The 922,746-nt window shown below is 71.0% G+C and carries 756 protein-coding genes, 1 tRNA gene and 27 pseudogenes (1 of these 784 cut by a window edge); 385 read left to right on the top strand and 399 right to left on the bottom strand.

The annotated features are described in order from the left end of the window. Window positions 1-192: 192 nt before the first annotated feature. From ACQEWB_RS41790 to ACQEWB_RS41780, 3 genes and pseudogenes are all read left to right on the top strand, one after another. A pseudogene (locus tag ACQEWB_RS41790) lies at window positions 193-348 on the top strand (type I restriction-modification system subunit M N-terminal domain-containing protein); the annotation flags it as partial. 119 nt (window positions 349-467) lie between these two features. Next, window positions 468-2,177: an HsdM family class I SAM-dependent methyltransferase gene (locus tag ACQEWB_RS41785; protein WP_432840736.1), complete on the top strand. Its 1,710-nt coding sequence runs from the start codon at window positions 468-470 to the stop codon at window positions 2,175-2,177. A 55-nt stretch (window positions 2,178-2,232) separates the two neighbouring features. Further along, entirely contained in the window at window positions 2,233-3,309 is a 1,077-nt protein-coding gene (locus ACQEWB_RS41780; protein WP_432840734.1) for a hypothetical protein, read from the top strand. Window positions 3,310-3,349: 40 nt separating this feature from the next. Here ACQEWB_RS41780 and ACQEWB_RS41775 read toward each other — a convergent pair whose 3' ends face one another. The 3 genes from ACQEWB_RS41775 to ACQEWB_RS41765 all read right to left on the bottom strand — a co-directional run bounded on the left by ACQEWB_RS41775 (window position 3,350) and on the right by ACQEWB_RS41765 (window position 7,494). Beyond that, a complete protein-coding gene (locus tag ACQEWB_RS41775; RefSeq protein WP_432840732.1) occupies window positions 3,350-5,269 on the bottom strand; it encodes a PASTA domain-containing protein in 1,920 nt (639 codons plus the stop codon). Between the two features lie 106 nt (window positions 5,270-5,375). Continuing rightward, window positions 5,376-6,002 carry a TetR family transcriptional regulator gene (locus tag ACQEWB_RS41770; RefSeq protein WP_432840730.1) on the bottom strand — a complete coding sequence of 209 codons (627 nt, stop codon included), beginning with the start codon at window positions 6,000-6,002 and terminating at the stop codon, window positions 5,376-5,378. A 100-nt stretch (window positions 6,003-6,102) separates the two neighbouring features. Then, window positions 6,103-7,494 carry a catalase family protein gene (locus tag ACQEWB_RS41765; RefSeq protein ID WP_432840728.1) on the bottom strand — a complete coding sequence of 464 codons (1,392 nt, stop codon included), beginning with the start codon at window positions 7,492-7,494 and terminating at the stop codon, window positions 6,103-6,105. A gap of 226 nt (window positions 7,495-7,720) precedes the next feature. Here ACQEWB_RS41765 and ACQEWB_RS41760 point away from each other — a divergent pair, with 226 nt between their 5' ends. From ACQEWB_RS41760 to ACQEWB_RS41750, 3 genes are read left to right on the top strand one after another with little or no spacing between them, the layout of a single operon-like run. After that, a complete protein-coding gene (locus tag ACQEWB_RS41760) occupies window positions 7,721-8,794 on the top strand; it encodes a Rieske 2Fe-2S domain-containing protein (RefSeq protein WP_432840726.1) in 1,074 nt (357 codons plus the stop codon). After that, window positions 8,791-8,979 (top strand): hypothetical protein, encoded by a 189-nt coding sequence (locus ACQEWB_RS41755; RefSeq protein ID WP_432840724.1) that lies wholly within the window; start codon window positions 8,791-8,793, stop codon window positions 8,977-8,979. Before ACQEWB_RS41760 ends, ACQEWB_RS41755 begins: the two co-directional genes overlap by 4 nt. Further along, window positions 8,976-9,914, top strand: coding sequence for a PDR/VanB family oxidoreductase (locus ACQEWB_RS41750; protein WP_432840722.1), 939 nt, complete (start codon window positions 8,976-8,978; stop codon window positions 9,912-9,914). Before ACQEWB_RS41755 ends, ACQEWB_RS41750 begins: the two co-directional genes overlap by 4 nt. On the opposite strand, the gene ACQEWB_RS41745 is transcribed toward ACQEWB_RS41750, so the two are convergent. Then, a complete protein-coding gene (locus ACQEWB_RS41745) occupies window positions 9,829-10,680 on the bottom strand; it encodes an IclR family transcriptional regulator domain-containing protein (protein ID WP_432840720.1) in 852 nt (283 codons plus the stop codon). The genes ACQEWB_RS41750 and ACQEWB_RS41745 overlap by 86 nt on opposite strands. A gap of 156 nt (window positions 10,681-10,836) precedes the next feature. On the opposite strand from ACQEWB_RS41745, the gene ACQEWB_RS41740 reads away from it, so the two are divergent. The 4 genes from ACQEWB_RS41740 to ACQEWB_RS41725 are packed head-to-tail and all read left to right on the top strand — an operon-like array spanning window position 10,837 to window position 14,184. Next, entirely contained in the window at window positions 10,837-11,805 is a 969-nt protein-coding gene (locus ACQEWB_RS41740) for an ABC transporter substrate-binding protein (RefSeq protein WP_432840718.1), read from the top strand. After that, window positions 11,802-12,575, top strand: a complete 774-nt coding sequence (locus ACQEWB_RS41735; RefSeq protein WP_432840716.1) for an ABC transporter permease — start codon at window positions 11,802-11,804, stop codon at window positions 12,573-12,575. Before ACQEWB_RS41740 ends, ACQEWB_RS41735 begins: the two co-directional genes overlap by 4 nt. Continuing rightward, window positions 12,572-13,351, top strand: a complete 780-nt coding sequence (locus ACQEWB_RS41730) for an ABC transporter permease (protein ID WP_432840714.1) — start codon at window positions 12,572-12,574, stop codon at window positions 13,349-13,351. The genes ACQEWB_RS41735 and ACQEWB_RS41730 overlap by 4 nt, the downstream gene beginning before the upstream one ends. Before the next feature lie 20 nt (window positions 13,352-13,371). After that, window positions 13,372-14,184: an ABC transporter ATP-binding protein gene (locus ACQEWB_RS41725; protein ID WP_432840712.1), complete on the top strand. Its 813-nt coding sequence runs from the start codon at window positions 13,372-13,374 to the stop codon at window positions 14,182-14,184. On the opposite strand, the gene ACQEWB_RS41720 is transcribed toward ACQEWB_RS41725, so the two are convergent. The 16 genes from ACQEWB_RS41720 to ACQEWB_RS41645 form a co-directional block, all read right to left on the bottom strand. Then, window positions 14,153-16,297 (bottom strand): discoidin domain-containing protein, encoded by a 2,145-nt coding sequence (locus tag ACQEWB_RS41720; protein WP_432840710.1) that lies wholly within the window; start codon window positions 16,295-16,297, stop codon window positions 14,153-14,155. The genes ACQEWB_RS41725 and ACQEWB_RS41720 overlap by 32 nt on opposite strands. An 82-nt stretch (window positions 16,298-16,379) precedes the next feature. Continuing rightward, window positions 16,380-17,984 (bottom strand): glycoside hydrolase family 13 protein, encoded by a 1,605-nt coding sequence (locus tag ACQEWB_RS41715; protein WP_432840708.1) that lies wholly within the window; start codon window positions 17,982-17,984, stop codon window positions 16,380-16,382. 30 nt (window positions 17,985-18,014) lie between these two features. Next, window positions 18,015-18,875, bottom strand: coding sequence for a carbohydrate ABC transporter permease (locus tag ACQEWB_RS41710; RefSeq protein ID WP_432840706.1), 861 nt, complete (start codon window positions 18,873-18,875; stop codon window positions 18,015-18,017). After that, the gene (locus ACQEWB_RS41705) at window positions 18,872-19,828 is read right to left on the bottom strand and encodes a carbohydrate ABC transporter permease (protein ID WP_432840704.1); all 957 of its coding nucleotides are present in this window, start codon (window positions 19,826-19,828) and stop codon (window positions 18,872-18,874) included. Before ACQEWB_RS41705 ends, ACQEWB_RS41710 begins: the two co-directional genes overlap by 4 nt. 5 nt (window positions 19,829-19,833) lie before the next feature. Beyond that, a complete protein-coding gene (locus ACQEWB_RS41700) occupies window positions 19,834-21,183 on the bottom strand; it encodes an ABC transporter substrate-binding protein (RefSeq protein ID WP_432840702.1) in 1,350 nt (449 codons plus the stop codon). 110 nt (window positions 21,184-21,293) lie between these two features. Then, complete coding sequence (locus tag ACQEWB_RS41695; RefSeq protein WP_432840700.1) at window positions 21,294-22,289, bottom strand: LacI family DNA-binding transcriptional regulator; 996 nt, start codon at window positions 22,287-22,289, stop codon at window positions 21,294-21,296. 61 nt (window positions 22,290-22,350) lie between these two features. Then, window positions 22,351-23,034, bottom strand: coding sequence for a GntR family transcriptional regulator (locus tag ACQEWB_RS41690; RefSeq protein ID WP_432840698.1), 684 nt, complete (start codon window positions 23,032-23,034; stop codon window positions 22,351-22,353). Between the two features lie 41 nt (window positions 23,035-23,075). After that, entirely contained in the window at window positions 23,076-24,077 is a 1,002-nt protein-coding gene (locus ACQEWB_RS41685) for a proline racemase family protein (protein WP_432840696.1), read from the bottom strand. 5 nt (window positions 24,078-24,082) lie between these two features. Continuing rightward, complete coding sequence (locus ACQEWB_RS41680) at window positions 24,083-24,973, bottom strand: dihydrodipicolinate synthase family protein (RefSeq protein ID WP_432840694.1); 891 nt, start codon at window positions 24,971-24,973, stop codon at window positions 24,083-24,085. Further along, complete coding sequence (locus ACQEWB_RS41675) at window positions 24,970-26,379, bottom strand: FAD-dependent oxidoreductase (RefSeq protein WP_432840692.1); 1,410 nt, start codon at window positions 26,377-26,379, stop codon at window positions 24,970-24,972. Before ACQEWB_RS41675 ends, ACQEWB_RS41680 begins: the two co-directional genes overlap by 4 nt. After that, the gene (locus tag ACQEWB_RS41670; protein ID WP_432844285.1) at window positions 26,372-26,671 is read right to left on the bottom strand and encodes a (2Fe-2S)-binding protein; all 300 of its coding nucleotides are present in this window, start codon (window positions 26,669-26,671) and stop codon (window positions 26,372-26,374) included. The genes ACQEWB_RS41675 and ACQEWB_RS41670 overlap by 8 nt, the downstream gene beginning before the upstream one ends. Next, window positions 26,671-27,822, bottom strand: a complete 1,152-nt coding sequence (locus ACQEWB_RS41665; protein WP_432840690.1) for an NAD(P)/FAD-dependent oxidoreductase — start codon at window positions 27,820-27,822, stop codon at window positions 26,671-26,673. Before ACQEWB_RS41665 ends, ACQEWB_RS41670 begins: the two co-directional genes overlap by 1 nt. Before the next feature lie 67 nt (window positions 27,823-27,889). After that, window positions 27,890-28,705 (bottom strand): ABC transporter permease, encoded by an 816-nt coding sequence (locus ACQEWB_RS41660; RefSeq protein ID WP_432840688.1) that lies wholly within the window; start codon window positions 28,703-28,705, stop codon window positions 27,890-27,892. Window positions 28,706-28,716: 11 nt separating this feature from the next. Continuing rightward, window positions 28,717-29,580, bottom strand: a complete 864-nt coding sequence (locus ACQEWB_RS41655; protein WP_432840686.1) for an ABC transporter permease — start codon at window positions 29,578-29,580, stop codon at window positions 28,717-28,719. A gap of 4 nt (window positions 29,581-29,584) precedes the next feature. Then, a complete protein-coding gene (locus tag ACQEWB_RS41650) occupies window positions 29,585-30,793 on the bottom strand; it encodes an ABC transporter substrate-binding protein (RefSeq protein ID WP_432840684.1) in 1,209 nt (402 codons plus the stop codon). Window positions 30,794-30,808: 15 nt separating this feature from the next. Then, on the bottom strand, window positions 30,809-31,846 hold the full coding sequence (locus ACQEWB_RS41645; protein ID WP_432840682.1) for an ABC transporter ATP-binding protein: 1,038 nt from the start codon (window positions 31,844-31,846) through the stop codon (window positions 30,809-30,811). Between the two features lie 128 nt (window positions 31,847-31,974). On the opposite strand from ACQEWB_RS41645, the gene ACQEWB_RS41640 reads away from it, so the two are divergent. Continuing rightward, complete coding sequence (locus ACQEWB_RS41640; RefSeq protein ID WP_432844283.1) at window positions 31,975-32,700, top strand: FadR/GntR family transcriptional regulator; 726 nt, start codon at window positions 31,975-31,977, stop codon at window positions 32,698-32,700. 38 nt (window positions 32,701-32,738) lie between these two features. Then, on the top strand, window positions 32,739-33,521 hold the full coding sequence (locus tag ACQEWB_RS41635; RefSeq protein ID WP_432840680.1) for a cache domain-containing protein: 783 nt from the start codon (window positions 32,739-32,741) through the stop codon (window positions 33,519-33,521). A gap of 54 nt (window positions 33,522-33,575) precedes the next feature. Here ACQEWB_RS41635 and ACQEWB_RS41630 read toward each other — a convergent pair whose 3' ends face one another. After that, window positions 33,576-34,238 carry a hypothetical protein gene (locus ACQEWB_RS41630; protein ID WP_432840678.1) on the bottom strand — a complete coding sequence of 221 codons (663 nt, stop codon included), beginning with the start codon at window positions 34,236-34,238 and terminating at the stop codon, window positions 33,576-33,578. 224 nt (window positions 34,239-34,462) lie between these two features. Between ACQEWB_RS41630 and ACQEWB_RS41625 the strand changes: the two genes are divergently transcribed. After that, window positions 34,463-35,116 (top strand): helix-turn-helix domain-containing protein, encoded by a 654-nt coding sequence (locus ACQEWB_RS41625; RefSeq protein WP_432840676.1) that lies wholly within the window; start codon window positions 34,463-34,465, stop codon window positions 35,114-35,116. 32 nt (window positions 35,117-35,148) lie between these two features. Continuing rightward, window positions 35,149-35,679 (top strand): toxin-antitoxin system, toxin component, encoded by a 531-nt coding sequence (locus ACQEWB_RS41620; RefSeq protein ID WP_432844281.1) that lies wholly within the window; start codon window positions 35,149-35,151, stop codon window positions 35,677-35,679. Window positions 35,680-35,688: 9 nt separating this feature from the next. On the opposite strand, the gene ACQEWB_RS41615 is transcribed toward ACQEWB_RS41620, so the two are convergent. Continuing rightward, window positions 35,689-36,708, bottom strand: a complete 1,020-nt coding sequence (locus ACQEWB_RS41615; RefSeq protein ID WP_432840674.1) for an alpha/beta fold hydrolase — start codon at window positions 36,706-36,708, stop codon at window positions 35,689-35,691. Window positions 36,709-36,927: 219 nt separating this feature from the next. On the opposite strand from ACQEWB_RS41615, the gene ACQEWB_RS41610 reads away from it, so the two are divergent. Next, complete coding sequence (locus tag ACQEWB_RS41610) at window positions 36,928-37,155, top strand: hypothetical protein (protein ID WP_432840672.1); 228 nt, start codon at window positions 36,928-36,930, stop codon at window positions 37,153-37,155. 21 nt (window positions 37,156-37,176) lie between these two features. Here the strand turns inward: ACQEWB_RS41610 and ACQEWB_RS41605 are convergent, their stop codons facing one another. Both ACQEWB_RS41605 and ACQEWB_RS41600 read right to left on the bottom strand, forming a co-directional pair. Then, window positions 37,177-37,860 carry a 4'-phosphopantetheinyl transferase family protein gene (locus ACQEWB_RS41605; RefSeq protein WP_432840670.1) on the bottom strand — a complete coding sequence of 228 codons (684 nt, stop codon included), beginning with the start codon at window positions 37,858-37,860 and terminating at the stop codon, window positions 37,177-37,179. Beyond that, window positions 37,857-38,717, bottom strand: coding sequence for a metallophosphoesterase family protein (locus tag ACQEWB_RS41600; protein WP_432840668.1), 861 nt, complete (start codon window positions 38,715-38,717; stop codon window positions 37,857-37,859). Before ACQEWB_RS41600 ends, ACQEWB_RS41605 begins: the two co-directional genes overlap by 4 nt. 283 nt (window positions 38,718-39,000) lie before the next feature. On the opposite strand from ACQEWB_RS41600, the gene ACQEWB_RS41595 reads away from it, so the two are divergent. Together ACQEWB_RS41595 and ACQEWB_RS41590 are read left to right on the top strand one after the other, a co-directional pair. Next, the gene (locus tag ACQEWB_RS41595; RefSeq protein WP_432840666.1) at window positions 39,001-40,131 is read left to right on the top strand and encodes an ATP-grasp domain-containing protein; all 1,131 of its coding nucleotides are present in this window, start codon (window positions 39,001-39,003) and stop codon (window positions 40,129-40,131) included. Between the two features lie 139 nt (window positions 40,132-40,270). After that, complete coding sequence (locus ACQEWB_RS41590; protein ID WP_432840664.1) at window positions 40,271-41,959, top strand: carbohydrate binding domain-containing protein; 1,689 nt, start codon at window positions 40,271-40,273, stop codon at window positions 41,957-41,959. 31 nt (window positions 41,960-41,990) lie between these two features. Here the strand turns inward: ACQEWB_RS41590 and ACQEWB_RS41585 are convergent, their stop codons facing one another. From ACQEWB_RS41585 to ACQEWB_RS41565, 5 genes are all read right to left on the bottom strand, one after another. Beyond that, the gene (locus tag ACQEWB_RS41585; protein WP_432840662.1) at window positions 41,991-42,881 is read right to left on the bottom strand and encodes a sulfotransferase family protein; all 891 of its coding nucleotides are present in this window, start codon (window positions 42,879-42,881) and stop codon (window positions 41,991-41,993) included. A 166-nt stretch (window positions 42,882-43,047) separates the two neighbouring features. Next, entirely contained in the window at window positions 43,048-44,298 is a 1,251-nt protein-coding gene (locus ACQEWB_RS41580) for an alpha-L-fucosidase (RefSeq protein ID WP_432840660.1), read from the bottom strand. A gap of 4 nt (window positions 44,299-44,302) precedes the next feature. Then, a complete protein-coding gene (locus tag ACQEWB_RS41575; protein ID WP_432840658.1) occupies window positions 44,303-47,347 on the bottom strand; it encodes an alpha-mannosidase in 3,045 nt (1,014 codons plus the stop codon). A gap of 86 nt (window positions 47,348-47,433) precedes the next feature. Continuing rightward, the gene (locus ACQEWB_RS41570; RefSeq protein ID WP_432840656.1) at window positions 47,434-48,771 is read right to left on the bottom strand and encodes a 6-phospho-beta-glucosidase; all 1,338 of its coding nucleotides are present in this window, start codon (window positions 48,769-48,771) and stop codon (window positions 47,434-47,436) included. Window positions 48,772-48,997: 226 nt separating this feature from the next. After that, window positions 48,998-49,762, bottom strand: coding sequence for a DeoR/GlpR family DNA-binding transcription regulator (locus tag ACQEWB_RS41565; protein ID WP_432844279.1), 765 nt, complete (start codon window positions 49,760-49,762; stop codon window positions 48,998-49,000). Between the two features lie 128 nt (window positions 49,763-49,890). Here ACQEWB_RS41565 and ACQEWB_RS41560 point away from each other — a divergent pair, with 128 nt between their 5' ends. From ACQEWB_RS41560 to ACQEWB_RS41525, 8 genes are all read left to right on the top strand, one after another. Further along, on the top strand, window positions 49,891-50,910 hold the full coding sequence (locus ACQEWB_RS41560) for a carbohydrate kinase family protein (RefSeq protein ID WP_432840654.1): 1,020 nt from the start codon (window positions 49,891-49,893) through the stop codon (window positions 50,908-50,910). 73 nt (window positions 50,911-50,983) lie between these two features. Beyond that, window positions 50,984-52,270 carry an extracellular solute-binding protein gene (locus ACQEWB_RS41555; RefSeq protein WP_432840652.1) on the top strand — a complete coding sequence of 429 codons (1,287 nt, stop codon included), beginning with the start codon at window positions 50,984-50,986 and terminating at the stop codon, window positions 52,268-52,270. Continuing rightward, a complete protein-coding gene (locus tag ACQEWB_RS41550) occupies window positions 52,270-53,220 on the top strand; it encodes a carbohydrate ABC transporter permease (protein WP_432840650.1) in 951 nt (316 codons plus the stop codon). The genes ACQEWB_RS41555 and ACQEWB_RS41550 overlap by 1 nt, the downstream gene beginning before the upstream one ends. Before the next feature lie 12 nt (window positions 53,221-53,232). After that, a complete protein-coding gene (locus ACQEWB_RS41545) occupies window positions 53,233-54,072 on the top strand; it encodes a carbohydrate ABC transporter permease (RefSeq protein WP_432840648.1) in 840 nt (279 codons plus the stop codon). Then, window positions 54,069-56,990 (top strand): glycoside hydrolase family 2 TIM barrel-domain containing protein, encoded by a 2,922-nt coding sequence (locus ACQEWB_RS41540; protein ID WP_432840646.1) that lies wholly within the window; start codon window positions 54,069-54,071, stop codon window positions 56,988-56,990. The genes ACQEWB_RS41545 and ACQEWB_RS41540 overlap by 4 nt, the downstream gene beginning before the upstream one ends. Before the next feature lie 56 nt (window positions 56,991-57,046). Further along, a complete protein-coding gene (locus tag ACQEWB_RS41535) occupies window positions 57,047-58,876 on the top strand; it encodes a LamG-like jellyroll fold domain-containing protein (protein ID WP_432840644.1) in 1,830 nt (609 codons plus the stop codon). A 28-nt stretch (window positions 58,877-58,904) separates the two neighbouring features. Continuing rightward, a complete protein-coding gene (locus ACQEWB_RS41530; RefSeq protein WP_432840642.1) occupies window positions 58,905-60,584 on the top strand; it encodes a PHP domain-containing protein in 1,680 nt (559 codons plus the stop codon). Further along, window positions 60,584-61,429, top strand: coding sequence for a hypothetical protein (locus ACQEWB_RS41525; protein ID WP_432844277.1), 846 nt, complete (start codon window positions 60,584-60,586; stop codon window positions 61,427-61,429). The genes ACQEWB_RS41530 and ACQEWB_RS41525 overlap by 1 nt, the downstream gene beginning before the upstream one ends. Here the strand turns inward: ACQEWB_RS41525 and ACQEWB_RS41520 are convergent, their stop codons facing one another. From ACQEWB_RS41520 to ACQEWB_RS41505, 4 genes are read right to left on the bottom strand one after another with little or no spacing between them, the layout of a single operon-like run. Beyond that, complete coding sequence (locus ACQEWB_RS41520) at window positions 61,430-61,885, bottom strand: MaoC family dehydratase (protein WP_432840640.1); 456 nt, start codon at window positions 61,883-61,885, stop codon at window positions 61,430-61,432. Window positions 61,886-61,893: 8 nt separating this feature from the next. After that, window positions 61,894-63,396: an o-succinylbenzoate--CoA ligase gene (gene menE / locus ACQEWB_RS41515; protein WP_432840638.1), complete on the bottom strand. Its 1,503-nt coding sequence runs from the start codon at window positions 63,394-63,396 to the stop codon at window positions 61,894-61,896. Window positions 63,397-63,406: 10 nt separating this feature from the next. Then, window positions 63,407-64,282, bottom strand: a complete 876-nt coding sequence (locus tag ACQEWB_RS41510) for an amidohydrolase family protein (protein WP_432840636.1) — start codon at window positions 64,280-64,282, stop codon at window positions 63,407-63,409. Further along, window positions 64,282-65,199: an SDR family NAD(P)-dependent oxidoreductase gene (locus tag ACQEWB_RS41505; RefSeq protein ID WP_432840634.1), complete on the bottom strand. Its 918-nt coding sequence runs from the start codon at window positions 65,197-65,199 to the stop codon at window positions 64,282-64,284. Before ACQEWB_RS41505 ends, ACQEWB_RS41510 begins: the two co-directional genes overlap by 1 nt. Window positions 65,200-65,419: 220 nt before the next feature. Between ACQEWB_RS41505 and ACQEWB_RS41500 the strand changes: the two genes are divergently transcribed. Both ACQEWB_RS41500 and ACQEWB_RS41495 read left to right on the top strand, forming a co-directional pair. Continuing rightward, window positions 65,420-65,845, top strand: coding sequence for a MarR family winged helix-turn-helix transcriptional regulator (locus ACQEWB_RS41500; RefSeq protein ID WP_432844275.1), 426 nt, complete (start codon window positions 65,420-65,422; stop codon window positions 65,843-65,845). 7 nt (window positions 65,846-65,852) lie between these two features. After that, window positions 65,853-66,599, top strand: a complete 747-nt coding sequence (locus ACQEWB_RS41495; RefSeq protein WP_432840632.1) for an IclR family transcriptional regulator — start codon at window positions 65,853-65,855, stop codon at window positions 66,597-66,599. 120 nt (window positions 66,600-66,719) lie between these two features. Here ACQEWB_RS41495 and ACQEWB_RS41490 read toward each other — a convergent pair whose 3' ends face one another. Continuing rightward, on the bottom strand, window positions 66,720-68,495 hold the full coding sequence (locus ACQEWB_RS41490; protein ID WP_432840630.1) for a sulfatase-like hydrolase/transferase: 1,776 nt from the start codon (window positions 68,493-68,495) through the stop codon (window positions 66,720-66,722). Between the two features lie 249 nt (window positions 68,496-68,744). On the opposite strand from ACQEWB_RS41490, the gene ACQEWB_RS41485 reads away from it, so the two are divergent. Together ACQEWB_RS41485 and ACQEWB_RS41480 are read left to right on the top strand one after the other, a co-directional pair. Then, complete coding sequence (locus ACQEWB_RS41485; protein ID WP_432840628.1) at window positions 68,745-69,929, top strand: sensor histidine kinase; 1,185 nt, start codon at window positions 68,745-68,747, stop codon at window positions 69,927-69,929. Then, entirely contained in the window at window positions 69,926-70,594 is a 669-nt protein-coding gene (locus ACQEWB_RS41480) for a response regulator (RefSeq protein ID WP_432840626.1), read from the top strand. Before ACQEWB_RS41485 ends, ACQEWB_RS41480 begins: the two co-directional genes overlap by 4 nt. 25 nt (window positions 70,595-70,619) lie before the next feature. On the opposite strand, the gene ACQEWB_RS41475 is transcribed toward ACQEWB_RS41480, so the two are convergent. Next, window positions 70,620-71,027, bottom strand: coding sequence for a VOC family protein (locus ACQEWB_RS41475; RefSeq protein WP_432840624.1), 408 nt, complete (start codon window positions 71,025-71,027; stop codon window positions 70,620-70,622). A gap of 211 nt (window positions 71,028-71,238) precedes the next feature. Between ACQEWB_RS41475 and ACQEWB_RS41470 the strand changes: the two genes are divergently transcribed. The 11 genes from ACQEWB_RS41470 (at window position 71,239) to ACQEWB_RS41420 (ending at window position 87,346) form a co-directional block, all read left to right on the top strand. Beyond that, window positions 71,239-73,341: an MMPL family transporter gene (locus ACQEWB_RS41470; protein ID WP_432844273.1), complete on the top strand. Its 2,103-nt coding sequence runs from the start codon at window positions 71,239-71,241 to the stop codon at window positions 73,339-73,341. A gap of 76 nt (window positions 73,342-73,417) precedes the next feature. Continuing rightward, window positions 73,418-76,738, top strand: coding sequence for a CHAT domain-containing protein (locus ACQEWB_RS41465; protein WP_432840622.1), 3,321 nt, complete (start codon window positions 73,418-73,420; stop codon window positions 76,736-76,738). 12 nt (window positions 76,739-76,750) lie between these two features. Beyond that, a complete protein-coding gene (locus ACQEWB_RS41460) occupies window positions 76,751-77,407 on the top strand; it encodes a DUF6338 family protein (RefSeq protein ID WP_432840620.1) in 657 nt (218 codons plus the stop codon). Between the two features lie 21 nt (window positions 77,408-77,428). Continuing rightward, a complete protein-coding gene (locus ACQEWB_RS41455; protein ID WP_432840618.1) occupies window positions 77,429-77,677 on the top strand; it encodes a hypothetical protein in 249 nt (82 codons plus the stop codon). Beyond that, entirely contained in the window at window positions 77,674-79,563 is a 1,890-nt protein-coding gene (locus ACQEWB_RS41450) for an AAA family ATPase (RefSeq protein WP_432840616.1), read from the top strand. The genes ACQEWB_RS41455 and ACQEWB_RS41450 overlap by 4 nt, the downstream gene beginning before the upstream one ends. Continuing rightward, window positions 79,560-81,866, top strand: coding sequence for a serine/threonine-protein kinase (locus ACQEWB_RS41445; protein WP_432840614.1), 2,307 nt, complete (start codon window positions 79,560-79,562; stop codon window positions 81,864-81,866). The genes ACQEWB_RS41450 and ACQEWB_RS41445 overlap by 4 nt, the downstream gene beginning before the upstream one ends. After that, the gene (locus tag ACQEWB_RS41440; protein WP_432840612.1) at window positions 81,863-83,152 is read left to right on the top strand and encodes a hypothetical protein; all 1,290 of its coding nucleotides are present in this window, start codon (window positions 81,863-81,865) and stop codon (window positions 83,150-83,152) included. The genes ACQEWB_RS41445 and ACQEWB_RS41440 overlap by 4 nt, the downstream gene beginning before the upstream one ends. 1 nt (window position 83,153) lies before the next feature. Next, the gene (locus ACQEWB_RS41435; protein WP_432840610.1) at window positions 83,154-83,810 is read left to right on the top strand and encodes a 4Fe-4S single cluster domain-containing protein; all 657 of its coding nucleotides are present in this window, start codon (window positions 83,154-83,156) and stop codon (window positions 83,808-83,810) included. Beyond that, a complete protein-coding gene (locus tag ACQEWB_RS41430) occupies window positions 83,798-84,430 on the top strand; it encodes an FHA domain-containing protein (RefSeq protein ID WP_432840608.1) in 633 nt (210 codons plus the stop codon). Before ACQEWB_RS41435 ends, ACQEWB_RS41430 begins: the two co-directional genes overlap by 13 nt. 113 nt (window positions 84,431-84,543) lie before the next feature. Next, window positions 84,544-85,785, top strand: coding sequence for a L,D-transpeptidase (locus ACQEWB_RS41425; RefSeq protein ID WP_432840606.1), 1,242 nt, complete (start codon window positions 84,544-84,546; stop codon window positions 85,783-85,785). Between the two features lie 175 nt (window positions 85,786-85,960). Then, window positions 85,961-87,346: a glycoside hydrolase family 16 protein gene (locus tag ACQEWB_RS41420; protein WP_432840604.1), complete on the top strand. Its 1,386-nt coding sequence runs from the start codon at window positions 85,961-85,963 to the stop codon at window positions 87,344-87,346. A 22-nt stretch (window positions 87,347-87,368) separates the two neighbouring features. On the opposite strand, the gene ACQEWB_RS41415 is transcribed toward ACQEWB_RS41420, so the two are convergent. Together ACQEWB_RS41415 and ACQEWB_RS41410 are read right to left on the bottom strand one after the other, a co-directional pair. Next, on the bottom strand, window positions 87,369-88,052 hold the full coding sequence (locus tag ACQEWB_RS41415) for a response regulator (RefSeq protein ID WP_432840602.1): 684 nt from the start codon (window positions 88,050-88,052) through the stop codon (window positions 87,369-87,371). Further along, window positions 88,049-89,356, bottom strand: a complete 1,308-nt coding sequence (locus ACQEWB_RS41410) for a sensor histidine kinase (protein ID WP_432840600.1) — start codon at window positions 89,354-89,356, stop codon at window positions 88,049-88,051. Before ACQEWB_RS41410 ends, ACQEWB_RS41415 begins: the two co-directional genes overlap by 4 nt. 225 nt (window positions 89,357-89,581) lie before the next feature. On the opposite strand from ACQEWB_RS41410, the gene ACQEWB_RS41405 reads away from it, so the two are divergent. Further along, window positions 89,582-90,274, top strand: coding sequence for an ABC transporter ATP-binding protein (locus tag ACQEWB_RS41405; RefSeq protein ID WP_432840598.1), 693 nt, complete (start codon window positions 89,582-89,584; stop codon window positions 90,272-90,274). After that, window positions 90,271-92,604 (top strand): ABC transporter permease, encoded by a 2,334-nt coding sequence (locus ACQEWB_RS41400; RefSeq protein WP_432840596.1) that lies wholly within the window; start codon window positions 90,271-90,273, stop codon window positions 92,602-92,604. The genes ACQEWB_RS41405 and ACQEWB_RS41400 overlap by 4 nt, the downstream gene beginning before the upstream one ends. Window positions 92,605-92,609: 5 nt before the next feature. On the opposite strand, the gene ACQEWB_RS41395 is transcribed toward ACQEWB_RS41400, so the two are convergent. Further along, a complete protein-coding gene (locus tag ACQEWB_RS41395; protein ID WP_432840594.1) occupies window positions 92,610-93,515 on the bottom strand; it encodes a helix-turn-helix domain-containing protein in 906 nt (301 codons plus the stop codon). A 146-nt stretch (window positions 93,516-93,661) separates the two neighbouring features. Here ACQEWB_RS41395 and tkt point away from each other — a divergent pair. The 7 genes and pseudogenes from tkt to ACQEWB_RS41360 all read left to right on the top strand — a co-directional run bounded on the left by tkt (window position 93,662) and on the right by ACQEWB_RS41360 (window position 102,696). Next, a pseudogene (gene tkt, locus ACQEWB_RS41390) lies at window positions 93,662-95,736 on the top strand (transketolase). Window positions 95,737-95,755: 19 nt separating this feature from the next. Further along, the gene (gene tal, locus ACQEWB_RS41385; protein WP_432840592.1) at window positions 95,756-96,901 is read left to right on the top strand and encodes a transaldolase; all 1,146 of its coding nucleotides are present in this window, start codon (window positions 95,756-95,758) and stop codon (window positions 96,899-96,901) included. Continuing rightward, window positions 96,898-98,433, top strand: coding sequence for a glucose-6-phosphate dehydrogenase (gene zwf / locus ACQEWB_RS41380; RefSeq protein ID WP_432840590.1), 1,536 nt, complete (start codon window positions 96,898-96,900; stop codon window positions 98,431-98,433). The genes tal and zwf overlap by 4 nt, the downstream gene beginning before the upstream one ends. Continuing rightward, on the top strand, window positions 98,430-99,365 hold the full coding sequence (gene opcA / locus ACQEWB_RS41375) for a glucose-6-phosphate dehydrogenase assembly protein OpcA (protein ID WP_432840588.1): 936 nt from the start codon (window positions 98,430-98,432) through the stop codon (window positions 99,363-99,365). Before zwf ends, opcA begins: the two co-directional genes overlap by 4 nt. Window positions 99,366-99,544: 179 nt before the next feature. Next, window positions 99,545-101,203, top strand: a complete 1,659-nt coding sequence (gene pgi / locus ACQEWB_RS41370) for a glucose-6-phosphate isomerase (RefSeq protein WP_432840586.1) — start codon at window positions 99,545-99,547, stop codon at window positions 101,201-101,203. Window positions 101,204-101,213: 10 nt separating this feature from the next. Continuing rightward, a complete protein-coding gene (gene gnd / locus ACQEWB_RS41365) occupies window positions 101,214-102,089 on the top strand; it encodes a phosphogluconate dehydrogenase (NAD(+)-dependent, decarboxylating) (protein WP_432844271.1) in 876 nt (291 codons plus the stop codon). Between the two features lie 7 nt (window positions 102,090-102,096). Continuing rightward, a complete protein-coding gene (locus tag ACQEWB_RS41360; RefSeq protein WP_432840585.1) occupies window positions 102,097-102,696 on the top strand; it encodes a histidine phosphatase family protein in 600 nt (199 codons plus the stop codon). A gap of 13 nt (window positions 102,697-102,709) precedes the next feature. On the opposite strand, the gene ACQEWB_RS41355 is transcribed toward ACQEWB_RS41360, so the two are convergent. Continuing rightward, entirely contained in the window at window positions 102,710-103,984 is a 1,275-nt protein-coding gene (locus tag ACQEWB_RS41355; protein WP_432840584.1) for a lipase family protein, read from the bottom strand. A gap of 333 nt (window positions 103,985-104,317) precedes the next feature. Here ACQEWB_RS41355 and ACQEWB_RS41350 point away from each other — a divergent pair, with 333 nt between their 5' ends. From ACQEWB_RS41350 to ACQEWB_RS41340, 3 genes are read left to right on the top strand one after another with little or no spacing between them, the layout of a single operon-like run. Then, window positions 104,318-107,206 (top strand): peroxidase family protein, encoded by a 2,889-nt coding sequence (locus ACQEWB_RS41350; RefSeq protein ID WP_432840583.1) that lies wholly within the window; start codon window positions 104,318-104,320, stop codon window positions 107,204-107,206. Next, window positions 107,199-108,560: a hypothetical protein gene (locus ACQEWB_RS41345; protein ID WP_432840582.1), complete on the top strand. Its 1,362-nt coding sequence runs from the start codon at window positions 107,199-107,201 to the stop codon at window positions 108,558-108,560. The genes ACQEWB_RS41350 and ACQEWB_RS41345 overlap by 8 nt, the downstream gene beginning before the upstream one ends. Before the next feature lie 11 nt (window positions 108,561-108,571). Then, window positions 108,572-110,029: a membrane-associated oxidoreductase gene (locus tag ACQEWB_RS41340; protein ID WP_432840581.1), complete on the top strand. Its 1,458-nt coding sequence runs from the start codon at window positions 108,572-108,574 to the stop codon at window positions 110,027-110,029. On the opposite strand, the gene ACQEWB_RS41335 is transcribed toward ACQEWB_RS41340, so the two are convergent. Beyond that, on the bottom strand, window positions 110,016-111,812 hold the full coding sequence (locus tag ACQEWB_RS41335; RefSeq protein WP_432840579.1) for a bifunctional sugar phosphate isomerase/epimerase/4-hydroxyphenylpyruvate dioxygenase family protein: 1,797 nt from the start codon (window positions 111,810-111,812) through the stop codon (window positions 110,016-110,018). The genes ACQEWB_RS41340 and ACQEWB_RS41335 overlap by 14 nt on opposite strands. 32 nt (window positions 111,813-111,844) lie before the next feature. Continuing rightward, a complete protein-coding gene (locus ACQEWB_RS41330) occupies window positions 111,845-112,720 on the bottom strand; it encodes a shikimate dehydrogenase (RefSeq protein ID WP_432840577.1) in 876 nt (291 codons plus the stop codon). Window positions 112,721-112,863: 143 nt separating this feature from the next. Here ACQEWB_RS41330 and ACQEWB_RS41325 point away from each other — a divergent pair, with 143 nt between their 5' ends. After that, window positions 112,864-113,529 carry a TetR family transcriptional regulator gene (locus ACQEWB_RS41325; RefSeq protein ID WP_432840575.1) on the top strand — a complete coding sequence of 222 codons (666 nt, stop codon included), beginning with the start codon at window positions 112,864-112,866 and terminating at the stop codon, window positions 113,527-113,529. 190 nt (window positions 113,530-113,719) lie between these two features. Further along, on the top strand, window positions 113,720-115,060 hold the full coding sequence (locus ACQEWB_RS41320; RefSeq protein ID WP_432840573.1) for an MFS transporter: 1,341 nt from the start codon (window positions 113,720-113,722) through the stop codon (window positions 115,058-115,060). 91 nt (window positions 115,061-115,151) lie between these two features. On the opposite strand, the gene ACQEWB_RS41315 is transcribed toward ACQEWB_RS41320, so the two are convergent. Then, window positions 115,152-115,562 carry a VOC family protein gene (locus ACQEWB_RS41315; protein WP_432844269.1) on the bottom strand — a complete coding sequence of 137 codons (411 nt, stop codon included), beginning with the start codon at window positions 115,560-115,562 and terminating at the stop codon, window positions 115,152-115,154. A gap of 161 nt (window positions 115,563-115,723) precedes the next feature. After that, window positions 115,724-116,041, bottom strand: a complete 318-nt coding sequence (locus ACQEWB_RS41310; protein WP_432840571.1) for a hypothetical protein — start codon at window positions 116,039-116,041, stop codon at window positions 115,724-115,726. 251 nt (window positions 116,042-116,292) lie between these two features. Between ACQEWB_RS41310 and ACQEWB_RS41305 the strand changes: the two genes are divergently transcribed. Further along, entirely contained in the window at window positions 116,293-117,594 is a 1,302-nt protein-coding gene (locus ACQEWB_RS41305) for a hypothetical protein (protein WP_432840570.1), read from the top strand. Between the two features lie 4 nt (window positions 117,595-117,598). On the opposite strand, the gene ACQEWB_RS41300 is transcribed toward ACQEWB_RS41305, so the two are convergent. Both ACQEWB_RS41300 and ACQEWB_RS41295 read right to left on the bottom strand, forming a co-directional pair. Beyond that, the gene (locus tag ACQEWB_RS41300; protein ID WP_432840568.1) at window positions 117,599-119,737 is read right to left on the bottom strand and encodes a tetratricopeptide repeat protein; all 2,139 of its coding nucleotides are present in this window, start codon (window positions 119,735-119,737) and stop codon (window positions 117,599-117,601) included. A gap of 80 nt (window positions 119,738-119,817) precedes the next feature. After that, complete coding sequence (locus ACQEWB_RS41295; RefSeq protein WP_432840566.1) at window positions 119,818-120,240, bottom strand: PPOX class F420-dependent oxidoreductase; 423 nt, start codon at window positions 120,238-120,240, stop codon at window positions 119,818-119,820. Window positions 120,241-120,321: 81 nt separating this feature from the next. Here ACQEWB_RS41295 and ACQEWB_RS41290 point away from each other — a divergent pair, with 81 nt between their 5' ends. The 3 genes from ACQEWB_RS41290 (at window position 120,322) to ACQEWB_RS41280 (ending at window position 123,731) form a co-directional block, all read left to right on the top strand. Beyond that, window positions 120,322-120,897 (top strand): TetR/AcrR family transcriptional regulator, encoded by a 576-nt coding sequence (locus tag ACQEWB_RS41290; protein WP_432840564.1) that lies wholly within the window; start codon window positions 120,322-120,324, stop codon window positions 120,895-120,897. Further along, window positions 120,894-122,429: an MFS transporter gene (locus tag ACQEWB_RS41285; RefSeq protein WP_432840562.1), complete on the top strand. Its 1,536-nt coding sequence runs from the start codon at window positions 120,894-120,896 to the stop codon at window positions 122,427-122,429. Before ACQEWB_RS41290 ends, ACQEWB_RS41285 begins: the two co-directional genes overlap by 4 nt. A 72-nt stretch (window positions 122,430-122,501) precedes the next feature. Then, window positions 122,502-123,731 (top strand): serine hydrolase domain-containing protein, encoded by a 1,230-nt coding sequence (locus tag ACQEWB_RS41280; RefSeq protein ID WP_432840560.1) that lies wholly within the window; start codon window positions 122,502-122,504, stop codon window positions 123,729-123,731. 9 nt (window positions 123,732-123,740) lie between these two features. On the opposite strand, the gene ACQEWB_RS41275 is transcribed toward ACQEWB_RS41280, so the two are convergent. Genes ACQEWB_RS41275 through ribA form a run of 4 tightly spaced genes read right to left on the bottom strand, consistent with a single transcriptional unit; the run spans window position 123,741 to window position 127,758 of the window. Continuing rightward, window positions 123,741-124,895 carry a saccharopine dehydrogenase family protein gene (locus tag ACQEWB_RS41275; protein WP_432840558.1) on the bottom strand — a complete coding sequence of 385 codons (1,155 nt, stop codon included), beginning with the start codon at window positions 124,893-124,895 and terminating at the stop codon, window positions 123,741-123,743. Next, on the bottom strand, window positions 124,888-125,949 hold the full coding sequence (locus ACQEWB_RS41270; RefSeq protein WP_432840556.1) for a saccharopine dehydrogenase: 1,062 nt from the start codon (window positions 125,947-125,949) through the stop codon (window positions 124,888-124,890). Before ACQEWB_RS41270 ends, ACQEWB_RS41275 begins: the two co-directional genes overlap by 8 nt. Next, window positions 125,946-127,139 (bottom strand): NAD(P)/FAD-dependent oxidoreductase, encoded by a 1,194-nt coding sequence (locus ACQEWB_RS41265; RefSeq protein ID WP_432840554.1) that lies wholly within the window; start codon window positions 127,137-127,139, stop codon window positions 125,946-125,948. The genes ACQEWB_RS41270 and ACQEWB_RS41265 overlap by 4 nt, the downstream gene beginning before the upstream one ends. Next, window positions 127,096-127,758, bottom strand: a complete 663-nt coding sequence (gene ribA, locus ACQEWB_RS41260) for a GTP cyclohydrolase II (protein ID WP_432840552.1) — start codon at window positions 127,756-127,758, stop codon at window positions 127,096-127,098. The genes ACQEWB_RS41265 and ribA overlap by 44 nt, the downstream gene beginning before the upstream one ends. A gap of 38 nt (window positions 127,759-127,796) precedes the next feature. Here ribA and ACQEWB_RS41255 point away from each other — a divergent pair, with 38 nt between their 5' ends. After that, on the top strand, window positions 127,797-128,561 hold the full coding sequence (locus tag ACQEWB_RS41255) for a creatininase family protein (protein ID WP_432840550.1): 765 nt from the start codon (window positions 127,797-127,799) through the stop codon (window positions 128,559-128,561). Window positions 128,562-128,695: 134 nt separating this feature from the next. Here ACQEWB_RS41255 and ACQEWB_RS41250 read toward each other — a convergent pair. The 5 genes and pseudogenes from ACQEWB_RS41250 to ACQEWB_RS41230 all read right to left on the bottom strand — a co-directional run. Continuing rightward, window positions 128,696-130,039, bottom strand: a pseudogene (locus ACQEWB_RS41250) (lysylphosphatidylglycerol synthase transmembrane domain-containing protein); the annotation flags it as partial. Beyond that, on the bottom strand, window positions 130,036-131,070 hold the full coding sequence (locus tag ACQEWB_RS41245; protein ID WP_432840548.1) for a trans-aconitate methyltransferase: 1,035 nt from the start codon (window positions 131,068-131,070) through the stop codon (window positions 130,036-130,038). The pseudogene ACQEWB_RS41250 and the gene ACQEWB_RS41245, both read right to left, overlap by 4 nt. Beyond that, window positions 131,067-132,257 (bottom strand): glycosyltransferase family 4 protein, encoded by a 1,191-nt coding sequence (locus ACQEWB_RS41240; RefSeq protein ID WP_432840546.1) that lies wholly within the window; start codon window positions 132,255-132,257, stop codon window positions 131,067-131,069. The genes ACQEWB_RS41245 and ACQEWB_RS41240 overlap by 4 nt, the downstream gene beginning before the upstream one ends. Beyond that, entirely contained in the window at window positions 132,254-132,652 is a 399-nt protein-coding gene (locus ACQEWB_RS41235) for a 6-pyruvoyl trahydropterin synthase family protein (RefSeq protein WP_432840544.1), read from the bottom strand. Before ACQEWB_RS41235 ends, ACQEWB_RS41240 begins: the two co-directional genes overlap by 4 nt. 162 nt (window positions 132,653-132,814) lie before the next feature. After that, a complete protein-coding gene (locus ACQEWB_RS41230) occupies window positions 132,815-133,798 on the bottom strand; it encodes a dehydrogenase (protein WP_432840542.1) in 984 nt (327 codons plus the stop codon). 107 nt (window positions 133,799-133,905) lie between these two features. On the opposite strand from ACQEWB_RS41230, the gene ACQEWB_RS41225 reads away from it, so the two are divergent. Continuing rightward, complete coding sequence (locus ACQEWB_RS41225; protein WP_432840540.1) at window positions 133,906-134,682, top strand: CDP-alcohol phosphatidyltransferase family protein; 777 nt, start codon at window positions 133,906-133,908, stop codon at window positions 134,680-134,682. A gap of 15 nt (window positions 134,683-134,697) precedes the next feature. Here the strand turns inward: ACQEWB_RS41225 and ACQEWB_RS41220 are convergent, their stop codons facing one another. Genes ACQEWB_RS41220 through ACQEWB_RS41205 form a run of 4 tightly spaced genes read right to left on the bottom strand, consistent with a single transcriptional unit; the run spans window position 134,698 to window position 139,732 of the window. Further along, window positions 134,698-135,927 carry an MDR family MFS transporter gene (locus ACQEWB_RS41220; protein WP_432840538.1) on the bottom strand — a complete coding sequence of 410 codons (1,230 nt, stop codon included), beginning with the start codon at window positions 135,925-135,927 and terminating at the stop codon, window positions 134,698-134,700. Next, window positions 135,924-137,696: an ABC transporter permease subunit gene (locus ACQEWB_RS41215; protein ID WP_432840536.1), complete on the bottom strand. Its 1,773-nt coding sequence runs from the start codon at window positions 137,694-137,696 to the stop codon at window positions 135,924-135,926. The genes ACQEWB_RS41220 and ACQEWB_RS41215 overlap by 4 nt, the downstream gene beginning before the upstream one ends. A gap of 3 nt (window positions 137,697-137,699) precedes the next feature. Further along, window positions 137,700-139,190 carry an ABC transporter substrate-binding protein gene (locus ACQEWB_RS41210; RefSeq protein WP_432840534.1) on the bottom strand — a complete coding sequence of 497 codons (1,491 nt, stop codon included), beginning with the start codon at window positions 139,188-139,190 and terminating at the stop codon, window positions 137,700-137,702. A gap of 5 nt (window positions 139,191-139,195) precedes the next feature. After that, on the bottom strand, window positions 139,196-139,732 hold the full coding sequence (locus ACQEWB_RS41205; RefSeq protein ID WP_432840532.1) for a GNAT family N-acetyltransferase: 537 nt from the start codon (window positions 139,730-139,732) through the stop codon (window positions 139,196-139,198). 148 nt (window positions 139,733-139,880) lie between these two features. Between ACQEWB_RS41205 and ACQEWB_RS41200 the strand changes: the two genes are divergently transcribed. Further along, a complete protein-coding gene (locus ACQEWB_RS41200; RefSeq protein WP_432840530.1) occupies window positions 139,881-140,828 on the top strand; it encodes an ATP-binding protein in 948 nt (315 codons plus the stop codon). A gap of 46 nt (window positions 140,829-140,874) precedes the next feature. Continuing rightward, window positions 140,875-141,267 carry an SCO5389 family protein gene (locus tag ACQEWB_RS41195; protein ID WP_432840528.1) on the top strand — a complete coding sequence of 131 codons (393 nt, stop codon included), beginning with the start codon at window positions 140,875-140,877 and terminating at the stop codon, window positions 141,265-141,267. Window positions 141,268-141,419: 152 nt separating this feature from the next. Here the strand turns inward: ACQEWB_RS41195 and ACQEWB_RS41190 are convergent, their stop codons facing one another. The 5 genes from ACQEWB_RS41190 to fusA form a co-directional block, all read right to left on the bottom strand. Then, window positions 141,420-142,784, bottom strand: a complete 1,365-nt coding sequence (locus tag ACQEWB_RS41190; protein ID WP_432840526.1) for a GH1 family beta-glucosidase — start codon at window positions 142,782-142,784, stop codon at window positions 141,420-141,422. 29 nt (window positions 142,785-142,813) lie between these two features. Continuing rightward, on the bottom strand, window positions 142,814-143,653 hold the full coding sequence (locus ACQEWB_RS41185) for a carbohydrate ABC transporter permease (RefSeq protein WP_432844267.1): 840 nt from the start codon (window positions 143,651-143,653) through the stop codon (window positions 142,814-142,816). A gap of 7 nt (window positions 143,654-143,660) precedes the next feature. Continuing rightward, window positions 143,661-144,653 (bottom strand): carbohydrate ABC transporter permease, encoded by a 993-nt coding sequence (locus ACQEWB_RS41180; protein ID WP_432840524.1) that lies wholly within the window; start codon window positions 144,651-144,653, stop codon window positions 143,661-143,663. A 5-nt stretch (window positions 144,654-144,658) separates the two neighbouring features. Beyond that, a complete protein-coding gene (locus ACQEWB_RS41175; protein WP_432840522.1) occupies window positions 144,659-145,975 on the bottom strand; it encodes an ABC transporter substrate-binding protein in 1,317 nt (438 codons plus the stop codon). 197 nt (window positions 145,976-146,172) lie between these two features. Then, complete coding sequence (gene fusA / locus ACQEWB_RS41170) at window positions 146,173-148,218, bottom strand: elongation factor G (RefSeq protein WP_432840520.1); 2,046 nt, start codon at window positions 148,216-148,218, stop codon at window positions 146,173-146,175. 441 nt (window positions 148,219-148,659) lie between these two features. On the opposite strand from fusA, the gene ACQEWB_RS41165 reads away from it, so the two are divergent. From ACQEWB_RS41165 to ACQEWB_RS41150, 4 genes are all read left to right on the top strand, one after another. Next, window positions 148,660-149,115 carry a tellurite resistance TerB family protein gene (locus tag ACQEWB_RS41165; protein ID WP_432840518.1) on the top strand — a complete coding sequence of 152 codons (456 nt, stop codon included), beginning with the start codon at window positions 148,660-148,662 and terminating at the stop codon, window positions 149,113-149,115. 104 nt (window positions 149,116-149,219) lie between these two features. Further along, entirely contained in the window at window positions 149,220-150,359 is a 1,140-nt protein-coding gene (locus tag ACQEWB_RS41160) for an acyltransferase family protein (protein ID WP_432840516.1), read from the top strand. A 121-nt stretch (window positions 150,360-150,480) separates the two neighbouring features. Next, entirely contained in the window at window positions 150,481-151,860 is a 1,380-nt protein-coding gene (locus ACQEWB_RS41155) for a hemolysin family protein (protein ID WP_432840514.1), read from the top strand. Continuing rightward, window positions 151,857-152,876: a hemolysin family protein gene (locus ACQEWB_RS41150; RefSeq protein WP_432840512.1), complete on the top strand. Its 1,020-nt coding sequence runs from the start codon at window positions 151,857-151,859 to the stop codon at window positions 152,874-152,876. Before ACQEWB_RS41155 ends, ACQEWB_RS41150 begins: the two co-directional genes overlap by 4 nt. Before the next feature lie 49 nt (window positions 152,877-152,925). On the opposite strand, the gene ACQEWB_RS41145 is transcribed toward ACQEWB_RS41150, so the two are convergent. Together ACQEWB_RS41145 and ACQEWB_RS41140 are read right to left on the bottom strand one after the other, a co-directional pair. After that, window positions 152,926-153,013: transfer RNA gene (locus tag ACQEWB_RS41145), tRNA-Leu, on the bottom strand. Window positions 153,014-153,123: 110 nt separating this feature from the next. After that, window positions 153,124-153,567: a MarR family winged helix-turn-helix transcriptional regulator gene (locus ACQEWB_RS41140; RefSeq protein ID WP_432840510.1), complete on the bottom strand. Its 444-nt coding sequence runs from the start codon at window positions 153,565-153,567 to the stop codon at window positions 153,124-153,126. A 60-nt stretch (window positions 153,568-153,627) separates the two neighbouring features. Here ACQEWB_RS41140 and ACQEWB_RS41135 point away from each other — a divergent pair, with 60 nt between their 5' ends. Next, window positions 153,628-154,629: an LLM class flavin-dependent oxidoreductase gene (locus ACQEWB_RS41135; protein WP_432840508.1), complete on the top strand. Its 1,002-nt coding sequence runs from the start codon at window positions 153,628-153,630 to the stop codon at window positions 154,627-154,629. Here ACQEWB_RS41135 and ACQEWB_RS41130 read toward each other — a convergent pair. Genes ACQEWB_RS41130 through sucC form a run of 3 tightly spaced genes read right to left on the bottom strand, consistent with a single transcriptional unit; the run spans window position 154,611 to window position 158,304 of the window. Then, the gene (locus ACQEWB_RS41130; protein ID WP_432840506.1) at window positions 154,611-156,176 is read right to left on the bottom strand and encodes an aldehyde dehydrogenase family protein; all 1,566 of its coding nucleotides are present in this window, start codon (window positions 156,174-156,176) and stop codon (window positions 154,611-154,613) included. The two genes, ACQEWB_RS41135 and ACQEWB_RS41130, sit on opposite strands and share 19 nt — an antisense overlap. A gap of 53 nt (window positions 156,177-156,229) precedes the next feature. Beyond that, window positions 156,230-157,162, bottom strand: a complete 933-nt coding sequence (gene sucD, locus ACQEWB_RS41125; protein ID WP_432840504.1) for a succinate--CoA ligase subunit alpha — start codon at window positions 157,160-157,162, stop codon at window positions 156,230-156,232. A gap of 11 nt (window positions 157,163-157,173) precedes the next feature. Next, complete coding sequence (gene sucC, locus ACQEWB_RS41120; RefSeq protein WP_432840502.1) at window positions 157,174-158,304, bottom strand: ADP-forming succinate--CoA ligase subunit beta; 1,131 nt, start codon at window positions 158,302-158,304, stop codon at window positions 157,174-157,176. A gap of 144 nt (window positions 158,305-158,448) precedes the next feature. On the opposite strand from sucC, the gene ACQEWB_RS41115 reads away from it, so the two are divergent. The 5 genes from ACQEWB_RS41115 to ACQEWB_RS41095 all read left to right on the top strand — a co-directional run bounded on the left by ACQEWB_RS41115 (window position 158,449) and on the right by ACQEWB_RS41095 (window position 166,436). Continuing rightward, on the top strand, window positions 158,449-160,131 hold the full coding sequence (locus ACQEWB_RS41115; RefSeq protein WP_432840500.1) for a thiamine pyrophosphate-binding protein: 1,683 nt from the start codon (window positions 158,449-158,451) through the stop codon (window positions 160,129-160,131). Window positions 160,132-160,141: 10 nt separating this feature from the next. Further along, window positions 160,142-161,383 (top strand): formyl-CoA transferase, encoded by a 1,242-nt coding sequence (gene frc, locus ACQEWB_RS41110; RefSeq protein ID WP_432840498.1) that lies wholly within the window; start codon window positions 160,142-160,144, stop codon window positions 161,381-161,383. Between the two features lie 4 nt (window positions 161,384-161,387). Continuing rightward, window positions 161,388-163,532 carry an acetate--CoA ligase family protein gene (locus ACQEWB_RS41105; protein ID WP_432844265.1) on the top strand — a complete coding sequence of 715 codons (2,145 nt, stop codon included), beginning with the start codon at window positions 161,388-161,390 and terminating at the stop codon, window positions 163,530-163,532. 121 nt (window positions 163,533-163,653) lie between these two features. Beyond that, window positions 163,654-165,042: an OFA family MFS transporter gene (locus tag ACQEWB_RS41100; RefSeq protein ID WP_432840496.1), complete on the top strand. Its 1,389-nt coding sequence runs from the start codon at window positions 163,654-163,656 to the stop codon at window positions 165,040-165,042. Between the two features lie 2 nt (window positions 165,043-165,044). Next, entirely contained in the window at window positions 165,045-166,436 is a 1,392-nt protein-coding gene (locus ACQEWB_RS41095) for an OFA family MFS transporter (RefSeq protein WP_432840494.1), read from the top strand. Window positions 166,437-166,510: 74 nt separating this feature from the next. Here ACQEWB_RS41095 and ACQEWB_RS41090 read toward each other — a convergent pair whose 3' ends face one another. The 15 genes from ACQEWB_RS41090 to ACQEWB_RS41020 all read right to left on the bottom strand — a co-directional run bounded on the left by ACQEWB_RS41090 (window position 166,511) and on the right by ACQEWB_RS41020 (window position 185,909). After that, on the bottom strand, window positions 166,511-167,542 hold the full coding sequence (locus tag ACQEWB_RS41090) for a sugar phosphate isomerase/epimerase family protein (RefSeq protein WP_432840492.1): 1,032 nt from the start codon (window positions 167,540-167,542) through the stop codon (window positions 166,511-166,513). Between the two features lie 46 nt (window positions 167,543-167,588). Further along, the gene (locus ACQEWB_RS41085; RefSeq protein ID WP_432840490.1) at window positions 167,589-169,154 is read right to left on the bottom strand and encodes an alkaline phosphatase family protein; all 1,566 of its coding nucleotides are present in this window, start codon (window positions 169,152-169,154) and stop codon (window positions 167,589-167,591) included. Further along, on the bottom strand, window positions 169,151-170,320 hold the full coding sequence (gene eboE, locus ACQEWB_RS41080; protein WP_432840488.1) for a metabolite traffic protein EboE: 1,170 nt from the start codon (window positions 170,318-170,320) through the stop codon (window positions 169,151-169,153). The genes ACQEWB_RS41085 and eboE (ACQEWB_RS41080) overlap by 4 nt, the downstream gene beginning before the upstream one ends. Before the next feature lie 3 nt (window positions 170,321-170,323). Further along, on the bottom strand, window positions 170,324-171,172 hold the full coding sequence (locus ACQEWB_RS41075; protein ID WP_432840486.1) for a TatD family hydrolase: 849 nt from the start codon (window positions 171,170-171,172) through the stop codon (window positions 170,324-170,326). Next, on the bottom strand, window positions 171,172-171,858 hold the full coding sequence (locus ACQEWB_RS41070) for an EboA domain-containing protein (RefSeq protein WP_432844263.1): 687 nt from the start codon (window positions 171,856-171,858) through the stop codon (window positions 171,172-171,174). The genes ACQEWB_RS41075 and ACQEWB_RS41070 overlap by 1 nt, the downstream gene beginning before the upstream one ends. Before the next feature lie 416 nt (window positions 171,859-172,274). Further along, on the bottom strand, window positions 172,275-173,438 hold the full coding sequence (locus ACQEWB_RS41065; protein ID WP_432840484.1) for a sugar phosphate isomerase/epimerase family protein: 1,164 nt from the start codon (window positions 173,436-173,438) through the stop codon (window positions 172,275-172,277). Next, window positions 173,435-174,568: an inositol-3-phosphate synthase gene (locus ACQEWB_RS41060; protein ID WP_432840482.1), complete on the bottom strand. Its 1,134-nt coding sequence runs from the start codon at window positions 174,566-174,568 to the stop codon at window positions 173,435-173,437. Before ACQEWB_RS41060 ends, ACQEWB_RS41065 begins: the two co-directional genes overlap by 4 nt. 94 nt (window positions 174,569-174,662) lie before the next feature. Beyond that, window positions 174,663-176,003, bottom strand: coding sequence for a ThuA domain-containing protein (locus tag ACQEWB_RS41055; RefSeq protein ID WP_432840480.1), 1,341 nt, complete (start codon window positions 176,001-176,003; stop codon window positions 174,663-174,665). Window positions 176,004-176,017: 14 nt separating this feature from the next. Next, window positions 176,018-178,522 (bottom strand): PQQ-dependent sugar dehydrogenase, encoded by a 2,505-nt coding sequence (locus ACQEWB_RS41050; RefSeq protein WP_432840478.1) that lies wholly within the window; start codon window positions 178,520-178,522, stop codon window positions 176,018-176,020. A 102-nt stretch (window positions 178,523-178,624) separates the two neighbouring features. After that, window positions 178,625-179,623, bottom strand: coding sequence for a sugar phosphate isomerase/epimerase family protein (locus ACQEWB_RS41045; protein ID WP_432840476.1), 999 nt, complete (start codon window positions 179,621-179,623; stop codon window positions 178,625-178,627). Window positions 179,624-179,649: 26 nt separating this feature from the next. Further along, complete coding sequence (locus ACQEWB_RS41040; protein WP_432840474.1) at window positions 179,650-180,858, bottom strand: Gfo/Idh/MocA family protein; 1,209 nt, start codon at window positions 180,856-180,858, stop codon at window positions 179,650-179,652. 80 nt (window positions 180,859-180,938) lie between these two features. Further along, the gene (locus ACQEWB_RS41035; protein WP_432840472.1) at window positions 180,939-181,982 is read right to left on the bottom strand and encodes a substrate-binding domain-containing protein; all 1,044 of its coding nucleotides are present in this window, start codon (window positions 181,980-181,982) and stop codon (window positions 180,939-180,941) included. A gap of 80 nt (window positions 181,983-182,062) precedes the next feature. Then, on the bottom strand, window positions 182,063-183,082 hold the full coding sequence (locus ACQEWB_RS41030; protein ID WP_432840470.1) for an ABC transporter permease: 1,020 nt from the start codon (window positions 183,080-183,082) through the stop codon (window positions 182,063-182,065). Beyond that, window positions 183,079-184,614, bottom strand: coding sequence for a sugar ABC transporter ATP-binding protein (locus ACQEWB_RS41025; RefSeq protein WP_432840468.1), 1,536 nt, complete (start codon window positions 184,612-184,614; stop codon window positions 183,079-183,081). The genes ACQEWB_RS41030 and ACQEWB_RS41025 overlap by 4 nt, the downstream gene beginning before the upstream one ends. A gap of 113 nt (window positions 184,615-184,727) precedes the next feature. Further along, window positions 184,728-185,909, bottom strand: a complete 1,182-nt coding sequence (locus tag ACQEWB_RS41020; protein ID WP_432840466.1) for an ROK family transcriptional regulator — start codon at window positions 185,907-185,909, stop codon at window positions 184,728-184,730. Window positions 185,910-186,126: 217 nt separating this feature from the next. Between ACQEWB_RS41020 and ACQEWB_RS41015 the strand changes: the two genes are divergently transcribed. After that, a complete protein-coding gene (locus tag ACQEWB_RS41015; RefSeq protein WP_432840464.1) occupies window positions 186,127-187,302 on the top strand; it encodes a low temperature requirement protein A in 1,176 nt (391 codons plus the stop codon). On the opposite strand, the gene ACQEWB_RS41010 is transcribed toward ACQEWB_RS41015, so the two are convergent. From ACQEWB_RS41010 to ACQEWB_RS40995, 4 genes are all read right to left on the bottom strand, one after another. Beyond that, window positions 187,281-187,958, bottom strand: coding sequence for a GntR family transcriptional regulator (locus ACQEWB_RS41010; RefSeq protein WP_432840462.1), 678 nt, complete (start codon window positions 187,956-187,958; stop codon window positions 187,281-187,283). The genes ACQEWB_RS41015 and ACQEWB_RS41010 overlap by 22 nt on opposite strands. Before the next feature lie 140 nt (window positions 187,959-188,098). Continuing rightward, window positions 188,099-189,037, bottom strand: a complete 939-nt coding sequence (locus ACQEWB_RS41005) for a beta-ketoacyl-ACP synthase III (RefSeq protein ID WP_432840460.1) — start codon at window positions 189,035-189,037, stop codon at window positions 188,099-188,101. Window positions 189,038-189,203: 166 nt separating this feature from the next. After that, window positions 189,204-189,338 carry an MFS transporter small subunit gene (locus ACQEWB_RS41000; protein ID WP_432840458.1) on the bottom strand — a complete coding sequence of 45 codons (135 nt, stop codon included), beginning with the start codon at window positions 189,336-189,338 and terminating at the stop codon, window positions 189,204-189,206. Continuing rightward, window positions 189,331-190,641 (bottom strand): OFA family MFS transporter, encoded by a 1,311-nt coding sequence (locus ACQEWB_RS40995; protein ID WP_432840456.1) that lies wholly within the window; start codon window positions 190,639-190,641, stop codon window positions 189,331-189,333. Before ACQEWB_RS40995 ends, ACQEWB_RS41000 begins: the two co-directional genes overlap by 8 nt. Before the next feature lie 240 nt (window positions 190,642-190,881). On the opposite strand from ACQEWB_RS40995, the gene ACQEWB_RS40990 reads away from it, so the two are divergent. The 5 genes from ACQEWB_RS40990 to fdhD are packed head-to-tail and all read left to right on the top strand — an operon-like array spanning window position 190,882 to window position 197,324. Beyond that, window positions 190,882-191,853, top strand: a complete 972-nt coding sequence (locus tag ACQEWB_RS40990) for a 2-dehydropantoate 2-reductase (RefSeq protein WP_432840454.1) — start codon at window positions 190,882-190,884, stop codon at window positions 191,851-191,853. 10 nt (window positions 191,854-191,863) lie between these two features. Further along, on the top strand, window positions 191,864-193,789 hold the full coding sequence (locus ACQEWB_RS40985) for a molybdopterin oxidoreductase family protein (protein ID WP_432840452.1): 1,926 nt from the start codon (window positions 191,864-191,866) through the stop codon (window positions 193,787-193,789). Window positions 193,790-193,793: 4 nt separating this feature from the next. Next, window positions 193,794-195,611: an NADH-ubiquinone oxidoreductase-F iron-sulfur binding region domain-containing protein gene (locus ACQEWB_RS40980; RefSeq protein WP_432840450.1), complete on the top strand. Its 1,818-nt coding sequence runs from the start codon at window positions 193,794-193,796 to the stop codon at window positions 195,609-195,611. After that, the gene (locus ACQEWB_RS40975; protein WP_432840447.1) at window positions 195,608-196,468 is read left to right on the top strand and encodes a 2Fe-2S iron-sulfur cluster-binding protein; all 861 of its coding nucleotides are present in this window, start codon (window positions 195,608-195,610) and stop codon (window positions 196,466-196,468) included. The genes ACQEWB_RS40980 and ACQEWB_RS40975 overlap by 4 nt, the downstream gene beginning before the upstream one ends. A 7-nt stretch (window positions 196,469-196,475) precedes the next feature. Further along, entirely contained in the window at window positions 196,476-197,324 is an 849-nt protein-coding gene (gene fdhD / locus ACQEWB_RS40970) for a formate dehydrogenase accessory sulfurtransferase FdhD (RefSeq protein WP_432840445.1), read from the top strand. Window positions 197,325-197,413: 89 nt separating this feature from the next. Here fdhD and ACQEWB_RS40965 read toward each other — a convergent pair whose 3' ends face one another. Continuing rightward, the gene (locus ACQEWB_RS40965) at window positions 197,414-197,938 is read right to left on the bottom strand and encodes an isochorismatase family protein (RefSeq protein WP_432840443.1); all 525 of its coding nucleotides are present in this window, start codon (window positions 197,936-197,938) and stop codon (window positions 197,414-197,416) included. A gap of 32 nt (window positions 197,939-197,970) precedes the next feature. Then, the gene (locus ACQEWB_RS40960; protein ID WP_432840441.1) at window positions 197,971-198,408 is read right to left on the bottom strand and encodes a MarR family winged helix-turn-helix transcriptional regulator; all 438 of its coding nucleotides are present in this window, start codon (window positions 198,406-198,408) and stop codon (window positions 197,971-197,973) included. Between the two features lie 82 nt (window positions 198,409-198,490). Here ACQEWB_RS40960 and ACQEWB_RS40955 point away from each other — a divergent pair, with 82 nt between their 5' ends. From ACQEWB_RS40955 to ACQEWB_RS40940, 4 genes are all read left to right on the top strand, one after another. Beyond that, window positions 198,491-199,408: a quinone oxidoreductase family protein gene (locus ACQEWB_RS40955; RefSeq protein WP_432840439.1), complete on the top strand. Its 918-nt coding sequence runs from the start codon at window positions 198,491-198,493 to the stop codon at window positions 199,406-199,408. A gap of 155 nt (window positions 199,409-199,563) precedes the next feature. Continuing rightward, the gene (locus ACQEWB_RS40950) at window positions 199,564-199,836 is read left to right on the top strand and encodes a hypothetical protein (RefSeq protein WP_432840437.1); all 273 of its coding nucleotides are present in this window, start codon (window positions 199,564-199,566) and stop codon (window positions 199,834-199,836) included. A 34-nt stretch (window positions 199,837-199,870) separates the two neighbouring features. After that, a complete protein-coding gene (locus ACQEWB_RS40945; RefSeq protein ID WP_432840435.1) occupies window positions 199,871-200,629 on the top strand; it encodes a collagen-like protein in 759 nt (252 codons plus the stop codon). 295 nt (window positions 200,630-200,924) lie between these two features. Next, complete coding sequence (locus tag ACQEWB_RS40940; RefSeq protein WP_432840433.1) at window positions 200,925-202,133, top strand: DUF4185 domain-containing protein; 1,209 nt, start codon at window positions 200,925-200,927, stop codon at window positions 202,131-202,133. Here the strand turns inward: ACQEWB_RS40940 and ACQEWB_RS40935 are convergent. Further along, window positions 202,072-203,085 (bottom strand): bile acid:sodium symporter family protein, encoded by a 1,014-nt coding sequence (locus ACQEWB_RS40935; protein WP_432844261.1) that lies wholly within the window; start codon window positions 203,083-203,085, stop codon window positions 202,072-202,074. The two genes, ACQEWB_RS40940 and ACQEWB_RS40935, sit on opposite strands and share 62 nt — an antisense overlap. Before the next feature lie 180 nt (window positions 203,086-203,265). Here ACQEWB_RS40935 and ACQEWB_RS40930 point away from each other — a divergent pair, with 180 nt between their 5' ends. After that, window positions 203,266-204,138: a LysR substrate-binding domain-containing protein gene (locus ACQEWB_RS40930; RefSeq protein WP_432840431.1), complete on the top strand. Its 873-nt coding sequence runs from the start codon at window positions 203,266-203,268 to the stop codon at window positions 204,136-204,138. Here ACQEWB_RS40930 and ACQEWB_RS40925 read toward each other — a convergent pair. Further along, window positions 204,135-205,139 (bottom strand): Lrp/AsnC family transcriptional regulator, encoded by a 1,005-nt coding sequence (locus ACQEWB_RS40925; protein WP_432840429.1) that lies wholly within the window; start codon window positions 205,137-205,139, stop codon window positions 204,135-204,137. The genes ACQEWB_RS40930 and ACQEWB_RS40925 overlap by 4 nt on opposite strands. A 118-nt stretch (window positions 205,140-205,257) precedes the next feature. On the opposite strand from ACQEWB_RS40925, the gene ACQEWB_RS40920 reads away from it, so the two are divergent. Together ACQEWB_RS40920 and ACQEWB_RS40915 are read left to right on the top strand one after the other, a co-directional pair. Continuing rightward, window positions 205,258-206,757, top strand: coding sequence for an MFS transporter (locus tag ACQEWB_RS40920; RefSeq protein WP_432840427.1), 1,500 nt, complete (start codon window positions 205,258-205,260; stop codon window positions 206,755-206,757). Between the two features lie 250 nt (window positions 206,758-207,007). Beyond that, the gene (locus tag ACQEWB_RS40915; protein ID WP_432840425.1) at window positions 207,008-208,834 is read left to right on the top strand and encodes an AMP-dependent synthetase/ligase; all 1,827 of its coding nucleotides are present in this window, start codon (window positions 207,008-207,010) and stop codon (window positions 208,832-208,834) included. A gap of 62 nt (window positions 208,835-208,896) precedes the next feature. On the opposite strand, the gene ACQEWB_RS40910 is transcribed toward ACQEWB_RS40915, so the two are convergent. The 8 genes and pseudogenes from ACQEWB_RS40910 to ACQEWB_RS40875 form a co-directional block, all read right to left on the bottom strand. Continuing rightward, window positions 208,897-210,930, bottom strand: coding sequence for a PQQ-dependent sugar dehydrogenase (locus ACQEWB_RS40910; RefSeq protein ID WP_432840423.1), 2,034 nt, complete (start codon window positions 210,928-210,930; stop codon window positions 208,897-208,899). After that, window positions 210,930-215,429, bottom strand: a complete 4,500-nt coding sequence (locus tag ACQEWB_RS40905) for a glycosyl hydrolase family 28 protein (RefSeq protein WP_432840421.1) — start codon at window positions 215,427-215,429, stop codon at window positions 210,930-210,932. The genes ACQEWB_RS40910 and ACQEWB_RS40905 overlap by 1 nt, the downstream gene beginning before the upstream one ends. A gap of 12 nt (window positions 215,430-215,441) precedes the next feature. Further along, window positions 215,442-216,221, bottom strand: coding sequence for a Tat pathway signal sequence domain protein (locus ACQEWB_RS40900; protein ID WP_432840419.1), 780 nt, complete (start codon window positions 216,219-216,221; stop codon window positions 215,442-215,444). A gap of 4 nt (window positions 216,222-216,225) precedes the next feature. Further along, window positions 216,226-217,416 (bottom strand): glycoside hydrolase family 88/105 protein, encoded by a 1,191-nt coding sequence (locus tag ACQEWB_RS40895; RefSeq protein ID WP_432840417.1) that lies wholly within the window; start codon window positions 217,414-217,416, stop codon window positions 216,226-216,228. Then, a complete protein-coding gene (pqqE, locus tag ACQEWB_RS40890; protein ID WP_432840415.1) occupies window positions 217,413-218,489 on the bottom strand; it encodes a pyrroloquinoline quinone biosynthesis protein PqqE in 1,077 nt (358 codons plus the stop codon). Before pqqE ends, ACQEWB_RS40895 begins: the two co-directional genes overlap by 4 nt. Next, the gene (gene pqqD, locus ACQEWB_RS40885; RefSeq protein WP_432840413.1) at window positions 218,486-218,740 is read right to left on the bottom strand and encodes a pyrroloquinoline quinone biosynthesis peptide chaperone PqqD; all 255 of its coding nucleotides are present in this window, start codon (window positions 218,738-218,740) and stop codon (window positions 218,486-218,488) included. The genes pqqE and pqqD overlap by 4 nt, the downstream gene beginning before the upstream one ends. A gap of 197 nt (window positions 218,741-218,937) precedes the next feature. Further along, a pseudogene (gene pqqC, locus ACQEWB_RS40880) lies at window positions 218,938-219,657 on the bottom strand (pyrroloquinoline-quinone synthase PqqC); the annotation flags it as partial. Between the two features lie 22 nt (window positions 219,658-219,679). After that, window positions 219,680-219,829: a pyrroloquinoline quinone precursor peptide PqqA gene (locus ACQEWB_RS40875; RefSeq protein WP_432840411.1), complete on the bottom strand. Its 150-nt coding sequence runs from the start codon at window positions 219,827-219,829 to the stop codon at window positions 219,680-219,682. A 347-nt stretch (window positions 219,830-220,176) separates the two neighbouring features. Between ACQEWB_RS40875 and ACQEWB_RS40870 the strand changes: the two genes are divergently transcribed. After that, window positions 220,177-220,968: an aldo/keto reductase gene (locus tag ACQEWB_RS40870; protein ID WP_432840409.1), complete on the top strand. Its 792-nt coding sequence runs from the start codon at window positions 220,177-220,179 to the stop codon at window positions 220,966-220,968. Here the strand turns inward: ACQEWB_RS40870 and ACQEWB_RS40865 are convergent. Further along, window positions 220,955-223,519, bottom strand: a complete 2,565-nt coding sequence (locus ACQEWB_RS40865) for a hypothetical protein (RefSeq protein WP_432840407.1) — start codon at window positions 223,517-223,519, stop codon at window positions 220,955-220,957. The genes ACQEWB_RS40870 and ACQEWB_RS40865 overlap by 14 nt on opposite strands. A gap of 100 nt (window positions 223,520-223,619) precedes the next feature. After that, window positions 223,620-224,231: a hypothetical protein gene (locus ACQEWB_RS40860; RefSeq protein ID WP_432840405.1), complete on the bottom strand. Its 612-nt coding sequence runs from the start codon at window positions 224,229-224,231 to the stop codon at window positions 223,620-223,622. Window positions 224,232-224,425: 194 nt separating this feature from the next. Here ACQEWB_RS40860 and ACQEWB_RS40855 point away from each other — a divergent pair, with 194 nt between their 5' ends. Next, window positions 224,426-225,127, top strand: a complete 702-nt coding sequence (locus tag ACQEWB_RS40855; RefSeq protein ID WP_432840403.1) for a glycoside hydrolase family 75 protein — start codon at window positions 224,426-224,428, stop codon at window positions 225,125-225,127. Window positions 225,128-225,252: 125 nt separating this feature from the next. On the opposite strand, the pseudogene ACQEWB_RS40850 reads toward ACQEWB_RS40855, so the two are convergent. After that, window positions 225,253-225,336 (bottom strand): annotated as a pseudogene (locus ACQEWB_RS40850) (short-chain dehydrogenase); the annotation flags it as partial. A 119-nt stretch (window positions 225,337-225,455) separates the two neighbouring features. Further along, window positions 225,456-225,923: a hypothetical protein gene (locus tag ACQEWB_RS40845; protein ID WP_432840401.1), complete on the bottom strand. Its 468-nt coding sequence runs from the start codon at window positions 225,921-225,923 to the stop codon at window positions 225,456-225,458. Between ACQEWB_RS40845 and ACQEWB_RS40840 the strand changes: the two genes are divergently transcribed. Then, the gene (locus tag ACQEWB_RS40840) at window positions 225,924-226,313 is read left to right on the top strand and encodes an AAA family ATPase (RefSeq protein ID WP_432840399.1); all 390 of its coding nucleotides are present in this window, start codon (window positions 225,924-225,926) and stop codon (window positions 226,311-226,313) included. It begins immediately after the preceding gene. 56 nt (window positions 226,314-226,369) lie between these two features. Here the strand turns inward: ACQEWB_RS40840 and ACQEWB_RS40835 are convergent, their stop codons facing one another. Continuing rightward, window positions 226,370-227,281, bottom strand: a complete 912-nt coding sequence (locus ACQEWB_RS40835) for a class I SAM-dependent methyltransferase (RefSeq protein WP_432840397.1) — start codon at window positions 227,279-227,281, stop codon at window positions 226,370-226,372. Between the two features lie 173 nt (window positions 227,282-227,454). On the opposite strand from ACQEWB_RS40835, the gene ACQEWB_RS40830 reads away from it, so the two are divergent. Next, window positions 227,455-228,228 carry a phytanoyl-CoA dioxygenase family protein gene (locus tag ACQEWB_RS40830; protein ID WP_432840395.1) on the top strand — a complete coding sequence of 258 codons (774 nt, stop codon included), beginning with the start codon at window positions 227,455-227,457 and terminating at the stop codon, window positions 228,226-228,228. 87 nt (window positions 228,229-228,315) lie between these two features. Here the strand turns inward: ACQEWB_RS40830 and ACQEWB_RS40825 are convergent, their stop codons facing one another. Together ACQEWB_RS40825 and ACQEWB_RS40820 are read right to left on the bottom strand one after the other, a co-directional pair. Then, entirely contained in the window at window positions 228,316-230,028 is a 1,713-nt protein-coding gene (locus ACQEWB_RS40825; protein WP_432840393.1) for a glycoside hydrolase family 6 protein, read from the bottom strand. A 29-nt stretch (window positions 230,029-230,057) separates the two neighbouring features. Further along, entirely contained in the window at window positions 230,058-231,464 is a 1,407-nt protein-coding gene (locus ACQEWB_RS40820; RefSeq protein ID WP_432840391.1) for a cellulase family glycosylhydrolase, read from the bottom strand. Between the two features lie 348 nt (window positions 231,465-231,812). Between ACQEWB_RS40820 and ACQEWB_RS40815 the strand changes: the two genes are divergently transcribed. Both ACQEWB_RS40815 and ACQEWB_RS40810 read left to right on the top strand, forming a co-directional pair. Next, window positions 231,813-234,731, top strand: coding sequence for a glycoside hydrolase family 48 protein (locus ACQEWB_RS40815; RefSeq protein ID WP_432840389.1), 2,919 nt, complete (start codon window positions 231,813-231,815; stop codon window positions 234,729-234,731). Between the two features lie 99 nt (window positions 234,732-234,830). Next, window positions 234,831-237,500, top strand: a complete 2,670-nt coding sequence (locus ACQEWB_RS40810; RefSeq protein ID WP_432840387.1) for a cellulose binding domain-containing protein — start codon at window positions 234,831-234,833, stop codon at window positions 237,498-237,500. A gap of 43 nt (window positions 237,501-237,543) precedes the next feature. Here the strand turns inward: ACQEWB_RS40810 and ACQEWB_RS40805 are convergent, their stop codons facing one another. Together ACQEWB_RS40805 and ACQEWB_RS40800 are read right to left on the bottom strand one after the other, a co-directional pair. Next, window positions 237,544-239,421 carry a rhamnogalacturonan lyase gene (locus ACQEWB_RS40805; RefSeq protein ID WP_432840385.1) on the bottom strand — a complete coding sequence of 626 codons (1,878 nt, stop codon included), beginning with the start codon at window positions 239,419-239,421 and terminating at the stop codon, window positions 237,544-237,546. Window positions 239,422-239,475: 54 nt separating this feature from the next. After that, entirely contained in the window at window positions 239,476-240,411 is a 936-nt protein-coding gene (locus ACQEWB_RS40800) for a helix-turn-helix transcriptional regulator (RefSeq protein WP_432840383.1), read from the bottom strand. Window positions 240,412-240,488: 77 nt separating this feature from the next. Here ACQEWB_RS40800 and ACQEWB_RS40795 point away from each other — a divergent pair, with 77 nt between their 5' ends. Together ACQEWB_RS40795 and ACQEWB_RS40790 are read left to right on the top strand one after the other, a co-directional pair. Beyond that, window positions 240,489-240,968: a hypothetical protein gene (locus ACQEWB_RS40795; protein WP_432840381.1), complete on the top strand. Its 480-nt coding sequence runs from the start codon at window positions 240,489-240,491 to the stop codon at window positions 240,966-240,968. Next, window positions 240,965-241,432, top strand: coding sequence for a hypothetical protein (locus ACQEWB_RS40790; RefSeq protein ID WP_432840379.1), 468 nt, complete (start codon window positions 240,965-240,967; stop codon window positions 241,430-241,432). The genes ACQEWB_RS40795 and ACQEWB_RS40790 overlap by 4 nt, the downstream gene beginning before the upstream one ends. Here the strand turns inward: ACQEWB_RS40790 and ACQEWB_RS40785 are convergent. Both ACQEWB_RS40785 and ACQEWB_RS40780 read right to left on the bottom strand, forming a co-directional pair. Continuing rightward, a complete protein-coding gene (locus ACQEWB_RS40785) occupies window positions 241,410-242,159 on the bottom strand; it encodes a class I SAM-dependent methyltransferase (RefSeq protein WP_432840377.1) in 750 nt (249 codons plus the stop codon). The genes ACQEWB_RS40790 and ACQEWB_RS40785 overlap by 23 nt on opposite strands. 5 nt (window positions 242,160-242,164) lie before the next feature. Beyond that, entirely contained in the window at window positions 242,165-242,470 is a 306-nt protein-coding gene (locus tag ACQEWB_RS40780) for a 4a-hydroxytetrahydrobiopterin dehydratase (protein ID WP_432840375.1), read from the bottom strand. A 130-nt stretch (window positions 242,471-242,600) separates the two neighbouring features. On the opposite strand from ACQEWB_RS40780, the gene ACQEWB_RS40775 reads away from it, so the two are divergent. The 7 genes from ACQEWB_RS40775 (at window position 242,601) to narI (ending at window position 251,829) form a co-directional block, all read left to right on the top strand. Next, entirely contained in the window at window positions 242,601-243,419 is an 819-nt protein-coding gene (locus tag ACQEWB_RS40775; RefSeq protein WP_432840373.1) for a helix-turn-helix domain-containing protein, read from the top strand. A 110-nt stretch (window positions 243,420-243,529) separates the two neighbouring features. Beyond that, complete coding sequence (locus ACQEWB_RS40770) at window positions 243,530-244,393, top strand: helix-turn-helix domain-containing protein (protein ID WP_432840371.1); 864 nt, start codon at window positions 243,530-243,532, stop codon at window positions 244,391-244,393. Window positions 244,394-244,434: 41 nt separating this feature from the next. Then, window positions 244,435-245,241 (top strand): SAM-dependent methyltransferase, encoded by an 807-nt coding sequence (locus ACQEWB_RS40765; protein WP_432840369.1) that lies wholly within the window; start codon window positions 244,435-244,437, stop codon window positions 245,239-245,241. A gap of 85 nt (window positions 245,242-245,326) precedes the next feature. Then, complete coding sequence (locus tag ACQEWB_RS40760) at window positions 245,327-249,010, top strand: nitrate reductase subunit alpha (RefSeq protein ID WP_432840367.1); 3,684 nt, start codon at window positions 245,327-245,329, stop codon at window positions 249,008-249,010. 1 nt (window position 249,011) lies between these two features. Further along, on the top strand, window positions 249,012-250,616 hold the full coding sequence (narH, locus tag ACQEWB_RS40755) for a nitrate reductase subunit beta (RefSeq protein ID WP_432840365.1): 1,605 nt from the start codon (window positions 249,012-249,014) through the stop codon (window positions 250,614-250,616). Next, on the top strand, window positions 250,616-251,110 hold the full coding sequence (gene narJ, locus ACQEWB_RS40750; protein ID WP_432840363.1) for a nitrate reductase molybdenum cofactor assembly chaperone: 495 nt from the start codon (window positions 250,616-250,618) through the stop codon (window positions 251,108-251,110). The genes narH and narJ overlap by 1 nt, the downstream gene beginning before the upstream one ends. Then, the gene (gene narI / locus ACQEWB_RS40745) at window positions 251,107-251,829 is read left to right on the top strand and encodes a respiratory nitrate reductase subunit gamma (RefSeq protein ID WP_432840361.1); all 723 of its coding nucleotides are present in this window, start codon (window positions 251,107-251,109) and stop codon (window positions 251,827-251,829) included. Before narJ ends, narI begins: the two co-directional genes overlap by 4 nt. On the opposite strand, the pseudogene dnaK reads toward narI, so the two are convergent. The 6 genes and pseudogenes from dnaK to ACQEWB_RS40715 form a co-directional block, all read right to left on the bottom strand. Continuing rightward, a pseudogene (gene dnaK, locus ACQEWB_RS40740) lies at window positions 251,826-253,687 on the bottom strand (molecular chaperone DnaK). The gene narI and the pseudogene dnaK sit on opposite strands and share 4 nt — an antisense overlap. A gap of 140 nt (window positions 253,688-253,827) precedes the next feature. Further along, window positions 253,828-254,256, bottom strand: coding sequence for an OsmC family protein (locus ACQEWB_RS40735; RefSeq protein ID WP_432840359.1), 429 nt, complete (start codon window positions 254,254-254,256; stop codon window positions 253,828-253,830). Between the two features lie 57 nt (window positions 254,257-254,313). Beyond that, window positions 254,314-256,047, bottom strand: a complete 1,734-nt coding sequence (locus ACQEWB_RS40730; protein ID WP_432844259.1) for a vWA domain-containing protein — start codon at window positions 256,045-256,047, stop codon at window positions 254,314-254,316. A 62-nt stretch (window positions 256,048-256,109) separates the two neighbouring features. Then, window positions 256,110-257,171 carry an ATP-binding protein gene (locus ACQEWB_RS40725; protein ID WP_432840357.1) on the bottom strand — a complete coding sequence of 354 codons (1,062 nt, stop codon included), beginning with the start codon at window positions 257,169-257,171 and terminating at the stop codon, window positions 256,110-256,112. A gap of 79 nt (window positions 257,172-257,250) precedes the next feature. Then, a complete protein-coding gene (locus ACQEWB_RS40720; protein WP_432844257.1) occupies window positions 257,251-259,257 on the bottom strand; it encodes an alkaline phosphatase family protein in 2,007 nt (668 codons plus the stop codon). Window positions 259,258-259,392: 135 nt separating this feature from the next. Continuing rightward, the gene (locus ACQEWB_RS40715; RefSeq protein WP_432840355.1) at window positions 259,393-259,794 is read right to left on the bottom strand and encodes a hypothetical protein; all 402 of its coding nucleotides are present in this window, start codon (window positions 259,792-259,794) and stop codon (window positions 259,393-259,395) included. A gap of 84 nt (window positions 259,795-259,878) precedes the next feature. On the opposite strand from ACQEWB_RS40715, the gene ACQEWB_RS40710 reads away from it, so the two are divergent. After that, on the top strand, window positions 259,879-260,652 hold the full coding sequence (locus tag ACQEWB_RS40710; protein ID WP_432840353.1) for an MBL fold metallo-hydrolase: 774 nt from the start codon (window positions 259,879-259,881) through the stop codon (window positions 260,650-260,652). Beyond that, window positions 260,649-261,275 carry a DedA family protein gene (locus tag ACQEWB_RS40705; protein ID WP_432840351.1) on the top strand — a complete coding sequence of 209 codons (627 nt, stop codon included), beginning with the start codon at window positions 260,649-260,651 and terminating at the stop codon, window positions 261,273-261,275. The genes ACQEWB_RS40710 and ACQEWB_RS40705 overlap by 4 nt, the downstream gene beginning before the upstream one ends. Here the strand turns inward: ACQEWB_RS40705 and ACQEWB_RS40700 are convergent. The 7 genes from ACQEWB_RS40700 to ACQEWB_RS40670 all read right to left on the bottom strand — a co-directional run bounded on the left by ACQEWB_RS40700 (window position 261,272) and on the right by ACQEWB_RS40670 (window position 268,350). Continuing rightward, entirely contained in the window at window positions 261,272-262,348 is a 1,077-nt protein-coding gene (locus tag ACQEWB_RS40700) for an MBL fold metallo-hydrolase (RefSeq protein ID WP_432840349.1), read from the bottom strand. The two genes, ACQEWB_RS40705 and ACQEWB_RS40700, sit on opposite strands and share 4 nt — an antisense overlap. Continuing rightward, the gene (locus tag ACQEWB_RS40695; protein WP_432840347.1) at window positions 262,345-263,592 is read right to left on the bottom strand and encodes an aminotransferase class I/II-fold pyridoxal phosphate-dependent enzyme; all 1,248 of its coding nucleotides are present in this window, start codon (window positions 263,590-263,592) and stop codon (window positions 262,345-262,347) included. Before ACQEWB_RS40695 ends, ACQEWB_RS40700 begins: the two co-directional genes overlap by 4 nt. A gap of 207 nt (window positions 263,593-263,799) precedes the next feature. Continuing rightward, a complete protein-coding gene (locus tag ACQEWB_RS40690) occupies window positions 263,800-264,435 on the bottom strand; it encodes a hypothetical protein (protein WP_432840345.1) in 636 nt (211 codons plus the stop codon). Between the two features lie 156 nt (window positions 264,436-264,591). After that, window positions 264,592-265,386 (bottom strand): RNA polymerase sigma factor SigF, encoded by a 795-nt coding sequence (locus ACQEWB_RS40685; protein WP_432840343.1) that lies wholly within the window; start codon window positions 265,384-265,386, stop codon window positions 264,592-264,594. A 312-nt stretch (window positions 265,387-265,698) separates the two neighbouring features. Next, window positions 265,699-265,947, bottom strand: coding sequence for a DUF6158 family protein (locus tag ACQEWB_RS40680; RefSeq protein ID WP_432840341.1), 249 nt, complete (start codon window positions 265,945-265,947; stop codon window positions 265,699-265,701). Window positions 265,948-266,011: 64 nt separating this feature from the next. Beyond that, on the bottom strand, window positions 266,012-267,631 hold the full coding sequence (locus tag ACQEWB_RS40675) for an ATP-binding cassette domain-containing protein (RefSeq protein WP_432840339.1): 1,620 nt from the start codon (window positions 267,629-267,631) through the stop codon (window positions 266,012-266,014). Between the two features lie 62 nt (window positions 267,632-267,693). Next, window positions 267,694-268,350 (bottom strand): histidine phosphatase family protein, encoded by a 657-nt coding sequence (locus tag ACQEWB_RS40670; protein WP_432840337.1) that lies wholly within the window; start codon window positions 268,348-268,350, stop codon window positions 267,694-267,696. 185 nt (window positions 268,351-268,535) lie between these two features. Between ACQEWB_RS40670 and ACQEWB_RS40665 the strand changes: the two genes are divergently transcribed. Beyond that, window positions 268,536-269,357: a class I SAM-dependent methyltransferase gene (locus ACQEWB_RS40665; protein WP_432840335.1), complete on the top strand. Its 822-nt coding sequence runs from the start codon at window positions 268,536-268,538 to the stop codon at window positions 269,355-269,357. A 41-nt stretch (window positions 269,358-269,398) separates the two neighbouring features. Next, on the top strand, window positions 269,399-269,569 hold the full coding sequence (locus tag ACQEWB_RS40660; protein WP_360843215.1) for a hydrophobic protein: 171 nt from the start codon (window positions 269,399-269,401) through the stop codon (window positions 269,567-269,569). Between the two features lie 127 nt (window positions 269,570-269,696). Here ACQEWB_RS40660 and ACQEWB_RS40655 read toward each other — a convergent pair whose 3' ends face one another. The 3 genes and pseudogenes from ACQEWB_RS40655 to ACQEWB_RS40645 form a co-directional block, all read right to left on the bottom strand. Beyond that, complete coding sequence (locus tag ACQEWB_RS40655; RefSeq protein ID WP_432840333.1) at window positions 269,697-270,476, bottom strand: GvpL/GvpF family gas vesicle protein; 780 nt, start codon at window positions 270,474-270,476, stop codon at window positions 269,697-269,699. Then, window positions 270,473-270,685, bottom strand: a pseudogene (locus ACQEWB_RS40650) (gas vesicle protein); the annotation flags it as partial. The pseudogene ACQEWB_RS40650 and the gene ACQEWB_RS40655, both read right to left, overlap by 4 nt. A 233-nt stretch (window positions 270,686-270,918) precedes the next feature. Beyond that, window positions 270,919-271,239 (bottom strand): hypothetical protein, encoded by a 321-nt coding sequence (locus tag ACQEWB_RS40645; protein ID WP_432840331.1) that lies wholly within the window; start codon window positions 271,237-271,239, stop codon window positions 270,919-270,921. A 5-nt stretch (window positions 271,240-271,244) separates the two neighbouring features. Between ACQEWB_RS40645 and ACQEWB_RS40640 the strand changes: the two are divergent. Continuing rightward, window positions 271,245-271,630: pseudogene (locus ACQEWB_RS40640) on the top strand (enolase C-terminal domain-like protein); the annotation flags it as partial. A 4-nt stretch (window positions 271,631-271,634) separates the two neighbouring features. On the opposite strand, the gene ACQEWB_RS40635 reads toward ACQEWB_RS40640, so the two are convergent. Beyond that, on the bottom strand, window positions 271,635-272,075 hold the full coding sequence (locus tag ACQEWB_RS40635; RefSeq protein ID WP_432840329.1) for an SRPBCC family protein: 441 nt from the start codon (window positions 272,073-272,075) through the stop codon (window positions 271,635-271,637). A gap of 100 nt (window positions 272,076-272,175) precedes the next feature. On the opposite strand from ACQEWB_RS40635, the gene ACQEWB_RS40630 reads away from it, so the two are divergent. Both ACQEWB_RS40630 and ACQEWB_RS40625 read left to right on the top strand, forming a co-directional pair. Next, complete coding sequence (locus ACQEWB_RS40630; protein ID WP_432840327.1) at window positions 272,176-272,937, top strand: TetR/AcrR family transcriptional regulator; 762 nt, start codon at window positions 272,176-272,178, stop codon at window positions 272,935-272,937. A 52-nt stretch (window positions 272,938-272,989) separates the two neighbouring features. Then, entirely contained in the window at window positions 272,990-273,337 is a 348-nt protein-coding gene (locus tag ACQEWB_RS40625) for a VOC family protein (RefSeq protein ID WP_432840325.1), read from the top strand. A 33-nt stretch (window positions 273,338-273,370) separates the two neighbouring features. Here the strand turns inward: ACQEWB_RS40625 and ACQEWB_RS40620 are convergent, their stop codons facing one another. The 11 genes and pseudogenes from ACQEWB_RS40620 to ACQEWB_RS40570 form a co-directional block, all read right to left on the bottom strand. Then, window positions 273,371-274,615 (bottom strand): M48 family metallopeptidase, encoded by a 1,245-nt coding sequence (locus tag ACQEWB_RS40620; protein WP_432840323.1) that lies wholly within the window; start codon window positions 274,613-274,615, stop codon window positions 273,371-273,373. Between the two features lie 95 nt (window positions 274,616-274,710). Further along, entirely contained in the window at window positions 274,711-276,672 is a 1,962-nt protein-coding gene (locus ACQEWB_RS40615) for a DUF5107 domain-containing protein (protein WP_432840321.1), read from the bottom strand. Window positions 276,673-276,773: 101 nt separating this feature from the next. Next, complete coding sequence (locus ACQEWB_RS40610) at window positions 276,774-277,349, bottom strand: GNAT family N-acetyltransferase (RefSeq protein ID WP_432840319.1); 576 nt, start codon at window positions 277,347-277,349, stop codon at window positions 276,774-276,776. Window positions 277,350-277,369: 20 nt separating this feature from the next. Further along, window positions 277,370-277,615 carry a DUF1049 domain-containing protein gene (locus tag ACQEWB_RS40605; protein WP_432840317.1) on the bottom strand — a complete coding sequence of 82 codons (246 nt, stop codon included), beginning with the start codon at window positions 277,613-277,615 and terminating at the stop codon, window positions 277,370-277,372. 67 nt (window positions 277,616-277,682) lie between these two features. Next, window positions 277,683-278,219: pseudogene (locus ACQEWB_RS40600) on the bottom strand (CocE/NonD family hydrolase C-terminal non-catalytic domain-containing protein); the annotation flags it as partial. 217 nt (window positions 278,220-278,436) lie between these two features. Further along, window positions 278,437-279,372: a S66 peptidase family protein gene (locus ACQEWB_RS40595; protein ID WP_432840315.1), complete on the bottom strand. Its 936-nt coding sequence runs from the start codon at window positions 279,370-279,372 to the stop codon at window positions 278,437-278,439. Then, window positions 279,369-281,357 carry a prolyl oligopeptidase family serine peptidase gene (locus ACQEWB_RS40590; RefSeq protein WP_432844255.1) on the bottom strand — a complete coding sequence of 663 codons (1,989 nt, stop codon included), beginning with the start codon at window positions 281,355-281,357 and terminating at the stop codon, window positions 279,369-279,371. The genes ACQEWB_RS40595 and ACQEWB_RS40590 overlap by 4 nt, the downstream gene beginning before the upstream one ends. A gap of 8 nt (window positions 281,358-281,365) precedes the next feature. Continuing rightward, complete coding sequence (locus tag ACQEWB_RS40585; protein ID WP_432840313.1) at window positions 281,366-282,679, bottom strand: M20/M25/M40 family metallo-hydrolase; 1,314 nt, start codon at window positions 282,677-282,679, stop codon at window positions 281,366-281,368. After that, on the bottom strand, window positions 282,672-283,505 hold the full coding sequence (locus ACQEWB_RS40580) for a M55 family metallopeptidase (RefSeq protein WP_432840311.1): 834 nt from the start codon (window positions 283,503-283,505) through the stop codon (window positions 282,672-282,674). Before ACQEWB_RS40580 ends, ACQEWB_RS40585 begins: the two co-directional genes overlap by 8 nt. 74 nt (window positions 283,506-283,579) lie before the next feature. Beyond that, window positions 283,580-284,335, bottom strand: coding sequence for a dienelactone hydrolase family protein (locus ACQEWB_RS40575; protein WP_432840309.1), 756 nt, complete (start codon window positions 284,333-284,335; stop codon window positions 283,580-283,582). Between the two features lie 10 nt (window positions 284,336-284,345). Beyond that, complete coding sequence (locus ACQEWB_RS40570; RefSeq protein ID WP_432840307.1) at window positions 284,346-285,065, bottom strand: NADPH-dependent F420 reductase; 720 nt, start codon at window positions 285,063-285,065, stop codon at window positions 284,346-284,348. Between the two features lie 111 nt (window positions 285,066-285,176). Here ACQEWB_RS40570 and ACQEWB_RS40565 point away from each other — a divergent pair, with 111 nt between their 5' ends. The 3 genes from ACQEWB_RS40565 (at window position 285,177) to ACQEWB_RS40555 (ending at window position 288,568) form a co-directional block, all read left to right on the top strand. Beyond that, window positions 285,177-285,755: a TetR family transcriptional regulator gene (locus ACQEWB_RS40565; protein ID WP_432840305.1), complete on the top strand. Its 579-nt coding sequence runs from the start codon at window positions 285,177-285,179 to the stop codon at window positions 285,753-285,755. Window positions 285,756-285,890: 135 nt separating this feature from the next. Further along, complete coding sequence (locus ACQEWB_RS40560; RefSeq protein ID WP_432840303.1) at window positions 285,891-286,430, top strand: hypothetical protein; 540 nt, start codon at window positions 285,891-285,893, stop codon at window positions 286,428-286,430. After that, window positions 286,427-288,568, top strand: a complete 2,142-nt coding sequence (locus tag ACQEWB_RS40555; RefSeq protein ID WP_432840301.1) for a hypothetical protein — start codon at window positions 286,427-286,429, stop codon at window positions 288,566-288,568. Before ACQEWB_RS40560 ends, ACQEWB_RS40555 begins: the two co-directional genes overlap by 4 nt. Before the next feature lie 73 nt (window positions 288,569-288,641). Here ACQEWB_RS40555 and ACQEWB_RS40550 read toward each other — a convergent pair whose 3' ends face one another. The 5 genes from ACQEWB_RS40550 to ACQEWB_RS40530 all read right to left on the bottom strand — a co-directional run bounded on the left by ACQEWB_RS40550 (window position 288,642) and on the right by ACQEWB_RS40530 (window position 296,233). Beyond that, window positions 288,642-289,583, bottom strand: a complete 942-nt coding sequence (locus ACQEWB_RS40550) for an SMP-30/gluconolactonase/LRE family protein (RefSeq protein WP_432840299.1) — start codon at window positions 289,581-289,583, stop codon at window positions 288,642-288,644. 123 nt (window positions 289,584-289,706) lie between these two features. Next, entirely contained in the window at window positions 289,707-290,432 is a 726-nt protein-coding gene (locus tag ACQEWB_RS40545) for a class I SAM-dependent methyltransferase (protein ID WP_432840297.1), read from the bottom strand. A 170-nt stretch (window positions 290,433-290,602) separates the two neighbouring features. After that, window positions 290,603-293,074: a SpoIIE family protein phosphatase gene (locus ACQEWB_RS40540; protein WP_432840295.1), complete on the bottom strand. Its 2,472-nt coding sequence runs from the start codon at window positions 293,072-293,074 to the stop codon at window positions 290,603-290,605. Window positions 293,075-293,206: 132 nt separating this feature from the next. After that, window positions 293,207-295,630: an MFS transporter gene (locus ACQEWB_RS40535; protein WP_432840293.1), complete on the bottom strand. Its 2,424-nt coding sequence runs from the start codon at window positions 295,628-295,630 to the stop codon at window positions 293,207-293,209. A gap of 159 nt (window positions 295,631-295,789) precedes the next feature. Beyond that, window positions 295,790-296,233 carry an SRPBCC family protein gene (locus ACQEWB_RS40530; RefSeq protein WP_432840291.1) on the bottom strand — a complete coding sequence of 148 codons (444 nt, stop codon included), beginning with the start codon at window positions 296,231-296,233 and terminating at the stop codon, window positions 295,790-295,792. 168 nt (window positions 296,234-296,401) lie between these two features. Here ACQEWB_RS40530 and ACQEWB_RS40525 point away from each other — a divergent pair, with 168 nt between their 5' ends. From ACQEWB_RS40525 to ACQEWB_RS40510, 4 genes are all read left to right on the top strand, one after another. Continuing rightward, the gene (locus ACQEWB_RS40525; RefSeq protein ID WP_432840289.1) at window positions 296,402-297,445 is read left to right on the top strand and encodes an Rv2578c family radical SAM protein; all 1,044 of its coding nucleotides are present in this window, start codon (window positions 296,402-296,404) and stop codon (window positions 297,443-297,445) included. A gap of 136 nt (window positions 297,446-297,581) precedes the next feature. Beyond that, the gene (locus tag ACQEWB_RS40520) at window positions 297,582-299,159 is read left to right on the top strand and encodes an alpha/beta hydrolase (RefSeq protein ID WP_432840287.1); all 1,578 of its coding nucleotides are present in this window, start codon (window positions 297,582-297,584) and stop codon (window positions 299,157-299,159) included. Window positions 299,160-299,216: 57 nt separating this feature from the next. Further along, window positions 299,217-299,615 (top strand): RidA family protein, encoded by a 399-nt coding sequence (locus ACQEWB_RS40515; protein WP_432840285.1) that lies wholly within the window; start codon window positions 299,217-299,219, stop codon window positions 299,613-299,615. Next, entirely contained in the window at window positions 299,533-299,997 is a 465-nt protein-coding gene (locus ACQEWB_RS40510) for an N-acetyltransferase family protein (protein WP_432844253.1), read from the top strand. The genes ACQEWB_RS40515 and ACQEWB_RS40510 overlap by 83 nt, the downstream gene beginning before the upstream one ends. A 7-nt stretch (window positions 299,998-300,004) precedes the next feature. On the opposite strand, the gene ACQEWB_RS40505 is transcribed toward ACQEWB_RS40510, so the two are convergent. Beyond that, window positions 300,005-300,580 carry an adenylosuccinate lyase gene (locus ACQEWB_RS40505; RefSeq protein WP_432840283.1) on the bottom strand — a complete coding sequence of 192 codons (576 nt, stop codon included), beginning with the start codon at window positions 300,578-300,580 and terminating at the stop codon, window positions 300,005-300,007. Window positions 300,581-300,982: 402 nt separating this feature from the next. On the opposite strand from ACQEWB_RS40505, the gene ACQEWB_RS40500 reads away from it, so the two are divergent. The 9 genes from ACQEWB_RS40500 (at window position 300,983) to pssA (ending at window position 311,959) form a co-directional block, all read left to right on the top strand. Next, the gene (locus ACQEWB_RS40500; RefSeq protein WP_432840281.1) at window positions 300,983-302,788 is read left to right on the top strand and encodes a 3-hydroxyacyl-CoA dehydrogenase family protein; all 1,806 of its coding nucleotides are present in this window, start codon (window positions 300,983-300,985) and stop codon (window positions 302,786-302,788) included. A gap of 160 nt (window positions 302,789-302,948) precedes the next feature. Continuing rightward, a complete protein-coding gene (locus ACQEWB_RS40495; protein ID WP_432840279.1) occupies window positions 302,949-303,761 on the top strand; it encodes a TetR family transcriptional regulator in 813 nt (270 codons plus the stop codon). A gap of 434 nt (window positions 303,762-304,195) precedes the next feature. Then, complete coding sequence (gene ccrA, locus ACQEWB_RS40490; protein ID WP_432840277.1) at window positions 304,196-305,539, top strand: crotonyl-CoA carboxylase/reductase; 1,344 nt, start codon at window positions 304,196-304,198, stop codon at window positions 305,537-305,539. A 17-nt stretch (window positions 305,540-305,556) separates the two neighbouring features. Then, window positions 305,557-307,605: a protein meaA gene (locus tag ACQEWB_RS40485; RefSeq protein ID WP_432840275.1), complete on the top strand. Its 2,049-nt coding sequence runs from the start codon at window positions 305,557-305,559 to the stop codon at window positions 307,603-307,605. Beyond that, window positions 307,602-308,567, top strand: a complete 966-nt coding sequence (locus ACQEWB_RS40480; RefSeq protein WP_432840273.1) for an HpcH/HpaI aldolase/citrate lyase family protein — start codon at window positions 307,602-307,604, stop codon at window positions 308,565-308,567. Before ACQEWB_RS40485 ends, ACQEWB_RS40480 begins: the two co-directional genes overlap by 4 nt. Before the next feature lie 5 nt (window positions 308,568-308,572). Next, window positions 308,573-309,085: a MaoC family dehydratase gene (locus ACQEWB_RS40475; protein ID WP_432840271.1), complete on the top strand. Its 513-nt coding sequence runs from the start codon at window positions 308,573-308,575 to the stop codon at window positions 309,083-309,085. A 3-nt stretch (window positions 309,086-309,088) separates the two neighbouring features. After that, the gene (locus ACQEWB_RS40470; protein WP_242763353.1) at window positions 309,089-310,294 is read left to right on the top strand and encodes an acyl-CoA dehydrogenase family protein; all 1,206 of its coding nucleotides are present in this window, start codon (window positions 309,089-309,091) and stop codon (window positions 310,292-310,294) included. 170 nt (window positions 310,295-310,464) lie between these two features. Further along, entirely contained in the window at window positions 310,465-311,121 is a 657-nt protein-coding gene (locus ACQEWB_RS40465) for a phosphatidylserine decarboxylase (RefSeq protein WP_432840268.1), read from the top strand. A 22-nt stretch (window positions 311,122-311,143) separates the two neighbouring features. Then, window positions 311,144-311,959, top strand: a complete 816-nt coding sequence (pssA, locus tag ACQEWB_RS40460) for a CDP-diacylglycerol--serine O-phosphatidyltransferase (RefSeq protein ID WP_432844251.1) — start codon at window positions 311,144-311,146, stop codon at window positions 311,957-311,959. A 100-nt stretch (window positions 311,960-312,059) separates the two neighbouring features. On the opposite strand, the gene ACQEWB_RS40455 is transcribed toward pssA, so the two are convergent. Continuing rightward, complete coding sequence (locus ACQEWB_RS40455; protein ID WP_432844249.1) at window positions 312,060-313,178, bottom strand: glycerate kinase; 1,119 nt, start codon at window positions 313,176-313,178, stop codon at window positions 312,060-312,062. 212 nt (window positions 313,179-313,390) lie between these two features. Here ACQEWB_RS40455 and ACQEWB_RS40450 point away from each other — a divergent pair, with 212 nt between their 5' ends. Beyond that, window positions 313,391-314,464, top strand: coding sequence for an ADP-ribosylglycohydrolase family protein (locus ACQEWB_RS40450; protein ID WP_432840266.1), 1,074 nt, complete (start codon window positions 313,391-313,393; stop codon window positions 314,462-314,464). Here the strand turns inward: ACQEWB_RS40450 and ACQEWB_RS40445 are convergent. Continuing rightward, the gene (locus ACQEWB_RS40445; protein WP_432840264.1) at window positions 314,453-315,334 is read right to left on the bottom strand and encodes an SDR family NAD(P)-dependent oxidoreductase; all 882 of its coding nucleotides are present in this window, start codon (window positions 315,332-315,334) and stop codon (window positions 314,453-314,455) included. The genes ACQEWB_RS40450 and ACQEWB_RS40445 overlap by 12 nt on opposite strands. A gap of 84 nt (window positions 315,335-315,418) precedes the next feature. Here ACQEWB_RS40445 and ACQEWB_RS40440 point away from each other — a divergent pair, with 84 nt between their 5' ends. The 3 genes from ACQEWB_RS40440 to ACQEWB_RS40430 all read left to right on the top strand — a co-directional run bounded on the left by ACQEWB_RS40440 (window position 315,419) and on the right by ACQEWB_RS40430 (window position 317,575). Next, window positions 315,419-316,276, top strand: a complete 858-nt coding sequence (locus ACQEWB_RS40440) for a helix-turn-helix transcriptional regulator (protein WP_432840262.1) — start codon at window positions 315,419-315,421, stop codon at window positions 316,274-316,276. Further along, entirely contained in the window at window positions 316,273-316,776 is a 504-nt protein-coding gene (locus ACQEWB_RS40435) for an NUDIX domain-containing protein (RefSeq protein WP_432840260.1), read from the top strand. Before ACQEWB_RS40440 ends, ACQEWB_RS40435 begins: the two co-directional genes overlap by 4 nt. Before the next feature lie 61 nt (window positions 316,777-316,837). Further along, a complete protein-coding gene (locus tag ACQEWB_RS40430) occupies window positions 316,838-317,575 on the top strand; it encodes an SIR2 family NAD-dependent protein deacylase (RefSeq protein ID WP_432840258.1) in 738 nt (245 codons plus the stop codon). Between the two features lie 109 nt (window positions 317,576-317,684). Here ACQEWB_RS40430 and ACQEWB_RS40425 read toward each other — a convergent pair whose 3' ends face one another. After that, window positions 317,685-318,167 (bottom strand): methylated-DNA--[protein]-cysteine S-methyltransferase, encoded by a 483-nt coding sequence (locus tag ACQEWB_RS40425; RefSeq protein WP_432840256.1) that lies wholly within the window; start codon window positions 318,165-318,167, stop codon window positions 317,685-317,687. A gap of 29 nt (window positions 318,168-318,196) precedes the next feature. Beyond that, complete coding sequence (locus tag ACQEWB_RS40420; protein ID WP_432840254.1) at window positions 318,197-319,687, bottom strand: AlkA N-terminal domain-containing protein; 1,491 nt, start codon at window positions 319,685-319,687, stop codon at window positions 318,197-318,199. Between the two features lie 157 nt (window positions 319,688-319,844). On the opposite strand from ACQEWB_RS40420, the gene ACQEWB_RS40415 reads away from it, so the two are divergent. Together ACQEWB_RS40415 and ACQEWB_RS40410 are read left to right on the top strand one after the other, a co-directional pair. Beyond that, window positions 319,845-320,207 (top strand): ArsR/SmtB family transcription factor, encoded by a 363-nt coding sequence (locus ACQEWB_RS40415; protein ID WP_432840252.1) that lies wholly within the window; start codon window positions 319,845-319,847, stop codon window positions 320,205-320,207. Window positions 320,208-320,232: 25 nt separating this feature from the next. Next, window positions 320,233-321,375 carry an MFS transporter gene (locus ACQEWB_RS40410; RefSeq protein ID WP_432840250.1) on the top strand — a complete coding sequence of 381 codons (1,143 nt, stop codon included), beginning with the start codon at window positions 320,233-320,235 and terminating at the stop codon, window positions 321,373-321,375. A 312-nt stretch (window positions 321,376-321,687) separates the two neighbouring features. On the opposite strand, the gene ACQEWB_RS40405 is transcribed toward ACQEWB_RS40410, so the two are convergent. Genes ACQEWB_RS40405 through ACQEWB_RS40395 form a run of 3 tightly spaced genes read right to left on the bottom strand, consistent with a single transcriptional unit; the run spans window position 321,688 to window position 322,759 of the window. Then, a complete protein-coding gene (locus tag ACQEWB_RS40405; protein ID WP_432840248.1) occupies window positions 321,688-322,170 on the bottom strand; it encodes a DUF7144 family membrane protein in 483 nt (160 codons plus the stop codon). Between the two features lie 36 nt (window positions 322,171-322,206). Then, a complete protein-coding gene (locus tag ACQEWB_RS40400; RefSeq protein ID WP_432840246.1) occupies window positions 322,207-322,338 on the bottom strand; it encodes a hypothetical protein in 132 nt (43 codons plus the stop codon). Window positions 322,339-322,375: 37 nt separating this feature from the next. After that, window positions 322,376-322,759, bottom strand: a complete 384-nt coding sequence (locus tag ACQEWB_RS40395) for a BlaI/MecI/CopY family transcriptional regulator (RefSeq protein WP_432840244.1) — start codon at window positions 322,757-322,759, stop codon at window positions 322,376-322,378. Between the two features lie 137 nt (window positions 322,760-322,896). On the opposite strand from ACQEWB_RS40395, the gene ACQEWB_RS40390 reads away from it, so the two are divergent. Further along, a complete protein-coding gene (locus ACQEWB_RS40390) occupies window positions 322,897-324,390 on the top strand; it encodes a hypothetical protein (protein WP_432840242.1) in 1,494 nt (497 codons plus the stop codon). A 54-nt stretch (window positions 324,391-324,444) separates the two neighbouring features. Next, complete coding sequence (locus ACQEWB_RS40385; protein WP_432840240.1) at window positions 324,445-325,266, top strand: COG4705 family protein; 822 nt, start codon at window positions 324,445-324,447, stop codon at window positions 325,264-325,266. A 155-nt stretch (window positions 325,267-325,421) separates the two neighbouring features. Here ACQEWB_RS40385 and ACQEWB_RS40380 read toward each other — a convergent pair whose 3' ends face one another. The 4 genes from ACQEWB_RS40380 to ACQEWB_RS40365 all read right to left on the bottom strand — a co-directional run bounded on the left by ACQEWB_RS40380 (window position 325,422) and on the right by ACQEWB_RS40365 (window position 329,380). Next, entirely contained in the window at window positions 325,422-326,810 is a 1,389-nt protein-coding gene (locus ACQEWB_RS40380) for a sensor histidine kinase (RefSeq protein WP_432840238.1), read from the bottom strand. Further along, window positions 326,807-327,472, bottom strand: a complete 666-nt coding sequence (locus ACQEWB_RS40375) for a response regulator transcription factor (RefSeq protein WP_432840236.1) — start codon at window positions 327,470-327,472, stop codon at window positions 326,807-326,809. Before ACQEWB_RS40375 ends, ACQEWB_RS40380 begins: the two co-directional genes overlap by 4 nt. Then, window positions 327,469-328,641 carry a phosphatase PAP2 family protein gene (locus tag ACQEWB_RS40370; RefSeq protein ID WP_432840234.1) on the bottom strand — a complete coding sequence of 391 codons (1,173 nt, stop codon included), beginning with the start codon at window positions 328,639-328,641 and terminating at the stop codon, window positions 327,469-327,471. The genes ACQEWB_RS40375 and ACQEWB_RS40370 overlap by 4 nt, the downstream gene beginning before the upstream one ends. Window positions 328,642-328,714: 73 nt before the next feature. Then, the gene (locus ACQEWB_RS40365; RefSeq protein ID WP_432840232.1) at window positions 328,715-329,380 is read right to left on the bottom strand and encodes a DedA family protein; all 666 of its coding nucleotides are present in this window, start codon (window positions 329,378-329,380) and stop codon (window positions 328,715-328,717) included. A 118-nt stretch (window positions 329,381-329,498) separates the two neighbouring features. On the opposite strand from ACQEWB_RS40365, the gene ACQEWB_RS40360 reads away from it, so the two are divergent. From ACQEWB_RS40360 to ACQEWB_RS40350, 3 genes are all read left to right on the top strand, one after another. Next, window positions 329,499-329,909, top strand: a complete 411-nt coding sequence (locus ACQEWB_RS40360) for a BlaI/MecI/CopY family transcriptional regulator (protein WP_432840230.1) — start codon at window positions 329,499-329,501, stop codon at window positions 329,907-329,909. 70 nt (window positions 329,910-329,979) lie between these two features. Further along, window positions 329,980-330,948, top strand: coding sequence for a M56 family metallopeptidase (locus ACQEWB_RS40355; protein WP_432840228.1), 969 nt, complete (start codon window positions 329,980-329,982; stop codon window positions 330,946-330,948). A gap of 185 nt (window positions 330,949-331,133) precedes the next feature. Further along, window positions 331,134-332,984, top strand: coding sequence for a M1 family aminopeptidase (locus ACQEWB_RS40350; RefSeq protein WP_432840226.1), 1,851 nt, complete (start codon window positions 331,134-331,136; stop codon window positions 332,982-332,984). Window positions 332,985-333,018: 34 nt separating this feature from the next. Here the strand turns inward: ACQEWB_RS40350 and ACQEWB_RS40345 are convergent, their stop codons facing one another. The 17 genes and pseudogenes from ACQEWB_RS40345 to ACQEWB_RS40265 all read right to left on the bottom strand — a co-directional run bounded on the left by ACQEWB_RS40345 (window position 333,019) and on the right by ACQEWB_RS40265 (window position 351,603). Then, entirely contained in the window at window positions 333,019-333,528 is a 510-nt protein-coding gene (locus ACQEWB_RS40345) for an O-acetyl-ADP-ribose deacetylase (protein ID WP_432840224.1), read from the bottom strand. 33 nt (window positions 333,529-333,561) lie between these two features. Next, complete coding sequence (locus tag ACQEWB_RS40340) at window positions 333,562-334,749, bottom strand: cytochrome P450 (RefSeq protein ID WP_432840222.1); 1,188 nt, start codon at window positions 334,747-334,749, stop codon at window positions 333,562-333,564. Continuing rightward, window positions 334,746-336,133: pseudogene (locus ACQEWB_RS40335) on the bottom strand (alkaline phosphatase family protein). Before ACQEWB_RS40335 ends, ACQEWB_RS40340 begins: the two are co-directional and overlap by 4 nt. Further along, the gene (eboE, locus tag ACQEWB_RS40330) at window positions 336,130-337,389 is read right to left on the bottom strand and encodes a metabolite traffic protein EboE (protein ID WP_432840220.1); all 1,260 of its coding nucleotides are present in this window, start codon (window positions 337,387-337,389) and stop codon (window positions 336,130-336,132) included. Before eboE (ACQEWB_RS40330) ends, ACQEWB_RS40335 begins: the two are co-directional and overlap by 4 nt. Before the next feature lie 7 nt (window positions 337,390-337,396). After that, entirely contained in the window at window positions 337,397-338,251 is an 855-nt protein-coding gene (locus tag ACQEWB_RS40325; protein WP_432844247.1) for a TatD family hydrolase, read from the bottom strand. 2 nt (window positions 338,252-338,253) lie between these two features. Next, window positions 338,254-338,445: a hypothetical protein gene (locus ACQEWB_RS40320; RefSeq protein ID WP_432844418.1), complete on the bottom strand. Its 192-nt coding sequence runs from the start codon at window positions 338,443-338,445 to the stop codon at window positions 338,254-338,256. Window positions 338,446-338,482: 37 nt separating this feature from the next. Further along, window positions 338,483-338,830, bottom strand: a pseudogene (locus tag ACQEWB_RS40315) (EboA domain-containing protein); the annotation flags it as partial. A 225-nt stretch (window positions 338,831-339,055) separates the two neighbouring features. Then, window positions 339,056-339,901 (bottom strand): sugar phosphate isomerase/epimerase family protein, encoded by an 846-nt coding sequence (locus tag ACQEWB_RS40310; RefSeq protein ID WP_432840218.1) that lies wholly within the window; start codon window positions 339,899-339,901, stop codon window positions 339,056-339,058. Between the two features lie 22 nt (window positions 339,902-339,923). After that, on the bottom strand, window positions 339,924-340,892 hold the full coding sequence (locus ACQEWB_RS40305; RefSeq protein WP_432840216.1) for an SCO3242 family prenyltransferase: 969 nt from the start codon (window positions 340,890-340,892) through the stop codon (window positions 339,924-339,926). Window positions 340,893-341,026: 134 nt separating this feature from the next. Continuing rightward, window positions 341,027-342,439 carry a phytoene desaturase family protein gene (locus ACQEWB_RS40300; RefSeq protein WP_432840214.1) on the bottom strand — a complete coding sequence of 471 codons (1,413 nt, stop codon included), beginning with the start codon at window positions 342,437-342,439 and terminating at the stop codon, window positions 341,027-341,029. Between the two features lie 109 nt (window positions 342,440-342,548). Then, the gene (locus tag ACQEWB_RS40295; RefSeq protein WP_432840212.1) at window positions 342,549-343,397 is read right to left on the bottom strand and encodes an inositol monophosphatase family protein; all 849 of its coding nucleotides are present in this window, start codon (window positions 343,395-343,397) and stop codon (window positions 342,549-342,551) included. 106 nt (window positions 343,398-343,503) lie between these two features. Continuing rightward, window positions 343,504-345,345: a gamma-glutamyltransferase family protein gene (locus tag ACQEWB_RS40290; RefSeq protein WP_432840210.1), complete on the bottom strand. Its 1,842-nt coding sequence runs from the start codon at window positions 345,343-345,345 to the stop codon at window positions 343,504-343,506. A 68-nt stretch (window positions 345,346-345,413) separates the two neighbouring features. Further along, on the bottom strand, window positions 345,414-347,048 hold the full coding sequence (locus ACQEWB_RS40285) for a glycoside hydrolase family 13 protein (protein ID WP_432840208.1): 1,635 nt from the start codon (window positions 347,046-347,048) through the stop codon (window positions 345,414-345,416). 7 nt (window positions 347,049-347,055) lie between these two features. After that, complete coding sequence (locus ACQEWB_RS40280) at window positions 347,056-347,970, bottom strand: carbohydrate ABC transporter permease (RefSeq protein WP_432840206.1); 915 nt, start codon at window positions 347,968-347,970, stop codon at window positions 347,056-347,058. Continuing rightward, window positions 347,967-348,947 (bottom strand): carbohydrate ABC transporter permease, encoded by a 981-nt coding sequence (locus ACQEWB_RS40275; protein WP_432840204.1) that lies wholly within the window; start codon window positions 348,945-348,947, stop codon window positions 347,967-347,969. The genes ACQEWB_RS40280 and ACQEWB_RS40275 overlap by 4 nt, the downstream gene beginning before the upstream one ends. 83 nt (window positions 348,948-349,030) lie before the next feature. Then, entirely contained in the window at window positions 349,031-350,326 is a 1,296-nt protein-coding gene (locus tag ACQEWB_RS40270) for an ABC transporter substrate-binding protein (protein WP_432840202.1), read from the bottom strand. A 218-nt stretch (window positions 350,327-350,544) separates the two neighbouring features. Next, entirely contained in the window at window positions 350,545-351,603 is a 1,059-nt protein-coding gene (locus tag ACQEWB_RS40265) for a LacI family DNA-binding transcriptional regulator (RefSeq protein WP_432840200.1), read from the bottom strand. A 103-nt stretch (window positions 351,604-351,706) separates the two neighbouring features. Here ACQEWB_RS40265 and ACQEWB_RS40260 point away from each other — a divergent pair, with 103 nt between their 5' ends. Together ACQEWB_RS40260 and ACQEWB_RS40255 are read left to right on the top strand one after the other, a co-directional pair. Then, window positions 351,707-353,116, top strand: coding sequence for a glycoside hydrolase family 32 protein (locus ACQEWB_RS40260; RefSeq protein WP_432840198.1), 1,410 nt, complete (start codon window positions 351,707-351,709; stop codon window positions 353,114-353,116). A 215-nt stretch (window positions 353,117-353,331) separates the two neighbouring features. Next, entirely contained in the window at window positions 353,332-354,324 is a 993-nt protein-coding gene (locus ACQEWB_RS40255) for a phospholipase D-like domain-containing protein (protein WP_432840196.1), read from the top strand. Between the two features lie 51 nt (window positions 354,325-354,375). Here ACQEWB_RS40255 and ACQEWB_RS40250 read toward each other — a convergent pair. The 3 genes and pseudogenes from ACQEWB_RS40250 to ACQEWB_RS40240 form a co-directional block, all read right to left on the bottom strand. Further along, window positions 354,376-355,194, bottom strand: a pseudogene (locus ACQEWB_RS40250) (class I SAM-dependent methyltransferase); the annotation flags it as partial. 40 nt (window positions 355,195-355,234) lie between these two features. Then, window positions 355,235-355,897: a response regulator gene (locus ACQEWB_RS40245; RefSeq protein ID WP_432840172.1), complete on the bottom strand. Its 663-nt coding sequence runs from the start codon at window positions 355,895-355,897 to the stop codon at window positions 355,235-355,237. After that, a complete protein-coding gene (locus ACQEWB_RS40240) occupies window positions 355,894-356,997 on the bottom strand; it encodes a sensor histidine kinase (protein WP_432840170.1) in 1,104 nt (367 codons plus the stop codon). The genes ACQEWB_RS40245 and ACQEWB_RS40240 overlap by 4 nt, the downstream gene beginning before the upstream one ends. A 165-nt stretch (window positions 356,998-357,162) precedes the next feature. On the opposite strand from ACQEWB_RS40240, the gene ACQEWB_RS40235 reads away from it, so the two are divergent. The 3 genes from ACQEWB_RS40235 (at window position 357,163) to ACQEWB_RS40225 (ending at window position 359,204) form a co-directional block, all read left to right on the top strand. Then, entirely contained in the window at window positions 357,163-358,164 is a 1,002-nt protein-coding gene (locus ACQEWB_RS40235) for a carboxymuconolactone decarboxylase family protein (protein WP_432840168.1), read from the top strand. Then, window positions 358,161-358,415: a class I SAM-dependent methyltransferase gene (locus ACQEWB_RS40230; RefSeq protein ID WP_432840166.1), complete on the top strand. Its 255-nt coding sequence runs from the start codon at window positions 358,161-358,163 to the stop codon at window positions 358,413-358,415. Before ACQEWB_RS40235 ends, ACQEWB_RS40230 begins: the two co-directional genes overlap by 4 nt. Before the next feature lie 126 nt (window positions 358,416-358,541). Beyond that, a complete protein-coding gene (locus ACQEWB_RS40225) occupies window positions 358,542-359,204 on the top strand; it encodes a hypothetical protein (protein ID WP_432840164.1) in 663 nt (220 codons plus the stop codon). A 34-nt stretch (window positions 359,205-359,238) separates the two neighbouring features. Here the strand turns inward: ACQEWB_RS40225 and ACQEWB_RS40220 are convergent, their stop codons facing one another. The 9 genes from ACQEWB_RS40220 to ACQEWB_RS40180 form a co-directional block, all read right to left on the bottom strand. Beyond that, entirely contained in the window at window positions 359,239-360,765 is a 1,527-nt protein-coding gene (locus tag ACQEWB_RS40220; protein ID WP_432840161.1) for an NCS1 family nucleobase:cation symporter-1, read from the bottom strand. Between the two features lie 164 nt (window positions 360,766-360,929). Beyond that, on the bottom strand, window positions 360,930-361,949 hold the full coding sequence (locus ACQEWB_RS40215) for a TIGR03842 family LLM class F420-dependent oxidoreductase (protein ID WP_432840159.1): 1,020 nt from the start codon (window positions 361,947-361,949) through the stop codon (window positions 360,930-360,932). 11 nt (window positions 361,950-361,960) lie between these two features. After that, the gene (gene hydA / locus ACQEWB_RS40210; RefSeq protein WP_432840157.1) at window positions 361,961-363,364 is read right to left on the bottom strand and encodes a dihydropyrimidinase; all 1,404 of its coding nucleotides are present in this window, start codon (window positions 363,362-363,364) and stop codon (window positions 361,961-361,963) included. A gap of 100 nt (window positions 363,365-363,464) precedes the next feature. Then, entirely contained in the window at window positions 363,465-364,307 is an 843-nt protein-coding gene (locus ACQEWB_RS40205) for a nitrilase-related carbon-nitrogen hydrolase (protein ID WP_432840155.1), read from the bottom strand. A gap of 155 nt (window positions 364,308-364,462) precedes the next feature. Beyond that, window positions 364,463-366,022 carry a PucR family transcriptional regulator gene (locus ACQEWB_RS40200; RefSeq protein ID WP_432840153.1) on the bottom strand — a complete coding sequence of 520 codons (1,560 nt, stop codon included), beginning with the start codon at window positions 366,020-366,022 and terminating at the stop codon, window positions 364,463-364,465. A gap of 25 nt (window positions 366,023-366,047) precedes the next feature. Next, entirely contained in the window at window positions 366,048-367,334 is a 1,287-nt protein-coding gene (locus ACQEWB_RS40195) for an aspartate aminotransferase family protein (protein ID WP_432840151.1), read from the bottom strand. After that, window positions 367,331-368,173 (bottom strand): nitrilase-related carbon-nitrogen hydrolase, encoded by an 843-nt coding sequence (locus tag ACQEWB_RS40190; protein ID WP_432840149.1) that lies wholly within the window; start codon window positions 368,171-368,173, stop codon window positions 367,331-367,333. The genes ACQEWB_RS40195 and ACQEWB_RS40190 overlap by 4 nt, the downstream gene beginning before the upstream one ends. 191 nt (window positions 368,174-368,364) lie before the next feature. After that, window positions 368,365-370,281 carry a hypothetical protein gene (locus ACQEWB_RS40185; protein WP_432840147.1) on the bottom strand — a complete coding sequence of 639 codons (1,917 nt, stop codon included), beginning with the start codon at window positions 370,279-370,281 and terminating at the stop codon, window positions 368,365-368,367. Window positions 370,282-370,428: 147 nt separating this feature from the next. Beyond that, window positions 370,429-370,680, bottom strand: a complete 252-nt coding sequence (locus ACQEWB_RS40180; RefSeq protein WP_432840145.1) for a helix-turn-helix domain-containing protein — start codon at window positions 370,678-370,680, stop codon at window positions 370,429-370,431. A gap of 57 nt (window positions 370,681-370,737) precedes the next feature. Between ACQEWB_RS40180 and map the strand changes: the two genes are divergently transcribed. The 3 genes from map to ACQEWB_RS40165 all read left to right on the top strand — a co-directional run bounded on the left by map (window position 370,738) and on the right by ACQEWB_RS40165 (window position 375,015). Next, window positions 370,738-371,508 (top strand): type I methionyl aminopeptidase, encoded by a 771-nt coding sequence (gene map, locus ACQEWB_RS40175; protein WP_432840143.1) that lies wholly within the window; start codon window positions 370,738-370,740, stop codon window positions 371,506-371,508. 40 nt (window positions 371,509-371,548) lie between these two features. Further along, window positions 371,549-372,328 (top strand): sporulation protein, encoded by a 780-nt coding sequence (locus ACQEWB_RS40170; protein WP_432840141.1) that lies wholly within the window; start codon window positions 371,549-371,551, stop codon window positions 372,326-372,328. Between the two features lie 170 nt (window positions 372,329-372,498). After that, window positions 372,499-375,015, top strand: coding sequence for an ATP-dependent Clp protease ATP-binding subunit (locus ACQEWB_RS40165; protein WP_432840139.1), 2,517 nt, complete (start codon window positions 372,499-372,501; stop codon window positions 375,013-375,015). Window positions 375,016-375,027: 12 nt separating this feature from the next. On the opposite strand, the gene ggt is transcribed toward ACQEWB_RS40165, so the two are convergent. Next, window positions 375,028-376,845, bottom strand: coding sequence for a gamma-glutamyltransferase (gene ggt, locus ACQEWB_RS40160; protein ID WP_432840137.1), 1,818 nt, complete (start codon window positions 376,843-376,845; stop codon window positions 375,028-375,030). Window positions 376,846-376,989: 144 nt separating this feature from the next. Between ggt and ACQEWB_RS40155 the strand changes: the two genes are divergently transcribed. Together ACQEWB_RS40155 and ACQEWB_RS40150 are read left to right on the top strand one after the other, a co-directional pair. Next, window positions 376,990-377,748, top strand: coding sequence for a hypothetical protein (locus tag ACQEWB_RS40155; RefSeq protein ID WP_432840135.1), 759 nt, complete (start codon window positions 376,990-376,992; stop codon window positions 377,746-377,748). 114 nt (window positions 377,749-377,862) lie between these two features. After that, on the top strand, window positions 377,863-379,425 hold the full coding sequence (locus ACQEWB_RS40150) for a CocE/NonD family hydrolase (RefSeq protein WP_432840133.1): 1,563 nt from the start codon (window positions 377,863-377,865) through the stop codon (window positions 379,423-379,425). A gap of 227 nt (window positions 379,426-379,652) precedes the next feature. Here ACQEWB_RS40150 and ACQEWB_RS40145 read toward each other — a convergent pair. Then, window positions 379,653-379,769 (bottom strand): annotated as a pseudogene (locus ACQEWB_RS40145) (amino acid ABC transporter ATP-binding protein); the annotation flags it as partial. A gap of 137 nt (window positions 379,770-379,906) precedes the next feature. Then, window positions 379,907-380,314 carry a DUF6278 family protein gene (locus ACQEWB_RS40140; protein WP_432840131.1) on the bottom strand — a complete coding sequence of 136 codons (408 nt, stop codon included), beginning with the start codon at window positions 380,312-380,314 and terminating at the stop codon, window positions 379,907-379,909. Window positions 380,315-380,406: 92 nt separating this feature from the next. Here ACQEWB_RS40140 and ACQEWB_RS40135 point away from each other — a divergent pair, with 92 nt between their 5' ends. The 9 genes from ACQEWB_RS40135 (at window position 380,407) to ACQEWB_RS40095 (ending at window position 389,840) form a co-directional block, all read left to right on the top strand. After that, a complete protein-coding gene (locus ACQEWB_RS40135) occupies window positions 380,407-381,762 on the top strand; it encodes a radical SAM/SPASM domain-containing protein (protein WP_432840129.1) in 1,356 nt (451 codons plus the stop codon). 119 nt (window positions 381,763-381,881) lie between these two features. Then, complete coding sequence (locus ACQEWB_RS40130) at window positions 381,882-382,040, top strand: hypothetical protein (protein WP_158690554.1); 159 nt, start codon at window positions 381,882-381,884, stop codon at window positions 382,038-382,040. A 190-nt stretch (window positions 382,041-382,230) separates the two neighbouring features. Beyond that, window positions 382,231-383,703 carry a radical SAM protein gene (locus ACQEWB_RS40125; RefSeq protein WP_432840126.1) on the top strand — a complete coding sequence of 491 codons (1,473 nt, stop codon included), beginning with the start codon at window positions 382,231-382,233 and terminating at the stop codon, window positions 383,701-383,703. 4 nt (window positions 383,704-383,707) lie between these two features. Next, on the top strand, window positions 383,708-384,427 hold the full coding sequence (locus ACQEWB_RS40120) for a hypothetical protein (RefSeq protein ID WP_432840124.1): 720 nt from the start codon (window positions 383,708-383,710) through the stop codon (window positions 384,425-384,427). 148 nt (window positions 384,428-384,575) lie between these two features. Beyond that, window positions 384,576-385,373: a class I SAM-dependent methyltransferase gene (locus ACQEWB_RS40115; RefSeq protein WP_432840122.1), complete on the top strand. Its 798-nt coding sequence runs from the start codon at window positions 384,576-384,578 to the stop codon at window positions 385,371-385,373. 1 nt (window position 385,374) lies between these two features. After that, window positions 385,375-386,250, top strand: a complete 876-nt coding sequence (locus ACQEWB_RS40110) for an SAM-dependent methyltransferase (protein ID WP_432840120.1) — start codon at window positions 385,375-385,377, stop codon at window positions 386,248-386,250. A 22-nt stretch (window positions 386,251-386,272) separates the two neighbouring features. Beyond that, entirely contained in the window at window positions 386,273-387,556 is a 1,284-nt protein-coding gene (locus ACQEWB_RS40105; RefSeq protein WP_432840118.1) for an MFS transporter, read from the top strand. Continuing rightward, window positions 387,540-389,171 (top strand): FAD-dependent oxidoreductase, encoded by a 1,632-nt coding sequence (locus ACQEWB_RS40100; protein ID WP_432840116.1) that lies wholly within the window; start codon window positions 387,540-387,542, stop codon window positions 389,169-389,171. The genes ACQEWB_RS40105 and ACQEWB_RS40100 overlap by 17 nt, the downstream gene beginning before the upstream one ends. Window positions 389,172-389,258: 87 nt before the next feature. Further along, entirely contained in the window at window positions 389,259-389,840 is a 582-nt protein-coding gene (locus tag ACQEWB_RS40095) for a TetR family transcriptional regulator (protein ID WP_432840114.1), read from the top strand. Window positions 389,841-389,866: 26 nt separating this feature from the next. Here ACQEWB_RS40095 and ACQEWB_RS40090 read toward each other — a convergent pair whose 3' ends face one another. Genes ACQEWB_RS40090 through ACQEWB_RS40080 form a run of 3 tightly spaced genes read right to left on the bottom strand, consistent with a single transcriptional unit; the run spans window position 389,867 to window position 392,840 of the window. After that, window positions 389,867-390,139, bottom strand: a complete 273-nt coding sequence (locus ACQEWB_RS40090) for an acyl-CoA carboxylase epsilon subunit (protein WP_432840112.1) — start codon at window positions 390,137-390,139, stop codon at window positions 389,867-389,869. 32 nt (window positions 390,140-390,171) lie between these two features. Then, complete coding sequence (locus ACQEWB_RS40085) at window positions 390,172-391,764, bottom strand: acyl-CoA carboxylase subunit beta (protein WP_432840110.1); 1,593 nt, start codon at window positions 391,762-391,764, stop codon at window positions 390,172-390,174. After that, window positions 391,761-392,840 carry a 3-oxoacyl-ACP synthase III family protein gene (locus tag ACQEWB_RS40080; RefSeq protein ID WP_432840108.1) on the bottom strand — a complete coding sequence of 360 codons (1,080 nt, stop codon included), beginning with the start codon at window positions 392,838-392,840 and terminating at the stop codon, window positions 391,761-391,763. Before ACQEWB_RS40080 ends, ACQEWB_RS40085 begins: the two co-directional genes overlap by 4 nt. Before the next feature lie 160 nt (window positions 392,841-393,000). Here ACQEWB_RS40080 and ACQEWB_RS40075 point away from each other — a divergent pair, with 160 nt between their 5' ends. Both ACQEWB_RS40075 and ACQEWB_RS40070 read left to right on the top strand, forming a co-directional pair. Continuing rightward, a complete protein-coding gene (locus ACQEWB_RS40075) occupies window positions 393,001-393,612 on the top strand; it encodes a TetR family transcriptional regulator (protein WP_432840106.1) in 612 nt (203 codons plus the stop codon). A 182-nt stretch (window positions 393,613-393,794) separates the two neighbouring features. Further along, complete coding sequence (locus ACQEWB_RS40070; protein ID WP_432840104.1) at window positions 393,795-394,490, top strand: TetR/AcrR family transcriptional regulator; 696 nt, start codon at window positions 393,795-393,797, stop codon at window positions 394,488-394,490. A 43-nt stretch (window positions 394,491-394,533) separates the two neighbouring features. Here ACQEWB_RS40070 and ACQEWB_RS40065 read toward each other — a convergent pair whose 3' ends face one another. After that, window positions 394,534-395,592 (bottom strand): hypothetical protein, encoded by a 1,059-nt coding sequence (locus ACQEWB_RS40065; protein WP_432840102.1) that lies wholly within the window; start codon window positions 395,590-395,592, stop codon window positions 394,534-394,536. 504 nt (window positions 395,593-396,096) lie between these two features. Between ACQEWB_RS40065 and ACQEWB_RS40060 the strand changes: the two genes are divergently transcribed. From ACQEWB_RS40060 to proB, 3 genes are read left to right on the top strand one after another with little or no spacing between them, the layout of a single operon-like run. Next, window positions 396,097-396,705 carry a WhiB family transcriptional regulator gene (locus ACQEWB_RS40060; RefSeq protein ID WP_432840100.1) on the top strand — a complete coding sequence of 203 codons (609 nt, stop codon included), beginning with the start codon at window positions 396,097-396,099 and terminating at the stop codon, window positions 396,703-396,705. Next, window positions 396,702-398,312 (top strand): alpha/beta fold hydrolase, encoded by a 1,611-nt coding sequence (locus ACQEWB_RS40055; RefSeq protein ID WP_432840098.1) that lies wholly within the window; start codon window positions 396,702-396,704, stop codon window positions 398,310-398,312. Before ACQEWB_RS40060 ends, ACQEWB_RS40055 begins: the two co-directional genes overlap by 4 nt. Further along, window positions 398,309-399,553: a glutamate 5-kinase gene (proB, locus tag ACQEWB_RS40050; RefSeq protein ID WP_432840096.1), complete on the top strand. Its 1,245-nt coding sequence runs from the start codon at window positions 398,309-398,311 to the stop codon at window positions 399,551-399,553. Before ACQEWB_RS40055 ends, proB begins: the two co-directional genes overlap by 4 nt. A 91-nt stretch (window positions 399,554-399,644) precedes the next feature. On the opposite strand, the gene ACQEWB_RS40045 is transcribed toward proB, so the two are convergent. The 5 genes from ACQEWB_RS40045 to ccrA (ACQEWB_RS40025) all read right to left on the bottom strand — a co-directional run bounded on the left by ACQEWB_RS40045 (window position 399,645) and on the right by ccrA (ACQEWB_RS40025) (window position 404,573). Continuing rightward, window positions 399,645-399,806, bottom strand: coding sequence for a hypothetical protein (locus tag ACQEWB_RS40045; protein ID WP_432840094.1), 162 nt, complete (start codon window positions 399,804-399,806; stop codon window positions 399,645-399,647). A 15-nt stretch (window positions 399,807-399,821) separates the two neighbouring features. After that, entirely contained in the window at window positions 399,822-401,129 is a 1,308-nt protein-coding gene (locus tag ACQEWB_RS40040; RefSeq protein ID WP_432844245.1) for a glutamate-5-semialdehyde dehydrogenase, read from the bottom strand. A 50-nt stretch (window positions 401,130-401,179) separates the two neighbouring features. After that, a complete protein-coding gene (locus ACQEWB_RS40035; protein ID WP_432840092.1) occupies window positions 401,180-401,338 on the bottom strand; it encodes a hypothetical protein in 159 nt (52 codons plus the stop codon). A gap of 47 nt (window positions 401,339-401,385) precedes the next feature. Next, a complete protein-coding gene (locus tag ACQEWB_RS40030; RefSeq protein ID WP_432844243.1) occupies window positions 401,386-403,128 on the bottom strand; it encodes a 3-hydroxyacyl-CoA dehydrogenase family protein in 1,743 nt (580 codons plus the stop codon). Between the two features lie 65 nt (window positions 403,129-403,193). Next, window positions 403,194-404,573 carry a crotonyl-CoA carboxylase/reductase gene (ccrA, locus tag ACQEWB_RS40025; RefSeq protein WP_432840090.1) on the bottom strand — a complete coding sequence of 460 codons (1,380 nt, stop codon included), beginning with the start codon at window positions 404,571-404,573 and terminating at the stop codon, window positions 403,194-403,196. A gap of 245 nt (window positions 404,574-404,818) precedes the next feature. On the opposite strand from ccrA (ACQEWB_RS40025), the gene ACQEWB_RS40020 reads away from it, so the two are divergent. From ACQEWB_RS40020 to ACQEWB_RS40000, 5 genes are read left to right on the top strand one after another with little or no spacing between them, the layout of a single operon-like run. Continuing rightward, entirely contained in the window at window positions 404,819-406,144 is a 1,326-nt protein-coding gene (locus ACQEWB_RS40020) for a cation:proton antiporter domain-containing protein (protein ID WP_432840088.1), read from the top strand. A 28-nt stretch (window positions 406,145-406,172) separates the two neighbouring features. Then, window positions 406,173-407,570, top strand: a complete 1,398-nt coding sequence (locus ACQEWB_RS40015; protein ID WP_432840086.1) for a citrate/2-methylcitrate synthase — start codon at window positions 406,173-406,175, stop codon at window positions 407,568-407,570. A gap of 51 nt (window positions 407,571-407,621) precedes the next feature. After that, window positions 407,622-408,755, top strand: a complete 1,134-nt coding sequence (locus ACQEWB_RS40010) for an acyl-CoA dehydrogenase family protein (RefSeq protein WP_432840084.1) — start codon at window positions 407,622-407,624, stop codon at window positions 408,753-408,755. Next, window positions 408,752-410,221: an amino acid adenylation domain-containing protein gene (locus ACQEWB_RS40005; protein ID WP_432840082.1), complete on the top strand. Its 1,470-nt coding sequence runs from the start codon at window positions 408,752-408,754 to the stop codon at window positions 410,219-410,221. The genes ACQEWB_RS40010 and ACQEWB_RS40005 overlap by 4 nt, the downstream gene beginning before the upstream one ends. After that, window positions 410,214-410,744: a flavin reductase family protein gene (locus ACQEWB_RS40000; protein ID WP_432840080.1), complete on the top strand. Its 531-nt coding sequence runs from the start codon at window positions 410,214-410,216 to the stop codon at window positions 410,742-410,744. Before ACQEWB_RS40005 ends, ACQEWB_RS40000 begins: the two co-directional genes overlap by 8 nt. Before the next feature lie 73 nt (window positions 410,745-410,817). Here the strand turns inward: ACQEWB_RS40000 and ACQEWB_RS39995 are convergent, their stop codons facing one another. Continuing rightward, complete coding sequence (locus tag ACQEWB_RS39995; RefSeq protein WP_432840078.1) at window positions 410,818-411,579, bottom strand: thioesterase II family protein; 762 nt, start codon at window positions 411,577-411,579, stop codon at window positions 410,818-410,820. Window positions 411,580-411,701: 122 nt separating this feature from the next. Continuing rightward, window positions 411,702-412,463 carry a 4'-phosphopantetheinyl transferase family protein gene (locus tag ACQEWB_RS39990; RefSeq protein WP_432840076.1) on the bottom strand — a complete coding sequence of 254 codons (762 nt, stop codon included), beginning with the start codon at window positions 412,461-412,463 and terminating at the stop codon, window positions 411,702-411,704. A gap of 161 nt (window positions 412,464-412,624) precedes the next feature. Between ACQEWB_RS39990 and ACQEWB_RS39985 the strand changes: the two genes are divergently transcribed. The 7 genes and pseudogenes from ACQEWB_RS39985 to ACQEWB_RS39955 all read left to right on the top strand — a co-directional run bounded on the left by ACQEWB_RS39985 (window position 412,625) and on the right by ACQEWB_RS39955 (window position 433,291). Next, window positions 412,625-412,882, top strand: a complete 258-nt coding sequence (locus ACQEWB_RS39985; RefSeq protein ID WP_432840074.1) for an acyl carrier protein — start codon at window positions 412,625-412,627, stop codon at window positions 412,880-412,882. A 79-nt stretch (window positions 412,883-412,961) separates the two neighbouring features. After that, the gene (locus tag ACQEWB_RS39980; RefSeq protein ID WP_432840072.1) at window positions 412,962-414,329 is read left to right on the top strand and encodes an NAD(P)/FAD-dependent oxidoreductase; all 1,368 of its coding nucleotides are present in this window, start codon (window positions 412,962-412,964) and stop codon (window positions 414,327-414,329) included. Between the two features lie 133 nt (window positions 414,330-414,462). Further along, window positions 414,463-423,126, top strand: a pseudogene (locus tag ACQEWB_RS39975) (type I polyketide synthase); the annotation flags it as partial. Window positions 423,127-423,307: 181 nt separating this feature from the next. Continuing rightward, window positions 423,308-424,744 (top strand): type I polyketide synthase, encoded by a 1,437-nt coding sequence (locus tag ACQEWB_RS39970; protein WP_432840070.1) that lies wholly within the window; start codon window positions 423,308-423,310, stop codon window positions 424,742-424,744. Continuing rightward, the gene (locus ACQEWB_RS39965; RefSeq protein WP_432840068.1) at window positions 424,732-428,682 is read left to right on the top strand and encodes an acyltransferase domain-containing protein; all 3,951 of its coding nucleotides are present in this window, start codon (window positions 424,732-424,734) and stop codon (window positions 428,680-428,682) included. The genes ACQEWB_RS39970 and ACQEWB_RS39965 overlap by 13 nt, the downstream gene beginning before the upstream one ends. Before the next feature lie 41 nt (window positions 428,683-428,723). Beyond that, entirely contained in the window at window positions 428,724-430,391 is a 1,668-nt protein-coding gene (locus ACQEWB_RS39960) for an NAD(P)/FAD-dependent oxidoreductase (protein WP_432840066.1), read from the top strand. A 20-nt stretch (window positions 430,392-430,411) separates the two neighbouring features. Further along, on the top strand, window positions 430,412-433,291 hold the full coding sequence (locus ACQEWB_RS39955; protein WP_432840064.1) for a TetR family transcriptional regulator: 2,880 nt from the start codon (window positions 430,412-430,414) through the stop codon (window positions 433,289-433,291). Here ACQEWB_RS39955 and ACQEWB_RS39950 read toward each other — a convergent pair. From ACQEWB_RS39950 to ACQEWB_RS39940, 3 genes are all read right to left on the bottom strand, one after another. Next, window positions 433,214-434,434, bottom strand: coding sequence for an EamA family transporter (locus ACQEWB_RS39950; RefSeq protein ID WP_432840062.1), 1,221 nt, complete (start codon window positions 434,432-434,434; stop codon window positions 433,214-433,216). The genes ACQEWB_RS39955 and ACQEWB_RS39950 overlap by 78 nt on opposite strands. Window positions 434,435-434,540: 106 nt before the next feature. Beyond that, window positions 434,541-436,289 (bottom strand): MFS transporter, encoded by a 1,749-nt coding sequence (locus tag ACQEWB_RS39945; RefSeq protein WP_432840060.1) that lies wholly within the window; start codon window positions 436,287-436,289, stop codon window positions 434,541-434,543. Between the two features lie 291 nt (window positions 436,290-436,580). Continuing rightward, window positions 436,581-437,285 (bottom strand): TetR/AcrR family transcriptional regulator, encoded by a 705-nt coding sequence (locus ACQEWB_RS39940; protein ID WP_432840058.1) that lies wholly within the window; start codon window positions 437,283-437,285, stop codon window positions 436,581-436,583. A 289-nt stretch (window positions 437,286-437,574) separates the two neighbouring features. On the opposite strand from ACQEWB_RS39940, the pseudogene ACQEWB_RS39935 reads away from it, so the two are divergent. From ACQEWB_RS39935 to ACQEWB_RS39920, 4 genes and pseudogenes are all read left to right on the top strand, one after another. Further along, a pseudogene (locus ACQEWB_RS39935) lies at window positions 437,575-439,439 on the top strand (2-oxoacid:acceptor oxidoreductase subunit alpha). Then, entirely contained in the window at window positions 439,429-440,475 is a 1,047-nt protein-coding gene (locus tag ACQEWB_RS39930; RefSeq protein ID WP_432840056.1) for a 2-oxoacid:ferredoxin oxidoreductase subunit beta, read from the top strand. Before ACQEWB_RS39935 ends, ACQEWB_RS39930 begins: the two are co-directional and overlap by 11 nt. Next, a complete protein-coding gene (fdxA, locus tag ACQEWB_RS39925; protein WP_432840054.1) occupies window positions 440,472-440,792 on the top strand; it encodes a ferredoxin in 321 nt (106 codons plus the stop codon). Before ACQEWB_RS39930 ends, fdxA begins: the two co-directional genes overlap by 4 nt. A gap of 93 nt (window positions 440,793-440,885) precedes the next feature. Beyond that, window positions 440,886-442,637, top strand: coding sequence for an SGNH/GDSL hydrolase family protein (locus ACQEWB_RS39920; protein ID WP_432840052.1), 1,752 nt, complete (start codon window positions 440,886-440,888; stop codon window positions 442,635-442,637). Window positions 442,638-442,664: 27 nt separating this feature from the next. On the opposite strand, the gene ACQEWB_RS39915 is transcribed toward ACQEWB_RS39920, so the two are convergent. From ACQEWB_RS39915 to ACQEWB_RS39890, 6 genes are all read right to left on the bottom strand, one after another. Then, a complete protein-coding gene (locus ACQEWB_RS39915) occupies window positions 442,665-443,444 on the bottom strand; it encodes an exodeoxyribonuclease III (RefSeq protein ID WP_432840050.1) in 780 nt (259 codons plus the stop codon). Window positions 443,445-443,501: 57 nt separating this feature from the next. Continuing rightward, entirely contained in the window at window positions 443,502-444,137 is a 636-nt protein-coding gene (locus ACQEWB_RS39910) for an MBL fold metallo-hydrolase (protein ID WP_432840048.1), read from the bottom strand. A 71-nt stretch (window positions 444,138-444,208) separates the two neighbouring features. Next, window positions 444,209-445,522 carry a 4-carboxymuconolactone decarboxylase gene (pcaC, locus tag ACQEWB_RS39905; RefSeq protein WP_432840046.1) on the bottom strand — a complete coding sequence of 438 codons (1,314 nt, stop codon included), beginning with the start codon at window positions 445,520-445,522 and terminating at the stop codon, window positions 444,209-444,211. A gap of 134 nt (window positions 445,523-445,656) precedes the next feature. Then, window positions 445,657-446,931: an acyltransferase family protein gene (locus ACQEWB_RS39900; RefSeq protein ID WP_432840044.1), complete on the bottom strand. Its 1,275-nt coding sequence runs from the start codon at window positions 446,929-446,931 to the stop codon at window positions 445,657-445,659. Beyond that, window positions 446,928-449,102 (bottom strand): glycosyltransferase, encoded by a 2,175-nt coding sequence (locus ACQEWB_RS39895; RefSeq protein WP_432840042.1) that lies wholly within the window; start codon window positions 449,100-449,102, stop codon window positions 446,928-446,930. Before ACQEWB_RS39895 ends, ACQEWB_RS39900 begins: the two co-directional genes overlap by 4 nt. Before the next feature lie 25 nt (window positions 449,103-449,127). Further along, complete coding sequence (locus ACQEWB_RS39890) at window positions 449,128-449,508, bottom strand: hypothetical protein (protein WP_432840040.1); 381 nt, start codon at window positions 449,506-449,508, stop codon at window positions 449,128-449,130. Window positions 449,509-449,719: 211 nt separating this feature from the next. On the opposite strand from ACQEWB_RS39890, the gene ACQEWB_RS39885 reads away from it, so the two are divergent. Both ACQEWB_RS39885 and ACQEWB_RS39880 read left to right on the top strand, forming a co-directional pair. Continuing rightward, window positions 449,720-450,730, top strand: coding sequence for a glycoside hydrolase family 26 protein (locus ACQEWB_RS39885; RefSeq protein ID WP_432840038.1), 1,011 nt, complete (start codon window positions 449,720-449,722; stop codon window positions 450,728-450,730). A gap of 109 nt (window positions 450,731-450,839) precedes the next feature. After that, a complete protein-coding gene (locus tag ACQEWB_RS39880; protein ID WP_432840036.1) occupies window positions 450,840-452,480 on the top strand; it encodes a PQQ-binding-like beta-propeller repeat protein in 1,641 nt (546 codons plus the stop codon). Window positions 452,481-452,536: 56 nt separating this feature from the next. On the opposite strand, the gene ACQEWB_RS39875 is transcribed toward ACQEWB_RS39880, so the two are convergent. The 6 genes from ACQEWB_RS39875 to ACQEWB_RS39850 all read right to left on the bottom strand — a co-directional run bounded on the left by ACQEWB_RS39875 (window position 452,537) and on the right by ACQEWB_RS39850 (window position 461,327). Further along, window positions 452,537-453,025 carry a GNAT family N-acetyltransferase gene (locus ACQEWB_RS39875; protein WP_432840034.1) on the bottom strand — a complete coding sequence of 163 codons (489 nt, stop codon included), beginning with the start codon at window positions 453,023-453,025 and terminating at the stop codon, window positions 452,537-452,539. A gap of 313 nt (window positions 453,026-453,338) precedes the next feature. After that, window positions 453,339-455,123 (bottom strand): SWIM zinc finger family protein, encoded by a 1,785-nt coding sequence (locus tag ACQEWB_RS39870; protein WP_432840032.1) that lies wholly within the window; start codon window positions 455,121-455,123, stop codon window positions 453,339-453,341. Window positions 455,124-455,830: 707 nt separating this feature from the next. After that, window positions 455,831-458,659 (bottom strand): DEAD/DEAH box helicase, encoded by a 2,829-nt coding sequence (locus ACQEWB_RS39865; protein ID WP_432840030.1) that lies wholly within the window; start codon window positions 458,657-458,659, stop codon window positions 455,831-455,833. 101 nt (window positions 458,660-458,760) lie between these two features. After that, window positions 458,761-459,342: a sugar kinase gene (locus ACQEWB_RS39860; protein ID WP_432840028.1), complete on the bottom strand. Its 582-nt coding sequence runs from the start codon at window positions 459,340-459,342 to the stop codon at window positions 458,761-458,763. Further along, on the bottom strand, window positions 459,339-460,481 hold the full coding sequence (locus ACQEWB_RS39855) for an ROK family glucokinase (RefSeq protein ID WP_432840026.1): 1,143 nt from the start codon (window positions 460,479-460,481) through the stop codon (window positions 459,339-459,341). The genes ACQEWB_RS39860 and ACQEWB_RS39855 overlap by 4 nt, the downstream gene beginning before the upstream one ends. A gap of 108 nt (window positions 460,482-460,589) precedes the next feature. Beyond that, the gene (locus ACQEWB_RS39850) at window positions 460,590-461,327 is read right to left on the bottom strand and encodes a GntR family transcriptional regulator (RefSeq protein WP_432844241.1); all 738 of its coding nucleotides are present in this window, start codon (window positions 461,325-461,327) and stop codon (window positions 460,590-460,592) included. Between the two features lie 129 nt (window positions 461,328-461,456). Between ACQEWB_RS39850 and ACQEWB_RS39845 the strand changes: the two genes are divergently transcribed. Then, on the top strand, window positions 461,457-462,479 hold the full coding sequence (locus ACQEWB_RS39845; RefSeq protein ID WP_432840024.1) for a Gfo/Idh/MocA family protein: 1,023 nt from the start codon (window positions 461,457-461,459) through the stop codon (window positions 462,477-462,479). A gap of 47 nt (window positions 462,480-462,526) precedes the next feature. Here ACQEWB_RS39845 and ACQEWB_RS39840 read toward each other — a convergent pair whose 3' ends face one another. The 8 genes from ACQEWB_RS39840 to allB form a co-directional block, all read right to left on the bottom strand. Further along, entirely contained in the window at window positions 462,527-463,726 is a 1,200-nt protein-coding gene (locus ACQEWB_RS39840; RefSeq protein WP_432840022.1) for a cytochrome P450 family protein, read from the bottom strand. Between the two features lie 72 nt (window positions 463,727-463,798). Further along, window positions 463,799-464,479, bottom strand: coding sequence for a response regulator (locus ACQEWB_RS39835; RefSeq protein ID WP_432840020.1), 681 nt, complete (start codon window positions 464,477-464,479; stop codon window positions 463,799-463,801). An 81-nt stretch (window positions 464,480-464,560) separates the two neighbouring features. Further along, a complete protein-coding gene (locus ACQEWB_RS39830; protein WP_432840019.1) occupies window positions 464,561-465,817 on the bottom strand; it encodes a sensor histidine kinase in 1,257 nt (418 codons plus the stop codon). 352 nt (window positions 465,818-466,169) lie between these two features. Further along, entirely contained in the window at window positions 466,170-466,556 is a 387-nt protein-coding gene (locus ACQEWB_RS39825) for a ribonuclease domain-containing protein (protein ID WP_432840017.1), read from the bottom strand. Between the two features lie 133 nt (window positions 466,557-466,689). Continuing rightward, a complete protein-coding gene (locus ACQEWB_RS39820; RefSeq protein ID WP_432840015.1) occupies window positions 466,690-467,316 on the bottom strand; it encodes a dihydrofolate reductase family protein in 627 nt (208 codons plus the stop codon). 88 nt (window positions 467,317-467,404) lie between these two features. Next, complete coding sequence (locus ACQEWB_RS39815; protein ID WP_432840013.1) at window positions 467,405-468,223, bottom strand: AIM24 family protein; 819 nt, start codon at window positions 468,221-468,223, stop codon at window positions 467,405-467,407. Between the two features lie 67 nt (window positions 468,224-468,290). Next, window positions 468,291-469,421, bottom strand: a complete 1,131-nt coding sequence (gene alc / locus ACQEWB_RS39810) for an allantoicase (RefSeq protein ID WP_432840011.1) — start codon at window positions 469,419-469,421, stop codon at window positions 468,291-468,293. Between the two features lie 47 nt (window positions 469,422-469,468). Continuing rightward, a complete protein-coding gene (allB, locus tag ACQEWB_RS39805) occupies window positions 469,469-470,806 on the bottom strand; it encodes an allantoinase AllB (RefSeq protein ID WP_432840009.1) in 1,338 nt (445 codons plus the stop codon). Window positions 470,807-471,077: 271 nt separating this feature from the next. Between allB and ACQEWB_RS39800 the strand changes: the two genes are divergently transcribed. Further along, a complete protein-coding gene (locus ACQEWB_RS39800; protein ID WP_432840007.1) occupies window positions 471,078-471,869 on the top strand; it encodes an IclR family transcriptional regulator in 792 nt (263 codons plus the stop codon). A 92-nt stretch (window positions 471,870-471,961) separates the two neighbouring features. Here the strand turns inward: ACQEWB_RS39800 and ACQEWB_RS39795 are convergent. Continuing rightward, a pseudogene (locus ACQEWB_RS39795) lies at window positions 471,962-472,278 on the bottom strand (DUF5955 family protein). A gap of 167 nt (window positions 472,279-472,445) precedes the next feature. Here ACQEWB_RS39795 and ACQEWB_RS39790 point away from each other — a divergent pair. Next, complete coding sequence (locus tag ACQEWB_RS39790; RefSeq protein ID WP_432840005.1) at window positions 472,446-473,045, top strand: nucleotidyltransferase family protein; 600 nt, start codon at window positions 472,446-472,448, stop codon at window positions 473,043-473,045. Window positions 473,046-473,239: 194 nt separating this feature from the next. Continuing rightward, window positions 473,240-474,865 carry a malate synthase A gene (gene aceB, locus ACQEWB_RS39785; protein ID WP_432840003.1) on the top strand — a complete coding sequence of 542 codons (1,626 nt, stop codon included), beginning with the start codon at window positions 473,240-473,242 and terminating at the stop codon, window positions 474,863-474,865. Here aceB and ACQEWB_RS39780 read toward each other — a convergent pair. Together ACQEWB_RS39780 and ACQEWB_RS39775 are read right to left on the bottom strand one after the other, a co-directional pair. Further along, the gene (locus ACQEWB_RS39780; protein ID WP_432840001.1) at window positions 474,855-475,148 is read right to left on the bottom strand and encodes a SelT/SelW/SelH family protein; all 294 of its coding nucleotides are present in this window, start codon (window positions 475,146-475,148) and stop codon (window positions 474,855-474,857) included. The genes aceB and ACQEWB_RS39780 overlap by 11 nt on opposite strands. Then, window positions 475,145-476,050 carry a HipA family kinase gene (locus tag ACQEWB_RS39775; RefSeq protein WP_432839999.1) on the bottom strand — a complete coding sequence of 302 codons (906 nt, stop codon included), beginning with the start codon at window positions 476,048-476,050 and terminating at the stop codon, window positions 475,145-475,147. Before ACQEWB_RS39775 ends, ACQEWB_RS39780 begins: the two co-directional genes overlap by 4 nt. Window positions 476,051-476,363: 313 nt before the next feature. On the opposite strand from ACQEWB_RS39775, the pseudogene ACQEWB_RS39770 reads away from it, so the two are divergent. Continuing rightward, window positions 476,364-476,555: pseudogene (locus tag ACQEWB_RS39770) on the top strand (IS982 family transposase); the annotation flags it as partial. 62 nt (window positions 476,556-476,617) lie between these two features. Further along, window positions 476,618-477,009, top strand: a pseudogene (locus ACQEWB_RS39765) (isocitrate/isopropylmalate family dehydrogenase); the annotation flags it as partial. Between the two features lie 55 nt (window positions 477,010-477,064). Here ACQEWB_RS39765 and ACQEWB_RS39760 read toward each other — a convergent pair. Next, window positions 477,065-478,168: a PucR family transcriptional regulator gene (locus ACQEWB_RS39760; RefSeq protein ID WP_432839997.1), complete on the bottom strand. Its 1,104-nt coding sequence runs from the start codon at window positions 478,166-478,168 to the stop codon at window positions 477,065-477,067. Between the two features lie 128 nt (window positions 478,169-478,296). On the opposite strand from ACQEWB_RS39760, the gene ACQEWB_RS39755 reads away from it, so the two are divergent. From ACQEWB_RS39755 to ACQEWB_RS39735, 5 genes are all read left to right on the top strand, one after another. Then, a complete protein-coding gene (locus ACQEWB_RS39755) occupies window positions 478,297-479,268 on the top strand; it encodes an alpha/beta hydrolase (protein ID WP_432839995.1) in 972 nt (323 codons plus the stop codon). Window positions 479,269-479,501: 233 nt separating this feature from the next. After that, window positions 479,502-480,128 (top strand): hypothetical protein, encoded by a 627-nt coding sequence (locus ACQEWB_RS39750; protein ID WP_432839993.1) that lies wholly within the window; start codon window positions 479,502-479,504, stop codon window positions 480,126-480,128. Further along, the gene (locus ACQEWB_RS39745) at window positions 480,023-480,676 is read left to right on the top strand and encodes a sugar ABC transporter substrate-binding protein (protein ID WP_432839991.1); all 654 of its coding nucleotides are present in this window, start codon (window positions 480,023-480,025) and stop codon (window positions 480,674-480,676) included. Before ACQEWB_RS39750 ends, ACQEWB_RS39745 begins: the two co-directional genes overlap by 106 nt. 26 nt (window positions 480,677-480,702) lie before the next feature. After that, window positions 480,703-482,586: an ATP-binding cassette domain-containing protein gene (locus ACQEWB_RS39740; protein WP_432839989.1), complete on the top strand. Its 1,884-nt coding sequence runs from the start codon at window positions 480,703-480,705 to the stop codon at window positions 482,584-482,586. A gap of 74 nt (window positions 482,587-482,660) precedes the next feature. After that, entirely contained in the window at window positions 482,661-483,350 is a 690-nt protein-coding gene (locus tag ACQEWB_RS39735) for an SGNH/GDSL hydrolase family protein (protein WP_432839987.1), read from the top strand. Here the strand turns inward: ACQEWB_RS39735 and ACQEWB_RS39730 are convergent. The 4 genes from ACQEWB_RS39730 to ACQEWB_RS39715 all read right to left on the bottom strand — a co-directional run bounded on the left by ACQEWB_RS39730 (window position 483,347) and on the right by ACQEWB_RS39715 (window position 490,884). Then, entirely contained in the window at window positions 483,347-486,508 is a 3,162-nt protein-coding gene (locus ACQEWB_RS39730; protein ID WP_432839985.1) for a discoidin domain-containing protein, read from the bottom strand. The genes ACQEWB_RS39735 and ACQEWB_RS39730 overlap by 4 nt on opposite strands. 511 nt (window positions 486,509-487,019) lie before the next feature. Beyond that, window positions 487,020-488,225 (bottom strand): acyl-CoA dehydrogenase family protein, encoded by a 1,206-nt coding sequence (locus tag ACQEWB_RS39725; RefSeq protein WP_432839983.1) that lies wholly within the window; start codon window positions 488,223-488,225, stop codon window positions 487,020-487,022. Beyond that, complete coding sequence (locus tag ACQEWB_RS39720) at window positions 488,222-489,406, bottom strand: CaiB/BaiF CoA transferase family protein (protein WP_432839981.1); 1,185 nt, start codon at window positions 489,404-489,406, stop codon at window positions 488,222-488,224. The genes ACQEWB_RS39725 and ACQEWB_RS39720 overlap by 4 nt, the downstream gene beginning before the upstream one ends. Next, the gene (locus ACQEWB_RS39715; protein ID WP_432839979.1) at window positions 489,403-490,884 is read right to left on the bottom strand and encodes an aldehyde dehydrogenase family protein; all 1,482 of its coding nucleotides are present in this window, start codon (window positions 490,882-490,884) and stop codon (window positions 489,403-489,405) included. The genes ACQEWB_RS39720 and ACQEWB_RS39715 overlap by 4 nt, the downstream gene beginning before the upstream one ends. Before the next feature lie 194 nt (window positions 490,885-491,078). Between ACQEWB_RS39715 and gabT the strand changes: the two genes are divergently transcribed. Continuing rightward, a complete protein-coding gene (gabT, locus tag ACQEWB_RS39710) occupies window positions 491,079-492,458 on the top strand; it encodes a 4-aminobutyrate--2-oxoglutarate transaminase (RefSeq protein ID WP_432839977.1) in 1,380 nt (459 codons plus the stop codon). Here the strand turns inward: gabT and ACQEWB_RS39705 are convergent. The 8 genes from ACQEWB_RS39705 to ACQEWB_RS39670 form a co-directional block, all read right to left on the bottom strand. Next, window positions 492,341-493,951, bottom strand: coding sequence for a PucR family transcriptional regulator (locus tag ACQEWB_RS39705; RefSeq protein WP_432839975.1), 1,611 nt, complete (start codon window positions 493,949-493,951; stop codon window positions 492,341-492,343). The genes gabT and ACQEWB_RS39705 overlap by 118 nt on opposite strands. A gap of 8 nt (window positions 493,952-493,959) precedes the next feature. Continuing rightward, the gene (locus tag ACQEWB_RS39700) at window positions 493,960-495,081 is read right to left on the bottom strand and encodes an XdhC family protein (RefSeq protein WP_432839973.1); all 1,122 of its coding nucleotides are present in this window, start codon (window positions 495,079-495,081) and stop codon (window positions 493,960-493,962) included. Window position 495,082: 1 nt separating this feature from the next. Beyond that, on the bottom strand, window positions 495,083-497,497 hold the full coding sequence (locus ACQEWB_RS39695; RefSeq protein WP_432839971.1) for a xanthine dehydrogenase family protein molybdopterin-binding subunit: 2,415 nt from the start codon (window positions 497,495-497,497) through the stop codon (window positions 495,083-495,085). Beyond that, window positions 497,494-497,961, bottom strand: coding sequence for a (2Fe-2S)-binding protein (locus ACQEWB_RS39690; RefSeq protein ID WP_432839969.1), 468 nt, complete (start codon window positions 497,959-497,961; stop codon window positions 497,494-497,496). Before ACQEWB_RS39690 ends, ACQEWB_RS39695 begins: the two co-directional genes overlap by 4 nt. After that, window positions 497,958-498,797, bottom strand: coding sequence for an FAD binding domain-containing protein (locus ACQEWB_RS39685; protein ID WP_432839967.1), 840 nt, complete (start codon window positions 498,795-498,797; stop codon window positions 497,958-497,960). Before ACQEWB_RS39685 ends, ACQEWB_RS39690 begins: the two co-directional genes overlap by 4 nt. A 90-nt stretch (window positions 498,798-498,887) precedes the next feature. Continuing rightward, window positions 498,888-500,252, bottom strand: coding sequence for a purine-cytosine permease family protein (locus ACQEWB_RS39680; protein ID WP_432839965.1), 1,365 nt, complete (start codon window positions 500,250-500,252; stop codon window positions 498,888-498,890). 105 nt (window positions 500,253-500,357) lie between these two features. Next, window positions 500,358-502,349, bottom strand: a complete 1,992-nt coding sequence (locus tag ACQEWB_RS39675; RefSeq protein ID WP_432839963.1) for a hydantoinase B/oxoprolinase family protein — start codon at window positions 502,347-502,349, stop codon at window positions 500,358-500,360. Between the two features lies 1 nt (window position 502,350). Next, entirely contained in the window at window positions 502,351-504,384 is a 2,034-nt protein-coding gene (locus tag ACQEWB_RS39670) for a hydantoinase/oxoprolinase family protein (protein WP_432839961.1), read from the bottom strand. Window positions 504,385-504,574: 190 nt separating this feature from the next. Between ACQEWB_RS39670 and ACQEWB_RS39665 the strand changes: the two genes are divergently transcribed. Then, entirely contained in the window at window positions 504,575-506,188 is a 1,614-nt protein-coding gene (locus tag ACQEWB_RS39665; protein ID WP_432839959.1) for a PucR family transcriptional regulator, read from the top strand. A gap of 19 nt (window positions 506,189-506,207) precedes the next feature. On the opposite strand, the gene ACQEWB_RS39660 is transcribed toward ACQEWB_RS39665, so the two are convergent. The 10 genes and pseudogenes from ACQEWB_RS39660 to ACQEWB_RS39615 all read right to left on the bottom strand — a co-directional run bounded on the left by ACQEWB_RS39660 (window position 506,208) and on the right by ACQEWB_RS39615 (window position 516,328). After that, window positions 506,208-507,650: an FGGY family carbohydrate kinase gene (locus ACQEWB_RS39660; protein WP_432839957.1), complete on the bottom strand. Its 1,443-nt coding sequence runs from the start codon at window positions 507,648-507,650 to the stop codon at window positions 506,208-506,210. Continuing rightward, window positions 507,647-508,744: an NAD(P)-dependent oxidoreductase gene (locus tag ACQEWB_RS39655; RefSeq protein ID WP_432839955.1), complete on the bottom strand. Its 1,098-nt coding sequence runs from the start codon at window positions 508,742-508,744 to the stop codon at window positions 507,647-507,649. The genes ACQEWB_RS39660 and ACQEWB_RS39655 overlap by 4 nt, the downstream gene beginning before the upstream one ends. Further along, entirely contained in the window at window positions 508,744-509,994 is a 1,251-nt protein-coding gene (locus tag ACQEWB_RS39650) for a sugar ABC transporter permease (RefSeq protein ID WP_432839953.1), read from the bottom strand. Before ACQEWB_RS39650 ends, ACQEWB_RS39655 begins: the two co-directional genes overlap by 1 nt. Window positions 509,995-509,996: 2 nt before the next feature. After that, a complete protein-coding gene (locus tag ACQEWB_RS39645; protein WP_432839951.1) occupies window positions 509,997-510,827 on the bottom strand; it encodes an ATP-binding cassette domain-containing protein in 831 nt (276 codons plus the stop codon). Window positions 510,828-510,922: 95 nt separating this feature from the next. Further along, window positions 510,923-512,020, bottom strand: a complete 1,098-nt coding sequence (locus tag ACQEWB_RS39640; protein ID WP_432839949.1) for an ABC transporter substrate-binding protein — start codon at window positions 512,018-512,020, stop codon at window positions 510,923-510,925. 65 nt (window positions 512,021-512,085) lie between these two features. Continuing rightward, window positions 512,086-512,775 (bottom strand): histidine phosphatase family protein, encoded by a 690-nt coding sequence (locus ACQEWB_RS39635; protein ID WP_432839947.1) that lies wholly within the window; start codon window positions 512,773-512,775, stop codon window positions 512,086-512,088. Then, window positions 512,772-514,280: an FGGY-family carbohydrate kinase gene (locus tag ACQEWB_RS39630; protein WP_432839945.1), complete on the bottom strand. Its 1,509-nt coding sequence runs from the start codon at window positions 514,278-514,280 to the stop codon at window positions 512,772-512,774. Before ACQEWB_RS39630 ends, ACQEWB_RS39635 begins: the two co-directional genes overlap by 4 nt. Before the next feature lie 229 nt (window positions 514,281-514,509). Beyond that, window positions 514,510-515,313, bottom strand: coding sequence for a DeoR/GlpR family DNA-binding transcription regulator (locus ACQEWB_RS39625; protein WP_432839943.1), 804 nt, complete (start codon window positions 515,311-515,313; stop codon window positions 514,510-514,512). A gap of 125 nt (window positions 515,314-515,438) precedes the next feature. Then, window positions 515,439-515,759 (bottom strand): annotated as a pseudogene (locus ACQEWB_RS39620) (transcriptional regulator); the annotation flags it as partial. Window positions 515,760-515,866: 107 nt separating this feature from the next. Next, on the bottom strand, window positions 515,867-516,328 hold the full coding sequence (locus tag ACQEWB_RS39615) for a VOC family protein (protein ID WP_432839941.1): 462 nt from the start codon (window positions 516,326-516,328) through the stop codon (window positions 515,867-515,869). Between the two features lie 146 nt (window positions 516,329-516,474). Between ACQEWB_RS39615 and ACQEWB_RS39610 the strand changes: the two genes are divergently transcribed. Then, window positions 516,475-517,047 (top strand): TetR/AcrR family transcriptional regulator, encoded by a 573-nt coding sequence (locus ACQEWB_RS39610; RefSeq protein WP_432839939.1) that lies wholly within the window; start codon window positions 516,475-516,477, stop codon window positions 517,045-517,047. Between the two features lie 120 nt (window positions 517,048-517,167). Here the strand turns inward: ACQEWB_RS39610 and ACQEWB_RS39605 are convergent, their stop codons facing one another. Both ACQEWB_RS39605 and ACQEWB_RS39600 read right to left on the bottom strand, forming a co-directional pair. Beyond that, window positions 517,168-517,716: a cellulose binding domain-containing protein gene (locus tag ACQEWB_RS39605; protein ID WP_432839937.1), complete on the bottom strand. Its 549-nt coding sequence runs from the start codon at window positions 517,714-517,716 to the stop codon at window positions 517,168-517,170. Between the two features lie 224 nt (window positions 517,717-517,940). Beyond that, the gene (locus ACQEWB_RS39600; protein ID WP_432839935.1) at window positions 517,941-519,797 is read right to left on the bottom strand and encodes a cellulose-binding domain-containing protein; all 1,857 of its coding nucleotides are present in this window, start codon (window positions 519,795-519,797) and stop codon (window positions 517,941-517,943) included. 305 nt (window positions 519,798-520,102) lie between these two features. On the opposite strand from ACQEWB_RS39600, the pseudogene ACQEWB_RS39595 reads away from it, so the two are divergent. The 4 genes and pseudogenes from ACQEWB_RS39595 to ACQEWB_RS39580 all read left to right on the top strand — a co-directional run bounded on the left by ACQEWB_RS39595 (window position 520,103) and on the right by ACQEWB_RS39580 (window position 526,649). After that, window positions 520,103-520,916 (top strand): annotated as a pseudogene (locus ACQEWB_RS39595) (cation:dicarboxylate symporter family transporter). 916 nt (window positions 520,917-521,832) lie between these two features. Beyond that, complete coding sequence (locus ACQEWB_RS39590; protein WP_432839933.1) at window positions 521,833-523,104, top strand: ABC transporter substrate-binding protein; 1,272 nt, start codon at window positions 521,833-521,835, stop codon at window positions 523,102-523,104. A 30-nt stretch (window positions 523,105-523,134) separates the two neighbouring features. Next, complete coding sequence (locus ACQEWB_RS39585) at window positions 523,135-525,921, top strand: ABC transporter permease subunit (RefSeq protein WP_432839931.1); 2,787 nt, start codon at window positions 523,135-523,137, stop codon at window positions 525,919-525,921. Beyond that, window positions 525,918-526,649, top strand: a complete 732-nt coding sequence (locus tag ACQEWB_RS39580) for an ABC transporter ATP-binding protein (RefSeq protein WP_432839929.1) — start codon at window positions 525,918-525,920, stop codon at window positions 526,647-526,649. The genes ACQEWB_RS39585 and ACQEWB_RS39580 overlap by 4 nt, the downstream gene beginning before the upstream one ends. Before the next feature lie 39 nt (window positions 526,650-526,688). On the opposite strand, the gene ACQEWB_RS39575 is transcribed toward ACQEWB_RS39580, so the two are convergent. After that, the gene (locus ACQEWB_RS39575) at window positions 526,689-528,167 is read right to left on the bottom strand and encodes an IucA/IucC family protein (RefSeq protein WP_432844239.1); all 1,479 of its coding nucleotides are present in this window, start codon (window positions 528,165-528,167) and stop codon (window positions 526,689-526,691) included. Window positions 528,168-528,260: 93 nt separating this feature from the next. Here ACQEWB_RS39575 and ACQEWB_RS39570 point away from each other — a divergent pair, with 93 nt between their 5' ends. From ACQEWB_RS39570 to ACQEWB_RS39560, 3 genes are read left to right on the top strand one after another with little or no spacing between them, the layout of a single operon-like run. Continuing rightward, the gene (locus tag ACQEWB_RS39570; RefSeq protein WP_432839927.1) at window positions 528,261-529,799 is read left to right on the top strand and encodes an IucA/IucC family protein; all 1,539 of its coding nucleotides are present in this window, start codon (window positions 528,261-528,263) and stop codon (window positions 529,797-529,799) included. A 9-nt stretch (window positions 529,800-529,808) separates the two neighbouring features. Next, window positions 529,809-531,083 carry a VWA domain-containing protein gene (locus tag ACQEWB_RS39565; RefSeq protein WP_432839925.1) on the top strand — a complete coding sequence of 425 codons (1,275 nt, stop codon included), beginning with the start codon at window positions 529,809-529,811 and terminating at the stop codon, window positions 531,081-531,083. Beyond that, entirely contained in the window at window positions 531,083-531,904 is an 822-nt protein-coding gene (locus ACQEWB_RS39560) for a hypothetical protein (RefSeq protein WP_432839923.1), read from the top strand. The genes ACQEWB_RS39565 and ACQEWB_RS39560 overlap by 1 nt, the downstream gene beginning before the upstream one ends. A gap of 68 nt (window positions 531,905-531,972) precedes the next feature. Here ACQEWB_RS39560 and ACQEWB_RS39555 read toward each other — a convergent pair whose 3' ends face one another. Next, complete coding sequence (locus tag ACQEWB_RS39555; protein WP_432839922.1) at window positions 531,973-532,611, bottom strand: winged helix-turn-helix transcriptional regulator; 639 nt, start codon at window positions 532,609-532,611, stop codon at window positions 531,973-531,975. Window positions 532,612-532,698: 87 nt separating this feature from the next. On the opposite strand from ACQEWB_RS39555, the gene ACQEWB_RS39550 reads away from it, so the two are divergent. The 4 genes from ACQEWB_RS39550 to ACQEWB_RS39535 all read left to right on the top strand — a co-directional run bounded on the left by ACQEWB_RS39550 (window position 532,699) and on the right by ACQEWB_RS39535 (window position 535,741). Beyond that, window positions 532,699-533,907, top strand: a complete 1,209-nt coding sequence (locus ACQEWB_RS39550; protein ID WP_432839920.1) for a pyridoxal phosphate-dependent aminotransferase — start codon at window positions 532,699-532,701, stop codon at window positions 533,905-533,907. 43 nt (window positions 533,908-533,950) lie between these two features. Beyond that, a complete protein-coding gene (locus ACQEWB_RS39545; protein WP_432839918.1) occupies window positions 533,951-534,544 on the top strand; it encodes a histidine phosphatase family protein in 594 nt (197 codons plus the stop codon). An 84-nt stretch (window positions 534,545-534,628) separates the two neighbouring features. Then, window positions 534,629-535,264, top strand: coding sequence for a hypothetical protein (locus ACQEWB_RS39540; protein WP_432839916.1), 636 nt, complete (start codon window positions 534,629-534,631; stop codon window positions 535,262-535,264). Between the two features lie 54 nt (window positions 535,265-535,318). Beyond that, window positions 535,319-535,741 (top strand): acyl-CoA thioesterase, encoded by a 423-nt coding sequence (locus ACQEWB_RS39535; RefSeq protein WP_432839914.1) that lies wholly within the window; start codon window positions 535,319-535,321, stop codon window positions 535,739-535,741. A gap of 78 nt (window positions 535,742-535,819) precedes the next feature. Here ACQEWB_RS39535 and ACQEWB_RS39530 read toward each other — a convergent pair whose 3' ends face one another. Further along, window positions 535,820-536,215, bottom strand: coding sequence for a winged helix-turn-helix transcriptional regulator (locus ACQEWB_RS39530; protein ID WP_432839912.1), 396 nt, complete (start codon window positions 536,213-536,215; stop codon window positions 535,820-535,822). Window positions 536,216-536,306: 91 nt separating this feature from the next. On the opposite strand from ACQEWB_RS39530, the gene ACQEWB_RS39525 reads away from it, so the two are divergent. Beyond that, window positions 536,307-537,740 (top strand): MFS transporter, encoded by a 1,434-nt coding sequence (locus ACQEWB_RS39525; RefSeq protein WP_432839910.1) that lies wholly within the window; start codon window positions 536,307-536,309, stop codon window positions 537,738-537,740. Between the two features lie 27 nt (window positions 537,741-537,767). Here the strand turns inward: ACQEWB_RS39525 and ACQEWB_RS39520 are convergent, their stop codons facing one another. Beyond that, a complete protein-coding gene (locus tag ACQEWB_RS39520; RefSeq protein WP_432839908.1) occupies window positions 537,768-538,634 on the bottom strand; it encodes an NAD(P)H-binding protein in 867 nt (288 codons plus the stop codon). A gap of 96 nt (window positions 538,635-538,730) precedes the next feature. Between ACQEWB_RS39520 and ACQEWB_RS39515 the strand changes: the two genes are divergently transcribed. Next, entirely contained in the window at window positions 538,731-539,528 is a 798-nt protein-coding gene (locus ACQEWB_RS39515; protein ID WP_432839906.1) for a helix-turn-helix domain-containing protein, read from the top strand. Window positions 539,529-539,617: 89 nt separating this feature from the next. Here the strand turns inward: ACQEWB_RS39515 and ACQEWB_RS39510 are convergent, their stop codons facing one another. Further along, entirely contained in the window at window positions 539,618-539,767 is a 150-nt protein-coding gene (locus tag ACQEWB_RS39510) for a hypothetical protein (protein WP_432839904.1), read from the bottom strand. A gap of 129 nt (window positions 539,768-539,896) precedes the next feature. On the opposite strand from ACQEWB_RS39510, the pseudogene ACQEWB_RS39505 reads away from it, so the two are divergent. Further along, a pseudogene (locus ACQEWB_RS39505) lies at window positions 539,897-540,714 on the top strand (chitosanase). Here ACQEWB_RS39505 and ACQEWB_RS39500 read toward each other — a convergent pair. The 7 genes from ACQEWB_RS39500 to ACQEWB_RS39470 form a co-directional block, all read right to left on the bottom strand. Then, window positions 540,699-542,063, bottom strand: coding sequence for a nucleobase:cation symporter-2 family protein (locus ACQEWB_RS39500; RefSeq protein WP_432839902.1), 1,365 nt, complete (start codon window positions 542,061-542,063; stop codon window positions 540,699-540,701). The pseudogene ACQEWB_RS39505 and the gene ACQEWB_RS39500 sit on opposite strands and share 16 nt — an antisense overlap. A 232-nt stretch (window positions 542,064-542,295) precedes the next feature. Next, a complete protein-coding gene (locus ACQEWB_RS39495; RefSeq protein ID WP_432839900.1) occupies window positions 542,296-543,672 on the bottom strand; it encodes an 8-oxoguanine deaminase in 1,377 nt (458 codons plus the stop codon). A gap of 106 nt (window positions 543,673-543,778) precedes the next feature. Beyond that, window positions 543,779-544,702: a factor-independent urate hydroxylase gene (gene pucL, locus ACQEWB_RS39490; protein WP_432839898.1), complete on the bottom strand. Its 924-nt coding sequence runs from the start codon at window positions 544,700-544,702 to the stop codon at window positions 543,779-543,781. 2 nt (window positions 544,703-544,704) lie between these two features. Next, window positions 544,705-545,097, bottom strand: coding sequence for a hydroxyisourate hydrolase (uraH, locus tag ACQEWB_RS39485; RefSeq protein ID WP_432839896.1), 393 nt, complete (start codon window positions 545,095-545,097; stop codon window positions 544,705-544,707). Window positions 545,098-545,099: 2 nt separating this feature from the next. After that, entirely contained in the window at window positions 545,100-545,612 is a 513-nt protein-coding gene (gene uraD / locus ACQEWB_RS39480; RefSeq protein ID WP_432839894.1) for a 2-oxo-4-hydroxy-4-carboxy-5-ureidoimidazoline decarboxylase, read from the bottom strand. A gap of 91 nt (window positions 545,613-545,703) precedes the next feature. Beyond that, a complete protein-coding gene (locus ACQEWB_RS39475; RefSeq protein ID WP_432839892.1) occupies window positions 545,704-546,072 on the bottom strand; it encodes a helix-turn-helix domain-containing protein in 369 nt (122 codons plus the stop codon). Continuing rightward, window positions 546,069-546,320, bottom strand: a complete 252-nt coding sequence (locus ACQEWB_RS39470; RefSeq protein ID WP_432839890.1) for a hypothetical protein — start codon at window positions 546,318-546,320, stop codon at window positions 546,069-546,071. Before ACQEWB_RS39470 ends, ACQEWB_RS39475 begins: the two co-directional genes overlap by 4 nt. A gap of 177 nt (window positions 546,321-546,497) precedes the next feature. Here ACQEWB_RS39470 and ACQEWB_RS39465 point away from each other — a divergent pair, with 177 nt between their 5' ends. Beyond that, the gene (locus ACQEWB_RS39465) at window positions 546,498-547,067 is read left to right on the top strand and encodes a hypothetical protein (RefSeq protein ID WP_432839888.1); all 570 of its coding nucleotides are present in this window, start codon (window positions 546,498-546,500) and stop codon (window positions 547,065-547,067) included. A 15-nt stretch (window positions 547,068-547,082) separates the two neighbouring features. Here the strand turns inward: ACQEWB_RS39465 and polX are convergent, their stop codons facing one another. Next, window positions 547,083-548,825, bottom strand: coding sequence for a DNA polymerase/3'-5' exonuclease PolX (gene polX, locus ACQEWB_RS39460; protein WP_432839886.1), 1,743 nt, complete (start codon window positions 548,823-548,825; stop codon window positions 547,083-547,085). Between the two features lie 109 nt (window positions 548,826-548,934). Between polX and ACQEWB_RS39455 the strand changes: the two genes are divergently transcribed. The 4 genes from ACQEWB_RS39455 to ACQEWB_RS39440 all read left to right on the top strand — a co-directional run bounded on the left by ACQEWB_RS39455 (window position 548,935) and on the right by ACQEWB_RS39440 (window position 552,827). After that, window positions 548,935-549,756 (top strand): TIM barrel protein, encoded by an 822-nt coding sequence (locus tag ACQEWB_RS39455; protein WP_432839884.1) that lies wholly within the window; start codon window positions 548,935-548,937, stop codon window positions 549,754-549,756. Window positions 549,757-549,781: 25 nt separating this feature from the next. Continuing rightward, window positions 549,782-550,672 carry a 2-hydroxy-3-oxopropionate reductase gene (locus ACQEWB_RS39450; RefSeq protein ID WP_432839882.1) on the top strand — a complete coding sequence of 297 codons (891 nt, stop codon included), beginning with the start codon at window positions 549,782-549,784 and terminating at the stop codon, window positions 550,670-550,672. A 167-nt stretch (window positions 550,673-550,839) separates the two neighbouring features. After that, window positions 550,840-552,297: a catalase gene (locus tag ACQEWB_RS39445; RefSeq protein WP_432839880.1), complete on the top strand. Its 1,458-nt coding sequence runs from the start codon at window positions 550,840-550,842 to the stop codon at window positions 552,295-552,297. 290 nt (window positions 552,298-552,587) lie between these two features. Next, window positions 552,588-552,827 (top strand): hypothetical protein, encoded by a 240-nt coding sequence (locus tag ACQEWB_RS39440; RefSeq protein WP_432839878.1) that lies wholly within the window; start codon window positions 552,588-552,590, stop codon window positions 552,825-552,827. 220 nt (window positions 552,828-553,047) lie between these two features. On the opposite strand, the gene gcl is transcribed toward ACQEWB_RS39440, so the two are convergent. Continuing rightward, a complete protein-coding gene (gcl, locus tag ACQEWB_RS39435) occupies window positions 553,048-554,832 on the bottom strand; it encodes a glyoxylate carboligase (protein WP_432839876.1) in 1,785 nt (594 codons plus the stop codon). A 166-nt stretch (window positions 554,833-554,998) separates the two neighbouring features. Here gcl and ACQEWB_RS39430 point away from each other — a divergent pair, with 166 nt between their 5' ends. Beyond that, a complete protein-coding gene (locus tag ACQEWB_RS39430; protein ID WP_432839874.1) occupies window positions 554,999-555,742 on the top strand; it encodes a hypothetical protein in 744 nt (247 codons plus the stop codon). Between the two features lie 15 nt (window positions 555,743-555,757). Here the strand turns inward: ACQEWB_RS39430 and ACQEWB_RS39425 are convergent, their stop codons facing one another. Continuing rightward, window positions 555,758-557,353 carry an AMP-binding protein gene (locus ACQEWB_RS39425; protein ID WP_432839872.1) on the bottom strand — a complete coding sequence of 532 codons (1,596 nt, stop codon included), beginning with the start codon at window positions 557,351-557,353 and terminating at the stop codon, window positions 555,758-555,760. Continuing rightward, window positions 557,350-559,020, bottom strand: a complete 1,671-nt coding sequence (locus ACQEWB_RS39420; protein WP_432839870.1) for an AMP-binding protein — start codon at window positions 559,018-559,020, stop codon at window positions 557,350-557,352. The genes ACQEWB_RS39425 and ACQEWB_RS39420 overlap by 4 nt, the downstream gene beginning before the upstream one ends. Window positions 559,021-559,167: 147 nt before the next feature. On the opposite strand from ACQEWB_RS39420, the gene ACQEWB_RS39415 reads away from it, so the two are divergent. From ACQEWB_RS39415 to ACQEWB_RS39405, 3 genes are all read left to right on the top strand, one after another. Continuing rightward, window positions 559,168-560,022, top strand: coding sequence for a response regulator transcription factor (locus ACQEWB_RS39415; protein WP_432839868.1), 855 nt, complete (start codon window positions 559,168-559,170; stop codon window positions 560,020-560,022). A gap of 156 nt (window positions 560,023-560,178) precedes the next feature. Next, a complete protein-coding gene (locus tag ACQEWB_RS39410; RefSeq protein ID WP_432839866.1) occupies window positions 560,179-563,001 on the top strand; it encodes a helix-turn-helix transcriptional regulator in 2,823 nt (940 codons plus the stop codon). A 203-nt stretch (window positions 563,002-563,204) separates the two neighbouring features. Beyond that, window positions 563,205-563,996 (top strand): S1 family peptidase, encoded by a 792-nt coding sequence (locus tag ACQEWB_RS39405; protein WP_432839864.1) that lies wholly within the window; start codon window positions 563,205-563,207, stop codon window positions 563,994-563,996. Window positions 563,997-564,099: 103 nt separating this feature from the next. Here ACQEWB_RS39405 and dmpI read toward each other — a convergent pair whose 3' ends face one another. Both dmpI and ACQEWB_RS39395 read right to left on the bottom strand, forming a co-directional pair. After that, window positions 564,100-564,282: a 4-oxalocrotonate tautomerase DmpI gene (gene dmpI, locus ACQEWB_RS39400; protein WP_030940445.1), complete on the bottom strand. Its 183-nt coding sequence runs from the start codon at window positions 564,280-564,282 to the stop codon at window positions 564,100-564,102. A gap of 92 nt (window positions 564,283-564,374) precedes the next feature. Continuing rightward, window positions 564,375-565,238 (bottom strand): LysR substrate-binding domain-containing protein, encoded by an 864-nt coding sequence (locus ACQEWB_RS39395; RefSeq protein ID WP_432839861.1) that lies wholly within the window; start codon window positions 565,236-565,238, stop codon window positions 564,375-564,377. A 68-nt stretch (window positions 565,239-565,306) separates the two neighbouring features. Between ACQEWB_RS39395 and ACQEWB_RS39390 the strand changes: the two genes are divergently transcribed. Further along, window positions 565,307-565,954 (top strand): LysE family translocator, encoded by a 648-nt coding sequence (locus ACQEWB_RS39390; RefSeq protein WP_432839859.1) that lies wholly within the window; start codon window positions 565,307-565,309, stop codon window positions 565,952-565,954. A gap of 27 nt (window positions 565,955-565,981) precedes the next feature. Here ACQEWB_RS39390 and ACQEWB_RS39385 read toward each other — a convergent pair whose 3' ends face one another. Beyond that, window positions 565,982-567,244, bottom strand: coding sequence for a winged helix DNA-binding domain-containing protein (locus ACQEWB_RS39385; RefSeq protein ID WP_432839857.1), 1,263 nt, complete (start codon window positions 567,242-567,244; stop codon window positions 565,982-565,984). A gap of 144 nt (window positions 567,245-567,388) precedes the next feature. Here ACQEWB_RS39385 and ACQEWB_RS39380 point away from each other — a divergent pair, with 144 nt between their 5' ends. The 5 genes from ACQEWB_RS39380 (at window position 567,389) to ACQEWB_RS39360 (ending at window position 574,405) form a co-directional block, all read left to right on the top strand. After that, a complete protein-coding gene (locus tag ACQEWB_RS39380) occupies window positions 567,389-568,549 on the top strand; it encodes a CorA family divalent cation transporter (RefSeq protein WP_432839855.1) in 1,161 nt (386 codons plus the stop codon). A gap of 446 nt (window positions 568,550-568,995) precedes the next feature. Further along, window positions 568,996-570,261: an extracellular solute-binding protein gene (locus tag ACQEWB_RS39375; RefSeq protein WP_432839853.1), complete on the top strand. Its 1,266-nt coding sequence runs from the start codon at window positions 568,996-568,998 to the stop codon at window positions 570,259-570,261. Window positions 570,262-570,359: 98 nt separating this feature from the next. Beyond that, window positions 570,360-571,211: a carbohydrate ABC transporter permease gene (locus tag ACQEWB_RS39370; protein WP_432844235.1), complete on the top strand. Its 852-nt coding sequence runs from the start codon at window positions 570,360-570,362 to the stop codon at window positions 571,209-571,211. Further along, the gene (locus ACQEWB_RS39365) at window positions 571,208-572,026 is read left to right on the top strand and encodes a carbohydrate ABC transporter permease (RefSeq protein ID WP_432839851.1); all 819 of its coding nucleotides are present in this window, start codon (window positions 571,208-571,210) and stop codon (window positions 572,024-572,026) included. Before ACQEWB_RS39370 ends, ACQEWB_RS39365 begins: the two co-directional genes overlap by 4 nt. Window positions 572,027-572,104: 78 nt before the next feature. Continuing rightward, window positions 572,105-574,405 carry a glycoside hydrolase family 3 N-terminal domain-containing protein gene (locus ACQEWB_RS39360; protein ID WP_432839849.1) on the top strand — a complete coding sequence of 767 codons (2,301 nt, stop codon included), beginning with the start codon at window positions 572,105-572,107 and terminating at the stop codon, window positions 574,403-574,405. Here ACQEWB_RS39360 and ACQEWB_RS39355 read toward each other — a convergent pair. The 4 genes from ACQEWB_RS39355 to ACQEWB_RS39340 all read right to left on the bottom strand — a co-directional run bounded on the left by ACQEWB_RS39355 (window position 574,380) and on the right by ACQEWB_RS39340 (window position 580,728). Next, on the bottom strand, window positions 574,380-575,411 hold the full coding sequence (locus ACQEWB_RS39355) for a LacI family DNA-binding transcriptional regulator (RefSeq protein WP_432839847.1): 1,032 nt from the start codon (window positions 575,409-575,411) through the stop codon (window positions 574,380-574,382). The genes ACQEWB_RS39360 and ACQEWB_RS39355 overlap by 26 nt on opposite strands. Before the next feature lie 7 nt (window positions 575,412-575,418). Further along, entirely contained in the window at window positions 575,419-577,605 is a 2,187-nt protein-coding gene (locus tag ACQEWB_RS39350; RefSeq protein ID WP_432839845.1) for an RICIN domain-containing protein, read from the bottom strand. Window positions 577,606-577,783: 178 nt separating this feature from the next. Beyond that, window positions 577,784-579,760 carry an aldehyde dehydrogenase family protein gene (locus tag ACQEWB_RS39345; protein WP_432839843.1) on the bottom strand — a complete coding sequence of 659 codons (1,977 nt, stop codon included), beginning with the start codon at window positions 579,758-579,760 and terminating at the stop codon, window positions 577,784-577,786. Beyond that, window positions 579,757-580,728, bottom strand: a complete 972-nt coding sequence (locus ACQEWB_RS39340; protein ID WP_432839841.1) for an ornithine cyclodeaminase family protein — start codon at window positions 580,726-580,728, stop codon at window positions 579,757-579,759. Before ACQEWB_RS39340 ends, ACQEWB_RS39345 begins: the two co-directional genes overlap by 4 nt. A gap of 119 nt (window positions 580,729-580,847) precedes the next feature. Here ACQEWB_RS39340 and ACQEWB_RS39335 point away from each other — a divergent pair, with 119 nt between their 5' ends. The 4 genes and pseudogenes from ACQEWB_RS39335 (at window position 580,848) to ACQEWB_RS39320 (ending at window position 584,457) form a co-directional block, all read left to right on the top strand. Further along, on the top strand, window positions 580,848-581,570 hold the full coding sequence (locus tag ACQEWB_RS39335) for a GntR family transcriptional regulator (protein WP_432839839.1): 723 nt from the start codon (window positions 580,848-580,850) through the stop codon (window positions 581,568-581,570). A 143-nt stretch (window positions 581,571-581,713) separates the two neighbouring features. Beyond that, window positions 581,714-582,922, top strand: coding sequence for a helix-turn-helix domain-containing protein (locus ACQEWB_RS39330; protein WP_432839837.1), 1,209 nt, complete (start codon window positions 581,714-581,716; stop codon window positions 582,920-582,922). Window positions 582,923-583,234: 312 nt separating this feature from the next. Then, window positions 583,235-583,855 (top strand): annotated as a pseudogene (locus tag ACQEWB_RS39325) (cutinase family protein). Between the two features lie 395 nt (window positions 583,856-584,250). After that, the gene (locus tag ACQEWB_RS39320) at window positions 584,251-584,457 is read left to right on the top strand and encodes a LysR substrate-binding domain-containing protein (RefSeq protein WP_432839835.1); all 207 of its coding nucleotides are present in this window, start codon (window positions 584,251-584,253) and stop codon (window positions 584,455-584,457) included. A gap of 125 nt (window positions 584,458-584,582) precedes the next feature. Here the strand turns inward: ACQEWB_RS39320 and ACQEWB_RS39315 are convergent, their stop codons facing one another. From ACQEWB_RS39315 to ACQEWB_RS39305, 3 genes are all read right to left on the bottom strand, one after another. Further along, window positions 584,583-585,101, bottom strand: a complete 519-nt coding sequence (locus ACQEWB_RS39315) for an MFS transporter (RefSeq protein WP_432839833.1) — start codon at window positions 585,099-585,101, stop codon at window positions 584,583-584,585. A gap of 2 nt (window positions 585,102-585,103) precedes the next feature. Further along, window positions 585,104-585,700 carry an MFS transporter gene (locus ACQEWB_RS39310; protein WP_432839831.1) on the bottom strand — a complete coding sequence of 199 codons (597 nt, stop codon included), beginning with the start codon at window positions 585,698-585,700 and terminating at the stop codon, window positions 585,104-585,106. A gap of 351 nt (window positions 585,701-586,051) precedes the next feature. Continuing rightward, the gene (locus ACQEWB_RS39305; protein ID WP_432839829.1) at window positions 586,052-586,240 is read right to left on the bottom strand and encodes a hypothetical protein; all 189 of its coding nucleotides are present in this window, start codon (window positions 586,238-586,240) and stop codon (window positions 586,052-586,054) included. A gap of 217 nt (window positions 586,241-586,457) precedes the next feature. Here ACQEWB_RS39305 and ACQEWB_RS39300 point away from each other — a divergent pair, with 217 nt between their 5' ends. Further along, a complete protein-coding gene (locus ACQEWB_RS39300; RefSeq protein ID WP_432839827.1) occupies window positions 586,458-587,714 on the top strand; it encodes an MFS transporter in 1,257 nt (418 codons plus the stop codon). A 176-nt stretch (window positions 587,715-587,890) separates the two neighbouring features. Here ACQEWB_RS39300 and ACQEWB_RS39295 read toward each other — a convergent pair whose 3' ends face one another. Beyond that, a complete protein-coding gene (locus ACQEWB_RS39295; RefSeq protein WP_432839825.1) occupies window positions 587,891-588,802 on the bottom strand; it encodes a LysR family transcriptional regulator in 912 nt (303 codons plus the stop codon). A gap of 130 nt (window positions 588,803-588,932) precedes the next feature. Between ACQEWB_RS39295 and ACQEWB_RS39290 the strand changes: the two genes are divergently transcribed. From ACQEWB_RS39290 to ACQEWB_RS39235, 12 genes and pseudogenes are all read left to right on the top strand, one after another. Then, a complete protein-coding gene (locus ACQEWB_RS39290; RefSeq protein WP_432839823.1) occupies window positions 588,933-589,946 on the top strand; it encodes a fumarylacetoacetate hydrolase family protein in 1,014 nt (337 codons plus the stop codon). Next, entirely contained in the window at window positions 589,922-590,899 is a 978-nt protein-coding gene (locus ACQEWB_RS39285) for a cyclase family protein (protein WP_432839821.1), read from the top strand. The genes ACQEWB_RS39290 and ACQEWB_RS39285 overlap by 25 nt, the downstream gene beginning before the upstream one ends. Before the next feature lie 75 nt (window positions 590,900-590,974). Then, window positions 590,975-592,111 carry an FAD-dependent oxidoreductase gene (locus ACQEWB_RS39280; RefSeq protein ID WP_432839819.1) on the top strand — a complete coding sequence of 379 codons (1,137 nt, stop codon included), beginning with the start codon at window positions 590,975-590,977 and terminating at the stop codon, window positions 592,109-592,111. Next, window positions 592,108-593,115: an amidohydrolase family protein gene (locus ACQEWB_RS39275; RefSeq protein ID WP_432839817.1), complete on the top strand. Its 1,008-nt coding sequence runs from the start codon at window positions 592,108-592,110 to the stop codon at window positions 593,113-593,115. Before ACQEWB_RS39280 ends, ACQEWB_RS39275 begins: the two co-directional genes overlap by 4 nt. 13 nt (window positions 593,116-593,128) lie before the next feature. Further along, complete coding sequence (locus tag ACQEWB_RS39270) at window positions 593,129-594,067, top strand: VOC family protein (protein WP_432839815.1); 939 nt, start codon at window positions 593,129-593,131, stop codon at window positions 594,065-594,067. 7 nt (window positions 594,068-594,074) lie between these two features. Further along, a complete protein-coding gene (locus tag ACQEWB_RS39265; RefSeq protein ID WP_432839813.1) occupies window positions 594,075-595,001 on the top strand; it encodes a fumarylacetoacetate hydrolase family protein in 927 nt (308 codons plus the stop codon). Beyond that, entirely contained in the window at window positions 594,998-595,726 is a 729-nt protein-coding gene (locus ACQEWB_RS39260; protein WP_432839811.1) for an SDR family NAD(P)-dependent oxidoreductase, read from the top strand. The genes ACQEWB_RS39265 and ACQEWB_RS39260 overlap by 4 nt, the downstream gene beginning before the upstream one ends. A gap of 46 nt (window positions 595,727-595,772) precedes the next feature. After that, window positions 595,773-596,528: a CoA transferase subunit A gene (locus ACQEWB_RS39255; protein WP_432839809.1), complete on the top strand. Its 756-nt coding sequence runs from the start codon at window positions 595,773-595,775 to the stop codon at window positions 596,526-596,528. Beyond that, the gene (locus ACQEWB_RS39250) at window positions 596,525-597,154 is read left to right on the top strand and encodes a CoA transferase subunit B (protein ID WP_432839807.1); all 630 of its coding nucleotides are present in this window, start codon (window positions 596,525-596,527) and stop codon (window positions 597,152-597,154) included. Before ACQEWB_RS39255 ends, ACQEWB_RS39250 begins: the two co-directional genes overlap by 4 nt. Before the next feature lie 58 nt (window positions 597,155-597,212). Continuing rightward, entirely contained in the window at window positions 597,213-597,623 is a 411-nt protein-coding gene (locus ACQEWB_RS39245; RefSeq protein ID WP_432839805.1) for an enoyl-CoA hydratase-related protein, read from the top strand. A gap of 94 nt (window positions 597,624-597,717) precedes the next feature. Beyond that, window positions 597,718-598,074 (top strand): DUF2254 family protein, encoded by a 357-nt coding sequence (locus ACQEWB_RS39240; RefSeq protein ID WP_432839803.1) that lies wholly within the window; start codon window positions 597,718-597,720, stop codon window positions 598,072-598,074. Between the two features lie 38 nt (window positions 598,075-598,112). Beyond that, a pseudogene (locus ACQEWB_RS39235) lies at window positions 598,113-598,558 on the top strand (nucleotidyltransferase family protein). Here the strand turns inward: ACQEWB_RS39235 and ACQEWB_RS39230 are convergent. Further along, window positions 598,548-599,315: a YqjF family protein gene (locus ACQEWB_RS39230; RefSeq protein ID WP_432839801.1), complete on the bottom strand. Its 768-nt coding sequence runs from the start codon at window positions 599,313-599,315 to the stop codon at window positions 598,548-598,550. The pseudogene ACQEWB_RS39235 and the gene ACQEWB_RS39230 sit on opposite strands and share 11 nt — an antisense overlap. A 3-nt stretch (window positions 599,316-599,318) precedes the next feature. Continuing rightward, window positions 599,319-600,371, bottom strand: coding sequence for a Glu/Leu/Phe/Val dehydrogenase dimerization domain-containing protein (locus tag ACQEWB_RS39225; RefSeq protein ID WP_432839799.1), 1,053 nt, complete (start codon window positions 600,369-600,371; stop codon window positions 599,319-599,321). 78 nt (window positions 600,372-600,449) lie between these two features. Here ACQEWB_RS39225 and ACQEWB_RS39220 point away from each other — a divergent pair, with 78 nt between their 5' ends. Next, the gene (locus ACQEWB_RS39220) at window positions 600,450-600,926 is read left to right on the top strand and encodes an Lrp/AsnC family transcriptional regulator (protein ID WP_432839797.1); all 477 of its coding nucleotides are present in this window, start codon (window positions 600,450-600,452) and stop codon (window positions 600,924-600,926) included. Here ACQEWB_RS39220 and urtE read toward each other — a convergent pair. From urtE to urtA, 5 genes are read right to left on the bottom strand one after another with little or no spacing between them, the layout of a single operon-like run. Beyond that, on the bottom strand, window positions 600,916-601,608 hold the full coding sequence (urtE, locus tag ACQEWB_RS39215) for an urea ABC transporter ATP-binding subunit UrtE (protein ID WP_432839795.1): 693 nt from the start codon (window positions 601,606-601,608) through the stop codon (window positions 600,916-600,918). The two genes, ACQEWB_RS39220 and urtE, sit on opposite strands and share 11 nt — an antisense overlap. Before the next feature lie 5 nt (window positions 601,609-601,613). Next, on the bottom strand, window positions 601,614-602,381 hold the full coding sequence (gene urtD / locus ACQEWB_RS39210) for an urea ABC transporter ATP-binding protein UrtD (RefSeq protein WP_432839793.1): 768 nt from the start codon (window positions 602,379-602,381) through the stop codon (window positions 601,614-601,616). Further along, window positions 602,378-603,475 (bottom strand): urea ABC transporter permease subunit UrtC, encoded by a 1,098-nt coding sequence (gene urtC, locus ACQEWB_RS39205; RefSeq protein WP_432839791.1) that lies wholly within the window; start codon window positions 603,473-603,475, stop codon window positions 602,378-602,380. Before urtC ends, urtD begins: the two co-directional genes overlap by 4 nt. After that, complete coding sequence (urtB, locus tag ACQEWB_RS39200; RefSeq protein ID WP_432839789.1) at window positions 603,472-604,356, bottom strand: urea ABC transporter permease subunit UrtB; 885 nt, start codon at window positions 604,354-604,356, stop codon at window positions 603,472-603,474. The genes urtC and urtB overlap by 4 nt, the downstream gene beginning before the upstream one ends. 40 nt (window positions 604,357-604,396) lie before the next feature. Continuing rightward, on the bottom strand, window positions 604,397-605,650 hold the full coding sequence (gene urtA / locus ACQEWB_RS39195) for an urea ABC transporter substrate-binding protein (protein ID WP_432839787.1): 1,254 nt from the start codon (window positions 605,648-605,650) through the stop codon (window positions 604,397-604,399). A 254-nt stretch (window positions 605,651-605,904) separates the two neighbouring features. On the opposite strand from urtA, the gene ACQEWB_RS39190 reads away from it, so the two are divergent. Then, window positions 605,905-606,375 (top strand): MarR family winged helix-turn-helix transcriptional regulator, encoded by a 471-nt coding sequence (locus tag ACQEWB_RS39190; RefSeq protein ID WP_432839785.1) that lies wholly within the window; start codon window positions 605,905-605,907, stop codon window positions 606,373-606,375. Here ACQEWB_RS39190 and ACQEWB_RS39185 read toward each other — a convergent pair. Further along, window positions 606,332-607,450 (bottom strand): substrate-binding domain-containing protein, encoded by a 1,119-nt coding sequence (locus tag ACQEWB_RS39185; protein ID WP_432839783.1) that lies wholly within the window; start codon window positions 607,448-607,450, stop codon window positions 606,332-606,334. The genes ACQEWB_RS39190 and ACQEWB_RS39185 overlap by 44 nt on opposite strands. Window positions 607,451-607,477: 27 nt before the next feature. Continuing rightward, window positions 607,478-609,217 carry a SpoIIE family protein phosphatase gene (locus tag ACQEWB_RS39180; RefSeq protein ID WP_432839781.1) on the bottom strand — a complete coding sequence of 580 codons (1,740 nt, stop codon included), beginning with the start codon at window positions 609,215-609,217 and terminating at the stop codon, window positions 607,478-607,480. Between the two features lie 122 nt (window positions 609,218-609,339). Here ACQEWB_RS39180 and ACQEWB_RS39175 point away from each other — a divergent pair, with 122 nt between their 5' ends. The 4 genes from ACQEWB_RS39175 (at window position 609,340) to ACQEWB_RS39160 (ending at window position 615,884) form a co-directional block, all read left to right on the top strand. After that, a complete protein-coding gene (locus ACQEWB_RS39175) occupies window positions 609,340-612,015 on the top strand; it encodes a SpoIIE family protein phosphatase (RefSeq protein WP_432839779.1) in 2,676 nt (891 codons plus the stop codon). Window positions 612,016-612,117: 102 nt separating this feature from the next. Beyond that, on the top strand, window positions 612,118-613,617 hold the full coding sequence (locus ACQEWB_RS39170) for a family 43 glycosylhydrolase (RefSeq protein WP_432839777.1): 1,500 nt from the start codon (window positions 612,118-612,120) through the stop codon (window positions 613,615-613,617). A 14-nt stretch (window positions 613,618-613,631) separates the two neighbouring features. Continuing rightward, the gene (locus ACQEWB_RS39165; RefSeq protein WP_432839775.1) at window positions 613,632-615,071 is read left to right on the top strand and encodes a family 43 glycosylhydrolase; all 1,440 of its coding nucleotides are present in this window, start codon (window positions 613,632-613,634) and stop codon (window positions 615,069-615,071) included. 60 nt (window positions 615,072-615,131) lie between these two features. Then, window positions 615,132-615,884: a polysaccharide deacetylase family protein gene (locus ACQEWB_RS39160; protein ID WP_432844233.1), complete on the top strand. Its 753-nt coding sequence runs from the start codon at window positions 615,132-615,134 to the stop codon at window positions 615,882-615,884. Between the two features lie 18 nt (window positions 615,885-615,902). Here the strand turns inward: ACQEWB_RS39160 and ACQEWB_RS39155 are convergent, their stop codons facing one another. After that, window positions 615,903-617,123 carry a cytochrome P450 gene (locus ACQEWB_RS39155; RefSeq protein WP_432839773.1) on the bottom strand — a complete coding sequence of 407 codons (1,221 nt, stop codon included), beginning with the start codon at window positions 617,121-617,123 and terminating at the stop codon, window positions 615,903-615,905. Between the two features lie 85 nt (window positions 617,124-617,208). Continuing rightward, window positions 617,209-618,222, bottom strand: a complete 1,014-nt coding sequence (locus ACQEWB_RS39150) for a DUF2278 family protein (RefSeq protein ID WP_432844231.1) — start codon at window positions 618,220-618,222, stop codon at window positions 617,209-617,211. A gap of 203 nt (window positions 618,223-618,425) precedes the next feature. On the opposite strand from ACQEWB_RS39150, the gene ACQEWB_RS39145 reads away from it, so the two are divergent. Then, window positions 618,426-618,866 (top strand): SRPBCC family protein, encoded by a 441-nt coding sequence (locus ACQEWB_RS39145; protein WP_432839771.1) that lies wholly within the window; start codon window positions 618,426-618,428, stop codon window positions 618,864-618,866. 9 nt (window positions 618,867-618,875) lie between these two features. Here the strand turns inward: ACQEWB_RS39145 and ACQEWB_RS39140 are convergent, their stop codons facing one another. Then, entirely contained in the window at window positions 618,876-619,469 is a 594-nt protein-coding gene (locus tag ACQEWB_RS39140; RefSeq protein WP_432839769.1) for a TetR/AcrR family transcriptional regulator, read from the bottom strand. Between the two features lie 89 nt (window positions 619,470-619,558). Between ACQEWB_RS39140 and ACQEWB_RS39135 the strand changes: the two genes are divergently transcribed. Both ACQEWB_RS39135 and ACQEWB_RS39130 read left to right on the top strand, forming a co-directional pair. Then, window positions 619,559-620,629, top strand: a complete 1,071-nt coding sequence (locus ACQEWB_RS39135) for a saccharopine dehydrogenase NADP-binding domain-containing protein (protein ID WP_432839767.1) — start codon at window positions 619,559-619,561, stop codon at window positions 620,627-620,629. Between the two features lie 113 nt (window positions 620,630-620,742). Further along, window positions 620,743-623,025 (top strand): protein kinase domain-containing protein, encoded by a 2,283-nt coding sequence (locus ACQEWB_RS39130; protein WP_432839765.1) that lies wholly within the window; start codon window positions 620,743-620,745, stop codon window positions 623,023-623,025. Window positions 623,026-623,035: 10 nt separating this feature from the next. Here the strand turns inward: ACQEWB_RS39130 and ACQEWB_RS39125 are convergent, their stop codons facing one another. The 5 genes from ACQEWB_RS39125 to ACQEWB_RS39105 form a co-directional block, all read right to left on the bottom strand. Continuing rightward, a complete protein-coding gene (locus tag ACQEWB_RS39125; protein ID WP_432839763.1) occupies window positions 623,036-624,211 on the bottom strand; it encodes an XdhC family protein in 1,176 nt (391 codons plus the stop codon). Between the two features lie 49 nt (window positions 624,212-624,260). Next, window positions 624,261-625,718 carry an NCS2 family permease gene (locus ACQEWB_RS39120; protein WP_432839761.1) on the bottom strand — a complete coding sequence of 486 codons (1,458 nt, stop codon included), beginning with the start codon at window positions 625,716-625,718 and terminating at the stop codon, window positions 624,261-624,263. 172 nt (window positions 625,719-625,890) lie between these two features. Continuing rightward, entirely contained in the window at window positions 625,891-628,287 is a 2,397-nt protein-coding gene (locus ACQEWB_RS39115) for a xanthine dehydrogenase family protein molybdopterin-binding subunit (RefSeq protein ID WP_432839759.1), read from the bottom strand. Window positions 628,288-628,289: 2 nt separating this feature from the next. Further along, on the bottom strand, window positions 628,290-628,901 hold the full coding sequence (locus tag ACQEWB_RS39110) for a (2Fe-2S)-binding protein (RefSeq protein WP_432839757.1): 612 nt from the start codon (window positions 628,899-628,901) through the stop codon (window positions 628,290-628,292). Then, entirely contained in the window at window positions 628,901-629,794 is an 894-nt protein-coding gene (locus ACQEWB_RS39105) for an FAD binding domain-containing protein (protein WP_432839755.1), read from the bottom strand. The genes ACQEWB_RS39110 and ACQEWB_RS39105 overlap by 1 nt, the downstream gene beginning before the upstream one ends. A 261-nt stretch (window positions 629,795-630,055) precedes the next feature. On the opposite strand from ACQEWB_RS39105, the gene ACQEWB_RS39100 reads away from it, so the two are divergent. The 3 genes from ACQEWB_RS39100 (at window position 630,056) to ACQEWB_RS39090 (ending at window position 633,294) form a co-directional block, all read left to right on the top strand. Further along, window positions 630,056-631,756: a PucR family transcriptional regulator gene (locus ACQEWB_RS39100; RefSeq protein WP_432839753.1), complete on the top strand. Its 1,701-nt coding sequence runs from the start codon at window positions 630,056-630,058 to the stop codon at window positions 631,754-631,756. Between the two features lie 152 nt (window positions 631,757-631,908). After that, window positions 631,909-632,691 carry a hypothetical protein gene (locus tag ACQEWB_RS39095; protein WP_432839751.1) on the top strand — a complete coding sequence of 261 codons (783 nt, stop codon included), beginning with the start codon at window positions 631,909-631,911 and terminating at the stop codon, window positions 632,689-632,691. 90 nt (window positions 632,692-632,781) lie between these two features. Next, window positions 632,782-633,294: a DUF2231 domain-containing protein gene (locus ACQEWB_RS39090; protein ID WP_432839749.1), complete on the top strand. Its 513-nt coding sequence runs from the start codon at window positions 632,782-632,784 to the stop codon at window positions 633,292-633,294. Between the two features lie 14 nt (window positions 633,295-633,308). On the opposite strand, the gene ACQEWB_RS39085 is transcribed toward ACQEWB_RS39090, so the two are convergent. Both ACQEWB_RS39085 and ACQEWB_RS39080 read right to left on the bottom strand, forming a co-directional pair. Then, the gene (locus ACQEWB_RS39085) at window positions 633,309-633,617 is read right to left on the bottom strand and encodes a hypothetical protein (RefSeq protein WP_432839747.1); all 309 of its coding nucleotides are present in this window, start codon (window positions 633,615-633,617) and stop codon (window positions 633,309-633,311) included. Between the two features lie 128 nt (window positions 633,618-633,745). After that, entirely contained in the window at window positions 633,746-634,549 is an 804-nt protein-coding gene (locus ACQEWB_RS39080; RefSeq protein ID WP_432839745.1) for a GntR family transcriptional regulator, read from the bottom strand. Window positions 634,550-634,716: 167 nt separating this feature from the next. Here ACQEWB_RS39080 and ACQEWB_RS39075 point away from each other — a divergent pair, with 167 nt between their 5' ends. After that, window positions 634,717-635,565: a (2Fe-2S)-binding protein gene (locus tag ACQEWB_RS39075; RefSeq protein ID WP_432844229.1), complete on the top strand. Its 849-nt coding sequence runs from the start codon at window positions 634,717-634,719 to the stop codon at window positions 635,563-635,565. A 304-nt stretch (window positions 635,566-635,869) separates the two neighbouring features. Further along, window positions 635,870-636,904, top strand: a complete 1,035-nt coding sequence (locus ACQEWB_RS39070; protein ID WP_432839743.1) for a DUF2637 domain-containing protein — start codon at window positions 635,870-635,872, stop codon at window positions 636,902-636,904. Between the two features lie 94 nt (window positions 636,905-636,998). Here ACQEWB_RS39070 and ACQEWB_RS39065 read toward each other — a convergent pair whose 3' ends face one another. Then, on the bottom strand, window positions 636,999-637,478 hold the full coding sequence (locus ACQEWB_RS39065; protein ID WP_432839741.1) for an ATP-binding protein: 480 nt from the start codon (window positions 637,476-637,478) through the stop codon (window positions 636,999-637,001). A 188-nt stretch (window positions 637,479-637,666) separates the two neighbouring features. Here ACQEWB_RS39065 and ACQEWB_RS39060 point away from each other — a divergent pair, with 188 nt between their 5' ends. Further along, a complete protein-coding gene (locus tag ACQEWB_RS39060) occupies window positions 637,667-640,678 on the top strand; it encodes an alpha-mannosidase (RefSeq protein ID WP_432839739.1) in 3,012 nt (1,003 codons plus the stop codon). A 13-nt stretch (window positions 640,679-640,691) separates the two neighbouring features. On the opposite strand, the gene ACQEWB_RS39055 is transcribed toward ACQEWB_RS39060, so the two are convergent. Together ACQEWB_RS39055 and ACQEWB_RS39050 are read right to left on the bottom strand one after the other, a co-directional pair. Further along, a complete protein-coding gene (locus ACQEWB_RS39055) occupies window positions 640,692-641,153 on the bottom strand; it encodes a hypothetical protein (protein ID WP_432839737.1) in 462 nt (153 codons plus the stop codon). Window positions 641,154-641,253: 100 nt separating this feature from the next. Next, complete coding sequence (locus ACQEWB_RS39050; protein ID WP_432839735.1) at window positions 641,254-641,865, bottom strand: hypothetical protein; 612 nt, start codon at window positions 641,863-641,865, stop codon at window positions 641,254-641,256. Window positions 641,866-642,054: 189 nt separating this feature from the next. Between ACQEWB_RS39050 and ACQEWB_RS39045 the strand changes: the two genes are divergently transcribed. Beyond that, on the top strand, window positions 642,055-643,350 hold the full coding sequence (locus tag ACQEWB_RS39045; protein ID WP_432839733.1) for a helix-turn-helix domain-containing protein: 1,296 nt from the start codon (window positions 642,055-642,057) through the stop codon (window positions 643,348-643,350). An 8-nt stretch (window positions 643,351-643,358) separates the two neighbouring features. Here the strand turns inward: ACQEWB_RS39045 and ACQEWB_RS39040 are convergent, their stop codons facing one another. After that, complete coding sequence (locus ACQEWB_RS39040) at window positions 643,359-645,101, bottom strand: pyruvate dehydrogenase (protein WP_432839731.1); 1,743 nt, start codon at window positions 645,099-645,101, stop codon at window positions 643,359-643,361. 64 nt (window positions 645,102-645,165) lie between these two features. Beyond that, the gene (locus ACQEWB_RS39035) at window positions 645,166-646,500 is read right to left on the bottom strand and encodes a protein phosphatase 2C domain-containing protein (RefSeq protein WP_432839729.1); all 1,335 of its coding nucleotides are present in this window, start codon (window positions 646,498-646,500) and stop codon (window positions 645,166-645,168) included. A gap of 479 nt (window positions 646,501-646,979) precedes the next feature. Between ACQEWB_RS39035 and ACQEWB_RS39030 the strand changes: the two genes are divergently transcribed. The 3 genes from ACQEWB_RS39030 to ACQEWB_RS39020 all read left to right on the top strand — a co-directional run bounded on the left by ACQEWB_RS39030 (window position 646,980) and on the right by ACQEWB_RS39020 (window position 648,953). Then, window positions 646,980-647,972, top strand: coding sequence for a helix-turn-helix domain-containing protein (locus tag ACQEWB_RS39030; protein ID WP_432839727.1), 993 nt, complete (start codon window positions 646,980-646,982; stop codon window positions 647,970-647,972). Window positions 647,973-648,018: 46 nt separating this feature from the next. Next, window positions 648,019-648,501, top strand: coding sequence for a DUF456 domain-containing protein (locus tag ACQEWB_RS39025; protein WP_432839725.1), 483 nt, complete (start codon window positions 648,019-648,021; stop codon window positions 648,499-648,501). 80 nt (window positions 648,502-648,581) lie between these two features. Further along, entirely contained in the window at window positions 648,582-648,953 is a 372-nt protein-coding gene (locus ACQEWB_RS39020; protein ID WP_432839723.1) for a PPOX class F420-dependent oxidoreductase, read from the top strand. 1 nt (window position 648,954) lies between these two features. On the opposite strand, the gene ACQEWB_RS39015 is transcribed toward ACQEWB_RS39020, so the two are convergent. From ACQEWB_RS39015 to ACQEWB_RS38985, 7 genes are all read right to left on the bottom strand, one after another. Continuing rightward, complete coding sequence (locus ACQEWB_RS39015; protein WP_432839721.1) at window positions 648,955-649,446, bottom strand: methylated-DNA--[protein]-cysteine S-methyltransferase; 492 nt, start codon at window positions 649,444-649,446, stop codon at window positions 648,955-648,957. 6 nt (window positions 649,447-649,452) lie between these two features. Then, entirely contained in the window at window positions 649,453-650,850 is a 1,398-nt protein-coding gene (locus ACQEWB_RS39010) for a DNA-3-methyladenine glycosylase 2 family protein (protein ID WP_432844227.1), read from the bottom strand. A 164-nt stretch (window positions 650,851-651,014) separates the two neighbouring features. Continuing rightward, window positions 651,015-652,118 carry a ribosome small subunit-dependent GTPase A gene (gene rsgA / locus ACQEWB_RS39005; protein ID WP_432839719.1) on the bottom strand — a complete coding sequence of 368 codons (1,104 nt, stop codon included), beginning with the start codon at window positions 652,116-652,118 and terminating at the stop codon, window positions 651,015-651,017. A gap of 219 nt (window positions 652,119-652,337) precedes the next feature. Further along, window positions 652,338-653,819, bottom strand: a complete 1,482-nt coding sequence (locus ACQEWB_RS39000; RefSeq protein WP_432839717.1) for a cellulose binding domain-containing protein — start codon at window positions 653,817-653,819, stop codon at window positions 652,338-652,340. Between the two features lie 306 nt (window positions 653,820-654,125). Continuing rightward, complete coding sequence (locus ACQEWB_RS38995; RefSeq protein WP_432839715.1) at window positions 654,126-655,427, bottom strand: radical SAM protein; 1,302 nt, start codon at window positions 655,425-655,427, stop codon at window positions 654,126-654,128. Window positions 655,428-655,484: 57 nt separating this feature from the next. After that, window positions 655,485-656,159, bottom strand: a complete 675-nt coding sequence (locus ACQEWB_RS38990; RefSeq protein WP_432839713.1) for a pyridoxamine 5'-phosphate oxidase family protein — start codon at window positions 656,157-656,159, stop codon at window positions 655,485-655,487. Window positions 656,160-656,186: 27 nt separating this feature from the next. Then, complete coding sequence (locus ACQEWB_RS38985; protein ID WP_432839711.1) at window positions 656,187-657,194, bottom strand: hydroxyacid dehydrogenase; 1,008 nt, start codon at window positions 657,192-657,194, stop codon at window positions 656,187-656,189. A gap of 71 nt (window positions 657,195-657,265) precedes the next feature. Between ACQEWB_RS38985 and ACQEWB_RS38980 the strand changes: the two genes are divergently transcribed. From ACQEWB_RS38980 to ACQEWB_RS38925, 12 genes are all read left to right on the top strand, one after another. Beyond that, entirely contained in the window at window positions 657,266-658,519 is a 1,254-nt protein-coding gene (locus tag ACQEWB_RS38980) for an FAD-binding protein (RefSeq protein WP_432839709.1), read from the top strand. A 117-nt stretch (window positions 658,520-658,636) separates the two neighbouring features. Further along, window positions 658,637-659,881 carry an ROK family transcriptional regulator gene (locus ACQEWB_RS38975; RefSeq protein ID WP_432839707.1) on the top strand — a complete coding sequence of 415 codons (1,245 nt, stop codon included), beginning with the start codon at window positions 658,637-658,639 and terminating at the stop codon, window positions 659,879-659,881. Next, a complete protein-coding gene (locus tag ACQEWB_RS38970) occupies window positions 659,878-661,737 on the top strand; it encodes a glycoside hydrolase (RefSeq protein ID WP_432839705.1) in 1,860 nt (619 codons plus the stop codon). Before ACQEWB_RS38975 ends, ACQEWB_RS38970 begins: the two co-directional genes overlap by 4 nt. Window positions 661,738-661,989: 252 nt before the next feature. Then, window positions 661,990-663,255: an ABC transporter substrate-binding protein gene (locus tag ACQEWB_RS38965; protein WP_432839703.1), complete on the top strand. Its 1,266-nt coding sequence runs from the start codon at window positions 661,990-661,992 to the stop codon at window positions 663,253-663,255. Between the two features lie 20 nt (window positions 663,256-663,275). Beyond that, complete coding sequence (locus ACQEWB_RS38960; protein WP_432839701.1) at window positions 663,276-664,244, top strand: carbohydrate ABC transporter permease; 969 nt, start codon at window positions 663,276-663,278, stop codon at window positions 664,242-664,244. Beyond that, window positions 664,241-665,107 carry a carbohydrate ABC transporter permease gene (locus ACQEWB_RS38955; protein ID WP_432839699.1) on the top strand — a complete coding sequence of 289 codons (867 nt, stop codon included), beginning with the start codon at window positions 664,241-664,243 and terminating at the stop codon, window positions 665,105-665,107. The genes ACQEWB_RS38960 and ACQEWB_RS38955 overlap by 4 nt, the downstream gene beginning before the upstream one ends. A 28-nt stretch (window positions 665,108-665,135) precedes the next feature. Further along, window positions 665,136-668,000 (top strand): glycoside hydrolase family 2 TIM barrel-domain containing protein, encoded by a 2,865-nt coding sequence (locus ACQEWB_RS38950; RefSeq protein WP_432839697.1) that lies wholly within the window; start codon window positions 665,136-665,138, stop codon window positions 667,998-668,000. An 89-nt stretch (window positions 668,001-668,089) separates the two neighbouring features. Then, entirely contained in the window at window positions 668,090-669,166 is a 1,077-nt protein-coding gene (locus ACQEWB_RS38945) for an MFS transporter (protein ID WP_432844225.1), read from the top strand. Further along, entirely contained in the window at window positions 669,163-670,173 is a 1,011-nt protein-coding gene (locus tag ACQEWB_RS38940) for an ABC transporter ATP-binding protein (protein WP_432839695.1), read from the top strand. The genes ACQEWB_RS38945 and ACQEWB_RS38940 overlap by 4 nt, the downstream gene beginning before the upstream one ends. A 1-nt stretch (window position 670,174) precedes the next feature. Further along, the gene (locus ACQEWB_RS38935) at window positions 670,175-670,978 is read left to right on the top strand and encodes an ABC transporter permease (RefSeq protein WP_432839693.1); all 804 of its coding nucleotides are present in this window, start codon (window positions 670,175-670,177) and stop codon (window positions 670,976-670,978) included. A 5-nt stretch (window positions 670,979-670,983) separates the two neighbouring features. Continuing rightward, window positions 670,984-671,784 (top strand): ABC transporter permease, encoded by an 801-nt coding sequence (locus ACQEWB_RS38930; RefSeq protein WP_432844223.1) that lies wholly within the window; start codon window positions 670,984-670,986, stop codon window positions 671,782-671,784. Further along, window positions 671,781-672,947 carry an MFS transporter gene (locus ACQEWB_RS38925; protein ID WP_432839691.1) on the top strand — a complete coding sequence of 389 codons (1,167 nt, stop codon included), beginning with the start codon at window positions 671,781-671,783 and terminating at the stop codon, window positions 672,945-672,947. The genes ACQEWB_RS38930 and ACQEWB_RS38925 overlap by 4 nt, the downstream gene beginning before the upstream one ends. Window positions 672,948-672,967: 20 nt before the next feature. Here ACQEWB_RS38925 and ACQEWB_RS38920 read toward each other — a convergent pair whose 3' ends face one another. From ACQEWB_RS38920 to ACQEWB_RS38910, 3 genes are read right to left on the bottom strand one after another with little or no spacing between them, the layout of a single operon-like run. After that, a complete protein-coding gene (locus ACQEWB_RS38920) occupies window positions 672,968-674,251 on the bottom strand; it encodes an MFS transporter (RefSeq protein WP_432839689.1) in 1,284 nt (427 codons plus the stop codon). A gap of 56 nt (window positions 674,252-674,307) precedes the next feature. Then, window positions 674,308-675,606 (bottom strand): MFS transporter, encoded by a 1,299-nt coding sequence (locus tag ACQEWB_RS38915; protein WP_432839687.1) that lies wholly within the window; start codon window positions 675,604-675,606, stop codon window positions 674,308-674,310. Next, window positions 675,603-676,319 (bottom strand): ArsR/SmtB family transcription factor, encoded by a 717-nt coding sequence (locus ACQEWB_RS38910; protein WP_432839685.1) that lies wholly within the window; start codon window positions 676,317-676,319, stop codon window positions 675,603-675,605. Before ACQEWB_RS38910 ends, ACQEWB_RS38915 begins: the two co-directional genes overlap by 4 nt. A 101-nt stretch (window positions 676,320-676,420) precedes the next feature. On the opposite strand from ACQEWB_RS38910, the gene ACQEWB_RS38905 reads away from it, so the two are divergent. After that, window positions 676,421-676,912 carry a hypothetical protein gene (locus tag ACQEWB_RS38905; RefSeq protein WP_432839683.1) on the top strand — a complete coding sequence of 164 codons (492 nt, stop codon included), beginning with the start codon at window positions 676,421-676,423 and terminating at the stop codon, window positions 676,910-676,912. Window positions 676,913-676,919: 7 nt separating this feature from the next. Here ACQEWB_RS38905 and ACQEWB_RS38900 read toward each other — a convergent pair whose 3' ends face one another. Continuing rightward, the gene (locus ACQEWB_RS38900; protein ID WP_432839681.1) at window positions 676,920-677,450 is read right to left on the bottom strand and encodes an AAA family ATPase; all 531 of its coding nucleotides are present in this window, start codon (window positions 677,448-677,450) and stop codon (window positions 676,920-676,922) included. A gap of 95 nt (window positions 677,451-677,545) precedes the next feature. On the opposite strand from ACQEWB_RS38900, the gene ACQEWB_RS38895 reads away from it, so the two are divergent. Both ACQEWB_RS38895 and ACQEWB_RS38890 read left to right on the top strand, forming a co-directional pair. Beyond that, complete coding sequence (locus ACQEWB_RS38895) at window positions 677,546-678,133, top strand: TetR/AcrR family transcriptional regulator (protein ID WP_432839679.1); 588 nt, start codon at window positions 677,546-677,548, stop codon at window positions 678,131-678,133. Next, complete coding sequence (locus ACQEWB_RS38890) at window positions 678,126-678,971, top strand: alpha/beta fold hydrolase (protein WP_432839677.1); 846 nt, start codon at window positions 678,126-678,128, stop codon at window positions 678,969-678,971. Before ACQEWB_RS38895 ends, ACQEWB_RS38890 begins: the two co-directional genes overlap by 8 nt. Window positions 678,972-678,987: 16 nt before the next feature. Here the strand turns inward: ACQEWB_RS38890 and ACQEWB_RS38885 are convergent, their stop codons facing one another. Continuing rightward, window positions 678,988-679,356, bottom strand: a complete 369-nt coding sequence (locus ACQEWB_RS38885) for a VOC family protein (RefSeq protein WP_432839675.1) — start codon at window positions 679,354-679,356, stop codon at window positions 678,988-678,990. A 66-nt stretch (window positions 679,357-679,422) separates the two neighbouring features. Between ACQEWB_RS38885 and ACQEWB_RS38880 the strand changes: the two genes are divergently transcribed. Next, window positions 679,423-680,811 carry a hypothetical protein gene (locus tag ACQEWB_RS38880; RefSeq protein ID WP_432839673.1) on the top strand — a complete coding sequence of 463 codons (1,389 nt, stop codon included), beginning with the start codon at window positions 679,423-679,425 and terminating at the stop codon, window positions 680,809-680,811. A 267-nt stretch (window positions 680,812-681,078) separates the two neighbouring features. Here the strand turns inward: ACQEWB_RS38880 and ACQEWB_RS38875 are convergent, their stop codons facing one another. The 5 genes from ACQEWB_RS38875 to ACQEWB_RS38855 all read right to left on the bottom strand — a co-directional run bounded on the left by ACQEWB_RS38875 (window position 681,079) and on the right by ACQEWB_RS38855 (window position 692,313). Beyond that, on the bottom strand, window positions 681,079-683,085 hold the full coding sequence (locus tag ACQEWB_RS38875; protein WP_432839671.1) for a PE-PGRS family protein: 2,007 nt from the start codon (window positions 683,083-683,085) through the stop codon (window positions 681,079-681,081). A 158-nt stretch (window positions 683,086-683,243) separates the two neighbouring features. After that, complete coding sequence (locus tag ACQEWB_RS38870) at window positions 683,244-684,107, bottom strand: hypothetical protein (RefSeq protein ID WP_432839666.1); 864 nt, start codon at window positions 684,105-684,107, stop codon at window positions 683,244-683,246. After that, window positions 684,104-689,353, bottom strand: coding sequence for a caspase family protein (locus ACQEWB_RS38865; protein WP_432839664.1), 5,250 nt, complete (start codon window positions 689,351-689,353; stop codon window positions 684,104-684,106). The genes ACQEWB_RS38870 and ACQEWB_RS38865 overlap by 4 nt, the downstream gene beginning before the upstream one ends. Window positions 689,354-689,451: 98 nt before the next feature. Next, entirely contained in the window at window positions 689,452-691,146 is a 1,695-nt protein-coding gene (locus ACQEWB_RS38860) for a DUF2264 domain-containing protein (protein WP_432839662.1), read from the bottom strand. Between the two features lie 111 nt (window positions 691,147-691,257). After that, a complete protein-coding gene (locus tag ACQEWB_RS38855; RefSeq protein ID WP_432839660.1) occupies window positions 691,258-692,313 on the bottom strand; it encodes a rhamnogalacturonan acetylesterase in 1,056 nt (351 codons plus the stop codon). A gap of 188 nt (window positions 692,314-692,501) precedes the next feature. Between ACQEWB_RS38855 and ACQEWB_RS38850 the strand changes: the two genes are divergently transcribed. Then, a complete protein-coding gene (locus ACQEWB_RS38850; RefSeq protein WP_432839658.1) occupies window positions 692,502-694,169 on the top strand; it encodes a rhamnogalacturonan lyase B N-terminal domain-containing protein in 1,668 nt (555 codons plus the stop codon). Window positions 694,170-694,208: 39 nt separating this feature from the next. Beyond that, the gene (locus tag ACQEWB_RS38845) at window positions 694,209-695,282 is read left to right on the top strand and encodes a pectinesterase family protein (protein ID WP_432839656.1); all 1,074 of its coding nucleotides are present in this window, start codon (window positions 694,209-694,211) and stop codon (window positions 695,280-695,282) included. A gap of 16 nt (window positions 695,283-695,298) precedes the next feature. On the opposite strand, the gene ACQEWB_RS38840 is transcribed toward ACQEWB_RS38845, so the two are convergent. Continuing rightward, a complete protein-coding gene (locus ACQEWB_RS38840; RefSeq protein ID WP_432839654.1) occupies window positions 695,299-696,708 on the bottom strand; it encodes an RICIN domain-containing protein in 1,410 nt (469 codons plus the stop codon). Then, window positions 696,705-697,787, bottom strand: coding sequence for a glycoside hydrolase family 43 protein (locus ACQEWB_RS38835; RefSeq protein WP_432839652.1), 1,083 nt, complete (start codon window positions 697,785-697,787; stop codon window positions 696,705-696,707). Before ACQEWB_RS38835 ends, ACQEWB_RS38840 begins: the two co-directional genes overlap by 4 nt. A 190-nt stretch (window positions 697,788-697,977) precedes the next feature. On the opposite strand from ACQEWB_RS38835, the gene ACQEWB_RS38830 reads away from it, so the two are divergent. The 3 genes from ACQEWB_RS38830 to ACQEWB_RS38820 all read left to right on the top strand — a co-directional run bounded on the left by ACQEWB_RS38830 (window position 697,978) and on the right by ACQEWB_RS38820 (window position 702,004). Beyond that, window positions 697,978-700,086 carry an autotransporter gene (locus ACQEWB_RS38830; RefSeq protein ID WP_432839650.1) on the top strand — a complete coding sequence of 703 codons (2,109 nt, stop codon included), beginning with the start codon at window positions 697,978-697,980 and terminating at the stop codon, window positions 700,084-700,086. A 90-nt stretch (window positions 700,087-700,176) separates the two neighbouring features. After that, the gene (locus tag ACQEWB_RS38825; RefSeq protein ID WP_432839648.1) at window positions 700,177-700,524 is read left to right on the top strand and encodes a Pepco domain-containing protein; all 348 of its coding nucleotides are present in this window, start codon (window positions 700,177-700,179) and stop codon (window positions 700,522-700,524) included. A 10-nt stretch (window positions 700,525-700,534) separates the two neighbouring features. After that, on the top strand, window positions 700,535-702,004 hold the full coding sequence (locus ACQEWB_RS38820; protein WP_432839646.1) for a caspase family protein: 1,470 nt from the start codon (window positions 700,535-700,537) through the stop codon (window positions 702,002-702,004). 25 nt (window positions 702,005-702,029) lie between these two features. Here ACQEWB_RS38820 and ACQEWB_RS38815 read toward each other — a convergent pair whose 3' ends face one another. Beyond that, complete coding sequence (locus tag ACQEWB_RS38815; RefSeq protein ID WP_432839644.1) at window positions 702,030-703,454, bottom strand: APC family permease; 1,425 nt, start codon at window positions 703,452-703,454, stop codon at window positions 702,030-702,032. 204 nt (window positions 703,455-703,658) lie between these two features. Here ACQEWB_RS38815 and mmuM point away from each other — a divergent pair, with 204 nt between their 5' ends. Next, the gene (gene mmuM, locus ACQEWB_RS38810; RefSeq protein ID WP_432839642.1) at window positions 703,659-704,594 is read left to right on the top strand and encodes a homocysteine S-methyltransferase; all 936 of its coding nucleotides are present in this window, start codon (window positions 703,659-703,661) and stop codon (window positions 704,592-704,594) included. A 161-nt stretch (window positions 704,595-704,755) separates the two neighbouring features. Then, window positions 704,756-705,811 carry a LacI family DNA-binding transcriptional regulator gene (locus tag ACQEWB_RS38805; protein ID WP_432839640.1) on the top strand — a complete coding sequence of 352 codons (1,056 nt, stop codon included), beginning with the start codon at window positions 704,756-704,758 and terminating at the stop codon, window positions 705,809-705,811. A 28-nt stretch (window positions 705,812-705,839) separates the two neighbouring features. On the opposite strand, the gene ACQEWB_RS38800 is transcribed toward ACQEWB_RS38805, so the two are convergent. The 7 genes from ACQEWB_RS38800 to ACQEWB_RS38770 all read right to left on the bottom strand — a co-directional run bounded on the left by ACQEWB_RS38800 (window position 705,840) and on the right by ACQEWB_RS38770 (window position 716,909). Beyond that, window positions 705,840-707,435, bottom strand: a complete 1,596-nt coding sequence (locus ACQEWB_RS38800; RefSeq protein ID WP_432839638.1) for a carboxylesterase/lipase family protein — start codon at window positions 707,433-707,435, stop codon at window positions 705,840-705,842. A gap of 93 nt (window positions 707,436-707,528) precedes the next feature. Continuing rightward, window positions 707,529-708,788 (bottom strand): alginate lyase family protein, encoded by a 1,260-nt coding sequence (locus ACQEWB_RS38795; RefSeq protein WP_432839636.1) that lies wholly within the window; start codon window positions 708,786-708,788, stop codon window positions 707,529-707,531. Window positions 708,789-708,815: 27 nt separating this feature from the next. Beyond that, the gene (locus ACQEWB_RS38790) at window positions 708,816-712,160 is read right to left on the bottom strand and encodes an alginate lyase family protein (protein ID WP_432839634.1); all 3,345 of its coding nucleotides are present in this window, start codon (window positions 712,158-712,160) and stop codon (window positions 708,816-708,818) included. Beyond that, entirely contained in the window at window positions 712,157-713,683 is a 1,527-nt protein-coding gene (locus tag ACQEWB_RS38785; protein WP_432839632.1) for a glycosyl hydrolase family 28 protein, read from the bottom strand. The genes ACQEWB_RS38790 and ACQEWB_RS38785 overlap by 4 nt, the downstream gene beginning before the upstream one ends. Window positions 713,684-713,716: 33 nt before the next feature. Next, window positions 713,717-714,574, bottom strand: a complete 858-nt coding sequence (locus ACQEWB_RS38780) for a carbohydrate ABC transporter permease (protein WP_432839630.1) — start codon at window positions 714,572-714,574, stop codon at window positions 713,717-713,719. Beyond that, window positions 714,571-715,563, bottom strand: a complete 993-nt coding sequence (locus ACQEWB_RS38775) for a carbohydrate ABC transporter permease (RefSeq protein WP_432839628.1) — start codon at window positions 715,561-715,563, stop codon at window positions 714,571-714,573. The genes ACQEWB_RS38780 and ACQEWB_RS38775 overlap by 4 nt, the downstream gene beginning before the upstream one ends. Then, entirely contained in the window at window positions 715,560-716,909 is a 1,350-nt protein-coding gene (locus tag ACQEWB_RS38770) for an ABC transporter substrate-binding protein (RefSeq protein WP_432839626.1), read from the bottom strand. The genes ACQEWB_RS38775 and ACQEWB_RS38770 overlap by 4 nt, the downstream gene beginning before the upstream one ends. 587 nt (window positions 716,910-717,496) lie before the next feature. Between ACQEWB_RS38770 and ACQEWB_RS38765 the strand changes: the two genes are divergently transcribed. From ACQEWB_RS38765 to ACQEWB_RS38735, 7 genes are all read left to right on the top strand, one after another. Further along, complete coding sequence (locus ACQEWB_RS38765; RefSeq protein WP_432839624.1) at window positions 717,497-718,474, top strand: hydroxyacid dehydrogenase; 978 nt, start codon at window positions 717,497-717,499, stop codon at window positions 718,472-718,474. Window positions 718,475-718,653: 179 nt separating this feature from the next. After that, on the top strand, window positions 718,654-719,736 hold the full coding sequence (locus ACQEWB_RS38760; protein ID WP_432839622.1) for a LacI family DNA-binding transcriptional regulator: 1,083 nt from the start codon (window positions 718,654-718,656) through the stop codon (window positions 719,734-719,736). A 304-nt stretch (window positions 719,737-720,040) separates the two neighbouring features. Next, window positions 720,041-721,378 (top strand): ABC transporter substrate-binding protein, encoded by a 1,338-nt coding sequence (locus ACQEWB_RS38755; RefSeq protein ID WP_432839620.1) that lies wholly within the window; start codon window positions 720,041-720,043, stop codon window positions 721,376-721,378. Window positions 721,379-721,397: 19 nt separating this feature from the next. Next, the gene (locus tag ACQEWB_RS38750; RefSeq protein ID WP_432839618.1) at window positions 721,398-722,282 is read left to right on the top strand and encodes a carbohydrate ABC transporter permease; all 885 of its coding nucleotides are present in this window, start codon (window positions 721,398-721,400) and stop codon (window positions 722,280-722,282) included. Then, a complete protein-coding gene (locus ACQEWB_RS38745; RefSeq protein ID WP_432839616.1) occupies window positions 722,282-723,187 on the top strand; it encodes a carbohydrate ABC transporter permease in 906 nt (301 codons plus the stop codon). The genes ACQEWB_RS38750 and ACQEWB_RS38745 overlap by 1 nt, the downstream gene beginning before the upstream one ends. Window positions 723,188-723,209: 22 nt before the next feature. Further along, complete coding sequence (locus ACQEWB_RS38740; protein ID WP_432839614.1) at window positions 723,210-724,847, top strand: family 43 glycosylhydrolase; 1,638 nt, start codon at window positions 723,210-723,212, stop codon at window positions 724,845-724,847. Between the two features lie 162 nt (window positions 724,848-725,009). Next, window positions 725,010-726,053 carry a LacI family DNA-binding transcriptional regulator gene (locus ACQEWB_RS38735; protein ID WP_432839612.1) on the top strand — a complete coding sequence of 348 codons (1,044 nt, stop codon included), beginning with the start codon at window positions 725,010-725,012 and terminating at the stop codon, window positions 726,051-726,053. On the opposite strand, the gene ACQEWB_RS38730 is transcribed toward ACQEWB_RS38735, so the two are convergent. Beyond that, the gene (locus ACQEWB_RS38730; protein ID WP_432839610.1) at window positions 726,050-726,718 is read right to left on the bottom strand and encodes a ThuA domain-containing protein; all 669 of its coding nucleotides are present in this window, start codon (window positions 726,716-726,718) and stop codon (window positions 726,050-726,052) included. The two genes, ACQEWB_RS38735 and ACQEWB_RS38730, sit on opposite strands and share 4 nt — an antisense overlap. A 118-nt stretch (window positions 726,719-726,836) precedes the next feature. Here ACQEWB_RS38730 and ACQEWB_RS38725 point away from each other — a divergent pair, with 118 nt between their 5' ends. From ACQEWB_RS38725 to ACQEWB_RS38715, 3 genes are all read left to right on the top strand, one after another. Next, on the top strand, window positions 726,837-727,859 hold the full coding sequence (locus ACQEWB_RS38725; RefSeq protein ID WP_432839608.1) for a DUF5954 family protein: 1,023 nt from the start codon (window positions 726,837-726,839) through the stop codon (window positions 727,857-727,859). Between the two features lie 65 nt (window positions 727,860-727,924). Next, window positions 727,925-728,557, top strand: a complete 633-nt coding sequence (locus ACQEWB_RS38720) for a VOC family protein (protein WP_432839606.1) — start codon at window positions 727,925-727,927, stop codon at window positions 728,555-728,557. A 71-nt stretch (window positions 728,558-728,628) separates the two neighbouring features. Further along, a complete protein-coding gene (locus ACQEWB_RS38715) occupies window positions 728,629-729,024 on the top strand; it encodes a VOC family protein (protein WP_432839604.1) in 396 nt (131 codons plus the stop codon). On the opposite strand, the gene ACQEWB_RS38710 is transcribed toward ACQEWB_RS38715, so the two are convergent. Both ACQEWB_RS38710 and ACQEWB_RS38705 read right to left on the bottom strand, forming a co-directional pair. Beyond that, complete coding sequence (locus ACQEWB_RS38710; RefSeq protein ID WP_432839602.1) at window positions 729,013-729,693, bottom strand: DUF6597 domain-containing transcriptional factor; 681 nt, start codon at window positions 729,691-729,693, stop codon at window positions 729,013-729,015. The genes ACQEWB_RS38715 and ACQEWB_RS38710 overlap by 12 nt on opposite strands. Further along, on the bottom strand, window positions 729,694-730,629 hold the full coding sequence (locus tag ACQEWB_RS38705) for an AraC family transcriptional regulator (protein WP_432839600.1): 936 nt from the start codon (window positions 730,627-730,629) through the stop codon (window positions 729,694-729,696). It lies immediately after the preceding gene. Between the two features lie 81 nt (window positions 730,630-730,710). Between ACQEWB_RS38705 and ACQEWB_RS38700 the strand changes: the two genes are divergently transcribed. Further along, window positions 730,711-731,547 carry an NAD(P)H-binding protein gene (locus ACQEWB_RS38700; protein WP_432839598.1) on the top strand — a complete coding sequence of 279 codons (837 nt, stop codon included), beginning with the start codon at window positions 730,711-730,713 and terminating at the stop codon, window positions 731,545-731,547. On the opposite strand, the gene ACQEWB_RS38695 is transcribed toward ACQEWB_RS38700, so the two are convergent. Then, entirely contained in the window at window positions 731,544-732,680 is a 1,137-nt protein-coding gene (locus ACQEWB_RS38695; RefSeq protein WP_432839596.1) for a YihY/virulence factor BrkB family protein, read from the bottom strand. The two genes, ACQEWB_RS38700 and ACQEWB_RS38695, sit on opposite strands and share 4 nt — an antisense overlap. A 462-nt stretch (window positions 732,681-733,142) precedes the next feature. Between ACQEWB_RS38695 and ACQEWB_RS38690 the strand changes: the two genes are divergently transcribed. The 23 genes and pseudogenes from ACQEWB_RS38690 to ACQEWB_RS38580 all read left to right on the top strand — a co-directional run bounded on the left by ACQEWB_RS38690 (window position 733,143) and on the right by ACQEWB_RS38580 (window position 759,028). Then, window positions 733,143-734,318, top strand: a complete 1,176-nt coding sequence (locus ACQEWB_RS38690; RefSeq protein WP_432839594.1) for a heparan-alpha-glucosaminide N-acetyltransferase domain-containing protein — start codon at window positions 733,143-733,145, stop codon at window positions 734,316-734,318. 30 nt (window positions 734,319-734,348) lie between these two features. Continuing rightward, window positions 734,349-736,790, top strand: coding sequence for a Pls/PosA family non-ribosomal peptide synthetase (locus ACQEWB_RS38685; RefSeq protein ID WP_432839592.1), 2,442 nt, complete (start codon window positions 734,349-734,351; stop codon window positions 736,788-736,790). 30 nt (window positions 736,791-736,820) lie between these two features. Continuing rightward, entirely contained in the window at window positions 736,821-738,926 is a 2,106-nt protein-coding gene (locus tag ACQEWB_RS38680) for a non-ribosomal peptide synthetase (protein WP_432839590.1), read from the top strand. A 14-nt stretch (window positions 738,927-738,940) separates the two neighbouring features. Further along, entirely contained in the window at window positions 738,941-739,942 is a 1,002-nt protein-coding gene (locus tag ACQEWB_RS38675; RefSeq protein WP_432839588.1) for a TauD/TfdA family dioxygenase, read from the top strand. Further along, a complete protein-coding gene (sbnB, locus tag ACQEWB_RS38670) occupies window positions 739,939-740,970 on the top strand; it encodes a 2,3-diaminopropionate biosynthesis protein SbnB (RefSeq protein ID WP_432839586.1) in 1,032 nt (343 codons plus the stop codon). Before ACQEWB_RS38675 ends, sbnB begins: the two co-directional genes overlap by 4 nt. 36 nt (window positions 740,971-741,006) lie before the next feature. Next, window positions 741,007-741,978 carry a 2,3-diaminopropionate biosynthesis protein SbnA gene (sbnA, locus tag ACQEWB_RS38665; protein WP_432839584.1) on the top strand — a complete coding sequence of 324 codons (972 nt, stop codon included), beginning with the start codon at window positions 741,007-741,009 and terminating at the stop codon, window positions 741,976-741,978. A 139-nt stretch (window positions 741,979-742,117) separates the two neighbouring features. Then, a complete protein-coding gene (locus ACQEWB_RS38660; protein ID WP_432839582.1) occupies window positions 742,118-743,749 on the top strand; it encodes an acyl-CoA dehydrogenase family protein in 1,632 nt (543 codons plus the stop codon). Between the two features lie 295 nt (window positions 743,750-744,044). After that, a complete protein-coding gene (locus ACQEWB_RS38655) occupies window positions 744,045-745,364 on the top strand; it encodes a GAF domain-containing protein (RefSeq protein ID WP_432839580.1) in 1,320 nt (439 codons plus the stop codon). Between the two features lie 157 nt (window positions 745,365-745,521). Continuing rightward, window positions 745,522-746,799 (top strand): hypothetical protein, encoded by a 1,278-nt coding sequence (locus ACQEWB_RS38650; protein ID WP_432839578.1) that lies wholly within the window; start codon window positions 745,522-745,524, stop codon window positions 746,797-746,799. A gap of 44 nt (window positions 746,800-746,843) precedes the next feature. Continuing rightward, entirely contained in the window at window positions 746,844-747,416 is a 573-nt protein-coding gene (locus ACQEWB_RS38645; RefSeq protein ID WP_432839576.1) for a GNAT family N-acetyltransferase, read from the top strand. Window positions 747,417-747,543: 127 nt separating this feature from the next. After that, window positions 747,544-747,627: a putative leader peptide gene (locus ACQEWB_RS38640; RefSeq protein ID WP_313904670.1), complete on the top strand. Its 84-nt coding sequence runs from the start codon at window positions 747,544-747,546 to the stop codon at window positions 747,625-747,627. Window positions 747,628-747,781: 154 nt separating this feature from the next. Further along, window positions 747,782-749,479 carry a nitrite/sulfite reductase gene (locus ACQEWB_RS38635; RefSeq protein ID WP_432839574.1) on the top strand — a complete coding sequence of 566 codons (1,698 nt, stop codon included), beginning with the start codon at window positions 747,782-747,784 and terminating at the stop codon, window positions 749,477-749,479. Continuing rightward, complete coding sequence (locus ACQEWB_RS38630) at window positions 749,476-749,655, top strand: hypothetical protein (protein ID WP_432839572.1); 180 nt, start codon at window positions 749,476-749,478, stop codon at window positions 749,653-749,655. The genes ACQEWB_RS38635 and ACQEWB_RS38630 overlap by 4 nt, the downstream gene beginning before the upstream one ends. Beyond that, complete coding sequence (locus ACQEWB_RS38625; RefSeq protein WP_432839570.1) at window positions 749,652-750,359, top strand: phosphoadenylyl-sulfate reductase; 708 nt, start codon at window positions 749,652-749,654, stop codon at window positions 750,357-750,359. The genes ACQEWB_RS38630 and ACQEWB_RS38625 overlap by 4 nt, the downstream gene beginning before the upstream one ends. Beyond that, window positions 750,359-750,931, top strand: a complete 573-nt coding sequence (gene cysC / locus ACQEWB_RS38620; RefSeq protein WP_432839568.1) for an adenylyl-sulfate kinase — start codon at window positions 750,359-750,361, stop codon at window positions 750,929-750,931. Before ACQEWB_RS38625 ends, cysC begins: the two co-directional genes overlap by 1 nt. Then, entirely contained in the window at window positions 750,928-751,866 is a 939-nt protein-coding gene (gene cysD, locus ACQEWB_RS38615) for a sulfate adenylyltransferase subunit CysD (protein WP_432839566.1), read from the top strand. The genes cysC and cysD overlap by 4 nt, the downstream gene beginning before the upstream one ends. 2 nt (window positions 751,867-751,868) lie before the next feature. After that, the gene (locus ACQEWB_RS38610; protein ID WP_432839564.1) at window positions 751,869-753,206 is read left to right on the top strand and encodes a sulfate adenylyltransferase subunit 1; all 1,338 of its coding nucleotides are present in this window, start codon (window positions 751,869-751,871) and stop codon (window positions 753,204-753,206) included. A gap of 216 nt (window positions 753,207-753,422) precedes the next feature. Further along, entirely contained in the window at window positions 753,423-754,535 is a 1,113-nt protein-coding gene (locus ACQEWB_RS38605; RefSeq protein WP_432839562.1) for an aliphatic sulfonate ABC transporter substrate-binding protein, read from the top strand. Window positions 754,536-754,545: 10 nt separating this feature from the next. Further along, complete coding sequence (locus ACQEWB_RS38600) at window positions 754,546-755,349, top strand: ABC transporter ATP-binding protein (protein ID WP_432839560.1); 804 nt, start codon at window positions 754,546-754,548, stop codon at window positions 755,347-755,349. Continuing rightward, window positions 755,336-756,214, top strand: coding sequence for an ABC transporter permease (locus tag ACQEWB_RS38595; protein WP_432839558.1), 879 nt, complete (start codon window positions 755,336-755,338; stop codon window positions 756,212-756,214). Before ACQEWB_RS38600 ends, ACQEWB_RS38595 begins: the two co-directional genes overlap by 14 nt. A 6-nt stretch (window positions 756,215-756,220) precedes the next feature. Beyond that, window positions 756,221-756,961, top strand: a complete 741-nt coding sequence (locus ACQEWB_RS38590; protein WP_432839556.1) for a sirohydrochlorin chelatase — start codon at window positions 756,221-756,223, stop codon at window positions 756,959-756,961. A gap of 65 nt (window positions 756,962-757,026) precedes the next feature. Continuing rightward, a complete protein-coding gene (locus tag ACQEWB_RS38585) occupies window positions 757,027-758,199 on the top strand; it encodes an IS4 family transposase (RefSeq protein WP_432839554.1) in 1,173 nt (390 codons plus the stop codon). A 288-nt stretch (window positions 758,200-758,487) separates the two neighbouring features. After that, window positions 758,488-759,028: pseudogene (locus tag ACQEWB_RS38580) on the top strand (IS5 family transposase). A gap of 21 nt (window positions 759,029-759,049) precedes the next feature. Here ACQEWB_RS38580 and ACQEWB_RS38575 read toward each other — a convergent pair. Then, on the bottom strand, window positions 759,050-759,385 hold the full coding sequence (locus ACQEWB_RS38575; protein WP_432839552.1) for a winged helix-turn-helix transcriptional regulator: 336 nt from the start codon (window positions 759,383-759,385) through the stop codon (window positions 759,050-759,052). Between the two features lie 256 nt (window positions 759,386-759,641). Here ACQEWB_RS38575 and ACQEWB_RS38570 point away from each other — a divergent pair, with 256 nt between their 5' ends. Further along, window positions 759,642-760,085, top strand: a complete 444-nt coding sequence (locus tag ACQEWB_RS38570; protein WP_432839550.1) for a nuclear transport factor 2 family protein — start codon at window positions 759,642-759,644, stop codon at window positions 760,083-760,085. Window positions 760,086-760,169: 84 nt separating this feature from the next. Here the strand turns inward: ACQEWB_RS38570 and ACQEWB_RS38565 are convergent, their stop codons facing one another. From ACQEWB_RS38565 to ACQEWB_RS38550, 4 genes are all read right to left on the bottom strand, one after another. Next, window positions 760,170-761,108 carry a phosphotransferase family protein gene (locus tag ACQEWB_RS38565; RefSeq protein ID WP_432839548.1) on the bottom strand — a complete coding sequence of 313 codons (939 nt, stop codon included), beginning with the start codon at window positions 761,106-761,108 and terminating at the stop codon, window positions 760,170-760,172. A gap of 35 nt (window positions 761,109-761,143) precedes the next feature. Beyond that, window positions 761,144-763,762, bottom strand: a complete 2,619-nt coding sequence (locus ACQEWB_RS38560) for a fibronectin type III domain-containing protein (protein ID WP_432839546.1) — start codon at window positions 763,760-763,762, stop codon at window positions 761,144-761,146. 245 nt (window positions 763,763-764,007) lie between these two features. After that, on the bottom strand, window positions 764,008-764,601 hold the full coding sequence (locus ACQEWB_RS38555) for a TIGR03086 family metal-binding protein (RefSeq protein WP_432839544.1): 594 nt from the start codon (window positions 764,599-764,601) through the stop codon (window positions 764,008-764,010). A 25-nt stretch (window positions 764,602-764,626) separates the two neighbouring features. Continuing rightward, window positions 764,627-765,655, bottom strand: coding sequence for a ketopantoate reductase family protein (locus ACQEWB_RS38550; protein WP_432839542.1), 1,029 nt, complete (start codon window positions 765,653-765,655; stop codon window positions 764,627-764,629). A 71-nt stretch (window positions 765,656-765,726) separates the two neighbouring features. On the opposite strand from ACQEWB_RS38550, the gene ACQEWB_RS38545 reads away from it, so the two are divergent. Then, window positions 765,727-766,581, top strand: coding sequence for a transglutaminase-like domain-containing protein (locus ACQEWB_RS38545; protein ID WP_432839540.1), 855 nt, complete (start codon window positions 765,727-765,729; stop codon window positions 766,579-766,581). Here the strand turns inward: ACQEWB_RS38545 and ACQEWB_RS38540 are convergent. Then, window positions 766,568-767,116, bottom strand: coding sequence for a DUF1697 domain-containing protein (locus ACQEWB_RS38540; protein WP_432839538.1), 549 nt, complete (start codon window positions 767,114-767,116; stop codon window positions 766,568-766,570). The two genes, ACQEWB_RS38545 and ACQEWB_RS38540, sit on opposite strands and share 14 nt — an antisense overlap. 360 nt (window positions 767,117-767,476) lie before the next feature. On the opposite strand from ACQEWB_RS38540, the gene ACQEWB_RS38535 reads away from it, so the two are divergent. Beyond that, window positions 767,477-769,732 carry an MMPL family transporter gene (locus ACQEWB_RS38535; RefSeq protein ID WP_432839536.1) on the top strand — a complete coding sequence of 752 codons (2,256 nt, stop codon included), beginning with the start codon at window positions 767,477-767,479 and terminating at the stop codon, window positions 769,730-769,732. Between the two features lie 54 nt (window positions 769,733-769,786). Here ACQEWB_RS38535 and mgt read toward each other — a convergent pair. The 4 genes and pseudogenes from mgt to ACQEWB_RS38515 form a co-directional block, all read right to left on the bottom strand. Then, a pseudogene (gene mgt / locus ACQEWB_RS38530) lies at window positions 769,787-771,026 on the bottom strand (macrolide-inactivating glycosyltransferase). A 24-nt stretch (window positions 771,027-771,050) separates the two neighbouring features. Next, window positions 771,051-772,334: an ABC transporter substrate-binding protein gene (locus ACQEWB_RS38525; protein ID WP_432839534.1), complete on the bottom strand. Its 1,284-nt coding sequence runs from the start codon at window positions 772,332-772,334 to the stop codon at window positions 771,051-771,053. After that, window positions 772,334-773,167 (bottom strand): carbohydrate ABC transporter permease, encoded by an 834-nt coding sequence (locus ACQEWB_RS38520; RefSeq protein ID WP_432839532.1) that lies wholly within the window; start codon window positions 773,165-773,167, stop codon window positions 772,334-772,336. Before ACQEWB_RS38520 ends, ACQEWB_RS38525 begins: the two co-directional genes overlap by 1 nt. Next, the gene (locus ACQEWB_RS38515; RefSeq protein ID WP_432839530.1) at window positions 773,164-774,099 is read right to left on the bottom strand and encodes a carbohydrate ABC transporter permease; all 936 of its coding nucleotides are present in this window, start codon (window positions 774,097-774,099) and stop codon (window positions 773,164-773,166) included. The genes ACQEWB_RS38520 and ACQEWB_RS38515 overlap by 4 nt, the downstream gene beginning before the upstream one ends. A 200-nt stretch (window positions 774,100-774,299) precedes the next feature. Here ACQEWB_RS38515 and ACQEWB_RS38510 point away from each other — a divergent pair, with 200 nt between their 5' ends. Further along, window positions 774,300-775,163, top strand: coding sequence for a phosphotransferase enzyme family protein (locus ACQEWB_RS38510; RefSeq protein WP_432839528.1), 864 nt, complete (start codon window positions 774,300-774,302; stop codon window positions 775,161-775,163). Between the two features lie 48 nt (window positions 775,164-775,211). On the opposite strand, the gene ACQEWB_RS38505 is transcribed toward ACQEWB_RS38510, so the two are convergent. Further along, on the bottom strand, window positions 775,212-776,213 hold the full coding sequence (locus ACQEWB_RS38505) for an NAD-dependent epimerase/dehydratase family protein (RefSeq protein WP_432839526.1): 1,002 nt from the start codon (window positions 776,211-776,213) through the stop codon (window positions 775,212-775,214). A gap of 70 nt (window positions 776,214-776,283) precedes the next feature. Here ACQEWB_RS38505 and ACQEWB_RS38500 point away from each other — a divergent pair, with 70 nt between their 5' ends. Next, a complete protein-coding gene (locus ACQEWB_RS38500) occupies window positions 776,284-777,198 on the top strand; it encodes a LysR family transcriptional regulator (protein ID WP_432839524.1) in 915 nt (304 codons plus the stop codon). A gap of 85 nt (window positions 777,199-777,283) precedes the next feature. Here the strand turns inward: ACQEWB_RS38500 and ACQEWB_RS38495 are convergent, their stop codons facing one another. Next, complete coding sequence (locus ACQEWB_RS38495) at window positions 777,284-778,192, bottom strand: LysR family transcriptional regulator (protein ID WP_432839522.1); 909 nt, start codon at window positions 778,190-778,192, stop codon at window positions 777,284-777,286. 81 nt (window positions 778,193-778,273) lie between these two features. Between ACQEWB_RS38495 and ACQEWB_RS38490 the strand changes: the two genes are divergently transcribed. Next, window positions 778,274-779,266, top strand: a complete 993-nt coding sequence (locus ACQEWB_RS38490) for a DMT family transporter (protein WP_432839520.1) — start codon at window positions 778,274-778,276, stop codon at window positions 779,264-779,266. 15 nt (window positions 779,267-779,281) lie between these two features. Here ACQEWB_RS38490 and ACQEWB_RS38485 read toward each other — a convergent pair whose 3' ends face one another. From ACQEWB_RS38485 to ACQEWB_RS38470, 4 genes are all read right to left on the bottom strand, one after another. Next, a complete protein-coding gene (locus ACQEWB_RS38485; RefSeq protein ID WP_432839518.1) occupies window positions 779,282-780,004 on the bottom strand; it encodes a 3'-5' exonuclease in 723 nt (240 codons plus the stop codon). 102 nt (window positions 780,005-780,106) lie between these two features. Then, window positions 780,107-781,354, bottom strand: a complete 1,248-nt coding sequence (locus tag ACQEWB_RS38480) for an SAV2148 family HEPN domain-containing protein (RefSeq protein WP_432839516.1) — start codon at window positions 781,352-781,354, stop codon at window positions 780,107-780,109. 111 nt (window positions 781,355-781,465) lie between these two features. Next, window positions 781,466-782,788, bottom strand: coding sequence for a copper amine oxidase (locus ACQEWB_RS38475; protein ID WP_432839514.1), 1,323 nt, complete (start codon window positions 782,786-782,788; stop codon window positions 781,466-781,468). 73 nt (window positions 782,789-782,861) lie between these two features. After that, window positions 782,862-783,665, bottom strand: coding sequence for a Tat pathway signal sequence domain protein (locus tag ACQEWB_RS38470; RefSeq protein ID WP_432839512.1), 804 nt, complete (start codon window positions 783,663-783,665; stop codon window positions 782,862-782,864). A 180-nt stretch (window positions 783,666-783,845) separates the two neighbouring features. Between ACQEWB_RS38470 and glgX the strand changes: the two genes are divergently transcribed. Further along, on the top strand, window positions 783,846-785,966 hold the full coding sequence (gene glgX / locus ACQEWB_RS38465) for a glycogen debranching protein GlgX (protein WP_432839510.1): 2,121 nt from the start codon (window positions 783,846-783,848) through the stop codon (window positions 785,964-785,966). On the opposite strand, the gene ACQEWB_RS38460 is transcribed toward glgX, so the two are convergent. Then, complete coding sequence (locus ACQEWB_RS38460) at window positions 785,963-787,234, bottom strand: MFS transporter (protein WP_432839508.1); 1,272 nt, start codon at window positions 787,232-787,234, stop codon at window positions 785,963-785,965. The two genes, glgX and ACQEWB_RS38460, sit on opposite strands and share 4 nt — an antisense overlap. A gap of 81 nt (window positions 787,235-787,315) precedes the next feature. Between ACQEWB_RS38460 and treY the strand changes: the two genes are divergently transcribed. From treY to ACQEWB_RS38445, 3 genes and pseudogenes are all read left to right on the top strand, one after another. Continuing rightward, window positions 787,316-789,670, top strand: coding sequence for a malto-oligosyltrehalose synthase (treY, locus tag ACQEWB_RS38455; protein ID WP_432839506.1), 2,355 nt, complete (start codon window positions 787,316-787,318; stop codon window positions 789,668-789,670). Between the two features lie 144 nt (window positions 789,671-789,814). Beyond that, window positions 789,815-789,988 (top strand): annotated as a pseudogene (locus ACQEWB_RS38450) (FAD-dependent oxidoreductase); the annotation flags it as partial. 290 nt (window positions 789,989-790,278) lie between these two features. Then, complete coding sequence (locus tag ACQEWB_RS38445; RefSeq protein ID WP_432839504.1) at window positions 790,279-791,529, top strand: M14 family zinc carboxypeptidase; 1,251 nt, start codon at window positions 790,279-790,281, stop codon at window positions 791,527-791,529. 18 nt (window positions 791,530-791,547) lie between these two features. On the opposite strand, the gene ACQEWB_RS38440 is transcribed toward ACQEWB_RS38445, so the two are convergent. From ACQEWB_RS38440 to ACQEWB_RS38430, 3 genes are all read right to left on the bottom strand, one after another. Beyond that, window positions 791,548-791,964 (bottom strand): SSI family serine proteinase inhibitor, encoded by a 417-nt coding sequence (locus ACQEWB_RS38440; protein ID WP_432839502.1) that lies wholly within the window; start codon window positions 791,962-791,964, stop codon window positions 791,548-791,550. Further along, complete coding sequence (locus ACQEWB_RS38435; RefSeq protein WP_432839500.1) at window positions 791,961-793,325, bottom strand: M14 family zinc carboxypeptidase; 1,365 nt, start codon at window positions 793,323-793,325, stop codon at window positions 791,961-791,963. The genes ACQEWB_RS38440 and ACQEWB_RS38435 overlap by 4 nt, the downstream gene beginning before the upstream one ends. A 149-nt stretch (window positions 793,326-793,474) precedes the next feature. Next, window positions 793,475-794,026 carry an FHA domain-containing protein gene (locus ACQEWB_RS38430; protein WP_432839498.1) on the bottom strand — a complete coding sequence of 184 codons (552 nt, stop codon included), beginning with the start codon at window positions 794,024-794,026 and terminating at the stop codon, window positions 793,475-793,477. A gap of 172 nt (window positions 794,027-794,198) precedes the next feature. Here ACQEWB_RS38430 and treZ point away from each other — a divergent pair, with 172 nt between their 5' ends. Beyond that, window positions 794,199-795,944 (top strand): malto-oligosyltrehalose trehalohydrolase, encoded by a 1,746-nt coding sequence (gene treZ, locus ACQEWB_RS38425; RefSeq protein ID WP_432839496.1) that lies wholly within the window; start codon window positions 794,199-794,201, stop codon window positions 795,942-795,944. Window positions 795,945-796,062: 118 nt separating this feature from the next. On the opposite strand, the gene ACQEWB_RS38420 is transcribed toward treZ, so the two are convergent. The 5 genes from ACQEWB_RS38420 to ACQEWB_RS38400 all read right to left on the bottom strand — a co-directional run bounded on the left by ACQEWB_RS38420 (window position 796,063) and on the right by ACQEWB_RS38400 (window position 800,569). Then, on the bottom strand, window positions 796,063-797,007 hold the full coding sequence (locus ACQEWB_RS38420) for an aminoglycoside phosphotransferase family protein (protein WP_432839494.1): 945 nt from the start codon (window positions 797,005-797,007) through the stop codon (window positions 796,063-796,065). Window positions 797,008-797,054: 47 nt separating this feature from the next. Continuing rightward, window positions 797,055-798,182 carry a M24 family metallopeptidase gene (locus ACQEWB_RS38415; RefSeq protein ID WP_432839492.1) on the bottom strand — a complete coding sequence of 376 codons (1,128 nt, stop codon included), beginning with the start codon at window positions 798,180-798,182 and terminating at the stop codon, window positions 797,055-797,057. 117 nt (window positions 798,183-798,299) lie between these two features. Next, window positions 798,300-798,920, bottom strand: a complete 621-nt coding sequence (locus tag ACQEWB_RS38410) for a LysE family translocator (RefSeq protein WP_432839490.1) — start codon at window positions 798,918-798,920, stop codon at window positions 798,300-798,302. Between the two features lie 85 nt (window positions 798,921-799,005). Continuing rightward, entirely contained in the window at window positions 799,006-799,584 is a 579-nt protein-coding gene (locus tag ACQEWB_RS38405) for a PDZ domain-containing protein (RefSeq protein ID WP_432839488.1), read from the bottom strand. 118 nt (window positions 799,585-799,702) lie between these two features. After that, entirely contained in the window at window positions 799,703-800,569 is an 867-nt protein-coding gene (locus tag ACQEWB_RS38400) for a LysR family transcriptional regulator (protein ID WP_432839486.1), read from the bottom strand. Window positions 800,570-800,656: 87 nt separating this feature from the next. Here ACQEWB_RS38400 and ACQEWB_RS38395 point away from each other — a divergent pair, with 87 nt between their 5' ends. Beyond that, window positions 800,657-801,391: a CTP synthase C-terminal region-related (seleno)protein gene (locus ACQEWB_RS38395; protein ID WP_432839484.1), complete on the top strand. Its 735-nt coding sequence runs from the start codon at window positions 800,657-800,659 to the stop codon at window positions 801,389-801,391. Here ACQEWB_RS38395 and phsA read toward each other — a convergent pair. Together phsA and cyc2 are read right to left on the bottom strand one after the other, a co-directional pair. Then, on the bottom strand, window positions 801,379-803,253 hold the full coding sequence (gene phsA, locus ACQEWB_RS38390; protein ID WP_432839482.1) for an O-aminophenol oxidase PhsA: 1,875 nt from the start codon (window positions 803,251-803,253) through the stop codon (window positions 801,379-801,381). The genes ACQEWB_RS38395 and phsA overlap by 13 nt on opposite strands. Window positions 803,254-803,370: 117 nt before the next feature. Further along, window positions 803,371-805,527 (bottom strand): germacradienol/geosmin synthase Cyc2, encoded by a 2,157-nt coding sequence (cyc2, locus tag ACQEWB_RS38385; protein ID WP_432839480.1) that lies wholly within the window; start codon window positions 805,525-805,527, stop codon window positions 803,371-803,373. 193 nt (window positions 805,528-805,720) lie between these two features. Between cyc2 and ACQEWB_RS38380 the strand changes: the two genes are divergently transcribed. Beyond that, window positions 805,721-806,962, top strand: coding sequence for an endonuclease/exonuclease/phosphatase family protein (locus ACQEWB_RS38380; RefSeq protein ID WP_432839478.1), 1,242 nt, complete (start codon window positions 805,721-805,723; stop codon window positions 806,960-806,962). 9 nt (window positions 806,963-806,971) lie between these two features. Here ACQEWB_RS38380 and ACQEWB_RS38375 read toward each other — a convergent pair whose 3' ends face one another. Genes ACQEWB_RS38375 through ACQEWB_RS38360 form a run of 4 tightly spaced genes read right to left on the bottom strand, consistent with a single transcriptional unit; the run spans window position 806,972 to window position 810,424 of the window. Beyond that, window positions 806,972-807,724: an ABC transporter ATP-binding protein gene (locus ACQEWB_RS38375; RefSeq protein WP_432839476.1), complete on the bottom strand. Its 753-nt coding sequence runs from the start codon at window positions 807,722-807,724 to the stop codon at window positions 806,972-806,974. Next, a complete protein-coding gene (locus ACQEWB_RS38370; protein ID WP_432839474.1) occupies window positions 807,721-808,677 on the bottom strand; it encodes an ABC transporter permease in 957 nt (318 codons plus the stop codon). The genes ACQEWB_RS38375 and ACQEWB_RS38370 overlap by 4 nt, the downstream gene beginning before the upstream one ends. After that, window positions 808,674-809,450, bottom strand: coding sequence for an ABC transporter permease (locus ACQEWB_RS38365; RefSeq protein WP_432839472.1), 777 nt, complete (start codon window positions 809,448-809,450; stop codon window positions 808,674-808,676). The genes ACQEWB_RS38370 and ACQEWB_RS38365 overlap by 4 nt, the downstream gene beginning before the upstream one ends. After that, window positions 809,447-810,424 carry an ABC transporter substrate-binding protein gene (locus ACQEWB_RS38360; protein WP_432839470.1) on the bottom strand — a complete coding sequence of 326 codons (978 nt, stop codon included), beginning with the start codon at window positions 810,422-810,424 and terminating at the stop codon, window positions 809,447-809,449. The genes ACQEWB_RS38365 and ACQEWB_RS38360 overlap by 4 nt, the downstream gene beginning before the upstream one ends. A 480-nt stretch (window positions 810,425-810,904) precedes the next feature. On the opposite strand from ACQEWB_RS38360, the gene ACQEWB_RS38355 reads away from it, so the two are divergent. Further along, on the top strand, window positions 810,905-812,167 hold the full coding sequence (locus ACQEWB_RS38355) for a cytochrome P450 (RefSeq protein WP_432839468.1): 1,263 nt from the start codon (window positions 810,905-810,907) through the stop codon (window positions 812,165-812,167). A 7-nt stretch (window positions 812,168-812,174) separates the two neighbouring features. Here the strand turns inward: ACQEWB_RS38355 and ACQEWB_RS38350 are convergent, their stop codons facing one another. The 3 genes from ACQEWB_RS38350 to ACQEWB_RS38340 form a co-directional block, all read right to left on the bottom strand. After that, window positions 812,175-813,353 carry a damage-control phosphatase ARMT1 family protein gene (locus ACQEWB_RS38350; protein ID WP_432839466.1) on the bottom strand — a complete coding sequence of 393 codons (1,179 nt, stop codon included), beginning with the start codon at window positions 813,351-813,353 and terminating at the stop codon, window positions 812,175-812,177. Between the two features lie 89 nt (window positions 813,354-813,442). Beyond that, complete coding sequence (locus ACQEWB_RS38345; protein ID WP_432839464.1) at window positions 813,443-814,090, bottom strand: ScbR family autoregulator-binding transcription factor; 648 nt, start codon at window positions 814,088-814,090, stop codon at window positions 813,443-813,445. A 388-nt stretch (window positions 814,091-814,478) separates the two neighbouring features. After that, entirely contained in the window at window positions 814,479-816,269 is a 1,791-nt protein-coding gene (locus ACQEWB_RS38340) for a S8 family peptidase (RefSeq protein ID WP_432839462.1), read from the bottom strand. A 346-nt stretch (window positions 816,270-816,615) separates the two neighbouring features. Here ACQEWB_RS38340 and ACQEWB_RS38335 point away from each other — a divergent pair, with 346 nt between their 5' ends. Then, complete coding sequence (locus ACQEWB_RS38335) at window positions 816,616-817,545, top strand: lytic polysaccharide monooxygenase auxiliary activity family 9 protein (protein ID WP_432839460.1); 930 nt, start codon at window positions 816,616-816,618, stop codon at window positions 817,543-817,545. A 43-nt stretch (window positions 817,546-817,588) separates the two neighbouring features. On the opposite strand, the gene ACQEWB_RS38330 is transcribed toward ACQEWB_RS38335, so the two are convergent. Further along, window positions 817,589-818,242: a Tat pathway signal sequence domain protein gene (locus ACQEWB_RS38330; RefSeq protein WP_432839458.1), complete on the bottom strand. Its 654-nt coding sequence runs from the start codon at window positions 818,240-818,242 to the stop codon at window positions 817,589-817,591. Between the two features lie 664 nt (window positions 818,243-818,906). Here ACQEWB_RS38330 and ACQEWB_RS38325 point away from each other — a divergent pair. Together ACQEWB_RS38325 and ACQEWB_RS38320 are read left to right on the top strand one after the other, a co-directional pair. Then, a complete protein-coding gene (locus ACQEWB_RS38325) occupies window positions 818,907-819,560 on the top strand; it encodes a DUF6230 family protein (protein ID WP_432839456.1) in 654 nt (217 codons plus the stop codon). Beyond that, on the top strand, window positions 819,560-820,039 hold the full coding sequence (locus ACQEWB_RS38320; RefSeq protein ID WP_432839454.1) for a DUF6114 domain-containing protein: 480 nt from the start codon (window positions 819,560-819,562) through the stop codon (window positions 820,037-820,039). The genes ACQEWB_RS38325 and ACQEWB_RS38320 overlap by 1 nt, the downstream gene beginning before the upstream one ends. Here the strand turns inward: ACQEWB_RS38320 and mgtA are convergent. Together mgtA and ACQEWB_RS38310 are read right to left on the bottom strand one after the other, a co-directional pair. Further along, window positions 820,030-822,633, bottom strand: a complete 2,604-nt coding sequence (mgtA, locus tag ACQEWB_RS38315; RefSeq protein WP_432839452.1) for a magnesium-translocating P-type ATPase — start codon at window positions 822,631-822,633, stop codon at window positions 820,030-820,032. The two genes, ACQEWB_RS38320 and mgtA, sit on opposite strands and share 10 nt — an antisense overlap. Beyond that, a complete protein-coding gene (locus ACQEWB_RS38310) occupies window positions 822,593-822,952 on the bottom strand; it encodes an ArsR/SmtB family transcription factor (protein ID WP_432839450.1) in 360 nt (119 codons plus the stop codon). The genes mgtA and ACQEWB_RS38310 overlap by 41 nt, the downstream gene beginning before the upstream one ends. A gap of 93 nt (window positions 822,953-823,045) precedes the next feature. On the opposite strand from ACQEWB_RS38310, the gene ACQEWB_RS38305 reads away from it, so the two are divergent. The 7 genes and pseudogenes from ACQEWB_RS38305 (at window position 823,046) to ACQEWB_RS38275 (ending at window position 829,400) form a co-directional block, all read left to right on the top strand. After that, the gene (locus ACQEWB_RS38305) at window positions 823,046-823,291 is read left to right on the top strand and encodes an AsnC family protein (protein ID WP_432839448.1); all 246 of its coding nucleotides are present in this window, start codon (window positions 823,046-823,048) and stop codon (window positions 823,289-823,291) included. A gap of 140 nt (window positions 823,292-823,431) precedes the next feature. Then, on the top strand, window positions 823,432-824,229 hold the full coding sequence (locus ACQEWB_RS38300; protein WP_432839446.1) for an SAM-dependent methyltransferase: 798 nt from the start codon (window positions 823,432-823,434) through the stop codon (window positions 824,227-824,229). A gap of 221 nt (window positions 824,230-824,450) precedes the next feature. Beyond that, the gene (locus ACQEWB_RS38295) at window positions 824,451-825,461 is read left to right on the top strand and encodes a substrate-binding domain-containing protein (protein WP_432839444.1); all 1,011 of its coding nucleotides are present in this window, start codon (window positions 824,451-824,453) and stop codon (window positions 825,459-825,461) included. Window positions 825,462-825,626: 165 nt separating this feature from the next. Beyond that, the gene (locus ACQEWB_RS38290) at window positions 825,627-828,035 is read left to right on the top strand and encodes a nitrate- and nitrite sensing domain-containing protein (protein ID WP_432839442.1); all 2,409 of its coding nucleotides are present in this window, start codon (window positions 825,627-825,629) and stop codon (window positions 828,033-828,035) included. A gap of 14 nt (window positions 828,036-828,049) precedes the next feature. Continuing rightward, a complete protein-coding gene (locus tag ACQEWB_RS38285) occupies window positions 828,050-828,481 on the top strand; it encodes a roadblock/LC7 domain-containing protein (protein ID WP_133041600.1) in 432 nt (143 codons plus the stop codon). Window position 828,482: 1 nt separating this feature from the next. Continuing rightward, on the top strand, window positions 828,483-828,839 hold the full coding sequence (locus tag ACQEWB_RS38280) for a DUF742 domain-containing protein (RefSeq protein WP_432839440.1): 357 nt from the start codon (window positions 828,483-828,485) through the stop codon (window positions 828,837-828,839). Continuing rightward, window positions 828,826-829,400: pseudogene (locus tag ACQEWB_RS38275) on the top strand (GTP-binding protein). The gene ACQEWB_RS38280 and the pseudogene ACQEWB_RS38275 overlap by 14 nt, the downstream one beginning before the upstream one ends. On the opposite strand, the gene ACQEWB_RS38270 reads toward ACQEWB_RS38275, so the two are convergent. Further along, window positions 829,393-830,904 carry a M81 family metallopeptidase gene (locus ACQEWB_RS38270; protein WP_432839438.1) on the bottom strand — a complete coding sequence of 504 codons (1,512 nt, stop codon included), beginning with the start codon at window positions 830,902-830,904 and terminating at the stop codon, window positions 829,393-829,395. The pseudogene ACQEWB_RS38275 and the gene ACQEWB_RS38270 sit on opposite strands and share 8 nt — an antisense overlap. Next, window positions 830,901-832,100 carry an ROK family protein gene (locus tag ACQEWB_RS38265; RefSeq protein ID WP_432839436.1) on the bottom strand — a complete coding sequence of 400 codons (1,200 nt, stop codon included), beginning with the start codon at window positions 832,098-832,100 and terminating at the stop codon, window positions 830,901-830,903. The genes ACQEWB_RS38270 and ACQEWB_RS38265 overlap by 4 nt, the downstream gene beginning before the upstream one ends. A 181-nt stretch (window positions 832,101-832,281) precedes the next feature. On the opposite strand from ACQEWB_RS38265, the gene ACQEWB_RS38260 reads away from it, so the two are divergent. The 6 genes from ACQEWB_RS38260 to ACQEWB_RS38235 all read left to right on the top strand — a co-directional run bounded on the left by ACQEWB_RS38260 (window position 832,282) and on the right by ACQEWB_RS38235 (window position 839,970). Further along, window positions 832,282-834,021, top strand: coding sequence for a peptide ABC transporter substrate-binding protein (locus ACQEWB_RS38260; protein WP_432839434.1), 1,740 nt, complete (start codon window positions 832,282-832,284; stop codon window positions 834,019-834,021). 3 nt (window positions 834,022-834,024) lie between these two features. Further along, entirely contained in the window at window positions 834,025-834,984 is a 960-nt protein-coding gene (locus ACQEWB_RS38255) for an ABC transporter permease (RefSeq protein ID WP_432839432.1), read from the top strand. Continuing rightward, window positions 834,981-835,859 (top strand): ABC transporter permease, encoded by an 879-nt coding sequence (locus ACQEWB_RS38250; RefSeq protein ID WP_432839430.1) that lies wholly within the window; start codon window positions 834,981-834,983, stop codon window positions 835,857-835,859. The genes ACQEWB_RS38255 and ACQEWB_RS38250 overlap by 4 nt, the downstream gene beginning before the upstream one ends. Continuing rightward, window positions 835,856-837,487, top strand: coding sequence for a dipeptide ABC transporter ATP-binding protein (locus tag ACQEWB_RS38245; RefSeq protein ID WP_432839428.1), 1,632 nt, complete (start codon window positions 835,856-835,858; stop codon window positions 837,485-837,487). The genes ACQEWB_RS38250 and ACQEWB_RS38245 overlap by 4 nt, the downstream gene beginning before the upstream one ends. Beyond that, complete coding sequence (locus tag ACQEWB_RS38240; protein ID WP_432839424.1) at window positions 837,484-838,455, top strand: ROK family protein; 972 nt, start codon at window positions 837,484-837,486, stop codon at window positions 838,453-838,455. Before ACQEWB_RS38245 ends, ACQEWB_RS38240 begins: the two co-directional genes overlap by 4 nt. 99 nt (window positions 838,456-838,554) lie before the next feature. Beyond that, window positions 838,555-839,970, top strand: a complete 1,416-nt coding sequence (locus tag ACQEWB_RS38235) for a glycoside hydrolase family 43 protein (RefSeq protein WP_432839412.1) — start codon at window positions 838,555-838,557, stop codon at window positions 839,968-839,970. A 67-nt stretch (window positions 839,971-840,037) separates the two neighbouring features. Here ACQEWB_RS38235 and ACQEWB_RS38230 read toward each other — a convergent pair whose 3' ends face one another. Continuing rightward, complete coding sequence (locus ACQEWB_RS38230) at window positions 840,038-841,003, bottom strand: ABC transporter substrate-binding protein (protein WP_432839410.1); 966 nt, start codon at window positions 841,001-841,003, stop codon at window positions 840,038-840,040. Window positions 841,004-841,372: 369 nt separating this feature from the next. Here ACQEWB_RS38230 and ACQEWB_RS38225 point away from each other — a divergent pair, with 369 nt between their 5' ends. Genes ACQEWB_RS38225 through ACQEWB_RS38210 form a run of 4 tightly spaced genes read left to right on the top strand, consistent with a single transcriptional unit; the run spans window position 841,373 to window position 845,729 of the window. After that, the gene (locus tag ACQEWB_RS38225; protein WP_432839408.1) at window positions 841,373-844,219 is read left to right on the top strand and encodes an ATP-binding protein; all 2,847 of its coding nucleotides are present in this window, start codon (window positions 841,373-841,375) and stop codon (window positions 844,217-844,219) included. Beyond that, window positions 844,216-844,695: a roadblock/LC7 domain-containing protein gene (locus ACQEWB_RS38220; RefSeq protein WP_432839406.1), complete on the top strand. Its 480-nt coding sequence runs from the start codon at window positions 844,216-844,218 to the stop codon at window positions 844,693-844,695. The genes ACQEWB_RS38225 and ACQEWB_RS38220 overlap by 4 nt, the downstream gene beginning before the upstream one ends. Window positions 844,696-844,723: 28 nt before the next feature. After that, window positions 844,724-845,140, top strand: a complete 417-nt coding sequence (locus tag ACQEWB_RS38215) for a DUF742 domain-containing protein (RefSeq protein ID WP_432839404.1) — start codon at window positions 844,724-844,726, stop codon at window positions 845,138-845,140. After that, window positions 845,127-845,729 carry a GTP-binding protein gene (locus ACQEWB_RS38210; RefSeq protein ID WP_432839402.1) on the top strand — a complete coding sequence of 201 codons (603 nt, stop codon included), beginning with the start codon at window positions 845,127-845,129 and terminating at the stop codon, window positions 845,727-845,729. The genes ACQEWB_RS38215 and ACQEWB_RS38210 overlap by 14 nt, the downstream gene beginning before the upstream one ends. 103 nt (window positions 845,730-845,832) lie before the next feature. Here the strand turns inward: ACQEWB_RS38210 and ACQEWB_RS38205 are convergent, their stop codons facing one another. Genes ACQEWB_RS38205 through ACQEWB_RS38195 form a run of 3 tightly spaced genes read right to left on the bottom strand, consistent with a single transcriptional unit; the run spans window position 845,833 to window position 848,341 of the window. Beyond that, window positions 845,833-846,504, bottom strand: a complete 672-nt coding sequence (locus tag ACQEWB_RS38205) for an ABC transporter permease (protein WP_432839400.1) — start codon at window positions 846,502-846,504, stop codon at window positions 845,833-845,835. Continuing rightward, complete coding sequence (locus ACQEWB_RS38200) at window positions 846,501-847,211, bottom strand: ABC transporter permease (RefSeq protein WP_432839398.1); 711 nt, start codon at window positions 847,209-847,211, stop codon at window positions 846,501-846,503. The genes ACQEWB_RS38205 and ACQEWB_RS38200 overlap by 4 nt, the downstream gene beginning before the upstream one ends. Beyond that, window positions 847,208-848,341 (bottom strand): ABC transporter ATP-binding protein, encoded by a 1,134-nt coding sequence (locus ACQEWB_RS38195; RefSeq protein WP_432839396.1) that lies wholly within the window; start codon window positions 848,339-848,341, stop codon window positions 847,208-847,210. The genes ACQEWB_RS38200 and ACQEWB_RS38195 overlap by 4 nt, the downstream gene beginning before the upstream one ends. 235 nt (window positions 848,342-848,576) lie before the next feature. On the opposite strand from ACQEWB_RS38195, the gene ACQEWB_RS38190 reads away from it, so the two are divergent. The 5 genes from ACQEWB_RS38190 (at window position 848,577) to ACQEWB_RS38170 (ending at window position 854,086) form a co-directional block, all read left to right on the top strand. Next, a complete protein-coding gene (locus tag ACQEWB_RS38190; RefSeq protein ID WP_432839394.1) occupies window positions 848,577-849,434 on the top strand; it encodes a dolichyl-phosphate beta-glucosyltransferase in 858 nt (285 codons plus the stop codon). Next, window positions 849,431-851,509, top strand: coding sequence for an ArnT family glycosyltransferase (locus ACQEWB_RS38185; RefSeq protein WP_432839392.1), 2,079 nt, complete (start codon window positions 849,431-849,433; stop codon window positions 851,507-851,509). Before ACQEWB_RS38190 ends, ACQEWB_RS38185 begins: the two co-directional genes overlap by 4 nt. Before the next feature lie 147 nt (window positions 851,510-851,656). Then, complete coding sequence (locus ACQEWB_RS38180; RefSeq protein WP_432839390.1) at window positions 851,657-852,619, top strand: ATP-binding cassette domain-containing protein; 963 nt, start codon at window positions 851,657-851,659, stop codon at window positions 852,617-852,619. Then, complete coding sequence (locus ACQEWB_RS38175; RefSeq protein ID WP_432839388.1) at window positions 852,616-853,419, top strand: ABC transporter permease; 804 nt, start codon at window positions 852,616-852,618, stop codon at window positions 853,417-853,419. The genes ACQEWB_RS38180 and ACQEWB_RS38175 overlap by 4 nt, the downstream gene beginning before the upstream one ends. Before the next feature lie 28 nt (window positions 853,420-853,447). Next, the gene (locus ACQEWB_RS38170; RefSeq protein WP_432839386.1) at window positions 853,448-854,086 is read left to right on the top strand and encodes a hypothetical protein; all 639 of its coding nucleotides are present in this window, start codon (window positions 853,448-853,450) and stop codon (window positions 854,084-854,086) included. A gap of 17 nt (window positions 854,087-854,103) precedes the next feature. Here ACQEWB_RS38170 and ACQEWB_RS38165 read toward each other — a convergent pair whose 3' ends face one another. From ACQEWB_RS38165 to ACQEWB_RS38150, 4 genes are read right to left on the bottom strand one after another with little or no spacing between them, the layout of a single operon-like run. Beyond that, window positions 854,104-857,181 carry an ATP-binding protein gene (locus tag ACQEWB_RS38165; RefSeq protein ID WP_432839384.1) on the bottom strand — a complete coding sequence of 1,026 codons (3,078 nt, stop codon included), beginning with the start codon at window positions 857,179-857,181 and terminating at the stop codon, window positions 854,104-854,106. A 13-nt stretch (window positions 857,182-857,194) separates the two neighbouring features. Beyond that, window positions 857,195-857,935: an FAD:protein FMN transferase gene (locus ACQEWB_RS38160; RefSeq protein ID WP_432839382.1), complete on the bottom strand. Its 741-nt coding sequence runs from the start codon at window positions 857,933-857,935 to the stop codon at window positions 857,195-857,197. A 4-nt stretch (window positions 857,936-857,939) separates the two neighbouring features. Further along, window positions 857,940-858,668 carry an FMN-binding protein gene (locus ACQEWB_RS38155; RefSeq protein WP_432839380.1) on the bottom strand — a complete coding sequence of 243 codons (729 nt, stop codon included), beginning with the start codon at window positions 858,666-858,668 and terminating at the stop codon, window positions 857,940-857,942. Between the two features lie 19 nt (window positions 858,669-858,687). Next, on the bottom strand, window positions 858,688-860,028 hold the full coding sequence (locus tag ACQEWB_RS38150) for a ferredoxin reductase family protein (RefSeq protein ID WP_432839378.1): 1,341 nt from the start codon (window positions 860,026-860,028) through the stop codon (window positions 858,688-858,690). A gap of 151 nt (window positions 860,029-860,179) precedes the next feature. Here ACQEWB_RS38150 and ACQEWB_RS38145 point away from each other — a divergent pair, with 151 nt between their 5' ends. Together ACQEWB_RS38145 and ACQEWB_RS38140 are read left to right on the top strand one after the other, a co-directional pair. After that, the gene (locus ACQEWB_RS38145) at window positions 860,180-860,869 is read left to right on the top strand and encodes a response regulator transcription factor (RefSeq protein ID WP_432839376.1); all 690 of its coding nucleotides are present in this window, start codon (window positions 860,180-860,182) and stop codon (window positions 860,867-860,869) included. Beyond that, entirely contained in the window at window positions 860,866-862,299 is a 1,434-nt protein-coding gene (locus ACQEWB_RS38140) for a sensor histidine kinase (RefSeq protein ID WP_432839374.1), read from the top strand. The genes ACQEWB_RS38145 and ACQEWB_RS38140 overlap by 4 nt, the downstream gene beginning before the upstream one ends. 65 nt (window positions 862,300-862,364) lie before the next feature. Here the strand turns inward: ACQEWB_RS38140 and ACQEWB_RS38135 are convergent, their stop codons facing one another. Further along, on the bottom strand, window positions 862,365-865,433 hold the full coding sequence (locus tag ACQEWB_RS38135; RefSeq protein WP_432839372.1) for a SpoIIE family protein phosphatase: 3,069 nt from the start codon (window positions 865,431-865,433) through the stop codon (window positions 862,365-862,367). Between the two features lie 242 nt (window positions 865,434-865,675). Between ACQEWB_RS38135 and ACQEWB_RS38130 the strand changes: the two genes are divergently transcribed. The 3 genes from ACQEWB_RS38130 to ACQEWB_RS38120 all read left to right on the top strand — a co-directional run bounded on the left by ACQEWB_RS38130 (window position 865,676) and on the right by ACQEWB_RS38120 (window position 872,468). Continuing rightward, window positions 865,676-868,030, top strand: a complete 2,355-nt coding sequence (locus ACQEWB_RS38130; RefSeq protein WP_432839370.1) for a beta-galactosidase — start codon at window positions 865,676-865,678, stop codon at window positions 868,028-868,030. Window positions 868,031-868,212: 182 nt separating this feature from the next. Further along, a complete protein-coding gene (locus tag ACQEWB_RS38125) occupies window positions 868,213-869,280 on the top strand; it encodes a LacI family DNA-binding transcriptional regulator (protein WP_432839368.1) in 1,068 nt (355 codons plus the stop codon). A gap of 113 nt (window positions 869,281-869,393) precedes the next feature. Then, the gene (locus tag ACQEWB_RS38120) at window positions 869,394-872,468 is read left to right on the top strand and encodes a beta-N-acetylglucosaminidase domain-containing protein (RefSeq protein ID WP_432839366.1); all 3,075 of its coding nucleotides are present in this window, start codon (window positions 869,394-869,396) and stop codon (window positions 872,466-872,468) included. Between the two features lie 66 nt (window positions 872,469-872,534). Here ACQEWB_RS38120 and ACQEWB_RS38115 read toward each other — a convergent pair whose 3' ends face one another. After that, window positions 872,535-873,299 carry a sugar isomerase domain-containing protein gene (locus ACQEWB_RS38115; RefSeq protein ID WP_432839364.1) on the bottom strand — a complete coding sequence of 255 codons (765 nt, stop codon included), beginning with the start codon at window positions 873,297-873,299 and terminating at the stop codon, window positions 872,535-872,537. Between the two features lie 158 nt (window positions 873,300-873,457). Between ACQEWB_RS38115 and ACQEWB_RS38110 the strand changes: the two genes are divergently transcribed. The 6 genes from ACQEWB_RS38110 to ACQEWB_RS38085 all read left to right on the top strand — a co-directional run bounded on the left by ACQEWB_RS38110 (window position 873,458) and on the right by ACQEWB_RS38085 (window position 882,808). After that, complete coding sequence (locus ACQEWB_RS38110; protein WP_432839362.1) at window positions 873,458-874,342, top strand: MurR/RpiR family transcriptional regulator; 885 nt, start codon at window positions 873,458-873,460, stop codon at window positions 874,340-874,342. A gap of 110 nt (window positions 874,343-874,452) precedes the next feature. After that, window positions 874,453-878,676 (top strand): NEW3 domain-containing protein, encoded by a 4,224-nt coding sequence (locus ACQEWB_RS38105; protein WP_432839360.1) that lies wholly within the window; start codon window positions 874,453-874,455, stop codon window positions 878,674-878,676. A gap of 275 nt (window positions 878,677-878,951) precedes the next feature. Further along, window positions 878,952-879,350, top strand: a complete 399-nt coding sequence (locus tag ACQEWB_RS38100; RefSeq protein ID WP_432839358.1) for a hypothetical protein — start codon at window positions 878,952-878,954, stop codon at window positions 879,348-879,350. Window positions 879,351-879,516: 166 nt separating this feature from the next. After that, window positions 879,517-880,893: an extracellular solute-binding protein gene (locus ACQEWB_RS38095; RefSeq protein ID WP_432839356.1), complete on the top strand. Its 1,377-nt coding sequence runs from the start codon at window positions 879,517-879,519 to the stop codon at window positions 880,891-880,893. 2 nt (window positions 880,894-880,895) lie between these two features. Beyond that, the gene (locus ACQEWB_RS38090; RefSeq protein WP_432839354.1) at window positions 880,896-881,915 is read left to right on the top strand and encodes a carbohydrate ABC transporter permease; all 1,020 of its coding nucleotides are present in this window, start codon (window positions 880,896-880,898) and stop codon (window positions 881,913-881,915) included. Continuing rightward, window positions 881,912-882,808, top strand: coding sequence for a carbohydrate ABC transporter permease (locus ACQEWB_RS38085; RefSeq protein ID WP_432839352.1), 897 nt, complete (start codon window positions 881,912-881,914; stop codon window positions 882,806-882,808). Before ACQEWB_RS38090 ends, ACQEWB_RS38085 begins: the two co-directional genes overlap by 4 nt. On the opposite strand, the gene ACQEWB_RS38080 is transcribed toward ACQEWB_RS38085, so the two are convergent. Next, entirely contained in the window at window positions 882,772-884,916 is a 2,145-nt protein-coding gene (locus tag ACQEWB_RS38080) for a glycoside hydrolase family 3 N-terminal domain-containing protein (RefSeq protein WP_432844221.1), read from the bottom strand. The genes ACQEWB_RS38085 and ACQEWB_RS38080 overlap by 37 nt on opposite strands. 260 nt (window positions 884,917-885,176) lie before the next feature. Continuing rightward, entirely contained in the window at window positions 885,177-886,280 is a 1,104-nt protein-coding gene (locus tag ACQEWB_RS38075; RefSeq protein ID WP_432839350.1) for an N-acetylglucosamine kinase, read from the bottom strand. Between the two features lie 88 nt (window positions 886,281-886,368). Here ACQEWB_RS38075 and ACQEWB_RS38070 point away from each other — a divergent pair, with 88 nt between their 5' ends. Beyond that, window positions 886,369-887,616 carry a glycoside hydrolase 5 family protein gene (locus ACQEWB_RS38070; protein WP_432839348.1) on the top strand — a complete coding sequence of 416 codons (1,248 nt, stop codon included), beginning with the start codon at window positions 886,369-886,371 and terminating at the stop codon, window positions 887,614-887,616. Between the two features lie 8 nt (window positions 887,617-887,624). On the opposite strand, the gene nagZ is transcribed toward ACQEWB_RS38070, so the two are convergent. After that, complete coding sequence (nagZ, locus tag ACQEWB_RS38065) at window positions 887,625-889,112, bottom strand: beta-N-acetylhexosaminidase (protein ID WP_432844219.1); 1,488 nt, start codon at window positions 889,110-889,112, stop codon at window positions 887,625-887,627. 266 nt (window positions 889,113-889,378) lie between these two features. Here nagZ and ACQEWB_RS38060 point away from each other — a divergent pair, with 266 nt between their 5' ends. Next, a complete protein-coding gene (locus ACQEWB_RS38060) occupies window positions 889,379-890,446 on the top strand; it encodes a lysylphosphatidylglycerol synthase transmembrane domain-containing protein (RefSeq protein ID WP_432839346.1) in 1,068 nt (355 codons plus the stop codon). 28 nt (window positions 890,447-890,474) lie between these two features. Here ACQEWB_RS38060 and ACQEWB_RS38055 read toward each other — a convergent pair whose 3' ends face one another. Further along, window positions 890,475-891,014 carry an SRPBCC domain-containing protein gene (locus tag ACQEWB_RS38055; RefSeq protein WP_432839344.1) on the bottom strand — a complete coding sequence of 180 codons (540 nt, stop codon included), beginning with the start codon at window positions 891,012-891,014 and terminating at the stop codon, window positions 890,475-890,477. 96 nt (window positions 891,015-891,110) lie between these two features. Between ACQEWB_RS38055 and ACQEWB_RS38050 the strand changes: the two genes are divergently transcribed. After that, window positions 891,111-892,067: a LysR family transcriptional regulator gene (locus tag ACQEWB_RS38050; RefSeq protein ID WP_432839342.1), complete on the top strand. Its 957-nt coding sequence runs from the start codon at window positions 891,111-891,113 to the stop codon at window positions 892,065-892,067. Window positions 892,068-892,160: 93 nt separating this feature from the next. Next, window positions 892,161-892,589 carry a hypothetical protein gene (locus tag ACQEWB_RS38045; RefSeq protein ID WP_432839340.1) on the top strand — a complete coding sequence of 143 codons (429 nt, stop codon included), beginning with the start codon at window positions 892,161-892,163 and terminating at the stop codon, window positions 892,587-892,589. A gap of 183 nt (window positions 892,590-892,772) precedes the next feature. Here ACQEWB_RS38045 and ACQEWB_RS38040 read toward each other — a convergent pair whose 3' ends face one another. Further along, a complete protein-coding gene (locus ACQEWB_RS38040; RefSeq protein ID WP_432839338.1) occupies window positions 892,773-893,405 on the bottom strand; it encodes a TetR/AcrR family transcriptional regulator in 633 nt (210 codons plus the stop codon). 137 nt (window positions 893,406-893,542) lie between these two features. Between ACQEWB_RS38040 and ACQEWB_RS38035 the strand changes: the two genes are divergently transcribed. The 3 genes from ACQEWB_RS38035 (at window position 893,543) to ACQEWB_RS38025 (ending at window position 897,518) form a co-directional block, all read left to right on the top strand. Next, on the top strand, window positions 893,543-894,976 hold the full coding sequence (locus tag ACQEWB_RS38035) for an MFS transporter (RefSeq protein WP_432839336.1): 1,434 nt from the start codon (window positions 893,543-893,545) through the stop codon (window positions 894,974-894,976). Beyond that, window positions 894,973-896,541 (top strand): MFS transporter, encoded by a 1,569-nt coding sequence (locus ACQEWB_RS38030; RefSeq protein WP_432839334.1) that lies wholly within the window; start codon window positions 894,973-894,975, stop codon window positions 896,539-896,541. The genes ACQEWB_RS38035 and ACQEWB_RS38030 overlap by 4 nt, the downstream gene beginning before the upstream one ends. A 413-nt stretch (window positions 896,542-896,954) precedes the next feature. Further along, window positions 896,955-897,518: a CGNR zinc finger domain-containing protein gene (locus ACQEWB_RS38025; RefSeq protein ID WP_432839332.1), complete on the top strand. Its 564-nt coding sequence runs from the start codon at window positions 896,955-896,957 to the stop codon at window positions 897,516-897,518. A gap of 66 nt (window positions 897,519-897,584) precedes the next feature. On the opposite strand, the gene ACQEWB_RS38020 is transcribed toward ACQEWB_RS38025, so the two are convergent. Together ACQEWB_RS38020 and ACQEWB_RS38015 are read right to left on the bottom strand one after the other, a co-directional pair. After that, window positions 897,585-898,013: an Ohr family peroxiredoxin gene (locus ACQEWB_RS38020; RefSeq protein ID WP_432839330.1), complete on the bottom strand. Its 429-nt coding sequence runs from the start codon at window positions 898,011-898,013 to the stop codon at window positions 897,585-897,587. 159 nt (window positions 898,014-898,172) lie between these two features. Further along, complete coding sequence (locus ACQEWB_RS38015; protein ID WP_432839328.1) at window positions 898,173-899,615, bottom strand: aldehyde dehydrogenase; 1,443 nt, start codon at window positions 899,613-899,615, stop codon at window positions 898,173-898,175. Between the two features lie 149 nt (window positions 899,616-899,764). Here ACQEWB_RS38015 and ACQEWB_RS38010 point away from each other — a divergent pair, with 149 nt between their 5' ends. Continuing rightward, window positions 899,765-900,793, top strand: a complete 1,029-nt coding sequence (locus tag ACQEWB_RS38010; protein ID WP_432839326.1) for an alpha/beta fold hydrolase — start codon at window positions 899,765-899,767, stop codon at window positions 900,791-900,793. Between the two features lie 79 nt (window positions 900,794-900,872). Here ACQEWB_RS38010 and msrA read toward each other — a convergent pair whose 3' ends face one another. Next, window positions 900,873-901,388, bottom strand: coding sequence for a peptide-methionine (S)-S-oxide reductase MsrA (msrA, locus tag ACQEWB_RS38005; RefSeq protein WP_432839324.1), 516 nt, complete (start codon window positions 901,386-901,388; stop codon window positions 900,873-900,875). 350 nt (window positions 901,389-901,738) lie between these two features. Here msrA and ACQEWB_RS38000 point away from each other — a divergent pair, with 350 nt between their 5' ends. The 4 genes from ACQEWB_RS38000 (at window position 901,739) to ACQEWB_RS37985 (ending at window position 904,606) form a co-directional block, all read left to right on the top strand. Then, the gene (locus ACQEWB_RS38000) at window positions 901,739-902,224 is read left to right on the top strand and encodes a TetR/AcrR family transcriptional regulator (RefSeq protein ID WP_432844217.1); all 486 of its coding nucleotides are present in this window, start codon (window positions 901,739-901,741) and stop codon (window positions 902,222-902,224) included. A gap of 268 nt (window positions 902,225-902,492) precedes the next feature. Continuing rightward, entirely contained in the window at window positions 902,493-903,167 is a 675-nt protein-coding gene (locus tag ACQEWB_RS37995) for a transglycosylase SLT domain-containing protein (RefSeq protein ID WP_432839322.1), read from the top strand. Window positions 903,168-903,179: 12 nt separating this feature from the next. Further along, entirely contained in the window at window positions 903,180-903,644 is a 465-nt protein-coding gene (locus tag ACQEWB_RS37990; RefSeq protein WP_432839320.1) for a hypothetical protein, read from the top strand. A gap of 68 nt (window positions 903,645-903,712) precedes the next feature. Next, window positions 903,713-904,606 carry a phosphorothioated DNA-binding restriction endonuclease gene (locus ACQEWB_RS37985; RefSeq protein ID WP_432839318.1) on the top strand — a complete coding sequence of 298 codons (894 nt, stop codon included), beginning with the start codon at window positions 903,713-903,715 and terminating at the stop codon, window positions 904,604-904,606. 85 nt (window positions 904,607-904,691) lie between these two features. Here ACQEWB_RS37985 and msrB read toward each other — a convergent pair whose 3' ends face one another. The 4 genes from msrB to ACQEWB_RS37965 all read right to left on the bottom strand — a co-directional run bounded on the left by msrB (window position 904,692) and on the right by ACQEWB_RS37965 (window position 907,989). After that, entirely contained in the window at window positions 904,692-905,099 is a 408-nt protein-coding gene (gene msrB / locus ACQEWB_RS37980; RefSeq protein ID WP_432839316.1) for a peptide-methionine (R)-S-oxide reductase MsrB, read from the bottom strand. A gap of 13 nt (window positions 905,100-905,112) precedes the next feature. Next, window positions 905,113-906,501, bottom strand: a complete 1,389-nt coding sequence (gene murC, locus ACQEWB_RS37975; protein ID WP_432839314.1) for a UDP-N-acetylmuramate--L-alanine ligase — start codon at window positions 906,499-906,501, stop codon at window positions 905,113-905,115. 77 nt (window positions 906,502-906,578) lie between these two features. Beyond that, window positions 906,579-907,052 carry an indole-3-glycerol phosphate synthase gene (locus ACQEWB_RS37970; RefSeq protein WP_432839312.1) on the bottom strand — a complete coding sequence of 158 codons (474 nt, stop codon included), beginning with the start codon at window positions 907,050-907,052 and terminating at the stop codon, window positions 906,579-906,581. Between the two features lie 133 nt (window positions 907,053-907,185). Next, window positions 907,186-907,989: a pyrimidine reductase family protein gene (locus ACQEWB_RS37965; RefSeq protein ID WP_432839310.1), complete on the bottom strand. Its 804-nt coding sequence runs from the start codon at window positions 907,987-907,989 to the stop codon at window positions 907,186-907,188. 37 nt (window positions 907,990-908,026) lie between these two features. Here ACQEWB_RS37965 and zapE point away from each other — a divergent pair, with 37 nt between their 5' ends. The 7 genes from zapE (at window position 908,027) to ACQEWB_RS37930 (ending at window position 913,460) form a co-directional block, all read left to right on the top strand. After that, window positions 908,027-909,133 carry a cell division protein ZapE gene (gene zapE, locus ACQEWB_RS37960; protein ID WP_432839308.1) on the top strand — a complete coding sequence of 369 codons (1,107 nt, stop codon included), beginning with the start codon at window positions 908,027-908,029 and terminating at the stop codon, window positions 909,131-909,133. 154 nt (window positions 909,134-909,287) lie between these two features. Continuing rightward, on the top strand, window positions 909,288-909,680 hold the full coding sequence (locus tag ACQEWB_RS37955; protein ID WP_432839306.1) for a hypothetical protein: 393 nt from the start codon (window positions 909,288-909,290) through the stop codon (window positions 909,678-909,680). Window positions 909,681-909,771: 91 nt separating this feature from the next. Next, window positions 909,772-910,350 (top strand): carbonic anhydrase, encoded by a 579-nt coding sequence (locus tag ACQEWB_RS37950; protein ID WP_432839304.1) that lies wholly within the window; start codon window positions 909,772-909,774, stop codon window positions 910,348-910,350. A gap of 8 nt (window positions 910,351-910,358) precedes the next feature. Next, window positions 910,359-911,816, top strand: coding sequence for a SulP family inorganic anion transporter (locus tag ACQEWB_RS37945; RefSeq protein ID WP_432839302.1), 1,458 nt, complete (start codon window positions 910,359-910,361; stop codon window positions 911,814-911,816). Window positions 911,817-911,927: 111 nt separating this feature from the next. After that, complete coding sequence (locus ACQEWB_RS37940; RefSeq protein ID WP_432839300.1) at window positions 911,928-912,704, top strand: slipin family protein; 777 nt, start codon at window positions 911,928-911,930, stop codon at window positions 912,702-912,704. A gap of 10 nt (window positions 912,705-912,714) precedes the next feature. Further along, the gene (locus ACQEWB_RS37935) at window positions 912,715-913,269 is read left to right on the top strand and encodes a YbhB/YbcL family Raf kinase inhibitor-like protein (RefSeq protein WP_432839298.1); all 555 of its coding nucleotides are present in this window, start codon (window positions 912,715-912,717) and stop codon (window positions 913,267-913,269) included. 65 nt (window positions 913,270-913,334) lie between these two features. Next, window positions 913,335-913,460 carry a hypothetical protein gene (locus ACQEWB_RS37930; RefSeq protein ID WP_432839296.1) on the top strand — a complete coding sequence of 42 codons (126 nt, stop codon included), beginning with the start codon at window positions 913,335-913,337 and terminating at the stop codon, window positions 913,458-913,460. Between the two features lie 267 nt (window positions 913,461-913,727). On the opposite strand, the gene ACQEWB_RS37925 is transcribed toward ACQEWB_RS37930, so the two are convergent. Beyond that, window positions 913,728-914,480: a hypothetical protein gene (locus tag ACQEWB_RS37925; RefSeq protein WP_432839294.1), complete on the bottom strand. Its 753-nt coding sequence runs from the start codon at window positions 914,478-914,480 to the stop codon at window positions 913,728-913,730. A gap of 13 nt (window positions 914,481-914,493) precedes the next feature. Beyond that, window positions 914,494-915,186 carry a hypothetical protein gene (locus ACQEWB_RS37920; RefSeq protein ID WP_432839292.1) on the bottom strand — a complete coding sequence of 231 codons (693 nt, stop codon included), beginning with the start codon at window positions 915,184-915,186 and terminating at the stop codon, window positions 914,494-914,496. A 636-nt stretch (window positions 915,187-915,822) separates the two neighbouring features. Here ACQEWB_RS37920 and ACQEWB_RS37915 point away from each other — a divergent pair. The 4 genes from ACQEWB_RS37915 to ACQEWB_RS37900 all read left to right on the top strand — a co-directional run bounded on the left by ACQEWB_RS37915 (window position 915,823) and on the right by ACQEWB_RS37900 (window position 918,196). Continuing rightward, entirely contained in the window at window positions 915,823-916,332 is a 510-nt protein-coding gene (locus ACQEWB_RS37915; protein WP_432839290.1) for a hypothetical protein, read from the top strand. A gap of 83 nt (window positions 916,333-916,415) precedes the next feature. Further along, window positions 916,416-917,258, top strand: a complete 843-nt coding sequence (locus ACQEWB_RS37910) for a polysaccharide deacetylase family protein (RefSeq protein ID WP_432844215.1) — start codon at window positions 916,416-916,418, stop codon at window positions 917,256-917,258. A gap of 18 nt (window positions 917,259-917,276) precedes the next feature. Then, complete coding sequence (locus ACQEWB_RS37905; RefSeq protein WP_432839288.1) at window positions 917,277-917,453, top strand: hypothetical protein; 177 nt, start codon at window positions 917,277-917,279, stop codon at window positions 917,451-917,453. Further along, window positions 917,450-918,196, top strand: a complete 747-nt coding sequence (locus tag ACQEWB_RS37900; RefSeq protein WP_432839286.1) for an aminoacyl-tRNA hydrolase — start codon at window positions 917,450-917,452, stop codon at window positions 918,194-918,196. The genes ACQEWB_RS37905 and ACQEWB_RS37900 overlap by 4 nt, the downstream gene beginning before the upstream one ends. Before the next feature lie 7 nt (window positions 918,197-918,203). On the opposite strand, the gene ACQEWB_RS37895 is transcribed toward ACQEWB_RS37900, so the two are convergent. The 5 genes in view from ACQEWB_RS37895 to ACQEWB_RS37875 are tightly spaced (at most 54 nt apart) and all read right to left on the bottom strand, a layout consistent with a single transcriptional unit that may run on beyond the window. Beyond that, window positions 918,204-919,460 (bottom strand): ABC transporter permease, encoded by a 1,257-nt coding sequence (locus ACQEWB_RS37895; RefSeq protein ID WP_432839284.1) that lies wholly within the window; start codon window positions 919,458-919,460, stop codon window positions 918,204-918,206. Beyond that, a complete protein-coding gene (locus ACQEWB_RS37890; protein WP_432839282.1) occupies window positions 919,457-920,239 on the bottom strand; it encodes an ABC transporter ATP-binding protein in 783 nt (260 codons plus the stop codon). Before ACQEWB_RS37890 ends, ACQEWB_RS37895 begins: the two co-directional genes overlap by 4 nt. Beyond that, window positions 920,236-921,519: a peptidoglycan-binding protein gene (locus ACQEWB_RS37885; protein WP_432839280.1), complete on the bottom strand. Its 1,284-nt coding sequence runs from the start codon at window positions 921,517-921,519 to the stop codon at window positions 920,236-920,238. The genes ACQEWB_RS37890 and ACQEWB_RS37885 overlap by 4 nt, the downstream gene beginning before the upstream one ends. A 54-nt stretch (window positions 921,520-921,573) precedes the next feature. After that, window positions 921,574-922,521 carry a hypothetical protein gene (locus ACQEWB_RS37880; protein WP_432839278.1) on the bottom strand — a complete coding sequence of 316 codons (948 nt, stop codon included), beginning with the start codon at window positions 922,519-922,521 and terminating at the stop codon, window positions 921,574-921,576. A gap of 44 nt (window positions 922,522-922,565) precedes the next feature. Continuing rightward, window positions 922,566-922,746, bottom strand: partial view of a hypothetical protein gene (locus ACQEWB_RS37875; protein ID WP_432839276.1) — the final stretch only. 353 nt of this gene lie beyond the right edge of the window; only the last 181 of its 534 coding nucleotides appear in the window; its start codon lies beyond the right edge, outside the window — the gene reads right to left on this strand; its stop codon occupies window positions 922,566-922,568.

The following is a 922,746-nucleotide window of genomic DNA, read 5'->3' as shown; positions in this document are numbered from 1 at the left end:
GGCCGTGCCTTGAGCGGCGCACGGCCCCGGACGGTGCCGGGAGGGGACACCCGGCACCGTCCCCTTTTTTCGTCGTCCGCACCGAGGACGCCGACACCGTCCCGGACACACCGATCACCATCACGCCTGATCACCGGGTGAGACGATGACCGGTGCCCGACCGGTGGGTGGCGGCCGGGCCGGGGAGGGCAAGTGACTGGGGTCGAAAGCCGGGCGCTGGTGGATGCCGGCTGGGCTGTGGCGGATCTACTGCGGGGCAGCATGCCGGCCAGTCATTACGGCAACATAATCCTCCCGTTCACCCTGCTGCGCCGGATGGACTGCCTGCGCCGGCATGAGTCGGCCCTGCGGCAGAGGGCGACAGCCGCTCGTGGGAAAACGGTCTCGCGGCCACTTCCGCAGAAGCAGCGACGGCCGGATCGGACGGAGCCGGCGGCGCTCCGGACACTCGGGACGGCCTCGGCGCATTGCTCGCGACGGTTGACGAGACGTCATCGGATGCGGAGTCGCTGCTCGCCGAGGCATTGGGGCACTTTGTTCAGGTGCTCTCCGCGGAGGCCGTCGAAGTACTGGACTCCTTCGAATTCGCCACCTCGGTAAGGCAATTGGCAAGCGCGCGGGTGCTGCGTCGCGTGGTGTCCCGGTTCGCCGAGCTCGATCTGAGCCCTGATGTCGTCTCCGACCAGGAGATGGGGTGGGCGTACGAGGAGTTGGTTTGGCGTCTCATCGATGTGGTGCCGGAGATATCGGGCGACCACACGAGCCCCCGGGACGTGACCACGCTGGCCATCAGACTGCTGCTTGGCCCAGATGCAGCGACGCTGGACGGGGCGGGCCCGCCGATCACCGTCTATGACCCGTGCTGCGGCACTGGAGGCATGTTCACCGCCGTCGAGGACTTCCTGCGTGGCCTGGACAATCCCCCTGAGGTGACGGCCTTCGGCCAGGAAGACAACCCGGCGAGTTATGCGATCGCCCGTTCTGCCCGCCTGATGGAAGGCGCGGACCCGACGGGCATCCTGTCCGGGAACGTCCTCAGCAACGACCGGTACCCAGGCAAGACGTTCGACTACCTGCTGTTGCATCTTCCATGGGCCCTTGATTGGCGGCAAGCGCGCGACGTAGTCAAGCGCGAGGCAGAGGAGTTGGGCCATGCCGGCCGCTTCGGGGCGGGACTGCCCCGCACAAGTGACGGTACGTGGCTCTTGCAGAACGACCTGCTGGAGGGTGTGGTCGCCCTGCCCACGTACCTCTTCATCAACACCGGTTTGCCCGCGTGTCTGTGGCTGTTGTCCAACCGCAAGCCGCCCCAACTGCGGGGCAAAGTGCTTGCGTTGGATGCCCGGGGGCACTTCGCGACCCTGCGCGGGATGCTGGGCCGTAAACGGCACTACCTGAGCGACCAGCACATAGACCACCTCGCCGAGTGCTACGAGGCCGCATACACCGGTAGCTCGAGGGAGAGGCAAGAAGTCGACGGTAAGGACGGGGTGTTGCTGCTCGACGTCGATGACTTCGGCTACCAGGAGGTTACGGTCGAGCAGCCCCTGCGGCAGTACTTCGGGGTGACCGCCGATACCGTCACCGATGCCGCGTCCTGGTCAGCGCCGGCACGTTTCGCAGGAATGGATGCCCTGGTGGGTGCTCTCCGCGCGCTGAAAGGGCAGAACTGGAGCACCTGGGACACGTTCGAGGGCGCCTTGTCCACGGCGCTGAAGAACGAGGGTCTGTCGGTGGAACTCCCGCGCGGGTTGTCGCGCCGAGTAAGACACGCAGTGGCCGTGTCGGCTCCGGACGGTGAGCTCCAGAAGGACGCGCGGGGGCGTCCGCTGCCGGATCCCGAGCTGCGGCACAAGGTGCGGGTACCCGTGGGGCAGGACGTGGGCGAGTTCATCGAGCGGGAGATCGCGCCTGAGTACCCGGACCTGTTGCGCGACCAGATCGGCGTCGAGATCGGCTACGCGTTGCCCCAGGCCCCCTTCCTGTCCGGTGGGCCCGGTACGGGCTTCGGGCCGCTGTCCACGGTGGCACGGCGCGTGGGAACCGGCTCAGCCGGCAGGCGGGCCACGGGCCTACCTCTTCTGAGCGGCAGAGAACTCCAGACGGTGGCGACCTCGGCGGAACTCAACGGAGACTCCCCGGCCAGGGCAACCGCTGGCCGTCTGTACCGGCGGTGACGTGGTGGGACTCGCGGGCAACTGGCGTCTGCTACCAGTGGAGTTCGGAGAAGCCGTGACCGGTCTGACCGTGCTGCGCCCGATCGGCAACCACGGGCGGGCTCTGTGCGAATGGATGCGGACTCGGGCGAGCGAGGAGGACGGCCCTTACTCGCGCGTGTCCATGAACTCGCCCGTGCCCGTCGAGCTCATCAAGGACCCTGAGTTCAACGCGCATCTGGACGACCTCGATCACGGCAAGGCGGCGCTCGCCGTCACGACCTCGAGGATTCTGCCGAACATGTTCCAAGGCCTGCAGGCCGGTCTCGGCGAGATGCGCCGTGCCGCCAAGGCCTCCGCATACGAGGCACGCATCATAGAAGAGCTTGTCCAGCCGCTCGGGGACCCGGTCCGACGGGCCGAGTGGACCTACCCGTACCACGTGGCGGCACTGGCCCGGCAGTACCGCATCGCCACGACGCTGGCCCGCCGCAAGGACGCTCTCCTGAAACTCGCGGAAGGCGTGGCTCGCTGTGTCGGGGTGCTTGCCGTCGCGGTCCAGATCCACCGGGACCCGGGCTACGTCGACACTCTTCGCAGGAACAGATCCCTCACGGGCGGCGCAACCTTCGGAACATGGGAGAAACAGATCGAAGCGCTGGTCAAGGCTGGTCTCATTCCCGAACTGCCGGAACTGGAAGGAGCCCTGGACCCGGGCGGGGTGCTCGGAACGCTGCGTGAACTGCGCGGGATGCGAAACGACTCCAGCCACGCCAGCAGAGTGCAGCCGGAACACAAACTGGAGCGGGAGGTCGACGCTCTGCAGCCGCTGGTCGACACCTGTGCGTATGCCGGCAACGGCGGATTCACCCTGATCGGGCGGCGTCTCCAAGGAAGCCATCCTGACTGGGAGCCCTTCGAGCGCTCATTCCCCGACACCCTCGACCCGGACCCCATCTACGTGGAAGGCCCCTCTTCCTCGCGGCCGCTGCCGTTGTGGCCCGTCGCGAGGGTCGAGGTCTGCGAGGACTGCGACGCACGGGAGCTGTTCCTGTTCCACAAGTTCGACAAGTTCGACAAGTTCGACAAGACGAGCGGGGACATCACACTGCGCTGCGGCAGGGACCACAAGTTCCCCCGGGACGACTCCTGAGGGTTGGCACCCCGGGTCCAGTCATCGACTGAGTGACGTCTCACTGGCCGCCGGTCGCCGACGCCGGTGTCGTCGCCGTGTCGTCGGCCGGTGTCCCGTCGTCCGACGATGTGTCCTGGGCCTCCTGGGTGACGACGACCACAGTGCTGCCCGCCTCGACCTCGCTCCCGGCCTGCGGGGTGCTCGACGTGACCACGGCGTCGGAGGCCTGGGAGTCCCCGGAGGCGACGGTCACCTGCAGGCCGAGGCCGCCCAGCTCGTTCTGGACCTCGTCAAGCGTCTTGCCGACGATGTCCGTCGGGATCTGCACGGTCTGCACCGACTTGGCGACCTGGACGTCGACCGAGGTACCGGGCTCGACCTCCTGTCCCGCGGTGGCGCTCTGTTCGATGACGGTCCCGGCCTCGGCGTCGCTCTCCACCTCGGTCGTGTCACCCAGTTCGAGACCGTGCTCCGCGAGCAGCTTGCGGGCCTCGCTCACAGTGCTGCCGGTGAGGTCGGGCACCGTGGCCTTCTCGGCCTCCTTGGCCACCGTGAGGGTGATCTCGGTGCCCTTCTCGACGCTCTCGCCGCCAGCGGGGTCCTGTCTCAGGACGGTTCCGGCGTCTTCGGTGGACACCTTGTGCCGGAGCTTCACCTTGAAGCCCTTGTCCTCCAGGATCCGGGACGCGTCGTCCTCGTCCTTGTCCGTGACGTCCGGCACCTCGACCTTCGGAGCACCGGTGGAGACGGTGACCGAGACCGCGTCCCCCTTGTCGAGCCTGCCGTCCAGCGGGGTCTGCGCGCAGACGTGGCCCTTGGGCTGGTCCGCGCAGGGTTCGTTCTTGGTGACGGTGAGGGTGAGTCCGACGTTGTCCGCCGTGCTCCTGGCCTCCGGCAGGGTCTGCCCCACGAGATCGGGTACGTCCGCCTTGCCGTCGTCGGCCGTACCGCGCCCGAACATGAACCAACCGAGCACGAGCGCCACGACGACGACCGCGACGCCCGCGGCGATCAGCACGACATGCCCTCTACGACGGCCGCTCTCTTCCCTGTCTCCGCCGTCGAGGTCCTCGTAGCCGCCGTCGGACACCTCATCCAGGACGTCCCGCGTCCCTAGGCACGCCTCGACGTCGGCGAGCATCTCCTCCGCGGACCGGTAGCGATACGCGCGGTCCTTGGTCAGCGCCCGCAGGACGACCGTGTCGACCTGCGGACCGACCTCGGGGTTGTAGAGGCTCGGCGGCCGCGGCTCCTCCTGGACGTGCTGGTACATCACCGCCATCGGCGAGTCACCGGTGAACGGCGTGCGGAGGGTGAGCAGTTCGTACAGCAGGCAGCCCACCGAGTACAGGTCGGAGCGGGCGTCGATGTCCTGCCCCAGCGCCTGCTCCGGGGAGAGGTACTGCGCGGTGCCGATCACGATGGAGGTCTGGGTCATGCCGACGTCCCGCGCGTCACGGGCGATGCCGAAGTCCATGACCTTGACCTGACCGGACCAGGTGACCATGACGTTGGCCGGCTTGATGTCCCGGTGCACGATGCCGTGCTGGTGGGAATGGGCGAGCGCCTCCAGGACTCCGGCCGTCATCTGCAGGGCGCGTTCGACGGTCAGCGGCGGCCCGGAGTACAGGGCGTCGCGCAGGGTCGTGCCGTCGACGTACTCCATCACCAGGTACGGCAACTGCGCCCCGTATGCCAGGTGTTCACCCGTGTCGTAGACGGCGGCGATGGCCGGGTGGTTGAGCGAGGCGGTGGACTGCGCCTCCCGCCGGAACCGCTCCTGGAGTGCCGGATCGTGGGCGAGGTCGGTGCGCAGCGTCTTCACCGCCACGCCGCGGTCGAGTCGGAGGTCGTGCGCGAGATGCACCTCGGCCATGCCTCCGGAGCCGAGCAGCAGGCGCAGTTCGTACCGGCCGCCGAGGACCGCCACCGGCGCGGGGTGGGAGTAGGCCAGATCGTCTGGTCCGCCGAAGTTCATGCGCAAGATAATTGCACACCTCGGGGTAACTAATGAAGTGGGGGCGGACACCGAAAGACCCCGGCGCCTTCGCACCGGGGTCACGTCGGACTGCGCGTGGGCGGCCTCAGCTCTCGGCGCGGGTCACCTCGTCGACGACGGCCCGCGCCCGCTTCTCCGGCACACCGGCCGCGATGAGCGTGGTGAGGGCCACCCGGGTGCCGTCGTCCTCCAGAGCCCCGGAGTTGACCTCTTCCAGCAGGGCGACCGTCATCGCCTCCAGGCCGGCGCTCAGCACCGGGGCCGGCAGGTGGGAGTGGAAGACGCCGTCCCGCTGCCCCCGCTCGACGATGGCCGTGACCCGGACCCGGGCGGGCTCCAGGATCCCGGCGACCCGGTCCATGCCGAGGTCCCGCCGGGCCAGCGCCAGGAGCATGCGGTACCGGTCGCCCACGGGCCAGAGCGACAACGAGAACTGCGCGAGCGCCCGATCGGCCGGTTCCGACGCCTCCTCTTCGACCGCCACGGCGGCTTGGAGCGCCTCGGCGGCCTCCTCGGCCAGCGCGTCCAGGAGTGCCGCCCGTCCGGGGAAGTGCCCGAACAGAGTGCGCCGTACGACACCGGAGGCGCGGGCGATCTCCTCCAGGGTGATGTCGGGATTCCGGCCGAGCTCCTGGCGTGCGGTGGCCAGGATGCGTGCCCGGTTGGACCGTGCGTTGCGTCGCTGGGGCACACGGCCGACGGGCTGGGACACGGAAGGACCTCGACAAGCCAGGACGGGGAACGGACCTCTCCATTCTGGCACGCGGGCCCCGACCGATCCGCGGCCGCATCCGGGATCGGTCGGGGCCTGTTCAGGCGGGAAGCTCCTTGACGTCGGACGGCTCCTGCGGCTCGATGCCGTTGAAACCGTGGCGAAAGTCGCTGGAGGCGGGGTACGCGGCGCGACGCGAGCGCATGATCGAGCCGAGCGGGCGGTGAGCCTCCAGGGCGTGCCAGGGGCTGAAGGAGAGGACGTCGTCGGCGTAGCGGCGGCGGGCGTCGCTGTAGGCGTCCTGGGCGGGCAGGTGCAGCACGGCCACGGTGCGGTGGGGTGACAGTTCCTCGGGCCACAGGACCGAGGCGTCCTCCACCGGCATCCGGTCGACGTCCGTGCACAGCTGGGCGCGGATGTCGTACTCGGCGCTGTTGTGCGCGAAGAAGTCGATGACGAGGTCGCGCAGGGCCGATTCTCCGGCCTTCCTGTCGACGTGGCTGCCGGTCAGGGCCTTGACGTTCGCCGAGCGGGGGGCGGCGGACATCTTGACGACGTGGTCGCCGTAGCGCAGCGCGGCCATGGAGTGGAAGGTCTCACCGAGGATGTGGTCGTTGGCGGCGGCCAGGGTCTCGACGGCGGGCGGTAGCGGACGTCCGACGCGGGTGAGTGCCTTGGCGGCGACGCGTGCTGCCGCACCGGTGAGCTGGAGCTGCTGGTCGCTCTGGCGGGGCTGTTTCTCCAGCAGGTCCTGGAGTTTGGCGTACTCGGCGATGTTGCCGAAGGGCAGGGTGGGGTGGTTGACGAGGAGGAAGTCCTGCGTGGTGAAGCCGTCGTCGAGGGCGCGGGGCCCGGGAGCGCCGATCACCTTCATCGCGAGGCCGCGCTGGACGGGCACCTGGTCGGAGCGCAGGTCGCCGGGGGCGGAGGAGAAGCGGACGATCACCGGATAGGTGGCCGGTTCGGCGAAGAGGCCCTGGGCGAGGTGGGCGGGGAGGTCGGGCTGGACGCGCAGCTCACCCGCGAGGACGCCGTGGCTCTTGGCGTGGGCGTCGCGCAGGCCGTGGCGGTGTTTGTCGGCGACCTGCTGGTTGGCCTTGCCCATGGCCGCGACGACCTGGCGGACCAGTTCGTCCTCGTTCGGAAAGGGCTGTTCGAGGTCGGGACGGTAGCGGACGTACGAGGTCGTCAGTACGTGCCGGGCTGCAGCCTTCAGTGCCGCCTCGAGGTCACGGATATCGGCCGGGCGCCGCGTCTCGGAACACAAGAGCAGTAAGGCCTGTTGGCAGGCCTCTGCCGCAGTGGCGGGCAGAGTCCCGTTGACCCGGTGGTATTCGAGCAGTTGCAGGAGGGTGACGGGGGGCTTGGACAATTGCGTCAGGCCCCGCTCGCGCAACACGGCGCAGAAGGCATCGGTATCCAAACCGTAGTCTCCGGCAGCGACGGCGACATCGTCGTCGCTGAGCGGGGCGAGGATCATCGTCGGCGCCACCTTCGGCTCCCCCGGGCACGAACCGCACAGCAGCACCACCCGGCGCTCCACTCTGGCGACTAGGGGCTGATAGAACAGGGCTCTGACCAGCCTCTGACCAGCCCCTTTACAGAAGTTCTTCCGCCTGGCAGAAGCCGTCTTGCCGAGCCGACGCAGGCTTCACGACCCTGATTTCAACCACGGCACGCGGGGCGACGACGCCCCGCCGACAGGGACGGGAACTGCCATGCCGCACATCACCGCATTCGCCAGGAACCAGTGGTACGTCGCCGCCTACAGCCACGAGGTGGGGCGCGAGGAGTTGCTCGGCCGGACGGTCCTTGGTGAACCCCTCGTCTTCTACCGGACGGAGGAGGACGGGTCGCCCGTCGCGCTCGCCGACCGTTGTGTGCACCGCCGGTTCCCGCTGCACGAGAAGCCCAGCCGGCTGGACGGCGACCGCCTGGTGTGCGGGTACCACGGGTTCACCTACGACACCTCGGGCACCTGCGTGTACGTGCCCGGTCAGAAGCGCATACCGCGGACCGCCCGGGTCGCCTCCTACCCCGTGGTCGAGCTGGACTCCCTGGTGTGGGTGTGGATCGGCGACCCGGCGCTCGCGGACGCGGACACCATCCCGCGGGCCCGGCACCTCGACTCCCCCGGCTGGACCACCGTCCGCGGCATGGAGCCCATCGACGCCGACTACGGCCTCCTCGTCGACAACCTCCTCGACCTCTCCCACGAGACCTATCTGCACGGCGGTTACATCGGCACCCCCGAGGTCGCCGAGACGCCGATCACCACCGAGGTCGACGAGGGCGCGGGCATCGTGCGGGTCAGCCGGCACATGGACGACGCCGAATGCCCGCCGTTCTACGCCAGGTCGACCGGCATCGAGGGCCGGATCACCCGCTGGCAGGACATCGAGTACCACGCCCCGTGCCTGTATCTGCTGCACAGCCGGATCGCGCCGGTGGGCGTGCTCCCGGAGGCCGACGGCAGCGACCCGAACGCCTTCCACACCGAGATCACGTACGCGATCACGCCGTCCGCCGACGGCAAGGTGTACGACTTCTGGGCCGTCTCGCGCGACTGGGCGACGGAGGACGACGAGGTCACCGAGTTCCTGCGGGCCAACAACCACACCGTCGTCATGCAGGACGTCGACGCGCTCAACCTCCTTCAGCGGACGCTGGGTTCGGAACGCGCGGGCTACCAGGAGCTGAGCATCAACATCGACACCGGCGGCCTGGCCGCCCGCCGTATCCTCGCCCGGCTGGTCGAGGAGGGCGACAAGCCCGTGGAGAAGGTCCTGTGAGCAACAGCCCCACCGGGGAGATCTACCGGATCGACTGGCTGCCGGGCACCGACGTCCTGCACGGCACCTGCCACTGCGGTGCCGAGCACGCCGCCCAGGACCCGATCGAGATGTGGGAGTGGATGCTCGGCCACCCCGAAGGACACCGACCACAGGGTCACGAACCGCGAGGTAGCGATTCATGAGCGACGTGTACGAAGCCGAACTCGTCGTCGGCCACAGGGAGTTCGCGGCCGACGGCGTGCTCGCCCTCACCCTGCGCCACCCGCTGGGCGAGAAGCTGCCGGCCTGGGAGCCGGGCGCCCATGTCGACGTGCTGCTCGGCCCTGAGCTGGAGCGCCAGTACTCGCTGTGCGGCGACCCCGCGGACCGTTCGGCCTGGCGCATCGCCGTGCTGCGGGAGCCGTCCGGACGCGGCGGGTCCGCCCATGTGCACGAGCAGTTGGGGCAGGGCGGCAAGGTGCGGGTGCGCGGCCCGCGCAACCACTTCCGCCTGGAGCCCGCACCGGGCTACCGCTTCATCGCGGGCGGCATCGGCATCACACCGATCATGCCGATGCTGGCCGCGGCGGAGGCGGCGGGCGCGGAGTGGACGCTGTTGTACGGCGGTCGCACTCGCAACTCCATCGCGTTCACCGAGGAGTTGGGGCGGTACGGCGACCGGGTGACCGTCGCCCCGCAGGACGAGACGGGTCTGCTGGACCTCACCTCCGTGCTGGACGGCCTGCCCGAGGGGACGCTCGTCTACTGCTGTGGTCCCGGCCCGCTCCTCGACGCGGTCGAGGAGCTCTGCCCGGCCGACCGGCTGCATGTGGAGCGGTTCGCGCCGAAGGCCCAAGAGGCGGGCGAGAACAGTGAGTTCGACGTCGAGCTGGCGCAGAGCGGCCGCACCGTGACGGTCGCGCCGGACGTCTCCGTGCTCGACGCCGTGCGTGCCGCCGGTGTCGAGGTGCTGTTCTCCTGCACCGAGGGGACCTGCGGCACCTGCGAGACCGACGTCCTCGAAGGGACGCCGGAGCACCGGGACTCGGTGCTCACGGACGCGGAGCGGGAGAGCGGGGAGACGATGATGATCTGTGTGTCCCGCTGCCGTGGGAAGCGGCTCGTGCTGGACCTGTGATCCCGAGGTCGGCGTCGATCCGGGCGACCGTCGCGAGCAGCGGCGGCAACAGGTCCCGCCGTATCGACTCGACGGTGTTGCGACCGGCCGGCACGGCGATGTTCACGGCCGCGACCACTTCGCCGCTCCGGTCCCGCACCGGGGCGGCGATCGACCGGAGCCCCTCCTCCAGCTCCTGGTCGACGACCGCGTACCCCTGGCCGCGCACCCGGCGCAGTTCGGCGCGGAGTTCGCGCGCCGACACGATGGTGAACTCGGTCAGGGGGCGCAGCTGTGTGCGCGCGAGCCGGGCGTCTATCTCCTCGTCCGGCAGATGGGCGAGGACGACCCGGCCCACCGAGGTGACGTGTGCCGGGAAGCGGGTGCCCACCGTGATGGTCGCGGACATGATGCGGCGGGTCGGGACCCGGGCGACGTACACGATGTCGTCGCCGTCCAGGACACAGAGTGACGAGGACTCCTTGACCTGGGCGACGAGTCGCTCCAGATGCGGTTCGGCGATCTGCGGCAGGGTGACGCTGGAGAGGTAGGAGTAGCCGAGCTCCAACACCCTTGGCGTGAGCCGGAATTGGCGCCCCTCCTGGTGGACGTAGCCCAGGTCGACGAGGGTGAGCAGGAGTCGGCGGGCGGCGGCGCGGGTCAGGTCGCAGCTGTCGGCGACCTCACTCAGGGTGCGGGCGGGATGCTCGGCGTCGAAGGAGCGGATGACGGCGAGACCGCGCTCGAAGGACCTCACGAAGTGTGGTGCACGGGCTCCCGCTGGCATCCCGCCTCCAAAAGTGTCAACAATGTTGTCGGCGAACCCATTGACCGGACTCGATTGCGGCTTCTACCTTCCCGCTGAGCAAGTCCGCGCACTACTGTGCGCCTTGCGCACAACCTGTCGGAACACCGCTGCACCGTTCTCTGCACAGGAGGAGCCATGCGCCGTCTGATCGCCGGTCTCACCACCGGCGCCTTCCTGCTCGTCGCGACGGCCTGTGGCTCGTCGGGCGGCGGTTCGCCCAGCGGGAGCACGTCGTCCGGGGGCACCACCACCGTCAAGGTGGGGCTGATCCCCATCGTCGACGTAGCGCCTCTCTATCTCGGTGAGAAGAAGGGCTTCTACGCGAAGCAGGGCCTGAAACTGTCGCCGACGCTCGCTTCCGGCGGGGCCGCCATCGTGCCCGCGGTGGCCTCGGGCCAGTACCAGTTCGGGTTCTCCAACGTGTTCTCCCTGATGGTCGCCCAGTCCAACGGCGTCTCCCTGAAGGCGATATCCAACGGCGTCGCCTCAACGGGCGTGCAGGGCAAGGACTTCGGGGCCGCCGTGGTCAAGAAGGACAGCCCGATCAAGACGATGAAGGACCTCGAGGGCAAGAAGGTCGCCGTCAACACCCTCAAGAACATCAACGAGTTGGTGGTGCGGGAGTCGGTGACGAAGGCGGGCGGTGACCCGGACAAGGTGAAGTTCGTCGAGCTCCCCTTCGACCAGATGCCCGCCGCGCTCGACAAGGGGCAGGTCGACGCGGCCATGGCCGTCGAGCCCGCACTGACCACCATGAAGGAGCAGGGCGCCCGCGAGATCGCCTCGCCGCTGGTCGACATGGCGGCGAACCTCACCGTCGCCATGTACTTCACGTCGACTGCGTACGCGCAGAAGAACCCCGAGATCGTGAAGAAGTTCCAGACGGCCACCGCCGAGTCGCTCGCCTACGCGGACGCCCACCCGGACGAGGTCCGCCAGATCGTCACCACGTACACCCAGGTCCCCGCGGCGGTGCTGGCCAAGGTCACCCTGCCCAAGTGGCCGGCCGAGGCGAACCGCGCCTCGATCGAGACGCAGGCGAAGCTGGGCGAGCAGTACGGCTTCTTCAAGAAGTCGCCCGACCTGGACGCGCTGCTGCCGTGAGGGTTACGAACGCCGCGCTGGGCGCGGCCGGGCTCGCGGCCTTCCTCGCCCTGGGCGAGGCGGTGCCGCGGCTCGGCCTCGTCAAGGAGGCCTATTTCCCGCCGACCAGCCGTATCGCCTCCGCGCTGTGGGACGAGCTCTCCGACGGCGGCTTCTGGTCGGCGCTCGGCGACACCCTCACCGGCTGGGCGATCGGTCTGGCGATCGCGGTCGGCGCGGGTGTCGTCGTGGGCGTGCTGGTCTCGATCGTGCCGTACCTGCGCGAGGCGACGGCCTCGACGATCGAGTTCCTCCGCCCGATCCCGTCGGTCGCGCTGATCCCCCTCGCCGTGCTGCTGTACGGCACCGAACTCAAGTCGGTGCTGCTGCTCGTCGTGTACGCGTCCTTCTGGCAGGTGCTCATCCAGACCCTGTACGGCGTCCAGGACGTCGACCCGGTCGCCGAGGAGACGGCACGGTCGTACGGCCTGGGCACCTGGGCCCGCGTCCGCCATGTGCTGTGGCCGACCGCGCTGCCGTATGTCATGACCGGCGTGCGGCTCGCCGCGGCGGTCGCGCTGATCCTCGCCATCACGGCCGAACTCGTCATCGGGGCACCGGGGTTGGGCCAGCAGATCGCGGTCGCGCAGACCTCGCAGGCGGTGCCGGAGATGTACGCGCTGGTCGTGGTCACCGGTCTGCTGGGGCTGATCATCAACGTCGGCGCGCGTGCCGTGGAGCGGCGGGCCCTGGCCTGGCACCAGTCGGTGCGCGGGGAGGTGGCGGTGTGAGGCGCGTCCTGCTCCGGTTGTTCTTCGTGGTGGCGCTGCCCGTGGTGCTGGTCGCCGGGTGGTGGGCCGCGTCGAACGGCAGCACGGACCCGTTCTGGCCGCCGCTGCGGACGATCGCCAAGACCTTCCCCGACGTCTGGACGGCCGACCGGCTGCGCACCGACGTACTGCCCAGCATCCTGCGCCTCGCGGCGGGTTACGCGCTGGCGGCCGTGGGCGGCGTCGTACTCGGCACCGTGATCGGCTCCTACCGGCGGGTGCGGGCGGTGTGCGAGCCGGTCCTGGAGTTCCTGCGCGCGGTCCCGCCACCCGTGCTGGTCCCGATCATCACGCTGTTCGCGGGCATCGGCGACTCGATGAAGATCGTGGTGATCGCGAGCGGCTGCGTCTGGCCGATCCTGCTCAACACGGTCGAGGGGGTACGCGCGGTCGACTCGGTGATGCTGGAGACGGCCCGTTCGTACGGCATCACGGGCGTGGCGCGGCTGCGGAACCTGGTCCTGCGCTCGGCGAGCCCGCAGATCTTCGCGGGCCTGCGCCAGGCGCTGTCAATCGGCATCATCCTGATGGTCATCAGCGAGATGGTCGCGGCCAGCAACGGCATCGGCTTCACCATCGTCCAGTTCCAACGCAGCTTCGCCATCCCGGACATGTGGACCGGGATCCTGGTCCTCGGGCTGCTCGGTTTCCTTCTCTCCGTCGTCTTCCGGCTGGTCGAGCGGCGGGTGCTCGGCTGGTACCACGGACTCCGCGCATCCACCCGGCGGTCCCCGTGAACCTCGTGAAAGGGCGGTCCATGCTCGACGTACGCGGCCTGAAGAAGGTCTACGAGGGGTCCGGCCGCCGTGTCGAGGCGGTGCGGGACCTCACCTTCACGGTGGAGGCGGGCGAACTCGTCTGTCTGGTCGGCCCGTCGGGCTGCGGCAAGACGACCCTCCTCAAGTGCGTGGGCGGCCTGCTCACGCCGACGGCCGGCCAGGTGACACTCGCGGACAGTCCGGTGAGCGGGCCGCCGCCCGGGATGGCGTTCGTCTTCCAGGAGTACGGCCGCAGTCTGTTCCCCTGGATGCGGGTCGCCGAGAACATCGAACTCCCCCTGAAGCAGAAGGACTTGACCAGGGCCCGGCGCAGGGAACTGGTCGCCGACGCACTGGAGTCGGTCGGCCTCACCGACGCCGCCGGCGCCTACCCGTGGCAGCTGTCCGGCGGTATGCAGCAGCGCGTCGCCATCGCCCGCGCACTCGCCTACGAACCCGACGTCCTGCTGATGGACGAGCCGTTCGCGGCGGTCGACGCCCAGACCCGTGCCGATCTGGAGGACCTGGTACGGCGGTTGTGGCGGGAGCGCGCGATGACGATCCTGTTCGTCACCCACGACATCGACGAGGCGGTGTACCTGGGCGAGCGGGTGGTCGTCCTGTCCGCCTCCCCCACCGTCGTACAGGAGCAGCTGAAGGTCGATCTGCCGGACGAGCGCGACCAGTTGCACACCCGGGTCGCCCCGCGCTTCGCCGAGCTGCGGACCCATGTGTACGAGCAGATCCAGGCGGCGAAGCGCGGGGTCCCGCAGGACGCGGTCACGAAGTCGGATACGCCTCCACCTCACTGAACTGCCCTGCGGGCCAGCCGGTGTTGGCGCTGACGGACAGCCGCAGATAGCGGAGATTCGTGCTGCTCGGCAGCGCGACCGTGGCGGTGTTGCCGGTGGCCGGGTCGAAGCGGTAGCCGGAAGAGCCCACCACCGTCGAGTAGTTGGAGCCGTCGGTGCTGCCCAGCACGGTGATGGTCTGGGTACGCGCACCCCACGCCGTCGACGGGGGCAGCTTCAGCACCAGTCGCCGTACCACGTAGGACGAGCCCAGGTCGACCGTCCAGGACTGCGGGAAGGCGTTGTTGGTGGACTCCCAGTAGCTGCCCGCGTCACCGTCGACCGCCTTGCCGGGCGTGTAGACGTCCTGTGAGCCGGTGGCGGTGGCCGGGCGACCCTTGGCGAGGTTGCGGTTCGGGTCCGGGTCGGGGTTGCCCTGGCCGGGTTGCGGCCAGGTCGAGCAGTCCGACCAGGTGCTGCTCCAGCCGGAGTTGCCGCCGCCGTCGGTGAGCGTGAAGGTGCCGGAGCTCGCCGGGTAGGGGCAGTTGTAGATGCCGGCCGCGCCCACCGAAGTGGCCGTGACATTGCGGAAGGTGGCCGCCCCCTGCGCCTCGGCCTGGACGACCACCGTCCCGGTGTTGCGCACGGTCGCGCCGTCCAAGGTGACATTGCGGACGGGATAGCCCTGCCCGCCGCCCGACACGAACTCGAAGGCGCTGTACGGGCTGTCGGTGACCGTCGTGTCGGTGATGCTGACGTCGGCGTTGATGGCGCTGTCGTACGAGTCGACGCGCAGCGCACCCATCGGGTGGTTCCAGTTGGGGTTCATCGCCCCTGCGCGGACGAGGGTGTTGCCGTCGACCGTGATCGTCCCGGCCAGCGGGGAGAAGGGGTCGAGGAACTTCTGGTTGGAGATCGCGATACCGCTGCCGAGGGCGTTGGTGTCGGAGACCAGGTTGTTCTTCACGGCGATGTCCGTACCGCCGTAGATCGCGATGCCGTTGGCGAGGTTGGGCTGCGAGATGGTGTTGTTCTCGAAGCTGGAGTTGGTGTCCGCCGAGTACAGCGACCACATGGCGAGGGAGTCGTCGCCCTGGTTGCGCAGGAAGTTGTTGCGGACGCGGACCCCGCGGGCGTTGCCGTTGAGGTTGAGGCCGTCGGCGGTGGTGTCGAGGATGCGGTTGTTCTCGACGACCAGGTTGTCGTTGTTGCCCATCAGCCAGAGGCCGACCTTGAGGTGCTGGAGCCACATGCCGGAGACCGAACTGTTCGGCCCCAGCGAGCCGTTGACGAAGTTGTCCGGGTTGGAGTCGACGCGCTCGGTGACCTCTCCGATGACAGCGAAGTCCTTGATGTGCACGCCCCCGGAGGAGCTGGACTGGTCGATGAAGCGGGAGCCGTGCACGACCGAGTACCAGCTGCCCGCGCCCTGGAGCGTCACGTTCTGCACGCCGCTCAGGGACGAGGTCAGCTTGTAGTCGCCCGGCGGGATCCACACCACTCCCCCTTGGGCGGCGGAGATCGCATCCCGGAAGGCCTGGGTGGAGTCGCCGTTGCCGCTGGGATCGGCGCCCTTCGAGGTGACCGAGACCGAGCCGGCCGGCTGTGAGGCGGCGGCGTCGACCTGCTCGAAGTCGGCGACGTCCACGGTGACTTGGGTGCCCGTGGACTGGAAGGCGACCTTGTCGCCGGACTGGAGGTTCTGCCCGAGGAGCAGCCGGGCGTTGTCGAAGAAGTGGTGCTGCTTGGCGCCCGGGATCCAACTGGTCTCGATGTACGAGTACTTGGAGGTCACCGCCAGCGTCTTGCTGATCTTCGTGCCGTTGACGTACACGTCGAGGGAGCCGGACTGGCCGTCCGGGACGCTGTAGGCGAGGTTCACGGCGTTGGCCGCGCGCGGCACGGTGAACTCGACGCGCTGCCCCGCAGTGACGCGCACGGCCTGGCGGCCGGAGGCCTCGGAGGCGAGGGTGCCCTGGGTGTAGTCGGGGCCGATCCTCGTGCCGGTGGAGGTGGCGGACTCGGCCTCGACCGAGGTGAAGGGCAGGGTGGCGCCGGAGGCCGCGTGGGCGGCGGGGACGGTGGCGGTGAGCAGTCCGGCGGAGAGGGCGACCACGGCACCCATTGCTGGCATGCGCCTGACAGATCTGGACCTGTGCATGTGCTGATCCCTTCGGGGTGGGGGTGCGGGGATAGCGGCTGCGGTCGGCTGCGGCTCAGGCGCTCAGCCAGACCGCGGTGTCCTTCGGCAGTCGGCCGTCGGTGGTCAACGGACCGCTGGCCAGAAGAAGTTGCAGCTGGGCAGGCAGTTCGGCGGGGATGTCGGCGAGGTTCACCACGCACCTGGCGCGGCCTTCCGCGCGGGCGAAGGCGAGGACGCCCTCGGGTGCGGGCAGCCAGCTGAGCGGGCCGTCCCCGAACACGGACCGCAGCCCGATCGCCGCGCGGTACAGGGCGAGCATCGAGCCGGGGTCCGCGGCCTGGCGGTCGGCGGCGTACGTTGCCCAGTCCGCGGGCTGCGGCAGCCACGGCTCCTGCTGCGAACCGAAGCCCGCGTACGGCGCCTCGGCGGCCCACGGCAACGGCACCCGGCACCCGTCGCGCCCCGGGTCGGTGCCGCCGGAGCGGAGGTACATCGGGTCCTCGATGCGGTCGCGCGGGACCTCGGCCTCGGGCAGGCCCAGTTCCTCGCCCTGGTAGACGTAGACGGATCCCGGCAGCGCCAGCGACAGCAAGGCGGCCGCGCGGGCGCGCCGGGTACCGAGGGCGAGGTCGGTGGAGGTGCCGAAGGCCTTGGCGGCGAAGTCGAAGCCGGTGTCGGTACGGCCGTAGCGGCTGACGGTCCGCGTCACGTCGTGGTTGCACAGGACCCAGGTGGCGGGGGCGCCCACCGGGGCGTGCTCGGCGAGCGTGGTGTCGATCGATGTACGGAGCCGGTCCGCGTCCCAAGGGCAGGACAGGAAGGAGAAGTTGAAGGCGGTGTGCAGTTCGTCGGGGCGGAGGTAGCGGGCGAAGCGCTCCGCGTCGGGCAGCCACACCTCTCCGACGAAGACGCCGTCGTACTCGTCGGCCACCGCGCGCCACGAGCGGTAGATGTCGTGGAGTTCGTCGCGGTCGACGAAGGGGTTGGGGTCGCGGCCCTCGACGTAGTCGGGCAGCTCCGGGTCCTTGGCGAGCAGGGCGGCCGAGTCGATGCGGACGCCGGCGACGCCTCGCTCGAACCAGAAGCGCAGGATGTCCTCGTGCTCCTGACGGACCGCCGGATGGGCCCAGTTGAGGTCCGGCTGCTCGGGAGTGAACAGATGCAGGTACCAGTCGCCGTCGGGCAGCCGGGTCCACACGGGCTCGGTGGAGCCGAGGAACTGGGACGGCCAGTCGTTGGGCGGGAGTTGGCCGTCGGGGCCGCGTCCAAGGCGGAAGTGGAACAGCTCGCGCTCGGGGCTGCCGGGCCCGGCGGCGAGCGCGGCACGGAACCAGGGGTGCTGGTCGGACACGTGGTTGGGCACGATGTCGACGATGGTGCGGATGCCGAGTTCCCGCGCCTCGGCGATCAGCTTCTCGGCCTCGGCGAGCGTGCCGAAGGCCGGGTCGATCACGCGGTAGTCGGCGACGTCGTAACCCCCGTCCTTCTTCGGCGAGAGGTACCAGGGGCTGAACCACAGCGCGTCCACGCCGAGTTCGGCGAGATACGGCAGCTTCGAGCGGACGCCCGCGAGGTCACCGGTGCCGTCTCCGTCGCCGTCGGCGAAGCTGCGGACGTACACCTGGTAGATGACGGCGGAGCGCCACCACTCCTGCTGGGCATGGCGGGGCTGTCCCACTGTGCTTGCCTTTCGGTCGGAGGGAGGGCGTCAGCCCTTGGTGCCGCCCGCGCTGATGCCCGCGATGATGTGCCGCTGGAAGAGCAGGAACAGGGCGACCATCGGGATGCTCGCGATGACCATCGCGGCGATGAGCACGGTCAGTTGGATGTTTTGCGACAGCTGCACGAGTGCCACGCTGATGGGCTGCTTGTCGGTGTCGGAGAAGACCATCAGCGGCCACAGGAAGTCCTGCCACACGGCGACCAGCGCGAAGATCGACACGACTCCGAGGACCGGCCGGGACATGGGCAGCACGATCGACCAGAGGGTGCGCAGCTTTCCGGCGCCGTCCATCTCGGCGGCCTCCAGGACATCGCGCGGGAGTTGGTCGAAGAACCGTTTGAGGAGGTACAGGTTGAATGCGTTGGCGGCGGCCGGGAGCCAGATGGCCAGGGGGTCGTTGAGGAGGCCCAGGTCCGCCACGGTCAGGTACTTCGGTACGACGAGCGCCTGGGCCGGGACCATCAGCGTGGCGAGGATGCCGCCGAGGATCACCTTGCCGAAGACCGGCCGGAGCCGGGACAGGGCGTAGGCGGCGGCCGTGCACAGGACCAGCTGGAACGCCCAGGCGCCGGCCGCCTGGACGACCGTGTTCCACAGGTGCCGCGGGAGCTGCATCAGGTCCCAGGCGTCGGTGTAGCCGCTGAGGTGCCAGTGGGTCGGGACGAGCGTGGGCGGGGTCTCGGCGATCTCGTCCGGGGACTTCGTCGCGCCGGTCACCATCCAGTAGACCGGGAAGAGGAAGGCGAGGGCGAAGATCAGGACGACGGTGGTGAAGACGGCCCAGTAGACGGCTTTGCCGCGCGGGCGGGCCAGGGTCGCCGGGGAGATCAGGGTGCGGGTGCTCACAGGTCCCCCTCTCCGGAGCGGGTCAGCCGCAGGTATACGGCGGAGAAGGCGCCGAGCAGCACGAGGAGCATGACGCTGAGTGCGCAGGCGCCGCCGAAGTCGTTGTAGAGGAAGGCGTATTTGTAGATCAGGTAGAGGACGGTGACCGTGGCGTTCTCCGGGCCGCCGCCAGTGATGACGAAGGGCTCCGTGAACACCTGCATCGTGGCGATGATCTGAAGGAGCATCAGCATGAGGATGACGAAACGAGTCTGAGGGATCGTCACATGGCGGATGCGCTGGAGGAGGTTCGCGCCGTCCAGCTCCGCCGCCTCGTACAGCTCGCCCGGGATGGACTGGAGGGCGGCCAGGTAGATCAGGACGGTGCCGCCCATGTTGGCCCAAGTGGCCACGATGACAAGGGAGATGAGCGCGGTGTCGGCGCCGTTGGACCAGTTCGAGGTGGGCAGGTGCAGGAAGCGGAGCGTCTCGTTGGCGAGGCCGGCTCCGGGGTCGTAGAACCACTTCCACAGCAGGGCGCTGACCACCGGCGGGATCATCACCGGGAGGTAGACCACCACCCTGAAGAAGGCCTTGGCGTGCCGGAGTTCGTTCAGGACGAGGGCCATCACGAAGGGGATCGCGAAGCCGATCAGCAGGGCGAGCAGGGTGAAGGTGAGGGTGTTGCGCCAGGCGGCGGTGAACTCCGGGTCGTGCCAGACGCGGGTGAAGTTCGCGGTGCCGACCCACTCCGGCGGTGAGCCCGGCGTGTACTTCTGGAAGGCGATCACGACCGCGCGGATCGCCGGGTACCAGGAGAACAGGGCGAAGCAGGCGAGGCCGCCGAGGAGGAACGCGTAGGCGCGGACCTGGTCGGCGAGGCGGCGCCGCCTCCGCTCCCCTGCCGGAGGCGACGCCTGGACCGGGTGGACGGCGGCCGTCTCGACCGGTCGCCGCTCGGCCGTCTTCGTCATGCCCGTCAGCCTCGCGCCAGGATGCCGTCGATCTTGCCGGAGGCGTCCTTGAGGAGCTGGTCGATGTCGGCGTCCTTCTTGGTGAGGACGGCGGAGACGACGGAGTCGAGGACGGAGTAGAGCTGCTGGGCGTCCGGTGGTTCGATCTTCAGCTGGAGGCTGTGGTTGCCGTCGAGGAAGGCCTGGTAGTTCTCCACCGGCACATTGGCGTTGGCCTTCTTCACCTGCTGGTCCTTGGCGTCGGCGGCGCCGGTGAACAGGCGCGGCTCAGGCAGGCCGACCGGGGCGTCCGCCTTCTTGGCGCGGGCGTAGTCGCCGAGGAAGCCGGTGCCGGGGGTGAGGAACATGTGGTCCAGCCACTTCAGGCCGGCCCTGATCTGGGCGGGCGTGTCGTGCTTGTTGAACATGTAGCCGTCGCCGCCGATGAGCGTGCCCTTCCCGCCGGGCATGGGCGCGAGGGCGAGGTCCTTGTAGCTGCCGCCCTTCTCCTTGACCAGGATCGGGATGTTGTCCGGCGCGGAGAGATACATGCCGAGCCTGCCCGAACCCATCATCTGCTGCACGTCGTTGATGACCAGGAGCTGCTTGCTGCCCATCGAGTCGTCGGTCCAGCGCATGTCGTGCAGGTTCTGCAGCACGGCGTGGCCCTCGGGGGTGTCGATGGTGGCCTGCTTGCCGTCGGCGCTCACGACGTCGCCGCCCTGCGAGTACAGCTCGGCGGTGAAGTGCCAACCGCCTTGGTTCTGGGCGCTGTAGTCGGCGTATCCGACGGTGCCGCCGCCGAGCGCGGCGATCTTCTTGGCGTCGGCGCGGACCTCTTCCCAGGTGGCCGGCGGCCGGTCGGGGTCGAGGCCGGCCTTCTCGAAGAGCCTGCGGTTGTAGATCAGGCCCATCGAGTAGCCGGTGCGCGGGATGCCGTAGATCTTCCCGTCGACTGTGTAGATGTCGCGCAGTTGCTGCTGGATGGTGGCGTAACTCTTCAACTCCTTGATGTACGGGGTGAGATCGGCCGCCTGTTTGATGTCGACGACGTGCTTGGCGTCGGTGAAGTACGTGTAGAAGACGTCCTCCATCTGCCCGCCGGCGAGCTTGGCGTCGAAGGTCTTGGGGTCCTGGCAGGGGAACGCGTCGTGCGCGACGACGTCGATGTCCGGGTTCTGCTTCTCGAAGGCGGAGACGTCCTGCTCGAAGAAGCCGCGGTCGACCTTGGCGCTCTTGGGCGGCTCGCAGTTGACCGTGATGCGTGTCTTGCCGCTCGCCGAGCCGTCGCCGCCGGACCCGCAGCCGGACGCGGCGAGGGCGAGGGAACAGACACTGAGCGCGACGAACGTACGGCGGAACCCGGTGCTTCTCATCGGTGGACCCCTCGTGGCAGGAGCGGTGGGCGGGGCACACTCAAGCACCGCCAACATCTGTCCGCAAGATGTCGCGCGAAATTTGAAATTATTGGACAGCCGAGCGGATCTCAGTCACGAGGCGCTTGCGCGGTCGACCCCCGGACCACCAGCTCGGGCTCGAACAGCAGCTCGTCCGGTGCTACGGAGTTGCCGTTGACCTGCGCGTTCAGCAGCTCCACGGCTGCCCTTCCCATGGCCTCGATGGGCTGGCGAACGGTGGTCAGCGGGGGTTCGGTGCAGTTCATGAGGGCCGAGTCGTCGTAGCCGACGACCGAGACCCGGCCCGGCACGTCGAGCCCCTTGCGGCGGGCGGCCCTGACGACTCCGAGGGCGAGGGGGTCGCTGGCGCAGATGAAGCCGGTGACGCCACGGTCGAGAAGCCGGGTGGCGGCCGCGTGCCCGCCCTCGATCGAGAACATGGCGCGGGCGACGTGCTCGTCCGGGAGTTCACCCATGGCCCGTGCGGCGGCGAGCTTGCGGGCCGACGGCACATGGTCGCCGGGCCCGAGCACCAGCCCGATCCGCTCGTGCCCGAGGGAGGCGAGGTGCCGCCAGGCCTGCTCCACCGCGACGGCGTCGTCGCAGGAGACGCCGGGGAAGCCGAGGTCGTCGATGGACGCGTTGACCAGCACGACCGGGATGTTGCGCTCGGCGAGCCGCCGGTAGTGGTCGTGCGGGGCGTCTGCCTGGGCGTACAGCCCGCCGGCGAAGACGACGCCGGAGACCTGCTGTTGCAGCAGCAGGTCCACGTAGTCCGCCTCGGAGACGCCGCCCTTGGTCTGGGTGCACAGCACCGGCGTCAGTCCGAGCTGCGCGAGCGCCCCGCCGATCACCTCGGCGAACGCCGGGAAGATGGGGTTCTGCAGCTCGGGCAGGACGAGCCCGACGAGCCGGGCCCGCTCACCGCGCAGTTGCGTGGGCCGCTCGTAACCGAGCACGTCCAGCGCGCTCAGCACCGCCTGCCGGGTGGCATCGGAGACCCCGGGCTTGCCGTTGAGCACCCGGCTGACCGTGGCCTCGCTGACCCCGACCTTCTTCGCCACCTCGGCAAGTCGTCGCGTCATGCGCGCAAGAATAGCGCAAGGAACGCAAGCCGTTTGCGTGAATCTGCCGGCGGTCCTCGCCTCAGTGGTCCTCGCCGCGCGCGGCCCACAGCCCGCGGACGTGGCCGAGGTGCCGGGTCATGACCTCCCGCGTCTTCTCGGCGTCGCGGGCGAGCAGTGCGTCGAGGAGTTCGAGGTGCTCGCGGGCGGAGGCCTCCAGTCGGCCCGACTCGACCAGTGCGGTCAGCCCGTACAGGCGGGAACGGCGGCGCAAGTCCCGTACCACCTCGACGAGATGCTCGTTGCCCGCCAGCGCCAGCAGCCCGAGGTGGAAGTTCAGGTCCGCCTCGACGTAGGCGATGAGGTCGCCCTTCCCGGCGGAGGTGACGCACTCCATGGCGGTGGCGCGGAGTGCTTTCAGGTCGGCGGGGTCGGCGGTGGCCGCGAGGCCGACGGTGGTGGGGATCTCGATCAGGGAGCGGATGTGGGTGTACTCGTCGAGCTGCTGCTCGGAGAGGACGGAGACCCGGAAGCCCTTGTTCGGGACGATCTCGACCATGCCCTCCTTGACCAGCTCCAGCATGGCCTCGCGGACCGGGGTCGCGGAGACGCCGAGGCGGGGCGCGAGGGCGGGCGCCGAATAGACCTGGCCGGGGCGCAGTTCACCGGAGATCAGCGCCGCCCGCAGCACGTCCACGACCCGTTCCCGGTAGTTGGGGCTCCTGCCGCCGAGGGCGGGCACGGCGGGGCGCTTCTTCGGGGTCATGGTGATCGTCCTCCTTGGGTCACCGGACATTATCGGGTCCTCTAGAGCACGAACCCGGCCGGGAAGGGGTCCTCCGGATCCAGCAGGTACTGGGCGGTTCCGGTGATCCAGGCGCGGCCGGTGAAGCTGGGCAGGACGGCCGGGCGGCCCGCGACCTCGGTCTCGCCCAGGAGGCGGCCGGTGAAGCGGGTGCCGATGAAGGACTCGTTGACGAACTCGGTGTGCAGCGGGAGTTCGCCGCGTGCGGCCAGCTGCGCCATGCGCGCGCTGGTGCCGGTGCCGCAGGGCGAGCGGTCGAACCAGCCCGGGTGGATCGCCATGGCGTGGCGGGAGTGGCGGGCGGTGGAGCCGGGGGCGATCAGGTGGACGTGGTGGCAGCCGCGGATGGACGGGTCCTCGGGGTGGACGGGCTCGTCCTCGGCGTTGATGGCGTCCATGAGCGCGAGGGCGGCGTTGAGGATGTCGTCCTTGCGGGAGCGGTCGAAGGGGAGGGCGAGGCGGTCGATGGGGAGGATGGCGTAGAAGTTCCCGCCGTATGCCATGTCATATATTACTGACGAACCGTCAGCCAACGCCACCTTCCGGTCCAGCCCCACCGAGAACGACGGCACGTTCCGCAGCGTCACCGCCTTCGCCGCGCCGCCCTCCACCGCCACCTCGGCGACGACGAGCCCCGCCGGGGTGTCCAGCCGGATCGTTGTCACCGGCTCGACGACCTCGACCATGCCGGTCTCGACGAGCACGGTCGCCACGCCGATCGTGCCGTGTCCGCACATCGGGAGGTAGCCGGAGACCTCGATGTAGACGACGCCCCAGTCGCAGTCGGGGCGGGTCGGCGGCTGGAGGATCGCGCCGCTCATGGCGGAGTGGCCGCGCGGCTCGTTCATCAGCAACTGCTTGATGTCGTCGCGGTGTTCGCGGAAGTACAGGCGCCGCTCGTTCATGGTCGCGCCGGGGATGGTGCCGATGCCGCCGGTGATCACGCGGGTGGGCATGCCCTCGGTGTGCGAGTCGACGGCGTGCAGGACGAGTCTGCTGCGCATGGTCCTTACGCCAATCCGGCCGCGACGGCCTGCTCGGTGGCGGCCCGGACGGCGGCCGCCTGCTCGGGAAGCAACGGAACTCGGGGCGGACGGCAGATCCCACCGTGCCGGCCGACGATGTCCATGGACAACTTGATGGCCTGCACGAACTCGACCCTCGAGTCCCAGCGCAGCAGCGGGTGCAGCTGTTCATACAGCTTCTTGGCGGTGGCCAGGTCGCCGTCGACGGCCGCGTGGTACAGGGCGGCGCTCGCGGCGGGCAGGGCGTTCGGGTAGCCGGCCACCCAGCCCTTCGCACCCGCGATCGCGAGCTCGAGCAGGACGTCGTCGGCGCCGATCAACAGGTCCAGTTCCGGGGCGAGTTCGGCCAGCCGCCAGGCGCGGCGGACATCGCCGGAGAACTCCTTGACGGCGTGGATGTGTCCTTCGGCGTGCAGCTCGGCGAGCAGCTCCGGTACCAGGTCGACCTTGGTGTCGATCGGGTTGTTGTACGCCACGACCGGCACGCCCGCCTTCGCCACCTCGGCGTAGTGCGCGAGCACCGAACGCCCGTCGGCGCGGTAGGCGTTGGGCGGCAGCAGCATCACCGACGCGCACCCCGCGTCGCGCGCCTGCTCGGCCCAGCGGCGGGCCTCGGCGGAGCCGTAGGCGGCGACGCCGGGCATGACGCGCTGCCCGCCGATCGCGGCGACGGCCGTCTCCACGACCTTGGCGCGCTCCTCGGGCGTGAGCACCTGGTACTCGCCGAGGGAGCCGTTGGGGACGACTCCGTCGCAGCCGTTCTCGACGAGCCAGGCACAGTGCTCGGCGTACCTGTCGTAGTTCACGGAGAGGTCGTCGTTCAGCGGGAGTGCGGTGGCGACGAGGACGCCGCGCCAGGGGCGGTGGTCGGTCATGAGGATCCTCTCTCGGTGGGCTGGTCGGGCTCCTGAGCGAGTACGCCGAGCGGCACGGGCCGGGCGAACGGCCGCCGGGACGGGACGAGTTGACAGCCGGTCAGACCGGCGACGGCAGGCCCGCACATTCGGCCCTGACACCACCCCATGCCGGCCCGGGTCAGCAGCTTCACGGTGCGGAGATCGCCCGCGCCGAGCTCGTCGACGGCTTCGCGTACGGTCCCGGCGGTCACCTCCTCGCACCGGCAGACGACGGTGTCGTCGGTGACCCGTTCGCTCCAGTGCGCGGGCGGCCGGTAGACGCGGTCGAGGGCGGCGGCGAACTCCCGTTCTCTCGTACGGGACTTGGCGACCGTCGCCCACTCCCCCGGGTCGGGCTCGGTACCGCGCAGGCGTGCCGCGGCGGAGCTGCCCGCGATGTGCCCCTCGGCGAGTGCGAGGGCCGAGCCGCCGATGCCGGTGGTCTCCCCCGCGGCCCAGACACCGGGGACGTCGGTGCGCTGTTCGTCGTCGACGTGGACGTCCAGGCCGTCGAGGCGGCAACCGAGGCTCTCCGCAAGGTCGGTGTGCGGCAGCATGCCGTGGCTGACCGCAAGGGTGTCGCAGGTGATACGGCGTCCGGTGCCCGGCCTGGCCCGGCCGTCGGCGTCGAGTGCGGCGACCGTCACCGACTCGACGCGCTCGGTGCCGTGGGCTTCGACGACGGTGTGCCGGAAGAGGGTGCGCACCCGGTGCCGGAGCAACCGGCCCGCGTACGCGGCCCCTTCGCCCAGCTTGCCGGGCTGGGCGGCGAGCGCGCGGGACTGCCGTACGAAGGCCCGTGGTTCGGCGGACTCGACGAGGGCCGCCAACTCCGCTCCGGCCGCGGCGAGTCCGGTCGCGACCGGCAGGAGCAGTGGCCCGGTTCCGGCTACGACGGCGGTGCGGCTGGGCAGCGTGAGGGTTCCCTTGAGCATGGCCTGGGCGCCGCCTGCCGTGAGAACACCCGGGAGGGTCCAGCCGGGGAAGGGCAGGACGTGCTCGTACCCGCCGGTGGCGAGGAGCACGGCGTCGGCGCGGACGGTCGCCGGGTCATCCTGCTCGGGGCCGAGGAGTGCGTGGACGGTGAAGCCGTCGGGCAGGCGCTCGACGAACCAGACGTGATGGTCCGTCAAGTGGCGTACGGCGCCTGCCGTTACGTGATCGTTCAGCCCGTCCCTCAGGCGCTCCCAGGTCCGCCATTGGTGGTGCAGGGCCTGCGGGCGGCGGGCGCGGAGTTCGGTGGCGGGCTGCCGGTAGAACTGCCCGCCGGCTGCCGCGGCCGAGTCGATGAGCGTGACCCGTACTCCGCGTTCGGCGGCCGCGAGGGCCGCGGCGAGGCCCGCCGGTCCGGCTCCGATCACCGCCAGCCGCGGTCGTTCACTCATCCCACCCGGTCCCCTCCTGTGTGCGGATCACGTCACCCGGGGCCACCGGAACCAGGCAAGCCCGTTGGTTGGGGCGATCGTTGACGGTGACGAGGCAGTCGAAGCAGACGCCGATGCCGCAGAAGACGCCGCGTGGGCGGCCTTCGCCCCGGCTGGCGCGCCAGGAGGTGACCCCTGCCGTCCACAGTGCGGCGGCGACGGTCTGGCCGGGCAGCGCCTCGATCTCCCGGCCGTCCAGGGTGACCGTGAAGGCCGGCCCCGGGTGGGCGTCGGCGAGGTCGAGCGGCGAGATCACACGGCCTCCTCGGCGAAGCGGTCGGGGCGGAACGGCGTCAGGTCCAGATCGGGTGTCTTCGCGGCCAGGAGTTGCGCGAGCAGGTGCCCGGTGCCGGCGGAGAGGCCGATGCCGGCGCCCTCGTGGCCGCAGGCGTGGTAGAGGCCGGGGACGCGGGGGTCGGGGCCGATGGCGGGCAGGTGGTCCGGCATGTACGGGCGGAAGCCGACGTAGGAACGGATCGCGTGGACGTCGGCCAGGAAGGGAAACAGCCTGGTCGCGCCCGCGGCGAGGGCACGCAGGGCCGGGAGCGAGAACGACCGGTCGAAGCCGACGCGTTCACGGCTCGCGCCGATCAGGATCGGCCCGGCGGCGGTGCCCTCCACGACGGACGAGGTCTGCAACGCGGCCGAGTCGCTGGCCACGTCGGCCACGTAGTCGGCGGCGTACACCTTGTGGCGGACCATGCGCGGCAGGGGTTCGGTGACGAGGACGTAGCCGCGGCGCGGGAGGATCGGGAGGGTGGCACCCGCGAGAGCGGCGAGGTCGCCGCCCCAGGTGCCGGCCGCGTTGACGAGCGCGGGAGCGTGGATGTCGCCCTGGTCGGTTCGCACGCCGAGCACGGCCCCCGCGGAGTCGCGCAGTACGTCCGTCACGGTGCGGCCGGTGAACAGGCGGGCGCCGGACGCCCGCAGCAGATGGGCGGCGGCCAGGGCGGGCATCACCTGGCTGTCCTGCGGATAGTGCATGCCGCCGGGGAGGCCATGGGCGAGGTGGGGTTCGAGGGCGTAGAGGGCGTCGCCCGCGACGGGTTCGGCGGCGACTCCGGCGGCCCGCTGCTCGGCGGCGAGTCCCTCCAGCGCGGTGAGGCCGCCCGGGGAAGTGGCCACGACCACGCCACCCTTGGCCTCGTACTCGATGAACTCCCCGAATTCCTGCGCGAGTTGATCCCAGAGTCGCCCCGACAGCAGCGCGAGGTCCAGCTCGGGACCCGGCGCCTTGTCGGAGACCAGGAGGTTCCCCTCCCCGGCGCCGGTCGTACCGCCGGCCACCGGGCCACGGTCCACCACGACGACGTCCAGGCCGGCACGAGCCGCGTACAGCGCGCAGGCGGCACCTACCATTCCGGCGCCGACCACCACGACATCGCAGGTCAGCGGCTGACTCACGCCAGTACTATGTCACATACCACTGGAGCTGGGAACAGTGCCGACGTGACCCCGAAGCGCCCTGCCCCTAGACCCGACTCCCACTCGCCGTATCCGCGGACAACCGCTGAGCCACGTAGATCGGAACCACCGACAGCAGCACCAGCACCGCCGCCACGACATTCACCACCGGTGCCTGCTGCGGTCGTGTCATGTTGTTGAAGATCCAGATCGGCAGCGTCTCGATCCCCGGCCCCGCCGTGAAGGTCGTCACCACGATCTCGTCGAAGGACAGCGCGAAGGCCAGCAGGCCGCCGGCGAACAGCGCCGAACGGACCAGCGGGAACGTGACGTCGACGAAGGCCCGGAAGGTGTTCGCCCCCAGATCCATCGCCGCCTCCTCGTACGACCCCGATGTGCGCCGAAGCCTCGCCACCACGTTGTTGAAGACCACGACGATGCAGAAGGTCGCGTGTCCGACGATCACCGTGAACAGTCCGAGGCCCACGCCCAGCGGCTCGAGTACCGTACCGAAGGCCGAGTTGAGGGCGATGCCCGTGACGATGCCGGGCAGGGCGATCGGCAGGACGACCACGAAAGAGATGGCGTCCCGGCCGAAGAAGCGGTGCCGGGCGACGGCGAAGGCGATGAGCGTGCCCAGCACGAGGGCGATGGCGGTGGCGCCCAGACCCGCCTTGACGGAGACCCAAAGTGCCTCCCGCGCGCCGGAGTTCTGCCACGCCACCGACCACCAGCGCAGCGTCAGGCGCGGTGGGGGCCAGCTCGCGCTGCGGTCCGGGTTGAGGGAGTTGACGAGGACCAGCAGCAACGGGAGGTAGATCACGGCGAATCCGAGCCCGGCGGCGACGCGCAGCGCGATGCGCGCGGAACGGGAGAGTTGCACGGCGAGCTCCTCTACAGGCTGCTGAGCGCGCCCGTGCGGCGCATCGCCAGCAGGTACACGACGATGACGACGACCGGGACGGTGCCGAGCGCGGCGGCCATCGGCAGGTTGAGTTCGATGTTGGAGTAGACGAGGTTGCCGATGAGCTGGGTCTTGCCGCCGACGATCTGCACAGTGATGTAGTCGCCGAGGCTCAGCGAGAAGGTGAAGACCGACCCGGCGACGACGGACGGCAGCACCATCGGCAGTACGACGGAACGGAAGGTCCGCCAGGACCGTGCCCCCAGGTCCGCGGACGCGTCGAGCAGGTTGGCGGGCAGCTGCTCAAGCGCCGTGTGGATCGGCAGGATCATGTACGGCAGCCAGAGGTACGTCAGGGTCAGTACGGCGGCGGGAAGGCCGAAGCCCGGTCCGCTCAGGCCGAACGGCTTCAGCATCCAGTCGGCCAGTCCGCCCTCGGACAGGATCAGCCGCCAGGCGTACACCTTGACCAGGTAACTCGCCCACAGGGGCGTCAGGATGGCGACGACCAGCAGCGGGCGCCACCTCGGCTTCGCCACCCGCGCGGTGTAGAAGGCGACCGGGGAGGCGATCACCACGCACAGGGCGGTGACCGCGAGGGCCACGCCGATGCTGCGGAGGATCACCTGGCGGTAGACGGGCGTGGTGAACAGCGCGTGGAAGTTGTCGGTCGACCAGACCTTCACCACCTCGGAGGTGAAGGAGTCGGTGGTCCAGAACGCGGAGGCGAACAGGACGGCGAGCGAGCCGAGGTAGAGCACGGCCAGCCACAGCAGCGGCGCGGTCAGCAGCAGGGCCAGCCGGAGCCGGGGGCGCCGGTGCAGCGCCCCCGCCGTCCGGGTCAGTACGGTCACGTGTTCAGCCCTTGATCTCGGTCCAGGCCTGGACCCACTTGGCGTAGGGCACGCACTTCACGTCCGTACGGCCGTCCAGGCACTGCTCGATGGGCGTGTTCCAGAAGGCGATGTTCTTCCAGTAGCTCTCTTCCGAGGCGTGGTAGGTCGTGCAGAAGGTCTTGTCGCTGGTGTAGTCGCAGGCCTTGGAGTTGGCCGGGGCCTCGCCGAAGTACTCGGCGACCTGGGCGTTGACCTTCGGGGAGACGATCCAGTTCATCCACTGGTAGGCGCAGTTGGGGTGCTTGGCCTTGGAGTAGAGCATCCAGGTGTCGGACCAGCCGGTCGAACCCTCCTTGGGCACGAAGGCCTTGACCTTGACGCCCTCGTCGGCGGTGAGGTTGGCGATCACCTGCCAGGTGGTGCCGACAACGGAGTCACCGCTCTTGAAGGCGGAGATCTCCTTGAGGTAGTCGCTCCAGTACTCGCCGATGTCGGCGTTCTGCTTCTTCAGCAGCGCGACGGCCGCGTCGAACTGCTTCTGGTCGAGGGCGTACGGGTCCTTGATCTTCAACTCGGGCTTGGTGGCCTTGAGATACAGCGCCGCGTCCGCGATGTAGATCGGGGAGTCGTACGCCGTCACATGGCCCTTGTACTTCGAGGCGTCGTCGAACACCGCGGACCAGGAGGTGGGGGCCGGGCTGACCTTCTGGGTGTTGTACATCAGCAGGTTGGCGCCCCGGCCGTGCGGGATGCCGTACATCTGGCCCTTGACGGAGTTCCAGCTGCCGTTCTTCAACCCGCTGAAGATGTCGGCGTAGTTGGGGACCAGCTTGGTGTTCACGGGGGCCGCGTCGCCGGACGCGATGAGGCGCAGGGAGGCGTCGCCGGAGGCGGAGACGGCGTCGTACTGGCCGGTCTTCATCAGCTTGACCATCTCGTCGGAGCTGGCGGCGACCTTGGAGTTGACCTTGCAGCCGGTCTGCTTCTCGAAGGGGGTGACCCAGTCGACCTCGGGGTCGTTGGAGCCGTCCTCGACGTAGCCGGCCCAGGCTATGAGGTTGACCTGGCCCTCGGACGTGCCGAGCTTCGACTGGGCTTTGAGGTCAGGGGGGTTGAGGCCGGTGGCCGAGGAGCTGCCGGAGTCGGAGGATCCGCAGGCGGTGGCCGCGACGAGCAGCGCGGCGGCGGCCGCCACCTGGAACGTTCGGGTGATGCGCACGACGTTCTCCATAACCGTGAGGGGGCTTCAGCGGGTGTCGGGGACCTGGATCGTGTGGCGGTGGTGCCACTGAAGGCGGACCCTGGTGCCGCGGTAGGCGGCGACGTCCTCGGCGGAGGTCTCCAGGTTCTGCTGGAGCGCGGTGAGGCGGCCGCCGGCGTCGAGGTCGACCAGGAAGCGGGTCGCGTCCCCCAGGTAGACGACCTCGGCGACGGTGCCGACGGCGGTCGTGTGGTCCGGCTCGTCGGTCTCGGCCGACTCCTTGAGGATCCGGATCTTCTCGGGCCGGACGCTGTAGACGCCGGGGGTGCCGACGACGCGCTGCGCGGACTCGCCCTCCAGCAGGTTGGAGGTGCCGACGAAGGACGCCACGAAGGGGGTCGCGGGGCGTTCGTAGATCTCGGCGGGGGTGCCGACCTGCTGGATGCGGCCCTGGTCGAAGACGGCGATGCGGTCGCTCATCGTCAGGGCCTCCTCCTGGTCGTGGGTGACGAAGACGAAGGTGATGCCGACCTCGCGTTGCAGGGCCTTGAGCTCGACCTGCATCTGCTCGCGCAGCTTGAGGTCGAGGGCGCCGAGTGGTTCGTCCAGCAGCAGTACGCGGGGGCGGCCGACGAGGGCGCGGGCGAGGGCCACGCGCTGACGCTGGCCGCCGGACAGCTGGGCGGGCCTGCGCTTGCCGTAACCCTCCAGGCGTACCTCTGCAAGGGCCTTGCGGGCGCGCACCAGCCGTTCCGCCTTGGGGACCTTGCGGACCCTGAGGGGGTAGGCGACGTTCTGCTCGACGGTCATGTGCGGGAAGAGGGCGTAGTCCTGGAAGACGGTGTGCACGTCCCGTTCGAAGGGGGCGAGGCCGGTGACCTCCTGCCCGGCGAGCTCGATCCGTCCCTCCGTCGGTGTCTCGAACCCGGCGATCATGCGCAGCACGGTGGTCTTGCCCGAGCCCGAGGGGCCGAGCATGGAGAAGAACTCCCCGTCCCTGATCTCCAGGTCGATCCCGGCCACCGCGGTCGTCTCCCCGAACGACTTCCGCAGTTCCTCCAGCCGGATCGCAATCCCCTCCATGGGCGGGAACCTTTCTGGCGCTCTCTTACGTTAAGCGGAAAGATATGAAGTCATAGTTCAAAGCTCAAGGCCCCCTTAGGGTAAAGCTTGAGTCAACGCACAAGGTGGTGGCCGTGAAGCAGCAGCAGATGAACGGCGGCGCCCGCAGAGCCGTCTTCACCCCGGTGGACAACCGCGCCCGCGTCGACGCGGTGGTCCGCCGCATCGGCGACGCCATCGAGCTCGGCCTGCTCGCCGACGGGGAGCAGCTGCCCGGCGAGAGCGAGCTGGCGGGCCAGCTCGGTGTGTCCACCGTGACCCTGCGGGAGGCTCTGATGGCCCTGCGCCAGCAGGGTCTGGTCACCACCCGGCGGGGCCGCGGCGGCGGCTCCTTCGTCTCCCTCCCGGAAGTGCCCGGCGAGGAGCGCCTCAAGGTCCGGCTGCGTGGCTGGAGCCCCGAGGAGCTGCGCGACCTGGGCGACCACTGGGCCGCCCTGTCCGGTATGGCGGCCCGGCTCGCCGCGGAGCGCACGGAGCCGGACGACCTCGTACAACTACGGCGTACGGCCGAGGAGTTGGGCCAGGCCGAGGACGCGGCGGCGCGCAGTCGCGTATACGGCCGCTTCCATGTGGAGCTGGCCGCGGCCGCCCAGTCGGCCCGGCTGACCCGTGAACAGGTGGCTCTCCAGACGGAGGTCGGGGCGCTGCTCTGCCTTGTGCTCGGGGACGACGAATATCGTGAAGAGGTGGCGGACCGTCACCGGTCCGTAATCTCGGCCGTGCAGGATGGGGCCCACACATCGGCCAGGGAGCTGGCCGAGCGGTGCGTCCAGGAGTCGACGGCACGGCTGATCGCGTTGCGCCTCGCCCTCTGAAGCCGCGCCGCGCCCGGTCCCGTCCGCTGGAGGGCGCCATGAGCAGCAGCCCCGGCCTGGTCAGCGCGGCGGCCACGACGCTCGGCGCGTCCGTCGAGGAGCAGGTGGCGGCACAGGTCGGCGGTGCGCTCGAGGCGGTGTTCGGGGCCGTCGCCGAGACCCGGGCCGATACGGCGGCCCTGCTCGCGCGGGTGGCCGCGGAGCACCGCCGGCCCGCGACCGTGGACCTCGCCGCACTGCGCCCCGGCCTCCATCTGCGGCTGAACCGGCAGGAGTTGGTGTCCGGCGTGGGCTTCGTCGCCGCGCCGGGGCTGCTGGCCGACGTACCGGCGTGGCTGGAGTGGTGGCAGAGCACCGCCGAGGGCGACGTACGGCCGCTGCTGCTGGACCTGGACCCGAACCAGTCGGCGTACTCGGACTACACGCACTGGGACTGGTTCGCGCTGCCCCGGGACACCGGTGAGCGGGCGGTGGCGGGGCCGTACGTCGACTACCTCTGCTCGGACGAGTACAGCCTCACCCTGTCCGCGCCGGTCGAGGTGGCGGGCCGGTTCGCGGGCGTGGCTGCGGCGGACATCTACCTGCGCCACTTCGAGGCGGCCGCGCTGCCGCTGCTGCGCCGGCTGCCCGGGCGCACCCGCCTGGTGAACGCCCGTGGCCGGGTGGCGGCTTCGGCCGACCCGGCGCACCTCGCCGGCTCCCTCACCAAGGGACCGGACTTCGGCGCCGTACTGGAGCGGGGGCGGCCCGCCCGGCACGACGGGATGCGGCTGATCCCCTGCCGGGGCGTCCCGCTCGTCCTGGTGACGTCCGCGCGCTGACCGCCGGTTTGCTGACATGGCACCGTCGGCGACCTGAACGCCGGCGGGGCCAGGTCAGGCCTCGGAGGCCGGCACCACCCTGAGGTGTGCGCCCGCGAGGCGTGCCGAGCGGGCCCGAGGCCGCTCACGGCGGGCCTCCCGCAGCACCAGCGTCATCCGCGTGTATCCCATGTCCCGCAGCGTCCGCGGCGTCTCGTCCACGACCCGGCACTCGGTGGCACCCCACCGCGGATCGGGATGCACCAGAGACCGTACGGCGCCGTCGTGTTCCACCGCCCGCTCGCCCATCACCCGGATCCAGTGCGGCAGGCCCTGCCGGTAGGCGGCCTCCATGATCGGGTCCTGGGCGATCTCCCGCCGGATGGCCTGGAGCCCGTGGTCGTGGCCGTACCGCTCGACGGCGGCGGCGAAGTGGGCCAGCATCGGCAGGCACCAGCTCGACTCGTGCTCGCCGAGCACGGTCCCCGCGTCCGGGTGGAACAGCACGAATCTGAGGAAGTTCTCGCCGGGCATGGCCGTCGGATGCGGGCCCATCGCGCTGAAAAGTGACGCGAAAGCGTTGTTGGAGAGAACGACGTCCCAGCGGTGGTCGATGACTACGGACGGGAAGGGGACGGCCTCCAGGAGGGCGGCGTAGTCCTGTAGGTACGCCTGGGCCTCGGGACTCTCGGGGACGGGCCGCGGTGCCGGCCGCTGCCCTCCTGCCTGAAACGCCATCGGGAGGTCACCCCTCTTGCCTATGCGGCCACGCGCGTGGCGCCTTGATCCTGGGGCCCGGACGCGAGTTGTGTCAACTATCGTGGCATTCCATGCCGGTTGACGGCTGAAATTGGCCACAGTTGTGGCGACGTCTGGATGTGAGTTCGAACCACCCGGTAATCTCCGTCGAGTTCACGGCAACCGCTTGTGAGAAGCCTGTGAGAAACGTAGGAGATCTGTCGGTGACGGATGGCTTCGAGAGTCCGGGCACCACGGCGACGAACGCGGCGCTGTCGGCCGCCGTCGCTCGCGTCACCACGCTCGCCGGTCGCCTGGGCGTGCCGAACGCGGAGGTCTTCGACACGGTCCGGCTGTCGGTCGCCTCGGGCGTCCCGGAACCGGTCGTCAAGGCGCTGCTGCGCGGCCACCCCGCCGGTGAGCCCGACGTGCAGGCCCGCTTCCTCCAGCGCCTCGACCTGCTCCGCCGTACCCGCCTGAAGCCCAACGGCCGCAAGTACACCCAGCAGGAGATCGCCGACGGCGCGGGCATGTCCCGCCAGCAGGCCGGCGCCCTGATCAACGGCGACCGGCGGCCCACGATGGAGCACTGTGACGCCATCCAGCGCTTCTTCCGCGTGCACGCGGGCTTCCTGACGGCCGCGGACCCCGAGGCCCTCACCGGCACCCTCCAGGGCACCGAGCAGGAGCTGCTGCAGAAGCTCGCCGAGCGGGAGCAGGCCGGGGCGGCCGAGGACCCGCTGGAGAAGCTGCTTCAGGACCACGGCGTCCGGGGCATCGCCTGGCGGGCCGCCCAGCTGCCCACCGACCAGCACCGCGACAAGGTGGCGGAGTGGCTGGACATGCTTCTGGAGAGCGTCAAGCGGCCCGAGTCGTGAGCCGAGGGAGAACTGTGGGGATCGGCAGGGAAATGCGCCGCCTGTGCGGCGAGTTGGTCGCGGAACTCACGCTCCCGGTGCCGGCCTCGCCCACGGACCTGTACGGCGCCCTGTGCGCGGCCATGAGCAGACGCCGAGCCCGCCCGGTCCACTTCCGTACGGCCGCCTTCCCGCCGGACACGGCCAGCGGCCTGTGGCTCGACATGACCGACCAGGACCTCGTCGTGATCGAGGAACGCACCGCCCCCGACCACCAGTTGGTGATCCTGGGCCACGAGCTGTGGCACATGCAGGCGGGGCACTGCGGCCGGCACGTCGAGGGCACCAAGGTCGCGGCCCGCCTCCTGGACGACGAGGCCGACCTGCGGGCCACCCTCCGCGCGGTCGCCGCCCGCACCCACTTCGACCTCGCCGAGGAGAAGGAGGCCGAGGCCTTCGGCCTGCTGCTGGCGAGCAAGTGCCGTACGTGGCTTGCCGGTTCGGGGCACCGGGGGCCGGTGCCGCGCGACCATCTGGCGGGGCGCATCGAGGCGTCGCTGGGGTATCTGGGACCGCAGGGCTAGCCGCCTGCCTCAGGTGGCGCTGCGCTCGCTGGCCTCTCTGAGGTCTCGTTCCACCGGTCGGCCGCGGGCCGTGTCGCGTCCCTCCACGAGCAGGTCTCGCCAGTGTTCCCGGCTCCAGTCCGCCGGGTCGGTGGTGGCCGTGAACTCCTCGACCAGGGAGACGAAGCGGGCCGGATCGGAGTGGAAGGGGAAGTGTCCCGCCCCTTCGAAGATCTCCAGCCGGCTGCCCGGCATCGCCTCGTGCGCCCCGAACGCGTGCCGTACCGGCACCACGCTGTCCCGGTCGCCCCACAGCAGCATGGTCGGCATGCCCTCGGTCAGATAGCAGCGGTCCAGCATGGTGACGACCTGCCCGCGCCAGTCGACGACGGCACGCAGGGTGCGGATGAAGGCGTTGCGGGAGGTCTCGTCCGGCAGGGCGTCCACCAGGTTGACCAACTCGGGGGCGTCCTGGCCGAGGTCGGTGTCCAGGAGCCTCATCAGCCGCACCGCGAGCCCCACCTGTGACCGCATCCCCGGCAACCGCAGCGCGGACAGCATCAGATGGGCCCCGGGCAGCGACACCAGCCGCAGTACGGGGTTCACCTCTCGTCCCACCCCGCCCGCGCTGACCAGGATGAGCCGCTCGGTGCGCTCGGGGAACTGGTAGGCGAACTGCATCGCCACTCCCCCGCCCAGCGAGTGCCCGACCAGGGTCGCGGACTCGATGCCGAGCGTGGTGAGCAGGTCCCGCACGCCGTTGGCGTACGCGGCCACCGAGTAGTCGGCGCGCGGCTTGTCGGAGTGGCCGTGGCCGAGCAGGTCGGGCGCGATGACGGTGTGCGTGCGGGCGAGGTCGGGGATCAGCTCGGCCCAGGTAGCGGACGAGTCACCGATGCCGTGGATGAGCACCAGGGCGGGGCCCTCGCCGGCCATGCGGAAGGCACGCCGGTAGCCGTGCACCATGCGGTACTGCAACTCCAGTTCGCCGTCGGCCACCGAGCGAAGCCGTACGGCCCGCACCGGGCGTCGCCGAGGTCCTTCGACCACGCTCGCCTCCCCGTTCCAGGGCCGCTCCAAGGCGGCCGAAAGCCCTTCCACTCCAGCGTAGGACGGCTTTCCCACAAGGGATTTCGAGGACGTTTCGCCTCCGCTAAGCGGGCGAAAGGGCCGGTGCCCGGACCCGATTGTCAGTGGTGGACGGCAAGCTGGAGTTGCGCCCCTCTGCGCGGGGCGCGACCGAGCAGCCGACGCGGGGAGAGCCGACCGATGCACACTGCCGTACTGACCGACCGCGAGCGCACCGCCGTGCAGGCCTACCTGCGGCTCTTGCACACCGTACGAGCCGCTTTCGACGGTCCGCCCGGCGCGTCCCGACCACCGCTCGTGCCGCCCTCCGTGCTGGCGGAGGCGGAGCAGGCGCTGGCGGCCGCGGGGCTGACGGGGAACGAGGAGGAGTTCTTCCGGCTGCTCCAGAGCTGGTGCCCGGAGCCGTGAGCCGGGGTCCGGCCGGGGGCGTCAGGGGATGTGCGGCACGCTGACCGCCGTCGCCACCAGCCCCCGCTGGACCGTCCAGCGCCCCTCGAAGTGCCCGAGCCGACGGCCGCCCACCATCGGTCCGGGTACGAGGAGTTCGGCGCGGAAGGAGCCGTGCAGGCGCTCGCCGGGGTCGACCGTGACCTCGATGTCGGCCTCGGTGAACTCCAGCCACTGGCCGGTGAGCGGGAACCACGCCTTGTAGACCGACTCCTTGGCGCTGAACAGGAGCCGGTCCCAGTGCACCTCGGGGTGGTCCGCGGCGAGCCGGCGCAGCCTCGCCCCCTCGTCGGGCAGGGACACGGCGTCCAGGACGCCGTCCGGGAGCGGGCCGTGGGGTTCGGCGTCGATGCCGAGGGAGACCAGGTCACGGGCGCGGACCAGGGCGGCGGCGCAGTAGCCGTCGCAGTGGGTCATGCTGCCGGCCAGACCGGCGGGCCAGCCGGGTGCGCCGCGCTCGCCGGGCAGCAGGGGCTGCGGGGGCACGCCGAGCTTCTCCATGGCTCGGCGGGCGCAGGCACGCACGAGGGCGAACTCGCGGCGCCGCTTCTCGACAGCCTGCGCGACGACCTCGGCCTCCTCGGGGTACAGCGGCGCGGGCTCGGTCCCGTCGTCGCCGTGCACCTCGACGGCCACCACCTCGTGCGGCAGCAGCTCCTCGATCACCCGTCCCCGACCTCCTTCGGCAGGATGCGACGCAGTCTTCCCGGCGGCTGCGGGCGCTTGCTCCACTCGCGCGGGTAGCCGACGGACACCTCCTCGAAGCGGACGCCCTCGTGCCAGGTGGTCCGCGGGATGTGGAGGTGGCCGTAGACCATGGTCTCCACCCGGAAGCGGCGGTGCCAGTCGGCGGTCAGCTCGGTGCCGCACCACATGGCGAACTCGGGGTGCCACAGGACGTCACAGGGATGCCGGTCCAGGGGGTAGTGGTTGACCAGGACGGTCGGCAGGTCCTCGGGCAGGGCGGCGAGCCGGCGCTCGGTCTCGGCGACCCGGGCGCGGCACCAGGACTCGCGGGACGGGTAGGGGTCGGGGTGCAGCAGGTACTCGTCGTTGCAGACGATTCCGGTGCCGTGGGCGTACTCCAGTCCCTGCGCCTTGGTGACGAAGCCGGACGGCAGGAACGAGTAGTCGTAGAGGAGGAAGAGCGGGGCGACGACCACCGGGCCACCGGGGCCGTCCCAGATCGGATACGGGTCCTCGGGTGTGACGACGCCCAGGTCGCGGCACATGTCGACGAGGTGTTCGTAGCGGGCGACACCGCGCAGGGTGACGGGGTCCTTGGGATGGGTCCACAGTTCGTGGTTGCCGGGCACCCAGATCACCTTGGCGAAGCGGCCGGCGAGGGTCTTGAGGGCCCAGCGGATGTCGGAGACGGTCTCCGAGACGTCACCGGCGACGAGCAGCCAGTCGTCGTCCGTCTCCGGCTGCATCGCCTCGACGAGAGCGCGGTTCTCGGCGTATCCGATGTGGAGGTCGCTGATGGCCAGCAGCTGTCCGGCACCACCGGCCGTCGACGTCACCTGTCGCCCCCTCCGCACTCCCACGCGCACCCGAACGGCACCACGACAACATATCCGCGCCGCCCGGACAAGGCGGCACCGGACGGGCGTCGCGGGGCGGGCACCGGATGGCGGGGAATCCGTAACACGTACGTTGCACGCGGGGCCCCTTGAAAGCCGTATGATCGCCCCAACACCACCGCTACGAGCCCCCTTCACAGGGGCTTTTTGGCGACCCTCCAACTCCCCTGCCCGGGCACGGGCTTGGTTTGTCGTGCCCGCGAACCTGAAAGGACGGCCCTGCATGGTCTCTCGCGTACGCGTCTGGCTCAACCGCACGTACGCGGAGAACGTGTTCTTCATGGATCAGCTACGGCGAAATCCCAGTGATCGCGCGGTAGAGATCCATGCGACGCACGGAGACGCGGACTCCCCCGTGTTGGCCGCCGCCGACACCGCCGAGCTGGAGCCGGAGGGTCTTTCCCCGGCCGCCTACGTGGAGTTCGCGCTCGACCAGTGCGAGCGGCGCCGGATCGACGTGTTCGTGCCGCGCCTGCACCAGGCGGCGATCGTGGCGCACCGGGCCGACTTCGAGGCGGTCGGTACGGCGCTGCTGGCGCCGCCGCCGGAGGGTGTCGCCGTCTTCGAGGACAAGGTGATCGCCTACGAGGCCGTGCAGGCGATCGGGGTGCCGGTGCCGTCGTGGTGGCGGGTGCGGTCCGCCGACGAACTCGTCGCCGCCGTCGAGGAGTTGGAGGCCGACGGGCACAAGGCGTGCTTCAAGCCGGCGTCCGGTGCGGGCGGGGTGGGCTTCCGAGTGATCACGCGCGCCCCCTTCTCGATGGTGCACCTCAACGGGTTCCCCAGCCCGTACGTACCGATGGATCTGGTGCTGGCCGCGCTCAAGGAGAGCGACGAGCCGGTCGACTGGATCGTGATGCCGCGCCTCGAGCAGCCGGAGGTGTCCGTCGACTGCCTCACCGGGCCCGACAATCGCGTGCGCCTGGCCGTGGGGCGGACCAAGAACGGGCGGCGGCGCGGGTTCACGCTGCACGAGCAGTGGCTGGAGCCGGCCCGGCGGATCGCCGAGGAGTTCGGGCTGCACTACCTGTCCAACATCCAGTTCCGGATGTTCGGGGACACGCCCGTGCTGATGGACGTCAACACGCGACCCGCGGGCGGGTTGCACCAGCTGTCCCTGTGCGGGGTCAACGCGCCTTGGGCCGCTGTGCAGTTGGCGCTCGGCGAGGACCCGGGCGAGATGGCGCCGCCGTTCCTGGGGCAGGACTACACGGTCGTGTCCGGGCCGCGGCCCCTTCGTGCCGTTTCCCTTCCGCAGCAGCGGATCGAGGAGACCGAGCCCTTGCTGCCGGCCGTTCCGGCGCCGGCACCGACCGACTCCGTCGAGGTCGCGGCTCAGGTACTGCCGCTTTAGGGAAGCCAGTTCACTCACCGGTATGGACCAATTCCGTCGTTCACCTTGACAGGCGGATTGGTCCATACCAACTTGGTTGCGCACCCCTCTGCACTTCTCTCTGCACTCCCGAACACCCCCATTCCTTCAGGGAGATCGCGTGCGCAACACACTCAGACGTTCCAGACGTCGGCTTCTCGCACTGCTCGGCTCCGCCGCTCTCGCGCTTGCCGGAGCCATCGCCCTTCCGGGTACCGCCCAAGCGGCCAACATCCTCACCAATCCCGGCTTCGAGTCGGGCAGCCTCTCCCCCTGGACCTGCACCGGGAACCTCGGCTCCGTCGTCTCCTCGCCCGTGCACGGCGGGTCCAAGGCCCTTCAGGGGGCGGCGAGTTCGAGTGACAACGCGCAGTGCACCCAGACCGTCGCCGTGCAGCCGAACACCACGTACTCGCTCAGCGGGTGGGTGCGCGGTTCGTACGTGTACCTCGGCGTGAACGGCGGTGCGTCGACCTGGACCACCTCCCCGTCGGCGTACAGCCAGCTGACGGTGTCCTTCACGACCGGGGCCTCGCAGACCAGCGCCACCATCTACGTCCACGGGTGGTACGCCCAGGGGACCTACTACGCCGACGACATCAGCCTCGACGGGCCGGGCGGCGGCGGTGGCGGCTCCGACACCCAGGCGCCCACCACGCCCACCGGGCTGACGTCCACCGGGAAGACCTCGTCGAGCGTGTCGCTGTCGTGGAACGCCTCCACGGACAACGTGGGTGTCACGGCGTACGACGTCTACAGCGGCTCGAACAACGTGCTGAGCGTCTCCGGTACGTCCGCCACGGTCAGCGGGCTCTCGCCCAGCACCGCGTACACCTTCACCGTGAAGGCGCGGGACGCGGCCGGGAACACCTCCGGGGCCTCCAACTCCGTGTCCGTGACCACCGATGCGGGCAGTGGCGGCGGGACCGGGTTCAAGCAGGCCGCGCCCTACCTCTACGAGGGCTGGGGCGATCCGCCGAGCCCGAGCACCGTGATGAGCGCGACCGGCATCAAGTGGTTCACGATGGCCTTCGTGCTGGACTCCGGCGGCTGCACGCCCGCCTGGGACGGCAGCCGGGCGCTGACCGGCGGCGTCGACCAGACCGCCATCAACCAGATCCGCTCGGCCGGCGGTGACATCGTGCCGTCGTTCGGCGGCTGGCAGGGCAGCAAGCTGGGCGCCAACTGCTCCTCGGCGAGCGCGCTGGCCGGGGCGCTCCAGAAGGTGATCGACGCCTACTCGCTCAAGGCGATCGACATGGACATCGAGAACACGGACGAGTTCGAGAACGAGGCCGTGCAGGCGAAGATCCTGACCGCGCTGAAGACGGTCAAGGCCAACAACCCCGGCCTGAAGACCATCGTCACCTTCGGCACGTCCACCACCGGTCCGACGTACTACGGCAACCGGCTCATCGAGCAGGCCCAGTCGCTCGGCGCCAACATCGACGTCTTCACCATCATGCCGTTCGACTTCGGCGGCGGCTCGGACATGTACGGCAACACCGTGAACGCGGCCGAGGGCCTGAAGACCAAGCTCAAGTCGACGTTCGGGTGGGACGACGCCACCGCGTACTCCCACATCGGCATCTCCGGCATGAACGGCCTGTCCGATCAGCAGGAGACGACGACTCCGGCGATCTGGACCCAGATCAAGGACTGGAGCAACAGCCACCACATCGCGCGGCTCGCCTTCTGGTCGGTCAACCGTGACCGGCCGTGCGCGGGCGGGGGCGTGGTGAGCAACTGCTCCGGCATCAGCCAGAACAACTGGCAGTTCACCTCGATCACGGCCGGCTTCACCGGCTGAGCCGTACGACGGTCGCAGGGCGTGGGGCCACTCAGACCGGGTAGCCCCACGCCTTCGCCAACTCCGCGAGACGGGGCGGGAGTTCGGCGGTCTCGTCGGCGGCACGGGCGGGCTGGACGCGCCCCGACTTGAGGTTGCTCGACCAGTCGCCGAGCTGCGGCCGGAAGGTGCCGTGGTCCTTGGAGCCGTAGTCGAGCATCGTGGGCTCCCAGTCGACGCCCAGGTAGGCACAGAGGTCGCGGGTGGTGCGCTCGGGGTCGGCGGTGAGGTCCTCGTAGGTGACCACGTGGACGTCCAGGCTCTGCCGGGCCTCCTCCAGCTTCTCGGCATAGCGCAGGACTTCGGCGCGGATCGCCTCGTGGTCGGGGTCCTTGCGGCGGTCGGTCAGGGAGGCGATGACCGCGCCCGGGTGACGCAGCAGCAGGACGTAGCGGGCGCTGGGCCAACATCGGTGCAGGCGCGGCCAGATGAGGGTGTTGGGCGGCGTCTTGTCGACGATGACGTCCTTGCCGCTGCGGGTGAGCTCCAGGTGCAGCACCCGGTCCCACAGCATGTGCTCCAGCTCGTTCTTGTCGAGTTCGAGCGCCTCCATGGCGGCCGTCGTGAACGAGCGGGACAGGTCCACGTGCAGGGTGCGCAGGTGCATCTCGTGCGGGGCGCGGATACGGCTGTGGCTGTTCAGCAGGACCCGCAGCAGCGTCGAGCCGGAGCGCACGGAGGACAGCACGAAGACCGGCGACTCCACCAGCCGCGGGGCGGGCGGGGCGGCGTACGACGACTTCGACCCGCCGCGCGACGGCTTGACCGTCCGCGGCGACGGTACGGCGTCCAGCGTGCGGCGCGGCGGGCTCACCGCCTGGGCCATGAGCCTCCCCCGACGCTTCAGTCCCTTGCCGATCGCGGATATACGCGGCTCACGCACGTTGGCACCTTTCTCCGGTCTTTCGCCCGCATCCCAGGGGTGGAAGACGAACTCCAGGTGTCGGGAAAGAGAACGCCCCTGGCCGCGGCCGCCCGGAACCGGGCCGCGACCAGGGGACTTACCGTTTTCTTAATTCTCGATGGGAATCGGGCGACTGTGAGATGCCTCAGAACCGGCCGGCTCCCCGGTACAGCTCCAGCTCTCCGGCCAGCTCGACCTTGAGGACGGTCGCGTACGGGTCGAGGTCCGCCTGGGCCGGCGGGTCGATCCACACCACGCCCACCGCCTCGTGCAGGCCGCCCACGACCCGGTGGGCGAGCTCCGTGCCGCTGCCTAGCACACTCACCCGGCGGACCTTCGTGGCCAGGCCCCGCACCCCGATCTCGGCGCGCGGGGCGTCGAACAGGGTGAGGTAGAGCGTGCGCCGGTCGGCGGAGAGGGTGCTCGGCCCGTAGTGGTGCCCGGCCGGCAGCCCGCGCACCGTCCCGTACACGGCCTCCGCGTGCTTGCGGATCCACTCCCCCAGGCCCTCCAGGCGCTCGACCTGCGGCTGCGGGATGGTGCCGTCCTCCGTCGGGCCGACGTCCAGCAGCAGGTTGCCGCCTCCGCCGATGGTCTCGGTGAAGTACCGGATCAGCTGCGCGAGCGACTTGTGGTTGTGGTCGTGGTGCTGGTACCCCCACGAGTCGTTGATCGTCAGGCACAGCTCCCAGGGGCCGTCCGGCGGCACGACGGGGGCACCCTGCTCGGGAGTGGCGTAGTCGCCCTCGCTGAGCATGCGGGCGTTGAAGACGACGTCCGGCACGGAGGACCGGATGAGCGCGGCGAGTTCGGGGATGCGCCACTGCTCCTCGCTGCGGTCCCACTCGCCGTCGAACCACATCAGGTCGGGCCGGTAGCGGGAGGCCAACTCCCGGATCTGGCCGTCCCGGTAGGCGATGAACCGCTCCCAGGCGTCCAGGTCCTCGTCCTCGGCGGCCACCTCGGAGTAGCGGTTGTCCTCCTGCTCCGGCGGGCGGCCCGGCTTGCGCGTGGAGGCGTAGTCGGGGTGGTTCCAGTCGGAGTGGGAGTAGTAGAAGCCGACCTTGAGGTCCTGCTCCCGCAGCGCCTCGGCGTACGGACCGATGTAGTCCTTGCCAAAGTTGAGGTCGCCGTACTCCGTGTCCCACAGGGCCACACCGTCGTGGTGACGGGTCGTCAGCACCGCGTACTTCGCGCCGGCGCGGGCGAACAGGTCCGCCCACGCCCGCGGGTCGTACTCGGCGCCCGTGAAGCGGGCCAGCTGGGACATGTACTGCTCGTGCGGCACGATGTCGTCGTAGAACGACCAGGACTCCTGGACGCCGTCGACGGCGTAGATGCCCCAGTGGACGAAGATCCCCAACTTGGCGTCGGTGAACCAGGGTTGCATCGCCATCTGGTCAGCCCCTCCGCAGCCGGACCGTCAGGATCTGGAAGGGCCGCAGCTCGACCCGGACACCGCCGTCGGCGAGCTCCGCGTCCGCCAGCGGGCGCTCGAGGAGGTCGGTCACCTGGGCACCGGCCAGGGCGAAGCCCGTACGCAGCACGCCCGTTGCCCGGCCGCCGCTGGACTCGTAGAGCCGTACGACGACATCGCCCGAGGCGTCGTCCGCGAGCTTGACCGCCTCGACGGTCACGCCCTCGCCGTCCACGGAGACGACCGGTTCCGGCGCGCCCGCCGAATCGGCCACCCGCAGCGGGAGATTGAGGGCGTAGCCCTCGGCGACCGCGTCCTCGATGCTCGCGCCGGGCAGCAGCGAGTAGGTGAAGCGGTGCCGGCCCTGGTCGGCCCCGGGGTCCGGGACGCGCGGGGCGCGGACCAGGCTGAGGCGGACCGTGGTGGTCGTACCGCCGTCCTCGCGGACCGTGCGGGAGATGTCGTGGCCGTACGTCGAGTCGTTGATGACGGCGACACCGTAGCCGGGCTCGGCGAGGTGCACCCAGCGGTGGCCGGAGACCTCGAAACGGGCCGCCTCCCAGCTGGTGTTGGTGTGCGTGGGCCGCTGGATGTGGCCGAACTGGATCTCCGCCGAGGAGTGCGCGGCGCGGATGTCCACCGGGAAGCCGGCCTTGAGGAACTTCTCCGCCTCGTGCCAGTCGATGTCCGTCTCGAAGTCGATCCGGGAGCTGCCCGCCCGGACGGTGATCGTCTGGGTGATCTTCGAGCCCTTGCCGAAGGAGCGCGTGACGCGGATCGAGCCGAGCAGCGGGTCCTCGTCGACGACCGTGATCTCCGAGGCGTCCAGCAGGTCGGTGTAGCGGTTCTTGTAGTGCTTGTCGACGTCCCAGGCGTCCCAGTAGTTCGGGAGGTCGGTGTGCAGCCGGAGCAGGTTGCCCTTGTCGGCGAGGACCTCACGGCCGCCGGCCCGCAGGTCGCGGACGGAGGAGAGCGTGCCGTCCTCGGCCACCTCGACACGTACGAGACCGTTGTCGAGGACGCGGCCGCTCACCGTCACCGGCGTCGGGACCGCCTCGGCGGCGACCACCGCGCTGCCGTTCGCGGGCACCTCGACGTACATCGGGACACCGGTCGCCGTACGGATGACCTCGGAGCGGTCGAAGGGGCTGGTGTTGAAGACGCGGGTCGTGCCACCGCCCAGCGCCGCCACCGCCTCGGCGGTCAGCTCCTCCAACTCCTTTGCCACTCGGGCGTATTCGGCCTCCGCCTCGCGGTGCACCCAGGCGATCGAGGAGCCGGGCAGGATGTCGTGGAACTGGTGCAGCAGGACCGTCTTCCAGAGGCGGTCGAGCTTCTCGTACGGGTAGGCGTAGTCCGGCGCGTGCAGTGCGGCCGTGGTGGCCCACAACTCGGCCTCGCGCAGGCGGTGTTCGGAGCGCCGGTTGCCCTGCTTGGTGCGGGCCTGCGAAGTGTAGGTGGCGCGGTGCAGCTCCAGGTAGAGCTCGCCGACCCAGACGGGCGCGTCCTCGTACTCGGCGCGGGCCTTGGCGAAGAACTCGTCGGGGTGCTCGACGACGACCTTGGGCGAGCCCTCCAGGTCGGCCAGCCGGCGCGCCCGTTCCATGATCTCGCGGGTGGGGCCGCCACCGCCGTCGCCCCAGCCGAAGGGGGCCAGCGAGCGGGTGGCGTTGCCCTTCTCCGCGTAGTTGCGGACCGCGCGGGACATCTCCTCGCCGCTGAAGCGGGCGTTGTAGGTGTCGACCGGCGGGAAGTGGGTGAAGATGCGGGTGCCGTCGATGCCCTCCCACCAGAAGGTGTGGTGCGGGAAGGTGTTGGTCTGGTTCCAGGAGATCTTCTGGGTGAGGAACCACTCGTTGCCGGCGAGCTTGGCCAGCTGCGGGTAGGCCGCGTTGTAGCCGAAGGAGTCCGGCAGCCACACGCCCTTGGTCTCGATGCCGAAGTTCTCGATGAAGAACCGCTTGCCGTGGACCAGCTGGCGGGCGATGGCCTCGCCGCCCGGCAGGTTGCCGTCGGACTCGACCCACATGCCGCCGACCGGCGCCCACTGGCCCTTCTCGACCGACTTCTTGATGCGCTCCCACACCTGCGGGTAGTTGTCGCGCACCCACTCGTACTGCTGGGCCTGCGAGCAGGCGAAGACGAACTCCTCGTACTCGTCGGCGAGCGAGGTCACGTTCGAGAAGGTGCGGGAGGTCTTGCGCTTGGTCTCGCGGATCGGCCACAGCCACGCCGAGTCGATGTGCGCGTGGCCGACGCCGGAGATGATGTGCGCGCTGGCGTTGGCGGGCTTGGCGAGCACCGGGCGCAGGGCCTCGCGCACGGCGGTGGCCGAGCCGGAGACGTCGTCCAGGTCCAGCAGGTCCAGGGCACGGTCCAGGGCGTGCAGGATCTCGTGCCGGCGCGGGTCGTGCTCGCCGAGCTCCACCATCAGCTCGCGGAGGACCTGGAGGTCGAGGTCGAGGTGCCAGACCTCCTCGTCGAGGACGGCGAGGTCGGCGCGCTTGAAGGTGTACAGCGGCTTGTCGCCCGCCGTGAGGACGTCGCCGAGCAGGGTCGGCGCCGCGAAGTCGTTGGCGAGGATGTCGGGGTTGGAGGCCGCCTCGACCAGGTAGTCGATCTGCTCGCCGCCCTCCGCGGGGTTGGCGATCGCCACGTACTGGTTGAGCGGGTTGACCGCCTTCAGCGGGGTCCCGTCGGTGAGGTGGACCAGGGCCTCGGCCTGGTTGCCGGGCCAGTCGCCCACGAAGCCGAGGTCGATGACGGCCTCGACCCGCTTGCCGGCCCACTCGGCGGGCACCTGCCCGCTCATCCGGAACCAGGTCGTGCCCCACGGCGGGCCCCAGGGGGTGTCCATCGCGAAGGGGGCGTACGCGGCGGCCGCGGCCTCCTCGAAGGAGACCGGCTCGCCCGGTGCCTGCCAGGCCTCGACCGTGAAGGGGCTGGTGGCCGCATAGATGGCGGGCTTGATGCGCTGGTTGTGGAGGCGCTCGGCGCGCTCCTCGATCCGGCGGCGTTCGTCGTGCATGAAAGTCTCCAGGAAGAGGCGGAGAGGGCGGCGGCTAGAGGGGCGGAAGGAAGGACGGAAAGCGCTTTCCGATGTCCGCCGGGAGCTTACTTCAGGTAGGCGAGGCCCGGGTGGGCGGCCGTGTAGCCCTCGACGAGGCGGCGGGCCACGTTCACCGAGTCGACCAGCGGATGCAGGGCGAAGGCCTTCACGGCCGTCGTACGGGATCCGGACTCGGCGGCGGCGAGCACCTCGCGCTCGACGGCCTTGACCGCGCAGACCAGGCCGGTGGCGTGGTCGGGCAGCGGGGCCACGGAGACCGGGTGGGCGCCGTTGGCGTCGACCAGGCACGGGACCTCGATGACGGCGTCCGTGTCCAGGACCGAGAGCGTGGTGCGGTTGCGGACGTTGAGGATCAGGGTGGTGCGCTCGTCGCGGGCGATGGCCCGCATCAGGGCGAGGGCGACCTTCTCGTAGCCGCCCGAGAGGTCGTCGGCGTCGCGCTCGCCGGCGCCGGCGGTCTCCCGGTTCTCGGCCATGTAGGTGGCCTCGCGCTCGGCGCGGGTGCGGTCCCAGGCGGTGAGGGCGCCGGCGTCGGGGGCGCGCATCTCCTCGTAGAAGTGCGCCTGCTGGTCGCGGAGGAAGGCGCCGCGGGTCTTCTCGGCCTGCTGGTAGGCGCGGACGGCCTCGCGGTTGAAGTAGTAGTAGTGCAGGTACTCGTTCGGGATCGCGCCGAGGGACTGGAGCCAGTCGACGCCGAAGAGCTTGCCCTCCTCGAAGGAGCCGAGCAGGTCGGGGTCGGCGAGCAGGCGCGGCAGCTCGTCCCGGCCGGCGATGTGCAGGCCGCGGACCCAGCCGAGGTGGTTGAGGCCGACGTAGTCGATCCAGGCCTCCTTGGGGTTCCCGCCGAGCACTCGGGCGATACGGCGGCCGAGGCCGACCGGCGAGTCGCAGATGCCGATGACGCGGTCGCCGAGGTGGCGGGACATGGCCTCGGTGACGAGACCGGCCGGGTTGGTGAAGTTGATGACCCAGGCGTCGGGGGCGAGGCGCGCGACCCGCCGGGCGATGTCGACAGCGACGGGGACCGTGCGCAGGCCGTAGGCGATACCGCCGGCGCCGACCGTCTCCTGGCCGAGGACGCCCTCCGCGAGGGCCACGCGCTCGTCGTTCGCCCGGCCCTCCAGGCCGCCGACGCGGATCGCGGAGAAGACGAAGTCGGCGCCGCGCAGCGCCTCGTCGAGGTCGGTGGTGGCGGTCACCGTCGGGGCGTCCACGGCCTGGGCGGCCTGCTCGGCGAGCACCCGGGTCACCGCGGAGAGCCGGCCGGCGTCGAGGTCGTGCAGCACGACCTCGGTGACTCTGCCCTCGCCGCGGTCCCCCAGCAGCGCCCCGTACACGAGCGGCACCCGGAACCCGCCGCCGCCCAGAATCGTCAGCTTCACCGGGTACCTCCGTGGCTGCCTCGGTCTTCAGGGCCCACAGTGATCCGGACGATCGGGCAGAGTCCGGACCGTGCGTTGCGAGAACCAAGCACGCACAAACTCCTTGTCTTTCAGGGCAACCGAGCTGGTTACAACCCGGCTGGTGTTGATCGCGCAAGACCCGGTTGTTCGCTGAGCGATCGGGCAGCGTGAGCCAGGAATCCTCCTCGTCCCCGAGGGGGATTATTCAAGTCTGTACCTTTCCTGCCACGACCACCTCGACGCCCGCCTCCTCCAGGGAGGACTTGGTCGCCGGGTCGACCGGCGTGTTCGTCACCACCACGTCCAGGTCCTCGGGACCGCAGACCTTCGCCATCCCCGTACCCGGGAACTTCGCCGCGTCGGCGAGCAGCACGACCTTCTCGCTCGCCTTGATCATGGCGCGCTTGACCGGCACCTCGACGACCGTCGTGTCCATCACCTGCCCGCCGGGGCGTATCCCACTGGTGCCGAGGAAGAGCCAGTCCGCGTGCAGCTGACGCAGATTGTCCTCGGTGAGGAAGCCGACCAGGGAGCGGTACTCGCGGCGGACCATGCCGCCGAGCAGCACCAGCTCGATGCCCTCGTCGTCGGCCAGCTCCTCGTAGACCACCAGGTTGCTGGTGATGACCGTGAGGCGGCGGCCGTGCAGCTGGCGGGCGAGGCGATAGGCCGTGGTGCCGATGTCGAGCAGCACGGACTGGCCGTCGGCCACCATGGCCGCGGCGTGCGCGGCTATCGCGTCCTTCTCGGCCACCCGGACCTCGGCGACCTCGGCGAAGGGCTGATCGCCCTCCTCGGCGCGCGCGCCACCGTGGACCCGGGTGAGCAGCCCGTCCTCCTCCAGCTTGACCAGGTCACGCCGGATGGTGGCGGGGCTCACACCGAGCTGCTCGGAGAGGTCGGTCACAGCCGCGGGGCCGCCCGAGCGCAGGGCCCGCAGGATGAGTTGGTGTCGTCGTTCTGCCAGCACGGCGTGAACACTACTCGTCATCTTCAATCATTTCCATGCTCAGTTCTGCTCGGGTATTGACCAATCGTGCGGAGCGGCGCACGATTCCGGTCATCGAAAATGACGAGTTTTGACGAGAGGCTGTGCGCGTGGACGACGACAGGCCCGACGTGCTCCTGACCGGGCTGCTCTTCTACGACCTCGTCCTCACGGGGCTCGGGAAGCCGCCGACGCCGGGCGAGGAGATCTGGACGGGCGGCATGGGCTGCGGCCCAGGCGGCATCGCGAACCTCGCGGTGGCCGCGTCCCGGTTCGGCCTCGGCACCTCGCTGGCCACGGTCTTCGGCGACGACTTCTACGGCGAGTACTGCCGGGACGTGCTGTGCGACCAGGAGGGCATCGACCTCTCGCTGTCCCGCACGGCGGACGGCTGGCCCACCCCGGTCACCGTCTCGATCGCCACCGGGCACGACCGGGCCCTGGTCACCCACGGCCAGGAACCCCCGTACTCGCAGGACGCGCTGATGGGCGACCCGCCCGAGGCGCGCACGGCCCTCGTGCACATCGAGGCCGAACCGCGCGAGTGGATCGCGAAGGCCGCCGCGAACGGCACGCACATCTACGCCGACGTCGGCTGGGACCCCACCCAGCAGTGGTCCACCGACCTCCTCGACCAGCTGAAGCTGTGCCACGCCTTCCTCCCGAACGAGACCGAGGCGATGGCCTACACCCGCACCGACAGCGCGGTGGCGGCCCTCGGCACGCTCGCCGAACTGGTCCCGGTGGCGGTCGTCACCCGGGGCGGGGACGGCGCGGTGGCCGTCGACCAGACGACCGGCGAGTACGCGGAGGTCCCGGCTCTGGACGTCGACGTCCTGGACGCGACGGGCGCCGGGGACGTCTTCGGCGCGAGCTTCGTCGCGGCCTCGCTCGGCGGCTGGCCGCTGGAGGAACGGCTGCGGTTCGCCGTACTGGCCGCCGGGCTCTCCGTCCAGCGGCACGGCGGGGCGCTGGCCGCCCCCGGCTGGTACGGCGTCGACCGCTGGTGGCGCTCGCTCGCCGACCCCGAGCTGAAGCGGGCGTACGGCTTCCTGACCGACCGGCTGCCCCCGGACCCCGGGCCGCCGGTCCACCTCGCCCCCGTGACCCCACCCGCACGGCCCCACTGACCCCCTGCACCACCCCTCCCCCACAAGCTCCTCGTATGCACGTCCCGAAAAGATCCGAAAGGCGGTGGGAGCTGTGCGGCTCTCACGAAGAGGCCTGCTCCGCGCGGGCCTGGGCGGTACAGCCGCCGCGGCACTCGGCGGCCTGGCGACCGGCTGTGCCGTTCCGTCCGGCTCGACCGGCCGGAACATGGTCCTGTGGTACTGGAGCGGCGGTCTGAGCGACACCGTCGTGAAGAACGCCAAGGCCCGCTACGACAGTTCGGTCGACCTGGAGGCCATCCAGATCGGCGGCCAGTACCGCTCCAAGCTCATCACCACCATCACCGGCCGGGCCCACATCCCCGACATCGCGGGGCTCAAGGGCGAGGACATGGCCGCCTACCTGCCGAACGCGGACCAGTTCATCGATCTGCGGACGCTGGGCGCGGACAAGTACAAGGACCAGTACCTGCCCTGGAAGTGGGACCAGGGGCTCGCCGACGACGGCACGATGGTCGGCTTCCCGATCGACTGCGGGCCGGTCGCGCACTTCTACCAGTACGAGGTGTTCCGCAAGGCGGGGCTGCCGTACGAGCCCGCGGACGTGTCGAAGGAGCTCGACACCTGGGAGAACTTCTTCGCGGCGGGCGAGCAGTTGGGGAAGCGGGTGCCGGGGGCCAGGCTGCTCACCGACGTCAACTCCGTCTTCGACAACGTCGTCAACCAGGGCAGCAAGCGGTTCGTCGACAAGGACCGCAACTTCATCGGTGACCAGCAACATGTCCGGGACGCCTGGGCGTTGGCGGTGGAGGCCAAGCGGCGCGGGATCATCTCGGACCTGGTGACCGGCACCCCGGACCAGCTGTCGGCCGTGCAGGACGGCAAGCTGCCGAGCCAACTGGGCGCTTCCTGGGCGACGTTCGACCTGAAGAACGGTGTGCCGAAGACCAAGGGCAAGTGGCGGATCGCGGACATGCCGGTGCGGCCGGCCAACAACGGCGGCTCGTTCCTGTCGATCACCAAGGAGTGCCGGGAGCCCGAGCAGGCCTTCCAGATCATCACCTGGATGCTCAACGCGGCCAACCAGGCCCAGGGTTACGTCGACGCGGGACTCTTCCCGTCCACGCCCGCCTCGTACGGCCTCAAGCAACTCCAGGAGGCCGACCCCTTCTTCGGCGGACAGGTCACCACCGACGTCTTCGGGCCCGCCGCGCAGAAGATCGTGGTCGCCTACAACAGCCCGTACGACATCGCCCTCGGGCAGCCCATCAAGGACGAGATCAAGAACGTCGGTGTCCTCGGCAAGGACCCCAAGAAGGCCTGGAGTGACGCCATGAGCAAGTGCCGTCGCATCGCGAAGCACCTGGGGGTGAGCTACTGATGGCCGTCCTCGAGCAGACCCCGCGCGCGGTGGCGAAGCCCTCGCCGACGAAGCCCGTCACGGGCTTCCGGAAGTACTGGCACCTGTACGCCGCGATCTCCCCCTTCTACCTCCTCTTCCTCGCCTTCGGCCTCTTCCCCGTCGGCTTCTCGCTCTACCTGTCCTTCCACCGCTGGGACGGCCTCGGCTCGATGGAGTGGGCCGGGCTCTCGCAGTACCAGTACCTGCTGAGCGACAGCGACTTCTGGAACTCGATCGGCAACACGATCATCATCTGGGCGCTGGCCACCTTCCCCATGATCTTCCTGGCGATGGTCACGGCCGTGATGCTCAACTCGGCGGTCCGCTTCAAGGGCCTGTACCGGGTCGCGTACTTCCTGCCGAACGTCACCTCGGTCGTCGCGATCGCGATCGTCTTCGGTTCGATCTTCTCCACCAACAACGGTGTGGTGAACGCCGTCCTGCATGGGTTCGGGATCGACCAGGTGGCCTGGCTGAACACGCCCTGGGGCATCAAGGTCACCATCGCCGCCCTGATGACCTGGCAGTGGACCGGCTACAACGCGATCATCTTCCTCGCCGGTCTCCAGACCATCCCGGGCGAACTGTACGAGGCGGCCCGGATGGACGGTGCCGGCCCGGTCCAGACCTTCTTCCGGATCACGCTGCCCCTGCTGCGGCCCACGCTGCTGTTCGTGCTCGTCGTCTCGACGGTCACCGGTCTGCAGAGCTTCTCCGAACCACAGGTGCTGCTCCAGACCTCGTCCAACGACTCGACGTTCGCGGGCGGTCCGGGCCACTCGGGCCAGACCATGGTCCTCTACTTCTTCCAGCAGACCTTCGACAACAACGACTTCGGGTACGGAGCCGCGGTGGCCTGGGGCATCTTCCTGGTCGTCGTGCTCTTCTCGATCATCAACTGGCGCCTCGTGCAGCGCCGGGGCGAGTAGGAGGAGCGCATCATGTCTTCCATCAAGGGATCCCGCCGCAGAGGGATCGCGCTGCACCTCCCGCTGATCATCGGCACCCTGATCTCGGCCTTCCCGTTCTACTGGGCCGTGATCATGTCGACGCACAGCTCGTCGGAGATCTTCTCCTACCCGCCCAAGCTGCTGCCGGGCACGCACTTCCTGGAGAACGTCCGCAACCTGTTCGACGCCATCGACTTCTTCGGGTCGATGTGGAACTCGCTGATCGTCGCGGTGTCGGTGACCTTCCTGGTCCTGCTCTTCGACTCGCTCGCGGCGTTCGTGTTCGCCAAGTTCGAGTTCCCCGGCAAGAACGTGCTGTTCGGGCTGCTCATGGTCATCTTCATGGTGCCGGCGCAGCTGTCGGTCATCCCGCAGTTCGTGGTCATGGCGAAGATCGGCTGGATCGGCTCGATGACCGCGCTGATCGTGCCGGCCGCGGCCAACGCCTTCGGCATCTTCTGGATGCGCCAGTACATGAAGTCCGCCATCCACGACGAACTGCTCGACGCCTCCAAGCTGGACGGCGCGAACTTCCTGCGCCAGTACTGGCACGTGGCGCTGCCCGTGGTCCGCCCCGGCCTCGCCTTCCTCGGCATCTTCACCTTCATGGGCCAGTGGAACGACTTCGCCTGGCCCCTGATCTCCCTGACCAACCCGAACAACGTGACCCTCCAGGTCGCCCTGTCCCAGCTCAACGGCACCCATGGCACCACCGACTACGGAATCGTGATGACCGGAGCACTGCTCGCCCTCATCCCCCTGCTGATCGTCTTCGCGATCGGCGCCAAGCAGATCATCGGCGACCTCGCGAAGGGAGCGGTTCGCGGATGACGAGCGATCCCCTGCTCGCCCTGCGCCCCTGGGAGTCACCCGAGGTGACCTCCTGGGGGCGTCTGCCCATGAACGCCGTCGACCGGCGCCCCGGCGCACTCCCCCTGGACGGCGACTGGCGCTTCCAGCTGCTGTCCGCGCCGGACGCGCCGGTCGGCGGTGACTGGGGGTCGTCGTACGTCCCCGGCGTCTGGACCATGCAGGGCACGGACGACCTGCCGCAGTACACCAACGTCCGGATGCCCTTCCCGGACTTCCCGCCCGGCTCGCCCGACGCCAACCCGACAGGGGTGTACGAGCGTGAGGTGGACGTGCCCACCGACTGGGCCGGACGCCGGATCGTGCTCCAGGTCGGGGCCGCCGAGAGCGTGCTGCTCGTGCACGTGGACGGGAAGCCCGCCGGCCTCTCCAAGGACTCCCATCTGGCCGCCGAGTTCGACCTGACGGACCTCGTGCGGCCCGGTGAGCGGTCGGTCCTGCGGCTCACCGTCGTCAAGTGGTCGGACGCCTCGCACATCGAGGACCAGGACCAGTGGTGGCACGGCGGGATCACCCGGTCCGTGCTGCTGTACGCGACCGAGCCGCTGCACCTCGCCGACGTGACCGTGCGGGCCCGGCAGAACGGCGAGCTGCGGATCGACTGCCAGGTGCGGGACACCCGCGGGGCGCTGCCCGCCGGGTGGTACGTCAGCGGTGAGCTGGAGGACCGACTCCTCACCCAGGACCGGGAGTTCGACCGGGTCAACATCGAGGACGACCGGGTCTCCGACTTCCTCGGCGAGGCCCGGCTGCACGCCACCGTGCCCGAGGTGCGCACCTGGAACGCCGAGACGCCCGAGCTCTACGACCTCACCGTACGGCTGCACCACTCCGACGGAACGGTCGCCGACACCTCGTACCACCGCGTCGGTTTCCGCGACGTCGAGATCGTCGGCCGGGACCTGCTGGTCAACGGCGAGCGCGTGTACATCCGGGGCGTGAACCGGCACGACTTCCATCCGCTGACCGGGCGGGCGGTGTCGTACGAGGACATGCGCGCGGACCTGGTGCTGCTGAAGCGATTCGGCTTCAACGCGATCCGCACCTCCCACTACCCGAACGACCCGACGCTGTACGACCTCGCGGACGAGCTCGGCTTCTACGTGGTCGACGAGGCGGACATCGAGTCGCACGACCACGCGCACGAGATCGCCGACGACCCGCGCTATCTGAACGCCTTCGTGGACCGGGTCTCGCGGATGGTCCTGCGGGACAAGAACCACCCGTCGATCATCATCTGGTCGCTGGGCAACGAGTCCGACTACGGCGCCAACCACGACGCGGCGGCCGGCTGGGTGCGGCGGCACGATCCGACGCGGCCGCTCCAGTACGAGGGAGCCGCCAAGCTCGACTGGGCGGCGACGGACGACGCCTCCGACATCGCCTGCCCGATGTACGCCCCGCTGGAGGACTGCGTCGCGCACGCGCTGTCCGGGCGGCAGACCAAGCCGCTCATCCAGTGCGAGTACTCGCACGCCATGGGCAACAGCAACGGCACGCTGGCGGACCATTGGGCCGCCATCGAGTCCACGCCAGGTCTTCAGGGCGGGTTCATCTGGGAGTTCTGGGACCACGGAATTCTGCAACGCGTGAGCGACGGCAGACCGGTCGGGCGCGCGGGCGCCGGACTGTATGACAACGGTGTCGCCGCGCCCGGACATCGTTGGGCGTACGGCGGCGACTTCGGCGAGACCATCCACGACGGCGCCTTCATCGCCGACGGCGTGGTCTTCCCGGACCGCACCCCCAAGCCCTCCCTGTACGAGCACCGGGAGATCGCGGCGCCGGTGCGCATCGAGGCCTTCAAGCACGAGGGCATCGTCCTCGGCAACCACCAGCACTTCCGGGGCCTGGACTGGCTGTCCGGCACCTGGGAGCTGGCGCTGGCCGACGGACGGACACTGACCGCGCCCGCCGCGCTGCCGGATCTGCGGCCCGGCGAGACGGCCGCGGTGCCGCTGCCCTTCGAGGTGCCGCGAGACGGTGGCGAGGTCTGGCTGACGCTGCGGGTGACCGTGGCGGAGGAGCAGCCGTGGGCGCCGGCCGGCACCGAGGTGTGCGTGCCGCAGATCCGGCTGCGCGGGCCCGCCGAGCGCGCGGACACCGTCGTGGACCGGCCCGTGGAGGTCGACGGCGAGGGTCTGCTGATCCACCCGTTGCTGACGGTCGCCCCGACGCTGTCCCTGTGGCGGGCGCCCACCGACAACGACGAGCTGGGCGGCATGGCGCTGCGCTGGCGGACCTGGGGGCTGGACTCGCTGGTCCGCAAGGTGGTGTCGGTACGGGAGGACGGCGGCCGGGTGACCGTGGTCGCCGAGTACGCCGGCACGACCGGGGTGGTGCGGCACCGGCAGGTGCTCACGCCCGTCGAGGGCGGGGTGCGGATCGACGAGGAGGCCGAGCTGCCGGCCGAGTTCGACGACGTGGCCCGGGTCGGGTCCGTGTTCGAGACGGTGCCGGGCCTGGACCTGCTGGACTGGTTCGGGCAGGGGCCCTGGGAGTCGTACCCCGACCGCGGCGCGGGTGCGCCGGTGGGCCATCACTCCCTCCCGGTCGACGAGTTGTTCACCCCTTATCTGCGTCCGCAGGAGAGCGGCGGGCGGCACGGTGTACGGCGGTTCACGCTGTCGGCGCCGGACGCCACCGGTCTCGCGGTCGAGCTGGACGCACCGCGTCAGGTCTCCGTCACCCGGCACCGCGCCGCGGATCTGACGGCCGTGACGCATCACGACGAGCTTGTGCCGCGTGCCGGGTGCGTGGTGCACCTGGACGCGGCGCACCGGGGCCTGGGCACGGCGTCCTGCGGCCCCGACACCTTCCCCGAGTACCGCATCGCGGCGGGCGTCCACCACTGGAGCTGGACCCTGCGCGTTCTGTAACCCCCCGCAACCCCCCGCGCCTTTCCCCGCTTACGCACCTCTCACGGAGAGCACACGTGTGTACTTCGCATGACCACAACCAGGGCGAGGCCGCGCAGGCCGGTGCCGGAAGACGCAGTTTCCTCCGGGCCACGGCGCTGCTCGGCGCCGCGGCCACGGCCGGGGTCGCCCTGCCGGCCGTGGCCGAGGCGGCGCCGGCGAGCGGCGGCTGGCGGCCGGACTCCACGAGCCGTACCTTCACGCTCGCGGTGATGCCCGACACCCAGTACCTCTTCGACGGGCCGAGCATCAACGCGGCGCCGATCGAGGCCTCGCTGCGCTATCTGTTGGAGCACGGCAAGGACGAGAACATCGTCTTCCTGTCCCACCTGGGCGACCTCACCCAGAACGGCGCCACCGCCGAATTCGCCGCGATCAGCGAGGCGTTCGAGCTCCTTGACCGCAAGGGCGTGGGCTACAGCGTGCTCGCCGGCAACCACGACGTGAAGTCGTCCACGACCGACCAGCGCGGCTCGACGCCGTACCTGGACGCGTTCGGGCCGCAGCGGTTCAAGGGTCAGAAGACCTTCGGCGGCGCGTCCGCCGACGGCTACAACACCTACCACCTGTTCCAGGCGGCCGGCCGCGAGTGGCTGGTGCTCGCGCTGGACTGGCGGCTGTCGGACAAGGGGTACGCCTGGGCCAAGGACGTCCTCGCGCAGCACCCGAAGACGCCGGTCATCCTGACCACGCACGAACTCGTCGTCGAGGAGGACCAGTTGTCGTCCTACGGCCAGCAGCTGTGGGACCAGCTGGTCGAGGACCACGACCAGATCTTCCTCACCCTCAACGGCCACTACTGGCCCGCCGGCCGGGCGACCCGCAAGAACGCGGCCGGCAACGACGTGCATCTGCACCTCACGAACTACCAGAACCGCTACTTCGGCGGCGCTGCGATGATCCGCCTCTACCGCTTCGACCTGGACCGGAACGTCATCGACGTCGAGACGGTCTCGCCGTGGATCCTCGGCCGGGCGAAGAAGGGCCTGAACGAGCTGGAGCGGCAGGAGATCGAGCTCAGCGGCGACGCCGACCGCTTCTCCGTCGACATCGACTTCGCGGACCGCTTCGCCGGCTTCGACCCGGTACCGGCGCGGGCCGCGCGCCCCGCCTCGCAGCTGCTGGTCCGGGGCACGGCCGCGTACTGGCGGTTCGACTCGGCCGTCTCCGGCACGGTCCGTGACCTGTCCGGCAACGGCAACGACCTCACGGTCGTCCCGGTGGGCGGCGGCACCCTCGGCTGGTCGGCGGACCACCACCCGGACCAACCCGGCCACGGCAGCCTGGAGTTCAGCGGCTACAAGTCGCCGCTGAAGGGCGCCTGTCTGCAGACCGTCGACAAGGCGCCGCTCAACTCGGCGGTGTTCAAGGACGGTTACACCATCGAGGTGTTCTACCGGATGCCCGCCGACTGGGACCCGGACCACAACGCCTGGGCGGGACTGGTCAGTCGGCGGGGCACGGGCGGCGCCGCGGGCAAGACCGGCGACGACCCCGACGAGCCGCTCGCCACGCTGTCGCTGTCCAACGACCGCGAGCCCCAGTGGGCCATGCGCCCGCTCAACCAGGAGGGCATCGCCACCAACTGGGGCCAGGAGACTCCGCTGGAGACCTGGTGGCACCTCGCCGTGGTCAACGACGGCAGGCACACCACGATGTACGTCCAGGGCTGCCCGGTGATCCGCAACCCGAAGGCGTCCACCGTCGGGATCGCCTCGGTCGGGGAACCCTGGCTGCTCGGCGGCTACACCTACGCCGACAAGATCGACCAGATCCTGCACGGCCGCCTCGGTGACGTGCGGATCGTCTCGCGGGCGCTGCCCGTCACCTCCTTCATGACCCACTGACGCCCTCGAAGAGGACCTTTAAAAGATCATGACCGAGCAGCAGCTGCCCACCTGGGCCGACCCGTCCGTCTCCCCCGCCGACCTCGACGCCCAGGGCGTCTCGCGTCGCCAACTCATGCGCCGCGCCGGTCTGTTCGGCGCCGCGTTCGCCCTCGGCTCGGCGGCCACGCCCGCTCTCGCCGCCTCCTCCGCCGACCGCCAGGGCTTCGGCGGCGACGACCCGCGCCTGGCCTACCTGGTCGGCGACCACCATGTGCACTCCGTCTACAGCCACGACGCCAAGTACACGTTCTCCCAGCAGGCGCAGGCCGCCGCCAAGTACGGCCTGGACTGGATGGTGTTCAACGAGCACTCCAACTTCGGACACGCCTACTACGGCGCGAAGATGGAGCACGCCGAGATCCTCAAGGCCCGCGCCGAGAACCCGCGTCAGCTGATCTTCCAGGGCCTGGAGTGGTACATCCCGGCCGCCGAGCACTGCACGATCTTCGCGGCCCCCGGCCCCAACGAGACCGACCTGCTCACGCAGTTCGAGCTCGCCTACGACGGCAAGCTCCTCAACTACACCGAGGGCTCGGCTGGCGCGACCGACACCGCCCGCAACGAGGCGCACGCCGTCAAGGCCATCAAGTGGCTCGCCGAGCAGCGCCGTTCGGGCTACGTCGACGACGTCCTCGTCCTGGCGAACCACCCCCTGCGCCTCGGCATCGACTCCCCGCACGAGATGCGCAACTGGCGGGACGCGGCCCCCGAGATCATGATCGGCATGGAGGGCGCACCGGGCGCCCAGGGCGCGGCGATCCCGGGCTGGGGCAGCTCCACCGCCATCCGCGGCGAGTACCAGAACAGCCAGTCGGCCCAGTCCTGGGCGGGCTTCCCGGCCGGCGCGTACGTCACGTACGGCGGCTTCGACTGGGCGACCGCGACCGTCGGCGGTCTGTGGGACTCGATGCTGGCCGAGGGCAGGCTCTTCTCGATCACCACCAACTCCGACAACCATCGCACGGTCTTCGACACCTGGAAGAACGGCGACTGGGCGGCCGGGCAGAACTTCGACAACACCGGCAAGCTGCCCGACCCGGTGAACACCACCACCACCCAGCCCGGCAGCGACTTCTGGCCGGGCGAGTTCAGCCGCACCCACGTCGGCGTGACCCGCTACGGCTACCGCGCCGTGATGGCGGGCATGCGCGCCGGCCGCGTCTGGCTCGACCACGGCCACCTGCTCGACGGACTCGACGTGCGGCTGAAGCGGGACTGCGACGCGGGCCGGGGCGTGACCCTCGGCGGGCGGCTGCGGGTCCGCAAGGGCGAGCGGATCACGCTGTACGTCACCGTCACGACCGCCTCGCGGGCCAACCCCCAGGGAATCCTGCCCGAGTTGGCGCACGTCGACGTCATCCGGGGTGCCGTGCGCGGCGCGGTGAGCGACCGGGACACCTGGAAGGCGCCCGACACCAAGGTCGTCCAGACGAAGGACGTGTCCGGGCGGAAGGGGACGTACACCCTGCGCATCCCGCTGACCGCCGGGGACGAGTCCTTCTACGTCCGGCTGCGCGGGAGCGACGGCAAGCGGCACGGGGCGGGCTACCTCGGCGCCTCGATCGACCCGAACGGGCCGATCCCGCACACGCCCGGCGACGGCGACCCGTGGGCCGACACCTGGTTCTACTCCAACCCGATCTTCGTGGATGTGGCGGGGTCTTGATAAAGCGTCAGATCACGGCCGCGGCGGCCCTGTTGGGCGCGCTCGTGCTCGGGGTCGGCACCGCGTCCGCCGCCGGGTGCCCGCGGTGGGCGGAGACGGGCACGGCGTACACCGACTCGCTCTACGGCGGGCAGGGGCTCGCCAGCCGGGCGGACGGCTCGCTGCTCTACCGGGGCGGTGGCTCCATCCCGGCCGAGGTCCGGGCCGAGGGCTGGACGCACGTGGGTGACCCGGACATCGCGCGCGGCTATGTGTTCGACGCCTACCAGGGCTCGGACACGGCCACGTCGAAGATGTTCGCGGTCACCACGCCGGCCGGGCAGCGCTACGAGTACGTCCATCGGCTCGACGCGGGCGAGAAGCTCAACAACTCCTTCGCGGCCGTCTCGCCCGACGGGCAGTGGCTGGTGTCGGGCGAGTGGGACGAGGAGACCCGGCTCCAGGTCTTCCCGACTCCCCGGCTCAACCGGTCCACGCCGGCCGAGGGCGGGGCGCTGCCGGAGGCCGGGCAGATCACCCTGGACAAGCCGGTGCGCGACATCCAGGGCTGCGACTTCGTGACGCCGACGCGGCTGGTGTGCGCGTCGGACGACGCCACGCAGACGCTGTTCCCGGAGATCCGGCCGCTGCTCCAGGTGGATCTGCCGCACCGGCTCGACGGGAAGCCCGTCACGGGCCGGGTGAAGGTCCTGTTCGCCCTGCCGCAGCGCAGCACCTGCACGGACGGCACCTTCGAGACGGAGGGCGTCGACTACGACGTCAGGAGCCGCACCCTGCGGGCGGAGGTCATTCCGCCCGGGGAGTGCGCGGTGACGACGACGGTCTACTCGTACCGAGAGAAGTAGTCAGGCGTAGAACCGCGACAGGCTCTGGAGGACGGCGGCGGGCTTCCCGCCGCCGTCGATCTCTATCGTGCCGTCCACGGTGATCTGCACCCCGCCCGGCACCTCCTCGACGTCCGCCAGCTTCCCGACCAGCCGGATGCGCGAGCCGACCTTCACCGGTGCGGGGAAACGCACCTTGTTCAGGCCGTAGTTGACCTTCGTCGCCACGCCCTGGACGTCCAGCAGCTCGGTGAAGAGGGGGATGAAGAGCGAGAGGGTGAGGTAGCCGTGGGCGATGGGGGCGCCGAACGGGCCCGCCGCCGCCTTCTCGGGGTCCACGTGGATCCACTGGTGGTCGCCCGTGGCGTCGGCGAACGTGTTGATGCGCTCCTGGGTGACCTCGATCCACTCGCTGGTGCCGAGGTCGCTGCCCGCGAGCTTCTTCAGTTCGTCGAGGCCGTTCACGGTGATGCTCATGGGGTTCCTTAACTGTTGCCGTAGCGCTTGCGCACCCGGGACTTGACGAGCTTTCCGGAGGCGGTGCGCGGGAGTTCGTCCGCGATCACCACCGATTTGGGGATCTTGTACTTGGCGAGCCGGCCGGACAGCGAGGCCAGCACCTCGTCGGGGTCGAGCGAGGCGCCCTCGCGCGGCACGACGACGGCGCGCGGCACCTCGCCCCACTTGTCGTCCGGCACGCCGATGACCGCGCACTCGACGATGTCCGGGTGGGCGAGGAGCAGGTCCTCGATCTCGGCGGGGTAGATGTTCTCCCCGCCGGAGATGATCATGTCCTTGATGCGGTCGACGATGAAGACGTAGCCGTCCTCGTCGATCCGGGCCGCGTCCCCGCTGCGGAACCAGCCGTCGGTGAAGGAGGCGGCCGTCTCCTCGGGCAGTCCCCAGTAGCCGGGCATCACGTGCGGGCCGCGGATCACCACCTCGCCGGTCTCGTCGGTGTCGACGGGCGCCAGGTCCGGCCGTACCACCCGGACGTCGCTGAAGAAGTGCGGGACGCCCGCCGAACCCGCCTTGCTGACGGAGTGCTCGGCGTCGAGGAGCAGGGTGCCGGGGGACGCCTCCGTCATGCCGTACCCCTGGAGGAAGGTGAGCCCCCGCTGCCCGAACGCGGTGATCAGCGAGGTCGGCACCGGGGAGCCGCCGCAGAACAGGATCCGCAGCGAGGACAGGTCCGCGTCCGCCCAGCGCGGGTGCCTCGCCACCTGCTCGAACATCGTCGGCACCCCGAACATGAAGGTGATCCGGTGCTGTTCGACGAGGTCGAAGGTGGCGTTCGGGTCGAAGGCCTCGACCAGGACGCAGGTGCCGCCCTTCAGCAGCACCGGCAGCGTCAGCATGTTCAGGCCGGCCGTGTGGAACAACGGGGCGGAGACCAGGGCGCGTTCGTCGGCGATCAGGTCGGAGTCGACGAGGACGTTGAGCGCGTTCCAGGTCAGGTTGCCGTGGGTGAGCATGGCGCCCTTGGGACGCCCGGTCGTGCCCGAGGTGTACATGATGATGCAGGTGTCGTCGGCGCCGACCGGCTCGTCGATCCGCTCGGTGGCGGCCGAGGTCAGCGACTCCTCGTATTCGGCGCCCACTTCGACGTACACCCGTACGTCGGTGTCGCCCGGCAGCCCGGCGACCAGCCCCGCGTGCGAGGGGCCGTAGACGAGTGCCTTCGCGCCCGAGTCGGAGAGCTGGAAGGCGATCTCCGGGCCGGCGAGGCGGGTGTTGAGCGGTACGAAGACCGCCCCGAGCGTGCCCGCCGCGAACAACGTCTCCAGGTAGGAGGGGTGGTTGGGGCCGAGGTAGGCGATGCGGTCGCCGCGCCGCACGCCCCGGGCGCGCAGGGCGTGGGCGAGGCGGGTGGTGCGGTCGTACAGCTGCGCGTACGTGAGCGAGGTGCCGCCGTGGATCAGGGCGGTGCGGTGCGGGGTCTTGCGGGCCCGGCGTGCGGGCCACGAACCCAGTCCCTCATTGCGCATCTACGGCCCCTTATGGCTTCGTCAGCCCGAGCAGGCGGGCGGCGTTCTCCTTGAGGATCCTCGGCTTGACCTCGTCCTTGATCGGCAGCTGCTCGAAGTCCTTGAGCCAGCGGTCGGGGGTCAGGACGGGGAAGTCGGAGCCGAAGAGGACCTTGTCCTTGAGCAGGGTGTTCGCGTACTGCACGAGCTGCGGCGGGAAGTACTTCGGCGACCAGCCGGACAGGTCGATGTGCACGCCCGGCTTGTGCGTGGCAACCGCGAGGGCCTCGTCCTGCCAGGGGAAGGACGGGTGCGCCAGGATGATCTTCAGGTGCGGGAAGTCGGCGGACACGTCGTCCACGTGCAGCGGGTTGGAGTACTTCAGCCTGATCCCGCCGCCGCCCGGGACGCCGGCGCCGATTCCCGTCTGGCCGGTGTGGAAGAGGGCGATGGTGCCCGTCTCCTCGATCACCTCGTAGAGGTCGTACGCCACCGAGCGGTCGTTGGGGAAGAAGCCCTGGATGCTCGGGTGGAACTTGAAGCCCTTGACACCGTACTCCTCGACCAGACGGCGGGCCTGCCTGACGCCGGCCTTCCCGCGGAAGGGGTCGATGGAGGCGAAGGGGATCAGGACGTCGGAGTTGGCGGCAGCCGCCTCGGCGACCTCCTCGTTCGGGACGGGCGCGGTGCCGGTCGCGGACTCGGCGTCCACCGTGAAGATCACGGCGGCCATCTTCCGCTCGCGGTAGTAGGCGGCCGTCTCCTCCAGGGTCGGCTTCCGCTTGCCCTCCACCTTGAAGTAGGCGGAGGAGGCGTCGTGCAGGTCGTCGTCGAGGGAGGAGTGACCCTTGGAGGAGACCTCCGCATGGGTGTGTACGTCGATGGCGACCAGCTCGTTGATGTCCATCAGGCCTCCGGGAACTTCGGCGCCGGGATACCGACCGACTGGAGCTCCGCGCCGACCGAGGTGGGGAAGGCGTCGGCCAGGGTGTCGGGGGTCCAGCCGCCGTCGGCGTACGCCGTCTTGATCTCCTGCGGGTGCGACCAGAGTGCCACCTTGTCGCCGCCGATGCCGATGGCCTGGCCGGTGATGCCCCGGGCGGCCTCGGAGGCGAGGAAGGGGACCAGGGCGGCACAGTCCTCGGGAGTGCCGAAGCCCTCGCCCTTGCGCAGGAAGTCCGGGAAGGCCTGCCCGTTCTTCAGCGCCTCGACGTACGGCGCGAAGGCGGGGATGGTCTCGGTCATCGCGGTCGCGGCGACCGGCACGATCGCGTTGACGGTGATGTTCGCGCGGCCCAGCTCCATCGACCAGGTACGGGCGAAGGCGGCGATGCCGGCCTTGGCGGCGGCGTAGTTCGTCTGCCCGAAGTTGCCGCGCTGCCCGGCCGGGGAGCCGACCAGGATCAGGGTGCCGCCCTCGCCCTGCTCGCGCATCCGCACGGCGGCGGCGCGGGCGCAGGTGAAGGTGCCCTTGAGGTGGGTGGTGATCACCGCGTCGAAGTCCTCGTCGGTCATCTTCCACAGCACCTTGTCACGCAGGATGCCGGCGTTGGTGACCAGGATGTCGAGCCGCCCGAACTCCTCCACCGCCCGGTTCACCAGCCGCTCGGCGGCCTCGGTGGTGCCGACCGGGACGACCTCGGCGACGGCCTTGCCGCCCGCCTCGGTGATGGACTTCACGGCCGCCTCGGCCACGGCCTCGTCCACGTCGTTGACGACCACGGACGCGCCGTGGGCGGCCAGGGCGTGCGCGTAGGCGAGGCCGAGGCCCCGGCCGCTGCCGGTGACGACGGCGACCTTGCCGGTGAGATCGATGCTGGGCACGGGTGGGTCCCTTCACGAGCTGATGCGGGTGGTGCGGCTTCGGGAAGCGTGCTGCGGCTTCGAGATCGAAGCTAAGAGCAATAATTGTTGACGTCAATAGTTGTTGGCGACCCGAAGGTGCGACATGCTGGAATCACCCACGACGAATCGAGAGCACCGGGAGCCCGCCATCACACGCCAGCACGTCACTCCGAACGCCATCGACGCGGGCGAACCGTGGATGCGCGGGCTGCACGCGGACACCGGCTATCTGCTGTACCGGCTGGGGCTGCGCTCGGGGCAGCTGTTCAACACGTTCCTCCAGGAGTCGGGGCTGCGGCTGCGCCACTACGCGGTGCTGCGCTTCCTGTCCGGCTCCGAGGGCGCCCTCCAGCGCGAGCTGAGCGCCCGGCTGGGTTACGACCCCAGCGCGATCGTCGGCCTGGTCGACGACCTGGAGAAGCTGGGCTTCGCCGAGCGGCGCCCCTCCCCCGACGACCGGCGCAGCCGCATCGTCGTACTGACCGGGGACGGCCGCGCCTTCCTTCGGGACACCGACGAGGCGGGCCTGCGGGTGACGAACGACCTGCTGGGCCCGCTGGACGCGACCGAGCGGCAGACGCTGCACACGCTGCTGCTGCGGCTCGCGGAGGACGGGCTGGGCTGACACCGCCATGACCACCCTGTCCGCTCCCGACCGGCTGCTGGCCGTGCTGGCCGCGTTCGACCACGAGCATCCGGCGCTGTCCCTGACGGACATCAGCCGGCGGGCCGGGCTGACCCTCACCACCGCGCACCGGCTGGTCGCCGCGCTGACCGAGTGGGGTGCGCTGGAGCGGGACGGGTCGGGCGTCTACCACGTGGGCCTGCGGCTGTGGGAGGTGGCCGCGCTCGCGCCGCGCGGGCTGGCCCTCCGCCAGATCGCGCTGCCGTATCTGGAGGACCTGTACGAGGCGACCCACGAGAACGTGCAGCTGGCGGTGCGGGACGGGGGCGAGGTCGTCTACATCGAGTGGATCTCGGGGCGTTCGGCGGTGGGCGTGCACATCCGGGTCGGGGCGCGCTGGCCGCTGCATGCGACGGGGGTGGGGCTGGCGCTGCTGGCGCACAGTGCCGCCGAGTCGCAGGAGGAGTACTGCGCGGGACCGCTGGCGTCCTTCACGCCGTACACCGTCACCGACCCCGGGCGGCTGCGCCGGATCCTGGCCGACGTGCGGCGCACGGGGGTCGCGGTGAGCAGCCGCCAGGTCACGGACGACGCGCTGTCGGTGGCGGCCCCGGTCCGCGGCCCGGGCGGCACCGTGGCCGCCGCGGTCTCGGTGGTGGTACCGCAGGCCGACGCCCAGGTACCGGTGCTGGTGCCGGCGGTACGGCTTGCGGCACTCGGGATATCGCGGGCGCTGGGGTGGCGGCCGGAGTAGGTGACGGGACGGTCAGCAGGCCTCTCTCTCCCCCCGGCTGCGGCGGCGGCCATGAACGTCAGCCGGTTGCGGCGGTGGCCGTGAAGGTCAGCCGACTGCGGCGGGGCCGGGCCGTGAGCGTCAGCCGATGCCAGCGGTGGCCGTGAACGTCACCTCGTCGTCCGCGAGTTGGGCCGTGGCCCGGCAGACGAGTGTCGTGGCCACCGCGACCCCGGGGTGGGTCACCTGCCAGCGGACGGTGACGCGATCACCCACCGGCAGGCGGACCGTGGCGAGCGGGTCGAGTGCGCGGATCAGCCAGCCGCTGGGCGTGGCGAGGGTGAGGCGGGGCGCGTCCCAGGGTCTGGCGGAGCCGTTGGCGAGAGTCGCGGTGACCGTGAACTCGGTTCCGGTGCCCGTGACTTCGAGGTCGAGACCGAAGGGCTTACGGGGATACACCGGCGCCCACGACGCGCGCATGAGACTCACCAGCTCGTCCGCCCGGGCGGGCTGGCCGGCCGCGAGGTCCTGTTCCTCGCCGGGGTCCTTGGCGAGGTCGTACAGCTCCACGTCCCACTGGTCGTCCGGGGCGCGGCGGTCCTGCCCCGGCGCGAACCGGATCGCCTTCAGGTCTCCGCGCCGCACCGCTTCGGCGAGGCGGTCGCCCCGGCCGTGGTCGACGGCGTTCTGGCGGGCGGTGACACCGTTGTGGTTGCGGTAGAAGTACAGGCTGTCGTGGCGGGCGGCGTCCCGGGAGCCGCGCAGCAGCGGGGCGATGGAGAGGCCGTCGACGTCCGTCGGGACGGGCGCGCCGGCGAGGTCGGCGAGGGTGGGCAGCAGGTCGGTGAGCGGGGTGGGGCGGTCCGTGGTGCCGGCCGGGACGTGCCGCGGGGACCAGGCGATGAAGGGGACGCGGATGCCACCCTCGTACAGGTTCCGCTTGAAACCGCGCAACGGACCGTTGCCGTCGAAGAGTTCGGGATCGGTGCCGGCCTCCTCGTGCGGTCCGTTGTCGCTGGTGACCAGGACGATGGTGTGCTCCGCGAGGCCCAGCGCGGTGAGCTTGTCGGTGACCTCGCCGACGAGGGTGTCGAAGGTGCTGACCTGGGCGGCGTGCCGCTTGTTGGGGCCGGTCCAGGGCCGGTCCGCGTACGCGCCGAGGTGCGGGTCCTTGCTGGGGGCGTGCGGCACGGTCGGGGCGAGGTAGAGCAGGAACGGCTCGCGCTGGTGGGTGTGGATGAAGGCGAGCGTGCGTTCGGAGATGAGGTCGGGGGCGTAGACCTGCTGGGCGCCGCCCTTGTTCCCGGGGATCTCCTCACGGGTGCCGTTGTGCCACAGGTAGTCGGGGAAGTAGTCGTGGGCGTGGTGGTGGGTGAGGTAGCCGTAGAACTCCTCGAAGCCACGGGCGTTGGGGTGGCTCGGGTTGGGGTGGCCGGGCCGGCCGGGGGCGTTGGGCCCGAAGCCCCATTTGCCGATCAGGCCGGTGCGGTAGCCGCGGGCCCGCAACGCCTCGGCGAAGGTGAAGTCCCTTTCGGTGAGGGCACCTTGGCCGCCCGGCCCCCAGGGGTTGTTCCGCACGGTCGCGTGCCCGCCGTGCAGCCCGGTCAGCAGCGAGCAGCGCGAGGGCGCGCACACCGGGGCGGGCGCGTAGGCGTCGGTGAAGCGCAGGCCCTCGGCCGCGAGGGCGTCCAGGCGCGGGGTGTGGATCAGTTTCTGGCCGTAGGAACCGAGTTCGCCGTAGCCGAGGTCGTCGGCGAGGATCACCACGAAGTTGAGCCGTCCGGACGACGAGCGGGCGGCGGGCAGGGCCGTGGCCCGCCGGTCGTCGGATGCGGGCCGGGCCTCGTCACCGGGGTCGCAGGCCGAGACAGCCGTGAGCGCGGCGGCGCCGGCGAGAAGGCTGCGGCGAGTGGGCATGCGGGGTCCCCCGGTACGGCGGCGGGTGCGGGCTGCTGGACCGATGATGATCAGTACCGTCGGTCCAGGACCATGCACACGCTGTGAACGCTCTGTTGCATCTCCTCAGAGGCACGCCCCGGGCCGGAGGTTCCCCCTCCACGGCAAAGAAAAGATCACGATCGGCGGCCCCATATCCCTCTCACCGGCGAGGCACCGCCCCGCGACCCTCGTGATACTGGAACGGCCCGTCCCCTTCAGGAGCCGCCCATGTCCCCGCCGCCCTGGTTCCCGCGGGTCGTCGCGCGGCTGCGTACGGCGAATCCGTACGTCGTCGACAGCGCCCTCGCCGCGCTCGTGCTCTTCGCCGTGTCGTTGCAGTGGATCTTCCCCGACGAGGGGGACGACCGGCTGACCTGGCAGGGCTGGCTGCTGGGCGCGGCGACGGCGGTACCACTGGTGTGGCGGCGCCGGGCGCCCTTCGCGACGGCGTGCGCGGTGTCGGTGGCGACGCCGGCGATGGCCGTCTACCACGCGCCACCGCCCGACGTGATGTACGGCGGTCTGGTCGTCCTCTACACGATGGCCGCCCGCGCCCTGCCCTGGCAGCGGCGGGTGATGCTGGTGGGCTGGGCGATCGGGGTCAGCGTCACCATGCAGCACAAGGAGCACGCCCAGCCCTTCGAGTACGCCTTCCACCTGCTGAGCATCGCCTGCGCGTACGCCCTCGGGAGCGTGGCGCGGGTGCAGCGCGCCTACACCGCGCAGTTGGAGGACCGGGCCGAACGGCTGGAGCGGGAGCGGGCCGCGGACACCGCGCGGGCCATCGCACAGGAACGTGCCCGGATCGCCCGGGACATGCACGACGTACTGGCGCACGCGGTGAGCCTGATGGTGGTGCAGGCGGAGGCCGGTCCGGTGGTGGTGCGTTCGGATCCGGACCGCGCGGAGGCCTCGTTCGACGCGATCGCGGCGGCCGGGCGGGACGCGATGGCGCAGCTGCGGAGGATCCTCGGCGTCCTCAAGGAGGAGCAGCGGAACGGGACTTCACCGCAGCCGAGGGTCGCGACGCTGCCCGCGCTCGTCCGCCGGGTGGGCGAATCCGCGGACCTGCGCGTGGAGTTGGTGTCCACGGGCGAGCCATACCCGCTGCCGCCGGACGCCGAGGTGGCCGCCTACCGGGTGGTGCAGGAGGCGCTGACGAACACCGTGAAGCATGCGTACGCTTCCTGCGCGATGGTCGAACTGGCCTGGACGGAGGAGGCGTTGACCCTGACGGTGACCGACGACGGACGGGGTCCGGTGGGTCCCGGCGGCGGGCAGGGGCTGATCGGCATCCGGGAGCGCGCGGGCGCCTGCGGGGGCAGCGCGGAGGCCGGTCCCGGACCGGACGGCGGCTTCCGGGTCGTCGTACGACTGCCCGCGGCTTCCGATCGGCAGGCGGCACCGGGATGAGCATCCGCGTGGTCGTCGCCGACGACCAGGAACTGGTCCGCAGCGGCTTCAGCATGATCCTGGAGGCGCAGCGGGACATCGAGGTGGTCGCCGAGGCCGGGGACGGCGCCGAGGCGGTGGCGGCGGTGCAGCGACACACGCCCGACGTGCTGCTCCTGGACATCCGGATGCCGGTGATGGACGGCCTCGAGGCGGCCCGGCGGGTGTGCGCGCAGTCCGGCTGCAAGGTGGTCATGCTGACCACCTTCGACCTGGACGAGTACGTGTACGAGGCCCTGTACGCGGGCGCCAGCGGCTTCCTGCTCAAGGACGTGCGCCGGGACGACCTGGTGCACGCGGTGCGCGTGGTCGCGGCCGGCGACTCGCTGCTCGCGCCGACGGTCACCCGGCGACTGGTCGCGGACATCGTGCGCCGCCGCCGGGAGGAGGCCGCCGCCGACGTCACCCCGCAGCGGCTGGACGCGCTGACCGCCCGCGAGGTGGAGACCCTGCGGATGCTGGCCCGCGGGCTGTCGAACGCCGAGATCGCCGCGGCCCTGTTCGTCAGCGAGCACACGGTCAAGACACACGTGAGCAACGTCCTGAGCAAGCTCGGCCTGCGGGACCGCGTACAGGCGGTGATCTGCGCCTACGAGACGGGCCTGGTGACGCCGGGAGCCCCCTAGAGGGTGTCCGGTCAGGGGGGTCCGGTCAGGGGGTGTCCAGTTCCTCGAAGAGGGTCAGCTGGAGGGCGCCCGGTGCCTCCAGCCTGGAGTTCAGGGAGTTCCAGGGGGTGCGGGTCGGCTCGGCGAGCACCTCGGCTCCGGCGGCGGCGAGCCGTGCCGTCGCGGTGGTGGAGTCGTCGACCTGGAAAGCGACCCGGATGCGCCCGGCGACGCGCTGCCCCACCTCGACCTGGTCGATGAAGTCGGCGTGGTTCGGATCGGTCAGCTCCAGCGTGGCCCGGCCCGCCTCCAGGATGGTGACCCGGCCGTCGGGCGACGAGAAGGCGGCGCGCTCGGGCAGGCCGAGGACGTCGCGGTAGAAGCGCAGGGCCTCGTCGTAGTCCTCGGCGGTGACGACCAGACGGAGTTCACGGACGACGGGCTGATCGGACATACGGGCTCCTTCAAGATCGCACGGACTGAATGGTCAACTCCCGTGCCCGCCGCGCGATTCCCGGTGCGCCGCCTCCCTCGCAAGAGTGAGCCGCACCCCCGCCTCCCCCGTAGGACCGAGGCCTCGAAACCGCTCCCTCCGGCGATCCGGGAACACCCCCGCCCGGCCGAGCCTGAGGGCGTTGGGATCCGACGACCTGCCGGGAGGCACCGTGCTCTCCACCCTCGCCCGGACGGCAACCCGCCGCCCGCTGACCGTCATCCTCCTCTGGCTGCTCTTCCTGCTCCTCGGTTTCGGGCTGGGCACGGGCGTCTTCGGGCGGCTGTCCGACAACGTGCCCGAGGTCCCCGGCACCGAGTCGGAGCGCGCCGCCCAGTACCTCGACCGCACCGACCCGACGGGCGAGTCGATCACCGGCGTCGTCGAGGGCGTCGCGGTCACCGACCCCGGCCTGCGCGGCCAGGTCGAGCGGGCCGTGGCCGACGTACGCGCGATCCCCGGGGTGGCCGCCGTACCGGATCCGTACACCACGCGCGGTCTGACCGCCGGGGACGGACGGGCGCTGATCGTCCCCGTCACCCTCGATGGCGGCCTCGACGACGCCGCCGAGGAACGGGCCGTGGACGCGGCAGCCGACCGCATCAAACGGATCGACGCACCCGAAGTCCACGTCAGCGGCGGCCCGTTGCTGGGCAAGCAGCTGGGCGAACGGGCCCAACAGGACGTGAAGAACGCGGAGTTGATCTCGTTGCCGGTCGTACTCGCCCTGCTGCTGGTGGTGTTCGGCGGACTGCGCGCCGCCGCACTGCCGCTCGTGATCGCGGTCAGCGGCATCGCGGGCGCGTTCCTGGCGCTGTTCGCGTTCAGCGAGGTCACCGACATCTCGGTGTACGCGATCCAGGTCACCACCATGCTGGGCCTCGGACTCGCCGTGGACTACGCCCTATTGATGCTGGTGCGCTTCCGCGAGGAACGCCGGCACACCGACGACGTCGTCGAGGCCGTGCACCGTACGGTCGCCGCGGCCGGCCGCACGGTCCTCTTCTCCGGCCTGACCGTGGCCGTCAGCCTGACCGGCCTGCTGGTCTTCCCGAGCGTGTTCCTGCGCAGCATGGGCCTGGCGGTGGCGGCGGTCGTGGTCATCGACATGCTGGCGGCGGTGACCCTGCTCCCCGCCCTGCTCACCAGGTTCGGCGGAAGGATCGCCCCGGCGAAGACGAAACCGGAGGCCGAGGAGGGCCGCTTCTTCGCCCGCGTGGCCCGCTTCTCGGCCCGCCGCCGGATCGCCGTCCTGACGACCGTCGTCCCGGCCCTGCTCGTCCTGGCCCTCCCGGTCACCGGCATGAAGATCGAGATCGGCGACGCCACCCAGCTCCCGTCGAGCACGGAGGCAAGGCAGTTGTACGACACCGTGGACGCCCACTTCCCGCCCGGCACCGGCGTCTCCCCCGTCACGGTCGTCCTCAAGCCGGGCACCGACCCGACGACGGCCGCCCGGATCCGCGCCCTCTCCCCCACGGCCCGGTCCCGCCAACTGCCGGGTGGCGCAACGGTCGTACAACTCCAGCCGTCAGGGAGGGTGGACGGCACCGCGGCCACCGACCTGGTCAAGCAGGTACGGGAGATCCGAGGCACCGCGCCCATCCAGGTGACCGGCCCGGCCGCCCGCCTGGTCGACTTCCGCGCGATGCTCTCGGACCGCGCACCTTGGGCGGCGCTGACCGTACTGGCCGGCATCTTCGCCCTCCTCTTCGCCTTCACCGGCTCGGTACTGATCCCCCTGCGCACGATCCTGACGACGCTCCTCAGCCTGGGCGCCGCGCTGGGCGTGGTGGTCTGGGTCTTCCAGGACGGCCACCTGGCCGGAGCCCTGGGCGCCGAGGGCCTTGGCGCACTCAGCCTCACGGCACCCCCGCTGATCGTCGCGATCGCCTTCGGGCTGGCCATGGACTACGAACTGTTCATCCTGGCCCGCATGCGAGAGGCCCGCGGCCGCACCGGCAACGACCAGGAGGCAGTGGTGGAGGGCCTACGCCGCTCCGGCCGAGTCGTCACCTGCGCGGCCCTCCTCCTGGCAGTGGTCTTCGGCGCCTTCATGACGGGCGGCTTTTCCCCGATCCTGCAGATAGGCCTGGGCCTGACGCTGGCGGTACTGATCGACGCGACGGTCGTACGGATGCTGCTGGTGCCGGCGACGATGGCGCTGCTGGGGAGGAGGGCATGGTGGGCACCCAGGCCGCTGCGGCGGGTGCATGAGCGGTTCGGGGTGACCGGGGAGGTGGGCAGTCGAGTTCGGGCCACGACGAGCGCATGAAGGTTCCTGACGTCCGCGGCGTGGTCCGCGGACGTCGCCCGTTCCCGTTGGCCGGTGCGCAGGCCGCCGTAAAATAGTGGTCACTTTCTGTCTTGCTATTCCCGATTCGCAGAACGGTCAGTACCGTGAAATCTCGCCTGGTGAGCGCTCGGGCCAGGAGGAATTCGGGGGGCAAGACGTGCGCGTTCTCGGGGGAATGCAACCGCGTGATGACTTCATACCATGCCATGAAGTCGACCAGGCGGTCACCGCGGACCTGCGCACCTTGCGCATCGTCGGCAACGATCTGCAATCTCGTTGCACAGCGCTCGGGAATCTCGCGATATCCCTCTACTCACGCTATCGGTGCCGGAGTGACCGGCGGGATCTCGACGCGGCGATCGAACATCTGCGCACTGTCCTGCGCCTGCTGCCGACGGGCCATCGCGAACAAGGAGCCGCACAGGGGAATCTGGCAATGATGCTCGCGGCACGACGGGGCCACGAGGACCTGGAGGACGCGGTCGGCCTGTGGCGCGCGAGCATTTCCCGCGTGCGGCCCGGGTCTCCGGACTGGGCCGTGGCCGCCGGTCAACTCGGCCAGGGGTTGTACGAGTTGTTCACCCTGACCTCGAAGGCCGAGACACTGGACGAGGCGGAGGCGCTACTGGAAGGTGCCACGCGGGTGCTACGGTCCGTGCGCACCGCACCGTCCAGCGCTCCTGCCGGCTTCATGGACACCCTCCTGGGCAACCACGCCGTAGTCCTCATGACCCGGCACCAGATCGTGCGGCCCGACCCGGAAGGGCTCGACCGGTCCATCGCCCTGCTGGACGACCTCGTAAAGCGGGCGAACGGATCACGCGATTCCGAGCGGGCGGACTGGGCCACCACACATCTCGCCCAGGCGCTGGTTCTGCGTTATACGGACCGCGGCGATCCCGCCGACCTCTCCCGGGCCGCCGGACCCGGGAAGGCCGCTGACGGGTTACTGCGGAATACCGACGACGCACCGTCCGGCGAATTCATCACGCCGGGATCCCGCGTGGCCGCGACAAAAGCGATCGGCTCGGACATCAGCGCGACCGTCGCCTTGTTCGAATATGTGGCCGACGCCCGTCAGGCGGATGTCGACCAATCCATTCATGATCAGCGTAATGCGCTCGGTCGATGCGGCGACGACCCTGTCCGACTCGGAATGCTCGTCATCAATCTGGCGCTCACGTTGACAGCACGGCACCATGCCCGCCGAGGCAGCGCCCAGGGCGGGACGACCGACCTCACCCAGGCCCTGGAACTGCTCCGGGAGCATGTCGACGACAGCGCGCCCGCCCAGTACAAGGCCGCGGCCGTCGCGCTCCGCGGCATGCTGCTGTTGGAGCGCCACGTTGCGGACCCTGAGCACCATGCCGGGGACGTCATCGCGGCCGAGGAACTGCTGCGACAGGCTCTCGACCACCCCGGACTCGACTACCGTTCGAGAAGCGCAGTGCTGCTGCGGCTCGCCTACTGTCGGCTCATCCACGGTCGGTCCACGGGCGAACCATCCGCCCTGAACACCGCGGCGGACACGGCGCGACGCTCGGTCGAGGAATTCCCCGCCGACTCGCCGCTGGGTGCCGCCGCGTCGGGTTGCCTGGCGGACATCCTGCTGGTACGCGCGGAACTGACCGGCCTGCCCGAGCACCAACGGGAGGCAACCGAGGAGAGCCGACGGATCTGCCGGGAGTCCGGTGCCCTGGACCGCATGGCAACCTTCCTGGCGGCACGCGGCTGGTTCGCGTCGGCCTGGCGGCGTGGGGCACTGGACGAGGTTGCCGAGGCCGGTCGGACCGCGCTCGGCCTGCTGCACGACATCACGGCGCTCCAACTGGGCCGTGACGACAAGTCCGTATCCCTGCGACAGGCCGAAGGACTGGCCGCAGGAACCGCGTTCGCCCTCGCCGCGACGGGCGCGGCGGGTGCGGCCGCTGCGGCCCTGGAGACCGGCCGGGCCGTGATGCTCACCGAGGTCATGCAGCGCGAACACCCCGACCTGCTGCGGCTGCTGTCGAGCGAGTACCGCAATCTGTCGGCCCGCTTCCGCGACGCGGCCGACGAACTGGCCGCGCTGGAACGGTCGTTGCTGACGGAACAGCAGGGATTGCCGATGGTCGACGCCCGGCGGGAGACGTACCGCGAGCGCCTGCGCGTGTGGGACGACGTCGTCCGCGACATTCGGCGACTGCCGGGTTACGCCTCTTTCCTGTACCCGCCCGCGGAACAGGACCTGTCCGCGGTGGCAGAGGTGTGCCGGAACACTTTGGTCTATCTCGCATCGACCGACCGCGGCGGGATCGCCGTGATCGTGCCCGCCGGCGACACAGGCGACGGGCGGATACGAGCCGTACAACTACCCGCGCTGACACCGGAGTTCGAGCAGAATGCGGTGACCGCACTGCGCCGCGCGGTCGAGTGCGACGACCTGGACCGAGCCGAGCAGAGCATGGACCGGCTGTGCGACGGGCTGTGGACGTCCGTGATGGCTCCCGTGGTCGGGGCCGTGGGAGAGCAGACCCCCACGGTCCTGATACCCGGCGGTCTCCTCGGCCTGCTGCCGCTGCATGCCGCCGCCCGCACCGACCCCAAGACACCCACGGGGCGCCGCCACGTCATCGACGACTTGCCCATCGCCATGGCGCCCAGTGCCCGCACACTGGGTGTCGCCGTGGCCCGCACCCATCGGTCCGAGGTGAACCGCCTGCTCGCGGTCCGCGACCCGGAGCCCTGCGCCGAGCCGCCGCTGCCCGGAGCAGTGACCGAGATCCAGCGCGTGCGGTCCGCGCTTCCCCCGCTGACCCAGGTTCGGGAACTGCACGGGTTGGCCGCCACGCGGCAGGAAGTGCGACAGGGTTTGCGGAGCGCGGACATCTGTCACTTCGCCTGCCATGCCCACGCGGGCCTCGACCGGCCGCTCGACGGCGGGCTCAGTCTCGCGAGCGGCGAGCGGCTGACGGTTCGCGACATGCTCGCGATGCCGTCCATCACAGCACGGCTCGCCGTGCTGTCCGCCTGCGACAGCGGGTATGTCGACGAAAGCCTCCCGGAGGAGGTCGTCGGTCTCGCCGCGGGATTCATGCAGGCCGGATTCGGCGCGGTGATCGCAGCCCAGTGGCCCGTGGAGGACGCTCCGGCCGCCGCACAGATGGCGCTGACCTATCGATACTGGCTGCGCGAGGGCGCGAGTCTGCCGGCCGCCGTCGCCCGTGCCATGGCGTGGCTGCGGGACAGCACCAATGAGGAGAAGCACAGGGCGTTTCCCGACCTCGCGGACTTCCAGCCCCGGGCCCCCATGACGTCCGGCGACCGTCAGTGGGTGGGCCTGAGAGAGCACAGCAGCCCTCTGGTCTGGGCCGCCTTCGGCTGCGTGGGGATCTGAAGGGGGAGGGCCATGGGGTCGTTCGAGGCGCTGCTCGCCACCCTGCTCGGCGTGGTGCCGGGGGCGCTGTACACCTGGGAACTGGAGAAGCAAGCGGGAGCCTGGGGTGTGAACCTGTCGGACCGGGTGCTGCGCTTCCTCGGGGTGTCGGTTCTGTTCCACCTGGTGCTGGCCCCGCTGACATGGTGGCTGATCAGGGAGAGTCGGCACGGACTGCCGCCGACGCATGTCTTCCCGTGGCTGCTGTGGCCGGTGGTCGCGGTCTACGCCCTCGTGCCCGCCTTGCTCGGCCATGTGGTCGGCGTCGGCACCCGGCGCAGGCGCCCATGGAGCCGGCGGCTGACCGGGCCGGCGCCCGCACCCAGGGCCTGGGACCAGGTCTTCTCGTACGAGGGCAGTTTCTGGCTGAGGATCCGGCTGAAGGACACCAGTGGCGGGGAGAACGGCTGGTTCGCCGGGGCCTTCTCCCCCGCGCGCCGCGGCCCGCACTCGTACGCTTCCGGTTTTCCGCACGACCAGGACATCTACCTGGCCGAGACGGTGGAGGTGGATCCGGTGTCCGGACGGATCCGCCTGGTGGAGGGGCGGCCCCAGTTCCGCGGTGTCGGGGTGCTGATGCGTTGGGAGGAGATCGCCTACGCCGAGGTGATGGCGGTCGACGGGGAGTGACGATCCAGGGGGATGAGGGAGATGAGCGACGAGAAGGCGCCGGGCGGACAGCCGGAAAACCCGGTACTGGAGCAGCCGGGGCAGGGCCCGCCGGCACCGGAGGGCGAACGTCCGCGGCGACGGCGCACGGTACGGCGCCGAGGCGGATACACACCACGCGGACCCGAGGCAACGGCCATGGCCCTGCCGCCGTCATCGGTCACCGTCTCCGACCCGCCGCCGACGCCGGAGCCGCGGGGCGACGTGAGCGACCTGGAGGCGGACCAATGACCCACGCATCCGAGGTGCACTCTCTGGCCAAGGGCTCCGCGCAGGACGTGACGGAAGCCCACGGCGGCCGGCGCGTCCCAGCCTGGCTACGCGAGACCCGCACCTGTTTCCTGACCAACCCGCAACTCGTCCTCTATGGCAACATCCGGGACAACTACCTGGTCCCCCAGGGCGAGACGTGGCAACTGCTTGACGTGCGGGAGGCCCTGTGGTGGCTCATGGAACCACTGGGCTACCGGTTCCTGCTCGTGGCCGACCCCGTCGACGGGCTCCATGTGCTGCCCGCGCACGACGAACAGACCCTGGAAACGGTATCGGCGCTGACGTCCGCCCCAATCGGGAACGGCCGACCGCCCAGTCTCGACACCCTGCTCGGCGTGCTGCGCGCCGTGGCGGGCAATCGTGAGGTCAGGGGCGCGGTGATGCTCGACTACGCCTCCCGGCTGGTTCGGGACGTCCGTCAGCTCTCGCCCGAGGAGCACTACTTCTTCGCCTCCTGCGAGAAGCTGGCCCACATCTCCAGGCCGGTGCGCGAGCGTGGGTCGACGCCGCGCTACAACCCTGTGTTGTGGGTCGCCAACAACGACCGGGACATCCCTGCCTGGCTGACCGCGGACTCGATGGCCGTACGCCGAATCGCCATCCCACTGCCCGACCTGGGCGACCGGAAACTGGCCGCCGAACTGCTCTCCCAGGGCATCAGCCCGCACCTGCTCGGCGAGGCCGACCGCAATGACGTCGCCTACCAGTTCGCGGAGCAGACCGAATCCCTCACGGTACGCAGCATGATGGAGATCATCCGGCTGGCGCGGACCCAGGAGGACGCCGTCGACTCGATCGAGGCAGCCGCCCGCTGCTACCGGGTGGGCATCTCGGACAACCCCTGGAGCAAGCCCTTCCTGAGGGAACGCCTCACCACGGCCGCCGAACGGATCCGTAACCGCGTTCGCGGCCAGAACGAGGCCATCGAGGCGTCGGTCGACATCATCATCCGCTCCGTCATGGGCCTGTCCGGCGCGCAAGCGGCCTCGAACGCCTCGCGTCCTCGAGGTGTGCTGTTCTTCGCCGGCCCCACCGGCGTCGGGAAGACCGAGTTGGCCAAGGCGCTGACCGAGCTCATCTTCGGCGACGAACGAGCGTACATCCGCTTCGACATGACGGAGTTCTCGGCCGAGCACTCCGCGGCCCGGCTGATCGGGGCGCCGCCCGGCTACATCGGGCACGACGCGGGCGGTGAGCTCACCAACTCCGTGCGGGAGAGGCCCTTCAGCCTGATCCTGTTCGACGAGATCGAGAAGGCGCACCCGCAGATCCTGGACAAGTTCCTGCAGATCCTCGACGACGGCCGGCTCACCGACAGCACCGGTTCGACCGTCTACTTCTCGGAGGCGGTGCTCGTCTTCACCTCCAACCTCGGGATGTCCTCGCTGGACGAGCGCGGCATGCCCGTGCAGAACGTCACCCCGGACAACACCCGGGAAGAGCTGGTCGATCTCATCACGACGGCCGTCCGCAGGCACATCGCCGAGGAACTCGACCGGCCGGAGCTGCTCAACCGGCTCGGCGACAACATCGTCGTCTTCAACTTCATCGGCCGGGCCGCGGCGGAGGAGATCTTCGACCAGTTGCTGAGGCGCATCCTCACTCTCGTCGAGAAGGAACGGAAGGTCGAGGTGACGCTCGCCCCCGACGCCCGGGAGACGCTGTTGAAGGTCGCCACCGCGGACATCACCTTCGGCGGGCGGGGCATCGGGTCGGTCCTGGAGACGACCCTCATCAACCCGCTGGCCCGCGCCCTGTTCGCCCAAGGGCATCAGCCAGCCGCCAAGCAGTGCGTGACCGATGTCAGGCACGAGGCAACGGGTTGGCAGGTGACTCTGCGATGACATCCCGGGACCCCGTCGACCCGCTCCGCACCCGCCTGGAACAGCCGTCCGACGCTCTGCGCACCCGTGTCGAGTCAAGAGACGCACCCGATACCGCTCCTTCCGCCGAGGCTGAGCCACGGGCTCAGGCCGCCGAGGTACTGACCGTCCTGCCGAAGCAACTCGCCTTCCGGTTCCGGCTGTTGAGCGAACTCCCGGCCGCGGGAGCGGAGGCCAACCTGCTGCTCGTCGCCGACGAGGACTCCCGGCAGCGCGTCGTGAAGCTCTACCGCCGGACCGGTCCCCAAGCCTCCCGCGAGGTGTGGGAGCAGCTTCCGAGGCTCAGCCACCCGCACGTCGTGCACATCCTCGAGACAGGACAGGCCGGTCAGCGCGACTACGAGCTCATGGAATACGTCCACGGTGGCAACCTCGCCCAGTTCGTGGGGGGCGGGACGGACGGGCCGGAGACCATGGTCACCGAGACCGTACGCCAGATCGCCTCGGCGCTGTCCGCCCTGCACGACGTCGGAATCATCCACCAGGACCTCAAACCCGAGAACGTGCTGGTCCGTTCCCGTCACCCCCTCGACCTCGCCCTGACCGACTTCGGCGTGAGCCGCGTCCTGGACCAGACCCGGGCAGCGGCCACGGCGGCCGGCACCCTGGCCTACCTGGCGCCGGAACTGCTCCTGAGCAGCGGCGGCCAGACGTCGCGTGCCCGGGACTGGTGGGCGCTGGGCATGATGGCCCGTGAACTCCTGCTCGGCCAGCGGCCGTTCGAGGACATGGGCCGACCCGCGATCGACGCCTCCGTCATGCTGCGCGGCATCGACCTCGAAGGAGTGACGGACGCACGACTGCGCATGCTGTGCGCAGGACTGCTCACCCGGGACCCGGAGGACCGATGGGCCGCGGAGGAGGTGACCGACTGGCTGGCCGGAGGTAGCCCCCGCGTCGCCACCCCCACCGCGTTGCCCAACGCCCCGGCGCCCGGCAAGGCCGTACAGCCGTTGACTCTGCTGTCCGTCCGCTATGCGGCTCCCGAGGAGCTGGCCTCCGCCCTCACCCAGCCTGTCATCTGGGAAGCCGCGGCCCGCAAGTACTTCACGGACATCGGCCCTGCCCACGACCCGTCCGAAGGCTGGCGTGCGCTGCGCAAGTGGTTGCGGCAGTTCGACGAGCCGGACACCTACGACGTCGAGGCGCTGCAGGAACTCGTCGACCACGAGCTCCACGCCCCGGGGCTCGGGCCCGACGCGCGCGTGGTGCGTCTGCTGCGCGTGCTGGCCCCGCAGGCGCCGGCCCAGTGCCGGGGCGTGCGCATCGACAGGGAGAACCTGCTCGCCGTCGCACGGCACGCCACCGCCGCGCAGAACTCCGCCGACGAGCACGTCCGGCTGATGGAGGCCCTGTGGCAGCAGAACCTGCTGCCGGAGCTAGCAAAGTGCCCCGGGGCGGCGGAGCTTCGCCGCATCGACGAGACGTGGCGTGCCGCCGCTACCCGCGTCCACGAACTCTCCGCATGGCTGCGTACACAGCTGCCACCACCTACACAGGAGGCCCTGTCCGCATCGCCCGCGGGCGACCGAACCGCCGCTTTCCTGCTGTGCCTGCTGCTGGACACCGGGACGGAGGGTGTCCGCCTGCGGCAACGGCTGGACCAGGTGTCTGCGCAGACCGCCGCCGTGCCGTGGTTCGGTGTCGTCCGCCACCAGCTCGGGGCCGACCCTGCGGCCCTGGCGGTGCTGCACGATCTGGCCCCGGTCGCACTGGCCGAGGCGCAGCAGGTGGCCCGCCGGACCGCGGCGGACCAGGCCGCCCACCAACAGAGTCTGGCTCGCTGGCAGCACATGGAGCAGCAGCGAGTCTCGCCGAGCGCGCTGACGGCGGCGTCCACGAGTGCGCTCGGACCGATGACCGCCTACGTGATGGTCATGGTCGTTCTCGCCTTGATCGGCTCCCGGATCGTCCACGAAAGGGGGCTCTCAATGGTCAGCCTGGTCGTCGGGCTGATCTGTGTCGGGGTGCAAGCGGGGCTGGAGGTCTCACTGGCCCGGAACATCGGCTCCGAGTACCGACGCGGGTACACCCTGTTCAGCCAGGCGGGCACCGGGTTCCAGCGGGCGGGCCGGCCGCGGGGTGCCGGCTGGGGATGCCTGATCCTCCTGGTGGCACCGTGCGCGCTCAGTGCCCTTCTGGCAGTCCCAGCCGTGGTGTACGTCGTGTTGCTGTTCGTTCACCTGCGGTCCCTCTCCCATCGCCGGACCATGTGGGCCCATCAGCACGCCGCCGCCCACGCCAGGACGGTGAGCGGCCGATGAGCGGAGGGTCGGCCATCGGGCTCGCCGCGCCACTCGCCGTCGGTGCCGTCCTGGGATACGCCGCGGGCGCGACCGTGTCACTCGCCGTGTCGGCTGGGCTCTCGGCCATCGGTTCGCAGCTTGAACGGCGGCGGGAGCACTGGGAGCGCGAGCGCTGCGCCGAAGCAGTGTGGGAGGAGGCCGCGGCCGAGGTCGTCGCCCGCAACGCCCGCATCGAGGTAACGCGCGCCGCACTCGGCGCTTACGGACGCTCGGCGGCGACGCTGCCGGAGCCTCTGGTACTGCTTCGCCAGGAACGCGCTGAGCTGCGGGCGTGGTGCGTGGCGGCGGACCAGGCTCTCGCGGCGGCCGAGAGCCTGCTACGTGAGCAGGACACACTCAGGGCCGCGGCTTGGCGGGCATCCGGGCCCACGCCCGGCGACAGGCCACGCCGTGCGACGCCCGGCCCTGTCTCCCGGCAGCGCGCGGCAGCACCGCGTCCCGCCCCGGACGACCTGTCGGCCGAACGGCAGGCAGCCGAACGGGCATTGCGCCGTCTGACACCCGCTGTCACCCACGAGGAACGGCTGCGGATCACGGCAGCCGCTGCGCGCGTAGGCGCCGCCGGATCGGTGACGGAGGCCCGTAACCGCGTCGACGACCTGCGCTCACGCGTGGACGGCGCACGCACCGCGGCGGACCACCGGATGGCCGACGCCCGCACCGCCGCCACTTTCCTCCAGGTGCTCGGCCATGTTGAGGACGAGACCGCCGCGCCGCTGCGCGAAACCCTGCAGGCCGTCGTCCGCGCCCAGCGCCCGCTCGAGCCCGCCGTTCGCGCCGAGGCTCTGAGATGGGCGGAGGCGGTGCGCGACGCGGCGGAGCGGCACCATGTTCGCGAGGTGCTGCTGAAGTCGCTGGAGGAGATGGGGTACGAGCTGTCCGGGGACTTCTCGACGGCCACCGTCGACCAAGGCGCGTTCTCGGTCGCCCATGGCTCCTGGCGGGAGCACGAGGTACGCATGGTCTACGACGAGGCCGAGCGGGAACTGCGCGCCGTCGTGGTGCGTACGGCCGGCGCTCAGGGCATGGAGGGGCGGCGCGCCGACACGGAGCGCGAGGAGCAGTGGTGCGGCACTCTCGACGAGCTGCGCGCCCAACTCACCGCCCAGGGGGTCGAGGTCGACGTCCACTCTCTGACCCAGCCCGGTGCCCGTCCGACCCCTGCGACCCGCGATGCCCGAACCGGGGACGAGGAAGAGTCCCGGGCACAACACGGCTCGCAGACAAGGCAGTTGGGACGTTGACATGACGAGGATCGCGGTGAACCGGCTGCACCACCCCGTCACCGTGCTCGGACACGGCGTCAGGGCCGGAGTGTGGCTACAGGGATGCACACTGGCCTGCCCGGGGTGCATGTCACGGGACACCTGGGCGCCTCGCGAGGGCTCCCAGGTGGACGTGGAAACCGTGCTGGCATGGATGGGACAGCTCCCCGGCCCCTTGGACGGGGTCACCGTCTCCGGCGGGGAACCTTTCCAGCAGACCGAAGGACTCACCCGGCTCCTCGCCGGTCTGCGTGAGTTCGGGGCCGGGACCGGTGTGCCGTTCGACCTGCTCGTGTTCTCCGGCTACGCCTGGTCCCGGCTGCGGGGCGCAGCCTCACACCGCCTGGCACTCGACCTGTGCGACGCCGTCGTCGCCGGGCCCTACGTGGACCGGCGCAACACCGGTGCCTCGCTCAGGGGCTCCGACAATCAGAAGGTGGTGCCCCTGACCCCCCTCGGGCACGAGCGCTACGGCGCCGAGGCGCTCACCCGGCACGAGGGCCGTCGAGTGCAGGTGACGACGGACGGACGTGCCCTGCACCTCATCGGCATACCCCGCCGGGCCGAGCTGAGCCAATGGCGGGCGGCCTCCGAAGCCGGGGGCGTGAACTGGGAGGACACGACATGGACCGCTTGACGTGCGACAGATGCGACACGGAGGTGGGCTCCGACGAGGTGGTGTGCCCCGAGTGCCGGGCCGTTCTCACCACGGACGGAGCGGTCCGAGTCGTCCGCGCCGAGGATCGTCCCGCACCGCCCCCAGCTCCCGCCACCGTCACCTCGCCGGTGACCGGTGGCACCTGCCCGCACTGCCGGGCCTCCGTCGACCCGGCCGATCTCGTCTGCATGAGATGTCTCCGGGAGCTGCCGTCCGATGACGGCGCCGCGCCACCTGGTGGCGATGCGCTGCGCACCACCCTGGAACGCCCAGTGACCTCCCTCAGGCTGAGCTTCGACACCGGAACGCTGGAGGTGCGGCCCGGGCAGGAGGTCGTCCTCGGGCGCCGCCCCGAGTACACGGAAAGTGCCCCGCTGCTGGCCGCTTACGACAACGTCTCCCGTATGCACGCCACCGTCGGCCTGGACTCCGACGGCTCCGCCTGGCTGCGTGACGAGCGCTCCGCCAACGGCACCTGGGCCGACGAGATCCCCGTACCGCAGGGTCAGGCGCGGCCGCTCCAGGACGGCAGTGTCATCCGCCTCGCTTCGAACGTCTCCGCGCGGGTCCGCCTACGCAACGAACGGCCCCGAGACTGAGCCGGCGACTCCTCACAGGAATCTCAGGAAGCGGCCCCGGTATTCAAAGGATCAACAAATCTGCGCGGCGCAGGATGCACCCGGAAAAGGTGGATATCCCAGGAAGGCCTGCCGTGGGCGTCTCGCACATATCGAACCGGTCTCAGCAGCAGTCGGAGCAGTGGTCCCGACGCGGGGTGCTGGGGGTGCTGGGCGTGGTGCCCGCCGCCGTCGCGCTGACCGGATGCAGCAGTTCCGCGGGCGCATCGGAGGGGACGACGAAGTCGGACGCGTCCGCGAAGGCGGCCGCCTCGAAGAAGCCCACCGTCTCGGTCACACCCGCCGACGGCACCAAGAAGGCCGACTTCGCGAGCCCGGTCGAGGTCACCGTGACCGACGGCACGTTCGCCTCGGTGAAGGTGACCGGAAACGACGGCTCCACGCTGGCCGGTTCGCTCAACGACGCCAAGACCAAGTGGACTTCGACGAGGAACCCGTACTCGGGTACGAAGTACACGGTCACGGCGACGCCGGAGGGCGCGGCCGCGCAGACCACGAGCTTCACCACCAAGTCGCCGGGCGAGACCTTCGTCGGCTACTTCACGCCCGAGGCGAACTCGACCTCCGGCGTCGGCATGCCCGTGTCGATCAACTTCACGCACGCGGTGACGGACCGGGCCGCCGTCCAGAAGGCGATCACCGTCACCGCCGAGCCGGCCGTCGAGGTGGTCGGCCACTGGTTCAGCGACACCCGCCTCGACTTCCGCCCGGAGACGTACTGGGCCTCCGGCACGAAGATCACGCTGAGTCTGAAGCTTAAGGACGTCGAGGGCCAGGACGGCGTCTACGGCGTGCAGCAGAAGGACGTCACCTTCCACATCGGCCGCGAGCAGATCAGCACTGTCGACCTGTCCACCAAGGAGATGGTGGTCAAGCGGGACGGCGCCACGTACGCCTCCTACCCCGTCTCCGGCGGCAACGCCCAGCACACCACCTGGTCCGGGATCATGGTGATCAGCGAGCGGTTCAAGCAGACCCGGATGGAGTCCTCGACGGTCGGGCTCGGCGACGAGTACGACATCTCCGACGTGCCGCACGCCCAGCGCCTGACCACGTCCGGCACCTTCGTGCACGGCAACTACTGGGCGTCCACCTCGGTCTTCGGCAGCCAGAACACCAGCCATGGCTGCGTCGGCCTGCACGACGCCAAGGGCGCCAACGACAGCTCGGTGGCCGGCTACAAGTTCTACGAGTCCTCGATGCTCGGCGACGTGGTGATCGTGAAGAACTCCGGCGACAAGACCGTGGAAGCGTCGAACGGACTCAACGGCTGGAACCTGTCCTGGGCCGACTGGAAGACGGGCAGCGCGGTTTAGCCCCTCTTTGCACCGTTCATGGCGTGAACTTGCCTGCCCCGAAAGGACTTTCCTTGCTTTAAGTCTTGACGGCCCTGGTACCGGAGAGCACATTGGGCCCACTTTGAGAGCGCTCTCAAACAGCGCTCCCAAAGGGCATCCGCAGCCCATCACCCCGTACCCGGGAGGCACCCCCATGAGTGCAACCTCCGGCATACCCAGACGGCGACGCGCGCTCGTCGCCGTACTCAGCACGCTCGGTCTGGCGGCCGCGCTCGCCACGGCCGCCACCCAGTCCGCCGACGCCTCCGCGCCCACCCCGCCGTCGGGCTGGAGCCAGGTCTTCGTCGACGACTTCAACGGCTCGGCAGGGACCGGCGTCAACACCTCCAACTGGCAGTACGACACCGGGACTTCGTATCCGGGCGGCCCCGCGAACTGGGGCACCGGCGAGGTCGAGACGATGACCAACAGCACCAGCAACGTCGCGCTCGACGGCAGCGGCAACCTGAAGATCACCCCGATCCGCGACTCGGCCGGCAACTGGACCTCGGGCCGTATCGAGACCACCCGCACCGACTTCCAGCCCCCGGCCGGCGGCAAGCTGCGCGTCGAGGCCCGGATCCAGATGCCGAACGTCACGGGCGACGCGGCCCTCGGCTACTGGCCCGCGTTCTGGATGCTGGGCGCGCCCTACCGCGGCAACTACCAGAACTGGCCGAGCGTCGGCGAGCTGGACGTCATGGAGAACGTCAACGGCATCAACAAGGTCTGGGCGACCATGCACTGCGGCACGGCCTCGGGCGGCCCCTGCAACGAGACCACGGGCCTGGGCAATTCGACCGCCTGCCCCAACACCACCTGCCAGTCGGGCTTCCACACCTACACCATGGAGTGGGACCGCTCGGTCAGCCCCGAGGCGATCCGCTTCTACGTCGACGGCACCAACTACCAGACGGTGACCGCCAATCAGGTGGACGCCACCACCTGGGCCAACGCCACCAACCACGGCTTCTTCGTGATCCTGAACGTGGCGATGGGCGGCGGCTTCCCGGCCGCGTTCGGAGGCGGCCCGACCAGCGCCACCGAGTCCGGGCACCCGATGGTCGTCGACTACGTCCAGGTCCTGTCGGCCAGTGGGAGCGGTACCACGACCCCGCCGACCGGCAGCCGGGACGCCTACAGCCCCATCCAGGCGGAGTCGTACGACAGCCAGTCCGGCGTCACCGCGGAGACCACCACGGACACCGGCGGCGGCCAGGACATCGGCTACGTCGCCAACGGCGACTGGGCCCTCTACAAGGGCGTCAACTTCGGTTCCACGGCGGCCACCCAGTTCTACGCCCGGGTGGCCAGCGGTGCGGCGAGCGGTGTGAGCGGGCTGGTCCAGGTCCGTCTGGACAGCGCCACGGCGACACCGATCGGCAGTTTCTCCATCGCCAACACGGGCGGCTGGCAGACCTGGCAGACGGTCCCGGCCAACATCAGCTCGGTGACGGGCACGCACGACGTGTATCTGACCTTCAGCAGCGGCCAGTCGGCGGACTTCGTGAACGTCAACTGGTTCGACTTCGGGCACTGAGCGGCACCTCCGGGGCGGGGTGCTAGGCATCCCCGCCCCCGGGGGAGATCAGTCCCGTCTCATAGGCCAGGACGACCGCCTGTACCCGGTCGCGCAGGTCCAGCTTCGACAGGATGCGGCCGATGTGCGTCTTGACCGTGGTGGGGCTGAGGACCAGGCGGTCCGCGAGTTCGGCGTTGCTCAGGCCCGTCGCGAGCAGCCGGAGCACCTCCAGTTCGCGCGGGGTCAGGCCGGACAGGTCCCGGTGCAGGGCGGCAGGGCGCGCCTCCTCGCGGTGTGTGAAGCGTTCGATCAGCCGGCGGGTGATCGCCGGCGCCAGCAGGGCGTCGCCGGCCTGGACGAGTCGTACGGCGGCGACCAGGTGCTCGGGGGTGACGTCCTTGAGCAGGAAGCCGCTGGCACCGGCCGTGAGCGCCGCGTAGACGTAGTGGTCGAGGTCGTACGTGGTCAGGATGACCACCCTGGTGCCGTCCGGGCCGCCGTCGGCGAGGATCCGCCGGGTCGCCTCGATGCCGTCCATCCGTGGCATCCGGATGTCCATCAGCACGATGTCGGGCCGGGTGCGCCGGACCGCGGCGACCGCCTCGGCCCCGTCGGCCGCCTCCGCCGTCACCTCGATGCCGTCCGCGGCCAGGATCATGCCGAAGCCGGTGCGTACGAGGGCCTGGTCGTCGGCGATCACTGCGCGCAGCGCCGGCGGGTTCATGCCGTCCGCCACGGGACTCGGGCGGTGATGCGGTAGCCGCCGGCCAGGGTGGGGCCGGCGGTGAGCTCGCCGCCGTAGACCGCGAGCCGTTCGCGCAGTCCGATCAGCCCGCGGCCGTTGCCCTCGGCCTCCGCCTCGGGCGGGTCGTGGGTGGCGCCGGTGTCGGTGACCTCTATCTCCAGGACGTCTCCGGTGTATCCGACGGTGACCGAGGCCTCGGCGCCGGGCGCGTGCCTGATGGTGTTGGTGAGCGCCTCCTGCACGACGCGGTAGGCGGCGAGTTCCACCCCGGGCGGCAGCGGCTCCGGTGGCAGGGACATCGCCACGGAGACCGGGGTGCCGGCGGCGCGGACCCGCTCGGTGAGGGCGTCCAGCTGGCCCAGGCCCGGCTGCGGTTCGAGGCCGTCGGCGGGGCTGTCGGGGCGGCCGGTGTCCGGGGCGGCCAACAGGCCCATCACATGGCGCAGTTCGGCCATCGCGGCCCGGCCGCCGGCCTCGACGGCCAGCAGGGCCTCCTTCGACCGCTCGGGTGCGCCGTCCATCACCTTGCGGGCCGCGCCCGCCTGGATGACCATCACGCTCACATTGTGGGTCACGACGTCGTGCAGTTCGGCGGCGATCCGGGCCCGCTCCTCCTCGACGGCCCGCCGCATGCCCTCCTCCTGGGCCTTCTGAAGCCGGGTGTAGCGGTCCCGGCTGTCCGCGAGGCGCCGCTGCCAGAAGCGGACGGTGACCGCCAGCACCGCTGCGACCAGCAGCACGACCGCGGGGCTCGACCAGCCCGGGAACGCCGGGTCGGTGTCCCGGAACGCGATGCCGGCCAGCACGGCGGCGAGCACCAGCCCGGCCGCCGCCCGCGCCCAGTAGCGGCTGTACATCGCGGCACTGTAGGCGCCGATGACGCAGGTCAGCACGTTGATCCAGGAGGCCTTGTCGCCGATGGCCAGAGCGGCGGCGAGGACCACCCCGAACACGGCCAGCGGATACCGGCGCCGGGCCGCCAGCGGCAGCGCTGACAGCACGATCAGCCACCAGGGGGCGAGGAGTTCACGCCCCTCCTCAACCCGCGCACCCAGTACGGGAGGCCTCGGCGGGACCGGCACCCCGTACTCGTCCTTCATGCTGACGCGGACCGGGCCGTCCCCGGGATAGCGCGCCGCCACGATCAGCGCGACGACGGTCAGCAGCACCGCCAGCACGACATCGGCGCGCAGCGCCCGTCGCGACAGCGGGGCGCTCTCCGGCTCCGGCCTCAGCGCGTCGCGCAACTGCCGGCGCCGGCCCGGTCGGTCCTCCGTCTCCATCGCCACATTGTGCGGCTGCCCGGCCCGCTCCCGCGTCCGCCTGCACGGCCAAGCGGCCGTCCTTCAGGCGTACTTCGCAGGGATGACCCCGTGCCCGCGTCCTCCGCGGGGACGCCCACAAGTCGGTGCCGCGGCCGACGCGCGCCACCCGGCCGCGCCCCTACGTTCGCCGAGCCGGCACAGACAACTCCCTTTCACCGCAAGGACGAAGGACGGACGACTCCCATGACTGACGTGATCGAACTGGCGGGCGTGGCGAAGCGCTACGACAACGCCGGCGCACCCGCACTCGGACCGCTCGACCTCGGTGTCGCCCAGGGCGAGGCGCTCGCCGTGACCGGTCCCTCGGGCAGCGGCAAGTCCACGCTGCTGAACCTGGTCGCCGGCCTCGACAAGCCGACCGAAGGCGCGGTGACCGTCGCCGGGGAGCGGATCGACCGGCTGAGCGAGCACGCGCTGGCCCGGTTCCGCCGCGAACGGATCGGCATGGTCTTCCAGTTCTTCAACCTGCTCGACGATCTCACCGTCGCCGACAACATCCGGCTCCCCGCCCAGCTGACCGGGGCCGCCCGGCGCAAGGCCGCGGCCCGCGCGGACGAGTTGATGGAACTGCTGGGCATCACCCGGCACGCCCGCGCCTACCCGGGCCGGCTGTCCGGCGGTGAGCGCCAACGCGTGGCGGTGGCCCGGGCGCTGGTCAACCGGCCCGCGCTGCTGCTCGCCGACGAGCCGACGGGCGCGCTCGACACCGCCTCGGGCCACGACGTACGGGAACTGCTGGTGGAACTGCACCGCGGCGGGCAGACCCTCGTGCTGGTCACGCACGACATGGCGCTGGCAGAGGCGTGCGCGAGCCGCACCATCCAGCTGGTCGACGGCCACCTCTCGCTCGACACGCGTGCGGAGGCGGTCCGATGAGCCTCCTCGGTACCGGCGCACTCGGCCGGGTCGTGCGTTCCGGGGTGGGCCGGCGCCGGGTGCAGACGGTGGTGATCGCCGTGGCCTGCATGATGGCCGTCGCGGCGGCCGTCATCGCCGGATCGCTCATGGTCGCCACGAACGCCCCCTTCGACCACGCCTTCGCCAAGCAGCACGGTGCGCACCTCACCGTCCAGTTCGATCCGGCCAAGGTGAGCGCGGCACAGCTCAAGGACACCGGGCGGCTGGACGGCGTCACCGCGAGCGCGGGGCCGTATCCGATCACGACCTTCAACCGGCTGACCCTGGTGGGGCGTTCCGGTCCACACGGCGATGTCGACGACCTGGACCTGCGGGCCGGGCGGTGGGCGACGAAGCCGGGCGAGATCGTCCTGTCCGCGTCCTTCATGGACTCCCCGCTCAGGATCGGCTCCGTCATGAGGGCCTCCGACTCGGCCGACAGCGAGGGCCTGACGGTCGTCGGCTTCGCGCTGTCGTCCGGCCGGACCGCCGACGCCTGGGCGACCCCCGGGCAGGTCCGCGCGCTGGCCTCGAAGGACTCACCGGTCACCAGCCAGATGCTCTACCGCTTCGAGTCGGCGGGTACGAAGGGACAACTCGCCGCCGACCGGAAGCGGCTCGCCGCCGCCGTGCCGTCCGGGTCCCTGCTGGCCACCCAGTCCTATCTGGACACCAAGCACTCCGCCGACCAGGGCGCGGCGGCGACCATCCCGTTCCTGGTGGCCTTCGGCGTGCTCGGCATCGTGATGTCGGTGATCATCGTCAGCAGTGTGATCAGCGGCGCGGTCGGCACCGGTCTGCGCAGGATCGGCATCCTGAAGGCCATCGGCTTCACCCCGCGCGAGGTCGTACGGGCCTATGTGGCCCAGGCGTTGATCCCGGCCGGCGCGGGCATCGTGCTCGGCGTCGTACTGGGCAATGTGCTGGCCCTGCCGCTGCTGGCCGACACCGCGCAGGTGTACGGCGGTGTCTCGCTGTCGGTGACCTGGTGGGTGGACGTCCTCGTGCCGGCCGTCGCACTGCTGATCGTCACGGTCGCGGCGCTGGTCCCCGCGCTGCGGGCCGGCCGGCTGCGCACCGTCGAGGCCATCGCGGTGGGCCGGGCGCCCCGCACCGGGCGTGGGCAGTGGGCGCACCGGGCGGCCGGGCGGCTGCCCCTGCCACGGGCGGTGACCTACGGCCTCGCCAGTCCCTTCACCCACCCGGTCCGCACCGCGGCGATGCTGCTGGCGGTGGCCTTCGGCACCGTCGCGGCGACCTTCGCGGTGGGCCTGACCTCGTCCCTGAACGCGGTCGGCGACTCGGACCCGACGAGCCGTGCCCAGGTCACCGCCGTCAGCGGCGGAGCCGTCGAGAACGGCGGGCCGCGCCCCTCGGGCGCCCACAGCCCTCCGTCCGCGGACCCGGCGAAAGTGAGCGCCGCCATCAAGGCGCAGTCCGGCACCGCCTCGTACTACGGCACGACCCAGACCGAGGTCACGGTGGCCGGGATCTCCGGCTCGGTCGAAGCCACCCTCTACCAGGGCGACTCGCGTTCCGGTAGCTACGAGATGATCTCCGGGCACTGGATCACCGGCGCGGGCCAGGCCGTCGTACCGACCCGGTTCCTGTCGCGGACCGGGACCAGGATCGGCGACACGGTCCGGGTGACGCTCGGGAAGGACACACGGACCCTGCGGATCGTCGGCGAGGCCTTCGACACCGACGACGACGGCCTGTCGGTCCACGTGGACATGGCCAGTTTCCCGGGAGCCGAGCCCCAGGTCTTCCAGATCCAGGTGAAGCCGGGCGTCTCCCCCACCGACTACGCGGCGAAGCTCGCCACCGTGGTGAAGCCGCTGGGCGCGGACGTCCTGGCCAACGCCAACTCGTCACAGGACACCATGATCGTCCTCCTGGACTCGATCGCGGCGCTGCTCACCCTGATGCTGGTCTCCGTCGCGGGTCTCGGTGTGCTCAACTCCGTGGTCCTCGACACCCGGGAGCGGGTGCACGACCTGGGCGTCTGCAAGGCGCTCGGCATGTCGCCGCGGCAGACCGTGGGCCTCGTGCTCGCCTCGGTGGCCGGGATCGGCGTCTTCGGCGGACTGATCGGAGTACCGCTCGGGTTCGCGCTGCACGACTATGTCCTGCCGGTGATGGGCCACGCGGCGGGCACCAACCTCCCGCCTTCGGTCCTCGACGTGTACGACGCCCCTGAACTCGTGCTGCTGGGGCTGGCCGGCATCGCCATCGCCCTCCTGGGCGCACTGCTCCCGTCCGGCTGGGCGGCCAGGGCCCGCACGGCGACGGCACTGCGCACGGAGTAGGGCGCCTAACGGAGTTCCGCCCGGAAGGCCGCCGGAGTCAGCTCCGTGTGCTGCTGGAAGAACTTCGAGAAGTTCGCCGCGTCCGGGAAGCCCACCGCCGCGCCCACCCGGCCGATCGGGATGTCCGTGTGGGCCAGCAGCCGCTTCGCCTCCAGGACCACCCGCTTGTCGATGAACCCCTTGGGCGTCTCCCCGGTGGCGGCGCGCACCGCGCGGACCAGGGTTCGGCGGGAGTAGCCGAGGGAGTCGGCGTAGGCGCTGACGCTGTGGTTGGTGGCGAAGCCCCTCTCCACCGCGTCACGGAACAGGGTGAACGTCGTGTCCGACTGGCGGCGGGCCGCCTCCGCCGAGCTCGCCGCCAGATGCGCGAGCCGGAGCAGGAACGCCGTCAGGGAGTGGCGCAGGACGGCGGTGTGCAGGCTCAGCGGGAGCGTGGCCGTGTCCTCGTACTCGCGCTCCAACTGGGCGAGGGCCGAGCGCAGGGCCGCCAGCTGCGGTCCGTCCGGGCGGAGCAGCGGCGGAAGGTCGTAGCGGTAGAGGCCCGTGGCCTCCACCGTGGCGCGGGGCAGGAAGCCGGGCTGCATGGTCAGGACGGTTCCGCGGTACTCGCTCGTCTCGGCGAAACGGTGGACCTGACCGGGGCGGATCCACAGCAGGTCGCCGGCCGTCGCCTCGTACTCGGCGAAATCGATCATGTGGCGGACGGGCCCGTCGTCGAAGAGCATCACGACATGGAAGTCGATGCGATGGACGCGGTGCAGCGGGGCGTCGGCGTGCCAGGTGCGGTCGGCGCCCATCGGGCCCACCTGCATGCCCACCCCGCACACACTCAGCTCGATCGGGAAGGGGAACGTTCTGATCCCGTCCACGCTGCCTTCACCGTCTCCGCCTTGGATGGTTCTGTCCGCCATGTCCCTCTCACGCCGCCCAGCTGGTGCTTCCGGTGTCCCACTTTCACCACAGGCTGGCACACGGCGACCTTCCCCCGTAAAAGTCAGACTTTTAAGGTTGAACGCAACGAGCCAGTAACACCGCTGCGATCGAGGACTTCTTGAAGATGAGTACGCAGACACCGGACAGCTTCGAATGGACCGAACTCGACCGGCGCGCCGTCGACACCGCCCGCCTGCTTGCGGCCGATGCCGTGCAGAAGGTCGGGAACGGGCACCCGGGCACCGCGATGAGCCTCGCCCCGGCCGCGTACACGATCTTTCAGAAAGTGATGCGTCACGATCCCGCCGATCCCGAGTGGACCGGGCGGGATCGTTTCGTTCTGTCCCCCGGGCACACCTCGCTGACCCTCTACACCCAGCTGTTCCTCGCGGGCTACGAGGTCGAGCTCGACGACCTGAAGGCCTTCCGGACGCACGGGTCCAAGACGCCGGGTCACCCCGAGTACGGGCACACCGCCGGTGTCGAGACCACCACCGGGCCGCTCGGCCAGGGTGTCGCGAACGCCGTCGGCATGGCGATGGCCGCCCGCTACGAGCGCGGCCTGTTCGACCCGGAGGCCCCGAGGGCACCTCCCCCTTCGACCACACCATCTGGGCGATCGTCTCCGACGGCGACCTGGAGGAGGGCGTCTCCGCCGAGGCCTCCTCCCTCGCAGGGCACCAGAAGCTCGGCAACCTGGTCTTCCTCTACGACGACAACCACATCTCCATCGAGGGCGACACCGCGACCGCGTTCTCCGAGGACGTCCTGAAGCGGTACGAGGCCTACGGCTGGCACGTGCAGCGCGTCGAGCCCGCGCTCGGCGGCGACATCGACGTACCCGCCCTCTACGCGGCCCTCAAGGCCGCCCAGGACGAGACCGAGCGCCCCTCGATCATCGCCATGCGCACGATCATCGCCTGGCCCGCCCCGAACGCGCAGAACACCGAGGCCTCCCACGGCTCCGCGCTCGGCGCCGACGAGATCGCCGCCACCAAGCGCATCCTCGGCTTCGACCCCGAGCAGTCCTTCCAGGTCGACGCCGACGTCCTCGCCCACGCCCGCGAGGCCCTGGACCGCGGTGCCGAGGCGCACGCAGCCTGGGACAAGCAGCTCGACAAGTGGCGCGGCGCGAACCCGGAGCGGGCCGAACTGTTCGACCGGATCGTCGCCGGGCAGCTGCCCGAGGGCTGGGAGTCGTCCATCCCGGTGTTCGAGGAGGGCAAGGCGGTCGCGACCCGTGCCGCCTCCGGCAAGGTGCTCCAGGCACTGGGGGCCGTGCTCCCCGAGCTGTGGGGCGGCTCCGCCGACCTGGCCGGCTCGAACAACACCACCATCGACAAGACCTCGTCCTTCCTGCCGAAGGGCAACCCGCTGCCCGAGGCCGACCCGTACGGCCGAACCGTCCACTTCGGCATCCGCGAGTTCTCGATGGCCGCCGAGATGAACGGCATCGCCCTGCACGGCAACACCCGCATCTACGGCGGCACCTTCCTGGTGTTCTCCGACTACATGCGCAACGCGGTGCGGATGTCGGCGCTCATGCAGCTCCCGGTGACGTACGTCTGGACCCACGACTCGATCGGCCTCGGCGAGGACGGCCCGACCCACCAGCCGGTCGAGCACCTGGCCGCCCTGCGCGCCATCCCGGGCCTGAACATCGTCCGCCCGGCCGACGCCAACGAGACCGCGATCGCCTGGGCCGAGATCCTCAAGCGGCACGCCACCCACCCGGCCCCGCACGGCCTCGCGCTCACCCGCCAGGGCGTGCCCACGTACGCGCCCGACCCCGATGCGGCGAAGGGCGGTTACGTCCTCGAGGAGTCCTCCACCGGGACCCCGGACGTCGTCCTGATCGCCACCGGCTCCGAGGTGCAGCTCGCCGTCGCCGCACGCGAGCAGCTGGAGGCCGAGGGGATCGGCACCCGGGTGGTGTCGATGCCGTCCGTGGAGTGGTTCGAGGAGCAGCCGCGCGACTACCGCGACCAGGTGCTTCCGCCGTCGGTGAAGGCGCGCGTCGCCGTCGAGGCGGGCATCGGCCTGACGTGGTACCGCTTCACAGGTGACGCAGGACGCATCGTCTCCCTCGAACACTTCGGCGCCTCCGCCGACGCCAAGACCCTGTTCGCCGAGTTCGGCTTCACCCCCGAGAACGTCGCCGCCGCAGCCAAGGAATCCTTGGCCGCCGCCCGCGGTTGATCCGATCGCCAGAAAGAAGATGATGAACGTGACCGAAGCAACCGCGTCCGCGGGAGCACTCAAGCGCCTCAGCGACGAAGGCGTCTCCATCTGGCTGGACGACCTGTCGCGCAGGCGGATCGAGTCCGGCAACCTCGCCGAACTCGTCGAGAACAAGAACGTGGTGGGCGTCACCACCAACCCCTCCATCTTCCAGGCCGCGATCGGCTCCGGCGAGGGTTACGAGGAGCAGCTCGCCGACCTCGCCGTGCGGGGCGTGACGGTCGACGAGGCCGTGCGGATGATGACCACCGCCGACGTCCGCGCCGCCGCCGACATCCTTCGTCCGGTGTACGACGCGACGGGCGGCCGGGACGGCCGGGTCTCCATCGAGGTCGACCCGCGGCTCGCGAACAACACGGCGGCCACCGTCGCCGAGGCCCGCCAGCTGTCCTGGCTTGTGGACCGTCCGAACGTCATGATCAAGATCCCGGCGACCAAGGCGGGCCTCCCGGCCATCACCGAGGTCATCGGCCAGGGCATCAGCGTCAACGTCACGCTGATCTTCTCCCTGGAGCGCTACCGCGAGGTGATGGACGCCTACCTGGCCGGCCTGGAGAAGGCCGCCGCCAAGGGCCTCGACCTCGCCACGATCCACTCCGTGGCCTCCTTCTTCGTCTCCCGCGTCGACTCCGAGATCGACAAGCGGCTGACGGTCATCGGTACGCAGGAGGCGCTCGCGCTCAAGGGCAGGGCGGCACTCGCCAACGCCCGCCTCGCGTACGAGGCTTACGAAGAGGTCTTCGCTTCCGCCCGCTGGACCGCCCTCTCCGGCGCCAAGGCCAACAGGCAGCGCCCGCTGTGGGCCTCGACCGGCGTCAAGGACCCGGCGTACAAGAGCACTCTGTACGTCGACGAGCTGGTCGCGCCCGGCACCGTCAACACCATGCCGGAGGCCACGCTCGACGCCACCGCCGCGCACGGCGAGATCACCGGCGACACCGTGACCGGCGGCTACGCCCAGGCCCGCGCCGACCTGACCGCCGTGGAGACGCTCGGCATCTCCTACGACGAGGTCGTGCAGCAGCTGGAGGACGAGGGCGTCGCCAAGTTCGAGGTGGCCTGGCAGGACCTGCTGGACGCCGTGACGAAGTCCCTGGACAGCAAGGGAGTTGACGCGGAATGACCATCGCCACCGACTGGGCCAACCCGCTCCGCGACGAGCGCGACCGACGGCTGCCCCGGATCGCCGGCCCGTCCGGGCTCGTCATCTTCGGTGTCACCGGTGACCTGTCCCGCAAGAAGCTGATGCCGGCCGTCTACGACCTCGCCAACCGCGGCATGCTCCCGCCGGGCTTCTCGCTCGTCGGGTTCGCCCGGCGGGACTGGGAGGACGAGGACTTCGCGCAGATCGTGCACGACTCGGTCCGCGACCACGCGCGCACCGAGTTCCGCGAGGAGGTCTGGCAGCAGCTCGCCGAGGGCATGCGGTTCATCCCGGGCGACTTCGACGACGACACGGCGTTCAAGCAGCTGAAGTCGGCCGTCGAGGAGCTGGACGCCTCCCGCGGCACCGGCGGCAACTTCGCCTTCTACCTCTCCGTACCGCCGAAGTTCTTCCCCAAGGTCGTCCAGCAGCTGAAGAAGCACGGGCTGGCGAGCGCGCCCGAGGGTTCCTGGCGGCGCGCGGTCATCGAGAAGCCGTTCGGCCGCGACCTGACGAGCGCCCGCGAGCTGAACGCCCTGGTGCACGACGTGTTCGAACCGGACCAGGTGTTCCGCATCGACCACTACCTCGGCAAGGAGACCGTCCAGAACATCCTGGCGCTCCGCTTCGCCAACCAGATGTACGAGCCCATCTGGAACCGGTCGTACGTCGACCACATCCAGATCACGATGGCCGAGGACATCGGCATCGGCGGCCGGGCCGGCTACTACGACGGCATCGGCGCCGCCCGTGACGTCATCCAGAACCACCTCCTCCAGCTCATGGCCCTTACGGCCATGGAGGAGCCCATCGCCTTCGACGCCGAGTCGCTCCTGACCGAGAAGCTCAAGGTGCTCAAGTCCGTGCGGCTGCCGGAGGAGCTGGGCCGGCACACGGTCCTCGGGCAGTACGCGGAGGGCTGGCAGGGCGGCGCGAAGGTGGCCGGGTACCTCCAGGAGGAGGGCATCGACCCCGAGTCGAAGACCGACACCTACGCGGCCATCAAGCTGGAGGTGGACAACCGCCGCTGGGCGGGCATCCCCTTCTACCTGCGCACCGGCAAGCGGCTCGGCCGCCGGGTCACCGAGATCGCGGTCGTCTTCAAGCGGGCGCCGCACTCCCCCTTCGACTCCACCGCCACGGAGGAGCTCGGCGAGAACGCGATCGTCATCCGCGTCCAGCCGGACGAGGGCATGACGGTCCGCTTCGGATCCAAGGTGCCGGGCACCTCGATGGAGATCCGGGACGTGTCGATGGACTTCGCCTACGGCGAGTCCTTCACCGAGTCCAGCCCCGAGGCGTACGAGCGGCTCATCCTGGACGTACTGCTCGGCGACGCCAACCTTTTCCCCCGTCACCAGGAAGTGGAAGAGTCCTGGAAGATCCTCGACCCGATCGAGGAGTACTGGGCGAAGAACGGCAAGCCGGCGCAGTACCCCTCGGGGAGCTGGGGACCCGGGGAAGCCGACGAGATGCTCGCACGAGACGGACGGAGCTGGCGCAGGCCATGAAGATCGACCTGACCGACACCACGGCAAGCAAGATCAACAAGGCGCTGGTGCAGGGTCGCCGCGCCATCGGGACCCCTGCCGTGGGCATGGTCCTGACGATGGTCATCGTCACGGACGAGGAGAACGCCTACGACGCGATCAAGGCGGCCGAGGAGGCCTCGCACGAGCACCCCTCGCGCACCCTGGTCGTCATCAAGCGGCACGCCCGCACCCCGCGCGACCGCATGGCGTCCAAGCTGGACGCCGAGGTGCGGGTCGGCGCCGACGCGGGCACCGGCGAGACGGTCATCCTGCGGACGTACGGCGAGGTGTCCGACCACGCCGACTCGGTCGTCCTGCCGCTGCTGCTGCCGGACGCGCCGGTCGTGGTGTGGTGGCCGGTGGACGCCCCCGAGGTGCCGTCGAAGGACCCGCTGGGCGCGCTCGCACAGCGCAGGATCACCGACCTGTACGCGGTCGAGAACCCCCTGGAGACGCTGGAGACCCGAGTCCGCTCCTACGCGCCCGGCGACACCGACCTCGCCTGGACCCGGCTGACGCCCTGGCGCTCGATGCTGGCGGCGGCCCTGGACCAGGCCCGGGCGCAGATCATCTCCGGGGCCGTGGAGGCCGAGGCGGAGAACCCGGCCGCCGAGCTGCTCGCGCGCTGGCTGGAGGCGCGGCTCAAGGTGAAGATCGACCGCGTGGTCACGGCAGGCCCGGTGGTCACGGCGGTCCGCCTCGGCACCGCCGACGGCGAGGTCGTCATCGACCGCCCCGAGGGCCCACTGGCCACGCTCACCCTCCCGGGCCAGCCCTCCCGCACCCTCGCCCTGAAGGTCCGCACCACCTCCGAACTCATCGCCGAGGAGCTCCGCCGCCTCGACGCCGACGAGATGTACGCCGTCGCCCTGCGGGGTGAGGGGGTGTCTGATGGATCAGGCCGGCCCTGACCGACTGCGCCCCGTCACCAACCCGAGCGGGGTCTGGTGCGTGCAGCTGCAAGGCGGAGGAGGGAGTCGACGCGGAGCGTCGGCGACCGACGACAACGCCGCAGATGTGCGTGCCAGACCCCGCGACGCCGGCAGGATCCATCAGACGCCCCCTCAGGGCACCAAGGAGACCCCTTCTCATGTCTGACTCTCCCAGGCTCAGTCACCGCCCCGAGTGGACGGCCCTGGACGACCACCGTGCGGAGGCGCTGCAACGGCCGCGGTTGCGTGAGCTGTTCGACGCGGATCCGTCTCGCGCCGAGCGGTATGTCGTGCGCGTCGGTGATCTGCGCATCGACTACTCCAAGCACCTGATCAACGACGAGACCCTCGCGCTGCTCCAGGAACTCGCCGTCGCCACCGACGTGTTCGGGCTGCGGGACGCCATGTTCCGCGGCGACAAGATCAACGTCACCGAGGACCGGGCGGTGCTGCACACCGCGCTGCGGGCGGCCCGTGACGCGGTGGTCGAGGTCGACGGCGAGAACGTCGTGCCCAAGGTGCACGCGGTCCTCGACAAGATGAGCGACTTCGCCGACCGGGTCCGCTCCGGCGCCTGGACCGGGCACACCGGCAAGCGGATCAAGAACGTCGTCAACATCGGCATCGGCGGCTCCGACCTCGGTCCGGCGATGGCGTACGAGGCGCTGCGCACCTTCACCGCACGGGAGTTGACGTTCCGCTTCGTGTCGAACGTCGACGGCGCCGACCTGCACGAAGCGGTCCGCGACCTGGACCCGGCGGAGACCCTGTTCATCGTCGCGTCGAAGACCTTCACCACGATCGAGACGATCACCAACGCCACCTCGGCCCGCACCTGGCTGCTCAACGGCCCGGACGGGCTCGGCGAGGACAAGGCGGTCGCCAGGCACTTCGTGGCGCTGTCCACGAACGCCGGCAAGGTCACCGAGTTCGGCATCGACCTGGACAACATGTTCGAGTTCTGGGACTGGGTCGGCGGCCGCTACTCCTTCGACTCGGCGATCGGTCTCTCCCTGATGATCGCCATCGGCCCGGACCGCTTCCGCGAGCTGCTCGACGGTTTCCGCATCGTCGACGAGCACTTCCGCACCGCGCCCGCCGAGTCCAACGCGCCGCTGATCCTGGGCCTGTTGGGCATCTGGTACGGCAACTTCTTCGGCGCCGAGTCGCACGCGGTACTGCCGTACAGCCACTACCTGTCGAAGTTCACCGCGTATCTCCAGCAGCTGGACATGGAGTCCAACGGCAAGTCGGTGGACCGCGACGGCCATGTGGTGGGCTGGGCGACCGGCCCGGTGGTGTGGGGCACGCCCGGCACCAACGGGCAGCACGCCTACTACCAGTTGATCCACCAGGGCACCCGGCTGATCCCCGCCGACCTGATCGGCTTCGCGCGTCCCGCGCCCGAGCTGAGCGACGAACTGGCGGCCCAGCACGACCTGTTGATGGCCAACCTGTTCGCGCAGGGCCAGGCGCTGGCCTTCGGCAAGACGGCGGACGAGGTGCGCGCCGAGGGGGTGCCGGAGGCCCAGGTGCCGCACCGCACGTTCCTCGGCAACCACCCCACGACGACGATCCTGGCCAAGGAGCTCACCCCCTCCGTCCTCGGCCAGTTGATCGCCCTCTACGAGCACAAGGTGTTCGTCCAGGGCGCCGTCTGGAACATCGACTCCTTCGACCAGTGGGGCGTCGAACTCGGCAAGGTCCTCGCCAAGCGCGTCGAACCCGCCCTGACCGAGGGCGCCGACGTCCCCGGCCTCGACCCCTCCACCGCAGCACTCGTGGCCGCCTACCGCGACCTCAAGGAAGGCAACTGAAATGACAGCGATGCAGCTGGGCCTCATCGGTCTCGGCAAGATGGGCGGCAACATGCGCGAGCGGATCCGCCGCGCCGGCCACACCGTCATCGGCTACGACCGCAACCCCGACCTCTCCGACGCGGCGAGCCTCGCCGAACTGGTCGACAAGCTCGAAGCGCCGCGCGTGGTCTGGGTGATGGTCCCGGCCGGCGCCGCCACCCAGTCCGTCGTCGACGAGCTGGGCGGGCTCCTGTCCCCCGGTGACACGGTCGTCGACGGCGGCAACTCCCGCTGGACGGACGACGAGAAGCACGCCGAGGAACTGGCCACCAAGGGCATCGGCTTCGTCGACGCCGGTGTCTCCGGCGGTGTGTGGGGTCTGCAGAACGGCTACGCCCTGATGGTCGGCGGCGAGAAGGAGCACGTCGAGCGGCTCCAGCCGATCTTCGAGGCGCTCAAGCCGGAGGGCCCGTACGGCTATGTCCACGCGGGCAAGGTCGGCGCCGGGCACTTCTCCAAGATGGTCCACAACGGCATCGAGTACGCCATGATGCAGGCCTACGCCGAGGGTTGGGAGCTGCTGGAGAAGGTCGACTCGGTGGACAGCGTCCGCGAGGTCTTCCGGTCCTGGCAGGAGGGCACGGTCATCCGCTCCTGGCTGCTCGACCTCGCGGTCAACGCCCTCGACGACGACGAGCACCTGGACAAGCTGAAGGGCTTCGCGCAGGACTCCGGCGAGGGCCGCTGGACCGTGGAGGCGGCCATCGACAACGCCGTCCCGCTGCCCACGATCACCGCCTCCCTCTTCGCGCGGTTCGCGTCCCGGCAGGACGACTCGCCGCAGATGAAGATGATCGCGGCGCTGCGCAACCAGTTCGGCGGGCACGCCGTCGAGTCGAAGTAGGCGCACCGTGGGGGACCTTCTCCTGGTCCGCCACGGCGAGACGGAGTGGAGCGTGTCGGGCCAGCACACCAGCTGGACCGACCTGCCCCTCACCGACCACGGTGAGCAGCAGGCCAAGTCGCTCGCTCCCCTCCTCTCGCAGCGGACCTACGCACTCGCCCTGACCAGCCCGCTCGGCCGGGCGATACGCACCGCCGAACTCGCCGGCATCGCCGGAACCGCCGTCGAACCCGACCTGCACGAGTGGGACTACGGCGCCTACGAGGGCGTCACCACCGTCGAGATCCACCGCACCCGCCCCGCCTGGGACCTGTGGCTGCACGGCGTCCCGCCGGGCACCGAGGGACACCCGGGCGAGTCGCCCGCCGAGGTCGGCGAGCGGGCCGACCGGGTGCTGGCCCGGGTCGACGCGGCCCTCGCCAACGGCGCGGGTGACGTGGTCCTCGTCGCCCACGCGCACTTCCTGCGCGTCCTGACGGCCCGCCGGCTGGGCCTGCCGCCCGCCGAGGGACGGCTGTTCCAGCTGTCGACGGGCACGGTCAGCCGGCTGTCGACCGAGCACGGGCGCCCGGTCATCGCCGAGTGGAACACCAGGGCGCAGGCCTAGACACCGGCCCGGGCTACAACACGTCACCGAACTCGCTCAACACCCCAGGTGGAGCAAGGGCGTTGACGTAGTGGCCCGGGCCGTGGTCGTCGAATGAGTACTTGAAGGGGATCGTGCGGGTCAGCGCCAGGCGGGTCGCGAAGAACGCCAGCGGGGCGACGACGGCCAGGCCCGCGAGGCTGTCCATCTGGGGGTAGTGCAGGCCCGGTTCCGAGACCTCCGTCCAGCCCTCCTCGCGGGGGCGCACCAGGGGTCGTACCGACCGCCGTACCCCTTCCGTGACCCGCACCAGCAGACCGCCCCAGTCCCGGTCGACGGCCGTGCGCAGGATGTCGCTCGGCAGGGTCAGGGCCTCGATCGCCGAGTCGGCGGCGAAGGTGAGCGCCGCGTCGGTGAGGCCGTGACGCCTGCGGTAGTGGAACTCACGGCCGAAGGGGGCGTACGGGCCGACCGGGCGGGGTGGCAGGGCCGGGACGACGTCGCGGTCGAAGATGTAGCGGAGCAGGCGGTCGCGCAGGACGTACGTGTCGAGCGGACCCGGCGCCTCCTCGCAGGCCCGCGCGAGGTCGGGGCCGCCGACCATGGGCTGGCCGAAGGTGTAGACGCCCTTGAGCTTCTCGGCGAGGTGCCGGTAGCGGGGCTCGTGGACGAGGGTGACGGCCATGATCGCGGCCATGGCGGCGCCCAGGCTGTGCCCGGTGATGTAGAGGGCCTCCAGGCCGTCGCCGCGGGTGCCGTCCTCGTCGGGGTTGACGGACTGGCCGCGCAGGGCGCGCTCCAGGGCCTGGACGACCAGGTGGCGGGTGGCGCGGACGTTGCGGTAGAAGCCGGCGTGGACCTCGTACTTGCGGCCCTCCAGTTCGACGGCGAGCGTCTCGGGGCGCACGTCGGCGTCGGTGAGGATGCTGATGATGTCCTCGGGCTGGGTGCCGCGGTAGCAGAGGATGGCGACCCTGCGGTCCCGGTCCTGGACCAGATAGGCGGCGGACGCGATGTACATGGCGTCCACGCGCTGCTCGAAGGCCCGGCAGTCGTTCTCCTCCAGACCCAGCCGCGCCATGATCATGGAGAGCGTCTCCACGTCGCTGTGCTGCTCGAATCCGGCGTACGAGTAGGCCGCAGAGGTAGCCATCACGTGCGGGACGACCCCGTCGGGGTCGGGCTGGTGCTTGTCCTCGACGAGCCGGTCGACCAGGTCGGGGTAGACCGGGAAGCTACTCGGATCGGTGTCCGGCTTGCAGGGCCGCAGCTCGGTGAAGCTCGGCCCCTTGACGTATGTGTCCCGCATGTGGGACCTCCCCCGGGACGTCGGCGGGTGGTGAGCACACCACCGGCGCCGGACGCCGTCAACCGAGCGGGAGTCGTTCCCCGGCCATGCCCGGTGTGGCCGGGTGGGGTTGCTGGGAAGCGGGGGCGCGCGTGAGGCGCGCACGGGAGGTTACGACCGTCTCACCGCCTCGGCTGACGTGCCCAAATGCCGCTCTGCGCATGATTGTTCACATGGGGCGCAAGGTGGCGCAGATCGGCGCGAACCATCGCTGCGGGCGCCGGGGGCCACGGGTAGCGTGCGGCCCCTGTCCCGTACGTATCCGTGACGTATCCGTACTTAAGGAAACGACCGATGACCGAGACCGGGCAGCAACAACCGCAGTACGAGCGGTACGAGGGCGGCAGTCCCGAGGCGGAGCGGCTCCTGTTCGAGCAGTTGGCCGCCGAGTTGATGAAGGTGCAGGTCAGGAACCGACGGGCCGGGGGCGGTGGCATCGCCCGGACCTTCCACGCGAAGGCGCCCGTGGCGGTGGAGAACGCGCGGCTGCGTTTCCACGACGATCTCCCGGCGGCGCTGCGGGTCGGGTTCGCCCAGCCGGGCGCCGAGTACGCGGCGACGGTACGGCTGTCCAACGCGAGCGGCATCCGGCAGGGCGACGGCTCGCCGGACCTGCGCGGGGCGGCGGTGCGCGTGCGGGTGTCGGAGGAGGAGAGCCACGACCTGCTGGCGACGAGCTATCCCGTGTCGCATGCCCGCAACGCGCGGGAGTTCGTGGCCTTCGCCAGGGCGATGGCGGGCGCCAGGAGCCCGGTGCAGAAAGCTTTCGGGCTGCTGGTGAAGCTGCCGCTGGCCGTGGGTCTCGGCACCGCGAACCGGATGCGCCGCAACGTCCAGGCCGCCACCCGGCACACCGTCGACTCCCTTGCCAACGAGACCTTCTGGAGCCGGGGCGCGATCCTGTGGGGCGACGCGGGACCGGTGCGGTTCCTGCTCCGGCCCGCGCCCGGCACCCCGGCCGCGCCGTCCGCCGACCGACGGGACCCGGAGCTGCTGCACCGGGAGTTCGCGCACCGGCTCGCGCAGTCGGACGTCAGCTACGACCTGTGCGTGCAGCGGTACGTCGACGAGCGGCGCACGCCGGTCGAGGACGCCTCGGTGGAGTGGAAGGACGGGGTCTCGCCCGCGATCGCGGTGGCCCGGCTGACCGTACCCAGCCAGGACCTGAACACCGCCGAGGCCCGGGCGACCGCCCGCCGCGTCGAGGACCTCGCCTTCAACCCCTGGTACACGACCGACGAGTTCCGCCCGCTCGGCAACATCAACCGGGCCCGCAAGGCGGCGTACCAGGCGGCGAGCGCGCACCGGCTCGGCCTGCGCTTCGTCACCGAGGAGCCGCTGCGCAACCGCGTCCTCGGCCGGCCGATGGAGGCGGTCTTCGCGCTCCTCAACCGCTATGTCCCGTGGCATCGGCTGCCGTTGCAGCTGAGCCTGCTGAACCTGGTGTTCCTGCGGAAGGTGCTGCGCCGCCGCAACCTGATCGACACCGAGCCGCGCGAGGCGCCCCCGAAGGCCCAGCGGGTGCCGGCGCCGATCCCGGAGCGACTGCGCGGCGAGCGGTCGTACGACGGGACGTACAACGATCTGTCGGCGCCGCGGATGGGCGCGGTGGGCGCGGCCTTCGGGCGCAACCTCGAGCCGGAGTACCGCCCGGACCTCTTCGACACCCCGAACCCGGTCACGGTCAGCCGCCAGCTCCTGTACCGGGAGAGCTTCGTGCCGGCGACCTCGCTCAACGTGCTGGCCGCCGCCTGGATCCAGTTCCAGGTGCACGACTGGGTCAACCACCGCCGTTTCAAGCCCGGTGAGCGCAGTGTCGAGGTGCCGTTGCCGCCCGGCAGCGGGCCCTGGCACAACACGCCCGGCGGGCCCGGCGAGAACGTGATGCGGTTCGCGGAGAACGAGGGCATCGAGGTGCCGGGCCGCCCGCCGATCCTGTTCGGCAACAACGCCTCGCACTGGTGGGACGGTTCCGAGGTGTACGGCGAGGACGAGCAGACCGCGCGCTTCCTGCGCGAGGCCGACGGCCGGGCCGAACTCCGGCTGGAGGACGGCCACTTGCCGGGCGGCGCCAACGGTCACATTCCGCTGACCGGGTTCAACGAGAGCTGGTGGATGGGTCTGAGCGCCATGCACACGCTCTTCGCCCGCGAGCACAACGCGGTGTGCGCCGCGCTGCGTTCCGAGTATCCGACGATGAGCGAGGAACGGATCTACCAGACGGCACGGCTGGTGGTCTCCGCGCTGATCGCGAAGATCCACACCGTGGAGTGGACGCCGGCGATCCTCGCCACCCCGGCGATCGACATCGCGCTGAAGACCAACTGGCAAGGCCCGCCGAGGAACTGGCTCAACGAGCTGGGCCTGTGGCTCCTGGAGGCGCACTCGCTGACCGGCATCCCGAAGACGCTGCCGGACCACCACACCGCGCCGTACTCGTTGACGGAGGACTTCGTCACCGTCTACCGGATGCACCCGTTGATCCCCGACGACTTCGAGCTGCGCGAGCACCACTTCGGGCAGCGCCTGGAAACGGTCGGCTTCCTGGACATCCAGGGCGGCGCGGCCGAGTCGCAGATCCGCAAGACGGGGCTGGCGAACACCCTGTACTCCTTCGGCATCGCCCATCCGGGCGCGATCACCCTGCACAACTACCCGCGCTCGCTCCAGCAGTTCGAGCGGGACGGGGAGATCATCGACCTGTCGGTGGTGGACCTCGCCCGCACCCGCAGGCGTGGTGTCCCGCGCTACAACGACTTCCGGGAGGGCCTGCACAAGCAGCGCATCCGCTCCTTCGAGGAGCTGACCGAGAACGCCGAGACGCTGGCCCGGCTGAAGGACGTCTACCGCTCGGTCGACGAGATCGACACGGTGGTGGGCCTGTTCGGGGAGAACCCGCCGACCGGGTTCGGGTTCAGCGACACGGCGTTCCGGATCTTCATCCTCATGGCGAGCCGGCGGTTGCAGTCGGACCGCTTCCTCAACGTCGACTACCGGCCCGAGGTGTACACCCCGCTGGGCATCGACTGGGTGGAGAAGAGCGGCATGAACTCCGTGATCCAGCGGCACTGCCCCGAGCTGGCGGCGCTGCTGCCGCGCGGGGCGAGCGCGTTCGCGCCGTGGCGGACGGTGCGGCCGACGAGCGACGGGAACGTGAACGGGGGCGTGAGTGACCATGGTTGACGGTCACCCGGGGCTGGCCGACCTGTTCGGCCGGCCCCTGCTCGACACCCTCTGGCACCGGCGCACGCACCGGGTCAGCCGGGGCGCCTCGGTGCCGGCCGGGTCGATGAGCTACCGCTCCCCGCACACCCAGCAGCCCCTGTCGGAGCTGGAGGAGGCGGTGCTGATCGCGATCACCGGCTGCTCGGGCCTCACCATGCCGGACCGCCCCTTCGAGGACCCGCGCGACGGCAAACCCATCATGGCCAAGCCCAACCTGACCATGGCGGGCCGCACCGCGGGCAGCCCCGACAACGCGCAGGGCACCCACTTCTTCATGATCAACGACACGGGCACGTACTACCTGCGCAAGCTGCCGCCGTCACCTCAAGAGCCCCTCGACGCCGAGACGTTGGCGGCCCGTGCCGCCCGGTCGAAGGTGAAGGTCCTCGACCACCGGCTCGACGTACCGCAGAACAGGCGGGACTTTCCGGCCTACTTGGACTCGAACCGCTTCCTGTCCAACCTGGCCGGGACGACCGTGTTCTTCCCGGTGGTGGACCTCTCCCACCAGTACATCAACGCGCTGATGTACCTGCTGACCCAACCGGACGGCGCCCGGCCCACGTTGGTCGACGACCGCAACTTCTACCGCCCGGCCGGGGTGAAGAAGTGGGTGCGCAACGGCTTCCTCAACGCCGACCTGAAGCTGCCGCTCGGCGCCCTCGGCCCGATGCGCACACAGATCGAGGCGGACCTGCTGCTGCAGAACCTGATGCTGACGGCTGAGGCGATGGGGCTCGGCGCCTGGATCCACGCGTCGATCAACCCCCAGATCGCTCTGGGAGACCCGAAGTTCTCGCGCGCGTACGGCAGGATGCTCGGCTTCACCTTCGTCACCCCGCGCTGGCGACTGGCGGATGTGTGGCGCTGGCACGTCCCACTGCCGAAGTACGCGACCCTGCGCTCGCACCCGGTCGGGCTGACGTCGAAGGACGGCGAGGCGCTCATCGCCGCCGCCTGCCCTCCCGCCCACAAGTCCATGTCGGACGCGGTCGATTCGGTGATCGCCTCGAAGTTCGGCACGGGCGGCGTCTACACCGACAAGGACGTCTTCACCCGCATCTACAAGGAAGACTACGGGCAGCGCTATCTCGCCGAGGCCAGCGAGTACGAGGAGCGGGTGATCGACTGCGCCCGCGACATCTGCGAGTACGTCATCCGCACGCACCGCCGCTTCCCGGCACACACGGACGCGATCCACGTACCGGGAATCTGGCTCCAGGCCCATCACGTGGAACGGGAGTACTACGAGCGGTACTTCGTGAACGGGCTGACGGCGACCCACCGGCGGCATCAGGAGTTGTGGGATTAGAGTCCCGGTCTGTGGAGATCAACGATCTGACGCCGGCCGAGCGGCGAGTGTGGCAGGCGTTTCCGACGGGGGCGGCGGTCGACTTCCGGGAGGCGGACGACGAGGACCTGGCCGAGGGTGCGCAGTGGGGGCCCGAACGGACCGTCCGGGCGGCCGTGTTGCGCTCCCTGCTGCTCAACGGTCCGCAGGAGCCGGGAGAGATCGCCGCTCTGAAGGTGTCCGGGGCGCGGATCACCGGCGTTTTCGACCTGCGGTACGGCTCGACGGAGTTCGCGGTACGGCTGAGCCACTGCCACTTCGACGAGACGCCGATGCTGTACGGCGCCCGGTTCCGCCAGCTCAACCTGAGCAACTCGGTGCTGCCGGGGCTGACGGCGGCCACCGTGCGGGTGGAGGGGGTGCTGCGGCTGACGGATACCCGGATCCTGGGGCCGGTGCGGCTGGGCGGGGCACAGATCTCCGGGGCCCTGTTCATGGAGCGGGCGCACTTCTCGGCGCAGGACGACTCGGAGCCGGTGCTCCAGCTCAACCATGCCGAGATCGGGGACGACCTGTGGGCGCCGAAGCTGCGGACGCACGGCCAGGTGCGGCTCGACGGGGCCGGTGTCACCGGCGCGGTGAACCTGGAGGAGGCCGAGTTCCACAACCCCGGGGCCACCGCCATCAGTGCCCTCAGCTTCGACACGGGCTCCGACCTGCGGATGAGGTTCGTGCGCACCCACGGCCGCGTCGACCTCCGCGGCTCCCGAGTCCCGGCCCGTTTCGACCTGACCCGCGCACAGCTGTCGAACCCCGGAGGCACCGCGCTCCGGATCAGCAGTTGCACGGTCGGTGAGCTCTGGCTGCTGAGGGGCGCCCTCGACGGCATCCTCAACCTGCGCCGCGCCCACCTCGAAGTCCTCTACCTGGACCCCGAGATGCTCCCGGACAAGGTGTTCCTCAGCGACCTCACCTACACGACGCTCACCCCGCACGAACCCGCCGAACGCCGTCTGCACATGCTGGAGCGCGACCCACGCTACGAGCCCCACTCCTACGAGCAGTTGACGGCCGCGTACCGCCGCATCGGCGACGACTACGCCGCCCGCCTGGTCCAACTCGCCAAGCAGCGCCGTCTGCGCTCGACCCGCGCCTGGTACGGGCGCCTGTGGGGGTACGCCCAGGACGCCACCGTCGGCTACGGCTTCCGCCCGCTGCGCGCGGCGGTGTGGCTGCTGTCCCTGCTCGCGATCGGCTCGACCGTGTACGCCCTGCACCACCCGCACGCCCTCAAGCCGTCGGAGGCCCCGCACTTCAACCCGGTCTTCTACACCCTCGACCTGCTCCTCCCGGTGATCTCCTTCGGCCAGGAGGAGGCCTTCGCGCCGGACGGCTGGTACCAGTACCTCTCCTACGGCCTGATCATCACCGGCTGGATCCTGGCCACCACGGTCGTCACCGGCGTGACCAGAACCGTCAGCCGCCAGTGAGGCGCCGGGCCGCGTGCTGGGCGGCCAAGCGGACGGGGGCGTTCTGGGCGCCGTAACCCCGGTAGCCGCCGTCCCGTTGGACGAGTTCGAAGAAGACGCGCCCGACGGTCCGGGTGTAGCAGTGCCGGAACTCCCCGTGCATGTCGCGGTCGTAGAGGATGCCGAGTCCGCGATACGTCTCCAACTCCCCGTCGGCGAACTCGAATCGGGCGGCGAGGTCGTCGTAGTAGTTCGCCGGCATCGGCAGCAGCAGCCCGCCCGCCGCCCGGAACCGACGCGCCGCCGCCACGACATCGTCCGTCGAGAGGGCGATGTGCTGGGCGTGGACCGTGTCGTCGGCCGGTGCCGCGCCGACCGACAGGGCGATGCGGACCTCGCCGTCGGCGCTGGTCACGGCGCGGCTGCGCAGCAGGCCGTAGGGGTCGGCGACGTCCACGCTCTCCTGTGCGGCGAGGCCCAGGACGCTGCGGTGGAAGAGGGTGGCCTCGTCGAAGTGGTGCCAGGGCTGGACCAGGGCGAGGTGGTCGATGCGCCGTACGCCCGCGGCCTCCGGCGTGTGCTCGACGTCCTCGAAGTCGGCGCGCCAGTTGGGCAGTTCGGGCCGGTCGGTGGCGCAGAAGAACAGCTCCGTGCCGTCGGGCGCGGCCACCGCGTCGAGCGGGGCGTCCTCGATCGCGCGGCGGCGCGGCAGCACGGGCGCGAGGAGGGCCTCGGCGCGGCGGGCGGCGCCGGACGGGTCAGGTGACTCGAGGCCGATCGCGGCGAGACCGGTGCCGTCCCGGCGGGCGGCCGGGCCGGTGTTGACGAGCACCCGGGCCTCCCCCGCCTGCCACAGGTCGACCGGCTTGCTGCGGTGGCGTGCGGTGCGCGCGAACCCGAGCGCACCGAGCACCTCGGACACCGGCTCGGCGTCCGGCGTGACCAGCTCGGCGAAGGCGACGCCGGTCGGAACGACGGGGGCGGGCAACTGGGCTACGCCCAGCGCCTCTTGGAGGACCAGGAGCGAGCGGTGGGCGTCCACGGCGGTCGGGCCCGCCTCGGCCTGGCGGAAGACGTCGTTGAAGACCTCGAGGGAGAGCGGACCGTCGTACCCCGCACGCAGCACATGCCCGACGAGCCCGGCGACGTCGAACCCGCCCTGCCCCGGGAAGCACCGGTAGTGCCGGCTCCACTGGAGCACGTCCATCGCGAGCAGCGGGGCGTCCGCGAGCTGGAGGAAGAAGATCTTCTCGCCGGGGATGTCCTCGACGCCCTTGGGGTCGGAGCCGCGGGAGAGGATGTGGAAGCTGTCGAGGCAGGTACCCAGGGCCGGATGCCCGGCGCTCTCGACGATCTGCCAGGCATGGTCGTACGTGCTGACGTGCCGCCCCCAGGCGAGCGCCTCGTAGGCCACCCGGATCCCGAACTCCCGCGCCAGATCGGCGAGTCGGCTCAGCTGGTCCGCGGCGAGGGCGTCGTCGTCGACGGCCAGCGGGTGCACGCTGGAACACACGAGCACGGTGTCCGCCCCGAGCCGCCGCATCACCTCGAACTTGTGCCGGGCCCGCCGCAGATTCCGCCCGAACTCCTCCTCGGGCACGGCCTCGATGTCCCGCATCGGCTGGTAGAGATCGATGCCGAGCCCGAGATCGGCACAGCGCGCGCGGACCTCCTCGGGCGTGAGCGGGCTGGCCAGCAGGTCGTTCTCGAAGATCTCGACGCCGTCGAACCCGGCCCGCGAGGCAGCGGTGAGCTTCTCGGTCAGGGACCCGCTGAGGGACACGGTGGCGATGGACGTACGCATGTCGGTACCTCTTCTTCCGGCGATGTCCGGGACTACTTCTGGACCCCTACGGCACCGGCCAGTTCGGAGATGTCGGTGAGCATCCGGGTCGCGTCGGGTTCCCGCCCGGTGAACAGCCGGAACGCGTCCACCGCCTGGAAGACCGCCATCCCGCCCCCGTCCAGGGTGGCGCAGCCGATCGCGCGGGCGGTGCGCAGCAGCTCCGTCTCAAGGGGGCGGTAGACCACTTCCGCGATCCACAGCCCGGGGTGGAGGAGTTCCGCGGCGAAAGGCAGCCCCGGGTGGGCGGCCATGCCGGTCGGCGTCGCGTGCACCACTCCGTCGGCCTCCGCGAGCAACCGCACCAGTTGGTCCGGGGTCGCCGCGGCGGCCCGCCCCTCCCCGAAGTGCCGGTTCAGCGAAGCCGCCAGATCCGCCGCCCGGTCAGCCAGCGCATCGACGATGGTGACCCGCCCGGCCCCCAGCGTCAGCGTGGCGTGGGCGACCGCCGCCCCCGCCCCACCCGCGCCCAGCTGCACCACCCGCTCCAACGGCACATCCGGCAGCCCCCGCGCGAACGACGCCGCGAACCCGGTCACGTCCGTGTTGTGGCCGATCGCCCGTCCGTCCTCGAAGACCACCGTGTTGACCGCGCCCAGCGCCTCGGCCTGCGGGGCGAGCGCGTCCAGGTGCTCGATGACCAGCTGCTTGCACGGGTGCGTGATGTTCAGCCCGTCGAAGCCGAGGTCCCCCGCGGCCCGCACCAGGTCGCCCACGGCCTCCGGCTCGACGCCGAGCACGTCGATGTCGATCAGCCGGTACAGATAGCGCAGCCCCTGCCGGTCGGCCTCCCGCTGGTGCAGGGCCGGGCTCAGCGACGGGCCGATACCGGAACCGATCAGTCCGACGAGATACGTGTCCTTGGCCACGGCGGCCCTCCTGAGCGGCTCACTAATGTACGAACTAGTACGTTAGTCATAGCAGGCCGATGCGGGACCGGGGAAGCCCCCGCCTGCTTCTAGAATCGCGGGCACGCGGCACAATCCCGCGCCCCTCGGCCCGAAGGAACCCGATGACCAGCGTCGACGAACCGGCACGACCCAACGGCCGCATCCGTGACGCCGTCCGCACCAGGGCCGAGATCCTCGACGTGGCGACCCACGAGTTCGCCCGGGCGGGCTTCGCCGGGGCCCGGGTGGACGAGATCGCCGCCCGCACCCGCACCACGAAGCGGATGATCTACTACTACTTCGGCGGCAAGGAGCAGCTGTTCACGGCCGTCCTGGAGCGGGCGTACGGCGTGATCCGGGAGGCCGAGCAGGAGCTGGACGTCGAGCACCTGGACCCGGTCGCGGCGATCCGGCGGCTCGCCGAGCTCACCTTCGACCACCACGAGCAGCACCCGGACTTCATCCGCCTGGTCAGCATCGAGAACATCCACGAGGCCGAGCACATCACCGCCTCCGAGAAGCTCGGGAAGATGGGCTCGCCGGCACTGGACGTGATCCGCCGGATCCTGGAGTCGGGCCGGGAGTCCGGGCTGTTCACGGCCGAGGTGGACGCCGTCGACCTGCACGCGATGATCAGTTCCTTCTGCTTCTTCCGGGTCGCCAACCGGCACACCTTCGGCGCCCTGTTCGGCCGCGACCTGGTGGACCCGGCCCAGCGCGAGCACTACCGGGCCATGCTCGGCGACATGGTGATCGCCTATCTGACGGCGGAGCGGGCGACCGACTGAGGTCGTACGGCGCCACCCCTTGACACGCGGGAAACCTGAGCGCAACATCCGTAGCCAACCACTACTAACTATCCAGTGGGTTAATTAGCCGGGTAGCACCCGGCGCGGCCGCCCCGTCACCCCAGGGTTCCGGCACCTTCCCCCTCCGCTCACTCCGCCTACGCTGGAGTTCCCCCGAAGGAGCACGCCCGTGTCCGTCCCCGCCGAAGCCGTCGGGCAGCCAAAAAAGGCGGCGACAGCCGCCTGGATCGGCAGCGCCCTGGAGTACTACGACTTCTTCATCTACGGCAGCGCGGCCGCGCTGATCTTCCCGAAGGTCTTCTTCGACGAGTCCGACCCGGCCACCGCGACCCTGCTGTCGCTGGCCACGTTCGGTGTCGCGTACGCGGCCCGGCCGGTCGGCGCGCTCTTCCTGGGGCACTTCGGCGACAAGGTCGGCCGCAAGAAGATCATGGTCTTCACGCTGATCCTGATGGGCCTGTCGACCTTCCTGATCGGCTGTCTGCCGACCCGCGCCCAGGTCGGCGGCCTCGCGCCGGTCCTGCTGGTGCTGTGCCGGATCCTCCAGGGCATCTCCGCGGCCGGTGAGCAGGCCAGCGCGAACTCCATGACGCTCGAACACGCGCCGCCGAACCGGCGCGGCTTCTTCACCAGCTTCACCCTCAGCGGCACCCAGGGCGGCCAGCTCATCGCCACCCTGGTCTTCCTCGCGGTCGCCCAGCTCCCCGACGACCAGCTGATGTCCTGGGGCTGGCGCGTCCCGTTCTGGGCCAGCGTCATCGTGGCGGTCGCCGGCTACGTCATCCGCCGCAAGCTCCAGGAGACCCCGGCCTTCGCCCAGCAGGCGGCGACCGACGGTGTCGTACGGCTGCCGCTGGTGGTGCTGCTCCGCGAGCACTGGGTGGACGTGCTGCGGGTGATCGGGGGCGCGCTGATCGCCTCGGTCTCCACGATCTTCACGGTGTGGGCCCTGGCCTACGCCACCAGCGACTCCGTCGGCATGTCCCGCTCCTCGATGCTGTGGGTGGGCGCGCTGGCCAACCTGGTCGCCCTCGGCGCGATCCCCGCGTGGGCCACGCTGTCGGACCGCATCGGGCGCCGTCCGGTGTACCTGATCGGCGCGGTCGGCAGCGCGATCACGATGTTCCTGTACCTCTGGGCGATCTCCACGGGGAACTACCCGCTGATCCTGATCCTGGGCATCGTCGCCTTCGGTGTCGTCTACAGCGCCGCGAACGGTGTGTGGCCTTCCTTCTACGGCGAGATGTTCTCGACCCGGGTGCGGCTGTCCGGGATGGCGATCGGCACGCAGATCGGCTTCGCCGTGGCCGGTTTCGCGGTCACCTTCGCCGCGCAGATCGCGGGTCCGGGCGGCGACGACTGGTCCTCGGTGGCCCTGTTCACCGCGGCCCTGTGCGTCCCGCCGGTGATCGCCGCGGTGTCGGCGCGCGAGACCCACAGGGTTCCGACGGAGGCGCTGGGTGAGCGTCCGGCGCGGGCGGCGTCGCAGCCGGAGACGGTTACGGCCTGACCATCGCGCCATCGCGCCATCGCACGAGTACCCCGGCTCCGGACGCCGTACAGGCTCCGGGGCCCGGGGTCCTCCCGGTTGTCAGCCGCCCTCAACCGTTGGACCAGCCGCGCTCGCACAACACCAGCCGATACCCGTCCGGGTCCTCGACCGTGACCCCCCACCGGTTCCAGTACGGGTTCGGCGACGGCACCCGCTTCCCCCCGTGCGCCTCCAGCCTCGTGACCAGATCCTCCGGCACGGGCCCGTCGACGTACACGACCAGCAGGTCTTCCGCGGTGGGCCGGGGCTCCACCGGTTGCGCCGGCTCGTGAACCAGCTCCAGATGCCACCCGGCATCAGGCCACCCGACCATCAACAGGTCGTGCTCCCCCGGCTCCGTACCCCCCTCGGTCCGCCACACCACACTCAGCCCGAGCCCCCGCACCCAGAACCGCTCGGCGACCCCGAGGTCGCGTGACGGGCGGGCGATCCGGACGTGGCTGCGGCCGTTGACGGGCATCATGACCCCTTCCTGAGCTGCGTGGTGTCTTTCCGCAGCCTAGGCAGTCCGTGATCGCCGAACCATCGGCCGTCCGCCCTGCACCCGTGGACCTAGGACCCGCGCGCTCCGACCCGGGACATCCGCCTCCGGCCGGATTCAGGGCAGTTATCGTTGCCCGATCACACGTACGGGTGGCGGGCGGCGCGAGAGGCGGGCGAGGGCGTGGCGGGGGCCGGGTGGATACGGGTGCCGGTCGGCGACGACGCGGCGCGGTGGGCCACGCGCGGGCACAGCCGCAAGGTGCTCCTCGTCGTCCACAACGTGACCGCGGCGACCCGGCTGCTGGACGTCCTGCCGCTGTTCCACGACGACTTCAGGGTGCAGCTGCTCGCGACCTGCCCGGGTTCCTCGGCGTTCCGGGCCGGCGTCGCGGAGCTGTTGGCCGACACGGGCATCCCGGTACTCCCGTGGGAGCAGGCGATCGCGACTCCGGTCACGCTTGCCGTCTCCGCGAGCTTCGGCGGTCAACTCCGGGCGCTTTCAGGACAGTTGACCATATTGTCCCACGGAATCGGATACACTAAAAAACTGGCGACACCCGACACCCGACACCCGACACCCGACACCCGACACCCGACACCCGACACCCGACACCCGACACCCGACACCCGACACCCGACACCCGACACCCGACACCCGACACCCGACACCGGGCGGCGGGCGGAAGGCGACAGATCCGGTCTTCGGGTTGTCACCGGAGTGGCTGCTCGACGCGGACGGCAGCCCGATCGCGGACGCCTTGGTCCTCTCCCACCCCGAGCAGTACGAGCGTCTGCGCGTCGCCTGCCCCGAGGCCGCGCCCACGGCCGTACTCGCCGGGGACCCCTGTTGGGACCGCCTGCTGGCGGCCCGGACCTACCGCGAGCGCTACCGCCGGGCCCTGGACGTGAGCCGAGGCAGCCGGCTGATCGTCCTGACCTCCACCTGGAACCCGGAGTCCCTCTTCGGCGACGGCGGCGGCGATGACGTACTCCCCTCCCTCCTCCCCCGTCTGACCTCGGAGTTCCCGGCCGACGAGTACCGTCTCGCGGCCGTCCTGCACCCCAACGTCTGGCACGGTCACGGCCCCGGCCAGATCCGCGCCTGGCTCGACCGCGCCCGCCGCGCCGGCCTGACCCTGATCGACCCGCTGGAGGGCTGGCGCCAGGCCTTGATCGCCGCGGACGCGGTGATCGGCGACCACGGCTCGGTCACGTACTACGCCGCGGCCCTGGGCACGCCGGTCCTGCTGGGCGCGGCTCCCCTGGACGGCCTCGCCCAGGAGGCACCGGTTTACGAATTCGTACGCAGCGCACCCCGTCTGGACCCCGCACACCCCCTGCGCCCACAGGTGGAGTCACTGCTCGCGGGCCATCAACCCGCCGCTGGACCGGCCAAGTTCACCAGCTCTCTGCCCGGCGAATCGGCCACCCGGCTGCGCCGCCTCTTCTACGACGCCCTCGACCTCCCCGAACCCCACGGGCCCGCACTCCTCGAACCGCTCCCGCTCCCGGCATACGTCCCCTCGAACCCGACCGTCCCCCTCCAGGTGCTGACCCGCCTGCCGGGCGCCGGCGAGATCACGGTCGCCCGGTACGCGGGGCCGCACCAGGCGCCGTACGAGGAGGGCGAGACACATCTGGCGGTGCACGAGGACACCCGTGAGACGGACCGACTCGCCCTGGCCGACGTGGTGTTGCGGCACGGGGACGCGGACGACCGGCGGTTCGGGTCGCCCGCCGAGTGGACGGCGGAGGTGCTGGGCAGACACCCGCACTGCGCGCTCGCGGCATACGTCACGGGGCCGGGGGCCTGTGTCGTGCGCACCCGCGCCGGTGCGCTGCTGCGGCTGACCGCCGCGGTCGGGGCCGCCGACGCCGATCCGGCCGTGTACGCGTCCGCGCTGCACGCGTGGGTGGCCTCGGGCAAGTCGCTGGAGGAGTTGGCCGGGCGGGGGATGGTGGTCCGCACGGGCCGGGTCACCCGCACGGTGACAGTCACCCCGGCCTGACCCCTCACTCCGGCGCGGTGCACCGCTCCCGCAACACCCGCAGCAACTCCACCTGGTACTCGGCCTTTTCGCCCTCCAACGCCACCAGCGCCGCGTCGATCAGCGGCGACGCGGCCTCGGGCCGGCCCGCGTCGAGGTGGATCTCGGCGAGATCGGTGAGGGTACGGGCCATGTTGTAGGGCTCGCGGTCCCGGAAGAAGTCCAGCGCGTGCCGGAGCCGCTCCAGCGCTTCCTCTCGGCGGCCCAGGCGGCCGAGGGCGCGGCCCCGATGGCGGTCCAACAGGGCACGGGCGCGCGGGAGATCGGCGGCACCCTCGTCCTCGGGGCCGATGCCGTCGAGGACGCGGTACGCCTCCTCGAAGCAGTCGTACGCCTCCTGGAACCGCCACTGTCGCAGGCGGAGCAGGCCGAGGAACTCGACCGCGGAGGCGTGGCCGCGGACATGTCCGGCCGCCTGTTCGTCCCGCGCGGCGGCGAGGGTCTCGGGCTCGGCCTCGGCCCAGCGACGCAACTCGGTGAGCGTGTGGGCGAGTTGGGCGTGCAGGGCGCCGGCGGTGCGGGTGCCCGGAAAGTGCTCGTCGGCCACGCGGGCGCCGGTGCGCAGGGCGGGCAGCAGGAGTTCGTGCCGGCCGGCCTTGAGCTGGAGCGGCCACAGTGCCTGGCAGAGCAGCACGACGGAGTCCGGGTCGCCGAACTCGTCCGCGGCGGCGATCGCCTCGACGAGGGTCGGCGCCTCGGCGGTCAGCGCGGCGACACCCGCGCCCTTGGACGCGAAGGTGACGGGCGAGTCGGCGGCGGGCACCCGCCAGCTCTCCGGCAGTGCGGCCCGGGCCGCACCGACGGCCAGGTCACGGCAGCCGTCGACGACCCGGGCGACGGCCGCCGAGCAGGCCGCGACACCGTCGACGGCGGCCGCGGTGCGCTCGGCGTGGGCACGGACGGAGGGGCGGTAGCGGTAGCGGCCGGAGCCGGTGCGCTGGAGGAGCAGCGCGTCCGCGAGCTCACCCAGGAGGCGGGCGGCCTCGGTCTCGTCGGCCCCGGTGGCCCACGCGGCCGCGGCTGCGTCGAGGGCGGGCCAGTCACGCAGGCCGGCCAGGCGGTAGAGGCGGGCCGCGTCGGGGGCGAGGTGACGGTAGGAGTCCTCGGTGGCGGCGCGGACGGGGTCGGTCTCGGGCCGGGTGGGGTTCTCCGGAGGCACGGCCGCACCTTCCGGGGCGCCGACGGCGTCCTCCCGAGGCCCGCGCCCCGTCGCGAGGTGGACGGCCGCGGCGCGCAGCGCGTACGGCGAGCCCGCGCAGCGGTCGAGGAGCGTGGGCAGGGTGGGGCGCGCGGCGGCGACCGCGTCCTCTCCCGCCACGCGCTTCAGCATCCGTACCGCGTCCCGCCGCGCGAGCGGGCCGATCGGGATCCGCAGGGCACCGAGCCCGACGAGCGGATGCCGGGCGACCACGATGGTGAACACTTCCGGCGCGGTGATCAGCAGTGGTTCGAGCTGCGCCGCCGAGGTGGCGTGGTCGAGGACGAGGAGCAGACGACGGTCGGCCGCGCAGCGCCGGAAGAGGTCGGCACGGGCATCGGCGGACGCGGGTATCTCCTCCTCCGCCAGGCCGAGTTGGCGCAGCAGATCACCGAGGGCGGCCTCGGGGGTGCGGGCGCGCAGGTCGACGTAGGGCTGGCCGTCGGGGTAGCGGTCGACCTGCCGCCAGCCCCAGTGGCAGGCGAGGGTGGTCGTGCCGATGCCCTCGGGGCCGTGCAGGAGGGCGAACCTGGGACGGCCCTCGAAGGGGCGGGTCGCCTCCTTGTCGAGGAGCTTCACGGCCTGCTCGCGGTCCGTGAAGAAGCGCGGGGCACCGGGCAGGCGGGGGTGCGCGAGCCGTTCGGGCACCCCGGGCACGGGTGCCGAGCGGGCGAACGAGGCCCAGGTGCGGGCGAGTTGCGGATCGGCCCGCACCCGCTCGTGCACCAGACGGGCCACGTCCTCGAGCTGGCCGGGCGTCGTGGGCGCGACCACCTCCCGCCCGGCGACACGCCGGACCGCTCCGCCCGCCGACTCCCAGGCCCACTTGCCGAATTCCCCGGCCATGCCGTTTCCGACCGCGCCGAGGACCGCACTGATCGCGCCCACCGAAAGGAGGTCCAGCATGCCCCTCGATCCCCCGTCCCTGAATCCGCGTCACTCTCAGTGGATCAACCCTAGCCGGATCAGGGGCGGGTGACGGGGCATCACCTGGGGATCCCGTAAGCCCGCTCCACCTTCAGCCGCACCACCAGCCGCCGGTCGCGGACCATCGCGGCGCGGTAGTCGTCCCAGTCGGGGTGCTCACCGAGGACTCCGCGGTAGTAGCGGACGAGCTCCTCGACCGTGTCGTCGTGCGGATCCCTGGCGACCGGCGTGAGTTCCGCGGTGCCCTCGACGACCGTGTAGGCCCGCCGGTCGGGGCTGGACAGGTGGTACGACGCGCGCGGGTCGCGGCGCAGGTTGCGGGTCTTGGCCCGGTCGTCCGTCACCGAGATCAGGAGGATCCGCTCGTCGGGGTCGTAGTGGTGGCTGACGTTCGACAGCTGGGGTCGTCCGTCGCGCTTGAGGGTGACCAGCACGCCGCCGTGGTGGTCGGAGAGCAGCTCCAGCAGTGTGTCCTGAGTCATATCTGGGTCAACCCGCGCGCCGGGCCACCGCATTCCCGGCACGGGTAGACACTGTCTACGGCCACCTGGTAGACAGTGTCTATGGATGAATCGGAGACAGGGCTCCGGACCCGGCTGGTCGACGTCGGCGTGGAGCTGGTCGCCCGCGAGGGCGCGCAGGCCCTCACCCTGCGGGAGATCGCACGCCGGGCCGGCGTCTCGCACGGAGCGCCGCGCCGCTACTTCCCGACCCACCTGGAGCTGCTCTCCGCCATCGCACGGCGCGGCTTCGCCCAGCTCGGCGAGAGGGTGACGGCGGCGGTCGGCGACGATACGGCACCGCCGCGCGAGCAGCTCGCGACGCTGGCGGACGTCTATCTGCGGTTCGCCCTCGACAACCCCGGCATGTATGAGCTGATGTTCCGTCACGACCTGCTGGAGAGCGGACACTTGAGGCTGCGGGACACCAGCCTGCCGCTGTTCGGCCGTCTGGTGGAACTGGTCGGCCGGGTCCGCCCCGACGTCGACGCCCGGCTGGTCGCGGGCGCGCTGTGGGCGAACCTGCACGGCATCGCGCAGCTGTGGGCCTGGGGCAGCCTCCAACTGGCCACCGGCGCCGACGACTTCGTACCGCTGCTGCAGTCGGCCCTCGACGCGCACCTGGGGGCCGGGGCATGACCACGCACCGATCCCTCACCCTCGCGAGCAGCGTGGTCGGCGCGATGATAGTCGCCCTCGACGGCACAGTCCTGACCGTCGTACAACCCACCCTGCAACGGGAGTTGAGCGCCTCCTTCGCGCAGGTCCAGTGGACCGGCACCGGGTATCTCATCGCGGTGGCCGGGTTGTTGGTGTTCTCCGGGCGGCTCGGGGACCGGTACGGGCATCAACGGGTCTTCGGCGTCGGGATGCTGGGCTTCGGGGCGGCCTCGGCGGGGATCGGGGTCGCGCCCGGGATCGGCTGGGTGATCGGACTGCGGGTCGCGCAGGGCGTGTTCGGGGCGCTGCTGCAACCGGCCACGCTCGGCATGCTGCGGGCCGCGTTCCCGCCGGACCGGCTGCGGATGCCGATCGCTCTGCGGATGAGCGCGATCGGGTTGGCGGCCGCGATGGGGCCGGTGCTGGGCGGGGCGCTGGTCTCCGGGCCGGGCTGGCGGGCCGTGTTCTTCCTCAACGTCGTACCGGCGCTGGTGTTCGGCACGCTCGCGCTCACCGTTCGCGGCAACACCGAGCAGGCACCCTCCGCCCAGCCCGGCGCCCGCCTCGGCACGGGCAGCGGCGGCACCGCGCGGCAGCCGTCCGGTCGACCCCACGCCGTCGGCGGCAGTGCCCAGGGGCAGCCCTCCGCCCGACCACACCCGGTCGGCACCGGCGCCGAGGAGCCGAGCCCGACCTCCCACGCGGTCAGCCGCCTGAATGCTCTCAGCGCCATCCTCCTGGCCCTGGCCCTCGCCGGCCTGGTCCACGCCCTGGTCACGCTGCCCGCCGACGGCCTCTCCCCCACTGCCTCGGCCGCCCTGCTCCTGACCCTGATCGCCGGCGTCGCCTTCGTCCGCCACGAGCGCCGTACCGCCAACCCCCTGGTGCCGCCGGACGTCGTCCGCTCCCCCGCCGTCACCCCCGCGCTCGGCATCCTGGTCGCCGCCTCCGCCACGCTCCAGGGCACGCTGTTCGTCGCCACCTTCCTGTTGCAGGACACCCTCGGCTTCGACCCCCTGCACATGGCGCTGCTCGGCCTCCCGCTCGCGGCCCTGGTCGTCGCCGCCGCGCCCGGGTCCGCCGTACTGCTGCGCCGGGCCGGAGCCCGCCGTACGACCGTGGTCGCGATGACCGTCCTGGCGGCCGGCGTGCTCGTGCTGGTCCGGGCCGAGGGCTCGCCCACTCTCTGTGCCGGGTTCGCGCTGCTCGGCGCCGGATACGGGACCGTGATGGTCGCCGCCACCCATGTCGTCGTACGACAGGCGCCCGTGGAGTCGGCCGGGGTGGCGGGCGGGTTGCAGCAGACCGCGATGAACGTCGGGCCGGTGCTGGGGGTGGCCGTGGCCACCACGCTCATGGGGCTGGGGCACGGTCACGCGCTGCCGCTGCTGGTGCTCGCGGGGGTGGCGGGGGCCGGGGCGCTGGTGGGACGGCGGCTGCCGAAACGTTCTGCCCTGGCGATCAATACCGGCCAAGAGGGGGACCCGGCCCGCGTTCCTGCGCGACGATGAGCTCTGAGGCCGGTTCGGTGACGTGTTCACCGGAGCGCAACCTCGACGAGTGCAAGTGGAGGAGAACGAGCGATGGCACAGCTGCGACAAGAGGTGGACCCGGGCGACGCCGGGCTGGACGCGAAGGCACTGGACCGCCTCGACCAGCACTTCGCCCACTACGTCGACGAGGGACGCCTGCCCGGCTATCTGGTGGCCGTGGCGCGCGGCGGACGCGTCGCCCACCTCACCGCGCACGGCCGGCGTGACATCGCCGCCGGTCTGCCCGTCGAGCCGGACACCCTGTGGCGGATCTACTCCATGACCAAGCCGGTCACCACGGTCGCCGCGCTGATACTCGTGGAGGAGGGCCGGCTCTCGCTCGACGACCCGGTCGCCCACCACCTCCCCGCCTTCGCCGACCCGCAGGTCTACGAGAGCGGCTCCGGCGCGGACGTCCGCACCCGTCCGGCCGCCCAACCCCCGCTGATACGACACCTGTTGACCCACACCGCGGGCCTGACCTTCGCCTTCTACCACTCCCACCCCGTCGACGCCCTGTACCGCGCGGCCAACCTTGAGTCGGCCGTGGTGCCGGGCTCGAACCTGGCCGAGACGGTGGAGGTGTACGCGAGCCTGCCGCTCCAGTTCGAGCCGGGCACCCAGTGGAACTACTCGGTGGCCACCAACGTGCTCGGCCGGGTCATCGAGGTCGTCTCCGGGCAGCCGCTCGACGAGTTCGTCGGCGAGCGCGTCCTCGGTCCGCTCGGCATGACCGACGCCGGATTCCGCGTGAGCGACCAACAGGCCGTCAGGCTCTCCGAGTTGTACGGCGAGACGGACACCGGCGGTATCGAGCCGGTCCCCGGGCTGCCGCTGCGCGGCGGACGGCCCCGCTTCCTGTCCGGCAGCGGCGGGCTCGCGGCCTCCGCGCACGACGTGCACCGCTTCATGGAGTTCCTGCGCCGTGGCGGAGAACTCGACGGCGTCCGGCTCCTCGCGCCCGGGACGGTGGACCTGATGACCAGGAACCACCTTCCGGGCGGCGCCGACCTGCGCGCCTTCGGCAGCCGCCCGGCCCAGGACCAGCCGGGCCACGACGGCGTCGGCTTCGGCCTGGGCGTCTCCGTCGTCGTCGACCCGGAGCGCACCCTGGCGCCCTCGGGCCCGGGCGCCTACGGCTGGAGCGGGGCGGCGACGACGACCTTCTGGGTCGACCCCGCCCACGATCTGACCGTGCAGTTCATGACCCAGGTCCGGCCGAAGACCTTCAAGCTCAACCCGGACCTCAAGCGCCTGGTGTACGAGGCGATCACCGACTGACGACACGCCCTAGGGGGCGGCGCGAAGGGTGAACTCCACTCCCTCACCGGCGAGTTCGCCCAGCCACTCCTCCGACCGGGCCGCCGTCTCCGCGGCCCGGTTCAGGCCCGCCGGCAGCGAACCGTCCAGGATGTGCCGGACCCCGAGGGCCAGCGGCCGGGAGACCAGCCGTGCCATCGCGCTCTCCTCCGCGTCACCCACCAGGTCGAGCAGGTAGGAACCCGACCAGTTCCGGCCCTCCTCGGCGCGCACGTCGAGCGACACGGCGAGGACGACACGGTCGCGGTCGGCCTCCGTCGTCGGGTACCGGTCCGCCAACTCCCTTGCCAGGGCGGCGATCCGGGCGTCGTCCCCGGCCCGGAGCTCCTCGAACACCGCGTCCCAGGCCCGCAGCCAGCCCTCCAGCCGCAGCGTGCCGCGCACGAACGACCGCGCCCGCCAGGCGGCCGGCAGCTCGTACTGCTCGACGAAGGGCACGCTGTCCCGGTTCGGGTACACCTCGAAGCTCTCGCCGTCGAGGACGTGCGGCCGGGTGACCTCCCAGGGACGGTCCGCCGTGGTCTCGGCGCCGTCCTCGATGTAACGGGCGGGCGAGCGAAGGGCGCCCAGGACACCGGCGGGCGCCCAGCTGAAGCGGTACCTGAAGTCGTTCGGCACCGCGGGGATGCCGCCGCAGTACGAGGTGAAGGTGTACGAGGCCGCCGTACCGTCCCCGACGGCCTCCCGGGCGCGGGCGACGAGGCTGTGGGCGAAGAGGTGGTCGATGCCCGGGTCGAGCCCGGCCTCGGTGAGGACGACCAGGCCGGCCTTGGCAGCCTCGGGCACCTGTTCGAGGACGGCGTCCGAGACATAGCTGGAGCAGGCGAAGTGGGCGCCGCCGGCGACGCAGGCGGCGAGGAGGCCGGCGTGTTCCGGAGCGGGCAGCATCGATACGACGACGTCGCCGGGGACCAGTTCGGCGGTGAGCGCGGGGAGCGTGTAGGCGCGGGGTTCGGCGCGCCCGGTGAGGCCCAGCCGGCCGAGGGCCTCGGCGGCCCGCTCCTCGGTGCGGTGCCACAGCCGTACCCGCCCGGCGCTCTCGCACAGCCGGGCCAGGCCGCTGCCCGTGGACAGTCCGGCGCCGATCCAGTGGACGGTGCCGCTCGCCGGGACGCGTTCAGACATTGCGGAACTCCCCTTCTGCGATGCCGAGTTCACGGCAGGCCTGGTGGAACCGGTCCAGGCAGCGGCCCCACGGTCCGCCGGTGCCGAACTCCAGCAGCTGGAGGACGAGGGCCGCCGAGAAGTCGGTGCTGGACTCCTGCGGGAGCAGGGAGGGCAGGTTGTCGATGGCGATGAGGTCCAGCGGGGGTTCCTTGCGCAGGCGGCGCGCGGGATCCGTCCAGTCCGTGGTGCGGTCGTAGACCGGCAGGACGTTCAGCGGCGAGCCGACGTCGCAGGTGACGTCGCACAGGGTGCGCAGGCGGCGGGCGGGGTCGTCGAGGTCCGCCTCGCGCAGGAAGGGCGGGACGGGGGTGGTGGCGAGGACCGCGTTCACCATGACGTCGTGCCCGAGCAGCGCGGGCCGGTCCAGGTCGCGGGTCTCGGCGAGATCCCAGCAGGTGGGCTCGACGCCGGCCATCTGGAGGGCGAGGCGCGCGCCGCGGCCGCTGCGGCCCAGGGCGCCGATCACCAGGGCGGTGAACTCCTCGTCCCCGTCGGCCCGTCGGAGGCGTTCGTCCAGTTCCTCCTTCGAGGTGGGCCTGAGCGGCGCGACGAGCCTGCCCCGCTGCTGGAGCACGGCGAGGGCGGCGCCCAGGTAGCCGGCCCAGAACCCGAAGGCGGCGAGACGGCGGCCGTGGTCGTCGACCAGGTACTCCAGGTCGAGGAGGGTGCCGCCGCCCGCCGCGAAGCGACGCAGCAAGGTTTCGGCGCCGGGCTGCCGCTTGTACGCGTGGCCGAAGAAGATGTGCCGGTTCGTCAGTTCGCCCGGCCCGTCCGGGAGTTCCTTCAGGCCCAGGATCACGGCGTCCTGCGGCGCCGACACCCACGAGCCCGCACGCGCGACATCGCAGCCGGCCGCCTCGTACTCCTCGATCGGGAAGATCCGCTGCGGGGACTCCTCCACGGTCAGCGTCACTCCGCTGTCCACGAGCCGCCGGGCGTCGGACGGCACGATCGGGGTGCGGCGTTCGGTCCTGCGGTCCTCGTGGCGCAGCCACAGGTGGAGCTCTGTCATACGAGGTTGGCCTCCGGGCGGTGGGCGTCGGCCGCGAAACGGTCGGCGCTCAAGGGGCTGACGTCCACGAAGGGTACGCGGCCCAGGCACAGGTCGCGGACGACCTCGCCGACGGCGGGTCCCTGGAGGAAACCGTGCCCGGAGAAGCCGGTGGCGTAGAGGAACCGGGAGACCGAAGTGGCCTCGCCGATCAGCGCGTTGTGGTCCGGGGTGACCTCGTACAGGCCCGCCCAGCCACCGGTGCGGCGCAGGTCGAGCAGGGCGGGTGCGCGGCGCTCCATGGCCGCGTACAGGCCGGGGATCCAACGGTCGTGGGTGTCGGTGGCGAAGCCGGGCCGCTCGTCCGGGTCGGACATGCCGAGGAGGAGGCCGGGGCCCTCGGCGTGGAAGTAGAGGCTGGTGGTGAAGTCGATGGTCATGGGGAGGTCGGGACGCAGCCCCTTGACCGGTTCCGTGACGGCGATCTGGCGGCGCAGCGGCACCACCGGCAGCTCCACGCCGGCCATCCTGCCGACCGCCCGCGACCAGGGGCCGGCCGTGCAGATGACCACGCCCGTGGCGATCCGGCCCAGGGTGGTCGAGACGGCGGTGATCGTGCTGCCGTGCAGCTCGATGCCGGTGACCTCGGTGTGCCGCAGGATGCGGACGCCGAGCGCGCGGGCCGCGGAGGCGTAGCCGTGGACCACGGCCTCGGGGGTGCAGTGGCCGTCGTCCGGCGAATAGGCGGCGGCGAGCAGACCGTCGGTGCTGATCAGCGGGGAGAGCTTGCGGGCCTCCTTCGGCGTGATCATGCGGCTGGGCACGCCGAGCGAGTTCTGGAGCCGGACGCTCTCCTCGAAGGAGGCGACCTCCTCGGGCGTGGAGAGGAGGAAGAGGTAGCCGACGCGGTGCAGCCCGATGTCGTACCCGATCTCCTCCTGGAACCGCCCGAAGGCCTCGAGACTGCGGGCCCCCAGATGGACGTTCAGCTCGTCGGAGAACTGCGCCCGCACTCCGCCCGCGGCCTTCGACGTGGACCCGGATGCCAGCTCGTCCCGCTCGACGAGTACGACGTCCCGGACACCGGCGGCGGCGAGGTGGTAGGCGATGCTCGTGCCCATCACCCCACCGCCGATGACTACGGCACTGGCTTGTGTCTGCACGCGGTCAGGATGACAGGTGTGCCACCGCGTCCAGGTGCGGCAGGACATGATCCAGCCGTTCCCGCTTCGTGCGCAGATAGGTGATGTTGCTCTCGCACGGCGGGATCAACAGCGGGACGGTTTCGGCGACTTCGATGCCGTGGTCCACCAACGCCTCGCGCTTGCGCGGGTTGTTGGAGAGCAGGCGTACGGACTTCACGCCCAGGTCGTGCAGCATCCCGGCGGCGACGCCGTAGTCGCGGGCGTCCACCGGCAGGCCGAGCGCGAGGTTGGCCTCCACCGTGTCCAGGCCCTCCGCCTGAAGGGCCATCGCGCGCAGCTTGGCGAGCAGGCCGATACCGCGGCCCTCGTGGCCCCTCAAGTACACGACTATGCCGCTGCCTTCGGCGACCACGGCCTTCAGCGCGGCGGCCAGCTGATCGCCGCACTCGCAGTGCTGGGAGCCGAACGCGTCACCGGTCAGGCACTCGGAATGCAACCGGGTCAGAACGTCGTCGGCGCCTATCTCACCGTAGACCAGGGCCACTTGTTCATCGCCGCGATCATGATCCATGTAACCCACGGCCCGGAATTGCCCGTACACCGTGGGCAGCGGTGCATTCACTATCCGTTCCACGCCCGTGCGCTGCGGGGTCTTCTTGCCGAGTACGCCGATTTTTTCTGTCATGATTCGATTCCTAAGCAGAGACGAAAGGCCGTGAAGAAATGAGTGGTTCGGGCGCGCGTACGGCGGCAGACGGACTGGTGCCGGCGGACACTACGGAAGAGGTACGGACCAGGGCGGCGGGTGTCTCAACACAGGTGGCCGTCCTTCCGGTGGGAAGCTTCGAACAACACGGTCCGTTTCTTCCGCTGGCGACCGACACGCTGGTCGCCTGTGCCGTGGCCCGGGAGATCGCCGCGGCGTACCCGGTGCACCTCCTCCCTCCGGTGACGATCTCCTGTTCGCACGAGCACGCGGCCTGGCCCGGGACCGTCAGCATCTCCTCGGTGACCCTTCACTCGGTGGTATGTGACATTGCACAGTCGCTCCGCCGCTCCGGCGTCGACGCCCTGGTGGTCGTCAACGGGCACGGCGGGAACTACGTACTGGGCAATGTCGTCCAGGAATCCTCCGCCCGTGGCGAGCGCATGGCGCTGTTCCCGGCCGCGGAGGACTGGGAAGCGGCGCGGCAGCGGGCGGGGGTGACCACCTCGCTGCTGACCGACATGCACGCGGGAGAAATCGAGACCTCCATCCTGCTGCACGCTCATCCGGAATTTCTCCGCCCCGGTTATGAGACCTCCGATTTCGTCGCGGACGACCGGCGTCATCTGCTCACCCTCGGTATGTCCGGCTATACCGATTCGGGTGTCATTGGACGTCCTTCGCTGGGTTCCGCGGAAAAGGGGAAGGAACTGCTGGCGAGCTTCGCGGATTCCTTCGGCGCGATTTTCTCGCTGCTGACCTCGGAGGAAGGACGCGCATAGGCGCCGTCGGGTTCCGGGGACGCCCCGGAACCCGCACGCAGGCCCGTGTACCAGCGGGCGACGAGGACGACGGCGCCCGGCAGGGCGGCCACGAAGCTCAGCACGCCGTACACCACGGCGACCGCGACACCGCTGCTCGCGCCGAGGCCGGCCGCGCCGAACGCCCAGGCGGTGACGCCCTCCCGGGGGCCGAACCCGCCGACGTTCAGCGGCAGTCCCATGGCGACCAGTGCGAGGACCGCGAGCGGCAGCAGGACGGCGACGGAGGCGCCGGAGCCGGCGACCCGGGCGGCCAGCACGAACATCCCGAGGTGGCCGGCCAGGATCAGCAGCGAGGAGAGGGTGACGCCGGGCCAGTTCCGACGGGACAGCAGCCCCTCGCGTGCCTCGGCGAGCGTCGAGCGCAGCCGCGTTCCGCGGCGGGACGGCGCCTTGTTCATGCGCAGCGCGGCGACGACGGCGAGCGCTCCCACGGCCGCCAGGCCGACCAGCGGCGCGAAGTGGCGTACCTCGCCGAGCACCGGTGACGGCATCGTCAGCAGCATCGCCGTACCGACGACCGTCAGCGCGATCTGGCCGGCGACCCGTTCGAGCACCACCGAACGCACACCGCGCCCGAGGTCACCGGCGCTCTGCCCGTGCCGGACCGCCCGGTGGACGTCGCCGAGGACACCGCCGGGCAGGGCGGCGTTGAGGAACAGCGCGCGGTAGTAGTCGGCGACGGCCGGTCCGAGCGGCAGGTCGATCTTCAGGCCGCGGGCCACCAGCGCCCAGCGCCAGGCGCTGAGCACGGTGGTGGCGACGCCGACCAGCAGGGCCACCACCAGCGTCGTCGCGTCGATGCTGCGCAGCCCGTCCAGCAGGACACCGGTGCCGAGGCGCCACAGCAGCGCGCCGAGGATGGCGACACCCACGACGGTGCCGAAGTGGGTGCGTACGGCACGGGAGTTGAGCCGGGACAGCACGGCACGCCACCCGGGCGTCCGCGCCCTGACCGACTCCGGCCGGGCAGAGGAGACGATCACGCCGATACGGGCCTTGGAGACGGCGGGCCCGGTGGGCGGGGCGGCGGCGAGCGCATCGGCCCGCGCCAGCAGAGCGGCATCCCGCGCGGCAAGACACGCCAGCCCGCCCTCCCACACCTCGACGGCGACGGTGGCAGCACCTGCGGCTGCCGGCCGATCGGCACCTTCGACCCGAGTCCCGCCACGAACACGCGTCGGCAGGGCAGCTCGCGCCTCGGCACCGCGCGGGGCCGACGAGCCGGTCGGCGTCTCAACACCGGCCTGCGCCTCAGCACCGCCCCCCGTCGGCGGGGCAGCCCGCCGCTCAGCCCCGCGCCGCCCCGGCAGAGCGCCCCGGGTCCCGGCCTCGACGCCCCCCGGCGCCCCGGACACCACATCCACACCCGCTCCGGCCACCACGGCCCCCCGCCGTTCCGCCCGCACCACGAGTGCCCGTACCGTCTCCACGCTCATGACGCCCCGCCCGTCGGCCGGGACAGCGCCAGCAGGTCGCTGTGGTGGACCGTGACGTGCAGCTCGCCGGCCTCGCAGGCCGCCAGGCGCTGCTGCAGATACCGTTCTGCACGCTGCTTCAGCTCGGGCCGCTGTTCGACGGCCGCGCCGACCCAGCCGCGCAGCCACTGGGCCGTGAGGGCGGCCTCGCCGGGGCCGAGCCGCCAGGCGCTCGGGTTGACCCGTACCGTGGCGCCCCGCTCCGAGAAGGCCTCGCAGGCGACGGTGATCGCGTCCGGACCGAGCAGGCCGTCACGCCGCTGGTGGGCGTTGAACGCCTCGGCGATCTCCTGGTCCATCGGGTCGGCCGGGGTGAGTTCGACGCGGCCGGCCACCGAGAGCGTCAGCAGCGCCGGGCAGCCCGCGCCCGTGCAGGCGGCGGCCAGGGTCTCGATCTCGGCGCGGGTGAGGACGTCGAGGAGCGCGGAGGCGGTCACCAGGGAGGCGCCGGCGAGGGCGTCCGGGGTGAGCCGGGCGACGTCGCCGCGCCGGGTCTCCACGGTGACCCGGCTGCCGTCGGCGGCCGAGCGCGGCGAGGCGACGGCAGCGAAGTGCAGCAGGTAGGGGTCGCGGTCGTGCAGGATCCAGTGCTGGGGACCGTCGAGGCGCGGGGCGAGCCAGCGGCCCATGGAGCCGGTGCCGCAGCCGAGGTCGTGGATGACGAGGCCGGCCTTGCCCGGCAGGTTCGCGAGCCGGATCCGCAGCGGGTCGAGCAGTTCGTGCGCCCGGGCGGCCGCGTCGGCGGGCTCGCGCAGCTCCAGCCACTCGGGGGCGTAGCGCGGCGGCTCGTCGGGCCCGGTCTCCCGCAGGCGTACGGTGGCCCGCTCGCCGGGGCGCGCGGCGGGGCCGGCGCCGGGGATCACCGAGCCCGGGGCGGGCGCGCTTTCGTGCTGGACGGCACCGGCCACGGAACCCACCTTCGTCTCCCTCGGCCCCGGCTGGGCCGGGATCTTCCCTGCGGACTTGGTCCTCGTCCTGCTGTTCACGTTCATGCCGCCCTCCTGGGTTCGCTCGGTAGCCGGCCCAGTACTCCGGCAAGGCTGCGGGCCGTCGTCGCCCAGCCGTCCAGGGCGGCCCGCCGGCCCCTGGCGGCGGCCTTCAGCCGACGTCGTACGTCCGCCTCGCCGAACCAGCCGCGCAGTTCGGCGGCGAGCGCGGCGGGGTCCTCCGGCGGTACGAGGATGCCGGGCACGCCACCGTCGGGGGCGCGGCCGACCGCCTCGGGCAGACCCCCGACGTCGGTCGCGAGCACCGGGATGCCGCGCGCGAGGGCCTCGGTGACCGCCATGCCGTACGTCTCCGCGTACGAGGTCAGGACCATCAGGTCGGCGGTGTGGTAGCTGGCGTCGAGCGCCGCGCCGGCCTGCGGGCCCGCCAGCTCGATGCGGTCCTGAAGGCCGAACTCCTTGATCAGCGCCCGCAGATGGCCGACGTACTCCGGGTCCTGGGTGAGCGCGCCGACGCACACGCAGTGCCACGGCAGGTCGACCGCGGCGGCCAGCGCCTGCACCAGCCGGTGCTGTCCCTTGCGCGGGGTCACCGCGGCCACGCACAGCAGCCGGGAGACGCCGTCGGTGCCGGAGGCGAGGGGCGCGATGTCGGCGCCGGGGGCGGCCACATGGACCCGCTCGGGGGCGAGGCCGTGGTGCGAGACCAGGCGTCGTACCGCCCAGTCGCTGGTGGCGATGACGGCGGGCACGGACCGCAGTACGTCCCGCTCCTTGGCGTCCAACTCGGCGGCCAGGGAGGGCTCCAGGCCCGTCTCGTCGCCGAGCGGGAGATGGACGAGGACGGCGAGGTTCAGCCGCTCGGTCTCCGGCACGATGATCTCGGGGACGCCGCAGGCGACCAGTCCGTCCAGCAGGACGACGGACCCGTCCGGCAACTCCCGCAGCGTGCGCGCGAGTTCCGCGCGGGCCGCGGAGTCGGGGCGGGGCCAGCTGCCGTCGACGGCGTGCTTGTGGACCTGCCAGCCGAAGCCCGCCAGGTCCAGACTCACGCGCCGGTCATAGGCGTTGCCGCCGCTCGGCACGGCCGGGTCGTCGACCCCGCCCGGCAGGACGAAGTGCACGGAGCGCAGGGACATGGGGATGATCTCGGCGTTCTTCAGTACGGAACTCTGCACCGGCACATAGTCGAGCGCCGGCTTCGCCGCCTTCTCCAGGGTCACGTCGGTCACAGGGCACGCTCGTAACTCGCCCAGGCGATGTGGGACTCGTGGAGCGTGACGGTGATCCCGGCGATGCCCCTGGCGCCCTCGCCGAGCGCGCCCTTCTCGATGCGCTCGGCGAGCCGGTCGGCGATGACCTTGGCCAGGAACTCCGTTGACGTGTTGATTCCGGCGAACTCGGACTCGTCGTCGAGGTTTCTGTAGTTCAGCTCGCTGACCACGGCGCCGAGTTCCTGGGTGGCCAGTCCGATGTCGACGACGATGTTGTCGTCGTCCAGCTGCTCGCGCCGGAAGGTGGCGTCCACCAGGAACGTGGCTCCATGCAGGCGCTGTGCGGGTCCGAAGACCTCGCCGCGAAAGCTGTGGGCGATCATGATGTGATCGCGGACAGTGACACTGAACAACGGACGACCCTCCAGGTGCGGCGCGTCTGGTCCCCCGGCTGATCCCTGCCGGGGGATGCCGTGTAGTACGGCTCTTCGCTTCCCCGTGTTCAGCCGCCTCTCACTCTTTTCTCAGGTCAGGCGGTCTTGCAAGCCCAGAGGTCGTCCCGGATTGAACGACTCTCAGGCCGTGTCCGCGTAACGGACCCGGTGACAGAGCGCCGGGATCTCCCCGGAGGCCAGGCGCGGCATGACGTCCGGGAGCTCCTCGAAGGCGGACTCTCCGGTGACGAGGGCGTCCAGCGCGGGGGCGGCGAGCAGGTCGAGGGCGAGGGCGAGCCGGTCCGCGTAGCTACGGCTGTCGCGGCGGGCCGGGGAGACGGTGCCGACCTGGCTGGAGCGGACGACGAGCCGGCGGGAGTGGAAGACCTCGCCGAGCGGGAGGGAGACCCGCCGGTCGCCGTACCAGCTCAGCTCCAGGACCGTGCCCTCGGATCTGAGCAGTTCCAGGGACCGGGCGAGGCCCTGTTCGGTGGCGCTCGCGTGCACGACGAGGTCGCGTTCGCCGAGGGCGTCGGCGGGCAGGGCGAAGTCGACGCCGAGGGCCTGGGCGACCTTGGCGCGGGCCGGATCGGCGTCGACCAGTTGCACTCGTACACCGGGAAAGCGGGCCAGCAGGGCGGCCACCGAGCAGCCCACCATGCCTCCCCCGACCACGGCGATGCGGTCGCCGACCAGGGGCGCGGCGTCCCAGAGGGCGTTGACGGCGGTCTCCACCGTCCCCGCGAGGACGGCGCGCTCGGCGGGCACGGTGTCCGGTACGACGGTGACCGCGGCGGCGGGAACGACGTACCGGGTCTGATGCGGATACAGACAGAAAACCGTCCGCCCCACCAGCTCCTCCACCCCCTCCTCCACCACGCCGACACTCAGGTAGCCGTACTTCACGGGGGCGGGGAACTCGCCCTCCTGGAAAGGCGCGCGCATGGCCGCGCGCTGGCTCTCCGGCACGCCCCCGCGAAACACGAGCGTTTCGGTCCCCCGGCTGACTCCGGAGAAGAGCGTGCGCACCAGAACGTCACTCTCCGTGGGTTCCGGCAGGTCTACGTCCCGTATCTCACCTTCACCCGGTTGGCGTAGCCAGAACGCTCGTGCGGAGCGGTTCATCGGCGTCCTCCTGAACGATCGGGAAGTGGTTCACGTACCGAGGTGTGCACAGGCCGCGCACAGTACGCGGCGTTGATCGACTCTGTCATATGGCCGGAGGGTGTGCGGTGGCCCTGAACAACACTTACGACGCAAGGCTGGTCCAGCAGGAGACCGCTGTGGGAGCGGGTCTGCAGATCCTGTTGCTTGCCCTGCTCGGTACGGCGATCGGCATGGGGCCGGCGGGCTGGCTGACCGGCCTCGCCTTCGCCGTCGCCAGCTGGGCGGTGCTCTCCAAAGCACTGCACCGCTCGCGCGTGCGCTCCTTCGGCCCGGCGAACCGGGTCACTCTCGGCCGGGCGACCCTGGTGGGCGGAGTGACGGCCCTGGTGGCCGACTCCTTCGAAAGCTCACCCCCGGTGACCCTCTTCGTGGGTCTGACGGCAGTCGCCCTCATCCTCGACGGAGTGGACGGCAAGGTGGCCCGCGCGACGGGCACTTCCACCCCCCTCGGCGCGCGCTTCGACATGGAGGTCGACGCGTTCCTGATCCTGGTCCTGAGCGTGTACGTCTCGATGCGGCTCGGCCCGTGGGTGCTGCTGATCGGCGGCATGCGCTACGCCTTCGTGGCGGCGGCCCGCGCCTACCCTTGGCTGAACGCCCCTCTCCCCCCGAGTACGGCCCGCAAGACGGTGGCGGCGATGCAGGGCATCTGCCTCCTCCTGGCTGCCTCGGACCTCTTCCCCTCCATCGCCTCCTTCGCGGTGACCGCCCTGGCCCTCACGTCCCTGACCTGGTCCTTCGGCCGAGACATCCACTGGCTGTACCGGACGTCGAGGGTCCAGGAGGGCGAGGTGGAGGAGATGCTGGAAAAGGAGGCGGAGCGGGAGTCGGTCGCGTCCTGAGCGGCGTTCACGCTGTCATCGGCTTCGTGGCAACAGCACCATCGCCACGGCCGGTACGGCCGCCAGGGCCAGCCACGGGACGCTCGGCGGCAGCCCCGTGTCGAGCAGTAGCCCCGTCGCCGAGCTGCCTGCCAGGACCATCAGGCCGGACACCGAGAACAGTGCGCCCGTGTAGAGACCGAGACGGCCGTCCTCCGCCAGGTCCGGGACCCAGGCCCGGGCGACCGGGGCGACCAGCATCTGGCCCAGGGTGAGCAGGACGACGAAGGTGGCGGACGGGAGGAGGCCCGGGGTGCCGGTCCAGGCCGCCGGGCGGGTCAGGGCGACCGCCGCGAACCCCGCCGTGATCAGGACCAGGCCCGCCAGCATCGAGTTGCGGAGGGTCAGCCGCTCACCGGCCCACCGCGTCAGCGGCAACTGCGCCGTCACCACCAGCAGCGACGACAGCGCGAACAGCCACGCCACCGGCGCCTGCGAACCCGCGGCACGCTCGACCTCCGCGGGCAGGGCCAGGTACAGCTGGTTGTAGGCCAGCAGATAGGCGCCGTACGCACAACACAGCGCCAGGAAGCGGCGGTTGTGGAGGAGCAGGCCCAGCCCGCCTTTCATGCGGGTCCGCGCCCGGCCCGGTACGTGCTGCGGCAGCAGCCACAGGTGCCCCGCGAGGACCAGGACGAAGATCCCGGCCCCTGCCAGGCACACCGCGCGGAAGTCCACCTCCAGCAGCAGCGCCCCCAGCAGCGGCCCGGCGAACGCCCCGGCCTGCCCGGCCACCGTGAACAACGCCAGCACGCGCGTCCGCGAGCCCCCGCCCGTCTCCTCCGACACCACTGCCTGCCGGGCGACTTCGGACTCCACGGCCGGCGAGAACAGCGCGGCCGCGAACCCGATCAGCAGCACGGCACCGATCACCGACCAGCTCTCGTCCGCGTACCCGAGCCAGGCGAACCCGGCGATCCGCAGCCCGCACCCCGCCAGCACCACCGGCCGTATCCCGTACCGGTCCGCCAGCGCCCCGCCCACCACGAACAGCCCCTGCTGACTGAAGGTCCGCAGCCCGAGCACGAATCCGACAAGCCAGCCCGCCATCCCCACGGCCTGCCCAAGATGCTCCGAGAGGAAGGGCAGCACCGCGAAGAAGCCGACGTTGAAGGCGAGCTGAGTGAGGATCAGGAGCCTGAGGAGGGGCGTGAGGTGGGTGTTCCCCGACGTTCGACGCAGGCGGGCCGACAGTGCGGCAGTCATTCCGCTCCCACCAACTCCCGTACGTGAGCGGGTCGTTCGACAGGCACTTCGACCGTACGGCTCCTCGGCCGCCGCCGTACTCCTCCCGCCGCACTCACCGCGAGCGCACCCAACAGGGCGAGTACGGCGGCCGGAGCCAGGACCGCCCAGGGGGCGCGCTCGGCGTAGGGCTGGTTCTCGGCGAGCAGCAGGCCCCACTCCGGGGACGGCGGCCGGGCGCCCAGGCCGAGGAAGGCGAGGGAGGCGAGCGCGAGGGCGATGCCGGGGAGGCGGAGGAGGGAGTGGCGGACGACGGGCGGGAGGACGGCGGGGAGGAGTTCGTGGCGGAGGAGGTACCAGCGTCCGGCGCCCAGGCCCCGGGTGGCGGTCACGTGCTGCGCGGCCCGTTCCTGCCGCAGCAGCGCCGAGGTGTGCGTGGCCAGCGGTGCCCAGGCCACGAGCGACACGGCCAACGCAGGCGTCACCGGCCCGCTGCCCGCGACGGCGGTGACGAGTAGCGCGCCGAGCACCGGCGGTACGGCGTTGACCGTGTCGACCAGCGGCCCGGACAGACGCGGCAGCAGCCCGAGCAGTACGCCGGTGAGCAGGGCCACGGCGCTGATCGCGAGGGCGAGCAGGAGCGTGTCGAGGGCGCCGTGCGCGACCCGCGCGAGGACGTCCCGGCCGAGGGCGTCCGTGCCGAACGGGTGGGCCGGGGAGGGTGGTTGGAGCCGTTCCCGTGTGTTCAGCGCCAGCGGGTCGCGGGGCAGGCCGAGCGCCACGACCGCGAGCAGGACACCGCCGTAGCAGAAAGGCTGGATCCCGCGGGCCGGCGGTGTCGGGCGGTGCAGGGACGGCAGGGCGCCGTCGCGCAGGGCGGGGCCGATCAGGAGGCGGGCGGTGAGGCGGGAGGCGCCGGTCGCCGCGGCCGCGAGGAGGACGAGGGCGAGGGTGCCGGCCTGGAGGACGGGGAGGTCCTGGGCGAGGGCGGCCTGGAGGGTGGTGCGGCCGAGCCCTGGGATGTCGAAGATCTGCTCCACGGCCACGGATCCGCCGGTCAGCCCGACCACGAACAGGCCGGTGTTGGGGAGCAGGGCGGGGACGCAACGGCGTACCGCCTGGCGGGCGATGGTACGGCGGGGCAGTCCGCGCGCTGCCGCCGCCCGCGCCCAGGGTTCGGCGAAGGCGCTGGGCAGCAGGTCGTCGAGGAGCCGCCCGAGCACCGCCCCGGCGGGCAGGCCGAGGGCGAGCGCGGGCAGTACCGTCCACCGGGGCCCGTACCAGCCGAGGGCCGGCAGCCAGCCGAGCTGCACGCCGACGACGGTGGCGAGTACGGACGCGGTGAGGAACTCGGGCAGCGCGGCGAGCACGGCGGAGCCGCTGCCGCTCGCGCGCGCCCCGCGTCCCTGCCGGTGCAGGGTGCGGGCGCACACGAGTGCGGTGGTGACCGCGGCCACCGCGAGTGCCACCGCCATCAACAGCAGGGAGACACCGAGGGCTTGGAGCACGGCGGGCGTGACCTCGGCGCCGGAGATCCACGACCGTCCCGCGTCCCCGCGCCACAGTCCGCCCGCCCAGTGTCCGAGCAGCCGCAACGGGCCGTCGTCCAGGTTGAGTTGGGCACGGACGTCGGCCAGCACCTCGGGTGTCGGGACCCGTTCGGCCGAGCGTGCCTTGAGTACGGTGAGCGCGGGGTCGGTGCGGGAGAGCCACGGGAGCAGGCCGATGTCGCAGATCAGGGTGATCGCGAGGCCGACGCGCCAGCACACTGCGGTCAGTCGGGGCCGCATGCGTCAGCGCCGGGTGCCGGTGGAGACGAGGGTGCGCTCGTACGGGTCGAGCAGTGCACCGCGGACCGAGGTGGCGACGCCGGTGATGACACGCTGGTGGACCAGCGGTACGACGGCGTCGGTGCCGAGGATCGCCGCCTCGGCGGCCATCGCCGCGTCCTGCCGCTTCGCCGTGTCGGCGATGCCCTCGGCCTTGGCCACGGCCCGGTCGACGCCCTGGTCGCACAGCAGCGCCAGGTTGTAGCCGCCGTCGCAGGTGAAGTCGCTCGCCAGCACGGCGACGGGGTCGCCGGTGTCGACCAGGGTGTTGCGGGCGAGCACGAAGGCGTCGAACTTGCCGGCCAGCGCGTCGCTCTCCAGCCGCGAGTACTCGCGCACCTCCAGCTCCACCCGGAACCCGGCCTTCTCCAGTTGCTGCTTCAACACCTGGGCGACTTCTGGGAGTTCGGGCCGGTTGTCGTACGTGGCGACGGTGACCCTCGTGCCGTCGGGCGCCGCCGCCCCGGCCCGCCCGGTCGGCTGCTGCCGCTTGCCCTCGGCCCAGGTCACGGCGGGTCCGTAGATGCCGGTGCCGGCGTCCGCGTGCCCTTCGTAGACACCGTCGGCGAGGGCGGAGGTGTCGACCGCCTGGCGGGCGGCGGCCCGTAGCGCCGGGTCCTTGAAGGGGCCCTTCCTGCTGTTGAGCAGCAGGCTGGTGGTGCGGGTGGTGGCCGTCTCCTTGCGGGTGGCCTTGTCGAGGGAGGCGGCCTGGGCGACCGGGATCGCCTCGGCGAGGTCGGTCTGTCCGGTGCGCAGGGCGGCGGCGCGGGCGGTGCCGTCGGCGATGAACTTCACGTCCACGCCCGAGGATTGGGCGCGGCCGCCCCAGTAGTCGTCGAAGCGGTCGAGGGTCGCGGAGCTGCTGCCGGTGACCTCGGTGAGCTCGAAGGGGCCGGTGGCGGTGCCGACCGGGTCGGCGGCGCCCTTCTTGTCGTAACCCTTCTCGGCGAGGATCGCGAGGCTCGGGCTGGACAGGCGGAGTGGGAGTACGGGGTCGGGGTTGCCGGTGGTGATCCGGACGCCCGTGCCGCCCTCGGGCTCGGCCTTGAGGGTGACGCCGGAGAGGGCGGCCGGGGCGGGCCTGGCCTCGGTGGCGTGGGTCAGGGAGGCGGCGACCGCGGCCGGGGTGACCTCGGTGCCGTCCTGGAAGATGGCCTCGCGCAGGGTGAACAGCCAGGTGCGGTCGTCCACTTGGCGCCAGGAGGCGGCGAGTGCGGGGGCGACGGCGCCGTTGGTGTCCAGCGCGGTGAGGCTTTCGGTGACGCCGAGGCGGCTGAGGATCGTGGCGTCGGCGCCGTACGGGGAGAGGTTCTCGGCGGGCGGGAAGGCGAGGGCGACCCGCAGCCGGGAGCCGGACTTCGCGTCACCGGACGAGGGGTCGGCACCGCCGGAGGCGAAGCAGCCGGTCAGGACCGGGGTGAGCAACAGGGCGAGGAGCAGTCGGAATCGGCGCACGGCGGCTATCGCCCCATCGGTATCTCGAAGTGGATGATCCCCTGCCCGCCGCCGGGCTCCTCGCGCTCGTCGAGTACGACCTTGCCGAGCGACCGCCAGAAGGTCTCGGCGCCGGTGACGGCCGGGTCGGTGTGCAGGTAGACGGCGCGGTAGCCGCCGTCCGCGGCGGCGAAGGCGAGCAGGTCGGCGACCAGGCGCCGGGCGAGGCCGCGGCGGCGGTGCTCGGGGCGGACGTAGATCCGGCGCAGCTGGGCGGTCTCACCGGAGGGGAAGCGGTCGGCGATGCGCCGCGGGTTCGGCGGGTGGGCGGGGCCCCGGGAGTCGAGGGCGCCGGTGGCGACGACGGTCCGGTCGGCCGGGTCGAGGGCGACGAGGAGGGTGTGGCGGGCCGGGGCGAGATAGGCGGCGGCCGGGTCGACGATGTCGCCGTGCCAGCGCGGCACGTAGCCGGTGCCGAATTCGCGGTGGACGGTGTCGAGCATCACGGCTCGCGCACCGTCGAGGTCGTCCGGGCCCGCCGCCCTTATGCAGTAATCAAGCACTTGCACATCATATGCATTAAGGGCCTCGGCTTGATCATCCCACTTGACCGCCACGCGTGATCACCTCGATTTGACAGGGCCGGAGAAGCTGCCTAAAACCTAGCGACATGACATTCATTTTCAAAATGAGCCCGGGGCGGACCCGGTAATGCGGGTCGCGTTCGTGGGCAAGGGCGGCAGCGGCAAGACCACCCTGTCGGCGCTCTTCTCCCGCCACCTGGCCCGCTCCGGCGCGCCGGTGCTCGCCATCGACGGCGACATCAACCAGCACCTGGCGGAGGCGCTGGGCCACGACGGCGAGTCCCCGGCCGCGCCACCGCTGGGCGCGCACCTGCCCGCCATCAAGGACTACCTGCGCGGTACGAACCCCCGGATCGTCTCCGCCGATTCCATGATCAAGACGACCCCGCCCGGCCGCGGCTCGCGCCTCCTGCGCCTGCTCGGCGAGGACGAGATCCACGCCCGGCACGTCCGCCGTGCGGGTGACGTGCCGCTGATGGTGACGGGCGAGTTCGACGAGAGCGATCTGGGGGTCGCCTGCTACCACTCCAAGCTCGGCGCGGTGGAGCTCTACCTCGGCCATCTGCTGGACGGCCCCGGCGAGTACGTCGTCGTCGACATGACGGCGGGCGCGGACGCCTTCGCGTCGGGCCTGTTCACCCGCTTCGACATCACGTTCCTGGTGGCGGAACCCACCCGCAAGGGCGTCTCGGTCTACCGCCAGTACCGCGACCACGCCCGGGAGTTCGGCATCCGGATCGCGGTCGTCGGCAACAAGGTGACCGGCGAGGACGACCTCCTCTTCCTCAAGGAACAGGTGGGCGACGATCTCCTGACCCACCTGGTCCACTCACCCTGGGTGCGCGCGGCCGAACAGGGCCGGGAACAAGGCGAGTTGGAGTCCCACAACCAGCACGCCCTGAACGTCCTGCGCGAGGCGGCCGACGCCCGCCCCAAGGACTGGGCCGGCCTCCGGCGCCACGCCGTCGAGTTCCATCTGCGCAACGCACGCGCGTGGGCGGACAAGGCGACGAGCGCCGACCTGTCCGCCCAGGTGGACCCGGGCTTCGTACCGGACCCGACGGCACACCCGTGAATCCGATGTGCCGACTCACCAACTCATAGAACGGATACGCCCCTTCATGTCTCTCGACGTCTCCCCGAAGCTCCTCGCCGAAGCCGAGTCCGGTGACATCCGCGAGGAGGACTTCGTGGACACCGTCCGCACGTCCCTCCCCTACGCCTACGACCTGATCGCCTCCCTGACCACCGAACTCAAGGACGGCAAGGCCGAGTTCACCGACAACCAGACCCCTCCCCCGTCCGAACAGGAACGCGGCCAGCTCCTCCGGGCCCTCGCGAGCGACGCCATCCGCGGCAGCCTGGAGCGCCACTTCGGCGTGGAACTGGCCTTCCAGAACTGCCACCGGGTGGCGGCCTTCCACCCGGGCGCGCGAAGCGGCGAGACGTACCGGCGCTTCACCTCGCGGCGCTCACAGATCCTGAACCAGTCACCGGAGTTCAGGGACTGCTAGCTCGGTGACCCCGCGCCCCTGCGGGCGTAGTACCACCAAGTGACCGCGATGCAGAGGTTGCGCCGGGCGACGCGCTGATGGCAGGTCAGGGTCCCAGGGCGGCAGTGCGGGCCGCCCTGGGACCCTGACCTCCATGGGCCCTCGGCCCTCGCTCAGGCGGCGTGCCGGGCCCGTCCGCGGTGCGCCCTGACGATGTCCGCGTACTGGTGTCCGGTGCCCTTGATCGTGCGCTTCTGGGTCTTGTAGTCGACGTGGACCAGGCCGAAGCGCTTGTCGTACCCGTACGCCCACTCGAAGTTGTCCAGCAGCGACCAGGCGAAGTAGCCGGCCAGCGGGGCGCCCTTGCGGGCGGCGGAGGCGCAGGCGGCGAGGTGGTCGATCAGGTACTGGCGGCGTTCGGGGTCGTCGATCGTTCCGTCTGGGCGTACGACGTCCGGGTAGGCGGAGCCGTTCTCGGTGACGTACAGGCGGCGGGCGCCGTACTCCTCGGTGAGGCGGAGCAGGAGCGTCTCGATGCCGCTCGCGTCGATCTCCCAGTCCATGCCGGTGCGCGGGACGCCGAGGCGGCGGACCGAGCGGACGCGGGGTGCGGGGGCGCTGGGGTCGTCGGCGACGGTGGCCGGCATGTAGTAGTTCAGGCCGAGCCAGTCGAGCGGCGTGGCGATGGTCGCCAAGTCGCCTTCCCGTTCCGGGAGTTCGACGCCGTACACCTCCCGCATGTCGGCCGGGAAGCCGCGGCCGTGGACGGGGTCCAGCCACCAGCGGTTGACGTGGCCGTCCATCCGGCGGGCGGCCCGGACGTCCTCCTCGCGGTCGGTGGCGGCGTGCACGGTGGAGAGGTTGGTGACGAGGCCGACTTCTGCGTTCGGGGCGGCGGCGCGGATCGCCCGGGCGGCGAGGCCGTGGCCCAGGAGGAGGTGGTACGACGCCCGGACGGCCGCGGTCAGGTCGGTGAGGCCGGGTGCCATCCGGCCTTCCAGGTGGCCGATCCAGGCCGAGCAGAGAGGCTCGTTGAGGGTGGCCCAGTGCGACACACGGTCGCCGAGACGCTCCGCGACGACCGAGGCGTACTCGGCGAACGCGAGGGCGGTGTGCCGCTCGGGCCAGCCGCCGCGGTCCTGGAGCGCCTGGGGCAGGTCCCAGTGGTAGAGAGTGACGGACGGGGTGATGCCCGCTTCCAGCAGGCCGTCGATCAACTGGTCGTAGAAGGCCAGGCCCTTGGGGTTGACCGGGCCGTCGCCGCCCGGCACGACCCTGGGCCAGGCGATCGACAACCGGTAGGCGTTGGTGCCGAGTTGACGCATCAGGCCGATGTCCTCGCGCCAGCGGTGGTAGTGGTCGCAGGCCACGTCGCCGTTGTCGTTGCCCGCGACCTTGCCGGGCGTGTGCGAGAAGGTGTCCCAGATCGACGGGGAGCGGCCGTCCTCGGCGACGGCTCCCTCGATCTGGTACGCCGCGGTGGCCGTGCCCCACAGGAAGTCGGGCGGGAAGGCGGCGAGGTCGATGCGGTCGGACACGGAAGTCCCTTCGGGATACGGGGAGTTGGTCACTTGACGGCACCCGCCGTCAGTCCGGCGACGAGATAGCGCTGGAGCAGCAGGAAGCCGGCCACCACGGGCACGCTGACCACCAGCGAGGCGGCCATGATCTGGTTCCAGTACACGTCGTTGAGCGTGGAGTAGCCCTGGAGGCCGACGGCGAGGGTGCGGGTGGCGTCGTTGGTCATGACGGAGGCGAAGAGCACCTCGCCCCAGGCCGTCATGAAGGCGTAGACGGCGACCGCGACGATGCCGGGGATCGCGGCGGGGACCACCACCCGGAAGAGCGCGCCGAGCGGGCCGCAGCCGTCCACGAGTGCCGCCTCGTCCAGGTCGCGCGGCACCGAGTCGAAGTACCCGATCAGCATCCAGATCGAGAACGGCAGGGAGAAGGTGAGATACGTCAGGATCAGGCCGCCGCGCGAGCCGAACAGGGCGATGCCGGTGGCGTTGCCGATGTTGACGTAGAGGAGGAACAGCGGGAGCAGGAAGAGGATGCCCGGGAACATCTGCGTGGACAGCACGGTGACCGTGAAGACGCGCTTGCCGCGGAAGGTGTAGCGGCTGACCGCGTAGGCGGCGAAGACCGCGACCACCACCGAGCAGACGGTCGCCGAGACCGACACGATCAGCGAGTTCACGAAGTACTTCGCGAGCGGGACGGTCGACCAGATGTCGATGTACGGGCGGATCGTCAGCCCGCTGGGCAGCCAGCGGAACTCGCCGGTGACGTCCGCGAGCGGCTTCAGCGAGCTGGAGACCATGACGTACACCGGGATCAGGACGAAGCCGGTGAGCAGGGTGAGGAAGACGCGCCGGGACCAGAGGAACGAACTCGGCGGCGCCATCGGGGACTTAGGCATCGGCGGCCCTCCGTCCGCGCGAGGTGAGGACCAGGTACACGCCGGTCACGACGAGCAGGAAGAGCAGCAGGAGTACGGACATCGCGGAGCCCGTGCCGAAGTTCCAGGTGACGAACGAGGCCTGGTAGATGTGGACCGAGATGAGGTCCGCGGCCTCGGGGGCGGCCTTGCCGAACAGGACGTACGGCGTGTTGAAGTCGTTGAAGGTCCACAGGAAGAGGACCAGGACCAGCACCTGGTTGACCGGGCGCAGGGACGGCAGCGTGATGCGGCGGATCTGCTGCCACCTGCCGGCGCCGTCCAACGCGGCTGCTTCGTAAAGCTCGCCCGGGATGTTCTGAAGTCCCGCCATGACGATGAGAAAGGCGAACGGCCAGCCCTTCCACACGGACACGGTCAGCAGCGCGTAGAAGCTGTTGTCGCCGATCAGCCAGAAGGACTGCTTGCCGGTGAGGTGCAGTTGGTCGTGCAGGACGTGGTTCACCAGGCCGTTGTCGTGCTGGAACATGAACACCCAGGTGATGACGGCCGCGTAGACCGGCAGGGCGTACGGCACCAGGAAGAGCGCGCGCAGCAGGCCTCGGCCGCGGAAGGTGTCCTGCAGGTAGATCGCGGCCGTCGTGCCGATCAGCCAGCAGAGGCCGACCGACAGCAGGGTGAAGCCGACGGTGACGTAGAAGGAGTGGAGGAGGGCTTCGCCGACGGGCGCGTCGAAGTCCACCGACACCTTGTAGTTGGAGAGGCCGGACCAGGGCGCGGTGCCCCAGTCGCGGATGTAGAACTGGGTGAGCTCCTTGAAGCTCATCACGATGCCGATCACCATCGGCACCAGGTGGACCAGGAGTTCGAGGAGCAGGGCGGGCAGCAGGAGCAGATACGGCAGTCCGATGCGGCGGATCCTCCCGGGGCTGCGGCGGGGCGCCTTCTCCGCCGTCCCGGGAGGGCTCTGGTGCACCGCGGACTCCGCGGGTGCGGTGGTCGTCATCGTGCTCACTTCGCCGGCATCTGCTGCTGGGCCTTCTCCAGCGCGGCCTTCACCGAGTCGGCGGTGACCGCGCGTCCGGCGGCCGCGTCGGCGAACAGGTTCTTGACCGCCGTACCCACCGCCGTCTCGAACTGCGACTCGTCCGCGACCTGCGGCAGCGCTGCGGCGCTCGTCGCGAGCGTCTGCTTCAGTACGGCGTTCGACACGGTGTTGAAGGCCGCGTCCTCCTGCGCGGCCTTGACCGGCGGGATGGAGCTGTAGGCCGTGTTGAGGACCTTCTGCTCGGCGTCACTCGTCATGAACTTCACGAACTTCGTCGCGCCGTCGAGGTTGTCCGTGTTCTTGAAGACGGCGAGGTTGATGCCCGCGACCATCGAGTTGACCTGGGCGCCGGTGCCGGGGGTACCGGACTGCACGGGCACGGGCGCGATGCCGTACGAACTCTCGCTCATCCCCTGGGACTTGAGGTTGGCGGAGGCGGACTGCCACAACAGCATCGCCTGCTTGCCCTTGGCGAAGTCGCTGACCGACTGGTTCTGCGCGTACTCGGCGTCGCCCACCGGGATGACCTTGTCCTTGGCCATCAGGTCGACGTACTGCTCGACCGCGGTGACCACGCCGTCGTTGGTGAAGTCGGCCTTGCCGTCGGCGGTGAAGAAGTCGGCGCCGTGCTGCTTGGCGAAGACGAAGACGTGATGGATGTTCTCCGAGAGGTTCGAACCCTCCGCGCCCAGCGGCGACTTGCCCTTCGCCTTGATCTTCTTGCCGTCGGCGATCAGCTCCGCCCAGGTCGCCGGGGGCTTGGTGATGCCGGCGTCGGCGAAGATCTCCTTGTTGTAGTAGAGGGCGTAGGCCATCGAATACAGCGGTACGGCGGCCGGGTCCTTGCCCTCGGCGCCCGTCGAGCCGAGCGCCGAGTCGACGAAGCGGTCCTCGCCGCCGATCTTCGCGAAGTTCTTGGCGTCCCAGGGCAGCAGCGCGCCGGTCGCCTGGAGGGAGGCGCTCCAGGTGTTGCCGATGTTCAGGACGTCGGGGCCCTGGCCGGAGGTGGTCGCGGTGAGGATCCGGTTCAGCAGATCGGACCAGGGCACGACCTCCAGCTTCACCTTGATGCCGGTCTGCTTCTCGAACTTGTCGAGTTCGGGCTGTAGGACCTTCTTGTCGACGGCGATGCTGGCGCCCTGGTTGGAGGCCCAGTAAGTGAGCGTCTTCGGCGAGTCGTTGGACCCGCCGCCGCTCGACGAACCGCCTCCGCAGGCCGAGGCGGCAAGGGCGAGTGACATGGTGACGGCGCCTACGGCCGCGGCTCGGATGCTGCGCATGGCTCCCGGGTCCCTTCAGGGATTGCACTCATGGCTTAATTTAGGACGTGAGTTAAACCTCAGGAGATGGCCTCGTCAAGGGGTACGGCAGCCTGGGCACGTTTCGAGGTGCGACAGCCGGGGCCGGTTTCACTTCCTGAACAGGAGCGCCGCAGAGGTGGCCCCCACCCATATGCAGGTGGGGGCCACCTCGGCCGCTAGGCCCGGGCCGCCGTCGCGGCCGGCGCCGGTGCGTACCCGGCGGGGTGGGTCGTGAACGTGCCTCGGCCCTGGGTTCGGCTGCGCAACCGGGTTGCGTAGCCGAAGAGTTCGGCCAGGGGCACGGTGGCGGTCACGACCGCCGTGGCACCCCGCGCCGTCGAGCCCGAGACGCGGCCGCGGCGGGCGGCGAGGTCGCCGAGGACCCCGCCGACGGCGTCCTCGGGCACGGTGACCGTGACCTCGACGACCGGTTCGAGGAGGACCATCACGCAGGCCCGCAGGGCTTCCCGGAGGCCGAGCTTGCCCGCCGTACGGAAGGCGGTCTCCGAGGAGTCCTTCACATGGGTCGCCCCGTCGGTCAGGGTGACGCGCAGTCCGGTCACCGGGTGGCCGCCGAGGGGGCCCTCGGCGAGGGCGTCCCGGCAGCCGGCCTCGACCGCACGGACGTACTCCTGCGGCACCCGCCCGCCGACGACCGTCGACCGGAACTCGAACCCGGCCTCCAGCGGCTCGACATCGAGGACGACATGGGCGAACTGCCCGGCCCCGCCGTCCTGTTTGACGTGCCGGAAGACCAGCCCCGCCACCCCGCGCCCGACCGTCTCGCGGTAACTCACCCTTGGTCGGCCGACGTTGACCTCGATCCCGTGGGCGAGCCGGAGCTTCTCCGCCGCGACCTCCAGGTGGAGTTCACCCATGCCGGACAGCACCGTCTGGCCGGTCTCGGGGTCCGTCCGCACGCCCAGCGAGGGATCCTCCTCGGCCAGCCGCGCGAGCGCCGAGGCCAGCCGGTCGGCGTCGGTGGTGCGCCGCGCCTCGACGGCCACGGAGACCACCGGCTCGGTGACGCCCGGCGGTTCCAGGACGAGCGGTTCCCCGGGCGCGCACAGGGTCGAGCCGGCGCGGGCCGACTTCAGCCCGACCACGGCGACGATGTCCCCGGCGACCGCGCGGTCCACGCGCGCGTGGCGGTCGGCCTGGACGCGCAGGATCCGCCCGATCCGCTCGGTGCGGCGCGTGCCCGCGTCCCACACGGTGTCTCCCTTCTCGATGGTGCCCGAATAGATCCGTACGTACGTCAGCCGTCCCGTCGGCGTGGCGTTCACCTTGAACGCCAGGGCCGCGAACGGCGCCGCCGGGTCGGCCGCGCGCCGCTGCTCCGTACCGTCGTACGTGCCTCGTACGGCGGCCACGTCCAGCGGCGAAGGCAGGTAGGCGACGACGGCGTCGAGCAGCGGCTCGACGCCGCGGTTGCGGTAGGCGGAGCCGCAGAGCACGACCACACCGTCGCCGCTGCGGGTCAGGTCCCGCAGGGCGGTGGCGAGGGTGTCGGCGGACAGCGTCTCCCGGTCGACGAACTCCTCGAGCGCGGCCGGGTGGAGCTCGGCGACGGCCTCCTCCAGCAGTCGTCGGCGTCGATGCGCCTCGTCCCGCAGTTCGTCGGGCACGCGCGCGTACTCGGCCGTTTCGCCGCCGTCGGCCCAGATCAGCGCACGCATGTGCACCAGGTCGACGACACCGGTGAAGCCGCCCTCCGTGCCGATGGGCAACTGCACGACCAGGGGGGCCGGATGCAGTCGCTCCCGGATGGAGGCGACGGCGGTGTCGAGGTCGGCGCCCGCGCGGTCCAGCTTGTTGACGAACGCGATCCTCGGCACGCCGTGCCGGTCCGCCTGCCGCCACACCGACTCGCTCTGCGGCTCCACACCCGCCACCGCGTCGAACACCGCGACCGCCCCGTCCAGCACCCGCAGCGACCGCTCGACCTCGTCGGCGAAGTCCACGTGCCCGGGGGTGTCGATCAGGTTGATCCGATGCCCGGCCCAGTCGCAGCTGACGGCCGCGGCGAAGATGGTGATGCCCCGGTCGCGCTCCTGCGGGTCGAAGTCGGTGACGGTGGTGCCGTCGTGGACCTCGCCGCGCCGGTGGATGGTGCCGGTGGCGTACAGGATCCGCTCGGTGACGGTGGTCTTGCCCGCGTCGACGTGGGCGAGGATGCCGAGGTTGCGGACGAGGGCGAGGGGGTTGGAGTTGGTGCGCACGGCCCGTTGGCCTTTCTGGTGATCTGCGGGATCGGGCAGCGCGATTCCCGGGCGGAACGGGCACGACCAGGGCACGCCGGTGAAGGCGGCGGGTCGCGTCAGACGTTCGCCACAGGCATCCGGTACCGGCCGCGCAGCGGGCACCGGACGGACCGGGACACGAGGATCACCTCGTACCGGGCGCGGGGGACGACGACATCGGTGCGGTACCGCACGGCCGTCCTCCCCTCACTGGTCCCGCACGTCACGGCGACGCACGGTGCGTGGCGAGTGTAGGGAGGCGGAACACGTGGAAGCACCCGGTTTTCCCACGACGGAGGCCGGCGATCGCTCCGTGAACTTTCTTGGAACGTCCGGAACTTATCCGCCCGGCCGCTAGTTTCTACGTTGTTGTAGTAGCCAATGTCCTTCGAAAATGTCCTTCGAACATCTGGAGTTCTCATGGCCCTGTGGGACCGCATCAAGGAATCCGCGACGACGATGCAGACCCAGCTCGTGGCGAAGAAGAACGACCTGAAGAGCGGCGCCTTCCGTGACGCCAGCATGGCGATGTGCGCCCTGGTCGCGGCCGCCGACGGCACCATCGACCCGGCCGAGCGGCAGCGCGTCGCCCAGTTGATCGCCACCAACGAGGTCCTGCAGAACTTCCCCGCCGACGACCTGCGCCGTCGCTTCGACGAGAACCTGAACAAGCTCACCGCCGACTTCGCGTTCGGCAAGGTCAGCGTGCTCCAGGAGATCGCCAAGGCGAAGAAGAAGCCCGCCGAGGCCCGTGCCGTCATCCAGATCGGCATCGTCATCGGCGGCGCCGACGGCGACTTCGACAAGACCGAGCAGGCCATCGTGCGGGAGGCGTGCTTCACCCTGGACCTGCCCCCGCACGAGTTCGACCTCTGACCGGTACCCGGCCGCCCGGTACGGGCCCCGGCGTCAACCGCTGAGTTCACGCCAGGACCCGTACGGGGTGGTTTACGCCCGCCCGAACCGGTGAGGCGGCTGGGATGTCCCAGCAGCAGATCACAGCCGAGGCTCCCGCACGCGCGCTACCGGAGCGAGGAGTTTCGCCGCCCGGTGCGCGGACCCAGGAGCGGGACTCGTACTTCGACAACGCGAAGTACCTGGCGATCGTGCTGGTGGCCGTCGGGCACGCCTGGGAGCCGCTGCGGGACGGCAGCCGTACCCTCACCGCGCTCTACACGCTCGTCTACGCCTTCCACATGCCGGCGTTCATCGTGGTCTCCGGCTACTTCTCACGCAGCTTCGACGCGAGCCCGGGCCGGATCAGACGTCTGGTGACCGGCGTGGCCGTGCCGTACATCGTGTTCGAGACGGCGTACACCCTCTTCACCCGCTGGACCGACCAGGAGCCGGACCGGCCCATCAGCCTGCTGGACCCGCTCTATCTGACCTGGTTCCTGGTGGCGCTGTTCGTCTGGCGGCTGACCACCCCGATCTGGCAGCGGGTGCGACGGCCGCTGCCGCTGGCCCTCGTGGTCGCCGCGCTGGCGACCCTCTCGCCGTCCATCGGCAACGACCTCGACCTGCAGCGGGTCCTGCAGTTCCTGCCGTACTTCGTGCTCGGCCTGTGTCTGCGGCCGGAGCACTTCCGGCTGGTACGGCGGTGGAGGGTCCGCCTCTTGGCGGTCCCGGTGTTCGCCGCCGCGCTGGCCGTCGCGTACTGGACGGTGCCGCGGATGACCGGGTCCTGGTTCTTCCACCGGGACAGCGCAGCAGAGCTGGGCGCGCCCGCCTGGTACGGGCCCCTGATGACGCTGGCCTCCTTCGGCTGTTCCCTGGTGCTCGTCGCCTGCTTCCTGGCCTGGGTGCCGGGGCGGCGGACGTGGTTCACCGCTCTGGGCGCGGGCACGCTGTACGGCTATCTGCTGCACGGCTTCGTGGCCCAGGGGTCCAAGTTCTGGGGCTGGTACTCGCCCGAGTGGATCCACCGGCCGCTCGGCGAGATCACGGTCACGGTGGCGGCCGCCGCGATCGTGACGGTTCTGTGCACACCGCCCGTCCGGCGGATCTTCCGGTTCGTGGTGGAGCCGACAATGGAGTGGGCGTTCCGACGCGACCCGCGGGGCGCGCCGGAACCGGCCCGTGAGCTGGGAACTCGGACCGGGGCACGGGCGTTGTCCTGATACCGACCAAGCATTGGAGGAGCCACCCGTTGTCCGCCAGACCGACGGACCCCCCGGGGCACAGTCCCCGACCGTCCCGCCACCGGAAGCCTGATCGCGGCACAAGGCGGGGTGGTGCCCTATGAGTGTCGCGAGTGCCCTCCTGGGCCTGCTGGCCGTGTTCGTGCTGACCGCGGGCACCGGCTATTTCGTGGCCCAGGAATTCGCCTACGTCTCCGCCGACCGCCTCGCCCTCGCCCGTGCGGCGGAGGCCGGTGACCGGAGGGCCGCCCGGGCGCTGAAGGTGCTGGAGCGGTTGTCGTTCATGCTGTCCGGCGCGCAGCTGGGCATCACCGTGACCGGTCTGGTGGTCGGCTTCATCGCCGAGCCGTCGGTCTCGGCACTGCTCAGGCCGGCCCTGTCCGGACTGGGCCTCCCGGATGCGGCAGTGAGTGGCATCTCCGTCGTGCTCGCCTTCGTGGGCGCCACGGTAGTGCAGATGGTGCTGGGCGAGCTGGCCCCGAAGAACCTCGCCATCGCCGTGCCCGAGCGCCTCGCCAAGGCGCTGGCCGGCTCGACGCTGGCGTATCTGAAGGTCGTCGGCCCGCTGGTGCACGTCTTCGACGGCGCGGCCAACAGGCTGCTGCGCCGGGTCGGCATCGAACCGGTCGAGGAGCTGCACCACGGCGCCACCCTGGAGGAACTCGGCCATCTCATCGGCGAGTCGCACGAGCAGGGCCGGCTGCCCAAGGACACCGCGGTCCTGCTGGACCACGCGCTGGAGTTCTCCGAGCGCACCCTGGACGAGGTGATGGTGCCGCGCGCGGACGCCGTCTTCGTCCGCAAGGACGCGAGCGCCGCCGAGACGGTCGACCTGATCGGCAAGCACGGCCACTCCAACTACCCCGTGCTCGGCGACCACCCCGACGACATCACCGGCGTCCTGGGCGTGCGCGAGCTGATGCGGCTGCCCGCCGGGCGACTCACCTCCACCACCGCCGGCGCCCTCGCCCGGCGCCCGCTCCTGCTGCCCGACACGCTTCCCCTCCCGGAGGCGGTCGAGCAGATGCGGGAGCGGGACGACGAGTTCGCGGTCGTCCTGGACGAGCACGGCGGCGTGGCCGGCATCGTCACCTACGAGGACATCGCCGAGGAGCTGGTGGGCGACATCGCCGACGAGTCCGACACCGTGACGGCGCCGGCGGTCGCCGAAGGGGAGGGCTGGCTGGTCGACGCGGGCCGCCGGCTGGACGAGGTGGCCGAGGCCACCGGCATCGAGCTGCCCGAGGAGGACGACTTCGACACGGTGGCCGGCCTGATCGTGGACCGCCTGGGGCGCTTCCCGGCGATCGGCGACCGCCTCGCGGTCGAGCTGCCCACCGGCGGGCGGGCGGCACTTGAGGTACGGAGCCTGGACCGGCACGTACCCGAGCGGGTCCGCTTGCGGCGCCTGCCCGAGCCGGACGCCACCCCTGCTGCCGAGGCCATCACCACCGACGTCGCACGCGAGGAGCAAGCATGAGTTTCCCGATGGCGCTCTTCGTGACCGTGTTGCTCCTGATCGGCAGCGGGTTCTTCGTCGCCGCCGAGTTCGCGCTGGTCGCGGCCAAGCGGCACCGTATCGAGAAGGCGGCGGCCGAGGGGCTGCGCGGGGCGAAGGCGGCCCTGTCCGGCATGCGCGAGCTGTCGCTGATGCTGGCCGGCGCCCAGCTCGGCATCACCATCTGCACCCTGGGCCTGGGCTCGGTCTCCAAGCCAGCGATCTCCCACGAACTCGACCCGCTGCTGCACAGGTTGGGCCTGCCCAGCGCGGTCAGCTACGGCATCGCGTTCGCCGTGGCGATGATCGTCGTGGTCTTCCTGCACATGGTGATCGGCGAGATGGCCCCCAAGTCCTGGGCCATCGCCCACCCGGAGCGCTCCGCGATGCTGCTCTCGCCGCCCTTCCGGGCGGTGGTGAAGGCCGTACGCCCCCTGATCTCCGTCCTCAACAGGATCAGCAACGCTCTGGTACGGCTGTGCCGGGTCGCCCCGCGCGACGAGCTGGCCTCGGTCCACAACCGGGAGCAGCTCACCCACCTCGTCGAGGAGTCGGAGCGGCTCGGCCTGATCAGCGAGGCCGACTCCGAGCTGCTGACCCGCTCGCTGACCGAGCCCGAGACGCCGGTGGGCGACCTCCAGGTCCCCGCCGCGCGGATCACCTCGGTCGACGGCGACGCCGGCATCGAGGAGGTGCTGCGGATCGCCGCCGACAGCGACCGCACCCGCCTGCTGGTCCGCGAGGGCGACACCGTCCTCGGCTCGGTCCACGCCCGCGACGCCCTGGTGGCCCGCGCCCGGGGCCGCGCCATAAGCGCCCGCCATCTGGCCCGTCCGGCACCGGAGTTGAGCGCGGACACCACGGTCGGTGACGCGATCGACGTGCTGCGCGGACGCCGCGCCTCCCTGGCCGTGGTCCGCGACGGGACCGGCCGCCTCACCGGCATGGTCACCCTGGACGACCTGCTGTCCCGCTTCCTGCAACCCCGGGCGGTCTGAGGTCCACCGTGCGGAAACGCAAAAGACCCCTGCTCAGCAGGGGTCTGTGTGGTGTCCGAGGGGGGACTTGAACCCCCACGCCCGATAAAGGGCACTAGCACCTCAAGCTAGCGCGTCTGCCATTCCGCCACCCGGACTAGGTGTCTGCCGCCTGACCGGGGCTGTTCCCCGCGGCGACATGGACAACAATACCAAGGTTTCGGAGCGCCTTTCACCTGCATATCCGTCACCCGAGGTGACCGGTCGACTACGACTTTCCGTCCGCGAGCAGGGCCCGAAGTGCTCGCACCAGACCCTCCGCCTCCCCCTCGTCCAGCGGCGCGAGAAAGCGCCGTTCGACGGCCCGGCGCGCCAGTTCCGCAGCGTGCAGACACTCCTCTCCGGCGGGTGTCAGCTCGACGATGTTCTTGCGCCGGTCCTGCGGGCTGCGCCGCCGGGTCACCAGGCCCTGGTCCTCCAGGCCGTCGATGAGCGACACCATCGTGGTCCGGTCCACCCCCAGCCGACCGGCCGCCTCGGCCTGCGACAGCGGCTCGTCACCGGACAGCACCACCAGCACGGCCAACTCATGACCGTCTATCCCGTACGGCGCGAGCGCCTCGGCGGACGCCCGGGCCAGCTTGGCCTGTGCGTGCTTGAGGAGGTAACCGAGCCGGAATTCGAGGGGCACGGGTCTCGCGTCTGCTGCCATGCCCAGACTGTAATCCCACCTGATCGTCAGCGCTCCTGATGATTGGGTAGGCTGACGAACATGACGATGACGACTGTGCGCTTCGGCATCAAGACCACCCCGATGCATGTGCCGTACGAGGACATCCGCCGCGTCTGGCTGGAGGCGGACGCGGTGCCGGAGATCGAGGACGCCTGGCTGTGGGACCACCTGCTGCCGGTCGCGGGACCGAAGGACGGGCAGATACACGAGGGCTGGACGCTGCTCAGCGCACTCGCCGCGCAGACCGGGCGACTGCGGCTGGGTCTGCTGGTGACGAGCGTCCGGATCCGCCCGCCGGCCCTGCTGGGCAAGATGGCGTCCACGGTGGACGTGATCTCGGGCGGACGGCTCGTGCTGGGGCTCGGCGTCGGAGGCACCCACCAGCCTCCCGGCGCGGGCGGGATCGCGGGGGCCAATCCCGCGATCGAGGAGTACGAGGCGTACGGGCTGACGCTGGTGCCGCCGGCCGAGGGCATCGCACGGCTCGCGGAGACCGTCGAGATCCTGAAGCTGATGTGGACGCGGGACGTCTTCGACCACGACGGCCGCCACTACCGGCTCAAGGGCACGCGCAACGAGCCCAAGCCGGTGCAGCACCCCGGTCCCCCGCTGCTGATCGGCGGCTGGGGCACCCGGCTGCTGCGGCTGGTCGCCCAGCACGCCGACGTGTGGAACATCCCCGGACCACCGCACAACAGCGTCGAGTTCGTCGCCGAACGGTCGCGGGTCCTGGACGCGCACTGCGCCGAACTGGGCCGCGACCCCGCCGAGATCACCCGGTCCGCACAGGTACTGGTGTCGTACGACGACCCGGCGGCGACGCGCGCGACGGTGGCCGCGCTGGTCGACGCCGGAGTGAACCACGTCGTACTGAGCCTGCCCCGCCCCTATCCGCGGGGCGTGGCACGGTGGTTGGCCGACGAGGTGATCGCCGGGTGGCGCCCCGGGGCACGGACCCGGGGGCGAACACAGGGGGCGCCGTCCGGCCGCCGGTCACGGCATGAGCCGCGCGACGGGATCCGTCACGGCATGAGGTGGTAGTCCGGGAAGTTCCCGGGCAGCCGCTCTCCCGTCGGGCCCTGCGTGACGGCGCGCACGAGGAGTTCACCGCCGACGAACGCGCCGCGCCAGGACGCGCCGAAGCCGCCGAACAGCTCGTCGCGGTCGCCACGGGAGCGGGGTTTCCCGTGACCGACCTTGAACGCCCGGATCTGCGGGGCCAGTCGGTCGAAGGTGGCCCGGTCGTCCGTGCACAGCGTGGCCACCAGCGCGCCGTTGGAGGCGTTCATGGCGGCCAGCAACTCCGCCTCGGTGTCGACCAGGACGATGGTGTCGACCGGGCCGAACGGCTCCGCGTGGTGGAGGGGGGAGGACGGCGGCGGGTTCAGGAGCGTGACCGGTTGGACGTACGCCGAGGTGTCCTGGCCGGGCAGGAAGCGTGCGTCGGTCTCGCTGCCGCGGTGCAGCGGGACGGCGCCGCGGTCGACGGCCTCGGCGACCTGGTCGCGCAGCTCCTTCGCCTTGGCGGCGTTGATGACCGGCCCGAAGTCCAGTACGGGGTACGGGTCTTCGGGCTGCTCGACGGCTAGGGGGTGGCCGACCCTGAGCGTGCGCACCGCCGGGAGGTACGCCGCCAGGAACTCGTCGAACAGCTGCCGCTGGACGACGAAGCGCGGGTACGCCGTGCAGCGCTGCTTGCCGTAGTCGAAGAGCTTGGGGACGACCGCCGTCAGCGCGTCCCAGTCCGAGTGGTTCCAGATGCCCCAGGTGTTGAGTCCTTCCTGTTCGAGTACGTGTCGCTTGCCCAGGTCGGCGACGGCGGTGGCCACCGCGGCGCCGGTGTCGCGGCCGCCGACGAAGGAGACGCAGCCGATCTCGGGCGCCCGCACCAGCGCCTCCGACAGCTCTCCCCCGCTGCCGCTGACGAGGGTGGCGGGAATCCCCTCGCGGGCGGCCAGCGCGCAGGCCAGGGTCAGACACGCGAGTCCGCCGTCGGTCGGGGTCTTGGCGATGACCGCATTGCCTGCCAGTGCCTGTACCAGCATTGCGTGAACGAGCACGCTCATCGGATAGTTCCAGCTCGCGATGTTGGACACCGGGCCGTCCAGCGGGGCCCGGCCGTCGAGCATGGGGTCGATTCCGTCGACGTACCAGCGCACTCCGTCGATGGCCCGGTCGACGTCGGCCTGCGCGAGCCGCCAGGGCTTGCCGATCTCCCAGACGAGCAGCAGGGCGAGGAGTTCACGGTGTTCGGTGAGCGCGTCGAGGGTGGCCGCGACGCGGGCCCGGCGTTCGTCGAGGGGGACGTGCCGCCAGGCGCGGTGCTGGTCGAGTGAGGCGCGGACGGCCTGGTGGGCGGTGTCCCGGTCCAGGCGGGGCGGGCCGGCGATGGGGCTGCCGTCGACGGGGCTGGTGGCGGGCAGGGCCCGGCCGTCGGCCCGCCAGGCGGAGCCCCAGAGGTTGAGGACGCGGTCGTCCTGGAAGGCCTCCGGGGCGACAGCGTGGCAGCGCTGCCACGCGTCGGACCAGGAAGTGCCTGATTTGAGGGTGAGGGTGGGGGTCTTGCCGGGGTTGAGGTCGGTTGCCATCGGGTTGCTCCGCTCTCGGTGCACAGTCGGGGGCGGGGATTGCATGGCTCACATCAACTATGAGTGTCGGCGAACCCTGCTTCGAGACAGGCCAGCACGAGTTTCGCCGTCTCGGTCGATGTGGATCCCACCCTCACTCCGACCGCCTCCAGCGCCTCCTTCTTCGCCTGCGCGGTGCCGGAGGAACCGGACACGATCGCGCCAGCGTGCCCCATCGTCCTGCCCTCGGGGGCGGTGAAACCGGCGATGTAGCCGACCACGGGCTTGGTGACGTGCTCGCGGACGTACGCGGCCGCGCGCTCCTCCGCGTCGCCGCCGATCTCCCCGATGAGGACGATCAGATCGGTGTCGGGGTCGTCCTGGAAGGCGGCGAGGCAGTCGATGTGCGTGGTGCCGACGACGGGGTCGCCGCCGATGCCCACGCAGGTCGAGAAGCCGATGTCGCGGAGTTCGTACATGAGTTGGTAGGTGAGTGTGCCGGACTTGGACACCAGGCCGATGCGGCCCGGCTTGGTGATGTCGGCCGGGATGATGCCGGCGTTGGACTGGCCGGGGGTGATCAGGCCGGGGCAGTTGGGGCCGATGATGCGGGTGCCCTTCGACTTGGCGTACGCGTGGAAGGCGACGGAGTCGTGGACGGGGATGCCCTCGGTGATGACGACCGCGAGCCCGATGCCGGCGTCGGCGGCCTCGATGACGGCGGCCTTCGCGAAGGCGGGCGGGACGAAGACGACCGTCACGTCCGCGCCGGTCGCGTGGATGCCCTCGGCGACCGATCCGAAGACGGGGACGGCCATGGGGGCACCTCCCAGGCCGTTCAGGCGCTGGGGGACGTCGAAGTCGACGGTCTGTCCGGCCTTGCGCGGGTTGACGCCGCCCACGACGTTCGTGCCGGCCGCGAGCATGCGCCGGGTGTGCTTCATGCCCTCGCCGCCGGTCATGCCCTGGACCAGGACCTTGCTCTCCTTGGTGAGGTAGATGGCCATGTCGGGCTCCTTCAGCCGGCGGTGGCGAGTTGGGCGGCACGGCGGGCGGCGCCGTCCATGGTGGTGGCCTGCTGGACCAGCGGGTGCGCGCGGCCGTCGAGGACGGCTCGGCCGCGGGCCGCGTTGTTGCCGTCGAGCCGCACGACCAGCGGCTTGGTCAACCGCACGGATTCCAGGGCCTGCACGATGCCGTCCGCGACCGCGTCGCAGGCGGTGATCCCGCCGAAGACGTTGACGAAGACCGACTTCACGGCCGGGTCTGAGAGGATCACGGACAGGCCGTCGGCCATGACCTGGGCGGAGGCTCCGCCGCCGATGTCTAGGAAGTTGGCGGGGCGGGCGCCGCAGCCCGCGACCACGTCCAGGGTCGACATGACGAGCCCGGCGCCGTTGCCGATGATGCCGACCTCGCCGTCGAGCTTGACGTAGTTGAGGCCCTTCGACGCGGCCACCGCCTCCAGCTCGTCGTCGTGCTCCACGTCCTCGGCACCCCAACGCGCCTGCCGGAAGCGGGCGTTGTCGTCGAGGGTGACCTTGCCGTCGAGGGCGAGGATCTGCCCCTGCTGCGTGCGCACGAGCGGGTTCACCTCGACGAGCACGGCATCCTCGCGGACCAGCACCTCCCACAGTCGTACGAGAACGTCGACCGTCTGCGGCGGGAGCCCGGCCGCCTCGGCGATCTCGCCCGCCTTGGCCGAGGTGACGCCCTCGGCCGGGTCGATGTGGATGCGCGCCACCGCCTCGGGCCTGGTGGCCGCGACCTCCTCGATCTCCATGCCGCCCTCGGCGGACGCGATCGCGAGGAAGGTGCCCGCCGCGCGGTCGAGCACATAGGAGACGTAGAACTCGCTCTCGATGTCCACGGGTTGGGCCAGCATCACCTTGCCGACCGTGTGGCCCTTGATGTCCATGCCGAGGATCTGGCGCGCCGTGAGCTCCGCGGCGGCCGGGTCGGCGGCGAGTTTCACGCCGCCCGCCTTGCCCCGCCCACCCGTCTTGACCTGAGCCTTCACTACTACGCGCCCGCCGAGTGCGCGGGCTGCTTCACGGGCCTTCTTGGGAGAATCGGTCACCTCGGCCCTCGGCACCAGAATGCCGTGTTCTTCGAAAAGTTCCCTTGCCTGGTGTTCGTACAGGTCCATTCCGGCTCCTGACTCAAAAGTGCCGCACGCCCCCTGGACACCACCCACCGGATGCGGGATAACAAGCTTCATACAGTATTCGTCGACTGTATGCAATGTACCGCGAGAGCGTTCCAACCCCCTACGAAGGGACAGGACTTCGCCATGCCCGACGACACCCAGGACGTGATTTCCGGTGGTCATCTCGTTGCCAAGGCGCTCAAGGCAGAGGGAGTCGACCGCATCTACACGTTGTGCGGCGGCCACATCATCGACATCTACGACGGCTGCGTCGACGAGGGCATAGAGGTCGTCGACGTCCGCCACGAGCAGGTCGCCGCCCACGCCGCCGACGGTTACGCGCGCATCACCGGCAGGCCCGGCTGCGCGGTCGTCACCGCGGGCCCGGGGACGACCGACGCCGTCACCGGTGTCGCCAACGCCTTCCGCGCGGAGTCGCCGATGCTGCTGATCGGCGGTCAGGGGGCCCTCACCCAGCACAAGATGGGGTCCCTCCAGGACCTCCCGCACGTCGACATGATGACGCCGATCACAAAGTTCGCGGCGGCCGTGCCGGACACGGCCCGCGCCGCCGACATGGTGTCCATGGCGTTCCGCGAGTGCTACCACGGCGCGCCCGGTCCCTCCTTCCTGGAGATCCCGCGCGACGTGCTGGACGCCAAGGTGCCGGTGAGCAGGGCGCGGGTGCCGAAGGAGGGCGCCTACCGCGCCTCGACCCGCTCGGCCGGCGACCCGGAGGCGATCGAGAAGCTCGCCGACCTGCTCGTGCACGCCGAGAAGCCGGCCATCCTGCTCGGCAGCCAGGTGTGGACGACCCGCGGCACCGAGGCGGCCATCGACCTCGTACGCACCCTCAACATCCCCGCGTACATGAACGGCGCCGGACGCGGCACCCTCCCGCCGGGAGACCCGCACCACTTCCAGCTGTCGCGTCGGTACGCCTTCTCCAACGCCGACGTCATCGTCATCGTCGGCACGCCCTTCGACTTCCGCATGGGCTACGGCAAGCGGCTGTCGCCTGACGCGACCGTCGTGCAGATCGACCTCGACTACCGCACGGTGGGCAAGAACCGCGACATCGACCTCGGGATCGTCGGCGACGCGGGTCTGGTGCTGACGTCGGTGGCCGAGGCGGCCTCCGGACGCATCAACGGCGGGGCGTTGAAGCGCAAGGAGTGGCTCGACGAGCTGCGCGCCGCCGAGCAGACCGCCATCGAGAAGCGGCTGCCGAGCCTGAAGTCGGACGCCTCGCCGATCCACCCGTACCGCCTGGTCAGCGAGATCAACGACTTCCTCACCGAGGACTCCATCTACATCGGCGACGGCGGCGACATCGTCACCTTCTCCGGTCAGGTCGTCCAGCCCAAGTCGCCCGGGCACTGGATGGACCCGGGCCCGCTGGGCACCCTCGGCGTCGGCGTCCCCTTCGTGCTCGCGGCCAAGCAGGCACGGCCCGACAAGGAGGTCGTCGCCCTCTTCGGGGACGGCGCCTTCTCCCTCACCGGCTGGGACTTCGAGACCCTCGTCCGCTACGACCTCCCGTTCGTCGGCATCGTCGGCAACAACTCCTCGATGAACCAGATCCGTTACGGCCAGGCCCAGAAGTACGGCCTGGAGCGCGAGCGGATCGGCAACACCCTCGGCGACGTCCACTACGACAAGTTCGCGCAGATGCTGGGCGGTTACGGCGAGGAGGTCCGCGACCCCGCCGACATCGGCCCGGCCCTGCGGCGCGCCCGTGAGTCGGGCAAGCCGTCGCTGATCAACGTCTGGGTCGACCCGGACGCGTACGCCCCCGGAACCATGAACCAGACCATGTACAAGTGAGGTGGCCCGCATGACTGGAACGCCCACCCAAGCACTCGCCGGTGTCCGTGTCCTCGACATGACCCACGTCCAGTCCGGGCCCTCGGCCACCCAACTGCTGGCCTGGCTCGGCGCGGACGTCGTCAAGCTGGAGGCGCCGACCGGTGACATCACACGCAAGCAGCTGCGCGACCTCCCGGACGTCGACTCCCTCTACTTCACGATGCTCAACTGCAACAAGCGGAGCATCACCCTCAACACCAAGACCGAGCGCGGCAAGGAGATCCTCACCGAGCTGATCCGGCGCTCGGACGTCATGGTCGAGAACTTCGGACCGGGCGCGGTCGACCGCATGGGCTTCACCTGGGACCGCATCCAGGAGATCAATCCGCGGATCGTCTATGCCTCCATCAAGGGGTTCGGCGAGGGCCCGTACACCAACTTCAAGGCGTACGAGGTCGTCGCGCAGGCCATGGGCGGGTCGATGTCGACCACAGGTTTCGAGGACGGGCCGCCGCTGGCGACGGGGGCCCAGATCGGGGACTCGGGCACGGGCGTGCACGCCGTGGCGGGGATACTCGCCGCTCTGTTCCAGCGCGAGCACACCGGGCGCGGGCAGCGGGTGAACGTGGCCATGCAGCACGCTGTGCTCAACCTCTGCCGGGTGAAGCTGCGCGATCAGCAGCGCCTGGCACACGGTCCGCTCCGTGAATATCCCAACGAGGACTTCGGCACCGAGGTTCCCAGGTCCGGGAACGCGTCCGGCGGCGGCCAGCCCGGCTGGGCGGTCAAGTGCGCGCCGGGCGGCCCGAACGACTACGTGTACGTCATCGTGCAGCCCGTCGGCTGGCAGCCGCTCAGCGAGCTCATCGGCCGGCCGGAGCTCGCGGAAGATCCCGAGTGGGCGACGCCGGAGGCGCGCCTCCCGAAGCTCAACAAGATGTTCCAGCTGATCGAGGAGTGGTCCTCGACGCTGCCCAAGTGGGAGGTCCTTGAGCGGCTCAACGGCCACAACATCCCGTGCGGGCCGATCCTTTCGACCAAGGAGATCATCGAGGACGACTCCCTGGTCGCCAACGAGATGGTCGTCACCGTCCCGCACCCCGAGCGCGGCGAGTTCACCACCGTCGGCAGCCCGCTCAAGCTCTCCGACTCCCCCGTCGAGGTGACCAGTTCACCGCTGCTCGGCGAGCACAACGAAGAGGTGTACATCGGCGAGCTCGGCCTCGGCGACGAGGAGCTGCGCCTGCTCAAGTCGAACGGAGTGATCTGACGTGATGGCGGAAGACCGGGAGCTCAGGGTGCGCTCGCTCCTCGACACTGTGCGGGCCGAGGGGCGGACCGCGCTCACCGCACCCGAGGGCAAGGTGATCGCCGACGCGTACGGGATCGCCGTACCGGGAGAGGAGCTGGCGACCGACGTCGACGAGGCCGTGTCGTACGCGGCGCGGTTCGGCGGGCCCGTGGTGATGAAGATCGTCTCGCCGGACATCCTGCACAAGACCGATGCCAGCGGTGTGATCGTCGGCGTCGAGGGTGCGGCGGACGTACGGGCGGCGTTCCACAAGATCATCGAGAACGCGCGCGCGTACGACGCGAAGGCGCGCATAGAAGGCGTGCAGGTCCAGGAGTTGCTGCCGCAGGGGCAGGAGGTCATCGTCGGCGCGGTGACGGATCCGACCTTCGGGAAGGTCGTCGCCTTCGGGCTCGGCGGGGTGCTGGTCGAGGTCCTCAAGGACGTCACGTTCCGGCTGGCTCCGGTGAGCGCGGACGAGGCGCTGTCCATGCTGGAGTCGATTCGGTCGGCGGAGATCCTGCACGGGGTGCGCGGGCAGGCGGGCGTGGACCGGTGGGCGATCGCCGAGCAGATCCGGCGGGTCTCCCAACTGGTCGCGGACTTCCCGGAGATCGCGGAGGTGGACCTCAACCCGGTGATCGCGACGGCCGAGGGCGCGGTCGCGGCGGACATCCGCGTGATCCTCGCCGATTCCGTGCCGAAACCCCGGCGCACGTACACGCGCGAGGAGATCCTCACCTCGATGCGCCGTCTGATGCAACCCGCGTCGGTCGCCGTGATCGGTGCCTCCAACGAGCAGGGCAAGATCGGCAATTCGGTGATGCGCAACCTCATCGACGGTGGATTCGCCGGGGACATATTCCCGGTGAACCCCAAGGCCGATGACATTCTGGGCCGCAAGGCGTACAAGAGTGTCACGGACGTTCCCGGTGAGGTGGATGTGGCGGTCTTCGCGATCCCCGCCAAGTTCGTGGCCTCGGCCCTGGAGGAGGTGGGACGCAAGAACATCCCCAACGCCGTACTGATCCCCTCCGGCTTCGCGGAGACCGGCGAGCACGAGCTCCAGGAGGAGATCGTCGCCATCGGCGAGCGGTACGGCGTCCGCCTCCTCGGCCCGAACATCTACGGCTACTACTCGACGTGGCAGGACCTGTGCGCCACGTTCTGCACGCCGTACGACGTCAAGGGCGGAGTCGCGCTCACCTCGCAGTCCGGTGGCATCGGGATGGCCATCCTGGGCTTCGCCCGCACCACGAAGACGGGTGTGTCGGCGATCGTGGGCCTCGGCAACAAGTCGGACCTGGACGAGGACGACCTGCTGACCTGGTTCGGCGAGGACCCGCACACCGAGTGCATCGCGATGCACCTGGAGGACCTCAAGGACGGGCGCGCCTTCGTCGAGGCCGCGCGGGCGACCGTACCGAAGAAGCCGGTGGTGGTACTCAAGGCGGGCCGTACGGCGGCGGGTGCGAAGGCGGCCGGGTCGCACACCGGGGCGCTCGCGGGCGACGACGCCGTGTACGACGACATCCTGAAGCAGGCCGGGGTCATCCGGGCGCCCGGACTGAACGAAATGCTGGAGTACGCGCGCGCGTTGCCGGTGCTTCCCGCCCCCAAGGGCGACAACATCGTGATCATCACCGGCGCCGGCGGCAGTGGCGTACTGCTGTCGGACGCGGTGACCGACAACGGGCTGTCCCTCATGGAGATCCCGCCGGATCTCGACGAGGCCTTCCGCAAGTTCATCCCGCCCTTCGGGGCCGCGGGCAACCCGGTGGACATCACCGGGGGCGAGCCGCCGTCGACGTACGAGGCGACGATCCGGCTCGGTCTGCAGGACCCGCGCATCCACGCGCTCGTGCTCGGCTACTGGCACACGATCGTGACTCCCCCGATGGTCTTCGCGGAGCTCACCGCGCGCGTGGTGGCCGAGTTCCGGGAGCGCGGCATCGAGAAGCCCGTGGTGGCCTCGCTCGCGGGCGACGTCGAGGTCGAGGAGGCCTGCCAGTACCTCTACGAGCGCGGGGTCGTGGCGTACCCGTACACGACGGAGAAGCCGGTGGCCGCGCTCGGTGCGAAGTACCGCTGGGCCAGGGCGGCGGGACTGTTGGGGGGCGGCTCATGAGGTGAGTGGACACGGGGTCGGCCGACGGTGCGCGTCGGCCGACCCCGGGACCCGTGCGCGCACGAAAGGCATTGGACAGGGGGCGCTGGCCAGAACTTTCGACGCAAGGGGCTGCTGATTCATGACAACCACCGACTACCCGAGGTCCGTCCCCTACAGGGAGGTGACGGACCGCAACGGCCGCGTGTACCGCATCGGCGAAGCCGACGTCGACATCATGGGCCGCACACGCAAGTGGATGGTCATCCTGCCCTGGGTGGGCATGATGGGCATCAGTTCCGCCGAGTACGCGTTCACGTCGGCGGAGGACACGCTCCACGAGGCGCATCTGTGGAGCAGCGGACACATCTTCTGGCTGATGGGCGTCTGGGTGTTCTTCCAGGCGGCCGTGGCCTTCCCGGCCGGCCAGCTGCGGGAGAGCGGCCGACTGCCCGCCCGTACGGCCATGCTGATCGGCGCGGTCGGCACGATGCTCGGCTATCTGTCGCTGGCGTACGCACCGCATGTGACCGTCGCCTATATCGGCTTCGGCATGTTCAGCGGCATCGGCGCCGGTCTCGTCTACGCGACCTGCGTGAACATGGTCGGCAAGTGGTATCCGGAGCGCAAGGGCGGCAAGACGGGCTTCGTCAACGGCGGTTTCGCCTACGGGTCCGTGCCCTTCGTCTTCCTCTTCACCTCGTACATGGACCTGAGCAACTACCGGACCGTGCTGGCCTGCGTGGGCGTCGGACTGTGCCTGATGGTGGCCTCGGCCGGCTGGTTCTTCCGGGACCCGCCGAAGAACTGGTGGCCCTCCCATGTCGATCCGCTGCGGATGACCGACGACCCGAAGATCCGCCGGGCCCTGGAGAAGAACCCGCCCGCGGTCAAGCAGTACACCCCCAAGGAGGCCGCCCGTACGCCCGTCCTGTGGATGATGTGGTTCTGTCTGCTGTGCACGGCCGGCATCAACATCTTCGGCATCGCCTTCCAGGTGCCGTTCGGCAAGGACATGGGCTTCGCGGGCGGGATCGTGGCCACGGCGATGTCCCTGAAGGCCATCGTCAACGGCACCGGACGCGGCGTCATCGGCTGGATCTCCGACCGCTCCGGGCGCCGTAACACCCTGATCATCGTCTGCATCGTGCTGGGCACCGCACAGTTCGGCGTGCTGATCTCCGGCCAGATGGGCAGCATGCCGTTCTTCCTGTTCTGCTCCATGGTCTCAGGCTTCGGCGGCGGCGCGATCTTCCCGCTCTTCGCGGCCATGACGGCCGACTACTTCGGCGAGAACAACAACGCCACCAACTACGGCATGGTCTACAGCTCGAAGCTGATCTCCGGGCTCGTCGGCTCCGGCCTGGGCGCGGTCGTCGTCGGCGCCTGGGACTACCACGGCGCGTTCGTGCTGGCCGGCTCCATCGGCCTCGCCTCCGCGGTGCTGGCGCTCTTCCTGAAGTCCCCGGGCCGGCCGAAGGCCCGGCGCATCGTCCCCAACCCGCACCCGCTCGGCGAGGAGATGGCATAAGCATGACCGCAGATCCGCTCTCGGCCGACCCGGCAGCCGCACACCGTCCCTACCGCGAGGTGACCGACTCCCGAGGCCGCGTCTACCGCATCGGCGAGACCGACCGGGACATCCTCGGGCACTCCCGCAAGTTCATGGTGTATCTCCCGTGGATCGCCATGATGGCCATCAGCGTCTTCGAGTACGCGTACGGCTCCGCGGAGGACACGCTGTCCCACGCGCACGGCTGGACGCAGAGCAACACCTTCTGGATCCTCAGCATCTGGGTGTTCTTCCAGGCCGGCATCGCCTTCCCCGCGGGCTGGATGCGCGAGAAGGGCATCCTGACGGCCCGCAAGGCCATGTACGTGGGTTCCGGCATGTGCCTGGTCGGGTTCCTCGCCCTCTCGCACCTGAGCAACGTCCTGCTGGCGATCCTGGGCTTCGGCGTGATCGGCGGCATAGGCGCCGGCCTGGTCTACGCGACCTGCATCAACATGGTCGGCAAGTGGTTCCCCGAGCGCCGCGGCGCCCGCACCGGCTTCGTCAACGGCGGCTTCGCGTACGGGTCGCTGCCGTTCATCTTCATCTTCAACTACGCCTTCGACACCGGGAACTACCACCGCGTCCTGGACCTGATCGGCTGCTACATCATGATCGTGGTCTTCGGGTGCGCGTTCTTCTTCAAGGACCCGCCGAAGAACTGGTGGCCGGCGGACATCGACCCGCTGACGTTCTCCGGCAGCCAGAAGAACGCGGCGAGCCTCGCCAAGAACCCTCCGGCGGTGAAGCAGTACACGCCCAAGGAGGCCATCAGGACCGGCATGCTGCCCCTGATGTGGGTGGCCATCGTGATGACCGCCGGAGTGTCGATCTTCGGGATCTCCTTCCAGGTCGACTACGCCAAGGACGTCGGCTTCGGGCCGCTCGTGGCCGCGTCCTCCATGGGCGTGATGGCGGTCATCAACGGCGTCGGGCGCGGGGTCGTGGGCTGGCTGTCGGACAAGTGGGGCCGCAAGTCGACCCTGGTGTTCGTCATCGTCGTCCTGGGGCTCGCCCAGTTCGGGGTGATCCTGGCGGGCGAGATGAAGAGCGAGTGGCTCTTCCTGTTCTTCGCCTTCCTGTCCGGCTTCGGCGGCGGCGCCTTCTACCCGATGTTCGCGGCGCTGACCCCGGACTACTTCGGGGAGAACTTCAACGCCACCAACTACGGCCTGGTGTACAGCGGCAAGCTGATCAGCGGCCTGTTCGGCGGTGGCCTCGGCTCCATGGTGGTCGCGGCCTGGGGTTACAACGGGGCGTACGCGCTGGCCGGCGGTGTCTCCATGGTCGCGGCGGCGATCGCGCTGCTGCTGCGGCAGCCGGGGCGCAGCGGCTCGGACGTGCCGACCGTGCAGCCACAGCCCGCGAGTTGACGGGCACGCGCGCGTGAGGAGGCCCTCCCCGGGGATACGGGGAGGGCCTCCTCATGTCCGTCCTGTCAGGCTGGTCAGCACTTCTCGCGCAGGGAGTGCAGGTACTCGCTGGAGCGGCGCGCGAACGTGTAGGACTCGGTGGGCTGGTCGTGTTCGGTCTGCCAGTGGTGGGCGAGGCGTTCGCCGCGCAGCCGGGTCACGGCGGAGATGAACTTCTGGTAGTCGATGTCGCCGTCGCCGACGTCGACCATGCGGTAGCCGAACTGGTTCGTCGGGTCGCTGACGCCGTCCTTCACGTGGAAGAGCGGGTAGCGGTGCGGCTGCTTCAGCACGTAGTTCAGCGGCTCGAAGGGCGCGGCGGAACCGTCGGGCCGCTTGGAGAAGCGGAACTGGCCCGCGTACGCCCAGAAGATGTCCATCTCCAGGAACACCAGGTCGGGGTCGGTCTCGGCGAGCAGTACGTCGTAAAGGCGGACCTTGGGGTTGTCGGTGGCGAAGGAGAACTCGTCGGAGTGGTTGTGCTGGTAGAACTTCATGCCGCGCGCCCTGGCCGCCGCGCCGTAGGTGTTGAACTCCTCCGCGGCACGCTTCCACGCGTCGACGGTGGAGCCGTAGCGGAACGGTCCGGATGCGGTGCCGATGTGCTTGAGGCCGAGGGCCTGGGCGTCGTCGAGGACCTTGGTGAGGTTCTGGGCGAAGGTGTAGGCGTTCGGGTCGTCGGCGTAGTAGCCGACGTGGCTGCCGATCGGGGTCAGTCCGTGGTTCCGCGCCAGCCGCTTCAGCTGGGCGAGCGTGATGGGACCGGCCGAGCCCTGGGTGTATCCGGCGAACTCGACCTCGTCGTAGCCGTACTTCTCCAGCTCGGCGAAGACGGGGGCGAAGCCCAGCGTGGAGACCTTGTCGCGCAGGCTGTACAGCTGGATGCCGAGCCGGCCGGGGGGCAGCACGGGACGGCCGCGGCCGGCCGCGGAGGTCTCCGCCGCGGTGGCGGGAGCCGCCGCAGCGGAGAGCAGTGCGGCGGCGGTGGCGCCCGCGGCCACGCCGAGCATGCCTCGTCTGGTGAGGCGGTGGGTGAGTTCGGGATCGGTCCGGAAGCTGCGGCTCATGTCTGGAACTCCTCGGGATCGGAGGGCGTTGTCAGTGGTGAGTGCTTCACTTGTGACCAGTCGGAAGAGACAGGTCAGGAGGGACTGGCCGGTCCAGACCGGCCAGTTGGAGCAGGAGTGACTTCACGTCGGTGGCCGCGAGGCGGTCGCCGACAGCGCGGGGGGTGGAGCAGATGAGGAGCGGACCGTCGTCGTCGCTCGCCGGAAGGCGGCCGTGGCTGCCGCGAATAGGTGAGGGATCCAGAGGCACGACCGCCATGCGGTAGCGCATGCCGAGTTTCTTGCGCGCCAGCGCGGTGGCGGCCTTGACCTTGACGTAGGGGTCTTGGGGATCCATGAACAACTCGGCCGGGTCGTAGCCGGGTTTGCGGTGGATCTCGACGAGCTGCGCGAAGTCGGGCGCGCGGGCGTCGTCGAGCCAGTAGTAGTACGTGAACCAGGCGTCCGGCTCCGCGACGGCGACCAGCTCGCCGGAGCGCGGATGGTCGAGGTGGTGGGCCTTCTTGCCCTCGTCGTCGAGGAGTTGCTCGATGCCGGGCAGGTCGGCCAGGGCTGCCCTGGTCACGTCGAGGTCCTCGGGCCTGCGCACATGGACATGGGCGATCTGGTGGTCCGCGACCGCGAAGGCGCGGGAGGTCATCGGGTCGAGGTACTCCATGCCGTCCTGCGTGTGCACTTCGAGCAGTCCGGCGCGGCGCAGGGCCCGGTTGATGTCGACGGGACGGTCGACACGAGTGATGCCGTACTCGGACAGCGCGACGACGGTACGGCCCTCGGCGCGGGCGTCGTCCAGGAGCGGGGCCAGGGCGGCGTCCAGGTCGGCGGCCGCCCGCAGGGAGCGCGGGTCGTCGGGGCCGAAGCGCTGGAGGTCGTAGTCGAGGTGAGGGAGGTAGCAGAGGGTCAGGTCGGGGCGCCGGGTGCGCATGATGTGGCGGGTCGCGTCGATGATCCACTGGCTGGAGACCAGGTCCGCGCCGGGTCCCCAGAAGTGGAAGAGGGGGAAGGTGCCGAGCTTGTCGGTGAGTTCGTCGTGCAGGGCCGGTGGCCGGGTGTAGCAGTCGGGCTCCTTACGGCCGTCGGCGTAGTAGACCGGACGGGGGGTGACGGTGAAGTCGGTGTCGGCGCCCATGGCGTACCACCAGCAGATATTGGCCACCGTGTAGCCGGGGTGCGCCCGGCGCGCGGCGTCCCACAGCTTGTCTCCGGCGACCAGACCGTTGTGCTGCCGCCACAGGAGTACGTCGCCGAGCTCGCGGAAGTACCAGCCGTTGCCGACTATGCCGTGCTCGGACGGGTGGGTGCCGGTGAGGAAGGTGGACTGGGCGGCGCAGGTGACGGCGGGCAGGACCGTGCCGAGCGCGGCGCGGGAGCCGGACTGGGCGAGGGTCTTGAGGTGGGGCATGTGGTCGAGGAGACGGGGGGTGAGGCCGACTACGTCGAGGACGAGGAGGGGCGTGGGAGCGGGAGCGGTCCGTCCGGGGGCGGGGGGCGCCTGGTACGCGGCAGGGGCCGCCTGGTCTGCGGCGGGGATCGCGTGTCCGGCGCCCGGGGTGGCCTGTCCGGTGGCCGTGGACGGTCGGTGGGTGCCCATGGCCGGTCGGTCGGTGCTCATGGGAGTTCCTTCAGGCCGAGGTCGGTCAACAGGTCGCGGGCGAGGGTGAGTTCGGCGGCGATGCCGTCGGCGAGCTGGGATCGGCCGCGCGGGCGCAGCTCGGGTGGGAGGGCCTGCCAGGTGTAGGTCTCGACCTCCAGGTGGCGGGTGAGCGGGTGCGGGCCGCCGACCAGCCGGGACAGAGCCGCCTTGAGTACGGGGAGCGTGGAGGTGAGGGGCGCGGCGGGGGCCGCGTGGAGCGGGACGTGGAAGTGGGCGCGCCAGGGGGCCGCGTCGGGCAGGGCGTCGGCGGCGAGGGCCTCGCCGAGGTCGTCGGTGCCGCGCAGGCCGGCGGCGGTGGCCGTCCGGGTCTGGTGCAGGAAGCGGGGTTCGTCGAAGGCGGCGAGGGCTGCACGGACCTCGGGGAGATGGGGGTGTTCGGCGTGCAGGGCAGCCGACAGCTGGGACTTGACGACGGGGACGCGGGCTTCGGCAAGGGCGTCCAGGGCGGTGTGCGGGTCCTCGAAGGAGGTGGCGAGGTGGCAGGTGTCGAGGCAGATGCCGATGCGGTCGTGGGCGATCGCGGTGAGCGGGGCGAGGGCGTCGCCGGTGGTTTCGACGATGCAGCCGGGTTCGGGTTCCAGGCCGACACGGATGGAGCGGCCGGTCAACTCGTCGAGGGCGTCCAGGCGTTCGGCGAGCGTGCGCAGGGCGGTGCGGGCCTTCTCGGCGCGGTCCTGGTCGTAGGCGGTGCGCCAGGCCAGCGGCAGGGTCGAGATGGTGCCCTCGGTGACGTCGTCGGGGAGGAGTCCGGCGAGGACGCGGGCCAGGGCGGTGGTGTGGTCGAGGCGTTCGGGGTCGGCCCAGTCCGGCTTGTAGACGCGGTACTTGACCTCTTCGGCGCCGAAGCCCTCGTAAGGGAAACCGTTGAGGGTGACGACCTCGAGGCCGCGGCGGTCGAGTTCGGTGCGCAGGCCGCGCAGGGCGGAGGGGTCGCTGACGAGGGCGTGCGCCGCGTCCTTGGCGAGCCACAGCCCGATGCCGAGGCGGTCCCGGCCGAGGCGGCGGCGGACGGGCTCGCAGTGGTCGTGGAGCTGGGCGAGAACGCCGTCGAGGGTTTCGGCGGGGTGGACGTTGGTGCAGTAGGCGAGGTGGACGGTGGAGCCGTCGGGGTGGCGGAAGCGCATCGGTCACTCCCCGCCGCGCAGGACGGAGTTGCCCTCGTGGGTGGCCCGGGTGTCAGTGAGGGTGAGGTCGAGGCGGCCGCTGAGCCCGTAGAAGGCGACGGGGTTGCGCCACAGCACCTGGTCGACCTCGTCCTCGCTGAAGCCGTCGGCGAGCATCGCGTCCCCGACCCGCCGGGTCTTGAGCGGGTCGCTTCTCCCCCAGTCGGCGGCGGAGTTGACCAGGACCTGCTCGGGCCCGTACTCGCGCAGGATGGCGACCATCCGTTCCTCGTCCATCTTGGTGTCGGGATAGACGGAGAACCCGAGCCAGCAGCCACCGCCCTTGGCCTCTTTCACGGTGGTCTCGTTGAGGTGGTCGACGAGAACGCGGTCCGGGGCGAGCGCGGACTCGCGCACCACGTCGAGGGTGCGGCGCAGGCCGGCGAGCTTGTCGCGGTGCGGGGTGTGGACGAGCGCGGGGAGGCCGTGGTCGGCGGCGAGTTGGAGCTGGGCGGCGAGGGCGGTGTCCTCGGCGGGGGTCATCGAGTCGTAGCCGATCTCGCCGACAGCGACGACCTGGTCCTTGACGAGATAGCGGGGCAGTTCGTCGAGGACGGGCGTGCAGCGAGGGTCGTTCGCCTCCTTGGGGTTGAGGGCGAGGGTGCAGTGGTGGGCGATGCCGTACTGGGCGGCACGGAAGGGCTCCCAGCCCAGCAGGGAGTCGAAGTAGTCGAAGAAGGAGGCGGGCGAGGTGCGGGGCTGGCCGAGCCAGAAGGAGGGCTCGACGACGGCGCGGACGCCCCAGGCGTACATGGACTCGTAGTCGTCGGTGGTGCGGGAGGTCATGTGGATGTGGGGGTCGAAGATGCGCATCAGGACTCCTTGCCGTCGGTGCCGTCGGTGCCGCGGGGGCCTCGCTCGGCGGCCGGTGCGGGTGGGGTGGCCGTGGGGTCGGTCAGGGTCAGGACGCGGTGCAGGTCTTCGGGCACGGGACGGCCCGCGGCGGTGCGTTCGGCGGCGTAGTCGCCGAGCATGCGGGCGAGTTCGGCGTCGGCGCGGGCGCGGCGGTCCAGGTCCGCGACCTCGGCGACGGGAACACCGGTGAACAGGCACTTCAGGACGGCGTGCCGCCAGTGGTGCGGGGCGAGGTGGCGGGCGGCGTACGGGCCGACGGCGGCGGCGAGGAGCCGGGTGTCGTTGGTGCGCAGGGCGTCCTCGACGAGCGGGACGGCGTCGGGGCCCGGGACGAGGTGGGGCAACGCGTGCAGGACGGCGCGGCGTTCGGCGGCGGTGCCCTGGAAGTAGACGCGACCGAGGGCGCCGGTGTCGGCGCGGGCGGCGTGCAGGATCAGCACGCGGGCGGCATCAGCGTACTCGGGCCCGCAGCGGCGTCCGGCTTCGGCGAGGCGCAACTCCCATATGGAGATGGGCCCGTGCATGCCGGGGTGGGCGGCGGCTTCGACGAGCGCCTGGTCGAGCCAGGCACGGGCGGCACCGTGGAGGCGGGCGGCGAGGTGGGCGCGCAGGGCGTGTACCGAGGTGTGGGCGGGGGTGGGGATCTGGGGGGCGGTGGGGGCAGGTACGCCTGGTGCGGGGGTGGGGGTGTGAGCGGGGGTGGGGGCAGGTACGCCCGGTGCGAGGCTGGCGGTGTGAGCGGGAGTGGGGGCAGGTACGCCCGGTGCGAGGCTGCCGGTGTGAGCGGGGGTGGGGGCAGGTGCCCCTGGCGCGAGGGTGGGCGCGTGGCTGGCGGCCCCCGCGTCCGCCCCGCCGTCGGTGTTCGCGTTGCCCGCGGCCCCGGGGGCGTCCGGCTTGCCGTCGCCGTCCGCCGCCGGAAACAGCCCCGGGTCTGTGCTGCCGGACTCCCTTGCCCGAGATGGGCCGGGGATTGTGCCGTCGGCCTCCCTCTCGGGAATGGCGGCCGGGTCGGCCTCGCCGAGTTCTGCCGTGGGGGTGTCCCAGGTGGCGTGTGGGTGCTTCATGAGGTGCTGCTCCCTTCGGGGGTGGCGGAGGGATCGCCGTGGAGTGGGGCGGAATCGAGTGGGGTGACGGCCGTGGCCGCCGCGTCGCGGAGGAACGGGAGGGAGTGTTCGGCGAAGTGGGGGCCCGCGTGGGAGTGGCGGGGCAGTTCGACGACGGTCAGGCCCTGGTAGCCGGTGGCGGCGAGGGCCCCGAGGACGGACGGGAAGTCGATCTCGCCGTCACCGAGCGGGAGGTGTTCGTGGATGCCGCGGCACATGTCCTCGATCTGGACGTGCCGGAGCCAGGGGGCGGCGGCGCGTAGGCAGTCGGCGGGAGAGAGGGGTTCGAGGCACTGGCAGTGGCCGATGTCGAGGGTCAGGCCCAGGCCCTCGGGGTCGCCGAGGGTGCGGCGCAGGTGGTGGAAGTCGGCGAGGGTGGCGAGGAGGTGGCCGGGTTCGGGTTCGATGGCGAGGGGGACGCCGGCCGTGGCGGCGGCCTCGATGACGGGGGTGAGTGAGTCGGCCAGGCGTTTCCACGCCGTGTCCAGGTCGGTGCCGTCCGGGGTGATGCCGCTGAAGCAGTGGACGGCGTGGGCGCCGAGGTCGGCGGCGACCTGGACCGCGCGGATCAGGAGGCCGACTCGGCGGGAACGGTCGTCGGGGTCCGGGTCCAGCAGCGTGGGCCCGTGCTTGCGGCGCGGGTCGAGGACGTAGCGGGCGCCCGTCTCGACGGTGACGTCCAGGCCGAGAGTGCCCAGGCGCTCGGCGACATGGCGGGTGCGGGAGCCGAGGTCGGGTGCCTGGGGGTCGAGGTGCATGTGGTCGAGAGTCAGACCGACGCCGTCGTAGCCGAGGTCGGCGAGCAGGGCGAAGGCGTCGTCGAGACGAAGGTCGGTGAGGCCGTTGGTGCCGTAGCCGAAGTGGAGGGGGGTGTTGGGGCGGGGTCGGGTACGGAGGTCGCTCTGGGGGTTGCTGCTGGTTCGCCCGTCGCCGGTCGCACCGGTTGCGCCGCCGACCCGTCCCTCCATGCCGGTCGCACCGACCCGCCCCTCCACACCAGCCGCCCCGCTCGCCTCGCCACCCCAGCCCGCCGAACCGGTCGCCCCGCTCAACCCGCCGAGCCGGCCCACCGCCCCGGTCCGCCGCCCAAGTACCGAACCCCACCCGGTCGCCCGCCTCACCGCGGCCCCTCCAGCCGCCCCGCGAATCCCACCAGCGCCGCATACTGCTCCCCGAGCGCCGAAGGTCCGTCTCCCACCGGATCCTTGAAATAGAAGCCGAGTTCACCGAGCGGACCCGACAGACCCGCCTCCTGGGCCCGTGCGACCAGTCGCGCCAGATCGAGAACCAGTGGAGCCGCGAGGGACGAGTCGCAGCCCTGCCAGGTGGTTTGGAGGGTCATGCGGGTGCCGAGGAAACCGCCGAAGGCGATGTGGTCCCAGGCCGTCTTCCAGTCGCCGAGGGCGGGCACGTCGTCGATGTGGACCTCGCCCTCGGGGGTTGTGCCGAGGGTGTCGGACAGGACCCGTTCCTTGCCGGCGTTCTTGGCGGCCGCCGCTGCGGGGTCGGAGAGGGCCGCGCCGTCGCCGCCGCCGAGGAGGTTGGTGCCGGACCAGGCGCGGACGGTGAGGGCGCGTTGCGTGAACATCGGGCCGAGGACTGAACGCAGGAGTGTCTGGCCGGTCTTGCCGTCGCGGCCGGCGTACGGGAGGCCGCTCGCCTCGGCAGCGGCGGCCAGGGCGGGGTGGTGCAGGCCGGTCGAGGGGGTGAAGTTCACGTACGGGCAGCCGGCGCGCAGGGCCGCCGCCGCGTAGAGGGAGCTGGGCGGGAGGTCCGCGCCGGTGGCGTGGGGTTCGGTGGAAGCGACGTTCACGACGACCACGCGGGCCAGGTCGTGTCGCCGTACGAAGTCACGCATGTCCGCGGCGAACGCGGTGATCAGTTCGGCCTCGGCCCGGGTGTCGCCCGGCACCGGGCCGCCGGGCCTGATCTCCCGGTCGGCAGCGGCCAGTTCGGACGCGGCCGCCGTGGGGAGGCCGGGTGGAAGGACTCCCCCGGCGGCGAGGGCCTCCGCTCGTTTCGGCAGCGGGCAGTCCAGTGTGTCGTGCCCGCCGAAGACCAGTGAGGAGAGTGACGGCAGTCCGCTCCGTGCGAATGCCGGGGTCTCGGTGACCAGGCCAACCGGTGCGTGCAGGCCGGCGGTTACGGCGGCGCAGCCCGCGACCACGGTGGTGGCGACGGAGCCGCGGGCGCCGATCAGCCAAACACCGACGCGCTGCGGGGAGTTGGGGGCGGAATCGGGCGCGGGCATGGGCAGCCTCCTTGTCGAGCGCGTCGCGAGCAGGCCCGGGGACGACAGGGCGGAGACGGCGGGCGGAGGTCCGGCGTCCTCCGCCCACCGCCGCTCAATTGCCCTTGGCGGGCAGTTCCTTGAGCCGGATGTCACGGAAGGACACCTGGTCGTCGGCTCCGTGGTTCTGGATGCCGAGGTGTCCGTCGACGAGGCTCCGGGCCGGATCGGTGTTCGTGAAATCGTTGATCTTGACGCCGTTGAGCCAGACGCGGAGACGTTCACCCTCCACGCGGATCTCGTACGTGTTCCACTCCCCCGGCGGGTTCAGCGCACGGTCGCGCTTCTCCAGGTCGGCGGACCGGAAGCCGTAGACCGACCCGGTCGTCTTCTCGGGCACGTCCGTGGCGTCGATCTGGATCTCGTAACCGTTGTTCACGGCCGACCACGGGTCGTCCGAGGGCGGAAAGCCCACGAACACACCGGAGTTGTCGTCCCCGTCCGCGCCGGCCATCTTCCAGTCGAGCTTCAGGGAGTACGAGGTGAAGCCCGAAGTGGCATACCAGAGCAGGCCCATCCCGCCCGACGACGTCAGCGTGCCGTCGTCGGAGAGGGTGAAGGAGCCGGGGCCCGCCTGCTGCCAACCCTCCAGTGAGGTGCCGTCGAAGAGCGGGCGGTAGCCGTTCTCCGGTCGGCAGTCGGCCTGCGCGTCGCCGATCGTCCAGCGGATGCCGCCCAACAGGTGGGCGCGGAAGGCGGGTTCGGCGTACGACTCCTTGGTGTGGCCGAGGCCGGTGTAGAAGGCGCGGCCGCCCCGGTAGTTCTGGCACCAGGCGATCGGGTGGTCGCCGTTCATGGTGCCGCCGGTGTAGGACGACTCGTCCAGTGAGGCGAGCACATGGACTCGATCCCGTGGATTCGAGCGGTAGTTGTACCACTCGTCGGTGCGGTCCCAGGTCTGCGCCAGACCGGACGTCGAGGGATGGGCGCGGTCCTCGACGTCCACCGTGGCCGGCTGGATCGCCGGGTGCGACTGGAAGTAGGCACCGGCGAGGCCGCCGTAGAACGCCCAGTCGTACTCGGTGTCGGCGGCGGCATGGACACCGACGTAGCCACCGCCGTGCCGGATGTAGCCCTCGAACGCCGCCTGTTGGGCGTCGTTGAGGACATCGCCCGTCGTGGAGAGGAAGACGACGGCGTCGTAGCGTCGCAGGTTCTTCCCGGTGAACGCGCCCGCGTCCTCGGTCGCGTCGACCGTGAAGCCGCCGTTGGTGCCCAGTTGCTTCACCGCCTCCACGCCGGTCGGGATGGAGTCGTGCCGGAACGCGGCCGTCTTGGAGAAGACCAGCACCCGCTTCCCGGCCTGCCCGGGGTGCGAGGAGGCGGGACCCGAGACGCAGCCGAGGAGCAGCGCCGCGCCCACAACAGCGGTCGCCAGACGCGCAGTTGAACGCATCACGTGCCCTCCTCTCAGCCGGTCGTGAAGGTGAAGTCGTCCACGTCGAACAGCGCGCCCGTGCCGCCCTTGAAGACCAGGTAGAGCGTGGTCGTGCCGCGCGGTGCGCGGGACAGGTCGGCGCTGACGTCCTGGAAGGTCTCCCAGCCGCCGGTCACCGGGACGGTCGCCTTGCCGAGCAGGGTGCCGGTGGCCGAGCCGGCGCGGACCTCGAGGGTGCCGCCCGCGCCGCCGGAGGAGACGCGTGAAGTGATCTTCGTGGCGTTGCTCAGGACGTACGGCGTGAAGGAGATCCAGTCGCCGTTGTCGATGTCGCCGACGGTCTTGCCGCCGTGTGCGGTGCCCTTGGCGATCACCGAGACGCCGGAGCTGTTGCCGAAGTGCTCGGCCTGGCGGTGCCGCGGCTGGAGGACGTTCTGGTCGTGCGAGGTGAGCGCGGCCTGGCCGCCGCCTCCGCCGTCGGTGTACTCGGCGTCGAGCACGCCGAAGATGTTGGCGTCCTCATCGTGGCCGCCGTCGGCGGTGGTCTGGATGGTGCCGGTGCAGCCGTTGGCCGAGGTGATCGGGTGGCCGTGGGTGTCGTGGCCAAGGACGAAGGTGACCTTGACCTTGGCGCAGTCGATGTTCCGGCCGTCCTCCGGGTCGGTGACCTTAACCTTGAACGGAATGGCGTCGCCGAAGCCGAACAGCTGCCCGTCGCGCGGGAGTTCAAGCGTCACCGTGGGCGCGGTGTTGCCGACGACGATCTGCACGCTCGCGCTGCCGGTCCGGCCGGTGGTGTCCTTCGCGGTGAGCGTCGCGGTGTAGGTGCCGTTCTTCTTGTACCTGTAAGTCGGGTTCGCCGTCGTCGACTTGCCGCCGTCGCCGAAGTCCCAGCTGTACGTGAGCGCGTCGCCGTCCTGGTCCGAGGTCCCCGCGGAAGAGAACTGCACCTTCAGCGGCGCCTGCCCGGACGTCCTGCTCGCCGCGGCCTGTGGCACGGGCGAGTGGCCGTCGGTCGCGTTCTCGATCCGGTACAGCCCCGAGTTCTCGTCGCCGCCGAACCAGGCGGTGCCGTAGTCGAGGACGTACAGCGCCCCGTCGGGCCCGAAGGCCATGTCCATCACCTGAGTGCCGGTCCAGGGGAAGGAGTTGATGGACTGCACAGTGCCGCTCGAATCGCTCGCTATCCGCTTGATCCAGCGGCGGCCGAACTCACCGGCGAAGAAGTTCCCGTCGTACGCCTGCGGGAACTTGACCGGCGAGTCGAGCGAGGCGTCGTAGTGGTAGACCGGGCCGCCCATCGGAGATTCGGAGCCGTCGCCGAAGTCCGGTACGGACGGACCGTTGTACGGGATCCAGGCGGGCTGGGCCGGGGGGAGGTCCGTAAGTCCGGTGTTGTGGGGGGAGTTGTTCTTCGGGGCGTTGCAGTCGAAGGACGCGCCGGAGGTCTTGGTCGCGAAGTCGTAGTCCACGTAGGCGTCGTTGGCGCCGGTGCAGTAAGGCCAGCCGAAGTTTCCGGGGCCGGTGACGCGCGCGAACTCGACCTGGCCGGCGGGCCCTCGGGCCGGATCGGCGGCGCCGGCGTCGGGGCCGTAGTCACCGACGTACAGAATCCCGGTCTTCTTGTCGACGCTGAAGCGGAACGGGTTGCGGAAGCCCATGGCGTAGATCTCGGGGCGCGTCTTGTCGGTGCCGGGCGCGAAGAGGTTGCCGTCGGGGACGGTGTACGAGCCGTCGGCGCTCACCTTGACGCGCAGTATCTTGCCGCGCAGGTCGTTGGTATTGCCGGCCGAACGCTGCGCGTCGAAGGCGGGGTTGCGGTCGGCGCGCTCGTCGAGGGGGCTGTAGCCGTCGGACTGGAAGGGGTTGGTGTCGTCGCCGGTCGACAGGTACAGGTTGCCCGCCGCGTCGAAGTCGATGTCGCCGCCGACGTGGCAGCACAGGCCGCGGGAGGCCGGGACGTCGAGGACCTTCTTCTCGCTGGCCTTGTCAAGGGTGCCGTCGGCGTTCAGGACGAAGCGGGAGAGGCGGTTGACGCCGTCGAAGGGCGCGAAGTCGGCCGCGGTGCCGGTCTCGGGGGCGTCGCCGGCCGGGGTGTTCAACGGGGGTGCGTAGTAGAGGTAGATGGCGCGGTTGGTCGCGAAGTCCGGGTCCACGCCGACGCCTTGGAGGCCCTCCTCGTCGTGGGAGTAGACGTCGAGCTTGCCGATCAGCCGCGTGTTGCCGGCCGCGTCCGTGAGCCGGAGTTCGCCGTCGCGGGAGGTGTGCAGGACCGAGCGGTCCGGGAGGACCGCGAGGGACATGGGCTCGCCGACCTCCGCCTCGCCCTTGGCGAGGGTGACCTGCTGGAAGTCCTCCGCGGCGGCGGGTGCGGTGCCGGTGCCCGGGTCGGCGACGGCTGCGCCGGCCTGGGGTGCGGTGAGGGTGAGCGATGCGCCTGCGAGGAGCGCGGCGCCGAGAACGGCGACGGCTCTACGGAAGCGTCGTCTGTGGGTCTCGATTCTGTCGGTGCTGGTGGTGCGGTCGTTCCCGTGCACGAATGCCTCCAGTAAGGGGCTGGTTGTACGGGCGGGTGCGTACGCCGGGACGCGCCGTCGTCCCGGAGAGCTGATGAGCCGTCAGTTGAACGAAGCGGCGGCTCAGTTGCCGAACGCCGCGTCGAAGGAGGCCGACGGCGGCTCGAAATCGTAGGCCTTGAGGCGGGTCAGGGCCTCGGGTGCGCCCTGGAGCCGGTCCATCCCGGCGTCCTCCCACTCGACCGAGATGGGGCCCCGGTAGTCGATGGAACGCAGCATCCGGAAGACGTCCTCCCAGGGGACGTCGCCGTGACCTGCGGAGACGAAGTCCCAACCGCGGCGCGGGTCGCCCCAGGGGAGGTGGGAGCCGAGGCGGCCGTTGCGGCCGTCGAGGCGTTTGCGGGCCTCTTTGCAGTCGACGTGGTAGATCCGGTCACGGAAGTCCCACAGGAAGCCGACGGGGTCGAGGTCCTGCCAGACGAAGTGGGAGGGGTCGAAGTTCAGGCCGAAGGCGGGCCGATTGCCAACTGCCTCCAGGGCACGCTGTGTTGTCCAGTAGTCGTAGGCGATCTCACTCGGGTGCACCTCGTGCGCGAACCGCACGCCCACCTCGTCGAAGACGTCGAGGATCGGGTTCCAGCGCTCGGCGAAGTCCTCGTAGCCGCGCTCGATCATCGACTCGGGGGCGGGCGGGAACATCGCGACCAGGTGCCAGATGGCGGAGCCGGTGAAGCCGATGACGGTGTCGACGCCGAAGGCGGCGGCGGCGCGCGCGGTGTCCTTGATGCGCTCGGCCGCCCGTCGCCGTACGCCTTCCGGGTCGCCGCCGCCCCACACCTCGCCCGGCAGGATGGCCTGATGGCGTTCGTCGATGATGGCGTCGCAGACGGCCTGGCCGACCAGGTGGTTGGAGACGGCCCAGCACTTGAGGCCGTACTTGTCGAGCAAGGCGTGCCGGGAGTCCAGGTAGGACGGATCCGCGAGCGCCTTGTCGACCTCGAAGTGGTCGCCCCAGCAGGCGAGTTCGAGCCCGTCGTAGCCGAAGTCACGGGCGAGGCGGCAGACTTCCTCCAGCGGTAGGTCGGCCCACTGACCGGTGAAGAGCGTGAACTGGCGTGGCATTTCCCGAGCCCTCCTGGGACGGCGGTTCAGACGGCGATGGGCGTGTAGACGGAGTTCTTCTCGGCGCTCTCCTCGACCGCCGCGAGCACGCGCTGCACCTGCAGCCCGTCGGCGAAGGAGGGGTCGGGCCGGCGGCCCTCGGCGATCGCGTGGACAAGGTCGCGGGCCTGGTGGACGAAGGTGTGCTCGTAGCCGAGACCGTGGCCCGGCGGCCACCAGGCGTCCAGGTAGGGGTGATCGGGTTCGGTGACGAGGATGCGGCGGAAGCCGGCGTGCGTCCCGGGTTCCGTACCGTCGTGGTACGACAGCTCGTTGAGCCGCTCCAGGTCGAAGGCCAACGAGCCGCGCTCGCCGTTGAGTTCGATGCGCAGGGAGTTCTTGCGACCGGTCGCGTAGCGCGTCGCCTCGAAGGAGGCGAGGGCGCCCGAGGTGAAGCGGCCGGTGAACAGGGCCGCGTCGTCGACGGTGACCTGGCCGGTGCCGGACGACGAGATGGCGGACAGTCCGCTGGTGGCACCGACGGGCAACGGCCTTTCCCGTACGAAGGTTTCGGTCAGCGCGGACACCCCGGCCAGCCGCTCCCCCGCCAGGTACTGCGCGAGGTCGACGATGTGCGCGCCCAGGTCGCCGAGCGAGCCCGAGCCGGCCAGCTCCTTGCGCAGCCGCCAGGTGAGCGGGAACTCCGGGTCCACCAGCCAGTCCTGAAGGTACGTCACCCGTACGTGCCGTAGCGCTCCGAGCCTGCCCTCGGCCACCATCCGGCGGGCCAGCGCGGTCGCCGGCACCCGGCGGTAGTTGAAGCCGACCATCGCCAACTGCCCGCGGCCGTACGCCGCTTCGGCCGCCGCCGTCATCGCCACCGCCTCTTCGACCGTGTTCGCAAGGGGCTTCTCGCACAGCACGTGCTTGCCGGCGGCGAGGGCGGCCAGGGCGATCTCGGCATGGCTGTCGCCGGGGGTGCAGATGTCGACGAGGTCGATGTCGTCCCGTTCGATCAGGACCCGCCAGTCGGTCTCGGCCGCCGCCCAGCCGTGCCGGTCCGCGGCCTGGCGCACGGCGGCCGCGTCGCGCCCGCAGATGGCGGCGAGGACCGGGCTGCGCGGCAGGTCGAAGACGCGGCCCACGGTGCGCCAGCCCTGGGAGTGGGCGGCGCCCATGAACGCGTAGCCGACCATGCCGACCCGAAGCGGCGGCTTCGTGCCCTCCGGTCCGTCCGGCTGCTGGGGCTGTCCCATACGGATGTCCTCCTCGTCCTCGTCGTGATGGCGCCGCGGTCCTCGCGCGGCGGCGCCGTGGGGGGTGCGGGGCGGAACGGTCAGCGGAAGCCGGTGGGCATGTACTGGTCGACGTTGTCCTTGTCGACGACCGCCGAGTAGAGCGTCAGCGAGGCCGGGATCTCGAACTCGGCGAGTCCGCTGACGCCCTTGCCCTGGCCGAGCGCGCGGGCCAGGTCGATCGCCGAGGCGGCCATCGTCGGCGGGTACAGGACCGTCGCCTTGAGGACGCCGTTGTCCTGCTTGATGGCCTGGAAGGCGGAGAGCGCGCCCGCGCCGCCGACCATCAGGAAGCCCTCGCGCCCGGCCTGCTCGATGGCGCGCAGCGCGCCCACGCCCTGGTCGTCGTCGTGGTTCCACAGCGCGTCGAACTTGGGCTGCGCCTGGAGGAGTTGGGCCATCTTGGCCTGCCCGGACTCGACCGTGAACTCGGCCGCCTGCCGGGCCACCTTCTTGACGTTCGGGTAGTTCTTCAGGGCGTCGTCGAAGCCCTGGGTGCGCTGCTTGGTCAGCTCCAGGTTGTCCAGGCCGGCCAGCTCGATGACCTTGGCGTTCGACTTCCCCTTGAGCTTCTCGCCGATGTACGTACCGGCGTTGAGCCCCATGCCGTAGTTGTCGCCGCCGATCCAACAGCGGTACGCCTGCGGGGAGTTGAAGATCCGGTCCAGGTTGACGACCGGGATGCCGGCGCGCATCGCCTTGAGCCCGACCTGGGTGAGCGCCTTGCCGTCGGCGGGCAGGACGACCAGGACGTCGACCTTCTTGTTGATGAGGGTCTCTATCTGTCCGATCTGGGCGGCGGTGTCGTTGGAGCCCTCGGTGATCTCCAGGGTGACGTCGGAGTACTTCTTGGCGCGGCTCTTGGCGTTGTCGTTGATCGCGTTCAGCCAGCCGTGGTCGGCCTGCGGGCCGGCGAAGCCGATGGTGACGTGCTTGCCGGGCTTGTCGTCGGCGGCCGACTGGTCGTTGGCTGCCGGGCTCTCGTCCTTGGACTCGTTACTCGTGCAACCTGCGAGGAGGGCGCCGGTGGAGACGGCTGCGGCTCCGAAGAGGAGTCCTCTGCGGCTGGTGGTGGTATGTGACATAGCACTGCCAGTGGAATGTGACATATTACTGAAACCTTTCCTCAAGACTCGGGCTGTCCCGGACCCACGTCACGCCGGCCTCAGGTCGAACTAGCAGTACGCCGCTGCACCAGCACCGCGGCGACGATGATCGCGCCCTTGGCGATCTGCTGGACGTCGCTCTGCAGGTTGTTCAGGGCGAAGATGTTGGTGATCGTCGTGAAGATCAGCACTCCGAGCACCGAACCCGTGATGGTCCCGCGCCCCCCGCTCAGCAGCGTTCCGCCGATGATCGCGGCCGCGATGGCGTCGAGCTCGTACAGGTTGCCGTTGGTGTTCTGGCCCGAGCCGGACAGGATGATCAGCAGGAACGCGGCGATCCCGCAGCACAGCCCGGACAGCAGGTACAGGTACAGCCGCTGTCGGCGTACGTCGATGCCGGCGAGCCGGGCGGCCTCCGCGTTGCCGCCGACGGCGACCGTGCGCCGCCCGAACGTCGTGCGGTTCAGGATCAGCCAGCCGATGATCGTGACGACCGCGAACACCATCACCAGCGGCGGGATGCCGAGCACGTACGCGTCCCGCTCCCCCAGGTCGAGGATGCTCGGGATGCTGACGATCTGCGTCTTGCCGTCGGTGATCTGCAGCGCGAGCCCGCGGGCCGAGGCCAGCATCGCGAGCGTGGCGATGAACGGGACCATTCCGCCGAATGCGATGAGCAGTCCGTTCACCAGACCGCAGCCGACCCCCACGATCACCGCCGTGAAGAGGACACCCGCGAAGCCGTAGTCCTGGGTGGCCACGGTCGTCGCCCAGACCGAGGCGAGGGCGACGATCGCGCCGACCGAGAGGTCGATGCCGCCGGAAGTGATGACGAAGGTCATGCCGACAGTGACGACGCCGATCACGGAGGCCTGGGTGAGGACGAGTTGGAGGTTGCGGGTGTCCAGGAACTCGTCCGGTTTGGTGATGCCGCCGATCAGGATCAGCGCGGCGAGCACGCCGAGGAGGGAGAGTGTGCGGACGTCGGCCCGTGCCAACAGGCCGCGCCAGGAGGGGGGTTGGCCTACAGACGGCACCTTGTCGGTGTTGTCCCGTGGCGGGGAGGCGTGCTGCGTCATGACGCCGGGCTTCCTTCCATGACCAGGTCGAGTACGCGGTGTTCGTCGAGCTCCCGGGCGGGCGCCGTGTGGACGACGCGGCCCTCGCGGAGCACCAGGACGCGGTCGGCGAGGCCGAGGACCTCGGGGACCTCGCTGGAGACCAGCAGCACGGCGAGGCCCTCGTCGGCGAGGCGGCGGATTACCGCGTAGAGCTCGGCGCGGGCGCCGACGTCGACGCCGCGGGTGGGCTCGTCGAGCAGCAGGACACGGCAGCCGCGCAGCAGCCAGCGGGCCAGGACGGCCTTCTGCTGGTTGCCGCCGGAGAGGGTGCGAATCGGCACGCCTGGGTTGTCGGGGCGCAGCGACAGCTCGCGCGTCGCGGCCCGCGCCGCGCCCAGTTCGGCGCGCCGGTCGATCCAACCGCCGCGCGAGAAGCGGGACATGGAGGAGACGGAGACATTGCGGGTGACGGACTCCAGCATCAGCAGGGCCTGCGCCTTGCGCTCCTCGGGCGCGAGACCGAGCCCGGCCCGCACGGCCGCACGCACGCTCCCCGGCCGCAACACCCGCCCGTCGACCCGGACTTGGCCCGCACTCGGCTTGCGGGCGCCGTAGATCGTCTCCAGGATCTCGGACCGCCCGGACCCGACGAGCCCGGCCAGCCCGACGATCTCGCCGGGACGCACGGCCAGGTCCAGTGGCTCGAACTCCCCGTCCCGGGCCAGCCCTTGGACCTCCAGCACAGGTGCGTTCTCCAGCACAGGTGCGTTCTCCGGCACCACCACCGGCCGCTCCGGGAAGACGTACTCGACATTGCGCCCGGTCATCAGCGCGACCACCTCGCGAGTCGGTGTCGACTTCGCGGGCAGTCCGCCCGCCACCGCCCGCCCGTCCTTGAGGACGGTGACCCGGTCACCGATCCGCCTGATCTCCTCCAGCCGGTGCGAGATGTAGACGACGGCGACTCCGTCCGCGGTGAGGTCGCCGACGATGCGGAAGAGGTTGTCGACCTCGTCCGGGTCGAGGGCTGCGGACGGCTCGTCCATCACGATGAGCCGTACGTCGTGGGAGAGCGCGCGGGCCATGGACACGATCTGCTGCTGGGCCGCGGACAGCTCACCGACCAGCCGTGCCGGGTCGATCTCCGGATGGCCAAGTCGCTTGAGGAGAGCGGCAGTTGATGCTTTCGCCGCCTTTCCGCGTACGACGAAACCGGCGGCCGTGGGTTCATGGCCGAGGTGGACGTTCTCGGCGACCGAGAGGTGCTCCACCAGGTCGAGTTCCTGGTAGATGGTGGCGATGCCGAGGCGCATGGCGGCGATCGGCGAGCGGAGGGTGACCTCCTCGCCGCGCCAGCGGATGGTGCCGGTGTCGGGCTGGTGGGCGCCGGCCAGGACCTTGATCAGGGTGGACTTGCCGGCCCCGTTCTGGCCGAGCAGACAGTGCACTTCGCCGGCCTGGACGTCGAGGTCGACGCCGTCGAGGGCCTGGACTCCGGGGAACGACTTGGTGATGCCGGACATGGTGAGCAGCGGTGGTTCTGGTGCCATGCGGATTCCCCTTGGCGGGCGTGCGGGCCGGTTGCAGGGTGCGTGCGGGCAGGCTTGTTCGGGGCACGGCGGAACAGGTCGCCGTACTCGGTGAGCCGTGGTGGAGCGAGGGCTTACGCGGGCGAGAACAGGTGGTCGCTGATGAGGCGGGCCGCGCCGATGACTCCGGCGTTCTGCCCCAACTCCCCCAGCACGATGGGCAGGTTGCCCGTCGCGAGGGGCAGTGACTGGCGGTAGACCTGGGTGCGGATCGCGGCGAGCAGGGTGTGGCCGAGGCCGGTCACCCCGCCGCCGATCACCACCAGGCCGGGGTTGAAGAAGGAGACGAGTCCGGCGATGACCTGGCCGGTGCGGGTGCCGCCCTCGCGGATCAGGTCGAGGGCGGTGGCGTCGCCCGCGGCGGCAGCGGCGGCGACGTCGACGGCGGTCAGGGTGCCGTTCGCCTCCAGCCGGGCCGCGAGTTCCTCGGACCGCCCCTGCTCGACCGCCTCCACGGCGTCCCGGGCGAGGGCCGCCCCGCTGAAGTGGGCTTCCAGGCAGCCCCGGTTGCCGCAGGCGCACTGACGTCCGTCGGGCACGGCCTGGATGTGCCCGATGTCGCCCGCGCTGCCGGTCACCCCGCGGTGCACCTCACCGCCGACGACGATCCCGCAGCCGATACCGGTGCCGATCTTGACGCAGAGGAAGTCGCCCACGGAGCGTGCGACGCCGGCGTGCATCTCCCCCATCGCCATGAGGTTCACGTCGTTGTCGACCATGACGGGGCAGCCGAGTTCCTGGCTGAGCGCCTCCCGTACGGGGAAGCCGTCCCAGCCGGGCATGATCGGCGGAGCGACCGGCACGCCCTCGGGGAAGCGAACCGGTCCCGGGACGCCGATGCCGGCGCCGTCGAAACCCTCCGCGAGCCCCGAGGCCCTCAACTTCGCTGCCATGGACAGGACTTGCTCGAAGACCGCGACCGGTCCCTCGCGTACGTCCATGGGCTGGTTGAGGTGTCCGAGGACCTCCAGCTCGGCGTTGGTGACGGCGACGTCGACCGAGGTCGCGCCGATGTCGACGCCGAGGAAGCGCAGGGCGGGGGCGAGCCGGATGTTGTGGGAGCGTCGGCCGCCGCGGGATGCGGCGAGTCCGTCGGCCACGATCAGGCCCGTCTCAAGGAGCCGGTCCACCTCGACGGCCAGCTTGGACCGCGAGAGGTCGACCTGATCGCCCAGCTGCGCCCGGGAGTTGGGGCCGCCGTCGCGCAACAGCTTGAGCAGCTTGGCCTGATGAGCGTTCGCGGGTCGTGCCGTCATGCGTCTCACGAGCCCCTCCCCGCCTCAACCGGCCACCAGTGTTCGGGCTTTCGAGGGGAACGTAGCAGCGGGCGCCGAACCTGGGAAGAAGCTGTGCACGAATTGCCCACGACTTTCTCCACTGGCAGGACAAAGACCGGCGCCCTCGATATCCGCGCGCCGAGCTCCCCGCCGGGCCATACGATCTGGTCAGCGTCGGTTCAGGGGGACAGGACACGTGAACACAGCCGTGCAACAAGAGGGCCGCAGAGTCACCACCCTCGAGCTCTTCTTCGACCTGGTCTTCGTCTTCACCCTCACCCAGCTCACCGTGCTGCTCGCCGGCGATCTGACCTTCGCCACCGCGGGCCGAGTCGCGCTGATCTTCGTGGTGCTGTTCTGGATGTACGGCGCCTACGCCTACCTCACCAACCAGGTCCCGCCCGACCGCCCTTCGCGCCGGCTGCTGCTGATGCTGGGCATGGGCGCCTTCCTGGTCTGCGCGCTGGCGATCCCGCGCGTCTTCGACGACACCGGCGTGGTCTTCGGCCTCGGCTTCCTGGGCGTCGTGGTCGTACACACCGCGCTGTACACGCGCAGCCACGGCCGGGACTCGATCTGGTACGGCGTCCCGAACGGGCTGGCCGCGCTGTCGGTGACGGCCGCCGGCTTCTTCAACGGGCTTGCCGCGGACGGGCTTTGGCTGCTCGCGATCGCCCTGCAGTTCGTCACGCCGTTCATCGCCGAGCACGGGCCCGGGCGCGCGCACGGGAGGTCGAGCGACGTCATGCGGGTCCAGCTGGGCAGCCTGGATCCGGCGCACTTCGTGGAGCGGCACGGGCTGCTGCTGATCGTCGCGTTCGGCGAGTCCGTCATCGCGATCGGCACCGGGATCGGCGATCTGCCGCTGACGCCGGGCCTGTTCGGCGGCGCGTTCCTCTCGCTGACGCTGGCGATCGCCCTGTGGTGGACGTACTTCGTACGCGACGAGGAGGTCGCCGAGGCCGCGTTCCGGGCGACGCCGGCGCCGAAGCGCTGGCGTCTGGCGATGAACGCGTACTACTACGCCTTCCTGCCGATGCTGCTGGGCATCGCCTATCTGGCCACGGGTGTGAAGAAGACGCTCGGCCATCTCACCGAACACCTCCCCACCGGCCCGGCGTTGGCCCTGGCCGGCGGCGTGGCGCTGTTCCTCGTCGGGGATGCGGTGTTCCGCGCGGTCCTGCGCCTCTACCCCGTGCGCTTCCGCGCGACCGCCGCTCCGGTGGCCCTGGCGACGGCGCTGTTCGGCGTGCGGGTCTCGGCGATGGCCGAACTGCTCGCCCTGGTGGGCGTGTTGATGGCGATGCTGGCGGTGGAGAACCGCTGGTGCGGCAGCAGAACCGCGTCGGTTCAGGACTTCGCCCGGTCGTGATACGACCGTCGGGTGTGCTCGGTGTGTTCCCGCATCAGCTCGGTCGCCCGCTGTTCGTCGCGGTCGGAGATCGCGGCGATCAGGGCGCGGTGCTCGATCCAGGACTGCACGCCGCGCTGGCGGGCGATCGGCGTGTAGTACCAGCGCACCCGGCGGTCGACCTGGGCGGCCAGCTCGGCGAGGACCGCGTTGCCGGCCAGCTCCATGATCTTCGTGTGGAAGCGGGCGTTCATGGCGACGGCGCCGTCCACGTCGTCCGCGGCGACAGCCTTCTCGCCCTCCGCGCACAGCTCTTCGAGGACGGTGATGCCGACACTGCCCGCGTTGGCGGCGGCAAGCCGGGCGGCCTCGGCCTCCAGGAGGGTGCGGACGGTGAGGAGCTGGTCGGCCTCCTCCTCCGTCGGCTCGTGCACGAACGCGCCCTGGGCGGGCCGCAGATCGACCCAGCCCTCGGTGTTGAGGCGTTGCAGCGCCTCCCGCACCGGCTGACGCGACACGCCCAGGTGGCCTGCGAGTTCGCTCTCGACCAGGTGCTGGCCGGGCTGGAGGGCGCGGGTGGTGATGAGTTCGAGCAGCGCCTCGTAGACGCGGTCGCGCAACGGGCCGGGCCGTTCGAGCTTGGGCACCGCACCCTGCGGCAGTCCTGTCGACAACATCGGTCGGTCCCCCTCCTGGGGCAGCGCGGGGCAACTGCAGCCGGAAAGCCAGTATGGATTGTCTTTCGTCTACAGTCTACGGCGCACAGCGGCCAGGGGAACGGGGAGTTGGCTGTGTCACATCGGACGGTCCGCGCAGGTCACGGGCAGCGGACGACCTGGCCGGCGTAGGAGAGGTTGCCGCCGAAGCCGAACAGCAGGACGGGGTCGCCGGTGGAGATCGCGCCCTGTTCGACGAGTTTCGAGAACGCGAGCGGGATGCTGGCCGCGGAGGTGTTGCCGGACTCGGTGACGTCCCGGGCGACGACGGCGTTCACGGCGCCGATCTTTTCGGCGAGGGGCTCGATGATGCGCAGGTTGGCCTGGTGGAGGACGACCGCGGCGAGGTCGGCGGGGGTGAGTCCGGCGCGCTCGACGGCCTTGCGGGCGATGGGCGGCAGCTGGGTGGTGGCCCAGCGGTAGACGCTCTGCCCCTCCTGCGCGAACCGCGCGGGCGTCCCTTCGATGCGCACGGCGTGCCCCATCTCGGGCACCGATCCCCACAGCACCGGGCCGATGCCGGTCTCGTCCGCGGCCTCGACCACGGCGGCTCCCGCTCCGTCGCCGACGAGGACGCAGGTCGTACGGTCGCTCCAGTCGGTCACCGCGGACATCTCGTCGGCGCCGATGACCAGCGCCCGGGTCGAGCCGCCGGCCCGTACCGCGTGGTCGGCGGTGGCGAGGGCGTGGGTGAAGCCGGCGCACACGACGTTGACGTCCATCGCGGCGGGCGAGGGGATGCCGAGCCGGGCGGCGACCCGGGCGGCCATGTTGGGCGAGCGGTCGACGGCGGTGGAGGTGGCGACCAGGACCAGGTCGATGTCTCCGGGCGCGAGGCCGGCCGCCGCGAGCGCCTTGGCGGCGGCGTGCGCGGCGAGCTCGTCGACCGGCTCGTCGGGCCCCGCGATGTGTCGCGTACGGATCCCCACCCGGGACGTGATCCACTCGTCGCTCGTGTCCACCATCTCCGCCAGGTCCTCGTTGGTGAGTACCTTGGCGGGCTGGTAGTGGCCGACGGCGGCGATGCGCGAGCCGTTCATTGGGTGGTCCCCCTCGTAAGTACCTCGGGTAGCGGGATCCACCAGTCTGATCAGTGACTCACGAGTACGGCGGCAGGTAAGGCGACAGGAAACGGGCGCCCCAGTTGTCGGCTTCTGTCAGCCCCTAGGACGCCCGAACACCTGCCGAACACTCACCCGCTCGGCCTCACCCGCTGAAGAGCTTCGTCGCCTTCTGTACGAGCTCGTACAGCCCGTAGACGAGCGGTGCCCCCACCCACAGCCAGGCGAAGGCGATCAGGAGGCGCCGGTCCGGTGGACTCTGGCTGCTGTCGTCAGGCATCGACGGCCTCCTCCTTCGGGGCGGGGACATGGTGACGGGCGGCGACGGGCTTGACCAGCTCGTTGGCGACGAAGCCGACGACCAGCAGGCCGATCATGATGATGAAGGAGAGCGTGTACAGGGACGCGCCGGACTTGCCCTCGTCCTTCTGATGGTCGGCGATCCAGTTCACGATCAGCGGTCCGAGGACGCCGGCCGTGGACCAGGCGGTGAGCAGCCGCCCGTGGATGGCGCCGACCTGGTAGGCGCCGAAGAGGTCCTTGAGGTAGGCGGGGATGGTCGCGAAGCCGCCGCCGTAGAAGGAGAGGATCACCAGCGCGCACAGGATGAACAGCGGCTTCGAGGAGTCGCCGAACAGGGCTATCAGCGCGTACATGACGGCGCCGACACCGAGGTAGACGCGGTAGATGTTCTTGCGGCCGATCAGGTCGGAGGTGGACGACCAGCCGATCCGGCCCGCCATGTTGGCGGCGGACAGCAGCGCGACGAAGCCGGCCGCGGCCGACGCGGACACGGCCGCCGAGGAGTCCGCGAAGAAGTCCGTGATCATCGGCGCGGCCTTCTCCAGGATGCCGATGCCCGCGGTCACGTTCATGCAGAGCACCAGCCAGAGGCACCAGAACTGCGGGGTGCGCACCGCGCTGTTGGCGGAGACCTGCACGCCCTCGAAGGCGCTGGGCGCCTTCTCGACCGGCTTCTCCGTCCGCGGCACCCGCACCAGCAGCACACCGAGGGTCATGAAGACGGCGTACGACAGTCCGAGAACGAGGAAGGTCTGGGCGATCCCGGAGTGGTCGGTGCCGAAGGACTCCAGCATCTGCGCGGACCAGGGCGAGGCGATCAGCGCGCCGCCGCCGAAGCCCATGATGGCGATGCCGGTGGCCATGCCGGGCCGGTCCGGGAACCACTTGATCAGGGTCGACACGGGCGAGATGTAGCCGATGCCGAGGCCGATGCCGCCGACCACGCCGTAGCCGACCACGATCAGCCAGAACTGCTTGGTCTCGGCGCCCAGCGCGGACAGCAGCAGGCCGGAGGAGAAGCAGACCAGCGCCACGGTCATCGCCCAGCGCGGCCCGTTGCGTTCGACGAGCGTGCCGCCGAACGCGGCGGACAGGCCGAGCATCACGATGGCGAACTGGAAGGGCAGCGCGCTCTCGGTGCCGTCCAGGTTCAGCGCGGACTCGAGCGGCGGCTTGAAGACGCTCCAGGCGTAGGCCTGGCCGATGGAGAGGTGCACGGCGAGCGCGGCCGGGGGAACGAGCCAACGGCTCCAGCCGGGCGGTGCTACAGGGGGGCTCATGATCCCGAACCCTAGGAATCCGTAAAGGAGTTGGGAAGGACCGGGGAGGCAAAGCGTCGACCGTATGCGGTGAGCGGTATGCATCGCGCGACGAACGGTCGGTCCGGGTCGATGAACGGTCAACCACTGCGCGAAGCCTTGTCGCCTCCACTCCCATACTGTAGACAATATTCAGTCGACAGAGGTCGGCAGTTCGGCCATCTCCGCGGTATCCCTCGAACCGAACGGAGCTCCCCCGTCATGAAAGTCGCAGTTCTCGGCGCCGGTGCGATCGGCGCCTACGTCGGTGCCGCGCTCCACCGCGCCGGTGCCGATGTGCATCTCGTCGCCCGTGGACCGCATCTCGCGGCCATGAGGCAGCACGGAGTACGGGTGCTGAGCCCGCGCGGCGACTTCACCGCGCGCGCCCACGCCACCGACGACCCGGCCGAGATCGGCCCGGTCGACTACGTCTTCCTCGGCCTGAAGGCCAACTCGTACGCGGCGTGCGGGCCGCTGATCGAGCCCCTTCTGCACGACACCACTGCGGTGATCGCCGCCCAGAACGGCATCCCGTGGTGGTACTTCCACCGGCACGGCGGCCCCTACGACGGCCACCGCGTCGAAAGCGTGGACCCGGCCGGCGCGGTCAGTGCGGTGCTCGCGCCACAGCGGGCGATCGGCTGTGTCGTCTACGCGGCAACCGAGCTGGAAGGGCCGGGAGTTGTACGACATCTCGAAGGCACCCGGTTCTCGATCGGCGAGCCCGACCGCAGCGTCTCGGGGCGCTGTCTGGGCTTCGGCGAGGCGATGGTCGCCGGTGGCCTGAAGTGTCCGGTGGAGCCGGAGCTGCGCAACGACATCTGGCTCAAGCTGCTCGGCAACATCTCGTTCAACCCGATCAGCGCGCTGGCCCGCGCCACCATGCGGCAGATGTGTCTGCACGGCGGCACCCGCAAGGTCATCGAAACGATGATGGCCGAGACGCTCGCGGTCGCCGAGGCCCTCGGCTGCGAGGTGGGCGTCTCCATCGAACGCCGGCTCGCGGGCGCCGAGAAGGTCGGCGACCACCGCACCTCCACGCTCCAGGACCTGGAGCGCGGCAAGCCGCTCGAACTCGACGTACTCCTCGCGGCGGTCGTCGAGTTGGCGGAGATCACGGGCGTGCCGGTGCCCACCCTGCGCACCGTGCACGCCATCTCGGACCTGCTCGCGCTGAGGAGCGCCGCATGAGGAGTGTCGTATGAGGAAACGCGACCGGACCCCGAAGACCTACACCCGCCTCACCCACCCGCTGGTCCGCGACTCCCGCAACGAGCCCTTCCAACAGGCGAGTTGGGAAGAGGCCCTGGACCGCGCGGCCCGCGGCCTGGAGCGCAACCGGGACGCGTTCGGCATGTTCTCCTGCGCCCGCGCCACCAACGAGATGAACTACGTGGCGCAGAAGTTCGCACGGGTCGTCATGGGCACCAACAACGTCGACTCCTGCAACCGGACGTGTCACGCCCCGAGCGTCGCGGGCCTCTCCGCCGCCTTCGGCTCCGGCGGCGGGACCTCCTCGTACGAGGAGATCGAGCACACCGACGTCATCGTGATGTGGGGCTCCAACGCCCGCTTCGCGCACCCGATCTTCTTCCAGCACGTGCTGAAGGGGATCCGGAACGGCGCCCGGATGTACGCCGTCGACCCGCGGCGGACGAGCACCGCCGAGTGGGCGGAGAGCTGGCTCGGGCTCAACGTCGGCACGGACATTCCGATGGCACACGCGATCGGCCGGGAGATCATCCACGCGGGCCTGGCCAACGAGGCGTTCATCGAGCGGGCGACCTCCGGCTTCGAGGAGTACCGGAAGCTGGTCGAGCCCTGGACGCTGTCCCTCGCCGAGAAGGTGACGGGCGTACCGGCCCGTGCCATCGGGGAGTTGGCGCACGCCTACGCCCGCGCCGAGCGTGCCCAGCTGTGCTGGACCCTCGGCATCACCGAGCACCACAACGGCACCGACAACGTCCGCGCCCTCATCAACCTCTCCCTGCTGACCGGTCAAGTAGGCCGGTACGGCGCCGGGTTGCAGCCCCTGCGTGGCCAGAACAACGTGCAGGGCGGCGGTGACATGGGGGCCATCCCCAACCGCCTCCCCGGCTTCCAGGACATCCTCGACCCGGACACCCGGCTGAAGTTCGAGTCGGCCTGGGACACCGTCATCCAGCCCCACTACGGGCTGAACCTGACGGAGATGTTCGAGGCGATGGAGGAGGGCACGCTCAAGGCCGTCTACTGCATCGGCGAGAACCCGGCCCAGTCGGAGGCCGACAGCGAGCAGGCCGTACGGCGGATGCGCGAGCTGGACTTCCTGGTCGTCCAGGACATCTTCCTGACGAAGACGGCCGAGCTGGCGGACGTGGTCCTGCCCGCGACCGCCGGCTGGGCGGAGACCGACGGCACAACCACCAACAGCGAACGGCGAGTTCAGCGCGTCCGGCGTGCGGTCACCCCGCCCGGCGAGGCCCGCGAGGACATCGACATCATCTGCGAGCTGGCCACCCGCCTCGGCCACGACTGGAAGTACGCCGACTCGGAGGCCGTCTGGAACGAGCTGCGCTCGGTCTCGCCGGACCACTACGGGATGACGTACGACCGCCTGGAGGAGCACCAGGGCATCCAGTGGCCGTGCCCGAGCACCGACGCGCTCGAACCGACGTATCTGCACGGCCGGTTGTGGGAGAAGGACCCCGCGCGGCGGGGCATGCCGGCTCCCTTCGGGATCGTCCAGCACGATCCGCCGGTCGACCTCACCGACGACCGGTTCCCGATCCGGCTGACGACCGGGCGGCGGCTCGACTCCTACAACACCGGTGTGCAGAGCGGTGGTTACGCCTCCCCGCTGCGGCGCGGCGAGTACGTCGAGCTGTGCCCGGAGGACGCCGAGCGGTACGGGGTGGTGGTCGGCGAGGAGGTGCAGGTGTCCTCACGGCGCGGCTCCGTGGTGGCGCCCGTGTGGATCGACACCGCGCTGCGGCCCGGACTCGCCTTCATGACCATGCACTTTCCCGACGAGGTGGACACCAACCAGCTGACGATCGAGGCCAACTGCCCGATCGCGGGGACGGCGGAGTTCAAGGCGTCGGCGATCCGGATCGAGAAGCTCCCCGTCGCGACCATCGTGAGGTGACCTGGTGGACCTGCACTTCGGCGACAGCAAGCCGACGGACGACGAACGGGCTGCCGTGGACGCCCTGTTGGGCCCTCCGGAGTCCTCCTGGGAGGGTGCGGACCGGTCCGACGCCGACCTGAGGTGGGCCCGCGGCGGCCGCGAGGCCCGGGACCGCCGCGACCTGCTGCTGCCGGGGCTGCACGCGATCAACGACCGCATCGGCTGGATCAGCGGGGGCGCCCTCGACTACCTGTGCCGGCGGCTCACGGTGCCGCCGGCGGAGGCGTACGGGGTGGCGACCTTCTACGCGATGTTCTCGGTGAAGCCGCGCCCGGCGACCGTGCTGCACGTCTGCACGGACCTCGCCTGCGCGGCGGCGGGCGCCACCGACCTCTGCGCCGGGATCGAGGCACGGCTCGGCCCCGGTGCCTCGGTGGAGCGCAGCCCGTGCCTGGGCCTGTGCGAGAGGGCGCCCGCCGCGCTCGCGATCAAGGCGGGCGATCCGGTGCGTACGGCAGTGTCGGCGCCCGCGACCGCGCACGAAGCCGTCCGCGCCGCGAGCTCGCCCGACTCCGCGCCCGAGGAACCGGAAGCGGCGACGGCCGTACCGCAGGCGGGCGACGAGGGGCTGATCCTCCTCCGCCGTGTCGGCGTCGTGGACCCGTCGTCCCTCGACGACTACCGGGCCCACGGCGGCTACACCGCCCTGCGCCGGGCCTTCGAGCTCGGTCCCGCCGGAGTCATCCGCGAGGTCGCCGACTCCGGCCTGGTCGGGCGTGGCGGCGCCGCCTTCCCCACCGGCCGCAAATGGCAGGCCACGGCGTCCCAGCCCGACCACCCCCACTACCTGGTGTGCAACGCCGACGAGTCCGAGCCGGGCACCTTCAAGGACCGCGTGATCCTGGAGGGCGACCCGTACGCGCTGGTCGAGGCGATGACGATCGCGGGCTATGCGACAGGCGCGCACCAGGGGTACGTCTATCTGCGCGGCGAGTACCCCCGCGCCCTGCGGCGCCTGGAGCACGCGATCGCGCGGGCACGCGCGCGTGGCTTCCTCGGCGAGGACGTCCTCGGCCAGGGCTACGCCTTCGACATCGAGATCCGGCGCGGTGCGGGCGCCTACATCTGCGGCGAGGAGACCGCCCTCTTCAACTCCATCGAGGGCTACCGCGGCGAGCCGCGCGCCAAGCCGCCGTTCCCGGTCGAGAAGGGCCTGTTCGGCAGGCCGACGGTGGAGAACAACGTCGAGACGCTGGTCAACGTACTGCCGATCCTGCTGATGGGCGCACCGGCGTACGCGGCGATCGGCACGGAGCGGTCCACCGGGCCGAAGCTGTTCTGCGTGTCGGGCAGCGTGGACCGGCCCGGGATCTACGAGCTGCCGTTCGGCGCCACGCTGGGCGAGGTGCTCGCCCTCGCGGGCGTCCGGGAAAACCTCCGCGCGGTGCTTCTGGGCGGGGCCGCGGGCGGCTTCGTACGACCGGACGAAATGGACATCCCGCTCACCTTCGAAGGCACCCGGGAGGCGGGCACCACGCTCGGTTCGGGGGTCGTGATGGCCTTCGACGACACGGTCCCGCTCCCCCGGCTGCTGCTCCGGATCGCCGAGTTCTTCCGGGACGAGTCCTGCGGGCAGTGCGTGCCGTGCCGGGTCGGGACCGTGCGGCAGGAGGAGGCGCTGCACCGGATCGTGGAACGGTCGGGCGCGGCGGCCGCCGGTGACATCGCGCTGCTCAGGGAGGTCGGCCGTGCGATGCGGGACGCCTCGATCTGCGGTCTGGGGCAGACCGCGTGGAACGCCGTGGAATCCGCCATCGACCGTCTGGGGGCGTACGAATGACCGTGACACCGCTGGGGATCCCGCGCCGGCTGCTGGAATTCACGATCGACGGCCAGGAGTCCCGGGTCCCGGAGGGCTCGACGATCCTCGACGCGTGCCGGGCGGCCGGGAAGGACGTGCCGACCCTCTGCGAGGGGGACACGCTCCGGCCGAAGAACGCCTGCCGGGTGTGCGTGGTCGAGGTGGAGGGGTCCCGGACCCTCGTCCCGGCCTGCTCGCGCAAGGCCGAGCCCGGCATGGTCGTACACACCGACACCGAGCGCGCCCGGCACAGCCGCAAGATCGTCCTCGAGCTGCTGGCCTCGTCGGTCGACTTGTCGACGACTCCACAAGTCGCTGAATGGATCAAGGAGTACGAGGCGAAGCCGGACCGCTTCGGCCCGGACGCGGCGCGACTGAACGAGGAACCCAAGGTCGACAACGATCTGTATGTGCGCGACTACGACAAGTGCATCCTCTGCTACAAGTGCGTCGACGCCTGCGGCGACCAGTGGCAGAACAGTTTCGCGATCTCTGTTTCCGGCCGCGGCTTCGACGCCCGGATCGCGGTCGAGCACGACGCCCCGCTGACCGACTCGGCCTGTGTGTACTGCGGGAACTGCATCGAGGTGTGCCCCACGGGGGCGCTGTCGTTCAAGTCGGAGTTCGACATGCGCGCGGCGGGTACGTGGAACGAGTCCGGGCAGACCGAGACGACCACGGTGTGCGCGTACTGCGGAGTGGGCTGCAACCTCACGCTGCACGTGCAGGACAATGAGATCGTGAAGGTCACCTCTCCGCACGACAACCCGGTGACCCACGGCAATCTCTGCATCAAGGGCCGCTTCGGCTACCAGCACGTACAGAACCGGGACTGAGGCACACATGGGACGAGTCACGGAACGACGCAAGGTGATCCGCATCCGGGACGGGGTGGTCTCGTCCCGCCCGGACACGCTGGTCGCCGAGGAACCGCTGGAGATCCGGCTGAACGGCAAGCCGCTCGCGATCACCATGCGCACCCCGGGCGACGACTTCGCGCTGGCCGCCGGCTTCCTGGTCAGCGAGGGCGTGCTGGCCGAGCAGGGCGATCTGCAGAACATCGTGTACTGCGCGGGCGCCACGGTGGACGGCTCGAACACGTACAACGTGGTCGACGTGCGGACCGCGCCCGGCGTGCAGATCCCCGACATCACCCTCGAACGGAACGTCTACACCACCTCGTCCTGCGGCCTGTGCGGCAAGGCGAGTCTCGACGCGGTGCGTACGACGGCCCGCTGGCCGATAGCCGACACTCCCCCGGTCCGAGTGGACCCCGAACTGCTCGCGAGCCTCCCCGACCGGCTCCGCGCGGCCCAGCGGGTGTTCGACCGGACCGGGGGTCTGCACGCGGCGGCGCTGTTCACCGAGGACGGCGAGCTGGTGGACATACGGGAGGACGTGGGCCGGCACAACGCGGTCGACAAGCTGGTGGGCCGCGCGCTTCAGAACGGCGACCTGCCCCTGTCCCGCACGATCCTGCTGGTCTCCGGCCGGGCCTCCTTCGAGCTGGCCCAGAAGGCGGTGATGGCCGGCATCCCGGTGCTGGCCGCCGTCTCCGCCCCGTCCTCGCTGGCCGTCGACCTCGCCGCCGAGACCGGGCTGACCCTGGTGGGCTTCCTGCGGGGCAGCTCCATGAACGTGTACGCGGGCGAGGACCGCATCGCCCTGCGGACCGCGGCCGCCCAGGCGTGACCGGGCTCGCCGCGACACGACGGCGGGACCCCTGGCGGCGGGGAGCGCCCCCTGCGCCGCGGGGGTCCCGCTGGGACGGCTTCTGAGGCTCAGCCGACGAACCTCACCTCGGACGCCCTCACCACCGTCCCCAGCCTCGGGAAGTCCAGTCGCACCGACGCGTCGTGCTCGGCTGCCGTGAACGCTGCCATCGCGTCCTCGACGAAGACCAGGTCGTAGCCGAGGTCGCCGGCCGCGCGGGCCGTCGACTCGACGCCCAGGTTGGTGGCGATCCCGGCGAACACCACGGTACCGACGCCCCGTTGGCGCAGGAGGTCGTCCAGGCCGGTGCCCTGGAAGCCGCCGATGGTGCGCTTGACGATCTCCAAGTCCCCTTCCTGGGCCAGGCCTGCCGCCAGTCCGCTGCCGGGCGGCTGTTCGGCGACGCCGGGGCGCTCCACCCGGACGAGCACGACGGTCGCGCCGGCCTTGCGGAAGGCGGTCGCCAACTCCTCGGCGGTGGACAGGACTTCGGTTCCCTTACGGGGCTCCAGGGGCAGCGCGACGATCCGGTCCATCAGATCGACGAGGACGAGGGCGCTGCGCGCGGGATCGAGGGCGAGGGGTGCGGTCATGACGGAACGTTATCCGTCGTCAGCCCTCCGTATCAGCCTTCCGCACCGGAAATCCGGATCAACAGGCCCATGAACTCGTCGCGTTCGGCCGTCGAGAGCGGCGCGAGCAGCTCGTCGTTGGCCGCGCGGGCCGCCTTCTCGCAGCGCTTCAGCAGCCGCGCGCCCTCCTGGGTGAGGGACACGGCGTTCTTACGGCGGTCCCTGCGGTCCGGCTCCCGCACGACCAGGCCCGCGGACTGAAGGTCGTTGAGGACGCCGACGAGGTCCTTCGGGTCGAGCCGCACGCTCCGGCCGAGGTCGGCCTGGGCGACGGGCGCGAGGTCGCGGACGGCGGACAGGACGACGTGATGCCACATCTTGAGCCCCTCCGCGGCCAGCGCCTCGGCGACCAGGCCGCGCCCCCGGGCGGCGGCACGGCCGAGCAGCCAGCTGGGGAGGGAGCGGATCGCGGCGAGGGGGGCTTCGGGCACGTGGACAGCATACCGAGAATTCATTGGACTTCCCAACGATCCCGCCATACCGTTGGGACTCCCAACGATTTCTGGAGGTGCCATGCGCCGCGTTCGGTACGAGTCCACCGGTGGCCCCCTGTTCCTGGAGGAGACCCCGGTCCCGGAGCCGGGCCCCGGCGAGCTCCTCGTCCGCTGCGAGGCCGTCGGCGTCACGCTCCCCGTCGTCCGCAAGGTCACCGAGGCGGTCGAGCCCATCCCACTGGGCGGGGAACTCGCCGGGGAGGTGGTCGCCGTCGGCGAGGGCGTCACCCGCTTCCACGCGGGCGAGCGCGTGACCGGGCTGTGCTTCGGACACGGCTACGCCGACTTCGCGCTGCTGCACGAGGCCATGGCCTCCCCGATCCCGGACACCGCCTCCGCCGTCGACGCGGTCGCCCTCGTACGGAGCGGACTGGTCGCGCTCGGCGCCCTGGAGGCCGCACGCCCGGAGCCGGGCGAGACGGCGCTGATCACGGCCGCGGCGAGCGGGGTCGGCCGGCTGGCGGTGCAGTTGGCGCGGGTGCGGGGCGCGGCGCGGGTGGTGGGTGCCGTGTCCGACCGGGCCAAGGCCGACTTCGTGCGCTCGCTCGGCGCGGACGAGGTGGTCGCATACGCCGACGAGAAGTGGGGCGAGCCCGTCGACTACGCCCTCGACGCGGTCGGCGGCGAGCTGCTCACCCCGGCGATCGGTGCGCTCGCGCCCGGCGGGCGGCTGGTGGCGTACAGCTCGGGCGGCGGGACGATACGGGCGTACGACCTGCTCGTGGGAGCGAAGTCGGTGATCGGTTTCCAGATGGCGCGGATCGCACGGGGGAAGCCGGAGTTGTACGAGCGGTGGCGGCTGGAGTTGTGGCGGCTGTTCGGGGAGGGCGCGTTGAAGCCCGCGGTGCACGGGGAGTTCGCACTGGCCGACGCGGCGCGGGCGCACGCGGTGATCGAGTCACGGAGCAATCGGGGCAAGGTGATACTCCGGCCCTGAAGTCTGCATTTATGCGTCACTCCTGACGCGCCGTCACCACCCGTCCGGCGTAGTGGTTCACCTTGGCACACCCCGTTGGCAAGTGGCTCGTTACTTGTGGTGAGTTCCACGGGTCGCGTCCTGTGCGGCCCGTCGTCCAAGTAGGAGGCAGTCACTTGGATGCCGGCACCACCCTGCTCGGCTCGTTACTGGCGGCCGCGGGCGTGCTGGGCGCAGCCGCCGTGGCCTATCTCGGCAAGCGCGGGGAGAACGCGCTCAGCGGCTACTCCAGCCTGACCGAGAAACTCCAGTCGGAGCGCGACCGGCTCGAACGGCAGGTCGCCGAACGGGACACGCGCATCGACGAGTTGTCCACGTTGCACACCGCCGATCAGTCGGAGATCGCGCGGCTCAGGCTCGACATCCACCGGCTCGGCGGTGCGCCGTGATCCGGCCCGACATCCAGCGGCCCGGAGGTGCGCCGTGAGGTCCCGATTCGAGCGGCTGCTCGCCACGCGCTGGCGCAGCGTCTTCCTGGTCTGCGTGCTGGTCGCGCTCTGCGGGGTCGCCGTGATCCTGTGGGCGCGCATCGACTCCGGCGACCGCCGCGCCGACCAGATGCAGGCCGAGGCCGACCGGCGCGGCAAGGCCCTGTCCACGCTGGCCCAGGACGTGCGCGCCCTGCGTGACCAGGTCCGGGCCAGCGGTGGCACCCCGGCCGCACCTGATCCTTCGGAGGCGGTCGACGACCTGCTGGACCGGATCAGGGTGCCCGCCGCGCTGCCCGGCGCGCCCGGCGCGAAGGGCGACAAGGGCGACCGGGGTGCGGGCGGAGCGGCCGGGGCCACCGGCGCCCAGGGCCCGCGCGGTGTGCCCGGCCCGTCCGGGTCCACGGGACCCGTGGGGCCCGAGGGCCCGGAGGGCTCGCCGGGTCCGTCCGGCCCGGCCGGAGATCCGGGCCCCGCGGGGGCCGACGGAACCGACGGCGCCTCCGGACCGTCGGGCGTGAACGGCACCCCGGGGACCCAGGGCGCCCAGGGCCCGAAGGGCGACAAGGGGGATCCCGGACCCAAGGGCGACCCCGGCCCCGCCTGCCCCAACGGCTACACCCTCCAGACCCCGGCGAGCGATCCGGACGCCCTGGTCTGCCGCAGAGCCGGCGCCGCTCCCGCGCCAAGTCCCAACCCCGCGGCCGTACTTCCCGTCCTGCCGATCCTGCGACGACGCGACCCCACCGAGTAGCCGCACGCTCCTGGTGAGGCCCCTGAGAACCCAACTAGCCTCTGTGAAACGGACATTGGGCGTGGGATGTCCAGATGTCCAGACCTCTGAAGGGTCAGACCTCTGAAGGGCAGGTTCGCACCACGCCGGATCGCGCGAACCACCGACGGCACGCTGATCGACGACGTCCACGTGTGGGACCGGGCGCTGAGCGAAGCGGAGTTGGCCGCGCCGGACGCCGCCGCGCGGTCGTTGAAGGACACCGTGCTGTGGCTGCCCATGGACCGGGTGAGCGGCAGCCACTAACGTCCCGTGGGTGCCCGAGGACGGACGAGCACGACAGCGGACGGGAACCGGGATCGGCCTGCTGCTGGCCCTGGTTCTCGGCGCCGTGCTGCTCACCGCCCTCCCCCACGGAGGCGAGCGGGAGGGCGGCGGCTGCACCCCGCGCAGGCTCGGTGCGGTGTCGGCCGACGCCGGTCTCACCGGCGAGTTCGCCCGGTACGGCGACGACGCGACCCGCACCGACGACTGGACCGGCGGCGACGGCACCCACTCGGTGCGGCTGCCGGACGGCCGGGTGCTGTGGCTGTTCTCGGACACCTATCTGGGCCAGGTGCACCGCCCGCCCAACCCGGTCGGCGAGTCCTACGCCTGGCGCGACACCTCGGCCCCGCTGGTCCGCAACTCGGCCGTGGTGATGGACACCAAGGGGCGGCTGGAGAGCACTCTGCCGGTCCCGCTCTTCCCGAACCCGGCCCCGGACCAGTGGCGTTGGCCGGTCGCGGCCCGCGTCGAACCCCGCTCCCCCGGCTCGGCCGAGTCGGTCGTGCGGGTGCTGCTGTGGGTGCGGACGGCCGGGCAGTCGCCGTGGATCTACGGGGTGCCGACCGCGACGGAGGTCGCCACGCTGTCGCTGCCCGACCTGAGGGTCGAGTCGGTCGTGAAGGTGCTCGACCAGAGCCTGGTGCCGGATCCGTCCCGGCGGCTGCTGTTCGGGACGACGCTGGTCGACAAGGGCGGCTTCACATACGTCTACGGCGGCGACGACGGTCAGGCGGTCTCGCGGCCGAACTCGTCGGCGTACGTGGCACGGGTGCCGGAGGGGCGGCTCGGGGAGCCGGCGGCCTGGCGGTACTGGGACGGGTCGGGGTGGGGGCTGAAGCCGCGGGCGCTGCGGGGGGCCGAGGTGGGCAGCGCGTTCTCGGTCGTTCAGGTCGAGGGTACGTATGTGCTGTTCACGATGGCGGCGGGTGCGGCGGGGCTGACCACCATGACCTCGTACTGGGCCTGCTCCCCCACCGGGCCCTGGCACGGGCCGACGAAGAGTTTCAGCCCGTCGCTGCCGAGCGCCGGGGTGGCCGCGTACAACCCGCAGGTGCACCCTCAACTCACAAGCGACGGACGGCTGGTGCTCAGCTACGACGTCAACTGGCTGGAGACGACCGGCGCTTCGGCGAGCATCAACGCGAACGTGAGCCTGTACCGACCGCGGTTCGTGACGGTGCGGCTGGAGCGGGCTTGACGATCTCGGTCTGCGGGTCGTGCGAGCGGCGCTTGGCGATCACCGCGCACACCATCAGCTGCATCTGGTGGAAGAGCATCAGCGGCAGTACCGCAAGGGAGGCGTGGGCGCCGAACAGGACGCTGGCCATGGGGAGTCCGGAGGCGAGGGACTTCTTGGAGCCGGCGAACTGGATGGCGATGCGGTCCTCGCGGTCGAAGCGCAGCGCCTTGCCGCCGTACCAGGTCAGGGCGAGCATCACGGCGAGGACGACGGCCTCGACGACGAGCAGGCCGCCCAGCTGGACGGGGCTGACCTGGTGCCAGATCCCCTGGACCATGCCCTCGCTGAACGCGGTGTAGACGACCAGCAGGATCGAGCCGCGGTCGACGAGGCCGAGGACCTTCTTGTGCCGGGTGACGAAGCCGCCGATCCAGCGGCGCAGCAGCTGTCCGGCGAGGAACGGCACCAGCAGCTGGAGCACGATCTGGACCAGCGAGTCGGCCGAGAAGCCCCCGGCGCTGCTGCCGAGCAGGGCCGCGGCGAGCAGCGGGGTGATGACGATGCCGACCAGGGAGGAGAAGGAACCGGCGCAGATCGCTGCCGGAACGTTCCCTCGCGCGATCGAGGTGAAGGCGATCGAGGACTGGATCGTGGAGGGGACCAGGGTGAGGAAGAGCAGGCCCTGGTAGAGCGGGTGGGTCAGCAGGACCGGGACGAGGCCGCGGGCGGCGAGGCCCAGCAGCGGGAAGATCACGAACGTACAGGCGAGGACCGTGCCGTGCAGCCGCCAGTGCTTGAGTCCGTCCAGCGCCTCACGGGTGGAGAGGCGGGCGCCGTACAGGAAGAAGAGGAAGGCGATCGCCGCCGTGGAGGCGCCCGAGGCGATGTCGGCCCCGGTCCCGCGCGCCGGGAACAGGGCCGCGAGGCCGACCGTCCCGAGCAGCAGCAGGATGTACGGGTCGATCGGCATCCAACTCGGCCATTGCAGGCGTTTCACGGTGCTCCACTTGCTCGTTGCTGTCGGCGTTCCGGTGGCTGTCCGGGGCCCGGAGGACCCCCGTTCATCGTCCTCCTCCACGAGCCGATCGGGAATCCGTCATACCGCACTGACTGTCATCGCCGATCGCGATAACCGGCTACCGTTGTCCCCATGTACGACCCCTCCCACCTGCGCACCTTCCTGGCGGTGGCGCAGACGCTGAGCTTCACGCAGGCCGCGCGGCGGCTCGGGCTGCGTCAGTCGACGGTCAGCCAGCATGTGCGGCGCCTTGAGGACGCGACCGGTCGGCAGTTGTTCTCCCGGGACACCCACTCCGTGGAACTGACCGAGGACGGCGAGGCGATGCTCGGTTTCGCACGCCGGATCCTGGAGGTGCACGACCAGGCGACGGCCTTCTTCACGGGCACGCGGCTGCGCGGCCGGCTGCGCTTCGGTGCTTCGGAGGACTTCGTGCTGACCCGGCTGCCGGAGATCCTGGAGGGTTTCCGGCACGACCATCCCGAGGTGGACCTGGAGCTGACGGTCGAGCTGTCCGGCACGCTGCACGAGCAGTTGGAGGCCGGGAAGCTGGACCTGGTGCTGGCCAAGCGGCGGCCCGAGGACCCGCGCGGCGAGCTGGTCTGGCACGACGAGCTGGTCTGGATCGGCGCGGAGCGGCTCCGCCTCGACCCGGACCGTCCGGTGCCGCTGATCGTGTTCCCGCCGCCGGGCATCACCCGCGCGCTGGCCCTGGAGTCCCTGGAGGGACAGGGCCGGGACTGGCACGTCGCGTGCACCAGCGGCAGCCTCAACGGCCTGATCGCGGCGGCCCGGGCGGGCCTCGGCGTGATGGCCCACTCGCGGGGCCTGATCCCTCCGGGCCTGGTCCGCGTCCCGGACCGCTTCGGCCTCCCGGAGCTCGGCCGCGTCGACTTCGTCCTGGTCCACGGCCGCCGCCACACCACCGCCCAGAGCGCGGCGGACGCCCTCGCGGCGGCAATCCTGGCGGGCGGCGACCGGCTGCAGCGGCGGCGACGCGGCTAGCGCACGGGCGGCGGGTACGTCAGCTGCTTGATGCGGCGTAGATACGGCACCGACTCCACGTGCTGGATGCCGTCGAGCCGCCCGAGAGGCCCGCTGAGGTACTCGTACAGCCCGGCGGTGTTCTTGAAGACCGCGCTGACCAGCAGGTTGGACTCGCCGGAGGTGGCGGTGACGTAGGCGGACTCGGCGTGTCCGGCGATGGCCTCGCCCACGGAGTGCAGGCGGGACGGCGCGGCGGTGATCCAGAGGGACGCGGAGAGTGGGTAGCCAAGGATCTCGGGGTGGTACTCGACGTCGAGGTACACCGCCCCGGAGGCGACGAGGGCGGCGAGGCGGCGTTTGACGGCGGACTCGGAGCGGCCGGTGGCGCGCTGGAGTTCGGGGTAGGTGGCCCGGGCGTCGCGTTCCAGGAGGTCGACGAGCGGCTCGTCCTCGGGGTCGATACGGGCGGGGCCCGTGACGGGCGCCGGATCGGGGCGCAGGGCGGCCTTCTGGTCGTCGGTGAGGGCGCGGAACTTCTGCAGCCAGCCGTCCGGGCCACCGAAGAAGCGGTGCAGCAGCTGGTGGGCGCGGATCTCGACGACGCTGGGGGTGCGCGGCAGCTTGCCGAGCAGCAGGTCGTCGCGGTCGTCGGGGCTGTGCGGCCGGGTTCCGCACAGCACCTCGGTGCCGCCGGCCGCGAGCGCGATCCAGTTGGTGTCGGGGCGCTTGGCGAGCGCCTGAGCGATCTTGAGCGCGGTGTCGGGGACGCAGCGCAGCCGCAGGTTCCACTGGTCGTGGCCGAGCAGTTCGGGGTCGCGCACCGCCACCACCCGCAGCCCGCCCTCGGCGCACAGCCTGCGGAAACGGCGGGCCACGGTCTGGTCGGAGACCCCGAGGACCGCGCCGATCCGGCTGAAGGAGGCCCGTGCGTTCGTCTCCAGCGCGGCCAGGATCTGGAGGTCGAGCCGGTCGAAGATCTCCGACTCCATGACCAGTGCGTTGGATTCCGTCGTCGGCATGCCCTCTCCTGTCGGGTTTCCGCGCCCGAAACCTCGACTCTACTGCGATCGGCCGCGCGGAGCTCATCGTACGGAGAGACACGCATCCGACCGAGAAGAAGCACAGGGAGCTGGGGACATGCGTACATGGGGGCCGCTCACGGCAGTGTGCCTGGGCACGTTCATGTTGTTGATCGACGTGACGATCGCGGTGGTCGCGCTGCCGGACATGGCGCGCTCGCTGCACGCCTCACTGAGCGATCTGCAGTGGGTGATGGACGGATACGCGCTGGCGCTGGCCGCGCTACTGCTCGGCATAGGGGCCGCGGCCGACATTCTGGGGCGGCGGCAGGTGCACGTCGTGGGCGTCGTGGTGTTCGCCGCGGCCTCGCTGGTGTGCGGGCTGGCGAGTGGGCCGGGGATGCTGGTCGCGGCGCGCGGGGTGCAGGGGCTGGGCGCGGCGGCGATGTTCGCGACCACGCTGCCGCTGCTGGGCTCCGTCTACCAGGGCAGGCAGCGGTCGGTTGCGCTCGGCGTGTGGGGCGCTGTGAGCGGGGCGGCGGCCGCGGTGGGGCCGGTGGTCGGCGGGCTGCTGACGGACGGGCCGGGCTGGCGGTGGATCTTCTACGTCAACCTGCCGGTGAGCGTGGCCGCGGTGTGGCTGACGCTGAAGGTCGTACCCGAGTCGCACGGCTCGCGCGAGCGGCGGGTCGACTGGGCGGGCACGGTGACCTTCGCGGCCTTCGCGGGGGCGCTGACGTACGGGGCGGTGCGGGCCGGACAGGAGGGCTGGGGCGACCCAGGCACCCTCGGCACCTTCGCGGCCGCCGTGGTGGCGCTGCTGTGCTTCCTCGTCGCCGAACAGCGCTCCGCCGACCCGCTGCTGGACCCGCGGCTGTTCCTGAAGCCGGCGTTCTCGGGGGTCATGGTGGGCGCGCTGGCCTTCAACGCGGCGGCGTTCAGTCTCATGGCGTACGACTCGATCTGGCTCCAGACGATGCTCGGGATGAGCCCGGTGCGCGGCGGGCTGGTGTTCCTGTGGCTGTCGCTGGCGTCCTTCGTGGTGGCGGCGGCCGGCGGGCGGCTGCTGCACGGGGTGCCGGCGCGGATCACGGTCGGGGGCGGGCTGCTGCTGATCGGCACGGGGCAGTTCTGCATGACGGGGCTGGACGCGGGCTCGACGGCGTCCGCGCTGGTGCCGGGGCTGATTCTGGTCGGCATCGGTACGGGTCTGGTGGCGCCCGGCATCGCGGGGGCCGCGCTGGCCGCCGTACCGCCGGAGCGGTCGGGGATGGCGGGCGGTGCGGTGAACACCTTCCGGCAGCTCGGGTATGCGCTGGGCATCGCCGGGTACGGGACCGTGGTGACCTCGCGGATGCAGGACACGCTGCCGCACGACGCGGCCCACGCGCTCGCGGGCGGCGCGGCCGGCGCCCTGCGCGGGACGTTCTCCGAGCACGCGCTGCGCACGGCGTTCGCCTCGGGGCTCGACTCGGCGGCGGTACTGGCCGGGCTGACCGCGACGGCCGCCGGAGCCCTGGTGGTCGCCCTGGTCAGGGCGCCGAAATCGGCCCCGAGCGGAGTGACGAATTCCGGCCCTGCGACGCTGAAGGAAGAGACGCCTGCGCACCACCGATGAGGCCGCTGACGTGCGGTCAAGGGCCGTAGTTGGCTCGTACAGATTCGGTGGAGATTACGGGACCGAAACTTACTCAACCGTCAGTTTTCTGTCCGACCCTTCCTGATGTGAGGGCATTTTCCGGCCTGTGACCTGGCTGTAAGTGAGGGTTGCTCCGATTCGGCCCCCCTCCCGTCCGGTCTCAGGGTGGGGTAGCTTTCACGGCGCTTGCGGAGTCTCGAAAACAGCGCTGAGGGAGCGGGGAGTGGGTTTGCGCGAGTTCACCAGCCCTCCGTTGACGTTGGCACCACCGGTGGGCGGTCTGGCCGATGTCGTGTTCCGGCGTGCCCAGGACGACCCGCTGCACATCGCGCTCGGCCGCAAGGACGACAACGGCCAGTGGCGCGATGTGACCTCGGCGGAGTTCCGTGACGAGGTACTGGCCCTCGCCAAGGGGCTGCTGGCCCGGGGCATCCGGTTCGGCGACCGGGTCGCGATCATGTCCCGCACCCGCTACGAGTGGACCCTGTTCGACTTCGCGCTGTGGGCGATCGGCTGCCAGGTGGTGCCGATCTACCCCACCTCCTCGGCCGAGCAGTGCTTCTGGATGCTCTACGACGCCGAGTGTTCGGCGGCGATCGTGGAGCACGAGGACCACGCGATGACGATCGCCACCGTCATCGACCGGCTGCCGCAGCTGCACCAGCTGTGGCAGCTGGACAACGACGCCGTGCAGGAGCTGTACGACGCCGGCGCGCACCTCGACGACGACCTGGTGCACCGGCACCGGCAGGCGATCACCCCGGACTCGATCGCGACGATCATCTACACCTCGGGCACGACGGGCCGTCCGAAGGGCTGTGTCATCACGCACGGCAGCTTCATGTACGAGGCGGACACGGTCGTCGAGAAGTTCGAGCCGGTGTTCCACTCCAAGAAGGGCGACGAGGCCGCGACGCTGCTGTTCCTGCCGCTCGCGCACGTCTTCGGGCGGATGGTGGAGGTCGCGGCGATCCGCAACGGGGTCCGCTTCGGCCACCAGCCGCAGCTGGCCGCCGCGGTGCTCCTGCCGGACCTTCAGGCGTTCAAGCCGACGTTCATCCTCGGGGTGCCGTACATCTTCGAGAAGGTCTTCAACGCCTCCCGCCGCAAGGCCGAGAAGGACGGGAAGGCCGGGCCGTTCGAGAAGGCCGTCGAGATCGCCGTGAAGCACGCGGACGCCGTCGAGGCGAAGGCCTGGGGCATCGGACCCGGCCCCTCGGCGGGCCTGCGCATGCAGCACCAGCTGTTCGACAAACTCGTCTTCTCCAAGGTGCGGGCCGCGATGGGCGGCCGTATCCGCAACGCCATCACGGGCGGCTCCGCGATGGACCGCCGGCTCGGCCTGTTCTTCGCGGGCGCGGGCGTGCAGATCTACGAGGGTTACGGCCTCACCGAGTCGACGGCGGCCGCCACCGCCAACCCGCCGGGGCGCACCCGGTACGGCACCGTCGGCCAGCCCATCCCGGGCGTCACCGTGCACATCGCGGACGATTCCGAGATCTGGCTGCACGGCCCGAACATCTTCCAGGGCTATCTGAACAACCAGAAGGCCACCGACGAGACCCTGCACGACGGCTGGCTCGCCACCGGCGACCTGGGCTCGCTGGACGAGGACGGCTACCTGACCATCACCGGCCGCAAGAAGGAGATCCTGGTGACCTCCGGCGGCAAGAGCGTCTCCCCCGGTGTGCTGGAGGAGCGGGTGCGTGACCATCCGCTGGTCAACCAGTGCATCGTCGTCGGCAACGACCGCCCGTACATCGCCGCCCTGGTCACCCTCGACCAGGAGGCCGTCGAGCACTGGCTGACGATGCGCGGCAAGCCGCAGATGTCCCCGGTCGAGCTGGTGCGCGACGCCGACCTGGAGACGGAGGTGCGGCGTGCGGTGGTCGCCGCCAACACCCTGGTCTCGCAGGCCGAGTCGATCCGCACGTTCCGGATACTGGCCCAGCCCTTCACCGAGGAACACGGCCTGCTGACCCCGTCGCTGAAGCTGAAGCGCAAGGCCATCGAGAACGCCTACGCCAACGAGGTCGAGGCGCTGTACCGGGCCTGACCGGCACAGCGCCCCTAACCAGTAGGACTCCTGACTGGTACGACTCCTGACTGGTACGACTCCTAACTGATGTTGACCCGGAAGATCTTGTCGGATCCGTCGGGCTCGTTGCCGTTGTTGTCGCTGTTGGTGGTCGACAGCCACAGCTGGTCGGCGCCCGGCACCTTGGTCACGGTCCGCAGACGGCCGTACGTGCCCACGTAGTACGCGGTCGGTGTGCCGACGCTCTCATTGTCGCCGTTGATCGGGATGCGCCACAGGCGTTCGCCGCGCAGGGAGGCCATGTAGACGACGTTGCGGACGATGGCGATGCCGCTCGGCGAGGCCTCCGAGACGTTCCAGGTGGCCTTGGGGTTCGTCATCCCGGCCGTACTGCAACTGCCTTCGCAGATCGGCCAGCCGTAGTTCGCACCGGGCTTGATGAGGTTCAGCTCGTCCTTGGAGCTGTTGCCGAACTCCGCCTCCCACAAACGGCCGCTGCGGTCGAAGGCGAGGCCCTGCGGGTTGCGGTGGCCGTAACTGTAGACATAGTTGCCGAACGGGTTGCCGGGGGCCGGCTTGCCGTCCGTGGTCATGCGCAGGATCTTTCCGTTCAGGGAGTCCTTGTCCTGCGCGAGGTCGGGCGTCTGGGCCTCGCCGGTGGAGACGTAGAGGTAGCCGTCGGGGCCGAAGGCGAGGCGGCCGCCGTTGTGGTAGCGGTTCTTCTTGATGCCCTGGAGCAGGATCTTGTAGTCGCTCAGCTTGGTGCCGTCGTAGGTCATGCGGACCACGCGGTTGCCCTCGGACGCGGTGTGCATGAAGTAGACGTAGTGGTTGCTCGCCCACTTGGGGTCGACGGCGACACCGAGCAGGCCGCCCTCGCCGTTGGTGGTGACGGCGTTGGGGACGGTGCCGACCTGGGTCCGGGTGCCGTCCTTGGTGACCTTCCAGACGCGGAAGTCGTCCCGCTCGGTGACCAGCGCGGTCTGCCCGTCGGGCATCCAGTAGGTGCCCCAGGGGATCGTCCAGCCGCTGGAGAGCGTGGCGATCGACGACGGGACTCCGCCGTCCGTCGCGCACGCCTTGGTCGTGAAGTTCACGGTGTTGCTCTGCTCGGAGACGTTGCCGGCCGCGTCACGGGCGACCACGTTCAGCGCGTACGGGCTGTCGCAGGCGAGGCCGGTGAGGGTCGTCGAGGTGCCGCTGGTGACGGACTTGTAGACGGTGGTGTCGCTGCGCACGTCGTAGGCGACGACCGCCTTGTCGTCCGTCGAGGCACCCCAGCTCAGGGCGGCGCTGTTGGCGGTGACGTCGGCGGCGGAGAGTGTGCCGGGCCTGGTCGGCGGGGTGGTGTCGGAGCTGGGCTTGGTGGTGCAGTCGACCACCGGGCTGGCCGAGGAGGTGTTGCCGGCCGCGTCGCGGGCGATCACGGTCAGGTTGTAGGTGGTGTTCGGGGTCAGGCCGGTGAGCGCCTTGGATGTCGAACTCCCGGGCGCCTCACCGATCTTGTTGCCGTGCTCGTAGAGGTCGTACGCCGTCACGCCTGTGTCGTCCGTCGAGGCGCCCCAGTTCAGCGTGAGGCCGTCCTCGCCGATGTCGGAGCAGCTCGGTTGGCCGGGGCGGGTCGGAGCCTGGGTGTCGGTCGGGGCGCCGATGCGGATGCGGTCGAGGTTGGGGCCGCCGTTGGCCGTGGTGGCGGTCGCGCGGATCTTGTTGGAGCCGGCCTTCAGAGTGACGTTCACCGTCTTCTCGGCCCAGGTGTTCCAGTCGGCGGTGGCCGGGAAGGAGAGGGCGGGCGATACGACCGTGCCGTTGACGGAGATGTCCATCGGGCGGTCGGTGGTGGTTCCGTTGGCGTAGCGCAGGGTGAGGGCGGCGGGGCCGGCGGAGGCGGCGCTCACCGTGAACTCCACGTAGGAGCCCTTGACGTTGGTGTAGTCGACGAAGCCGGTGCCCGTGTAACCGGTGTGGTTCGTCGCCACCGCGCCCTGGGTGATGGCCGCGTCCTCGGCCTGGTAGTCGGTGGCCGCCTGGGCCGTGCTCGCGCCGGTGAGGCCGGCGAGCGGGACGGCGAGGGCCAGGGAGAGGCCCCAGGTGAGAGCTCTGTTGTGTTTCATTACTGTCCCCTCAGGGCGCCGTTGACAGGGTTCACCCGGATCAGGCGTGTTTCGCCCGGCCGCAGCGTCGCGCTGTACGAGTCGGTGATCACACCTTTGTGGGAGCCGGACCAGAGGTCCGTGACGTCGCCGGAGCCGGTGAATCCCACCTGCGACCAGTTCACGGAGACCGAGGTGCTGCCGGACGTGCCGGTGTTGAACAGCGCGACCACATAGGCGCCGCTGCTCTCGCGTTTGCTCCAGACCTGCTTGACGCCGCTGCTCACGACCCGTTTCGCGGCGACCCCGTCCTGGTCGACGCCGATCAGCCGGTCGTTGGTCAGCATCGCCTTGTCGACGGTGTCGAGGTGGGTGAGGTCGGTACCGAGCAGCAGCGGGGAGGCCGCCATCGCCCAGAGGGTGAAGTGGGAGCGGCGCTGGTCGGCGGTGAGGCCCACCTGGTCGCCGTTGCCGATTTCCAGCGAGTCCAGGTCGTTCCAGCCGCCCGGACCGGCGTACTGCTGCCAGTTGGCGGCCGAGGTGAAGCGGCCGGAGACGTGCGACCAGTCGGTGAGGGGGTAGCCGCTGCCGTTGTCGCCCGGTCCGCAGTAGCACTCGACGTCGCCCTGGGTGCGCCAGCTGTTGGCGAGCTGCCGCCAGGTGGCGGCTTCGGCGATCGGCAGGTTGTTGGACAGGGCGAAGTTGATGGGCCGTCCGGAGGCCCGCAGCGCCTTCTCCCAGGCCTGGACGTCGGGGATGTCCTGGCTGCCCACTCCGTCGATCTTCAGGTAGTCGACTCCCCAGGAGGCGAACTGCTTCGCCCACGAGTTCACGAACTCCTGGGCGCCCGGCTTCCCGTAGTCGATGTAGTACATGTTCTTGCAGTTGTAGTTCTTCTCGGTCTTCGAGGTGTCCGCGATGTCCTTCGCGTGGTACGAGGTCCCCTCGATGGGCGTGTTCCTGGTGACGGCGTTCTTGGCGATGCCGGGCGTCACATAGAAGCCGAACTTCAGCCCCTTGGAGTGGACGTAGTCCGCCAACGCCTTGATCCCGGACGGGAATTTGGCGCTGTCCACGGTCCAACGGCCGTACGAGTCGACGACGAATCCGTTGGAATCGCACTTCTGCCAGAAGTCGTCGAGGTTGACGTACACGAACCCGTGGTCCTTCAGTCCGCTCGCCGCCAGGGCGTCGGCCTGCGCCTTGATCTTGGCTTCAGTCGGCGACCGGCGTACGAAGCTCCAGCTGCTCCAGCCCATGGCGGGGCGCAGGGACTGGCCGTTGTCCGACATGGGGCCGTAGGCCGCCGCCGGGGTGGCGTACGAGGTGCCGATCCAGGCCTCGTCGATCCGCTGCCGCTTGTAGCGGGTGGAGTCGCTGGAGGCGGCCCAGGTGGTGTCGACCTGGAGGCGGACGTAGCGGGCGTTGGCCGCGGTGAGGTCGATGCCCTGGATGCCTCGCCTGCTGGGCAGCTGACCGGTCTTGACCGGGCTCCCCCAGTTCGAACCGTCGTCGCTCAGATAGACCTTGTAGTCCTTGATCCGTGCCGACTGCTCGGTGTCGGAGCGGGCGTAGGCGACGGAGTCCTCGCGCTGGTTGAGGCCGATGTACTGGACCTTCTTCGCCGAACCGAGGTCGAAGGTCAGGCTGACCGGCAGGGTCTTGTTGCTGTCCCAGTAGGTGAGGTAGTCGCCGTCACCGGCGGCTGTCGCGGGGTGCCCGCTCGCCGCGGCGGTCGCGGTGACCTTGACGCCGGTGAGGATGCCCTGGCGGCCGGCGGTGGTGACCTTGAAGACGGTGTCGTACGGGTCCCAGGCGCCGAGCCCGGTCAGGGTGAGCACCCCGCCCGACTGCGACCACGAAACCGCCGCTCCGGTACGGAGGTTGGTGACGGAGGCGATGCGGTAGCCGTTGTCGCGGATGCGCAGGGTGCTGGTGCTCGGTGGGGTCAGGACATGGATGTACTGCCGGTTCGGGTCACCCTTGGCGATGGTCGTGACACCGTGGGCGCCGTCGTTCCAGAAGCCGGGCTTGAGGCCGCCGTACATGTAGCCGCCGCCCTCGGTGCCGTGCAGGGACTCCCAGATGGGGTCGAGGTAGGAGTCGGCGAAGGTGTTGAAGGACGACTGGTTGGAAGGGAACTTGCCATTCACCTGGGCGGTCTCGGCCATCAGGGCCTTCACCGAGGCACCCGCGTTGGTGATCAGCCGGCCCAGGGTGAGCTTCCTGTCGACGGACGGGGTGGAGCCGTCGTACCACCAGGCGCCTGTCGAGGGCAGTTTGAAGTCGGCCTCGGTCAGGCGGGGTTGGGCCGTGTAGACGGCCTGGGGGTAGTCGTAGGCGGGCGTCATGCCCGTCTTCTGCTCGTTGCTGATCATGTCCATGATCGGCGCGTCTTCGTTGTTGTTGCTGAGCGTGTAGTTCGGGCGCTTCTGGTAGATCTGCTGGTAGAGGTCGTGGCTCTCCCAGTACGCGTTGTCGTTGTCGATCCAGAAGCCGCCGAGGTCGGGATAGCGGTCCATGACCTCGAAGAAGTTGTCGTAACTGAACTGCCCGAAGCCGTCGTTGGAGGTCAGGTCGACGTTCTTGCCCTTGTACGCGGAGTAGGCGGCCGAGTCGAGCCACTCGTGGCCGCCCTCGTCGTGCCACTGGGGGTCGTTGGTCATGTAGAGGACGACCTTCATGCCCTTGGCCTTCGCGGCGGTGATCAGCTCGCCCAGGAAGTCGCGCTTGGTGGCGCAGGAGCCGGGGATCTTCGAGGGCCAGGGGCGGGCGTAGCCGAGGCGGCTGTGGAAGGTGGCGAGGACCAGGTACTGGGTGTGCAGCTTCTGGGCCTCGTTGACCCAGTAGTCCGGGGTCCAGCCGCCGTTGGTGACGTCGTTCTCCCAGGCGGTGCAGCTGGTGTGGGCAGGCGCGGTGCGCAGCCCCCAGTGCAGGAAGAGGCCGCCGACGGAGCTGCGGAGGAAGTCCTGGCGGGGGTTGTCCAGGTCGAGCAGCCTGACGGCCGTGGCGCAGTTCTGGGCGCCCGAGACCCGCAGGGCACCGCCGGATGTGTTGTGACTGTCCGTCAGACAGCCGCCGGTGACGTCCTGGAAGCCGACGTCGAAGGGTGAGTCGCCGCCCTTCTGGGCGGTGAACCGGGTGAAACGGATGCCGCTCGCCGCGTTCGCGACGACCGCCGGGCGGCCGTCGTCGGCCGCGAACTTGACGGAGCTGTCGGTGAACTGGATGTCGTCGGCGTTGTGCAGGTACCAGCCGTAGGCCGGCCGGGTGCCGATGGCTTTGGGGTTGTAGTCGTTCGGATCGTTGCTCGGCACGGCGGTGGACATGGTGCCGTTGCCGCCCGGGACCGTGATGTTGACGTTGTCGAACGTCACCCCGTGGATTCGGTGACCGGTCTCGCCCCACAAGGTCGGGCTGAAGGAAGGAGTGTTGCCGGTCGCCGTGATGTTGTCGTACGTGATGTCGCTGATCGATCCGATGCCGGGGTTGTTGCCGCAGCGCTTGCGGGTGCCGATCTTCTGCATGATCGGCGAGTGGACGCCCGTCATGGTGATGTCGCGGTAGTGGACGTCGGAGATCTTCGCGCCGTCCATGGAGACCATGCCGAGGCCGGACTTGTCGGCGCCCTCGATCCGGATCTTCTCGAACTGGTAGTCCGAGAAGTCGCCGCAGGTCTCGGAGCCGAACATCAGGGCGTTGCAGCAGCGGGCCGAGAGATACGTATCGCTCACACGGACATGGCCGTTGGGGAGCTTGGCGCCGAGCGCGTAGTCGCTCTTGAAGACGAGCGCGTCGTCGTTGGCCTTGATGTTCGCGTTGGTCACCGTGACGTTCGTGGTGGAGATGACGTTCCAGCCGTCGCGGTCGCTCGCGGTGTCGATGGTCAGGTGGTCGGAGGTCACGTTCGTGCAGCCGTTGATGAGGGCCGCGAAGTGGCCGCCCCGGCGCAGGGTCAGACCGTCGCCGATGCGCAGTCCGTCGCACCGGGTCAGGGAGATGATCTTGTCGGCTTCGCCGGACTTTGGATTGCCGGTGATGAGGTTGCCCGCGCCGTCGATGACCCCGCCGCCGACGAAGCCGATGTTGGTCAGCCGGTCGCCGTAGATCATCGCGTTGTGGAAGTGGCTGTGTCCGTAGTCCTGGTACTTGTCGTCGGGGTTGGACTCGGGCGGGTCGTACGTGTCCGCGCTGGAGCCCTGGATCGTGGCGCCCGTGTCGACCTGGAGCGTCACGTTGCTCTTCATGTGGATGGTGTTCTTGGACTTGTACTTGCCGGCGGGGAAGCGGACGGTGCCGCCGCCCGCCGAATTGGCCGCCGTGATCGCCTTGTTGACGGCCGGGGTGTCGTTCGCGGAGCCGTCGCCCTTGGCGCCGTAGTCGCGCACGTTGTAGACGGCTGCGGGATGCGGGGCTGCGTGCGGTGCCGCGAGGGCGGCGGGGTGCGCGAGTCCGAGGACTACGGCGACGACGAACAGGACGACGGCTGCCGCTCTGCGTCGTGGGGTGGGGGGTTTCATTCTGACGGCTCCTCAGACCAGTTGGTAGCCGCGGAGGTTGGTGAGCAGGAGGTAGGTGTCCTGCAGGGAACCGGAGGTGTCGCCGAGGGAGCGGTAGATGCCCCACTTCGGGCGGACCCGGTCGGCCAGGAAGGTGTCGACGCCGGTCTTGGACACGTCGATCACGGTCGAGCCGCCGGACTTGAGGATCCAGCGGACCGAGCCCGCCGAGCCGTTGCCGACCTTGATCTGGAAGTCGACGTCGGTCCACTTGTCGTGCAACGGGTCGAGGTCGGCGCGGCCGACGAGGACGCCGTCCACGGGTAGTTGGAGCTCGATGGTCTGCTTGCCGTTCACCCGGCGCAGCGACTGCACGACGATGGGCGAGGTGCCGTTGCCCGGCTGCTTCATCTGCATGATGTGCGTGAAGGTGGTGGTCGCCTTCAGCGAGCTCGGGATGTACATCGAGTACGTCACCCGCCAGGTCTGGCCCTCGTTCCACTTCAGGTAGCTGCTGCTGCCGGTGCGCAGGCCGGTGACCTCCTGGCGCTGCCGGTCGGTCGAGGTGTCGCGGTCGACGGTGTGCATGTTGAAGCGCCAGTTGTTGCCGGTGGCGAAGATGTGCGGGTGCCCGGCGGGGTGCGAATCGGCGCGGTCGTCCTCGATGGTCTCGAAGGCACCGAGGCCGTCACTGCTCGCCGAGGGGGCCCACTTCTGCTGCCAGGAAGCGGCGTGGGCCGGGGTGACGCCGGAGAGTCCAACCGCGGCCCCGGCGATGGCGGCACCGAGGACCGCCCTTCTGGACGTGCTCATGACACTAATCTCCTCGAAGTTGTTCGTTCATGATCAGGAAGGCGCCCAGGCCGTGGAAGTCGTTGGTGGCCCGGGTGCGGTCGACGTAGTACGCGTAGTCGCCGACGTTCGTGCCGATGGAGATGTCGGCGAGGTTGGTCCGCCCGTCGGAGCCGACCGACAGCTTGGCCAGCACGCCCTCGTAGCCGCGGTGGGCGACGGCGGCGAAGTGCTTGTCGACATAGCCCTGTTGGGCTCCGCGGGAGAGGGCGTAGGTGAACATGCTGGAGCAGGAGGTCTCGGTCCAGTTGTCGGAGCGGTCGCCCTTGTCGATCACCTGGAACCAGCGGCCGGTCGCGGGGTCCTGATACCTCTCCAGGCCGGCCGCCAACTTCCGGAATATGGAGAGGAGTTGGGGTCGGCGGGGCTGATTCGCCGGGATGGCGTCGAGGACGTTGACGATCGCCATCGAGTACCAGCCGACCGCCCGGCACCAGTGCTCGGGAGCGAGCCCGGTCTGCGGGTCCGCCCAGCTCACCGACTTCGACTCGTCGTAGGCGTGCTTCAACAGCCCGTTCGCGACCTGTAGATGGCCGCCGTAGACGGCGAGCTGCTTGGCCGCCTCGTCGTTCGTGTAGGCGCTGTCGCCGAACTCCTTGCCGTACTCGACCAGGAAGGGGTTCACCATGTAGACGCCGTCCGCCCAGAGTTGGTGCGCGCGGCTGCTGGTGTCGGCGTGCCAGAAGCCCCCGTCACCGGTGCGCGGGTAGGTGTTCAGGCGGTCGCGGATCTTCTTCGCCGCCTTGCGGTAGCGGTCCTGGCCGGTCTCGTGGTGCAGGATCACCAGCAGGCGGCCGGCCTGCATGCTGTCGAGGCTGTTGAAGGACTGGTCGATGGACCCGTCGCTCTTCACGAACCGGTCGACGTAGCTCTTGATGTAGGTGAGGTAGCGGGCGTCGTGGGTGCGGCGGTAGGTGAGGTACTGGCCGTAGAGGTAGAGGCCGACGGGGTAGGACCAGCCGCCGATGGTGCTCGGGGTGTAGCGGGCCATGGTGGAGTCGATCATCGCCACGGACCAGTCGGGGGCGGCGGCCGGGCGGCTCGCGACGGTCGGGGCCGTGGCGGCCGGTGGTGGGGCGGCCGCGGGCAGGGTGGCGAGGGTGGCGGTGGCGAGCGCCAGGGTGGTCAGTGCCGTCGGCAGGCGTCGTCGTCTCATGGGGCTCCCTCTCGGTGGGCGTACACGAGGCCGGTGCGTGGCCCGTCCACCGGATCGCTTACGAGGTGGTGGTCGGGGGCGTGCCGGCAGGCGGGGTCGGTGCGGCCGGCGTCGCCGGTCAGGGCGTGGGCCTGGCAGCGGCAGCCGCCGTGGTCGACGGAGCGCAGAGCACAGCCGCGGCAGGGCTCGGGCATCCAGGACTCGCCGCGGTAGGCGTTGAAGGCCTTCGACTCCCGCCAGATCCAGGCGAGTTGGTGCTCACGCACGTTCGGTGGGTCGAGGCCGGGAAGGGCGGACGCGGCGGGGCAGGGCAGGACCGTGCCGTCGGGGGCGACGGTGAGCGAGACGGCGCCCCAGCCGCCCATGCAGGGTTTCGCGACGGCGTCCATCCAGTCGGGCGCCACCCACACCAACTCGACCGCTCCGTCGAGGAGTTCGCGGCGGCGGACCACCACGGCCCGGGCCCGTTCGACCTGTTCGCGGGTGGGCAGCAGGGCCGCGCGGTTGCGCAGCGCCCAGCCGTGGAACTGGGTGTGGGCGAGTTCGATCCGGTCGGCGCCCCAGGCCAGGCCGAGGTCGATCAGCTCGTCCAGGGCGTCGAGGTTGGCGCGGTGCAGGACGATGTTGAGGCCGAAGGGGAGACCGGAGGCACGGATCAGTCGGGCGGCGCGTTCCTTGGCGGCGAAGGAGCGGGCTCCGGCCACGCGTTCGGAGGTGGCGGGGTCGGCATGCTGGACGGAGAGCTGGACACTGCGCAGGCCCGCCCCGACGAGCTCCGCCATCCGTCGGTCGCCCAGGCCGACTCCGCTGGTGACCAGCTGGGTGTAGAGGCCGGCGGAGTCGGCGGCGGTGACGATACGGGGCAGGTCGCGGCGCAACAGGGGCTCGCCGCCGGAGATATGGGTCTGGACGACGCCCAGACCGGCGGCCTGGCGGAAGACGTCGGACCACTGGTCGGCGTCCAACTCCCTTGACCGACCGATCAGTTCGACGGGGTTGGAGCAGTACCCGCAGCGCAGCGGGCAGGCATGGGTGAGTTCGGCGAGCAGCGCCCAGGGCGGATCCACGGTCACCGGAGCCAGCCCTCCTTCCGCAACGCGGCGAGGAACTGGGGGACTTCACGGGGAACGGGGGCGCCGGGAAACCGCGCGCCGAGCTCGGCGACGATGTCGTCCACGGCTCGGCTCCCGTCGCACAGGCCAAGGACGCGACCGGCGCTGCCGCGCAGCACGACCACTCGCTCGGGGAGCAGGAGGAGGTCGATACCGCGCACCCGGTCGTGCCGGAGGACGACGGAACGGTGGAGGACGGGGTGCCAGGTCATGGGCGGCCTCCGTCCAGGGCGTCCGGCGCGGCGGCCGTTGCGACGGCGTCCCGCGGGCCCGCGCCATCAGAGACGTCCCGCGAGCCCGCGCCACCGGAGACGGCCCGCAGGCCCTCCCCGTCGGAGACGGCCCGCGAGCCCGCCCCGTCCAGCGCCCGCGCCCCGGCCCCGGCCCCGGCCCCGGCCCCGGCTGCAGCCTCCCTCTCATCCTCCCCGTCCACCGCATCCAGCAGCGCCCACAGCACATCGCACTTGAACTCCAGTGCCGCGACGGCCCGTTCCTGTGCGGCGCGGGTGTGGGCGCGGTCGAGGACCAGGGCGAGGGCCTCGGCGCCGTCGCGGGCGCCCTGGCCGATGCGGGTGCGGAAGTAGGCCAGGCCGGCGGGGTCGATCCAGCGGTAGTGGCGCTCGAAGGCGGCGATGCGGGTGCGCATCAGGTCGGGCGCGGACAACTCCGTCAAGGAGGCGGCGACCGCGTCGAGCGCCGGACTGAGGCGGCAGAAGTTGACGTAACCGTCGACCGCGAGGCGCACACCGGGCGGCACCCGGGAGCCGCTCCACAGCTCCTCGCGGTGCAGTCCGGCCGCCTCGCCGAGCCGCAGCCAGCGCTCGATGCCGCCCTCGCCGGCGGCCGTGCCGTCGTGGTCCTGGATGCGGCGCAGCCAGGAGCGGCGCAGCTCGGGCCGGTCCAACTTGGCGAGGATCAGGGCGTCCTTGACGGGGATGTGCCGTTGGTAGTGGAAGCGGGCGGCGATCCAGCGGCGCAGCTCGCGCGGGGTGAGCTCGCCGGCGTGCATCCGGAGGTTGAAGGGGTGGTGGTCGTGGTAGCGCTCCGCGGTGACGGCGCGCAGCCGCTCGGTGAACTCGTCGGCTCCCCAGGCGGCGGCGCGCTCGACCCGCGCGCGTGTCGCGGTCATCGTGCGGTGCCCGCAGGGCCGGTCAGCGGTCGCCGAGGGCGTACGCGGTCACTTCCAGAGCGGTCTCCACAACCGCATAACCGGGGCTTTGCCAGACCTTTTCATCCGATGTCTGCTCCGCCTCCGGGAGGGGCTGTTCCATCCGGAGGGCGTGCGGAAGCGTCTCGTTCATGCGGCTGTACCTGCTTTCCTGAGGGGTGGGGGGTCTCAGATGCCCAGACAGGCGCGAGGCGTTCACATGCTTGCACCGAGTTCACGAACTCGTTCGGTGGTGCGATCCAGAGTTACGGGGAGGACGGGCCGCGGTCAATGGTCCGGACCGAAGACGTCGGATGCATTTCCGGCCAATGTCGGGCTCCCGACACTGACTCGGCGGTCAGTTGTGGTGGATTTCCCCGTCAGGAATGCATCACGGCCCGTGATCGTTGACGATGTGGAGTACCACTTGACGGACAACCGTAAGGATCAAGAGCTCGTGAGCAGCAAGGTCCCCCGATCATCCTCAACAACGGTGTCGAGATGCCCCAGCTGGGCTTCGGCGTCTGGCAGGTGCCGGACGACGAGGCGGAGCGGGCCGTCGCCACCGCGCTGGAGGCCGGGTACCGCAGCATCGACACAGCGGCGATCTACGGCAATGAAGAGGGCACCGGCAAGGCCATCGCCGCCTCCGGTGTCTCCCGCGAGGACGTCTTCGTCACCACCAAGCTCTGGAACAGCGACCAGGGGTACGACGCCACGCTGCGCGCCTTCGACACGTCGTTGGAGAAGCTCGGCCTGGATTACGTTGACCTGTACCTGATCCACTGGCCCACTCCTCGGCGCGACAAGTACGTCGACACGTACAAGGCGTTCGAGAAGCTGCACGCCGACGGCCGCGTCCGCGCGATCGGCGTCTCCAACTTCGAGCCGCCCCACCTGGAGCGGCTGATCGCCGAGACGTCCGTCATCCCGGCCGTCGACCAGATCGAGTTGCACCCGCATCTCCAGCAGCGCGCGGCCCGCGAGTTCCACGCCGAGCAGGGCATCGCCACCGAGGCCTGGTCCCCGCTCGGCTCGGGCAAGGGCCTCCTGGAGGTCCCGGCGATCGTCGCGATCGCCCAGAAGCACGGCCGCACCCCGGCCCAGGTGGTGCTGCGCTGGCACCTCCAGCTCGGCAACGTGGTGATCCCCAAGTCCGTGACCCCGTCCCGGATCAAGGAGAACATCGAGGTGTTCGACTTCAGCCTGGACACCGAGGACCTGGCCGCGATCAGCGCACTCAACGAGGACCGGCGGCTGGGCCCGGACCCGGAGACCTTCAACGCGGGCTGACGTCCGTCGCCGGGGGTGCGGTCGCTTTGTGACGGCACCCCCGGGCTCGGGCGATGCCCTGGCCCTGATGCGTGTGGGAGCAGGGCGGATTGGGCTCACGGCAGCAGTTCACACAGTCGTCGAACGCGTCGTCGGCAAAGTAGTCCGAGTGACCGAGCGGACGCTGGAAGCTCGGGTCTCCGGCCTGCTTCGCGAAGTGGGCGGGGTCGAGCAGTTGGCGATCCAGGACGTCGAGCGGGTTCGCCGACGGCTGCGGGAGCGAGACGTCGTGCACGATCCAGCCGCCGATCGGGTCGCTGAGGCGGTACAGGTTGCGCCAGCGGGTTCCCTCTTCGATCTTCGGCGTCTTCTTGGGCTCGGGCAGGTTCCCGCCTGTGTTCGCCAGGATCTGCCCGAGCCGGTCCAGGGTCTTGGCGTTGAAGTACGCCGGGAAGAACCGGACGTAGAGCCGGGTGAGCGGACAGCCGTACGTCAGGAAACAGGTCCGGGCGCTCGCCACCGTCTTGGCCTGCATCAGAACCGCCGCACCGATGACCGTGCCCTGTGAGTGGCAGGACAGGATGACCTGGCCGCGGTCGTCCGGTTTCCCCTGCGAACCCGGTTCCGGCTTCGGCTCCGGATCGGTGAGGTACTCCAACCGCTGCAACAGGTCGGGGACGGTCCGCTCGGCGTAGCAGGGCGGGGCGAAGGGGTGCGTCGCGCGCGGCCAGAAGGTGCCGATGTCCCAGAGCACGCCGACGGTACGGCGGAAGCTCGGGCTGCGATACGCCTGCCGGCCGGCCCAGAGCAGGGCGAGGACGAGGCCGGTGAGGACGAGGTTGGCGGTGGTGGTCAGCCAGCGGGCGCCGTCGGTGACCAGCCGGGTTCCGTAGGCGAGGTCCAAGGCGATGCCGGTCACCGTGATCGCGGTCGCGGCCATGATCAGCAGTCCGAGTCCGGTCGCGGCGGCACGGTCGAGACCTTGGGCCAGGGCCCAGTCGTGCGCGATGCCGTTACCGCGTTTCCTCGACGTGTCCTTGGTGATCTCCCGCCATGGGTAGGCGCCTTCCACCCGCAGCACGAAGTCGGCCCGGCTGCGGCGGATGCGACACCAGAGGACGACGCCTACGACCAGTGCCACAGCGGTGAACGCGAGGGCGCAAACCGCAGCCCAGAAGTACGCGGTGGGCACCACCAACGGCCGCTGCCCGCCTGTCCCGTGCCCAGGAACCGTGGGTGCGCCCAGCATCTCCGCCATACGGAGCGTGACTCCCGCCGCCAGACCCGTCGCCAGCGCTGTCGCCAGCAGGGCGACACCGGTCATGGTCATACCGCCCCAGGCCGGGCGTGGGAAGCAGGGGTTGTCGAAGGGAGGGGCGGGGTCGCGGCGCTTCTCCTCCTTCCGGGACGCGAGTGTCTTCAGCAGCGTTCGTACGGCATGTGAGATCACCAGCGCCGACAGCAACGACCCCTGTGCGATCAGCAGCCCCCGGGTCGCCGGAACCTGCCAGGGCAGCTCGGCGGATGCGGGTGCCGTGTTGCCGTCCGCCGAACCCCAGAAGGCCACGGTCAACGCGCCTGCCACCAGCACCAGCACGACCCAGCGCGACACCAGGATGTAGGGCCGGTCGGCAGGAAGGGAAACATCGCTTTCCTTCGGAGTCTGTCGGCCGCCCAGAACGGCCGTGCACACCACGACCACGAGGAGCACGAGCAGCAGAAGGCCGAGCAGCAGGTTGCGCAGGAACGGTGTCCACAGGTGCCACGTGTCGCCCGCCCTGAGCTCCGTGATGTCCCCGGCGGGCAGCAAGGGCGCGAGCACGAGCACGCCGACCAGGGCGAGCGCCGCCATGACGTGCAGGGCACGCAGCTGTCGTACCGGCCCGCGGCCGTTCCACAACTGCCGGTCTTCGAGGAGCAGTTGGATGCTCGGTTCGCCCTCGATCTGCGGAACCTGACGGCTCTCCAGACCGGCCCACGTCTTGTTCGCGAGCCACCACAGCACCCCGATCAGGGCCAGCGGAACCAGCGCTGCGACCGCGAGATGACGTCCGGTCGAGCCGAGCCAGGTGTAGTGCAGCCAGCCCAGCCAGATGCCGCTGCCCCGGCACGCGGGCTGCCGCTGCCCTCCCCTGCCGCACTGCCAGGCGACAAGGTCCATCGACACCGAGGTCGCGGCCAGCACGTACGTCCCGGTGAGGGAGAGCGCGAGCAGCCGTTGCAGCCAGCTCCGTTCCCGTACGACCTGTGCTCTGTCGTCCTTCACATGATGGCCCGGATCCATGTAGTGGGCCAGGTTGAGCAGCATGAACGGCAGCAGGAGCAGCCACAGCGCACGGGAGTTGTCTCCCGAGGTCAGCCCGCCCCAGGAATAACCCTCGCGCCGGAACTCCGGGTTGTCCGGCGCCCCCGCCCGGCTCTCCCAGAACCGGCGATAGAACCCTGCCTGCTTGTCCCCCGCCACCAGCCGCACCGCGGGATGCCCGAGCTCGGACTCCGATGGGGTTCCCGATACTCCGTGGACCCTCAACTCGGTCCAGCCGAGCTTGCCTTGATTGAAATAACGGTCCATGACCGCCCCCGTTCCCCCGAACAGACATGTTCAGGATGACGGGTTCCAGCCTGTTTGCACCCGCTTCACAGCCCGGCAGTTCAGGTTTCCCGGTCGCTGCTCAGTCGCCGCGCACATCCGTGAAGACCACCTCGAACTCCTCGAGCCCGACCACGGTCACATGTGCCTTGGCCGCACCCTCGTGCCGGACCGCCGCCTGCGCTCCGCGGGACGCGACCAGCGACTGCCGGTCGGTGAAGAGGGCCCCGACCAGGCCGCGTCCGCGCTCCCGGTCGACCAGCAGCGAGGTCCTGGCCAGCCCCGGCAGGGTCTCGGCGCGGGGTACGACCGAGGCGCGGAAGGTGTCGGCGAGCAGATCCGTGTCCATCGGGTCGAACTCCAGCCGGGTGAGCCTGAGTCCACCGCCCGCCGCGGGCTGCCGGACCGGATGGAAGACCAGCACCTCGTAGTTGTCGACCGCGGTCGTAGCCGCGAACGGCTCCAGCAGTGGGCCGCGCCTCTCCCGCATGACCTCGTCGCTGTTGCGCCTGGCCTCCTCCGTCTCCCACCAGCTCACCGCCAGGAGTTTGCCCAGCTCCCGGTCGACGAAGATGCCGGCCCCGCGATACCCGGGGCGCTCTTCGAGCAGCTCCCGCCCCTGCGCGTTCAAAGCCCGCACGGCGCTGTCGATCTTCGCGGGATCGCCGGTCGCGTACACGGTGCGAACGAACATGACGCCTCGCCTCCCAGAAGCCGGGCGGATTTCCGGAATGTTCGCTATCGCCAGTCTTCTCCTGCGCGGGAGCGGCCGCAATCAGAGCCGGGGAACGGAAAGTCCGTACCAGAGGGGTTGACGGGGCCATGCAAAGAGGACCACCTTGTACGGCACCCGGTCAGGAAACTTTCCTAACAGAAGGGTCCCCCACAGTGCGCATACGAACACTGACCCTCGCCGCGGCCTCCGGGGCCGCGTTGCTCGCCGCCGGAGTGCTCCCCGCCAGCGCCTCCGGTTCCGGTTCCGTGGGACCGGCGTCCGCCCAGGAGGGCTCGGTCAGCGCGGCCGACCTGCTCGCCAAGGTGACGTCCTGTTCCCAGATATCCAACGGCAAGTACAAGACCGACGACGAGACGTCGGCCTCCATCCCCGTGTGCGGCAAGAACGGCGCGGTGTTCTGGAAGGCCGACATGGACATCGACTGCGACGGACAGCGCACGTCGAAGTGCAGTGAGGACACCGACCCCTGGTACCAGGACGACACGGCGTTCCACCAGTCCAACGGCAAGCCGCTGAAGGCGGATTCGCTGCCGTACGTGGTCGTGCCCAGCTCCAGCAGCATCTGGAAGTTCTCCAGCTACGGCATCAAGGGCGGCGGCGTGGTCGCGGTGATCTACGACAACAAGGTCGAGTACGCCGTCGTCGGCGACACCGGCCCCACGAAGATCATCGGTGAGGCCTCGTACGCCACCGCCAAGGCGCTCGGCATCGACCCCGACCCGGAGAACGGCGGTACCGACTCCGGCGTGACCTACATCCTGTTCAAGAACTCCCAGGTGTCCCCCATCGAGAGCCACAGCGCGGCGGTCACGCTGGGGGACAAGCTGGCGAAGCAGTTCCTGCAGAACAACTGACCGACAGGTCGACCGACAGGAAGGGCAACAGTGGTGTCGGGCGGTCCGGCGGGCCTTTGCGGGAAGGTCAGTTGGGCTGCCCGACGGGTCGTAGGACCACCGTGTTGACGTCGACCCCGGCGGGCTGCCGGATGGCCCGGACACTCGGCGACCGAGTCGTGGGTGGCGGAGCCGGCGTTGGCGACGACGGTGTCCAGCCGCCCGAACGCCCCACAGCCGCTCCTCGCGGCGACCGGTGACGGCCAGGTGGACATGGTTGCCCCCTGTGTTTCCGTCCGGGTGGTTCCGTCGGACGGAAGGGAGGAAATCAGTTGAAGCACTCTCGAAGTCAAGTGCGGCAGCTGTCGCGGTAGGGCACCGACGGCAGGTACTTGCGCCACTCGGCCGCCGTGGCCCCGCCCTCGGCCCGCGCACATACCTCAGCCGCGGCCAGGTCCGGCTCCAACGGGCGCACCCGGTCGGCCAGATGCGGGGTGGCGATGTGCAACTCCCGTGCTCCGGCGTCGATTCCGACGGCGAGGACCGGCCCGTCCCCGGCCGGCACGGTCGCCGCGGGCAGCCGGGGCCGGGCCGTCTCCCACACCTGTACGGAGCGGATCCGCCGGTGCGTGCACACGTCCCACTGCACGGCCCGGTCGTGCGCCACGGACGTCAGCACCCGGCCGTCGTCGCTCAGCCAGGAAGGCGCGTTGAGGGCACGGCCGCCCTCCTCGGGCCGGCTGAACACGTCCTGCTCGCTCTGGGCCGCGGCCGTGCGCAGACCGGCCCGCGTCTCAGGCAGGTCGGCGGTGCGCACGTGGATCCCGACACGGCGGACGCCCGGATCTTCGAGGAACGCGACCGCAGGATCGTCGCGCGGCTCGCCGCCGGGCGGACAGCCGTCGCCGAATCCACGAACGTCACTCCACAGGCGCGTACCCGCCTGGTCGCCATCGCCCGGCGCTTCGACGCCCCGGTGACCATGCTGCGGTTCACCCCGAGCCTCGACGTCCTCCTCCAGCAGCACGCGGGACGCGGTCGCGCCGACCTCACCGCCGCGGACATCCGCGACTACGCGGCGGTCATGGCCCGCGACGCCGGGGCCGACCGACTGCGCTCCGAGGGCGCGAACGCCGTGCACGACGTCCCCGGACGCGGCCAAGGGGCCACGCCCGCCGAGGCCGCGGCCCGCTTCTCGTTCACCTGACGAGCCGACGCATCCGGCCTGGCCGGCTCCCGCGCCCCACCGGAGGAAGGGCGGGCTCAGGCGCCCCGTACCGCCGTGTGCACCGTGTGGGCGGCCAGGACGAACACGTCCGGGCGGTGGTGGACGCTCGCCTTGTCGTCGGGGTCGATCAGGCGGTCGAGGGTGGTGCGGTCGTCGGCGTCGAGGTGGTCGCCGAAGGCGTCGCGGAGGCGGGTGAGGGAGGTGGCGACGTAGGCGCGGGCGCGGTCCTTGGCCGGGGCCGGCAGGTCGAGCAGGAAGGTGCGGGTGCCGGTCGGCCTGAGGCCCGCCGAGCTCATCAGCGCGGGCCAGTCCTCGGTCTCGGCCACGCTGCCGGGCAGGCTCGCCCGCATCTCGGCGAACCACTCCTCCTCCAGCACGTCGAGCCGGGACTGGAGGCCGGGGCGGCCGATGCCGATGTCGCGCGGCAGGAACCGGGCGGGAAGTCCGCCCTCCATGAGGGCCAGGGTGCCGCCGGGGGCGAGCCGTTCGGCGAAGGCGGCGAGGGCGGCCCGCTGGTCGCCGAGGTGGTGCAGGCTGCGGCTGGCCCACAGCAGATCGGCCGGGTAGTCCAACTGGCCCAGCGCGTCCGGCAGTTCACCGGTGATGGTGTCGAAGCGGTCGCCCACGCCGAGCCGCTCGGCCCGGGCGCGGGCCCGCTCGAGAAGCGGCTCGGAGCCGTCGACGGCCACGACCCGCGCCCCCGGGAAGGCTTCGGCGAGCAGACACGCGACGACGCCGGGCCCGCTGCCCGCGTCGACGACCAGACCGGGTTCGGTCTGCTTGTCGGTCAGCCAGGCGAGGGCCCGCTCGTAGAGGGAGGTGAACAGCTCCGCCTGCGATTCGAGATGCGGGGCCATCTCGGCCCAGTCGATGTCGGTGTGGTCGTGGGTGCCATGCCGGTGGGTGCCGTGGTCGTGGTGTCCGTGGTCGTGGTGTCCGTGCGCCATGCTGGTCAGCCTCTCGTCCGGGTACGCCCCAGCCTGCTCCGACGCGCCACGGACCGGCAAGCAGTGTTGCCGAGGCGGCAAAACCGGCGGCGGAAGTAGTGGCAAAACCGGCGGCGAAAGTGGCGGCCGAAAATCGGATGCGCCGGGTAAGGCCGCTCGCCGACGATGGCCCGATGGACGACAGGACGATGGTCGAGACGTTCCTCGATGACGGGTTCGTCAAGATCGAGGGGGCGTTCCCGCAGCGGGTCGCCGAGGACTGCGCGCGACTGCTGTGGAAGGAGACGGGGTACGACCCCGAGGCCCCCGGCACCTGGAAGGACCCGGTCGTCTGGGTGGGCGACATGCCCCAGGGCCCCTTCGCGGCGGCGGTCAACTCCCCTGTCCTGCATGAGGCGTTCGACCTGCTGGTGGGCGAGGGCCAGTGGATGCCCCGCTACTCACTGGGCAGCTTCCCCCTGCGCTTCCCGCACACGGAGGAACCGGACGACGCGGGCTGGCACATCGAAGGCGGGTACCTCCCGGAGAGCGAGAGCCGGTACTTCACCAACCTCCACTCGAAGGGCCGCGCCCTCCTGATGCTGTTCCTCTTCTCCGAGGTCACCGAGGAGAACGCCCCGACCCGCATCCGCGTCGGCTCGCACCTGGACGTGCCTGCGGTGCTGGAGCCGTACGGCGAGGAAGGGGCCTCGTTCATGGAGCTCGGACCGAAGGTCGCGGAGGCCTCGGCCGCCCGCCCGCTCGCCTACGCCACCGGCCGCCCCGGCGACGTCTACCTCTGCCACCCGTTCCTGGTCCACGCGGCCCAACCCCACCACGGCACCCGCCCGCGCTTCATGGCCCAGCCGCCTCTCATGCCGGCGGTCCCGTACGACCTGAACCGCGCGGACGGCAACTATTCGGCGGTGGAGTTCGCGATACGCCGGGGCCTGGCCGGGAAGGGCTGACCCCCGCGCCCTGTTTCCAGGGGCGCGGGGAACTGCGCGACCAGCCACAAACGGCCCGCAGTCAAAACTCGGCGCAACCGGCGGAGCCTAGAGCGGCGGGTACGCGTTCGTCATCAGCTGCTGGAACTGCGCCGAGAACCAGTGCCCCGACAGCGGAGCGTTCGGCAGGGCACCCGACATGCTGTTCCCGTTCCGCGCGTTACCCGTATAAGTCGGGTCGCACATCTGGTCGAACCCCTTGCCCTCGTCGTTCGGGATCGCGGAGCTGGACCCGTCCGACTCCCCCGGCGGCTTCATCCACACATACGCGTCGATCCCGGTGGCCGGACTGGCCTGCGGCCGCTCGCCAAGTCCCGCCCCGGACTGGTTGCACCAGTTCCCGACATGGATCCGCCGGTCGTACCGCCCACCGTCGACGTACGTGTCCACACTGGTCGTCGCACCGGGCCCCGCGGGCCGAGCGGTACCGCCCCACCCGTTCCGGGAGGTGTCGATCAGCATGCCGATCCCGGAGTTGAAGCCCACCGACACCAACTGGCTGCGGAAGGCCTGGGCATACGACAGCTCGTCCACGTACCGGTTCCAGTCCACCCACTTCGACTGACGCACGGACGTGCCGTTCACCGTGTCGTTGATGGTGAAGTTGTTCTCCTTCAGGGCGCTGTAGTTCGCCGTGTTGGTGATGAACCCCTGCACGTCGTCGACGGTCGCGCCTTCACTCGTCGCCGCCTGCTTGAACAGCGTGGCCGCGGGCCCGAAGTTGTCGTCCCAGCCGAGCCAGCCGTGGTGTCCGGCGTCGATGTAGTTGTAGACGTTGGGAATCGCGCCGAGCTTGGCGAGCGCGTAGCCGACGCCCTTCACGTAGTTGCCGTTGGCGAGCATGGTGTCGCACGCGGCCGTGGCGGTGGCCCGACTGCCCGTGTTGGTCACGAGGTTGGGCAGCGAGTCGATCTCGATCGTCGTCACGATCCGCAGCGAGCTGTACTTGCTGTCGGCGAGGATCGCCGCGATCGGGTCGATGAACTGCGTCTTGTACTTGTCGATCTCCGTCGGGCCGAGCTCGCCGTTGGAGGCGAGGGCCGCGCAGTCACGTCCGGGCAGGTCGTAGACGACCAGCTGGACGACTTCCTCCCCGCTGCCCTTCTGCGCGAGGGCCGCGTCGAGGTGGGCGCGCAGACCCATCCCGCCGCTCACGCCGTTGATCGCGGCGATACGGTCGAGCCAGACGCCGGTGGGCTGGTTGGAGACGCGCGAGCCGCCCGGTTCGGCGGCGGCCTTCGCGGACCACTCGGGGTTCACGTACACCTTGGCGCCGGCGTACGGGTTGTCGACGCGGGTGCCCGTGCCGCCTCCCCCGCCCCCACCGCCGCCGCTGCTTCCGTCATCGACGTTGCAGGTCACGCCGTCGAGCGTGAAGGTGGTCGGGATGGCGTTGGTGCCGCTGTAGGTGCCCTGGAAGCCGAAGCTGGCCGAACCGCCGGTCGCCAGCGTCCCGTTGTAGGTCTCGTTGTTGGCGGTGACGGCGGTCCCGCTCTGGGTGAGCTTGGTGTTCCAGTAGTTGGTGACCTTCTGGTTGCCTGCGTACGACCACTTCACCGACCAACTGCTCTTGGCGGCGCTGTTGTTGGTGACCGTCACGGCGGCGGTGAAGCCGGTGCCCCAGTCGTTCTGCACCTTGTAGTCGACGGTGCAGGGGACGGCCTCGATGCCCACGTCCGCGGGGACCATGGCCGTCGCGGTCCCGGCGGCCGAGGCGACCAGCACCAGGGCGGCGAGTATCGCTGTTCTCGTACGTCTCATCAGTGCGGGTTCCTTCTCCGTTGCGGTGATTACGGGTTGACGGCGCGCAGGTGATCGCGCAGCCCGATGCCGTACGACGTGGGGGTTCCGTCGTAGTTGGAGATCAGGGACGGTCCGGAGGAGCAGTCCCAGGTGTTCCAGGTCCAGCCCAGATAGGACAGGCTCCGGTCGTCGAACCACTTCATGACCTGGTCGACGAAGGAGTGCCCGCAGGTGTTCTCGCCGATCTCCCCGGCCACCAGCGGCACTTGGGCCGCGACCGGGGCGAGCGTGGAGTTCCAGCAGCTCTCGTTCGCGCAGGTGTTGAAGTTGTAGACGTGGTACGCGGCGACGAGATTGCCCGTCGGATCACTGGGCTTGTACGTCAGCCACTGGCTCAGGTCGTTCGAGTACGCCAGTCCGCCGGCCATGACGACGTTCTTGGCGCCCGTGCCGCGTACGGCGTCGACCAGGTCCTGCATGCCGGCGACCTCGTAGCCGATGCCCGGGCAGGTGCCGCCGTCCTTCCAGCACTGCCAGGCCTGGGTGGTCGTGGAGGTCGCCCGGTCCGGGTACGGCTCGTTGAACAGGTCGAACACCACGGCCTGGTCGGACTTGAAGGTGCTCGCCACCGAGGACCAGAACGACGGCGTGTACTGCGCGTCCGGCATCGGCTTCTGGCAGCTCGCGTGCACGTCGGAGCAGCCGGCCGAGTTGCCCGTGTACTGCCCGTAGGTCCAGTGCAGTTCGACGATCGGCGTCAGGCCGTGCGCCTCGACGCGGGCCACCAGGTCCTTGACGGCGTTGACGTAGTTGGCGCCGCCGTACTCGGGCTTGATGTTCGAAAGCCCCAGCCAGCACTCCTCGTTGAGCGGAATGCGGACCGTGTTCGCCTTCCAGTCGGCGATTGCCCCGATCGCGGCGTCGTCGACCGGACCGTCCCAGATGCCGTAGCCCTGCACGCACATGAACTCGCCGCCGGACCGGTTCACGCCGAGCAGCCGGCGTGTCGCGCCCCCGGCGTCCACGAGCTTGTTGCCCAAGACGTGCAGTGCGGGCGCCGTACCCGTCGCGGGCGGCTCCGTCGGGGTGGGCGACGGGTCCGAATCGACGTTGCACGTCGTCCCGTTGAGCTTGAACGACGTCGGTACGGCATTGCTCCCCGACCAGGAGCCGATGAACCCGGCGCTGACGCTCGCGCCGGTGGCCAGCGAGCCGTTGTAGCTCTCGTTGGCCGCGGTCACCGTCGTACCGGACTGGGACCACTTGGCGTTCCAGCCCTGGGTGGCTTTCTGACCGTTCGCGAAGTCGAAGCTCAGACTCCAACTGCTCACGGCCGCCGTGTTGTTGGTGATCTTCACTGCACCCTGGAAGCCGCTGTCCCACTGGCTCGTGACCGAGTACTCCACCGAGCAGGCGGGCGCGGCTCCCTGCGCCGTGACGACCGGAATGGTCATGGACCCGACAAGACCGATCGCGCCGGCGACGACTAAAAGCATTGAACGCGGGGGGTGTCGCATGAGCGACTCCTTGCAGCTCAGGCGCGTCGTGACGGACGCGTCGACTGATGGAATCGCTCCCACTGGTGTCAACGAAGCTAGCGCCAAGTGACAGCAAAGGACAGGGGGGTCACAGACTTTCGCTGACTTTCCCTCAGCTAAAACGCGTCGAATCTTTTCGACTCTTCAAGCACCTTGACCGCCCCTACCCCCGTCCCCACTATGGGAGCGCTCCCACTGGTTCAAGGCTTGTTGCTCCTCCCCTCCCCCCACTTCTTGTCCCGAGCCGCAAGGAGGAACCAGCACATGCATCCCCGAAGGAGACGCAGAGCCGTGCGGCGGTTCTGGACCGCCGTCGTGGCGGCCCTGGCACTTCCGCTCACCATGCTCGGCACCGGTACAACTCCCGCGCAGGCGGCGGCGCTTCAGTGCAGCGTCGACTACAAGACGAACGACTGGGGTTCCGGCTTCACCGCGGACCTGACCATCACCAACCGCGGCACCGACGTGATCGACGGCTGGACGCTGACGTACGGCTACTCGGGCAACCAGAAGCTGACCAACGGCTGGAACGGGACCTGGTCCCAGTCCGGTACGGCGATCAGCGTGAAGGACGCCGGGTACAACGCGAAGATCGCCGCGGGCGCCGCCGTGTCCACCGGCGCGCAGTTCACCTACAGCGGCACGAACACCGCGCCCACGAGTTTCGCGATCAACGGCACCACCTGCACCGGCGCCCACCAGCCGCCGGTCGCCGTGCTGACCAGCCCGACGGCGGGCGCGGTCTACACGCAGGGCGACGCGGTTCCGCTCGCGGCCACCGCGGCGGCGGCCGACAACGCGACGATCAGCAAGGTCGAGTTCTACGACGACACGACCCTGCTGGGTACGGACACGAGCTCGCCGTACACCCTGTCCGCCTCCGGGTTGACCGTGGGCAGTCATTCGCTGGTGGCGAAGGCCTACGACAGTCTGGGCGCGTCGGCGGAGTCGACGCCGGTCGGCATCACGGTGGCCTCCGGTCCCGCGGTGGTCGCCTCGCCGACCCAACTCGGCGTCCAGCAGGGCAAGGCGGGCACGTACGCGGTGAAGCTGTCGACGCAGCCTTCGGCCAACGTGACCGTGACGACGGCCCGGGCGAGCGGCAACAGCGGCCTCACGGTCACCGGCGGCGCGACGCTCACCTTCACGCCGTCCAACTGGAGCACCGCGCAGAACGTGACGATCACCGCGGACTCCTCCGGCACCGGTTCGGCGTCCTTCGAGTCGACGGCCACTGGCTTCACCAAGGCGGCGGTCACCGTCACCGAGCTGGCGGCCTCGAAGGCGTACGACGCCCGTTTCCTGGACCTCTACGGGAAGATCACCAACCCGGCGAGCGGCTACTTCTCGCCCGAGGGCATCCCCTACCACTCGGTCGAGACACTGATCGTCGAGGCCCCGGACCAGGGCCACGAGACCACGTCGGAGGCCTACAGCTACCTTCTCTGGCTACAGGCGATGTACGGCAAGGTCACCGGTGACTGGTCCAAGTTCAACGGCGCGTGGGCCCTCATGGAGAAGTACATGATCCCCACCCACGCCGACCAGCCGACCAACTCCTTCTACAACGCGTCGAAACCGGCGACCTACGCGCCCGAGCTGGACACCCCGAACGAGTACCCGGCGAAGCTCGACACGTCGGTGTCGGTCGGGTCCGATCCGATCGCGGGCGAACTGAAGAGCGCGTACGGCACGGACGACGTGTACGGCATGCACTGGCTTCAGGACGTCGACAACGTCTACGGCTACGGCGACACGCCAGGCGGCGGCTGCGAGGCCGGTCCGGCCGCGGACGGCCCGTCGTACATCAACACCTTCCAGCGCGGCGCGCAGGAGTCGGTGTGGGAGACGGTGCCGCAGCCGACCTGCGACGCCTTCAAGTACGGTGGTACGAACGGGTACTTGGACCTCTTCACCGGCGACTCGTCCTACGCGAAGCAGTGGAAGTACACCGACGCCCCGGACGCCGACGCGCGTGCGGTGCAGGCCGCGTACTGGGCCGACGTGTGGGCCAAGGCGCAGGGCAAGGGCAGCGATGTGTCGGCCACCGTCGGCAAGGCGGCGAAGATGGGCGACTATCTGCGCTACGCCATGTACGACAAGTACTTCAAGAAGATCGGCAACTGCGTCGGCCCGTCGACCTGTGCGGCCGGCACCGGGAAGGACGCCTCGTCCTATCTGCTGTCCTGGTACTACGCGTGGGGCGGTGCGACCGACACGAGTGCGGGCTGGGCCTGGCGGATCGGGTCGAGCCATGTGCACGGCGGATACCAGAACCCCCTCGCCGCCTACGCGTTGAGCTCGTACGCCGACCTGAAGCCCAAGTCGTCGACGGGCGCGGCTGATTGGGGTACCTCGCTCACCCGGCAGCTGGAGTTCTACCGCTGGCTGCAGTCGAACGAGGGCGCCATCGCGGGTGGTGCGACGAACAGTTGGGCGGGCCGTTACGCGACTCCGCCGACCGGTACGTCGACCTTCTACGGCATGTACTACGACCAGCAGCCCGTCTACCACGACCCGCCGTCCAACCAGTGGTTCGGGTTCCAGGCGTGGTCGATGGAGCGGGTCGCCGAGTACTACCAGCAGACGGGGAACGCGCAGGCCAAGGCGGTCCTCGACAAGTGGGTCGACTGGGCGCTGTCCAAGACCACGATCAACCCGGACGGCACGTATCTGATCCCCTCCACGCTCCAGTGGTCGGGGCAGCCCGACACCTGGAACGCGTCAAGTCCCGGCCCCAACAGCGGACTTCACGTCACCGTCGCCGACTACACCAACGACGTCGGAGTGGCCGCCGCGTACGCCAAGACACTGACGTACTACGCCGCCAAGTCCGGTGACACGGAGGCGAAGACGACGGCGAAGGCGCTCCTCGACGGCATGTGGGGCAACTACCAGGACGGCCTGGGCATCGCCGTCCCGGAGACCCGCGCCGACTACAACCGCTTCGACGACAGCGTGTACGTCCCGAGCGGGTGGACCGGCAAGATGCCGAACGGCGACACGGTCAACTCGTCGTCGACCTTCACCTCGCTGCGCTCCTTCTACAAGAACGACCCGGCGTGGTCGAAGATCGAGGCGTATCTGGCGGGCGGCGCGGCACCTTCGTTCACGTACCACCGCTTCTGGGCCCAGGCGGACATCGCCCTGGCCATGGGCTCGTACGCGGAGCTTCTCGAATAAGTCCCCGCTAAGGCTCCGCGTACCGCGACGGGCGGTCCCCACCCGCACTGGGGGCCGCCCGGTCGTCGCGTGTTCTCCCCGAGGAAGGACATCCCCACCATGCGAAGAACCCGCATCCTCACGGCCGTGCTGGCTCTCGCGGCCGGCCTGCTCGCGGGCACGCCGCCCGCATTGGCCGCCGACAGCGCGGCCGAGGTGACGGTCGCCGCCGACACGTACACCTGGAAGAACGCCCGGATCGACGGTGGTGGCTTCGTGCCCGGCATCGTCTTCAACCGGAGCGAGAAGAACCTCGCCTACGCCCGCACCGACATCGGTGGCGCCTACCGCTGGCAGGAGTCGACCAAGACCTGGACGCCGCTCACCGACTCCGTCGGCTGGGCGGACTGGGGGCACACCGGGGTCGTCAGTCTCGCCTCCGACTCCGTCGATCCGAACAAGGTGTACGCGGCTGTCGGGACGTACACCAACAGCTGGGACCCGACGAACGGGGCCGTGCTCAGGTCCGCCGACCGGGGCGCCAGCTGGCAGAAGACCGACCTGCCCTTCAAGTTGGGCGGCAACATGCCGGGGCGGGGCATGGGCGAGCGGCTCGCCGTCGACCCGAACAAGGACAGCGTGCTGTACCTCGGCGCGCCCAGCGGGAAGGGGCTGTGGCGGTCGACCGACTCCGGGGTCACCTGGTCGCAGGTGACCAACTTCCCCAACGTCGGTGACTACGTGCAGGATTCGACCGACACCAGCGGGTACGCCTCCGACAACCAGGGCATCGTCTGGGTCACCTTCGACGAGTCGACGGGCACCTCGGGCAGCGCCACCAAGACCGTCTACGTCGGGGTCGCCGACAAGGACAACGCGGTGTACCGGTCGACCGACGCGGGCGCGACCTGGACGCGGCTGGCCGGGCAGCCGACCGGATACCTGGCCCACAAAGGGGTGTTGGACGCCAGGAACGGCTACCTCTACCTCGCCTACAGCGACAAGGGCGGCCCGTACGACGGCGGCAAGGGCCAGCTGTGGCGGTACGCGACGGCGACCGGCACCTGGACGAACATCAGCCCGGTGGCCGAGGCCGACACCTACTACGGCTTCAGCGGTCTGACCGTCGACCGACAGCACCCGGGCACGGTGATGACGACGGCGTACAGCTCGTGGTGGCCGGACACCCAGATCTTCCGCTCGACGGACAGCGGCGGTACCTGGACGAAGGCGTGGGACTACACGTCGTACCCCAACCGCTCGAACCGCTACACGATCGACGTCTCGTCCTCCCCGTGGCTGACCTTCGGCGCGAACCCGTCGCCGCCCGAACAGACCCCGAAACTGGGGTGGATGACCGAGTCGCTGGAGATCGACCCGTTCGACTCCGACCGCATGATGTACGGGACGGGCGCGACGCTCTACGGCACCGAGGACCTCACCAAGTGGGACAGCGGCGGCCAGTTCACCGTGAAGCCCATGGTGCAGGGCCTGGAGGAGACGGCGGTGAACGACCTGGCGTCCCCGCCGAGCGGCGCCACGCTACTGAGCGCCCTGGGTGACATCGGCGGCTTCCGCCACACGGATCTCACCAAGGTCCCGTCGATGATGTTCACTTCACCGACGTTCACGACCACGACCAGTCTGGACTTCGCCGAGACGAACCCCAACACCGTCGTACGGGTGGGCAATCTGGACTCCGGCCCGCACATCGCGTTCTCGACGGACAACGGCGCCAACTGGTTCGCGGGCACCGACCCTTCGGGCGTGAGCGGTGGTGGGACGGTGGCCGCCGCGGCGGACGGCAGCCGCTTCGTCTGGAGTCCGGCGGGCACCGGCGTCCAGTACACGACGGGCTTCGGTTCCTCGTGGTCGGCGTCGAGCGGCATCCCGTCGGGCGCGATCGTGGAGTCGGACAGGGTCGACCCCAAGACCTTCTACGGCTTCAAGTCGGGCAAGTTCTACGTCAGTTCGGACGGCGGAGCGACCTTCACCGCGTCCTCCGCGAGCGGCCTGCCGAGCGGCGACAGCGTGCGCTTCAAGTCGCTGCCCGGCACGAAGGGCGACGTGTGGCTGGCGGGCGGGGCTTCCGACGGCGCGTACGGCCTGTGGCACTCGACCGACTCCGGCGCGACCTTCACCAAGCTCGCGGGCGTCGAGCAGGCCGACACGATCGGCTTCGGCAAGGCGGCGACGGGGGCCTCGTACCAGACCCTGTACACCAGCGCGAAGATCGGCGGCATCCGCGGCATCTTCCGCTCGACCGACAAGGGCGCCACCTGGACCCGCATCAACGACGATGCCCACCAGTGGGGTTGGACGGGTGCGGCGATCACCGGTGACCCGCGGGTCTACGGCCGGGTGTACGTATCGACCAACGGCCGCGGGGTCATCTACGGCGACACCTCCGACAGCAGTGGAGGAGGAGGCGACGGCGGTGGCGGAGGCGGCACGGACCCGACACCCACGGGCGCCTGCACGGTGACGTACAAGATCACCAATCAGTGGACGGGCGGCTTCCAGGCGGACGTCCAGCTCGGCAACACGGGCTCAACCGCCTGGACCGGTTGGTCACTTGGCTGGTCCTTCGCGGACGGCCAGCAGATCACCCAGCTCTGGAACGCCGACTACAGCCAGTCGGGCACGGCGGTGACCGCGAAGAACGTGACCTGGAACGCCAATGTGGCAGCGGGCTCGTCCGTGAGCTTCGGCTTCACGGGCAGTTGGTCGGGCTCGAACACGAAACCGACGTCGTTCAAGCTGGGTGATCAGAGCTGTACGGTCGCCTGAACCGCTTCGAGGGCGCGTGCCGGGCACGCGCCCTCTTCGTTCGTTACGGCGTGTACACCGCCGGCCGAGGTGCCGTGGCCATCCCGTCGCCGATGAAGAAGCTCGGGTGCGGGGGCTGGTTGTAGGCGGTGTTCTGCCAGGCCAGGGCCGTGCGGTACTGGGTGTCGTGGAGGAGGGTCGTGATCCTCGTCGTCGTTTCGTACGGCGTGGAGTAGATGCGCAGGGCCGTGTTGTCCGTCGTCGGCCAGACGACCTCTTCCCGCCAGTCGCCCAGGATGTCCCCGGACAGCGACGGCGTCGCCTTGGTGCTGTTGTTGGAGTGGACGCCCGAGCCGGTCAGGAGGCGGGTGTCCGCGGACGTGCCGTACTTGTCGATGTGGGTGTCGTCGAGGAGTTCGCGGACCGTGTCGCCGTCCCACCAGGACAGGAAGTTGATGCTGGAGGGCTTGCGGGTGGCGACGACCGTGCCCTGCGGGTTGCGGATGCCGTCCGCGTGCGAGGACCAGGACTCGGCGCCCGCGCTGCCCGCCCAGATGTCGCCGGCGACGCCCCGGCCGTTGTCGCCGTTGGCAGCCGTGGACCAGAGGATCTGGCCCGTCCTCGCGTCCGCCATCCAGGACGCCGGCTTCGAGCTGTCCTCGTCGACCTTGAACTCCTCCAGGCCCGCGCGGGACGGGTCGAGGTCGCCGACGTGCATGGCGTCGCCGTGGCCGTTCTTCGTGGTCCACAGACCGTTGCCGTTGTCGTCCACGGCCATCGAGCCGTACACGATCTCGTCCTTGCCGTCCCCGTCGACGTCGGCCACCGACAGCTGGTGGTTGCCCTGGCCGTCGTACCCCTTGCCGGAGTTGGTCGAGGAGTTGGTGTCGAAGGTCCAGCGGCGGGCGAAGGCGCCGTTCCGCCAGTCCCAGGCCGCGATCACGGTACGGGTGTAGTAGCCGCGGGCCATGACCAGGGAGGGGCGGGAGCCGTCGAGGTAGGCCGTCCCGGCGAGGAAGCGGTCGACGCGGTTGCCGTACGAGTCGCCCCAGGAGGACACCGTGCCGCGCGCCGGCACGTAGTCGACGGTCTGCATCGCCTTGCCGGTCTGGCCGTTGAACATCGTCAGGTACTCCGGGCCGGAGAGCACGTAGCCCGACGAGTTGCGGTAGTCGGCGGACGAGCTGCCGATCACGGCCCCCGTCCCGTCGACCGTGCCGTCCGCCGTCTTCATCGCGACCTCGGCCTTGCCGTCGCCGTCGTAGTCGTACACCTGGAACTGTGTGTAGTGCGCGCCGGAACGGATGTTGCGGCCCAGGTCGATGCGCCAGAGGCGGGTGCCGTCGAGCTTGACGCCGTCGACGATCGTGTTTCCGGTGTAGCCGGACTGGGAGTTGTCCTTGGCGTTGGTCGGCTGCCACTTGAGGACGAAGTCGAGCTGGCCGTCGCCGTCGAGGTCGCCGACGGAGGCGTCGTTCGCCTCGTAGGTGTAGGCGACGCCGTCGGGGGTCGTGCCGCCGGCGGGCGGGGTGATCGGGACGTCCTTGTAGCCCGTGCGGAACTGGATCGCGTGGACCGAGTCCGCCTGCTCGACACCGCCCACGATCGCGCGGACCGTGTAGTCGGCCTGGGCGGGGGCGCCGGCGTGGAAGTAGTTCGTGGAGCCGGTGATCGGGGTCGAGTTGACCTTCGTACCGGCGCGGTAGACGTTGAAGGAGACGTCGTTCGGGTCGGTGCCGAGCCAGCGCCAGCTGACCAGGTTGCCGCTGTCGGTGTGGACGCTGACCACGCCCCGGTCGAGCTTCTCGACCTGGCGGGCGGTGGCGGCCTCGGCAGTGCCGGTGGTGGTGAGCGCGGTGAGCCCGGCGGCGACCAGGGCCGCGGCCGTGGTCACCGCCGAGAGGAGGGCTCGGCGTCTGCGGTGCGGGTGCGGGTGCTGCACGTGACGAACCTCCAGAGAGGACGGACGGGTTCCGTACCGTCGGTCGCCGCCGGGTCAGGTCAAGTTGCCGTATATTCCGGCCAGTTCGGCGACCGTGCGGGTGATCCGTTCGCGCAGCTCAGCGGGTTGCAGCACCTCGATGTCCGCGCCTAGCCGCAGGAATTCGCCATGCGCGTGCTCGATCGACTCAATGGGGACGGTCGCGACGGTCCAACCATCCTCGTCAGTAAGGCCGTTGACGGCCCTCGGCAACCGCACACCCGGTGCCAGGCGGACAACCGCCTCACCCCGGTACAGCCGCTCCTGGAAGTCCCGCTGATACGCCGTCCAGTACGCGGCCAGGTCGAAGTCGTCGGGCCGGGTGAACTCTTCGTCGGAGGCGGCGAGTTCGAGGATCTGGTCGACGCGGAAGGTACGCGGTCCGGGACCTGCGACGACGTACCAGCGGCCCGCCTTCAGGACGAGTCCGTACGGCTCCAACCGGCGTTCCACGTCGGTCGGTTCGGCCCAGCGGCGGTACAGGACGTGCAGCACCCGGCTGTTCCACACCGCGTCCGCCACCGCCGGGAGGTACGGCGCCTCCTGCGCGTCCGCGTACCAGCCGGGCGCGTCCAGGTGGAAGCGGCCGCTGATCCGGTCGGCGTGGGCGCGCAGCTCCGGTGGGAGGGCGGCGCGGACCTTGAGCTGGGCGGCGGCCAAGACGGAGCCGAGGCCGAGCTGGGCGGCGGGGCCGGGGGCGCCGGCCAGGAAGAGGGCCTCGGCCTCGCCGGCGGTGAGGCCGGTCAGGCGGGTGCGGTAGCCGTCGAGCAGCCGGTAGCCGCCGGCGTGGCCCGCGTCGCCGTACAGCGGGACGCCCGCCGCGCTCAGCGCCTCCACGTCCCGGTAGACCGTGCGCACCGAGACCTCCAGCTCCTCGGCCAGCTGGGCGGCGGTCATCCGGCCCCTGGTCTGGAGCAGGAGCAGGATCGAGACGAGGCGGCTGGACTTCACTCCTCCAGAGTTCACCGCTCCAGAATTACAGACTCCACTGACAGAGGGTGTCAGTGAAGCCGTCTTAGCGTCCCTTCATGGCCTTCACGGAGAAACTCCTGACCGTGCCGCCGCCGATCGAGGTGGCGGGGCGGCGCATCAAGCGCTACCACGTCACCGCCGACCCGGCGGGCATCGCGCCGGACGTCGAGAAGGCGGCGTACGAGATCCTCCCGGAGCTGCTGCCGGAGGCGGACGGCACTCCGCCCGCGACGTTCGTCGTCGTTCACCGGGGAAACGACGACGGCGCCTACATCAACGCCTATAGCTGGGTGTGGGACAACGTGCTCCACTTCCGAGGCGCCGCCGCCGGGCAGCCGGCGCTCTGGTGCCCGGACGCCGACCCGACGAACTTCATCAAGCCCGCCCTGCCGTGGATCGGTTGCGTCTGGGAGCTGCCGCCGATCACGCACGAACGGGACGCCTGGGTGCGGCACATGCTCGCGCCCGAAGTCCCGGACATCGAGGCCTACTTGGCCGACTCCCTGCCCGCAGGAACCACTGGAGACCGCTCATGAGCAGCCCGCACGACTTCGACTTCTTCCACGGCGAGTGGGACGTCGTCAACCACCGCCGCACCGACTTCCTCGACCCGGACAGCGACTGGGTGGAGTTCCCGGGCACGAGCCGCTGCTGGCCGCTGTTCGACGGGGCCGCGAACCTCGACGAGATCGACATGCCGCAGCTGGGCGCGAAGGGCGCGACCCTGCGGCTGTTCGACCACGAGACCCGGCAGTGGTCCCTGAGCTGGGCCGCGAGCCGCACCGGCACGCTCTTCCCGCCGGTGTTCGGCCGGTTCGACGGCGACCGCGGGGAGTTCTACGGCGACGACACCCACGACGGGAAGGACGTGAAGGTGCGGTTCGTCTGGACCGGGATGTCCCCCACGTCCGCCCATTGGGAGCAGGCGTTCTCGGTCGACGACGGGCAGACCTGGGTCACCAACTGGACCATGGACTTCAGCCGGCCGACGGCTTCCTGAAGGCCCGCAGGGTGAACTCCGGGTCGGGGCGCGGCCGTTCCTGGTCGGGCAGGGTCGCGAGGCGCTCGGCGAACCGTTCGGTCCGCGGGTCGCCCGGCGGCAGCTGGGTGAACCAGCCGCGGCGCAGGTCGGCCGCGGTGCGCCGGGGGCTGCGGCCCTGACCCCGGCCCGGGAACCGGGTCTGTCCGGCCGGATGCAGGCGGTGCGCGGCGGCGTACGCGGCCACCAGCGGGCCGGCGTCCGGTGCCGGGCGGCGCGGACGGGCCGCGAGGACGGCGTCGATGTCGCTGCCCACGTCGTGCGCGGCGGCCTTGTCGACGGTGGTGACGTACATGCCACCCGGCTTCAGGACGCGGGCGCACTCGGCGACGGCGGCCCGTACGTCCTCGGGGTCGTCGAGGAGGTGCAGCAGCCAGACGCTGGTCACGGCGTCGAAGGCCGAGTCCGGGAAGGGCAGCGCGCGGCTGTCGGCCAGGACGATCGCGCCGGGCAGGCGGGCCGCGGCCATCCGGGCCATGCCGTACGTCAGGTCGGCGCCCGTCACCCGGGCGGCGGGGAGCCCGGCCGCGAGGCGCCGGGTCACGATGCCGGTGCCGCAGCCGACGTCGAGGAGGCGGCCGGCATCGGCCGGGAGCAGGCCGAGTACGGCGTCGGCGGCCGCGGCGGCCCTGGGTTCGCCGCCGCGGGTGGCGTCGTAGGCGGCGGCTTCCTTGTCGTAGTCGAGCACGCGCGTCAGTGTGCCCCGTGCCCCTGTGCGAGCTCCGTCACGCGCTGTGCGAGCTCGAAGTCCTTCGAGGTGAGGGCGCCGCCCGCACTGTGCGTGTGCACGGACAGCGCCACCGTGTTGTAGCCGAGGGTGAGGTCGGAGTGGTGGTTCAGCTCCTCCTGGACCTGGGCGACGTGCACGACCATCGCAGTCGCGGCGAAGTGCGAGCCGAGGCGGTAGGTACGGGTGAGGCGGCCGTCGTCGACGGACCAGCCCGGCAGCTCGGCCAACCGGTCCTCGATCTCCTTCTGGGACAGCGGTTCGACGGGCATGACCGCGCTCCTTCCTGGATGTCGGGTACACCTCCAGACTCCCACAGCCGGGCCGCATCGGCCCAGGTCAGTGAGGGGAGACCCGATGACCGGGCCGGCCCGTGCGCACTCCTCGACTACCGTCGTACGTATGACCACTGCCGCAACCGAGAAGTCCGCCTCCCCCGGCCAGGGCGTCGGCCCGCTGCTGCGGGCCTGGCGGGAGCGACGGCGGGTCAGCCAGCTGGAGTTGGCGCTGCGGGCGGACTCCTCGGCCCGGCACATCAGCTTCGTCGAGACGGGCCGCTCCCGGCCGAGCGAGGAGATGGTCCTGAAGCTGGCCGAGCACCTGGACGTACCGGTGCGCGAGCGCAACTCCCTTCTCCTGGCCGCCGGTTACGCCCCGCGCTACCCGGAGACCCCGCTGGACGACCCGGCCCTGGACGCGCTGCGCGAGGGCATCGAGCGTCTGATCCAGGGCTACGAGCCGTATCCGGCGCTGGTGGTCGACGCGACGTACGACGTGGTGGCCGCGAACCGGGGCATCGCGATGCTCCTGGACGGCGTACCGGAGCACCTGCTGCAACCGCCTCTGAACGCGATGCGGTTGACCCTCCACCCGGAGGGCCTGGCCCCCCGCATCCGCAACCTGCGCGAGTGGCGCGGCCACCTCCTCGACCAGATGGAACGCCAGATCGCCCTCCAACGCTCCGAGCCACTGCGGACGTTGTACGAGGAGGTCGCCGCGTACCCGTTCCCCGACGCGCCCGCGGACGACGAACCACTGCACCCCGTACCGCACTTCGCCCTCCCGATGCGCATCGACCACGAGGGCCGCACCCTCTCCTTCATCTCGTCCATCTCCACCTTCAACACCCCCATGGACGTGACGGTCGCCGAGCTGGCGATCGAGACCTTCCTCCCCGCCGACCCGGCGACGGTCAAGTACCTCCGGTCGCTGCTCCCGTGAGCCACCTGGCGCGCGTGGCGAGCGCATCACCTCCGACCCCGTGAGACTGACAGCGGAACATGACACACTGCTTCGCGCAGACTTCGGTGGCGCGCAGGGGAGGCGGGCACGTGAGTGAGCGGCGTCCCGCGCCCACCGTGGGGCAGGTAGTGCTGGGCAAGCGCTTGCAGGAGCTGCGGGAAGCGGCCGGGCTCAAGCGCGAGGAGGCCGCGCGGGTGCTGCGGGTGGCCCCGGCGACCGTGCGGCGGATGGAGATGGCCGAGGTCTCGCTGAAGATCCCGTACGTCCAGGTGCTGCTGGAGACGTACGGCGTCCAGGAGGACGAGGCGGCCGCGTTCGTCGCACTGGCCGAGGAGGCGAACCAGCCGGGCTGGTGGCAGCGGTTCCACGACGTGCTGCCGGACTGGTTCAGCCTGTACGTCAGCCTCGAGGGTGCCGCCCGCCTGGTCCGCTCCTACGAGCCGCACTTCGTGCCCGGGCTGCTCCAGACCGAGGAGTACGCGCGTGCCGTCATGGAAGCAGGAACGATCGGCCAGACCGGTCCCGACCTCATCGAACGGCACGTCTCCCTGCGGATGGCCCGGCAGTCCCTGCTGGACCGCCCGGACCCGCCCCACCTGTGGGTGATCATGGACGAGACGGTGCTGAAGCGGCCGGTGAGCATCCGCGGCGAGGTGATGCGGGACCAGCTGGACAAGCTCCTCGACTTCGCCGAGCGGGACCGGGTCACGCTCCAGGTCGCCGAGTTCAGGGACGGCCCCCACCCGGGGACGTACGCGCCCTTCACACTGTTCCGCTTCGGCGAGCCGGAACTGCCCGACATGGTCTTCACCGAGTACCTGACCGGGGCGCTGTACCTCGACTCGCGCACGGAGGTCTCCGCACATCTGGAGGTCCTCGACCACATGACCGCGCGGGCCGCGTCGGCCCAGCGCACGAAGAAGATCCTGCGGGAGTACCGCGAGGACTTCTGAGCAGGGCGCCGCACCTTGTCCATCTGGAGGGGAAGACACGCATGACCGGATCCGACGCCGCACCGCAGATCGACACCAGCCGCCCGCACCCCGCCCGGGTGTACGACTGGTGGCTGGGCGGCAAGGACAACTACCCGGTGGACGAGGAACTCGCCCGCCGGATCCTGGCGGCGGACGGCACCGCGGTGCGCGGGGCGCGCGCCAACCGCCGATTCATGCACCGGGCCGTCCGGGCCGCGGCCGAGGCGGGCATCCGGCAGTTCCTGGACATCGGCACGGGCATCCCCACCGAGCCCAACCTGCACCAGGTGGCCCAGGCCGCGGCGCCGGAGTCGAGGGTCGTGTACGCCGACAACGACCCGATCGTGCTGCGGCACGCCGAGGCTCTGCTGAACAGCTCCGCGGAGGGCAGCACCGACTACATCCACGCCGACGTCCGCGACCCCGAGACGATCCTGCGCCTGGCCGGCGAGTCCCTGGACCTCGGACAGCCGGTCTCGCTGTCCCTGGTCGCGCTCACCCACTACCTGGGCGAGGCGGAGGACGACGTGTACGGCCTGGTCAGGCGGTACGTCGACGTACTCGCCCCGGGCAGCTTCCTGATCCTGTCCCAGGTCACCCAGGACCTCAGCCCCGAGGGCGTGGCCAAGGCGAAGGAACTCTTCGCGAGAAGCGGCACCCCCTTCTACCCCCGCCCGCTCCCCGAGTTCTACCGCTTCTTCGACGGCCTGGAACTCCTCGGCCCCGGCGTGATCCCGGTATCCGGCTGGCGCCCGGACCCGGAGGACGTGGCAGTGCAGTCGGAGGGCATCGTGCCGGTGTACGCGGGGGTCGCGCGCAAGGTGTGACACCACCCGTACGGCCCCCTGAACAGGTGCTTCCCCCTGCTCACCCCTAGCGTCGAAGCACAGGGTGAGCAAGGGAGCGCCGGACGTGACCGACACACGGATACCGCCCACCGAGCCGGGAGCGGCGCTGTTGCGCGCCGGGAAGTTCTTTCGCTCCGGTACGGCGGCCCCCGACATGCACAGCATCGGGAAGGTCGGCGGGCGTGAGGCGGACGCCTTCTACCGGGACCGCTGGAGCCACGACAAGGTCGTGAACTCCACGCACGGCGTGAACTGCACGGGTTCCTGCCGCTGGAAGGTGTACGTCAAGGACGGCATCATCACCTGGGAGACCCAGCAGACGGACTATCCCAGCGTCGGTCCCGACCGGCCCGAGTACGAGCCGCGCGGCTGCCCGCGTGGGGCCGCCTTCTCCTGGTACACGTACTCCCCGACCCGGGTGCGCTACCCGTACGTCCGCGGCGTCCTGCTCGAGTTGTACCGCGAGGCTCTCGCCCGCACCGGCGACCCCGTCCTCGCCTGGGCCGACATCCAGAACGACCCCGAGCGCCGCCGCCGTTACCAGCAGGCGCGCGGCAAGGGCGGTCTGGTGAGGGCGAGTTGGGACGAGGCGATCGAGATCGTCGCCGCCGCCCACGTCCACACCATCAAGACGTACGGTCCCGACCGCATCGCCGGCTTCTCCCCCATCCCCGCGATGTCGATGGTGTCGCACGCGGCCGGAGCGCGTTTCCATTCGCTGATCGGCGCTCCGATGCTCTCCTTCTACGACTGGTACGCCGACCTCCCCGTCGCCTCCCCGCAGGTCTTCGGCGACCAGACCGACGTACCGGAGTCGGGCGACTGGTGGGACGCCGCGTATCTGATGATGTGGGGCTCGAACGTCCCGGTGACCCGCACCCCGGACGCCCACTGGATGGCGGAGGCCCGCTACCGCGGCCAGAAGGTGGTCGTGGTCGCCCCCGACTACGCGGACAACGCCAAGTTCGCCGACGAGTGGCTCCACCCGCACCCCGGCACGGACGGAGCGCTGGCCCTCGCGATGGGGCATGTGATCCTCAAGGAGTTCTTCGTCGACCGCGAGACCCCGTTCTTCGCGGACTACGTACGGAAGTTCACCGACCTGCCCTTCCTGGTCACGCTCACCGAGAAGGACGGCTCCCACGTCCCGTCGAAGTTCCTGCGCGCCACCGACCTCGGCCAGACCGGCGAGGGCGCCGAGTGGAAGACGGTCGTCCTGGACGGGGTGAGCGGTCGCGCGGTCGTCCCGAACGGCTCCCTCGGCTTCCGCTGGACCGACTCCGGCAAGGGCCGCTGGAACCTCGAACTCGGCCCGATCGACCCGCAGTTGAGCCTGTACGGCCATGAGGCGTCCGGCCCGGTCGAGGTGCTGCTCCCCCGCTTCGACACCGAGGGCGGCGAGCACGGCCAGGGCCGCGGCGACGTGGTCCGGCGCGGCGTCCCGGCGACCCGGCTCGGCGGCGCGGGCGGCCCGCTGGTGACGACCGTCTTCGACCTGCTCCTCGCCCAGTACGGCGTCGCCCGCGACGGCCTCCCGGGCGGCTGGCCCACCTCCTACGAGGACTCCGAGGCGCCCGGCACGCCCGCCTGGCAGGAGACGCACACGTCCGTCCCCGCCGCCAAGTGCGTAAAGATCGCAAGGGAGTTCGCGCGGACCGCGGAGCGGTCCAAGGGCCGCTGCATGATCCTGATGGGCGCGGGCACCAACCACTGGTTCCACTCCGAGACCATCTACCGCTCCTTCCTTGCCCTGCTCCAGCTCACCGGCTGCCAGGGCCGCAACGGCGGCGGCTGGGCACACTACGTCGGCCAGGAGAAGTGCCGCCCGGTGACCGGCTGGGCGACGCTGGCTGCCGGGTCCGACTGGTCGCGTCCACCGCGCCAGATGATCGGGGCGGCCTACTGGTTCCTCAACACCGACCAGTGGCGCTACGACCGGTTCACGGCCGAGGTGCTCGCCTCGCCGCTCGGCGAGGGCCGGTTCAAGGGCATGACCGGCGCGGACTGCCTCGCCCTGTCGGCCCGTTCGGGCTGGATGCCCTCCTACCCGACCTTCGACCGCAATCCGCTGGAGCTGGGTGAGGCATTCGGCGATCCGGTGGCGAAGGCGGTGGCCGAACTGCGCGCGGGGACACTGAAGTTCGCCTGCGAGGACCCCGACGCCCCGGAGAACTGGCCGCGCGTGCTGACGCTGTGGCGAGCCAACCTGCTCGGTTCCTCGGCGAAGGGCGCCGAGTACTTCACCAGGCATCTCCTGGGCACACACTCGTCGTTGAGCGCCCAGGAGGCCGAGCCCGACGAGCGCCCTCGTGACGTCACCTGGCGGGACGAGGCCCCCGAGGGCAAGCTCGACCTGCTGCTGTCCCTGGACTTCCGGCAGACCTCGTCGACGCTCCTGTCGGACGTCGTCCTCCCCGCCGCGACCTGGTACGAGAAGCACGACCTGTCCTCCACCGACATGCACCCCTACGTGCACTCCTTCACCCCGGCCGTGGACCCGCCGTGGCAGGCGCGCACCGACTTCGACACCTTCAAGGTGCTGGCGGAGCGGCTGAGCGAGCTGGCCGTCGACCATCTCGGCGTGCGCAAGGACCTGGTCGCGGCCCCGCTCCAGCACGACACCCCGGGCGAGATCGCCCAGCCGGGCGGCGTGGTCCTGGACTGGAAGCGCGGCGAGTGCGAGGCGGTGCCCGGCAAGACGATGCCGAACCTGGTGGTCGTGGAGCGGGACTACACCGCGATCGGCGCGAAGTTCACCGCGCTCGGACCGCTGGTGGAGCAACTCGGCCTGCCCGCCAAGGGAATCGCCCTCAGACCGGACGAAGAGGTCGAGCATCTACGGCAGTTGAACGGCACCGCGTACCAGGGCCGCCCTTCCCTCGACACGGCCGTGAAGGCGGCGAACACCATCCTCGCCCTGTCCGGCACGACCAACGGCCGCCTCGCCACCCAGGGCTTCCACACCCTGGAGGAGCGCACCGGGCAGGAGATGGCCCACCTGGCGGCCGAGCACGAGGGCAAGCGGATCACGTACGCCGACACCCAGGCGGCCCCAGTGCCGGTCATCACCTCGCCCGAGTGGTCGGGCAGCGAGTCCGGTGGCCGCCGCTACACCGCTTTCACGCTCAACACCGAGCATCTGAAGCCCTGGCACACGCTCACCGGCCGCCAGCACTTCTTCCTGGACCACGACTGGATCCACGAGCTGGGCGAGGCACTCCCCGTCTACCGGCCGCCGCTCGACATGAACAAGCTCTTCGGCGAACCACAGCTCGGGCCGGACGGGCAACGGGAAGTGACGGTCCGTTACCTCACACCGCACAACAAGTGGTCCATCCACTCCGAGTACCAGGACAACCTGTTCATGCTCGCCCTCTCCCGCGGCGGCCAGAGCATCTGGATGTCCCCGCAGGACGCGGACGCGATCGGGGTGGCGGACAACGACTGGATCGAGGCGGTCAACCGCAACGGCGTGGTCGTGGCCCGCGCGGTCGTCTCGCACCGCATGCCGGCCGGCACGGTCTACATGCACCACGCGCAGGAGCGCACGGTCAACGTCCCCAGGACGGAGACCACCGGCAAGCGCGGCGGCATCCACAACTCACTCACCCGCCTGATCCTCAAACCGTCCCATCTCGTGGGCGGCTACGCCCAGTTGAGCTGGGCCTTCAACTACCTGGGCCCCACGGGCAACCAGCGCGACGAGGTGACGGTCATCCGCCGTCGCAGCCAGGAGGTCGAGTACTGATATGCGCGTCATGGCTCAAGTCGCGATGGTCATGAACCTCGACAAGTGCATCGGCTGCCACACCTGCTCGGTCACCTGCAAGCAGGCGTGGACCAACCGGCAGGGCATGGAGTACGTCTGGTTCAACAACGTCGAGACCCGCCCCGGCCAGGGCTACCCGCGCCGCTACGAGGACCAGGAGAAGTGGCGCGGCGGCTGGGAGCTCAACAAGCGTGGCCGGCTGAAGCTCAAGGCCGGCGGCCGCCTGCACAAGCTCGCCGGGATCTTCTCCAACCCCAGGCTCCCGGAGATCAAGGACTACTACGAGCCCTGGACCTACGACTACAAGAACCTCACCGACGCCCCGCTCGGCGACGACTACCCGGTGGCCCGTCCGGTCTCCCAGCTCGACGGCAAGCCGATGAAGATCGAGTGGTCCTCGAACTGGGACGACAACCTCGCCGGCGCCCCCGCGTACGGCGACCTCGACCCGATGGTCGAGCGCACTCGCCAACAGGCCTCGGACAAGGTGAAGTTCGAGTTCGAGCAGACCTTCATGTTCTATCTGCCGCGGATCTGCGAGCACTGCCTCAACCCGGCCTGCGTGGCGTCCTGTCCGTCCGGCGCGATGTACAAGCGCGCCGAGGACGGGATCGTGCTGGTCGACCAGGACCAGTGCCGGGGCTGGCGGATGTGCGTGACGGGATGCCCGTACAAGAAGGTGTACTTCAACCACTCCACCGGCAAGGCCGAGAAGTGCACGATGTGCTATCCGCGGGTGGAGGTCGGGCTGCCGACGGTGTGCTCGGAGACCTGCGTCGGGCGGCTGCGCTATCTCGGGGTCGTCCTCTACGACGCCGACAAGGTGACGGCGGCGGCCTCGGTCCAGGACGAAGAGGCGCTGTACGAGGCCCAGTTGGGCGTCTTCCTCGACCCCGAGGACCGTGCGGTGCAGCGGGCGGCCGAGGCGGCGGGGATCCCGTACGACTGGGTGGAGGCGGCCCGGCGCTCGCCCGTGCACGCGCTGATCAGCAAGTACAGGGTGGCGCTGCCGCTGCATCCCGAGTACCGCACCATGCCGATGGTCTGGTACATCCCGCCGCTCTCGCCGGTGGTGGACGCGCTGACCGAGACCGGGCACGACGGTGAGGACGCGCAGAACCTCTTCGGCGCGATCGACACGCTCCGCATCCCGCTGGAGTACCTGGCGGAGGTGTTCACCGCCGGTGACGTGGAGCCGGTGCGGGCCTCGCTGGAGAAGCTCGCCGCGATGCGGGCCCATATGCGGGCGATCAATCTCGGCGAGGAGCCCGACCGGTCGGTCACCGACGCCGTCGGTATGAAGCCCGAGGAGATCGAGGCGATGTACCGGCTGCTGGCGATCGCCAAGTACGAGGACCGGTACGTGATTCCGACCGCGGCCGTCGGTGACGCGCGGCGCCTGGAGGAGTCCGCGCTGCCGGAGGGGTGCAGCCTCGACTACGAGGGCGGTCCCGGCATGGGCGGCGACGGGCCGTTCGGCCAGGACTCGGGGCGCAAGCACCTGCCGCTGGTGTCGGTGGAGAACTTCCACGGGCTGCGCAGACGGCAGACCTCCGACGACCCCGCCGACACCGAGGAGGCCTGATGCCATCGGACGCCGTGCTGTACCAGGCTGCCGCGCTCTGTCTGACGTACCCCGACGAGGACTTCCGCGCGCGGCTGCCGCTGCTGCGTGAAGCCGCCCCGCAGCTGCGGGAGTTCGTGGACCACGCGGCGGTCACTCCGCCGCAGGAACTGGCCGCGCACTACGTCCAGGTCTTCGACTTCAAGAACCGGCACAGCCTCTACCTCAGCTGGTGGCAGGACGGCGACACCCGGCGGCGCGGTATGTCGCTGGTCCGCTTCAAGGACGTCTACCGGGCCGCCGGCCTGGAGTTCAGCGGCGAGGAGCTGCCCGACTTCCTGCCCGCGGTGCTGGAGTTCGCGGCCCGCACCGGCGACACGGACCTGCTCACCGAGCACCGCGCCGGGCTCGAACAACTCCGGTCCCGGCTGACCGCTTTCGGTACGCCATACGCGTCCGTGCTGGACGCCGTGTGCGCGGCGCTGCCGACCGCCCGCATCGGAGCCCGCTCATGAGCACACTCCTCTGGGGCGTCCTGCCGTACGTCGCCCTCGCGTTGCTGATCGCCGGTCTGGTCTGGCGCTACCGCTACGACAAGTACGGCTGGACGACCCGTTCGTCCCAGGTCTACGAGTCGAAGCTCCTCAACATCGCCTCCCCCGCCTTCCACTACGGCATCCTCTTCGTACTCGCGGGCCACCTCGTGGGTCTGTTCGTCCCGATGTCCTGGACGGACAAGGCCGGCGTCAGCGAGCACACGTACCACCTGTTCTCGCTGTACGGCGGCACGGCGGCGGGTGTCCTGGCGGTGGCCGGCATCCTGCTCCTCGTCTACCGACGGCGCACGAAGGCCCCCGTCTTCCGGGCGACCACGGTCAACGACAAGCTGATGTACCTCGTCCTGCTGGCCGCGATCGCGATGGGCATGATCGCCAAACTGACCCACGCCTCCGGCGACGGCTACAACTACCGTGATTCCATTGCCCCTTGGGCCCGCAGCCTGTTCACTCTCCAGCCGAAGACGGACCTGATGGAGGGCGTCCCGGTCCTCTACCAGATCCACGCGGTGATCGGCATGGCCCTGATCGCGCTGGTCCCGTACACCCGCCTGGTCCACATGTTCAGCGCACCGGTGCAGTACCTGTTCCGGCCCTACGTGGTGTACCGCAGCCGCGACCCCGGACAGCTGGGGCCGCGGCCGGAGCGGCGAGGCTGGGAGAAGACGGGGGCCTAGGCCGCTCCGCCCTTCTGGTCCTTCTCGTCGTCGACGATCTCGGCGTCCACCACGCCCTCTTCGTCCTGCGGTGAGGTGTGCTGTTCGGTTCCCGTACCGGTCGGCTGTTCGGCCTGGGCGTACATCGCCTGCCCCATCTTCTGGCTGACGGTGGCGAGTTTCTCGACGCCGGTGCGCAACTCGTTCGTCTCCGCGTTCTGTTCGAGGAGCGTCTTCAGCTCCGCGGCCGCCGCCTCCACCTCCGACTTGGTCTCCGCCGGCACGCGGTCCTCGTTGTCGCGGATGAACTTCTCGGTCTGGTAGACGAGTTGCTCGGCCTGGTTGCGCGTCTCGGCGGCCTCCCGGCGCTTGCGGTCGTCGTCGGCGTACTGCTCGGCCTCCCGCATCATGCGGTCGATGTCGTCCTTGGGAAGCGCGGAACCGCCCGTCACCGTCATCTTCTGCTCGCGGCCCGTCGCGAGGTCCTTCGCCGACACGTGCATGATCCCGTTCGCGTCGATGTCGAAGGCGACCTCGATCTGCGGAATCCCGCGCGGCGCGGGCGGCAGGCCGGTGAGGTCGAAGACGCCCAGCTTCTTGTTGTACGCGGCGATCTCCCGTTCGCCCTGGTAGACCTGGATGCCGACCGAGGGCTGGTTGTCGGTGGCCGTCGTGAAGATCTCCGAACGCCGGGTCGGAATCGTGGTGTTGCGCTCGATGAGCTTCGTCATGATGCCGCCCTTGGTCTCGATGCCCAGGGACAGCGGAGTGACGTCGAGCAGCAGCACATCCTTGACGTCGCCGCGGATCACGCCCGCCTGGAGCGCCGCGCCGACGGCCACCACCTCGTCCGGGTTGACGCCCTTGTGCGGGTCCTTGCCGGTGAGTTCCTTGACCAGGTCGGTGACGGCGGGCATCCGGGTCGAACCGCCGACGAGGATCACGTGGTCGACCGCCGAGAGCTTGATGCCGGCGTCCTTGACCGCCTGGTGGAAGGGGTCTTGCAGCGGTCGAGCAGATCGGCGGTGAGCTCCTGGAACTGGGCCCGGGTCATCTTCTCGTCGAGGTGCAGCGGCCCCTCGGCGGAGGCGGTGATGTAGGGAAGGTTGATCGTCGTCTCGGACGAGCTGGACAGCTCGATCTTGGCCTTCTCGGCACCCTCGCGCAGCCGCTGGACCGCCATCTTGTCCTTGCCGAGGTCGATGCCGTACTGCCCCTGGAACTTCTTCACCAGGTACTCGACGATCCGCTGGTCCCAGTCGTCACCGCCGAGACGCGTGTCGCCGTTGGTGGCCTTGACCTCGATGACGCCGTCCCCGATCTCCAGCAGGGACACGTCGAAGGTGCCGCCGCCGAGGTCGAAGACGAGGACCGTCTGTTCCTCGCCGCGGTCGAGGCCGTAGGCGAGGGCCGCGGCCGTGGGCTCGTTGATGATCCGCAGCACCTTCAGGCCGGCGATCTCCCCGGCCTCCTTGGTCGCCTGCCGCTGCGAGTCGTCGAAGTACGCCGGTACGGTGATCACCGCGTCCGTGACGTCCTCGCCGAGGTAGGACTCGGCGTCCCGCTTCAGCTTCTGCAGCACTCGCGCGGACAGCTCCTGTGCCCGGTAGCGGGTCCCGTCGATGCTGCCCTGCTCCGGGAAGTGCCAGCTCGTGTCGCCCATGTGCCGCTTCACCGAGCGGGCCGTCCGCTCCACGTTGGTCACGGCCTGCCGCTTGGCGACCTCGCCGACCAGCACCTCCCCGTTCTTGGCGAAGGCCACGACCGACGGTGTGGTCCTGGCTCCCTCCGCATTGGCGACGACGGTGGCTTCGCCGCCCTCCAGCACGGCGACCACCGAGTTCGTGGTCCCGAGATCGATCCCGACCGCTCGTGCCATCTCCGTCCCCTTCCGCCAGGGCACTTCCCAGACTCCAGCACAAAACTTGAGTGCGCTGTTGTCAATGCCGCGTGCCTGGAAACGAGGTGCCGCGCACCCGTACGCGGGGCGCGGCACCGAGGGACGTACAGCTGTGCGATTCAGGCCAGCTTGGCCGAGAGGGTGATCGTCGTGCCGGTCAGCGCCTGGCTGACCGGGCAGTTCTTCTTGGCGTCCTCGGCCGCGGCGACGAAGGTCTCGTCGTCGATGCCGGGGACCGTGCCCTCGACGGTGAGGTGGATGCCGGTGATGCCCTCACCCGGCTGGAAGTTCACGTCGGCCGAGGTGACGAGCTTGGTGGGCGGGGTGCCGGCGCCGTTCAGGGCGTGCGACAGGGCCATGGAGAAGCAGCTGGAGTGCGCGGCGGCGATCAGCTCCTCGGGGCTGGTCTTGCCGTTCGCGTCCTGGGAGCGCGAGGCCCAGGTGACCGGCTGCGCCGCGATGGCACCGGAGGAGTCGAAGTTGACGACACCGCTGCCCTCGATCAGGTTGCCTTCCCAGACGGTGTGTGCGGAGCGCGTGGTTGCCACGGTGAATCCTTCCGAATCCTGATTGTTCCTTGGGATCCCATCCGATCACATTCCGGCTCACTGCACCCGGAAGACCGGCCCACGTGCGGTGAACGGCAGCCTGGCCCCCTGCGGGAGCAGATACGCGTGCTCACGGCGGACCCGGAGCACATCGCACCAGCCGTCGGTGATGACGAGGACGGGAGCGCCCGGCGGGAAGTCGTCCGCACGGTGAAGTACGTCGATGCCGGGCTGAAGGATCGTGCCGCCGCGGCCGTGCACCCGTACCCGCCCGGCGATCTCCGTGACCGGGACGTACCCGGCGTCGTGCGCCGCCGTGTCGCAGAAGACCACGCGGGCGGCGGGTACGTCACGGGCCTCGGCGTACGAGGCGATCGCGCCCAGCGCCTTGCCGAGCAGCGTGTGGCTCATGGAGCCGGAGGTGTCCAGGACGACGCCGAAGGTGCAGCGGGCGATCTCCTCGGGCGGGAAGTACCGGCCCGCGCGCGGGATGTCGGGCGTGGAGGACTGGCGGCGCGAGGGGCGCGCGTACGTCCGTACCGGCTGCGGGCTGGGCACGAACTCGTCGAACCAGCGGGCGAGTCGGGCGTCCCAGGGCAGCGGCGGGTGACTGAGCGCGCGGATCTCCTCGATCAGGCCGCCCGGGAGGAAGCCGCGCTCCTGCCCCTGGTGCACCTCCAGGCCCTGGCACAGGCCCCGCCGGTAGAACTCGTCGAGGTCGACGTAGTCGCCGGGCGGGCCCAGCGGGAAGCCGAGCACGTCGCCGACGCCCTTGCCGCGCAGGGTGGCCAGGCGGCGCATCCGGCGCAGGTCGCCGGCGATCCGGTCGTAGACCTCCTCGGAGGAGAGACCGGCGAGCTCGGGGTCGTACAGCAGACCCTGCGGCATGGTGCCGACCTGCATCTCGGTCAGCCAGCCGTTGATGACGTAGTCGCAGGCGATGTTGAAGAGGTAGGGGTCGCGGGTGCCGCAGCGGTCGCCGTGGCGGAGGGCGGCGTGCAGCATCTCGTGGGCGAGGATGAACCGCCATTCCTCGTCGTCGAAGGTGCGCAGCGGGTTGACGTAGATCTCACCGGCTTCCGCGCTCACCGCGGCCACGGAGATGCCGTGGGCGCGGGCGAGTTCGGCGTCGGCGACCAGTCTGATGCCGGCCGCGATGCCGCCGAGCAGCGGGTACGAGGTGATGAACCAGCTCAGGGCCTTCTCCCAGGGCCGCTGCGGGGCGAGTTGACCGCTGAGCGAGTCCCGTCGCCCACCCGCCATGTCCATCGCCGCGGACACGGTTCGGGTGAGGGCGGTGGCGAACGCCAGCTGGTGGTCCGGGGGTCCGGCGTACCAGCCGTTCCAGCGCAGGAGCAGTTGGTCGGGTTCCTCGCCCGCGGTACCGCAGTGCTCGTACACGGGCGGGAGCCCGTCCCGCCGCCAGCGCGCGGCGAGTTGCTCCTCGTCGCCGTCCGGGTAGGAGGCAGGGAGTTCCTCCGGGGTCTCGCCGATGGTGAAGTTGAGCAGGAAGCGGTTGACGACGACGCAGCGTGCGGCGAGGTCGAAGCGGTCCGGCTGGGTGCGCTCGTCCTTCGCCGCGGGGACGTGCCCGAAGCCCAGGTGCAGCACGGCGTGCGCCAACGCCCAGGCCCAGGTGGCGGGTTCGGCGAGCCGGGTCGGGTGGACGTGCAGGTCGGCGTCGGAGTCGACGACCACGAGCCCGTCGCGGGGCGCGAACCGGCATTCCTCGTTCCGGCAGACGTCGAACTTCACTGCCGCGAGCGCCGGGTTGGCCTTCACCAGCCGCATCCCCTCGGCGAAGGCCTCGGCCGCGAGGTCCCGCTTCTTCTCCCCCTTGCCCTTGGTACGGCTCACCGCCGCGCCTCCACCAGCCGCGGCATGTCCCGGGCCGCCTCGATCAGGAACCACGACGGCAGTACGGGATTGCCGTCGGCGTCCGAGGCGATGACGGTCTGGGCCACCTCCACCGAGATCTCCGCGAGCTGCACGAGCAGCGACTTGGCGCGGTAGGCGGTCTGCCGACCGTTCGCCGACATGTGCTCCTTGCTGACCGGGAGTTCCTTGATCAGCCGCCCGCGGAAGGACTCGGCGAGGTAGTAGAGCAGGTCGCGGTCCTCGAGGCGGTTCGGCCAGCGGGCGTCCCCCTTGACGATCGCCTCGATGCCGAACTGGCTGCGCACGATCTTGACGTAACCGCAGAACGCGGTCGCATGTCTCGGCGTGAGCGTCCCGTGCGTGAGCACCTTCAGCGTCTCCTCGTCGAGGTCGCGCCCGAAGGAGTGCAGCGCGTCGGAGAGCATGTGCCAGGAACGGGGCGTGGAGAAGGGTTCCTCGGTCTTCGGCGGCTTGGACCACAGGTGGTCGGGCCGGTCGGTGAGGTGGTCGAGGATCCAGGGGTGGATGTCGTTGTTCGCGGCCCAGGTCAGCCAGTCCTTCGCCGAGGCCTCCAGATGGACGTGGGCGAGGCGGTTGACGAGGGCGGAGGCGATGGGCCGGGCGAGCGCGTTGTCGGTGGCCCGGTTGCCGGCGCCGATGACGATCGAGCCCTTGGGCAGCTCGTAGTTCCCGATACGGCGGTCGAGGATCAGCGAGTAGAACGCCTTCTGCACATCCGGAGTGGCCGCGTTCAGCTCGTCCAGGAACAGGCAGTACGGCTCGTCCCGGGCGATCGCCTCCGGCGGACAGAACACGGACCGCCCCTCCCGGATCTGCGGCACCCCGATCAGGTCCTCGGGCGCGAGCTGAGTACCGAGCAGACTGACGCACTCCAGCCCCAGGGATTCCGCGAACTCCCTTACCAGGGAGGACTTTCCGATGCCGGGAGCGCCCCAGATGAACACGGGCCGCACGGTGGCGAGACCGAGAAGCAGTTCGGGTATGCGGGCGGGAGTGACGGTGACGGCAGCCTGCAAGAAGCGGCTCCTTCGGGATGTTCGAGAGGTTTGCGACTCGAACAGTGTGTGCGTACGTCCCCGTCGGCGCAGCCGATTTTCAGGCGGCCCGGTCCTGCTCGATCGGCACCTGCGGTCCGTCCGTCTCCCTCAGCCACCGCCGCAGGACCCGATGGACCTGCTCCGCCCCGACCAGTTCCCGCCCTTCCTCGACCGGCTCGGAGAACACCACCGGCGACAACAGGAACGGCCTGCCCTGCGCCCCGCCGAGCCCACCGTGGGATCCGATCTGCTCCTCGAAGGCGAGCACTTCTCCGTCGGCGGGGTCGTGGAAGGAGTTGACCATGATGTCGGCCGTGTGCGGGAACGAGTGCGTGCGCCGCACCGCGTCCGCGGCCCCCGGCCCGAAGGCCTCCAACGGCCCCCGCTTGTCGTCGAGTTCGTCGACCGGGATCTCCGCCCCGTACGCCCCGAGCACCACTCCGCCGTGCTCCTCGCTCCGCACCAGCAGGAACCCGATCCCGGGATGGTTGGCCAGCGTCGTCAGCAGCGCGGGATGGCGGGCGTCGATCTCCTCCTTGCTCATCCGGTGCGGCACGTCCGGGAAGGACACCAGCCCGAGGTTGCCGGAGGCCAGGACCATCGGCTCGGAGCGCCGCCCGGAGAGGCCCTTCTCCTGGACCGGCCGCCGCAGCGCCGCCCGCACGGCGGCCCGCGCCTCCGCGCCACTGTGGGTGCGCTGCGCCTTCCGCGGCACCGGCAGCCCGCAGCCAGCCCGCACCAGTTCCCCCAGACCGAGCCCGTAGCGGGCCCGGAAGGTCTCGCCGGGGCTCTGCCCGTGGTCCGACAGGACGACGATCCGGTACGGCCGCGGGGCGTGCTCGGCGACGTTCACGATCAGCGCGAGCGCGCGGTCGAGGCGCTCCAGGACCTTCCCGGCGTCGCGGCTCGTCGGCCCGGAGTGGTGCGCCACCTCGTCGTACGCCACCAGGTCGGCGTAGACGGCGGTGCGCCCGGCGAGCATGTCGCCCATCACGGCGGCGACCACGACGTCCCGTTCGACGACGGTCGCGAAGGCGCGGACGAAGGGGTAGAGGCCGCCGCGGGAGACACGCGGGCGCTGCTTCCTGATCAGGGCGTGGGTGGACTGGCCCATCTCGCGGCCGACCTCGGCGAAGAAGGACATGGCGGTACGGACGGCGTTGGCCGGGTCGGAGAAGTAGGCGAAGTAGCCGGCCCGGGAGCGGTTCTCGCGGCCGCGCCTGCGCGTGGCGATGGACAGGACGAGGGCCTGCTCGTCGGCGCCGCCGCCGAAGAGGTTGCCGCGGCTGGCGCCGTCGACGGTGAGCAGACCGCCGTCGCCCGTGAACTCGACTGCGCGGCGCTGGAGTTCGGCCGCGCTGGTCGGTCGGTTGCAGACCATCACCTCGCGGCTGTCCTTGTCGTACCAGCGGAACGCGGGGATGTCGTGGTTGGTGCCGTGCAGGATGCCGAGCTGGCTGGCGCCGGTCTGGCTGGACCAGTCGGTGCGCCAGGGGGTGAGCCGGTGGGTGCCGTTCTCCAGGAAGCGGGCGACGGTGGGCATCAGGCCCTTGTCGACGGCGGCGGTCAGGACGTCGTGGCCGACGCCGTCGAGCTGGAGGAAGACGGTGCCGGGGGTGGAGGGTCCGGCGGGCAGGCGTCTGCGGCGGCGGTCGGCGAGGCGGTAGAGGCGGCGGCGGTAGGCGTCGTCGTCGCGGACGGCCAGGGCACCGCCGGTGGCGGAGGCGACGGCGGACATCACGGCGGCGACGACCACGGCGGTCTCGGGGGCGGCCTCGGCGCTGCTGGCCGGGTTCAGGCGGAGGGCGACCAGCAGCAGCGACCCGTTGAGGACGAAGACGAGCAGGCCCAGCACGAGCGCGGGGACCAGCAGCAACAGCCGTACCAGCAGCGGCCAGACGAGCGCCGACAGGACACCGAAGGCACCGGCGCCGACCGCGGCCGTGACCGCGATGTGGGTGGCGCTCTCGCCGTCGGGAGACTGGAGCCGGAAGTCGGGCAGGATCCCGGCGAGCACGAGCATGGTCACCGTGGAGACCGCCCACACGGTGACGCTCCGCCCCATCTGACTGACGACCCGCCGCCAACGCACGCCACGCACGCCCGCACACCTCACGTCCCGGCCCGTCGTCGCTGCGGGCTCACACACAGACTGTCACAAAGGTCGGACAACGGGTTCCGCCACCGGCGGCAGGGCCGCTCAGCGCCCGTCGTATCCCGCCGTCGGCATCGACAGGCGCCGGTGCACCCGGGCCTTCATCTGGGCGTCGTAGCAGGGTTCCTCGAAGCCGACCGTCTCGACCCGCACCCCGCGCCGCGCGCACTCCGCGGTGAACTCCTCGACGGACGAAAGGGCGCTCTCCAGGACCCGTCGGCTGGGGGCCACGAAGAGGTCGACGCCCGGCCGGACCCCGTCCCACAGGACACAGTGGTCGGACCGCAGCCCTCGTACCAGAAGCTCCCGCGCGACGATGTACCCGCGCTCCGCGGCCCACCGCGCGCACATCGCGTGCTGGCTGCGGGAGTCCACCAGGAAGGGATCGGCGTCCAGCTCCTCGAGCGGCGTCAGACTCGCGATCGCAGTGACGCGCACCGGTCCCATGGCGTCCCCCTCACCTCCGGGTTTCGCCGCCGACCCTACTCCAGCCCGTAGGCTTCGGGGAGTCGCGCGAAGGAGGCAAAGAAGGTGCCGGTGGAGATCACCTGGTGGGGTCACGCCACCTGCACGATCGCGGACTCGAACGTACGTGTCCTCACCGACCCCTTGTTCGCCCGCCGCCTCGCCCATCTGCGCCGGCGCCGGGGCGCGCTCCCCCCGCCCGGCGCCCGCCGTGCCGACCTCGCGCTCGTGTCGCATCTGCACGCCGACCACCTGCACGTTCCCTCGCTGGCGGGGCTCGCCGAGGGCACCCGTCTGCTGGTGCCCCGGGGCGCGCCCCGGGCGGTGCCGGGGCTGCGCCGGCTCAGCCACCTCACGGTGACCGAGGTGACCGCCGGGGACGAGGTGAAGGTCGGCGATCTCGTCGTACGGGCCGTGCCCGCGCGGCACGACGGGCGGCGGCTGCCGGTCGGACCGCACCGCGCCCCCGCCCTCGGTTACGTCGTGGAGGGCGAGGCCAGGACGTACTTCGCCGGGGACACCGGGCTGTTCGACGAGATGGCCGAGGAGGTCGGACCGGTCGACGTGGCGCTGCTGCCGGTCGGCGGCTGGGGGCCGTATCTCGGGGACGGGCATCTGGACGCGGGGCGGGCGGCCGAGGCGCTGGCCCGGCTGGCGCCGCGCAGTGCCGTGCCGGTGCACTACGGCACGTACTGGCCGATCGGGATGGACGCCGTGCGCCCCCATGAATTCCACGCGCCGGGCGAGGAGTTCGTGCGCCTGGCGGCCGAGCGGGCGCCGGCGGTCGCGGTGCACCGGCTCGGGCACGGGGAGAGTGTGCGGCTGGAGGTCGCGAAGTGACGTGGCTGGCCGCCACGGCGACGACGGTGGCGCCGGAGTCGACCCAGCAGGCGATCGGCTACCCGACGCTGTTCCTGCTGGTGCTGCTCGGGGCGCTGGTGCCGGTGATTCCCACGGGGGCGCTGGTGAGTACGGCGGCGGTGGTGGCGTTCCACCAGACCTCGCCGTTCTCGCTGCTGCTGGTGTTCGTGACGGCGTCGCTGGCCGCGTTCCTCGGGGACGGAGCGCTGTACTGGCTGGGGCGGCGGGGCATGGGCTCCAAGAACGGTTCGCGCTGGCTGGAGGCGATCCGGGCGCGGGCGCCGGAGGACAGGCTGACCCGGGCGCAGGAGAAGCTGGCCGAGCACGGGGTGGCGGTCCTGGTGCTGTCGCGGCTGGTGCCGGCGGGGCGGATTCCGGTGATGCTGGCGTGCCTGATGGCCAGGTGGCCGATCCGGCGGTTCGCGCGCGGCAACCTTCCGGCGTGCCTCGCCTGGGCGGCGACGTACCAGGTGATCGGGATCCTGGGCGGTTCGCTGTTCAAGGAGCCCTGGGAGGGCGTGGTGGCGGCGGTCGCGCTGACCGTGTTGATCAGCGCGGCGCCGAGCCTCTGGCGACGAATTCGGCGTACGACGGCTGCCTAGTCCAGCACCCGCGAGCCTCCTACCGGCAGGTCCCACAGGTCGTCGCGGTCCCGTCCCGCCTTCTCCCAGGCCGCCCGCACTCGCGTGAGCGGTTCCAGGACGGGTTCCGCCGACAGGACGAACGTGCCCCAGTGCATCGGGGCCATCCGGCGCGCTCCCAGGTCCTGTGCCGCCCTTACCGCCTCCTCCGGGTCGCAGTGGACGTCGCTGAGCCACCAGCGGGGGTTGTACGCGCCGATGGGGAGGATGGCCAGGTCGATGCCGGGGTAGCGGTGGCCGATGCGGGAGAACCAGTGGCCGTAGCCCGTGTCGCCGGCGAAGTACACGCGCTGTCCGTCGGGGGCCGTGAGGACCCAGCCGCCCCAGAGGCTGCGGCAGGTGTCGGTGAGGGTGCGCTTGGACCAGTGGTGGGCGGGGACGAAGTCGAAGCGGACGCCGTTCAGTTCGGCCGCCTCCCACCAGTCCAGCTCCGTGATGCCGGTGAAGCGTCGGCGGCGGAACCAGGCGCCGAGTCCGGCCGGTACGAACACCGGGGTGTCGCGCGGGAGTCGGCGCAGGGTGGGGGCGTCCAGGTGGTCGTAGTGGTTGTGGCTGATGACGACCGCGTCGACGCGGGGCAGCGACTCCCAGGGGACGCCGACCGGGGTGATGCGGGCCGGGGTGCCGAGGATGCGGCGGGACCAGACCGGGTCGGTGAGGACGGTCAGGCCGCCGATCCGGACGACCCAACTGGCGTGTCCCGCCCAGGAGACGGCGACCGTGCGGGCGTCGACGCGGGGCAGCGGGGCGGGGGCGAAGGGGAGCCTGGGGATGTCGGCGAGGCCCTCGCGGCCCGGTCGGACGGAGCCCTCGCGGGCGAACCGGGCCATGGCCTTCAGGTCGGGCAGCGGCGCGGTCAGGCGGTCGTGGAAGGACCGCGGCCACACCCGGCGCTCACCCGGCGGGCGGGGTTCGGCGAGCGGCGGGAACGGGGGCGCGAGGGGGGACAGTTGTGAGGTGGACGCCGGATCATCGGCTTCCCGGGTGGTCGTACTCGTGCTCGTGGTGGTGGTCGACTCGGACTGCTGCGTCATCGAGGAGGCTCCCATCGCTGAGCGTCGTCGCGTAGATCGTCGAAGACCGACTTCACATGGTTCAACGCGCGTTGCACGTGTGGCAGTTCCAACGTCACGGGTGACCTGAGACATTCCGCGCGTTCCTGGTCCGTTCGGCCCAGCAGCGGGCCGGTGGACAGGCGGACGCGCAGCGCGCCGAGTTCGTCGCCGAAGCGGTGGCCGCCGGGGGCGGGCATGCCGAGCCGGGCGGCGAGGAATTCCTCCAGGTCCTGTGCGTCGCCGACGCCGTGCGCGGTGAGGGCGGTGCGCAGCGGGCCGAGGTCGGCGTAGAGGTGACGACCGGCCTGCGGGGGCCGGGACAGGGGGCCCGCGCCGACGACCGCGGCGTGCAGGGCGGCGGCCACGCGCGCGTGCAGGCGTACGGCGGCCGCCACGCGCGCGGTGACCGGCTCGGGTTCCGCCAGCGCGTAGCCGGCGGGCGCGGCGAGGGGCCCGGCGATGCGGGCGCCGAGCGCGGTGAGCACGTCGAGCACACGCGCGTGCAGGGCGCGGCCGGCCCGGTCCGCCGGGAAGCGGGCCACCGCGGCGGGCCAGCCGGGCGGCAGCAGCGCGCCGGCCAGGTCGGTGACGACGGTGACCCGGTCGGGCAGCATCTCGGCCGGGCTGACCAGCACGGTGTCACGGGGGTCGTGCAGGGTGTCGCGCCAGGTCTCGTCGCTGACCAGGTGCAGCCCCTCCCCCGCGGCGGCCTCCACGCACGCGTGCAGCAGTTCGGGCGGGGCCACGGTGGCGGTCGGGTCGTCGGCGACGGACAGCACGAGCAGCCGCGGGTCACCGCCCTCGGCACGCACCCGGCGCACGGTCTCCAGCAGGGCGTACGGGTCCGGCACGCCACCGCTCTCGGCGGGCGTGCCGACATGGAAGACGGGTCTTCCCAACAGCCGTGCGTACGGCGCCCACCAGGCCGCGCAGGGCCGGGGCACCAGGACGTCGCCGCCGATCGCGGCGGTCAGCGCGAGCAGCAGCGCGGGGGCGCCGGGGCCGGCGGCCACCCGGTCGGGTTCGGCGGCGAGTCCGCGCCGGTCCCAGTAGCCGCAGGCGGCCTCGACGAGTGCGGGTCCGCCGCCGATGGGCTCCCCGTCGGCGCGGGCGGCGGCCGCGGCGAGCACGGCGGTCAGTTCGGGCAGCACGGGCAGCCCGTCCTCGGGCAGCGGTGGCCCGTAACGGACGGGGCCGTGGCCTTCCGGGTCCGTCCGCGGCATCGCTACCTCCGTTGTGGACTGCCTGCTGCGCCTTGGCGTCGGCGTTCGCGTACCGGGTGCCGGTGCCTGCAGCTGCCCGGTGCGTGCGGCAAGGGTCGTACCCCTGCGCTCGGTGGGGGGAACCTCTGCGCTCTCCGTACCCGGTGCGCCGCCGCCCCATGGGGCCCGCCCGGGTTACGCCCGTCGCTCGCGCGGCGGTCCGGACGGTCAGGCGTCGTTCGTGAAGCCGCGTCGGCGCAGCCGGTGGGCGGCGGCGCCGAGCGCGCCCGCGATGAGCACACCGCCGCCGACCAGAGCGGGCACGGAGTCGGTGAAGGTGCCGCCCTCGCCGGCCCGTACGCCGCGCTGGACCGTGGCGGCGGCGCAGGTGTCGGTGCGCGGCTCGTTGCAGGGGCGGCCGCCGTCACGGCCTCCGCCGGCGCGGTCCACCTGGAACGTGGCGCTCCATGCCTTGCCCTGCCCCCCGGGCGCCGCCGGGCAGGTGCCGTCGACGGTCCAGGCGGAGTCGCGGGTCACGGCGTTCGGGCCGTCGGCCTCGAAGTCGGCGGCGGGGGCGATGCGCGCGGTGCCGCGGTAGGCGGGGCCGGCGATCCGGTCGTCGTTGCCGGGGACCCGCTGGAGCTGGACGGTGCCCTCGTCGAAGGCCTGCGAGGAGGCGTCGAGGGTGGCGGGCGCCTGTCCGTCCATGGCGTCGCAGGTGACCGAGACGGTGACGCTGCCGCCGGGTTGGACGGTGCTGGGGCTGACCTCCGCGGCCGGGTCCGCGAAGGCGGCCGCGGCGGAGATGCCGACCGCGGCACCGGCCAGGGCCGCGGCGGACAGGACACGGGCGGTGCGGCGCATGGTGCGGGCTCCTTCGAGCGACGGCTGCGGTCGGGACACGGACCCCGTGCCCCGAACCCATCACAGCCCGCCCGCCGCCGCCCCGCGCGCGGCCGGACCCCATTCGCGGGACGCGAGGGGCCGACCGGGTGACCGGCACGTCTCTTCGCCGCAGGTCTACGCGACGTCCCTCAGCACCTGCTCGCGCACGCGCCCGCAGCAGCGGCTGATCAGCCGGGAGACGTGCATCTGCGAGATGCCCAGCTGCTCGGCGATCCGGCTCTGCGTCATGTCGTCGAAGAACCGCATGTACAGGATGGCCCGCTCCCGCTCCGGCAACGCGGCCAGCCGGGGTGCGACGGCCTCGCGGTCGACGACGATGTCGAGCGCCGGGTCGGCCGAGCCGAGGGCGTCGCTCAGCGAGTAGCCGTCCTCGCTGCCGGGGAGTTCCGCGTCGAGCGAGAGCGCGGTGAAGCTCTCCAGCGCCTCCAGGCCGACCCTGACGTCCTCCTCGCTCATGCCCGCGTGCTCGGCGATCTCGGCGACGGTGGGCCGTCGGCCGGAGATCGTCCGGGCGAGGTCCTGGGTGGCGAACCGGACGCGGTTGCGCAGGTCCTGGACCCGGCGCGGGACGTGCAGGGTCCACATGTGGTCGCGGAAGTGGCGTTTGATCTCGCCGGTGATGGTGGGGACGGCGTAGCTCTCGAAGGCGTTGCCGCGCTCGGGGTCGTACCGGTCGACGGCCTTGACCAGGCCGAGCGCCGCGACCTGGCGCAGGTCCTCGTAGTTCTCGCCGCGGCTGCGGAACCGTCCCGCGAGCCGTTCGGCCATCGGCAGCCAGGCCTCCACGACCCGCTCGCGCAGTGTGTCGCGCTGCTGTCCCGGGGGGAGCGCGGCGAGCCGGCGGAAGGCTTCGGCGGTGTCGGGGGCGTCGTCGTGCGGGTGGTGCTTCGCGCTCACTCGTGTGGGCATGTGCGTCGCAACTCCCTTGGTGGTGCTCTGGGTTGGACGGTCACCGTGGGAGTGCGGCCGTGCCTCGGAACAGGCGCGACCGGGGCGGCTCGGAGCCGTTCCCACGGACGTGCCTCCTGTCCGAAGCACTGACACTGCGCCTGCCCCGGGCCGTCCCCGGCAAACACCACCGCCGCCGCCTTCTCCGCGCGCGGGCAGCGGGAACTCTTCGTAGCGGCCCAGTGCCGGCACCACGCCGAGCATGCGGAGCGGGATGAACACGGCGAGAAGCACCATGGCCAGGCCGGCGCGATGACGGTGCGGGCGGGGCCGTCAGGTGCGGGGAGTGACCGACTCGCCGCTCCGGCGTTCGCGGGCGCCTTCCCGGGTGCGGCCCGCGGCCACCATGCGCCGCGGGTTGCGGCGCAGGTACTCGCCCTCCAGCTGGGCCATGCGATCGTTGTGGGCCCGCAGCGCGTCGGTCGAGCCGTAGAGCAGCGTGTCGTGACGCGTGCGGTGGATCGTCTCCAGCTCCTTCATGAGCTGCTGGTCGTCCAGCCTGGTGGGGTCGACTCCGGCCATGGTGGTACCCCGCTCGTCGTGACTGTCTCCTGCATCCACTCTACGAACATCCGGGGCACGGGGCCTACCGCGCCCGCTCGACCCGCCGCTCGTCCCACACCGGCTCCGCGGTCTCCCGTACCCGCCCGTCACTCCCGAAGACCAGATAGCGGTCGAACGAACGCGCGAACCACCGGTCGTGCGTCACCGAGAGCACCGTTCCGTCGAAGGCCTCAAGCCCCTCCTGGAGCGCCTCCGCGGACTCCAGGTCGAGGTTGTCGGTCGGCTCGTCGAGGAGCAGGGCGGTGACACCCTCCAGTTCCAGGAGCAGGATCTGGAAGCGGGCCTGCTGGCCGCCGGAGAGCCGGTCGAAGGCCTGCTCGGCCTGGTTCGTCAGCTCGTAGCGGCGCAGCCGGGACATGGCCGCGCCGCGGTCCTGGGAGTGCTCCTGCCACAGGATGTCGAGCAGGATGCGGCCCGTCAGCTCCGGGTGGGCGTGGGTCTGCGCGAAGTGCCCGGGCACGACCCGCGCCCCCAGCTTCCACTCCCCCGTGTGCGCCACGTCGTCGCCGGCCAGCAGCCGCAGGAAGTGCGACTTGCCGGAGCCGTTGGAGCCGAGGACGGCGACCCGTTCGCCGTAGAAGATCTCCAGGTCGAAGGGTTTCATCAGGCCGGTGAGTTCAAGTCCCTTGCAGGTGACGGCCCTTACGCCGGTACGTCCGCCCTTGAGCCGCATCCTGATGTCCTGCTCGCGCGGCGGCTCCGGCGGCGGGCCGGCCTCCTCGAACTTGCGCAGCCGGGTCTGGGCGGCCTGGTAGCGGGAGGACAACTCGTGGCTGATGCTGGCCGCCTGACGGAGATTCAGCACCAGCTTCTTCAGCTGGGCGTGCTTCTCGTCCCAGCGCCTGCGCAACTCCTCGAAGCGCGCGAAGCGTTCGCGCCGGGCGTCGTGGTAGGTGGCGAACCCGCCGCCGTGCACCCACGCGTCGGCACCGGCGGGACTGGGCTCCACGGAGACGATCTTCTCCGCGGCCCGGGCGAGGAGTTCGCGGTCGTGGGAGACGAAGAGGACCGTCTTGCGGGTCTCCTTGAGCCGCTCCTCCAGCCAGCGCTTGCCGGGCACGTCCAGGTAGTTGTCCGGCTCGTCGAGCAGCAGCACCTCGTCGGTGCCCCGCAGCAGCGCCTCCAGCACCAGCCGCTTCTGCTCACCGCCGGACAGCGTGCGCACCTCACGGAACTGCGCCTTCTCGTACGGCACCCCGAGCGCGGCCGTGGTGCACATGTCCCACAGCGTCTCCGCCTCGTACCCGCGCGCCTCGGCCCAGTCGGAGAGCGCCTGCGCGTACTGAAGCTGGGCGGCCTCGTCGTCGACGGTCATGATCAGGTGCTCGGCCTTGTCGACGGCCTGCGCGGCCTCGCGGATCCGCGGCGGCGCCACGGACACGAGCAGATCCCGTACGGTCGTCTCGTCCCGTACGGAGCCGACGAACTGCCGCATCACCCCGAGCCCGCCACCGACGGTGACGGTCCCGCCGTGCGGCTTCAGCTCCCCCGAGATCAGCCGCAGCAGGGTCGTCTTCCCGGCGCCGTTCGGCCCGACGAGCGCGACGACGGCTCCTTCTCCCACCCGGAACGACACATCGCCGAGCAGCGCCCTCCCGTCGGGAAGGTAGTACTCGAGGTGCGCGGCTTCCAGATGTCCCATGAGGACGCATTCTGCGGTCGGCCCGGGGGCTCGGGCAAACTCTTATGCGATCCGGTGGGGGCTCATTCCACTTCGTCCAGCGGGCGTCCCGCAGGCCCGCTGTCGCGGCTGGGGCTCACGACCGCCCCCGCCCAGGACACCGCCTTCCAGCCGTCCGCGGGCGAGCCCTCCAGGATCACCACACCGGTGTTGTCGAGCGGCCGGGCCGCGGCGAAGGGCACGTCGACGTTGTCGGCGCGGGCGGCGGTCCACATCCGGATCGCCGCACCATGGCTGATCATGGCCACCGTCCCGGCCCCGCTGTCGGCCGCCTCGGCCACCACGGAGTCGTAGCGGGCGAGCGCCTCCGCCCCGCTCTCGCCGCCCGGCATCCGCAGCGCCGTGTCCCCGTCCGCCCAGGCGAACACCGTCTTCATGTAGAGCAACCCCTGCTCGGAGTCGCCGGGCAGCATCTCCAGGTCCCCCGCGGACAGCTCGCGGATGCCGTCGCGCACCAGCACCTCGAGGCCCCGGGCGGCCGCCAGCGGCGCCGCGGTGAGCTGTGTGCGGACGAGCGTGGAGGCGTACAGGGCCTCGATGTCCTCGTCGGCCAGGGCCGCGGGCAGCGCGGCGGCCTGCTGCTCGCCGAGCGCGGTCAGGCCCGCCCCGGGCACGGCCGTGTCGAGCAGGAAGGCGACGTTGGAGGGAGTCTGGCCGTGGCGTACGAGGAGCAGACGCATGCGGGGACCCTCCGGGTCTCGGTCGCCGCCTCCTGGCAGCGAACGGGCTCCTCAGGGTACCCGGCACACCATGAGCCACTGCCTGACAACCCGTCAGTCCACATGTCAAAACGCAGGTCTCATCATTCGACATGCGGGCGTAGCGTGTGGCGTACCGACAGGACGTCGAACAGGGGAGTTCAGCCATGTCGAAGCCGCAGGAGACCGCCGTCTACACGCACGGGCACCACGAGTCGGTGCTGCGCTCGCACACCTGGCGGACCGCCGCCAACTCCGCGGCCTATCTGCTCGGCTCACTGAAGCCCCACATGAAGATCCTGGACATCGGCTGCGGACCGGGCACCATCACCGCCGACCTGGCGGCGCTGGTCCCGGACGGGCACGTCACCGGCGTCGACCACGCGCCGGGGATCCTGGACCAGGCCCGCGCCACCGCCGCCGAACGGGGCCTGGCCAACGTGGACTTCGCGGTCGCGGACATCCACGCCCTGGACCATCCCGACGACACCTTCTGCGTGGTCCACGCCCACCAGGTGCTCCAGCACGTCGGCGACCCGGTGCAGGCGCTGCGCGAGATGCGGCGGGTGACGAAGCCAGGCGGGTTCATCGCCGTCCGCGACTCGGACTACGCGGCCATGACCTGGTACCCGGCGTCCCGGGGAATGGACGACTGGGCGGACCTGTACCGACGGGTGGCCCGCGCCAACGGGGGCGAGCCGGACGCCGGGCGCCGGCTGAAGTCCTGGGCGCTGCGGGCCGGGCTGACCGACATCACGGCCACCTCCGGCACCTGGACCTTCGCGACGCCGGAGGAGCGGGCCTGGTGGAGCGGGCTGTGGGCGGACCGGACGCTGGCCTCGGCGTACGCGGAGCGGGCCACCGAGGGCGGACATGCCACGACGGAGCAGCTGCGCGCCGTGTCGGAGGCCTGGCGGGAATGGGGCCGGCAGGAGGACGGCTGGTTCAGTGTGCTGCACGGGGAGATTCTGTGCCGTAAGGACGCCTGAATCCCCTTTTCCGGGTTACCCGGAGAGCAGGAGGTTGGAGAATGGTTGCTGTCCTGCTCGTATTGCTTCTGGCGCTCATTCTGTTCGGCGCCGGATTCGCGCTCAAGGCGCTTTGGTGGATTGCACTGGTCGTACTCGTGGTGTGGCTGCTGGGATTCCTGGTACGCGGCACGACTGCGGCCGGAGGCAGGGGCCGCTGGTATCGGTGGTGAGCGATATCGACGGATCGACGGATCGACGGTGAGCTGAATCAGACTGAGTCGAATCAGACCGAGTCAGAGCAGCCGCCCCGGCGGCCCGAGGTCCGGATCGAGGTCCTCGGGCCGCAGTCCGTACCCGTCACGGCTCCTCCCCGGCGAAAGAGTAGGCGGCCCAGGGGCCGGTGAGTTCGACGCGGAGTTCCGGCGTGGTCCCCGACACGTCGTCCTTGGTGCGGTCGACGAGTTCCACGAATTCCTCACAGTCCTCTCGCGGGACCAGATAGGCACCGTTGAGCACATTCCGTCCGGATGCGCCGGAGAGCGCGGAATTCTGCGGGGCGTGCAGCCGGTTGTCCTCGGCGAAGGAGGAGAGTTCCGCGTGCAGTCGGCTCGCGAATTCCTCGGCCTTCGCCCAGAGGTCCTCGTGCGCTTTCGCGCGCGTGCGCCGTTGCGGTAGACAATCCTGGCCGGAAGACGCTTTCTCCGCTGGCCGCTCCGTTTCCACGGGCTCGGCCTCGGTTTCGGTTTCGGTGTACACCTTGACGCCCCATTCCACCCGTCCCGCCAGCCGGTCGAGGGTGCGCCGGAAGTCGGCCTCGCGGGCCTCCAGCATCACCCGTACGCCGCTGTCGTCCCGGAAGACGGTGCCGAGCCGCAGCGGCAGCGGCGTGGTGACGGCGGTGAGGGCGTCGATCACGCCCTGGTGGGCGCGCGCGGTGCCGGTCAGCCAGTCCAGGTCCGCCAGATGCCGGCGGAGCGGCTCCTCGGCGAAGTCCCGCTCCGGCACATGGCTCACCACAGCGACGAGGCCGTGGTGGCCGAGCAGTCTGGGCGGGTCGCCCGCCACCCCGGTCAGCTGGGCCTGGAGGGCCGCGCCGAAGGGGTGACAGACGGCGTAGACGTACCGCAGTCCGGTCATAGGGCCTCCTCCTGGGCACGGCCCGGCTCCAGTTGGGCCGGCTTCGCGCGCAACTCGGCGCTCTCACCGACGAGTTCCTGGCGCCGGGCGCCGGAGGAGAGCGCCGGGTACGTCTCCCACCAGTCGATACCCATCTCCCGCGCCTTGTCCACGGAGGCGACGATGAGCCGGAGTTCGACGGTGAGGAGTTCGAAGTCGAGGAGGTCGATGTCGTCGGCGCGGCACTCGATGACGACGGTGGGCTTCTTCCCGGCGCCGCCCTTGCGTTTGCCCTTGCCGGTGCGTTTGCCCTTGCCCTTGCCCACGGCGACCTCGTTCAACTTCATTGTGGTCTCGCCGAGTTCGCGGCCGACGCCCATCAGTAGGCGCGTGGCCTGTGCGGCGAGGAACTCCTGGAGTTCGGCCTTGAGCCGGTCGGCGGCCTCGCCGTGCGCGAGGTCGGTCACCTTGTCGGTCGTGTCCTTCGCGCCGCGCGCCGCCGAGGTCGCGGATCCGAGCGTCTCGGCCATCGCTCGTCGCCTCCCTTCGGCAGCCGGTCCTCGCGCTCCGGGGGCTCCTCCTCGGCCTCCGGCACGTCGTCCGTCGGCTCCTCGGCCTCCTCCCGCGGTTCCTCCTCCTCAGTGTCCTCCGGCTCCCCGCCGTCGTCCTGCTCGCCGGCGTCGAGGCCGGTCGCCCTGCCCGCGACGCCCGTGATCTGGTCGCAGACCTCGGCGGTACGGCCGTGCAGCCGGTCGGCGAGGGAGTCGATCTGCCGCTCCACCATCGCCCGAGAGCTGGGGCCGCGCGGTCGAACGCGACCTGGCCCGGGTCCGCACGGCCCGCCAAGTGATCGGCCCCGACGCGGAGTTGTACGTCGACGCGAACGGCGCGTACACCCGCAAACAGGCGATCCGGGTCGGTCACGGCCGGCGCATACGGCTACGACCTCCCTTACTTCGCCCGCATGATCACCACAGGCGCGGTCGACTGCCTCCAGGTGGACGCCACCCACCGCGGCGGCATCACGGAACTCCTGCGCGCCGCACGCCCACGCGGCCGCCGCGATCCCCAACTTCCGCCACGCCGACCCGACGGGCGGCTCGATACGCCCCCTGACGGGCCTCGGCCACGGCCTGACACCGCGCGCGGAGGAGGTGGAGGAGTACCTGGTCGCGGGGCCTAGCCGACCCCCATGTCGTCCAGCACGGCGGACAGACCGACCCTCAGCATCCTGCGCCGGACATGCCCCAGGATCTGGGCCGTCAGGAACCCGCCCGTACCGGTGAAGCCCGTGTGGTCGTAGGTGAAGCGCGTCCCCGTCCCATGGGGCTCGATGCGGTAGGCGACCTCGGTGGTCTCGCCGCCCCCGTGGTCGGTCCACGAGTAGCGCAGCAGCCGGGGCTCGTCCGCCTCCAGTACGACGCAGTCGACGATGCCGCTCCAGCCGGGCTTGGGCTTGGCGATGAACTGGAACCGCGACCCGACGGTGGTGGTGAAGCCCTCCGGGCGGGCCCCGGCCCCGGTGGCCGTCCACAGCGGTATGAGCCGGGGGTCGGTGACGGCGTGCCAGACCTTGGCGGGGGCGTGCGGGTAGTCGCGGACGATGTGGATGGCGCTCATGGGGCTCCCCAGGCGGTCGGCCGAAGAAACGGAACAAACATACAGTCACTGAAAATTTACAGTAGCAGTAAATATTCTGCCGCTGTACTACTCTGCCGCCATGAGCACGGTGGACTGGACGGCATGGCGCCCGCAGACCGGGGCACCCGAGGCCGAGGGGCTGCGGGAGCAGAAGAAGCGCCTGTTGCGGCAACGCCTGTCCGACACGGCGACCGAACTGTTCCTGGAGCGCGGCTTCGACGCCGTCCGGGTGGCGGAGATCGCCCAGGCCTGCGGGGTCTCGGAGAAGACGGTCTTCAACCACTTCCCCACCAAGGAGTCCCTGATCCTTGACCGGGGCGAGGCCACGACGGCCGCGCTGCGGGCCGGCCTGGCCAACCCGGACCACTCCGCGGTCGAGGCGACGCTGCGGATCCTCTCCGCCGAGTTGCGCGCCCTGACCTCCTGGATCGCCGCGCAGGACGACCCCCACCAGGCCGCCGCCCAGATCCGCCGCTTCGGCGCGCTCACCAGGTCCACGCCCTCACTGAGGGCCTACCACCGGGACATGACCGACCGACTCGTCACCGTCGCGGCCGAGGCACTGGCCCGACGCACCCGCGGCAACCCGGACGACCCGGAACCGCAGATCGCGGCGACCGCCCTGCTCGGACTGTGGTCGATCCAGTTCCGAAGCCTCGGAAAACACCTGGACGGCACCCGCACGGCGGCACAGATCCATGATGCGGTGACCGCCGACGTCCGCCGCGCGGCCGAACTCATCGACACCGGCCTGGCCGCATTCGAGGGCACGGCGGCGAACGCGGCGGATTGTGTGACCCGACGCTCCGCCCCTGAGTCGCCCGCCCCTTGGAAACCGTGACGATCATGCGAAACGATCTCCTCTTCCGGCCGCCCCAACTAGGCTCGTCCGTATGGACATTCTGGGAGCCACGCTGCGCGTCTGCGTCGACGACCTGGAGGCCGCCGTCCCCTTCTACGAACGGCTCGCGGGCGGCACGGCGCTGCGTTTCGAGCGCGGTGGCGTCCAGGTGGCCGCGGTCGGCTGTTTCCTGCTGATGAGCGGGCCGGAGGCCGAGTTGGAGGTACTACGCAAGGTCGCCGCGACGATCGCCGTCAAGGACGTCGAGGAGGCCAACCGCGTGCTCACCGAACTCGGCGCCCACGTGATCGCGGGCCCGGTGTCGACACCGGCGGGCCGCAACCTGATCGCGATGCATCCGGACGGCGTGGTGTACGAGTACGTGGACCGCAATCCGTAATCCGTGGTCCGTGGTCCGCAATCCGTGGTCCGGTCACCGCTCTTTCGCGATCGCGCGCGCCAATCCCCTTGCCGACGGACGCAGTTCGCGCTCCACGGCCTTCGCCGTCCGTGCGTCGAGTTCGACCTTCGCCGCGGACGGGCCGCGCCGGTCGAGGAGTTCGATGCGCAGGTGCGTCGGCGGATGGGTAGCGTCCTGCTGATGCCACTCCAACGCGCTGACCCTGCGCAGGCGTTCACGCTCGCGCGGCGGTACGGCGGCCAGGTGCTCGGCGAGCCGCGGCCACAGCGTCTCGTCGGGCCGCGGGAGGGCGGCGAGCCGGTGCAGTTCGTCGTCGATGCGCCGGGCGTACAGCAGCGTCTCCATCAGGTCCCGGGCCCCTTCGGTGGACGCGACCTCGGCCGCCAGGTCGTCGGCCAGGTACTCGCGGCGCGGGAACCCTCGTAGCGAAACCCGCTCCAGCAGGCTCAGCGCGCTCTGCGCCGCGAAGTACGGGAGCGTGAGCGGGGCCGCCACCAGCACGCGGGTGAACCGCCCGCTCCAGCGCTCGGGCCTGAGCACCTCCACCCACAGCCGAAGCGTGTGCAGAGCGCTGCCCACCACGCTGCCGTGCCGGGTGTCGCCGCCCGCGAAGTGGCCGAGCTCGTGACCGAGCAGGGCGACCTTCTGCTGCGGGGTGAGTACGGCCCACAGCCCGAGCCCGAGGTGCAGCACGCGCTGCCGCAGCCCGTAGGTGAGGACACTCGCGTTGACCCGGCCGTCCACCACCATCACGTCGACGCCCCGCGTGCCCACTTCGCGGGCGACCCGGTCGACCAGCCCGAACAGCCGTGGCGCGTCCGCCCGTTCCAGCCGGGGCACCCCGGAGCCCAGCCGCGGGAAGTGCGGCAGCAGGACCAGGAACAGCAGCACCAGAGCCCCGCCCACCACCCAGGCGACCGGGTTGCCGCCGCCCGCCACGAGCAGCCCGACTCCCGCCCCCAGCAGCGCGAGCGACAGCCCGTGCACCGTGAAGGCCAGGAGGTACGACAGGACGTACGAGGCCGTCAGCCAGGCCCGGCGCCGCTGCGTGCCCTCGCGGGCCAGTTCCTCGAAGGTCCCCTCGGCATGCCGTCCGGCGAGTTCGCGCCGGCGCGCGGCGGTGCCGCCGAGGCCGTAGACGAAGAGCTCGGGGGCGACGTTCCACTCGCAGCCCGTGCACCACACGGGATAGCCCTCGTCGACGGGCATGTCAGCCCCGCACTGCGGACAGGTCTGTTCGGTCGTCTGCTCGGCCATGCGTGCCCACCCCCGTTGCCGCCGTGTCCTCGTGTGCGGCGACGAGGGCGGGCCCCGCTCCGGTTCGGCCGGGGCGGGGCCGACTTCGCTACGTCTCAGGACTCGGTCGGACGCATACGGAAGTCGTAGTGCGGCGGCAGCGGTTCGTCGGTGATCCGGGACCACAGCCGGCCGAGGGCCTCCGCGCCCTCCCGCAGGTCGGCCACCTCGAAGCCGGCCCGGAACACGTCGAGCGCCTCCTCGTCCCGCCCTTCCGCGCGCAGCAGCCCGACCTCGATCAGCCGGAACCGGCCACGCTCGCGTGTGGCGGGGTGCAGCCGCTGCCACACGCCCCGCGCCTGCGCGGTGCGTCCCACGGCGAGCAGCGCCTCGATCGTCTCGCGACCCAGCGCGGCCGTGGCCGCGGTCCAGGACTCGCCGTTGTCGCGCCGCTCGTGGCACAGGTCGTCGAAGGCGTCGGCGTAGCGGACGGCGGCCCGCTCGTGGTTGCCGCTCTCCTGGTCGGCGACGGCGAGGCAGCGCAGCAACGGCCAGAGGGACGGGGCGAGTTCGAGCGCCCGCTCCCAGCTGCGCACCGCCTGCGCCCGGTCGCCGGCGTGCCACTGGGCGACGCCCAGGTGGTACTCGGTGAGCGGGGTGGCCGGCGCGGTCTCCAGCATGTCCCGCCAGTGCGGGGCGACCAGCGTCTGTCCGGGCGGCCGCACCCGGCGCGGCTCGGGAAAGGAACCGGCCCGCAGCAGTTGTACCCACGGTTCCTGTTCCTCGCCGAGCGTGTCCTCGTCGAAGGGGGTGCCGGGCAACTTCCAGTCGGCGCGCAGCACTTCGAGCGCGCCCCAGCCGGAGCCGGCGGCCAGAACCTCGCCCGGTTCGGTGTCGGCATACGGCTTCCAGGCGCTGTACGCGGCGTCCAGTTCGGCGCGCGGCAGGGCCGCCTCCAACCTGACCTCGGCGCCTCGCAGCACGGCCGCCCACTCCCCCTCGGGGTGTGCGTCGAGCGGCCCGTACGCCTCCAGCCAGCTCAGCTCGCTCTCCGGTTCCAGCCGGACGTGCTCCAACTGCGTGCGGGCGAGCCCCGCCTGGATCTCGCAGTAGCCGCCGGTGCCCGGTTCGGTGAGCCACTCCTGCCAGCGCCGCCCGCCGTCCCCGTTGCCCCACACGAACAGCTTGCGGCCACGCAGTACGTCGGTGGACGTCTGCACGAGCCCGTGCCCGTCGGCGTCGAGGGCGGCGATCCAGCGCCGCCGGTCGTCGTCGATCTCGTAGAAGTAGTCGGCGGCGTAAGGGCTGTTGAGCGGGTATGTGCGGTCGATTCCGTCGTACGTCGGCACGGGCACCCGGCGCAGCCGCCGCTCGTACCCGAAGTGCCAGGCCTCGTCGGCGGGCGCCAGCACCCGGCACTCCTCGGGTACGGCGATGTTGGACCACCAGTAGGTCGGCACGGGCCGCTCCTGCGGATTGCGGACGCGGACGCCGACGTAGAGGAAGTCGGAGCCGTCCGGCAGCCACAGGTCGATCTGGAACGGGAGGTCGCGCAGCCGGTCCCACTCCCACAGGCGGAGCATTTCGCCGCCGTCCGGGGCGGGGACGCGGGCTGCGTGCAGGGGCGCGCAGGAGAGGGGGGTGTGGCCGGTGGCGCCGATGTTCCACTCGATGCCGCCGGAGAACCAGGCGCCGTTCAGGGCGAAGTTCGCGGGCTGGAACACCGGGTTGCGGTACAGGAGTTCGCGTCCGGTGGGCTTGTGGAGGAGGGAGGCGACGCGGCCGCCGAGGCCGGGCAGGACGGTGGCCTTCAGCCGGTCGTTCTCGATCACCAGGGTGTCGATCTCACGGGGTTCGCGGGTACGCCCGTACCCGTCCCGGACCCGCACGGGCAGCAGGCTGCGCAGGCGCTCGTACCCGACCTGCCGCGCCATCTCGCGCGGCAGTTCCTCGCGGTCCCGGTCGTCGATGCGGTGGACTTCGTGGAGCAGGCGCAGCGGGGGCAGCGGGTTGTCCGGGCCCAACTCCGCTGCGGGCAACGTCAGTACCTCACGTCGGATCGTCGTCACGATCACCATGGAAGCCGCTCTCCGATGAGCTGACCAGGGGAGGTACCGGTCAGGTTTCCGCAAAGGCGGACCCGACGGCGCGGCGGAGAACCGACGCCCCGTCGCGGCACTTACCGCGAAGCGCCCCGCATCTCGGCGGTGAGCGCCCAGCGCTCGTGATCCCGCCAGGCCCCGTCGATGAAGATCATGGCCGGGGAGAAGCCTTCGAGGCGGAAGCCGCACGAGCGGGCCAGGGCGATCGACGCGGCGTTCCGGGGCTGTACGTTGATCTCCAGCCGGTGCAGCCGCATCGCACCGAACGCGTACCCCACCACCAGGTCCAGCCCCTCCCGCATCAGCCCCCGTCCGGCCGCGTGCGCGAACGCGCCGTATCCGAGCGCGCCGCACTGGAAGCCGCCCTCGACGATGTTGTTGATGTTGACGAACCCGGCGATGGCCCCCTCGGCAGCCCCGTCGCCGTGCTCACCCGCCTTCTCGCAGACCATGAACCCCGCCTTGGTCCGGTCCTCGATCAGTCGGGCCGCGTACGCCGCGTACCCGTCGGCGGTGTCCGGCGGGAACAGCCAGGGATGGTGCAGGTCCTTGCTCTCCCGGGCCCGGGCGGTGAACTCGGCACCGTCCGCATAGGCGAAGTGACGTATCCCCACCCGGGGACCTTCGGCGAGGTAGCGGGAAGCATGCGGCATCCCGCCACCCTAACGGCGTACTAGCTTCGCCGTTTCATGAAGTACGCCCCGCACAGGGCGCCGATGACCCCCGTGGCCAGCAGTGCCATCCACAGCGGCATCGTGACCTCGGGGATCAGCAGGCGGATCCTGGTGGCGCGGGTGTTCTCGAAGATGAAGATCAGGGCGAGGACGCCGAGGAGCAGCACGATGATCCGCGACGGGGTCATCAGCTGCCGGCCCCGGCCCCCGCTCTTGGCGCCGCTCTCGGCGGTCTTCGGGCTCATACCGCCAGGCTGGGCCCGAGGGCCCCCGCTCACACAGCAGGAGCCGCCGTCCGGGTGACGGAGCCGGTCAGTCCCGGACCACGGGCAGCTCCAGCACCCCGGCGTCCCCCGGCGCGCTGACCACGGTCACCGGCTTGCCCCCCCGGTTCCCGAAGTACGCGTCGTCGCTCGCCGCGATCACGAACCGCAGCCGGTGCCCCTTCTCGTACCGGTGCACGATGCCCGGCAGGGTCACCGTGAAGCTCTTGGTCACGTCCGGCACCCGCACCGGCGCGACCAGTCGGTGCACCAGCGTCCTGGTGCCGTCGGGCGCGATGTCGTACAGCTTGGCGAACAGGACGAGCTTGTCGGCCGCGTTCCCGGAGCCCTGCGCCTGCGCGGCCTTCGGGGACACGACCGTCAGCCTGGCCCTGGGCGCGCCGACGACGTCCGTGGTGCGGGCGAGGGGTTCGCTGGTCCAGCCGAGGTAGGTGCCCTCGGTGTCGTACGGCGCCGGGTAGGGCAGCCCGAGGATCCCGTACAGCGAGCTCTCCGAATGGCTGGTGGGGACAGGCCAGTTGCTGTACGTACGGCTGCCCCGCGCCACCTTGTTGCGGTTGTCGACGCGAAAGGTGCGGTGAGTGCGGCGCCGAGGGCGAGGACGAGGGGTGCTCGGAATCTGGGCACACGTCGGGACACGGAGACCTCCACACTGAGGCACGCTGCGGACAACCCTGCTTACCGACCGGTAAGTACCGGTCGGTTGACATGGTGTGACACGTGTCAGGCGAGGCCAATCGCCGGTACGGGAGTTTCTTGACAGGAATTCAGCAACCGGGAGGTCAGCGCAGGGCGGGCCGGTCGAGCGTCAACGTGCCCGCGTCGGCGTCGAGTTCGGCGGTGACGCCGAAGGGTATGGTCAACGCCCCCGCGCAGTGCCCGAACCCGAACTCCTCGGCCACCGGCACCCCGAGGCCGCCGAGCCGGTCGACGAGCAGCGCACGCACCTTCTCGTACGGACCGCAGTCGTGCCACGACCCGAGCAGCACCCCTCGCACGCCCTCGAACCAGCCCGCGCGCAGGAGTTGGGTGAGGTAGCGGTCGAGGCGGTACGTCTCCTCGCCCACGTCCTCCAGGCAGAGCAGTCCGCCGCGCGCACCGGGCCGGGCGTGCGGTGTGCCCAGGTCGGCGGCGAGCAGGGACAGACAGCCGCCGAGGGTCACACCGCGGGCCCGGCCGGGGACGAGGGCGGTACCGCCGGAGGTGATCGTGCGGACCGTCTCCGGTGCGAAGAGGGTGGCCTTGAGGTGTTCCTGCGCCCGGGCGTTCTTGATGAAGTCGATCCCGGCGGCCATCGGTCCGTGCAGGGTGACGAGGCCGAGCCGGGCGGCGAAGGCCTCGTGCAGCGCGGTGATGTCGCTGAAGCCGACGAAGACCTTGGGGCCGGCGGCCCGCATCGCCTCCCAGTCGAGCAGCTCGACCATGCGCTGGACGCCGTAGCCGCCCCGCGCGCACAGCACGGCGTCCACGGACGGGTCGCACCAGGCGGCCTGGAGGTCGGCCGCGCGATCGGCGTCCGCGCCCGCCAGGTAGTTGAACTCACCGTGCCGGTCCAGGACATGAGGTGCCGTCACCGGGTCGAGGTCCCACCCCCGCAGCACGTCAAGGCCGGCCTGCAGCCGCTCCTCCGGCACCGGCCCGCTGGGCGCGACGACGGCGACCCGGGCGCCGGGCGCGAGCCGGGACGGGCGGACGAGTTCGCGTACCTCTTCAGTCACTTGGACAGCTCCAGGGTCGGCACGTCACGCGGGTTGAGGCCGAACACCTGGGCGTAGAGGGAGAGTTCGGACTCCAGGACGCGGATCATGGTCTCCGCCCGGCGGAAGCCGTGGCCCTCGCCCTCGAAGGCGATGTACGCGTGCGGTACCCGCCGCCCCGCGATCCGCTCCAGGAACCGCTCGCACTGGGCGGGCGGGCAGATCACGTCGTCCAGGCCCTGGAGCAGCAGGAAGGGCGCGGTGATCCGGTCGGCGTGCTCGGTGGGCGAGCGCTCCACGTACCGGGCCGGCACCTCCGCGAGCGGTCCGACCAGGGTCTCCAGGTACTGCGACTCGAAGTCGTGGGTCTCCCCCGCGCCCCAGCCGGCCAGGTCGAGGACGGGGTAGATGATCGTGCCGCAGGCGTAGACGTCGGTGCTGGTGAGCGAGGCGGCCGTGGTCCAGCCGCCCGCGCTGCCACCGCGGATCGCCAGCCGGTCGCGGTCTGCGGTGCCCTCGTCGGCGAGGGCGAGCGCGACGGCCGCGCAGTCCTCGACGTCGACGACACCCCACTGCTCGCGCAGCCGGTTCCGGTACTCGCGCCCGTGCCCGGTCGAGCCGCCGTAGTTGACCTCGGCGACGCCGATGCCCCGGGAGGTGAAGTAGGCGATCTCCAGGTCGAGGACGAGGGGCGCCCGGCTGGTGGGGCCGCCGTGCGCCCGGACGACGTAGGGCGGCAGTTCGTCGCCGGGCGGAACGCAACCCGGGTTGTGCGGCGGGTAGATGTGCGCGTGGACGTCGCGCCCGGCGGGGCCGGTGAAGGTGCGGATCTGCGGCTCGGGGTAGTGGGCGGGGTCGACGGCGTCGTCGTGCTCGGCGCCGATGACGCGGGCCCGGCCGATGGGGGCGCCCCCGCGCGAGTCCGTTCGAGCGTGGCGGAGGGTGTTCAGCTCGACGACCTCGTAGGCGCTGCGCGGGCTCGCGCCGACGGCCACGACCCGCTCGCCGTGCACCGCGAGGGTGGGCGCGAACTCGGTCCAGGGGCCTGCCGCGTCGACGATCTCGCCGGTCTCCGGGTCCAGTATCCCGAGGGCGGTGGCGCCGCGGCCGTGCACGACGGCGATCAGGCCGCTGTCCAGCGGGGCGAACCAGCGCTGGCCGAGCTTCCACAGCGGTCCGGCGAACTCCTCCTCGCGCGGGCAGAGCGGGGTGCCGTCGCGGTAGAGGTTCCACCAGCCGGTGCGGTCGCTCGCGTAGAGGAGGGAACCGTCGGCAGCCCAGTCGACCTGCGCGATCGACTCCCGGGGCCCGCCGGCCACGGTCCGCTGCCGCCGGAGAGTGCCGTCCTCCGCCACCCCGGCGACGACCAGTTCGGTGCCGTCCCACGGCATCCGCGGATGGTCCCAGGCCAGCCAGGCGGCGCTGCGCCCGTCCGGCGAGAGACGGGGGCCGGTGACGAACCGGTGCCGCGCGTCGGCGAGTTCGCGTACCGCGTCCCGGTCCTGCGCGGCCGAGCCGTCCAGCGGTACGGCGGCCGGCACCCGGCGCACATCGGTGGGCCCGTCGCCGGTGAACTCCTCCAGGACACACCACACTTCACCACGGTCGAGCACCAACCGCGGTTCCGCCCAGCGCAGTCCGCCGCCCACGAGGGACACGGGGGTCAACGGCTGCGGCTCGCCGTCGAGTTCGTACCGGTAGAGCCGCTGGTCGGCGAAGTCGACGAACACCACGAGCGGCCGGCCGTCCACGATCGCACCGGCCCAGGGGTGGCCGCCGTACTCGATGACCCGGCTGCGGACGTTCCACGGCGCGGGCAGCACCGACTCCTCCCGGCCGCCGACGCGTCGCCGCACGAGGGTGCGCCGGCCGCCCTCGGTGGGCCGTGGCTCGGTCCACCACGCCTCGTCGCCGACGAAGCCGACGTACTCGGGATGCCCGTCGTGCGCGGCCGCCAGGGCCGCGTCGATGGGCGAGGGCCAGGAACCGTACGGCAGGGTCTCCACGTTCTTCCTCAACTCGCCTGGGTCGTGCGCAGGAAGCGGTCCAGTACGCGTACCCCGAAGTGCAGGGCCTCGACCGGGACGCGCTCGTCCACGCCGTGGAACATCGCCTGGTAGTCGTAGCCCTCGGGCAGCTTCAGCGGGGTGAAGCCGTAGCCGGTGATGCCGAGGCGCGAGAACTCCTTGGCGTCGGTGCCGCCGGACATGCAGTACGGGACGACATGTCCTTCGGGCGCGAACTCCTCGACGGCGGCCCGCATGTGCGCGTACGTGGGCGAGTCCAGGGGTGCCTGGAGGGCGATCGACCGGTGGTGGTACTCCCAGTCGACGTCGGGTCCGGTGAGCTCGTCGAGGGTGGCGCGGAACTCGTCCTCGGCGTCGAAGAGATGACGTCCGTCGACGTACGCGACGGCCTCCCCGGGAATGACGTTGACCTTGTAACCGGCCTCCAGCATGGTCGGGTTGGCGCTGTTGCGCACGGTCGACTCGACGAGCTTGGCGGCCGGGCCGAGCTTGTTCAGCAGACCGTCGACGTCGTCCAGGTCGCTCTCCACGCCGTAGAGCAGGGCGAGTTCGGTCAGTGCGGCCCGCACGGTCGGGGTGAGCCGCGGCGGCCACTCGTACTCGCCGATCCGCGTGATCGCGGCGGACAGCCGGGTGACGGCGTTCTCCTTGTTGACCTTGGAGCCGTGCCCGGCGCGCCCGCGCGCGGTCAGCTTGAGCCAGCCCGTACCGCGTTCACCTGCCGCGATGGGATAGAGCTGGCGCCCGGCGCCGTCGTGGAAGGTGAAGGCCCCCGACTCGCTGACGCCCTCGGTGCAGCCCTCGAAGAGCCCCGCGTGCTCTCGGGCCAGGAATTCGGAGCCGTCCCGGGCGCTGTCCTCCTCGTCCGCGGTGAAGGCGACGACGACGTCCCGCCGGGGCCTGACCCCCTCGCGCGCCCAACTCCGCACCACCGCAAGGATCATCGCGTCCATGTTCTTCATGTCGACTGCGCCGCGCCCCCAGACGACCCCGTCGCGGATCTCCCCGGAGAAGGGGTGCACGGTCCAGTCCTCGGCCCGGGCGGGTACGACGTCCAGATGACCGTGGACCAGCAGCGCGTCGGCGGACGGGTCGGTGCCCTCGATGCGGGCGACGACGTTGGTCCGCCCCTCGGTCCGCTCCAGCAGGACGGGCTCCAGGCCCGCCCCGGCCAGCTGCTCGGCCGCGTACTCGGCGGCGGGCCGCTCCCGGCAGTCACCGCCGCCGCGGTTCGTCGTGTCGATGCGGATGAGGTCGGAGGTGAACCGCACGACCTCGTCCAGCGCCTGCTCGTCAGCCATACTGCTCCTCCACGGCGGCCGAGACGATCGTGGTGACCGCCTTGAAGGTACGGATCCCCTCGTACATCGTCCCGCTGGTGTACGCCACCTTCCGCTCCCCGATCCGGGCCACGCCCGGCACCACCGTGGCGGCCATGGCGAGATGCTCGGCGTCGAACTCGACCGCGACGGTGAACGGCCCTGCCTGCACCGGTTGTTGACGGACCGCCAGTTGCGCGGCCTCCTTGGCGGCGGCCCGGATGTCGGCGGCGGTGCGGGCCGGGGTACGGCACACGGCCGCGTACCGCGAGACATGGTCCTTGACGGCGACCTTCAAGGCCTCGGGCGCATACCCGAGCGCGTCCTCGCAGGCCACGTCGTCGCCGGTGACGAGGACGACCGGGACCCCGTACTCGGCGACGACGTGCGCGTTGAGCAGTCCCTCGCTGGCGCGTACGTCATTGAGCCACACGCCGGTGATGGAGTTGGCGAGGTAGGTGTGGGCGAGCACGCCCTCCATCCCGGCGCCGGCGTGATAGCCGACGAACGCGATGCCGTCGACGTCCCCGTGCTGCACGCCCTCCACCATGGACAGCGACTTGTGCCGCCCGGTGAGCATCCGCGTCCGCTCGTCGAGCCGTTCGAGGAGCAGGTTGCGCATCGTCCAGTGGGCCTCGTTGACGAGCACCTCGTCCGCGCCGCCGTCGAAGAACCCCAGCACGGCCGCGTTCACGTCCGAGGTGAACATCGACCGGCACCGCTCCCACTGCGGCGTCCCGGGCAGCACGTCGGCCGGCCAGGTCACCCCCGTGGCACCCTCCATGTCGGCGCTGATCAGGATCTTCATGGTGCGTCACGTTACGCGCCACGGGGGCGACGGGCCAGGAAGCGACGGGCGGGAGCGCGCCGGTCGTCGGCGGATCAGAGGGTACGGCCGAACAGCTCCAGCAACGCCGTCCAGTGCCGGTCGGTCGCCTCGGCGCCGTACATCGCCGTGTCGGCCTGGGTGAAGCCGTGGTGGGCGCCCTCGTAGACCTCGCTGCGATGCCGTACCCCGGCCGCGGTCAGGGACTTCTCCAGGCGGTCGATCTGCTCCGCCGGGTTGGTGGAGTCCTGGTCGGCGTGGCCGAAGTACAGCTCGGCCGTGATGCGGTCGGCGAGCAGGTGCGGGCTGTCCGGCGCGTCGGTCGCGAGGTAGGCGCCGTGGAAGCCGGCCGCGGCGGCGACGCGGTCCGCGTGGGTGCCGGCGGTGCGCAGGGCGAGAGCCGCACCCATGCAGTAGCCGGTGACGCCGACCGGGCCGTCGGTGGTCAGTGGGGAGGCGGCCAGCCAGTCCAGGTGGACGGCGGCGTCCCGCATCGCGCCCTCGGGCGTGAGGGTGCGCGCGGCCGGGCCCAACTGCCCGATGATCTCCGGGCGTTCGGCCGGGTTGATGAACTCGGGGAGCTCGACCACGGGCGCCGGACCGAACCGGTAGAAGACGTTGGGGACCAGGACCGTGTAGCCGGCCGAGGCCAGCCGGTCGGCCATGGACCGCAGGTGCGGGCGCAGGCCGAAGGCGTCCATGTAGAACAGGACGGCCGGGCGCGGGGTGCTGTCGTCGGGGGCGGCGAGGTAGGCGTCGACGGTTCCGTCGGAGGTCGTGATCTCGACGGAGGTGCCCTGTACGGCGTTCATGTGCGCTCTCTCAGTTCTCGCGGGTCGCGGAGTCGGTCAGTTCCTTCACACGGGCGGCGGGGACGGACACGCCCGGCGACTGGAAGAACCAGCGCTGCGCCTCCTCCTGGCTCAGCCCCTCCGGCCGCTCCCCCATGTACGGCTGTACATAGGCGGGCTTCCCGGGCGCGAGCCGCCAGCTGTCGGCGAGGCGGCCGGCGTCGACGGCGTCGTACCCGAAGGCGTCCAGCAGCTCGACGACCTGCGCCTTGGCCGCCGGGTCGTCACCGGCGACGGGCAGCGCGCTGCGGTCGGCGGCGCCCGCGGGCCGGGCCAGCGTGACCAGGTGGTGGAAGTCGATGGTCGCGAAGGTCTTCACCACCCGCGAGTCCGCCAGGTGCCGCTGCACCAGCGCGCTGGAGGTCAGCTCCCCCGTGCCGAGTCCGGCGAGGTCACCGTCGCGCTGCGGGTGGAAGACCATCGCGTCGACGACCGTCTTGCCCGCGAGGTCGGCGGCCGGCAGCGCGCCGTACGCCTTCAGCGGTACGGCCGCCACGACCAGGTCACCGGCCCGCGCGGCCTCGGCAGGGGTGGCCGCGCGGGCCCGCGGGCCGAGCTCGCCGACGAGGTCGGCGAGGGTCTCGGGGCCGCGCGAGTTGCTCAGCACGACGTCCAGGCCGGCGGCGACTGCCAGCCGGGCGACCGCACCGCCGATCATGCCGCCGCCGATGATTCCGATGGTCTTGCTCACTCTGGCGCTCCTCCGCGTCGCATGTGAAACTCAGTGTCACGCTAGCCACTGAGTTTCGACTCTGCAAGCGAGGATCGACACGGGAGATAGGATCGCGGGGTGACCGGAGCCATGCGTACGAACACGAGGGACATCGCCCGGGCCGCCGTTCGGGCCGAACTGGCCCAGGTGGCCTTCGAGTTGTTCCGCCGAGACGGGTTCGACAAGGTCACCCTGGACGACCTCGCGTCGGCCGCGGGCGTCTCCCGCTCGACCTTCCTGCGCTACTTCGGCACCAAGGAGGACGCCGTCCTGGGCGCCTTCGACGGGCACGACCGGCGGGTCGCCGACGCCCTGCTCGCCCGTCCGTCCGGCGAGGACGAGTGGACGGCGCTGCGGCGCGCCCTGGACACGGTGATCGAGCGGTACCACGTGGACCCGGCCGGCTCCCTGGAGACGACCCGGCTGGTCAGGGACACCCCGGCGCTCTGCGCCCGGCACCTGGAGAAGCAGTACAGCTGGCGCCCGGCCCTGTCCGAGGCCCTCGCCGAGCGGGCGGGCGCCGAGCGGCCGACGCTCACCCAGTCCGTCCGGGCGGCGGCCGCCCTGGACTGCCTGAACGTCGCCCTGGACCACTGGCTCGCCTCCGACGGCGACCAGAACCTGGTCACCCTACTGGACGAGGCCTTCGCGGCCTTCACCACCGACTGATCCCACACCCGCCCCAACCCCTCTCCCATTGCACGGAGTTGGGGTTCTTTGCCGTGCGTTGACAAAAGCCGGGAGCTTGTACTTAGGTTTGCCTTACCTAAGTTTCACCTGTTTTCGAGAAGGGTGCCCTTCCGCATGAGAGCCGTTCCGTCCGCCCGTACCGCCGCCCGCGCGGGCCTCGCCGCCGTCGCCGCCACCGCGCTCACCCTGGGCCTGGCCACCTCCGCCTCCGCCGCCACCTCGACCCGCACGGTCACCGACTCGGGCACCACCTACAACCTGTCGCTGACCGCGCCCGACACCGCGACGGCGTCCGGCCAGACCATCACCGTCTCCGGGTCGGGCTACAACACGAGCCAGGGCGTCTACGTCGGTCTGTGCGTGGTCGAGGGCGCGCAGGGCGCGAACAAGCCGAGCCCCTGCCTCGGCGGCCAGGACGAGTCGGGCACCACCGGCGCCTCGCACTGGGTCAACAACACCTTCGGCGGACTCTTCGCCAACAGCTCCAAGTTCGGCACCGGCGGCACCTTCAGCGTGCAGATCTACGTGAAGGCGACGCTCGACGACGGCAGCGTCTGCGGCGAGGACGTCACCTGTGCGGTGGTCACCCGTGCCGACCACTTCGACAGCGACGACCGCAACTACGACGTCCACGTCCCGATCACCTTCCAGTGAACCGCGTCCATCACACCGGCCCGGCGGCGCTCCTCGGCGCCGCCGCGCTCGTCACCGCCTCCTTCGCGGCGGGCTCGACGGCCCTGGCGGCCGAAACCCCGGCGACCGGGGTCGGCCAGGCGGGCCAGCGGCTCACCGTCTCCGCCACCCACGACCTGGACCCCGCGGGCGAGACGATCCGCGTCACGGGCGAGAAGTACGACGAGACCAAGGGTATCTACGTCGCCCTGTGCAAGGACAACGGCGACGACCGCATCCCCGGCCCGTGTCTCGGCGGCGCCGACACCAGCGGCGCCGCGAGCGCCTCGAAGTGGATCGTCCCGAAGGGCGACCCGAACGAGGGCGAGCTCGCGCTCGCGTACGGCGCCGGCGGCACCTTCGACGTGGAGCTCTCGGTCACCGCCAAGGACGGCAACGTCGACTGCGCGCAGGTCTCCTGCTCGGTCGTCACCCGAGTCGACCACCGCGGCACCGGGGACCGCTCGCAGGACGTCCGCGTCCCGGTCACCTTCACAGGCGCGACCCCGGGCGGCGGCGACGGCGTCGACGTACCCGCTGGGACCGTCAGCTACGTACGCACGGCCGAGTTCACCACCGCGGGCCGGCCGCAGGACCTCCTGCTGCATCCCGACTCCGGGAAGCTGTACGTCGGTTCGGCTGACATCCCCGACACGGCGGACGTCAACGAGCGCGGCCTGTACGCCCTCGACCCGGCGGACGGCAGGGTGCTCTCCCACGTCGCGCAGGCCCCCGGCTCCACCGGCGCCCTGGCCGCCCGCAACGTCCCGCTCCTGATCGGCCCGCTCGCCGGTGACGGCGTCGTCTTCCACTACCCGCTGCGCGGTATCGGCACCGCCAAGGACGGCGACGCGTCCGCGCAAGGCGTCTGGCTGACCGGCGCCACGGTCACCGGCGCCGGACCCGGCACCGACGCCGCCACCGTGCTGGTCGCCCAGGGCCCGGCCCTCTCCGAGATCGAGACCGCCACCGGAACCGTCCGGCGCACGGTCACCCTCGACGGCGGCTCCGTCCTCGGCGTGGACAACGCACACGGCGCGGCCTGGTCCGCGGGCGCCACGGGCGGCCAACTGCGCCGCGTCGACACGGGCTCCTTCACCGTGACGGCCACGGCCCAACTCCCGGACGGATACGTCACCTTCCTCGAAGCCGACCCGACAACGGGCAACGTCTGGGTGGGCAGCGGGACTTCGGTGCTCGTCTTCGACCGTGACGCCAAGCTGCTGGCCACCCTGGAGGGCCAGGACCGGCCCACCGCGGCGGCCTTCGACGCCACCACCGGAGAGGCGTTCGTCCTGCGGGAGGACTACGGCAACGCCGACAACGGCGCGGACAACGTCGGTTCCCTGGAGGTCCACGACACGACCACCTTCCAGCCGGCGGCCGAACCGGTCGCGATGCCGGGCAGCCGCGCCGACGCCTACGCCGGGGTCGCGGTCACACCCGGCGGCGGTTCGGTGTACGTCACCGACCAGGCCGAGAGCAAGGTCGTACGGCTCGACAGGCGGATGTCCCCGAAGGTCGTGCAGTCACCTGCCGACCTGTCCGTCGAACCGGGTGCGGAGGTCACGCTCACGGCCACCGCCGAGGGCACCCCGGAGCCGACCGTGCACTGGCAGGTCAGCACCGACGGCGGACAGACCTGGTCGGCGATCGAGGGCGCGACGGACACCACGTACGCCTTCACCGCCCAGTCCTCGCACGACGGCCACCGCTACCGCGCGGAGTTCACCAACTCCGCCGGTACCACCCGGACTTCGCCGGTGACGCTGACGGTCACCGAGGCGGGGAGCGGGGACACGGGTGGGGACGACAGCGGGGGCGGGAGCGGTGGGGACGCCACCGGCGGTGACGACGGCGGCGGGACCGGTCGGAGCACCGACCCGGCGGAGGGCGACGACACCGCGGGCTCCACGGGCGGCGCCTCCGGCGACTCCGGCGGCACCGGCGGATCCGACGTCTCGCCGTCCGGAACCGCCGGGACCGGCACCACCGACACGGCCACCGCGGGCGGCAGCCTCGCGTCCACCGGCGTCGGCGCACTGTCCGTCGCCGCACTGGCGGCCGCCCTGACGGGCGCGGGCTGGGCCGCCTATCGTCGCGGACGCTCCGTCAACTGAGCCTTCCCCAGCCCGAGTTCGCCCAGCGGCAGCAGCTCCACGCCGCGGGGCGGACTCGACCCGTCGGGCAGGGTCAGAGGGACACGGCCACCGCGTTGAACGTCGTCTCCGGCGTCTGCGGGCTGGTGAAGCGGGCGTTGACCAGGTACAGCCGGTTGCCGAACTGTGCCGCGGTCGTCGGGACGTCGAAGCGCGGGTCGGTGATCGTGTCGCGCAGGGTGGCGGTCGTGGCCTTGGCGTCGAGGTCGAACACGCTGATCAGGTTGAGGCGGTTCTGCACGACGTACAGGGTGCGGCCGGTACGCCACAGCCCGTCGCCGCCCGCCACGTCGGCCGCGCCGGACAGGGCTATCTCGGTGGCGTACCCCGTCTTGAGGCTGACGTTGTACAGCTTGCCGGGCGTGCTGCTGACGACGATCAGACCGCGGCCGTCCGGCGTGCCGACGATGCCGTTGGCGTTGTTCACGTCCGGGGTCTGCACCCAGTCGCCGGTCAGCGTCAGGGCCCGCACCTCACCGTCACGCCCGCGTGGGACGCCGTACAGGGCGGCGGCGCGCGAGTCGGTGAACCAGGCGCGGTCGCCGAGCAGGGTGACGTCGTTGATGAAATGGCCGGTGGCTTCGGTTAGTTGATACGTCGTCAGGAGCTCGCCGGTGCGGGAGTCGTGGACGCGGGCGACTCCCGTGCTGCCGGCGACGTAGAGCAGTCCGTCGCGGTCCAGCTTGAGGCCGACGGCGACCTGGCCGGTCGCGCCCGCGTAGAGGACGCCGCCCTCGCCGGTGCGCAGGTCGGTGCGGTAGATGGCGCCGTTCGCACGCGAGCCCATGTACGCGTACGGCCTGCGCCCGATGGTGATGCCCTCGGGGAGCCAGCCGTCGGGGAGCGGGAACTCGGTGGGCCACGCCGCATTAGGGCTCGCGTTCGCGGCGCCGGCGCCGGCCGTCACCGCGAGGGCGGCCAGCGCCGCACCGCCGAGTAAGGCGCGCCGGGTCGGGTGGGGGTGGGTCGGGGTCATGAGTGGGGGCCTCCATGGCATCGGCTTCGTTGACAACTTCTGCACCAACTACGCTGACAATTAGGCGAGTTGACAACGATCCAACGCCTCAGTGGGTTCCCGGGACCCCGACCTCCCCGCCTGTCACACCGCGCGCCCTGCCACCAGCCACTTCGAGGGCAGCTCGATCCGGGTGCCGTCGGGCGTGGACTCCGTCGTGGTGAGCGGGAGTTCGCCACGGGCCAGGACGGTCAGACCGGCCGCGCGCAGGTATCCGGGCACGGCGTCGTCGGCCACCTCGCCGGGGGCGATGCCGTGCTGGAAGATCGGGGCGAGCTTGGGCGGCGGACCGGCGGGGCTCTGCGCCAGGCCCAGCAGGACGGGCTTGGCGGCCTCGGAGAGCTCGACGAGGAATACCCGCCCCCGGTCACCGACAAGAGCGGCGATCCCGTCCACCATGGGTTGCCGGTCGTCGGGTTCGGCCTGATGGAGGACGCCGCGCATGTAGACGTTGGCATCGCCGAGCTCCGCGTGCAGCGACTCCGTCTCGTTCTTCTCGACGGCGTCCAGCACCCGGTAGGTCGCCTGCCCGGCCGGGTCGGCGTGCCGGGCGTGCTCGATCGCGGCGGCGGACAGGTCGGCGCCCACGACGTGCCGGAAGCGGTCGGCGAGGAAACGGGTCTGGGTGCCGTTGCCGCAGCCGAGGTCGACCATCGCGAGGCCGGGATCGGCGAGTTGCGGCTCGAACAGGGCCAGATGGAGCCCGGCGGTCAGCGCCGGCTCCGCGTCCCAGAAGACGGCCCCCGGTTCCTCCGGGGCATCGCGCCAGAAGCCCTCCCAGGCCTCCCGGTACCGACTCGTCACGCTCATGGCCAACTCCCCAGGGTGCGCCGCGTTCCCGCCTCAAGTGACGGGCGAGTACGGTCTATCGCGCCGTGGTCACGGCTACAAGCGCGTCGCGCATTCCTTCACGCCGCATTCGACCCGCGTCCGCCCCTGTGCGCCCCTCGCGCCCCTCGCGCCCCTGTGGTGCGGCCGGTTCAGCGCCGCCGCGGCAGGGTCAGTTCGAACCAGACGGACTTGCCGGCCTTCGTACGGCTGGTGCCCCACTCGCGGGCGAGGGTGCTGACCACCCGCAGGCCGCGCCCGAATTCGTCGGTCGGTTCGGCGCTGAGCAGGGTCGGCAGCTCGTGGTCGTCGTCGTCCACCTCGCACAGCAGCGTGTCGCCGCGGACCAGGCGCAGCTCGACCGGCCGGCTGTGGGAGTGCCGTACGGCATTGGTGACGAGCTCACTGACCATCAGTTCGGCACTGTCGGCGAGTTTCGCGAGCCCCCAGTCGTGCAGTTGTTCGCGGACCACGGCACGCGCGCGTGGGACCTCGACCGGGTCGAGGGTGATGCGCCATTCGGCGACGTCGTCCACCTCGATGCCGTTCAGGCGAGCCATCAGCAGGGCGACGTCGTCCTTGCGGCCGCCGCGGGTGTTGAGGGCGCGGATGATGGAGTCGCAGGCGTCGTCCATGGAGGCGGCCGGGTGGGCGGCGGACTCGCTGAGGGTAGCAAGGCCCACGCCGATGTCCTCGCCACGCACCTCGACCAGCCCGTCGGTGCACATCACCAGGCGGTCGCCGGGCTCCACGCGCACGCGTACCGCCTCGAAAGGAACTCCGCCGACCCCGATGGGCGCCCCGGTCGGCAGGTCGAGCAGCTCACTGCGCCCGTCCTCGGCACGCACCAACACCGGCGGGATGTGGCCCGCGTTGGCGATGTGCAGCTCGCTCGCGATCGGGTCGTAGACCGCGTACACACAGGTCGCGAGGTAGTTGTCGCCGAGGCGCTGGGCGAGGTCGTCGAGGTTGCGCAGCAGCTGGGCCGGCGGCAGGTCGAGCGCTGCCATGGTCTGCACGGCCGTACGCAGCTGGCCCATCATGGCGGCCGAGTTGAGGCCGTGGCCCATGACGTCGCCGACGACCAGGGCGGTGCGGGCGCCGGGGAGCTTCACGGAGTCGAACCAGTCGCCGCCGACGCGGCCGAGGAGGGTGCCCGGCAGGTAGCGGGTGGCGATGTCGCAGCCCGCCATGCGCGGCGGGATGTGCGGCAGCATGCTGTCCTGGAGGGTCTCGGCGACGCTCTCCTGGTAGGTGTACATGCGCGCGTTGTCGAGCACCAGGCCCGCGCGGGCGGCGAGTTCGGCGCCGGTGACTCGGTCCATGTCGTTGAAGACAGGCCGCTCCGGGTGGCGGAGCAGGATCATGAAGCCGAGCACGACGTTCCGTGCCTTCAGGGGTACGACCAGCATGGAGCGGCCGGTGATGAGGGGCCGGATGTCGCGCTTCTCGAACTGCGAGGCGATGGCGTGGCCCATCTCCACGGTGATGCGCGGCACCAGGACGGGTTCGCCGCTGGTCATGCACTGGAAGAAGGGCGTGTGGGCCGGGAACGGCATGGCCTCGCCGACCGGCACCACGTCGTCCCAGCGGCCCGGTTCGTCGGTGTGCTCCAGGGCGACCCGGTGCCACATGGTGGTGGTGTCGGGCACGCCGTCCGGGAACCCCTCGCCCGCGACGACCTGTTCGCGCAGATAGGTGCCGGCGACGTCGGTGAAGCGCGGCACGACGGCCCTGCTGACCTCGATGATGGTCCGCGAGAGGTCGAGGGAGGTGCCGATGCGTCCGCTGACCTCGTTGAGGAACTCCAGGTGCTCGCGGACGGCCGCGTACTCCAGGTCCTCGGCCTCGTCGGCGGCCTCCTGCGGCACCGGCAGGCCCTCGGCCGCAGCGCGGGCGGCCCGCTCACGGCGTGCCTTGCGCTCGGCACGCCGGGGCACTCCCCAGTCGGGGGTCACGGGCACCCGGTCGTTCTGGCTGAACTCCAGGACGGGGTAGCCCAGTTCGAGGACCTGCGAGACGATGCGGGCGCTCTCCTCGACGCTCATGCTGGGCAGGATCTCGGGCAACCGGCGAGCCAGTTCCTCGGCGCCGGGGAAGTCGGTGTGCAGGGCGAAGCCCGGGGCGATCCGCTCGAACGCCATGTCCCCGTCGACGCCGTCGGGTTCGTCCTGGCGCAGCCCCGCGGTGTCGGCGGCGAGCACCAGCAGCCGCTCGTAGCCCGGGCCGACCAGGGGGTACGCCCACCACAGCACGTCGACGCGATCGCGCTCGGGGACGGTGAGGCGGGCGCGGCCCGCGGCCGGGTAGGAGAGCCTGCCGCCGAGGGACGATTCGAGGTCGGGGCCGAGTCCGTCGTAGTCCGCGAAGGTCCCGTACGGCGGGGTCTCGTCCTCCTCGGGCAGGGCGCCGGAGACGGGCAGCAGGTCGACGGCCGGGTGCCCGATCGCCTCGTCCTTGGGGACGCCGAAGAGCCGGCGCGCACCGGTGCTCCAGTGCGAGACGAGCCCGTCGCGGTCCACCACGACCACCGCCAGCGGGACACGGCCGGCCCCGGCGTGCCCGGCCGGCACACCGTTCCCAGCAGGGCTGGGAGGTGCGTCCCTCTCGGTGCCACGTTCCATGGCCCAGGCCCTCTCTCCGCACGGCTCCGCAAGATCTGTGTAGCCCAGTCCACCGTACGGCTCCCGCCGATGGTGATGTGCGGCAACGCGGGAATTGGTGCGCGGCGGGCGGGGGGCGCGCGCCGGAGTGGTTCAGTCCTCGTGGCCCAGCTGCAGGTCCCGCTCGGTGCGCCCGCCGCCCGCCATCCGGAGCACGGTGGCGACCGGCGGGTAACCGGCGGCGATGACGGTGTACTCGCCGGACGACAGGTCGACGAACCGGAACGTTCCGTCGGGCCCGGTGGTGAGCGTGTCCACGACGTTGCCGGCCGCGTCGAGCAGTGTCACGCGCGCGTCCTCGACGGGCCTTCCGCCGCCGGCCCGCACGGTCCCGCGCAGCACGGCGCCGCCTGCGAGTTCGACGTCCTGGCGGGTCTCGCGGGCGGCCTGGACGGTGACAGGGAGAGCGGCCGGGCGGAACGCGGGCGCGCTGGCCGCGAGGGTGTACTCGCCGGCGACCAGCTCGCTGATGACGTAACCGCCCTCGCGCCCGCTGCGGGTGGTGGCGACGACCTCGCCGTGCACGTTCGTCAGCGTGACAGTGGCATCGCGCACCATGGTGCCGTCTCCGGTGACCACACTGCCGGCGAGGCGGCCGGCGCCGCCGAGGACGATGTCCAGCTCGACCGGGCGCTCGCCGACGGTGACGGAGACGGCCTGCGGCTGGTGGCCGCCCGCGGCGGCGATGAGCACGTACGACCCCGAACCGGGCGTGGACAGCGCGTACCGCCCGTCCTCACCGCTCGCGCCCCGCCCGATCTGCTGCCCGGCCACGTCGATGAGCGTGAGCGCCGCCCGCGGCACCACGGTCTGGTCGGGGTGCTGCACCGTGCCGCAGACGGGGACTCCGGCGGCGTACGGCGAGCGAAGCGAGATGGGGGTCCCCCCGGCCGAAGGCTGGGGGCGCGCCTGCGGGATGGGGGCGTTGACGGGCGCGGGCTCGGTCTCGGCGGCGTTGTGGGACACCAGCGGTTTCTCCTTGAGGAAGAAGGCGATCAGCAGGCCGAGGGCGAGCACCGGCACCAGGTAGAGGAAGATCCGGGGCATGGCGTCGGCGTACGCCCGGATGTAGCTCTCGCGCAGCGGCGCGGGCAGGGCGTGGACCAGCTGCGGGGTGATGGACTCCGGGTCGGGCAGGCGGGCACCCGCGCGCGTGGGCAGCCGTCTCGCGAGGGCGTCGGCCAGTCGGTCGGAGAAGAGGGTGCCGAAGATCGCGGCACCGACGCTGCCGCCGATCTGCCGGAAGTAGTTGTTGGCGCTGGTGGCCGTGCCGAGGTCGGCGGGGCGCACGGAGTTCTGCACGGCGAGGACCAGCACCGGCATCACCATGCCGATCCCGGCGCCGAGTACGGCCATCCAGACGCTGTAGTGCAGCCGGGGCGTGTCGACTTCGAGGCGGGACAGCAGCCACATGCCGAGGACGGAGAGGGCGCTGCCGAGCAGGGGGTAGATCTTGTAGCGCCCGGTGTGGCTGATGAGCTGCCCGGAGACGATCGAGGCGCCGACGATCCCGCCCATCATGGGCAGCATCAGCAGCCCGGACTCCGTGGCGGAGACGCCGTCGACCATCTGCAGGAAGGTCGGCAGATAGCTGGCGGCCCCGAAGAGCGCGACGCCGATCACCAGGCCCACCAGGCCGGTGACGTTGAAGACGGAGTCCCTGAACAGCCGCAGCGGGATGAGGGGTTCGGCGGCGAAGCGCTCGGCGACCACGAAGAGCGCGGCGGCGGCCGCGGCTCCGGCACCGAGTCCGAGGATCACCCGCGAGCCCCACGGGTACTCGGTGCCGCCCCAACTGGTCAGCAGGACCAGGCACGTCGAAGCGGCGGCGAGCAGCAGCGCACCGAGGATGTCGAGGCGCGGCCTGGTCCGCGGCTTCGGCAGTTTCAGTACGACGGTGACGACGGCCAGGGTGAGCAGGCCGAAGGGGACGTTGAAGTAGAAGCACCACCGCCAGGAGAGGTGGTCCGTGAAGTAGCCGCCGAGCAGCGGTCCGGCGACGGAGGCGAGGCCGAAGGCGGCGCCGATCAGCCCCATGAAGCGGCCGCGCTGCCGGGGCGGCACGATGTCCGCGATGATCGCCTGGACGCCGATCATGAGCCCGCCCGCACCGACGCCCTGGACGGCGCGGAAGGCGATCAGCTGGTCCATGGACTGCGCGCGCCCGGCGAGCGCGGAGCCGATCACGAAGACGACGATGGCGAACTGGAAGACGCCCTTGCGGCCGAGGAGGTCGCCGAGCTTGCCGTAGACCGGCAGGCCGACGGTGGCCGTGAGCAGGTAGGCGGTGATCGCCCAGGACATCCGGTCGAGGCCGTGCAGCTCGCCGACGATCTTCGGCAGCGCGGTGGCGACGATCATCTGCTCCAGCGCGGCGAGCAGCAGCGCGAGCATCAGTCCGAGGAAGACCAACCGCACCCGGCGCGGGCCCAGTTCGGCCGGCGCCGCGGGTGCGGCTGCGGCGGCCTGCGGGGGCGCCGGCGCCGCTTCCTCGTGCACCAGGGTGATCCCGCCCACGTACCGCTCCCCTCGTCGCGCTGCCTCACAATTCCCGCCTTAGGCGACAACTCCGAGCAAGCGCGACGAGTTACGGCAGATCGGTGTAACACACCGAGATCCACTCGATCCGGTGAGGGAGGCCAACACCCCCCGCTCACCGGGGACTTGCGCAGGGGCCTACTTCTCGACCTCGGTCGCCAGGTTGGCGAGCAGGGCGTCGTAGATCCGGCCGAGACCCTTGGGCGCGAAGGTCTTCTCGAAGAAGCCGCCGATGCCGCCGGCGCCGTTCCAGACAGTGCTGACGACGACGCGGGACTTGCCCTCGCCGGCCGGGGTGACCGTCCAGGTGGTGACCATGGAGGAGTTGCGGTCCTTCTCGACGAGCTGTCCGTCGGTGGGCTCGGACACCTCCAGGAGGCAGTCACGGACGCGCTTGCTGGTGGCCTGGAGCTTCCAGTGGACGAGGGTGCCCTCGCCGTCGCCGCCCTCGCGCACCTCGTACTCGCTGAAGTGCTCGGGCAGCAGCCGCTGCCGGGTGCCGCTGTAGTCGGCGAGGGCGTCGAACACCTTCTCCGCGTCCGCCGCGACGACCCGCTCCGTAGTGGCCTCGACCTGCGCCATCGATTTCCTCCAGGACTTGCTCTCTCGGGGTTGGGGCAAGCCAACCACCCCCGCCCAGGAGCGCCCAAATCGGGGTGCCCGAGGGGGTCGGAAGCGATCAGAAAGAGCACTTGCCCAGTAATTCGAACACGTGTTTCACTCTGGGGGCAGCGCTACCGAGGAGGCGTCATGCGCTGGGAGAACCTGACAGTGGAATCCGGCGGTCACAGCCGGGCGGCCGACGCCGCGTTGTTCGGCGCGGACGCGGTCGTGAGCAGGACCTTCGACACGCCCGAGTTCCGGGGCATCACCTTTCACGAGGTGCGGGCCCGCTCGATCATCAACCGGGTGCCGGGCGCCTCGCGCATGCCCTTCGAGTGGACGGTCAACCCGTACCGCGGCTGCTCGCACGCGTGCGTGTACTGCTTCGCCCGCAAGACACACACCTATCTGGACCTCGACTCGGGGCTCGACTTCGACTCGCAGATCGTGGTCAAGGTCAACGCCCCGGACCTGCTGCGCCGCCAGCTGGGCTCGCGCCGCTGGCTGGGCGACCACATAGCGATGGGCACCAACGTCGACTGCTACCAGCGCGCCGAGGGCCGCTACCGGCTGATGCCGGGCATCCTGGCCGCCCTGCGCGACCACGCGAACCCCTTCTCGATCCTGACGAAGGGGACGCTGATCCTGCGCGACCTCGACATCCTGGTGCAGGCCTCGCAGGTGACGGACGTCGGTATCTCCGTCTCGGTCGGCTTCACCGACCCCGAGCTGTGGCGCACCGTGGAGCCGGGCACGCCGGCGCCGGAGCGCCGCCTGGAGGTCGTGCGCACCCTGGCCGGGCACGGCATCGGCTGCGGCGTCCTGATGGCCCCGGTGCTCCCCTTCCTGAGCGACCACCCCGCCCAACTGCGCGCCACCGTGCGGGCCATAGCGGCCGCGGGCGCCACCTCGGTCACACCCCTGGTGCTGCACCTGCGTCCGGGCGCCCGCGAATGGTTCATGGCCTGGCTGGCCCAGCACCGTCCGCACCTGGTGCGTCGTTACGAGCGGCTGTACGCGGACGGCTCGTACGCGCCGAAGTGGTACCAGCGCCGGATCACCCGTCAGGTCCACGACCTGGCACAGGAGTACGGGATCGGCCCCACCCGCGCGGACATGCCGCGCCGGATCCCGCCGCCGGAGCAGGTCGAGCCGGCCGTGTCCGAACCGACCCAACTCTCGCTGATTTGAGAGCGTTCGAGCGCATCCCTCGACCCGATTGGGTCAAGTAATGCCAGAACACGTTCTTCCGGTGCCGCTTTCCGGGACGATGCGGCGAGGACCGTGAGACTCACGGCCCGAAGCCCCTCCGTCCTGGGAGGACTCCATGAGAAAACGCGCAGCCGTGCTGTGCGGCGCCGCAGTCGTCGTGGCCGGGACCGTCACGGCCGTCCCCGCCGACGCGAGCGCCCCGAGCAGCGCGGAAACCGCTCACGCCGCGAAGCTCACCTGGAAGAGCTGCGGCACCACCGACTACCCGACGCTCCAGTGCGCGTCCCTCAAGGTGCCGCTCGACCACCGGAACCCGTACGGCAAGCAGATCACGCTCGCGCTCTCGCGCGTGCCGCACACCGCCAAGAAGTCCCAGGGTCCGCTGCTGGTCAACCCCGGCGGCCCCGGCGGCAGCGGACTCTCGCTCGCCGGGTTCGTCGCGACCTCGCTGCCGAAGGCGGTCGCGTCGCAGTACGACGTCATCGGCTTCGACCCACGCGGGGTGGGCAAGAGCACGCCCGCCCTGGACTGCAAGCCGGGCTACTTCAACCCGGTGCGCCCGGACTCCGTGCCGAGCACCCCGGCGATCGAGAAGGCCAACCTGGAGCGCGCCAAGTCCTTCGCCGCCGCCTGCGGCAAGAAGTACGCGAGCGTGCTGCCGTACATCAACACCATCCAGGCCGTGCAGGACATGGACTCGATCCGTGCGGCCACGGGCTACAAGAAGACCAGCTACTTCGGTTACTCCTACGGCACCTACCTGGGCGCGGTCTACGCCAAGCTCTTCCCGCAGCGCGTCAAGCGCCTGGTCCTGGACTCGATCGTCGACCCGACGGGCGTCTGGTACGACGACAACATCGGGCAGGACTACGCCTTCGACGGCCGCCAGAAGGCACTGATGTCCTGGATCGCCAAGTACAACTCGACGTACAAACTGGGCACCGACCCGGCCAAGATCGAGGCCAAGTGGTACGCGATGCGCAAGGCGCTCGCCAAGAAGCCCGCCGGCGGCAAGGTGGGGGCCTCCGAACTGGAGGACACCTTCATCCCGGGCGGCTACTACAACGGCTACTGGCCCTACCTCGCCGAGGCGTTCGCGGCCTACGTGAACAACAAGAACGCCGACCCGCTGGTCGAGGCCTACGAGAACTTCGCCGCCATCGACGCGTCCGGGGACAACGGCTACAGCATCTACACCTCGGTGCAGTGCCGTGACGCCTCCTGGCCGCGCGACTGGAACCAGTGGCGCAAGGACAACTGGGCGGTCTACGACAAGGCACCGTTCATGGCCTGGAACAACGCCTGGTACAACGCGCCGTGCGCGTTCTGGCCGACCGACTCGCTGCGGCCGATCAACGTCGCCAACGGCAAGCTGCCGCCGACGCTGCTGTTCCAGGCGACCAACGACGCGGCCACCCCGTACCAGGGCGGCGCGACGGTCCATGAGCTGCTGGCCGGTTCGAGCTTCGTGGTGGAGCAGGGTGGCGGGAACCACGGCATCACGCTGAGCGGGAACGCCTGCCTGGACAAGTACCTCGCGAAGTACCTGACCGACGGCACGGTGCCGCGCAGCGGTGGCGAGATCGACGCGGTCTGCCCGAAGCTGCCGGACCCGAAGCCGCTGGCCACGGCGGCGGCGTCGGCCTCCGAACGCGGCTCGACCCTGCACGGCCTGCTCGGCTTCCGCGGCTGAGCAGTTGACGATCCGTCGGGGGCGGGCATTGTCAGACCCGTGGTCCACCATGGACGCATGAGTGAGCTGACCCGGATCCCCGCCCCCGACGGCGTCTTCCCCGCCGCCCAGTACAGCCATGTCGTCATGGCCACGGGCCGTCTCGTCGCGATCGCCGGCCAGGTCGCCCTCGACGAGGACGGCAAGCTCGTCGGGGAGGGCGACCCCGAGGCCCAGGCCCGCCAGGTCTTCGAGAACCTGCGACGCTGCCTGGCCGCCGCCGGCGCGACCTTCGACGACGTCGTCAAACTCACCTTCTTCGTCACGGACATGGCCCACCTGCCGGCGATCCGCACGGCCCGCTCCGAGCACATACCGGACAACCGCCTGCCGGCTGCCTCGGCCGTGCAGGTGTCCGCGCTGGTACGGCCCGAGTTCCTCCTGGAGGTCGAGGTGTTCGCGGTCGTCGGCACATGAGCGCCGCCGCGGCCGCTTCCGGAAAGGCAACCCGGACGTGGTGAACCTGATCGCCGAGCAGAACGGCCACACCCTCGGCTGGGCCTGCCACGGCCCGTATCGGGACGGTGAAGTGCCCGCCGGGGGCGTGGAGTTGTACGCGATCTACGTCGACGCGGAGCGGTATGGCGGGGGCGTCGGACAGGCCCTCATCGCCGAGTCGATACGACGCTGCACCGACGCCGGACACACCCGGATGTACCTGTGGGTGCTGGAGGGCAACGCGCGCGCCCGCCGCTTCTACGAGCGCTCCGGCTTCCGCCCGGACGGCGCCGTGGAGCCCTTCGAGGTGGACGGCGTCCTGGTGCCGGAAGTGCGCTACGTCATGGACCTCACCGTCTGACGCCGCCTCACCGCTGCTTCGGGATCCGCGCCAGCGCCCGTACCGCCGCCTCCGCCAGTGCCGGATGCGCGAGGGCCTCGTTCAGTACGGGTCTGGCGCGGGCGTCCTCCAGACTGCCGAGCCCCTCCACGCAGGCGAGGGCGACGCGGCGGTAGGGGTCGTGCGGGCGCAGTCTCCGCTCCAGGGTGGTGATGAGCGCGGGCACGGACTCGGGGGCGCGCAGCCCGGCCAGGAGGCGGACCGGGTGCAGGGCGTAGGCGACGCGCAGCTCGTTCGTGGCGAGGGCCGCCGCCGCGCGGGCGGTGCGCGGGTCGCCGAGCCGGGCGAGCGCGTACTCCGCGGAGGCGCAGCGCTGCGGATCACGGTGGTTCAGGAACAGGACGAGGGACTCGAAGGCCCGCCGGTCGCCCGCGAGCCCCAGCCGGAACGCGGCCAGCTCCCTGGCCCAGAGCGGCTGTCCGGGCTCGGTGAGCACGCCGGCCAGCGCGTCGGGGTCCTCGGTCGCCACGAGACGGTCGCACGCGGCGCTCCCTCCGGACTCCGCCCGTAAACGCTCCGTGAGTGATCGCAACTCTTCGTCCATGGCACCGAGATTAGGGGCCCGCCGGATCTCCCGGGACCTACATCACAAACACGGGGACTGGCGCGCTCGTTACCCACCGGTTAAGCTCAATCGAGCGAGTTACCCACTCGCACCTGCTTGCGACGGCCTGGTGACGCAGCCGCCGTAAGAGAAGTCGGTTCGGTACTTCAGGTACCGCCAGCACGACCCGGCCTCGGGACAGGGCCGGTCGGTTTCCCACCGTTCGCTCCACGGCGTGTGCACGCCCGCGAGACGACGGCACCGGGCGTGTGCGCCTGCAGCCCGGCAACACCCGCATCCCTTTCACGCACCCGGTGCGCCAGTGGTCCGGCCGCGAGACGGCCGACCTCCCGCGCACCCGGGGGCGATCCCAGTCGTCACCCTCATTCCTGGAGTCCCGCGATGGCCACTCCCCTGTCCGACACCCCTCTGTCCCCGCTGAAGACCATTGCCGTCGTCGGTCTCGGCACCATGGGCACCGGTATCACCGAGGTCCTCGCCAAGGCCGGTCGCGAGGTCGTCGGCATCGACATCAGCGAGGCCGCGGCCGCCCAGGCCGTTGCCACCCTGGAGGCCGCCACCGCCCGCGCCGTGGAGAAGGGCCGGCTCACCGAGCAGGACCGCGCCGACCTGCTGGCCCGCGTGACCACCTCCACCGACCTGCGGGCGGCGGCCGACGCCGACCTGGTCATCGAGGTGGCTCCGGAGTCGTACGAGATCAAGCACCAGATCTTCCGTGAACTCGACGGGATCGTGCGCCCGGAGACGATCCTGGCGACCGGCACCAACGCCCTGTCCGTGACCCGCCTGGCCGCCGACTCGGCCCGCCCGGAGCGCGTGCTCGGCCTGCACTTCTTCAACCCGGCGCCGGCCATGAAGCTGGTCGAGGTCGTCTCCTCGGTGCTGACCGCGCCGGGTGCCGTCTCCGCGGTCACCAACCTCGCCCTCGACCTCGGCAAGGAGCCCGTCGCCGTCGGCGACCGGCCCGGTTTCGTCGCCGACGGCCTGCTGTTCGGCTACCTCAACCAGGCCGCCGCGATGTACGAGGCCAAGTACGCCTCCCGCGAGGACATCGACGCGGCGATGCGGCTCGGCTGCGGTCTGCCGATGGGCCCGCTGGCGCTGCTCGACCTGATCGGCGTCGACACGGCCCGTACGGTCCTGGAGGCCATGTACGCCGAGTCCCACGACCGGCTGCACGCCCCCGCGCCGATCCTCAAGCAGCTCAGCGAGGCCGGTCTGACGGGCCGTAAGTCGGGCCGCGGCTTCTACAGTTACGAGGCTCCCGGCAGCGCCACCGTCGTGCCGGACGCGCTGACGCCCCTGACCGGCGCCGTGCGGGCCCCGGGCCGCGAGATCCGCTCGGTCGGTGTCGCCGGCTCCGGCACCATGGCCTCCGGGATCGCCGAGGTCTTCGCCAAGGGCGGCTACGAGGTGGTGCTCGCCGCCCGCAGCGAGGAGAAGGCACAGGCCGCCAAGGCCCGTATCGGCAAGTCCCTCTCCCGCTCCGTCGACAAGGGGCGGATGACGGCCGAGGCCGCCGCCCAGACCCTGGACCGGATCACCGCGGCCGGCTCCTACGACGCCTTCGCGGACGTCGACCTCGCCGTCGAGGCGGTCGCCGAGGACCTGGAGATCAAGCAGCAGCTGTTCCAGGCGCTGGACAAGGTCTGCAAGCCGGGCGCGGTCCTGGCCACCACGACCTCCTCGCTGCCCGTCGTCGCCTGCGCCCGCGCCACCTCGCGTCCGCAGGACGTGATCGGCATGCACTTCTTCAACCCGGCGCCGGCGATGAAGCTGGTCGAGGTCGTCCGTACGGTGTTGACCGCAGAGGACGTCCACTCAACTGTTCACGAGGTGTGTGGACGGATCAAGAAGCACGCGGTCGACTGTGGGGACCGTGCAGGCTTCATCGTGAACGCATTGCTTTTCCCGTACCTCAACAACGCGATCAAGATGGTGCAGGAACACTATGCATCTCTTGACGACATTGACGCGGCGATGAAGCTGGGCGGCGGCTACCCGATGGGCCCGTTCGAGCTCCTGGACGTGGTCGGACTCGACGTCTCGCTTGCGATCGAGAAGGTCCTGCACCGCGAGTTCCGCGACCCGGGCCTCGCTCCGGCCCCGCTCCTGGAGCACCTGGTGGCCGCGGGCTGCCTCGGCCGCAAGACGGGCCGTGGCTTCCGCGAATATGCCCGCCGCTGACGGCGCCGGCGACTGGTTCAGAGGCGGCGAGGACTGGGGCGGACTGCTCGACCCGGGCAGTCTTCCCCCGTCCGCGGGACCCGGCGCTCCCCCGCCCGCTCCGGGCGGGGGAAGCCCCGTACATGCGCAGCAAGCTGCGCACATGCAGTACGTTCGGGTCATGTCCCAGCCCGCCAAGTCCTCACGTACACCAGCTACGCCCGACGCGCCGGAAAGTGCCGCAGGCAGTCGCGCGGCCGCCCAGCGGCTCAAGATGCGCCGAGAACTGGCGGCCGCGGCGATGGAGCTGTTCTCGACCAAGGGGTACGAGGCGACCACCGTCGACGAGATCGCGGCCGCGGCCGGAGTGGCCCGCCGCACCTTCTTCCGGCACTTCCGCTCCAAGGAAGAGGCGATCTTCCCCGATCACGACGACACGTTGATCCGCGCCGAGGCCGTGCTCAACGCGGCCCCGCCGCACGAGCACCCGCTCGACACGGTGTGCCGCGGCATCAAGGAAGTCATGCGGATGTACGCGGCCCGGCCGGAGATCTCGGTCGCCCGCTACAAGCTCACGCGTGAGGTGCCCACCCTGCGCGAGGCGGAGATCGCGTCGGTGGCCCGTTACGAGCGTCTCTTCACCCGCTACCTGCTGGGGCACTTCGACGAGCACGCGCACGACGACGACGCCAACGACGACCCGTTGCTGGCCGAGGTCGCCGCGTCCGCGGTCGTCACCGCCCACAACCACGTCCTCAGGCGCTGGCTGCGGGCCGGCGGCCAGGGCGACGTGGAGACGCAGCTGGACCACGCCTTCGCGATCGTGCGCAAGACCTTCGGGACGGGCATCGGGGCGGGGCGCACGACGCCCCCGAAGCCGGCCGCACCCGCGACCGTCTCCACCCAGGGCGAGGTCCTGGTCACGGTCGCCCGCACCGACGCCCCGCTGGACGAGGTCATGCGGACCATCGAGCAGGCACTCAAGGACCGCTGAGGGCTACCGAGGACCGCTGAGAACCTCCTTCACCGCTGTGATGACGGCCACCCTTCGGGGTGGCCGTTTTGGCATGTCAGAGCACCTTTTCGAGCAGATTCCAGGGCCCGTTCGATCGATCATCGCTCATTTGTTACGTAAAGATTTCACCTGAGAGGAATCTCTGGCACTCAGTGCCTTGCACGGTGGCACGCGGTGTCTTACGTTGAAGGAGTCCGGGCGGCCGGCGTGCAGAGACCATACGCACGTCGGCTGTCCCCTCAAGCCAATGGCTCGAGCGCCCGGACGCCTGCGTCACAGGCACCCTCCCGCGCCACAAAGCGCTGCCGAAGCACCACCAGCCGAACCGACGGCACTTCCCAAAAAACCCTCAGCAGCACCGACGTAACCCTCAGCACCCCTCCCTCAGGGTGCGTATCGCCGGAGGCAACACCGTGACCACGAAGGACATCCTGGACGCGATCCAGTCGCCGGACTCGACGCCGGCCGACTTCGCCGCCCTGCCGCTCCCCGAGTCGTACCGCGCGATCACCGTGCACAAGGACGAGACGGAGATGTTCGCGGGCCTGGAGACCCGCGACAAGGACCCGCGCAAGTCGATCCACCTCGACGAGGTGGCCCTGCCGGAGCTCGGCCCGGGCGAGGCCCTGGTCGCCGTCATGGCATCGAGTGTCAACTACAACTCGGTGTGGACCTCGATCTTCGAGCCGCTGTCGACCTTCGGGTTCCTGGAGCGCTACGGCAAGCTCTCCGAGCTGACCAAGCGGCACGACCTGCCGTACCACATCATCGGCTCCGACCTCGCGGGCGTCGTCCTGCGCACCGGCCCGGGCGTCAACGCCTGGAAGCCCGGTGACGAGGTCGTGGCGCACTGCCTGAGCGTGGAGCTGGAGAGCTCCGACGGGCACAACGACACGATGCTCGACCCCGAGCAGCGCATCTGGGGCTTCGAGACCAACTTCGGCGGCCTGGCAGAGATCGCACTTGTCAAGTCCAACCAGCTGATGCCGAAGCCGGGCCACCTCAGCTGGGAGGAGGCCGCCGCCCCGGGGCTCGTGAACTCGACCGCGTACCGGCAGCTGGTCTCCCGCAACGGCGCCGGCATGAAGCAGGGCGACAACGTCCTCATCTGGGGCGCGAGCGGCGGACTCGGCTCGTACGCCACCCAGTTCGCGCTGGCCGGTGGCGCCAACCCGATCTGTGTCGTCTCCAGCCCCCAGAAGGCGGACATCTGCCGGGCGATGGGCGCGGAGGCGATCATCGACCGCAACGCCGAGGGCTACAAGTTCTGGAAGGACGAGAGCACCCAGGACCCGAAGGAGTGGAAGCGCTTCGGCAAGCGCATCCGCGAGTTCACCGGCGGCGAGGACATCGACATCGTCTTCGAGCACCCCGGCCGCGAGACCTTCGGCGCGAGCGTCTTCGTCACGCGCAAGGGCGGCACCATCACCACCTGCGCCTCGACCTCGGGCTACATGCACGAGTACGACAACCGCTACCTGTGGATGTCCCTGAAGCGGATCATCGGCTCGCACTTCGCCAACTACCGCGAGGCCTGGGAGGCCAACCGGCTGATCGCGAAGGGCAAGATCCACCCGACGCTGTCGAAGACCTACGCCCTGGAGGAGACCGGGCAGGCCGCCTACGACGTGCACCGCAACCTCCACCAGGGCAAGGTCGGCGTGCTGTGCCTGGCCCCCGAGGAGGGTCTCGGCGTGCGCGACGAGGAGATGCGCGCCAAGCACCTCGACGCCATCAACCGCTTCCGCAACATCTGAGACACCCGGGGTCATAGATGACTGAGCGTCAGCCCGCCGAAGGCAAGCGGGAGAAGGACCGGCCGTGGCTCATGCGCACGTACGCCGGCCACTCCACGGCCGAGGCGTCCAACGAGCTGTACCGCCGCAACCTCGCCAAGGGGCAGACGGGCCTCTCCGTGGCCTTCGACCTGCCGACGCAGACCGGCTACGACTCCGACCACATCCTCGCCCGCGGCGAGGTCGGCCGGGTCGGCGTGCCGATCGCACACCTCGGTGACATGCGCCGGCTGTTCCAGGACATCCCCCTGGAGCAGATGAACACCTCGATGACGATCAACGCCACCGCCATGTGGCTGCTGGCGCTCTACCAGGTCGTCGCCGAGGAGCAGGGCGCGGACATCACCAAGCTCCAGGGCACGACCCAGAACGACATCGTGAAGGAGTACCTGTCGCGGGGCACGCACGTGTTCCCGCCGGGTCCCTCCCTCCGTCTGACGACGGACATGATCGCGTACACGGTCTCCCACATCCCGAAGTGGAACCCGATCAACATCTGCAGCTACCACCTGCAGGAGGCGGGCGCCACGCCGGTCCAGGAGATCGCGTACGCGATGTCCACGGCGATCGCGGTCCTGGACGCCGTCCGGGACTCCGGTCAGGTGCCGGCCGAGAAGTTCGGCGACGTCGTCGCGCGCATCTCCTTCTTCGTCAACGCCGGCGTGCGGTTCGTCGAGGAGATGTGCAAGATGCGCGCCTTCGGCCGCATCTGGGACAAGGTCACCCGCGAGCGGTACGGCATCGAGAACGCCAAGCAGCGCCGTTTCCGGTACGGCGTCCAGGTCAACTCCCTCGGGCTGACCGAGGCGCAGCCGGAGAACAACGTCCAGCGGATCGTCCTTGAGATGCTCGCCGTGACCCTCTCGAAGGACGCACGCGCGCGTGCCGTGCAACTCCCGGCCTGGAACGAGGCCCTGGGCCTCCCCCGGCCCTGGGACCAGCAGTGGTCGCTGCGCATCCAGCAGGTCCTCGCCCACGAGAGCGACCTGCTGGAGTACGAGGACATCTTCGAGGGCTCGCACGTCATCGAGGCGAAGGTCGCGAAGCTCGTCGAGGAGTCGCTCGCGGAGATCGAGCGGATCCAGGAGATGGGCGGCGCGATGGCCGCCGTCGAGTCCGGCTACCTCAAGTCGCAGCTCGTCTCCTCGCACGCGGAGCGGCGCGCTCGTATTGAGTCCGGTCAAGAGAAGATCGTGGGCGTCAACATCTTCAACACGACCGAGCCGAATCCGTTGACGGCCGATCTCGACACAGCGATCCAGACAGTCGATCCAGCTGTCGAGGCCCGGGTCATCCAGTCCTTGCGGACCTGGCGCGACACGCGCTACCAGCCGCCCTTCAACCACCCGCGCCCGTGCAAGGCGCTGGAGAAGCTGAAGGAGGCGGCCAAGGGCACCGGCAACCTCATGGAGGCCACCCTGGAGTGCGCCCGTGCGGGGGCCACGACCGGTGAGTGGGCCGGTGCCCTGCGCGAGGTGTTCGGCGAGTTCCGCGCCCCGACGGGCGTCTCGTCGGCGCCGGTGGCGGTTCCCGCCGAGGAGGGCTCGGCCATGTCCGAGGTCCGCCGCAAGGTCGACCTGACGGCCAAGGACCTGGGCGTCGGCAAGCTCCGCTTCCTGGTCGGCAAGCCGGGCCTGGACGGGCACTCCAATGGCGCCGAGCAGATCGCCGTGCGGGCCCGTGATGCCGGGTTCGAGGTGGTCTACCAGGGCATCCGGCTGACGCCCGAGCAGATCGTGGACGCGGCCCTCGCCGAGGACGTGCACGCGGTGGGCCTGTCCATCCTCTCCGGCTCGCACGCCCAACTGGTCCCCGACGTGCTCGAACGGCTGCGTGTGGCCGGTGCCACAGACATCCCCGTCATCGCCGGTGGGATCATCCCCAATGGAGATGCCGAGCAGCTCAGGGCCGCGGGTGTGGCCGCGGTCTTCACCCCGAAGGACTTCGACATCACCGGAATCATCGGCCGCATCGTCGACGAGATCCGGACAGCGAACAAGCTCGACCCCCTGGAGGTCCCCGCATGACCACGCCCGTCAACCGTCTGCGTCCGCGACGCTCCTGCCTCGCGGTCCCCGGAAGCAACCCCCGCTTCCTGGAGAAGGCGCAGGGCCTCCCCGCCGACCAGGTCTTCCTCGACCTGGAGGACGCGTGCGCCCCGCTCGCCAAGCCCGAGGCGCGGCACACGATCGTCAAGTTCCTCAACGAGGGTGACTGGACCGGCAAGACGAGGGTCGTGCGCGTCAACGACTGGACGACCGAGTGGACGTACCGGGACGTCGTCACGGTCGTCGAGGGGGCCGGCCAGAACCTCGACTGCATCATGCTGCCGAAGGTGCAGACCGCCCAGCAGGTCGTCGCCCTCGACCTCCTGCTGACCCAGATCGAGAAGACGATGGGCTTCGAGGTCGGCAAGATCGGCATCGAGGCGCAGATCGAGAACGCCCAGGGCCTCAACAACGTCAACGAGATCGCGACGGCCTCCCAGCGCGTCGAGACGATCATCTTCGGCCCGGCCGACTTCATGGCGTCGATCAACATGAAGTCGCTGGTCGTGGGCGAGCAGCCGCCCGGCTACCCGGCGGACGCCTACCACTACATCCTGATGAAGATCCTGATGGCGGCCCGCGCCAACGACCTCCAGGCGATCGACGGCCCCTACCTCCAGATCCGCAACATCGACGGCTACCGCGAGGTCGCCCAGCGCGCCGCGGCCCTCGGCTTCGACGGCAAGTGGGTGCTGCACCCGGGACAGGTCGAGGCGTCCAACGAGATCTTCTCGCCCTCGCAGGAGGACTTCGACCACGCCGAGCTGATCCTGGACGCGTACGACTACTGCACCTCCGAGGCGGGCGGCAAGAAGGGCTCGGCGATGCTCGGCGACGAGATGATCGACGAGGCCAGCCGCAAGATGGCGCTGGTCATCTCCGGCAAGGGTCGTGCGGCCGGTATGCAGCGCACGTCGAAGTTCGAGATCGCGGAGGCCTGAGCGCGATGCAGTTCGGACGCACCTACGAGGAGTTCGAGGTCGGGGCGGTCTACAAGCACTGGCCCGGGAAGACGGTCACGGAGTACGACGACCACCTCTTCTGTCTCCTGACGATGAACCACCACCCGCTCCACATGGACGCCAACTATGCGGAGAACACGACGGACTTCGGCAAGAACGTCGTAGTGGGGAACTACATCTACTCGCTGCTGCTGGGCATGTCCGTGCCGGACGTGTCGGGCAAGGCGATCGCCAACCTGGAGATCGAGTCGCTCCGGCACGTGGCGCCGACCTTCCACGGCGACACGATCTACGGCGAGACGACGGTCCTCGACAAGACGCCCTCGAAGTCGAAGAACGACCGCGGGATCGTCTACGTCGAGACCAAGGGCTACAAGCAGGACGGCACGCTGGTCTGCGTGTTCCGCCGCAAGGTGATGGTGCCGACCGAGACGTACATCAAGGAGCGCGGCGGCGAGCAGCCCGGCCGCCCCGAGCTCAAGTCGCAGGAGAAGTAAGCCATGGCCCGTCTCGCCCAGACCGCCGGTCTGACCGACGTCCAGCAGGAGATCCTGTCCACCGTCCGCGACTTCGTGGACAAGGAGATCATCCCGGTCGCCACCGAGCTGGAGCACCGCGACGAGTACCCGCAGCAGATCGTCGACGGGCTCAGGGAGTTGGGCCTGTTCGGCCTGATGATCCCGGAGGAGTACGGGGGTCTGGGCGAGTCGCTCCTCACCTACGCCCTGTGCGTCGAGGAGATCGCCCGCGGCTGGATGTCGGTCTCCGGCATCATCAACACCCACTTCATCGTTGCGTACATGCTCAAGCAGCACGGCACGCAGGAGCAGAAGGACCACTTCCTGCCGCGCATGGCGGCCGGCGACATTCGCGGCGCCTTCTCGATGTCGGAGCCGGGCCTCGGCTCGGACGTGTCCGCCATCACCTCCAAGGCGGTCAAGGACGGTGACGAATACGTCCTCAACGGCCAGAAGATGTGGCTGACGAACGGCGGAACGTCAAGTCTGGTCGCCGTACTCGTCCGAAGTGATGAAGGACACCCCGAGGGGACCGCGCCCCACAAGTCGATGACGACCTTCCTGGTCGAGAAGGAGCCCGGTTTCGGAGAGGTCCGGCCCGGCCTCACCATCCCCGGGAAGATCGACAAGATGGGCTACAAGGGCGTCGACACCACCGAGTTGATCATGGATGGCCTGCGGATTCCGGCCAACCGTGTGCTCGGCGGCGAGACCGGCCGAGGTTTTTACCAAATGATGGACGGCGTCGAGGTCGGCCGCGTCAACGTGGCGGCGCGTGGCTGCGGCGTCGCTCAGCGTGCCTTCGAACTCGGCGTCCAGTACGCCCAGCAGCGGCACACTTTCGGCAAGGCGATCGCCCAGCACCAGGCCATCCAGTTCAAGCTGGCCGAGATGGCCACCAAGGTCGAGGCCGCCCATGCGATGATGGTGAACGCCGCACGCAAAAAGGACTCCGGCGAACGAAACGACCTCGAGGCAGGGATGGCGAAGTACCTCGCCTCCGAGTACTGCAAGGAGGTCGTGGAGGACGCGTTCCGGATCCACGGTGGCTACGGCTTCTCCAAGGAGTACGAGATCGAGCGCCTCTACCGCGAGGCGCCGATGCTGCTCATCGGTGAAGGCACCGCCGAGATCCAGAAGATGATCATCGGTCGCAGGCTGCTCGAAGAGTATCGATTCCAGGGCTAGATGTCCGGATACGGGGTGTTTTCTTGGAGAAGAAGATCACACCCCGTCAGCACTCTTCAGCCGCCGACTCGGCTTCCTGGCTTGCCCAGTTGTGGCCGTCGACCGGTACGATCCCCGGAAAGCCGCCGTCCCCCGTTCCAGCGCGGCATCATCCGCTACGAAGGTCATCCATGCCCCACAGCCAAACCTCTGCACCACGCGACAGCCTGGCAGGCGTACGTCTTGCGCGCGGAGCATCGCCGTGGCTTCTGCCGACCGTCGCCACCGCAGCCCTCAGCCTGGCCCGTGCGCGCCGCTCCGGCGTCGCCAAGGCCGTGGCCGTGCCCGCCACCGCGCTCGCGGCGGGCATGCTGTGGTTCTTCCGCGACCCCGAGCGCGAGATCGCCGCGGGCCGGGTCATCTCGCCCGCCGACGGTGTGGTGCAGAGCATCATGCCGTGGAAGGACGGACGGACCCGCGTCGCGATCTTCATGAGCCCGCTCAACGTCCACGTCAACCGCGCGCCCCTCTCCGGCCAGGTGACGTCGGTCGAGCACATCCCCGGTGGGTTCGTTCCGGCGTTCAACAAGGAGAGCGAGAACAACGAGCGCGTAGTCTGGCATTTCGACACCGAACTCGGCGACATCGAGATGATCCAGATCGCCGGTGCGGTGGCCCGCCGCATCGTCCCCTACATCCCGCAGGGCACGAAGGTCGAGCAGGGTGACCGTATCGGCCTGATCCGTTTCGGGTCGCGCGTCGACATCTACCTGCCCGAGGGCGTGGAGGTCGCGGTCGAGGTCGGTCAGAAGACCGTGGCTGGGGTGACTCGCATTGACCGTGATTGATCCTGATACCCAGGCGGGCTGGGTGCCCGAGGCCGAAGAGGTCGACGAAGAGGAGGAGATGCCTCTTTCTCTCCGCCTCTCAATAGCGGACACCCTCACCCTCGGTAACGCGACGTGCGGCTTCATGGCGGTGTACTTCACCACCACCGGCATCCTGATCCCGCACCTGACCGACAGCCAGGAATCCGGCATGGCCCGCAACAGCGCGGCCACCGCGGTCATCCTGATGCTGTGCGCGGCGGTCTTCGACCTGTTCGACGGCCTGGTGGCGCGCAAGCTCCGCTCCTCCCCCATGGGCGCGGAACTGGACAACCTCTCCGACCTGATCAGCTTCGGCCTCGCGCCGGCGTACTTCGTGCTGGTCTACGGCATGGTCGCCGACGACGCGTACCAGAAGGTGGCGGCGGTCGGGGCAATCGTGGTGCTCCTGGCCGTGGTCCTGCGTCTGGCGAGATTCTCGTGCGTGACACCGACGAACGGCATGTTCCAGGGCATGCCGTCCCCGTTCGGCGCGCTGACGGTCGTCTCGATCGTGCTCCTGGAGCTGCCGTTCTTCGCGACGCTCCTGGCGATCCTGGGCACGGCCTGGCTGATGGTGAGCCGGGTCGAGTACCCGAAGCCGCGCGGTCGCAGCGCGGCGGCGATGCTCACCTGGATCGTGCTGAGCATGGGCCTCCTGGCGGCGTGGGCCTTCGACGCCCCGAGCGGCCAGCTGCTCCTCCAGACGGGCTGCGCACTGCAGCTGGTCATGGGCGCGGTCATCCCGCTGTTCGCCACGGCCCGCCGGGTGAACAACTTCCGCGACAACCGCCGCGAGGCGCGGGCGGCACAGCCGTAGCGGATCCTCTACGACGGTGAAGGGCCCCGAGTCGGTCGACTCGGGGCCCTTTGTCGTGCCGGCCGTGCCGGCTGTCGTCGTACCGGCCATACCGGCCGCCTCAGGTCAGGAAGTCCCGCGCGATCTGCTCGGCCACCCGCTCCAGGATCGGCCCCGCCTCCGCGATGCACTTGGCGACGTCCGGCTCGACGCCGGTCAGCGGGTACGCCCGGCGGATCCCGGCCCGGCCCAGCGCCTCCGGGGGCAGGGCGAGGCGGCCGCAGACCGCGACGACCTCCTTGTCGGCGGCGCGGGCCGCGGCGGCGACGCCTGCGGGGGCCTTGCCGTGCAGGGTCTGCTCGTCCAGGGAGCCCTCGCCGGTGATCACCAGCTCCGCGCGCTCCAGGGCGGGCGCGAAGCCCAGGACGTCGAGCATGACCTCGATGCCGGGGCGGAAGCGTGCGCCGACCAGGAGGGCGCCGTAGCCGATGCCACCGGCCGCGCCGGCGCCGGGCGAGGCGGCGTGCTCGGCGGCCTCGGCGCCGATCGCCTCCTCCAGCACCTTGGCGTAGTGCGCGAGGGCCGAGTCCAGGGCCTCCACGTCGTCCGGGGAGGCGCCCTTCTGCGGGCCGTACACGGCCGGGGCGCCCTTGGGGCCGGTGAGGGGGTTGTCGACGTCGCTGGCGAGGACCAGCTCGACGGAGCCGAGGCGCGGGTCCAGGCCGGACAGGTCGGCCGAGGCGAGTTCGCTCAGGCCGCCGCCACCCGGCGGGACGGGCTCGCCCTCGGCGTCCAGGAAACGGGCGCCCAGGGCGGACAGCATTCCGGCGCCGCCGTCGGTCGTGGCGCTGCCGCCGACGCCGAACACGATGGTCCGCGCGCCCGCGTCGAGAGCGGCCCGCAGCACTTCGCCGGAGCCGTAGGTGGAGGCCGTGAGGGGCGCGAAGACGCCCGCGGGGAGCCGCTGGAGGCCGCTGGCCTCGGCCATCTCGACGACCGCCGTGTCGCCGCGCAGCGCGAAGGCCGCCGTGACCTCGTTCCCGAGCGGTCCGGCGACCTGGACCTCGCGCCGCTCGAAGCCTGCCGCGACGGCCGCGTCCACGGTGCCGTCGCCGCCGTCGGCGACGGGCAGCGAGGCCACCTCGACAGCCGGTACGACTCTGCGCAGCCCGGCCGTCACCCGCTCGGCGACCTGCACGGCCGTCAGCGATCCCTTGAACTTGTCCGCGGCGATGAGCACGCGCTGTGTCACCTGTATCCCCTTGCTCTCCGGGCCTCGCGCACGTCAAGGCCAGTCGCGCCGTTGCGACCTTAACCGGAGACCGCCCCCGCCGTCATGCGCCGCCCGGACCCTGAGAAGGGCGTGGGCACAACGTACGAGCGCCGTGAGAGGCGCCTGTGCGGACGGCCAAAACCCGAGCGGGCGCCCCCGGAATTGGGTAAACCGGTCCTATGACCCCTGTGGGCACCGCACCAGAGCTCGCCGACCGCGTCCTCGGGGGCTGGCTGGGCCGGATCGCGGGCAACATGCTCGGGAAGCCGGTCGAGCAGGGCGACCTGTGGACGCGGGACCGTATCGACCGCTATCTCCGGCAGGCCGCCGCCCTGCCGCTGACCGACTACCTCCCCGAGCCCGCCGACGAGAGCGACGGCTTCGAGCTGCGCCCCGAGTGGCGCGAGTGCGTGCGCGGCCGCATCCACGGCAGCTGCCGGGACGACGACGTCGACTACGCGATCCTCGGCCTCGACCTCCTCGAGACCCACGGCTTCGGCTTCAGCACCGAGCAGGTCGGCGACCTGTGGCTGCTGAGACTGCCGTACCTCCAGACCTTCACGGCGGAACGGGCGGCGTACCGCAATCTCGCGAACGGTCTGAAGCCGCCGCTGACCGCCACCTACGACAACCCCTACCAGGAGTGGATCGGCGCCCTGATCCGCGCCGACATCTACGGCTGGACCTGCCCCGGCGTCCCGCGCCGGGCCGCCTCGCTGGCCCGCCGGGACGCGGTGCTGTCGCACACCGGGAACGGGGTGTACGGCGCGATGTGGGCGGCCGCGCTGATCGCGGCGGCGTTCACGGCGCCCACCGTCCGGCACGCCATGGACCAGGCGCTGTCCGTCATCCCCGCCTCCAGCCGCCTGGCCCGCACCGTACGACGGGTCGTCTCGCTCCACGACACCCGGATGACCTGGGAGGACACGCTCACCACGGTCGCCGAGGAGACCGCCGGGCTCGGCTGGATCCACACCATCCCGAACGCCGCCGTCCTCACGGCGGGCCTGCTGTACGGCGACGGAGACTTCACCCGCACCATCACCCTCACCGTCCGCGGTGGCCTGGACACCGACTCCAACGGGGCGACCGCGGGCTCCGTGGCCGGCGTACTGACGGGTGCGGAGGCGATCCCGGTGCAGTGGAAGGAGCCGCTGGAGGACACGGTCCGCAGCGCGGTGTTCGGCTTCGACGGGGCGCACATCAGCGAGCTGGCGGAGCGGACGCTGCAACTCGCGGGATCAGAGAGCTGAGGCCCGGCCGACGGGTGGCACAGCCTCGGCGAACACCCCGGGCCGTATTCCCAGCGCGCGCAGCACGAGGCGGTCGCGCAGTCCGTCGGGCAGGAACCGGAGCAGGGCGAGGGCGCGGCCGTCGCGGCCGGTGGTGTGGAGAGTGGCGGGGCGGCGCGCGGTGAGAGCGCGTACGACGGCGTGTACGGCCGGGTCGACGGGCCCGGGTGTCTGGCGGGCGGCCGTGGCGCGTACGGCGTCCAGGGCCGCGGCGTAGTGGTGCCGGACCTCTTCCGAACCCGCCCACCCGAGCTCCGCGCTCGCCTTGTCGGCGGTCGCGAAGATGGCGGTGTCCATGGCGCCCGGTTCGACGAGGGAGACCTTGACGCCCTGGTGGTGCAGTTCCGCGCGCAGGGACCCGGTGAGTGCCGAGAAGGCCGCCTTGGACGCGGCGATCGGGCCGAAGAAGGGCGGCGGGACGCGGGCGGAGACGGCCCCGATGTTCACGATGCGGCCGGCCGCCGTCCGCAGGGCGGGCAGGAAGGCGCGGATCACGGCGGCCTGCCCGATGACGTTGATCTCGAACTGGCGCCGCCAGGCTTCGGCGGGCGTCAGCTCGACGGGGCCCTGTCCCATGATGGCCGCGCTGTTCACGAGCCCGTCGAGGCGTGGCCCGACCGCCTCGGCGGCGGCGAGGACGGACTCCTCGTCGGTCAGGTCCAGCGGGACGGGAGTGAGGCCGGCCGCGCGCAGCGCCTGCGCGTCCGCAGGCCGGCGGTGGGCGGCGTACACGATCCAGCCGTCGGCATGCAGCCTGCGCGCCACGGCGGAGCCGACGCCGCCGGTGGCACCGGTGACGAAGGCTGTTCGGGGAGGGGTCAGCTCAGCCACAAGGGCCGCCTTTCACAAGGGAGTTCGCTGTCCCATCCACCCTCCGCCGGAGCGCGGGCCGGGTGAAGAGTGCAGAATTTACTGGTGGCAGTGACACCACCACCGGAGGCGAGGCATCAGCCGCGCAGGGCGCTGGGTGCCTTCCTGCGCTCCCGCCGCGAGCGCGCCGACCCCGCGGGGACCGGGCTGCCGCCCGGCGGCCGGCGCCGTACGCCGGGCCTGCGCCGCGAGGAGGTCTCGCTGCTGTCCGGCGTCAGCCTGACCTGGTACACGTGGCTCGAGCAGGGCCGCGACATCAATGTCTCGCCGCAGATCCTGCTGGCCCTGTCCCGCGCCCTCCGGCTGGACGAGGTGGAGCGTGCCCATCTGTTCCGGCTGTCGGGACTGCCGGTACCGGAGCCGGCCGAGCGGTCCCCGGACGTCCCGGACGCGGTCCGTACGTTCCTGGACACCCTGCTGCCCAACCCGGCGTTCGTGATCGACCGCTGCTTCGACGTGCTGGCCTGGAACCGGGCGCAGGAGCAGATTCTGGGCAGCGCCCTGGTCGACCGCGGGCCGGGCGAGCTGAACAGTGTCTGGATGCTCTTCCGCGAGCCCCTGCTGCGCACGTTGATGCCCGATTGGGAGGCGGAGGCCCGCTGGCTGACCGGGCTGCTGCGCCAGCAGGCGGCGTACGAACTCGACAACCCCCGTTTCACCGAGCTGATCGACGGGCTCCTCGCCACCAGCCCGGAGTTCGCCGCGCTGTGGCCGGAGCACGATGTCGTGGAGTTCCGCTCCTCCGTCCGCCGCTACCGGCACCCGGAGGTCGGGGACCTCAAGCTGTCGTACGTACGCATGGCGCCGGCGGAGGCTCCCTGGCTGAGTCTGGTCTGCCACTTCCCCGAGCCGGGCAGCGAGGACGAGAAGCGGTTGCGCAGGCTGGTTACCCTTCCTGAATGACCAGCTCAGAAGAATTCGCCGCGTACGTCGCGGGTCTGCCCCGCATCATCTCCGGTGCCGCCGCGCTTTTCCGTGACGCGGAGGGCCGGGTGCTGCTCGTCGAGCCCAACTACCGTGAGGGGTGGGCGCTTCCGGGCGGCACGATCGAGTCCGACGGTGGTGAGACCCCGCGGCAGGGCGCCCACCGCGAGACGCTGGAGGAGATCGGCCTCGACCGCCCGCTCGGCCGCCTCCTCGCGGTGGACTGGATCTACCGCCCGGGCTGGCCGCCGCTGGTGGCGTACCTCTACGACGGCGGAGTCCTCACGGAGGACGAGTTCAAGGCGATCCGCCTCCAGGAGGAGGAGTTGCTGTCCTGGCGGCTGGTGGCCCGCGAGGACATCACGGACTACCTCCCCGGCCCCTTCGGCCGCCGCGTCCTGGTGGCACTGGACGTCCTGGCGGAGGGCTCGGGCACGGCGGAGCTGGAGAACGGGCGCCGGGTGGAAGCGGACCTCTGAGCACCCGCCACCCGCAATATCCACTCGCCCCACCGGCCGGCCCCGCCCTACCCTCGGCCCCATGAACAGGCCTCTCGTCGCCATTCTCAGTGGTGCCGGTATCTCGACCGACTCGGGCATCCCCGACTACCGCGGCCCCAACGGGCTGTGGCGGAAGGATCCCGAGGCCGAGAAGCTCGTGACGTACGAGTACTACATGGGGGATCCGGAGATCCGGCGGCGGTCGTGGCAGATGCGGCGGAAGAACCGGACGCTGCACGCCGAGCCGAATGCCGCGCACCTCGCCGTGGCCGGGCTGGAGAAGGCCGGGGTGCCCGTGCGGGTCATCACGCAGAACGTCGACGGGCTGCACCAGCTCGCCGGGATGCCCGCCCGCAAGGTGCTCGAACTGCACGGCAGCGCACGGAGTTTCGTGTGCACCGGGTGCCAGGCACGCGGGCCGATGGAGGACGCCCTCGCCCGCGTCGAGGCCGGGGAGGACGATCCGCCGTGCCTGGAGTGCGGCGGGATCCTCAAGTCGGCGACCGTCATGTTCGGGGAACGGCTGGACCCCGTCGTGCTCGGCGAGGCCGTCGCCATCAGCAAGGCCTGCCAGGTGTTCATCGCCGTCGGCAGCAGCCTGCAGGTGCAGCCCGCCGCGGGGCTCGCCGGGATCGCCGCCGACCACGGGGCCCGGCTCGTCATCGTCAACGCAGAGCCGACGCCGTACGACGACCGGGCCGACGAAGTCGTCCGCGAGCCGATCGGGACTGCCCTACCCAGGCTCATGGAAGAGTTGAGCGCGGGGAAGAACGCCTAGACTCCGGCGGGAGGCCGCCGCGCTGCTCGGGAGTTCCGGCACAGGAAGGCGGCAGTAGCCGCGGGCCGACACTTCTGGAACCGGCGCCTCCAGAAGAGGGTGGCCGCGCTCAGAACAGGGCCGCCGCGCTTTCGAAGTCCAGCAGGCGCTGCTTGCGGTCCAGGCCGCCGCCGTAACCCGTGAGGCTGCCGTTCGCGCCGACCACCCGGTGGCAGGGCACGATGATGCCGATCGGGTTCTTGCCGTTGGCGAGGCCCACGGCGCGGGAGGCTGCGGGTTTGCCCAGGGCGTCGGCGAGTTGGCCGTAGCTGCGGGTCTCGCCGTAGGGGATCCGGCACAGCTGGTCCCAGACCGTGCGCTGGAACGGGGTTCCGTTCAGACGGAGTTCGAGGGTGAACTCCTTCAACTCGCCCTTGAAATAGGCCTCCAGCTGTTCCTCGGCCTCGGCGAAGAGGCTCTCGTTCCGCCCGCCGAAGGACTCCTCCGGTGGACGGTGCCGCTGTTCGGTCATGTAGAGACCACACAGGACTCCGTCCTCGGCGACGAGGGTGAGGGGTCCGTACGGGCTGTCGATCACAGTGTGCTGTTTCACCGGATTTCCCTGGTTCTGCTCGGTTTTCCTCATACGGGCAGGAAGTTGATGGGGTGGTCGTCCGTCGCCCACAGGTACTGGACCGCGTACGCCCGCCAGGGGCGCCAGGCCGACGCGCGGGACGTGAGGGCGGCCGGGGTGGAGGGCAGGCCCAACTCCTGGGCGGCGCGGCGGATTCCGAGGTCGGTGGGGAGGAAGGCGTCGGGGTCGCCGAGGGCGCGCATGGCGATGACGTCGACCGTCCAGGGTCCGAAGCCGGGGAGGGCGAGGAGTTGGGCGCGGGTTTCCGCCCAGTCGCTCTCGACGCCCAAGTTGACGGTGCCGTCGGCGAGTTGGCGTACGAGTGTGGTGAAGGTGGTGCGGCGGGTGCGGGGCATCGCCAGGGACTCGGGGTCGACGGCGGCGAGGGCCTCGGGCGTCGGGAAGAGGTGGGTGAGGCCGCCCTCCGGGTCGTCGATCGGGTCGCCGTGCGCTGCGACCAGGCGGGCCGCGTGGGTGCGGGCCGCGGCCGTGGAGACCTGCTGGCCGAGGACGGCCCGTACGGCGAACTCCGCCTCGTCGACCGTGCGCGGGACGCGTCGGCCGGGGGCCTTGTCGACCAGCGGGGCGAGGAGGGGGTCCGTGCGGAGCTGGTCGTCGATGGCGACCGGATCGGCGTCCAGGTCGAGCATGCGGCGGCAGCGGCTGATGGCGACGGGCAGGTCGCGCAGGTCGCTGAGGGTGAGCCGGCAGGCGATGTGGTCGGACCTGGGGGTGAGGGTCGCGATGCCATGGCCGTAGGGGAGGCGGAGGGTGCGGCGGTAGGAGCCGTCGCGCCACTCCTCCACGCCGGGTACGGCGGTGGCGGCGAGGTGGCCGAAGAGGTTGTCGGGGTTGAGGGGGCTGCGGAAGGGGAGGCGGAGGGTGAGCGTGCCGGGGGTGCCGGCGGTCGTGAGCGCCTTCGCCTTCGGCAGGCGGGCGCGCAGTTCGCTCGGGGTGAGGGCGAAGACCTCGCGGACGGTGTCGTTGAAGGTGCGGATCGAGGAGAAGCCGGCGGCGAAGGCGATCTCCGCCATGGGCAGTGGGGTCGTCTCGATCAACAGGCGTGCGGTCTGGGCGCGTTGGGCGCGGGCCAGGGCGAGCGGGCCGGCACCGAGTTCGGCGAGCAGCTGGCGTTCGACCTGCCGGGAGCTGTAGCCGAGGCGGGCGGCGAGGCCGGGTACGCCCTCGCGGTCGACCACGCCGTCGGCGATCAGGCGCATCGCGCGGGCCACCAGGTCGGCGCGCTGGTTCCACTCCGGGGAGCCGGGGCTGGTGTCGGGGCGGCAGCGCTTGCAGGCGCGGAAACCGGCCTGCTGACAGGCGGCCGCGCTCGGGTAGAAGGTCATGTTCTCGGGCTTGGGCGGTACGACCGGGCAGCTGGGCCGGCAGTAGATCCGGGTGGTCAGGACCGCCGTGAAGAACCAGCCGTCGAAGCGGGCGTCCTTGGACTGGACGGCGCGCACGCAGCGCTCTCGGTCGGTGTGCATCCCGTTCTGCATGGGTCCAGCATCGACGATCGGCAGGGTGCGGGCTGGCGGGAATCCGACATCAACCTCGTGTGGGCTGGGGCGGCGCGGATCACCTGCCGAAACGTCCGACACTCAGGTCACATGAACAATCGTTCATACGTTCCTGTACGCTGGGTAGGATGCCCTCATGGGTCATGGAGCCGTCACCGCAGCGCAGGATGCCACCGAGCGCGTACGTCTGGACGCGGGCAATGTCGCCAAGGTGGCCACCACGCTGCAGGCCCTGTCGACGCCGTCCCGACTGCTGATCCTCGCGCGGCTGCGTGAAGGGCCGTTGCCCGCCACGGAGTTGGCGGCCGAGGTGGGCATGGAGCAGTCGGCGTGCTCGCATCAGCTGCGGCTGCTGCGCAATCTGGGTCTTGTCACGGGCGAGCGGCACGGGCGGTCGGTGGTCTACACGCTGCACGACCACCATGTCGCCGAGCTCCTGGACCAGGCCGTGTACCACGTCGAGCATCTGCGGCTGGGGATCAGTGACGCCGGGGACTGAGCGGTCCGTCGCCTCGCGAAGGCAGATGTGGCCCTTGTACGCCGCCGGTTTCACCACGGCCTTCGGTGCGCACGGCATCGCCGCGAACCTCGGGGGCGCCGGGCGGGACACGGTCACCTCGCTGCTCGTCCTGGGCGGGCTGCTCGCGCTCTACGACGGTGCCGAGGTGCTGCTGAAGCCGGTGTTCGGGACACTGGCCGACCGGGTCGGGGCGCGGCCGGTGCTGCTGGGCGGTCTGGTGGCGTTCGCGGTCGCGTCCGCGCTCTACGTGCTCGCGGACAGCCCGGGGTGGCTGTGGGCGGCGCGACTGGGACAGGGAGCCGCGGCCTCCGCGTTCTCGCCGTCGGCGTCCGCGCTGGTGTCCCGGCTGAATCCGGCGGCCGAACAGGGCCGTGCGTTTGGGAGTTACGGCTTCTACAAGTCGATCGGCTACACGCTCGGTCCGCTGCTCGGCGGGGTGCTGGTGTGGGAGGGCGGGCTGCGGCTGCTGTTCGCGGTGCTGGCGGTGCTCGGGGCGGGCGTGGCGGTCTGGGCGCTGGCCGCCGTACCCGCCGTACCGCCGCTCCCCCGGGCCCGGCAGACGGTGCTGGACCTGGCACGGCGGCTGGCGGACCCGGCGTTCCTCGGACCGACGGCGGCACTCGCGGGGGCGACGGCCGCACTGTCGGTCGGGGTGGGCTTCCTGCCGGTGTCGGGCCGGGCGGCGGGGCTCGGCACGGTGGCGACGGGCGCTGCGGTGTCGGTGCTGGCCGCCTGCGCGGCGGTCGTACAGCCGCGTGCGGGGCGGGCGTTGGACGCCGGGCGGCTCACCGCGCGCGCCGGGCTCACGGCCGGGCTGCTGCTCGCGGCGGCCGGGCTGGCCTGCGCGATGCTCCCGGGGCTGACCGGCGTCCTGCTCGCTGCGGCCCTCATCGGCGCCGGCACCGGCCTGATCACCCCGCTCGGCTTCGCGGCCCTGGCCTCCTCGACCCCGAAGGAACGGCTCGGCCAGACCATGGGCGCGGCGGAACTCGGCCGTGAACTCGGGGACGCGGGCGGCCCGTTGCTGGTGGCCGCGGTCGCCGCGGCGGCCACACTGACGTACGGGTACGCGACGCTGGCACTGGTGCTGGCCGGCGGGACGGCACTGGTGGCGGCGGCGCGGGCGCGAGGTGGGGAGCGGGCGTGAACCAGCCCGGAGGCGGGGCTCGTGCGTGAACCCTCCGCGAGGCGACATCGCAGGTGAACCCACCGCGCGACGGCTTCGCACGTGAACCCTCGGGGACGAGGCTTCGCACGTGAACCCTTGGGGACGAGGCTTCGCACGTGAACCCTCGGGGACGTGGCTTCGGACGCGAACCCTCGGCGAGGCGACTTCGGACGCGAACGCTCGGCGGGGCGACTTCGCACGTGGGCCCTCGGCGGGGCCACTTCGGACGCGAGAGGCGGGGCCACTTCGCGCGTGGCCCCTCGGCGAGGCGGCTTCGCCCGTGAACCCCGTTCACGCCATCCGTCGGCCCGACGCCTCCTGCTCGGAGGCCAGCGCCCAGATCACGAACACGTCGATCGCCATCATGATCACGGACCAGACCGGTGCGTACGGCAGGAACAGGAACTGGGCGATCAGGCTGAGCGAGGCGAGCAGGATGCCGGCGAAGCGGGCCCAGGCGGCGGCCTTGAGCACGCCGTATCCGGTGGCGGCGACGAGGGCGCCGAGGACGACGTGGATCCAGCCCCAGCCGGTGAGGTCGAGCTCGTAGACGTAGCTGCCGACACGGCCGTACACGTCGTCGTCGGCGATCGCGGCGATGCCCTGGAGGATGGCGAGGATGCCGTTGCAGAGCATCAGCACGCCGGCGAACACGGCGCCGCCGGACACCCAGCCGTCGCCGGGTTCCCTCCGGGCGGCCGGGCGGTCGGCCGACCAGGGCTCGCCGATCTCGCTCTGCGGGGTTCCGGGCTTGTGCGGTGCGTCGTGGCTCATGAGCGGTGATCCCTTCAGCGGCCCCCCGTCGTCGGCTCAGTCCGAGCCTTCGGGCGGGCGACGGATACCGCCCTTCGGGGTACTCCGAACGGGTGAGGCCGCGGTCGGCACGGTGCCCGCGGTGAGCAGCGGGGACAGCGGCAGCGGGGTGTGGACGTCGGCCCTCATCTCCCGCCTCCCGCCTGCCGGTCGGGGCCGTGGCCCGTCACGCGCCGCCCTCGCCGAGCAGTTCGCGCAGGGCCTTCTCCTCCTCGGGGCTCAGGCCGGTGACGAAGTGCTGTAGGGCGGCGATCGGATCAGGGCCCCGGTCCAGGGCGTGGTGCATGGCCTCGGCGGTCATCTGCGCCGCGTTCTTCGCCGGGCGGTAGGCGCCGCGCCGGCCGTCCGCGTCCCGCAGCACGAGGCTCTTGTCGTGCAGCCGCCGCAGGATGGTGTGCACGGTGTTGTAGGCGAGGTCGCCGCCGAGTTCGGCCTGGATCTCGGCCGGCGTGAGCGCCCGGTCCGTCGCCCAGAGGGTGGCCAGGACCTCGCTCTCCAACTCGCCCGGGCTGCGTCGCTCGGCCCTGCCACGAGGAGTCCTGCCTGCCATGGCCACCACCTTACGGTGCGTAGGGTCCGTCGGTCACCGACTCGCACCTCCCCCTTACCCGCCTCCGACCTCCGTCCGACCTACAGGTTGTAGTGTGCCGACAGACCCTACAACCTGTAGGGCCGGAGGGATGGACGATGGTACGAGCCTCCGACGCCGTGGCCGCGCTCGCACGGGCGCGGACCCCCGCCCGCCCCGCACCGCACGCGCCGCCCCCGGCCGCCCGCCCGGACGCGCGCCTGCTCCTGGCCGTGCCGGCCGCCTTCACCCTCCTCCAACTCGCCCTGGTGCGGACCGGAATGGGCCTCGGCTGGGACGAGTCGGTGTACGTCAGCCAGGTGAGCGGACACGCACCGGCGGCGTTCTTCAGCGCGCCGCGCGCCCGCGGCATCACCCTGCTGGTCGCCCCGATCGCCTCCTGGTCCTCGTCGACCCCACTCCTGCGGGTGTACCTCGCGATCCTGTCCGGCCTCGGCCTGTACTGGGCCCTGCGGGCCTGGCGAGGCCTGTTCCCGACCCGGGTGCTCGCGGCCGGCGGCGCACTGTTCGCCTCCTTGTGGATCACTCTCTTCTACGGTCCCCAGGCCATGCCCAACTACTGGGTGGCCGTGGGTGCCCTGGCCGCCGTCGGCTTCCTCCTCCACGCCCGCCGCGACCCCACCCGGCGCGGCCCCCTGTGGGGCCTGGCCACGGGCGCGGCGCTCATGGCATGGATGCGCCCCACGGACGCCGTCTGGGTCGCCCTCCCCCTGCTCGCCCTCTGCCTCCGGGACCGCCGCCCGCGCCCGCTGCTCGTCCTCCTCGGCGGTCTGGCGGCGGGTGCGGTCGAGTGGATCGTCGAGGCGTACGTCCGGTACGGCGGCCTCGGCGCCCGGCTGTCCGCCGGTTCCCGCATCCAGGGTGGCCTGGGCCTGCACGACGCCGTGGCCGACCAGCTGCGCAGCCTGGGCGGACGGGCACTGTGCCGGCCGTGCACCGGGGCGGTGCCGAGCGCGCCGGTGATCGCCTGGTGGTTCGTCCTGCCGCTGCTCGGGGCCGCCGCGCTGGTGATCGCGGTACGTGGCCGCCGTACCACCGCCACGGCGCTGCCACTGGCCTGCGCCGTGACCGCGGCCGTGCCCTACCTGTTCCTCATCGGCTACGCGGCGCCCCGCTTCCTGCTGCCCGCCTACGCCCTGCTCGCGATCCCGGTCGCGGACGCCCTCACCCACCTCGTGACCGCGCCGAGGGGGTGGTGGCGGCTGGTCGCGGTGACGCTGGTGGCCGTCGGGGTGGCCGGTCATCTGGCCGTACAGGCCGCGGTGTTGGAGACCACGGTGTCGCGTACGACGGCCGCGCACCGCGTCTGGGCCCGCACGGCCACGCAGCTGCACCGCCTGGGTGTGCGCCCGCCCTGTCTGCTCACCGGGGGCGACTCGGTCCCCGTCGCCTTCGCCGCCGGGTGCGCCTCGGCCTACACCGGCGGCCACGACGCCAGCACCACCGCCGCTGGCCTCGCCCGCACCGCGCGGCGCACGCCGGTCGCCTACCTGACCACCGGCGCCGCCCGTCCGCCGTCGTACGCGCGGGGCTGGCAGCGGTACCGGGTGGCCGACGGGTACGTGTACGTGGCGGAACACCGGCCCGCGTGAGGGCGGTCGGGACGGTCAGGATGTGTTCAGGTTTCCGGTGACAGCGTCGGCCGTATGACATCGGATACGACAACGGAGACGTCCGCGCCCTCGCGCCGACGGCCCCTTCCCGGCTGGAACAAGGTTCCCGAGGTCACCGTCTACTTCTGGGTGATCAAGGTGCTGTGCACCACCGTGGGTGAAACGGCGGCCGACCTGCTGAACGAGAAGGCCGGGCTCGGCCTGACCGGTGTGTCGCTGCTGATGAGCGTGCTGCTGGCGGTGGTGCTGGTGCTCCAGTTCCGTACGGACGCCTACCGGGCCGGTGTGTACTGGCTCGCCGTCGCCCTGATCAGCGTCGTCGGCACCCTGGTCAGCGACAACCTCACCGACAACATGGGGGTCCCGCTGACGACCAGCACCTCGGTGTTCGCGGTGCTCCTTGCGGTGGTGTTCGCCGCCTGGTACCGCAGCGAGCGCACCCTCTCCATCCACGCCGTCGACACCCCGCGCCGGGAGTCCTTCTACTGGCTGGCCGTCCTGTTCACCTTCGCCCTGGGCACCGCGGCCGGGGACCTCGTCTCGGAGCGGATGGATCTCGGGTACTGGCTGTCCGCCGTGCTGTTCGGGACGGCGATCGCCGCGGTCGCCCTCGCGCACTTCCGGCTCGGTCTCGACGCGGTGTGGAGCTTCTGGATCGCCTACGTCCTGACCCGCCCGCTGGGCGCCTCGGTCGGCGACTGGCTCTCGCAGCCGACCGGGGACGGCGGCCTGGGCCTGGGCACCGTGGTGACCAGCGCGCTGTTCCTCACCGTGATCCTCGGCCTGGTCGTCTTCCTCGCGATCACCCGCAAGGACGTCATCGACGCCGGACGGCCGGAGCGGGCGGCTGCATGACCGGGTCATGCTCGGCGAGGCGAACGGGCGACCTGAGCCCGTCGCCAAGGGCGGTCCCGATCACGGTGCGGCGGGTGCGTCGACCGTGCTGTCGGCCGTGCCGGTCGGGCTGACGGGGTACGCCCAGGCCCGGGAGCGTCGCGTTCGGGGCGCCGTCAGCACGACGGCAGCCTGACCACGAAGCGGGCGCCCGGGGCGAGTTCGGGGTCGTGGCTGACCTCGCCCCCGGCGGAGCGGGCCAGGCGTCGCGCGAGCGGCAGGCCGAGGCCCGCTCCGTCGTGTCCGTCCTGCGGGTCGGCGCGGCGGCCGGGCTGGAAGAGCTGTCCGGCGAAGTGCGGCGGTACGCCCGGGCCGTCGTCGGTGACGCGGACCCGCACGCCGTGTGCGTCACGGTCCGCGTGCAGGATGACGGTCGACTCGGCGTACCGGAGGGCGTTGGCGAGGAGTGGGCCGACGATGCGTTCCAGGAGGGCCGACTGGACGCCGACCGCCAACCTGTCGTCGGCGCAGTCGACTTGGACCGTCACCCGGCCGGGGTTGTCCAGCTGGTCGGCGAGCCGGCGGAGAGTGGGCAGGACCGGGGCGGTGCCCGCGGCGGTGGCCGCGTCCTCGCGGGCCGTGGTGAGCAGGGTGTCGCAGATGGTGCGCATCGACTCGGCGGCCTCGGCGATGCTCGCGTGGACCGCCCGGGTCTGGGCGGGGGTTCGGGAGCGGGCGCCGTACCAGTCCAGTTCGGCGACGATACGGCTGAGCGGGGTGCGCAGCTCGTGGGACAGCTCGCCGGTGAGCTGCCGCTCGTGCCGGAGCACGGCGCGGATGCGGTCCAGGAGGGCGTCCAACGAGGCGCCCAGTCGGGCCAGTTCGGCCGGGCGGTCGGCGCCGCCGAACCGTTCCTCGGAGGCGATCGCGCTCCACTGGGTGGCCTGGTCGGTCATCGTGGCGACCGGGCGCAGCGCGCGGCCGACGGCCAGCCGGGTCAGGGCGTAGGTGCAGACGAGCATCACCGCGTCCAGCACGAAGGAGCCCAGGAGGAGGGTGTCGGCCGAACTCCGGTACGGGGACAGGTCCAGGGCGGTGACCACGGTGGCGGGGTGCCGGGTGAAGGTTTGCTGGGTGGCGGTGTGCCGGGTGCCGGGGAGGGGCTCCGCGCACAGCCGCACGGGGGTCTGGCCGTGGCCGCCCGCGTCCACGCACCGACGGTCGCCGCGGCGGGCCAGGCCATCGGCGACACGGGTCAACCGGCCTGCGGAGGGCGGCTGTTCGAGCAGCCGGGAGCCGGCGTAGATCCACACGTTCGCGTCCAGCAGACGGTCGTTGACGGTCTCCAGCACGTGCACGCCGGGGCCGCTCGTGTCGACGGTGGTGGCGACGGCCGCGGCCCTGGCGCGCAGTTCGTCGTCTGCCTGGCGCCTGAGGTGTTGGCGGACGGCGGTGTTGAAGACGACGGTGAGGATCAGCATGAGGAGCGCGGCGGTGGTGAGGGCGACGAGGGAGAGGCGGCCGCGGAGGGTGCGGGGGGTGAGGCGGGTGAGGGCGGGCGTCATGTCAGGCGGTGTCCGACGCCGCGGGCCGTGCCGATCGTCAGGGCGCTGCCCGCGGTGCGCAGCTTGCGGCGCAGCCGGGTCAGGTACTGGTCGAGGGTGTTGTCGCTGACCTGCGCGCCCTCCGGCCAGCCGGCCCGCACCAGGTCACGGCGGCTGACGAGCTCGCCGGGCGCCGCCATGAGCGTGGCCAGCAGCCGGAACTCCGTCGGTGTCAGGTCGGTCTCGCGGCCGCGCACGGCGAGCCGGTGGCGGACGGCGTCCAGCATCAGGTCGCCGGCGGTGGCGCGGGGCGGGGGCGCGGCCCGTTTGAGTGCGGCGCGCAGTCGGGCGGCGAGTTCGGCGAGGTGGAAGGGCTTGGGGAGGTAGTCGTCGCCGCCCGCGGAGAAGCCGGAGAGCCGGTCGGTCAGGCAGTGCCGGGCGGTCAGGAACACGACGGGGTAGGTGAGGCCGTTCGCCCGCAGCGCCTGACACACGTCCCGCCCGTCGGCGTCCGGCAGCCCGACGTCGAGCACGGCAGCATCGACGCCGTCCCCGGCCAGCCGCAACGCGGTCGCCCCGTCGGCGGCAGGCACGCCGGCGAACCCTTCGTCACGCAGACCACGCATCAGCACGTCCCGCAGGGCGTGGTCGTCTTCCACGACGAGGATCCGGCGGAGGGTCATGGGGCTCCGTTGGTGGATGGGCCGAAGGCGGGGGCCGGGCCGAAGGAGACGTCGGGCCACGGTCCATCGCCTCCCGGCAGATGGGGTCCCGACGCACCGCCTCCGGGCGGATCGGGTCTGAGCGCACCGCCTCCCGGCGAGTCGGACCTCGCAACACCGCCTCCCGCCGCGTCGGGCCTCACCTCACCTCCGGCCGCCGGATCGAGCCGCGCCGCACCTCCACCCATCACGTCAGACCTCGCCACACCGCCACCCACCGGATCGGACCCCGCCGCGCAGCCACCCGCCGAACCAAACCTCGCCGCACCTCCACCCATCACGTCAGACCTCGCCACACCGCCACCCACCGGATCGGACCCCGCCGCGCAGCCACCCGCCGAACCAAACCTCGCCGCACCTCCACCCATCACGTCAGACCTCGCCACACCTCCACCCACCGGATCGGACCCCGGCTCACCGCCACCCGCCGAACCGGGTCCCAGCGCACCACCACCCGCCAAGCCGAGTCGCAGCAGTCCCGCCAGCCCCCACCCGCACAGGCCCAGCCAGGTCGCCGCCAGTAGCCAGCCCGCGACGACGTCGCTGGCCCAGTGCACCCCTAGGTACACCCGCGTCGCACCGACGGCGGCCGCCCAGCACACGGCGAGTGCGCAGGTCGTGCGGGCGAGGGCCGGGCGGGTGTGGCGGGTGATCGCCCAGCACAGGAGGCCCGCGCTGAGGGCGGAGGTGGTGGCGTGGCCGGACGGGAAGGCGAAGCCGGACGCGTGCGTCGCCCAGTCGGTGCGGTCCGGGCGGGCGCGGGCGAACAGCTCCATGAACCCGCCGCGTACCAGTTGCCCGGCGAAGAGCACGGCCAGGGCGCAGCCGACTGCTCTCAGCCGGCCGGCGGCACCCCTTCCCGCGAGCAGCCCGGCCGTCACGGCGATCAGATACGGCCAGGGCCCCGTCCCCGTCGCGGTGATCCCGCGCGCGAGCGCCTCCGCGACCGGCGGCCGATGCCGTAGCGCCCACGCATGGGCCGCCCCGTCCCCCGGCAGCGGAGCCCCGTGCCGTACGCCCACGGCGGTCGCGAGGGCGGCGAACAGCAGGGCGCAGACGAGGACGAGCGTCGGCGGCCGGCGCCGTACCGGCCCCGTCGGCCCTCCCCCGTCGACCAGCACTCGCCTCACGCGCTCGACACCAGCCCCCCGAACCGGGTGGCGGCCGGCCGCCCCACCGATGCGCCGCCGAAGGCCGGCCCGGTCACGACGAGGCCTCCGGAGAGGCCCGGCGGGCACGGGCGCGACGGGCCTCCAGGGCGATGGGGGTGAGGGACGCGAGGACGACCACGGCGACCAGGGGCAGCAGGTAGCGGTCGACGTTCGGGATCGAGGAGCCGAGTGCGTAGCCGCCCAGGGTGAGGCCGGTCGTCCAGAGGAGGCCGCCGGTCACCTGCCACAGGGTGAAGACCCGCGTGGGTACGTCGAGCGCGCCGGCCAGCGGGTTCAGTACCGTGCGCACCACCGGGACGAAGCGGGCCAGCACCACCGCTTTCGCATGGCCGTAGCGGGTGAGGAGTTCCTCGGCGCGGGCCGCGCCCTCGTGCAGCTTCTTTCTGCGGCTGCGGGCCAGCAGGGCCCGGCCGCCGCGACGCCCCGCCCAGTACCCGAACTGCGCTCCCGCCAGTGCTCCCACCGCCGCGGCGACCAGCACCTGCGGTAGGGACAGGTGTACGGAGCCGGCGGCGCCGTCCGCGCACAGCAGACCGGCCGTGAACAGGAGGGAGTCGCCGGGCAGGAAGAACCCGACCAGCAGGCCGGTCTCGGCGAACAGTACGACGGCGATGCCGAGCGCGCCGTAGGCGGAGAGCAGGGATCGGGCATCCAGGACGTTCACCGCCTGGGCGACGGCGAACTGTGCGGCTGCCATGGGGCGGCCCCTCTCATACTGGGACGTGGACGGAGCGGGCACGGACCCGCACCGAGCGACTACAGTCACGTAGACCGTCTACCGAACTGTAGACGACTGAGAGCCGAGGAGCGTTCCCATGCCCGAGGGGCAGATCGACGAGTCGGGCGACGAGCGGGCGGACCGCCGGCCGGCCGGCGAGCTGGAGGCCGGCGTGCTGGCCGCGCTGTGGGCCGCCGACGGCCCGCTCACGCCCGGCGCGGTCCAGCTGGAGCTCGGCGGCGGCCTCGCCCGCACCACCGTGACGACGATCCTCACCCGGCTGCACGCCAAGGGCGTGGTCAGCCGGGCGCGGTCGGGGCGCGGGTACGCCTACGCCCCGGTCCAGGACTCGCACGGCCTCACCGCCCGCCGTATGCACGCCGAACTCGACAAGGACGAGGACCGCCGCACCGTGCTGGCCCGTTTCGTCTCCGACCTGAGCGCCGAGGACGAGGAGTTGCTGCGATCGCTTCTGGAGGGCGGCCCGGGGGCGGACGAGACCCGGTGAACGATCTCCCGTTGTCGGTGGCGCCTCGTACGCTGGTCGACGACGGACCGGCAGCGCTTGGAGGAACACCGTGATCTACGCCGTGTGGCTCCCGCTGCTGGTGCCGCTGCTCGCCGTGCCGTCGGCCCGGCGCGGCGCCGAGTCGCTGCCGCCCCGGACGGCCGCCTGGGCACTGACCGGCCTCGCCCTGGTCCTCGCCCTGTCCAGTACGGCGGCTCTGACGCTGCTCGCTCTCGACGGCGCCCTGCGCCTGCCCTTCGTCGCGGCGCTGGGCCATCTCTCCCCGAACCTGCTGGGCGACGGTTCGCCCGCCACCGTGCCGGGCGCGATCCTGGCCGCGCTCACGCTCGCCGGGCTCGTCGGCCTGGTGCTGCACCGGGGCCGCCGTCATGTGCGTGAACTGCGCGCCGCCTACGGGCAGTTGAGCGACGGGGCGAGCGCGGGTGACCTGACCGTACGACAGGACGAGTGTCCCGACGCGTACGCGCTGCCCGGGCGGCCGGGCCGCATCGTGGTGACCACCGGCATGCTGCGGGCGCTCAGCGCGCGCGAGCGCGAAGTGCTGTTCGCCCATGAGCGCGCCCATCTCGCCGGGCGCCACCATGTCTTCCTCGCCGCCGCCGAGTTCGCCGCCGCCCTGCACCCGGCGCTGCGCGGCCTGCGCGCGCCGCTGTCGTACGCGCTGGAGCGCTGGGCCGACGAGTCCGCCGCGCGTGTGACGGGCGACCGCGCGCTCACCGCCAGGGCGGTCGGCCGCGCCGCGCTCGCCGTGAGCGCGACGGGTCCACGGCGCCGTCCCGGCCTGTCGCTCACGGCCACCGCGGGCCCGGTCCCCCGCCGTGTCTCGGCCCTCCTGGCCCCGCCCCGGGCCACATCCCGCACTCACCGCCTCCTCCCTCGCGCCCTGGCAGCCCTGCTCCTCGCCTCCGCGGCCCTGTCGGTGACGGCGGCCCTGGAAGCGGCCACCGACATGCACGCCGGCATCGAGTTCGCCCAGGGCGAGAGCGGACACGGCTTCGGTCGAGCCGACGGCGACTGAGCGGTCGTAGCCGCAACAGGCCTCTCCCTGTCCGGCCCCTCGCGCGGAACACCCCCCTTCGCACCAGCTCTTATGGCATGCTCCGGTCAACCGATACACGCAGCCCACGACCGCCCCCGGCGCACCCAGTCCGGACGGCGGTCGCCGAGCAGGCCGGAATCCCGGCCGCCCCAAAGGAGTTTCGCGTGAGAAAGACCCCCCACAGATCCATCGCCGCGCGCCTACTGACCGTCGCCGCGCTGGCGGCGGTCGCGCTCCCCGCCCTCCCGGCGTCCGCCGCCCCGGACGCCGCGGCGGCCTGCACGCCGGCCCAGGTGGTCGGCAACGGCGGCTTCGAGAGCGGGACTTCGCCGTGGACGCAGTCCTCGACGAGCGTCATCACCAGTCGCTCCGGGCAGAGCGCGCACGGCGGGACCTCGTTCGCCTGGCTGGACGGCGTCGGCAGCACGCACACCGACACGCTCTCGCAGAGCGTCACCATCCCGTCCGGGTGCAGCAAGGCGACCCTGTCCTTCTGGTTGCACATCGACACCGCCGAGACGACCTCGTCGACGGCGTACGACAAGCTGACGGCGAAGATCGGCAGCACCACGCTGGCCACGTACTCGAACCTCAACAAGGCCACCGGGTATGTGCAGAAGTCGATCGACGTGTCGTCGTTCGCGGGCCAGACCGTGAGCCTCGCCTTCACCGGCACCGAGGACTCCAGCCTCCAGACCAGCTTCGTCCTGGACGACATCGCCCTCGACACGTCCGGGGACACCACTCCCCCGGCGGACTCGACACGGACGCCGGCCGCGCCCTCGTACACCGTGAATCTGAGCAGCAACACCGACGGCACCGTGTGGACCGGTCACGAGAGCGCGACCTTCACCAACGCCTCTTCCACCGCGCTCAGCGAGGTGTATCTGCGGCTGTGGGACAACTACCACGGCACCTGCTCGGCGATGCCGATCACGGTCACGAACGTCAGTGGCGGTACGGCCGGTGCGCTGTCCGTCGCCTGCACGGCGCTGCAGATCTCCCTGCCCACACCCCTGGCGCAGGGCCAGAGCGCCACGATCGGCTTCGACCTGGGCATCACCGTGCCCAGCGGCGCCGACCGGTTCGGCCACGACGGGGCGTTCAACAACATCGGCAACGCGCTGCCCGTGCTGGCGGTCAAGGACGGCTCCGGCTGGCACCTGGACCCGTACACGAACAACGGCGAGTCCTTCTACTCCCTGGCCGCCGACTTCAAGGTGACCCTCGACCACCCGAGCGGCCTGCTGGTCCCGGCCACGGGCACCTCGGTGGACACGCCCGGCACCAGCGGACGTACCGTGACCACGGCGACCGCGTCCAAGGTGCGTGACTTCGCCTGGGCGGCCGGGCCGTTCAGCAAGATCTCCGGCACCTCGACGGCCGGGACGGCCATCAACATCTACTCCGTCTCGGGCATCAGCTCCTCCGACGCGCAGTCGATGCTCTCCACCGCCAAGACGGCAGTCGACGCCCACGCGGGTCGCTTCGGCGCCTACCCGTACGGCGAGTTGGACGCGGTGATCGACAACAACTACTGGTTCGGCGGCATGGAGTACCCGGGCTTCGTCCTCGACCTCGTCAGCACGACCGCGCTCACGCACGAGATCGGCCACCAGTGGTGGTACGGGATCGTCGGCGACGACGAGTACAACAGCCCCTGGCTGGACGAGGCGTTCACCGACTACTCCACCGACCTCGCCCTCGGCAAGACCGGCACCAGCTGCTGGAACAGCGTCTCCTGGGCCTCCTCGGCGGAGAAGATCACCAACTCCATGGCCTACTGGGACACCCACTCGTCCCGCTACTCCACCGTCGTCTACGGCTACGGCAAGTGCGCCCTGCACGACCTGCGCCGCCTCATCGGCGACACGGCGATGACCAAACTCCTGAAGGACTACGCGAGTTCGCACTGGTACGGCGTCTCGACCACGGCCGAGTTCAAGGCGGCCGCGCAGGCCGCCACGACCACGGACCTGACGTCCTTCTGGAGCACGCACCGCATCGACGGCTGATCGGGTTCGATCAGCGATTCGGCGATTCGGCGTTTCAGCGGGTCTGCGCGGCGAAGGCCTCGTAGGCCCGCTGGTCGAACAGCACGAACCTGACCTCCTCGACCGAGGTGTCCGCCGCCCGCACCGTCTCCACGGCGATGCGGGCGCCGTCGTCCAGCGGCCAGCCGTAGATGCCGGTGGAGACGGCGGGGAACGCGACGGTCTTCGCGCCGAGTTCGTCGGCGACCCGCAGTGACTCCCGGTAGCAGGACGCGAGTTGCTCCGACCGGTCCTCGCTGCGGCTGTACACCGGGCCGACGGTGTGGATCACCCACTGTGCGTCCAGTTTCCCTGCGGTGGTGGCGACCGCCCGGCCGGTGGGCAGGCCCTTCCCGTAGTGGGCGGCGCGCAGCCTGCGGCAGTCGGCCAGGATCTCCGGGCCGCCCCGGCGGTGGATGGCGCCGTCCACGCCTCCGCCGCCGAGCAGCGAGGAGTTCGCCGCGTTGACGATGGCGTCGACGGACTGCTGGGTGATGTCGCCCTGGACGAGGGTGATGCCGGTCATGGCTGCCTCCATACCCGTCTGCCCGCCGCTCCGCTACCAGGTTACGGGCAGTGACCGCAGGCCGTGGATCGCGGACCGGGACAGTGCCTGGCCCTCCGGCGCCGCCGCGAGCCGCAGTCCCGGAAGCCGCTCGAAGAGGGCCGGCAGTCCGATCTGGAGCTCGGCGCGGGCGAGAGACTGGCCGATGCACTGGTGGAGCCCGTGGCCGAAGGCCAGGTGTCCCCCGGCCGGGTCGCGGCGGACGTCGAACGCGTCGGGGTCCCGGCGGACCGCCGGATCCCGGTTGGCCGCCTGGAGCGCCACGACCACGCCGTCGCCGGCCCGGATCCGTACGCCGCTGACCTCGACGTCCTCCGTCGCGATGCGCCGCATCCCCGAGTGCGCCACGGTCAGATACCGCAGCAGCTCCTCGACCGCGTCCGGCCACCGTCCGGGGTCCGCCCGCAGAACGGCGAGCTGTTCGGGATGGCGCAGCAGGGCGACCACCGCGAGCGGGATCATGTTGGCCGTGGTCTCCTGGCCCGCGATCAGCAGCAGGGCGGCGACCCCCACGGCCTCCTCCACCGTGATCTCGCCGGTGGCCACCCGCTCGGTCGCGAGACGCGAGACCAGGTCGTCGGCGGGCTCCCGGGTGCGTGCGGCGAGCAGGTCGCCGAGGTAGCCGTAGAGAGCCTGCCGGGCCGCGAGCATGTCCTGCGGGCGGCCGGAGGCGAAGTCGGTGAGCGTGCGCACCTGTTGGTGGAAGAAGCCGTGGTCCGCGTACGGGACGCCGAGCAGCTCGCAGATCACGTGCGTCGGCTGTGGCAGGGCGTACGCCGCCACCAGGTCCGCCTCGGTGGCGCCCTCGGCCGTCATCGCGTCGAGGAGGTCGGCACAGATGGCGGCGATGGCGGGGCGCAGTTGCTCGATGCGGCGGAAGGTGAAGTCGGGGATCAGCGTGCGCCGCAGCCGGGTGTGGTCGGGCGGATCCATCACGAAGAACTGCCCGGGACCACGCGGCGGCACGAACGGGCTCAGGCCGGGGAAGCCCTCCCGTGTCGCGTCGGCGCTGAAGCGCGGGTCGGCCAGGACGGCACGCGCGTCCTCGTGGCGGGTGATCAGCCACGGACTGTTGTCGCCCCACACGGTGACCCGGCGGATCGGCTCGGCCGCCTGCCACTTGGCGTATTCGGGCGCCGGGTCGAGAAGGGGGCGTTCGCCGGGCAGGGACGGGTAGGTCATGTGCTCGGTGCTCCTTCGTTCAGTCCGGCCAGGCCGAGCAGCAGCGACTTGACCTCCGTCGCCGGGTACGCGTCGCGCGTCAACTCCGGTTCGGAGCACAGGAGTACGGGGGTGTGGTCCGGGTCGTCCGGGAGGCGGCCGTGGCTGCCGCGGATGCCCGAGGGGTCCAGCGGGACCGTGCGGATGCGGTACCGGAAACCGGCCTTCTTGCGCAGGACCGAGCCGACGGCGCGGAGTTTCACCGCGGGGACGGTCTCGTCGTAGAGCAACTCGGCCGGGTCGTAACCCGGTTTGCGGTGGATCTCGACCTGGCGGGCGAAGTCGGGGGCGCGGGTGTCGTCGAGCCAGTAGTAGTACGTGAACCAGGCGTCGGGGTCGGCGAGCGCGACCAGTTCGCCGGAGCGCTCGTGGTCGAGTCCGTGGGCCGCCTTGCCGTCGGCGTCCAACACCCGCTCCACGCCGTCGAGTTCACCGACGAGCTTGGCGACCGTCTCCGTGTCCGCCGGGTCCTTCACGTACACGTGGGCGATCTGGTGGTCGGCGACGGCGAAGGCGCGGGAGGTCCAGGGGTCGAGGTACTCCATGCCGTCCTGGGTGTGGACCTCCAGGAGGCCGGCCCGGCGCAGTGCGCGGTTGATGTCGACGGGGCGGGCAGCGGGGGCGATGCCGTACTCGCTGAGCACGACCACGGTGGCGCCGGCGCGCTCGAAGTGGTCGATCAACGGGCTCAGGGCGTCGTCGAGTTGGCGGGCGGCGCGGGCGGTCTCGGGCGAGTTCGGGCCGGTGCGCTGGGGCTCGTAGTCGAGGTGGGGACATAGACGAGGGTCAGGTCGGGGTCGTGTTCGTCGAAGACCTGGCGGGCGGCGCCGAGGATCCACTGCGTGGAGGGCAGGCCGGCGTTCGGGCCCCAGTAGGTGAAGAGGGGGAACGGGCCCAGGCGGTCGGTGAGTTCGTCGTGCAGGGACGGCGGCCAGGTGTAGCAGTCGGGTTCCTTGGCGCCGTCGGAGTAGTAGATCGGGCGCGGGGTGACGGTGAGGTCGACGTCGGCGCCCATGGCGTACCACCAGCAGATGTTGGCGACCTTGTAGCCGGGGACGGTCCTCCGGGCGGTCTCCCAGATCTTCTCGCCGCCGACGAGGGCGTTGTGCTGGCGCCACAGCAGTACGTCGCCGAGCTCGCGGAAGTACCAGCCGTTGCCCACCACGCCGTGCTCGGAGGGGAGTTCGCCGGTGAGAAGGGTCGACTGGACGGTGCAGGTGACGGCCGGGAGGACGGTGTCGAGTCGGGCCCGGGAGCCGCGTTCGCCGAGGGCGGCGACGGCGGGCATGTGCTTCAGCAGGTTGGGGGTGAGGCCCACGATGTCGAGGACGACGAGGCGTTTCATGACGGGTCCTCCTTGAGGCCGACACCGGTCAACCGGTCGCGGGCCCAGGCGAGTTCGGCGGCGATGCCGCCGGGGAGGTCGGTGGGGGGTTCGGGGAGGACGGACCAGGTGTAGGTCTCGACCTCGATGTGGTCGCAGCGGGGGGTGGGGCCGCCGAGGAGCCCGGTGAGTACGTCGGCGAGATGGCCGGCGGTCGTCCGGAGGGGTGGCTCGGGGGCGGCGTGGAGGGGGGCGTGGAAGTGGGTCCGCCAGGGGCGGCCGGGAGCGCAGGGCAGGCCGCCGTCGAGGGCGTCGGCGAGGTCGTCGGTGCCGAGCACGGGGGCGTCGGTGCCGGGCGGGCCGGCGGGGGTGGGAGCGCCGGGCCCGCGAGCCTCGCCACCCGGCGCCGGGGGCGTGGCCGGCATGCCGCTCGGGCTCTCCGCGCCCCGCGGAGTCCGCGTCTGGTGCAGGAAGCGGGGTTCGGCGAGTCGGCGCAGGGCGGCTCGGGCCGCGGGGTCGGTGGGGTCGGCCGCCTCGACGGCGCAGGAGGCCTGGAGTTTCACGACCGGGAGGCCGGCCTTGGCGAGGCGGTCCAGGGCGGCCGCCGGTTCCTCGAAGCCGACGGCGAGATGGCAGGCGTCCAGGCAGATGCCGAGCCGGTCCGGGTCGAGGCCACCGAGGTGCCGTACCGCCTGGGCGGTCGTCTCCACGACGCAGCCCGGCTCCGGTTCGAAGCCGACGCGGATACGGCGGCCGGTCTCGACCTCGATCGTGGCGAGCCCGGCGGCCAGCCGGTCCAGGGCGTGCCGGGCCGCGTCGGCCCGTTCCGTCGGCCAGGGCTCGCGCCAGGCCAGCGGCAGGGTGGAGACGCTGCCGCGCTCGGCGTCCTCGGGCAGCAGCGCGGTGAGCACGCGGGCGCAGTCGAGGGTGTAGCGCAGCCGGGCCTCGTCCGCCCAGTCGGGGAGGTAGACGTCCTTCTTGACGACCTCGCGGTGGAACCCGGCGTACGGGAAGGCGTTGAGGGTGACGGTCTCCAGTCCCCGGGCGGCGAGTTCGTCGCTCAGCCGCCTCAACGCCCGCTCGTCACCGACGAGTTCGGAGACGACGTCTCGGGCCAGCCACAGCCCCACGCCCAGCCGGTCGACGCCCAGCCGCTGCCGTACCGGCTCGGCGTACCGGGCGAGTTGGGAGACCACGCCGTCCAGGTCCTCGGCCTGGTGGACGTTGCTGCAGTAGCCGAGGTGGACGGTCGTACCGTCCGGGTGGCGGAAGCGCATGCCCGGCTCACTCTCCCCCGCGCCGGATGGAGTTGCCCTGGAAGCTGGACGCGTCGTCGGGCTTGGGCTCGTCGAGGTCGAGGCGGCCGCTCTGACCGTAGAAGGCGACGGGGTTGCGCCACATCACCCGGTCCACCGTGTCCTCGTCGAACCCGGCCGCGAGCATCGCGTCGGCGGTCTTACGGGTCTTGAGCGGGTCCGAACTCCCCCAGTCGGCGGCCGAGTTGACGAGCACGCGTTCGGTGCCGTGCGCCTGGAGGATCTCGACCATGCGGTCCTCGCTCATCTTGGTCTTCGGGTAGATCGAGAACCCGGCCCAGCAGCCGCTGTCGAGGGCCATGCCGACGGTGAGTTCGTTGAGGTGGTCGAGGAGGACGAGTTCCGGGGCGATGCCGGACTCCCGTACGACGTCGAGGGTCCTCCTGGTCCCGGCGGCCTTGTCGCGGTGCGGGGTGTGGACGAGGGCGGGCAGGCCGTGCTCTACGGCGAGTTGGAGTTGGCGGGCGAGCGCCTCATCCTCCTCGGGGGTCATCGAGTCGTAGCCGATCTCACCTACGGCGACGACCCGGTCCTTGGCGAGATAGCGGTCGAGCTGGTCCAACACCGGTGTGCAGCGCGGGTCGTTGGCCTCCTTGGGATTGAGAGCGATCGTGCAGAAGTGCTGGATGCCGAACTGGGCGGCCCGGTACGGCTCCCAGCCGAGCAGCGCGTCGAAGTAGTCGTAGAAGCTCTCGGGCGAGGTGCGGGGCTGGCCCAGCCAGAAGGCGGGTTCGACGACGGCGCGCACTCCGGCGGCGTGCATGGCCTGGTAGTCGTCGGTGGTGCGGGACGTCATGTGGATGTGTGGGTCGAAGATGCGCATGATCAGGCCTTTTCCTGGGGTTGTTCGAGCGCCGGGTGCACGCCGAGCGCGGCCAGGGCACGGGCGGCGGACTCGGGGCGGGCGGGTGCCAGGGAGCGGGCCTGGGCGGCGAGGGTGTCCGCGATGTCGGGGAAGGCGCGGACCAGGGGCCAGATGTCGGGGGGTACGTCCCCGTCCGGCGGCGATGCGTTCATGGGCGAAGTCGGCCAGCATGCGGGCGAGTTCGTGGTCGGCGCGGGTGTCGAGGCCGGTCACCCGGGTGAGCGGGATGTCGAGGAACACGCACTTGAGGACGGCCTGCCGGTACTCGGCGTCCGGGAGCCGCGCGGCGGCGTACGGGCCGAGGGCGGCCGCGACGACGGTGGTGTCGTTGCCGCGGAGGGCCTCACGGACGAGGGCGAGGCCGGTGTCGTCGAGATCGCGGAGCAGGGGCAACGCCCATAGCACCGCCCGTTGTTCGGCCGGGTCGCCGTGCCGGTACAGGCCCGCGACCTCCTCGGCGAGCGCGGAGCCGTGCAGGGGCAGGGCGGTGAGCAGGACGGCTCGGGCGACCTCGTCCGTCGTCCGGTGCTCGTCCAACGGGGCCTGACCGCAGCGTCTTCGCGCCGCGGGGAACAGGGCCCGGATCGCGGTGGGTTGGGCGTTGATGCGGGCGGTGGCCTCGTCGAGCCAGGCGCGGGCCGCCGGGGACAGGGCGTCGGGAGTGGGGTGGGGGCCGGGGGAGCCGAGGGAAGCGGGGGCGTGGAGGGCATGACGGGCCGAGCCTCCTGTGGGGTCGGAGGAGTTGGGTTCGGTGAGGGAGGGTTACGCCGCCGCGGCGCGCAGGAACTCGATGGAGCGGCGGGCGACTTCGGGGGCGTCCAGGGTGCCGCCCTGGATCTCCACCGAGACCAGACCGTCGTGCCGGAGGGCGCGCAGGGCCGCCAGCACCGGCGGGAAGTCGATCTCGCCGGTGCCGGGTTCGAGGTGCTGGTGGATGCCGCGCCGCATGTCCTCGATCTGCACGTTCAGCAGGCGCGGCGCCGCCAGCCGGACGCACTCCAGCAGGGGCCGCTCCTCCACGCAGTGGGCGTGCCCGATGTCCAGCGTGATGCCGAACAGCTCGTGTCCGCCGAGGAGTTCGGCCAGCCGAAGGCACTTGTCCACGGTGTCGACGAACATGTACGGCTCCGGCTCGAAGGCCAGCGCGACGCCGTACCGCTCCGCCGTCTCCAGCACCGGCCCGAGCCCGGCCGCGAGCCGCTTGAACGCGTCCGCCTCCGACAGCCCCTCCGGCGCGGGGCCGCTGCAGAGGTGGACGGTGGGCGATCCGAGGTCGGCCGCGATGTGAACGGCCCGACGCAGCAGGTCGGTTCGCCGCCCGTCGTCGTCCGCCATCAGCGTGGGCAGGTGCTTGCCGCGGGGGTCGAGGAGATAGGGCGCTCCGGTCTCCACGGTCAGATCGAGGCCGTAGCGGTTGAGGGACCGGGCCAGGGCGGTGAGGCGCTGGGACAGGTCGTCGGCGTACGGGTCGAGGTGGATGTGGTCGAGGGTGAGGGCTACACCGTCGTAGCCGAGGTCGGCGAGGATACCGAGGACGGCGTCCAGCCGGTGCTGGGTGAAGCCGTTGGTGCCGTAGCCGAATCTGAGGGGGGTGGGGGGCGGTTCCATGCGGGGGTTCCTCACACAGAGGTCAGGTGGGGGATATGCGCCGGGCGAGCCGTCGCGCGAGGGGGTGGGCGACGCCGAGGACCGTGGCCGCGACCGGGGCGCCGGCGCGGGCGGTCAGCGCCGCCTGTAGAGGCATGAGGGAGAGGATCCCGGCCCCGACGGCCCGCCGGACGTTGTCGCCGGAGGGCTTGCGTACGGCCTTGAGCTGGGCGGTTCCGTAGGTTCCGAGGTAGGCGAGCGCGGCACCTGCGGTGACGAGGGCGCGGGGTGTGGGGCGTTGGGTGCTTCGGGCGGCGGGCGACTGGCGTTCCCCGGCGAGGCGCGGTGCGCTTCGGGCGACCTCGCGCAGGGCCGGGGCCGCGGCCGCCAGTGCCGTCGCCGTCGAGGCCGCCAGCGTCGCCGCCGGCAACCGGGCCGGCGCGCCCTGGATCTCGTGGCGGCTCAGGGCCATCAGCGTGTACGTGTGGGCGCCGACCAGGGCGGCCGGGCCCGCTCCCCTGCGCAGCGCGGTACCGACCGGCTGTCCGGGGCTCGCCGCCAGTGCGCCCGTCAGGACGTCCAGGCCGCGGGCGCCCGCCATGGCCGCCGCTCCCGCCGGTGTCGCCTTGAGGCCCAGGTCGTACGCCCAGACCAGGCCGGTCAGCGGCAGCGCGGCCAGCAGGCTGCGGCGTCCGCCCGAGACGGCGGCAAGTCCGAGGCCGGCCGCGGTCAGTCCGCCGGCCACGGCGAGCGCGGTGCGGCGGGGCACCCGGCCCGACGGCACCGGCCGCTCGGGGCGTTCGACGGCGTCGATCGTGGCGTCCGCGTAGTCGTTGAGCGCCATGCCCGCCCAGTAGAGGCAGACGGACGACCCCATCACGCCGAACGTCCGGATGGTCAGTCGGTCTCCAGCGGCCGCCGCCCCCGCGAGCACGTCGCCCGGCACACTCAACGCGGCCGGCGCCCGTACGAGAAGCGCGAGGTCGGAGAGGCGCGCCCTCCGGTCTTTCATAGGCGCACAGTACTCAACACACTTGAACTTTCACACTGTTCTCTTGTCTGAGTTGTAGTGACAAAGGGAACACAGAGTTCCCTTTCCGCATCCTCAACTCTGTGAGCAGAAAAGGCGTCCGGGGTCGGTGGACGCTAACCCTGCTGCCGCAGACGGCGCCAGACGGCCTTCGCCGCGTTGTGCCCGGACATGCCGTGCACTCCGGGGCCAGGCGGGGTGGCCGAGGAGCAGATGAAGACGGCCGGGTGCGGGGTGGTGTACGGCGACAGGCTGAGCTTGGGACGCAGCATGACCTGGAGGCCGCTCACCGCGCCGGAACCGATGTCGCCGCCGACGTAGTTGGCGTTGCGGGCGGCGAGTTCGGCCGGTCCGGCGGTGGCGCGGGCGAGGACGCGGTCGCGGAACCCCGGTGCGAAACGCTCCAGTTGGCGCTCCATGGCGTCGGTGAGGTCGCCGGTCCAGCCGCTCGGGACATGGCCGTAGGCCCAGAACACCTGCTTGCCCTCGGGCGCGCGGGTGGGGTCGACGACACCGGGCTGCACCGTGATCATGAACGGTCTGTCGGGCGCCCGCCCGTCACGGGAGGCGTTGCGCAGGGCGGTGCCGATCTCCGTGCTGTCGGCGCCGATCTGCACGGTACCGGCCCGACGGGCCTCCTCGGCGGTCCACGGCACCGGGCCGTCGAGCGCGTAGTCCACCTTGAACACACCGGGGCCGTACTTGTAGTTCTCGTAGTAGCGGCCGAAGCCGGCGATGCGCGCCAGGGCGGTGGGCGAGGTGTCGAAGACGTACGCGCGGGCCGGCGGCAGGTCGTCGAGGCGCTTGACCTCGTAGTCGGTGTGCACCAGGCCGCCGAGGTCCTTCAGATACGCGGTCAGCGCGTCCGAGATGGACTGCGAGCCACCGCGGGCCACCGGCCAGCCGCGGGCGTGCGCGGCGAGGGCGAAGACCAGGCCGATGGCGCCGGTGGCGAAGCCGCTCAGCGGCGCCATGACGTGTGCGACGAGGCCGGCGAACAGGGTCTTGGCCCGCTCGTCGTGGAAGCGGCGGGTCAGCCAGGTCGACGGCGGCAGGCCGACCAGGCCGAAGCGGGCGAGGGTCACCGGGTCGCGCGGGAGCGCGGTGCGCGGCAGGGACATGAAGTCCCGGGCCAGGACGTCCCACTTGGGCAGGAAGGGCTCGACCAGCCTGCGGTACGAGCCCGCGTCGCGGGGGCCGAAGGAGGCGGCCGTCTCGGCGACGGAACGGGCCAGCACCGCGGCCGTGCCGTCGGTGAAGGGGTGGGCCATCGGGAGTTCGGGGTGCAGCCACTCCAGGCCGTACCGCTCCAGGGGCAGGGCGCGGAACGCCGGGGAGTTGATGCCGAGGGGGTGGGCCGCGGAGCACGGGTCGTGCAGGAAGCCGGGGAGGGTGAGCTCTTCGGTGCGGGCTCCTCCGCCGACGGTGTCCTTGGCTTCGAAGACGGCCACGGAGAAGCCGCGGCGGGCCAGCTCCACGGCGGCCGTCAGTCCGTTCGGCCCCGCACCCACTACGACAGCATCGAGCATCGACGGCACCCTTGACCCCTTCGTCAGCCGGTCATGGGGTCAGGATATGCCGGGTGGGTTGTTGTCCTGGCGGGGACCTCCTGCCACGGGGTGTGATCTTCGCCCGAGATCAGATCGGCCCCTGCCGCAGAAGTTCCGCCACCCTGCCCGCCGTCTCCGCATCTCGGGCCGTTGTGAAGGGGAGGGCGTTGCCGCCGGTGATGCGGAACGGCTCTCCGCTCAGCGTGAGGTGGGCGCCTCCCGCTTCCTCGACCAACAGGATGCCTGCTGCGTGATCCCATGCGGCTTCCCAGCTGAAAGCAGTCGCATCCAATTCACCACGGGCTATGGCGAGATACTCCAGACCGGCCGAGCCGCACGCGCGCGTGGAGACTCCGTCGGCCCACAGGCCCAGCAGGGCTCTCTTCTGGGCGTCCGTCGTGTAGTCCGGGTGGGACGTGGCCACTTCGAGGTCGCGGCCGGGGGTGGGCGAGCCGGCGTGCAGGCGCTTGCCGTCGAGGTAGGCACCCTGGCCCCTTATGGCGATGGCGAGTTGGTCGCGGGCCGGGGCGTAGGTCCAGGAGGCGAGCAGGACTCCGCGGTGTGCCAGGGTGACCAGCGTGGCGAAGCCGGACTCGCCGCGTACGAACTGGCGGGTGCCGTCGACCGGGTCGACTATCCAGACCGGCGCTTCTTCCTGTATCGCCTCGTACGTCGCCGGATCGGCGTGCACCGCCTCCTCGCCGACCACGACGGAACCGGGCAGCAGGGCGCCGAGCGCCTCGGTGAGATGCCGCTCGGCGAGGCGGTCGGCGTCGGTGACCAGGTCGTGCGGGCCGCTCTTCTGGTCGACCTCGTGCGCGGCGAGCCGACGGAAGCGGGGCAGGATCTCGGCCGCGGCGGCCTTGCGGACCGCCTCCTCGACGTCGGCCGCGTGCTGGGCCAGAAACTCCTCGATGGTTTCCGTGTCTACGATCATGGCTCCATGAGAGCACGCCCCACTGACAATCCCCGCCGGCTGGGTGGACTCCCGGTGGAATCGGCATGAAATCGGGGCGCGCGGCCGACTGCCCGGAACGCCCCGGTCAGCGGCCCACCGCGTACCCCTGCATGCCCCGTGGGTTCGCGGCCGCCGACAGCACGCCCGTCTCCGGGTCCCGTGCCACCGCGCACAGCCGCCCCTCCGACCAGGAGTCGCCGACGGTCACGTCGTGGCCGCGCCGCCGCAGCTCCTCGATCACGTCCGTGCCGATACGGGACTCGACCGTGACGCTCCCGGGCCGCATTCCGCGCGGGTAGAACGAGCCCGGGAAGCCGTCGTTGTGCCAGTTCGGGGCGTCGATCGCACCCTGGAGGTCGAGGCCGCCGCGCACCTCGGCGCGCAGCGCGACGGCCAGGAGGAAGTGCAGCTGCCACTGGTCCTGCTGGTCGCCGCCGGGCGTGCCGAAGGCCATGACCGGGACGCCGTCCCGCAGGGCGATCGAGGGGGTCAGGGTGGTGCGGGGGCGGCGGCCGGGGGTGAGCGAGTTCGGCAGGCCCTCCTCCAGCCAGGTCATCTGGAGCCGGGTGCCGAGCGGGAAGCCCAGCTCGGGCACGACGGGGTTGGACTGGAGCCAGCCGCCGCTGGGGGTGGCGGCGATCATGTTGCCCCAGCGGTCGACGACGTCGAGATGGCAGGTGTCGCCACGGGTGGCGCCGTCGGCACGGACATCGGGCTCGCCGGTACGCGCGCGCGGCGCACCGCTCCCCTCCGGCCTGGCCACCGTCGGCTCGCCCGCGCCCATCGGGTCGAACCCCGGCTCGTCCGCGACGACCACGTGCGCGTGCGCGCTGAGTCGCGGGGTGCGGCCGCCCGGACCGCCGGGGCGCAGTTCGTACGAGGCCTTGGCGCCGACGAGTGCGCGCCGGGCCGCGTTGTAGTCGGCCGACAGCAGGTCCTCCAGCGGAACCTCGGCGGCGTCCCCGTACCAGGCCTCCCGGTCGGCCATGGCGAGCTTGCAGCCCTCGATCAGCAGGTGGACGTAGTCCGCGGAGCCGTACCGGGGCAACTCGGCCGGGAGCAGCGCGAGTTGCTGGAGCAGAGCCGGGCCCTGGCTCCAGGCGCCGGCCTTGCACACGGTCCAGCCGTTCCAGTCGTACGTGGCCGGGCTCTCGTAGGTCGCGGACCAGCCGGCGAGGTCGGCGGCCGTGAGGGTCCCGGTGTGGCGCTCGCCGCTGGTGTCCATGGTGGGGCGCCGGGCCTGCCGTACCAGGGCGTCGGCGATGAAGCCGGAGCGCCAGACCTCGCGCGCGGCCTCGATCTGCGCGACCCGGTCACCGGCCTGGGCGACCTCGGTAAGAAGGCGTTTCCAGGTGGCGGCGAGGGCGGGGTTGCGGAACAGTTCGCCGGGCCGCGGGGCCCGCCCGCCGGGCAGGTACACGTCAGCCGACGAGGTCCACTCCGTCTCGAACAGCTCCCGTACGGTCTCGACGGTCGCGCCGACGTTCTCCACGGGCGCGTGGCCGTCCTCGGCGTACCCGATGGCGTACTTGAGGACGTCGGCGAGGGTCTTCGTGCCGTGGTCGCGGAGGAGCAGCATCCAGGCGTCGAAGGCACCGGGGACGGCCGCCGCGAGCGGTCCCGTACCGGGTACGAGATCCAGACCGAGTCCCTTGTAGTGCGCCACCGTCGCCCCGGCGGGCGCGACCCCTTGGCCGCACAGCACCCGTATGTCGCCGTCCGCCGGGGCGAGGACGATGGGCACCTCGCCGGCGGGTCCGTTGAGGTGCGGTTCCACGACGTGCAGCACGAAGGCGCCGGCGACGGCCGCGTCGTACGCGTTGCCGCCGTCCTCCAGGACGGCCATCGCCGACTGCGAGGCCAGCCAGTGGGTGGAGGACACCATGCCGAAGGTGCCCTGGAGTGTGGGTCGCGTCGTGAACTGCATCTCTCACCTCGGTGTTCGAGTGCGTCGGTCGACCCATCCAACATCAGAACGGTCCCGGGCGGCCGGGTTCAGGTGGTGCGCAGCCAGGCCGTGGTGTCCGGGGGAAGGAGGCCGTCGTCGTCCAGGGGCCCGGAGGCGAGGAGCAGGTCTCCGTGGGTGGCGGGGAGGGCGAGCGACCGGTGGGAGAGGTTGACGGCGCACAGGAGGCGGTGGCCGCGGGCGAACAGGAGTGTGCCGTCGGGGCTGTCGAGCCAGTGGATGTCCTTGCCGTCGAAGCCCGGTTCGGTGCGGCGCAGGCGCAGGGCGTCCCGGTAGAGGTGGAGCATGGAGGTGGGGTCGGCCCGATTGGCCTCGGCGGTACGGGACTTCCAGTCCTCGGGCTGGGGCAGCCAGGGGGTGGAGCCGGGCGGGCCGAAGCCGAAGGGCGGGGTGTCGCCGCTCCAGGGCAGGGGGACCCGGCAGCCGTCGCGGCCCCGGGCCGTGTGGCCGGAGCGTTCCCAGGTCGGGTCCTGGAGGACCTCGTCGGGGAGGTCCTCGACTTCGGGGAGGCCGAGTTCCTCGCCCTGGTAGATGTAGGCGCCGCCGGGCAGGGCCAGCATGAGCAGGGCCGCGGCGCGGGCCCGGCGGGTGCCGAGAGCGAGGTCGGTGGGCTGGGCGTGGTCGCGCAGTGCGGTGGTCACGCCGGTGCGGGCGCGGCCGTAGCGGGTGAGGTGGCGGGTCTCGTCGTGGTTGGACAGGACCCAGGTGGCGGGGGCGCCGACGGTGGCGAGGTCGCTGATCGTGCGGTCGATGACCTCGCGCAACCGGCCTGCTTCCAAGGGGCACTTGAGGAAGTCGAAGTTGAAGGCCGTGTGGAGTTCGTCCGGGCGGACGTAGCGAGCCAGGCGGCCGGGGCGGACATGGGCCTCGGCGACGAAGACGCGCGGGTCGGCGTAACTGTCGGCGACGGCACGGAACTCGCGGAAGATGGCGTGGACGCCGTCGCGGTCCCAGTGCGGGTGGTTCTCCTGGCCTTCGTGGGCGATGACGCGGAACTCCGGCAGGCCGAGGTCGGGTAGGTCGGGGTCCTTGGCCATGCCGTGGGCGACGTCGATGCGGAAGCCGTCGACGCCGAGGTCGAACCAGAAGCGCAGGATCGACGCGAACTCGGCGCGGACCTCGGGGTTGTCCCAGTTCAGGTCGGGCTGTTCGGGGGCGAACAGGTGCAGGTACCACTGGCCGTCGCCGGTGCGGGTCCAGGCGGGGCCGCCGAAGGCCGCGTGCCAGTCGTTCGGGGGCAGTGAACCGTCCTCGCCCTTGCCCTCGCGGAAGACATACCGCTCCCGCTCGGGTGATCCGGGGCCGGCCGCCAGCGCCTCCTGGAACCAGATGTGCTGGTCGGAGGTGTGGTTGGGGACGACGTCCAGGATGACGCGCAGGCCGAGTCCGTGGGCCTCGGCGATGAGGTGCCGGGCTTCGTCGAGGGTGCCGTAGGAGGGGTCGATGTCCCGGTGGTCGGAGACGTCGTAGCCGCCGTCGACCAGGGGTGACGGGTACCAGGGGTTGATCCAGATCGCGTCGACACCGAGGTCGGCCAGGTAGGGCAGGCGGGAGCGGAGGCCGGCGAGGTCGCCGCAGCCGTCGCCGTCGCCGTCGGCGAAGCTGCGTATGTAGACCTGGTAGATCACGGCGGAACGCCACCAGGGGGCGGGTGTTGTGCTCATGGTGGTGTCAGCCCTTGACGGCGCCGCTGGTGAGGCCGCGGACGAAGTACCGCTGGAGGAGCAGGAAGATCCCGAGCGGTACGAGCATGGAGAACAGGCCGCCCGCCGTGACGAGTTCCCAGCCGTTGCCCTGCTGGGACAGCAGGTTGTTGACCGCCATGGTGATCGGCTGCTTGTCGCCGGGGCCCACGAAGACCAGGGCGACCAGGAGGTCGTTCCACACCCAGAGGAACTGGAAGATCGCGAAGGAGGCCAGCGCCGGGGCCGACATGGGCAGGATCAGCCGGTAGAAGGTCTGGAAGTGGCTCGCGCCGTCGATCTTGGCGGACTCGATGACGTCCCGGGGCAGGGTCGACATGTAGTTGCGCAGCAGGTAGACGGCGAGCGACATGCCGAAGCCGATGTGCGCGAGCCAGGCGGCCGGGAAGGTCCCGTTGAGGTGCACGGAGGCGTACAGCTTGATGATCGGGACGAACGCGACGTAGTTCGGCACGACCAGCAGGCTCACGATGACGATGAACAGCGTGTCGCGGCCCTTGAACGTCATGAAGGTGAAGGCGTACGCGGCGAAGGCGGCGATGAGCAGCGGCAGGAACACCGCGGGGAGGGTGATGGCCACGCTGTTGAGGAACGCCGAGCCCAGGTCGGCCTGTTCGATGGCCCTGGAGTAGTTGCCGCCGGTGAGGTGGGTGAAGCCGCCGGGGTGGGCGAACAGGGTCCACCAGCCGCTGGAGTTGGCGTCGTCGAGGCTGCGGAAGGACGTGAGGACCACCCCGAGGGTGGGTACGGTCCACAGGGCGCACACCAGGAGCACGCTCAGCTTGGTCGGCAGCCGGCGCCCGCCCCTTCCCCTCCTGGGGGATGCCTGGGTGCGGCTCGGTCGCACCGTCGGGGAGACCTTCTGCGTTGTCTGCGTGGTCATGCCGACTCCTCCGCCCTGAAGTGGCGAATCTGGTAGATCATGATCGGCACGATGGCGATGAGCAGCATGACGACGATCGCCGACGCGTAGCCGTAGTTGTAGTTCGTGTAGAGCTGGTTGAAGAACTCCAGGCCCACGACGTTGGTGTTGAAGGACCCGTTGGTCATCACGTAGACCACGTCGAAGACCTTCATCACGGTGATGAGGACCGTGACGAACACGGTGATGATCGTTCCGCGGATCTGCGGGATGATGATCCGCCAGAAGAGCCGTCCCTCGCCCGCACCGTCCAGGCGGGCCGCCTCCAGGGTCTCCTGCGGGACGCCCTTGATCGCGGCGGACAGCAGCACCATGGCGAAGCCGGCCTGTCCCCACAGCAGCATCAGCATGAGCAGCATGCTGTTGGCGTGCAGGCCGCTCTGCTGGAGCCAGGGCACGGGGTCGTGGCCGAAGGCGGTGACGATGCCGTTCAGGAGGCCGGTCTGGTCGGTGCCGGCGGGCTGGGTGGCGTACATGAAGCGCCAGACGGTCGCCGAGCCCACGGCGCTGATGGCCATGGGCAGGAAGACGATGGTCTTGGCCGCCTTCTCCGCCGAGGAGGTCAGGCGGTCGGCGAGTACGGCGACGAACAGGCCCACCACGATGCAGGCGGCGGGGACGAGGGCGATCCACAGCAGCGAGTTGAGCAGGGTCTGCCGAAAGGCCGGGGTGCCGAGGAGGCCGGTGAAGTTGTCCAGTCCGACGAAGCGGCTGCCGTCGCTGCTCTTGAGGCTGTCCAGGACGGTGACGACCGTGGGGTAGACCAGGTAGACGCCGATCGCCGCGACGGCCGGCGCGATGTAGAGGTAGGGCTTGATCCGGTCTTCCCAGCGTCCCGGGAGGACTTCGGCGAGTTTGTTGAGCACCCAGTAGACGGCCAGGGCGGCGGCGATGCCGGCCAGCACCGTGAGCGCCGTCGAGAGTACTTGGCTGACCACGTCGGTTCCTTCCTCGAACACGTGGGGTATCGGGCCGGGCGGTGGGCCGCCGGGAGCGCGTCCCGGCGGCCCGCCGTGCGTGATCAGCTGGCGGGCCAGCTGGCGTCGATGTTCTTCAGGGCGGTGTCCAGCGACTCCTCGCCCGAGATCCAGGCCGTCATGTCCTTCCAGAAGGTGCCGGTGCCGACCGCCGTGGGCATCGCGTCGGAGCCGTCGAAGACGAAGCCCGTGGAGTCGTAGGCGACCTTGGCGACCGACTGGGTCGTCTTGAGCGGGTAGGCCGAGAGCGGGAAGTCCTTGTGCGGGGAGATGAAGGACGAGCCGTTGCCCGCGGCGGTGGTGCCGAGGTCGGTGGCCGCGAGCAGCTTCATGACCGTGCGGGCGGCCGGGCTGTCCTGGTAGATGGAGGCGGTGTCGCCGCCGCCCTCGACGGGGTTCTCACCGCCCGCGATGGCCGCCGGCAGGCCGAAGACGCCGACCTCGGAGTCCAGGTTCTTCTGGACCGTCTTCGGGAAGAAGCCGGTGATGAAGCTGCCCTGCTGGTACATGTAGCAGCCGGGCGTGCTCTTGAACATCGCGTTGCCGGCCGTGCCGAAGGCGTTGCTGGCGATGGCCTTGCGGCCGCCGAGCACGTTGCCGTTGGTGAAGGCGATCTTCTCGAACTCGGCGGCGGCCTTGCGGACCAGCGGCGAGTCGAACTTGACCTTGTGCGACACCCATTCGTTGTACTTGTCGACGCCGCCGTACTTCATGACCAGGTTCTCCAGCCAGTCCGTGGCGGGCCAGCCGGTCGCCGTGCCGGACTCGATACCCAGACACCACGGGGTGTTCCCGTCGGCCTTGATCTTCGCCGTGAGGGTGTTGAGCTCGTCGAGGGAGGTCGGCACGGTGTAACCGGCCTTCTCGAACGCCTTCTTCGGATAGAAGACCAGGCCCTTGACGTTCATGCTGACCATCAGGCCGTAGGTCTTGCCGTTGACCTTGGCGACGTCCAGCGTGCCCGCCGTCATGCTCGTCTTCAGCGAGGCGAGGTCGAGGACGTCGTCCAGCGGGGTGATCTTGCCCTTGCCCGCGAGGTCCTTGATGATGCCCGGCTGCGGCAGCAGGGCGATGTCCGGCGCGTCGCCCGCCTGCACCTTCTGCACGAGCAGCTGGTTGATGTTGTCGACCCGGCGCCACTGGACGGTGATGCCCTTGGCCTTGGCCTCGGGCGCCAGCTTGGCCTTCAGACCGTCGATGATCGGCTGGTCCATGCCGGTCCAGATCGTGATGGTCTTCTTGTCGCTCGCGCTGCTGCCGGAACCGGACGAGCAGCCGGTGGCGAGCAGTGCGAGCGCGCTGAGCGCACTGACACCCACAACCAGTTTCCGTGTGGACATGCGTTCCTCCTTGGCGGGTGCGCCGGCGGGCGGGGAGCCGCCGTCACGCACCTGAGGTGACCTGGTCTGCCGGGGCGGGTCTTGCACCAGGCCACCGCGGCGGGTTACTAATTCGGGTTAGTGGCCGAAAGCTAGCCGCCCCCTGTTTCTGGCGTCAAGGACTTGTTACGAGGGAGTTATCCGTGGATGACCACGTGTGTCCGCGGGGCCTGTCCGGCTCAGGCCCGTCCGGCGCCGCCCGCGGGCGGCGCCGTCGAAGCGCGCAGCACGAGCGGGCAGTGCACCAGGGTGCGCCCGGCCTGCAGGGCGGGCCCGCCCTCGGACAGGCCCTCGGCGGCCAGCCGCCCCATCACGTCGTAGGGCAGTCGTACGGTGCTCAGCGCCGGATGGATCTCCGCCGCGAGCTGGAACTGGTCGTCGTACCCCAAGACCGAGATGTCCTCGGGCACCCGGATCCCCGCCTCCAGAAGCGCCAGGAGTGCGCCGAACGCCATCCGGTCGTTGCCGCACATGATCGCGGTCGGCCTGGGGCCGCGCTTCAGCAGTTTCCGCGCCAGCTCGTAGCCGGAGTCCGCGTGGTAGTTCCCGGGCAGCACGGTGTGCCCACCGGGGTCGCGCCCGGCACCGCGCAGCGCCTCACGGAATCCGCGCAGTCGGGCCTTGGTGGCCCAGGCGCTGACCGTACCGGTGAGGTAGGCGATGTCCCGGTGGCCGAGGTCGAGCAGCGCCTGGGTGGCCTCCCGGCCGCCGCGCACCTCGTCCGGCAGGATCGACGGGACGGGGTCCCCCGGCACGAAACAGTTCAGCAGGACCGTCGGGACCCGTTCGGCACCCTCCGGGAGCGTCACCGACCTGGTGCCGGCCCCGGCGAGGATCAGGGCGTCCACCTGCCGGTCGAGGAGGTCGCCGACCAGCTGTGCGGCCTGGCGGTTCGAACCGCCGGTGTTGACCAGGAGCAGCAGGTTGCCGTGGCGTATCGACGCCTCGTGCGCACCCTTGATCGCGGCGGCCGCGAACACACCGAAGTCGACGTCGTGGCTGACGAAGCCGATGGTCGAACTGCGTCCCTGCCGCAGCCCCTGCGCGGCCCGGTTGGGGCGGTAGTCGAGTTCGGCGACCGCCTGGAGAACCCGCTGCCGGGTCTCGTCGCTGATCGTCTGTCCGGCCGTCCGGTTCAGGACGAAGGAGACGGTCGCCGGGGAGACACCGGCCAGCCGCGCGACATCGGTCCGGCGGGCCCGTCTGCCGTTCGAAGGGTGATCTTCATGGGTTGACACGCGGCAAGAGTACGAGATGGCTGCGCATCCGAGAGCCGGTCACGACACCCGTGCATCTCATGCGTTTGATCACACTTTCACCCGTTAGAGGAAAGGCGCGACCTTGTCCACACACCGCACCGACCCCCATCGCCCCGCCGTGCACCTGCGTCCGCCCCGGGGCTGGATCAACGACCCCAACGGACTGGTCTTCCACGACGGCCACTACCACGTCTTCTTCCAGCACAACCCGCACGGCACCCGCCACGAGAACGTCCACTGGGGCCACTTCCGCAGCCCCGACCTGGTCCACTGGCAGCTCCTCCCGCTCGCCCTCACCCCCACTCCCGGCGGGTACGACGCCGACGGCTGCTTCTCCGGCAACGCGGTCGGCGACGGCGAACGCCTCGTGGCCTTCTACTCCGCGCACCGCGCCGACCGCTGGTGGCAGCCGATCGCCGCCGCGGACTCCCTTGACGGCGGCCTGAGTTGGACCAAGCGTCCGGAGCTGGTCGTCCCCGAGCCGCCGAGCGGCAGCACGATGTGGCGCGACCCCTATGTGTGGCGGCAGGACGGCGGCTGGCGGATGCTGGTCGGCGCCGCCCTGGCGGACGGCCGGGGCGCGGCCTTCCTGTACACGTCGGACGACCTGGAGCAGTGGACGTACCAGGGCCCCTTCCTGACCAGCGAACCCGAGGAGCGCTCCCGCCCCGACACCGGGTGGGAGTGCCCGCAGTACGCCGACTTCGGGGCGCTCGGCGGCGCGCTGATCGTCAGCGACTGGAGCCCGCAGGACGGCCCCCGCGGCACCCAGGTCCTCACCGGCCGGGACCGGTTCGCGGCACCCGTACCGCTGGACCACGGCCCCGACTTCTACGCCCCCGCCCTGCTGCCCGCCCCCGACGGCCGCCGGCTGCTGTGGGGTTGGGCCCGGGAAGCGCGGGACGCCGACTGGGCCGACGAGTCCGGCTGGGCCGGAGTCCTCACCGTCCCCCGCGAGTTGACCCTCACCGAGGACGGCACGCTCCGGCAGGAGCCCGCCCGCGAACTCCTCGCCCTGCGCGGCCCGCAGGCGGTGAAGTCCGCCGGCCTGAGCACCGCGGAGGACGGCCCGGCCGAGCTCGGCCCGGTCGGCCGCTGCTTCGACCTGACCGCCCGCCTGGCAGTGTCCGGAACCGGTGACGCGTCCTTGCGGCTGGTCACCTCCGCCGACGGCAGCGAACGTCTCGACATCCGGCTTGATGTGACGAACCATCAACTGGTCGTCGACCGCGGCCACGCCTCCCTGGACCCGCGGGCGCACGGCGGCTCGGCCACGATGCCTTGTCCTGCGGGGCCCATCGAACTGCGCCTGGTGGTCGACCACTCCATCGCCGAGCTGTACCTGTCCACCGGGCAGACCCTGACCCTGCGGTTCTACCCCACGGGCGACGCCCCTTGGCGCATCCAGGCCGGCGGGGATCTCGAATACGCCGTCGAGGCGTGGGAGTTGCTGCCGATGCCGGTGGACTCGACGGAGGGCGGCCAGGAGTGAGGGGGGCGGCCTTCTGGTGGGCCTACGAAGATTTTGCGATTCCGCGGGCACCCCATGAACCGGCCCCCACCTGCACGAACTCCCTTTTGTCCGGCTGCGCTTCCGGCCGGTAATCCCCAGTTCACCATCGTCCTCTTCCTCCTGGTCTACGCGCGTGGTGTCATGCCCACGCTCACCACCCCCCACGTGGGCATCAACCCGACTAGGAGTCACGCATGTTGTGGAAGGTCATCGGCCGCGCAGGTGTCGCCCTGGCGGCCGGCGCCGCCATGCTCGCCACCGCGTCCCCCGCGAACGCCGCGAGCTACTCAGCCTTCGCCTTCTCGCTGAGCAGCAGCGAGCCCACGATCTACGACTTCATCAACTCGGCCACCTCGTCGCTCGACATGACCATGTACGAGCTGGAGGACACCACGGCCGTCAACGACCTCGTCGCCCTGGAGAACAAGGGCGTCACCGTGCGGGTGGTTCTCGACCAGGCGCACAAGTCCGCCAACAACTCGGCGTACACCGCCCTGACCAACGCCGGTGTGGGGGTGGTGTGGTCGCCGTCGAGCTTCGTCTACACCCACCAGAAGACGATCACGGTGGACGCCACCAAGTCGCTGGTCCTGACCGGGAACCTGACCTCGCAGTACTACTCGACGGGGCGGGACTACGGTGTCTTCACCGACGACACCCGCGATGTCGCCGCGATCGAGAAGGTGTTCAACGCGGACTACGCCGGTACGTCGATCACTCCGACCGACGGCGACCATCTGCTCTGGTCGCCGACCGACTCCCGCAGTCGGCTGCTGACCGTCATCAACGCCGCCACCAAGACGCTCGACGTCGAGGAGCTGGAGTTCAGTGACAGCACGGTCGTCAACGCGATCGTGGCGCGGGCGAAGGCGGGGGTGACCGTGCGGGTGGTGCTGGAGAGTCCGTCCAGTTACTCCAGCCAGGTCTCGGCGGTCAAGGCGGCGGGTGGCACGGTCGTGGGGTACTCCGACCCGGACGGGTTCTACATCCACGCCAAGGCCATGGTCGCGGACTATGGGCTGTCCACGCAGGAAGTGGAGGCGGGGTCCATGAACATCAGCAGCAACTCGCTGTCCAACAACCGGGAGTTGGGGATCATTCTCACGGGGACGGGGGTGGCTCAGTCGGTGGCTACGACTATTGAGACGACCTTCAACAGCGACTATGCGGGTGGGACGGCCGCGTAGGTGATGTGTTCGGTGTGGTCCCGGACTGCGGTCACCGGCGATTTCCTGGGGCCGTCTGCCTGTTGTGAGCAGGTGGCCGCTTGCTCCCAGGAGGGTTGGCTCGGACTCGATGCGGCGGGTGGCGGCCAGGACGATCTCGCGGCGTTCGGGATCGTCCAGCCAGTTCTCGATCCCGCCCATCAGCCAGGCCAGGCCCTCCAGGCCGTACTCGCCCTCTACGGTGAGGCCCGCGTCTGTGAACTCGGCCGGTACCTCGGCAGGTTGGGCGAAGTAGGCGACCGTGAACAGGTCGCCCCCGCCGTCGTGGCGGCCGGTGGTGCTCGCCGCGTCCGTGCGGGCTCGCTGGGGCGGGTCGAAGTAGCGTTCCTCGCGGAGCAGGTCGTGCAGGCCCGCGTAGCGGTTGATGGTGGCCGCGATCACGGGCCCGCCCGGCTTCACCACCCGGCGTTCTTCTGCCAACGCCCGTACGCGGTCGGTCCGTTCGGGTAGGTGGTACAGCGGGCCGAGCAGTAGTACCGCGTCGTAGGAGGCGTCCGCGTCCGGGAGGGAGCGGGCGTCACCGGGCCTCGCCGTCACGCCGGGGAGGCGTGACGCCTGTTCGACGTGGAGTGGTACGGGGTCGACGAGTTCGACCTCGTAGCCGTCCTCCGCCAGCCACTGCGCGTGCACGCCGCTGCCGCCGCCGACGTCCAGTACGCGGGCGGGGGCCGGGGGCAGGACGCGTCGTAGTACGTCCTGGGTGCGCCAGAACTCCAGGCGGCCTGCAGGTGCGCCGCCCTCTCTGAGGCGGGCGTCCTCCTTGCCGCGGGCGTAGTAGCCGAGAATCTGCTCATGGACGGCCGGGCTCTGTGTGCGTGTCGTCTCGGTCATCGCTCAAGGCTGCTGATCCGTCAGCGTTCCGTGCAACGGGTTATGTGCGGCGTGGGGCCACCAGCCCCGACTCGTAGGCGAAGACAACCAGTTGGGCCCGGTCCCGGGCCCCTAGCTTCGTCATCGCGCGGCTGATGTGGGTCTTGGCCGTGAAGGGGCTGATGACCATGTGCGCGGCGATCTCCTCGTTGGTGAGGCCGTGGGCGGCCAGGGCCGTCACCTCGCGTTCGCGGCGGGTGAGGCAGTCCAGGCCCGGGGGCGTGGCCCGGTCCGGCGGGCGGGCGACGAACTCGCCGATCAGGGTGCGGGTGACCGACGGGGAGAGCAGAGCCTGGCCGCGGGCCACGACCTCGATGGCCTGGAGGAGGTCGGCCGGTTCGGTGTCCTTCAGCAGGAAGCCGCTCGCGCCGGCACGGAGGGCCTCGAAGACGTACTCGTCCAGGCCGTAGTTGGTGAGGATCACGACCCGGACGGTGGACAGGGCGGGGTCGGCGGCGATCCGGCGGGTCGCCTCGATGCCCGTCATGACCGGCATCTGTACGTCGATCAGCGCGATGTCGGGGACGTGTGCGCGGACGAGGGCCAGGCCCAGTTCGCCGTTGGCCGCCTCACCGACCACCTCGATGCCGTCCTCGGCCTCCAGCAACGCCCGGAACCCGGCCCGCATCAGCGCCTGGTCGTCGACGAGGGCGACCCTGATCATCCCGCCTCCCCCAGCGGCAGCGACGCCCGTACCGCGAAGCCGCCCTCCTTCCGTGGGGCCGCGTGCAAGGTGCCGCCGAGGGCCGTGACGCGTTCGCGCATACCGGTGAGGCCTGCGCCCGGGGTGGTCGGGCTGGTCGGGTCGGCGGTGCCGTCGTCCTCCACGCGGATCGTCAAGTCGGCGTCTGCGTAGGCGAGTTCGACGCTGACCTTGGCGGGGCCCGCGTGCCGGGCCGCGTTGGTGAGGGCCTCCTGGACGATGCGGTACACCGCCCGGTCGACCGTGGCGGCCAGTGGGCGTTCGTCGCCGGTCACCGTGAGGTCGACGGAGAGGCCCGCCGCGCAGGCCCGCTCCACCAGCAGCGCGGGCGTGCCGGTCGGTTCGTCGCCGCGCAGCAGCTCCAGGGTGGACCGCAGTTCGCGCATCGCCTCGCCGCTCGCGTCCTGGATGGCGAGCAGCGCGGGCGGTATCTCCTCACCGCGCTTACGGGCGAGGTGTACGGCGACGCCCGCCTGGAGCTTGACGATGGAGATGCTGTGGGTGAGGGAGTCGTGCAACTCGCGGGCTATGCGCAGGCGTTCCTCGCCCGCGCGGCGCAGCGCCGCCTCCTCCCGGGTCCGCTCCGCCTCCAGCGCACGCTGCTCCGTCTGGCGCAGGTACGCCTGCCAGTTGCGGTCGGCGAGACCCGTGACCAGCGCGCACAGGAACCAGCCCATGAGCAGCACGGTCCGCTCGACCACCTCCTGGGTCGTCGGCCCGGTGGTGATGAACGCGGCCAGGAACACCCCGCTCGCCGCGGCCGCCCAGCCCCGGTGTCCCACGCGGGCCGCCGTGTGCACGGCGGCGAAGACGGGCAGGGCGGAGACCGGGCCCGGGTGGGCGTGCAGCACGTACGCCGAGCCGCTCGCGGTGGCGACGGCCAGCACGGCCCGCGGCGCCGCGCGGTAGAAGGCGAGCGCGGCCGAACCGAGCGCGATGAGCGCGTAGTCGACCGGTCTCGTGTCCGCGTCGAAGGCGGCCGTGGTCACGACGAGGGCGCCGACGACGACCGCGAGGGCCGCGTCGGCGAGCCGCCTGCCTGTCACGAAATGCCCGCTCATGCACGCACAGTAGACGCCCGCACCGACAACGGCGTCAGACCTGTGGACGGCTCCCCGACTACTCCCCACGCAGTACTGGACGGCCCCCGCAGACTCCTCGTCGTACTGCCGACAACCTCCATGCGTACGACGACCGGACCCACCCCGGCCACGCATGCTCGACTCATGTCCACACCCTTCCGTCACACCCAGCCTCCGTCGCCCAAGTCGGCCACCGGCCGCGTCGCCCAGGTCTACGAGCAGATCTCCGTCGACTTCGGCATCGACCGGCCGCCCACCTTCGTAGTGCTGTCCTCCGCCCCCGAACTCCTCGCGCCCGCCTGGGCGTTGATGCGCGAGTCACTCATCGCCGGCCCCGGCAGCCGTACCGGCAAGGAGCTCGCGGCGCTCGGGGTGTCGCTCGCCAACCGGTGTCCGTTCTGCGTGGACGCGCACACCGTGCTGCTGCACGCGACCGGCGAGCACGCCCTCGCCGAGCAGCTGGCCCGCGAGGAGGACCCGGCGAGCGCGGAGCACGAGCGTCTGCTCGACTGGGGCCTCGCCACCCGGGTGCCGGGCGCCGACCTGCGGCCGTACCCCTTCCCGGACGAGCACGCGCCCGCCTATCTGGGCACCGCCCTCGCCTTCCACTTCATCAACCGCGTCGTCTCCGCGCTGCTCACCGAGCAACTGCTGCCGGGCGGTCTCCAGCGGTTCCGTGCGGTACGCAGCATCGCGGGCCGCGCGCTGGCCCGGACCGTGCGCCGCAGCCCCGAGCCCGGCGCGGCGCTGGCCCTGCTGGACGCCCCCGGCGCCGGTCCGGAGTGGGCCGCCGGTACCCCCGTCGGCCCCGCCTACGCCGCCCTGCGCACGGCCGCCCGGGCGGGCGCCGGCCTGCTCGACGCCGACGACCTGGCCCTCGTACACACGACTCTGCGGGACTGGGACGGCGAGCACCCGTCGGCCGTCCTGCGCGGGTTCCCACGGCGGCACGACCGGCCGGGGGCGCGTCTCGCGCTGCTGGCCGCGCTGGCGCCGTACCGCATCACGGACGAGGACGTGGCTGCCTGGCGACGGCCCGAGCACACCGACCACTGCCTGGTCCACCTCGTCGCCTACGGCGCCTTCGCGGCCGTGGACCGCATCGAGAGCGCGTTCGCCCTGCCCGCCGTCCAGGAGACGTCATGAGCGCGACGACCGCGAGCCCGGCGGGCCACGACGTCCTCCTGCACGACGCGCTGATCGCGGCGCGCGGCCATGTCGTCGGCGCCGACGTCCCGGCGCCGCTGCTGCGCCGCGCCCGCGAGCGCACCGCGTCCGAAAAGCGAAGGAATGTCGCGTACGTAGAGGCGGATGTCGAGGTATATCCGTTTCCGCCCGCCGGGTTCGACGCGTTCGTGTGCCCGCGGGCGGCCGCGCTGAGGGGTTGTCAGTCGTGAGGGCTCAGTGACCGCACAGGCACGGAGCGAGTTTCCACTTCCGTCTCACAGGGACTCGTGTGAAACTGGCGCCCCGTCCGCAGTGCGGACTGCTCCGCACACCGTCCCCCACCGAAAAGTGTGCCCGTGCGCGAATATCCTCTGCCGGTCGCCCTGACGGCACGCCTGTCCCCGGTCGTCGTGCTCGCCGCGGTGGGCTGGGCACTGTCGTCGGGTCCCGCGACACCGGCCGACGAGCACAACACCGCACAGAAGACGGGCACTTCCTCGCCCTCCGCGCCGTCCACGACGGCCGTGTCCAAGTCGTACAACACCTCTCCCGCCCCCTGCGGCGGCGTCGCCACGGCGACGGTCAAGTCGCTGGTGCCGGGCGCCAAGACGGCCGGCAAGGAGATCCAGTCGACGGACTCGAAGCTGCGCCGCACCTGCTCCTGGAACGCGCTCAAGGGGTACGACTACCGCTGGCTCGACGTCTCCTACGAGGTCCTCGACTCGGACGAAGCGGCACAGAAGGAATACAAGGAACGACTTGCGGAGAAGAGCGGCGGAGGGGATGTTCCGGGCCTCGGTGACGCGGGTTACTCCGTCGTGAACCTCACCACCGAGGACAAGCAGCAGACCCGTGAGGGCGTGGTGATCTCGCGGGTCTCCAACGTCCTGGTGGTCATCACGTACAACGGCAGCGATTTCGAGTCGAAGAAGGCGCCGAGCACGAGCGTGATCAACACGGGCGCGATCAAGGCGGCGAAGGACGCGGTGAACGCGCTGAAGGGCAGCCAGAGCCAGTAGCGCCGGCTGCCCTTCGAGTACTTCCACCGGGGGCTCAGGCCTCCAGGCGGTTCTTGCCGCGCAGCAGCATCAGGGCCAGATACACGACCATCGAGGTGCCGAGGCCGACCGCCCAGCCGTAGTCCGCGAGGGACTCCAGGGCCGGGATGGGGCGGCCGTCGAACAGCGGCTTGAAGCTCGCGCCGCCGATCGCGAGGACTCCGCCCGCGGCGAAGGCGGCGACGGCCCGCCAGTTCCAGCCGCCCTCGTACCAGTAGCGGCCGCCCGCGCGGTACAGGTCGACCAGGTCGAGCTTGCCGCGGCGCAGGATCCAGTAGTCGGCGATGAGGATGCCGGCGACCGTGCCGAGCAGACCGCCGACCAGGCCGAGCCAGGTGAAGATGTAGCCCTGCGGGTCGGAGTACAGCTTCCAGGGGAAGATCAGCACGCCGATGACGCAGGTGGCGAGGGCGCCGGTCCGGAAACTGATCTTCCGGGGAGCGATGTTGGAGAAGTCGAAGGCCGGGGAGACCAGGTTGGCCGCGATGTTCACGGACAGGGTCGCCACCAGCACGGTCACCAGCGCGTACAGCAGACCGAGGACGTTGTCGGTCTTGGCGGCGAGCTGGACCGGGTCCCAGATCGTCTGGCCGTACACCGCCTGCGAACCGGAGGTGACGAGCACGGACAGGAGCGCGAAGAGCGTCATGGTGGTGGGCAGGCCGAGGGCCTGGCCCCAGGTCTGCGCCTTCTGGCTCCTGCCGTAGCGGGTGAAGTCGGGGATGTTCAGCGACAGCGTGGACCAGAAGCCGATCATGCCCATCAGGGACGGCCAGAACAGCTTCCAGAAGCCGCCGCCCCAGCCGAGCTTGGAGGGCTGGTCGAGCAGCGGGCCGAAGCCGCCGGCCTTGTTGCTCATCCAGATCAGCATCACGACCGCGCCGACGATCACGAAGGGCGCGGCCCAGTTCTCGAAGCGGCGGATCGTCTCCATGCCCCGGTAGATGATGGCCACCTGGATCGCCCAGAAGATCGCGAACGACAGCCACATCGTCCAGGCGTACCCGCCGACCTTGCCGGCGTCGCTCCAGCCGTTCCCGATCAGCTTCCCGGCGAGGAAGTAGATCGCCTCGCCGCCGATCCAGGTCTGGATGCCGAACCAGCCGCAGGCCACCAACGCCCGTACGACGGCGGGGAGGTTGGCGCCGCGGATACCGAAGGAGGCCCGTGCGAAGACCGGGAAGGGGATGCCGTACTTGGGTCCCGCGTGCCCGGTGAGCAGCATCGGGACCAGCACGATCACGTTGGCCAGGGCGATGGTGAACACCGCCTGCTTCCAGTCCATGCCGACGGCGATCAGACCGGAGGCCAGGGTCCAGGAGGCCGTGTTGTGGGCCATGCCGACCCACAGCGCGGAGAAGTTGTACGTGGTCCAGGTGCGCTTCTCGATCGGGACCGGGAGCAGGTCCTCGTTCGCGTACGGACCGCTGGGCATGGGGGACCCCGGCGCGATCTCCACGCGCCCGTCGTCGAGGGTGACTTGAGCGGTCGGCGGTATGGCCGTGGGAGCGGTGTCGGTCATGGGCAGGCCAATCAATGAGGGGCGGGCGGAAAGGCCGTGCGGGTCGGCGGGCCGGGGAGGTGCGGGCGGTTTCCCGCGCCGCCCCTCCCCCGCGACCCCCTCCCCGGGGAGGTGGGGAGGGGAGAACGGGAGTGGGGGGACGGTAAGTTGAGCGCTGCTGCTGGTCAGGCGTTGACGGCCGGGATGACCTTCGTCCCGTACGCGTCGATGACGGTCTCCTGCGCGTCGTGCATGTCGTACACGGCGAACTGGTCGACGCCCAGCTCGCGCAGGGCGTTCAGCTTCTCGATGTGCTTCTCGACCGGGCCGATCAGGCAGAACCGGTCGACGATCTCGTCGGGGACGAACTGGGTGTCGGGGTTGTCCGCGCGGCCGTGGTGAGAGTAGTCGTACCCCTCGCGGGCCTTGATGTAGTCGGTGAGTTCCTCGGGGACCTGGGCCGAGTGCTCGCCGTACTTCGAGACCAGGTCGGCGACATGGTTGCCGACCATGCCGCCGAACCAGCGGCACTGGTCCCGGGCGTGGGCGAGGGCCTCGGGCGAGTCGTCCTCGGTGACGTAGGCGGGGGCGGCGACGCAGATCTTGACGTCGGAGGGGTCACGGCCGGCGGCGACGGCCGCGTCCTTCACGGCCTTGACCATGTACTCGGTGAGGTAGAGGTCGGCCAGCTGGAGGATGAAGCCGTCGGCCTCCTCGCCGGTCATCTTCAGGGCCTTGGGGCCGTACGCCGCCATCCAGACGGGGAGTTCGGCGCCGGGCTTGATCCACGGGAACTTGATCACCGTGCCGCCGAGGTCGGCCTCCTCGCCGCGGCCCAGCGCCCTGATGACCTTCATCGCCCCGCTGATCCGGGCCAGGGTGTTGGGGGTACGGCCCGCGACGCGCATGGCGGAGTCGCCGCGGCCGATGCCGCAGACGGTGCGGTTGCCGAACATGTCGTTGAGGGTGGCGAAGGTGGAGGCGGTGACCTCCCAGGTGCGGGTGCCCGGGTTGGTGACCATCGGGCCGACCGTCAACCTCGTTGTGTTCGACAGGATCTGACTGTAGATCACGAACGGTTCCTGCCAGAGCACGGCCGAGTCGAAGGTCCAGCCGTAGGTGAAGCCGTTGCGCTCGGCGCGCTTCATCAGGCTGACGACCTTCGAGGCCGGCGGGTCGGTCTGCAGGACGAGTCCGAAGTCCATGTGCGCCACTCCTAGTTGAGGTACTGACAGGTGGAGCGCGGGGTGTAGACGCCGTGCCCCGCGTGGCCGGTGTACTCCCGCTCGGTGATGACGAGTTCGCCGCGCGAGAGCACCGTCTCGACCCGGCCGGTGAGGCGCTTGCCCTCGTACGCCGAGTAGTCGACGTTCATGTGGTGCGTCTCGGCGGACACGATCTGCTCGGCGTGCGGGTCGTAGATGACGACGTCGGCGTCGGCGCCCGGGGCGATGGTGCCCTTCTTCGGGTACATGCCGAACATCCGGGCCGGAGTGGCGCAGGCGATCTCGATCCAGCGGCGGCGGGAGATGTGTCCGTCGACGACGGCCTGGTGGAGCAGGTCCATGCGGTTCTCGACGCCAGGCAGGCCGTTGGGGATCTTGGAGAAGTCGCCGCGGCCGAGCTCCTTCTGGCCGACGAAGCAGAAGGGGCAGTGATCGGTGGAGACGACCTGGAGGTCGTTGGTCCTGAGCCCCTGCCAGAGCTTGGCCTGGTGCTCCTTGGGCCTCAGCGGCGTGCTGCACACGTACTTCGAGCCCTCGAAGTCGGGCTCGGCGAGGTTGTCGGTGGACAGGAAGAGGTACTGCGGACAGGTCTCGCCGAAGACCGGGAGCCCCTCGTCACGCGCGCGTGCCAGCTCGGCGACCGCCTCCATGGCCGAGACGTGCACGACGTAGAGCGGAGCCCCCGCGACCTGCGCGAGCTTGATGGCGCGATGGGTGGCCTCGGCCTCCAGCAGCGCCTTGCGGACCTCACCGTGGTAGCGCGGGTCGGTCTCCCCGCGCGCCAGCGCCTGCTCCACCAGCACGTCGATCGCGATGCCGTTCTCGGCGTGCATCATGATCAGGCCGCCGTTCTCGGCGGAGCGCTGCATGGCGCGCAGGATCTGGCCGTCGTCGGAGTAGAAGACGCCCGGGTAGGCCATGAACTGCTTGAAGGAGGTCACCCCCTCCTCCACCAGCAGGTCCATCTCCTTCAGCGTCTCCTGGTTCACATCGGAGACGATCATGTGGAAGCCGTAGTCGATCGCGCAGTTGCCCTCGGCCTTGGCGTGCCAGGCATCGAGGCCCTCGCGCAGGGAGTGGCCGACGCTCTGCACGGCGAAGTCGACGATCGTGGTCGTGCCACCCCAGGCGGCCGCCCGGGTGCCGGTCTCGAAGGTGTCGGAGGCGAAGGTGCCGCCGAACGGCAGCTCCATGTGAGTGTGGGCGTCGACGCCACCGGGGATGACGTACTTTCCGGTGGCGTCGATGACCCGCTCGGCGTTCCAGGCTTCGGCGGCCGGGGTGCCGGAGGCGGCGAGGGCGGCGATGCGGCCGTCCTCGATCAGGACGTCGGCGTGGATCTCGTCGGATGCGGTGATGACGAGACCGCCGCGGATGAGGGTGCGGCCGGTCATGGGGTCACGCTCCGTTCGGTTGTCTCGAAGGTGCGGGTCGTAGGGGGCTGGTCGCGCAGTTCCCCGCGCCCCTGACGGGGCGCGGGTGTTCCCGTCGGTTCTATGGAGCCGTCAGCGGCTCGTACGCGTCCGGGCGGCGGTCGCGGTAGAACTGCCAGCGGTCGCGGACCTCGCGCAGCTTGGCCATGTCCAGGTCGCGCACTACGAGTTCGGTCTCCTTGTCCGAAGCGACCTCCCCTACGAACTGGGCCTCCGGGTCGACGAAGTACGTCGTGCCGTAGAAGTCGTTGTCGCCCAGCTCCTCGACGCCCACCCGGTTGATCGCGCCGACGAAGTACTCGTTGGCGACGGCCGCCGCCGGCTGCTCCAGCTGCCAGAGGTAGGCCGAGAGTCCGCGCGAGGTGGCCGACGGGTTGAAGACGATCTCGGCGCCCGCGAGGCCCAACGCCCGCCAGCCCTCCGGAAAGTGGCGGTCGTAGCAGATGTAGACGCCGATCTTCCCGACCTTCGTGTCGAAGATCGGCCACCCGAGGTTGCCGGGACGGAAGTAGAACTTCTCCCAGAATCCCGGGACTTGGGGGATGTGGTGCTTGCGGTACTTGCCGAGGTACGAGCCGTCCGCGTCGATCACGGCGGCGGTGTTGTAGAGGACTCCGGGCTGCTCCTCCTCGTACATCGGCAGGATCAGGACGATGCCCAACTCCTTGGCCAGCGACTGGAATCGCTTGACGATAGGGCCGTCCGGGATCTGCTCGGCGTACTCGTAGAACGCCTTGTCCTGGACCTGGCAGAAGTACGGTCCGTAGAACAGTTCCTGGAAGCACATGACTTGAGCGCCCTGGGCCGCGGCGTCGCGCACCGCCTGCTCGTGTACCTGGATCATCGACTCCTTGTCGCCCGTCCACGCGGTCTGGAAGAGGGCGGCACGAATCACTCTGCTCATCGGGACCTCCGGTCGCTCGGTGTGCGAGAAGACTAGGAAGTCCGAAAAGCAGCTTTGAGTTGCACGGTGTCACGTCTGAAGGCGTGCGGCGTGCCACGGTGTCACCCTGCCGCGATCCCATGTTTCACCGCCGTTTTCCCAGGTCGTCGCATGTTTCACCCCTGTTGCGCGTCATGCGCGAGGAGCGCGATGTGCACCGAGGCGGCCTGTTCGAAGTCGTCGAGGTCGACGCCGAGCCGGCCCTGTATGGCCTCCAGCCGGCGATAGAGCGCGGGCCGGGAGACGTGGTGGAGCTGGGCGGTGCGCGACTTGTTCCGGCCGGTGGCGAGGTAGGTCCGCAGCACGGACAGCAGGTCCTCGTCGGCCGCGCACAGCAGCCCGTCCAGCTCCCGCTCGGCGAAGGACTGTACGTGCGGGTCGTCCCGCAGCAGCCGGATCAGGCCGCGCAGGTGTACGTCCCTGAGCCGTACGACGGCCGGGAGGTCGAGGGCGTGCGCGGAGTCCGCCACGGCGTCGGCGACGTGCTGTGCCTCGCGCAGTCCGGCCGGTACGTCGTCCCAGGCGATCCGGGGATCGGCCGCGGCGACGACCGTGCGGGCGGCCTCGGAGCGCAGCCGGGCGGCAAAGTTCGCCACGAGCACGGAGGCGTCCTGGTCGCGGGCGAGGCTCAGCAGTACGGCGGTGGCCTCTTCGGCGAGTTCGGCGACCAGCCCCGGCAGCCCCAACATCCGCAGCACGCGCTCCAGTTGGGCGGGTTCGCCGTCCCGCACGACCAGTGGCACGAAGGTGCGCCGGTTGACCGGCAGCCCGGCGGCACGCGCGCGCGGCAGCAGCTGCCTTGCCGGTACGACACCGCTCACCAGGTCGGTGAGCAGGCTCTGCGCCGACTGCTCCTCCCAGGTGTGGGCGGAGTTGCCGCCGAGCATGCGGTGCAGGACGAGGGCCTCGGCGGCCCGGTCGGCGAGGAGCCGTCCGGTGGCGGTGTCCCCGCGGTGACCGCACAGCACGATCTGGCCCCAGCGCTCCCCGCGTCCGCCCAGCTCGGCCCGGATCCAGCCGTCGCCCTCGCTGCCGCCGGCCTGCCGGGAGATCCGCTCCCAGTCGCGCAGCACGTCGTCCACCGCGGACCGCTCCCCCGCCGTGGCGAGGACGCGGTGGGCGAGGTTGGTGACCACGACCGGGCAGGCGCTGTGCTGGGCGACCTCGTCCAGGAGGCTCTGGAGCGGGGCGCCCGCGGTGATGAGCCCGGTGAGGGCGGTCCGTACCGACTCCGAGAGGCTGACGGCGGCGAACTTCCGCCGTACCAGCCGGGCTTGGACCTCCTCGGTCAACTCCGCGAAGGGGAAGGGCCGGTGGAGGACCACCATCGGCAGCCCGCAGCGCTCGGCGGCCCGGCGCATCACGTCCGGGGGTGCCGGGAAGGCACGCCCGAGCCCCAGCACCACGGCCGCCGCCTCCGCGCGGTGCAGGGACTGGATGTACTCGGCCTGCTTCTCCTCGTCGCCGGCCAGCAGCACGCCGGTGGTGAGGACCATCTCGCCGCCGGTGAGCATCACGCCCACGTCCGGCGCCTCGGCGACGTGCACCCAGCGCACCGGGCGGTCGAGTTGGGCGGCTCCGGCCACCACCTCGGGCTCCCCGGCGAGGACCCGTTCCATGGTCAGCACCTGGCGCACGGACAGCGCCGGTTCGAGGCTCCCGAAGGTGGTGGTCATGACGGCAGTTCCCTTGCTCAGTCCACTACTGCGACAGGCTCCGCAGAGCGCGTTCGAGGATCGCGGCGCCCTCCTCGGCCTCCGCGACCGTGAGGGAGAGGGGCGGGGCGATGCGCAGGGCGCTGGTGTTGTGGCCGCCGCCCTTGCCGATGAGCAGCCCGTCGGCGCGGGTCGCCTCGAGCACGGCTGACGCGGCCTGCAAATCGGCCTCGTCGGTGCCCGGTTTCACCAGCTCGACGCCGAGCATCAGACCCCGGCCGCGCACCTCCCGTACGTGCGGAACCTGCGCGGCGACGGCCCGCAGCCGCTCGACGAGCAGCCCGCCGACCCGCCGGGCGTTGCCCTGGAGGTCGTGCTCCAGCAGGTAGTTGAGGTTGGCGAGACCGGCGGCCATGGTGATCTGGGTGCCGCCGAAGGTCGAGATGCTGTTGGAGTCGAGGCAGTTCATGATGTCGGCGCGGGCGACGACTCCGCCGATGGAGCTGCCGTTGCCGATGCCCTTGGCGAAGGTGAGGATGTCCGGCGGGCCGCTCTGACCGTGCGCCTGCCAGCCCCAGAAGTTGTCGCCGGTGCGGCCCCAGCCGGTCTGCACCTCGTCGGCGATCCAGAGGATCCCGCGCTCGGCGAGGACGTCACGGAAGGCGGCGTACAGGCCGTCGGGCGGCGAGGTGAAGCCGCCGACGCCCTGGATCGGTTCGGCGATCAGGGCCGCGGGCGGACGGGTGTGGCCGAGCAGGTCCGTCAGGTCGTCGACGCAGGCCGCGATGAAGGCGTCGTCGCTGAGGTCGGCGTACGGGCCGCGGGTGCGGACGCCGCCGTGGACGTACAGCGTCTGGAGCGGGGACAGCGAGGTCGGGGACCAGCCGCGGTTGCCGGTGATGCCGACCGCGCTGAAGGAGCGGCCGTGGTAGCTGTTGCGCATCGCCAGGATGGTGTTGCTCCGCCGGTACGTCGTGGCGAGCAGCAGGGCGGTGTCGTTGGCCTCGGTGCCGGAGGTGGTGAAGAAGACGCGGGCGTCCGGGATGCCGCTCAACTGGGCGATGCGCTCGGCGAGTTCGACCATGGGCCGGTTGAGGTACAGGGTCGAGGAGTGGAGGATCCGTCCGGCCTGCTCGCTCACCGCCTTCGTCACCTCGGGCAGGGCGTGCGCGGTCATCGTGGTGAGGATGCCGCCGAAGAAGTCGAGGTACTTGTTGCCGTGCGAGTCCCAGACGTACCGGCCCTCGCCGTGCGTGATCTCCAGCGGGTCCTCGTAGTAGAGGGCCAGCCAGTCCGGGAGGACGGACTTGTGTCGTGCGTACAGGTCGCTCACGGCTGCACCAGCCCCTCGTAGGCGTCGGGTCGTCGGTCTCGGTAGAACGCCCACTGCTGGCGTACTTCCTCGATCAGGTCGAAGTCGAGGTCGCGGACGACGAGTTCCTCGGCCTTGTCGCTGGCGGCCTCACCCACGAACTGGCCGCGCGGGTCGACGAAGTAGGAGGTCCCGTAGAAGTCGTTGTCGCCGTACTCCTCCTGGCCGACGCGGTTGATGGCGGCGATGAAGTACTCGTTGGCGACGGCCGCGGCCGGCTGCTCCAGCTGCCACAGGTAGGCGGAGAGGCCGCGCGAGGTGGCGGACGGGTTGTACACCAACTGGGCGCCGTTGAGGCCGAGTTGCCGCCAGCCCTCGGGGAAGTGGCGGTCGTAGCAGATGTAGACGCCGACCTTGCCCACCGCGGTGTCGAAGACGGGCCAGCCGACGTTTCCGGGCTTGAAGTAGTACTTCTCCCAGAAGCCCTTGACCTGCGGGATGTGGTGCTTGCGGTACTTGCCGAGGTAGCTGCCGTCGGCGTCGATCACGGCCGCGGTGTTGTAGTAGAAGCCGGACTGCTCGACCTCGAAGACCGGGACGACGATCACCATGCCGGTCTCGCGGGCGAGCTCCTGCATACGAACGACGGTCGGGCCGTCGGGCACCGGCTCGGCCCAGTTGTAGTGCTCGGGTTCCTGGACCTGACAGAAGTAGGGGGCGTTGAACACTTCCTGGAAGCCGATGATCTTCGCACCCCGGCGGGCCGCCTCGCGGGCGTGCTCCACGTGTTTCGCCACCATGGACTCGGTGTCGCCGGTCCAGGTGGCCTGGACCAGAGCGGCACGTACGACGTTGGCCATGAGCTGCTCCTTCGGCGGGTCGTCAGCGCCTCTACGCCCGTAGACACAGGCCGTAGAGGGATGAACGTAAGCCTCCGGGAGAGCCTTGCCAAGACCATCGCCGTTAACCCGCGGAGTCGATCACGTTTCGCACTCCTGTGGGTGAGCGGAGTGGCCGGTGGGAGGGGGTCGGGGACTGTGGGGGCGTGCTGTCAGGCGGCGAAACCGGCGACCCGGAGGGCGTGCACCAGATCCCAGTGTCGCTCTTCCGAGACTCCGCGCGCGGCTTCGAGCAGCAGCGGTACGAGCGCCTGCGGGTCCGGCTCGGCGCTGCGGGCGGCCTCCTCGGGGGTGCGGACCCTGACGTAGGCGTCGAGCAGCGAGCGCACCTCGCGCCGGCGCCCCTCGCCGGCCAGCTCCAGCACGGCCCGGCCGATCTCACCGGCGGGGCGGGCGACGCCCTGCCGCAGGATCTGCTCGCCGTCGGCCCCGCGCCCGGCGGCGACCAGCGCGTCGGCGGCCGCCACGAGACGCCCTGCGGGCAGCGAGGCGGCCTCCCACAGCAGGGTCGCCCAGTCGGCGCCCAGCCCCGCCCGCTGTAGCTCGACGGCGAGCAGCGGGAAGCGGGCGGCGCCCCAGTAGGCGGCCTCGACGAGCAGCGCATGCGCCTCGCCACTACGCCCCTCGGCCCGCAGCCGCACCAGCCGCTCGACGGCCCCGGCGACCTCCCGGGCCCCCTCGGCGTCCAGGACCTCGACCACCGGCTCGGCCCGCTCGGTCGCCTCCGCGGCCCCGGCGAACCGGGCACCACGAGGAGTACGACCGTTGTCGGCAGCGGGCGCGGGCAGGACCGGCCCGGCGGTCGGCGGTACGACGACGGGGGCGACGTCCTCCTCGACCATCCCGGCGAAACGGGCACTGCCTCGGCGCTTGCGTTTCTTGGGGGCGGGGGGTTCGGGGGCGGGGACGGCGGTGTGGTGCGGCGCGGGACCGGTCGGTGCCGGTTGCCCGAGCGTTGTCGACGCCTGGTGCGCGGGCGATGTCGATGCCTGTCGCACCGGGGTTGTCGGGGCCGGGTCGGGGTACTGCTGTGCGGGCCGGGTCTGTGCCGGATGCCCGGGGATTGCCGACCCCGGCTGCACGGGTGCCGTCCGGGCCGCGGCGGGGTGCTGCTGTGCGGGGGCGGACGGGTGGAGGGTGCGGCCGGAAGCCGTGGCCTGGGAGGTGCCCTGGAACTCGGGGGCGACGGGCTGGTGTGGGCTCGGGGCCGCCGTCTCGAAGGGGCCGCGCCACGCGGCCGAGGGCTCCTGCCCGCGCCGCGCATCCGCCGCGTCATGGCCGTACGAGTCATACGAGTCAACAGGCGCGCGCGACTCCCGGCCCCCCGCCTCGTACCCGCCGCGCGCCCCCTGCATGACCGCCGGGTCGTACGAACCGCCCCGCTGTGCGAAGCCGGCGTCGTGGCCGCCCGGGCGGGCCGGCTCCGCGGCGCCCCCGCCGCTCCGGCCCGGTCCCGTGCCGCCCGGCGGTGCCTCGGTCTCCGCGTACTCCCGGTCGATCCGGTACACCGCCCCCTCGCTGAGGCGCCCCCGGCGGATCGCCGTCGCCTGATCGCCCGAAGCCCTGCGGTCCAACCCGGCTATTCGGCCACGGAGTTCCGCGCAGCGGGCCGTGGCTCGTTCGTGGTCGTCGTGGGCCCAGGCGAGGTCGAGGCGGATGGTGTCGGCCTCGTGCCGGGTGGTCGCGGTGGTGAGCATGCGGGCCAGTTCCGCCTGGCGTTCGGCGGCGTAGCGCTGTTCGCGGAGCATCACGTCGAGCCGGTCGCCGAGGGCGTCACGGGCGCCGGGGCGGGCGTCGTACGCGGTGAGCGCGGCCGCGTGGAGGGCGCGGGCCCGGTTCGGTTCCTCGGTGACGGCGGCCGGACCGTATTCCGCGGTGAGGTCCTGCAGCAGCGCCTCCACCACGTCCCAGGGCGGCACTTCACGCCCTTCGAGGCAGGCCCGCATCCCGTCGGGGTCGCGCTGCCAGAACACCGCGCACCAGCCGCCGCCCTGGTCCAGACGCGCCACCAGGCCGTTCAGATAGTTCGCGAACTCCCGCACCCGACCCGGGAGTTGATCCACAGCCATCGCCCAACTCCCGCCAGACCGGAGCACTCCGGTTCCGTAGGCAACACCAATCGTGTTACGAGGGTGCTACGGGGAGTTTTCGACGGGCGCGCAGACACGTCATTGCGCGATCTTGACCGATGTGCGGCGGATCCGGTCAGCCGCGCGTCAGGAAAGCAGCAGCGCGCAGCGCTCCACGAGGTCGTCCATCGACAGGCCGAGCGTCCGGGCGAGCGCGGCCACCGTGAAGAAGGCCGGGGTCGGAGCCCGCCCGGTCTCGATCTTGCGCAGCGTCTCCGCGGAGATGCCCGCCGCGGCCGCCACGTCGGTCATGCTCCGCCCGCCGCGGGCCTCACGCAGCAGCCGCCCGAGCTGCTCGCCGCGTTCACGCTCTTCAGGGGTGAGAGGGGTGCGCACCATGCCGTCATTCTAATCCCGGATTTCAATCCGGTCTAACAAGCCGGTATATTAATTGGCATGGTGGAACTGAAGACGGACACATCGATCGACGCCATGTACGCGGCGGGCCAGGTGCTCGGGCGTGCTCTCACAGCGGTACGGCAGGCCGCTGACGTGGGCGTTTCCCTGCTGGAGCTGGACGAGGTGGCGCGCGGGGTGCTGCGGGAGGCGGGGGCGGGCTCGCCGTTCCTCGGTTACCGCCCCTCCTTCGCGCCGACCGCCTTCCCGGCCGTCATCTGCGCCTCGGTGAACGACGCGATCGTGCACGGCATCCCGACCCGCTACCGGCTGCGCGACGGCGACCTGGTCTCCATCGACGGCGGCGCCGAACTGGACGGCTGGGTCGGCGACTCGGCGATCAGCTTCACCGTCGGCGAGCCGCGCCCCGCGGACGTACGGCTCATCGAGACGGCGGAGCGGGCACTCGCGGCCGGCATCGAGGCGGCGGTCGTCGGCAACCGCATCGGCGACATCGCGCACGCCATCGGCACGGTGTGCCGGGACGGGGGCTACGGCATCCCGGAGGGCTTCGGCGGGCATGGCATCGGCCGCCGTATGCACGAGGACCCGGGGGTCCCCAACGAGGGCCGCCCGGGCCGGGGTTACCCGCTCCGGCACGGCATGGCCCTCGCGATCGAGCCGATGCTGATCGCGAGCGGGCGGGACGGCTATCACGCGGCGGCGGACGGCTGGACGCTCAGGACGGACGACGGCTCGCGGGCGGCGCACGTGGAGCACACGGTGGCGATCACGGACTCGGGGCCGAGGATCCTCACGGCGCGCTGTTAGCCTGCCCTCCTGATCATCGCGGGCTCGGGGAGGGGCGCACGTGGGGTTCAAGCGGCTGTTCGGGGCGGGGGATCCGGGCGGGGCGGTCGAGGTGGACACGCAGATCCTGGGGCCGGGGCAGCCGGGTGGGGAGCTGCGGGGCGAGATCCTCCTGAGGGGTGCGGGACGCGACACGTACGTCGACCACGTGTATCTGCGGATCCAGGTCCGGTGCACGGGCCACGACGGCGGCGACGAGACCTACGAGGTCGAGACCTGCTGTGCCGACCCCGAGCGCTTCACCCTCCACAAGGGGCGGGAGCAGCGGCTCACCTTCGCGCGGCGGCTCTCGTGGGAGACACCGGTCAGCGAGCTCGGCGGGCGGGCCCTGGGCGTCGTGCTCTCCGTGAAGAGCGAGCTCCATCTCGACGACAGCGGCCAGGGGGCCGACGTCGACGACGACCTGCTGCACGTGTCCGCCCTGCCGCTGCACGAGGCCGTCCTGGACGCGTTCGCGGAGGAGGGGTACCTCTGCGACTCGGCGTTCGTCGTCGAGGGCGACCTCCCGGACGCGGAGCAGCACCTGGGTGTCCACCAGACCTTCCTCCTGACCGGCCACGGTCCCGGGCAGGGGCGACCGGAACAGCTCGAAGTCACCTTCCAGACCAATGCCGTCGGCGCCATGGTCCATGTCCGGCGCGCCGCTCCCCACGAGCGGTACTGGGACGACAAGCCCGCAACCCGCCGCTTCCCCGCCGCCCACCACGAGGTCGGCCAGGTCGACTGGCGGCCCCGGGTACGCAAGGTGCTGGACGAGCTCGTACTCATCGAATCCCTTTGACGGACGGGCCCGCCCGCTGGAGGTGCCGCCCCGCGGGGTTCGTGCGAAGGTGTTCTACGAGCCCGTCACAGGTGTAACCGGAGTACGTCCGGGCACCCACGTCCGCACCGGCACGTCGATCAGCGAGCGCGTCCCGGGCCGCGCGCGTCGGGACGCCGGAACGGAAGGCCATGACCAGCGGCTTCAGTGGTCCTGAGGGCTACGACCCCTTCGGTGAATTCCTCGCCCGCTTCTTCGGTGGACCGCGCCCCGGGCCGCGGCAGATAGACATCGGACGGCTGCTCAGTCAGCCCGCACGGGAACTCGTGCGCGGCGCCGCCCAGTACGCCGCCGAGCACGGCAGTCGCGACCTGGACACCCAGCACCTGCTGCGGGCCGCCCTGACGAGCGAGCCGACCCGGAGTCTGCTCAGCCGGGCGGGCGCGGACCCGGACTCGCTGGCGTCGGAGATCGACGAGCGCTCCGGCCCGGTCCAGCACACGCCGGAGGAGGCGCCCCCGCCCACCTCGCTCTCGCTCACCCCGGCCGTCAAGCGCGCCCTGCTGGACGCGCACGACCTGGCGCGGGCGAGCGGCGCCGGCTACATCGGCCCGGAGCACGTCCTCAGCGCCCTGGCCTCCAACCCCGACTCGGCCGCCGGGCACATCCTCAACTCGGCCCACTTCGCGCCGACCGGTCTGCCGCCCGAGCCCCCGGACACCGCGCCGGGCGGCCGTCCCGAGCAGTCCCGGGCCACGGGAACGCCCACCCTCGACAAGTACGGCCGTGATCTCACCGAGCTGGCCCGGCAAGGCCGGATCGACCCGGTGATCGGCCGGGACGACGAGATCGAGCAGACCATCGAGGTGCTCTCCCGCCGCGGCAAGAACAACCCGGTGCTGATCGGGGACGCGGGTGTCGGCAAGACCGCCATCGTGGAGGGGCTGGCCCAGCGGATCGCCGACGGGGACGTGCCCGACGTACTGACCGGGCGGCGCGTGGTCGCGCTCGACCTGACCGGCGTGGTCGCGGGCACCCGCTACCGCGGCGACTTCGAGGAGCGGCTCAACAACATCGTCGGCGAGATCCGCGCCCACTCCGACCAACTCATCGTCTTCATCGACGAGTTGCACACCGTCGTCGGCGCGGGTGGCGGCGGCGAGGGCGGTGCGATGGACGCCGGGAACATCCTCAAGCCGGCCCTCGCCCGCGGCGAACTGCACATCGTCGGCGCCACCACCCTTGAGGAGTTCCGCCGTATCGAGAAGGACGCGGCGCTCGCCCGGCGCTTCCAGCCGATCCTCGTCCCCGAGCCGTCCGTCCCCGACACCATCGAGATCCTGCGCGGGCTGCGCGACCGCTACGAGGCCCATCACCAGGTCCGCTACACCGACGAGGCCCTGGTCGCCGCCGTCGAACTCTCCGACCGCTACCTCACCGACCGCCGCCTCCCCGACAAGGCCATCGACCTGATCGACCAGGCGGGCGCCCGGGTCCGGCTGCGGGCGCGGACCAAGGGCACGGACGTACGGGCCATGGAGCGCGAGATCGGGCAGCTGACCTGCGACAAGGACCAGGCGGTCGCCGACGAGCAGTACGAGAAGGCCACCCAACTGCGGGACCAGATCGCCGAGTTGAAGCAGCGCATCGCGGCGACCGGCGGGGAGGACAAGGCCGACGAGGGCCAGGACCTGGAGGTCACCGCGGAGGCGATCGCCGAGGTGGTCTCGCGGCAGACCGGCATCCCGGTCGCCAGCCTCACCCAGGAGGAGAAGGAGAAGCTGCTCGGCCTGGAGGAGCATCTGCACGAGCGGGTCGTCGGGCAGGACGAGGCCGTCAGCGTGGTCTCCGAGGCGGTCCTGCGCTCCCGCGCCGGGCTCGCCAGCCCCGACCGGCCGATCGGCAGCTTCCTCTTCCTCGGCCCGACCGGCGTCGGCAAGACGGAACTGGCCCGCGCCCTCGCCGAGGCCCTGTTCGGCAGCGAGGAGCGCATGGTCCGCCTGGACATGAGCGAGTACCAGGAACGCCACACCGTCAGCCGCCTGGTCGGCGCACCGCCCGGATACGTGGGCCACGAGGAGGCGGGCCAGCTGACCGAGGTGGTCCGCCGTCACCCGTACTCGCTGCTCCTCCTGGACGAGGTCGAGAAGGCCCACCCGGACGTCTTCAACATCCTGCTCCAGGTCCTGGACGACGGCCGCCTGACCGACTCCCAGGGCCGCACGGTCGACTTCACCAACACGGTGATCGTCATGACCAGCAACCTCGGCTCGGAGGCAATCACCCGCCGTGGCGCGGGCATCGGCTTCGGCCCGGGCGGCACGGACGCGGACGAGGAGGCCCGCCGCGAGCAGATCCTCCGGCCGCTGCGCGAGCACTTCCGCCCGGAGTTCCTCAACCGCATCGACGAGATCGTCGTCTTCCGCCAGCTGACGACGGATCAACTGCGCCGGATCACCGACCTGTTGCTGGAAAGGACCCGCCGTCTGCTGCACGCCCAGGGCATCACGGTCGAGTTCACGGCCCCGGCGGTGGACTGGCTGGCCGAGCGGGGCTTCCAACCGGAGTACGGCGCACGTCCCCTGCGCCGCACCATCCAGCGGGAGGTGGACAACCAACTGTCCCGACAACTGCTGGACGGCACGATCGCGGAGGGCGGCACGGTGACGGTGGACGTGGAGGAGGGGCGCCTGGTCTTCAGGGCATAGGTTTCCCGTGTTTCAGGGCGTGGGGTTCACGACCATCGCCGAGCCCCCGCCCCGCCGCACGGTCTCGGCGGCCGCCAGCCACTTCCCACCCGGCAGCCGCTGCACACCGGTCGCCGCCCCGATCTCGGGATTCAGCGAGAACGAATGCCCGATCGCCTCCAGCTGAGCCCTCAGATCACTGTTGTACAGCCCGGGTTCGAGCTCGGTCCTGGCCGCGTTGCGCTGGCTGGCCCGCGGCGCGGCGATCGCGTCCACCAGCGGCAGATGACGGTCCAGGAACTCGGTCAGCACCTGCAGCACGGTCGTGATGATGGTCGCCCCACCCGGCGAACCGACCGCCACCACGGGCTGGTTGTGCCTGTCCAGCACGATCGTCGGCGAGATCGACGACCGGGGCCGCTTCCCGGGTCCCGGCAGGTTCGGGTCGTGCACGGCGGGGTTCGCCGGCGTGAACGAGAAGTCCGTCAGCTCGTTGTTGAGCAGGAACCCACGTCCCGGCACGGTGATCGCACTGCCGCCGGTCTGCTCGATGGTCAGCGTGTAGGAGACGACGTTCCCCCACTTGTCGGCCACCGTCAGATGGGTGGTGTTCTCGCCCTCGTACGTCGTCGGAGCCGCCGTGCCCCCGGCCCCGCACGCCGCCGGATCGCGCGGATCCCCCGGCGCCACCGGACTCGTCAGCACCGCGTCGTCCTTGATCAGGCAGGCCCGCGAGTCGGCGTACTTCTGCGAGAGGAGTTCCTTCGTCGGTACGTCCTCGAAGGCGGGGTCCCCGACCCAGCGCCCGCGGTCCGCGAACGCGATCCGGCTGGCCTCGATGTAGTGGTGCAGGTACTGGACCTCGCTCGCCTTCGAAAGGTCCGTGTTCTCAAGGATGTTGAGCGCTTCACCGACGGTCGTGCCACCGGACGAGGAGGGCGCGATGGAGTACACCTTCAGACCGCGGTACGCCGTCTCGGTGGGCGCCTGGAGCTTCGCCCGGTAGGCCGCCAGGTCCGCGTCGGACAGCTTGCCCGGCCGCGCGTTCCAGCCCGAACTCGCGTCCACCGGCGGGTTGTTCACCGTATTCACGATGTCGTCGCCGAGGTCACCGCGGTAGATCTCGCCGACGCCCTTCTTGCCCAACTCCTCATACGTGCGGGCGAGATCGGGGTTCTTGAAGGTCGATCCCACCACCGGCAGCTGCCCGCCCGGCAGGAACAGTTTCGCCGTGTCCGGGAAGTACCGGAACCGTGTCTCGTTCGACGCGGTCTGGGTGCGGAAGGTGTCGTCGACGGTGAAGCCGTCGCGGGCGATGCGCTCGGCGGGCTTCAGCACCGAACCGAGTCTCCTGCTCCCCCACTTGTCGAGCGCCGTCTGCCAGGTGGCGGGCGTGCCCGGTGTGCCGACGCTCAGCCCGCTGCTGACGGCGTCGGCGAAGGCGAGCGGCTTGCCGTTCTCCACGAAGAGGTTGGAGTCGGCGGTGAGCGGCGCGGTCTCGCGGCCGTCGATCGTGTGCACCGTACGGGACTTGGCGTCGTAGTAGACGAAGTAGCCGCCGCCTCCGATGCCGGAGGAGTAGGGCTCGGTGACGCCCAGGGCGGCCGCGGTGGCGACGGCGGCGTCGACCGCGTTGCCGCCCTTCCTCAGCACCTCGATGCCGGCGGCGGAGGCGTCCGCGTCGACGCTGGCGACCGCGCCGCCGTAGCCGACGGCAACCGGCACCTTCTGGACCGCCGTAGTCGCCGACGAGGGCGAAGAGGCCGACGACGGTGGCGCCGCCGCCCCCACCGAAACCACGGCGGCCGAGACCGCCAGGACCGACAGTTTCCGCGCGACAGGGCGACGCATCCGTACCTCCAGTCCGGGACCGTCCGCGCAGCGTAACCACAGTGCCCGGGCCCCGACAGCCCCAATCCGGGCAGCTGTCACACGAAAGCCACACGTCGAACACCGGTACGTACCAGCAACCTCGGCCCGCTAGCATGCGCGCCCATGAATGACGACGTGCGCAACATCGTCCTGGGCGTGGTCGCGGCCGGCCTCAGCGCCGCCCTCGGCTGGCTGGCCCGTACGTACCTCTGGCGGCGGAAGCTCCGCCGCAAGCAGGCGTTCTTCGGGCTGCCCGACAACTCCGAGTCGCTGCTCGTCGTCAACCGCGACGCGGGCAGCGCCGATCTCGCGGTGCACCGCTTCGACGTGTTCGCGCTGCTCGAGCTCTCGGCCCTCATCAAGGACTGCGGCGCGCATGCCGAGGTGATCACCCAGGACGCGGCCCGGCAGGGCTTCGGGGAGCGCACGGAGTTCTGTGTGGGCGGGCCGAGTTCGAACCGGCGCATGGCCGCCCATATGCACGCCATGCTGCCGGGGGTGCGGGTCAACAACGACCCGGAACCGGGCCCGGACCGGCTGGCCTTCCAGATCGGCAGCGAGCGCTACCGCATGGAGAAGGGACTCTCCGAGCACGTACTGCTGGCGCGGCTCACGGCGGGGCAACCCGGCCTGACCCGGCCGGTGTTCCTGTTCTGCGGCCAGACCGCGATCACCAACCAGGCCGCGACCCGCTATCTCGCCCGCAACCACGAGCGGCTGGCCCGCAAGTACGGCAACAACGCCTTCGTGCTGCTGCTGAAGGTGGTCAACTCGCAGGCGTACGGCCCGGATGTCGCCGAGCTGGTCGCGGACGTGACCCGGGCGGCACAGACCCCGTTGCCGGCGTCGGCGGCTCCCCGTAACTCCCACCGCGCGTCCTGAATTCATTCACACGACAACAATCGTTACTGGCACGTAACTTACTCACGGGTTACCTACGGTAAGGAAAGAGGTTACCGTCTGGTCACTTTGCACTGACACGAGTGAGGACGGCCCGTGGGACACCATCGCAATCCCCTGCGTACGACCGCCGTGGGCGTCGTCTCCGCGACCCTGATCGCCGGTGGCGCCTTCGGGCTCCCCCACGCCCAGGCGGCGGACGCGGTCCGCTTCGTCGACATCGCCGGCGACGGCGGCACCGTCCTCAAGGCGAACGTCACCACGCCCGCGGGCGCCGACGGCACCCGCCGCTACCCGCTCGTCGTGCTCCCCACGAGCTGGGGCTTCCCCCAGGCCCAGTATCTGGTCCAGGCCCAGAAACTCGCGAACTCCGGCTACATCGTGGTCGGTTACAACGTGCGGGGCTTCTGGCAGTCCGGCGGCGAGATAGAGGTGGCGGGGCCGTCCGACATGGCCGACGCCTCCAAGGTCATCGACTGGGCGCTCGCCAACACCCCGGCGGACTCTAAGCACATCGGGATGGCGGGGGTCTCGTACGGCGCCGGCATCAGCCTGCTCGCCGCCGCGCACGACAAGCGCATCAAGGCGGTCGCGTCCCTCAGCGGCTGGGCCGACCTGATCGGCTCCATCTACTCCGGCCGCACCCAGCACGTCCAGGCTGCCGCGCTGCTGGACGGCGTGAGCCTGGTGACCGGCCGCCAGAGCCCCGAGTCCCGCCAGGTCTTCAACGACTTCTACGCCTCCGACCTGTCCAAGGAACAGGAGATCATCGACTGGGGGAAGAAACGTTCGGCCGCTACCTACCTGGACCAACTCAACAAGAACGGCGCCGCGGTCATGATGGCCGGCGCCTGGGGCGACACGATCTTCCCGCCCAACCAGAACGCGGACTTCTACGAGAAGCTGACCGGCCCGAAGCGACTGGAGTTCCGCCCCGGCGACCACGCGACCGCCGAGCTGACCGGCCTGTTCGGGCTGCCCAACGACGTGTGGACGGACACCGAGCGCTGGTTCGACCACTACCTCAAGGGCGAGGACAACGGCATCGACCGCGAGGAGCCGGTCCAGCTCAAGTCCCGTTCCGGTGGCGGCTACGAGGGCTACCCGGACTGGAAGTCGGTCGGCGCGACCCGCAAGAAGCTCGCCCTCGCCGACACCACCACGATCCACACCAACGTCGACTCCGGAGCCGACGGCGGGATCGTCTTCCTGTCCAGCATCCTGGATCAGGTCGCCCAGCTGCCCCCGGTCGCCTCGATCCCCCTGCTCCCCCGCCGCTGGGCCGCCGTATGGCAGTCGGAGAAGTACGGCACGGCCCAACAGGTGCGCGGTACCGCGAAGTTGCACACCACGCTCACCCCTACCAAGGAGAGCGGCACCCTCGTCGCCTATTTGTACGACGTGGGGCCGCTCGGCCTCGGCAAGCTGGTCAGCAACGCGCCGTACACCTTCCACGGGCGTACGCCCGGAGAGCCGTTCGACGTCGACCTGGAGCTGAACTCCACGGCCTACGACGTCCCGGCAGGGCACCGACTCGCCCTGGTCGTCGACACGGTCGACCCGCTCTACATCGAGCACAACCCGTCCGGCGCGCAGCTGACCTTCTCCTCACCGGCGAACGACCCGTCGTACGTGTCGATTCCGCTGCGCGAGCAGTGATCTCCGGCTGCCGCCGGGCGGGTACGGCTCTGTGACCGCCGCCCCCTACGACCCTGGGGCCGTGGGGGATCCCCCTCCCCCACTCAGTGTCTGAGGATCTTGGACAGGAAGTCCTCGGCGCGCTCGCTGCGCGGGGCCGTGAAGACCTCCAGGACCTCGTTGGTCATCTCCGGGTCGAGCGCGGAGGTCGGCTCGTCGAACAGCAGCGCCTCGGGCTCCACGGCCAGGCCGATGACGGCGACCACCTCCCCCTTGCCGACGGTGAGGTCGCCGTCCTGGAGGACATGCGGCTCCCCGTAGTACTTGTTGACGTCACGCAGCTCGATCAACGGATCGACGGCCATACGCAGCCCCACTCACTCTCAGCTGTGTCGTGGTTGCCGCAAACTATCCAGACAAGAGTGGAGTTAATACACGACACGCACTTTTCGGGCATTAGCCGTATTTACCGTCGGATCATGAGTCACACAAGGCCCACCGGTCACGCCTCGGCGACCTCGGCATAGAGCTGCGAGAGCTCGGGGACGCCACTCTCGGCCCACTCGTGGCCGGAGGTCACGACGTCGAACTCGCGCCCCGACGCGAGCCTGACGACGGGCTGACCGTCCGGCCAGATCTCCCACGCGGCGCCCGGCACGGTCCGCACGATCACGGTCCCCAGATACAGACCGGCGTCGTTGCCCAGCCAGTGCACCACCTCCTCGTCGCCGCGCCAGCGCGGCAGCAGCTGGTCGAGCCCCTCCAACGAAGCTGCGGTGTCGTCGAGTTGGACGCCGTCGCGGCCGGCCTGCGAGCGCAGCAGCTCGCACTCGGAGAGGAGTTCGGCGATGCCCTCCGCGTCACGCACCGGGGGGCTGTCGCGACGCTTGCCGAGGAAAGGGATGTTCATACCTTCAGCGTCGCATCGACCCCCACCCTCGCACCACAGGCGCGCGCAAGCCCTTGCCAAGGTTATTCATCCTCCGTAGAGTTCATCGGGTCATGAGTTCAACGTCTGTTGACTTCAGCGCGGAGAGGCAGGGACTCGTGCAGAAGATCCCCTTCCAGGTGAACGAGGGCGGGCTCGTCGCGCTGCTGCCGAACGGCCACGTCGAGTTCCTGGCGGCTGCGGCGCGGGAGCTGATCCTGCGGCACAACTCCGGACTGCCGGTGTCCGCCGACGAGTTGATGACGTACGCGGTAGACGACCCGCTGGTGACGCTGGACCGCTTCCATCTGCCGGCGCCGGCGATCGCCTTCGTCGAGACGACGAACCTGTGCAACCTGCGCTGCAAGCACTGCTACGCGGACTCCGCGCTGAAGCGGCCGGACGAGCTGTCCACGCCCGCGATCAAGGCGCTGCTCGACGACTTCGCCGAACTGGGCGTTCTCCAGGTGTTCCTGACGGGTGGTGAGATCTTCTCGCACCGGGACGCGGTCGAGATCATCCGGCATGCCCGGAGCAAGCCGTTCAGCACGCAGATCTTCACCAACGGGCTGCTGGTGACCGAGGAGCGGCTGGCGGCGATCCCGCCCGGGCAGTCGTTCTTCATCAGCTTCGACACGGCCGACCCGGAGCGGACGGTGCGCGGCCGGATGGACTTCCCCAAGCTGGAGCGCGCCTTCGAGGCGATGCGCCGGCACGGGCATGTGTTCCGGACGGCGATCTCTGTGCACCGGGGCAACATCCGGGACGCCGAGGAGATCTTCGACTGGTGCGCCGAGCGCGGGTATCCGCGGCCGCAGTGGCTGGAGACGCATCCGGTGGGCCGGGCGCTGCTGCACCCGGACATGCTGCTGCGGCCGGAGGACGTGGACGAGGTCTTCGAGGTGTACCGGCGCTGCATGGAGCGATACTCCAGCGCGCCGGGCGACCTGGCAGCGGAGGCGGCGGAGAGCGCCGGGCCGCCGGCCGCGCGGGCCGCCGACGAGATCCGCGGGGTGGACACCATCCAGTTCTGCCAGCGGCTGGAACGGGCCGTCGGCCAGGAGAAGTGCGGGCGTTCGGTCGTCTACGTCAACAGCCGCGGGGACGTGTACCCGTGCAGCAACTGCATGTCCGGACAGCTGTACCAGGCCGGGAACATCACCCGGCGGCCCTTCGCGGAGATCTGGGAGTCCGGGTTCGACGAGTTCCGTGACTTCCGCTTCGAGGACCACTCGGTGTGCGGGAGCTGCCCGGTGGCGCGGGAGGACATCTGGTGCCAGTTCCGGTGCCCGCCGCTGGCCCGCAATCTCACCGGTGACCCGAAGGGGTGCGGAGCCACCGAGTACCTCCAGGAGTTCATGCTGCGCGCCGGCCGTTACTGGCGCGAGCGCAAGCAGAAGGACGTACGCCTGACGCTCACCCCGCGTTAGGCGCCACCCCCGCCCGGCGAACCGGCCGGGCCCCAACGCCCCCGCTCCCGACGAAGTGAGCGGGCCCCCTACCCGGGTGGCGGCGCAGGCCGTCGCCCCTCAGTGAAGGGAACACCGTCATGCCGGAAGAGAAGAAGGTCATCCGCATCCACCTGGAGCCGGGGCAGGAGGGCGTGACCCTGAGCGCCGTCGGCGCCGCCTCCGCCACCGCGCCCGCCGAGACGCTCGTGGAGGCCACCAACATCACCGAGGCCACGGTCATCGAGGTCGAGGTCTGACCCACGCCCCTGGCGACAGGAACCGGAGCGGAGCACCACCTCCTGGGCCCGTAGAGGGACGGGCCCGTGGAGTGCGCGGTCTGCACGAGCCCCCGGATGAGGCGAGCAGATTGCCGCACGGCCTTCCCGGCCCGTGAGGGACGGGCCGGGAAGGGCCGAGCCCGATCAGGTGTGAGGAGACGAGGTCGCGATGAGCAAGACGGTTGCTTCAGCCGGCACCACCGCCGTGCGCCCCGGCACGGGGCTCGCGCGGCTGCTCCGGGAGAACCCCGCGCTGCGGATCGGCCAGGACGACTACAACATCAACGTGACGGCCAACTACGGCGAGCGGCTCACGCCCGAGGAGGTCGGCGAGGCCCTGCGCGGCCACCCGGGAGCGGGCCGGCCCGCGCATCTCTACTTCCATGTGCCGCTGTGCGCGTACATCTGCCACTTCTGCAACTACGTCAAGCGCAAGGTGCCGGGCGGCGCGGAGGGCGAGCGGGCCCCCGGGCTCTGGACCGACTTGCTGCTCGACGAGTCGGGCCGCCGGCTGGCGCACGAGCCCTGGCTCGCGGACGCCTCGGTCGAGTCCGTCTACCTCGGCGGCGGGACTGCCTCGTTACTCGGCAGCGAGCAACTGGCGCGCCTGGTACGGCATATGAGGGAGCGTTACACGCTCACCGGGGACTGCGAGATCTCGCTCGAAGGAAACCCCGACAACTTCCAGCACGACGAGCTCGCCGAGGCCTGCGAGATCGGCTTCAACCGGTTCAGCGTCGGCGTCCAGTCGCTCCAGAGCGAGGTCAACGCGTTCGCGGGGCGCGGCCACGACGCGGCCATGTCGATCCGGGCCATCGAGAAACTCCGCGCCACCGGGAAGCCGTTCAACGTCGACATGATGTTCGGGCTGCCCCACCAGACGCCCGCGAAGGTCGCCGACGACATTCGGCGCCTCGTCGACCACGAGGTCCCCACCATCACCATCTACCGGCTGCGCAACGCCGACCGGGCGAAGATGGGCATCGGCAACCGGGCCCTGTGGAACGTGGAGAGCGTCCGCGACCGACTGCGCGAGGAACACCGCTTCCCCGGTCTGGACGAGACCTACGCGATGCGCGAGGCCATCGTCGAACTGCTCCTCGACGCCGGCTACCACCCCAGCCCGTGCGGCTGGTGGAACCGGCCCGGCGTCTACCCCGACGGCAACATCCCGCGGGTCTCCCGCAACAAGTGGCAGCGCCACGACTCGATGATCGCCTACGGCCCCGGGGCGTACGGCTGGCTCACCCGCGACGACGACACGGTGATCCAGACCCACAACATCGCCGACATCAGCGGCTATGCCCGCCGGTTGCAGGAGGGGCCGGGGCTGCCGCTGGCCTTCGGGCGCCGACTGGCCGGCCTGGAGGCGATCGGCCTTGTGCTGGGCTTCAACTTCAAGGCCAACCAGCCCATCGACGCGGGCCGGTTCCGCCGCCGCTTCGGGGTCGAGCTGTTCCGCGACGAGCCGTTCGCGCCGGTCTTCGCCGAACTCCTGGAGCGCGGGCTGGTCGAACCCGTGCCCGGGGCGCCGGAGAGCGTGATACCGACGCTGGACGGCGAGGCGCTGCACGAGGAGATCATCAGCGTCTACTTCCACCAGCGCGTCGGCAGTTTCGCCGACGCCGTCTGCCGGAGGTGAGCCGGTGACCACCGTCCACCGCCACCTCCGTTGGCACAAGGACCGGGGCGGGACCGCCTACCGCACGAGGCGGTCCTTCCCCGCGGCGCCCGCGAACGCCACCGTGCTGCTCGCGGGCCCCGGAAGCGTCTCGGCCCTCGACGGCGGGGGCCGGGACGACCGGCTTCTCGGGCAGCTGACGGAGCGTCTGGTCGCGGACGGGGCACAGGTCCTGGACTGCGACCTGCCGCCCCGCGACCCCAAGTCGCCCGCCACCGAGGAGGACCAGCGGGTACGCGCCGAGCGACTGGGCCAACTCCTGTCCAGCAGCCGTCACTTGGCCACCGGCCCGCTCTCCCTGGTCGGGTTCTCGCTCGGCGGCCAGTCCCTGCTCCGACTCCTGGAGGACGGCGCCCCGCCGCGCGCCGACCGGGTGGTCCTGGTGGGCACGGTGGTCGAGGAGGACGTCTTCCTGACCTCCCGGATCCCGGCCGTCGAGCTCGTCTACGGCGGTCACGACCTGGTCGGCTACCTCGCCGACGCCACCGACGACAAGCTGCCGCCCGCCGTCTTCGACCCGGGCATGTACGCCGACTGGTCCGCCCGCCATGTCATCGGCACCCACACCCCCGCCGTCCGGGTCCATGTGCTCGACGGGCTCGGCCACACCCTCCACCCCTGCGGTACAGGTCCGGCCCGGGACCCACTCGCGGCGCTCACCTCACTGGTGGGCGCCGAATGGTGACGGTCCGTCAGTAACACCCGCCCAGTCCGTCCGCCGTCCGCCGTCCACCGTCCGCCAGCCATCCAGCCATCCAGCCATCCAGCCATCCAGCCATCCAGCCATCCAGCAGTATCCGCCCAGCCTTGTCGCCCGAAGGAAAGAGGACCACATGTCCGCCAGCGAGACGCTCTCCAGCCGGCGTTTCGACAAGATCGCCGACAACTTCGCCACCAGCGAGGTGCACCGGTCGAGCCCGACGATGGAGGCGCTGCACGAGACGCTGGGCCCGCAGACGGGCGCCGCGATCTGCGACGTCGCCTGCGGCGCGGGCCATCTCGCGCTGTCCTTCGCCGACGAGCACCCGTCCCGGCTCGTCGGCGTGGACCCCGCGCCGTCCATGCTGGAGTCCTTCCGCGGGCTCGCCGCCGAGCGGTCGGCCACAGTGGAGACCGCGCAGGCCGTCGCCGAGGAACTCCCCTTCCCCGACGGCTCGTTCGACCTGGTCGTCTCCCGGCTCGCGCCCCACCACTTCCAGGACATGCCCCAGGCGGTCGGCGAGATGGCGCGGCTGCTGCGCCCCGGCGGCCGGCTCGCCGTCATCGACCTGGAGGGGCACGAGGACCCGGAGACCGACGCGCTCAACCACGAGCTGGAGGTCCTGCACGACCCGACCCACGTACGCAGCTACACCCTCGCGGAATGGATCGCCTTCCTCCAGGGCGCCGGGCTGAACGTCCCGGTGGCCCGCGGCTCGCAGTCCGAGAGCCGTACCGGTGTGCCGGTGAAGCGGTGGTGCGAGATCGCCTCGTCCGGCGCCGAGGCCGAGCGGGCCATCCGCCGCCGGCTGACCGAGGCACCCGAGGAGCGGCGCGCGGCGCTGGGCATCCGGCAGGAGGGCGAGGAGTTCTTCATCCCCGTGCGCACCTGCATGCTGATCGGCGTCAAGCCGCTGGGCGGGGTGCGCTGAGATGCCGGTGATCAGGCTCTACTCCCCCGCCGAGAGCCCCGGCGCCACCGCCCTGGCCCAACTGGCGGACGCGGTCACGGAGTTGCTCGGCCTGCCCGCCGAGCAGTGCTGGGTGTGGTGGCAGCAGCTCAGGCCCGGCACCTACCACCGCCCCGAGTGGCGCGGCGACTCCGAGCACCCGGCGCCGGTCGGGCTCGTCATCTGCAAGGAGAGCTACGGCACGGACCAGGTCGGGGCGCTGTTGCGGGTGTTGCAGGAGCGGCTCGCCGAACTCCTCGGCGTACGGCGGGAGGAGATCTATCTGACGGTGCAGCGCGCCACCGCGGGCGAACTCCTCGTACGGGACGAAGTGTGGTCGCCCGACGCCGGGCGGCGGCCCACGCCGGAGGCGGTCGCGGACCTCGTGCCGGTGGCGTACGTGCACAACGAGCGGCGTGAACTCACCGACGACCACTGGGGAGACGTGGCCTCGGTGATCCGGCTGGACGCGGATCGCTTCACTCCCGAGGCGCTGCTCTCGCTGGACTCCTTCTCGCATCTCGAGGTCGTCTTCCACTTCCACCGGGTGCCGCCGGAGAAGATCCAGACGGCCGCCCGGCATCCGCGCAACAACCCCGAGTGGCCCCGTGCCGGGATCTTCGCCCAGCGCGGCAAGAACCGGCCCAACCGCATCGGTGTCTCGCGCTGCCGGCTGCTGAAGGTGGACGGGCTCGACGTGCACGTCCTGGGGCTCGACGCGGTGGACGGCACGCCGGTGCTCGACATCAAGCCGTACCTGAGGCAGTTCGGGCCGCGCGAGGAGGTCGTACAGCCGGAGTGGGTGGACGACCTGATGCGGGACTACTACTCCGGGTCGCCCGAGCCCGAACTCCCCTGAACTCCCTTGGACGGAGGCCGACATGAAGCGTCCCGCCGAGCGGGGGCGGCTGCCGGGAACGGCGCTCGCCCTGCTCGCCGCCGTGTTCGTCGACGCCCTCGGCAGCGGGCTCTACATGTCGGTCTCCGTCGTCTTCCTCACCCGGTATCTGGGCCTGGGCGACGGACAGGTGGGCGTCGGACTGTCCGTCGCGGGCGCGCTGTCGTTCGCGCTGCTGGTGCCGACGGGGATCCTGGCGGACCGGGCCGGGGCGCGCTGCACGCTGATGGCAGCGCACCTGGTGCGGGCCGCGCTGCTGACCGTGTATCCGCTCGCCTCCGGCTTCGTGCCGTTCCTGTGCGTGGTGTCCCTGCTCGCCGTCGCCGACCGCGCGGCCTCGCCGCTGCTGCAGGGCTTGTTCGGTACGGCCGTCGAGGGCTCGGAACGGGTGCGGGCGATGGGGCGGGCGCGGTCGCTTCAGAACCTGGGGCTCGCGCTCGGGGGGCTGGTGGCCGGGGCTGTGCTGGTGGCGGACAGCGATGCCGTGTATCTGGGCGTCGTATACGCGAATGCGGTGTCGTTCGTGGTGGCCGCGGTGCTGGTCGCGCGGCTGCGGACCGGAGCGGGCGACGGGCCGGCCGGTGCTCGGCCGCTGCCGTGGCGGGAGCGGCTCGGGGTCTTCCGGGACCGCCGGTTCGCCGCGCTCGCCGCGCTCAACTCCCTTGTCAGTCTGCATGTGACGGTGCTGACGGCGGGCGTACCGCTGTGGGTGCTGGCACATCCTTCCGTCCTCCCCCGCGCCGTCATCGCCTGGGCGGTGGTGCTCAACACCGTGGTCGTGGTGCTGTTCCAGGTGCGGGCGACCCGCGCGACGGAGACCGCGGCGGACGGCGGGCGGGCGCTGGGGCTGAGCGGGATGCTGCTGGCGGTGGGCTGCGGTGCGCTGGCCATCACCGGGGCGCTGCCCACGCCGTACGCCGTCGCGGTGCTGCTCGCCGCGGTGGCCTTCCAGGCGTTCGCCGAGATGCACCAGCAGGCGGGGGCCTGGGCGATCTCGTACGAACTCGCCCCCGAGGACCGCCGGCAGGTCTATCTCGCCTTCTTCAGCCTGGGCAACGCCGCACGCAACACCTACGGGCCGCTGGTCGTCACCTTCCTCGTGGTGCGGCAGGGCGCCCTGGGCTGGCTGCTGCTCGGGGCCCTCGTCCTCGGCGCCGGGGCGTGGGCGGCGCGGTGCAGCCGACCGGCCACCGCGAACGGCGCCACGCCCGCACCGGCCGCACCGCTCACCGACGTCCAAGGAGGAACCCATGGCCAACGCGCCTGAGCAGTCCGTCATCGTCGTCGGGGCCGGACCCACCGGACTCGCGCTGGCCTGTGAACTGGCCGCCGCCGGAGTGTCCTGCACCGTCCTGGAACGCCGTACCACCACGTCCGAACAGTCCCGGGCCATGGGCCTGTACAGCAGGACGATGGAGGTGCTCGACCTGCGCGGACACGCCGACGCGCTGACCGCGGTCGGGCGGCCCGTCGGGCGCATGGTGCCCGCGCGGGGCGCGGTGCTCGACTTCACGGAACTCGACACACGCTTCCCCGCACTGCACGTCATCCCGCAGAGCCGGACCGAGGAGGTGCTCCAGCGGCACGCCCTCGACCTCGGGGTCATCGTCCAGCGCGGGGCCGAGGTGTTCGGGCTGGAGCAGGACGGCTCGGGTGTGGTGCTCCAGGTGCGCGCCGAGAGCGGGGAGTGGGAGGAGAGCGCCGACTACGTCGTGGGGTGCGACGGTGCCCACAGCGCGGTGCGGGAGCTGGCCGGCATCGCGTTTCGCGGTCGTACGTACGACATCGCGCCGGTCCTCGCGGATGTGCGGCTGCGCAAGCCGCCGCCGGACGATGTGCTGGTGCTGTCCGGGGGCGGCGGGGTGATGGTCTCGGTGCCCTACGGCGACGGGCTGTACCGGATCGCGGTGGCGCGGCGGGATCGGCCGTGGACTCGGGAGCCGGTGACGCTGGAGGAGCTGAGCGAACTGCTGCGGCTTTCGCTGGGGTTCGATCCGGGGCCGTACGACGCCGAGTGGCTGGCGCGGTTCAAGATCCATCAGCGGATCGCGGACAGCTATCGGACGGGGCGGGTGCTGCTCGCCGGGGATGCGGCGCATCTCCACTCGCCGCTCGGGGGTCAGGGTCTCAACCTGGGTATCCAGGACGCCGTGAATCTGGGGTGGAAGCTGGCGGCCGCGGTGCAGGGGTGGGCGCCGGCGGGACTGCTCGACTCCTACGAGACGGAACGGCGGCCGCAGGCGGAACGGATTCTGCGGGCCACGGATCGGGCGACTTCGCTGGCGACCAGTCCTTCGGGGGTGGTCACGGCGGCTCGGCGGGTGGTGCTGGCGGGGGTGCTCGGGCGACGGCGGGGGCGGCGGATCGCCGGGGAGGCGATCTCGGGGTTGCGGGCGGGGTATTCGGGGCGGGGTGAGCGGGGGCTGCGGCGTGGCCGGGGAGGTGCGGTGCGGGTTGGGCGGCGGGTGCCTGATGTGACGGTGCCGCGGCCTGGGGCTGCGCCGGTTCGGTTGTACGAGTTGATGCGGGACGGGCGGTTCGTGTTGCTCGATCTCACGGTGGACGGGCTGGGTGCCGGGGTCGCTGAGGCCTGGGGGTCGCGGGTGTGTCCTGTGGTGGTCGCCGGGCCGGTGGGTGAACTCGGGGGTGTGGCCGGGGTGTTGGTTCGGCCGGATGGATATGCGGCTTGGGTGGACGCGGACGGGGACGGGGACGGGGATGGTTCGGGGTTCGAGGGGCGGGTTCGGGAGGCGTTGCTTCGGTGGTGTGGGGCGGAGGGGCCGGTGGCTCGGCGGGGGGTCGAGGTGGGGGCGGTGACGGTTTCGGGGGAGCAACGTGAGTCCGAGTCGGCGGTGGAACCCGCGGAGATCGAACAGGCCTGACGTGGCCCTGCCCAGGGGGCTCCGCCCCCTGGACCCCCGTGTCATCCGAAAGGCCTCGTGCCCTCGTCATCCGAAAGGCCTCGCGCCATGACCCACCCCACGTCACCTCGCTCCCTCCGTACCCGTGAGGCGATCCTGCGGGCTGCTCGGGTGCGTTTTGCCGCCGACGGGTATCAGCGGGCGACCATACGGGCCATCGCTGCCGGCGCTTCCATAGATCCGTCGATGGTGATGCGTTACTTCGGCAGCAAGGAGCAGCTCTTCGACGCGGCTCTCGACGTCGATCTGGGGTTGCCCGATCTCACGGGGACGGAGCCGGATCGGCTTCCGCAGACGCTCGTCGTTCACTTCCTCGCGCCTTGGGAGGACGACTCCGACGAGGGCTCGTTGCGGTTGTTGCTGCGCTGCGCGGCGACCAATGAACGCGCCGCCGAGCATCTGCGCCACATGCTGCACGAGCAGTTCACCAGCAGCCTGACCGGCGTACTCGGGCGGGAGCGGGCCGCCGCCGGGAGCGGGCTGCTGGCCGCGCAGCTGCTGGGGGTCGCGTTCACCCGGTACATGCTGCGTCTGCGCCCCATCGCCGACCTCTCCGTGCCGGCCCTCGCCGAACTCGTCGCCCCGTCGATGCGGACCGCCCTGGCGCTGCACGTACCCTCGCCTCTGTGATCTGGGCAACGGGCGCCCTGCGTTGCTCAGTTGCGCCAGCTCACCGGCGAGCGGTACGGGAGGGCGGGGGCGGCCGCCGGGCCCGTGCGTTCCCAGAGCGGGACGACCCGTACCTCCTCCTCGTCGGCCGCGATCGCTTCCTCCGCCTCTGCCGTCGTCGCCGCTCGCGCCAGCAACACCGCGGTCAGGGCCGCGAGTTCGTCCGGGGCCGGCTCCCCGCCCCGCAGGATGCGGACCAGGGGCTGTGTCTCCGGCTCCGGCTGCGTTTCCGTCTCCGTCTCCGTCTCCGATGTCGCCATCCGGCGCTCCTTCACGTCGTCCAAGTCGTCTGTCACTGCGGCGGGTTGCCGTGCTTGCGGGCCGCCAGGTCGGCGTGTTTCGTGCGCAGCATGCGGAGGGACTCGACCAGGACGCGGCGGGTGTCCGCCGGGTCCAGGACGTCGTCCAGGAGGCCGCGTTCGGCGGCGTAGTACGGGTGCATCAGCTCGGCCTGGTACTCCTTGACCAGTTGGCGCCGGGTCGCGTCGGGGTCGTCGGCCGCCTTGATCCGGCGGCGGAAGATGACGTTGGCGGCGCCCTCCGCGCCCATCACCGCGATCTCGTTGGTGGGCCAGGCGTAGGAGAGGTCCGCGCCGACCGAGCGGGAGTCCATGACGATGTACGCGCCGCCGTAGGCCTTGCGGAGGATCAGGGAGATCCGGGGGACCGTGGCGTTGCAGTAGGCGTAGAGCAGCTTCGCGCCCCGGCGGATGATGCCGTTGTGTTCCTGGGCGACCCCGGGGAGGAAGCCCGGTACGTCGACCAGTGTCACCAGCGGGATGTTGAAGGCGTCGCACATCTGCACGAAGCGGGCCGCCTTCTCGCTGGCGTCGATGTCGAGGACGCCGGCCTGGACCAGGGGCTGGTTGGCGACGATTCCGACGACCTGGCCGCCGAGGCGGGCCAGCGCGCAGATCACGTTGGCCGCCCAGCGTTCGTGGATCTCCAGGAACTCGCCGTCGTCGACCAGTTCCTCGACCACGCGGCGCATGTCGTAGGGGCGGTTGCCGTCTGCGGGGACCAGGTCCAGGAGGGCTTCGCAGCTGCGGTCCGCCGGGTCGTCCAGGGGGACGGTCGGCGGGGTCTCCCGGTTGTTGCGCGGGAGCAGGGAGAGGAGGTAGCGGACCTCCTCCAGGCAGGTCTCCTCGTCGTCGTACGCGAAGTGCGCGACCCCCGACACCTCGGCGTGCACATCGGCGCCGCCGAGGCCGCCGAGCGAGACCCGCTCCCCCGTGACCGCCTGGACCACGTCCGGGCCGGTGATGAACATCTGCGAGGTCTCGCGGACCATGAAGACGAAGTCGGTGAGGGCGGGCGAGTAGGCGGCGCCGCCCGCGCACGGGCCCAGCATCACGCTGATCTGCGGGATCACTCCGGAGGCCCGGGCGTTGCGGGTGAAGATGCCGCCGTAGCCGGCGAGGGCCGTGACACCCTCCTGGATGCGGGCGCCGGCGCCGTCGTTGAGTGAGACGAGGGGCGCGCCGGCGGCCACCGCCCGGTCCATGATGCGGTGGATCTTCTCGGCGTGGGCCTCGCCGAGGGCGCCGCCGAAGATGCGGAAGTCGTGGGCGTAGACGAAGACGGTGCGGCCGTGGACCGTGCCCCAGCCGGTGATCACGCCGTCGGTGTGCGGCCTCTTGTCCTCCAGGCCGAAGCCGGACGCGCGGTGCCTGCGCAGTTGCTCCGCCTCGTGGAAGCTGCCCTCGTCGAGGAGGAGCGCGATGCGTTCGCGGGCGGTGAGCTTGCCCTTGGCGTGCTGGGCCGCGGTGGACTTCTCGTCCGGGCCCTGTGCTATCTCGTCCTTGAGGGCGCGCAGGGCGGCGGCGCGGCCGTGGATGCCCGTCGCGGGCGCGTTCCCGGGCGTGCCCGGCTCGCGGGGGCTCATGAGGCGACCGGCGAGAACGGCTCGCCCGCGGTGAGGAGTTCGGGGAACGTGCCGTCCACGGCCGGGCGGGCCGGCGCGCCGCCGAGCGTCCACTCCAGCAGTGCCGTACCGACGCTCATCCCGCCGCCGAACGCGGCCAGCACCACCAGCTCGCCGGGGGCGACCGCGCCGGCGCGGTCGATCTCGGCCAGGGTGACCGGCACGGAGGCGGCGCCCGTGTTGGCGTACCGCTCCAGCGTGAGGTGGAGGGCGGCGCGGTGCAGTCCGAGGTCGGGCCAGAGCTCGGCGAGCATGATGCCGTTGGCCTGGTGGGGCACGAAGTGGCGTACGGCGTCCGGGAGTACGGCCGCTCCGCGCAGCAGACGCCCGATCTCGTACGGCAGGTTCTGCTGGACGAAGGAGCGCACGCCGCGTCCGTCCATGCGGAAGTAGTGGCCGCCCTCGGCGACCGTGCTCGGCGAGGCCGGTTGTCGGCTGCCGCCGGCCTCGACCCGGATCAGGCCGTGGGCGTCGCCGCGGGAGACCAGGGAGACGTGCTTCAGGCCCTGCCCTGCGGGGACGGGGCCGAGGACCACCGCGCCCGCGCCGTCGCCGAAGAGGGCGGCCGTGCGGCGGTCGGAGTAGTCGAGGATGCGGGAGTAGATGTCGGCGCCGATGACGAGGGCGTGGCGCGGCTCGCCCGGGGCGGCCCCGGCGAGCAGCCGCTCGGCCGTCTTGAGGGCGTAGACGAAGCCGCTGCACACCGCGTTGACGTCGAAGGCGGCGGCCCGGCGGGCGCCGATGCGGTCCTGGACCAGGGCGGCGGTGGCGGGCTGGGGGTGGTCGGGGGTGGAGGTGGCGACCACGATGTACGCGAGTTGACCGGCCGTCAGACCCGCGCGGTCCAGGGCGCGTTGGGCGGCCACGGCGGCCAGGTCCGAGGTGGCCTCGTGGGGAGCGGCGCGGCGCCGCTCGCGGATGCCGGTCTTGCGGACGATCCACTCGTCGGTCACGCCGGCGCCGTGCCCGATCTCCGCGTTGCTGATGACCGTCTCGGGCAGGTACGAGCCCACTCCGGTGATGCCGATGGACTGCACGATTCCTCCTCGGGCAGCGGCGAGCCTCTAACTCACCATGCGTTGAAATCATCGCAGAGCCGCTTGACTAATTCAACACGGAGAGAGTTCACTTAAGAATGAATTATCGTGCGGCGCGTCCGGCGCCGTCCCGACGTTCACCCAACGGGAGATGCTCACCATGACCGCCTCCACCACAGCGACCGCCGGGGAGGACACCCGGGCCGAGGCGACCCAGACCCTGATCTCGGCGGGCCGCGCCCTGTTCGCCGAACGCGGCTACCGACAGACCGACTTCGCGGACCTCGCCGCGACGGCCGGCCTGGAACCCGGATACGCGCGTGAGCTGCTGCCCGACAAGGCGGCGGTCTTCGGCGCGCTGGTCGAGCGGACGGTCCGGGTCGCCGGGCTGCTCGGGCCCGCACTCGCGGAGGGCGTGGACGAGGACCTGCCGGCCCGGCTCGCCCGCACCTTCCTGGCCCTGTGGGAGCCCGGCGAGGACGGGGAGTCGCCGCTGATCGAGGTGTTCCGCATCGCCCTCTCCGACCGGGAGGCCTCCGCGGTCTGGCGCGAGCGCATCGCCGAGGTGCTCAACGGCTCGGTCGACCGTGAACTCCCCGGCGAGGAGGCGGTGTTGCGCACGACCCTGTTCGGCGCCCAGCTCGGCGGCACGGTGGTCGCCCGGCATCTGACGGGGACGACTGCAATCGCCTCCGCGGACGTCGAGACGGTGATACAAATCATCACCCCGGGGCTGCGGCGTACGCTGCTGGGACCGGCAGACGCACGGTAGGCCGGCGAACGGAAGGGCGAAGACCACCCGACGGACGGGCGTCCGGCGCGCCAACGGCCGGAAACGGACAGGGCTTTCCTGAGCGGCGCCTGTGGATGGATTCCGTACGTCCGGCCTGCTACGATGTTTTCACTGTGCAGTGAATTACTCGTTGGCAAGCCCCCATGAAGTGCAGTGATTCCATGACATCCAGGCGCGCGGACGGTTCCGCCACTCCTGCCCGAAAGTCCACCTCGACCTCGCGGACGGGGGCTTCCCCTGCGAAGAAGCCCCGCCCGCAGCGTGCCCGCAGCGGGCGCCGGCCCGGCGACAGCGGCACGCGTGAGCAGATTCTGGAATCGGCGCTCCACCTTTTCGCCGAGCGCGGCTACGCACGGACGACGATCCGCGCGATCGCGGAGGACGCGGAGGTGGATCCCGCGCTGGTCCACCACTTCTTCAGCAACAAGGAAGGCGTCTTCGACGCGGCGGTCAACTCCTCGCTGAGTGTCTCGGGCGTCTTCGAGGGCGAGGGATCGGCGACGATGTCCGACGCCGAGTGGCTGACCCGCTCGTACCTGACCTTCTGGGAGAACCCCGACACCCGGTACGCGATGACGGCCATCTACCGTGCCGGCCTCGCCGACAACGCCACCTCGGACGTGCTGCGGGCCAGGATCGAGACCAGCATCGGCAACTGGGCCAACCGCCCCAACTACAAGGACCACCCGGACGCGGAGATCCGCACCGGCCTGGCCTCCGGCCACCTCGCCGGCCTCGCGATCCTGCGCTACGTACTGCATGTCGAGCCGCTCGCCTCGATGGACTTCGAGGAGTTCGTGAACTGGGTGACCCCCGCCCTCGAACTGCGGCTGACCACCCTGGATCCGCGCGCCTGACCGGCGCGCGGAAGAGGGGCCGGGCCAGAGCCCCGACGGCTTTCTACATCGCGTGCCACACGCACTTGAGGGCGTACAGGCACACTCCGGGGCCGACGCCGAGCAGGACGCCCCCCTCCCCGTCGGCGGGGGGCTTGGCGTAGGTCCGCTCCAGTACGTCGAGCACGGAGACCGCACCCGTGTTGCCGAGGTCGCGCAGCGAGTCGCGGGCGGCGTCCATCACCCTCGGGTCACAGCCCAGGCCCTGGACCATGGCGTCCATGATCCGCGGACCCCCGTTGTGGGACACCACGAAACCGGGCACGGGATCGGCGCCCGCGGGCGCGGTGAGCTCCAGCCAGCGGGCCAGTTTCGCGGCCAGCTCCGGAATCACGCCGAGCAGTCGCGGCGCGTTGTGGAGATGCAGGCCCGTGCCGTCGACGGTCGTGCCGACGATGTCGTAACTCCCGGGCTGTACGTACTCGAAGGACCGGGTCAGTTCCATCCTGGGGCCGTCGGACTGCGGCCGCACCACACAGGCGCCGGCCGCGTCGCCCATCAGCCCCTTGAAGATCATCCCGTCCATGCCCGTGTCGGCGGGATGCAGGTAGTGGCTGAACATGTCCGAGCACACCACGAGATACGTCGATCCCGGCCGGGCCTGCACCAGCTCGAACGCCTTGGCGAGGGCGAACGCGCCACCGCCGCAGCCGATCTGGGTCACCGGCACCCGGCGCACGGACGCGGACAGGCCGAGGCGCTCGATCAGCGGGATGTCGATCCCCGGCATGGCGTAGCCGGTGGTGCTGGTGACGACCAGCCCGTCCACGTCGAGGGGGTCGAGGGCGGACTCCAGGAGCGCCTGGCGGGCCGCCCGCTCCGCGAGGTCCAGGGAGTCGCGGAAGTGCTCGCGCATGCGCCGGGCGGCCGACATCCGGGGGTCGAACTGCCGGGCCGGCGGCCTCGAGTACCAGCGGGTGCGTACGGTCGAGGCGGTGATGGCCTTGCGCACGCTCGGCATCCGGGGATGGTCCGGGTACCGCTCCGCGAGCATGCCGAGGATTTCATCGGTGGTCACCTGATGGCGTGGCAGAACCACGACGGGCGCGCTGACGACTGGCACGACGTCTCCAAAGCTGTGGAAAGCCTGCTGGGAAGTGCGGGTCGGTCACACCCGCCCGGGCCGCCCGCGCCGCGGCGACGGCCGGTGCCGTCGCCCGGCGGCTCTCGCCGCGGAAGTCTGCGCACGCCGAACACCCCCCGGTGTCTGACAGTGCTCCCCCCGTTGGGAGCGCCTTTGCAGCGCGGAAATGCAGAACGCAGAGCTGGGATCGCTGTTCGCAGCGGCACCTGACGACCCGGAGCATGCTCGTGGGGGAGCTCCGGGGTCTGGAATACGTGCCGTCTCCAACGTGACCGTACGGCAGAGGAGTTGACTCCGGCAAGAGCGAATTTCAACGCTTGTGGAATCCATGGGACGAGCGCCGTTCGTCCAGCTCTCAACCACATTTGCGCCTCGGGCAACCACCATCCGCCACAGATGTCAACACGCATTGAAATCATTGCTTGTTGAGTTTACTCTGAGCGAAGGATCCGTCCATCGCCCGACGAGAGAGGGCCGACCGCCATGTACGCACCGGCGCGCCACCGCGCGGACCCCGACCCCTGGGTGGAACGAGCGGCCTGCCGTGCCGTCGACCCCGAGACCTTCTTCCCGCCGGCCGGTGGCGCGGAGGCCTCCGACCGGGAGGCGGCCGCCAAACGGCTGTGCGCGCGCTGCCCGGTGACCAGGGAGTGTCTGCGCGAGGCGCTTCAGCACGAGGAGGGCACCGGGATCTGGGGCGGCCTCAGCGTGCGGGAGCGGCGTGAAGTGCTGCGGGTCGCCGGGACCTTGGAGGAGATCGCCGACGAACTCGCCGCGTTCCTCGCGAACGGCGGGCGGCGGATCAGCGCGCCGGTGCGGGAGCGGCCCGCGTACGTGTGGTTCCTGCGCCGGCACGGCTGGGCCCCCGGCCGGATCGCCGGCGCGCTGGGGCTGACGTTCGGGCAGGTCCAACAGGCCTGGCGGGCGGCGGAGTACGCGTTCGTCTGCACGCGGGGGCCGGTGAGCCGGATGCCGGAGTTCTGCTTGCCGACGCCCCGGGTGGGGGGTGGGCGGGGGGCCAAGTCCTGTGCGCCCGACGGGCGTTCGCAGCGCGTGCAGCCGACCGTCGTCGAAGTGGCGCGGGCGTCATGAGCGTTGCCGTCGTGGGCGGGCCGCGGAGCGCGGCCCGTACCGTCGTCACCGATGACGGTGCCGAGATCGCCGTGTACACGCGGGGGCGGGCCGATGCCCCGGCCACCGTGGTGCTGTGTCACGGGTGGACCATGACCGCGCGTGACTGGCGGCCGCACGTCGACGCCCTGGCCCGGCCCCGGGCCGGCTTTCCGGTGCTGCGGGTGGTCGGCTACGACCAGCGGGGGCACGGGCGTTCCACCCGGGGCGGGGCCGTGCTCGACATGGCGCTGCTCGGGCGGGATCTCGGGCGGGTGCTGGACTCGGTCGTGGACGGGGGCGACGGACCGGTGGTGCTGGTCGGGCACTCCATGGGCGGGATGGCGATCCAGCAGCTCGCGGTCGAGCGTCCCGAGCTCTTCGGGAGCCGGGTGACCGCCGTCGGGCTCTTCTCGACCTGCCTCGACGAGGTGGGGGCGGTCGCGCCCGACGCCCCGCCCGCGCGACGGCGGGCGCACGCCGGCTGGCGGGCGGTGGTCGCCGGCTTACTGCGCTCGCCGGGGTGGGCCAAGGCCGTGCACCGGCTGCTCACCGGGCCGCTGTCCCACCCGTCGACGGCCCCTGTGTGGCGCGTTCTGTTCGGTGCGCGGCACGGCGGGGACACGGCGCGTACGGATGCCCGTGCGCTGCGCGCGGTCCCACCGCTGGCCGTCGCCGAGTTCTACGCCGCCCTCACCACCCACGACTGCGCGGGGCGCCTGACCGCACTCGGCCGGGTGCCCACCCGGGTCCTGGTCGGCGCCCGCGACTACTACACCCCGCCCGAACAGGCCGCCCGGCTGGCCGGCGACATACCGGGCGCGGTCGTGCAGACGGTGCCGCAACAGGGCCACGATCTGCCGTACGAGCGCCCGGTGTTGGTGCTGGAGACGGTGCATGCGCTGCTGCGGGAGATGGCGGGGAGTGGGGGCAAGGTGGCTGGAGCAGCCGGTTGGGCGGCCGGGACGACCGGCTCGGCAGCCGGGACGGTCGGCTCGGCCGTCTGGGCAGGTGCGGAGGCGGCCGGGTCGGTAGGGCGCGCGGCGGTCGGCGCCGGCGCGGAGGCGGCTGGACTGGCAGGCGGCACAGCGGTCGGCACCAGCGCGAAGGCAGCCCAACCGGTAAGCGGCACGGCAGCTGACGCCGGGTCGGTAGGGCGCGCGGCGGTCGGCGCCAGCGCGGAGGCGGCTGGACTGGCAGGCGGCACAGCGGTCGACACCAGCGCGAAGGCAGCCCAACCGGTAAGCGGCACGGCAGCTGACGCCGGGTCGGTAGGGCGCGCGGCGGTCGGCGCCGGCGCGGAGGCGGCTGGAGCGGCCGGTGGCACAGCGGTCGACACCAGCGGGAACGCAGCCGGACCAGAAAGCAGCGCAGCAGTCGGCGGCGCGCAAGCAGCCGAACCGGTAAGCGGCACGACAGCTGACGCCGGCTCGACCGCAGCCAAACCGGTGAGTGGCACAGCGGTCGACACCAGCGCGAACGCGGCCGGACCAGTAGGCGGCAGCACCGATGGTCCGGCGAGCGGGAACCGTGAGGCGGACCGCGGGCTTCGGCCCGGGGCCGTTCGTTCCGTTACGGCAGCCCGGTGAACCCGGCTTCCGCGCACCGCGCGACCGGTGCCGAACCACCCTTGCGTGACGAGGTGTTGACGGCACGTCGGATCGTGGTGAAGGTCGGGTCGTCCTCGCTGACGACGGCCGTCGGCGGGCTCGACTCGGACCGGGTGGACGCGCTGGTGGATGTGCTGGCGCGGGCGCGGGGTGCCGGTGCCGAGGTCGTGCTGGTGTCGTCCGGGGCGATCGCCGCGGGGCTCGCGCCGCTGGGGCTGACCGAACGGCCCGGGGATCTGGCCCGGCAGCAGGCGGCCGCCTGTGTCGGGCAGGGGCTGCTGGTGGCGCGGTACACCGCCTCGTTCGCCCGGCACGGGCTGCGGGTGGGCCAAGTGCTGCTGACCGCCGACGACATGGGGCGCCGGGCGCACTACCGCAACGCCTATCGCGCCCTCTCCCAGGTCCTCGCCATGGGCGCCGTACCGGTCGTCAACGAGAACGACACCGTGGCCACCGCGGAGATCCGGTTCGGCGACAACGACCGGCTCGCCGCGCTCGTCGCGCATCTGGTGCGGGCCGATCTGCTGGTCCTGCTCTCGGACATCGACGGCCTCTACGACGGCGATCCGCGCCGCCCCGGGGCCCGGCTGCTGCGCGAGGTCCGCGGACCGCAGGACCTGCGGGGCGTGGAGATAGGCGGCGCGGGCGGTGCCGGAGTCGGTACCGGCGGCATGGTGACCAAGGTGGAGGCGGCGCGGATGGCGACCGCCGCGGGCGTTCCCGTCGTCCTGACGGCCGCCCCGCATGCCGCGGACGCCCTGGCCGGGCGGGAGACGGGCACGTTCTTCCACCGCACCGGGGACCGGGGCGCGGACCATCTGCTGTGGCTGGAGCATGCGAGCAGCCCGCGTGGGACGGTGCAGTTGACCGGGCGGGCCGTGCACGACCTCGCGCAGGGCCGCGGTCCGCTGCCCGCCGAGGACGTGACGCGGGTGGAGGGCCACTTCGTGGCCGGCGACCCCGTGGAGCTGGTGGACGAGGAAGGGCGTCTGGTCGGCCGTGGGCTGGCCTCGCTCGCCGTCCAGGAACTCGCCCTGATCCGCGGCCGCTCGGGCCGCGCGGTGGTGCACCAGGACGACCTGGTCCTGCTGCCGACGGCCGCTCGCGCCGGGCTTCCGAGCCAGGTGCGGCGCCGGGTGAGCGTGCGGATCCGACCGGCGAACGAGGTCGGGCAACCACCCTCACCCGTCGAGGAGTTGCAGCGGCCGTCGGCCGGATGAGCTCCGCAACGCGAAGGCGGCGGCCACCTGATGGGTGGCCGCCGCCTCGCTGTCGCAGTCCCGCGGCCCTGCTCCGCTCTGCTCTGCCGGGCTAGTCGATGCCGCGGACGATGTGGAGTTCGCGGGGATCCTCCTCGACTCCGGCCAGGCCCAGCCAGGGAGTCGACGCCGGTGCCTGGCGATCGCGGCGCGCCTCCTCCTCGTACAAGAGCCAGCCCGTCGGCCTCGTCTCCGTGATGATGCGTATGTACATGAACCGGCCTCCCGTCTACGGCAGCGGGGCGGCGGCTCCGCCCCGGATGTGACCGTCGCCCACCAGGACGTACTTGGTGGTGGTCAGCGCGGCCAGTCCCATGGGGCCGCGCGCGTGGAGTTTCTGAGTGGAGATGCCGAGTTCGGCGCCGAGGCCGAGCTCGCCGCCGTCGGCGAAGCGGGTGGAGGCGTTGACCGCGACGACCGCGGTGTCCAGCGCGGCGACGAAGCGCCGGGCAGCGGCCTGGGATTCGGTGACGACGGCCTCCGTATGGCCGGTGCCGTGCCGGCGGATGTGGTCGACGGCCTCGTCCAGGGAGCCGACGACGGCGGCCGAGAGTTCCAGGGCGAGGTACTCGCAGTCCCAGTCGTCGGCGGTGGCGGGCACGACCGTCTCGTGGAAGGCCCGCACCTGCTCGTCGCCGTGTACCAGGACGCCCCGCCCGGCCAGTTCCTTCAGCGCGCGGGGCAGGAAGTCGGCGGCGACGGACTCGTGGACCAGCAGCGACTCGGCGGCGTTGCACACGGACGGCCGCTGGGTCTTGGCGTTCAGCAGGATGGCCAACGCCTTGTCCAGGTCCGCGTGTTGGTCGACGTAGACGTGGCAGTTGCCGACGCCCGTCTCGATCACGGGGACCGCGGACTCGCGGACCGTGGTGCGGATCAGTTCGGCGCCGCCGCGGGGGACGAGGACGTCCACCAGGCCGCGCAGGGACATGAGTTCGCGCACCGAGTCGTGGGTGACGCCGGGGACGAGTTGTACGGCGTCGACCGGGACCGCGGTGTCCGCGAGGGCCTCGCGGAGGGCGGCGACCAGGGCGGCATTGGTGTGCCGGGCGGTCGAAGAGCCGCGCAGGAGGGCGGAGTTGGCGCTCTTGAGGCAGAGGGCGGCGGCGTCGACGGTGACGTTCGGGCGCCCTTCGTAGATCATGCCGACCACGCCGAGGGGCACGCTGACCCGCCGTACCTCGAGCCCGTTGGGCATGACGGAACCGCTCACCACCTCGCCGACCGGGTCGGGTTCGTCGGCGAGGGCACGCACCGTCCGCGCGAGCCCGTCGAGTTGCTCCCGGGTCAGCCGCAGCCGGTCGAGCACGGTCCCCGACCGCCCGGCCGCCCGCGCCTCGGTCACGTCCCGCTCGTTGGCGGCCAGGATCCCGGCGGGGTCGAGTGACAACATCCGGGCCACCGCCACGAGCGCGGCATTGCGCTCGGCACCTGTGGTGAGGGCGAGTTGGCGGGCGGCGGCCCGGGCGGCGACGGCGACCCCGCGCACGGAGGGGGTGTCGGGGGCGGTCGCGGAGCCAGGGACCGGCCCACCCATGGCGCCGCCCGCGGTCTCCGCCGTCCCGTCCGCGGTCTGCCTGTGCGTGCTCACAGGTGGTCCTCCTCCGGTGCTCGGCCCGTGGGCGGTGGCAGTACGTCGGCCGGTGTCGTCGACGGCGGGTAGCCGATCAGGTCGATCAGGAGGGACCAGGCGAGGGCGTCGGCCTCGGCGGCGTGGGTGGTGGGGGCGGGGTCCGTGTTGGTCATGGCGTTGTCCTCCTCGGGGCTTTGGCGCGGGCGTCGGAGCCTGTGTCTCAGCCGTAGACGCGGAAGCCGGCGCCCGTCTTGCGGCCCGAGCGGCCCGCCGCCACGAGGTGGCCCAGCAGGGGGGCCGGCCTGGTGCCGGGGCGGCCGTCGGCGTCGTGCAGGACGCGCTGGATGCTCAGGGACACGTCGAGGCCGATGACGTCTAGCAGTTCGAACGGCCCGAGCGGGTATCCGCACCCGAGCTTCATCACCGCGTCGATCTCGTCGGCCCCCGCGTAGTGGCTCTCGGCCAGCCGCACCGCCCCGTTGAGGTAGGGGAAGAGCAGCGCGTTGACGATGAAGCCCGGCCGGTCCATGCACTGCACGGGGTGTTTGCCGAGCCGCCGGCACACCTCGCGTGCCGTGTCGACGTGCCGGGTCGCGGTCTCCAGCGAGGGGATCACCTCGACCAGCCGCATCACCGGCGCCGGGTTGAAGAAGTGCATCCCGATGACGTCCTCGGGCCGTCCGGAGGCGAGCCCGCACTCGATCACGGGGAGGCTGGAGGTGGTGGTCGCGAGCAGCGCGCCCGGCCGGCAGACCTCGCCGAGACGGGCGAACAGCTGCTTCTTGAGCGGGAGTTCCTCCGCGATCGCCTCGACGACCAGGTCGCAGTCGGCGAGCCGGTCCAGGTCGCTGCTCGGGTCGAGCCGCTCCAGCGCGGCCGTCTGGTCGGCCTCGGTCAGCTTCCCCCGCCGTACCGCCCGGCCGGTCGAGGCGGCGACCGCCTCCCACGCCGACTTGGCACGGGCGTCGGTCCGGCCGACCAGCAGCGTGTCGATGCCGCCCTTGGCGAAGACCTCGGCGATGCCGGTGGCCATGGTGCCCGTACCGACGATGCCCACCCGGCGCACCAGCGAGGCGCCCCGGGAGCGGCGGACCGGTGCCGCGGCACCGCCGTCGCCCTGCACCCGGTAGTCGTAGAAGCCTCGTCCGGACTTACGGCCGAGCAGGCCCGCGAGGGCCATGTGGCGCAGTCGGCGGGCCGGTCGGAGGGCGGGCTCGTCGTGGCGGACGGCCAGGGCGTCGAGGATGTCGCAGGCGGTGTCCGTGCCGATGACGTCGAGGAGTTCGAACGGCCCCAGGGGCAGGCCACAGCCGAAGCGCATGGCGGCGTCGATGTCGTCGCGGCCCGCGGCCCGCTGGTCGTACATGGTGACGGCCTGGTTGAGGAAGCCGAAGAGCAGCGAGGCCGAGACCAGGCCGGCCCGGTCGCCGACGGTGACCGTCTCCAGGCCGAGGACGCGGACCAGTTCGCGCACGCGGGCCACGGCGGAGGCGTCGGCGATGACGGTACGGGCGATCTCCGCGAGGCCCGCCGCGGGCAGCGGCAGATGCAGGCCGACGACCCGTCCCGGCCGGCCCGAGGCCGCCGCGAGGTCGGTCAGCGAGAGCGCCGACGCGGTGGTGGCCAGGACGGTGTCGGGCGGACAGACGCGGTCGAGCTCGCGCAGCACCTCGGCCTTGACGTCCCGCCGCTCGGGCACGGCCTCCACGACCACGCGCGCGGACCCGAACTCCGCCCAGTTCCGCGCGACCCGGATGTGCCGCGAGGCGGCCCGGGCCTGCTCGGCCGTCTCCCACAACCCGTCGAGTACGGCGGCCAGATCGGGCCGCGTATCCCGTACGACCACGACATGCCCGGCGAGCACGGCCCGCCGCACGATCGCCCCGCCGATGACACCGACCCCCACGACGCCCAGGGCGCCGTCGCCGACCTCGGCGTGGACCGGCCCGGAACCGCCGGTCAGCCGTGCCCCGTTGACGCCGGAGCCGTTCGCGCCGGCAGTCGCCCCGCCGCCGGTCTCGCGGGCCGTCACGCCGCCACTCCGCTCAACCGAACGCCCGCCGCCCGCTCCGCCGCCACCCGGAACCGGTTGATCGCCGGCTCGTGGCGGGCGCGGAGCTCCGGGTCGCGTACGCCCAGGCCCTCCGTCGGGGACAGGCACAGCACGCCCACCTTGCCGTGGTGTTGGTTGCGGTGGATCGACTCGACCGCCTCGGCCACGTTCTCGAGGGCGTACGTGCGGGACAGCGTGGGGTGGATGCGGGCCTTGGTTATCAGGCGGTTGGCCTGCCAGGCCTCTCGGTAGTTGGCGCAGTGGGAGCCGACGATGCGCTTCAGGGACATCCAGAGGTACCGGTTGTCGTACTCGTGGACATAGCCCGCCGTCGACGCGCAGGTGACGATCGTGCCGCCCTTGCGGGTGACGTAGACCGAGGCGCCGAAGGTCTCCCGGCCGGGGTGCTCGAAGACGATGTCCACGTCCTCGCCGCCGGTCAACTCCCGGATGCGGGAGCCGAACCGGCGCCATTCCTTGGGGTCCTGGGTCTGCGGGTCGCGCCAGAAGCGGTACCCCTCTGCGTTCCGGTCGATGATCAGCTCTGCGCCCAATTCCCGTGCCAGCGCGGCCTTTTCGGGCGAGGAGACGACACAGACCGGGTTCGCCCCGCCGGCCAGCGCGAGCTGGGTGGCGTACGAGCCGAGTCCGCCGACGGAGCCCCAGATCAGGACGTTGTCGCCCTGCTTCATGCCGGCCCCGTTGGGGGTGACCAGCTGCCGGTAGGCGGTGGAGTTGACGAGCCCGGGCGCCGCGGCCTCCTCCCAGGTGAGGTGCTCCGCCTTGGGCAGCAGCTGGGTGGCCTTGACCAGGGCGAAGTCGGCGAGCCCGCCGTAGTTGGTCTCGTACCCCCAGATGCGCTGCTCGGGGTCGAGCATGGGGTCGCCGTGACCCTCCGCGTCCTCCAGTTCGACGGAGACGCAGTGCGCCACGACCCGGTCGCCGATGCCCCAACGCCGCACCCCGGCACCGCACTTGACGACGACGCCGGACAGGTCGGAGCCGATGACGTGGAACGGCTGGTCGTGCCGCGCGGCGAGACCGCCGAGGCGGGCGTACCGCTCCAGGAGGGTGAAGGTCGGAACGGGCGAGAACAGCGCGCTCCACACGGTGTTGTAGTTCACGGCGCTGGCCATGACCGCCACCAGGACCTCGCCGGGGCCCGGTTCGGGTGTCGGCACCTCCTCGATGTGCACGGAGTCGGCGGGCCGCCGCTCGCGCAGCGGCACCCCCTCGAACCGCCCGACGTCCTCCTTGTGCAGCACGGCGGCCCGGAAGGAGCCGGGCACCCCCAGGGCCGCCACATCGGCCGGCACCGAGTCCGAGGACTCGATCACTTCCACCAGTTCGCGCATCACCGGGCACCGCCTTCCACGGTCTTCCACGGGCAAATAACTCAACAAAGAATGAACTCAACAGGCAAGGAGTTTTACATGAAGGCAGGGCCCCGGCAAGCCCCGTCAGGGCCGTCGGACAACCCGCCGGGCACCCGACGCCCCTTGTCCGCACATCACCCGGCATGCAAAACTCATCACCGGTTGAGTTCTCTACTCGTTGAATTTTGTTCGAGATTCAGATCCGGGCGCCCAAGGGAGAAGCCGTGACGCCGCATCAGCTCGAATCGCTGCAAGCAACCGCCATCGCCGGCATCGCCGGCATCCTGATCGCGGGCACGGCCCTCGCCCATCTGGCCCGCAAGGTGCGCCAGCCCGCCGTCATCGGCGAGATCACCGCCGGCATCCTGCTCGGCCCGAGCCTGCTCGGCCTCTTCCCCGGCGACCTGACGCACCGTCTCTTCCCGGACAACGTCCGGCCCTTACTCTCCATGGTGGCCCAACTCGGCCTGCTGCTCTTCATGTTCACGGTCGGCTGGGAGCTGGACTGGGCCTCGATGCGCCGCCGCAAGAGCTCCGTGGTCGGGGTGACCGCCGGCAGCATGCTGGCCCCGCTGCTGCTCGGCATGGGCGTCGCCGCCCTCCTCTACCACAACCACTCGGTGGTGAACGGCGAGAAGGTGCCGATGCACTCCTTCACGCTCTACCTGGGCGTCAGCATGTCGATCACCGCCTTCCCGGTGCTGGCCCGCATCCTCAAGGACAACGGCCTCAGCCGCACCGGGATAGGCGCCCTGGCCCTGACCAGCGCCGCCTTCGGGGACGTACTCGCCTGGTGCCTGCTGGCCGCGGTGGTCGCGGTGGTCACCGCGTCCGGCCCCACGGGGTTCACCGACACGCTGTGGATGTCGGCCGGTTACGGCGCCGCGATGATCGTCGTGATCCGCCCGCTGCTCGCGAAGGCCGTGGCCCGGATCGCCCGCAAGGGCACCGGCGTCCATCTCGCGACACTGGTCACCGCGGGTTTACTGCTCTCCGCGTACACCACCTCGAAGATCGGCATCCACCCCATCTTCGGCGCCTTCGCCTTCGGTCTGGTCATGCCCCGCAAGCCGCAGGTGCTGCTCGAGGAGCGGATGCTGAAGCCGTTGCAGCACGCCGGGGAGCTGATGCTGCCCGTCTACTTCATCATCACCGGCCTCTCGGTCGACGTGGCCGCGATGACGCTCACCGGCTGGGGCGAACTGGGCCTCATCCTGGCCGCCGCCGTCAGCGGCAAGATCCTCGGCGCCGGGCTGCCCGCCAAGTCGTTCGGGCTGAGCTGGCGGGAGTCGACGGGTGTCGGCGTGCTGATGAACACCCGCGGGCTGACCGAGCTGATCATCCTCGGCGTCGGCCTGAGCCTCGGGGTGCTGGACGACGCCCTGTTCACCGAGATGGTCCTGATGGCCCTGATCACCACGGCCATGACCGGCCCGCTCCTCCCCCACCTCTTCCCCTCGGTACGGATGGGCCTGGTCAGCTCGCGCCCCTCGGCCTCCGTGGTCCGCATGCCGGAGCCGGCGGACCAGGCCACCGACCTGGCCGGCTGAAGCGACGCACAGACAAGGAGATGGTCAGGTGCACCCCGTCATCAGCACGCTGTCCCGGGTCTTCGACATGCCGTCGGAGTTCATCGGCGACGAGATGCAGCTCCGTGCCGTGGCCAGCTGGGACGACCTCACCGCCGTGGAGCTCCAGGTCCATCTGGAACACGAGTTGGGCACCACCCTCGACGACCGCCTCATCGAACGCATCGAGTCCGTCGGCCAGTTGCGCGCGTTCTACGACGAACGGCTGGCCCAGCTCACCGGGGTGAAGGCCCCTCCCGACGCCTCCGCGATCGCGCCTCCGCTGCCCGGACCGGGGCTGGAGGCGACAGAGGACGCCTCCGAGGTGGTGTTCGGCGAGACCGGCATCTCCGAGGTGGACGCCGTGCGCGGCCGGCTCTCCTACCGGGGCTATCCCATCGAGGAGCTGATCGGCCGGGTGACCTTCGAGGAGGTCGTCCATCTGCTGACCCGGGGCTGGCTGCCCGACCCGGACGAGCTGGCCGGCTTCCGCGCCCGGCTCGCCGCGGCCCGCGAACTGCCCGCCATGGTCGCCACCAACCTGGTGCTCAACGCCGGGTGCAGTACCTCCTCCGTACTGCGCACCGCGGTCTCCGCGCTCGCGGTCGCGGCGGAGGCGGATGCCGATCCGGCCGCCCACATCGACCTCGGGGAGCGCATCATCGCGCGCATCCCGACCATCTTCGCGACCCAGCAGGCGGCCCGGTCGGGACGTAAACTCCCGCGCCCGGAGCCGGAGTTGTCGCACGCCGAGAACATCCTGCACATGCTGGGCCTGCCCCGCGACCCGGAGCGGGTACGGCTGGTCGACCTGTGCCTGGTGCTACAGGCCGAGCACGGCTGCAACGCCTCGGCGTTCGCCGCCCGGGTCGCGGCCGGCACCGGCGCCGACACCTTCGCCACCATGTCCGTCGCGCTGGCCACCTTCACCGGCCCGCTGCACGGCGGCGCCGCCCACCAGGTGATCGACCTGGCCCGCGAGGAGAACAACCCCAACACGGCCGCCGCCTATCTGCGCGGCCGGGTCGACCAGGTGCGCGCCGCCCGCGCCCGCCAGGTCTCCTCCGCCGAGGAGGACCCGCGGGTCCGGCCGCTGCGCGAGGCCGCCCGCAGCTTCCGCGGCGGCCCGGACCACGAGCACGTGCTGCGGGTCCTGGACGCCGTGCGGGCCGCGGCCCACCCGTCCAAGGGACCCCGCCCCTACCTCACGGTGGACTGCTACGCCGCCGCGATCTACCACATGCTCGGCATGCCCTCCGACCTGTTCGTCCCGATGTTCGCCGCCGCCCGGGTCCCCGGCTGGCTCGCGCACGTCGCCGAGCAGCGGGCCCAGCAGGGAGGCATCCATCCGCGGCTGCGCTACGTCGGCCCGCGGAACCTGCGCCTCCCCTCGCCCGACCAGAACTGACAGCGACCGCAGGCGGGAGGGCGCCCCCTTCCCCGTACCCCAGGAGAAGACGTGGAGTTCGGCTGGAACGAAGACCAACAGGCCCGCTACGAGGACGTGTTGACGGCGACCCGGGCCGCCTTCCTGGCGCCGCCCGGCGGCGGGTTCTACAGCCGCAAGGACTGGCTGCTGCTCGGCGAGATCGGCCTGCTCGGGGCCTGTCTGCCCGAGGAGTACGGCGGGCAGGGCCTCGGCGCCCTCGACACGGCCCGGGTGGTGGAGGCGGTGGGCCGCGGCTGCGCCGACACCGGGCTGGTGTTCGGCGCCGCGGCGCACACCTTCGCCTGCGCGGTGCCGATCGCCGAGTTCGGCACCCCGGAGGTACGGCGCCGGCTGCTGCCCGAGCTGGCCGCGGGCCGGCTGATCGCCGGGAACGCGATGACGGAGCCGGAGGCCGGCTCGGACTCCTCGCGGCTGTCCACGACGGCCACGCCCGTCGACGGCGGGTACCTCCTCAACGGCACCAAGAGCTTCGTGAGCAACGGTCCGGCGGCCGACGTGTACGTGACGTACGGGACCGTGAACCCGAAGGCCGGCTTCCTCGGCCTGACCGGCTTCGTCGTCGACCGCGCCGCCGAAGGGGTCGTGGTCGGACAGCCGTACGAGAAGATGGGCATGCACTCCTGCCCGGCCGGGGCCGTCACCTTCGAGGACTGCTTCGTGCCCGAGGAGCAGGTGCTCGGCGGGGCCGGCGCGGGCGCGGCGATCTTCCAGCACTCCATGGGCTGGGAGCGCGCCTGTCTGTTCGCCCTCTATCTCGGGCTCCTCGACCGGCTCCTCGAACAGTGCGTCACGCACGCCAGGGAGCGGCGTCAATTCGGGCGCCGTATAGGCGAGTTCCAGTCCGTCTCCAACCGCATCGCCGACATCAAGCTGCGCCTGGAGAGCGCCCGGCTGCTGCTCTACCGGGCCTGCTGGTCGATGGACCGGGGTGAGCCGTCCGTGCTGGAGATCGCACTGTCGAAGCTGGCCGTCTCCGAAGGGGTACTGGCCTCGGCCGCCGACGCGGTCCGCGTCTTCGGCGGGCGCGGCTATCTGCGCGAGGACGGCATCGAGGCCGCCCTGCGGGACGCGGTGCCCAGCACGATCTTCTCCGGAACCTCCGACATCCAGCGACAACTGATAGTGAAGGAGATAGGGCTGTGAGGCTCCACCGACTCGTCATCGACTCGGCCCGGCGCGCCCCGGACGCGCCGGCCGTGCGCACCTCCCAAGGGGTGCACAGCTACCGGGAACTCGACGAACTCGCCGACCGGTACGCCGCCGCCCTGCACCGGCGCGGGGTGCGGCCCGGCGACCGGGTGGTGCTGTGGACCCACAAGAGCATCGACGCCGTGGCCCTGATGCAGGGCGCGCTGCGCGTCGGCGCGGTGTACGTCCCGGTCAGCGCCAACAACCCGGCCGCGCGGGTGCGCCGTATCGCCGCGGGCTGCACCCCGGCCCTGGTGGTGGCCGACGCCGACGGCATCCGGCGCGCCGCCGACACCGACTGGCCGGGCGAACTGCCGCTGGCCGCCTTCGACGACGTACGCCGGGAGGCGCCCGCGGCGGACGCGCCCGCGGTGCACGAGAACGGGCCGGACGATCCGGCGTACATCCTCTACACCTCGGGTTCCACGGGCGAGCCCAAGGGCGTCTGCATCAGCCACCGCAACGCGCTGGCCTTCGTGGACTGGGCGGTCGCCGAGACCGGCGTCACCTCGTCCGACCGGCTCTCCAACCACGCGCCCTTCAACTTCGACCTCTCCGTCTTCGACCTCTACGCCGCCTTCAAGGCGGGCGCCTCGGTCTTCCTGATACCGGAGGGGCTCGCCTACGACCCCGCCCAGCTCGGCGCGCTGCTGCGCGAGCAGCGGATCAGCGTCTGGTACTCGGTGCCCTCGGCGCTGATCCTGATGATGCAGCGCGGCGACCTGCTGGCCGGCGATCCGCCCGAGGCGCTGCGGGTGTGCGTCTTCGCGGGCGAGCCCTTCCCGATCCAGCAGGTGCACGAACTGCGCAAGGCCTGGCCGGACGTGCGGATGTTCAACTGGTACGGGCCCACCGAGACCAACGTCTGCACGAGTTACGAGGTGACGGAGCGCGATCTCGGCTCCACCCGTGCGCTGCCGATCGGCGCACCGGCCTCCGGTGACCGCATCCGGATCCATCCGCCGCGCTCGCGCGAGGGCGAGATCGTGGTCGCGGGTCCGACGGTGATGCTCGGCTACTGGGGCCGCGAGCCGCAGCAGGGCGCCTACTTCACCGGGGACATCGGCCGGATGGGACCCGACGGGATGGTGGAGTACGTCGGCCGGCGCGACCAGATGGTGAAGGTGCGCGGCCACCGGATCGAGCTCGGCGACGTGGAGTCCGTGGTCGCCGCGCACCCGAAGGTGTCCGCGGCGGCCTGCGTGGTCGTGGGCGGCGGGCTGGACGCCAGGATCCACGCCGTGGTGGTGCCCCAGGGCCCCGGGGCGCCCGGTCTGCTGGAACTCAAGCGGGACTGCGCGGACCGGCTCCCGCTGTACATGGTGGTCGACGCGGTACACGTCGTCGACGAACTCCCGCTGACCGCCAACGGCAAGACGGACCGTCAGGAACTAGTGGAGCGGATCACTGCTGATGACTGAACAACTCCGGCCCGTCGAGAGCCTGTTGGACCAGGTGGACCTGAACACGTTCCGTTCGGTGATGGGTTCGCTGCCCACCGGGGTGAGCGTGGTCACCAGCATCACCTCCGAGGGTGAGCCGCGCGGTCTGACGTGCAGCGCGGTGTGCAGCGTCTCGGCCTCGCCGCCGCTGCTGCTGGTCTGCGTCAAGCATCCCAGCGCCACGCTCGAGGCCATCCACGAGAGCTCGGTCTTCGCGGTGAACTTCCTGTCCTCCGGGATGGCCGACGTCGCCAAGACCTTCGCCTCCCCGGTGCCCGAGCGCTTCGAGGGGGTCCCCTGGACCCAGGGCAAGCGCATCGCCGCGCCGGTGCTGCATGCCACGGTGGCCACCGCCGAGTGCATTCTGACCAGCAGCTATCTGGCGGGCGACCACCAGATCCTGGTCGGCCGGCTGGTACACGGCGACGTGAGCCCGGTGCACACGCCGCTGGCGTACTGGAGGGCTCAGTTCTCGGAGGTGACGTCCCACTCGGCCGCCTGAGCCACCCGTCCGTACGACGCCTTCGGCCTTCACCTCACAGCTGGGGGAAGGCCGACGGCGTCGTACGCGCGTGTCAGCGGCCGCCGGTACGCACCGGCAGCGCGCGCAACACACCGGCCACGTACGCGTGGAACGCCGGGTCGTCGAGCAGGAAGTGCCCGCCTGGCAGCCACTCGATCCGTACGTCGCCCGAGCCGTGGTTCTCCCAGTCGCGCAGTCCCGCGTCGTCCACCATCGGGTCGTCGGTCCCCGCGCTCACCCACAACGGGCCGGCCAACGGCGGTCCGGGCAGCGCCTCGTACGTCTCGGAGAGGGTGAAGTCGGCGCGCAGCACCGGCGTGAACAGCTCGATCAGCTCGGGCCGTTCGAAGAGCTGCGGCGGGGTGCCACCGAGCCGGCGCACGGCGTCCAGGAACGCGGGAACGGCCAGCCGGTGGATGTCCGGGAACGGCCGGCGCGCGGTGGGCCCGTTCCGCCCGACGACGAGCACGGCGGCGGGCGGCCGCCCCAACGCGGCCCAGTGCCGCCCGAGTTCGTAGGCGAAGGCGGCGCCCATGCTGTGCCCGAGCAGGACGTAACGCCCGGTGGTGTGCGGCGCTGAGCCACGGACCAGATCGTCGAGTACGTCACCGAAGTCGTCGCGCACGGGTTCGGTCATCCGGGTGCCGTGCCCGGGCAGTTCGAGCAGCACGGTACGGGCGGCGCCGGAGACGGACTCCCGCAGGCTCGCGAAGGCCCGCGCGGCGCCGCCGGCGTGCGGCAGGCAGAGCAGGGTGGGCGCGTCCGCAGGCGCGGCGGTGGCTGTGGCGGTCGGTCCGGGTGAGCTCAGGGACATGTCGGTTCTCCTTGTGATCGGGGCGTCGGCCGCGAGGTGGTGCCGGTCGGCGCCGGAGGGGTGCTGGGGCACTGTTCCGGAGGACGTCGTCGTACGAGCGGCAGCGGCGGACGGATGGGAGCTCAGGGCGGCGCGCCCAGCACCCGTACCACCCCGCCCCCACCCGCGACCGCGACCGCCGCCCTGAACTCCCTCCCGACGTCGACGAGTTGCAGCCGCCAGGTCCGCGAGGCGCCACCCGGCACCCGATGCAGTTCCACCGGCCCCCCGCGCCGCTCCCCCGGCGTCACCCAGACCGCCGTGAGGTCGCCCGCGAGGCCGCTGCCCAGTGCCTTCAGGACCGCTTCCTTGCAGGCCCAGCGGGTGAAGAGGCCGTCGTGCAGGGCCGTCGACGTCGAAGGGCCGGACCGGGCGTCGCTCTCGGGCGCAGGCCACCGTTCCGCCTCCCACGGCGAGAGGATCTGCCGGCGCAGCCCGGCCGGGTCCCGCAGTGGCCGGACGCGTTCCACGTCGACGCCCACCGGCCCGTCCCGGCTGACCGCGACCAGAGCCAGGCCCTCCGTGTGGGAGAGGCTGATCCGCAGGCCGGGGTCGCCGGAGACGTAGGGCTTGCCGAACTTCCCGGCGACAAAGGCCACTTGGGAAGCGTGCCGGCCGCCGTAGAGCGCCGTCACCGCCCGCAGCGCCGCGTGCGAGCAGGCGTACAGCACCCGCGCGCCCGGCACGATACGGCCCCAGCGCCGCCGTTCCTCCGGCGACAGCAGCCCGGCGCAGCGCCCCACGAGCGCCTCCCGCCGGGGTCCGGCGACCGGCTCGGGAATCACCCAGACATGCACTTCACCCGGCGGCGGCCCACCGGCCACGCCATACCGCGCTGCACTCATCACGCCTCCAACCTCGGGTTCATCGCGAACAGTTGGCCCCTTGACGCGGAACTCAACACTAGTAGAGTTCATCAGGAAATGACATCATCAGGCGTTGAAATCAACGAGTGTTGAGCTCTTTGCCGGCACCCGCCCCTCAACGCGTCACAAGGAGGCACGGCGTGGCCAGTGACCGCGAAGAACTGCTCACCCAGCTCACCGAGTTCATCCAGGAGCGACTGCTCTCCGAGCCCGACCCGCAGGGCCTCGCGCCGGACACTCCGCTCCTGGAGTGGGGGATTCTCACCTCGATGAACACGGCCCAGCTGCTCACCTTCATCCGGGACGACCTGGGCACCAACATCCCGCCGACCGAGCTGACCGGCACCAACTTCCAGAACCTGGACAGCATCACGGACCTGGTGCTGACCCTCCGCTGACCCGCGCCCGTACGGCCGGCAAGCGCTGTGCGGCCGCCGCGGAACACCGCCCGACACCACATCACGACAGGAGAGCACCTTGTCCGAGGCATCCGAGAACCAGGCGTCCTACGACTACGACATCGGCATCATCGGTGGCGGCCCGGCCGGTTCCACCGCCGCCTCCTACCTCGCCAAGGAGGGCCTGTCGGTGGTGGTCTTCGAGTCGGAGACCTTTCCGCGCGAGCACGTCGGCGAGTCCCTGGTGCCGGCCACCACCCCGGTGCTGATCGAGACCGGCGCGATGGAGAAGGTCGACGCCGCCGGCTTCCCCAAGAAGTACGGTGCCGCCTGGACCTCCGCGGAGGACCGGGACATCGACCACATGGGCTTCACCGGCCTGCACCACGACTTCCGCGCCGCCGAGGTGCTGTTCAGCGAGCGCGACCAGGCCGGCGTCGACCGCGACCACACCTTCCACGTGGACCGCGGCAAGTTCGACCAGATCCTGCTCCAGCACGCCGAGAGCCTGGGCGCGAAGGTCTACCACGGCGTGCGTGTCAACCGCGTCGACTTCACCGACCGCGACCGCCCGGTCATCCAGGCCAAGGTCGGCAACCAGTCGGTGGGCGTGCCGGTCCGCATGGTGATCGACGCCAGCGGCCGCCGCACGATGATGGGTTCCCAGCTCAAGGTCAAGGAGCCGGACCCGGTCTTCAACCAGTACGCGGTGCACACCTGGTTCGACGACTTCGACCGCAAGGCGCTCGCGGTCGACAAGGACCAGGCGGACTACATCTTCATCCACTTCCTCCCGCTGGAGGACACGTGGGTGTGGCAGATCCCGATCACCGACACCATCACTTCCATAGGCGTCGTGACCCAGAAGGCCCGGTTCAAGGAGGCCAAGAACGACCTGGAGACCTTCTTCTGGGACACCATCGGCAGCCGGCCGGCCCTCCAGGACGCGCTGAAGAACGCCAAGCGGGTCAAGGAGTTCAAGGCCGAGGGCGACTACAGCTACGCCCTCACCAAGATCGCCGACGACTCGCTGGTGATGATCGGCGACGCGGCCCGGTTCGTGGACCCGATCTTCTCCAGCGGCGTGAGCGTGGCGCTCAACAGCGCGCGCCTCGCCGCCGCGGACATCATCGCCGCCCACAAGGCCGGCGACTTCCGCAAGGAGCGCTTCGACGGGTACGTCGACACGCTCCGCGGCGCGGTCAACAACTGGTACGAGTTCATCTCGATCTACTACCGCCTGAACATCCTGTTCACGGCGTTCGTCCAGGACCCGCGCTACCGCCTGGACGTCCTGAAGATGCTCCAGGGCGATGTGTACGACGGTGAGCCCAAGGCCCTCGCGGCGATGCGGGACATCGTCGAGGCGGTGGAGGCCGACCCGACCCACCTCTGGCACAAGTACCTGGGCACGCTCAAGGCGCCGTCGGCCGCGGCCAAGTTCTAGCCCGCACACGGCCGTTACCGGGTGGCGCGGCGCGCACCTCGCGTCACCCGGCCCTCCCCTTCCCTCTCCTCCCCTTCTCTCTCCTCACCACGACCCGCCCGTTCGCCCGTTCGCTCCGGAACAAGGGGGATCCATGCCCGCCCGCAACGCTGCCAGTACCGACCCGGCCATCGCTCTCGTCGGCATCGGGTGCCGTTACCCGGGCGGTGTGGTCGACCCCGAGTCGTTCTGGCGCGTGCTGCGCGACGGAGTCGACGTCATCGGGGAGATCCCGCCCGAGCGATGGGGCCCCGAGTACATCAGCGAGGACGGCGCCGCGCCCGGCACCGGCTACTGCCGCTGGGCCGGCGTACTGCCCGGACTCGACGAGTTCGACGCGGACTTCTTCGGCATCTCCTTCCGCGAGGCCCGCGAGATGGACCCGCAGCAGCGGCTCCTGCTCGAGGTCTCCTGGGAGGCCCTGGAGCACGCGGGCCAGACGAAACCGCGCCTTGCCGGATCCCGTACCGGGGTCTTCTTCGGCATGCTCGGCATGGACTACACGCTGCTGCACTCCAAGACGCGCGGTGTGCGGGCCATCGACCCCTACTACGCCAGCGGCAAGGAGTTCAGCTTCGCGCCCGGCCGGGTCGCCTACACCCTGGGCCTGCACGGGCCGGCGCTCGCCGTGAACACCGCGTGCTCCTCGTCCCTGGTCGCCGTCCACCTGGCCTGCCGCAGCCTGGCCAGTGGCGAGGCGGACACGGCGCTCGCGGGTGGCGTCAACGTGCTGGCCGCGCCCGAGCTGTCCATCTTCATGAGCAAGGTCCAGGCCCTCTCCCCCACCGGCCGCTGCAAGCCGTTCTCGGCCGCGGCGGACGGGATCGTACGGGGTGAGGGCTGCGGAGTCGTCGTACTGAAGCGGCTCGACGACGCCCTCGCCGACGGCGACCGGGTGCTCGCGGTGATCCGGGGCAGCGCCTTCAACCACGACGGCCGCAGCGCCGGTCTGACCGTGCCGAACGCGGGTGCGCAGGAGTCCCTGCTGCGGGACGCGCTCGCGCGGGCGGGCGCCTCGCCGGAGCAGGTCGCGTTCGTGGAGACCCACGGCACCGGGACCCCGCTCGGCGATCCGATCGAGGCGTACGCGCTCCAGCAGGTCTTCGGCCCGGGCCGCGGGGACAGGCTGCACATCGGCTCGCACAAGGCCAACTTCGGGCACACGGACGCCGCGGCGGGCGTGGCGGCGCTCATCAAGACCGCGCTGACGGCACGGCACCGGCTCGTTCCGCCGCAGCTGCACCTCGGGACGCCCAACCCCGCGATCCCTTGGGGCGACGGGCCGTTGAGCATCTCCGCCGAGCCCGTGCCGGTCGACGGCGCGACCGAGGAGACCCTGTTCGGCGTGAGCGCCTTCGGGCTCAGCGGCACCAACGCGCACCTCCTGCTCTCCGCACCGGCCACCGAGACCGAGCCGGTCGTTCGTCAACAGCCGGGCCCCCAGGTCCTGTTGCTGTCCGGCTCCAGCGAGCAGGCGCTCCAGCAGCGGGCCCGGGATCTGGCCGAGACCCTGGACGGCGACGAGCTCCCGCTGTCCGATGTGCTGCACACCGCGGCGGTACGGCGATCCCACCACGAGGCGCGAGCCACGGTGATCGGCGCCGATGTGGACGAACTGCGGGCCTCACTGCGGGAGTTGGCCGGGGGAGAGCCCGACGAGCGGACCGTCACCGGTACCGCCGAGCCGCGACGCCGGCACCGGACCGTGTTCGTCTTCTCCGGGCAGGGCTCGCAGTGGCGCGGTATGGGCCTGGACCTGTGGGACCGGGAGCCGGTCGCCGCCGCCTCGCTGGAGCGCAGTGACGAGGTGCTGCGGGGCGCCGGGCTGCCGACGCTGCGGGAGCTGCTCGGGGAGAGCGACCTCACGGCGACCGAGCTGGCCCAACCTGCCGTCGTGGCAATCCAGTTGGCGCTCGCCGAGGTGTGGCGGGCGCGCGGGGTGGAGCCGACCGACGTGGTCGGGCACAGCCTCGGCGAGATCTCCGCGGCCTGCTTCACCGGCGCGCTCGACCTGCCCACCGCGCTGGACCTCGCCGTGCGGCGCGGGCGCATCATGAGCGCGTCGGCGGGTACCGGGCGGATGCTCGCCGTCGCCCTGTCCGAGGAGGACGCGGTGCAGGCCGCGGCCGGTACCGGGCGGGCGGTCACCGTGGCGACGGTCAACGGGCCGACCGCCACCGTGCTCGCCGGGTCCGAGGAGGACCTGACGGCCATCGCCGCGCTGCTGCGCGAGCGGTCGGTCTCGGCTCGCTTCGTCCCCGGCGACTACGCCTTCCACAGCCCGGCGATGGCCCCGTACGCCGAACAACTCCGCGCGGAACTGGCCGACTTGGCACCGAGCCCGCGCCCGGACACCTTCGTCTCCACGGTCTCGCCGGACGAACCGCCGGCCGTCCTGGACGCGGACTACTGGGCGGCCAACGTGCTGCGCCCGGTCCGCTTCTGGCCCGCCGTACGGAACCTGATCGCGAACCAGGGCGCCGACTTCATCGAGATCGGCCCGCATCCGACGCTCGTACGACCGCTGAACGACGGTCTCGCCTCCCTGCGCCGGCAGGGCATCGCGGTCGGGTCGCTGCGCCGGGACACGGACGGCAGTGCGACCCTGCTCGCCTCCCTCGCCGAACTCCACTGCGCGGGCGCGGACGTCCGCTGGGACGAGCTGCTGCCCGGGCGGCTGACCGACCTGCCCCGGCATCCGTGGCAGCACGAGTCGTTCTGGCTGCCCGAGGTGACGCCCGGCATGCAGTACGCAGCGGGGGCGAGGCCCGAGGCGGGCGTACGCCCGGCCCGGCTGGCGGTGCAGCTGATCGACGAGTCGGGCAGGCCGCTGGGCCCGGCCCGGCAGCTCGACCTGGCCGGTGACGCGAGCGACGGTTCGCTCCCGGCCGCCGGTCCCACAGCTCCCGCGGAGACTCCCCCCTCCGCCGGTGACTCCCCGGTCACGGCCCCCACCCCCCTCGGGGCCGACCGGGAAGTCGATCAGTCCGCCGCCGCCCCCGCGAGGAGGCGGAGCGGGGCGGCGGCGGACATCAGGCCGGGGGACGATGCCGAGGCCGACGTTTCGCCGGCCGGCGGCATCCGAGCGGGCGGCCCGGCGGCGAACGGCTCCCCGGCGGGCGGCACGGACCGGCTGCGCAGGTCGCTCATGCGGCGCACCTCCGACGTACTCGCCGGGGTGCTCGGGCAGGACCCGGGCCGACGGATCCCGCCGCGGCGCGGCTTCGCCGATCTCGGTCTGGACTCGCTGACCATCGTGGAGTTCGTGGACCGGCTCGGTCTGGAACTCGGCCTGGACATCCCGTTGTCCACCCCGTTCGAGCGGCCTTGCCTGGACGAGCTGGTGGACCATCTGCTGCCGCAGGTGGTGGAGCGGGAGGCGATGGCCGGTACCGCCGAGGAGGCGCGGTCCGCCGCAGCGGCTCCGGGGGCGGGACTCGCCGTATCCGAAGCGGTTCCCGGTGCCGAACCCGCCGTATCCCAACCGCCGTTGCCCGAGGCTCCGCCCGCACCCTCCCCCGCCGACGACCCCATAGCCGTCGTGGGCATGAGCTGCCGTTTCCCCGGCAGCCCCTCCGTCGGTGACTACTGGCAGCTGCTGCTGGACGGCCTCGTAGTCATCCGGGACGTGCCCTCCGACCGTTGGGACGGGCAGGCCTTCCTGGCCGACGGTCCCTGGACACCCGGCACGATCACCTCCCTGCGCGGCGGGTATCTCGACGACGTCCGCGGCTTCGACGCGGCCTTCTTCCGGGTCTCCCCGCGTGAGGCCCGCAGCCTCGACCCGCAGCACCGGCTCTTCCTGGAGGTCGCCTACGAGGCGCTGGAGGACGCCGGGGCGACCCGGGACCGGCTGCGCGGTTCGGCGACCGGCGTGTTCGTCGGAATGAACAGCTCCGACCACTCCCAGCAGGTCGCGGGCCGCCTCCAGGACGTCGACCTCTACTACGGCACCGGCAACTCCTTCGCCGGAGCGGCCGGACGGCTGTCGTACTTCCTCGGTCTGACCGGCCCCAGCATGGCGGTGGACACCGCGTGCTCCTCCTCGCTGACCGCGGTGCACCTGGCGATCCAGAGCCTGCGCTCCGGCGAGAGCGACCTCGCGGTCGCCGGCGGTGTCAACGTCATCCTCAGCCCGGTCATCCCGGTCTCGGTCTCGGCCGGCGGCGCCCTGTCCCCGTCCGGCCAGTGCCGCACCTTCGACGAGGCCGCCGACGGCTATCTGCGCGGCGAGGGGTCCGGAGCCGTCGTACTGAAGCGCCTTTCGGCCGCGCTCGCCGACGGTGACCGGGTCTACGCCGTGCTGCCCGGCAGTGCGGTGAACCAGGACGGCGCGAGCAGCGGACTGACCGTGCCGAACGGCACGGCGCAGCGGGCGCTGATCCAACAGGCCCTGGAACAGGCCGGGTTGGAGGGTCCCGAGGTCGGCTACGCGGAGGCGCACGGCACCGGGACGCCGCTCGGGGATCCCATCGAACTGCGGGCGCTGGCCCAGTCGTTGCGGCCGCAGGGCGCCGATGACACCGCCCCGCTGCTGGTCGGTTCGGCCAAGCCCAACATCGGGCACCTGGAGGCATCCGCGGGCATGGCGGGCCTGATCAAAGCCGTGCTGGCGGTGCACCACGGGCGGATCCCGCGGCACGTCGGTGTCACGACCCGTCCGACCCCCCAAGTCCCTTGGGAGCGGCTGGGGTTGGCGCTGGCGGAAGGCGGCGACGGCTGGCCCGAGCCGGAGCGTCGGCGTATCGCGGGCGTGAGCTCTTTCGGCTTCACCGGCACGAACGCGCACATCCTGGTGGCCGAAGCACCCATGGCAGCGGCCGAACAGGCGGCGCCCCGGGCCCGTTTCGCCCTCCCGCTCTCCACGGCCCACGAGTCCGCCCTGCCCGGCGCCGCCCGCCAGTACCTCGACCTCCTGGAGTCGGCCGACGCGCACGCGCTCGCCGACCTGGCGTACACCGCGGGCGCGCGCCGCAGTCACCTCGACCATCGTGCGGTCGCCGTCGGCCGGGACCTGGTCTCGGTGCGCTCGGCCCTGCGTGCCCTCGCCAAGGGCAACGAGCACCCCGGGGTGCTCACCGGCACCGCGGACGCCCCCCGCTCCTGCGTGTTCGTGTTCTCCGGCTTCGGCTCCCAGTGGGCCGGCATGGGCCGTCAACTCCTCGACAGCGAACCGGTGTTCCGAGCCGCGGTGCTGGCCTGCGAGGAGGAGATGGGCAAGTGGATCGCCTGGTCGCCGCTGGCCTCGCTGCGCGGGGAGCCGGACAGCCGGCCCTTCGACGAGGGCATCCCGCAGGAGCTGATCTTCACGGTGCAGGTGGGGCTGGTCGAGCTGTGGCGCAGCTGGGGTGTGGAGCCGGCCGCGGTGGTCGGGCACAGCATGGGCGAGGTCGCCGCGGCCTGGGCGGCCGGGGCGCTGACGCTGGCGCAGGCCGCGGAGATCCTCTGCCTGCGCTCGCGGTTGCTGGACACGCTGGTCGGGACCGGCGGGTCGATCGTGGTCGGGCTCGGCCGCGAGGAGCTGGCGCCCTATCTGGTCCTGTACGAGGACAAGTTGGGCATCGCCACGATCAACGGCCCGCGCACCACGGTGGTAGCCGGTGACGTGGACGCGCTGGAGGAGCTGACCGAGGAACTGGCCGAGGCGAACGTCTTCGTCCGCCGGGTCAAGGTCCCCGTCGCCCCGCACTCGCCCCTCATGGAACCGCTGCGCGAGCGCCTGGTGTCCGGTCTCGCGCACCTCACGCCCGCCGAGGCCCAAGTCCCGCTGTATTCAGGGGTGATGGGCGGCGAGGTGTCCGGCCTCGACCTGAACGCCGCCTACTGGGGCCGCAATCTGCGTGACACGGTCCGCTTCCAGGACGCGGTGAGCGCGGTCGAGGACGCGGCCGACCGGGTCTTCGTGGAGGTGTCACCGCATCCCGTGCTGGTCTCCGGCACCGAGGAGTCGCTGGCCGCGGCAGGCGCCGGACGCCCGCCGGTGCTGCCCTCGCTGGTCCGGGACGAGGACGAGGTGGGCGCGCTGCTGACGACGCTGGGCGCGCTGCACGCGCACGGGGTGCACGTCGACTGGGCCGCGTTCGCCGGACCGGGCCGCGGCGTGGTCGACCTTCCCGCCTACCCCTGGCAGCGCAAGGAGCATCGCCTCCCGGACCTGCCGGTGGACCGCACGGCCGCCACGGGCACGCTGGTGGGCCCCCCGGTCCGCCCGGCGAACGCCCCCTGGACGGCCCTGGTCCCGGTGACGGTCGACGGCACGCGCAGCCCCTGGCAGACGACGGGCGAGGGCTCTCGTACGACGGTGTCGGCGCCGGCCCTCCTGGAGGCGGCGCTCGCGACGGCCGCGGCCACCGGCTCCGCGACCCCGACCCTGACCGACGTACGCTTCGGCACCCCGCCGCGCACGGACGCCGAGAGCCGGGCGACGCTCCAGGCGGTGGCCGACACCCGCCGGTCCACGCTGGTCCTGCGCTCGTCGGCGGAGGACGCCCCGCTCGACCCCGCGCTGAGCGCGACGGTCGGGTCCGCGGAGGACTTCGCGCAGGACGGCTCGGACACGGCGGTGAGCTGGGCGGACCTCTCTACAAGGCATGGGATCACGTCGGATCCGGTGGCTCCTGCCACCCTCGGCCCACTCGCCGACGACGAGCCCCTCCGGGCCACGCTCGCCGACGCCTTCCCGACGCTCGGGGTGGAGTCGGCGGGCAGTGGCCGGGGGCTGGCGGAGGTCTTCGTGCGGATGCCGGACGCGGCGGCGCGGCACCGGCTGCCCGCCGAACTGCTGCGGCTGGCCCTTCGGTTGACCGCCGACGGCACGGCCGAACGGGCGGCGGAACCGCGCGTCGCGAGCATCGGGTCGGTGCGGGTGAAGGCCGCGGTCGACGGCACCGTACGACTGCTGCGTGGACCGGTGCGCGCCGGTGCCGACGGGGCGCCGGAAGCGGATCTGACCGTGTTCGACGCGGCGGGCCGGGCCGTGCTGGAGCTGACCGGGCTGCGAGTGGCCGTCCCCGAGGCGCCCGTGGCCGCGGACGCCGGGCAAGACCGGCTGGAGAGCCTGCTGTACCGGATGGTGTGGACGCCGGCCGGGCAGCGCCCGGCCCCGGCGGAGCAGGACGGGACCGCCGCGCCCGCGACCCGCTGGCTGGTGTGCGGCGACACGGAGCACCTGGCGGGAGCGGTGACCGAGCAGCTGCGGGCGGCCGGGTGCGATGTACGCCGGGTGCGTTCGCGGGCGGCGGCGGTCCCGTCCGTCGGCGACCCCCGCGACCTCACCCTCGACCCCGCCGACCGCGACGCCTGGAACACGCTCCTCGCCGTCCACGCCAACGAACCCACCACCGGTATCTGCGACCTGTGGCCGCTGGAGGACCTCGACTCCCGGCCCGCCGGCTGGCACGCGACGGTCGCGCTGACCGCCGCCCTCGCCGACGCCGAGGGACCGACGGCCCGGCTCTGGCTGGTCACCCGGCACGCGCTGCTGCCGACCGGGCACGCCGGTTACCCCGACGGGAACCAGGGCGCGCACGCCGGACTCGGCCGCACGCTGGCGATGACCCGCCCGGACGCGTGGGGCGGGCACGTCGACCTGACGCACGGCAGTTCCGAGGAGTTGCGCACGCTGGTGACCCGGTTGCTGGGCGCGCCCGGGGACGAGCACGTCCGGATCGAGCACTCGGCGGTCCAGGTCGGCTCCCTGGTGCGCGGCGCGCCACCGCAGCGGACCGCACGCCGCGCCCTGCCCGCCGACCGCTGGCACCTGGTCACCGGCGCGGGCGGCGCCCTGGCGCCCTGCGCGGTGGACTGGCTGATCGGCGCGGGCGCCCGGCGGATCGTGCTGGTCGACACGGAGCCGAGCCCGACGGCGGGTACCGCTCCCGAACGTGTGGCCGCGTGGCGGGACCTCGGCGTCGAGATCCGCACCGCCGCCACCCACGGCTCACGAGCCGAACTCGCCTCCCTGGTCGAGGAGTTGCGTGCCGAGTGCGGGATCGCGTCCGTCGTGTGTGCCGGGTCGCCCGGCGCTGCCGTACCGCTGGAGGAGACCACCGAGGCTCTCCTGCGGGGCGAGTTGAACCGGGCGCGGACCGCGGAGGTGTTGCACCGGCTCACCGCCAAGGATCCGGTGCGGCTGTTCGTGCTGCTCGGTTCGGTGCCCGGCACCTGGGGCGGTGCCGTCACGGGTGCCTCCGCGCCCTCCGACTGGTCGCTGCGCGCGCTCGCGGCGCGGCGCCGGGCAGCCGGGCTGCCGGTGACGCATCTGGAGCTGATGCCGCTCGTGGGCAGTGAACTCCTCGACGAGCGGACGACGTTACTGCTGAAGACCAGCGGTATCGGCCCGCTGGAGGAGCCGGACCTGGTCGGTGCCCTCGATCTGTTGGCCTGGGACGACTCGGTGCACTGGGCGGTCGCGGACGTCGACTGGCAGCAGTTCCGCACCGCGCTCGCCGACGCCCCGCACCGGCGGCTGTTCGCCGAGGTGCTGGGTGGGGCGCAGCGCGCGGACGGCACCGGTTTCGTGGCCGGGCTCGACGCCCTCGACCCGGAGCAGCGCCGGGACCGGACGCTGGACTGGGTGTGCGGGCAGGTGGCCGCGGTGCTCGGGCTGCCGGAGGACGAACTCCGCGCGGACCAGGGCTTCTTCGACCTCGGTATGGACTCGGTGATGTCCCTGACGCTGCGGCTGCGGCTGGCCCGCGAGCTGGACGTCGAGCTGTCCTCGACGGTCGCCTTCGAGCACCCCACCGCCCTCGCGCTCACCGCCCACCTGCTGGAGCGCCTCGGCTATCCGGCCGACGCCCGGAGGCGACCGGCCAGGACGACGGGACCGCGGAGGCTCCCGCCGACGAGGCCCTCGACGATCTCGACGACGACGAACTGCTACGCCAGTTGGAGGCGGAGATCTCCGACTCACAGAACTTCGGGTTTGAGGAGAACTGATGACGAAGAGCCACGCCGAGCAGCCGAGCCAGGACGTCCTGCGCGGCCGGCTGAAGGACTCGCTCGGCACGATCCGCAGCCTGCGCGCCCGCGTCCAGGAGCTGCAACGGGCCCAGCCGCTCGCGGTGATCGGCATGTCCTGCCGGCTGCCGGGCGGCGCGAGCCCCGAGGAGTTCTGGCAGTCCCTGACCGACGGCCGCTCCCTGACGTCGCAGTTCCCGGAGGAGCGGCACTCCGTCGCCGGTTTCTACCACCCGGACCCGGACAACCCGGGTACGGCGTACACCCTGTCCGGGAACTTCCTCGACGGTCCGGTGGACGCCTTCGACCCGACGGTGTTCGGTATCTCGCCGCGCGAGGCGGCGGGCATGGACCCGCAGCAGCGCCTGGTGCTCGAACTGGCCTGGGAGGCCATGGAGAACGCCTGTCTGCCGCCCGCCGAGCTGGAGGGCAGCCGGGTCGGTGTCTTCCTCGGCGCCAGTACGAGCGACTACGTCCGGATGCGGCAGCAGAAGGGCGCGATGGCGGACGTAGACGCCTACCAGCTGATCGGCGAGCCGAGCTTCCTGGCCGGCCGGGTCTCGTACACCTTCGGTTTCCAGGGCCCCAGCATGGTGATCGACACGGCCTGCTCGTCCTCGCTGGTGGCGCTGGAGCAGGCGGTGCAGAGCCTGCGTTCGCGGGCCTGCGACACCGCGCTGGTGGGCGGTGTGAACCTGATGCTGTCGCCGTACGGCTTCGTGCTGGTCAGCAAGTTGCGGGCGCTGGCGCCCGACGGCCGCTGCAAGACCTTCGACGCCTCCGCCGACGGCTATGCGCGCGGTGAGGGCGGCGCGCTGTTCGTGCTGAAGCGGCTGAGCGACGCCGAGGCGGCCGGGGACCGGATCCTGGCCGTGGTGCGGGGAGTCGCCACCGAGCACGACGGCCGCAGCAGCGGTCTCACGGTGCCGAACCCGGCCGCCCAGCAGAACGTCATCACCTCGGCGCTGAAGAACGCCGAAGTCTCCGCGGAGGACCTCTCCTACGTCGAGGCGCACGGCACCGGCACCCAGCTGGGCGACCCGATCGAGCTTCAGGCGCTCAACGCGATCACCAGCGTCAATCGCCCCACCGACCGTCCCCTGCTGGTCGGTTCGGTGAAGACGAACATCGGTCACCTGGAGCCGGCGGCGGGCGCGGCGGGCATGCTCAAGGTCGTCCTGGCGCTCCAGCACGACACGCTGCCGAAGCATCTGCACCTCAACGACCCCAATCCGCAGATCCCTTGGGACCTCCTCAACGTGAAGGTCACCAGCGTCGACACCCCGTGGCCCGAGGGCCCGCGGCTGGCCGGTGTCAGCAGCTTCGGCGCGAGCGGCACCAACGCGCACGCGGTCCTCGGCGAGGCCCCCGGCCCGCGCCCCGGGAGGGCACACCGCGCGAGGTGGGCCTGCTGACCCTCAGCGCCAACAGCCCCGAGGCACTGCGGGCGATGGCGCGGGCTTACGAGGCCTCGGTGCGGAAGGCCGATCCGCGCACCCTGTCGGACGTCTGCTACTCGACGCACGTCGGCCGCGCGCGGATGAAGCACGGGCTGACCGTGACCGGCGACCGGGCGCAACTCACCGCAGGGCTGGCCGCGTTCGCGGCGGGCGAGCGGGCCGAGCAGGTGGCGGTGCACGGGCCGGCCGGCGCCAAGGCGCGCCGGGTGGGCTGGCTGTTCACCGGCCAGGGCTCGCAGTACGCGGGGATGGCGGCCGAACTCGCCGCCGCGGAGCCGGTGTTCGCCGAGGCGCTCGCCGAGTGCGTGGCGGCCCTGGACCAGCACCTCGACGAGCCGCTCGGTCCGGTCCTCGCGGGCGCCGGCGACGACGAGCGCATCAACCGCACGGGCTTCACGCAGCCCGCGCTGTTCGCCGTGGAGTACGCGCTGGCCCGCATGTGGGAGGCGTGGGGCGTGCGGCCCGGCGCGCTGATCGGGCACAGCCTGGGCGAGATCACCGCGGCCTGCGTGGCCGGCGTGCACTCGCTGGAGGACGCGGCCCGGCTGGTCACCGCGCGGGCCCGGCTGATGGAGGCGCTGCCCGCGGGCGGGGTGATGGAGACCCTGGTCTGCGACGAGGAGACGGTACGAGCCGCGCTCGCGGAGGCGGGCCCGCTGCCGGGCACCTCCGTGGCCGCCGTGAACGGGCCGACGGACGTGGTCCTGTCCGGGCCGCAGGAGGAGATCAGCCGGGTGGTCGACGTACTGGCCGGGCGGGGTGTCAAGCACCGCCGACTGAACGTCTCGCACGCCTTCCACTCCCCCCTGATGGCCCCGATGCTGGACGAATTCCGGTCCGTCACCGAGACCCTGACGTTCCATCAGCCGAAGTATCCGATCATCTCGAACGTGACGGGCCGCGAGTGGGGTCCCGAGCAGCTGCGCCCGGCCTACTGGTCGGAGCACGTGCTGGCGCCGGTGCGCTTCTACCAGGGCGTCACCCGCCTGTACGAGACGGGCTGCCGCACCTTCCTGGAGCTCGGCCCGGCCCCGGTCCTGCTCGGCCTCGGCGCCCGCTGCCTGCCCGAGGACGGGGTGGCCTGGATCCCCTCGCTGCGCCGGGACCGCGAGGACGCGCACATCGTCGGCCAGGCCCTGGGCGCCCTGCACCACCGGGGTGTCGTCGTCGACTGGCCGGCCGTGCACGCCGCCGAGCAGCCCCGCCGTACCGCCATGCCCAGCTACCCGTGGCAGCGCGAGCGCTACTGGTTCAACGACGGCGACCCGTCCGGCGAGACGTCGGCGCTGCCCGCCGACGAGGGGCCGGGCGCGCTCTTCGAGGGCCATCTGCTGTCCGGGCCGCCCACCTTCTCGCCCCGACTCGACCAGCTGTCCGAGGTGTTCGTGCAGACCGGCCCGGACGGCCGCCGGCAGGTGTCGGCGGGCGGGTTCTGCAACTGGGCGCTGGCCGGCGCGGCCAAGCTGCCCGGCGCACAGCCCCGCCTCGTGGACCGGTTCGTGGTGGGCGAGCCGCTGCTGCTCGACCCGGAGCACCGGCCCGCGAAGATACGGGTGTACGTGCTGCCGCAGGACGACGAGGGCCGTTCGCTGTTCCTCTGCTTCTCGCGGCAGGGCGTCGAGTCCGCGGAGTCGGGCAGCTGGCGGCTGCACGCCCGCGGGGTACTGGTGCGCCGGCCGCCCACCGACACGGGCGGCGACCTGGAGTCCATCCGGGCCCGCTGCGCGCCGGTCGACCCGGCCGGGATCAGCGTGCCGGTCTGGGCCGAGCCGGTCGTCAACGAGATCTACCAGGGGCCCGGCGAGGTCCTCGCCGAGGTCAACCAGGAGGCCGAGAAGCTGCCCCGCGGCGCCCTGCTCGACCTGACCCTGGGCCTGCTGCGCCAGTCGGAGAACGCCCCGGAGCCGGGCGCCGCCCCGCAGCCCACCGCGGTCCCGACGGGCACCCGCCGCTACATCCACGGCTGGCTCGCCTCCACCCCCGGCGAGGGCGGACTCCGCGGCGGCCTGGAGATCCTGGGCGCCGACGGCAGTGTGCTGATCGCCATGCGGGACGTGCACCTGCGCCCGGCGGCCGAGCCCGCCGCGCCCGAACCGGTCCGCGGCGAGCGCGCGGAGACGGTGTGGGAGGAGGTCTGGAGGCCCGCCGACCCGGCCCGCTTCACCGGGCGGAGCCTGCGGGGTGAACGGGTGCTGCTCCTTGGCGGCGGCCTGCTCGCCGAGGACGCCACCAAGCAGCTGGTGCTGCGCGGCGCCGACGTGACCCGCGCGGACTCCGCCGCCGACACGGCCGTACTCGCCCTGAAGCTGAACGGGACGTACGAGCACGTCGTCCTGCTCGGTGCGCTGGAGCTGCCGGTGTCCGGGTTCGACGCCGACTCGGTGCGGCAGGCCCGGGAGAGTGTCGAGCACGTGTTCCTCGCCGTGGCGCGGACGCTGGCCGAGCGGGAGGCGCCGACGCGGATGTGGGCGGTGACCCGGGGCGCCCAGTGGACCGGGACCGGACAGCGTGAACTGTGCGTGCCCGCAGGGCCGTTGTGGGGTCTGGGGAAGGTGGCCGCGCTGGAGCACCCGGAGTTGTGGGGCGGTCTGCTGGACCTGGATCCGCGGGGTGCGGTGGACGAGCCGGAGCAGATCGCTGCGTTGCTCGCCACCTCGACCGCCGAGGACCTCACGGCCCGGCGCGGCGGCGAGACCCTGGTGCCCCGGCTGGTCCCGGTCGCGGCGGCCGAGCAGCGCCCGGCCCTGCGGCTGAGCGACCTCGGCAGCTATCTCGTCACCGGCGGTCTCGGCAGCCTCGGCCTGCTGGTCGGCGAGTGGCTGGCCCGCTCCGGCGCCGGCACGGTCGTCCTCATCGGCCGTACCGGCCTGCCGGACCGGTCCCGCTGGGAGGCGGCCGACCTGGACGACGCGACCGCCGCGAAGATCGCGGGTGTACGGCGGATCGAGGCGCAGGGCGCGGAGGTGCGGGTCGAGGCGATCGACGTCTGCGACGAGATCGCGCTGCGCTCGCTGACCGACCAACTAGGCCTGGCGGGACGTCCGTTGCGGGGTGTCGTGCACGCGGCCGGGCTGTCCGAGCCGCAGTTCCTGCGGGAGAGCGACCCGGGGACGTACGACCGCTGCCTGCAACCGAAGGCGGACGGCACCTGGGCGCTGCACAACGCGACCGTCGACCAGGACCTGGACCTGTTCGTGTCCTTCTCCTCGATCGCCTCGGTGTGGGGCTCGCAGCATCTGGCGGGCTACTCGGCCGCCAACGCCTTCCTGGACTCCTTCGCACACTTCCGCAGGCTGCGGGGCCTGGCCGCCACGACCGTGAGCTGGGGTCCGTGGGGCGCGCGGTCGGGTCTCGCGGACGACTCGGTGATGGCGTTCCTGCGCTCCATCGGGCTCGTCCAGCTCGACCCGGAGCACGCCCTTGAGCTGCTCGGCGAGGCGATCGCCGACGGGGTCGCGCACCGCACGGTGTGCGCCGCGGACTGGGCGCTGTTCCGGGACCTGATGGAGGCGCGCCGGGAGCGGCCGATCCTCGCCGAGATCCGCAGCGCGCCCGTGGCCACCGGTGCCGGAGACGACCCCGAACTGGGGCCGCTGACCGCCAAGTTGGTCGGCCTGGGCCACGCCGAGCGGCTCGCCGAGCTCAACGAGTACATCCGCGTGCAGCTCTCCGCGATCCTGCGCCTCGAACTGGACATCCTCACCGAGGACACCCGCCTCGCCGACATGGGCCTGGACAGCCTGATGGTGATGGAGCTGATCAGCCGCTGCCGGGACGACCTGCGCCTCGAGATCAGCAGCCGCGACTTCTTCGCCTGCCCCGGCATCCACTGGGGCGCCCATCTGCTGGAGCTGGTCGAGGCCGAGTACCCCGCGCCCGCGACCCAGGCGTGACCGCCCCGCATTCCGCCCCGACCACTGGAGGAACGAGCATCATGCAGCCACTGCCCGCGTCCGGACCGTCCGGCCCGGCGGACTACGACGTCGCCGTCCTCGGCGCCGGCATCGCCGGTTCCGTCCTCGCCGCCATCCTGTCGCGCAACGGCGTGAAGACCGTCCTGATCGACGCGGGCACCCACCCGCGCTTCGCGGTGGGCGAGTCGACGATCCCGTACACCTCGGTGATGCTGCGCATTCTCGCCGCCCGCTACCGGGTGCCGGAGATCGCGCACCTGAGCCACTTCTCCACGATGCGTTCCAAGGTGTCGTCCAACTCCGGCCAGAAGCGCAACTTCGGCTTCGTCTACCACCGCGAGGGCGAGTCTCAAGACCCGCACGAGATCAACCAGTTCGTGATCCCGGTGGCCCTGTCCACCGAGTCGCACATGTTCCGCCAGGACGTCGACGCCTACATGTACAACGTGGCGCTGAAGTACGGCGCCACCGGCCGCCTCGGCACCCGGGTGAGCGACGTCGACATCGACGGCTCCGGCGTCACCCTCGCGGCGGAGAACGGTCCGGACATCCGGGCCCGCTACATCGTGGACGCCGGCGGCCACAACTCGCCGCTGGCACGGAAGTTCGGCCTGCGCGACGAGGTCCCGCAGCAGCGCACCCACTCGCGCACCGTCTTCACGCACATGATCGGGGTGCGTCCCTACGACGACTGCCCCGCCGCCCGCTCGCACGACAACCCGAGCCCCTGGCACCAGGGCACGCTGCACCACATCTTCGACGGCGGCTGGGTGTGGGTCATCCCGTTCGACAACCACAAGGGCGCCACCAACCGGCTGTGCAGCGTGGGTCTGACCCTCGACCCACGCCGGCACCCGAAGACGGACGAGCCGCCGGAGCGGGAGTTCGCGCGGTTCCTGGAGCGCTTCCCGGACATCGCCCCGCAGTTCAGGCACGCGAAGGCGGCCCGCCCGTGGGTCTCCACCGGGCGGCTCCAGTACTCCTCCAAGCAGGTGGTGGGCGACCGCTTCTGCCTGACCTCGCACGCCGCGGGCTTCGTGGACGCGCTGTACTCGCGCGGTCTGACCAACACCACGGACGTGGTCAACTCCCTTGCCTGGCGGCTGATCGAGGCCGTCAAAGACGACGACTTCTCGGCGGAGCGCTTCTCCCATGTGGAGACCCTCCAGCAGGGCCTGGTCCGCGCCCACGACGACGTCGTCGCCTCCTCCTTCACCTCCTTCCGCGACTACGACATGTGGAACGCGACGTTTCGGATGTGGGCCCTGGGCACGGTGCTCGGCACGCTCAACGCCCAGGACGCCCTCACCCGCTTCCGGAGCACCGACGACCCCATGATCTGGCGGGAGTTGGAGGCTCAGCCGCACCCCGGCGCGCTCTTCCCGGCGAGCGTCGGCTTCAACAAGATCACCGATGCGGCCTGGTCTGCCTGCCGGGACGTGGAGGCCGGGCTGATGACCCCCGACCGGGCCACGGGCGAGCTCTTCGACCTCCTCCAGGACGACGCCTACGCCCCGCCGCCGTTCGGCCTGCACGACCCGGCGAACCGCTTCTACAACCCCAACCCACCCCGCATGCTGCGCACCATGCACTGGGCCAAACGCGGCTCGGCGGCTCCCGACACGGGCCCCGTCGTGGCCAGCGCCCTGGCCGGCTTCCTGCGCTCCCGTTTCCACAAGCCCGCGTGAGCGAGAAGGAGGACACGACGATGCCCAGCGACGAAGGGGCACCGAGGCCCGCGGCAGCGACCGGGCCGACGCCGCCCGAAGCCACCACGGCGCCGACGTCCACCAGGAAGCCGCGCCGGACGGCGACACCGAAGGACCTGCGGGAGCGACGGGCGTCCCCACCGGAGACGGACGCCAACCCCGCACCGACGACCGGTAGTTGGCTCGACGGAGCCGATGCCGTGGGAGCGGCGGAGTCGGCCCTGCCGGACGAACCGGTGGAGCAGGAGGACGCGTCCGCCACCCTGCCCGTGCCCGACCGCGACATCCCCCGCCACAAGGTCGCCGTCCTCGGCGCCCACCTCGGCGGTTCCATGCTCGCCGCGATCCTCGCCCGGGCCGGCGTCGACGTCGTGCTCGTCGACTCGCGGCACGACTCCGAGATCCCCGCCGGTGAGACGACCGTGCCGTACACCGCCGAGGTCTTCGAGCTGCTCTCCCGCCGCTACGACGTCCCCGAGCTGGCCGCGCTGGGGCACTTCGGGCAGCTGCCCGAGCAGGTGCGCCGGACGTCCGGGCTCAAGTCGAGCATCGGTTTCGTCTACGCCCGCCCCGGCGCCCGCGTCCGCCCGCACCAGGTGCTTCAGTTCAACGTCCCGAGCGAGCACGGCGAGTCGCACCTGTACCGCCCGGACGTGGACGCCTGGGTGCACCGCGTCGCCGTCGGCCACGGCGCCCGGGTGCCCGTCAACCGTCCCGCACTGAGCGAAGTCCGGGGCGACGCGGGCGACTTCACCGTCGAGCTCACCGACGGCACCGCCGTCGCAGCCGAGTTCGTCGTCGACATGTCCGGCCCCGACGCCCCGATGCTGTCCCGCCTCGGCGCCGGCCCGGCCCTGCGCCCACTACGCCACTCCTCGCGCGTGCTCACCGCCCATCTGCGGGGTGTACGCCCGCTGGAGCGGCGCGTCGACCCGGGCACCGGGGGCTCGCCCTGGACGGGCGGCACGACCCAGGTCGTCTTTCCCGGCGGCTGGATCCAGCTCGTGCCGTTCGGCGAGGACCGCACCGGCGAGGGGGCCCTCACCAGCGTGTCGGTCAGCCTCGACACCAAGCTGTGGCCGCAGGGCTCGGCTTCCGCGGAGGAGGACTTCCAGCACCTGGTCGCCCAATTCCCCGACCTCGCCTGGCAGTTCGCGGACGCGACCGTGGTCCGCCCCTGGACGAGCGCGGAGGGCTGGCAGTACGCGGCCACCGCGACCACCGGCCCCGGCTTCCTCGTCCTCGACCGCTCCGCCGTCCGCTGCGACTTCACGCTCTCCCGTGACGTGACGCTCACCGCGGAGCTCGTCCACGCGGCGGCCGCCCACCTCATCGCGGCGCAGGAGGACGGCGACTGGTCCGAGGCCCGCTTCAGCGGCCTGGCATCCCTCCAGTCGTCCCTGGTCGAGCACAGCGAACGCCTGCTCGGCACCGCGCTCACGGCGACCACCGACTTCCGGCTCTGGAACGCCTTCTGCCGGGTGTGGCTGCTGCACTCGATGTTCGCCGCCCTCTCCCTGAAGCGGGCCCGCAACGACGCCCTGGCCAGCGCCGGGGTCCCGGGACAGTGGCGGGAGGTGGACCGACACCGGGGCGCCGGCCTGTGGTTCCCGGTGTACGCCGGGTTCGTCGCCCTGTTCGACGACACGGACCGCCTGCTGCGGCAGGTCGCCGACCAGCGGCTCGCGCCGGGCACCGCGGCCGAGCGGATCTTCGGCCAATTGCGGGACGCCTCGTTCGTACCGCCGCTGTTCGCCTTCGGCGACCCGACCGACCGCTACTACAACTTCACCCCGTTGAAGCGGATCAAGGTCCTGCTCTGGGCCAAACGCCGCGCCCCGTACGCGGTGCGCCGGGTCCTGACCCCGGCGCCACCGTCCTGCCCAGCGTCGAACGGTGACCCACCGACGCCGGACTCCCTGAAGGGCGGCAGGGAAGGAGCCGCCGTCCCGTGCTCCCCGGGCGAGGAGCGCGGGACGGCGGCTCGGCGCTGCCGTTCGCCATGCCGCGGCCGCCCGTCCGACTCCCCTTCGGCCGGGGGCTGTTCGGATCCGGCCAGACTCCCACCGGGGCGCGGGGGGTGGCTGGACACCGCGCGCGCGTATCGGAATGCTCCCTACCGGGGAGTCCTTGCATGTGGAATGCTGGTAACGTTGATTTCCACAGCCCATGAATTAACGACGGAGGGGGCAATGAGCAACGGAGCCGGAAGCCCCTGCCCGAACAGCACCGGCGTGCCGCGCGGCCCCGGGGCCCGTGCGAAGCGTGCCGCGCGCGGTGGTGGCCGGCGGCCGGGCCAGAGCGGCACCAGGGACCAGATCCTCACCGCCGCGCTCCAACTCTTCGCCGACAAGGGGTACTCGGGGACGACGATGCGCGGCATCGCCCAGCAGGCCCAGGTGGACCCGGCGCTCATCCACCACTTCTTCAACAACAAGGACGGCCTGTTCCAGGACGCGGTCTCCTCGCGGATCGACATGTCCGCCCTCTTCGACTCCCTCACGGACGACGAGGTGACGGCCGGGCTGAAGAACCGCGGCGAGTGGATCGCCCGTACCTTCCTGTCCTTCTGGGAGGACGAGTCGACGCGGCCCGCACTGGTCGCCGTATACCGCACGAGCCTGTCGGACGAGGCGACCGCCCGAACTTTCCGCGACCAGATCGAGTCGGCCTTCGAGGCCTGTCTGCGCCGGATCGTCCCCGAACACACCGAGGCCACACCGGCGTTCGCGTCCCTGGTCTCCGCCCAGCTCGCGGGCCTGGTGATGCTCCGCTACGTCCTCGCCGTGGAGCCCCTCGCCTCACTCGACTTCGAGGAACTCATGGAGTGGCTCGCCCCCGCCATCGAGGTCCACTTCGAGCGGGTGGCTCAGCGGTAGGGGACGGGGAACGGCGGGCGAGGCGGCGGCACCTCGAAGGAGGGCTCTCCTTTCCGCCGCGTCAACGCCCTTCCCGGCCTGCGCTTTCTCCCGCGCGCCGCCGCCCTCCGCCCGCGCCAGCAGGAACACGCCCCGCCCGGCGGCACAGGCGGCGGCGATTCCGGCCAGCGCATTCGGCGCGCCCGTCGGATACCGGTCGTCCAGCACCACGATCCCGATGACCGCGGCGAACACCGGGTTGACCAGCGTGACGGTGGCCAGTGGCGCCTCCAGGCCACCCCTGTAGGCGAGTTGACAGAGCATCAGCCCGGCTGGAGCAAGGAGGAGGGTGCCGGCGGCGACCAGGGCGGCGGAGCCGGTTCGCCCCAGGCCCTGCCCGGTCAGCTCCAGTACCGCTGTCTGGGCGAGCGCGGAGGCCGCGGCAAAGGCGACCCCGGCGGCGGCCGCGTAGGCCAGACTCGCCGTCGACGCCCACCGGACCGAGGCCGCGTCCGGCAGACTCGCGGCGGCCGCACGCCGGGCCGAGGCCACACCCGGCAGACTCACGGCAGCCGCACGCCGGAGCGAGGCCACACCCGGCAGACTCACGGCAGCCGCACGCCGGAGCGAGGCCACACCCGGCAGACTCACGGCAGCCGCACGCCGGAGCGAGGCCACGTCCGCCGGACTCGCGGCCTGCGCCCGCCGGGCCGCGGCCGCCAGCGCGACCGGCACCCCTAGCGCGACGGCCGTCAGGCTCAGCACGCCCGCCAGTTCGGGCCCGTCCAGCGGGCGGCCGGCCCCGGCCGCCGGGACCAGGATCAGCATTCCGACCACGCCGGCGACCGTCAGCGCCGTACCCGACCACTGCGCGGAGGTCATACGGCGTCCCAGCACGAGGGCCGACAGCAGCGGTGCCGCGACCAGGGTGAGCACGCCGAGCATCTGTACGGCGACCAGCGAGCCGTAGCGCAGGCCCGCGGTGTGCAGCAGTGCGCCCAGCGCGTTGAGCAGGACGGATATCCACCACGCGGCCGAGCGTCCGAGGGACCGGCCGCCCGCCCCGGCGGCCCGCACCGCCGCCACGCGCTGGGCGACGGCCGCGGCGGCGTACACCAGGGCCGAGCCCGCGCCGAGCGCCAGAACCGGAAACACGGTGTCCACGTCGTCCTTTCGCCCTGCGGGGCACGGCAGTTGGGAGAGAAGGCACCGGGCCGGGGTGCCGCGTCGACCGTGCGGTACCCCGGCCCGGAAGGGGTGGATCCGAGGCTCACGCTCCGCCCGGCACGTCCTGGACGTCCTCGGGGCGGATCCGCGGCAGGGCGAGCACCAGCAGGCAGGACAGGCCGAAGCAGCCGATCTGCCAGTAGACGACCTGCTCGAAGCTGTCGCCGAAGTTGGCCTTGCGCGCCTCGGGCAGAGCCTTGCCGAGGACCGCCGATTTCACCTGCTGCTTGACCTCCTGCGGCAGCGGGCTGCTCGCCATCTCCCGCTGGATCTTCGCGCAGCTGGCAGGTGTGTCGGTGAGGTCCTTCTGGTTCATCTTGTCGTGGAAGCAGGTCTGGAAGGCCGTGCTGATCTGCGTCTGCTGGGCCTCGGCGACGCCGGCCGCAGCGAGGTCGGAGCGCAGTTGCGGCACGGCCGAGGAGCTGGCCTCGTCGGCGTTGGTCCCGAGCAGCCCGTAGAAGAGGATGCCCGCGACCGCGATGCCGATGGCGATGCCCACCTGCTGGACGGTGGCGAGCATGCCGGACGCGGAACCGGCGTTGCTGGACCGGATACCGGCCAGGATGATGCCGGTGCACGGGGCGAGGAAGAACCCGCCGCCGAGGCCGGCCACCATCAGGGACGGGACCAGCTGGTAGCCGTGCAGGTCGGAGCCGGCCCAGTGCAAGGTGCCGATCACGCCGGCCATGCCGACCAGGAGCAGTCCGGTGCCCAGCGCGAGCGTCTTGGTGCCGAGCTTCTTGACCACCGCGGCCGAGCGCGCCGAGCCGACCGCGATGAGCGCGGCGAAGCCGAGGCTGACCAGACCGGCCGAGATCGGCGTGTAGTCGAAGCCGATCTGGAGGCTCATGAAGAACGTCATGAAGAAGGACGGGATGCCCGCGAAGAAGACGACGCTGATGATGAGCCCGACGGTGAACGACCGCTCCTTGAAGAGCCCGCTGGGCACGAGTGGTGAGCGGTCGACGAGTTTCGTGAGCTTGTTCTCGTAGACGAAGAACTCTGCCAGCAGCAGCGGACTGAGCACCAGCAGCACCAGGCTCCAGCCCGGCCAGTCGTGCTCACGGCCGATGACCAGCGGCAGGATCAGGCTGAACAGTCCGGCGGTGAGGATGACCGCGCCGGTCACGTCGAGCCGCTGCGCGCCCGGCGCCGAGGACTCGGGGATCTTCGCCATGCCCAGGCACAGGGCGATCAGACCGATGGGCAGGTTGACGTAGAAGATCGCCCGCCAGTCGGTGCTCAGGATGTCCAGGTCGATCAGCCAGCCGCCGAGGACCGGGCCGAGCACGGTGCCCAGGCCCACCGAAGCGCCGTACATGGCAAGGGCCTTGGGCCGCTCCTGGGTCGAGAAGGTGACCTGGATGATGGACAGGACCTGGGGGAACATCAGGCCCGAGCACATCCCCTGGAGGATCCGGGAGGCGATCAGGAAGGTCGAGTCGGGGGCCGCACCACAGAGCGCCGAGGCGATGGTGAAGCCCAGCATGCCGATCAGGAAGACCTTCTTGCGGCCGTGGATGTCACCGAGCCGGCCGCCGGTCACCAGGGTGCAGGCGAAGGCCAACGAGTAGACGGCGACGACCAGTTGGATCTCGGCGAAGGTCGCGCCGAGATCGCTCTGGAGCGACGGCAGGGCGACCATCGTGATGGTCGTGTCCAGCATCTGCATGAAGATCGCGGACAGGGTGACCGCGAGGATCACCCAGCGTGCCGGGTTGCCGGTGGCGGACGGTGCGGGCGCGGCGCCGGGCGGCGCGGCCGCCGGGATGCCGGTGTCGATGGATTCCATGTTTCCTCCCTGGGTCCACTGCCTGCCCGACAGCGCCCTCCAATATTTCACTCTCCAATGAAGTCTACGAGTACTGAATTCTTTGGCGCAACCGCCGCGACCGCGATCCGGACACCCACCGTCCGCCCAATGACACACAGCGCCACCACAGTTGGACCTGCGAGGACGCGCACGAAGAGCAACGGGCGGGCCCGCGCGGGGCGCTTGCGGGGCGCGAAGAATGCGGCGCGTCGAACGTCGTGGCGAAGGGTGAGCGGCGTCGAGGTCAACAGGCGCCGAACGGGAGGGGGTTCAGGAGGCGCCGCGCACCGGGGCGCCGTCGCGCACCGGGGCGCCGTCACGAGCCGGGGCGCCGTCACGAGCCGGGGCGCCGTCACGAGCCGGGGCGCCGTCACGAGCCGGGGCGCCGTCACGAGCCGGGGCGCCGTCACGAGCCGGGGCGCCCGCGAGATAGGAGGCGACCACGGGCGCGAGGGCGCTCACGAGTTCTTCACCACCGTCACCCTCCGCCAACTCCACCGGCAGCAGACCCATGTGACGGGACGTCATCACGCCGATGAACAGGCTGCTGATCAGCCACACGCGGACCTCGTCCGGGCCGCCGTCCGGAACCCCCTCGGACAGCAGGGACTGGCTCAAACGCTCCCTCGCCGCGGGCAGATCGGAGGCGGAGCGGAGCACTCCGAGGATGCGGCGGCGCTGCACCGGGTCGTTCCAGTCGGCGACGGCATGGCGCAGCAGCCACTCCGCCGCGCCCAGGTCACCCCGCTCCAGCGCCTCGCGGATCACCTCGGCCGGCCGTACCGTCTCCTCGACGACGGCGCGATAGAGCGCCTCCTTCGAGGCGAAGTAGTGCGTGACCAGCGCCGGATCACAGCCGGCGGCCGCGGCCACGGCACGCATCGAGGTGTTGCCGAAGCCGAGTTCCGCGAAGAGATCCGCCGCGGAGCGCATGATCGCGTGGCGGGTTCCGGATGAGCCTCTGGCCTTTGCCACGGCGGCACTTCCTCTCGATCCCGAGTCCCCCGTAGGACGCGCGACACTAATTCATGTTGGCGTGAAGTCTACGGTCAGTGATTTCTCAGGTCAAAGCTTCTCCGTGTCGGAGTGGTGACACCGCGTCAAAGCGCAGGCCAGAGCGGGGGCCGACGCCCGAGAGTGACCCGCGACTCAATTCAACGCCCATTGAAATCATCGGTTGTTGAGCTTACGCTCGCGGCGAGGCGCCGGGGACACACCCACCCTCGTCCGTGCGACACGCGCATTTCCGCCCAGGGAGAGGCACTTGCCGGTGACGTATCAAACAGAGCAGCTCGACCGGGTCGTCATTCGCTTCTCGGGCGACTCCGGCGACGGCATGCAACTGACAGGTGATCTGTTCACCTCGGAGACGGCGTCGTTCGGGAACGACCTGGCGACCCTGCCGAACTTCCCCGCCGAGATCCGAGCCCCCGCAGGCACCCTGCCGGGCGTCTCGTCCTTCCAGCTGCACTTCGCCGACCACGACATCCTGACCCCGGGCGACGCGCCGAACGTCCTGGTCGCCATGAATCCGGCGGCTCTCAAGGCCAACATCGGCGACCTGCCGCGCGGTGGTGAAGTCATCGTCAACACCGACGAGTTCACCCGGCGCGCGCTGCAGAAGGTCGGCTACGAGGCGTCCCCCTGGAGGACGGCTCCCTCGACGCCTACCGCGTGCACGCCGTCCCCCTCACGACGCTGACGGTCGAGGCGCTCAAGGGCTTCGAGCTGTCCCGCAAGGAGGCCGAGCGCAGCAAGAACATGTTCGCGCTGGGGCTGTTGAGCTGGATGTACCACCGGCCGACGGAGGGCACGGAGAGGTTCCTGCGGGCCAAGTTCGCCAAGAAACCGCAGATCGCCGAGGCGAACCTCGCCGCTTTCAGGGCGGGTTGGAACTTCGGCGAGACGACGGAGGACTTCGCGGTCTCGTACGAGGTCGCCCCGGCGACGACCGCCTTCCCGCCCGGCGTGTACCGCAACATCTCCGGCAACCTCGCCCTGGCGTACGGCCTGATCGCCGCCTCCCGCCAGGCCGACCTTCCCCTCTTCCTGGGCTCGTACCCGATCACCCCGGCCTCGGACATCCTTCACGAGCTCAGCAAGCACAAGAACTTCGGTGTACGGACCTTCCAGGCCGAGGACGAGATCGCCGCGGTGGGCGCCGCACTCGGCGCGGCCTTCGGCGGTTCGCTCGCGGTCACCACGACCTCGGGCCCTGGCGTCACCATCAAGCAGGAGACGATCGGGCTGGCCGTGTCGTTGGAGTTGCCGCTGCTCGTCATCGACATCCAGCGCGGCGGCCCCTCCACCGGTCTTCCCACCAAGACCGAGCAGGCCGACCTGCTGCTGGCGATGTACGGCCGCAACGGCGAGGCCCCGGTCCCGGTCGTCGCCCCGCGCACCTCCGCCGACTGCTTCGACGCGGCCCTGGAGGCGGCGCGCATCGCGCTGACGTACCGCACGCCCGTCTTCCTCCTCTCCGACGGCTATCTGGCGAACGGCTCCGAGCCCTGGCGAGTCCCGTCCGTCGACGACCTCCCGGACCTGACCGTGCAGTTCGCGCAGGGTCCGAACCACACCCTGGCCGACGGGACCGAGGTCTTCTGGCCCTACAAACGCGACCCGCGCACTCTGGCCCGCCCCTGGGCGGTCCCCGGCACCCCCGGCCTGGAACACCGCGTCGGCGGCATCGAGAAACAGGACGGCACCGGCAACATCTCCTACGACCCCGCCAACCACGACTTCATGGTCCGCACCCGGCAGGCCAAGATCGACGGCATCGACATACCGGACCTGGAGGTCGACGACCCTCATGGCGCCAACACCCTGGTTCTGGGCTGGGGTTCGACGTACGGACCGATCACGGCGGCGGTACGGCGGCTGCGCGCGGCCGGCGATTCCGTCGCGCAGGCCCATCTCCGGCACCTCAACCCGTTCCCGAGGAACCTCGGCAGCGTCCTGCGCTCCTACCGGCGCGTACTGATCCCCGAGATGAACCTCGGCCAGCTCGCCCGGCTGATCCGGGCCGAGTTCGCGATCGACGCCGAGTCGCACACCCAGGTCAACGGCATGCCGTTCAAGGCGGAACAGCTCGCGCAGGCCCTGAAGGAGGCCATCCATGCCCACTGAGGCAATCCCCCTGATACCGAGGAGCGAACTCGCCCTGACGGCAAAGGACTTCAAGTCCGACCAGGAAGTCCGCTGGTGCCCCGGCTGCGGTGACTACGCGATCCTGGCGGCCGTCCAGGGCTTCATGCCCGAACTCGGCCTGGCCAGGGAGAACATCGTCTTCGTCTCCGGCATCGGCTGCTCCTCCCGCTTCCCGTACTACATGAACACGTACGGCATGCACTCCATTCACGGCCGCGCCCCGGCGATCGCGACCGGACTCGCCTCCAGCAGGCGGGACTTGAGCGTCTGGGTGATCACGGGCGACGGCGACGCGCTGTCGATCGGCGGCAACCACCTCATCCACGCCCTGCGCCGCAACGTCAACCTGAAGATCCTCCTCTTCAACAACCGCATCTACGGCCTCACCAAAGGCCAGTACTCCCCGACCTCCGAGGTCGGCAAGATCACCAAGTCGACACCGATGGGCTCCCTGGACGCCCCCTTCAACCCGGTGTCCCTGGCCATCGGCGCGGAAGCATCCTTCGTCGCCCGCACCATCGACTCCGACCGCAAGCACCTCACGTCGGTCCTGCGGGAGGCGGCCGCCCACCGCGGCACGGCCCTGGTCGAGATCTACCAGAACTGCAACATCTTCAACGACGGCGCCTACGACGTCCTCAAGGACAAGCAGCAGGACCAGGTCATCCGCTTGGAGCACGGGCAGCCCATCCGTTTCGGCGGCTCCCGCGGTGTGGTCCGCGACCGGGCCACCGGCGATCTGAAGGTGGTCGACGTGACGCCGGACAACGAGTCGGACATCGTGATCCACGACGCCCACTCCCCCTCCCCCACCACCGCCTTCGCCCTCTCCCGCCTCGCCGATCCGCACACCCTGCACCACACCCCGATCGGCGTGTTCCGCTCCGTCGACCGGCCCGTCTACGACAGGCAGATGGCCGACCAGCTCGACACCGCGATCGAACAGAACGGGAAGGGCGACCTGGCCGTCCTCCTCGCCGGCAACGACACCTGGACCGTGGGGAGTTCCTCATGACGTACGTCATCGCCCAGCCCTGCGTCGACATCAAGGACAAGGCCTGTGTCGACGAGTGCCCCGTGGACTGCATCTACGAGGGGCCGCGCAAGATGTACATCAACCCGGAGGAGTGCGTCGACTGCGGCGCCTGCGAGCCGGTCTGCCCGGTCGAAGCGATCTTCTTCGAGGACGACGTCCCGCAGGAGTGGTCGGCGTTCCGGGCGGCGGACACCGAGTTCTTCGCCGAGCTGGGCTCCCCGGGCGGGGCGAGCGACCACGGTCCCGCCGACCAGGACCACCCCGTGGTCGCGGGGCAGCCCATGCCCACGAGCTGAGCCCCCCGGTTGGCCTGAGTGTCTCCGGCGCTCCGCCCTGACCTGTGCTTACTGTCGACACGTCAGTTTCCGCGGTGAGCAGGGAGACAGGACGTGCGGGTACGAGGGGTGCTTGTCGTCGTGGCCGTGCTGCTCGCCGCGCCGACGGTGACCGTACCCGCGCATGCGGCGCAGGCGAAGGAGCCGCTCCCGCTGGAGCGGCTCTTCGACAACACGGCCGTCAGCGCCGACTCCCTCCCGGCCTCGGCGGACTTCGACGGTTCCGGCGCCTCGCTGTCGGCGCGGGACCTGACGGCCGCGGGCTGGGTGCCGGGGCGGGCACTCACCGTCCAGGGCGCCCGGCTCACCTGGCCGCGCCGACAGCCGGGCGAGCCGGACAACGTCCGGGCCGACGGACAGTCCGTCCGCCTCGGCGGTCGCGGTGACGCACTCGCCTTCCTGGTGGCCGGCACGGGCGGCGCCGACGCGACGGGCACAGGCTCGGTGTCGTACCGGAACGGCAGTCGCTCGTCGTACCGGCTCACCGCGCCCGACTGGCGCACCGGTCCGCTCGCCACGAAGGCGGTGGCGCTGCCGCACGTCAACACGCCGACCGGCCAACTCGCCGAGCAGGCAAGGCTGTACGTCGTGACAGTGCCGCTGCTGGCCGAGCGCGAGGTCTCCTCGGTGCGGCTGCCGCGGGCGGCCGGGCTGCATGTGTTCGCGGTGGGGGTACGGGCGTCGGGCCGGGGCTGGAGCGGGAGTTGGGGCGTGTCGACTTCCGGGTATCCGGCCGCGGGGCCGTGGAGCGACCGGACCCTGCGGCTGGTGGTGCACACCTCGGTGGGCGGGGCGCGGGTGCGGCTGCGGTTCGAGAACACCTTCGCGGCGGCGCCGGTGCGGATCGGGAGCGCGACGGTGGCGGTGCAGCGGGCGGGGGCGACACCGTTGGAGGCGCCGGTGCCGGTGTCCTTCGGGGGCGTGGCGGGGGTCGAAGTCCCCGCGGGGGCGCAGGCGTTCAGTGATCCGCTGGACTTCCTCGTGCCCGGCGACGCCAATCTGCTGGTGAGTTTCCATCTGCCGGAGCCTGTGGCGGCGGCGCCCGTGCACCGGCTCGCGGTGCAGCGGTCGTATCTGAGCGAACCCGGCGACCACTCGGCGGACGGCTCCGCGACGGCGTATCCGACGGTCCTGACGAACTGGCCGTTGCTGACCGGTGTGGACGTGGCCGGCGGGCCGGGGTCCGTGGTGGCGCTCGGGGACTCGATCACCGACGGCGACCGGTCGACGACGGACGCCAACCGGCGCTGGCCCGATGTGCTGGCCGCCCGGCTGTCGGAGCAGGACGTGGTCCCGCGCTACGGGGTGCTGAACCAGGGGATCTCGGGCAACCGGGTGGTCTCCGACCGCTATCCCGGCGACGGGGTCTCGACGGACTCGGCCGGTGTGAGCGCCCTGCACCGGTTCGACCGGGACGTCCTCGCGCAGACCTCGGTCCGCAGCGTGATCGTCTTCGAGGGCATCAACGATCTGCTGGCAAATGCCACCGCCGGGCAGGTGACCGCGGGGCTGCGGGAGCTCGCGGACCGGGCACATGCGCGGGGGTTGCGCGTGCTGGCGGCGACGATCCTGCCCTGCGGGGGCCGGTCGGGCTGCACGGCCGAGGTGGACGTCGAGCGGAGCGCCGTCAACGACTGGCTCAGGTCAACCGGTGTGTTCGACGGCGTGCTGGACTTCGACGCGGTGATCCGCGACCCCGGCCTGCCGACGCGCATGCTGCCCGCGTACGACAGCGGGGACCATCTCCATCCGGGGGACGCGGGGCTGGCCGCGCTCGCCCGGTCCGTCGACCTGAGCCTGCTGTAGCCGGTCGGCCCGAATCTGCCCCAGGCGTCAGACGTCCAGGTCGACCACCACCGGCGCATGGTCCGACGCGCCCTTGCCCTTGCGCTCCTCCCGGTCCACGTACGCGTCGGTGACGGCCTTGCTGAAGGGCTCGTTGGCGTACACCAGGTCGATGCGCATGCCGCGGTTCTTGGGGAAGGCGAGCTGGCGGTAGTCCCAGTACGTGTACGGGTGGTCGTACTTGAGGGGCCGCGGGACCACGTCGGAGAGGCCGGCCTCGCGCAGGGCGGCCAGGGCGGCGCGCTCGGCCGGGGTGACATGGGTGAGGCCCTCGAAGGCGACCACGTCGAAGACGTCGTCGTCCGTCGGCGCCACGTTGTAGTCGCCCAGCACCGCGAAGGGGCGGCTGCCCTGCGCGTCACCGGCGACGGCCGCCTTCAGGGCCTCGAACCACCGGAGCTTGTAGGCGTAGTGGGGGTGGTCCACCTCACGGCCGTTCGGCACGTACACCGACCAGACGCGGACCGGGCCGCAGGTCGCCGAGATGGCCCGGGGCTCCTCGGCGCCGTCGTAGCCGGGATCGCCGGGCAGGCCCTTGACGACGTCCTCCAGGCCGAGCCGGGAGATGACCGCCACGCCGTTCCACCGGCCGGTCGCGTTCACCGCCGCCTCGTAACCCGCCGCGCGCAGCTCGTCGTACGGGAACTGCTCCTCGGCGAGCTTGGCCTCCTGGAGGCACAGCACGTCGGTGCCGCTGCTCTCCAGCCAGGCCAGGAGCCTGGGCAGGCGGGCGGTGATCGAGTTCACGTTCCAGGTCGCGATGCGCATGCCTCACAACCTACCGGGCAGGACTGACAACGCCGTCGCCCCGCCCGGTGCGCTCGGTCAGACCTCCGCGGAGTCGCCCGGGGTGAGCCGCAGGTGCTCGGAGCCGCCCAGGGCGCCGATCTGGCGGTCGTAGATGGGGCGGGCCAGGTCGGTGAGCAGGGCGTCGTGGATGTCGTACGCGCGTTGCGGCTTGACCTCGCGGACGTAGTCGATGACCTCGGAGATCTTGCTCCAGGGGGCCATGACGGGGAGCATCAGCGTCTCGACGGGGTGGTCGGGGACGGTGAGGGCGTCGCCGGGGTGGAAGAGCCTGCCGCCGTCGATCAGGTAGCCGACGTTGGTGATGCGCGGGATGTCCGGGTGGATGACGGCGTGCAGTTCGCCGTGGACCTGGACGTCGAAGCCGGCCGCGGTGAAGGTGTCGCCGTGGCCGACGGTGTGCACGCGGCCCGGGAAGGCGGCCGCGAGCTGCTCCGCCACGGAGGCGAGGGTCCAGATCTCCGCGGCCGGGTTCGCCTCCATGGCCGCCCGCAGCCGCTCCTCGCTGAAGTGGTCGGGGTGCTCGTGCGTGACGAGGATCGCGTCCGCGCCGGTCGCGGCGTCCTCCTCGCTGAACATGCCCGGGTCGAGGACGAGCGTCCGACCGTCCTTTTCGAGGCGTACGCACGAGTGGGACTTCTTCGTGAGCTTCATGGCTCCCATCCTGCCGCGTTCCGCACGCTCCGGGGCGGCTGAGCCTGGTGCTTCCGCCACCGGCCTGAAGATCACTCCTCGGGAGTGGTCTCCTCCCTTATGACCTGCTGCGCCACCTTGAACGCGCTGTTCGCCGCCGGTACGCCGCAGTAGACGGCCGCCTGTAGCAGCACTTCCTTGATCTCGACCGGGGTGAGGCCGTTACGCAGGGCGGCGCGCACGTGGAAGGCGAGCTCCTCCAGGTGGCCGCCCGCGACCAGGGCGGTGAGGGTGACGCAGCTGCGCGAGCGCCGGTCCAGGCCGGGCCGGTCCCAGATCTCGCCCCAGGCGTAGCGGGTGATGAACTCCTGGAAGTCCCCGGAGAACTCGTCGGCCTGCGCCAGCGCCCGGTCGACATGCGCGTCGCCGAGCACCTCGCGGCGGACCTTGATGCCGGCGTCGTAGGGGTCGGGCCGTCCGTTGGACTGCGGGGGCACCACGACCGCGGGGGCGATCTCGGCGATCGGCCCGGACTGCGGAGGCTGCTGGGGCGCGGCGGCCAGGACCGGCTTGACGGGCGCCGCCGGGATGGCGATCTGGCCGGTGGAGGACTCGACGTAGCCGGGCTGCCAGGCGGTGGAGAAGTGCCGTACCAGCAGTTCGGTGACGGCGGCGGGCTGCTCGACCGGCACCAGGTGGGAGGCGCCGGGGACGACGGCGAGGCGGGCGTCGGGGATCCCGGCGACCAGGGTGCGGGCCTCGGCGGGACCGGTGACCTTGTCGTCGGAGCCGACCAGGACGAGCGTAGGCACACCGACCCGGCCCAGCTCGGCCCGTACGTCGAACGCGGCCAGCGCCTCGCACGCGGTGATGTAGCAACCGGGGTCGGTGGTGCGCACCATCTGCACGGCCCAGTCGGTGATCGCGGGCTGCGTGGACGCGAAGCCGTTGGTGAACCAGCGGTCGGGGGAGGTACGGGCGATCGGGTCGAGCCCGTTCGTCCGCACGATCACCCCGCGCTGCCGGAACTCGTCCGCCGTCCCGAACCGGGGCGAGGCGGAGATCACCGCGAGCGAGGCGAGCCGCTCCGGGTGGCGCAGGGCGAGTTCGACGCCGATCGCGCCGCCGAGCGCACAGCCCGCGTAGCCGAAGCGCTGCACGCCGAAGGAGTCGAGGGTGGCCAGGAGTCGGGCGGTGAGTTCGGCGACCGAGCCCGCGGGGTACGCGGGTGCGCCGCCGTGTCCCGGCAGGTCGAACCGGAAGACGCGCCACTGCTTGATCAGCTCGGGCACCTGCCGGTCCCACATGTGCCATGTCGTACCCAGTGAGGGACCCAAGATCAGGACAGGTGCGTCTTCTGGCCCGTCAAAGCGGTATTGCAGGGTGTTCGTCGGTGTCTCACTCACGCCCTGCACGCTCTCACATCTCACGTTTTCGCACGCGTGGGGGTCGCAACCCCGTGCAAGCCGTCCCACACTGTGGCGACTCCGCGAAGATCCTCCGCACACGGCTTCACGTACCACTTCCGCCGCGGCCGGCACTACTCGCGGCTGCGCCTGCGTCCCTTGGGTCGGCGGGGGTAGGGGAAGAGCCGTGGGCGGCGTTTGGCCGCGACGTCCTCGATCCAGCCGAAGAGGACGATGGCCGTGCAGATCAGCGGGACGGCGAGGAACAGTGGGGTCCACTGACTCGACAGCAGCCACTGGGCGTGGGCGTAGAAGAAGGTGTTGCTCCACAGGGGGTCGATCAGGGGCTCGGTCAGGACCAGGGCGAAGGAGTGCCACAGGTAGACCGTGACCGCGCGGGAGTTGAGGAGGCTGATGACGCCGTTGAAGCGTTCCAGCGGCTTGGGCCACTGCTCCCAGGAGGGGCTCAGGTGGAGCAGGAGCAGCACCGCGCCGAACGACCAGATCGCCTGGGCGACCGGTACCGCCTCCAGGTCGTGGCCGATCCGGGGGTTGTCCACCGGTGACCGCAGCAGCCACCACAGGCCGAACATGAGTACCAGCGGCGCGAGGGACGGCACGACGTACTGCGGGATCCTGCGGAGCAGCCCCTCCTGGTGGGCCATGCCGAGCAGCCAGCAGGAGCCGAAGGTGGTGAAGTCGGTGGCGGCCTCCATCAGCCGCCCTGACTGGTCGACCAGTCCGGAGTTGATGAAGAACGCGAGCGCCAGCGGCACCAGGAGGGTGACCCAGGGCAGCTTCCGCATCGCCTTGAGCATCAGCGGCGAGAGCAGGACGTACCAGAGGTAGGCGCGCAGGTACCACAGCGGTACGGAGATCTGCTCGGCCCAGGAGGCGGGCAGATGTCCGCCGAAGGTGTGCAGCGAGGCCCCGAACGGCGGCTCGCTGAGCGGCAGCACCCAGAAGGCCATCTCGGCCCACCACCAGTGCGGGTGGTGGTTGTAGTGCGGGCCCCAGCCCTCCAGGATCATCAGCGGCACCACGACCGCGCCGAACAGCCACATCGGCGGCAGCAGTCGGCGCAGCCGGCCGCGGATCACGCTCAGCGCCGGTCTGTTGAGGGATCGCGCCATCAGGGACCCCGCCAGCGCGAACATGACGCCCATGGAGGGGAAGACGATCGGCAGCCAGGTCCAGCTGAAGTTGTGGTAGATCACCACGCGGACCAGGGCGAGCGCCCGCAGCAGGTCGAGGTAGCGGTCGCGGCCGGGCTTGCGGGCGGGCGCCGGAGCCTCCTCCTCCGGCTCCGGGTCGCGCGGCTCGGTGAACACGCTGGGGACCAGCACCCGCAGGGCCATGGTCTCGGACGGATCCTGGACGCCGCGGGCAGCCCGTTCCGACGTACTCATGAAGACATCTCCCCCGTTGCGACGTCGAGCCCCACCTCGCCGGTGCGCTTCAGCTTCTGCCAGCGCAGCCGGCCCCCGGTCATCGCGGTGATGGCGGACTGCATCAGCACCATGTACATGAGCACCCGGTAGACCACCTGCTGGGCCGGGAGCGTGATCAGGTGCCATGCCTTCTCCCGGTCCAGGTGGAAGGACCACCAGGCGCAGACGGCCTGAAGGGCCATCACCGCGAACCAGGCCGCGAGGGTCTTGTACGCGTCGACGAAGACCACGCCGTAGACCATGCCGATGTCGAAGGCGGGTGCGAGCAGCGGGGTGACCACCATGAACAGGGCGACGAACGGCAGCCCCACCCGGCCGAAGTGGCCGGCCGGGCCGCGCTCCAGCACCGCGTGCCGGTGCTTCCACATCGCCTGCATGGTGCCGTAGCTCCAGCGGTACCGCTGCGACCACAGCTGCTTCATGCTGACCGGCGCCTCGGTCCAGGCGCGGGCGTCCTCGGCGTAGACGACCTTCCAGCCGGCCCGGTGCAGGGCCATGGTCACGTCGGTGTCCTCGGCGAGGGTGTCGTCGCTCATGCCTCCCGCCTGCTGAAGCGCGTCCCGGCGGAAGGCGCCGATGGCGCCGGGGATGGTCGGCATGCAGTCGAGTACGTCGTACATCCGGCGGTCGAGGTTGAAGCCCATCACGTACTCGAGGTGCTGCCAGGCGCCGATCAGTGTGTCGCGGTTGCCGACCTTGGCGTTGCCGGCCACCGCGCCGACGCGCGGGTCGGCGAAGGGCTGCACCAGTTCCCGGACGGTGGCGGGTTCGAAGACCGTGTCGCCGTCCATCATGACGATGAGGGCGTGCGAGGCGGCGGCCACACCGGTGTTGAGGGCGGCGGGCTTTCCGCTGTTGCGCTGGCGGATCAGCCGCACCATCGGCAGGTCGAGCTCCTCCACGATGGCGGCCGTGTCGTCGCTCGATCCGTCGTCGACCACGATCACCTCGATGGGGTGGTCGCTTCTGGCCAGGGAGAGCAGGGTGTTGGTGATGCACTCCTGCTCGTTGTACGCGGGCACCACCACGGTGACCGGTTCGGTGACGGGAGCGCCCCAGGAGAAGCCCTTCTTACGCACGCGCCGCACATGGATGGAGGAGAGCACCAGCATCAGTGCGAACCGTGCCATGACCAGCACGCCGACGACCGCGAGCAGGCCGACCAGCCAGGGCATCAGTCCCACCGAGAAGGTGGTGCACCACAGGAACGCCGTGCCGAGCCACAGGCTGTAGCCGCTGACCTTGGTGTTGGCGGATCCGGAGCCGATCGCCTCGCCGGTGGTCCTGAAGGTGTAGCCCTGGGCCTTGAGCTTGTCGATGATGACCGGCAGCGCGGCCAGCGTCTGCGAGCGGTTGCCGCCCGCGTCGTGCAGCAGGATCATCTCGCCCTGGCCCGGGAGGTCGGGCATGGCGGCCTTGACGATGGAGTCGACGCCGGGGCGCTTCCAGTCGTCGGTGTCCTTGTTGATGAAGGCGGTCAGGTACCCCTCCGCCCCGGCCTGCTTGGTCACCGGCCAGGACCAGTCGTCGAGCGCGTCCGCGGTGGAGGAGTAGGGCGGGCGGAACAGGCTGGAGTGGATGCCCGCGACACCGGCCAGCGCGAGCTGGGTCTCACCCAGCTCCCAGGTCAACCGGGAGCCGGAGTGCAGCGCGAGGTCGGGGTGGGTGAAGGTGTGCACCCCGATCTCGTGGCCGTCGGCCACGATCCGGCGGATCAGCGCCGGGTTGCGGGTGACCATCGAACCGGTGACGAAGAAGTCCGCGCGGACGTCCTTCTCCCTCAGTATTTCGAGGATCTTCGGCGTCCACTGGGGGGACGGCCCGTCGTCGAAGGAGAGCACGACCGTCTTGTCCGGGATCGTGTAGCTGACGGGCTTGCTGTTCTTGTCGCCTCGCGCGTCGACGACCGGGCCGCCCTCCAGCACGCTGGTGGGGACGGTGTTCTTGTCCACCGAGACGGCGATGCGCTCGTCATGGAAGACCTCGTTGTTCGCCATGCCCCGGAGCACCATCAGCGCGAGCAGGGTGGCCAGCACGGTGACCGGCAGGAAGAAACGCAGAGGGGGCGCGGCGAGTCGGCGCGGCCGCGCGAGGGACTGCCGTGAACGGTGACGGCGGGAGCGGGACATGGACTTCCTGGTTGTTCGCGTCTGGCTACTGCGCGGCGGCGGTCACGGGGCTCGACGCCGCCGTGCCGTCCGTCGGCGTCGCGATGACCGACGCGGTGGCGTCGGGGCTGGCCGTGGTGGTGTCGGGGTCGGCCGTGGCGGTGCTGTCGGCGGACCCGGCGACGCCGGGAGCCGCGGGCACCGGCGCGTTCAGGTACTGGCTGGGCGGTGTGGTGTCCGCACTGCCCGGGACACGGAGCGCGGGCGCCTGCGACTGGGTTCCGACCAGGCCGGAGATCATCGCCACCACGAACCCGGTACAGACGACGCCGACCAGCCAGCCGAGACCGCGCAGACGGCGGCCTCGCTGACCGGTCTGGTCCACAAAGACGGGAGCCGGCTCGACCTCCGTGGAGGTACTGGTCATCGGAAGCCTCGAGCCTTCCTCATGGGACAACTGCCGGTTCGGCGCCGCCGAAAGCAGTAAGTGGTGCGGAAAACCAATAAATGCGGCAGGTGAGAGACATGATCCGACCCGCCCCGATCATCCGTAGAGTAATATGCAGATTCCGTGAATGTCACGCGGGTCCCGTGGAAGTCGGCGACTCGGCTTCTTCCTGCCCGATGGGACCTGACGCATGGTCATACCCCGCCGTCGCAGCCGCCTTTCGGTCGCCGCGGCCCTCATGACCGCCGTCGCCTTCCTGGTGGGATCCTGCGGCGGAGCGGGAAGTGCGGGCAGCGCCACGGCGGACACGGCAACCGCCCCGGCCGCGCGCTTCAAGGTCTCGTCCATGCTCAAGCCGTCCGGCCGCGCACTGGGCGTAGTCGACGACAAGACCCCCTGGCAGTACGGAATCGTCACGAAGTTCACCGAAGAGGCGGGCCGGGCGCCCGACATCCGCGAGTACTACGGCAACTGGGGCGACGACTTCGACACGGAGGGCAACGCCTTCCTGTGGCAGCACGACCGGCTGCCCATGATGGCGCTGGTGCCCTCGGACACTCCGCTCGCCGACATCGCCGCGGGCAAGGACGACGCCTACATCCGCCGTCTCGCCAAACAGATCGCCGCCTACGACGGACCGCTGGTCCTCTCCTTCGCCGGTGAGATGAACGGCCCGTGGAACTCCTGGGGCCCCGAGCACGCCAAGCCCGCCGACTTCGTCGCGGCCTGGCGGCACATGCACGACATGTTCACCGCCCAGGGCGTCACCAACGTGATCTGGACCTGGACTCCGCACGTGATCGACTCGGGCACCACCGCGAAACTGCGGCCTTACTACCCGGGCAACTCGTACGTCGACTGGGTCGGCCTCATCGGCTACTACGGCCCCCTCGACGGTGTCGCGTTCTCCAGCCTGTTCACCCCGACCCTGCGCCGGATCGCGGAGTTCTCCGACAAACCGGCACTGATCGCGGAGACCGGGGTGGCGCAGAGCAAGAGCAAGGAGGCGCACATCCGTGACCTGTTCCAAGGCGCCGCCAAGGCCGGTGTCATCGGGATCGTCTGGTACGACCAGCGCAAGGACTGGCCGGGCAGCAAACAGCTGATGGACTGGCGGATCAGCTCCTCGCTGGGTGCGCTGGCCGCGTTCAAGGTGGAGTCGTCCCGGAGCGGCTTCGGCCACTCGTTCAAGGACGGTTGATCCCGCGTCATCGTGGGAGTTCGGGCCGCGGCCCGCGACAGACAGCACTTATCGGGGCGCATCATCGCGGCTGACGCCTGCGGCTGCCCGAACAGAAGAGAGCACGGAGATGACGACGGAATCGTCGCCGGGACAGGGCGCTCCGCAGGAAGAGCCCGGCTGGGCGTTCCGGCCCCGTGAGTCGGCCGCCCGGCCGCAGCCGTACGGGGACCGGCGGCGGCAGGCGGAGGCCGACACGTCGGCGGACGGTCGGTCGTCCGCAGGGCAGGGCCGGCGCCGCCCCGCCTCCGGCCCCCGGTTCGACGCCACCATGCCGCTACGGGTCCCCGAGCCCCGCTCCGACGCCCACGAGGCAATACGCGGGCCGGGTGACCGAATACCCCCGTACACCCGGCCCGGCGCCGACCCCGCGGACCAGGAGCGTCGGCACCGCTCGGCAGCGGCCCCAGACCTCGGACGGGAGTTCCCCCCTTCCCCCGGGCCGGTCGCCGCGCAGCCTGCCACGGGCAGGCGCGGACAAAGGCCCGGGAAGGCCAGGCAGACAGGCCGGATCGCGCTCGTTCTCGCCGTCCTCGCCGCCGCAGGCGGCTCCGCCGCGGTCCTGCTCAAGCAGCAGGAGGCCGCCGCGGTCGCTTCGAAGAACCTGACGCAGGTGTGGCAGACACCGGCGCCCGCCCGCGACGACACGCTCATCGGCAGCTGGCTCACCCAAAAGCTGCTCGTCGTGGCCGGCACACGGGGCGGCCTGCGGGCCTACGACATCAGCGACGGCACACGGCTGTGGAGCACCGTCTCCTCCGCGGCCGCCGCCAAGCGCGGCACGGTCCCCTGCGCGATGTCGCCGACGCTGAGCGCGAAGGGCGTCGGCACGGTCGCCTTCGGCAAGGACGGCAGCACCTGCACCTGGCTGGCCGGCGTCAAGGCGTCCACCGGGAAGATCCTCTGGTCCATGCCGTTGACCAACACCAAGCACCCGTCGACAGTGACCGCTTCGACCTATGTGCAGGGCGACGTCGCCACGATCGTCAGCGACAACTTCCTCGGCGGCGTGAACATCCGTACCGGCAGCCGCGTCTGGGGCTACAAGCCCCGCGGCCGCTACTGCAACGCCTACGGCTGGGGCACCGATGGCACCGTGCTGGTGGACGACTACTGCCTCGACAAGAAGACCAAGTTCACCCTCACCGCGTACGACGCGAAGACCGGGAAGGTGATCTGGCGGAAGGCCGAGAGCGCCCACTCGGACGTCACACACATCCTGTCCGGCTCACCGCTGGTAGCCGCCGTCCACACGGCCCGCCAGGATGCCGTGCGGGTCCTCGACGCCCATGGCAACGGCCGCAAGCTGGCCGTCGGCGACGACGAGCTCACCAGCGGCAACACCTCCGAGGCCGACCACTCCGCCCGGCTCTACGGCACCGTCCTGGCCACCCCGGCCACGACCGCCGGCCGCACCGCCGTCGACGGCTTCGACACCACCACCGGCGCCAAGCTCTGGACCCACCCGTCCACCGCGCTCGCCGTCCCGCCGTCCGACGGACACAAGACGGTGTACGCCGTCACCACCTCCGGCACCCCGCAGCTCATCACCATCGACCGACGCACAGGACACACCACTCCGGTCGCGGGCTTGCCGAGGGGGAGCGGGGCATGGAACTTCACTGCCGGGACGGTATACGTCACGCCGAACGGCGGCGTACTGGAACTCAGCTCCCTCGGTTCCAACGGCGGCGTGCGCTTCTACCACTAGTCGATGATCGGGGCGCGACGGCACACGGAGTGCGTGGCGCCCACCGGCGCACCGCGTTACCCCGCAGGAATACGAAACTCGAATTCGGGACGGTCCCACGGCACGGCGGGCGGGTTCGCGAACGCGGTCCCGGTCCGCACCGCACCGACGCGGTGGTAGAAGTCCTCGGCGGGAAGGTGCGACACGACCTTGAGACGGTCGATCCCGGCGGCACGGGCCTCGGACTGCATGTGCGCGACGAGCAGCCGTCCAATGCCCCGTCCCTGCACGTCGTCGGCGACGAACAACAGGTCGAGCTCCGGCGGAGCGAGGACGAGCGAGTAGAACCCGAGTACCCGGCCTCCCTGCTCGCCTGTGCCGACGGCCACAAAGGTGCGGTGGGCCTCGATGTAATCAGGACCGACTCGGTAGCCGGCGACTGCGGATGCGTACTTGCCCTCGTAGGCGCCCGACCCACGCACGAGCCGCGTGAGCCGTTTGGCATCCCGCGCGACGGCCCTCCGTATCGTGATCGGCTGGCTGGTCGAGGAGGTGCGTGAATTCACCGGGCGAGTATTTCGCACCGGGGAGTGCCATCGTGCGGCGGGTCGGCTGCTCTCGCAGGCGTTCCTGCACGGCTCCCTGAGCTCATGGTGTCGCTGGAAAGACCGCGGTCGTATCGGTGGGCGCGTCGGTCTGTCCCCAGTGCCTGGCGCTGGACGGGTCGACGACACGGCCGGCTACGCGTTCCGGACTGTCGTCGGCGGGTGACCAGCCCTGGACGCCGACGTACTCACGTGCCGCACCGACTCTGCCGCACAGCCCATGTCGTCACCGCCTCACTCCTCCGCGTCCCCGGCGGCGACTCTGTCCGCGGTCTCAGAGGTCGTTCGGGGTGCCCAGGCCGGTGAGGGCGCCCACCGGGTCCAGGTCGGGGGTGCCGCGTGGCCACCAGTCGTCGTGGCCCGGTTCCGACTCGTAGGCGTACCAGAGGCCGTCGCGGCCGAAGCGGAGCTGGACGTGGCCGCGGGGGTGGGTGAGGTGGTTGCGGCGGGGTCGGAAGGCGGGCAGGTCGGCGGCGAGGAGCAGGGGGCGGGCCCGGTCGAAGCGGCCGGCCGGCGGGTCCCAGGGCTCTTCCAGTACCGCGAGCCCTTCCAGGCCGCCCTGCCGCCACGCGGCGACCGCGCGTGCCAGCTCGGACGGGGTGCGGTCGGCGGCGGAGGCCAGCGAGGCGTAGAGCGCGCGGGTGCCGGCGGTGAGGCCGGAACCGGGGCGGGCGGCAGCGAGCCGGACCGCGTCCTGCCACAGCGTCAGCTCGCCGACCGGGTCACGGCCGGTGATGAGCAGGGCGTGGGCGCGGGCGGCGGCGTCGGTGGCCAGCTGGTCCAACGCGAAGGGGTCGGGGCCGCCCGGTGCGGCCGGGTAGGCCGGAGGCTGCCCGGGGTGCGGAGGCGCGGGCAATGGCGGTGGTAGGGGCGGGAGTCGGCGGGACGCGAGGGCTTCGGCGGCGCGTACGCCGGGCAGCGGGGCGGGCTCCCGCTCCTGCGCGGCGCGGGCCGCCCGGGCGGCGTTGAGCCGGGAGAGGGCGTCCAGCAACTCGCGTTCACCGCGGCCGCGGAGGAGCAGCAGTACGAAGGGGTCGGCGTCGAGGAGCCTGGCCGTCTGGTAGCAGAGGGCTGCGGCGTGCTTGCAGGGGTGACCGCGGTCGGGACAACTGCACTGCGGGACGAGGTCACGCGGGTCCGGCAGCAGCGGCACCCCGCAGTCGGCGAGCGAATGCGGCAACTCCCGGTCCAGCAACGCGGCGATATGCCCCGGCCGCTCGACGGCGACGTCCAGGAACCGCGCCCAGTCGGAGTCCTCCAGCGTCCGAAGCCGCACCTGGACGCGGTAGGGGCGGGGGCGGCTCCCCTGCACGTAGGCGAGCACGACACCGGGGGTCACGGTGATGGCGTCCACGTGCCCCTGCTCGGCATAACTCCGGCCGCGGGCAAGGCGCTTGGGATCCAGGGCCCCTTGTTCCAGTGCGGTGATCCAGGCGTTTCCCCACCAGGTTTCCGCGAATTGGGGGGAGGCCGGGGGTTCGGAGGCGGGCGTTGTGGGGTTGGCAGGGGTGGTGGGAGAGGTGGGAGAGGTGCGGGCGGTACGGGACGAGAACGCCGGGAAGGTGCGGCGCAGTTCTCCGTCGCGGGAGGGGGCGGCCATGGAGTGAGGGACGCGTGGGAGGTCCTCGGCAGGTACGAGGCTGTCCTCCGCCCAGTCGTTCGAAGCGGAGGCCGATCCATGCGAAATCCCCTGCGTCGCCGAGTCGGTGTCGTCGTCGACCCCCTCGCCGGGCTCGTCCGTCCCCGGGGGCAACCGAAACGCATCCGCCAGCAATTCGCGCAGCTCACGGGCGCGCCCTCCGGCCTCCCGACCCCGCACACCACCACGCGCCCGCCGACGTTCCGCTCCGGCCCGCCCCGCCCCACGCCGACCCTCGACGTCCGCCGCCCCGCCACCGGCCGCCTCCTGCCCCGCCGCCCCGCCACCGGCCGCCTCCTGCCCCGCCGCCCCGCCACCGGCCGCCTCCTGCCCCGCCGCCCCACGCGCGGCCCGCAACGCCTCCCGCGCGGCATCCCCAGGACGCGAGTCGGCCGCGGCGCGCGCCCGCTCCGACCCCACGCCAGAGTCGCCGGGCGATTCGTCCCGCCCCGAGTCAGCCGTGGGGTCACCGGAGACCACGCCACGCCTCGCGGACAACGCCTGCCTCAGCGCCGCCCGAGCGGCATCAGCGGGCCGCGCCTCACGCCGCTGGGGCTCCGCAGCACCCCGCGCCGACGCCGCGGACTCCCGCTCCGACACCACGGGCTCCCCCGAAGCCGACTCAGGTCCTGCCGAGGCCGACTCCCGTCCCGCCCATGCCGACTCCCGTCCCACCGAAGCCGTTTGCTCCCCTCCCGACACCGACACCCGCTCCCCCGAAGCCGGCGCTTCCCCCGTCGAACCCGGACTCTTCGCCGTCGAAGCCAGCCACTCCCCCGTCGCACCCGGCCTCTCCCCCGCTGCCGAAGCAGAGTCCTCCCCCACCGCAGACGAAGCCGCTTCTGCCCTCGGCTCCCCACGCCCCACCGGAGCAGACACATGCTCCGCCGACGCGGACTCCTGCCCCGGCGTAGAGAACCCCTCCCCCGCCGATCCCCGCCCCGCCGTAGGAAGCCCGTCCCCCACTGGCCCCTGCCCCGTCGCAGTCGCCCCCTGCCCCGCGCGCGCCGGCCGTTCCTCCGCCGAAACCTCCGCCTCCGCGCTCCCCACGCCGCCCGCGCCCCCGGCCCCCCGCCGTTCCCGAGCCTCCCGCAGCGCACGCCGGGCCTCGTCCGCCGGTCGCGCCGTCATGTCGGCCTCCGTAGCGACACCAAGTCGGACAGTTCGCGGTCCGTGAGTTCCGTCAGGGCCGACTCGCCGCTGCCCAGGATCGCGTCGGCCAACGCCCGCTTCGCTTCGAGCATTTCGGCGATGCGGTCCTCGACCGTGCCCTCGGTGATGAGGCGATGGACCTGGACGGGCTGGGTCTGGCCGATGCGGTAGGCGCGGTCGGTGGCCTGTTCCTCGACCGCCGGGTTCCACCAGCGGTCGAAGTGGATGACATGGCCCGCTCGGGTGAGGTTCAGGCCGGTGCCGGCCGCCTTGAGGGACAGCACCAGGACCGGCGTCGCGCCGCTCTGGAAGCGGTCCACCATGCGCTCCCGCTCCGGGACCGGTGTGCCGCCGTGGAGCAGGTCGACCGGGACCGCCCTGGCCGCCAGGTGCGCGGTGATGAGGCGGGCCATCCCGACGTACTGCGTGAAGACCAGCGCCGAGCCGTCCTCCGACAGGAGGGTGTCCAACAGCTCGTCCAGGAGCGCGAGTTTGCCGGAGCGGGCGAGGGCGCGTGCGTCGGTGACCGGGTCCTCCTTGAGGTACAGCGCCGGGTGGTCGCAGATCTGCTTCAGCGCGCCCAGGAGTTTCAGCACCAGGCCCCGGCGCGCGATCCCCTGCGAGGTCTCGATGGCCAGCATCGACTCCCGCACCACCGCCTCGTACAGCGCCGCCTGTTCGCGGGTGAGCGGCACCGGGTGGTCCGTCTCGGTCTTGGGCGGCAGCTCGGGCACGATCCCCGGGTCGGACTTCTTGCGGCGCAGCAGGAACGGTCGGACCAGCCGGGCCAGTCGCTGCACCGCCTCCTCGTCCTCACCGTTTTCGACAGCGCGTGCATGGCGGGCCCGGAAGGACTTCAGGGGGCCGAGGAGTCCGGGGGTCGTCCAATCCAGCAGGGCCCAGAGTTCGGAGAGGTTGTTCTCCACCGGGGTGCCGGTGAGGGCGACGCGCGCGGGGGACGGGATCGTGCGCAGGGCCTTCGCCGTCGCCGAGTACGGGTTCTTGACGTGCTGTGCCTCGTCCGCGACGACCATGCCCCACCGCTGCTCGGCCAACTGCGCCGCCGCCGACCGCATCGTGCCGTATGTCGTCAGGACGAAGCCGCCGTCGAGGCCTCCGAGGGTGCGGTCCGGGCCGTGGAAGCGGCGCACGGGGACGCCGGGGGCGAAACGGGTGATCTCCCGCTGCCAGTTGCCGAGGAGGGAGGCCGGGCAGACCACCAGCGTCGGCTCGCTGCGGGCGCGCTTCAGGTGGAGGGCGATGAGCGTGATCGTCTTGCCGAGGCCCATGTCGTCGGCCAGGCAGCCGCCGAGGCCGAGGCTGGTCATGAGGTCCAGCCAGGCCAGGCCGCGGAGTTGGTAGTCGCGCAGGGTCGCGTGCAGCCCCGGGGGTGGGGCGGCCGGCCGTACTCCCGTCGTCAGGCGGTCGCGCAGGGCGGCCAGGGCTCCGACCGGTACCGCCTCGACCGTCTCGCCGTCGACCTCGGCGCTGCCGCTGAGGGCGACGGAGAGCGCGTCGACCGGGTCGAGCAGACCCAGTTCGCGTTTGCGGGCCTTGCGGACGAGGGCGGGGTCGACCAGGACCCAGCTGTCCCGCAGCCGTACGACCGGACGGTGGGCCTCGGCGAGGGCGTCCATCTCGGCCTCGCTGAGCGGATCGCCGCCGATCGCCAACTGCCAGCGGAACTGGAGCAGTTCCTCGCTCTCGAAGAAGCCGGTGCCGTCCGTCGCCGAGCCCGGCGCGGGCCGTACGATCGCGGCCGCGGTCAGGTCCTGGGCCAGGTCCCGGGGCCAGTGCACGGCCACCCCGGCCGCCGCGAGCCGGGTCGCCGCGACGCCGAGCAGGTCGCCCAGCTCCTCGTCGGACAGCGCCAGTACGTCGGGCACGTCCTGCTCGGCCAGCCGGTCGAGCGGCGGCCAGATCCGGGCCGCGCGGCGCACCGCGAGGGCCGCGTCCACGCGCGCGCGTGGACCGAACACCGCGTCCGCCTGGCCCGTCCACAGGGCCGCCGCGTCGGCCACCAGCGTGGGGTCGGCGAGGCTGTGCACCTGGACGATGGCGGCGCCCGCGGTGCGCACGCCCTCCTCGCCGTCGAACAGTTCGTACGCCGACAGGTCGAGCCGGAGCGAGATGCGCACGCCCGCGTCCATGCCGGCGGCGACCTCCGCGGCCCAGTCGTGGGCGGCGGGCAGCCGCTGCGGGCGGCGGTCGGCGAAGGGCTTCCCGGAGGCGTGCGGTGCGGCCGGTGTGCGGGGCAGGGTGTCCGCGACCGCGTCCAGGAAGGAGCGCATCAGCGCCTCCGGCTCGGGCAGCCGGAGCGGGCCCGGACCGGGCAGCGGGACGGCGTGGCCCTCGTACGGCAGGGCGGCGGCGACCGACCGGATGTGCGCGATGTCGTCCGGGTCCAGCGGGCCGGCCCGCCAGGCGTCGTGGCCGGTGGCCGTCAGACCCGGGAGCAGGCGGCCCCGGGCGACGAGTCGCAGCGCGTGCAGCGCGGCGGCTCCCCAGCAGGCGGTGGCGGGGTGGGCGGCCGGGTCGCGCCGGGCCCGGACGAGGAGGGGCAGTGCCTCGCCGACCGGGAGGGTGAGGGCGGGGGCGGTCCTGCGCCGTGCTCCCGCGCCGTGCGGTCGTACGACTGTGAGCTCGGTGTGCTCGGCGGGCAGCTCCCCGCCGTCGGGGTCCCAGAAGGCGACCCGGCCGTCCCTGGGCAGGGGCGCGGGCAGGAAGACAGCCGCGAGCCGGACCGGGACGGACTCCCCCGCTCCCGGCTCCCGCTCGGCCACCACGGCCGTGCCGCCGCTCATACGACCTGTCACCTCCCACCCGTGTGTCGGATCATGCGTCTTCGACTCTACGGGCGGGGTCTGACAATCGGCCCCGGCGACGGCGCGCCGGGGTCCGCCTGTCACGGAACGGTGCGGGAGACGACGTAGAAGAACGGGTTGTTCGGGTCGGCGAGGCTCACCACCACGTCCTGCGTCGGCTTCGGGTTCTTCTGCTTGTGGACCAGGCCGTACCAGGGGCCGGGGCCGTCGAACTTCCAGCCGGTGATCTTCTGGTCGCGGGCGCTGATGGTGATGTCGCCCTTCTTCAGATCGCTCCGGCTGACGCCCATGTCGTCGAGGAACACGTCGAGGTTCCGCAGGGGCGTCTGGAACTGGACGTAGAGGCGGCTGGTCTTCCAGTTGTTGGTCTCGTACGCCGCGACCTTGCCCGAGGGGTGCGGCATCGGCACCTGGTAGAGGCGGCGCTGCACCTTCGACGGCCAGCCCTTGGTGAGGCCTGTCGCCGCGTACTTGGCCTCCTTGTCCTTGCCGCTGTCGCGGCTCTGGGCGGCGGAGATCACCAGGTAGCCGGCCGGGACGCCGATGAGCAGGCCGATGATGAGCAGGGTGATGGCCCGGCGGCGGATCTTGTGGCGGCGGTCCTCGGTGGGGTGCCGTGGTTCGTCCGGGGGCGCGGCCTGGCGCGGGAGCGATGCCGTCATGCGGTGTCCTGGGTGCCGCGGCCCGTGTAGCGCGCGTAACGCTCGTAGCGCTCCACCCGGCGACGGTTGGCGCGGCGGAAGCGGCGGGCGACCAGGCGGGCCAGGTCGGCGGCGCCCACCATGCCGGCCTCGGGGCCGAGCTGGGCGCGGACGATACGGGCCTCGGGGCGGTAGCCGCGGCCGGTGAGCTGGCGCTTGAAGGCGTCGCGCGCGGGGGCGATCAGCAGTTCGTCGGCCGCGGAGACCCCACCGCCGATGACGAAGCAGGACGGGTCGAGGGCGGCCGCGAGGTTGGCGATGCCGACGCCGAGCCACTGGCCGATGTCCTGGAGCAGCTCGATGCACATCGCGTCGCCCTCGCGGGCCAGCTCCGTGATCATCGGGCCGGTGATGTCGCCGATCTGCCCCTTGACGTGCTCGATGATCCCGTACGCCACCGGAGAGTCGGCCGCGGCGAGCTCCTTGGCCTCTCTGACCAGGGCGTTCCCGGAGCTGTACTGCTCCCAGCAGCCCCGGTTGCCGCACGGGCAGCGGTGGCCGCCGGGCACGACCTGCATATGGCCGAACTCGCCGGCGACGCCGTACTTGCCGCGCTTGACCTGGCCGTCCTCCAGTATGGCGCCGCCGATACCGGTGCCCAACGTGATCATGACCAGGTGGTCCTCGCCACGGCCCGCGCCGAAGCGCCACTCGGCCCAGGCGGCGGAGTTGGCGTCGTTGTCCACCAGGACGGGCACGGCGAGGCGGCCGGCCAGGCGGTCGCGGAGCGGCTCGTTGCGCCAGGAGAGGTGAGGGGCGAACAGGACGCGGTTGCGGTCGGCGTCGACCCAGCCGGCCGCGCCGATCCCGACCGCGTGCACGTCGTGGCGGTCGGACAGGTCCAGGACCAGTTCGACGATGGTGTCCTCGACGACCTTGGGGCTCTTGGACTTGTCCGGCGTCTCCGTGCGGAGCTTCTCCAGGATGTTGCCGTCGGCGTCGACGACGCCTGCCATCACCTTCGTGCCGCCGATGTCGATGCCGACGGTGGGGACACGGGGGGCGGTCAGGTGTGACCGGCGCTCCCGGGTGCCGACCGTTCGCAGTGCGGGCGCGCGACGGGAGCCTATGGGGGCCGTGAAGTTGCCGTAGGTGCTCATCAAGGCCCGATTCTGCCTCACTGTGGGTAAGGGCGCTGTGCGGGGGAGGAAAGGGTCCCCTCAATTGTCGTTACATTACGACTAGACCGACTTCGGGCCACACATCCTTTACGTGCGCACCAGCAGCTGGAATTCGAACGAGTACCGCGTCGGGCGGTACGTATGTGTGCCGAATTCGACTGCTCGGCCCGTGTCGTCGAAGGTGACCCGCTGCATGGTGAGGAGGGGGGCGCCCTCCGGCTCGGCCAGGCGTTCGGCCTCCGCGGCCGTGGCGCCGCGCGCGCCGATCGTCTGGCGGGCGCTGTGGAGGGTGATGCCCGCCGCGCGCATCATGCGGTACAGGCCCGTCGCCTCCAGTTGGGCCGTGTTCAGGTCGAGCAGGCCCGGGGGGATGAAGTTGCAGAGATACGCCATCGGCTCGCCGTGGGCCAGGCGCAGGCGCTCGACCCGGTGGACGTCGCCGTCCTCGGGCACGCCCAGGGCCGCGGCCACCTCCGCGGTCGCCGGGACGAGCTGGTTGACCAGCACCTTCGTCGCGGGGCGCTGGCCCGCCGCCTCCAGGTCGTCGTAGAGGCTGGAGAGCTCCAGCGGGCGCTTGACCTGGCTGTGCACCACCTGCGTACCGACGCCCCGGCGGCGCACCAGGAGGCCCTTGTCGACCAGGGACTGGATGGCCTGGCGGACGGTGGGCCTGGACAGGCCGAGCCGCGCGGCGAGCTCGATCTCGTTGCCCAGCAGGCTGCCGGGCGTGAGCGCTCCGTGCTCGATCGCCGCCTCCAGCTGCTGCGACAGCTGGAAGTACAAGGGCACGGGCGAGCTCCGGTCCACGCTGAGCTCGAGCGACACGGTCGGGTCCACTTCTGGTTTCGGCACGCGCCGAGCGTAGCTCCACGAGTTGTTGACGGGAAGTTGTGTAGTTCGATTGTCAGGACATACGCATTGACAGCGCCCACACCGAACCCCCACTTTGTTTTCATGCGCATCGGGGTCATCGGTACGGGGCGGATCGGCACCATTCATGCGAACACGCTCAGTCGTAACCGCGAGGTCGGGTCGCTGATCCTCACGGACGCGGATCCGGCGCGGGCCCAGGAGCTCGCGAACCGGCTCGGCGAGACCGCGGCGCCCGGGGTGGACGAGATCTTCAAGTGGGGCGTGGACGCCGTAGTGATCACGACGGCCACGGCGGCCCACGCCGAACTGATCGGTCGGGCAGCGCGCTCGGGTCTGCCGGTGTTCTGCGAGAAGCCCATCGCCCTCGATCTGCCCGGCACGCTGCACGCGATCGCCGAGGTCGAAACTGCCGGGACGATTCTGCAGATGGGGTTCCAGCGCCGTTTCGACACGGGTTACATCGGCGCCCGGGAGGCGGTGCGCTCGGGCCGGCTCGGCCGGCTGCACACCGTGCGGGCGCTGACCTCCGACCAGGCCCCGCCCCCGCCCACCTGGCTGCCGCTGTCCGGCGGGCTGTACCGGGACACCCTGATCCACGACTTCGACGTGCTGCGCTGGGTGACGGGGCGCGAGATCGTCGACGTGTACGCGGCCGGGTCGGACGCCGGTCCCCCGATGTTCCGGGAGGCGGGCGACGTCGACACGGGTGCCGCGCTGCTCACCCTGGACGACGGCACGCTCGCGACGGCCACCGCGACGCGGATGAACGGCGCCGGGTACGACGTCCGTATGGAGCTCGCCGGGGAGCTCGACCAGATCGTCGTCGGCCTGGACGACCGTACGCCCATCGCGTCCACCGAGCCGACCGGGCCGCCGGCCGCCGACAAGCCCTGGTCCGGCTTCCTGGAGCGCTTCGGGCCCTCCTACGAGGCCGAGCTGGCCGCGTTCGTCGAGGTCGTGCTCGGCCGGCGGGCCAACCCCTGCGACGGCCGCGAGGCCCTGCAGGCGCTGCGGATCGCCGAGGCCTGCGAGACGTCCAGACGCGAGCGCAGACCGGTGGCGCTCATCGAGATCCCGGGCGGGGTCGAGTCGGCGTTCCGGTGAGCTGGTGAGCCGGCGAGCTGGCGTTCCGGTGAGCCGGTGAACCCGTGTCACCACCGCACCGGCAGACTCCGCACCCCCCTCAGCAACATCCCCGGCAGCCACTCCCCCGGCGGGCCGTCCAGGGCCAGATCCGGCGCCCGCTCCAGCAGCGCCCGTATCGCCGTGCGTGCTTCGAGGCGGGCCAGCGGGGCGCCCAGGCAGTAGTGGATGCCGTGGCCGAAGGCGAGGTGGCCGCGGGTGTCGCGGTGGAGGTCGAAGCGGTCCGGGGACGGGTAGCGCGCCGCGTCGCGGTCCGCCGCGGCGAGGCCGATCATCACCGCGTCGCCGCGCACGATCTTCGTGCCGGCTATCTCCAGGGTCTCCGCGGCGAAGCGGAACGTCGCGTTCTCCACCGGCCCCTCATAGCGCAGCGCCTCCTCCACCGTGGCGTCCACGAGGCTCATGTCGGCGCGCAGGGCGGCGAGTTGGTCCGGGTGGGTGAGCAGGGCGTGGACGGCGCCGGTGATGAGGTTGACCGTCGTCTCGTGTCCGGCGATCAGCAACACGAAGGCCATGCCGCGCAGTTCGCCCGCGGAGAGCCGGTCGCCGTCCTCCGCGGTCGTCCGGATCAGGTCGCTCAGCAGGTCGCCGCTCGGACCGGCGCAGCGCTTGTCCTCGATCAGCTCGGTGAGGTACTCGGCGAGCCGCACGAACGCGTCGTACTCGCTGCCCGAGCCGGTCGGAGCGACGGCCTCCGTGGACATCTTCCGGAACGCCGTGCGGTCCATCTCGGGCACGCCGAGCAGTTCGCAGATCACGGTGATCGGCAGCGGGTAGGCGAAGGAGTCGACGAGGTCGGCGCGGCCGAGCGGCAGCATCGCGTCGAGCAGCTCGCCGGTGATCTGCTCGATCCTGGGCCGCAGTTCCTCCACCCGGCGCATGGTGAAGGCGCGGGAGACCAGGGCGCGCAGACGGGTGTGCTGGGGCGGGTCGGTGGTCAGCAGGTGGTTGCCGATCAGCTCCTCGTCCAGGAAGTTCACGCCGATCCTGCTGCCGTCCTTGGCCAGGCGCGGGTCGGCGAGGGCGGCGCGCGCCTCCTCGTACCCGACGACGAGCCAGGTCTCGTACCGGCCCTCGGTCCGCTCGCCGTCGAACCCGGGTACCAGGACCCGGTGCACGGGCCCGAGTTCGCGCAGTCGCGCGTACACGGGATGCGGATCCGTGCGGAAGCCGTCGCCGAACTCCGCCAGGTCGATCAGTTCCGCCATGCTCCACCCGCCCTCCCCCGTCCCCCGTCCGGTTCTCCTCCCGGTAACACGGACAACGCCCGGGGCGGTCGGTTAGTGCCCGCCCCCCTCCGATTCCTCCAGCAGCCCCGCGTCGTACGCCAACAGGGCGATCTGCACACGGTTGTTGAGGTCGAGCTTGGCCAGGATGCGGGAGACATGGGTCTTGACGGTGGCGACGCTCATGAAGAGCCCGGTGGCGATCTCGGCGTTGGCGAGGCCGCGGCCGACCGCGACGGCGACCTCGCGTTCGCGGTCGTTGAGGGCGTCGATGCGCTCACGCGCGCGTGCCCGGCGGGTGTCGCCGGCGCTGCCGACGGCGTGTTCCATCAACTGCCGGGTGACGGTGGGCGACAGCACGGGGTCGCCCACCGCGACCCGGCGCACGGCGTCGACGATCTCGGCGGGCGGGGTGTCCTTGAGGACGAAGCCGGCCGCGCCCGCGCGCAGGGCGCGCAGCACCTGTTCGTCGGCGTGGAAAGTGGTGAGCACGACGACCTGCGGCGGGTTCTTGCGGGCCCGCAGCCGCTCCGTGGCCGTGAGGCCGTCCACCGACGGCATCCGGATGTCCATGAGGACGACGTCCGGGCGCGTGCGGTCGACGAGGGCCTCGACCTCGGCCCCGTCGGCGGCCTCGCCGACGATCTCGATGTCGTCCGCGCCACCCATCATCAGGGACAGGCCGGCCCGCACCAGGGGATCGTCGTCGACGAGGAGCAGTCTGATCGCAGTCATGGGGTTACGTAATCACGGTTGCGGCAACGGGAGATGCCCCGTCGGCCACTCCGGGCCCCCCCGCCGGGCACGCGCGCGTGCTCACCCCCAGGGCAGCCGGGCCCGCACCCGGAAACCGCCGTCCGCCTCCGCGCCGTGCTCCAGCCGGCCCCCGGCCAGCGTCGCCCGCTCGGTCAGCCCGATCAGGCCCTGCCCGGAGCCGGGGACGGGCGTCACGTCACCCTCGGGAGCGGGGTTCCGTACCGTCATCACCAGGCCGTCGCCGGGGCTGCCCTCGACGGTCACCGTGACCTCCGTGCCGGGGGCGTGCTTGCGGGCGTTGGTGAGGGCCTCCTGGGCGACGCGGTAGGCGGTGCGGCCGACGGAGGCGGGGACGGCGGCGGGGTCGCTCACGCGGTTGACGAGGGTGACCTTCATGCCGGCCTCGCGGGACTCGGCGACCAGCGCGTCCAGGGCCGCCAGGGTCGGCTGGGGCCGGCCCGCGTCGTCCGGCTCGCCCGCCCGCAGTACGCCGATGATCTCCCGCAGGTCCTGGAGCGCCTCGTGCGCGCTCTCCCGGATGACGCCGGCCGCCCGCGCGACCTCCTCCCGGGGCGCGTCGGGCCGGAACTCCAGGGCGCCCGCGTGCACGCTGAGCAGGGTCAGCCGGTGGGCGAGGACGTCGTGCATCTCCCGGGCGATGGCCTCACGGGCGAGCCGCTGCGCCTGTTCGGCCCGCAGTCGCGCCTCCGTCTCGGCGCGCCGGGCGCGGTCCCGCAGGCTCACCATCAGCTGCCGCTTGGAGCGTACGAACATGCCCCAGCCGATGACCGTGACGCTGAACAGCTCGGTGAACGCGACGGCTCCCGCGTACGGCAGGTCCGGGTCGGGGCGCATCCAGTAGAACAGCGGGATCAGCGCGACCTGGATGCCGCCGATCCAGGCGACGTACCGGAACGGCCGGTGCACGGCCAGGGTGAAGACGGCGATCATGGCGGCGCCGCCCGCCGTGTTCGACAGGAAGCCGACGGGGATCATGGCGACGGCGAGCCCGAGCGGCCAGCGGCGGCGCAGCCAGACCGCGGCGCAGGCCAGCGCGCCGAGCAACTGGTCGAGGACGGCGAGGGAGTCCGGGGTGTGCGGGTCGTTGTTGAGGGTGTCGGCGGCCGCCAGGCCGATCACCACGGCCAGCACGAAGCAGGTGAAGTCGACGATCCAGTCCCGCGCGGTGCGGCGGGGACGCCCCGACCGGCCGGTGTCGGGGTCGAGTTCGTGGAGCACGGCGGACGGAAACAGCCACCTGCGCCCCACGGTCCCCGGCACGGCAGGCAGCGGCTCGTCATCGTTCACGGTCGACAAATCTATGCGGTGACGGCGCCCGGGACCTCTCCTCGCGCGGGATCCCCGACCAAAGTCGCGGCATCGCAGACTTTCGGCGCGCGGCCGCCCGGGAAGCGGGACTTCCGTCGGACATGCCTCGCCCCGCGGCCGATGTGGGGGGCCGCGGGGCGAGGGTCGTGCCATGAAGCGGTTGCTGGAGCTACTCGGTTTCCTCGACGGCTACGGGGTCTGTGCGAGCGTCGCCCTGGTGGTGCCGGCGTGCGCGCTGTTCGCCGCCGCGGAGAGCCGGAAGTCCGGCTGAACGCGGACCGGACTTCCGGCCGGTCGCACCTTTCCTCGCCGACCTGTGGCTTCGAGCGGGGGAAGTCGCTCAGCAGCCGAAGTCGATCAGGTCGAAGGTCGCGTAGTGGTCCGCGGTGTAGTAGTCCTCCTCGTACTCCTCACCGGTGACGATCCGACGCGCTCCGCGCGTAGAACTGCCAGGCGTCTTGACCGTGTACTCGTGGTAGTAGCCGGACGGCTGGGAGGGCAGGACGCCTTCCTGGTTGCGGAAGACGACGCCGTCCTGCGAGTACGGGAAGGGGCCGTTCGACGCGATCAGGTCGAGCGTGTCGTACGCCTGGGACGGCAGGTCGCTGTAGCAGATGCTGCCGACGGCGGCCGACGCCGGAGTGGCCGCGACGGTACCGCCCACGAGCAGGGCGGACAGGACGGCGGCTGCGGCGCCGACGCGAGTGATGCGTGGGGGGAATCTCATGCCCAACATGATGACGCGCGTAGACAGTGGCATGTCAATGACAACTCCGGAGATTTTCCCGTCAAGTCCGATGAGTTTTCCGGAAGTTAACGTGGGGCCGCGCGACCGTACACGGCCCCCACCGGGGCTCCCGTCAGGGGTTCTCCGGGAGCTCGTACGAGCCGTAGTCGGGCCGTCCGGCCAGGTCGTACGTCTGGATGGAGACCCCGCCCGCGGTGACCCTGCCGTCCGTGTGGCGGAACTTGGTCGGTACGGCGCCCTCCGTGAAGAAGCGGCGGCCGGAACCGAGCACCACGGGGAACGTCGCCAGGTGCAGGGTGTCGACGAGGCCGAGCGCCAGCAGGGACTGGACCAGGGCTCCGCTGCCGTGGACCTGGAGCTCGCCGTCGGTGCGCTCCTTGAGGGCAGTGACCTCCTTGGCGAGGTCGCCGCTGATCACGGAGGTGCCGGCCCACTCGGGGTCGGTGAGGGTGGACGAGGCGACGTACTTCGGCAGCGCGTTCAGCCGGCCGGCGATCCGGTTGTCCGGGTCGGTGATCTTCGGCCAGTACGAGGCGAAGATGTCGTAGGTACGGCGGCCGAGGAGGAAGGCGGCGGGGTGTTCGAAGACCTCGGCGACGAACCGGCCGAAGTCCTCGTCGCCGTAGACGAAACTCCAGCCGCCGTGCTCGAAGCCGCCCCTGGTGTCCTCCTCGGGGCCACCGGGGGCCTGGTAGACGCCGTCGAGGGTGACGAAGATCGTGGAGACGAGCTTGCCCATGGTGGGTGCCTGCTTCCTGGTGCGGGGTCTGTTGTCATCAGCTCAGACCCTGCGGGCACCCGCAACTCATCGGTTCACCCGGCGTCGGTCACCCGGCATGCGTGGAGAACAGTCCTCCCGTCGGGCCCTGCTTGTCGCCGCCCTGGGCCTTCTTCAGGGCGTTGGCCAGGCTCTCGATGGTGAGGGACTGGAGGATGACGCGGCCGTTGCCCTCCAGGGTGGCCAGGGAGAGGCCCTCGCCGCCGAAGACGGCGTTCATCATGCCCTGGCGGTTGAGGCCGCCGATGCGCTGGACGCCGTACTGGATGCCCTCCTCGAAGGCGACCACGCAGCCCGTGTCGACCTCGATGCGGCCGCCGAAGTCGGCCGGGTTGAGGTCGATGAAGTTGCCGGCGCCCGCGATGATCACCGTGCCGTGGCCGGTGAACTTCTCCAGGACGAAGCCCTCGCCGCCGCTCATGCCGGTGCGGCCGCCCTGGAAGGCGATGCCGAAGTCGACGGTGGACTCGGCGGCCACGAAGGCGTCCTTCTCGGCGAACCACGCGCGCGTGCCGTCGAGCTCCAGGGCGCGCATCTCGCCGGGGAGCACGCCCGCGAAGCCGACGGTGCCTTCGCCGCCCTGTGCGCTGAAGTACTGGAACGCCAGCGACTCGCCCGCGAGCATGCGCTGACCGGCCTGCATGGCGGTGCCCATGGCCTGGCGCAGCATGCCGCCCATGCCGCCGCTTCCGCCGGCGCCCTGCTGCCGGCCGCCGCCGTTCGACGGGCCGGACAGGCGTGTCTCCATGGTGACGTTCACCGTCTTGAACAGGAACTTCCCCGCCTCGCAGTACACGGTCTGGCCGGGGCGCAGGTTGACGACCGCCATCTGCATGGCGTTGCCGACGATCTCTTGCTGAAGGGTCACGTGGAGAAGAACGCGGGAGGCGGACCGGAGAGTTCCGGCCACGCCTCCCAGATGTGTGATCCTGCGCTCAGCCGCCCAGTTCCTGGTGCCGGGCGGCCAGCCCCGTCGCGCCCGCCTCCGTCAGGGAGCCGTACAGCCGCAGCCGTGAGATGCCGCCGTCCGGGAAGATGTCCACGCGCGCGTGCGTGCCGACCGCCGGGGTCGGGAGGACGAAGCGGTGGTTGGTGTCGGGCTGGAGGCGGGTGCGCGGGAGGATCTCCGTCCAGTCGCCGGTCTCGCCGTCCTTCACCGACACCGATGCCCAGCCCGCGCTGTTGCCCTTCAGGTACGCCGTGTCGATCTCGATCGCGCGGATCCGGGACTGGGCCGCGAGGCGGTAGCGGATCCAGTCGTTGCCCTGGTCGCGGCGGCGGCGCGTCTCCCAGCCGTCGTCCATCTTGCGGGAGCGGCCCGGCTGGATGGTGTTGGTCGCCGGGGAGTAGAAGAGGTTCGAGGCGTCCTCGACCCGGCCGCCGTTCTCCAGGGCCACGACGTCGAAGGTGCCCAGGGTCGCCAGCCACTCGGGGTCGGGGACCACCTCGCCGTACACCCGCAGGCGCGCGATGCCGCCGTCGGGGTGCTGGTTGACGCGCAGGTGGGTGAAACGCTGCTCGACGGCGATGGAGAAACCATTCGCCGCGTGGCCGCCGACCGGGGTGCGCGGGACGAGGGGCGTCCACTTCACGTCGTCGCCGAGGAGTTCCTCGGGGGACGGGGAGCCGGGTACGGACGCGCCCTCGACCGACACGGCCTGCGGGTAGTTGCCGCGGAAGTGGGCCGTGTCGACGACGATCCCGCGGATCACGCCGGGCGCGCCGAGGCGGACCAGCGCCCAGTCGTGGTCCTCGGCGGCCGGCCACGGGTGCTCGGCGGAGACACCGCGGCGGCGGCGCGTCTCCCAGCCGTCCATGATCTTGCCCTTGTGCCCGAAGTGCTCCGGGTCGAACTCGGCGGCCCCGGGCACCAGCAGGTTCTCCCGCTGGGCGAAGAACTCGTCGCCCGCGGCGATGACACCGGCGCCGAGCTGCCGGTCGGCGAGGTTGGCGTGCTGGGTGAAGGGGAAGTCGGCGGTGCGGTAGTCCGCGTACGGGTCGCCGCCTCCGTAGGGGTTCGCGTCGCCGGTGAAGCGAGCCAGACCAAATTGATGCTGCGCCGTCACGGGTATGTGCCTTTCGGGAGTTGGCCGCTGCGGGTGCGGTGGTGAAGTCAGGGGGTGCGGGTGAGGAGTCGGCCCTTCGGCTCGGTGAACTCGCCGTCCGCGACGATCCGTTCGCCGCGCAGCCAGGTCGACTTCACGACTCCGTAGAGGGTCTTGCCCGCGTAGGCCGTGACGCGGTTGCGGTGCTGGAGCTCCGCCGGGTCCACGGTGAAGGTCTCGTCGGGTGCGAGGACCGCGAAGTCGGCGTCGCGGCCGGCCTCGATGGCGCCCTTCCGGTCCAGGCCGACCAGTTCGGAGGTCCGCGAGGACATCCAGCGGACGACGTCCTCCAGGCCGTGGCCCCGCCTGCGGGCCTCGGTCCAGACCGCGGCCAGGCTCAGCTGGAGGCCGGAGATGCCGCCCCAGGCAGTCGCGAAGTCGTCGGTCTTCAGGTCGGCCGTGGACGGGGAGTGGTCGGTGACCACGCAGTCGATCGTGCCGTCGGCCAGCGCCTGCCAGAGCAGGTCCTGGTTGGCGGACTCGCGGATGGGCGGGCAGCACTTGAACTCGCTTGCGCCGTCCGGGACTTCCTCGGCGGTCAGGGTGAGGTAGTGCGGGCAGGTCTCGACGGTCAGCCGGACGCCCTCCGCCTTGGCCGAGGCGATCAGCGGCAGCGCGTCGGACGACGACAGGTGCAGCACGTGCACGCGCGCATCGAGGCGCTTCGCCTGGGCGATCAGCTGGGCGATCGCCGTGTCCTCGGCGTCCCGCGGGCGGGAGGCCAGGAAGTCGGCGTACCTGGGGCCGCCGTGCTGCGGGGCCGCGTCCAGGTGGTGCGGGTCCTCGGCGTGCACGATCAGCAGGCCACCGAAGGAGGCGATCTCGGCCAGCGACTGGGCGAGCTGGTCCTGGCCGAGGTGCGGGAACTCGTCCACTCCCGACGGGGACAGGAACGCCTTGAAACCGAAGACGCCGGACTCGTGCAGCGGGCGCAGGTCCTTGACGTTGTCGGGCAGGGCGCCGCCCCAGAAGCCGACGTCGATGTGCGCCTTGTCGGCGGCGACGTCCTGCTTGGTACGGAGGTGGTCGACCGTCGTGGTCGGCGGGAGGGAGTTGAGCGGCATGTCGACGAGGGTGGTGATGCCGCCGGCCGCCGCCGCGCGCGTGGCGGTCCAGAAGCCCTCCCACTCGGTGCGGCCGGGGTCGTTCACATGCACGTGCGTGTCGACCAGGCCGGGCAGCAGGACGTCGTCGCCGAGGTCCTCCAGCCGCGCGCCCGCCGGGACGGGAGCGTCGTAAGGCTGTACGGCCGTGATCCTGCCGTCGGCGACCGCGGCCGAGGCCGCTCGCGTCCCCTCGGGAGTGATGACGCGCGTCGAGCGCAGCACCAGTTCTACGTCGGACACCCCGACCCCTCTCTCTGCCGCCGTTGCTTCCGAGACACGGGATTTACTTCCACGTAACGGAATTCAACGTTCTGTTGAAGGAGTCTTCACTCCCGCTTCCGCGCCGTCAAGGGCACACTTCTCCAGAGTGCGCCTTACGCCTCCACTCTGGACGTTTCCACAAAGCGGAATTAGAATTCCGTCAAGCAGAACGTAGCTACGCACAACCGGGGAGTCAACCGACCGCCGGGTAGGCTTCTGCCCTTCCTGTCCGCCCCGAAAGGAACGCGCCGTGCCGACGTCCAGCGCCAGCACCACCGACTCCGCCAAGTCCGCCAGCGGCGGGGTCCAGTCCCTCGAGCGCGCCTTCGACCTGCTGGAGCGGATGGCCGACGCGGGCGGCGAGGTCGGCCTGAGCGAGCTGTCCGCGAGCAGCGGGCTGCCGTTGCCGACGATCCACCGCCTGATGCGCACGCTGGTGGCCTGCGGTTACGTCCGTCAGCAGCCGAACCGGCGGTATGCGCTCGGACCGCGGCTGATCCGGCTCGGGGAGTCCTCGTCCCGGCTGCTGGGCACCTGGGCCCGGCCCTATCTGGCGCGACTCGTCGAGGAGACCGGGGAGACGGCGAACATGGCGCTGCTCGACGGGGACGAGATCGTCTACGTGGCGCAGGTGCCGTCGAAGCACTCCATGCGGATGTTCACGGAGGTCGGCCGACGGGTGCTGCCGCACTCGACCGGGGTGGGCAAGGCGCTGCTGGCGAACACGCCGGATGCCGAGGTGCGGGCGCTGCTGTCCCGGACCGGGATGCCGGCCGCCACGGAGAAGACGATCACCACGGCGGACGGGTTTCTGGCGGCGTTGGCGGATGTGCGGCGGCAGGGGTATGCCGTGGACGACAACGAGCAGGAGATCGGGGTGCGGTGCCTTGCGGTTTCCGTGCCCAACTCGCCCACGGCGGCGGCTATTTCGATTTCGGGGCCGGCCGGGCGGGTGACGGAGGCTGCGACGGAGCACATTGTGCCGGTGTTGCAGCAGGTTGCCGTTGAGCTTTCTGAGGCGCTGGCGAGTTCTGGGGCCTAAGGGGAGGGACCGCGGAGCGTGCGCGGCTGCGGGTGCGTTGTGGCTGGTCGCGCGGTTCCCCGCGCCCCCAGAGGTTGGCACAATCCCCCGCGTTATTGGCTTCGCGGTGGCTCTCCGAACAGTTCCACCGCGCTTCTTACGTCCGACAGGCCCCGGGAGAGTGCGCTCATCGAGCCGATCGCGCCTGCGATCAGGAGTAGGGAGCGGCGCAGGCGGGGATCTCGGGGGCGCCGTCCATGGTCATCGCGGCCAGGGCCGCCAGTTCGTCCTCGGCGATGCCGCGGTCGGGGAACTCCGCGGGGTGCGCGGCGAGTTCGCGGCGCAGGCGGGAGACCGCCGTCCGCAGTTCCGCCACTCTCGGATCCTCGTCGCTGCCGGTCACTGGCCTCTGCCCCAAGCTCCGCAACACAGCTCTCCCCCTCGCACGTCGTCGTGCCGAACGGTCCCGTGGCGGTGGTCGGGCGCCGGGGGACGCGGGTCAGTAAACGCCACCCGAGGCCGGGTGCGCCACCGTGCGGACCGAAATTCAGCCCCCTGAAACCGGGCACTCGCCTCCACGTCAGGTATGCAGGACGCATGACGCAGAACGAACAGCAGGTGGCCGGGTTGGTGCTCGCCGCGGGCGGTGGCCGACGGCTCGGCGGGCGGCCCAAGGCGCTGCTCGAACACCGCGGCCGACCGCTCGTCGAGTACGCCGTCGGCGTGCTGCGCGCGGCCGGCTGCACCCGCGTCCACGTCGTCCTGGGGGCGCGCGCCGCCGATGTACGGGAACGGGCACGGTTGGACGGGTGCGTGGTCGTGGAGAACCCGGCGTGGGAGGCGGGGATGGGGTCCTCGCTGCGGGCCGGGCTGGACTCTCTGGCCGGGACCGGGGCCACGGCTGTTCTGGTGTCGCTCGTCGATCAGCCGGGGATCGGGGCGGCGGCCGCGCGGCGGGTGGTCGGCGCCTTCGAGGGCGAGTCCTCGCTCGTGTCCGCCGCCTATGACGGCGTACGGGGGCATCCCGTGTTGTTCGGGGCCGCGCACTGGGAGGGGATCGCCGCGAGTGCGACCGGGGACCGGGGGGCGCGGGCCTACCTCAAGGCGTATGCCGACGCGGTCACGCTCGTCGAGTGCGGGGACGTGGCAGAGCCGTACGACATCGACACCGAAGCAGACTTGGTCCACCTTGAGTGAACGGGGTGGCACTCAGCGCCACGTTGCCTCGACCCGGAGAATCTCGATATCAACAAACCATTGAAGTTCCACGATGAGGAAACTAGTATCCACTGTTCAGAAGCGCCCTACCGCGCCCAAACGCTCTGAGGGCGTCCCTCGCCGTACCCGGTTCGACTGGCACCCGGTGCCACCGCTGAAGGAAGTGACAGCTCATGTCCGCACCAGCGCCGTCCCCGCTGGCCATCGTCGACGCCGAGCCCCTGCCCCGGCAGGAGGAGGTCCTCACCGACGCGGCGCTCGCCTTCGTGGCCGAGCTGCACCGGCGGTTCACGCCCCGGCGTGAGGAGCTTCTCGCCCGCCGAGCGGAGCGCCGCGCCGAGATCGCCCGCACCTCCACGCTCGACTTCCTCCCGGAGACGGCCGCCGTCCGCGCCGACGACTCCTGGAAGGTGGCCCCCTCCCCCGCCGCCCTGAACGACCGCCGCGTCGAGATCACCGGCCCCACCGACCGCAAGATGACCATCAACGCCCTCAACTCCGGCGCCAAGATCTGGCTCGCGGACTTCGAGGACGCCTCGGCGCCCACCTGGGAGAACGTCGTCCTCGGTCAGGTCAACCTGGCCGACGCGTACACCCGCGACATCGACTTCACGGACCCGGCGAGCGGCAAGTCGTACGCCCTCAAGGCCGATGAGGAACTGGCCACGGTCGTCATGCGGCCGCGCGGCTGGCACCTGAACGAACGGCACCTGGTCGACGCCGACGGGTCCCAGGTCCCGGGCGCCTTCGTCGACTTCGGGCTCTACTTCTTCCACAACGCCCAGCGGCTGCTCGACCTCGGCAAGGGCCCGTACTTCTATCTCCCGAAGACCGAGTCGCACCTCGAAGCCCGCCTGTGGAACGACGTGTTCGTCTTCGCGCAGGACTACGTCGGCATCCCGCAGGGCACCATCCGCGCCACCGTCCTGATCGAGACGATCACGGCGGCGTACGAGATGGAGGAGATCCTCTACGAACTCCGCGACCACGCCTCGGGGTTGAACGCCGGCCGCTGGGACTACCTGTTCTCCATCGTGAAGAACTTCCGTGACGGCGGCGCCAAGTTCGTCCTCCCGGACCGCAACGCGGTGACGATGACCGCCCCGTTCATGCGGGCGTACACCGAACTCCTCGTCCGCACCTGCCACAAGCGCGGCGCGCACGCGATCGGCGGCATGGCGGCCTTCATCCCCTCGCGCCGGGACGCCGAGGTCAACAAGGTGGCCTTCGAGAAGGTCCGCGCCGACAAGGACCGCGAGGCCGGCGACGGCTTCGACGGCTCCTGGGTCGCCCACCCCGACCTGGTGCCGATCGCCATGGAGTCCTTCGACCGGGTCCTCGGCGACCGGCCGAACCAGAAGGACCGGCGGCGCGAGGACGTGCACGTCGAGGCGGCCGACCTGATCGCCGTCGACTCGCTGGAGGCGAAGCCGACTTACAACGGACTGGTCAACGCCGTCCAGGTGGGCATCCGTTACATCGAGGCCTGGCTGCGCGGACTCGGTGCGGTCGCCATCTTCAACCTCATGGAGGACGCGGCCACCGCCGAGATCTCCCGCTCGCAGATCTGGCAGTGGATCAACGCGGGCGTCGAGTTCGAGAACGGCGAACTCGCCACCCCGGAGCTGGCCCGCAAGGTCGCCGCCGAGGAGCTCTCCGACATCCGCCAGGAGATCGGCGAGGAGGCCTTCGCGGCCGGCCACTGGCAGCAGGCCCACGACCTGCTGCTCCAGGTCTCCCTCGACGACGACTACGCGGACTTCCTGACGCTGCCCGCGTACGAGCAGCTCAAGGGCTGACGTCCCCCGGAGAAACCTTGTCCGAGTGGCCCAGGGACCTTCCCGGGGCCACTCGGTCGCGTACGGCCTGCTTGACCGCCGTGGGCTCCGGGAAGCCCTGCTCCTTGCGGTCCCAGACGACCTCGTCGTCGACCCGCACCACGAACACCCCACCCGTGCCGGGCTTGAGCGACAGCTCGCCCAGCTCCGTCTCGAAGGTGGTGAGCAGTTCCTGCGCGAGCCAGGCCGCGCGCGGCAGCCAGCGGCACTGGGTGCAGTACTCGATCTGTACGACGGGGCTCATCCGAGGTGCACCGACCAATCCTGTTCAGCGGCCGGTTTGCCGTGCAGGTCGGGGACCCGCTTGAGCCAATTCGGCCGTCCTTTTTCCGTCCGCGCCGCCCGCAGGGCCTGCTCGGCGGCGAGCTCGTCCCGGGTGGGGAAGTCGGTGGGGAGCCAGACGGCGGAGGCCCGCACGCGCGCGTACAGGTAGTCGACGTACGCCTGACGCATCTCGGCGGGCGTACCGAAGTCCGTCAGCCAGGCGTCCGGGACCTCGGCGACGACCTCGCGCAGCAGCTCCTCCGTCACCTTCGGCGCCAGTTCGGCGTCGGCCGCCCGTACGTCGGGGCCGTAGTGGCCGAGGGCGTGGTGGCGGAAGTCGTATGCCTTGGCGGGGTCGGAGCCGTCCCAGCGGTGGTGGAAGACGAGGGCCGCGCCGTGGTCGATCAGCCACAGCCGCGGGGGTGCGACGCCGAGCGTCGGCCAGACCATCAGGTTGGAGCTGTGCACCGTGCGGTCGACGTTCACGGTCAGCGCGTCGAGCCAGACGATCCGGCCCGCCTCCAGGGGGTCGACGGGGAAGTGCTCGGCGAGCTCGGGGGTGAAGTCCGCGGCGCCCGACAGGTAGTCCATGCCGAGGTTGAGCCCCTGGCTCGCGGCATGCAGCTCACGGACCTCCTGGTGGGGCTCGCTGTCGGCGATCGCCGGGTCGAAGTGGACGAGGACCAGCTCGGGGAAGCGCAGGCCGAGGGCGCGGGCCAGTTCACCGACGATCACCTCGGCGACCAGCGCCTTGCGGCCCTGCGCGGAGCCGGTGAACTTGACGACGTAGGTGCCCAGGTCGTCGGCCTCCACGACGCCGGGGACGGAGCCGCCGGAGCGCAGGGGTGCGACGTAGCGGGTCGCGGTCACCTCTCTCATCATTTCCTCAGGCCACCGCCTCTTCGCCCTTGCAATCCACGGCCGGCCCGGGGGAGGTCATACAGACGGATGTGGTCCGTCAGTCCATCGATGACCGCCCGCTCCCTACATCCGGCCTCCGGCATGAAGTGAGCCTAACCGAAGGTGATCGACGACGAGATCGAGATACCCGATGGCTGGGTCGCCCGCCGAGATCGACGGACTCCGAGCCTCCCGTACGTACCGAGGCAGCCGGGCTTGAACAAGCGGCTACGGGCTGCGTTGACACCGACCTCTGGTTCGACAACCACTGGATCATCGACTCGACCCTGGTGGAGTGCGGCGGCTGATCGAATCGGTGAGCGACACCCTCAAGGGCCGGCTCGACCTGGAACAGCACGGCGGCCGGATCTTCGAGGGCGTCGCTACCCGGGTCGCTCAGCGCGTCCTCGCGCCGGCGGCGGCGATCTGGCACAACCACACGACCGGACAGTCGGTCATGCGATCTCTGATTGCCCACGACCACTGATCACATCGGAATGACTCGTCCAGCCGGGCATCCCCGACGACATCACTCTCTGGGGCCTGCTCGCGACGAAGTCCTACGGCATCGTCCACACCATGCCGTTCTGGGACGAGGTCGTCGCGAGCACCGCCGCCGCACACCCGGAGCTGTCGTTGCGCAGCGTGCTCATCGACGCGCTCGCCGCGGAACTCGTGCTGCGTCCCCAGCGGTTCGACGTCATCGTCGCCTCCGGCCTGTTCGGGGACATCAATCCGGAACGGCGCCATCCGTCGATGTTCGAGCCGGTGCACGGGTCGGCCCCGGACATCGTCGGCAAGGGGATCGCGAACCCGCTGGCCCAGGTCGACTCTGCGGCGATGCGGTACAGGACACGCTTACGGCCGGTGTCGTCACCCCCGACCTGGGCGGAACGGCCAGTGCCGAGGACGTGGAGAAGCACCTGCTGTCGCTGCTGTAGGTCCGGGTGCGGGGCTCGCAGTGCCAGGACGCGGCCCACCCCCGGGCAGGCGAGTTCAGCGGGCGAGGAGTCGCCAGACGACGACGGCGACCGAGGCCCGCACCCGGCCCTGCTGGTCTTCGAGACCGAAACCCAGAGCTTTCTCGATCTGGTCGATCCGGTACCGGAGAGTGCTCTGGTGGACGAACATCGCGGCGGCCGCCTGCCGGACGGAGTCGTGGACGAGGAACGTCTCCAAGGTCTGAAGTGCCTGGTGTCCCCGGCGGCTCTCGGCGAGTTCGCCGAGCCTGCGGACGTCGCCGTCCGCCGCGGCGAGGTCCGGTGCGAGCCCCGCCAGCAGTCCGAGCGCCCCGAGGTTCCGGTGATCCACCATGGGGCCGAAGCCGAGCATCCTCCCGAAGCGGGCCGCCGTGTTGGCCTTGCGCCAGCCCTCCGACAGATCCGCGGTGGGGCAGCCGAGCAGGAGGCCGATGCGTGCCCGGCAGTCCACCGGCAGCGAGCAGGGAGCGCTCTCGTCCTTCCGGACGGCCGACTGCGTGATGACCGCTCCGACGTTGCCGATCACGGCGCAGGCCGTCGGCTCGCCGGCCTGTCCCGATGAGGCGACGGCGTCGCGCACCATGGTGAGCTGTTCGGAGAGGGTCACCACGTCGTCAGCCACGACCGCCGCGAGGTCGATGGGCCGCGAAGGATTGAATCCGAGGCGCTGAAGTGCCCGTTCGCGGACTTCGGGGGCGACTTCGCCCGAGAACAGGCTCTGCAGCAGGGAGCCGATGCTCCTGGCCGCTCGCGGACTGCGCCGCCACAGGGCTCCGGCCGCACGGGCGAACCGCTCCAGGATCAGTTCGTCGAGTTCCTCCGGCGGCCCCGGGCGTTCCAGCCAGACCTCGCCGACGACCGACGTCTCGACGCGCACGGCCTGCTTCATCGACGGGACCGACTCGCCCTCGACGGCCAGGCCGGACGCGTTGAACCGCACCGACCACGACGACTCCAGGTCGCGCAGGCCAACGACGCACCTGCTCAGAGTCCCGGAAGCCCGGGTGCATGCTTCCAGGGTCGCCGCATGCTCCACCAGCGTGTCGTAGTACTCGATGACCTTGAGCGCACCCTCGGTGTGCGGATCGAGCGCCGAGACCTGCACCATGAGTGTCCGCATTTCGCCAAAGTAACAGGAATCCGCCATTCGGCTAGATGTGTGACCGGATTCTCCGCCACCTGCCGGATGTAGGGGCGTTCCGGACGAACCTATGCTCCGGGAACACCGCTCGACCGGAGGTGAAGACCATGAGGTACCCGTACGACGCAGAGCTCGCGGCAGCGCTGGCCCTGAGCGCGAGCTACTCGATCCAGCAGCTCGAAGAGGCACGCCTCGAACACGAACGGTATCTCGCGGCCTCCCAGCCTCACGTGGACGGAGCCGACCAGCTGCGGATCACGGACAGCGAGGTACCGGCGGGCAGCCACGGACCGGCGGTGGGAGTACGGGTGTTCACGCCCTTCCTGCTGGAGCCGCCCGTCCCGGCGGCGCTCTTCATCCACGGTGGCGGATTCGTGCTCGGCAGCATCCAGAGCGAGCAGGGGTTCGCCGCGGCGGCCGCTGTCGAGGCGGAGGCCGTCGTCGTCTCGGTCGAGTACCGTCTCGCACCCGAGAACCGGTACCCGGCAGGGGTGGAGGACTGTTACGCCGCGTTTCGCTGGATGGTCGAGAACGCCGCGGAGCTGGGGATCGATCCCGACCGCATCGGTATCACCGGATCGAGCGCCGGCGGTGGACTGGCCGCGGCCGTCGCCCTCATGGCCCGCGACCGGGGCGGTCCGCAGCCGTGTTTCCAACTGCTCAACATGCCGGTGCTCGACGACCGCCTCGACACCCCCTCGATGGTCGCCTTCACCGACACCCCCATCTGGAACCGCGACAGCGCGGAAGCCAGTTGGCGCTACTACCTCGACGCCCGGACAGCCGGAACACCGGACGTCCCCTACTACGCCGCCCCAGCGCGCGCTGACGACCTGAGCCGTCTGCCCGCGGCATACATCGCGACGGCCGAATTCGATCCACTGCGGGACGAAGGACTCCTCTACGCGCTCCGCCTCCTGCAAGCCGGGGTCAGCGTGGAAGTCCACAACTTCCCCGGCACCTTTCACGGGTCCGACGTCATCCAATGCGCCGAACTCTCCCGGCTTCAGCTCGCCGAGAATCACGCGGCCCTTCGCCGGGGCCTCCGGAGCCCGCGGCTCACGATGATCACCGACTAGACCCCCGCCGCAGTCGACCGAACCCGCATGAAATGACCGCCCAGGGCGGTCCTCAGTCGAACCGGAAATCCGCACCGGTCGCCTTCCCGTCCCCCAGCGAATTCGACTGTCAACAGAAAGTAACCCGCTCGACAGATGCACTCAGGTGTCCTCGGCATGCCCTCACCGAAGACGCACGAAGGAGAAATCCAATGAACAACCACCCGCAATCCGACATATCAAGACGTGACGCGTTGCGACGTAGCGCATGGGCGCTGGGTGCGGCCATCGCGGCCCCGTCGTTCCTCAGCGCGTGCGCCAACTCCACCGGGAGCGGAGCATCCGCCTCCGCATCCTCGGGCGGGGCTTCCTCGTCCGCCGGCACCAAACTCACGGCCTTCGACCCCAAGGCACCCGCGGGGAAGGCCCCGGACCTTCCGAAGCGCCTCGCTCTGGCCAACGCGGGAAACGTGCCGCTCTTCCTCAACGTGGCCAAGTACATGAAGCAGGCCTGCGAGGACCGCGGACTGGAGTTCCTGACGGCCATCTACAACTTCGACGCCGGAAAGCAGGTGTCCCAGACGGACGCCTTCTTCCAGCGCGGGATCGGCGCTCTGGTCGAGGAACCGGTGAACATCGAGGCCTCCAACCCCCAGATGATCAAAGCGCTCGACATGGGGATGTGCTCGATAGGCGTCCAGCGGCCGTACTCGCACTGCCAGATCGCGGTCAACCAGTACGGGTCGGGCTACGGCCAGGGCATCGCCGCCGTCGAGTGGATCAAGAAGAATCTCGGGGGAAGGCGCAGGTCGTCTATTTCAACAACAAGAACAACGCGCCGGCGATCCAGCAAAGGGACCACGGCGGGCTGGCGGCCCTGAAGACGGGCGGGCCGGGGATCCAGGTGGTGAGCAACATCACCAATCCGCAGGACAACGGCAAAATGGCCAACGTCATGGGCTCGATCCTCCAGGCGCATCCGGGTGCCAACGTCGTTCTGGGCGCCACCAGCACGATGCTCGGCGTGCTGTCCGCCTTCCAGGCGATCGGGCGCGCTCATGATCCCGACGTCTACGTCTCCAGCACCGCAGGTGTCGAAGCCGACTACGACGCGATCGAGGCGGGGACGGTCTACCGGGCGACGAGCGCCGAGCCGTGGAACATGTGGGCCTACTGCATCGGGCAGTTCGCCGCCGACTGGCTCGAGGGCAAGTCCATACCTCGCGGGTTGGGGGCCGGCACGGTGAAGGACAAGGGCGTGGAGCCGATGCTGACCACGGTGCAGGCGGTGAAGAAGTTCCGGTCCTACATGGCCGATCCGCGCGGGCTGTGGGAGAGGCCGAGCGAACTCGCGAAGGTGGTCTCGTTCTACGGAAACATCAGCTATGCGACCCGGGAGAACTGGTGGCGGCAGGAATGGACCCCGTGAGCCGGGCATCAGGAGGGGAGCCGACCATGGGCAACCAGCGAATCATCGAAGTGATCAGTTCCGCGTATCGCAGGCACAATCGCCGCGTCCCCGGTGAAGCAAGCGGCCGACTGGGCCTGGGAGTTCTGGCTCTGGCGCTCTTCGGCGCACTGTCGCTGCAGTTCGGCCACGACTTCTACGGCATCAGCGACGTCCTCACCATCCTCATGTCCGTGTCGTCCATTCTCATCGCGGTGACCGGCTCGATGGCGTTGCTGATATCGGGCAACGTGGACCTCTCGGTCGGCAGCATGTACGCACTTGTCGCCATCATCGTGGGAGAAGTCGCGATACACACGCAGTCCGCACTGCTGGCCGTCCTTACCGGCCTGCTGTCCGGCGCGTTCCTGGGGGCCGTGAACGGCTGCCTCGTACGGCTGCTGAAACTGTCCCCGCTGATCGTCACCATCGCCACCCTGACGATCTACGCCGGAATCGCCTTCGCGATCACGGGTGCCGTGCCGCTCTACGGCTTCCCGTCCTCGTTCACGGAGATCGGCCAGGGTTCGCTCGCCGGCCTCCACTACCCGATCCTGGTGGCCGCGGTGGTCTTCCTCGTCGGCGGCTTCGTGCTGGTCAGGACGAAGGCGGGGCTCCGGGTCTACGCGATCGGAGGAAACAGCCAGTCCGCCGGACTCGCGGGCATCGCGGTCGGCCGCACGACGGTCGTCCTCTACACGATCAACGGCATGCTGGTCGGGCTGGTCGCGATCCTCGCCTCGGCCCGCCTGGGCACCGCGGATCCGAACCTGGGCGCGAACTTCGAGTTCGACGTGCTGACGGCCGCGATCCTCGGCGGAGTGGCGTTCGCCGGCGGCGGCGGAAGGCCATTGGGCGTGTTCCTCGGTGTCACGGTGATCGCCCTCGTCAATGCCGGGGTCATCTTCGAAGGGCTCCAGTCCTACTGGCAGCAGATCGTCCAGGGCGGGCTGCTGCTCGTCGCCCTGGCCGCGGACCAACTGCTCCTCCGCTGGAAGACGACGCGGTCCCCCAAAGCCGTACCGGATACACCCGTCGCTCCGCCCGAAAGCGTGCCGGACGCCCTGGAGGAGCAGCTCGACACCGGCGGCCGGCAAGCGGCCGGGGACGGGCGGATCGTGCTGGAGGCCCGGCACCTCGGCAAGCGGTACGGGCCCGTGGTCGCGGTGGAGGACGTCAGCCTGACCGTCCGCGCGGGTGAGGTGCTGTGCCTCCTCGGGGACAACGGCGCCGGGAAGTCGACTCTCATCAAGATGCTCTCAGGAGCGGTGCAGCCGGACTCCGGAAGCATCCTCGTAGACGACACGGAGACTCCGCTCACCAACCCGAAGCTGGCCCGCGAGGCGGGAATCCAGACCGTCTACCAGGACCTGGCCGTCTGCGGCAATCTGAGCGTGGCCCACAACCTCGTGCTGGGCGACGAGCCCACCCGCCGCATCGCGGGCCTGGTCCCCGTCCGCGACGACGCACGGGCGCGGGAGCTCGCCGCCTCCCGGCTGCGAACGCTCGGAGTCGTGCTCGGCGACTACGACACCCCGATCCAGAACCTGTCCGGCGGACAACGGCAGTCGGTCGCGATCGCGAAGGTCCTGGACCCGGACGTCAAGGTCGCCATCCTGGACGAACCGACGGCGGCGCTGGGCGTACGGCAGACCGAGAACGTCATGCGGCTCGTCCGTTCCGTGGCGGCCCGGGGCTGCGGGGTCGTGCTCATCACGCACGACATCGGAGTCGTGATGGAGGTCGGTGACTCGGTCACCGTGCTCCGGCTGGGATCGGTCGTCCACAACGGGCCGGTCAGCGAGCTCGACGAGATCGCGCTGCTTCAGATGATGGCCGGACTGCACCACGGCGACGGGGCCGCACGGGTCCGCCAGGAGAGTGCGCGATAGCGATGCCGGGGCACGGCGCTCGGCCGAGCCGAGCGCCGTCCGCGACAGACACGATCATCGAAAGGAAATGCCGCATGGAAGCGGAACCTCGCCGTGTACTCGTCTACGGTGACTCCCTCACCTTCGGTGCCGTACCGGTCGAACGCGTGATCCCCACCACGCGCTACCCCCGTGACCAGCGCTGGACGGGCGTCCTGGGCGCACAGCTGGGTCCGGGCTACGAGATCGTCGAGGAGGGGCTGGGCGGCAGGACGACGGACGTCGACGACCCGCTCGACCCGGTACGCCTGAACGGGGCGGCGCACCTGCCCACCATCCTCGCCTCGCACATCCCGCTCGACCTCGTCGTCATCATGCTGGGCACGAACGACTTCAAGTGGTACTTCCACCGGGAGCCCGAGGACATCGCGCTCGGCGTCGGCCGCCTGATCGACATCTGCGCGTCCTCGGACCGCATCGTCGGCACCCTGTACCCGGCGCCCCAGGTCCTCCTCGTCGCCCCTCCCCCGCTCGGGGACATCACCAACCCCTGGGCGGCACGGCTCTTCGAAGGCGGGCTGGAGAAGTCCAGGGGCTACGCCCAGGCACTGCGCGATCTCGCGTCGTTCCTCGGGATACGCATGGTCGACGCGGGTGAGTTCTTCACCACGGACGGCGCCGACGGCATCCACTTCACCGCGGAGAACAACCTCGCGCTGGGCAAGGCGGTCGCGGCGGCGGTACGGGAGATCCTCCCGGTCCGGGAAGCCCTGCCGGTCCCTTAGGCCGACGGCGTCGGGTCGTACCGCATGAGCCGGACCTCCGCGAGGTTGGTGAAGCCGCCGTGGCCGTCGTAGATCCGCAGCAGGGGCGTCTGCGTACGCTGGGGCAGCTTGAACGTGTACCAGTCCTGGTCACTGGTCATGCCGGTGATCGTCACCAGGGTCTTCCAGGTCTGACCGCCGTCGGTGGAGCTCTGGACCAGCGTTCCGTTGCCCCGGCCGACGAAGTTCGCCCTCGGGCGGACCATGACCGCGTCCACGGTCAGCGGGGAACCGTCGGTCGGCGCCACGCTCACCCAGCCGTTGCCCGAGGTGGTGTCGGTGGCGGTGGTGAGGTCGCCGTCGAACATCCGCCAGCCGTTGGCCGCCGTCGTACCGGTCCCCGGGAACTGCGGGCTGGACGCGTCCACCCAGCTCTTGTCGACGTCCACCGGCGTCACATGGGTGTTCCACAGTTGCAGGGAGGAACCGTCGGTCGTGTCGGTGAGCGTGGTGCCGGTGCGGCCGTCGGCCGTCGTGTAGTCGACCGAGAAGCGCAGTGCGCGGCCGAAGTCGACGTCGTCGGGCAGTACGGCGGTGGCCTGCCAGTGCTTGTCGTCGGTGTGGGTGACCTTCGCGGTGACGCCCTCGATGACGGCGTCCACGCCGGCCAGGGGTTCGGTGGCCACGAGGTCGAGCTTCACGGTGTCGCCGTTGACCGCCTTGCCGGAGTCCGCGTCGTCGGAGGAGACCGAGACCGACGACACCGCCCGGGCGGTCTCCACCCGTTCGCCGCCGATCCGGAACTCGCTGAACGACGACAGGCCGGGGTAGTTCGGGTCGGTCGGGATGCCCGGGTCGTCGACCTGGACCTTGAGGTACCGGAACGACTCGTCCTTGACCTGCTCGCGGACCGGGATGGTCTCCATCGGGAACTTCGGTGTGGTGTTCGTGGTCTCCCATGAGGTCAGCAGGGTCCAGGTGCGGCCGTCGTTGGAGCCGTAGACGTCGGCGCCCTGGGAGCGGTTGGCGAAGTTGTACCGGGCCCGCAGTCCGAAGGCGTCGGCCCGTACCCGGAATCCGGCGCCGAAGTCCATCGTGAACGGGGCGGTCAGATCGCCGGAGAAGGTGTTGACGTCGTCGTCGGTCAGGTTCCACACGTTCGTGGCCGACAGGGACGAGGTCACCGCTCCGTTGTAGTCGAGCGTGCCGTCGGCGAGCTTCGGGTTCAGCGGCGCCAGCCCCGCCACCGCCTTCTGCACCTCGGCCAGCGCGGTGAGGAAGCCGGTGTCGTCGGCCGTGCCGACGGCCGCCTCGGCCGAGGACACCGCGTCCTCGTACGCCTGGCGGGCTCCGGTCGTGTAGGTGGTCCCGGAGTCGAAGCCGTCCTCGGCCAGCGCGACCGCCTCCCGCCGGTCGCCGGCCACCTTCAGCGTGACGGCCAGGACGGTGTCGACCTTGCCGGCGGAGGCCACGACACTCGTACGGAACGTGCCCGTCTGCTTCTTCGTGGGCGTCCACTCGAACGCCCCGTCGGCCTTGCCGACGGTCGCGCCGCCCGGCAGGCCCGGCGCCGTGTAGCCGAGGGTCTCGCCGCTGGAACTCGTCGCGGCCAGGGAACGGCGGAGCGTTTCGCCCGCCACGCCGATCAGCGTGGTCCGCTGCCCCTGGGCGAAGGCCGGGATGCCGAGCTGCGCCTTGGCCTGGAGGTTGACGCTGTCGACGTCGACCGTCACGTCGGAGGCGCCGACGACGGTGTAGTACGCCAGGTTCTCGCCGCCGGTGCTGCCGGGGACGACGGCGTAGTCCATGTCGTAGGTGACGTACCACCAACTGCCGTGCGTGTCCGGCAGGTTGACGGTGTGGTAGGGCGCCGGCGACATGTTCTTGCGCAGTTGCAGGATGGCCGGACCCGTCGTGCGCACCAGCACGCCCACCGGGCTGTACCCGTCGCGGCTGTCGTACATCAGGGTGCGTACGGCGATCGTGGTGCCCTTCTTCGACGCCCGCATCCGGACCACCTCGTGCCCGTCCGCCTCGTGGAGCTTGGAGCGACCGTCCAGGGCGATGCTGCGCTGTGCCACCGACACCAGCGGGGTGGTCTGCTGCGGCCGGGTCTCGCCGGCCACCTGCCGGGGCAGCGACAGCCAGTAGTCGGGGTTGTAGTCGGGGTTGCTGTTCCAGGAGTTGTAGGCGCCGGTGCCCCAGTAGAACGTCGGTCCGTCGGCCTGCCGGTGCACCTGGGCCACGCTGGGCGCCCGCTTCTCGACGTCCACGCCGAAGTCGTACTCGTAGATGTCGTAGAGCTCGTCGATCGGGTCGAACAACCGTCCCCGGTAGGCCTCCGAGACACTGCCGGGACCTCCCGTGGTGTCGATCCAGGGGATCGAACGGCCCGTCTGGTGGGCGTAGAAGGCGTCGAGGCCGGCGAGCAGCCGGTCGCCGCCGAAGCGGTAGGGGGAGACGGCGTTCCGCTTGGTGGACACCGTTCCGGCGACCGGGTCCAGGCGGGTGCCCTGCACGGTGAGCAGCCGGGCGCTCTCGGCCAGCGCGTTGATCCCGTCCCAGGCGTGGGCCTGGTCGCGGCCCATCTCCTGCACCTGCACGAAGGAGCGGCCGTAGGGGTTGAGCGAGTCGTCCGCCTTGATCTGGCGGATCAGGGAGGTCAGGCCGCCGTTGGTGTTCTTGTCCGGGTTGGCGGAGTTGACCGAGAACCACTCGACCGTACGGTCGTAGCCGGCCCGGTCGTCCGTGAAGACGTAGCCGGCCAACTCCCCGACGACCGGGTAGGCCTGCTGGCTCATGAAGAACGTGTTGCCGTAGAGCAGGACCTTGATGACGGGCGTGACCAGGTTCTTCGTCAGGTTCGCGGTGTCCGCGTCGGTCCAGGCGGTGTCGTATCCGTCGCTGCCCGGGTTGACGCTGGAGTAGCGGAGGATCTCGGCCGCGGCGAGCATGCGCATCAGCGGGATGGCCGCGTGGATGTGATCGTCCGGGTAGTTCGCCACCTTGGCCGGGTCCATGTGGGACCAGGTACGGAGGATGTGCATCCCGTTCGCCCGGTACACCGGGTCACCCGTGATGAAGTACCGGATCGCCTGGGTGTAGGCACCGAACGCGTCCTCGATGAACTGGTACTCCACGCCTTGGGAGTTGAACGCGTCCGTCCCCGGGGTGTCCACCCCGACCCCTTGTTGACGGGGGCGAGCGTGCGGGACGCGTACTTCGTGTCCGCCATCGCCGCATAGTAGGAGGCCCACGGCTCGACACCGCCTTGCACCTGCCGACGCGCGAGTCCGAGGTTCGAGGCGCTCACCGCGATACCGGGGTGGGTGAACCCCGCGTCGCTGGTGACCTGTTGCAGGGAGACGGCGGGGAAGGCGTCCGACGCGTCGGACGCCGCCGCGCGTGCGGGCAGTGCCGGGAGCAGGGCCCCGAGCAGCACACAGAGCGCGGTCGCCATGAGCCGCCATCGGTCGGGTCTGTGGCCGCCGCGCCTCGTCGCTGGTTCCTGCCGCATGCAACTCTCCATCGAGTCAGGCGCTTCACACTATAGAAAGCGATTACTGCGAAGCTAGGAACAGCTTGTTCAGTTCCGCAAGAGTCGCGCGTTTTCGAATGTTTTCGGTGCCGTTGATGTGGCGGAAGAGAGGCAGCAGCAGGCATACCTTGGGGAATACTGACAGCAAACGATTACTTCCGCGGGATCGAACCAGCCGCGGTGCGGAACGCCGCGTGGCCGGTGAGGGCCTGTCCGACGACCAGGGTGTGCATCTCGCTCGTGCCTTCGTACGTCAGCACGGACTCCAGGTTGTTCGCGTGCCGCAGCGGCGAGTACTCCAGCGAGATACCGGCCGCGCCGAGGACGGTCCGGCACTCGCGGGCGATGGCGAGCGCCTCGCGCACGTTGTTGAGCTTGCCGGCGCTGATCTGCTCGGGGCGGATACGGCCCTGGTCCTTGAGGCGGCCGAGGTGTACGGCGAGCAGCGCCGCGCAGCCCAGGGAGACGCTCATGTCGGCGAGCTTCTGCTGGGTGAGCTGGAAGGCGCTGATCGGAGTGCCGAACTGGACGCGTGTGTCGGCGTATTCGATGGCCGTCCGGAGGCTGTCGCGGGCCGCGCCGACCGCGCCGAACAGGATGCCGAAGCGGGCCTCGTTCAAGCAGGACAGCGGGCCGCGCAGGCCTTCGGCGAGCGGCAGCCGCGCCGCGTCCGGCAGGCGCACGTGGTCGAAGTACAGCTCCGAGGTGACGGAAGCCCGCAGGGACATCTTCTGCCTGATGTCCCTGGTGGTGAAGCCGGGCGTGCCGCGCGGCACGAGGAAGCCGCGGATGCCGTCCTCGGTCCGCGCCCAGACGGTGGCCACGTCGGCGATGCCGCCGTTGGTGATCCACATCTTGGAGCCGTTCAGGATCCAGTCGCCGCCGTCCCGGACGGCCTTCGTGCGCATCCCGGCGGGGTCGCTGCCGAAGTCGGGCTCGGTCAGGCCGAAGCAGCCGATCGCCTCACCGGCGGCGAGCCGCGGCAGCCACTCCCGCTTCTGCTCCTCCGAGCCCCACTTCCGGATGGAGTACATGGAGAGCGAGCCCTGTACGGAGACGAAGCTGCGGAAGCCGGAGTCGGCCGCCTCCAGTTCCAGACAGGCGAGACCGTAGGACACGGCATTGGTGCCGGCGCAGCCGTAGCCGTCGAGATGCATGCCCAGGACGCCCAACTTGCCGAGTTCCGGGGCGAGTTCGCGGGCGAAGTGGGCGTTCTCGAACCACTCGCCGAGGTGTGGGCGGACCCGGTCGGCGAGGAACCTGGCGACGGTGGCCTGGATCTCGCGTTCCTCGCCCGTGAGGGTGGAGGCGAGGTCGAGCAGTTCGAGGGGGTCGGTCATCGGCTCGGCGCCGCTCATCGTGTGCTCCAAGGGGTGGTCGGGGCCGGGGTCCGGGAGTCCAGCCAGGCCGTGATCTCCTCGGTGTGCTCACCGAGTCGGGGCGGGTGGGTGTCGTAGCGGGGCGGAGTGCCGGAAAGGCCGATGGGGTTGGCGACCAGATCCATCGGTGTGCCGTCCGGTGCCGTGACCGTGGCGCGCGGGGCGAGGCCGAGCCGCTCGGCCAGGTCGAAGGCCTGGGCCAGGTCGTTCACCGGGCCGCAGGGCACGCCCAGCGGGGTGAGGCGGTCGTACCAGTCTGCGGCGGTCCGGGTTCTCAGCAACTCCCCCAGTTGGAGGGCGAGTTCGTCGACATGGGCCACGCGGCCGGAGTTGGTGGCGAAACGGGGGTCGGCGGCCAGCTCGGGCGCGTCCAGCCCCTGGCACAGGGCGGTGAACTGCCGGTCGTTGCCGACCGCGACGACGAGCGGCCGGTCCTGGGCGCGGAACACCTCGTACGGCGCAATCGACGGATGCCGGTTGCCCAGGATGCCCGGCACCTTTCCGGCCAGGGTGTAGCCGGCGGCCTGGTTGACCATGCCGGACAGCAGACAGGAGAGCAGGTCGACCTGTACGTGCTGTCCCTCGCCGGTCGCGTCGCGATGACGCAGGGCGGCCAGGACGCCGACCGCCGCGTGCACTCCGGCCAGGACGTCGACGAGGGCCACGCCTGTTTTCACCGGCTCCCCCGGTGCCGTACCGGTCACGCTCATCAGGCCGCCGACGGCCTGGATCAGCAGGTCGTAGCCGGGGAGTGCGGCGCCCGCTCCCGGGCCGAAGCCGGTCACCGAGCAGTAGACGAGGCGCGGGTTGAGGGCGCGGGCCCGGTCGTAGCCCAGGCCGTACTTGTCCATGGTGCCGGGCCGGAAGTTCTCGAAGAGCACGTCGGCCCGGCGTACGAGTTCCGTCGCCCGGCGCCGGTCGGCTTCGGCGCGCAGGTCGAGGGTGAGGGAGCGTTTGTTGCGGTTGACCGACAGGTAGTACGTGGACTCACCGTGGGCGTGGGGCGGGCCCCAGGCGCGGGTGTCGTCGCCCGTCGCCGGATGCTCGACCTTGATGACGTCGGCGCCGAGGTCGGCGAGGAGCATCGTGGCGTACGGGGCGGCCAGGACGCGCCCGAAGTCGGCGACGAGCAGGCCGGACAGCGGCTCCGGCGCGGTCACCGCCCGGCTCCCGACGCCCGTACGTACACGGTCGTGGTCCGGGTGAAGAACTCGCGCGCGGCACGGCCCTGTTCCTTCGGCCCGTACGCGCTCTGCCTGGCGCCGCCGAAGGGGACGTGCGGATCGGCTCCAGCGGTCTCGGAGTTGATGTGGAGGACGCCGACGTCGAGTCTTTCCGTGGCGGCCGTCACCGCGCGCAGGTCGTCGGTGAAGACGGCCGCGGACAGGCCGAACTCGCCGTCGTCCGCCAGCCGGAGAGCCGCCCGCAGGTCGTGCGCGCGGCGGACGGAGAGCACGGGACCGAACAACTCCTCGCGCCACAGCGGGTCGTCACCGGCGAGGGCCACCACGGTGGGCGGCAGGAACGCGCCCGCCATGCGGTCGTCGTCGTAGGGACGGCCACCGGTGAGGATCTCGACGCCCGGGCGGGCCGCCGCGGCGTCCATCGCCCGCTGGATCTCGTCCCTCGCCCGCAGCGAGACCACCGGCCCCATGTCGGTGTCCTCGTCCAGAGGATCGCCGACGCGGAGGGCCAGGACCCGCTTGGTGAGCAGGGCGAGGAACTCGTCGGCCACCGGTTCCGCCACGACGAGCCGCGAAGTGGCGGTGCACTTCTGGCCGCTGGAGCGGAAGGCCCCGGCCAGTACCTCGCCCGCGGCCAGGTCGAGGTCTGCGTCGGCGAGGACGACCGCCGCGTTCTTGCCGCCCATCTCCGTCTGCGCGGGCCTGGCGAGCCGGCCGCAGGCGGCGATCAGGTTCCGGCCGACGATGGTCGACCCGGTGAAGGTCACCGCGTCCACACCAGGGTGCTCGACGAGTCGGCCGCCGAGTTCCCCGTCGCCGATGAGCAACGACAGTACGCCGCCTGGCAGTCCGGCTTCGACCAGCGCCTCGGTCAGTCGTACGGCGAGCAGTGGTACGGCGTCGGCGGGCTTCCAGACCACGGTGTTGCCGTAGCCGAGCGCGGGCGCGATCTTCCAGGCCGGGATCGCGATGGGGAAGTTGAACGGGGTCACGACCGCCACGACGCCGACCGGACGGTGCAGCACCTGGATGTGCTCGCCGGGCCGGGGCGAGGCGAACACCTCGCCCACCGGCCGGGAGGCCTCACCGGCGTGATAGCGGAAGATCTCCGCCGCCCGCCGCACCTCGCCGATGCCCTCGGCCCGGGTCTTGCCCTCCTCCCGGGAGAGTTCCTCACCCCATTGCCGGGCGTGCAGGTCGATGACGTCGGCGGCCCGGTCCAGGATCCCGGCGCGGACGTGGTGCGGGGTCGCCGCCCAGCGGGGAAAGGCGTCCCGTGCGGCGGCGACGGCCTCATCGAGGTCGCGGTCCGCGGCGAGCCGCCCGGCGGCGACCGCCTCGTGGGGACGTGCGGGGTTGACGTCGACCAGTTCCTCACCGTCGCCGGACCGCCACTCCCCCGCGACCAGGTGACGCAGGGAACGGACCGGTCTGTCGGTGCTGCTCTGTCGCATCGGCCTTCCTTTCAGCGAAGAGAGTCGTCCGTGGAGGCCGTCATTGTGGGGACGGCACGGACGCCGACGCACTGGACGGGATGTCCCGTGTCCGGGCCCACGGGCACGCCGATCTGTCCATGGCCCCGGGCCGGGGCGGGTGCTTGGCTCAGGCTCCCCAACCGTGCGCATCCCGATATCCCGGAGGACTTTCCATGCCCGGTGCATCCCGACCCGTCGGCGGTCCCGGTCTGCCGCAGGCGCGGCGGATCGTCAGCGAGATCCCCGGCCCGCGCTCGCGCGAACTGCTGGCCCGTCAGCGGACTTCGGTGCCGGCCGGGGTCGGCGCCGTGCTGCCCGTGTTCGTGGCGGCAGCGGGCGGCGGTGTGATCGTCGACGTGGACGGCAACTCGTTCATCGACTTCGGCAGCGGCATCGCCGTGACGACGGTCGGCAACTCCGCCCCGGCCGTGGTGGAGCGCGCCGCCGAGCAGCTGCGCCGGTTCACCCACACCTGTTTTCTGGTCAACCCGTACGAGTCCTACCTCGACGTGTGCGAGAGGCTCAACGAACTCTCGCCCGTTCCCGGCGAGAAGCGCACGATCCTGGTGAACTCCGGTGCCGAGGCCGTGGAGAACGCCGTCAAGATCGCGCGGGCCGCGACCGGCCGCCCCGGCATCGTCGTCTTCGACCACGCCTTCCACGGCCGCACGCTGCTGACGATGAGCCTGACGGCCAAGAACAAGCCGTACAAGCAGGGCTTCGGCCCGTTCGCGCCCGAGGTGCACCGGGCGCCCATGGCGTACCCCTACCGCTGGCCCACCGGCCCCGCCGACTGCGCCGAGGAGGCCGCGGACGCCCTGGAGGACCTGCTGGACCGGCAGGTGGGCGCGGAGAACGTGGCCGCCGTGCTGGTGGAGCCGATCCAGGGCGAGGGGGGTTTCGTCGTACCGGCTCCCGGGTTCCTGCCCCGGGTCGCGGAGATCTGCCGGGCCCGCGGCATTCTGCTGATCGTCGACGAGATCCAGGCGGGCATCGCGCGCACCGGGCGGATGTTCGCCTGCGAGTACGAGAACGTCCGGCCCGACCTGATCACCACGGCGAAGGGCCTCGCGGGCGGCCTGCCGCTGGGCGCGGTGACCGGGCGCGCCGAGCTGATGGACGCGGTGCCGGCGGGCGGCCTCGGCGGCACCTTCAGCGGCAACCCGGTGGCCTGCGAGGCCGCGCTCGGTGTCTTCGACGCGATCGAGACGGGCGGTCTGCTGGAACGGGCCCTGGAGCTCGGCGACACCATGCTCGCCCGGCTGGCCGAACTCGCCGACGCACACCCGGTGGTCGGGGATGTGCGCGGCCGGGGAGCCATGGTCGCGGTCGAGCTGGTGGAGCCGTTCGGCGACCGGGTCCCGGCCCCCGACCTGGCCGCCCGGATCGCCCGGCGCTGCCACACCGATGGACTACTGGTGCTCACGGCGGGCAGCTACGGCAACGTCCTGCGCTTCCTGCCACCGCTGTCGATCTCCGACGCGCTGCTGGACGAAGGGCTCACGATCCTCGCGGAGGCCGTCGCCAAGGAGGCCGCGTCCGCCGCCGTATGACCGGACCCCTGCCACACCGAGAGCGCCAGCAGGAGTTCGGCCCGGACATGGGCCGACTCCAGGTCCGTGTCGAGAAGGCCCTGAACACGCTCCATCCGGCTGCGCAGAGTGTGCCGGTGCACGCCCAGGACCGCCGAGGCCGCCTCCCACTGACCGTTGTGTTCGAGGAACGCCCGCAGGGAGGCGACCAGTTCGGTGCCCTGCCGGGCGTCGTACGCGGCGAGCGGGGACAGCCGGGCGGCGGCGAGCGCGTCGAGTGCCTCCCTCGCACCGGGGCTCGCGGCCAGCGTCCGCCCGGCCAGCGACTCGAAGGGGACGAGGTGGCCGGGGCAGCCGCGCGCCCGCGCCGCCGACGCGGCGTTCACGGCCTCGCGCAGAGCCGTCGGCACGTTCTCCGGAGCCTGTACGGTGCTCAGCCCGGCCCAGGTGCGGGAGCGCAGGCCTGCCAGGACGGCGTGTGCCGTCTCCGTGTGCCCGGCCGGCAAGAGGACCACCGCACACCCTTCGCGCAGGGTGCCGAACAGGGGCAGGCCGTGCCGGTCCAGTTCCGTGGCCGCCGACTCCAGGGCACGGCGCGGGTTCCCGCCCTCCACGGCCAGCACGCGTACGCCGTCCCGGACGGGGAAGCCCGCCTCGGCGAGATGGTCCACGGCAGCCGCCGCCGGGACGGCCCCGTCCAGCAGCATCCGCAGGAACATGCCGTTCACGCGGCCTTGTTCGTCGCGCAGCCGCAGGGGCTTCTCCGCCTCCAGCGCGATCAGCGAGGCCGCGTGCCCGAGCAGGAGATGGTCGACGGGCGTGAGCGGCCGGTCCGTGGCCAGGACGAGACGGCCGTGCACCCGTGGGCCGACGCGTACCTGCTGTACGGCCACCACACCGTCGGGGCCGGTGCTCACCGCCGCCGCGGCCCCGTCGGCGGGACCGAGCCGGACCGGCACGTTCGCGTCGGGCGGGTGGGACGCGCGCCTCGCACCATCCCGGTCCAGGAACAGCACGGACGTGGAAGTGGAGACGGCCAACTCCCGTACGACTGCCTGCGCACCCCCGTGCAGCGCGGCCCGGGTCATTCGGGGCTGGATCCGGGACGCCTGGACGACACCCTCGTACTGCTGCTCCGCCAGCCGCTCCATGACCGCCTTGGTGACGGCCACGAACGGTGTCGGCAGGGGCACTTCGAGGAGCGGCAGGCCCGTCTCCTCGGCCGCCTCGACCAGGGCGTCGGGCACGCGCGCGTGCGACAGTCCCACGCCGAAGCCGACGGCGGCCACCCCGGCCTTGGCCAGGTGCCGGATGTAGTCCCGCTGCTTCGGGTCCGAGGCGGGCAGCCTGAGCCCGGTCGTCAGCACGAGTTCGCCGCCACCGAGCCAGGGCACCGGGTCGGCGAGTTCGATGCTGTGGGCCCAGTCCACCTCACGGTCCAGGCCGTCATGCCCGGCCAGCACCTTCAGGCTCAGGTCCTGGCGGCGCAGGAGCCAGGTGAGTGGTACGCCCATGGTCGGCCTCACCTCGTGGGTTCGTGGATGGGACCCTCGCGTTCGGTCAGTCGCCGGGCCGTGCCGCCCCACCGTAGGGCAATCATCTCGGCCGCGATCGAGACGGCCGTCTCCTGCGGGGTCCGGGCGCCGAGGTCCAGGCCGATCGGGCTGGACACCCGGGCGATCTCCGCGTCCGTGAGGCCTCGTTCCCTCAGGCGCTCGATCCGGTCCGTGTGGGTGCGGCGGGAGCCCATCGCCCCGATGTACGCGACTTCGGGCAGGCGCAGCGCCACGTCGAGCAGGGGCACGTCGAACTTGGGGTCGTGGGTGAGCACGGCGAGGACCGTACGGCCGTCGATACGGCCCTCCTCGGCTTCGCGCGCGAGGTAGCGGTGCGGCCATTCCACGACGACCTCGTGTGCGCCGGGGAAGCGGTCGGCCGTGGCGAACACCGGGCGGGCGTCGCACACGGTGACCCGGTAGCCGAGGAAGTCGCCCAACTGCGCGACGGCGGCGGCGAAGTCGATCGCACCGAACACGATCATGCGGGGCGGCGGGGCGAGGGACTCGACGAAGACCGTCAGGTCGTCGTCGCACGGCAGGCCTTCGGCGCCGTAGGAGAGCGTGCCGGTGCGGCCGGCGGCGAGCAGGCCCCGCGCGTCTTTCTCCATGGCGCTGTCGAGGCGGTCCGAGCCCGTGCCGCCCTCGGTCCGGTCCTGCCACACGAGGAGCCGTCGGCCGAGGCGTTCGGGCGGCCCGGAGACGACTGTCGCGACGGCCACGGGGACGCCGTCCCGGACCGCCGCGGCGACCCGGCCGAACTCGGGGTAGGTGTCCGCCGAGACCTCCTCGACGAACACGTCGAGGATCCCGCCGCAGGTCAGCCCGACCGCGAAGGCGTCCTCGGCGGAGACGCCGTACCGCTCCAGGACGGGCCGTCCCTCGGCGAGGACCTGCGCACCGAGTTCGTAGACCGCGCCCTCCACGCACCCGCCCGACACGCTGCCCACGGCCTCCCCGCCCGGCCCGACCAGCATCGACGCGCCGGGCGGGCGGGGCGCGGACCGGAAGGTCGCGACGACCGTGGCACGGGCGACGCGTTCGCCGCCCGCCCACCACTTCTCCAGCGCGTCGATCACGTCCCGCACTTCAGTCCTCCCTCGTGATCCCGGCGGCGGCCTCCAGGAAGTCGGGCGGGGTCAGGACGTTGCCGCGCCAGTCGGGCACGATGTGGGCGAGTTCGACCTTGTCGAGGCCGTCGGCGAGGGCGCACACCGTGGGCGGGGTCAGCGGGATCCGGTTCATCGGCCCGCCGGTGGCGTCGGCGACCGCGCAGGCGACGGCGGCGGCCACGTTGAGGATGGGGACCTCGCCCGCGCCCTTGGCTCCGCGCGGGCCCATGGAGGGGGCGCCCTCGTAAAGGTCTACGTCGACGGCCACCGCGTCCCCGGCCAGCGGCACCCGGTACGTCTCGAACCCGGACTGGGCGACCTGGCCGTCCGCCGTGAAGGTCACCGTCTCGTGCAGGGCGTAGCCCAGGCCCTGGACGACACCACCCTGGATCTGGCCCCGGATCGCCCGGGGGTTGATGGCCCGTCCGACGTCCTGGACGACCCGGTAGGCGAGCACTCGGACGTGCCCGGTGTCGGGGTCCACGGCGACCTCGCAGTCGTGGACCGCGAACACGGGCAGGTCGACCGCCTCGATCATGTGCCCGGCCGCACAGCCGGGCAGCGCGGGCGTGCCGCGCCCGGTGAAGGATCCCGTCCCGGCCAGCGGACCCGTCAACGCCTGGGCGTGCGCGGCGACTTGGGCGAGCGTGACGGAGCGGGCGGAGTCCCCGGCCACCCGGATCGCGCCGGGTCCGATCCGGATGTCGTCGACATCGGCGCCGAGCAGGTCCGCCGCGACGCGGGCGACCTTCGCCTTCACGTCCTCGCAGGCCGCCGCGCTCGCGGCCCCGACCGACACCGTCGTACGACCGCCTCCGACACCCAGGTCGAAGCCCGCCGCGTCGGTGTCCGCCGCCCGCACCACGACGTCCTCGAAGGGGATACCGAGGGAGTCGGCGACGAGCTGCGGGATGGCCTGTTGGGTCGAGCCCGAGCCGATCTCGACGCCGGAGGTGACGAGGGTGGCGGTGCCGTCGGGGTTGACGTTCACGGTCGCGGCGGACGGGCCGACGAAGATGAACCAGGTGCCGACGGCCGTGGCGCGGCCGTACAGTTCGCCCGGCCGGGGGCGTGCGGAGGCGGGCCGGGCCGCGCGCAGGGCCCGCATGCGGTCGAGCATCGGGCCAAGGACATCGCCCTCGAACACCTGCCCCGTCGCGCCGAGATCGCCGTCGCCGAGGACCGCCCGCCGCCGGAACTCGTGCCGGTCCATGCCGATCGCGGCGCAGATCTCGTCGGTGTGCCGTTCGAGGGCGAAGGTGTTGTACGTGCCGTTGCAGGCGCGGAAGGCGCCGGTGGGGGCCGTGTTGGTGTAGACGGCCCGGCTGACCATGCGCACCGAGCCAAGCCGGTAGTTCGCGCCGAGGGTGTGCGCGGTCATGCTGGTCAGGAAGGTCTGCTCGCCGCCGTACGCTCCGCAGTCCATCAGTACGACGGCCTCCCGGCCGACGATCTCGCCGTCCCGGGTCACGGCGGAGCGCATCCAGATGTCGGCGTTCTCGCGGCTGAGCGCGGTGCGCATCTCCTCCTCGCGGCTCAGTTCCAGGCGTACGGGACGCCCGGACGCGCGGGCCAGCAGTGCGGCGACCGGCTCGATGGACAGCTCGAACTTCATGCCGAAGCCGCCGCCGACGGGCGGTACGACGACCCGGACGTCGGCCGGGCGGATGCCGAGCATCCGTGCGGTGCCGTTGCGGACGGCCCACGGGTTCTGCGTGGAGGTCTCGACGACGAGCCGGCCGTCCTCCGTCCAGACGGTGCACGCGCGCGGCTCCAGCGGGGTCTGGTTCTGCCGTCCGCTGGAGTACCTGCTCTCCACGACCACCACGTCCGCACGGGCGAACGCGGCATCGGTGTCGCCCCGGACGACGGTCGCCTCCCAGGCGACGTTCCCGCAGCGGGTGCCGCCCGCGACGAGTTCCTCGTACGACGCCCAGTCCGGGTGGATCTCGCGGGCTCCGGGGGCGAGGGCGTCGGCCATGGTCAAGTGGGCGGGCAGGGGCGTGAGTTCGACCTCGACGGCCGCCGCGGCGGCACGGGCCTGCGGGAGCGTCTCCGCCGCGACCGCAACCAGGGGCTCGCCGTGGTAGCGGACCACCCCGTCGGCGAACAGGGGGTGGTCGGCCACACCGACGCCGTAGAGACCCGGCGCGTCGGCGGCGGTGACGACGGCGTGGACGCCGGGCATGGCCCGCGCCGGGGCCGTGTCGATGCGGACGATCCGGGCGGCGGGCACGTCGGCGCGGCGGATCGCGGCGTACAGCATGCGCTTGTGGGCGCGGTCGACGGTGAACTGCGTCCAGCCGCGGATCTTGTCCTCCGCGTCACGTCGGGGGACGTCCGCGCCGACGACCGTCCCGGCGCCCGTCCGGGTCTCGGTGGGCGCGGTCACGGGGCCGCCTTCCGCGCGGCCAACAGCGCGGCCTCGACGATCCGTTCGTACCCGGTGCACCGGCAGATGTTGCCCGCCAGGTGCGCGCGTACGTCGTCCTCCGAGGGGTCGGGATCGCGGCGCAGCAGCGCCCCGATCGCCGTGGTCATGCCCGGGAAGCACATCCCGCACTGCACGGCGTCGGTGTCCTTGAACGCCTGCTGTACGGCGTCCAGCGGCTCGGCTGGTCCGACGCGGCCCTCGATCGTGCGGACGGTGGAGCCGTCGAGGAGTCCGACCGGGACCAGACAGGACGGTACGGCCTCGCCGTCGACGTCGACCTGGCAGGCTCCGCAGAAGCCCTCGCCGCACACGAGTTTCGTGCCGGTGAGGCCGAGGCGCTCGCGCAGGACGGTGGCCAGGGGGGTCATGGGCGGGTCGTCGACGGGACGGGTCTCGCCGTTCACGGTGAGGGTGACGGTCATGCGGCCCTCCGGGCGGTTTCTGGCTCCACTGCGGCGGTGACCGCCCGTGCGAGCAGGGTGGGCAGGACGCGTTCCCGGTACCAGCCGGGCGCGTCGACGCCGTCGCGGCCTCTGATGCTGCCCGCGCAGGCCACCGCGGCCTCCTTCGCCGCGGCCGGGGTCGAGGGCCGCCCCAGCAGGAGGCGTTCGGCCTCGGGCCACCTGCGTGGCACCGGCTCCACCGAGCCGACGGCGACCCGGGCCTCGCGGACCGTGCCGTCCTCCTCGGTCACGAGGGCGACGCTGACGATGGCCACGGGATAGTCACCGGCGCGGCGCAGGGGCAGGCGCGCGTGGCCGGTACGGGCGGTGGTCCGCGGCAGGACCACGCCGGTGACGAGTGAAGCGTCCCTGGAGGTGAGGTGGTCGGTGACGGATGCTTCCGTGCCGTCGGCCGCGACCACCCGTGCCTCAAGGCACAGCAGAGCAGTGACGAGGTCAGGGGCCGGGAATCGTACGGTGCTCAAGTTGCCGCCCAGCGTGGCGCGTTGGCGTATCCCGGGGTTCGCGGAGTGCGCGGCGGCCTGGTGCAGGGCGCGCAGGTCGGGGGCGGTCCGGGTCGCGTCGGCCGTCTCGGCGTGGGTGAGTCCGGCACCGAGCCGCAGCTCGGCGGTGCCGTGCTCGCGGATGCGCAGTTCCGGGAGGCCGGCGACGGCGACGTAGCCCTCCGCCCACGGCTCCGCGCGCAGCGGCGCGCGCATCACCCAGGTGCCGCCGGCGAGCGGGACGAGGGTGCCTCCCGAGAGCAGGCTCAGCGCCTCGTCGAGCGTGCGGGGCACGTGCAGTGTGCTGGTCATGTCCTCAACTCCCCTTCTGGACAAGAGGGTTCTGCGACGGAAGGCGCACCCGGCGTTGTCGGCCGCCGGGTGCGCCCGTGCCCCTGGCCCTCAGGCCGTGGTCGTGACCACGTCCGGCTCCGCCACCGGCGAGGTCTTCGTGCCGGTCACCGCGCGCAGTCCCGCGTAGACACCGGCGGCGCTGACGGCGGTGAGGATCGGCCCCCAGGTGCTCGCCCAGGCGAGACCGGTCTCCAGGACGGTCAGGCCGATCGCCGAGCCGACCACCCAGCCCGCCACGCCGGGCACGGACACCACTCCGGTCGTACGGGCCTCCGCCTCGGCGGGGTCGAGGCCCTGGCGCCGGTCCAGCGCGATGTGGGTGAGGGCGATGGCCACCCAGCCGGTGATCAGGACGCCCTGCCAGCTGAGGGCGGTGCCGATGTAGCTGAAGACGTTGGTCAGCATGATCGAGAACATGATCGCGCTGCCGACCAGGACCCACACCACCCGGGGCAGCCGCAGCCGCAGCACCGTGCGGCCGAGGATCTCCAGGTTGCTGGAGGCCAGGTAGTAGTTGGCGGTGTTGATCCGGGTCTGGCTGACGAACACCAGCAGCACGGCCCAGATACCCATGACGTGGGTGAGCGCGACCGCGACACCGCCCTCGCTGATGGTGCTGCCCGTGAAGCCGCGCAGCGCGTGCGAGAGGAAGATGCCGATCAGGCCGTTGACCAGGAAGGTCACCGTGTAGAAGACGTATCCGAAGGTCACGTTGCCGTGGAAGGCGCGGTCCTGCGGGCGGCCGAGCCGGGCGAAGTCGACCGTGTACATCATCAGGACGTACACGCCCATGTAGATGCCGAAGGCCATCAGCCAGCCGGGGCCGCCGGAGGCGAACGGGATGCCGTCCTGGGAGCCGAAGCCCGTCCACCCGGAGGGCTTGCCGGAGACCGCGGCCACGATCACGGCGGCGATCAGGCCCGCCGTGTACAGCGGCAGGAGCAGGCCGTTGAGCTTGTCGAGCCAGTTGCGGACGCCGCCGAAGACCAGCGGGGTCGCGTAGGCGACGACGACGAAGTACCAGACGTTCATCGACCAGCCGAGGCTGTCGCGGGTGTAGGCCTCCAGGGTGGCCGCGATGATCGAGCCCTCGAAGACGCCGTAGTAGAGGGCGGTTGCGGCGAAGACGAGGGTGGCGAGGGCGGAGCCGACCTTGCCGAAGAGGAGTTGGGAGAGGCGCTCGACGCCGAAGCCGGTGTCGATGGCGTACCCGGCGAGGACCTTGTTGACCACACCGTAGACGGCGACCGTGAGGAGGAGGCCGATGAGGGTGTTGACGAAGCCGACGTAGGACGCGACCAGTCCGGCGATGTAGAGGTAGAACATCGCGGAGACCAGCGACCACCAGCCCATCATCAGGGACAGGCGGGGAATTCTGCCGGTGGGTGAGCTTTCGGTGGGTGCAGCGGGCATGGCTGATCCTTCTCCGTTCCGGGGGTGGAGGACGTGCAGGGTGTGCGGCGGGGGGCGGTAAGCGGGATCCGTGCGGGGAAGTGGGCCCCGGGACCGGGGACTTGGTCACGCCCAGTGGGCGAGGGCGCGGTCGCGCAGGGTGGCGCGGAACTGTTCGGTGGTCTCGTGCAGGAGTTCGCCGGTGCCCCAGTCGACGATGACGCCGTAGCGGCGGATCATGTCGAGCATGTCGACCTCACCGGCGCGGTAGGCCTTGGCCAGTTCCCCGGCGTCCTGCACCAGCCAGCCGGCGCGTGAGGCCGCGATCTCGGTGCGCAGGGTGTCGGTGGCCTCCTGGTCGAGTTCGTACTCGTCCAGTTCCGGGCGTACGGGGCGGATCACCACGCCGTAGTCCTTGGCGGCACGTTCGAGGGAGACGTAGCCGTCGATGACGTCCTCGACGACGAGTGCGGGATCGCGTCGCAGCGGGTCGCCGTAGCCGCCGCCACCGGCCGAGGGGCGGGTGAAGGTGTCGCCGGACTCCACGGCGACGTTGGAGAAGACGCTGCCGAGGAAGCGCTCGTCCTCGGTGCCCTTGTTGAGCCAGACGCCGTGCGGGACGGACGGCAGGCCGCCCTCGATGCCCCAGGTGATGGAGCGGGCGCGGTCGCAGCAGTACGACATCACGGTCTTCTCGGCGTCGGTGAGCAGGCCGCCCTTCTCCACTCCGCAGCCGCCCCGGTACATCCCCGGGCCGCCGGAGTCGGGGTTGATGGTGTGGGTGGTGGTGATCACGGGGCACAGCCGCTCCTGGCCCTCCAGTGGCTGCACCGCGAGGCCGGGCCCGAACACCGGGGAGGTGGCGTTGGAGCCGTCCTTGGAGCGCCGGCCGCCCCAGCCGCCGGCCATCCAGTCGTACCACATGAAGTACGGCCGCTCCTCGGACCGGCCGTCACGGCCGCCGACCAGGAGGTATTCGAGGTTGAACGAGCAGGCCATGGCCCGCTCGGGCATGATCCGCGACCAGATCTCGATGATCGCGTTCATCAGCTTCTCGTAGGCGCCGGAACAGAACCCGGTGACGGCGATGGGCCAGCCGGCGTTCACCACCGATCCCTCGGGGCCGAGGTCGCCGAGGACCACGCGGTAGAAGCCGGAGTTGAGGGGGACGTCGGGGAAGAAGGTCTTCGTGCCCGCGTAGAGCGCCGAATACGTGGCGCCGTAACCGCTGTTGAGGAAGGTGGCGACGGCGGGGGCGCTGCCCGACAGGTCGTAGGTGACCGTGCCGCCCTCGATGGTCATCTTCACCCGGACCGGGACGAGGGCCTCCGTGCTGCCGGGGTCGGCGTCGAGGTGGTCGACGGCCTCCCAGGTGCCGTCGGGCAGGTCGCTGACCTTGCTGCGGACCAAGTCCTCGACGTAGTCCTGGACTTCGGCCATCGCGGCGACGATGGTGTCCTTGCCGTAGCGGTCGACGAGGCGCAGCAGCTCGCGCTCGCACACCGCGGTCGCCTCGGACTGGGCGTGCAGGTCGCCGAGGCCGACGAACGGGGAGCGGGTGTTCTGCACGATCAGCTGGGCGACGTCGTGGCGGAAGACGCCCCGGTCCCAGACCTTCAGCGCGGGGATGCGCAGGCCCTCCCCGAAGTGCTCCTTGGCGGTGACGTCGAAGGAGCCGGGGACGGTGCCGCCGACGTCGGCCCAGTGGCCCTTGTTCTGCGCGAACCCGATGATCTCGGCGCCGACGAAGATCGGCCGGATGAAGCTGATGTCGTTGAAGTGGGTGCCGCCGCGGTAGGGGTCGTTGATGGCGAAGACGTCACCGGGGTTGATGTCGTCGCCGAAGTACTCGATGACGGCCTTGCACTGGAAGTGCAGGGTGCCGACGTGCACCGCGATGTCCTGGCTGCCCTGCATGACGGTGTTGCCCTGCGCGTCGCACAGCGCGGAGGAGAAGTCGCGGCAGTAGATGACGAACGAGTAGCAGGTGCGCAGGATCTGCTCGCTCATCAGGTCGACCGAGGTGGCGAAGGCGTTCTTCAGGACCTCGAAGGTGACCGGGTCGAGCGTCCGCTCGTGGTGGACGACGGGGTGCGGTGGCTGCTCGGTGGTGCTCACGTCAGGCCTCCTGGAGGTGGATGCGGATGTTCAGCCAGGCGTCGATCTCGGCCTCGGAGCGGGGCGGTACGACGGTCGTGGAGTCCAGCTGCTCGACGATGACCGGGCCTTGGAGGCGGGTGCCGGCCGGGAGGTCGTCGCGGCGGTGGATGCCGGTCTCGACCCAGCCGGTGTCGGGGAACCAGACCTGCCGGGTCGACACCGGCTCGGGGGCCGGGCCGTCGGCGGGGTCGTGGGTGGCGAACGCGGGCTTCGGTGTGACGCCGGTCGCCTGGAGCCCCAACTGGTAGATCTCGACCGGGGTGTCGTCGCGGCGGAAGGCGAACTCCCGCTCGTGCTCCTCGTGGAACCGCTCCACCGCCTCCGCGAGCGCGCCGGGACCCGCACCGCAGGTGACGACGAGCGAGCGCCACTGGCCCTGGTAGCGCATGGAGGCGTTGCGCTGGAGCACCGCGTGCTCGGGCGCGACGCCCTCGTGGGCCAGGCGCTGCGAGGCCTCCCGCTCCAGTTCCTGGAAGCCGCGCTCGAACTCCTCCTCGTCGGCCTGGTGCGCCAGGCAGGAGAACATCGCGGACAGGTCGTGCCGGATGTCGACGAGGAGACAGCCGAGCGCGGAGGTGACGCCGGGGTTCGGCGGGACGATCACCGTCGGGATGCTGAGCTGGCGGGCCACCTCGGCGCCGTGCAGGGCGCCCGCGCCGCCGAACGCGACGAGCGCGAAGTCCCGGGGGTCGTAGCCGCGCCGGATGGAGACCAGCCGGACCGCGTCGGCCATGTTGGCGTTGGCCACCTCGACGATCGCGCCCGCGGCCTCGGCGAGTTCGAGGCCGAGCGGCTCGGCGATCTTCTTCACGGCCTTCTCCGCCAGTTCGGGCTGGAGCGACTTGGCGCCGCCCGCGAGGCTGGTGCCGAGCCTGCCCAGGTAGAGGTTGGCGTCGGTGTTGGTGGCCTCCTCTCCGCCCGCCGCGTAGCAGGCGGGGCCGGGGGTGGCGCCGGCCGACTGGGGGCCGTTGCGCAGCGAGTCCGCCTCGTCGATCCAGGCCAGCGAGCCGCCCCCGGCGCCGATGGTGAGCACCTCGATGCTGGGGAAGATGATCGGGTAGCCGTACTCGACGGCCCACTCCTTGGTGGTGCGCAGCTCGCCCTCGTGGACCAGGCAGATGTCGGTGCTGGTGCCGCCCATGTCGAGCCCGATCGCGTTCGGGTACCCGCACTGCGCGGCCACGTGCCGGGCCGCGATCGCCCCGGCCGCGATGCCGGAGGCGGCGAGGCGGACGGGGAACCGGCCCACCATGCGCGGGGTCATCGAGCCGCCGCCCGAGTGCAGCAGGAGCAGGTCGCCGCCGTAGCCGCCCGCGCCCAGCCGGTCGGCCAGGCGGTCGACGTAGCCGGTGACCAGCGGGGCGAGGACGGCGTTGGCGACGGTGGTGTTGAAGCGCTCGTACTCGAAGATCTCGGGGAGGATCGCCGCCGACGTGGACACGCTCGCCTCGGGCAGTTCCTCGGCGATGATCTGGGCCATCCGCTGTTCGTGGGCGCCGTTGGCGTAGGAGTTGACGAAGCAGACGGCGACCGTGGTCACCCCGCGCAGGGCCAGCAGGCGGGCGAGCTGGCGGGCCTCGTCCTCGTCGAGCGGAGTGACGATCCGGCCCTCGGCGTCGATGCGCTCGGAGACCTCGAAGCGGTCGCGGCGCCGGATGTAGGGGCGGGCGACGTCGGAGTAGGCGTCCCAGAGGTCGTCCTTCGTGCCGTCGCGGATCTCCAGCACGTCCCGGAAGCCCCGGGTCGTGACCATGGCGGCGGCCGGGAAGCGGCGGGTGATCAGCGCGTTGGTCGCGACGGTCGTGCCGTGCGAGAAGAGGCTGACGTCGGCGAGGTCGATGCCGGCCCGCTCGACTCCGGCGACGACCGCGCGCATCGGGTCGGCCGGGGTGGACGGGACCTTGGTCACGCGGGTCGCGTGTGCCTCCTCGTCGAAGACAAAGACGTCGGTGAAGGTGCCGCCGACATCGACGGCCACACGAAGTTTCGGCACAAGTGCTCCTGATGCTTCTGATGCTCCGGATGTGGTAAGCGCCGCGATTGCGGATTGGAGAACAGAATGGGGGAGCCTGGGGTGCGGGTCGACGTGCGATATACCAAGTTGGCGGCTCGATCTTGTGCTCCAGCACAAAATTTGGTTCGCTTCGCCCGTGCCACCGGCCCGAAACATCACCGTGCGACGCTTGCTCGCGGAGCGTCATCTCGGCCTCAAGACCGTCACCGAGGGTGACCTCGACCGCCGTGTCCGTGGTGCCCACTCGATGGAGATCGAGGGCGCCGGGCAGTGGCTGCGCCGGGACTGGCTGATGCTGACCACGGGCCTGCGTTTCGTGGGCCTGCCGGACGCCGACCTGCACCAGGCCACGCTGGTGGAGGAGCTCGTCCGGTGCGAGGCAGCAGCGCTGCTGTTCGGGGTGGGCGTCCACTTCAAGGAGGTCCCGCCCGCCCTGCGCGAGGCCGCCGAGGCCGCCGGACTGAACCTGCTGACGGTGGACCCGTCGGTGCCGTTCCTCCAGATCGAGCAGCACGTCTACGAGTCCGAGCTGTCCTCGGACGCCCACACCCTGCGCCAGCGCCTACGCATCCAGGAGGACCTGCTGGACGCGCTCGCCGCCGACCAGCCGGTCAAGGCCCTGGTGCACCGGATCGGCGCGCTCACCCACGGCGCGGCCATCCTCTACGAGGAGTCGGGGCGCGTGGTCGAATCCACCGGCCAGGGGCCGACGGTGCTGATCTGGAGCGCGGTGCGCGCGGGCAGCAGCGGGGGCGGGCGACAGGGCTTCACCGTCGGGCGCTGGCATGTGACGGCGCGGCCGGTGGCCCTGCGCGGGGTCGGCTACTGGATCGCCATCGCCTCGCGCCGCGAGCAGGTCATCGACGAACTCGGCCAGCCCATCCTGGACGCCACCCAGAAACTCCTTGGCGCGATGCGGGGGCTGCGCGCCCTGACGGCGGCCCAGTCCGTGACCGAGGCCGCCGAGATCCTCCGTACGATCCGCTCCGGCATGACCCCCGACACGGCCAGCCGCGTCTGGGACCGGCTGCGCTCGTTCCGCTTCGAGCGGGAACGGGCGATGCGGGCGTTCGTGGCCACCCCGAAGGGGGGTGAGGGCGCGTCGTCCACCGACTCCCCCGCGCCGACGCAACCCGACCGCCGGGACGTCGTCCTGGAACTCGCCCAGACCTACGGCCTGCCGCTCGTCCTGGAGGCCGACGAGACGGGCGGCTTCAGCGGGCTCGCCGGGGACCGTGTCGTCCTCGACGACTGGCTGCGGGAAGCGGCGCGCACCCACCACGTCGGCCTGAGCGAGCCGTTCGACGACCTCCATCTCGCCCGCGCGCGGACCAGGGACGCCGAACGGGCGCTCAGGGTGGCGCTGCGCCGTCGGCACTCCGCCGTCAAGGCGGGCACCACCGAGGAGAGCGAACGGCCGGGATCGGTCCTGCGGTTCGAGGACGTCGACCTGGTGACCTGGCTGCTCGCCAGCCGCTCCCCCGACGCCGTCACGGCCAAGGCCCGCCAGCAGCTCGGCGACCTGCTGGCCCGGGAGGACCTCACCGCGACGGTGGCCGCCTACCTGACCTGCAACCAGGACGTACGCGCCACCGCCCAGGCGATGTTCCTGCACCCCAACTCGGTGCGCTACCGCCTGCACCGCGTCGAGGAACTGCTCGGCGCGCCCATCACGTCGGCGGTCGTGGTCGCCAACCTCTACCTCGCCCTCCACGACCGGCTGGCGGAACCGCACCAGGGCGGACGGGACGACGACGGACCGTCCGGAGTCGAATCCGCGTAGGAAGGCGGCCCCTCCCGGGTCAGTTCCGGGCCGCGACGAAACGCCCGTAGGCGTCGTCGAATCGGGCCGCCTCGGCCGGGTCCGGTTCCAGGAGCCCCGCCCGGCCGACCGCCCGCGCGGTGAGGGCGTCGATGCCGTCGCGGCCGTCGGTCAGGCCGAGGTCGACGGCAGCGGTGAGTACGGCGCCGCGGGCGCCCGCCTCGGCCGTGTCGGGCAGGATCACCGGCAGGTTCGTCGCGTCGCTGATCGTCTGGCACCAGGCCGTGCTGCGCGCGCCGCCTCCGATGACCGCCAGTTCGTGCACGGGGCCGGTCGCGGCGAGGCAGTCACGCAGAGACAGGGTCAGACCGTCGAGGGTTGCGCGGGCGATGTCGGCACGGGTGTGGCGCACGGTGAGACCGAGGAGGCTCCCCCGGACACCGCTGTCGCGGAAGGGGCTGCGCTCCCCCGCAGGTGACAGGTACGGCAGCAGCAGGGGCTGGTCGCCGGGGTGTGCGGTGCCTGCCAGGGCCACGACCTCGGCGGCGTCGGCGAGGCCCATCAGCCGGGCCGTCCAGTCCAACACCTCCGTGCCGATCATGGTGGCGTTGGCGATCAGCCACCGGTCGTCGGCGCAGCCGGGCAGGGTCATTCCGTTGGGTGCCCGGGAGAGCAGGGGGTCCGAGGTGACGGCGGCTGCGCACAGCGTCGTGCCGAGTATCGCGAAGCCCTGGCCGGGACGGGTGACTCCGGCGCCGGTTGCACTCGCCACCACGTCGTAAGGGGCCAGGCCGATGGGGGTGCCCGGGGGCAGTCCGAGATCGGCGGCCACGTCCGCGCGCAGCGGGGCGATGCGGTCAGGGCCAGAGACGGTCCGGGGCAACAGCCGCCGGAGCTCGGTGAGTTCGAAGACTTCGAGCAGTTCGTCGTCGTAGCGGCGGGTGCGGGCGTCGAGAAAGGGGTTGGCCGCGTCGGAGACCTCCAGTACCGCGCGGCCGGTGAGCCGCCGGTAGACCCAACTGCCGCAGCTGAGAAGGGTGGACGCGCGCTTCAGGGTGTCGGGCTCGTGTTCCGTGAGCCAGCGCAGTTGGGCGTGGGCGACGCCGGAGGCGCCGTAGCTGCCGTTCGTGCGGAAGGCGCGTTCGAGGGTCCCGTCGGCTTCCCAGGCGTCGATGACGCCGCCGGCACGGGCGTCGTTCCAGAGGATGGCGTCCCGTACGGGCTCGCCGTCGGCGCCGACGAGCCAGCAGCCGTCGCCCTGCGCGGTGAGGGCGAGCAGCGCGACCGCGTCGGGCGAGCGGCGGGCGACCGCGCCGACCACGCGGGCGGCGGCGGCCCACACCTCGCGCATGTCCTGCTCGCTGTGGCCGCCGGACGTGCGTACGACCGTGTTCTCGGTCTCGCTGTCGACGGCCCGCCAGTCGTCGTCGAAGCGGACGGCCTTAACGGCCGAGGTGCCGAGGTCCAGCCCGATGGTGCTCATGTCCGGTGCCTCCCGTGGTCCTGCCACTGAGGGTTCGCGCAGTGGTCCAGTACACCGCTGTGCAGGAAGCCGGCCACCTCGGCGGTGACCCGCTCGACCGATTCGAGGGCGACCTGACGGGAGGCGCCCGCCAGGTGCGGGGTGAGGATCACGTCGGGCCGGGAGAGCAACGGGTCGGCGGGGTCCGGGGGTTCGGGGTCGAAGACGTCGAGGGCGGCTCCGGCGAGATGGCCGGATTCGAGGGCGGCGAGCAGGGCCGCCTGGTCGACGAGTTCGCCCCGGGCGGTGTTGATGAAGTGCGCTCCGGGTTTCATCGCGGCGAACGCCTCGGCGCCGAACATCTTGCGGGTGTCGTCGGTGAGCCGGGCGTGCGCGCTGACGATGTCGCTCGTGGCGTACAGGGTCGGCAGGGGGACGAGGTCGACCCCGGCCTTGTCGGCCGCTTCGGGGGTGGCGTACGGATCGTAGGCCAGGACCCGGGAGCCGAAGCCGCGCAACAACTCCGCGACCCGTGAGCCGACGGCGCCGAGGCCCACCAGGCCGACCGTGGCGGCCCGCAGTTCGAGTCCGGTCAGCTCGAAGCGGAAGTAGCGGGCGTCCCAGCGGCCCGCGGCCAGTTCGCGGGAGGCCACGCCGACACTGCGGGGCAGCGTGACCATCAGCCCGACGACGAACTCGGCGACCGCGCCCAGGTTCCGGCCCGGCAGGAAGACCACCGGTACGCCGTGCTCGGTGGCCGCGGCGAGGTCGACGTTGACGGGTCCGCCCCGGGTGACGCCGACGACCTTCAGGGAAGGCGCGGCCTCGAACACCGCGCGGGTGATCGGGGCGAGGTGGGTGAGGACGACCTCCGAATCGGCGGCCAGGGCGGCGAGTTCGGCCGGGTCGCCGGACGCCTCGCGCACGCCGTCCACCGCGCCGAAGGGCACGTCCGGCCAGGACGTCCGGTACTCGACCGCCCGGGTGCCGGGGCCGAACGCGCTCCGCGCGGCCTCGGCGAGCGAGGCGGCCGTGATGAAGCGGTCACCGGCGCACAGGACATGCGGCGCTGTGCCGCCGGCGACGCTGTCGGGGGTGCTGTCGAAGGTGGTCATCACGCCTGCCCGTGCGCGGCACGCGACTTGCGGGCCAGCGAGTCGACGGCGACGGCGAGTGCGAGCACGAATCCCGTGATGATGAAGCGGAACGAGGAGGAGAGGTTCAGCAGGGTCAGCCCGCTGGAGATCGACTGGATGACGATGACACCCAGCAGCGCGGAGTACGCGCTGCCCCGGCCGCCGAAGAGGCTGGTGCCGCCGATCACCGCGCCCGCGATCGCGTTGAGGTTGACGTCACCCGTGCCGGTGCTCTGGTTGGCCGAGCCCAGCCGGGCGGCGGCGAGGACACCGCCGAGGGCGGCCAGCGTGGTGCACAGCATGAAGGCCGACACGTACACGGCGCGCACGTTGATACCGGCGCGCCGGGCCGCTTCGGCGTTGCCGCCGACCGCGAACATCGACCGGCCCCAGGCGGTGCGGGTGAGCGCGTAGTTCATGACGACGACCAGGGCGGCGAACAGGACGAACATCCAGCCCACCCCCCGGCCCTGGTTCAGGTACCAGACGGCGGCCTCCAGGGCGACCAGCACCACCGCACTGCGCACCGCGAGGGCTTGGGTGGACGTGGCCGACAGTCCGATCCGTCGACGGGCGTCCGCCATCGCCCTGCCGCTGAGGAACACGCCGGCCGCGACGAGTGCGGCGAGCGCGTACGACACCGGGGCGGTCACGAAGTCGAGCTGGGCGAAGCCGACCAGGCCCGAGGTGAAGGGGATGTTGATCGAACCGGCGGAGCCCAGCACCCAGAGCTGGATGCCCAGGAACGCCAGCAGACCGGCCAGGGTGACCACGAAGCTGGGCATGCCGAGGCGGTTGAACACCTGGCCGTAGACGAAGCCGATCACCAGCCCGACCGCGAGCGCGGCCCCGATCGCGAGGGCGACCGGCCAGTGCTGGTTGACGAACAGGACCGCGGTGACGGCCGCGGCGAGGCCGCTGACCGAGCCCACGGACAGATCGATCTGGCCGACGAGCAGGACACAGACGACGCCCAGTGAGATGACTCCGACGGAGGAGCACTCCAGGGTGAGGTTGACCAGGTTGTCGGCGGACAGGAACACGGGGTTCAGGATCTGGAAGACCGTCCAGACGATCGCCAGGCCGACGATCACGGGAAGGGAGCCCAGGTCACCCGCGCGTACGCGCCGCGCGAAGGCGTCGACGGTGCCACGCAGGCCGGTCTGCTCGTGCAGCCGCTCGTCCTGGCGGTCGAGCTCGGTGCGTGGGGCACCTGCTGTGTCGGTCATGGTCACGACTCCTCCGGAATGCTGGAAACCTGGACGCGCCGGGCACGGCGCTCGGAGCGGCGGGTCACGGAGTTGTCCGACGCGCCGGTGATCGCGGCGACGATCTCCGCGGACGACACGGTGTCCACGTCGAACACCCCGTTGTTGCGCCCGAGGCGCAGGACGACGACTCGGTCGGCGACCGCTCGGACGTCCTCCATGTTGTGGCTGATCATGATCACGCCGAGGCCGCGGTCGCGCAGCCGCTCGATCAGGTCGAGCACCTCCGCGGTCTGGGCCACGCCCAGGGCCGCGGTGGGTTCGTCGAGGATGATGACCTTGGGGTCGCCGAGCAGCGACCGGGCGATCGCGACCGTCTGGCGCTGGCCTCCCGACAACGACGCGATCGGGATCCGTACCGTGGGGATCTTCGCGGAGAGTTCCCCGAGGAGTTCCCAGGAGCGGGCCTCCATCTGGACTTCCGCGAGCCGGTACGGGGACAGCTCCCGGCCGAGGAAGAGGTTCTGGACCACGTCGAGGTTCTCGCACAGCGCCAGGTCCTGGAAGACGGTGGCTATACCGAGGGAGAGGGCCGCGCTGGGGTCCGGGATCTCCACCTGTCCGTTCTGGAACACGATGGTGCCGGCGTCCGGACGGTGCACTCCGGCGAGGACCTTGACCAGGGTGGACTTGCCGGCCCCGTTGTCGCCGACGAGGGCCACCACCTCGCCGGCCGCGACGTCGAGATCGATGTCGGTCAGCGCTTGGACCGCGCCGAATGTCTTGCTGATGCCGCGCAGGCTCAGTACCGAGTCGCGCGTCTGGGACGGAGTCGCCGCTTTCACCGACGGCATGATGGGGCCCTCGCATCGATCAGTGGGATGGACGGGATGGGGGGTGGGGGGTGCGGGGTGAGGGGTGAGGGGTGAGGGGTGAGGGAATGCGCCGGTCAGGAGATGCCGAGCTTGGCGCAGGCCGCCGCGTAGGCCGTGGTGCACAGGTCGCCGGCCTTGAGGACTCCCTTGTCGACGATCTCCGCCTTGAGGTTGTCCTGGGTGATCACGGTGGGGTCGAACAGCTGGCTCGGCGTGTCGAACAGCGTGGTCTGGGCGGTGGGCTTCTCCCCGTTGAGGAACTGGACACTGACGTCTGCCGCGGCGGCGGCGACGATCTCGCTGGGCTTGTTGATGGTGTTGTACTGGTCCCCGGCGACGATCAGCTGCAGACCCGCCACGGTCGCGTCGTTGCCGGTCACCGGAGGCACGGGGTCGACGCCCGCGGCCTTGAACGCGGCGATGGCGCCACCGCCGGTGCCGTCGTTCGCGGCGACCACGCCGACGATCTTCGTGCCGAAGCGGGAGATCTGACCGCTCACCCAGGTCTGCGCCTTGGCGGGGTCCCATTCGGGGGTGTCGTACTCGGCCAGGGTCTTCACACCGCTGCCGGCGAGGCCCTCGTGGATGCCCTTCTTGATGAGACCGGCGGCGACGTCGGTGGGCGAACCGTTGACCTCCAGGACGCCGCTGCCTGCCGGGATCTTCCCCTTCTTGAGTTTCTGCACGAGGGACGCGGAGATGAGCTTGCCGATCTTCTCGTTGTCGAACGACACGTAGTAGTCGGCCTTCGCCTTCGAGACGGGGCGGTCGTAGGCGATCACCTTGACGTTCTGGGCGTGTGCGGCCTGGACCAGCGAGGCGGCGGCGGTCGAGTCGACCGGGTCCAGCACGATGACCTTCGCGCCCTGCGCCAGCGCCGAGTTGAACTGCTGCTGCTGCTTGGAGGCGTCACCGTTGGCGTTGTTGTAGAGCACGGAGCAGTCCGGGCACTTCTTCTTCATCTCGGCGACGAAGCCGGGGCGGTCGTGCTCCTCGTACCGGGTGGAGGCCTCGTCGGGCATCAGGAAGGCGACCTTCGCCTTGGCGGCGCCGCCGGACGAGGACGAGGAGGACGAGTCGCCGCTCTTCTGCGAGCAGGCGGTCAGGGCGCTTGCCAGCGTGAGAGCGGAGACGATCACGGTGGCGGTTCTGCGGGTGGTGGTGCGGTTCATGATGACGACTCCTTTGTCGTTTCCTTTGCGGAAGGGGAGGGACGGGAGGAGAGGGGACGGGAGACTTACTGGGAGCGGACGCACAGGCGCGAGTTCATCGACAGCAGCGACGCTGTCTGCTGCCGGTCGGCGGAGATGGTGATCTCGCTGACCTTCGCGTTGTCCAGCCGGGGGAAAGTGCTGCGGTAGTTCTTGACGGGCACGCCCAGCAAGGTGCACAGGCCGAGGCGCAGCAGGGTGTTGTGCGCGACGACGAGCACCCGGCGGCCGGGGTACTGTCCGGCGATCGCCCTCAGTGCCCGGGCGGAGCGCAGTGCGGCGTCCGCGGGTGACTCCGAACCGGGGAAGGGGTGGGCCACCGGATCGGCGCGAAAGCGGCGGACCATGTCCGGGTCGGCTCTGGCCAGTTCGTCGAGGGTGTGGCCCTCGGCGACGCCGAAGTCGACCTCGCGCAGTTCGTCGACCACGTGCAGCGGCACACCGACCGCCGCCGCGGACGGTGTCGCCGTCTCGACGGCCCGGCGCACCGGGGAACTGACGACGACCTCGGGCTCGTACTCCCGGGACCACGCGGCCAGTGCCACGGCCTGCTGACGGCCCCGTTCGGTCAGGTCGATGTCGCTGTGGCCGCCGGCGTATCGGTTCTCGGCGTGCCAGACGGTCTCGCCGTGCCGGGCGAGGGCGAGCCGGGTGACAGCCCGGTCTCCGGGGGTGCCGCGGGTGGGAGTGTCGGGGGTGCCGCTGGTGGGGGTCATCGCGTCGCTCCAGAGTCGGCCAGCACCCGCGCGGCGAGGTCGCCGTCGAGCCAGCCACGGTCGGTCAGTTCGTCGAGGAATCGTTCGTATCCAGGCCGCAGCGACCGCCCGCGTTCCTGATCGGGCGCGTACTCCTCGCGCACCCGCACCATCCGCTCCGCGGTCTCGGCCAGTCGTCCGGGCTCGGCCGCCGCGAGCACCGCCATCCCGGTCGCGGCCTGTACGGACTCCGGCAGGACGGTGGTCCGGCCGAGTACGTCGGTACGCAGCTGGTTCCACCAGGTGTTGCGCGCCGCACCGCCCGACAGGGACACCGGACCGGTCACGTCCGCGCCGAGGACGCCGAGCACGTCGTAGGCCAGTCGCTCGACGTAGGCCACCGACTGGCACAGCGCGGCGAAGCGGGCGGGCTGACTGACCGTCGCCTGCGCGGCGAGGAACCCGTGCGCCTTCGGGGCGACGAAGGGGAAGCGCTCTCCCGTCCCGTCCAGCGCGTAGGTCACGCCAGGCATCGGTACCAGGTGCCCCGCCTGCGCGGTCAGCGCGTCCAGCGCCTCGGGATTCCCGGGGAAGGTGCGGGCGATCACGCCGGCGCCCGTGCTGGAGGCCCCGCCCGGCAGCCAGCCGCCGTCCGGGTTGCGGTGGCAGTAGACGGCGCCGTGCCGGTCGTGGACGAGGGAGGGGGTCGAGCCCTTGATGGTGAGCGTGGTGCCCAGGGCGCTGCTCCAACTGCCGGGGCGCAGGGCGCGTGAGGCGATCTGCGCCGCGCAGCCGTCGGTCATCCCGGCACGTACGGGTGTGCCCTGCGATAGACCGGTGGCCTGCGCGGCCTCCGTCCCCACCGCGCCGATGACCGTGCCGGGCAGCACGACCCGCGGCAGTGCGGCGGCGTCCAGCCCCAGCTCCGCCAGGACGTCCGCCGGCCACTCGCCGGTGCGCAGGTCGACGCCGCTCTTCAGGGCGTGTGAGGTGTCGGTCGCCACGGCGGTGCCGACCAGCCGTCCCACCAGGTGGTCGGACTGGTGGACCAGGCGGTCTCCGGTGCCCACGGCGCCGCTCTCGGTCAACCACATGAGCTTGGGCAGCGCCCAGGACTCCTGCATCCGGTAGCCGAGTGCGTCCCACAGGTCCGCACCGGCCGCCCGTGCCCGCTCGGCCTGTGCCGAGGCACGGGCGTCGTCGTACATCAGCGCCGGTCCGCGGGCCGATCCGTCGGCATCCTGTACGAGCACCGTGCCCGAGGTCGCGTCCAGCGAGACCGCCTCGACCACGACGCCGGGGCCGGCCTGGTCGACGGCCGACCGGACCGCGGTGACGAGGGCCGTCCACCACCGGGCGGGGTCCTGTTCGTGCCGGGTGCCCTCGCGACGGCCGTCCGGGACGGCGGCACCGGCCGACGCGAGGTGCGTGCCCTCTCGTCCGAGGAGAACGGCGCGTACGCCCTGTGTCCCCACGTCGATACCGCAGTACGCCGTGATCTCACGGACGCCGGACGGTGCTGCCATCTGAGAAAACCTCCACACGCTGCGAAGACGCGCTGTTACGTCCCGGAAACCTGAGACGCGGCGAGTGGAATTTAACGCTCAGCGTGTGAAATTTAGCAAGCCCCCGAACGGAATCTCCTACCAAGCGTTACGGACCGTGATCGTCGGCAGGCAGGCGCCCACAACGCGAGCGCCCCCTCCACAGCTCGGGCTGCGAAGGGGGCGCTCGACAACCGGCCGACCGTCGGCGTCAGTCCCCGACCGGAGCGACACGGACGTCGGAGCAACTGGCACGCAGATCGGCCAGGGTCTCCGGATCGATGCCGTCATCGGTCACGACGATGTCGAACTCCGAGACGTCACAGAGCACATGAGCCGCGCGACGGCCGAACTTCGCGTGGTCGACGAGCAGCACACGACGCGAGGCGTGCGCCATGAACGCCTGACGCACCATCACCGTGGCCTCTGAACGGTGCAGGCACTTGCCGTCGCGAACGGCGGTGGTGGACATGAAGAAGATGTCCGCGTTCAGCAGGGCGATCGCCTCGATCGTCTGGCGCCCGAAACACGCCTCCTGCCGCGCGTGGTACTCGCCGCCCAGAAGCTGGATCTGGACCCCGGGCACCTCGCCGACCTCCGCGACCACCGGCAGGAAGTTCGTCGCGATGGTCATGGGCGGGTGGGAAACCAGTGCGGGGACGAGCCCGAGCGCCGTGGTGCTGTCATCGAGGAAGACCGTCTGCCCGCGAGTGATCAGCCGAGCGGCCACCGCCGTGATCGCCGCCTTCTGGGCGGACATCGCCGACGTCCGGTCCCGTACACCCGCCTCGACGAGAGCGGACGGATTGGCCGTCGCGGCACCACGCGTCTTGATCAGCCAGCCTTCCGCCTCCAGGGCGTCCACGTCACGGTGCATGGTCATCAGGCTGACGTCGAACAGCGTCGCCAACTCGTCCAACCGGGCGGACCCCTGCGCCAGCACCCGCGCCCGGACCTGCTCACGCCGGGCCCCGGGCCCCCGATCACGTATCGCACCTGCCTCTGGATTCTTCACGTTCCAACCATAAGGTCGCCGCTGCAGCGACCCCCGGACCGCCGACACGGCCAACGGCCGGAGCCGCGGGTGAAGCGCGCGTCCGAGCCGGGAGCCGTCAGGGCCCGGTCGGGTGCGCGGGCAGATCAGAGGGGTGGTTCCCGTGTCGCGGCCCGGCCTGCGAGCACGCGCAGGGCGCCCTCGGCGGGAGAGCCGACTGCGGCCGTGCAGGCCAGAAGCGCGAGGCCGGGGTCCGCGGCGAGGTCCCAGGCCTCGAAGGACAGGTCGAGAACGCCGGCCATCGGATGGTGCGGCCGCCTGGTGCCGGTGCGGTGGAAACGGACCTCGCAGGCTGCCCACCGGGGGCGGAAGTCCGCGCTGTGGACGGGGAGTTCACCGACGAGGGCGCTCAGCCCGGGGGCGCGGGGGTTGCCGCCGTTGGCAGTGTGCAGAATCGCGACCGCGTCGTCGGCCCCTTGGGTGGTCGTGCGGCTGCGCCCGGCGGGCGCTCAGTTCTTTGTGCCGACGCCTGATCCCGGAACCCCGTCACGGAGCCGGAACGGGCGCCGACCGTTCATCCCACGCTCTTCGCCCGGCGTTCGAAATCGTCGCGGTCGGCCTGGGGCCGCAGCTCGTTGAGCGCGTAGACGACGCAGAACTCCTTGCCGGCCGGATCCCGCATGATCACCCAGCAGCCGGGGTGATCGGCCCAACTGCGATCGACCATGGTCGCTCCGATCGCCTCCAGACGCTCGATCTCCGCGTCGAGGTCGTCGGTGTGAATGTCGAAGTGGACGCCCGCCGAACCCGAACCGACGTCCTGGACGACCACCCGGTTCTCCGGCAGGGCGTTTTCCAGAATGTGGTAGGGCATGTCGCCCCCGGCGTGCCTGGCCTGCGCACCCAGGGCTGACGACCAGAACGCCAGCGTCGGATCGTGCACGTCCGAAGGCACATCGATGATGAAGGTACTCAGAAGAATGCGATGCATACCGCTTCCGATCTGGCGCGCACACCGTGACTGGACGGAGACCACGGCGATACGCCTCTCCGAGGGTGGTCGACTTCGAGCGCCACGAATGTAGCCGAGCGGCAACATTGTGGCAACCGTGGACCGCGCATGAGATCCTCCAGGTGGCGGCAGGCGATTCCCGGCCGCCGGCCGGCGCAGTGGAGAGTGCGGTGAGTGGTCCGATCGGACGCTGGGGCGAGACGCGTCAACGGCTGGTGCAGGTCGCCCTCGACCTCTTCGCCGAACACGGGGTGAACGGCACGTCCCTGCAGATGGTCGCCGACCGCGTCGGAGTGACCAAAGCCGGCGTATACCGCCACTTCAAGGCCAAGGAAGACATCGTCGTGGCCGCCCTCGAACCGGTCTTCGCGCAGATGACCCGGTTCCTCGACACCGCCGCGGCAGAGCCCGATCCGCGCCGCCGCCCGGAAGTGGCGCTGGAGGGGCTCGTCGACCTCGTCATCGACCAAGGTCACCTCGCCGCCGTGCTACAGGGCGATCCCGTCGTACGGGCCGTGATCGCCGCCTCGCCGCCGTTCCTCGGAGAGCTCGACCGGTTGCACGCGGCCCTGTGCGGGCCCGCACCCACACCGGCGCGGCGCGTGGCCGTCACCATGGTCGGAGGAGGCCTGCTCCTGAGCGGCGTGTCCCGGCAGATCGAGGACATCCCGCCACAGCAACGGCGTGAGGATCTGCTGGCCGCGGCGCGCCGGCTGCTGGTCCCGAGCAGAGCCGACGACTGACACCACCGAATCCACCGGCCCCTCCCGAGGACTTCGATGCCGCACGATGCCGGCTCCGCACGGCGGGACGAGCCCTCGACAGGCATCAACAGGCATCAACACCGGTACCTTTTACCGGATTTATGCGCCATCCAAAGCATGTCTGCCGGTGACATCAGCCACTGCGGCCGGAGTCCGGTCGCTGACCGCCACAGGCAATCCCGTTGGTGCGCACAGGCACCGACGCCCGTTCCCTCGGTGAGCCACTTGTCGGGGCACTGGGAGCAGTCGCCGTCCTGGTGGAAGAACCGGCCGCAGGGCGTGGCACATCGGGGAGCACCACCGTCGTCGAGGTTGCCGGCGTAGATGTGCCCGGGTTGCCGGAGTCCCAGGTCCGGTCGAGTTGGGCCACGGTCGAATCGGAGTCGGGGCTAGCGTCCACGCCGTCGTGCAGGTCCTGCCATTGCGCTTGAAGGACGTGGGTGCGGCACCGGACCGCGAGCCGAGGAAGCCCGTACCGACCGTGACCCCGGTGGCCGGCGCGCCGTTCCATCCGGCGTTGCCGACCGTCACCGTGGTGCCGTTCCGCGATCGGTCGGCGTTCCAGCCCTGGATGGCCTTCTCACCACCGGCGAGTGTGAAGGTGAGCCGCCAACTGGTGAGCGGCTTGGCTGAGTTGGTGATCTCCACGGCTCACTGGAAGCCGTCGGCCCACTGGCCGGTGACACGGTGGTCCACCGAACAGGTGGCTGCCTCGTCACCGTTGGCGAGGAGGGGCACCAAGGCGCCGGTGCCCACCACCAGCGCGGCGGCGCCCCCAAGCGGGACGGCGCGCAGGAAGCGTCCGCGCAGGCGGTGGGTCGTACGGCTCGATCTCCTCGGGAAGATCCTTCGGATGTGCGCGGAGACGGTCGTCAGCTCTTGAGGTGGGCGATGGCGAGGGTGCTGGTGGTGGGCGACGAACCGGACAGCGGGGAGCCGTAGTCCGGGGTGGCCGCCGCGTAGGCCCAGGCCAGGCTGGAGTCGGGGAGGACGGCGATGTCACCGGCTATGTGGGCGTCCACTACCTCGTCGGGCATCACGGTGTTGCCGTTGTAGTCGATGACCCGCAGATGCGTGCCGCCGAACGTGCCGGTGCAGGTGCCGGACGCGCAGACGGCGCCGGTGACGTCCTCCCAGGAGACCAGGAGGTTCTTGCCGTAGGGCGCGATGTGGACGTTGACGTGGTCGGTCTTCGCGTCGTCAGTCAGCTGGACGGGGGCGCCGTCGGGGGTCGAGCCGTCCTTGAGGAAGGCGACGGTCACCTGGTGGGTGTCCGTCTTCGGGGTCACCGTCCAGCCTCGGCCGCTGGTGTCCTCGCTGTTCTTGACCGCCTTGGCGGCGCCGCGCGAGGCCCAGGCAGTGGCGTACCGGCCGGTGGCGGACTTGACCAGGTCACCGGAGCTGCTGGGGTAGGCGCCGCCGCAGTAGCCGGCCCAGCACTGCTCACGCTGCACGACCGGGGCGTCGTCGGCGGCGCCGATGCCGGTGCTGACCATCAGGCCGGAGCGCCAGTCGTCGAAGCACAGGGACGTGAACGCCCCGGAGGACTCGGGATGCAGGGCGATCCCCTCGTTGTGGCTGCAGCCCCAGTCCCAGCCGCCGCTCTGTACGGTGCCGGAGTCGTCGGCGTAGACGAGCTTGTCGCCGTAGTGGCCGTCGGCGAAGCCGCCCGCGCCGTGCACCACGAAGTAGGCGCCGTACTTGCTGCCGTTCCACTTCAACTGGCTGTCCAGCACCGGCGAGGTGTCGTTGCTCGCGGTGCCGGTGAGCTTCTTGCTGAAGGCGAGGGAGCCGTTCTTGTAGCGGACCAGGGCCGCCGCGGTGTCGTTCCACTTGTTGGTGTCGGCCACCCGGGTCAGCAGCGCGAAGCCGTCGTTCTGGGCGACCAGGCCGCCGACCTCCTTGGCGCCCGAGACCACGGTGTCGGCGCCGTCGCGCGCCAGCGCCGCGGTGAGCGGGGTGACATGGATGCCGTCGGCGGCCGGCCAGGCGACCTTCACCGTCCCGTCGGGGGCGGCCTCGGTGTCCACCCGGGTCCACAGCGCCTGCTGGTTGTATCCGGCCTCCAGGTACGGCAGCGGGGTGGAGAGCGCGACCTTGGAGACGCTCAGCCGGGAAGCGAGTGTCGTGCCGCTCCCGGCCGTCGCGGAGACTGTGGCGGAGGCTGTGGCGGACGCCGTCGCGGACGCGCTCGCCGACGCGCTCGCCGAGGGCTTGGCGGAGGCGCTCGGGGAGGCGGAGGCGGCCGGTGACGGTGACGCGCCGGCCGTGCCGGTGGTGCCGTCGTCGCAGGAGGCACCGTTGAGTTCGAAGGCCGACGGTGCGGTGTTGGAGCCGGACCAGGAACCCAGGAACCCGGCGGTGGCCGTGCCGCCGGTGGCGAGCGTGCCGTTCCACCCGGCGCTGCGGACCGTCACCGTGGTGCCGTTCTGCGACCAGTCGGCGTTCCAGCCCTGGGTGACCTTCTGCCCCGACGGGAAGTCGAAGGCCAGGGTCCAGTCGGTGACCGGCTTCCCCTTGTTGGTGACCGTGACGCTCCCCTGGAAGCCGCTGCTCCAGGAACCGTCCACGCTGTACTTCACACTGCACGTGGCTTCGCTCCCGTCGGCGAACACCGGGACCAGTGCACCGCCCACCGCGATGGCCAGGACGGCCGTCCCGACCGGGACGGGGCGCAACACCCGCCTCCTCAGCCCGTGCCTGGGTTCGGTCCCGGTTCTCTTGCGCATGTGCTGACTCCTCCTGTGCCAGGCCCGCCGGTGTCTTCGCGGGTCTCAGGCACAAGTGGCCGCCGACCGGGGCAAGGTTGCCGTCCCCGTCCCGCTGAAGCGGCGCCCTACGCCTCTCCTGATAGGCGCCGCCTATGCCTGGGATCGGATTTGGGTCGTGGCCCCCTTGAGTCGTGGCCCGGTTCACTGTGCCGGAGAGCTGACGCGCACCGATCGGGCTCGGCGCGCCTGGTCAGGGAGGTTGCAATGGCGCATACCCCAGACGACGGACGGGCCGAGCAGGCCGCGCGGATCACGGCGAAGCCGTGGTACCGGCAGCTGTACGTCCAGGTTCTGGTCGCGATCGTGATCGGCGTCGTACTGGGCTGGCGGTGGCCGGATCTCTCGCCGATCCGAAGAAGGTCGGCCGCACCGGGATCAAGGCACCGACCTACTTCCAGGTCGGCACGATCATCGCCCTGCTGACGGGCCTGGTGGCGATCAACGTCTTCCGGCTCGGCGACGGCGTGCACGCCGACCCCGCGACCCTGAAGACGTCCGGGGACGCGAGCCAGTACATCGCGACGGGCGAGCACCAGCGCTGGTGGGAGTTCCTGACCAACATCGTGCCGAACAGCTTCTTCGGCCCGTTCGTCGAGGGGAACATCCTCCAGGTCATCTTCCTGGCCGTCGTCTTCGGTATCGCGATCAAGATGGCCGCTGGGCGCCTTCGGCGCGATGTCGTACGCCATCGGGAAGTTCGGCCTGTCGACGCTGACCAGCCTCGGCTCGCTGATCCTGCTGTTCTACGTGACCACGGCGCTGTTCGTGGTCGTCGTGCTCGGCGGAGTGCTCGCCCTGTACGTGCGGCTGAACATCTTCCAGCTGTTCCGGTGCTTCAAGGAGGAGTTCCGGCTGATTGCGCAAGCTCCAGTTCATGGGGGCGGAACGGTCCACGGTCGGCCTGGTCGTGCCGACCGGGTACAGCTTCAATCTCGACGGCGCCGCGATCCACCTCTCGCGGGCGGCGGTTTCATCGCGCTCACGGCGACCCTGTCGACGGTCGGCTCGGTACCGGCCGCGGGCATCATGCTGATCTTCGGCATCGACAAGTTCAGCCCGAGTGCCGGGCGCTGGTGAACTTCTTCGGCAACGCCGTGGCCGCGGGCCAGTTCACCGACGTGGCGACCTCTCTCGGCATCTACCGAGGCTCCGCAGCTTGAGCACCTTGCATTCCACGGGCGACTCCCACCGCTTCGGGCGTGAAGTAGACATCACAGCCAAAGCAGGATGACTGAAATTCCGCATCCTCATTACACGCCTGGATACCGTCTGCGCACCAGGGCCGCCGACATCGGCGGCCAACGAGGCGGGTTCCTGGACAGCACCGTCGAACTCGAACCCGTCGACACCACGCCCCGGTCGCGGTTCCCGATCACCTGGCCGCCGCTGCCAACACGGCTACGACCTGCGACTTCTGAACATTTCCAGGCAAGGCGGCGAGGCAGTCCCGGCGACACGGACGGCGGCCATACCGGACGCGTGGCGCGCGACACCGAGCGGCCCGCGCGGGGGCCGCACATCAGGGAGCTGCGCAACATATTCCGACAGAGGCCAATTACGTATACTCTTCTTCGTTGTGGGCCTGATGCTACACAGAGTGACCGCGCGATATCGGGCCTGCGGAGCCGCAGCATCTTGTCGCGAAGGAGCGGAGATGAGCGCACTGCCCAGTGGTGACGCCGTCCCGAGTTCGGGGACGACGAGCAGCGATCGAGCGATCGCTGTCGGATCTCTTCCCCGCCAGGTCCTGGCGGGGAAGCCGGACGTCCGTCTCCCGGAGTTACCGACCGCACGGCCCGTCACGGGCTGACGTACCTCGAAGACATCGTTCTGCCGCAGCGCCTCGCACGGATGCCATCCGCAATCGGTGTGCGGCCCTCTTTTCACCCTCTCAGACGGCAGCGCGGCCGTGGCTCCGAGCCGCTGCGCCGCCGATCACTGATCGCTGTTCGCAGCGAGTGCCGGGCACTCGCCGACACTTCGGGAAGCAAACATGATTGAGTCGGTCAGACGCGTCTTCTCCTCCCCCCGGTCACGGGCATCGGCCGCTCTGGTCTCGACCGCGGTCCTGCTCGCCGGCTGCTCCGACGGCGGCGGTGGCTCCACCACCGCGAGCAGCACCGAGATACCGGCCGCGCTGGCGAGAGCGTTCCCGGGCACGAAGGCCACCGGCACGCCGGTCAAGATCGGCCTGATCACCAACGAGGGCGGCGCCGCCACCAGCCAGCCCGAGAACAGGGAGGCCGCCGAAGCGGCCCGGCAGTACGCCAATGCCAACCTCGGTGGGATCGCGGGCCGGCCGATCACCTTCGTGATCTGCAAGACCAAGGAGGAGCCGGCGACCGCACGGGACTGCGCGAACCAGATGGTCGAGCAGAAGGTCGACGCGGTCGTCCTGACGAGCAGCGGTCTGGGTGACTCGATGGTGCCGATCGTGACCAAGGCCGGTATTCCCTGGACCACGGCCGTGGGCGCCAGCAACTCCGAGGCCACCAGCGCCGACTCGTTCTCCTGGACGGGCGGTTTCGTGGCGAACATGACGGCGATGGCCTCGTACTCGAAGGAGCAGGGGTACAAGAAGGTCGCCGCTTTCGTGATCGACGTCCCGGCCGCGGTCAGCGGTATGCAGGCCATCGGCAAGCCGGTCTTCGCCAAGGCCGGCATCGACCTGCAGCTCGTGACGATCGCCGCGGGCACGCCGGACGCGTCGCCCCAGGTGAGTGCCGCGCTGGCGAAGAAACCCGATGGCGTCGCCGTCATCGGCGAGTCGACCGTGTGCACCTCGGTGCTCCAGGCGATGGGCACGCTCGGCGCCGGCATCCCGCGGGAGGTCGTCCAGTCGTGTGCGGCCCCAGAGGTGCTCAGCGCCGTGGGGGCGACCATGGACGGCGCGCAGGTGTTCAGCGGTTTCGACACGGCCAGCGACGACTACGAGGCCCAGCTCTACCGCCAGGTGATGAAGCGGTACAGCCCCGACACACCGACTCAGGGCTACGCGGCGGTCGGGTACCAGGGCGTGCTCGGTCTGGTGCGCGCGCTGCACGGTCTGACCGGCGAGGTCACGCCGAAGACGATCACCGCGGCCCTGCACGCGGCCAAGGACGTCCCGTTGCCCGCGGGCCACGGCACCAAGTTCACCTGTGACTCCAAGGCGGTACCGGGCATGATCGCGCCCTGCTCGGCGAACGTGGTCACCGGCACGATGGCCGGCGGCAAGCTGACCAAGGTGCGGGTCATCGATCCCGGTCCGTTGTTCTCGAAGTAGTCGGAGCAGCCGGAAGGAACGGTCTCGCCGATGAGCCAGTACATCGTGTTTCTGTTGCTGGGACTGGGGAACGGGGCGGTGTTCGGCGCGCTGGCGCTGGCGCTGACGCTGACCTATCGCAGTTCCGGAGTGGTCAACTTCGCGACCGGGGCGATCGCGCTGTACAGCGCGTACACCTACGCGTTCCTGCGTCAGGGTGAGTTGCTGGTACCGATACCGGGCCTGCCGACCACGGTCGGGCTCGGCGGACCGCTCGGGCTCTTCCCGGCGATGGCGATCTCGCTGGTGCTCGCCGCCGTGCTGGGGACGGTGCTGTACGGGCTGGTCTTCCGGCAGCTGCGATCGGCGCCGCCGGTGGCCAAAGCCGTCGCCTCGATCGGCGTGATGCTGGTGATCCAGGCCGTGCTCGCCGCGCGGGTGGGCACCGCGGCGGTGTCGGTCAAGGCCATCCTGCCGAACGACCCGGTCGACTGGGGCGGGACGCGTATCCCCGGCGACCGGCTGTGGTTCGCGGCCGTCATCGTCGCACTGACCGTCGCGCTGGCGCTGGTGTTCCGGCTGACCCGGTTCGGGCTGGCGGCCAGGGCGGCGGCGGAGTCGGAGAAGGGCGCGCTGGTCAGCGGATTGTCGCCGGAGCGGATCGCGGTGGCGAACTGGGCGCTGAGTTCGGCGATCGCCGGCCTGTCCGGCATTCTGATCGCGCCGATCGTGCCCCTGGTCCCGATCTCGTACACCCTGTTCATCGTGCCGGCCCTCGCGGCGGCGCTGGTCGGCAACTTCACCGCGCTGGTCCCCGCGGTGGGAGCCGGCCTGGTGATCGGGATGCTGCAGTCGGAGTTGCAGTTCCTGCAGGGAAAGTGGTCGTGGCTGCCGCAGACCGGTGTGGCCCAACTGGTGCCGCTGGCCGTGATCCTGGCCTACCTCGTGGCCCGCGGCAGGCCCCTGCCCACCCGCGGAGCACTGATCCAGCAAGCGCTCGGCCGTGCGCCGCGGCCCGACCGCGTCCTGGTCCCGACTGTGGTGAGCGCGGTTGCGGGTGTCGTCGTCCTCCTCGCCACCCACGGAAGCATCCGCGCCGCGGTGATCACTTCGTTGACCCTGGCGGTGATCTCGCTGTCGCTGGTGGTCGTCACCGGATTCGCCGGCCAGATATCGCTCGCCCAGCTGACCCTGGCCGGGGTGGGCGCGTTCAGCCTCAGCAAACTGAGTGCGGGGTGGGGGATCCCCTTCCCGTTCGCCCCACTGCTGGCGGCTCTGGTGGCCATGGTGATCGGCGTCGTGATCGGGCTCCCCGCCCTGCGGATCCGCGGACTGCCGGCCGCTGTGGTCACTGTCGCGCTGGCCGTGGCCCTCGAGGCCATCTGGTTCCGCAACACCGAACTCAACGGCGGCCTGGACGGCTCGAAGATCCCGTCACCGCACCTGTTCGGGATCGACCTCGGCATCGGCGCCGGCGAGGACTATCCACGCATCCCGTTCGCCCTGCTGTGTCTGGTGGTGCTGTTGCTCGTCGGCCTGGGCGTGGCCTGGCTGCGCCGCAGCCGGCTCGGTGCGGCCATGCTGGCCGTGCGCGCCAACGAGCGGTCGGCCGCCGCGGCGGGCATCGACGTCGCCCGTACGAAGATCGTCGCCTTCGCGATCGGAGCGTTCGTCGCCGGGCTCGGGGGTGCTCTGCTGGGCTACCAGCAGTCCGTCGCCGACGCCGAGATGTTCACCGCGATCGGCGGGCTGGGTCTGTTCGCCACCGCGTACCTGGCGGGCATCACCGCCCTGTCCGGCGGCATCCTGGCCGGAGTGATGGGGGCGGGGGCACTGCTGCCCGTACTGCTGGACCGGGCGCTGTCCATGGGCGAGTGGTACGGCGTGGTCATGGGCATCGGCCTGGTGGTCACCGTGATCACGAACCCGGAAGGCCTCGTCGGCCCGGCGCACGAACTGATGGACAGGCTGCGACAGCGGCGCAGGCCCGCCACCGACGCCGTCGACGACCAGGACACCGAGGCGCTGACCGGCGCGGCACCGCCCGCCCGTCCGCCCGTACCCGATCCGGGCGAGGTGGTGCTGGCGGTGCGCGATGTCTCCGTGCGCTACGGCGGTGTGGTGGCCGTCGACGCCGTCTCCTTCGACGTGCGCTCGGGTGAGATCGTCGGCGTGATCGGCCCGAACGGCGCCGGGAAGACCACGCTGTTGGACGCGATCAGCGGATACAACCGCAGTACGGGAACGGTCGAGTTCGACGGGCGGCCGATCTCGTCGCTGAAGCCGCATCAGCGGGGCCGGGCCGGCCTCGGGCGCACCTTCCAGGGCATCGAGCTGTACGAGGACCTCAGCGTGGAGGAGAACGTACTGGTCGGCGAGGCCGCGGCCCGGCACGGGGGCGACCATGTCGGCAGCATGCGGGGGCTGGAACTGCGGAACCGGCTGTTCGAGACGCTGCACCTGAGCCGGGTCCGGGCCCAGCCGGCGCGTGAACTGTCCCAGGGCAGGCGGCAGTTGGTGTCGATCGCCCGTGCTCTTGCCGGACGTCCCCGGATGCTGCTCCTCGACGAGCCGGCGGCCGGCCTGGACAGCTCCGAGAGCCGGTGGCTGGGCGACCGCCTGCGGGCCGTGCGCGCCGACGGTGTGACGGTCCTGCTGATCGACCACGACATGGGGTTGGTGCTCGACGTGTGCGACCGGATCGTCGTGCTGGACCTCGGAAAGGTGATAGCGGACGGAACTCCCGCCGAGATCAAGGCAGATCCAAGGGTGGCCACCGCCTACCTCGGCGCGGCCGGGGTCGATGAGCGCGAGGTACGTGGGGAGGTCGTCAAGTGACCGGGCGGGAACTACTGACATGTGAGGGCGTGGAAGCGGGCTACACCAAGGGACGGCCCGTGGTGCGCGCCTTCGACCTGAAGCTGCTCCCCGGCGAGATCACCGTCTTGCTGGGGCCCAACGGCGCGGGGAAGACGACCCTGTTGACGACACTGGCGGGCCTGCTGCCCCGGCTGGGCGGGTCGGTCACCCTGGACGGCCGGCAGACGCACGCCGGGCGGGCGCGTGAGGTCGCGCGAAGGGGGCTGGTCCTCGTACCCGACGACCGGGCACTCTTCACCCAGCTGACGGTGCGGGACAACCTGACGCTCGCCCGACGGCGCCGGGGCGGCACCTTGGACCAGGTGCTCGACTACTTCCCGGCGCTGGGCAAGCGGCTGAAGATCGCGGCCGGCATGCTCTCCGGCGGAGAACAGCAGATGCTCGCCCTGGGCCGTGCCATGATCCAGAACCCGCGGGTGCTGCTCATCGACGAACTCAGCATGGGGCTGGCGCCGGTGATCGTCGAGGAACTGCTGCCGATCGTCCGGCGGATCGCGGAGGACACCGGTGCCGCGGTCGTGCTCGTGGAGCAGCATGTCCGGCTGGCCCTGGACCTGGCGGACCGGGCGGTGGTCCTGGTGCATGGTGACACCCTCCTGAGCGGGTCGGCCGCGACGCTGGTGGCCGACCCCGGACTGCTGGAACGGGCGTATCTCGGCGAGCGGGCGGCGGAACCCGTTCCGTAGCGGGTGGTCGGGACGGACCGGCCGGCGTGCAGCAGCGGCTCACCCGGCCAGCGGGTTCGGCAGCGGCAGGTAGCGGGCGGCGGCGCCGTCCGCTCCGGTCCAGCGCAGGAGCAGGTTCGTCTTGCCGGGGAGGGTCGGGGAGGTGAGGAGTCCGGCGATCTCCGGAAGGTCGTGGCGGGCGAAGGCGCGGCGGGCCGCGGGCCACGGGTCGAGGCCGGGGTGGCGTTCGGCCAGGGCCGCGGCGACCTCGGTGAGGTGGTTGACGACCAGGCAGTACACCAGCCGCTCCCACCCGGCCGCCCGGTCCACCTCCGGCAGCAGCTTCACGCCCTCCGCGTCCCGGAACAGCGCCTGCACGGGCGTGCCCTCGGGATCCATCGCCACCAGCGTGTTCTGCAGGTGCGCTTCGAGTACGACGCCGTGGTCGGCGAAGGCCGCGAGAGCGGGGGGTACGACGGCCCTCAGATACGCCTGCCACCAGGCGTCCGGGTCCTCGGCACCGGCGAGCGGGCTGCCCTCGAACCCCTCCACCAGGCCCGCGGCCAGCAGCGGGGTCGCGCCGGGCAGGAGGTGGCCGCGCAGTCCGTCGCGGACCAGGACGGCGAGTTCCTCGAAGGCGAAGCCGGCGGTGCGGTAGCCGCGGTCGCTCAGCCAGGCGGCCGGTCCGGGGATCGCCGCGAAGGCCCCCGCCACCGCCGCGTCGGTCCGGCGCAGCCTCAGCAGGTCGTGGCGCCACAGGCGGCGGATGTCGTTGGTGATGCGGACGTCGAGGCTGAACTTCAGGAACAGGTCCTGCTCGGGGGCGTACAGCGTGCGGATCGCGGCCGTCGGCCAGACCTCGGAGCCGGTCGTGCCCAGCCGGATCAGACGGCCGTCGGCGAAGGCGTCCGTGAGGTCCAGGAGGTCGAGCTGCCAGGGGTGGGCCGGCAGCAGCCGGTAGCCGGGCGGTGCCTCGCCGAGGGTGTCGAGCGCGGAGGTGTCGCCCTCCTCGACGACCGTGTCCTCGCGCACCCCGAGCAGGGTGAGCGGGAAACGGCCGTGCGCCTCGGGGGCGTACGGCAGCCAGCCGGCGACCGGGCCGCCGCCGCGCGCCTTGGGGGCGGGGTGGTAGGGGTGGCCGGTGATGAGGGACTGCTCGGAGCGCAGATACGGGTCCTCGGGCGGCGTCGACCGGGCGCGCGCGGCGAGGATCGCGGCCACCGCGTCACGGCTGTCGATCATCTCGGCGGGGAGTTCGTGGTTGGACAGGCCGGTGGTGCGGCGCAGTTCCTCGGCGACGAGTTTCACCAGCTCGGTGTGGCCGATGTGGTGCCAGCGGCCCGCCGCGTACACCTCGGGGTCGCGCGGGCGCCGTCCGCCGCGCACCCGCAGCAGGCGGTCCACGCCGGGCAGCAGGTACCGGCCGCGTCCGGCGGGCTCCGCGACCTCGCGCAGCAGACAGTTGAGCAGCGGTGCGGCCGCGTAGGCGTCGGCGGCGTCGTCACCGGCTGGCGGGGGGATGAGTTCCACGCGATCCACTCGTTCTTCGATGTCCGTTCGGGCGGAGATGATCAGTATGTACGTCGTCACCTCCCGTTCGTGACGCCCTACTCGTACCCGAGGAGCCCGCCCGTGCACCGTCCCCACCCCGCGGAGGCCGAGGTCGCCGACGAGCTGGCCGCCGTACGCCCCGGCCTTCTGTCACGGTACGCGGCCGAACTGCCGGGCGCCCGGGCCGCGGTGCTGACCCGGCTGTGGCGGGCGCTCGCGCACGAGCCGCTGCCGTGGGTCACGGGCCGGGAGCGGGGCCGGGAGGGCCTCACGCTGCGGCTTCGGGACGGGCGGCGGCTGCACGGGCCGGCCGCGGATCCTTACGCGACCGCCGCGTACGTCACCGTCGTCCGGCTCGACGAGGTGGCGTACGACCATCCGGCGCGGCTGATGACCGACCTCGCCGTACCGCACTGCGTGGGGTTCGCGGCCGAACTCGGGCACAGTGTCGCCTCGTTGGCGCTGTCCCGGGCCGGGCAGGAGGACCGCTCGAAAGAGTGGCCCGGGGAGGAGTGGGAGTGGGAGCAGCGGGTGGTCGACGGCCATCCGTACCACCCGGGCTGCCGCTCCCGGCCCGGGTTCTCGGTGGCCGAGCAGCTGGCGTACGGGCCCGAGCACCGTCCGGTCGTGGAGCTGGGGTCGGTGCCGGTGCAGGCGGAGGAGTGCCTGCTGACGGGGGTGTGGCCGGACGAACTGCGGGACGGGGGGCGGCTGTTGCTGCCGGTGCATCCGTGGCAGGCGGCGCATGTGCTGAAGGGAGCGGGCGTCGAGGCCGGGCTCGCGGCGCATCCGCTGATGTCCCTGCGCACGCTCGCCCTGCCCGGCGGGCCGCACGTCAAGACCGCGCTCAGCGCCCGGTTGACGTCCTCGGTGCGGGACATCTCGGCCTACTCGATCGGCCTGTCGGCGACCCTGTCGGCGTTCGCGGAGTCCCTCTCCGCGCGCTCGGAGGGGCTGTTGCACGTCACGCGTACGCTGGGCGCGGCCACGGTCGGCTCCCCCGACCTGGCCGCCGTACTGCGGGAGTCGCCGCAGACGTACGCGGCGACCGAGCGCGGCGAACGGGTCGTACCGGTGGCCGCGCTCGCCACCACCGAGCTGTCCGAATCCCCCGGCTGGCTCGCCGACTTCACCCGCCTCACCCTCACCGTCGGCCTGCGCCTGCTGGAGCTCGGTGTGGCTCTCGAGGCGCACGGCCAGAACCTCCTGGTCGTCCTGTCGGACACGGGTGCCCCGCTGCGGCTGGTCTACCGCGACCTCGCCGACATCCGGGTCAGCCCGGTCCGGCTGGCCCGACACGGCATCCCCGTCCCCGAGTTGACCGGCCGGATCGTCACGGACGACGTACCGACCCTGCGGCGCAAGCTGTTCGGGTCCCTGGTCGCGGGCGCTCTGGCGGGTACGGCGGGTTCGGCGCCGGCGCTGGGGGCGGCTCTGGAGACGGTCGTACGAGACCTGCCGCGCACCCCCGACCTGGTCGCGCTGCTCGAAGAACCGTTGCCGGCAAAGGCGTTGACGCTGATGCGGATGTCGCCCGGGACGCCCGGCGACCAGTGGACGGCTCTGCCCAATCCCCTGCGCCGACCACCCGTTTTGGAGCCCGGCGCATGTGATCAATAAGATCCGCCGATGATCAGAACACAACGGCTGGCGGCAGGAGTGTGTGCCCTGCTCGCCGCCCTGGCGGCCGGGCTCGCGTTCCCGGCCGCGGCGAGCGCCGGCGAACCCACGGGCGACGCCACCCCGAAGGTCGACCTCGTACTCGATGTCAGCGGTTCCATGCGGGCCAAGGACATCGACGGCGGGACCAGGATGGCGGCGGCGAAGCAGGCGTTCAACGAGGTCCTCGACGCGACGCCCGAGGAGGTCCAGCTCGGCATCCGCACGCTGGGCGCCAACTACGCGGGCGACGACCAGAAGACGGGCTGCAAGGACACCGCGCAGCTCTACCCGGTCAGCACCCTGGACCGCACCGAGGCGAAGACCGCGGTGGCCACGCTGTCGCCGACCGGCTGGACGCCGATCGGGCCCGCCCTGCTGAAGGCGGCCGACGACCTCGGCAGCGGCGAGGGTTCCAAGCGCATCGTCCTGATCACCGACGGCGAGGACACCTGCGCGCCGCTCGACCCGTGCGAGGTGGCCCGCGAGATCGCCGCGAAGGGCATCGGCACCACCATCGACACCCTCGGCCTGGTGCCCAGCACCAAGCTGAGCAAGCAGCTCAGCTGTATCGCCGAGGCGACCGGCGGCACGTACACCTCGGTCGAGCACACCGACGAACTCACCGACAAGGTCAACCAGTTGGTGGACCGCGCGGCCGACCCGGTGGTGACGCCGGTGGCCACCGAGGGCGCCGCCCAGTGCACCGACGCGCCGCTGCTCAAGTCCGGTCTGTACACCGACCGCGAGGAGTTCGGGCAGGAGCGCTGGTACCGCGTGGAGGTCCAGGCGGGCCAGGAACTGCGCGCCTCGGTCAGCGTGTCGGCCGACCGGGCCGTCGGCCCCGACTACGGGACGCTGCTGCGGGCCGTCACCCTGCACGGCCGTGAGATCGTGCGCGGCGAGGCCGCCGGAAACGGCCGAACGGACGTCATCTCCACGGGACTTCGCTATCCGAAGCCCGAACGGGACGACGACGACAGCGACAAGCCGGCCGCGGAGACGGTGTGCCTCCAGGTGACCAACTCCTTCTCGCCGGCCTCGGGCGTGAAGACCACGCCGGGTCTGCCCCTGGAGCTGACGGTCGACGTCGTGGACGGCCCCTCGAACTCCGGCGACGTGGCCTCCTTCGGCCTCGGGCGCGGCTGGTGGCTGCTCGGGCTGCTGGTGCTGGTCGGGTTCCTCGCGGGTCTGGTCTGGGGCTGGGTGTCGCGCTGGCGGGTCGCGGTCTGGAGGACCAACTGATGCGGATCACAAGCATGTTGAGCGCCGCCCTGCTGACGCTCGGACTGGCGGCGGCCCCGGCGGCGGCCGACTCCTCGCCGTCCCCCTCGGCCTCCTCGGACGACAGCGCACCCACCTCGGCGGGCACGTCCTTCCGTACGGCGACCGAGTTCGAGCAGGGCCAGGAGGCCACGGCGAGCGCGTCCACGGGCGACTACCTGTACTGGTCGTTCCCCGCGGACGCCGGCCAACGCCCCACCGTCAAGGCGACGGTGAAGCTGCCGGACTCGCACGCGGCCCAGACCTGGCAGATCGACGTGTACGACGGACTGCGGCGCCGCCAGGCCTGCCAGTACGGGGCGCAGACGCACACCGCGGCGGCCGGCTCGGCCACCGTCGAGCTGGCCTGCGTGCTGCGCACGGTCCGCGCCTGGTCCGAGCCGTGGTCCGACGACCCGCTGCCGGGCACGTACTACCTCCGGCTGACCACGGTGAACCTGACGACGGCCGACCTCGGCCAGCCGGTCGACGCCTCGGTCCGGGTCGACTCCAAGGACATCGGCGGCTCGGCGGCGGTGGACGGCTCGCTGGCGAAGCCGCTGGTGCCGGGGATCGCGGTGACCTCAGAGTCCGCCTCCGACTCCGAGGCCGGCGACGGGGATTCGGCGAAGTCGGCGGTGCTGTCCAGCATCGAGCCCGATGACGGCTGGGCGTCCGGCTGGTGGTCGGACCGCTGGGTGTGGACCGCGATCGGCGGTGTGCTGGCCGCGCTCGCGGGCGTCGGCGGCTACGCCCTGACCCGCGGCTCGGGACGGCCCCGGCAGATGCCGCCGGGCGCCTGACGGTACGTCAAGAGGCCCGCCACTCCCCGGAGTCGGCGGGCCTCTCCCATGCCTCACCCACGGGCCCCTCATGCCTCCCGCAGCGCCTTGGCCAGCGTGCCGTCACCGGCCACCTCGACCCGCCCGGCCCGCACCGCCTCGACGAGGCCCAACTCCCCCCGGCTGACGGCCTCGCACGTCCCGGCGTCCAGAACCAGCCGGGCGTCGGCCTCGCCGGGAGCGGGCCCGTCGCCGTACACCGGCCCCTCCTCGGCACCGACGTACAGGTGGAAGTCCCCTTCGTCCAGCCGCACTTCGACGAGCCCCTCCCCCTCCGACACCGCCTCCAGCGAGCGCAGCAGCGGCAGTGCGAACCAGTGCGCCCGTACGGCGTCGGTGGGCCGACGCTCGCCCAGCTCGGCCCGCCCCCACACACTCAGCGCCTCGAGCACGGGCAGCAACTCCCGCCCCCGGGCGGTGAGTTCGTAGACGTACGCGGCACCGGGCGGAGGCAGCCGACGCCTGGTCGTCAGCCCGTCCCGTTCCATGTCCTTCAGCCGTGAGGCGAGTACGTCCGTGCTCACGCCGGGCAGGTCCGCGTGCAGGTCCGTGTAGCGGCGGGGGCCGGCCAGCAGCTCGCGGACGATCAGCAGGGTCCAGCGGTCGCCGACGAGGTCGAGGGCGCGGGCTGCGGAACAGTACTGGTCGTAGCTTCGGCGTGGTGACATGCGACGCAGTCTAGACATGTTGTTGGACTTTCCAAGCTCGAACTTGGTAAAACCAAGCAACACATGAAAGCGGAGGGGCGAGCGAGCATGGAGTTCCGGCAGTCGAACAAGCTCAGCGAGGTCTGCTACGAGATCCGCGGCCCGGTGATCGAGCACGCCAACGCACTGGAGGAGGCGGGCCACAGCGTGCTGCGCCTGAACACGGGCAACCCCGCGGTGTTCGGCTTCGAGGCGCCGGAGGAGATCCTCCAGGACATGATCCGGATGCTCCCGCAGGCCCACGGCTACACGGACTCACGCGGCATCCTCTCCGCCCGCCGCGCGGTCGCCCAGCGCTACCAGACGCTCGGCCTGGAGGTGGACGTCGACGACGTCTTCCTCGGCAACGGCGTCTCCGAGCTGGTCTCGATGGCCGTACAGGCGCTGGTGGAAGACGGCGACGAAATCCTCATCCCCGCCCCGGACTTCCCCCTCTGGACGGCGGTCACGACCCTCGCCGGGGGCAAGGCCGTCCACTACCTCTGCGACGAACAGGCCGACTGGTACCCGGACCTGGACGACATGGCGGCCAAGATCACGGATCGCACCAAGGCCGTCGTCATCATCAACCCCAACAACCCGACCGGCGCGGTCTACCCGAAGGAGATCGTCGAGGGCATCCTCGACCTGGCCCGCCGCCACGGCCTGATGGTCTTCGCCGACGAGATCTACGACCAGATCCTGTACGACGACGCGGTCCACCACTCGGCCGCGGCCCTCGCCCCCGACCTGGTCGTCCTGACCTTCTGCGGCCTCTCGAAGACGTACCGGGTGGCCGGCTTCCGCTCGGGCTGGCTGGTGGTGACCGGCCCGAAACAGCACGCGAAGAGCTACCTGGAGGGCCTGACCATGCTGGCCTCCATGCGGCTGTGCGCCAACGCGCCCGCCCAGTACGCCATCCAGGCCGCGCTCGGCGGCCGCCAGTCCATCCGCGAACTGACGACCCCGGGCGGGCGCCTGTACGAACAGCGCACGGTGGCCTGGGAGAAGCTCAACGAGATCCCCGGCGTCTCCTGCGTGAAGCCGAAGGGCGCGCTGTACGCGTTCCCGCGCCTGGACCCCAAGGTCCACAAGATCCACGACGACGAGAAGTTCGTCCTGGACCTCCTCCTCCGGGAGAAGATCCAGGTCGTCCAGGGCACGGGCTTCAACTGGCCGACCCCGGACCACTTCCGCATCCTCACCCTCCCCCACGCGGAGGACCTGGAGGCGGCGATCGGGCGGATCGGGCGGTTCCTGAGCGGGTACCGGCAGTAGCGCCACCGGGCGCCGGGCCCGCCGGGCTCGTAGCCTCTGACCCATGGGTGATCTCTTCCTCGTCCGGCACGGTGAGACCGAGTGGTCGCGGTCCGGGCGGCATACCGGGTGGACCGACGTTCCGCTGACCGAGCGGGGGCGGGAGGAGGCGCGGCGGCTGGTGCCGCTGATCCGGTCGCACCGGATCGGGGCCGCGTTCGTCAGCCCCTTGCAGCGGGCGCGGGAGACGGCGGAGCTGATCGGGCTGCGGGACGTGCGGGTCGACGTGGACATGCGGGAGTGGGACTACGGCGGCTACGAGGGGATCACCACCGTCGAGATCCAGCGCACCCGCCCGGGCTGGTTCCTGTTCACGGACGGGGTCGCGCCCGGGCCGCCGGAGCATCCAGGGGAGACGCCGGAGCAGGTCGGCGAGCGGGCGGACCGGATGCTGGCCAAGGTGGACGCGGCCTTCGCGAACACCGAGGGGTGCGTGGTGCTGGTGGCCCACGGTCATTTTCTACGGGTGCTCACCGCCCGGCGGCTCGGGCTGCCGCCGTCGGACGGGGCGCTCTTCCAGCTGGCGACCGGGACGGTGTGCCGGCTGGGGACGGAGCACGGGCGGCCGGTGATCGCGGGGTGGAATGCGCGGGCCTGAGCGCCCCCGGGCCGGTTGTCAGACCCTCGTCGTAGCCTTCGAAGCAGGTGGGAGCAGTAGGCCCAGCGCCGGAAGGAGTACGCCGTGACACGACCGCCGACCGCCGCCCAGCGGCGTGTCATCGACGCCGCCGACCCCGTCACCGGGCGGCTGAGGGGGACGGATGCGCAGCTCGCGGCGCTGGTGAAGCACGGGCTGGCCTTTCGGCATTCACGGCCGCCGCACGACCACTTTCTGACGCCGGCGGGGCATCGAATACGGGAGGCCGAGGGGGTCGCGACACCCGTCGAAACGCGCGCACAGGAGCCGGCGACGGACGGTGCCGGCGGGGTGTTCGCCGCGCGTGTCGGTGGGGAGGAGCCGGCACCGGCCGCCGGGCCCGCCCGCGTCCGTGAGGTGCACAGCGCCTGGCAGGGGCTCCTCGAGCTGCGCCGGATGACCAATCCCGACCGGGCCACCGACCGGCCCTGCGGCTGGGAGCGTACGCATCTGGTGCAGGCCGCCGCGCTGGCGCTGGAGGCGGCGGGGCACCCGCCGGAAACGGGGGGCTCGCCCGGCTACCGGGTGCGCGCGACCCCGCAACCGGAGGCCGTCGCCGTGCACGCGGAGGCGCTGCGGACCTGCGCGATCACTCTGGAGGAGGCGGGCTGGCAGGCCGGGGAGTACACCGAGCCGCGGACCAGGGTCCGGTATCTACTGGCGTCACCACGTCGGTTGTAGCGGGCACATGCCAGGATCGGGTCTTCAACTGCCGTGGTCCGAGAGGGGATTGACGTGGCTGAGCCGTTTTCCGTACCGGTGGCCGTCCGCGGGTACGAGACGGATGTGCAGGGGCACCTCAACCAGAGCGTGTACATCAACTACGCGGAGCACGCCCGTTGGTCGATGCTCAGGGCGGCGGGGATCTCGCAGGCCGCGCTCATCGGCACCGGAGTGGGACCGGTCGCGCTGGAGACGACCATCCGCTATCAGCGGGAGCTGGTCGCCGGCGACGAGGTGGAGGTGTCCTGCGGCTTCGAGTGGAGCGAGGGCAAGACGTTCCGAATACAGCAGACGATCCGCAAGAAGGACGGCACCGTGGCGGCCGAGATCACGGCCGTGGGCGGGCTGATGGACCTCAAGGCGCGGCGCCTGGTCGCGAATCCCGGCGCCGTCTTCAAGGAACTGGCCTCCGACCCGAGCCTGTTCGGGTTCTAGGGCCTGTCGTCAAGTTCCCGTCTGCCCCGCCCTTCGGGCGACGACGGGAACTTGACGGCAGGCCCTAGGCCTCGCCGCTCAGGCGGACTCCGGGTCCCGCTCGCCGTCGTAGGCCGCCCGCGCCTCGGCGATGTAGACCCTGTTGCGCTCGGCCCAGTCGGTCAGCCGCAGCAGGGTTTCGTGCAACTCGCGGGCCACCGGCGTCAGTTCGTACTCGACCTTCGGCGGGACGGTCGGGTGGACGGTGCGGGTGACGAGGCCGTCGCGCTCCAGGTTGCGCAGGGTGAGGGTCAGCATGCGGCGGCTGATGCCCTCGATGCCGCGCTCCAACTCGGTGAAGCGGATGGGTCCGTGGGCGGCGGCCACCAGGATCTGCACGCTCCATTTGCCGGAGACCCTGTCAAGAACTTCGCGGACCGGGCAGGCGTGCGCGTTCACGACCTGGACGGTTACACCGGTGTTCCTCCGGGACATCGGACTGCCTCCTTACGACGCCCTTCATGGTCACTCACGATGTACCCCGTTACAAGTCGTGCACCATGGAGCATACGGAGGCCACGCCGCCATGACGGCCCTCATCGAGTCCTCGACGCGGACACCGCGCCGCAGGCGAACGTACTCCCCCTGGGCGTCCCTCGTCGTGCTGTGCGCGGGGACGCTGATGACGATCCTGGACGGCAATATCGTCACGGTCGCCATGCCGGCCATCCAGAACGACCTCGGTTTCTCCGCGCCGGGGCTGGCGTGGGTGGTGAACGCGTATCTCATCCCGTTCGGCGGGCTGTTGCTGCTGGTCGGCCGGCTCGGCGACCTGCTGGGCCGCAAGCGGATGTTCGCGGCCGGGCTGGCCGTGTTCACGGTGGCGTCCCTGCTGTGCGGGGTGGCCGACAGCCAGGGCATGCTGATCGCGGCGCGTGCCGTGCAGGGCGTCGGCGGGGCGATGACCTCGGCGGTCGTGCTCGGCATGCTGGTGGCGTTGTTCCCCGAGCCCGGCGAACAGGCCCGTGCCATCGCGGTGTTCAGCGCGGTCGGCGCGGCGGGCGGGGCGCTGGGCACGTTCCTCGGAGGGGCGCTGACCCAGGCCCTGAGCTGGCACTGGATCTTCCTGATCAACCTGCCGATCGGCGCGGTCGCCCTGTTCGCGGCCATCCGGGTGCTCGCCCCCGAGCCGGGCGCGGGCCTCGGCAAGGGCGCCGACTGTCCGGGGGCGGCGCTCGTCACGGGCGCGCTGATGCTGGGCGTGTACGTGATCGTCGGTTCCGGCGACCGCTCCCTCACCGTCACGCTCCTCCTGGCCGTCCTCACCCTCACCCTGTTCGCGGCGTTCACCCTCCGCCAGGCCCGGGCCGCCCGCCCGCTGCTCCGGCTGCGTCTGTTCCGCTCGCGTCTGCTGAGCGGTGCCAACGGCGTGCAGATCGCGATGATCGCGACGATGTACGGTTTCCAGTTCATCGGCGCGCTCTACGTCCAACGCGTGCTGGGATACGGCGAGTTGCTCACCGGCACGGCGTTCCTGCCGGCGCCGGTCGCGATCGGGGTGCTGATGCTGGGGCTGTCGGCGCGGACCATCGGCCGGTTCGGCGCGTATCGCGTACTGCTGGCGGGGCTGACGCTCATCGTCGCCGGGATGGCGCTGCTGGGCCGGGCACCCGCCGACGGTTCGTACGTCACGGACGTACTGCCGCCCCTCCTCCTGCTCGCCACCGGCTTCGCAGCGGCGATGCCCGCGCTGACAGGGCTGGCCATGTCGGGGGCGCGGGAGGAGGACGCGGGGCTGGCGTCCGGGTTGTTCAACACGACGCAGGTGGTGGGGGGTTCGCTGGGCCTGGCGGTGCTCTCGGTCCTCGCGGCGAACCGCACGGACGGACTGCTCGCGAGGGGCGATGCGCTGGTCGAGGCCACGGCCGCGGGGTACCGGCTGGCGTTCGGGGTCGGGACCGTGATCGCGGTGGGGGCGCTGGGGCTGGCGGCGGCGGTACTGCGGCCGCGTCACGGGTGACCTCGGGTCGGCCGGCACCCCCACACCTCAGGCGAACGCCTCCTTGTGGTCCTCGGCCCACTCCCGATACGTCCGCGCCGGCCGCCCCAGCACCTCCGCCACGTCCCCGGTCACCACGTCGTTGCCGCCCTCGTGGATGAACCGGGCCGTCACCATCAACCCGTCCGCGTACGTCTCGCTCAGGCCGGAAGCGAGAAGCTGCGCCCGGCGCTCCTCCGGGGACAGGTCCTGGAGCGGCACCGGGCGACCGAGGACCTCGGCGAGGACGGCGGCCTGTTCGTGGGCGCTGAGGGTCTCCGGGCCGGTCAGGGTGTACGTGCGGCCCGCGTGCCGTGGGTCGAGCAGCGCGGCCACCGCGATCTCGGCCACGTCCCGCGGGTCCACGACGCCCTGTCTGCCGCCGCCCATCATGTTGGGCGCGGGGGTGCCCTCCCGGACGGCCGTCGCCCAGCTCAGCGTGTTGGAGGCGAAGGCGGAGGGACGCAGGATCGTCCACTCCAGGCCGCTCGCGCGGGCCGCCTCCTCGCCGTGCAGATGCCAGGTTCCGAACCGGCCCAGCCGGGGGTCGCCGGTGCCGATCGCACCGAGTTTCACGATCCGCCCCACTCCCCCGGAGGAGGCACCCCCAGCCGCCTTCGCCGCCTCGACGAGACCCCGGTCGTTCTCGGCGTCGTCCGGGCCGAACACGCCCACCAGGAAGGCGGCCCGCACGCCCGCCATGGCCGCCTCCACCGAGGCCCGGTCGCGGTGGTGGCCCGGTGCGGTCTCCACCCCGGCCGGTACCCGGGCCTTCGCCGGGTCCCGGCTCAGCGCGCGGACCTTCTCGCCGCGCGCCGCGAGCTGTCGTACGACTTCACTGCCGATGGTGCCCGTGGCACCGGTCACGAGGATCATGTCCACCACGGTGGGCGGTGCGGGTGCCGGAACTCTTGGAAATTCCGGCACGGTTCCGGGGCCCGGGCGGCCGTGCGGCCCGCTTACGGTGGAGGGGTGACGAACGCCGTGTCCCGAGAGGTCCTGCCCACGCCCGAGGCGCTGCGCCCGTGGGTCGCGGGCGTCGGGTCCGTGTCGGTGGGCGAGGTGCCGACGGAGCCGTTCATCCATCTTCCGGAGGCCGCGACCAAGGTGGTCGTCCGTACCGGGGAGCACGGCAGCCGCAGCACGCTGGTCGTCGGCCCGCGGGCCCGGGCCTCGTACCACCGCGGCAAACGCCGTGCGTCCTGCGTGGAGCTGCGGCTCGCGCCCGGCACCGTCCGCCCGCTGCTCGGCATCCCGGCGGTGGAACTGGCCGGCCGCGCGGTGCGCCTGGGGGATCTGCCCGGCGCGACCGCCCGCCAACTGGCCGCGGAGTTGCGGTGGTTGACGCCGGAGGAGGCGCTGGCCCGGCTCGCGGAGGTGCTCCCGGAGCGGCTCGCGGCCACGGCGGACCGTTCACGCACGGAGCTGGTGCGAGCGGGCGTCGACGCGCTGTCGGTCCGTACCGGCCGCTCCCCGGCCCAGGTTGCGGACGTGGCCCGTGAACTCGCCGTCAGCGAGCGGCAGTTGCGCAACCTCTTCGCCGAGGACGTCGGCCTCTCCCCCAAGCACTACGCCCGAATCAACCGCGTCCGCACGGTACTCGACCACGCGGCCACCCGCCCCTGGGCCGAGCTCGCCGCCACCACCGGCTACTACGACCAGTCCCACATGACGTCCGACTTCCGCACGCTGATGGGCGTACCGCCCCGCTCGTACTTCACCGGCCGCCTCCCGGAGGCGACCCCGTGCCAGGTGATCCGTCGCGCCTGACCGCCGGTCGGCGGCCGAATTCGGATAGGCCGGCCCCCGCCCGCCTGCGATGCTCCGGACTCACGTCCGCACGACGCGTCCGCCTTTCTCTACTGGTGTCTGATCCGGTTCACCGGGGAGAGTCCGTTCGGACACCCCGGCTGTCCGGACATGAAGACGCTGTACGCGGCGAAGGCGAGGCTGCCGCTGGGCCGGGCCGGCACCGGTACCTGGTTGGAGCCGTAGTACAGGGCGTTCATGGCGCATTCCCCCGTGCTTCCCCGTGGTCGCCGTCGACTCACAGTGACTTCCTACCGTCGGCCCACGGCTTTCCCAAGTTGCCGCGCCAGTCTCGACTGCCGTTCACAGCGCCCGCATTGGAGACAGACGTGCCGATCCTGCACAGAAAAGCCGCCCGCCGCAGCCTGCTCGCCGCGATCGGGACCGCACTGCTGACCAGCACGCAGTGGCCTTCGGCCGAGGCCGCCGCCGCGACCGGCCTCGCCGCCCCGCCAAGAAGGACCTCGCGATGCGGCTGGTGAGCAGCGCGGAGAACTCCTCTCTGGACTGGAAGGCCCAGTACAAGTACATCGAGGACATCGGCGACGGGCGCGGCTACACCGCCGGCATCATCGGTTTCTGCTCCGGTACGGGCGACATGCTGGCGCTGGTCGAGCTGTACACGAAGCAATACGCAGACAACACAGACAACCCGCTGGCCGCCTATCTGCCCGCGCTGCGGGCGGTCGACGGCACCGACTCGCACAAGGGGCTGGCCGGCTTCCCCGCCGCCTGGCGGCGCGCCGCGCGGACCGCCGCCTTCCGCAAGGCCCAGCGCGACGAGCGGGACCGGGTGTACTTCGACCCGGCGGTCGCGCGTGCCAAGAGGGACGGTCTCGGCACGCTCGGCCAGTTCGTCTACTACGACGCCATGGTCATGCACGGCCCGGGCACGGACGCCGTCTGCTTCGGCGGCATCCGCAGACGCGCGCTGAAGCACGCGCACACCCCGGCGGCCGGCGGCGACGAGACGACGTATCTGAACGCCTACCTCGACGCCCGGGTCTGGGCGATGAGGCAGGAGGCGGCCCACAGTGACGTGAGCCGGGTCGAGACGGCCCAGCGGGTGTTCCTGCACGCGGGCAATCTCGACCTCGACACACCGCTCAAGTGGAAGGTGTACGGGGACAGTTACGAGATCGACTGAGCGGGGACGGCCTCCATCGGATGGGTCACGTCCTGGGCGTCCGGGTTCCGGCCGAGGTGGTTGAAGACCAGGTTGAGCAGCACCGCCGCCACACAGCCGGTCGAGATGCCGGAGTCCAGGACGATCCGCGCCGTCTCGGGGAAGGAGTGGTAGAACTCCGGCGCGGTGATCGGGATGATGCCGACGGCCAGTGAGACGGCGACGATCAGGACGTTGTTGTCCTTTTCCAGGCCCGCCCTGACCAGGGTCTGGATGCCGCTCGCGGCGACCGAGCCGAAGAGGACCACGCCCGCGCCGCCGAGCACCGGTCGCGGTACGACGGCGATCAGCGAGGCGGCCATCGGGCACAGGCCCATCAGCACCAGGAAGCCGCCGCCGGTCGCGACGACGTACCGGCTGCGGATCCGTGTCATCGCCACCAGGCCGATGTTCTGCGCGAAGGCGCTGCACATGAAGCCGTTGAAGAGCGGGCTGAGGGCGGATCCGAGGGTGTCGGCGCGCAGGCCGGCCGCGATGGTCCGCTCGTCGGCCGGGCGCCCGACGATCTCGCCCAGGGCCAGCATGTCCGCGGTCGACTCGGTCATCGAGACCACCATCACCACGATCATCGACACGATCGCGGCGACCTGGAACTGCGGTGCGCCGAAGTGGAACGGCGTCGGGAAGCCGATCACGTCCGCGTCCGCGACCGGGCTGAAGTCGGTGGCGCCGAACGGGATCGCGACCAGCGTGCCGGCGACCAGGCCGAGCAGCACGGCGATCTGCTTGACGAAGCCGCGGGTGAAGCGGCGAAGTACCAGCACGATCAGGAGAGTTGCGGCCGCCAGGCCCAGGTTCGTCGTCGAACCGTAGTCGTGTGCCGCGGGGTTGGGGCCCTGTGCCCAGCCGAAGGCGACCGGCAGGAGCGAGACGCCGATGAGCGTGATCACCGTGCCGGTGACGACCGGCGGGAAGAAGCGGACCGCCTTGCTGAAGAAGGGGGCGGCGATGAAGCCGAGAAGTCCGGCCACCATGACGGCGCCGAAGATGACCGGCAGCGCGTCGGACTTGTCCTTGGTGGAGGCGACCACCGCGGTCATGGGGGCGACACCGGCGAAGGTGACGCCGTTGACGAAGGGGAGACGGGCGCCGATCTTCCAGATGCCGAGCGTCTGGAGGAAGGTCGCGAGGCCGGCGGTGAAGAGACAGGCGCCGGTGAGGAAGGTGAGTTCGGTACCGGAGAGGCCGATGGCCGCCCCGACTATCAAAGGCGGGGCGACGACCCCCGCGTACATGGCGGCCACGTGTTGGAGGCCCGTGGTGGCCATTTTCAGCGCGGGGAGTTTTTCGTCGACGGGGTGGGCGGTCACGGCGGTTCCTCCGGGTCAGCTAACACGTCGGCTCTGACGTGGTTTTCTTGGAGGTGGTGCGCGGTCGTGCGGGACCGGGGGGACGGATCCCATCAAAAGGGATTACGGAGACCGTTCCGGGGCGCACACGTCCATGCGCGCCCCGGAGACGGTCGCCGTGGGCCCTGCTCGGATCCACGGCCACCGGTCGAGGGCCGTCCCCCTCGACCGGAGATCAGGTGCCTTACGAGGCTCAGTGACCGGCGATCTTCGCCAGCCGCTGTGCCTCGGCCCGCGTGGAGCGGGCGATGGCGTCCTCGTCGACGGTCAGCAGGCGGTTGTTCTCGACGATCTGCGTGCCGCCCACGAAGGAGGCGGTGACCGGCGCCGCCGCGCCGAAGACGAGCGCGGTGACCGGGTCGGCGATGGAGGCGTGGGCCAGGGTGTCCAGCTTCCACAGCACCAGGTCGGCGAGCTTGCCGGGCTCCAGGGAGCCGATCTCGCTTGCGCGGCCCAGGACTTGGGCGCCGCCATAGGTGCCGAGGCGCAGCGCCTGGCGGGCGTTGAGGGCGGCCTCGCGGTGGGCGCCGAGGCGGTTGATGAGGAGGGCGTTGCGCAGTTCGGTGTGGAGTTCGCCGGACTCGTTGGAGGCGGTGCCGTCGACGCCGAGGCCGACCGGGACGCCGGCGGCGAGCATGTCGGGGACGCGGGCGATGCCGGCCGCGAGGCGGGCGTTGGACGAGGGACAGTGGGCGACACCGGTCTTCGTACGGCCGAAGGCGGCGATGTCGGAGTCGTTCATATGGACGCAGTGCGCCATCCACACGTCCTCGCCGAGCCAGCCGGTGGACTCGAAGTAGTCGGTCGGGCCCATGCCGAACAGTTCCTTGCAGAACTGCTCCTCCTCGACGGTCTCCGAGCCGTGGGTGTGCAGGCGCACCCCGAGGCGGCGCGCCAACTCGGCGCCCTCATGCAGGAGTTCGGTGGAGACGGAGAAGGGCGAGCAGGGGGCGACGGCGACCTGGGTCATCGCGTCGAAGGAGGCGTCGTGGTGCTCCTTGACGGTGGCCTCGGTCGCGGAGAGGGCGCCTTCCAGGGTCTCGACGGCGAAGTCCGGGGGCAGGCCGCCGTCCTTCTCGCTGCGGTCCATGGAGCCGCGGGCGAGGGTGAAGCGGACGCCCATCTCGCGGGCGGCGCGGATGATCGCGCCGGACAGGTCGCCGGAGCCGGCCGGGAAGACGTAGTGGTGGTCCATGGCCGTCGTCACGCCACCGCGGGCCATCATCGCGAGGGAGCCCTGCGCGGCCGCGGACACCATCGGCTCGTCGATGCGCGCCCAGGTCGGGTACAGCGCGACGAGCCAGTTGAAGAGGTTGTGGTCGGTGGCCAGGCCCCGGGTGATCCACTGGTAGTAGTGGTGGTGGGTGTTGACCAGGCCGGGGGTCACCAGATGGCCGGAGGCGTCGATTCGGCGTACGACGTTCTCCAGGCCATCGGGGGCCCTGCCCGCGCCGAGGGACTCGATGCGGTTGCCGACGATGACGACATGTCCGCTCGCGTACTCGGTGTCGTTCGCGTCGACGGTCGCGATCGAACAGTTCTCGATGACGATGCGCCGGTCTGCTGCCATGATTCGTCCTTTGCGCTGGGTGGAGAGGGCACGGCAGGACCCGGGGATTTGAGTACCGGGCCGGGGAGCGGGACTCCCCGGCCACGGGTGCCGCAAATGGAGTTGGTCAGAGGTTGGTGAGGTCCACCGGGATCTTCGGCTCGCAGCCGTCCCGCAGGATCGTCGCCTCGATCAGGCCGTAGGGCCGGTCGGCCGCGAAGTACACCTCGTTGTCGTTCTTCAGCCCGAAGGGCTCCAGGTCGACGAGGAAGTGGTGCTTGTTCGGCAGCGAGAAGCGGACCTCGTCGATCTCGCTCCGGTTGTTGATGATGCGCGAACCCATTTGGTAGAGGGTCTGCTGGAGCGAGAGCGAGTACGTCTCGGCGAAGGCCTGGAGCATGTGCTTCTTGGTCTGCTCGTAGGACTTCTCCCAGTTGGGCATCCGCTGCTCGTCGTCGGTCCAGTTGAACCGCCAGCGGGCCGAGACCTGGGTGGCCAGGATGCGGTCGTACGCCTCCTGGAGCGTCGTGTACTTGTCCTTGACGTAGCCCCAGAACTCGGAGTTCGTCGAGTTCATCACGACGAGGTCCTTCAGGCCGGAGACGACCTCCCACGACGAACCGTCGTAGGTGATCTGCGTGACCCGGGTCTCCTGGCCCTTGCGCACGAAGGAGTGCTTGACCTCGTCCGCCCCGATGAACCGGGAGTTGGCGTCGGAGGCGGCGATGCGCTCCCAGGCGTACTCCTCGATCCGGATGCGCGCCGTGTGGATCGGCTCCTGACTCGTCACGAAGTGACGGGCGAGGTGGATGCCGAACTGCTCGGCCGACTCGATGCCGTGCTCCTTGGCGAACGCGTACACCGTGTTCTTGGTGGTGTCGGTCGGCAGCACGTTGGCGTTGGAGCCGGAGTAGTGGACCTCGTCCATGTCGCCGCTCAGCGCCACGGATACGTTGAGGTCCTTGATGTGGTGGGTGGCGCCGTCCCGCGTGATCTTTACGACTCGGTTCTCGGCCTTGCCGTACTGGTTCTGTCCCAGGATGGTGGGCATAGCTAGCTCCCTCGGTAAACGGAGTAGCCGAACGGGTTGAGCAGCAGCGGTACGTGATAGTGCTCCCCGGGCTTCACGGCGAAGGTGATCGCCACCTCCGGGAAGAACACGGCACCGCTGTCCCGATTCGCGGGGGCGTCCTGCTGCGCATCGGCTTGCTTCTTCTCGAAATACGGCTCCACGGCGAAGTCGAGCCGTACATGTGTGGTGCCCTCCGGCAGGCCCGGAAGGTCCTTGCACCGCCCGTCCGCGTCGGTCGCGGACCCGCCGAGCGCCTGCCAGTCGGCGTCCCGGCCGCCGCGGGCGGAGAGCTCGACGGCGACGCCCTCGGCGGGGCGGCCGAGGCTGGTGTCCAGGATGTGCGTGGACACGGATGCGGTGGTGCTCGTACTCATTCTCAGACGTCCTCATCGACGATGCGGGCGAGCCGGATACGGTTGATCTTCCCCAGCTCGGTGCGGACGATCTCCCGCTCCTGCTCCGGCGAGTTGCCGATCCGCTCCTTGACCGCGTCGCGCATCTGCTCGCCGGTCCGGCCGGTGGCGCAGATCAGGAAGACATGGCCGAACCTGTCCTGGTAGGCCAGGTTCAGTTCGAGCATCTCGGCCTTGAGGTCCGCCCCGGCACCCGACATGCCGGCCTGCTCCCTGGCCGAGGTCGGGTCGCCCTCCTTGGGGCGGCCGATGGGCGGGTGGCCGGCCATCGCCTCTTCCAGATCCGCGGTGGTCAGCTCGGCCATGGCGGCGTCACTGGCGGCACAGAGGTCGTCGGCGGTGGCGTACGGGCGGGCGGCCAGCAGCCGCTTCGCCCAGGTCACGGAGGCACACGCCTCGTGGAGGGCGGCGTACGCCGCGTGCTCCTCCAGGGCGTTGAACCGGGCCAGACCAGGGGACGCGGAAGTCGAAGTCACGGGGGTCAGCTAACGCCTCCACGCAACACCCCGTCAACACTTTGTTGAAAATTCGGGGTAACAAACCCCATCGGCGCAGCCCTGGAGACGCTCAACTCTCCTTCTCACGGTTCAGGTAGTTGTAAACCGTGAACCGGCTGACGCCCAGCGCGCCCGCGACGGTCTCCACGCCGTGCCGCACGGCGAAGGCGCCACGGGCCTCGAGTATCCGTACGACCTCCTGCTTGGCCTTGCGGTCCAGCTCGGCCAGCGGCTTGCCCTGCTTGCGCTCCATGGCGGCCAGGATGTGGTCGAGGGAGTCCGCGAGCTGCGGCAGGCGTACGGCTACGGCGTCGACGCCCTCCCAGGTGAGCACGACGTCGTCGGGGCCGGCCTCGTCGGGCGGCAGCATCTCCCCGCCCATGGCGTCGACCAGCGGCTTCACGGCCGTGATGAACGGCTCGTCCCCGGTGCCGGTCACTCGGCGCCCTCCCCGATCACGTTGACCTGCAGCGAGATGCGGGTGGCACCGGCGGCCAGGGACCTGCGCAACAGGGCGTCCACGGCGGTCAGGACCGCGTCCGCGCCGCCCTCCGCCGTGTTGCCGAAGGGCCCGACGTCCACCGCGTCCAGCTCGGCCGACTCGACGACCTCGCGGGCGACCAGGGCGTGCGCGGGGGCCTCGTCGAGATCGAACGGTTCGGTCGTGAACTCCACTCTCAATCGCACGAGGCGACCCTAGCCGACGGGGGCATGCCACCGCCCTGCCCGGAACCCGGGAGCTGTCGTCGGGCGGGCGCCGCGATGGTCAAGAGTGCGTCATGTGCCGTCGGCGGCTGAGAGAGCGGGAGCCGGCCGACGTACAGAGGGGGCGAGAAGACGCGACTCCCGACGAAGGACGACTCCTTGATCCCGCGACGCATCGCCCTGCCCCTCGTGGGGCTCGCCTCCGCGCTCCTGCTGGCGGCCTGCGGCTCCTCGGACGGCGACGGCGGCACCGGCGCGGTCGCCCCGGCCACGTCGGCTCCCGTGACCTCCGCACCGGACACCTCCGCGCCGGAGACCTCCGCACCGGCCGCCGGCGGCACCCCGAGCGGCGCCCAGACGGAGACGACCACTCTCGTGGCGGCCAAGGCGATGCAGGGCATGGGCAATGTGGTCACGGACGACAAAGGGCTGACCCTCTACCGCTTCGACAACGACGAGCCGAATCCCTCCAAGTGGACGTGTTCCGGTACGTGCACCAAGACCTGGCTGCCGGTCATCGTGCAGGAGGACTCCGTCCCGGCCGAGGGAGTCGACCAGAGCCTGCTCGGCGTGGTGCACCGCAACGGCGAGCGGCAGGTCACCCTCGGCGGCTGGCCGCTCTACCGGTACGTGGGCGACACGGCCGCCGGCCAGGCGAACGGCCAGGGCAAGGACGCGAAGTGGTACGCCGTGGCCCCGTCGGGGCAGAAGGCCGCCGCGACGGGCTGACGCAGCTGATCCCCCTCACCGCCCGCCCTTCCGCAGAAAGCCCCGCAGCCTGCGCTCCGGCCAGGTGTTGATCACGTCGTCCGCCGTCAGCCAGCCGCGCTGGGCGGTCCCGATGCCGTAGCGCATGTTGGCCAGGTGCGGGACCGCGTGCGCGTCGCTGTTCACGGCGAACTTCACGCCGTACCGCCGGGCCCGCAGGATGTCCTCGTCGCGCAGGTCGAGGCGGTCGGGGTGGGCGTTGATCTCCAGGGCCGTGCCGGTGCGGGCGCAGGCGGCGAAGACCTCGTCGAGATCGGCGTCGATGGCGGGCCGCCTGCCGATGAGCCGGGTCGTGGGGTGGCCGATGATGTTGACACAGGGGTTCTCGCAGGCCCGCACGAGCCGCCGGGTGAGGGCCTCGCGCCCCTGGTTGAAGTGCGAGTGCACGGAGGCCACGCACAGGTCGAACCCGGCGAGGAAGTCCTCCGGCCAGTCCACCTCGCCCTCGGGCCCGATGTTCAACTCGGCCCCGTGCAGCAGCCGCAGCCCACCGCGCCGCCCTTTGGTGGGATACGTCCCGTCCAGCTCGCGCACCCGTTCCCGCTGGGCCAGCATCCGCTCGTCGGTCATGCGCTGCATGGCCAGGTCGGGCCCGTGGTCGGTGATCGCGTAGTAGGCGTAACCGCGCCCGGCGGCCGCCTCGGCCATCTCCTCCAGCGGGGCGAGCCCGTCGGTGAGGTCGGTGTGGGTGTGCAGATCGCCGCGCAGGTCGGCCTCGGCGACCAGGCCGGGCAGCTCGTCCCGCAGCCCGGCCTCGATCTCCCCGCGGTCCTCGCGCAGGGTGGGCGGGATCCAGGGCAGCCCGAGCCGGTCGTACACCTCCTCCTCGGTCTCGGAGACGATCTTCTCGCCGCTCTCGACGTCGAAGAGCCCGTACTCGGAGAGCTTCAGCTTCTGGTGCACGGCCCGCTCGCGGGTGCGGATGTTGTGCGCCTTGGAGCCGGTGAAGTACTGGAGGGCCGCGCCCCAGGAGTCCGGCGGTACGACGCGCAGGTCGACGTTGAGGCCCTTGCCGGTGCGCACGGACGTCTTCTTCTCGCCTGTGCCGATCACCTCGGTGACGTACGGCAGTTCGGTGAAGGCGCGCATGATCGGCGCGGGCTTCGTGGACGCGGCGAGGATGTCGATGTCGCCGATGGTCTCGCGGCCCCGGCGCAGCGAACCGGCGTAGGTGCACCGCTTGCAGCCGGTCACCGCGGAGAGCGCGGCCACGATGTCGTCGGCCAGATCCATGGCTACGTCGATCCGGACCCGGCCGCCCGAGGACCTCAGCAGCTCGATGCCGTGGAGGATGTTCTCCTCCGTCCTGGGGCCGAAGCCCTTGAGGTCGCGGAGGCGCTCCTCCCGGATGGCGTCGGCGAGTTCGTCGACCGACGAGACGCCCAGCTCCTCGTAGACCGCCATCGCCTTCCTGGGGCCGAGCGTCGGGATGGCCGTCAGCCGTCGCACCCCGGCGGGGATCCTCGCCCGTAGCTCCTCGACGGCGGCCACACTGCCGCCGTCGAAGTACTCGCGGACCTTCTGGGCGATGGACTTCCCGACGTTCGGGATCTCCTGGAGGCCCTTGAGATCGAGGGTCGACACGTCGGCGTGGTGGCCGCCGACGGCGCGTGCGGCCTTCTCGTAGACGCGCGCCTTGAAGGCGTCTCCGCCGGTGATCGAGATGAGGTCCGCGTACTCCTGGAGCAGCGCGGCGACCTCGTCGTTGGACCGGGCCACCACCTCAGAGTACTTGACAGCCCCGCCCCACCACAGGCAGTCTTCCGTTAAGCAGAAAGAAACTTCCGCAATACGGAATCACTCGACACGGAAGGGAGCGCCGACCCAGATGGGCTTCGCAGAGCAGCGCTTCAACGTCAACCTGTCGATCCTCTTCACGGAACTCCCGCTCCTGGAGCGCCCCGCGGCCGCCGCCGCGGCGGGCTTCACCGCGGTCGAGCTGTGGTGGCCCTGGGTCGACTCCCCCACCCCCGAGCAGTCCGAGCTCGACGCCCTGAAGAAGGCGATCGAGGACGCGGGCGTCCAGCTCACGGGCCTGAACTTCTACGCCGGTCAGCTGCCCGGCCCCGACCGCGGCGCCCTTTCGATCCCGGGCGAGGAGTCGGAGCGGTTCCGCGCCAATATCGACGTGGCCGCCGACTTCGCCGCCTCCCTCGGCTGCAAGGCGCTCAACGCCCTGTACGGCAACCGCGTCGAGGGCGTGGACCCGGCGGAGCAGGACGCGCTGGCCCTGGAGAACCTGGTCCTGGCCGCCCGGGCCGCCGACCGGATCGGCGCGATCCTGCTGATCGAGACCCTCAACAAGCCGGAGTCACCGCTCTACCCGCTGGTGACCGCCCCGGCCGGCGTCGGCGTCGTCGACAAGGTCAACGAGGCGACGGGACTGGGCAACGCGAAGTTCCTCATGGACCTCTACCACCTGTCCATGAACGGCGAGGACCTGCCGTCGGTGATCGAGCGGTACGCCGAGAAGACCGGCCACGTGCAGATCGCCGACAACCCCGGCCGCGGCGCCCCGGGCACCGGCTCGCTCCCGCTGGAGGAGCTCCTCGACCAGCTGAAGAAGGCCGGTTACGACGGCTGGGTGGGCCTGGAGTACAAGCCGGGCGACCGCTCGAGCGCCGAGGCCTTCGACTGGCTGTCCCGCTGACCCCCTGTATTCGAGAGGCACCCTCATGAGCAACCTTCCCAAGATCGCCTGGATAGGCCTCGGCATCATGGGCTCCCCCATGTCCGAGAACCTCATCAAGGCGGGTTACGACGTCACCGGCTTCACCCTGGAGCAGGACAAGCTGGACCGCCTGGCTGCCGCCGGCGGCAGCGTGGCCGGGTCCATCGCCGAGGCCGTGCGCGACGCCGACGTGATCGTCACGATGGTGCCCGCGTCCCCGCAGGTCGAGGCCATCTCCTACGGCCCCGCCGGCATCCTGGAGAACGCGAAGTCCGGCGCACTGCTGATCGACATGTCCTCGATCACCCCGCAGACCTCCGTCGACCTCGCGAAGGCCGCCCAGGACAAGGGCATCCGCGTCCTGGACGCGCCCGTGTCCGGCGGCGAGGCCGGTGCCATCGAGGCCGTGCTGTCCATCATGGTCGGCGGCGAGCAGGCCGACTTCGACGCGGCGCTGCCGATCCTGGAGGCCCTCGGCAAGACCATCGTGCTGTGCGGTCCGCACGGCTCGGGTCAGACCGTGAAGGCGGCCAACCAGCTGATCGTCGCCGTGAACATCCAGGCGTGCGCCGAGGCCGTGGTCTTCCTGGAGAAGTCGGGCGTGGACCTCAAGGCAGCGCTGGACGTCCTCAACGGCGGCCTGGCGGGCTCGACCGTGCTGACGCGCAAGAAGGACAACTTCCTCAACCGCGACTTCAAGCCGGGCTTCCGCATCGACCTGCACCACAAGGACATGGGCATCGTCACCGACGCCGCCCGCAACGTCGGCGCGGCCCTGCCGGTCGGCGCGGTGGTCGCCCAGCTGGTCGCGAGCCTGCGCGCCCAGGGCGACGGCGGCCTGGACCACTCCGCCCTGCTGCGGGCCGTGGAGCGCCTGTCCGGCGCCCAGGTCTGACGCACCTCGAGACCCCGGGCGGCGCCGCTGCTGACATCTGTCCTGTCGCGCCCAGGCGGCGGCGCCGCCCGGAATCCACTTCAACAAACTGTTGACGCTCCAGTCCTCCACTTCTAGGCTCCACGAAGCGGAAATGAATTTCCGCTGACACCGTACGGAAGGTCCAGATGTCGAAGCGCGTGCTCACCACCGAGTCCGGCGCCCCGGTCGCCGACAACCAGAACTCAGCCTCCGCCGGCGTCGGCGGCCCGCTCCTCCTCCAGGACCAGCACCTCCTGGAGAAGCTCGCCCGCTTCAACCGCGAGCGCATCCCGGAGCGTGTGGTGCACGCCCGCGGTTCCGGCGCCTACGGCTACTTCGAGGTGACGGACGACGTCACCGGTTTCACGTACGCCGACTTCCTGAGCACCGTGGGCAAGCGCACCGAGCTGTTCCTGCGCTTCTCGACCGTGGCCGACTCGCTCGGCGGCGCGGACGCGGTCCGCGACCCGCGCGGCTTCGCCGTCAAGTTCTATACCGAAGAGGGCAATTACGACCTCGTCGGGAACAACACCCCGGTCTTCTTCATCAAGGACCCGATCAAGTTCCCGGACTTCATCCACTCGCAGAAGCGCGACCCGTTCACCGGGAAGCAGGAGCCGGACAACGTCTGGGACTTCTGGGCGCACGCCCCCGAGGCCACGCACCAGGTGACCTGGCTGATGGGCGACCGCGGCATCCCGGCGTCGTACCGCCACATGAACGGTTACGGGTCCCACACGTACCAGTGGACGAACGCCGAGGGCGAGGCCTTCTTCGTCAAGTACCACTTCAAGACCAACCAGGGTGTCCGCAGCCTCTCCGCAGAGCAGGGCGCGGAGCTCGCGGGCAAGGACGCCAACTCGCACCAGACCGACCTGCTCCAGGCGATCGAGCGGGGCGTGAACCCGTCCTGGACCCTCTACGTCCAGATCATGCCCGCGGCCGAGGCGGCGGAGTACCGCTTCAACCCCTTCGACCTCACCAAGGTGTGGCCGCACAAGGACTTCCCGCTGCGGCGGGTGGGCCGCCTGGTCCTCGACCGCAACCCGGACAACGTGTTCGCCGAGGTCGAGCAGGCCGCGTTCGCCCCGAACAACTTCGTGCCCGGCATCGGTCCTTCGCCGGACAAGATGCTCCAGGGCCGCCTGTTCGCCTACGCGGACGCCCACCGCTACCGCCTGGGCGTCAACCACACCCTGCTCGCCGTCAACGCCCCGAAGGCGACGACCGCGCAGAACTACGGCCGCGACGGTCTCATGGCGACCAACTCCCAGGGCCGCGCGGCGAAGAACTACGAGCCGAACTCCTACGACGGACCGGCCGAGACGGGTCGCGCCCTGTCGGCCCCGCTGGCGGTCAGCGGCTGGACCGGCACCCACGAGGCCGCGCAGCACACCAAGGACGACGACTTCTTCCAGGCGGGCGAGCTGTACCGCCTGATGTCCGAGGACGAGCGGTCCCGGCTGGTCGCCAACATCGCCGGCGGCCTCTCCCAGGTCTCCCGCGACGACGTGATCGAGAAGAACCTGGCCCACTTCCACGCCGCCGACCCGGAGTACGGCAGGCGCGTGGAGGAGGCGGTCCGCGCCCTGCGCGAGGACTGACACGGACGGCCCGCGTCTGCCGAACGGCCCGGATGAGGGGTGGCCGGTCGGCGGCACGCGGGCGAGGCAAGGACCGCGGCGGTGTGCGAGCCAGTGCGGTGGTGAAGGTCCGGGCGCTTCCTCTTCGACCTGAGGGAGGAGGCGCCGCGGTTCCGTCGCAGCCGCCGCGGTCCCAGCCACAACAGAAGACCTCACCGGGCGGAAGGCGCCGGATGCGGAACGGTCCCGCATCCGGCGCCTTTCGTTGCGTACGGGGTGCGTCCACGCCCCTTCGGCAGGACGCTGAAGGCATGGCACATCCAACCGAGCATCCGCACATCGTGGTGCACTCGCCGGCGCTGGACGGCTCCCGGCGGGTGACCGACGGAGACGAGACCCTGGGCGTCGCCACGCACGTGGACGACGTCGGCGAGATCCTGCGCCTCGCCGACCTCTACGTCACCGACGTGGAGGGCAGCGAGCTGATCGAATGGCAGGGCGGCGGCCCGGACGACTGGCCGGGCCTGTCGGAGCACCACGAGCAGCCGTGACGGCGTACTACGCGCGTACACCTGGGGACGTAGGACGTCTACGCAATCCTCAAATCCAGCTCTGAATCTGATTCAAGAGGCTTCAACCGCCCCCCTGGGCGGGCACATTCTCGTAGCGCGGGGCCCGCCGACACGGGGGCGGCGGGCCTCGCCACGGGAACGGGGGACAGAAGAGGGCGGCCCAACCATCCGGTCGGGCCGCCCTCTTGGTCTACGGGTGTCAGACCTTCAGCGTCCTGATGGAGGTCGGCGCGTGCGCCGGCTCCGTCGCGAGCTCCTCGAACTCCACCACGTTGGAGATGTCGTTGGTGGTCGACATCGCGATGTTGGTGACGCGCTCCAGGATCGCCTCGACGACGACCGGGACCTGGTACTCGGCGGCGAGCTTCTTCGCCTGCTCCAGGGCCGCGCCCAGCTCCGCCGGGTCGGTCACGCGGATCGCCTTGCAGCCGAGGCCCTCGGCGACCTTGACGTGGTCGACGCCGTAGACGCCCAGCTCGGGCGAGTTGATGTTCTCGAACTCCAGGTTGACCTGGAAGTCGATCTCGAACGCCCGCTGCGCCTGCCGGATCAGGCCCAGGTAGGCGTTGTTCACCAGGACGTGCACGTACGGGATCCTGTGCTGCGCGCCGACCGCCAGCTCCTCGATCATGAACTGGAAGTCGTAGTCCCCGGACAGGGCGACGACCTGCGCCTCAGGGTCGGCCTTGGCGACGCCCAACGCGGCCGGGACGGTCCAGCCGAGGGGGCCCGCCTGGCCGCAGTTGATCCAGTGCCGCGGCTTGAAGACGTGCAGCATCTGGGCGCCGGCGATCTGTGAGAGGCCGATGGTGGAGACGTACCGGGTCTCCGGGCCGAAGGCCTTGTTCATCTCCTCGTAGACACGCTGCGGCTTGATCGGGATGTCGTCGAAGTGCGTACGGCGCTGGAGGCTCGCCTTCTTCTCCTGCGCGGACGCGGCCCAGGCGCTGCGGTCGGGGAGCCTGCCCGCCGCCTTCAACTCCCTTGCCACCTCGACGAAGAGCTCAAGGGCGGCCTTGGCGTCGGAGGCGATGCCGTAGTCCGGGGCGAAGATCTTGCCGATCTGGGTCGGCTCGACGTCGACGTGCACGAACTTGCGGCCGGCCGTGTACACGTCCAGCTTGCCGGTGTGGCGGTTGGCCCAGCGGTTGCCGATGCCGAGGACGAAGTCGGACTCCAGGAAGGTCGCGTTGCCGTAGCGGTGCGAGGTCTGGAGGCCGACCATGCCGGCGTTCAGCTCGTGGTCGTCGGGGAGCAGGCCCCAGCCCATCAGCGTCGGGACGACCGGGGTGCCGGTCAACTCGGCGAACTCGACGAGGAGTTCGGCCGCGTCGGCGTTGATGACACCGCCGCCGGCGACGATCAGCGGGCGCTCGGACGCGTTCAGCATCCCGATCGCCTTCTCGATCTGGGCGCGGCTCGCGGCCGGCTTGTAGACCGGGAGCGGCTCGTACGTCTCCGGGTCGAACTCGATCTCGGTGAGCTGGACGTCGATCGGCAGGTCGATCAGGACCGGCCCGGGACGGCCGGACCGCATCAGGTGGAAGGCCTGCTGGAAGACGCCGGGAACCTGCGCCGCCTCCAGCACCGTGACCGCCATTTTGGTGACCGGCTTGGCGATCGAGGCGATGTCGACGGCCTGGAAGTCCTCTTTGTGGATCACGGCGGTCGGCGCCTGGCCCGTGATGCACAGGATCGGGATCGAGTCGCCGATCGCGGAGTACAGGCCCGTGATCATGTCGGTGCCGGCGGGACCGGAGGTGCCGATGCAGACACCGATGTTGCCCGCGTGGGTCCTCGTGTACCCCTCGGCCATGTGCGAGGCGCCCTCGACATGGCGGGCGAGGGTGTGATTGATCCCGCCGGAGGCCTTGAGCGCCGCGTAGAAGGGGTTGATCGCCGCGCCCGGCACACCGAACGCGTCGCCGACACCTTCACGCTTGAGGATCTCAACTGCCGCGCGGGCAGCGGTCATACGTGCCATCGAGTACTCCTGCCTCGGCTGTCGGACCAGCACCCCCGTCGCGCCCCGCGGTGAGCTTTTCCGTATTGTGGAAACTATTTTCTACTATCTGGAAGCAATGTAGGCCGGTGGGTGAAGGCAGTCAAGAGAGGGACAAGCGGGGGTCCGCTGGAGGACGATGTGGGCCATGTCCGAGAGCGTCTCGGTGCGCTGTCCGGCCTGCCGGCGGGAGCACCTCTACTCGGCGCCGTCGTATCCGTGCGTGTGCGGGGCGCCGGTCGCCCCACCGCTGGACCGGCACGGCACGGCGACGGCCGTCACCCATCCCGTCTGGGAAGAGGACTGGATCACCCTGCGCTGCACCTCCTGCGGCCGCAGCGACCAGTGGCCCCGCCCGGAACTGGGCTGCCCGTGCGGGACGCTGCTGCGGGTGCCGGTGGCGAAGGAGGCCGAGCCGGACGGCGCGGACGAGGCGAGCGCCGAGACCTGGCCGTGGGCGGAGCCGGCCCCCGCTCCGAAACCGGCCCGCGCCCGCGAGCCGCAAGGCCGGCGCCCCCGCTTCCAGCCCGTCACCATCCGCACCGCACGGGACGCCGTGACGGCCGCCGCGCTGTATCTGCGCTGGCTCGGGTACCGGGACATCCGGCGGGCCGACCAGCGGCCGCCGTCGGGCATCGGCATCGCCGCGCGCGGGCTGCTGGCGCAGGTCGACCCGACGGTGCGCCCGGCCTCGTCACGGGACGTGGAGTGCCTGTGGCTGACCGCCATGACGGAGTCGGCGACCTGCGTCTACTTCTCCCTCGCGGGTTACGCCGGCGAAGCCCGCGCCCGCGCCGACTCCCTCGGCGTCCCTCTGTTCGTGCTGGACCTCACGGGCACGCCACAGCCGGTGAACGACCTGGCCGACGACATGGATACGCGAGGCGTGTGAGCATCTGCGGGCCCCTTACGGGGCGCTGTACTTCTCCCGCAATTCGATCTTCCGCACCTTCCCCGACACCGTCATGGGGAAGGCCTCCAGGATCTGCACCCGGCTCGGCACCTTGTAGTGCGCCAGCCGCCCCTCGCAGTACGCCCGCAGCTCCGCCGGCGTCGGCGGGTCCGCCGGGTCGCGCGGGATGACGCAGGCCAGGACCTCCTCGCCGTACTTCTCGTGGGGTACGCCGACCACCTGGACGTCCGCGATCTTCGGATGGCCGTAGAGGAACTCCTCGATCTCGCGCGGGTAGATGTTCTCGCCGCCCCGGATGATCATGTCCTTGATCCGGCCGACGATCTCGACGTAACCGTCGTCGCGCATCATGGCGAGGTCGCCCGTGTGCATCCAGCGGCCGGGGTCGACGGCCTCGGCGGTCTTCTCGGGCTCGTTCCAGTAGCCGAGCATCACGCTGTAGCCTCGGGTGCACAACTCGCCCGCCTCGCCCCGGGGTTGGGTCACTCCCGTGGCCGGGTCGACGACCTTCACCTCGATGTGCGGCAGGACCCGGCCGACCGTCCCCGTGCGGTGCTCCAGGTCGTCCTCCATCCGCGTCTGGAGCGAGACCGGGGACGTCTCCGTCATGCCGTAGCAGATGGAGACCTGCTCCATGTGCATCTCGGCGACCACCCGCTTCATCACCTCCACCGGGCACGGCGAGCCCGCCATGATGCCGGTGCGCAGCGACGACAGGTCGTACGTCGCGAAGTCGGGGAGGTTCAACTCCGCGATGAACATGGTCGGGACGCCGTACAACGACGTGCACCGCTCCTGCTGGACCGCCTCCAGCGTGGCCTTCGGCTCGAAGGACGGGGCCGGGATGACCATGCAGGCGCCGTGCGAGGTGGCCGCCAGGTTGCCCATCACCATGCCGAAGCAGTGGTAGAAGGGCACCGGGACACAGATCCGGTCCTGCTCGGTGTAGGCGATCAACTCCCCGACGAAATAACCGTTGTTGAGGATGTTGTGGTGGGAGAGGGTGGCGCCCTTCGGGAAGCCCGTGGTGCCCGAGGTGTACTGGATGTTGACGGGGTCGTCGCAGGAGAGTGGTTCGTACGCGGCCTCGGGCGCCGCGCGCCCCAGCAGTGCCGCCCAGCTCGGGTCGCCGATGTACACGACCTCACGCAACTCGGCGCACCTGCCCCGCACTTGGTCGACCATCGCCCGGTAGTCGCTGGTCTTGTGACTGAGCGAGGCGAAGAGCAGGGAGATGCCGGCCTGGTTGAGGACGTACTCGACCTCGTGGGTGCGGTAGGCCGGGTTGATGTTCACCATGATCGCGCCGATGCGCGCGGTGGCGTACTGGACCAGCACCCACTCGGGGCAGTTGATCGCCCAGATGCCGACCCGGTCGCCCTTCGCCACCCCGCTCGCGACCAGCGCCCGCGCCAACTCGTCGACGTCCGCGCCGAACTGGGCGTAGGTCCAGCGCCGCCCCGACGGCACGTCGACCAGTGCCTCGCGCTCCGGCCACCGCGCCACGGCCCGGTCCAGGTTGGCGCCGATGGTGTCGCCGAGCAGGGTCGTGTCGCTGGTTCCGTGTGTGTACGACGACTGAGAGGTCACCGGAAGTCCTCCTCGCGGTACTCGTCGGCCGAGCCGGCCGCCGTGGCCTCACGCAGCTCGATCCGGCGGATCTTGCCGGAGACGGTCTTGGGCAGCGCGCCGAACTCGAGGCGGCGGATGCGCTTGTACGGCGCCAGGACCTCGCGGGAGTGCTCGAAGAGCACCTTGGCGGTGTCGGGGCCGGGCTGCCAGCCCTCGGCGAGCACGATGTACGCCTTGGGCACGGCGAGCCGCAGCTCGTCCGGTGCGGGCACGACGGCGGCCTCGGCCACGGCCTCGTGCTCCAGCAGGGCGCTCTCCAGCTCGAACGGGGAGATCTTGTAGTCGGACGCCTTGAAGACGTCGTCGGCCCGGCCGACGTACGTGATGTAGCCGTCCTCGTCCCGCGAGCCGATGTCGCCGGTGCGGTAGTAGCCGCCGGCCATCGACTCCGCCGTACGGTCGGGGTCGCCGTGGTAGCCGGTCATCAGGCCGACCGGCCGGGCGGACAGGTCGAGGGCGATCTCGCCCTCGGCGGCGCCGGGCGCGCCGGTCACCGGGTCGAGGAGCTCGACCTTGTACCCGGGGCTGGGCCGCCCCATCGAGCCGGTCTTCAGCGCCTGCCCCGGGCTGTTGGCGACCTGCACGGCGGTCTCGGTCTGTCCGAAGCCGTCCCGGATGGTGACGCCCCAGGCCCGCCGGACCTGCTCGATGACCTCGGGGTTGAGGGGCTCACCGGCAGCCACGGCCTCGCGCGGCTTGGTGCGCAGCTGGGTCAGGTCGGCCTGGATGAGCATGCGCCACACGGTCGGCGGGGCGCAGAAGGTCGTCACCCCCGCGCGGTCCATCTCGGCCATCAGGCGGCCCGCGTCGAAGCGGGTGTAGTTGTGGATGAAGACCGTCGCCTCCGCGTTCCACGGCGCGAAGAGGTTGGACCAGGCGTGCTTGGCCCAGCCGGGCGAGGAGATGTTCAGGTGCACGTCACCGGGCTTGAGGCCGACCCAGTACATCGTCGCGAGATGGCCGACCGGGTACGAGGTGTGGGTGTGCTCGACCAGCTTGGGGCGGGCGGTCGTGCCCGAGGTGAAGTACAGCATCAGCGGGTCGTCGGCCATCGTCGGCCCGTCCGGCGTGAAGTCGGCGGAGGCGCTGTACGCCTCCTCGTACGCCCGCCACTCCCCCTGCCCGCCGCCGACCGCGGTACGGGTGTAGCGGCCGGGCACCTCGTCGAACTTGCCGATGTCCGCCGCCCGTACCAGCACGTGCTTCACGCGCCCCCGCTCGACCCGGTCGCGCAGGTCGGCGGGGCCGAGCAGCGGGGTGGCCGGGATGACGACGGCCCGCAGCTTCATCGCGGCCAGCGCGGTCTCCCACAGCTCGACCTGGTTGCCGAGCATCACGAGGATGCGGTCCTCGGGGCGGACACCGCGCCCGCGCAGCCAGTTCGCCACCCGGTCGGAACGCTCGGCCATCTCCGCGAAGGAGACCCGGACCTCGGTGCCGTCCTCCTCGACGATGTGCAGGGCGGTCCCGTCGTTTCCGGCGGCGATGACGTCGAACCAGTCGAGCGCCCAGTTGAAGCGCTCGGGCCGGGGCCAGGCGAAGCCCTCGTAGGCCTTCGCGTACTCCTCGCGGTGCTCCAGCAGGAAGTCCCGCGCCCTCCGGAAGTCCTCCGTCGCCGTAGTCATCGTGCTTCCTCCTCTGACCGGACCATTGCCGGGCGGCTCTCTGCCATCGTGTAATCCGTGATGCAGGTCTCACTACCCCCGAACGGGGGTGCGTCGTGGGAAAGGGGCCCCGAACAGGGGATCCCACTGCGGGGAAAGGTTGAGCAGGTGACAGCAGACGCGGCCGGGGCGGTCGAGATACGCAGTGCGCTGGTACGGCTGCGGCGCACCACGGGGCTCCCGGTCGCCTTCGGCGGCCTGGTGGAGCCGGGCAGCCGGCACGTGCGGATCAGCGAGCTCAACGGCAACGCCACCCCCGCGCTCAGCGGCCTCCCGGTGACCTCCGGCAACGGCCTCGGCGGCCGGGCGGTCGCCCTCGCCCGCCCGTGCGCGGTGACCGACTACTCCTCGTCGCGGCAGATCAGCCACGAGTACGACATCCCGGTCGCGACCGAGGGGCTCCGCTCGATCCTGGCGGTCCCGGTGGTGGTACGGCGCCGGGTGCGCGGTGTCCTGTACGGCGCCCTGCGCACACCCCAGCCGCTGGGCGACCGCACCCTGGACGCGGCGATGGAGGCGGCGCGGGACGTCGAGCAGACGCTGGCCGTGCAGGACCAGGTGCGGGGGCTGCTCGGGCAGGCGATCCGTACCGAGTCGGCCCGCGACCCCGGCACAGGCGCCGTCTGGGAGCAGGTGCGCGAGGCCCACGCGGCGCTGCGCGCACTGGCCCCGCGGATCGCCGACCCGGCGCTGCGTGCGGAACTCCTCGACGCCTGTGAGCTGCTGACACCGGGGGTGGCGGCGCCCCTCGCCCCGCGTCCGTCCGGGGTCCGGCTCACCCCCCGTGAGCTGGACGTCCTGGCCTGTCTGGCGGCCGGGGCGACGAACGCCGCCGCCTCGGAGCGGCTGGGGCTGCGCCCGGAGACGGTGAAGAGCTACCTGCGTTCGGCGATGCGCAAACTGGGCGCCCACACCCGGGGCGAGGCGGTCGCCGCGGCGCGCCGGACGGGGCTGCTTCCGTAGCTCCCGGCAACCGGTTGGTCGGGTCGCTATTCATGCGGCGGGGCTTTGAATTTCCGTGTGCTGCACCATTGTTATATCCCTCACCACCCCGTCCGTCCGAATTTCAAAGAGACATTGCCTAGAATTTGGTCCGGACACGACACACGGAGGGGAGCGGTGACCGTGCGAGGGGACTTCAAGGAGCCTGCCAGATGCCGCCCCGACCTGGTCATCGGCCGGGAGGAGCTGATCGGTGCCGCGCGTGAGCAGCTCGCGCGCGGCGGCAGTGTGCTGCTCCACGGCCCCGCCGGAATAGGAAAGTCGACCGTCCTGCGGGCATTGGCATCCGAATATGGGACAGCCGACCGCACCGTGTTGCGCTGCTCGGCGACCGAGTCCGAATCGCACCTCCCGTTCCTGGCCCTCGCCGACCTGCTCGGCCTGGTCCTCGACGAGGTCTCCGAGAAGCTGCCCGCGGCCCAGCGCACGGCACTGGAGTCGGCGCTCACCGGACGCGAGTCCACCCTCCAGCGCGACGCCCTCGCCCTGCGCCTCGCGGTGCTGTCCGCGCTGCGCGCACTCGCCGCCGAGGGCCCCGTCCTGATCGTCGCCGACGACCTCCAGTGGCTCGACTCGGCCAGCGCCGAACTCCTCGGCTTCGCCGCCCGCCGCCTCGGCGACACCCCGGTGCAACTGCTGTGCGCGGTGCGCACGGAGGGCCAGGAGTACGACCGCCACCTACGCGCGTCACCCCCGGACACCCTCGCCGTACGGCTCGGCGCGTTCTCCCGCGCCCAGGTCTCCGTCCTGCTCGACCACCGCGGCTACACCGGCCTGCCCCGCTCCACGGTCCGCGACATCCACCGCACCAGCGCCGGCAACCCGCTCTTCGCCCTGGAGCTCGGCCGCGCCCTGGCGGAGAACCCGACCCCGCCGAGACCCGGCGAGCCCCTGCCGGTGCCGACCTCGCTGCGCGCCCTCGTCCTCAACCGTCTGGAGATGCTCTCCGCCGAGGCCCGCCGCACCCTCCTGGTGGCCAGCGCCGGCGCCCGCCCCACGGTGGCGCTGCTGCACGCGGCCGGCCGGGAGAACGCCGAGGCGGAGACGGCCCAGGCGGCCGAACTCGGGCTCCTCGCCACGGAGCCCGAGGGTCCCGCCGTACGCTTCGCGCATCCGCTGATCTCGGCCGCGCTGTACGCGGAGGCGCCCGCGCAGGAGCGGCGGGCCGCGCATGCCGCGCTGTCCACGGCCGCCTCCGACCCGATCGAGCGGGCCCGTCACCTCGCCCTCGCGACCACCGGCACCGACCCGGAGGCCGCCGCCCGGCTCGCCGAGGCCGCCGCGCTGGCCCGGGACCGCGGGGCACCCTCGGTCGCCGCGTCGCTCGGCCTGCTCGCCGCCCGGCACACCCCGGCCGACCACGACCCGGGCCCGGACGAGCGCCGGCTCCAGGCCGCCGAGGACGCGATCACCGCGGGCGAGGTGGACCTGGCCCGGGACATCGCCCGCGAGGTGCTGACCCGGGCGACCGCGCCGGCCGACCGGGTGCGGGCCTGGATGGTGGTGATCGAGGCGGCCGGGCAGGCGCTCGGCGAGGTCGACACCGTCTACCCGCAGGTGCTGGCCGACGCCGGCGACGACCCGCGGCTGCTCGCCCTGGTCCACTACCAGCTGGCCTGGCGGGCCCTGGTCGTGGAGGGCGACTTCGCCGAGGGTCGTCAGGAGGCGGCGCACGCGGCGGAGCTGGCGGCCCGGGCCGGTGACCGGCGCACCGAGCTGCTCGCGCTCTCGTTCCAGGCGCAGACCGAGATCCTGATGGGCCACCCGGAGGGTCCCGCGACCATCAAGCGCGCGCTGAAGGAACCTCAGCTCCCCGAGGTGGCCTGCCATCACAACGGCGCGGGCGCGACCCGCTTCCGCTGGCTGATCATGAGCGACCAGCTGCCCGAGGCCCGCTCCACGGTCAGCGCGCTGCTGCGCGAGGTGCGGCGGCGCGGCATGGTCGAGAGCGAGGTGCACTTCGTGCGCCTGCTGGCCGAGACCGAACTGCGCTCCGGGCACTGCGGACGCGCCCTCGACCTGGCCCGGGAGTCCATGCGGCTGGCCCGCGACTCCGGGATCGGCGAGGTGCCCTCCGCCGTGCTCGCCTCCCTCGCCGAGGCCGCGGGCGGGGACGTGGACCGGGCGCTGGCGCTCGGCCGGGAGGCGGTCGACCTGGCCGAGCAGGCCGGCGACCAGATGTACATCTCGCGAGGGCTGACCGCGCTCGGGCACGCCCAGCTGGTCGCCCGGGACGCCGAGGGGGCGGTGCACTCGCTTCGCCGGGTACGGGAGTTGGAGCACGGGCTCGGCATCAACGACCCGGCCCGCGGCCGCTGGCACGGCGACCTCGCCGAGGCCCTGGTCCGGATCGGCGAGGTCGACGAGGCGCAGGAGCTCGTCGCCGGGGCCCGGGCGCACGCGCTGCGGCTCGGCCGGGAGAGCGTGCTGGCCGTGCTCGACCGGGCCGAGGCGCTCGTACGGGCCGCGCGTGGGGAGCAGGAGGCCGCGCTCGCCCAGCTGACGTCCGTTCAGGACCGGCTGGCCAAGCTGGGATACGGCCTGGAGGAGGCGCGGGCCGCGTTCGCGCTGGCCTCGCTGCGCGGCGGCCGGTCCGGACCGACGTCGTACGACGAGGCGGCCCGGCTCTTCCGGCGGTGCCGGGCGCTGCCGTGGCTGCGGCAGGTGGAGGCGGCGGCCGCCGAGACCCCGGTGGAACCGAATGCCCCCTCCGACGCGTCGGAGGGCTCGGACGGTCTGGCGGGCCTGGAGGGTCTCGCCTCGATGGAACGTCAGGTCGCCGCGCTGGTCATGGAGGGCGCGACCAACCGGGAGATCGCGGCACGTCTGTTCATCAGCGTGAAGACCGTCGAGGCGACCCTGACACGGGTCTACCGCAAGCTCGGCATCCGCTCTCGGGTGGATATCGTCCGACTGGCGGCGGGGCGCCGTACCAAGTGAGGTCTGTCGGTCTACTGTGCGGGCGACCGAGGGTTTTCCCTGCCCAACTCCCCTAGGGGGTTCCCTCATTGGGGTGAGGGCGCACCGGGTTCTAGCTTAAGGGCGTGCCGCTCGCCCGGGCATACGGGGGTCGGTCCCGCGACCCCCGTGCACCACCCCCACACCCGCGCGACCCCCACCGGCAACCCCCACTGAGGAGACTCATGTTCGGGCTCAACCGCGCCAAGAAGACCGCCGCCGTCGTCGCGGCGACCGCTGCCGCCGCAGCCACGGCCCTGCTCAGCGCCCCCACCGCTGTCGCAGCCCCCCAGCCCATCGTCGGCGGTTCGACGACCACGACGACGTCGTACCCGTTCATGATGCAGATCACGGACGCCTCCCAGAACCAGTTCTGCGGCGGCACCCTGGTCTCGGCGACCAAGGTGGTGACGGCGGCCCACTGTATGGTCGGCGAGACCACCAGCAGCGTGAGAGTCGTCGGCGGGCGCACCTACCTGAACGGCACCAACGGCACGGTCAGCAAGGTCAGCAAGATCTGGATCAACCCGAGCTACACGGACGCCACCAACGGCGACGACGTGGCCGTCCTCACCCTCTCGACGTCGATGTCGTACACCCCGGCGTCGTACGTCTCCTCCTCCCAGACCAGCGTGTACGCGGCCGGCACCACCGCCCGCATCCTCGGCTGGGGCACCACCTCGGAGAACGGCAGCTCCTCCAACCAGCTGCGGACCGCGACCGTCCCGATCGTGTCCGACTCCAGCTGCAAGAGCTCCTACGGTTCGGACTTCATCGCGTCCGACATGGTTTGCGCCGGATACACGTCCGGCGGCGTAGACACCTGCCAGGGCGACAGCGGCGGTCCCCTGCTCATCGGGGGCGTCCTGGCAGGGATCACTTCTTGGGGCGAGGGCTGCGCGGAGGCCGGTTACCCGGGTGTCTACACCCGGCTGACCACCTTCTCCAGCCTGGTGACCGCACAGGTCAACTCGTAACCGAGAAAGGTCTCCTGAGTACCCCTCAGGTATGAGACCAGGGGGCGTTGCGGGCTACCACGAGCAGCCCGCAACGCCCCCTGTCCATGTGCGCGGAAACCCGCTACTTGTCCGCGGTGAGCTTTCCCGCGGCGCCCCAGCTGTCCGTCGGGACCTCGTGGATCCAGACCTGCACGGTCTCCGCCGGGATCCGGTACGCGTCCACGAACGCGTCGGTGATGCGCTTGACGAGGTCCCGCTTGAGCTCGGTGTCCCGGGGCCCCTGCTGGACGGTGACGATCGGCATGACTGAACTCCCTTGATCGGGGGTGCTTTTCGGTGGGTCCAGTCCATCGCTTCCGGCCTCCGCGACCAAGAAGCAGACCGCGACCGCAGCGATCAGCTCTCGTGATCGCCGCAGGCCAGGAGCAGGGTGTCCAGGTGCGGGGGCGGGGTGGCGGACACGGCGAGGCCGGTCGGGAGGGCCAGGCCCGGCGCCCGGAACGGCACGAAGGCCACCCGGGGGCTGCGCAGCACGCGCGCGTGGGAGGCGTACACCACCGTCCACAGGGGCCGGCTGCCGATGGTGGCGAGGATGTCCTGGAGGGAGCCGCTCGCCGGTCCGGGCACCGGTTCGAAGCCGGCCTCGTGACAGGCGCCGAGGACCAGGTCGACCAGGGCGGGGTTGTTGCGCCGCTCGGTGAGGGAGAGGGGCAGCCCGGCCAGCTCCTCGACGCCGATCTCGGGACGCCCGGCGAGCGGGTGGGTGGCCGGGAGGGCGACCACCAGGGGGTCGGGCCACAGCGGCAGCACCCGCACGCCCGGCACCGGCTCGACGGCCCGTACGAACGCGGCGTCCAGCTGCCCGCCCGCGACCCTGGCGAGGCGCTCGGCGACCGGGAGCGAGAACAGCTCCACCGGCACGTCCGGCGCGCGGCGGGCGAACGCGGTGAGCACCCGGTCGAGGTGTGCGCCGAGCCCCGTACTGGTCCCGATCCGCAGCCCGGCCGGCGGCGCGACGGCCGCCCGTGCCCGTTCCGCCGCGGCCAGCACGGCCCGCGCCTCGGGCAACAGCCGCTCCCCGGCACCCGTCAGCCGCACCCGCCGGGGAGTCCGGTCGAACAGTTCGGCGCCCAACTCCCGTTCCAGGCGCTGTATCTGCATGCTCACCGCGGACTGCACGATGTGCAGCCGCTCGGCCGCCCGCCCGAAGTGCAGCTCCTCGGCCACCGCCACGAAATAGCCGAGCTGCCGGAGTTCCATGGGACCGACTCTAGAGGGCGGTGGCGGACGGCTGTTTCAATGAGCGTCGCCCGACGGGAGTGATAGCCATGGTGTCCACCGACCGTTTCCTCGCCTTCGCCGCGATGTCCCTGCTGGTCATCGTGATTCCGGGGCCGAGCGTGCTGTTCGTGATCGGACGGGCGCTGGCGCACGGCCGTCGTACTGCCGTGGCGACCGCCATCGGCAATGTCTTCGGCTCGTATCTGCTGGTGGTGGCGGTGGCGGTCGGGATCGGCTCGCTGGTGGAACGGTCGGTGACCGTGTACCTGGTGGTGAAGCTGGCCGGCGCGGCCTACCTCGTCTACCTCGGCGTCCAGGCCTTCCGGCACCGCAGGCAGCTGACGGCCTCGGCGATCAGCACCCGGCCCACGCAGCCGGCGCGCGGCGACCTGCGGACCGTCCTTGACGGGGTCCTGGTCGGCCTCACCAACCCCAAGGGCGTCGTGTTCTTCGCCGCCGTGCTCCCCCAGTTCGTGAACCACTCGGCCGGCCACGCCCCCGCCCAGATGCTCCTGCTCGGCCTGATCCCCATCTCGATCGGCCTGGTCACGGACACCCTCTGGGGCCTCACCGCCTCGGCGGCCCGCACCTGGTTCGCCCGCTCAGACCGCCGCCTGTCGATGATCGGCGGGGCGGGCGGCTTCACGATGATCGGGCTGGGCCTGACGGTGGCGGTGACGGGGCGGGCGGACTGAGGGTTACGGCAGCGGCAGCTCCAGGGTCTACGGGAGCACGGTCCCGAAGCGGACGTCGTACGAGGCTCCCGGGTGCATGGTGTCGAGCATCCGCGCGCCCTCCGTCACGGCGTCCGCGCGCTGGGCCTTGGTGAGCCTGCCGAAGGGCTGGACGACGAGGGCGTCGTCGGTCAGCTTCCACACGCCGGCGAGGAAGCCGTCGACGAGGAACGTGCAGTAGGCGATGTTGCCGACCCAGCTGCGGCCCCAGTACTCGGGCGGTACGACGCGGGTGCGGTCGGCGTGGGAGAGCAGCAGGTTGTCGAACTCGGGGAGGAAGCGGGGCGGGGCCGGGGTGTCGGCGTCGGGGCGGGGCGCGTCGGGCAGGTCGAAGAGCTCGACGCCGTTCTCGTCACGGAAGGTGACCAGCTGGGGACGGAGCCGCTCGAAGGCGTCCCGCAGACGGGTCAGACCGGCCCAGGCCTGCATGTCCTTGACGGAGGCGGGACCGAAGGCGGCGAGGTAGCGGAGGACGGTGGGGTCGGGGGACGGGGCGGGTGCCGCGGGCGTCGAGGCCGGGGTGCCCGGCGTCGGAGAGGCGGCGGCTGCGGGCGTCGAGGCCGGGGCGTCCGGCGTCGGGGAGGCGGCTGCGGTGGGCGTCGAGGCCGGCGTGCCCGGCGCGGGGGCGGTCGTGGTTGGGGCGGTCGGTCGGCCTGTCCGGTTGCGGCCCAGCCAGTGTTCCGCGGTGGTGAGGGCGACCTGGCCGCTCTGTCCCCACAGGCCGCGCGGGGTGACCTGGACGAGGGGGAGTCTGCAGCGGGCGGCGATGGCGAGGGACTGGGGGTCGGCGGTCGGCCACTCAGTCAGGAGGGCCTCGCGGAGCTGCTTCATGGTGCGCGGCTCGGTCTCGACCAGCTCGCGGGCGAGGGTGGCGAGGCGGTCGAGGTCCACGCCCTCAAGTCCCTTGCGGAAGTTGGTGAGTTCGCGGTCGCGGGCGGGCTGGACCAGTGGGCGCAGGGTGAGGCAGTCGGCCGCGGTGTGGGTGTGGATGGTCGAGCGCATGGTGACGATGCGGACGACCTCGCGATCGGCCATCAGCCGGGACAGCCGCTCGGGCGCGAACCCGTCGAGACGGGCGGCGAGCGCGTAGTACGGCGGCTTGACGTTCTGCGCCTGGAGGCCGAGGAGGTGCTCGATCGCGGCCTCGGCGGTGAGCGGCGACCGCTCCAGGAGCAGCTGACGTGCGAGGGTGGCCCGGTTGAGGGCGCACGTGCCGAGAACGGGAGCCGTGGCTGCGGTCGTCTTCGTCATACCCCGCACGCTAACGAGGCTTGCGGACACATGCTGTCCGCAACTCTCACCGAATCGCGGCGCCCCGGGCCACCCCGGTGTCGTTTGCCCCGTATATCCTGCCCGGGATCACGCAGCCGCAGGTTCGACCCGGGAGGCAGCCGCATGTCCGAGCGACGCGCCCGTCCCGCCGCGAAGAGCGCCATGAGATCGGTCTGGCGCCGAGCGCTGACACCCCCGCAGCCACCCGCGCCCGACACCGCCCCGCCGAGCCCCGACCCGGAACCGGCCGAGCCCTCCGAGGTGGCCAGCGTCGTCCAGGCCGCCCTCTACAGCGACGGCGTCCGCGTCTCCTCCCCCGCCACGCTCACCGAGACCTTCCGCGAACTGCGCGAGACACCGTCCGGCATGGCCTGGATCGGCCTCGCCCGCCCCACGGAGGCCGAACTCCTCTCCCTGGCCGCCGAGTTCGACCTCCACCCGCTGTCGGTCGAGGACGCGATGGAGGCCCACCAGCGCCCGAAGCTGGAGCGTTACGGCGAGACGCTCTTCGTCGTGCTGCGCGCGGCCCGCTATCTGGACGCCCCGGAGGAGGTCGACTTCGGCGAGCTGCATGTGTTCGTCGGCCCCGACTTCGTGATCACGGTCCGGCACGGCGCGGCCCCCGACCTCTCCGCGGTCCGCCGCCGTATGGAGGAGTCACCGGAACTGCTGAAGCTGGGCCCGGAGGCGGTGCTGTACGCCATCCTCGACGCGGTGGTCGACGGTTACGCACCGGTCGTGGCCGGCGTCCAGAACGACATCGACGAGATCGAGACGGAGGTCTTCCGCGGCGACCCGGAGGTCTCCCGCCGTATCTACGAACTCTCCCGCGAAATGGTCGAGTTCCAGCGCGCCACCCGCCCCCTGGTCGGCATGCTGCACGGCCTGATCGCCGGCTTCTCCAAGTACGGCACGGACGACGAACTCCAGCGCTACCTGCGCGACGTCGCCGACCACGTCACCCACACCAGCGAACGCGTCGACGGCTTCCGCCAGGCCCTCACCGACATCCTCACGGTGAACGCGACCCTGGTGACCCAGCAACAGAACGCGGAGATGCGGGCGTTGGCGGAGGCGGGGTTCGAGCAGAACGAGGAGATCAAGCGCATCTCCTCGTGGGCCGCCATTCTCTTCGCTCCCACGCTGGTCGGGACGATCTACGGCATGAACTTCCGCAACATGCCGGAGCTGCACTGGGCACTCGGCTACCCCTTCGCCATCGCCCTGATGGCGATCGTGTGCATCAGCCTGTACGTGATCTTCAAGCGCAAGGACTGGCTCTGAGCAATCAGAAGGAAACGCGCTTCACGCCGGCCGGTCCTTCCCCGCGAGAACGAAGGCCACGCCGCCTCGCCGTGACCCTCGACATCCCGGTCGCCACCGGCGAGACGCTCCTGGGCCTCTCCCTCAGCGAACAGGCCGCCGCCCGGACCACGGCCTCGGAGGTCTTCGGCAACGTCTCCTGAACGTCCGCTCCTCCGGCCGGCCCGGGAGCCTCACGCCGGGCCGGCCTTTGCACGAAAGTCTTTCGTAACCGACGGATTTCTCCTCCTTGTCCTGGCTGTGAAGGGCGTGTCAGTGTCCCGATCCAGCAGGCAGGCCACCCGCGGTGAAATCGCCGAAAGCTTTTCGTGTGAGCGTGCCGAGAGAAAGAGAGACAGAACATGCACGGATTCCCGGCACCCGGCCGTTCAGCCGGCCACGCATTTCCCAAAGCGCGACGCGCGGGCGTGGCGGCGGTCACCGCGACGGCGGCATTGAGCCTCCTCACCGCGTGCGGAACGTCCGGGCCGTCCTCCGCCTCCTCGTCCAAGGGTCTGACGATGTGGGCGCTGACGGACCAGACAATCCTCAAGGAGTCCGTGGACGCCTACAACAAGGACCACCCGGACGAGAAGATCACCCTGCGGCTGTTCGCCAACGACGACTACAAGCAGAAGCTGCGCGTGGCCTTCGGCGCGAACCAGGCCCCGGATCTCTTCTTCAACTGGGGCGGCGGCGTCCTCGACGACTACGTCAAGGCGGGCAAGGTGTCCGCGGTCACCGACGCCCAGGTGGACCTGCTGCGGTTCACGCCCAGCGTGATGCGGAGCGCCACCTTCGACGACAGGGTCTACGGCGTCCCGGCCAACGGCCTCGCCCCCGTCGTCCTCTACTACAACAAGAAGGTCCTCAAGGCGGCGGGCGTCGAGGCTCCGAAGACTTACGCCGAACTCCTCGCCGCCGTAAAGAAGTTGAAGGGCGACGGGGTCACCCCGATGTCCCTCGCCGCGAACTCCAAGTGGCCGACGCTGATGTACCTGGAGTACCTGCTCGACCGTGAGGGCGGCTCGCAGGTGTTCGACACGATCGCCGGCGGAGACGTGTCCGGCTGGAAGGACGCAGCCGTCACCAAGGCGAACCAGGACCTCCAGGACCTGGCGAAGGCGGGCGCCTTCGGCGACAACGCCTCCTCCGTGAGCTACGACCAGGGCGCCTCCACCGCCCTGCTCTACACCGGCAAGGCCGGCATGGAGCTGATGGGCACCTGGGAGTACGCCAACATCGTCAAGGCCGCCCCGGACTTCGCCAAGAAGGACCTCGGCTACGTCGCCTTCCCGTCCCTCTCCGGCGGCAAGGGCGACCCGAAGTCCATCGTCGGCAACCCCTCCAACTTCCTGTCGCTGAACTCGAAGAGCAAGAACAAGTCGGCGGCGCTGACGTACCTGAAGAAGTACGTCATGAACAGCGACCAGATCGACGCCTACCTGTCCTCCGGAAGCGTCCCGCCGGTCAACTCGCTGGACTCGAAGCTGGCGAACGTGAAGTCGGACGACAAGAAGTGGCTGACCTTCGTCTACCAGCTGGTGCAGAACTCCCCGGACTTCACGCTCTCCTGGGACCAGGCCCTGCCCTCCGACCAGGCCGACCCTCTGCTGACCAACGTGGACAAGTCCTTCCTGCGGCAGATCAAGCCCGAGGAGTTCGGTACGAACATGAGCGAGGCGGCGCAGTAATGACCGCCGTGGTCCGTACGTCCCGTCCGGCCGCGTCCCACCGGGCGCGACCGGGCACAGCGCCCGCCCGAAGGCGCCACCGCTACAGCGGCCTGCTGATGGCCGCGCCCGCCCTGCTGCTGTTCGGCCTGTTCGGTCTGGTCCCCCTGGTCGGTGTGCTGGTGCTCAGCCTGGCCCGCTGGGACGGTCTCGGCAGCGTCGGCTGGGCCGGGCTCGGCAACTGGACCGGTGTCCTGACCGACTCCGCGACCTGGCAGGCGCTGTGGCTCACCCTCAAGGTGATGGTGGTCAGCTGGCTGGTGCAGACGCCGCTCGCGCTGGCCCTCGGGGTCTTCCAGGCCCCGCGCGGCCGACTGCGCGCGCTGTTCGCGGTGCTCTGGTTCCTGCCGCTGCTGCTGTCCGCGGTGGCGATCGGCCTGACCTGGCAGGCGCTGCTCGATCCGTCCTTCGGCATCGGCGCGGCCCCCGGCCTGCACTGGCTGGCGAAGCCCCTGCTCGGTTCGCCCGAACTCGCCCTGTACACGGTCATCTTCGTGATCGCGTGGCAGTTCGTGCCGTTCCACGCGCTGCTCTACCAAGCCGGCCTGAGGCAGATCCCGGTATCCCTGTACGAGGCCGCCGAGATCGACGGCGCCGGACCGGTGACCCGCTTCCTGCACATCACCCTGCCGCAACTGAAGTACACCTTCGTCACCTCCAGCACGCTCATGCTGGTCGGCTCGCTCACCTACTTCGACCTGATCTACGTCCTGTCCGGCGGCACCGGAGGCCCCGGCACCGCGACCCGAGTCCTGCCGCTCGCCATGTACATCACCGGCTTCCAGGCCCATGACATGGGCCGCGCCAGCGCGATGGCCACGCTGCTGGTCGTCTTCGGCCTCGGGCTGTCGCTGCTCACCACCCGCCTGTCCGGCTTCACCCGGATGGACAGCCAGCAGGAGGGCATGTGAACATCGCGCGCCGGACCCTGACCGGCGGTGCCGCCCTGCTGTGGACCGCGCTGGTCGTCGTACCCCTGTACTGGGTGCTGGTGACCAGCCTCCGCGGCCGTACGGACTTCACCACCGCCGACCCGCTGGCCCTCCCGGGCCACCCCACCCTGGACAACTACAAGACGGTCCTCGACGGCGACTTCACGACCTACCTGGTCAACAGCGTGATCGTCACCGCCGCGACCGTCGCGGTGACCCTGGCCGTGGCGCTGATGGCCGCGTTCTCGATCGTCCGGTACGCGAACCGCTGGTCCCGGCTCACCTTCCGGCTGTATCTGCTCGGGCTGGCGATCCCGTTGCAGGCCGTGATCATCCCGGTGTACCTGCTGATCATCCGGATGAACATGTACGACAGCCTGCTCGCGATCGTGCTGCCCTCGGCGGCGTTCGCGCTGCCGGTGACGGTGATGATCCTGGTCAGCTTCCTGCGGGACGTGCCGCGTTCGCTGTTCGAGGCGATGGTCGTGGACGGTGCGGGCGACTGGCGGATGCTGTTCTCGCTCGCGGCGCCGATGGCCCGTCCCGCGCTGGTGACGGTCGCGGTGTACGACGGACTCCAGGTCTGGAACGGCTTCCTCTTCCCGCTGATCCTCACCCAGAGCGGCGACAAGGCCGTCCTGCCGCTCGCGCTGACCCTGTTCCGGGGGCAGTTCGGCATCGACGTGCCCGCGACCATGGCCGCGGTGGTGCTATCCACCCTTCCCATGCTGGTGGTGTTCGTCCTCGCCAGGCGGCAGTTGGTCGCCGGACTGACCGCCGGATTCTCCAAGTAGCTCCTCGCCGCAGGGAGTAGGCCGACGCGCCACGAGAGCGTCGGCCCTCCTCGGCATGCCCCAGAACGGAGTCGTGCGTTGACGACCACCCTGCCCGGCCAGACCGGCCTCACCCCCGCACACCCCTGGACCGACCCGAGCCTGCCCGTCGACGAACGCGTCGAGGCGCTGCTCGCCCGCCTCTCCCTGGAGGAGAAGGTCGCCCAACTGAGCAGCACCTGGGACGACATCGAGGCCGACGGCCCCGAAGTGGCCCCGGGCAGCAACCACTTCGGCAGAGTCGGTGACCTGGACCAGGTCGCCCGGCACGGCCTGGGACAGCTGACCCGCCCGTACGGCACCCTCCCCCGGCCCGCGCTGGAGCACGCCCGCCTCCTCGCCGAACGGCAACGGCAGGTCATGGCGCAGAGCCGGTTCGGCATCCCGGCCATGGCCCACGACGAGTGCCTGACCGGCTTCACCGCGTACGGTGCCACCATCTACCCCACCTCCCTGGCCATGGCGGCCACCTTCGACCCGGCCCTGATCCGCCGGGTCGGCGCGGCCATCGGCACCGACATGGCCGAGGCCGGCGTCCACCAGGGCCTCGCCCCGGTCGTCGACGTCATCCGCGACTACCGGTGGGGACGCTGCGAGGAGACATACGGCGAAGACCCGTATCTGGTCGGCGAGATGGGCGAGGCGTATGTCAACGGGCTCCAGAGTGCAGGGGTGTTCGCGACCCTCAAGCACTTCGCCGGGTACTCCGCCTCGATGGGCGGTCGCAACCACGCGCCCGTGGGCATCGGCCGCCGCGAGCTGTACGACGTGATCCTGCCGCCGTTCGAGCGCGTCGTCGCCGCCGGGGTGGGGTCTGTCATGAACTCGTACGCCGAGATCGACGGCGAGGCCCCCGCCGCGAGCCGCTGGCTGCTGACCGAAGTGCTGCGCGAACAGTGGGGCTTCGAGGGCACCGTCGTATCCGACTACTGGTCGCTGCCCTTTCTGGTGAACGCGCACCGGGTAGCCGCCGACCTGCCGGACGCCGGGGCGCTGGCGCTCAGGGCGGGCCTGGACGTGGAGCTGCCCGACCAGCGCGGCTTCGGCGACGCGCTGGTCGAGGCCGTACGCGAAGGACGGGCGACCGAGGCCGACGTCGACCGGGCGGTGCGCCGGGTGCTGCGCCAGAAGGTCGCGCTCGGGCTGCTGGACGCCGACTGGGATCCCGAGCCGCCCGCCCTGCGCGCGGGCGAACTCGACCTGGACAAGCCAGCCAGCCGTCAACTGGCGCACGCCGTCGCCCAGTCCAGCGCCGTGCTTCTGTCGAACGACGGCGGGCTGCCTCTCCCCGCCACCGGCCGGATCGCCCTGATCGGGCCGTGCGCCGACGACGTACGCACCATGTTCGGCTGCTACAGCTTCCCCAACCACGTCCTCGCCGACCGCGACGACCTCGGCAACGGTGTCGAGGCGGCGCCCCTGAGGGAGGCGCTCGCCGCCGAACTGCCGGGTGTGGAATGGGAGTTCGCGCCAGGCTGCCCGATCCGGGACGAGGACGCGTCGGGCATACCTGCCGCCGTGGAGGCGAGCCACCGGGCCGACCTGACCGTCCTGGTCGTCGGCGACAAGGCGGGTATGTTCGGGGTCGGTACCTCCGGCGAGGGCTGCGACGTGGAGGATCTGCGGCTGCCCGGAGTGCAGGAGGAGCTGGTCGAGGCGGTGCTGGCGGGTGGGAAGCCGGTCGTTCTCGTGGTCAACAGCGGGCGGCCGTACGCCGTGGGGCGGTTCGCGGCCGGTACGGCGGCCATGGTGCAGGTGTTCCTGCCCGGCGAGGAGGGCGGTCGTGCGGTCGCCGAACTCCTCTCCGGTGCCGCGAACTTCAGCGGCAAACTGCCGGTGCAGATCCCCAACTCCCCCGCCGGGCAGCCGTACACCTATCTCCACCCGCCGCTGGGCGACCGGCAGAGCTGGCTCTCCAACCTCGACCCGACGCCCGCCTTCCCCTTCGGGCACGGGCTGTCGTACACGACGTTCTCCGTGGACGGTCTGCGCCTGGACCGTGAACAAGTGCCCACGGACGGGGAGTTCGAGGTCTTCGTCCGGGTGCGGAACACCGGTGCCGTACGCGGTGCCGAGACCGTCCAGCTCTACTTCACCGACCCCGTCGCCCAGGTCACCCGGCCGGTGCGGGCGCTACTCGCCTTCACCAAGGTCGAGTTGGAGCCCGGCGAGGAGACGATCGTGCGGTTCGCGGTGCACACCGACCGGTTCGCCTTCACCGGGGTTGAGGGGCATCGGATCGTGGAGCCGGGCGAGATCCTGCTCCACGCGGGCTCGTCCAGCGGGGACACTCCCAACGAGGCCGTGCTGCGGCTCACCGGCGGACAGCGGAACCTGTAGAGGTCCGCAGCACCAGTTCCGTCGCCAGTTCGATGCGCGGCGAGGCCGGCGGGCGGCCCTCGGCCACCTGGAGCAGAATCCGGGTGGCCTCGCGGCCCAGCTCCTCGAAGGGCTGGCGCACCGCGCTCAGCGGCGGGCTGGCCATCGCCGCCACCAGGGTGTCGTCGAAGGACATCACCGCGAGGTCGTCCGGCACGCGCAGTCCGTGCTGCCGGGCGGCCTCCAGCACGCCCAGGGCCTGGGCGTCGCTGGCCGCGAAGACGGCCGTGGGCGGCTGTGCACCCCGCAGGATCTTGAGGGTGGCGGCGAGCGCCTCGTCGTAGTCGAAGTCGGTGGAGCGGACGATCGCGGAGTCGTAGTCGATGCCCGCCTCTTCCAGCGCGGCACGGTAGCCGTGCAGGCGGGCCGCCCCGGCCAGGGAGTGGGAGCGACCCGCGACCATGCCGATCCGGGTGTGGCCGAGGCCGAGCAGATGCTGTACCGCGTCCCTGGCCCCGCTCCAGTTCGTGACGCCGATGCTCGGGATGTCCGAGGACGGCGCGCTGAGTGGGTCCACCAGCACCACCGGCAGCTTCTGCTCGACGATCCGCCGCTGGTCCTCCTCGGAGAGCATCGAGATCACGATGACCAGGCCGGTGGCACCGAGGGTCACGCACTCCTGGAGCCACTGGGAGATGGAGCGGCGACTGGTGGTGCCGGTGACCACGTCGACTCCCAGTTCGCCCGCCGCCTCCACGATGCCGCGGACCACCTCCAGGGTGTAGGGGCCCGACAGGTCCCGGAAGACGGTGATGATCTGCCTGGGCGCCTCGGCCTCCCGCTCCCAGGAGCGGACGTACCCGTACCGGGCCAGGAGTTCCTCGACCCTGGCCCGGGTGGTGGCGCCGACGTCGCGGCGCCGGTGGACGACCTTGGACACGGTGCTGAGCGAGACGCCGACCTCCTGGGCGATGCTCGTCAGCAGTCCGTACTGCGCGTCCAGCTGTCCCTTGTCCTGAACGGTCACCGTGCGATTATCCCCGGGTCCATCCCTGCGTGGCATTGCCCAGGGGGGTCCAGAGCTGGAGCTTGGACCCGTTGGCCGTACCCCAGCCGGTGACGTCGAGGGCGAGACCGTTGGAGCGGTTGGCGATGGTCCCGTCGACGCGGAACCACCACTGCTGGCTGGTCTTGCCGTTGCAGGCCCACAGGATGACCTTGGTGCCCGCGGTGGTGCCGTCGCCGTCCGCGGCCAGGCACTTGCCGGAGACCCGGAGCTCGCCCGCGGTGGTCTGGGTGATCGTCTGGTTGGCGTTGCCGGAGCAGGTGTAGATCTGCACCTGGACGCCGGTGCTGCCGTTCGGCACGTCGAGGCACTTGCCGGAGTAGGTGCCCTTCAGGGTGAAGGTGGCGTCCGTCGGCAGGGGGTCCTGGACCGGCAGCCACTCCTGGGAGCCGTCGGTCGTGGCGGCCTGAAGGGTGACGGCGCCGCCGGCGGTCGCGCCCGTCGCGTAGAGGCTGGTGTTCCGGACCGAGCGCAGCTTGTAGTAGCCGTCGGTCGTGGCGACCATGGTCCACTGCTTGTCGGTGGCGCCGTCGTCGACCCACTGGGTGAGCTGCTGCCCGGCCGTGGCACTGCCGGTCCATATGGCCATCGCACGTCCGCCGGCCTTGTTGAGCAGGGTGACGTCGGAACCCTTCGCCGTGAGGTGCCAGCGCTGGGTGAGATCCGTGGAACTCGCGGCGGCGGTGACGAGGTCGGCGGTGTTCCCGGTGAGGTTGGCGTCCTGCGTCTTGCCGCCGGACGGGCTCAGGACCTGGCCGGTCAGCCGGTTGACGAGGCTGTAGTAGGCGCCGTCGGAGCGGCCGAGGTCGACCTCGGCGTACTTCACGGGACCGACGCTGGTGCCGCTCCAGGAGGCCTGGAGGATCAGGACGCGGCCGGTGCCGTCGACGTACTGGAGGTGGCGGCTGTACCCGGCCGCGACCGGTGTCTGGTACTGCTTCCAGGTGCCGGTGCTGAGCCCCGACTCGTTCACCCACACACTCCCGCTGCCGGACGCGTTGTAGACGATCCGCCCGTCGGGCATGGGGAGGAGGACCGGGCTGCCGCCGGTGGAGAGGGTGCTGCCGCCCGAGGGCACGGGCAGCGAGGTGATCGCTCCGTCGGTTCCGGCGTAGAACTTCAGTGGATCGTCGGCGATCCGGTAGCGGACGTTCGTGCCGCCGCCCCAGTACTCGTACGTCATCAGCCACTTGCCGTCGGTCGTCGGGGCGACCGTGGTCATGCCGGGACGGCCGCCGCCGATCTCCGTCTTTCCGCTTCCCATGCTCACGGTCGAGCCCGGGACGTCGACGACCGGGCTGCTCCAGGACGTGCCGCTGGTGCCGTTCCACGTGCGGTGCACAAGGATCTGGCCGCCGGAGTCCGTCGCCGTGTCGTTGGCGGAGTCGAGGGTCGGGACGCCGCTGGAGGTGTCGTAACCGGTGTAGTCGTTCTCGTCGGAGTAGTAGGCGATCAACTGTCCGTTGTGGGCGAGCAGATGCGGCTCCCAGACCGGGTCGACCTGCTTGTTCGTGTTGGCCGTCGAGGTGCGGCCGATGCTGCCCGCGCTGCCGCCCTGCCAGCTGCCGGCCGCGATGATGTTCTTGAAGCTCCAGGTCGCGCCGTCATCGGTGCTCGCGTAGAGGGCCAGCGCCACGTCCTTGCGGTCGCCGTCACTGGTCGGCGTCCAGGACGAGTTCGCGGCCTTCTGCTCCTCGTAGTAGTAGTCGTCGCCCGAGACGACGCTCGCCAGCAGCAGGGTGCCCGCGCTCAGGGAGCCGACGTCCTGCGGGAGCACGTAGAGGTAGGGGTTGGTCCAGTTGCTCGTGTACTTCGCGTACGACGAGTCGCTGGAGAGGTAGGCGGGGGCCTTGACGTCGGTCAGCTTCGACCAGGTCGTGCCGTCGTCGTCGCTCTTGTAGACGGGCAGCGTCTGACCCACCGGGGCACTCTCGCTGTCCTCGAAGGTCGCCACGAGCCGGCCGCTCGGCAGCTGGGCCGACTTCGGGTAGAGGACGCACGGGCTCTTGTTGCAGGCGGCCGAATTCGTCGCCGTATAAAGGTTGGTGGAGCTCGGCTGATATGCCGACGCGGTGGATATGGAAGCGACGGCGAATGCCACGCCGATGCCTGTGGCTGTCGCCGCGGCGAGAGCCCTTCTTGCCCATGTGTACATGATTCCGGAAACCCTTTCGCGCCCCGCGACGCAGGGAATGGAAAGGCGGCTCAAGGTGCCCTGCGGCGGCTGGAGTCAGTATTGGGACGCGGTCCCGTCATGTCACTGGGACGTTTCCGAAAGTGTTTCGCGAGCCTGACCGGCCCGGGAGTTGACACGTTCTCCCGGGCCGGTCCGCTCAGGCCGGGTTGCGGCCGATGAAGAACTCGCGGAACGGGTCCATGCTCGGTTCGAGTCCGGCGTCGATCAGGCCCTTGCGGAGGGCGTTCATCTGGGCGTCGTGGATGCGCTGGGTGGGCTGGCGGAGCGGGCCGCCGTTGTAGCCCTGGAGCCAGCCCTGGAACTTCCACGCCTGCCGGTTGATGAAGGCACCGCCGTGCAGGGCCGGGGCGAGGCCCGCCTTGATCTTGCGGGCGGGGTGGAGCTGCCAGTAGACGTCCGTGGCCTCGTCGTGCCTGCCCTCGCGGAGGAGTTGGAAGACGCGCGGGATCATCGGGCCGTAGTACTCGTGGTCGCTGGTCGCGGAGAACCGCAACGGCATCACCTGGGCCAGCGGGATCAACTCGCCCTCGATCGGCATGGAGATGACCACCTCGTCGCCGAACTGGCGGTGGCACTCGATGACGCTCTGGATGCCCGGGAAGCCGCCCTCGGCCTTGATGGCGACGATGTTGGGGCAGTCGTCGATCAGGCGCCGGATGAGGCGGACGGGGATGTCGGAGGGGTGGATGCGGGGGCTGAAGCCCCACAGGAACATGGGGAAGAGCATGACCGCGAGGTTCGTCGCGTCGCAGACGGCCTTGGTGTAGTCGTAGATGTCCTGTTCCGACTCGGGGTAGAAGTTCGGCGGGTAGGACAGCAGGACCAGTTCGGCGCCGGCGTCCTCGGCTCCGCGTACGGCCTCGATGTTCTGCGCCAGGGTGCTCCAACTGCCGTGGTGCACAAGAAGGAAGCGGTCGCCCGCCTCGTCTTTGACGATCCGCAGGAAGTCGAGGTACTCGGGGAGCTGGATCGCGACCTCCGAGACACCGAGGGTGCCCATGAAGCCGTGCTCGATGGCGAGGCTGGTGTCGTGGCGGATCGCCTTCTCGTTGATGTGCCTCAGGTCGCCGGTGAAGGACGGGATCGTGCAGTTGACGACACCGACGAGGTTCTCGCGTGCCCAGTCGCGGGCTTCGGTGCGGGTGTAGCGGGCCATGGCCGCTCCTTTCAGTGGGCGCCTTCCCAGGCGGGTCAGTGGGCGCCTTCGCAGGCGAGGTACTTGAGTTCGAGGTACTCCTCGATGCCGTGGACCGAGCCCTCGCGGCTGATGCCGGACTGCTTGACGCCGCCGAACGGGGCGACCTCGTTCGAGATCAGGCGGTGTTGACGCCGACCATGCCCGCTTCCAGAGCGGCGCCGACCCGCCAGATGCGCTCGGCGTCGCGGGCGAACAGGTAGGCGGTGACGCCGGTGAGGACGGTCGGCTCGTAGCAGGGGCCGCTGATCGGCCGTCACCGACGACCAGTGCGGCCACCCGCACGGCGAGCTTCGCGGCGAACTCCTCGTAGACGCCGTCCTGTACGACCGTCGCCGCCGACTGGGCGAGCAGGAGTCTGCCGACCTCGGTGGAGCCGGTGAAGGTCGCTTTGCGGACCAGGGGGTTGGCGGTCAGTTCGGGGCCGATCTCGCGCGGGTCGCCGGTGACCACCTTGAACACCCCGGCGGGCTCCTTGAGGACGACGATCCGCCGGGACGCCTCGGGAGCCGCCATGACGTCCCCGCGCACCCGCCTGGCCTCCTCGGCGAACCACTCCAGGAAAGAGGCCGCGTAGGCGACTTCGCCGAGCGCTTCGGCGTACGGCTTGCCTTCCTCCAGGACGATCAGCCGGGCGAGGTCGCGCGCGTGCTCGGTGACGAGGTCGTACCAGCGGCGCAGGATCCGGGAGCGCTCCTTTGCCGCGCGTGCCCGCCACGCCGGGAGCGCCCGGTGTGCCGCCTCGATCGCCGCCGCGGTCTGCGCGCGGTCCAACAGGGGTGGTTCGGCGAGGAGTACGCCGGTGGAGGGGTTGCGTACGGCGAAGGTGGCGCCGGACTTCACCCAGGTGCCGTTCACGTAGGCGGCGTTCTTCAGCAGGGACGGGTCGTCGAGTCGACCGGGCGCAGGGGTGCTCACTTCGCTACCGGGCAGACGGTGACCGGCAAGGTGGTGCCGAGGGACAGTTCGGCCGCGCGCCGGGCGCACATCGCGGCGACCGCGAGGTCCTGGACGGCCGAGCCGACGGACTTGTAGACCACGACGGCGTCGGCATCCGGTGGGCTCACTCGGCCGGAGACGACGTCGGCGAGCGCCACCAGCTTCCCGGCGAAGTCGATGCCCGCCTCCTTGGCCGCGATCAAGTCCCCCGTCTCATGGGCCACTTCATGGACCATGTCCGCGACGATCAGCTCGGCGTTCCGGATCACCTCGGTGTCCAGTTCGCGCTGCTCGGGCAGGGTGGAGCCGATCGAGACGACCGTGGTACCCGGCGGCACCTCGCGCAGGGTCGGGCTCTCGTCCCGGGACCGGGCCGCGCACAGCACCAGCCGGGCGCCTTCGACGGCGGCGGATGCGCTGTCGGCGGTGTGCAACGGCGGCCCCAGAGAGCCGAGTTGTTCCGTGAACCGGGTGCGGCTTGCCGGGTTCGGGCTGTGGACGGTGACCGAGGAGAGCTCGCGTATCGCCGCCAGCGCGCGGACGTGATGCTGCGCCTCGAAGCCGGAGCCGATCACCGCGACCCGCAGCGGGCCGACGGGAGCGAGCGCGTCGGCGGCCAGCGCCGAGGTGGCCGCCGTACGGAACCCGGTGATCGAGTTGCCGTCCAGGAGCGTGCGCAGTTCGACGGTCTCCTGGTCGAAGAGCGGGATCAGATACGAGGCGCGTCGGTTGCGGGGCGAGGCGGCGATCAGCTTGGCGCCCATCGGCGAGCCGTCGCCCGGTACCCCGCTGAGGGTGCGCAGCCACAGCCCTTCTCCCCTGGCCATGGTGCGGGGTGGGAACCGGGCCTCGTCCGGTGGTGCGGCGTAGGCGGAGCGCAGGGCCGCGATGGCTTCCCGCCAGTCGAAGACGGCTCGGACGTCGGCGTCGGTAAGGAAGGTGGTCACGGCGGCACCTCAGATGGTCCAGAAATCCAATGTGCTGGACATTGAACATTGGATATTCTGTACAGACAAGACGGTCCGGCTAAGTTGTTCGCGACCGAAGACGAAGAACGAAGGGGCGGATGAACGACATGCCCAGCATCCAGCGACGCGCTGCCGACCTGGTGTTCGAGCACCTCCAGGAGCGCATCGTCTCCGGCGAACTGGCCCCCGGGGACCGGCTCGATCCCACCGAGATCGCCGCGAGCCTGGGCGTGAGCCGGACCCCGGTCCGCGAGGCCCTGCTCCAGCTGGACAGCGCCGGACTGGTACAGCGCCTGCCCTACCGGGGTGTGGTGGTGGCCGAACTCGACGTCCGGCTCGCGGAGGAGGTGGCCGCGCTCCGCATCCACCTGGAGACGCTGGCCGTCCGTATCGCCGTACCGAGACTGCTGGACGAGGACTTGGCGGCCATGCGGGAGGCGCACGAGCGGCTCGGTGCGGCGCTCGCCGGCGACCACACGCAGCGGGACTTCAACGAGCTCAACCGCCGCTTCCACATGGCCCTTTACCGGCGGGCCGAGTCCCCGGTGCTGCTGCGCGAGATCGAGAGCCTGGCCGGTCAGGCCGAACGTATCCGCATGCACTTCGACCTGCGCCACGGCCCGGCCGAACAGCACCACGCGATCATTCTGGACGCGTGCGAGCGACGGGACACGGAGGCGGTGGCCGTGGCCACCCTCGACCACATCCTGACCGCGCACCGGCTGATGATGGGCGCGGAGTACGTGATGCAGCCCGATTCAGCGCTGGCCGCGGTGCTGGCCGCCGCGGGGGTGACGGACCTGTCCGGCACGGCCCCGTAGAGAACCTTTGGCGGTTGGCGCGCCGGACGGAACGGAATTCGCCCTTCCAGTCGTCTCACTCAGGACTCCCGCACCCCGGCAGACGACATCCCCCCACCGAAACTCCCCCCGCCGAACGGCGTTTCGGGCGAAAGGCGCACCCCGTGGCCAGACCCACCCCGCACCGCTCACCGGGGCACCTCCCGGCCACCTCGGTTCCGCCCGCTCTCCTCGAGCGGCTGCGGGACGAACTCCCTTCCGTGGCCGCCGAGGTGGAGGCCGAGGTCCAGAGACAGGTACCCGAGTACGCACAGACCGGGAGCTCCGTCGACGACCGGCTGCGTACCGGGGTGGTGCAGGCGCTGACCCTCTTCGTCGACCATGTCGCCGATCCGCCGGGCCGGGGTGACGCGATCGCGGCGACGTACTACGAACTGGGGTGGCACACCGCGCTGGCCGGGCGGAGCCTGGAAGCGCTGCAATCCGCGCTGCGGGTCGGCGGCATGCACGCCTGGCGGTGCCTGGGCCGTACCGCTGAGGGGCTAGGACTGGACTCGGCCGTCATGGCGGCGTTGGGCGAGTTGGCGTTCCAGACCGTCCACGAGGTCGCGGAGGCGGCGGCAGCCGGATTCGGGGAGGCCCGGCTGCGCGACTCCGACGAGTTGGAGCGCCGTCGCCGTCGCCTGCTCGATCTCCTGCTCGGCGAGCAGCCCGCGTCCCCGGACGCCGTGCGGGAGCTGGCGCACGGCGCGCGCTGGGCCGTACCGGAGCAGGTCGCCGTCGTGGTGCTCGCGGCCGGTTCGGACGGTTGCGGCGACGAGCTGCCGCCGACGCCGGTGGGTGCCCTCGCCGACCTGGACGCGCGACCGCCGCGGTTGCTGCTTCCCGACCCCGACGGCTCCGGGCGCTTCGGCGACCGGGCGCTCACGCTGGCATTGCGCGGCCGCCCGGCGGCGATGGGCCCGACCGTGCCGCTCGCCGAAGCCGCGCTGTCGCTGCGCTGGGCGTCCCGCGCGCTGCGTCTCGTGGAGCGCGGTGTCCTGCCCCGGCAGCAGTTGGTGCGCAGCGCCGACCATCTCCCGGTCCTCCTGCTGCACGGCGACGAACAGCTCCTGGCGCTGCTGGCTGCGCGTGCCCTCGAACCGCTGGAGGCGATCGCGGAGCCACACCGCACCCGGCTGCACGAGACGCTGCTGGTCTGGCTGCTCAGCGGGTCGAGCGTGCCTGACACGGCGGCGCGGCTGCACGTCCACCCGCAGACCGTCCGTTACCGGCTGCGGCAGCTGGAGAAGCTCTTCGGCGACCAACTGCACGACCTGGACGGTCGGCTGGAGCTTCTGCTGGCTCTCCAGGCCGCGGTGTCGGTTGAGTGACCCGCACAAGGAGTACGTCGGCCTTTGTACCTGGATGACAAGTGAGAGCCGGGAGCGTCCTTCACCTCGCCTCAAAGGGGGCCGCCGTTCCCTTGGCCTGCGCCCTTAACGCTCCGTCACAGGCCGCCCATAGGTTGAGGGAAACGTTTCCCCAGGTGCACCACGCGCCTCGTACGCAAAGGACTCCCCTTGCGCAACCGTCCCCATGACGCCGCCCCCACGCCCGCCTCCCCCCGGCCGGCCCGCCATCGCCGTACCGGTGGCCGTCGCGCCAAGTGGGCGACGGCTGCCGTCGCCGCGGCCGGACTCACCGTGGGCGGCACACTCTACGCACAGGCCGCCACCACGACCGCCACGGCCACTTCGACGGACTGCCCCGACGTCGACGTGTCCTTCGCCCGGGGCACCGGCGAGCTCTCCGGGGTGGGTGTCGTCGGCAGCCCGTTCACCAAGGCCGTCGCCGCCGATCTGCCCGGCAGGACCGTGACGACGTACGCCGTCGACTACGCCGCCGACTACGCCCAGGCGAGCGCGGGGGCCGGGGCGACGGACATGAGCGAGCACGTCACCTCGCTGGCCGCGCAGTGCCCCGACACGCTCTTCGTCGTGGGCGGTTACTCCCAGGGCGCCACCGTCACCGACATCGCGGTCGGCATCAGGACCAGCCTCGGCTCCGGTACGGCGATCCCGGCCTCGCTCGCCCCGCGCGTCGCCGCCGTCGTGACCTTCGGCAACCCGATCCACCTCACCGGCCAGGACATCGAGACCGCGAGTCCCACCTACGCGCCCAAGTGAGCCGACTTCTGCGCCTCCGGCGACCCTGTCTGCAACGGCGGGTTCAACGGCGTGTCCCATATCGCCTACCTCACCAACGGCGACACCGACAAGGGCGCGAAGTTCGCCGCCGAGCACGTCCTCGCGCTCGTGAAGTGACCCCGCGCCGTCGGCCCGGGCACTCCTGCCGGGCCGACGGCGACAGTCGTGCGGAAGCCCGGCGGCCGACTCCGCCGAGGCCGATGGTCCACCCGAGAAGCGGAAGGCACGTATGAACCCTCGGCGGCCCTTTCCCAGTCGTCGCTGTCACAGGCCATGCGGGCGTTGATCGATCCCGCCCGGGAAGCCGTGCGCAGTGTGCGGACGGCGCGGGCGAGTGTCGCGGCCGTCCACGGACTGCGGGAGGGGTGCCTGGCCGTAGCCTCGACGCCGTCTCCGGCGCTGGAACCGTTGACCACCCTGGTACGTGCCTTCACTCACCGCTACCCCGGTGTGTCCGTGGTCGTGAAGGCGGCCCCCACCTCGGGCGAGGCCCCGTGTCCCACAAGGAGGTCGTGTCGCATGCGCTGGGGCAACGGCGTTTCATCCTGGTGGTGCCGCCCGGCGGTCCCTTCGCCGACCGCCCCGTGGTGGAGTGCCGGGAACTCGCCGGACAGCGGCTGATCGTCGGGCAGCGGGGTACCGGGACGCGCGCCTACGTCGACGCGCTGTACGAGCAGGGCACCCGGTTCACCGTGGCCGCCGAGACCGGCACCGGGTGACGCTGCTACCCCTGGTACTGGCCGGGGTGGGGCTCGCCCTGGTCAGCCGGCGGGAGGGCCTGTCTCCCGCGGCGACCGCCTTCGTCGCGCTGACGGCTCAGCCCGACGGCGCCGGCGATGTCCTCCTACGAGGATGCTCCCCGGCGGAGGAGAGGCAGCGTGCCGAGCGCCACCGCGGTCGAAGCGAGGCCGACGATGCTCACGGCGGTGGCGAGATCGGCGGTGACGGATTTCAGGCCGATCATGACGAGCGGGCAGAGGAACTGGCCGAGGAAGAACGACGCGGTCCACAGGCCGGTGCCGCGGCCGCGGTTGGCGTAGCGCAGCCCGGACATCGCCCAGGTGAGCAGCGTGGGCAGCAGAAGACCGGTCCCGATGCAGTTGACGAACGCGCCGAGGAGCAGGACCGCCACGTTCTGGGCCAGGCCGATCATCACGAAGCCGATCCCGCACAGCAGGAAGATCGCGAACAGCCTGCGCTCAGGCCTGCCGACCATCGAGGCGAAGACGACGCTTCCCGTGATCGTGGCCGCGCTGGCGATCGCGGTGACCATGCCGATGAGACCGCTGGACTCGATGCCCAGGTCGTTCATGAGATACGCCGTCTCCACGGGCACCACGTAGAAGACGATGCCGCCGAACACCGTCAGCAGGCAGATGCCCGCCGGCCGGAGCCCGCCGCCCGGCCGCCGCCCGCCACGTCCTCGGCGGTGCGCCGCACGCGCTTGGGCAGGAAGAGCGCCATCGCGGGGGCGAGGAGCAGCCCGACGGCGTACAGCCGGACCGGGGCACGCCAGTCCGTGTCTCCCATGGCACCGCCGAGTATGAGGAAGACGGTGGCGGCGGTGGTGGCGCAGACCGTCTGGAGGGCCAGGTACCGGTCGCGTGCCCGCCCGCCGTAGAAGTCGCCCAGCAGGGTGGTGCAGGAGGTGATGATGCAGGCCTCGGCGGCACCGAGGAGGGCACGGCTGATCAAGAGGGCGTCGAACGAGTCGAGCCACAGGGGTGCGGTGCCGAACACCGCGTACAGGACGGTCGCGACCACCAACAGGCGCTTGCGTCCCAGGCGGTCGATGACGACGCCCGCGAAGGGGGCGAACAGGGCGAGCGTGAGCGCGGGGATCGTCAGGATCATCGGGACGAGGGCGGCCACCTCGGGAACGGATCCGAACCGTTCCTGGAGGTCCGGCAGCACCGGGGCGAGCAGCACCGCGCCGAGCACCGGCAGACAGCTGCCGGCCATCAGGAGCGTCAGGTGGAGACGGCCACCGCCTTGGGGTACGGGATCGGTGCCCTGAGCGGGGACACCTTCAGCGGACGCAGGCGGCGGAGCGTAACCGTACATACGAGACCTTTGTTGCAGCGGCAACGAGGGCTCGCAGCGAGCTGACGCCGTGGCCACACCACACCACGGAGCACCTTTGCGCCGAAGGGAGAACACCCTTGAGCGGAAAGGGCGTCAGGACTTGCACGACTATGGGCCCACATGCTTCCCCACGTCTCCCCTCGGCATCATGCACCTCGCGGATTACGCCTATCCACGCGATGAATGGGCCGATGCTCGTAGACGTATCGGCGTCCGGAGAGGACGCGCTCATTGCTCGTCGTCGATCACCAGGCCCTTCGCCGCGAGGAGCGGCGCGAGTCTGCACATCCCGATGGCGGTCCTGCCGGCCCGGTACGCGGAGATGACCCGAAGGCATTCGCCGGGTTCATGGCGGACCGCTCGGCCGTGGAGCGCTTCCGCTCGCAGGTCGAGTTGTACCTCGGCCGGCCCACTCACACCCGCCCGGCTCATCCACGGCATGGATGAGCCGGATACGGGATTCGGATCGCGTGAAGGATGGCGGCGAGGGCCCCGAACCGCCCATAGTCGTCCCTACCCGCACGCCGCTGTCCGGACCAGCCGCCGCCGTGCGGACGTCCCCAGCAGCATGCCGGGCGCCGTCGGCGCCGGCGAAAGGCATGCCAGCTCCCGTATCCCGCCCCTTGGAGTCGCCATGCCCGGTGCAGTGCCCCCGTCCCCCGCCGCGGTGGACGACGCCGCTCCGTCCCCCGTCGCCGTCTCGGGCCCGGCCCATCGGCTGCGCGTGACCCTGCTCATGGCGGGCAGCTGTCTGCCGATCCTCGGCGCCGTGCTGATCGCCCCGGTGCTGCCGAAGATGCAGGACCACTTCGAATCCGTCCCAGGGGCGAAGGCGCTGGTGCCGCTCGCCCTGACCGTCCCGGCGCTGGCGCTCGCACTCCTGGCCCCCTTCGCCGGTGTGATCGTGGACCGGCTCGGCCGCAAGCGGCTGTTGATCGTGGCGACGCTGCTGTACGCCGTGTTCGGTACGGCCCCGTTGTGGCTGGAGTCCCTGGGCGTGATCATCGCCAGCCGGGCCCTGGTCGGGGTCACCGAGGCCGCGATCATGACCTGCTGCACCACGCTGATCGGCGACTACTACTCAGGGCAGCGACGGGTGAAGTACCTGGCCCTGCAGACCATGTGCGCCTCCGCGTCGGCCACCGTCTTCTTCGTGCTCGGCGGGGCCGCCGGATCCGCGGGCTGGCGGGTGCCGTTCTGGGTGTACGCCGTGAGTCTGGTCCTCGCTCCGCTGATGGTCTCGGCGCTGCCGAGCCCGGCCACCACGGGCGCTCCCGCGTCCCCGTCGCAGACCCGACGCCCCTTCCCGGTACGGCAGTTGGCGGGCATCTGCGCGCTCACCTTCTTCGGCGCGATGGTCTTCTACACGGTCCCGGTCGAGATGGCGTACCTTCTCGACGACCTCGGCGTGGAGAACTCCGGTGTGATCGGCCTGTCCACGGCCGTCGCCAGCGCCGCGACGGTGGGCGGCGCGATCACCTTCGCCCGCCTCAAGCGCTCCCCGGACCCGATGCTGCCCGCCGTGTTCGCGGTGTGCGCGGTCGGCTTCGGGCTGATGTTCCTCGCGGGCAGCGCTCCGCTGCTGGTCGTCGGCGCGGTCGTCAACTGCGTGGGCACCGGCATGCTGCTGCCCGCCCTGCTGACCAGCGCGATGTCCCGCCTGGCGTTCGAGGACCGCGGCCGGGGAACAGGGCTGTGGATGGCGGCCTTCTTCGGCGGCGAGTTCGTGTGCCCGCTGATCCTGCTGGCGCTGGAGTCGGCGGTGGGCACGCTCGCCGGTGCGGTGGGGGTGCTGGGGCTGGCGACGGCGCTCGTGGCGGGAGTCCTGGCGAGGGTCCGCCGGCGTGCGGGTGCGGCCGATCCGCGACCGCTGCCCGAACAACTGGCCTGAGGACAACGCCCCCAGGGGCGCGGGGCTGTGTCGAATTGCGGCTCCGCCGCGGGGCGCGATCGACCACGAACAAGCCGCACTCGCCATAGTGCCGACTGCGGCACTCGCGGCTGCGGCTTCGTCGTGGCTGGTCGCGCCCCGCGGCGGAGCCGCCAATCGACACAGCCCCGCGCCCCTCAGGGCGTTTCGGCCAGGGACGTTCCCACCTCCGCCGCCTTACGGCGGAGCCAGATGTGCGCCGCGTCCTGCGCGTGCACCGGGTGCCACCACATGCCCTGCCGGACCGGCACCGCCTCGAACGGGCACGGCAGCACCCGCACCCCCGCGGAGCGGACCGCCCGCCGCGCCAGCCGTTCCTGGATCATCGCGATCCGGCGCGTGCCCTCGACCATGTACGGCAGCAGCTGGAAGGTCTGCACGGAGACCTCCACCCGGGGGCTGATCCCGAGCATGCTGAGCTGCCGGGCCACGGGGGCGTCGTACGGCCGCTGGTAGACCGCCCAGGGCAGTCGCGCGAGGTCGTCGAGGGTGAGTTCGTGGCCGACGTCGGGGTGGTCGTCGGCGACCAGGCACAGCCAACGGTCCTGGTAGAGGTCGACCAAGGGGAAGCCGTCGATGACGCCGTGCGGCATCAGCAGGCCGTCGACGGTGCTGAGCACCGTCGCGGTGTTCTCGGTGACCGAGGGCGCCGGATGCTGGAACGTGAGCCGGACGCCGGGCGCCTCCTGGTGCATCGCGCGGGCCAGGGCGGAGCCGAAGACGGCGGCGCCGTAGTCGGAGGCGAGCAGCGTGAACTCGCGGGTCTCGGCCGCCGGGTCGAAGTCGGCCTGGCTGGAGAACAGCCGCTCCAGCAGGTCGCACGCGCTGGCGCTGCGGTCGCGCAGGGCGGCGCCGAGCGGGGTCAGCTCGTACGAGTTTCCGGTCCGGGCGAGCAACTCGTCGCCGAAATGGCGGCGCAGCCTGGACAGGGCCGCGCTCATCGCGGGCTGGCTCAGCCCGATCCGCTCGCCGGCCCTGGTGACATTGCGTTCGTCCAGCAGGGCGCGCAGGGCGACGACCAGGTTGAGGTCGAGTCGGGACAGGTTCACCGGATACCACCTGGGGACTGAGGGCCGTCCATGGCCATCCATGACGTGGATGAGGCGCATTCACAGGATCTATTTCCGTGATTCGCCGATCAGGGCCAGAGTAGACCGCAACCCAGCAGGAGGAAATCTCATGGCAACGCTCGCGCAACCTGCCGGCCCGCTTCCGCAGCCCGCCGGCCCGTTCGCGCTCGGCACGTTCTCCGACCCGGACGCCACGGACCGGGGCCCGTTCCCCGGTCTTCTGGCCGACGGTCGGGTGCTCGACCTGGGCCGGGCCCTGGAGTGGGCCCCGGCCGACGTGCGGGCCGTGGTGGAGCGCTGGGAGGAGGCCCTCCCCGTCCTGCACTCCCTCGCGGAGGATCCGGCCCTCGACCGGCGTCCGCTGGAGGGCCTGCGGGTGCACGCCCCGCTGGAGCCCCGGCAGATCTTCCAGTCCGGCGCCAACTACCGGCAGCACGTGATCGACCTGGAGGTCGCCCACCGCTCCCCCGACGACCCCCGCACGGTCGAGGAGGCGCGCGCGGAGATCGCCGCGGTGATGGACCGGCGGGCCGCCGAGGATCTGCCGTACGTCTTCATCGGCCTGCCCACCACGATCGCGGGCCCGTACGACGATGTCGTGCTCCCCGCCTGGGCGAGGCAGCCGGACTGGGAGCTGGAGCTGGCGGCCGTGATCGCCAAGCCCGCGTACCGGGTCTCGGTGGAGGCGGCCCTGGAGTACGTCGCCGGGTACACGATCGCCAACGACCTCACCGACCGCGCCACCGTGTTCCGCCGGGACATGAAGGCCATCGGCACCGACTGGCTGCGCTGCAAGAACGCGCCCGGCTTCACTCCGCTCGGGCCCTGGCTGGTGCCGGCCGAGTCGATCGCGGACCCGGGCGATCTGCGGGTGACGCTCAAGCTCAACGGCGACACCATGCAGGACGAGTCCACCAAGGACATGCTCTTCGGGATCGCCCGTCTGGTGTCGTACATCTCGCAGACGGCTCGACTCCTCCCCGGTGACCTTGTGTTGACCGGCAGCCCGGCCGGCAACGGTATGCACTGGGGCCGCCTCCTGCGGGACGGCGACGTCATGGAGGGGTCCGTCACCGGGCTCGGCGTGCAGCGCACCCGATGTGTCGAGGAGGACGCCTCGTGAACCGCAGCGACCCCGAGGGCGCGATCGCCGAGGCCGCCAAGAAGTACTCCAACTGGGGGCGTTGGGGCGAGGACGACGTACTCGGCACCCTCAACCTCCTCGACGAGGCCAAGCGGCGTGAGGGCGCGGCCCTCGTGCGCCGGGGCGTGAGCTTCTCGCTCTCCCAGCGCTTCGACATGAAAGGCCCCCAGAAGGGCTGGCGTCGGCGGACCAACCCCGTGCACACCATGCTGGACACCGGCACCGACGCGGCCCTCGGCAACCAGGGCTTCCCGCACGGTATCGGCGGCGCCGACGACGTGATCGCGATGCCGCTCCAGTGCTCGACCCAGTGGGACGGGCTCGGGCACATCTTCGACCACGGGTTCGCGTGGAACGGGCGCCGGGCCGACAAGGTGGTCACCTCCGACGGCGACCTGGTCACCGGCATCGAGCACATGGCGCCGTACGTCGCCGGGCGTGGCGTGCTGCTGGACGTGGCCCAAGTACTGGGCACGGACGGCGAGTTGCCCGACGGGTTCGCCATCACCGAGGGGCACCTGCGCGCGACGGCCGAAGCCCACGGCGTCGGCATCGGCCGCGGCGACATCGTCCTCGTACGCACGGGACACCTCGCGCGCGCCAAGCGCGACGGCTGGGGCGACTACGCGGGCGGCCCGGCACCCGGCCTCTCCTTCAGCACCGCCGGCTGGCTGCACGGCACCGAGATCGCCGCGATCGCCACCGACACCTGGGGTTTCGAGGTGCGGCCGAACGAGTTCGAGAACGCCTTCCAGCCGCTGCACCAGGTCGTCATCCCCAACGTCGGTCTGCTGATCGGCGAGATGTGGGATCTCGACGGTCTGGCCGCGGACTGCGCCGAGGACGGCGTGTACGAGTTCTGGCTCACCGCCGCGCCACTGCCGATCACCGGCGCGGTCGGCTCGCCGGTGAACCCGATCGCCGTCAAATAGCCCACCTCGTACCCCTTTTGAGCCGCATCCCGCCGCCCGAAGTCGCGCGGCCCCATCCCGGGAGGTATCCCCGACATGGCTGACAGCCCCATTCGATCCGTCCTCGTCATCGGCGGAGGCACCTCCGGAAACGCCCTGACGATCCTGCTGCGCAGGGCCGGGATCGCCGTCGACCTCGTCGAGGCGAGCCCCGACTGGAAGGCGGCCGCCGGCTCCGGCATCACGCTCCAGGGCAACGCGCTGCGGGTGCTGCGCGAGGTCGGTGTCCTCGACGGTGTCGAGAAGGACGGGTACGCCGCCGAGGGCGTCGCCATCCTCGCCCCGAACGGCATGGTCGTGGGCGAACCCAAGGAGATCCACACCGGAGGCGACGACCTGCCCGCCCACATCGGCATGCAGCGCCCCCGGCTCCAGCAGCTGCTCATCGAGCAGGTGCACGCCTCGGGCGCCGACGTCCGCCTCGGCACCACGGCCACCGCGTTCGCGCAGGACGACGAGGGCGTGGACGTGACCTTCTCGGACGGCACGGACCGCCGCTACGACCTGGTGGTCGGCGCCGACGGCCTGAGCTCCGCCACCCGCCGCATGATCGGCATCACCGACGCCCCCGAGCCCACCGGCATGGGCATCTGGCGGGCCCCCGCGCCCCGCCCGGCCGGGGTCACCCGCACCGAGATGATCTACGGCGGCCGTTGCTTCATCGCGGGCTACTGCCCGACCAGCGAGGACACCGTCTACACGTACCTCGTGGAGCCGGCCCGCGACCGCGCCTCCATCGACCCGGCGTCCTACGCCGAAGAGATGCGGGCGCTCAGCGAGGGCTACGGCGGCGCGTGGGAGGAGCTGCGTGCCGCGTTCACCGACCCCAAGGCCGTCAACTACACCTGGTTCGACCGGCACTTGGTGGAGGGCCCCTGGCACCGCGGCAAGGTCGTGCTCGTCGGTGACGCCGTGCACGCCTGCCCGCCCACCTTCGCCCAGGGCGCCGCGATGTCCCTGGAGGACGTCCTGGTCCTGGCCGAGCTGCTGACGGCCCGGGACGCCTGGGACGACCAGCTCCTCACCGACTACCACGCCCGACGACTCCCCCGGGTCCGCATGGTCGTCGACGCCTCGGTCCAGCTCGCCCAGTGGCTGCTGGAGGGCCGGCGCGACGCGGACGTGCCCGGACTGATGCACCGCACCCTGAGCGCGCTGAAGGAACTCCCGTGACCGACCTCCCGTCGATTCCCACGATCGACGTCCACGCCCACCTCCTGCTCCCGGAGGTCGAGGAGGCCGTCGCCGGTCGTCCCGGCCTCGCGGAGGCCCGTGCCCTGGACGCCCGCCGCAACGGCCCGGCGGCCATGGCGGTGAACGGGCCGATGGTCGGCGCGCGCATCCCGAAGCTGACCGATGTCGAGGTGCGTCTGGCGTCGATGGACGACCAGGGTGTGGACCTACAGCTGGTCAGCCCGTCGCCGTCGCACTACCACTACTGGGCGGAGCCGGAACTGGCCGAGCGGGTCTGCCGGTTGGCCAACGAGGGCACCGCGGCGCACTGCGCGAAGGCGCCCGACAGGCTGCACGGCCTCGGTCTTGTGCCACTGCAACACCCGTCCCTGATGGTCGAGTTGCTGGACCACGCCCTCGAACAGGGCCTGCGGGGCGTAGAGATCTCCTCGCACGCACCCGCCCGTGAGCTGTCGGACCCCGCGTACGAGCCCTTCTGGTCCCGGGCCGAGGAGACGGGTGCCCTGCTCTTCCTGCACCCTTTCGGCTGCACGCTCGACGAGCGCCTTGACCAGTGGTACCTGTCCAACACCGTCGGCCAGCCCGCCGAGAACGCCGTCGCGCTCTCGCAGCTGATCTTCTCCGGCGTCCTCGACCGGCACCCGGGCCTGAAGGTGATCGCGGCGCACGGCGGCGGCTATCTGCCGACCCACATCGGCCGCTCCGACCACGCCTGGCGGGCCCGCCCGGACGCACAGGGCTGCGCACGGGAGCCGAGCAGCTACCTCCCCCGGCTGTACTTCGACTCCCTGGTGCACGACCCCGAGGTGCTGCACGCGCTGATCGGCGCCGCCGGTGCCGACCGCGTCCTGCTCGGCTCCGACTTCCCGTTCGACATGGGCACCGCGGACCCGATCGCCGCCCTGCGCGCGGCGCGGCTGCCCGACCACGACTTCCACGCGGTGCGGGGCGGCAACGCCGCCGCCCTGCTGAACCTCTCCTGAGGAGGAGCCCCCCATGAGCAACCGCCTGCTCACCCATCTGCGGCACGTGGACCTCGCCGTGCCCGACTACGACAAGCAGCTCGACTTCTACGCCGGTGTCTGGGGCCTGACCAAGGTCGAGGAGGAGTCCGGGATCTCCTTCCTGGCCGCCGAGGGCAGCCCCGAGCGCTATGTCATCCGGCTGCGCAAGGCCGACGAGAAGCGCCTCGACCTCGTCTCCTACGGCGCCGGCAGCGCGGCGGACGTGGACACGCTCGCCGAGCAACTCCTCTCCCAGGGCGTCCAGTTGATCACCCGGCCGGGCAAGGTCGACACCCCCGGCGGCGGTTACGGCTTCCGCTTCTTCGACGTCGACGGACGCACCGTCGAGGTCTCCTCCGACGTGGAGGTCCGTCAGCACCGCAAGATCGAGGAGAAGGAGTCGATCCCGGTCAAGCTGTCCCACGTCGTGCTCAACTCCCCCGACCTCGACAGGACCCGCCAGTGGTACGAGACCCACCTCGGCTTCCGGCTCTCCGACACCCTCAGCTCGCCGCACATGGGCGAGGTCATGCACTTCATGCGCATCTCCAACCAGCACCACTCCATGGCGCTCGCCAAGGGCCCGCACACCTCCCTGCACCACGTCTCCTTCGAGATGCGCGGCATCGACGAGTACATGCGCGGCTCCGGCCGGGTGATGCGCTCCGGCGCCCGCAAGGTCTGGGGTCCCGGCCGGCACATGGCGGGCGACAACACGTTCACGTACTTCCTCGACCCGCACGGCAACACCGTCGAGTACACGACGGAGCTGGAGGAGCTGGACGAGGACAGCTGGCACCCGCACGTCTACGACTTCTCCCGGCCCGAGGTCACCGACCAGTGGGGCACGGCGAACCCGATGAACGAACTGGTCGCCAAGGAGTCCTTCAACGACGTCGACCGCGGCTGCTTCGTCGCCCCGCCGGTGTGAGGCCCGCATGCGCATAGCGACCTATCTCCATGAGGGCCGCCGACGGCACGGGATCGTCGAGGGCGAGACGGTACGCGCGCTCCCCGGGGGCGTCTCTCCCCTGGACGCCCTCGGGGTGATCCCCCCGGGACCGGCGGTCCCCCTGTCCGACGTACGACTCCTGGCACCGCTGGAGCCGCGTACCGTCCGGGACTTCGTGACCTTCGAGGAACACGTCGAGGGCGTACGCCGCTCCGTGGACGCCGCCAACGGGGTCCCCGAGGCCTGGTACGACGCCCCGACCTTCTACTTCACCAACCCGTACGCGATCGTGGGCCCGTACGACGTCGTCCCCATGCCGCCCGGATCACGTGTCCTGGACTTCGAGTTGGAGGTCGCCGCCGTGATCGGGAAGGAGGGACGCGATCTCACCCCCGAGCAGGCGCGTGAGCACATCGTCGGTTACACGGTCTTCAACGACTGGTCCGCACGTGACCTCCAGTCGGCGGAGATGAAGGTCGGTCTCGGCCCGTGCAAGGGCAAGGACACAGCCGCCACGCTGGGCCCCTACCTGGTCACCGCCGACGAGTTGGAGCCCTACCGGGACGCCGACGGCTTCCTGCGGCTCGCGCTGACCGCCGAGATCAACGGCGAGGTGATCGGCAAGGACCTGCTGTCCAACATGAGTTGGACGTTCGAGGAGATGGTCGCCTACGCCTCGCGCGGCACCTGGGTGCGCCCTGGTGACGTGCTCGGTTCGGGAACCTGCGGCAACGGCGGTTGTCTGGCAGAACTCTGGGGCGTGCGAGGCCGTCAGGACCCGGCGCCAATGAAGCCCGGCGACACCGTCACGCTCACCGTCGAGGGCATCGGCACGGTCTCCAACACGGTGGTCGCCGGTGCCGACCCCGTACCGCTGCCGACGGCCCGCCGGCGCAGCCGGGAGCGGCCGTGAAGCGGCTCCTCGGCAAGGTGGTCGTCGTCACGGGCGCCGCGCGTGGGCAGGGTGCCGCCGAGGCGGAGACCCTGACCCGCGAGGGCGCCCGGGTGATCGCCACGGACGTCGTCGACGCCCCCGGCTGTCGCCGCCTCGACGTCACCAGCGAGAAGGAGTGGGCCGAACTCGCCGCCGAACTCGGGGAGTCGTACGGGCGGATCCACGGTCTGCTCAACAACGCGGGCATCACCTGGCGCGCCCGCCTCGACGACGTACGCCCCGAGGACTTCGCGCGCGTCCACGCCGTGAACGTCACCGGTCCGCTGCTCGGCATGCAGCACCTCGCCCCGCTGATGCGGCCGGGCGCCTCCGTGGTCAACGTCGGCTCCACCGCCGCGCTCACCGGGCACTATCCGGTGGCGTACACGGCGAGCAAGTGGGCGCTGCGGGGCCTGTCGAAGGCGGCGGCGCTCGAACTGGGCCCGCACGGTGTTCGGGTCAACACGATCCATCCCGGGTTCATCGAGACGGAGATGACCGCGTCCGCCGCGCCCGCGTTCCGCGAGGCCAACATCCGCGAGACGCCGCTCGGCCGCACCGGGACCGTCGACGAGATCGCCTCGCTCGTCGTGTTCCTCCTCTCGGACGAGGCGTCCTTCATCACCGGTGCGGAGATCCCGGTCGACGGCGGCCTCACCGCGCACGGCGGGGTCAAGTCGATCTCGGACGCAGTCCAGCAGTAACTGCCTGCGGTGCAGCAGAAACAGCGGTAACACCAGAAAGGCCCCCATGGACAAGGTCCTCGCGAGCGCCGCAGCGGCGGTCGCCGACATCCCCGACGGCGCGTCGCTGGCCGTCGGCGGCTTCGGTCTCAGCGGCGTTCCCGACGTACTCATCCAGGCGCTGCACGCGCAGGGCGCGACCGGTCTGGAGGTCGTGTCGAACAACTGCGGTGTGGACGGGCGGGGGTTGGGCGTCCTGCTGGCCGACGGCCGGATCGCCCGGGTGACCGGCAGCTATGTGGGCGAGAACAAGGAGTTCGCCCGGCAGTACCTGTCCGGTGAGCTGGAGGTGGAGCTGGTTCCGCAGGGCACGCTGGCCGAGCGCCTGCGGGCCGGTGGCGCCGGCATCCCGGCCTTCTACACGCCCGCGGGTGTGGGCACCCAGGTCGCGAACGGCGGACTGCCCTGGCGGTACGCCGCCGACGGCTCGGTGGCCGTGGCCTCCCCGGCGAAGGAGATCCGCGCCTTCGCCGGCCGCCGCCACGTCCTGGAACACGGCATCACCACCGACTTCGCCCTCGTACGGGCCTGGCGCGGCGACCGCCACGGAAACCTGGTGTTCCGCAAGTCGGCCGCCAACTTCAACCCGTTGGCCGCGACAGCGGGCCGGGTCACGATCGCCGAGGTCGAAGAGCTGGTGGAACCCGGCGAGTTGAGCCCCGACCAGGTGCATGTGCCGGGAATCTTCGTGCAGCGGGTGGTGGAGCTGACGGCCGTGGAGGCGGCCGACAAGCGCATGGAGAAGAGGACCGTACGAGCATGAGCTGGACCCGCGACCAGATGGCCGCCCGCGCCGCCGCCGAACTCACCGACGGCTCCTACGTCAACCTCGGCATCGGTCTTCCGACCCTGATCCCCGGCCACCTCCCGCCGGACGTCCATGTCGTCCTGCACTCGGAGAACGGCATCCTTGGCACCGGCCCGTACCCGACGGAGGACGAGGTCGACCCGGACCTGATCAACGCGGGCAAGGAGACGGTGACGGTCCTGCCGGGGGCGTCCTTCTTCGACTCGGCGTCGTCCTTCGGCATGATCCGGGGCGGCCACATCAACACCGCCGTGCTGGGCGCCATGCAGGTGTCGGAGAGCGGCGACCTGGCCAACTGGATGATCCCCGGCAAGATGGTCAAGGGCATGGGCGGGGCGATGGACCTGGTCCACGGTGCCCGTCGGGTCGTCGTGCTGATGGAGCACACCGCCAAGGACGGCACCCCGAAGATCGTCAAGGAGTGCACGCTCCCGCTCACGGGCGAGACCTGCGTCCACCGGATCATCACCGACCTCGGCGTCCTCGACGTCACGCCGGACGGGCTCGTGCTGGTGGCATGCGCGCCGGACGTGACCTTCCAGGACATCGTCGACCACACCGACGCGCCCGTCATCCGCTGACTGAACGAACCGAGCACAACGCCCGTGGCGGCGGGCCGCAAGGAGGAGCTGATCAACCGTGGTGGCGAGAAGTTCAGCGCGGAGGAGGTCGGAGAACCCGATCCTCACCCATCCCGATGTCGTCGACGCGGCGTACGTACCCGTCCCCGACCGGGTGCTCCGCCTGGACGGCCCGGACCGCCGCAACGTGCTGTCGCCGCGGATGGTGCGAGACCTGGCCGACGCCGTCGAGACGTGCGAGCGGGACGAGACGGTCGGCGCGATCTTCCTCACGGGTGCGGGCCCGGCCATCTGCGCGGGCGCCGAACTGGGCAAGCTGCTGGCCGCCGACCGTCGCCGCGGTCAACGGCCCGGCGGTCGGTCAACGTCGGTCCTGTATACGTGGTGGGCCGCGAACATGCAGTCGGGCGGCACCCGGACGGTGGCCCGCAGCGCGTACGGAATCGTCGCCCAAGCGGGCCAGTGGTAGGTCACGGGATGCCGCCGCCGGCGGACGTCAGCGCGCCGGTCCGCCCGAACCGGGCCAGTTGCTCCGCGTCCTGTCGCACGGTGGTGAGGTCGATGTGGGCGAGGCGCGCGTGACGGGTGTGGACGCCGCCTGCGGCTTCCGGCTCCTGGCCGACATCACGGTCCGAGCGCTGTCCCCCGCGGTCAACGACCCCACCACGGCGGTCCAGGCGCTGGACCAGATCGAGGACGCACTGCTCCGCCTGTCCGACCGCCCCCTGGGCCCCGCCGTGCTGCTCGACCGGGTCCGGGCCCCCGCCTGCCGTCCACCGTGCCGGAGGACCGCAGCCCACCACTCACGAACGCCGGGAGGCACTGGCCCGGATGTCCACGGCCGCACTGCCGGACGCCCTGCTGAACCGGGTGGCATCCCGCCCGGACGCGCGGGGACCGGGGGAACGCAGACGGGGTGACGTCGTGGGGAGCCGACGAGCCGTGGTAGGCAGGGCCTGTGATCAGCCGACTCCCTCTCGACCGGCAACTCGACTCCCTGCGTGCGGTGTTGTCCCGGAACGACGTGCTGGTGGACGTGCTGGCCCGGGCCGCGACGACGGACCTGCCCGGCTGGTACGTGACGGCGGGGTGCCTGTTCCAGACGGTCTGGAACGTGGTCACCGACAGTTCGGCATCCCGTGTCCCCCGTACGAATCGACCGAGGCGGCCATCGACAGCTTCGCCGCGTCCACCTGCTGTCTGGGCGTGCGCCTGGAGAGCGACGGCAGTTGGCAGGTGTACGCGCCCCATGGGCTGTCGGACGTGTTCAATCTCGTCGTCCGGCCCAATCCCGTGCTCGCCCCGCGGTCGGTCTACGAGGCGAAGGCCGCGCGTTGGCGGCGGGAGTGGCCCGAGTTGACCGTGCTGGAGTGGCCCGGCACGGGTCGGGCGGTCAGGGCGTAGGGATGCCCGCCGGGCGGGACGGGCGACCGAAGCGGGCCGGGACTCCGGGTGAGTAGAGGACGCTCACCGGGGGACCGGAGCAGGTGGAGAGGCCGGCTGCCGTTACCAAGTCCTCCTCGCATCCGAGGAGTTCGGCTCGGTGCAGGGGCCAGCGGGGGTGGGTGTTGGGCAGGTACAGGCGGCGGCCGAAGAACGTGCCGTGCATGCCCCAGCGGGCGGTGAGGAAGTGTTCCAACTCCGTTGGTTCGGCGACCTGTTCGCCGACTCTGACGGCGATACGGCTGTGCGCTCCCCGTGGGCCGGGCCAGCGGCGGCAGCTGGTGTACGTGACCGTGTCGCCGTCCGTGCGGACGCTCATCCGGGACCACAGGTACGGCATCCCGAAGCCGAGCCGGCCCACGGCCACCGGGATCAGACGTGAGGCGTCGAGGGAACGGAAGACCACTCCGCGCCGACCGTGCTCGTCGACCGAGTACAGGCGCACGTTCGTCTCCGGGAACGTCCCCAGGTAGGGCACGCCCGGGAGGCGCAGCCAGCCGACGCGGTGCATCCGGAAGGCGACCAGGCCCACGTACGTGACGCCGTCCAGGGTGTCCGGGACCGTGCCGGGCGGCAGCAGGCCCGCCACGTCGGCCGGGTCCGCCGCCCAGTGCAGGAACGCGAGGTCGAGCCAGGACTGGGTGAGGAGCGGGCGCGCGATGGTCGTGGGCGCGTCGGCGGTTATGGGCTCCGGGGTCGACGTGGTCTTCGGCGGCATGCGCTACACGGTAGCCAGGGACGAGGGCGGCGTGAGCCTCCGCGCCGCGAGGGTCTTCGCCTCGTCCAGCGGGGTCGTGCCCTTGGCACGGGAGCGGTCCAGGAGCAGTCGTACGGTGTCGCCGATGCCCGACACCCGTCGTATAGCCGCCTCTTGGGTCAGCCCGTCGACCTCGCGGCCCAGGGTGTACACGACCCCGCCCGCGCTCGCGACGAAGTCGGGGACCCACACGATGTCCCGTCCGGCCAGCAGGGCGGCCACCGAGTCGTCGGTGAGCTGGTTGTTGGCGGGGCCCACGACCAGGCGTACGTCGAGCCCGGCCACGGTCTCAGGGCTCAGCACTCCCCCGACGGCGGCCGGGACCAGGACGTCCGCCGGGGTGCCGGGGACCTGCTCGGGGGCCAGCCAGGTGAGACCCGGCCGCAGAGCGGCCCGCTTCGACTCGTCCACGTCGGAGACCAGTACCCGCGCGCCGTCCGCGACCAGCCCCGCGGCGATGCGGCTGCCGACGGAGCCGTAGCCGCTGACGATCACCGTCCGGCCGGCGAGGGAGGCCGTGTCGAAGGTGTGGTCGGCGCCGGCGCGGAGGGCGGCGAGGACGCCGGTGGCCGTCGGGGTGCCGGAGTCGCCCGTGCCGCCGTGCTCCTCGGGCAGGCAGAAGACGTACGGCGAGGAGTGGCGCAGCACCACCATGTCGTCGGGGGTCGTGCCCACGTCCGGTCCGGCGAGGTAGCCGCCCTCGAAGGAGGCGATGAGTTCGCCCAGGTCGGCCAGCGCCGCCGCACGCAACTCCGGTGTGAGGTCGGTGTGTTCGTCGAGGGCGATCACCGTCTTGCCACCGCCGAAGTCCAGGCCGGACACGGCGCACTTGTAGGTCATCGCCTCGGACAGCCGCAGTGCGTCCGCGACTCCCTCGCGCCAACTCCCGTACCGGCGAAGGCGGATACCGCCGACCGCCGGGCCCAGGGCACGCGAGTGGATCGCGATGACCAGCGGCAGTCCCGAACGGGAGCCGCGGTGGACGGTCACCTCTTCGTGTTCGAGTGTTTGCGTCATGGCCGGGAGGTTAGGCGGATGTTCAGGGCCAGGACGGGGATCCCGAACGAAATTCGGGACCGAGCGCGAGAGGCGACCGTGGACGAACTTGATACGGCGATCCTGCGGCATCTCCAGGAGGATGCGCGGCAGCCGAACCGGACCATCGCACAGAAGGTGGGCGTCGCGCCCTCGACCTGTCTGGAGCGCATCCGGCTGCTGCGGCAGCGCGGGGTGATCCGCGGCTATCACGCCGAGGTCGCGTTGCCCGCCCTCAACCGGGGCGTGCAGGCGATGGTGGCGGCGACGGTCCGGCCGCTCAGCCGGCAGGTGGTGGCGGGCTTCGAGCAGTCGGTCTCCCGGCTGCCCGAAGTCCTGTCGGTCTACACGATGGCCGGCAACGACGACTTCCTGGTCCATGTGGCGGTCCAGGACATCGACCATCTGCACGCGTTCCTGCTGGACCGGTTCACCAACCGCCGGGAGATCCTCAGCTTCCGGACGATGATCATCTACCAGCACCTGACCAACCAGGTGCCGGCCCCGCTGCCGTCGGCCAACGAGGTCACACGCTGAGCGCCGCCCGGACCGTCTGTTCGGAGTCGGCACCGCCGTCCCCGGACGAGGTGACGCGGCCGGCTTCGAGGACGTAATAACGGTCGGCCGCGCGCATCGCGAACCCGACGTGCTGCTCGACGAGGAGGACGGACAGTCCGCCGCGCCGGGCCAGTGCCAGGATCGTCTCCTCGATCTCGGCGACCACCGACGGCTGGATGCCCTCGGTGGGTTCGTCGAGCAGCAGCAGCCGCGGGCGGGTCACCAGGGCCCGGGCGATGGCGAGTTGCTGCCGCTGGCCGCCGCTGAGCAACCCGGCCCGGCGGCCGGAGAGTTCACGCAGGGCGGGGAAGAGGTCGAGCGCCTCGGCGATCGCCTCCCTGCCGTCCGCCCGTCCGTCGGCGACGAGTTGGAGGTTCTCGGCGGTGGTCAGGTGCGGGAAGGACTGCTGGCCCTGCGGGACGTAGGCCATACCGCGGGCCACCCGCTGGTGCGGGGCGAGCCGGGTGATGTCCTCGCCGTCCAGCCGGATCGTGCCGCCCTTGGGCCTGATGAGCCCCATGGCGGTGCGGAGCAGCGTGCTCTTCCCGGCGCCGTTGTGACCGAGGACCGCGGCGACATCGTCCTTCGGAACGGACACGGTCACGCCGTGCAGGACGGGTGAACGGTCGTAGCCCGCACGGACGTTGCTCAGTTCCAGCATCGGTGTCACGCCTCCTCGGGCACGGGGACGGCAGCGGGTTCGGCGGCGCGGCCGAGGTAGACCTCCTGCACCTTGGCGTCGGCCTGCACCTCGGCCACGGTGCCCTCGCTGAGCACCCTGCCGGCGTGCAGGACGCTGACGCTGCGGGCGTAGGAGCGCATGAAGTCCATGTCGTGCTCGATGACGACGACCGTGCGGTCCTCGGCGACGCGTTGCAGCAGCTCGCCGGTGGCCTCGCGCTCCTCGTGGCTCATGCCGGCCACCGGCTCGTCCAGGAGCAGGAGTCGGACGTCCTGCACGAGCAGCATGCCGATCTCCAACCACTGCTTCTGCCCGTGCGCGAGGGCACCGGCCGGCCGGTCGTGCAGGTCGGTGAGGCCGGTGGTCTCCAGTGCCGTGGTCACCGACTCCGGTACGGACTTGCGGCGACGGAGCATGGTGAGCGGCCCGCGTCCGGCACCGGCCGCGATGTCCAGGTTCTGAAGGACCGTCAACTCCTCGAAGACGGTGGCCGTCTGGAAGGTCCGCCCGATGCCGAGCCGTGCGATCCGGTGCACCGGCCTGCCGAGCAGTTCCTGCCCGCCGAACCGCACCGAGCCGCTCGACTTCACCAGACCGGTCACGGCATCCACCAGGGTGGTCTTCCCGGCGCCGTTCGGCCCGATGAGGAACCGCAGGTCCCCGGGGCTGATGTCGAGGTCCACGCCGTCGACCGCGGTGAAGCCGTCGAAGGTGACCCGCAGGTCGCGGACGGTGAGCCCTTCGCCGCTCATGCCGCCTCCCCCGCCATGACAACCACCGTTTCCTCCTTGGGAGTTGCAGGGGTACGACGCCTGCGCAGGACCGCCCCCAGCGAGGCGAGCCCGCCCGGCAGGAAACCGACCGCCAGCACGAAGAGCAGGCCCTGGAGGTACGTCCACGCGGCCGGGAACTCGTCGGACAGGGTGCTCTGCGCCCAGGCCACGGCGATCGCCCCGAGCACCGCGCCGACCAGCGAGGCCCGTCCGCCGACCGCGGCGCCGATCACGAAGCCGATGGACGGCACGATCCCGATCAGTGCCGGGGAGATGATGCCGACGGCCGGCACGAACAGCGCGCCCGCGAGGCCCGCCATGCCCGCGGCGACGACGTAGGCGACGAGCTTGACGTTGGCCGGGTCGTACCCGAGGAAGCGCACCCGTTCCTCCGAGTCCCGTACGGCGACCAGGAGTTCGCCGTACCGGCTGACGAACAGCTGGCGGGCCAGGGCCATCAGCAGGAGCAGCACGGCGGCGATGACGAAGTACACCATCCGCTGGTTGACGGGGTCGTCCAGCGAGTAGCCGAAGAAGCCCTGGATGTCGGTGAGTCCGTTGGTGCCGCCCGTGGTGGCCTGCTGGCCGATCAGCCAGATCGACAGCGCGGCGGCCAGCGCCTGGCTGAGGATCGCGAAGTACGCGCCCTTCACCCGGCGGCGGAAGACGAAGAAGCCGAGCAGCGCGGCGACCGCCATCGGCAGCAGCACGGTCATGGCGAGTGCGAAGAACGGGTTGGCGAACGGCTTCCACCACCAGGGCAGGGCGTCCGAAGTGCCGTACAACTGCATGAAGTCGGGGAGTTTCTCGCCGGTGTCGGCCGCGTCGGCGAGCTTGAGGTGCATGGCCATCGCGTAGCCGCCGAGGCCGAAGAAGACGCCCTGGCCGAGGACCATCAGGCCGCCGCGGCCCCAGGCGAGGCTGACGCCGACCGCGACGATGGCGTAGCAGAGGTACTTGGCGAGGAGGGAGAGGCGGAAGTCGGAGAGGGCGACGGGGGCGATCCCCAGGAGCAGGACCGCGCCGAGGAGGAAGGCGCCGGGGACGCGGAGGCGTTCGGTGATCGTCGTCATGCCAGGCTCCGGGTGCGCAGGGTGTACAGGCCCTGGGGCCGCCACTGGAGGAAGGCGACGATCGCCACGAGCACGCCGACCTTGGCGACGCTGACCGTCGTCGAGTATTCGAGGACCGACTGGAGGACGCCGAGGGCGAACGCCGTGATGACCGCGCCCCTCAGTTGTCCGATGCCGCCCACGACCACGACCAGGAAGGCGTCGACGATGTAGTTGGTGCCCATCGTCGGGCCGATAGGCCCGACTAGGGTGAGCGCGACGCCGGCCACGCCCGCGAGGCCGGAGCCGATGAAGAAGGTGATCCGGTCGACCTGTCCGGTCGCGATCCCGGAGACCTCGGCGAGGTCGCGGTTCTGCACGACGGCCCGGATCCGGCGGCCGAGCGGGGTGAACCGCAGGACCAGGGTCAGACCGAGGACACAGAGCAGCGCCAACCCCAGTATGAACAGGCGGTTGTTGGCGAAGGTGACCCCGCCGAGGGAGATGTTGCCGGTCAGCAGATCCGGCGCGGCGGTCTGCACGTTCGGGGCGCCGAAGACGTCCCGGGCGAGTTGCTGGAGCATCAGCGAGACGCCCCAGGTGACCAGCAGGGTGTCCAGCGGACGGGTGTACAGGCGGCGGATGAGCAGCCATTCAAGGAGCGCGCCCATGGCTCCCGCGACCAGGAAGGCCAGCGGCAGGGCGACCAGGAGGGAGACGCCCGCGCTGCTGATGGACTTCTGGAGGACGTACGTCGTGTAGGCACCGGCCATGATGAACTCGCCGTGCGCCATGTTGATCACGCCCATCTGCCCGAAGGTGAGGGTCAGACCGAGGGCGATGAGCAGCAGGACGGCACCGATGCTGATGCCGGTGAAGGACTGGTTGAGGACGACCGTCATGAAGCGGCTCCGATCGGCTCCGGATGGAGGTGACGGGGGGTCAGGACAGGCCGGAGGCCCAGGAGTAGCCCTTCAGGTACGGGTCCGGCTTGATCGGCTTGCCCGAGTTCCAGACCTCCTCGATGAGGCCGTCGGAGCCGACCTTGCCGATCCGGGCCGTCTTGTAGACGTGCTGGGAGGCGCCGTCGACCGTGACCGTGCCCTCGGGGGCGTCGAAGGTGATGCCGTCGCTCGCCGCCTTGACCTTGGCGACGTCGAAGGAGCCGGCCTTCTCGACCATCTCCTTCCACAGGTACACGGAGATGTAGGCGGCCTCCATCGGGTCGGAGGTCGGCTTGTCCTTGCCGTAGGCGGCCTGGTAGGCGGCGACGAACTTCTTGTTCGCGGCGCCCGGAGTCGTCTCGTAGTAGTTCCAGGCGGTCAACTGGCCTTCCAGGTACTGCGTTCCGATGCTCTTGACCTCCTCCTCGGCGATGGAGACGGAGAGCACCGGCAGGCTCTTGGCGGTCAGGCCCGCGGACTTGTACTCCTTGAAGAAGGCCACGTTGCTGTCGCCGTTGAGGGTGTTGAACACGGCGTCCGCGCCGGCGCCCTTGACCTTGTTGACGATGGTGCCGAACTCCGTGGAGCCGAGCGGCGCGTAGTCCTCGCCGACCACCTTCATGCCCTTGGCCTCCGCGTACGCCTTGATGATCTTGTTGGCGGTGCGCGGGAAGACGTAGTCGCTGCCGACGAGGTAGAGGCGGGTCAGGCCCTGCTTCTTGAGGTAGTCGAGGGCGGGCACGATCTGCTGGTTGGTCGTGGCGCCGATGTAGAAGATGTACGGCGACTCCTCCAGCCCCTCGTACTGGACGGGGTAGTAGAGCAGCGACTTGTAGCGCTCGAAGACCGGCTTGACGGCCTTGCGGCTGGCGGAGGTCCAGCAGCCGAAGGTGGCGACGACCTTGTCGTCCTTGATCAGGGCCTCCGCCTTCTCGGCGAAGGTCGGCCAGTCGGAGGCGCCGTCCTGGCTGACGGGGTTCAGCTTCTTGCCCAGCACGCCGCCGGCCGCGTTGATCTCCTTCACGGCGAGCAACAGCGAGTTGTGGACGGTGACTTCACTGATCGCCATGGTGCCGGAGAGCGAGTTCAGCAGGCCCACCTTGACGGTGCTGCCGGAGGTGTCCGCCTTGGCGCCGGCGTCGGACGAGGTGCTGGTGCCGGTCTTGGCGCCGCACGCGGTGAGCGCCGCGGACGCGCCGAAGGCCGAGGCGCCGTACAGGAGACCACGTCTGCTGATGCTGAGCCCGGACATGCGAATACCTCCTTGCCCGAAGGCAAAAAATGAAAAGGAACCGTGAATTCGGGAGGGGAAATACGGGGACGCACGCGGCGGTTGAGCTGCGGAAGCGCGGTCCACAGACTGCGCCGGGCCTGTTTCCGTCGCGTTTCACGGCGATTGATGAACAGTTGCGATTACTTCCCAGCGGAAGGATTAATTACGGCTTCGGGTGATCGCGGGTACGCTGTCGAAGACCCCACCGTCGACCGGCTGTTGTGAGGAGTGCGATGGCGATCCGGCCCCAGGAACTGCTTCTGCTGCTCACCCGGGCCGAGCGTCTCTCCGCCCGCCGGGTGCAGCAGACGCTGGAGGAGTTCGGCTGCTCGGTGGAGGAGTGGCGGGTGCTTGCGCTGCTCTCCGACGGCGAGGGGCACAACATGACGGCGATCGCCGACTGTGTCTTTCTGCCGCCGCCGAGTCTGACCAAGCTGATGGACCACCTGGTCGACCGGAACTGGGTCTACCGGCGCACCGATCCGGCCGACCGTCGCCGCATCCTCGCCCAACTCACCCCGCGCGGGCAGGAGTTCTGGCAGCGGATCGACCGCCGGGTCCGCGCGGAGCTGGCGCCGCTGCTGGAGCCGGAGGACGGCGAGCAGCTGCGGGCGCTCCTGGAGCGGTTCGCCGACACGCTGGACGGCGAGGAAACCACGGTCACAACAGGTCGTGCGGGGAACGGAGTTGGGCGAGCACGGTGAAGTCGAGGCCGTCGGCCTGGGCAAGGTAGATGCGCTGGCGGGCGTGCCGGCCGTCGAGGCCGATCAGTCCGCGCGGACCCTCGTAGGAGACGTTCTCGGCGGCCGCGCCGATCGCTCCCACGTCCAGGGTGCGGGCCCGTTCGACGAGTGCGGCGAGGAGCAGCACGCCCTCGTAGCAGGACTCGCCGAGGCTGCCGGGGACGGGCGCGTCGGCGCCGTACCGGTCGGCGTAACTGCCGTGGAAGTCCATGCTGTTGCGGTCGGCGAGCGAGGTGAAGAAGCCGGCCGTGCTGAACAGGTCGGCGGTGGCGTCGGGGCCGCTGCCCAGCAGCATGTTCTCGTCCATGAGGGTGCTGAGCCGGAGGCAGCGCTGGTCGAGGCCCGCGGCGGCGAAGGCGCGGTTGAAGCGGACGCCGTCGCTGCCGACCAGCAGCATGAGGACGGCGTCGGCGTCCGTGTGCTCGATACGGCGCAGGACCTCGCCGAACTCCTCGGTGCCCAGCGGCAGATAGGCCTCGCCGCAGACCCGGCCCCCGCACTCGCGGACGTAACGGCGGGCCGCGTGGGCGCTGCGCCGCGGCCACACGTAGTCGTTGCCGACGACGAACCAGCGCCGCACCCGCCTCGCCTCGGCCAACAGCCGCATGGCGGGCAGGAGTTGCCAGGCCGGCGTCTCGCTGGTCAGGTAGACGCCCTCGGTGTTCTCGCCGCCCTCGTACAGGGCCGTGTAGACGTACGGCACCCGGTGCGCGATCCGCGGCGCGACGGCCTGCCGTACGGACGAGATGTGCCAGCCGGTGACGCCCTGCACGACACCCGTCTCGACCAACGCCTCCACCTGCGCGGCGACTTCTCCGGGCGGCGCACCCCCGTCCACCTCCACCAGCCGCAGCTCCCGCCCCAGCACCCCGCCCGCCTTGTTGACCTCCTCGACGGCGAGCCGGGCACAGGCCTCGCAGGTGGGGCCGAAGATGCCGCCGGGCCCCTGCATCGGGTACACGAGCGCGATGTTCAGCGCCGAGTCGTCGGCCGTGAACCAGTCGGGGGCGGACAGGCGGGGCGGCGGCCGGTGCATGCGCACATGATGGCAGGGGCGGCGCGGTCAGACGGTGCGTGGTCTCGCCGCCAGGATGGCGATGTCGTCGTGGGTCGGGCCGGTCGTGACGTGGGCCAGGATCTCGTCGAGTATCTCGTCCAGGCTGCCGCCGGGCGGCAGGCGGACCTGGGTGAGGCGGTGGAGCGAGGTGTCGATGTCCTCGTCGCGGCGTTCCACCAGGCCGTCGGTGTAGAGGAGGAGGGTGCCGCCGGGGATGCCGGGGCGGGTGACCGTCTCGTAGCTGCCGAGGCCCGTGCCGAGCGGTGGGCCGGCCGCCAGCGGCACCAGTTCCACCCGGCCCTCGGGGGTCACCCGGAGCGGCGGGAGGTGGCCGGCGTTGGCGTAGCTGATGGTGCCGGCGGCGGGGTCGCCCAGCGCGAGCAGGCAGGTGGCGACGCGTTCGAAGCCGGCGGCGGCGACCATCCGGTCGGCCTGGGTGAGCATCTCGTGCAGGGGCAGCCCGGAGCCGGCCAGGGCGCGCAGCATCGAGCGGTAGTTGCTCATCGCGACGGCGGCCTCCACGCCGTGGCCCATCACGTCGCCGATGACCAGGAGGTTGCGGCCGTGCGGCAGGGCCAGCGAGTCGAACCAGTCGCCGCCGACCACCGAGGCGTCGTCGGCAGGCAGGTAGCGGGAGGCGGTCTCCAGGTCCGGGTGCGGCAGGCTCGGTTCGCTGAGCAGCGCCCGCTGGAGCTCCAGGGCCATGGTGTGCTCTTTGACGTAGTGCAGGGCGCGTTCGAGGGCGCGTGACGCCCGGCCCGCCAGCTCCTGCGCGACCACGGCGTCCTCGGCGCGGAACGCCGGTGCGGGGGCCGTGCGCAGCAGGGCGAGCGCGCCCAGCGGACGGGTCTCGTTCGACAGGGGTACGACGAGCAGGGAGTGCACGCCGGCCGCCCGGAACGCGGCCCACCGCTCGGCGTACGGCCCGCCCGCGGGCCCCTCCGGCGGCAGCTTCTTCATCAGGGGCCGTCCGAGCTCCAGACACCGCCGTACGGGCGATCCCGGCCCGTGGTCGGTCAGGACGCGCTCCTCCAGGAGGGCACGGAAGGTGTCCTCGAGGCCGGGCCGGGCGCGTACGGCCGCGCGGCGCAGCCGGGTGACGCCCGGGGGCGGGCAGCCGAGGTGCGCCGGCTCGTGATCGACAACGAGTTCGACCGAGGCTCCGTCGGCGAGGCCGGCGACCACGAAGTCGGCGAGTTCCGCGGAGGTGGTGTCGAGGTCGAGGGTGGTGCCGATGCTGACGGCCGCGGTGTTCAGCAGCGTCATGTGGGCGTGCGCCCGCTCCAGCTCGGTGACGTAGCGGCGCGGCTCGGTGACCTCGATCCCGATGCCGACCAGGCCGGCGACCTCGCCCTGCTCGTCGTAGACGCGGTGGTACGTGCTGTGCCACTCGCGCCGGGTGCCGTCCGGGCCGGTGTCCGCGGAGACGACGAGGGCGCGCGGGTTGCCGTCGCGCAGGACGGCGACCAGCGCACCGTCGGGCCGGTGCGCGCCCGGCACGATCTCGGGGAGCGTGCGGCCGAGGTGCGCCTCGGCGGGGACACCGTTGGCGCGGGCCATGTGCGGGTTGACGTACAGGTAGCGCAGCCGGGTGTCGAGCACGGCGAGCCCGACCGCGCCGCCCTCCACGATCTGCCGCAGCAGCCGGTACTCACGCCCCAGCGCCGGGTCCGCGCCCGCCAGCAGGGCGTCGACGTCCGCGGACAGCAGCGGGCGCGGCGAGGGGTCCGGCGAGTCGGGCCGCACTGGGTTCCTCCTGTCCCGCCCAGGGCTGGAAACCCATGATCCGGCGCGGGCGCCCGGCGCGCATGTCGCGCGGAAAGAACCGTTTGCGGTGCCCGCCCCACTGAACGGTGTGAAAATGAGACATGGCCGGATTCCGCGGCCGCCTGCGCTCCGTGCTGGGCGCACGCACCCTGGCCCGAGAGGTCTTCGTGCTTCAGGCGGCGATCGTGGTGCTCCTGGTCGTCGCCGCGGTGGTCGCCGTGCTGCTGCAGGTGGGGTCCGACAGCGAGCGCGAAGCCCGCAACCGGTCCCTCGCGGTCGCCCAGACCTTCGCGAACGCGCCGGGCATCGCAGAGGCTCTCGCGCGCCCGGATCCGTCCACCGCACTGCAGCCCCGCGCCGAGGCGGCCCGCAAGGCGTCCGGCGTCGACTTCGTGGTCGTGATGACGAAGGACGGCGTCCGCTACACCCACCCGAACCCGGCCCAGATCGGCAAGCACTACATCGGCACCATCGACGAGGCCGCCGCGGGCGGGGTCGTGAGGGAGACCTTCAAGGGCACGCTGGGCCGCTCGGTGCGGGCCGTCGTCCCGGTGACCGGCCCGGACGGCCAGGTCGTCGGGCTCGTCGCGGCCGGAGTGACGCTGGCGAGCGTGCGCGGGGCGATCGAGCACCAGCTGCCCGTGCTCGCCGTCTCCGCGGTGGTCGCGCTGGCCGTCGCCACCGCCGGAACCGCCCTGGTCAGCAGGCGGCTGCGGAACCAGACACGCGGACTGGAGCCGGCCGAGATGACACGGATGTACGACCACCACGACGCCGTACTGCACACCGTGCGGGAGGGCGTGCTGATCCTGGACGGCGAGGGCCGGCTGGCGCTGGCCAACGACGAGGCGCGCCGGCTGCTCGGCCTGGGGCCGGACGCGGAGGGGCGGTCGATCCGCGAGCTGGGCATCACCCCGGACCTGGCGCGGCTGTTCGCCTCCGGGCGCAACGCCACCGACGAGGTGCACCTGGCGCGGGGCCGGCTGCTCGCCGTGAGCCAGCGGGCGACCGATCTGGAGGGCGGGCCGTCCGGCAGCGTCGCCACCCTGCGGGACACCACCGAGCTCCAGGCCCTCACCGGCCGGGCGGACGTGGCGCAGGAGCGGCTGAAGCTGCTGTACGACGCCGGTCTGGAGATCGGCACCCGGCTCGACGTGCGCCTCACCTGCCAGGAGCTGGCCGACTTCGCGGTGCCGCGGTTCGCCGACTTCGTCACCGTGGATCTGGCGGATCCCGTGTTGCGGGGTGAGGAGCCGCGGGAGGACGCCACGGACATGCGGCGGGTGGCGTTCCACGGGGTGCGGCAGGGCAGCCCCTTCTACCCGGCCGGCCGGCTGATCCACTTCGTGCCGGCCACCCCGCAGGCCTCCGGGTACACGGCCGGCGAGAGCGTCCTGGAGGCGGACATGGGCGCCTTCTCCGGCTGGCAGGCGCAGGATCCCGAACGGGCCCGCAAACTCGTGGAGTTCGGGATCCACTCGATGATCGCGGTGCCGCTGCCGGCCCGCGGGGCCGTCATGGGCGTGGCCACCTTCTGGCGCGCCGACGAGCCCACGCCCTTCCAGCGCGAGGACGTCTCCCTCGCCGAGGAACTGGTCGCCCGCGCCGCCGTCAGCATCGACAACGCCCGCCGCTACACCCGTGAGCACACCATGGCCGCCACGCTCCAACGCAGCCTGCTGCCACGGGCGTTGCCCGAGCAGAGTGCCCTGGACGTGGCCTACCGCTATCTGCCCGCGCAGGCGGCGCAGGGCGGGGTCGGCGGGGACTGGTTCGACGTGATCCCGCTGCCCGGGGCGCGGGTGGCGCTGGTGGTCGGGGACGTCGTCGGGCACGGACTGCACGCGGCGGCCACCATGGGCCGGCTGCGCACCGCCGTGCACAACTTCTCGACGCTGGACCTGCCGCCCGACGAACTCCTGTGGCGGCTCGACGAGTTGGTCGCCCGCATCGACCAGGACGAGAGCGACGACGAGACGGCCGCGCCGGTCACCGGGGCCACCTGCCTGTACGCCGTCTACGACCCCGGCACCGGCCTGTGCACCCTCTCCCGCGCGGGCCACCTCGAACCCGCCCTCGTCCACCCCGACGGCGGCGTCGAGTTCCCCGGCATCCCCGGCGGACCCCCGCTGGGCCTGGGCGGCAGCCTGCCCTTCGAAGCCACCGAGCTGCGGCTGCCCGAGGGCAGCGGCCTGGTGCTGTACACCGACGGGCTGGTCGAGGACCACGGCCGGGACATCGACGAAGGTCTCGAGCTGCTGCGCGGCGCGCTGGCACACGGGGACCGCGGCCCGGAGGCGACCTGCCGGGCGGTGCTCGCGGCCCTGGTGCCGGAGCGGCCCCGCGACGACATCGCGCTGGTGGTGGCCCGCACCCGCCGGCTCGACGCGGACCGCAGCGTGACCTGGGACGTGCCGACCGACCCGTCGGAGGTCGGCCGGGTGCGCGCGGCGGCCGCCCGCACGCTGGCCGAATGGGGCCTGGCGGACGAGGCGTTCACCACCGAGCTGATCCTCAGCGAGCTGGTCACCAACGCCATCCGGCACGCGAACGGCCCGGTCCGGGTACGGCTGATCCGCGACCGCGCGCTGATCTGCGAGGTCTCCGACGGCAGCAGCACCGCGCCACACCTGCGCCGCGCGGCCGGCACCGACGAGGGCGGCCGGGGTCTGTTCCTGGTCGCCCAGTTCGCCGAGCGCTGGGGCACCCGCTACACGACCGACGGCAAGGTCATCTGGACCGAGCAGCCGCTGGGTCCGGGAGCCAAGCGCGAGTAAAGCGGACGCGACGCAACCGTTGACGGGAGCATGACGCCCCTTTTATCTTCTGGCCGGAATCACGAACTACGTTCGAAATTACGGACAATGGGACGGTCTCGTATGCCTCGGACCCACTTCAGGGCGCGCCGCGGATCTCTGCTCCTCGGCGTGCTCGCCGTACTCCTCGCCCTCGTGGCGGCGCCCCAGCCCGCCGCCGCGGCGGACGGGCGCCCCTACACCAATCCGCTCAAGTCGTCGAAGGGCGCCGATCCCTGGCTGGAGTACTACGACGGCAACTACTACCTGGTCACCACGACGTTCACCGGCATCCTCGGCATGCGGAAGTCGCCGACCCTGGCGGGGCTCGCCACCGCGCCGAACGTCCAGGTGTGGTCGGACACCACCTCGACGCGGAACACCAACATCTGGGCGCCGGAGATCCACTTCGTCGACGGCCACTGGTACCTGTACTACTCGGCCGGCCAGAGCGGCGTGGCCTGCTGCGACTCCCAGCGCACGCACGTGCTGGAGAGCGCCGGGACCGATCCGCTCGGCCCGTACACGTACAAGAACACGCTCACCGGCTCCAACCTCTCCCCGAGCGGCTGGCTGATCGACGCGAGCGTGCTCCAGACCGGCGGCAAGCTGTATCTCGTCGGCAGCGGGTTCGTGAACGGCAGTGCGCAGAGCCTGGTCATCGCGCCGATGAGCAACCCGTACACCCTCTCCAGCAGCACTTTCTCGGTCATCTCCAGCCCCACGCTGAGCTGGGAGACCTCGGGCGGCGCGGTCAACGAGGGGCCCGAGCCGCTGTACCACGACGGCCGCACCTTCCTGACGTACTCGGCGAGCTTCTGCGGGACGGCCGACTACAAGCTGGGCCAGCTGGAGTTGACGGGTTCGGACCCGCTCAGCGCCTCGTCCTGGACCAAGAAGTCGACGCCGGTCTTCCAGCGCAGCGACGCAGGCGGGGTCTACGGGCCCGGCCACAACGGCTTCTTCACCTCGCCGGACGGCACCGAGAACTGGATCGTCTACCACGCCAACTCCTCATCCTCCGGCGGCTGCGGCAACGGACGGACCACCCGCGCCCAGAAGTTCACCTGGAACGCCGACGGCACCCCGGACTTCGGCACCCCGGTCGCCCTCGGCAGCACACTCCCCGGCCCGTCCGGCGAGACGGCGGCGACCCCGACCTCGTACACCCTGGTGAACCGCAACAGCGGCAAGTGCCTTGACGTGGACGGCGGCAGCACGGCCGACGGGGCGAACGTCTTCCAGTGGACCTGCAACGGCGGCTCCAACCAGAAGTGGAAGGTCGAGGACCTGGCCGACGACACCAACCGGCTGGTGAACGTGGCCACCGGCAAGGTGCTGGACACCGCCGACTGCTCGACCGCCGACGGGGCCGACATCCGGCAGTGGTCCTGGCTGAACAACAAGTGCCAGCGCTCCCGGCTCGTGTTCACGGCCACCGGTGACTACGTCCGGATCGTCAACGAGAACAGCGGCAAGGTCGCCGACGTGGCCGACTGCGGCACCGCGAACGGCACCGACGTACGGCAGTGGACCTGGCTGGACAACACCTGCCAGCAGTGGCGCCTCGTCCCGACGACCTGACCCGGAGAACTCCCTTGAGACGCACAGTCGTACGACTGCTGACGGCCGTCCTCGCCGCCGTCCTGATCGGCGTGGGCGTACCGGCCCACGCGGCCGCCCCGGACTCCCCCGCCGTGACGTACACCAACCCGATCGCGGAGAAGCGCGCCGACCCGCACATCATCAAACACACCGACGGCTACTACTACTTCACCGCGACCGTCCCCGAGTACGACCGCATCGTGCTGCGCCGGGCCACCACCATCCAGGGCCTCTCGACGGCCGCCGAGACCACCATCTGGACCAAGCACAGCAGCGGGATCATGGGCGCGCACATCTGGGCGCCGGAGATCCACTTCATCGACGGCAAGTGGTACGTCTACTTCGCCGCCGGATCCACCAGTGACGTGTGGGCGATCCGGATGTACGTCCTCGAAGGCACCGGCGCCAACCCGCTGACCGCGACCTGGACCGAGAAGGGACAGATCACGACCACGTGGGAGAGCTTCTCGCTGGACGCGACGACCTTCGTCGTGAACGGCGTGCGCTATCTGGCGTGGGCCCAGCGCAACCCGTCGGAGGACAACAACACCAGCCTGTTCATGGCGAAGTTGGCCAACCCGTGGACGATCAGCGGGACTCCGACCGAGATCTCACAGCCGACGCTCTCCTGGGAGACCGTCGGCTACAAGGTCAACGAGGGCCCGGCGGTGATCCAGCACGGCGGCAAGGTCTTCCTGACGTACTCGGCGAGCGCCACGGACGCCAACTACTGCCTGGGGATGCTGACCGCGTCCGCGACGGCGGATCTCACCGACTCGGCTTCCTGGTCGAAGAGTTCGACGCCGGTGTTCCAGACCAGCGCCGCGACCTCGCAGTACGGTCCGGGCCACAACTCGTTCACCACGTCCGAGGACGGCAAGTCGGACATCCTCGTCTACCACGACCGCAGCTACAAGGACATCACCGGCGACCCGCTCAACGACCCCAACCGCCGCACCCGGGTCCAGAAGGTCTACTGGAAGGCCGACGGAACTCCGGACTTCGGCATCCCGGTGGCCGACGGGGTCACGCCGCAGCGCTTCTCGTCGTACAACTACCCGGACCGTTTCGTTCGGCACTGGGAGTACCGGGCGAAGATCGAAGCGAACGTCTCACCGCTCGCGGACTCGCAGTTCAGGGTGGTCACGGGTCTCGCCGGCACCGGGACGGTCTCGCTGGAGTCGGCGAACTTCCCCGGCTACTACCTGCGCCACAAGAACTTCGAGGTGTGGCTGGAGAAGAACGACGGGACGACGACCTTCGCCTCGGACGCGAGCTTCTACCAGCGGGCCGGGCTCGCGGACTCGGCGGGCGTCTCCTACGAGTCGTACAACTACGCGGGCCGCTACATCCGGCACTACGACTACCTGCTCTACGTGCAGACCCCCGGCACGACGACCGACAAGGGGGACGCCACCTTCTACGGACAGTAACTATAAACAGCATGTATAATCGCTGTGTATAGTCCCGGCATGCCTTCTCTGACCAGGAAGATGAAGAAAACGGGGACCGGGTTGCGTGCCGTCGCGATGATCGCGGCGGCCGCCTCCCTGGCGCTGACCGGCTGCGCCGAGGTCGACGCGACCGCGCCCAGCGCCGCGCGTGCCCATGTCTCGACGCAGGCCCGCTTCGGGACCGTCGACTGCCGTGAGGCCAAGTGCGTGGCGCTGACCTTCGACGCGGGACCGAGCGAGAACTCCGCCCGGCTGCTGGACATCCTGAAGGAGAAGCAGGTCCCGGCGACCTTCTTCCTCCTCGGCAAACGGCACATCGAGAAGTACCCGGAGCTCGTCAGACGGATGGCGGCCGAGGGGCACGAGGTGGCCAGCCACACCTGGGACCACAAGATCCTGACCCGAATAGGTCCCGAGCGGATACGCGAGGAGCTGGAGCGCCCGAACGCGGCGATAGAGCGCCTCACCGGCCACCGGCCCACCCTGATGCGCCCGCCCCAGGGCCGCACCGACGCCACCGTGCACGACATCTGCCGCGAGCTGGGCATGTCCGAGGTGCTGTGGAGCGTGACCGCCAAGGACTACACGACCACCGACTCCGACCTGATCACCGAGCGCGTCCTCGCCCAGGTCTCCCGGGACGGGATCATCCTGCTGCACGACATCTACCAGGGGACCGTGCCCGCCGTGCCGGGCATCATCGACGCGCTCAAGTCGCGGGGGTACGTGTTCGTGACCGTGCCGCAGCTGCTCGCGCCCGGGAAGGCGGAGCCGGGGAAGGTGTACCGGTGAGGTCCGCCCGCTCCGGGCTCACCAGGTGAGGCGCAGGGCCTCAGGGGAGCGGTGGATCATCGTCGGACGCATGGTGACCGGGTGATCGTCCGCGAGCCTGAGGCCCGGCAGCCGACGGGTCAACTCCTCAAGGGTGAGCCGGAGTTGCTCGCGGGCCAGCTGGGAGCCGGGGCAGCCGTGCACGCCCAGGCCGAAGGCGAGGTGGCGTTCGGGGGTGCGGGTGATGTCGAACTCGTCGGGGTTCGGGTGGCGGCCGGGGTCGCGGTTGGCGGCTCCGAAGGCGAGGAACAGGCTGGAGCCGGGCGGCAGTTCGGTGCCGGCCAGGGTGACCGGGCCGGTGGTGACCCGGCGGAAGCCCTGGAGGGCGCCGTCGTAGCGGGCGGCCTCCTCGACGGCCGCCGGGATCCGCTCCGGCTCGGCGCACAGCAGCTCCCACTGGCGGGGGTGCCGGAGCAGGTGCAGCACGGTCGTGCCGATCAGCGCGGTGCTGGTCAGGTGCCCGGCGATCAGCAGGTTCTGGAGGTGGGCGACGAGCTCGTGCCGGTGTTCCAGGGTGAGTTCGCCCTCGTTCTCGTCGGCGACCGACCTGACCAGTTCGGTGCACAGATCCTCGCGGGGCTCGGCGTGACGCTCGCGCGCGTACCGGTCCAGGGTGTGCTGCATCGCGACGACGTCCTCGGCCGCGGCGACCTGCTCGGCCTCCTCCATCGGGCGGAACAGCAGCTGCTCGGCGCGGTGGCCGCCGTGCACGACGGCGGGGACGTCCGCCGGGTCGAGGCCGACGATGCGGCCGATGACCTCGCCGGGGAGCTTCCCGGCGTACGCCGACATCAGCTCGACCCGGCCGTCCTTCACGAAGCCGTCGACCAGGGCGGCGGCCCGCTCGGCGGCGTACGGCAGCACCGCCGCGACCCGGGCCGGCGAGAGCCCGCGGACGATCGGCGCCCGTAACCGCTGGTGCTGGGAGCCGTCGGTGGTGACGACGACCGGCCGCCCGCCGAAGCCGCCGCCGAGGACGGCCAGGGCGGCGGGCGCGGGCATGACGTCCGGGATCAGGGCGTTCGCCGAGGAAAAGTCCTGCGGCCGGCGCAGGACTTCCCGTACGTCGGCGTCCCGGGCGACCAGCCAGGCGTCGAGTTCGGGGACGAACGTGAACCCCTCGGCCTGCCGGGCGCGCTCGTAGTGCGGGTACGGATCGCGCTGCAACTCGTCGCGTCTGCCCAGCAGTTCACGGTCCACGGGACACCCTCCGGCCGGCGGTGGTGCGGTCGCGCTCATGGTGCCGTACAGGTGTGCGGGTGCGGTAGGTGTTCTACGGGCTTCGTCAGAACACCACCGTCCACCCCTCCCGGGACGCCTGCTCGGCGGTGTACGACACGCCGTGCACCTTCAGGCCCGCCCGGTCGAGGAGGGTGATCTCCCCGCCTCGGTTGCCGAGTTGGGCGCCGCCGGCCAGCGGCACGGTCAGGCAGCCGCCGGGGGCGAGCGGGCCCGCCGGCACCACCGCGGAGGACTGGCCGATGCGGTCCACGATCCGCCAGCCGGCGAGGTCGACGCCCGCCGGTGAGGCGTTGATCAGGGTGACCGTCTCCGCCTCGGGCGCCGGGCCGGGCGGGTTGACGAACGCGGCGACGATCCGGACGGGCTGGGTGCCCGGTTCGGGCTTGCCGGGCTCGACGTTGCCGAGGGCGTGCCCGGTAGCGTCGTCCGTGTGCCAGGCCTGGCTCTGGAAGGCGAGGAAGATGCCGACCCAGCGGCCGTCGGCGGGGAAGTGGATGAGGATCCCGCCGTCCTGCCACACCCCGTCGTCGCCCTGGAACTTCCGGCTGTTGCCCTGGTTCATGTGGATGTCGTGCACGCCGTTGCCGGGCAGGAAGTCGAACACCTTGTCCTTGACGGTGGGTTCGGGCCCGAAGCGCTCACCGAAGACGTACAGCCGGGCCTGCTGGTCGTCGACCGCGCGCCGGACGTAGTGGTCGAGGAGGTCGGCCAGGTCGTTGTCCGGCCCGGAGCGGTCCGGCGGCAGGGTGCGCAGCTTCGCCGGGTCGAACAGGTTGCCGCGGACGAAGTCGAGGTTGGGTCCGCCGGGCCCGGGCGGCAGCGTGTTCCAGCCGCTCGGCAGGCCTTCCAGACGGGCCGTGACGGGGTGCCGGAAGTCCTCGTCGACCAGGTAGAGCAGCTCGGAGGGGCGCTCCTGGGAGAGGACGTTGACGGCGGCCCGGAAGTGCGTGCCGGCGTCGTCGGTGAGGTGGATCTGGTAGTGCGGCGTGTCCTTGGCGCCCTCGCGGCGGGTGTCGATCGCGCGTGTGATGAGTACGCCGTAGGCCTTGAGCGGCATGACGTCCAACTTCCCCCGGGGGCAGGCGGATTGCCCGCCCATGGAGGGAATCGTAACGGGATGGCACTTATGTCACCCAGGTGTTGCGTCATTCCGTCGGCATCGTCCTGTCTACGCCGTTCGCCGATGACATCGCTGGGCCAAGTGCGTGACGCGTCGGTGAACAGCGCTCTGAGCAGCCGGAATTCCCTACGATTCGTATCGTGGTGAACTTCCTCCTCGAACGCACGGCACCGCTTCCCCTCCCGGAGGCCTGGCGCCGCCTCACGGAGTGGCCCCGCCACGGCGAGGTGGTCCCGCTGACCCGGGTCGCGGTGTCCCCTCCCCCGCCGACCGGCGTGGGCACCCTCGTCGTGGCCCGCTCCGGGCTCGGTCCGCTCTCCTTCGACGACCCGATGGAGGTCACGGTGTGGCAGCCGCCGACGGAGGACACGCCCGGCCGCTGCCGACTGGAGAAGCGCGGCCGGGTGGTGCGGGGGTGGGCCGAGATCGAGGTACGGCCGGGACCCGGGGGCCGTAGCCGGATCGTCTGGCGGGAGGAGCTGGCGGTGCGATGGCTGCCGGGGCTCTTCGACCCGCTGCTGCGGGGTGCGGCGGTGTACGTGTTCGGGCGGGCGGCGAATCGGTTGCTCAGGATGGAGTGACCGCGGACTTCAGGCCGTGCCACCCAGCAACCGCCCCGCCTCCCCCACCACCACCGGCAGCACGGCCTCCGGATCCTCCGCGCGGGCCAGCAGCATGCCGCCCTCGCACAGGGCGCCGAAGACGAGTTGGCAGCGGGCCGTGAGGGCGGTGTCCGTGGTGCCGCCCTCGGCGCGGACCGCGTCCTCCATCGCCGCCCGCAGGACACGCAGGGCATGGCCGTACTCGATCTCGCGGACCTCCTCCCAGCCGAGCACGGACGGTCCGTCGAGCAGGACGACGCGCCGGAAGGCCGGGTCCAGGCAGTGCTCCAGGAAGGTGCGGGCGCCCGCCAGGAGCGCGCCGCGCGGGTCGGGTGCGGCGGCGCCGGCCGCGGTGAGGGCCTCGGTGAGGCGTTCCTGGTGGCGTACGAAGACCGCCCTGAACAGGGCCGCCTTGCCGCCCGGGAAGTGATGGTAGGCGGCGCCCTTGGTGACCCCGGCCGCCGCCGCGACGGCGTCGAGGGACGCGCCGGCGTAGCCGTACCGCCCGAACAACTCCTCGGCCGCCTCGACCAGTTGGGCGGTGGTGGCGCCGGAGCGCTCGGCCTGGGTGCGCCGGACCATGTGACTCTCAATTCCCTTGACAGGCATACCGGGGGTACGTAACTTAGCCGATCCGGTTACATACCCTCGGTATGGAAGTGAGCCGAGCCATGACGGCACAGGCATCGCACCACGAGTCCCGGAACACACCTCTCTTCGCGGTCTACGGTGCCAACGGGCACACCGGGCGGCTGGTCGCCGCCGAACTCCACTCCCGTGGCGAGGAGTTGATCCTCGCCGGCCGCAACGAGCAGGCGCTGCGCGCCCTCGCGGGCGAGCTGGGCGGCGAGCGCGTCCGCGTCCACCCGGCCACGGTCGACGACCGCCCCGCGCTGCGCGCACTCGCCGAGAGCGCGGACGTGATCATCCACTGCGCGGGCCCGTTCACCACCACCGCCGAGCCGGTGGCCACCGCTGCCGCCGAGACCGGCACGGCCTACGTCGACCACGCGATCGAGCCCCACCCGGTCAAGCATCTCTTCGACGACCTCCAGGCCACCGCCGAACGCACCGGCGCCGTCCTCATCCCCCAGCTGAGCTTCTACGGCGGCCTCGGCGACCTTCTCGCCGCGGTCGCCGCCGCCGGTCTCCCCGCCGTCGACAAGGTCACCGTCGGCTACGCGGTCACCGGCTGGCGGATGACGCAGGGCGCGGTGAACACGGCGAACCTGCTGATCGGCGAGATCGACCGGATCGGCTTCCGCGACGGCGCCCAGGTCGTCGGGCCGGTGGAGATCCGCAACGCGGTGTTCCCCTTCCCGCCCCCGGTGGGCCCGCGCACGACGATCGTGCCGTTCCCCTCGGGCGAGGTCGTCACCATCCCCCGGCACGTCCCCGCCCGCACGGTCGAAGTCCAGCTCACCGCCTCGACGTTCGAGGAGGAGCAGATCTTCACGAGTGTCGACGCGAGCCCCGAGGAGCGGGCCCGCACCGAGTTCACGGTCGCGGTCCAGGTGACGGCCGCCGGTGGCGGCGGGCGCAACGCGCACGTGCGCGGGCGGGACATCTGGCGGGCGGGCGCGGTGGCCTCGGTGGAGGCGGCGCTGCGGCTGGCACGCGGCGAAGGGCCGGGGAAGACAGGGGTGTTGAGCGCGGCGGAGGCCTTCCCTGCCCGGCCCTTCCTGGAACGGCTGGCGGAGCTGGGGACGTTCACGGCCACGCTGCCGCCGGAGTCGTCCTGACCGTTCCGGCGCCCACGGCCGGTGACCGGTGTTCGCCATGGTGAACCGACGCCTTACTCTGATGCCCCTGAACGGCCCTGGCGGGCACGGGTACGCGGAAAGGTGACCGGCGCATGTCGCTGAGCTCCGGGGACGGCGAGTCCATAGGCGGCTATACGCTGATCGACCGGCTCGGCAGCGGTGGGATGGGCGTCGTACATCTCGGGCTGTCGGCTTCCGGGCGGCAGGTGGCGATCAAGGTCGTGCACGCCCAGTACGCGCTGGACGAGGAGTTCCGGGCCCGCTTCCGGCAGGAGGTCGCGGCCGCGCGGCGGGTGAGCGGGGCGTTCACGGCACCGGTGGTCGACGCCGACCCGGACGCCGAACTGCCGTGGATGGCAACGCTGTACGTGCCCGGGCCCACCCTGTCCGAGGCGATCGCCGAGAAGGGGCCGTTGAGCGGGCGCGCGCTGCGGACGCTCGCGCTCGGGCTCGTCGAGGCGCTGCGGGACATCCACCGGGCGGGCATGGTGCACCGGGATCTCAAGCCGAGCAATGTGCTGATGGCGGAGGACGGTCCGCGGGTCATCGACTTCGGGATCTCGCGGGCCGCCGACAACGAGGACCTGACCGTGACCGGGCGGCTGATCGGCACCCCGCCCTTCATGTCGCCGGAGCAGTTCGCCGCGCCGAAGGACGTGACCGGCGCCTCGGACGTGTTCTCGCTGGGCTCGCTGCTCGTGTACGCGGCGACCGGGAACCGGCCCTTCGACGGCGGCAGCCCGTACCTGACCGGCTACCAGGTGATGTACGAGGCGCCCCGGCTGGACGGGGTCGCGGAGCCGCTGCGGAGCATCGCCGCGCGCTGCCTGGACAAGGACCCGGACGCGCGGCCCCGACTGGCCGAACTGCACGACCTGTTGCGGAGGCTGCCGGACGGGGCGAGCACCCTCGCCGTGCCGGAGTACGCGAGCGCCCACACGGTGCCGGACTTCACGGGCGGCCGGTCCCCGGCGGATCCGACGGTCGCTCCGAGGCCCGCCGGGGCGAGGGGCGCCGGCGGCCGTCGCGTACGGCGGATCCTCCTCGGCGTCGGCACGGTGCTGGTGGTGGGCGTGGCCGGGCTCACGGCGATGCACATGACGGCGGATCCGCAGCCGGCCGGCGACTCGGCCGCCCCCGGGTCCTCGGCGACCGGCTCTCCCGTGGCCGCGCTGCCCGCGGGCTGGCAGCCCTGGCGGGCGGAGCTGCGTATCGCGAAGAAGGGCGACCCGCTGGAATTCCTGCAGTCCGGCTGTGTGCCGGGCGGCTCCACCGCCCTGTACTGCGCGGGCACCGGCTCCACGGTGACCAGGCTCGACGCCGCGTCCGGCCGGGTCGTGTGGCGGCACGGCACCAACCCGGAGACCTCGCTCCCGATCGGGGTCCGGGACGGCCGCGTCTACACCTACCGCAATCCGGACCCGACCGACAGGTACGTCACCCTTCAGCTGGTCGCGCTGGACGCGAACACCGGGGCCGAGCTGTGGAACCACCCGGTCGCCGAGAGCCAGCCGGCCCGCCTGTTCAGCCGGGGCATCCTGACGATGGACGCCACCCGGACCGACCTCGTCGCCTACGACGCGACGGGCCGCCGGCTGTGGAGCACGCCCGCGAAGTCGGCCTCCGGGAACGCCTGTACGCCTACGGTGCTGAACGGCGCCCCGTACGCGCTGTGCATCCCGGCGGACGATCCGAGCGGCGGGGACGTCGGCCTGCTGCGGCTCGACCCGGCCGACGGAACGTCGACCGAGATCGCCACGCTGCCCAAGGGGACGGTGCCGCTGGGCGTCCTCGACGGCCGGCTGCTGTTCGCCGTACCCAAGCTGGGCGTGGGCCAGTTCGGCAGCACCGACGACCAGCGGTACAGCGCCCTGATGTCGGTGAGTCCGAGCACCGGCACCGTCGACCGGGTCCCGCTGCCGGACCTGCCGCGCGGCACGCCGACCCTCCTCGAGGGCGCCATCGACTTCGTGCGCCCCGGCGGAACGGTCACCGCCGTGGGCGCGGCCGACGGCAAGCGGCTGTGGCAGCGGTCGACGAAGTTCGAGAACCTTTCTGCGCCGGTCTACTCAGCCAAGTACGACGCGCTGTACCTCGCCGACCGGGCCGGCCGCCTGCTGGCCCTGGACCCCGGCACCGGGACGGTCCGCTGGCGCACGGCCGCGATCGGCGATCCGGGAACCACCGCACAGACCACCAGGGCGTATGTGAGCCTCGTCAAGGACGCGATCGTGGCCGCCGCGGGCGACACGGTCTTCTCGGTACGACCGGACCGGCCCTCGGTGGCGGCCTCGTCGGGGTCGAACACGTCCGGGAAGACGCCGAGCCCAGCGACCGTGATGCCGACGCCGGCCCCGACCGAGGCCTCGGGCTGAGGGTCGTCCCTCAGGCCACCGAGCCGATGCGCCGCGCCGGCAGCGAGGTCGGGTCGTGGTGGATCGGTGTGTGCGCGCCGGTGAGTGAGATCCCGCTGCCGCCCCGCCTGTTCGCGACGATCTCCGAGGCGATCGACAGGGCCGTCTCCTCGGGGGTACGGGCGCCGAGGTCGAGGCCGATCGGGGAGCGCAGGCGGGCCAACTCGAGTTCCGTGACGCCGACTTCGCGCAGGCGGTCGTTGCGCTCCAGGTGGGTGCGGCGGGAGCCCATCGCTCCGACGTAGGCGACGGGCAGGCGCAACGCCAGCTGGAGCAACGGGACGTCGAACTTGGCGTCGTGGGTGAGGACGCACAGCACGGTCCGGCCGTCGACCTGCGTGCGCTCCAGGTACTTGTGGGGCCACTCGACGACGATCTCGTCGGCCTCCGGGAAGCGGGTCTTGGTGGCGAACACCGGGCGGGCGTCGCACACCGTCACCCGGTAGCCCAGGAACTTGCCGATCCGGACCAGCGCCGAGGCGAAGTCGATCGCGCCGAAGACGATCATCCGGGGCGGCGGCACCGAGGACTCGACCAGGACCGTGAGCGGTGCTCCGCAGCGAGAGCCCTGCTCTCCGATCTCCAGGGTGCCGGTGCGGCCCGCGTCCAGGAAGGCGGACGCCTCGGCGGCGACCGTGCGGTCCAGCTCCGGATGGGCGCCGAAGCCGCCCTCGTACAGACCGTCGTACGAGCCGTCGTAGGAACCCTTGGAGTTCACCAGCAGGGCGCAGCCGAGGAGTTCGGCCGGTCCGGAGACGATCCGCGCCACCGCCGCCGCCTCCCCACGAGCGGCGGCGGACAGCGCGGACGCGAGCACCGGGCGGGCCGGATCGGCGGCCCGTACCGGGGTGACGAGGATGTCGATGATGCCGCCGCAGGTCAGGCCAACGGCGAAGGCGTCCTCGTCGCTGTAGCCGAACCTCTCCAGGACGGTTTCGCCGTCCGCGAGGGCCTGTCGGCACAGCTCGTACACGGCACCCTCCACACAGCCGCCGGAGACCGAGCCGATCGCCGTGCCGTCGGCGTCCACCGCGAGGGCGGCGCCGGGCTGGCGAGGGGCGCTGCCGCCGACGGCCACCACGGTGGCCACGGCGAAGTCGCGTCCCTGCTCGACCCACCGGTTCAGCTCCTCGGCGATGTCCAGCATCTCTCGGTCTCCTTAACAGCGGTTGCGGGGAGGGTACTTGGGCGGGCGGCTAGTGCACGCCCAGCCAGCTCTCAATGGGATTGAGGGCGAAATAGACCAGGAAGATCACTGTCAGGCCCCACATGAAGGCGCCGATCTCCCGGGCCTTGCCCTGGGCGGCCTTGATGGCGACGTAGGAGATGACTCCGGCCGCGACGCCCGCCGTGATCGAGTACGTGAACGGCATGATCACGACGGTCAGGAAGACCGGGATCGCGGTGGCGCGGTCGGCCCAGTCCACGTGCCGGGCGTTCATCAGCATCATCGAGCCGATGACCACCAGGGCGGCGGAGGCGACCTCCTGCGGCACGATCGCGGTGAGCGGGGTGAAGAAGAGACAGGCCGCGAAGAACAGGCCGGTCACCACCGAGGCGAGTCCGGTACGGGCGCCCTCGCCGACGCCGGTGGCCGACTCGATGAAGACGGTCTGGCCCGAGCCGCCGGCCACACCGCCGATCGCGCCGCCCGCGCCGTCGATGAACAGCGCCTTGGAGAGGCCCGGCATCCGGCCCTTGTCGTCGGCCAGCTCGGCCTCGGTGCCGACGCCGATGATGGTGGCCATCGCGTCGAAGAACCCGGCGAGCACCAGGGTGAAGACGATCATGCCGACCGTCATGGCGCCGACCTTGCCCCAGCCGCCGAACTCGACGTCGCCCATGAGCGAGAAGTCGGGCATGGAGACCGCGCTGCCGTGCAGCTCGGGGGCGCCGCCGGCCCACTGCTCGGGGTCGATGGCGCCGGCCGCGTTCAGGATCGCGGCGACGACCGTGCCGGTGACGATGCCGATGAGGATGGCGCCAGGGAAGTTGCGGGCCTGAAGCATGAAGATCAGGAGCAGGGTGCCGGCGAACAACAGGACCGGCCAGCCGGCGAGTTCGCCCGCCGGGCCGAGGGTGACGGGGGTGGCCTTGCCCTGGTGCACGAAGCCGGACTTGTAGAAGCCGATCAGGGCGATGAACAGGCCGATGCCCATCGTGATCCCGTGCTTGAGGGCGAGCGGGATCGCGTTCATGATCATCTCGCGCAGGCCGGTGACGACGAGAAGCATGATGACGACGCCGTACATCACGCACATGCCCATGGCCTGCGGCCAGGTCATCTGGGGCGCGACCTGCGAGGAGAGCACTCCGGAGACGGAGAGGCCGGCGGCGAGGGCGAGGGGCACCTTGCCGAAGAAGCCCATCAGCAGCGTGGTGAAGGCCGCCGCGAACGCGGTCGCGGTGATGAGTGCCTTCTGTCCGAGCGTGTCCCCGGCCACGTCCTTGCCGGACAGGATCAGGGGGTTGAGCAGGAGGATGTACGCCATCGCCATGAAGGTCGTGACGCCGCCGCGCACCTCGCGCGCGACGGTGGATCCTCGCTGGGATATGTGGAAGTACCGGTCGAGCCACGAACGTCCGGCGGGGATACGGCTGCCCGTACCCGCTTCCTCCGAGACGGTCTGCGGCTCCAGTGACTGCTGGGTCATGTGGGCCTACTCCCAAGGTTCAAAGGGGCACCCGCGAACTGCTTCGAAAGGTGCGGGATTTGGGAAGGTGCTTCGGCCGCACGACCCGGGGGACGGCCCGAGACGAACGAACTGGCTGCTCCGGGCGGCACATCGAAGTGTGACGTTCCCTGTACCGCCCGGAGGGACTTGGCTACGCCTTGCCCGTGAGGTGCTCCGGGCGTACCGGCGTCCTGTTCAGCTCCAGGCCGGTCGCTTCGCGGATCGCCGCGAGGACAGCGGGAGTCGACGACAGGGTGGGTGCCTCACCGATGCCGCGCAGCCCGTACGGGGCGTGCTCGTCGGCGAGTTCGAGGACGTCGACCGGGATGATCGGCGTGTCGAGGATGGTCGGGAGCAGGTAGTCCGTGAAGGACGGGTTCCTGACCTTGGCGGTCTTGGGGTCGACGATGATCTCCTCCATCACCGCGATGCCCATGCCCTGGAGGGTGCCGCCCTGGATCTGGCCGAGGACGGAGAGCGGGTTGAGCGCCTTGCCGACGTCCTGGGCGCAGGCCAGCTCGATCACCTTGACCAGGCCGAGCTCGGTGTCGACCTCGACGACGGCGCGGTGCGCGGCGAAGGAGTACTGGACATGGCCGTTGCCCTGGCCGGTGCGCAGGTCGAAGGCCTCGGTCGGGCGGTGCCGCCACTCCTCCTCCAGCTCTACGACCTCGCCCTCCAGGACGTCCGCCAGGTCGACGAGGACCTCCCCGCCGTCCGTGACGACCTTGCCGCCCTCCAGGAGCAGTTCGGCGGTGGCCCAGGCGGGGTGGTAGGTGCCGAACTTGCGCCGGCCGATCTCCAGCACCCGCTCCCGGACGAGTTCGCAGGCGTTCTTCACGGCGCCACCGGTGACGTACGTCTGACGCGACGCGGAGGTCGAACCGGCGCTGCCCACCTGGGTGTCGGCGGGGTGGATGGTCACCTGGGCGACGCCCAGCTCGGTGCGGGCGATCTGCGCGTGGACGGTGACGCCGCCCTGGCCGACCTCCGCCATCGCGGTGTGCACGGTCGCGACGGCCTCGCCGCCCACGACCTCCATGCGCACCTTGGCCGTCGAGTAGTCGTCGAAGCCCTCGGAGAAGCCGACGTTCTTGATGCCGACCGCGTAGCCGACACCCCGTACGACGCCTTCGCCGTGGGTGGTGTTGGACAGACCGCCGGGCAGCTGCCGTACGTCCGCGCCCTCGCTGGACTCCCACTGGCGCTCCGGCGGCAGCGGCATCGACCTGACGCGGCGCAGGAGTTCGGCGACGGGCGCGGGCGAGTCCACCGGCTGCCCGGTCGGCATGATCGTGCCCTGCTCCATGGCGTTGAGCTGCCGGAACTCCACCGGGTCCATGCCGAGCTTCTTCGCCAGCCTGTCCATCTGCGCCTCGTAGGCGAAGCACGCCTGGACCGCGCCGAAGCCGCGCATGGCGCCGCAGGGCGGGTTGTTGGAGTAGAGGGCGATGGCCTCGATGTCGACGTCGTCGATGACGTACGGGCCGACGCTCAGGGAGGAGGCGTTGCCGACGACCGCGGGGGACGCCGACGCGTAGGCGCCGCCGTCGAGCACGATCCGGCACTTCATGTGGGTGAGCTTGCCGTCCTTGGTCGCCCCGTGCTCGTAGTAGAGCTTGGCCGGGTGGCGGTGGACGTGCCCGAAGAAGGACTCGAAGCGGTTGTAGACGATCTTGACGGGCTTGCCGGTGCGCATGGCCAGCAGACAGGCGTGGATCTGCATCGACAGGTCCTCGCGGCCGCCGAACGCGCCGCCGACGCCGGCCAGCGTCATCCGTACCTTCTCCTCGGGCAGGCCGAGGACGGGCGCGATCTGGCGCAGGTCGGAGTGGAGCCACTGGGTGGCGATGTAGAGGTGGACGCCGCCGTCCTCCTCGGGCACGGCGAGGCCGGACTCGGGGCCGAGGAAGGCCTGGTCCTGCATGCCGAAGGTGTACTCGCCCTCGACGACGACATCGGCGCGCTTGCGGGCCTCGGTCACGTCGCCGCGGACGATCGGCTGGCGGTGCACGATGTTCGGGTGCGGGACGTGCCCGATGTGGTGGTCGTCGCGGCCCTCGTGGACGAGGATCGCGTCCGGGGCGGTCGCGGAGGCCTCGTCGGTGATGACGGGCAGCTCGCGGTACTCGACCTTGATCTTGGCGGCCGCGCGGCGGGCCGTCTCCGGGTGGTCGGCGGCGACGATCGCGACGGGCTCGCCGTGGTGGCGTACCTTGCCGTGCGCGAGGACCGGGGTGTCCTGGATCTCCAGGCCGTAGTTCTTCACCTCGGTCGGCAGGTCGTCGTACGTCATGACGGCGTAGACGCCCGCGGTCTTCAGCGCCTCGCTGGTGTCGATCGAGACGATCTCGGCGTGCGCGACGGTGGACCGGAGGATCTGGCCCCAGAGCATGTCCTCGTGCCACATGTCGGACGAGTACGCGAACTCGCCGGTGACCTTGAGGGTGCCGTCCGGGCGGAGCGTGGACTCGCCGATGCCGCCCTTGGTCTGGGAACCCTGGGTGACCTTGGTGGGAGTACCGATGGGAGCGCCGTTGGTAGGCACGGTCAGACCGCCTCTCCCTGCCGGGCGGCCGCCAGGCGGACCGCGTCCATGATCTTCTCGTAGCCCGTGCAGCGGCACAGGTTGCCCGAGAGCGCCTCGCGGATGTCCGCGTCGCTCGGGCTGGGGTTGCGCTCCAGCATCTCGTCGGCGGCGACCAGCAGACCCGGGGTGCAGAAGCCGCACTGGACGGCGCCGGCGTCGATGAACGCCTGCTGGATGGGGGCGAGTTCGGTGCCCTCGCCGGTCTGCGAGTCCGCCGCCCGTGGGCGGAGCCCACTATCGGACGGGCGTGCCTCCCACCGCTTGGCCGAGTCGAGCGACGTACCGCAGGCGCCGGTGGCGCAGCCGCCGTGCTCCTCGCGCTGCTTGGCGTACTCCGCGAGGCCCTCGACGGTCACGACCTCGCGGCCCTCGACCTGCCCGGCGGCGACCAGACACGAACAGACCGGGACGCCGTCCAGGCGGACCGTGCAGGAACCGCACTCGCCCTGCTCGCAGGCGTTCTTGGAGCCGGGAAGGCCGAGGCGCTCCCGCAGCACGTACAGCAGGGACTCGCCCTCCCACACGTCGTCGGCTTCCTGCGGACGGCCATTGACAGTGAAGTTGACGCGCATCAGGCGACTCCCTCCGTGCGAGCGGCGGTGCCGCGGTACGACTCCCAGGTCCAGGTGAGCGTCCGGCGGGCCATGACGCCGACCGCGTGGCGGCGGTAGCTCGCGGTGCCCCGGACGTCGTCGATCGGGTTGCAGGCTGCGGAGCACAGGTCCGCGAACTGCTTGGCGACCGACGGGGTGATGATCTTTCCGTTGTCCCAGAAGCCGCCCTCTTCCAGCGCGGCGTTCAGGAACTCCTCCGCGGCCTTCGCCCGGACCGGGGTCGGGGCGGCCGAGCCGATGCCGGTGCGGACCGTGCGGGTCTCGGGGTGCAGCGCGAGGCCGAAGGCGCACACGGCGATGACCATCGCGTTGCGGGTGCCGACCTTGGAGTACTGCTGCGGGCCGTCCGCCTTCTTGATGTGGACGGCGCGGATCAGCTCGTCGGGCCGGAGCGCGTTGCGCTTGACGCCCGTGTAGAACTCGTCGATCGGGATCAGCCGGGTGCCGCGGGCCGCGGACTCCACCTCGACGTCGGCGCCGGCCGCGAGGAGCGCGGGGTGCGCGTCACCGGCGGGCGAGGCGGTGCCGAGGTTGCCGCCGACGCCGCCGCGGTTGCGGATCTGCGGGGAGGCGACCGTGTGCGAGGCGAGCGCGAGGCCCGGCAGCTCGGCACGGAGGTTGTCCATGATGGCGGTGTACGGGACGGAGGCCCCGAGCCGTACCGTGTCCTCGCCGGTCTCCCACTCGGTGAGGTCGCCGATCCGGTTCAGGTCGAGCAGGTACTCGGGCCGGCGGTGGTCGAAGTTGATCTCGACCATCACATCGGTGCCGCCCGCAATGGGCACAGCGGTGGGGTGCTCAGCCTTGGCGGCGAGCGCCTCCTCCCAGCTGGCGGGGCGAAGGAAGTCCATGACCGGCTCTCTTCTTCGTCTCGTGGGTGGCTCGTTCACGTGCTGTTTACGTGGAGTGGGGTCAGTACACAGCGGCGTACTCCGCCTCGGTCAGTCACGGAAACCATGAAGGAGTTGGCTGGCCAGGGCGGGCATCTTGTAGATTCGTATGAACGGAGGCCATCAGTAACCTCCCTGTCTTCCTGTAGAAACGCAGGAAACAGCCACATCCACCCTCCAACCCTCATCGTAGATTTCGAGACAAAGATCGGCGGCGACGAGATGCGGCTGCGCGCACTGCTGGACACCGATGCGCTGGGCCTCAGGCTGCTCGGCGGCGAGGACGAGCTGGACCGCGCCGTGCGGGGTGTGATGACCACCGACCTCCGCGACCCCAGCCGCTACCTCTCGGGCGGCGAGCTGGTGCTCACGGGCCTGGCCTGGCGCCGGGACGCCGACGACTCGGAGCCGTTCGTACGGATCCTGGCGCAGGCCGGCGTGACCGCGCTGGCCGCGGGCGAGGCGGAGCTCGGGGACATCCCGGACGACCTGGTGCTGGCCTGCGCCCGGCACCGGCTGCCGCTGTTCGCGGTGCACGAGTCGGTGGCGTTCGCGACGATCACCGAGCATGTCGTCCGGCAGGTCAGCGGCGAGCGCGCGGGCGATCTCGCGGCCGTCGTCGACCGGCACCGGCGGATGATGACCTCGGGCCCGGCGGGCGGCGGCCCGGACGTGGTCCTGGACCTGCTCGGCTCCGACCTGGACCTGCGGGCCTGGGTGCTGTCCCCCACCGGACGGCTGATCGCCGGCACCAAGGTCGCGGGCTCCGGGCTGCCCGCCGACGTCTGCGCCCGGCTGGCCGCCGAGCAGCTCGCCGCCGCCCGCACGGGCCGCCGCGGACCGCACCGGGTGACGCTCGGACCGTCGACGTACAGCCTCTTCCCGATCCGCAGCTGGGGGCACCGCCCAGCGGTAGCTGGGGGAGGCCGCGCCGCACAGGCCTCCCGGGACGTGCGCGAGACGGTGCTGTCGGACTGGCTGCTGGCCGTCGAGGCGGACGCGGGCGACTGGCCGGCCGAGCGCCTCGACCTGCTCCAGGGCGTCACCCAGCTGATCTCCGTCGAGCGGGACCGCCGGGACGCCTCCCGGACGGTCCGGCGGCGGCTCGCCCAGGAGGTCCTGGAGCTGGTCCAGACGGGCGCGGCGCCCGCCGAGATCGCCGCGCGCCTGAGGGTGGCCGCCCCGGTGCTGCTGCCCGGCCTGGGGGCCGCCCCGCACTGGCAGGTCGTGGTGGCCCGGGTGGACTGGGCGGGCAGTGACATCGAGGCCGGTCCGGTCGCCCAGGCGCTCCTGGAGGAGATCCTGGTCGACCCGCTGGCCACCGGCCCCGAGCCCTCGGACCGGATCGCGGTGGCCCACACCGGGGACGAGGCGATCGCCCTCGTACCGCTGCCGGCCGTCTCCGCGGAGCACGACGGCTCCGAGTCCGGGATCCTCGCCGACGCGCTGCTCGAGTCCGTACGGGATCCGCTGTCGGCCGGGCTCGACGACGACGGGCAGGTCACGCTGGGCGTCAGCGCGGCCGTGCACTCGGCGGAGGGGCTGCGCGGGGCGCTGGAGGAGGCGCGGCACGCGCGGCGGGTGGCGGCGGCGCGGCCCGGGCGGGTGTGCGCGGCGGGGCACCAGGAGCTGGCCTCGCATGTACTGCTGCTGCCGTTCGTGCCGGACGACGTGCGGCGCGCCTTCACCGCGCGGCTGCTCGACCCGCTGCGGGACTACGACCGCCGGCACCGCGCCGAGCTGATCCCGACCCTGGAGGCCTTCCTCGACTGCGACGGCTCCTGGACGCGCTGTGCGACCCGGTTGCACCTGCACGTCAACACGCTGCGCTATCGCGTGGGGCGGATCGAGCAGTTGACGAGTCGTGACCTTTCCCGACTGGAGGACAAGCTCGATTTCTTCTTGGCATTGCGGATGAGTTGAGCCCACCGGGCCGTCGGACCGGGTGGCACCAAGTGCCGTCCGGGTCGCACGACTTTGTGAAATCCTTCACCCACCCCCTTGGCCCCGCGCTGATATTCGTGCTGAGATGCGGCCACCACTCAAAGCTCGACGGCGCGCTCGGGGAGGGCAACGTGGCGCATTCCGCCATGTCTGGTACCGGAACGACCGAAGGTGACGATCCCCTCCAGACCGCGGTATGGCGGCTGCGCTCGCGCGCCTGCTGGACCGACGCGGCGGCGCTGCTGCACCCGGTGGACGCCGCGTCCGCGCTGCAACGGACCTCGCTGCTGGTGGAGAAGTGCCTCTACACCGAGCAGGGGTGGGAGGAGGCCGAGGACGCGCTGCGGACCGCGGAGGCCCTCGCCCACACCGACGACGAGCGCGGGGCGGCCGCTTGTGAACGCGGGCAACTTGCGTACGCGGCGACCCTGCACTCAGTGCGCGACCGGGCCGACGAGGCGCGGGCCGCGCTGGGGCGGGCGGCGGCGCTGATCCCGCCGGGGGCGCCGGGGCGGGCGGTGCTGGACTTCCGGCGCGGGCTGCTGGCGGAGAACCTGGCCCGCTCCCCGCAGGCCGCGCGGGCCGCGTACCGCCGGGCACACGCGGCCGCCACGGCCCACTCGGATCCGCTGCTGCTCTCCTTCACCTGGCGCCACCTGGCCGGACTCGCCCTGCGGGACGGGGAGTTGGCGGAGGCGCGGCACGGGTTCGCCGAATCGCTGCGGATCCGCGAGGAGTTGGGCTACCTGGTCGGCACGGCGCCCGCGCTGGCCTCGCTGGCCGACGCGGAGGTGGAGCCGGAGGCGTCGAGGCTGCGCGAGGAGGCCCGCCGGCTGTTCCGGCTGCTGGGCGGCGTACCGACTTGGCTGGCACGGCAGTTGGCGCCGCCGGCGCCGGGGGCGGCGACGGCCTGAGGGCGCTCCTGGAGGGCCGCGCCGACTCAGAGGAACCTGAGAAGTTCCTGTGCGAGGCTGGCGCGCCCCACCCCCTTGGAGGATCTACCGATGAGCCTTGTCAACGGCTTGCCCGCGCATGTCCTGTTGGTCCATTTCGTCGTCGTACTGGTGCCGCTGACCGCGTTGGCGCTGGTGACCGCGGCGCTGTGGCCGCGGGCCGCCCGCCGGATGGGCGTCGTGCTGCCGCTGCTGGCCCTGGTGACGCTGGCGAGCGTGCCGCTGACCACGAGCGCCGGTGAGTGGCTGGAGGAGCATGTGCCCGAGAACTCGCTCGTCGAGCAGCACGCGGAGCTGGGAGACGGGCTGCTCCCGTGGGCGCTGGGCCTGTTCGTGCTGGCGACGGCCGTGTGGTGGACGGTCCGCCGGACGCCCGCCCCGGAGGCCGCCGGCGCGTCCGGCACCCGTACGGCCTCGGTCGTCCGGGTCGCGGCCGCCGTGCTGTCCTTCGCGGTCGCGGCGGGCGCCGTCGTCGACGTCTACCGGATCGGCGACTCCGGCGCGAAGGCCGCCTGGCAGAACGGCTACTCGAAGTCGGCGACGAACTCGCGCGACGGCGACTGAGGCCTCACCCGGTCTCAGCCGTTCTGGATCCGCGCCAGCAGATGCTGGATCGACCCCAGTATCGAGTCGCGCAGCGCGGTGTCCTTGGCGAGGACGACGACCACGGCGACCAGGACCAGGAACGAGAGGAGGCCACCGCCCCGGCCGCCCCGGTACGCCCCGGGGCTCGGTGCGGGCGGCGGCCGGTGGCCGTTGCGGATGGCGTGGTCGACGGCCCGCTGATGGGCCCGCATGGCCTGCTGGTGCGCCTGCTGGCTGGCCTGCTGCGACTGCTGCTGGGCCTGCTGGGCGGCCTGCTGGGCGTAGAAGGACGGATCGGGCATCGGTCTCACCTCCGGCGGCGGCACTCTCCGTGCCGTGTGCGGGGTGTCACGCCGGTCGCGGGCCGGTGAGTTCCCGGGGTCGCGAACCGTCACGTGGAGCCGACGATTCTGTGACGCCGGTCACGACCTCAGGACGCACCGCCGAAGTGTTCGACCACCAGCGCCCGCACCAGGTCCGGGTCCCGGGCGATCAACGCGTCCAGCAGCGCGGTGTGTTGGGCCGCGTCCGCCATCAGGTCGGCCCGGCCCCGGGCGGCCGGGGCGGCGCCCACCAGGGGCCACTGGGCGCGGCGGTGGAGGTCGTCGGAGATCCGGACCAGCTGCTCGTTGCCCGAGAGGGCGAGGACCGCCCGGTGGAAGGTGCGGTCGGACTCGGCGTACGTGGCCCGGCAGCCGGAGGCGGCGGCGCGGACCGTGGCCTCGGCGAGCGGGCGCAGTTCCGCCCAGCGCTCCACCGGCACCGCGCGGGCCAGCCGGAGCACGACCGGGACCTCGATCAGGGCGCGCACCTCGGCCAGTTCGGCCAGTTCGCGGGTGCCGCGCTCGACGACGCGGAAGCCCCGGTTGGGGACGACCTCGACGGCGCCTTCGAGGGCCAGCTGCTGCATGGCCTCCCGGACGGGCGTCGCGGAGACCCCGAACCGCTCGCCCAGCGCCGGCGCCGAGTACACCTCGCCCGGCGTCAGCTCGCCCGCGACCAGCGCGGTGCGCAGCGCGTCGAGTATCTGGCCGCGCACGGAGGCCCGCTGGACCAGCCGCGGGCGGGGGATCGGCGGCTCGCTGTGGGTGTGCTCACCGCGCGTAGCACCGGCGGCGACACCCCGCTCCCGGTCCACGTCCGCGGCCAGCGGCTGCGACGGCACCCGGGGCACACCGGTCGCCCGGACCTCCGGAATTCCCGTCTCCGCGGAGCCCTGCGTGCTCTGCCTCACGGGTCCTCCTCGGGACGTGTCGGTACTTGGGGAGATTACGGGGGGTTGTTACTCGTCCGTCAAGCACCATAAGCGCACAAGCCGCCAGTTCAAAGATTGAAGATCTTGGGTAAGGTAAGGCTTACCTTCAGTCGACCCGGATCGGCGGTTCCCGTATGTCCGTGCACATACCCGCGCCCCGCTCGGCCCTCACGGAGTCCTACACCCGTCTGACCGAGGTCTTTCCGGGGCTGGAGATCACGGAGCTCGGCACCGCGGAACCCACCCCGCACGGCGACGGCTGGGTCACCGCGGACTCGCTCGCCGAGGGCGGGACCGGACTGGACGCGTTCCTCGCCTGGGACGACGCACAGGTGCTGCGGGACTACGGTCAGCGGGCACGCGCGGACGTCGTCGCCGGCTTCGGACTGCACCGGTACGCCTGGCCCGCCTGCCTCCTGATCACCGTGCCGTGGTTCCTGGAGCGCCGGGTGCCCCGCTTCCCCGCGACCCACGTCTCGTACGACCGGACCGTGCCCGGCCTCTCCATCGGCCGCCTGGCCGTGCGCCCGGCCGGCTTCGCCTGTCTGCCCGGCGATTCGGCCGCCGCACTGCCCGGCGCCCGGGTGGTCGACGGCGAGGAGGCGCTGCGGGCCGAGGTGCGGGCCGCGGTCGCCGAGCACCTGGAGCCCGTGCTCACCGGGTTCGGGCCGCGGATGCGGCGGCGCGGGCGGGCGTTGTGGGGCATGGCGACCGACGAGGTGGTGGAAGGCCTCTGGTACGTCGCCCATCTGCTCGGTGAACAGGAGCGGGCGATGCGCGAGTTGGAGCTGCTGCTGCCGGGCGCGACCCTGCCGTACGTCGGCTCGGCGGCCTTCCGCGAGCTGACCGGGCCGGACGGCGAGTCGCTGCCCACCCGGGACCGGGCGAGCTGCTGCATGTTCTACACCCTGCGCCCCGAGGACACCTGCGCCACCTGCCCCCGGACCTGCGACGCGGACCGGGTGACCAAGCTGCTGGCCGCCGCCGCCAGTTGAGGCACCCTCAGGCACGGGCCCGCCGAGCCGTCCCGTAAGATCACCGGCGAAGAGGTCGCCCGTATGGTTACAGGTGGTTCACAACTTCCTCACTTGTCGCAGGAACTTTCCGTGGAACCACCCGTACGGGTAGTCTTATTCGAACTCAACTCCCGCCCCTCAAGCGGCAGTTCGAGCAGAACGCCGCCCTGGGCATCCCCTTGCACTTCCTTGGCGGCCTCTTGCCCCGAAACCCCCTGAGGGCCGTTGGGATTGGGCCACTATGGCGGGCGTTACGCCCTATCCCAATGCAAGGGACCCCTAGATGAGACTGACCGACATATCGCTGAACTGGCTGCTTCCCGGCGCCGTACTGCTCCTGGGCATGCTGGCGGCGGTGGCGGTGCTCGCGCGCAGCAAGCGGTCCGGCGGGGAGCACGCGAAGGACGACACGTGGGAGCGCAGCGAGGAGCGCCGTAGGCGCAAGGAGGCCATATACGGCACCGCCTCCTATCTCCTCCTGTTCTGCTGCGCGGCGGTGGCCGCCGCACTCTCCTTCCACGGACTGGTTGGCTTCGGCGAACAGAACCTCGGCCTCACCGACGGCTGGGAGTACCTCGTTCCGTTCGGCCTGGACGGTGCGGCCATGTTCTGCTCCGTACTCGCGGTGCGTGAGGCCAGCCACGGTGACGCGGCGCTCGGCTCCCGGATACTGGTGTGGACGTTCGCGGGCGCCGCGGCCTGGTTCAACTGGGTGCACGCGCCCCGGGGCATCGACCACGCGGGCGCACCGCAGTTCTTCTCCGGAATGTCGCTGTCCGCGGCCGTCCTGTTCGACCGGGCGCTGAAGCAGACCCGCCGGGCCGCCCTGCGCGAGCAGGGTCTGGTGCCGCGGCCGCTGCCGCAGATCCGTATCGTCCGCTGGCTGCGGGCCCCGCGCGAGACCTACAAGGCCTGGTCGCTCATGCTGCTCGAGAACGTGCGCAGCCTGGACGAGGCGGTCGACGAGGTGCGCGAGGACCAGCGGCAGAAGGAGCAGAACCGGCTGCGCCGGCGCGAGGCGGACCGTCTGGAGCGGGCCCAGCTCAAGGCGATCAGCCGGGGTCACCGCGGGTTCATCGGCCGCGGCCGACCGGAGCCGCAGGCCCTGGAGCGGGCGTCGGGACCGGCCACCGCGGAGCCTGCCATATCCTCCGCGGAGCCGCTGCCCGTGCGCCAGCGCCCTTCGCTGCAGCCCGTCCGCAAAGGCGGTTCCGACTCGATGACGGTCGATCTCACCGCGGAGGACGACACAATGGCCCTCCCGCGGCTCGACTCCCTGGAGCGCAAGCTCAAGGACCTCGAGCAGCAGTTCGGCTGAGCACAGTCGACGACCGGCCGTGAAGGCGACCGGCCGTGCACACGGGAAGGGGGCGTGACCCGCACGGGCCACGCCCCCTTCCCGTTGTCCCGTCTCAGGCGCCTTGGGCATCCAGCTCGAACCACACCGCCTTCCCCACCCCGTGCGCCCGTACGCCCCACGCGTCCGCGAGGGACTGCACCAGGACGAGGCCTCTGCCGTGCGTACCGTCGTCGGCGTTCGGTACGCGCAGTCTGGGCCTTCGGGCCACGAAGTCCCGTACCTCCACCCGCAGTCCACGGGGTCCTATGGTCGCGATCAGGACCGCGTCGTGGTCGGTGTGGACGAGTGCGTTGGTGACGAGTTCGCTGGTCAGCAGCTCCGCTATCTCCGATCGTCCGGGCCTGCCCCAGTGCGTGAGCAGCTCGCGCAGCGCCCGGCGTGCCTCGGGCACCGCCTTCAGGTCCGCCCGCCCGAGTCTCTGCCGTAGTTGGGACGGCTGCGCCTGTGTGCCGCCGTCGGCCTTTTCCTCCACTGTTTTCGCCGAGGAGGCCCCGATCGCAACGGGACCGCCTCCTCGCGCCTGCCTCTTCATGACCCCCGCCCGCGTGCCGATGTCGGTTCCCCTCCTTGTCGAACACGTTCACGGGGATCCATGCCCTCGCGGTTCACACGCCAGTCATGTCGAATCGTCAACGACCGGGTGTTCGGCCACGGATGCGGGCCGCGCGGCCGGGTAGATGAGACCGTGGACCGTGCCGTCCGAGCCCCGAGGGAGCCGCCGTGCACGACGACCGAACGCTGGTGGAAGCCCGCCTGGAACGTGCCATGGGCCAGTTCGTACGCCCCGTGCGGTACGGGGCGCGCGTGCCCCTTGCCCTGTCCGTGTGGCATGTGCCGGGCGAGCCGGTGCCGGTGGACCGGGCACTGCGGGCCGCCTACGAGCCGTTCACCACCGGCACCGCCTGGGGAAAGCCCTGGTCGACGAGTTGGTTCCGCTTGGAGGGGCGGGTCCCCGAGGAGTGGGCCGGCCACCGCGTGGAGGCGGTGATCGACCCCGGGTTCACCGGTGACGGCCCCGGCTTCCAGGCCGAGGGACTCCTGTACGACGCCTCGGGCGTCCCCCTCAAGGGCGTTCACCCCCGCAACCGCCACCTGACCCTGGGGGCGCCGGCGAGCGGAGGCGAACCGGTGCGGCTGCTCCTGGAGGCGGCCGCCAATCCGGCCGTGCTGCACGGTTTCACGCCTACGCGCCTGGGTGACGTGCTGACCGCAGGGGATCGGCCCGTCTACCGATTCCGCTCTGCCGACCTCGCCGTACTCGACGAAGCCGTGTGGCGGCTGGAGCTGGACGTGGAGGTGTTGTCGGAGCTGATGCACGAGCTGCCGATGGACCGGCCGCGGCGGCACGAGATCCTGCGCGCGCTGGAGGACATGCTCGACGCCCTGGACCTGCACGACGTGCCCGGGACGGCCGCTCAGGCACGGGCCGCGCTCACGGACGTCCTCTCCCGTCCCGCCTCGGCGAGCGCGCACCGGGTGTTCGCGACCGGACACGCCCACATCGACTCGGCCTGGCTGTGGCCGCTGCGCGAGACGGTCCGCAAGGCCTCCCGTACGTTCGCCAACGTCACCGCGCTCGCCGCCGACTACCCGGAGCTGGTGTTCTCCTGCTCGCAGGCGCAGCAGTACGCCTGGGTGAAGGAGCACCAGCCGCACATCTGGGAGCGGATCAAGAAGGCGGTACGGGACGGCAACTGGGCGCCCGTCGGGTCGATGTGGGTGGAGTCGGACGCGAACATGCCGGGCGGCGAGGCGCTGGCCCGGCAACTGGTGCACGGGAAGCGGTTCTTCGCCGAGGAGCTCGGCGTGGAGACCGAGGAGGTCTGGCTGCCGGACTCCTTCGGCTACACGGCGGCCTTCCCGCAGCTCGCGAAACTGGCCGGAATCCGCTGGTTCCTGACCCAGAAACTGAGCTGGAACCAGTCGAACAAGATGCCTCACCACACCTTCTGGTGGGAGGGCCTCGACGGCACCCGCGTCTTCACCCACTTCCCGCCCGTCGACACCTACAACTCCCAGCTGCACGGCCGCGAACTCGCCCACGCGGAACGCAACTTCGCCGACAAGGGCCGGGCGACGGGCTCCCTGGTGCCGTTCGGCTGGGGTGACGGGGGCGGCGGCCCGACCCGCGAAATGCTGGAGAAGGCCCGCCGGTTGCGCTCCCTGGAGGGCTCACCGACGGTCGAGGTCGTCAAGCCGTCCGCGTTCTTCGCGGCCGCCGAGGAGGAGTACGGCGGCCAGGCGCCCGTGTGGTCGGGCGAGCTGTACCTGGAGCTGCACCGGGCCACCTACACCACCCAGGCCAAGACCAAGCAGGGCAACCGGCGCTCGGAACACGCCCTGCGGGAGGCGGAGTTGTGGTGCGCGACGGCGGCGGTACGGAATCCGTCGTACACCTACCCCCATGACGACCTGGACCGGCTGTGGAAGACGGTGCTGCTGCATCAGTTCCACGACATCCTGCCCGGGTCCTCGATCGCCTGGGTGCACCGGGAGGCCAGGGAGACCTACGCGCGCGTGCTGACGGAGATCGAGGAGCTGACGGCGGGGGCGGTGGCCGCGCTGGGGTCCGGCGGGCCCACAGTCCTCAACGCGTCGCCGTACCAGCGGACCGAAGTCGTCGGGGACGCGCTGGTGACCGTGCCGGGGCTGGGGGCGGCGGCGCTCACGGACAACTCTTCCGAGGAGACCGCCCGCGCCCAACAGGACGGCGACACCATCCTGTTGGAGAACTCACGGCTCCGGGTGACCGTCGACGCGAACGGCCTGCTCTCCTCCGTCCACGACCTGCACGCCGACCGCGAGGTCCTGTGCGGCCCCGGCAACCTCCTCCAGCTCCACCCCGACCATCCCAACGCATGGGACGCCTGGGACATCGACCGGCACTACCGGCGCCGGCACACCGACCTCACGGACGTCGAGTCGGTGGAGCTGGTGGAGAGCGGTCCGCTGCGCTCGGCGGTGCGGGTCACCCGGGTCTTCGGCAAGTCCCGTATCACCCAGGAGATCGGGCTCGCGGCCGGGAGCCGGCGGGTCGACATCGTCACGGACGTCGACTGGCAGGAGTCCGAGAAGGTGCTGAAGGCCGCCTTCCCGGTGGACGTGCACGCCGAACGCTCCGCCGCGGAGATCCAGTTCGGGCACGTGCACCGGCCCACCCACGCCAACACCAGCTGGGACGCGGCCCGTTTCGAGATCTGCGCGCACCGCTGGCTGCGGGTCGCGGAGGAGGGGTACGGCGTCGCGGTCCTTAACGACTCGACGTACGGCCACGACGTGACCCGCACCCCGTACGAGGGCGGCCTCGGCACGACCGTACGACTGACCCTGCTGCGCGCCCCGCACAGCCCGGACCCCGAGACGGACCTGGGCACGCACCGCTTCACCTACGCCCTGCTGCCCGGCGGGGACGTGGTGCACGCGGTCGCCGAGGGGCTGGCGCTCAACCTGCCGCTGCGGGTGGCCGGGGCGCCGGTGGTGGAGCCGCTGGTGCGGGTGGACCATCCGGCGGTGACCGTGGAGTCGGTGAAGCTGGCGGAGGACCGCAGCGGGGACGTGGTGGTACGGCTGTACGAGTCCCGGGGCGGCCGGGCGCGGGCCCGGCTGACGCCGGGGTTCCCGGTGGCCCGGGCCGAGGTGACGGACCTGCTGGAACGGCCGCAGCGGGAAACCGACTTGGGCTTCGAGCTGCGGCCGTTCCAGATCCTCACGCTGCGGCTGCGACCTGAGTGACCCGACCCGGTGACTACTTGGCGCCGAGGCTCTTCTCCGCGATGCGGTAGATCTCGCGGCTGTCGCGCTTCATGTCGACGTACAGCTTGGTGCTGCTGTTCTTGCTCCAGGTGAGGGTGACGACGGCCTCGGTGCGCTTCGCGGTGGAACCGTTGTCGGTGACCTTCCAGGCGAGCGGGACGTTCTGGGCACGCAGGACACCGTCGGCGTGCTCCCGGTCCTCCCAGGCGGACAGGGCCTTCTGGTAGGCGGGCGTGAGGTAGTGGGCGCGCAGCGCGGTGCCGAGGTCGCCGCTGCCCTCGTCGGTCACCGCGTCGATGTAGGCGCCGTAGAAGTCGGCGATCCGGCTGACGTTGTCGGACGGCTTGCCGCTGACGCTGTGCGGGGTGCCGGCCGAGGCCGTGGCGGTGGCGCCGAGGCCGAGGGCGACGGCGAGGACGCCGGCGGTCAGGACGGTGCGGGTCTTGCTGGTCATGTGTGTTTCCCCGTTTTCGTTTCTCTGGTGCTGCTCTGGTGATGTGATGTGCGGGCCGCCCTCCCCACCCCCGCGGCGGAGGGCGGCCCCGGTCGTGCGGTCAGTGGAGCTTGTTCACGGCCGTGACGGTCGTCTTCTTGAAGGCCTTCACCGGGGCGCCCTTGAGGTCGCCCAGCTGACCCCAGTTCACGACGGTGACGGTGCGGCCGTCGCGGCCGACGGACAGCAGACGGGCGTCGCTCGCGCCCCCGGAGGTCTCGGTGTGGACGCCGTAGACATGGGCGCCCTCCTCGACGGAGACCTTCCCGTAGTCCTTGCCGGTCGCCTCGGTGTCCGCGTCCTTCTGCTCGAGCCGGGCCGGGCAGGATTTGAAGTCCTTGTTCAGCCAGGAGGTCAGCTGCTTAGCCGAGCGGGTGTCGGGCAGCACGACCGTGAGCTGCCGGGCGTTCGTGTCCAGGTCGGTGCGGAAGTCGCGGTGCCAGGCGGACTCGTGACCGGGCAGCGCCCGCAGGCAGATGTCCCAGTCGACGTCGTCGGGGATGCCGCCGGTGACCTTGCCGGCCGTCCAGGACGAGCTCGGGTGCGGCGGCAGGTCCTTGGCCGCGAGGAAGCCGGGCGCCTTCGGTACGGCGACGGCCGGTCCGGCGAGCGCCACGGCGAGGCCGGTGACGGCGACCGCGAGCAGCGCGCCTGCTCTGGTGCGCTTGGGCATGGATGTCCCCCGTTGTGGTGAGTGCATGGGTGTGGTCGTCGCCCGACGCCGGTTGGTCGGTCCGGCCCTGGTCGGTGCGACACCAAGAGCATCGGCGGTCCCGGGAGTCCGGCGCAACGACTGGCGCCCTTTTGGCTGCGGTGGAACCATCCCAGCCCATCTGACGTGCAGGTATATGGAGTGCCTGGGATGCGGGATCCGGCGGACGACGGGGGAACGGTGTCGACTGGGGACGAGGTCGAGGAGTTCGCGGCGCTGCTGCGCCGGCTGAAGGACCGCACGGACCGGAGCTACGGCTCGCTGGCCCGGCGCCTCAACATGAACACCTCCACGCTGCACCGCTACTGCGCGGGCGAGGCGGTCCCGCAGGAGTACGCGCCCGTCGAGCGGCTCGCCGCCTTCTGCGAGGCGACCCCGGAAGAGCGCCTCGAACTCCACCGGCTGTGGCTGCTCGCGGTGGCGGCCCGGCAGCGACCGCGGGCCGCCGAGGAGGCCGTGGAGCCGTCGGAGACCGAACCGGCACCGACTCCGAGCCCGGCAAGCCCGGTGGTGCGGGCGCCCTGGTTCCGGCGTCGGCGGACACTCCTCGGCGCGGCGGTGGCGACCGTGCTGCTGGTCACGCTGGGCAGCCTGTCGGCACTGTCGGCGGACCGCTCCCCGGACGACTCGGCGCGGACGCCCGGACAGTCCCGTACCGGAACCGGCGCCTCGCACCACCCCTCGGCCTCGGCGACCGGCCCGTCCCCGTCCCGCTCCTCGGCCTCACCGTCGTCAGGTGTACGGGACCCGGCGAGCCCTGCGCCGAAGGACGACCCGTCGGCGACCGCGAAGAGCGACGCGCCCGTGGCCACCGGTGTCCCCCTCGCCTGGACCTCCGACTCACAGGTCTGGGACGGGGGCTGCGCACACGACTACGTCATCGACAAGGAGCCGTCCCAGGTGCCCCCACCGCCGGATCCGCAGGACGCCGCGGTGTGGGCGGCGACGCAGGGGGCGGTGCACGGGCGGCAGACGATGGTGCGGATCTCGGTGCAGGGGAAGTCCTCCACCGCCGTGGTCCTGGAGGCCCTCCGGGTCCGCGTGGCCGGCCGCGGCACGCCGCTCAAGGGCACCACGTACGACATGGCACAGGGCTGCGGCGGCGGCCTCGGCCCCCGCTACTTCGACGTGAACCTGGACATCAACCGCCCCATCGCCCGCGCGGTGTCGGGCGCCGACGCCAACGGAAACCCAGCCCCCGCCGTGCAGTTCCCCTACCGCGTCTCCGCCCAGGACCCGGAGGTGCTCCTGGTCACGGCCACGACCGAGATGTACGCCTGCGACTGGTACCTGGAGCTCGACTGGTCCTCCCAGGGCCGCACCGGCACGGTCCGCATCGACGACCACGGCCACCCGTTCCGCACCAGCTCCATCAAGGGCCTGCCCCGCTACTGGTACGGCACGAACGGCCACGGCGTACGGCAGTGGGTGCCGGCGGACTCCTAGCAGAGGCGCTAAGGCCGGGGCACGTTGCGGATGTTGGAGCGGGCCATCTGGAGCATCCGGCCGACCCCGCCGTCCAGCACGATCTTCGAGGCGGAGAGGGCGAAGCCGGTCACCATCTCGGCGCTGATCTTCGGCGGGATGGACAGCGCGTTGGGGTCGGTGACGACGTCGACGAGGGCCGGGCCCTTGTGCTTGAACGCCGATTTCAGCGCACCCGCGAGGTCCTTGGGCTTCTCGACCCGCACTCCGTGGGCACCGCAGGCGCGGGCGACGGCGGCGAAGTCGGGGTTCTTGTTGGTGGTGCCGTAGGACGGCAGCCCGGCGACCAGCATCTCCAACTCCACCATCCCCAGCGAGGAGTTGTTGAAGAGGACGACCTTCACCGGCAGGTCGTACTGCACCAGCGTCAGGAAGTCGCCCATCAGCATGGAGAACCCGCCGTCCCCGGACATCGACACGACCTGCCGCCCGCGGTCGGTGAACTGGGCGCCGATCGCCATCGGCAGCGCGTTCGCCATCGAGCCGTGCGAGAACGAACCGATCACCCGGCGGCGGCCGTTGGGAGTGATGTAACGCGCGGCCCACACATTGCACATCCCGGTGTCGACGGTGAACACCGCGTCCTCGTCGGCGAGTTCGTCGAGGACGGAGGCCACGTACTCGGGATGGATGGGGACGTGCTTGTCGACCTTCCTCGTGTACGCCTTCACCACCCCCTCCAGCGCGTCCGCGTGCTTCTTGAGCATCCGGTCGAGGAAGCGCCGGTTCTCCTTGGGCCGCACCCGCGGGATGAGACAGCGCAGGGTCTCCTTCACGTCGCCCCACACCGCGAGGTCCAACTTCGAGCGGCGGCCGAGGTGTTCGGGCCGGATGTCGACCTGGACGATCCGCACGTCGTCGGGGAGGAAGGCGTTGTACGGGAAGTCGGTGCCGAGCAGGATCAGCAGGTCGCACTCGTGGGTGGCCTCGTAGGCGGCGCCGTACCCGAGGAGACCGCTCATGCCGACGTCGAACTTGTTGTCGTACTGAATGTGCTCCTTCCCCCGAAGGGCGTGCCCCACAGGGGACTTGACCTTCTCCGCGAACTCCATGACCTCGGCGTGCGCGCCCGCCGTGCCGCTGCCGCAGAAGAGGGTCACCTTCTCGGCCTCGTCGATCATCCGGACGAGCCGGTCGATCTCGGCGTCGCCGGGGCGGACGGTGGGCCGGGAGGTGACGAGGGCGGTCTCGACGGCCCTGTCCGGGGCGGGCTGGTCGGCGATGTCGCCGGGCAGCGACACCACGCTCACCCCGCTCTGCCCGACGGCGTGCTGGATGGCGGTCTGGAGCAGCCGCGGCATCTGCTTGGGGTTGGAGATGAGTTCGCTGTAGTGGCTGCACTCGCGGAACAGCTGGTCGGGGTGGGTCTCCTGGAAGTAGCCCAGGCCGATCTCGCTGGAGGGGATGTGCGAGGCGAGGGCGAGGACCGGGGCCATGGAGCGGTGGGCGTCGTACAGGCCGTTGATGAGGTGCAGGTTGCCCGGCCCGCAGGAACCGGCGCAGGCGGCCAGCTTGCCGGTGATCTGGGCCTCGGCGCCCGCGGCGAAGGCGGCGGTCTCCTCGTGCCGGACGTGCACCCAGTCGATGGCGGCGTTGCGGCGGACGGCGTCCACGACCGGGTTGAGGCTGTCGCCGACGACGCCGTAGAGGCGTTCGACCCCGGCGCGGACGAGGATGTCGACGAACTGCTCGGCGACGTTCTGCTTGGCCATGGCGCACTCATGCCCTTCGGTCTCCGCGGATCCCTGTGGGTCCATGAATTCACACGCCGGGCGCTCACGCCTCCCAAACGGCGGCGGCCGTACGGTCGTCGGCGTATCCCTTGACCCGGACCTGGGTGTCGGCGAGGAACGCGGCGAGGCCGGGCGGGGTGGGACCCGACCACCGGCCGGTCAGGTAGCGGCACAGGTCGGGTTCACCGCGCAGCGGCTCGGCGAGGCCGCCGGTGCACATCAGCAGCGTGTCACCCGGGTGGGCCACCGAGGCACGGAAGCGGAAGGGTTCCCGGGGCGGCTCGGGGGCGGGCTCGTACGGGCTCGGGGGTGTCGGGATGCCGAGGTCCATGGTGAGGCGGTCGCCCTCGGGCGTCTCGGCAGGCAGCGAGCCGAAGCCGACGACGGGTTCGCCGGTGACGTCGGTGACCCGCGGCTCGATGTCCTGCCAGGCGCCCTCCCTGAGCCGGAACAGTCCGCCGGCGCCCACGCCGAAGAAGACGCGGGTACGGCACTCCGGGTCGGCCGGGAGCAGCAGGCAGCGCAGGGTGGCCGAGTACTCCTCGGGGTCGATGCCCTGTTCGGCGGCGCTGGCGCGGAGCTTGCCCAGGCTGCGGTCGGTGAGGCGGTGCAGGCCGGACTTGAGGTCGCCGCGCCGGGCGGCCCTGAGGTCCTCGGCGAGCCGGGCGTGGCTGCGGCCGATGGCCCGGCCGATCCAGTGGCAGGCCTCGGCGGCGGCACGGTGGGCACCGGGCGTGGCACGGGCGCCGGTGGCCATGGCGACGAGGATCAGGGTGTGCTCGGCGGTGCCGAAGCGGGCGGTGAGGAGGGAGTCCCGGCGGGGCTCGCCCCGGTAGCGGGCCGAGTCCCCGCGCACGGAGGCGGCGCGGAGGGTGCAGGAGCCGTACTTGGCGCCGTCCAGCACGGTGTCGGCGACCAGGTCGTCGAGGTCGTCGGGGTCGGCGGGCGGGAGGGCGGTGGGTTCGGCGTCGTAGGTGGGCGGGCCGGAGCCGACGTAGTCGACGGGGGGCGGGGGGAGGGTGGGGAGGTCCAGGTGGGTGGTGGTGCGGAGGGGGTGTGCGGCGGGTGGAGCGTCCTGGAGGAGGTCGGCTTCGGTGACCTGCGGCGCGGGGATGGTGCCGGTCGGCGCCGGCGGGGTGCCCTCCCCCTTCGGGACGGGCGCCGCGCCAGGGCGCTGTGCGGGCACCGTCGTACCCACCGCACGCTCCCCCGCCTCCGCGTCCGACCCCTTGCCCACCGCTCCCGCCGCGGAGGCGAAGCGGTCGTCCAGGGAGTCGGGCGCGGGTGCGGGGCCCGCGTCCTCGGCGGAGTCGTCGTCGTACAGCTGTCCCCACCAGTCGTCCGAATGACCGGTGGGCCTTCCCCCCTGCTGGCTCATGCCCCTAATTGTCCACCGCACGGGCCGGATGAAAACGGGGCATCGGGAAAAACCGGCACGGCACTCCCCGTCGAACGGCGTGTCGGGTGACCTCTCGAACGGCGGTGCGCGAGAAGTCGCCGGGCGGCTCCACCCCCCACGGGAGAACCGCCCGGCGACAGCTGAGTGACCCGGGCCCGGATCCCCTTGGTACCGCCGGGTGCGTCGACGGCACGCCACGGGCCCGGATCACATTCCGGATGACCGAAACACGTCCAGAAATGGCTGATGGGGACTGCGGAGTTCGGCCAGGGCCTGAGTGTGACCGGTCTTCTTAGCGATCAGCTGTGATTTCCGGCCGAGCGCTCCCCGAGGCGGGAGGCGGTTGACACTGCGGTGGCGCCACCTTGGCAGAGTGACGGGTGGTACGGCGATGATGTTGGGCGGCGGGTTTGCGCCGTGGCTGTTTTCCGCCATGAGCCGTGGGAGGGCGAGGCCTGATGCTGGGAGCGCTGGGGCTGGACGAGACGCACGAGTCGGCGTACCGGGCGCTGGTGTCCGTGGGCGCCGCCGACGTGCCCGATCTGGCGCGCCGGCTGCTGCTCGGCGAGCACGACACGGAGCGCGCGCTGCGCCGGCTGGAGCGGCACGGGCTCGCGGCCCAGTCGCCGGCCCGCCCGGGACGGTGGGTCGCGGCGCCGCCCGGCGTGGCGCTGGGCGCGCTGCTCACCCAGCAGCGGCACGAGCTGGAGAAGGCCGAGCTGGCCGCCGCGCTGCTGGCCGAGGAGTACCGGGCGGCCGCCGCCGAACCCGCCGTGCACGACCTCGTCGAGGTGGTGACCGGCGCGGCCGCCGTGTCCCAGCGTTTCCTCCAGCTCCAGCTCGGGGCGAGCGAGGAGGTGTGCGCGCTGGTCACCGGCAATCCCACGGTGGTCTCCGGCATGGAGAACGACGCCGAGGAGCAGGCCGCCGACCGCGGGGTCCGCTACCGGGTGGTGGTCGAGCGCTCGGTCCTGGACCTGCCGCACGGCATGACCGAGCTGTCCGCCGCGCTCGGCCGGGACGAGCAGGTGCGGGTGGTGGACCGGGTGCCGACCAAGCTGGTGGTGGCCGACCGTTCGCTCGCCCTGGTGCCGCTGACCTCGCAGACCGCGGAACCGGCCGCGCTGGTGGTGCACGCGAGCGGGCTGCTCGAGCTGCTGTCCGGGCTGTTCGAGTCGGTGTGGCGGGACGCGCTGCCGCTGCGGATCGGTGCGGACGGGGTGAGCGAGCAGGAACCGGACGGACCCGACAGCACGGACCTGGAGGTGCTGTCCCTGCTGCTGGCCGGCCTGACCGACGCGAGCGTCGCGAAACAGCTGGACCTGGGCCTGCGGACGGTGCAGCGCCGCGTCAAGCACCTCATGGAACTGACCGGCGTGACGACCCGCCTCCAGCTGGGCTGGCACGCCTACGAACGCGGCTGGGTGTCCCGCGACCGGGAACTCGGTTGATCATCACTGCCCTGCGTGTTCTCCCGCCCTCCGGCACTCTTGGCACATGGGAGTGTGGGACCTCCTGCTGGTCGGCCTGGTCCTCCTGCTCGGCCTGTGCGGAGTACTGGTGCCCGGCGTGCCGGGATCGTGGCTGGTGTGGGCCGCGGTCCTGTGGTGGGCGCTGAAGGACCCGCGGCCGGTCGCCTGGTGGGTCCTGGTCGGCGCGACCGTCGCGCTGTTCCTCTCCCAGGTGGTGCGCTGGGCCCTCCCGCCCCGCCGGCTGCGGGCGAGCGGAGCCACACCCCGCATGGGGTTGTACGCGGGTGTCGGCGCCCTTCTCGGCTTCCTCCTGCTCCCCGTCCTGGGCGCGATCCCCGGCTTCATGGCCGGCATCTACCTCGGCGAACGTCTCCGCCTGGGCCGGCACGCCGAGGCGCGGGCGGCACTCAGGACGGCGATGCGCTCGGGCGGCTCCAGCGTGCTGGCGGAGCTCTTCACCTGCCTGCTCATCGCGGGCGCGTGGCTGGGTGCGGTGATCTGGGGCTGACGTGAAGCCGGACGTAGGGCCAGGGGACTAGGGCGGGGATCCGATGCGCGGGGTGGGGCGGCGGTGCTTGGCTGAGGGGCATGAGCGAATTCAGTGAGGCCGAGCGCGCGTATCTGAGGTCGCAGCGGCTGGGGCGGCTGGCCACCGTCGACCCGCACGGGCAGCCGCAGGCGAACCCGGTCGGCTTCTTCCCGCAGGACGACGGCACGATCCTGATCGGCGGCCTGGCGATGGGCCGCACCAAGAAGTGGCGCAACCTCCAGAAGAACCCGAAGGTCGCCCTGGTCGTCGACGACATCGTCAGCCTGCGCCCGTGGCGGGTGCGCGGCATCGACATCCGCGGCGAGGCCGAACTCCTCACCGGCCCGCACGAGTTGGGCCCGCACTTCAGCGAGGAGGTGATCCGCGTCCATCCGCGCCGGATCCACAGCTGGGGTCTGGAGGAGGAGTGACTCAGTCCCGGAGGACACCCTCCAGGGTCAGCAGCCGCACCTTCCGCTCCAGGCCACCGGCGTAACCGGTCATCGAACCGTCCGCGCCGATCACCCGGTGACAGGGCCGGACGATCAGCAAGGGGTTGGCGCCGATCGCGCCGCCCACGGCCCGGACGGCGGCCCGGGAGGCGCCGATGCGCGCTGCGATCTCGCCGTAGGTCGTGGTCGCCCCGTACGGCACGGAGTCGAGGGCGGCCCACACCTTCTCCCGGAAGTCGGTCCCCGCGGTACGGAACTCCAGCTGGAATTCCTTGAGTTCACCGGCGAAGTAGGCGGCGAGCTGCTCCTCGGCCGCCGCGAAAGGACCGGCGTCCTCTCGCCAACCCACCTCCACCACCCGGCCGTTCTTCTGCCCGGGCACCGAGACGGAGGTCAGTGCGCCGGTGGCGTCGGCGGTGAGGAGGAGCGGGCCGACGGGGCTGTCGACGCGGGTCCACAGGGTGGTGGTCATGGGAGGTCAGTCCAACTCTCCTGCGGTACGCAGGTGTTGCAGGGCGTAGGAGCGCCAGGGGCGCCAGCTGTCGGGAACGTCCAGGCCGGGCGGGGCGACGTCGGGGTCGCCGAGGGCGCGGGTGCGGATGACGGCGACCGTGCCCGCGTCCATGCCGGGCAGCGCGAGCAGCGCGGCCTCGGCGTCGTCACGGTCGGCGCCCGGGTCGAGTCGTACGGTGCCGTCGGCGAGCGCGGCGGTGAGCGCGCCCAGGGTGCCGTGGGGTTCGGCCCCGGCGAGGACGGCGGGCTCGGGGAAGAGGTGGGTGAGGCTGCCGGAGGGCGCGTCGAGCGCCTTGCCGTACCGCCGTACCAGCCGCTCGGCCGCCGCCTTCCCCACCAGTGCCCGCACGGCGAGCTCCTCCGCGTCGGCGGCACCGGGCGACCGCAGCCCCGGCCGCTCGGCCACCAGCGGAGCCAGCCGCCGGTCGGTGCCGAGCCGCTCGTCGACGGCGTACGGATCGGCGTCGAGATCGAGGAGCCGCCGCAGCCTGCCCACGGCGGTGGTCAGGTCGCGGGGGTCGGTGAGGTGCAGCCGGGCGTCCAGCCAGCCGCCCGGGTTGGCGCCGGACGCGGACTTCACGGTGCCGGCCCGCTCGTCGACGGCGACGACACCGGTCCCGTGCGGAAGCCGGAGGGTACGGCGGTACGTCCGCCGCCCACGCTCCCCGCTCAGCTCCTCGACGCCGGGTACGGCCTGGTCGGCGAGCAGATCGAAGACGGCACCGGACTGGTAGGGGCCGCGATGGGCGAGCCGCAGCGGGATGCCCGCGCCGGGAGTCGCCGGCCGCCGCCCGGCCCGGCCGCCGTCCGGCGCTGCGGTGCGCAGCTCGGTCGGCGTCGAGGCGTACACCTCCCGGATGGTGTCGTTGAACTGGCGCACGCTGGCGAAGCCGGACGCGAACGCGATCTCCGTGATCGGCAGCTCGGTCGTCTGCACCAGCACCCGCGCGGTGTGCGCCCGCTGGGCCCGGGCCAGGGCGACGGGCCCGGCGCCGAGCTCGGCGGTGAGCTGGCGCTGGACCTGGCGGGCGCTGTAGCCGAGCCGCGTGGCGAGCCCGGCGACACCCTCACGGTCCACGACGCCGTCCCCGATGAGCCGCATGGCCCGCCCCACGACATCGGCACGGACGTTCCAGTCGGCGGAACCGGGCACCGCGTCCGGCCGGCACCGCCGACAGGCCCGGAACCCGGACCCCTGGGCGGCGGCGGCCGTCTGGAAGAAACGGACGTTGTGCCGGCGCGGGGTCACCGCGGGACAACTGGGCCGGCAGTAGATACCGGTGGTCCGGACGGCGAAGAAGAACTCGCCGTCGAACCGGGCGTCGCGGCTGCGCACGGCTTCGTACCTGGTGTCTTCGTCCATCACGCCATCAAGTGTCCGTCGGGAGGGAGTGCCGGGCTAGCGGAAATCGGACGGCGAGCTGCTGTGCAGCCCGTCCTGGCGTTTGAGGACGAGGCCGTTCAGGCCGAAGCGGGGGCCTGGGGGCGGCAGCCCCCGGAGACGACGCCCGCCCCGGCCCCGGGCGCCTACCGCCAACGCCCCCGCTTCGCCTCCATCGCCGCCTTCCCCTCGGCCCCCTTCCGCTTCCAGTCCCGCCGAAGCTCCGCCCGGACCCGCGCATCGGTCTTCGCCACGATCCACTGGTTCTCCCGCACCAGCTTCCGGTAGCTCTCCAGCCGCCGCACCGCCAGCTCACCGGCGTCGACCGCGGCGAGCACCGCGCATCCCGGCTCGGCGGTGTGCGCACAGTCGTGGAAGCGGCAGCGTTCCGCCAGTTCCTCGATCTCGGCGAAGACCTGGCCCACACCCGTCCCGGCGTCCCAGAGCCCGACGCCCCGCAGCCCGGGGGTGTCGATGAGGACGCCACCGCCCGGGAGGGCGAGGAGGTTGCGGGTGGTCGTCGTATGCCGGCCCTTGCCGTCGACGTCCCGCGCGGCCTGCACCTCCATCACCTCCTCGCCGAGGAGCGCGTTGGCGAGGGTGGACTTGCCCGCACCGGACTGGCCGAGCAGGACGGACGTACCGCCGGAGACGAGGGCGACCAGGACGTCGAGCCCGTCGCCGTCCACGGCGCTGACCGGCAGCACGGTGACCCCGGGTGCCGACAGCTCCACGTCCTGGACGAGGTGGGCCCGCGTGACCTCGTCCGGCACGAGGTCGGCCTTGGTCAGCACGACCAGCGGCTGGGCGCCGGACTCCCAGGCGAGGGCCAGGAAGCGCTCGATACGGCCGAGTTCCAGCTCGACGGCGAGGGACACGGCGACGATCGCGTGGTCGACGTTGGCGGCGAGGATCTGCCCCTCGGACCGCTTGGAGGAGGTGGAACGGACGAAGGCGGTACGGCGCGGCAGACACGTCCGTACATAGCGCGGGTTCCCGCCCGGTTCGAGGGCGACCCAGTCGCCGGTGCACACGACCCGCAGCGGGTCGTTCGGGGTGACGAGCGCGGTGTCGGCCCGCACCGTCCCGCCGGCGGTGACCACGTCGCACTGACCGCGGTCGACCCGGATCACCCGCCCGGGCAGGAGTCCTTCGGTGTCGTAGGGGGCGAACGCGTCCGCCCATGCGTCGTCCCAGCCGTAGGGAGCGAGCGCGGGGAAAACGGAGGAAGCAGCAGAGCTGGAAGTCAACGGAGACCCTTCAAAGGGCGGCCCCGGCAACGGAGTTGAGGTAGGTCAGCCGGCGGCCACGGAGGTGGACTTGATGATCTGGATGCGAGCAGCGCTCATCGCAGTGACAGCCATCGGTCGACACCTCCTCGGTACTCCACAGGTCCGGCGATCCGCTCACCGGACGACCGCCGCAACAGTAGCCCGTCGCGGCGGAGTCGCGTCAACTTCTTTTCCGGGTCAGGACTTCGCGCAGCTGTGCCCGTTCAGCGTGAAGTCGTACGGCGGGGCGTTCTTGCCCTGCCAGGAGGCCAGGAAGCCGAAGGAGAGGGTGCCTCCCGCGGCCACGGTCTTGTTGTAGTCGGCGGCCGTGGCGGTGACGCGGGAGCCGTTCTGGGCGAAGCTCGCGTCCCACATCTGGCCGACCTTCTGGCCGTCCTTGAAGGACCAGCCGACCTGCCAGCCACCGATGGCGTCGGTGGTGGTGACGGAGACGGTGGCCTGGAAGCCGTCGGGCCATTCGTTGACCAGGTCGTAGGAGACCTTGCAGGTGGCCGGGTCACTGTCGGCGGGGTCCGGCGCCGAGGAGGCCGTGGAGGAGTGGGTGCCCTGGGGTTCCGGGTCGGAGTTCTTGTCCTCGCCGGCCCTGGAGGCGGTCGCGGACGGCGTCGGGGACGCGGCGGCGGACGAGGAGCCGATGGACGACCCGTTGGGGAGGGACGGGCGCGGGGCGGCCACGGGGCTGCTGTCGGTCGGGGCGTCACCGGCGGCGGCATCGTTGTCGCCGCCGAACGGCATCATCGACACGGCCAGCGCGAGCAGCGAGACCAGGACGGCGGCGACGAGGAGGCCGTTGCGGACGGCGCGGGCGCGGCCGGCGCCGGCTCTGGGGACGCCGCCCTCCCCCTCCGGCAGCTCCGGGCGTCCGACGCCGAGGCGGACCTCGGCGGCGCGGCGGCGGCGCTCCAGATAGGCGAGTCCGCCCCAGCCGATCACACCGCCGGCCAGCGCGGCGGGCAGTCCGCCGCCGTGCGGGCGCAGACAGGCGGCGGCCTCGGCGCAGTCCACGCAGGTGGCGAGGTGGCGCGAGAGGTCGCCGGGGATGTCGGCGGCGGGCGAGCGGGTGACCGCGTCGAGCAGACGGGCGTAGCTGCGGCACTGCGCGGCCATCGGCGTGTCGAGGTGGGCGCGGTGGCAGCGGTCCCGGAACAGGCCGCGCACCTGGGCGAGTTCCTCGCCGGCGACGGCCGGGTCGAGCCCGAGTTTGCGGGCGACGACGGACAGCGGCAGCGCCTCCACCTCGGCGAGCCACAGCAGCGTGGCGTCCGCCTCCTGGAGGTCACGCAGTCCGCGCAGCGCGAGCGGGCGCCGCAGCGGCGGCCCGGTGAAACGGGCGGCCTTCTCGGAGTTGAGCCACAACCGCAGGTCGGGGTCGAGGTCGTGGCCCTGTCCCGCGGTCTCCCAGGCCGCCGCAGTGGTGCGTACGGCGGTCAACAGCAGCGGGATCACGGGGAGTCGGGGCGCGCGGCGGCCGGTGCTCCGGGCGGGGCCGGTATCGGCGGCGCGGGCCTCACGTATGCCGAGTGCGAACGCCTCCGTGGCCAGCTGAGTGGCCGCCGAGGCGCCGGCGGTGCACAGGTCGGCGTAGGAAAGCACCGTGTCCCAGCACTCGGAGAAGAGCGCGGCCTCGGCCGCGTCCTTCGGGGTCGGCAGGTCGGGCATGAGTCTCCTGCATCCGGATACGAGGTCAACTCGCCTTATTGGCAACGGAGTTGTGGGGAACCTCGCGGCAGGGCCAGAGCTTTTCACGGTTTCCGCACAACTGACAAGCGCCCTATTCAAATTCGGTTACCGGCGGTCGCGCGACGGCGACCGCCGGTGGCCGCCGTTCCACTCCTCGTTGTTACGAGAGTTGTGGAGTTATACGGAAGGAACGCCTGGAAGTATCAGCCGAAGGTCTCGCCGCCCCGGATGCAGTGGCAGCGGCCACCCCTACACCTTGCTCGACTCCTCCTCGGCCGAACTGTCCTACGCCGGAAGGCTGTCCATGAAGGAGCTGACGGAGAAGACGGCGCGGCCGGGTCCGGGCTCGCCGTAGCCGGGCGGGGAGGAGAGTCCGAAGTCCTCCATGGTCTGGCGGTAGGCCTGGAGCAGCCGGATGTGGTACTCGAGCGGCGCGCCCGCCGGGTTGGCCTTGCCGAGCGGGGTGGTGGGCTCCGGGCACCAGGTGGTGAAGCGGGGCGTGATGCCGTTCGACATGAAGAAGCGCAGGCCCTCGGTGGTCGACGCGATCGCCTCGTCGACCGTCTTGAAGCCGAACGGCTCGGCCATCTCCACACCGGCGACGAAGTTGGGGATCACGTTGCGCGCGCCGAAGACGTCCGCCGAGTCGAGGATCCGCTTGTGCCACTCGTCGCGGCCGACGTACCGCTCCTTGCCCGGGCAGTACATCTTGAAGAGGTACTCGTCCCACACCTCGTAGTTGGGGTGGTAGATCTGCACGCCGTAGTCCTTGAACCGCTGCACGTCGTCCTTGGGCAGCGCCTGCGCGACGACCTTGCCGATCCAGCGGTCCGGGAAGTGCTCCTCGATGGCCTTGGCGTACATGCCGTAGAAGTCGGCCTCGTCACGCCCCTGGAGCTTGGAGGTGATCGCGCCGCCGGTGAGGGTGTAGGCGGTGGAGGCCTTGGCGGTGTCGTACCGGTTGATGATGTCGAGCGCCTCGAGGACCTCGTCCACGTCCTTGACGCCCGTGTACGGCCGCCCGGCCGCCTTGTGCTGGCGCCAGTTGTGGTTGATGTCGCAGTACTGGCACTCCTCCTTGGCGCCGAAGTACTGGCAGACCCGGAAGACGGTCAGATAGATGAGGTAGCCCCACTGGATGGTCGGGGCGACCTCCATGACGGACTTCCCGTTGCTGAGCTTGTGCCGGTAGTACTCCGGCATCGGCGGCACCCCGACGTCGGCGATGCGCCTGCCGTCGAGGTAGAGGCCGAGCATGCCCGAGTCGTCGGCGGCGACACGGTACGGCGAGGACGGGTTCACCCGCACCGAGACGACGGTCCGCCGCAGGTCGTACGGCCCACCGGTGAGGATGATCTCCTCCGGCGGGCGGCGCAGCGCGGCCTCGCCGAGCTCCGGCAGGGTCCCGTGGTCGAAGGAGAAGATGAAGTAGGACTTCGGCTTCACCTCGCCGCTCTCGTTGTCGCTGAGGGCGGACGGGTCGAAGGCCACGCCACCTCGCAGCAGGTCCTCCTTGAAGACGGCTTCCCGCGGTACCTCGGGGAACCGCTCCATCAGATCCTCGACCAGCGCGGTACGGCTGCCCATCCCGATCTCTCCTCCCGGCTCGACTTCGACTCCTCACGGTATGCCTTCGCTCTGACATCAGCCGTGCCGGGTCCCCTCCCGACGCGCGATGTGTCCTGGTATGGGGGTGTCCGAAGGCAGCAGCGGGTCGGGAACCGGGGCACCCCAGGCCGAGGTCAGCGGCAGGACGCCCGCCCACAGGCCCAGTGCCGCGTCGGGGCCGTCGCCGTCGTCGGGGGCGCCGGTGCGGATCTTGACCGAGGCCTCTTCGAGGGAGAGCGCGAGGAGGGTGGTGGCCGCGAGTTCCTTGCGGCTGGGCTGCCGGGCGTACGACCACTGCCCGGGCGTCGCGTGCTCGGTGAGCAGGCGCAGCCCGGCCAGCTTCTCCTCCGGGTCGGTGACCTTGCGGGCCTCGCCGTGGATCATCGCGCTGCGGTAGTTCACGCCGTGCTCGAAGACGGAACGGGCGAGGACGAGGCCGTCGACATGGGTGACCGTGACACAGACCGGCGTACCGCCGGCGAGGCTGCGGCTGGCGACGGACCCGTGGAGGTAGAGCTGCCGCTCGTCCCGCCCGTAGACGGTGGGCACGACCACCGGCCGCCCCTCCACCACGACCCCCAGATGACAGACGAACCCGGCGTCGAGGATCGCGTCCAGGTCGGCCCGGTCGAGGCTGCCCTGCTCGCGGAGGCGGCGATGGCGGGTGCGGTCGGTGTCGGGGAGGGTCGCGGGCAGGGGCTCAGGGGTCATGAACAGCGAGGTTACTGAACCCGCGGTTCAGGCCTCCCGCTCCAGCGCCGCCGGATCGACCCCGTATGCCAGCTCCCCGCCGGCCACGAACCGCGCCGCCTCCTCGGCGACCACACCCCCGAGTCGCGCCACCTCGTTGCCCTGCGAGCCCGCGAGGTGCGGTGTGACGAAGGCGTTCGGGAGGGCGTACAGCGGCGAGTCGACCGGCAGCGGTTCCGGGTCCGTGACGTCGAGGATCGCCGTCAGGCGCCCGGTGCGGACTTCGGCGACCAGGGCCTCGTGGTCGACCAGACCACCCCGCGCGGTGTTGATCAGTACCGCCCCGTCGGGCATCAGCGCGAGCTCGCGCCGGCCGATCATGTGCCGTGTCTCGGGGGTCTCCGGGGCATGCACGGTCACGATGTCCGACGTACGCAGAAGCTCGTCCAGCGGCAGCAGCGGTACGCCGAGCCCGGCGGCCTGCGCCTCGGTGACGTACGGGTCGGTCAGGCTCGGCCGCAGGTCGAAGGGGCGCAGCAGCTCGAGCAGGCGGCGGCCGATGCGGGACGCCCCGATCACGCCGACCCGGCGGCCGTGGTTGCCGATGCCGGGGACGAACTCCCAGCCGGGGAAGGGGCGTCCGGCACGCAGCCGCTCCCGGGCGGCGAAGACGTCCTTCCCGGCCAGCAGGATCATCGCGAGGGTGTACTCGGCGACCGGGACCGCGTTGGCGACCGCCGCCGAGGAGACCGCGATGCCGCGCCGCCAGACCTCGGGTGTGACGAAGCCCTTGACCGAACCCGCCGAGTGCAGGATCGCCCGCAACTCGGGCGCCGCGTCGAGGGCGGCCGCGTCCAGCCGGGGGCAGCCCCAGCCGGTGACCAGGACCTCCGTGCGTGCGAGGATCTCCCGGATCCCGGGGGCCGTGAAATCCTCGGCCACCGGAGCGGGATCGATGTCCACGGACTCACGCAGCCGGGCCAGCACCTCCGGCGGGAACACCTGCGGAAGGTTCTCCGCGGTCAGGGCGAACAGAGCCTGGGGACGCTCGGGCAACGAAACGGCCCTCCCGATCAGCAGTATGGGGACAGCAGTATGCGCACACACTCCGTGGAGGGACGGCAGGGATGACGGACACGGTCACCAACTGGGCAGGCAACATCACCTACACCGCCAAGGAGCTCCGGCGCCCGCACTCGCTCGACGCGCTCAGGAGTCTGGTGGCCGGCAGTGCGAAGGTGCGGGTCCTGGGCAGCGGGCACTCCTTCAACGAGATCGCCGAGCCGGGCCCGGAGGGCGTGCTGCTGTCGATCGCGGGGCTGCCGCCGCAGATCGACGTGGACACGACGGCCCGTACGGTACGGGTCTCGGGCGGCGTCCGGTACGCGGAGCTGGCCGGCGTGGTGCACGCGCACGGGCTCGCGCTGCCCAACATGGCCTCTCTGCCGCACATCTCGGTGGCCGGCTCGGTCGCGACCGGCACGCACGGCTCGGGCGTCACCAACGGCTCGCTCGCGTCGCCCGTGCGCGAGGTGGAGATCGTCACGGCGGACGGGTCGACGGTGACCGTCGGGCGGGGCGACGACCGGTTCGACGGTGCCGTGACCTCGCTGGGCGCCCTGGGTGTCGTAACGACTCTGACCCTGGACCTGGAGCCGGCCTTCGAGGTCGAGCAGCATCTGTTCACCGAACTGCCCCTCGCGGGGCTGGACTCGGCGACTTACGAGACGATCGCCGGGGCGGCCTACAGCGTGAGCCTGTTCACCGACTGGCGGGAGCCGGGGTTCCGGCAGGTGTGGCTGAAGCGGCGTACGGACCAGCCGCTGCCCGACTTCCCGTGGGCCGCGCCCGCGACCGAGAAGCTGCACCCGGTGCCGGGGATGCCGGCCGAGAACTGCACCGAGCAGTTCGGGGTGCCCGGGCCCTGGCACGAGCGACTGCCGCACTTCCGGGCGGAGTTCACGCCGAGCAGCGGTGACGAGCTCCAGTCGGAGTACCTGCTGCCGAGGTCGGCCGCGGTGGACGCGCTGACCGCGCTCGACGGCATCCGGGAGACCGTCGCGCCGGTGCTGCAGACCTGCGAGGTGCGTACGATCGCCGCCGATCCGCAGTGGCTCGGTCCGGCGTACGGGCGGGACTCGGTCGCGCTGCACTTCACCTGGACCGACGACACGGCGTCGGTGCTGCCGGTGGTGGGGCGGGTGGAGGAGGCGCTGGACGCGTTCGAGCCGCGGCCGCACTGGGGGAAGGTGTTCACCGTGCCGGCGTCGGTCGTCCGTGATCGCTACCCCCGGCTGGACGACTTCCGTACCCTGGTCCGGGCGCTTGATCCACAGCGGAAGTTCGCCAACGCCTTCGTGCGGGATGTGCTGGGCACCTGACTTTATAAAGCCCCTTTCCTAACCCCTTGTCGAAAGTCCCCGCGAGCCCATAGCCTTACGCCGCGCCGGTGCCGACGTGCCCGGTCGGCCTGAGCTGAAGGGACGGGGGCACACCCTGTGAAGCGCACCTCACGTGACATCCGCACCGCGAACCGCTACGAGGTGCTGCGCCAGATCATCGCCGAGTCTCCCACCTCGCGGCAGGAGCTGGCGGCCGCCACCGGGCTGAGCCTCGCCACGGTCGCCACGCTGGTGGGCGAGCTGCTCGACCTGCGGATGATCACGGAGGTCGGCTTCGAGGACTCGGCGGGCGGCCGCCCCCGGGGCCTCGTCGCCGTCAACGCGTCGGGGGGCGCGTTGATCGGTGTCGACATCGCGGAGACGTACGTCCATGTCGAGCTGTTCGACCTCGCGCTGAACGTGCTGGCCCGCGCCGACGAGGACATGCGCCCCGGCGAGTCCCTGCCCGAGCAGGTGGTCAGCCATGTGGCCGCCGCCGTCGGCTCGGTGGTCGCGCAGGCCGGGATCGAGGGCGCGCGGGTGCTGGGCGTCGGGGTCAGCGTGCCGGGGCAGGTGGACCGGGACACCGGCATCTCGGAGTACGCGCCCAACTGGGACTGGCACGACGTACCCCTGCTCGACCTGCTCTCCGAGGTCATCGCCTACCCCCTCTACCTGGACAACCCGCTGCGGGCCGGCGCGGTCGCCGAGATGTGGTTCGGGGCGGCGCGCGGACGCGGGGACGCGGTCGTGGTCAACCTCGGCACGGGCGTCGGCGCCGGGCTCGCGCTCGGCGGCGGGCTCTACCGGGGCGTGAGCAACAGCGCCGGCGAATGGGGTCATACGACGCTCGTCCTGGACGGACGGCTGTGCCGCTGCGGCAACCACGGCTGCGTGGAGGCCTATGTCGGCGCGCCCGGAATCATGCTGAACCTAAGGGAGTTGAGCCCGCAGAGCCCGCTCCTGCACCCCGAGGACCAGACCGCCACCATCGACGCGCTGGCCCGCGCCGTGACCGCCGGCGACCCCGTGGCCGTCAAGGTCGTACGGGAGACCGCCCGTTACGTCGGCGCCGGCATCGCGAACCTGGTCAACGTCCTCAACCCCGAAATCGTCGTGCTCAGCAGCTGGGTCGCCCGCAGTCTCGGCGAACCGCTGCTGCACGAGGTGCGCGAGGCCGTCGGCCGGCACGCGCTGCCGCGGCCGATGGCCGCCACCCGGATCGTCCTCTCCCCGATCCCCACCGACCCGGCCTGCCTGGGCGCGGCGACGTTCGCGCTCGAAGGCGCGCTCCAGTCGGTGAGCCAGAGGACCGGCAAACGCACCACCCCCGCAAGGAGCCGTACCGCACCACCTTCATGACGACGGAAGGGATGCACGTGCCCCACCCCCACCGCAGTAGATCCCTCCTGCTGACGGCCGCAGCCGCGCTGGCCGTCACCGGGCCCCTCATATCCGCCCCGACCGCCTCGGCCGCCACCCCCACGGCGGCCGAGGTCTCCCCGCACGCCGCCCAGACCATCGACGACATCGGCGCGTCCGGCGCCTGGTGGGTCAACGACCTCCAGTACTTCAAGCCCGAAGTCCAGGCCAGGGTCTCGAAGTTGCTGTTCTCGAAGCAGGGCCTGGACCTGTCCTCCTACCGCTACAACATCGGCGGTGGCGGCACCGCGGTCACCACACCCGCCCGCGCCGCCGAGGACTTCCTCGAGGCCGACGGCTCGTACGACTGGAGCGCGGACAAGGGCGGGCGGACCTTCCTCAAGGCAGCGGCCCGCTACGGCGTCAAGGACCTGATCGGCTTCGTCAACAGCGCGCCCGCGCAGTGGACGACCAACGGGCAGGCCTGCGGCGGGCAGTTGAAGCAGGAGAACGAGGGCGACTACGCCAAGTACGTCGCCGACGTCACCGACCACTTCGCCCGCCAAGGCGTGAAGCTGGACTACATCAGCCCCTTCAACGAGCCTGACAACGACTTCGGTTCGTGCGGCCAGGAGGGCATGAAGGTCACGGTCGACCAACGCGACGACATCGTGCGGGCGTTGGGCGTCGAGCAGAAGGCCCGGAAGCAGAAGACGTCGATCATCGCCGACGAGTCCAGCCAGACCACGCAGTTCGTCTCCGAACTCCCGCAGTGGATCTCACAGCCGGACACCCGGCAGTACGTCTCCGCGCTGGCCCACCACACGTACAACAACCCGAACGACGGCCAACTCGCCAACGTCTACGAGACGTCGAGGACCGTCGGCCAGAAGTCCTGGGCCACCGAGATCTGCTGCTTCGGCAAGGGCTCGACCGGCTGGAACCAGGAGTACGACCCGACCATCGACAACGCCCTGCTGATGTCGAGGATCATCTACAAGGACTTCGCGAGCGCCCACGACTCGGCCTTCCAGTGGTGGGTGGCGCTCGCGAGCGGATACGGCAGCTCCCCCACCGAGAAGAACGACGTGGGCTGGAACGACGGCCTGATCTACTACGACCCCGACTACGCGACGAACGGCAACCAGCAGCTGTACTTCACCAAGCGGTACTACGCGCTCGGCCAGTACAGCAAGTTCGTCCGGCCGGGCTCGGTCGCGCACAACGTGACGGGCGCACCGGACGGTGTCGAGGTGTCGACGTACGACAAGGACGGCAAGTGGGTGGTCGTGGTCAACAACCACAACTCCACGGACACACCGCTGAGTCTGCACTTCAACAGCAAGTCGCCGGTACGGGCCGCACAGGCCGTGCGCACGTCGGCCACCGAGGACTGGGCGAAGGTCGCCAGGCCGACGGTGAGTTCGGGAACCGTCTCCGCCACCCTCGCCGCCCGCTCGGTCACGACGTACGTCTTCGACCAGAAGGGCCACGGGAGTACGGCGGTCACGGGAGCGCTGGCCGGGAAGCAGTCCGGCAAGTGCCTGACCGCGGGTGCCTCCGGGGCCGCGATCAGCACCTGCACGGGTGGCGAGGAGCAGTCCTGGTCGTACGACGCCAAGGGTGCCCTGAAGGGCGTGAACGGCTATCTGACGGCCGGGAGTTCGGGGCTGACCACATCCTCCGACTTCACCGGTGACGTGAGCCAGCGCTGGCTGCTGAACGCCAACGGGCAGATCCTCAGCGAGGCGTCCGGCAAGTGCCTGGACGTCAGCGGACAGGCCACCGCGGACGGCAGCAAGGTGATCCTCTACAGCTGCAACGGCGGCACCAACGAGGCGTGGTCCAGGCAGTGACGCCGTAGCGATCCCTCCGTAGGAACCCCTCCGACCGAGGGCCGCCGGCCATCCCTGACCCGGCGGCCCTCAACCCCCTTGCCCCACACCCTTGTTCGTCATTCCGAACCGGATTTAACGCTTCGAACAGACTTCGTCCAACCCCTTGCCGAAGCCTTAGCCGAAGGTTAACGTCCCGCACCGCAGAGCAATTCGAGCCACGTAGCGCTGAAGCCGTGGAGCCGCAGCCGCAATCGAGACAAGGACGTCAGCATGTCGGCAATGAGCAACAGCAACATCTCCCGCCGATCGATCTTCCGGGCCGCCGCCGGCATGGCCGCCGCCGGCACGCTGGCGGCGTGCGGGAGCAACAACGGGCGCGGGGGCGGGTCCGGTTCGGGCAAGCAGCTGGTCCAGTACTTCCACGCGTACGGCGAGGCGGGGACCGAGCAGGCGATCAAGCGGTACGCGGCGGCCTACAAGGACGCCAACGTGACCACCAACTGGATCACCGGCAACAACTTCGAGGCCAAGCTCTTCTCGGCGCTGCTCACCAAGCAGGCCCCGGACGTCTTCGAGTTCCACCCGCAGCTCCAGCTGGTCAAGAGCGGTCAGGTGGCCGACCTGAGCGACCTCATCGACCCGGTCAAGGACGACTTCAACCCGGCCGACATCAAGTCGCACACGGTGGACGGCAAGATCTACGGCATCCGGATGATCGACGACCCGCAGTTCTTCTACTACCGCAAGTCGATGCTGGAGAAGGCCAAGGTCGAGGTCCCGACCACGCTGGACGAGCTGCTGGAGGCGGCCGCCAAGCTGACCACCGACAAGGTCAAGGGCGTCTTCCTCGGCAACGACTTCACGGCGATCCAGAACAACCTGATCTTCTCGGCCGGCGCCGAGACCCTCGACGCGAACAACAAGATCGGCTACCACACGGACGGCGTCGTCGAGGGCCTGAAGAAGCTCCGGACCCTGTTCACCAGCGGCCACGTGCTGCTCGACGCCCCGACCGACTTCTGGGACCCGTCCTCGCTCGACCAGGGCCTGTGTGCCATCCAGTGGGGCGGCATGTGGTCCATGCCGGCCATGCAGAAGGCGCTCGGCGACGACCTCGGCATCTTCCCGTTCCCGAAGATCGGCAGCGCCGGCAAGCTGTCGGTCTACAACGGCGGCTGGTCGATCTACGTCAACGCCAAGGGCAAGAACGTCGACGCGGCCAAGGAGTACGTCAAGTGGCTGTGGATCGACCAGAAGAAGTACCAGGAGGACTGGGCGCTGTCCTACGGCTTCCACATCCCGCCGCGCACCTCGATAGCCCAGTCCGCCACCAAGCTCAAGTCGGGCCTGCCCGCCGAGGCGGTCAAGCTCTTCACCGACTACGGCCACTTCGACAACATCGGCTTCGACCAGGTGATGATCACCGCGTTCAACGACGTGATCGCGTCCTCCGTCCGTAAGAACGGCGACCCGGAGAAGGCACTCGACACCTGCGACAAGAAGGTCGACGTCGAACTCAAGAAGCTGTTCGGATAGGCCGCCGGGAAGACAACGACATGTCGACCACCACCACGCGCGGGGTCGCCCAGCCCGCCCCGGCCAAGGCCTCCCAGGCCCGGCCGCGGCGGGGCCTGCGGGGCAACCCGACACTCAACTTCTGGCTCTTCACCGGCCCCTTCCTCATCGGCCTGGTGATCTTCGTCTTCGTGCCGATCGGCTGGTCCGTCTGGCTCAGCTTCTTCGACGCCCGCTACACCGTCACGCCGAGCAACTTCATCGGCTTCGACAACTACAAGCAGATCCTGACCAACAGCAACTTCCCCGACTCGCTGTGGACGTTCAGCGTGTTCGCCGCCTTCATCGTGCCGACGACCTGGGCGCTGTCCCTGGGGCTGGCGCTGCTGGTGAACCAGCTGCGGTTCATGCGGGCCTTCTTCCGGTCGGTGTTCTTCCTGCCGACCGCCGTGTCGTACGTCGCCGCCGCGCTGATCTGGAAGATGTCCATCTTCAGCGGCGTCCGCTTCGGTCTGATGAACACCGTCCTCGGCTGGTTCGGCGTCGACAACATCGCCTACCTGGCCGACCCCACCCCGCCCTGGTACTGGCTGGTCATCGTGACCCTGCGCCTGTGGATCCAGTCCGGGTTCTACATGATCCTGTTCCTGGCCGCGCTCCAGAACATCCCGGCCGAGCTCTACGAGGCCGCCGCCATCGACGGCGCCAAGAAGGGCTGGCAGACCTTCCGGTACATCACGCTGCCGCAGCTGCGGGCCACCTCGACCGCGGTGATCCTGCTGCTGCTCATCGCCGCGTACCAGGCGTTCGACGAGTTCTTCAACATCATCGGAACCAAGGCGACCTGGGCGCAGACACCGCTCATGGAGCTCTACAAGGCAGCCCTCGGCACCAACCAGGACTACGGAGCGGGCAGCGCGGGCGCGGTCATCCTGTCGCTGCTCATCTGCCTCGTCACCCTGGTCCAGGGCAAGTTCATGGGCTTCGGAAGGGGGGAGGAGTCCAAGTGACCACCACCGCACCTCACCCGGGCAAGCAGCGCAAGAAGGCCCGGGGCGTCCTCGGCAACACCGGACTGTATGTCGCCGTCGGCGTCGCCGCCCTCCTCTTCCTGGTCCCGTTCTACCTGATCACCCGCAACGCGCTCTCCACGGACCCGGAGATCACGGGCGAGAACTGGAAGCTGCTGCCCTCCTTCCAGTGGGGCAACATCTCCGAGCTGTTCGACGACCCCACGGTCGAGTTCGGCCGCTCCATGGTGAACTCGCTGGTCGTCGCCGTGTCGACCACCCTCGGCACCCTCCTGGTCTGTTCCCTGGCCGGCTACGGCCTGGCCCGTATCCCGTACAAGCACGCCAACAAGGTCTTCTACGCCGTCCTCGCGACCCTGATGGTCCCGACAGCGGTCACCTTCGTGCCCAGCTTCGTGCTGGTGTCGTCCCTCGGCTGGGTGGACACCTACCGCGGCCTGATCATCCCGGGCCTGTTCAGTGGTTTCACCTGCTTCCTTTTCCGGCAGTACTTCCTGGGATTCCCGAAGGAGCTGGAGGAGGCGGCGCGGGTGGACGGGCTCGGCTACTGGGGCGCGTACTGGCGGATCGTCGTACCGAACTCGCTGAACTTCTTCGCCGCGATCGCCACGATCACCTTCATCAGCGCCTGGAACTCCTTCCTGTGGCCGCTGGTGATCGGCCAGGACCCGAGTTCGTGGACGGTCCAGATCGCGCTCTCGTCCTTCATGACCAACCAGACCGTCAACTTCCACCTGATCTTCATGGCCACCGCCGTGTCGATCCTGCCTCTCATCTTCGTGTTCCTCTTCCTCCAGCGCTGGCTGGTACAGGGCATCGCGCAGACTGGGATCAAGGGCTGACGCCACTCTTTTCACGACCTGGAGACCGATGTCTTTCCGCACGACCACGGCCATCGACTACGTCGAGGACGTCGCACCCGGCAGCGGGGCCCTTCCGCCCCGCGCCTGGTACGCGGCCTCCGACGCCAAGTCCTTCTCACTCAACGGCAGTTGGCGGCTGCGCGTCTCGCCGACCGCCGACGCCGAGGACGACTCGTTCGCCGAGCCCGGGTTCGACGCCGGGAACTGGGCCGAGGTCACGGTCCCGGGCCACTGGGTCCTCCAGGGCGACGGCGCCTTCGGCCTGCCCATCTACACCAACCACCTCTACCCCTTCCCGGTCGACCCGCCGCACGTCCCGACGGAGAACCCGACCGGCGACCACGTCCGCGTCTTCGACCTGCCGGCCGACTGGCCCGGTGACGGCGGCGCCGTCATCCGTTTCGACGGCGTCGAGTCCTGCGCCCGCGTCTGGCTCAACGGCACGGACATCGGCGAGTTCAAGGGCTCCCGTCTCGCCCACGAGTTCGCCGTCGGGCACCTGCTCAAGCCCAGCGGCAACGTCCTCGCCGTCCGCGTCCACCAGTGGTCGGCCGGCTCCTACCTGGAGGACCAGGACCAGTGGTGGCTCCCGGGCATCTTCCGTGACGTGACCCTGCTGCACCGCCCGGCCGGCAGCGCGCTCGACTTCTTCGTGCACGCCTCCTACGACCACCGCACGGGCGAGGGCACCCTGCGCGTCGACTCCGACGTCGACGGGCGGGTGTCCGTGCCCGCCCTGGACATCGATGTCGCGACGGGCGAATCGGTGACGGTCCCGGTCGAGGCGTGGACGGCCGAGACACCGAAGTTGTACGACGGTGTACTCGCGACCGAGGGCGAGCGGGTGCCCCTGCGCATCGGTTTCCGGACCGTGGAGCTCGCCGACGGGCTCATCAAGGTCAACGGGAAGCCGATCCTCTTCAAGGGCGTCAACCGGCACGAGTGGCACCCGGAGAAGGGCCGCGCCCTCGACCTGGAGACCATGCGCGAGGACGTGCTGCTGATGAAGCGGCACAACCTCAACGCCGTCCGCACCTCCCACTACCCGCCGCACCCGGCCTTCCTGGACCTGTGCGACGAGTACGGGCTGTGGGTCATCGACGAGTGCGACCTGGAGACCCACGGCTTCACCGAGCAGGCCTGGCGGGACAACCCCGTCGACGACGACCGCTGGACCCCGGCCCTCCTCGACCGCGCCGAGCGTATGGTCGAGCGCGACAAGAACCACCCGTCGGTGGTCATCTGGTCGCTGGGCAACGAGGCCGGCACCGGTCGCGGGCTCACGGCCATGGCCGAGTGGATCCACGGCCGTGACTCCTCGCGCCTCGTGCACTACGAGGGCGACTGGAACTGCCGTGACACGGACATGTACTCGCGGATGTACGCCAACCACGCCGAGGTCGAGCAGATCGGCCAGGAGCTGGACGGCGGCACGCACAAGCGGCGCGAACTCCCGTTCATCCTCTGCGAGTACGGGCACGCCATGGGCAACGGCCCGGGTGGCATCGCCGACTACCAGGAGCTGTTCGAGAAGTACGACCGGCTCCAGGGCGGCTTCATCTGGGAGTGGATCGACCACGGCGTCAAGCACGCGGAACTGGGCTTCGCCTACGGCGGTGACTTCGGTGAGGAGCTGCACGACGGGAACTTCGTCTGCGACGGTCTGATTTTCCCGGACCGGCGACCCTCCCCGGGCCTGCTGGAGTTCAAGAAGGTCATCGAGCCGGTCTCGGTCGACGGTGTCGACGGCACCGTACGGGTCACGAACAAGCAGGACTTCGCCGACCTGTCCGCTTTTGCCTTCGAGTGGTCCTACCAAGTGGACGGCGAGACCGTCGAGTCGGGCTCCCTGTCCGTACCCGCGCTCGCCCCGGGCGAGTCGGCGGACGTCAAGCTGCCCGAGCCGTCGGCCGACCACGGTGGCGCCGAGACCCGGTGGACGGTACAGGCGCTGCTGGCGGCCGACACCGACTGGGCGCCGCAGGGTCACGAGGTCGCCTGGGGCCAGGTCCCGGTCACCGCACGGCCGTTGCCGTCGGTCGCCGCGACCGACGGGCCGGTCGTCGCCGACGGTGTGATCACGCTCGGTCCGGCCTCCTTCGACGCCCGCACGGGCGCGCTGAAGTCGGTCGGCGGGGTCGCGGTCGAGGGTCTGCGCCTGGACGTGTGGCGGGCGACCACGGACAACGACGAGGGCGCCGACTGGGTGACCGGTCTCCGCTCCGCCGAACTGTGGCGCAAGTACGGCCTGCACCGCATGCGGCACCGGCTGGCCTCGGTCGAGCTCGACCGGGACGCGCTGACGGTGCGGACCCGAGTCGCCCCGGCCGCCTGGGAGTTCGGGCTCGCCGCGGTCTACCGCTGGACCTCGGACGGCGGCCGTCTCAAGCTGACCGTCTCCGTGGGGCCGGAGGGCGAGTGGCCGGTGCCGCTGCCGCGCCTCGGTGTGCGCTTCGGGCTCGCGCAGGCCGACGCCGTGAAGTGGTACGGCGGCGGTCCCGGCGAGGGCTACCCCGACACCAAGTCGGCCTCGAAGATCGGCCGCTGGGAGTCCACGGTCGACGGGCTCCAGACCCCGTATCTCCGTCCGCAGGAGAACGGCGCCCGTGCCGACGTCCGTTGGGCCGAGCTCGGCGGGCTGCGTATCGACGGCGACCCGGAGTTCTTCCTCACCGCCCGGCGCTGGACCACCGAGCAGCTGGACGCGGCCACCCACCTCACCGACCTCACGGCCTCAGAGACGGTCTGGGTGAACCTCGACCACGCCCTGCACGGCATCGGCACCGGCTCCTGCGGTCCCGGCGTGCTGCCGCAGTACCAACTGCGTGCCGAGCCCGTCGAGTTCTCCTTCGTGTTCTCGGAGGTCAGTTGAGCGACACGGTCCTGAGGACCCCCGCGGCCGACCGGCTCTTCAGCCGGTCGGCCGCGGTCGCGTCCTGCGTCGGTTTCGTCCTCATCGGCATGCTCCAGGCGCTCTACGGCCCCGCGGTACCGGGTCTGCGCGCGGAGTTCGGCCTGTCCCCGTCGGGCGCGGGCCTCGGTCTGAGCCTGCACTTCACGGGTGGCGTCGCGGGCGTGCTCGCCTTCAACGCGATCCACTCCCGAATAAGCAACAGGGCGCTGCTGGCGGCGAGTTACGCGCTGATGGCGCTCGGCGGCGCGGGCTTCGCGCTCGCCCCGAACTGGCCCCTTGCCCTGTCCGCCGCCTTCCTCGCCGGCCTCGGCTTCGGCGGCATCGACTACGGCCTCAACCAGCTGTTCGCGGCGGGCTTCGGCAACCGCTCCACGGCCATGCTGAACGTCCTCAACGCCCACTTCGGCATCGGCGCGGTGCTCGGCCCGGCGGTGGTCGCCTGGCTGGGGCCGGACCAGTACGCGTACGCCTTCGGGGCCTGTGCGGCACTGGCGGCCGTGCTGGTGGTCATGGGCTCGAGTGGCGTGCGGACAAAGCCTGTTGGCCAAGGGCGTGAGCAGAGTGCGGGCTCGTTGGGCCTGCCCCGCGTCCTCGTCGGCTTCCTCGTCCTCTACATCCTGAACGTCGGCGTCGAGGCCGGTGTCGGCGGCTGGGAGCCCACGCATCTGGAGACCGTCGGCTACAGCGCGACCGTGGCCGCCTCGGCGACCTCCGTGTACTGGCTGATGATGACGGCGGGGCGCTTCCTCGTCGTACCGATCACCCTGAAGTACTCCCCCGAGCGCATCCTGACGATCTGCGCGGCCGGTATGACCGTGTGTCTGCTGCTGGCACGTGTAAAAGGAGTGGCGCCGGTTGCCTACGCCGGTGTTGGGTTGTTCATCGCGCCGGTCTTTCCGACCGGACTGCCCTGGCTGAACAGGGCGCTTCCCCAGGCGAGGCGCGCCGGTGCCTGGGTCATCGCCGCGTCGATGGTCGGCGGAGTGGCGGCTCCCCCACTGCTGGGGGTGGGCATCGAGGCCTCGGGCATCCACGCGGTCCCCTGGCTGCTCACCGCGCTCTCCGCCGCCTCGCTGGTGGCGACCGTCTGGTTGATCCGACTCACCCGGAGGTCTCTCGATTGATCGGCAGCATCGAGGTCCGCGGCCTGTCCCGCACCTTCCACACCACGGTCCGCCGTCCCGGTTTCGCGGGTGCGCTGCGGTCCCTCGTCAACCCGGAGCGGGCGGTCAAGCACGCCGTCTCCGACATCAGCTTCGACGTCGGTTCCGGCGAACTCCTCGCCCTGCTGGGCCCGAACGGTGCCGGCAAGTCGACCACCATCAAGATCCTCACCGGCATCCTCACGCCGACCTCGGGCGAGGCCCGGGTCGCGGGCGTGGTCCCCTACCAGGACCGGGAGCGCAACGCCCGTAACATCGGCGCGGTGTTCGGGCAGCGCACCCAGCTGTGGTGGGACCTGCCGGTGCGGGAGTCGTTCTCGATCCTGCGGGACATCTACGACGTGCCCAAGGACGAACACGCGGCCAGACTGCGGGAGTTCGACGACATCCTCGAACTGTCCGCGTTCTGGGACACCCGCGTCCGCCATCTCTCCCTCGGCCAGCGGGTGCGCTGCGACCTGGCCGCCGCGCTGCTGCACGATCCGCCGGTCGTCTTCCTCGACGAGCCGACCATCGGCATGGACGTGGTGGTCAAGGAACAGGTGCGGGAGTTCCTGCGGCACCAGGTCGAACAGCGGGGCCGTACCGTCCTGTTGACCACGCACGACATGACCGAGGTCGAGCGGCTCGCCGAGCGGGTGGTGCTGATCAACCACGGGCGGCTGGTGCTCGACGGCACACTCGACGAGATCCGCCGCAAGTACGGCTCGACCTGGCAGGTGCGGGCGACGCTCGCCGACGCGCACACCGGCGTCGTACCACCGCCGCCGGGGATCGTGCTGCTGCGGCAGGACGGGCCGCAGGTCGTGTTCGGGCCGGACGGGGCCGAGGCGCCGACCGTGCACCAGGCGCTCAAGGCCGTCATCGAGCGGTACGAGGTGACGGGCGTCGCCATCGACGAGGCCGACCTGGAGGACGTCATGCGGGCCGCGTACGTCCACGCGGGCCCGGCCGCCGAAGGGGCCTGAGATGGCCGTCCTGCACGCCTGGCGCGCCGCCCGCGTCACCCCGCTCGGCGAGCTGCACGCCCCGCCCCGGATGACCGCCGTCCTGATCCGGCTGACCGTCCAGGTGGTGCTGGTCGCCTCGCTGTGGAGCGGCCTGTACGCCAACACGAACGTGACCGCCGGGATGAGCCGCGAACAGGCGATCACGTACGCCGTGCTGGCCGTACTCGCCTCCCGGCTGCGGGAGTTGGACCAGTACGCGGGCCGGGACACGGTCATCCAGCACATGCACTTCGGCACCATCGTCTACTGGTACCTGCGCCCGCTGCCGCCCGCCCGCTACCACGCCCTGCGCGCCCTCGGCGAGCAGGTGTACGGGGCCGCGTGGGCGCTCGCCGGATATGTGGTGTGCCTGGCCACCGGGGTGATCGAACCGCCCCGATCGGCCGCCGTGGCAGGTGTGTTCGTGGTGAGCCTGGTGCTCGGACAGCTGGTCCTCTACTTCGTGATGCTCCTGCTGGACCAGATGTGCTTCTGGACCATCCGCAACAACTCGGCGATGCTCATCCTGATCTTCGCGCAGAACCTGCTGTCCGGGGTGTACGCCCCGCTGTGGTTCTTCCCCGACTGGTTCCGGACGATGAGCGTCTTCCTCCCGTTCCAGGCGACGCTGAACGTGCCGCTGTCCCTGTACATCGGCCGCATCCGACTGGCCGACGCGGGCGGGCAGTTGGCCATCCAGGCGGTCTGGGTCGTACTGCTCTTCCTCCTCACCCGTTTCCTGTGGCGGCGCGCCGCCCGCCGTGTCATCGCCCAAGGAGGCTGATGCCTATGAATGCCGTCCGGATCGCCTGGCGCATCACGCGCCTCAACATCCGTGCCCAGATGGAGTACCGGGTCGAGTTCCTGCTGAACATCGCGATCGGCGCGATCTGGCAGGTGTCGGTGATCGTGTTCGCGACCGTGCTGCTGTCCCGGTTCACCGGGATGGGCGGCTGGGACAGCTCGGAGGTGCTGCTGATCCCGGCGACGCGGATGCTGGCGCACGGTCTGTTCGTGCTGTTCCTGGGCCGGCTGCACGGCATCGGCCGGTTCATCCAGGAGGGCCTGATCGACGTCTACCTGCTCCGGCCGCTGCCGGTCCACCGCCAGGTGCAGCTGCAGTACTTCCCCACCAACGCGATCGGCGACCTCACGGTGGCCGCGGGCCTGATGGTGGGTGCGCTGAGCCGCAGCCAACTCGACTGGAACGCGGGCCGGATCACGTACCTCATCGCCTGTCTGCTCGGCGGCATGCTGCTGGAGGCCGCCCTGTTCACGGCGGTCGCCTGTGCCTCGCTGCGCTTCCCGGCGGCCGACTACTGGGGCCGCTGGCTCGAGGAGCTGCTCGGCACCTTCGGCAGCTACCCGCTCAACGTCCTCCCCAAGGCGGTCGGCGGCTTCCTCACCTTCGGCCTCCCGCTCGCGTTCGTCGCCTACTTCCCGGCCGCGGTCCTCACCGGCCACGGCCACGACACCGGTGTCCCGTACTGGCTCGCGGCCGCCTCTCCGCTGCTCGGTCTGCTCGCCTATCTGGGGGCGCGGCTGCTGTGGCGGTGGAGCCTGAACCACTACACGGGGGTGAACGGATGACGGCCCCCGCGGCCGCATCCGCCGACTTACGCACCCGCCTCGCGGTCCGTCTGGTGTTCGTCGTCCTCGGCGGCACGCAGGGCGGCTGGATGGCCCGGATCCCCGCGATCCGGGACCAGGTGGGCGTCGACACGGCCCGCTGGGGAGTGCTGAGCAGCTCCTCGGCGGCCGGGGACGTCGTCGCGATCGTGCTGATCACGGTCCTCATCGGCCGGGTGAGCACCCGCCTGCTGGCCCTCGCGGGCTCCGCGGTCGTCCTCCTCAACGCGCCGGTGCTGGCCGGGGCCGGATCCGTCCCGGCCCTGGTGCTCGGCCTGACGGTGTGGGGAGTCGGCGCGACCTTCCTCGCCACCCCGGTCAACGCGCTCGCGGTGGCGGTGGAACGCGCCCAGGGCCGCCCCCTGATGTCCGGCTTCCACGCGAGTTACAGCGTCGGCGTCCTGGCGGGCGGCGCCCTGGGCACGCTCGCGGCGGCCACGGGCGTCTCGCCGGGGGTCCAGATGGCGGCGAGCAGCTGCGTCCTCGGGGCGCTGCTGCTCCTCCTCGGCACCGGGTTGCCGCAGGACGCCCCGGTCGCGAAGGAACAACGGCGGCCGGTACGACACCGGTTCACACCCCAGCTGGTCCTGCTGGGCGGCATCGCGTTCCTGGGCGCCTTCGCCGAAGGGGCCGCTTCCCAGTGGAGTTCGGTCTACACGGCCGACTACCTGGACGAAGGCGCGGCCCTCGGCGCGGCGACCTACACGGGCTTCTCCATCTCGATCCTGGTGTGCCGGCTGCTCGGCGACCGGCTCGTGGCCCGCCTCGGCCGCCGGGGCTTCCTGCGCGTCTCGCTCCTCACCCTCGCGGCCGGCGTCGCCGTGGTCGTCGTACACCCCACCCTCTGGACGGCCCTCGCCGGTTTCGTGGTCGTCGGCCTGGGCATCGCCTGCGTACTCCCGGCGGCCATCGCCCTGGCCGGCCGCCAACCCGGCGTCCCACCCGGCGAGGGCGTCTCGGTCATCACCATCGGCCAATGGCCGGGCTTCCTGCTGGCGGGCCCCGCGGTGGGCCTCCTCGCGGGGGCGACGAGCCTGCGCGTGGCGTTGGCGGCGCTGATCGTGGCGGGGGTCGCGGGTGCCGTGCTGGGGAGGTGGGTCGTGCTTCCGCCCGGCGGCGACTGACCGTGGCGCCGGCTCCCTGCTCAGGAGGCGCGACCCGACCGTCGTATCGGCGTGAACAGCGCCACCACCGCGATCAGTACGCAGCAGCCGCCGGCGATCAGGCCCACCGGGGCCGTGCCGTGGTGTTCCGCGGTCCAGGTGAGGACCGCCGCGCCGATGGGGGCCGCCGCGTACTGGAGGGTCCAGAAGGCTGAGGTCACGCGGCCGAGGAGGGGTTCGGGGGTGATCTCCTGGCGCAGGGACATGGAGCAGGTGCCCGCGACGGCCACGGAGGCGAGGAAGGCCGCGCTCAGGGCGGCGACCACGGGGACCTCGTGGGTCCAGCCGAGGCCCGCGAAGGCCAGGCCGCTCAGGGCGACCGCGCCGGGCCAGGTGCGGCCGAGGCCGAGGCGGCGGCGGATGCGGGCGACCAGGAGGGAGCCGGCGATCGTGCCGAGCGCGCCGCAGGCCATGACCGTGCCGACCGTGCCGTCGTCGTGGCCGAGGTCGTGCTTGAGGTGGTAGATGACCAGGTCGGTCAGGCCGAGGGTGAGGAAGCTGAAGACGAAGAGGAGGGCGGTGAGGGAGCGCAGGACCGGGTGGGCGTAGAGGAAGGAGACGCCTGTGCGCAGGTCCTGCCAGAGGCCGGTGCGCTGTGCCGGACGGTCGGTGTCGTCGTCCGCGGGGCGGGCGCGGAAGCGGACGAGGAGCATGCAGGCGGCGGAGACGGCGAAGCTCGCCGCGTTCACGCCGACGGCCGCGGCCGGGCCCGCCGCCGCGGCCAGCAGGCCCGCGCACACCGGGCCGAGTACGCCGGCCGCGGCGGCGGTCGCGTTCAGGCGTCCGTTGGCCTCCGTCAGCTGCTCGGTGCCGACCAGGCCGCGGACGACGGTGACATAGCCGACGGCGAAGAGCATGCCGACGGCCTCGCACAGCGGCAGCACGACGTACAGCAGCCAGATCCGCGGGCCGAACAGCCACACCACCGGGATCACTCCGTACAGGACCATACGGACGAGATCGCAGCCGATGAGGAGACGGCGGCGGTCGGCCCGGTCGACCAGCGCTCCGGCGAAGACCGCGGCCAGCACGGAGGCCGCTCCGCCGACCGCGGTCAGCAGGCCCATGCGGGCGAGGGAGCCGGTGGCCTGGAGGACCAGGAGCGGCAGCGCGATCAGGGCGAATGAGTCGCCGAGGACGGAGAGGGTCTGGGCGGTCCAGAAGACGCCGAAGTCCCTTTGCCGCCAGAGCGGTTGGCGGGCGGGGGGTGCGGGGTCGCGGGTGCGCCTGCCGGGCTCGCCCTGCCGCCGTGTCTCGCGTGTCACTCGTCTCCCTCGGGTCGGTCTCCCCCGTGGATTCTTTTACGAAGGGAGCCTTCCGCCTACTGGTTTATCGCCGGGGTCGCAGGCACGCGGTCGAGGAGTTCGGCCGCCGTCCGGATACGGGGTATCGCCGACGGCAGCAGCCACAGCACCGACAGCGCGCCGCCGACTCCGGCGACGACGAAGGTCGCCCTGAGGCCGAGGGTCTCCGCGAGGACGCCTCCGACGACGGCACCGAGCGGACGTATGCCGTAGTTGACCGTGCTGTAGGCGCCGGTGACGCGGGCCCGTAGGGCGTCCGGAGTGACCGCGGACTGAAGGGAGTTGAGGTTGACGTCGAACAGCATGACGCCGAGGCCGATGAGGAACTGGGCACCGCCCAGGACACCGACGCGCAGCCAGACGGGCCCGCCGGCCAGGGCCGCCGCGGCGAAGGGCGCGGGGAAGAGCACGGCGCCGACGACGACACACCGACCCGAGCCGATGCGGCGGGCGAGCCACGGGGCGGTGAGCGCGCCGAGGAGGGAGCCGGTCGCGCCGACACCGAGCGTCAACCCTATGACTCCGGGCCGGAGTTGGAGGACACGGTCGGCGAAGAGCACCACCAGGCCCGTGCCCGTGAGGAAGGTGAAGAAGTTGAGGGTCGTCGTGCAGGCGAGGCCCGCACGGAGCACTGGTTCGCGGCGCACGAAGTCGAGGCCTTCGCGGGCGCCGCGCAGCAACGACCCTTTCACGGCGCCGAGTTGGGCGTCGGATGGCGGGGCGTCGAGCGCGACCCCGCGGAGCAGCAGCGCCGAGACGAGGAACGAGACCGCGTCGGCGACGACCGCGACCGGCGCCGTCAACACCTGCACCAGCCCGCCGCCCAGCGCGGGCCCGGCCACGAAGGACGCCGAACGGGCCGCGCCGAACTTGCTGTTGGCGTCGACGTAGGACGAACTCGGCACCAGGCGCGCGAAGAAGGGCGACCAGGCGCAGCCGGCCACCACACCGGCGAAGCCGACGGCGAGCGTCACGGCGTACAGCTGGCCGAGGGCGAGCGTGCCGCAGAGGTAGGCGGCGGGGACGGTCAGCAGCACGGCCGCGCGGATGACGTCCGTGACGATCAACAGCCGTCGCTTTGCGGCTCGTTGATCCACCCACACGCCGAGCACGGTCGCGAGGAGGTTCGGCGCCCAGGCCAGCGCGGTCAGCCAGGCCACCTGTCCGGCGGAGGCGTGCAGCACACCGACCGCGACCAACGGCACGGCCACCTCGGAGACCCGGTCCCCGAACTGCGACACGGCGCTGCCGGCCCAGCAGCGGACGAAGCGGCGGTCACGCCAGAGCGATGCCGGGGAGCTTCGAGGGCGCCTCACGCGCCGGCGCCTGAACCGTCGGCATCCGACCCGCCGACGCCGGGACCCTCGGCATCCGACTCGCCGCTGCCGGACCCCTCAGCGGCCGACTCGCCCGCCCCATCGGGCAACAGGTACCGCAGCACCCGTACATCCCGCGCCCCCTGCGGCCGTTGCCCCGCCGCCCGTGTCACGTACGGCGCGAGCACCGCCTCCATGGCGTCCTCGATCTCCGCGAGTTCGTCGGCCGAGACCACGATCCGGGTGTTGGCCAGCATGGCGACACGGCGCCACCGCGGCTCGAGGCTCGGCTCGATCTCCGTCGCCCACCGCTCGGGCACCTCCGCGACCTGCGCGAACATCTCCCAGAACAGCGCCCGCGCGGCCGAGACCCCGTCCTCGTCCTCCGGTATCTCGAAACGGAACCCCCGCCCCACGGCCTCCCATCGCCGCTCGCGCCGGTCCGCCGACCCTTCCGCGTCCCGGACGAGGCCGAAGCCGGCGAGATGCCGCAGATGCCAGCTGGTGACGGACGGGGTGGCACCGACGTGCGGGGAGAGCTGGGTCGCGGTGGCGGGACCGTACCGCTGCAGGCGCTCCAGGATGGCGAGCCGGACGGGGTGGGCGAGGGCGCGCATGGCCTTCGGGTCGGTGATCTCGACGTCGCCGAGCCGGTTGCCGTTGCGACTGCCGTCGCCTTTGCCTTTGCCGCTGGTGGAGCCACCGGAATCCATGACGTGAGAGTGTCCTCTCACAATGCATGAGAGTCAACTCTCACGTCTGCACCGGGAAATTGATGGAGTCGGAGGAGAGGCGCTGATGCAGGATGGCCTGCATGAACACACCCTTCGACCACCCCGAGCCGCGCCAGGTGGAGCCCGGCGAGTACCCCGCGCTCGACGAGGCGCTGGCCCTGCTCAACCGTGACGTGGCCGCGACCCTGCCGGCGGAGGGTCCGCTCGGGCTGATGGCCCTGCCGCACTGGGAGGACGGCGAGCCGGAGAACGTGTACGTCACCCGGGCCAACGGCGAATGGTGGGGCAACCCCGTCTGGCGGGGCGAGGACGACAGCGCCGGGGCGACCCTCTCCTCGGTGGCCGACGCGGCCCAGGACACGATCACCGAACGCCTGTGGCAGGCCTGGCCGGTCTGCACGCTGCACGGCCTCGGCATGCACCTGAGCAGCGCGGAGGACGGCAGTCCGGCATGGCTGTGCGTCGGCAAGGGCGGGGACCCCGAACACGTACGAGCGCTGGTCGGTGAACTCGACACGATCCACCGCCCCCATCGCCCGAACCGCAAGCGGAAGGGAAAGAGCAAGGGCTAGGCCGCCGTCATTCGAGCGCGGGCAACTCCGCCAGCCCCGTCCCCCGCATGATCCGCTCGACGGTCTCGACCAGCCCGCTCTCGGCGCCGATCACGCTCTCCACCCCACCCGGCAGCAGGTCCAACGGCCGGTACCAGTCCCGCAGTTCCGCCTCTCCGACCTCGTTCGCAATGGGCTTGGTCGCATGGCGCGCCAGGGTCTCCTCGAAGGGGACGTCCAGGTAGTAGCCGTGCGTCGGCCCGCGATGGTCGGCGCGGAGGCGGGCGAGCATCTCGCCGTAGTGGTCGGCGTAGAGGAGACCTTCGAGTACGACGTGGTAGCCGGCGTCCAGGGCGTACCGGGCGACCGTGTCGATCAGGCCGATGTTCGCCGCGCCCGGGCGGTCCCGTTCCCGAAGGACGACCCGGCGCAGGTTGTCCTGCCCGACGAGCGCCAGCCCCCTGCCGAACCGGTCCCGTATGCCCGCCGCGACCGACGACTTGCCCGAGGCGCTGTTGCCGCGCAGGACGATCAACCTGGTCTCTTCGCTGCCCACCATCACCCGGCCAAAATATCGGTCGCCTCCGACAACCTTGGTGGGATAGCTTTTTTCCTAGGGGGTCTAGGAAACGGGAGAAGGCTGAGGTCGTCGTCATGGTCAGAGCCGGGCTCACACCCGACCGCATCACCGCCGCCGCGGTCGATCTCGCCGACGAGGTCGGGTTCGAGAACGTCACGCTGTCCGCGCTGGCGCGCCACTTCGGCGTCAAGGACGCGAGCCTGTACTCGCACGTCAGGAATCTGCAGGACCTGCGGATCCGGATGGCCTTCCTGGCCGGCGGCGAGATGATCGACCGGATCGCGGCGGCGGTGGCGGGACGGGCCGGCAAGGACGCGCTCGCCGCCTTCGCGGGCGCCTACCGGGAGTTCGCGCTGGAGCGGCCGGGGCGGTACGCCGCCACCCAGATCCGGGTCGACCAGTCCCTCGTCGCCGCCTCCACCGCCCTCCTCCGCACCGCCGAGATCACCTACGGAATGCTCCGCGCCTACGGCCTCGAAGAGCCCGATCTCACCGACGCCGTACGCCTGTTGCGCAGCACCTTCCACGGCTTCTGCGCCCTGGAGGCGAGCGGCGGCTTCGGCGCGCCGCGCGATGTGCGGCGGTCCTGGGACAAGGCGATCGACGCCCTGCACATCACACTCCAGAACTGGCCGAGGGAAGGACAGCAGGACCATGACTGACCGTCATACCCGACTCGATACCGAACTCCATTACGACGTACGGGGCAGCGGGCCCGTACTCCTGATCGTCCCGGGCGGCGCGGGGCACCCGATGGGGCTGGAACCGGTGGTGGACACGCTGGTCGACCGGTTCACCGTGGTGACGTACGACCCGCTCGGCCTCGCCCACGGGCGGCTGGGCGAGCCGGTGGACGAGCAGCGGGTCGAGGCCTGGAGCGACGGCGCCCGGCGCGTGCTCGAAGAAGTGCTCCCCGAGGGCGAGTCGGCGTACGTCTTCGGCACCAGCTCCAGCGGGATCGCCGTACTCGACCTGCTCGCCCGGCATCCGGAGCGGCTGCGGCACGTCGTCGCGCACGAGCCGCCGTGCGTGGGGGTGCTGCCGGACGGGGAGCGGCAGCGGGCCATGTTCCGCGAGGTGTACGACACTTATCGCGCCGCGGGTCCCCAGGCGGCCGGCGCCCGGCTCGGCGCGGGGATGGCGGAGCAGGAGCCGACCGGTCCGCTCGACGGCCAACCGCTGTCCCGTGAGGCGGAGTTGGGCAACCCCATGGCCATCATGCTCGCCCACGTCCTGCGCCCGTTCACCTCGTACGACCTGGACGTCAAGGCACTGAGCGGTTCCGCGGCCCGGCTGACCCTGGCCGCGGGCGCCGACTCCCGCGGCCAACTCCTGTACCGCACGGCCGAGTTCCTCGCCGATCGGACCGGAAGCCGGTTCACGGAACTCCCCGGCGGGCACATCGGCGCCCTCGACCATCCGGTCGCCTTCGCCGAAGGACTCGCGGAGTCACTGGTCCCGAGCGGCGACTCACCGACGGGAAGCGGAGTCTCGGCGTAAGGCGCACACGCGGCTCTCAGGCCTCGCGCTCCCCCGCGCTGCGCTCCACGCAGAACTCGTTGCCCTCCAGGTCGGCGAGGACCACCCAGCCCATTCCGTCGCCGGTGCGCTGGTCGTCGACGAGGGTGGCGCCGAGGGCGAGCAGTCGGGTGACCTCCTCGTCGCGGGTGCGGTCCTGGGGCTGGAGGTCAAAGTGGATCCGGTTCTTGACGGTCTTGGCCTCCGGCACGGTGACGAAGAGCAGCCCCGCGCCCTCGATCAGCGCCTCCTCGTCGCCGGGCCGGTCGTCCTCGTGGAGGGGCAGGCCGAGGACCTGGGACCAGAAGTCGGCGAGTGCGTAGGCGTCGTTGGAGTCGAACGTGGTGTGCCGGATGGTGGAGGTCATGGGAGGGATTCTCGGGGCGCCGGAACTGTCCGGCAACCTTTGATCCGCCGGTGGCGACAAGGGGGCATGACATCAGCAAGACGCACGACGACTCACCGCCGGGTCCGGGCCGCCCGTAAGCCCGTCATCGCCGGACTCGCCGCGACCGCCGCGCTCGTCGGTGCCTGGTACGCCACGGCCGGCGCCTCGACGAGCACCGCCGCGCCGCTCACGGTCACGACCACCGCGGTGAGCCTGTCGGCCAAGTTCCCTTATCTGTCCGCCGGTTACAACAACGAGCGCGAGTGGACCCGGACTTCCACCGCGGTCGCCCCGAACGGCTCGCTGCGCGTGGCCTGGCCGGCCTCCGACGGCATCCATGTCACCCCGCTGACCGCCGCCGGGAAGCGCTCGGGCGCGGACACCGTCGTCAAGGGCGCGAAGGAGGTCGGCGGTCTGGTCGCGCACAACGACGGCTTCGCGCTGCTGACCCGGGTGGCCGACACCAACAAGTGGAAGGACACGGCGGCCGCGATCGTCCGTTACACCAACGGCAAGCAGACCTTCCGCACCAAGCTGACGAGCACCGCCACCCACGACACCTCCCCGGTCCTGGACGGCCAGCTCACCTGGAACGGCAGCAAGTACGGCGCGTACTTCGTCGTGCACGGCGCGGGCGGCTTCGCCGACGGGCACTACGGCGACAAGCTGTCGTACATCAGCGCCAAGGGCACCAAGCTGAGCGGCGGTTGGAGCTGGGGCTGCAGCCACAACGAGGGCATCGCGCTGCACGCCGAGAAGACCGGCGCCTTCGCCTCGGTCTGCTTCGACGACTGGCGTTCGGGCCTGTTCGTGTCGACGGGCATCGCCGCCCCGGACAACGCGCCGGTGGTGCAGCGCGAGCAGTGCTGGGCGGGCTACTGCGGTGGTACGTTCCCGGGCCGTACCGGCGACCTTGTCAGGTCCGCCACCGGCCGTTACGCGACCGCCTTCGCCTCCCGTGGCGCCGCCTCCGCCAAGAAGAACCCGGCCGACTCCTCCGGCCGCGGCTGGTCGGTGACCCCGAAGACCAGCACCCACCAGGTGGCGGTCGCCTTCATGAAGAACCGCAGCTCCGGCCCCGGCAAGGCGGTCTATCTCTCCTCCGCCAAGGGCACCGAGCACGTCAACGTGCACCTCGCCCCGTACGGGAAGAACCAGCTCCTGCTGTCCTGGGAGTCCCTGAAGAACGCAAAGTGCAAGGCGGGCACCTGCACCGGCACCTTCACGGGCACGCATCTGCGTCTCATCGACTGGAACGGCAAGTTCCAGAGTGCGGACAAGGTGGTCCAGGCGCGTATCACGGGTGACCTCGCCGTCTCCGCCGACGGGACTCTGACCTGGGCCTACGTGCCCGTCACACCGTCGTACGCGACCGCCCTGAACGGGGCTTCGCCGACGTCGAAGACGCTGCGGATCGCGCGTCTGACTCCGTGACGTCGGTGCCCCCGGGGTGCGCCTCCCGAGCAGGCCGGTCATGAGGCGCGGCGCCTCATGACCGAGCCGAGCGGGGTCCGGTGCGTGCCGCCACGAGGCGGAGGAGGCTGTGCCGTCGGCCGCCGTGTCGGCGGCGCCGTGATGAGGCCCCCGCGCGAGCGTGAGCGCGCGCGGGGGAGTCGGCGACCGACGACGACGCGGCCGGGCCCCTCCTCCGTGAGCGCGTACCGGACCCCGCGGCCCCGGGCCGGTCCGACGGGCCGGGGCTCAGCGCAGCTGCTCGGCCATCCAGCGCAGCACCTCTTCGGGCAGCGCCGGATGTTCGGCGGCCTCTCTTGCCAGTCCGGGGTCGAACAGCAGGCCGGCGAGGACCTGGGCGGGCAGGTCCGGGTGCCGGGCAGCCGCGGACCGGATGTGACCCACGGGGTCGCCGACCAGTCGTACGGCGGAAGCGACCGTCAGCCGTGGGTCCTTCGCGGCACGGTAGCGCACCTCGGTGTCGGGGTCGCGACTCATCCGCTCCACCAGTTCGGGCGTCGACTCCGGGTCGTCCAGGGCCAGTTGGCGCATTCGGGGGTCCAGGTCGTCGGCGTACCGGAGAAGTCCCACGCGGGGGAAGTTCGGATGGCCGCGCGGGCGGTCGGGGACCGTGAGACTTCCGGTCCACCACCGCCATACACCCAGCAGCATGTCGGCGGGCGCATCGTCGCAGGACTCGGCGAGGAAGAGGTGGACGATCCGGTCCTCGTCGCGGGCGAGGCGTTCGACGACGTCCGGCGGCAGGTGGCGGGCGCGGGCGACGCTGCGGCGCACGAGCGGGTGGGAGGAGGCGGCCAGGCGGCGCATCGCCTCGGGGTCGCGGTGCAGGGCCGCCACCCAGCCGAGCTCGTGGTAACGCCCGCCCGGGTCGAAGTCGACGGGAATCGCGGCGCGTTGTTCCTCGGTGAGGTCCGCGCGGACGGACACCGCCCAGCGGACTCCCGGCTCGGGATCCTCGGCGAGGAGGGCCACCAGGTCCGCGGGCAGACACGGGTTCCCGCCGAGGGAACGGCGCTCGTGCACGTCCCCGTGGCGAACGACGTGCTCGGCGAGTTCGCGCTCCAGCGGTTGGATGCCGAGCGGACCGGTGCCGAGGCCTTCGGCCGTGTACGTCTTCAGGGACAGCGGGTGCTCCTTGTGGTGCTCCCGCAGCGCCGCGAGCCGCACGTCTCTCGCGCCGTCCTCCAGGAGTGCCTGCCGCCGCGCCGGATCCAGGTGGGGCCAGGCCACCGGGCAGGCGGCGGTCCGGACCCTCGGCTCGGGGTCGGCGGTCAGTTCGACGGCCAGGTCGGCGGGGAGCCCGCGGAGGACGGCGGCCGCGGCGCGGATCCGGGCGGACGGGTCGGTGGCGAGCGTCCGGCAGGCGTCCTCGGTGATCTCGTCACGCCGGTCGCCGGCGACCATGGTGAGGCCCCATCGCCGGCGCTCGTCCTCCCCGCCCAGGATCAGCCGGGCCCACTGCTCGGGCGTCAGGGGCTGGAACTCGGCCACCATCGAGCGGACGTGCCACTCCGGGTGGGCGATGGCCGACTCCAGTACCTCGGGCGGAAGCGGGTTGTAGAACAGCCGCGGCGACCTGCCCAGCAGTCCGAACCGCACGTCGTCAGGTGTGGCGGGGTTGCCCACGAGTCCGTCCGCCCAGTCCTTTGCGAGCGACGCACCGGGCTCCGGCCGCTCGGACAGCGGCCGGTCGAGCGCCTCGCCGACGCCCGCGCCCCGCAACAGCGCCGCCCACACCTCGGCCCGCTCCTCGGCGGTCTCCCGCGCCGCCGCCAGCGCGGCCTGCTCGCGCCGCTCCAGGATCCGGTGGGCGGCGACCACCCGGACCGTGCCCGCCACGGCTTCGGCCCCCACGAGGGCGTCCCCGTCAGCCGAAACGGTGACGAAATCCGTGCCCAGAACTCCGGCGAGATCCCACTCCCCACCGAGCCGCACCCGCGTCCACAACCGCCCCGGCCACGTCCAGTCCCCGGGCACGTCGATCAGGAACACCCCGTCCCCGGCGAAGAACCCGGCCTCGTCCGCCAGCCGCCGCCAAGCGGCGTTCACCTCACCGACGGCCTCGCGGGACAGACCACCGCCGGCCTCGCAGTCCACGGTGACCTGCGGCTCCTCGGCCGCGGCCGCGAGCCAGGCGGATCCGGGCGCCAGCACGTACTCGAACCGCCACTCCCCCACGACCTCCAGCCCGGCCCGCCCGAACAACTCCGCGTACCCACGTCTCCCCCACACCATGAGACGTCATCCTGCCCGACGGTCCTCCGGTACGACGACCTGGACCCGGGGTCCGTCGATGAGCACCCGTGCCTGGCCCCTCGTGTCAGCGCACCATCAACTCCCCGAGCGGCAGGGGATCCATGAGCCATCACGGGCGGCGTCAATATCTCCGCCGCTCAGTTCCCGCCCATGGGACGGCGCAGCGCTGCGGAGATCGCCTGTCCTGTCTCCCGTGCGGTGAGGTAGGGACGGACGTCGTGGGCCTTGGCCCCGTTGTGAACAAGGACATCGGTGACACGGGCACCGAAGACGGGGGCCAGTTGCTTGGCCAGGGCCACGACATCGCCCCGGTCCGCGAGGTTGGTCCACCGCTTCACGGGGACCGGCCAACGGGCGCGACCGTCGTGGGGCGCCGGGACGAGGCGGTCGAGGACGAGCCCTCGCACGGCAAGCGGCGAACCCAGGGTGATCAGCGTCAGATCCGGCAGCTCGGGGTGGGCGCACAGGGCCTCGTACGCGACGACCGTGCCGAGTGAGTGAGCGACGATCACCTCGGTCCGGTGGGTCAGTTCGTCGAGGAGACGGGAACGGATCGCGGCACGTAGGTCAGGTTCGCTGAAGTACCGGCGCACCTGGCGGGCGTCGGAAATCAGCAAGCGCTCGCCGAGGCCGGCGAAGAACGCGGAGTGGCTGAGCGCGTCGAGGGCTCGCTGCACAAGGTGGGGAGTGCGGATACGGGCGGCCGCGTCGGGGCCGGGAACCTGGCTCTCCGCCTGCGCCGCCGCCTCCCACCAGGCCAACAGCAAGTCCTGTTCGAGACCCTCCTCGATGTCGGAGGCGTCCAGGTCGGGCTCGCCGAGGCCTCGGTGACCTGTCGGCCGGAACAGGTCGCCGTAGAAGGCCATCGCCACGTCCTGCCGGGGCAGCTCTGCGCGTGCGAGGGTTACGCCGTCGGCCATGGCTGGATACCAGTCGGCCAGGAGGGTTTGGGGACCCTTGTGCTGCTGGGCTATGCCGTGGACAAGGACGACGCGGCTCACTGGGGCCCTCCCCCGGTTTCCAGGGTGTCGCCGACATTGAGGCCGAGGACCACCACGCCCATGTCCGTGGCGAGGCAGACGTGACCGGAGGGGGCCGCGGCTACAGCGTTGATGCCTCCGCCCACGTCGAGTTCGGCGGTCCAAGCCGGGCGTCGGGTGTCCCAGACACGGACGAGACCGAAGTCGTCGCCGGCGATGAGTAAGGGGACGCCTTGGATGTCGGCTGCCCTGAGCGCCCGCGCCCGGGACGGGAACGGGTCCAGTTCGGGCCCCGCCATGGCCCCGGTGGCCAGGTCCCGAAAAATCAGCCGACCATCACCGCATCCCACTACGAGCAGATCGCTTCCGTGCCGGATGTGGTCCACGCTGCACGCGCCTCGCTCGTGCCCCGTCAACGGCTCGCCGACGGATTCGCCGGTGCGCAGGTCCCACAGCCGTACCGTGCCGTCCAGGGAAGCGCTGGCCAGGAGTTCTCTGTCGCCCAGCCGGACGGCACGAAGGTCGAGGACCCGGGATGTGTGGCCGGACATCGGCTGGCAGACGGGGGCCTGAGTGCGCGGGTCCCAAGCGTGCAGGGTGAAGTCGCCCGCGACGGACACCACCACCGCTGTGCCGTCGACCGCGTGCAAGGAGGCCCGCCAGGACGTACCGAACCGTTTCCCGAGGCGTCGGCGCGGCACCAGGGTCCAGGCGTCCGCCTCCGACCAACTGCTCGTCACGATCACCGTCTCGTCGTTCACACGAGCAGCGGCGGAGTGGAAGAGCTCGAAGTTGCCGGAGGTGATGTGCGGAGCGATCTGCGCTCCGGTGTCAAGATCGTGGAAGCGGACTCCTCCGAAGAGACTGCCGGTCACGACCATCGACCCGCCGTCGGATGCTGTGACGATGTCCGCAGCGGGCAGGTTGCGATCCACCCCGCACAGCGGCTCCCCCAACGGACTCATGGTGCCGATGTCCCAGACCCGCACCTCACGGGTGAAGGCGGTCACCACGACCGGTGCCCCGTCCACGGTGCCGAGGGCGGGCGAGGGGCGAAGCCTGGAGGCGTCGTTCGTCCTCGTCATGCCCTCCAGCGGTGGGTTCAGGGCAGAGGCGGTGTCCAGGTCCCACACCCGCACGGTGTCGTCGTAGGCGAGGGACGCCACGAGGGTGCGGCCAGCGATCCGGGCCAGGGTTGCGCGTTGCACTCCGCTGGTGTGTCCGACCATCGGGCCACCGGCCGACACACGCGTTGCGATGTCGTGGATGTGCACGCCGTTCTCCTCGCGCCTGGACAGAACCACGGGGCGGTCTCGGCAGAAGGCCACGCCCAACGCGCGGGTGTTCAACGAGAGTCTCTCCAGGTCGAGGTGAGTCTCCTGGGTGGGCGTTGTTCGGGGGTCGACACGCCAGACGTACGCATGGTCGAGATCGGTCGCGACCGCGATCTGAAGAGCGCGACCCACGCTGCGGACAGCGAGATACTCGACACCACCGATGTGGGTGTCCAAGGCCGGGAACAGCAGCCGGCCGGTGGCGTGCTGCCAGATGCGGACCGTTCCGTCCTCGCTGCCGCTCACCACGACGTCGGTTTGATCCAACATGCCGAGCGCGAGGCAGCGCACCGCGTTGGTGTGCCCGGTCAGTGCGGCTCCCGAGCGCCGGCCGGTGATCGGATCCCAGCACCTGACGTGGGTGTCCTCGCCTCCTGTGACGGCGACGGGCCGGCCGCACACCGCGCCCAGAGCCACTGCGAGCACTCGTCCCTGGTGTCCCTCCATCGGGCGGCCGATCTGCTCACGGGTCCGCAGGTCCCACAGCCTGGCGGTGCCGTCGGCTCCTCCCGTGAGCGCCAGAGGGTGGCCCCGGACCTCCTGGACGGCGACCGCGTCCACCTCGCCGCTGTGTCCCTCGTTCGGCTGGTCCGCGGACAGATCCCAGACGCGCGCAGTCCGGTCGCTACTGACGGTGACCGCCAGGGATGTGTCGCCCCGGCTGGTCAGGGCCGCCGCACAGATGTCATCCATGTGTCCGCGCAGCGGGGGCACGAGCTGGCGCAGACTCGGCAGCTTCCAGAGCCTCGTCTCCTGCCTACCGCAGGTCAGCGCCACGGTACGGCCGCCAAAGGTCCCCACTGTGGCGGACAGCACCCCGCTGCGGTCGAAGTATTGGTGAGCGACGACCGGTTCGCCAATCTGTCGACGCTCCGCAAGGTCCCACAAGCTCAGCATGCCGGTCATGTCCCCGACCAGCAGGACCGTACGGCCATCCACCTCCCCCGTGCTCACGGCTCTCACCCCACCCGCGGGCCCGATCAGCGCACTGCCGTCGATCCGCGCGTCACCACCATCCGGAACATCGCACAAGTCCCAGATCCGCACCGCCTTGTCGTCCCCGCCCGTGACTGCCAGGGCGCGTCCGTCGACCTTGGCCAGGACCGCGTCCCACACCGTGCGCTTGTGCCCGGACAGCGGCGCCCCGAGCTGCCGACGCTCGGCCAGGTCCCACAGCCGTGCCGTTCCGTCACCACCGGCCGTCAGCACCACCGTCCGGCCGCCCAGGGTGCAGACGCGGATAACCCGGATGACGTTGGTGTGACCGGTCAGCGGCGAGCCGTACGGCTGCCCGGCCGAGAGGTCCCAGACCTGAACCGTGCCATCGACTCCGCCGGCCAACACCACGGTGTAGTCCCCGAGTTCACCGATGGCGACCGCGCTCACGGCGACCCCCATGGCCAGTGGTTCGCCGATCTGCCGCTGTGTGGTGAGGTCCCAGACCCGCACAGTGCCGTCCCTGCTGCCCGTCACGGTGATGGGGCGTTCGTCGAGCTGTCCCACGGAGACGCAGTTGACGCTCCGCGTGTGGCCACTGAGCAGGCGATGCGCCCCGCTCGCCGACCACCACGCCCAGCGCGCGGTCCAGGGCAGGTCCACACCCAGATGCTCGACCCGGTCCGCCAGGCTGTTGGCCTCACAGCGCCGCGCCGACAACTGCAGGTCCGCGGCGCGAGCGCCGAGTGCGCGGTCAGGCATCAGGCGGTGCGCCACCTGCTCGTAGGCCGTACGGATGCGCCGTGAGGCATCCCCGTCGACGGACGTCAAAGCCCGCAGCAGGCCCAGGGGTTCACACGCCAGCAGGAATCCGGGGTCCTCGATGAGCCCGGCCAGCCGGCCGGCGGCCGCGGCGTGGGTGGCCAGGTGCTGGCGGACGTAGGGCGGCGCGGCGAACCAGTCCCTCCGGCCGTCGGCGACGACCGGGACGACCGACACCAGAGCGTCGACGACGGCCCGCTGGACCTCTGCCGTCGCCCGCCCCGCCGTGCGCCGCAGATGCTCGGCCAAGGCCTTGTGGTAGAGGCGGTACACCGACCTCCGGTCGTCGTCGACCACCTCCGCCACGTATGCCTCCGCCACGTCGAGGGCCCAGGAGACGTCCGCTTCGGTGCACTCGACGCCGGAGAGCACACTGCTGAGCGTGGTCCAGATGCGGCCGCGCGGCAGGCCCGTGCCCTCGGAGAAGGCGAGGGCCAGCAGCATCCGGCGGACGCGCGGCTCGTCGGGGCCGAAGCGGGCGAGGTAGTCGTCGAAGGCCTCGCCGATCTCGCTGGGCAACTCGTCGGCCCAGCCGGGGCGGAGGGTGTCGACGACGACGCGGTCCGAGCGCAGGGTGCGTGCGGTCGTGCGGGCGTAGAGGTACACCCCGGCGGCCCTCGCGGCGACGCCCGAGGCGACCGCCAGAGCGCGGTCGGGACGGTCGCGGTAGGGACTGCGAACTTCCGGCTCCTCCGTGGCGAGGAGCATCTTGGCGACGTATGCGGCCACGTCGTCCTGCTCGGCCCGGTAGCCGGGAAGATCGAGGTCGATGCAGTGGAAGGTGGGTCCGAGCGGCGTGACCAGTTCGTGTCGGGTGCCCACCAGCAGCCGTACACCCTGGATCTCGGCCATGGGCCGCAGCAGCTCACGGGTGATCCGGCGGGGCTCGCCATGGCCACCCGCGTCGGCGGCCGTGTCGGAGCCGGCCTCGTCGACCGCGTCGACGACGATGACGATGGGCTGGCCCTTGCGGCCGCGTCGGGTGAGCTCCTGCAGAAGGGCGGCGGAGCCGTCGACGGTCACGCCGAGGTTGTCCGCGATGCGTTCGACGATCTCGTCGAGCCGTTTGTGGCGGGCGTGCACCGCGGCTGTCACACAGCCCTCGGGCACGACCGTGGCAGGGTCGAGGGCCACGAGGTCGAACCGGGCCCGATACACGGGGTCGGACAGGGCGACCACCCGGCCCAGAACGGCCGACTTGCCGCAGCCCGGCCGGCCGGTGACGACGCGGCCCTGCCCGTCGCCCTCCGCCGCGGTGAGCCACGCGTTGAGTTCGGTCAAGACGCCGACCCGACCGCTGAAGTACAGGCCGTGCTCGGACTCGAACTCGACACCGCGGGAACGCGGCCCGAAGTGCTCGGCGAGGTCCTGTCCGGCGACGCGGCGCTGGATCTCCAGATCGGTGCCGATGGGCGGAAGCGCCTCTCGGTAACCGGAGTTCGGTAGGAACGGGGCCAGACCCGTCACCAGTCCGCTGGCGAGTTCGGCGCGCTGCCCGAGACCGTCCGCCTCGAACCGCTCGTTCACGGCCTTCACGAGTTCGGCGAGGTCGAGGTACTGCTGCCGCTGCCCGGTCCGGCCCGTGGTGACCTCCACGGCGGAGCGCAGCGCGGCGACGAACCGCCCTTCCTCGGCGATGTCCTTGCGACGGGCGGAAGCCAGGAACCACAGTCCGGTGGCGGAGCCCGCGCCCCCGTGCCGGTAGGCGATCGACTGCAGTGCGAGCGCGGCGGCCTCGGCCCCGCCCGCTCCGCCCGCGCAGGTGTCCAGGACCAGCAGCAGATGGCGCAGTTCTCCCCGGCACAGGATGCGTACGAGGTCTTCGGTGGCCAGAGCCGTGGTCGCGGCGTCCTCGTCGGCCGGGGAGTCCCAGCACAGCAGGTAGTGCCGGTCCCGGTCCTGGACCAGACCGTGTCCGGCGAAGTAGAGCACGACCACGTCATCGGGGGTGAGGGCGGCGTCGCTGGACCAGTGGCGCAGCTTCTGGCGGATCTGCTCCGCGGTGTCGTACTCGCCCAGGCCGGGCAGGACGGGCTGGTAACCGAGGCCGGCGAACAGCTCGCGCACCGCGCGAACGTCCGCGGGGACCTGTCCCAGCTGTTCGTGCGCCGGGAGGTGGCAGTAGCGGCCCACACCCAGCGCGAGGAAGAATCGCCGACCGACCCGCAGCGCCATCGTTCGCCCCCCGCAGCACTCCCGTCCACTGTAGCGGGACCGTCACGCTGCGGGACCACCCTTGGAAAATGCCCAACGGCCTTGCCACCCGGCCTTGTTCAGCCGTCGATCACAGCCCCGCCGGCTTCCAGTCGCACCCGCCGCAGAGGGCCGTCCGTCCAACGGACCACCAGTTCCCCGGCGTCGACGACTTCGACGGTGACCGCTTCCGCCAACGGCACCGGATCCGCCTCCGCGGTGAGCCTGGCCAGCACCACGAAAAGGCCGGGCTCGGCACCGACGGCACCGGTGAGTTCGGCCCCAGCCGCCGACAGCCCGGCGACCGGCAGGAGTTCGGAGCGGACACCGTCGCCCGCCGCCCAGCCCACGACCCGGACCGCCGTGCCCTCGGGCACGCCCACCACGCGGAACACCCGTACCTCCACAGCGCCCCGCACGAGGACAACGCTCGTCACCCGGCCGTCGGAACCACTCCGGTGCCGCGACGCCACCCACCCGTCCCCCACCCCCAACGGCTCGATCTCCGTCCGGCTCGCATCGCCCCCGACGATCACGCTGTTGTCGTACGACGAGGAGGGCCCCGTCACCGTCGAGTACGCCAGCCGCGTGTAGTAGGGGTCGTAACGGACGTCCTCGCTGCCGTGGTTGTGGAGGCGCACCACCCCGTCCGAACTCGTGGACTGCAACAGCCAGTTGGGGGGCGCGAGGGCCGTGACCTCGTCGTCGCGCTCGGCCGGGCCCGGTTCCTCCGGTGCCGTCCACACCGGGTGGTCCGGCGGAAGGAGCAGGCCCAGGAAGGCTTTGCTCGCCCAGTACGGGGAGGCGGGGCCCGAATAGCCTTGCAGGACCGCCGGGTCGGGGCCGTGCCAGCCGAGGGTGAGCAGGCCCTGGGGGTCCAGCGCGCCTCGCTCCAGGAAGTACTTCAGCGTCCCGGAGGCCAGCCGGCGGGTCTCCCCCGGCGGGAGCGGTGTACGGCCGGTCAGGGCGCCCAGCCACAGGGGGGCCGTCGTCGCGAAGCGGTACGTGAGGGAGCGGCCCTGGTGCATGGGGGCGCCGTCGGCGCCGAACAGGCGGGCGTAGTCCTCCAGATGGCGCGAGAGGCGGCCGCCGTACAGGTCCAGGAGCCGTTCGTCGGCGGCGAGCCAGGCGTGCAGCACCGGGTACAGGTGCATCGCCCAGCCGTTGTAGTAGTCGAATTTGCGGCCGTCGCCGTCGGTGTACCAGCCCTCGCCGACGTACCAGTCCTCGATGCGTTCCAGGCCGCGCCCGATCGCCTTGCGGGACGCCTCTGTCTCGTAACCGATTTCTTCGAGGAATCCGCCGACCGTGACCGGGAACAGCTCCCAGTTGCAGGGCCAGGCCTCGGCGGTCAGTGCGTCGCCGAGCCAGGCCGCGGCCCGCTGTCGTACGGCGTCGTCCAGGCGGTCCCAGAGCAGCGGGCGGGTCAGGCGCAGGGCGAGGGCGATGGAGGCCGCCTCGACCAGGGGCTGGCTGCGGTCCTCGATGCGTGGCCAGACGCCCGTGACGCCGGCCGCGAGACCGTCGGCGTAGCGCTGGAGGGCGGTCTCGTCGCGGCGGAAGGCCGCGAGGAGAAGCGTACGGGCGTAGCCCTCCAGGCCGTCCGACAGGCGGCCGGACCAGCTCGCCCGGTCCCCGGGGAAGTGGTAGAGCGCGCCGCCCTCCGCGGCGTACGGCTCCACCGCGGCGAGCAGCCCGTCGGCCGCCGCCTCCCAGTGGGCCCGGGTGTAACCGGTGTGCGGGCTGCGGGCACGGTCGGCGGGCGGCAGGTGCATCGGCGCTCTTTCGGGATTCACGGCGGCGGGGCGGACGGCCGCGGGGCTCACGGCATGGCGGAGAAGGTAGGACCTGGGGCGCCCCGGTTCCGGTCGAGACGCCCCAGGGGCTCAACCCGCCCGCACCTGGCTCCTGGGTACCAGATGCTGGGCGAGAAGTTCGTCGCGGACAAGACCCGCGTACACAGTCGCTCCGTGGACGGAGGTGTGGGTGTTGTCCTTCTTCTCGTTGTAGAGGTAGATCGCCTTGGAGCCCTCGACCCCCAGGGATTCCACCAACGTCTTCGTTTTCGCCGTGAGGTCGATCAGCGGCACGCCCTCGGCCGCTGCGACCGAGCGGATGACCGCGGGATGGTCCACGCCGAGGCCGTTGACCAGCAGCGCTGTGTTGTTGTTCAGGGTGCCGTCGGAGTTGAACCAGCGCCGCACGATGGGGGTGACCAGCACCGGACGTCCGCCTTTCTCCCGTACACCTGCCACCAGTGTCTCCAAATTGCCGCGATACGTCGCCTCGTCGGTGGTCTTGTCATTGTGGGCGAGCTGGATCAGCACGAGATCACCGGGGCGGATCAGCGGCTGAACGGTGGCCCAGAGCTGCGGATTCTGCAGATACGTCACCGTACTCTCCCCGGAATCAGCATAGTTGGCCACGGACACGCCCTTGCGGAGATACTGCGGCAGTTGCTGGCCCCAGCCGGAGTACGGGTCGCCGGGCTGGTCGCAGACAGTGGAGTCGCCGACCAGGAAGATCCGGCGCGTATGCCGGGCCGGGGTGACCCGGATGTCCGCCAGCGCCGGGGCCGTGCCGCCAAGTGCCAGGTCCAGGCCGGGAGTTCCGTCCGGGCCGGTCGGCTCGCCCTCCGGTGTGCGGACGTCCACGGTGAAGCTGCGGGCGGCCCGCTCGCCGGCCGCGACGGACGTCTCCGGGAGCAGGGAGCGCCGGGTCTCGCCGCTGATGCCGGTGCCGGAGTCGGCCTCGCCGCCGAGGAGGACCTTCACGTCGTACGTGCCGGGCGGGACGTCGAAGTGGCAGGCGGTGGCCGTGCAGTTCTCGAGGCCGAGCGGCGGTTGCCGGTCGTGGGCCTGGGCGGCGGGGGCGGCGGTCAGGCAGGTGCCGAGGACAACCGCCGCGAGCGCGGCGGTACAACCTGCGTTGAAACGTCTCACTCGGGACTCCTCCGTCATGGCGACATGGCCTGGCGGGGACCGTACCGCCACGGGCAAGCGCTTTCTAGCCTCTTGACCAGTTTCACAAGAATGCCAACTCCATGAAGGCGAAAGGCCTTTCGCGAAATCGATTCAACTGTCACTCTCACAGACACCCGCAACCCCGCCCCACCGAAGGAGGCACCCCCATGTCCGGATCCACCGGGAGACCGCTCGGACGCCGTACCTTCGTCCTCGGCAGCGCGGCCGCCGCCGGCACCGCGACCCTCGCCGGCACCGCCTCGGCGGCAGGCTTCGGCTGGAGCGACGACGGCTCGAACTACGTCGTCGACACCGGCGCGAGCCTCGTCTTCAAGGTCAGCAAGACGAACGGCGACCTGACCTCGCTGGTCTACAAAGGGACGGAGTATCAGGGCTACGGCGGCAAGAACTCGCACGTCGAATCCGGCCTGGGCACCTCGACGGTGACGATCGGTCAGTCGGGGACCACGATCCTCATCTCGGTCGCCTACGGCACGCTCAAGCACTACTACGCGGCCCGCAGCGGCGAGAACAACGTCTACCTGTGGACCAACAAGGCCGACGACTCGGTCAGCGCGACCCGGTACATCGTGCGCGTCAAGGCGGGCCTGTTCCTCAACGACGAGCCCGATTCCTACACTTACGCGCCCACCACCATCGAGGCCTCCGACGTCTTCGAGAAGTCCGACGGCCAGACCCGTTCCAAGCACTACGCGAAGAAGCGGGTCATCGACTACGACTACATCGGCTGGACCACGGGGAGCGTCGGCCTGTGGGTGGTCCGCTCCAACCACGAGAAGGCCTCCGGCGGGCCCTTCTACCGTTCCCTGCTGCGCCACCAGAGCGCCGACGGCGGTGGGTTGTACGAGATCCTCTACTACGGCGAGAACCAGACGGAGTCCCAGCGCTTCGGCCTCCAGGGTCCGTACGTCATCGCCCTCACGGACGGCGGGGCGCCCTCGTCCTCGCTGTACCACGCGGGCATCAGTACGTCCTGGGCGGATTCGCTCGGCATCTCGGGGTACGTCGCCGCGAGCGGGCGGGGCCGGGTCGCCGGGGTGGGGATCAGCGGGCGGGACACCGCGTACGCGTACACCGTGGGGCTTGCCAACTCGGCCGCGCAGTACTGGGGTTCGGCGCGATCCTCGGACGGGTACTTCTCGATCCCGGGCGTGCTGCCGGGGACGTACACGCTGACCGTCTTCAAGGACGAACTCGCCGTCTACACAAGCTCGGTGACGGTGACCGCGGGTGGCACGACCACGCTCAACACGATCGCGATCCCGTCCTCGAACGACCCGAGCAACGCGAGCGCGATCTGGCGGATCGGCAACTGGACCGGCTCGCCGAGCGGGTTCAAGAACGCGGACCTGATGACGTACGCGCATCCGTCGGACGTGCGGGCCGCCTCCTGGACCGGGAACGTGGTCGTCGGCAGCGGCAGTGAGACGTCCGCCTTCCCGTGCTATCTGTGGAAGGACGTCAACAGCGGGATCATCGTCTACTTCAAGCTGACCGCCGCCCAGGCAGCCGCCGCGCACACCCTGCGCATCGGCGTGACGACGGCCTACGCCAACGGCCGGCCGCAGGTCGTCGTCAACGACACCTGGACCTCCGCCGTCCCCTCGCCGCCGACCCAGCCGAGCACCCGGTCGCTGACCGTGGGCTCCTACCGGGGCAACAACTACACCTTCACCTACAGCGTGCCGGCGTCCGCCTGGCTGACCGACACCAGCGCCTACAACACGCTGAAGATCTACGTGGCGAGCGGCTCGGGGACGACGTCCTTCCTCAGCGCGGGCACCTCGGTCGACGCGATCGATCTGCTCGCCTGAGGGCGGCAACCTCCGGGCGGGGAGCGGCGACCAGAGAGCATGACTGAACCGAACGCACATCGCCGCTCCCCCTCCCGGCGCCGGGCCGTAGCCGTGGCGACGGGTGCCGCGGCCGCCCTCGGGCTGGCCGCGGTGCCGCTGGTGACCCAGGCGCGGGCCGCCACCGTCATCACCGTCGCCAAGGACGGTTCGGGCCAGTACACGACCGTGCAGGCCGCCGTGAACGCGGCGGCGGCCGGCGACACGATCTCCGTCGGCAAGGGCACGTACACCGAGATCGTCAACGTGCCCGTGAACAAGACCGGGTTGACCATCAAGGGCACCACCGGCAACGCCGAGGACGTCGTCATCACCTATGACCGCGCCGCCGGTTACACCAACTCGAGCGGCAACAAGTACGGGACGCTGGGCAGTTCGGTCGCGACCTTCTCGGCGAACAACCTCACGGTCACCGGGATCACCGTCCAGAACACCTTCGACAAGTCGGCGCACCCCGACATCACGGACACCCAGGCCGTCGCGATCACCGCGCAGGGCGACCGCCAGACATTCAGCAACGACCGCTTCATCAGCCGCCAGGACACGGTCCTCAACTGGTCGCCGTCCTCGACCGGGCAGTACCGGCAGTACTTCTACTCGTCCTTCATCTCCGGCGACGTGGACTTCATATTCGGCAACGCCACCGCCGTCTACGACCGGGTCAACATCCAGCTGCGCAACTCCGGCGCCGCCGCGGGCGGTCTCAACGGCTTCCTGTCGGCGCCCAACACCAGCTCCACCAAGAGCTACGGCATCCTCGTCACCGGCAGCTCGGTGACCAGCTCGGCCGCGGCCAACACGTACTACCTGGGCCGACCCTGGCATCCGACCTCGGACGCGGTGGGCCAACTCGTCATCCGTCAGACCTCGTTGCCCGCCGCCGTGAAGGTCGCCGGGCCCTGGACGGACATGAGCGGCTACTCGTGGAAGAACGCCCGCTTCTTCGAGTACAAGAACACGGGCGCGGGCGCCACGGTGAACTCCAACCGCCCGCAGCTCACCGACTCCCAGGCCGCGAACTACACGGCGCAGAAGTACCTGGCGGGCACGGACGGCTGGAACCCGGTCCGCTAGCAGGAGACAGCGGCGGTCAACTACCGCGCGTCCACTGCTGGTTGGTGCCTCCGTTGCAGGTGTACGTGATGATCGCGGCGGAGTTGGCGGTGGACGCGCCGGACACGTCCAGGCACTCGCCGGTGGTGCGGGCCTTGACCAGGACGTAGCTGCCGGAGGTGGTCAGGCTCCACTGCTGGGTGGTGGCGGCGGTGCAGTTCTCCTGGGTGACGTTGGTGTCGTTCTCCTGGAGGCAGAGCGAGCTGCCGCGGCCCATCAGCTCGTAGTAACCGGTTCCGAGGTCCTTGAACCACCACTTCTGGTTGTTGCCGCTGTTGCAGGTGTACTGGCTGATCGCGATCCCCTGCCACAGCGACTGGCTCGGGACGTCCGCGCACTTGCTGCTGTTGCGCGAGACCAGCGTGTTGTACGTGGCGCTGGTCCCGCTGACCGTGCCGGCGGCCGTGTCGACGGTGACCTCCGGGTACCAGGACATCGACATGGTGGTGGAACTCGGGAAGGTCAGCGGCAGCCACACGTAGCGGGAGTCGTTGACCGTGCCGCCGAAGGAGTTGCCCCAGCGGTCGCCCATGTAGAGGTACGCGGTGCCGGACGTGCCGGTGATCGGAAGGACGTACGCCGTCTGGGAGTTGTAGGCCGTGGAGTCACCGACGTTGGTCCAGGAGGTCCACGGGCCGGACAGCGAGGTCGCGGTGGCGTACTGCTGCTGGTTGGCGCTCCAGCCGGTCGCACCCGAGGTCAGCATGAAGTACACGCTGCCCCGCTTGAAGAGGGCCGGGGCCTCGCGGTGGCCGCCCGCCCAGGGGTTGGCCACCAGGCTGTCGATGGCGGTGTAGTCCGAGGTCAGCTTGTAGATGTGCAGGTCGTAGTTCTCGTTGGCGGCGGAGACCATGTAAGCGGTTCCGTCGGTGTCGACGTAGGTCGTGATGTCGCGGGACATGTACTGGCCGAGTGGCTGGAAGCTGCCCTGGTAGGTGTAGCTCCCGTCGACGGTGTCGGAGACGGCGACGGCCGCGCGGGCCTCGCTGTAGTCGACGCCGTTCTCCTTGTGCATCCACATCACGAACTTGCCGGTGGAAGCGTTGTAGATGACTTTCGGGCGCTCGATGTAGGCGGTGCCCAGCTCGGAGGCGGAGGACTGGGTCAGGACGTGGTTGCGGAACTCCCAGTTCTTCAGGTCGGTGGAGCGGTACGCGTCCACGTACTTGAAGGTGTTGTCGGAGTTGCGGTCCTCGCCGAACCAGTAGTAGTACGAGCCGACCTTGATGACCCCGCCGCCGTGGGCGTGCACGGCGTTGCCCGAAGTGTCGGTGAACTGGGTGCCGTTGGTGATGGTGTAGGCCGCCGCCTGGGCCGGGCCTGCGGTCGCGAGGGCGCCGAACAGGCCCAGGCAGAGCGCGAGCAGTACCGCGTACGCACGTCTCATGACGCAACCTCCGTGTCCGTGACGGTGTCCGCCACCGGTGTGCCGAAGTCCGGGGTGCCGTCCGCGTGCCAGCCGAGCTTCTGCACGCGGGTGTGCCGGTTGGGGTCGTTCAGCGGGTCGCCGACGATCTCCTTGTACTGGCGGGCGTGGTACACGAGGACGTCGCTGCGCCCGTCCTCGGCGACCGTGAAGCAGTTGTGGCCGGGGCCGTACTGCTTGGTGGTGTCGTTGCTGGTGAAGACCGGGGTCGGGGACTTGGACCAGTTCGCCGGGTCCATCAGGTCGGCGTCCGCGTCGATCGTCAGCAGGCCCATGCAGTAGTGGTGGTCGGTGGCGCTGGCGGAGTAGGACAGGAAGAGACGGCCGTTGCGGGCGAGGACGGCGGGGCCCTCGTTGACCTTGTAGCCGACGGTCTCCCAGTCGTACTCCGGTGTGGACAGGCGGACTTGAGGGCCCGTCAGGGTCCACGGGTTCGCCATCTTCGACAGCCACAGGGCGGTGTTGTTGTCCATGCCGGGCTCGTGCTGCGCCCAGACGAGATAGCGGATGCCGCGGTGGCTGAAGGTGGTGGCGTCCAGGGAGAAGGTCTCCCAGGCGGTCTTCACCTGACCCTTCTCCACCCAAGTGCCCTTGAGCGGATCGGGGTTGGCATTCTCCAGCACCCAGATGCGGATGTCCCACACACTCTCGGCGGGCGCGGAGGCGAAGTAGACGTACCACTTGCCGCCGATGCGGTGGATCTCCGGCGCCCAGATGTGCGCGCCCATGACACCGGTCGCGTGCTTGGTCCAGATGACCGATTCGGCGGCGGTGGCAAGGCCGTTGAGAGTGCGGGAGCGGCGCAGGACGATGCGGTCGTACTCGGGGACGGTGGCCGTGAAGTAGTAGTGGCCGTCGGCGTGCCGGTGGATGTAGGGGTCGGCGCGCTGCCGGACGAGCGGGTTCACGAACGGCGGCGACTTCGGCGCGGCGGTGGCTGCGGTCGGGGTGACTGCGGTCGGGGTGACTGCCAGGGCGCCCGCGGCCAGGGCACCTTTCAGCAGCAGTCGTCGATGAGGGACGTCGGGGGCGCGGCTCATGCGCACTGCCTCTCGGATGGGGGGTCCTGAGAGCGATGTTCGATATTGAGAACATCTGTTGTAAATGCGAACAGCCGAAAGGTAAGGCTGGGGAACGGGGAGGTCAACGGGTCTGGCGTGAGAAAAGAAGGCGCTTTCCCCAACCTCGGTTTTTCTGTTATCGGCCCTCGCCCCGCCCGTCTCCGATCATGTGCGCAGCCATTTCCACAAGACAGCAGCAGCCACCGGAGCCCTCGCGACGGTCGCCGCCCTGCTCGTAACCGCTTCCCCCGCGGTGGCGGCCGGCAGCCGTGACGTCACCGCGGACGTCCTCGCCGACCGGGACGTCACGCTGACCGGCGACACGGTGGTCACCGTGCCGTCCGGGACGACGACGTACGACGGAGTCCTCCGCGGCGAGGGCACTCTCACCGTGCGCGGCAGCGGGACGCTCGTCCTCACCAAGGACAGCGACTTCACGCTGCCCAGGTCCCGGCAGCGGCAGACGGTCAGGACGCAGGGCGGCAACCACCCGTACACCACGGTCACCAACCCCGACCCGCCCGCGATCACGGTCGCGCGCGGGGCGACGCTGCAGTACGGAACGGGCGGCGGCACCGGCCTGATCGGGCATTTCCCGTACAACACGCCCGGCTACCAGCTGAACCAGCTCAACGTCCGGGTCGACGGCACCCTGCGGCTGTCCCTGACCCGTACCTTCAACATCGGCACGATCAGCGGCTCGGGCCTGGTCACCCAGCCGCGCAACATGTGGGGCACCCTCGACCTGGCCGGGACGAACCCCTTCGCCGGCGTCATCGACAACGGCACCGGCATGGCGGTCGGCCGCCCCGAGTACCCGGTGGCGCTGCCCAACGCCCGGGCGATCCTCAACCAGGGTTCCTGGATCATCGACACCCCGCTGTACCAGACGATCACCCTGCGGCAGAACTTCTACCAGCGTGAATACGGCAGTGACGTCAACGTCCACACCCGGCCGGGCAGCAAGGTCGTGCTCACCGGGCAGTACAGCTACAGCGACCGGGGCGGCGACACGAACCCCTCGCTCGGCGACCCCGACCTCAACTGGCGTGCGATTCCCCACCAGTTGAACAAGCGGGGCACCAACATCGAGGGCGCGGACGTGCAGTGGGGCGACGGCACGACCCACCGGATCTTCATGCCGGGCACCAAGGACACCGTCTACATCAACCTGCACGAGGCGAGCGGCCGCCGCTCGAAACTGACCTTCGACTACGACGGTCCCGTCACCCTCGGCGCCCCCATCGGGGGCGGCCGCTACCACGACACGCTGGCCGCGCCCGGTGCCGGGGACGTCGTGATCGCGGGGACGCACGGGAACGACGTGACCTTCGCGGCGAAGCAGTACTACGACGGTTCGACGACCGTGGAGAAGGGGGCGGTGCTGCGGCTCGGGCTCGGATCGGGCGCGAGCGGCGACGGCTCCCTGATGACGGGGACGGACCGCCGCCGGGTGGTGAACGACGGCACGCTGGTCGTGCAGAACGCCTCGACTCCCGTGTCCCTGTCCCGGATCAGCGGCTCGGGGTCGCTCGTCCAGTCGGGTTCCGCCACGACGACACTGACGGGGAGCGCGGTGTCGTACACCGGGACCACGACCGTGAAGAAGGGCACGCTGGCCCTGCGCGGCGGGGCAACTCTCGTGCGCAGCAAGGGGATTCGGCTCACCTCGGCCGGGTCGCGACTGGACGCGGGGTCGGCCGAACTGCGGGTGACGGGCGGGCTGAGCGGCCAGGGCACGGTGAAGGGTTCCGTGGTCAACGAGGGTGTGGTCACGGGCGGGGTGACGGTCGCCGGTGACTACGCGCAGACCGCGGACGGCGAACTGGTCCTGCGGAAGAAGCCGTTGAAGGTGAGCGGGGCCGTACGGCTGGCCGGTGACCTCGACCTCGCGGCGGCCGGGACCTCGACCGCCCGCGAGCTCACCGTCCTCGATCACAGCGGCCGGGCAAGGACGACGGGTACGTTCGAGGGCCTCAAGGAGGGCGCCCGGGTGAAACTCGCCGACACGGCCTACCGGATCAGCTACAAGGGCGGCGACGGCAACGACGTCGTCCTCACGGCGACCACCGCGAGCAAGTCCCCGACGTCGGCTCATCCCCGTACGGCATCCGGCGCGACGGCCGCGACGGACCCACGCACCGCCAACACCGCGAGCAGCGGGCTGGGTTGGTGGCCCTATGCGCTCGCGGTGGGGCTGCTGATCGGGCTGGTGGTGCCGGCGTTGCGGTGGGGGCGGGGTGGGGGTCGGCGCAGGAGTGGCCGGCATTTGGCGTAGGGCCACGAAGGTGTCTGTTTTCGCACCCCGGCCACGAAGGCACGCCTCGTTACGTACAGTTGATCCGCCGTCACAGAACGAGGGGGATCCGTGGGCTCAGGTGCAGAATCGTCCGGCGTACCGGCCCTGCCGTTCTGGGTGTCGTACGACGATCAGGATGTGGGCGACGAGTCCGAGGGCGACTCCATGGGGCTGTTCGGGGGCCGCGACGACGAGGTGCGGCTGAGGAACGTGCCGCTGGGGCCCCTGCGCAGGAATCTCGCCGAGGCCGTGGACGCGCTGCAGGAGGTGTTCGCCGAGGCCGCGGCGCGCGGAGGGCCACTGCCGTTGCGCGAGGCGCATCTGTCCTTCCAGGTCACCGCGAGCGGCGGAGTGCAGTTCGTCGGCAGCGCGCAGGTCCAGCGCGGCCACGGCATCGCGCTGGTCTTCAAGCAGTGACCGGTGTCTGATGGCACGCCACAGAGCACTCCTCATCGGGGCGAGCGACTACGGGATGCGCGGTGTCCCGCCGCTTCGCTTCGTCCCCGACGACCTCGCCATTCTCGAATCGGCGCTCAGGAACCACGGCTTCGACGACGTCCAGGTCCTGACCGGACTCGGCGGCGGGCGGCAGGTGTCGCGGAACTTCGTGATCGGCGAAGTCAGCGGCTTCCTCAAACACGCCAGTACGGACGACACCCTGCTCATCCTGCTGAGCGGGCACGGAGTGCACGCCAGAGGGCGCGACTACCTTGTACCGGAGGACATTCACGAGCACACGCACCCCTTCGAGGCCGGGTGCGTGCCGATCGACTGGCATGCGGAACTCGACGAGACTCCGGCAAGTCGCGTCGTGTTCCTGATCGACGCGTGCCGGGAGGGCATCGAGCAGGAGTCGATGGGCCTAGCGGGCATCACGATGTGGAGCAAGCAGAAGGTCAGCGCCGCGCTGCGGCGCAAGGTGGCCTATGTGTACGCCTGCTCGCCGGGCCAGTACGCGCTGTTCGTCCGCCCGCCGGACGTCGCGTCGGACCCTGTGGCCCGTGTGCGGCCGGGCGACTCGTTCAGCATCTTCTCCCGGTCCGTGTCGGACGTCATCGCCGACCATCGTGGCACGACGGCACTCGACCTCGTCGGGTTCCGGGACGCCGTCCAGGAACGGATGAGGGAACTGCACCGCGCGTACCGAAAACGCGGTCGGCCGCAGGACCTGAAGATCGTCGCCGACCTGCCGTTCGACGGTTTCTCCTTCTCGGCGTCGTACTCGAGCGCCACGAGGAGTGTCGGGACCGCGGCGCCTGTGTCGAAGCGGGCGCGGCGCAGCTTCCGGCGGCCGGAACCGTGGGCGATCGCGCTGGTATTCCTCGGCATGCTCGGCGTCCTGGCCTGGACGCTCGTCACGCACGGCACCGGCGACACCGGCGACCGCGGTTCGGCCTCGGACAAGTCCGGGTCGAGCACCTCACCCACCTCGACTCCTTCCAAATCCTCCGGCCCGCCCACCGCCGAGCTCGGCTCCTCCCTGCCCAACTGCACGCCGGAAGCAGTGGAGTTGACGGTGCGCAGCAGCCGGAACACCTACGGCGGCGGGCAGAACCCCACCCTGCTGGTGACCGCGAAGAACTCCTCCGACAACGACTGCAAGGTCGACCTCGGGCCGAAGAAGGCGGTCGTGACGATCTCGTCCGCCCAGGCTTCTGGGAACTACTGGTCCTCCGCCGACTGCCCCGAACCGCCCAGCGGAAGCGTGCTGTATCGAGCGCCCGCCCACGACACCGTCACGTACACGGTGAAGTGGAACCGCAGACCGAGCGTCGCCCACTGCGCGTCGCCGCCGAAAGGATCAGCCGGCGCAGGGGCGTATCTGGCGGATTTGAAGGCGAAGGGCTTCGGAGAGGCAGAGACGTCGTTCGTCCTGGATTCGGACACCGAAAGCTGAACGTGTGCTTGCCCGAGCCTTGGGGTCAGGCGGCCGTCTCCTTCTGGCGCCCCCGCAGCCACACGTACACCGGAATCCCGGCGAACAGGAACAGCGTGCCCTGGTAGACGGCCGCGTATCCGGCGCCCGCGATCAGCCAGAAGGAGAACGCGAAGGAGAGGGCGGCCACCGTCAGGTCGCGGGCCAGGCCGGCCGGGTGGACTCGGTCGCGGGTGCCCTGGACCAGCCAGAAGAGCTGGGCCGCCGCCGACAGGAGGTATGGGACGCAGCCGGTGAACGTCGTGATCAGGACGAGGACGCGGAAGGTGGTGTCCGGGCCCGCCGTGTAGTTGAGGGCGATCAGGAGCGTGCCGAGGACGGCCACCGCCCAGACGCCGAAGGCGGGGACTCCGCCCTTGCCGACCTTGGAAAAGGGTTTCGGGAACAGGCCGTCGCGGGCGGCGGCGTACGGCATCTGCGCCGCCATGAGGATCCAGCCGTTGAGGCACCCGGTGATCGAGGCCACGGCGACCAGGGCGATGGCGGTGCCGCCCCAGGAGCTGCCCGTCATGGCGTTCACGGCGTCGGCGAAGGGGGCGCCGGAGTCGACCAGTCTGTCGTGCGGGACCAGGCCGAAGACGGCGACCGTGCCGAGGATGTAGACGAGGGCGGAGGCGAGCGTGCCGAGGACGCTCGCGCGGCCGACCGTACGCTCCGGGTCCGCCACCTCGCCCGCACTGACCGCGGCTGATTCGACGCCGAGGAAGCTGTAGAGGAGCAGGGCGGCCGCGGCGGCGATCGCGCCGGGCGCGCTCTGGCCGGAGGCGTTGAACGGGCCGAAGTTGTCGGTGTCGACGAAGAACAGGCCGATCGTGGCGACCAGGAGCAGCGGCACGAACTTCAGCACGGTGGACACGACTTGGACCGCGCCGACCCAGCGGGTGCCCGCGAAGTTCGCGGCGGCCGGCAGCCACAGCGCGGCCAGGGCGACGAGGCCTTCGAGGGCGTGATTGCCGTGCAGGGGGATCAGGACATCGACGTAACCGACGACCGCGACGGCGAGCGCGGCGATGCTGACCCAGCACATCGTCCAGTACGACCACGCCGACAGGAATCCCGCGAAGGGGCCGAAGGCGTCGCGCGGGTAGACGTACAGGCCGCCGGTGACGGGGCTGCGGCGGGCGAGCTTGCCGAAGAGCAGGGCGAGCAGTACGGCGGCGACCGACAGGACGACGAAGGCGACCAGGCTGACGGTGCCGTAGGGGGCGACGGCGGCGGGCAGCGCGAAGATGCCGCCGCCGATGATATTGCCCATCACGAGGGCGGTCGCGGCGGCCAGGCCGAAGGTGCGGCGGCCGGGGGCGGCTGCCGGGGTTCCGTCGGCGCCGGAGGGCTCGACGGCCGCGGGGGCCTCCGAGGACTTCGGCGGCTCGGACGGTTCGGTGGCCTCGGTGGGGCTGGGGGCAGTCATGGTGGTTCCCGTGCGGAGGGGTGGAGGAGCGGATGGGTGGAGATCCAGAGGTGGAGAGGGGGTGGAGAGGGGAGGGGGCGGAGGCAGGGAGGGCGTGGAGATGGGGAGGGCCGTGATCGTAACCCGGCGTCCCACATGCTGGGCGATCTGTTCATTTGCTGGACACAAACGGCCGCCCGGCGTCCCTTCGACTAGCGTCATGTCATGACCAGCAACGCCTCGGGAACCGCTTCCTCCCTCGCCGCAGCCCTCGCCGCCGGCACCGTCGTGCTCGACGGCGGTATGTCCAACCAGCTCGCGGCCGCCGGGCACGATCTGAGCGACGAGCTGTGGTCGGCCCGGCTGCTCGTGGAGCAGCCCGAGGCGATCACCGAGGCGCACCTCGCGTACTTCGAGGCGGGTGCGGACGTGGCGATCACCTCCAGCTACCAGGCCACGTTCGAGGGCTTCGCCAAACGGGGCGTGGGGCACGATCACGCGGCTGAACTCCTGTCGTCGAGCGTGGAGTTGGCTCGTGAGGCGGCTCGGCGGGCGCAGGCGGGTGGGGTCCCGCGGCCGCTGTGGGTGGCGGCCTCCGTCGGTCCGTACGGGGCGATGCTCGCGGACGGGTCCGAGTACCGGGGGCGGTATGGGTTGAGCGTCGCCGAGCTGGAGGCTTTTCATCGGCCGCGGATCGAGGTGCTGGCCGGGGCCGGGCCCGATGTGCTGGCGCTGGAGACGGTGCCGGACGCCGACGAGGCGGTTGCGCTGCTGCGGGCCGTGCGGGGTGTGGGGGTGCCGGTGTGGCTGTCGTACAGCGTCTCGGGGGACCGGACTCGGGCGGGGCAGCCGTTGGAGGAGGCGTTCGCCTTGGCCGCGGACGTGGACGAGGTGATCGCGGTGGGGGTGAACTGCTGCGTGCCCGAGGACGTCGTCGGTGCGGTGGAGATCGCCGCGCGGGTCACCGGGAAGCCGGTTGTCGTCTATCCCAACAGTGGGGAGACGTGGAACGCGTCGGCTCGGGCGTGGGAAGGGCGGTCTTCCTTCACCGCGGACGAGGTCGTGGGGTGGCGGGAGTCCGGGGCCCGGTTGATCGGTGGGTGCTGCCGGGTGGGGCCGGAGGCGATCTCGGGGATCGCGGGGGCTCTGACAGCTGGCTAGGCTGGTTCGCCTTTTCGCCGTAGGGGTTCTGATGGATCGCGGCCACTGGTCTCGTTGTGGTTGTTCGCGCAGTTCCCCGCGCCCCTGACGGGGCGCTAGTGTCGCCGTCCTGGAACCGGTTGCCGGGTGTGTTTCCACAGTTCCTTACGGGCGGGGGCCGAATGACGAGGAAGAGCGAGGACGCGACTCGTAGCACCATCCGGGACGTCGCGGCGCGGGCCGGGGTGTCCGCGTCGACCGTTTCTCGGGTGCTGGGCGGGGTGTATCCGGTCAGTTCCGCCACCCGGACCCGGGTGATGCGGGCCGTGCGGGAGATGGACTACGTCGCCGATGCCCGGGCCAAGGCCGTGGCCGGGGTGGGGACGCCCACGCTTGCCTTCGTGCTGGAGGACATCACCGGGCCGTCGTTCGCGCACATGGCCTATGGGGTGGAGCGGGAGGCCACTCGGCTCGGGCATCTGTGTCTGGTGTGCAGTACCGAGGGGGACGTCGAGCACGAGCTCGAATTCGTGGAGATGATGCGGGCCCAGCGGGCCGCCGCCGTGATCCTGGTGGGTGGTACCGCGGACACTCCCGAGTACCGCGAGCGGACCCGCCGTATCGCCGACTCGCTCGCCTCGGCCGGCTCCCGGCTGGTGCTGTGCGGGCGGCCGCCGCTCGGGCCGGGGGCGCCCGTCACCGTCATCGAGTACGACAACGAGGGCGGCGCCTTCGCGCTTGTCGCCCATGTCCTCGCCCAGGGGCATCGGCGTGTCCTGTTCCTCGGCGGGAAGCCCGACCACACCACGGCCCAGGGGCGCGAGCGGGGTTATCTCGCGGCGTACGGGGCGCGTGGTCTCGAACCCGACCCGACCCTGCTGCTGCACGGCGACTTCACCCGCGACTCCGGTCACCGTCTGATGCGTGAGGCGCTGGGCGCGGGGCTGGAGTTCACGGCCGTGGTCGCCGCGACCGACATGGTCGCGGCGGGTGCGCTGACCGCCCTGCACGAGGCCGGTCTGGACGTGCCGGGCGATGTTTCGCTGGCCGGTTACGACGACATTCCGTTCGCCCGGGACCTCCACCCCGCGCTCACCACGGTCCACGTCCCGTACGAGGAACTGGGCCGCCTCGCCGTCCGCACCGCCCTGGGTCGCACCCCGCACACGCCCGACGAGCATCTGCTCCTCGGCACGCATGTCGTCGTACGGGACTCGGTGACAGCCGTGAAGGAGTAGCGGGCTTCTTCGGGAGCCGCAGGTCTCTTCAGTGGCGCCGGTCCGTCGCCGAGCGGCGGAAGCGGCGGACCGCCGAGCGGAGTTCGAGGCCGAACAGGGGGGTGTCGTCGTCGGGGCCGGCCGGGGCGGGATCCCGGTTTGCGGGGGCAGGGGCCGTGGTCCACAGGGCGAGTGCGGCGTCACGTGGGCCGTATGCCATGTGCGGGGCGCCGGCGTCGAAGATGCGCACGGGGTGGCGGGGGTCCCACGGCTCCCAGCCGGGGTTCCCCTCGGCCGCGAACCGCACCCACGCCCCGTGCATCGCGTCGGCCAGCTCCCGCGGGGCACCCTCGCCCGCGAGCTTGCGGGACTCCGGGGTGTCGCCGCTGTCGAAGACGAAACCGAGTTCCAGGGCGTGGCAGGCGCCGAGGTCGGGGAGAGTGGAGGGCCAGGCGAACTCGTAGACGTACGAGGTGGCGGGGCGGGCGTCGGCGAGGCGTTGCAGCGGGCGGCGCAGCAGGTGGTCGGTGACCATCTGGCCGACGAGCTCGGCGGTGCCGGCCTCCGGGTGGAGGGTGCGGTAGCCGCGGGGTACCTCGGTGCCGCAGTGGCAGCGGGCCATCGCGCCGGCGAGGGCGACCGGGCCGAGCCGGTCGACGCGTTCCAGCAGGCCGCCGGGGACGAGCCAGAGGCGGTACTCCTCGCTGGTCCAGCCCAGCATCAGATCGACGTCCTTCGCCGCCGCGCCCTCGACGAGGGCCTCCAGCGGGTCGCGCGGCACGAGGTCGCCGTCGACGACGATCCCGAAGGACGGGCCGCCGAGCACGGGGCTGCTGAGCCTGCCCGCCTCGGCCTGGGCGCGCAGCAGCTGCTCACGGTCGACCTCGGCGAAGGCGGCCGCGGTGGCGGGGATCTTCAGCCGGGTGGCCATACGGCGCACCATCCGCCGTACCTTGTCCCGCTCGAACGCCTCCGGCGGCCCGCTCTGCAGGACCGCCCGCCGCACCAGCCCCTGCGCCTGAGGCGCGGCCAGCAGGGCGCCGATGCTGATCGCCCCCGCCGACTGTCCGGCCAGGGTGACGCGGTCCGGGTCGCCGCCGAAGGCCGCGACCGACTCGTGCACCCATCGCAGGGCGGCGAGCTGGTCGCGCAGGCCGGGGTTGGCGGGGGCGTCCGGGAACAGGCCGTAACCCTCCACGCCCAGGCGGTAGTTGACGGAGACGAGGACGACGCCGTCCCGGGCGAAGGTCGAGCCGTCGTACACCGGGACGGCGCTGGAGCCCCTGGTCAGGGCGCCGCCGTGGAACCACACCAGGACCGGCAGCCGGGCCGCGGGACCCGGCTCCGGCGTCCACACGTTCAGATTGAGGCAGTCGTCACCGGGGACGACCGGGTCGGACAGGTACTTCTCGAAGGCTTCGGAGTACGGCGGTTTCGGCGGCGTCGGCCCGAAGGAACCCGCGTCGCGCACCCCGTCCCAGGGCTCGGGCGGGACGGGCGGCCGGAAGCGGAGCGGGCCGAAGGGGGGCGCGGCGTAGGGGATGCCGCGGAACACCGCGATCCCCTGTTCGTACCGGCCGCGTACCGCTCCGTACGGCGTGCTCACCACGGGGCCCACGGGGTCCGTCCGGACTGCTGTCGTCATTCGCCCACCAGCCTCCTCACCGCGCTCGTGCACCGGTAACACCAGAGCACCACAGATCGCCGCGGTATTCCGGTGCAGAGCGCAGTTCGACGACTACTTGGCGTACATCAGCGTGCCGAAGCCGAGCTGGTCGTAGCCGCCGCTGGTGGAGCCGTAGTCCCCGCCGCCGCCCTCCGGGGCGACGAGGTCGTAGTACATCGCCGAGATGTACTTGTCGTCGAGGTACAGGCGGCGGTTGTAGTGGAAGTGGAGCATGGCCCACACGGGCCGGATCTGGCCGCGGGAGCCGGAGGCGATCACCGTCTGGGAGGACTGGGCGCAGCTCTGCCCGGTACCCCAGGTGTAGGTGGTGTAGGGGACGTCCTGGCCGAGGTTGTACTTGGCGACGTACTGGGCGGCCTTCATGAAGCGCCGGTCGTCGTACGAGTACAGGTCGTCGCCCTGGTTCCAGGCCATCTCGCAGATCGCGCCCATCTGGCCCATGCCCATCACGGTGTGCCCCTGGTCGCGACCGGACTCCTGCCACTGGCCGAGGGCGTAGCCGTCCGCGTCGGTGTACAGGTACGGCACCGCGTGCTCGATGGAACCGTTTCCCGCGCCCGACTTGAAGTAGGTGACGGCCTGGTCGTACTTGGCCGCGTTGTCGGTGAGGATCCCGATGGCCATGATCGAGGCCATGTTGCACAGGTCCCAGTTGGCCCAGTAGTTGGTGATGCAGGCGTCGTTGTGGTTGGTCAGGAAGCTGTTGTTGAGCGGGTAGAAGACGTTGACCATCATGTCCTGGAAGGCGGCGAGGTCGAACCCGCTGTAGCCGCGCATGAGTTCGGCGGCCTGGCAGAACTCCCAGCCGTAGATGCCGGCCGCGAGGAACCGGTCGGCGTTCCCGGTGACGGTGGTCAGGGTGGACGACCAGGCGTTGAGGATCTTCACGGCGGTGTCACCGTTGGCGGCGGTGCCGCCGACCTTCCAGCGCAGGGCGTTCTGGTAGGCGGCGGCGATGTCGTTGTAGAGCGTGCCGTAGTTCTCGCCCGTGCCGCCGCGGACGATGGTGGCCTGTGGGTTGGGTGTCCAGGTGGACTGCGAGTGGGAGTTGGCAGTCAGCTTGTTCCAGCCGGACAGCCAGGGGTCGGTGCCCGCCGCGACCCTGACCTTGGCGCGGTTGATGTCGCCGGCGTTGTGCAGCATGCCGGGGTGGGTGAAGGTCGAGGGCGCGGCGCCGGCGGTGCTGGCCGCCAGCGCGGCCGCCGACCCGCCGAGGGCGAGCGCGGCGCCGAGTCCGCCGGCGGTCCTCAGCAGACCGCGGCGGCTCAACTCGCTTGTTTCGGTGGGGTGGTGGGGGGATGTGCGGCTCATCGGTGCGACTCCAATCCGTGGGGGGGATCAGTCGGGGTTGATACTCACCTCGTCGAACTCGGTGGTGCCGAGGGCCAGGGGGTCGCGCGAGCAGACCACGAGGCCCACGTGGTAGGGGGCGTCACCGAAACCGGGGATCTCGCCGGCGGCGAGGTCGGTCCAGGTGGCGCCGTCATCGGTGGAGACGGCCGCGGCGAAGGCGGTCCCGGTGCGCTTCAGCCGTAGCAGCAGGGGCAGTTGGACGGTGCCGGTCGCCGTGCCGGAGAAGGCGGAGGCCCCGGCGACGGTCTTGCGCAGCATCAGCTGCGCGCTGGTCCCGCCGGTGACGATCACCCCGGCGGCCTGGTCGAAGGGTGACAGGGACTTGGCCATCAGCAGCCCGACCCGGTCGGCGGTGGCACCGGTACGGGAGACGAGCCGGGCGGTGACCGTGCAGTCGCCGCTGACGGGCTGTCGTACGAACTGGCCTGTCATTCCTTGGTTGTTGACGGTCAGATCAACCCCCGCGCCCCGCACGGTGAAGGTCCCGCTGTCGTACGACGTGCTGCCCGGTGTACGGATCGCGACCACGCCGAGCGTCCCGTAGGCGCGGTCGTCGAGGATCACGTCGCCGAGGTCGCCGTAGGTCCAGGGGGCGGGTGGGGGTGTGCCGACGGTGAGGGCGAGGGTGGCGGTGCCGTCGCCGGCCGCGTTGCCGGCGGTGGTGGTGACGGTGAACTCGCCGGTCTCGCGCGGGATTCCGGAGATCAGGCCGGTGCGCCTGTCGAGGCGCAGGCCGTCGGGGAGGCCGTCGGCCGTGAAGCGGACGGGCTCGTGCGTGGCGCGCAGGAGGTGCCGGAAGGGGATCTCCTTGTTCGCGAACGCCGTTGCCGAGGAGGTGAGTTGGGGTGCGGTGGGCGTCGGCATCTCGGCTTTCGCGGACTCCGAGAGCGGACCCCGCCCGCCGCTGTTCGTCTTCACGACGACGTAGTGGTACGTCGTCCCGGGCGTCCCGGTGGCATCCGCGTACCGCACGCGGGTGCCGAAGCCGACGGCGCCGATGCCCGCGGCGATGGTGTGGTACGGCCCGTCGGAGCCCTCGGCCCGGAGCACCTTGAAGCGGGCCGAGGGGTCGGGGTCGGTCCAGGCCAGCTCGACGGCGTCGGCGCCGGAGGCCGCGGTGAGGCCGACGGCGGCACCGGCGGGGCGCGGCACGGACCACACCTCCCCCGCGGACGAGGTCACGGTGACGTTGTCGAAGGCGCCGGTGCCGGTCTCGGCGTACTCCTCGTCGACGCCGAGGCAGGAGCTGAGGACCAGGCCCGCGTATGCCATACGCCCCAACTCGACCTCGGTGGAGCCGACTTCGGTCCAGCGGATGCCGTCCGAGGAGATGGCGCCCGTGCAGCGGCGGCCCTTGCGGGTGATCCGCACCCAGTACGGGGCACGGAGCCGGTAGCCGTCGCCCGCACCCTCGACGTACGGGGCCTCCAGCGGGGTCGCCGACTCGGGTAGGGCGCCGAGGCTCGAGATGGGGAAGGCCGCGTTCACGGTGATCGCGTCCTGCTGGGAGGGCGGGACCGGGGTGCTGCCGGTGGCCGAGATGTCCGCCCCGGCGGTCGGCCGTACGCTCCACACGCCGCTCCAGGTGTGCAGCGGCAGTCCCTGGATCAGCATGGCGGCGTGCGCCGCGTCGGCGTCGAGCGAGTCGCGCAGGGTCACGCCGATCTTGGAGTACTGGGAGCTGAGCGGCCACACGATCCGCGCGGTCACCGTGCCGTCGCCGCGCAGTGGCAGATGGGCGAGGCGGTAGGTGTCGGCGGTGCCGCTCGCCTCCAGGACGAAGCGTTCGCCGTCGAAGGCGGCCGAACCGGGGATCTGCACGTCGCCGAGGTCCTGGCCGGACCAGGGGGCGGGGAGACCGGCGGAGGCAGGTGTGCGGCTTGAATCCCCGCTGCTGCCAAGGGAGTTGGTGGCGGCCACCGTGTAGTGGTACGTCCGTCCCGGGCGCACGTCGCCGTCGGTGTACGTCGGCCTGTCGAGACCGCGGGCGATCTCCTCGTACGGGCCCTCGGGCCTGGTGGCCCGGCGGACGGTGTACGTGTCCGCCCAGGCGGACGGCAGCCAACTCACCGTCACGGCCTTGTCGTTGCCGAGCGCCGTGACGCCGCCCGGAGCGGTGGGCACGGTCGGGGCGGGGGCGGTGGTGCCGGCGTAGGCGAAGGTGCCCCAGCTGGGCAGGTCGTCGTTGCCGCCCTCGACGACGCGGGCGCCGGCGGTACCGCGGAAGACGGCGGCCTTGGTGTACGGGGTGTCCAGGCCACGGACGCCGGAGTAGTGGGCGTAGGCCATCTCGTAGATGGGGGGCAGGGTGCCGCGGCTGGTCGCGGAAACCGTCTTCTTGATGTACTTGCCGGTGCGGTCGAGGTCGGGGGTGAAGGGGACGTCGCCGCCGAGGTTGTAGCGGGCGGTGTACTCGAAGTTCGCGAGGATGCGGTCGTCGTCGAAGGCCCACAGGTCGACGCCCTGGTTCCAGGCGACCTGGGCGATGTCGCCGGTGAGGCCGACGGCGAGCTGTTCGTGTCCCTGGTCGCGGCCGGCCTCCTGGCCCTGGCCGGCGTCGGTGACGACGCGGTGCGGGACGCTGCCGTTGCCCGCGCCGGCCGCGGCGAAGCGCAGGGCGTCCTCGAACAGAACGGGCTCCTCGCAGAACACCCCGATGGCCAGGATGGTTTGAAGGGCCGTCAGATCCCAGTTGCCGTTGGCGTAGAGCATGTAGCCGGACACGGCCGGATACCAGACGTCGAGGAAGGACCGCTCGCAGCGGGCGATGTCGGCGTCCGCCCAGCCGTCGTAACCGGTGTGCCGGAGCAGCTCGGCCGCGTTGACGAACTTGAAGGCCTGGAGCCCGGCGCCGAGCGGCCCGTCGGCACCGGTGACCATGGTCAGCGAGGCCGACCAGGCGTTCAGGATGTCGCGGGCCTTGTCGGCGTTGGCCCGGTCGCCGGTGACGGCCCACATGAGGGCGTTCTGGTAGGCGGCGGCCGAGTCGGCGACGGCCTGGTTCTGGAAGTTGGTGGGCCCGCGGCCCCAGGAGGTGATCTGACCGGTGTTCTGCACAGCGTACGTCGACTGCGAGCGGGCGTGCGCGGCGAACGCCAGGTAGCCGTCGTAGACGGGTGACTGCTTGGCGGCGACAGCGGCCTTCATGCGCGCGATATCGGCCTCGGAATGCAGCAGGCCGGGGTGGGCGAAGGCCCTGAGACCGGTGTCGTAACCGTTCTCGGCGGCCTGTGCCCGGCCGGGCACGAGCAGTCCGCTCGCGCCCGCCGCCAGCAACAGGGCCGCCGTACCGCCGAGGAAGCCCCGGCGGCTGGGTGCTGGAGTGGTCATGACGCGGCGGCCGCCTCGGCCTCGGCGGTCGTGAGGAACTTCAGGTTCGTCACGTGCTCGTTGTAGAACCACTGGACGGCATCGGTGGTGTAGTACCAGGCAGGCTTCTTCATCGAGTCGGCGACGACCACGCCGTTGATCACCAGGTTCTCGAAGGTGACGTTGTTGATGGCGTGGTCGGCGTCGTAGCCGAGGAAGAGCGACGGGTTGGCGTGGGTGCCGGTGTAGCTGAGGTTCTTGACGTAAACGTCTTCGATACCGCGTCCGACCGAGGTGTTGTACTTCGGGTTGAACATCACCTTCATGTAGATGACCTGGCCCCAGCGGAAGTCCTCGATCCGGACGTCCTCGATGTGGACGTTCCTGATGAGGTTGGAGTCCCCGGGGTTGAGGGCGATGCAGCCCTGGTAGTTCATTTGGGGCTCGCGGTGGTCGAGGACGTCGATGTTCCTGATGACCAGGTTCTCCAGCGTCTCGGGGGCGTCGCTGTTGCCGTGCGTGCCGACGTTGATGGGGTGGGCGACGTCGGCCCACAGGGTGCAGTTCTGGATGGTGATGTCGTGGGTGTCGCCGTAGTAGTCCCAGCGGTGGCAGTAGATGGCGAAGCAGTCGTCGGAGTTGCGCATGAAACAGCCGTCGAAGGTGATCCCGGTCGAGGAGAAGACGTCGAAACCGTCTCCATTGCCCTTCGAGCTGAACGCCCGCGCCTTCTTCACATGGACGTTCTCGCTCATGCCGAACGTGCCGGCGTAGCCGTTCGGGTTCATGATGATGACGTCCTCGACGCGGATGTTCCTGCTGCCCTCGCACAGGATCGCGCCGGCGCCGCCGTTGATCATGCCGTGTCCCCTGAGCGCGGCCTTCTCCACGTTCTTGAAGAACACCTGCGCCTGTAGGACGGCACCGCCGGCGAGATAGACCGTCTTGCCGCTGGGGACGGTGAGGACGTTGCCGGTGACGGTGTGCACGCCCGGGCCGAAGTAGATGACGTCCGGGTCGTCGGCGCCGCAGGCGTGGCGCTCGATGTGGTTGGTGATGACGTGCAGACAGTCGAAGATCTCGTCGTTGATCTGGACGACGACGTCCTTCGGCTCGTCGAGGGTGAACACCAGGGTGTCGCCGCCGAGTTCGGGCTTGATGCCGTACGAGTCAGGTCTCACCCGGGCCTTGGTGGTGCCGCCCTTGAGGTAGGTGACCTCGATCTCGACGGAGCCCTGGAAGTCGAAGTAGACCATCGAGGAGTTGTAGACCTTGCCGGAGCCGGTGGTCGGGTTGATCTCCTCCAGCTGCGGCCGGTAGATGTCGAGCGTCTGCCAGTCCCCGCCGGGGGTGGTGCGCACCCGTACCTTGAAGCTGGTGTTGGTCGGCATGGTGGACGGCCGGGGGTAAGTGACCAGCCTGGGCGACGAGTTGGCGTCGTCGGCGTGGGCTGCCGTGGCGGTCAGGCCGCCCGAGAGACCGGCGGCGAGCACAGTGGCACCGGCGGCCTGCAGGGCGCTTCGGCGCGACAAGGGCGTGTTCATGGGTGACTCCTTGCAACAGGTCGTTGGGGAGGACTACTTGAGGCCGGACGTCGACATGCCGGCGACGAAGCCGCGCTGGGCGACGAGGAAGATGAGGAGGATCGGGACGACGTACATGACCGAGGCGGCGGCCTGCAGATTGGTGACCGGCGTGCCCGCCGAGGTGACGTACGTCGACATCACCGCGACGGCGAGGGTGGTGCGGTCGGTGGAGAGCAGCAGCTGTGGGGCGATGTAGTCGCCCCAGGTCCAGGTGAAGGCGATCACGAAGCTCGCGGAGAGGACCGGCCAGGACTGCGGGAGGAAGATCCGCCAGAAGATCCCGGCGTAGCCGCAGCCGTCGACGATCGCCGCCTCCTCCAGCTCGCGCGGCAGGCCGGCGAAGAACTGCCGGAAGAGGAAGACCAGATAGGGGGCGGACGACAGGCCCCACAGCACCCACGGCCAGTACGTGTCGACCATGCCGAGCTTGGCGAAGATCAGGTAGGTCGGCAGCAGGGTGATCATCTGCGGGAGCATCATCGAACCGAGCAGGATGCCGAACAGGGTCTTCTTGCCCGGGGCTTCGAGGCGGGCGAAGCCGAAGCCGACCCAGGCGGAGCTCAGGGTGACGAGGGTGGCGTAAATGAGCGCGATGACAAGGGAGTTGCGGGCGTAGCCGAGGAAGTCGATGAGGTTGAAGGCGTCGGCGAAGTCGTGCCACTGGAAGTGGGTGGGCAGCCAGTGCACGGGAGAGGCCGCGAGTTCGGCGGGGCTCTTGAGACCGGAGAGGACCAGCCAGCCGAAGGGGCCCAGGAACAGCCCGGTGATCACGACGAGGACCGTGTACAGGACGAGGCGGTTCACCCGTATCCGGGGCGCGGGCTTCGGGATCGGACTGACGGCGGTCACTTCTTCGCCTCCGGGTCGACGTTGTAGAACACCACGCCGGACGTGGCCCTGAAGATCAGTCCGGTCGCGACGAGGATCAGGACGAAGAGCACCCACAGCAGCGCGGAGGCGTAGCCGTAGCGGCCGAACGCGAAGTACTCCGCGAACACGTGCATCATGTAGAGGTAGTTGGACTGCGGGAGCGCGGTGATGCCGGCCGGGGTCGGGTCGGACGCCAGCAGCAGCGGCATGATGGTCTGCACCGAGGCGATGACACCGGTCACGGTCTGGAAGAGCAGCACCGGCGACAACAGCGGCACGGTGATACTGCGGAAACTCCGCCAGGCGCTCGCACCGTCGATACGGGCCGCCTCCAGCAGCTCCCGGGGAATGTCCTGGAGCCCGGCCAGCGAGATGATCATGATGTTCCCCGCTGTCCAGAGCACCGTCATGATCAGTACGTAACGGGCGTAGGGATCGGCGAGCCAGCCGAGAGCATCGATGCCGAAGAGGTTCAACACCCCGTTCGCCGCACCGGAGTTCTGGTCGAAGAGCTGCTTGAACGCGATACCCGCGCCCACCGGCGGCACCACCGCCGGCAGATAGAGCAGGGTGCGGAACAGCCCGCGCGCCTTGATCGGCCGGTTGACCAGCACGGCGAGCCCGAGCCCGGCGACGATCGACAGCGGCACCGAGGTGATCGCGAACAGGCCTGTACGCCCCAGGGACTGCCAGGTCTGCGAGTCGGCGAACAGCTCGCGGTAGTTGCCGAGCCCGACGTAGTGCCAGTTGGGCGAGATCCCGTCGAAGGTGGTGAGGCTCAGCCACAGCGCGTAGGCCATCGGCGCGACGGTCAGCAGCACGAACCCGGCGATCCAGGGCGAGGCGAACATGTAGAACGCCCGATGCCTGCGCGCGAGGATCGACGTCCGAGGCCCGGACCGCGCCCGCCCGGCCACCGGAGCGGAGCCCCGCCGATCCGCGACCGACGTCATCTGATCGACCGTCATCCCACCTGCTCCTTACCGCGCTTGAGCTGCTCGTTCATGGCCGAGTTCAGCCGCCGTGCGAGGGTGTCGACGGACATGTCGCCGTTCATGGCGGCCGGGGCGATCTGGTTGAAGAGCCCGAGGAGGGAGTCCGCGGAGGCGTACGGCGTGAAGGCGATCACCGAGTAGTGCTTCAGCTCGGCCTCCTGCACCTTCAACACCCGCTTCTGATAGGCCTTCTGAGAGGGCATCAGCGACCGCAGCGACTTGAGCGTCGGGATGCCCCACCCTCCGGAAGCACGCGCCTTCGCCGGCGCCTCGCCGAAGAACCACTCGAAGACCCGCCAGGCGGCGTCCTTGTTGTGGGACTTGCTCGGTATCCAGAAGCCGGTACCGGCCTGACACGGACTGACCCGCTCGCCGCCCTCGAAGAAGGGAGCAGGAGCGAGCCGCGACAACGGCGCCAGCTTCTTGTCGGCGTTGATCAGACCGCCGAGCCAGTACCCCGAGTTGGACATGGCCAGCCGGTTCGCCTGGAAGGTGGGCCCGTCCCAGGTGTTGGGGTCGGGCTGGATGATGCTGGGCCCGACCTTGGTCCGGCAGTAGTCGACGTACCAGCCGAGCGCCTTACGCGCCTCGGGACTGGTGAAGTCGACCCGGGAGAAGTCGTCGGTGAAGAGACTGCCACCTGCCGACACCGTAAGACTGGCCAGCAGGTTGGGCGTGGACACACCGTTGTAGCTGCCGCCGAAGACGGTCGTCTGCCCGTCCTTGCGCCGGGTCAACCGCTTCGCCCTGTCCAGCCACTCCTCGTACGTGACCGGCTCCAGCTCCGGCGGATAGTCGACGCCCGCCTGGTCGAACAGCGCGGTGTTGTACCAGAACATGGAGTCCTGGGAGAAGTCCTTCGCCATCCCGTACCGCGGTCCCTTGCCCTGGGTACGCCCGTCGTAACGCCACAGGTCGTTCACCGGATCCAGGTCGTCCACCCTGAGCACCGAACTGCTCGCGAAGTACGGGTCCAGGTCCTCCATCACCCCCCGGGCCGCGAAGTACGGGGCGTCCACGGCACCGATACCGCGCACCAGGTCGGGCGGGTTGCCGTTGGTCATCATCGCGATCAGCTTGCTGGTGCTGAACAGCACCGTGTTGATCTTTACCCCGATGTCCTTCTGGGCCTGCTTGATGAGCTCCGGTGAGAGGTCGTCGGCCTTGGCCATGACCGTGACGGTCTCGCCGGAGCCGCTCACCCCGCTCGACACCTGCATCGCACAGCCGCTCAGTGACGCCGCACCGGCCGCGGCACCCCCCGCCGAGAGGGCGAGGAACCGGCGACGGCTCAACGGAGCACCGGCCTGGGTGCGCATGAACTACCCACTCTCTTCGCTGAGTTGGATGACGGAACCAGGCACGCGGCGGTGGCTGGACGCGGCGTGCGAATGTTTCGGGAACCGGTTGCTACCGGTGGTGCAGGGAGCTTCCGTCCGAGAGCACCGCACGTCAAGGGGCCCGGCGAACTTTCGAAAACTGTGGGCCGACCGGGCGGAGGGGGCTCAAGTGGCTGCGGTGCTGGTCAGAACGGCAACCGGTTGCCGCGCGCGTCAGCCCTCACCCCCACCCCTCCCCAGAAACATCAGTAAGCGATTTCGCCCCGAGGCACCCAGGCGTGACCCCAACCCCTGCCACAGCCCTCCAACACCCCACCCACCCCACCTTCCACCTACCGATTGACCGTCACTTCCACACGGATCTACGGTAGAAGGCGCTTTCAGAAAACGTTTCTAAGACCGCTCCCACGCCCTTCCACCCAGCGAGCGCCAGGAGAGCCATGCCCAACCCCCATCGGCACCCGCACCCCCAGCCGCACCCCCAGCCGCACCCCCAGCCGCACCCCCACCCTCAGCCGCACGCCCAGCCACACCCGGCCCCTGACCACCCACGTGCCGTATTCGCGATGGACCCGGTGCACCTCCCCCTCCTCTTCCCGCCACCCCTGATGGCGCGGCTGAAGCAGGCGGCCGGCCTCGACCCGGCGCTGGTGGTACGGGACTTCACCGAGCCGGCCGCCGCCGAGGCCCTGGCCACCGCCGATGTACTGATCACCGGCTGGGGCTGCCCACGCCTGGACGCCGACGTCCTGGCGGCGGCCCCCCGCCTCCGCACCGTCCTGCACGCCGCCGGTTCGGTCCGGGCGCTGGTCGGCGAGGCCCTGTGGGAGCACGGCGTCAGAGTCTCCAGCGCGGTGACCGGAAACGCCCTGCCGGTCGCCGAGTACACGCTCGCGATGATCCTGCTCACCGGCAAGGACGCCTTCACCCACCGGGAACGCTTCCGCGTCACGCACGCCTACCCGACCCCCGCCGAGACCGCGGCCACGGGCAACATGGGCCGCCGTATCGGCGTGATCGGCGCCTCCCGAGTGGGCCGCAGGCTGCTCGACCTGCTCCGCCCCTTCGACTTCACGGTCCTGCTGCACGACCCCTACGTGACTCCCACCGAGGCGGCGGCCCTGGGCGCCGAACTCCTCCCCCTGGAGGACCTGTTGGGACACAGCGACATCGTGACCCTGCACGCCCCCGACATCCCCGAGACCTACCGCATGCTCGACGCCCCCCGCCTGGCCCTCATCCAGGACGGAGCCGTCCTGATCAACACCTCCCGGGGCGCCCTGATCGACCCGGAAGCACTCACGGACGAACTGGTCGCAGGCCGCCTGCACGCGATCCTGGACGTGACGGAACCCGAGCCCCTCCCCCCAGGTTCCCCTCTCTACCGCCTCCCCAACGTGTTCCTGACCCCCCACATCGCAGGCTCCCTGGGCACCGAACTGGAGCGCTTGGGCCACATAGTCGCCGACGAACTGGACCGACTGACGTCGGATCTCCCCCTACTCCACGAGGTACGGCACGCGGACATGGCCCATGTGGCGTAGGGCAAGGGCCCACCAACCCCACTGTCCCAAGGCCACCGGCGCGCCCCCGGAGGCGAAGGAGCCAGAAACTCAGCACGGCACCGCAGCACAGCACTGCGGCCCGCCTCCCTTGTCCACACCCCGCACCTGCGGAAAACAATCTGGGATACGGTTCCCCCACCCCACCCCGAGGAGCCCCGGTGAGTCAGCGCAAGACCGGCGACCCCACCCGCGCCACCATCCGCGACGTCGCGGAGCGCGCGGGCGTCTCCGTCGCGAGCGTCTCCCGCGTCCTCTCCGGCAACTACCCGGTGTCGGAGGATCTGCGCCGGCGGGTGATGAAGGTGGTCCGGGACCTGGACTACGTCACCAACGCCCACGCCCGTTCCCTGGCCGGCGGCGGTACGCCCACAGTCGCGATCCTCATCAACAACATCACCGGCGCGGCGTTCGCCCACGTCGCGAAGGGTGTGGAGGGTGCCGCGACGCTGCGCGGCTGGCTGTCACTGGTCGGCACGACCGGCGACGACCCCGAGCGCGAGCTGGCTCTGGTGAACCTCATGCGCCAGCAGGGCGTGGCGGCGGTCGTCCTCCTCGGCGGCGCCTACGACTACGACGAGTACCAGCTCCGTATGGCCCGCTTCGCCCGATCCCTCGACGCCGCGGGCTCCCACCTCGTGCTGGTCGGGCGGCCTCCGCTGGAGGGCGACGTCCCGGCCACGACCGTCGACTACGACAACGAGGGCGGCGCGTACGCCATGGCCAGCCACCTCCTGTCGGCCGGCCACCGCAGGGTCCTGGTGCTGCCCGGACCCGCCGAACTCACCACCGCGCAGGGCAGGTTGCGAGGTGCGCAGCGGGCGTTCGAGGCATACGGGGTGGAGTTCGATCCGGGGCTGGTGCGGCACGGGCCGTACGACGACGAGCACGGTTACGCGGCCGTGGAGACGGCCCTGCACGAGACGCCGGACTTCACGGCCGTCCTCGCCGGCACGGACGTCGTGGCGGCCGGCGCGATGCAGGCGCTGCGGGCCGCGGGTCTGCGCGTGCCCGACGACGTGTCCATCGTCGGCTACGACGACATCCCGCTCGCTTCCCAGCTCACGCCCCAGCTGACCACCGTGCACGTGCCGTACGAGGAGATGGGCCGGGTCGCCCTGCGCGCGGTGGCGGACCGCCGTGAGGGCGGCGCGAGCCGCCGCAAGGGCGCCGACGGCGACCATCTGATCCTGGGCACCCATGTGGTCGTACGCAACTCGGTACAGCCGCCACCGAGGCATTGACCGCATCCGGCACCAGCTGCGACCCGTATCCTCACACTCCCCTCGTCCTGCGCTGGTTTCGTAACCGTTTTCTCCCCCTCACCAGCGCATTTCCACGCGTGACGTAATTATTTCCGGCACACCCCTTGCCCAAGCCGGACAGAACCGCCTACCTTCACGGCAACCGCTTACTACACCTTCCGCTTGGCCGGTTCTCCGCAACCGCGTGCCGACCGGTCGTCCGGCCGCCGTTTCCGGCCTGCGCCCCGAGCCGCCGTCGTCCTCCCGTTCTGAGAGCCCCCGATCCCCGAAGGAACACGGTCTGATGAACTTCACCAGCCCCCGGAGAAGGTTCGCCCAAGCCGCCGTCGCCGGTCTCGCGCTGACGGGTCTGCTCACCGCCTGCGGTGGGTCGTCGGACTCGGGAGACGGCGCCAAGTCGTCCGGCCCGGTCACCCTCCCCTTCTGGGGCTGGGCCAACGGCCAGGAGGCGGTCGTCAAGGCGTTCAACGCCTCGCACAAGGACGTCAAGCTCAAGTACACCAAGGTCACCGACCAGTTGACCATGCAGAAGCAGCTGACCAACGCGGTCAAGGCGGGGAACGCGCCCTGCCTGGTGCAGAACACCGCGGAGTACGTGACGAGTTGGGTCTCGCAGGGCGCGCTCGCCGACATCAGCCAGTACGTCGACGCGAGCAAGGACAGGTTCAACGCGGGTTCGTGGGCGAGCGCGCAGGTGCAGGGCAAGAGCTACGGCGTCCCCACCAGCTCGGCCCCCAACTTCACGATCTACCGCACCGACATCTTCACCAAGTACGGCATCGAACCCCCCACCACCTGGGACGAGTTCATAGCCGCCGGCAAGACGCTGAAGAAGCACGGCATCAAGATCACCAACTATGCCGGTGAGGACCCCAGCACCCTGGAGGTGCTCGCCATGCAGGCCGGCGCGCACTGGTACGCGATCGACGGCAACTCCTGGAAGGTGGACTTCCAGGACGCGGGCACCCTGAAGGCCGCGAAGGTGATCCAGCAGATCATCGACAACGACCTCAACTCCAAGCTGTCGTTCGCCGACTACGCGGCCGTGCAGCGCAACTACGACAACGGCTCCACCGCGACCCGGCAGATCTCCACCTGGCAGATGGCCGGCATGGTGCAGAACTTCACCAAGTCCTTCGGTAAATGGGCGCTTTCGCCCTGGCCGACGTTCCAGGGCGAGGCGGCGAAGACGCCGGCCGGCACCAACCTGACGGGCAGCGTGACGCTCGTGACGAAGCAGTGCAAGTACACGCAGCAGGCCGCGGCGGCCGCCCTCTGGATGTCCACCGACACCGGTGCGGTCAAGACGATGGCGAGCCCGACCACCGGCAACGGTGTGATGCCGGCCCTCAAGGACAGCGGCTCCTACGTCACCGACGCGATCTCCGAGAAGCTGCTCGGCAAGAACTACGGGCCGGCCCAGAAGACCGTCACCGACAGCCTGGGCACCATCACCACGGACTGGACCTTCGGCCCGGACTGGACCGCCATGTTCACGGAGATGCAGGCCGGTTGGGCCAAGGTCGTCAACAAGCAGGAGAAGGTGACCGACCTGCTGGCGCACATGCAGGAGTGGACGGTCAAGGACCTGAAGTCCCGCGGCATCAGCGTCGAGGGCTAGAGGCCGGGGACCAGAACCGATGACCCGCTCCCTGCGCTGGAAGGGCGCCGCCTTCACGGTGCCCTTCCAGCTCGGCTTCGTCTTCCTGTACCTGCTTCCGATCGGGTACGCGGTCTACCAGTCCCTCTACCGTGAGCGGCAGTCCGGGCTCGGGCTCGGCGGCTCGACGGAGAAGTTCTCGGGGCTGGACAACTACCAACAGGGCCTGACCGACTCGGCGTTCATGGGCTCGGTGCTCCGGGTGGTGCTGTTCGCCTGCGTGCAGATCCCGGTGATGCTGCTGATCAGCCTCGCGCTCGCGCTGTTCCTGGACACGCTCGCCTCGAAGGTCGCGGGGCGGTTCCGCATCCTTCTCCTGGTGCCGTACATGATCCCCGGCGTGGTCGCCGCGCTGGTGTGGATCAACCTGTACAGCCCGGACGTCGGCCCGTTGACCCCGCTCGGCAAGGTCTTCGGCTTCGACTGGAACTTCTTCGCGCCGTCCATGGTGTGGCCGTCCATCGGCAATCTGCTCACCTGGCACGGGGTCGGCTACAACATGGTGATCATCTACTCGGCGCTCCAGGGCGTCCCGCGCGAGCTGTTCGAGGCCGCGCGGCTGGACGGGGCATCGGAGCGGCGGATCGCGCTCAGCATCAAAATTCCTTATGTGCGCGGTGCGTTGGTCCTCACCGGCATGCTGTCGATCATCCAGATGCTCCAGATCTTCAACGAGCCCGCGCTGTTCCGGAACATCACTCCGCAGACGGTCAGCGACAGCTTCACGCCCATCATGATCATCTACAACCAGGCCTTCAACGCCGGCAACTACCACTACGCGGCGGCCCTTTCGGTACTCCTCGCGCTGATCCTCGGCGTCGCCTCCTTCCTCTTCTACCGGCTGACTTCGAGGGAGGCCGACTGATGACTCTCACCGAGGAACGGGCCCGGACGGGCCAGGTCCACCGTCTCACCAGGCCGGATCCGGCGTCCCGCTCCCGCGGCGGCCAGCGTTTCCTGCTGGTCGGCCTGATCCTGGCGAGCATGTACAGCCTGTTCCCGGTGTGGTGGCTGATGGTCGCCTCGACCAAGGACCGCACCGGGCTCTACCAGTCGAACGGCCTCTGGTTCTCCGGCTGGCACCTGTGGGACAACCTGCGCGAGGTGTTCACCTACCAGGACCACATCTTCCTGCGCTGGACGGCCAACTCGCTGCTGTACGCGGGCGTCGGCTCGCTCGGCGGCACCCTGCTCGCCCTCGCCACCGGATACGGCCTGGCCCGCTTCTCCTTCCCGGGCCGCAACCTCGTCTTCGCCTGCGTCGTGGGCTCCTTCCTGATCCCGATCGCCCTGCTCACCCTCCCCCTGTATCTGCTGTTCTCGGAGATCGGCCTGGTCGACACCCCCTGGGCGATGCTGATCCCGTGCCTGATCAACCCGTTCAGCGTCTATCTGGCCAAGGTCTACACCGAGGCGACGATCCCGTACGAGCTCCTGGAGGCGGCCCGCATCGACGGCGCGGGCGAACTGCGCATCTTCTTCAGCATCGTGCTGCGGATGATGACGACGGGCGGCGCGACCGTCTTCCTGCTCGCCTTCGTCAACACCTGGAACGCCTTCTTCCTCCCGCTGACCGTGCTGCGCGGCAAGGAGAACTGGACCCTGAACATCGGCCTGTACAACTGGGCCGGTACCCGCATGGAGTCCGGCATCGACCTGACCGGGCTCGTGCTGACCGGCGCCCTCCTCTCCATCGTCCCGATGGCGATCATGATGGTCGCGATGCGCCGCTACTGGCGCACCGGCGTCACGCTCGGAGCCCTCAAGTGACCTATCCGGAAAGAGACTTGGCGTGACGCTGCTGCACAACCCCGTCATCCGCGGCTTCGCCCCCGACCCCTCGCTGGTCCGGGTCGGCGACTGGTACCACGTGGCGACGAGTTCCTTCGAGTGGTTCCCGACCATCCCGATCCACCGCTCCCGGGACCTGGCGCACTGGGAGTACGCGGGCCACGTCCGCGGCGCCGCCCCGGGCGGCTCGCTGGCCGGGGTGCCCGACTCGGGCGGCATCTGGGCGCCGTCGCTGAGCTGGGACGGCGAGCGGTTCTGGGTGGTGTACGCGGTCGTACGGTCGGTCGGGACGCCGTACTTCGACACGGACGTGTACGTCAGTACGGCGACCGACGTGAGCGGCGGGTGGACGGCACCGCGGCGGGTCGCGAGCCACGGCTTCGACCCCGCCCTCTTCCACCACGAAGGCCGACTGTGGCTGCTCAATTTACAGAACGACCACCGTCCGGACGGCGACCGTTTCGCGGGCATCGTCCTGACCGAACTGGACCGCGGGACCCTCGCCCCCGGTGGTGACACCCACCTCCTCCTCCAGCACGAACGGCTCATCGAGGGGCCGAAGTTGCTGGCCAAGGACGGCATGTTCTACCTGGTCCTCGCGGAGGGCGGCACCGGTTTCGAGCACGGCGTACGGGTCGCCCGCAGCCGTGCGCTCACCGGCCCGTACGAACTCGACGACCGCCCGCTGCTCACCTCACGGGACGATCCGTCGCAGCCCCTGCAGAAGGCCGGACACGCCGAGCTGGTCCAAACCCCTTCCGGTGACTGGGTGTTGAGCCACCTCACCGCCCGCCCGCTGCACACCCCGGCAGGCCCGCGCTGCACACTCGGCCGGGAGACCGCGATCCAGAAGGTCACCTGGGAACCGGACGGCTGGCCCAGACTGGCGCACGGCGGCCATCATCCGGCGGTCGAGGTCGACGTACCGACAACTCCGATGACACCGACGACACCCACGACACCGCCGACATCGCCCACACCACCCAAGCAAGCAGATGCCCAACCCCCCACTCCCCCGCAGCCGTTGAGCTGGCCATGGAGCACCCTGCGTTCGGCCCCCGACCCGTCCTGGGCCGACACCGGCGCCCGCCCCGGCTGGATCCGGCTGCGCGGCCGGCACGGTCCCGAGTCCCGGTGGGCGCACAGCCTCCTGGCCCAGCGGATCACCGAGCACCGTGCCGAGGCGGAGGTCACCGTCGAGGCCGGGCCCCGCACCTTCACCCAGGCCGCCGGACTGGTCCTCTGGTACAACACCGAGGCGTATCTGAGCCTCGACGTGACCTGGGCGGAGCCGGCCGGTGAGGGGCAGCACGGCCAGCAGTGGCGGGGCGGTGGACGCACCGTGCTCGCGCTGACGGAACGCGACGAGGACGGCACCCGGCAGGCGGCGCTCGTCGAGGTCGGCACCGACGTCCCGCTCACCCTGGGCGCGACGGTCGACGGCGCCGAGGCTCGGTTCTGGTACCTGCGGGACGGGGTGCGCACGCCCATCGGCCCGCCCCTCGACTTCGCCCGGCTCTCCGACGATCACGGGTCCAGGCTGCGCTTCACGGGGGCGATGGCCGGCATCCATGCCGTGGACCTGGTGGACGCCGGATTCCACGCCGACTTCACGGGGTTCCGGCTCATCTGCCGTTAGCGGCGCCCACGTTCGAAGTTTCGAAAGCTCCGGGCCGAACGAGCCTGCGAAGTCCGACCTCTTCCCGGCGCCCTGCGGTGAACCTAGGGTAGGAAGCGCTTACTGTTTCCGTGCTGGTCGAAACTTTCGACGGCCCTCGGGCGGGCCGGAGGGGTGGTTCTGATGGTTCGTACCGCGAGTGCGAGCGTGGCCGCCGGTCCGACGCTGGCCGTGGTGGCCCGTGAGGCCGGGGTGTCCGTGCCGACCGCGTCCAAGGTGGTCAACGGCCGGGAGGACGTGGCGCCGGAGACGCGGCGCCGGGTCACCGAGGCGCTGGACCGGCTCGGCTACGTCCGCAGACCCCGGTTCGACGCGGCGAAGGTGCCCGGCCTGGTGGACCTGGTCGTCCACTCGCTGGACAGCTCCTGGTCGGGGGCGGTGCTGCACGGGGTGGAGGCGGCGGCGCACGACGCGGGCCTGGAGGTCGTGGTGTCGGCCGGGCTGAACCGGACCCGGGGTGCGCGGCCGGAGCGGGGCTGGCTGGACAAGCTGATCGCGCGGGGCTCGTCCGGGGTGCTGTTCAACCTGGCCGAGCTGACGCCGTCCCAGTACGGCTGGCTGGACCAGCACCGCATCCCGTACGTCCTGATCGACCCGGTCCTGGAGCCGCCGCAGGGCGTGGTGTCGGTGGGCGCGGCGAACTGGCAGGGCGGGGTGACGGCGACCGAGCACCTGCTCGCCCTCGGCCACGAGCGGATAGCGGTCATCGCCGGCCATCAGCGCAAGATGTGCAGCAGCGCCCGGGTGGCCGGCTACCGCTCGGCGCTCGCGTCGGCGGGCGTCCGCCATCGCCCCGAATACGTCCGGCACGCCGGTTTCGACGAGTCCGTGGCCCACCGCCGCATGCTGGACCTGCTCGACCTGCGCGAGCCGCCGACGGCGGTGTTCGTCTGCTCGGACCACATGACGCTGGGGGTGTACGAGGCACTCGCCGAGCGAGGTCTACGAATCCCCCACGACATCAGCGTCGTCGGCTTCGACGACCTCCCGGAGTCCCGCTGGATCACCCCGGCCCTCACCACGGTCCGCCAGCCCCTCTCGGAGATGGCGGCGACGGCCCTCCACCTCCTGGTCCGCATGATGGACGGCGACCGCCCGGAAAGCACCCGCACGGAACTCTCGACCCGCCTGGTGGAACGCGCGAGCACCGACCGCCCGCGCGGCTAGACGTCCGGTTCGGTGGGGGCGAGCCCCGCCGCCCAGTTGATCCCGCCCAGCAGATGGGCCAGGAAGTCCGGGTCCGCGTAGGCCTCGTCGGCGTGGCCGAGGGCCGTGTAGAAGACACGGCCCACGCCCTGTTCGCGGCACCACACCAGGGGGTGGTCGTCACCCATGCCGCCGCCGTCGTAGGAGGTCTCGTCGGCCGAGGCCAACACCCGTACCGAACCACGGGGGTTGGTGCGGAAGTCGTACCACTCGTCGGTGAAGTGCCAGACGGCGGGCAGGTGGTGGGTGGCCGGGTGGGTGTGGTCCTCGATGATCACCTTGCCGGGCTGGTACGCGGGGTGGCGGTCGAAGCGGGCGCCCAACAGCTCGCCGTAGTAGGGCCATTCGTACTCCGTGCAGGCCGCCGCGTGTACGCCGACGAAGCCGCCGCCCGCCTCGACGTACCCGGCGAGCCGCTGCCGGCCCGCGGGGGTGAGGACCTCGCCGCTGGTGGAGAGGAAGAGGACGGCGGCGTAGGCGTCGAGGGGTGCTTCGAGGGCGGCCGGGTCCTCGGTGTGGTCGACGTCGAAGGAGCCCGGGAGGGTGCGGACGGCGGCGACCGCGGCCGGGATGGAGTCGTGGCGGTAGGCGGTGGTGCGGGTGTGGACCAGGAGTCGGGGGGACATGGGCGCCAGCCTATGCCGGGAGGGAGGGGCGCTCGGCGGGGCCCGCGCACCACTCAACAACACCTTTTGTTGGGCCGGTTCGGTCCCTCCCCACACCCTCGGCCGCCACAATGCGTGCATGGAAGATGACTGGCGGCAACAGATCGACGCGCTCCACGAGGAGTTGGTGCACCGGGACGACCCCACCGCCTGGGTGCGGGAGGCCGACGCGATGGAGGGGGCGCTGCGGTATCCCGACTTCGCGCTGCGCGGGCCGGTGTTCGGGGTCGCCGTACAGGATCCGGGGGCCGGGCCGGAGTGGCGGCTGCTGAAGCCGGTGACGGACGGGATGCCGCAGATGTCCCGGGACAGTCTCCAGTCGTACCTGTTCTTCACCGCGAAGGACGACACGGAGGACCGGGCCGTACGGCGTGAACTGATCGCCGCCGTCGAGGTGTTGACGCGCGAGGCGGTGGACGAGGTGGCGGCGTGCGGGGTGCGCTACCGGGTCGTGCGCGGGGACGAGTTCGCGCGGGGCGGGGCGGACGGTCTTGAGCCGCCCCGGCCCACCGATCCGGAGCCGGTCGAGCGGGCGTGGGGGCGCGGGACGCGGGACACCAAGTCCCGGGATCCCGGGTTCGTGCTCGATCCGGGGCGCGCGGACGGTCCGGCGGCGGGCGCGCTGAAGCTGGGCCTGCAGGACTTCGCGTACGCCGGCTCGCGCTTCCCGGCGGACGTGCGCGCGGACTCCGAGCGGGCGGTCGGCACGCATCCCGGGCTGGTGCTGCTGCCCACCGGTTTCGGTGTCGTCGAGCGTGGTGAGGGCGAGGGCTGGCGGCCGTGCGGCGCCCTGATGAACACCCCGCACGACGCCCGGCGGCTGCTCTACGACGGTCTGGCCGAGATGTGGGCGCTGCTGTACCGGCTCGACGACGCCACGAAGGCCCGGTACGCGAAGGCGGCCGAGGAGTTCCGGGCGCTCGGGCGCGCCGACGAGTTCCGCGTCGACGACCGGCTGTTCCGGGTCTGCCGGGTGGAGCGGATGCTGCGGATGGGGCCCGAGGGGCCGGAGTCCCCGCGCGCTTCGGACGTCGACACGTACGGGCCGATGAAGATGCACCCGACGATGGACGAGGACGGGAACCTCACCCGCGACGACTGACACCCGGGCATTTCACCCGCACAGGTGTTCCATCGGGGTGGCGGCGCCGCGTAGCCTCGGCCGGGATGAACGCCATTCCCGCACATCTGGACCACCTCGTCCTCGCAACGCCGGATCTGGCGGCGACGGTCGCCGACTTCACCCGGCGCACCGGTGTGGCGCCCGCGCCCGGCGGCGCCCATGTCGGGCTCGGTACCCGCAACTGCCTTGTGTCGCTGGGTGGTTCCAGCTATCTGGAGATCATCGGACCGGACCCGGAGCAGTCGGATCCGGTCGGCCCGCGCCCGTTCGCGGTCGACGAGCTGGCCGTCGCCCGCGCGGTGACCTGGGCGATCAGCCCACCCGACCTCGACACGGCGGTCGCCACGGCCCGGTCCCGGGGTTACGACCCGGGCGACGTACGCCCGATGAGCCGTCGCCGCCCCGATGGCACCCTGCTGGAGTGGCGGCTGACCGACGGCGACACCCAGCACCCCTCCGGCCTGGTCCCGTTCCTGATCGACTGGGGCTCGTCCGTCCACCCGACCGCCTCGGGCCTGCCGGTCACCCCGCTGCTGGAGCTGTCGGCGAGCGCCCCCGAACCCGAGGAGATCCGCCCGCTGCTGGCCGCGGTGGACGCCGAACTCGCCCTGTCCGAGGGCCCGGTGGCGCTCACGTTCACGGTGCGGACCCCGCGCGGACCGGTCACTTTCGGCTGAGCACAAGCCTGTCCCGCCCCCTGTCCGATTCCTTCAAGACCGCCCGCGGCCCCCCTGCCTACGGTGACCGTATGACTCCACGATTCGCCGTGATCGGCCTGGTCGCCTCCGACCTGGCTGCCTCGCTCGCCTTCTACCGCCGCCTCGGCCTCGTCTTCCCCGAGGGCGCCGAGGAGCAGCCGCACGTCGAGGCCGAACTGCCCGGCGGGCTGACCCTGGCCCTCGACACCGAGGAGACCATCCGCTCCTTCCACGCCGGGTGGCGTCCGCCGACGGGCGGCGGCAGGATCGCGCTCGCCTTCAGGTGCGCGTCGCCCGCCGAGGTCGATTCCGTGTACGAGGATCTCGTGGGCGCGGGTCACCACGGCGAGCTCAAGCCGTGGGACGCCTTCTGGGGCATGCGGTACGCGGTGGTGCACGACCCGGACGGCAACGGCGTCGACCTGTTCGCACAGCTACCCGAGTAGCCGCCCGAGCGGCACCCCCGCCAACTCCTTGACGTCCCGCGCCAGATGGGCCTGGTCGGCGAACCCGGCCCGGACCGCGGTCTCCGCGTACGGCACCCCGTCCCGGGCCAGCCCCAACGCCCGCTGGAGCCGCAGCACCCGGGCCAGCGTCTTGGGGCCGTAGCCGAAGGCGGCCAGGGAACGGCGGTGCAACTGGCGGGCGCCGAGGCCGAGTTCGTCGGCGGTGGCACCGACCGGGCGCCCTGAGTCGAGGGCCGCCACGAGGTGCCGTAGCAACGCATCGGGTGGATCGCTGTCCGCCGCCAGCCTCAACGCCAGCTCTTCGAGGGCGCGTTCGGGATCACCGGCGGCGTTCATGCGCGCGGTGAGCCGACGTACGTCGTCGGCCGGCCACAGATCGTCGAGTTCGACCCGCCGGTCACGCAACTCGTGCGCGGGCACGCCGAGCAGTGCGGGCGCGGTGCCGGGGTAGAAGCGGACGCCGACCCAGACATCGCCCGAGCCCTGGGTGACGTACGCACGGGTGTCGGGTCCGGCGACGAGCAGCCGCCCGTCGTTCCACAACAGGTCCATGCACCCGTCGGGCAGCACGCGCCCGACGCCACCCGCGGACGGCGCGTTCCGCCACACGACCGCACCGCTCAACCGGGACGGCCTTTCCCGGTACATCTAGCCCACCCGCACCCGGTGCTCCTGCGGACTGACGCCGTAAACCCTCTTGAACGCACTGGACAGGGCGAACGCGCTCCCGTACCCCACCTGCCGGGCAATCGCGTCCAACGTGGCGTCGGAGTCCCGCAGACGATCCGCGGCCAGGGCCAGCCGCCACCCCGTCAGATACGTCATCACCGGCTCCCCCACCAGGTCACTGAACCGCCGTGCCAAAGCCGCCCGGGACACCCCCGCCTTCGCCGCCAGCGAGGCGACCGTCCAAGGGTGTGCCGGATCATCCTGAACGAGCCGCAGCACCCGCCCGACCACCGGGTCCGCCATGGCTCGGTACCACGCGGGCGGCTCCGCCTCCGGGCGGGAGAACCAGGCCCTGAGCGCCGCGATGACCAGCAGGTCGAGGAGCCGGTCCAGGACGACCTCCTGGCCGGGCTCGTCGCGGACGACCTCCTCCATGAGCAGCGGGGTGAGCGGGCACTCCCACACGTCGGCGGTGAGCGTCAGCAGGGGCGGCAGCGCGTCCAGGAGCCGTCCGCTGATCTCGCCCTGCATGAGGTACGTGCCGATCAGCATCACGGTCGAGCCGCCGAGGCTGTCGCCCCAGGTGCGTACGCCCAGGTCCATGGAGCCCTTGAGGGACCGGCCGTCGGGGTGGAAGCACTGGGCGCCCGGCAGGATCAGTGCCTGCGGGGCCGTGTCGGGGTCGTCGCCGCAGGTGTACGGGTCCGGGCCGCGGGCGATCGCCAGGTCGCCGGCCCGCAGCAGCACCGGCTCTCCGGTCTCCGGCGTGATCCAGGTGTCGCCGCGCACCATGAGCATCACCGTGAGCGGGGCGCGGTCCTCGATGCGTACCGCCCAGGGCGGGTCGAAGCACGCACGGATCATGAAGGCGCCACGCGCGCGTGGGCCCTCCAGAAGGCCTGCAAGGGCGTCCATGCGACCAGCGTAGACGGGGGCGTATGGGAATGAGCCGTTCAGCGATGGTCCCTTGCCGGGCACGGCAGTTCACTGGCCGACATGACACAGAACACGCGGAACACGACGGTTGTGGTGACCGGGGCGACCGGTCGGACGGGGCGGCGCGTGGCCGATGCCGCGCGGGCCTCGGGGCTGACGGTGCGGGCGGCCTCGCGGGCACAGGGGTTCGACTGGGGGGACCGGTCGACGTGGGCGGACACGCTGCGGGGAGCGGACGCGGCGTATCTCGCGTACCCCTCGGACATCGGCGCGCCGGACGCGGCCCGGGACGTGGGACTGCTCGCGCAGGAGGCGGTCTCGCTCGGGGTGCGGCGGCTGGTGCTGCTGTCGTCGCGGGGCGAGGATCGGGCGCGGCCCGCCGAGGAGGCGCTGCGGGAGTCGGGGGCGGACTGGACGGTCGTACGGGCCGCGTGGTTCGCGCAGAACTTCAGCGAGGGCCCGCTGGTGGAAGGGTTCCGGCAGAGCGGGGAGCTGGTGTTCCCCGGGGGCGAGGTGCGCGAGCCGTTCGTCGACGTGCGGGACATCGCGGACGTGGTGGTGGGGGTGCTGGCGGCGGGTGAACGGTACGCGGGGCAGGCGGTCGCCGTCTCCGGGCCGCGGCTGCTCACCTGGGGGGAGGCGGTCGCGGAGATCGCGAAGGCGACGGGGCGGGAGCTGACGTACCGGGCCCTGTCGGCGCGGGAGTACGGGAAGAACCTGGCCGGGTTCGGGGTGCCGCCCGAGGAGGTCGAGTTCCTGGTCGAGCTGTTCGAGACGCTGCTCGACGGGCGGAACTCCTGTCTGTCGGACGGGGTCCGGCAGGTCCTGGGGCGCGAACCGCGCGACTTCACGGACTTCGCGCGGGAGGCGGCCGCCGCGGGCGCGTGGAAGGTCTAGGAGTTGTCCGGCTTGTGCGGGGGGTGCGTGCTCTTCACGTGGGTGCGCAGGCGTGAGGAGACGTCCTCCGGCGGCAGGAAGCGCGACCAGCGCTCGGGGAACTCCGAGGGCATGTCGGGGTCGTTGGGGTCGGATTCCTGGCTCGCGGCGGTGCGGGCCACGTGCTCGGCCAGCTGCGCCTCGCGCACCCGCTCGTTGGCGGCGCGGGCCGCGGCGGTCGCGGCGGCCGGCCACACCCGGTCGATCGCGGCGTTGACCGCGGCCCCGACGAGGACGGCGAACGCCGACACGCCGATCCACAGCAGCACGGCGACGGCGGCGGCGAGGGAGCCGTAGATGGTGGCGCCCTCGATGGTGTTGGTGATGTAGATGCGCAGCAGGGAGCTGCCGAGCACCCACATGGCCAGTGCCACCAGGGCGCCCGGCACGTCCTCGATCCAGGGCGAGCGCACCGGCACGGACACGTGGTAGAGCGTGGTCAGGAAGATCACGGACAGCAGGATCACCACGGGCCAGTACAGGACCTGCACCAGCGTCTCCGACCAGGGCACGATCCGTACCACCGCGTCCGGGCCCGCGACCATCAGCGGCAGCGCGATCGAGCCGATCAGCAGGCCCACGACGAACAGCAGGAACGACATCACCCGCGTCTTGACGATCCCGCGCACGCCGTCGAGGCCGTACATCACGGTGATGGTGTCGATGAAGACGTTCACGGCGCGGGAGCCCGACCACAGGGCGAACACGAAGCCCACCGAGATGACGTCGGGGCGGCCGCCCTTGACCACGTCGTGCAGGATCGGCTGCGCGATCTCGGTGACGCCCTTGTCGGACAGGACCGTGCGGGAGGCGTCCATGATGTTGCTCTGGAGGCTGCTGATGGTGTCGGTGCCGGTCCAGGAGTCCACGTAGCCGAGCAGGCCGATGAGACTCAACAGCAGGGGCGGCACGGACAGCAGCGTGAAGAACGCGGCCTCGGCGGCGAGACCCAGGATGCGGTACTCCATGCAGGAGTTCACGGTGTCCTTGAGCAGCAGCCAGGCGGTCCTGCGCTTCGAGACGTTCCTGTAGAGGGCACGCGCCCGATGGAGACGGCCGGAGGGCCGTTGCTGGGATTCACTTGCTGGCTGCACGACCTAAAGGTATCCGCCGCAGCTGAGTGCACTCATCCCCCGGCCCGGCAGCTGGTCCCATTTTTCTGTCATGTCCGCGTTGGCCGGATTGTTCTACAACCCATTTCTCCCTCTTTGTAAACAGCACACGTCGCGACCCTGATCACACATTCCGGGAGATCCAGAAATCGCCAATGAATGAAACGCCCTTGAACCGTTCATGAACTTTCCGAAAGAATTCGGACTGCATTCTTGCGCCCGCCGAGAACAGCTCAGGCGCAGATGACACGGGGGACTTCAGGGGACCACTCCCACAACTCTCACTCATTTCCGCACCATTTCGAATACCCGCGTGAACAGCGAGCGGGATTCGACCGTATTCCACTCGGGGGAATTCTCATGCCTGCTCCGCACCCGTTGACGCATACACCGTCACAGGCCCACCGAGGCGGCGCGGACTCGCCTGCGCCACGAATCGCCGGGGTGGACGCGGTCCGGGGTCTGGCGCTGCTCGGGATGTTCTCGGTCCATGTGTACGGGGCTTTCGCGGCGGACGGTTCGCCGACGCCGGCCTGGGTCTTCGCGGGCGGCCGTTCGGCGGCCGTGTTCGCGGTGACGGCCGGGGTGGGGCTCGCGTTCACGACGGGCGGGCGCCGGCCGGTGACCGACCGCGGCGCCTACGCGGCCGTGACGGCCCGCGCACTGCTCATCGGGTTCACGGGGCTGCTGCTCGGCCATGCCGCGAACGCCGCCGACCTGGACGTGGACGTGATCCTGGCGTTCTACGCCCTGCTCTTCCTGCTCGCCCTCCCCCTGCTGCGGCTGCGCCCACGCACCCTCGCCGGCCTCGCCCTGCTCTTCGCCGTCGCGGGTCCCGTCGTCCTGCACGCGCTGCACGGCGTGCTGCCCGCGCCGCCCTTCGACGGCGACCCGACGCTCGCCGACCTCGTCACGCACCCGGTCGGCGTGCTGTCCGACCTGCTGGTTCACGGCGACTATCCGGTGCTCGCGTGGCTGGCGTACCTGTGCGCCGGTCTCGCCGTGGGCCGGCTGGACCTGACCTCGAAGCGGGTCGCGCGGCGGCTGCTCGCGGGCGGTGTCGCGGTGGCGGCCGGGGCCTGGCTCGTCGCCACCCTGCTGCTGCGGGAGTTCGGCGGGCTGTGGCACCTGTGGCGGGCGGAGTTCTCGGACACGCCGTGGCGTGAGGCACGCAACGAGGTGCTGTGGGACACCCCGGACGGCTCGACCTGGTGGTCGCTGCTCTCCCGCGCCCCGCACTCGACCTCGCCGTTCGACCTGCTCCAGACCCTCGGCTCGGCGGCCGCCCTGCTCGGCGCGGCCCTGCTGCTGACCCGGTTCGCCCCCGCCCGGCGGGCCCTCGTCCCGCTCTCGGCCGCGGGCAGCATGCCGCTCACCCTGTACGTCGCCCACGTCCTGGTCCTCGCCACCGGGACCCTCGACGACTCCCCCGACCTCCTCTACGGCGCCCTGGTGACCGGGGCGCTGCTCTTCGCCGTCTGCTGGCGACGAATGGTGGGCCGGGGGCCATTGGAAATTCCTGTGGCGGCCGGGGCGAAACATGCGCGGCGGGTTGCGGAATGTCCGCGCGGTGCAACAACCGGGGGATCACCGCAACCGGGCAAGCCGCAAAACTCGTAAAGCCTGTAAAACCCGTAAGGAGTGCACGTGGTGGGAAAAATCGACACCGGCACCGAAAATGTCCTGGCCGAGGTCCTGGCCGGTGTGGTGAAGCAGGAAAGCATACCCGTCGACAGCCATTTCTTCGACGACCTCGGCGCCAACTCCCTGGTGATGGCCCACTTCTGTGCCCGGGTCAGGAAACGGCCGGATCTTCCCTCGGTCTCGATGAAGGACGTCTACGGCAACCCGACGATCCGGAGCCTCGCGGCGGCCCTCGACACGGCCCCGGCCCCCGCGCCGGCCCCCGCCGAGCCGCCGGCACCGGCACCCGAGCCCGGCAGCACCCCGCGCTATCTCCTGTGCGGCGCACTGCAGTTCCTGGTCTTCGCCGCCTACTGCGCGCTCGCCGGGATCGTCATGGGCCGGGGCTACGCGTGGATCTCCGCCGTGGACGGGGTCGTGGACGTCTACCTGCGGTCGCTGGTCTTCGGCGCCGCGGTGTTCGCCGGGGCCTGCGTGATCCCGATCGCCGCCAAGTGGCTGCTGGTCGGCCGCTGGAAGGAGACCGAGTTCCCGGTCTGGAGCCTCGCCTACTTCCGCTTCTGGACCGTCAAGGCGCTGCTGCACGCCAACCCGCTGCTGCTGTTCGCCGGCAGCCCGCTGTACGTGCTGTACCTGCGGGCCCTCGGCGCCCGGATCGGCAAGGGCGTCACGATCCTGTCGCACTCGGTGCCGGTCTGCACCGACCTGCTGACCGTCGGCGCCGGCTCGGTGATCCGCAAGGACACCTTCTTCCTCTGCTACCAGGCGCACGCGGGCCGCATCCGCACCGGCCGCGTGACGCTCGGGCGGGACGCGTACGTCGGTGAGAAGACCGTCCTCGACATCGGCACGACGATGGGCGACGGCTCCCAACTGGGCCACTCCTCCGCCCTGTACGGCGGCGCCTCGGTCCCGGCCGGACAGCGGTGGCACGGCTCGCCCGCCGTACGCACGGACGTCGACTACGTCCGCATCCCGCCGGCCCGCACCTCCACGCTGCGCCGGGCGCTGTACGGCCTCGGGGGGCTGCTGCAGATGCTGGTCGTGTACGTGCCCGTCGCGGTGGGCGGAACCTACCTGCTGCTGACGGTGGTCCCGGCCCTCGACACCCTCCTCGACCCGACCTCCGACGACCTCGGCTCGGCCGCCTTCTACGGCGAGGCGCTGGGCTTCTCCGTGGCCGCCTACGTCGGCTTCCTGCTCCTCGGCCTCGCCGCCGTGTCCGTGCTGCCGCGGCTGCTGAGCCCGCTGCTGCGCCCGGACCGGGTCTACCCGCTCTACGGCGTGCACTACTCGGTGCAGCGCGCCATCGCCCGGATCAGCAACGTGAAGTTCTTCAAGTGGCTGTGCGGCGACAGCTCGTACATCGTCCACTACCTCAGGTCCATCGGTTACGACCTCTCGCACGTCGAGCAGACCGGCTCCAACTTCGGCACCGAGGTGCAGCACGAGACGCCGCTGCTGGTGACCGTGGGCAGCGGCACGATGGTCGCCGACGGGCTTTCGGTCGTGAACGCCGACTTCTCCGGCACGTCCTTCCGGGTCTCGCGGGCGACGATCGGCGCGCACAGCTTCCTCGGCAACAACATCGCCTACCCGAGCGGCGGCCGCACCGGCGAGAACGTCCTGCTCGCGACGAAGGTGATGGTCCCGCTGGACGGCGAAGTCCGCTCGGGCGTGGGCCTGTTGGGCTCGCCGGCCTTCGAGATCCCGCGCTCGGTGGAGCGCGACAGCCGCTTCGACCACCTGCGCGAGGGCGACGAACTGCACGACCGGCTGGCCCGGAAGAACCGATACAACCTGCGCTCGATGGGCCTGTTCCTGTTCCTGCGCTGGCTGCACTGGTTCGCGCTCAGCGTGATCGGCTTCGCCGCCTTCGACCTGTACGGCGCCCATGGCACCCTCGGCGGTCTGCTGATCGGCGCGTCCCTGATCGTCGGCCTGGCGTTCTCCACCGGCTACTACGTGCTGGTGGAGCGGCTGATCACCCGCTTCCGGCCGCTCCGGCCGCGGCTGGTGTCGATCTACGACCCGCACTTCTGGTGGGTGGAGCGCCTGTGGAAGGTGCCGGACAACCACCTCGTGGTGTTCAACGGGACGCCGTTCAAGGCCTTCGTCTGGCGGCTGCTGGGCGTGCGGATGGGGCGCCGGGTCTTCGACGACGGCTGCTACATCACCGACCGGACGCTGGCCGCGATCGGCGACGACTGCACGCTCGCCGCGCACACCAAGGTGCAGGCCCACTCGCAGGAGGACGGCACCTTCAAGTCCGACCACATCACCATCGGCGCCGGCTGCACGCTCGGCACCGGATCGCTCGTGCACTACGGCGTCTCGATGGGCGACGGCGCCGTGCTCGCGCCCGACTCCTTCCTGATGAAGGGCGAGGAGATGCCGTCCGGGTCGCACTGGGGAGGCAACCCGGCGGTCGCACCGCGGCACGGCTGAACAGGAACAGAAAGAAACAGGGGGAAACTGATGGAAACGATCCCGCGGTGGACGCTCGATCCCGTACCGGGCGTCGCCGAGTACGAACTGCCGCTGCCCGAGGACCTGTCGAGGGAGCCGACCGCCCTCGCCGACGCGCACACCAAGGTCCTGGCCGCGCTGACCGGCGGGTACATGGCAGCCGCCGGTCTCGAGGACACCGGACTGCACGCCGAGTTCACCGACCACGGCACCCTGCGGCTGCGCTACCGCACCGATCTCCTGGACGCCGGGGCCGCGGCCCGGATCGCCGGCTACCACCTCACCGTGCTCACCGACCCGGACCGCGCGACCCTGCTCTCCGAGGAGGAACTCCGGTTCCAGCTGGACGACCTGGCGGGCCCGGACCGGGAACTGCCGGACCGACGGGTGCACGAGCTGTTCGAGGAGCGCGTGCTGCTGCACCCGGACGCCGTGGCCGCCGTGTCGGAGGCGGGGCAGTGGACGTACGCGGAGCTCAACTCCCGTGCGAACCGCATCGGCCGGGCGCTGCTCGCCCGCGGGCTGCGCCGCGAGGGCGTGGTCGCCGTGGTGATGGAACGCAACCTGGACTGGCTGGCGTCGGTGCTCGGCGTCCTCAAGGCGGGCGGTGTCTATCTGCCCGTGGAGCCGCACTTCCCGGCCGACCGGATCGCCCGGACCCTGGAGCGGGCCGAGTGCCGGCTGGTGCTCACCGAGCGGGGCAGCGACGAGCACCTGGGCGGAACGGTGCGCAAGCTGTTCGCGGACACCGCGTACGCCGAGGGCCATGCCGACCACGACCTCCGGCTGCCGGTCTGGCCCGACCAGCTCGCCTACATCTACTTCACCTCCGGCTCCACCGGTGAGCCCAAGGGCGCGATGTGCGAGCACGCGGGCTTCCTGAACCACGTCCTGGCGAAGATCTCCGACCTGGGGGTCGGCGCCGGGCGGACGGTCGCGCAGACGGCTCCGCAGTGCTTCGACATCTCCCTGTGGCAGCTGGTCTCGGCGCTGGTCGTGGGCGGGCGGACGCTGCTGGTGGACCAGGAGACGATCCTGGACGTGCCGCGGTTCGTGGACACGGTCGCGCGCGGCCGGGTGAACGTGCTCCAGATCGTGCCGTCGTATCTGGAGGCCGTGCTCGCCGAGTTGGGGCAGCGACCGCGCGAACTGCCCGACCTGCGCTGTGTGTCGGTGACCGGCGAGGCGGTGAAGAAGGAGCTGGTGCAGCGCTGGTTCGCCGCCCAGCCCGGCATCCGGCTCGTCAACGCCTATGGCCTGACCGAGACTTCGGACGACACCAACCACGAGGTCATGGACCGCGCGCCGGACGGCGACCGGGTGCCGCTGGGCCGGCCGGTCGCGAACGTCCGGGTGTACGTCGTCGACGAGGACCTGGTGCCCGTACCGCTGGGCGCGCCCGGCGAGATCGTCTTCTCCGGTGTCTGTGTCGGCCGCGGTTACGTGAACGACCCCGAGCGGACCAAGGCGGTCTTCACCGACGACCCGTACCGGCCCGGCGAGCGGCTGTACCGCAGCGGCGACCACGGGCGCTGGCTGCCGGACGGGAAGCTGGAGTTCCTGGGCCGGCGGGACAGCCAGGTCAAGGTGCGCGGTTTCCGGGTGGAGATCGGCGAGATCGAGAACGCGCTGCTGCGGGTGGCCGGGGTGCGCGACGGCGCGGTGGTCGTCGTACGCGGGACGCAGCTGGTGGCGTTCTGCACCGGTCCCGAGCCGGTGGGCGCCGACGCGGTGCGGGAACGGCTGGCCGTGTCGCTGCCCGAATACATGGTTCCGGCGGTCGTGCACTGGCGGGAGTCGCTGCCGCTGACCGCCAACGGCAAGACCGACCGCAAGACCCTCATCTCCCTTGCGGAGCAGCTGGATTCCGGGAGCTGTGGAGGTTCGGGCGAGCCCCGGACAGCCGGGGAGCGGCGGCTGGCCGGCGCCTGGGCCGAGGTGCTCGGCGTTCCGGTGGACCGCATCGGCCGCCTGGACCACTTCTTCGACCGCGGCGGCACCTCGCTGTCCGCGGTGAAGCTCGCGATCGCCCTGGACCGGGCGATCACGCTCAAGGACGTCACCCGCCATCCGGTCCTCGCCGAACTGGCGGACCTGCTCGACCAGCACAGTTGAAAGGAACCCGCACGATGTCGCACTCTCCGACCCTTCTTCCGGACGTGGAACCGGCCCCGGGCCGGCCACCTCTCCTGCACGCGAAGTCGGCCGACGACCCGGTGAGCTGGGCCGCCGAGCACCGCGACGCGCTGCGTGCCGCGGTCGCCGAGCACGGCAGCCTGCTGGTCCGCGGGCTGTCGCTGAACGAACCCACCGCCACGGAGGCCGTGTTCCGGCGGCTCACCGGCGGTCTGATGGCCGACCGGGAGCCCTTCGCACCCCGCCGCTCCTATGCGGACGGCGTGTACTCCTCCTCCAAGTGGCCGCCCAACCAGCAGATGTGCATGCACCACGAGCTGAGCTACTCCCTGGGCTTCCCGGGCCTGCTGCTCTTCGCGTGCCTGGTGGCGTCGGAGACCGGCGGCGCGACCGCGGTCGCCGACGCGCCGACCGTCCTCGAGGCGCTGCCGGCCGCGCTGGTCGAGCGGTTCGAGCGGGAGGGCTGGCTGCTGACCCGGACGTACAACGACGAGATCGGCGCCTCGGTCGCCGAGGCCTTCGGCACCGAGGACCGGGCGGCGGTCGAGCGCTACTGCCGTACCCACGCGATCGACTTCGCCTGGCAGGAGGACGGCTCGCTGCACACCCGGCAGCACCGCAGCGCGGTGGTCCGCCACCCGGTGACCGGGCGGCGCTGCTGGTTCAACCAGATCGCCTTCCTGAACGAGTGGACGATGGATCCCGAGGTGCGCGAGTACCTGGTCGACGTCTACGGCCCCGACGGGCTGCCCTTCAACACCCGTTTCGGGAACGGCGATCCGCTGGACGAGGGCATCGTCGCCGCGATCAACGAGGTGTACGAGGCGCACACCCTGCGCGAGCCGTGGCGCTCCGGTGACCTGCTGCTCGTCGACAACATCCGTACCGCGCACAGCCGCGAGCCCTTCGAGGGACCGCGCGAGGTGCTGGCCGCGCTCGGGGATCCCGTACGACTGACCGACTGCGCACCGACCGTCGAGGTGAGGACCGCATGACCGCAACTGCCGCACCGTCCTTCTCCGTTGTCTCCGGCGAACAGGTCGTCGAGGCCCTGCGGGGCCGCGAGCCGGAGATCGGTGAGCTCGTCAAGGCCGTGTACCGGCTGCACGGGGAGGGCGAGTCGGTGAACCCGCCGTCGTACTTCCTGCGCTTCCCGGACCGGCCCAGCTCGCGGATCATCGCGCTGCCCGCGTCGCTCGGCGGACCGCTGCGGGTGGACGGGCTGAAGTGGATCTCCAGTTTCCCGGAGAACACGAAGTCCGGTCTGCCGCGCGCCTCGGCCGTACTGATCCTCAACGACCCGGAAACCGGTTACCCGTACGCCTGTCTGGAGAGTTCGGTGATCAGCGCGACGCGCACGGCGTCCTCGGCGGCCCTCGCGGCCGACCGGCTGAGCCGCACGCGGACGCGTCCGACCCGGGTCGGCTTCATCGGCACGGGTCTGATCGCCCGCTACATCCACACCCATCTCGCGGCCACCGGCTGGGAGTTCGAGGAGACGGGCGTGCACGACCTGTCGTCGGAGAGCGCGGCGGGCTTCGGGTCCTACCTGGAGCGCACGGGGGCCGGGGGCAAGGTCACCGTGCACGACTCGCCCGAATCCCTGGTCCGGGCGAGCGACCTGATCGTGTTCGCGACGGTCGCGTCCGAGCCGTACATCCACGACCCGTCGTGGTTCGAGCACCACCCGCTGGTCCTGCACGTCTCGCTGCGCGACCTGGACCCGAAGATCCTGCTCGCGTCCGCGAACTACGTGGACGACGTCGAGCACTGTCTGAAGGCGCAGACCTCGCCGCACCTGGCCGAACAGCTCACCGGCGGGCGGGAGTTCCTCGACGGGACGCTCGACGACGTACTGACCGGGCGGTCCACCGTCCCGGCCGACCGGACGGTGGTCTTCTCGCCGTTCGGACTGGGGGTGCTCGACCTCGCGGTCGGCAGGTTCGTCCACGACGAAGTGGCCCGCAGGGGAGGGCTGCATGTCGTCGACGGGTTCTTCCACGAGCTGCGCCGGTACGGCTGACCGGCCGGGCATCGTGACGCATGAGGAGGGGGCAGCATGCCCGTCATTTCCGATCCCGTTCAATTCAACGAGAACGAGCTCTACGTCGACCTGAGGGCGGCGCTGGGGCTGCCGCTGTACCTGAAGTGTGAGGGCTTCAACTTCGCCGGCTCGATCAAGCTCAAGGCGGCCACCGAGATGGTGAACGCCGCCGAGCGGGACGGGCTGCTGCGGCCGGGTTCCGTCCTGGTCGAGTCCTCGTCCGGCAATCTCGGCGTGGCGCTCAGCGTGATCGCGGCGAGCCGGGGATACCGGTTTCTGTGCGTGACCGACGCGCGCTGCAACCAGCCGACGATACGGCTGATGGAGGCGCTCGGCAGCGAGGTGCACGTCATCGAGGAGCCGGACACGCGCGCGGGCTTCCTGGGGGCGCGGATGGCGTACGTGGCCGCACTGTGCGCGGCCGACGACAGATACGTCTGGCTCAACCAGTACACCAACCAGGGGAACTGGAAGGCGCACTACCGCACCACCGCGCCGGCGATCGCCCGCCGCTTCCCGGACCTGGACGTGCTGTTCGTCGGCGCGGGCACGACCGGGACGCTGATGGGCTGCGCGCGCTGGTTCTGGCAGTGGCGGCGCCGGGTGCGGATCGTGGCCGTCGACAGCGTCGGCTCGGTGAGCTTCGGCGGGGCGCCGGGGCGGCGGCTGATACCGGGGCTGGGCACGAGCGTGCCACCGGCGCTGCTGGACGAGTCCTACGTGGATGATCTGATCCGTGTGGACGAGACGGACGCGGTGCTGGCCTGCCGGCGGCTGGCGGCGCGGGGGTTCCTGTTCGGGGGGTCGACGGGGACGGTGGTCAGTGGGGCGGGGCAGTGGCTGGCGGAGCACGGCCATGAGGGGCTCGTGTCGGTGGCGATCGCTCCGGATCTCGGGGAGCGGTATCTGGACACGGTGTACCGGGAAGGGTGGCCGGCCGATGTGACGGAATCCGAGCCGACAACCGCGATGGCTCGGTCGGCCTGAGGTTCCGTTTCCAGGGGGCTCTGCCCCCTGGAACCCCGATCGGCCCTGAAGGGGCCTTGTCCTCGAACTCCCCCAAAGGGGGCACCCCCAGACGGGCTGAGTTGTGCCGACGGTCGCTGTGACGGGGTACGTTCGCGGCATGGCAGGCACCACGCATACCGTGACCAACCAGGCACCGCCCCTGGTCGGCTACGACGTCTACACCGCCGACCGGGTCCTCACCTCCGCCGTCGGACGGCACCTCCCCCCGGCCGTCCTCGACGAGGCGCGGGACGAGCTCGTCGCCCTGGGTCGGGCCTCCGGGTCCGCCCAGGTGCAGGAGTGGGGCGTTCAGGCCAATGAGCATCCGCCCCGGCTGCGGACCCATGACCGGTACGGCCATCGCGTCGACGAGGTGGACTTCCATCCCGCCTGGCACCGGCTGCTCGGCAAGGGTGTCGCCGCGGGGCTGACCGCCGCCTGGAACCGGCCCGGCGGGCATGTCCGCCGGGCGGCCGCGTTCCTGGTCTGGACGCAGGTCGAGGCCGGCAATCTGTGTCCGCTGTCGATGACCCACGCCGCCGTGCCCGCGCTGCGGACCGATCCCGTCCTCGCCGAGGAGTGGGGGCCTCGGCTGACCTCGGCCGTCTACGACCGTGGACTGCGGCCCGCGCGTCTCAAGGCGGGCGCCCTGTTCGGGATGGGCATGACGGAGAAGCAGGGCGGCAGTGACGTACGCGCCAACACGACGGCCGCGACGCCGCTGGCCGAGGCCGGTGCGTACACCCTGACCGGGCACAAGTGGTTCTGCTCGGCGCCCATGTCGGACGGTTTCCTGGTGCTCGCGCAGGCCGCGGACGGGCTGACCTGCTTCCTCGTCCCCCGTGTGCTGGACGACGGCTCCCGCAACGCCTTCCTCATCCAGCGCCTCAAGGACAAGCTCGGCAACCGCTCGAACGCCTCCGCCGAGGTCGAGTTCGCCGGCACCTGGGCCCGCCGGGTCGGCGAGGAGGGACGCGGGGTGCGCACCATCATCGACATGGTGGCGGCGACCCGGCTGGACTGCGTACTCGGTTCGGCGGGGCTGATGCGGCAGGCGGTCGCGCAGGCCGTGCACCACTGCACCCACCGGGAGGCCTTCGGCGCGAAGCTCGTCGACCAGCCGTTGATGCGCAACGTGCTGGCCGATCTGGCGGTGGAGTCCGAGGCGGCCACCACCCTCGCGCTGCGGCTCGCGGCCGCCTACGACGACGGCGGCGAAGAGGAGCGGGCGCTGCTGCGGATCGCCGTACCGACCGCCAAGTACTGGGTGACCAAGCGCTGTACACCGGTCGTGGTCGAGGCCGCGGAGTGCCTGGGCGGCAACGGGTACGTGGAGGAGTCGGGGCTGCCCCGGCTGGTGCGCGAGTCGCCGCTCAACTCGGTGTGGGAGGGTGCGGGCAACGTGCAGGCGCTGGATGTGCTGCGGGTGCTCCAGCGTGAGCCGCAGGCCCTCAACGCCTATCTGCGGGAGGTCGGGAAGGCGCGCGGTGCCGATCACCGGCTGGACGGCGCGATCAAGGGCCTGCTGACCGAACTGGCCGATCTGGAGGGCATCGAGGCGCGGGCCCGGCGGCTGACGGAGCGGCTGGCGCTGGTGCTCCAGGGCTCGCTGCTGGTCCGGTTCGCGCCATCCGAGGTCGCCGACGCGTTCTGCGCCGCGCGGCTCGGCGGCGACGGCGGCGCGGCCTTCGGCACGCTGCCGCACACCCTGGACCTGGCCTCCGTCGTGGAGCGGGCCCGGCCTTCCTGATCTGCGGACATGAAAGTGCGGGGGTGGTGCTGCGCCGACACGGCACCACCCCCGCCCACTGGCCCGTTCGAGGCCGCGAACGCCGCTCGGGACGGCGTTGCTCAATATTCAAACAAGCCGCGGGCGTTCACCAGGGTTGCAAGGGGTTGCAACTTGCTGCTGTCTGTGGCCGGACCATGCCCGTCCGTCAGGGACGAAAGGCACTATGAGACGGACAGTCAGGACGCACTCCGGCTCCCGTGTCCGAAACACGACGGGAAACGGTTGTCCCGAGCCCATCTTCCCGGGAGGTCCAGTGGCGCTCTCGCCGACGGACGTCACCCAGCTCGCCGCGGTCGACTCGGCGCGTGCGGCGCGGGTGCTCAGCGAGGTCCGGTCCGCCACCCTCGCGGGACAGCGCACCCCCGTCGCGCCGCGCCCGGTGATCGAGCAGTCCTGGGGCCGCATGCTGCGCAGCGGCATCGACCCCGAACGCGACCGGCGCTCGGGGCTGCTGCCCGACGACGAGGTGCGCAGGCGCCGGGACACCACCGAGCTGCGGCACGTCATGCCGGTGCTGCGCGAGGGACTCCTGTCGGTCGCGGACGTCGCCCACCACATCATGGTGGTCGCCGACGAGGACGGCCGGGTGCTGTGGCGGGAGGGCAGCCCGGCGGTGCTGCGCCGGGCCGACGGGCTGGGCTTCGAACTCGGCGCGGACTGGAGCGAGGACGTCGTCGGAACGAACGGCATCGGTACGCCGGCGGTGGTGCGCCGGCCCGTACAGGTCTTCGCCTCCGAGCACTTCGTCCGCTCGCAGACCACCTGGACCTGCACCGGCGCGCCCATCACGGACCCCCGGGACGGCCGGCTGCTCGGGGTGGTGGACGTCAGCGGACCGCTGGAGACGATGCACCCGGCGACCCTCGCCTGGGTCGACTCGGTGGCCAAGCTCGCCGAGGCCCGGCTGCGCGAGCTGCATCTGACCTCGCTGGAGCGGCTGCGCGCGGTGGCCGCCCCGGTGCTGTCCCGGCTGGGCGGCCGGGCGCTGGCGGTGGACCGGGACGGCTGGACGGCCGCGGTGACCGGGATGCCGTACACGAACCGGATGTCCCTGCCCAAGTCCCTGTCGGCGGGCCGCCGGTGGCTGCCGCCGCTCGGGCTGTGCTCGGTGGAGCCGCTGGGCGAGGGCTGGCTGGTCCGGGCCTCCGACGAACCGGTGCCGCGGGTCGCCGACCGGGTCGTCCTGGACCTGACCCAGCCGCGCCGCTGGTCGGTCACGGCGACCGGATACGCGGGTTCCTGGAGCCACGAACTGAGCCCCCGGCACGCCGAGTTGCTGTACCTGCTGGCCCTGCACCGGGACGGGCGCAGTGCGGCGGGCCTGGCCGAGGACGTGTTCGGCGACCCGGCCCGTACGGTGACCGTGCGCGCCGAGATGTCCCGAATACGGCGCTATCTCGGGGGGTTGCTGGAACACCGGCCCTACCGTTTCGCCGAGGCGGCGGAGATCGAGGTGCTGCTGCCGGCCGACCCGCACGACCTGCTGCCGCACTCGACGGCGCCCTCGGTGGTCAACGGGCGTCTGAGGGAGGAAAAGACGCCCCGAGCGTGTCCACCCCGTCTCTCCGAGTGACATCACGGGGCAAAGTCGCGCCATCTTCCGCATAATTGCAAGGTCTTCGTCCCCGTCCGCGCCGGACTGCCGTAGCATCCCTCTACGGGCCACCCCACCTGCTCCTTTGGTCAACACACGGACCAATGAACGCAGTTGGCTCGCCTCGGGAGGACGTATGAAGCAGCGTGGCAGGCACCGTCGGCAGAAGCGGGGCAAGGCGCTGCGCGCTTTCCTGGCCGGGACCGCCCTCGCACTCACCGCCGCGGCCACGATGATCAGCGCCTCGCAGGCCACGGGGAGCAAGGACGCCGACGGCGTGAAGGAGCTCGCCGGATCCGCCGCCGGATACCGGCTGCAGGAGCGGCTGGTTCCGCAGGCCACACTCGACCGGCTGTCCTCCGCCATGGGCAAGCCCGTCGGGGTGAGCGCGGTGCTCGACGACGCCGACCGCTCGCTGCGCGCCCCGGCCGACTGCACGACCGCCGACCGCTCGGTGCTGCCCGTCGTGCCGACCGCCACGCGCGCGTACTGCTGGGACGCCGCCGACACCCGCGGCTGGCAGGCCGGCGCGGTCACCACCTCCGGGGACGCCGACGACGACGGCCACTGGGGCGCGCACCGGGTGATCCTCTCCGGCTGGACCCACGACACCGGCCGGGCCTCCCGGACCGGCCTCGCCAAGGTCGCCTTCGTGAACGCCGACGACCCCACCCACCTCACCTACACCTGGGCGCTGCTCACCGTCCCGGTCGACGGCGGCCGCGACTACCGCGGGCTCGCCTCCCCCGTCTCCGGCATGGTCTGGTACCAGGGCAGGCTGCTGGTCACCACGGCCGACGGCCTGTACGTCTACGACCTGGACCGCATCCAGCGGGCCGGCGTGGACAGCGCCCGGGTCGGCAAGGTGCGCGGCGGCTGGTCGGCGTACGGCGCCCGGTATGTCCTTCCGGCCGTGGGCTCGTACCAGCTCACCGGCAAGACCCCGCGCCCGGCGGCGATCTCCCTGGACCGCAGCACCGCGCCCGACAGCCTGGTGGCGAGCGAGCGGGTGGCCGCGGACAGCGACCGGCACACCCGCCTGTGGCGCTACCCGTTCAGCAGCGACCCGGCCCGCGCCGGTCTGCTGGCCACGGACGCCTCCGGACGCGCGGTGGCGACCCAGGCGTACGAGACGAGGACGACCGACGTCAGCGGCGTCCTGTCCTACGGCCCCTACTGGTATCTGGACCGGGCGTCCGACACCCGGGACGGCCGCGGCACCCTCTGGCGGCAGAACGCGCGCGGCGCGCAGGCCACCGAGTGCGGCTCGGACGAGTCGAACCGCTGCTGGAGCGGTCAGGCGGGCTCCCTCTCCTACTGGGAGGAGTCCGGCGAGGTCTGGTCCCAGTCGGGGCGGATGCTCTACGCGCTGCCGCTCAGCTCGATCGACCGGTCCCTGGACGGCGAGGACTAGATCGCGATCGACAGACCTCCCGGGCGGATGATTCCCTGGCGGGCATGACCAACATCCCCGTGACCACCTGGTCCCTGGAGCAGACCGCGCCGACCGACGTGCTGCCGGCCGCCACGCCGGACGAGGCCGTGCGGATCGTCCGCTCCGAGGTCCCCTCCCCCGAGTTCAGCCGCTTCCTGTACGCCTCCGTCGGCGGCGACATCCGCTGGATCGACCGGCTGGGCTGGACGTACGCCCGGTGGGAGGAGCACCTCGCGCGGCCTGGCGTGGAGACGTGGGTGGCGTACGACCGGGGCACCCCCGCGGGATACGTGGAGCTGGAGCCGCAGGACGACGGGGTCGTGGAGATCGTCTACTTCGGACTGATCCCCGCCTTCCGGGGCCGCCGGATCGGCGGACACCTGCTGTCGTACGGTGCCGCCCGCGCCTGGGACCTCGCCGAGCGGTGGCCGGGGCTGGCCACGACCAAGCGGGTCTGGCTGCACACCTGCAGCCTGGACGGGGAGCACGCGATGGACAACTATCTGCGTCGGGGCTTCAAGCTCTTCGACACCAAGGTCGAGGAGGAGGCCGAGGTGGCCGCGCCCGGTCCCTGGCCCGGGGCATACCGCGCCTGACCTGCATGGACAAGACATGCGGCGACCAATGTGATCGACGACACCCTTGTCTCACATTCCGGGACAAGGATGTCCGCATCGTGGACGAAGCTGGACTGTGTCCAGATTGCCGTGCCACGCTTCCGTCATGTCTGGAACTGGAATTGCCTTGGTGAGTCGGCGGCACGTCGACCTCGGCCGCATGTCCAGCGCCATCTGTCCGGCGTGCTAGGAGCTCATTAGCGGCCTCCGGCCGCGGGGCCGCAGTACACCCGACATCTCCTGACATTCCCTCTCATCCCGCGCAACGCAGCGCATATCTACTCATGCGCCCGTACGCGCAGGTCAGAGCCGAATTTCCGCCTGTCCCGAAGGACGTAATCACCATGGCCGCCACCCCGCAGAACCCTGCCGCCGCAGCGCCCCGCCGCAAGGTGAGCCGTCACCGCGGTGAGGGACAGTGGGCGATGGGGCACTACACCCCGCTCAACGGCAACGAGCAGTTCAAGAAGGACGACGACGGTCTCAATGTGCGGACACGCATTGAGACGATCTACTCGAAGCGCGGGTTCGACTCGATCGACCCCAACGACCTTCGTGGACGTATGCGCTGGTGGGGCCTGTACACCCAGCGCAAGCCCGGGATCGACGGCGGCAAGACCGCGATCCTGGAGCCGGAGGAGCTGGACGACAAGTACTTCATGCTGCGGGTGCGGATCGACGGCGGCCGCCTCACCACTCAGCAGCTGCGCGTGATCGGCGAGATCTCCGAGGAGTTCGCGCGCGGCAGCGCGGACATCACCGACCGGCAGAACATCCAGCTGCACTGGATCCGCATCGAGGACGTCCCGGAGATCTGGAACCGCCTGGAGGCGGTCGGCCTGTCCACCACGGAGGCCTGCGGCGACTGTCCGCGCGTCGTGATCGGCTCGCCGGTCGCCGGTATCGCCGAGGACGAGATCGTCGACGGCAGCTGGGCCATCGACGAGATCAACAAGCGCTTCATCGGCAGCAAGGAGTTCTCCAACCTGCCGCGCAAGTTCAAGTCCGCGATCTCCGGCTCGCCGCTCCTGGACGTGGTCCACGAGATCAACGACATCGCCTTCGTCGGCGTCGAGCACCCCGAGCACGGCCCCGGCTTCGACCTGTGGGTCGGCGGCGGCCTCTCCACCAACCCGAAGATCGGCGTCCGGCTCGGCGCCTGGGTGCCCCTGGAGGAGGTCCCGGACGCCTGGGCCGGCGTGATCGGCATCTTCCGCGATTACGGCTACCGGCGCCTGCGCACCCGCGCCCGCCTGAAGTTCCTGGTCGCCGACTGGGGTCCGGAGAAGTTCCGCCAGATCCTCGAGGACGAATACCTGAAGCGAAAGCTGGTCGACGGCCCCGCGCCCGCCGAGCCCACCGAGCGCTGGCGCGACCACGTCGGCGTTCACCGACAGAAGGACGGCCGCTTCTACGTCGGTTTCGCCCCGCGCGTCGGCCGCGTCGACGGCGCCACGCTCACGAAGATCGCCGAGGTCGCCGAGGCCCACGGCTCGGGCCGGGTCCGTACCACCGTCGAGCAGAAGATGATCGTCCTCGACGTCGAGGAGGCGCAGGTCGAACCGCTCGTCGAGGCCCTGGAGGCGCTGGACCTGACGGCCAAGCCCTCCCCGTTCCGGCGCGGCACCATGGCCTGCACCGGCATCGAGTACTGCAAGCTCGCCATCGTCGAGACCAAGCAGCGCGGCTCCTCCCTGATCGACGAACTGGAGCGCCGTATCCCGGACTTCGACGAGCCGATCACCATCAACCTCAACGGCTGCCCGAACGCCTGCGCCCGTATCCAGGTCGCGGACATCGGTCTCAAGGGCCAGCTGGTCCTCAACGACCAGGGCGAGCAGGTCGAGGGCTACCAGGTGCACCTCGGCGGCGCGCTCGGGCTGGAGGCCGGGTTCGGCCGCAAGGTCCGTGGTCTGAAGGTCACCTCCGAGGAGCTGCCCGACTACGTCGAGCGGGTCCTGAAGCGTTTCCAGGCCGAGCGCGAGGAGGGCGAGCGGTTCGCCGCGTGGGCCTCCCGTGCGTCCGAGGAGGCCCTCTCATGAGCGAGCGGGCCGCCCCCTTCTACTGCCCCTACTGCGGCGACGAGGACCTCCGTCCCAGCGAGCAGGGCCACGGCGCGTGGGAATGCGCGGCGTGCAATCGGGCTTTTCAGCTGAAGTTCCTCGGGCTGCTCGCCCGTGGACTCCGGCATTCCGAAGCAGGGGGAGACCAGATATGACCGCGGTTCAGGAAGAGAAGGCGACCGAGGATCTCAAGGCGCTCGCCGAGCGTGCGGGCCAGGATCTCGAGGACGCCTCCGCCCTCGAGATCCTCCGATGGGCGGCCGACACCTTCGGCAAGCGCTTCTGCGTGACCTCGTCGATGGAGGACGCGGTCGTCGCCCACCTGGCCTCGCGCGCGATGCCCGGCGTGGACGTCGTGTTCCTCGACACCGGTTACCACTTCGAGGAGACCATCGGCACCCGGGACGCGGTCGAGGCCGTGATGGACGTCAACGTCATCACCCTCACCCCGCGGCAGACGGTCGCCGAGCAGGACGCGGAGTACGGCCCCAGGCTGCACGACCGCGACCCCGACCTGTGCTGCAGGCTGCGCAAGGTCGAGCCCCTGGAGCGGGGCCTGAAGAACTACGTGGCCTGGGCGACCGGTCTGCGCCGCGACGAGTCCCCGACCCGGGCGAACACCCCGGTGGTCGGCTGGGACGAGAAGCGGCAGAAGGTCAAGATCTCGCCGATCGCCCGCTGGACCCAGGACGACGTGGAAGCCTACGTCGCCGAACACGGCGTACTGACCAACCCGTTGCTGATGGACGGCTACGCGTCCGTCGGCTGCGCCCCCTGCACCCGCCGGGTGCTCGCGGGCGAGGACGCGCGGGCCGGCCGCTGGGCGGGCAACGCCAAGACCGAGTGCGGGCTGCACTGATGACGACCATCACCGAGAACACCGAGGAGTTGCACGTGACGACCGGAGCCACCGTCTGGCTCACGGGTCTGCCGAGTGCCGGCAAGACCACCATCGCGTACGAGCTGGCCGGCCGGCTGCGCGAGGAGGGCCACCTCGTCGAGGTGCTCGACGGCGACGAGATCCGCGAGTTCATCTCGGCGGGCCTCGGCTTCAGCCGCGAGGACCGGCACACGAACGTGCAGCGCATCGGCTTCCTCGCCGAGCTGCTCGCCCGCAACGGCGTCAAGGCGCTCGTCCCGGTGATCGCGCCCTACGCGGACAGCCGCGAGGCGGTGCGCAAGCGCCACCAGGAGGGCGGGGCGCCGTACATCGAGGTGCACGTGGCCACTCCGGTCGACGTGTGCTCCGTACGCGACGTGAAGGGTCTGTACGCCAAGCAGGCGGCCGGCGAGCTGTCCGGGCTGACCGGCGTGGACGACCCGTACGAGGAGCCCGAGTCGCCCGATCTGCGGATCGAGTCGCAGCACCAGACCGTCCAGGAGTCCGCGGCCGCGCTCCACGCGCTGCTCGCCGAAAGGGGACTGGCATGACGACGACCGTTGCCACCGTGGCGGAGGGCACGGCCGCGCCGTACGCCCTCTCCCACCTGGACGCGCTGGAGTCCGAAGCCGTCCACATCTTCCGTGAGGTGGCGGGCGAGTTCGAACGGCCGGTGATCCTGTTCTCCGGCGGCAAGGACTCCATCGTCATGCTGCACCTCGCGCTGAAGGCCTTCGCCCCGGCCGCGATCCCCTTCACGCTGCTGCACGTCGACACCGGGCACAACTTCCCCGAGGTACTCGACTACCGCGACCGTGTGGTCGCCGCACACGGACTGCGCCTCCATGTGGCCTCCGTACAGGACTACATCGACCGCGGTGTGCTGCGCGAACGCCCCGACGGGACACGTAACCCGCTCCAGACGCTGCCACTGACCGAGAAGATCCAGAGCGAGCGCTTCGACGCCGTCTTCGGCGGCGGACGCAGGGACGAGGAGAAGGCCCGGGCCAAGGAGCGGGTGTTCTCGCTGCGGGACGAGTTCTCGCAGTGGGACCCGCGCCGCCAGCGCCCCGAGCTGTGGAACCTCTACAACGGCCGGCACGCCCCCGGCGAACACGTCCGCGTCTTCCCGCTGTCCAACTGGACCGAACTGGACGTCTGGCAATACATCTCCCGCGAGGGCATCGAGCTGCCCGAGATCTACTTCGCGCACGAGCGTGAGGTGTTCGCCCGTAGCGGTATGTGGCTGACCGCAGGCGAGTGGGGCGGGCCCAAGGACGGCGAGACGGTCGAGAAGCGGCTCGTCCGGTACCGGACCGTCGGTGACATGTCCTGCACGGGCGCCGTCGACTCGGACGCCGTGACGCTGGAGCAGGTCATCAACGAGATCGCCGCATCCCGGCTCACCGAGCGCGGCGCCACCCGCGCCGACGACAAGATGTCCGAGGCCGCGATGGAAGACCGTAAGCGCGAGGGGTACTTCTAGACATGAGCAGCACCACCACGGAACTCGGCCTCACCGAGACCACGCTCCTGCGCTTCGCGACCGCGGGCTCCGTCGACGACGGCAAGTCGACCCTCGTCGGACGGCTGCTGCACGACTCCAAGTCGGTCCTGACCGACCAGTTGGAGGCCGTGGAGCGCGCCTCGGCCTCGCGCGGGCAGGACGCCCCCGACCTCGCGCTGCTCACCGACGGCCTGCGCGCCGAGCGCGAGCAGGGCATCACGATCGACGTGGCATACCGCTACTTCGCCACGCCCAAGCGGCGGTTCATCCTCGCCGACACCCCCGGGCACGTGCAGTACACCCGCAACATGGTCACCGGCGCCTCCACCGCCGAGCTCGCGATCATCCTGGTCGACGCCCGCAACGGCGTCGTCGAGCAGACCCGCCGGCACGCGGCCATCGCGGCTCTGCTGCGCGTCCCGCACGTGGTGCTGGCCGTCAACAAGATGGACCTGGTCGAGTACCAGGAGTCCGTCTTCGCCGCGATCGCCGAGGAGTTCACGGCGTACGCGCTCGAACTGGGCGTCCCCGAGATCACCGCGATCCCGATCTCGGCGCTGGCCGGCGACAACGTGGTGGACGCGTCCGCGAACATGGACTGGTACGGCGGCCCGACCTTCCTGGAGCACCTGGAGACGGTCCCGGTCACCCACGACCTGAGCCACTGCCACGCGCGCCTGCCCGTGCAGTACGTGATCCGGCCGCAGACCGCCGAGCACCCGGACTACCGGGGCTACGCGGGCCAGATCGCCGCGGGTTCCTTCCACGTCGGCGAGGCGGTGACGGTACTGCCGTCCGGCCGGGCCTCGAAGATCTCCGGCATCGACCTGCTCGGCGAGCCGGTCGACGTCGCCTGGACCACCCAGTCGGTGACGATCCTCCTGGAGGACGACATCGACATCTCGCGCGGCGACCTGATCGTGCCCAGCAAGGACGCCCCGGCGACCACGCAGGACATCGAGGCGACCGTCTGCCACGTCGCCGACCAGGCGCTCACCGTCGGCCACCGGGTGCTGCTCAAGCACGGCACCCGCACGGTCAAGGCGATCGTCAAGGACATCCCGTCCCGTCTCACGCTCGACGACCTGTCCCTGCACCCGCACCCGGGACAGCTCGTCGCCAACGACATCGGCCGCGTGAAGATCCGCACCGCGGAGCCGCTGCCGGTGGACTCCTACGCCGACTCGCGCCGCACGGGCTCGTTCATCCTGATCGACCCCAGCGACGGCACCACGCTCACCGCGGGCATGGTCGGCGAGTCGTTCGCGTCCCCGGAGCCCGTCAAGGACGAGGCCGAGGACGACGGGTGGGACTTCTGACATGAATTCCCTCGACTACTACTCCACGTTCGCGAAGGAGGGCGGCCGCGTAGGCAGCGGTGACCTCGGCAGCGGGCAGGGCGGAGTGGCGCGATGTGTGCGCTGACGTACGCGCACCGCTTGCGCGCCCTCGCCCCCCACCGCCGTAGACCTGCCGACCTCCCGGCCACGACCTGAGAGACCGTGACCGCCGGGCCTCCGAGAGGAACACCTCCCGTGCCTGTCAACCGCTCAACGTTCCTTCGCCGCGGCATAGCCGTGGTCGCCGCACTTCCGCTGCTCACGCTCGCCGCTTGCGGCTACGGGTCCAAGTCCACGGCCGACAACGCCAAGGAGAAGGTCGCCGCCGGGTCCTCGAAGATCGACGGGCTCTCCTCCGTCAAGATCGGCTACTTCGGCAACCTGACCCACGGCACCGCGCTCGTCGCCCGTCAGCAGGGCCTCTTCCAGAAGGAACTGGGCGCCACCAAGGCGGACTACCAGATCTTCAACGCGGGTCCGTCCGAGATCGAGGCCCTCAACTCCGGCTCGATCGACATCGGCTGGATCGGCCCGTCCCCGGCGATCAACGGCTACACCAAGTCGGGCGGCACCAACCTGAAGATCATCGGTGGTTCCGCGTCCGGCGGTGTGAAGCTGGTCGTCAACCCGAAGAAGATCAAGTCCCTGAAGGACGTCAAGGGCAAGAAGATCGCGACCCCGCAGCTCGGCAACACCCAGGACGTGGCGTTCCTGAACTGGATCGCCGACCAGGGCTGGAAGGTCGACGCGAACACCGGCAAGGGCGATGTGTCGGTGGTCCGCACCGACAACAAGATCACTCCGGACGCCTACAAGTCCGGTGCCATCGACGGTGCCTGGGTGCCGGAGCCGACCGCGTCCAAGCTGGTCGCCGAGGGCGGCAAGGTGCTGCTCGACGAGTCCACGCTGTGGCCCGACAAGAAGTTCGTGATCACGAACATCATCGTGTCGCAGAAGTTCCTCAAGGCCCACCCGAAGGCCGTCGAGGCCGTGCTGAAGGCCTCGGTCGAGGCCAACAAGTGGATCAACGCCAACCCGGACAAGGCGAAGGCGGCGGCGAACAAGCAGCTGGCGACGGACTCGGGCAAGGCGCTGCCGACGGACGTCCTGGACTCGGCCTGGTCGTCGATCCAGTTCACCGACGACCCGCTGGCCTCCACCCTCAACACCGAGGCGGAGCACGCGGTCAAGGCCGGCCTGCTGGAGAAGCCGAACCTGAAGGGCATCTACGACCTCACGCTCCTCAACAAGGTCCTCAAGGCCGACGGCGCGAGCACGGTCGACGACGCCGGTCTCGGCACCAGCTGATACCCGCCCGATGAGTTCCCAGGAGGTGACGACCATGGCAACGACCTTCGCCAAGGCCGAGGAGTCGGTGGAGTACGCCGCTCGCCTTGAGCATGTCTCGAAGTCCTTCGCAGGACCGGGCGGGCAGCAGCTCGTGCTGGACGACATCAGCATCGATGTCGCGCCCGGCGAGTTCGTCACCCTCCTGGGGGCCTCGGGCTGCGGCAAGTCCACGCTGCTGAACCTGGTGGCGGGCCTGGACAAGCCGACCGTCGGGTCCATCGCGACCGACGGCCGCCCGGCCCTGATGTTCCAGGAACACGCGCTGTTCCCGTGGCTGACGGCCGGCAAGAACATCGAACTCGCCCTCAAGCTCAGGGGAGTTCAGAAGAACGAGCGGCGCGAGAAGACCGAGGAACTGCTCGAACTCGTGCGGCTGAAGGGCGCGTACGGCAAACGCGTCCACGAACTGTCGGGCGGTATGCGGCAGCGTGTCGCGCTGGCCCGCGCGCTCGCCCAGGAGAGCAACCTGCTGCTGATGGACGAGCCGTTCGCGGCCCTCGACGCCATCACCCGGGACGTGCTGCACGACGAGCTGACCCGCATCTGGACCGAGACGGGCCTGTCCGTCCTCTTCGTCACGCACAACGTGCGCGAGGCGGTGCGGCTCGCCCAGCGCGTCATCCTGCTGTCGTCCCGGCCGGGGCGCATAGCGCGCGAGTGGACGGTCGACATCCCGCAGCCGCGTCGCATCGAGGACGCACCCGTGGCCGAACTGTCCCTTGAGATCACCGATGTACTGCGTGGGGAGATCCGCCGTCATGGCCAGCACTGAGACCACGCCGGCCCAGGACGCCGGAAGCGTAGAGGCGGGCCTCGACGCGCTGGAGACCACGGTCAGCGGCCGTACGCCCTTCAGCCAGACCTTCAAGAACAAGATCCTGCCGCCCCTCATCGCCATCGCCGTGGTGCTGGTGGCCTGGACCCTGCTCTACCCGGTCGTCGACGACCCGTCGAAGCTGCCCTCCCCCGCGGACGTGTGGGGCGAGGTCGAGGACCAGTGGCTCAAGGGCACCCTGCTCGACTACATCTGGGGCAGCGTCTCCCGCGGCCTGCTGGGCTTCCTGCTCGCGCTGGCCATCGGTACGCCGCTGGGCCTGGTGGTGGCGCGGGTGAAGTTCGTGCGCGCGGCGATCGGCCCGATCCTCTCCGGTCTGCAGTCGCTGCCCTCGGTCGCCTGGGTCGCGCCGGCGGTGATCTGGCTGGGACTGAACAACTCGGTGATGTTCACGGTCATCCTGCTCGGCGCCGTGCCCTCGATCGCCAACGGTCTGGTGTCGGGTGTCGACCAGGTGCCTCCGCTGTTCCTGCGCGCGGGCCGCACGCTCGGCGCGACGGGACTGCGCGGCACCTGGCACATCGTGATGCCGGCGGCGCTGCCCGGCTATGTGGCCGGTCTGAAGCAGGGCTGGGCGTTCTCCTGGCGGTCGCTGATGGCCGCCGAGATCATCGCCCAGTCGCCGGACATGGGCATGGGCCTGGGCCAGCTCCTGGAGGTGGGCCGCACCAACAGCAGCATGGCGACGGTCTTCCTCGCCATCCTCCTGATCCTGTTCGTCGGCATCGCCATCGACCTGCTGATCTTCAGCCCGCTGGAGCGGTGGGTGCTGCGCAGCCGCGGCCTGCTGGTGAAGAGCTGAAGTCCCATGCGCACCAAGCCGGTTCTCCTCGTCATCGCCCACGGCAGCCGCGATCCGCGGCACGCCGCGACGGTGCACGCCCTCGTCCGCCGGGTGCGCTCGCTGCGCCCGGACGTACGGGTGGAGACCGGCTTCCTGGACTTCAACATCCCTTCTGTGCAGGGGGTGTTGGAGTCCCTGGCGGCTGAGGACGTGCGTGACGTCGTAGCGTTGCCGCTGTTGTTGACGCGCGCGTTCCACGCGAAGGCGGACATCCCGGCGGTCCTGCGGGACGCGCCGCCGCAGCTGCGGATCCGCCAGGCGGAGGTGCTGGGCCCGTCCCCCCTCCTCCTGTCGGCCCTCGAACGCCGTTTGTACGAGGCCGGGTTGACGCCCGCCGACAAGTCCTCGACCGGGGTCGTACTGGCCTCGGCGGGATCCACCGACCCGGAGGCGATCGCAGTGATCGCAGAAATCGCGCGGGAGTGGCGGCACACCGGTTGGTGCGCCGTGCGACCTGCGTTCGCCTCCGCCGCCCTGCCCCGCACCGAGGACGCGGTACGGGAGCTGCGCGCACTCGGCTGCTCGAAGGTCGCCGTCGCCCCGTACGTCCTGGCCCCCGGCTTCCTCCCGGACCGCATCGCGCGGGGCGCGGCGGAGGCGGACGTGCTCGCCGACGTCCTGGGCCCGGCGCCGGAGGTGGCGCGGGTCCTGCTGGACCGGTACGACGCGGCCCGCACGCCGGTGCTGGCGGCGGTCGGCGCCTAGGCCCAATGCCGTTGCGTTAGCTCGTGGGCGTACGCTGCTGTGCAGTGGTCCCGGGGGTGGTTCGGGTGTCTGCAGATGTCGGCGAGTTATCGGGGTTAGGGCTGCTGACCTGGGTGTATCCGCCGGGGTTGGTGGATCGTGTGGTGGCTGCCTGTGGCCGTGTGGAGCATCGCAGGCGCCTGCTGCCGGCCCGGCTGGTGGTGTACTTCGTGCTCGCGCTGGCCCTGTTCTCGCCGGCTCCGTATCTGGAAGTGATGCGGCAGCTGGTCGAGGGCCTGCGAGGTGCGGGGTTGCTGGGTGAGTGGCATGCGCCGGCGAAGTCGTCGCTGTTTCGGGCCCGTCAGCGGCTGGGATCGGAGCCGCTGCGGGTGCTGTTTGCCACGACCGCGAAGCCGATGGGCACCGAGGCCACCCCGGGAGTGTTCTGGCGGGGGCTGCGGCTGCTGGCGGTGGACGGGACCTGCTGGGATGTCGCCGACAGTGCAGCCAACGAAGCCGCCTTCGGCCGTCCTGGCAACCCCCGCGGCCACGACAAGTCCTGCTTTCCCCAGGTGCGGATGGCCTGCCTGATCGAGGTGGGCACCCATCTCGTGCTGGACGCGGAACTGGCCGGCTGCCGCACCGGTGAGGTCACCCTGGTCGGCCGCCTGCCCCGTTCCTGCCAAGAGGGCCAGCTCGTCCTGGCGGACCGGGAGTTCCTCGGTGTTCCGTTGTGGCGGGCCTTCACTGACAGCGGGGCCGATCTGTTGTGGCGGGTGCCCGCCAACCGGATCCTGCCCGTGGAGCGGCAGTTGCGGGACGGATCCTGGCTCTCCCGCATCCACGCCACCGGCGACCGCGCCCACACCGATCCGGTCACGGTGCGGGTGGTGGCCTACCAGCTGCACGGCACCGGCCGGGCGGCCGAGGACTACCGGCTGGTGACCACCCTGCTCGACGCCTGCCGCTATCCCGCCCGCCAGTTGGCCGCGCTCTACCAAGAGCGCTGGGAGGCGGAAGCCGTCTTCGCCGAGCTCAAGACCCATCAACGCGGAGCCCGCGTCGTGCTCACCAGCAAGACCCCCGACGGCGTCCTGCAACAGATCTGGGCCCACCTGCTGGTCTACCACGCCCTGCGCGAACTGATGGTCAGAACCGCCGCCACCCGCGGCCTGGATGCCGACCGGATCTCCTTCACTGAAACCCTGCGCTCCGCCCGGCGCAGCGTCACCGTCACGCCGGGCAGCTTTTCCCCCTGACCTGCTGGTCAGAACACTCGTCCTGCTCCAACACGACCTGCTGGAACGCCTCCTGCCACACAGACGCCTGCGCAGCCAGCCCCGCGTCGTCAAACGCAAGATGTCCAACTACCGGCTCAAACGAGCCGAGCACCACGCCTGGCCCCAACCCACCCACACCGGCACCCGAGCAGTCCGCATCCAACGGCCCCAACCAGCAACTGCCTAACGCAACGGCATTGCGCCTAGGCCGTGTATCGAAAGTAGATCTTGGCCGTGCGATGATCTTGGTTCGCGGCGCGTAGAGATCTGACGGACAAGCAATGGGCCGTGCTGGAGCCGCTGTTGCCGAAGGGCAAGAAGCCCGCACGGCTGCCCATATGGAGCCGACGGCAGCTGATCGACGGCATACGTTTCCGGGTCCGCACCGGCATCCCGTGGCGGGACATACCCGAGAGGTACGGGCCGTGGGCCCGCGCGTACGACCTGTTCCGCCGTTGGCAGCGCAACGGCACCTGGCAGCGCATCTTCACCCGGCTCCAGGTCCGGGCCGATACGAATGGCCTCATCACCTGGGATCTCAACGCCGACTCCACTGTCTGCCGGGCCCACCAGCACGCCGCCGGAGCGCGGGAAAGAGGGAGCTGCAAAACCACCAAGCCGCACTTGGCCGTCGAACAGGGCCAGAAGCCCATGTCCGTCGTGATCACAGCCGGGCAGCGGGGCGACTCCGGTCGAGTGCGGCATCAACCGCCTCAAAAGGCACCGGGCCGTGGCCACCAGGTACGACAAGCTCGCGGTCCGCTACAAGGCGACGGTCCTCGTAGCGGCCATCAACGAGTGGCTGTGACCAGCGCCGCTAGGGCGGGGGCTACCACGACACGGGCTCGGGGGATGCCGCCCGGGCGTCGAACCGTTCCCGGGCGGCGAGGATCGGCTCAGTGTGCAGGTAGGACCATTCGGCGATGGCGTTGGTCAACCTTGCGATGTCGGAGCCGAGTTCGGTCAGCGCGTACTCCACGCGGGGTGGCACCGTCGGATAGACGGTACGGGCCACGAGTCCGTCCCGCTCCAGGGCCCGCAGGGTCTGGGTGAGCATCTTCTGCGTGATGCCGTCCAGCAGACGCCGCAGTTCGTTGAACCGCATGGACCCTTCGTTGCGCTGAAGGGCGCCAAGGACGTACAGAACCCACTTGTTGGCGAGCACCTCGATCACCGTGCGAGCGGGGCAATCCCGCATCTGCGCGGCGAACCACTGGGCGTCCGTGAGCCTGCCTACTGGCGCGACAGGGTCTGATGATCTGTACCCAGACCGCTTGGTGGTATCCATAAGGAACCTAGATATCAAAAAGGTGCCTACTTCACAAGAGGTACTGGTACGGGTGAGGATCGGACCGTGGCCACAAACCGCCGGGCGCTCTGCCCGGCGGTTCCACCAGCACTGAGAAACACGAGGACACACAGTGGCAACCGACCACGAGGACAAGACTGCGATCTCCGACGTCCTGGCCCGCTACTCGACCGCGATCGACCGCAAGGACTGGTCGCTGTACCGCACCTGCTTCACCGACGACGTCCAGGCCGACTTCCCCACGGGCACCTGGAAGAACCTGGAGGACCTCGCCTCCTTCATGGAGGAGTGGCACGCCGGCCTGGGCCTGACCGTGCACCACGTCAGCAACATCGTCATCACGGTGGATGGGGACACGGCCACCTCCCGGTGCTACGGCAACGCGAACATCCAGACCACCCCCGAGCACCCCGAGAAGGTCCTCAACCTCCACGGGTTCTACGACGACACCCTGGTACGCACCCCGGACGGCTGGAAGATCTCCCAGCGCACCACCAAGGTCGTGTCGGCCAAGATGGAGGAGTCCTCCGAACTGGCGCTCATCTCCAAGCTGTAGAGCCCCACCAGAAGTGATCCCGTACGGCCTTCCCAGCGTTTCAGCCGCCCGGAAGGCCGTAGACATCCACTTTCGATACACGCCCTAGTCTCCGAGCAGCGCGAGCAGGTAGTCCTCCAAGCGCTCAGTGAGCAGCGCCGGGGTCAGGTCGGTGCGCCCGAGTTCCCGCCATGGCACGGCGACCTTCTCCGCGTCCGGTGCATAGGCCAGCGCGTCCAGGATGCGCCAGTACAGGTGGGCCTCCGGGTCCTGGTCGAGCGTGCCGCCGGCCGCTCGGTAGTGGTCGGCGAAACGCAGTCCCGCGGGGACTCCGTACAGCAGGGTGAGTGCGGTGGAGCAGTGGGAGACGTCCAGGTCGGCCGGTCCCCAGGAGGTCTCCACCCAGTCGACGACGCCCGTGACGGCCAGATCCGCTCCCGCTCCCGTGAAGAGAACGTTTCCCGGGTGGAAGTCGCGGTGCAGGAAACAAGGTCGGTACGGCGGCGGAGGCTGCCGGATCACGTCCACGGCCCGCCGCCACAGCTCCGGCCGCGCGGTGTCCTGCGGCAGCCGCACCCGCTCGGGACTCGTCCACGCCTGGTACGTCCGCGGCCGGTCCGCCGCCGTCACCCGCAGCCCGTGGATCGCGGCCAACTGCCGTGCCAGCAGCACGCTTTGCCGCTCGACGTCCGCCTCGTGCACCCGCACGCCGCCCGGCAGCAGCGACATCACGAGCGACGGATGGTCGCAGTGCTCGCCCACCGCGTCGACGGCATGCAGCCGGGCCGCCGGCACCTCCGTCTCCACGAGCAGCCGCAGGATGTCCGCCTCCCGCGCGAGCAGCCCCTCCGCGGCCTTCAGATAGAAGGGACGGACGAAGGAGCGCAGTACGAGGGTGTACGGCTCCCCCGACGCGCCCTCGATGTCCAGGCGCCGCATCCGCGAGGTCCAGCCGCCGCGCAGGACGGTGACATCGCGGATGCGGTCGCCGGGGTGCAGGCTCTTCTCCACCCAGAGGCGGGTCCTGGACCAGTCCTCGGTCATGGGACAGGAGCCTACTGATCACCCTGCCGCTGTGTTCAGGAGGCGGCGGTCTTCGCCGTTACCGTCGCCACCGGCCCGGTGCCCGCCGCCGTCACCGCGGCGACGGTCAGCGTGTAGGACGTGCCCGGCTTCAGTCCGCCGATCACCCGGAACATGCCCTTGGCGGAGGGCTGGGTGACGAGGACGTCCCGGCCGGTGACGTCGATCGGGTCGCGGCCGTCGGAGACGGTCACCCGGTAGCCGACGATCTTCCCGTCCCCGGTCGCGGTCGGCGGGGTCCAGGCGAGGGTGGCCGCCGTGGTCGCCGTACGCAGCTTGGGACTTGTGGGCGCACCCGGCAGGACGTTCGCGGCGGTGGGCGTCAGCGGGAGGGAGGCCAGGGACTCGGCGCTGCTGCCGTACGCGTTGCTCGCAGTGACCGTCACGGTGAACGGCCCGCCGGTCGACGGCAGTCCGCCGATCCGCACCAGTGCCGTCCGCTTGAACTCGGCGGCAGACACGCCCTGTTGGGCGACCTGTCGTCCCGTCGCGTCGTACGCGCGTGCCGTGTAGGAGGTCACCGGCGAGCCGCCGTCCGCGAACGTCGGGTTGAAGGTGACGTACAGGGCGTCCGCGGCGGCTGTGCTCGTACCGACGCGGGACGGCGCCTCGGGGACGGATCCGGCTCCGACGCGGCGATCGAGGAGTCCGCGGTAGCGCGCCTCGAGTCCCGCGTTCTCGAGGATCTCTGACGGTACGTCGGACACCGCCGCCATGATCCTGTTGCCGGCCGTCACCAGCCCCTTGTTGTCGCCGTCGGCCGTGCCCTCCTCCCACCAGTTGTCCTTGACGAGGGTCGGGTCGTTGTTGCCGAGGGCGTCGCGGTAGTCGGTGTGCCGGGAGGCGACGTTGGCGTAGGAAGCGTTGTAGAGGACGTTTCCGTCGACGGTCTCGTAGGTGCAGCCGTTGTCGGTGTAGACGTTCTTGCCGAGGCCCCACTGGTCGTGGATGACGTTTCCGGTGACTTTCTCGCCGTCGGCCATGGACGTGCCGGTCAACCCTTGGGTGTAGATGCCGCCGCCGTCGTCGAGCATCTGCATGTAGTCGAAGATCAGGTTGTCGCGGACGGTGTTGTCGTGGCTCGGGTTCGGGGTGGCCGCGTCGCCGATCTTGTCCGGCCAGCCGCCCCAGCCCATCGAGACCGCGGAGTAGCCGACGTGGTCGATCTGGTTGTGGGCGATGGTGTTGTGCTGGGTGTAGCCGTTGAGGATGGCGACTCCACCGTGGTACTCGCGGGGGAGGCCGTAGAGGTGATTGTTCGTCACCTGGACGCCGGAGGCCGGGGCTTGGCCGTCCGCCGCCCCCACTCCCCCGATCTCCAGTCCGTTGCCGGAGATGTCGGTGAAGATGCTGCCGCGGACCGACGAGTCCGTGCTGCCCGTGCCCAACTCCAGCCCTGAGGCGCCGAGATGGGCGAAGACGTCGTCGGCGAACTCGATGCGCCGGCCGTAGGCGAAGGAGAGGTTGCCTGGCATCTTCGTCCAGGACGCGAAGGGACAGGTGCCACCCTCGACGTACTGGCACAGGCCCTGGGTGGCCCAGCCCTGGTCCCCGGTGATGGTGTAACCGGCCTGGATCTCGGAGAAGCCCTCCGGCCGGGACGGGGTCAGCCAGGTCGCGTAGCTGAACTGGATGCCACGGAAGGCGATGTCGTGGACGGGTGCGTCCGCCGTTCCCCGTCCGTCGACGAGCTTCTCGGCCGCTGCCGCCTCGACGTCGGCGCGGGCGAGGTTCTCGCCCTTGCGAGGGAGGTAGTAGACCTTGTGCGCGCTCTTGTCGAGGTACCACTCGCCGGGCTGGTCGAGGAGTTCGTAGGCGTTCTCGATGTACGTCGCCTTGCCGCTGTTCGTGAGATGTCCCGGGCCGACCATGCTGACCGTGCGGCCGGGGATGTCGGGGAACTCGACCCGCTTGTTGGAGTTGTCCCAGCAGGGCTGGACCATCGTGATCGTGGTGCCCTCGGCGGAGGCGATGCGGCAGCGCGGCTCGGTCCACTGGCCGAGGCCGTTGCGCTCGATGTTCCACAGGGCCTCGCCGCTGGTGTAGACGAACTCGGCGTCGGCGGGGTGCTTCCAGTGGGCGATGGTGTCCGAGGAGGCGGTGTAGCCGGTGGCCGTCTGGGTCAGGTCGACCGGAACGGCCCCGCGCGCTCGCTGGGCGCGCACCCCGTCGACGTACAACTGCCGTGTGTCGGTGAGCCCTTGGGGCGCCGGGGCGGACCACAGCCCCTTGCGGCCCGGGACCTGCTGCCAGCCGACGACCTGGCGGCCGCCGCTGACGACGGTGGCGCCGGTGCCCTGCCAGATCACCTTGTGGCCGCCCGTGCCGGAGTCGCGGGCGTCGAGGGTGAGCGGGCCCGACTGGCGGTAGGCGCCGGAGGCGAGGTGGACCGTGAGGTCGGACTTCAGGTCGGCGGCGCGGGCGCGGACCAGGTCGCGGGCGCGCCGCAGGGTGTGGACGGGATGTCGTGCGCTGCCGTCGGCGTGGTCGTCGCCGGCGGGTGAGACGTAGAGGTCGGAGGTCGCCGCCTGGGCGGGGGCCGCGAGGCCCGGGACGCCGAGGGCCAGCACGGCGGTGACGAGGGTGACCAGAGCGGCTCTTCGGTGCGTGGGCATGTACCCCTCCCGTGGGATCAGCCTGTACCCAACGCCGGGAAAGGTAGGAGCACTTGGGTGTCCTAGTCAATGAATGGGACAGAAACAGGTGCGGGTTGGCTCTATCTCCGCTTGATTCATCCGATCAGTGAAAGGTGAGTGATCCGGCGCGCTTGAGCTCGAAGTAGTCGGGGAGTTCGTTGCCCGTGTTGTGCAGGTAGAGGCTCACCGGGTGGGTCGGCGTCTCACCCTGATTCAGCGGTGCTTCACTGGCCCATTTTCGGATCCCGTCCGCTGGCGGCGAGCGCCCGGTCGAAGACGGGGGCGTCGTCGGGGACCGGCACCGGGGCGGCGAAGCCGTCGTACTGCCGGTAGAGGGCGCCGTGCTCCTCGACCACACCGAGTACGAAGCGGGCCGCGTCGTCCGAGATACGGAACCGCTGGCCGGTCGCGGCGGCGACGTCCCAGCCGTGGACGGCCATCTCCTTGACGACCATCGAGGCGATCTGGACGGCCGGCATCTTCGCCATGCCGAGGTCGACCTCGCCCTCCCACACCGCCGGGTCGGCCCAGGCCGCGACCGCGCGGTCCAGCTGGGCGGCGTAGGCGGCCGGCCAGTCCGGGTCGGCGGTGAAGTCGCGGGCGGTGAGCTCCTCGGGGAGCTGCTTGCGCAGCGCGCGGTGCTCCAAGCCGTGGGAGGTGTAGAGGACCCAGTGGTTGACCAGGGCGCGGACGTCCCAGTCGGGGCAGTGGGTGCGGTCGCCGAGCCGGTCCGCCGGGACGCCGCGCGCGACGCGGGCCGCCTCGGCGGCACACTCGGTCATGTACGGGTGCAGGTGCTGCGGGTCGTCGTACGTCATGCACCCCACGCTAGGAAGAAGCCGCTCAGGACTCTTGAACAAACGCGACAGCCTCGTCGGCCCGTCGCACCAGTTCCCCGATCGGCATCGAGCCGGCCTCGCGGTGCTCGCGCGCGAAGGTGTTGGCGAGCTGCTGGAGGAGGTCGTTGAGCGGGGTCGGTACGCCGTGCAGGCGGCCGAGGAGACCGATCTCGCCGTTGAGGTAGTCGGACTCGACGCTGCCGGTGCCCCGGCTCAGGGACTGCCAGGTGGAGCCGCCGCCGCGCGGGGCACCGGGCAGCGGGACCAGGTCCACCTTGTGCCCGCGCAGCGCCTGCTGCTCGGCGACGCTCGCGTACGGGATCCCGGCGGCCTCCAGCGCGGCCTCGCCCTCGGCCCGCACCCGGGCGCGCAGCGCGGCCCGGCTCTCCTGGCCACCGTCCTCGCCGCACAGCGCCTGGAGGGTGTTGCTGAGGTTGGTGAGCAGCTTGGCGTACTGCCAGCGGGACACGTCCGGCACGACCGGCGCCTCGAAGAACCCGGTCTTCTCCAGGTCGGCGGAGACCAGCCGGGCCGTCTCGTCGGTGCCCTCCGGACAGCGGCCGAGGTGGAGCATGCCGGTGAGCGGGGTGCCGCCCGCGGAGACGTGGCCGGGTTCGAGGTGGGTGGCGGGCAGCCAGACGCAGACGCCGTACACGTGCCGGAAGACGCGCAGGGCGAGGCGTTGCCCCTCGACGCCGTTCTGCGCGCAGAACACGGGCAGCCGCTCGGCCGCGGTGCCGCCACCGGCGACCGGCGCCCGGCCCCAGCTCCGCAGGGCGGCCACGGTGTCCTGCGTCTTGACGGCGAGGAGGAGCACGTCGTCGCGCCTCAACTCACCCAGCTCGTCGGGCCCTTCGACGGCCGGCAGCCGGTACTCGTGGTCCCCGTCCGGCACCTTCAGCCGCAGCCCGCCGTCGCGCAGCGCGGCGAGATGCGCGCCCCGCGCGACCAGAACGACCTCGTGCCCGGCTCCCGCGAGACGCCCGCCGATCGCACCGCCGACGGCGCCCGCTCCGATGATGATGTAGCGCATGCCCCGAGCCTCGCACACCTCTGTGCACGACACATTGACCTTGCCCATGGGTCAAGGCGGAGGTTCCGCACATGGACAGCTACCTGACGCAGACGCCGTACAGCGACCCGGGCGACCTGGACCCGACCGGACTGCCCGGTGACGCCGGTGAACTCGCCCATGTCGTAAGGAATCTGATCGTCCATCGGCTGGAGGGCGAGCGCCTCGGACACGAGATCCCGCAGGAACGGCTGCACCACGACGCCGAGTCGCGGTACGTCACCGGGATCCTGCGCCTCCTGGGCGAGCGGTCGGGCAAGCCGCTCACCGAACTCCGGCCGCCCGAGGAGCGGTTCGTCGGCACGTGCCGGGACTACGCGCTGCTGCACGTCTCCCTGCTGCGGGCCACCGGGACGCCGGCGCGGGTGCGGGGTGGGTTCGCCACGTACTTCGTGGACGGGTTCAACGAGGACCACTGGATCACCGAGTACCGCTCGCGGGACGGGAGTTGGCGGCTGGCCGATCCGCAGGTGCTGCATCCGGCGTACGACGTGGACTTCGATCCGCTGGACGTGCCGCGGGACCGGTTCGTGGTGGCGGGCGAGGCCTGGCGGGCCGTGCGTGGTGGGGCGGCGGATCCGGAGACGTTCGGGGTCTGGGGCGTCGAGGAGCTGCGGGGCGGGTGGTTCGTCCGGCACAGCCTCGTGCTCGACCTCGCCTGCCGCAACGGCGTCGAGACCCTCCCCTGGGACGGCTGGCCCCCGCTGGCCGGGGTCGAGGAGCCGGTCACTCCGGTGTCCGACGGCGACCTCGCCCTCCTCGACGCGGTCGCCGCCGCCTCCGAGGACGAGGCCCGGCGCCTGTACGCCGATCCGCGGCTGACCGCGCCCCGCGAGATCCTCTCCCGGGCCCCCTACCTGGGTCTCCGCGGCGTCACCCTGCCGTGAGTTCCACCAGCTTCAGCACCGTGTTCCAGTTGCGGGTGGTCGCGATCACGCCCTTGTTGATACGGGGCTTGGCGAGGTGCTCGGCGAGTTTGGAGCGGCCGAGGCCCACGGGGACGTAGAGGTACAACTCGCGTTCGCCGAGCCGGAATTCCTCCGGGAGATACGTCTCCCGGTCGATCTCCGCGAAGCGCTGCGCGTCCACCGGCTCGGAGAAGTAGGTGACGTGCAGCTGCTTGGGCTCCAGGTCGGCGGCCGGGAAGGGGCAGGCCTCGGCGACCGCCCTGAGGTAGGCGTGGTCGCGGACGATCACGTCGACGGCGAAGCCGAAGTGCTTCTCGATGGCCTGCGCGAGCTCGTCGGCCAGGGACGCCTCGTCGCCGCGGCCGGTGGCGAAGACCGCCTGACCGCTCTGGAGGTGGGTGCGTACGCCCTCGTGACCGAGGCCCTCCATGAGCTGCCGCAGCTCGGCCATCGGGAGCTTCTTCTTGCCGCCCACGTTGATCCCGCGCAGCAGCGCCGCATACGTCGTCGTCATGAGGGTCACCCTAAGTCGGCCGTCGTGCCCCGTGGGGGTGGGCACGACGGCCGGGGCCGCGCGCGGCGGACTGGGCGAAACTCTGGCCGATCGGCCCGCCCGGATCAACCGATACACGCAGCTGTGACTTGTTCAACAAGGTTTCGTAATCACAGAGCCCCGATCACTACCCCCGAGTAGCCCGGATAGATGTAAGGGGCCGCTGTCCTCCCCAGCGGTGAGACGCGGGGTCCGAGGGGATGAGTTCGGGCCGGAGCACTTCACCGGGGAGCACGACGAGACGGCCTTATCGCGCCCATACCTTCGAAACGAAAGGTGACGGCAGGGGGCTGTCACCGCATACAAGGGGGCAAGCCCGTCATGGGGAACGGAGATTCGCGGGTGCGGGGCATGGCCGCCCGGGCCGGTGGCTGGAGCGCCCGGCACCGATGGGCTGCCGTCGGCATCTGGGTACTGTTCGTCGTCCTGGCGATGGGGCTCGGCTCGGCCGCCGGCCGCGTCGACCTCAAGGACAGCGACCAGCTCAAGGGCGAGACGCACACCGCCGCAAAGATCATCGATGACGCGGGGATCACGGAGCCGGCCAGTGAGACGGTGCTGATCCAGGCGAAGGACGGCTCGCTGAAGGCCACGGACGCCGAGTTCAGGGCGGCCGTCGGCGCGGTCGTGAAGGCGGTCGACGGGACCGGCAAGGTCACGGACGTGAAGTCGCCGTACACCACGGACACCATCTCCAAGGACGGGCGCAGCGCGCTGGTGCAGTTCGACATGCGCGGCGACGCCGAGACCGCGGGCGACCGCGTGGCGCCCGTGCTGAAGGCCGTCGACGGGGTGCAGAAGGACCACGAGACGCTGCGGATCGAGGAGATCGGCAGCGCCAGCATGCAGAAGACCTTCGACGACGCGTTCGGGGACGACTTCAAGAAGGCCGAGCTCTCCGCGGTCCCGGTGGCCCTCGGCATTCTGCTGATCGCCTTCGGCGCGCTGGTGGCGGCGCTGCTGCCGGTAGCTCTGGCGATCACCGCGATCATGGCGACGATGGGCCTGATCGGCATCGTCAGCCATGTCCAGCCGATGACGGACACCGCCAACTCCGTGATGCTGCTGGTCGGTCTGGCCGTGGGCGTCGACTACTGCCTGTTCTATCTGCGCCGCGAGCGCGAGGAGCGGGCCGCGGGCCGGGACGGTCAGACGGCGCTGCGGATCGCCGCCGCCACCAGTGGCCGCGCGATCATCGTCTCCGGCATCACGGTGTGCGTGGCGATGGCGGGCATGCTGTTCACCGGGCTCGCCACGTTCCAGGGCATGGGCCTGGCCTCGCTGATGGTCGTCGCCGTCGCCATGGTCGGCTCGGTCACCGTGCTGCCCGCACTGCTCTCGCTGCTGGGCGAGCGGGTCGAGAAGGGCCGTATCCCCTTCCTCGCCAAGGCCATGGAGCGCCGGGCCGCCCGCACGAACGGGGAGAGCCGGTTCTGGACCGCCGTGCTGCGCGGTGTGCTCGCCAGGCCGCTGGTCTCCGTCCTGGTGGCGGCGGGCGTGCTGCTCGCCGTCGCGGCCCCCGCGGTCGGCATGAAGACCCAGAACCTCACGCTGGACCAGGAGTTCGGCGACTCGCTGCCGATCGTGCAGACGTACAACCGGGTCAACGACGCCTTCCCGGGCGGCTCCGAGCCGGCCGAGGTGGTCGTCAAGGCGAAGGACATCAACGCCCCCGCGGTGAAGTCCGCGCTCGCCGACTTCAAGGCGCGGGCGGTCAGTTCGGGCGCCTCGCGCGGCCCGGTCCAGATCACGCTGCACGACGCGCAGAACGTCGCCTACGTGTACGTCCCGCTGGTCGGCGGCTCCGACCTGGACAAGGCGGGCGCGAGCCTGGAGAAGCTGCGCGACGAGGTGCGGCCCGCGACGCTCGGCAAGGTGGACGGCGTGCAGGCGCCGATCACCGGCCAGGTCGCCGGCTCGCACGACTTCAACGACCAGCTCGGCGGCGCGGTGGTCCCGGTCTTCGCCTTCGTGGTGGTCTTCGCCTTCCTGCTGATGCTCCTCTCCTTCCGCTCGCTGACGATCGCGATCACGTCGATCGTGCTCAACCTCCTTTCGGTGGGCGCCGCTTACGGCATCCTCGTCGCCGTCTTCCAGCACGGCTGGGGCGCGTCGCTGGTCGGCGCGGAGGGCGTCGGCGCGATCATCACCTGGCTGCCGCTGTTCCTGTTCGTGATCCTGTTCGGCCTGTCGATGGACTACCACGTGTTCGTGGTCTCGCGGATCCGTGAGGCGCGGCTGCGCGGCCGTTCGACGCGGGACGCGATCCAGCACGGCGTGGTCACCACGGCCGGTGTCGTCACCAGCGCCGCGGTCATCATGGTCGCCGTGTTCGCGATCTTCGGGACGCTGTCCATGCAGTCCATGAAGCAGATGGGCGTGGGCCTGGCGGCCGCGGTGCTGATCGACGCGACGATCATCCGGGGCGTGCTGCTCCCGGCGGTGATGGCCCTGCTCGGCGAGCGCAACTGGTACCTGCCGAAGTGGCTGAACCGGCTGCCCGACCTCACGCACGACGAGTCGCCGGAGCTCGCCGCGCACGAACAGCCCCACCACGGTGAGCGTCTGAGGGTCTGACAGCTCCCTTGAACCGAGGGCCCGTTGGTCACAGGGGAACCAACGGGCCCTCACTCATGCGCTACGAACGGGCAGTTCGGCCTCGATGAGGTCAACTGCCCTTCTGGTACCGCCCTCCTGGGCCATCCCGGCCTGGATCTCCTTGAGCCGCAAGGCGACTTCGGGATCGTCGACCAGGGCGAGGGCCGCCTCGCGCAGGGTCTCGGCGGTGGCCTCCTCGGTGTCCAGCCGCCTGGCCACCCCGAGGCCCCGGAGCATGTCGGCGTTGCCGAACTGGTCGACCGCCTGCGGTACGGCGATCATCGGCGTGGCGGTCGCCAGCCCCTCCTGACTGCCGCCCGCCCCGGCATGCGTGACGAACAGATCGGCCTGCTGGAGGATCGCCAACTGCGGCACCCAGGAGCGTACTTCGACGTTCGGCGGTACGTCCCCGAGCTCGGCGGGCGCCACCTGCCCACCGATCTGCAGCACGAGATGCCAGCCCGGCAGCTCACCGAAGGCCCGCACGCACTCGCGGTAGAAACCGGGCTGGTTGGTGAAGGTCGAGCCCAGCGACACGAGCACCACCTTGCGGACGCCGTGCGGCCGCCGCCACTCCCCCTGAGCCGACCGGTCGCCCTGACAGGCGCCGACGAAGGTGTACGTCGTCTCGTCGACCCGGTCGGCGTTGGGCTGAAGCGCCTTGGGGATCAGGACGAGCGAGCGGTCGGGCCGCCCAGCGAACTCGTCGGGGTGCAGGGTGATCCCGTTCTCCTCCAACCAGCCCTGGAAGCGCGCGTAGTAGGCCTGCCCGCGCGCGGTGCGCTTCGGCTCCGCCCACATCGGCTCGGCCACCTCCTCCTCGTACCCCTCCCAGGCCACGAGGTTCGGCGAGAGCGAGATCGCGGGCACGCCCCAACGATGGGCGAGGACGCGCGCCGGGTACGCCGTGATGTCGTGCAGCACGAGATCCGGTACGTCCCCTTCGTACGCCTCGGCGAGCTGCGGCAACGCCTGCATCGCGTCGGCCAGGAACAGCTCGACGTGATCGAGGAGTTCGCTCCCCCACGCTTCCGGATCGGCACCCGGCCCCGGCAGCGTGGAGTCCCAGAGCTTCGGCTCGGCACCGGTCTCGGCGACCTTCTCGGCGAACAGCGGCGGGATGGCATACGTCACCCGATGCCCGCGCGCGACGAGCTCACGGATCACCTCCAGACTGGGGTTCACATGGCCGTGCGCGGCGACGGAGAACATGGCGATGTGGGCTCGGTAGGTCATGCCATCGACGCTAGGCGAGACGATGCGTCTCGTGCAACTTGAATACGGTCCCGGGCCGCGCTCAGCGCTGGTAGCGCGCCAGCACCAGGTTGCCGTCCCGCTCCAGGCGTCTACGCAGTTCGGCGAGGCCGATCGCGCCGCTGTAGTACTCCTGGAAGGCCGGGGTCGCCACCTTGTCCTTCCACTCGGGGTAGCCGCGGACGGACTGCGCCGGGGCGGAGCTGAGGTGGGTCGCGAGGGCGGTGCCGGTCGCCCAGCCGTTCCTGGCCGTGTGCAGGGCCGGGTCCTTCAGCGCCTCGGTGCCCGTCGGCAGCATCCAGTCCCCCAGGGCCAGCCGCACCATGTTCTTCGGCCGCAGCAGGAAGTCGACGAACTCGGCGGCCTCCTTCTTGTGCGGGCTGTCCGCGGCGATGGACAGCGTCTGCGGGCTGACGCCCTGGGTGAGGCCGTCGGCTCCGGCGGGTGCGGGCAGCACCTGCCAGTCGAAGCCCTTGGGCGCCTGCTGCGCGATCTGCTGGCGGTAGGAGAACCCGAGCGGGACCATCGCGTACCTGCCGCCGAAGAATCCGGGCAGGGTGTCCGAGCCACCGCTGCCCAGGGTCGTGGGCGAGGCGCTGTGATCGATGTCCGCCTGGTCGTGGATGGTGCGCGGCACCACCTGGTCGGCCGCCTCGAAACGGATCGTCACCTTGCCGTCGGAGCCTCGGTGGAACAGCTGACCGCCCGTCGAGAGGGAGAGGTTGAGGGTTGCGGAGACGGGTTCCTTCAACGGCCAGGCGACGCCGTACTTCCCCTTGCCGCTGAGCTGTCGCGTGACGGTCCTGAACTCCGGCCAGCTCCAGGGGTGTTCGGGAGTCGGGATCCGTGCACCCGACTGCTTCAGCCACTTCGCGTTGGCGACGATCACCCGCGGTTCCTGGAGGAAGGGCACGCCGTAGATGCCGTCGTCGAAGGTCGTCGTCTCCCAACTCCGCTGTGGGATATCGGACTTGAGGCGGGCGGGCAGCAGGTCCGTCAGGTCGGCGAGGTAGCCGCCGTAGGCGAAGTCCGCGAGGTCGTCGGAGGCGTCGTGGATGATGTCGGGGGCCTCGCCGCCCTCGAAGGAGGTGAGCAACTGGTCGTGGACGCTGTCCCAACTCCCCTGCACGTACTCGACCTTGATGCCGGGATGACCGGCGTTCCACTCCTGCACCAGCTCCTTGTTGGCCGCGACCGACTCCTCCTGCCAGGCGAGTGACTGGAAGCGGAGCGTGATGGGGCCGCCGCCCGCCGAGTCGCCGCCGCCGCTCGTGCAGCCGGCCAGCAGCAGGGCCAGGACGAGGAGGAAGAGCGTTCTGCGGCGCATCAGTTCTTCACCGCCCCGGTGAGCATGCCGCCGGTGATCCGCCGCTGGGTGACCGCGAAGACGACGAGGGAGGGCAGCGTCGCCAGGAACGCGGCGGCGGCCAAGGGGCCCAGGTCCGCGACGCCCTCCGCGCCGATGAAGTGGGTGAGCACGACGGGCAGGGTCTGGTGCTCAGGGGTCTTGAGCAGGACGAGCGCGAAGAAGAACTCGTTCCACGCGGTGACGAACGCGAACAGTCCGGTCGCCGTGATCCCGGGCGCGAGCAGCGGCGCCACCACCGACACCAGCGTCCGCACCCGCCCGGCCCCGTCGACCGCCGCCGCCTCCTCGACCTCGGCCGGCACGGCGCGGACGTATCCGACGAGCATCCACAGCGCGAACGGCAGCGCCCACACGACGTACACCAGCGTCAGCCCGAACAGCGAGTCGATCAGCCGCAGGTTCTTCAGCAGCAGGAACAGCGGGATGATCACCAGGACCAGCGGGAATGCCTGGCTGACCACCACCCATCCGATGGCGGCCCGGGTGAGCGGGGTGCGTCTGCGGGCCATGACGTAGGCGAGCGGGGTGGCGAGGAGTACGGCGACGACGGCGGCGCCGGCCGCGGCCAGCAGGGAGTTGAACGCGGCGTGCAGCAGGGGCTGTTCGTCGAAGGCCTGGCGGAAGTTGTCGAGGGTCGGGTGCCGGGGGATCCAGGTGGGGTGCAGACTGCCCAGCTCGCGTGGGGACTTGAACGCGGTGGACAGCAGCCACAGGAGCGGGAAGGCGAGGAAGACGAGGTACGCGAGGAGGGCCGCGTACTGGCCGATGCGGGTGCCGGTCCTGGTCCTCATGTCCCGTCGCCTCCCCTGAGACGGCCCACCAGGAAGAGGGCGAGCAGCACGGAGATCACCGCGACCATCACGCAGCCCATGGCCGCCGCGTACCCGAACTGGCCGTAGCGGAAGGCCTCTTCGTAGGCGAACAGCATCGGCAGGCGGGTGCGGCCGCCGGGGCCGCCGCTGGTCAGCACGTAGACCAGGGCGAAGGAGTTGAAGTTCCAGATGAGGTTGAGCGCGGTGATGGCGAGGGCGACCGGTCTGAGGGCGGGCCAGGTGACCGTGCGGAAGCGGCGCCAGGCGCCGGCGCCGTCGACCGCGGCGGCCTCGTGCAGTTCGCGCGGGGTGTTCTGGAGTCCGGCGAGCAGCGCGACGGTGGTCTGCGGCATGCCGGCCCAGACGCCGACGACGATCACCGCGGGCAGGGCGCTTCCCAGGCCGCTGAGCCAGTCCCGGCCGTAGCCGAGGCCGAGGTCGTGCAGGGTCTCGTTGAGGACGCCGGCGTCCGGGTTGTAGACGAGCCGCCACATGATGCCGACGACGACCTCGGGCATGGCCCACGGGACGATCGCGAGGGCGCGGGCCAGCCAGCGCAGCTTCAGGTCCTCGTTGAGCAGCAGGGCGAGGCCGAGCGCGAGCAGGAACTGCGGCAGGGTCACGCCGACCGCCCACACCAGGCCGATCCGGAACGACTCCCAGAACAGAGTGTCGTGCAGCAGGTCCTGGAAGTTGAGGCCGCCGATCCACCGGGTGGTCTGGGTGCGGCCCGACTGGGAGTCGGTGAAGGCCAGCAGGATCCCGTAGAGCAGCGGTCCGACACTGAGCACGAGGATGGGGATCAGCGCGGGCAGCACCAGGAACCAGGCCCCGCGGTCGGCGCGCGGCCGGTCCCCGACGGCGCGCGGCGCACCCCGCGCCGACCGCCTCGTCGCACTCGCCAGGGTCACGTGATCGGCTCCTTCGCACGCTCGTGACGGTGTGGTTCGTGACGTGGGTCCGGTCGGCCTCCGCCATGGTCGTGAAGGTGATCCGCCCCGTCAAGGCACCGCGCACTGGGTCCGACCTGTGCGAATGCGAGACTTGGCGCCGGGTGGCGGAATCTCGACGCCGGCCGACGACGGACATGCGTGGACATGGGAGGACGGCGATGGACGAGGCACGGGCGCGGCACGTACTGGCCGCGGCGGGGGTTCTGCCCGCTCCGGCGGCGGACGCGCGGCTCCTCGCCCTGGGCGAGAACGCGGTGTTCGCCGCGGGCGGCCTGGTCGTCAAGGTGGGCCGCGACGCCGAACTCCTGGACCGGGCCCGCCGCGAACTGGACATCGCCCTGTGGCTCGCCGAGGCGGGCGTGCCGGCGGTACGGGCGGCGCAGCCCGAACCGCTGCTGGTCGAGGGACACCCGGTGACGGTGTGGCACCGGATGCCGGATCCCGTACGGCCCGCGGAACCACGGGATTTGGCCGAACTCCTGCGGGTGGTCCACGCCCTGCCGACGCCTTCCTTCGGCCTGCCGCCGCGGGAACTTCTGGGGGGCGTGGAGCGGTGGCTGCGGCTGGCCGGCGACGCGATCGAGGCGGCGGACGCGGCCTACCTGCGCGAGCGCCGCGACGGCTTCGCGACGGCCGCCGCCGCACTGACGCCCCACCTGCCACCGGGCCCGATCCACGGCGACGCACTGCCCCGCAATGTGCATGTCGGCCCGGACGGGCCGGTCCTGGTCGATCTGGAGACCTTCTCCGCCGACCTGCGCGAGCACGACCTGGTGGTCATGGCCCTCTCCCGCGACCGCTACGGCCTGCCCGCCGAGGCCTACGACTCCTTCACCGAGGCCTACGGCTGGGACGTGCGCGAGTGGGACGGCTGCGGTGTGCTCCGCGGCGCCCGCGAGACGGCCAGCTGCGCGTGGGTGGCCCAGCACGCCCCGACCAACCCCAAGGCACTGGCGGAGTTCGAGCGCCGGGTGGCGTCCTTGCGGGAGGGGGACGAGTCGGTGCGGTGGTATCCCTTCTGACGGGCGGTATGACCTTCGCCAAGGCGGACACGCCTGACGCGTGCGGCGTCAGAAGTGCTCCCTGGCCCAGCGGAAGCTGTCGCGGACGGTCTGCTCATTGCTGATCGGCTGGAGGCCCAGATCACGGGTGGTGGCCGAGGTATCGGCGCGCAGGTGCGACGCTCCCGCATAGAGCCGGACGATCTCCGGCCTCATCATGGGCGGGCGGCGGGTCAGCCTGGAGGCCCAGGAAGAGGCTCGGGCGATCGGTTTGAGCACGGCCGGGGAGAGGGTCCGTGGGCTCTTGAGGCCCAGCTCCGGGTACATCTCCTGGGCGGTCCGCACCATCGCCGTGGTGGAGACGGGGGTGGTGTTGCTGATCAGGTAGCGGCCCTGGTCACGACCTCGGACGGCGGCCAGGTGACAGGCTTTGGCCACATCGCGGGCGTCGATCGCCAGCAGGTGGAGGCCGGGGTCGACGGTGAACCGCCCGGACAGGATGGTGGTGAAGAGCTCCGCACTCCCGGTAGGGGTGAAAAATCCGGGACCGAAGATCGCCGACGGCAGTATCGACACGAACTCGACGCCCGTGTCCGCGACCAGCCGGCGGGCCAGTTTCTCGGCCTGGGTCTTGGAGTGCTCGTAGGGATTGATGTTCAGCGGGTTCCATGTCTCGGCGCTGAGCGGCTGCACACTGGCGTCGACCGTGGTCATCGAGCTGACATGGACGATTTTGCGCACACCGGTTTCGAGGGCCGCCTCGACGAGATTGCGGGTGCCGTCGATGTTGACGCGCTCGATCTCGTTCTCCGGGTCCTTGGCCCAGGTACGGAAGGCGGCTGCGACCGAGTAGACGACCTCGACGCCCCGCATGGCGGCCACCAGCGAGGCGCGGTCCATCAGCTCGGCCCGCACCAGCTCGACGTCCAACGCGCGCACACGGTCCGACCGGGCGCCGGTGTCCCGGACCCCGGCGCGTACGGTCTCGCCCTGCGCGAGCAGGTACTGCACCAGATTGAAGCCCACGTGACCGGTCGCGCCGGTCACCAGGCTGATCTTGTCGTCGCTCATGGGCCCAGTGGATCCCGGGCCCTCCCCGGAAGGGAAAGACCCACCCGGTCTGTAGGCATACCCTGAAGGTATGGAGGACTTGGACCTGCGGGAACTGCGCTATTTCGTGGCGGTCGCAGAGGAGCTGAACTTCACTCGCGCTGCCGAGCGGCTCGGCATCGCCCAACCGCCGCTGTCCCGCACCATCCAGGCCATCGAAACCAAACTCGGTGTGCGCCTGCTCGACCGTGGCGCCCGCCCGCCGGCCCTCACCGACGCCGGACGGGTGCTGATGGAACAGGCACGCCCGGCTATCGCGGCCGTCGCCGCCGCCGGCCGTCGGGCCGCCCGGGCCGGCACGGAGCGTCCGCGGCTGGCCGTCGTGGTCAAGACGGGCAGCGCCCCGGCACTGCTGCGCGACATCGTCGCCCGCTACGACGGCCAGGGCACCTGGCCGCCCGCCGAGATCTCCATCGGCGGCTGGGGCGAGCCGACCGCGATGCTGCTGGACGGGCGGGCCGACGTCGCCCTGCTGCGCGGCCCCCTCTTCGAGCCCCTGCTGGACAGCGAGATCCTGCTCACCGAACCACGGATGGCCGTGCTGCCGGCCGGCCACCGCCTGGCCCGGCGCGAACGGCTGCGCCGGGTCGACCTGGACGGCGAGCCGGTACCGTACTGGCCCGGCGCGTCGGCGGAGCAGACCGCCTACAACGCGGCCACCGACACATGGACCGCCCAGCAGGTGCACGCACCGCGCGGCCCGCGGGTGGAGAACATGGACCAGATGCTCGACGCGGTCGTCCTCGGCCAGGCCGTGGCCTTCCTGCCCGCCTCCTACGCCGACTCCGCGGCCCATCGCGGCCTGTCCTACGTGCCGGTCTCCGACATCAGCCCCAGCACCGTCGTCGTGGCCTGGCCCCAGATCTGCCGCTCGCAAGCGGTGGCCGCCTTCGTGCGGGCCGCACTTGGCATGCCGGTGCCGACCGAAGTCGCCGAACCGACGTAGCCGAAGGGTTGGTTCAATCACCCGAACGCCCCGCCGCATACCGCCCTTTGAGAGGTACGTCGGTGTCGTCGGCGTCCGCTTCGGGCTACCCGGTGTCGCGGTCCTGAATCGTCCGTGCGGCGTGCCGCAGTTCCGTCAGGACCGTGCGGACCGCCTTTCGGGCCGTACGTTCCGGGCGGTACAGGGCGTCGATGTGGCGTCTGGCCCGTACTCCGCTCAGTGGTCTCAGGGCCAGATCCGGATGTGGGCGCATCGTCCAGCGCGGCATCAGGGCGAGGCCGCCCCCGGCTGCGACGACCTCCGCCACCACCGCGAACTCGTTGATGCGGTGGGCGAGACGGAGGCGTCGTCCGGACGCCGCTGCGATCGCCTCGATGGTCGCCATGACCGGGAAGCCGTCGTGCACGGTGATCCAGGGCTCGTCGGCGACGTCGCGTGGGGTCACTCGGCGCTTGGCGGCCAGGGGGTGGTCGGCGGGCATCGCCACGTCGAGGGGTTCACGCAGGAGCGTGGTCGTGGCCACCGTCTCCGGCCATGGCGGGGCGTGCTCCAGGCGGTGGGCCAGGACCAGGTCGTACTCGCGGGTGAGGCGGGGGAAGTCCTCCTGGGCCACGTCCTCGTCGGCCAGCCTCGCTACCGGGGCGCCTGGGCCGGCGAGCGCGCGGAGCAGGAGCGGGAAGAGCGTCGCGCCCGCGCTGTGGAACGCCGCCACCGACACCTCGCCGTCCGGCCGGCCCAGGAAGTCCTCGACCGAATGCCGGGCCCGCGTCAGCGCCGTCTCCACCTCGATCGCCGCGCCCGCCAGCGCCTGCCCGGCGTCGGTGAGCACCAGCCGTCGCCCCTGGCGCTCGGTGAGCGGCACCGGCATCGACCGCTGGAGCAGCCGTAGTTGCTGGGAGATCGCCGAGGGGGTGACCAGCAGCGCCTCGGCGACCGCGGTGACGCTGCCCAGTTCGCCGAGTTCACGCAGGATGCGCAGTTGCCGTTCGTCCACCTCCTCAGTGTAGGAGCACTAAAAGATCGTTGAAGAAACAGGTACTGGGCTTCATGGACGTTCCCGGTGCACGGTGGGCGGGTGTCCGACGTCCGACGTACCGATGCGGTACTCCTCCTGGTCGCCGTCGTCTGGGGTTCGAGCTATCTGTCCGCCCAGACGGCGACCTCCGCGCTGCCCGTCCTGCTGGTGCTGTTCGCCCGCTACGCCCTGTCCGCGCTCGCCTGTCTCGGACTGGTCGCCGGCCGTCGCGGGCCGCGCCGGTGGACCCGGGACGAGCTGCGGGCCGGGCTTCCGCTGGGGGTGACGCAGGCCGCGGTCCTGGTCGTGGAGACGTACGGCGTCGCCCACACCAGTGCCGCCAACGCGGGGCTGATCATCAGCCTCACCATCGTGCTCACCCCGCTCCTCGACCGCCCGAACGGCGGGCTGCCTCCCCTCTTCTTCGCCGCGGCCGCCGTGTGCGTCCTCGCCGTCGGCCTGCTGATGTCCGGCAACGGATTCCACGCCCCGCGCCTCGGTGACCTCCTGATGCTCGGCGCCGCGGTGGTGCGGGCGGGCCATGTCGCGCTCGTCGGACGGCTCACCGCCGGGCGCGCCATCCGCCCCCTGCATCTGACGGCCGTGCAGACCCTCGTCGGCACGGCCCTGTTCCTGCCGAGTGCCGTGGGTGGCCTGCCGACGCTCGCCCATGCCGGTACGGCGACCTGGACCCAGCTGCTCTATCTCGCCCTGTTCTGCAGCGTGTTCGCCTTCCTGGCACAGACGTGGGCCGTGCAGCGCACCTCCGCCAGCCGGGCCAGCCTGTTGCTGGGCACGGAACCGGTCTGGGCCGCCGCGGTGGGCATCGCCCTCGGCGGCGAGCGCCTCACTCCGCTCACCGCGCTCGGCGCGGCCCTGCTGGTGGCCGGTACCTACTGGGGCCAGGCGGTGGAACGCGCGCACCGGCAGAAGCGGCAGGAGCATCGCGAGTCGGAGGCGGGCGGCAGGGTCCTCGGCGCAGCCCGTCGCCCCGGTCCCCGTGCGCCGGTCCACCTCGCCCCGGAACGGGTCGCGAGCCCCGCCCAGGAGTGACCGCCGCTCGGGCCGTCAGACCGTCTCGTCCGCCGGCTCCCGCAAGGGCCAGGTGCCGTCCACCACCGCCGTCGCGTCCCCCTTGCGGCGCAGGAAGCTCTGGAAGTCCGCCGCCCACTCCGCGTACCACTCGATCTGGCGGCGGTGCAGTTCCGCCGGGCCGAGGGCCGCGATCTTGGGGTGGCGCTCGGCTATCGCGCAGGCCAGGCCGGCCGCGGCGAGGGCGTCGGCGGTCGCGTCGTGCGCGGACTCGAGCGGGACGCCGTACTCCGTGCAGACCGCTTCGAGGTTGCGCTTGCCACGGCGGTAGCGGTCGACCCAGCGGTCGATGGTGTACGGGTCGACGACCGGGGCGGGGTCGATGCCGCCCAGTCGGTCGCGGAGGGACGGCAGGCCGTACCGCCGTAGTTCGGCGGCGAGCAGGCTCAGGTCGAAGGCCGCGTTGTAGGCGACGACCGGCACGCCCGTGCGCCAGTACGTCACGAGCACGTCCGCGATGGCGTTCGCCACCTCGTCGGCCGGTCGGCCCTCCGCCGCCGCGCGCTCGTTGCTGATCCCGTGCACCGCCACCGCGTCCGCCGGGATCTCCACGCCCGGATCGGCCAGCCACTCCCGGCGCCCTATCGGCCGGCCGTCCCTGAACTCGATCACGGCACCCGTGACGATGCGCGCCTCGCGCGGATCGGTCCCGGTCGTCTCCAGGTCGAAGCCGATCAGCAGCTCCCGGTGCCAGGCCATGGACGGCCCCCCTTCTTGGTGGTGCTTTCCCCCAGTGGTCTCCACCTTCCCATGGGCCACTGACAATCAGAGGACCGCATTCCGCTTACCGTCCCGGACGGTTCAGGACACGGGCCGCGAATCCACCCAGGCCGTCTCGAACTCCTCGCGGTATGTCGGGAAGAGGCCGCTCTCGACCCCCTTGTCCATGTCGTCCGGCTTGACCACCCGGCCGCCGTTGCGCAGCACCAGCACCGGTGCCTCCATGCCGCGGGACCTGCGCAGGTAGGACTGCACGACGGCGACGCCGTCCGAGCCGTCGCCGTCCACGAGGTAGGCCGTGAAGCGCGGTGTCTCGTCGTAGACCTGGATCTGGAAGGCCGCCGGGTCGCGCAGCCGGGACCGCACCCGGCGCATGTGCAGGATGTTCATCTCGACCGCGCGGCTCAACTCACCGCGCTTCATGCCCAGTTCACGCTCGCGCCGCTTGACCGCGCTGGAGGCCGGGTTGAGGAACAGCAGCCGGACCCGGCAGCCGGCCTCGGCCAGGCGGATCAGGCGGCGGCCGGAGAAGTTCTGCACGAGCAGGTTGAGGCCGATGCCGATGGCGTCGACGCGGCGGGCGCCGCCGAAGATGTCCTCGGCGGGGAACTGGCGCAGCAGCCGCACCCGGTCGGGGTGGACGGCGACCACGTCGGCGTACCGGTCGCCGACCAGGTCCTCCACCGCGTCCACGGGCAGCCGGCGCGCCGACGGCACGTCGCCGCCCGCGCCGAGCTCGTCCAGGAGCTTCGCGGAGGCCCGCTCGGCCTGGTTGAGGACGGCCTCGGAGAGTGCCCGGTTACGGGAGACGACGTTGCGGGTCACCTCCAGCTCGTCCAGGGCGAGTTCGACGTCGCGGCGGTCGTCGACGTACGGCTCGAAGCACGGCCAGTGCTGCACCATCAGCTCGCGCAGCTGGGGCAGGGTGAGGAAGCTGAGGACGTTGTCGTCGGCCGGGTCGAGCAAGTAGCCCTTGCGGCGGCTCACTTCACGTACCGCGACCGCCCGCTGCACCCATTCCTGGCCGGCCGGCCCGGCCGCCGCGATCACCCACTCGTCGCCGTGGACGGGCTCGTAGATGGGACGCAGAACGGCGGCCACGACCGCGCGCAGCCGCTGCTCTACGAGGTTCAGCCAGATGTAGGCCCGTCCCGCCCGTTGGGCGCGCGTACGCACTTCGCGCCAGGCGTCGGCATCCCAGTCCAGCTCCGGCCCGATGGAACTCGTCGTCATGGGCCTGGCCAGGGACACCGTGCCGGGCGGGACGTCTGCGGAGTTCCCCTCGTGACCCTCGTCACCAGGGGGCAACTCCACCCCTCCCGACCCCACCCAAGCACCGCCTTCCGCTCCCCCGAGCTCTCCCCGTGCCAACGATCAAGGAAGGGTACTCCGGGAGCGGTCGGCGGTGCAGCCGGATGGACAGGTCGATTCTCAACTGGCTTAGTGCCAGTGGCCGTTCTGACCGGCCAGGTCCGCCGGAGTGAGCGGATTCATAGCCGTGACGTCACGCGGGGCGATGGAGAAGCCCTGCCAGTGGACCGGCATCGGCTGCTGGTCCTCGTCGCGGGCTATGTGGTGGAAGCCGACGTTCACCCAGACAATGGGGTGCGTCAGGGTCTGGCCGTTCACCCAGGTGTCCACGGACTTGCCGTGCCCGGCACCGCAGTTGAGCGGGTTGCCGCTGGCGTACTGCTCGCACTTGTTGTACTCGGTGAAGTACACGTCGTGCTTGGTGAAGGGGCGCCCCGGGTACTTGGCGGTCGGGCCCTGGACGATCTCGTACGAACGCGGGTGGTCGTCCTTGTTCTTGCCGGCCGTGCTGACCACGCGCCACCAGCGCATGTCCTTGGCGTCGCCCGCGAGTTCCTTGGTGACCTTGGTGAGGGTCGTCTTGTTGGTCGGCGCCTGCTGACCGTTGACCGGGGCGCTGACCTTCGAGTCGTACTGCTCGACCTTGGTCTTGGAGGAGCCGTCGAGGCCGAAGTCGAGCCGCCAGAAGATGTTGTGGCTGTGGCTGGTGGCATACGCCTTGGCGCCCTTGCCGAGCGGCCACCCGCGGCCGTCGCCCGCGTCGTAGTCGTCGGGCGAGAGGCTTCCGGTGGCGCCGGCGTTCATGCTCATGGTGCCGTCGTCCTGGAAGCGCCACTCGGTGATGTACTCGTACCAGCCGACCTTGTTGACCGTGTAGAGCAGCAGGTCCTTGCCCTGCGCCTGGTAGGTCTTGTTCGCGTCGGACAGCAGGTGGTAGGCGTGGCCGCGGGAACGCGTCGTGGCGCACAGGCCCTTGACGTCCGTCGAAGTCGAGTAGAACGGCTCGGGGACCTTGACCGTCTTGATGGTGCCGCCGGGGCACTCGGCGGGCGTGAGGTTGAGCAGGCCGTCGCCGAAGTTGTAGTCCGTGACGTCGTTGTACTCGACGCTGCCGTCGTCGTACGGCACGTCGATCTGCGCCAGCTTGGCGCTGTTGAGGACCTTGATCGGCTGGGACTCGCCGGGCGGCTGGTAGGAGATGTCGTCCAGCATGACGCCGGACCTGCTCTCGAAGCGCCAGCACATCCGCCAGGTGGTGCCGGAGGAGAGCTTCTGTTCGATCTGGTAGGCCGCGCTGCACGCGGGAGCGGCCGCGGCCGCCGCCTCCTTGTGCTCCGCGAAGGCCGGTGCCGCCGCCGTGCCGCCGAGGGCGAGCCCGACCGCCAGCGGGACCATCAGGGCCCGCCGGCGCAGCGCCCCGCTGCGGGCACGGCTGTTTCTGTTGACGCGCATGACGAAGTGACTCCCTTACAGGAGATACGGGTCTTACCGGAGATACGAGTTCGAGAAGTGGACGGACGCCGGCTCAGCCGAGCCTGACGACCTTGCGGGCGCTCAGGTCGATCACGAAGTCCCGGGTGTCGATCCACGCGCCGTTCTTGACCTTCGGGAACAGCCGGGTGCAGCGGTGCTCACCGCACTTGGCCAGCGCGGCCGGCCGGACGCCCGGCGTGGCGTGGAACACCATGCTGGTGAGCGTCAGTTGGTCCGGGGAGGTGAGCTCCTTGCCGGTGGCGTCCTTGTAGTCGGCCTTCAGGCCCGCGCCCAGCGGGTCGGCGATCAGCAGCCGGGCTGCCTCGGTCTGCTCGGCGATACTCAGCGGCGGCTGGACGTCGTGCTGGGTGCTGGTCTCCTCGACCTTGCCCGAGTCCAGGTTGACGGTCTTGGTGACGACGCTGTCGTCCCGGTAGTCGTAGAACGTCACGTCCGCGCGCCGGGGCGCGTTCGCGGTGTCCGGCGCGTCGGTGTCGGGCTCGGTCAGCTCGACGGTCAGCCGCTGCGGGCCGCGGGCGCCCTTGACGTTCTCAGCGGAGTTGAGCAACTGCCGGCTCAGCGCGATCTTCTCGACGCGCCTGGTCTCGTCGTCGGTCAGCGGGTCGAGGCCCTTGCCCTTCTCGCCCTCGGCCGGGGCCTGTTCGACGACGCCCGGTGCGGGCGTGCCGTTCGCCTGGGCCGCCTGCTGGGCCGTCTGCCCGCTCCCGGCCCCTCCCGACTCGTCGGCCCCCGCCGTCCCCGGCAGAGTGATTCCGATCATCACGGCCGTCCCGGCCACCGCGATGGCCGCACCCGCCACCATCTTGCCCAGATGGCGGTGCACTATCTCGCGCACATCTTCCCCCTACTCCCCCTCTGGTCACGGGAGTACGTGTTTGCCCCACTGGTTCGGCATACCGCGTATGCACTGGTCGATCGGTAAGAGGGACGTAAGTCATAGGTGGTTCCATCACTTTCGGGGAGACTCGGGGCGTAGGCGCCCCCGGGGCGTGCTCCAGCTGAAAGAGTCGTGTCCATGCAGGTCTGGCCTGGCGAGGCGTATCCGCTCGGTGCCACGTACGACGGCGCCGGCACCAATTTCGCGGTCTTCTCGGAGGCCGCGGACCGAGTAGAGCTGTGTCTGCTGCACGACGACGGCTCGGAGACGGCGGTGGAACTGCGCGAGAGCGACGCTTTCGTGCGGCACGCGTACGTGCCCGGCATCATGCCCGGACAGCGCTACGGCTTCCGGATGCACGGCCCGTACGACCCGGGGAGCGGCCGGCGCTGCAACTCGGCGAAGCTGCTGCTCGACCCGTACGCGCGCGCGATCAGCGGTTCGATCCGCTGGGGCGAGGAGGTGTACGGCTACCACTTCGACGCGCCCGACAAGCGCAACGACCTGGACTCGGCGCCGCACACCATGACGTCGGTCGTGGTCAACCCGTACTTCGACTGGGGCGACGACCGGCGGCCGCGGCGCGGCTACCACGAGACGGTGATCTACGAGGCCCACGTCAAGGGCCTCACGATGACCCACCCCGGGCTGCCCGAGGAACTGCGCGGCACCTATGCGGCGCTCGCCCATCCGACGATCATCGAGCACCTGGTCGAACTGGGCGTGACGACGCTGGAGCTGATGCCGGTCCACCAGTTCGTCAACGACCACCGCCTGGTCGACATGGGCCTCAACAACTACTGGGGCTACAACACGATCGGCTTCTTCGCCCCGCACAACGCGTACGCCTCCTGGGGCGACCGCGGCCAGCAGGTCCTGGAGTTCAAGTCGGCGATCAAGGCGCTGCACGAGGCCGGCATCGAGGTCATCCTCGACGTGGTCTACAACCACACGGCCGAGGGCAACCACCTGGGCCCGACGCTGTCCTTCAAGGGCATCGACAACTCGCAGTACTACCGCCTCACCGACGACCCGCGTTATTACATGGACACCACCGGCACCGGCAACTCCCTGCTGATGAGGTCCCCGCACGTCCTCCAGCTGATCATGGACTCGCTGCGCTACTGGGTCACCGAGATGCACGTCGACGGCTTCCGCTTCGACCTCGCGGCCACCCTGGCCCGCCAGTTCCACGAGGTGGACCGGCTGTCGTCGTTCTTCGACCTGGTACAGCAGGACCCGGTGGTCTCCCAGGTGAAGCTGATCGCCGAGCCCTGGGACGTCGGCGAGGGCGGCTACCAGGTGGGCAACTTCCCGCCGCTGTGGACCGAGTGGAACGGCAAGTACCGCGACACGGTGCGGGACATGTGGCGCGGCGAGCAGCGCGCGCTGGCGGAGTTCGCGTCCCGGCTGACCGGCTCCTCGGACCTCTACCAGGACGACGGCCGCCGCCCGCTGGCCTCGATCAACTTCGTCACCTGCCACGACGGTTTCACCCTGCACGACCTGGTCGCGTACAACGACAAGCACAACCAGGCCAACGGCGAGGACAACCGGGACGGCGAGAGCCACAACCGGTCCTGGAACTGCGGGGCGGAGGGCGAGACCGACGACCCCGAGGTGCTGGAGCTGCGGGCGCGCCAGATGCGGAACTTCGTCGCCACGCTGATGCTCTCCCAGGGCGTGCCGATGATCAGCCACGGCGACGAGTTCGCGCGCAGCCAGCGCGGCAACAACAACGCGTACTGCCAGGACAACGAGCTCGCCTGGGTGCCGTGGCCGGCCTCCGAGGAGGAGGACGGGGGTGGGCTGCCGGCCTTCACGCGCGCGATGGTGTGGCTGCGCAAGGACCACCCCGTCTTCCGCCGCCGCCGCTTCTTCCACGGGCGCCCGGTGGAGGGCACCCACGACGAGCTCTCGGACATCGCCTGGTTCACCCCCGAGGGCCGCGAAATGATCCAGCGGGACTGGGACTCCGCACCCGCCTCCGCACTCACCGTCTTCCTCAACGGCAACGCGATCTCCGAGCCCGGCTCCCGCGGGGAGCGGATCACCGACGACTCGTTCCTGCTGATGTTCAACGCCTCCCCGAAGACGCTGGAGTTCGTCGTCCCGGTCAACCACGGCCGCCAGTGGCAGGTGGTCGTCGACACGGCCCGCACGGACGGGGTCCCACCGGACACCGGCCCGAAGGTGGCGGCCGGCGACCGGCTGACCCTCCTGGACCGGAGCATGACGGTGTTGCAGCGACCGGTCTAGGCGCGTGTGCCCGGCCGCTTCCCGGGCACGCGCGCGTGGCGGGTGGTTTCGGTGGTGCGTCCGGTGTACGACGCCGGGCGCGCCGCGCATGCGATCGCGCAGGCGAGTGCGGCCGACGTGCTCGCCGCCGCGAAGGCCGCCACGGGGCCGTAGGACTCGGCGAGGCGGCCGGTGACGGCGACCGCGAGCGCCTGGCCGCCGACGATCGCACTGGTCGCGAACGCCATCGCCTCCGCGAGCCGGCTGGGCGGCACGGCGCGCTCGGTGAGCCCGAACACCGTGATGAGGTGCGGGGCGTAGGCGACCCCGAGGACGGTGACGACCAGATACAGGCCGGCCAGGCTGTCCGTCCACAGCAGGGGCAGGGACAGCACGAACGCGGCCGCGGTGGCCGTCCGCCAGCGGGTGGTGAGGGCGATACGGCCGGGCACGGCGGCCATGGAGAACCCCGCGACTGCGCTCATCACCCCCATGGCCGCGTACACGAGCCCGGCCTGGTCCGACTGCCCGAGGTTCTCGGTGAGCGCGGTGATGCCGGCCTGGCAGGCGCCGAACATGGCGCCTTGGAGGGCGAGGGCGGCAAGCAGGGCATGGACGGAGTGAGGCATACGGCTGCGGCCACGCACGGGGAGAACCTTGTGGCCGGCCGGCGTGGCCCTCAGCACCCTCGCTGTCGGATGCAGGGCGAAGCCCGTGCCACAGACCGCCACCAGCACCGCCGCGCCCGCCATGGCGTACGCCGGATGTGCCACCACCGCCGCCACGCCCACCAGTGCCGGCCCCAGGACGAACGAGATCTCGTCCAGCGTGCTCTCGAAGGACAGCGCCGCGCCGATCGTGGTGTCCGGGGCGTCGGCGCGGTGGGCCAGGGCGACGATGCGGGCGCGGCCGAGGGGGCCGATCAGCGGTACGGTCGCCCCCGCCGCCGCGCCCAGCAGTGTCAGCAGCGGTGTCGGCAGTCCGGCGAGCGCCCCTGCCACCAGCCCGGCGACCGCGACGGCGTTGGCGAGGGAGAAGGCGAGGACGACCGTCCGCTGACCGTGCCGGTCGGCGAGCCGGCCCACCAGCGGGCCGCAGGCCACCTGCCCGACCGCAAGGGCCCCGCCGGTCAGCCCCGCGGCACCCAGCGAACCACTGGTACGCGCGACCAGCAGCACGCTCCCGAACTGGATCGTGGCCGTCGGCAGCCGCCCCAGGAAGGACACGACCGGCAGCAGCGGCCCCGTCAGCCCGACGACCTGTCCGTACGTACGCCCCGTGCTCCCCATCGCTCGAAGCTAGCCACGCGCGCGTGCACCCGTGCAGGGGACGATGACACGAAGCGCGGCAGGGCGGGTACGTAGGTTTGCATGACACCTGAGCGATCCGAGCCCGTGGTGCCCACGGCCACCTACCGGCTGCAGTTGCAGCCCGACTTCCCGTTCGCCGCCGCCGCGGCCGCCGTCCCGTACCTGGCCTCGCTCGGCGTCTCGCATCTGCACCTGTCCCCCGTCCTGGAGGCCGTGCCCGGCTCGACGCACGGCTACGACGTCGTGGACCACGCGCGCGTGCGCGGGGAACTGGGCGGCGAGGAGGGGCTGCGCGCGCTGGCGCGCACCGCGCGGGAGCACGGGCTCGGCCTCGTGGTCGACATCGTGCCGAACCACATGGCGATGTCCCCGCGCCACAACCACGCCCTGTGGGAGGTGCTGCGGGAAGGCCCGAAGTCGCCGTACGCGCGCTGGTTCGACATCGACTGGGAGGCGCAGGGCGGCCAGGTGCTGCTGCCGGTGCTGGGAGGTCCGGTCGGCTCGGTGCTCGGGGACCTGCGGGTGGACGGCGAGGTGCTGCGCTACCACGACCATGCCTTCCCGCTGCGCGAGGGCACCGAGGAGCTGCCGTTGCCGCAGCTCCTGGACGCCCAGTGGTACCGCCCGGTGTGGTGGCGGCTGGCCCGGACCGAACTCAACTACCGGCGTTTCTTCAGCATTTCGGAGCTCATCGGGGTTCGGGTCGAGGATCCTGAGGTGTTCGAGGCCACGCACGCGAAGATCCTGGAGCTGCTGCACGAGGGCGTGGTCGACGGGCTGCGCGTCGACCATCCCGACGGCGTCGCCGACCCCGACGGCTATCTGCGGCGGCTGCACGAGGCGACCGGCGGCCGCTGGACGGTCGTGGAGAAGATCCTGTCCGACGGGGAGCCCCTGCCGGCGTCCTGGCCGGTCGCGGGCACCACCGGCTACGACGCCCTGCGGCACGTGGACGGGCTCTTCACCGACCCGGCCGGGTTCGGGGAACTCCTCGGCCGGTACCGGCGGTTCGCGGCCCCGCAGACGGACCGGGGCGGCGACTGGTCGGCGACGGTACGGCGGGCGGCGTACAAGGTGCTCACGCACGAACTGGCCGCCGAGGTGGACCGGCTGACCCGGGTGACCAGCCGGCTGTGCACGGCCGCGCCGGACCCCGCGCTGCGCGACCGCGCCCCCTGGGCGCTGCGCACGGCGCTGCAGGAGCTGCTCGTCCGCCTCGAGGTGTACCGGCCCTACGCGTCCGGTGACGCCTCCGCCGTGGTGACCGAGGAGGCGGCGGCCGAGGCCCGGCTCGCGTTCGTCGTCCCGGAGGAGGCCGGCGCGGTCGACGTGGTGCGCGCGCTGGTACTCGGGCGGGCCGGTGACGGGCCCGAGCAGCGGGAGTTCCGGACGCGGTTCGCACAGACGGCGTCCGCGCTGCGCGCCAAGTCCGTGGAGGACACTGCGTTCTACCGCTACGTCCCGCTGCTGTCGGCGACCGAGGTGGGCGGCAACCCGGGGAGCCCCGCGCTCTCCCCGGAGGACTTCCACGCCTACTGCGCGCGCGTGCAGCGTGACTGGCCGGCGACCGGGACCGCCGTGTCGACGCACGACACCAAGCGCAGTGCCGACGTACGGGCGGCGCTGGCCGTGCTCACCGAGTGCCCGGGGCGCTGGGCGGACGTCCTGGCCGACGTGACCCGCGACGGCGAGGGTGTGCCGGACCCGCAACTCGCGTGGGCGGCCTGGCAGACGGTGTTCGGGCTCGGCACCGCGGACCCGGGGCGCGTCCAGCCGGCCCTGCTGAAGCACGTGCGAGAGGCGGGCCTGTTCACCAGCTGGACCGAGCAGGAGCCCGCCTACGAGGAGGCGGTCGCCGCGTTCGTGGCGACGGGGCCGTGCGGGGCGCAGGGCGAGCACGTCGTCGCCCTGCGGAGGGCGTTGGAGCCGTACATCCGGGCCAATGTGCTCGGTACGGCCCTGGTCCATCTGACGATGCCGGGGGTGCCGGACGTCTACCAGGGCACGGAGGCCGAGTACCTGGCGCTCGTCGACCCGGACAACCGGCGCCCGGTGCCGTTCCCGCCCGAGGACCCCGGCGACAAGGGCGCCCTCACGGCGGCGGCGCTGCGGCTGCGCGCGCGGCGGCCGGGCGCCTTCGGGGACGCGGCGACGTACGCCCCCTTGGTCCCCGAGGGCCCGGCGGCGGCGCACTGTGCGGCGTTCGCGCGCTCCGGCGAGGTCGTGACGGCGGTGACGCGGCTGTCGCTGCGGCTGGCCGAGGCGGGCGGCTGGCGGGACACGCGGCTTCCGCTGCCGCCGGGGCGCTGGTCGGACGTACTCGCTCCGGAGCGGGAGTTCACCGGGCACGCGCGCGTGGAGGAACTTTTCGAGCGGCTGCCGGTGGCGCTGCTGGAGCGGGTCGACGCGGAGTGAGGCCCCGCCGGGGTCCTGGGCACGAGCGACTGACGCCGGCGTGCCCGGCTTCAGCCACGCCTCCGGCAGTCGGTCCACACGGCGGTACGGGGTTCGAAGCCGGCGCGTCCGCGGGCCCGAGTCCGCCGCCCAACGGGCGCACGCGCCCTCGTCGCGCGCCGTGCCGTCGTCCTCGCCACCGGCTCGCGGCCGCGCACGCTCCCGGGGCTCGTGCCGGACGGACGGCGTGTCGTGACGAGCGACGACGCACTCTTCGCGGACGCGCTCCCGGCGTCCGTGCCGGTGCTCGGCGGCGGTGCGATCGGCGTCGAAGCGGCGGTGCGATCGGCGTCGAACACGCGTCGTTCCACCGGTCCACCGGTCCGCCGGTCCTGAGACGTTCCTCAGACGGTCCTGACGCCGGCCGGGCGCGGACCGCACCAGCAGTGAGCCGGGGCCCGCGCCCCCGGCCGCCGCGAACCCTGCGCCCCCGCTGGCCGCAATGGCCGTTCCGGCTGGCGGTAAATGCATCTGGGCGCCCCCTGGAGCCTCCCCCTTGGTGACCTTGACAGTTCCCGGAGAGCGTGGGGTACTGCGGATTGCGAAGCCGCCGGGCGGACGTGACGGGGGTGAGTCTCCTGCTGCAGCTGCGCTACCCCACCGTGAGCCAACTCGTCGTATCGGCAAGGGCGTTGGCCGCCCACCGGCCTTCCCTCTGCACGCTGCGGCAAGTCGGCGTGTCCCGGGCCGGCAGGCCCCTGCATCTGCTGTCCGTGGGCCATGCCGGGCGCGCCGTCCTGGTGGTGGCCGGCGCCCATGCCAACGAGCCCACGGGCGGCTCCACGCTCCTGGCGCTCGCCGAACGGGTGGTGCGCGAAAGGGAGTTGCGCACCGACACCTCCTGGCACTTCTTCCTGTGCGCGGACCCGGACGGGGCGAGCCTGCACGTCACCCCGGCGCCGCGCTCCCTGCTCGACTACCACCTCGGCTTCTTCCGCCCGGCCGCCGAGGAGCAGCCGGAGTGGTCGCCCTCGGTGCTGCCGCCCGACCGGCTGCCGCCCGAGACGCTGGCGCTGACCAGCGTCATCGACGAGCTGCGCCCCTACCTCCAGGTGACCCTGCACGGGACCGATCTGGGCGGCAGCTGGGTGCAGTTGACCAAGGACATACCGGGGCTCGCCGAGCCGTTCGCCAAGTCCGCGGCCCAGTTGCACATCCCGGTGGAGACGGGCGCCTCGGACGCCGCGGGCTGGTCGGCGTCCGGGCCCGGGGTCCATGTGATGCCCTCGCCCGGCGCGGGCGCCGCCTACCCGAGCATGCCGGACGACGCCCGGCAGAGCACCTGGTACCGCACCCACCTCTACGGCGGCCTGACCGCGGTGGTGGAGGTGCCGATGTGGGCGAGCGACCTGGTGGACGACCCCGCCCCGCATCCCGCGCCCGCCGCGGCGATACGGCGGCTCGCCCGCCGGCTGCTGCGGGACGGCCTCGAGGTCGAACGGGTGCTCCGCGACGCGCAGTCGAGCCTGGAGGGCGTCGACGGACCGCTGCTGCGGGCCGCGAAGTGGGCCCTGGACCTGGTTCCGGGCCTGGCCGCGGACTGGATGCACACGCCGCCGGCCGACAACACGATGGCGTACGTCGGCAGCGTGGACGCGTTCGGGCGGCGGCTGCCGCTGCGGGCGGCGGCGATGCTGCTGCGGGTGCTCCAGGAGACCGACGACCGCGCGGCACCGCGGCTGGAGCGGCTGGTGGCGGCCTGGAGCAACGCCTTCGCGGAGCGCTTCCGGGCCCGCTGGGTGCCCTTGGAGCACCAGGTCGAGCACCAGTCCCGCACGGTGGTCCTGGCGGCCCTGCACGCGCGCGACCGGGCGGCCTGAGCAGCCGCCCTGCCCACGTCAGCCGTCGAGCGCGAACACCGACCCCGTACGCGCCGCCATGACACAGGAGTTGGAGTACGTCCGGGTGTAGTCGACCTTCCGGCCGCTCCACTCACCGCGTGCGGTGGCGGTCACCGGGGCGTAGATCATCGGGCAGAAGCCGTCCCTCGGCGGGAGCGCGTCGATGTCGCCGTCCACTGCCGCCAGCTGGGCACACGCCTCGGCGGCGTGTGAGTGTCCCTGAGGCGGGTCGCACAGCAGCAGGGTGCCGCGGGTGTCGCTGGAGCGGGCGTCGCCCTTGGTGACGGTGAGGTAGAGCCAGTTGCCGGGGAGGTGGTCCCGGGTCGTCGCCTGCGCCGGTGCCGCGCCGGCCAGGAGGAGGGCGGTGGCGACCAGGCCGCCCCGTACCGCTTTCGCCGTGATGCTGATCGTCATTCCCGATGCATCGGCACGGCGGCCTCGGAACCCCACCCCGACTCACCCGAACGGGAGCACGCGGGCGCGTACCGCGTGGCGAGTTCGAACGCGGCGAGCACCACCCGCGACTGGTACTCCACCTGGCGGGCGACCGGGATCCAGCGCGCCCCGCAGCCGTCGCGGTAGTCGCCGCACCACAGCTCGACGAGCCGGTCCAGGTCCGGCAGCACGCCGGCCGGGTCCTGCCCGGAGGCCGTGACGAGCTGGTGCAGCAGCCCGGCCGTGCGCAGGGCGAGCCGCCGCCCGGCGATCCGCAGGGCGGCCAGGTGGGCGGTGCTCATCGGCGGCAGCGGGCGCGCGCCATCGGCGACGTCGGGGTCCCACGCGTCGGCGAGCCCTGGGCAGACCAGTAAATAGTCGTCCACCGGGGCGAGCAGGCGTTCCGCGTCCGGAACGCCAGCGACATGCGGCCGGATCCGCGCCAGCAGCACCTCCAGGAGCCGCGCGTCACGGCGCAGCGTGTGGCTGACGGTGCGCAGCACGCCGGCCGCGTCGGCGGGCGGGGAGCCGTCCGCCACGGCGGCCACACCCCACATCGGCGCCTCCACCACCGCGGTCACCGTGCCGTACCGGTGCGGGTGGTACCAGGTCGACTCGACCGCGGCCTCCGTTATGGCCGCGGCCAGGTCACCGAGGCGGGGCGGCGGGATGCGGTAGACGGCGGGGCCGAGGTTGGGCCAGTACAGGGTGTCGTACGGGCCGAGTTCGCGCGGAATGCCGAGCCGGGCCGCGGTGTGGGCGACGCGCTGGGCGAGGCCGGGCAGGTCGTGGGTGAGTTCGACGAAGCCGCCGCCGACGTCGACGCCGTGCAGCGAGCACTGCAGGAAGGGCCGCAGCTCGTCCTGGAGCTCCAGCAGGGTGCGGGTCTCCGGGAGTACGACGCGGTCCGCGCCGTCGGGCAGCCACTCGGGCTGCTCCAGGAAGCCGGGGCGGAAGAAGTTCCTGAAGTACCGGCCGAGGGTGTACGGGCCGTGCAGCCAGCCCTCGTTGCGGCGCAGCCCGTCGGGGTCGAGGGAGAGCAGCAGGTTCCAGGTGGCGTCGGCACCCTCGGTGAACCGCGGGTCGGCCAGGGCGCGTTCGGCCAGCCGGAGCACGGTGGCGCCGCCGACGGGCTCGTTGGCGTGTGGACCGGCGACGACGAGGGCCTGGCGGCTGCCGTGACCGACGGAAAGCAGCCACAGGGGAGTTCCGCCGCGGGAGGTGCCCACGCGGCGCAGCCGGGCGTCCCTGGGGCGCCGCGCGACGAGTGCTGCCGCCCGCGCGCCGAGTTCGTCGACGGTCGGGTAGCGCAGGAGGGGCGGCAGGGCACACCTCCACAATGCGGTGCCGTCGGTTCACCTGACGTACATGGCGTACGCACAGTCAGTCACGACTTGGGTGGTACGTCAACACCGCGGAAGGGAAAGGGATTTGAGCCATCGCACCAGGTCAACGCCCTGTCATGCTCAGGCCAAAGCTAAGGTGTGACTCAGTCGACAGCGAGCCGGAAGGACATCCGCCCGAAGCCGATCTGGTCGCCCTCGCGCACCACCGCGGCACCGATGACCCGGCGTCCGTTCACCGTCGTGCCGTTGGTCGAGCCCAGGTCCCGCAGCACCCACATGCCGCCCTGGCGGCTGAGTTCGGCGTGCACCCGGGACACGGTCTCGTGGGTGAGGCGCAGTCCGTTGGCCGGATCGCGTCCGATGCGCAGCGGATGGCCGTTGCCCGGGTGCGGCAGCAGCAGCTTGGGCAGACGCTCGGCCTGCCAGGCCCGCCGCAGCCGTACCGTGAAGCCGGAGACCGCCTCCACCGTGCCGAAGACCACGCGCGCGAAGCGGCTCTCCTGGGGCAGGTCGGCGGTGAGCGCGGCGAGTTCGTCGGAGCGGCGGGCGGCGAGGGCCAGTTCCATCCGGCGGATGAACGTGTCGTGCGAGAGCCTTCCCATCGCGACGCCGTCACGGAGCACCTTCAGCGCCTTGTCGCGCTCCACGTCGGACAGCCGCGCGGGGTACGTGTTGAACTCGAAGGACGACGTCACGTTGGTGATTGTCGGTCAGTGAACCCCGGGTGTCCAGAAAACGAGAAAACGCCCGCCACGCGCGCGTACGTGACGACACCCGCTGCAAACGGGGTGATTCAAAGGCGGATTGATCTCGTTTCAAGCACGATGGACGGGCTACATCACGGTGAGCAGACGAAGGGGACCGTCCGTGCAGTTCGAGGTGTGGGCACCGCAGGCCGGCCGGGTGACGTTGCAGTGCGACGGCACCACCCGCGCGTTGGAACGCGATCCGGAGCGGGAGGGTTGGTGGCGGGCGGAGGCCGGGGCGCGGGACGGCTCGCGGTACGGGTTCGCGGTGGACGACGGTCCCGTGCTGCCCGATCCGCGCTCGCGCCGCCAGCCGGACGGCCCGGACGGGCTGAGCGCGGTCGTCGACCACGGGGAGTACGCGTGGCACGCCGAGTGGGCCGGCCGGGCGCTGCCGGGCGCGGTGCTGTACGAGCTGCACGTGGGCACGTACACGCCCGAGGGCACCCTGGACGCGGCCGCCGAGCGGCTCGGGCATCTCGTCGAACTGGGCGTCACACACGTCGAGTTGATGCCCCTGTGCCCGTTCCCCGGGCGGCACGGCTGGGGGTACGAGGGTGTGTCGCTGTGGGCCGTGCACGAGCCGTACGGCGGACCCGAGGGGCTGAAACGGTTCGTCGACCGGGCGCACGAACTCGGCCTGGGCGTGGTCCTGGACGTCGTGCACAACCATCTCGGGCCGTCGGGGAACTACCTCCCGGCGTTCGGGCCGTACTTCACGGACACGCACCACACGCCGTGGGGCTCCGCCGTGAACCTGGACGCGCCGGGGTCGGACGAGGTGCGGGCCTATCTGCGGGAGAGCGCGCTCGCGTGGCTGCGGGACTACCGGGTCGACGGGCTGCGGCTCGACGCGGTGCACGCGCTCGCGGACACGCGCGCGTGCCACTTCCTGGAGGAGCTGTCGACGGCCGTTGACGGGCTGGCGGCCGAGGTGGGCCGGCCGCTGTTCCTGATCGCCGAGTCCGACCTGAACGACCCGCGGCTCATCACACCCCGGGAGGAGGGCGGGCTCGGGCTGCACGCGCAGTGGAACGACGACTTCCACCACGCCCTGCACACCGCGCTGACCGGCGAGTCCCAGGGGTACTACGCCGACTTCGCGCGTGCCCCGTTCGGCGCGCTCGCCAGGACGCTCACCGGCGGCTACTTCCACGACGGCACGTACTCGAGCTTCCGGGGCCGCCACCACGGGCGCCCGCTCGACCGCACGCGCGTGGCGGCGCACCGTCTCCTCGGGTACGCCCAGACCCACGACCAGGTCGGCAACCGCGCCCAGGGGGACCGGCTTTCGGCGACCCTCTCCCCCGGCCTGCTCGCCTGCGCGGCCGCACTGACCCTCACGGCGCCCTTCACGCCGATGCTGTTCATGGGCGAGGAGTGGGCGGCGGGCACGCCCTGGCAGTTCTTCACCGACCACACCGATGTGGAGCTCGGGGAGGCGGTACGGCGGGGCAGACGGCGGGAGTTCGCGGCGCACGGGTGGGCCGAGGAGGACGTGCCCGACCCGCAGGACCCGGCGACCCGGGACCGTTCCTGCCTCGACTGGTCCGAGCCGGAGAGCGAGCCCCACGCGCGCGTACTCGCCTGGTACCGCCGCCTCATCGCCCTGCGCCAGGAACAGGCCGACCTCACCGACCCCGACCTCGCCGACACCAAGGTGGCCTACGACGAACAGGAACGGTGGCTGGCCTTCCGGCGCGGGGACGTCCGGGTCGCCGTGAACCTCGCCAAGTCACCGGCAACGATCCCGCTGGGACCGCGCCACGCGCGCGTACTCGCCGCATGGGAGCCGGTGGAGGCGCCGGGGGCGGACGGGGTACTGAACGTGCCCGGGGAGTCGGCGGTGGTACTGCTCCAGAGCTGAGGACGACGCCGGGCCGGCCGCGGCCACACCGGGGGGCGACCCCTGAGGCGGTTGCCGAACGCCCCGCACCCCGCACCCCGCATGAGTCTCGCGGCCACCGTCGACGGCCCCGCCGCCCCTACAGCTCCTCGTCGGCCTCCTCGTCCCGCAGTTCCGTCACCCGCTCCAGCAGGATCGCCTCCCAGGCGCGGCGGAGCTGCACTCGCAGGAGCGGGGGCGGGTCCGGGGTTCTGTCCTCCAGGCGTTCCGCCAGGCGGATCACCGTGTCGCAGCGGGCGAGCCACAGGCCGCGCAGACAGGGGCGGGCGCCGTAGCCGGCGAGGGTGGCGGCGCGGACGGCCGCCGGGGAGCCGACGGCGATCGCGAGGCCCGCGATGTCCTCGGCGGGGTCGCCGACGGCCGCGTCGGTCCAGTCGAGGATGCCGCGCACCCGGCCGTCGGCGCTGACGACGAGGTGCTCGCCCTTGAGGCCGTGGTGGACCAGGACGGCGGTGCCGGGCTGTGCCGCCAGCTGGACGGCGGCGGCCGGAGTGAGCTGGTGGAGGCGGGCGGCGTCGAACTCGTCGGCCGCGGCGAGCCGCCCGGCGGCGTGTTCGGCGGCCCGGCGCAGCGCCTCCAGGGAGCGCGGGGCGGTGCGCGGCAGACCCAGCGTCTCGGCCTGGCGGGCGGGCACCTCGCGCAGTCCGGTGAGCAGCCCGGCGAGGTCGGCCTCGCCGACCGCGGACACGTCGTGCTCCTCAGCCGAGCCGCCCGGCACCTTGGTGTCGAGCGTGTACGTCAGCCCGGGCGCCCACTCGCCGTGCGCCACGCTGGTCGGCACGGCGACCGGGAGGTGCGGGCGCACCAGGTCGCGCAGGCGCAGTTCGCGGCGCTGGCGCAGGGCGGCCTCGCGGTCGGGCGCGAGCCGCAGCACATGGCGGCCGCCGACCCACCAGGTGGAGTGCTCGCCGCCCTCGGCGACGGGCCGCACCTCGGGTCCGGCGGCGCCGCTCGCGCCGTCCTTGAGCAGGGAACTGACCAGCCGGCGGACGGTGTCCGCGGTGGGTGTCGGTGCCTGGGTCATGGTCGCGCCGTCGTCACTCGGGGGTGTTGGGGCTCCTGGTGGCTGCTTCAGTCCACTATGACCATCTCGCGGTCGGTGTTGTTGAGCCGGCGCCCGCCGTGCTCGGTGACCGTGACGATGTCCTCGATGCGCACCCCGAACCGCCCGGGCAGATAGACGCCGGGCTCCACGGAGAAGCACATGCCGGGCACGAGGGGCTGCCGTTCGCCCTCGATCATGTACGGCGGTTCGTGCGTGGTGACGCCGATGCCGTGCCCGGTGCGGTGGATGAAGTACTCGCCGTATCCGGCGTCCTCGATGACCGCGCGGGCGGCCCGGTCGACCTCCTGGCAGGCGACGCCGGGCCGCACCGCCTTGAAGCCCGCTTCCTGGGCCTCCCGGACCAGGTCGTGCACCCGGCGTTCCTCGTCGGTGGGTTCGCCGACGTGGACGGTGCGGGAGGTGTCGGAGCCGTAGCCGTCCTTGAGGCCGCCGAAGTCGAGGACGACCATGTCGCCGCGCTCGATGACGCGGTCGCCGACCTCGTGGTGCGGGTTGGCGCCGTTCGGCCCGGAGGCGACGATCGTGAAGTCGACCTGCGAGTGCCCGAACTGCCGCAGCAGGTCGGCGAGATCGGCACCGACCTCGGACTCCCGGCGGCCGCCGAAGGGAACCTTCCGGATCTCCTCGAACGTTGCGTCGGCGGCCGCTCCCGCGGCCGCCATCAGCTCGAGTTCGGCTTCGTCCTTGACGGCGCGGAGCATCGGCAGGGCATCGGTGAGGGAGGCGTACGAGGTGCCGGGCAGCGCCTGCTGCAGGCCCAGGAGGTGCATCGCCCAGGCGTTGTCGCTGATGCCGAACCGGCCGCTGACGTCGAGCAGGGCGGCGGTGGCGGCGTAGGGGTCCTTGCCGTCGGTCCAGTCGCGCAGGCTCAGGGCGGACGCCCCGGCCGCCATCGCGGCGTCCGGGGCCTCCAGGGTGGGGACGACGAGGACGGGGGCGCGGCCGACGGCGAGGACCAGCAGGGTGAGCCGTTCGGTGGCGGCGGTGGGCGCGTAGCCGGTGAGCCACACCAGGTCCGGCCCCGGCGCCACGAGGAGCCCCGCGAGCCCGGCGTCGGCGGCCGCGTGCGCCGCACGGTCCATCCGGGCCCGGTAGTCGTCGGCGGTGAAGGGCGCGAGCGTGCTGCCGGTCATCCGGGCCTCCCTGGGCGGGTGAAGGGACCACAAGGGACTACGGGCAGCATCCTGCCCGGACCGCGGGGCCCGCGCGACCGGTCTGCCGGTGTTCCGGGTCCTGTGCCGGTCATGGCGTCAGCTCTCCAGGGCGAGCCGCACACCGAGCAGGAGCAGCACACCGCCGGAGACCTGTTCCAGGCGCCGGCGCACCCCGGCGCGGGAGAGCACGGTGCGCATCCGGCCCACGAACCACACGTACAGGCCGTAGTAACCGACTTCGTAGACCGCCCAGAGCGCGGCGAGGCCCACCATGGCGGGCAGGTGCGGGGCGCCCCGCGGCACGAACTGCGGCAGGAAGGACATCGCGAAGACCGCGGCCTTGGGGTTGGCGAGGTTGAGCAGCAGCCCGCCCCGGTAGGCGGCCCAGCCCGTCCTGCCGCCGCTCTCCCGGCCGTCGGCGGCTTCCCCCTTGCCGCGCCGGGCCTGCCGCAGCGCCTGGACGCCGAAGCCGACCAGGACGACCGCGCCGACGATCCGCATCACGTCGTACGCCAGTTCGGAGGCCGCGAGCAGCGCGGTCAGGCCCAGGGCCGCGACGACGCCCCAGACGAACACCCCGGTCTCGTTGCCGAGCACGGTGAGGAGACCGGAGCGTCTGCTGTGCAGCGACTGCTTGATGATCAGCACCGTGCTGGGCCCGGGCGAGGCGGCGATCAGCGTGCAGGCGCCGAGGAAGGCGAGAAGGGTGCTCAGCATGGGCTCATGGTGGCCGGTGGCGCGGCGCCGGACCAGTGGTTTTCACGGTCCTGACCGCCAAGGGGCGAGCGGTCGTCGTTCACGGTCAGGTAATGATCCCCGGGACGACCGTCAACTGCTGGTAGCCGCCGCTGCGGTGACGGACCGTCAGGGTCACCTCGGTGCCGGGGCGGGTGTCGGCGACGGCTCGGGCGAGGTCCGCGGCCGAGTCGATACGGGTCCGGTCGAACGCCAGGAGTACGTCGCCGCGGACCAGGCCGGCCGTGTAGCCCGGGCCCGGCACGTGCACGCCGACGACCAGCGCGCCCACCTTGTCCGAGTCGACGGCCTCCAGGCCGAGGGTCGCCGTGCCGGGCGCCCGGGACGGGGAGGGCGACGCGGTGGAGGGCGCCGCCGACGGGCCGGGGCGGGCCGAGGGGTGGGTCTGGGCCTGTTGTCGCAGGTCGGCGAGTTTACTCAGGCCGATGACCGTGGCGCCGACGGTGCCGATGCCGACCCCGCACAGCACCAGGACCGTCCCGACGAACAGGCCGAAGAGCGCGGCCCGCAGCCGCCGGGCCCGCCGGCGCGCGGCATGCGGGCGCCGGGCCGGGGCGCCGCCGGACCTGGTGGTGCCAGGGTCCTGGCCGGGCATCGGCTTGGGACGCAACGCTGTCTGTTCCATGGATCGCCTCCGGCTGGATCGCTACCCGGAGCGCCGGCGCACGACGAGCCACGAACGAGTGAGACTGACCGGTGGTCAAAGCCGGGAAGCCATGCACCTTCCGGGGAGGAGCGCGAGGTCACCCGCGTGCGCCCAGCGCCTGCGCCAGCGCCGCGGCCGCTCCGCGGAGTGAGCCCGTGCACACCAGTTCCGTCCGGTGTACGACACGTGGGTGGGTGAGCGGGACGGCGACCGTGCCCGGCACTCCGGTGGCCGCGGGCTCCGGCAGCAGGGCGAGGCCGCGGCCTGCTGCGGCGAGGGCGGTGAGGGTGCGGACGTCGGTGCCCTCGTAGCGCAGGGCGGGACGGAAGCCGTGGCCGCCGTTCGCGGCGCGCAGCTGGGCCAGCGGGAGGCCCGCACCGGGGGCGTCGAGCCAGCGGGCGTCGGCGAGGTCGCCGAGGCGCAGACCGGCGCGGCGGGCCAGGGGATGCGCCGCGGGCAGGAGCACGCACACCGGCTCCTCCCCCACGCCGTGCGTGGTCAGCGGCGCCACGTCGGGCAGCCGCAGGGGGTCGCTGGGGGCGGCCAGGCCGTCGACCAGACCGAGGTCGGCCGTGCCGGTGGCGACGGCGGCCGGGACCTCGTCGCGGGGCAGGACGCGCAGAGTGACGCCGGCCGCCGGGAGCGCGACGACGGCCTGCGGGGTGAGCGCGGTGGGGGCGGCGGCGAGCGTCAGGCCGTGTTCGGGCGCGGAGGCCACCCGTACGACGTCCGCGCGGGCCGCGTCCAGGCGCAGCAGCAGCGGGCCCGCGTGTTCCAGCAGCCGTTCACCGGCCGGGGTCGGGGCGACCGGGCGGCGGGTGAGGAGGGGCGCGCCCAGGTCCTGTTCCAGGGTCGCGATGTGCTGGGACACCGCCGACTGGGTGTAGCCGAGCTCGCGGGCGGCCTCGGAGAAGGAGGCGAGGCGGGCGACGGTGACATAGGTGCGCAGGAGGTGCGGGTCCATGCCCATCAGGGTGCCATTAGGCGGGCTTATCGAGAGTGCAGAAATCATCGTTGGACGCGATTCAGGCGGGGCGCCCAGGATGAGGTCATGCCGAACAACGCAGCCCGTATCGCGAAGATCGCCCTGGTCGGGGACCGCTCCCCCAACGTCGTGGCGCACACGCGCATCCCCCTTCTGCTCGACGCCCTCGCCGAACGCGACCGCCTGGTCCTCGACGCCTACTGGATCCCGTCCGAGGACGCGGAGGCGGCGGACGCCGTGCGCGGGTTCGACGCGGTGTGGGTGGTGCCCGGCAGCCCGTACCGCAGCCAGGCGGGTGTGCTGTCGGCGATCCGCACGGCGCGCGAGGACGGCATCCCGTTCCTCGGCACCTGCGGCGGCTTCCAGCACGCCATGCTGGAGTTCGCCCACGATGTGTGCGGCCTGACCCGGGTGGCGCACGCGGAGAGCGACCCGGACGCCGAGGACCTGCTCATCGAACCGCTGGCCTGCTCGCTCGTCGGCCACGAGGGCGTGGTCGTGCTGGAGGCGGGCTCGCTCGCCCAGTCCGTGATCGGTTCGGAGCGCACGGTCGAGCGCTACTTCTGCAAGTACGGTCCCTCCCGTCATCTCGACACGCTGCGCGCGCACGGGATGCGCTTCTCCGGCCTCGACGAGGACGGCAACGTCCGGATGGCCGAACTCCCCGGCCACCCCTTCTTCCTGGCCTCCCTCTTCCAGCCGGAGCTGGCGGGCGACGGCTCGCGCCCGCACCCGATGGTCCGGGCGCTGGCGCGGGCCGCCGTGGAGCACGCGGCACGGGCGGAGCGTCAGCCGGTGTGACCCCCGTGGCCGCCGCCGTGCCCGGCACCGTGGTCGAACTTCATCGCCTCCGCGGGCATGACGACGAAGGGCCGCATCATGCCCATGTCCTCGTGTTCGAGGAGGTGGCAGTGGTACATGAACCGTCCGTACGCGCCGTCGAACTTCCCCATCACGCGCAGGACTTGCCCGCCCGGCACCCGGAACACGTCCTTGTGGCCGAGTTCGTTGGGCGCGAGCGGGATCTGCGTGCCCGGGTCGAACGCGATCGGCGTGCGTGTGCCGCCCACCGCCGGGTCGAAGCCCGAGACGTCGTAGGGGTCCCGGCCGAGGAGTTGGAAGTCGGCCAGGTGGATGTGCATCGGGTGGACGATCGGCGCGAGGTTGAGGAAGCTCCACTGCTCGTAGGAGCCCTCGGCGATGGTGAAGCCCAGGCCGTCGTTGAACGTCCTTGAGGTGCGCCGGTACGTCTTCGTCGTGCCGTCGGCTCCCTGCAGCTGGATGACGCCGTCGGTGGGGACCTGGAGGTCGCCGGGGTCGGTGACCTCGGTCATCTCCCAGATCTCCGGGTGCCCGCCGGCGCCCTTGGTGGCGGGCGGGGTGAGCACGATCAGGCGGTGGCCGTGCGGGATGTCGTGCGTGAGGCGGCGGAAGGAGCCGGAGAGCACCTCGGGCAGCTCGAAGGTGTCCGCCTGACCACAGGCGCCGACGCGGAACTCCAGTACGGCCGGGTAGCGCACGTCACCCGCCGGGTCGGGTACGCCCGCCGGCTGGTTGCGGCCCTTGTTGACCAGGCGCAGCTTCCTGCCCGCGAGGCCCCGGAAGTCGACGAGCAGGTCGAAGCGCTCGGCCGGGGCCGCGGTAAGCGTGGGCAGCGCGCCGTCGAAGTCGACCGGGACCGGGCGGGGCAGCAGCCCGCCGTCGCTGCCGATCTGGTGGACGACGCCCGGCACCGGGTTGCCGTCCTCGTCGACCAGGACGAGGTTGTAGATGCGCGCGTTGGACGCGTTGACCAGCCGGAAGCGGTACCAGGCGGCGTCCACCTCGGCGTACGGCCAGATGCGGCCGTTGACCGTGGTGTACGGGCCGGTGAAGGGGATGGTGACCGGCTTGCCCGTCTCCGGGTTCTGCTGCTGGACGATCACCGTCTTGTGCAGCAGCCGGCCGTTGAGGCGGCCGTCCTCGTCGGTGTCCAGGTTGCGGTCGGCGAGCAGCAGCGGGATCTCCCGCTCCCCGCAGGGGAGTTGGAGCGCGTCCTCCTCGTCGTCACGGACGAGGTAGGTGCCGTACAGGCCGGTGTGCACGTTCCACCGCGTGATGTTCATGGCGTGGTCGTGGTACCACCACTGCACCGCCTGGTGCTCGTTCGGGTACTCCGCCGGCTGGGCGTCGCCGAAGCCGACCGCGTTGTCGGCCCAGCCGTCGTTGCCGCCGCCCGTCTGCGCCCCGTGCAGGTGGGTCACCGACCAGGCGGGAAGGGCGGCGACGTCCTTGTTCGGCTCGACGCCGCCGCGGCCGGGCTCGGTGCTCGGTGGCGCGGAGCCCGGCGCGCCGAGCGGCACCTCCACCGAAGTGACCGGATACTCGCTGCCCCTGGGGATCCGGTTGGTCCAGGCGATCCGGACCCGCTGCCCCCGGCGCACCTCGATGGTCGGGCCCGGCACCTGGCCGTCGTATCCCCACATCAGGGTCGGCGGGAGCTGCGGGTGCAGCCGCACCCAGGTCGGGCGCAGGGCGATCTCCGTCTCGCGCAGGACGTCCCCGGAGCCGGGCCGCAGCACCGGCGGGACGGGCAACCGCGCCACGTACGGCGCCAGTTCGTCCGGAGCCGGTGCCGCGTCCCCCGCGTCGCCCTCGGTGATCCTCTCGATGATGTCGGTCAAGATCGAACACCCCCGTGTGTTCTGTGGTCTTGTTCCCTCACCTCGCATGACTAGCGGCGCATCACGGAAGTTCCGGGAATGCCCTGTTCCGCCCGAAAGGGTGAAAGATTCCGGACATCACAGGACGGGTACCGCGGGCGGCTGATCGGGCAGGAAGGTGTGCGTGCGGCGGCACAGGTAGGCCGACTTGTACCGGTCGACCTGCTGGTGCCAGTTGAGGATGCCCGCCATCCAGTTCTGGAGGTCCTTCACATAGTTCCGCATGACCTCGCGTGCTTCTTCCGGGAGGTCGAAGTCGTCGTAGACGACGGGCAGTTCGTTCTCGGCGACGTGCTGGAACTGCTGCATGCGCTGGGTCATGAGGTCGTGGACGACCGAGAGGGCGGTCGGGTAGTCGACGCCGAAGAAGTTCTGCACGACGAGGATCGCGTTGTGGATCTCGCCCTCGTACTCGATCTCCTTCTGGTACGAGAAGACGTCGTTGATCAGACAGCCGTAGTCGATCGCGGCGTTCTCCAGGGAGCGGACCGGGCCGCTGCGGTAGACCTCGGGCGGGACGGCGGGGCCGTGGCCCATGCGGCACAGGCTCAGGGTGAGGTCGGAGCCGAAGGTGGCGCGGCGCATCTCCAGGTAGTCGACGGGGTCGGGGATGCGGTTCTGCAGTTGGTTGGAGAGCTCCCACACCCAGCTCTCGGTCATCACGTTCACCGCGTCCTTGAGGGTGCGCCGTTCGTCCGGGGTCATGCCCGCCGTGGTCCGCGACCAGAGGTCGATGAGGCCGCGTTCCATGCCGTTGACCGGGACGAGGGTCTCCTCGCCGTCCACGGGCATGCAGTCCGACAGGCGCTGTGTGGTCAGCCGGGCGGCGGCGAGGTCGCGGCGGTTGCCGAAGACGAGCGGGTAGTAGTCGTCGCCGTAGGTGCCCCAGGCGAGCCAGTGGGCGCTCAGGTCGAGGGATTCGGGGGTGGCGTCCGGGTCGAGGCCCGCGGAGCAGAGCGCGAGGTCGCACGCGGCGAGCTTGTCCTCGTCCCAGACGCCCTCCTGGAGCATGCCCATGGCGTGCATCCAGGCGGTGAGCCGGGGCCGGGCGGCCTCCAGGTGGGAGCTGAGCTCCACCTCGAAGGGCATGTGGAAGTCGGGGAGCAGGGACGGGCCGACCTTCTGGAAGGGCACGTGCGTGTACGCGCGAAGGCGCTCGGCGCCGGCCGCCGCGAGCAGCGCGCCGACGTCGGCCGCGGAGGTGCCGGGGCCGGTCAGGCCGTGCCATGGATTCGTCGTACGCGCGCGTGCGTTCATGTACCGGCTGGAGCGCAGGTGCCATTCGTGGCCGCCGGACTGCCAGTCCTGGAGGCCCTGGGTGTACTTGGCGACGGCGGCCGCCTCGGGCGGGGTGAGACCTTTCTCCAGGGCGAGTGCGGGCACTTCGGTGAGCGCGGTGTGCTCGAACTGGTGCAGGCGTGAGGTCAGGATGTCGTTGACGGTGTCGGCGGCCTCCTGGGTGGTGCAGCCGAAGAAGGTCTCCAGGACGAGCACGCCGTTGCTGTTCTCGCCCTCGTCCTCGACCTCGCGCTGGTAGGAGAAGAGGTCGTTGCGCAGGTGGACGGCGTCGGAGAAGGTCTCCATCAGCACCCGCAGCGGCCTCGACTCCGCCACGGACGAGGGGACTTCGGCGGTCGCGTACTCCACCAGCCCCGCCGACCAGGGCGCGCCGCCCACCTTGCGGCGCATCTCGACGTACTCGACCGGGTTGGCGATCCGCCCCTCGTTGATGTTGGACAGCTCCCACAGGGACTCGTTGAGGAGGTGCTCGGTGGCCACGGCGAAGCGGCGGCGCCAGTCGGCGGACATGGACGGCACCGTGCGCGTCCACAGGTCCGCGAGGCCGGCCTCGACGGGGTTCTCGGGCTCGGGCATCGGGGTCGACAGGTCCATCGGCATGAACAGCGGCAGCCGGTCCAGGTAGGCCTTGCCGCCGGCGCGGTCCTGGGTGCGTTTGAAGATCTCCAGGAAGTGGTCGTCGAAGAAGAAGACCCACACGTACCAGTCGGTGATCAGCGAGAGCGCTGGGCCGTCGCACTCGGGGTGGGTGTAGGCGCAGAGCAGTCCGTAGTCGTGCGCGTCCAGGTCGGACTGCTCCCAGACCCCGGACCCCTCCAGCATGCCCATCTCCCGCGCCCACGCGGTCGAGTGGGCGCGCGCCTCGTCGACATGCGGGTTCAGCCGCGCCGGGTACGGCATGTAGAAGTGCGGGAGTTCGAAGGGCTGCTGAGTCATGGCCCGGGCCCTACCCAGGCCCTCGGAAGGGCATCCGCGGGCCGGGACATGATCACACCATCGCGTGAATCGAGGGTGAATCCGGGAGTTCTGACGGGCTCTTGTGGCGTTCATCTCTACGCGCGCAGACTACGGAAGTTCACGTGTCCCCCAGTCCTCGACATCCCGCTGTCTCGCAGGAACCGGAGCCCCGATGAACCACCACACCAGAAGCCTCTCCCGCCGTACCGCACTCGCCTCGCTCGCCGGGGCGGCGCTGGCAGGTACCGCGGCCCTGCCCGCCGCGGCGACCGAGCGCCACAGCCGTCCGGTCCGGTTCGCCACCTTCAACGCCTCGCTGAACCGTTCGACCCAGGGCGCGCTGATCACGGACCTGTCCACGCCGGACAACCAGCAGGCGAAGAACGTCGCGGAGACCATCCAGCGGGTCGACCCGGACGTGCTGCTGATCAACGAGTTCGACTACGACGACCAGGGCGCCGCGGTCCGGCTGTTCCTGAAGAACTACCTCGCCGTCGGGCAGAGCGGCGCCCGCCCGATCCACTTCCCGCACCACTTCACGGCACCGGTGAACACCGGCGTGCCCTCGGGCGTGGACTTCGACGGCAAGAACGGCGTCGTGACGACGCCCGGTTCGGACGCGTACGCGCAGGACTGCTTCGGCTACGGCTTCTTCCCGGGACAGTACGGCCTGGTGGTGCTCTCCAAGTTCCCGCTCGCCGCGCGGGCGGTGCGCACCTTCCAGAACTTCCTGTGGAAGGACATGCCTGGGAACGTGATCCCGCCCGGCTACTACAGCGACGCTGCCCTCGCGGTCTTCCGCCTCTCCTCCAAGAGCCACTGGGACGTGCCGGTGCACATCGGCCGCGAGACGGTGCACTTCCTGGTGTCGCATCCGACACCGCCCACGTTCGACGGCACCGAGGACCGCAACGGCCGGCGCAACCACGACGAGATCCGCCTCTGGGCCGACTACATCGGTGGCCGGCAGCACAGCGCCTACCTGTACGACGACAAGGGTGTGCGCGGTGGGCTGCGGCCCGGCGAGCGGTTCGTGATCGCGGGCGACCAGAACGCGGACCCGCTGGACGGCGACAGCTACGACAACGCCATCCGGCAGCTCCTGGAGCACCCCGCGGTGCGCCTGCCGGCCACCCCGCCGGCCAGCGCGGGCGGCGTGGAGGCGGCGCGGCTCCAGGGCGGCGCGAACATCGGCCAGAAGGGCAACCCGGCCTACGACACGGGCGACTTCAGCGACACCGCGCCGGGCAACCTGCGCGTGGACCACGTCCTGCCGTCGAAGGGCCTGGTCCCCGGTCGGAACGGCGTGTTCTGGCCGACCTCCGACGACCCGCTGTACCGCCTGGTCGGCGACGGCAGGACGGTGGTCACCTCGGACCACCGGATGGTGTGGCAGGAGATACGGCTGGGCTGACCGACGGCGCTACGAGCCCCGCACCGCCCGTCCCACCTCCGCCCTCAGCTCGACGAACTCCGGCAGGCCCCGGGTGCCTATCTGGTCGCGCTTGCCGGGGAGTTCGACGGGGAGGTCGAGGACGACGCGGGAGCCGGGGCCCGGGGAGAGGACGACGACGCGGTCACCGACGTAGACGCTCTCGTCGATGTCGTGGGTGACGAAGACGATGGTCGCGCCGTCGGTGCGGTGGACCTCCAGGAGGAGGTCCTCCAGGTCCTCGCGGGTCTGCGCGTCCAGGGAGCCGAAGGGTTCGTCCATGAGCAGCAGCGAGGGGCGGCAGACCAGGGCGCGGGCGATGGCGACGCGCTGCTGCATGCCGCCGGACAGCTGCCAGGGGTGGCGGCGGCCGGCGCCGTCGAGGCCGACACGCTCCAGGATGCGTTCGGCCTCGGCGCGGCGCTCGGCCCTGGCGAGGCCGCGGCGGCGCAGCGGGAGGGCGACGTTGTCGCGGACGGTGAGCCAGGGGAAGAGGGAGCGGCCGTAGTCCTGGAAGACGACGGCGAGTTGGTCGGGGACGCCGGTGACGGGGGTGCCGTCGACGGTGACCGTGCCCTCGCTCGCGGCCTGAAGGCCGGCGACGATGCGCAGGAGCGTGGACTTGCCGCAGCCGGACGGGCCGACGACGCACAGGAGTTGGCCGTCCGGGACGGTGAGGGTGATGTCGTTCAGGACGGAGTGGTCGCCGTAGCGCTGGCCGAGGGCGTCGAGGCGGAGGGTCACGGTGTCGTCCTTCCCCGTCCGATCAGGCGTCTTTCGACCGCCAGCAGAGCGGTGTTGAGCAGGTAACCGAGGACGCCGAGCAGGAGCAGGACGGCCCAGACGGTGAGCAGGTCGGAGCGGGACTGGGCGTCGGTGAGGGTGAAGCCGATGCCGCCCGCGGTGCCGGGCAGGAGTTCCGAGAAGACCATGAGGATGAGGGCGAGGGACAGGCTCAGGCGGAGGCCGGCGAAGATGCGGGGCAGCGCGGAGGGGAGCAGCAGGAAGCGGAGCCGTTCGAACGGGCCGAGGCGCAGGACGGCGGCGACGTCGATCCGGAGGGGGTCGGTGTTGCGCACGCCTTCCGCGGTGTTGATCAGAACCGGCCACACGGCGCTGAAGGCGATCGACGCGATCTGCATGGGCGTACCGAAGTCGAGGACGACGACGAAGACCGGCACGAGTGCCGGGGGCGGGACGGCGCGGGCGAACTGGAGCACCGGGTTGCACACGGCGTACGCCCACCGCGACCGCCCGACGACCACGCCGGCCGCGATCCCGCCGACGGCGGCGATCCCGAACCCGGCCGCCATCCGCCCGAGGCTCGGCAGTACGTCCTCGAAGGCGGCCGAGGTGAGGAACAGGTGTCGGACGGATCCGGAGAACCACAGTTCGTAGGCGCGGTGGGCGATACGGCTCGGAGGCGGGAAGTAGACGCTGCTGTGGGCTTGGGCGGCCAACTGCCATACGCCCAGGGCGAGTAGGAGAACCAGGAGGCGGAGGAGAAGGTGGTGGGGCGGGGAGCTGGGACCGCCGGAGGAGGAGGGCGCCGGTGGGACGGGAGACAGCCGCTCCTCCGCGTCGGCGCTCGGCGCCTGTTCCGTCGGCCCACGGCCGCCGGTCGACGCCGAATCCGCGTCCCCGGCCCGCAAAGCACCCGTCTCCCCCTCCGCTTCCCTACCCTCGCCCCCACTCATGTCCCCGCTCCCCGCCGTTCCGGCGTCCAGGGGAACAACCGCCGCTCGCACCACACCAGTACGCCGTTGATGACCAGCCCCAGCGCGCCCGCCCACACCACGCCCGCCAGGACGTCACGCGTGCCGTCGGTGGCCAGGCCCGCCTGGGCTATGAAGATGCCGAGGCCCTCACCGAAGCCGGAGAGGAGTTCCGTGGCCACCGCGAGGATGAGGGCGATCGCGGCCGAGATGCGGATGCCGGCGGCGATGAAGGGTGCCGTGGCGGGGAGTTCGACGCGGAGCAGGACCGAGAGGCGGCCGAAGCCGAAGGCGCGGAGGGTGTCCTTGGCCAGGGGGTCGGTCTCGCCGAGGCCGTAGACCGTGTTGAAGAGGACGGGCCAGACGGAGGCGTACGTGATCAGCGCGACCTTGGTCTCGGTGCCGGTGCCGAGGAGCAGGGAGACGAGGGGGATCAGCGCGACGGAGGGCAGCGGCCGCAGGAACTCGACGATCACGCGTACGGCCGAGTCGACGACCGGCACACTGCCGAGCAGCAGCCCGACGGGGACGGCGATCGCGACGGCCAGCCCCAGCCCGAGTGCCCAGGCGCGCAGGGTGGCACCGACACCGTCCAGGAAGGAACGGTCACCGGCCAACTCCACCGCACGGGCGACGACTTCGGAGGCGGGCGGGAGGTAGCTGCGGCGGACGACGCCGGCTCGCCCGACGACCTCACAGACCCCGAAGGCCAGCGTCACACCCAGCAGACCGAGCCCGAACTCCTGACGCCTCACTTGACCAACAAGGTCGCCGGATCGATCGCCGCCTTCAACAGCCCCTGTTCCTTCATGAGTTCCGTCAGCCGTCGCAGCTGTGCCGCGTCCGTCGACGTCGGATAGGTCGGCAGCCCGATCGTCTTCGCCTGGTCCGCCGTCACCTTGGTGTACTTGGGGAGTTCGTCCCGTACCGCCGTCGGGTCCGACGCCGCGATCTTCGACGCCGCCTCGATGGCACGCCGGAACGCTGCCGCCGCCTCCGGGTGGTACGCGGCGAACTTCTTCGTGGTGACGTATCCGCTGATCGGCAGCGACTGGACCGGCGCCGACCCGCCGTCCAGCAGCACCTTCGCCTTCAACTCCCCCTGGATCGCGCTGTCGAACGGCTCCACCGCATGCACCGCGTCCACCTGCCCCCGCTCCAGCGCGGGCCCCATCTGCGGGAAGGCGATCTGCCGGTAGACGGGCCGGCCGACGCCCTGCTTGTCGAGGATCGCGTTGAGGGTGAGGGACTGGATGTTGTTGAGGATGTTGACGGCGACCTTCTTGCCCGCGAGGTCGGCGACGGTCTTGATCTTCGAGTCCTTGGGGACGAGTACGTCCATCATGTGCGGGGCCGTTCGCACCCCCTCGGCGAGGATGCGCAGGTCGAGCGTGCCCTTCTCGTCGGCCTGAAGGAAGGTCACGTAGTTCGCGCTCGCGATCACGTCGACCTGCCCCTTGGCCAGCGCCGGCAGTGCCTGGATGCTCTGCTGGACGGGCTGGACGGTGACGTCGAGCCCCTCCTTCTTGAACAGCCCCCGGTCCCGTGCGATGTAGAGGGCCGCGGAGTCCGTCAGCGGCAGCGCGGCCACCTTGAGTTTCGTCTGCCCGCCGCCCGTGGAGCTGGAGGAGCCCCCGCCGTCCTCACCGCACGCGGTGAGGAGGAGTGTCAGGGCGGCCAGGACGACCGCCGGTTTTCCGATTCCCGGCCGCAATCGACGTAACGCCATACGGGCATGACTACCAGGAAATTGTCATGATCACCACAGATCGCTCGGCCGGGGCGTCAGTCTTTGGAGAAATACGAAAGGAGTTCCTCCGCCGCCCACGCGAGCCCGTCCGCGACCGCCTCCGCGGCGAGCGGCAGCCACAGCGAGCACGCCGAGAGCCCGCGTCGGCCGGCGTCACCAGCGGGTCCGGGGTCACCAGCGGGTCCGGGGTCACGCCGGTCTCGCCCGCCACGGCGTGGCCGCTCGCGAAGACGTGGTCGAAGCCCAGCGCCTCGGCGGTCCGGGCGGTTTCCAGGATGCCGCCGACCTCGTCCTCGCGGGCGGGCCACAGACGGTGCGGTGCCACTCCGATGCGCGGCATGTCGTTCGGTTTCCCGGCGTCCGGTGGTGCCGAGCGCGAACAGCTCCGGCAGTGGACGACACCCGGGTGCCGTCGTGCGTTCCCTTGCCCGGCCCGGGCCGCCGGGTCACCGTGGTCGCATGAACGTACGCGAGGCTCCGCCCGTCCCGGACGTCTTCGATCCGCGGCAGTACGCGGCCGGGGTGCCGCACGGCTCGTACCGTGTGCTGCGCGACCACCATCCCGTGGCCTGGCAGGAGGAGCCGGAGGTGCTGGGCTGGCCGGCCGGGTCCGGGTTCTGGGCGGTGACCCGGCACGCGGACGTCGTGCGGGTGCTCAAGGACTCGGCGACGTACTCCTCGTGTCTCGGCGCGACCCAGATCCGCGATCCCGCGCCCGAAGACCTGCCGTTCATCCGGCGCATGATGCTCAATCAGGATCCGCCGGGGCACGGGCGGTTGAGGCGGTTGGTCAGCCGGGCCTTCACGCCCGGGCGGATCGACCGGTTCACGGCGCCGGCGCGGGAGCGGGCCCGGACGCTGCTGGCCGAGGCCCGGCGCGAGGCCCGTGCCGGGGACGGGACCGTCGATCTGGTCACCGCGGTGACCGACGACTACGCCCTGCTCAACCTGGCCGACCTGCTCGGCGTCCCGGACGGCGACCGCGATCTGCTGCTGCACTGGACGCAGCGGGTCATCGGCTACCAGGACCCGGACGAGGCCGGACCGGCCGTACTCGACCCGACGGGAAAACCGGTCAACCCCCGCTCCCCCGCCGCCCTGCGGGACATGTTCGGCTACGCCCAGCAGCTCGCCGCGCACAAGCGCCGCCACCCCGCCGACGACGTGCTGACCGTCCTCGCCCAGGATCCCGAACTCGCCGACGCCGAACTGGAGATGTTCTTCTTCCTGCTCACGGTGGCGGGCAACGACACCGTGCGGAGTGCGGCACCGGGTGGACTGCTCGCTCTCGCGGAACATCCGGAGGCCTACGAGCAGCTCCGCAGTGGGAAGGCAGAACTCCCCTCGGCCGTAGACGAGTTGCTCCGCTGGCATCCACCCGTGCTCAGTTTCCGCCGTACCGCCACCGAGGACACGGAACTCGCGGGTCGGCACATCCGGGCCGGCGACAAGGTGGTCGTCTTCCACGCCTCCGCCAACCGTGACGAGCGCGCCTTCACCGACCCGGACCGCCTCGACCTCTCCCGCACTCCCAACCCGCACGTCTCCTTCGGGGACGGACCGCATGTGTGCCTCGGCGCGCACTTCGCGCGGTTGCAGTTGCGGGTGTTGTACGCGGAGGTGCTCGGCGCCCTGCCGACGTTGCGGACCGCGGGTCCGGCGAGGCGACTCGTGTCGAATTTCATCAACGGGATCAAGTCGCTGCCGGTGGAGGTGGATTGAGGGACAGTCAGGCCCGCACCTGGATCAGCGCGTGCGTGCCGCCGGTGCGCCAGCTCTGGCCCTCGGCCGCCACCAGCGCGGACTCGGTCTCCTCGGCCAGGCCCGTGATGACGTCGGACTTCAGGGTGCGCAGGGCGGCCACCGGGCCGGGGAGGTGTGCGGTGACGTCGGCGAAGGGGGTGGTCGGGGGCCAGCGGTGATCGCCCACCAGGCGGCGGTAGTTGAGGTCGCCCTTGACGATGGTGAGCGTGGCCGTGGCGAGGTCCGCGCGCAGGTCGGCGGGGAGGTCCGCGAAGGGCAGGGGCGCGGCGGTGAAGGGGTGGGCGCGGATCGTGAGGCGGCCGTCGGTCGCCGCCGACCAGAGCGTGCGGCCGTACGAGGCCGCGGCGCCCGGGGCCGAGGTGAGCCGGCGGAGGGCGTCGACCACGTCGGCGGTCGTGGCGTCGGAGACGTAGTACGGGTACGGCTTGACGTGCAGGACGGCCCGTTCGACGTGCCCGTGGTCCAGGAGGTGGGCGACGAGCAGCAGGTCGGGGACGAGTTCGCGGCCGGCGTTGTCGGCGATGAGGTGCAGGGTGGCTGTGCCGGCGGGCGGGAGCAGCGACCAGAGGGTGTCGCTGTCGTCGGCGACCAGGCCGGGAGCGGCCTCCTTGGTGTCGGCGCTCGCGTCGGAGAGGCGGAAGCCGAGGTCGGCGCGGTTGCCCCAGAGGGAGCCGTGCAGGAGAGCCCTGGCCCGGTCGGCGGCGGGCAGGTCGGTGAGGTCGTCGAGGGCTTTGAGTTCCTCGTCGGTCTCCGGGGCGTCCAGTTCGGCGAGTTTGAAGGGGCGGAACGGGTCGATGCCCTGCCAGGGACCGGGGGTGAAGTAGCCGACGGCATCGAGGAGTTGGCGGTAGAACCAGCTCTCCGACCAGAGCCAGGGGATGTCGTACCAGGAGCGGCCGGTGTACGCGGCGAGGCCCCACTCGGCCCATCGGTCCCGGTCGTGCGCGTCGGCGGGGAGCGGTTCGATCGTGCCCTTGGTGCAGTTCTCGAGGAGTGCGTCGAGCGCGCGGTGCCGGTCGGGGCCGTACGGGAAGGCCTCCCTGACCTGGCGGATGATCGCGGGGTGCCGCTCGGCGAGGACGCTGAACGGGAAGGAACCCGGCTCGTTGCCGAGGATCAGGGGCGCGGTCGGGGTGTGGGGCATGCGGCTCACGGTATCGCGGGCCTCCGCCGATTCCGATCTCCCGCGTATCGGAGGCGACAGCCGATCCGGTCCCCCGAGTACCGCGCGCGTCAGACCGTCCTGGTCTCCCGCTCCAGGTGGGCGGCGAGGCTCAGGTAGCGGGCGCGGCGGGTGACCGGGACCAGGCCGCGGATCATGACGTGCCACATCTCGGCGACCCGGCGGGGCTGGCGGGCGACCGGCTCCAGAGTGCGGCCGACGACGCGGGTGCCGACGAACCAGCTGACGAGGGCGTGCGCGGTGGCCTCTATGTCGATGTCCGGGTGGACGTCGGACTCCTTGACGGCACCGTGAAGTTTGCGGATGGCAATGTCCCGCCACTCGGTGAAGGGGTGGGCGAGCGGGGGCCGCACCTCCACGGTGCCGGTGGCGAGCCGGAGTCCGGCGCGCTGGATCGGGCCCTCGACGGAGAGCCGGGAGATGCCGAAGGTGAGTCGCATCAGCGTTTCGAGCGAGGAGTAGCCGCGGGCGTCCAGTTCGCTCGCCACCTCGCGCGAGGCGCGGGACTGGAGCTCCATGATCGCGTGCGCCAGGTCCTCCTTGGCCGCGAAGTGGAAGTACAGCGCGCCCTTGGTGACCTGGGCGTGCTCGACGATGTCACTCAGGCTGGTCGATTCGTAGCCGTGCCGGTCGAACAGGTCTGCTGCGGCTGTGATGATCGTCGCGCGGGTCTGCTCGGCGCGTAACTGCCTCGCCATCGACTGGACTCTCCTGTGACCGTAACCGAACACTCGTAGGAAGGAATTGAACCCTCCTGGACTGGAAAGAACGACCGATGCCGCTTGTTTCTCACTCCCCGTACACGATATCTCACCGTCCGGTGGCGCCGGGGGCGACCGCCGAAAACGCCCAAGCCCCTTGCGGAACAAGGGACTTGGGCGTGGTCGTCAAGGGCGCCGGTCGGCCGGGGAGGGAGGAGGACAGGACGCACGGTGACCGAGGACACGTGTAACCCTCCCTCCGCCCGGCAAGCGCAATTGACAGACCGGTCAGCTGCGTTGATCCGTACCCGTGTGCGTTAGCGTACGAGGCAACCGGTTGGCTTTCAATGCGACGTAGGTGACAGCGGGGGCGCGAAGGCCTTCCTCAGAAGGTGAGTTTCCAGTTGTTGAGGGTGCCGGTGTCCTGCGCCGCCGTGTCCTGGACCCGCAGCTTCCAGGTTCCGTTGGCGGTCTCGCTCGACGCGTCCACCGTGTAGGTGGTGCTGACGTTGTCGGCGGAGTCCGAGGAGCTGGCCGCCTTCAGGCGGTAGGTGGAGCCGTCCGGGGCCACCAGGTCGATCACCAGGTCACCGCGGTAGGTGTGGGTGATGTCGACGCCGACCTGAAGGGTCGCGGGCGCGTTGCCGCTGCGGCCGCTGACGGCGATGGAGGACTCGATCGCCGAGCCGTTGTCCGGGACGGCCACGGCGGTGGTGTTGGAGAAGGTGGTGCCGCCGGTCGTACCGCCGGAGGAGCTCACGGCCGCCACGGTCTTCGCCGCGTCGGCCAGGCCCGCGCCGCAGCCGCCCGAGCAACTGCCCGGCAGCGCGCGGGCGTTGTTCTTGATGGCGGTCTCGATCTGGGCCGGGGTGAGCGAGGAGTTGGCCGACTTCACCAGTGCGGCCAGGCCGGCGATGTGCGGGGTGGCCATGGAGGTGCCCTGGTAGTAGGCGTACGACTCCGCGGACGGCGTCTTGGTGCCGGAGTTCAGCGTGGACAGGATGCCGTTGGCGGTCCCGGTGCTGGTCTGGCCGCCGGGTGCCGAAATGTCGACCAGGGAACCGTAGTTGGAGTACGAGGCCTTCGCGCCGGAGCGGTTGGTGGCCGCCACCGAGATCACGTTGTTGCAGTTGCCCGGCGAGTGGTTGGCGACGTTGTCGTTGTCGTTGCCCGCGGCCACGACAACGGTCGTACCCCGGCCGACGGCGGCGTTGATGGCGCTCTGGGTCGCCGAGGTGCACGCCCCGTCGCCGCCCAGGCTCATGTTGATGACCTTGGCGACGTTGGAGTTTGCGGGCACACCGGAGACACTGCCGCCGGACGCCCAGGTGATGGCGTCGATGATGTCGGAGTCGTAGCCGCCGCACTTGCCGAGCACGCGCACCGGGGAGATCTTCGCGCCGTACGCGATGCCCGCGACGCCCTTGTTGTTGTTCGTGACGGCGGCGATGGTGCCGGCCACGTGGGTGCCGTGCCAGGAGGAGCCCGAGGCCGGGATGCCGGAGCCGCACTCGTTCGCGGCGTAGTAGTCGCCGGGGTCGGCGGGGTTGCCGTCGCGGCCGTCGCCGTCCACCGAGACGGCGGTGTCGGCGATGAAGTCGTAGCCGCCGACGATGTTCGCGGCGAGGTCGGAGTGGGTGACGTAACCGGTGTCGATGACCGCGACGGTCACGCCGGTGCCGGTGGAGGTCGGCCAGGCGGCGGGCACGTTCATGCCGGCCGTGGACTCGAAGAGGTCCCACTGCTTGGCGTACTCGGTGTCGTTCGGGTCGGCCTGCGGGGTGTTGAGGCGGTCCGGTACGACGTAGGCGACCTGCGGGTCGGCCCTGAACTCGGCGATCACGTCGGCGACTTGGGACCGGGACGCCTTGTCGCCGAGGTCGACGAGGGCGGCGCCGGTGCCGAGGCGGCGCGTGAAGTCGATGTCCGCGCCCTTGGCAGCGGCGTCGGCCTCGGCGGCCTTGTTCGACTTCGCCTCGGCGGCACCGGACTTGTAGCCGACGATGAGGCGCTCGGCCGGGGTGCCGGGGGCGGCCTCGGTGAGGGCGGCCGGGACGGCGGCCGCCCGGGGCGCGGGTTCCTGGGCGACGGCGACCGAGGCCGTCGCGGCGGTGATGAGAGCGGCGGAGACCGCGGCGACGGATATCAGCTTCCGTCCGCTGGGGGGTGTACGCACGGGGTGCCTTTCGTGGCCGGCTCCGGGCAGCGCGGAGCGGCGGGGAATCGCTTCGTCGTCGAAGCGGCGGGGGGGTGGGGGCGGAACGCGGCGCGTCGGCCGGCCAGGCGCGAGCCGGACCCGTTCGGGGTCACCTGTGGGTCGGCTGTGCTCGAACGATAGGCAAAGAGATGGTCATGCGAATACAGGGGAAACCCTAGATCCGGCCGGAAACTCCCCCTGCCGGACGGCCGGTTGACCTCGTATGCCCCGCTTCACGTCGAGTGTCACGCGGTGAACGCGTCGGACCCGCTTCCCGTACTCCACGGGAGCACCCCGTTCCCGCGCCGGCCGAGGAGACCTCCGGATGTCCCGGATGACCGCACACCGCACCGCCCTGGCGGCCGCCCTCGTCACCCCGTTCCTGCTGCCGCTGTGGGCGGCGGGTACCGCGCAGGCGCACGGCGCGCCGACGGATCCGGTCAGCCGGGCGTACGCCTGCTCGCCCGACGGCGGGGCGAACGCGAAGACGGCGGCCTGCCAGGCGGCGGTCGCCGCCAACGGCCAGCCCTTCACCTTCTGGGACAACATCCGGGTGCCGGACGTGAACGGCCGGGACCGGCAGACGATTCCGGACGGGAAGCTGTGCAGCGGCGGGCTGCCCGCCTACAAGGGCCTCGACCTCGCGCGCGCCGACTGGCCGACGACGAAACTGACCCCGGGCGCGACGCTGACCATGAAATACGCCTCGACGATCCCGCACGCCGGCACCTTCAGGCTGTATCTGACCAAGCCCGGCTACGACCCGACGAAGCCGCTGACCTGGTCCGAGCTGGCCACGCAGCCGTTCGCGTCGGTCAAGGACCCGGCGCTGACGAACGGCGCGTACCGCATCAGCGCGAAGCTCCCGTCGGACCGGACGGGACGGCACGTGCTCTACACGATCTGGCAGACCAGCAGCACGCCGGACACGTACTACTCCTGCTCGGACGTGGTGTTCCCGGCGGCCAAGGGCAGTGGCGCCAAGGCGTCCGCCTCCGCCACGGCGGGCGGCGCGAGGACCGCCGGCGGCACGCCCTCCCCGACGGCCGAGAAGAGCCGTACCCAGACCGCCTCTCCCGCGCAACAGACGACGGCGGAGGCGACTGCGGTGCCGTCGAATCCGGACAGCACCCCGGTCGCCTCCACCGAGAGCGCCGACTCGGGTCCGTCGGCGCCCGTGCTGGCGGGCGGCGCCGCCGCCGTGCTGGTGCTCACCGGCGGCGCCGCCCTGGCCCTGCGGTTGCGTCGACGCTGAACCGGATCAACCGGATCGTCGCCGAACTACCGGGCTACGAGGGTCAGTTGACGTAGACCGTCGCGCCGTTGTCGGTCACCGGGGCGTACTTCGCGGTGAAGTAGCCGGCGCTGAAGCAGAGCGAAGAGCCGGACGTCTTGGTGAACGCCTGGCTGGTGAAGTTGATGCTCGCGTCGTCGTTGCTGGCCGTGCCGGACAGGCTGGCGGCCTGGTAGACGCAGGTGATGCTGCCCAGCAGCGTGGTCAGCTTGACCGTGGTCTGGATGGTGGAACCGCTCGCCGGGGTGACCGTGAGGGTGCCGTCGGAGGCCACGGTGGTGGTGTACGGCAGGTTGTCGACCGTGATGCTGCTGACGCCGAGCACACCGACGACGTTGCTGGTGCAGCTGCTGCTGTCGAAGGTCTGCGCGCCGACCGACTCGGTGGCCGTGCCCGGCGCGGTCGGGTTGTCGGTGACGGTCGCGGTGAACGTCGAGGACGTGCACTTCACGCCACTGGTGCCGGTCGCGCTGGAGTAGAGGGTGGCGCTGGTGCCGCTGGACAGCGGGGCGGTCAGGACGTCGCCGACCGCGACCGCGGTGCCGCCGACCGAACCGGTGGTCAGGACCGGGGTGTCGGCCGCCGAGGCGGGGACGGCGGCGGGGATCGAGAGGGCGGCGACGGCGCCGACGAGGGTGATGAGGGTGCGAGTGCGCATGCGGGAGTACCTCTTTCGAAGTGGGGGGCCGAGGGTTGATGGAACTCGGGGGGCGCGAAAGGCGCGGGACGCCCGAGGGACGTCCGCCGTTGCCGGCCCGTGACGCCTTCTCCGTGCGTCACGGGCCGACGACGACGACCCGCCGGTGACCGGCCGCAGACCCGTGGGGGGAGCCGTCGGCAGGCCGGACGGGGCAGGCGGCCCGGCGCGGACCAGGGGGGAAGTGCCCGTGCCGGGCCGTGGAGGGTGTGTGACGAGCGGCGATGCGCCCGCGTCGGACAACAGGGGTCCGGGAGACGCGGACGGTGCCGCGTGGCTGGATCCGGCGCCACGGATCAGGGGGAAGCCAGAGGCAGTTCTAGACCTGAGTGTCCGTCAACGTCAAGGCATACAAAGGGAGTTGACGATCGTTCAAGAGATGAGGCCGCTGCCACCGCTGTGTTCGCGCCACAGCTGACACACAATCAACATCCTTTTTTCACAACTCCCTTGACCCCTAAAAGTAACCACGGGTAACTTCCCCCACGGCTACTGCTGAGTACGGAGAAAGCCCTTGCGTCCGCCGGGAGTTGCGAGGAGTCGTGCCGCCGCAGTTCCGCTGTCCGCGCCAGGACAACGTGCCGCTGATGCCCAACCCGCACTGACTATGCACATGGGAGCAGAAATGGCCTCGTCCGCCGACCAGACCCAAGGGAACCCGGAAAGCGGTTCCCCAGCCGACCCCGCCAGAGGTGGGCGGGTCCGGCTTCGCCGTGCCGCGGTGATGGCGGTGCCCGCCGTCGCCGTCGCCGCCGGCCTCGCGATCATGACCGCCGAGGGAGCGCTGGGCGTCTCCTTCTCGATCTCCGGGATGCCCTTCACCGTCACGGCGAAGTCGCTCGACGGCACCGGATTCGAGCAGTTCGGCGGGCTCGACAGCATGATCGACAACAGCCCGAACGCGGGTGACACCGGCGGCCAGGTGCTGGTCGTCACCTCCGCCATCAAGAGCGCCACGCTGGACAGCCTCTGCCAGAGCGTGGACCTCGGCGGCACCAACCTGCTCATCAAGGCCGGCAGCGGCTCGTCGAAGGTGCAGGCGACCGACCTGACCACCGACTCGACCGAGCTGACCGGTGACGCCTCGTTCAACAACATCGAGATCGGCAACGACGCGAGCACGCTCACCAAGGCGGGCGTCAAGGGGCCGAAGGGCGTCTTCAGCCAGCAGGCCGACACGGTGCACATCGACAACCTGCGGCAGACCAACTACGCGACCACCGCAGGGGTGTTCAAGCTTCCGGGTCTCAAACTCAGCTTCAGCGACTCGGGTTGCTGATGTCGGGCACCCCGAAGCAAGGCGTGCGGCCCGCCTTCCATGACTGGCGGGCCGTCCGGCCGTTCTGGGGCGGGCTGCTGCTCGCCCTCGGCGGGGCGGAGATCCTGGTCACCGAGAAGGCCTCGCTGAAGGTCATCATGCACATCGGCATGCAGGGCCTGGCCGGCTATCTGCTGCCGGTGGTGATGGTGCTGTGCGGGCTGCTGACGCTGTTCAGCCCCGGTCAGCGCATCTTCTACTCGATCATCGGTGTCCTCGCCTCCCTGGGCTCCTGGCTCACCTCCAACCTCGGCGGCTTCTTCATCGGCCTGCTCCTCGGCGCGGTCGGCAGCTGCCTGATCTTCGGCTGGCTCCCGGACCAGGCGCCGCGCGTCAGCCGAAGGCAGCGCAGGAAGGAAGCGCGGGCGGAGGCGGCCGAGACCGCGGAGCCGACGGAAAGCGCGGAGCCCACGGGGACCGCGGAGGCGGTTCAGCTGTAGCGGCGACGTTCGTGCCACGCCCTGGCCGCGACCAGCGCCAGGGCGTACAGGCCGAGGACCGCCGTGAGCAGCAGGTGGTACGCCGCGGGCAGGGCCGTCATGCCCAGCGCCGCGCCCAGCGGGGTCGCCGGGAGCAGCAGGCCGACGGTGGCGAGGGCGGCGGCCGCCCAGCCCAGCGGACCCGGCGCGCGACCCTCGGCGAGGCTGCGGCCGGTGCGCAGGAGCAGCATCACCAGCGCCTGGGTGAGCAGGTTCTCGGTGAACCAGGCGGAGTGGAACACGGACTCGTCGTCCACGGCGTCCGGCCCCCGCAGGGACAGCGCGAGAACGCCGAAGGTGGCGAGGTCGGCGATCGCGTTGAGCACGCCGAAGCCGCCGATGAACCTGAGGAACGCCCGCGGCCGCAGACCGGCCGGACGGCGCAGCGCCGCCGGGCCCGGGTGGTCGTAGGCGAAGGCGAGCTGCGCCGCGTCGAAGCACAGGTTCTGCACCAGCACCTGGGCCGGGAGCATCGGCAGGAAGGGCAGCAGCAGGCCGGCCAGGAGCATGGCGAGGACGTTGCCCAGGTTGGACGACAGGGTCACGCGCAGATACGAGGCGATGTTGCCGCTGCTGTAACGGCCGGCGGTGACCGCGTGCCCGATCGCGGTGAGGTCCTTGGCGGCGAGCACCACGTCAGCGCTCTCCCGGGCCGCGTCCACGGCCCCGCGCGGCGCGATGCCGACGTCGGCGGCCCGCAGCGCCGGGACGTCGTTGACGCCGTCCCCGAGAAAACCGACGGTGTGCCCGGCGGCCCGCAGCCCGGCGACGACCCGGGCCTTGTCCTCCGGTGTGCAGCGGGCGACGACGCTCGCTTCGAGCTCCCCCGGAGCACCGGCGACCCTCACCTCCCCCACTTCCATCCCCAGATCCCGGCAGGCCCGCGCGGCCGTCGCCGGGTGGTCGCCCGTGAGGATCTTCACCGTGACGCCGAGCGCGGTGAGCGTGCGCAGGGCCTCGGACGCGGTGGGGGCCGGGGTGTCGCTGAAGGTGATCAGGCCGCGGAAGGTGAGGCCGGACTCGTCGGCGGGCGTGCGGTCGCGCGGGTGGGCGACGGGGGTCCCCCCGGCCGAGCGCAGTCGAGGGCGGGGGCGTTCGGCGGTGGCGAGGGCGAGCAGCCGTAGACCGGATTCTGCTTCGCGGGCGGCGAGGGCGAGCAGGCGGTCCCGTTCCCCCGCCTCCACCGCACACCGTTCGAGTACGTCCTCCACGGCGCCCTTGACGACCACGGTGTGCGTGCCGAGGCCGGGGCCCCGGACCACCGCGGTGGCCAGACGCCGTACCGGGTCGAAGGGTGCGGCGCCCACCCCGTCGTACTCCTCCCCTACCGCTCCCGCCGCCTCCAACAGCGCCTCGTCGAGGGCGTCCGGGGCGGGCAGTTCGGCCAGTTGGAGGGTCCACCAGGCGCCGACGGCGGCCCAGCGCAGGACGTCCGGGTCGTCGTGGCCGGCCGGGTCGAGGGAGCGTACGACGACGGGCCGGTCCTGAGTGAGGGTGCCGGTCTTGTCGACGCACAGGACGTCGACCGCGCCGAGGTCGTGCAGGGCGGGGAGCCGTTTGACGATCACCTCGTGCCGGCGGGCGAGGCGGGTGGCGCCGCGAGCCAGACAGCTGGTGACGATCACGGGCAGCATCTCGGGCGTCAGCCCGACGGCCACCGCGACGGCGAACGGGAGGGTCTCCAGGCCACGCCCGCGCAACGCGGCACCGGCCATGAGGACGAGCGGCGGCGTGAGCAGCATGAACCGGATCAGCACCCAGGAGATCCCGTGCACGGAGTCGTCGAAGGCGCTGGTGCCCCGGCGCCGTCCGTCCGGGCGGCCCGTCGGCGGCCCGGGATGCGCGTACGCCGCGGCCAGTCGCGTCCGCGCACCTGTTTCCAGTACGACCGCGGTGGCGCTGCCCGTTGCGACGCCGCTGCCCTGGAAGCACAGGTGGGGCTGGGCGAAGGGGCCGTCGGCCGGGGTGTCGGGGGCGTCCGTGGCGGTCTTCGCGACCGGGGCCGTCTCTCCGGTCAGTGCGGCCTGGTGGACGGTGAGGCCGCGGGCGCGCAGCAGCCGTACGTCCGCCGGGACCAGGTCTCCCGGCCCGAGCCTGATGACGTCGCCCGGCACCAGTTCGGCGACCGGGATCTCCCGCGGGGTCTCGCCGGCCTCACCGCGCCGCAGCACCGTGGCCGTGCCGGCGACGAGTCCGCGCAGCGCCGCCATCGAACGGTCGGCCCGGTGCTCGCCGCTCGCCCGCAGCACACAGCTGACCGCGACCAGCGCGAGGATCACCGCGGCGGTGCCCCAGGAGGCGACGGCGGCGGAGACCAGGCCGAGGCAGAACAGGACGGCGGTGAAGGGGTCGCGCAGTCCGCGTACGCTGCGGCGGGCCCAGGACGGGGTACGCAGCTCGGGGAGGACGTTCTCGCCGAGCTCGCCCAGCCGGGCCGCGGCCTCGGCGTCGGTCAGCCCGCGGGGGCCCGTGTCGAGCCGCCGCAGCACCTGGAGGTGGGTGCCCCAGCCGTGCTCAGAGGCCACGGAGGCGGGGCGAGGGGATGGCGTCGGCATGGTCGGAGAGCCGGCCCACCATGAGCCGTACGACGTCCACGACGGCCGCCTGGTCGGCGGGGTCGACGAAGTACACCTGGCGGCGGCCCTCACGGCGGGCGCGGACCAGGCCGGCCAGCTTCAGCTTGGTCAGGTGCTGGCTGACCGCGGGCAGCGCGCCGCCGACCCGCTCGGCGAGGCCGGTGACGTCGCTCTCGCCCTGGGCCAGTGCCCAGACGATGTGCAGCCGGGCGGGCGAGGCGAGCAGCCCGAAGGCCGCGGCCGCGCGGTCGAGCACGTCGGCCGAGGGATCCTCGAAGCCACTGCCGGCTGCCGCCACGGTTGTCGCCCTCCTGTCCGAGCCGCCCGGACGCGCCGTCCCGGCACGCCGTCTGTACGGGTCGGACCAGTCTAAAGGGGGTGGAGGCGCACGATGGCGCCCACGCCTGGTGCCCGGACCCGCGAGGACGGGTGCACGCTCGACGTTCTCGACCGTGGTCCGATCCACGCGCCGCACATCGACGGCCGTGCGCCCTTCACCCGGATCGCCGGGGTGCCCGGTGTCTCGGCGCAGACCGTGGCGCGGCGGTACCGGCGGCTGCGGACCGACGCGGGGTTGCGGGTCGTCGGGCTGACGGACCCTCACCAGGCGGCTCGTACGCAGTGGTTGGGCGGCTGACGGCCACCGCGCGCTCGGCCCAGGACGCCGTCATCCACGCGCCGACGGACGGGCCCGCCAACTCCCTCCTCCTGCACGGCATTCGGCGACTTCTCAACTCTCTCTGGTTAGAAGGGAGTTGAGGATGGGATGGGAGATGCATGGAGAGAGACATCGACACCGGCACGGCGCACGCCGCGCGGATCTACGACTACATCCTCGGTGGCAAGGACTACTACCCCGCCGACCAGGAGGCCGGCGACGCCATGTGCCGGGAGTGGCCCGCGCTGCCCGTGCACATGCGGGCCAACCGGGACTGGATGAACCGGGCCGTGCGCTGGCTGGCCGAGGAGGCCGGGCTACGGCAGTTCCTCGACATCGGCTCCGGCATACCGACCTCGCCGAACATCCACGAGATCGCCCAGTCGGCGGCGCCCGAGGCGCGGGTCGTGTACGTCGACAACGACCCGCTCGTGCTCGCGCTGTCGGAGGGGCTGCTGAACAGCACGCCGGACGGCAGGACGGCGTACGCCGAGGCCGACATGCGCGATCCGGCCGCCATCCTGGACTCCCCGGCCTTCCGCGACACCCTCGACCTCGGCGAGCCCGTCGCGCTGACCGTCATCGCGATCGTGCACTTCCTGCTGGACGAGCACGACGCCGTCGGCATCGTCCGCCGGCTCCTCGAACCGCTGCCGTCGGGCAGTTACCTGGCGATGTCCATCGGCACGGCGGAGTTCGCGCCCGAGGAGGTCGGACGGGTCGCCCGCGAGTACGCGGCCCGTGACATGCCGATGCGGCTGCGCACCTTCGCGGAGGCCGAGGAGTTCTTCACGGGGCTCGAACTCGTCGGACCGGGGATCGTGCAGGTCCACAGGTGGCGTCCGGACGGCGGCCAGGAGGAGACGATCCGCGATGAGGACATCGCCATGTACGGGGCCGTGGCCCGGAAGCCATAAGTCTCCTTGTCGAGTCCGGACCCGTCCCGCTGATCGGAATCATCACGATGCGGGAGCAGTAACTCACTTAAAGTGGCTGCTCACTTGACTACCGGCGGTCACACACGATTGGCTCCGGCCAGCGAGAGTCACCCGGACGGCGTACGGTGCGTCGGACGTGGTCCGGGGGCTCGTCCGCGTCGTTCCGCCAGCTCGGCCGCACAGCGAGGTGCCGCACCCTCATGAACACTCCTCCCCCACCTGCCGCCTCCCGCAGACCCGCTCGGGCCGCGGCTCTCGCCGTGACCGGCGTGCTGCTCGTGGCGGCCTGCTCCGCGTCCGGCGACCGTTCGGACACCACCACGGACTCCCTCGGCAAGACGAGCGGGGCCCGGTACCGGATCGCGCTGGTCACGCACGGCGCGAAGGGCGACGCCTTCTGGGACCTGGTCCGCAAGGGCGCCGAGGCGGCCGCCGCCAAGGACGGCGTGCAACTGACCTACGCCAGCGACTCCGACGGGGCCGGGCAGGCGGAGCTGGTCCGGGACGCCGTCCGCGACAAGGTCGACGGGATCGCCGTGACCCTCGCCAAGCCGCAGGCCATGAAGGGGCCGATCGCGCAGGCCAGGGCCGCGGGCATCCCCGTGGTCGGGCTCAACTCCGGTATCGAGTCCTGGCAGTCCGAGGGGCTGCTCGAGTACTTCGGCCAGGACGAGAGCGTCGCCGGGCAGGCCGTCGGCGACAAGCTGGACGACCTCAAGGCCAAGCACGCCGTCTGTGTGATCCACGAGCGCGGCAACGTCGCCCTGGAGGCCCGCTGCGCCGGCGTGACGAAGACCTTCGGCGGTCAGACCGAGAACCTGTACGTGGAGGGCACCGACGCGGACGCGACCTCGGCCGCGATCACCGCCAAGCTGCGCCAGGACCCGACGATCGACGAAGTGGTCACCAACGGCGCGCAGTTCGCGCTGAGCGCGGTCAAGTCGGTGAAGGCGTCCCGCAGCACGGCCAAGGTCGCGACCTTCGACCTCAACAAGGACCTGGTCAAGGCGGTGCAGAGCGGCGCGGTGCAGTTCGCGGTGGATCAACAGCCGTATCTGCAGGGCTACCTGGCGGTGGACGGGCTGTGGCTGTACCGGACCAACGGCAACATCAGCGGCGGCGGGGTCTCCCCGGTGCTCACCGGCCCGGCCTTCGTGACGAAGACGAACGTGGCCGCGGTGGCCAGGTTCGCGGCGGGCGGGACCCGCTGAGCCGGCGCCGGGCGACACTTCGTCCATCACTGTCGCGAAAGAATCGATGACCCGTGGCACATGCGGTCACTTGTGCGGATAGCATCCTGTGCACCCCTTCTCTCCCCGCTCACGGTCACCCCCGTTCTCCCTTCTCCGCTCCGCTGATCGCGTACTAGGACGACGATGTCTCCACGGACAGGTGCCCGGCGCCGCCTCGGCTCCATACGTCTCTCGCTGATCCTGCTGGCCCTGGTTCCCAGCGTCACCCTCGCCGCCATGTGGGGCGTGACCACGACGCAGATCTTCACCGAGGGGCTACGGCTGCGCTCGCAGACCGAGCTGAGCCGGTCGACCGGTGCCATGGGCACGGACGCCACGCTCGCGCTCCAGCGGGAGCGCAGTCTGTCGGCGGCCTGGCTGGCCCACGACCAGCGCGGCTCCCGGGCGGCGCTGGAGGCGCAGCGCAAGGAGACGGACAAGGCGGTCGGCAAGCTGGTCGGGCAGTCCGACGCGATCGACAAGGCGCCCTCGCGCATCTCGGACCGGCTGTACTCGGTGCTCGGCTCGGTCGGCAGCCTGGAGTACTACCGCGGGCAGGTGGACGACCCGACCAACATCAGCGCGGCGCAGGCGCTCGGCCAGTACGGCTCGATCATCGACGACCAGATCCACGCCTTCGAGGAGCTCTCCCAGGTCGACGACGGCGACCTGACCTCGCAGGCGGGCCCGCTGGTCGCCCTGGAGCACGCGGCCGAGCTGGTCGCGCAGGAGGACGCGCAGCTCACCCTGGCCTGGCCGGCCGGGCAGTTGAGCGCGAAGGACTGGACGGCGTTCGCCCAGCTGGTCGCCACCCGGCGCTGGCTGCTCGAGGACCAGATCGTGCCCTCGCTTCAGGGCAGCGCCAAGACGCAGACCGAGCGGATCCTGCAGAGCCCCGAGTGGCAGAGCATCCAGAGCATCGAGGACCGGGTGCTCGCGGCCCGGCCGTCCGGCGCCGACGGCAAGGTCGTGCTGCCCGACCTGAGCAAGCAGTGGGCGACCGCCTTCGCGCAGGTCGGCGACGAGTACGGGCAGATGATCCAGGACCAGACCTCGGGCCTGCTCGACCGCAGCGCCGACAAGGCGCACAGCCTGCTGATCACGGCCGCGTCGCTGAGCGCGGGCGGGCTGATCGCCCTGCTGCTGTGCGTGGGCATGTCCTGGCGGATCACCCGCTCGCTGTCCCGGCGGCTGCGCGGCCTGCGCGAGGCCACCCTCAGCCTGGCCGAGGAGCGGCTGCCGGACGTGGTCGCCCGCCTCGACCGGGGCGAGAAGGTCGACGCGGACCTCGCGACCCCGCCCCTCGACTACGGCCGGGACGAACTCGGCCAGGTGGCAAGGGCGTTCAACAAGGCGCAGCGCACCGCCGTGCACACCGCGGTGGAACTCGCCGACACCCGGCGCGGTTTCCAGAAGGTCATCCTCGGCATCGCCCGGCAGAGCCAGAACCTGGTCAACCTCCAGCTCACCAAGCTGGACACGCTGGAGCGCGAGATCACCGACCCGGACGTCCTCAAGGGCCTGTACGAACTGGACTCCACGGCCAGCCAGTTGCGCCGGTACGAGGAGAACCTGGTCATCATCTCCGGTGAGCAGCCGCGGCGCAGCTGGCTGGAGCCGGTCGCGCTGATCGACATCCTGCGCAGCGCCGTCGGCGAGGTCGCCGAGTACGCGCGCGTGGAGGTGCACACCGACGAGGACGTGTACGTGTCGCCGCCCGCGGTGGCCGACGTGATCCATCTGCTGGCCGAGCTGATCGACAACGCGACCGCGTACTCGCCCTCGCCGGCCCCGGTCTCGGTGCGGGCCGCGCTGGTCGCCAGGGGTCTGGCCGTCGAGGTCGAGGACCGCGGGCTCGGCCTGACGGAGGAGGACTACGCGTCCTTCAACGCCCAGTTGGCGGTGGAGCCGCAGTTCGACGTGGTGGCGCTCGCCGACGACCTCAGGCTCGGCATGTTCGTCATCGCCCGCCTGGCCACCCGGCACGGCATCGCGGTGACGCTGCGCCCGTCGCCGTACGGCGGAACCTCGGCGATCGTGCTGCTGCCGCACGAGATCGTCGTACGAGAGGTTCCGGAGGTCGCCGACAACGCCCCGCGCACTCCGGACGGGCCCGCCCCGCGCGTGCGGGCCGACGAGCCGGCGCTCTCGGCCCTGGCGGCCCGGCTGCGGGACTCGCTCGAAGGCGACGAGCACGCCCGCGCGGAGGAGTCCGGCCGGGCGGGCCGCCACGCGGCGGTCGGACGTCCGCCGGGTCTCGCCCCGCTCCCACGCCGGGTCCCGCAGTCCAGCCTGGCCGCCGAGCTCCTCGAAGGCCCGCCGGGGACCGGCCAGGACGGTTACGACGACGGCTTCACCGCCGAGCGCGCCGCCTCCTCGCTGGGCGGGTTCCAGCGCGGCACGCTCCGGGCGCGTGACGAGGACGCCGAGGAGCAGTACGACCAGGAGGAAGCATCCGCACCCGACTACCCGGGCGCCCGGTATCCCGCCCCCGGCCCGGACTTCCCCGCCGCAGGCACCGCAGTCCCCTCGCCCCCGCCCGCCGACCGCTGACGAAGGACACCGCCATGACACGCCCCATCCCAGCCACCCATACCGCGTTGGATCAGCTGTTGACCGGACTGGTGGACCGGGTCGCCGAGGTGAACCACGCCGTGGTGCTCTCCGAGGACGGCCTGGTCGTCAGCAAGTCCACCGGGTTCCTACGGGACGACGCGGAACGGCTGGCCGCCACCGCGTCCGGGCTGATGAGCCTCAGCAAGGGCGTGAGCATGGACTTCCGCGGTGGTCCGGTGCGCCAGGCGCTGATCGAGATGGCCCACAGCTACCTGATCCTCACCTCGGCCGGCCCCGGCGCCCATCTGGTGGTGCTGACCAGCCAGGGCGCGGACGTGGGCGTGGTGGCGTACCAGATGAACATGCTGGTGAAGAAGATCGGCGAGCACCTGAGCGCGGCGCCGCGGGCCGGCATCGGCCCCACCGTCGATTCCGGCGCGTGAGGTGGGCGGAGGCGACACGGCAGGCCGTCTGGTACGGCCGTTCGCACTGACCGGCGGACGGACCCGGCCGAGCCGCGCCGACTTCACGCTCATCACGACTGTGACCGCGGTGGACCCGCCGCCGACCTGGGCCACCCGACCGCAGCCGGAGCACCAGCGCATCCTGCGCCGGTGTGCCGAGCCGATCGCCGTCGCGGAACTCGCCGCGCTGCTCGACCTGCCGGTGAGCGTGATCGTGATCATGCTCTGCGATCTGCTGGAAGCGGGCCGGATCACGCTCCGACCGCCCACTCCGGTGTCCCGGAACAAGGACCTGGACCTGTTGCAGAAAGTGAGGGACGGCCTTGGCCGACTCTGACACCATCACCCGGTCGGCGCCCGACACGGTCAAGATCCTGATCGCCGGCGGTTTCGGCGTGGGCAAGACCACCATGGTCGGCTCGGTGAGCGAGATCGCGCCGCTGCGCACCGAGGAACGGCTGACCTCGGCCGGCCTCGGCGTCGATGACCTGGAGGGCATCGAGCAGAAGACGGCCACCACGGTGGCCCTGGACTTCGGCCGGATCACCATCGGCCAGGACCTGGTGCTGTATCTCTTCGGGACCCGGGGCAGCAGCGGTTCTGGTTCATGTGGAACGACCTCGCCCTGGGCGCCCTGGGCGCGGTCGTCCTCATCGACGTGCGCCGCCCGGAGACCAGCTACGCGGCGATCGACTTCTTCGAACGCCGGGGCATCCCCTTCGTCGTCGGGGTCAACGGCTTCTACGGCGAACACCCCTACCCGCCCGAGGAGATCCGTGAGGCCCTGGCCCTCCCGGACCACGTCCAGGTCCTGCTCTGCGACGCCCGCGAACGCGGTTCGTGCCGGGACGTACTGATCGCGCTCCTCGACCAGTTGATCGCGGCCGCGGTCAAGTAGCCTCGTGCGGCTCGTTGGACGGCGCGACGATCCGCGCCGTCAGGTCCGGGTCCGGCATGTCCGGGTCGAAGGGGAACATGGGCCGGCTGATGCGGTGGTGGCCGAGCCTGGTCAGGTCCTGGTCGACGCCGCCGGGGGTGAGGGCCATTTTCCAGTCGGCGGCCATCGCGAAGAGCTCGGGTTCGAGATAGCCGATCTTGACGATCACGACGTCGGCCTGACGGGGACTCAGATCCAGGTCGGTGAAGTCGTGTTCATGGTGGTACGGCTTCCGCAGCCGGGTCAGGATCACGTGCACGGAGCCGACCCGCAGCACGACCTCCGTCCCGGCGTCGCGGTCGCCGTGCCGGATCGCGTGGACCACACCGGTGAGGGTGAGCGGGCCGGCGTGCCGGTCGTCGACCTCGGCGCCCGCGGTGACGGTGACGGTCGCACCGACGCCGGCCGCTACGGCGGTGTCGACGGCCGAAGGGCCCGGCAGCGAGGCGTAGATGACGGTGGGGCCGTCCTCGGCCTTGAACTCCGGGCGGGCCAGCACCTGTCGGAGTCCCCAGGTGACGTCTCCGGCGCCGCCCGCCGTCGGGTTGTCGCCGGTGTCGCTGACGAAGTAGGGGCGGGCGGTGGAGGCGAGGGCCTCGTCGAGGCAACCGTCCAGGGTGCCGGTCGGGGCGACGAAGGCGAAGTCGTGCCGGGCCGCCCAGAAGCCGTGCGCGAGGCGTTCGGCACCTGAGGTCACGGCTTCCCGGGAAGGTCCCGTCACGACGACCGCCGCCCGGTTGCGCGGCTCGTCCGCCCACGCGTAGCCGACCCAGATCGCCGCGTCCGTGACGCCCTCGGACGCCTCCACCTCGTCCACCGCCGCGTACACGCTCTTCGCCGGCTCGATGCGGGTGGAGGTCTGCTCGCCGGCCAGCAGCACGGGTACGGGGATCCAGGCCTTGACCGGGCGTTCCGCGTTGCCGGTGAGGAGGTCGACGAGGTTGCGGGCGGCTCGCTCCTTGGTGTCCATGGCGTCCTCGTGGGGGGCCATGCGGTAGCAGGTGATCAGGTCGCTCCGGTGGACGAGATCGTGGGAGACGTTGCCGTGCAGGTCCATGGAGGTGGATACGAGGGGCTCGGGGCCGATGACTTCCCGGATGCGGACGAGGAGTTGGGCCTCGGCGTCGTCGATGCCCTCGACCGTCATCGCTCCGTGGATGTCGTACCAGAGTCCGTCTATACGACCCAACTGCCCAAGTCTGTCGAGAAGTTCGGCGGCGAGTTCGGCGTAGGCGGCTGCGGTCACCGTACCGCCGGGGAGGGCCTTGCCGACGAGGGCTCCGCGCCAGTGGGCCTTCTTGCCCAAGTCGCTCTCGGGCGACAGGAACTGATAGCGGGTCAGGATCTCGTCGCCCCGGAGCGGGTGGAAGGCGGGGGCTTCGGTGCGGGCCGGGGAGAAGGTCGAGGACTCGATGCCGAGGCCCGCGACGGCGATTACGGGATGCTGTGGTGACAGGTCTGTCATCGTGTCCTCGATTGGTCGGTGGCCTTCTCCAGCGCGTCCGTGAGCGCTCGTTGCAAGGCGAACTGGCCTGCTCCGACCAGGCCCGCGTCGGCGCCCAGGCTCGCTCGTTCGATCACCAGGTGCTCGGTCACCAGGGGGTGGCAGCCCTCGTACAGCTGGCTGCGTACCGCGGCGACGAAGGGTTCGAGCGTGGACAGGATGCCGCCCAGGTATACGGCGTCCGGGTTGAAGAAGTTGACGTTGGCGGCGAGGACCTGGCCCAGGTAGCGGCCCGCCTGGCGGACGGCTCGGGTGGCCTCCGGGTCGGCGTCCGTCGCCAGGCGTACGACGTCCTCCGTGGACGTGACCTCCAGGCCGCGCTCGCGCAGGATGCGGACCAGGGCGGCGCCGGAGGCGACCGTTTCCAGGCAGCCCGTGTTGCCGCAGGAGCAGGGGATGTCGTGGCCCGCCTCGACGCGGACGTGGGTGATCTCGCCGGCGGCGCCGGAGCCGCCGCGGTAGAGGCGGCCGTCGGCGATGACGCCCGCGCCGATGCCGGAGCCGACCTTCACCATGATGGACTGGCGGTGCTCGGCGGGGCGGACGCTGTGCTCGCCGACGGCCATGCAGTTGGCGTCGTTCTCGATGGCCACCGGGACCGCGAAACGCTCCTCCATCCAGGCCCGTACGGGGAATCTGTTCCAGCCGGGCATCCGGGCGGGGAGTGTCACCAGGCCCGGTTCGACGTCGACCGGGCCGGGCAGGCACAGGCCGACGCCGCGCAGCAGGTGCCGTCCGTGGCGTCCGGCGAGCTCCGCGAGGGTCTCGGCCAGGCCCGGCAGCGCCGCCTCGGGGCCGTCGGCGGTCGGGAACCGGACCGTGGAGACGTCGGTGAGTCCGCCGCCGGGCAGTACGACGCCGACGTGGGCGTGCCGACCGCCCAGTTCGGCCGCGACCGCGAAGCCGTCACTGCCGCCGAGGCGCAGCACCTTCCGTGGCCGGCCGCCCGAGGAGGACACCGTGCCCTCCTCGGCGACCAGCCCGTGGTCGAGCAGCTGGCCCACCGTGAACGAGATCGTCGAGGGCGCGGCACCGAGCAGCCCGGCGAGCTCCGTGCGCGTCGTCGCCTGCCCGGAGGCGAGGAGTTCGAGGACGCGCTCGGCCAGCGAGGAGACTCCCGCGCCGTTCTTCCGGCGCGGCGGACTTTTTTCAGTCATGGACGAAGTAACTTCCGTCGGCGGCGTTCGGGACGATGAGCGTACGGCCCGTGGGCCGCCTGTGCGCTTTTTTCAGAACAGCAGAAACAGGCTTTTTACAGCAGCGCGTCTGTTTCTTCGAACAATCGGGTCGTTGACTGTCCTCACCCCGCTTCCACACCCCCTTTCTTCGAGGTGAGCCATGTCCCCTGCCCGCACGAGACTTCTCGCCGGTGCCGTCGTCTGTGCGGGCACGCTGCTGCTCGCCGGCTGCTCCGGGTCGAGCGGTACGTCGTCCGCGTCCAAGGACTCGATCAACTACGCGCTGCCCGCGAACTTCACGCCGAACTGGATCCTGCCGATCGGTACGGCCGCGCACCTGAACACCAACAACATCTCCATCGCGAACACGCTCTGGGAGCCGCTCATCGCGTACGACGGCTCGACCGGGAAGATCGGCTGGAACAAGGCCGGTTCGATCGCCACGGCCGCCGACTTCGCCGCCGACAACAAGAGCGTGAAGATCACGCTGGGCGACCGGCACTGGAGCGACGGCAAGCCGATCACCTCGAAGGACGTCGAGTTCTGGTTCGACCTGATCAAGGCGAACAAGGCGCAGTGGGCGGGCTACAACCCGGGCAAGGCACCGGACAACTGGACGTCCTTCAAGGCCGACGACGACCGCCACTTCACGATCACCTTCGACAAGGCCTACAACCCCCAGTGGATGCTGGCCAACGAGCTGAACTCCATCAACCCGCTCCCCCAGCACGTCTGGGACAAGGGCAGCCCGAAGGCGACCTGGACCTACCTCAACAACGCGGCCAAGAACATCGGGGGTTACGCCTCCAATCCCCTCTGGAAGACCATCAGCGGCCCGTACCAGGTGAAGTCCTTCTCCACGGCCGGCAAGGTAGTCCTGACCGCCAACAAGAAGTACGACGGCGGCGAGAAGCCGGGCATCCCCACGGTGAACCTCCTGCCCTTCACCACGGCGGACGCCGAGAAGAACGCGCTGCGTTCGGGCACGGTCGACTACGGCTACATCGAGGCGACCGACCTCGACCAGAAGGACAGCTTCACCGCGCGGGGCTACGAGGTGAAGCCGTGGTCCGGCTGGGCGATCACCTACATGCCGTACAACTTCAACAACCCCGCGATGGGCGCGGTGTTCAAGCAGCTGTACGCCCGGCAGGCGGTGCAGCGGTCGATCGACCAGACGACGCTCGCGAAGGTCGTCTTCAACGGGACGGCGGTGCCCGGCTACGGCCCGGTCCCGCAGGCCCAGACCTCCGACTTCCTCTCGCCGACGCAGAAGGACAACCCGTACCCCTTCGACACATCTGCCGCCAAGTCCCTTCTGACCAGCCATGGTTGGGCCGAGCAGGGCGGGGTGATGACGTGCACGGACGCCGCGAAGTGCGGTGAAGGCGTCGCCAAGGGGACGAAGTTCGAGATGGCCGTGCTGTCGCAGTCCGGCTCGACGGTCACCGACAACATGATGAGCGCGATCCAGTCCTCGTTCGCGAAGACCGGCATCAAGTTCTCCATCAAGACCGCGCCGGTCAACTCGGTGCTGTCGCAGACCCCGCAGTGCACGGCGAGCCAGTCCATCTGCAAGTGGCAGCTGTCCTTCTTCGGCACGGCGGGCAGCTGGTACTTCAACGCCTTCCCGACCGGCGACTCCCTCTTCCAGACCAAGGGCGGCTCGAACTTCGGCAACTACTCCGACGCGGCCGTCGACAAGCTCATCACCGCGTCCACGACGTCGAGTTCGAACCAGGCCGTCCAGGACTACAGCGCGGCCCTCGCCAAGGACCTGCCGGTGATCTGGCTGCCGGAGCCGGTCTACCAGATCTCCGTGATGAAGAAGGGCCTGGGCGGATTCTCCCAGGACTCGCTCGCCAACTTCCATCCCGCGCAGTGGAAGTGGACCAGCTGAGGCATGGAGACTCTCGCCTATCTCGCCCGGCGGACGGCCCAGGCGCTCGTGGTGATCCTCATCGTCACGGTCGTGGTCTTCTGTCTGCTGCACGCGCTGCCCGGGGGTCCCGCGCGCGGGATCCTCGGGCCGCAGGCGACGGCCCAGCAGATCGCCGCGTTCAACCACGAACAGGGCCTGGACCGGCCGTTGCCCGTCCAGTACGTCTACTACCTGCGGACCCTGCTCCACGGCGACCTCGGCACGTCGTACACCCTGAACGAGGCCGTCTCGCGGCTCATCGAGCAACGCCTCCCGAAAACCCTGGTGTTGACGGTCCTGTCCGCCGCCGTCGGGCTGCTCCTCGCGCTTCCGCTGGGGATGTGGCAGGCGGTACGGCGCAACAAGCCGGCGGACTACGTGATCACGACCCTGAGCTTCGTCGCCTACTCGACTCCGGTGTACTTCCTGGGGCTCGTCCTGGTGCTGGTCTTCACGCAGAAGCTGAACTGGTTCCCCTCGCAGGCGCCCCAAGGGGATACGCTGGCCCAGGTGTTCGCGGATCCGGTGGCGCTGGTACTGCCGGTGGTGACCGGGGCGGCCTCCATGGTGGCCGTGTTCAGCCGGTACATGCGGGCGGCGACCCTGGAGAACCTGTCCGAGGACTACGTCCGCACGGCTCGCGCGGGTGGCTCCCGGCAGGGGGCGATCCTCTTCCGGCACGTGTTCCGCAACTCGCTGACGCCGGTGATCGCGATGCTGGGCTACTACGTGCCGGTCCTCTTCGGGGGCGCGCTGGTCGTCGAGCAGCTCTTCAACTACCCGGGAATGGGGCTGCTGTTCTGGAGCGCCGCGCAGTCGTCGGACTATCCGGTGCTGCTGGGCTGCGTGCTGGTCATCTCGGTCGCGACGGTCGTGGGCACGCTGCTCGCCGACGTCGTCCAGCGGGTCGTCGATCCTCGGGTGAAAGCGGGGCAGGCATGACTGCCGTACTGCAGACCGCGCCGGTCGAGACCGTACCCAACTACTGGGTCTCGCTGCGGAAGTTCACGCGGAACAAGCTGGCTGTCGCCGGCCTCGCGGTGGTCCTCCTGTTCCTCCTCTTCTGCTTCGTCGGGCCTCTTCTGTACTCCACCGACCAGACCCACACCGACCTCGGCCAGGTCAACCTCGCCCCTGGCGGCGCGCATTGGCTCGGCACCGACGCCGTGGGGCACGACGAGCTCGGGCGGCTCATGTACGGCGGCAAGGTCTCGCTGCTCGTGGGGCTCGCGGCCGGGGTCCTCGCGACCGTCATCGGGACGCTGTGGGGTGCGGCCGCGGGGTACGCCGGCGGCTGGGTCGACGCGGTGATGATGCGGGTCGTGGACGCCGGGATCGCCATCCCCGCGCTGTTCATCCTGCTGGTCGTGTCCGCGATCACGACGCCGGACACGGTCGGGCTGATCCTCGTGCTCGGGCTGGTGTCGTGGCTCGTGCCGTCGCGGCTGGTGCGGGCGGAGACGCTGACGCTGAAGAGCCGTGACTACGTACTGACGCTGCGCGCGACCGGCGGCACGCACGGTCGGGCCATCACCCGGCACATCCTGCCCAACTCGGTCTCCACGATCGTAGTCGCGGCCACCTTCCAGGTCGCCGACGCGATCCTGCTCGTGGCCTACGTGTCGTATCTGGGCCTGGGCGTGCAGCCGCCGAAGACCGACTGGGGCGGGATGCTCTCCGCCGGTCTGACGGCCGCGTACTCCGGGCGCTGGTGGCTGATCGTTCCGCCGGGACTGGCGATCATCCTGGTGGTGTGCGCGTTCAACGCGATCGGGGACGGGTTGCGGGATGCCTTTGACGTGAGGGGGCGCGGGTGAGTGCCGTGGAAGAGGTTTTGGGGATCGAGAATCTGCGGGTCACGTTCGCTACGGACACCGGCGAGGTCCCAGCGGTATGTGACATATCACTGCACGTGCATACAGGTGAGACCCTAGCCCTGGTAGGCGAGTCCGGCTCCGGCAAGTCCACGGTCGCCCTGGCCGCCATGGGCCTGCTCCCCGGCAACGCCCGCGCGTCCGGCCGCGTCACCGTGGACGGCACCCAGGTCGTCGGCGCCGGCGAGGCCGAGCTCGCCCGGCTGCGCGGCCGTATCGCCTCGATGGTGTTCCAGGAGCCCGCCACCGCCCTCGACCCGCTCACCCGGGCCGGCGCCCAGATCGCCGAGGTCATACGGAACCACCGCCCGGTCGGCCGTGCCGAAGCCGCTCGTGAGGCCGTCGAACTCCTGCGGCGCGTCGGGATTCCCGAACCCGAGCAGCGGGCGCGGGCGTTCCCCTTCCAGCTCTCCGGCGGGCAGCGGCAGCGGGTCGTCATCGCGATGGCGATCGCCAACTCCCCGGGCCTGCTGATCGCGGACGAGCCGACGACCGCGCTCGACGTGACCGTGCAGGCCGAAATCCTCGATCTGCTGCGGGAGTTGGCGGCCGGCTCGGGTACGGGCGTGCTGCTCGTCACCCACAACATGGGCGTGGTCGCCGACTTCGCCGACCGGGTGGCCGTGATGCTGAACGGCGAGATCGTGGAGACCGGGCCGGTGGAGGAGGTGCTGCTGCGGCCGAAGCACGAGTACACGCGGAAGCTGTTGGCCGCGGTGCCGCGGCTGGTGTTCCACGGCGAGGACCCGGCTCCCAAGGAGGACGCTCCGGTGGTTGAACTCCGTGACGTACGTGTGCGGTTCGGGCGGGGGCCGCGAGCCGTACGGGCGCTGGACGGAGTCGGTCTCGACGTGCGCCCCGGTGAGACCGTCGGCCTCGTGGGCGAGTCCGGGTCCGGCAAGTCGACGGCGGCCCGGGTCGCGCTGGGCCTGATCCCACCGGAGTCCGGAACGGTGTCGCTCTTCGGCACCGACCTGGGGCGCTCCCGGGGCCGGAGGCGGCGAGAGCTGCTGTCGGGTGTGGGCGTGGTGCTCCAGGACCCGGTCGCCTCGCTCGACGCGCGTATGAGCGTGGCCGAGTGTGTCGCGGAGCCGCTGCGGATGCACCGGCGCGGGATGTCGGCGGCCGAGCGGCGGGGCAGGGTCGCCGAGGTGCTCGAACTGGTCCGGCTGCCCAAGGAGTTGATGGCGCGCGGGCCTCGGGAACTGTCCGGCGGTCAGCGGCAGCGGGTCAGTCTCGCCCGCGCCCTGGTCCTCGAACCGCGGCTGCTGGTCGCGGACGAACCGACGAGCGCGCTGGACGTCAGTGTGCAGCGCACGGTCCTGGAGGTGATCACCGAGTTGCAGCGCGAGCTGGGCTTCGGCTGCCTGTTCGTCTCCCACGACCTGGCCGTGGTGCAGCAGTTCGCGCACCGGGTCGTCGTCATGCGGGCGGGGCGGGTCGAGGAGCAGGGGCCCACGATGTCCACCCTGCTGCGTCCGCGCAGCGAGTACACCCGGCGGCTCATCGCGGCCGTGCCCGTGCCGGATCCGGTGGTGCAGCGCCGGCGGCGGGCCGGGGTCACCGTATGACGGCCCTCGTCGCGGGCGTCGACATCGGCGGCACGACCACTCAAGTGGTGCTGTGCGCGGACGACTTGACGGTCACCGACCGACTGGAGGTGCCGACCCCGGCGGCCGAGGGCGGGGCGGCGATGGTGGGCGTCGCGCTGGACGCCGTACGACTGCTGCTGGAACGTACTCCCGGGCGGCTGCTCGGGGTCGGGGTCGGGGCGGCCGGGGTGGTGGACGCGCGGGCCGGGCGGATCCTGGTGGCCAGCGACTCCTTCCGGGGGTGGGCCGGGTTCGCGGTGACGGCGGAGGTGGAACGGGCGCTGGGTGTGCCGGCGTTCCTGGACAACGACGTCAACGCGTTCCTGCGCGGCGAGGCGGCCGCCGGTGCGGTGGCGGGCGAGCCGGATGTGCTCGGTATGACGCTGGGCACCGGGGTCGGCGGGGCGTTGTGGCTGAAAGGCGCCCTTTACGAGGGGCCGCAGGGCGCGGCGGGCGAGATCGGGCATGTGCCCGGGTTCGGTGAGCTGCCGTGCACGTGTGGAGGGCGCGGGCACCTGGAGACGCTGGCCTCCGGGCGTGCGCTCGCCGCCCGTTACGGCGAGCGGACCGGGCGGACGGTCAGCGCACGGGAGGTCGCCGAGGCGGCCGGGCGGGGTGACGCCGACGCGGTCGCCGTGTACGAGGCGGCGGGCGCCGGAGTGGCCCGGGCGCTCCTGATCACGGCGGGGTTGCTGGATGTCACGACCTTCGTGATCGGCGGAGGCGTCAGCCGTTCCTGGGCGCTGGTCGAGCCGTCGATCCGGCGGACGCTGACCGCCGAACCGCCGGTCAGCGGACGTCCGTTGCGGGTGCTGGCGGCCGGGCTCGGCGGGGACGCGGTGGCCGTCGGGGCGGCGGCGCGGGTGCGGGCCGAGCTTGATCCACACAGGGGCACCAAAGGGGACGGCAAGGTGAATGACGAGAACCAGCCAAGCACGACCGTGTGATTGACGCGCTCCCGTCACATCTCTACCTTCTGATCGACTTACCGAACTTCGTTCGAAATATCGGTCATTGGGCATCCCCCGCACGCCCCTGGAGAGCACATGAACGACATCAACGCGAGACCGTCCCACCCCTTCCCCCGCCCCTCCCGCCGCTCCTTCCTCGGCATGGCGGCGACCGTCCCGCTGGCCGCCACCGGCGCGCTGACGCTCGGCGCCGGAACGGCCAGTGCCGCAACCAACTCGGCATACGTCATGTGCTACTTCACCGAGTCGCCGGACATGCTCGCCGCCAACTACGGCCTGCACCTGGCCGTCAGCACCGACGGGCTCCAGTGGACCCCGCTCAACCAGAACGACCCGGTCGCCACCCCGACCGAGGGCTCCCTCGGTCTGCGCGACCCCTTCATCCTGCGCAAGCAGGACGGCACGTTCGTGGTGCTCGCCACCGACCTGAACGGCACCGACTGGACGTACGTCAGCCAGTACATCCACGTCTGGGACTCCACCGACCTGCGCAGCTTCACCGGGTACCGGCGGATGAAGGTGCACAGCCTGGACACCCACGCCTGGGCGCCCGAGGCCTACTGGGACGCGAGCCGCGGCCAGTACGGGGTGATCTACTCGGCCGTGAACTCCAGCGGCCACAACGTGATCATGGTGAACTACACCAGCGACTTCGTGACCGCCGGCGACCCCCAGGTCTTCTTCGACCCCGGCTACGACGTGATCGACGGCGACCTGGCCGTCGGCGTGAACGGCGTCAACTACCTGTACTTCAAGAAGAACTCGACCCTGGTCGGCGCCAGGTCCACCTCACTGGACCCCGGCAGCTTCACCGAGTTCAGCACCGCCGTCTCGCACAACGGCACCGAGGCGCCGACGCTGGTCAAGTCCCTCACGTCCAGCTCGACCTGGTACCTCTGGGGCGACACCTGGTCGCCGAACGGCGTCTTCTACGCCTGGCAGACCAGCAGCCTGGCCGCCGGCACCTGGACGGCCCTGGACCAGAAGACCTACACGCAGCCGCTCAACTCCAAGCACTGCGGCATCCAGCCGATCACCTCGACCGAGTACAACAACCTGGTCGCCAAGTGGGGCACGCCGGCCTGGAACCGGCTCAAGTCCTACAACTACCCGGCGCGCTACGTCCGGCACAGCAACTTCGTGGGCCGGATCGACGAGTACGCCTTCGACCCGTACACCGACTCGCAGTGGAAGCTGGTGCCGGGTCTCGCGGACAGCAGCGGGGTGTCCTTCCAGTCGGTCAACTACCCGACCCGGTACCTGCGGCACTACAACTACGCGCTCCAGCTCGACGTGAACGACGGCACGTCGTCCTTCGCCGGGGACGCAACCTTCTACCGGACGGCGGGCCTGGCCGATTCCACCTGGTCGTCGTTCCGCTCGTACAACTACCCGACCCGGTACATCCGCCACTCGAACTACCTGCTGCGGATCGACCCGATCTCGACCAGCACGGAACAGCAGGACGCGACCTTCTACGTCGGCTACTGAGCACGGCCGGACGCGGGTGGCCCCTTCGCGAAGGGGCCACCCGCGTCGGTGTGTTCGGGGCGGGCGGTCAGCCCAGGCCGACCGACTTCAGCCAGGCCTTGGCGACGTCCAGCGGGTCCTTGTTGTCGAGCTGGACCTGGGAGTCCAGGTCCAGCAGGGCCTTGGTGTCGAGCTTGGCCGCGACCGCGTTCAGCGCGGCGACGCCGTCCGAGGAGAGGCCGCTCTTGTAGACGAGGGGCTGCACGTTCTCGAAGCCGAAGAGGTTCTTCGGGTCCTGGAGGACGACGTGCTTCTCCTTGGTGATGGTCGGGTCCGTGGTGAAGAGGTCCGCGGCCTGCACCGTGTTCTTCGTCAGCGCCGCCTGGGTCAGCGGGCCGCCCGCGTCCAGCGCCTTGAAGCCCTTGAACTCCAGGCCGTACACCGACTTCAGGCCCACCAGGCCCTGCTGCCGGGTCTGGAACTCCGGCGAGGCACCGATGGTCAGGTCCTTCGCGATGTCCTTGAGGTCCGCGATGGAGGACTCGGAGGTCAGCTTGTACTTGTCGGCGGTGGCCTTGTTGACCGTCACCGAGTCCTTGTCCTGCGCGGACGCCGGGTCGAGGAGCGTCAGCTTGGAGTCCAGCTTGGCCTCGATGGCCGCCGTGGTGGCCTCGACCGTCTTCGGCGTGGCCTTCGGGTCGAGGTAGGCCAGCAGCGCGCCGTTGTACTCCGGCAGCACGGTGATGGAGCCGTTCTTCAGCAGGCCGTACGTGGTCTCACGGCTGCCGATGTTCGGCTTGTAGGTGACCTTGATCCCCTTGGCCTTGAGGGCCTCGCCGTAGATGTCGGCGATCAGGATGGACTCGGCGAAGTTGTTGGAGCCGACGACGACGGTCTTGCCGTCGGACTTCCCACCACCCTGGAGCGGGTCGGAGGAGTTGCTGTCGTCGTTGGAGGAACCACATCCCGCCAGCAGGGCCGTGGTCGCGGCAAGCGCGACGGCCGTCGCGGAGTAGCTCTTGATGGACCTGCTGCGTGGGGCGTTGGAGTTCACGATTCCCGTTCCGGACTGAGGGGATTGATGAGAAGGAAGCTCTGGAACTGATCCAATCCAGCCTGTTCTTACTCAGTCAAGAGCAGCCCGGTCACCAATTGGCCTCAATGCGTGATCAGTTGTGAATGCAGTGTGAACAGACCGCGGTGGATACGGCCGCGCTTTGTAACGGATTCTTGACGTAGGGCGACGCCCTTGATCGTTCCATGAGGCGGTAGTCTCACCGCAGTTGGCGTCGGTCACAGCGGTGTGCGGGGGCCGCTTCGATGCCATCTCGCACCATTTTCAACGATATCTTCAGCGATCAGAATCGGTCACGCGCGGCGCCACGTCGCCGCGCACGATGAGATCACCTGTGAAGGAGGCCCGGTGTCCACGAACGAGGTGGACGCGACCGCCCGGCCGACCCCGCCGTCGCCACGGCGCGGCATACGGGGGTTCGCCGACCGGTGGCCGTTCAGGCGCAAGCTCAACCTTCTGGTCGGCGTACCGCTGGCCGTCGTGGCCGTCCTGCTCTCCTATCTCATCGCCGACCAGGTGAGCCAGGCGAGCAGCGCGTCCTCCGCGGCCGACCTGGTGCGCAACAGCGAGCAGGTCGCCTCCCTGGTCAACAAGGTGGAGAGCGAGCACCAGCTGGCGATCCTGCTCTCCGTGCGCTACGAGGCCGGCGGCCAGGGCACCGAGTCCACGCTCGCCGCCTACCGCCGGGCGCAGGAAGCGGTGGACGCGCAGATCACGAAGGTGCGTGCCGCCTTCGGCGACGAGCTGCCGGACAGCGAGGCGCAGGCGCTCAAGGAGGTCGAGGGCCTCACCAGCCTGCGCGGGACCGTCGAGCAGAGCTATCTGCCCGCGAGCAACATCGACCCCGCGTACGACAACGCTGCCAGGACCGTGATCGACGGCCTGGGCCTGGACCGCAACGCCGAGCTCGCGGCCACCTTCACCGGCAACCTCCTCGACTCGCTGCTGCGCGCCGACGCCGCGCACGGCTCCTTCGAGACGGGCGTGTTCTCCGCGACGACCGGTGACACCAACGCCCAGATCGAGTTCACGACCGCCGTCGGGGCGTACGAGCTCTACGAGAACCAGACCCAGCGCTTCGGCCGGTTCGCCACCGAGAAGCAGGGCGACGAGCTCAACGGCATCGAGCACACCAGCGCCATGCGGGACATCTCCGAGGCGTACGCCGAGCTCCAGGTCGCCCCCAGCACCCTCCAGGCCGAGACGCCGGCCGAGATCAAGGCCGCCTTCAAGGACGCGCTGGGCGACTACCCGGCCTATCCGGAGCAGGCGGCGTCCCGGCTGAAGATCACCTCGTCGCTCATCGCCCAGATCGCCGACCGCGCCGAGAGCACCCGCGCCGACGCCGCCTGGCGCGCCGGACTGCTGCTGAACATCGGTCTGCTCGGCTTCGCGCTCTGGATCGCCTTCTCGATCATCGTGCGCCGCTCGGTGGTCCGGCCCGTCATGGCCCTCACCGGTGCGGCCCGGGAGGTCGCCGACGTGGCCGGGCGCGAGCTGGCCCGGGTGGCCGACGACGACGCCGAGGACGACAGCCCGCCGATGCTGCGGGAGATGCCGGTCACCGCGCGCGACGAGATCGGCGCGCTGGCCGAGGTGTTCAACCGGGTGCAGACCACGGCGATCGCGCTGCTGGAGCGGCAGGTGCTCAGCCGGCGCAACGTGGCCGAGATGTTCGGCAACGTCGGCCGCCGCGTCAGCAACCTGACGACACGCCAGCTGGCCCTGATCGACGCGGTGGAGCGCGGCGAGACCGACCCCGCCCTGCTCGAACGCCTCTACTCCATCGACCACATCGCGGTACGTCTGCGCCGCAACGCCGACAGCCTGATGCTGCTGGCCGGCATCCGCGAGACGGTCCTCGACTCCGGGCCGACCGCGCTCACCAACGTCGTCCGGGCCGCGCTCGGCCAGATCGAGGGCTTCCAGCGGGTGCAGCTGCACGCGCGCACCGAGGTCATGGTGGAGCCCGACATCATCGGCGACCTGACCCTGATGGTGGCCGAACTCCTGGAGAACGCCGTGTCGTTCTCGCCGGTGGGCAGCCCCGTCGAGGTGTACGTCAAGGACTCCTCCGGCGAGGAGTCCCCGGGCGGCGCGACGATCGTGATCGCCGACCACGGTCTCGGCATGGGCGCCGAGCGGCTGGCCGAGGAGAACGCGCGCCTGATCCGCCGCGAGCGCCTGGACGTCGTACCGACGAAGGTGCTCGGTCTGTTCGTGGTCGGCACGCTGGCCCGCCGTTGGGACGTCGCGGTGCTGCTGTCCCGTACGCCGGGCGGCGGTGTGACGGCTGAGGTGACGGTGCCGTCGGGGCTGCTGCTGGCGATGAGTCCGGTGGGGGTCGCCGCCGGCGGCTCACCGCGTGCGCAGGCCTCCGGCGGTCCGGCGGTGGCGCGGACTCCCGGCCGGGCGACCACGCCCGCCTGGGCCGACAGCGGCGACAGCGCACCGGCCGACGCCTCGCCGGCACCGGCTGCCGCGTCGGGCCCCCGTCCGGCGGCGGCCGCCGGGGAGTACACCGGCTCGACGCACGACGGCCCGCGCACCGGCACGCCGAGCCCGCTCCCGCGCCGGGTGCCGCGCCGGGAATCGGACACGGACGCTACCCCGACGGCCCCGGACCCGATCGCAGACGTGACTCCGACAGCCCCGGACCCGATCGCGGGGGCGGCCTCGGCGGCCTCGGCGGGCCCCGGCGCGGCCCCGTCCGGTGCCGAGTCGGCGCCGTTCATCCCCCAGGCCCGTACCGAAGAAGCCGGCGTCGCCCACGCCCGGTCCGATGATTCAACCCCCGGGCGGACCGGCGGGCTTGCTCAGCCGGTATCGTCTTCCGAGGTCAGGGCTGGTGGGACAGTGCCGTCCGTCTCCTCCCCGACCGGAGCCGTGCCGCCCGGCGACGGCTCCGCCCGCCCGCTGCGCCGCCGGGTCCGCGGGGCCACCCTGCGGACCACCGTCGACGCCGCCCAGCAGGCGGCCCGGCAGGTCGCGAGGCCCGCCGACGCGGACGCCGTCCGGGACTCGCTCGACGAGTTCGAGGCGGCCGTGGCACGCGCCAACCGCGACAGCCGCGCGGCCGACGAGCACGGCCTCGGCGACGCGGCCCGCCGCCCCGGACCCGCCGCGACCGACGCGCACCCGACCACCCCCGACCCGCACGACCAGAACCACCTCCCGGAAGGAGCCGAGCAGTGAGTACGTCGACAGGTGACACTCCCCGCGCGGGGGCCACCACGCCGGCCGAACTGCAGGCCGCGGCAGCCGACTTCACCTGGCTGCTGAACCGTTTCGCGACCGAGACCGCGGGCGTCGTCGACGCCATCGCGGTGTCCTCCGACGGACTGCTCATCGCCGTGTCCGAACTGCGCGAGCACGCCGACTCCGAACGGCTGGCCGCGATCGTCTCCGGTATCACCAGCCTGGCCGCCGGCGCGTCCGGCAACTACGGCCTGGGCGGCCTCAACAAGGTCATCATCGACCTGGAGGGCGGCCATGTCCTGGTCTCCGCGATCGGCAGCGGCGCCGTGCTCGGCGTCGTCACCGACAAGGAGGCCAAGCTGGGCAACATCGCCTACGAGATGACGCTGTTCGCCAACCGGGCCGGCAGCGCGCTCAGCCCGCAGCTGGTGCTCGCGCTGAAGAACAGCGTCGGCTCCCCGACCGCGCTCTGACCGAGCGACCGAGAGACGGACAACCCTCATGGCGGACGGCTCCCCACCTCCGGGCCCGGACCCGGTCGGTCCCGCCCCCGCCGTACGGCCGTTCCTGGTCACCGCCGGCCGGGTGGCACCCACCGCGGCCGGCCGGCCGGTGCCCGTCGAGACCCAGGTGGTGGCCACCGCCGAGGGTCTCGCCGTGCTCGACGGGCTCTCCTTCGAGCAGCACGACATCGTCGCCGCCTGCCGGCAGCCGCAGTCCATCGCGGAACTCGCGGCCCGGCTGCGGCTGCACCTGAACGTCGTGCGGGTCCTCGCCGAGGACCTGCGCGCCACCGGGTACCTGGTGGTGCACGTTCCCGACTCCGGCGTCACGCACGACGCCACCGTCCTGCGCAGGGTCATCGACGCCCTGCGTGCCATACCCGACTCCCGAGGGGTACTCCGTGACTCCGACTGAACCGGCCGCCACCCTCGCGGCCGCTCCGGTGGCCGCCGTACGACCGCCGCTGCCGGTCAAAATGGTGATCGCGGGCGGCTTCGGCGTGGGCAAGACCACCGCCGTGGGCTCCATCTCCGAGATCGAGCCGCTGACCACCGAGGCCGCCATCACGGAGGTCGCGGCGGGGGTGGACGACCTCACCCACACGCCTCGCAAGACCACGACCACGGTGGCGATGGACTTCGGCTGCATCACCATCGACCCGACGCTGAAGCTGTATCTGTTCGGGACGCCCGGGCAGGAGCGGTTCGGGTTCATGTGGGACGACATCGTGGAAGGCGCGGTGGGAGGTCTCGTGATCGTCGACACGCGGCGGCTCGACGACTGTTATGCCGCGGTGGACTACTTCGAGCATCGGCAGATTCCGTTTGCCGTCGCCGTGAACGCGTTTGACGGGAAGGTCGAGCACACGCTGGAAGAGGTTCGGTGGGCGCTGGACGTCGCCGAGCGGGTGCCGGTGCTTGTGTTCGACGCGCGTGAGCGGGGGTCTGTGCGGGACGCTCTGTTGGTTGTGCTGGAGCTTGCGTTGGCTCGTAGCCAACGGTGACGGCGTGAACAAGCCCCCATCGGTCCGTTGTTGTCTGCGGGCCGGTGGGGGCTTGTCGCGCCCGCGCGGCGGTAGCCGCAAATCGAATGCAGCCCCGCGCCCCTTACGGGGCGCTTCGGCGTACCCCTGGTGACACTGTGAAGCGGGCTATCGCCCCGAAGAAGCCCAGGGTTACGAGAGCCAGGACGGCCACCAGTGTCGCCCCGCCCACCACCTTCTCGTAGTTACGTTGGTAGAGGCCGTCGACGATGTACCGACCGAGCCCGCCCAGCGAGACGTACGCCGCGATCGTCGCCGTCGACACGATCTGGATCGCTGCCGAGCGCAGGCCGCTGAAGATCAGGGGGAGCGCCACCGGGAGTTCGACCTGGAAGAGGACCCTCGACTCGGCCATGCCCATGCCGCGGGCCGCGTCCACGGGGGACGGGTCCACGGAACGTACCGCCTCGTAGGTGGTGACCAGGATCGGCGGGACCGCGAGGACGACCAGCGGGATCATCACCGGGGTGAGGCCCAGGCCGAGGAGGACGAACATCAGGACCAGGAGGCCGAAGCTCGGGAGGGCTCGGCCTGCCGTGGCGATGAAGGCGACCGTGTTGCCGCCGCGGCCGGTGTGGCCGGTGAGAAGGCCGATCGGGAGGCCTATGGCGGCGGCTATGGCGAGGGCGCCGAGCGAGTACTGGATGTGTTCGCGCAGGCGGGTGGGGATGCCGTCGTAGCCGTGCCAGTGGGCGCTGTCGCTGAAGAAGTTGTTGATGAAGTGGAGGACGTTCATCGGACGGCGTCCTCCAGTGCGGCCTGCGTCGGTTCGGGTTCGTCCACGGGACGGGGTTTGCGGTTGCCGCGGGGCATCCAGGGGGTGACCAGGACGCGGAGCAGGACCAGCAGGGCGTCGGCGGCGATGGCGAGGACCGCCGTGCCGATGACGGACAGCCAGACCAGGCGCGGCTGGTGGTAGATCATGCCGTCGTTCAGGAGGTTGCCGAGGCCGCCCTGGTTGCCGATCAGCATGCCGACGCTGACCAGGGAGATGCTGGAGACCGTCGCCACCCTCAGGCCGGCGATGATCGCCGGCGCGGCGATCGGCAACTGGACCTGGAAGTAACGGCGTACGGGGCCCAGGCCCATGGCCGTGGCCGCGTCGAGGGTCTCCTGCGGGACCGAGCGGACGCCGTCGACGATCGCCGGGACGAACACCACCAGGCTGTAGATGCCCAGCGGGATCATCACGGTCGTCTCGGTCTGGCCGGTGTAGTCGATGAGGACCACGAAGAAGGCCAGGGAGGGGATGGCGTAGAGGATCGTCGTGACCCAGAGGACGGGTGGGTACAACCAGCGCAGCCGGACGCACAGCTGGGCGATCGGGAGGGCCACCAGCAGGCCGACAACGACCGGGATCAGGGCCTCGCGCAGATGCAGGCCGACCAGACCCCAGTACGTGTTCTGCAGGTCGCTCGGTATGTCGAACAGGCCGCCGTTCATCCGGTCTCGACCTTCTCGTCGCTACGACCCTCCGCGTGCGCGGCGCGGATCGCCTCGCCGATGGTCTGCTGCGAGACCACGCCGGCCACCCGGCCGTCGGCGCCCACCGCGACCGCCCAGCCGGTGGGCGAGAGCACCGCGCCGTCGAGCGCGGCACGCAGCGACTCCTTGCCGTGCTCGAAGGGCCGCCCGTACGGCAGGAGCCGGGCCGGGTCGACGCTCCCCGCGGTCAGCCGCGCGGGCTCGCTCCAGCCGAGGGGCTTGCCGTTCACATCGGTTACGAGGAGGTAGGGCACGTCCTTCGCGGTGCGGGCGGCGATCTGCTCGGCGGTGGCGTCGACGGCCACGATCGGGGTGGTGAGCAGGTCGAGGCCGGCCGAGGAGAAGAAGGACAGCCGCCGGATGCCCCGGTCGGCGCCGAGGAAGTCCTCGACGAAGGCGTCCGCCGGGTCGGAGAGGAGTTCGGCGGGGGGCGCGAACTGGGCGAGATGGCCGCCGGTGCGCATCACCGCGACCATCGTGCCGATCTTCACCGCCTCGTCGATGTCGTGCGTGACGAAGACGATGGTCTTGCCCAACTCGTCTTGGATGCGCAGGAGTTCGTCCTGGAGCGTCTTGCGTACGACCGGGTCGACGGCGGAGAAGGGCTCGTCCATCAGCAGCACCGGCGGGTCGGCGGCGAGCGCCCGCGCCACACCGACGCGCTGCTGCTGGCCGCCGGAGAGCTGGTACGGGTACCGCTTGGCCATCGCGCCGTCGAGGCCGACCCGCTCCATCAACTCCCGCGCCCGCGCCCGGGCCTTCGCCTTGTCCCAGCCGAGCAGCCGGGGCACGGTCGCGATGTTGTCGACGATCGTGCGGTGCTGGAAGAGACCGGCGTTCTGGATGACGTAACCCATGGACCGCCGCAGGGTGTTCACCGGCTGCTGCGTGATGTCCTTGCCGTCGATGGTGATCGTGCCCTCGCTCGGCTCGATCATCCGGTTGATCATGCGCAGGGTCGTCGTCTTGCCACAGCCCGAGGGGCCGACGAAGACGGTGATCGAACGGTCGGGTATCTCCAGGGAGAGGTTGTCGACCGCGACCGTGCCGTCCGGGTACCGCTTCGTGACTGAATCTATCCGTATCAAAACGCCGAATACCCTTCGGGTCTGGACCGTTGGAGGCTGAGTCTAGACGGTTTTTGTTTCAATACTTCTTCCGGTGCATGGCCGGATTCAGGCGCCCCGCCGAACCGCCTTTCCGGCCCCCGGCCTGGGTGTCCGTCCTCAGTCTTCTGTGGCAACCCTGTGAGTCCGCTGATTCTCACTCCTCCTTCAGAACCCGCTCAGGGACCGCACAGGAACCGGCTCGATGGTCAGGGCCATGAGCGAAACGAACGCGGGAGGCGTCCGGCGCCGGTCGGTCGAGATCGTGGTGCCGGTCTACAACGAGGCGCACGTCCTCGCCGACAGCATCGGCCGTCTCCACGCATACCTCGAAGAGTCCTTCCCGTTCCCGTTCCGGATCACGATCGCGGACAACGCGAGCACGGACGGCACCTGGCAGGAGGCGACGGACCTGACCCTCCGCCTCCCGCACGTGCACGCCGTGCACCTGGCGGCCAAGGGCCGGGGCCGCGCCCTCAAGCAGGTGTGGTCCGAGTCCACCGCGGATGTCGTCGCCTACATGGACGTCGACCTCTCCACCGGTCTGGAGGGCTTCCTGCCGCTGGTCGCGCCGCTGCTGTCCGGGCACAGCGACCTCGCCATCGGCAGCCGGCTGCACCGGCAGTCGGAGGTGGCGCGCGGCGCCAAGCGGGAGTTCATCTCCCGCTCCTACAACCTGCTCCTCAAGCTCGGCCTGGCGGCCCGCTTCTCGGACGCGCAGTGCGGCTTCAAGGCCGTACGCACCGACGTCTTCCAGGCCCTCGCCCCGCACATCGAGGACACCGCCTGGTTCTTCGACACCGAACTGCTGGTGCTGGCCCAGCGCAACCGGCTCCGCATCCACGAGGTCCCGGTCGACTGGGTCGACGACCCCGACAGCCGGGTCGACATCGTCCGCACCGCCCTCGACGACCTCAAGGGCATGCGGCGGATGTTCCGGTCCACGATGACCGGCCGTACCCGCATCGCCGTACCCCGGCGGACCGGCGCTCCGCAGGTGCCGCCCGCCCGAACCACCGCTGACATCCTGCCCGTTGGGGCGAACGACTCTTCCCACCTGGAGTACGCGTCATGACGACCCTCGCCCCGCCGCCCGCGCCGCCCGCCCAGGAGGGCAGGCACCGGGCCGCCACCCCGCCGGTCTCCAAGGTCAGAAGGCTGTTCGCCGGCGCCCCGGAGGACCCGCGCTGGGCCCGCCCGACGCTGTGGGCGATTCTGGTCCTGGCCACCGCCCTGTACGCCTGGAACCTCTCCTCCATCACCGGCAACACCTTCTACAACGCGGCCGTCTACTCCGGCACCAAGAGCTGGAAGGCCTTCTTCTTCGGCGCGCTGGACTCCGGCAGCTTCATCACGGTCGACAAGCCGCCGTTCGCCCTGTGGGTGATGGGCCTCTCGGCCCGCGTGTTCGGTTACGGCACCTGGCAGTTGATGCTGCCGATGGTCGCGGTCGGCACCGGCTCGGTGGCCCTCCTCTACCGCCTGGTCAAGCGGGACTTCGGAGTCGTGGCGGGCACGATCGCCGCCCTCACGCTCACCCTCACCCCGATCACGGTCGCGATCAACCGGGACACCAACCCGGACCCGATCCTGGTCTTCCTGATGCTGCTCGGCGCGGCCGCCCTGCTGAAGGCCGTACGCACCGGCCGGCTGATGCCGCTGGTGTGGTCCGGCGTCGCCATCGGCTTCGCCTTCAACACGAAGATGATGCAGGCATACGTCGTCCTGCCCGCGTTCTTCCTGGTCTACCTGTGGGCGGCGAACGTCTCCCTCGGCCGTCGTATCCGCAACCTGGCCGTCGGCACGGTGGCGCTGATCGCCTCCAGCGCCTGGTGGATGGTGGTCGTCGACCTGATCCCGGCCTCCTCCCGCCCCTACATCGGCGGCTCCACCGACAACACCGTGTGGGACCTGGTCATCGGCTACAACGGCTTCGGCCGGATCTTCGGAGCCAGCTCCTCGGTCGGTTCGCAGGGCAACGGGGCGAGCTTCGGCGGCAGTTCGGGCTTCTACCGGATGTTCAACGACATCATGGGCGGCCAGATCTCCTGGCTGATCCCCTTCGCAGCGATCGCCCTGATCGGCGGACTGGTGCTGCGCGGCCGGGCGCCGCGCACCGACGCCAAGCGGGCGGCGCTGATGCTCTGGGGCGGCTGGTTCGTCCTGCACTACCTGACCTTCTCCCTCGCCGAGGGCACCTTCCACCCGTACTACGTCACGGCCATGGCCCCCGGTATCGCGGCTCTCGCCGGTGCGGGCGGGGTCGAGCTCTACCGCGCCTTCAAGGAGGGCTCGGCGGCCAAGTGGGCCTGGGTGCTCCCGGCGGCGATCGCGGTCAGCTCGGTCTGGGCGATCGTCCTGCTCCAGCGGGTCTCCGGCTCCGGGACGCTCTACACGGTCGCCGAGATCGTGGTCGGCGTCGCGGGTGCGGCAGCCGTTCTCGGTCTGCTGGCCGGGCGGTTCATGAAGCGGCAGAAGCTGGTCGGCTTCGCGGCCCTGGCGGCGATCGTGGCGCTGCTCGCCGGCCCGGCGGCCTACTCGGCCTCGGCGGCGACGAGCGCGAGCACCAACGGCACGAACCCGACGGCCGGACCGAACACCGGTGGCGGTATGGGCGGCGGTGGCGGTATGGGCGGCGGCCCGAGCGGCTCCGCAGGCAAGACGGGCACCAAGCCCAGCGGTTCGGCTCCCTCGGGCAGCGGCGGCCAGTCGACGGGCCAGGCGCCGTCCGGTACCGGCGAGAGCGGCACCGGGAGCAGCAGCGAGTCCCAGACCGGCTCTACCGCCGGAGGCACGGGCGGCGGTGGCATGGGCGGTGAGGTCAGCTCCGCGATGATCACGTACCTGAAGAAGCACCAGGACGGCGCCACCTGGCTGGTGGCGGTGGCCACCGACCAGACCGCGTCCTCGATCATCCTGGAGTCCGGCCAGCCGGTCATCTCCATGGGCGGCTGGTCCGGCAGCGACAACGCGATGACCCTGGCCAAGCTGAAGAGCCTCGTGAAGTCGGGCAAGCTGCACTACATCGTGGTCAGCAGCAGCGGCGGCCAGTCCACCAACTCCGAGATCTCGACCTGGGTCAAGAAGCACGGCACGGCCGTGAGCGCCTACAGCGGCCTGTACCGCCTGGACGCCTCCGACGTCAACTGACCCTCCTTACCCCCCACCCCAAGCGGGCGGGCCGCCGGACTCCCCTGCCGGCGGCCCGCCCTTCGTCATGCCCGGGTTTCAGCCCGCCGGCCCCGCTGAAACCGCCGTGAAGCCGCCCTGAATCCGGCCCCCGGCACGCTCTGCGGCATGAACCCGACGCACCCGAAGACACCGGCGATCGAAGCCACCGGACTCCGCAAGGCATACGGCGACAAGGTCGTCCTCGACGGCATCGACCTGCACGTCCCCCGAGGCACGGTCTTCTCGCTCCTCGGCCCGAACGGCGCCGGCAAGACCACCACCGTCCAGATCCTCTCCACCCTGATCCGCGCCGACGCCGGCACCGCCCGCGTCACCGGGCACGACCTCGCGGCCGACCCGCAGTCCGTGCGGGCCGCGATCGGCGTCACCGGCCAGTTCTCCGCCGTCGACAACCTGATCACCGGCGAGGAGAACATGGCGCTGATGGCGGACCTGCACCACCTGGACCGCCCCGAGGGCCGCCGTGTCATCGCCGGACTCCTCGAACGCTTCGACCTCGTGGACGCGGCGAAGAAGCCGGCCGCCGCCTACTCCGGCGGTATGCGGCGGCGCCTCGACATCGCGATGACGCTGATCGGCTCCCCCGAGGTGATCTTCCTCGACGAGCCGACGACCGGTCTCGACCCGCGCTCCCGGCACGCCGTGTGGCAGATCGTCCGCGAGCTCGTCGCCGACGGCGTCACGGTCTTCCTCACCACCCAGTACCTGGAGGAGGCCGACCAACTCGCCGACCGCATCGCGGTGTTGAACGGCGGCCGGATCGTAGCCGAGGGCACCCCGGACGAGCTCAAGCGGCTCGTCCCCGGCGGCCATGTCCGGCTCCGCTTCCTCGACCCGGCCGAACTCACCCGCGCCGCCGCCGTGTTGGGCGTGGGACAGCGGGACGACGAGGCGCTCACCCTCCAGGTCCCGGGCGACGGCAGCGTCCACACCCTGCGCGCCCTGCTGGACGCCCTGGACAACGCGTCCGTGGCCGTCGACTCCCTCACCGTCCACACCCCCGATCTCGACGACGTCTTCTTCGCGGTCACCGGCCGCCCCGAGCAGGAAAAGGTGCAGACCCGATGACCACGAACCCGACCACCGTCCGGAGCCTCCACCTGCGCGACTCCCGCACCATGCTCCGCCGCAACCTCCTCCACGCCCGCCGCTACCCCTCCATGACCCTCCAGGTCGCGATGATCCCCGTCTTCCTGCTGCTCCTCTTCGTGTACGTCTTCGGCTCCGCGCTCGGCGCCGGAATCGGCCAGGGCGGCGACCGCACCGCGTACCTCTCCTACCTCGTCCCCGGCATCCTGCTGATGACCGCGGGCGCCGGTTCCATCCCGACGGCGGTCGCCGTGTGCACGGACATGACCGAGGGCATCGTCGCCCGGTTCCGCACGATGGCGATCTCCCGGGCGTCGATCCTGGTCGGCCATGTGGTCGGCAGCGTCATCCAGACGGTCGTCAACCTGGTCCTGGTGACCGCGGTCGCCCTGGCCATCGGCTTCCGGCCCGACGCCAACCCCCTGGAGTGGCTGGCGGCCTGCGGACTGCTCCTCCTCTTCGTCCTCGGGCTGACCTGGCTCGCGGTCGCCCTGGGCCTGATCAGCAAGACCCCCGAGGGCGCGAGCAACGCCCCGCTGCCGATCTCCTTCCTGCTCCCCTTCGTCAGCAGCACCTTCGTGCCGGTCGACTCGATGCCGTCCTGGATCCGCTGGTTCGCCGAGTACCAGCCCTTCACCGCGGTCATCGAGACCGTGCGCGGCCTGCTGACCGGCACGGCCATCGGTCACTACGGCTGGATGGCGGTGGCCTGGAGCGCGGCGATCGTGGTCCTCGGCTTCGTCTGGTCGCTCCGCCTCTTCGACCGCGACACCCACTGAACACCCCATCCGCAGAAGGGCAGTTGCCATGACCGCCGGGCACCTCGCCCCCGAACTCGTCGAGCACCCCGCCGGCTCCTGCGCCGACCTCCGCTCCCGCCCCGGCCTCGCCCACGCCGTCCTGCCGGGCCTCGACGCCCCCGTCCGGTCGGCCACCCGCCACGAGGACGTGAAGGCGGCGCTCACCGAACCCCGCCTGGTCCGCGACCGCTCGTCGGTCCCCGACTCGGAAATGCCGGACCCTCAGGCCGAGTTGCTCGCCCAGCACCTCGGCGGCCTGCCGCCCGAGTACGCCCGGTACCTCTCCGGACACCTGGCCCTCTTCGACGGCGCCGAGCACACCCGCCGCCGTAACCCCCTCGCCGGGCACGAACAGGCCGATCTCCTGGGCGAGTTCGCGTACGGCGACGGCAGTCGGGTCCTCGAAGGGCGGGGCGGGATCGTGGAGTTCGCGTTGGACCTGGTCGCCCGGCGCCGCGGCGAGCCGGCCGGCGACCTGGTGTCGGCGCTGCTCGCGGACGGCGGTACGGGCGACGACGAGATCGTCACCGTCTTCTTCCTGCTGATCGACACCGGCATCACCCCGCCGGCCCTCTTCCTCGCCCGCGCGGTCCCCGAGCTCCTCCGGTACGGCACCCTCGTGCGCATGGGCGCCACCCTCCAGTGACCTGCTGAGCCTGCCGGTCAGGCTGTGACCTCGGTGCGGGCCGCGGCCCGCAGCCCCTCCCGGTCCAGGGCGGCGTACGTGGACATCGCGTCCTCGTAGGCCGCCTTGTCGGCGTTCTCGGCCGCTGCGCGGGCGTGGGCCGAGGACATCGTCGGCTGGAAGTTGCGCAGGGCGCGGAAGCGTTCGGCGAGGGCGGTCAGCCGGGCGCCGCGAGCGCCGTCGCCGTCGGCCAGGGCGACCGTGCCGAGGGCGAGCAGCAGCGCGCCGCAGACCGGGAAGTCGACGGTGGCGTGGTGCGGGGCCGCCGTGGGCCGGGTCAGCAGGGCGGTGAGCCGGGCGGGCAGCGCGGTGGCCAGCGGCGCCACCAGGTCCGTACGGCCGTGCCGGGCGTGTGCGGTCAGGGCGACCGACTGGAGTTCCAACACCCAGCCGTCCATGAGGAGTTGGTCGCCCATGGGCGCGGGTCTGTTCGCCAGGCGTTCCAGCGCCCGGCGCCACAGGCCCAGCCCCGTCTCGACGTCGCCTCGTGCGAGGGCCATCTCGGCGCGGGCGCCCAGGTCGGGGGTGAAGGCGTCGGGGGCGGTGGCCTCCGGCTGGTGGCGCAGGGCCTCCTCCAACCAGTGCTCGGCCGCGTCGAGTTCGCCGGTCTGCAGATGGGCGAGCATCAGACCCCAGCGCATACCGATCGTGTCGTTCCACTCGCCGAGGCTCTCCAGGGCGTCCAGCGCGCGCAGCATGTGCGGCAGGGCCTCGCCGCCCCGCTCGGTCTGCAGGCAGAGTTCGGCGAGGCGGGAGGCCGGCCAGATCCGCAGCACCGGGATGTCCGCGTCGGCGAGCGCCTCGGCCATGCGGCGGGCGGCGGCGAGCGCGAGGTCCGGCTGGTCCTCGCCCTCCCACACATAGGTGGCGACGCAGTTGGCTATGCCCGCGAGCAGCGGCTTCCCGCTCTCGCACAGGCGGGCCAGCGCGCCGTGGTCCGCGAGTACCTCCGGCAGGGCGCCCAGCACCGCGGCCAGGGCCCGGACCAGCGTGTCCGGCTCCGCGGGCGGCAGCCGGCGCAGGGCGGCCAAGGGGCGTACGGCGCCTGGTCCGACGCCCAGGAACAGGCTCGCGGTCAGCAGCGTGACCGCGGTGCGGGTGGGTTCGACGTACTCGGGTCCGGGCCGGTAGTGGGAGAGGGGCCGGGCGGTGTCCTCGGTGAGCGCGATCATGCGCGGGTAGTTGGTCTCGGTGGTCCACAGGGCGCCGAGTACGGCGGTGACCGCGGCGACGGTGTCGAGGTCGTCCCGGGCGAGCGCGAGCCGCAGCGCCTGGACGAGGTTGTCCTGCTCGGCGCGGATCAGCTGCCAGGACGCGAGGGGGTCGGCGCCGAAGGGCGCGTCGTGGTGGGCGACTCCGAACTCCCTTGCCCAGTCCAGGAATCGCGCCGTGACGGCCGCCTCGCGGTGCACGGCAGCGAACTCACGGATCGTCTCCAGCATGCGGAATCGCGAGCCGTAGGCGGTATCGGCGACCTTGAGCAGGGACTGGTCGACGAGCTCTTCCAGGATCTCCCAGGCGTCGTCGACGAGTCGGCCGGCCGCCTCCGCGGTGAACCCGGCGGGGAAGACGGACAGTGCGGCCAGGGCGGACCGCGTCGGTCCGTCCAGCAGGTTCCAGCTCCAGTCGACGACGGCGTGCAGGGTGCGATGCCGCTGCGGGGCGTCCCTGGGGCCGCCCCGCAGCAGTGCGAACCGGTCCTCCAGACGCCGGGCGAGCTCCGCGACGGACATCACCCGCACCCGGGCCGCGGCGAGTTCGACGGCCAGGGGCAGCCCGTCGAGGCGACGGCACAGGGCGGCCACCGTGGCGGCGGGCAGGTCGGTATCCGGGCGGGCGGCGCGGGCGCGCTGCTCGAACAACTCGACGGTGGTGACCGGGTCCAGCTCGGGCAGTGGGTAGACGGTCTCGGAGGACAGCCCGAGCGGCGCCCGGCTGGTGGTGAGGATCCGCAGGTCCCGGGTCCCCGACACAAGGGCCCGGACCAGGTCGGCGACGCCGCGCACCACGTGCTCGCAGTTGTCCAGGACGAGCAGCGCGGGCCCGGAGCCGAGGACGCCGAGGATGCCGGCGACCGGCTCGGGGCCGGAGGCATCCAGTGCGGAGGCGACCTCGGCGGCGACGTCGGCGTCGGCGCGGACGCCGGCCAGCGGTACCAGGTGCACGACCCGCTGCTCGGCGTCCCGGGCGACGGCGCTCGCGAGGCGGGTCTTGCCGAGGCCGCCGGGGCCGACGACCGAGGTGACACGGGCGCTGTGCAGCAGCCGGTGCACGGCGGCGACGTGGGCGTCCCGGCCCAGCAGGGGGTTGGGCTCGTGCGGGACGCCGCGTCGGACGACGGGGGCCTCGCCGCGCAGGAGTTCCTGGTGCAGTTCCTGAAGTGCGGGCGCGGGATCGGTGCCGAGTTCGTCGCGCAGTCGGCGACGATGGGTTTCGTACGTGGTGAGGGCGACGGTGGCCGTCTGACAGCGCATCAACTCCAGGAGGAGTTCCTCGTCATGAGGCCGGTCGGCGGCCAAGTCGCCCAGCGGGCCGACGGCTTGGTCGCGGCGGCCGGTGCGGGCCAGGGCGAGCGCGCGGGAGCGGGCCAGGGCGTGCCGGGTGACGGCGCGTTCGGCGCGCAACTCGCCCACGGGATCACCGAGTTCGGGTTCCTCGGGGGCTGCGGCACCGTCCCAGAGGGCGAGCCCCTCCGCCGCCTCGGCGAGGGCGCCCGAGTGGTCCCCCGCCCGTGCCTTCTCCGCGGCCGCGGCGGCGAACAGCAGGGCGGCGGAGACGTCGACCTGGTCCTCGCGCAGCGCGAGGCGATACCCGGCGGGGGTGCTGAGAATGACCTCGCCTCCGAGCTGCTTACGGGCCCGCGACACGAGGATCTGCAGCGCCTTGCCGGGATTCTCGGGCCGCTCGTCCGGCCACAGCCCGTCGACCAGCCGGGCCACACCGCACCCGCCCCGCAACTCCCCGGCCAGCAGCGCGAGCAGCCCCCGCAGCCGGGGCGCGGTGATCTCCTGCCCCCGGTAGGCGACGGAGGACAGCAGCGTCAGCTCGATGGTCACCGGGTCAGGGTAGTCAGGCGGCCGTCGAGGACTCCCCCGCCACCGGAAACCCTTCCGTCCGCAGCACCCGCCCCTCGCCGTCCACCGCGAACACCTCGCAGCCCGGCAGCGAAGCGGCCCACTGAACGCCCTCCGCCCCCATCGCGAAGGCCGCCGTGGCCACCGAGTCCGCCTCGGTCAGGGAGGCGGCCACCACCGTCAGGCTCAGCAGTCCCGTCGCCGGCAACCCCGTACGCCCGTCGATGATGTGGTCGCCGCGCTCGTAGCGGGCGGACGTCGCGACAGCCCCGTCCGTCAGCTCAAGCACCGTGCACAGCTTGTCGGCGTGTTCGGGGTGTCGTACCCCCACTCGCCAGGGCCCGCCGGAGGCGACCACGTCGCCCCCGGCGTTCAGCACGAACCGCCTAGCCCCGGCCGCCTTCAGGAGCTCCGCCGCGCGCTGTACCGACCAGCCCTTCACCACCGCGCACGGGTCGAGCCCGCGTCCCGGCAGCCGTGCGTCGAACGCGCCGCCCGTTGCGAGCCGGTAGTGCTCGCACAGGGCGAGGACCTCGGTGAGGTCCTCGCTGAGTTCGTGGGCCGCCAGCTCGCCCCGCCCGTGGCGGGACACCTCGCTGTCTTCCTTGAAGGGGCTGAAGCGGGCGTCGACCTCGCGCAGCCAGTCGAAGACCGCGTCCGCCGCCGACTCGGGCACGTCCTCGTCGTCGACGCGGAGCGATACCGGGAAGCCCATGACATGTTCGACGCGATGCATACGATCAGCCCTTCGCGTCGATCGCGGCCTGGAGGGACTCCTTGTAGCCGTCGCTGGTGATGGTCGCCCCGGACACCGTGGCGACGTCGGCGCTCTGTGCCTTCAGCGTCTCAGAGATCAGCACCGGCACGGCGGCCGTCGTCTGCGGGTGGTTCGGCTGCTGGAGCATCTTCACCGCGGTGATCTTGTCGCCCTCGAAGGTCACCGACACCTGCACCGGGCCCTTGTCGGTGTTCACCGTCGAGCCCGAGACCGTCTTCGAGGCCGCGGCCGAAGCGGAGGCGGAGGCGGAGGCGGAGGCGGAAGGAGAGGCGGTGGAGGCGGACTCGGCGTTCGAGTCGATGGCCGCCTGGAGGGACTTCTTGTAGGCGTCGCTGGTGATGGTCGCGCCGGACACCGTGTCGATGTCCGCGCTCTGTGCCTTCAGCGTCTCAGAGATCAGCACCGGCACGGCGGCCGTCGTCTGCGGGTGGTTCGGCTGCTGGAGCATCTTCACCGCGGTGATCTTGTCGCCGTCGAAGGTGACCTGCACCTGGACGGGGCCCTTCTCCGTCTGCAGGAGCGTCCCCTTGACGACCGTGCCGGAGGAGGAGCCCGAGCCCGCGGAGGCGGACGCGGAGGGCGTGGAGGCCGACTCGGTGGTGGACGTCGTACCGCCGATGGACGGCTCGTAGCGCCAGACGGGGACCAGGCCCGCGATGCTCAGGACGACGACGGGTATGGCTCGCTTCACGATGTCTTTCCCGTCTTCCTCAGCCGGCCAGGCTGAAGCGTTCGAAGTGGGTCTGCTGCTTGGGCACGCCCAGGTCGGCCAGGGTGCGCAGCACGGCGTTCATCATCGGCGGCGGCCCGCACAGGAAGACGTCGCGGTCGGCGATGTCCGGCACCAGCCGGATGAGTTCGCGCGGGGCCAGCTTGTCGGGGACCGGCGGGCCGGTGACCAGGTGCAGCTCGGCGCCCTTGGCGACGGCGAGGTCGCGCAGCTCGTCGTAGAGGACGGCGTCGCGTTCGCCGGCGACCCGGTAGATGACGACCGCGTGGCCCTCGATGTCCTCCAGGAGGGCGCGGATCGGGGTGACGCCGACGCCTCCCGCGATGAGCAGGGACTCGGGCTTGGTGCGGTGCAGGGTGGTGAAGGCGCCGTAGGGGCCCTCGGCGAAGACGCGCGTGCCGACCTTCACGTGCCGCAGGGCGGCGCTGCCCTCGCCGGCCGCCTTGGCGGTGAGGCGCAGGCTGCGGCCGTCGGGGGCGGCGGAGAGGGAGAAGGGGTTGGCCTGCCACCAGCGGTCGGCGGTCAGGAAGCGCCACAGGAAGAACTGGCCGGCCTGCGCGGGCAGCTTGTCGAGGTCCTTGCCGGTGATGTGGATCGAGACGACGTTGTCGGACTCGGGGACGACCGCGGAGACGCGGAACTGGTGGCGGGTGTTGCGCCAGAGGGGAAGGACCAGGCGGCCGAGGACGACCGCGCCGAGGGCGACGGCCCACACGCCGTACCAGTACGTCTTGGCGGCGGACGAGGAGGTGAACGTCGTACCGACCGCGACCTGGTGCGTGAAGGCGAGGACGACCGCCACGTACGTGTACAGGTGGATGAAGTGCCAGGTCTCGTAGGCGAGGCGGCGGCGGGCGTAGCGGGCCGAGACGGCGCCGACCACGAGGATGATGCCGAACGCGACGATCGCGCGCAGGACGCCCTCGGTGGTCTCGGCGAGGTCGACGAGCTCGCTGACCGGGCCGACCCCGGCCCCGTCGGCGTATCCGAAGGTGATGAAGACGGCGTGCCCGAGCAGCGTCCACAGCAGGGCGAAGCCGGTCCAGCGGTGCCAGGAGGTCAGCCGGTCCATGCCGATGCGGCGGTCGAGCCACGGCAGCCGGGCCACCAGGACCAGCTGGAAGGCCATGACGAGGGCGCCGTAGAGGCCGAGGAGGCGGCCGATGACGATCAGCGCGTTCGAGGCGGCGAAGCCCGGCTGGGCGAAGAAGTAGGCGACCACGGCCGCGTTCGCGGCGAGCACGGCGTACAGGCCCGTGCGGGCCACCACCCTGGGGCGTATCGCCGTGGGGGGCGCAGGGGGTGATTGGACGGTCGTCACGGGACGGCAGCTCCTTGATCGGGTCCGGGTAACCGAGCTTCGCCGGTGGGAGCTGTCGAGAACCTGTCGGACTACTTACAACTCATTATCGATGTGCTTGCTGTGAGCCCGGCCACCTGGTCGTGGCGGCGACGTGAAGCACTATGGGCGGGTGGAAAAAGTACGCCTCCTCGTCGTGGACGACGACCCGCCGATTGCCGATCTCGTCGCGACCGTCGCCCGTTACGAGGGCTGGGACGCGGTCACCGCGAACTCCGGTGAGGAGGCGCTGAGGCTGGCCGGCGAGTTCCACCCGGACATCGTGGTGCTCGACCTGATGCTCCCGGACGTGGACGGCTTCGGCGTCCTGGACCGGCTGCGGCGCTCGGGCACGATGGTGCCTGTGGTGTTCCTGACCGCGCGGGACGGGGTGGCCGACCGGGTGGCCGGGCTGACCCGGGGCGGCGACGACTACCTGGTCAAGCCGTTCGCGGTGGAGGAGCTGATGGCCCGGCTGCGGACCGTGCTGCGGCGCAGCGCGGGTCCGGGCTTCCAGCGGTCGGTCCTGCGGGTCGCGGACCTGACGATGGACGAGGACACCCGCGAGGTCCGCCGCGGCGACCGGCTGTTCACCCTCACCCCCACCGAGTACGAGGTGCTGCGCTTCCTGATGCGCAAGTCGCCGACCGTGATGACCAAGGCGCAGATCCTCGACCATGTGTGGGAGTACGGCTTCGGGGGCCGCTCGAACGTCGTGGAGCTGGTCGTCAGCCGGCTGCGCCGCAAGCTGGACGACACGGGCGAACCGCTGATCCAGACGGTACGGGGCTTCGGTTACGTCATCCGGCAGGCGGCGGAGTGATCGGGCGGCTGCGGCGGGCGTACCGCGGAATGCGGCTGGGCACCCGGCTGGCGCTCGGCCTGGGCGCGCTGGCCCTGGTGGTGTTCGCCGTGGTCGGCACGGCCCTGACGACGTACATGCGGGACTACCTGTCGGCGCAGCTCGACGACCAGCTGGGCCTCGCCCAGGTCGCCCAGTCCAAGTCCATCGCGGAGAACGGCACGCTCCAGGGCAAGAAGTACTACCGCTGGTACTACGCCGTGTACGACGTCTCGGGCGGTACGGCCGTGCTGCGCAAGCCCGAGGACAGCGGCGACCTGCCCACGGACATCGCCCCGCTGACCTCCCTGGCCAGGGCGCAGGCGGCCACGGAGAACGAGATGCTGCGCACCGCGCACATCACCGGCGAGGGCGAGTACCGGCTGCGGGCCTGCGAGGTCGAGCCCGGGGTGGTGCTGGTCAGCGGCGCTCCGACGGACGACATCGACGACACGGTACGACGGCTGATCACGGTCCAGGTCGTCGCCTTCGGGCTGGCCCTGCTCGCGCTGGTGGTGTTCGGCCGGCGAATGCTGCGCCGGGGCCTGAACCCGCTGAGCGACATGACCCACACCGCGCACGGCATCGCCTCGCACGACCTGACCGAGTCCGCGGCCCGGCTCCCGCTGCGCGCCGACGAGCGGGGCGGCGGGCCCGAGGTCGAGGAGCTGCGCACGGCCTTCAACACCATGCTGGAGCACATCGACAGCTCCCTCGCGGTCCGCGCGGAGGCCGAGCAGCGCCTGCGCCGCTTCGTCGCGGACGCCTCGCACGAGCTCCGTACCCCTCTGATGTCGGTACGGGGCTACGCGGACCTCTTCCAGTACGCCGCCGCCAACGCCCCCGAGGAACGGGACAAGCACCTGGCCCGGCTGCGTGCCGAGGCCGCGCGCATGGGCGTACTCCTGGACGACCTGCTGCTGCTCGCCCGCCTGGACGCGGCGGAGGTGGACGCGCCGCTGCGCCTCCAGGACGCGGACCTGGTGGAGCTGGCCGGGGAGGCGGCCGCCGCCTTCCGCGCGAGCCACCCGGACCGCCCGCTGACGGTCACACCCGGCCCGGCCGCGCTGAAGCTGCGCGTCGACCCGCACCGCGTCCGCCAGGTCCTGGACAACCTGCTGACCAACGCGGCCGTGCACACGCCGGCCGGTACGCCGGTGTCGCTGACGGTCACCCAGGAGGGCACCTCGGCCGTGGTGCGCGTCGAGGACGCCGGCCCCGGCATCCCGCCCGCCGACCGCGAACGCGTCTTCGACCGCTTCTACCGCGTGGACAAGGCCCGGAGCCGGGACCGGGGTGGCAGCGGGCTGGGGCTGGCGGTGGCGAGTTCGCTGATCGGCGCGCACGGGGGGACGATCGAGCTGAGCAGCGAGCCGGGGGCGACGGTGTTCACGGTGACGCTGCCGCTGTAGGGCGTGCGTGGAGCCCCGGTCACGAGTTCAGTGCTATGTCACATATCACTGGGCCTCGCCCCGGCTCACGGCAGCGGCTGCTCCGTCCAGATCACCTTGCCCTCAGGCGTGTACCGCGTCCCCCACCGCTCCGTCAGCTGGGCGACCAGGAACAGGCCCCGGCCGCCCTCGTCCTCGTTGCGGGCGCGGCGCAGGCGCGGGGAGGTGGCGGAGCCGTCGGAGACCTCGCAGATCAGGGCGCGGTCGCGGAGCAGGCGGAGCTGGACGGGGCCGGTGGCGTGGCGGATGGCGTTGGTGACGAGTTCGCTGGCGACCAGTTCGGTGGTGAAGGCCAGGTCGTCCAGGCCCCAGGCGGCGAGCTGTGCGGTGACCATGGTGCGGGCGCGGGAGACGACCGCCGGGTCGCTGGGCAGGTCCCACTGGGCGACCTGGTCCGGGCCGAGGACATGGGTGCGGGCGACGAGCAGCGCCACGTCGTCGGCCGGGCGGGCGGGCAGCAGCGCGTCGAGGACCGCCTCGCAGGTGTCCTCCGGGGCCCGGCCGGAGACGGCGAGGACGGTCCGCAGCCGGTCGAGTCCGTCGTCGATGTCCCGTACCCGGTCCTCCACCAACCCGTCGGTGTAGAGCACCAGTTGGCTGCCCTCGGCCAGCTCCAGCTCGACCGTCTCGAAGGGCATCCCGCCGAGGCCGAGCGGCGGTCCGGAGGGCAGGTCGACGAACTCGACGGTGCCGTCGGGCGCGACGACCGCGGGCAGCGGGTGCCCGGCGCGGGTGAGGGTGCAGCGCCGGGACACCGGATCGTAGACGGCGTACAGGCAGGTCGCGCCGACGATGCCGGAGTCGGCCTGGTTGCTGTCCACCGCCCAGCCCTCGCCCCGGTCGAGGCGGCCGACCAGGTCGTCGAGGTGGGTGAGGAGGTCGTCCGGGGGCAGGTCGAGGGAGCAGAAGTTGTGCACGGCGGTGCGCAGCCGGCCCATGGTGGCGGCGGCGTGCAACCCGTGTCCGACCACGTCCCCGACGACCAGTGCGACCCGGGCGCCGGACAGCGGGATCACGTCGAACCAGTCGCCGCCCACCCCGGCCTGCGCCGGCAGATAGCGGTAGGCGGCCTCGACCGCGTTCTGCTCCGCACGTCCCTTGGGCAGCAGGCTGCGTTGCAGGGCGAGGGCGGTGTTGTGTTCGCGGGTGTAGCGGCGGGCGTTGTCGATGCAGATCGCGGCGCGGCCCACCAGCTCCTGGGCGAGGGAGAGGTCGTCCTCCTCGAAGGGGGCGGGCTTCTCGGAACGGTAGAAGCTGACGACGCCGAGCGTGGTGCCGCGGGCCCGCAGCGGCACGGTGATCAGGGAGTGGACACCGGCGTCGAGGGTCCGTTCCAGCCGCGCCGGATCCTGCGCCCGCCACCCACCGGCCTCGGCCAGCACCGGCTCCAGCACGGACCGCCGCGCCTCCAGACCGCGCGCCTGGGGCGTGGTCGCCACGTACTGCACGGAGTCACCGACACCCCACAGATGCGAATCCTCGTGTACGGCGCCCAACGCGACCCGGCGCAACGGGGTTTCCGGCCCGAGCGGCCCCGGCTCCTCTCCGCGCAGCACCGCGTCGGGCAGGTCCACGGCGACGAAGTCCGCGAACCGGGCGACGCTCACCTCGGTCAACTCCTCGGCGGTACGCGTCACATCGAGCGTGGTCCCGATCCGCACCCCGGCATCGTGCAACAACTCCAGCCGCCGCCGCGCCAGCACGGCCAGCCGCCCGACCCCGGGCTCACCGACGAGCAACAGCCGACTCTCGTCCCCACCGAGGACATCGCCGACGGTTTCGGGGGGTTGGGGGGCGTGCGGCGGGGGCGGGACGACGGCCCGTACGACGAAGGGGGTTGCGGGGTGGGCGGCGGACGCGGGAGCGGGGGGCGGGGTGTCGACGGCAGCGGAACCAGGACCGACGGGAGCCGCGGCGACGGCAGCGGGGGCGGGTCCGGAGGGAGCCGACGGGACGCCGGCGGGGGCGAGGCCCGAGGGACCTGGGACAACCGCCGCCGGTGCGGAACCCGACGGAGCCGGGGCAACCGCGGAGGAGGCGGAACCGGAGGGAGCCGCGGCGACCGCCGCCGGTGCGGGTCCGGGCGGTGTCACGGAGACCGGCGCCGATGCAGGGCCGCCCGACAGGCCCGCCCCGGCCGCCGCTTCTTCCCCGACCACCGGCGCCGTCCCCGGCCTTCCGAGACCCCGTACCCTCGGTCCGCCCAGGATCCGTGCCTCGACCGCGACCCCCGACTCCCCTGCCGCGCCCATCACCTGACGGCGCAACAGGGTCGCCACCCGGCCACCCGGCAGAGCGACCTCGTCGAGGGTGCGGGTCGGGGAGGCGATCAGCTCCTCCGCCCGCTCCCGCAGCACCGCCAGGTCGATGCGCCCGAGTTCGCCGCCCTCACGCCCGTCGGGCTGCCGCCGCCCGGCCGGCTCCTGTCCGGCCCGCCGGTACGCGGCGAGCAGCGCCCGCTCCCGTTCCGTGGCCTGTTCCAGGATCCGCGCCTCGATCCGGTGCGCGGCCTCGCGGACCAGCCGCACCATCGCGGGGTCGCCGTCGTCGCGCAGACAGGTCAGGTCGAGCACGGCCTCGATGCGGCCGCTGAGCGGATTCCGCACCGGCGCGCCCGCACAGGCGAACGGCGACAGACAGTCGGCGAAGTGCTCCCGCCCGACGACGTACACGGGCCCGCGTTCGGCGAGCGCGGTGCCGACCCCGTTGGTGCCGACGACGGCCTCGGACGCGTCGAACCCCGGCGCGAAGCTCACCGCGTCGAGCCGGTCGAGGAGCCGCAGGTCCGCACCGAGCCGCCGGATCATCCGCCCCCGCGCGTCGCACAGCGCGATCGCCATGCCCACCTCGGCCAGCGAGGCGGCCAGCTCCCGCAGCACCGGATCGGCGGCGGTCAGGAAGCCGTCCTCGAGCGTCAGGTCCGGGGCATAGGGGACCAGCAGCTGATTCGGCTGGAGCCCGGCCGTGCGGCACCGCTTCCAGGACTCCAGTACCGAGCCACGGACATCCGCCTCGACCCGCGCACCGGCCAGAAAACGCTCATGGGCATCGACGAGCCCGCCGATGTCGTCCCAGGCGACGGACAACACGATCACTTCCCTCACCTGGAGCCGGCCCGGTCGCACGCCGCCACTCGACTGTCCCCGGCGCGGCTCCAAGCGTTTTCACCCTAGACCCGCCGTGACCCACACCACAACATCGAACACCTGTGGGGCTCCGACCTGCTCGACCCCGTTCGACGCACGCCCTCCGCCTCCTTCCGCACCCTTCCCAAAGATCCCGGCGGGGATCTATGTTACCGGTAACATAGATCCCTCGGCCGCCCGGAGAAGCCCCGATGACCCGACCGCACCACCTGCGCGTCCCCGCCCCCTCCGCGCCACCGCTCACCGGCCACCTCCCCTTCGCCGACGCCCCCGGCGTCCCCGACCCGATCGGGGTGACCAGCCGCTGGCTCACCCGCGGCGGCCGCCCCTGGTTCCCGGTCTCGGGCGAGTTCCACTACTCCCGCTTCCCGGCCGCCCGATGGGCGGAGGAACTGCTGAAGATGAAGGCGGCCGGAGTGACGGCGGTCGCGAGCTACGTCATCTGGATCCACCACGAGGAGACCGAGGGCCGTATCCGCTTCGACGGCGACCTCGACCTGCGCCGCTTCGCCGAACTCTGCGCCCGCCACGGCCTGGACTTCATCCCCCGCATCGGCCCCTGGGCCCACGCGGAGGTACGCAACGGCGGCTTCCCCGACTGGCTGCTGGCCCGCGACTGCACGCCCCGCACCGACGACCCCGCCTACCTCGCGCCCGTACGCACCTGGTTCGCGGCGATCGCCGAACAGCTCACCGGCCTCGACCGCGCCCACGGCGGCCCGATCGTCGCGATCCAGATCGAGAACGAGCTCTACGACCAGCCCGGCCATCTCCTCACCCTGAAGCGGATGGCGCAGGAGGCCGGGTTGAGCGCGCCCTTGTGGACGTCGACCGCGTGGGGCGGGGTCCGACTCCCGCCCGACGAACTGCTTCCGCTCTACGGCGGCTACACCGAGACGTTCTGGACCGAGGCGGACGGCGGCTGGCCCGACACCTGCCGCAAGCACTTCTTCTTCACCCACCAGCGGGACGACGAGGGCATCGGCGTGGATCTGCGGCCGACCACCGTGCGGGGCGGCGAGCCGGACGCCTTCGCGGACCGATTCCCTTGGGCCACCTGCGAGTTGGGCGGCGGGATGGCGGTCTCCTACCATCGGCGGCCGCGGGTGGAGGCCGCCGACATCGGGGCGCTCGGGCTGACGAAGATCGGCTGCGGGTCGGTGTGGCAGGGGTTCTACATGTTCCACGGCGGCACGAATCCGCGGGGCGGGCTGACCACGCTCCAGGAGTCGCACGCCACGGGCTGTCCCAACGACCTGCCTGTCCTGACGTACGACTTCCAGGCCCCGCTCGGCGAACATGGTCAGTACCGGCCCTCGTACCACGAACTCCGGTTGCAGCACCTGCTGTTGGCGGAGTACGGCCATGTCGTCGCGCCGATGGAGTCCGTCCTGCCCGAGCGGCAGCCGGACGGGCAGGGCGACCGGGAGACCCTGCGCTGGGCCGTGCGCTCCGACGGCACCTCGGGCTTCCTGTTCGTCAACAACCACCAGCCGCACGAGCCTCTGCCGGACCATCCGGCGACGTCGTTCACCATCGAACTGCCGGGTGCGGGTGGGGTGTTGAGCCTGCCGAGTTCTCCTGTCACCGTGCCGGCCGGTGCCTACTTCTGCTGGCCGCTGCGGCTCGATGTCGCGGGGCTGCGGCTGGAGTGGGCCACGGCTCAGCCCGTCTGCACGGTGGACGTGGACGGGCGGACCGTGCTGGTGCTGGCGGCCGCCGACGGTATCGATCCCGAACTGGCCCTGGATGAGCGGACGTTGACGTCGGTCACGGCGCCCACCGGGGAGGTCGGTCGCGCCGACGGCCGGGTCCTGGTCACCGGGCTGCGGCCCGGTACCGACGCGCTCGTCGAGGTCGGGACCGCGGACGGCGGGCGGGTCGGGCTGCTGGTGCTGGACGCGGCGACGGCACGCACGCTGTACCGGGGCGAGGCGTGGGGTGCCGAGCGGCTGGTGCTGTGCGCGGACGGTGTGGTCTTCGACCACGACGAGGTACGTGTGCACAGCCGCGCCGAGCGACCGTCGTTCGCCGTATGGCCCGCCCCGGAGCGGGAGTTGGCGGGGGCTGTGGCGGAGCGGGCGGACGGCGTCTTCCAGCGCTACACGGTCGAGGCCGACGGGATCGGCACGGTTCCGAAGGCGCGGGTGGAGCTCACTCGGGCTGCCGGGGCGGCGCCGGTGGCTGTGACCGGGGTGCTCGGGCGAGCCAGTGCGCCGGGCGACAAGGTCTTCGACACGGTGGCTGCGGAGTACCGGGTGGAGGTGCCGGAGGGGTTGCCGGACGGGGCGGTGTTGCGGGTGCGCTGGACCGGGGACGTGGCTCGGGCGTACGTGGGGGATGTGCTGGTTGCGGATCAGTTCTACTCGGGGCGGGTGTGGGACATCGGGCTTGGTGGGGTGCGGGGGGCTTCGCTGTTGCTGCGGGTGGTGCCGCTTGCGGGGGATGCGGCGGTGTATCTGCCGGAGGGGTTTCGGGAGGCGGCGGGGGTGGCGGCTGTGGTGGATGTCGAGTTGATCGTTGCGGGGAGTTGGGCGGTCCGATGAGGGTGCGGCGGTAGGCCGTGGGGGGCTGCGGGTGCGTTGTGGCTGGTCGCGCAGTTCCCCGCGCCCCTTTGGGGCGCGTTGTTCGGCCGTTGCTCAGAATGCCCCGTCCCTTGAGACTCGGCAGCTGGGCCTCGGCATATGCTGTGGGCCCCGCCACGACCCACCCAGGAAGCCGCTCCACCATGACCGCCACTCCCGCCGACGACCCCGCCCCCAGAGCGCGCCGCCGTCGGAATTTCGCGGGGGCCCGGCCCGTCATGGACGACGTGGCGCGGCTGGCCGGAGTCTCCAAGCAGACCGTCTCCAGGGTGCTCAACGATCACCCCTCCGTACGACCCGAAACCCGCGAAGCGGTCACCGTGGCCATGGCCTCGCTCGGGTATCGGCCCAGTCGTAGTGCGCGTTCGCTGGCCAGTGGGCGGACTCGGATGCTCGGGGTCATCTCCTTCGATGCCGCCCGGTACGGGCCCGCCTCCGTGCTGACCGCGATCAACACCGCTGCCCAGGACGCCGGTTACCTGGTCAGTTCCATCGCGCTGGACACGGCCGAGCAGGACACGGTGGTACGGGCGGTGGAGCGGCTGTCGGCCGAGGGGGCCGACGGGGTGATCGCGATCGCCCCGCAGCGCTGGGTGGGCCGGGCGCTCGCGGACGCGCGGCTCGACGCACCGCTGGTGGTGCTGGAGAACGACGTCGAGGGTGGGCCGTCCGTCGTCACCGCCGACTCGCGCACCGGCGCCCGCCTGGCCACCGGGCATCTGCTGGACCTCGGGCACCGCACCGTGCACCACATCGCCGGGCCGGCCGGCTGGACCTCCGCCGACCAGCGGCTGGCGAGCTGGCGGGAGACCCTTGCGGGGGCCGGTGCCGGGGTTCCGGACCCTCTCTTCGGTGACTGGAGCGCCGGTTCCGGGTACGGACTCGGCCGGGACCTGGCCCGCCGCCCGGACGTCACCGCGGTGTTCGCCTCCAACGACCAGATGGCCCTCGGCGTGCTGCACGCCTTCCACGAGGCCGGCCGCTCGGTGCCGGGCGAGGTCAGCGTCGTCGGCTACGACGACATCCCCGAGGCGGCGCATCTGCTGCCGCCGCTGACCACCGTGCGCACCGACTTCGCCGAGATCGGCGCGCGCTCGCTACGGCTCCTGCTCAACCTCGTGGAGGGCCACGACGAGCCGACACCGGTCGAGCCGCTCGTGCCGGTGGAGCTGGTGGTGCGCCGCAGCAGCGGGCCGGCGCCGAAGAACTGAGTCCCCGAGTCCGGCCGCCCGGAGCCGTACGCGCCATTGAATGATGCATTCAGCATCTCTAGCATCAACCGGTGGATACATTCACCCGCGGCACTCTCGGCTCAGGAGAATCCATGTCCCCAGCCAGACGTCCATGGCGGCTCACGGTCGCCGCCCTGCTGCTGACCGCCGGCCTCACCGTCCCCACCATGACCTCGGCGACGGCCGCCACGGCCACCGAGCCCCAGGTGTGGCCGACTCCCCGGCACATCGACACGAGACCCGGCCAACTGGCCATTCCCGAAAGGGTGGTTGAGGTCGTCGGCCCGAAGACCGATCCCTCCGCCCGCCACCTCGTCGAGTCCGTCCTCCGCTCCGCCGGAGCCACCCGCATCACCCGCGTGGACGCCGGCGAGCGCCCCCCGAAGGCCGACCTCACGGTCTACGTCGGCGGCCCCACGGAAAATCCGGCCACCGCCGGTGTGTTGAAATCCCTGCACGCCAAATCTCCGGCAGGCCTCCCCTCCGGCGGCTATGTCCTGGCGTCGGGCCACCGACTCCTCGCCCTGTCCGGCATCGACACCACCGGCACCTTCTACGCGGCCCAGACCCTGCGCCAACTGGTCACGCGACAAGGCCGGTTGCCGCAGGTCACCGTGCGCGACTGGCCCACCGCCGCCCTGCGCGGAGTCGTCGAGGGCTTCTACGGCACCCCGTGGACCCACGCCGAACGCCTCTCCCAGCTGGACTTCTACGGCCGTACGAAGCAGAACGTCTACGTCTACTCCCCGAAGGACGACCCCTACCTCCGCGCCCAGTGGCGCGACGAGTACCCGGCCGCCCAGCTGGCGCAGTTGACGGAGCTGGTCGACCGGGCCGACGCCAACCACGTCCGCTTCACCTACGCCCTCTCCCCCGGCCTCTCCGTCTGCTACTCCTCCGCGTCCGACATCGCGGCCCTCACCCGCAAGTTCGCCTCGCTGTACGACATCGGCGTGCGGTCGTTCGCGATCCCGCTGGACGACATCAGCTACACCAAGTGGAACTGCGAGGAGGACAAGGCGAGGTTCGGCACGGGCGGGGGCGCGGCCGGCGCCGCTCAGGCGTATCTGCTCAACCAGGTGTGGCAGGACCTCTCGGCCGATCACACCGGCCTCCAGCCCCTGGAGATGGTGCCCACCGAGTACTCCGACCTCGCCGACTCCCCGTACAAGAAGGCCCTGCGCGAGCAGTTGGACCCGTCGGTGGTCGTGGAGTGGACCGGCGTCGGTGTGATCGCGCCGACCATCACCACCGAGCAGGTGAAGCAGGCCCGCGCGGTGTACGGCCACCCGATCCTGGTCTGGGACAACTACCCGGTGAACGACTACGTCACCAGCCGCCTCCTGCTCGGGCCCTACACCGGCCGCGAGCCCGGAGTCGCGTCCGCCGCGACCGGTGTGACAGCCAACCCGATGGTCCAGGGCGAGGCCAGCCGTATCGCCCTGTTCACCTCGGCCGCGTACCTCTGGAACCCGGCCGCCTACGACCCCCGCACCGCCTTCCTCGCCTCCGTCCGCGATCTGGCGGGCCCCGCGGCGGCCAAGTGGCTCCGCGTCTTCGCCGAGAACAACTACTCCTCCCAGCTCGACCCGACCGAGTCCCCCACGCTCACGAAGCTCATCGCGGACTTCCGGAAGGCGTACGACGACGGCAGCGGCCTCGATCGCGCCTCCGCCGCGCTGTCCGCGTACTTCACCGACATGGCGGCGACACCGGAGCAGTTGCGCGCCCGCCTCTCCAACCCGGGCTTCCTGACGGAGACTTCGGCCTGGCTCGACAAGCTCGGCCGCTACGGCACCGCCGGTCGGACCGCCGTGGACCTGTTGCTGGCGAACAAGAAGGGCGACGCCGACGCGGTCACGACGTACTGGGCCCAACTCCAGTCGGAGCGCAAGGAATTGGACGCCATCCCGCAACAGGTCTCACCCGGCGTGATGGACCAGTTCCTCTACCGGACCCTCCTCGACACGGCCCCCGACCCGGGCGTCGACGCCTCCTTCACCCCGGCCTCCCTGACCCTCAAGCCGGGCGCGACCGACCAGCTCACCCTCGACCTCTCCGACGAACGCTCCACCACGGCCCGCACGGTGAGCTGGAAGCTGGACGCCCCCGAAGGCATCACCGCCACCCCGGCAGAGGGCACGGTCACGGTCCCCGCCGGCGGCAAAGCCTCCGCGACCATCACGGTCACCGCCGGGGACGACACCACCGCCCCCCACTCCCTGGTCCTCTCCGGCACCGGCATCCTCACCCGAGCGATCCCGGTCCGGATCGCCGACGGCACCGACACCCCGCATGCCCTGACCGCCAACTTCAGTGGTGCGTCGGTCAGTTCGATCGACCTGACGTCGGGCAGGAGCACGGACATCGCCGTGGGCGCCAACCCCGGCGAGGTGGTCGCCGACCCGGACGGCCGCACGGCCTACGCCGCCAACCAGGGCTCCAACACGGTCAGCGTCATCGACGTGACCACCGACAAGGTCACCGCCACGGTCCCCGTGGGCCAGGTCCCGGCCGGTCTGGCCCTCACGCCGGACGGCCGCACCCTCTGGGTCGCCAACTACACGGACGGCACGGTCCAGCCGGTGGACACGGGCACGTTGCGGGCCGGAACACCGGTGGCGGTCGGCTCGGGCCCGGAGAACATGGCGATCACACCGGACGGCAAGACCCTCTACGTGGCCAACATCCACGACAACACGGTCTCCCCCGTAGACCTGTCAACGGCCACCGCGGGCAAGGCGATCCCGGTCGGCCCGAACCCCTTCAACGTGGTCGCGTCCCCCGACGGCAAGACGGTCTACGTCTCCAACTCCGGCGGCTCCACGATCACCCCGATCAACACCACGACGAACGCCACGGAGCCGACCTACCTGGTCACCGGCCAGGCATACGGCCTGGCACTCTCCCCCGACGGCCGCACCCTGTGGACAAGCCCGAGCAACGGCAACACGGTGACCCCGGTCGACACCGTAACGGGAGCCCCGGGCAACCCGATCACCGTCGGCCGCTCGGCTTTCGACATAGCCCTGAACTGGAACGGCACAACGGCCTACGTAACGACGGCAGACGAAAATGAACTTGTACCCATCGATGTGGCGAGCGGGGCGACAGGCACACCCTTCCCAACGGGCGCCTATCCACTGGCGGCGACCCTAACCCCCTGAGGGGCGCGGGGAACTGCGCGACCAGCCCCCACCGACCGAAAGCCAAAAGCGGCTCTACCAACGGAGTTAACTCGCGGTACGTCGAATCCGCCCGGCGTACCGCTTCTCCAGTTCCAGATTCCCCTCGAACCCACCAGGCACATTGGCGGAGACATAGACCGGCGGACGCTCACCGACATCGAGCAGCAACCTGGACGCCTCGGCCACCACCATCTGCACCAACATCACCCCCGTCAACGTCGACAACGCGCACACCGCACCCCCACCCGGCAGCTCAAGCACCGCATCCCCCCGAGGCGCCCGATTGTCGAGCACCACGTCGGCAAGATCCGCCAGCTTCTTCCCGCTCGCATGCCCCGCAGGCACGGCCCGCGTATGGCTGACGGAGGTGATGGCCAGCACCCGATGCCCCCGCTCCTTCGCCCGCAGCGCCGTCTCCACGATCACGCTGTTCACCCCGGAGTTCGAGATGATCACGAAGAGATCCTGCGGCCGGGGCTCGGCCAGCGAGTAGATCCGCTCGGCCACCCCCGCCTTGCGCTCGAGCAGCGGATCGTCGAGGACACTCGGGTCGTCACCGCCGTAAAGAACGAGATCGGCGATGCTCAGCCGATTGGTCGGCACCAACCCGCCCGCCCGGCCCGCGAGTTCGAGGACGATCGCCTGGGAGTGACCGGTGCCGAAGGCCTGGATGACGCCGTCGGCGCGGACGCAGTCCGCGATCAGTGCGGCGGCGCGCGTCACCTCGTCCCGCGCCGACTCGGTGATGTCCTGAAGGACGGCCAGGCTCTCGCGCGCGAAGCCCTCGGCGCTCACAGACGAGACGGACACGCGACACTCCCCACTGGTGGATTGAACCACCCCATCTGACTCCCTAGGTGAATCAATAAATCACACGCTCGATGCGGCGAGCAATGCGCGAACATCGCTCGTGTTTGTGGTCCTGGTATTCAATCCGCACTCCGAAGGGTGGCTGATACCTTCTCCTCATGCCCTCCACGGACGTCACCACACTGATCCGGACCGAGCTGCCCCGGCTGGCCGGCTCCCTGCGGAAGGTCGGCGAGCTGATCCTGGAGGATCCGGCCGCCGTCACCCACTGCTCGGCCGCCGAGCTGGGCCGCCGCACCGGCACCTCGCAGGCCACGGTGACCCGCTTCTGCCGGGCCATCGGCCTCGACTCCTACCAGCATCTGCTGATCGAGCTGGCCCAGGAGCGCGGCCGCGGCGAGGTCTCCGACTGGGGTTCCGCCGAGATCGGCCCGGACATCTCGCCGGACGACAGCCTGGAGCGGGTCGTGCAGGTAGTCGGCAGCGCCGACCTGCGGGCGATCCAGCAGACGATCGACCGTATCGACCTGGACGCCCTGGAGCGCGCGGCGCAGACGCTGGCGAAGGCACGCCGTATCGACGTGTACGGCGTCGGCGGCTCCGGCGCGGTGGCGCAGGAGACGGAGACCCGGCTGTTCCGCATCGGCTGCCAGGTCCGCGGCTGGACCGAGGTGCACGGCGCGGCCACCTCCGCGGCGCTGCTCACCCCGGCCGACGTGGCGATCGGCATCTCGCACTCCGGTGCCACCCGCGAGACCCTCGAACCCTTCGAGATGGCCAAGGAGCGGGGCGCCACCACCATCGCCATCACCACGGACCCGCGCTCCCCGCTGGCCAAGGCCGCCGACATCCGGCTCATCTCGGCCACCTCGGAGACCAGCTTCCGCACCGGCAGCATCGGCGGCCGCCACTCCGTCCTGATGATCGTGGACTGCCTCTACGTCCGGGTCGGCCAGGTCGCCTACCAGCGGGCCAGCGCCTCCCTCGCGCTGACCGACCACATCACCCCGCAGCACGCCGTGAAGGCCCGCCGGGCGAGGTGATCTCGGCCGGTGTTGCATGGATGAACCACCGAGGAAACGTGAAGATGGTTGATTGAACCATCCGGGCGATGCCAGGATGGGGCTCCGCCGAGCATCCTCGTAGGAGACCCATGCGCGTCATCTCTGCCGAGTCGACCGAGCTCTTCGTCGGAACCGCGGAGCGTCCGCTCCAGGTGGTGGCCGCCGAGATCGAGCACCTCCCGGGCCGTACGGTCCTGCTGACCGCGGAGGGCCCGGGCGTCACCGGGGACACGGTCGTCACCACCGGCGACGACGGCACCGTGCGCGCCGAGATACCCGTGGGTGTCGAGGGTCTCGCCCCCGGCGACCGGCGCCAAGTCACACTCACGGCCGTCGACGGGGACCAGGTCACCCGGCACACGCTCGACTTCACGGCCGACGAGCCCGGCTGGACCATGTTCATGGTCAGCCACTTCCACTACGACCCCGTCTGGTGGAACACCCAGGGCGCCTACACCGAGACCTGGGACGTCGCCGACGACCCGGCCACGACCGGTCTGCCGGCCCGCACCTTCGACTCGCGCGGCCAGTCCGGGATGAGCCTGGTGCGCGCCCACTGCGATCTGGCCCGGCGCGATCCGGCCTACACCTTCGTGCTCGCGGAGGTCGACTACCTCAAGCCGTACTGGGACGCCTTCCCCGAGGAGCGCGCCTTTCTGCGCGAGCTGATGCGCACCGGCCGCATCGAGATCATGGGCGGCACCTACAACGAGCCCAACACCAACCTCACCGGCGCCGAGGCGACCGTACGCAACGCGCTGTACGGCGACGGGTTCCAGCGCGGGATCATGGGCGGATCGCCGGAAACCGCCTGGCAGTTGGACGCGTTCGGGCACGACCCGCAGTTCCCGGGGCTGATGGCGGACGCGGGGGTCAGCTCCAGTTCGTGGGCGCGGGGTCCCTTCCACCAGTGGGGGCCGACCCTCTCGGTCTTCGGCGAGGAACCGCGCGATCCCCAACGCATGCAGTTCCCGGCCGAGTTCAGCTGGATCGCCCCCTCCGGGCGCGGGCTGCTGACCGCCTACATGGTCAACCACTACGGCGCCGGCTGGGCGATCGACAACGCACCCACCCTCCCCGAGGCGGAGGCCGCCGCCCTCAAGCTCTTCAGGGGCCTCAAGAAGGTCGCACTCACCCGCAACGTCCTCCTCCCGGTCGGCGGCGACTACGCGCCCCCGTGCCGCTGGGTGATGGACATCCACCGGGACTGGAACGCCCGTTACCTCTGGCCGCGCTTCATCAGCGCCGTCCCGAGGGACTTCTTCGCCGCCGTACGGGGGCAGTTGGAGTCCGAGGGCCGCAAGGCCTCCCCGCAGACGCGGGACATGAACCCGGTCTACACGGGCAAGGACGTCTCCTACATCGACACCAAGCAGGCCCAGCGGTACGGCGAGACACTCCTCGCCGACGCCGAGGCCTGGGCGACGCTGGCCTCCCTGGTCACCGGGCACCCGTACCCGGACGCGGCCCTCGACAAGGCCTGGCGCCAACTGATCTACGGCGCCCACCACGACGCCATCACAGGCTCCGAGTCGGACCAGGTCTACATCGACCTGATGACCGGTTGGCGCGAGCTCCACGACCTGGCCCGGACGGTCCACGCGGACGCCACCCAGGCCCTCGCCGACCATGTGACGCCCGGCGACGGTCCCGACCTGGTGGTCTTCAACTCCGCGACCTGGGAACGCCGGGACGTCCTGACGGTCGACGACCCCGGCCTCGCACCTCTCGGCCTGCCCGCCGTGCGCGAGGACGGCCAACTGCACGTCGTGGTACCGGAGTTGCCCGGCATGGGCCTCAAAGCCCTCCCCCTCACCGAGGGTTCGGCCCCCGAGTGGGCCCCCGGCGAAGGCCTGACCATCCGCAACCAGTTCTACGAGGTGACGGTCGACCCGACCCGCGGCGGCGGAGTCAGCAGCCTGCGCGCGCTCACCGAGGGCGGCCGGGAGCTGCTGCGCCCCGGCGACATCGGCAACGAACTGGTCGTACAGGAGGAGTACCCGAGGCACCCGCGCTTCGGCGAGGGTCCCTGGCACCTCACGCCCACCGGCACCACGGCCGCCCGCAGCCGTGACGTGCGCGCCGACATCGATGTCGAGCACTCCCCGGCCGGCTCCCGCATCACCGTCCGCGCCGACCTCGGCCTCTTCCGCTACACGCAGCGCCTCACCCTCTGGACCGGCGTCCCGCGCGTCGACGCGACCACCACCATCGACGGGTACGACGGCGCGGACCGCCTGATCCGGGTCCGCTGGCCCTCCGACGTGCAGGGCGGGCTGCCGGTGCACGAGGTAGCGGACGCGGTGATCGGGCGCGGCTTCGGGTTCGCGGACGTGGACAGCGAGCAGTTCCCGTGGACGCTGGACAACCCGGCCAACACGTGGTTCGGCCTCGGATCGACGGCACGGGTCGAACTGCGGGACTCCGAAGGGGCGTTGATCGGCCGCCGGTCAATCGGTGTCGCCGAGCTGGTGTACCCCTCCTGGCACGAGGCCGGCGAACTCGGAACCCCGCTTGCGGCCGCCCTCGTCCGCACCGGCGTAACCGCCACCTCGACCATCGCCGGCGGACCGCGCTACGGCGACCTCGAGGTCGACTCCAACCTCCCCGACATCCGTGTCGCCGTCGGCGGCCCCGACCGCAACTCCGTGGTCGCCGAGGCGCTCGGCATGGACCCGGCCGCCGGGCGCGAGCTCCAGCGCCAACTGGCCGAGGAGGGCGTGGCGTCGGTGTGGGTCGCGCCGCGCGCCGGGCTGCGCGAGGAGTGGGTGCCCGGGGCCGACCTGCGCGACCTGGAGCGGCTGCCGCTGCTGGTGGTCGCGGGCGCCGACGCCGAGGGCGACGCGAAGGCGGTCGACGCGCTGATCGCCGACCTGGACGACGCGGTCGTCCGGGCCACGGCGGCGGGCGGCGGCGAGGCCCTCCCGCCGGGCGACGCCTGGGACGGCCGCGGCTTCGCCGTCCTCAACCGGGGCACCCCGGGCTGCGTGGTCACCTCCTCCGGCGACCTCTACATGTCCCTGATGCGCTCCTGCACCGGCTGGCCGTCCGGCATCTGGGTCGACCCACCCCGCCGCACGGCCCCCGACGGCTCGGCGTTCCAGCTCCAACGCTGGTCCCACACCTTCGAGTACGCGGTGGTGGCGGGCGAGGGCGACTGGCGGGAACAGCAACTCCCGCGCATCGGGCACGAGTTCAACCACCCCCTGACGGCGCGGGTGCGCGGCACGGTCGCCGAAGAAGCCACCCTCCCCCGGGAGTTGCCCCTGCTCACCCTCGAACCGGCCGGCGAGGTCCTCCTCGACGCCCTGAAGCCGACCGGCTCACCGCTCGCCCGCGGAAGCGTGGCGGCCGCGGACCCGGGGCGCGGTGTCGTCGTACGCATGCACGAGGTGAACGGGCGTCCGGTACGGGCACGGATCCGCGGCCCGAAGGACTGGGTGCGCGGCGCCCGTGCGGACGTACTGGAAACCCCCGGCGAGGCACTCGCCCCCGACGGACAGGGCGCACTCGACGTCGGCCTGACCGGCTTCGAGGTGGCGACGATCCTGGCCACCCCGCCGGAGGCCACCAGGCCGCCCTCCTACGCCCCGGGGGTCGCCGCCCACGAGCCCGCCCAGCCGGTCCACACCCGCTACTGGCTGCACAACTCCGGCCCCGCACCCCGAGGCAACATGCCCGTGGCCGCGTACCTCTCCCCGACGACAGTCACCACCTCGGACGGCCCGGTCACGGCGACACTCCGGGTCGCCTCGGAACTGACCGACGCCTCCGCCACCGGCACGGTCACGATCGAGGCCCCACCCGGCTGGACCGCCACCCCCGCCGAACTGCCGTACGCCCTCAGCCCGAACGGTTTCACCCTCGCCGAAATCACGGTCACCCCACCGCCCGACCCCACCCCCGGCCGCCACTGGCTGTCGGCCCGCCTGTCGTACGAGGGCCAGACCTTCGAGGACGTCGCGGCCCTGGACGTCCCGGGCACACCGCCCGGACCGACTCTCCTGGCCGATCTGGGAGTCGAGTGCATCTCCATCCACCGAGGCGAACGGACCAGGATCCCGGTAACCCTCACCAACACCACCCGGGGCCCCATCAACGGCACCCTGTGGGCGGTCTCCTCCTGGGGCACCTGGCCGGGAGTCACCCCGTCCTCCCAGGGCTTCACCGTGCCACCGGACGCCGAGCTGGAGTCCTACATCGACGTCGACGCCAACACCGTACCCCCGGGCTCGTACTGGCTCATGGCCAAAACCGCCTGGAACGGCCGAGTCGCCTACACGAGGGCCATACAGCTGGAGGTGGCCCCGTGACGGAACCCGCGGCCGTGGTACAAGGCACCCCCATTCCCAAGGAGCGCGTGGACGCCTTCTTGAGGAACGTTCGGGAGATGCCGGTAAGGGGCGCGGGGAACTGCGCGACAAGCCCCCACACAGCCGCACCCGCCGAACAACCCCACGAGCCACCCCCTTCGGCGTCCAGAACCCGCGCCGAAAGACAACGCCGCCGCTGGGCAACACAGGTAGTCGTAGCCGACGAACTCGCAAGACGAGCCTGCGCGGACCGCAACCTGCCACCCCCACCGGAGGTGTCCCTCGCCGTCGCCGAAACAGACGTAGCCGACCTCGGCAGCATCGTCGCCGCAGCCCTCGCCCACTCCCCCGCGGCCCGCACCCTCCTGGCCGACCTGGAGTCCAGACAGACCGTCCCGGAAGACGCCGTACGCGACTACTACGACCGCAACCGGGACCGCTATCTCACCCCGGACGCCCTCCGCCGCGGCATCGACCCCTTCGGCAGGACCGCCCCCGAGGACTTCGTGCCGTACGACCGGGCCCGCGAGCCCATCACACGCGAACTGCAACGCGCCGCAGGCCGCCGCGCGTTCTTCGCCTGGTTCGACCGCGCCCGGGCCGACGTCGAGTACGCCGCCGGCCATGAACACCCCGGCGACCCCGGCCACCCGGACCACGAACACCGGCACTGAATCAGCGAACCGATCCCGCACGTAAACGCGCGTTGATCACCGCCGGAACCGAAACGCAACACGGCAACCCATTGACCTCCGATGAATTCTGGTCCACCTTTTCATCAATCGGAGTCGAAGTTGGTTGATTGAACCAGCCCCTTCGGCTGGTCCCAGGAGGGTGGACATGCGCGCTGGAAGACTGACCGCATCCGTGGCGGGAATCATCGCCCTGACGCTGACGGCCGCGGGCTGCGGCCTGTCCGGCGGTGGATCCGACAGCGGTGGCGCCGCCGCCGGGGGCTGCAAGGTCGACAAGGGCAACGTCGGTTCGGGGAAGCTGACCGGTGAGGTCAAGGGCAACATCACCTTCCAGACCACCAACCTGAAGAAGGACTTCGGGGACTTCTTCAACGGGGTGATCAAGGCCTTCGAGAAGGCCCACCCCGGCACCAAGGTCAAGTGGATCGACGACCCGGGCGACAACACCTTCACCAGCCGGACCGTCGCCGACGCCCAGGCCTGCACGATGGCCGACGTCATCAACGTCAACGCGCCGACGGCGACCGCCCTCACCAAGGCCGGCTACCTGCTCGACCTCGGCACCAAGGACCCGGACGCCTCAAAGCCCTTCGTGCCGTCGTTCTGGAAGACCGCCACCTTCGCCGACGCCTCGGGCAAGGCGATCCACACCACGCTGCCCTGGTACACCGGCGGCGTCCTGCTGACGTACAACAAGGATCTGCTGGAGAAGGCCGGCGTCGACCCGGCGAAGCCGCCGACCAGCATCTTCGGGCTCTTCGCCGACTACGAGAAGGTCGCCAAGGCGGCCGACGGCAAGTACTTCGCGACGATGGCCAACCCGATCTGGCGCATCCCCGCCGACTTCGACCAGATGGGCATCAAGGTGCTCTCCACCGACGGCAAGTCCGCCGTCTTCGGCGACGACCCGCGCACCACGCAGTGGGTGGCGTGGATGGCGAAGCTGTACAAGGAGGGCGCGATGCCGAAGGACTCGCTGTCCTCCAGCAACGACCCGTCCACGCTCTACAGCCAGGGCAAGGTGGCCTACGGTTCGACGAACCCGAGCTTCGTGCGGTTCGTGAAGCAGAACAGCCCCTCGGTCTACGCCAAGACGGCCGTCGGCCAGCAGCCCTACGACGCGCTCGGCGTCGCCTCCGCCGGCGCCCCGCAGTACATCTCGGTCGCCGCGACCAGCAAGCACGCGCCGGTGGCGCTGTCGTTCGCGGAGTTCCTCACCAACGCCGAGAACCAGACGGCCTGGTGCAAGGACCCCAACGTGGTGATCTTCCCGACCACCACCGAGTCCCTTGACGACCCGTTCTTCCAGAACGTCACCGGCAGCGACCCGTTCTCCCAGGCCCGCAAGCTCGTCGCCGACCAGCTCAAGACGGCCTCCACCAACCAGACCAACCTCTCCCCGGCGGTGCAGAACGCCATCGTGGCCCAGGTGCAGCTGGCCATGCAGGGCAAGAAGAGCGCGGCGGACGCCGTGAAGGACGCCCAGGAGAAGGCGAACGAGCTGCTGAAGCAGGGCAGCTGACAGTGACGGCACAGATCCTGAAGCCGACGTCCGGCGCGGAGTCCCAGACCTCCGCGCCGGGCCCGGCCCCGTCCGCCTCCCGCCTCCGCCGCCTCGCCAGGGCCGTGCTGCCCGGCCCCGCTCCCGGGGCCAACGGAGCGGCCATGTACCGCCGTTGGTGGCTGCCGTGGCTGTGGACCGCGCCCGCGATCGTGTGCGCGGTGGTCTTCGGGGTGTTCCCGTTCCTCAACACGGTCATCCTGTCGTTCACCAACGCCAAACCCCTTGGCGGCGCCGCGAGTTTCGTCGGACTCGACAACTACACGCGGATGTTCCAGGACGACGACTTCTGGCTCGCCACCCGCAACAGCATCCTGTACGCGGTGATCGTGGTGCCGCTGATGGTGCTGCTGCCGCTGGTGCTGGCCGTCCTGGTGGAGAAGAACCTGCCCGGCATCGGCTTCTTCCGATCCGCCTTCTACACACCGGTGTTGGCCTCCAGTGTCGTCGTCGGTCTGAGCTGGCAGTGGCTGCTCGCCGACGACGGACTGGTCAACACCTGGCTGGAGAAAGCCCACTTGATCAAGTCGGCGATCCCCTTCCTCTCCGACTCCTGGCTGATCCTGCTCTCCGCGATGGGCCTGACCCTGTGGAAGGGCCTCGGCTGGTACATGGTCTTCTACCTGGCCGCCCTCGGGAACGTGCCCAAGGAACTGCACGAGGCCGCGCAGATGGACGGCGCCGGTGCCGTGCGCCGCTTCTGGCACATCACGGTCCCCGGCGTCCGGCAGGCCATGATGCTGGTCGGCACCCTCACCGGCATCGGCTCGCTCAGGGTCTTCACCGAGATCTACATGCTCGGCAGCTCCACCGGCGGCCCCGGCGGCGCCGACCGCACCCTGCCCTTCTACATCCGGGACGTCGGCCTGGACCCGATCACCGGCAACGCGGGATACGGCTCGGCCGTCAGCGTGGCCCTGTTCGCGCTGACGCTGGGGCTGACCCTGCTGGCGCAGCGTCTGACCAAGGAGGACGAGTCATGACGACGACCGTCGTCGAGGCCACCGTCGAGACCAAGCGCCGTCGCCTGATGCCGCGTTGGCGTGACTACGGCCGCCCGCGCGAGCTGGTCGTCCGCTATCTGCTCCTCTTCCTGGTGCTCGGCCTCACCGTGGGCCCGCTGCTGTGGCAGCTGCTGGCCTCCCTGAAGGGCACGAGCGAGGACGTCTTCGGCTCGAACGCCACCCTGCTGCCGCGCCACCCAACGCTGCGCGCCTACCGGACGGTCTTCGACCAGGTGCCGGTGTGGTCGTACATCAAGAACAGCCTGATCGTGGTCGCCCTGTCGATCACCAGCCAGCTGGTCTTCTCCACCACGGCCGGCTACATGCTCTCCAAGCCCGCCTGGAAGGGCCGCAAGGCGGTCTGGGTGGTGCTGGTCGCCTCGATGATGTTCCCCTTCGAGTCGATCATGGTGTCGCTGTTCATCAGCATCCGCGACCTGGGCCTGGTCGACAGCCTGGCCGGCGTCTGGCTGCCCGGCTTCGTCGGCGCCATCAACGTCCTGCTCATGCGCGGCGCGTTCCTCGCGGTCCCGCGCGAGATCGAGGACTCGGCGATGCTGGACGGCGCGAACGAGTGGCAGCGCTTCAAGTACCTGTATCTGCCGTCCGCTTGGGGCGCCATCATGGTGGTCGTCATCAACACGTTCATCAGCGCCTGGGACGACTTCCTCTGGCCGCTGATCGTGCTGCGCTCCGAGAGCCACATGACGCTGACGCTGGGTCTCTCACGCCTGCAGAGCTCTTCCTTCGGCTACGACCAGCGGATGGTCATGGCCGGTTCGGTGATCTCGGTGATCCCGGTGCTGGTGCTGTTCGTGATCACCCAGCGCTGGTTCTACAAGGGCGTCTCGTCGGGCGCCGTAAAGCTGTAACCCTCCGCGGCGAGCGCCTCCTCGGCCGACGCGGCGACCCTGATCTCGACGGTGCCGCCGAGGCCTTCGAGGGGCAGGGAAACCGTACGGCGCTCGCCCGGAGCCAGGCCGACACCCTCGAACGCACACAGTTCGAGGGTGCGCGGCCAGGTGGGGGTGATCAGGCGGCGCAGGTACACCTGGACGACCGAACGCCCGTACCGGGAGCCGGTGTTGGTGACGTCGACGGTCACCGTCCGGTCGGCGAACCGAGGTTCGCCGTACTCGAAACTCGTGTACGACAGCCCGTGCCCGAAGGAGTACCGCGGCTCCGCACTCTCGTCGACGTAGCCGCCGTACTCGGTGTCCTTGTGGTTGTAGTAGACGGGGAGTTGGGCCGCCGAGCGCGGGACGGAGACGGACAGCCGGCCCGCCGGTTCCGCGAGTCCGAGCAGCACCTCGGCGATCGCGTCGCCGCCCCAGGGGCCGGGATACCAGGCCGTGAGCAGGGCGGGCGCGGTGTCCGGCACGACGTGCGGGCGCCCCTGGACCAGGACGACCGCGGTGGGCGTGCCCGTGGCCACGACGGCGTCCAGCAGCGCGTACTGGGCCGCCCCCAGCCGCAGTTGCGCAAGGTCGACGCCTTCACCGCAAGTCATCTCGGACACGGCTCCGCGTGCGGCCCCGTTGGCGTCGAAGTCGGTCTCGGGGGTACGTGCGCTGCTGCCGCCCAGCACCAGCACGGCGAGGTCGGAACCGGCGGCCTCGGCGATCGCCGCCGGTATGCCGGAGAGGTCCGCGCCGGTGAGGGCGCAGCCGGGGGCGTGGCGGATGTCGAGGTGGGGCGGGGCGAGCCGACGCAGGGCGTCGAGGACGCTGCTGCCGGTGCCGGGGCGCTGCGGGGCCGTGTAGTCGCCCGACTGGTGGGCGGTGGTGGCGGATTGGGGGCCGAGCACGGCGATCCGGGAGACGTTCGCGCCGATGGGCAGTACGCCGTCGTTGCGCAGGAGGGTCACGGCGGCGCGGGCGACCTCCTTGCTGAGCTCCGCGCCACCGGTCGGCGCGGGAGCCTTCGCGTCCCGCCGCTCGAACAGCCCCAGCCGGAACTTGAGTCGAAGCACCCGGCCGACGGCCGCGTCGAGGGTCGCCTCGCTCACCAGGCCGCGCTCGACCGCCTCCGCCAGATGTGTGAAGCCCTCGTCCCAAAGGCTCAGGTCCACACCGGAGTTGAGGGCGAGGGCGCCTGCGGAGACCTTGTCGCCGGTGATGCGGGCCAGCCGGTCCACGGCGAGGCCGTCCGCCATGACGAGCCCCTCGAACCCCCATTCATCTCTGAGGAGTTCGGTGAGGAGGGCGCGATTTCCCGAGCAGGGCATCCCGTCGACCTCGTTGTACGCGGCCATGACGGCGGCGGCGCCCGCGCGGACGCCGGCCCGGGCGGCGGGCAGGTGGATCTCGTGCAGCTCGCGCCAACCGAGCTCGGACTCGGCGGAGTTGCGGCCGCCGACGGTGGCGCCCTGGCCGGCGAAGTGCTTGAGGACGACGGGGGCCTTGTCGGCGGCGAAGTACTCGGCGGGGGTGCCCTGCATGCCGCGGACGAGGGCTTCGGTGAGCTCGGCGGCAAGGTGGGGGTCCTCGCCGAAGCACTCCTCGGTGCGGCCCCAGCGGGGATCGCGGGCGATGTCCAGTGCGGAGACGAGGGCGACGTGGCCGCCGCGGGCGCGGAGTTCGGCGGCGGCGTGGGCGGCGGCGCGCTCGTGCAGGCCGGGGTCCCAGGTGGCGCCCACGGCGAGGTTGACGGGGAGGACGGTGCCGTCCAGGGCCATGTGGCCGTGCGGGACCTCTTCGACGAACAACGCGGGGATCCCGAGCCGACTCCGCTCGACGACATGCCGCTGCACGAGCTCGGCGAGGGCGGCACTGTCGTGGGCACCGGGACCGTTTCCGTGGTCGACCCCGGACCAGGCGTCGGCACGCATGAGGCCGTAGAGGGCGCCCAGGCCTTCGAAGCGGTCGGTCTCTCGGCGGAGGGCGTCGGTGAGTTCGTAACCGCCGTCAGGGGTACGGCGGTAGGCGTCCCAGCCGTACATGCGCTGGTTGAGCTGACCGACCTTCTCGCGGAGGGTCATGCGGGCGAGGAGGTCGGCTACGCGGGTGGGGAGGGGGGTGGTGGGGTCGCGGTAGAGGGGGGTGGCGGTGGCGGCCGGGTGGGGGCCGGTGGTGGGGCCGGCGGGCACGTGGTCGAGGGGAGCGGGGACGGGACCGGCGGCCTCGTGGTGAGGGGGGCCGTCCTGGCTGGTGCGTTCGGCGCGGGCGGCCGCGGGGTCGGGGGTCGGCATGCGGCCGGTCCTTTCGTGTGTGACGGCAGTAGGGCGCCGGCAGGTGACGGTCAGGCGAGGAGGCGGGCCAGCGAGACGGCTCCGCGGCAGCCGTCGGCCACCCAGTCGAGGGTGAGGCCGAGGGGTTGGAGGCGGGCCGTGAGGCGGGTGGTCAGGGGGCCTTCGGGGCCGAGGAGGCCGCCCGTGGCGACGACGCGTTCACCGGGGCGCGGCTCCAACGCCCGTACGGCGGACGTCAGATGGTCGGCGGCCCGGTCGAGGATCGCCTCGGCGACGGGGTCCTTCTCCCGTGCGGCCTCGGCCACCAGCGGAGCGAACCGGGCGAGCCGGATCGGCACGTCCGCCATGACGACGGGGAGCAGATGCCGACGGTAGGCCTCCCGGTCACCCCGGGCCCAGCCGGAGACGCCGGTGCCGCCGCCCGACGAGTCGCCCGCCCCGGAACGGGCGTACGACTCGTCGGACCGCACGGGACTGGAACCGTCACTCTGCCTGCCACCTGAAGCACCACCCGGCAGAACCCCCTCCGGCACCCCCAGCCCCCTCCCCACCGTCTCCACCAGAACCGTCGGTCCTCCCCTCCCGTCGGCCATCCGCAACGCGGCCCGTACCGCCTCGCGGCCGATCCAGAAGCCGCTGCCGTCGTCGCCGAGGAGCCAGCCGTCGCCGTCGACCGTGGTCGTCGCGCGTCGGCCGGCGATCCGCATCGCGACCGCACCCGTGCCCGCGACCAGGGCGAGCCCGTCGGCCGGGGCGCCCGGCGCGGACGCGAACGCGGCCTCGATGTCGCTGCTGATGCCGAGCGCGTCGGTGGAGATGCCGAGCTGCCGGAGTGCGGCCCGGAGCGCGGTCAGCGCATTGAGCCGCCCCGGCTCGTCCTCCGCCGCCCCCGTCGCCCCCGCGAACCCCCCGGCCACGGCGACGACCCGACCCCGCGCACCTTCCGGCACCGCCCGCGCCACAGCCTCTGCAAGGTTCTCGGTGAGCCGGTCCAGCGGGACGGTGAGCGCATTGCCCGGACCGGCCGCCCCCTCCCCGACGACGAGCCCGTCCGCCGCGGCGGCGGCCAACACGGCCCGGGTCCGCGTCCCACCGGCGTCGATCCCGACGACCAGCGCAGCCGCGTCCCCGGCCCCGGACTCCGCATCCGGCACGACCCCACCGAAAGCTTGGTTCAAATCGCTATTCATTACCGACCATGGTGGTTGATACATTCAGCGAGGACAAGCCCTGTTCCGAGCATTGGCCCCGCCCCGGCCCGAGGAGGATCCCATTCCGACGCTCCGCTTCGGCGTCAACTACACGCCCCGCCGCGGCTGGTTCCACTCCTGGCACGACTTCGACGCCGACCACGCCCGCGAGGACCTCGCCCAGATAGCCGGCCTCGGCCTGGACCACATCCGCGTCTTCCACCTGTGGCCGCTGCTCCAGCCGAACCGCACCTTCGTCCGCCCGGCTGCCGTGGCCCAGCTGGCGCACCTGGTCGACCTGGCCGCCGAGGCCGGTCTCGACGTCATGGTGGACGGCATCCAGGGCCACCTGTCGAGCTTCGACTTCTACCCGGAGTGGACCCGCAGCTGGCACCACCGCAACGTCTTCACCGACCCGGAGGCGATCGAGGCCCAGGCCCAGCTGCTGCGCACCCTCGCCCAGGCCCTGGCCGACCGCCCCAACCTCATCGGCCTCCAGCTGGGCAACGAGCTGAACAACCTGGTCGAGCACAACCCGGTGAAGGTGGCGGAGGTGGACCACTACCTCGACACGCTGCTGGCCGCGGCCCGGGAAGGGCTGCGGGCGGGGCAGCTGGCCACCCACTCCGCCTACGACGCCGCCTGGTACGGCGACGACCATCCGTTCACCCCGGAGGCCTCCGCCCGCAAGGGCGACGTCACGACCGTCCACCCCTGGGTGTTCTCGGCGAACTGCGCCGGCCGCTACGGCCCCGCCTCCCCCGAGGTCCTGCATCTCGCCGAGTACGGCACGGAACTCGCCAAGGCGTACGCCGACGACCCCGCCCGCCCGGTCTGGGTGCAGGAGACCGGCGCCCCCGAGCCGCACATCCCGGCAGCCGACGCGCCGCGCTTCGCCCGCGCCACCGTCCTCAACGCGGCCGAGTGCGAAGGGCTTTGGGGCGTGACCTGGTGGTGCTCGCACGACGTGGACCGCTCGCTCGCCGACTACCCGGAACTGGAATACACCCTGGGCCTGTTCGACGCGACGGGCCGCCCCAAGCCGATCGCCGAGGCCTTCGCGGAGACGATCGCCGAACTCCGCGCGAAGCCCGTCACGCCCCAACCCCGTCCCACCGCCCTGGTGTTGGACTGCACCCCGGCGACCCGCTCCGTCTCCGGCCCGGGCGGCGCGTACTTCGAGGAGTGGATGCGGCTGCGCAAGCAGGGCGAGCGCCCGGCGGTCGTGCTGGCCCAACGGGTGGACGACGCCGGGTACTTGGCGGCACGCGGGATCGAGACGACCGTACAACTGCCCTGATGTGACGGTCAGACGCCCGCCAGCACCTCGGCCACGGCCCGCAGATTGACCCGGCCGCGGCCGAAGGAGCACAGGTCGCCGTCCTCCGGCAGCCCGGTGTCCACGCGTACCGCGTCCGGGCGCCGGGCCAGCAGGGCGTCGCGCAGGTGGGCCTGCCAGGGGTGCAGGCCGGCGTCGCAAGTGGCCACGACGAGGGGCGAGTCGGCGGCTATGCGCAGGATGCCGTCGACGAGGGCCGCGGGGTCGGCCGGTTCGCCGCTGACCGCCGTACCGGCCGCCGTGGGGTCGAGGGAGCGCAGCTCGGTGAGGAGGTCCTCGCCGCCCCAGTTGAGGGCGGGGTGCGGGGGCGGGAAGAGGTCGACGACCTGGGCGCCGGGCACCGGGCGCGGCAGGGACCGGCCGCGTATCGCCCGGCGCGCCGCCTCCAGTCCGGCCCCGGAGTCCCAGGCGGCGACGGGTCCGGTGGCGGGGGTGGCGTACCGCTCGGCGAGCCGCCGTACCCGCCCCGCCGCCTCCCAGACCCGTTCCTGCGACAGCCGGCCGGAGGCCAGGGCGTCCAGGACGGCGTCCCGGCAGGCGAGCGTGACCTCCAGGTCCGGTACGGCGACGATGACCTGGTCGGCCCCCGCGGCGAGCGCGATGCGCGCGCCGGCCGCCTCGCCGTAGCGGTCGGCGATCGCCTTCATCTCCAGGGCGTCGCTGACCAGGACCCCGTCGAAGCCGAGGTCGAGCCGGAGCAGGTCGCCGAGGATGCGGCGGCTGAGGGTGGCGGGCCGGTTGGCGTCCAGCGCCGGGTAGACGACATGCGCGCTCATCAGCATCGGCACCCCGGCGGCGACGGCCGCGCGGAACGGTTCGAGATCGATCCGCAGTCGGTCGTACGACCGCGGGTCGACCGCCAGGTCGTGGTGGCTGTCGGTCTCGGTGCCGCCGTGGCCCGGGAAGTGCTTGGCGCAGGAGGCGATGCCGCGGGCCTCGGTGGCGTCGATCCAGGCGCGCAGATGGCGGCCGGCGAGCTCGGGGTCGGCGCCGAAGGAGCGAGTGCGGACGATCGGGTTGTCGGGGCGGTGCTGGAGGTCGGCGACGGGGGCGTACGAGGCGGTGATGCCGAGCGTCGCGAGGTGCCCGGCGAGCGCGTCGGCGCAGCGGGCGGTCAGGTTCGGGTCGTCGGCGACGCCGAGGGCGTAGGAGCCGGGGACCTCGGGGGCGCCGGCCGCGACGAGGTGGCCGATGCCGCCGCCCTCGTTGTCGATGGCGACGAGCAGATCGGGCCGGATGGCGCGCAGCGCGTCGGTCAGCTCGCGCACCTGTTCGGCGTCGCGGATGTTCCGGGTGAACAGGATGACGCCGCCCAGTCCGCGGTCGACGAGCCGCTTGAGCGTGTCGGGGAAGGTCGTGGTGCCCTCGAAACCGGCGACCAGACAGCGGTGGACCGCCTCGTCCAGGTCGGAGGAGACGGAGGACGGGGCAGCGGCAGGGCCGATGGGCGGGTGCACGGAGGTCACTCTCGGATGGTGCTGGTTTGCTCAGCCGGAAGTCAACCCTGGTATGGATGATTGATTCACCGATCGGGGGGCAAAAACTGGTAGGGACCAGCAGGGACGTCGTCCAGACGCCCGCGCCGCTTCGGCTTCCGGACACCACCGCGTCACACCGGACGGGAACGGTTCCGCCGTCCCCTCCAGCCTCGCCCCGTACCCGCCGCGCCCGCGCACCGCACGACAGCAATGCCCGGACGTGACGTGAAAGGACGACGTGCGCCGTGTCCCTGCTCCCCCTCGACGACGTCCCCGGCCCGCTCCCCTCGGCGATCCCCGCAACCGTCCCCGCCGCGGCCCTCGCCGGCCCGCCCGTATCCCCCGGCCGCCCCTCGCGCCCCTTCCGCCTCCCCTCCACCGCCCGCCTCGTGCTCCGCCGCACCCTCGTGCTGCTGCCCGTCCTCCTGCTCGGGATCTGGGCCGCCGTCGACTGGCGGACGGTCTACGAGGGCACCGCGCGGCTCGGCTCGGCCGACCCCTGGTGGATGCTGGCCGCGTTCTTCTTCACCTGCCTGACCTGGCTGTCCGCCGCGTGCGTACGGCAGGGCGCGCTGCCGGAGCGGCTGCCGACGGGGCTGCTGATCGCCTCGCAGTTCGCCGCCGGCGCGGCCAACCACGTGCTGCCGGCGAGCCTCGGCGCCCACGCCGTCACGCTGCGCTTCCTCCAGGGCCGCGGCATCCCGCTCGCCCGGGCCACCGCCTCGCTCGCCCTGTACTCCCTGGTGCGGCCGATCGCGAAGACGCTGGTGCTGATCGCCTTCCTGCTGGTCTCCCCGGAACTCCTGCACCTCGACGAACTCGTCCCGGACACAAGGACGTTGATCCTGGTCGCGGGCGGCGCGTCGGCCGGTCTCACCACGACCCTGGTGCTGGTGACGGCCGTACCCCCGCTCCGCCGCCCCGTCCTCGCCGGCGCCCGCGCCGCCCTGACGGACATACGGCTGCTGCACACGCGCCCGTCCCGCGTCATCGCCCTGTGGGGCGGCGCGGCCGCGGCCCCGGTGCTCCAGGCGACCGTGATCTACTGCGTCGGCGCCGCGCTGGGCCTCACCCTGAGCTGGGCGCAGGTCACCTTCGCGTTCCTGGCGGCGAGCACGGCGGTGGGCGCGGTCCCCGCGCCGGGCGGCATCGGCCCCGTGGACGCGGCGACCGTCTTCACCCTCGTCGCCCTCGGCGCCCCCGTGGAGCTCGCGGCGACGGCCGTCATCGGTTACCGCGTCCTGACGGTCTGGCTGCCGCTGCTGCCCGGGGCACTGGTGCTGTCGACGCTCGTGCAACGAAAGGTGTTGTAGGCACGAGGACTGCCTCCGGCACGGGGCGTCACCCGCCGAGTTCGCCGGAGGCGGCGCGGATCAGGCCGTCCAGCCAGGCCTGGTGGCCGTTGAGCATCGGGTTCGGGCGCTCGGCGGCGAGGGCGGCGGCGGGCTCGCCGAGCTGGGTCTCCTGGGTGAGGACGCGGACCCGGCCGCCGGGCAGGTCCTCGACCAGCCAGGCGTGCAGCACGTCGAGCCGCTCCGCGGGCGTGCCCTCCTGCCTGGCGGTCCAGGACAGCCGCCCCGGCGCGCCCTCCGCCGGGGCCCGGAACTCGACGACGTGCGCGTCCAGCGGCGGGAACCCGAAGGTACCGAAGCGGAAGAGGAGCCCGTCCTTCAGCTCGGGGCCGCCGCCCTCGGGGAAGGAGATGTCGGCGACGTTGTCGTAGTACGACTCCCAGGTCGAGGTGTCGATCAGGTACCGCCAGACCCGCGCCGCGCCGACGCCCCGGACGATCACCTCGTTGGAGACGAAGTTGTCGCCGGTGCCAGGCAGGTACTTCTCGGGCCAGTTGATCGCGTTCTGCGTGGTCATGTGAGTGGTCATGCCACGAAGCTAGCCAGCCACCCCATCGGAATACCAATAGGGGAACCGATATCTGCCATCGGCACTCCGATGTCGTACGGCACTACGCTGACCGTCATGAAGAACCGGACCCCCGCCACGGACGTGACCGAGCCGGACGGCCGGCAGCTCCCGGCGCACGCCGACCTGAATCTGCTGCGCACCTTCCTGGCCGTCTACCGCTCGGGTTCGCTGACCGCGGCGGCCCCGCGGCTGGGGCTCTCCCAGCCGACGGTGACCGCCCAGATCCGCACCCTGGAGCAGCAGACCGGCCGCGAACTGTTCACCCGCCTCCCCAGAGGCGTCGAGCCGACACCGCTCGCCCACGAGCTGGCCGGACAGGTGGCGCCCCCGCTGGACGCCCTCGCCGCGCTCGAAGGCGGCCCCGGCCCCCTGTCGGGCCACACCACCCCGGTCCACCTGGCCGGCCCCTCCGAGCTGCTGTGCGTCCGGGTCCTGCCGGCCCTCGCCCCGCTCGTCGCCCAAGGCGTCCGGCTCCGGGTCGCCCAGGGCCTGACCGACCCGCTCCTGGAGGAACTGCGCTCCGGCGGGCACGACCTGGTCATCGCCACCCGCCGCCCGCGAGGCCGTGCGCTCGCCTCGGCACCGCTGGCGGACGAGGAGTACGTCCTGGTCGCGGCGCCGATCTGGGCCCGGCGCGTCGAGGCGGACGCGGAGCCGGACGAGCTGTGCACCGCGCTCCGCGACATCCCCCTGGTCACCTACGCCGAAGACCTGCCCATCGTCCGGCGCTACTGGCGCACGGCCCTCGGCAAGCAGCTGACGACCCCCGCCGCGGTCACGGTCCCGAACCTCTACGCCGTCCTCTCGGCGGTCAACGCGGGCGCCGGCTACAGCGTCCTGCCCCGCTCCCTCTGCCAGGAGCACCTGGACGCCGGCCGCCTGACCCTCCTGCACAGCCCCGAGGAACCCCCGCTCAACACCCTCTTCCTGGTCCAGCGCCCGGGCGCCGACACCAACCCGTCCGTGATCCGCGTCCGGGACCACCTGCGGGAGGCGGCGCAGAGCTGGTAACGGGACACAAAAGTAACCGCCTTGACAGGTGACGAGCCTCCGTGGAACATTTTCGTCACCAGTCAGAGCGGTTACTTCTTCGTGAGGAAAGCCATGGCAGTCGTACGCTTCCACCTCGTCTCCACCCTCAGCCCGTCGGACGTGCTGGAGGTGCTGACCGACTTCGGCCCCGCGCGCTCCAAGGCCTGGCCCACGATCGACGCCGAACACTTCGAGGTGCACGGGCTCGGCGACACCTGGGCCGAGGTCACCGAGGGCACGGCCGCCGCGTGGGAGCGTGCGCGCTACGACTGGGAGCCGGGCGGCGACACCGTCACCGTCAGCACGCTGGACTCCAAGCTGTTCGGCGCCGGCGGCGGTTGGGTCTTCCGGATGACCCCGGACGGCGAAGGCACCCGCGTGGACGTCGAGTTGACGCGCGAGCCGAACACGCTCAAGGGCAGGATGCTCGCCGCCCTGCTCCCCCTCGCCGCCCCCGCGTCCCTGCGCAGGTCCTTCGCCGAGCCCCTGCGAGCCAAGTGACCGTTCGTTTCCAGTCGTGGTCGGCGGAGAGGGCGACGGGGCGCCACTCACCCACCTGCCGACCGCCGCGTTCCAGGACGGAGCCCTGGCCTACATCGAGTCGTTCGCCACGGAGCGCCGACCGGAGTCGGCAACGCGACGCAGATCTTCCGGCGGACCGCCGTACCCCTTCAGGGAAATGTCTCAGCTCGCCCGCTCGAGGGATGCCCGCCGGGACCGCGCCCGCGCCGTGAGCGGGAGGCCGGCGAAGGCCTGGTCGGCGACGCGCTCCAGCGCGACCACGTCCAGCCCGCCCTTGGCCAGCACTTCCATGCCCCGGTTGACCGCCATGAGCAGCCTGCCGATTCCGGGGGCGTCCGCCTCGGGATCGAGGTCGCCGTGTCGCTGCGCGGCCCGGACGCACCCGGTCAGTGAACCCTCGATCCTGCCGAGGGCCTGCCTGACGCGCGCCTCGGCCTGCGGATCGTGGTCGACCCCCTCGACCACGAAACCGGTCACCATGCAGCCGAGCCCGTCGGGGTCGTCGTGCACGAAGCGCGCCGACTTCACGAGATAGACGTGCAGCCGCTCCAGCGCGGAGTCGTCCGGGCCTTCGAGTACGGCCGCCCAGGCGGACTCGGCGCGGTCGCAGTACGCCTCCAGCGTCCGCAGGTACAGCTTGCTCTTGTCGCCGAACGCGGCATAGAGGCTGCCGCGCCCCAGCCCGGCGGTCCTGGCGATGTCGTCGACGCTCGTGCCGGCGTATCCGGAACGGCGGAACTGCCGCTCGACGGCCTGCACGACCTTGTCCCTGTCGAATCCTGGTGGACGCCCCATGAGGGCCAGCGTACAGGCCGCGCAGGCATTCTTGACATTCCGTTCCACAACTTCCTACGGTTCTTGACACAACGGTCCAGAACTCTGGTGCCCGTCGCTCACGGCACCCCGCGCATCGCGCAGAACGGATGAGACGTATGTCTTCGCAAGATCAGCTGGCCCCTCCACGGACGCAGCGGGGAGGCGGAGGCTCCTCGACCGCCCACCCGGCTCTCATCCTCACCGTGCTGGCCAGCGCGAGTTTCCTCAGCCAACTCGACGTCTGGATCACCAACGTCGGCCTGCCGGACATCGGGCGGGGTGTGGGCGCCACCTCACTGTCGGATCTGAGCTGGGTCCTCAACGGCTACGCGATCGTCTACGCGGCGCTTCTCGTCCCCGCGGGCCGGCTCGCCGACCGCTACGGACGCAAGGCCGGCTTCCTTCTCGGCATGGCCGTCTTCATGGCGGCGAGCCTCGGCGCGGGGCTGTCCGGCGACGTATGGACGCTCGTCGTCTTCCGCGCCGTCCAGGCGGTGGGCGCCGCCCTGCTGACCCCGGCCAGCCTGGGCCTGGTGCTGACGAGTGCTCCCGCGGAGAAGGTGGAGCAGTACGTCAAGATCTGGTTCACCGCGGGCTCGCTGTCCGGGGTGTGCGGCCCGATCTTCGGCGGGCTGCTGGTCCAGCTCTCCTGGCGGTGGCTGTTCCTGGTGAACATCCCGGTCGGGCTGCTCGCGATCGTGCTGGCCGCCCGGCTCGTGGCCAACGTCAGACACGACCAGGACACCCGCATGCCCGACCTGCTCGGCGGCGTGCTGCTGATCGTGGTGGTCGGCGCACTGGCTCTCGGCGTGGTCAAGGCGCCCGACTGGGGCTGGTCGGACACCCGTGTCGTCTCCTCGCTGGTCGTGGCCGGAGTCGGGGTGCTGGTGTTCCTGCTCCGCTCGGCACGTCACCCGGTGCCCGTGGTGGACCTCTCGCTCTTCCGCAACCGCATCTTCGCCGCGGCGAACCTCGCCGGCACCCTGCAGCTGGCCTCGTTCGCCGGCCTCTTGCTGTCGACGATCCTGTGGCTGCAGAACCACTGGCACTACTCCGCCATCAAGACCGGCTGCGCCACCCTTCCCGGACCCGTGGGCTTCGCCCTGGCCGCCGCTCTCGGCGAGACCCTCCAACGCCGGTTCCGGGTCCCGGCCGGCGTCGTCGCCGCGGCCGGCAGCGCCGTCGCCGCCGTCGGCGCCCTGCTCTTCGTCCTTCTGCTGCACAACGACCCGAGTTACGTCTCCGGGATCCTCCCGTGCTGGCTGGTCTTCGGGGTCGGCGCCGGGCTGGCGCTGCCGACGGCCGTCTCCTCCGCGACGGTCGGCCTGCACCCCGACCAGGCGGCCACCGGCAGCGCCATCGTGACCACGGCGATCCAGATCGGTTCGGTGGTCGGCATCAGCATCCTGGTCGCCATGCTCGGCACCGCCTCCGGTGGAGCCCCGCTGGAGACCTACCGGCACGCATGGTCCGTCGCCATGGGGCTCATGGCCGCGGCGGCCGTCGTATCGCTCGGGGTGTCGCAGAGGAGGGCGGTGACCGTCCGATGACGGTGCCCGTTCCCGCCCGGGCCGCCCACGCCCCGGCCCCCGTCGGCGGCCGGGCCCCCTGGCTCGGCCTGCTGGTGGTCTGCCTCGGCGTGATGATGGCCTTCGTCGACGTCACCTCAACCATCTCGGCCCTCGGCGCCATCCAGAGTGACCTGCACATCACCGCGAGCACGCTGGTGTGGATCACCAGCGCGTACAGCCTCGCGGTCGTCAGCTTCGTGATGTCCGCCGGAACCCTCGGCGACCTGGTGGGGCGGCGACGCGTGTTCCGGCTGGGTGCCGCGGTCTTCCTGGCCGGCAGCCTGGTCGCCGTCTTCGCCGACAGCGCCGGCACGCTCATCGCCGCACAGGCCATCGCGGGCATCGGCGGCGCGGCCGTACTGCCGACCAGCCTGGCGATCGTCAGCGCCACCTTCACCGACCCGCACGAGCGCACCGCCGCGATCGGCATCTGGGCCGCGTGCTCAGGAGTGGGCCTGGCCGTCGGCCCGATCCTCGCCGGAGCCCTGCTGGAGCACTTCTCCTGGCACGCCGTCTACATCTCCAACCTCGTCATCGCGGGCACGGCCCTCCTCCTGACCCCGGTCTTCGTCGCCGAGTCCAGGCACCCCACGCGCAAGCTCGATGCCGCGGGCCTGGTCCTGGGCACGGTGATGACGGCCTCGGCCACCTACGCGATCATCCAGGGCGGCGCGACGGGGTACACAAAGGCGCCGATCATCACGATGTACGTCGTCTTCGCCGTATCCCTGTTGGTGTTCGTACGGGTGGAACTCCGCCACCCCGACCCCATGCTGGACCTGCGGCTCTTCCGGAGCGCCTCCTTCTCCGCCGTCATGGGCGTGGCCGCGGTCAGCGTCTTCGGACTGGTCGGTGTCGCCCTGCTCAGCGTGCTCTACATGGAGCGTGTGGGACAGAACAGCCCCCTCCACGTGGGTGTGCGGCTGCTGCCGCTGTTCGCGACGTTCCTCCTGGTCACCGTGGTGGCCGCCCGGGTGCTGGTACGCCGGGTCGGCCTGACGCCCCTGATCACCGCGGGCCTGGTCCTCATCGGAGCCGGCTCCCTCGCGCTGCTCGCGACCGACGCCTCGGGAGGGTACGGGGCGATGTGGCCCGGACTGCTCGTGGCCGGCGTCGGAGCGGGCCTGCTGACGGCGCCCTCGACGGCCGCCGCGGTCAACAGCGTCCCGCCGGAGCAGGCGGGCATGGCGTCGGCAGCCGTGAACATGTCCCGTCAACTGGGCACCGTACTCGGCCCCAGCGTCCTCGGCACCGCCGTCACCGGTCGCTTCCCCCGCAACCTGCACGACCGTCTGGTCGAGGCGGGCGTCCCCGCACCGCAGGCGGACAGGGTCGTGGCGGGCGTATCGCACGGCGGCGGCGCGAGCGGCCTCCCCTCGTCCCTGGCGCGCGTGGTGGGAACGGCGGTACCGAGGGCGTTCACCGACGCCCTCCATGTGGGCAACGCCATGGGCGGAGTCGTACTGATCGTCATGGCCGTCCCCGCGGCCTTGTTCGTCCGCCAGCAAACTCACGGCCCCCGGACGGCCGACGCCGATCGCTGAGCACGCCCCGCTCCGTCCCGGTCCGCACCGTGAACGCAAGGACCGGGACGGAGAAGAAGGGTTACGGCTCTCGGCCGCACCCGAAGCTCGAAGCGCCGGCCGGATCGGGGTGGCCGGCAGCGTCTTCGGCACCTTGCCGCGCTCGAGAGGCGGTAGAAGTACGCGGGACCCCGGCCGTAGTTCCCGTCGACGACCTCCTTGCCGACGATCGACGCCTCGTGCCGGGAGCGGGAGGCGAAGTTCCCGCCTTGGCGTGGTCGCCGTCGCCGGAGTGGATGAGGGTGACCGTCACCTCGCAGTACGCCGGGACCGAGGACGGTGCCGCACTGCACCGGAGGCGGGAGGCGCGTGAGCACCGGTTCAAACCGTGACGCTTCTTGCATCCGAGCAGAGTCACCTGTCAAGATGGTGATGTGAATCTTGACCATGTATTCGTGTGCGGCCACCCGGCCCTCGACTTCGCGGCCACCCTCCGAGCCCGGCGCTCGACCCGGTTCGAGATGTTCGTGACGCCGGAGCGGCTGAATGCCTGGTACCTGGAGTCCGGGCTGGTGGACACGATCACCCCCGGCAAGGAGGACGACGTCTGGGCGGCGGTGGAGCTGCGCGAGGCGCTCTACCGGCTCGTCACCGACCGCCGGCTCGGCGAAGAGCTCGACCGGGAGGCGCTCGCCGTGCTCAACGCCGGCGCACGCAGGACCCCCGTGACCCCACAGCTCACCCTGACCGGCCGACACACCGAGGCGACGCCCGAACAGGCGCTGGCGACCGTCGCCCGGCAGGCGGTGGAACTGCTCAGCGGCCCGGACGTCCCCTTGATCAAGGAGTGCGGCAACCCCGAGTGCACCCGGGTCTACATCGACCGCTCCCGGGGCATGCGGCGCCAGTGGTGCGGCATGGAGTCCTGCGGCAACAAGATCAAGGCGGCGGCTTACCGCGCCCGCAAGAAGACGACACCGGCGGCGACCGCGCACTGACTTTCCAGCGTCAAGAGGGCCCTCGCGAAAGGTGGTTCGCGGGGGCTTCTGTTCGATGACCCGACTTCAGGCAGCCGCGGCCGCGTCGATGGTGACCGGGATGTTGTCGCGGGTGGCCTTGGAGTACGGGCAGATCCGGTGGGCCGCGTGCGCGAGCTCCTCGGCGGTGGCCCGGTCGACGCCGCCCAGCACGGGGCTGAGCACCGCGGAGAGCGAGAACTCGCCGTCGTCGCCGTGCGTGAGCGTGATCTCGGCGGTGATGGCGGTGCTGGTCAGCCGGATCCCGCGGGAGGTGGCCGCACGGCGGAGGGCACCGAGGAAACAGGCGGCCCAGCCGGCGGCCAGCAGCTGCTCGGGGTTGGTCGCGGTGCCCGCGCCGCCCAGCTCCTTGGGGAGCGCGAGGCCGGTCTCCAACAGACCGTCGGAGGAGCGGACACGACCGCCGTTCCGGCCTTCTCCGTCGACGTCCACAACTGCGGTGTAGCTGACTGCCATGACTGATGCTCCCCGTCCGGGTCGAAGGGTGTTCGGACGCCCATCCGGCCAGAAGACTCCACACGTCACCGGTTTAGGCAGTGACGAAATCATGGCAGCCGCCTCCGTCACCCGTCAAGACGGTGACCAGCCCGGGCATCCGCCTGCCCTCGACCTGAATCAGACGGTGATCGTCTTGTACTCGGTGTACGTACCGAGCCCGACCGCCCCGTACTCGCGCCCGACACCGCTCGCCTTGAAGCCGCCGAACGGGCCGTCGAAGGCGATGGACGCGCCGTTGACCGTGACGGTGCCGGTGCGGATACGGCGGGCGACGGCCAGGGCGTGCTCCTCGTCGGCGGACCAGACGCCGCCGGAGAGGCCGTACTCGGAGTCGTTGGCGATACGGACCGCGTCGTCCTCGTCGTCGTAGGCGATGACCACCAGGACCGGGCCGAAGATCTCCTCCTGCGCGATCCGCATGGAGTTTTCGACGTCGGCGAAGACGGTGGGCGTGACGTAGTTGCCCTTCTCCAGCCCCTCCGGGACCTGCGGCCCGCCGGCGACCAGCCGGGCACCCTCCTCCATACCGAGCCGGACGTAGTCCCGTACCCGCTCCTGCTGGTCGGGGCGGATCATCGGGCCGACGAAAGTGTCGGGGTCGTTCGGGTCGCCGACCTTCAGCGACTCCACCAGCTGCTTCAGCGCGGCGACGATCTCCTCGTAACGGCCGCGCGGGGCCAGGATCCTGGTCTGGGCGATGCAGGACTCGCCGTTGTTGAGCAGCGAGCCGAACCGTACGCTCGCGACGGCCTTCTCGAGGTCGGCGTCGGGCAGGATGATCGCGGCCGACTTGCCGCCCAACTCCAGGCTGACCCGCTTGAGTTGCCCGCCGGCGATCGACGCGATGCGGCGGCCGGCCCGCGTGGAGCCCGTGAAGGCGATCTTGTCGACCTCCCTGTGCGACACCAGGTACTCGCTGGTCTCCCGGTCGGCGGGCAGGACGCTGATCACACCCTCGGGCAGGCCCAGTTGCTCAAGCAGCTCGGCCAGGAAGCCCATGCTGAGGGAGTTCTCCGGAGACACCTTGAGGACCACGGAGTTGCCGGCGAGCAGCGCGGGGATGATCTTCGCGGTGGCCGAGGAGAAGGGCGAGTTCCACGGGATCACGGCGGCCACGACGCCGACCGCCTCCCGGCGCACCACGCTGCGCACCGGGGACGCCGGGTCGGAGGGCGCGAGCGTCTCCTCCCAGCCGAACTCCTCCGCCGCTTTGAGGTAGGCGTTCGCCTGCCGGGTCAGGCCGGGCTGCCCGGCGCGGGTGAACCAGCCTGCCGAGCCGCTCTCCAGCGAGATCAACTCCGCAATCCTCTCCGCGTTCTGCTCGCGCAGGGCGTTGAACTCCCGCAGGACGGCGATCCGTTCGGCGGGCGGGGTGAGCCGCCACTCGCCCGCCTCGAAGGACGCCCGGGCCGCGGCGACCGCACGGTCGACGTCCGCCGGCAGCGCCTGCGCGGCACGGCCGACCACCGACCGGTCGTGCGGCGAGGCGATGTCCAGCAGCTCCGGACCGCTCGGCTCGACCCAGGAACCACCGATGAAAAGCCGGTCGTAGGTAATCATGCGTGAGCCCCTTCTCTGCTTAACTGTCACTTCAATGTAGCACTTACGTGCCGCCACTCCGAGATAGTCACCGGTTTGACAGGTGACGAATGCTGTGCGACGGTCATCCCGCCAGGAACCGCGGTGGAGACACATGACGGAGGATTCAGATGATCGACAGGCGTACCTTCGGCAAGGCCGTCGGGCTGGGCACCGGCGCGGCCGCGGTCTCGATGGCCGGCTTCCAGACCAGCGCCACCGCCGCGACCACCGCGACCGCGCCGGGTGCCGGGTTCGGCACGATCAAGCAGGTCAAGGCGGGTGTCCTGGACATCGGTTACGCCGAGGCCGGCCCCGCCCACGGCCCGGTGGTCCTGCTCCTGCACGGATGGCCGTACGACATCCACAGCTTCGTCGACGTCGCCCCGATCCTCGCCGAGCAGGGCTATCGCGTGATCGTTCCGTATCTGCGCGGCCACGGCAGCACGCGTTTCCTGTCCCGCCGCACTCCGCGCACCGCCGAGCAGTCCGCGGTCGCGCTGGACATCGTCGCCCTCATGGACGCCCTCAAGATCGAGAAGGCCGTGCTCGCCGGCTTCGACTGGGGCTCGCGCACCGCCGACATCATCGCCGCACTGTGGCCCGAGCGCGTCAAGTCCCTTGTCTCGACCAGCGGTTACGTCATCACCAACCGTAAGGCGCAGCTGGAGCCCGCCCTTCCGGCGGTCGAGCACAACTGGTGGTACCAGTGGTACTTCGCCACCGAGCGCGGCAGGAAGACCATGGAGAACGAGAAGGAGCGCATCGCGCTGTGCCGCTACGTATGGACGCTCGTCTCACCCAACTGGAACTTCGACGACGCCACCTTCGAGCGCACCGCCGAGGCCTTCAAGAACCCCGACTACGCGGCCGTGGTGCTCTTCAACTACCGCTGGCGGATCGGCCTCGTCGAGAGTGAACACCGTTACGACCGCTACGAGAAGCTGCTCGCGGCCCAGCCGCCGATCGCCGTCCCCACCATCACCCTCGACCCGGCGCTCGACCCCTTCACCCCGGCCGGCGACGGCTCCACCTACCGCGACCACTTCACCGGCCCGTACGAGCACCGCACGATCGCTGACATCGGCCACAACCTCCCGCAGGAGGCGCCCGCCGTCTTCGCCCGGGCCGTGATCGACGCCGACCACCTCCACCGATAAGCCATCAGCCATCAGCCGGAGCACGTACGTGAAAACGCGGCCGGGAAGAGATCACCCTTCCCGGCCGCGCCGCTTCTTCTCAGGCCTCGCTGCGCCTGGGCAGGCGCCAGTTGGGGCGCGGGAAGTGGCAGGTGTAGCCGTCCGGGTAGCGCTGGAGGTAGTCCTGGTGCTCCGGCTCGGCCTCCCAGAACGGGCCCGCCGGCACCACCTCGGTCACCACCGGCCCCGGCCACAGCCTGCTCGCGTCCACGTCGGCGATGGTGTCCTCGGCGACGCTGCGCTGCTTGTCGTCGAAGTAGTAGATCGCCGAGCGGTAGCTGGCCCCGATGTCGTTGCCCTGCCGGTTCCGGGTGCTCGGGTCGTGGATCTGGAAGAAGTACTCCAGGATCGTGCGGTAGTCGGTGACCGTGGGGTCGAAGACGATCTCGATCGCCTCCGCGTGGTTCCCGTGGTCGCGATACGTGGCGTTGGGCTTGCTGTCGTCGCCGCTGTAGCCCACCCGGGTGCGCACCACACCGGGCAGCGCCCGGATCAGTTCCTGCATGCCCCAGAAGCAGCCACCCGCCAGTAGCGCCTTCTCCTCGGCGTCACTCATGGCACCTCCCTTTCCGTCCCTGTCCAACCGTCCGCGTGTCCGCGCAGGCTCCAGCCTCGCACGTCGGCCGTGAAACCGAGTTTACCAGTCGTCACCATCTTGACAGGTGACGTACCCCACTGGACAGATTCATCACCAGTAATCGATACAGGCCTTGACACCCCGGACACCGGCGGGCAGCGCAAGCCCCCTCCCTCGTTAACCGTCTCAATAATGTAGCAATTCTTGAAATAAGGTCTCCTCCTAAGAGGTGTTAGATGTCTCAGCCTTCACAGTGAGCCACTAGAGTGGGTGCGGTGAGAGCCGACGCAGCGCGCAATCTGGAAGCTGTTCTGACCACGGGAGCACGCATGCTCGCCACCGATCCCGGCGCGAGCATCGCGAGCATCGCCGCCGAGGCGGGCGTGGACCGGCGCACCGTCTACCGCCGCTTCGCCTCCCGCGAGGAACTCCTCGCCGCGATCTACGAGTCCCGGCTCACGGCCGTCGAGCACGCCATCGAGGACGCGCGGCTGCGCGAGGCGCCCGTCGCCGTCGCCCTGCACCGCTACGTCGAGAACATCATCGTCGTGAACCGCACCTGGCCCGTCGACCTGGCCCGCATGCTCGCCGACGACAGCGTCCGCGCGCGCCGCGACACCTCCGTCCGCGAGGTCGACGTGTTCCTCCAACGCGCCACCGACGAAGGCCTCCTGCGCTCCGGCCTCCCGGCGGGATGGGCGAGCGGGCTGCTGCCCCAACTCATGCACCTCGTCACCCGCCAACTGCCCGAACTGAGCCCCGGGCAGGCGGCGGACGTGGTCGTGGACACCCTGCTCAACGGGCTCGGAACGTGAACCTTTCGGGCTGACACCTACGTTGCTGGGGCGACACGGGTGTGGCCAAGTCGAATGACCTGACCGAGGGGCGAGCCGAGCGCTGGAGGGGAAATCCCTCCACACGGTTCACACAGGACGGAAGGTTGAACGTGTGATCATCCACACCTGCTCCACGATTGCGCCTCCTGCTCCGGCACGGCAGAGTGTTCCAACTGCCGGGGCCGGCAGGCGAGTTGCCTGCGCCACTCAACAGCACGGCCCTTCGGACGAACCGGAAGGAAAGCGCGTGAGCCCGATATCCGTGCGGGGATTAGCGGCAGCCTCCGCCACCGCGGTCACCGCGGTCGGCAGCGTCGTCGGCGTCGCCTCCAGCAGCACCGCGCAGCCCCATGACGCCGAGGCGACGGCGGCCGACGCCACGCTCCTCGCGGACATTCCGGCGGGCCAGCAGGCCCGGGTGCAGACCGCGTCCCTGACGCAGCAGGCCGACGTCCAGGCCGTCCAGGCGGACGCGAGCGCACGCAAGGACGCGGAGGAGGCGGCTCGCAAGGCTGCCGCCAGGACCGCGACGCAGAAGAAGGAAGCGGCGGAGAAGGCGAAGCAGGAGGCCGAGGCCAAGTCCGCGCAGTCCTCCTCGGGCTCCACGCGCGTCTCGCTCCAGCCCTCGTACACCACCGCGCAGATCAAGGCGATAGCCGCGTCGATCGTGCCGTCCGGCCAGTTCCAGTGCTTCAGCAACATCGTGGAGCGCGAGTCCGGCTGGAACTACCTGGCCGTCAACCCCTCCTCCGGCGCCTACGGCCTCGTCCAGGCCCTCCCCGGCAACAAGATGTCCTCGGTCGGCGCCGACTGGCAGACCAACCCGGCCACCCAGATCAAATGGGGCCTCAACTACATGAACAGCGCCTACGGAAGCCCTTGCGGCGCCTGGTCGTTCTGGCAGACGCATCACGCGTACTGAGGGCCCGTACCCGTGGACTGGGGGACTCTCGCAGGCACGGCTCTGGGCGCCGTCCTGGGCGTCGGCACGACACTCCTCACCGAGCGATCCCGCTGGCACCGGGAGAACTCGGCTCGCGAACGCGCCGTGAGACAGCAGCTGTACGCCGAGTACCTCGGAGCCCTCTCGCTCACCACACACCGCCTCCGCGACCTGAAGCGCAGCACCGGCCTCACCCGACAGGAGCGGATCGACGAGGCAGGCCGGATACTGGGCTCCACCAACGCCTACCACCTCCGCTACCAGATGCTGATCATCGCTCCCGAGCATCTCGGCGACACGGCAAACGAAGCCTTCAGGCGCATCCGCGACCTTCGAGACCGCTTCGACGAGCCCGAAATCAACGCCGACCCCGAATGGTCATCGAGCATGAGCGCCGTAAGCCAGAGCCTCGAAGCTCTCCGCACAGCCATGCGCTCGGACCTCACCACGGGCTGACGAACAGCGGGAGCGCGGGTCGGCGCACGGTGGAAGGCATGCCGTGAGGCGTCACTAAGATCACGCCCATGGACTGGCTGGAGCGCGTCGCGAAGCTGAGGCAGTGGAGTCGGGACGGGGTGCGGGCGCCGCACAAGCCGTTGCTGCTGTTGTACGCGTTGGGGCGGTTTCAGGCCGATGCCGAGGGCGAGTTGTCGTACAGCGTGGTGGAGGGGGATCTGAGGCGGCTGCTGGCGGAGTACGGGCCGGCGCGTGAGACGACGCCCGCGTACCCCTTCCACCATCTGACCAACGACGAGGTGTGGGAGGTACGGACCGACCTGGGCCCCGGCAGTCCCGGCCCCGGCGTGCTCAAGCTCCGCGAGAGCCGGGCCGCCGGACGGCTCGCTCCGGATCTGCGGGCGGCGCTCCGGCGGGAACCGTCGCTGTTGGGCCGTATGGCCAGGGTCCTGCTGGATCTGCACTTCCCGCCGTCCCTGCACCAGGATCTGTGCGATGCGGTCGGCCTGGAACTGGAGTTGGCGGAGACGGACGCCCTGACGACGCCCGAGCGGCGGCAGCGGGACCGGCGTATGCGGGAGATGGTGCTGACCGCCTACGAGTACCAGTGCGCCTTCTGCGGCTACGACGGCATGCTCGGCACGCTGCCGGTCGGGCTGGAGGCGGCGCATGTGCGGTGGTGGGCGTTCGACGGTCCGGACGACGTCGACAACGGGCTCTGCCTGTGCTCACTGCACCACAAGCTCTTCGACAGGGGCGTCCTCGGCATAGGCGACGGCCACCGCGTCCTGGTCTCCCAGCACTTCGTCGGCCGCAGCCCCACGGCCCGCGACCACGTCACCGCACTCGCCGGCCGCCCACTCATCGGCCCGCAACCCGGCACCCGGCCCGTCGCACAGCCCCACTGCTCCTGGCACACCACCCAGGTCTTCCGAGGCGCACCCCGCCCGAGCACAGCCTGACCCACCCGCCCGGGCACGGCATGGCCCACCTGGCCGGGCGTGGTGGCCGAACCCGCCACCACGCCGTTCCTCCCCGCGAGCGCGATCAGCCCTCGTCCGCCGCGAGCCGCAGCGAGATGCTGTTGATGCAGTAGCGCTGGTCCGTCGGGGTTGGGTAGCCCTCGCCCTCGAAGACGTGGCCGAGGTGCGAGCCGCAGCGGGCGCAGCGGACCTCGGTGCGGACCATTCCGTGGGTGCGGTCCTCGATCAGTTCCACCGCGTCCGTGTTCTTGGGGTCGTAGAAGGACGGCCAGCCGCAGTGCGACTCGAACTTCGTGGTGGAGGTGAAGAGTTCGGCACCGCAGGCCCGGCAGGAGTAGACGCCCTTGGTCTTGGTGTCGGTGTACTCACCCGTGAAGGCCGGCTCCGTCGCGGCCTGCCGCAGCACCGCGTACTCGGCCGGCGTCAGCTCCGCACGCCACTCCTCGTCCGGCTTTTCGACGTCGTACGACATGAAGCTCAGCCCCTTACTTCGCGAGACGGTCCAGGATGCGCGGGCCGAGGTCCGTGACGTCGCCCGCGCCCATGGTGAGAACGAGATCACCGGCCTTCGCCATTCCCGCCACGACGTCCGGCACCTCCGCCTTGTCGTGGACCGCCGTCACGTCCGCGCCCGCCGCCCGTGCCGCCTCGATGATCAGCTCGCTGGTCACGCCCGGGATCGGGTCCTCGCGGGCCGGGTAGATGTCAAGGACGACCGAGGCGTCCGCGAGGGTCAGGGACTGGCCCATCTCCTTGCCGAGCTCCTGGGTGCGCGAGAAGAGGTGCGGCTGGAAGACCACGAGGATCCGGGAGTCGCCCGCCGCCGCGCGCATCGCCTCCAGGTCGGCCGTCATCTCGGTCGGGTGGTGGGCGTAGGAGTCGATGACCTGGACGCCGGCCGCCTCGCCCTTCAGCTGGAGGCGCCGCTTCACGCCGGTGTAGGCGGCGAGGGCAGGGGCCAGCTCGGCGGCCGGGACACCCAGGGCGACCCCGGCCGCGAGGGCGGCGACGGCGTTGTGCGCGTAGTGGCGACCCGGGACGGAGACCGTGAAGGTCAGCTCCTGCCCCTCCAGGAGGACGGTGACCTCGCTCTTCAGGCCCTGCGGGACTACGGACAGGACACGGACATCGGCGTCGGCCGACTCTCCGTAGGTCACCGTCCGCACCGCACCGGCCAGCCGCCGGGTCAGTTCCCGGGCGCCCTCGTGGTCCGAGGAGATCACCAGCGTGCCACCGGGCACGATCTTCCCGGCGAACGTCTCGAAGGACTCATAGATCGCGTCCATGGACGCGTAGTTGGCGTGGTGGTCGAGCTCGACGTTGAGGACGATCGCGACCTCGGGCGCGTACTTGTGGAAGCTGCGGTCCGACTCGTCCGCCTCGGCGACGAAGATCTCACCCTCGCCGTGCAGCGCGTTGGAGCCGGGCGCGTCCAGGTCGCCGCCGATGGCGTACGAGGGGTTCAGGCCGAGCTCGGAGAGGGAGACCGCCAGCATCGAGGTGGTCGTCGTCTTGCCGTGGGTGCCCGCGACCGCGATCGGCCGCAGCCCGTCCATCAGCGCGGCCAGCGCGTCCGACCGGTGCACCACGGGGATGCCGAGTTCGGCGGCGCGCGCCAGCTCCGGGTTGTCCTGCCGGATCGCCGACGACACGACGACACAGCTGGCGTCGTCGGCGAGATGCTCCGCCGCGTGCCCGATGTGCACGGTCGCACCGAGCGCGCGCAGGGCGGCCGCGGTCTCCGACTCCTTGGCATCGCTGCCGGCGACCTTCGCCCCGCGCTGGGCGAGGATCTTCGCGATCCCGGACATCCCGGCCCCACCGATCCCGATGAAGTGCGGTCGGTCCATGGCGGGGGGAAGGCCGGGTGCCATGCGTATCTCCCTGTACGTGGTGCTACGGCGGACGTTCAGCGCCCCACCCTATTGCCTGCGGCGCCCCGGCCCCCCACTCACGCCTTGCTGTGCGAGAACAGCTTCAGCACCGGCACCCCCACCTTGTGCCGGGCGCGCGAGGCCCAGTCCCGGTGGAAGAACTCCTCCACATAGTGGGGATCCGTCAGGACGATCACCTCGTCCGCGCCGATCTCGTTCACCAGCGCCTTCAGCGCGTCCAGCGGGTGATCCTCGATCAGTCTTCCGTCGGCCTCGTTGCCCGCCGCACGCAGCGCCTGCAACGACACCTCCAGCGCCCGCTCCCCGAAGTCCTTCGCCGCCTCCCCCTCGGGAACCTCCCGCTCCCGCGCCGCCTCGTCCAGCTCGCCGAGCGCGACGTCGTCGATGGCCCGCAGCAGGCGGTCCGCCTGATCGCCGCGGGGCTGGAGGAGCACATGGAACGACACCCCCTCGTCACCGTGCAGGGTGGTGACGAACTCCACGTCTGCGGACGTCAGGGCCTTCTCGATCATCAATACGCTTGTGAACACCGGGCGCCCCTTCTGCGGAAACCATCCTGCCCCGTGATGTCACGGGGACTGCGAGATTCAGTGTGCCCGCCGCAAGCTAAGCGGAACGGTAGGTTCCGCCGTCTCAGGGACCGGCGGGACCGCTGAACGAATTTCAAGTGCGCTGGTAGCGACTGAAGAGGAAGCCCTCCTCCTCCAGGAGCGACACGAGTTCGAACCGTTGCGGAACCGGAACCGACGGCCCCCCGGCGATGCGCTGCGCGTCACCGGCGGTGAGCATCGGGGCCAGCGTCAGACAGAGCTCGTCCAGAACCCCGGCCGCGATCATCTGGCCGAGCAGCCGGGGCCCGCCCTCGGTCAGCAACCGGGTGTGCCCCAGCTCGCCGAGGGCCTGCACGGCGCGTGCGGGGTCCACCCCCATGCCGTCCCCGGCGATCACCACGCGGGCGCCCGCCTTCTCGGCGACGGCGACCCGGTCGGGAGCCGCCGCGGCGCCGGTGAGGACCAGCGTGGGCACCAGCGGCGAGGTGAACAGGGGGAGGGCGAAGTCCAGGTCCAGGCTCGCCGTGACCACCGCGATCGCCGACGCCTGGGCCTGCCCGGCCGCCTCCCGCGCCGCCGCGAACTCCGCACGCGCGCGTGCCGGCCGGTAACCCTCCTGGCGTACCGTTTCCGCACCGACGACCACGACGTCCGCCAGCGCCCGCAGGGTGCCGAAGATCCGCATGTCGGCGGCGGTGGAGATGGGCTGCGACTTCCCGTCGTGCTGGGCGGCCCCGTCCAGCGTGGACACCATGTTCCCGCGCAGCCAGGGCACCCGCCGCCCGCCCGCGGCGGGCCCGGGATAGGCGTAGGCGGCGGCGAGCTCGTCGAGACTCCACTCGCGCCCCTCGTCACCGCCGCCCGCGGCGGGGGCGGTCGACACTGTCTGGTCGGTCACAGGGAACAGGCGTCGCATGTCGTGCAGTGTTCCACGACGCTTAGCATGGGTAACCGTGTCGTCCTCCCCTTCCGCACCCGGCATCCACCCGATAGCCGACGCGGCCCCGCTGTCCCTGTGCGCCCGTGCCCCGCATGTCCCCGCGGACCGGCTGGTCGCCGAGATGGTGCCGCCGCCGCGCTTCGACTCGGTGCGCTTCAGCACGTACATCCCGGACCCGAACCAGCCCAGCCAGACCGAGGCCGTACGGGTCCTGGAGGGCTTCGCGGGCGGTCTCGGCGGGGCGCACGCCGCCGGCGGCGGCGGGCGCGGCTTCTTCGGGTTCGGGAGGGCCAGGGCGCCGAAGACGCCGGCCGGGCCGCGCGGGGTCTACCTCGACGGCGGGTACGGGGTCGGCAAGACCCACCTGCTCGCCTCCCTGTGGCACGCCACCCCGGCCGAGCCCGCGCTCAAGGCCTTCGGCACCTTCGTCGAGCTGACCAACCTCGTCGGCGCCCTCGGCTTCCAGCAGACCGTGCAGACGCTCTCCGGCCACCGCCTGCTCTGCATCGACGAGTTCGAGCTGGACGACCCGGGCGACACCGTGCTGGTCTCGACGCTGCTCGGCCGGCTGGTCGACGCGGGCGTCGCCCTCGCCGCGACCTCCAACACGCTGCCCGGCAAGCTCGGCGAGGGCCGTTTCGCGGCCGTCGACTTCCTGCGCGAGATCCAGGGCCTGTCCGCCCACTTCCGCCCGCTGCGCATCGACGGCGAGGACTACCGCCACCGCGGCCTGCCGGCGGCACCGGCGCCGTACCGCGACGAGCAGGTGACGAAGGCGGCGTACGCCACCGAGGGCGCCTCGCTCGACGGCTTCCCGCAACTCCTCGACCACCTCGCCAAGGTGCATCCCAGCCGCTACGGCGCCCTGACGGACGGCCTCAGGGCGGTCTGCCTCACCGACGTGCAGCCGGTGCCCGACCAGGCGACCGCCCTGCGCCTGGTCGTGCTTGCGGACCGGCTCTACGACCGTGAAGTCCCGGTCCTGGCCTCGGGGTTGGCCTTCGACAAGCTCTTCAGCGAGGAGATGCTGAACGGCGGCTACCGCAAGAAGTACTTCCGCGCGATATCGCGCCTCACCGCGCTCGCGCGGGACGGCGAGAAGCTCGTCGGCACCGACTAGATCACGCCAACCCACCAGCGCATTTCAGGCTCTCTTCAGCCCGAAACGTTAAGTTAACCCTGCAAACAACTTTGCAGGGTTAACGTGTTTCTTGACCAGTGATTGACCATCACTTGGTGGGTACGAGAGGCGTTGACGGCACGAAGGGGGGCGCATGTTCCGAGGTACGACGACCCGGACCGCCGTCGCCCTGCTGGCCGCCGTCCTGCTCGCCCTCCAGTTCTTCGCGCCGACCGCGTCCTTCGCAGCCGCGCACACGACCCGTCACGCAGTGGCCAAAGACCTGCCCGGAACCAAGCTGTCCGGCAAGGCGCTGCGTGACGAGTCGACGACGTTCGGCGACTGCGGCCACTCCGGGGACCCGACCGGTCCCCTGCGCTCCCGCGACCGGCACGCACCCACCGGTTTCACGTCCGAGGAGCCCGAGCGCCAACTGCTGGCGCAGGACCCGGCGTCCGTCCACGAACCGGTCGCGCTCCGCGCCCTTCATCTGTCGAGATCCTCGACATCGCACTCTCCGGCGGCACTTCAGATCTTCCGCTGCTGAGAGAGCCGAGCAGAACAGAGCAGTTCCCCCACCCTGTCCTGCCCCCCACACCGACGTGCCCCCACGGCGCGCCAGGAGGAGTCACCACGTCATGCAGCCCCTCATCGACAACGCCCGTACGTTCGGACAACGCCCTGAGGAGTTCGCCAAACTCGCCGAAGGCCAGTCCCCGCAGGTGCTGTTCATCACCTGCTCCGACTCCAGGGTCGTACCGGCCCTGATCACCGGCGCCCGCCCGGGCGAGCTCTTCGAGCTGCGCACCGCGGGCAACATCGTCCCGCCGTACGCCTCCGAGCACCCCACCAGCGAGGCGGCCACCATCGAGTACGCCGTGGAGGTGCTCGGCGTCCGCGACATCGTGGTCTGCGGACACTCGCACTGCGGCGCCGTCGGCGCCCTGGTGCGCGGCGACGACCTGACCGCCGTACCGGCCGTGCGCGACTGGCTCGCGAACGCCACCCCTCGCCCGGCCGGGACGGTCGAGGATCCGACCGTGGCCGAGGGCGTGCAGAGCCACGTCCTGACGCAGCTGCTCAGGCTGCGCTCGTACCCGTACATCGAGAAGAAGCTGAAGGACCGTCAACTGTCCCTGCACGCCTGGTTCTACGAGGTCCACACGGGCGCCGTGCTGGCGCACGACCCGGACACCGACGGCTTCAAGGCCCTGTGAGCGCGGACATGATGACCAAATACCCTCACCTGCGGCAGGACTTCGCCGCTTCCCTGGTCGTCTTCCTGGTCGCGCTCCCGCTGTGCGTGGGCGTGGCCGTCGCCTCCGGTGTCCCGGCCGAACTGGGCCTGGTCACCGGGATCGTGGGCGGCATCGTCACCGGGCTGATGCGCGGCAGCAGCCTCCAGGTCTCCGGGCCGGCGGCCGGTCTGACCGTGCTGGTCTTCGAGGCCGTAAGGGAGTTCGGGCTGCCGGCCCTCGGCGTGATCGTGCTCGCCGCCGGTGCGCTCCAGGTCCTCATGGGCGTCCTGAGGCTGGGGCGCTGGTTCCGGGCCATCTCGGTCTCGGTCGTCGAGGGCATGCTGGCCGGCATCGGTCTCGTGCTGATCGCCGGACAGCTCTACGCGATGGCCGACACCAAGGCCCCGGCCTCGGGCCTGGACAAGATAGCCCGGCTGCCCGGCGCGCTCGTCGACGCGCTCGGGCGGACCGACGCGCTGGCCTCGGTGGCGCTGGGCGTCGCCACCATCGCCGTACTCGTGCTGTGGAAGCGGATGCCGAAGCAGGTGCGCACGGTCCCCGGACCGCTCGCTGCCGTGGCCCTGGCGACGCTCGCCGCGCTGCTGTTCTCCCTCCCCGTCGCCACCGTCGAGGTGCACGGGCTGCTGGGTTCGATCCAGCCGCCCCCGCTGAGCGCCTTCGCGGAGCTCGCGAGCGTCGGACTGCTCGGCACGATCGTCGCGTTCACGCTGATCGCGTCCGCCGAGTCGCTGTTCAGCGCGGCGGCCGTGGACCGGCTGCACGACGGTCCGCGCACCGAGTACGACAGGGAACTGATCGCGCAGGGCGCGGGCAACGCGCTCTGCGGTGTGCTGGGCGCGCTGCCGATGACCGCGGTGATCGTGCGCAGCGCGGCGAACGTGCAGGCGGGCGCGCGGACGAAGGCGTCCCGGGTCATGCACGGCGTGTGGCTGCTGCTCTTCGCGGCGCTGCTGCCGGGCGTCCTCGCCTACATCCCGATCCCGGCGCTCGCGGGCATCCTCGTCTACTCCGGCGCCAAGCTGATCCCCGTCCGCGAGATCGTGTCGCTGTGGCGCGAGCACCGTGGCGAGGCGCTGATCCTCGTCGTCACGGCCGTGTCCATCGTCGCGGTCAGCATGTTCGAGGGCGTACTCATCGGTCTGGCCCTCGCGGTCGCCAAGACGGCCTGGGAGGCCTCGCACCTCAAGCTGGAGGTCATCGACAAGGGCGCGGGTCCGGTCCAGGCGTACCTGTCGGGCAACGCGACCTTCCTGCGGCTGCCGAAGATCCTCGACAGCCTGGAGGCGCTGCCCCAGGACCGCCCGGTGGAGCTGGACCTCTCCGGCCTGCACCACCTGGACCACGCCTGCCGGACCGCCCTGGAGAACTGGGCGGAGCGGCACAGCGCGGTGGGCACGGAGCCGGTGCGGGTGACCACGCCGTAACCCGTCACCGAACGACCTGGTGGCCGGTCCCGGGTCCTCATGGCCCAGAACCGGCCACCAGGCATATCGTTACAGGATCAGACAAAAGGGCCTCTGAACGAGGGGGTCGTCATGTTCCCTGAACTGCTGGGGGTGCTCGCGGCGGTCGGCGCCGCGGGGCTGGTCTACCTCGCCTCGGCGGCGCGGGTCGTCAAGCAGTACGAGCGCGGGGTGGTGTTCCGGCTCGGGCGGCTCACCGGCACCGTCCGCGAGCCGGGCTTCACGGTGATCGTCCCGCTCGTGGACCGGCTCAGCAAAGTGAACATGCAGATCGTCACGATGCCGGTGCCGGCCCAGGAGGGCATCACCCGGGACAACGTGACGGTGCGGGTGGACGCGGTCGTGTACTTCCGGGTGATCGACGCGGCGAGCGCGCTCATCAAGGTCGAGGACTACAAGTTCGCGGTCTCGCAGATGGCGCAGACCTCGCTCAGGTCGATCATCGGCAAGAGCGAGCTGGACGACCTGCTCTCCAACCGCGAGAAGCTCAACGAGGGCCTGGAGCTGATGATCGACAGCCCGGCCGTCGGCTGGGGCGTCCAGGTCGACCGGGTGGAGATCAAGGACGTGTCGCTGCCGGACACGATGAAGCGCTCCATGGCCCGCCAGGCCGAGGCCGACCGCGAGCGCCGGGCCCGCATCATCAACGCGGACGCCGAGTACCAGGCCTCCAAGAAGCTGGCGGAGGCGGCCCAGCAGATGGAGAACACCCCGGCAGCGCTCCAACTCCGGCTGCTCCAGACCATCGTCGCGGTCGCCGCCGAGAAGAACTCGACGCTCGTGCTCCCCTTCCCGGTGGAACTGCTCCGCTTCCTGGAGAAGGCCCAGGAGCACCCGCAGGACCACTAGCATTCCGCCCATGGACCGCAGGCTCGTGATCCTGGCCGCCGCGGCGGCCCTGGGGCTCGCCTCGGGTTGCGGTGACGACGGAGGCGGTACGTCCGCCCCGGCGCCCAGCGCCGCACAGCGGCTCACGGTTTCCAGCCCCGCCTTCACCGACGGCGGCACCATCCCGCGCCGCTACACCTGCGACGGCGAGAACGTCTCCCCTCCGCTGACCGTCTCCGGCGCCCCCTCCACCACGACCACCCTGGCCGTCCTGGTCCAGGACCCCGACGCCCCGCACGGCACCTTCACCCACTGGCTGCTCTGGAACGCCGACCCGCACGGGACACGATGGCCGGCCGGACAGCCGCCACAGGGCGCGGTCCAGGGCCGTAACGGCTTCAAGAAGACCGGCTACGGCGGCCCCTGCCCACCCAAGGGCGACAAGCCCCACCACTACGTCTTCTCGGTCTACGCCGCCGACCGCACCCTCGACCTGCCCTCCACCGCCTCACCCGACGACGTCAAGCGGGCGTTGACCGGCCACACCCTGGCCACGGGCACCCTGACGGGCCGCTACGGCCGCTGATCCCCACGACCGGACGAGCGGCCCCCCGGCGCAAGATCGAGGAACACACGCGGAAGGAGCGGCCCGTGGCAGGGCGAGACTGGACCCGTCTGCGGAAACTGCTGCGGGTACCCGGCGGCGAGGCGGGCGGCGACCTGGCCGCCGTGGCCGCCATGAGCGAGCACCTCGCCGACCTTCAGGAACGCCTGTAGGCGTCGAGCACCACGGGCGACCCGCGCCGGATCCTGCTGATCCTCCAGGGCATGGACACCAGCGGCAAGCCCCCTGATACTTGATCCCGGCAGACCGCAAGTGGTACCGCAACTGGACGGTGGGCCGACTCCTCCTGGAGCACCTTGAGGCCCTGGACCCGTAGTACCCGAAACCGGACTTCGACGTGGAGGCATGCCGCAAGCGGCTGCTGGCGGAGAGCTGAGGCGCGTCGGTGAGACGGTCCCGGCTCTCCCCGACTCGGTCACTCAGTCAGCGATCGGCATCTCCAGCAGCCTTCGGGTTTCGATCGTGTTCTCTCCTGCATAGGTGATGTGAACCGTTTCGCTCTCCTGATGGACGAGCGCCTTTTCCTCCAGGGTTCGCAGCGTTCTACGCAAGTGCTTCCGCATGGCGGCGGGGACCCATTGGTACAGATCCGTGTAGGAGACCTCGCGCGGACCCTTGTGGTAGAGCAGCATCAGAACGTGATCTCCCGCCCGGGTGCCGGGCAGCAGCAGTTTGGGAAACAGTCCGAAGTCCTGCACCACCGGGATCTTGCGGGAGACGAGTCCTTCGACCATGACTCGGGCCTGCTCCGGTGATGTTCCCCCGCTCATTCGGATGAACTCTGCCATCACCCAGTCCAGGACGTGCACGACGAGCGTCGCGTCCTGAAGATTGGGGTCAATTCCGTCAGCGAGATGGGCCGCATCCCTGTTGTTCCGGATGTCGTAGACGATCCGCAACGCTCGTGGAATGAAGTGACGAACGGACCGGGAGAGTCCGTTCGTCGCCCGCGAAGCCAGGTAGTCGGCGATCTCCATCGTCTGGAGTTTTCCCCCCAGGGGCGTGTGCTTGCCCTTTGCCACGTCTTCGAGGATTCGGTAGGCCGCCTCGCAGAAGCGTCCACCCTCGACGGCACTGAGCCGATGGCCGCCCAGGTAGTAGTTCCTTTTCGCTTCTTCGTAGGCGGCAACGAGCTCATCGACGAGTTTGTCGTCGTAGGCGGCCTTGAGCACGTCCCTCACGGAATCAGTCACCGCTCGCGCCGCCGTTCGCCTGTGACTTCTTGTTGCCGATCTCTCGCTTGCGCGGTCGGTACGGATGCTCGCTGAGGGCAGCCTTCGCGGCCTCTCTGTCAGGCAGGGCATCGACCAACGCTTCGCCTCGCACCGAGAGCTGCTTCGTTCCTTTCCCCGCGGTGACGAGAAATCCGCTCCCCCTGTCCGCGTTGTCCACGTCACGCGAAGGGTTACCGAGCTTGGGACCTGCGGACTCCGTGTTCAGGTCAACGATGTCCGGCGTCTTGAAGTGCGGCGTACTGCGATAGTGGTCCAGGTAGTACGCCAGACACGCCACGCGTTCCACGTTGGAGGCCGGGCGCTTCCGGCTGACGAACTCGCGGGGGCTCGGCACCTCCTCGTCGGCTGCGATCACAGCGGTCACCCCCGTGCTGATGGGCATGGCCGCGCGAACGGGCTCGGCTCGCAGCGCGCCGCGTGGCACCGCCGCCACATCCAGGGCGTCCGACAACCACGCAAGCACACGTGCGCGTCCCCTGTCATCGAGCGGCTCCAGAGCGGTGAGGGCCGCCTGCATGGCAGGAAGGTCCGCGCGCGCGGCGGCCCCGCTGTCGCTCTCCTGGACAGCAGTGGGGCCGCCCTCCTCTCCAACGGTCACTGGGTCCGGCACTTGATCAGCTCCCGAGCCGGCATTGTCATCCACGACTTGCCTCCTCCGATGCACTCGCCACGCGCCGGCCTTCGTTGACGGCTCGACGTCACGAGTACAACTTCATGACAGAGGCGTCGCGCTTATGTCGCGCAGAGCGTGCGAATAGCGTGCGACAGGCGGAATCCGCTGCTGGGAAGCCACATACTCGAAACCGTTGTTCAGGGCTGGGGCTACGCGGGGACTACTGCTCGAGGGCAGGCTGGGAGGTCATCAGTGACGGCTTCGACGGAGCAACGGTTTCGGGTCACAGGGGAGCTCCTCCGGCAGCTCCTCATGACGACCCCACGCTATCGGCGCAAGTGGCTCAGTGAGACGAAGCGTGTACGGGGAAGCCTGAGTCAATCAGCGGTGGCGAAGGTGATCACCTTGCATCTCTGGGACTCTGGGGAACGGAGTGAAAGCGAGACGACGCTCCAGCGAATGCTCAAGGACAGAGTGTCGCGGGCCCTCGGTGGGACTTCGGTGTCCACGGAAACACTCAAGTGGATCATGGAGGCCTTTGCCATGACCCAGAGCGATGCGGACCACTTATGGGCCACATACTCGGCCGAACTGGGCTGCTCTCCCGGAATCGCTCACACACTGCGCAGACGCCGGGAGATGATCAGGCGTCAGCGCCATCGTACCGTGAGCCTCGTCGAGCGCTATTTCGTGGACGCGACAGGATCGTTGAGGCTGCGCAACACGTTTCACACCATCCGTGCGGTCGAGGACGGCGTAGATCTCTACATCTTCAACCACGAACCGCAAGCTTCCGACGTCGAAGTACTACACGGAGGGAAACCGGGCCTGCGCCATGTCTACGGTGGGGGCATGATCGGGCGAGAGATCATTCTCGCGCCTCCCCTTCAGAAATCCCAGACCACCGCCCTGGAATACCGGACGCGTTTCGAAACCACGCCGGACTGGCGCCCCACCGAAGTCAGACGGGCGGCCTACGCGCGCACGGAGCACGTCGACCTGGCGGTCAACTTTCCGGTTGGCGGGACTCCGCGCACCGTGTGGTGGTGCGTGTGGGACGACCATCTGGGAGGGGAAGCCATCCAGAAGCAGTCAATGCACCCTCAGAACGGCACCGTGCGGCACTACGTGCCCTTCATCGAAGAAACATCCGTCGGTTTCGCCTGGGAATGGTGAGAGAACTCCGGAACCGCTGGCAGTCGGGTGACGATTCAGCCAGGTTGAGGTGCATATGGATATGATCGTCATATGTTCTGATGGTGATCACTCTTGTGCGACGTGTCTCCGCCGCCTGTGCACTCGGCGCCGCGCTCACCGCTTGCGGCGCCCCCGACGCGCCCCACGCCGCCCGCCCGGCGCCCACCGCGACCTCCGTCGCCCCGTCCCGCCCGCCCACCCTCGCGCCGGGTCCGGCCGGTCTCACCCCTGTCTTCAAGAACGGGCCGCGCACGCTCGGCAAGGTGGTCGCGTTGACCTTCGACGCCGACATGACCGCCGATCAGGGGGCCCGGGCGGCGGCGGGCGAGCGGTTCGACAATCCGGAGCTGATCGCGGAGCTGCGGGCGCTGAAGGTGCCGGCGACCGTGTTCATGACGGGGCGGTGGGCCGACGAATACCCGGTACAGGCCCGGTCCATCGGCCGTGACCCCCTCTTCGAGATCGCCAACCACTCCTACAGTCACTACGCCTTCACCGGCAACTGCTACGGCCTGCCCACCGTCTCCGCGGACCGGATGCGGGCCGACGTCGAGCGGGCGTACGCCGCCTTCCGCAGGGCCGGAGTGCCGGACGCGATGCCGTACTTCCGTTTCCCCGGCGGCTGTTACGACCACGAGGCGCTCAAGGCCCTCACCCCGACCGGCGTCACCGCCGTGCAGTGGGACGTGGTGAGCGGGGACGCGTTCGCGACGGACGCCGACGCGGTGGCCCGGCAGGTGCTGGACGGGGTGCGGCCGGGTTCGGTCGTGGTCATGCACTGCACCCGCAGCGCGGCCCCGGCGACCGAGCGGGCGGTACGGACGATCGTGCCCGAGCTACGGAAGCAGGGGTACCGCTTCGTGAAGGTCTCGGAGCTGATCGGCGACGCGAGGGGGCGACGGTGACCGGCTTACGCTGAAGGCATGAGCGACGAGGACGACAGCGACGGCCACCGCACGGTCGGCGACGCGGACGGGCCGAGGTACGCCGACTGCGTGCTGTGCCGGAAGCCGACCGAGTACCCGGAGTCGTACAAAGGGATCACGCTCTGCCCCGTCTGCGAATGGCAGGAGGCACAGCGCACCGCGTGCTCGGGGTGACGCGCCCCTTAAAGTTGGCCGGTGTGAGTCCTACGCCGACAAGTGACAGTCCCTTCCGGTCCGAGCCGACCGTCCGTGACGAAGCACCCCAGTTCGTGCTGCCTCTCGTGGTACGGATCGAGAAGGCGGCGCCGCCCGCCCGCACGGACGCTCTGGAGACCGCCGCCCGAGCCGTGCTCGTCATGCTCAGTGATGAGCGGTCCGTGGGGGACGGGGAATGGGCTCAGGTCATGCGGGACTGGCAGGACGCCCGGATTCGGAAGGTCGTACGGCGGGCCCGTGGGGCCGAGTGGCGGCGGGCCGAGGCACTGCCCGGGATCACCGTCGTCGGGAAGTCGGCCGAGGTGCGGGTGTTTCCGCCCGTTCCGCTCGACGGCTGGCCCAAGGAGCTGGCCAGGTTGCAGGTGTCCGGGACGGATCTCGACGATCCGGAGCCGCCGGTGGAGGCGGATCCGGGCGTGCCCGTGCTGTGGACGAATCCCGAGCTCGACATGTCGGCCGGGAAGGCGATGGCACAGGCAGGGCATGGTGCTCAACTCGCCTGGTGGGAGCTGTCGGACGAGGAGCGGACGGTCTGGCACGACGCCGGCTTTCCGCTCGCCGTCCGGGACGCGGAGCCGGGACGGTGGGCCGAACTGACCACGAGCGGGCTGCCGTTGGTGCGGGACGCGGGGTTCACGGAGATCGCGCCCGGGTCCTGCACCGTGGTGGCCGACCACCCTGCACTGCGCGGACGGCACTGAGTCGCGCTCAGCGGCGCAGTGCCGCGAGGGGCTCGATCCGGGCCGCCCGCAGTGCGGGGTACAGGCCCGCGAGCAGGCCGGTGAGGGTACCGACGAGTGGGGCCGGGAGCACGGCCGCCGGCTGGAGTACGGCCGTCCAGTCGCGGACCAGCGCCGTGCACAGCACCGTGGCGACGCCCAGGGAGGTACCGATCAGGCCGCCGAGGGTGCCCAGGGCCGTGGACTCGGTGAGGAACTGGGCCGTGATGTGGCGGGGCCGCGCGCCCAGGGCGCGTCGTACCCCGATCTCGGCCGTCCGCTCCAGCACCGCGACGAGAGTCGTGTTGGCGATACCGAAGGCTCCGACCACCAGGCAGATGACGGCCAGCCCCAGGAAGAGCCCGGACAGGTCGGTGTCGACCTGGTCCCGCAGGCCGTGCGGGTCGGGTGGCGGGGTCGCCTTGAGAAGGTCCGGCCGGTCGGGGCGCAGGGCGAGTGGTGCCTGGCGGGCGACCAGCTGGGCCGCGCCGGGGCGGGTTCTGATCAGTGCCTGAGCCGGCGAGTCGACGGGGGCGCCGTACTCGTGCAGGGCCGTGGTGGTGGGGATGACCATGCCCAGCAGGGTCTGCGGCAGACGTTCGGTGTCCGCGACGATGCCCACCACGCTGTAGGAGACGCCGTCGACGAAGACCGCCGGGCTGCCGTCGAGTCGGCTGATGCCCAGTAGCCGGGCCGCGGACAGGCCCAGCAGGCACACCCGCTCTCCCCGGGTCTGGTGGAAGGCGTTGTAGAGCGTGCCGGTGGCGAGGGTGGGCTGCATGGCGTGCAGGGCACCCGGAGAGGCCGCGTACACGCCGATGTCGGCGCCCCGCGTGCCCACGGTCGTGACGTCCGGCCGCGCCGAGATGAGCGGGTCGCGCACCGGGACCGGCCACCACGGTCCGCCGGCCACCACGCCGTTGAGTTCACGGAGGCGGGCGTCGGCGTCGGCGGGGAAGCTGGTGGCCTGCCCGCTGCCGGGGGCCGCGTCGTCCACGGTGACGGTGGTCTCCTCCAGCAGGCTGAAGGACTTGCCGATCTGCCCGGTCGCGGTGGACGTCAGACCGAGCACCGCGACGAAGGCCCACACGCCGAGGACGGTGCCCAGCATGGTCAGCACCGACCGGCCGGGGCGCTGGAGCAGCCCGGTGAGCGCCTCGGTGAGCAGGTCACGCGCGTGCAGCCGGGTCGGGGGAACCGGTCCCTCGGTGCGGGCGCGGGTGCGGCCCGGCAGGAGGGCGCTCACGCGGTACCGGTCCGCCCGGTCGCGAGGGGCCTCGCGCCGTCTTCGTCGGGGGCCAGCAGGCGGCCGTCGAGGATGGTGATCCGGCGGTGGGCGCGGGCGGCCACCACCGGATCGTGAGTGATCACGATGACGGTGACGCCCGCCGCGTTGAGGTCCCCGAGCAGGTCCATCACGGTGGCGGCGGTCGCCGAGTCGAGGTTGCCGGTCGGCTCGTCGCACAGCAGCAGGTCCGGCTCGTTGACCAGGGCGCGGGCGATGGCGACCCGCTGCCGCTCGCCGCCGGACAGAGTGGTGGGCTGCGCATCCAGGCGGTGGCCCAGGCCGACGCGTTCCAGGGCGTCCGTCGCGGCACGGACCCGGCCGGCGGCGCGGTCGGTGACGTAGAGCTGCGCGAGTGCCACGTTCTCCAGCGCGGTGCGGTAGGGCAGCAGGTGGAACTCCTGGAAGACGAAGCCGATACGGCGCCCGCGCAGCGCCGTGCGCTCGCGCTCGGACAGTCGCGCCACGTCCACCCCGGCGAGGGTGAGGGTGCCCGAGGTGGGCCGGTCCAGCAGCCCGAGGAGATTCAGCAGCGTGGACTTCCCCGAGCCGGACGGCCCGACCACGGTGAGGTAGTCGCCGGCCGGCACGGTGAGGTCGGCCGGGTGCAGCGCCTGCACGGGAGGAGAGCCTGGGTAGGTCTTCGAGCAGCCCGCAAGCCGCAGCACCACGGAAGGTTCCTGAGGGGGGATGGCCGTTTCCTCGGGGGTTGCGGGCGTTTCCGCGCGGGCCGTGGTCATTTCCCGACCACGACCCGGTCGCCGGCTTCCAGGTCGGCGCCACCGGCTGGGGTGACCTGCACCATGCCGTCCGCGGACGCCCCTGTCGTCACCCGCACGGTGCGCCGGCCGCCGACGGCTGTGACCACGGTGACCGAGGTGTGGGTGTCGGCGCCGGCCGTGACCGCCGCTTCGGGCACCGCCAGTACCGCCTTCGCGGTCGACGCGGCGGTCACCGTGATCCGCACGTCCTGGCCGGCGAAGGCCGTGCTCCACGCCTTGTCCGGCTTCACGACCAGCGGCCGGTAGGCTCCGCCGCCCGCGGTCGCGGCCGTCGCGGTGCCGGAGTCCGACGAGCCTTCCTTGCCGTCGCCCGGGGTGACGAGGGCGCCGATCGACTCCACGGTGGCCCGCGCCTGCGCGCCGGTGGCCTCCGAGAGCACGGAGACCTTCATCCCCGGGGTGACGAGGCCCGCCTGGGCCGGGTCCAGTTGACCGGTGAGCGTCAGGCCACCGCGGGCGAGGGTGATCACCGGCCCCTTCACCGGGTCACCGACCTGCACCGGAACGGACACCACCCGCGCGGGCAGCGCCGGCACGAAGATCACCTCTGACGCGGGCACCATGGCGTGCACGGTCGACGAGGTCTCCTGCCGGGGCGTGGCCCCCGGGGAGGCCGAGGCGTCCGCCCCGGTGGAGGTCCTGCCGTCCGGGTCGGCGGCGGTGCTCTCGTCGCGGCTCACGGGAACGGGGTAGCCGAGCTGCCGGTACAGGGCGCGCACCGCCTGCTCGGTACCGGGTCCGAAGACGCCTCGGGTGTCGCCGCCGGTGCCGTGGCCGAGCGAGGCCAGCGCCTTCTGCAACTGCTCCACGTCCCCGCCCTGTTCGCCGTAGACGAGATCCCGGTACGCCGGAACCGCGCCGGGCAGCGGGAACACCGGTCGCCCCGAGTACTCCACCAGCGCCCTGGCGGCCCGCACGGAGCGGCCCGCACGGGTGAACACGCCCGTCACCACCAACTGCGCGGGCCTGGACGGAGCCTCGGTCTCGGCCACCGACGACGGCTGGGCGGAAACCGTCCGGCCGTCGGCGAAGGTGCCACGCAGCACCACGGTGGAGCGCAGGACCTGTCGTGTCACCGGCGCGGTGATCACGCTCGGCGCGGGCGGACGGGTGTCCGCGGCCGCCTGTGAGGGCGACCGCACCAGCCCCGACCCCGCCAGTCCGCCCACCGACAGCAGCCCGGCGAGGGTGGCCACGCCCACGACGGCGCGCCGACGCCGGGCTGTACGCGATCCCATGGAGTCTCAAGTCCCTTTCGCCGGATGCGGGTTGGCACCGTCGTCGTGTTGCGTTCAGCGACCCAGTACGCCGGTCGCCGCCTTGACCTCGGCGGTGATCCTCTCCTTGACCTGGGTCAGGGCCAGCTGGTGCTGTTCGATCTGCTGCCGCTGGATGGCGGACTCCACGGTGAACCAGGTCCTGACGAGGCCGGTCTGCCGCTTGCACTTGATGTCGGTCAGGGCCGTGGTGATGTCCGCCTGGCCGGCCTGCCCGTTGTGGGTGTCCGGGGTGAGGTTCGCGGCATTCAGCGGGCTGTCCACGGTGTAGCCCTTCGCCTTCATGCACCGCGACCAGGCGCCGATGACGGCCAGCACGCGGGGGTCGCTCTGCGACCGGCGCAGGCTCTCGTAGTCGAGTTTGCTGGGCAGGCTCTCGTCGATGCGCGGCCCGATCCTCCGGGTCGCCTCTCCGAGGCATCCGTCCTGCGGGATGCTCTTGCCGCCGATCCGCGCCGGGGCCTTCCTCGCGCCCCGGGCGATGGCCAGCCGACCGGTGAGCACGGCCGTTTCCGCGGAGGTGAGCTTCGGCGCCGGCGGCGGGGTCTGGTTGAGATCGCCGAGGAAGTAGCCGAACCTGGCGGCCAGGTCCTGGTCGGTGATGCCGTAGCGGCGCGGCATGTTGGAGTCGTCGCTGCTGGGCGGCGGGGTCATGCCGCGGGCCGGCGCGGTGTAGGCGTAGCCGTACCGCTTCATGCACTGCGTGGTGAGCCGGTCGACGGCCTGGTCGATGACCACGGTGTCCGCGTACGGCTCCATGTAGGCCTCCATCGGCAGGACCAGGCCCTTGGCGAGGCCCGACGCGGGCACCGCGGCGGGCCAGGCGGGGGCGCCGGTCCCCGAAGGGCCGGCATCCCCCGCCCGGGACGTGCCGATCCCGCCGCTCGGGGAGCATCCGGCCAGGGCGAGCAGCACCACCGCCGCGACGGCCGCCGCGGGCCGTGCGGATCTCCGACCAACCATCAACTCTCCTCCCCTGGCGGCGAGTTGCCGACCACGACGCGACGTCAGGACCAGTGCTCCGAGGCGTCCTCGTTCTTCAGCGTGGAGTCGAAGTTGAAGTCCCCGTCGCAGTACCGGTCGGAGCCGAAGTACTGGGAGTGGCCGGTGTACCCGGAGTTGTAGTAGATCCGGTAGCTGTCCACGCCGCAGGGGTCCGCGGAGGCCGCGTTGTTCTTGATCTTCTGC

Source organism: Streptomyces sp. CA-249302 (assembly GCF_050936785.1).
GTDB lineage: Bacteria > Actinomycetota > Actinomycetes > Streptomycetales > Streptomycetaceae > Streptomyces.
The sequence above is the reverse complement of the archived record's forward strand: the minus strand, read 5'-3'. Positions and strand labels throughout refer to the sequence as shown.

Bases quoted from the DNA above. Each gene is read 5' to 3' on its own strand.
- ACQEWB_RS41775 (WP_432840732.1), bottom strand. From the start codon at position 5,269: ATGAACTTCGGCGGACCAGACGATCTGGCCTACTCCCACCCCGCGCCG.
- ACQEWB_RS41760 (WP_432840726.1), top strand. From the start codon at position 7,721: ATGCCGCACATCACCGCATTCGCCAGGAACCAGTGGTACGTCGCCGCC.
- ACQEWB_RS41750 (WP_432840722.1), top strand. From the start codon at position 8,976: ATGAGCGACGTGTACGAAGCCGAACTCGTCGTCGGCCACAGGGAGTTC.
- ACQEWB_RS41745 (WP_432840720.1), bottom strand. From the start codon at position 10,680: ATGCCAGCGGGAGCCCGTGCACCACACTTCGTGAGGTCCTTCGAGCGC.
- ACQEWB_RS41740 (WP_432840718.1), top strand. From the start codon at position 10,837: ATGCGCCGTCTGATCGCCGGTCTCACCACCGGCGCCTTCCTGCTCGTC.
- ACQEWB_RS41725 (WP_432840712.1), top strand. From the start codon at position 13,372: ATGCTCGACGTACGCGGCCTGAAGAAGGTCTACGAGGGGTCCGGCCGC.
- ACQEWB_RS41720 (WP_432840710.1), bottom strand. From the start codon at position 16,297: ATGCCAGCAATGGGTGCCGTGGTCGCCCTCTCCGCCGGACTGCTCACC.
- ACQEWB_RS41705 (WP_432840704.1), bottom strand. From the start codon at position 19,828: ATGACGAAGACGGCCGAGCGGCGACCGGTCGAGACGGCCGCCGTCCAC.
- ACQEWB_RS41700 (WP_432840702.1), bottom strand. From the start codon at position 21,183: ATGAGAAGCACCGGGTTCCGCCGTACGTTCGTCGCGCTCAGTGTCTGT.
- ACQEWB_RS41695 (WP_432840700.1), bottom strand. From the start codon at position 22,289: ATGACGCGACGACTTGCCGAGGTGGCGAAGAAGGTCGGGGTCAGCGAG.
- ACQEWB_RS41690 (WP_432840698.1), bottom strand. From the start codon at position 23,034: ATGACCCCGAAGAAGCGCCCCGCCGTGCCCGCCCTCGGCGGCAGGAGC.
- ACQEWB_RS41685 (WP_432840696.1), bottom strand. From the start codon at position 24,077: ATGCGCAGCAGACTCGTCCTGCACGCCGTCGACTCGCACACCGAGGGC.
- ACQEWB_RS41680 (WP_432840694.1), bottom strand. From the start codon at position 24,973: ATGACCGACCACCGCCCCTGGCGCGGCGTCCTCGTCGCCACCGCACTC.
- ACQEWB_RS41675 (WP_432840692.1), bottom strand. From the start codon at position 26,379: ATGAGTGAACGACCGCGGCTGGCGGTGATCGGAGCCGGACCGGCGGGC.
- ACQEWB_RS41650 (WP_432840684.1), bottom strand. From the start codon at position 30,793: ATGGAGAACGTCGTGCGCATCACCCGAACGTTCCAGGTGGCGGCCGCC.
- ACQEWB_RS41645 (WP_432840682.1), bottom strand. From the start codon at position 31,846: ATGGAGGGGATTGCGATCCGGCTGGAGGAACTGCGGAAGTCGTTCGGG.
- ACQEWB_RS41640 (WP_432844283.1), top strand. From the start codon at position 31,975: ATGAACGGCGGCGCCCGCAGAGCCGTCTTCACCCCGGTGGACAACCGC.
- ACQEWB_RS41635 (WP_432840680.1), top strand. From the start codon at position 32,739: ATGAGCAGCAGCCCCGGCCTGGTCAGCGCGGCGGCCACGACGCTCGGC.
- ACQEWB_RS41630 (WP_432840678.1), bottom strand. From the start codon at position 34,238: ATGGCGTTTCAGGCAGGAGGGCAGCGGCCGGCACCGCGGCCCGTCCCC.
- ACQEWB_RS41620 (WP_432844281.1), top strand. From the start codon at position 35,149: ATGCGCCGCCTGTGCGGCGAGTTGGTCGCGGAACTCACGCTCCCGGTG.
- ACQEWB_RS41610 (WP_432840672.1), top strand. From the start codon at position 36,928: ATGCACACTGCCGTACTGACCGACCGCGAGCGCACCGCCGTGCAGGCC.
- ACQEWB_RS41595 (WP_432840666.1), top strand. From the start codon at position 39,001: ATGGTCTCTCGCGTACGCGTCTGGCTCAACCGCACGTACGCGGAGAAC.
- ACQEWB_RS41580 (WP_432840660.1), bottom strand. From the start codon at position 44,298: ATGGCGATGCAACCCTGGTTCACCGACGCCAAGTTGGGGATCTTCGTC.
- ACQEWB_RS41575 (WP_432840658.1), bottom strand. From the start codon at position 47,347: ATGCACGACGAACGCCGCCGGATCGAGGAGCGCGCCGAGCGCCTCCAC.
- ACQEWB_RS41550 (WP_432840650.1), top strand. From the start codon at position 52,270: ATGGCCGTCCTCGAGCAGACCCCGCGCGCGGTGGCGAAGCCCTCGCCG.
- ACQEWB_RS41545 (WP_432840648.1), top strand. From the start codon at position 53,233: ATGTCTTCCATCAAGGGATCCCGCCGCAGAGGGATCGCGCTGCACCTC.
- ACQEWB_RS41540 (WP_432840646.1), top strand. From the start codon at position 54,069: ATGACGAGCGATCCCCTGCTCGCCCTGCGCCCCTGGGAGTCACCCGAG.
- ACQEWB_RS41530 (WP_432840642.1), top strand. From the start codon at position 58,905: ATGACCGAGCAGCAGCTGCCCACCTGGGCCGACCCGTCCGTCTCCCCC.
- ACQEWB_RS41520 (WP_432840640.1), bottom strand. From the start codon at position 61,885: ATGAGCATCACCGTGAACGGCCTCGACGAACTGAAGAAGCTCGCGGGC.
- menE (WP_432840638.1), bottom strand. From the start codon at position 63,396: ATGCGCAATGAGGGACTGGGTTCGTGGCCCGCACGCCGGGCCCGCAAG.
- ACQEWB_RS41510 (WP_432840636.1), bottom strand. From the start codon at position 64,282: ATGGACATCAACGAGCTGGTCGCCATCGACGTACACACCCATGCGGAG.
- ACQEWB_RS41500 (WP_432844275.1), top strand. From the start codon at position 65,420: ATGCGCGGGCTGCACGCGGACACCGGCTATCTGCTGTACCGGCTGGGG.
- ACQEWB_RS41495 (WP_432840632.1), top strand. From the start codon at position 65,853: ATGACCACCCTGTCCGCTCCCGACCGGCTGCTGGCCGTGCTGGCCGCG.
- ACQEWB_RS41490 (WP_432840630.1), bottom strand. From the start codon at position 68,495: ATGCCCACTCGCCGCAGCCTTCTCGCCGGCGCCGCCGCGCTCACGGCT.
- ACQEWB_RS41485 (WP_432840628.1), top strand. From the start codon at position 68,745: ATGTCCCCGCCGCCCTGGTTCCCGCGGGTCGTCGCGCGGCTGCGTACG.
- ACQEWB_RS41480 (WP_432840626.1), top strand. From the start codon at position 69,926: ATGAGCATCCGCGTGGTCGTCGCCGACGACCAGGAACTGGTCCGCAGC.
- ACQEWB_RS41475 (WP_432840624.1), bottom strand. From the start codon at position 71,027: ATGTCCGATCAGCCCGTCGTCCGTGAACTCCGTCTGGTCGTCACCGCC.
- ACQEWB_RS41460 (WP_432840620.1), top strand. From the start codon at position 76,751: ATGGGGTCGTTCGAGGCGCTGCTCGCCACCCTGCTCGGCGTGGTGCCG.
- ACQEWB_RS41455 (WP_432840618.1), top strand. From the start codon at position 77,429: ATGAGCGACGAGAAGGCGCCGGGCGGACAGCCGGAAAACCCGGTACTG.
- ACQEWB_RS41450 (WP_432840616.1), top strand. From the start codon at position 77,674: ATGACCCACGCATCCGAGGTGCACTCTCTGGCCAAGGGCTCCGCGCAG.
- ACQEWB_RS41445 (WP_432840614.1), top strand. From the start codon at position 79,560: ATGACATCCCGGGACCCCGTCGACCCGCTCCGCACCCGCCTGGAACAG.
- ACQEWB_RS41440 (WP_432840612.1), top strand. From the start codon at position 81,863: ATGAGCGGAGGGTCGGCCATCGGGCTCGCCGCGCCACTCGCCGTCGGT.
- ACQEWB_RS41435 (WP_432840610.1), top strand. From the start codon at position 83,154: ATGACGAGGATCGCGGTGAACCGGCTGCACCACCCCGTCACCGTGCTC.
- ACQEWB_RS41430 (WP_432840608.1), top strand. From the start codon at position 83,798: ATGGACCGCTTGACGTGCGACAGATGCGACACGGAGGTGGGCTCCGAC.
- ACQEWB_RS41420 (WP_432840604.1), top strand. From the start codon at position 85,961: ATGAGTGCAACCTCCGGCATACCCAGACGGCGACGCGCGCTCGTCGCC.
- ACQEWB_RS41415 (WP_432840602.1), bottom strand. From the start codon at position 88,052: ATGAACCCGCCGGCGCTGCGCGCAGTGATCGCCGACGACCAGGCCCTC.
- ACQEWB_RS41410 (WP_432840600.1), bottom strand. From the start codon at position 89,356: ATGGAGACGGAGGACCGACCGGGCCGGCGCCGGCAGTTGCGCGACGCG.
- ACQEWB_RS41405 (WP_432840598.1), top strand. From the start codon at position 89,582: ATGACTGACGTGATCGAACTGGCGGGCGTGGCGAAGCGCTACGACAAC.
- ACQEWB_RS41400 (WP_432840596.1), top strand. From the start codon at position 90,271: ATGAGCCTCCTCGGTACCGGCGCACTCGGCCGGGTCGTGCGTTCCGGG.
- ACQEWB_RS41395 (WP_432840594.1), bottom strand. From the start codon at position 93,515: ATGGCGGACAGAACCATCCAAGGCGGAGACGGTGAAGGCAGCGTGGAC.
- tal (WP_432840592.1), top strand. From the start codon at position 95,756: ATGATGAACGTGACCGAAGCAACCGCGTCCGCGGGAGCACTCAAGCGC.
- zwf (WP_432840590.1), top strand. From the start codon at position 96,898: ATGACCATCGCCACCGACTGGGCCAACCCGCTCCGCGACGAGCGCGAC.
- opcA (WP_432840588.1), top strand. From the start codon at position 98,430: ATGAAGATCGACCTGACCGACACCACGGCAAGCAAGATCAACAAGGCG.
- pgi (WP_432840586.1), top strand. From the start codon at position 99,545: ATGTCTGACTCTCCCAGGCTCAGTCACCGCCCCGAGTGGACGGCCCTG.
- gnd (WP_432844271.1), top strand. From the start codon at position 101,214: ATGCAGCTGGGCCTCATCGGTCTCGGCAAGATGGGCGGCAACATGCGC.
- ACQEWB_RS41355 (WP_432840584.1), bottom strand. From the start codon at position 103,984: ATGCGGGACACATACGTCAAGGGGCCGAGCTTCACCGAGCTGCGGCCC.
- ACQEWB_RS41350 (WP_432840583.1), top strand. From the start codon at position 104,318: ATGACCGAGACCGGGCAGCAACAACCGCAGTACGAGCGGTACGAGGGC.
- ACQEWB_RS41345 (WP_432840582.1), top strand. From the start codon at position 107,199: ATGGTTGACGGTCACCCGGGGCTGGCCGACCTGTTCGGCCGGCCCCTG.
- ACQEWB_RS41335 (WP_432840579.1), bottom strand. From the start codon at position 111,812: ATGCGTACGTCCATCGCCACCGTGTCCCTCAGCGGGTCCCTGACCGAG.
- ACQEWB_RS41325 (WP_432840575.1), top strand. From the start codon at position 112,864: ATGACCAGCGTCGACGAACCGGCACGACCCAACGGCCGCATCCGTGAC.
- ACQEWB_RS41315 (WP_432844269.1), bottom strand. From the start codon at position 115,562: ATGCCCGTCAACGGCCGCAGCCACGTCCGGATCGCCCGCCCGTCACGC.
- ACQEWB_RS41300 (WP_432840568.1), bottom strand. From the start codon at position 119,737: ATGCTGGACCTCCTTTCGGTGGGCGCGATCAGTGCGGTCCTCGGCGCG.
- ACQEWB_RS41295 (WP_432840566.1), bottom strand. From the start codon at position 120,240: ATGACTCAGGACACACTGCTGGAGCTGCTCTCCGACCACCACGGCGGC.
- ACQEWB_RS41290 (WP_432840564.1), top strand. From the start codon at position 120,322: ATGGATGAATCGGAGACAGGGCTCCGGACCCGGCTGGTCGACGTCGGC.
- ACQEWB_RS41285 (WP_432840562.1), top strand. From the start codon at position 120,894: ATGACCACGCACCGATCCCTCACCCTCGCGAGCAGCGTGGTCGGCGCG.
- ACQEWB_RS41280 (WP_432840560.1), top strand. From the start codon at position 122,502: ATGGCACAGCTGCGACAAGAGGTGGACCCGGGCGACGCCGGGCTGGAC.
- ACQEWB_RS41275 (WP_432840558.1), bottom strand. From the start codon at position 124,895: ATGTCTGAACGCGTCCCGGCGAGCGGCACCGTCCACTGGATCGGCGCC.
- ACQEWB_RS41270 (WP_432840556.1), bottom strand. From the start codon at position 125,949: ATGACAGAGCTCCACCTGTGGCTGCGCCACGAGGACCGCAGGACCGAA.
- ACQEWB_RS41265 (WP_432840554.1), bottom strand. From the start codon at position 127,139: ATGTCCTGCCGCACCTGGACGCGGTGGCACACCTGTCATCCTGACCGC.
- ribA (WP_432840552.1), bottom strand. From the start codon at position 127,758: ATGACAGAAAAAATCGGCGTACTCGGCAAGAAGACCCCGCAGCGCACG.
- ACQEWB_RS41255 (WP_432840550.1), top strand. From the start codon at position 127,797: ATGAGTGGTTCGGGCGCGCGTACGGCGGCAGACGGACTGGTGCCGGCG.
- ACQEWB_RS41245 (WP_432840548.1), bottom strand. From the start codon at position 131,070: ATGAACGTGAACAGCAGGACGAGGACCAAGTCCGCAGGGAAGATCCCG.
- ACQEWB_RS41230 (WP_432840542.1), bottom strand. From the start codon at position 133,798: ATGAACCGCTCCGCACGAGCGTTCTGGCTACGCCAACCGGGTGAAGGT.
- ACQEWB_RS41220 (WP_432840538.1), bottom strand. From the start codon at position 135,927: ATGACTGCCGCACTGTCGGCCCGCCTGCGTCGAACGTCGGGGAACACC.
- ACQEWB_RS41215 (WP_432840536.1), bottom strand. From the start codon at position 137,696: ATGCGGCCCCGACTGACCGCAGTGTGCTGGCGCGTCGGCCTCGCGATC.
- ACQEWB_RS41200 (WP_432840530.1), top strand. From the start codon at position 139,881: ATGCGGGTCGCGTTCGTGGGCAAGGGCGGCAGCGGCAAGACCACCCTG.
- ACQEWB_RS41195 (WP_432840528.1), top strand. From the start codon at position 140,875: ATGTCTCTCGACGTCTCCCCGAAGCTCCTCGCCGAAGCCGAGTCCGGT.
- ACQEWB_RS41185 (WP_432844267.1), bottom strand. From the start codon at position 143,653: ATGGCGCCGCCGAGTTCGTTCCTCTGGTCCCGGCGCGTCTTCCTCACC.
- ACQEWB_RS41180 (WP_432840524.1), bottom strand. From the start codon at position 144,653: ATGACGACCACCGCACCCGCGGAGTCCGCGGTGCACCAGAGCCCTCCC.
- ACQEWB_RS41175 (WP_432840522.1), bottom strand. From the start codon at position 145,975: ATGCGCAGCATCCGAGCCGCGGCCGTAGGCGCCGTCACCATGTCACTC.
- ACQEWB_RS41165 (WP_432840518.1), top strand. From the start codon at position 148,660: ATGGCCCTGTGGGACCGCATCAAGGAATCCGCGACGACGATGCAGACC.
- ACQEWB_RS41160 (WP_432840516.1), top strand. From the start codon at position 149,220: ATGTCCCAGCAGCAGATCACAGCCGAGGCTCCCGCACGCGCGCTACCG.
- ACQEWB_RS41155 (WP_432840514.1), top strand. From the start codon at position 150,481: ATGAGTGTCGCGAGTGCCCTCCTGGGCCTGCTGGCCGTGTTCGTGCTG.
- ACQEWB_RS41150 (WP_432840512.1), top strand. From the start codon at position 151,857: ATGAGTTTCCCGATGGCGCTCTTCGTGACCGTGTTGCTCCTGATCGGC.
- ACQEWB_RS41140 (WP_432840510.1), bottom strand. From the start codon at position 153,567: ATGGCAGCAGACGCGAGACCCGTGCCCCTCGAATTCCGGCTCGGTTAC.
- ACQEWB_RS41135 (WP_432840508.1), top strand. From the start codon at position 153,628: ATGACGATGACGACTGTGCGCTTCGGCATCAAGACCACCCCGATGCAT.
- ACQEWB_RS41130 (WP_432840506.1), bottom strand. From the start codon at position 156,176: ATGGCAACCGACCTCAACCCCGGCAAGACCCCCACCCTCACCCTCAAA.
- sucD (WP_432840504.1), bottom strand. From the start codon at position 157,162: ATGGCCATCTACCTCACCAAGGAGAGCAAGGTCCTGGTCCAGGGCATG.
- sucC (WP_432840502.1), bottom strand. From the start codon at position 158,304: ATGGACCTGTACGAACACCAGGCAAGGGAACTTTTCGAAGAACACGGC.
- ACQEWB_RS41115 (WP_432840500.1), top strand. From the start codon at position 158,449: ATGCCCGACGACACCCAGGACGTGATTTCCGGTGGTCATCTCGTTGCC.
- frc (WP_432840498.1), top strand. From the start codon at position 160,142: ATGACTGGAACGCCCACCCAAGCACTCGCCGGTGTCCGTGTCCTCGAC.
- ACQEWB_RS41105 (WP_432844265.1), top strand. From the start codon at position 161,388: ATGGCGGAAGACCGGGAGCTCAGGGTGCGCTCGCTCCTCGACACTGTG.
- ACQEWB_RS41100 (WP_432840496.1), top strand. From the start codon at position 163,654: ATGACAACCACCGACTACCCGAGGTCCGTCCCCTACAGGGAGGTGACG.
- ACQEWB_RS41095 (WP_432840494.1), top strand. From the start codon at position 165,045: ATGACCGCAGATCCGCTCTCGGCCGACCCGGCAGCCGCACACCGTCCC.
- ACQEWB_RS41090 (WP_432840492.1), bottom strand. From the start codon at position 167,542: ATGAGCCGCAGCTTCCGGACCGATCCCGAACTCACCCACCGCCTCACC.
- ACQEWB_RS41085 (WP_432840490.1), bottom strand. From the start codon at position 169,154: ATGAGCACCGACCGACCGGCCATGGGCACCCACCGACCGTCCACGGCC.
- eboE (WP_432840488.1), bottom strand. From the start codon at position 170,320: ATGCGCTTCCGCCACCCCGACGGCTCCACCGTCCACCTCGCCTACTGC.
- ACQEWB_RS41075 (WP_432840486.1), bottom strand. From the start codon at position 171,172: ATGCGCATCTTCGACCCCCACATCCACATGACCTCCCGCACCACCGAC.
- ACQEWB_RS41060 (WP_432840482.1), bottom strand. From the start codon at position 174,568: ATGCCCGCGCCCGATTCCGCCCCCAACTCCCCGCAGCGCGTCGGTGTT.
- ACQEWB_RS41055 (WP_432840480.1), bottom strand. From the start codon at position 176,003: ATGCGTTCAACTGCGCGTCTGGCGACCGCTGTTGTGGGCGCGGCGCTG.
- ACQEWB_RS41045 (WP_432840476.1), bottom strand. From the start codon at position 179,623: ATGCCACGCCAGTTCACGCTCTTCACCGGTCAGTGGGCCGACCTACCG.
- ACQEWB_RS41040 (WP_432840474.1), bottom strand. From the start codon at position 180,858: ATGGGACAGCCCCAGCAGCCGGACGGACCGGAGGGCACGAAGCCGCCG.
- ACQEWB_RS41035 (WP_432840472.1), bottom strand. From the start codon at position 181,982: ATGTCACATACCACCACCAGCCGCAGAGGACTCCTCTTCGGAGCCGCA.
- ACQEWB_RS41030 (WP_432840470.1), bottom strand. From the start codon at position 183,082: ATGACGCAGCACGCCTCCCCGCCACGGGACAACACCGACAAGGTGCCG.
- ACQEWB_RS41025 (WP_432840468.1), bottom strand. From the start codon at position 184,614: ATGGCACCAGAACCACCGCTGCTCACCATGTCCGGCATCACCAAGTCG.
- ACQEWB_RS41020 (WP_432840466.1), bottom strand. From the start codon at position 185,909: ATGACGGCACGACCCGCGAACGCTCATCAGGCCAAGCTGCTCAAGCTG.
- ACQEWB_RS41010 (WP_432840462.1), bottom strand. From the start codon at position 187,958: ATGTTGTCGACAGGACTGCCGCAGGGTGCGGTGCCCAAGCTCGAACGG.
- ACQEWB_RS41005 (WP_432840460.1), bottom strand. From the start codon at position 189,037: ATGAACGGCTCGCGCATCGCCGCCGTCGGCCACTACCAGCCCGCCAAG.
- ACQEWB_RS41000 (WP_432840458.1), bottom strand. From the start codon at position 189,338: ATGCCTGACGACAGCAGCCAGAGTCCACCGGACCGGCGCCTCCTGATC.
- ACQEWB_RS40995 (WP_432840456.1), bottom strand. From the start codon at position 190,641: ATGAGCCCCCCTGTAGCACCGCCCGGCTGGAGCCGTTGGCTCGTTCCC.
- ACQEWB_RS40990 (WP_432840454.1), top strand. From the start codon at position 190,882: ATGAAAGTCGCAGTTCTCGGCGCCGGTGCGATCGGCGCCTACGTCGGT.
- ACQEWB_RS40985 (WP_432840452.1), top strand. From the start codon at position 191,864: ATGAGGAAACGCGACCGGACCCCGAAGACCTACACCCGCCTCACCCAC.
- ACQEWB_RS40975 (WP_432840447.1), top strand. From the start codon at position 195,608: ATGACCGTGACACCGCTGGGGATCCCGCGCCGGCTGCTGGAATTCACG.
- fdhD (WP_432840445.1), top strand. From the start codon at position 196,476: ATGGGACGAGTCACGGAACGACGCAAGGTGATCCGCATCCGGGACGGG.
- ACQEWB_RS40965 (WP_432840443.1), bottom strand. From the start codon at position 197,938: ATGACCGCACCCCTCGCCCTCGATCCCGCGCGCAGCGCCCTCGTCCTC.
- ACQEWB_RS40955 (WP_432840439.1), top strand. From the start codon at position 198,491: ATGCGCCGCGTTCGGTACGAGTCCACCGGTGGCCCCCTGTTCCTGGAG.
- ACQEWB_RS40935 (WP_432844261.1), bottom strand. From the start codon at position 203,085: ATGCCGATCGACCCGTACATCCTGCTGCTGCTCGGGACGGTCGGCCTC.
- ACQEWB_RS40930 (WP_432840431.1), top strand. From the start codon at position 203,266: ATGTACGACCCCTCCCACCTGCGCACCTTCCTGGCGGTGGCGCAGACG.
- ACQEWB_RS40925 (WP_432840429.1), bottom strand. From the start codon at position 205,139: ATGCCGACGACGGAATCCAACGCACTGGTCATGGAGTCGGAGATCTTC.
- ACQEWB_RS40920 (WP_432840427.1), top strand. From the start codon at position 205,258: ATGCGTACATGGGGGCCGCTCACGGCAGTGTGCCTGGGCACGTTCATG.
- ACQEWB_RS40910 (WP_432840423.1), bottom strand. From the start codon at position 210,930: ATGAAACACAACAGAGCTCTCACCTGGGGCCTCTCCCTGGCCCTCGCC.
- ACQEWB_RS40905 (WP_432840421.1), bottom strand. From the start codon at position 215,429: ATGAAACCCCCCACCCCACGACGCAGAGCGGCAGCCGTCGTCCTGTTC.
- ACQEWB_RS40900 (WP_432840419.1), bottom strand. From the start codon at position 216,221: ATGAGCACGTCCAGAAGGGCGGTCCTCGGTGCCGCCATCGCCGGGGCC.
- ACQEWB_RS40895 (WP_432840417.1), bottom strand. From the start codon at position 217,416: ATGAGACGACGACGCCTGCCGACGGCACTGACCACCCTGGCGCTCGCC.
- pqqD (WP_432840413.1), bottom strand. From the start codon at position 218,740: ATGACCTGGCACCCCGTCCTCCACCGTTCCGTCGTCCTCCGGCACGAC.
- ACQEWB_RS40875 (WP_432840411.1), bottom strand. From the start codon at position 219,829: ATGAACGAGACGCTTCCGCACGCCCTCCGGATGGAACAGCCCCTCCCG.
- ACQEWB_RS40870 (WP_432840409.1), top strand. From the start codon at position 220,177: ATGCCCCAGCTGGGCTTCGGCGTCTGGCAGGTGCCGGACGACGAGGCG.
- ACQEWB_RS40865 (WP_432840407.1), bottom strand. From the start codon at position 223,519: ATGGACCGTTATTTCAATCAAGGCAAGCTCGGCTGGACCGAGTTGAGG.
- ACQEWB_RS40860 (WP_432840405.1), bottom strand. From the start codon at position 224,231: ATGTTCGTTCGCACCGTGTACGCGACCGGCGATCCCGCGAAGATCGAC.
- ACQEWB_RS40835 (WP_432840397.1), bottom strand. From the start codon at position 227,281: ATGGCGCACGGACACCACGACCACGGACACCACGACCACGGCACCCAC.
- ACQEWB_RS40830 (WP_432840395.1), top strand. From the start codon at position 227,455: ATGGACGACAGGACGATGGTCGAGACGTTCCTCGATGACGGGTTCGTC.
- ACQEWB_RS40825 (WP_432840393.1), bottom strand. From the start codon at position 230,028: ATGAGACGTACGAGAACAGCGATACTCGCCGCCCTGGTGCTGGTCGCC.
- ACQEWB_RS40820 (WP_432840391.1), bottom strand. From the start codon at position 231,464: ATGACCATTCCGGTCGTCACGGCGCAGGGAGCCGCGCCCGCCTGCTCG.
- ACQEWB_RS40815 (WP_432840389.1), top strand. From the start codon at position 231,813: ATGCATCCCCGAAGGAGACGCAGAGCCGTGCGGCGGTTCTGGACCGCC.
- ACQEWB_RS40810 (WP_432840387.1), top strand. From the start codon at position 234,831: ATGCGAAGAACCCGCATCCTCACGGCCGTGCTGGCTCTCGCGGCCGGC.
- ACQEWB_RS40795 (WP_432840381.1), top strand. From the start codon at position 240,489: ATGGCCTTCACGGAGAAACTCCTGACCGTGCCGCCGCCGATCGAGGTG.
- ACQEWB_RS40790 (WP_432840379.1), top strand. From the start codon at position 240,965: ATGAGCAGCCCGCACGACTTCGACTTCTTCCACGGCGAGTGGGACGTC.
- ACQEWB_RS40780 (WP_432840375.1), bottom strand. From the start codon at position 242,470: ATGCCCGTCGAACCGCTGTCCCAGAAGGAGATCGAGGACCGGTTGGCC.
- ACQEWB_RS40775 (WP_432840373.1), top strand. From the start codon at position 242,601: ATGACCACTGCCGCAACCGAGAAGTCCGCCTCCCCCGGCCAGGGCGTC.
- ACQEWB_RS40765 (WP_432840369.1), top strand. From the start codon at position 244,435: ATGACCGGATCCGACGCCGCACCGCAGATCGACACCAGCCGCCCGCAC.
- narH (WP_432840365.1), top strand. From the start codon at position 249,012: ATGCGCGTCATGGCTCAAGTCGCGATGGTCATGAACCTCGACAAGTGC.
- narJ (WP_432840363.1), top strand. From the start codon at position 250,616: ATGCCATCGGACGCCGTGCTGTACCAGGCTGCCGCGCTCTGTCTGACG.
- narI (WP_432840361.1), top strand. From the start codon at position 251,107: ATGAGCACACTCCTCTGGGGCGTCCTGCCGTACGTCGCCCTCGCGTTG.
- ACQEWB_RS40730 (WP_432844259.1), bottom strand. From the start codon at position 256,047: ATGCGGCTGGTGAAGGCCAACCCGGCGCTCGCGGCAGTGAAGTTCGAC.
- ACQEWB_RS40720 (WP_432844257.1), bottom strand. From the start codon at position 259,257: ATGGGGCGGAGCGTCACCGTGTGGGCGGTCTCCACGGTGACCATGCTC.
- ACQEWB_RS40715 (WP_432840355.1), bottom strand. From the start codon at position 259,794: ATGGGACCGGTGCGCGTCACTGCGATCGCGAGTCTGACGCCGCTCGAG.
- ACQEWB_RS40700 (WP_432840349.1), bottom strand. From the start codon at position 262,348: ATGACGCAGCAGTCCGAGTCGACCACCACCACGAGCACGAGTACGACC.
- ACQEWB_RS40695 (WP_432840347.1), bottom strand. From the start codon at position 263,592: ATGCCGCGGACGGACCCGGAAGGCCACGGCCCCGTCCGTTACGGGCCA.
- ACQEWB_RS40690 (WP_432840345.1), bottom strand. From the start codon at position 264,435: ATGCGCCGCACCGCCCGTGTCCTGTCCGCCGCGGCCCTGGCCGGTGCC.
- ACQEWB_RS40685 (WP_432840343.1), bottom strand. From the start codon at position 265,386: ATGCCCACACGAGTGAGCGCGAAGCACCACCCGCACGACGACGCCCCC.
- ACQEWB_RS40680 (WP_432840341.1), bottom strand. From the start codon at position 265,947: ATGGCCGGAGTCGACCCCACCAGGCTGGACGACCAGCAGCTCATGAAG.
- ACQEWB_RS40675 (WP_432840339.1), bottom strand. From the start codon at position 267,631: ATGGGACATCTGGAAGCCGCGCACCTCGAGTACTACCTTCCCGACGGG.
- ACQEWB_RS40670 (WP_432840337.1), bottom strand. From the start codon at position 268,350: ATGCGTCTGCTCCTCGTACGCCACGGCCAGACTCCCTCCAACGTCGCC.
- ACQEWB_RS40665 (WP_432840335.1), top strand. From the start codon at position 268,536: ATGTCGAAGCCGCAGGAGACCGCCGTCTACACGCACGGGCACCACGAG.
- ACQEWB_RS40660 (WP_360843215.1), top strand. From the start codon at position 269,399: ATGGTTGCTGTCCTGCTCGTATTGCTTCTGGCGCTCATTCTGTTCGGC.
- ACQEWB_RS40655 (WP_432840333.1), bottom strand. From the start codon at position 270,476: ATGACCGGACTGCGGTACGTCTACGCCGTCTGTCACCCCTTCGGCGCG.
- ACQEWB_RS40645 (WP_432840331.1), bottom strand. From the start codon at position 271,239: ATGGTGGAGCGGCAGATCGACTCCCTCGCCGACCGGCTGCACGGCCGT.
- ACQEWB_RS40635 (WP_432840329.1), bottom strand. From the start codon at position 272,075: ATGAGCGCCATCCACATCGTCCGCGACTACCCGCACGCCCCCGCCAAG.
- ACQEWB_RS40630 (WP_432840327.1), top strand. From the start codon at position 272,176: ATGAGCACGGTGGACTGGACGGCATGGCGCCCGCAGACCGGGGCACCC.
- ACQEWB_RS40625 (WP_432840325.1), top strand. From the start codon at position 272,990: ATGGACATTCTGGGAGCCACGCTGCGCGTCTGCGTCGACGACCTGGAG.
- ACQEWB_RS40620 (WP_432840323.1), bottom strand. From the start codon at position 274,615: ATGGCCGAGCAGACGACCGAACAGACCTGTCCGCAGTGCGGGGCTGAC.
- ACQEWB_RS40615 (WP_432840321.1), bottom strand. From the start codon at position 276,672: ATGGTGATCGTGACGACGATCCGACGTGAGGTACTGACGTTGCCCGCA.
- ACQEWB_RS40610 (WP_432840319.1), bottom strand. From the start codon at position 277,349: ATGCCGCATGCTTCCCGCTACCTCGCCGAAGGTCCCCGGGTGGGGATA.
- ACQEWB_RS40605 (WP_432840317.1), bottom strand. From the start codon at position 277,615: ATGAGCCCGAAGACCGCCGAGAGCGGCGCCAAGAGCGGGGGCCGGGGC.
- ACQEWB_RS40585 (WP_432840313.1), bottom strand. From the start codon at position 282,679: ATGGCTGACGAGCAGGCGCTGGACGAGGTCGTGCGGTTCACCTCCGAC.
- ACQEWB_RS40580 (WP_432840311.1), bottom strand. From the start codon at position 283,505: ATGAAGATCCTGATCAGCGCCGACATGGAGGGTGCCACGGGGGTGACC.
- ACQEWB_RS40575 (WP_432840309.1), bottom strand. From the start codon at position 284,335: ATGAACGCCGTACAGGGCACCTCCGTCGAGATCACGACCTCCGACGGA.
- ACQEWB_RS40565 (WP_432840305.1), top strand. From the start codon at position 285,177: ATGCGTACGAACACGAGGGACATCGCCCGGGCCGCCGTTCGGGCCGAA.
- ACQEWB_RS40560 (WP_432840303.1), top strand. From the start codon at position 285,891: ATGAGAGCCGTTCCGTCCGCCCGTACCGCCGCCCGCGCGGGCCTCGCC.
- ACQEWB_RS40550 (WP_432840299.1), bottom strand. From the start codon at position 289,583: ATGACCCCGACCCACCCCCACCCGACCCGGCGCGCCTTACTCGGCGGT.
- ACQEWB_RS40545 (WP_432840297.1), bottom strand. From the start codon at position 290,432: ATGAGCGTGACGAGTCGGTACCGGGAGGCCTGGGAGGGCTTCTGGCGC.
- ACQEWB_RS40540 (WP_432840295.1), bottom strand. From the start codon at position 293,074: ATGGAACGTGGCACCGAGAGGGACGCACCTCCCAGCCCTGCTGGGAAC.
- ACQEWB_RS40530 (WP_432840291.1), bottom strand. From the start codon at position 296,233: ATGGCGCAGGTCGAGGCCACTACGGAGCGGGTCGTCGCGGCGGACGCG.
- ACQEWB_RS40525 (WP_432840289.1), top strand. From the start codon at position 296,402: ATGCGCTGGGAGAACCTGACAGTGGAATCCGGCGGTCACAGCCGGGCG.
- ACQEWB_RS40520 (WP_432840287.1), top strand. From the start codon at position 297,582: ATGAGAAAACGCGCAGCCGTGCTGTGCGGCGCCGCAGTCGTCGTGGCC.
- ACQEWB_RS40515 (WP_432840285.1), top strand. From the start codon at position 299,217: ATGAGTGAGCTGACCCGGATCCCCGCCCCCGACGGCGTCTTCCCCGCC.
- ACQEWB_RS40505 (WP_432840283.1), bottom strand. From the start codon at position 300,580: ATGGACGAAGAGTTGCGATCACTCACGGAGCGTTTACGGGCGGAGTCC.
- ACQEWB_RS40500 (WP_432840281.1), top strand. From the start codon at position 300,983: ATGGCCACTCCCCTGTCCGACACCCCTCTGTCCCCGCTGAAGACCATT.
- ACQEWB_RS40495 (WP_432840279.1), top strand. From the start codon at position 302,949: ATGTCCCAGCCCGCCAAGTCCTCACGTACACCAGCTACGCCCGACGCG.
- ACQEWB_RS40485 (WP_432840275.1), top strand. From the start codon at position 305,557: ATGACTGAGCGTCAGCCCGCCGAAGGCAAGCGGGAGAAGGACCGGCCG.
- ACQEWB_RS40480 (WP_432840273.1), top strand. From the start codon at position 307,602: ATGACCACGCCCGTCAACCGTCTGCGTCCGCGACGCTCCTGCCTCGCG.
- ACQEWB_RS40475 (WP_432840271.1), top strand. From the start codon at position 308,573: ATGCAGTTCGGACGCACCTACGAGGAGTTCGAGGTCGGGGCGGTCTAC.
- ACQEWB_RS40470 (WP_242763353.1), top strand. From the start codon at position 309,089: ATGGCCCGTCTCGCCCAGACCGCCGGTCTGACCGACGTCCAGCAGGAG.
- ACQEWB_RS40465 (WP_432840268.1), top strand. From the start codon at position 310,465: ATGCCCCACAGCCAAACCTCTGCACCACGCGACAGCCTGGCAGGCGTA.
- ACQEWB_RS40450 (WP_432840266.1), top strand. From the start codon at position 313,391: ATGACCCCTGTGGGCACCGCACCAGAGCTCGCCGACCGCGTCCTCGGG.
- ACQEWB_RS40435 (WP_432840260.1), top strand. From the start codon at position 316,273: ATGACCAGCTCAGAAGAATTCGCCGCGTACGTCGCGGGTCTGCCCCGC.
- ACQEWB_RS40430 (WP_432840258.1), top strand. From the start codon at position 316,838: ATGAACAGGCCTCTCGTCGCCATTCTCAGTGGTGCCGGTATCTCGACC.
- ACQEWB_RS40420 (WP_432840254.1), bottom strand. From the start codon at position 319,687: ATGCAGAACGGGATGCACACCGACCGAGAGCGCTGCGTGCGCGCCGTC.
- ACQEWB_RS40415 (WP_432840252.1), top strand. From the start codon at position 319,845: ATGGGTCATGGAGCCGTCACCGCAGCGCAGGATGCCACCGAGCGCGTA.
- ACQEWB_RS40410 (WP_432840250.1), top strand. From the start codon at position 320,233: ATGTGGCCCTTGTACGCCGCCGGTTTCACCACGGCCTTCGGTGCGCAC.
- ACQEWB_RS40405 (WP_432840248.1), bottom strand. From the start codon at position 322,170: ATGAGCCACGACGCACCGCACAAGCCCGGAACCCCGCAGAGCGAGATC.
- ACQEWB_RS40400 (WP_432840246.1), bottom strand. From the start codon at position 322,338: ATGAGGGCCGACGTCCACACCCCGCTGCCGCTGTCCCCGCTGCTCACC.
- ACQEWB_RS40395 (WP_432840244.1), bottom strand. From the start codon at position 322,759: ATGGCAGGCAGGACTCCTCGTGGCAGGGCCGAGCGACGCAGCCCGGGC.
- ACQEWB_RS40390 (WP_432840242.1), top strand. From the start codon at position 322,897: ATGGTACGAGCCTCCGACGCCGTGGCCGCGCTCGCACGGGCGCGGACC.
- ACQEWB_RS40385 (WP_432840240.1), top strand. From the start codon at position 324,445: ATGACATCGGATACGACAACGGAGACGTCCGCGCCCTCGCGCCGACGG.
- ACQEWB_RS40380 (WP_432840238.1), bottom strand. From the start codon at position 326,810: ATGACGCCCGCCCTCACCCGCCTCACCCCCCGCACCCTCCGCGGCCGC.
- ACQEWB_RS40375 (WP_432840236.1), bottom strand. From the start codon at position 327,472: ATGACCCTCCGCCGGATCCTCGTCGTGGAAGACGACCACGCCCTGCGG.
- ACQEWB_RS40365 (WP_432840232.1), bottom strand. From the start codon at position 329,380: ATGGCAGCCGCACAGTTCGCCGTCGCCCAGGCGGTGAACGTCCTGGAT.
- ACQEWB_RS40360 (WP_432840230.1), top strand. From the start codon at position 329,499: ATGCCCGAGGGGCAGATCGACGAGTCGGGCGACGAGCGGGCGGACCGC.
- ACQEWB_RS40345 (WP_432840224.1), bottom strand. From the start codon at position 333,528: ATGACCGGCATCACCCTCGTCCAGGGCGACATCACCCAGCAGTCCGTC.
- ACQEWB_RS40340 (WP_432840222.1), bottom strand. From the start codon at position 334,749: ATGACCTACCCGTCCCTGCCCGGCGAACGCCCCCTTCTCGACCCGGCG.
- eboE (WP_432840220.1), bottom strand. From the start codon at position 337,389: ATGCGCTTCCGCCACCCGGACGGTACGACCGTCCACCTCGGCTACTGC.
- ACQEWB_RS40325 (WP_432844247.1), bottom strand. From the start codon at position 338,251: ATGCGCATCTTCGACCCACACATCCACATGACGTCCCGCACCACCGAC.
- ACQEWB_RS40320 (WP_432844418.1), bottom strand. From the start codon at position 338,445: ATGAACGCATCGCCGCCGGACGGGGACGTACCCCCCGACATCTGGCCC.
- ACQEWB_RS40310 (WP_432840218.1), bottom strand. From the start codon at position 339,901: ATGGAACCGCCCCCCACCCCCCTCAGATTCGGCTACGGCACCAACGGC.
- ACQEWB_RS40305 (WP_432840216.1), bottom strand. From the start codon at position 340,892: ATGAAAGACCGGAGGGCGCGCCTCTCCGACCTCGCGCTTCTCGTACGG.
- ACQEWB_RS40300 (WP_432840214.1), bottom strand. From the start codon at position 342,439: ATGCTCGATGCTGTCGTAGTGGGTGCGGGGCCGAACGGACTGACGGCC.
- ACQEWB_RS40295 (WP_432840212.1), bottom strand. From the start codon at position 343,397: ATGATCGTAGACACGGAAACCATCGAGGAGTTTCTGGCCCAGCACGCG.
- ACQEWB_RS40290 (WP_432840210.1), bottom strand. From the start codon at position 345,345: ATGCAGTTCACGACGCGACCCACACTCCAGGGCACCTTCGGCATGGTG.
- ACQEWB_RS40285 (WP_432840208.1), bottom strand. From the start codon at position 347,048: ATGAGCACAACACCCGCCCCCTGGTGGCGTTCCGCCGTGATCTACCAG.
- ACQEWB_RS40280 (WP_432840206.1), bottom strand. From the start codon at position 347,970: ATGACCACGCAGACAACGCAGAAGGTCTCCCCGACGGTGCGACCGAGC.
- ACQEWB_RS40270 (WP_432840202.1), bottom strand. From the start codon at position 350,326: ATGTCCACACGGAAACTGGTTGTGGGTGTCAGTGCGCTCAGCGCGCTC.
- ACQEWB_RS40255 (WP_432840196.1), top strand. From the start codon at position 353,332: ATGTTGTGGAAGGTCATCGGCCGCGCAGGTGTCGCCCTGGCGGCCGGC.
- ACQEWB_RS40245 (WP_432840172.1), bottom strand. From the start codon at position 355,897: ATGATCAGGGTCGCCCTCGTCGACGACCAGGCGCTGATGCGGGCCGGG.
- ACQEWB_RS40240 (WP_432840170.1), bottom strand. From the start codon at position 356,997: ATGAGCGGGCATTTCGTGACAGGCAGGCGGCTCGCCGACGCGGCCCTC.
- ACQEWB_RS40235 (WP_432840168.1), top strand. From the start codon at position 357,163: ATGTCCACACCCTTCCGTCACACCCAGCCTCCGTCGCCCAAGTCGGCC.
- ACQEWB_RS40230 (WP_432840166.1), top strand. From the start codon at position 358,161: ATGAGCGCGACGACCGCGAGCCCGGCGGGCCACGACGTCCTCCTGCAC.
- ACQEWB_RS40220 (WP_432840161.1), bottom strand. From the start codon at position 360,765: ATGACCGACACCGCTCCCACGGCCATACCGCCGACCGCTCAAGTCACC.
- ACQEWB_RS40215 (WP_432840159.1), bottom strand. From the start codon at position 361,949: ATGGACTTCGGACTCGTCCTGCAGACCGACCCGCCGGCCTCGAAGGTC.
- hydA (WP_432840157.1), bottom strand. From the start codon at position 363,364: ATGACCGGCCGCACCCTCATCCGCGGCGGTCTCGTCATCACCGCATCC.
- ACQEWB_RS40205 (WP_432840155.1), bottom strand. From the start codon at position 364,307: ATGAGCAGAGTGATTCGTGCCGCCCTCTTCCAGACCGCGTGGACGGGC.
- ACQEWB_RS40200 (WP_432840153.1), bottom strand. From the start codon at position 366,022: ATGACCACCACCTTCGGGAGCCTCGAACCGGCGCTGTCCGTGCGCCAG.
- ACQEWB_RS40190 (WP_432840149.1), bottom strand. From the start codon at position 368,173: ATGGCCAACGTCGTACGTGCCGCTCTGGTCCAGGCCACCTGGACCGGC.
- ACQEWB_RS40185 (WP_432840147.1), bottom strand. From the start codon at position 370,281: ATGGCTGTGGATCAACTCCCGGGTCGGGTGCGGGAGTTCGCGAACTAT.
- ACQEWB_RS40180 (WP_432840145.1), bottom strand. From the start codon at position 370,680: ATGGTGCGCACCCCTCTCACCCCTGAAGAGCGTGAACGCGGCGAGCAG.
- map (WP_432840143.1), top strand. From the start codon at position 370,738: ATGGTGGAACTGAAGACGGACACATCGATCGACGCCATGTACGCGGCG.
- ACQEWB_RS40165 (WP_432840139.1), top strand. From the start codon at position 372,499: ATGACCAGCGGCTTCAGTGGTCCTGAGGGCTACGACCCCTTCGGTGAA.
- ggt (WP_432840137.1), bottom strand. From the start codon at position 376,845: ATGCGTCGCCCTGTCGCGCGGAAACTGTCGGTCCTGGCGGTCTCGGCC.
- ACQEWB_RS40155 (WP_432840135.1), top strand. From the start codon at position 376,990: ATGAATGACGACGTGCGCAACATCGTCCTGGGCGTGGTCGCGGCCGGC.
- ACQEWB_RS40140 (WP_432840131.1), bottom strand. From the start codon at position 380,314: ATGAACATCCCTTTCCTCGGCAAGCGTCGCGACAGCCCCCCGGTGCGT.
- ACQEWB_RS40135 (WP_432840129.1), top strand. From the start codon at position 380,407: ATGAGTTCAACGTCTGTTGACTTCAGCGCGGAGAGGCAGGGACTCGTG.
- ACQEWB_RS40130 (WP_158690554.1), top strand. From the start codon at position 381,882: ATGCCGGAAGAGAAGAAGGTCATCCGCATCCACCTGGAGCCGGGGCAG.
- ACQEWB_RS40125 (WP_432840126.1), top strand. From the start codon at position 382,231: ATGAGCAAGACGGTTGCTTCAGCCGGCACCACCGCCGTGCGCCCCGGC.
- ACQEWB_RS40115 (WP_432840122.1), top strand. From the start codon at position 384,576: ATGTCCGCCAGCGAGACGCTCTCCAGCCGGCGTTTCGACAAGATCGCC.
- ACQEWB_RS40110 (WP_432840120.1), top strand. From the start codon at position 385,375: ATGCCGGTGATCAGGCTCTACTCCCCCGCCGAGAGCCCCGGCGCCACC.
- ACQEWB_RS40105 (WP_432840118.1), top strand. From the start codon at position 386,273: ATGAAGCGTCCCGCCGAGCGGGGGCGGCTGCCGGGAACGGCGCTCGCC.
- ACQEWB_RS40100 (WP_432840116.1), top strand. From the start codon at position 387,540: ATGGCCAACGCGCCTGAGCAGTCCGTCATCGTCGTCGGGGCCGGACCC.
- ACQEWB_RS40095 (WP_432840114.1), top strand. From the start codon at position 389,259: ATGACCCACCCCACGTCACCTCGCTCCCTCCGTACCCGTGAGGCGATC.
- ACQEWB_RS40090 (WP_432840112.1), bottom strand. From the start codon at position 390,139: ATGGCGACATCGGAGACGGAGACGGAGACGGAAACGCAGCCGGAGCCG.
- ACQEWB_RS40085 (WP_432840110.1), bottom strand. From the start codon at position 391,764: ATGAGCCCCCGCGAGCCGGGCACGCCCGGGAACGCGCCCGCGACGGGC.
- ACQEWB_RS40075 (WP_432840106.1), top strand. From the start codon at position 393,001: ATGACCGCCTCCACCACAGCGACCGCCGGGGAGGACACCCGGGCCGAG.
- ACQEWB_RS40070 (WP_432840104.1), top strand. From the start codon at position 393,795: ATGACATCCAGGCGCGCGGACGGTTCCGCCACTCCTGCCCGAAAGTCC.
- ACQEWB_RS40060 (WP_432840100.1), top strand. From the start codon at position 396,097: ATGTACGCACCGGCGCGCCACCGCGCGGACCCCGACCCCTGGGTGGAA.
- ACQEWB_RS40055 (WP_432840098.1), top strand. From the start codon at position 396,702: ATGAGCGTTGCCGTCGTGGGCGGGCCGCGGAGCGCGGCCCGTACCGTC.
- ACQEWB_RS40045 (WP_432840094.1), bottom strand. From the start codon at position 399,806: ATGTACATACGCATCATCACGGAGACGAGGCCGACGGGCTGGCTCTTG.
- ACQEWB_RS40040 (WP_432844245.1), bottom strand. From the start codon at position 401,129: ATGGGTGGGCCGGTCCCTGGCTCCGCGACCGCCCCCGACACCCCCTCC.
- ACQEWB_RS40035 (WP_432840092.1), bottom strand. From the start codon at position 401,338: ATGACCAACACGGACCCCGCCCCCACCACCCACGCCGCCGAGGCCGAC.
- ccrA (WP_432840090.1), bottom strand. From the start codon at position 404,573: ATGCGCGAACTGGTGGAAGTGATCGAGTCCTCGGACTCGGTGCCGGCC.
- ACQEWB_RS40000 (WP_432840080.1), top strand. From the start codon at position 410,214: ATGACTGAACAACTCCGGCCCGTCGAGAGCCTGTTGGACCAGGTGGAC.
- ACQEWB_RS39995 (WP_432840078.1), bottom strand. From the start codon at position 411,579: ATGTCCCTGAGCTCACCCGGACCGACCGCCACAGCCACCGCCGCGCCT.
- ACQEWB_RS39990 (WP_432840076.1), bottom strand. From the start codon at position 412,463: ATGAGTGCAGCGCGGTATGGCGTGGCCGGTGGGCCGCCGCCGGGTGAA.
- ACQEWB_RS39970 (WP_432840070.1), top strand. From the start codon at position 423,308: ATGACGAAGAGCCACGCCGAGCAGCCGAGCCAGGACGTCCTGCGCGGC.
- ACQEWB_RS39960 (WP_432840066.1), top strand. From the start codon at position 428,724: ATGCAGCCACTGCCCGCGTCCGGACCGTCCGGCCCGGCGGACTACGAC.
- ACQEWB_RS39955 (WP_432840064.1), top strand. From the start codon at position 430,412: ATGCCCAGCGACGAAGGGGCACCGAGGCCCGCGGCAGCGACCGGGCCG.
- ACQEWB_RS39945 (WP_432840060.1), bottom strand. From the start codon at position 436,289: ATGGAATCCATCGACACCGGCATCCCGGCGGCCGCGCCGCCCGGCGCC.
- ACQEWB_RS39930 (WP_432840056.1), top strand. From the start codon at position 439,429: ATGCCCACTGAGGCAATCCCCCTGATACCGAGGAGCGAACTCGCCCTG.
- fdxA (WP_432840054.1), top strand. From the start codon at position 440,472: ATGACGTACGTCATCGCCCAGCCCTGCGTCGACATCAAGGACAAGGCC.
- ACQEWB_RS39915 (WP_432840050.1), bottom strand. From the start codon at position 443,444: ATGCGCATCGCGACCTGGAACGTGAACTCGATCACCGCCCGCCTGCCC.
- ACQEWB_RS39910 (WP_432840048.1), bottom strand. From the start codon at position 444,137: ATGAAGCTCACGAAGAAGTCCCACTCGTGCGTACGCCTCGAAAAGGAC.
- ACQEWB_RS39900 (WP_432840044.1), bottom strand. From the start codon at position 446,931: ATGAGTACGTCGGAACGGGCTGCCCGCGGCGTCCAGGATCCGTCCGAG.
- ACQEWB_RS39895 (WP_432840042.1), bottom strand. From the start codon at position 449,102: ATGTCCCGCTCCCGCCGTCACCGTTCACGGCAGTCCCTCGCGCGGCCG.
- ACQEWB_RS39890 (WP_432840040.1), bottom strand. From the start codon at position 449,508: ATGACCAGTACCTCCACGGAGGTCGAGCCGGCTCCCGTCTTTGTGGAC.
- ACQEWB_RS39885 (WP_432840038.1), top strand. From the start codon at position 449,720: ATGGTCATACCCCGCCGTCGCAGCCGCCTTTCGGTCGCCGCGGCCCTC.
- ACQEWB_RS39880 (WP_432840036.1), top strand. From the start codon at position 450,840: ATGACGACGGAATCGTCGCCGGGACAGGGCGCTCCGCAGGAAGAGCCC.
- ACQEWB_RS39865 (WP_432840030.1), bottom strand. From the start codon at position 458,659: ATGAGCGGCGGCACGGCCGTGGTGGCCGAGCGGGAGCCGGGAGCGGGG.
- ACQEWB_RS39860 (WP_432840028.1), bottom strand. From the start codon at position 459,342: ATGACGGCATCGCTCCCGCGCCAGGCCGCGCCCCCGGACGAACCACGG.
- ACQEWB_RS39855 (WP_432840026.1), bottom strand. From the start codon at position 460,481: ATGAGCACCTACGGCAACTTCACGGCCCCCATAGGCTCCCGTCGCGCG.
- ACQEWB_RS39845 (WP_432840024.1), top strand. From the start codon at position 461,457: ATGCGCATCGGGGTCATCGGTACGGGGCGGATCGGCACCATTCATGCG.
- ACQEWB_RS39840 (WP_432840022.1), bottom strand. From the start codon at position 463,726: ATGGCGGAACTGATCGACCTGGCGGAGTTCGGCGACGGCTTCCGCACG.
- ACQEWB_RS39835 (WP_432840020.1), bottom strand. From the start codon at position 464,479: ATGACTGCGATCAGACTGCTCCTCGTCGACGACGATCCCCTGGTGCGG.
- ACQEWB_RS39825 (WP_432840017.1), bottom strand. From the start codon at position 466,556: ATGAGATTCCCCCCACGCATCACTCGCGTCGGCGCCGCAGCCGCCGTC.
- ACQEWB_RS39820 (WP_432840015.1), bottom strand. From the start codon at position 467,316: ATGGGCAAGCTCGTCTCCACGATCTTCGTCACCCTCGACGGCGTCTAC.
- ACQEWB_RS39790 (WP_432840005.1), top strand. From the start codon at position 472,446: ATGACGCAGAACGAACAGCAGGTGGCCGGGTTGGTGCTCGCCGCGGGC.
- aceB (WP_432840003.1), top strand. From the start codon at position 473,240: ATGTCCGCACCAGCGCCGTCCCCGCTGGCCATCGTCGACGCCGAGCCC.
- ACQEWB_RS39780 (WP_432840001.1), bottom strand. From the start codon at position 475,148: ATGAGCCCCGTCGTACAGATCGAGTACTGCACCCAGTGCCGCTGGCTG.
- ACQEWB_RS39775 (WP_432839999.1), bottom strand. From the start codon at position 476,050: ATGATGAGAGAGGTGACCGCGACCCGCTACGTCGCACCCCTGCGCTCC.
- ACQEWB_RS39760 (WP_432839997.1), bottom strand. From the start codon at position 478,168: ATGCGGACACTCATGGTGCAGGTCTCGGCGCTCGATCCGCACACCGAG.
- ACQEWB_RS39755 (WP_432839995.1), top strand. From the start codon at position 478,297: ATGAGGTACCCGTACGACGCAGAGCTCGCGGCAGCGCTGGCCCTGAGC.
- ACQEWB_RS39740 (WP_432839989.1), top strand. From the start codon at position 480,703: ATGGGCAACCAGCGAATCATCGAAGTGATCAGTTCCGCGTATCGCAGG.
- ACQEWB_RS39735 (WP_432839987.1), top strand. From the start codon at position 482,661: ATGGAAGCGGAACCTCGCCGTGTACTCGTCTACGGTGACTCCCTCACC.
- ACQEWB_RS39725 (WP_432839983.1), bottom strand. From the start codon at position 488,225: ATGAGCGGCGCCGAGCCGATGACCGACCCCCTCGAACTGCTCGACCTC.
- ACQEWB_RS39715 (WP_432839979.1), bottom strand. From the start codon at position 490,884: ATGCGACAGAGCAGCACCGACAGACCGGTCCGTTCCCTGCGTCACCTG.
- gabT (WP_432839977.1), top strand. From the start codon at position 491,079: ATGCCCGGTGCATCCCGACCCGTCGGCGGTCCCGGTCTGCCGCAGGCG.
- ACQEWB_RS39705 (WP_432839975.1), bottom strand. From the start codon at position 493,951: ATGGGCGTACCACTCACCTGGCTCCTGCGCCGCCAGGACCTGAGCCTG.
- ACQEWB_RS39690 (WP_432839969.1), bottom strand. From the start codon at position 497,961: ATGACCGTCACCCTCACCGTGAACGGCGAGACCCGTCCCGTCGACGAC.
- ACQEWB_RS39685 (WP_432839967.1), bottom strand. From the start codon at position 498,797: ATGACCAGCACACTGCACGTGCCCCGCACGCTCGACGAGGCGCTGAGC.
- ACQEWB_RS39680 (WP_432839965.1), bottom strand. From the start codon at position 500,252: ATGCCCGCTGCACCCACCGAAAGCTCACCCACCGGCAGAATTCCCCGC.
- ACQEWB_RS39660 (WP_432839957.1), bottom strand. From the start codon at position 507,650: ATGAGCACCATCGGGCTGGACCTCGGCACCTCGGCCGTTAAGGCCGTC.
- ACQEWB_RS39655 (WP_432839955.1), bottom strand. From the start codon at position 508,744: ATGACCACCTTCGACAGCACCCCCGACAGCGTCGCCGGCGGCACAGCG.
- ACQEWB_RS39650 (WP_432839953.1), bottom strand. From the start codon at position 509,994: ATGACCGACACAGCAGGTGCCCCACGCACCGAGCTCGACCGCCAGGAC.
- ACQEWB_RS39645 (WP_432839951.1), bottom strand. From the start codon at position 510,827: ATGCCGTCGGTGAAAGCGGCGACTCCGTCCCAGACGCGCGACTCGGTA.
- ACQEWB_RS39640 (WP_432839949.1), bottom strand. From the start codon at position 512,020: ATGAACCGCACCACCACCCGCAGAACCGCCACCGTGATCGTCTCCGCT.
- ACQEWB_RS39635 (WP_432839947.1), bottom strand. From the start codon at position 512,775: ATGACCCCCACCAGCGGCACCCCCGACACTCCCACCCGCGGCACCCCC.
- ACQEWB_RS39630 (WP_432839945.1), bottom strand. From the start codon at position 514,280: ATGGCAGCACCGTCCGGCGTCCGTGAGATCACGGCGTACTGCGGTATC.
- ACQEWB_RS39600 (WP_432839935.1), bottom strand. From the start codon at position 519,797: ATGCGCAAGAGAACCGGGACCGAACCCAGGCACGGGCTGAGGAGGCGG.
- ACQEWB_RS39590 (WP_432839933.1), top strand. From the start codon at position 521,833: ATGATTGAGTCGGTCAGACGCGTCTTCTCCTCCCCCCGGTCACGGGCA.
- ACQEWB_RS39585 (WP_432839931.1), top strand. From the start codon at position 523,135: ATGAGCCAGTACATCGTGTTTCTGTTGCTGGGACTGGGGAACGGGGCG.
- ACQEWB_RS39565 (WP_432839925.1), top strand. From the start codon at position 529,809: ATGATCAGAACACAACGGCTGGCGGCAGGAGTGTGTGCCCTGCTCGCC.
- ACQEWB_RS39560 (WP_432839923.1), top strand. From the start codon at position 531,083: ATGCGGATCACAAGCATGTTGAGCGCCGCCCTGCTGACGCTCGGACTG.
- ACQEWB_RS39555 (WP_432839922.1), bottom strand. From the start codon at position 532,611: ATGTCACCACGCCGAAGCTACGACCAGTACTGTTCCGCAGCCCGCGCC.
- ACQEWB_RS39550 (WP_432839920.1), top strand. From the start codon at position 532,699: ATGGAGTTCCGGCAGTCGAACAAGCTCAGCGAGGTCTGCTACGAGATC.
- ACQEWB_RS39545 (WP_432839918.1), top strand. From the start codon at position 533,951: ATGGGTGATCTCTTCCTCGTCCGGCACGGTGAGACCGAGTGGTCGCGG.
- ACQEWB_RS39530 (WP_432839912.1), bottom strand. From the start codon at position 536,215: ATGTCCCGGAGGAACACCGGTGTAACCGTCCAGGTCGTGAACGCGCAC.
- ACQEWB_RS39525 (WP_432839910.1), top strand. From the start codon at position 536,307: ATGACGGCCCTCATCGAGTCCTCGACGCGGACACCGCGCCGCAGGCGA.
- ACQEWB_RS39520 (WP_432839908.1), bottom strand. From the start codon at position 538,634: ATGATCCTCGTGACCGGTGCCACGGGCACCATCGGCAGTGAAGTCGTA.
- ACQEWB_RS39510 (WP_432839904.1), bottom strand. From the start codon at position 539,767: ATGAACGCCCTGTACTACGGCTCCAACCAGGTACCGGTGCCGGCCCGG.
- ACQEWB_RS39495 (WP_432839900.1), bottom strand. From the start codon at position 543,672: ATGGCAGCAGACCGGCGCATCGTCATCGAGAACTGTTCGATCGCGACC.
- pucL (WP_432839898.1), bottom strand. From the start codon at position 544,702: ATGCCCACCATCCTGGGACAGAACCAGTACGGCAAGGCCGAGAACCGA.
- uraH (WP_432839896.1), bottom strand. From the start codon at position 545,097: ATGAGTACGAGCACCACCGCATCCGTGTCCACGCACATCCTGGACACC.
- ACQEWB_RS39455 (WP_432839884.1), top strand. From the start codon at position 548,935: ATGGGCTTCGCAGAGCAGCGCTTCAACGTCAACCTGTCGATCCTCTTC.
- ACQEWB_RS39450 (WP_432839882.1), top strand. From the start codon at position 549,782: ATGAGCAACCTTCCCAAGATCGCCTGGATAGGCCTCGGCATCATGGGC.
- ACQEWB_RS39445 (WP_432839880.1), top strand. From the start codon at position 550,840: ATGTCGAAGCGCGTGCTCACCACCGAGTCCGGCGCCCCGGTCGCCGAC.
- ACQEWB_RS39440 (WP_432839878.1), top strand. From the start codon at position 552,588: ATGGCACATCCAACCGAGCATCCGCACATCGTGGTGCACTCGCCGGCG.
- gcl (WP_432839876.1), bottom strand. From the start codon at position 554,832: ATGGCACGTATGACCGCTGCCCGCGCGGCAGTTGAGATCCTCAAGCGT.
- ACQEWB_RS39430 (WP_432839874.1), top strand. From the start codon at position 554,999: ATGTCCGAGAGCGTCTCGGTGCGCTGTCCGGCCTGCCGGCGGGAGCAC.
- ACQEWB_RS39420 (WP_432839870.1), bottom strand. From the start codon at position 559,020: ATGACTACGGCGACGGAGGACTTCCGGAGGGCGCGGGACTTCCTGCTG.
- ACQEWB_RS39405 (WP_432839864.1), top strand. From the start codon at position 563,205: ATGTTCGGGCTCAACCGCGCCAAGAAGACCGCCGCCGTCGTCGCGGCG.
- dmpI (WP_030940445.1), bottom strand. From the start codon at position 564,282: ATGCCGATCGTCACCGTCCAGCAGGGGCCCCGGGACACCGAGCTCAAG.
- ACQEWB_RS39395 (WP_432839861.1), bottom strand. From the start codon at position 565,238: ATGGAACTCCGGCAGCTCGGCTATTTCGTGGCGGTGGCCGAGGAGCTG.
- ACQEWB_RS39390 (WP_432839859.1), top strand. From the start codon at position 565,307: ATGGTGTCCACCGACCGTTTCCTCGCCTTCGCCGCGATGTCCCTGCTG.
- ACQEWB_RS39385 (WP_432839857.1), bottom strand. From the start codon at position 567,244: ATGACGAAGACGACCGCAGCCACGGCTCCCGTTCTCGGCACGTGCGCC.
- ACQEWB_RS39380 (WP_432839855.1), top strand. From the start codon at position 567,389: ATGTCCGAGCGACGCGCCCGTCCCGCCGCGAAGAGCGCCATGAGATCG.
- ACQEWB_RS39370 (WP_432844235.1), top strand. From the start codon at position 570,360: ATGGCCGCGCCCGCCCTGCTGCTGTTCGGCCTGTTCGGTCTGGTCCCC.
- ACQEWB_RS39350 (WP_432839845.1), bottom strand. From the start codon at position 577,605: ATGTACACATGGGCAAGAAGGGCTCTCGCCGCGGCGACAGCCACAGGC.
- ACQEWB_RS39335 (WP_432839839.1), top strand. From the start codon at position 580,848: ATGAACGACATGCCCAGCATCCAGCGACGCGCTGCCGACCTGGTGTTC.
- ACQEWB_RS39310 (WP_432839831.1), bottom strand. From the start codon at position 585,700: ATGGCCGGCAGCTGTCTGCCGGTGCTCGGCGCGGTGCTGCTCGCCCCG.
- ACQEWB_RS39300 (WP_432839827.1), top strand. From the start codon at position 586,458: ATGCCCGGTGCAGTGCCCCCGTCCCCCGCCGCGGTGGACGACGCCGCT.
- ACQEWB_RS39290 (WP_432839823.1), top strand. From the start codon at position 588,933: ATGGCAACGCTCGCGCAACCTGCCGGCCCGCTTCCGCAGCCCGCCGGC.
- ACQEWB_RS39285 (WP_432839821.1), top strand. From the start codon at position 589,922: ATGTGTCGAGGAGGACGCCTCGTGAACCGCAGCGACCCCGAGGGCGCG.
- ACQEWB_RS39280 (WP_432839819.1), top strand. From the start codon at position 590,975: ATGGCTGACAGCCCCATTCGATCCGTCCTCGTCATCGGCGGAGGCACC.
- ACQEWB_RS39270 (WP_432839815.1), top strand. From the start codon at position 593,129: ATGAGCAACCGCCTGCTCACCCATCTGCGGCACGTGGACCTCGCCGTG.
- ACQEWB_RS39265 (WP_432839813.1), top strand. From the start codon at position 594,075: ATGCGCATAGCGACCTATCTCCATGAGGGCCGCCGACGGCACGGGATC.
- ACQEWB_RS39255 (WP_432839809.1), top strand. From the start codon at position 595,773: ATGGACAAGGTCCTCGCGAGCGCCGCAGCGGCGGTCGCCGACATCCCC.
- ACQEWB_RS39250 (WP_432839807.1), top strand. From the start codon at position 596,525: ATGAGCTGGACCCGCGACCAGATGGCCGCCCGCGCCGCCGCCGAACTC.
- ACQEWB_RS39230 (WP_432839801.1), bottom strand. From the start codon at position 599,315: ATGCCGCCGAAGACCACGTCGACCCCGGAGCCCATAACCGCCGACGCG.
- ACQEWB_RS39225 (WP_432839799.1), bottom strand. From the start codon at position 600,371: ATGACGCAAACACTCGAACACGAAGAGGTGACCGTCCACCGCGGCTCC.
- urtE (WP_432839795.1), bottom strand. From the start codon at position 601,608: ATGCTGGAACTGAGCAACGTCCGTGCGGGCTACGACCGTTCACCCGTC.
- urtD (WP_432839793.1), bottom strand. From the start codon at position 602,381: ATGAGCGGCGAAGGGCTCACCGTCCGCGACCTGCGGGTCACCTTCGAC.
- urtC (WP_432839791.1), bottom strand. From the start codon at position 603,475: ATGACGACGATCACCGAACGCCTCCGCGTCCCCGGCGCCTTCCTCCTC.
- urtB (WP_432839789.1), bottom strand. From the start codon at position 604,356: ATGACGGTCGTCCTCAACCAGTCCTTCACCGGCATCAGCATCGGTGCC.
- urtA (WP_432839787.1), bottom strand. From the start codon at position 605,650: ATGTCCGGGCTCAGCATCAGCAGACGTGGTCTCCTGTACGGCGCCTCG.
- ACQEWB_RS39190 (WP_432839785.1), top strand. From the start codon at position 605,905: ATGGCGATCCGGCCCCAGGAACTGCTTCTGCTGCTCACCCGGGCCGAG.
- ACQEWB_RS39185 (WP_432839783.1), bottom strand. From the start codon at position 607,450: ATGCACCGGCCGCCGCCCCGCCTGTCCGCCCCCGACTGGTTCACGGCC.
- ACQEWB_RS39175 (WP_432839779.1), top strand. From the start codon at position 609,340: ATGGCCGGATTCCGCGGCCGCCTGCGCTCCGTGCTGGGCGCACGCACC.
- ACQEWB_RS39170 (WP_432839777.1), top strand. From the start codon at position 612,118: ATGCCTCGGACCCACTTCAGGGCGCGCCGCGGATCTCTGCTCCTCGGC.
- ACQEWB_RS39160 (WP_432844233.1), top strand. From the start codon at position 615,132: ATGAAGAAAACGGGGACCGGGTTGCGTGCCGTCGCGATGATCGCGGCG.
- ACQEWB_RS39150 (WP_432844231.1), bottom strand. From the start codon at position 618,222: ATGCCGCTCAAGGCCTACGGCGTACTCATCACACGCGCGATCGACACC.
- ACQEWB_RS39140 (WP_432839769.1), bottom strand. From the start codon at position 619,469: ATGGTCCGGCGCACCCAGGCCGAGCGCTCCGGCGCCACCACCGCCCAA.
- ACQEWB_RS39135 (WP_432839767.1), top strand. From the start codon at position 619,559: ATGACGGCACAGGCATCGCACCACGAGTCCCGGAACACACCTCTCTTC.
- ACQEWB_RS39130 (WP_432839765.1), top strand. From the start codon at position 620,743: ATGTCGCTGAGCTCCGGGGACGGCGAGTCCATAGGCGGCTATACGCTG.
- ACQEWB_RS39125 (WP_432839763.1), bottom strand. From the start codon at position 624,211: ATGCTGGACATCGCCGAGGAGCTGAACCGGTGGGTCGAGCAGGGACGC.
- ACQEWB_RS39120 (WP_432839761.1), bottom strand. From the start codon at position 625,718: ATGACCCAGCAGTCACTGGAGCCGCAGACCGTCTCGGAGGAAGCGGGT.
- ACQEWB_RS39110 (WP_432839757.1), bottom strand. From the start codon at position 628,901: ATGCGCGTCAACTTCACTGTCAATGGCCGTCCGCAGGAAGCCGACGAC.
- ACQEWB_RS39105 (WP_432839755.1), bottom strand. From the start codon at position 629,794: ATGGACTTCCTTCGCCCCGCCAGCTGGGAGGAGGCGCTCGCCGCCAAG.
- ACQEWB_RS39100 (WP_432839753.1), top strand. From the start codon at position 630,056: ATGCGGCTGCGCGCACTGCTGGACACCGATGCGCTGGGCCTCAGGCTG.
- ACQEWB_RS39090 (WP_432839749.1), top strand. From the start codon at position 632,782: ATGAGCCTTGTCAACGGCTTGCCCGCGCATGTCCTGTTGGTCCATTTC.
- ACQEWB_RS39085 (WP_432839747.1), bottom strand. From the start codon at position 633,617: ATGCCCGATCCGTCCTTCTACGCCCAGCAGGCCGCCCAGCAGGCCCAG.
- ACQEWB_RS39070 (WP_432839743.1), top strand. From the start codon at position 635,870: ATGAGACTGACCGACATATCGCTGAACTGGCTGCTTCCCGGCGCCGTA.
- ACQEWB_RS39065 (WP_432839741.1), bottom strand. From the start codon at position 637,478: ATGAAGAGGCAGGCGCGAGGAGGCGGTCCCGTTGCGATCGGGGCCTCC.
- ACQEWB_RS39055 (WP_432839737.1), bottom strand. From the start codon at position 641,153: ATGACCAGCAAGACCCGCACCGTCCTGACCGCCGGCGTCCTCGCCGTC.
- ACQEWB_RS39050 (WP_432839735.1), bottom strand. From the start codon at position 641,865: ATGCCCAAGCGCACCAGAGCAGGCGCGCTGCTCGCGGTCGCCGTCACC.
- ACQEWB_RS39045 (WP_432839733.1), top strand. From the start codon at position 642,055: ATGCGGGATCCGGCGGACGACGGGGGAACGGTGTCGACTGGGGACGAG.
- ACQEWB_RS39040 (WP_432839731.1), bottom strand. From the start codon at position 645,101: ATGGCCAAGCAGAACGTCGCCGAGCAGTTCGTCGACATCCTCGTCCGC.
- ACQEWB_RS39035 (WP_432839729.1), bottom strand. From the start codon at position 646,500: ATGAGCCAGCAGGGGGGAAGGCCCACCGGTCATTCGGACGACTGGTGG.
- ACQEWB_RS39030 (WP_432839727.1), top strand. From the start codon at position 646,980: ATGCTGGGAGCGCTGGGGCTGGACGAGACGCACGAGTCGGCGTACCGG.
- ACQEWB_RS39025 (WP_432839725.1), top strand. From the start codon at position 648,019: ATGGGAGTGTGGGACCTCCTGCTGGTCGGCCTGGTCCTCCTGCTCGGC.
- ACQEWB_RS39020 (WP_432839723.1), top strand. From the start codon at position 648,582: ATGAGCGAATTCAGTGAGGCCGAGCGCGCGTATCTGAGGTCGCAGCGG.
- ACQEWB_RS39015 (WP_432839721.1), bottom strand. From the start codon at position 649,446: ATGACCACCACCCTGTGGACCCGCGTCGACAGCCCCGTCGGCCCGCTC.
- ACQEWB_RS39010 (WP_432844227.1), bottom strand. From the start codon at position 650,850: ATGGACGAAGACACCAGGTACGAAGCCGTGCGCAGCCGCGACGCCCGG.
- ACQEWB_RS39000 (WP_432839717.1), bottom strand. From the start codon at position 653,819: ATGCCCGACCTGCCGACCCCGAAGGACGCGGCCGAGGCCGCGCTCTTC.
- ACQEWB_RS38995 (WP_432839715.1), bottom strand. From the start codon at position 655,427: ATGGGCAGCCGTACCGCGCTGGTCGAGGATCTGATGGAGCGGTTCCCC.
- ACQEWB_RS38990 (WP_432839713.1), bottom strand. From the start codon at position 656,159: ATGACCCCTGAGCCCCTGCCCGCGACCCTCCCCGACACCGACCGCACC.
- ACQEWB_RS38980 (WP_432839709.1), top strand. From the start codon at position 657,266: ATGACGGACACGGTCACCAACTGGGCAGGCAACATCACCTACACCGCC.
- ACQEWB_RS38970 (WP_432839705.1), top strand. From the start codon at position 659,878: ATGACGACGGAAGGGATGCACGTGCCCCACCCCCACCGCAGTAGATCC.
- ACQEWB_RS38965 (WP_432839703.1), top strand. From the start codon at position 661,990: ATGTCGGCAATGAGCAACAGCAACATCTCCCGCCGATCGATCTTCCGG.
- ACQEWB_RS38960 (WP_432839701.1), top strand. From the start codon at position 663,276: ATGTCGACCACCACCACGCGCGGGGTCGCCCAGCCCGCCCCGGCCAAG.
- ACQEWB_RS38950 (WP_432839697.1), top strand. From the start codon at position 665,136: ATGTCTTTCCGCACGACCACGGCCATCGACTACGTCGAGGACGTCGCA.
- ACQEWB_RS38945 (WP_432844225.1), top strand. From the start codon at position 668,090: ATGCTCCAGGCGCTCTACGGCCCCGCGGTACCGGGTCTGCGCGCGGAG.
- ACQEWB_RS38935 (WP_432839693.1), top strand. From the start codon at position 670,175: ATGGCCGTCCTGCACGCCTGGCGCGCCGCCCGCGTCACCCCGCTCGGC.
- ACQEWB_RS38930 (WP_432844223.1), top strand. From the start codon at position 670,984: ATGAATGCCGTCCGGATCGCCTGGCGCATCACGCGCCTCAACATCCGT.
- ACQEWB_RS38925 (WP_432839691.1), top strand. From the start codon at position 671,781: ATGACGGCCCCCGCGGCCGCATCCGCCGACTTACGCACCCGCCTCGCG.
- ACQEWB_RS38910 (WP_432839685.1), bottom strand. From the start codon at position 676,319: ATGGATTCCGGTGGCTCCACCAGCGGCAAAGGCAAAGGCGACGGCAGT.
- ACQEWB_RS38905 (WP_432839683.1), top strand. From the start codon at position 676,421: ATGAACACACCCTTCGACCACCCCGAGCCGCGCCAGGTGGAGCCCGGC.
- ACQEWB_RS38900 (WP_432839681.1), bottom strand. From the start codon at position 677,450: ATGGTGGGCAGCGAAGAGACCAGGTTGATCGTCCTGCGCGGCAACAGC.
- ACQEWB_RS38895 (WP_432839679.1), top strand. From the start codon at position 677,546: ATGGTCAGAGCCGGGCTCACACCCGACCGCATCACCGCCGCCGCGGTC.
- ACQEWB_RS38890 (WP_432839677.1), top strand. From the start codon at position 678,126: ATGACTGACCGTCATACCCGACTCGATACCGAACTCCATTACGACGTA.
- ACQEWB_RS38885 (WP_432839675.1), bottom strand. From the start codon at position 679,356: ATGACCTCCACCATCCGGCACACCACGTTCGACTCCAACGACGCCTAC.
- ACQEWB_RS38880 (WP_432839673.1), top strand. From the start codon at position 679,423: ATGACATCAGCAAGACGCACGACGACTCACCGCCGGGTCCGGGCCGCC.
- ACQEWB_RS38875 (WP_432839671.1), bottom strand. From the start codon at position 683,085: ATGGTGTGGGGGAGACGTGGGTACGCGGAGTTGTTCGGGCGGGCCGGG.
- ACQEWB_RS38865 (WP_432839664.1), bottom strand. From the start codon at position 689,353: ATGGCGCTGCGGGTCGGTCGGCGATTCTTCCTCGCGCTGGGTGTGGGC.
- ACQEWB_RS38860 (WP_432839662.1), bottom strand. From the start codon at position 691,146: ATGCACCTGCCGCCCGCCGACCGTGCCCGCAGCCCGCACACCGGTTAC.
- ACQEWB_RS38850 (WP_432839658.1), top strand. From the start codon at position 692,502: ATGTCCGGATCCACCGGGAGACCGCTCGGACGCCGTACCTTCGTCCTC.
- ACQEWB_RS38845 (WP_432839656.1), top strand. From the start codon at position 694,209: ATGACTGAACCGAACGCACATCGCCGCTCCCCCTCCCGGCGCCGGGCC.
- ACQEWB_RS38840 (WP_432839654.1), bottom strand. From the start codon at position 696,708: ATGAGACGTGCGTACGCGGTACTGCTCGCGCTCTGCCTGGGCCTGTTC.
- ACQEWB_RS38835 (WP_432839652.1), bottom strand. From the start codon at position 697,787: ATGAGCCGCGCCCCCGACGTCCCTCATCGACGACTGCTGCTGAAAGGT.
- ACQEWB_RS38820 (WP_432839646.1), top strand. From the start codon at position 700,535: ATGGCACGCCACAGAGCACTCCTCATCGGGGCGAGCGACTACGGGATG.
- ACQEWB_RS38815 (WP_432839644.1), bottom strand. From the start codon at position 703,454: ATGACTGCCCCCAGCCCCACCGAGGCCACCGAACCGTCCGAGCCGCCG.
- mmuM (WP_432839642.1), top strand. From the start codon at position 703,659: ATGACCAGCAACGCCTCGGGAACCGCTTCCTCCCTCGCCGCAGCCCTC.
- ACQEWB_RS38805 (WP_432839640.1), top strand. From the start codon at position 704,756: ATGACGAGGAAGAGCGAGGACGCGACTCGTAGCACCATCCGGGACGTC.
- ACQEWB_RS38800 (WP_432839638.1), bottom strand. From the start codon at position 707,435: ATGACGACAGCAGTCCGGACGGACCCCGTGGGCCCCGTGGTGAGCACG.
- ACQEWB_RS38795 (WP_432839636.1), bottom strand. From the start codon at position 708,788: ATGAGCCGCACATCCCCCCACCACCCCACCGAAACAAGCGAGTTGAGC.
- ACQEWB_RS38790 (WP_432839634.1), bottom strand. From the start codon at position 712,160: ATGACCACTCCAGCACCCAGCCGCCGGGGCTTCCTCGGCGGTACGGCG.
- ACQEWB_RS38785 (WP_432839632.1), bottom strand. From the start codon at position 713,683: ATGAACACGCCCTTGTCGCGCCGAAGCGCCCTGCAGGCCGCCGGTGCC.
- ACQEWB_RS38775 (WP_432839628.1), bottom strand. From the start codon at position 715,563: ATGACGGTCGATCAGATGACGTCGGTCGCGGATCGGCGGGGCTCCGCT.
- ACQEWB_RS38770 (WP_432839626.1), bottom strand. From the start codon at position 716,909: ATGCGCACCCAGGCCGGTGCTCCGTTGAGCCGTCGCCGGTTCCTCGCC.
- ACQEWB_RS38765 (WP_432839624.1), top strand. From the start codon at position 717,497: ATGGACCCGGTGCACCTCCCCCTCCTCTTCCCGCCACCCCTGATGGCG.
- ACQEWB_RS38755 (WP_432839620.1), top strand. From the start codon at position 720,041: ATGAACTTCACCAGCCCCCGGAGAAGGTTCGCCCAAGCCGCCGTCGCC.
- ACQEWB_RS38750 (WP_432839618.1), top strand. From the start codon at position 721,398: ATGACCCGCTCCCTGCGCTGGAAGGGCGCCGCCTTCACGGTGCCCTTC.
- ACQEWB_RS38745 (WP_432839616.1), top strand. From the start codon at position 722,282: ATGACTCTCACCGAGGAACGGGCCCGGACGGGCCAGGTCCACCGTCTC.
- ACQEWB_RS38735 (WP_432839612.1), top strand. From the start codon at position 725,010: ATGGTTCGTACCGCGAGTGCGAGCGTGGCCGCCGGTCCGACGCTGGCC.
- ACQEWB_RS38730 (WP_432839610.1), bottom strand. From the start codon at position 726,718: ATGTCCCCCCGACTCCTGGTCCACACCCGCACCACCGCCTACCGCCAC.
- ACQEWB_RS38725 (WP_432839608.1), top strand. From the start codon at position 726,837: ATGGAAGATGACTGGCGGCAACAGATCGACGCGCTCCACGAGGAGTTG.
- ACQEWB_RS38720 (WP_432839606.1), top strand. From the start codon at position 727,925: ATGAACGCCATTCCCGCACATCTGGACCACCTCGTCCTCGCAACGCCG.
- ACQEWB_RS38715 (WP_432839604.1), top strand. From the start codon at position 728,629: ATGACTCCACGATTCGCCGTGATCGGCCTGGTCGCCTCCGACCTGGCT.
- ACQEWB_RS38710 (WP_432839602.1), bottom strand. From the start codon at position 729,693: ATGTACCGGGAAAGGCCGTCCCGGTTGAGCGGTGCGGTCGTGTGGCGG.
- ACQEWB_RS38705 (WP_432839600.1), bottom strand. From the start codon at position 730,629: ATGGACGCCCTTGCAGGCCTTCTGGAGGGCCCACGCGCGCGTGGCGCC.
- ACQEWB_RS38700 (WP_432839598.1), top strand. From the start codon at position 730,711: ATGACACAGAACACGCGGAACACGACGGTTGTGGTGACCGGGGCGACC.
- ACQEWB_RS38680 (WP_432839590.1), top strand. From the start codon at position 736,821: ATGGAAACGATCCCGCGGTGGACGCTCGATCCCGTACCGGGCGTCGCC.
- ACQEWB_RS38675 (WP_432839588.1), top strand. From the start codon at position 738,941: ATGTCGCACTCTCCGACCCTTCTTCCGGACGTGGAACCGGCCCCGGGC.
- sbnB (WP_432839586.1), top strand. From the start codon at position 739,939: ATGACCGCAACTGCCGCACCGTCCTTCTCCGTTGTCTCCGGCGAACAG.
- sbnA (WP_432839584.1), top strand. From the start codon at position 741,007: ATGCCCGTCATTTCCGATCCCGTTCAATTCAACGAGAACGAGCTCTAC.
- ACQEWB_RS38660 (WP_432839582.1), top strand. From the start codon at position 742,118: ATGGCAGGCACCACGCATACCGTGACCAACCAGGCACCGCCCCTGGTC.
- ACQEWB_RS38650 (WP_432839578.1), top strand. From the start codon at position 745,522: ATGAAGCAGCGTGGCAGGCACCGTCGGCAGAAGCGGGGCAAGGCGCTG.
- ACQEWB_RS38645 (WP_432839576.1), top strand. From the start codon at position 746,844: ATGACCAACATCCCCGTGACCACCTGGTCCCTGGAGCAGACCGCGCCG.
- ACQEWB_RS38640 (WP_313904670.1), top strand. From the start codon at position 747,544: ATGTCTGGAACTGGAATTGCCTTGGTGAGTCGGCGGCACGTCGACCTC.
- ACQEWB_RS38635 (WP_432839574.1), top strand. From the start codon at position 747,782: ATGGCCGCCACCCCGCAGAACCCTGCCGCCGCAGCGCCCCGCCGCAAG.
- ACQEWB_RS38630 (WP_432839572.1), top strand. From the start codon at position 749,476: ATGAGCGAGCGGGCCGCCCCCTTCTACTGCCCCTACTGCGGCGACGAG.
- ACQEWB_RS38625 (WP_432839570.1), top strand. From the start codon at position 749,652: ATGACCGCGGTTCAGGAAGAGAAGGCGACCGAGGATCTCAAGGCGCTC.
- cysC (WP_432839568.1), top strand. From the start codon at position 750,359: ATGACGACCATCACCGAGAACACCGAGGAGTTGCACGTGACGACCGGA.
- cysD (WP_432839566.1), top strand. From the start codon at position 750,928: ATGACGACGACCGTTGCCACCGTGGCGGAGGGCACGGCCGCGCCGTAC.
- ACQEWB_RS38610 (WP_432839564.1), top strand. From the start codon at position 751,869: ATGAGCAGCACCACCACGGAACTCGGCCTCACCGAGACCACGCTCCTG.
- ACQEWB_RS38600 (WP_432839560.1), top strand. From the start codon at position 754,546: ATGAGTTCCCAGGAGGTGACGACCATGGCAACGACCTTCGCCAAGGCC.
- ACQEWB_RS38595 (WP_432839558.1), top strand. From the start codon at position 755,336: ATGGCCAGCACTGAGACCACGCCGGCCCAGGACGCCGGAAGCGTAGAG.
- ACQEWB_RS38590 (WP_432839556.1), top strand. From the start codon at position 756,221: ATGCGCACCAAGCCGGTTCTCCTCGTCATCGCCCACGGCAGCCGCGAT.
- ACQEWB_RS38565 (WP_432839548.1), bottom strand. From the start codon at position 761,108: ATGACCGAGGACTGGTCCAGGACCCGCCTCTGGGTGGAGAAGAGCCTG.
- ACQEWB_RS38560 (WP_432839546.1), bottom strand. From the start codon at position 763,762: ATGCCCACGCACCGAAGAGCCGCTCTGGTCACCCTCGTCACCGCCGTG.
- ACQEWB_RS38555 (WP_432839544.1), bottom strand. From the start codon at position 764,601: ATGACGTACGACGACCCGCAGCACCTGCACCCGTACATGACCGAGTGT.
- ACQEWB_RS38550 (WP_432839542.1), bottom strand. From the start codon at position 765,655: ATGCGCTACATCATCATCGGAGCGGGCGCCGTCGGCGGTGCGATCGGC.
- ACQEWB_RS38545 (WP_432839540.1), top strand. From the start codon at position 765,727: ATGGACAGCTACCTGACGCAGACGCCGTACAGCGACCCGGGCGACCTG.
- ACQEWB_RS38540 (WP_432839538.1), bottom strand. From the start codon at position 767,116: ATGACGACGACGTATGCGGCGCTGCTGCGCGGGATCAACGTGGGCGGC.
- ACQEWB_RS38535 (WP_432839536.1), top strand. From the start codon at position 767,477: ATGGGGAACGGAGATTCGCGGGTGCGGGGCATGGCCGCCCGGGCCGGT.
- ACQEWB_RS38525 (WP_432839534.1), bottom strand. From the start codon at position 772,334: ATGCGCCGCAGAACGCTCTTCCTCCTCGTCCTGGCCCTGCTGCTGGCC.
- ACQEWB_RS38520 (WP_432839532.1), bottom strand. From the start codon at position 773,167: ATGAGGACCAGGACCGGCACCCGCATCGGCCAGTACGCGGCCCTCCTC.
- ACQEWB_RS38510 (WP_432839528.1), top strand. From the start codon at position 774,300: ATGGACGAGGCACGGGCGCGGCACGTACTGGCCGCGGCGGGGGTTCTG.
- ACQEWB_RS38505 (WP_432839526.1), bottom strand. From the start codon at position 776,213: ATGAGCGACGACAAGATCAGCCTGGTGACCGGCGCGACCGGTCACGTG.
- ACQEWB_RS38500 (WP_432839524.1), top strand. From the start codon at position 776,284: ATGGAGGACTTGGACCTGCGGGAACTGCGCTATTTCGTGGCGGTCGCA.
- ACQEWB_RS38485 (WP_432839518.1), bottom strand. From the start codon at position 780,004: ATGGCCTGGCACCGGGAGCTGCTGATCGGCTTCGACCTGGAGACGACC.
- ACQEWB_RS38475 (WP_432839514.1), bottom strand. From the start codon at position 782,788: ATGCGCGTCAACAGAAACAGCCGTGCCCGCAGCGGGGCGCTGCGCCGG.
- glgX (WP_432839510.1), top strand. From the start codon at position 783,846: ATGCAGGTCTGGCCTGGCGAGGCGTATCCGCTCGGTGCCACGTACGAC.
- ACQEWB_RS38460 (WP_432839508.1), bottom strand. From the start codon at position 787,234: ATGGGGAGCACGGGGCGTACGTACGGACAGGTCGTCGGGCTGACGGGG.
- treY (WP_432839506.1), top strand. From the start codon at position 787,316: ATGACACCTGAGCGATCCGAGCCCGTGGTGCCCACGGCCACCTACCGG.
- ACQEWB_RS38440 (WP_432839502.1), bottom strand. From the start codon at position 791,964: ATGACGATCAGCATCACGGCGAAAGCGGTACGGGGCGGCCTGGTCGCC.
- ACQEWB_RS38420 (WP_432839494.1), bottom strand. From the start codon at position 797,007: ATGACCCAGGCACCGACACCCACCGCGGACACCGTCCGCCGGCTGGTC.
- ACQEWB_RS38415 (WP_432839492.1), bottom strand. From the start codon at position 798,182: ATGACCGGCAGCACGCTCGCGCCCTTCACCGCCGACGACTACCGGGCC.
- ACQEWB_RS38410 (WP_432839490.1), bottom strand. From the start codon at position 798,920: ATGCTGAGCACCCTTCTCGCCTTCCTCGGCGCCTGCACGCTGATCGCC.
- ACQEWB_RS38405 (WP_432839488.1), bottom strand. From the start codon at position 799,584: ATGGAACAGACAGCGTTGCGTCCCAAGCCGATGCCCGGCCAGGACCCT.
- ACQEWB_RS38400 (WP_432839486.1), bottom strand. From the start codon at position 800,569: ATGGACCCGCACCTCCTGCGCACCTATGTCACCGTCGCCCGCCTCGCC.
- ACQEWB_RS38395 (WP_432839484.1), top strand. From the start codon at position 800,657: ATGCCGAACAACGCAGCCCGTATCGCGAAGATCGCCCTGGTCGGGGAC.
- cyc2 (WP_432839480.1), bottom strand. From the start codon at position 805,527: ATGACTCAGCAGCCCTTCGAACTCCCGCACTTCTACATGCCGTACCCG.
- ACQEWB_RS38380 (WP_432839478.1), top strand. From the start codon at position 805,721: ATGAACCACCACACCAGAAGCCTCTCCCGCCGTACCGCACTCGCCTCG.
- ACQEWB_RS38370 (WP_432839474.1), bottom strand. From the start codon at position 808,677: ATGAGTGGGGGCGAGGGTAGGGAAGCGGAGGGGGAGACGGGTGCTTTG.
- ACQEWB_RS38360 (WP_432839470.1), bottom strand. From the start codon at position 810,424: ATGGCGTTACGTCGATTGCGGCCGGGAATCGGAAAACCGGCGGTCGTC.
- ACQEWB_RS38355 (WP_432839468.1), top strand. From the start codon at position 810,905: ATGAACGTACGCGAGGCTCCGCCCGTCCCGGACGTCTTCGATCCGCGG.
- ACQEWB_RS38350 (WP_432839466.1), bottom strand. From the start codon at position 813,353: ATGCCCCACACCCCGACCGCGCCCCTGATCCTCGGCAACGAGCCGGGT.
- ACQEWB_RS38345 (WP_432839464.1), bottom strand. From the start codon at position 814,090: ATGGCGAGGCAGTTACGCGCCGAGCAGACCCGCGCGACGATCATCACA.
- ACQEWB_RS38335 (WP_432839460.1), top strand. From the start codon at position 816,616: ATGTCCCGGATGACCGCACACCGCACCGCCCTGGCGGCCGCCCTCGTC.
- ACQEWB_RS38330 (WP_432839458.1), bottom strand. From the start codon at position 818,242: ATGCGCACTCGCACCCTCATCACCCTCGTCGGCGCCGTCGCCGCCCTC.
- ACQEWB_RS38325 (WP_432839456.1), top strand. From the start codon at position 818,907: ATGGCCTCGTCCGCCGACCAGACCCAAGGGAACCCGGAAAGCGGTTCC.
- ACQEWB_RS38320 (WP_432839454.1), top strand. From the start codon at position 819,560: ATGTCGGGCACCCCGAAGCAAGGCGTGCGGCCCGCCTTCCATGACTGG.
- mgtA (WP_432839452.1), bottom strand. From the start codon at position 822,633: ATGCCGACGCCATCCCCTCGCCCCGCCTCCGTGGCCTCTGAGCACGGC.
- ACQEWB_RS38305 (WP_432839448.1), top strand. From the start codon at position 823,046: ATGGCGCCCACGCCTGGTGCCCGGACCCGCGAGGACGGGTGCACGCTC.
- ACQEWB_RS38300 (WP_432839446.1), top strand. From the start codon at position 823,432: ATGGAGAGAGACATCGACACCGGCACGGCGCACGCCGCGCGGATCTAC.
- ACQEWB_RS38295 (WP_432839444.1), top strand. From the start codon at position 824,451: ATGAACACTCCTCCCCCACCTGCCGCCTCCCGCAGACCCGCTCGGGCC.
- ACQEWB_RS38290 (WP_432839442.1), top strand. From the start codon at position 825,627: ATGTCTCCACGGACAGGTGCCCGGCGCCGCCTCGGCTCCATACGTCTC.
- ACQEWB_RS38285 (WP_133041600.1), top strand. From the start codon at position 828,050: ATGACACGCCCCATCCCAGCCACCCATACCGCGTTGGATCAGCTGTTG.
- ACQEWB_RS38270 (WP_432839438.1), bottom strand. From the start codon at position 830,904: ATGACAGACCTGTCACCACAGCATCCCGTAATCGCCGTCGCGGGCCTC.
- ACQEWB_RS38265 (WP_432839436.1), bottom strand. From the start codon at position 832,100: ATGACTGAAAAAAGTCCGCCGCGCCGGAAGAACGGCGCGGGAGTCTCC.
- ACQEWB_RS38260 (WP_432839434.1), top strand. From the start codon at position 832,282: ATGTCCCCTGCCCGCACGAGACTTCTCGCCGGTGCCGTCGTCTGTGCG.
- ACQEWB_RS38255 (WP_432839432.1), top strand. From the start codon at position 834,025: ATGGAGACTCTCGCCTATCTCGCCCGGCGGACGGCCCAGGCGCTCGTG.
- ACQEWB_RS38250 (WP_432839430.1), top strand. From the start codon at position 834,981: ATGACTGCCGTACTGCAGACCGCGCCGGTCGAGACCGTACCCAACTAC.
- ACQEWB_RS38240 (WP_432839424.1), top strand. From the start codon at position 837,484: ATGACGGCCCTCGTCGCGGGCGTCGACATCGGCGGCACGACCACTCAA.
- ACQEWB_RS38235 (WP_432839412.1), top strand. From the start codon at position 838,555: ATGAACGACATCAACGCGAGACCGTCCCACCCCTTCCCCCGCCCCTCC.
- ACQEWB_RS38215 (WP_432839404.1), top strand. From the start codon at position 844,724: ATGGCGGACGGCTCCCCACCTCCGGGCCCGGACCCGGTCGGTCCCGCC.
- ACQEWB_RS38205 (WP_432839400.1), bottom strand. From the start codon at position 846,504: ATGAACGTCCTCCACTTCATCAACAACTTCTTCAGCGACAGCGCCCAC.
- ACQEWB_RS38200 (WP_432839398.1), bottom strand. From the start codon at position 847,211: ATGAACGGCGGCCTGTTCGACATACCGAGCGACCTGCAGAACACGTAC.
- ACQEWB_RS38190 (WP_432839394.1), top strand. From the start codon at position 848,577: ATGAGCGAAACGAACGCGGGAGGCGTCCGGCGCCGGTCGGTCGAGATC.
- ACQEWB_RS38185 (WP_432839392.1), top strand. From the start codon at position 849,431: ATGACGACCCTCGCCCCGCCGCCCGCGCCGCCCGCCCAGGAGGGCAGG.
- ACQEWB_RS38180 (WP_432839390.1), top strand. From the start codon at position 851,657: ATGAACCCGACGCACCCGAAGACACCGGCGATCGAAGCCACCGGACTC.
- ACQEWB_RS38175 (WP_432839388.1), top strand. From the start codon at position 852,616: ATGACCACGAACCCGACCACCGTCCGGAGCCTCCACCTGCGCGACTCC.
- ACQEWB_RS38170 (WP_432839386.1), top strand. From the start codon at position 853,448: ATGACCGCCGGGCACCTCGCCCCCGAACTCGTCGAGCACCCCGCCGGC.
- ACQEWB_RS38160 (WP_432839382.1), bottom strand. From the start codon at position 857,935: ATGCATCGCGTCGAACATGTCATGGGCTTCCCGGTATCGCTCCGCGTC.
- ACQEWB_RS38130 (WP_432839370.1), top strand. From the start codon at position 865,676: ATGACCCGACCGCACCACCTGCGCGTCCCCGCCCCCTCCGCGCCACCG.
- ACQEWB_RS38125 (WP_432839368.1), top strand. From the start codon at position 868,213: ATGACCGCCACTCCCGCCGACGACCCCGCCCCCAGAGCGCGCCGCCGT.
- ACQEWB_RS38120 (WP_432839366.1), top strand. From the start codon at position 869,394: ATGTCCCCAGCCAGACGTCCATGGCGGCTCACGGTCGCCGCCCTGCTG.
- ACQEWB_RS38110 (WP_432839362.1), top strand. From the start codon at position 873,458: ATGCCCTCCACGGACGTCACCACACTGATCCGGACCGAGCTGCCCCGG.
- ACQEWB_RS38105 (WP_432839360.1), top strand. From the start codon at position 874,453: ATGCGCGTCATCTCTGCCGAGTCGACCGAGCTCTTCGTCGGAACCGCG.
- ACQEWB_RS38095 (WP_432839356.1), top strand. From the start codon at position 879,517: ATGCGCGCTGGAAGACTGACCGCATCCGTGGCGGGAATCATCGCCCTG.
- ACQEWB_RS38085 (WP_432839352.1), top strand. From the start codon at position 881,912: ATGACGACGACCGTCGTCGAGGCCACCGTCGAGACCAAGCGCCGTCGC.
- ACQEWB_RS38080 (WP_432844221.1), bottom strand. From the start codon at position 884,916: ATGACCCTCCGCGAGAAGGTCGGTCAGCTCAACCAGCGCATGTACGGC.
- ACQEWB_RS38055 (WP_432839344.1), bottom strand. From the start codon at position 891,014: ATGACCACTCACATGACCACGCAGAACGCGATCAACTGGCCCGAGAAG.
- ACQEWB_RS38050 (WP_432839342.1), top strand. From the start codon at position 891,111: ATGAAGAACCGGACCCCCGCCACGGACGTGACCGAGCCGGACGGCCGG.
- ACQEWB_RS38045 (WP_432839340.1), top strand. From the start codon at position 892,161: ATGGCAGTCGTACGCTTCCACCTCGTCTCCACCCTCAGCCCGTCGGAC.
- ACQEWB_RS38040 (WP_432839338.1), bottom strand. From the start codon at position 893,405: ATGGGGCGTCCACCAGGATTCGACAGGGACAAGGTCGTGCAGGCCGTC.
- ACQEWB_RS38035 (WP_432839336.1), top strand. From the start codon at position 893,543: ATGTCTTCGCAAGATCAGCTGGCCCCTCCACGGACGCAGCGGGGAGGC.
- ACQEWB_RS38030 (WP_432839334.1), top strand. From the start codon at position 894,973: ATGACGGTGCCCGTTCCCGCCCGGGCCGCCCACGCCCCGGCCCCCGTC.
- ACQEWB_RS38020 (WP_432839330.1), bottom strand. From the start codon at position 898,013: ATGGCAGTCAGCTACACCGCAGTTGTGGACGTCGACGGAGAAGGCCGG.
- ACQEWB_RS38015 (WP_432839328.1), bottom strand. From the start codon at position 899,615: ATGATTACCTACGACCGGCTTTTCATCGGTGGTTCCTGGGTCGAGCCG.
- ACQEWB_RS38010 (WP_432839326.1), top strand. From the start codon at position 899,765: ATGATCGACAGGCGTACCTTCGGCAAGGCCGTCGGGCTGGGCACCGGC.
- msrA (WP_432839324.1), bottom strand. From the start codon at position 901,388: ATGAGTGACGCCGAGGAGAAGGCGCTACTGGCGGGTGGCTGCTTCTGG.
- ACQEWB_RS38000 (WP_432844217.1), top strand. From the start codon at position 901,739: ATGCTCGCCACCGATCCCGGCGCGAGCATCGCGAGCATCGCCGCCGAG.
- ACQEWB_RS37985 (WP_432839318.1), top strand. From the start codon at position 903,713: ATGGACTGGCTGGAGCGCGTCGCGAAGCTGAGGCAGTGGAGTCGGGAC.
- msrB (WP_432839316.1), bottom strand. From the start codon at position 905,099: ATGTCGTACGACGTCGAAAAGCCGGACGAGGAGTGGCGTGCGGAGCTG.
- murC (WP_432839314.1), bottom strand. From the start codon at position 906,501: ATGGCACCCGGCCTTCCCCCCGCCATGGACCGACCGCACTTCATCGGG.
- ACQEWB_RS37965 (WP_432839310.1), bottom strand. From the start codon at position 907,989: ATGCGACGCCTGTTCCCTGTGACCGACCAGACAGTGTCGACCGCCCCC.
- ACQEWB_RS37955 (WP_432839306.1), top strand. From the start codon at position 909,288: ATGTTCCGAGGTACGACGACCCGGACCGCCGTCGCCCTGCTGGCCGCC.
- ACQEWB_RS37950 (WP_432839304.1), top strand. From the start codon at position 909,772: ATGCAGCCCCTCATCGACAACGCCCGTACGTTCGGACAACGCCCTGAG.
- ACQEWB_RS37945 (WP_432839302.1), top strand. From the start codon at position 910,359: ATGATGACCAAATACCCTCACCTGCGGCAGGACTTCGCCGCTTCCCTG.
- ACQEWB_RS37940 (WP_432839300.1), top strand. From the start codon at position 911,928: ATGTTCCCTGAACTGCTGGGGGTGCTCGCGGCGGTCGGCGCCGCGGGG.
- ACQEWB_RS37935 (WP_432839298.1), top strand. From the start codon at position 912,715: ATGGACCGCAGGCTCGTGATCCTGGCCGCCGCGGCGGCCCTGGGGCTC.
- ACQEWB_RS37905 (WP_432839288.1), top strand. From the start codon at position 917,277: ATGAGCGACGAGGACGACAGCGACGGCCACCGCACGGTCGGCGACGCG.
- ACQEWB_RS37890 (WP_432839282.1), bottom strand. From the start codon at position 920,239: ATGACCACGGCCCGCGCGGAAACGCCCGCAACCCCCGAGGAAACGGCC.
- ACQEWB_RS37885 (WP_432839280.1), bottom strand. From the start codon at position 921,519: ATGGGATCGCGTACAGCCCGGCGTCGGCGCGCCGTCGTGGGCGTGGCC.
- ACQEWB_RS37880 (WP_432839278.1), bottom strand. From the start codon at position 922,521: ATGGTTGGTCGGAGATCCGCACGGCCCGCGGCGGCCGTCGCGGCGGTG.